Source organism: Micromonospora sp. NBC_00362, assembly GCF_026342155.1.
GTDB classification, from domain to species: Bacteria; Actinomycetota; Actinomycetes; order Mycobacteriales; family Micromonosporaceae; genus Micromonospora; species Micromonospora hortensis.
The window spans coordinates 3,378,782-4,287,088 of sequence record NZ_JAPENH010000001.1 but is presented as its reverse complement, the minus strand read 5'-3'; the positions used below and the strand labels follow the sequence as shown (position 1 = coordinate 4,287,088).

The 908,307-nt window shown below is 71.1% G+C and carries 855 protein-coding genes, 6 tRNA genes, 1 other RNA gene, 6 pseudogenes and 1 riboswitch (2 of these 869 only partly in view); of the genes and pseudogenes, 558 read left to right on the top strand and 310 right to left on the bottom strand.

Annotation, left to right across the window (positions count from 1 at the left end; translation table 11 throughout):
* Both OG992_RS19685 and OG992_RS19680 read right to left on the bottom strand, forming a co-directional pair.
* Window positions 1-395 carry the 5' portion of a PP2C family serine/threonine-protein phosphatase gene (locus OG992_RS19685; protein ID WP_112586332.1) on the bottom strand. Its footprint begins 325 nt before the window's first position, so the window shows 395 of its 720 coding nt (coding positions 1-395); it begins with the start codon at window positions 393-395; the stop codon falls past the left edge of the window.
* Between the two features lie 49 nt (window positions 396-444).
* On the bottom strand, window positions 445-1,071 hold the full coding sequence (locus tag OG992_RS19680) for an XRE family transcriptional regulator (protein ID WP_266303987.1): 627 nt from the start codon (window positions 1,069-1,071) through the stop codon (window positions 445-447).
* 55 nt (window positions 1,072-1,126) lie between these two features.
* Between OG992_RS19680 and OG992_RS19675 the strand changes: the two genes are divergently transcribed.
* Window positions 1,127-2,422: a benzoate/H(+) symporter BenE family transporter gene (locus OG992_RS19675; protein WP_266303986.1), complete on the top strand. Its 1,296-nt coding sequence runs from the start codon at window positions 1,127-1,129 to the stop codon at window positions 2,420-2,422.
* On the opposite strand, the gene OG992_RS19670 is transcribed toward OG992_RS19675, so the two are convergent.
* From OG992_RS19670 to OG992_RS19655, 4 genes are all read right to left on the bottom strand, one after another.
* Window positions 2,335-2,706, bottom strand: a complete 372-nt coding sequence (locus tag OG992_RS19670) for a hypothetical protein (RefSeq protein ID WP_091395802.1) — start codon at window positions 2,704-2,706, stop codon at window positions 2,335-2,337. The two genes, OG992_RS19675 and OG992_RS19670, sit on opposite strands and share 88 nt — an antisense overlap.
* A 255-nt stretch (window positions 2,707-2,961) precedes the next feature.
* Window positions 2,962-3,213: a hypothetical protein gene (locus OG992_RS19665; protein ID WP_030486188.1), complete on the bottom strand. Its 252-nt coding sequence runs from the start codon at window positions 3,211-3,213 to the stop codon at window positions 2,962-2,964.
* A gap of 81 nt (window positions 3,214-3,294) precedes the next feature.
* Window positions 3,295-3,768 carry a large conductance mechanosensitive channel protein MscL gene (gene mscL, locus OG992_RS19660; protein ID WP_210786874.1) on the bottom strand — a complete coding sequence of 158 codons (474 nt, stop codon included), beginning with the start codon at window positions 3,766-3,768 and terminating at the stop codon, window positions 3,295-3,297.
* A gap of 39 nt (window positions 3,769-3,807) precedes the next feature.
* A complete protein-coding gene (locus OG992_RS19655; protein ID WP_210786897.1) occupies window positions 3,808-4,488 on the bottom strand; it encodes a FadR/GntR family transcriptional regulator in 681 nt (226 codons plus the stop codon).
* A 110-nt stretch (window positions 4,489-4,598) separates the two neighbouring features.
* Between OG992_RS19655 and OG992_RS19650 the strand changes: the two genes are divergently transcribed.
* Window positions 4,599-5,879: an MFS transporter gene (locus OG992_RS19650; RefSeq protein ID WP_266303985.1), complete on the top strand. Its 1,281-nt coding sequence runs from the start codon at window positions 4,599-4,601 to the stop codon at window positions 5,877-5,879.
* A gap of 13 nt (window positions 5,880-5,892) precedes the next feature.
* Here the strand turns inward: OG992_RS19650 and OG992_RS19645 are convergent, their stop codons facing one another.
* Window positions 5,893-6,249, bottom strand: coding sequence for an STAS domain-containing protein (locus OG992_RS19645; RefSeq protein WP_030332365.1), 357 nt, complete (start codon window positions 6,247-6,249; stop codon window positions 5,893-5,895).
* A 163-nt stretch (window positions 6,250-6,412) separates the two neighbouring features.
* Here OG992_RS19645 and OG992_RS19640 point away from each other — a divergent pair, with 163 nt between their 5' ends.
* Genes OG992_RS19640 through OG992_RS19615 form a run of 6 tightly spaced genes read left to right on the top strand, consistent with a single transcriptional unit; the run spans window position 6,413 to window position 12,010 of the window.
* Window positions 6,413-7,273 carry an STAS domain-containing protein gene (locus OG992_RS19640; RefSeq protein ID WP_266303984.1) on the top strand — a complete coding sequence of 287 codons (861 nt, stop codon included), beginning with the start codon at window positions 6,413-6,415 and terminating at the stop codon, window positions 7,271-7,273.
* Window positions 7,273-7,683 carry an STAS domain-containing protein gene (locus OG992_RS19635; RefSeq protein WP_196920595.1) on the top strand — a complete coding sequence of 137 codons (411 nt, stop codon included), beginning with the start codon at window positions 7,273-7,275 and terminating at the stop codon, window positions 7,681-7,683. Before OG992_RS19640 ends, OG992_RS19635 begins: the two co-directional genes overlap by 1 nt.
* Complete coding sequence (locus OG992_RS19630) at window positions 7,680-8,099, top strand: anti-sigma regulatory factor (RefSeq protein ID WP_238683209.1); 420 nt, start codon at window positions 7,680-7,682, stop codon at window positions 8,097-8,099. The genes OG992_RS19635 and OG992_RS19630 overlap by 4 nt, the downstream gene beginning before the upstream one ends.
* Entirely contained in the window at window positions 8,096-9,109 is a 1,014-nt protein-coding gene (locus OG992_RS19625; protein ID WP_238683252.1) for a SpoIIE family protein phosphatase, read from the top strand. The genes OG992_RS19630 and OG992_RS19625 overlap by 4 nt, the downstream gene beginning before the upstream one ends.
* A gap of 32 nt (window positions 9,110-9,141) precedes the next feature.
* Window positions 9,142-10,467 (top strand): sensor histidine kinase, encoded by a 1,326-nt coding sequence (locus OG992_RS19620; RefSeq protein ID WP_266305234.1) that lies wholly within the window; start codon window positions 9,142-9,144, stop codon window positions 10,465-10,467.
* A gap of 13 nt (window positions 10,468-10,480) precedes the next feature.
* Entirely contained in the window at window positions 10,481-12,010 is a 1,530-nt protein-coding gene (locus tag OG992_RS19615; protein WP_266303983.1) for a SpoIIE family protein phosphatase, read from the top strand.
* 14 nt (window positions 12,011-12,024) lie between these two features.
* Here the strand turns inward: OG992_RS19615 and OG992_RS19610 are convergent, their stop codons facing one another.
* Entirely contained in the window at window positions 12,025-12,852 is an 828-nt protein-coding gene (locus OG992_RS19610) for an AraC family transcriptional regulator (protein ID WP_266303982.1), read from the bottom strand.
* Window positions 12,853-12,883: 31 nt separating this feature from the next.
* Here OG992_RS19610 and OG992_RS19605 point away from each other — a divergent pair, with 31 nt between their 5' ends.
* The 4 genes from OG992_RS19605 to OG992_RS19590 all read left to right on the top strand — a co-directional run bounded on the left by OG992_RS19605 (window position 12,884) and on the right by OG992_RS19590 (window position 16,493).
* Window positions 12,884-13,498, top strand: coding sequence for a TIGR03086 family metal-binding protein (locus tag OG992_RS19605; RefSeq protein ID WP_266303981.1), 615 nt, complete (start codon window positions 12,884-12,886; stop codon window positions 13,496-13,498).
* 234 nt (window positions 13,499-13,732) lie between these two features.
* Window positions 13,733-14,269, top strand: coding sequence for a PadR family transcriptional regulator (locus OG992_RS19600; RefSeq protein WP_238683212.1), 537 nt, complete (start codon window positions 13,733-13,735; stop codon window positions 14,267-14,269).
* Window positions 14,266-14,967 carry an ABC transporter ATP-binding protein gene (locus tag OG992_RS19595; protein WP_266303980.1) on the top strand — a complete coding sequence of 234 codons (702 nt, stop codon included), beginning with the start codon at window positions 14,266-14,268 and terminating at the stop codon, window positions 14,965-14,967. The genes OG992_RS19600 and OG992_RS19595 overlap by 4 nt, the downstream gene beginning before the upstream one ends.
* The gene (locus OG992_RS19590) at window positions 14,964-16,493 is read left to right on the top strand and encodes an FtsX-like permease family protein (RefSeq protein ID WP_266303979.1); all 1,530 of its coding nucleotides are present in this window, start codon (window positions 14,964-14,966) and stop codon (window positions 16,491-16,493) included. The genes OG992_RS19595 and OG992_RS19590 overlap by 4 nt, the downstream gene beginning before the upstream one ends.
* Window positions 16,494-16,517: 24 nt before the next feature.
* Here the strand turns inward: OG992_RS19590 and OG992_RS19585 are convergent, their stop codons facing one another.
* Window positions 16,518-16,703 (bottom strand): hypothetical protein, encoded by a 186-nt coding sequence (locus tag OG992_RS19585; RefSeq protein ID WP_266303978.1) that lies wholly within the window; start codon window positions 16,701-16,703, stop codon window positions 16,518-16,520.
* A gap of 157 nt (window positions 16,704-16,860) precedes the next feature.
* The gene (locus tag OG992_RS19580; protein WP_266303977.1) at window positions 16,861-18,957 is read right to left on the bottom strand and encodes a S9 family peptidase; all 2,097 of its coding nucleotides are present in this window, start codon (window positions 18,955-18,957) and stop codon (window positions 16,861-16,863) included.
* 96 nt (window positions 18,958-19,053) lie between these two features.
* Between OG992_RS19580 and OG992_RS19575 the strand changes: the two genes are divergently transcribed.
* Window positions 19,054-20,412: an FAD-binding oxidoreductase gene (locus OG992_RS19575; protein WP_266303976.1), complete on the top strand. Its 1,359-nt coding sequence runs from the start codon at window positions 19,054-19,056 to the stop codon at window positions 20,410-20,412.
* 69 nt (window positions 20,413-20,481) lie between these two features.
* On the opposite strand, the gene OG992_RS19570 is transcribed toward OG992_RS19575, so the two are convergent.
* A complete protein-coding gene (locus tag OG992_RS19570) occupies window positions 20,482-20,913 on the bottom strand; it encodes a hypothetical protein (protein ID WP_266303975.1) in 432 nt (143 codons plus the stop codon).
* 48 nt (window positions 20,914-20,961) lie between these two features.
* The gene (locus OG992_RS19565; RefSeq protein WP_238683219.1) at window positions 20,962-23,034 is read right to left on the bottom strand and encodes a SpoIIE family protein phosphatase; all 2,073 of its coding nucleotides are present in this window, start codon (window positions 23,032-23,034) and stop codon (window positions 20,962-20,964) included.
* Between the two features lie 294 nt (window positions 23,035-23,328).
* On the opposite strand from OG992_RS19565, the gene OG992_RS19560 reads away from it, so the two are divergent.
* Window positions 23,329-27,696 (top strand): HAMP domain-containing protein, encoded by a 4,368-nt coding sequence (locus tag OG992_RS19560; protein WP_238683220.1) that lies wholly within the window; start codon window positions 23,329-23,331, stop codon window positions 27,694-27,696.
* Complete coding sequence (locus OG992_RS19555; protein ID WP_091395745.1) at window positions 27,693-28,247, top strand: two-component system response regulator; 555 nt, start codon at window positions 27,693-27,695, stop codon at window positions 28,245-28,247. The genes OG992_RS19560 and OG992_RS19555 overlap by 4 nt, the downstream gene beginning before the upstream one ends.
* 15 nt (window positions 28,248-28,262) lie before the next feature.
* Here the strand turns inward: OG992_RS19555 and OG992_RS19550 are convergent, their stop codons facing one another.
* On the bottom strand, window positions 28,263-28,598 hold the full coding sequence (locus tag OG992_RS19550) for an STAS domain-containing protein (RefSeq protein ID WP_088951070.1): 336 nt from the start codon (window positions 28,596-28,598) through the stop codon (window positions 28,263-28,265).
* Between the two features lie 179 nt (window positions 28,599-28,777).
* Here OG992_RS19550 and hemL point away from each other — a divergent pair, with 179 nt between their 5' ends.
* The 7 genes from hemL (at window position 28,778) to OG992_RS19515 (ending at window position 36,379) form a co-directional block, all read left to right on the top strand.
* Window positions 28,778-30,115, top strand: coding sequence for a glutamate-1-semialdehyde 2,1-aminomutase (gene hemL, locus OG992_RS19545; RefSeq protein ID WP_266303974.1), 1,338 nt, complete (start codon window positions 28,778-28,780; stop codon window positions 30,113-30,115).
* A gap of 64 nt (window positions 30,116-30,179) precedes the next feature.
* Window positions 30,180-30,827: a histidine phosphatase family protein gene (locus tag OG992_RS19540; RefSeq protein ID WP_266303973.1), complete on the top strand. Its 648-nt coding sequence runs from the start codon at window positions 30,180-30,182 to the stop codon at window positions 30,825-30,827.
* A complete protein-coding gene (locus OG992_RS19535; RefSeq protein ID WP_238683223.1) occupies window positions 30,827-31,396 on the top strand; it encodes a TlpA disulfide reductase family protein in 570 nt (189 codons plus the stop codon). Before OG992_RS19540 ends, OG992_RS19535 begins: the two co-directional genes overlap by 1 nt.
* Entirely contained in the window at window positions 31,396-32,214 is an 819-nt protein-coding gene (locus OG992_RS19530) for a cytochrome c biogenesis CcdA family protein (protein ID WP_238683224.1), read from the top strand. The genes OG992_RS19535 and OG992_RS19530 overlap by 1 nt, the downstream gene beginning before the upstream one ends.
* Entirely contained in the window at window positions 32,214-33,857 is a 1,644-nt protein-coding gene (locus OG992_RS19525) for a cytochrome c biogenesis protein ResB (RefSeq protein ID WP_266303972.1), read from the top strand. Before OG992_RS19530 ends, OG992_RS19525 begins: the two co-directional genes overlap by 1 nt.
* Window positions 33,857-34,828, top strand: a complete 972-nt coding sequence (gene ccsB, locus OG992_RS19520) for a c-type cytochrome biogenesis protein CcsB (protein WP_266303971.1) — start codon at window positions 33,857-33,859, stop codon at window positions 34,826-34,828. The genes OG992_RS19525 and ccsB overlap by 1 nt, the downstream gene beginning before the upstream one ends.
* Before the next feature lie 69 nt (window positions 34,829-34,897).
* Complete coding sequence (locus OG992_RS19515; protein WP_238683227.1) at window positions 34,898-36,379, top strand: ATP-binding protein; 1,482 nt, start codon at window positions 34,898-34,900, stop codon at window positions 36,377-36,379.
* Between the two features lie 128 nt (window positions 36,380-36,507).
* Here OG992_RS19515 and OG992_RS19510 read toward each other — a convergent pair whose 3' ends face one another.
* On the bottom strand, window positions 36,508-37,869 hold the full coding sequence (locus OG992_RS19510) for a hypothetical protein (protein ID WP_266303970.1): 1,362 nt from the start codon (window positions 37,867-37,869) through the stop codon (window positions 36,508-36,510).
* Between the two features lie 282 nt (window positions 37,870-38,151).
* On the opposite strand from OG992_RS19510, the gene OG992_RS19505 reads away from it, so the two are divergent.
* Window positions 38,152-38,958: a helix-turn-helix transcriptional regulator gene (locus OG992_RS19505; RefSeq protein ID WP_151497321.1), complete on the top strand. Its 807-nt coding sequence runs from the start codon at window positions 38,152-38,154 to the stop codon at window positions 38,956-38,958.
* Window positions 38,949-39,137 (top strand): DUF397 domain-containing protein, encoded by a 189-nt coding sequence (locus OG992_RS19500; RefSeq protein WP_266303969.1) that lies wholly within the window; start codon window positions 38,949-38,951, stop codon window positions 39,135-39,137. Before OG992_RS19505 ends, OG992_RS19500 begins: the two co-directional genes overlap by 10 nt.
* 89 nt (window positions 39,138-39,226) lie before the next feature.
* On the opposite strand, the gene OG992_RS19495 is transcribed toward OG992_RS19500, so the two are convergent.
* Window positions 39,227-39,703, bottom strand: a complete 477-nt coding sequence (locus OG992_RS19495; RefSeq protein WP_238683231.1) for a MarR family winged helix-turn-helix transcriptional regulator — start codon at window positions 39,701-39,703, stop codon at window positions 39,227-39,229.
* 83 nt (window positions 39,704-39,786) lie between these two features.
* On the opposite strand from OG992_RS19495, the gene OG992_RS19490 reads away from it, so the two are divergent.
* Window positions 39,787-40,341 carry a carboxymuconolactone decarboxylase family protein gene (locus tag OG992_RS19490; protein WP_266303968.1) on the top strand — a complete coding sequence of 185 codons (555 nt, stop codon included), beginning with the start codon at window positions 39,787-39,789 and terminating at the stop codon, window positions 40,339-40,341.
* A gap of 218 nt (window positions 40,342-40,559) precedes the next feature.
* Here the strand turns inward: OG992_RS19490 and OG992_RS19485 are convergent, their stop codons facing one another.
* Window positions 40,560-40,730, bottom strand: a complete 171-nt coding sequence (locus OG992_RS19485; RefSeq protein WP_238683233.1) for an aureocin A53 family class IId bacteriocin — start codon at window positions 40,728-40,730, stop codon at window positions 40,560-40,562.
* A gap of 608 nt (window positions 40,731-41,338) precedes the next feature.
* On the opposite strand from OG992_RS19485, the gene OG992_RS19480 reads away from it, so the two are divergent.
* From OG992_RS19480 to OG992_RS19455, 6 genes are all read left to right on the top strand, one after another.
* The gene (locus tag OG992_RS19480) at window positions 41,339-41,665 is read left to right on the top strand and encodes a LysR family transcriptional regulator (protein ID WP_238683234.1); all 327 of its coding nucleotides are present in this window, start codon (window positions 41,339-41,341) and stop codon (window positions 41,663-41,665) included.
* An 89-nt stretch (window positions 41,666-41,754) separates the two neighbouring features.
* The gene (locus OG992_RS19475; RefSeq protein ID WP_238683235.1) at window positions 41,755-42,045 is read left to right on the top strand and encodes a hypothetical protein; all 291 of its coding nucleotides are present in this window, start codon (window positions 41,755-41,757) and stop codon (window positions 42,043-42,045) included.
* A 61-nt stretch (window positions 42,046-42,106) separates the two neighbouring features.
* Complete coding sequence (locus OG992_RS19470) at window positions 42,107-42,553, top strand: PH domain-containing protein (protein ID WP_266303967.1); 447 nt, start codon at window positions 42,107-42,109, stop codon at window positions 42,551-42,553.
* Between the two features lie 35 nt (window positions 42,554-42,588).
* A complete protein-coding gene (locus OG992_RS19465; protein WP_238683237.1) occupies window positions 42,589-44,070 on the top strand; it encodes a PH domain-containing protein in 1,482 nt (493 codons plus the stop codon).
* The gene (locus OG992_RS19460) at window positions 44,067-45,032 is read left to right on the top strand and encodes an ATP-binding cassette domain-containing protein (protein WP_266303966.1); all 966 of its coding nucleotides are present in this window, start codon (window positions 44,067-44,069) and stop codon (window positions 45,030-45,032) included. The genes OG992_RS19465 and OG992_RS19460 overlap by 4 nt, the downstream gene beginning before the upstream one ends.
* An 8-nt stretch (window positions 45,033-45,040) precedes the next feature.
* Window positions 45,041-45,865, top strand: a complete 825-nt coding sequence (locus OG992_RS19455) for an ABC transporter permease subunit (RefSeq protein ID WP_266303965.1) — start codon at window positions 45,041-45,043, stop codon at window positions 45,863-45,865.
* A 140-nt stretch (window positions 45,866-46,005) separates the two neighbouring features.
* Here the strand turns inward: OG992_RS19455 and OG992_RS19450 are convergent, their stop codons facing one another.
* Complete coding sequence (locus OG992_RS19450) at window positions 46,006-46,881, bottom strand: alpha/beta fold hydrolase (RefSeq protein ID WP_266303964.1); 876 nt, start codon at window positions 46,879-46,881, stop codon at window positions 46,006-46,008.
* Window positions 46,882-47,141: 260 nt separating this feature from the next.
* Here OG992_RS19450 and OG992_RS19445 point away from each other — a divergent pair, with 260 nt between their 5' ends.
* A complete protein-coding gene (locus tag OG992_RS19445) occupies window positions 47,142-48,602 on the top strand; it encodes a menaquinone biosynthesis decarboxylase (RefSeq protein ID WP_238683241.1) in 1,461 nt (486 codons plus the stop codon).
* Window positions 48,602-49,513, top strand: coding sequence for a menaquinone biosynthesis prenyltransferase MqnP (mqnP, locus tag OG992_RS19440; protein ID WP_238683242.1), 912 nt, complete (start codon window positions 48,602-48,604; stop codon window positions 49,511-49,513). Before OG992_RS19445 ends, mqnP begins: the two co-directional genes overlap by 1 nt.
* A 21-nt stretch (window positions 49,514-49,534) precedes the next feature.
* Here the strand turns inward: mqnP and OG992_RS19435 are convergent, their stop codons facing one another.
* Window positions 49,535-50,521, bottom strand: coding sequence for a terpene synthase family protein (locus OG992_RS19435; RefSeq protein WP_238683243.1), 987 nt, complete (start codon window positions 50,519-50,521; stop codon window positions 49,535-49,537).
* Window positions 50,522-50,673: 152 nt separating this feature from the next.
* Here OG992_RS19435 and OG992_RS19430 point away from each other — a divergent pair, with 152 nt between their 5' ends.
* Entirely contained in the window at window positions 50,674-51,303 is a 630-nt protein-coding gene (locus OG992_RS19430; protein ID WP_238683244.1) for a UbiX family flavin prenyltransferase, read from the top strand.
* A 166-nt stretch (window positions 51,304-51,469) separates the two neighbouring features.
* Here OG992_RS19430 and OG992_RS19425 read toward each other — a convergent pair whose 3' ends face one another.
* The gene (locus OG992_RS19425) at window positions 51,470-51,736 is read right to left on the bottom strand and encodes a BldC family transcriptional regulator (RefSeq protein ID WP_007454516.1); all 267 of its coding nucleotides are present in this window, start codon (window positions 51,734-51,736) and stop codon (window positions 51,470-51,472) included.
* Between the two features lie 270 nt (window positions 51,737-52,006).
* Between OG992_RS19425 and OG992_RS19420 the strand changes: the two genes are divergently transcribed.
* From OG992_RS19420 to OG992_RS19410, 3 genes are read left to right on the top strand one after another with little or no spacing between them, the layout of a single operon-like run.
* Complete coding sequence (locus tag OG992_RS19420) at window positions 52,007-52,465, top strand: Lrp/AsnC family transcriptional regulator (RefSeq protein ID WP_030486226.1); 459 nt, start codon at window positions 52,007-52,009, stop codon at window positions 52,463-52,465.
* Between the two features lie 50 nt (window positions 52,466-52,515).
* Window positions 52,516-53,346, top strand: a complete 831-nt coding sequence (locus tag OG992_RS19415; RefSeq protein ID WP_266303963.1) for an SDR family oxidoreductase — start codon at window positions 52,516-52,518, stop codon at window positions 53,344-53,346.
* Window positions 53,347-53,378: 32 nt separating this feature from the next.
* Window positions 53,379-54,470 carry a PLP-dependent cysteine synthase family protein gene (locus tag OG992_RS19410; RefSeq protein ID WP_266303962.1) on the top strand — a complete coding sequence of 364 codons (1,092 nt, stop codon included), beginning with the start codon at window positions 53,379-53,381 and terminating at the stop codon, window positions 54,468-54,470.
* A 34-nt stretch (window positions 54,471-54,504) separates the two neighbouring features.
* Here OG992_RS19410 and OG992_RS19405 read toward each other — a convergent pair whose 3' ends face one another.
* The 4 genes from OG992_RS19405 to OG992_RS19390 all read right to left on the bottom strand — a co-directional run bounded on the left by OG992_RS19405 (window position 54,505) and on the right by OG992_RS19390 (window position 60,602).
* Window positions 54,505-55,134 (bottom strand): putative glycolipid-binding domain-containing protein, encoded by a 630-nt coding sequence (locus OG992_RS19405; RefSeq protein WP_238683247.1) that lies wholly within the window; start codon window positions 55,132-55,134, stop codon window positions 54,505-54,507.
* Window positions 55,135-55,227: 93 nt separating this feature from the next.
* Window positions 55,228-57,105 carry a DEAD/DEAH box helicase gene (locus tag OG992_RS19400; RefSeq protein WP_266305233.1) on the bottom strand — a complete coding sequence of 626 codons (1,878 nt, stop codon included), beginning with the start codon at window positions 57,103-57,105 and terminating at the stop codon, window positions 55,228-55,230.
* Window positions 57,106-57,458: 353 nt separating this feature from the next.
* On the bottom strand, window positions 57,459-58,937 hold the full coding sequence (locus OG992_RS19395; protein ID WP_266303961.1) for a hypothetical protein: 1,479 nt from the start codon (window positions 58,935-58,937) through the stop codon (window positions 57,459-57,461).
* A gap of 114 nt (window positions 58,938-59,051) precedes the next feature.
* A complete protein-coding gene (locus OG992_RS19390) occupies window positions 59,052-60,602 on the bottom strand; it encodes a C40 family peptidase (RefSeq protein WP_238683248.1) in 1,551 nt (516 codons plus the stop codon).
* A gap of 239 nt (window positions 60,603-60,841) precedes the next feature.
* Between OG992_RS19390 and mqnE the strand changes: the two genes are divergently transcribed.
* The 3 genes from mqnE (at window position 60,842) to OG992_RS19375 (ending at window position 62,827) form a co-directional block, all read left to right on the top strand.
* On the top strand, window positions 60,842-62,011 hold the full coding sequence (gene mqnE / locus OG992_RS19385; RefSeq protein WP_238683249.1) for an aminofutalosine synthase MqnE: 1,170 nt from the start codon (window positions 60,842-60,844) through the stop codon (window positions 62,009-62,011).
* Window positions 62,012-62,034: 23 nt separating this feature from the next.
* Window positions 62,035-62,472, top strand: a complete 438-nt coding sequence (locus tag OG992_RS19380; RefSeq protein WP_238683250.1) for a hypothetical protein — start codon at window positions 62,035-62,037, stop codon at window positions 62,470-62,472.
* Window positions 62,473-62,545: 73 nt separating this feature from the next.
* Complete coding sequence (locus tag OG992_RS19375; RefSeq protein WP_238683255.1) at window positions 62,546-62,827, top strand: DUF4229 domain-containing protein; 282 nt, start codon at window positions 62,546-62,548, stop codon at window positions 62,825-62,827.
* A 72-nt stretch (window positions 62,828-62,899) separates the two neighbouring features.
* Here OG992_RS19375 and OG992_RS19370 read toward each other — a convergent pair whose 3' ends face one another.
* Window positions 62,900-64,237, bottom strand: a complete 1,338-nt coding sequence (locus OG992_RS19370) for a C39 family peptidase (RefSeq protein WP_238687153.1) — start codon at window positions 64,235-64,237, stop codon at window positions 62,900-62,902.
* Window positions 64,238-64,447: 210 nt separating this feature from the next.
* Between OG992_RS19370 and OG992_RS19365 the strand changes: the two genes are divergently transcribed.
* The 4 genes from OG992_RS19365 (at window position 64,448) to OG992_RS19350 (ending at window position 69,611) form a co-directional block, all read left to right on the top strand.
* Window positions 64,448-66,325, top strand: coding sequence for a M14 family metallopeptidase (locus OG992_RS19365; protein WP_238687152.1), 1,878 nt, complete (start codon window positions 64,448-64,450; stop codon window positions 66,323-66,325).
* A gap of 355 nt (window positions 66,326-66,680) precedes the next feature.
* Window positions 66,681-67,610: an ABC transporter substrate-binding protein gene (locus OG992_RS19360; protein ID WP_238687151.1), complete on the top strand. Its 930-nt coding sequence runs from the start codon at window positions 66,681-66,683 to the stop codon at window positions 67,608-67,610.
* A 157-nt stretch (window positions 67,611-67,767) separates the two neighbouring features.
* Window positions 67,768-68,796: an iron ABC transporter permease gene (locus OG992_RS19355; RefSeq protein WP_238687154.1), complete on the top strand. Its 1,029-nt coding sequence runs from the start codon at window positions 67,768-67,770 to the stop codon at window positions 68,794-68,796.
* Complete coding sequence (locus OG992_RS19350) at window positions 68,793-69,611, top strand: ABC transporter ATP-binding protein (protein ID WP_266303960.1); 819 nt, start codon at window positions 68,793-68,795, stop codon at window positions 69,609-69,611. The genes OG992_RS19355 and OG992_RS19350 overlap by 4 nt, the downstream gene beginning before the upstream one ends.
* 16 nt (window positions 69,612-69,627) lie before the next feature.
* Here the strand turns inward: OG992_RS19350 and OG992_RS19345 are convergent, their stop codons facing one another.
* The 5 genes from OG992_RS19345 to OG992_RS19325 all read right to left on the bottom strand — a co-directional run bounded on the left by OG992_RS19345 (window position 69,628) and on the right by OG992_RS19325 (window position 73,119).
* The gene (locus tag OG992_RS19345; protein WP_266303959.1) at window positions 69,628-70,392 is read right to left on the bottom strand and encodes a VOC family protein; all 765 of its coding nucleotides are present in this window, start codon (window positions 70,390-70,392) and stop codon (window positions 69,628-69,630) included.
* 94 nt (window positions 70,393-70,486) lie between these two features.
* The gene (locus OG992_RS19340; protein WP_238687149.1) at window positions 70,487-71,224 is read right to left on the bottom strand and encodes an ABC transporter permease; all 738 of its coding nucleotides are present in this window, start codon (window positions 71,222-71,224) and stop codon (window positions 70,487-70,489) included.
* Window positions 71,225-71,234: 10 nt separating this feature from the next.
* A complete protein-coding gene (locus tag OG992_RS19335; protein ID WP_266303958.1) occupies window positions 71,235-72,176 on the bottom strand; it encodes an ABC transporter ATP-binding protein in 942 nt (313 codons plus the stop codon).
* Window positions 72,173-72,484: a transcriptional regulator gene (locus OG992_RS19330; protein WP_238687147.1), complete on the bottom strand. Its 312-nt coding sequence runs from the start codon at window positions 72,482-72,484 to the stop codon at window positions 72,173-72,175. Before OG992_RS19330 ends, OG992_RS19335 begins: the two co-directional genes overlap by 4 nt.
* On the bottom strand, window positions 72,481-73,119 hold the full coding sequence (locus tag OG992_RS19325; protein WP_238687146.1) for a transporter: 639 nt from the start codon (window positions 73,117-73,119) through the stop codon (window positions 72,481-72,483). Before OG992_RS19325 ends, OG992_RS19330 begins: the two co-directional genes overlap by 4 nt.
* A gap of 134 nt (window positions 73,120-73,253) precedes the next feature.
* Here OG992_RS19325 and OG992_RS19320 point away from each other — a divergent pair, with 134 nt between their 5' ends.
* Genes OG992_RS19320 through OG992_RS19305 form a run of 4 tightly spaced genes read left to right on the top strand, consistent with a single transcriptional unit; the run spans window position 73,254 to window position 75,537 of the window.
* Window positions 73,254-73,649 (top strand): type VII secretion target, encoded by a 396-nt coding sequence (locus OG992_RS19320; RefSeq protein WP_266303957.1) that lies wholly within the window; start codon window positions 73,254-73,256, stop codon window positions 73,647-73,649.
* A complete protein-coding gene (locus OG992_RS19315; RefSeq protein ID WP_238687144.1) occupies window positions 73,646-74,572 on the top strand; it encodes a WXG100 family type VII secretion target in 927 nt (308 codons plus the stop codon). The genes OG992_RS19320 and OG992_RS19315 overlap by 4 nt, the downstream gene beginning before the upstream one ends.
* Before the next feature lie 9 nt (window positions 74,573-74,581).
* On the top strand, window positions 74,582-74,926 hold the full coding sequence (locus tag OG992_RS19310) for a YbaB/EbfC family nucleoid-associated protein (RefSeq protein WP_112638726.1): 345 nt from the start codon (window positions 74,582-74,584) through the stop codon (window positions 74,924-74,926).
* Window positions 74,926-75,537 carry a hypothetical protein gene (locus tag OG992_RS19305; protein ID WP_238687143.1) on the top strand — a complete coding sequence of 204 codons (612 nt, stop codon included), beginning with the start codon at window positions 74,926-74,928 and terminating at the stop codon, window positions 75,535-75,537. The genes OG992_RS19310 and OG992_RS19305 overlap by 1 nt, the downstream gene beginning before the upstream one ends.
* On the opposite strand, the gene OG992_RS19300 is transcribed toward OG992_RS19305, so the two are convergent.
* The 3 genes from OG992_RS19300 to OG992_RS19290 form a co-directional block, all read right to left on the bottom strand.
* Entirely contained in the window at window positions 75,526-77,829 is a 2,304-nt protein-coding gene (locus tag OG992_RS19300) for an AAA family ATPase (protein ID WP_266303956.1), read from the bottom strand. The two genes, OG992_RS19305 and OG992_RS19300, sit on opposite strands and share 12 nt — an antisense overlap.
* 238 nt (window positions 77,830-78,067) lie before the next feature.
* Window positions 78,068-78,502: a hypothetical protein gene (locus OG992_RS19295; RefSeq protein ID WP_266303955.1), complete on the bottom strand. Its 435-nt coding sequence runs from the start codon at window positions 78,500-78,502 to the stop codon at window positions 78,068-78,070.
* Window positions 78,503-78,685: 183 nt separating this feature from the next.
* A complete protein-coding gene (locus OG992_RS19290; protein WP_266303954.1) occupies window positions 78,686-79,936 on the bottom strand; it encodes an HNH endonuclease signature motif containing protein in 1,251 nt (416 codons plus the stop codon).
* 374 nt (window positions 79,937-80,310) lie between these two features.
* On the opposite strand from OG992_RS19290, the gene OG992_RS19285 reads away from it, so the two are divergent.
* The 3 genes from OG992_RS19285 to OG992_RS19275 all read left to right on the top strand — a co-directional run bounded on the left by OG992_RS19285 (window position 80,311) and on the right by OG992_RS19275 (window position 83,252).
* Window positions 80,311-80,895, top strand: a complete 585-nt coding sequence (locus tag OG992_RS19285; protein ID WP_238684817.1) for a winged helix-turn-helix domain-containing protein — start codon at window positions 80,311-80,313, stop codon at window positions 80,893-80,895.
* Between the two features lie 42 nt (window positions 80,896-80,937).
* Window positions 80,938-82,308: an MFS transporter gene (locus OG992_RS19280; protein ID WP_266303953.1), complete on the top strand. Its 1,371-nt coding sequence runs from the start codon at window positions 80,938-80,940 to the stop codon at window positions 82,306-82,308.
* Between the two features lie 92 nt (window positions 82,309-82,400).
* Window positions 82,401-83,252, top strand: a complete 852-nt coding sequence (locus OG992_RS19275; protein WP_238684815.1) for a menaquinone biosynthetic enzyme MqnA/MqnD family protein — start codon at window positions 82,401-82,403, stop codon at window positions 83,250-83,252.
* 67 nt (window positions 83,253-83,319) lie between these two features.
* On the opposite strand, the gene OG992_RS19270 is transcribed toward OG992_RS19275, so the two are convergent.
* Together OG992_RS19270 and OG992_RS19265 are read right to left on the bottom strand one after the other, a co-directional pair.
* The gene (locus OG992_RS19270) at window positions 83,320-84,282 is read right to left on the bottom strand and encodes a hypothetical protein (protein WP_266303952.1); all 963 of its coding nucleotides are present in this window, start codon (window positions 84,280-84,282) and stop codon (window positions 83,320-83,322) included.
* Window positions 84,282-85,268, bottom strand: a complete 987-nt coding sequence (locus OG992_RS19265; protein WP_238684813.1) for a hypothetical protein — start codon at window positions 85,266-85,268, stop codon at window positions 84,282-84,284. Before OG992_RS19265 ends, OG992_RS19270 begins: the two co-directional genes overlap by 1 nt.
* 371 nt (window positions 85,269-85,639) lie before the next feature.
* Between OG992_RS19265 and paaA the strand changes: the two genes are divergently transcribed.
* The 26 genes and pseudogenes from paaA to OG992_RS19135 all read left to right on the top strand — a co-directional run bounded on the left by paaA (window position 85,640) and on the right by OG992_RS19135 (window position 113,488).
* Window positions 85,640-86,716, top strand: a complete 1,077-nt coding sequence (gene paaA, locus OG992_RS19260) for a 1,2-phenylacetyl-CoA epoxidase subunit PaaA (RefSeq protein WP_238684812.1) — start codon at window positions 85,640-85,642, stop codon at window positions 86,714-86,716.
* Between the two features lie 32 nt (window positions 86,717-86,748).
* Entirely contained in the window at window positions 86,749-87,033 is a 285-nt protein-coding gene (gene paaB / locus OG992_RS19255; protein WP_238679931.1) for a 1,2-phenylacetyl-CoA epoxidase subunit PaaB, read from the top strand.
* Window positions 87,030-87,152: a hypothetical protein gene (locus tag OG992_RS19250; protein WP_266303951.1), complete on the top strand. Its 123-nt coding sequence runs from the start codon at window positions 87,030-87,032 to the stop codon at window positions 87,150-87,152. The genes paaB and OG992_RS19250 overlap by 4 nt, the downstream gene beginning before the upstream one ends.
* A complete protein-coding gene (gene paaC / locus OG992_RS19245; RefSeq protein WP_238684811.1) occupies window positions 87,149-87,874 on the top strand; it encodes a 1,2-phenylacetyl-CoA epoxidase subunit PaaC in 726 nt (241 codons plus the stop codon). The genes OG992_RS19250 and paaC overlap by 4 nt, the downstream gene beginning before the upstream one ends.
* Before the next feature lie 5 nt (window positions 87,875-87,879).
* Complete coding sequence (gene paaD / locus OG992_RS19240; protein WP_266303950.1) at window positions 87,880-88,392, top strand: 1,2-phenylacetyl-CoA epoxidase subunit PaaD; 513 nt, start codon at window positions 87,880-87,882, stop codon at window positions 88,390-88,392.
* Window positions 88,389-89,498, top strand: a complete 1,110-nt coding sequence (gene paaE / locus OG992_RS19235; protein WP_266303949.1) for a 1,2-phenylacetyl-CoA epoxidase subunit PaaE — start codon at window positions 88,389-88,391, stop codon at window positions 89,496-89,498. Before paaD ends, paaE begins: the two co-directional genes overlap by 4 nt.
* A 219-nt stretch (window positions 89,499-89,717) precedes the next feature.
* Window positions 89,718-90,908 carry a cyclic dehypoxanthinyl futalosine synthase gene (gene mqnC / locus OG992_RS19230; protein WP_238684808.1) on the top strand — a complete coding sequence of 397 codons (1,191 nt, stop codon included), beginning with the start codon at window positions 89,718-89,720 and terminating at the stop codon, window positions 90,906-90,908.
* 373 nt (window positions 90,909-91,281) lie between these two features.
* Window positions 91,282-92,337: pseudogene (locus tag OG992_RS33810) on the top strand (cell wall anchor protein); the annotation flags it as partial.
* A gap of 843 nt (window positions 92,338-93,180) precedes the next feature.
* Window positions 93,181-93,891 carry a demethylmenaquinone methyltransferase gene (locus OG992_RS19220; protein WP_196920656.1) on the top strand — a complete coding sequence of 237 codons (711 nt, stop codon included), beginning with the start codon at window positions 93,181-93,183 and terminating at the stop codon, window positions 93,889-93,891.
* Window positions 93,892-93,978: 87 nt separating this feature from the next.
* Window positions 93,979-94,203, top strand: a complete 225-nt coding sequence (locus OG992_RS19215; RefSeq protein WP_266303947.1) for a hypothetical protein — start codon at window positions 93,979-93,981, stop codon at window positions 94,201-94,203.
* Window positions 94,204-94,342: 139 nt separating this feature from the next.
* Window positions 94,343-95,620: a geranylgeranyl reductase family protein gene (locus tag OG992_RS19210; RefSeq protein ID WP_266303946.1), complete on the top strand. Its 1,278-nt coding sequence runs from the start codon at window positions 94,343-94,345 to the stop codon at window positions 95,618-95,620.
* A gap of 135 nt (window positions 95,621-95,755) precedes the next feature.
* Window positions 95,756-96,121: an NADH-quinone oxidoreductase subunit A gene (locus tag OG992_RS19205; protein ID WP_007454588.1), complete on the top strand. Its 366-nt coding sequence runs from the start codon at window positions 95,756-95,758 to the stop codon at window positions 96,119-96,121.
* Between the two features lie 14 nt (window positions 96,122-96,135).
* A complete protein-coding gene (locus OG992_RS19200) occupies window positions 96,136-96,813 on the top strand; it encodes an NADH-quinone oxidoreductase subunit B family protein (protein ID WP_124821345.1) in 678 nt (225 codons plus the stop codon).
* On the top strand, window positions 96,810-97,547 hold the full coding sequence (locus OG992_RS19195) for an NADH-quinone oxidoreductase subunit C (RefSeq protein WP_112620361.1): 738 nt from the start codon (window positions 96,810-96,812) through the stop codon (window positions 97,545-97,547). The genes OG992_RS19200 and OG992_RS19195 overlap by 4 nt, the downstream gene beginning before the upstream one ends.
* Window positions 97,544-98,869 (top strand): NADH-quinone oxidoreductase subunit D, encoded by a 1,326-nt coding sequence (locus OG992_RS19190; protein WP_210785487.1) that lies wholly within the window; start codon window positions 97,544-97,546, stop codon window positions 98,867-98,869. The genes OG992_RS19195 and OG992_RS19190 overlap by 4 nt, the downstream gene beginning before the upstream one ends.
* Before the next feature lie 52 nt (window positions 98,870-98,921).
* Window positions 98,922-100,148 carry an NADH-quinone oxidoreductase subunit NuoE gene (nuoE, locus tag OG992_RS19185; protein ID WP_266303945.1) on the top strand — a complete coding sequence of 409 codons (1,227 nt, stop codon included), beginning with the start codon at window positions 98,922-98,924 and terminating at the stop codon, window positions 100,146-100,148.
* Window positions 100,145-101,461 (top strand): NADH-quinone oxidoreductase subunit NuoF, encoded by a 1,317-nt coding sequence (gene nuoF / locus OG992_RS19180; RefSeq protein WP_112585688.1) that lies wholly within the window; start codon window positions 100,145-100,147, stop codon window positions 101,459-101,461. Before nuoE ends, nuoF begins: the two co-directional genes overlap by 4 nt.
* The gene (locus tag OG992_RS19175) at window positions 101,461-103,968 is read left to right on the top strand and encodes an NADH-quinone oxidoreductase subunit G (protein ID WP_238684804.1); all 2,508 of its coding nucleotides are present in this window, start codon (window positions 101,461-101,463) and stop codon (window positions 103,966-103,968) included. Before nuoF ends, OG992_RS19175 begins: the two co-directional genes overlap by 1 nt.
* Before the next feature lie 61 nt (window positions 103,969-104,029).
* Window positions 104,030-105,382 (top strand): NADH-quinone oxidoreductase subunit NuoH, encoded by a 1,353-nt coding sequence (gene nuoH, locus OG992_RS19170; protein ID WP_238684803.1) that lies wholly within the window; start codon window positions 104,030-104,032, stop codon window positions 105,380-105,382.
* Window position 105,383: 1 nt separating this feature from the next.
* Complete coding sequence (gene nuoI, locus OG992_RS19165) at window positions 105,384-106,025, top strand: NADH-quinone oxidoreductase subunit NuoI (protein ID WP_238684802.1); 642 nt, start codon at window positions 105,384-105,386, stop codon at window positions 106,023-106,025.
* Window positions 106,022-106,792, top strand: coding sequence for an NADH-quinone oxidoreductase subunit J (locus tag OG992_RS19160; RefSeq protein WP_238684801.1), 771 nt, complete (start codon window positions 106,022-106,024; stop codon window positions 106,790-106,792). Before nuoI ends, OG992_RS19160 begins: the two co-directional genes overlap by 4 nt.
* Window positions 106,793-106,850: 58 nt before the next feature.
* Entirely contained in the window at window positions 106,851-107,168 is a 318-nt protein-coding gene (nuoK, locus tag OG992_RS19155; RefSeq protein WP_238684800.1) for an NADH-quinone oxidoreductase subunit NuoK, read from the top strand.
* Between the two features lie 12 nt (window positions 107,169-107,180).
* The gene (gene nuoL / locus OG992_RS19150) at window positions 107,181-109,106 is read left to right on the top strand and encodes an NADH-quinone oxidoreductase subunit L (RefSeq protein ID WP_238684799.1); all 1,926 of its coding nucleotides are present in this window, start codon (window positions 107,181-107,183) and stop codon (window positions 109,104-109,106) included.
* A gap of 64 nt (window positions 109,107-109,170) precedes the next feature.
* Complete coding sequence (locus OG992_RS19145; RefSeq protein WP_145794932.1) at window positions 109,171-110,706, top strand: NADH-quinone oxidoreductase subunit M; 1,536 nt, start codon at window positions 109,171-109,173, stop codon at window positions 110,704-110,706.
* A gap of 52 nt (window positions 110,707-110,758) precedes the next feature.
* Window positions 110,759-112,312, top strand: a complete 1,554-nt coding sequence (nuoN, locus tag OG992_RS19140) for an NADH-quinone oxidoreductase subunit NuoN (RefSeq protein ID WP_238684798.1) — start codon at window positions 110,759-110,761, stop codon at window positions 112,310-112,312.
* A gap of 90 nt (window positions 112,313-112,402) precedes the next feature.
* Window positions 112,403-113,488 carry a polyprenyl synthetase family protein gene (locus tag OG992_RS19135; RefSeq protein ID WP_238684797.1) on the top strand — a complete coding sequence of 362 codons (1,086 nt, stop codon included), beginning with the start codon at window positions 112,403-112,405 and terminating at the stop codon, window positions 113,486-113,488.
* Here the strand turns inward: OG992_RS19135 and OG992_RS19130 are convergent.
* Window positions 113,464-114,693, bottom strand: a complete 1,230-nt coding sequence (locus tag OG992_RS19130; protein ID WP_266303944.1) for an MFS transporter — start codon at window positions 114,691-114,693, stop codon at window positions 113,464-113,466. The two genes, OG992_RS19135 and OG992_RS19130, sit on opposite strands and share 25 nt — an antisense overlap.
* A 154-nt stretch (window positions 114,694-114,847) precedes the next feature.
* Between OG992_RS19130 and OG992_RS19125 the strand changes: the two genes are divergently transcribed.
* On the top strand, window positions 114,848-115,630 hold the full coding sequence (locus OG992_RS19125; protein WP_091395539.1) for an IclR family transcriptional regulator: 783 nt from the start codon (window positions 114,848-114,850) through the stop codon (window positions 115,628-115,630).
* Window positions 115,631-115,732: 102 nt separating this feature from the next.
* Here OG992_RS19125 and OG992_RS19120 read toward each other — a convergent pair whose 3' ends face one another.
* A complete protein-coding gene (locus tag OG992_RS19120; protein ID WP_266303943.1) occupies window positions 115,733-117,859 on the bottom strand; it encodes a PhoX family phosphatase in 2,127 nt (708 codons plus the stop codon).
* A 226-nt stretch (window positions 117,860-118,085) separates the two neighbouring features.
* On the opposite strand from OG992_RS19120, the gene OG992_RS19115 reads away from it, so the two are divergent.
* Window positions 118,086-118,601, top strand: coding sequence for a sigma-70 family RNA polymerase sigma factor (locus OG992_RS19115; protein WP_051708644.1), 516 nt, complete (start codon window positions 118,086-118,088; stop codon window positions 118,599-118,601).
* Window positions 118,598-119,314: an anti-sigma factor gene (locus OG992_RS19110; protein WP_238684794.1), complete on the top strand. Its 717-nt coding sequence runs from the start codon at window positions 118,598-118,600 to the stop codon at window positions 119,312-119,314. The genes OG992_RS19115 and OG992_RS19110 overlap by 4 nt, the downstream gene beginning before the upstream one ends.
* A gap of 116 nt (window positions 119,315-119,430) precedes the next feature.
* On the opposite strand, the gene rarD is transcribed toward OG992_RS19110, so the two are convergent.
* The 4 genes from rarD to eccE form a co-directional block, all read right to left on the bottom strand.
* On the bottom strand, window positions 119,431-120,348 hold the full coding sequence (gene rarD, locus OG992_RS19105) for an EamA family transporter RarD (RefSeq protein WP_266303942.1): 918 nt from the start codon (window positions 120,346-120,348) through the stop codon (window positions 119,431-119,433).
* The gene (locus tag OG992_RS19100; protein ID WP_238684792.1) at window positions 120,345-120,842 is read right to left on the bottom strand and encodes a GNAT family N-acetyltransferase; all 498 of its coding nucleotides are present in this window, start codon (window positions 120,840-120,842) and stop codon (window positions 120,345-120,347) included. The genes rarD and OG992_RS19100 overlap by 4 nt, the downstream gene beginning before the upstream one ends.
* Before the next feature lie 128 nt (window positions 120,843-120,970).
* Window positions 120,971-121,357 carry a phage holin family protein gene (locus OG992_RS19095; protein WP_091395522.1) on the bottom strand — a complete coding sequence of 129 codons (387 nt, stop codon included), beginning with the start codon at window positions 121,355-121,357 and terminating at the stop codon, window positions 120,971-120,973.
* A 62-nt stretch (window positions 121,358-121,419) separates the two neighbouring features.
* Entirely contained in the window at window positions 121,420-123,381 is a 1,962-nt protein-coding gene (gene eccE / locus OG992_RS19090) for a type VII secretion protein EccE (RefSeq protein WP_266303941.1), read from the bottom strand.
* 290 nt (window positions 123,382-123,671) lie between these two features.
* On the opposite strand from eccE, the gene OG992_RS19085 reads away from it, so the two are divergent.
* Both OG992_RS19085 and OG992_RS19080 read left to right on the top strand, forming a co-directional pair.
* Window positions 123,672-123,992, top strand: a complete 321-nt coding sequence (locus OG992_RS19085; RefSeq protein ID WP_238684790.1) for a WXG100 family type VII secretion target — start codon at window positions 123,672-123,674, stop codon at window positions 123,990-123,992.
* Between the two features lie 21 nt (window positions 123,993-124,013).
* On the top strand, window positions 124,014-124,307 hold the full coding sequence (locus OG992_RS19080) for a WXG100 family type VII secretion target (protein WP_238684789.1): 294 nt from the start codon (window positions 124,014-124,016) through the stop codon (window positions 124,305-124,307).
* A 127-nt stretch (window positions 124,308-124,434) separates the two neighbouring features.
* On the opposite strand, the gene mycP (OG992_RS19075) is transcribed toward OG992_RS19080, so the two are convergent.
* Window positions 124,435-125,658, bottom strand: coding sequence for a type VII secretion-associated serine protease mycosin (gene mycP / locus OG992_RS19075; protein WP_266303940.1), 1,224 nt, complete (start codon window positions 125,656-125,658; stop codon window positions 124,435-124,437).
* A gap of 152 nt (window positions 125,659-125,810) precedes the next feature.
* Here mycP (OG992_RS19075) and OG992_RS19070 point away from each other — a divergent pair, with 152 nt between their 5' ends.
* Together OG992_RS19070 and OG992_RS19065 are read left to right on the top strand one after the other, a co-directional pair.
* The gene (locus tag OG992_RS19070; protein ID WP_266303939.1) at window positions 125,811-128,609 is read left to right on the top strand and encodes an SseB family protein; all 2,799 of its coding nucleotides are present in this window, start codon (window positions 125,811-125,813) and stop codon (window positions 128,607-128,609) included.
* Window positions 128,606-128,971, top strand: a complete 366-nt coding sequence (locus tag OG992_RS19065; RefSeq protein ID WP_266303938.1) for a hypothetical protein — start codon at window positions 128,606-128,608, stop codon at window positions 128,969-128,971. Before OG992_RS19070 ends, OG992_RS19065 begins: the two co-directional genes overlap by 4 nt.
* Before the next feature lie 4 nt (window positions 128,972-128,975).
* On the opposite strand, the gene OG992_RS19060 is transcribed toward OG992_RS19065, so the two are convergent.
* The 4 genes from OG992_RS19060 to acs all read right to left on the bottom strand — a co-directional run bounded on the left by OG992_RS19060 (window position 128,976) and on the right by acs (window position 137,898).
* Window positions 128,976-129,908, bottom strand: coding sequence for an alpha/beta fold hydrolase (locus OG992_RS19060; protein ID WP_112638703.1), 933 nt, complete (start codon window positions 129,906-129,908; stop codon window positions 128,976-128,978).
* 190 nt (window positions 129,909-130,098) lie between these two features.
* Entirely contained in the window at window positions 130,099-132,537 is a 2,439-nt protein-coding gene (locus OG992_RS19055; protein ID WP_238684822.1) for an immune inhibitor A domain-containing protein, read from the bottom strand.
* Between the two features lie 333 nt (window positions 132,538-132,870).
* Window positions 132,871-135,666, bottom strand: coding sequence for an immune inhibitor A domain-containing protein (locus OG992_RS19050; RefSeq protein WP_266303937.1), 2,796 nt, complete (start codon window positions 135,664-135,666; stop codon window positions 132,871-132,873).
* 267 nt (window positions 135,667-135,933) lie between these two features.
* On the bottom strand, window positions 135,934-137,898 hold the full coding sequence (gene acs / locus OG992_RS19045) for an acetate--CoA ligase (protein WP_266303936.1): 1,965 nt from the start codon (window positions 137,896-137,898) through the stop codon (window positions 135,934-135,936).
* Window positions 137,899-138,118: 220 nt separating this feature from the next.
* Here acs and OG992_RS19040 point away from each other — a divergent pair, with 220 nt between their 5' ends.
* Complete coding sequence (locus OG992_RS19040) at window positions 138,119-138,865, top strand: oxidoreductase (RefSeq protein ID WP_112585724.1); 747 nt, start codon at window positions 138,119-138,121, stop codon at window positions 138,863-138,865.
* Window positions 138,866-138,883: 18 nt separating this feature from the next.
* Here the strand turns inward: OG992_RS19040 and OG992_RS19035 are convergent, their stop codons facing one another.
* The gene (locus OG992_RS19035; protein WP_030486293.1) at window positions 138,884-139,687 is read right to left on the bottom strand and encodes an HAD family phosphatase; all 804 of its coding nucleotides are present in this window, start codon (window positions 139,685-139,687) and stop codon (window positions 138,884-138,886) included.
* A gap of 540 nt (window positions 139,688-140,227) precedes the next feature.
* Between OG992_RS19035 and OG992_RS19030 the strand changes: the two genes are divergently transcribed.
* The 10 genes and pseudogenes from OG992_RS19030 to OG992_RS18985 all read left to right on the top strand — a co-directional run bounded on the left by OG992_RS19030 (window position 140,228) and on the right by OG992_RS18985 (window position 148,748).
* The gene (locus OG992_RS19030) at window positions 140,228-141,418 is read left to right on the top strand and encodes a serine hydrolase (protein ID WP_266303935.1); all 1,191 of its coding nucleotides are present in this window, start codon (window positions 140,228-140,230) and stop codon (window positions 141,416-141,418) included.
* A 110-nt stretch (window positions 141,419-141,528) separates the two neighbouring features.
* A complete protein-coding gene (locus OG992_RS19025; protein WP_266303934.1) occupies window positions 141,529-142,083 on the top strand; it encodes an RNA polymerase sigma factor in 555 nt (184 codons plus the stop codon).
* On the top strand, window positions 142,083-143,093 hold the full coding sequence (locus OG992_RS19020; protein WP_266303933.1) for a CU044_5270 family protein: 1,011 nt from the start codon (window positions 142,083-142,085) through the stop codon (window positions 143,091-143,093). The genes OG992_RS19025 and OG992_RS19020 overlap by 1 nt, the downstream gene beginning before the upstream one ends.
* 220 nt (window positions 143,094-143,313) lie before the next feature.
* Window positions 143,314-144,417 carry a septum site-determining protein Ssd gene (gene ssd, locus OG992_RS19015; RefSeq protein ID WP_266303932.1) on the top strand — a complete coding sequence of 368 codons (1,104 nt, stop codon included), beginning with the start codon at window positions 143,314-143,316 and terminating at the stop codon, window positions 144,415-144,417.
* Window positions 144,414-145,625, top strand: coding sequence for a TadA family conjugal transfer-associated ATPase (locus OG992_RS19010; protein WP_266303931.1), 1,212 nt, complete (start codon window positions 144,414-144,416; stop codon window positions 145,623-145,625). Before ssd ends, OG992_RS19010 begins: the two co-directional genes overlap by 4 nt.
* 701 nt (window positions 145,626-146,326) lie before the next feature.
* Window positions 146,327-146,920 (top strand): annotated as a pseudogene (locus OG992_RS19005) (hypothetical protein); the annotation flags it as partial.
* Between the two features lie 197 nt (window positions 146,921-147,117).
* Entirely contained in the window at window positions 147,118-147,702 is a 585-nt protein-coding gene (locus OG992_RS19000; RefSeq protein WP_266303930.1) for a type II secretion system F family protein, read from the top strand.
* Window positions 147,703-147,724: 22 nt separating this feature from the next.
* Complete coding sequence (locus tag OG992_RS18995) at window positions 147,725-147,892, top strand: DUF4244 domain-containing protein (protein WP_081883916.1); 168 nt, start codon at window positions 147,725-147,727, stop codon at window positions 147,890-147,892.
* A gap of 47 nt (window positions 147,893-147,939) precedes the next feature.
* Window positions 147,940-148,335 carry a TadE family type IV pilus minor pilin gene (locus OG992_RS18990; protein WP_266305232.1) on the top strand — a complete coding sequence of 132 codons (396 nt, stop codon included), beginning with the start codon at window positions 147,940-147,942 and terminating at the stop codon, window positions 148,333-148,335.
* Between the two features lie 50 nt (window positions 148,336-148,385).
* Complete coding sequence (locus tag OG992_RS18985; RefSeq protein ID WP_266305231.1) at window positions 148,386-148,748, top strand: Rv3654c family TadE-like protein; 363 nt, start codon at window positions 148,386-148,388, stop codon at window positions 148,746-148,748.
* Window positions 148,749-149,341: 593 nt separating this feature from the next.
* Here the strand turns inward: OG992_RS18985 and OG992_RS18980 are convergent.
* From OG992_RS18980 to OG992_RS18970, 3 genes are all read right to left on the bottom strand, one after another.
* A complete protein-coding gene (locus tag OG992_RS18980) occupies window positions 149,342-149,920 on the bottom strand; it encodes a hypothetical protein (RefSeq protein WP_210783986.1) in 579 nt (192 codons plus the stop codon).
* A 164-nt stretch (window positions 149,921-150,084) separates the two neighbouring features.
* Entirely contained in the window at window positions 150,085-150,294 is a 210-nt protein-coding gene (locus OG992_RS18975) for a hypothetical protein (protein WP_030334221.1), read from the bottom strand.
* A gap of 99 nt (window positions 150,295-150,393) precedes the next feature.
* Window positions 150,394-152,814, bottom strand: coding sequence for a DEAD/DEAH box helicase (locus OG992_RS18970; protein ID WP_266303929.1), 2,421 nt, complete (start codon window positions 152,812-152,814; stop codon window positions 150,394-150,396).
* Window positions 152,815-152,954: 140 nt separating this feature from the next.
* On the opposite strand from OG992_RS18970, the gene OG992_RS18965 reads away from it, so the two are divergent.
* From OG992_RS18965 to OG992_RS18925, 9 genes are all read left to right on the top strand, one after another.
* Complete coding sequence (locus OG992_RS18965) at window positions 152,955-153,311, top strand: STAS domain-containing protein (protein WP_091395433.1); 357 nt, start codon at window positions 152,955-152,957, stop codon at window positions 153,309-153,311.
* Window positions 153,308-153,745: an ATP-binding protein gene (locus OG992_RS18960; protein ID WP_238684776.1), complete on the top strand. Its 438-nt coding sequence runs from the start codon at window positions 153,308-153,310 to the stop codon at window positions 153,743-153,745. The genes OG992_RS18965 and OG992_RS18960 overlap by 4 nt, the downstream gene beginning before the upstream one ends.
* A 315-nt stretch (window positions 153,746-154,060) precedes the next feature.
* Window positions 154,061-156,421, top strand: a complete 2,361-nt coding sequence (locus OG992_RS18955; RefSeq protein WP_238684775.1) for a sodium-translocating pyrophosphatase — start codon at window positions 154,061-154,063, stop codon at window positions 156,419-156,421.
* A gap of 103 nt (window positions 156,422-156,524) precedes the next feature.
* On the top strand, window positions 156,525-157,064 hold the full coding sequence (locus OG992_RS18950) for a hypothetical protein (RefSeq protein ID WP_238684774.1): 540 nt from the start codon (window positions 156,525-156,527) through the stop codon (window positions 157,062-157,064).
* Complete coding sequence (locus tag OG992_RS18945; RefSeq protein ID WP_266303928.1) at window positions 157,055-157,816, top strand: hypothetical protein; 762 nt, start codon at window positions 157,055-157,057, stop codon at window positions 157,814-157,816. The genes OG992_RS18950 and OG992_RS18945 overlap by 10 nt, the downstream gene beginning before the upstream one ends.
* A gap of 441 nt (window positions 157,817-158,257) precedes the next feature.
* Window positions 158,258-161,089 carry a type I DNA topoisomerase gene (gene topA / locus OG992_RS18940; protein ID WP_266303927.1) on the top strand — a complete coding sequence of 944 codons (2,832 nt, stop codon included), beginning with the start codon at window positions 158,258-158,260 and terminating at the stop codon, window positions 161,087-161,089.
* A gap of 142 nt (window positions 161,090-161,231) precedes the next feature.
* Window positions 161,232-161,858, top strand: a complete 627-nt coding sequence (locus OG992_RS18935; RefSeq protein ID WP_238684771.1) for a TetR/AcrR family transcriptional regulator — start codon at window positions 161,232-161,234, stop codon at window positions 161,856-161,858.
* Window positions 161,855-162,154: a hypothetical protein gene (locus OG992_RS18930; RefSeq protein WP_266303926.1), complete on the top strand. Its 300-nt coding sequence runs from the start codon at window positions 161,855-161,857 to the stop codon at window positions 162,152-162,154. The genes OG992_RS18935 and OG992_RS18930 overlap by 4 nt, the downstream gene beginning before the upstream one ends.
* A complete protein-coding gene (locus OG992_RS18925; protein WP_266303925.1) occupies window positions 162,151-163,251 on the top strand; it encodes a GDSL-type esterase/lipase family protein in 1,101 nt (366 codons plus the stop codon). Before OG992_RS18930 ends, OG992_RS18925 begins: the two co-directional genes overlap by 4 nt.
* A gap of 31 nt (window positions 163,252-163,282) precedes the next feature.
* Here the strand turns inward: OG992_RS18925 and OG992_RS18920 are convergent, their stop codons facing one another.
* Complete coding sequence (locus OG992_RS18920) at window positions 163,283-164,599, bottom strand: D-arabinono-1,4-lactone oxidase (protein WP_238684768.1); 1,317 nt, start codon at window positions 164,597-164,599, stop codon at window positions 163,283-163,285.
* Between the two features lie 226 nt (window positions 164,600-164,825).
* Between OG992_RS18920 and OG992_RS18915 the strand changes: the two genes are divergently transcribed.
* Window positions 164,826-165,431 (top strand): TetR family transcriptional regulator, encoded by a 606-nt coding sequence (locus tag OG992_RS18915; protein WP_266303924.1) that lies wholly within the window; start codon window positions 164,826-164,828, stop codon window positions 165,429-165,431.
* Window positions 165,432-165,481: 50 nt separating this feature from the next.
* Here the strand turns inward: OG992_RS18915 and OG992_RS18910 are convergent, their stop codons facing one another.
* A complete protein-coding gene (locus tag OG992_RS18910) occupies window positions 165,482-166,690 on the bottom strand; it encodes an amino acid deaminase/aldolase (protein ID WP_238684766.1) in 1,209 nt (402 codons plus the stop codon).
* Between the two features lie 307 nt (window positions 166,691-166,997).
* Here OG992_RS18910 and tmk point away from each other — a divergent pair, with 307 nt between their 5' ends.
* The 6 genes from tmk to OG992_RS18880 all read left to right on the top strand — a co-directional run bounded on the left by tmk (window position 166,998) and on the right by OG992_RS18880 (window position 172,945).
* Window positions 166,998-169,097: a dTMP kinase gene (gene tmk / locus OG992_RS18905; protein ID WP_266305230.1), complete on the top strand. Its 2,100-nt coding sequence runs from the start codon at window positions 166,998-167,000 to the stop codon at window positions 169,095-169,097.
* Window positions 169,097-170,359 carry a DNA polymerase III subunit delta' gene (locus OG992_RS18900; protein ID WP_266303923.1) on the top strand — a complete coding sequence of 421 codons (1,263 nt, stop codon included), beginning with the start codon at window positions 169,097-169,099 and terminating at the stop codon, window positions 170,357-170,359. Before tmk ends, OG992_RS18900 begins: the two co-directional genes overlap by 1 nt.
* Before the next feature lie 122 nt (window positions 170,360-170,481).
* Window positions 170,482-170,811, top strand: coding sequence for a YbaB/EbfC family nucleoid-associated protein (locus tag OG992_RS18895; RefSeq protein WP_007454690.1), 330 nt, complete (start codon window positions 170,482-170,484; stop codon window positions 170,809-170,811).
* 1 nt (window position 170,812) lies between these two features.
* Window positions 170,813-171,118: a type VII secretion target gene (locus OG992_RS18890; RefSeq protein ID WP_112725261.1), complete on the top strand. Its 306-nt coding sequence runs from the start codon at window positions 170,813-170,815 to the stop codon at window positions 171,116-171,118.
* Window positions 171,118-171,798 (top strand): hypothetical protein, encoded by a 681-nt coding sequence (locus OG992_RS18885; RefSeq protein WP_266303922.1) that lies wholly within the window; start codon window positions 171,118-171,120, stop codon window positions 171,796-171,798. The genes OG992_RS18890 and OG992_RS18885 overlap by 1 nt, the downstream gene beginning before the upstream one ends.
* A 307-nt stretch (window positions 171,799-172,105) precedes the next feature.
* Window positions 172,106-172,945, top strand: coding sequence for a regulatory iron-sulfur-containing complex subunit RicT (locus OG992_RS18880; RefSeq protein WP_238684762.1), 840 nt, complete (start codon window positions 172,106-172,108; stop codon window positions 172,943-172,945).
* A 140-nt stretch (window positions 172,946-173,085) separates the two neighbouring features.
* Here the strand turns inward: OG992_RS18880 and OG992_RS18875 are convergent, their stop codons facing one another.
* On the bottom strand, window positions 173,086-174,840 hold the full coding sequence (locus tag OG992_RS18875) for a metallophosphoesterase (RefSeq protein ID WP_238684761.1): 1,755 nt from the start codon (window positions 174,838-174,840) through the stop codon (window positions 173,086-173,088).
* Between the two features lie 144 nt (window positions 174,841-174,984).
* Between OG992_RS18875 and OG992_RS18870 the strand changes: the two genes are divergently transcribed.
* Window positions 174,985-175,058 (top strand) — tRNA-Thr (locus OG992_RS18870).
* A gap of 96 nt (window positions 175,059-175,154) precedes the next feature.
* On the opposite strand, the gene OG992_RS18865 is transcribed toward OG992_RS18870, so the two are convergent.
* Both OG992_RS18865 and OG992_RS18860 read right to left on the bottom strand, forming a co-directional pair.
* Window positions 175,155-176,354 (bottom strand): site-specific integrase, encoded by a 1,200-nt coding sequence (locus OG992_RS18865; protein WP_266303921.1) that lies wholly within the window; start codon window positions 176,352-176,354, stop codon window positions 175,155-175,157.
* Window positions 176,355-176,356: 2 nt separating this feature from the next.
* Window positions 176,357-176,776, bottom strand: a complete 420-nt coding sequence (locus OG992_RS18860) for an XRE family transcriptional regulator (protein WP_266303920.1) — start codon at window positions 176,774-176,776, stop codon at window positions 176,357-176,359.
* Window positions 176,777-177,005: 229 nt separating this feature from the next.
* Here OG992_RS18860 and OG992_RS18855 point away from each other — a divergent pair, with 229 nt between their 5' ends.
* The 41 genes and pseudogenes from OG992_RS18855 (at window position 177,006) to OG992_RS18660 (ending at window position 204,545) form a co-directional block, all read left to right on the top strand.
* Complete coding sequence (locus OG992_RS18855; protein ID WP_266303919.1) at window positions 177,006-177,239, top strand: helix-turn-helix domain-containing protein; 234 nt, start codon at window positions 177,006-177,008, stop codon at window positions 177,237-177,239.
* A gap of 91 nt (window positions 177,240-177,330) precedes the next feature.
* Complete coding sequence (locus OG992_RS18850; RefSeq protein ID WP_266303918.1) at window positions 177,331-177,801, top strand: hypothetical protein; 471 nt, start codon at window positions 177,331-177,333, stop codon at window positions 177,799-177,801.
* Window positions 177,798-178,043 carry a hypothetical protein gene (locus OG992_RS18845; protein ID WP_266303917.1) on the top strand — a complete coding sequence of 82 codons (246 nt, stop codon included), beginning with the start codon at window positions 177,798-177,800 and terminating at the stop codon, window positions 178,041-178,043. The genes OG992_RS18850 and OG992_RS18845 overlap by 4 nt, the downstream gene beginning before the upstream one ends.
* Complete coding sequence (locus tag OG992_RS18840; protein WP_266303916.1) at window positions 178,040-178,363, top strand: hypothetical protein; 324 nt, start codon at window positions 178,040-178,042, stop codon at window positions 178,361-178,363. Before OG992_RS18845 ends, OG992_RS18840 begins: the two co-directional genes overlap by 4 nt.
* Window positions 178,360-178,602 (top strand): hypothetical protein, encoded by a 243-nt coding sequence (locus OG992_RS18835; protein WP_266303915.1) that lies wholly within the window; start codon window positions 178,360-178,362, stop codon window positions 178,600-178,602. Before OG992_RS18840 ends, OG992_RS18835 begins: the two co-directional genes overlap by 4 nt.
* Complete coding sequence (locus OG992_RS18830) at window positions 178,602-179,273, top strand: DNA cytosine methyltransferase (protein WP_266303914.1); 672 nt, start codon at window positions 178,602-178,604, stop codon at window positions 179,271-179,273. The genes OG992_RS18835 and OG992_RS18830 overlap by 1 nt, the downstream gene beginning before the upstream one ends.
* Complete coding sequence (locus OG992_RS18825) at window positions 179,273-179,581, top strand: hypothetical protein (protein WP_266303913.1); 309 nt, start codon at window positions 179,273-179,275, stop codon at window positions 179,579-179,581. The genes OG992_RS18830 and OG992_RS18825 overlap by 1 nt, the downstream gene beginning before the upstream one ends.
* 94 nt (window positions 179,582-179,675) lie before the next feature.
* Entirely contained in the window at window positions 179,676-180,365 is a 690-nt protein-coding gene (locus tag OG992_RS18820) for a hypothetical protein (RefSeq protein WP_266303912.1), read from the top strand.
* On the top strand, window positions 180,362-180,853 hold the full coding sequence (locus tag OG992_RS18815) for a hypothetical protein (RefSeq protein WP_266303911.1): 492 nt from the start codon (window positions 180,362-180,364) through the stop codon (window positions 180,851-180,853). The genes OG992_RS18820 and OG992_RS18815 overlap by 4 nt, the downstream gene beginning before the upstream one ends.
* The gene (locus OG992_RS18810; RefSeq protein WP_266303910.1) at window positions 180,850-181,203 is read left to right on the top strand and encodes a hypothetical protein; all 354 of its coding nucleotides are present in this window, start codon (window positions 180,850-180,852) and stop codon (window positions 181,201-181,203) included. Before OG992_RS18815 ends, OG992_RS18810 begins: the two co-directional genes overlap by 4 nt.
* Window positions 181,200-181,454 carry a hypothetical protein gene (locus tag OG992_RS18805; RefSeq protein ID WP_266303909.1) on the top strand — a complete coding sequence of 85 codons (255 nt, stop codon included), beginning with the start codon at window positions 181,200-181,202 and terminating at the stop codon, window positions 181,452-181,454. Before OG992_RS18810 ends, OG992_RS18805 begins: the two co-directional genes overlap by 4 nt.
* Window positions 181,451-182,071: a WhiB family transcriptional regulator gene (locus OG992_RS18800; protein WP_266303908.1), complete on the top strand. Its 621-nt coding sequence runs from the start codon at window positions 181,451-181,453 to the stop codon at window positions 182,069-182,071. The genes OG992_RS18805 and OG992_RS18800 overlap by 4 nt, the downstream gene beginning before the upstream one ends.
* Window positions 182,068-183,027 (top strand): PD-(D/E)XK nuclease family protein, encoded by a 960-nt coding sequence (locus tag OG992_RS18795; protein ID WP_266303907.1) that lies wholly within the window; start codon window positions 182,068-182,070, stop codon window positions 183,025-183,027. Before OG992_RS18800 ends, OG992_RS18795 begins: the two co-directional genes overlap by 4 nt.
* A gap of 53 nt (window positions 183,028-183,080) precedes the next feature.
* Window positions 183,081-183,509, top strand: a complete 429-nt coding sequence (locus OG992_RS18790) for a hypothetical protein (protein WP_266303906.1) — start codon at window positions 183,081-183,083, stop codon at window positions 183,507-183,509.
* A 117-nt stretch (window positions 183,510-183,626) separates the two neighbouring features.
* The gene (locus OG992_RS18785) at window positions 183,627-185,441 is read left to right on the top strand and encodes a DNA polymerase (protein ID WP_266303905.1); all 1,815 of its coding nucleotides are present in this window, start codon (window positions 183,627-183,629) and stop codon (window positions 185,439-185,441) included.
* Entirely contained in the window at window positions 185,441-187,948 is a 2,508-nt protein-coding gene (locus tag OG992_RS18780) for an AAA family ATPase (protein ID WP_266303904.1), read from the top strand. The genes OG992_RS18785 and OG992_RS18780 overlap by 1 nt, the downstream gene beginning before the upstream one ends.
* Before the next feature lie 144 nt (window positions 187,949-188,092).
* On the top strand, window positions 188,093-188,380 hold the full coding sequence (locus OG992_RS18775; RefSeq protein ID WP_266303903.1) for a hypothetical protein: 288 nt from the start codon (window positions 188,093-188,095) through the stop codon (window positions 188,378-188,380).
* The gene (locus OG992_RS18770) at window positions 188,377-188,871 is read left to right on the top strand and encodes a RusA family crossover junction endodeoxyribonuclease (RefSeq protein WP_266303902.1); all 495 of its coding nucleotides are present in this window, start codon (window positions 188,377-188,379) and stop codon (window positions 188,869-188,871) included. Before OG992_RS18775 ends, OG992_RS18770 begins: the two co-directional genes overlap by 4 nt.
* Window positions 188,868-189,122: a hypothetical protein gene (locus OG992_RS18765; protein WP_266303901.1), complete on the top strand. Its 255-nt coding sequence runs from the start codon at window positions 188,868-188,870 to the stop codon at window positions 189,120-189,122. Before OG992_RS18770 ends, OG992_RS18765 begins: the two co-directional genes overlap by 4 nt.
* A gap of 34 nt (window positions 189,123-189,156) precedes the next feature.
* Complete coding sequence (locus tag OG992_RS18760) at window positions 189,157-189,636, top strand: endonuclease VII domain-containing protein (protein WP_266303900.1); 480 nt, start codon at window positions 189,157-189,159, stop codon at window positions 189,634-189,636.
* 37 nt (window positions 189,637-189,673) lie between these two features.
* Window positions 189,674-189,943, top strand: coding sequence for a hypothetical protein (locus tag OG992_RS18755; RefSeq protein ID WP_266303899.1), 270 nt, complete (start codon window positions 189,674-189,676; stop codon window positions 189,941-189,943).
* Entirely contained in the window at window positions 189,940-190,956 is a 1,017-nt protein-coding gene (locus OG992_RS18750) for a tyrosine-type recombinase/integrase (RefSeq protein ID WP_266303898.1), read from the top strand. The genes OG992_RS18755 and OG992_RS18750 overlap by 4 nt, the downstream gene beginning before the upstream one ends.
* A gap of 105 nt (window positions 190,957-191,061) precedes the next feature.
* Window positions 191,062-191,988 (top strand): hypothetical protein, encoded by a 927-nt coding sequence (locus OG992_RS18745; RefSeq protein WP_266303897.1) that lies wholly within the window; start codon window positions 191,062-191,064, stop codon window positions 191,986-191,988.
* Window positions 191,989-192,149: 161 nt separating this feature from the next.
* Window positions 192,150-192,359: pseudogene (locus OG992_RS33915) on the top strand (HNH endonuclease); the annotation flags it as partial.
* A gap of 148 nt (window positions 192,360-192,507) precedes the next feature.
* On the top strand, window positions 192,508-192,813 hold the full coding sequence (locus OG992_RS18740; protein ID WP_266303896.1) for a hypothetical protein: 306 nt from the start codon (window positions 192,508-192,510) through the stop codon (window positions 192,811-192,813).
* A 34-nt stretch (window positions 192,814-192,847) separates the two neighbouring features.
* Window positions 192,848-194,284, top strand: coding sequence for a hypothetical protein (locus OG992_RS18735; RefSeq protein WP_266303895.1), 1,437 nt, complete (start codon window positions 192,848-192,850; stop codon window positions 194,282-194,284).
* Window positions 194,284-195,714 carry a phage portal protein gene (locus OG992_RS18730; protein ID WP_266303894.1) on the top strand — a complete coding sequence of 477 codons (1,431 nt, stop codon included), beginning with the start codon at window positions 194,284-194,286 and terminating at the stop codon, window positions 195,712-195,714. Before OG992_RS18735 ends, OG992_RS18730 begins: the two co-directional genes overlap by 1 nt.
* On the top strand, window positions 195,698-196,411 hold the full coding sequence (locus OG992_RS18725; RefSeq protein ID WP_266303893.1) for a hypothetical protein: 714 nt from the start codon (window positions 195,698-195,700) through the stop codon (window positions 196,409-196,411). Before OG992_RS18730 ends, OG992_RS18725 begins: the two co-directional genes overlap by 17 nt.
* 43 nt (window positions 196,412-196,454) lie before the next feature.
* On the top strand, window positions 196,455-196,943 hold the full coding sequence (locus tag OG992_RS18720) for a hypothetical protein (RefSeq protein ID WP_266303892.1): 489 nt from the start codon (window positions 196,455-196,457) through the stop codon (window positions 196,941-196,943).
* An 18-nt stretch (window positions 196,944-196,961) separates the two neighbouring features.
* A complete protein-coding gene (locus OG992_RS18715; protein WP_266303891.1) occupies window positions 196,962-197,879 on the top strand; it encodes a hypothetical protein in 918 nt (305 codons plus the stop codon).
* The gene (locus tag OG992_RS18710; RefSeq protein WP_266303890.1) at window positions 197,879-198,169 is read left to right on the top strand and encodes an SAP domain-containing protein; all 291 of its coding nucleotides are present in this window, start codon (window positions 197,879-197,881) and stop codon (window positions 198,167-198,169) included. The genes OG992_RS18715 and OG992_RS18710 overlap by 1 nt, the downstream gene beginning before the upstream one ends.
* 64 nt (window positions 198,170-198,233) lie before the next feature.
* The gene (locus OG992_RS18705; RefSeq protein ID WP_266303889.1) at window positions 198,234-199,460 is read left to right on the top strand and encodes a hypothetical protein; all 1,227 of its coding nucleotides are present in this window, start codon (window positions 198,234-198,236) and stop codon (window positions 199,458-199,460) included.
* Window positions 199,461-199,470: 10 nt separating this feature from the next.
* The gene (locus OG992_RS18700) at window positions 199,471-199,701 is read left to right on the top strand and encodes a hypothetical protein (RefSeq protein WP_266303888.1); all 231 of its coding nucleotides are present in this window, start codon (window positions 199,471-199,473) and stop codon (window positions 199,699-199,701) included.
* Complete coding sequence (locus OG992_RS18695) at window positions 199,679-200,182, top strand: hypothetical protein (protein ID WP_266303887.1); 504 nt, start codon at window positions 199,679-199,681, stop codon at window positions 200,180-200,182. The genes OG992_RS18700 and OG992_RS18695 overlap by 23 nt, the downstream gene beginning before the upstream one ends.
* A complete protein-coding gene (locus OG992_RS18690) occupies window positions 200,179-200,526 on the top strand; it encodes a hypothetical protein (protein ID WP_266303886.1) in 348 nt (115 codons plus the stop codon). Before OG992_RS18695 ends, OG992_RS18690 begins: the two co-directional genes overlap by 4 nt.
* 2 nt (window positions 200,527-200,528) lie before the next feature.
* A complete protein-coding gene (locus tag OG992_RS18685; RefSeq protein WP_266303885.1) occupies window positions 200,529-200,819 on the top strand; it encodes a hypothetical protein in 291 nt (96 codons plus the stop codon).
* On the top strand, window positions 200,819-201,274 hold the full coding sequence (locus OG992_RS18680; protein ID WP_266303884.1) for a hypothetical protein: 456 nt from the start codon (window positions 200,819-200,821) through the stop codon (window positions 201,272-201,274). Before OG992_RS18685 ends, OG992_RS18680 begins: the two co-directional genes overlap by 1 nt.
* Window positions 201,275-201,340: 66 nt before the next feature.
* The gene (locus OG992_RS18675) at window positions 201,341-201,910 is read left to right on the top strand and encodes a hypothetical protein (protein WP_266303883.1); all 570 of its coding nucleotides are present in this window, start codon (window positions 201,341-201,343) and stop codon (window positions 201,908-201,910) included.
* 85 nt (window positions 201,911-201,995) lie between these two features.
* Window positions 201,996-202,391, top strand: coding sequence for a hypothetical protein (locus OG992_RS18670; RefSeq protein ID WP_266303882.1), 396 nt, complete (start codon window positions 201,996-201,998; stop codon window positions 202,389-202,391).
* Window positions 202,392-202,453: 62 nt separating this feature from the next.
* A complete protein-coding gene (locus OG992_RS18665; protein WP_266303881.1) occupies window positions 202,454-202,657 on the top strand; it encodes a hypothetical protein in 204 nt (67 codons plus the stop codon).
* A gap of 1 nt (window position 202,658) precedes the next feature.
* Window positions 202,659-204,545, top strand: coding sequence for a hypothetical protein (locus tag OG992_RS18660; RefSeq protein ID WP_266303880.1), 1,887 nt, complete (start codon window positions 202,659-202,661; stop codon window positions 204,543-204,545).
* Here the strand turns inward: OG992_RS18660 and OG992_RS18655 are convergent.
* Window positions 204,542-204,988 carry a hypothetical protein gene (locus tag OG992_RS18655; protein ID WP_266303879.1) on the bottom strand — a complete coding sequence of 149 codons (447 nt, stop codon included), beginning with the start codon at window positions 204,986-204,988 and terminating at the stop codon, window positions 204,542-204,544. The two genes, OG992_RS18660 and OG992_RS18655, sit on opposite strands and share 4 nt — an antisense overlap.
* Window positions 204,989-205,098: 110 nt before the next feature.
* Between OG992_RS18655 and OG992_RS18650 the strand changes: the two genes are divergently transcribed.
* The 4 genes from OG992_RS18650 to OG992_RS18635 all read left to right on the top strand — a co-directional run bounded on the left by OG992_RS18650 (window position 205,099) and on the right by OG992_RS18635 (window position 209,679).
* Window positions 205,099-207,672: a hypothetical protein gene (locus tag OG992_RS18650; RefSeq protein WP_266303878.1), complete on the top strand. Its 2,574-nt coding sequence runs from the start codon at window positions 205,099-205,101 to the stop codon at window positions 207,670-207,672.
* Between the two features lie 12 nt (window positions 207,673-207,684).
* Window positions 207,685-208,140, top strand: coding sequence for a hypothetical protein (locus OG992_RS18645; protein WP_266303877.1), 456 nt, complete (start codon window positions 207,685-207,687; stop codon window positions 208,138-208,140).
* Between the two features lie 16 nt (window positions 208,141-208,156).
* Complete coding sequence (locus tag OG992_RS18640; protein WP_266303876.1) at window positions 208,157-209,098, top strand: hypothetical protein; 942 nt, start codon at window positions 208,157-208,159, stop codon at window positions 209,096-209,098.
* 344 nt (window positions 209,099-209,442) lie between these two features.
* The gene (locus OG992_RS18635) at window positions 209,443-209,679 is read left to right on the top strand and encodes a hypothetical protein (protein WP_266303875.1); all 237 of its coding nucleotides are present in this window, start codon (window positions 209,443-209,445) and stop codon (window positions 209,677-209,679) included.
* On the opposite strand, the gene OG992_RS18630 is transcribed toward OG992_RS18635, so the two are convergent.
* The gene (locus OG992_RS18630) at window positions 209,680-209,946 is read right to left on the bottom strand and encodes a hypothetical protein (RefSeq protein ID WP_266303874.1); all 267 of its coding nucleotides are present in this window, start codon (window positions 209,944-209,946) and stop codon (window positions 209,680-209,682) included. It abuts the gene before it with no gap.
* Window positions 209,947-209,967: 21 nt separating this feature from the next.
* Here OG992_RS18630 and OG992_RS18625 point away from each other — a divergent pair, with 21 nt between their 5' ends.
* The gene (locus OG992_RS18625) at window positions 209,968-210,315 is read left to right on the top strand and encodes a hypothetical protein (protein WP_266303873.1); all 348 of its coding nucleotides are present in this window, start codon (window positions 209,968-209,970) and stop codon (window positions 210,313-210,315) included.
* 125 nt (window positions 210,316-210,440) lie between these two features.
* Here the strand turns inward: OG992_RS18625 and OG992_RS18620 are convergent, their stop codons facing one another.
* On the bottom strand, window positions 210,441-210,635 hold the full coding sequence (locus OG992_RS18620; protein ID WP_266303872.1) for a hypothetical protein: 195 nt from the start codon (window positions 210,633-210,635) through the stop codon (window positions 210,441-210,443).
* A 150-nt stretch (window positions 210,636-210,785) separates the two neighbouring features.
* On the opposite strand from OG992_RS18620, the gene OG992_RS18615 reads away from it, so the two are divergent.
* On the top strand, window positions 210,786-210,983 hold the full coding sequence (locus OG992_RS18615; RefSeq protein ID WP_266303871.1) for a helix-turn-helix domain-containing protein: 198 nt from the start codon (window positions 210,786-210,788) through the stop codon (window positions 210,981-210,983).
* A gap of 65 nt (window positions 210,984-211,048) precedes the next feature.
* Here OG992_RS18615 and OG992_RS18610 read toward each other — a convergent pair whose 3' ends face one another.
* The 9 genes from OG992_RS18610 to OG992_RS18570 form a co-directional block, all read right to left on the bottom strand.
* The gene (locus tag OG992_RS18610) at window positions 211,049-212,980 is read right to left on the bottom strand and encodes a hypothetical protein (protein ID WP_266303870.1); all 1,932 of its coding nucleotides are present in this window, start codon (window positions 212,978-212,980) and stop codon (window positions 211,049-211,051) included.
* A gap of 77 nt (window positions 212,981-213,057) precedes the next feature.
* Complete coding sequence (locus OG992_RS18605) at window positions 213,058-214,227, bottom strand: hypothetical protein (RefSeq protein ID WP_266303869.1); 1,170 nt, start codon at window positions 214,225-214,227, stop codon at window positions 213,058-213,060.
* A gap of 4 nt (window positions 214,228-214,231) precedes the next feature.
* The gene (locus OG992_RS18600; protein WP_266303868.1) at window positions 214,232-214,708 is read right to left on the bottom strand and encodes a hypothetical protein; all 477 of its coding nucleotides are present in this window, start codon (window positions 214,706-214,708) and stop codon (window positions 214,232-214,234) included.
* Between the two features lie 10 nt (window positions 214,709-214,718).
* Window positions 214,719-214,976 carry a hypothetical protein gene (locus OG992_RS18595; RefSeq protein ID WP_266303867.1) on the bottom strand — a complete coding sequence of 86 codons (258 nt, stop codon included), beginning with the start codon at window positions 214,974-214,976 and terminating at the stop codon, window positions 214,719-214,721.
* A 9-nt stretch (window positions 214,977-214,985) separates the two neighbouring features.
* Window positions 214,986-215,357, bottom strand: coding sequence for a hypothetical protein (locus OG992_RS18590; protein WP_266303866.1), 372 nt, complete (start codon window positions 215,355-215,357; stop codon window positions 214,986-214,988).
* Between the two features lie 107 nt (window positions 215,358-215,464).
* Complete coding sequence (locus tag OG992_RS18585; RefSeq protein ID WP_266303865.1) at window positions 215,465-215,761, bottom strand: hypothetical protein; 297 nt, start codon at window positions 215,759-215,761, stop codon at window positions 215,465-215,467.
* Between the two features lie 83 nt (window positions 215,762-215,844).
* Window positions 215,845-216,156 carry a hypothetical protein gene (locus OG992_RS18580; RefSeq protein ID WP_266303864.1) on the bottom strand — a complete coding sequence of 104 codons (312 nt, stop codon included), beginning with the start codon at window positions 216,154-216,156 and terminating at the stop codon, window positions 215,845-215,847.
* A 2-nt stretch (window positions 216,157-216,158) separates the two neighbouring features.
* The gene (locus OG992_RS18575) at window positions 216,159-217,310 is read right to left on the bottom strand and encodes a hypothetical protein (RefSeq protein ID WP_266303863.1); all 1,152 of its coding nucleotides are present in this window, start codon (window positions 217,308-217,310) and stop codon (window positions 216,159-216,161) included.
* Window positions 217,307-217,504, bottom strand: a complete 198-nt coding sequence (locus OG992_RS18570) for a hypothetical protein (protein ID WP_266303862.1) — start codon at window positions 217,502-217,504, stop codon at window positions 217,307-217,309. The genes OG992_RS18575 and OG992_RS18570 overlap by 4 nt, the downstream gene beginning before the upstream one ends.
* 108 nt (window positions 217,505-217,612) lie before the next feature.
* Between OG992_RS18570 and OG992_RS18565 the strand changes: the two genes are divergently transcribed.
* Window positions 217,613-218,392 carry a GntR family transcriptional regulator gene (locus OG992_RS18565; RefSeq protein ID WP_266303861.1) on the top strand — a complete coding sequence of 260 codons (780 nt, stop codon included), beginning with the start codon at window positions 217,613-217,615 and terminating at the stop codon, window positions 218,390-218,392.
* Window positions 218,393-218,395: 3 nt separating this feature from the next.
* On the opposite strand, the gene OG992_RS18560 is transcribed toward OG992_RS18565, so the two are convergent.
* Window positions 218,396-218,614, bottom strand: a complete 219-nt coding sequence (locus OG992_RS18560) for a winged helix-turn-helix domain-containing protein (protein WP_266303860.1) — start codon at window positions 218,612-218,614, stop codon at window positions 218,396-218,398.
* A 491-nt stretch (window positions 218,615-219,105) separates the two neighbouring features.
* Between OG992_RS18560 and OG992_RS18555 the strand changes: the two genes are divergently transcribed.
* The gene (locus tag OG992_RS18555; protein ID WP_266303859.1) at window positions 219,106-219,480 is read left to right on the top strand and encodes a hypothetical protein; all 375 of its coding nucleotides are present in this window, start codon (window positions 219,106-219,108) and stop codon (window positions 219,478-219,480) included.
* A gap of 346 nt (window positions 219,481-219,826) precedes the next feature.
* Window positions 219,827-220,261: a DUF6228 family protein gene (locus OG992_RS18550; protein ID WP_266303858.1), complete on the top strand. Its 435-nt coding sequence runs from the start codon at window positions 219,827-219,829 to the stop codon at window positions 220,259-220,261.
* Between the two features lie 22 nt (window positions 220,262-220,283).
* Here OG992_RS18550 and OG992_RS18545 read toward each other — a convergent pair whose 3' ends face one another.
* The 6 genes from OG992_RS18545 to OG992_RS18520 all read right to left on the bottom strand — a co-directional run bounded on the left by OG992_RS18545 (window position 220,284) and on the right by OG992_RS18520 (window position 226,437).
* Window positions 220,284-220,502, bottom strand: a complete 219-nt coding sequence (locus tag OG992_RS18545; RefSeq protein ID WP_238684759.1) for a hypothetical protein — start codon at window positions 220,500-220,502, stop codon at window positions 220,284-220,286.
* 128 nt (window positions 220,503-220,630) lie between these two features.
* Window positions 220,631-221,896, bottom strand: coding sequence for a glycosyltransferase (locus OG992_RS18540; protein WP_266303857.1), 1,266 nt, complete (start codon window positions 221,894-221,896; stop codon window positions 220,631-220,633).
* Between the two features lie 8 nt (window positions 221,897-221,904).
* Complete coding sequence (locus OG992_RS18535) at window positions 221,905-222,525, bottom strand: tetratricopeptide repeat protein (protein ID WP_238687485.1); 621 nt, start codon at window positions 222,523-222,525, stop codon at window positions 221,905-221,907.
* A complete protein-coding gene (locus OG992_RS18530) occupies window positions 222,522-222,872 on the bottom strand; it encodes a hypothetical protein (RefSeq protein ID WP_266303856.1) in 351 nt (116 codons plus the stop codon). Before OG992_RS18530 ends, OG992_RS18535 begins: the two co-directional genes overlap by 4 nt.
* Before the next feature lie 1,960 nt (window positions 222,873-224,832).
* On the bottom strand, window positions 224,833-225,708 hold the full coding sequence (locus OG992_RS18525; RefSeq protein ID WP_266303855.1) for a patatin-like phospholipase family protein: 876 nt from the start codon (window positions 225,706-225,708) through the stop codon (window positions 224,833-224,835).
* An 84-nt stretch (window positions 225,709-225,792) separates the two neighbouring features.
* The gene (locus OG992_RS18520; RefSeq protein ID WP_238683847.1) at window positions 225,793-226,437 is read right to left on the bottom strand and encodes a class I SAM-dependent methyltransferase; all 645 of its coding nucleotides are present in this window, start codon (window positions 226,435-226,437) and stop codon (window positions 225,793-225,795) included.
* A 71-nt stretch (window positions 226,438-226,508) separates the two neighbouring features.
* Here OG992_RS18520 and OG992_RS18515 point away from each other — a divergent pair, with 71 nt between their 5' ends.
* Complete coding sequence (locus OG992_RS18515) at window positions 226,509-226,916, top strand: VOC family protein (protein ID WP_266303854.1); 408 nt, start codon at window positions 226,509-226,511, stop codon at window positions 226,914-226,916.
* A gap of 31 nt (window positions 226,917-226,947) precedes the next feature.
* Window positions 226,948-227,496: a DUF4240 domain-containing protein gene (locus OG992_RS18510; RefSeq protein ID WP_266303853.1), complete on the top strand. Its 549-nt coding sequence runs from the start codon at window positions 226,948-226,950 to the stop codon at window positions 227,494-227,496.
* A 15-nt stretch (window positions 227,497-227,511) separates the two neighbouring features.
* On the opposite strand, the gene OG992_RS18505 is transcribed toward OG992_RS18510, so the two are convergent.
* Together OG992_RS18505 and OG992_RS18500 are read right to left on the bottom strand one after the other, a co-directional pair.
* The gene (locus OG992_RS18505) at window positions 227,512-228,960 is read right to left on the bottom strand and encodes a hypothetical protein (protein WP_266303852.1); all 1,449 of its coding nucleotides are present in this window, start codon (window positions 228,958-228,960) and stop codon (window positions 227,512-227,514) included.
* A 309-nt stretch (window positions 228,961-229,269) separates the two neighbouring features.
* Window positions 229,270-229,887, bottom strand: a complete 618-nt coding sequence (locus OG992_RS18500; protein WP_238683843.1) for a pyridoxamine 5'-phosphate oxidase family protein — start codon at window positions 229,885-229,887, stop codon at window positions 229,270-229,272.
* A 168-nt stretch (window positions 229,888-230,055) separates the two neighbouring features.
* On the opposite strand from OG992_RS18500, the gene OG992_RS18495 reads away from it, so the two are divergent.
* From OG992_RS18495 to OG992_RS18485, 3 genes are read left to right on the top strand one after another with little or no spacing between them, the layout of a single operon-like run.
* Complete coding sequence (locus OG992_RS18495) at window positions 230,056-230,559, top strand: DUF2231 domain-containing protein (protein ID WP_238683842.1); 504 nt, start codon at window positions 230,056-230,058, stop codon at window positions 230,557-230,559.
* Window positions 230,559-231,110 carry an Hsp20/alpha crystallin family protein gene (locus tag OG992_RS18490; RefSeq protein ID WP_238683841.1) on the top strand — a complete coding sequence of 184 codons (552 nt, stop codon included), beginning with the start codon at window positions 230,559-230,561 and terminating at the stop codon, window positions 231,108-231,110. The genes OG992_RS18495 and OG992_RS18490 overlap by 1 nt, the downstream gene beginning before the upstream one ends.
* An 8-nt stretch (window positions 231,111-231,118) precedes the next feature.
* Window positions 231,119-232,225, top strand: a complete 1,107-nt coding sequence (locus OG992_RS18485; protein WP_266303851.1) for a glycosyltransferase family 9 protein — start codon at window positions 231,119-231,121, stop codon at window positions 232,223-232,225.
* Between the two features lies 1 nt (window position 232,226).
* On the opposite strand, the gene OG992_RS18480 is transcribed toward OG992_RS18485, so the two are convergent.
* Window positions 232,227-233,105, bottom strand: a complete 879-nt coding sequence (locus OG992_RS18480; RefSeq protein ID WP_266303850.1) for a glycosyltransferase family 2 protein — start codon at window positions 233,103-233,105, stop codon at window positions 232,227-232,229.
* Entirely contained in the window at window positions 233,102-234,937 is a 1,836-nt protein-coding gene (rfaE2, locus tag OG992_RS18475) for a D-glycero-beta-D-manno-heptose 1-phosphate adenylyltransferase (RefSeq protein ID WP_238683838.1), read from the bottom strand. Before rfaE2 ends, OG992_RS18480 begins: the two co-directional genes overlap by 4 nt.
* A 182-nt stretch (window positions 234,938-235,119) precedes the next feature.
* On the opposite strand from rfaE2, the gene OG992_RS18470 reads away from it, so the two are divergent.
* A complete protein-coding gene (locus OG992_RS18470) occupies window positions 235,120-235,662 on the top strand; it encodes a type 1 glutamine amidotransferase domain-containing protein (RefSeq protein WP_266303849.1) in 543 nt (180 codons plus the stop codon).
* 157 nt (window positions 235,663-235,819) lie between these two features.
* On the top strand, window positions 235,820-237,496 hold the full coding sequence (locus tag OG992_RS18465) for an MDR family MFS transporter (protein WP_266303848.1): 1,677 nt from the start codon (window positions 235,820-235,822) through the stop codon (window positions 237,494-237,496).
* A 61-nt stretch (window positions 237,497-237,557) separates the two neighbouring features.
* Here OG992_RS18465 and OG992_RS18460 read toward each other — a convergent pair whose 3' ends face one another.
* Complete coding sequence (locus tag OG992_RS18460) at window positions 237,558-238,190, bottom strand: TetR/AcrR family transcriptional regulator (protein ID WP_266303847.1); 633 nt, start codon at window positions 238,188-238,190, stop codon at window positions 237,558-237,560.
* A 125-nt stretch (window positions 238,191-238,315) separates the two neighbouring features.
* On the opposite strand from OG992_RS18460, the gene OG992_RS18455 reads away from it, so the two are divergent.
* Complete coding sequence (locus OG992_RS18455) at window positions 238,316-239,350, top strand: aldo/keto reductase (RefSeq protein WP_112699930.1); 1,035 nt, start codon at window positions 238,316-238,318, stop codon at window positions 239,348-239,350.
* A 35-nt stretch (window positions 239,351-239,385) separates the two neighbouring features.
* On the opposite strand, the gene OG992_RS18450 is transcribed toward OG992_RS18455, so the two are convergent.
* On the bottom strand, window positions 239,386-239,877 hold the full coding sequence (locus OG992_RS18450; protein WP_030334282.1) for an NUDIX domain-containing protein: 492 nt from the start codon (window positions 239,875-239,877) through the stop codon (window positions 239,386-239,388).
* A 56-nt stretch (window positions 239,878-239,933) separates the two neighbouring features.
* On the opposite strand from OG992_RS18450, the gene OG992_RS18445 reads away from it, so the two are divergent.
* Complete coding sequence (locus tag OG992_RS18445; protein ID WP_266303846.1) at window positions 239,934-241,583, top strand: fatty acid--CoA ligase; 1,650 nt, start codon at window positions 239,934-239,936, stop codon at window positions 241,581-241,583.
* Between the two features lie 183 nt (window positions 241,584-241,766).
* Here OG992_RS18445 and OG992_RS18440 read toward each other — a convergent pair whose 3' ends face one another.
* The 6 genes from OG992_RS18440 to OG992_RS18415 form a co-directional block, all read right to left on the bottom strand.
* Entirely contained in the window at window positions 241,767-242,777 is a 1,011-nt protein-coding gene (locus tag OG992_RS18440; RefSeq protein ID WP_266303845.1) for an NADPH:quinone reductase, read from the bottom strand.
* 28 nt (window positions 242,778-242,805) lie between these two features.
* Window positions 242,806-243,468: an HAD family phosphatase gene (locus OG992_RS18435; protein WP_266303844.1), complete on the bottom strand. Its 663-nt coding sequence runs from the start codon at window positions 243,466-243,468 to the stop codon at window positions 242,806-242,808.
* A gap of 24 nt (window positions 243,469-243,492) precedes the next feature.
* On the bottom strand, window positions 243,493-244,320 hold the full coding sequence (locus OG992_RS18430; RefSeq protein WP_266305229.1) for a hypothetical protein: 828 nt from the start codon (window positions 244,318-244,320) through the stop codon (window positions 243,493-243,495).
* Window positions 244,321-244,512: 192 nt separating this feature from the next.
* Window positions 244,513-245,184, bottom strand: coding sequence for an FKBP-type peptidyl-prolyl cis-trans isomerase (locus OG992_RS18425; RefSeq protein WP_238683832.1), 672 nt, complete (start codon window positions 245,182-245,184; stop codon window positions 244,513-244,515).
* A 145-nt stretch (window positions 245,185-245,329) separates the two neighbouring features.
* On the bottom strand, window positions 245,330-245,968 hold the full coding sequence (locus OG992_RS18420; protein ID WP_266303843.1) for a DUF4241 domain-containing protein: 639 nt from the start codon (window positions 245,966-245,968) through the stop codon (window positions 245,330-245,332).
* Window positions 245,969-246,043: 75 nt separating this feature from the next.
* Window positions 246,044-247,069 carry a Ku protein gene (locus tag OG992_RS18415; RefSeq protein WP_266303842.1) on the bottom strand — a complete coding sequence of 342 codons (1,026 nt, stop codon included), beginning with the start codon at window positions 247,067-247,069 and terminating at the stop codon, window positions 246,044-246,046.
* 85 nt (window positions 247,070-247,154) lie between these two features.
* Here OG992_RS18415 and ligD (OG992_RS18410) point away from each other — a divergent pair, with 85 nt between their 5' ends.
* Both ligD (OG992_RS18410) and ligD (OG992_RS18405) read left to right on the top strand, forming a co-directional pair.
* Window positions 247,155-248,096: a non-homologous end-joining DNA ligase gene (gene ligD, locus OG992_RS18410; RefSeq protein ID WP_266303841.1), complete on the top strand. Its 942-nt coding sequence runs from the start codon at window positions 247,155-247,157 to the stop codon at window positions 248,094-248,096.
* Window positions 248,086-248,997 (top strand): non-homologous end-joining DNA ligase, encoded by a 912-nt coding sequence (gene ligD, locus OG992_RS18405; RefSeq protein WP_266303840.1) that lies wholly within the window; start codon window positions 248,086-248,088, stop codon window positions 248,995-248,997. Before ligD (OG992_RS18410) ends, ligD (OG992_RS18405) begins: the two co-directional genes overlap by 11 nt.
* Window positions 248,998-249,313: 316 nt before the next feature.
* Here the strand turns inward: ligD (OG992_RS18405) and OG992_RS18400 are convergent, their stop codons facing one another.
* Window positions 249,314-251,620, bottom strand: coding sequence for an esterase-like activity of phytase family protein (locus OG992_RS18400; RefSeq protein WP_266303839.1), 2,307 nt, complete (start codon window positions 251,618-251,620; stop codon window positions 249,314-249,316).
* Window positions 251,621-251,674: 54 nt separating this feature from the next.
* Window positions 251,675-252,745, bottom strand: a complete 1,071-nt coding sequence (locus OG992_RS18395; RefSeq protein WP_266303838.1) for a hypothetical protein — start codon at window positions 252,743-252,745, stop codon at window positions 251,675-251,677.
* A gap of 144 nt (window positions 252,746-252,889) precedes the next feature.
* Between OG992_RS18395 and OG992_RS18390 the strand changes: the two genes are divergently transcribed.
* The 4 genes from OG992_RS18390 (at window position 252,890) to OG992_RS18375 (ending at window position 255,228) form a co-directional block, all read left to right on the top strand.
* Window positions 252,890-253,642 carry a TIGR03089 family protein gene (locus tag OG992_RS18390; protein ID WP_266303837.1) on the top strand — a complete coding sequence of 251 codons (753 nt, stop codon included), beginning with the start codon at window positions 252,890-252,892 and terminating at the stop codon, window positions 253,640-253,642.
* A 39-nt stretch (window positions 253,643-253,681) separates the two neighbouring features.
* Window positions 253,682-253,927 carry a toxin HicA gene (locus OG992_RS18385; protein WP_238683824.1) on the top strand — a complete coding sequence of 82 codons (246 nt, stop codon included), beginning with the start codon at window positions 253,682-253,684 and terminating at the stop codon, window positions 253,925-253,927.
* Complete coding sequence (locus OG992_RS18380; protein WP_238683823.1) at window positions 253,927-254,271, top strand: type II toxin-antitoxin system HicB family antitoxin; 345 nt, start codon at window positions 253,927-253,929, stop codon at window positions 254,269-254,271. Before OG992_RS18385 ends, OG992_RS18380 begins: the two co-directional genes overlap by 1 nt.
* Window positions 254,272-254,544: 273 nt before the next feature.
* Complete coding sequence (locus tag OG992_RS18375; RefSeq protein ID WP_266303836.1) at window positions 254,545-255,228, top strand: hypothetical protein; 684 nt, start codon at window positions 254,545-254,547, stop codon at window positions 255,226-255,228.
* A gap of 104 nt (window positions 255,229-255,332) precedes the next feature.
* Here OG992_RS18375 and OG992_RS18370 read toward each other — a convergent pair whose 3' ends face one another.
* Window positions 255,333-255,704 (bottom strand): DUF4267 domain-containing protein, encoded by a 372-nt coding sequence (locus OG992_RS18370; RefSeq protein ID WP_266303835.1) that lies wholly within the window; start codon window positions 255,702-255,704, stop codon window positions 255,333-255,335.
* 88 nt (window positions 255,705-255,792) lie between these two features.
* Here OG992_RS18370 and OG992_RS18365 point away from each other — a divergent pair, with 88 nt between their 5' ends.
* The gene (locus OG992_RS18365; RefSeq protein ID WP_266303834.1) at window positions 255,793-256,365 is read left to right on the top strand and encodes a TetR/AcrR family transcriptional regulator; all 573 of its coding nucleotides are present in this window, start codon (window positions 255,793-255,795) and stop codon (window positions 256,363-256,365) included.
* 10 nt (window positions 256,366-256,375) lie between these two features.
* Here the strand turns inward: OG992_RS18365 and OG992_RS18360 are convergent, their stop codons facing one another.
* On the bottom strand, window positions 256,376-256,624 hold the full coding sequence (locus OG992_RS18360; protein WP_266303833.1) for a hypothetical protein: 249 nt from the start codon (window positions 256,622-256,624) through the stop codon (window positions 256,376-256,378).
* A 28-nt stretch (window positions 256,625-256,652) separates the two neighbouring features.
* Here OG992_RS18360 and OG992_RS18355 point away from each other — a divergent pair, with 28 nt between their 5' ends.
* Entirely contained in the window at window positions 256,653-256,862 is a 210-nt protein-coding gene (locus OG992_RS18355) for a winged helix-turn-helix domain-containing protein (RefSeq protein ID WP_238683818.1), read from the top strand.
* Between the two features lie 331 nt (window positions 256,863-257,193).
* Here OG992_RS18355 and OG992_RS18350 read toward each other — a convergent pair whose 3' ends face one another.
* A complete protein-coding gene (locus OG992_RS18350) occupies window positions 257,194-258,873 on the bottom strand; it encodes a DNA repair helicase XPB (protein ID WP_124854244.1) in 1,680 nt (559 codons plus the stop codon).
* 172 nt (window positions 258,874-259,045) lie between these two features.
* On the opposite strand from OG992_RS18350, the gene OG992_RS18345 reads away from it, so the two are divergent.
* Together OG992_RS18345 and OG992_RS18340 are read left to right on the top strand one after the other, a co-directional pair.
* Window positions 259,046-259,924, top strand: a complete 879-nt coding sequence (locus tag OG992_RS18345; protein WP_266303832.1) for a L,D-transpeptidase family protein — start codon at window positions 259,046-259,048, stop codon at window positions 259,922-259,924.
* Window positions 259,925-260,021: 97 nt separating this feature from the next.
* Window positions 260,022-260,270 carry a hypothetical protein gene (locus OG992_RS18340; RefSeq protein ID WP_266303831.1) on the top strand — a complete coding sequence of 83 codons (249 nt, stop codon included), beginning with the start codon at window positions 260,022-260,024 and terminating at the stop codon, window positions 260,268-260,270.
* A gap of 32 nt (window positions 260,271-260,302) precedes the next feature.
* On the opposite strand, the gene OG992_RS18335 is transcribed toward OG992_RS18340, so the two are convergent.
* Window positions 260,303-262,786, bottom strand: coding sequence for a helicase-associated domain-containing protein (locus OG992_RS18335; RefSeq protein WP_238683816.1), 2,484 nt, complete (start codon window positions 262,784-262,786; stop codon window positions 260,303-260,305).
* Between the two features lie 83 nt (window positions 262,787-262,869).
* On the opposite strand from OG992_RS18335, the gene OG992_RS18330 reads away from it, so the two are divergent.
* Window positions 262,870-263,493 (top strand): HAD family hydrolase, encoded by a 624-nt coding sequence (locus OG992_RS18330; protein ID WP_266303830.1) that lies wholly within the window; start codon window positions 262,870-262,872, stop codon window positions 263,491-263,493.
* Window positions 263,494-263,520: 27 nt separating this feature from the next.
* Entirely contained in the window at window positions 263,521-263,907 is a 387-nt protein-coding gene (locus OG992_RS18325) for a cold-shock protein (protein ID WP_124816498.1), read from the top strand.
* Here the strand turns inward: OG992_RS18325 and OG992_RS18320 are convergent.
* Complete coding sequence (locus OG992_RS18320) at window positions 263,868-264,716, bottom strand: 1,4-dihydroxy-6-naphthoate synthase (protein ID WP_112677681.1); 849 nt, start codon at window positions 264,714-264,716, stop codon at window positions 263,868-263,870. The genes OG992_RS18325 and OG992_RS18320 overlap by 40 nt on opposite strands.
* Window positions 264,717-265,270: 554 nt before the next feature.
* On the opposite strand from OG992_RS18320, the gene OG992_RS18315 reads away from it, so the two are divergent.
* Window positions 265,271-266,140, top strand: coding sequence for a GNAT family N-acetyltransferase (locus OG992_RS18315; RefSeq protein WP_238683814.1), 870 nt, complete (start codon window positions 265,271-265,273; stop codon window positions 266,138-266,140).
* A 27-nt stretch (window positions 266,141-266,167) separates the two neighbouring features.
* Here the strand turns inward: OG992_RS18315 and OG992_RS18310 are convergent, their stop codons facing one another.
* A complete protein-coding gene (locus tag OG992_RS18310) occupies window positions 266,168-266,818 on the bottom strand; it encodes a futalosine hydrolase (protein ID WP_266303829.1) in 651 nt (216 codons plus the stop codon).
* Entirely contained in the window at window positions 266,815-268,428 is a 1,614-nt protein-coding gene (locus OG992_RS18305; protein ID WP_266303828.1) for an MFS transporter, read from the bottom strand. Before OG992_RS18305 ends, OG992_RS18310 begins: the two co-directional genes overlap by 4 nt.
* An 88-nt stretch (window positions 268,429-268,516) precedes the next feature.
* On the opposite strand from OG992_RS18305, the gene OG992_RS18300 reads away from it, so the two are divergent.
* Complete coding sequence (locus OG992_RS18300; protein WP_238683811.1) at window positions 268,517-269,356, top strand: DUF3027 domain-containing protein; 840 nt, start codon at window positions 268,517-268,519, stop codon at window positions 269,354-269,356.
* A gap of 36 nt (window positions 269,357-269,392) precedes the next feature.
* Here OG992_RS18300 and OG992_RS18295 read toward each other — a convergent pair whose 3' ends face one another.
* Complete coding sequence (locus tag OG992_RS18295; protein WP_091395273.1) at window positions 269,393-269,638, bottom strand: DUF2530 domain-containing protein; 246 nt, start codon at window positions 269,636-269,638, stop codon at window positions 269,393-269,395.
* Window positions 269,639-269,726: 88 nt separating this feature from the next.
* On the opposite strand from OG992_RS18295, the gene OG992_RS18290 reads away from it, so the two are divergent.
* The 5 genes from OG992_RS18290 to thpR all read left to right on the top strand — a co-directional run bounded on the left by OG992_RS18290 (window position 269,727) and on the right by thpR (window position 274,323).
* Window positions 269,727-271,205, top strand: coding sequence for an NCS2 family permease (locus tag OG992_RS18290; RefSeq protein WP_266303827.1), 1,479 nt, complete (start codon window positions 269,727-269,729; stop codon window positions 271,203-271,205).
* Window positions 271,206-271,319: 114 nt separating this feature from the next.
* A complete protein-coding gene (locus OG992_RS18285; protein ID WP_030486369.1) occupies window positions 271,320-271,769 on the top strand; it encodes a MarR family winged helix-turn-helix transcriptional regulator in 450 nt (149 codons plus the stop codon).
* Window positions 271,770-271,841: 72 nt separating this feature from the next.
* Complete coding sequence (locus OG992_RS18280; protein ID WP_238683809.1) at window positions 271,842-273,125, top strand: MFS transporter; 1,284 nt, start codon at window positions 271,842-271,844, stop codon at window positions 273,123-273,125.
* 96 nt (window positions 273,126-273,221) lie between these two features.
* Window positions 273,222-273,731, top strand: coding sequence for a hypothetical protein (locus tag OG992_RS18275; RefSeq protein WP_266303826.1), 510 nt, complete (start codon window positions 273,222-273,224; stop codon window positions 273,729-273,731).
* Between the two features lie 13 nt (window positions 273,732-273,744).
* Window positions 273,745-274,323 carry an RNA 2',3'-cyclic phosphodiesterase gene (gene thpR, locus OG992_RS18270; protein ID WP_238683807.1) on the top strand — a complete coding sequence of 193 codons (579 nt, stop codon included), beginning with the start codon at window positions 273,745-273,747 and terminating at the stop codon, window positions 274,321-274,323.
* On the opposite strand, the gene OG992_RS18265 is transcribed toward thpR, so the two are convergent.
* Entirely contained in the window at window positions 274,293-275,060 is a 768-nt protein-coding gene (locus tag OG992_RS18265; RefSeq protein WP_238683806.1) for a helix-turn-helix domain-containing protein, read from the bottom strand. The two genes, thpR and OG992_RS18265, sit on opposite strands and share 31 nt — an antisense overlap.
* Before the next feature lie 239 nt (window positions 275,061-275,299).
* Between OG992_RS18265 and OG992_RS18260 the strand changes: the two genes are divergently transcribed.
* Both OG992_RS18260 and OG992_RS18255 read left to right on the top strand, forming a co-directional pair.
* On the top strand, window positions 275,300-275,965 hold the full coding sequence (locus tag OG992_RS18260; RefSeq protein ID WP_238683805.1) for a DUF4097 family beta strand repeat-containing protein: 666 nt from the start codon (window positions 275,300-275,302) through the stop codon (window positions 275,963-275,965).
* 15 nt (window positions 275,966-275,980) lie between these two features.
* Complete coding sequence (locus tag OG992_RS18255) at window positions 275,981-276,811, top strand: alpha/beta fold hydrolase (RefSeq protein ID WP_238683804.1); 831 nt, start codon at window positions 275,981-275,983, stop codon at window positions 276,809-276,811.
* A gap of 54 nt (window positions 276,812-276,865) precedes the next feature.
* Here OG992_RS18255 and sepH read toward each other — a convergent pair whose 3' ends face one another.
* From sepH to OG992_RS18240, 3 genes are all read right to left on the bottom strand, one after another.
* Window positions 276,866-277,942: a septation protein SepH gene (gene sepH / locus OG992_RS18250; protein ID WP_238683803.1), complete on the bottom strand. Its 1,077-nt coding sequence runs from the start codon at window positions 277,940-277,942 to the stop codon at window positions 276,866-276,868.
* Window positions 277,943-278,127: 185 nt separating this feature from the next.
* On the bottom strand, window positions 278,128-279,255 hold the full coding sequence (gene serC, locus OG992_RS18245) for a phosphoserine transaminase (protein ID WP_266303825.1): 1,128 nt from the start codon (window positions 279,253-279,255) through the stop codon (window positions 278,128-278,130).
* Between the two features lie 195 nt (window positions 279,256-279,450).
* Complete coding sequence (locus OG992_RS18240) at window positions 279,451-280,557, bottom strand: citrate synthase 2 (protein ID WP_210782815.1); 1,107 nt, start codon at window positions 280,555-280,557, stop codon at window positions 279,451-279,453.
* Window positions 280,558-280,834: 277 nt separating this feature from the next.
* On the opposite strand from OG992_RS18240, the gene pdxH reads away from it, so the two are divergent.
* The 7 genes from pdxH to OG992_RS18205 all read left to right on the top strand — a co-directional run bounded on the left by pdxH (window position 280,835) and on the right by OG992_RS18205 (window position 286,964).
* Window positions 280,835-281,464, top strand: coding sequence for a pyridoxamine 5'-phosphate oxidase (gene pdxH / locus OG992_RS18235; protein WP_238683863.1), 630 nt, complete (start codon window positions 280,835-280,837; stop codon window positions 281,462-281,464).
* Window positions 281,461-282,759: an MFS transporter gene (locus tag OG992_RS18230; RefSeq protein ID WP_210782817.1), complete on the top strand. Its 1,299-nt coding sequence runs from the start codon at window positions 281,461-281,463 to the stop codon at window positions 282,757-282,759. Before pdxH ends, OG992_RS18230 begins: the two co-directional genes overlap by 4 nt.
* A gap of 18 nt (window positions 282,760-282,777) precedes the next feature.
* Entirely contained in the window at window positions 282,778-283,707 is a 930-nt protein-coding gene (locus OG992_RS18225; RefSeq protein WP_266303824.1) for an aldose 1-epimerase family protein, read from the top strand.
* On the top strand, window positions 283,707-284,309 hold the full coding sequence (locus tag OG992_RS18220) for a nitroreductase family protein (RefSeq protein ID WP_091395235.1): 603 nt from the start codon (window positions 283,707-283,709) through the stop codon (window positions 284,307-284,309). The genes OG992_RS18225 and OG992_RS18220 overlap by 1 nt, the downstream gene beginning before the upstream one ends.
* Before the next feature lie 187 nt (window positions 284,310-284,496).
* Window positions 284,497-284,802, top strand: a complete 306-nt coding sequence (locus OG992_RS18215; protein WP_030329612.1) for a type II toxin-antitoxin system VapB family antitoxin — start codon at window positions 284,497-284,499, stop codon at window positions 284,800-284,802.
* A gap of 44 nt (window positions 284,803-284,846) precedes the next feature.
* Window positions 284,847-286,010, top strand: a complete 1,164-nt coding sequence (locus tag OG992_RS18210; protein WP_238683799.1) for an acyl-CoA dehydrogenase family protein — start codon at window positions 284,847-284,849, stop codon at window positions 286,008-286,010.
* Between the two features lie 99 nt (window positions 286,011-286,109).
* Window positions 286,110-286,964: a DUF4230 domain-containing protein gene (locus OG992_RS18205; protein ID WP_238683798.1), complete on the top strand. Its 855-nt coding sequence runs from the start codon at window positions 286,110-286,112 to the stop codon at window positions 286,962-286,964.
* Window positions 286,965-287,158: 194 nt separating this feature from the next.
* Here the strand turns inward: OG992_RS18205 and OG992_RS18200 are convergent, their stop codons facing one another.
* A complete protein-coding gene (locus tag OG992_RS18200; RefSeq protein ID WP_030486383.1) occupies window positions 287,159-287,368 on the bottom strand; it encodes a PspC domain-containing protein in 210 nt (69 codons plus the stop codon).
* A gap of 374 nt (window positions 287,369-287,742) precedes the next feature.
* Here OG992_RS18200 and OG992_RS18195 point away from each other — a divergent pair, with 374 nt between their 5' ends.
* The 10 genes from OG992_RS18195 to OG992_RS18150 all read left to right on the top strand — a co-directional run bounded on the left by OG992_RS18195 (window position 287,743) and on the right by OG992_RS18150 (window position 301,318).
* Window positions 287,743-289,113, top strand: coding sequence for an L-serine ammonia-lyase (locus OG992_RS18195; protein ID WP_238683797.1), 1,371 nt, complete (start codon window positions 287,743-287,745; stop codon window positions 289,111-289,113).
* Between the two features lie 72 nt (window positions 289,114-289,185).
* Window positions 289,186-290,013, top strand: a complete 828-nt coding sequence (locus OG992_RS18190) for an ABC transporter permease (RefSeq protein ID WP_238683796.1) — start codon at window positions 289,186-289,188, stop codon at window positions 290,011-290,013.
* 1 nt (window position 290,014) lies between these two features.
* On the top strand, window positions 290,015-290,761 hold the full coding sequence (locus tag OG992_RS18185; RefSeq protein ID WP_238683795.1) for an ABC transporter ATP-binding protein: 747 nt from the start codon (window positions 290,015-290,017) through the stop codon (window positions 290,759-290,761).
* A 41-nt stretch (window positions 290,762-290,802) separates the two neighbouring features.
* The gene (locus tag OG992_RS18180; protein ID WP_266305228.1) at window positions 290,803-292,818 is read left to right on the top strand and encodes a DUF5941 domain-containing protein; all 2,016 of its coding nucleotides are present in this window, start codon (window positions 290,803-290,805) and stop codon (window positions 292,816-292,818) included.
* Window positions 292,819-292,832: 14 nt separating this feature from the next.
* Entirely contained in the window at window positions 292,833-295,043 is a 2,211-nt protein-coding gene (locus OG992_RS18175) for a bifunctional glycosyltransferase family 2 protein/CDP-glycerol:glycerophosphate glycerophosphotransferase (RefSeq protein WP_266303823.1), read from the top strand.
* A gap of 126 nt (window positions 295,044-295,169) precedes the next feature.
* Window positions 295,170-296,468, top strand: a complete 1,299-nt coding sequence (locus OG992_RS18170; RefSeq protein ID WP_238683793.1) for an ABC transporter ATP-binding protein — start codon at window positions 295,170-295,172, stop codon at window positions 296,466-296,468.
* A 93-nt stretch (window positions 296,469-296,561) separates the two neighbouring features.
* Entirely contained in the window at window positions 296,562-297,560 is a 999-nt protein-coding gene (locus tag OG992_RS18165) for a hypothetical protein (RefSeq protein ID WP_238683792.1), read from the top strand.
* Between the two features lie 61 nt (window positions 297,561-297,621).
* Window positions 297,622-298,086: a DUF4442 domain-containing protein gene (locus OG992_RS18160; RefSeq protein ID WP_238683791.1), complete on the top strand. Its 465-nt coding sequence runs from the start codon at window positions 297,622-297,624 to the stop codon at window positions 298,084-298,086.
* A gap of 59 nt (window positions 298,087-298,145) precedes the next feature.
* A complete protein-coding gene (locus tag OG992_RS18155) occupies window positions 298,146-298,949 on the top strand; it encodes an HAD family phosphatase (protein WP_266303822.1) in 804 nt (267 codons plus the stop codon).
* Entirely contained in the window at window positions 298,946-301,318 is a 2,373-nt protein-coding gene (locus OG992_RS18150) for a glycoside hydrolase family 65 protein (RefSeq protein WP_238683789.1), read from the top strand. Before OG992_RS18155 ends, OG992_RS18150 begins: the two co-directional genes overlap by 4 nt.
* A gap of 132 nt (window positions 301,319-301,450) precedes the next feature.
* Here the strand turns inward: OG992_RS18150 and OG992_RS18145 are convergent, their stop codons facing one another.
* Entirely contained in the window at window positions 301,451-301,645 is a 195-nt protein-coding gene (locus OG992_RS18145) for a hypothetical protein (protein ID WP_091395197.1), read from the bottom strand.
* A gap of 190 nt (window positions 301,646-301,835) precedes the next feature.
* Here OG992_RS18145 and OG992_RS18140 point away from each other — a divergent pair, with 190 nt between their 5' ends.
* Window positions 301,836-302,486, top strand: coding sequence for a dienelactone hydrolase family protein (locus OG992_RS18140; RefSeq protein ID WP_266303821.1), 651 nt, complete (start codon window positions 301,836-301,838; stop codon window positions 302,484-302,486).
* Here the strand turns inward: OG992_RS18140 and OG992_RS18135 are convergent, their stop codons facing one another.
* Window positions 302,487-303,587 (bottom strand): AI-2E family transporter, encoded by a 1,101-nt coding sequence (locus OG992_RS18135; protein ID WP_266303820.1) that lies wholly within the window; start codon window positions 303,585-303,587, stop codon window positions 302,487-302,489.
* Between the two features lie 201 nt (window positions 303,588-303,788).
* Between OG992_RS18135 and OG992_RS18130 the strand changes: the two genes are divergently transcribed.
* On the top strand, window positions 303,789-303,971 hold the full coding sequence (locus tag OG992_RS18130; protein ID WP_091395189.1) for an antitoxin: 183 nt from the start codon (window positions 303,789-303,791) through the stop codon (window positions 303,969-303,971).
* Window positions 303,972-304,041: 70 nt separating this feature from the next.
* Here the strand turns inward: OG992_RS18130 and OG992_RS18125 are convergent, their stop codons facing one another.
* Window positions 304,042-304,641, bottom strand: coding sequence for a hemerythrin domain-containing protein (locus OG992_RS18125; protein WP_266303819.1), 600 nt, complete (start codon window positions 304,639-304,641; stop codon window positions 304,042-304,044).
* A gap of 172 nt (window positions 304,642-304,813) precedes the next feature.
* Between OG992_RS18125 and OG992_RS18120 the strand changes: the two genes are divergently transcribed.
* A complete protein-coding gene (locus tag OG992_RS18120) occupies window positions 304,814-306,130 on the top strand; it encodes an FUSC family protein (RefSeq protein ID WP_266303818.1) in 1,317 nt (438 codons plus the stop codon).
* Window positions 306,131-306,140: 10 nt separating this feature from the next.
* On the opposite strand, the gene OG992_RS18115 is transcribed toward OG992_RS18120, so the two are convergent.
* The 8 genes from OG992_RS18115 to eccB all read right to left on the bottom strand — a co-directional run bounded on the left by OG992_RS18115 (window position 306,141) and on the right by eccB (window position 312,709).
* Window positions 306,141-306,785 (bottom strand): C39 family peptidase, encoded by a 645-nt coding sequence (locus OG992_RS18115; RefSeq protein WP_091395184.1) that lies wholly within the window; start codon window positions 306,783-306,785, stop codon window positions 306,141-306,143.
* Between the two features lie 220 nt (window positions 306,786-307,005).
* Window positions 307,006-307,413 (bottom strand): pyridoxamine 5'-phosphate oxidase family protein, encoded by a 408-nt coding sequence (locus tag OG992_RS18110; protein WP_238683784.1) that lies wholly within the window; start codon window positions 307,411-307,413, stop codon window positions 307,006-307,008.
* A 32-nt stretch (window positions 307,414-307,445) separates the two neighbouring features.
* A complete protein-coding gene (locus OG992_RS18105; RefSeq protein WP_238683783.1) occupies window positions 307,446-307,787 on the bottom strand; it encodes a YkvA family protein in 342 nt (113 codons plus the stop codon).
* Window positions 307,788-307,820: 33 nt separating this feature from the next.
* Window positions 307,821-308,639, bottom strand: coding sequence for a hypothetical protein (locus OG992_RS18100; protein WP_266303817.1), 819 nt, complete (start codon window positions 308,637-308,639; stop codon window positions 307,821-307,823).
* Between the two features lie 157 nt (window positions 308,640-308,796).
* A complete protein-coding gene (locus tag OG992_RS18095; protein WP_238683781.1) occupies window positions 308,797-309,117 on the bottom strand; it encodes a hypothetical protein in 321 nt (106 codons plus the stop codon).
* Between the two features lie 242 nt (window positions 309,118-309,359).
* On the bottom strand, window positions 309,360-310,655 hold the full coding sequence (locus OG992_RS18090; protein ID WP_238683780.1) for a WXG100 family type VII secretion target: 1,296 nt from the start codon (window positions 310,653-310,655) through the stop codon (window positions 309,360-309,362).
* Window positions 310,648-311,058 carry a hypothetical protein gene (locus OG992_RS18085; RefSeq protein WP_238683779.1) on the bottom strand — a complete coding sequence of 137 codons (411 nt, stop codon included), beginning with the start codon at window positions 311,056-311,058 and terminating at the stop codon, window positions 310,648-310,650. The genes OG992_RS18090 and OG992_RS18085 overlap by 8 nt, the downstream gene beginning before the upstream one ends.
* A 46-nt stretch (window positions 311,059-311,104) precedes the next feature.
* Window positions 311,105-312,709: a type VII secretion protein EccB gene (gene eccB / locus OG992_RS18080; RefSeq protein ID WP_266303816.1), complete on the bottom strand. Its 1,605-nt coding sequence runs from the start codon at window positions 312,707-312,709 to the stop codon at window positions 311,105-311,107.
* Between the two features lie 164 nt (window positions 312,710-312,873).
* Here eccB and OG992_RS18075 point away from each other — a divergent pair, with 164 nt between their 5' ends.
* A complete protein-coding gene (locus tag OG992_RS18075) occupies window positions 312,874-314,061 on the top strand; it encodes a type VII secretion protein EccE (RefSeq protein WP_238683777.1) in 1,188 nt (395 codons plus the stop codon).
* Between the two features lie 22 nt (window positions 314,062-314,083).
* On the opposite strand, the gene eccD is transcribed toward OG992_RS18075, so the two are convergent.
* Window positions 314,084-315,481, bottom strand: a complete 1,398-nt coding sequence (gene eccD, locus OG992_RS18070) for a type VII secretion integral membrane protein EccD (protein WP_266303815.1) — start codon at window positions 315,479-315,481, stop codon at window positions 314,084-314,086.
* Window positions 315,482-315,647: 166 nt separating this feature from the next.
* On the opposite strand from eccD, the gene eccCa reads away from it, so the two are divergent.
* The 3 genes from eccCa to OG992_RS18055 all read left to right on the top strand — a co-directional run bounded on the left by eccCa (window position 315,648) and on the right by OG992_RS18055 (window position 320,430).
* Entirely contained in the window at window positions 315,648-319,613 is a 3,966-nt protein-coding gene (gene eccCa / locus OG992_RS18065; protein WP_266303814.1) for a type VII secretion protein EccCa, read from the top strand.
* A gap of 204 nt (window positions 319,614-319,817) precedes the next feature.
* Complete coding sequence (locus OG992_RS18060; RefSeq protein ID WP_030329557.1) at window positions 319,818-320,126, top strand: WXG100 family type VII secretion target; 309 nt, start codon at window positions 319,818-319,820, stop codon at window positions 320,124-320,126.
* A 25-nt stretch (window positions 320,127-320,151) separates the two neighbouring features.
* Window positions 320,152-320,430, top strand: coding sequence for a WXG100 family type VII secretion target (locus tag OG992_RS18055; RefSeq protein ID WP_030329555.1), 279 nt, complete (start codon window positions 320,152-320,154; stop codon window positions 320,428-320,430).
* Window positions 320,431-320,535: 105 nt separating this feature from the next.
* On the opposite strand, the gene mycP (OG992_RS18050) is transcribed toward OG992_RS18055, so the two are convergent.
* Together mycP (OG992_RS18050) and OG992_RS18045 are read right to left on the bottom strand one after the other, a co-directional pair.
* Complete coding sequence (gene mycP, locus OG992_RS18050; RefSeq protein ID WP_266303813.1) at window positions 320,536-321,765, bottom strand: type VII secretion-associated serine protease mycosin; 1,230 nt, start codon at window positions 321,763-321,765, stop codon at window positions 320,536-320,538.
* Between the two features lie 51 nt (window positions 321,766-321,816).
* Complete coding sequence (locus OG992_RS18045) at window positions 321,817-322,152, bottom strand: MarR family winged helix-turn-helix transcriptional regulator (protein ID WP_266303812.1); 336 nt, start codon at window positions 322,150-322,152, stop codon at window positions 321,817-321,819.
* Between the two features lie 227 nt (window positions 322,153-322,379).
* On the opposite strand from OG992_RS18045, the gene OG992_RS18040 reads away from it, so the two are divergent.
* On the top strand, window positions 322,380-323,114 hold the full coding sequence (locus OG992_RS18040) for a carbonic anhydrase (RefSeq protein ID WP_266303811.1): 735 nt from the start codon (window positions 322,380-322,382) through the stop codon (window positions 323,112-323,114).
* A 56-nt stretch (window positions 323,115-323,170) separates the two neighbouring features.
* On the opposite strand, the gene OG992_RS18035 is transcribed toward OG992_RS18040, so the two are convergent.
* Both OG992_RS18035 and OG992_RS18030 read right to left on the bottom strand, forming a co-directional pair.
* On the bottom strand, window positions 323,171-324,190 hold the full coding sequence (locus tag OG992_RS18035; RefSeq protein WP_238683771.1) for a hypothetical protein: 1,020 nt from the start codon (window positions 324,188-324,190) through the stop codon (window positions 323,171-323,173).
* Between the two features lie 4 nt (window positions 324,191-324,194).
* Window positions 324,195-324,325, bottom strand: a riboswitch (cyclic di-AMP (ydaO/yuaA leader).
* 166 nt (window positions 324,326-324,491) lie between these two features.
* Window positions 324,492-325,862, bottom strand: coding sequence for a YibE/F family protein (locus OG992_RS18030; protein ID WP_266303810.1), 1,371 nt, complete (start codon window positions 325,860-325,862; stop codon window positions 324,492-324,494).
* Between the two features lie 362 nt (window positions 325,863-326,224).
* Here OG992_RS18030 and OG992_RS18025 point away from each other — a divergent pair, with 362 nt between their 5' ends.
* Window positions 326,225-328,264 (top strand): heavy metal translocating P-type ATPase, encoded by a 2,040-nt coding sequence (locus OG992_RS18025; protein WP_266305227.1) that lies wholly within the window; start codon window positions 326,225-326,227, stop codon window positions 328,262-328,264.
* Between the two features lie 6 nt (window positions 328,265-328,270).
* Here OG992_RS18025 and OG992_RS18020 read toward each other — a convergent pair whose 3' ends face one another.
* The gene (locus OG992_RS18020) at window positions 328,271-328,567 is read right to left on the bottom strand and encodes a metal-sensitive transcriptional regulator (RefSeq protein ID WP_030329541.1); all 297 of its coding nucleotides are present in this window, start codon (window positions 328,565-328,567) and stop codon (window positions 328,271-328,273) included.
* A 94-nt stretch (window positions 328,568-328,661) separates the two neighbouring features.
* Here OG992_RS18020 and OG992_RS18015 point away from each other — a divergent pair, with 94 nt between their 5' ends.
* The 4 genes from OG992_RS18015 (at window position 328,662) to OG992_RS18000 (ending at window position 332,348) form a co-directional block, all read left to right on the top strand.
* Window positions 328,662-328,871, top strand: coding sequence for a heavy-metal-associated domain-containing protein (locus tag OG992_RS18015; protein ID WP_238681977.1), 210 nt, complete (start codon window positions 328,662-328,664; stop codon window positions 328,869-328,871).
* 13 nt (window positions 328,872-328,884) lie between these two features.
* Complete coding sequence (locus OG992_RS18010; RefSeq protein ID WP_266303809.1) at window positions 328,885-329,832, top strand: hypothetical protein; 948 nt, start codon at window positions 328,885-328,887, stop codon at window positions 329,830-329,832.
* A gap of 12 nt (window positions 329,833-329,844) precedes the next feature.
* On the top strand, window positions 329,845-332,091 hold the full coding sequence (locus OG992_RS18005) for a cation-translocating P-type ATPase (protein ID WP_266303808.1): 2,247 nt from the start codon (window positions 329,845-329,847) through the stop codon (window positions 332,089-332,091).
* Window positions 332,092-332,174: 83 nt separating this feature from the next.
* On the top strand, window positions 332,175-332,348 hold the full coding sequence (locus tag OG992_RS18000) for a CsbD family protein (protein WP_036410891.1): 174 nt from the start codon (window positions 332,175-332,177) through the stop codon (window positions 332,346-332,348).
* 91 nt (window positions 332,349-332,439) lie between these two features.
* Here OG992_RS18000 and OG992_RS17995 read toward each other — a convergent pair whose 3' ends face one another.
* The 4 genes from OG992_RS17995 to OG992_RS17980 form a co-directional block, all read right to left on the bottom strand.
* A complete protein-coding gene (locus OG992_RS17995) occupies window positions 332,440-333,123 on the bottom strand; it encodes a bifunctional 2-polyprenyl-6-hydroxyphenol methylase/3-demethylubiquinol 3-O-methyltransferase UbiG (protein WP_266303807.1) in 684 nt (227 codons plus the stop codon).
* A gap of 91 nt (window positions 333,124-333,214) precedes the next feature.
* Window positions 333,215-334,468, bottom strand: a complete 1,254-nt coding sequence (locus tag OG992_RS17990; protein ID WP_266303806.1) for an RNA polymerase sigma factor — start codon at window positions 334,466-334,468, stop codon at window positions 333,215-333,217.
* Window positions 334,465-334,821 (bottom strand): YciI family protein, encoded by a 357-nt coding sequence (locus OG992_RS17985; RefSeq protein ID WP_238683861.1) that lies wholly within the window; start codon window positions 334,819-334,821, stop codon window positions 334,465-334,467. The genes OG992_RS17990 and OG992_RS17985 overlap by 4 nt, the downstream gene beginning before the upstream one ends.
* Window positions 334,822-334,968: 147 nt before the next feature.
* Complete coding sequence (locus OG992_RS17980; RefSeq protein WP_238683764.1) at window positions 334,969-336,231, bottom strand: DUF2786 domain-containing protein; 1,263 nt, start codon at window positions 336,229-336,231, stop codon at window positions 334,969-334,971.
* 189 nt (window positions 336,232-336,420) lie between these two features.
* Between OG992_RS17980 and OG992_RS17975 the strand changes: the two genes are divergently transcribed.
* Both OG992_RS17975 and OG992_RS17970 read left to right on the top strand, forming a co-directional pair.
* Window positions 336,421-336,897 (top strand): DUF2243 domain-containing protein, encoded by a 477-nt coding sequence (locus OG992_RS17975; protein ID WP_238683763.1) that lies wholly within the window; start codon window positions 336,421-336,423, stop codon window positions 336,895-336,897.
* Window positions 336,894-337,751: a cytochrome c oxidase assembly protein gene (locus tag OG992_RS17970; RefSeq protein WP_266303805.1), complete on the top strand. Its 858-nt coding sequence runs from the start codon at window positions 336,894-336,896 to the stop codon at window positions 337,749-337,751. The genes OG992_RS17975 and OG992_RS17970 overlap by 4 nt, the downstream gene beginning before the upstream one ends.
* Here OG992_RS17970 and OG992_RS17965 read toward each other — a convergent pair whose 3' ends face one another.
* From OG992_RS17965 to OG992_RS17940, 6 genes are all read right to left on the bottom strand, one after another.
* A complete protein-coding gene (locus tag OG992_RS17965; protein ID WP_266303804.1) occupies window positions 337,752-338,030 on the bottom strand; it encodes a hypothetical protein in 279 nt (92 codons plus the stop codon). It lies immediately after the preceding gene.
* A gap of 85 nt (window positions 338,031-338,115) precedes the next feature.
* Window positions 338,116-339,072, bottom strand: a complete 957-nt coding sequence (locus OG992_RS17960) for an NAD(P)H-binding protein (protein WP_238683760.1) — start codon at window positions 339,070-339,072, stop codon at window positions 338,116-338,118.
* Between the two features lie 133 nt (window positions 339,073-339,205).
* On the bottom strand, window positions 339,206-340,333 hold the full coding sequence (locus OG992_RS17955) for a CaiB/BaiF CoA-transferase family protein (protein ID WP_266303803.1): 1,128 nt from the start codon (window positions 340,331-340,333) through the stop codon (window positions 339,206-339,208).
* Complete coding sequence (locus tag OG992_RS17950) at window positions 340,333-342,489, bottom strand: 3-hydroxyacyl-CoA dehydrogenase NAD-binding domain-containing protein (RefSeq protein WP_266303802.1); 2,157 nt, start codon at window positions 342,487-342,489, stop codon at window positions 340,333-340,335. The genes OG992_RS17955 and OG992_RS17950 overlap by 1 nt, the downstream gene beginning before the upstream one ends.
* A gap of 14 nt (window positions 342,490-342,503) precedes the next feature.
* Complete coding sequence (locus OG992_RS17945) at window positions 342,504-343,718, bottom strand: acetyl-CoA C-acetyltransferase (RefSeq protein WP_238683757.1); 1,215 nt, start codon at window positions 343,716-343,718, stop codon at window positions 342,504-342,506.
* On the bottom strand, window positions 343,708-344,874 hold the full coding sequence (locus OG992_RS17940; RefSeq protein ID WP_266303801.1) for an acyl-CoA dehydrogenase family protein: 1,167 nt from the start codon (window positions 344,872-344,874) through the stop codon (window positions 343,708-343,710). Before OG992_RS17940 ends, OG992_RS17945 begins: the two co-directional genes overlap by 11 nt.
* Window positions 344,875-345,496: 622 nt before the next feature.
* On the opposite strand from OG992_RS17940, the gene OG992_RS17935 reads away from it, so the two are divergent.
* The 3 genes from OG992_RS17935 to OG992_RS17925 all read left to right on the top strand — a co-directional run bounded on the left by OG992_RS17935 (window position 345,497) and on the right by OG992_RS17925 (window position 347,844).
* Window positions 345,497-346,150 (top strand): TetR/AcrR family transcriptional regulator, encoded by a 654-nt coding sequence (locus OG992_RS17935; RefSeq protein ID WP_238683755.1) that lies wholly within the window; start codon window positions 345,497-345,499, stop codon window positions 346,148-346,150.
* A 181-nt stretch (window positions 346,151-346,331) separates the two neighbouring features.
* A complete protein-coding gene (locus OG992_RS17930) occupies window positions 346,332-347,180 on the top strand; it encodes an MBL fold metallo-hydrolase (protein WP_238683754.1) in 849 nt (282 codons plus the stop codon).
* Window positions 347,181-347,184: 4 nt separating this feature from the next.
* Window positions 347,185-347,844: a CGNR zinc finger domain-containing protein gene (locus OG992_RS17925; protein WP_266303800.1), complete on the top strand. Its 660-nt coding sequence runs from the start codon at window positions 347,185-347,187 to the stop codon at window positions 347,842-347,844.
* 9 nt (window positions 347,845-347,853) lie between these two features.
* Here OG992_RS17925 and OG992_RS17920 read toward each other — a convergent pair whose 3' ends face one another.
* Window positions 347,854-348,732 carry a zf-HC2 domain-containing protein gene (locus tag OG992_RS17920; protein ID WP_266303799.1) on the bottom strand — a complete coding sequence of 293 codons (879 nt, stop codon included), beginning with the start codon at window positions 348,730-348,732 and terminating at the stop codon, window positions 347,854-347,856.
* 72 nt (window positions 348,733-348,804) lie between these two features.
* Between OG992_RS17920 and OG992_RS17915 the strand changes: the two genes are divergently transcribed.
* From OG992_RS17915 to OG992_RS17880, 8 genes are all read left to right on the top strand, one after another.
* Window positions 348,805-349,845: a TRM11 family methyltransferase gene (locus tag OG992_RS17915; RefSeq protein ID WP_112603623.1), complete on the top strand. Its 1,041-nt coding sequence runs from the start codon at window positions 348,805-348,807 to the stop codon at window positions 349,843-349,845.
* 462 nt (window positions 349,846-350,307) lie between these two features.
* Window positions 350,308-350,397 carry a K(+)-transporting ATPase subunit F gene (kdpF, locus tag OG992_RS17910; protein WP_036410889.1) on the top strand — a complete coding sequence of 30 codons (90 nt, stop codon included), beginning with the start codon at window positions 350,308-350,310 and terminating at the stop codon, window positions 350,395-350,397.
* Window positions 350,397-352,052, top strand: a complete 1,656-nt coding sequence (gene kdpA / locus OG992_RS17905; protein ID WP_238683751.1) for a potassium-transporting ATPase subunit KdpA — start codon at window positions 350,397-350,399, stop codon at window positions 352,050-352,052. The genes kdpF and kdpA overlap by 1 nt, the downstream gene beginning before the upstream one ends.
* A 20-nt stretch (window positions 352,053-352,072) precedes the next feature.
* A complete protein-coding gene (gene kdpB, locus OG992_RS17900; RefSeq protein ID WP_238683750.1) occupies window positions 352,073-354,268 on the top strand; it encodes a potassium-transporting ATPase subunit KdpB in 2,196 nt (731 codons plus the stop codon).
* Entirely contained in the window at window positions 354,268-355,149 is an 882-nt protein-coding gene (locus OG992_RS17895) for a potassium-transporting ATPase subunit C (RefSeq protein ID WP_238683749.1), read from the top strand. The genes kdpB and OG992_RS17895 overlap by 1 nt, the downstream gene beginning before the upstream one ends.
* 73 nt (window positions 355,150-355,222) lie before the next feature.
* Window positions 355,223-357,772, top strand: a complete 2,550-nt coding sequence (locus OG992_RS17890) for a DUF4118 domain-containing protein (RefSeq protein WP_266303798.1) — start codon at window positions 355,223-355,225, stop codon at window positions 357,770-357,772.
* Window positions 357,769-358,449, top strand: a complete 681-nt coding sequence (locus OG992_RS17885) for a response regulator (RefSeq protein ID WP_238683747.1) — start codon at window positions 357,769-357,771, stop codon at window positions 358,447-358,449. The genes OG992_RS17890 and OG992_RS17885 overlap by 4 nt, the downstream gene beginning before the upstream one ends.
* A gap of 103 nt (window positions 358,450-358,552) precedes the next feature.
* Window positions 358,553-360,574: an FAD-dependent oxidoreductase gene (locus OG992_RS17880; RefSeq protein WP_266303797.1), complete on the top strand. Its 2,022-nt coding sequence runs from the start codon at window positions 358,553-358,555 to the stop codon at window positions 360,572-360,574.
* On the opposite strand, the gene OG992_RS17875 is transcribed toward OG992_RS17880, so the two are convergent.
* The 4 genes from OG992_RS17875 to OG992_RS17860 all read right to left on the bottom strand — a co-directional run bounded on the left by OG992_RS17875 (window position 360,478) and on the right by OG992_RS17860 (window position 362,901).
* Window positions 360,478-360,930, bottom strand: a complete 453-nt coding sequence (locus tag OG992_RS17875) for an SAV_915 family protein (protein ID WP_266303796.1) — start codon at window positions 360,928-360,930, stop codon at window positions 360,478-360,480. The two genes, OG992_RS17880 and OG992_RS17875, sit on opposite strands and share 97 nt — an antisense overlap.
* Complete coding sequence (locus tag OG992_RS17870; RefSeq protein WP_238683744.1) at window positions 360,927-361,430, bottom strand: universal stress protein; 504 nt, start codon at window positions 361,428-361,430, stop codon at window positions 360,927-360,929. The genes OG992_RS17875 and OG992_RS17870 overlap by 4 nt, the downstream gene beginning before the upstream one ends.
* The gene (locus OG992_RS17865) at window positions 361,427-361,837 is read right to left on the bottom strand and encodes a hypothetical protein (protein WP_266303795.1); all 411 of its coding nucleotides are present in this window, start codon (window positions 361,835-361,837) and stop codon (window positions 361,427-361,429) included. Before OG992_RS17865 ends, OG992_RS17870 begins: the two co-directional genes overlap by 4 nt.
* 101 nt (window positions 361,838-361,938) lie before the next feature.
* Window positions 361,939-362,901 (bottom strand): SDR family oxidoreductase, encoded by a 963-nt coding sequence (locus tag OG992_RS17860; RefSeq protein WP_238683742.1) that lies wholly within the window; start codon window positions 362,899-362,901, stop codon window positions 361,939-361,941.
* Window positions 362,902-363,053: 152 nt separating this feature from the next.
* On the opposite strand from OG992_RS17860, the gene OG992_RS17855 reads away from it, so the two are divergent.
* Window positions 363,054-363,809, top strand: coding sequence for a dienelactone hydrolase family protein (locus OG992_RS17855; protein WP_266303794.1), 756 nt, complete (start codon window positions 363,054-363,056; stop codon window positions 363,807-363,809).
* A 123-nt stretch (window positions 363,810-363,932) separates the two neighbouring features.
* Here OG992_RS17855 and OG992_RS17850 read toward each other — a convergent pair whose 3' ends face one another.
* From OG992_RS17850 to OG992_RS17815, 8 genes are all read right to left on the bottom strand, one after another.
* Complete coding sequence (locus OG992_RS17850; protein ID WP_266303793.1) at window positions 363,933-365,036, bottom strand: L-dopachrome tautomerase-related protein; 1,104 nt, start codon at window positions 365,034-365,036, stop codon at window positions 363,933-363,935.
* Window positions 365,037-365,136: 100 nt separating this feature from the next.
* Window positions 365,137-366,018 (bottom strand): SMP-30/gluconolactonase/LRE family protein, encoded by an 882-nt coding sequence (locus tag OG992_RS17845; RefSeq protein WP_266303792.1) that lies wholly within the window; start codon window positions 366,016-366,018, stop codon window positions 365,137-365,139.
* Between the two features lie 20 nt (window positions 366,019-366,038).
* Entirely contained in the window at window positions 366,039-366,980 is a 942-nt protein-coding gene (locus tag OG992_RS17840) for a sugar kinase (RefSeq protein WP_266303791.1), read from the bottom strand.
* Window positions 366,977-367,597: a bifunctional 4-hydroxy-2-oxoglutarate aldolase/2-dehydro-3-deoxy-phosphogluconate aldolase gene (locus tag OG992_RS17835; RefSeq protein ID WP_266303790.1), complete on the bottom strand. Its 621-nt coding sequence runs from the start codon at window positions 367,595-367,597 to the stop codon at window positions 366,977-366,979. Before OG992_RS17835 ends, OG992_RS17840 begins: the two co-directional genes overlap by 4 nt.
* A gap of 10 nt (window positions 367,598-367,607) precedes the next feature.
* Complete coding sequence (locus OG992_RS17830) at window positions 367,608-368,426, bottom strand: hypothetical protein (protein ID WP_266303789.1); 819 nt, start codon at window positions 368,424-368,426, stop codon at window positions 367,608-367,610.
* Between the two features lie 14 nt (window positions 368,427-368,440).
* A complete protein-coding gene (gene dgoD / locus OG992_RS17825) occupies window positions 368,441-369,586 on the bottom strand; it encodes a galactonate dehydratase (protein ID WP_238683735.1) in 1,146 nt (381 codons plus the stop codon).
* On the bottom strand, window positions 369,583-370,293 hold the full coding sequence (locus tag OG992_RS17820) for a FadR/GntR family transcriptional regulator (protein ID WP_112620721.1): 711 nt from the start codon (window positions 370,291-370,293) through the stop codon (window positions 369,583-369,585). Before OG992_RS17820 ends, dgoD begins: the two co-directional genes overlap by 4 nt.
* A gap of 35 nt (window positions 370,294-370,328) precedes the next feature.
* Entirely contained in the window at window positions 370,329-371,075 is a 747-nt protein-coding gene (locus OG992_RS17815) for an SDR family NAD(P)-dependent oxidoreductase (protein ID WP_266303788.1), read from the bottom strand.
* A 159-nt stretch (window positions 371,076-371,234) separates the two neighbouring features.
* Between OG992_RS17815 and OG992_RS17810 the strand changes: the two genes are divergently transcribed.
* The 5 genes from OG992_RS17810 to OG992_RS17790 are packed head-to-tail and all read left to right on the top strand — an operon-like array spanning window position 371,235 to window position 378,611.
* Complete coding sequence (locus OG992_RS17810) at window positions 371,235-372,530, top strand: ABC transporter substrate-binding protein (protein ID WP_238671294.1); 1,296 nt, start codon at window positions 371,235-371,237, stop codon at window positions 372,528-372,530.
* 1 nt (window position 372,531) lies between these two features.
* Window positions 372,532-373,449 (top strand): carbohydrate ABC transporter permease, encoded by a 918-nt coding sequence (locus tag OG992_RS17805; protein ID WP_238683732.1) that lies wholly within the window; start codon window positions 372,532-372,534, stop codon window positions 373,447-373,449.
* Complete coding sequence (locus OG992_RS17800) at window positions 373,446-374,267, top strand: carbohydrate ABC transporter permease (RefSeq protein ID WP_196920834.1); 822 nt, start codon at window positions 373,446-373,448, stop codon at window positions 374,265-374,267. The genes OG992_RS17805 and OG992_RS17800 overlap by 4 nt, the downstream gene beginning before the upstream one ends.
* Window positions 374,264-376,351 (top strand): alpha-galactosidase, encoded by a 2,088-nt coding sequence (locus OG992_RS17795; RefSeq protein ID WP_266303787.1) that lies wholly within the window; start codon window positions 374,264-374,266, stop codon window positions 376,349-376,351. Before OG992_RS17800 ends, OG992_RS17795 begins: the two co-directional genes overlap by 4 nt.
* Window positions 376,352-376,397: 46 nt before the next feature.
* Entirely contained in the window at window positions 376,398-378,611 is a 2,214-nt protein-coding gene (locus tag OG992_RS17790; RefSeq protein WP_266303786.1) for a glycoside hydrolase family 27 protein, read from the top strand.
* Between the two features lie 126 nt (window positions 378,612-378,737).
* Here OG992_RS17790 and OG992_RS17785 read toward each other — a convergent pair whose 3' ends face one another.
* Window positions 378,738-379,217: a helix-turn-helix domain-containing protein gene (locus tag OG992_RS17785; RefSeq protein WP_210785683.1), complete on the bottom strand. Its 480-nt coding sequence runs from the start codon at window positions 379,215-379,217 to the stop codon at window positions 378,738-378,740.
* A gap of 211 nt (window positions 379,218-379,428) precedes the next feature.
* Between OG992_RS17785 and OG992_RS17780 the strand changes: the two genes are divergently transcribed.
* Window positions 379,429-380,898, top strand: coding sequence for an MFS transporter (locus OG992_RS17780; protein ID WP_238683726.1), 1,470 nt, complete (start codon window positions 379,429-379,431; stop codon window positions 380,896-380,898).
* Here OG992_RS17780 and OG992_RS17775 read toward each other — a convergent pair.
* Complete coding sequence (locus tag OG992_RS17775) at window positions 380,895-381,761, bottom strand: oxidoreductase (protein ID WP_238683725.1); 867 nt, start codon at window positions 381,759-381,761, stop codon at window positions 380,895-380,897. The genes OG992_RS17780 and OG992_RS17775 overlap by 4 nt on opposite strands.
* Window positions 381,762-381,916: 155 nt before the next feature.
* Here OG992_RS17775 and OG992_RS17770 point away from each other — a divergent pair, with 155 nt between their 5' ends.
* Window positions 381,917-382,798 carry a helix-turn-helix domain-containing protein gene (locus tag OG992_RS17770; protein ID WP_266303785.1) on the top strand — a complete coding sequence of 294 codons (882 nt, stop codon included), beginning with the start codon at window positions 381,917-381,919 and terminating at the stop codon, window positions 382,796-382,798.
* Between the two features lie 5 nt (window positions 382,799-382,803).
* Here the strand turns inward: OG992_RS17770 and OG992_RS17765 are convergent, their stop codons facing one another.
* Complete coding sequence (locus tag OG992_RS17765; protein WP_266303784.1) at window positions 382,804-383,253, bottom strand: helix-turn-helix domain-containing protein; 450 nt, start codon at window positions 383,251-383,253, stop codon at window positions 382,804-382,806.
* Here OG992_RS17765 and OG992_RS17760 point away from each other — a divergent pair, their 5' ends adjacent.
* The 10 genes from OG992_RS17760 (at window position 383,254) to OG992_RS17715 (ending at window position 392,877) form a co-directional block, all read left to right on the top strand.
* Window positions 383,254-383,433 carry a hypothetical protein gene (locus tag OG992_RS17760; RefSeq protein ID WP_266303783.1) on the top strand — a complete coding sequence of 60 codons (180 nt, stop codon included), beginning with the start codon at window positions 383,254-383,256 and terminating at the stop codon, window positions 383,431-383,433.
* 147 nt (window positions 383,434-383,580) lie between these two features.
* Entirely contained in the window at window positions 383,581-384,123 is a 543-nt protein-coding gene (locus tag OG992_RS17755) for a TetR/AcrR family transcriptional regulator (protein WP_266303782.1), read from the top strand.
* 88 nt (window positions 384,124-384,211) lie between these two features.
* Window positions 384,212-385,243 (top strand): medium chain dehydrogenase/reductase family protein, encoded by a 1,032-nt coding sequence (locus OG992_RS17750; RefSeq protein ID WP_266303781.1) that lies wholly within the window; start codon window positions 384,212-384,214, stop codon window positions 385,241-385,243.
* A gap of 289 nt (window positions 385,244-385,532) precedes the next feature.
* Window positions 385,533-385,706, top strand: a complete 174-nt coding sequence (locus OG992_RS17745; RefSeq protein WP_238683720.1) for a hypothetical protein — start codon at window positions 385,533-385,535, stop codon at window positions 385,704-385,706.
* Window positions 385,703-386,707: a glycosyltransferase family 4 protein gene (locus tag OG992_RS17740; RefSeq protein ID WP_238683719.1), complete on the top strand. Its 1,005-nt coding sequence runs from the start codon at window positions 385,703-385,705 to the stop codon at window positions 386,705-386,707. The genes OG992_RS17745 and OG992_RS17740 overlap by 4 nt, the downstream gene beginning before the upstream one ends.
* A 115-nt stretch (window positions 386,708-386,822) precedes the next feature.
* On the top strand, window positions 386,823-387,959 hold the full coding sequence (locus OG992_RS17735) for a glycosyltransferase (protein WP_266303780.1): 1,137 nt from the start codon (window positions 386,823-386,825) through the stop codon (window positions 387,957-387,959).
* Window positions 387,956-389,008 carry a glycosyltransferase gene (locus OG992_RS17730; RefSeq protein WP_238683717.1) on the top strand — a complete coding sequence of 351 codons (1,053 nt, stop codon included), beginning with the start codon at window positions 387,956-387,958 and terminating at the stop codon, window positions 389,006-389,008. Before OG992_RS17735 ends, OG992_RS17730 begins: the two co-directional genes overlap by 4 nt.
* Window positions 389,005-390,495, top strand: a complete 1,491-nt coding sequence (locus tag OG992_RS17725) for a glycoside hydrolase family 130 protein (protein WP_266303779.1) — start codon at window positions 389,005-389,007, stop codon at window positions 390,493-390,495. Before OG992_RS17730 ends, OG992_RS17725 begins: the two co-directional genes overlap by 4 nt.
* Window positions 390,496-390,525: 30 nt before the next feature.
* Window positions 390,526-391,740 carry a PP2C family protein-serine/threonine phosphatase gene (locus OG992_RS17720; protein WP_266303778.1) on the top strand — a complete coding sequence of 405 codons (1,215 nt, stop codon included), beginning with the start codon at window positions 390,526-390,528 and terminating at the stop codon, window positions 391,738-391,740.
* 69 nt (window positions 391,741-391,809) lie between these two features.
* A complete protein-coding gene (locus OG992_RS17715; RefSeq protein ID WP_266303777.1) occupies window positions 391,810-392,877 on the top strand; it encodes a DUF2855 family protein in 1,068 nt (355 codons plus the stop codon).
* A gap of 6 nt (window positions 392,878-392,883) precedes the next feature.
* Here the strand turns inward: OG992_RS17715 and OG992_RS17710 are convergent, their stop codons facing one another.
* Window positions 392,884-393,684 (bottom strand): RNA polymerase sigma factor SigF, encoded by an 801-nt coding sequence (locus OG992_RS17710; RefSeq protein WP_266303776.1) that lies wholly within the window; start codon window positions 393,682-393,684, stop codon window positions 392,884-392,886.
* A 229-nt stretch (window positions 393,685-393,913) separates the two neighbouring features.
* The gene (locus OG992_RS17705; protein ID WP_266303775.1) at window positions 393,914-394,099 is read right to left on the bottom strand and encodes a hypothetical protein; all 186 of its coding nucleotides are present in this window, start codon (window positions 394,097-394,099) and stop codon (window positions 393,914-393,916) included.
* A gap of 321 nt (window positions 394,100-394,420) precedes the next feature.
* Here OG992_RS17705 and OG992_RS17700 point away from each other — a divergent pair, with 321 nt between their 5' ends.
* From OG992_RS17700 to OG992_RS17690, 3 genes are read left to right on the top strand one after another with little or no spacing between them, the layout of a single operon-like run.
* Window positions 394,421-396,301: a sigma-70 family RNA polymerase sigma factor gene (locus tag OG992_RS17700; RefSeq protein ID WP_266303774.1), complete on the top strand. Its 1,881-nt coding sequence runs from the start codon at window positions 394,421-394,423 to the stop codon at window positions 396,299-396,301.
* A 14-nt stretch (window positions 396,302-396,315) separates the two neighbouring features.
* Window positions 396,316-396,978 carry a DUF305 domain-containing protein gene (locus OG992_RS17695; RefSeq protein WP_266303773.1) on the top strand — a complete coding sequence of 221 codons (663 nt, stop codon included), beginning with the start codon at window positions 396,316-396,318 and terminating at the stop codon, window positions 396,976-396,978.
* Window positions 396,979-397,002: 24 nt separating this feature from the next.
* Window positions 397,003-397,701, top strand: a complete 699-nt coding sequence (locus tag OG992_RS17690) for a hypothetical protein (protein ID WP_238683709.1) — start codon at window positions 397,003-397,005, stop codon at window positions 397,699-397,701.
* A gap of 33 nt (window positions 397,702-397,734) precedes the next feature.
* Here OG992_RS17690 and OG992_RS17685 read toward each other — a convergent pair whose 3' ends face one another.
* Window positions 397,735-398,295, bottom strand: a complete 561-nt coding sequence (locus OG992_RS17685; RefSeq protein ID WP_266303772.1) for a GNAT family N-acetyltransferase — start codon at window positions 398,293-398,295, stop codon at window positions 397,735-397,737.
* Window positions 398,296-398,376: 81 nt separating this feature from the next.
* Between OG992_RS17685 and OG992_RS17680 the strand changes: the two genes are divergently transcribed.
* The 8 genes from OG992_RS17680 (at window position 398,377) to OG992_RS17645 (ending at window position 408,925) form a co-directional block, all read left to right on the top strand.
* The gene (locus OG992_RS17680; protein WP_266303771.1) at window positions 398,377-399,087 is read left to right on the top strand and encodes a siderophore-interacting protein; all 711 of its coding nucleotides are present in this window, start codon (window positions 398,377-398,379) and stop codon (window positions 399,085-399,087) included.
* Window positions 399,084-400,355, top strand: coding sequence for an MFS transporter (locus OG992_RS17675; RefSeq protein WP_266303770.1), 1,272 nt, complete (start codon window positions 399,084-399,086; stop codon window positions 400,353-400,355). Before OG992_RS17680 ends, OG992_RS17675 begins: the two co-directional genes overlap by 4 nt.
* Window positions 400,352-401,851 carry an MFS transporter gene (locus OG992_RS17670; RefSeq protein WP_266303769.1) on the top strand — a complete coding sequence of 500 codons (1,500 nt, stop codon included), beginning with the start codon at window positions 400,352-400,354 and terminating at the stop codon, window positions 401,849-401,851. Before OG992_RS17675 ends, OG992_RS17670 begins: the two co-directional genes overlap by 4 nt.
* Window positions 401,852-401,901: 50 nt before the next feature.
* Complete coding sequence (locus OG992_RS17665) at window positions 401,902-403,071, top strand: siderophore biosynthesis protein (RefSeq protein ID WP_323181952.1); 1,170 nt, start codon at window positions 401,902-401,904, stop codon at window positions 403,069-403,071.
* Window positions 403,068-404,696, top strand: coding sequence for an IucA/IucC family protein (locus OG992_RS17660; protein ID WP_266303767.1), 1,629 nt, complete (start codon window positions 403,068-403,070; stop codon window positions 404,694-404,696). Before OG992_RS17665 ends, OG992_RS17660 begins: the two co-directional genes overlap by 4 nt.
* Complete coding sequence (locus OG992_RS17655) at window positions 404,693-406,291, top strand: IucA/IucC family siderophore biosynthesis protein (protein WP_266303766.1); 1,599 nt, start codon at window positions 404,693-404,695, stop codon at window positions 406,289-406,291. Before OG992_RS17660 ends, OG992_RS17655 begins: the two co-directional genes overlap by 4 nt.
* Window positions 406,288-407,433 (top strand): alanine racemase, encoded by a 1,146-nt coding sequence (locus tag OG992_RS17650; RefSeq protein WP_266303765.1) that lies wholly within the window; start codon window positions 406,288-406,290, stop codon window positions 407,431-407,433. Before OG992_RS17655 ends, OG992_RS17650 begins: the two co-directional genes overlap by 4 nt.
* A 208-nt stretch (window positions 407,434-407,641) precedes the next feature.
* A complete protein-coding gene (locus OG992_RS17645) occupies window positions 407,642-408,925 on the top strand; it encodes a cellulose binding domain-containing protein (protein ID WP_238683700.1) in 1,284 nt (427 codons plus the stop codon).
* A 97-nt stretch (window positions 408,926-409,022) separates the two neighbouring features.
* On the opposite strand, the gene OG992_RS17640 is transcribed toward OG992_RS17645, so the two are convergent.
* The gene (locus tag OG992_RS17640; protein ID WP_238683699.1) at window positions 409,023-409,457 is read right to left on the bottom strand and encodes an SRPBCC family protein; all 435 of its coding nucleotides are present in this window, start codon (window positions 409,455-409,457) and stop codon (window positions 409,023-409,025) included.
* A 19-nt stretch (window positions 409,458-409,476) separates the two neighbouring features.
* Window positions 409,477-410,940 carry a multicopper oxidase family protein gene (locus OG992_RS17635; RefSeq protein WP_266303764.1) on the bottom strand — a complete coding sequence of 488 codons (1,464 nt, stop codon included), beginning with the start codon at window positions 410,938-410,940 and terminating at the stop codon, window positions 409,477-409,479.
* Window positions 410,941-411,274: 334 nt separating this feature from the next.
* Between OG992_RS17635 and OG992_RS17630 the strand changes: the two genes are divergently transcribed.
* From OG992_RS17630 to OG992_RS17620, 3 genes are all read left to right on the top strand, one after another.
* Window positions 411,275-412,351, top strand: coding sequence for a sensor histidine kinase (locus OG992_RS17630; RefSeq protein ID WP_266303763.1), 1,077 nt, complete (start codon window positions 411,275-411,277; stop codon window positions 412,349-412,351).
* Complete coding sequence (locus OG992_RS17625) at window positions 412,348-413,022, top strand: response regulator transcription factor (RefSeq protein ID WP_238683696.1); 675 nt, start codon at window positions 412,348-412,350, stop codon at window positions 413,020-413,022. The genes OG992_RS17630 and OG992_RS17625 overlap by 4 nt, the downstream gene beginning before the upstream one ends.
* A gap of 65 nt (window positions 413,023-413,087) precedes the next feature.
* Window positions 413,088-413,654 (top strand): PadR family transcriptional regulator, encoded by a 567-nt coding sequence (locus tag OG992_RS17620; protein ID WP_266303762.1) that lies wholly within the window; start codon window positions 413,088-413,090, stop codon window positions 413,652-413,654.
* A gap of 52 nt (window positions 413,655-413,706) precedes the next feature.
* Here the strand turns inward: OG992_RS17620 and OG992_RS17615 are convergent, their stop codons facing one another.
* Complete coding sequence (locus OG992_RS17615; protein ID WP_238683694.1) at window positions 413,707-415,407, bottom strand: MFS transporter; 1,701 nt, start codon at window positions 415,405-415,407, stop codon at window positions 413,707-413,709.
* 161 nt (window positions 415,408-415,568) lie between these two features.
* Window positions 415,569-417,107, bottom strand: a complete 1,539-nt coding sequence (locus tag OG992_RS17610; protein WP_266303761.1) for an aminotransferase class III-fold pyridoxal phosphate-dependent enzyme — start codon at window positions 417,105-417,107, stop codon at window positions 415,569-415,571.
* Window positions 417,108-417,234: 127 nt separating this feature from the next.
* Here OG992_RS17610 and OG992_RS17605 point away from each other — a divergent pair, with 127 nt between their 5' ends.
* From OG992_RS17605 to OG992_RS17580, 6 genes are all read left to right on the top strand, one after another.
* Window positions 417,235-418,260 carry a methyltransferase gene (locus OG992_RS17605; protein ID WP_266303760.1) on the top strand — a complete coding sequence of 342 codons (1,026 nt, stop codon included), beginning with the start codon at window positions 417,235-417,237 and terminating at the stop codon, window positions 418,258-418,260.
* A gap of 82 nt (window positions 418,261-418,342) precedes the next feature.
* Window positions 418,343-419,461, top strand: a complete 1,119-nt coding sequence (locus OG992_RS17600) for a sensor histidine kinase (RefSeq protein ID WP_238683691.1) — start codon at window positions 418,343-418,345, stop codon at window positions 419,459-419,461.
* The gene (locus tag OG992_RS17595; protein WP_238683690.1) at window positions 419,458-420,117 is read left to right on the top strand and encodes a response regulator transcription factor; all 660 of its coding nucleotides are present in this window, start codon (window positions 419,458-419,460) and stop codon (window positions 420,115-420,117) included. The genes OG992_RS17600 and OG992_RS17595 overlap by 4 nt, the downstream gene beginning before the upstream one ends.
* Window positions 420,118-420,222: 105 nt before the next feature.
* Window positions 420,223-422,298, top strand: coding sequence for a multicopper oxidase family protein (locus OG992_RS17590; RefSeq protein WP_238683689.1), 2,076 nt, complete (start codon window positions 420,223-420,225; stop codon window positions 422,296-422,298).
* Between the two features lie 88 nt (window positions 422,299-422,386).
* Entirely contained in the window at window positions 422,387-423,508 is a 1,122-nt protein-coding gene (locus tag OG992_RS17585; RefSeq protein WP_238683688.1) for a ScyD/ScyE family protein, read from the top strand.
* A 129-nt stretch (window positions 423,509-423,637) separates the two neighbouring features.
* Window positions 423,638-424,339: a response regulator transcription factor gene (locus tag OG992_RS17580; protein WP_266303759.1), complete on the top strand. Its 702-nt coding sequence runs from the start codon at window positions 423,638-423,640 to the stop codon at window positions 424,337-424,339.
* A gap of 91 nt (window positions 424,340-424,430) precedes the next feature.
* On the opposite strand, the gene metK is transcribed toward OG992_RS17580, so the two are convergent.
* Window positions 424,431-425,618, bottom strand: a complete 1,188-nt coding sequence (metK, locus tag OG992_RS17575) for a methionine adenosyltransferase (protein ID WP_238683686.1) — start codon at window positions 425,616-425,618, stop codon at window positions 424,431-424,433.
* Between the two features lie 211 nt (window positions 425,619-425,829).
* On the opposite strand from metK, the gene OG992_RS17570 reads away from it, so the two are divergent.
* The 19 genes from OG992_RS17570 to OG992_RS17480 all read left to right on the top strand — a co-directional run bounded on the left by OG992_RS17570 (window position 425,830) and on the right by OG992_RS17480 (window position 446,902).
* Window positions 425,830-426,639 (top strand): AfsR/SARP family transcriptional regulator, encoded by an 810-nt coding sequence (locus tag OG992_RS17570; RefSeq protein WP_196920881.1) that lies wholly within the window; start codon window positions 425,830-425,832, stop codon window positions 426,637-426,639.
* An 81-nt stretch (window positions 426,640-426,720) separates the two neighbouring features.
* Window positions 426,721-427,983, top strand: coding sequence for a beta-ketoacyl synthase (locus tag OG992_RS17565; protein WP_091394937.1), 1,263 nt, complete (start codon window positions 426,721-426,723; stop codon window positions 427,981-427,983).
* Entirely contained in the window at window positions 427,980-429,200 is a 1,221-nt protein-coding gene (locus OG992_RS17560; RefSeq protein WP_238683684.1) for a ketosynthase chain-length factor, read from the top strand. Before OG992_RS17565 ends, OG992_RS17560 begins: the two co-directional genes overlap by 4 nt.
* Entirely contained in the window at window positions 429,197-430,255 is a 1,059-nt protein-coding gene (locus OG992_RS17555; RefSeq protein WP_266303758.1) for a methyltransferase, read from the top strand. Before OG992_RS17560 ends, OG992_RS17555 begins: the two co-directional genes overlap by 4 nt.
* A 15-nt stretch (window positions 430,256-430,270) precedes the next feature.
* Window positions 430,271-430,597: an antibiotic biosynthesis monooxygenase gene (locus OG992_RS17550; RefSeq protein ID WP_210781784.1), complete on the top strand. Its 327-nt coding sequence runs from the start codon at window positions 430,271-430,273 to the stop codon at window positions 430,595-430,597.
* The gene (locus OG992_RS17545) at window positions 430,590-432,212 is read left to right on the top strand and encodes an FAD-dependent oxidoreductase (protein WP_266303757.1); all 1,623 of its coding nucleotides are present in this window, start codon (window positions 430,590-430,592) and stop codon (window positions 432,210-432,212) included. Before OG992_RS17550 ends, OG992_RS17545 begins: the two co-directional genes overlap by 8 nt.
* A 4-nt stretch (window positions 432,213-432,216) precedes the next feature.
* Window positions 432,217-432,558 carry a TcmI family type II polyketide cyclase gene (locus OG992_RS17540; RefSeq protein ID WP_266303756.1) on the top strand — a complete coding sequence of 114 codons (342 nt, stop codon included), beginning with the start codon at window positions 432,217-432,219 and terminating at the stop codon, window positions 432,556-432,558.
* Entirely contained in the window at window positions 432,555-433,562 is a 1,008-nt protein-coding gene (locus OG992_RS17535) for a methyltransferase (RefSeq protein ID WP_266303755.1), read from the top strand. The genes OG992_RS17540 and OG992_RS17535 overlap by 4 nt, the downstream gene beginning before the upstream one ends.
* Window positions 433,562-434,026, top strand: a complete 465-nt coding sequence (locus OG992_RS17530) for a cupin domain-containing protein (protein ID WP_238683860.1) — start codon at window positions 433,562-433,564, stop codon at window positions 434,024-434,026. The genes OG992_RS17535 and OG992_RS17530 overlap by 1 nt, the downstream gene beginning before the upstream one ends.
* The gene (locus OG992_RS17525; RefSeq protein ID WP_091394916.1) at window positions 434,023-434,280 is read left to right on the top strand and encodes an acyl carrier protein; all 258 of its coding nucleotides are present in this window, start codon (window positions 434,023-434,025) and stop codon (window positions 434,278-434,280) included. The genes OG992_RS17530 and OG992_RS17525 overlap by 4 nt, the downstream gene beginning before the upstream one ends.
* A gap of 4 nt (window positions 434,281-434,284) precedes the next feature.
* Complete coding sequence (locus tag OG992_RS17520) at window positions 434,285-434,755, top strand: SRPBCC family protein (RefSeq protein WP_238683679.1); 471 nt, start codon at window positions 434,285-434,287, stop codon at window positions 434,753-434,755.
* A complete protein-coding gene (locus OG992_RS17515) occupies window positions 434,752-436,413 on the top strand; it encodes an acetyl-CoA carboxylase carboxyltransferase subunit alpha (protein WP_266303754.1) in 1,662 nt (553 codons plus the stop codon). The genes OG992_RS17520 and OG992_RS17515 overlap by 4 nt, the downstream gene beginning before the upstream one ends.
* The gene (locus tag OG992_RS17510; protein WP_266303753.1) at window positions 436,400-436,837 is read left to right on the top strand and encodes a biotin/lipoyl-containing protein; all 438 of its coding nucleotides are present in this window, start codon (window positions 436,400-436,402) and stop codon (window positions 436,835-436,837) included. Before OG992_RS17515 ends, OG992_RS17510 begins: the two co-directional genes overlap by 14 nt.
* Before the next feature lie 4 nt (window positions 436,838-436,841).
* Window positions 436,842-438,227, top strand: a complete 1,386-nt coding sequence (locus OG992_RS17505) for an acetyl/propionyl/methylcrotonyl-CoA carboxylase subunit alpha (RefSeq protein ID WP_238683677.1) — start codon at window positions 436,842-436,844, stop codon at window positions 438,225-438,227.
* 82 nt (window positions 438,228-438,309) lie between these two features.
* A complete protein-coding gene (locus OG992_RS17500; RefSeq protein ID WP_266303752.1) occupies window positions 438,310-439,845 on the top strand; it encodes a peroxidase family protein in 1,536 nt (511 codons plus the stop codon).
* A 106-nt stretch (window positions 439,846-439,951) separates the two neighbouring features.
* Entirely contained in the window at window positions 439,952-441,397 is a 1,446-nt protein-coding gene (gene ahcY / locus OG992_RS17495) for an adenosylhomocysteinase (protein ID WP_238683675.1), read from the top strand.
* A 15-nt stretch (window positions 441,398-441,412) separates the two neighbouring features.
* Window positions 441,413-442,390, top strand: a complete 978-nt coding sequence (locus OG992_RS17490; RefSeq protein ID WP_238683674.1) for a carbohydrate kinase family protein — start codon at window positions 441,413-441,415, stop codon at window positions 442,388-442,390.
* A gap of 100 nt (window positions 442,391-442,490) precedes the next feature.
* Window positions 442,491-445,370 carry a BTAD domain-containing putative transcriptional regulator gene (locus OG992_RS17485; RefSeq protein ID WP_266303751.1) on the top strand — a complete coding sequence of 960 codons (2,880 nt, stop codon included), beginning with the start codon at window positions 442,491-442,493 and terminating at the stop codon, window positions 445,368-445,370.
* Between the two features lie 158 nt (window positions 445,371-445,528).
* On the top strand, window positions 445,529-446,902 hold the full coding sequence (locus OG992_RS17480; RefSeq protein WP_266303750.1) for a glycoside hydrolase family 6 protein: 1,374 nt from the start codon (window positions 445,529-445,531) through the stop codon (window positions 446,900-446,902).
* Window positions 446,903-447,012: 110 nt separating this feature from the next.
* Here OG992_RS17480 and OG992_RS17475 read toward each other — a convergent pair whose 3' ends face one another.
* Entirely contained in the window at window positions 447,013-448,257 is a 1,245-nt protein-coding gene (locus tag OG992_RS17475; protein WP_266303749.1) for an MFS transporter, read from the bottom strand.
* A gap of 196 nt (window positions 448,258-448,453) precedes the next feature.
* Here OG992_RS17475 and OG992_RS17470 point away from each other — a divergent pair, with 196 nt between their 5' ends.
* On the top strand, window positions 448,454-449,164 hold the full coding sequence (locus OG992_RS17470; RefSeq protein WP_266303748.1) for a CGNR zinc finger domain-containing protein: 711 nt from the start codon (window positions 448,454-448,456) through the stop codon (window positions 449,162-449,164).
* Between the two features lie 333 nt (window positions 449,165-449,497).
* On the opposite strand, the gene OG992_RS17465 is transcribed toward OG992_RS17470, so the two are convergent.
* The 6 genes from OG992_RS17465 to OG992_RS17440 all read right to left on the bottom strand — a co-directional run bounded on the left by OG992_RS17465 (window position 449,498) and on the right by OG992_RS17440 (window position 454,337).
* Window positions 449,498-449,570, bottom strand: a tRNA-Arg gene (locus tag OG992_RS17465).
* A 379-nt stretch (window positions 449,571-449,949) separates the two neighbouring features.
* Window positions 449,950-451,266, bottom strand: coding sequence for a M23 family metallopeptidase (locus tag OG992_RS17460; protein WP_266303747.1), 1,317 nt, complete (start codon window positions 451,264-451,266; stop codon window positions 449,950-449,952).
* An 84-nt stretch (window positions 451,267-451,350) separates the two neighbouring features.
* On the bottom strand, window positions 451,351-451,950 hold the full coding sequence (locus OG992_RS17455) for a ClpP family protease (protein WP_266303746.1): 600 nt from the start codon (window positions 451,948-451,950) through the stop codon (window positions 451,351-451,353).
* A gap of 137 nt (window positions 451,951-452,087) precedes the next feature.
* Window positions 452,088-452,585, bottom strand: coding sequence for a helix-turn-helix domain-containing protein (locus OG992_RS17450; RefSeq protein ID WP_266303745.1), 498 nt, complete (start codon window positions 452,583-452,585; stop codon window positions 452,088-452,090).
* Between the two features lie 112 nt (window positions 452,586-452,697).
* A complete protein-coding gene (locus OG992_RS17445) occupies window positions 452,698-453,813 on the bottom strand; it encodes a hypothetical protein (protein ID WP_266303744.1) in 1,116 nt (371 codons plus the stop codon).
* 11 nt (window positions 453,814-453,824) lie between these two features.
* Window positions 453,825-454,337 (bottom strand): SigE family RNA polymerase sigma factor, encoded by a 513-nt coding sequence (locus OG992_RS17440; protein ID WP_266303743.1) that lies wholly within the window; start codon window positions 454,335-454,337, stop codon window positions 453,825-453,827.
* A 166-nt stretch (window positions 454,338-454,503) separates the two neighbouring features.
* Here OG992_RS17440 and OG992_RS17435 point away from each other — a divergent pair, with 166 nt between their 5' ends.
* Complete coding sequence (locus OG992_RS17435; protein WP_112603739.1) at window positions 454,504-455,517, top strand: TrkA family potassium uptake protein; 1,014 nt, start codon at window positions 454,504-454,506, stop codon at window positions 455,515-455,517.
* A gap of 68 nt (window positions 455,518-455,585) precedes the next feature.
* Here OG992_RS17435 and OG992_RS17430 read toward each other — a convergent pair whose 3' ends face one another.
* Window positions 455,586-456,065: a MarR family winged helix-turn-helix transcriptional regulator gene (locus OG992_RS17430; protein ID WP_238683662.1), complete on the bottom strand. Its 480-nt coding sequence runs from the start codon at window positions 456,063-456,065 to the stop codon at window positions 455,586-455,588.
* Between the two features lie 82 nt (window positions 456,066-456,147).
* Between OG992_RS17430 and OG992_RS17425 the strand changes: the two genes are divergently transcribed.
* Window positions 456,148-456,792, top strand: coding sequence for an FMN-dependent NADH-azoreductase (locus OG992_RS17425; protein WP_266303742.1), 645 nt, complete (start codon window positions 456,148-456,150; stop codon window positions 456,790-456,792).
* Between the two features lie 69 nt (window positions 456,793-456,861).
* Here the strand turns inward: OG992_RS17425 and OG992_RS17420 are convergent, their stop codons facing one another.
* The 3 genes from OG992_RS17420 to OG992_RS17410 form a co-directional block, all read right to left on the bottom strand.
* Window positions 456,862-457,896: a 2-oxoacid:ferredoxin oxidoreductase subunit beta gene (locus tag OG992_RS17420; protein WP_266303741.1), complete on the bottom strand. Its 1,035-nt coding sequence runs from the start codon at window positions 457,894-457,896 to the stop codon at window positions 456,862-456,864.
* Complete coding sequence (locus OG992_RS17415; RefSeq protein ID WP_238683659.1) at window positions 457,889-459,736, bottom strand: 2-oxoacid:acceptor oxidoreductase subunit alpha; 1,848 nt, start codon at window positions 459,734-459,736, stop codon at window positions 457,889-457,891. The genes OG992_RS17420 and OG992_RS17415 overlap by 8 nt, the downstream gene beginning before the upstream one ends.
* Before the next feature lie 279 nt (window positions 459,737-460,015).
* Entirely contained in the window at window positions 460,016-461,494 is a 1,479-nt protein-coding gene (locus OG992_RS17410; RefSeq protein ID WP_266303740.1) for a hypothetical protein, read from the bottom strand.
* A 129-nt stretch (window positions 461,495-461,623) separates the two neighbouring features.
* On the opposite strand from OG992_RS17410, the gene ndhC reads away from it, so the two are divergent.
* A complete protein-coding gene (ndhC, locus tag OG992_RS17405) occupies window positions 461,624-462,001 on the top strand; it encodes an NADH-quinone oxidoreductase subunit A (protein WP_266303739.1) in 378 nt (125 codons plus the stop codon).
* A 67-nt stretch (window positions 462,002-462,068) separates the two neighbouring features.
* Here the strand turns inward: ndhC and folP are convergent, their stop codons facing one another.
* On the bottom strand, window positions 462,069-462,938 hold the full coding sequence (gene folP / locus OG992_RS17400; protein ID WP_266305226.1) for a dihydropteroate synthase: 870 nt from the start codon (window positions 462,936-462,938) through the stop codon (window positions 462,069-462,071).
* Between the two features lie 156 nt (window positions 462,939-463,094).
* Between folP and OG992_RS17395 the strand changes: the two genes are divergently transcribed.
* Both OG992_RS17395 and OG992_RS17390 read left to right on the top strand, forming a co-directional pair.
* On the top strand, window positions 463,095-463,730 hold the full coding sequence (locus OG992_RS17395) for a DivIVA domain-containing protein (protein WP_266303738.1): 636 nt from the start codon (window positions 463,095-463,097) through the stop codon (window positions 463,728-463,730).
* Window positions 463,727-464,224 carry an SRPBCC family protein gene (locus tag OG992_RS17390; protein WP_238683655.1) on the top strand — a complete coding sequence of 166 codons (498 nt, stop codon included), beginning with the start codon at window positions 463,727-463,729 and terminating at the stop codon, window positions 464,222-464,224. The genes OG992_RS17395 and OG992_RS17390 overlap by 4 nt, the downstream gene beginning before the upstream one ends.
* On the opposite strand, the gene OG992_RS17385 is transcribed toward OG992_RS17390, so the two are convergent.
* Window positions 464,169-465,089 (bottom strand): sterol desaturase family protein, encoded by a 921-nt coding sequence (locus OG992_RS17385; RefSeq protein WP_266303737.1) that lies wholly within the window; start codon window positions 465,087-465,089, stop codon window positions 464,169-464,171. The two genes, OG992_RS17390 and OG992_RS17385, sit on opposite strands and share 56 nt — an antisense overlap.
* Window positions 465,090-465,202: 113 nt before the next feature.
* Here OG992_RS17385 and OG992_RS17380 point away from each other — a divergent pair, with 113 nt between their 5' ends.
* Both OG992_RS17380 and OG992_RS17375 read left to right on the top strand, forming a co-directional pair.
* The gene (locus OG992_RS17380; RefSeq protein WP_323181883.1) at window positions 465,203-465,784 is read left to right on the top strand and encodes a DNA-3-methyladenine glycosylase I; all 582 of its coding nucleotides are present in this window, start codon (window positions 465,203-465,205) and stop codon (window positions 465,782-465,784) included.
* A gap of 13 nt (window positions 465,785-465,797) precedes the next feature.
* Complete coding sequence (locus tag OG992_RS17375) at window positions 465,798-466,421, top strand: hypothetical protein (protein ID WP_238683653.1); 624 nt, start codon at window positions 465,798-465,800, stop codon at window positions 466,419-466,421.
* On the opposite strand, the gene OG992_RS17370 is transcribed toward OG992_RS17375, so the two are convergent.
* From OG992_RS17370 to OG992_RS17355, 4 genes are read right to left on the bottom strand one after another with little or no spacing between them, the layout of a single operon-like run.
* Entirely contained in the window at window positions 466,418-467,659 is a 1,242-nt protein-coding gene (locus OG992_RS17370) for a DUF1501 domain-containing protein (RefSeq protein WP_266303736.1), read from the bottom strand. The genes OG992_RS17375 and OG992_RS17370 overlap by 4 nt on opposite strands.
* Window positions 467,660-467,673: 14 nt before the next feature.
* The gene (locus OG992_RS17365; protein ID WP_266303735.1) at window positions 467,674-468,972 is read right to left on the bottom strand and encodes a DUF1800 family protein; all 1,299 of its coding nucleotides are present in this window, start codon (window positions 468,970-468,972) and stop codon (window positions 467,674-467,676) included.
* A 59-nt stretch (window positions 468,973-469,031) separates the two neighbouring features.
* Window positions 469,032-469,823, bottom strand: coding sequence for an enoyl-CoA hydratase-related protein (locus tag OG992_RS17360; RefSeq protein ID WP_266303734.1), 792 nt, complete (start codon window positions 469,821-469,823; stop codon window positions 469,032-469,034).
* A 4-nt stretch (window positions 469,824-469,827) separates the two neighbouring features.
* Window positions 469,828-470,646, bottom strand: a complete 819-nt coding sequence (locus tag OG992_RS17355) for a PaaX family transcriptional regulator C-terminal domain-containing protein (protein ID WP_091394799.1) — start codon at window positions 470,644-470,646, stop codon at window positions 469,828-469,830.
* 190 nt (window positions 470,647-470,836) lie between these two features.
* Here OG992_RS17355 and OG992_RS17350 point away from each other — a divergent pair, with 190 nt between their 5' ends.
* Both OG992_RS17350 and OG992_RS17345 read left to right on the top strand, forming a co-directional pair.
* A complete protein-coding gene (locus OG992_RS17350; protein WP_007455245.1) occupies window positions 470,837-471,004 on the top strand; it encodes a DUF3117 domain-containing protein in 168 nt (55 codons plus the stop codon).
* A 147-nt stretch (window positions 471,005-471,151) separates the two neighbouring features.
* Window positions 471,152-472,627, top strand: coding sequence for a M17 family metallopeptidase (locus OG992_RS17345; RefSeq protein ID WP_238683649.1), 1,476 nt, complete (start codon window positions 471,152-471,154; stop codon window positions 472,625-472,627).
* 54 nt (window positions 472,628-472,681) lie between these two features.
* Here the strand turns inward: OG992_RS17345 and OG992_RS17340 are convergent, their stop codons facing one another.
* Window positions 472,682-473,377 carry an O-methyltransferase gene (locus OG992_RS17340; RefSeq protein ID WP_308193641.1) on the bottom strand — a complete coding sequence of 232 codons (696 nt, stop codon included), beginning with the start codon at window positions 473,375-473,377 and terminating at the stop codon, window positions 472,682-472,684.
* A gap of 188 nt (window positions 473,378-473,565) precedes the next feature.
* Between OG992_RS17340 and OG992_RS17335 the strand changes: the two genes are divergently transcribed.
* Together OG992_RS17335 and OG992_RS17330 are read left to right on the top strand one after the other, a co-directional pair.
* A complete protein-coding gene (locus tag OG992_RS17335) occupies window positions 473,566-474,987 on the top strand; it encodes a S1C family serine protease (RefSeq protein ID WP_266303733.1) in 1,422 nt (473 codons plus the stop codon).
* A gap of 97 nt (window positions 474,988-475,084) precedes the next feature.
* Complete coding sequence (locus tag OG992_RS17330) at window positions 475,085-475,507, top strand: preprotein translocase subunit TatB (RefSeq protein ID WP_091394791.1); 423 nt, start codon at window positions 475,085-475,087, stop codon at window positions 475,505-475,507.
* 161 nt (window positions 475,508-475,668) lie between these two features.
* Here OG992_RS17330 and OG992_RS17325 read toward each other — a convergent pair whose 3' ends face one another.
* The 3 genes from OG992_RS17325 to OG992_RS17315 all read right to left on the bottom strand — a co-directional run bounded on the left by OG992_RS17325 (window position 475,669) and on the right by OG992_RS17315 (window position 478,823).
* Complete coding sequence (locus tag OG992_RS17325) at window positions 475,669-476,817, bottom strand: Mrp/NBP35 family ATP-binding protein (RefSeq protein ID WP_238683648.1); 1,149 nt, start codon at window positions 476,815-476,817, stop codon at window positions 475,669-475,671.
* 76 nt (window positions 476,818-476,893) lie between these two features.
* Window positions 476,894-477,544, bottom strand: coding sequence for a DUF1003 domain-containing protein (locus OG992_RS17320; RefSeq protein ID WP_238683647.1), 651 nt, complete (start codon window positions 477,542-477,544; stop codon window positions 476,894-476,896).
* Complete coding sequence (locus OG992_RS17315; RefSeq protein ID WP_238671210.1) at window positions 477,537-478,823, bottom strand: CBS domain-containing protein; 1,287 nt, start codon at window positions 478,821-478,823, stop codon at window positions 477,537-477,539. The genes OG992_RS17320 and OG992_RS17315 overlap by 8 nt, the downstream gene beginning before the upstream one ends.
* 33 nt (window positions 478,824-478,856) lie before the next feature.
* Between OG992_RS17315 and OG992_RS17310 the strand changes: the two genes are divergently transcribed.
* Both OG992_RS17310 and OG992_RS17305 read left to right on the top strand, forming a co-directional pair.
* Window positions 478,857-479,726: a PhzF family phenazine biosynthesis protein gene (locus OG992_RS17310; RefSeq protein ID WP_238683646.1), complete on the top strand. Its 870-nt coding sequence runs from the start codon at window positions 478,857-478,859 to the stop codon at window positions 479,724-479,726.
* Window positions 479,727-479,738: 12 nt separating this feature from the next.
* Complete coding sequence (locus OG992_RS17305) at window positions 479,739-480,269, top strand: hypothetical protein (RefSeq protein WP_238683645.1); 531 nt, start codon at window positions 479,739-479,741, stop codon at window positions 480,267-480,269.
* Window positions 480,270-480,277: 8 nt separating this feature from the next.
* Here OG992_RS17305 and OG992_RS17300 read toward each other — a convergent pair whose 3' ends face one another.
* A complete protein-coding gene (locus OG992_RS17300) occupies window positions 480,278-480,997 on the bottom strand; it encodes an HAD family hydrolase (protein ID WP_266303732.1) in 720 nt (239 codons plus the stop codon).
* Between the two features lie 106 nt (window positions 480,998-481,103).
* On the opposite strand from OG992_RS17300, the gene OG992_RS17295 reads away from it, so the two are divergent.
* The gene (locus OG992_RS17295) at window positions 481,104-482,048 is read left to right on the top strand and encodes a DMT family transporter (protein ID WP_266303731.1); all 945 of its coding nucleotides are present in this window, start codon (window positions 481,104-481,106) and stop codon (window positions 482,046-482,048) included.
* Between the two features lie 42 nt (window positions 482,049-482,090).
* Here the strand turns inward: OG992_RS17295 and OG992_RS17290 are convergent, their stop codons facing one another.
* Both OG992_RS17290 and OG992_RS17285 read right to left on the bottom strand, forming a co-directional pair.
* Window positions 482,091-482,384 (bottom strand): hypothetical protein, encoded by a 294-nt coding sequence (locus OG992_RS17290; RefSeq protein WP_112673907.1) that lies wholly within the window; start codon window positions 482,382-482,384, stop codon window positions 482,091-482,093.
* On the bottom strand, window positions 482,377-483,201 hold the full coding sequence (locus tag OG992_RS17285; RefSeq protein WP_266305223.1) for an SDR family NAD(P)-dependent oxidoreductase: 825 nt from the start codon (window positions 483,199-483,201) through the stop codon (window positions 482,377-482,379). The genes OG992_RS17290 and OG992_RS17285 overlap by 8 nt, the downstream gene beginning before the upstream one ends.
* A 128-nt stretch (window positions 483,202-483,329) precedes the next feature.
* On the opposite strand from OG992_RS17285, the gene OG992_RS17280 reads away from it, so the two are divergent.
* Window positions 483,330-484,286: a CoA ester lyase gene (locus OG992_RS17280; protein WP_266303730.1), complete on the top strand. Its 957-nt coding sequence runs from the start codon at window positions 483,330-483,332 to the stop codon at window positions 484,284-484,286.
* Window positions 484,287-484,361: 75 nt separating this feature from the next.
* Here the strand turns inward: OG992_RS17280 and OG992_RS17275 are convergent, their stop codons facing one another.
* The gene (locus OG992_RS17275) at window positions 484,362-484,931 is read right to left on the bottom strand and encodes a DUF4190 domain-containing protein (RefSeq protein ID WP_238683640.1); all 570 of its coding nucleotides are present in this window, start codon (window positions 484,929-484,931) and stop codon (window positions 484,362-484,364) included.
* A gap of 118 nt (window positions 484,932-485,049) precedes the next feature.
* On the opposite strand from OG992_RS17275, the gene OG992_RS17270 reads away from it, so the two are divergent.
* The gene (locus OG992_RS17270; RefSeq protein WP_266303729.1) at window positions 485,050-485,955 is read left to right on the top strand and encodes an SDR family NAD(P)-dependent oxidoreductase; all 906 of its coding nucleotides are present in this window, start codon (window positions 485,050-485,052) and stop codon (window positions 485,953-485,955) included.
* Between the two features lie 27 nt (window positions 485,956-485,982).
* On the opposite strand, the gene OG992_RS17265 is transcribed toward OG992_RS17270, so the two are convergent.
* Window positions 485,983-486,522, bottom strand: a complete 540-nt coding sequence (locus OG992_RS17265) for a DUF4190 domain-containing protein (protein WP_238683639.1) — start codon at window positions 486,520-486,522, stop codon at window positions 485,983-485,985.
* Window positions 486,523-486,699: 177 nt separating this feature from the next.
* Between OG992_RS17265 and OG992_RS17260 the strand changes: the two genes are divergently transcribed.
* Window positions 486,700-487,896, top strand: coding sequence for an acyl-CoA dehydrogenase family protein (locus OG992_RS17260; protein WP_238683855.1), 1,197 nt, complete (start codon window positions 486,700-486,702; stop codon window positions 487,894-487,896).
* Between the two features lie 108 nt (window positions 487,897-488,004).
* Here OG992_RS17260 and OG992_RS17255 read toward each other — a convergent pair whose 3' ends face one another.
* Together OG992_RS17255 and OG992_RS17250 are read right to left on the bottom strand one after the other, a co-directional pair.
* A complete protein-coding gene (locus OG992_RS17255) occupies window positions 488,005-488,412 on the bottom strand; it encodes a CoA-binding protein (RefSeq protein WP_238683638.1) in 408 nt (135 codons plus the stop codon).
* Between the two features lie 19 nt (window positions 488,413-488,431).
* Window positions 488,432-489,478: an Rv2578c family radical SAM protein gene (locus OG992_RS17250; protein WP_266303728.1), complete on the bottom strand. Its 1,047-nt coding sequence runs from the start codon at window positions 489,476-489,478 to the stop codon at window positions 488,432-488,434.
* Window positions 489,479-489,571: 93 nt separating this feature from the next.
* Here OG992_RS17250 and OG992_RS17245 point away from each other — a divergent pair, with 93 nt between their 5' ends.
* A complete protein-coding gene (locus OG992_RS17245) occupies window positions 489,572-489,991 on the top strand; it encodes a thiol-disulfide oxidoreductase DCC family protein (RefSeq protein WP_109819716.1) in 420 nt (139 codons plus the stop codon).
* On the opposite strand, the gene OG992_RS17240 is transcribed toward OG992_RS17245, so the two are convergent.
* From OG992_RS17240 to trxA, 3 genes are all read right to left on the bottom strand, one after another.
* The gene (locus tag OG992_RS17240) at window positions 489,955-490,926 is read right to left on the bottom strand and encodes an HTTM domain-containing protein (RefSeq protein WP_266303727.1); all 972 of its coding nucleotides are present in this window, start codon (window positions 490,924-490,926) and stop codon (window positions 489,955-489,957) included. The two genes, OG992_RS17245 and OG992_RS17240, sit on opposite strands and share 37 nt — an antisense overlap.
* A complete protein-coding gene (locus OG992_RS17235) occupies window positions 490,923-491,363 on the bottom strand; it encodes a hypothetical protein (RefSeq protein ID WP_238683634.1) in 441 nt (146 codons plus the stop codon). Before OG992_RS17235 ends, OG992_RS17240 begins: the two co-directional genes overlap by 4 nt.
* Before the next feature lie 153 nt (window positions 491,364-491,516).
* Complete coding sequence (trxA, locus tag OG992_RS17230; protein ID WP_007455291.1) at window positions 491,517-491,879, bottom strand: thioredoxin; 363 nt, start codon at window positions 491,877-491,879, stop codon at window positions 491,517-491,519.
* A gap of 548 nt (window positions 491,880-492,427) precedes the next feature.
* On the opposite strand from trxA, the gene OG992_RS17225 reads away from it, so the two are divergent.
* The 11 genes from OG992_RS17225 (at window position 492,428) to OG992_RS17175 (ending at window position 500,887) form a co-directional block, all read left to right on the top strand.
* Window positions 492,428-492,943, top strand: a complete 516-nt coding sequence (locus OG992_RS17225) for a MaoC family dehydratase (RefSeq protein ID WP_030486570.1) — start codon at window positions 492,428-492,430, stop codon at window positions 492,941-492,943.
* 94 nt (window positions 492,944-493,037) lie between these two features.
* Entirely contained in the window at window positions 493,038-493,574 is a 537-nt protein-coding gene (locus tag OG992_RS17220; RefSeq protein WP_266303726.1) for a hypothetical protein, read from the top strand.
* Between the two features lie 51 nt (window positions 493,575-493,625).
* Complete coding sequence (locus OG992_RS17215) at window positions 493,626-494,249, top strand: RNA methyltransferase (RefSeq protein WP_112732894.1); 624 nt, start codon at window positions 493,626-493,628, stop codon at window positions 494,247-494,249.
* A 10-nt stretch (window positions 494,250-494,259) separates the two neighbouring features.
* Complete coding sequence (locus tag OG992_RS17210; RefSeq protein ID WP_323181881.1) at window positions 494,260-495,006, top strand: DUF6758 family protein; 747 nt, start codon at window positions 494,260-494,262, stop codon at window positions 495,004-495,006.
* A gap of 116 nt (window positions 495,007-495,122) precedes the next feature.
* Complete coding sequence (locus tag OG992_RS17205) at window positions 495,123-495,281, top strand: hypothetical protein (RefSeq protein WP_007455302.1); 159 nt, start codon at window positions 495,123-495,125, stop codon at window positions 495,279-495,281.
* A gap of 6 nt (window positions 495,282-495,287) precedes the next feature.
* Window positions 495,288-496,163: a PH domain-containing protein gene (locus tag OG992_RS17200; protein WP_088951386.1), complete on the top strand. Its 876-nt coding sequence runs from the start codon at window positions 495,288-495,290 to the stop codon at window positions 496,161-496,163.
* A 103-nt stretch (window positions 496,164-496,266) separates the two neighbouring features.
* Complete coding sequence (locus OG992_RS17195) at window positions 496,267-497,082, top strand: SigE family RNA polymerase sigma factor (RefSeq protein ID WP_266303724.1); 816 nt, start codon at window positions 496,267-496,269, stop codon at window positions 497,080-497,082.
* Window positions 497,083-497,171: 89 nt separating this feature from the next.
* The gene (locus tag OG992_RS17190; RefSeq protein WP_266303723.1) at window positions 497,172-498,341 is read left to right on the top strand and encodes a hypothetical protein; all 1,170 of its coding nucleotides are present in this window, start codon (window positions 497,172-497,174) and stop codon (window positions 498,339-498,341) included.
* Window positions 498,342-498,394: 53 nt separating this feature from the next.
* Window positions 498,395-499,267: a PHP domain-containing protein gene (locus OG992_RS17185; protein ID WP_238683629.1), complete on the top strand. Its 873-nt coding sequence runs from the start codon at window positions 498,395-498,397 to the stop codon at window positions 499,265-499,267.
* Between the two features lie 41 nt (window positions 499,268-499,308).
* Complete coding sequence (locus OG992_RS17180) at window positions 499,309-499,923, top strand: MarC family protein (protein WP_091394729.1); 615 nt, start codon at window positions 499,309-499,311, stop codon at window positions 499,921-499,923.
* A gap of 43 nt (window positions 499,924-499,966) precedes the next feature.
* Window positions 499,967-500,887 carry a PD-(D/E)XK nuclease family protein gene (locus OG992_RS17175; RefSeq protein WP_238683628.1) on the top strand — a complete coding sequence of 307 codons (921 nt, stop codon included), beginning with the start codon at window positions 499,967-499,969 and terminating at the stop codon, window positions 500,885-500,887.
* A gap of 21 nt (window positions 500,888-500,908) precedes the next feature.
* Here the strand turns inward: OG992_RS17175 and OG992_RS17170 are convergent, their stop codons facing one another.
* Together OG992_RS17170 and OG992_RS17165 are read right to left on the bottom strand one after the other, a co-directional pair.
* Window positions 500,909-501,769: an oxygenase MpaB family protein gene (locus OG992_RS17170; RefSeq protein ID WP_266303722.1), complete on the bottom strand. Its 861-nt coding sequence runs from the start codon at window positions 501,767-501,769 to the stop codon at window positions 500,909-500,911.
* Window positions 501,770-501,829: 60 nt separating this feature from the next.
* Entirely contained in the window at window positions 501,830-502,258 is a 429-nt protein-coding gene (locus OG992_RS17165) for a Fur family transcriptional regulator (RefSeq protein ID WP_238671193.1), read from the bottom strand.
* A 201-nt stretch (window positions 502,259-502,459) separates the two neighbouring features.
* On the opposite strand from OG992_RS17165, the gene OG992_RS17160 reads away from it, so the two are divergent.
* A complete protein-coding gene (locus tag OG992_RS17160; RefSeq protein WP_238683853.1) occupies window positions 502,460-502,942 on the top strand; it encodes a DUF2231 domain-containing protein in 483 nt (160 codons plus the stop codon).
* Between the two features lie 241 nt (window positions 502,943-503,183).
* Here the strand turns inward: OG992_RS17160 and OG992_RS17155 are convergent, their stop codons facing one another.
* On the bottom strand, window positions 503,184-503,531 hold the full coding sequence (locus OG992_RS17155; protein ID WP_238683626.1) for a hypothetical protein: 348 nt from the start codon (window positions 503,529-503,531) through the stop codon (window positions 503,184-503,186).
* Window positions 503,532-503,636: 105 nt separating this feature from the next.
* Here OG992_RS17155 and OG992_RS17150 point away from each other — a divergent pair, with 105 nt between their 5' ends.
* Window positions 503,637-503,819, top strand: coding sequence for a hypothetical protein (locus OG992_RS17150; RefSeq protein WP_112581848.1), 183 nt, complete (start codon window positions 503,637-503,639; stop codon window positions 503,817-503,819).
* Between the two features lie 10 nt (window positions 503,820-503,829).
* Here the strand turns inward: OG992_RS17150 and OG992_RS17145 are convergent, their stop codons facing one another.
* Window positions 503,830-504,033 carry a hypothetical protein gene (locus tag OG992_RS17145; protein WP_238683625.1) on the bottom strand — a complete coding sequence of 68 codons (204 nt, stop codon included), beginning with the start codon at window positions 504,031-504,033 and terminating at the stop codon, window positions 503,830-503,832.
* A 314-nt stretch (window positions 504,034-504,347) separates the two neighbouring features.
* On the opposite strand from OG992_RS17145, the gene OG992_RS17140 reads away from it, so the two are divergent.
* Entirely contained in the window at window positions 504,348-504,566 is a 219-nt protein-coding gene (locus OG992_RS17140) for a hypothetical protein (protein ID WP_266305316.1), read from the top strand.
* 14 nt (window positions 504,567-504,580) lie between these two features.
* Here OG992_RS17140 and OG992_RS17135 read toward each other — a convergent pair.
* Together OG992_RS17135 and OG992_RS17130 are read right to left on the bottom strand one after the other, a co-directional pair.
* Window positions 504,581-504,787, bottom strand: a pseudogene (locus OG992_RS17135) (FmdB family zinc ribbon protein); the annotation flags it as partial.
* A complete protein-coding gene (locus OG992_RS17130; protein WP_238683624.1) occupies window positions 504,784-505,461 on the bottom strand; it encodes a 5-formyltetrahydrofolate cyclo-ligase in 678 nt (225 codons plus the stop codon). The gene OG992_RS17130 and the pseudogene OG992_RS17135, both read right to left, overlap by 4 nt.
* 84 nt (window positions 505,462-505,545) lie before the next feature.
* Between OG992_RS17130 and OG992_RS17125 the strand changes: the two genes are divergently transcribed.
* From OG992_RS17125 to OG992_RS17100, 6 genes are all read left to right on the top strand, one after another.
* A complete protein-coding gene (locus OG992_RS17125) occupies window positions 505,546-507,891 on the top strand; it encodes a diguanylate cyclase (protein ID WP_266303721.1) in 2,346 nt (781 codons plus the stop codon).
* A 9-nt stretch (window positions 507,892-507,900) separates the two neighbouring features.
* A complete protein-coding gene (locus tag OG992_RS17120; RefSeq protein WP_238683622.1) occupies window positions 507,901-508,863 on the top strand; it encodes a UTP--glucose-1-phosphate uridylyltransferase in 963 nt (320 codons plus the stop codon).
* Entirely contained in the window at window positions 508,860-510,173 is a 1,314-nt protein-coding gene (glp, locus tag OG992_RS17115) for a gephyrin-like molybdotransferase Glp (RefSeq protein WP_091394702.1), read from the top strand. Before OG992_RS17120 ends, glp begins: the two co-directional genes overlap by 4 nt.
* A gap of 112 nt (window positions 510,174-510,285) precedes the next feature.
* Window positions 510,286-510,936, top strand: a complete 651-nt coding sequence (locus OG992_RS17110; RefSeq protein WP_196920962.1) for a GNAT family N-acetyltransferase — start codon at window positions 510,286-510,288, stop codon at window positions 510,934-510,936.
* A gap of 200 nt (window positions 510,937-511,136) precedes the next feature.
* Window positions 511,137-511,919: a hypothetical protein gene (locus OG992_RS17105; RefSeq protein WP_266303720.1), complete on the top strand. Its 783-nt coding sequence runs from the start codon at window positions 511,137-511,139 to the stop codon at window positions 511,917-511,919.
* A 250-nt stretch (window positions 511,920-512,169) separates the two neighbouring features.
* Window positions 512,170-512,243, top strand: a tRNA-Ala gene (locus tag OG992_RS17100).
* Between the two features lie 72 nt (window positions 512,244-512,315).
* Here the strand turns inward: OG992_RS17100 and OG992_RS17095 are convergent.
* Both OG992_RS17095 and OG992_RS17090 read right to left on the bottom strand, forming a co-directional pair.
* Window positions 512,316-512,864: a hypothetical protein gene (locus OG992_RS17095; RefSeq protein ID WP_266303719.1), complete on the bottom strand. Its 549-nt coding sequence runs from the start codon at window positions 512,862-512,864 to the stop codon at window positions 512,316-512,318.
* 98 nt (window positions 512,865-512,962) lie between these two features.
* Window positions 512,963-513,697 carry a hypothetical protein gene (locus OG992_RS17090; protein WP_266303718.1) on the bottom strand — a complete coding sequence of 245 codons (735 nt, stop codon included), beginning with the start codon at window positions 513,695-513,697 and terminating at the stop codon, window positions 512,963-512,965.
* Window positions 513,698-513,756: 59 nt separating this feature from the next.
* Between OG992_RS17090 and OG992_RS17085 the strand changes: the two genes are divergently transcribed.
* Together OG992_RS17085 and OG992_RS17080 are read left to right on the top strand one after the other, a co-directional pair.
* Window positions 513,757-514,842 carry a Gfo/Idh/MocA family protein gene (locus OG992_RS17085; RefSeq protein ID WP_238683618.1) on the top strand — a complete coding sequence of 362 codons (1,086 nt, stop codon included), beginning with the start codon at window positions 513,757-513,759 and terminating at the stop codon, window positions 514,840-514,842.
* Between the two features lie 120 nt (window positions 514,843-514,962).
* Window positions 514,963-515,982, top strand: coding sequence for a hypothetical protein (locus tag OG992_RS17080; RefSeq protein ID WP_238683617.1), 1,020 nt, complete (start codon window positions 514,963-514,965; stop codon window positions 515,980-515,982).
* Between the two features lie 64 nt (window positions 515,983-516,046).
* Here OG992_RS17080 and OG992_RS17075 read toward each other — a convergent pair whose 3' ends face one another.
* Window positions 516,047-516,817 (bottom strand): DUF4352 domain-containing protein, encoded by a 771-nt coding sequence (locus OG992_RS17075; RefSeq protein WP_238683616.1) that lies wholly within the window; start codon window positions 516,815-516,817, stop codon window positions 516,047-516,049.
* Between the two features lie 203 nt (window positions 516,818-517,020).
* Window positions 517,021-517,677 (bottom strand): 4'-phosphopantetheinyl transferase, encoded by a 657-nt coding sequence (locus OG992_RS17070; RefSeq protein ID WP_266303717.1) that lies wholly within the window; start codon window positions 517,675-517,677, stop codon window positions 517,021-517,023.
* 198 nt (window positions 517,678-517,875) lie between these two features.
* On the opposite strand from OG992_RS17070, the gene OG992_RS17065 reads away from it, so the two are divergent.
* On the top strand, window positions 517,876-518,145 hold the full coding sequence (locus tag OG992_RS17065) for a hypothetical protein (RefSeq protein WP_203122828.1): 270 nt from the start codon (window positions 517,876-517,878) through the stop codon (window positions 518,143-518,145).
* Between the two features lie 46 nt (window positions 518,146-518,191).
* Here the strand turns inward: OG992_RS17065 and OG992_RS17060 are convergent, their stop codons facing one another.
* The 3 genes from OG992_RS17060 to OG992_RS17050 form a co-directional block, all read right to left on the bottom strand.
* The gene (locus OG992_RS17060; protein WP_238683614.1) at window positions 518,192-518,974 is read right to left on the bottom strand and encodes a peptidase; all 783 of its coding nucleotides are present in this window, start codon (window positions 518,972-518,974) and stop codon (window positions 518,192-518,194) included.
* Window positions 518,974-520,251 (bottom strand): VWA domain-containing protein, encoded by a 1,278-nt coding sequence (locus OG992_RS17055; protein WP_238683613.1) that lies wholly within the window; start codon window positions 520,249-520,251, stop codon window positions 518,974-518,976. The genes OG992_RS17060 and OG992_RS17055 overlap by 1 nt, the downstream gene beginning before the upstream one ends.
* Window positions 520,252-520,616: 365 nt before the next feature.
* Window positions 520,617-522,269, bottom strand: a complete 1,653-nt coding sequence (locus OG992_RS17050; protein WP_266305222.1) for a dolichyl-phosphate-mannose--protein mannosyltransferase — start codon at window positions 522,267-522,269, stop codon at window positions 520,617-520,619.
* A 140-nt stretch (window positions 522,270-522,409) separates the two neighbouring features.
* Between OG992_RS17050 and rsmI the strand changes: the two genes are divergently transcribed.
* On the top strand, window positions 522,410-523,258 hold the full coding sequence (rsmI, locus tag OG992_RS17045) for a 16S rRNA (cytidine(1402)-2'-O)-methyltransferase (protein ID WP_238683611.1): 849 nt from the start codon (window positions 522,410-522,412) through the stop codon (window positions 523,256-523,258).
* A 31-nt stretch (window positions 523,259-523,289) separates the two neighbouring features.
* Here the strand turns inward: rsmI and OG992_RS17040 are convergent, their stop codons facing one another.
* A complete protein-coding gene (locus tag OG992_RS17040; RefSeq protein ID WP_266303716.1) occupies window positions 523,290-524,024 on the bottom strand; it encodes a hypothetical protein in 735 nt (244 codons plus the stop codon).
* Window positions 524,025-524,500: 476 nt separating this feature from the next.
* Between OG992_RS17040 and metG the strand changes: the two genes are divergently transcribed.
* A complete protein-coding gene (gene metG / locus OG992_RS17035; RefSeq protein WP_266303715.1) occupies window positions 524,501-526,303 on the top strand; it encodes a methionine--tRNA ligase in 1,803 nt (600 codons plus the stop codon).
* Window positions 526,304-526,345: 42 nt separating this feature from the next.
* Here metG and OG992_RS17030 read toward each other — a convergent pair whose 3' ends face one another.
* Window positions 526,346-527,593: a hypothetical protein gene (locus OG992_RS17030; RefSeq protein WP_238683608.1), complete on the bottom strand. Its 1,248-nt coding sequence runs from the start codon at window positions 527,591-527,593 to the stop codon at window positions 526,346-526,348.
* Window positions 527,594-527,722: 129 nt separating this feature from the next.
* Between OG992_RS17030 and OG992_RS17025 the strand changes: the two genes are divergently transcribed.
* From OG992_RS17025 to OG992_RS17000, 6 genes are all read left to right on the top strand, one after another.
* Complete coding sequence (locus OG992_RS17025; RefSeq protein WP_238683607.1) at window positions 527,723-528,622, top strand: TatD family hydrolase; 900 nt, start codon at window positions 527,723-527,725, stop codon at window positions 528,620-528,622.
* Between the two features lie 46 nt (window positions 528,623-528,668).
* Window positions 528,669-529,538 (top strand): 16S rRNA (adenine(1518)-N(6)/adenine(1519)-N(6))-dimethyltransferase RsmA, encoded by an 870-nt coding sequence (gene rsmA, locus OG992_RS17020; RefSeq protein ID WP_238683606.1) that lies wholly within the window; start codon window positions 528,669-528,671, stop codon window positions 529,536-529,538.
* Window positions 529,539-529,624: 86 nt separating this feature from the next.
* Entirely contained in the window at window positions 529,625-530,572 is a 948-nt protein-coding gene (locus OG992_RS17015) for a 4-(cytidine 5'-diphospho)-2-C-methyl-D-erythritol kinase (RefSeq protein WP_238683605.1), read from the top strand.
* Window positions 530,573-530,692: 120 nt separating this feature from the next.
* A complete protein-coding gene (locus tag OG992_RS17010) occupies window positions 530,693-532,498 on the top strand; it encodes an ABC-F family ATP-binding cassette domain-containing protein (RefSeq protein ID WP_238683604.1) in 1,806 nt (601 codons plus the stop codon).
* Window positions 532,499-532,598: 100 nt separating this feature from the next.
* Window positions 532,599-533,054 carry a DUF4383 domain-containing protein gene (locus tag OG992_RS17005; protein WP_266303714.1) on the top strand — a complete coding sequence of 152 codons (456 nt, stop codon included), beginning with the start codon at window positions 532,599-532,601 and terminating at the stop codon, window positions 533,052-533,054.
* Window positions 533,055-533,257: 203 nt separating this feature from the next.
* The gene (locus OG992_RS17000; RefSeq protein ID WP_238683602.1) at window positions 533,258-533,734 is read left to right on the top strand and encodes a DUF4383 domain-containing protein; all 477 of its coding nucleotides are present in this window, start codon (window positions 533,258-533,260) and stop codon (window positions 533,732-533,734) included.
* Between the two features lie 6 nt (window positions 533,735-533,740).
* On the opposite strand, the gene OG992_RS16995 is transcribed toward OG992_RS17000, so the two are convergent.
* On the bottom strand, window positions 533,741-534,439 hold the full coding sequence (locus OG992_RS16995) for a TetR/AcrR family transcriptional regulator (RefSeq protein ID WP_196920982.1): 699 nt from the start codon (window positions 534,437-534,439) through the stop codon (window positions 533,741-533,743).
* Between the two features lie 224 nt (window positions 534,440-534,663).
* On the bottom strand, window positions 534,664-535,629 hold the full coding sequence (locus OG992_RS16990) for an acyl-CoA desaturase (RefSeq protein ID WP_266303713.1): 966 nt from the start codon (window positions 535,627-535,629) through the stop codon (window positions 534,664-534,666).
* Between the two features lie 313 nt (window positions 535,630-535,942).
* Between OG992_RS16990 and OG992_RS16985 the strand changes: the two genes are divergently transcribed.
* From OG992_RS16985 to OG992_RS16950, 8 genes are all read left to right on the top strand, one after another.
* A tRNA-Gln gene (locus tag OG992_RS16985) sits at window positions 535,943-536,014 on the top strand.
* A 110-nt stretch (window positions 536,015-536,124) separates the two neighbouring features.
* Window positions 536,125-537,684, top strand: a complete 1,560-nt coding sequence (gene glmU / locus OG992_RS16980; RefSeq protein WP_308193639.1) for a bifunctional UDP-N-acetylglucosamine diphosphorylase/glucosamine-1-phosphate N-acetyltransferase GlmU — start codon at window positions 536,125-536,127, stop codon at window positions 537,682-537,684.
* A 58-nt stretch (window positions 537,685-537,742) separates the two neighbouring features.
* Complete coding sequence (locus OG992_RS16975) at window positions 537,743-538,723, top strand: ribose-phosphate diphosphokinase (RefSeq protein WP_091394633.1); 981 nt, start codon at window positions 537,743-537,745, stop codon at window positions 538,721-538,723.
* 333 nt (window positions 538,724-539,056) lie between these two features.
* On the top strand, window positions 539,057-539,752 hold the full coding sequence (locus OG992_RS16970) for a 50S ribosomal protein L25/general stress protein Ctc (protein ID WP_266303712.1): 696 nt from the start codon (window positions 539,057-539,059) through the stop codon (window positions 539,750-539,752).
* Between the two features lie 94 nt (window positions 539,753-539,846).
* Window positions 539,847-540,437 (top strand): aminoacyl-tRNA hydrolase, encoded by a 591-nt coding sequence (pth, locus tag OG992_RS16965; RefSeq protein ID WP_266303711.1) that lies wholly within the window; start codon window positions 539,847-539,849, stop codon window positions 540,435-540,437.
* 132 nt (window positions 540,438-540,569) lie between these two features.
* Window positions 540,570-541,400: a 3'(2'),5'-bisphosphate nucleotidase CysQ gene (locus OG992_RS16960; RefSeq protein WP_266303710.1), complete on the top strand. Its 831-nt coding sequence runs from the start codon at window positions 540,570-540,572 to the stop codon at window positions 541,398-541,400.
* A gap of 75 nt (window positions 541,401-541,475) precedes the next feature.
* Window positions 541,476-542,387 (top strand): sulfate adenylyltransferase subunit CysD, encoded by a 912-nt coding sequence (gene cysD / locus OG992_RS16955; RefSeq protein ID WP_091394617.1) that lies wholly within the window; start codon window positions 541,476-541,478, stop codon window positions 542,385-542,387.
* 74 nt (window positions 542,388-542,461) lie between these two features.
* Window positions 542,462-543,715, top strand: coding sequence for a sulfate adenylyltransferase subunit 1 (locus OG992_RS16950; protein WP_266305221.1), 1,254 nt, complete (start codon window positions 542,462-542,464; stop codon window positions 543,713-543,715).
* Window positions 543,716-544,000: 285 nt separating this feature from the next.
* Here OG992_RS16950 and galK read toward each other — a convergent pair whose 3' ends face one another.
* Both galK and galE read right to left on the bottom strand, forming a co-directional pair.
* Window positions 544,001-545,170, bottom strand: coding sequence for a galactokinase (galK, locus tag OG992_RS16945; RefSeq protein ID WP_238683596.1), 1,170 nt, complete (start codon window positions 545,168-545,170; stop codon window positions 544,001-544,003).
* Window positions 545,167-546,150 (bottom strand): UDP-glucose 4-epimerase GalE, encoded by a 984-nt coding sequence (gene galE, locus OG992_RS16940; protein ID WP_238683595.1) that lies wholly within the window; start codon window positions 546,148-546,150, stop codon window positions 545,167-545,169. The genes galK and galE overlap by 4 nt, the downstream gene beginning before the upstream one ends.
* A 195-nt stretch (window positions 546,151-546,345) precedes the next feature.
* Between galE and OG992_RS16935 the strand changes: the two genes are divergently transcribed.
* The 6 genes from OG992_RS16935 to OG992_RS16910 all read left to right on the top strand — a co-directional run bounded on the left by OG992_RS16935 (window position 546,346) and on the right by OG992_RS16910 (window position 551,129).
* Window positions 546,346-547,533, top strand: a complete 1,188-nt coding sequence (locus tag OG992_RS16935; protein WP_266303709.1) for a hemolysin family protein — start codon at window positions 546,346-546,348, stop codon at window positions 547,531-547,533.
* Window positions 547,534-547,566: 33 nt separating this feature from the next.
* Window positions 547,567-548,592: a tryptophan--tRNA ligase gene (trpS, locus tag OG992_RS16930; RefSeq protein ID WP_266303708.1), complete on the top strand. Its 1,026-nt coding sequence runs from the start codon at window positions 547,567-547,569 to the stop codon at window positions 548,590-548,592.
* A gap of 26 nt (window positions 548,593-548,618) precedes the next feature.
* Window positions 548,619-549,188 carry a 2'-5' RNA ligase family protein gene (locus OG992_RS16925; protein ID WP_238683593.1) on the top strand — a complete coding sequence of 190 codons (570 nt, stop codon included), beginning with the start codon at window positions 548,619-548,621 and terminating at the stop codon, window positions 549,186-549,188.
* Between the two features lie 109 nt (window positions 549,189-549,297).
* Window positions 549,298-550,224: a YihY/virulence factor BrkB family protein gene (locus OG992_RS16920; protein ID WP_266303707.1), complete on the top strand. Its 927-nt coding sequence runs from the start codon at window positions 549,298-549,300 to the stop codon at window positions 550,222-550,224.
* A complete protein-coding gene (locus OG992_RS16915; RefSeq protein WP_238683591.1) occupies window positions 550,224-550,610 on the top strand; it encodes a GntR family transcriptional regulator in 387 nt (128 codons plus the stop codon). The genes OG992_RS16920 and OG992_RS16915 overlap by 1 nt, the downstream gene beginning before the upstream one ends.
* Before the next feature lie 81 nt (window positions 550,611-550,691).
* Entirely contained in the window at window positions 550,692-551,129 is a 438-nt protein-coding gene (locus tag OG992_RS16910; protein ID WP_091394593.1) for a hypothetical protein, read from the top strand.
* Window positions 551,130-551,133: 4 nt separating this feature from the next.
* Here the strand turns inward: OG992_RS16910 and OG992_RS16905 are convergent, their stop codons facing one another.
* The 3 genes from OG992_RS16905 to OG992_RS16895 form a co-directional block, all read right to left on the bottom strand.
* The gene (locus OG992_RS16905; protein WP_238683590.1) at window positions 551,134-551,505 is read right to left on the bottom strand and encodes a VOC family protein; all 372 of its coding nucleotides are present in this window, start codon (window positions 551,503-551,505) and stop codon (window positions 551,134-551,136) included.
* 208 nt (window positions 551,506-551,713) lie between these two features.
* Window positions 551,714-553,351 carry a glycoside hydrolase family 13 protein gene (locus tag OG992_RS16900; RefSeq protein ID WP_238683589.1) on the bottom strand — a complete coding sequence of 546 codons (1,638 nt, stop codon included), beginning with the start codon at window positions 553,349-553,351 and terminating at the stop codon, window positions 551,714-551,716.
* A gap of 32 nt (window positions 553,352-553,383) precedes the next feature.
* Window positions 553,384-554,430, bottom strand: a complete 1,047-nt coding sequence (locus OG992_RS16895) for a LacI family DNA-binding transcriptional regulator (protein WP_238683588.1) — start codon at window positions 554,428-554,430, stop codon at window positions 553,384-553,386.
* Between the two features lie 199 nt (window positions 554,431-554,629).
* Between OG992_RS16895 and OG992_RS16890 the strand changes: the two genes are divergently transcribed.
* From OG992_RS16890 to OG992_RS16840, 11 genes are all read left to right on the top strand, one after another.
* Window positions 554,630-555,880, top strand: coding sequence for a maltose ABC transporter substrate-binding protein (locus tag OG992_RS16890; RefSeq protein ID WP_266303706.1), 1,251 nt, complete (start codon window positions 554,630-554,632; stop codon window positions 555,878-555,880).
* Window positions 555,880-557,520 (top strand): ABC transporter permease subunit, encoded by a 1,641-nt coding sequence (locus OG992_RS16885; RefSeq protein WP_266303705.1) that lies wholly within the window; start codon window positions 555,880-555,882, stop codon window positions 557,518-557,520. Before OG992_RS16890 ends, OG992_RS16885 begins: the two co-directional genes overlap by 1 nt.
* Window positions 557,517-558,446 (top strand): sugar ABC transporter permease, encoded by a 930-nt coding sequence (locus OG992_RS16880; protein ID WP_266303704.1) that lies wholly within the window; start codon window positions 557,517-557,519, stop codon window positions 558,444-558,446. Before OG992_RS16885 ends, OG992_RS16880 begins: the two co-directional genes overlap by 4 nt.
* A gap of 86 nt (window positions 558,447-558,532) precedes the next feature.
* Window positions 558,533-558,874 (top strand): hypothetical protein, encoded by a 342-nt coding sequence (locus tag OG992_RS16875; RefSeq protein WP_091397247.1) that lies wholly within the window; start codon window positions 558,533-558,535, stop codon window positions 558,872-558,874.
* A gap of 277 nt (window positions 558,875-559,151) precedes the next feature.
* Window positions 559,152-560,219 carry a BMP family protein gene (locus OG992_RS16870; protein ID WP_238683850.1) on the top strand — a complete coding sequence of 356 codons (1,068 nt, stop codon included), beginning with the start codon at window positions 559,152-559,154 and terminating at the stop codon, window positions 560,217-560,219.
* Between the two features lie 191 nt (window positions 560,220-560,410).
* The gene (locus tag OG992_RS16865) at window positions 560,411-562,099 is read left to right on the top strand and encodes an ABC transporter ATP-binding protein (protein ID WP_266305220.1); all 1,689 of its coding nucleotides are present in this window, start codon (window positions 560,411-560,413) and stop codon (window positions 562,097-562,099) included.
* Window positions 562,096-563,469 (top strand): ABC transporter permease, encoded by a 1,374-nt coding sequence (locus OG992_RS16860; protein ID WP_266303703.1) that lies wholly within the window; start codon window positions 562,096-562,098, stop codon window positions 563,467-563,469. The genes OG992_RS16865 and OG992_RS16860 overlap by 4 nt, the downstream gene beginning before the upstream one ends.
* 3 nt (window positions 563,470-563,472) lie before the next feature.
* Window positions 563,473-564,753, top strand: a complete 1,281-nt coding sequence (locus tag OG992_RS16855; protein ID WP_238683583.1) for an ABC transporter permease — start codon at window positions 563,473-563,475, stop codon at window positions 564,751-564,753.
* A 190-nt stretch (window positions 564,754-564,943) separates the two neighbouring features.
* Complete coding sequence (locus tag OG992_RS16850; RefSeq protein ID WP_238683582.1) at window positions 564,944-565,654, top strand: cytidine deaminase; 711 nt, start codon at window positions 564,944-564,946, stop codon at window positions 565,652-565,654.
* 174 nt (window positions 565,655-565,828) lie between these two features.
* The gene (locus tag OG992_RS16845; RefSeq protein ID WP_266303702.1) at window positions 565,829-567,112 is read left to right on the top strand and encodes a thymidine phosphorylase; all 1,284 of its coding nucleotides are present in this window, start codon (window positions 565,829-565,831) and stop codon (window positions 567,110-567,112) included.
* 110 nt (window positions 567,113-567,222) lie between these two features.
* A complete protein-coding gene (locus OG992_RS16840; RefSeq protein WP_238683580.1) occupies window positions 567,223-567,903 on the top strand; it encodes a DUF4272 domain-containing protein in 681 nt (226 codons plus the stop codon).
* Between the two features lie 2 nt (window positions 567,904-567,905).
* On the opposite strand, the gene OG992_RS16835 is transcribed toward OG992_RS16840, so the two are convergent.
* Window positions 567,906-568,784 (bottom strand): putative RNA methyltransferase, encoded by an 879-nt coding sequence (locus OG992_RS16835; RefSeq protein WP_238683579.1) that lies wholly within the window; start codon window positions 568,782-568,784, stop codon window positions 567,906-567,908.
* A gap of 1 nt (window position 568,785) precedes the next feature.
* Window positions 568,786-569,274 (bottom strand): MarR family winged helix-turn-helix transcriptional regulator, encoded by a 489-nt coding sequence (locus OG992_RS16830; RefSeq protein WP_238683578.1) that lies wholly within the window; start codon window positions 569,272-569,274, stop codon window positions 568,786-568,788.
* Between the two features lie 57 nt (window positions 569,275-569,331).
* Between OG992_RS16830 and OG992_RS16825 the strand changes: the two genes are divergently transcribed.
* Both OG992_RS16825 and OG992_RS16820 read left to right on the top strand, forming a co-directional pair.
* Window positions 569,332-569,754 carry a PPOX class F420-dependent oxidoreductase gene (locus OG992_RS16825; protein ID WP_266303701.1) on the top strand — a complete coding sequence of 141 codons (423 nt, stop codon included), beginning with the start codon at window positions 569,332-569,334 and terminating at the stop codon, window positions 569,752-569,754.
* 53 nt (window positions 569,755-569,807) lie between these two features.
* Window positions 569,808-570,881, top strand: coding sequence for an adenosine deaminase (locus tag OG992_RS16820; RefSeq protein ID WP_238680481.1), 1,074 nt, complete (start codon window positions 569,808-569,810; stop codon window positions 570,879-570,881).
* Between the two features lie 2 nt (window positions 570,882-570,883).
* On the opposite strand, the gene OG992_RS16815 is transcribed toward OG992_RS16820, so the two are convergent.
* Window positions 570,884-571,177 carry a hypothetical protein gene (locus OG992_RS16815; RefSeq protein WP_238683575.1) on the bottom strand — a complete coding sequence of 98 codons (294 nt, stop codon included), beginning with the start codon at window positions 571,175-571,177 and terminating at the stop codon, window positions 570,884-570,886.
* Window positions 571,178-571,679: 502 nt separating this feature from the next.
* On the opposite strand from OG992_RS16815, the gene OG992_RS16810 reads away from it, so the two are divergent.
* From OG992_RS16810 to OG992_RS16795, 4 genes are all read left to right on the top strand, one after another.
* Window positions 571,680-575,333, top strand: a complete 3,654-nt coding sequence (locus OG992_RS16810) for a nitrate- and nitrite sensing domain-containing protein (protein WP_266303700.1) — start codon at window positions 571,680-571,682, stop codon at window positions 575,331-575,333.
* Complete coding sequence (locus OG992_RS16805; RefSeq protein ID WP_030329023.1) at window positions 575,330-575,734, top strand: roadblock/LC7 domain-containing protein; 405 nt, start codon at window positions 575,330-575,332, stop codon at window positions 575,732-575,734. The genes OG992_RS16810 and OG992_RS16805 overlap by 4 nt, the downstream gene beginning before the upstream one ends.
* A gap of 98 nt (window positions 575,735-575,832) precedes the next feature.
* Window positions 575,833-576,207, top strand: a complete 375-nt coding sequence (locus tag OG992_RS16800; protein ID WP_124820399.1) for a DUF742 domain-containing protein — start codon at window positions 575,833-575,835, stop codon at window positions 576,205-576,207.
* A gap of 1 nt (window position 576,208) precedes the next feature.
* Window positions 576,209-576,802, top strand: a complete 594-nt coding sequence (locus tag OG992_RS16795; protein ID WP_007455465.1) for an ATP/GTP-binding protein — start codon at window positions 576,209-576,211, stop codon at window positions 576,800-576,802.
* 273 nt (window positions 576,803-577,075) lie between these two features.
* On the opposite strand, the gene OG992_RS16790 is transcribed toward OG992_RS16795, so the two are convergent.
* Window positions 577,076-579,550 (bottom strand): transposase, encoded by a 2,475-nt coding sequence (locus OG992_RS16790; protein WP_266305219.1) that lies wholly within the window; start codon window positions 579,548-579,550, stop codon window positions 577,076-577,078.
* Between the two features lie 39 nt (window positions 579,551-579,589).
* The gene (locus OG992_RS16785; protein ID WP_266303699.1) at window positions 579,590-580,543 is read right to left on the bottom strand and encodes a DNA primase; all 954 of its coding nucleotides are present in this window, start codon (window positions 580,541-580,543) and stop codon (window positions 579,590-579,592) included.
* A gap of 160 nt (window positions 580,544-580,703) precedes the next feature.
* On the opposite strand from OG992_RS16785, the gene OG992_RS16780 reads away from it, so the two are divergent.
* Window positions 580,704-581,042 carry a PadR family transcriptional regulator gene (locus OG992_RS16780; protein ID WP_266303698.1) on the top strand — a complete coding sequence of 113 codons (339 nt, stop codon included), beginning with the start codon at window positions 580,704-580,706 and terminating at the stop codon, window positions 581,040-581,042.
* A 21-nt stretch (window positions 581,043-581,063) separates the two neighbouring features.
* On the opposite strand, the gene OG992_RS16775 is transcribed toward OG992_RS16780, so the two are convergent.
* The 10 genes from OG992_RS16775 to deoC form a co-directional block, all read right to left on the bottom strand.
* Window positions 581,064-581,738: a permease prefix domain 1-containing protein gene (locus OG992_RS16775; protein ID WP_266303697.1), complete on the bottom strand. Its 675-nt coding sequence runs from the start codon at window positions 581,736-581,738 to the stop codon at window positions 581,064-581,066.
* A 68-nt stretch (window positions 581,739-581,806) separates the two neighbouring features.
* Window positions 581,807-583,597 carry a thiol reductant ABC exporter subunit CydC gene (cydC, locus tag OG992_RS16770; RefSeq protein WP_323181878.1) on the bottom strand — a complete coding sequence of 597 codons (1,791 nt, stop codon included), beginning with the start codon at window positions 583,595-583,597 and terminating at the stop codon, window positions 581,807-581,809.
* Complete coding sequence (gene cydD, locus OG992_RS16765) at window positions 583,594-585,270, bottom strand: thiol reductant ABC exporter subunit CydD (protein WP_266303696.1); 1,677 nt, start codon at window positions 585,268-585,270, stop codon at window positions 583,594-583,596. The genes cydC and cydD overlap by 4 nt, the downstream gene beginning before the upstream one ends.
* Window positions 585,267-586,274, bottom strand: coding sequence for a cytochrome d ubiquinol oxidase subunit II (locus OG992_RS16760; RefSeq protein WP_238684469.1), 1,008 nt, complete (start codon window positions 586,272-586,274; stop codon window positions 585,267-585,269). Before OG992_RS16760 ends, cydD begins: the two co-directional genes overlap by 4 nt.
* Before the next feature lie 10 nt (window positions 586,275-586,284).
* Window positions 586,285-587,538, bottom strand: a complete 1,254-nt coding sequence (locus OG992_RS16755) for a cytochrome ubiquinol oxidase subunit I (protein ID WP_238684468.1) — start codon at window positions 587,536-587,538, stop codon at window positions 586,285-586,287.
* A gap of 353 nt (window positions 587,539-587,891) precedes the next feature.
* Window positions 587,892-588,797 carry a M56 family metallopeptidase gene (locus OG992_RS16750; protein WP_112624284.1) on the bottom strand — a complete coding sequence of 302 codons (906 nt, stop codon included), beginning with the start codon at window positions 588,795-588,797 and terminating at the stop codon, window positions 587,892-587,894.
* Between the two features lie 10 nt (window positions 588,798-588,807).
* The gene (locus tag OG992_RS16745; protein WP_238684467.1) at window positions 588,808-589,281 is read right to left on the bottom strand and encodes a BlaI/MecI/CopY family transcriptional regulator; all 474 of its coding nucleotides are present in this window, start codon (window positions 589,279-589,281) and stop codon (window positions 588,808-588,810) included.
* 307 nt (window positions 589,282-589,588) lie between these two features.
* Window positions 589,589-590,413 carry an aldehyde dehydrogenase family protein gene (locus tag OG992_RS16740; protein ID WP_210818811.1) on the bottom strand — a complete coding sequence of 275 codons (825 nt, stop codon included), beginning with the start codon at window positions 590,411-590,413 and terminating at the stop codon, window positions 589,589-589,591.
* Entirely contained in the window at window positions 590,406-591,836 is a 1,431-nt protein-coding gene (locus OG992_RS16735) for an aldehyde dehydrogenase family protein (RefSeq protein ID WP_266303695.1), read from the bottom strand. Before OG992_RS16735 ends, OG992_RS16740 begins: the two co-directional genes overlap by 8 nt.
* Before the next feature lie 6 nt (window positions 591,837-591,842).
* Window positions 591,843-592,802: a deoxyribose-phosphate aldolase gene (deoC, locus tag OG992_RS16730; RefSeq protein ID WP_238684465.1), complete on the bottom strand. Its 960-nt coding sequence runs from the start codon at window positions 592,800-592,802 to the stop codon at window positions 591,843-591,845.
* Window positions 592,803-592,935: 133 nt separating this feature from the next.
* On the opposite strand from deoC, the gene upp reads away from it, so the two are divergent.
* Both upp and OG992_RS16720 read left to right on the top strand, forming a co-directional pair.
* Complete coding sequence (upp, locus tag OG992_RS16725) at window positions 592,936-593,568, top strand: uracil phosphoribosyltransferase (RefSeq protein WP_210784459.1); 633 nt, start codon at window positions 592,936-592,938, stop codon at window positions 593,566-593,568.
* A gap of 72 nt (window positions 593,569-593,640) precedes the next feature.
* Complete coding sequence (locus tag OG992_RS16720) at window positions 593,641-594,318, top strand: GPP34 family phosphoprotein (protein WP_238684464.1); 678 nt, start codon at window positions 593,641-593,643, stop codon at window positions 594,316-594,318.
* Window positions 594,319-594,447: 129 nt separating this feature from the next.
* On the opposite strand, the gene OG992_RS16715 is transcribed toward OG992_RS16720, so the two are convergent.
* Together OG992_RS16715 and OG992_RS16710 are read right to left on the bottom strand one after the other, a co-directional pair.
* Window positions 594,448-596,115: a phospho-sugar mutase gene (locus OG992_RS16715; protein WP_266303694.1), complete on the bottom strand. Its 1,668-nt coding sequence runs from the start codon at window positions 596,113-596,115 to the stop codon at window positions 594,448-594,450.
* Between the two features lie 49 nt (window positions 596,116-596,164).
* Entirely contained in the window at window positions 596,165-598,264 is a 2,100-nt protein-coding gene (locus OG992_RS16710; protein ID WP_266303693.1) for a serine/threonine-protein kinase, read from the bottom strand.
* A gap of 206 nt (window positions 598,265-598,470) precedes the next feature.
* Between OG992_RS16710 and OG992_RS16705 the strand changes: the two genes are divergently transcribed.
* Together OG992_RS16705 and OG992_RS16700 are read left to right on the top strand one after the other, a co-directional pair.
* The gene (locus tag OG992_RS16705; protein WP_266303692.1) at window positions 598,471-600,054 is read left to right on the top strand and encodes a methylmalonyl-CoA mutase; all 1,584 of its coding nucleotides are present in this window, start codon (window positions 598,471-598,473) and stop codon (window positions 600,052-600,054) included.
* Between the two features lie 456 nt (window positions 600,055-600,510).
* On the top strand, window positions 600,511-601,770 hold the full coding sequence (locus OG992_RS16700) for an amidohydrolase (protein WP_238684460.1): 1,260 nt from the start codon (window positions 600,511-600,513) through the stop codon (window positions 601,768-601,770).
* Here the strand turns inward: OG992_RS16700 and OG992_RS16695 are convergent.
* Entirely contained in the window at window positions 601,727-602,689 is a 963-nt protein-coding gene (locus tag OG992_RS16695; protein WP_266303691.1) for a DUF4349 domain-containing protein, read from the bottom strand. The genes OG992_RS16700 and OG992_RS16695 overlap by 44 nt on opposite strands.
* Before the next feature lie 93 nt (window positions 602,690-602,782).
* On the opposite strand from OG992_RS16695, the gene OG992_RS16690 reads away from it, so the two are divergent.
* The 4 genes from OG992_RS16690 (at window position 602,783) to OG992_RS16675 (ending at window position 606,264) form a co-directional block, all read left to right on the top strand.
* Window positions 602,783-603,415 (top strand): MBL fold metallo-hydrolase, encoded by a 633-nt coding sequence (locus OG992_RS16690; protein ID WP_238684458.1) that lies wholly within the window; start codon window positions 602,783-602,785, stop codon window positions 603,413-603,415.
* 4 nt (window positions 603,416-603,419) lie between these two features.
* Window positions 603,420-604,403 (top strand): hypothetical protein, encoded by a 984-nt coding sequence (locus tag OG992_RS16685; protein WP_238684457.1) that lies wholly within the window; start codon window positions 603,420-603,422, stop codon window positions 604,401-604,403.
* 104 nt (window positions 604,404-604,507) lie between these two features.
* Window positions 604,508-605,242: a hypothetical protein gene (locus OG992_RS16680; RefSeq protein WP_266303690.1), complete on the top strand. Its 735-nt coding sequence runs from the start codon at window positions 604,508-604,510 to the stop codon at window positions 605,240-605,242.
* Window positions 605,243-605,304: 62 nt separating this feature from the next.
* On the top strand, window positions 605,305-606,264 hold the full coding sequence (locus tag OG992_RS16675; RefSeq protein ID WP_266303689.1) for a GNAT family N-acetyltransferase: 960 nt from the start codon (window positions 605,305-605,307) through the stop codon (window positions 606,262-606,264).
* Between the two features lie 75 nt (window positions 606,265-606,339).
* On the opposite strand, the gene OG992_RS16670 is transcribed toward OG992_RS16675, so the two are convergent.
* Window positions 606,340-606,795 carry a gamma-glutamylcyclotransferase gene (locus OG992_RS16670; protein WP_112588201.1) on the bottom strand — a complete coding sequence of 152 codons (456 nt, stop codon included), beginning with the start codon at window positions 606,793-606,795 and terminating at the stop codon, window positions 606,340-606,342.
* 106 nt (window positions 606,796-606,901) lie between these two features.
* Here OG992_RS16670 and OG992_RS16665 point away from each other — a divergent pair, with 106 nt between their 5' ends.
* Window positions 606,902-608,305, top strand: a complete 1,404-nt coding sequence (locus OG992_RS16665; protein WP_091394456.1) for an NAD(P)H-quinone dehydrogenase — start codon at window positions 606,902-606,904, stop codon at window positions 608,303-608,305.
* Here the strand turns inward: OG992_RS16665 and OG992_RS16660 are convergent.
* The 4 genes from OG992_RS16660 to OG992_RS16645 form a co-directional block, all read right to left on the bottom strand.
* On the bottom strand, window positions 608,283-608,903 hold the full coding sequence (locus tag OG992_RS16660) for a DUF998 domain-containing protein (RefSeq protein WP_238684454.1): 621 nt from the start codon (window positions 608,901-608,903) through the stop codon (window positions 608,283-608,285). The two genes, OG992_RS16665 and OG992_RS16660, sit on opposite strands and share 23 nt — an antisense overlap.
* A gap of 152 nt (window positions 608,904-609,055) precedes the next feature.
* The gene (locus OG992_RS16655; RefSeq protein WP_124823083.1) at window positions 609,056-609,388 is read right to left on the bottom strand and encodes a helix-turn-helix domain-containing protein; all 333 of its coding nucleotides are present in this window, start codon (window positions 609,386-609,388) and stop codon (window positions 609,056-609,058) included.
* Window positions 609,389-609,401: 13 nt separating this feature from the next.
* Window positions 609,402-609,752 (bottom strand): type II toxin-antitoxin system RelE/ParE family toxin, encoded by a 351-nt coding sequence (locus tag OG992_RS16650; RefSeq protein WP_266303688.1) that lies wholly within the window; start codon window positions 609,750-609,752, stop codon window positions 609,402-609,404.
* Window positions 609,753-609,796: 44 nt separating this feature from the next.
* The gene (locus OG992_RS16645; protein ID WP_238684451.1) at window positions 609,797-610,426 is read right to left on the bottom strand and encodes a DedA family protein; all 630 of its coding nucleotides are present in this window, start codon (window positions 610,424-610,426) and stop codon (window positions 609,797-609,799) included.
* Window positions 610,427-610,934: 508 nt separating this feature from the next.
* Between OG992_RS16645 and thrS the strand changes: the two genes are divergently transcribed.
* Window positions 610,935-612,152: a threonine--tRNA ligase gene (gene thrS, locus OG992_RS16640; RefSeq protein WP_266303687.1), complete on the top strand. Its 1,218-nt coding sequence runs from the start codon at window positions 610,935-610,937 to the stop codon at window positions 612,150-612,152.
* Between the two features lie 39 nt (window positions 612,153-612,191).
* On the opposite strand, the gene OG992_RS16635 is transcribed toward thrS, so the two are convergent.
* The 4 genes from OG992_RS16635 to OG992_RS16620 form a co-directional block, all read right to left on the bottom strand.
* Window positions 612,192-614,105: an ABC transporter ATP-binding protein gene (locus tag OG992_RS16635; RefSeq protein WP_266305218.1), complete on the bottom strand. Its 1,914-nt coding sequence runs from the start codon at window positions 614,103-614,105 to the stop codon at window positions 612,192-612,194.
* Window positions 614,106-614,293: 188 nt separating this feature from the next.
* Window positions 614,294-616,027, bottom strand: a complete 1,734-nt coding sequence (locus tag OG992_RS16630) for an ABC transporter ATP-binding protein (protein WP_210784443.1) — start codon at window positions 616,025-616,027, stop codon at window positions 614,294-614,296.
* Window positions 616,021-616,503: a MarR family winged helix-turn-helix transcriptional regulator gene (locus OG992_RS16625; protein ID WP_091394443.1), complete on the bottom strand. Its 483-nt coding sequence runs from the start codon at window positions 616,501-616,503 to the stop codon at window positions 616,021-616,023. Before OG992_RS16625 ends, OG992_RS16630 begins: the two co-directional genes overlap by 7 nt.
* Before the next feature lie 25 nt (window positions 616,504-616,528).
* The gene (locus OG992_RS16620; RefSeq protein WP_266303686.1) at window positions 616,529-616,975 is read right to left on the bottom strand and encodes a DoxX family protein; all 447 of its coding nucleotides are present in this window, start codon (window positions 616,973-616,975) and stop codon (window positions 616,529-616,531) included.
* Window positions 616,976-617,058: 83 nt separating this feature from the next.
* On the opposite strand from OG992_RS16620, the gene OG992_RS16615 reads away from it, so the two are divergent.
* Complete coding sequence (locus OG992_RS16615) at window positions 617,059-617,619, top strand: TetR/AcrR family transcriptional regulator (RefSeq protein ID WP_238684447.1); 561 nt, start codon at window positions 617,059-617,061, stop codon at window positions 617,617-617,619.
* A gap of 124 nt (window positions 617,620-617,743) precedes the next feature.
* On the opposite strand, the gene OG992_RS16610 is transcribed toward OG992_RS16615, so the two are convergent.
* Together OG992_RS16610 and OG992_RS16605 are read right to left on the bottom strand one after the other, a co-directional pair.
* Entirely contained in the window at window positions 617,744-619,183 is a 1,440-nt protein-coding gene (locus OG992_RS16610) for a GuaB1 family IMP dehydrogenase-related protein (protein WP_238684446.1), read from the bottom strand.
* 160 nt (window positions 619,184-619,343) lie between these two features.
* Window positions 619,344-619,940, bottom strand: a complete 597-nt coding sequence (locus OG992_RS16605; RefSeq protein WP_238684445.1) for a LysE/ArgO family amino acid transporter — start codon at window positions 619,938-619,940, stop codon at window positions 619,344-619,346.
* 70 nt (window positions 619,941-620,010) lie between these two features.
* Between OG992_RS16605 and OG992_RS16600 the strand changes: the two genes are divergently transcribed.
* Window positions 620,011-620,904, top strand: coding sequence for a LysR family transcriptional regulator ArgP (locus OG992_RS16600; protein ID WP_238684444.1), 894 nt, complete (start codon window positions 620,011-620,013; stop codon window positions 620,902-620,904).
* Window positions 620,905-620,947: 43 nt separating this feature from the next.
* On the opposite strand, the gene OG992_RS16595 is transcribed toward OG992_RS16600, so the two are convergent.
* The gene (locus OG992_RS16595) at window positions 620,948-622,699 is read right to left on the bottom strand and encodes a biotin carboxylase N-terminal domain-containing protein (RefSeq protein WP_238684443.1); all 1,752 of its coding nucleotides are present in this window, start codon (window positions 622,697-622,699) and stop codon (window positions 620,948-620,950) included.
* A 151-nt stretch (window positions 622,700-622,850) separates the two neighbouring features.
* Here OG992_RS16595 and OG992_RS16590 point away from each other — a divergent pair, with 151 nt between their 5' ends.
* The 3 genes from OG992_RS16590 (at window position 622,851) to OG992_RS16580 (ending at window position 625,317) form a co-directional block, all read left to right on the top strand.
* Window positions 622,851-623,462: a PadR family transcriptional regulator gene (locus tag OG992_RS16590; RefSeq protein WP_238684478.1), complete on the top strand. Its 612-nt coding sequence runs from the start codon at window positions 622,851-622,853 to the stop codon at window positions 623,460-623,462.
* A 121-nt stretch (window positions 623,463-623,583) separates the two neighbouring features.
* Entirely contained in the window at window positions 623,584-624,543 is a 960-nt protein-coding gene (locus OG992_RS16585) for an ATP-binding cassette domain-containing protein (RefSeq protein ID WP_112601935.1), read from the top strand.
* A gap of 18 nt (window positions 624,544-624,561) precedes the next feature.
* The gene (locus tag OG992_RS16580; RefSeq protein ID WP_266303685.1) at window positions 624,562-625,317 is read left to right on the top strand and encodes an ABC transporter permease; all 756 of its coding nucleotides are present in this window, start codon (window positions 624,562-624,564) and stop codon (window positions 625,315-625,317) included.
* 71 nt (window positions 625,318-625,388) lie between these two features.
* On the opposite strand, the gene OG992_RS16575 is transcribed toward OG992_RS16580, so the two are convergent.
* The 5 genes from OG992_RS16575 to OG992_RS16550 form a co-directional block, all read right to left on the bottom strand.
* On the bottom strand, window positions 625,389-626,042 hold the full coding sequence (locus OG992_RS16575) for an O-methyltransferase (protein WP_238684440.1): 654 nt from the start codon (window positions 626,040-626,042) through the stop codon (window positions 625,389-625,391).
* On the bottom strand, window positions 626,039-626,707 hold the full coding sequence (locus tag OG992_RS16570) for a nucleoside triphosphate pyrophosphatase (RefSeq protein WP_266303684.1): 669 nt from the start codon (window positions 626,705-626,707) through the stop codon (window positions 626,039-626,041). The genes OG992_RS16575 and OG992_RS16570 overlap by 4 nt, the downstream gene beginning before the upstream one ends.
* Before the next feature lie 208 nt (window positions 626,708-626,915).
* A complete protein-coding gene (gene mycP / locus OG992_RS16565; protein WP_266305217.1) occupies window positions 626,916-627,962 on the bottom strand; it encodes a type VII secretion-associated serine protease mycosin in 1,047 nt (348 codons plus the stop codon).
* A gap of 1,498 nt (window positions 627,963-629,460) precedes the next feature.
* Window positions 629,461-629,919 (bottom strand): hypothetical protein, encoded by a 459-nt coding sequence (locus OG992_RS16555; RefSeq protein ID WP_266303683.1) that lies wholly within the window; start codon window positions 629,917-629,919, stop codon window positions 629,461-629,463.
* A gap of 91 nt (window positions 629,920-630,010) precedes the next feature.
* Complete coding sequence (locus OG992_RS16550) at window positions 630,011-630,205, bottom strand: acyl-CoA carboxylase subunit epsilon (protein ID WP_266303682.1); 195 nt, start codon at window positions 630,203-630,205, stop codon at window positions 630,011-630,013.
* 90 nt (window positions 630,206-630,295) lie between these two features.
* Here OG992_RS16550 and OG992_RS16545 point away from each other — a divergent pair, with 90 nt between their 5' ends.
* Window positions 630,296-632,314, top strand: a complete 2,019-nt coding sequence (locus tag OG992_RS16545; RefSeq protein WP_266303681.1) for a serine/threonine-protein kinase — start codon at window positions 630,296-630,298, stop codon at window positions 632,312-632,314.
* Window positions 632,315-632,379: 65 nt separating this feature from the next.
* The gene (locus tag OG992_RS16540; protein ID WP_266303680.1) at window positions 632,380-632,607 is read left to right on the top strand and encodes a hypothetical protein; all 228 of its coding nucleotides are present in this window, start codon (window positions 632,380-632,382) and stop codon (window positions 632,605-632,607) included.
* 83 nt (window positions 632,608-632,690) lie between these two features.
* Here the strand turns inward: OG992_RS16540 and OG992_RS16535 are convergent, their stop codons facing one another.
* Window positions 632,691-633,443 (bottom strand): GH25 family lysozyme, encoded by a 753-nt coding sequence (locus OG992_RS16535; RefSeq protein ID WP_091394392.1) that lies wholly within the window; start codon window positions 633,441-633,443, stop codon window positions 632,691-632,693.
* 172 nt (window positions 633,444-633,615) lie between these two features.
* Here OG992_RS16535 and OG992_RS16530 point away from each other — a divergent pair, with 172 nt between their 5' ends.
* The 4 genes from OG992_RS16530 to OG992_RS16515 all read left to right on the top strand — a co-directional run bounded on the left by OG992_RS16530 (window position 633,616) and on the right by OG992_RS16515 (window position 636,809).
* A complete protein-coding gene (locus OG992_RS16530; protein ID WP_266303679.1) occupies window positions 633,616-634,362 on the top strand; it encodes a M50 family metallopeptidase in 747 nt (248 codons plus the stop codon).
* A 54-nt stretch (window positions 634,363-634,416) separates the two neighbouring features.
* Window positions 634,417-635,400 carry a ketopantoate reductase family protein gene (locus tag OG992_RS16525; protein WP_266303678.1) on the top strand — a complete coding sequence of 328 codons (984 nt, stop codon included), beginning with the start codon at window positions 634,417-634,419 and terminating at the stop codon, window positions 635,398-635,400.
* Window positions 635,401-635,461: 61 nt separating this feature from the next.
* Complete coding sequence (locus OG992_RS16520) at window positions 635,462-635,962, top strand: SigE family RNA polymerase sigma factor (protein ID WP_238666717.1); 501 nt, start codon at window positions 635,462-635,464, stop codon at window positions 635,960-635,962.
* Window positions 635,955-636,809, top strand: coding sequence for a hypothetical protein (locus OG992_RS16515; protein WP_266303677.1), 855 nt, complete (start codon window positions 635,955-635,957; stop codon window positions 636,807-636,809). Before OG992_RS16520 ends, OG992_RS16515 begins: the two co-directional genes overlap by 8 nt.
* A 28-nt stretch (window positions 636,810-636,837) precedes the next feature.
* On the opposite strand, the gene OG992_RS16510 is transcribed toward OG992_RS16515, so the two are convergent.
* Entirely contained in the window at window positions 636,838-638,421 is a 1,584-nt protein-coding gene (locus OG992_RS16510) for an acyl-CoA carboxylase subunit beta (RefSeq protein WP_266303676.1), read from the bottom strand.
* A gap of 84 nt (window positions 638,422-638,505) precedes the next feature.
* On the opposite strand from OG992_RS16510, the gene OG992_RS16505 reads away from it, so the two are divergent.
* Window positions 638,506-639,381, top strand: coding sequence for a biotin--[acetyl-CoA-carboxylase] ligase (locus OG992_RS16505; protein ID WP_266303675.1), 876 nt, complete (start codon window positions 638,506-638,508; stop codon window positions 639,379-639,381).
* A gap of 108 nt (window positions 639,382-639,489) precedes the next feature.
* On the top strand, window positions 639,490-640,062 hold the full coding sequence (locus OG992_RS16500) for a PH domain-containing protein (protein ID WP_238684429.1): 573 nt from the start codon (window positions 639,490-639,492) through the stop codon (window positions 640,060-640,062).
* 43 nt (window positions 640,063-640,105) lie between these two features.
* Here OG992_RS16500 and OG992_RS16495 read toward each other — a convergent pair whose 3' ends face one another.
* The 3 genes from OG992_RS16495 to OG992_RS16485 form a co-directional block, all read right to left on the bottom strand.
* Window positions 640,106-640,783 (bottom strand): MaoC/PaaZ C-terminal domain-containing protein, encoded by a 678-nt coding sequence (locus OG992_RS16495; RefSeq protein WP_266303674.1) that lies wholly within the window; start codon window positions 640,781-640,783, stop codon window positions 640,106-640,108.
* Window positions 640,780-641,487 carry a GtrA family protein gene (locus tag OG992_RS16490; RefSeq protein WP_238684427.1) on the bottom strand — a complete coding sequence of 236 codons (708 nt, stop codon included), beginning with the start codon at window positions 641,485-641,487 and terminating at the stop codon, window positions 640,780-640,782. The genes OG992_RS16495 and OG992_RS16490 overlap by 4 nt, the downstream gene beginning before the upstream one ends.
* Window positions 641,488-641,550: 63 nt before the next feature.
* Complete coding sequence (locus OG992_RS16485; RefSeq protein WP_238666713.1) at window positions 641,551-642,099, bottom strand: GtrA family protein; 549 nt, start codon at window positions 642,097-642,099, stop codon at window positions 641,551-641,553.
* A 428-nt stretch (window positions 642,100-642,527) separates the two neighbouring features.
* Between OG992_RS16485 and OG992_RS16480 the strand changes: the two genes are divergently transcribed.
* The 4 genes from OG992_RS16480 to OG992_RS16465 all read left to right on the top strand — a co-directional run bounded on the left by OG992_RS16480 (window position 642,528) and on the right by OG992_RS16465 (window position 647,561).
* Complete coding sequence (locus OG992_RS16480; RefSeq protein WP_238684425.1) at window positions 642,528-644,372, top strand: phosphoenolpyruvate carboxykinase (GTP); 1,845 nt, start codon at window positions 642,528-642,530, stop codon at window positions 644,370-644,372.
* Between the two features lie 37 nt (window positions 644,373-644,409).
* The gene (locus OG992_RS16475; RefSeq protein ID WP_238684424.1) at window positions 644,410-645,279 is read left to right on the top strand and encodes a hypothetical protein; all 870 of its coding nucleotides are present in this window, start codon (window positions 644,410-644,412) and stop codon (window positions 645,277-645,279) included.
* A 337-nt stretch (window positions 645,280-645,616) separates the two neighbouring features.
* Entirely contained in the window at window positions 645,617-646,768 is a 1,152-nt protein-coding gene (locus OG992_RS16470; RefSeq protein WP_238684423.1) for a geranylgeranyl reductase family protein, read from the top strand.
* 22 nt (window positions 646,769-646,790) lie between these two features.
* Window positions 646,791-647,561 (top strand): isoprenyl transferase, encoded by a 771-nt coding sequence (locus tag OG992_RS16465; RefSeq protein WP_091394347.1) that lies wholly within the window; start codon window positions 646,791-646,793, stop codon window positions 647,559-647,561.
* 44 nt (window positions 647,562-647,605) lie between these two features.
* Here the strand turns inward: OG992_RS16465 and otsB are convergent, their stop codons facing one another.
* The 3 genes from otsB to OG992_RS16450 form a co-directional block, all read right to left on the bottom strand.
* Complete coding sequence (otsB, locus tag OG992_RS16460; RefSeq protein ID WP_238684422.1) at window positions 647,606-648,430, bottom strand: trehalose-phosphatase; 825 nt, start codon at window positions 648,428-648,430, stop codon at window positions 647,606-647,608.
* 67 nt (window positions 648,431-648,497) lie between these two features.
* Window positions 648,498-648,851 carry a hypothetical protein gene (locus OG992_RS16455; RefSeq protein ID WP_210784414.1) on the bottom strand — a complete coding sequence of 118 codons (354 nt, stop codon included), beginning with the start codon at window positions 648,849-648,851 and terminating at the stop codon, window positions 648,498-648,500.
* Between the two features lie 162 nt (window positions 648,852-649,013).
* Window positions 649,014-649,457: an XRE family transcriptional regulator gene (locus OG992_RS16450; RefSeq protein WP_091394342.1), complete on the bottom strand. Its 444-nt coding sequence runs from the start codon at window positions 649,455-649,457 to the stop codon at window positions 649,014-649,016.
* 264 nt (window positions 649,458-649,721) lie between these two features.
* Between OG992_RS16450 and OG992_RS16445 the strand changes: the two genes are divergently transcribed.
* The 6 genes from OG992_RS16445 (at window position 649,722) to OG992_RS16420 (ending at window position 655,053) form a co-directional block, all read left to right on the top strand.
* Window positions 649,722-650,066 carry a hypothetical protein gene (locus OG992_RS16445; RefSeq protein WP_030328857.1) on the top strand — a complete coding sequence of 115 codons (345 nt, stop codon included), beginning with the start codon at window positions 649,722-649,724 and terminating at the stop codon, window positions 650,064-650,066.
* A gap of 31 nt (window positions 650,067-650,097) precedes the next feature.
* Window positions 650,098-650,433: a hypothetical protein gene (locus OG992_RS16440; RefSeq protein ID WP_124854368.1), complete on the top strand. Its 336-nt coding sequence runs from the start codon at window positions 650,098-650,100 to the stop codon at window positions 650,431-650,433.
* 414 nt (window positions 650,434-650,847) lie between these two features.
* On the top strand, window positions 650,848-652,263 hold the full coding sequence (locus OG992_RS16435) for a PhoH family protein (protein WP_266303673.1): 1,416 nt from the start codon (window positions 650,848-650,850) through the stop codon (window positions 652,261-652,263).
* A 277-nt stretch (window positions 652,264-652,540) separates the two neighbouring features.
* On the top strand, window positions 652,541-653,218 hold the full coding sequence (locus OG992_RS16430; RefSeq protein ID WP_238684420.1) for a lytic transglycosylase domain-containing protein: 678 nt from the start codon (window positions 652,541-652,543) through the stop codon (window positions 653,216-653,218).
* Window positions 653,219-653,324: 106 nt separating this feature from the next.
* Window positions 653,325-653,978, top strand: coding sequence for a rhomboid family intramembrane serine protease (locus OG992_RS16425; RefSeq protein ID WP_238684419.1), 654 nt, complete (start codon window positions 653,325-653,327; stop codon window positions 653,976-653,978).
* Between the two features lie 106 nt (window positions 653,979-654,084).
* Window positions 654,085-655,053, top strand: a complete 969-nt coding sequence (locus OG992_RS16420; RefSeq protein ID WP_238684475.1) for an NAD(P)/FAD-dependent oxidoreductase — start codon at window positions 654,085-654,087, stop codon at window positions 655,051-655,053.
* Window positions 655,054-655,106: 53 nt separating this feature from the next.
* Here OG992_RS16420 and OG992_RS16415 read toward each other — a convergent pair whose 3' ends face one another.
* Complete coding sequence (locus tag OG992_RS16415; RefSeq protein WP_238684418.1) at window positions 655,107-656,093, bottom strand: DMT family transporter; 987 nt, start codon at window positions 656,091-656,093, stop codon at window positions 655,107-655,109.
* Window positions 656,090-657,121: a class II fructose-bisphosphatase gene (gene glpX / locus OG992_RS16410; protein ID WP_091394313.1), complete on the bottom strand. Its 1,032-nt coding sequence runs from the start codon at window positions 657,119-657,121 to the stop codon at window positions 656,090-656,092. The genes OG992_RS16415 and glpX overlap by 4 nt, the downstream gene beginning before the upstream one ends.
* A gap of 159 nt (window positions 657,122-657,280) precedes the next feature.
* Here glpX and OG992_RS16405 point away from each other — a divergent pair, with 159 nt between their 5' ends.
* Window positions 657,281-657,928 carry a DUF4245 domain-containing protein gene (locus OG992_RS16405; protein WP_238684417.1) on the top strand — a complete coding sequence of 216 codons (648 nt, stop codon included), beginning with the start codon at window positions 657,281-657,283 and terminating at the stop codon, window positions 657,926-657,928.
* 205 nt (window positions 657,929-658,133) lie between these two features.
* On the top strand, window positions 658,134-658,979 hold the full coding sequence (locus tag OG992_RS16400) for a hypothetical protein (protein WP_266303672.1): 846 nt from the start codon (window positions 658,134-658,136) through the stop codon (window positions 658,977-658,979).
* A gap of 43 nt (window positions 658,980-659,022) precedes the next feature.
* Here OG992_RS16400 and OG992_RS16395 read toward each other — a convergent pair whose 3' ends face one another.
* On the bottom strand, window positions 659,023-659,244 hold the full coding sequence (locus tag OG992_RS16395; RefSeq protein ID WP_030328827.1) for an exodeoxyribonuclease VII small subunit: 222 nt from the start codon (window positions 659,242-659,244) through the stop codon (window positions 659,023-659,025).
* 45 nt (window positions 659,245-659,289) lie between these two features.
* Complete coding sequence (xseA, locus tag OG992_RS16390; RefSeq protein ID WP_266305215.1) at window positions 659,290-660,537, bottom strand: exodeoxyribonuclease VII large subunit; 1,248 nt, start codon at window positions 660,535-660,537, stop codon at window positions 659,290-659,292.
* A 162-nt stretch (window positions 660,538-660,699) separates the two neighbouring features.
* Here xseA and OG992_RS16385 point away from each other — a divergent pair, with 162 nt between their 5' ends.
* Entirely contained in the window at window positions 660,700-661,686 is a 987-nt protein-coding gene (locus tag OG992_RS16385; protein ID WP_091397205.1) for a 4-hydroxy-3-methylbut-2-enyl diphosphate reductase, read from the top strand.
* 41 nt (window positions 661,687-661,727) lie between these two features.
* On the top strand, window positions 661,728-662,162 hold the full coding sequence (locus OG992_RS16380; protein WP_238684414.1) for a hypothetical protein: 435 nt from the start codon (window positions 661,728-661,730) through the stop codon (window positions 662,160-662,162).
* 74 nt (window positions 662,163-662,236) lie between these two features.
* Here OG992_RS16380 and OG992_RS16375 read toward each other — a convergent pair whose 3' ends face one another.
* Window positions 662,237-665,533, bottom strand: coding sequence for a S8 family serine peptidase (locus OG992_RS16375; RefSeq protein WP_266303671.1), 3,297 nt, complete (start codon window positions 665,531-665,533; stop codon window positions 662,237-662,239).
* 149 nt (window positions 665,534-665,682) lie between these two features.
* Window positions 665,683-666,843, bottom strand: a complete 1,161-nt coding sequence (locus tag OG992_RS16370; protein WP_238684412.1) for a DNA recombination protein RmuC — start codon at window positions 666,841-666,843, stop codon at window positions 665,683-665,685.
* 54 nt (window positions 666,844-666,897) lie between these two features.
* Here OG992_RS16370 and OG992_RS16365 point away from each other — a divergent pair, with 54 nt between their 5' ends.
* Window positions 666,898-667,716, top strand: a complete 819-nt coding sequence (locus OG992_RS16365) for a hypothetical protein (protein ID WP_266303670.1) — start codon at window positions 666,898-666,900, stop codon at window positions 667,714-667,716.
* A gap of 67 nt (window positions 667,717-667,783) precedes the next feature.
* Here OG992_RS16365 and ppc read toward each other — a convergent pair whose 3' ends face one another.
* The 3 genes from ppc to OG992_RS16350 all read right to left on the bottom strand — a co-directional run bounded on the left by ppc (window position 667,784) and on the right by OG992_RS16350 (window position 672,776).
* On the bottom strand, window positions 667,784-670,570 hold the full coding sequence (ppc, locus tag OG992_RS16360) for a phosphoenolpyruvate carboxylase (RefSeq protein WP_266303669.1): 2,787 nt from the start codon (window positions 670,568-670,570) through the stop codon (window positions 667,784-667,786).
* A gap of 129 nt (window positions 670,571-670,699) precedes the next feature.
* A complete protein-coding gene (locus tag OG992_RS16355) occupies window positions 670,700-671,752 on the bottom strand; it encodes a hypothetical protein (RefSeq protein WP_266303668.1) in 1,053 nt (350 codons plus the stop codon).
* 109 nt (window positions 671,753-671,861) lie between these two features.
* On the bottom strand, window positions 671,862-672,776 hold the full coding sequence (locus OG992_RS16350) for a cyclase family protein (protein WP_266303667.1): 915 nt from the start codon (window positions 672,774-672,776) through the stop codon (window positions 671,862-671,864).
* A 329-nt stretch (window positions 672,777-673,105) separates the two neighbouring features.
* On the opposite strand from OG992_RS16350, the gene mfd reads away from it, so the two are divergent.
* The 4 genes from mfd (at window position 673,106) to OG992_RS16330 (ending at window position 680,327) form a co-directional block, all read left to right on the top strand.
* The gene (mfd, locus tag OG992_RS16345) at window positions 673,106-676,738 is read left to right on the top strand and encodes a transcription-repair coupling factor (RefSeq protein ID WP_266303666.1); all 3,633 of its coding nucleotides are present in this window, start codon (window positions 673,106-673,108) and stop codon (window positions 676,736-676,738) included.
* A gap of 114 nt (window positions 676,739-676,852) precedes the next feature.
* Window positions 676,853-677,605 carry a hypothetical protein gene (locus OG992_RS16340; protein ID WP_238683153.1) on the top strand — a complete coding sequence of 251 codons (753 nt, stop codon included), beginning with the start codon at window positions 676,853-676,855 and terminating at the stop codon, window positions 677,603-677,605.
* Window positions 677,606-677,607: 2 nt separating this feature from the next.
* The gene (locus OG992_RS16335) at window positions 677,608-678,600 is read left to right on the top strand and encodes a nucleoside triphosphate pyrophosphohydrolase (RefSeq protein WP_266303665.1); all 993 of its coding nucleotides are present in this window, start codon (window positions 677,608-677,610) and stop codon (window positions 678,598-678,600) included.
* A gap of 107 nt (window positions 678,601-678,707) precedes the next feature.
* The gene (locus tag OG992_RS16330) at window positions 678,708-680,327 is read left to right on the top strand and encodes a DUF885 domain-containing protein (RefSeq protein WP_266303664.1); all 1,620 of its coding nucleotides are present in this window, start codon (window positions 678,708-678,710) and stop codon (window positions 680,325-680,327) included.
* Between the two features lie 25 nt (window positions 680,328-680,352).
* Here the strand turns inward: OG992_RS16330 and nudC are convergent, their stop codons facing one another.
* Together nudC and OG992_RS16320 are read right to left on the bottom strand one after the other, a co-directional pair.
* Window positions 680,353-681,222 (bottom strand): NAD(+) diphosphatase, encoded by an 870-nt coding sequence (nudC, locus tag OG992_RS16325; protein WP_238683156.1) that lies wholly within the window; start codon window positions 681,220-681,222, stop codon window positions 680,353-680,355.
* Window positions 681,219-681,914 (bottom strand): hypothetical protein, encoded by a 696-nt coding sequence (locus OG992_RS16320; RefSeq protein ID WP_238683157.1) that lies wholly within the window; start codon window positions 681,912-681,914, stop codon window positions 681,219-681,221. The genes nudC and OG992_RS16320 overlap by 4 nt, the downstream gene beginning before the upstream one ends.
* Window positions 681,915-682,127: 213 nt before the next feature.
* Here OG992_RS16320 and eno point away from each other — a divergent pair, with 213 nt between their 5' ends.
* The 4 genes from eno to OG992_RS16300 are packed head-to-tail and all read left to right on the top strand — an operon-like array spanning window position 682,128 to window position 685,207.
* Window positions 682,128-683,411: a phosphopyruvate hydratase gene (gene eno, locus OG992_RS16315; protein ID WP_238683158.1), complete on the top strand. Its 1,284-nt coding sequence runs from the start codon at window positions 682,128-682,130 to the stop codon at window positions 683,409-683,411.
* Between the two features lie 32 nt (window positions 683,412-683,443).
* The gene (locus tag OG992_RS16310) at window positions 683,444-684,082 is read left to right on the top strand and encodes a septum formation initiator family protein (RefSeq protein WP_238683159.1); all 639 of its coding nucleotides are present in this window, start codon (window positions 683,444-683,446) and stop codon (window positions 684,080-684,082) included.
* Between the two features lie 34 nt (window positions 684,083-684,116).
* A complete protein-coding gene (locus OG992_RS16305) occupies window positions 684,117-684,674 on the top strand; it encodes a DUF501 domain-containing protein (RefSeq protein WP_238683197.1) in 558 nt (185 codons plus the stop codon).
* Window positions 684,671-685,207: an amino-acid N-acetyltransferase gene (locus OG992_RS16300; RefSeq protein ID WP_238683160.1), complete on the top strand. Its 537-nt coding sequence runs from the start codon at window positions 684,671-684,673 to the stop codon at window positions 685,205-685,207. The genes OG992_RS16305 and OG992_RS16300 overlap by 4 nt, the downstream gene beginning before the upstream one ends.
* A 1-nt stretch (window position 685,208) precedes the next feature.
* Here OG992_RS16300 and OG992_RS16295 read toward each other — a convergent pair whose 3' ends face one another.
* Window positions 685,209-686,099, bottom strand: a complete 891-nt coding sequence (locus OG992_RS16295; protein ID WP_266303663.1) for a PHB depolymerase family esterase — start codon at window positions 686,097-686,099, stop codon at window positions 685,209-685,211.
* Between the two features lie 98 nt (window positions 686,100-686,197).
* Between OG992_RS16295 and OG992_RS16290 the strand changes: the two genes are divergently transcribed.
* From OG992_RS16290 to OG992_RS16230, 13 genes are all read left to right on the top strand, one after another.
* A complete protein-coding gene (locus OG992_RS16290) occupies window positions 686,198-687,238 on the top strand; it encodes a helix-turn-helix transcriptional regulator (protein ID WP_266303662.1) in 1,041 nt (346 codons plus the stop codon).
* Window positions 687,239-687,260: 22 nt separating this feature from the next.
* Window positions 687,261-688,190 (top strand): Ppx/GppA phosphatase family protein, encoded by a 930-nt coding sequence (locus tag OG992_RS16285; RefSeq protein WP_238683198.1) that lies wholly within the window; start codon window positions 687,261-687,263, stop codon window positions 688,188-688,190.
* A gap of 177 nt (window positions 688,191-688,367) precedes the next feature.
* Complete coding sequence (locus tag OG992_RS16280) at window positions 688,368-688,700, top strand: PadR family transcriptional regulator (protein WP_238683163.1); 333 nt, start codon at window positions 688,368-688,370, stop codon at window positions 688,698-688,700.
* Window positions 688,697-689,710 (top strand): hypothetical protein, encoded by a 1,014-nt coding sequence (locus OG992_RS16275; protein WP_238683164.1) that lies wholly within the window; start codon window positions 688,697-688,699, stop codon window positions 689,708-689,710. Before OG992_RS16280 ends, OG992_RS16275 begins: the two co-directional genes overlap by 4 nt.
* Before the next feature lie 129 nt (window positions 689,711-689,839).
* On the top strand, window positions 689,840-690,394 hold the full coding sequence (locus tag OG992_RS16270) for a hypothetical protein (RefSeq protein ID WP_266303661.1): 555 nt from the start codon (window positions 689,840-689,842) through the stop codon (window positions 690,392-690,394).
* A gap of 200 nt (window positions 690,395-690,594) precedes the next feature.
* Entirely contained in the window at window positions 690,595-691,281 is a 687-nt protein-coding gene (locus tag OG992_RS16265) for a dienelactone hydrolase family protein (RefSeq protein ID WP_238683166.1), read from the top strand.
* 19 nt (window positions 691,282-691,300) lie between these two features.
* Window positions 691,301-692,014, top strand: coding sequence for a uracil-DNA glycosylase (locus OG992_RS16260; RefSeq protein ID WP_323181873.1), 714 nt, complete (start codon window positions 691,301-691,303; stop codon window positions 692,012-692,014).
* Between the two features lie 22 nt (window positions 692,015-692,036).
* Entirely contained in the window at window positions 692,037-692,822 is a 786-nt protein-coding gene (locus OG992_RS16255) for a DUF4129 domain-containing protein (protein ID WP_238683167.1), read from the top strand.
* Window positions 692,819-693,403, top strand: a complete 585-nt coding sequence (locus tag OG992_RS16250) for a hypothetical protein (RefSeq protein ID WP_238683168.1) — start codon at window positions 692,819-692,821, stop codon at window positions 693,401-693,403. Before OG992_RS16255 ends, OG992_RS16250 begins: the two co-directional genes overlap by 4 nt.
* Window positions 693,403-694,410 carry a MoxR family ATPase gene (locus tag OG992_RS16245; protein WP_091394243.1) on the top strand — a complete coding sequence of 336 codons (1,008 nt, stop codon included), beginning with the start codon at window positions 693,403-693,405 and terminating at the stop codon, window positions 694,408-694,410. The genes OG992_RS16250 and OG992_RS16245 overlap by 1 nt, the downstream gene beginning before the upstream one ends.
* Window positions 694,410-695,852: a DUF58 domain-containing protein gene (locus tag OG992_RS16240; protein ID WP_266303660.1), complete on the top strand. Its 1,443-nt coding sequence runs from the start codon at window positions 694,410-694,412 to the stop codon at window positions 695,850-695,852. Before OG992_RS16245 ends, OG992_RS16240 begins: the two co-directional genes overlap by 1 nt.
* Before the next feature lie 164 nt (window positions 695,853-696,016).
* Window positions 696,017-696,577 (top strand): hypothetical protein, encoded by a 561-nt coding sequence (locus tag OG992_RS16235; protein WP_266303659.1) that lies wholly within the window; start codon window positions 696,017-696,019, stop codon window positions 696,575-696,577.
* A 102-nt stretch (window positions 696,578-696,679) separates the two neighbouring features.
* Entirely contained in the window at window positions 696,680-698,011 is a 1,332-nt protein-coding gene (locus OG992_RS16230; RefSeq protein WP_238683171.1) for an NAD(P)/FAD-dependent oxidoreductase, read from the top strand.
* Between the two features lie 111 nt (window positions 698,012-698,122).
* On the opposite strand, the gene OG992_RS16225 is transcribed toward OG992_RS16230, so the two are convergent.
* Window positions 698,123-699,982, bottom strand: a complete 1,860-nt coding sequence (locus OG992_RS16225) for a hypothetical protein (protein ID WP_266303658.1) — start codon at window positions 699,980-699,982, stop codon at window positions 698,123-698,125.
* A 101-nt stretch (window positions 699,983-700,083) separates the two neighbouring features.
* Between OG992_RS16225 and OG992_RS16220 the strand changes: the two genes are divergently transcribed.
* The 4 genes from OG992_RS16220 to OG992_RS16205 all read left to right on the top strand — a co-directional run bounded on the left by OG992_RS16220 (window position 700,084) and on the right by OG992_RS16205 (window position 702,345).
* Window positions 700,084-700,164, top strand: a tRNA-Leu gene (locus OG992_RS16220).
* Between the two features lie 106 nt (window positions 700,165-700,270).
* Window positions 700,271-701,086: a Bax inhibitor-1/YccA family protein gene (locus OG992_RS16215; RefSeq protein WP_238683173.1), complete on the top strand. Its 816-nt coding sequence runs from the start codon at window positions 700,271-700,273 to the stop codon at window positions 701,084-701,086.
* Between the two features lie 133 nt (window positions 701,087-701,219).
* Window positions 701,220-701,978, top strand: a complete 759-nt coding sequence (locus OG992_RS16210; protein WP_238683174.1) for a Bax inhibitor-1/YccA family protein — start codon at window positions 701,220-701,222, stop codon at window positions 701,976-701,978.
* A gap of 46 nt (window positions 701,979-702,024) precedes the next feature.
* On the top strand, window positions 702,025-702,345 hold the full coding sequence (locus OG992_RS16205) for a hypothetical protein (protein ID WP_238683175.1): 321 nt from the start codon (window positions 702,025-702,027) through the stop codon (window positions 702,343-702,345).
* A 7-nt stretch (window positions 702,346-702,352) separates the two neighbouring features.
* Here OG992_RS16205 and OG992_RS16200 read toward each other — a convergent pair whose 3' ends face one another.
* The 3 genes from OG992_RS16200 to OG992_RS16190 form a co-directional block, all read right to left on the bottom strand.
* The gene (locus OG992_RS16200; protein ID WP_266303657.1) at window positions 702,353-703,615 is read right to left on the bottom strand and encodes an acetyl-CoA C-acetyltransferase; all 1,263 of its coding nucleotides are present in this window, start codon (window positions 703,613-703,615) and stop codon (window positions 702,353-702,355) included.
* Between the two features lie 78 nt (window positions 703,616-703,693).
* Window positions 703,694-704,506: an SGNH/GDSL hydrolase family protein gene (locus tag OG992_RS16195; protein ID WP_266303656.1), complete on the bottom strand. Its 813-nt coding sequence runs from the start codon at window positions 704,504-704,506 to the stop codon at window positions 703,694-703,696.
* The gene (locus OG992_RS16190) at window positions 704,503-705,555 is read right to left on the bottom strand and encodes an SGNH/GDSL hydrolase family protein (protein ID WP_238683178.1); all 1,053 of its coding nucleotides are present in this window, start codon (window positions 705,553-705,555) and stop codon (window positions 704,503-704,505) included. The genes OG992_RS16195 and OG992_RS16190 overlap by 4 nt, the downstream gene beginning before the upstream one ends.
* 150 nt (window positions 705,556-705,705) lie before the next feature.
* Here OG992_RS16190 and OG992_RS16185 point away from each other — a divergent pair, with 150 nt between their 5' ends.
* Both OG992_RS16185 and OG992_RS16180 read left to right on the top strand, forming a co-directional pair.
* A complete protein-coding gene (locus OG992_RS16185) occupies window positions 705,706-706,062 on the top strand; it encodes a YkvA family protein (protein ID WP_238683179.1) in 357 nt (118 codons plus the stop codon).
* Between the two features lie 72 nt (window positions 706,063-706,134).
* On the top strand, window positions 706,135-707,505 hold the full coding sequence (locus OG992_RS16180) for a cystathionine beta-synthase (protein WP_112582465.1): 1,371 nt from the start codon (window positions 706,135-706,137) through the stop codon (window positions 707,503-707,505).
* Window positions 707,506-707,664: 159 nt separating this feature from the next.
* Here OG992_RS16180 and OG992_RS16175 read toward each other — a convergent pair whose 3' ends face one another.
* From OG992_RS16175 to OG992_RS16160, 4 genes are all read right to left on the bottom strand, one after another.
* Entirely contained in the window at window positions 707,665-708,174 is a 510-nt protein-coding gene (locus tag OG992_RS16175; protein ID WP_238683180.1) for a GNAT family N-acetyltransferase, read from the bottom strand.
* Window positions 708,171-709,100 carry a ribonuclease Z gene (locus tag OG992_RS16170; protein ID WP_266303655.1) on the bottom strand — a complete coding sequence of 310 codons (930 nt, stop codon included), beginning with the start codon at window positions 709,098-709,100 and terminating at the stop codon, window positions 708,171-708,173. Before OG992_RS16170 ends, OG992_RS16175 begins: the two co-directional genes overlap by 4 nt.
* Window positions 709,101-709,467: 367 nt before the next feature.
* Window positions 709,468-710,130 (bottom strand): peptide-methionine (S)-S-oxide reductase MsrA, encoded by a 663-nt coding sequence (gene msrA, locus OG992_RS16165; RefSeq protein ID WP_266303654.1) that lies wholly within the window; start codon window positions 710,128-710,130, stop codon window positions 709,468-709,470.
* A 74-nt stretch (window positions 710,131-710,204) separates the two neighbouring features.
* Window positions 710,205-710,627: an HIT family protein gene (locus OG992_RS16160; protein ID WP_238683183.1), complete on the bottom strand. Its 423-nt coding sequence runs from the start codon at window positions 710,625-710,627 to the stop codon at window positions 710,205-710,207.
* A gap of 141 nt (window positions 710,628-710,768) precedes the next feature.
* On the opposite strand from OG992_RS16160, the gene OG992_RS16155 reads away from it, so the two are divergent.
* The 4 genes from OG992_RS16155 (at window position 710,769) to ilvA (ending at window position 715,787) form a co-directional block, all read left to right on the top strand.
* Complete coding sequence (locus OG992_RS16155) at window positions 710,769-711,812, top strand: YncE family protein (protein WP_266303653.1); 1,044 nt, start codon at window positions 710,769-710,771, stop codon at window positions 711,810-711,812.
* A 111-nt stretch (window positions 711,813-711,923) separates the two neighbouring features.
* Window positions 711,924-713,066: a cystathionine gamma-synthase gene (locus OG992_RS16150; RefSeq protein ID WP_266303652.1), complete on the top strand. Its 1,143-nt coding sequence runs from the start codon at window positions 711,924-711,926 to the stop codon at window positions 713,064-713,066.
* Between the two features lie 13 nt (window positions 713,067-713,079).
* Window positions 713,080-714,489: an amidase gene (locus tag OG992_RS16145; RefSeq protein ID WP_112733108.1), complete on the top strand. Its 1,410-nt coding sequence runs from the start codon at window positions 713,080-713,082 to the stop codon at window positions 714,487-714,489.
* 77 nt (window positions 714,490-714,566) lie between these two features.
* Entirely contained in the window at window positions 714,567-715,787 is a 1,221-nt protein-coding gene (gene ilvA, locus OG992_RS16140) for a threonine ammonia-lyase (protein WP_238683185.1), read from the top strand.
* A 131-nt stretch (window positions 715,788-715,918) separates the two neighbouring features.
* Here ilvA and greA read toward each other — a convergent pair whose 3' ends face one another.
* Window positions 715,919-716,416 carry a transcription elongation factor GreA gene (greA, locus tag OG992_RS16135; RefSeq protein ID WP_091394193.1) on the bottom strand — a complete coding sequence of 166 codons (498 nt, stop codon included), beginning with the start codon at window positions 716,414-716,416 and terminating at the stop codon, window positions 715,919-715,921.
* 156 nt (window positions 716,417-716,572) lie between these two features.
* Window positions 716,573-717,013, bottom strand: a complete 441-nt coding sequence (locus tag OG992_RS16130; protein WP_238683186.1) for a DUF4307 domain-containing protein — start codon at window positions 717,011-717,013, stop codon at window positions 716,573-716,575.
* Window positions 717,014-717,216: 203 nt separating this feature from the next.
* Between OG992_RS16130 and mca the strand changes: the two genes are divergently transcribed.
* The 6 genes from mca (at window position 717,217) to purE (ending at window position 725,060) form a co-directional block, all read left to right on the top strand.
* Complete coding sequence (mca, locus tag OG992_RS16125) at window positions 717,217-718,098, top strand: mycothiol conjugate amidase Mca (protein ID WP_238683187.1); 882 nt, start codon at window positions 717,217-717,219, stop codon at window positions 718,096-718,098.
* A 48-nt stretch (window positions 718,099-718,146) separates the two neighbouring features.
* Entirely contained in the window at window positions 718,147-718,440 is a 294-nt protein-coding gene (locus OG992_RS16120) for a hypothetical protein (protein WP_266303651.1), read from the top strand.
* 179 nt (window positions 718,441-718,619) lie between these two features.
* On the top strand, window positions 718,620-721,151 hold the full coding sequence (locus OG992_RS16115) for a bifunctional diguanylate cyclase/phosphodiesterase (protein WP_238683189.1): 2,532 nt from the start codon (window positions 718,620-718,622) through the stop codon (window positions 721,149-721,151).
* A 52-nt stretch (window positions 721,152-721,203) separates the two neighbouring features.
* Window positions 721,204-723,240 (top strand): thioredoxin domain-containing protein, encoded by a 2,037-nt coding sequence (locus OG992_RS16110; RefSeq protein WP_266303650.1) that lies wholly within the window; start codon window positions 721,204-721,206, stop codon window positions 723,238-723,240.
* Window positions 723,241-723,361: 121 nt separating this feature from the next.
* The gene (locus tag OG992_RS16105) at window positions 723,362-724,537 is read left to right on the top strand and encodes a 5-(carboxyamino)imidazole ribonucleotide synthase (RefSeq protein ID WP_238683191.1); all 1,176 of its coding nucleotides are present in this window, start codon (window positions 723,362-723,364) and stop codon (window positions 724,535-724,537) included.
* 31 nt (window positions 724,538-724,568) lie between these two features.
* Window positions 724,569-725,060 (top strand): 5-(carboxyamino)imidazole ribonucleotide mutase, encoded by a 492-nt coding sequence (gene purE, locus OG992_RS16100; protein ID WP_238666648.1) that lies wholly within the window; start codon window positions 724,569-724,571, stop codon window positions 725,058-725,060.
* A 152-nt stretch (window positions 725,061-725,212) separates the two neighbouring features.
* On the opposite strand, the gene OG992_RS16095 is transcribed toward purE, so the two are convergent.
* Together OG992_RS16095 and OG992_RS16090 are read right to left on the bottom strand one after the other, a co-directional pair.
* Window positions 725,213-730,108, bottom strand: a complete 4,896-nt coding sequence (locus OG992_RS16095) for an SCO7613 C-terminal domain-containing membrane protein (RefSeq protein WP_266303649.1) — start codon at window positions 730,106-730,108, stop codon at window positions 725,213-725,215.
* Window positions 730,109-730,259: 151 nt separating this feature from the next.
* Window positions 730,260-731,687, bottom strand: a complete 1,428-nt coding sequence (locus OG992_RS16090) for a UDP-glucose/GDP-mannose dehydrogenase family protein (RefSeq protein WP_238683194.1) — start codon at window positions 731,685-731,687, stop codon at window positions 730,260-730,262.
* A 250-nt stretch (window positions 731,688-731,937) separates the two neighbouring features.
* Here OG992_RS16090 and OG992_RS16085 point away from each other — a divergent pair, with 250 nt between their 5' ends.
* The 9 genes from OG992_RS16085 (at window position 731,938) to OG992_RS16045 (ending at window position 761,622) form a co-directional block, all read left to right on the top strand.
* Complete coding sequence (locus OG992_RS16085; RefSeq protein WP_238683195.1) at window positions 731,938-733,101, top strand: acyl-CoA dehydrogenase family protein; 1,164 nt, start codon at window positions 731,938-731,940, stop codon at window positions 733,099-733,101.
* 1,299 nt (window positions 733,102-734,400) lie between these two features.
* Window positions 734,401-734,625: an MbtH family NRPS accessory protein gene (locus tag OG992_RS16080; RefSeq protein ID WP_112582509.1), complete on the top strand. Its 225-nt coding sequence runs from the start codon at window positions 734,401-734,403 to the stop codon at window positions 734,623-734,625.
* Complete coding sequence (locus OG992_RS16075; RefSeq protein WP_266303648.1) at window positions 734,625-742,670, top strand: non-ribosomal peptide synthetase; 8,046 nt, start codon at window positions 734,625-734,627, stop codon at window positions 742,668-742,670. The genes OG992_RS16080 and OG992_RS16075 overlap by 1 nt, the downstream gene beginning before the upstream one ends.
* Before the next feature lie 39 nt (window positions 742,671-742,709).
* The gene (locus OG992_RS16070; protein ID WP_238686090.1) at window positions 742,710-743,681 is read left to right on the top strand and encodes a TauD/TfdA family dioxygenase; all 972 of its coding nucleotides are present in this window, start codon (window positions 742,710-742,712) and stop codon (window positions 743,679-743,681) included.
* Window positions 743,678-744,232 carry a DUF6817 domain-containing protein gene (locus OG992_RS16065; RefSeq protein WP_112582443.1) on the top strand — a complete coding sequence of 185 codons (555 nt, stop codon included), beginning with the start codon at window positions 743,678-743,680 and terminating at the stop codon, window positions 744,230-744,232. Before OG992_RS16070 ends, OG992_RS16065 begins: the two co-directional genes overlap by 4 nt.
* A 7-nt stretch (window positions 744,233-744,239) precedes the next feature.
* Window positions 744,240-747,932, top strand: coding sequence for an ATP-binding cassette domain-containing protein (locus OG992_RS16060; RefSeq protein WP_266303647.1), 3,693 nt, complete (start codon window positions 744,240-744,242; stop codon window positions 747,930-747,932).
* Window positions 747,929-753,667: a non-ribosomal peptide synthetase gene (locus OG992_RS16055; RefSeq protein ID WP_266303646.1), complete on the top strand. Its 5,739-nt coding sequence runs from the start codon at window positions 747,929-747,931 to the stop codon at window positions 753,665-753,667. Before OG992_RS16060 ends, OG992_RS16055 begins: the two co-directional genes overlap by 4 nt.
* Window positions 753,667-760,833 carry a non-ribosomal peptide synthetase/type I polyketide synthase gene (locus OG992_RS16050; protein WP_266303645.1) on the top strand — a complete coding sequence of 2,389 codons (7,167 nt, stop codon included), beginning with the start codon at window positions 753,667-753,669 and terminating at the stop codon, window positions 760,831-760,833. Before OG992_RS16055 ends, OG992_RS16050 begins: the two co-directional genes overlap by 1 nt.
* A gap of 12 nt (window positions 760,834-760,845) precedes the next feature.
* Window positions 760,846-761,622 (top strand): thioesterase II family protein, encoded by a 777-nt coding sequence (locus OG992_RS16045; RefSeq protein ID WP_238686086.1) that lies wholly within the window; start codon window positions 760,846-760,848, stop codon window positions 761,620-761,622.
* A 37-nt stretch (window positions 761,623-761,659) separates the two neighbouring features.
* Here OG992_RS16045 and OG992_RS16040 read toward each other — a convergent pair whose 3' ends face one another.
* Complete coding sequence (locus OG992_RS16040) at window positions 761,660-762,331, bottom strand: hypothetical protein (RefSeq protein WP_238686085.1); 672 nt, start codon at window positions 762,329-762,331, stop codon at window positions 761,660-761,662.
* Window positions 762,332-762,354: 23 nt separating this feature from the next.
* Here OG992_RS16040 and OG992_RS16035 point away from each other — a divergent pair, with 23 nt between their 5' ends.
* Window positions 762,355-762,873, top strand: coding sequence for an acyl-CoA thioesterase (locus OG992_RS16035; protein ID WP_196928284.1), 519 nt, complete (start codon window positions 762,355-762,357; stop codon window positions 762,871-762,873).
* Between the two features lie 143 nt (window positions 762,874-763,016).
* A complete protein-coding gene (locus OG992_RS16030) occupies window positions 763,017-765,014 on the top strand; it encodes an acetoacetate--CoA ligase (RefSeq protein WP_266303644.1) in 1,998 nt (665 codons plus the stop codon).
* 190 nt (window positions 765,015-765,204) lie between these two features.
* Here OG992_RS16030 and OG992_RS16025 read toward each other — a convergent pair whose 3' ends face one another.
* Window positions 765,205-765,894: a TIGR03089 family protein gene (locus OG992_RS16025; RefSeq protein WP_266303643.1), complete on the bottom strand. Its 690-nt coding sequence runs from the start codon at window positions 765,892-765,894 to the stop codon at window positions 765,205-765,207.
* Between the two features lie 154 nt (window positions 765,895-766,048).
* Here OG992_RS16025 and OG992_RS16020 point away from each other — a divergent pair, with 154 nt between their 5' ends.
* Together OG992_RS16020 and OG992_RS16015 are read left to right on the top strand one after the other, a co-directional pair.
* The gene (locus OG992_RS16020; RefSeq protein ID WP_238686082.1) at window positions 766,049-767,194 is read left to right on the top strand and encodes a glycosyltransferase family 1 protein; all 1,146 of its coding nucleotides are present in this window, start codon (window positions 766,049-766,051) and stop codon (window positions 767,192-767,194) included.
* 63 nt (window positions 767,195-767,257) lie between these two features.
* The gene (locus OG992_RS16015) at window positions 767,258-768,349 is read left to right on the top strand and encodes a mannose-1-phosphate guanylyltransferase (protein ID WP_238686081.1); all 1,092 of its coding nucleotides are present in this window, start codon (window positions 767,258-767,260) and stop codon (window positions 768,347-768,349) included.
* Here OG992_RS16015 and OG992_RS16010 read toward each other — a convergent pair.
* Entirely contained in the window at window positions 768,318-768,935 is a 618-nt protein-coding gene (locus OG992_RS16010) for an NUDIX hydrolase (RefSeq protein ID WP_266303642.1), read from the bottom strand. The genes OG992_RS16015 and OG992_RS16010 overlap by 32 nt on opposite strands.
* Before the next feature lie 39 nt (window positions 768,936-768,974).
* Between OG992_RS16010 and OG992_RS16005 the strand changes: the two genes are divergently transcribed.
* Both OG992_RS16005 and OG992_RS16000 read left to right on the top strand, forming a co-directional pair.
* The gene (locus tag OG992_RS16005; protein WP_266303641.1) at window positions 768,975-770,021 is read left to right on the top strand and encodes a hypothetical protein; all 1,047 of its coding nucleotides are present in this window, start codon (window positions 768,975-768,977) and stop codon (window positions 770,019-770,021) included.
* A 278-nt stretch (window positions 770,022-770,299) separates the two neighbouring features.
* Entirely contained in the window at window positions 770,300-771,292 is a 993-nt protein-coding gene (locus OG992_RS16000; RefSeq protein ID WP_266303640.1) for a helix-turn-helix transcriptional regulator, read from the top strand.
* A gap of 30 nt (window positions 771,293-771,322) precedes the next feature.
* On the opposite strand, the gene OG992_RS15995 is transcribed toward OG992_RS16000, so the two are convergent.
* Window positions 771,323-772,408 carry a coenzyme F420-0:L-glutamate ligase gene (locus tag OG992_RS15995; protein WP_266303639.1) on the bottom strand — a complete coding sequence of 362 codons (1,086 nt, stop codon included), beginning with the start codon at window positions 772,406-772,408 and terminating at the stop codon, window positions 771,323-771,325.
* Window positions 772,405-773,352 (bottom strand): 2-phospho-L-lactate transferase, encoded by a 948-nt coding sequence (cofD, locus tag OG992_RS15990; RefSeq protein WP_238686076.1) that lies wholly within the window; start codon window positions 773,350-773,352, stop codon window positions 772,405-772,407. Before cofD ends, OG992_RS15995 begins: the two co-directional genes overlap by 4 nt.
* Window positions 773,353-773,450: 98 nt before the next feature.
* Here cofD and OG992_RS15985 point away from each other — a divergent pair, with 98 nt between their 5' ends.
* The 6 genes from OG992_RS15985 (at window position 773,451) to OG992_RS15960 (ending at window position 780,185) form a co-directional block, all read left to right on the top strand.
* Entirely contained in the window at window positions 773,451-774,479 is a 1,029-nt protein-coding gene (locus OG992_RS15985; RefSeq protein WP_266303638.1) for a hypothetical protein, read from the top strand.
* Window positions 774,480-774,690: 211 nt separating this feature from the next.
* Window positions 774,691-777,234 carry a bifunctional FO biosynthesis protein CofGH gene (locus OG992_RS15980; protein WP_266303637.1) on the top strand — a complete coding sequence of 848 codons (2,544 nt, stop codon included), beginning with the start codon at window positions 774,691-774,693 and terminating at the stop codon, window positions 777,232-777,234.
* Window positions 777,235-777,396: 162 nt separating this feature from the next.
* Complete coding sequence (locus OG992_RS15975) at window positions 777,397-777,675, top strand: hypothetical protein (RefSeq protein WP_030486799.1); 279 nt, start codon at window positions 777,397-777,399, stop codon at window positions 777,673-777,675.
* A gap of 51 nt (window positions 777,676-777,726) precedes the next feature.
* The gene (locus tag OG992_RS15970; protein ID WP_238686073.1) at window positions 777,727-779,121 is read left to right on the top strand and encodes a DUF4331 domain-containing protein; all 1,395 of its coding nucleotides are present in this window, start codon (window positions 777,727-777,729) and stop codon (window positions 779,119-779,121) included.
* Between the two features lie 18 nt (window positions 779,122-779,139).
* Window positions 779,140-779,469, top strand: coding sequence for a phospholipase (locus tag OG992_RS15965; protein WP_266303636.1), 330 nt, complete (start codon window positions 779,140-779,142; stop codon window positions 779,467-779,469).
* Between the two features lie 458 nt (window positions 779,470-779,927).
* Window positions 779,928-780,185, top strand: coding sequence for a WhiB family transcriptional regulator (locus OG992_RS15960; RefSeq protein ID WP_007455784.1), 258 nt, complete (start codon window positions 779,928-779,930; stop codon window positions 780,183-780,185).
* Between the two features lie 118 nt (window positions 780,186-780,303).
* On the opposite strand, the gene OG992_RS15955 is transcribed toward OG992_RS15960, so the two are convergent.
* Entirely contained in the window at window positions 780,304-780,753 is a 450-nt protein-coding gene (locus OG992_RS15955) for a metallopeptidase family protein (protein ID WP_074316962.1), read from the bottom strand.
* A gap of 153 nt (window positions 780,754-780,906) precedes the next feature.
* Here OG992_RS15955 and OG992_RS15950 point away from each other — a divergent pair, with 153 nt between their 5' ends.
* Entirely contained in the window at window positions 780,907-781,275 is a 369-nt protein-coding gene (locus OG992_RS15950) for a DUF3499 domain-containing protein (RefSeq protein WP_091394110.1), read from the top strand.
* 149 nt (window positions 781,276-781,424) lie between these two features.
* Here OG992_RS15950 and OG992_RS15945 read toward each other — a convergent pair whose 3' ends face one another.
* Window positions 781,425-782,771 (bottom strand): aspartate aminotransferase family protein, encoded by a 1,347-nt coding sequence (locus tag OG992_RS15945; protein ID WP_238686071.1) that lies wholly within the window; start codon window positions 782,769-782,771, stop codon window positions 781,425-781,427.
* A 1,381-nt stretch (window positions 782,772-784,152) separates the two neighbouring features.
* On the opposite strand from OG992_RS15945, the gene OG992_RS15940 reads away from it, so the two are divergent.
* A complete protein-coding gene (locus tag OG992_RS15940; RefSeq protein WP_266305213.1) occupies window positions 784,153-784,896 on the top strand; it encodes a DUF5753 domain-containing protein in 744 nt (247 codons plus the stop codon).
* Entirely contained in the window at window positions 784,887-785,108 is a 222-nt protein-coding gene (locus OG992_RS15935; RefSeq protein ID WP_238683563.1) for a DUF397 domain-containing protein, read from the top strand. Before OG992_RS15940 ends, OG992_RS15935 begins: the two co-directional genes overlap by 10 nt.
* Here OG992_RS15935 and OG992_RS15930 read toward each other — a convergent pair.
* Window positions 785,087-785,599 carry an Lrp/AsnC family transcriptional regulator gene (locus OG992_RS15930; RefSeq protein WP_091394101.1) on the bottom strand — a complete coding sequence of 171 codons (513 nt, stop codon included), beginning with the start codon at window positions 785,597-785,599 and terminating at the stop codon, window positions 785,087-785,089. The two genes, OG992_RS15935 and OG992_RS15930, sit on opposite strands and share 22 nt — an antisense overlap.
* Before the next feature lie 213 nt (window positions 785,600-785,812).
* Here OG992_RS15930 and OG992_RS15925 point away from each other — a divergent pair, with 213 nt between their 5' ends.
* The 14 genes from OG992_RS15925 (at window position 785,813) to OG992_RS15860 (ending at window position 800,465) form a co-directional block, all read left to right on the top strand.
* Window positions 785,813-786,997: a spermidine/putrescine ABC transporter substrate-binding protein gene (locus tag OG992_RS15925; protein ID WP_238683562.1), complete on the top strand. Its 1,185-nt coding sequence runs from the start codon at window positions 785,813-785,815 to the stop codon at window positions 786,995-786,997.
* Window positions 786,998-787,002: 5 nt separating this feature from the next.
* Window positions 787,003-788,154, top strand: coding sequence for an ABC transporter ATP-binding protein (locus OG992_RS15920; protein ID WP_266303635.1), 1,152 nt, complete (start codon window positions 787,003-787,005; stop codon window positions 788,152-788,154).
* The gene (locus OG992_RS15915) at window positions 788,151-789,059 is read left to right on the top strand and encodes an ABC transporter permease (protein ID WP_238666623.1); all 909 of its coding nucleotides are present in this window, start codon (window positions 788,151-788,153) and stop codon (window positions 789,057-789,059) included. The genes OG992_RS15920 and OG992_RS15915 overlap by 4 nt, the downstream gene beginning before the upstream one ends.
* A 55-nt stretch (window positions 789,060-789,114) precedes the next feature.
* A complete protein-coding gene (locus OG992_RS15910; protein ID WP_266303634.1) occupies window positions 789,115-789,951 on the top strand; it encodes an ABC transporter permease in 837 nt (278 codons plus the stop codon).
* Between the two features lie 37 nt (window positions 789,952-789,988).
* Window positions 789,989-791,455, top strand: a complete 1,467-nt coding sequence (locus OG992_RS15905; protein WP_266303633.1) for an FAD-binding oxidoreductase — start codon at window positions 789,989-789,991, stop codon at window positions 791,453-791,455.
* On the top strand, window positions 791,455-792,636 hold the full coding sequence (locus OG992_RS15900) for a saccharopine dehydrogenase C-terminal domain-containing protein (RefSeq protein ID WP_266303632.1): 1,182 nt from the start codon (window positions 791,455-791,457) through the stop codon (window positions 792,634-792,636). The genes OG992_RS15905 and OG992_RS15900 overlap by 1 nt, the downstream gene beginning before the upstream one ends.
* A 271-nt stretch (window positions 792,637-792,907) precedes the next feature.
* Window positions 792,908-793,666, top strand: coding sequence for a G5 domain-containing protein (locus tag OG992_RS15895; protein WP_266305212.1), 759 nt, complete (start codon window positions 792,908-792,910; stop codon window positions 793,664-793,666).
* A 257-nt stretch (window positions 793,667-793,923) separates the two neighbouring features.
* Window positions 793,924-794,769, top strand: coding sequence for an endonuclease domain-containing protein (locus OG992_RS15890; RefSeq protein ID WP_266303631.1), 846 nt, complete (start codon window positions 793,924-793,926; stop codon window positions 794,767-794,769).
* A gap of 352 nt (window positions 794,770-795,121) precedes the next feature.
* Window positions 795,122-795,787 carry a response regulator transcription factor gene (locus tag OG992_RS15885; RefSeq protein ID WP_238683556.1) on the top strand — a complete coding sequence of 222 codons (666 nt, stop codon included), beginning with the start codon at window positions 795,122-795,124 and terminating at the stop codon, window positions 795,785-795,787.
* Window positions 795,784-796,848, top strand: coding sequence for a HAMP domain-containing sensor histidine kinase (locus OG992_RS15880; protein ID WP_266303630.1), 1,065 nt, complete (start codon window positions 795,784-795,786; stop codon window positions 796,846-796,848). Before OG992_RS15885 ends, OG992_RS15880 begins: the two co-directional genes overlap by 4 nt.
* Before the next feature lie 73 nt (window positions 796,849-796,921).
* The gene (locus tag OG992_RS15875; RefSeq protein ID WP_266303629.1) at window positions 796,922-797,932 is read left to right on the top strand and encodes a threonine/serine dehydratase; all 1,011 of its coding nucleotides are present in this window, start codon (window positions 796,922-796,924) and stop codon (window positions 797,930-797,932) included.
* On the top strand, window positions 797,929-799,059 hold the full coding sequence (locus tag OG992_RS15870) for a D-alanine--D-alanine ligase family protein (protein ID WP_238683553.1): 1,131 nt from the start codon (window positions 797,929-797,931) through the stop codon (window positions 799,057-799,059). Before OG992_RS15875 ends, OG992_RS15870 begins: the two co-directional genes overlap by 4 nt.
* Window positions 799,056-799,733, top strand: coding sequence for a M15 family metallopeptidase (locus tag OG992_RS15865; RefSeq protein ID WP_266303628.1), 678 nt, complete (start codon window positions 799,056-799,058; stop codon window positions 799,731-799,733). Before OG992_RS15870 ends, OG992_RS15865 begins: the two co-directional genes overlap by 4 nt.
* Window positions 799,734-799,790: 57 nt before the next feature.
* Window positions 799,791-800,465: a hypothetical protein gene (locus tag OG992_RS15860; protein WP_266303627.1), complete on the top strand. Its 675-nt coding sequence runs from the start codon at window positions 799,791-799,793 to the stop codon at window positions 800,463-800,465.
* A gap of 52 nt (window positions 800,466-800,517) precedes the next feature.
* Here the strand turns inward: OG992_RS15860 and gabT are convergent, their stop codons facing one another.
* Together gabT and OG992_RS15850 are read right to left on the bottom strand one after the other, a co-directional pair.
* Window positions 800,518-801,789 carry a 4-aminobutyrate--2-oxoglutarate transaminase gene (gabT, locus tag OG992_RS15855; RefSeq protein WP_266303626.1) on the bottom strand — a complete coding sequence of 424 codons (1,272 nt, stop codon included), beginning with the start codon at window positions 801,787-801,789 and terminating at the stop codon, window positions 800,518-800,520.
* A gap of 3 nt (window positions 801,790-801,792) precedes the next feature.
* Complete coding sequence (locus OG992_RS15850; RefSeq protein WP_238683549.1) at window positions 801,793-803,229, bottom strand: gamma-aminobutyraldehyde dehydrogenase; 1,437 nt, start codon at window positions 803,227-803,229, stop codon at window positions 801,793-801,795.
* Between the two features lie 142 nt (window positions 803,230-803,371).
* Between OG992_RS15850 and OG992_RS15845 the strand changes: the two genes are divergently transcribed.
* Complete coding sequence (locus OG992_RS15845) at window positions 803,372-804,811, top strand: aldehyde dehydrogenase family protein (RefSeq protein WP_266303625.1); 1,440 nt, start codon at window positions 803,372-803,374, stop codon at window positions 804,809-804,811.
* 18 nt (window positions 804,812-804,829) lie between these two features.
* Here OG992_RS15845 and OG992_RS15840 read toward each other — a convergent pair whose 3' ends face one another.
* The gene (locus tag OG992_RS15840; RefSeq protein WP_266303624.1) at window positions 804,830-806,071 is read right to left on the bottom strand and encodes an SUKH-3 domain-containing protein; all 1,242 of its coding nucleotides are present in this window, start codon (window positions 806,069-806,071) and stop codon (window positions 804,830-804,832) included.
* Window positions 806,072-806,149: 78 nt separating this feature from the next.
* On the opposite strand from OG992_RS15840, the gene OG992_RS15835 reads away from it, so the two are divergent.
* From OG992_RS15835 to ahcY (OG992_RS15775), 13 genes are all read left to right on the top strand, one after another.
* Complete coding sequence (locus OG992_RS15835; RefSeq protein ID WP_266303623.1) at window positions 806,150-806,572, top strand: YbaB/EbfC family nucleoid-associated protein; 423 nt, start codon at window positions 806,150-806,152, stop codon at window positions 806,570-806,572.
* Entirely contained in the window at window positions 806,569-806,901 is a 333-nt protein-coding gene (locus OG992_RS15830; RefSeq protein WP_238683545.1) for a hypothetical protein, read from the top strand. The genes OG992_RS15835 and OG992_RS15830 overlap by 4 nt, the downstream gene beginning before the upstream one ends.
* A gap of 8 nt (window positions 806,902-806,909) precedes the next feature.
* Entirely contained in the window at window positions 806,910-811,337 is a 4,428-nt protein-coding gene (locus OG992_RS15825) for a toxin glutamine deamidase domain-containing protein (protein ID WP_266303622.1), read from the top strand.
* Window positions 811,337-811,777, top strand: coding sequence for a hypothetical protein (locus OG992_RS15820; protein WP_266303621.1), 441 nt, complete (start codon window positions 811,337-811,339; stop codon window positions 811,775-811,777). Before OG992_RS15825 ends, OG992_RS15820 begins: the two co-directional genes overlap by 1 nt.
* A 62-nt stretch (window positions 811,778-811,839) precedes the next feature.
* Complete coding sequence (locus OG992_RS15815) at window positions 811,840-812,088, top strand: hypothetical protein (protein ID WP_266303620.1); 249 nt, start codon at window positions 811,840-811,842, stop codon at window positions 812,086-812,088.
* A gap of 98 nt (window positions 812,089-812,186) precedes the next feature.
* Window positions 812,187-812,891, top strand: a complete 705-nt coding sequence (nfi, locus tag OG992_RS15810; RefSeq protein WP_266305211.1) for a deoxyribonuclease V — start codon at window positions 812,187-812,189, stop codon at window positions 812,889-812,891.
* A gap of 151 nt (window positions 812,892-813,042) precedes the next feature.
* Entirely contained in the window at window positions 813,043-814,104 is a 1,062-nt protein-coding gene (locus OG992_RS15805; RefSeq protein WP_266303619.1) for a hypothetical protein, read from the top strand.
* 69 nt (window positions 814,105-814,173) lie between these two features.
* Entirely contained in the window at window positions 814,174-815,559 is a 1,386-nt protein-coding gene (locus tag OG992_RS15800) for a phosphomannomutase/phosphoglucomutase (protein ID WP_266303618.1), read from the top strand.
* A 61-nt stretch (window positions 815,560-815,620) separates the two neighbouring features.
* Window positions 815,621-815,806 carry a Trm112 family protein gene (locus OG992_RS15795; protein ID WP_091394023.1) on the top strand — a complete coding sequence of 62 codons (186 nt, stop codon included), beginning with the start codon at window positions 815,621-815,623 and terminating at the stop codon, window positions 815,804-815,806.
* Entirely contained in the window at window positions 815,803-817,002 is a 1,200-nt protein-coding gene (locus tag OG992_RS15790; protein WP_210784502.1) for an SIS domain-containing protein, read from the top strand. Before OG992_RS15795 ends, OG992_RS15790 begins: the two co-directional genes overlap by 4 nt.
* A gap of 67 nt (window positions 817,003-817,069) precedes the next feature.
* On the top strand, window positions 817,070-818,077 hold the full coding sequence (locus OG992_RS15785; RefSeq protein WP_266303617.1) for a cation diffusion facilitator family transporter: 1,008 nt from the start codon (window positions 817,070-817,072) through the stop codon (window positions 818,075-818,077).
* A gap of 3 nt (window positions 818,078-818,080) precedes the next feature.
* Complete coding sequence (manA, locus tag OG992_RS15780; RefSeq protein WP_266303616.1) at window positions 818,081-819,244, top strand: mannose-6-phosphate isomerase, class I; 1,164 nt, start codon at window positions 818,081-818,083, stop codon at window positions 819,242-819,244.
* Between the two features lie 279 nt (window positions 819,245-819,523).
* A complete protein-coding gene (ahcY, locus tag OG992_RS15775) occupies window positions 819,524-821,023 on the top strand; it encodes an adenosylhomocysteinase (RefSeq protein ID WP_238683534.1) in 1,500 nt (499 codons plus the stop codon).
* Window positions 821,024-821,208: 185 nt separating this feature from the next.
* On the opposite strand, the gene OG992_RS15770 is transcribed toward ahcY (OG992_RS15775), so the two are convergent.
* Window positions 821,209-821,355, bottom strand: coding sequence for a hypothetical protein (locus OG992_RS15770; RefSeq protein ID WP_238683533.1), 147 nt, complete (start codon window positions 821,353-821,355; stop codon window positions 821,209-821,211).
* 170 nt (window positions 821,356-821,525) lie between these two features.
* Between OG992_RS15770 and efeU the strand changes: the two genes are divergently transcribed.
* The 8 genes from efeU to raiA all read left to right on the top strand — a co-directional run bounded on the left by efeU (window position 821,526) and on the right by raiA (window position 830,969).
* Window positions 821,526-822,425, top strand: a complete 900-nt coding sequence (efeU, locus tag OG992_RS15765) for an iron uptake transporter permease EfeU (protein ID WP_238683532.1) — start codon at window positions 821,526-821,528, stop codon at window positions 822,423-822,425.
* 22 nt (window positions 822,426-822,447) lie between these two features.
* Entirely contained in the window at window positions 822,448-823,581 is a 1,134-nt protein-coding gene (gene efeO / locus OG992_RS15760; RefSeq protein WP_238683531.1) for an iron uptake system protein EfeO, read from the top strand.
* 25 nt (window positions 823,582-823,606) lie between these two features.
* On the top strand, window positions 823,607-824,884 hold the full coding sequence (gene efeB, locus OG992_RS15755) for an iron uptake transporter deferrochelatase/peroxidase subunit (protein WP_238683530.1): 1,278 nt from the start codon (window positions 823,607-823,609) through the stop codon (window positions 824,882-824,884).
* A 223-nt stretch (window positions 824,885-825,107) separates the two neighbouring features.
* Window positions 825,108-825,797, top strand: coding sequence for an MtrAB system response regulator MtrA (mtrA, locus tag OG992_RS15750; protein ID WP_030331519.1), 690 nt, complete (start codon window positions 825,108-825,110; stop codon window positions 825,795-825,797).
* 12 nt (window positions 825,798-825,809) lie between these two features.
* Complete coding sequence (mtrB, locus tag OG992_RS15745) at window positions 825,810-827,567, top strand: MtrAB system histidine kinase MtrB (RefSeq protein ID WP_238683529.1); 1,758 nt, start codon at window positions 825,810-825,812, stop codon at window positions 827,565-827,567.
* Window positions 827,564-829,375, top strand: coding sequence for an LpqB family beta-propeller domain-containing protein (locus tag OG992_RS15740; RefSeq protein WP_238683528.1), 1,812 nt, complete (start codon window positions 827,564-827,566; stop codon window positions 829,373-829,375). The genes mtrB and OG992_RS15740 overlap by 4 nt, the downstream gene beginning before the upstream one ends.
* A gap of 37 nt (window positions 829,376-829,412) precedes the next feature.
* The gene (locus OG992_RS15735; RefSeq protein ID WP_266305210.1) at window positions 829,413-830,087 is read left to right on the top strand and encodes a ComF family protein; all 675 of its coding nucleotides are present in this window, start codon (window positions 829,413-829,415) and stop codon (window positions 830,085-830,087) included.
* Between the two features lie 246 nt (window positions 830,088-830,333).
* Window positions 830,334-830,969 (top strand): ribosome-associated translation inhibitor RaiA, encoded by a 636-nt coding sequence (gene raiA / locus OG992_RS15730; RefSeq protein WP_210784508.1) that lies wholly within the window; start codon window positions 830,334-830,336, stop codon window positions 830,967-830,969.
* A gap of 67 nt (window positions 830,970-831,036) precedes the next feature.
* Here raiA and OG992_RS15725 read toward each other — a convergent pair whose 3' ends face one another.
* The gene (locus OG992_RS15725) at window positions 831,037-832,149 is read right to left on the bottom strand and encodes a GNAT family N-acetyltransferase (RefSeq protein WP_266303615.1); all 1,113 of its coding nucleotides are present in this window, start codon (window positions 832,147-832,149) and stop codon (window positions 831,037-831,039) included.
* A complete protein-coding gene (locus OG992_RS15720; protein ID WP_266303614.1) occupies window positions 832,146-833,297 on the bottom strand; it encodes a GNAT family N-acetyltransferase in 1,152 nt (383 codons plus the stop codon). Before OG992_RS15720 ends, OG992_RS15725 begins: the two co-directional genes overlap by 4 nt.
* 168 nt (window positions 833,298-833,465) lie before the next feature.
* Between OG992_RS15720 and secA the strand changes: the two genes are divergently transcribed.
* Window positions 833,466-836,393, top strand: coding sequence for a preprotein translocase subunit SecA (secA, locus tag OG992_RS15715; protein WP_266303613.1), 2,928 nt, complete (start codon window positions 833,466-833,468; stop codon window positions 836,391-836,393).
* Window positions 836,394-836,482: 89 nt separating this feature from the next.
* Here the strand turns inward: secA and OG992_RS15710 are convergent, their stop codons facing one another.
* Entirely contained in the window at window positions 836,483-837,079 is a 597-nt protein-coding gene (locus OG992_RS15710) for an Rv3235 family protein (RefSeq protein WP_266303612.1), read from the bottom strand.
* A gap of 431 nt (window positions 837,080-837,510) precedes the next feature.
* Window positions 837,511-837,738, bottom strand: a complete 228-nt coding sequence (locus OG992_RS15705) for a helix-turn-helix domain-containing protein (RefSeq protein ID WP_112582381.1) — start codon at window positions 837,736-837,738, stop codon at window positions 837,511-837,513.
* A gap of 215 nt (window positions 837,739-837,953) precedes the next feature.
* Here OG992_RS15705 and OG992_RS15700 point away from each other — a divergent pair, with 215 nt between their 5' ends.
* Complete coding sequence (locus OG992_RS15700) at window positions 837,954-838,463, top strand: hypothetical protein (RefSeq protein WP_238683522.1); 510 nt, start codon at window positions 837,954-837,956, stop codon at window positions 838,461-838,463.
* A gap of 250 nt (window positions 838,464-838,713) precedes the next feature.
* On the opposite strand, the pseudogene OG992_RS15695 reads toward OG992_RS15700, so the two are convergent.
* Window positions 838,714-839,697, bottom strand: a pseudogene (locus OG992_RS15695) (hypothetical protein); the annotation flags it as partial.
* A gap of 291 nt (window positions 839,698-839,988) precedes the next feature.
* Between OG992_RS15695 and pruA the strand changes: the two are divergent.
* The 10 genes from pruA to OG992_RS15645 all read left to right on the top strand — a co-directional run bounded on the left by pruA (window position 839,989) and on the right by OG992_RS15645 (window position 848,772).
* A complete protein-coding gene (pruA, locus tag OG992_RS15690) occupies window positions 839,989-841,617 on the top strand; it encodes an L-glutamate gamma-semialdehyde dehydrogenase (RefSeq protein ID WP_238683520.1) in 1,629 nt (542 codons plus the stop codon).
* A 175-nt stretch (window positions 841,618-841,792) separates the two neighbouring features.
* Window positions 841,793-842,308 carry a PadR family transcriptional regulator gene (locus OG992_RS15685; protein WP_238666587.1) on the top strand — a complete coding sequence of 172 codons (516 nt, stop codon included), beginning with the start codon at window positions 841,793-841,795 and terminating at the stop codon, window positions 842,306-842,308.
* Window positions 842,309-842,372: 64 nt separating this feature from the next.
* Window positions 842,373-843,494 carry a peptide chain release factor 2 gene (gene prfB / locus OG992_RS15680; RefSeq protein ID WP_238683519.1) on the top strand — a complete coding sequence of 374 codons (1,122 nt, stop codon included), beginning with the start codon at window positions 842,373-842,375 and terminating at the stop codon, window positions 843,492-843,494.
* Window positions 843,495-843,612: 118 nt separating this feature from the next.
* Window positions 843,613-844,293, top strand: a complete 681-nt coding sequence (gene ftsE / locus OG992_RS15675; RefSeq protein ID WP_030331491.1) for a cell division ATP-binding protein FtsE — start codon at window positions 843,613-843,615, stop codon at window positions 844,291-844,293.
* A 67-nt stretch (window positions 844,294-844,360) separates the two neighbouring features.
* A complete protein-coding gene (ftsX, locus tag OG992_RS15670) occupies window positions 844,361-845,236 on the top strand; it encodes a permease-like cell division protein FtsX (RefSeq protein ID WP_238683518.1) in 876 nt (291 codons plus the stop codon).
* Between the two features lie 149 nt (window positions 845,237-845,385).
* Window positions 845,386-845,865, top strand: a complete 480-nt coding sequence (gene smpB, locus OG992_RS15665; RefSeq protein ID WP_238683517.1) for an SsrA-binding protein SmpB — start codon at window positions 845,386-845,388, stop codon at window positions 845,863-845,865.
* Between the two features lie 104 nt (window positions 845,866-845,969).
* Window positions 845,970-846,345, top strand: a transfer-messenger RNA (tmRNA) gene (gene ssrA, locus OG992_RS15660).
* Between the two features lie 70 nt (window positions 846,346-846,415).
* Entirely contained in the window at window positions 846,416-847,090 is a 675-nt protein-coding gene (locus OG992_RS15655; RefSeq protein WP_266303611.1) for a hypothetical protein, read from the top strand.
* A 173-nt stretch (window positions 847,091-847,263) separates the two neighbouring features.
* Window positions 847,264-847,773: a hypothetical protein gene (locus OG992_RS15650; protein ID WP_266303610.1), complete on the top strand. Its 510-nt coding sequence runs from the start codon at window positions 847,264-847,266 to the stop codon at window positions 847,771-847,773.
* Between the two features lie 45 nt (window positions 847,774-847,818).
* On the top strand, window positions 847,819-848,772 hold the full coding sequence (locus tag OG992_RS15645; RefSeq protein ID WP_266303609.1) for a hypothetical protein: 954 nt from the start codon (window positions 847,819-847,821) through the stop codon (window positions 848,770-848,772).
* A gap of 6 nt (window positions 848,773-848,778) precedes the next feature.
* Here the strand turns inward: OG992_RS15645 and mdlC are convergent, their stop codons facing one another.
* The gene (gene mdlC / locus OG992_RS15640; protein WP_238683513.1) at window positions 848,779-850,374 is read right to left on the bottom strand and encodes a benzoylformate decarboxylase; all 1,596 of its coding nucleotides are present in this window, start codon (window positions 850,372-850,374) and stop codon (window positions 848,779-848,781) included.
* Window positions 850,375-850,696: 322 nt separating this feature from the next.
* Between mdlC and OG992_RS15635 the strand changes: the two genes are divergently transcribed.
* The 3 genes from OG992_RS15635 (at window position 850,697) to OG992_RS15625 (ending at window position 851,875) form a co-directional block, all read left to right on the top strand.
* A complete protein-coding gene (locus OG992_RS15635) occupies window positions 850,697-851,287 on the top strand; it encodes a YqgE/AlgH family protein (protein ID WP_112582369.1) in 591 nt (196 codons plus the stop codon).
* Between the two features lie 87 nt (window positions 851,288-851,374).
* Window positions 851,375-851,447: transfer RNA gene (locus OG992_RS15630), tRNA-Ala, on the top strand.
* Between the two features lie 65 nt (window positions 851,448-851,512).
* Window positions 851,513-851,875: an SdpI family protein gene (locus tag OG992_RS15625; RefSeq protein ID WP_266303608.1), complete on the top strand. Its 363-nt coding sequence runs from the start codon at window positions 851,513-851,515 to the stop codon at window positions 851,873-851,875.
* 50 nt (window positions 851,876-851,925) lie between these two features.
* Here OG992_RS15625 and OG992_RS15620 read toward each other — a convergent pair whose 3' ends face one another.
* Window positions 851,926-852,186 carry a YciI family protein gene (locus OG992_RS15620; protein WP_238683511.1) on the bottom strand — a complete coding sequence of 87 codons (261 nt, stop codon included), beginning with the start codon at window positions 852,184-852,186 and terminating at the stop codon, window positions 851,926-851,928.
* A 130-nt stretch (window positions 852,187-852,316) separates the two neighbouring features.
* Window positions 852,317-852,439 (bottom strand): 50S ribosomal protein L36, encoded by a 123-nt coding sequence (locus OG992_RS15615; protein WP_030490864.1) that lies wholly within the window; start codon window positions 852,437-852,439, stop codon window positions 852,317-852,319.
* 124 nt (window positions 852,440-852,563) lie between these two features.
* Between OG992_RS15615 and OG992_RS15610 the strand changes: the two genes are divergently transcribed.
* Window positions 852,564-853,502, top strand: a complete 939-nt coding sequence (locus OG992_RS15610; protein ID WP_266303607.1) for a lytic polysaccharide monooxygenase — start codon at window positions 852,564-852,566, stop codon at window positions 853,500-853,502.
* A 27-nt stretch (window positions 853,503-853,529) separates the two neighbouring features.
* Here OG992_RS15610 and mgrA read toward each other — a convergent pair whose 3' ends face one another.
* Window positions 853,530-854,525 carry an L-glyceraldehyde 3-phosphate reductase gene (gene mgrA / locus OG992_RS15605; protein ID WP_238683509.1) on the bottom strand — a complete coding sequence of 332 codons (996 nt, stop codon included), beginning with the start codon at window positions 854,523-854,525 and terminating at the stop codon, window positions 853,530-853,532.
* Between the two features lie 70 nt (window positions 854,526-854,595).
* Between mgrA and OG992_RS15600 the strand changes: the two genes are divergently transcribed.
* The 8 genes from OG992_RS15600 (at window position 854,596) to OG992_RS15565 (ending at window position 863,141) form a co-directional block, all read left to right on the top strand.
* Window positions 854,596-855,576, top strand: coding sequence for an aldo/keto reductase (locus tag OG992_RS15600; protein ID WP_266303606.1), 981 nt, complete (start codon window positions 854,596-854,598; stop codon window positions 855,574-855,576).
* Window positions 855,573-856,079 (top strand): hemerythrin domain-containing protein, encoded by a 507-nt coding sequence (locus tag OG992_RS15595; protein WP_238683507.1) that lies wholly within the window; start codon window positions 855,573-855,575, stop codon window positions 856,077-856,079. The genes OG992_RS15600 and OG992_RS15595 overlap by 4 nt, the downstream gene beginning before the upstream one ends.
* Window positions 856,080-856,133: 54 nt before the next feature.
* Window positions 856,134-857,378: a sensor histidine kinase gene (locus OG992_RS15590; protein ID WP_266303605.1), complete on the top strand. Its 1,245-nt coding sequence runs from the start codon at window positions 856,134-856,136 to the stop codon at window positions 857,376-857,378.
* Window positions 857,375-858,025 (top strand): response regulator transcription factor, encoded by a 651-nt coding sequence (locus OG992_RS15585; RefSeq protein WP_238683505.1) that lies wholly within the window; start codon window positions 857,375-857,377, stop codon window positions 858,023-858,025. The genes OG992_RS15590 and OG992_RS15585 overlap by 4 nt, the downstream gene beginning before the upstream one ends.
* Window positions 858,026-858,101: 76 nt before the next feature.
* Window positions 858,102-859,178, top strand: coding sequence for a hypothetical protein (locus OG992_RS15580; RefSeq protein ID WP_266303604.1), 1,077 nt, complete (start codon window positions 858,102-858,104; stop codon window positions 859,176-859,178).
* A 54-nt stretch (window positions 859,179-859,232) separates the two neighbouring features.
* Window positions 859,233-860,693 carry a sigma 54-interacting transcriptional regulator gene (locus OG992_RS15575; RefSeq protein ID WP_266303603.1) on the top strand — a complete coding sequence of 487 codons (1,461 nt, stop codon included), beginning with the start codon at window positions 859,233-859,235 and terminating at the stop codon, window positions 860,691-860,693.
* 2 nt (window positions 860,694-860,695) lie between these two features.
* Window positions 860,696-862,648 (top strand): VWA domain-containing protein, encoded by a 1,953-nt coding sequence (locus OG992_RS15570; protein WP_238683502.1) that lies wholly within the window; start codon window positions 860,696-860,698, stop codon window positions 862,646-862,648.
* Window positions 862,649-862,676: 28 nt separating this feature from the next.
* Complete coding sequence (locus tag OG992_RS15565) at window positions 862,677-863,141, top strand: hypothetical protein (protein WP_238683501.1); 465 nt, start codon at window positions 862,677-862,679, stop codon at window positions 863,139-863,141.
* Between the two features lie 187 nt (window positions 863,142-863,328).
* Here the strand turns inward: OG992_RS15565 and OG992_RS15560 are convergent, their stop codons facing one another.
* The gene (locus OG992_RS15560) at window positions 863,329-864,336 is read right to left on the bottom strand and encodes a GlxA family transcriptional regulator (protein ID WP_266303602.1); all 1,008 of its coding nucleotides are present in this window, start codon (window positions 864,334-864,336) and stop codon (window positions 863,329-863,331) included.
* A 1-nt stretch (window position 864,337) separates the two neighbouring features.
* On the opposite strand from OG992_RS15560, the gene OG992_RS15555 reads away from it, so the two are divergent.
* The gene (locus tag OG992_RS15555; RefSeq protein ID WP_266303601.1) at window positions 864,338-865,693 is read left to right on the top strand and encodes an MFS transporter; all 1,356 of its coding nucleotides are present in this window, start codon (window positions 864,338-864,340) and stop codon (window positions 865,691-865,693) included.
* 19 nt (window positions 865,694-865,712) lie between these two features.
* On the opposite strand, the gene OG992_RS15550 is transcribed toward OG992_RS15555, so the two are convergent.
* Both OG992_RS15550 and OG992_RS15545 read right to left on the bottom strand, forming a co-directional pair.
* The gene (locus OG992_RS15550) at window positions 865,713-866,426 is read right to left on the bottom strand and encodes an RICIN domain-containing protein (RefSeq protein WP_266303600.1); all 714 of its coding nucleotides are present in this window, start codon (window positions 866,424-866,426) and stop codon (window positions 865,713-865,715) included.
* 55 nt (window positions 866,427-866,481) lie between these two features.
* Window positions 866,482-866,952, bottom strand: coding sequence for an aminoacyl-tRNA deacylase (locus OG992_RS15545; RefSeq protein ID WP_266303599.1), 471 nt, complete (start codon window positions 866,950-866,952; stop codon window positions 866,482-866,484).
* Between the two features lie 93 nt (window positions 866,953-867,045).
* On the opposite strand from OG992_RS15545, the gene OG992_RS15540 reads away from it, so the two are divergent.
* The 12 genes from OG992_RS15540 (at window position 867,046) to OG992_RS15485 (ending at window position 878,143) form a co-directional block, all read left to right on the top strand.
* A complete protein-coding gene (locus tag OG992_RS15540; protein ID WP_266303598.1) occupies window positions 867,046-868,443 on the top strand; it encodes an FAD-binding oxidoreductase in 1,398 nt (465 codons plus the stop codon).
* A complete protein-coding gene (locus tag OG992_RS15535; RefSeq protein ID WP_238683495.1) occupies window positions 868,440-869,783 on the top strand; it encodes a class I SAM-dependent methyltransferase in 1,344 nt (447 codons plus the stop codon). The genes OG992_RS15540 and OG992_RS15535 overlap by 4 nt, the downstream gene beginning before the upstream one ends.
* Before the next feature lie 101 nt (window positions 869,784-869,884).
* Entirely contained in the window at window positions 869,885-870,442 is a 558-nt protein-coding gene (locus tag OG992_RS15530) for a helix-turn-helix domain-containing protein (protein ID WP_030490876.1), read from the top strand.
* The gene (locus OG992_RS15525) at window positions 870,435-871,304 is read left to right on the top strand and encodes an SRPBCC family protein (protein ID WP_238683494.1); all 870 of its coding nucleotides are present in this window, start codon (window positions 870,435-870,437) and stop codon (window positions 871,302-871,304) included. The genes OG992_RS15530 and OG992_RS15525 overlap by 8 nt, the downstream gene beginning before the upstream one ends.
* Before the next feature lie 265 nt (window positions 871,305-871,569).
* Window positions 871,570-871,902, top strand: coding sequence for a YbaB/EbfC family nucleoid-associated protein (locus tag OG992_RS15520; protein ID WP_266303597.1), 333 nt, complete (start codon window positions 871,570-871,572; stop codon window positions 871,900-871,902).
* A 4-nt stretch (window positions 871,903-871,906) separates the two neighbouring features.
* On the top strand, window positions 871,907-872,248 hold the full coding sequence (locus OG992_RS15515; RefSeq protein ID WP_266303596.1) for a WXG100 family type VII secretion target: 342 nt from the start codon (window positions 871,907-871,909) through the stop codon (window positions 872,246-872,248).
* Window positions 872,226-873,323 carry a hypothetical protein gene (locus tag OG992_RS15510; RefSeq protein ID WP_238683491.1) on the top strand — a complete coding sequence of 366 codons (1,098 nt, stop codon included), beginning with the start codon at window positions 872,226-872,228 and terminating at the stop codon, window positions 873,321-873,323. The genes OG992_RS15515 and OG992_RS15510 overlap by 23 nt, the downstream gene beginning before the upstream one ends.
* Window positions 873,324-873,344: 21 nt before the next feature.
* Complete coding sequence (locus tag OG992_RS15505) at window positions 873,345-873,626, top strand: hypothetical protein (RefSeq protein WP_266303595.1); 282 nt, start codon at window positions 873,345-873,347, stop codon at window positions 873,624-873,626.
* Between the two features lie 9 nt (window positions 873,627-873,635).
* Window positions 873,636-873,917 carry a zinc-ribbon domain-containing protein gene (locus tag OG992_RS15500; protein ID WP_266303594.1) on the top strand — a complete coding sequence of 94 codons (282 nt, stop codon included), beginning with the start codon at window positions 873,636-873,638 and terminating at the stop codon, window positions 873,915-873,917.
* Between the two features lie 331 nt (window positions 873,918-874,248).
* Window positions 874,249-876,504 carry a bifunctional diguanylate cyclase/phosphodiesterase gene (locus OG992_RS15495; protein WP_266303593.1) on the top strand — a complete coding sequence of 752 codons (2,256 nt, stop codon included), beginning with the start codon at window positions 874,249-874,251 and terminating at the stop codon, window positions 876,502-876,504.
* A 50-nt stretch (window positions 876,505-876,554) separates the two neighbouring features.
* Window positions 876,555-877,313 carry a MerR family transcriptional regulator gene (locus tag OG992_RS15490; protein ID WP_266303592.1) on the top strand — a complete coding sequence of 253 codons (759 nt, stop codon included), beginning with the start codon at window positions 876,555-876,557 and terminating at the stop codon, window positions 877,311-877,313.
* Between the two features lie 53 nt (window positions 877,314-877,366).
* Window positions 877,367-878,143 carry a hypothetical protein gene (locus OG992_RS15485; RefSeq protein ID WP_266303591.1) on the top strand — a complete coding sequence of 259 codons (777 nt, stop codon included), beginning with the start codon at window positions 877,367-877,369 and terminating at the stop codon, window positions 878,141-878,143.
* Window positions 878,144-878,150: 7 nt separating this feature from the next.
* Here OG992_RS15485 and OG992_RS15480 read toward each other — a convergent pair whose 3' ends face one another.
* The gene (locus tag OG992_RS15480) at window positions 878,151-879,518 is read right to left on the bottom strand and encodes a serine hydrolase (RefSeq protein ID WP_266303590.1); all 1,368 of its coding nucleotides are present in this window, start codon (window positions 879,516-879,518) and stop codon (window positions 878,151-878,153) included.
* Window positions 879,519-879,734: 216 nt separating this feature from the next.
* Here OG992_RS15480 and OG992_RS15475 point away from each other — a divergent pair, with 216 nt between their 5' ends.
* Window positions 879,735-880,019: a putative quinol monooxygenase gene (locus tag OG992_RS15475; protein ID WP_091393855.1), complete on the top strand. Its 285-nt coding sequence runs from the start codon at window positions 879,735-879,737 to the stop codon at window positions 880,017-880,019.
* A gap of 11 nt (window positions 880,020-880,030) precedes the next feature.
* Here the strand turns inward: OG992_RS15475 and OG992_RS15470 are convergent, their stop codons facing one another.
* A complete protein-coding gene (locus OG992_RS15470) occupies window positions 880,031-881,572 on the bottom strand; it encodes a gluconokinase (protein WP_266303589.1) in 1,542 nt (513 codons plus the stop codon).
* A gap of 171 nt (window positions 881,573-881,743) precedes the next feature.
* Between OG992_RS15470 and OG992_RS15465 the strand changes: the two genes are divergently transcribed.
* Window positions 881,744-882,895 (top strand): hypothetical protein, encoded by a 1,152-nt coding sequence (locus tag OG992_RS15465; protein WP_266303588.1) that lies wholly within the window; start codon window positions 881,744-881,746, stop codon window positions 882,893-882,895.
* A gap of 45 nt (window positions 882,896-882,940) precedes the next feature.
* Window positions 882,941-883,474, top strand: coding sequence for a hypothetical protein (locus OG992_RS15460; protein ID WP_238683480.1), 534 nt, complete (start codon window positions 882,941-882,943; stop codon window positions 883,472-883,474).
* A gap of 9 nt (window positions 883,475-883,483) precedes the next feature.
* Here OG992_RS15460 and OG992_RS15455 read toward each other — a convergent pair whose 3' ends face one another.
* Window positions 883,484-884,176, bottom strand: coding sequence for a hypothetical protein (locus OG992_RS15455; protein WP_266303587.1), 693 nt, complete (start codon window positions 884,174-884,176; stop codon window positions 883,484-883,486).
* A 153-nt stretch (window positions 884,177-884,329) separates the two neighbouring features.
* Between OG992_RS15455 and OG992_RS15450 the strand changes: the two genes are divergently transcribed.
* Entirely contained in the window at window positions 884,330-885,547 is a 1,218-nt protein-coding gene (locus OG992_RS15450; RefSeq protein WP_266303586.1) for a hypothetical protein, read from the top strand.
* Window positions 885,548-885,569: 22 nt separating this feature from the next.
* Here the strand turns inward: OG992_RS15450 and OG992_RS15445 are convergent, their stop codons facing one another.
* Window positions 885,570-886,007, bottom strand: a complete 438-nt coding sequence (locus OG992_RS15445) for a VOC family protein (RefSeq protein ID WP_266303585.1) — start codon at window positions 886,005-886,007, stop codon at window positions 885,570-885,572.
* Window positions 886,008-886,228: 221 nt separating this feature from the next.
* Here OG992_RS15445 and OG992_RS15440 point away from each other — a divergent pair, with 221 nt between their 5' ends.
* The gene (locus OG992_RS15440) at window positions 886,229-888,382 is read left to right on the top strand and encodes an MMPL family transporter (RefSeq protein WP_238683476.1); all 2,154 of its coding nucleotides are present in this window, start codon (window positions 886,229-886,231) and stop codon (window positions 888,380-888,382) included.
* 26 nt (window positions 888,383-888,408) lie between these two features.
* Here OG992_RS15440 and OG992_RS15435 read toward each other — a convergent pair.
* Both OG992_RS15435 and OG992_RS15430 read right to left on the bottom strand, forming a co-directional pair.
* Window positions 888,409-889,815: pseudogene (locus tag OG992_RS15435) on the bottom strand (DUF3427 domain-containing protein); the annotation flags it as partial.
* 143 nt (window positions 889,816-889,958) lie between these two features.
* Window positions 889,959-890,090 (bottom strand): hypothetical protein, encoded by a 132-nt coding sequence (locus OG992_RS15430; protein ID WP_266303583.1) that lies wholly within the window; start codon window positions 890,088-890,090, stop codon window positions 889,959-889,961.
* Window positions 890,091-890,704: 614 nt separating this feature from the next.
* On the opposite strand from OG992_RS15430, the gene OG992_RS15425 reads away from it, so the two are divergent.
* The 3 genes from OG992_RS15425 (at window position 890,705) to OG992_RS15415 (ending at window position 893,807) form a co-directional block, all read left to right on the top strand.
* Window positions 890,705-891,577 carry a restriction endonuclease gene (locus OG992_RS15425; protein WP_266303582.1) on the top strand — a complete coding sequence of 291 codons (873 nt, stop codon included), beginning with the start codon at window positions 890,705-890,707 and terminating at the stop codon, window positions 891,575-891,577.
* Window positions 891,578-891,585: 8 nt separating this feature from the next.
* A complete protein-coding gene (locus tag OG992_RS15420; RefSeq protein WP_266303581.1) occupies window positions 891,586-892,074 on the top strand; it encodes a very short patch repair endonuclease in 489 nt (162 codons plus the stop codon).
* Between the two features lie 416 nt (window positions 892,075-892,490).
* On the top strand, window positions 892,491-893,807 hold the full coding sequence (locus OG992_RS15415) for an ATP-binding protein (protein WP_266303580.1): 1,317 nt from the start codon (window positions 892,491-892,493) through the stop codon (window positions 893,805-893,807).
* Here OG992_RS15415 and dcm read toward each other — a convergent pair.
* From dcm to OG992_RS15380, 7 genes are all read right to left on the bottom strand, one after another.
* On the bottom strand, window positions 893,797-895,755 hold the full coding sequence (gene dcm / locus OG992_RS15410) for a DNA cytosine methyltransferase (protein ID WP_266303579.1): 1,959 nt from the start codon (window positions 895,753-895,755) through the stop codon (window positions 893,797-893,799). The genes OG992_RS15415 and dcm overlap by 11 nt on opposite strands.
* Before the next feature lie 385 nt (window positions 895,756-896,140).
* On the bottom strand, window positions 896,141-898,213 hold the full coding sequence (locus tag OG992_RS15405) for an AIPR family protein (protein ID WP_266303578.1): 2,073 nt from the start codon (window positions 898,211-898,213) through the stop codon (window positions 896,141-896,143).
* Between the two features lie 9 nt (window positions 898,214-898,222).
* Window positions 898,223-899,182 carry a PD-(D/E)XK motif protein gene (locus tag OG992_RS15400; RefSeq protein WP_266303577.1) on the bottom strand — a complete coding sequence of 320 codons (960 nt, stop codon included), beginning with the start codon at window positions 899,180-899,182 and terminating at the stop codon, window positions 898,223-898,225.
* Entirely contained in the window at window positions 899,175-901,883 is a 2,709-nt protein-coding gene (locus tag OG992_RS15395) for a Z1 domain-containing protein (protein ID WP_266303576.1), read from the bottom strand. The genes OG992_RS15400 and OG992_RS15395 overlap by 8 nt, the downstream gene beginning before the upstream one ends.
* Window positions 901,880-903,343 (bottom strand): ATP-binding protein, encoded by a 1,464-nt coding sequence (locus OG992_RS15390; protein ID WP_266303575.1) that lies wholly within the window; start codon window positions 903,341-903,343, stop codon window positions 901,880-901,882. The genes OG992_RS15395 and OG992_RS15390 overlap by 4 nt, the downstream gene beginning before the upstream one ends.
* Before the next feature lie 812 nt (window positions 903,344-904,155).
* Window positions 904,156-904,455: a hypothetical protein gene (locus OG992_RS15385; protein ID WP_266303574.1), complete on the bottom strand. Its 300-nt coding sequence runs from the start codon at window positions 904,453-904,455 to the stop codon at window positions 904,156-904,158.
* A 9-nt stretch (window positions 904,456-904,464) separates the two neighbouring features.
* Window positions 904,465-904,707: a winged helix-turn-helix domain-containing protein gene (locus tag OG992_RS15380; protein WP_266303573.1), complete on the bottom strand. Its 243-nt coding sequence runs from the start codon at window positions 904,705-904,707 to the stop codon at window positions 904,465-904,467.
* Window positions 904,708-905,308: 601 nt separating this feature from the next.
* Here OG992_RS15380 and OG992_RS33805 point away from each other — a divergent pair.
* From OG992_RS33805 to OG992_RS15365, 3 genes are read left to right on the top strand one after another with little or no spacing between them, the layout of a single operon-like run.
* Entirely contained in the window at window positions 905,309-905,572 is a 264-nt protein-coding gene (locus OG992_RS33805) for a DivIVA domain-containing protein (RefSeq protein ID WP_323181951.1), read from the top strand.
* On the top strand, window positions 905,560-905,832 hold the full coding sequence (locus tag OG992_RS15370; protein WP_323181867.1) for a hypothetical protein: 273 nt from the start codon (window positions 905,560-905,562) through the stop codon (window positions 905,830-905,832). The genes OG992_RS33805 and OG992_RS15370 overlap by 13 nt, the downstream gene beginning before the upstream one ends.
* Before the next feature lie 10 nt (window positions 905,833-905,842).
* Window positions 905,843-906,145 carry a hypothetical protein gene (locus tag OG992_RS15365; RefSeq protein WP_266303570.1) on the top strand — a complete coding sequence of 101 codons (303 nt, stop codon included), beginning with the start codon at window positions 905,843-905,845 and terminating at the stop codon, window positions 906,143-906,145.
* 244 nt (window positions 906,146-906,389) lie between these two features.
* Here the strand turns inward: OG992_RS15365 and OG992_RS15360 are convergent, their stop codons facing one another.
* Window positions 906,390-906,977, bottom strand: coding sequence for a flavoprotein (locus OG992_RS15360; protein WP_266303569.1), 588 nt, complete (start codon window positions 906,975-906,977; stop codon window positions 906,390-906,392).
* Window positions 906,978-907,197: 220 nt separating this feature from the next.
* On the opposite strand from OG992_RS15360, the gene OG992_RS15355 reads away from it, so the two are divergent.
* Complete coding sequence (locus OG992_RS15355) at window positions 907,198-908,298, top strand: FAD-binding oxidoreductase (RefSeq protein ID WP_266303568.1); 1,101 nt, start codon at window positions 907,198-907,200, stop codon at window positions 908,296-908,298.
* Here OG992_RS15355 and OG992_RS15350 read toward each other — a convergent pair.
* Window positions 908,291-908,307: the end of a hypothetical protein gene (locus OG992_RS15350; protein WP_266303567.1), read on the bottom strand. The gene runs 1,450 nt beyond the window's last position; 17 of the gene's 1,467 nt are visible here — the last part of the coding sequence; its start codon lies off the right edge, out of view; it ends in the stop codon at window positions 908,291-908,293. The genes OG992_RS15355 and OG992_RS15350 overlap by 8 nt on opposite strands.

Genomic DNA, 908,307 nt, shown 5'->3' with positions numbered 1-908,307 from the left:
TCCCGGGTGAGCTGGGTCAGCTCCCCCTCGCGCAGCAGGTAGCAGCGGGAGTCGCCCACCTGGGCCAGCACCAGCGTCTCCCCGGCCAGCAGCGCCGCCGTGAGCGTCGTACCCATGCCGTCCCGGCTCGGGTCGACGGTGATCGCGGCGTGGATGCGCTGGTTGGCGGTGCTGACCACGGCACGCAGCGCGTCGGCGGCGCCGTCGGGGTCGGTGGGCGGAGCCAGCTCGTCCAAAATCCGGATCACGATCTCGCTCGCCACCTCGCCCGCAGGCAGCCCGCCCATGCCGTCGGCGACGGCGATCAGGCGGTCACCGGCGAGGGCGGAGTCCTCGTTGTTGGTGCGCACCAAGCCGATGTCGTTGAGGATGACCGAGCGGAGGATCAGCGTCATGGGGACAAGCTTGCCAAGAACAACCCGCATTCGTCTCTACGCCTCCTACCTAGGTCGAGAAATGATTGCGATTTTCGTCGACGGGGTCGACGGTCCGTGACCGTTCGGCGGGGTTTCCGCGGCGCGGATAGCGCAGCAGCAGGCTCGCGGCGACCTCCTCGTCACCCACCGCCGCGTAGCTGTGTGGCACGTCCGACACCCAGCGGAGGTGACCGCCGGCCGGGGCGGTCAGCGGTGCGTCGGCCGGCCCGGCGCGCAGCACCCCGGCGAACACGGTGACGTGCTCGGTCACCCCCGCCGGGTGGGCGGGGGAGAGCTGCCCGGGGCCGGGCGCGACCCGCATCCGGTACAGCTCGTAGGTCGCGTCGGTGTCGGTGAAGACCTCCAGCAGGGTGGCGGTGACGGCGGTGCCGTGCACGGTGGGCCCGGCGGCCGGCTCCGCCAGTACGGCCGTCAGCGGTACGCCGAGCTGCGCGGTGACCGCCCAGAGCGTCTCCAGGGTCGGGTTGCGGGTGCCGTGCTCCAGGCCGGAGAGGGTGGCCTTTCCGACACCGGCGAGCCGGGCGAGTGTGGACAGCGAGATCCCCTGCTCCTCGCGCAGGGCACGGACCCGGCGCCCGACGACGGCGGGATCCACGTCGAGGCCCGGGCGCGGGGCTGGTGGTGGGTGCGGCACCCGGCTATCGTGCTACACGCTTCCGTTCCGTAAACGGAACAGTCGGGAGGGTGGGGTGTCCGGACGCGTGCAACCGGTGCTGGCGGGGGTGGTGACCGCGCTGGTCGGCTTCGCCAGCTCGTTCACAGTCGTGCTGGCCGGGCTCCGAGCGGCGGGCGCGTCGGACGCGCAGGCCGCCTCCGGTCTGCTCGCTCTCTGCGTGGCGAGTGGGCTCGCCGCCGCCTGGCTGGGCTTGCGGTACCGGATACCGATGAGCGTGGCCTGGTCCACTCCGGGCGCGGCGCTGCTGGTGGCGACCGGGCCGTCGCCGGGCGGATGGCCGGTGGCGGTGGGCGCCTTCCTCGTCTCCGGTGTGCTGATCGTCGCGGCCGGGTTGTTCCCACCGCTCGGCCGTGCGGTGGCCGCCATCCCCAAGCCGGTGGCCGGCGCGATGCTCGCCGGGGTGCTGTTGCCGCTGTGCACCGCCCCGGTCCGCGCGCTGGTCGAGCTGCCGGTGGTGGCCGGATCGGTGGTGGTCGGTTGGCTGCTGCTGCACCGGTTCGCCCGACGCTGGGCAGTGCCAGGTGCGCTGGTGGTGGCCGTGGCGGCGATCGCACTGACCGCACCGCCGACCGGCCTGACCGGTGCCGCGCTGATCCCGTCGGTCACGCTGACCGCGCCGGCCTGGAACGCGTCAGCACTGGTCGGTCTGGCCCTGCCGCTGTTCCTGGTCACCATGGCCGCGCAGAACGTACCCGGCATGGCCGTGCTGGTCGGCTACGGCTACCGGCCGCCGTTCGGCGCCGCGCTGCGGACCACCGGCCTGGCCAGTCTGCTCGCCGCCCCGGCCGGCGGGCACGCGGTGAACCTCGCGGCGATCACCGCCGCGCTGGCCGCCGGCCCCGACGCGCACCCCGACCCGGAGCGCCGATGGATCGCCTCGGTCACCGCAGGCGCTGGGCTGGCCGTGCTCGGCCTCGGCGCTGGCGTGGCCACCACGCTCGTGGCGGTCGCCCCACCGATCCTCATCGAGGCGGTCGCCGGGCTGGCGCTACTGGGAGCCCTCGCCACCGCGCTCGCTTCGGCGGTGACCGACCCGGCAACCCGGGAGGCAGCCGTGGTCACCTTCGTGGTGACCGCGTCCGGGGTGACGCTGATCGGCGTGGGCGGCGCGTTCTGGGGCCTGGTCGCGGGCTGCCTGATGCTGCTGCTCTTCCACCGCCGCCAACCCGCCCCTGCCGGGCCGGACCAGCCCATCCCCGCCGGGCGGGAAGGGCGGCTGGGTCACTCCTCGGGCGGCAGGTCGGCCACCCCGACGGCCAGCAAGACCCGGCCGTCGGCCACCGACCCGATCCGGTCGGCCGGTACGTAGACCGCGCCGGTGCGGGTCAGGTCGGTCGAGACCTTCAGATAGCCGCTGTGTAGCAGCCGCGCCGCCAGATCGGCCGGAACGTCCGGCTCCTCGACCGCGGTCGCCTCGATCAGCTCGTCCAAACTGCTGCCCGGGTCGGCGGTCGGTGTCTGGACTGTCACCGCGTTCGGGTCACCCCGCTGGACGAGGTCCACGGTGCCGACCTCCGTGCCAGCTGAGTCGATCACCGGCATCCCGGTGGTGATCCGCGAGATGGTCGCCTGCTGCTCGTCCTGCTGGTCCATCCCGCTGCGGTTCCCAGGGCGGCGCGCCGCTAAACGCCGTCGCTCGCAGGCGCCGCCGCTTCGCTGGCGCGCGTCGCTTGACCCGCTCGCCGATGGGGTAGTGGCAGTGGTTCGAGGCGATGGGCCGGAGAGCGTGATGACTGTGTGGCATCAATATGCCTCAGAGTCATCACCGTAAAGAGCAGTACCGCCACCGGGAGGCGGAGCCACGGTGGCGGACGAAGGGCCCCCGCACTGTCTGCTGCACCCGCCTACTCAGCTGTTCGGGAGGGTCCAGCCGCCGGGCGGGCGGGGGGACAGCTCCCGCCAGGTGTCCGGGCCGTCGAGCAGCGCCCGGACGGTGTCCTCGGCCTCGTCCGCACTGCCGTACTCGTAGAAACGGGAGATGCCCTCGGCGCCGCCGGCCCGCTGCTCGACGTGCCACCGGTCGGCGTCCACCCGCAGGAAGACGTCCCGCCGGGCCAGCCGCCCCCACTTCCCGTTCCACCAGTGCTTTCGCTGCTCCATGGCGGGACTCTATCGAACACACGTACGAGAAGGTGCGGCCCCTGCGGGAATCCCGCAGGGGCCGATGTGCATCCGTTCGGGTCAGCGCTGCGTCGGCGGCTCAGGGCGGCGGCCCAGCACGTCGTCCAGCGCCCCACGCTGCTGGCCGGGGGTGGTGTGGCCGGCGGAGACCAGGGCGTCCCGGATCTCGGTGAGCAGCTTGACCTCCTCGCTCGGCGCCGAGGGCGGCGGCTCCTCGCCCCGCTTGCGCCGCTCGGCCAGCCGGTTCATCGGGTAGACGACAAGGAAGTAGAGCGCCATCGCGGTCAGCAGGAAGGTGATTACCGCGTTGACGAAGGCGATCCAGTCGAACGAGATGCCGCGAAAGCTGGGTGCCGTGCCGGCCAGGCCCTTGTCGCTACCGGTGATGAGCAGCACGAAGACCCGGATCAGCGGGTCGAGGAACGACTTGGTGAGCTGGGTGACCACGCCGGTGAACGCGGCGCCGATCACGACACCGACCGCCAGGTCGACGACGTTGCCGCGCATGATGAAGTCTTTGAAGCCCTTGAGCATTCGTACTCCCGAGGTGTCCGCTTTTCTGTCGGGCACAACCTATGCCCGTTCGGCGGGTTCCAGAAAAGCGCCGGCTTCGAGCGCCGCCCGGCCGGGATCGCCGGCCCGGATGGCCTCGACCAGTCGGGTGTGATCGACGTAGCGCTCGGGGGTGAGCTCCCCGCCCATGGCCTGGGCGACAGTGCTGCGCAGGGCGGTGCCCACCGAGGCGTACAGCTCGGCGAGCATGGCGTTGTGCGCGGCGGCGACCACCGCCGTGTGCAGTGCCGCGTCGGCCTCGACGAACGCGTCGACCCGGCCGCCGTGCCAGGCGGCCTCGCGCTGGGCGAGCGCGCCGTCGAGCGCCGCCAGGTCCTCCGGGGTACGCCGCAACGCGGCGAGCCGGGCGGCCTCCACCTCGAAGGCGCGGCGTACCTCGATGACCTCGGTCATCCGGTCGTCGCCGAGTCGGCGGGCGACCACCGGTGCCAGTTCGTCGGTGGACACCACGTAGGTGCCGGAGCCCTGCCGGCACTCCAGCACCCCGGCGTGCACCAGGGCGCGGACCGCCTCGCGGACCGTGTTGCGCCCGACGCCCAGCGCGGCGACCAGTTGTGGCTCGGTGGGGATGCGCCCGCCGACGGGCCATTCGCCGCCCAGGATCCGGGCGCGGAGCTGCTCGGTGGTCTGCCGGACCCGGTGGCCGCGAGGCGGCACGGCTGGCTGGCTGTGGGGCGGCACGGCTGGCTGGCCGCTGGGGGGCGCCGGCGGCGCGGAGGGGAAATCAACAGACGGTGGCACTGGTTACATCACCGGTCCCAAATTCATCCCATGATTGTAGGTTAGAGGTCATGACCCCGCCACCAACCGCCGCTCCGCCGCTGCCCGCCCCCGTCGCCGTCGACCCTCGCCCGACGCGGGACCCCGGCACCGGCCGGCGGACGCACCCGGCGACCGGTGGCGCGCTGGTGCTGGTCGGGATGCTGCTGGTCGCGCTCAACCTGCGCGCAGTGGTGACGAGCCTCGGGGCGCTGCTCGACGAGGTCCGCGACGGGCTGGGCCTCTCCGGCGTCACCGCCGGCCTGGTCACCACCCTGCCGACCATCGCGTTCGCCGGCCTCGGCGCGCTCACCCCGTGGCTGGTCCGCCGGGTGGCACCGGCCCGGGTGCTGGTGGTCGCCATGTTCGCCCTCGCCGTGGGCCAGGTACTCCGGGTCGTCACCGACTCGGCCTTGATCTTCGTACTCACCAGCGCGCTGGCGCTGTCCGGCATCGCGGTCGCCAACATCCTGCTGCCGATGCTGGTCAAGCAGCACTTCCCGCACCGCACCGGCCTGGTCACCGGGGCGTACACGATGGCGTTGACAGTGGGCACGACTGTGGCCGCCGCCTCCGCGGTGCCGATCGCGCACGCCTTCGGGTCGTGGCGGGCCGGGCTCGGCGTCTGGGCCGCGATGGCAGCGGTGGCCGTACTCCCGTGGGTGCCGCTGGCACTGCGGACCCGCGCCGCGGCGCGGCGGGCGACCCCGACGGCGGTCGTCGCCACGCCGACGCGGGTCCGGCCGGCGCGGACCCGGCTCGGCTGGGCGATGGCCGTCTACTTCGGGGCGCAGTCGCTCAGTGGGTACGCGATCATGGGCTGGCTGGCCCAACTGTTCCGCGACGCCGGTTACCAGCCGGAGTCGGCTGGGCTACTGCTCGCCGGGGTGACCGCGCTCGGCGTGCCGATCGCGCTGCTGATGCCCACCCTGGCCGGTCGGCTCGGCAGCCTGCGGCCACTGGTGCTCGGGCTGACCACCGCGTCGGCGCTGGCCTACCTGGGGTTGGCGTTCGCACCGCACGGTGCCGCGCTGCTCTGGGTCGCCCTGCTGGCGATCGGTCAGGGCGCGTTCCCGATGATCCTGACCGCCATCGGCCTCCGCGCCCGAACCGCCGAGGGCACTGTCGCGCTCTCCGCGTTCGCGCAGAGCACCGGGTACGTGATCGCCGCCCTCGGCCCGCTGATGGTCGGCATCCTCTACGAGGCCACCGGCGGCTGGACCGCGCCGATCGGGTTCCTGTTGGGCGCCCTGGCCGTGCAGACGACGGCGGGCATGGCGATCGCTCGTCCTCGTTACGTCGAGGACGAGTGACGCACGCTGACGGTCAGGAGGAAGCTGGCGTCGGTTCGCCGGCGACTGCCTCATCCACCGTCGGGTAGGTGTGCAGCACCTCGACCAGCCCGCTCACCTCGAGGATGCGCAGCACGCCGCGCTGCGGGGCGGCCAGCCGGACCACGCCGCCAGCCTCGTCGCAGCTGTTCTTGGCGCGGACGAAGACCGACAGACCGGTCGAGTCGCAGAACGAGACGTCTGCCAGGTCGAACACCAGCCGGTTGCGGCCCTTGTCGAGCAGGTCGGTGATCTGGTCCTGAAGCTGCGGTGCGGTGGCCATGTCCAGCTCGCCCGCGACCGCCACGACGACCACGTCGCCGCGTTGTTCCGTGTGCACCGTCAACGACATTCGCCAGACCTCCTGTTATCGGGGGAACGGTATCCCACGACCATGGTCAGAGGTAGAACGGGAGCCGTGATCCGGTGGCCATCGTCATTCCGTTGCTACGGGGCAAGTAGTTGATCAGACCCCGGTGATAGAGTCCGCCCGGTCCAGGTCAAGGGGGTTCGAAATGGCGTTGAGCACCGAAGAAAGTGGTCGGCTCGCCGCGCTGCTGAGCGGGCAGGACGAACGGGTCACGACTCGGTGGACCGAGATCGTCACCAGTTCGTTGCGAGGCCGGCTGAGCCAGGCGGAGCTGCGCCGACAGGTCCAGGACCTGCACCGCGCCATCGTCGCCACCGGCCAGCAGGGCACCATCGACCTGGCCGCCGACGGCGCTGCCGAGCTGCGCGCCGCGCTCTCCGAGCTGTCCCGTGGCCGGGCCCGGCAGGGTTTCTCCGCCACCGAGACCACGATCAGCATCTTCGCGCTGAAGGACGTGCTGGCCGAGCTGGTGCAGGAGACCGGCGGCCCGAAAGCGCTCCAGGACTTCGTCGCCTTCTCGAAGCTGGTCGACGAGATGGGCCTGTTCACCTTCGAGAGCTTCGTTCGCACCCGGGAGAGCCTGATCGCCGATCAGGCCGAGCAGCTGCTCGAGCTCTCCACGCCGGTGGTCAAGCTCTGGGAGGGCGTCGTCGCCGTGCCGCTGGTCGGCACCCTGGACTCGGCCCGGGCCCAGGTCGTCATGGAGCGGCTGCTCCAGACCCTTGTCGACACCAGCTCGCCGTACGCGATCATCGACATCACCGGCGTGCCGGCGGTGGACACCCAGGTCGCCCAGCACATCCTGAAGACCGTTGTGGCTGCCCGGCTGATGGGCGCCGACTGCATCATCTCCGGCATCCGTCCGCAGATCGCGCAGACCATCGTGGCGCTCGGCATCGAGTTCGGCGACATCGCCACCAAGGCGAGCCTCGCCGACGCGCTGCGCCACGTGCTGCGGCTCACCGGGGTGGAGACCGCCCGCCGCCAGCCGCGCCGGGACGCCTGATGGAGAGGGTGCCGATCCTCAAGATCGGGGACATCCTGCTCGTCTCGATTCAGCTCGACATGTCCGACCAGACGGCGGTCGCGCTCCAGGAGGACCTGGCCGAGCGCATCGTCGCGACCGGCTGCCACGGCGTCATCATCGACATCACGGCACTGGACATCGTCGACTCCTTCGTCGGGCGAATGCTCTCCACCATCGCGTCGATCTCCAAGGTGCTGGACGCGGAGACGGTGGTGGTCGGGATGCGTCCGGCCGTCGCCATCACCCTTGTCGAACTCGGGCTGTCGCTGAACGGCATCCGTACCGCGCTGAACGTGGAGCGTGGCATGGAGCTGATCGCGGCGGCCCACGCCGACGAGCTCGACTACCAGCTCGACGACGATCCGGACGCCGAGACGGCCACGCCGTGACCGCGGGCATCGACCTGGGCCAGCCACAGGCGCAGTCGGTCCGCAGCGATGAGGACGTGGTGCGCGTCCGGCAGCTGGTCCGCGCCGTGGCGGTGGCCAGCAAGCTGTCCCTCGTCGACCAGACCAAGGTGGTCACCGCTGCGAGCGAGTTGGCCCGCAACACCCTGGTGTACGGCGGCGGCGGTTCGGTCGAGGTGACTGTCGTGGACAACGGCCGACGCAAGGGCGTGCAGATCGTGTTCGCCGACTCCGGGCCGGGCATCGCCGACCTGAACCTGGCGATGACCGACGGCTACACCAGCGGCGGTGGCCTCGGCCTCGGGCTCAGTGGATCACGACGCCTGGTCGACGAGTTCGAGATCGAGACGTCAGCGGAGACCGGTACGCGGATCACGGTCACCAAGTGGTCCAGGTGAACGCCGACGCGGTCACCGACAGTGGCATCTGGTTCCGGGTGGAGGCCAGCAGCGCGGCGAGTGCCGTCCGGCGTGCCGCCGAACGTCTCGGCGCGCAGGTGGAGATGGGCGAGGCGCGCATCGCCGACCTGGCCATCGTCGCCGCCGAGCTGACCAGCAACCTGGTCAAGCACGCCGACGACGGTGTCCTGCTGCTCCGGCCGGTACGCCGCGCCGGGCAGGCCGGGGTGGAGTTGGTGGCAATCGACTCCGGGCCCGGCATGGCCGACCTGACCGTCTCGTCCCAGGACGGGCACTCCACCACCGGCACACTCGGCATCGGTCTGGGCGCCATCGTCCGGCAGGCCAGCTGGTTCGACGGATACTCGCTGCCGGGCCGAGGCACCGTCCTCGCCGTGCAGGTCTGGCCGGCCGAGCCGGCTCGGCCGTCCTGGGCCGGCGCTCTCACCCGACCGCTGACCGGCGAGACGATCAGCGGCGACGGCTACGCCGTGCGGGTCGTCGACGGGCGGCACCAGGTGCTGGTGAGCGACGGGTTGGGGCACGGCCCGCTGGCCGGAGCCGCCACCGAGGCGGCGCTGGCCGCGTTCCGCGACGCCCCGGCCGGCCCACCGGCGATGGTGGTCGGTCACCTGCACCGGAGCATGTCGCACACCCGGGGCGCCGCGCTCGCCGTCGGCGAGCTGATGCCGGAGGCCGGCGTGCTGCACTACGCCGGCCTGGGCAACATCGCCGGCGTGGTCGTCGAGGGTGACGGCCGCCGTCGAGGGCTGGTGTCGCTGCCCGGCATCGCCGGCCACCAACGGCCGACGATCCGGGAGTACGACTACCCGTTCGGTCCCGGCGCCCGGCTGGTGATGCACAGCGACGGGGTGGTCGACCGGTGGCGGATGACCGACTACCCGGGCCTGGCGGAGCGATCCCCGCTGATCATGGCGGCGACCCTGCTCCGGGACGCCGGTGTACGACGTGACGACGCCTGCGTACTGGTCGCGAGGTCGTGGGCGTGAGCGGAGAGCCGGCAGCGCTGCCGCTGCTCCAGATGGCGCTGCGGGTCGAGCAGGACATCTTCGTGATCCGTCAGCGGGGGCGCGAGGTGGCCGCTGTGGTCGGCCTCGAACACCAGGACCAGGTGCGGATCGCCACCGCGCTCAGCGAGGTCGCCCGGGATCTGCTGCGGACAGTCGGCGGTGCCGATGTCTCCTTCCACGTCGACGCGGGTGCCGACGGCCGCTTCCACCTGCGCGCCGACCTGGCCCCGGTGTCCCCGCTGCCCGACGATCGCTACCAACCGCAGTCCGGCGCGGTGTCCCGACTGGTCGACACACTGAGCGTGTCGACCGTCGAGGGGGTTACGGTCGTACGGATGTCCCGACGAGTCCCGGCCAACGCGCCGACGCCGACCCCGGAGCGGCTGGCCGAGTTCCGTACCGAACTCGGCCGCACCGCGCCGGCCAGTGCGCTGGACGAGTTGACAGTGCAGAACGGGCAGCTCATCGCCGCACTAGACGAGGTGCGCAGTCAGCGCGACGAGCTGGCCGTGCTGAACGAGGAGCTGGCCGAGACCAACCGCGGCGTGCTGGCGCTCTACAACCAGCTCACCGAGGAGTTGGAGGAGACCAACCGTGGCGTCGTCGCCCTCTACGCCGAGCTGGACGAGAAGTCGGCCCAACTCCGTGCGGCCAGTGAGTCGAAGAGCCGGTTCCTGGCCAATGTGAGCCATGAGCTGCGCGCCCCGGTCACCGCGATCATCGGCCTGGGGCGGCTGCTCACCGACTCCGCCTCCGACCCGCTCACCGACGAGCAGGGCCGCCAGATCGATCTGATCCGCTCGTCGGCGGCGGACCTGCTCAACCTGGTAAACGAACTCCTCGACCTGGCCAAGGCGGAGTCCGGCCGGATCGAGCCGGAGCTGGCCGAGGTCGACCTGCGGCCGGTCTTCGGTCAACTGCGCGGCACGCTGCGCGCGCTGGCCACCCGCCCCGAGGTGGAGTTGGTAGTGGAGGAGCCGGCCGCGCCGGCCCTGCTGCGCACCGACGAGGTGCTGCTCGGCCAGGTGCTGCGCAACCTGCTGCACAACGGGTTGAAGTTCACCGAGCGCGGCGAGGTGCGACTGCGGGCCAGCCAACACGGCGACCGTTGGCAGTTCGAGGTCCGCGACACCGGGCCGGGCATCGCTCCCGAGCTGCACGACCGGATCTTCGAGGAGTTCTACCAGATCCCCGGTGCCACCCGGGTCGGCGGCACCGGCCTCGGTCTGCCGTACGCCCGGCGGTTGGTGACGCTGCTCGGCGGGTCACTGGAGCTGACCAGCGCGGCCGGCGAAGGCAGCACATTCACCGTCTCCCTACCCGTCGGCGGGGCGTGACGGCGTGGACGGCATGCCGACAACCATCCTGGTGGTCGATGACAGTCGTACCAAGCGTTACCTGCTGGTCAGCTGGTTGACCCGTTCCGGGTTCACGGTGCTGGAGGCCGAGAACGGCGCCGAGGCGTTGGCTCGGGTCGAGGTGGACCGGATCGACCTGGTGGTCCTCGACGTCCGGCTGCCCGACCTGAGCGGCTACGAGGTCTGCGAACAGATCAAGGCGCGGCACCCGGCGATGCCGGTGATCCACGTGTCGGCGCACGCAGTGGACGTGGCCGACCGCGCCCAGGGGCTGACCCGGGGTGCCGACGCGTACCTGACCGAGCCGATCGAGCCCGAGGAGCTGATCGCCACCACCCGGGCGGTGCTGCGCTACTACCAGGCCCGCCAGCGCGCCGAACTGCTCGCCGAGCGGCTGCTCGGGTTGGCCGACACGACAGTCGCTGTGCACGCGGCGCCGACCTTCGCGCGCCTGCTGGAGGCCGCAGCCGAGGGCGCCGCGCAGATCTTCAAGAGCCCGGCCGCGGTGATCGCCGAAACCTTCGACGGCGACTGCCTCGCGGGTGTCTGCGCCGGTCCCGGCGCGGTGGCCGCCGTGGTGCCCTGGGTCGTCGACGACACCGGTGTGCCCACCGGTGCCACGGTCCGGGTGGAGACCCCAGCGAACTGGGCGCTCGTCGACTGGCCGGCGGACGACACGGTGACAGTCGCCGCCGCCCGACTGCGCGAGGACCGGGCCCCGCTGTACGTGGTGGTCCCGACCGCCACCCAGACCGCACGGACCCCGGTGCTCAAGCAGTTGGCTCAGGCGGTGGCGGCGGCCGTGGAGGGGCAGCGCTCGTTCGACGAGGAGCACCGGATCGCTGTCACCCTCCAACGCAGCCTGCTCCCGCGTGGGCTGCCCACAGTGGCTGGCCTGGACCTCGCGGTGCGCTACGAGCCGGCCAGCGCGCAGACCGAGGTGGGCGGCGACTTCTACGAGCTGGTGATGCTCGACGGGCACCTGCTGCTCGCGATCGGGGACGTCGCCGGCCACTCACTGCACGCGGCGACAGTGATGGCCGAGCTGCGGCACGCGGTGCGGGCGTACGCGGTCGAGGGCCACCAGCCCGGCGAGATCCTGCACCGGGTCAACGAGCTGATGCGGACCCTGCTGCCGAACGAGTTGGCGACGCTCTGCGTACTGCTGATGCACCCGCCGACCGGACGGGTCCGGTTGGCCAGTGCCGGGCACCTTCCGCCGCTGATGATCATCGACGGCAAGGTCGAGTTCGTGCAGCACTCCGCGCCGCTGCTCGGCGTCCGCGCCCCGCGCCCGGACGACCTGGAGTTCGTGGTGCCGGCCGGCGCCACGCTGGTCTTCTACACCGACGGGCTGATCGAGCGGCGGGACGCCACCATCGACGAAGGGCTCGCCGCCCTGGCCAGCGTCGCCGCGACTGTCGACGGTGACCTGGACCGGTTCTGCGCCCGACTGCTCGTGGAACTGGCCCCACCGGAGATCCAGGACGACGTCGCCGTGGTCGTCCTGCGGCGTCGCTGATCTGTCAGCTCTCCTCAGCCAACTGAGCGGGCGTACGCGGCGGGGGACACCCCGGCCACGGCGGTGAAGTCACGGACCAGGTGGGCCTGGTCGCTGTAGCCGAGGTCGGCGGCGAGGTCAGCCCAGCTCAGCGGGCCACCGGCGGCCTGTTCGACCGCCTCCTGGAGTCGGTAGCGGCGGATCACCCACTTCGGCCCGACCCCCACGTACTCCATGAAGAGCCGCTGCAACCGGCGGACCGGAACGTCGTGGCGCGCGGCGAAGTCGTCGACGCGCAGCACCGTCCGGTCCTTGCGGATCGCCTCGGCCAGTCGGACGGCCTCCTCGGCCATCGGGTCCGGCTTCGGCTGCCAGGCGGTGAGGAGGGTGTCCAGCGCCCGGCAGCGCTCGTCGTCGCCGGCCGCCGAGGTGGGCGCTCCCGGAGACGTGCCGGCGCCCACCGGGACGTCCGGGAGGGTCAGCCGGCCGGTGGGCAGCGGCACCCTACGGCCGGTCAGCTCACTGACCGCGCGCCGCCAGAACGGGTGGAAGCCGCCGGGGCGGAACTGCACCCCGCACACCCGGCCGGTGCCGTTGAGCGTGATCCGGAACAGGTCGCGGCCCACCCCGGCCACCTCGCCGGACTCGGGCCCGTCGTCGTCCCGTCGGAACACCACGTTCACCGCCGGGTGCGGCACGACCCGCTGTTCGAACGGCGCGCTCAACGCCCAGTCGATCAACCAGTAGTGCTCGACCCACTGACGCAGCGACTCCGCCGGCAGGTGTCGGCGGAAGCGCATCTCGCGCAGCAGACGCCCGGGGTCGAGAATGCCTCGGCTGTCGCCACGCGGTCGCTGTCGCATTTGTTCAAGACCACCCTCATACGCTGGCCCTATGTCCACTCAGACTAGCGAGCTGCTGGCGGCCGCCGCGCCGCGAACCGTCGATGTCGTACGGGGTGTCTCCGACGACCAGCTGGACCTGCCCACCCCGTGCAGCGACTACCTGGTCCGTGATCTGCTCAACCACCTCTTCCAGGTGGTGGTCAACTTTCAGGACCTGGCCGAGAAGCGACAGGTGGAGTGGGCCGAGAAGCCCGACCACCTGGGCGACGGCTGGCGAGACCGCTTCGAGGTGGAGACCGGCCGGTTGGTAACCGCCTGGTCGGATCCGTCCACCTTGGAGGGCGTGTCGCCGGGCATGGGCATGCCGCAGCCCGTCATCGGCGGCATGGCCCTGCTGGACCTGACAGTGCACGGCTGGGATCTCGCGGTGGCCACCGGCCAGCCGTACCACCCAGCCCCGGAGGCGGTGGCCGAGTTGCATGCGCTGGTGGAGCAGTTGGGTCCCACCGCCCGCAAGATGGGCGTCTTCGCCGACCCCCTACCCACCCCAACCCCCAACCTGCCCCCCAACCCCACCCCCAACCTGCCCCCCAATCTGGCCCACGACCTGGCCCACCTCCTGACCCAAACCGGCCGCACCCCCACCTGGCCCCAAACCCCCTAACCCCCACCCCTCCGGCCCTCACCCCCACCCCCACCCCCACCCCCAAGGCCTTCCGCCCACCTGGTTGATCAAGAGGTTTGCGTCAGGTTCCGGCACGTTGGTGACGCAAACCTCTTGATCAACCAGGTGGGGGCGGGGTGGGGCAGGGGTGGAGGCAGGGGTGGGGGCGGGGTTGGGGCGGGGGCGGGGTTGGGGTTGTTGACTTGGGTATTCGCTGGGTGAATAGTTGGCTGGGTGTCTACGCCGCATGTCCTGCTCGGGTTGCTCGCAGGGGGCAGCCGGCACGGGTATGAGCTGAAGCGTGCGCACGACGAGCGGCTGCCGCGGGCTCGACCGCTGGCCTTCGGGCAGGTCTACGCCACTCTCGGTCGGCTCGAACGCGACGGGCTGGTGGCTGCCGCCGCCCAGGACCGGGTGGGCGGGCCGGATCGCACCGCGTACGCGCTGACCGACCAGGGGCGCGTCACGCTGGACCAGTGGTTGTCCACTGTGGAAGCACCCATGCCGTACGTGGCCAGCACACTCTTCGCCAAGGTCGTGGTGGCGCTCCTGGTCGCCGATGTCGACCGGGCCCGTTCGTACCTGATCGCCCAGCGGGCCGCGCACACCGCGCGGCTGCGGGAGTTGACAGCGGTCAAGGCCGATCAGGCCGCCACCCTCAGCGATGTGGTCGCTGCCGATTTCGCGATCGCCCACCTCGACGCGGATCTGCGGTGGCTGCACGCCACCCTGGGCCGGGTCGCCGACTGGCACCGGGAGGTGCATCCGTGACGCAACTCCAGGCTCGCGGGGTGGTTCGGGCGTACGGCCCGACGCCCGCACTGCGCGGCGTGACGCTCGACGTGGCCGAGGGCGAGATCGTCGCCGTGACCGGGCCGAGCGGCTGCGGCAAGTCGACGCTGCTGCACTGCCTGGCCGGGATTCTCCGGCCGGACGCCGGCGAGGTCACCTGGCGTGGGCACCGCATCGACACCTGGTCGGAGGCGGCCCGGTCCCGGCTGCGGCGCACCGAGTTCGGGGTGCTGTTCCAGTTCGGTCAGTTGGTGGCCGAGCTGACCGCCGCCGAGAACGTCGCCCTGCCCCTGCTCCTCGCCGGCACGGGGCGGCGAGAGGCACGGACGGCGGCGTTCACCTGGCTGGAACGGTTCGGGGTGGCCGAGCTGGCCGATGTTCGGCCAGGTGAGATGTCCGGGGGCCAGCAGCAGCGCTGCGCCACGGCGCGGGCGCTGGTGACCGAGCCTCGGGTGCTCTTCGCCGACGAGCCCACCGGCGCACTGGACACGCTCGCCGGCGAGCAGGTCCTCACCCAGTTGGTCCGGCTTGCCCGCGAGCAGCGCACCGCCGTCGTGCTGGTCACCCACGAGCCGCGGATCGCCGCGTACGCGGACAGGGAGATCGTGCTGCGGGACGGCCTGGTGGACCACACCGGCCTGGGGCTTGACGTGCCGCTGGCCGGCGGTGCCCGGTGAGACCGGCGACGCTGCTCCGACTCGCGCTCGCCGGCACCCGCACCGACATCGCCCGGGTGGTGCTCACCGCGCTCAGCGCCCTGCTGGCGACAGTGGCCGGGCTGACGGCGCTCACCGTGTTGGCCATCCCCACCCCGGCGGCGACGGACGAGAACCAGAACAGGTGGTCGGAGCAGTACCACAACGCTCTGCTGGCGCAGCCCGGGTTGCGCGGCGGCACGGCGATCGCGCTGCTGATGCTGATGATCCCGGTGCTGGCGCTGGCCGGCCAGTGCGCCCGGCTCGGCGCGCCGGCACGGGATCGCCGGTTGGCCGCGCTCCGGTTGGCCGGCGCCACTCCCGGGCAGGTCACCCGGTTGGTGGTTCTGGAGACCGGCGTGGCTGCTCTGCTCGGCACGCTCGTCGGGCTGGGTGTCTATCTGGTCGGCCGCGATCTGCTGCACCGCCCGGATGCGCAAGGTCAACTGGCCCTACCCACCGACGTGCTGCCGTCGACCGGCGCGCTGGCCGGCGTGGTGCTCGGTCTGCCGGTCGTGGCGGCGCTGGCCGCCGCCCTGATGCTGCGTACGGTCACCACCAGCCCGCTCGGGGTCAGCCGCAAGGCCGCCCGCGAGCGTGGTCCGGGTCCGTGGGCCGGACTCCTGATCGGCTTCGGCGTGGCCTCGTTCGCGCTGATCCGCCCCGCGGTGAACTCGGTGGACGACACCGGAGGGCTGGCCTGGTTGGTGCCGCTGCTGTTCGCGGCGGGTGCGTTCGCGGCGATGATCGGGGTGGTGATCGGCACCGGCTGGATCTCGTACCACTGCGGCCGGTTGTTGCGACGGCACGCCCGCCGTGCTCCGGCACTGCTCGCGGCGGGCCGGCTGATGGCCGACCCGTGGGCGGGCAGCCGCACGTTCGCGGCGTTGCTCGCCGCGCTGATCTTCGGTGCCGGTGCGGCCGCGTTGCGCGCCCAGTTCGCCGCCCAGGACCAGCTCGACCGTGAGCAGAACCTGCTCGCCGGCGTGGACGAGCGTCCCGATTCGTTCTACCTGGACACCATGGACCTGGTCGACGCCGCTGTCGCGGTGGCCATCCTGATCGCGGCGGGCGGGTTGATCGTCGCGCTGGTCGAGGGGATCGTCGCCCGTCGACGCGCGTACGCCGCGTTGGTCGCCACCGGGGTGCCGCGCGCCACGCTGAGCCGTTCGGTGGCCTGGCAGGCGTTGGCGCCGGCCGTGCCGGCGATCCTGCTCGCGCTCGCCGTGGGCACGCTGCTCGGTCGTGGGCTCTTTCCCGGAGCCGTGCGGGGTGAATCGTCGACGGAGATCTGCACCGGCACGGACGCGCTCTGTGCCGACCCGGCCACCCGTGGGCAGTACATCCAGTTCGTCCGACTACCCGAGGTCAGGCGGGTCCCCGCCGTACCCCTGGAACACCTGGCGTGGCTCGGTGCCGGCGCGTTGGCAGCGGTGCTGCTGACGATCGGTGTCGGCCTGCTCTTCCTGCGCGCCAGCACCGCCCTGGACGAGCTGCGCACGACCTGAACCACTGTGCCCCCACCGGCCGGGTCAGGCGGCGAGCAGGCCGGAGGAGAGCGCGATCAGGGTGCCGACCACTGCCGAACAACAGCAGACCACCAGGCCGGCGACCACCGCGAGGATCAGCCAGACCCGGCGGTCCCGTGCCACCGCCGCCACGCTCGGTCGGCGGACGTCCTCGGCGGCTCCACCGTCACTATCCGAGGCCGGGGTCACCCCGGAAGTCTAGGGCGCGACATCCGCCGCGACCCGGAAAGGCCAGGCCGCGCATGTGCGACCCGGCCATGATCGCGCCCGATCATGGAAGCAGTGGTCTCCCCGAGCCGCCGAGGGGACCACCCCACCACCGAGCGCGATCATGCCGTCCCACGGGTCAGGCGTGGCCGATGCGGTCCAGGATCCAGGCGTTGATGAACGCCTCCTCGCGCCACGAGTCGTAGCGACCGCTCGGGCCACCGTGCCCGGCACCCATCTCGGTCTTCAACAGGTAGTCGCCGCCCGGGGCGACAGCCCGCAGCCGGGCGATCCACTTCGCCGGCTCCGAGTAGAGCACCCGGGTGTCGTTGAGGCTGGTCACCGCGAGGATCGCGGGGTAGTCCACGGCGGCCACGTTCTCGTACGGCGTGTAGGACTTCATGTACGCGTACACCTCGGGGTCGTCGAGGGGGTTGCCCCACTCCTCCCACTCGGTGACCGTCAGCGGCAGCGACGGGTCGAGGATCGAGGTGAGCGCGTCCACGAACGGCACCTGCGCCACGATCCCGGTGAACGCGTCCGGCGCGAGGTTGGCCACCGCGCCCATCAGCAGGCCACCGGCCGAGGCGCCCCGGGCGACCAGCCGGTCGCTTGCCGTCCAGCCGGCCTTGACCAGGTGCTGGGCGCACGCCACGAAGTCGGTGAAGGTGTTCTTCTTGGCCAGCAGCTTGCCCTGGTCGTACCACCGTCGGCCCAGCTCACCGCCGCCCCGGGTGTGCGCCACAGCGAAGACCACGCCCCGGTCCAGCAGGGACAGTCGGGCCACCGAGAACCACGGGTCCATGCTGGCCTCGTACGAGCCGTAGCCGTACAGCTCGCAGGGTGCCGAGCCGTCCCGGGGGGTGCCCACGCGGCAGACCAGTGAGATCGGCACCCGGGTGCCGTCGTCGGCGAGCGCCCAGTCGCGGTGCTGCTCGTACTCGGCCGGGTCGTACGGTCGCCCGTCCGGCCCGGGCAGCACCGGCTTCTGCTTCAGCAGCACCATCTGCCGGGTGACCAGGTCGTAGTCGTACACCGAGTCGGGGGTGATCAGTGAGGAGTAGCGCAACCTGACCTGGCCGGTGCGGTACTCCGGGTTGGCGTCCAACCCGACGCTGTACAGCGGCTCGGGAAAGTCGATGTCGTACCCGTCGTCACTGCCCACCGGCAGCACCCGCAGCCCGGTGAGCCCGTCGGTGCGCAGCGACACCACCAGGTGGTTGGCGAAGGCGTCGACGGCCTCCAGCCGGGTGCCGGGGGTGTGCTCGATCAACGGCACCCAGTCGCCCGGTACGTCCGCCGAGGTGAACGCCAGCGCGAAGTCCTCGGCGCCGTCGTTGTGCAGGATCAGGAAGCGGTGGCCGTGGTGCTCCACGGTGTATTCGACGCCCTGTCGGCGGGGGGCGATCACGGCCGGCGCGCCGGTCGGGTTGCCGGCGGGGATCACCAGCACCTCGCTGGTCACCTTGCTGTGCACGTCGATGAGGATGAACTTCTCCGACCGGGTCAGCTCCACCCCCACCCAGAACCGCTCGTCGTCCTCCTGGTGGACCACCACGTCGTCGGCGGCGGCCGAGCCGATGGTGTGCCGCCAGACCCGGTTCGGCCGCCAGGCGTCGTCCACTGTCACGTAGAACAACACGGAGGCGTCCGACGACCAGGCGGTGCCGTAGAACGTGTCCGGCACCTCGTCCGGGAGCAACTCGCCGGTGGTCAGGTCCTTCACCCGCAGGGTGAATCGCTCGTCGCCGGAGAAGTCGGTGGAGTAGGCCAGCCAGCGACCGTCCGGGCTGACGTCGAACGCGCCGAGTGAGAAGAAGTCGTGCCCCTCGGCCAGCAGGTTGCCGTCGAGCAGCACCTCCTCGCCGTCGAGCGGGGCGCCGTCGGCGCTGACCGGCGGGTCGGTCTCACCGTCGCGGACCGCCCGGCGGCACTGCACTCCGTACTGCTGCCCCTCGACCGTCCGTGTGTAGTACCAGTGCCCGCCCTTGCGGGTCGGCACGGACAGGTCGGTTTCCTGGGTGCGTCGGCGAGTCTCCTCGAACAGGTCGGCGCGCAGGTCGGCCAGGTGTGCCGTACGCGCGTCGGTGTACTCGTTCTCGGCGGTCAGGTAGGCGATCGTCTCCGGGTCGTCCTTGGCGGCGAGCCAGGCGTACTCGTCGACGACTGTGTCGCCGTGGTGGGTGCGCTCGCTGGGCACCCGCTTCGCCGCGGGCGGGGCAGTCTCGGTGGTCACGGCGGCCACGTTACCGGCCGGCAGCCGCAGCGCGCCGGACCAGCGGCATCCCGATACTCGCCACCACGGCTTTCGAACACATGTACGATGGCCCGCATGGCGGCAGCAGCGAGTTCCCTCGGCCGGTCCGGAGCCCTCGAGATCACCCGGCGGCTGGCGGCGATCTGCGGTCCACCGTTCTCCCGGCTGGCCGGGCCGGCCGATGAGGTGGCCGGGCGACCGGCGCGCTGGGTGGCCGTCCCGGGCGGCCCGCACGCCGCCGCCGAGGTGCTGCGGCTGGCCGCCGTGCACGATCTGGCGGTGGTGCCCCGAGGTGCGGGCACGAAGATCGACTGGGGTGCGGCCCCCGTTCAGGTCGACATCCTGCTCGACACCGGCCGGCTCGCCGGCATCGGTCACGAACCGGTCGACTCGCTGGTGACCGACGTGGGTGCCGGCACTCCACTGCGGGCGGTGCAGGCCACCCTGGGGCGCACCGGGCAGCGGCTCGCGATGGACGCCCCCTCACCGGGCGCGACACTGGGCGGCGTGCTCGCCGCCGGCGAGTCCGGTCCGCTGCGCCACCGCCACGGCAGCCCCTGCGACCAACTGCTCGGTGTGCGTTACCTCGCCGCCGACGGCGAGCTGATCAGCGTCGGCGGTGGCGCGCCCGGCCTCGACCTGGCCCGCCTGCTCTGCGGCTCCCAGGGCGCGCTCGGCGTGCTGGTGTCGGCGAGCATGCGGGTGCAGCCGGTGCCGGCGAGCAGGCTCTGGGTGTCCCGCCCGGTGTGGACGCCGTTGGAGGTGCACGACCTGGTCCAGACGATCCTCGCCGCTCGGCTGGAGCCGTCGGCCATCGAGCTGGACCTGCCCGGAGGCACCCCCCGCCCACGTACGCCGTACCCGCCCGGTCACCCGGCGGCCACCGCCCGCGAGCGTCATCCGTCGATGTCCGGCCGGGCCGGCGCCCCGTCCCGGGCCGGCAGCCTGGTGGTGCTGCTGGAAGGCGGCCCGGCCGACGTCGGCGAGCGTGCCGAGCGGCTGGTCGGCCTGCTGCACGGGGAGGCGACGATCGCCCACTCCGCGCCGACGTGGTGGCGCCGCTACCCGTTCGCGCCCGGTGACACGGCGCTGCGCCTGGAAGTCCCGATCGGCGACCTGCACGCCGCCGTCTACGCGCTACGCGACGCTGCCGGAGCGCCGGTGCCGGTGCGCGGCTCCGCCGGGCTGGGCGTGGTGCATGCGGCACTGCCCGGGGCGTTGGCAGCCGACCGGGTGGCGTCCATCCTGGCCGCCGTCCGAGGGGTGCTGCTGGCCCGGCATGGCCGTTGCGTGGTGGTCTCCGCTCCGGCGGCGGTCCGCCAGGCGGTCGACCTCTGGGGCGAGCTGGCCGGCCTGGCCCAGTTGCGGGCCGCGAAGCAGCACCTGGATCCGGAGCACCGGCTCGCACCCGGGCGGCTCCCCGGCGGCCTGTGAGGCCGGGTTGGCCGTCTGCCGGTGCGGCCCGGCCGGGTCAGCTTGTCGGCCGGTGCGGCCCGGCCGAGGTCAGTCCAGCCACCACCGGTGCATGTCCAGCAGTGGCGGGGTGAAACGGGCCACCAGCACCAGCAGACCGCCTACCGCGCCGACCAGCAGCAGTGACCGGGTCGCCCGGGGCAGGGCCTCACGCGCTCGGGCGGCCAGCGCCACAGCGACGATCGCCAACGGCAGCGCGAGCACCGCACCCACCACGTAGAGCATCCCGACCACTGCGTAGAGCCAGAGGAACGGGTTCAGCCCAGCCATCCCGAACGGGATCATGTCCTTCGGGTCGTACGTGCCGGTCAGCATCTCGGCCGGGCCGACGCCGGCGGTCGTCATCCGACCGACGTAGAGCAGCAGCACGGCGACGAACGCGCCAAGGGTCGCGAGCTGCGCGACGATCAGGGCCCGGACTGCCGGCCGGGAGTACGACGTGACCTGCGCGACGCTCGTCATGACCGTCAATCTACCGAGCGGACCGAATATCCGAGGGCGGCGCGGCGGTCAGCTCGCGTCGTTGCGGAGCACCAGGACGGCGATGTCGTCCCGGGGCGGCTCGACCGAGAAGTTGATCGCCGCGGCGCGCAGCCGGGCGGCCACCACGTCGGCCGAATACCCGGCCAGGGGCGCTGCGGCGTCGCGCAGCCGATCGGTGCCGAACAGCTCCCGGCCGCGCCGCCGCTCGGTGACACCATCGGTGTAGAAGATCAGCGAATCGCCCGGCGCGAGCGTGATCTCCGCCGTCGGCGAGGTGATCGTGTCGAGCAGGCCGAGGGCGGTGCCGCCGGTGCCGACGAACCCGGCGCCGCCCGTTGCGGCCAGCAACACCGGCCGGTCGTGCCCGGCGAGGTGCAGCGAGACGTCCAACTGGCCACCCTCGCCCGGCCCGACCGCTGCCAGCGCGAGCGTGCAGTAGCGACCGCCACCGCGCTCGACAAGTGTCTCGTTGAGCCGTGCCAGCGCCTCCGGTAACGGTTTGCCGTCGCCGACCAGCACCCTGATCACGTCCCGGACCAGCCCGGTCACCGCGGCCGCCTGGACACCCTTGCCCGAGACGTCACCGATCACCACCAGCCACCGCCCGTCGGGCAGTGGCACCACATCGTAGAAGTCGCCGCCCACCTCGGCGTCGTCGCCGGTCGGGACGTACTCGGCGGCGAAACCGATTCCGTCCACCAGCGGCAGCACCGGCGGCAGCAGAGACTGCTGGAGCGTCTGCGCCACCCGACGGCGTTCGGCGTGGATCCGGGCGTTCTCGATGGCCAGCGCGGCCCGCCGGGCCACGTCCTCCAACACTGCCACCTCGTCCGGGTCGTGCCGGTGCCGCTGGTGCCGCCCCACCGCCAGGGTCCCGAGCCGCTGCCCGCGGGCGATCAGCGGGACGGCGAAACCCTCCATCGGGCCGCCCAGGGGGATCTGCGCCGCGCTGCGGGACGCCTCGCGCAGGCGGGCCTGGATCGAATCGGGCCCGGTCTCCGCCAGCACCTTGTGCAACTGCGGAAGCATCGACTCGTCGGCGTGGCTGGCCGCCGCCAGCCGGAGCCGACCCCACTCGTCGGTGGTGTGCACCGCGCACCACTGGCCGAGTCGCGGCACCACCAACTGCGGCACCAGCGCCATGGTCAGGTCGACGTCGAGCGACTGGGCCAGCAGTTCGCTCGCCTCGGCCAGGAACGTCAGCCACACCTGCCGGCGGACGTCGGCCCGGCGCAGCCGGTCGTTCTCCAGGTGCAGCGACAGCCGCTCGGCGGTGAGCACCGCCAACGGTTGGGCGTACGCCGACGGCGCGGCGTCCAACTCCAACTCCCCGGCGTAGGGGCGGTGCACGGTCAGTGGCACCCGGAGCAGGTCGCTGTCGGGGCGGGGCGGCCGACCGAAGCGGGCCAGCACCTGGCGACCCTGACCGTCGCCCCGGTCCAGGCGGATCGTGCCGCCGGCTGCGCCCACCATCTCGGCGACCCGGCTGAGCAGACTGGTGGCGAAGTCGGGCAGCGGGTCGTCCCCGTACAGGTCGGGGGCGGTCTGCATGAGTTCGCTCATCGCACTGGCGCTCGGCGCGGACCCGTCGGTGCTCGTCCGGGGGCCGGCGTTGGCCGGTGTCGATTCGCCGATGCTCCCGCCGGAGGGCGGGTCGACGCCGGGGCGGTCGAGCCGGAACCAGACGCCCTTGCCGGTGGGCAGGTACGTGGTGCCCCAGCGGCTGGCGAAGTGGTCGACCAGCAGCAGGCCCCGGCCCCGCACGGAGACCTCGTTGATCTCGGTGGAGTCGTTGCGGTCGCCGACGGTCAGCTCGTCGCCGGAACCGGGGGCGAAGTCGGAGACGGTGACGGTCAACCCGATCTCGTCCGCGACGACCTCGATGTCCAGTTCGGTGCGGGCGTGCTCGACGGCGTTCGTGGTCAGCTCGGTGGTGAGCAGCAGCGCCTCGTTGGCCAGCTCGTCCAGGTGTGACTCGGTCAACACCGAGCGGACCACGGCGCGGGCGGCGGCCGGCGTACGGCGGTCGGCGGGCAGCCGCACACGCCGGACGGCCCCGTCCCGGGCCCCGGCCGTCGCGGGCCCCGCCTCGTCTGGCACCCCCGTATCCTCCACCGTCCCCCTGCCGGGTGCCAAGCCGATCACCGATCGCGGGCTGTCGCGTCGGTCAGCGGCACCGGTGGCAGCGTGCTGGGTGACGCGTCGAAACGACCGGTGCGGGGGCTGGGCGAGGTTTGCGGCGCGCCGTGCCGGCTCGACGCCGATCGGGCGGGTTGACGCGCGATCGATGCCACCTGGCGGGTCGCGCACCCTGGCACCACGGCGCGCGCGGGCACAATATGGGGTGCCGGTGTGTCCGCACGGACCGGCGCCCCCCGAGTTGAGCGAGGAATGATGACCACGTCGAAGCAGTCGGTGGCGGATCCGTCCGCGTCCGACCACGAGGCGCTCCTCGGTGAGTTGGCCGAGGCACTGCGACGGATCGGGCGCGGCGACCTGAAGGTCCGGCTTCCCCGCCGGGCCGGCGCGGCCGGTGAGGTGGCGGACGCCTTCAACGAGGTGGTCTCGCTCCAGGAGCGGCAGTACCTTGACCTGCGGCGGATCAGCCGGATCGTCGGTCGTGACGGCCGGCTCACCGAGCGGCTCGACGACGAGGGGCTGGACGGCTCCTGGGCGGAGGGGCAGCGGGCGATCAACTCGCTGATCGACGACCTGGGTCGACCGACCACCGAGATCGCCCGGGTGATCGTGGCGGTCGCCGACGGTGACCTGTCCCAGCACATGGCGTTGGAGATCGACGGTCGGCCGCTGCGCGGTGAGTACCTGCGCATCGGGCGCACCGTGAACACGATGGTGGACCAACTGTCGTCGTTCTCCAACGAGGTGACCCGGGTGGCCCGTGAGGTGGGCACCGAGGGCAAGTTGGGTGGCCAGGCCGACGTGCGGGGCGTCGCCGGCACCTGGAAGGACCTCACCGACTCGGTGAACACCATGGCGTCGAACCTGACCGGCCAGGTGCGGTCGATCTCGCAGGTGGCGACGGCGGTGGCCAAGGGCGACCTGTCGCAGAAGATCACGGTCGGCGCGCGTGGTGAGGTGGCCGAGCTGGCCGCCACGATGAACTACCTCACCGACACGCTGCGGCTCTTCGCCGAGCAGGTGACCCGGGTGGCCCGTGAGGTGGGCACCGAGGGCAAGTTGGGCGGCCAGGCCGAGGTGCCGAACGTGGCCGGCACCTGGAAGGACCTGACCGACAGCGTCAACTCGATGGCGTCGAACCTGACCGCCCAGGTCCGTAACATCGCTCAGGTCTCGACGGCGGTGGCGCGCGGCGACCTGTCGCAGAAGATCACGGTGGCGGCGCAGGGCGAGATCCTGGAGCTGAAGGACACCGTCAACACGATGGTGGACCAGTTGTCGTCGTTCGCCGACGAGGTGACCCGGGTCGCGCGTGAGGTGGGCATCGAGGGCAAGTTGGGCGGTCAGGCGCAGGTGCGCGGCGTCTCCGGCACCTGGCGGGACCTCACCGAGAACGTCAACCAGTTGGCCGGCAACCTCACCAGCCAGGTCCGCAACATCTCGCAGGTCTCCACCGCCGTGGCGAAGGGCGACCTGTCGCAGAAGATCACGGTGGACGCCCAGGGCGAGATCCTGGAGCTGAAGAACACCGTCAACACCATGGTCGACCAGTTGTCGTCGTTCGCCGACGAGGTGACCCGGGTGGCCCGCGAGGTGGGTACCGAGGGCAACCTGGGCGGTCAGGCGCAGGTGAAGGGGGTTTCCGGCACCTGGCGGGACCTGACCGACAATGTGAACTCGATGGCGTCGAACCTGACCAGCCAGGTCCGCAACATCGCCTCGGTGACCACCGCTGTGGCGAAGGGTGACCTGTCGCAGAAGATCACCGTGGACGCGCGGGGCGAGATCCTGGAGCTGAAGTCGACTGTCAACACGATGGTGGATCAGCTCTCGTCGTTCGCCGACGAGGTGACCCGGGTGGCCCGCGAGGTGGGCACCGAGGGCAAGTTGGGTGGGCAGGCCCAGGTACGCGGGGTCGCTGGCACCTGGCGGGACCTGACCGACAACGTGAACTCGATGGCGTCCAACCTGACCGCCCAGGTCCGCAACATCGCCCAGGTCTCCACCGCTGTGGCGAAGGGTGACCTGTCGCAGAAGATCACCGTGGACGCGCGGGGCGAGATCCTGGAGCTGAAGTCGACTGTCAACACGATGGTGGATCAGCTCTCGTCGTTCGCCGACGAGGTGACCCGGGTGGCCCGCGAGGTGGGCACCGAGGGCAAGCTCGGCGGTCAGGCGCAGGTGAAGGGCGTTTCCGGCACCTGGCGCGACCTGACCGACAATGTGAACTCGATGGCGTCGAACCTGACCAGCCAGGTCCGCAACATCGCCTCGGTGACCACCGCCGTGGCGAAGGGTGACCTGTCGCAGAAGATCACCGTGGACGCCCAGGGCGAGATCCTGGAGCTGAAGTCGACTGTCAACACGATGGTCGACCAGTTGTCGTCGTTCGCCGACGAGGTGACCCGGGTCGCCCGCGAGGTAGGTATCGAGGGCAAGCTCGGCGGTCAGGCGCAGGTGAAGGGCGTCTCTGGCACCTGGCGCGACCTCACCGAGAACGTCAACCAGCTCGCCTCGACGCTGACCACGCAGTTGCGGGCCATCGCCCAGGTGTCCACCTCGGTGACCCGGGGCGACCTGACCCAGCGGATCGCGGTCAAGGCGCAGGGCGAGGTCGCCGAGCTGAAGGACAACATCAACCAGATGATCGTCACCCTCCGGGAGACGACGAAGAAGAACGCCGAGCAGGGCTGGCTGGACTCCAACCTCGCCCGGATCGGCGGCCTCCTGCAGGGCCAGCGCGACCTCGGCGAGGTCTGCCGCATGATCATGACGGAGGTGACTCCGCTGGTCGACGCCCAGCTCGGTGCCTTCTTCCTGGCCGACGACACCGACGGCAGCATGCGGCTGCGGCTGACCTCCTCGTACGGGTACGTGGCACGGGGGCACGACGTCACCTTCGGGCCGGGTGAGGGGCTGGTCGGGCAGACAGCGCTCTCCCGTCGCACAATCCGGGTCAGCGCCTCCCCGAACAGCCGTCTCACCCTGCGGTCCGGCCTGGCCGAGACACCCCCGTCCGACCTGGTGGTGCTCCCCGTGCTGTTCGAGGGCGAGCTGCTCGGGGTGATCGAGTTCGCCAGCGTGTCGGCCTTCTCCGAGCTGCACCTGTCGTTCCTGGAGCGGTTGGTGCTCACCATCGGCATCGCTGTCAACACCATCCAGGCCAACCGGCGTACGGAGGAGCTGCTGGCCCAGTCGCAGCGGCTGGCGCACGAGATGCAGGAGCAGTCGGCGGAGTTGCAGCGCACCAACGCCGAGCTGGAGGAGAAGGCCACTCTGCTGTCCGAGCAGAAGGGCAACATCGAGACCAAGAACCGGGAGATCGAGCTGGCGCGGCTGGGCCTGGAGGAGAAGGCGCAGCAGCTGACCCGGGCGTCGGCGTACAAGTCGGAGTTCCTGGCCAACATGAGCCACGAGCTGCGGACCCCGCTGAACTCGTTGCTGCTGCTGGCCCGTCTGCTGGCCGAGAACTCGGAGCAGAACCTCAGCCCGAAGCAGATCGAGTTCGCCCGGACCATTCACGGGTCGGGCTCGGACCTGCTGCGACTGATCGACGACATCCTCGACCTGTCCAAGATCGAGGCGGGCCGGATGGACGTCGAGCCGACCGAGATTCGCTTCACCGAGCTGCGCGGCTACGTCGAGCAGGCGTTCGCGCCGCAGGCCGAGGAGAAGAACCTGGACTTCCAGGTACGGGTGAGCAAGGATCTGCCGCCGGCGTTGGTGACCGACGCGCAGCGGTTGCAGCAGATCCTGCGCAACCTGCTCTCCAACGCTGTGAAGTTCACCGACAACGGCGCCGTGACGCTGCGGATCGCCCCGGCCGCGGAGAACGCGGTCTTCGACGTGCCGGCGCTGACGAACGCCCAGCAGGTGATCGCGTTCACCGTGATCGACACCGGGATCGGCATCTCCGACGACAAGCTGTCGATCATCTTCGAGGCGTTCCAGCAGGCCGACGGCACTACCAGTCGCCGGTACGGCGGCACCGGCCTCGGTCTGTCGATCAGCCGCGATCTGGCCCGACTGATCGGCGGCACCATCACCGTGTCGTCCGCGCCCGGTCAGGGCTCGACCTTCACCCTGTTCGTGCCGCAGGTGCTGGCCCCGGACGCGGTGGTCGCGCCGCAGGCTCCGTCGCCGCAGCGCGCCGGGCTGCCGTCGTCGCTGTTGATGCCGCCGCTGGATCTGTTGCCGGAACGGCCGGAGGCACCTGCCACCCGTCAACTGGACGGCGCCACGGTGCTGATCGTGGACGACGACGTCCGCAACGTCTTCGCCTTGACCAGCGCGTTGGAGCTGCACGGGATGACCGTGCTGTACTCGGACAACGGGGCGGACGGTGTCCGTCTGCTGGCCGAGCATCCGGAGGTGGACATCGTGCTGATGGACGCCATGATGCCCGACCAGGACGGTTACGAGACCACCCGCCAGATTCGCCGCAACCACCGGTTCGCCGACCTTCCGGTGGTCTTCCTGACCGCGAAGGCGATGCCGGGTGACCGTGAGTCGGCGCTCGCTGCCGGGGGCAGCGACTACATCACCAAGCCGGTCGACCTGGACGACCTGATCGAACTGATGTCGTCCTGGATCAACGGCAGCCGGACCGAGGAGACTTCGTGACCCAGATGGCCAAAGCGCTGCTCGTGGACGACCGGCGGCAGAACCTGACGGCCCTGGAGGCGATCCTTCAGGGCCTGCCGGTCCAGTCCGTGGCGGTGGAGAGCGGCGAGGCGGCGCTCAAGCAGTTGCTGGTGGACGACTTCGCGGTGATCCTGTTGGACGCGCAGATGCCGGACATGGACGGCTTCGAGACGGCGAGTCACATCAAGCGCCGCGAGCGGACCCGGCACGTGCCGATCATCTTCCTCACCGCCGCCGACCGGGACGCCCAGCTCGCCCTTCGGGGTTACCAGGTGGGGGCGGTGGACTACCTCACCAAGCCGTTCGACCCGTGGGTGCTGCGGGCCAAGGTGTCGGTCTTCGTGGAGCTGTGGGTGAAGACCCGGCAGCTCGCCACCCAGTCGGATCTGGTCCGGGAGCGCGACACGCAGTGGCGGCGGCTCACCGACGCTGTCGACGAGGCGACCGCGCAGCTCCGGTCGGACGACCCGGAGGTCCGCGACCGGGCGGTACGGCTGCTCGAACAGGCCCGTTGGGGCAACACCGCCTGACAGTGGCGGGGCGGCTCAGCCGGTGGGCTGGTCGTTGCGGATCATCAGGGCGCTGCGCAGGCCGGTGATGTCCAAGACGCGGATCAGGAAGTCGCCCACGTGCGTCAGCATCAGCAGGCTCTGCGCGTGACTGGCCTTGCGGCTGAGCACGACCAGGGTGCCCAGGCCCTGCGAGTCGCAGAAGGTGACGCCGCCGAGGTCGAGCACGATCTTCGGCGGGGGGTCGGCCAGCACCTCGTTGACGACGGTGGAGAGCTGGGCCGCCGTGAGCATGTCGATCTCACCGGCCAGGCGCAAGACTGCTTCGTCGCCCGTCCGGTGTAGCGTGATGGACAGTTCGGCACGATCCACCCGGTCAGCCTAGCGCGATCCGACCGACCTGGCCTGTCGAGGCCGCGAGCCGTTGCCGTCCAGGCCATGAAGCCCCCCGTGTCGGCGCTGCCGACCGGCGCGAGGCACAGGTGAGCCGGGTAACCCCACCACGGGGTGGCTGCTGGTTGACCGTCCGGCGCTGTCACAATGGCGGCATCGTGACCGACATCTTTCCCGCCGGATCCGGCCGCTACCCAGCCGACGCGCCGGCCTCCGAGGCCCTGTTCGACCGCGCCCGCGCCATCGTGCCGGGCGGGGTGAACTCCCCTGTGCGCGCCTTCCAGGCGGTCGGCGGCACCCCGCGTTTCATGGTCCGTGGTGAGGGCCCGTGGCTGTTCGACGCCGACGGTCGCCGCTACGTCGACCTGGTCTGCTCCTGGGGTCCGCTGATCCTCGGGCACGCCCACCCGGAGGTGGTGGAGGCCGTGCAGGCCGCCGCCGCCCGGGGCACCAGTTTCGGCACGCCCACACCGGGTGAGGTGGAGTTGGCCGCCGAACTCGTCGACCGGACCCCGATGGAGCAGGTCCGGCTGGTCAACTCCGGCACCGAGGCGACAATGTCGGCGATCCGGCTGGCCCGCGGCTTCACCGGCCGCTCGAAGATCGTCAAGTTCGCCGGCTGCTACCACGGCCACGTCGACGCGCTGCTCGCCGCCGCCGGCTCCGGCGTGGCCACCCTGGGCCTGCCGGACTCGCCCGGCGTGACCGGCGCGGCGGCCAGCGAGACGATAGTGCTCCCGTACAACGACATCCGGGCCGTCGAGGAGGCGTTCGCCGCCGAGGGCCAGCACATCGCCGCGGTGATCACCGAGGCCGCCGCCGGCAACATGGGCGTGGTGGCCCCCCGCGACGGCTTCAACCAGCAGCTCGCCCGGATCGCGCACGCACACGGCGCCCTGCTCGTGGTGGACGAGGTGATGACCGGGTTCCGGGTCTCCCGCGCCGGGTGGCACGGCCTCGACGCCTCCGACGCCGACCTGTGGACGTACGGCAAGGTCATGGGTGGTGGCCTGCCCGCCGCGGCGTTCGGCGGGCGCGCGGACATCATGGCGCGACTCGCGCCGGCCGGCCCGGTCTACCAGGCCGGCACCCTCTCCGGTAACCCGCTCGCCTGCGCCGCCGGCCTGGCGACCCTGCGGCTCGCCGACGACGCGCTGTACCAGCGCCTCGACGAGACGGCCGCCGTCGTGGGCAAGCTGGCGTCCGACGCGTTGGCCGCCGCCGGGGTCCCGCACCGACTGTCGTACGCGGGCAGCATGTTCTCGGTCTTCTTCACCGACGCCGACGTGGTCGACTACGACAGCGCGCGCACCCAGCAGGTGCCGGCGTTCAAGGCGTTCTTCCACGCGATGCTCGCCGCAGGCGTCTACCTGCCGCCGAGCGCTTTCGAGTCGTGGTTCGTGTCGGCGGCGATCGACGACGCCGCTCTGGAGCACATCGCCGACGCGCTGCCGACGGCGGCGAACGCGGCGGCAGCGGCTGGCCACGGGGGTTGAGCGTGAGCGCGAGGAGTGAGCCGGGTTTGCGAGCCCCGCAGTCGCGAACAGAGGGAGCGCAGCCTTGAGCAAGACGGTGGTCCACGTGCTTCGGCACGGCGAGGTGTACAACCCCGACCAGATCCTCTACGGCCGGCTGCCCGGTTTCCGCCTTTCCGAGCTGGGTGTGCAGATGGCCAAGGCCGCCGCGCAGGGCCTGGCCGAGCGGGAGATCGTGCACGTGGTGGCCAGCCCGCTGGAGCGCGCCCAGCAGACCGCCGAGCCGATCGCCGCCCAGTTCGGGCTGCCGGTCGGGGTGGACGAGCGGCTGATCGAGAGCGCCAACTGGTTCGAGGGCAAGAAGGTCTCCCCGGGTGACGGGTCGTTCCGTGACCCGCGCAACTGGTGGGTGCTGCGCGACCCGGTGACCCCGTCCTGGGGTGAGGCGTACCGGGTGATCGCCGAGCGGATGTTCGCCGCCGTGCAGGCCGCCCGGGTCGCCGCCGAGGGGCGCGAGGCGGTGCTGGTGTCGCACCAGCTCCCGATCTGGACGTTGCGGCGTTACGTCGAGCGCAAGCGGCTCTGGCACGACCCGCGCAAGCGGCAGTGCGGGCTGGCGAGCCTCACCTCGTTCCACTTCGACGACGCGAAGGTGGTGGGCATCGGCTACAGCGAGCCGGCCGCGCACCTGATCGCTCTCTCCGCGACCGCCCGGACGGCCAAGGGGGCCTGATGAACGCCCGGAGGTGGACCGCCGGTCTGCTCGCCACCGTCGCCGCCGTGGCGCTGGTCGGCTGCACGTCGTCGAAGGCGCAGGAGAAGACCTGCACGACCACCACCGACGGGATCTTCGAGTGCGCACCGGACCAGCGCTCCGCACCCCCGAAGCTCGCCGGTGAGCTGCTGCTCGGCGGCAGCTACGACGTCAGCGAGGCACGCGGTCAGGTAGTGGTGGTCAACTTCTGGGGTTCCTGGTGCGCGCCGTGCCGCGCCGAGGCGGACGACCTGGAAGCCGTCTATCAGGCCACAAAGGGTTCCGGGGTGAACTTCCTCGGCATCAACGTCCAGGATTCGCGGGACAAGGCCAAGGCGTTCGAGAAGGGCCGGGTCACCTACCCGAGCCTGTTCGACCCGTCCAGCAAGACGGCGCTCGCGCTGGACATCCCGCCGAACAGCGTGCCGGCGACTGTGGTGCTCGACCGTGACGGTCGGATCGCCGCGGTGATCCGGGCCGCCGTCAAGCAGGAGGGCCTGCAACCGATCGTCGAACGGGTCGCCGCCGAGAAGCCGGCGTCGAACTGATGGGTGAGACCTTCGAGCAACTGGCCCTCAGCGGGCCGCTGCTGCTCGCCATCGGCGCGGCGGCGCTCGCCGGCCTGGTCAGCTTCCTCTCCCCGTGCGTGCTTCCGCTTGTCCCGGGTTATCTGTCGTACGTGACCGGTCTGGCCGGCGCCGACCTGGAGGGCCGGCGGCCGGAGGCCGACCCCGCGCCGGCCAGCGGGGGTGTCGCCGTCAAGGAACGGGTCGCGCGGGCGGGCGCGGTCAAGGGTCGGGTGCTCGCCGGGACGCTGCTGTTCATCGGCGGCTTCACTGTCGTCTTCGTGGCCACCGCGATCCTCTTCGCCAGCATCGGCCGGGTGTTCTTCGACTACGAGCGCGAATTGCAGATCGGCGTCGGCGTGCTGATCATCGTGGCGGGGTTGAGCTACCTCGGGATGATCCCGGCCCTGCAACGGGAGTTCCGGATCTCCCGGTTGCCGTCGGCCGGGCTGCTCGGCGCACCGGTCTTCGGGGCGGTCTTCGCGCTCAGTTGGGTGCCCTGCACCGGCCCCACGCTCGGCGCGGTGATGGGCATGGCCACCGCCAGCGGCCAGAGCGACCGAGCCGTGGTGCTCGCCGTGGCGTACTGCCTCGGGTTGGGGATACCGTTCATCGTCTTCGGGCTGGGCTTCGAACGCCTGCTCGGGGTCTTCCGCGCCGTCCGGCGCAACAGCCGCTGGGTCACCCGGGTCGGCGGCGCCCTGCTCATCCTGATCGGTCTGGCCCTGGTCACCGGCGGATGGCAGAGCTTCGTGATCTGGCTGCAGACCACCGTCGGGGTGGGCGAGGTGAGCATCTGATGACGGTCGTCGACGACCGACCGGAGACCGCGGCGCCCGCGCCACGCCGCCGGCCGAACCGGCTGCTGGCCCTGCTGCGCAACTCGTGGCGGCAGCTCACCAGCATGCGTACGGCGTTGATCCTGCTCTTCCTGCTCGCGATCGCCGCCATTCCCGGCTCGGTGCTGCCGCAGCGCGGGATCAGCCCGGAGAAGGTCAACGAGTACTTCGTCGACCACCCGGACTGGGCTCCCCGACTGGACCGGATCGGCGCGTTCGAGGTCTTCGGGTCGGTCTGGTTCTCCGCGATCTACCTACTGCTGTTCACCTCCCTGATCGGCTGCATCACGCCCCGGCTGCGCGACCACGTCCGCACACTGCGGTCGCGTCCGCCGGCCGCGCCGAAGCGGATGGCCCGGCTGCCGCAGCACACTGTGCTGCCCGCCCCGCCCGGTGGGGCGGCGGCGATCGCCGAGGCGCTGCGGAAGCGCCGCTGGCGCGTCGAGGTGCGCGGCGACGAGGTCTCCGCCGAGAAGGGCTACCTCAAGGAGACCGGCAACCTGCTGTTCCACACCTCGCTGATCGCGGTGCTGATCGGGGTCGCGCTCGGCTCCTGGTACGGCTGGAGCGGCAACCGGCTGCTGGTGGCCGGCGCGGACAACGCGTTCTGCAACACCCGCCAGCAGTACGCCGAGGCGAAGCTCGGCCCCCAGGTGGACAGCGCCGACCTGCCCGGCTTCTGCCTGCGGCTGGACGACTTCGAGGCCCGGTTCCTGGCGTCCGGCCAGCCGGAGTTCTTCAACGCCACGGTCACCGTTGACGGCCCGGACGAGCCGACCCGCAGTGCCGACTTCTCGGTGAACTCGCCGCTGCGCCTGAACGACGCGAGCGTCTACCTGCTCGGCCACGGGTACGCGCCGGTGATCCGCTACACCGACCGGTTCGGCAACAGCCAGATCAGTGACGAGCCGTTCCTGACCACCGGCGACATGGGCCTCACCAGTGAGGGGCTGGCGGCCTTCCCGGACGCGAACGTCGACCCGGCGACCGGCCAGCGCGCACCGGATCAGCAGATGGCGTTCACCGGCATCTACCTGCCCACAGCGCCCGAGCAGGCGCCGTTCGTCCGCTCGCAGTACCCGACCGAGCGCAACCCGGCGCTGAACCTGGTCGCCTACCGGGGCAACCTCGGCCTGGACGCCGGCATCCCCGGCTCGGTCTACCAACTCGACCAGCGGCAGGTGCGGGCCGGCAAGGTCAAGGAGGTCGGCACCAAACTGCTCCGCAAGGGCGAGACCTGGAAGCTGGACGACGGCACGACAGTCGAGTTCCTGGGCACCGAGCGGTACGTCACCCTCTCCGTCCGGCACGATCCCGGCTCGACGATGCTGCTGGTCAGTTGCGGCGTCCTGCTGGTCGGTCTGATGGGTTCGCTGTTCGGGAAGCGCCGCCGGGTGTTCTTCCGGGTGGTGCCGGCCGACCCCGGGGAAGGATCTCCGACGAGCGGTAGTAGCTTGATGGAGGTCGGTGGGTTGCCGCGTACCGACTATCCAGGGTTCGCCGACGAGTTCACCCAGCTGGTCGCCGCCGTCAGCGGTGCCGAACGGGCTGGTGCTGGCGCTGACTCCGCTGACCGGGCCGGCGTGCGAGAAGGAGCCGAGTGATGTCCGCACTCTCCGACAATCTGGTGTCATTCGCGATCCTGGCGTACCTGATCGCGATGATCGGCCACGCCGTCGAGTACGCGCTGGGCAACGTGCGTACCCGGGTCGCCACGGCGGCTCCGGTGCGCGAGCTGGTCGGTGCCGGCGGCGGTGTCGTCCCGACGCCCCCCGCGCCGGTCCCTTCGTCACCCACTGTCGACCGCTCCGCCGGGCGGGCCCGGCTGGCGGGCCTGATCGGGGTGGGCGCCACTGCGGTCGCCGCCGCGCTGCACCTCGCGGCGCTGGTCACCCGTGGGCTCGCCGCGGACCGGATGCCCTGGGGCAACATGTACGAGTTCGTGCTCACCGTGACGTTCATCGGGGTGGCCGCCTGGTTGGTGGTGCTCTGGAAGCGACAGTCGCTGCGCAAGCTCGGGCTCTTCCTCACCCTGGTGATGGTGCTGCTGGTCGCCACCGCCGAGCTGGTGCTGTACGTGCCGATCGTGCCGCTGGTCCCGGCGCTGAACTCGTACTGGTTCGTCATCCACGTCTCGACGATCGTCTTCGCGTCCGGCATCTTCCTGCTCGGCGTGGTGCCGGCGGTCGGCTTCCTGATGCGCAACGGGTACGAGCAGGGCAAGCGGAGCTTCCCGTACACCCTGGCCAAGCGACTGCCCGGCGCTGCCGGCCTGGAGCGGCTGACCTTCGCGCTGCACGCCTTCGCGTTCCCGATCTTCACCTTCGCGGTGATCGCCGGTGCCATCTGGGCCGAGGCGGCCTGGGGCCGTCCGTGGGGCTGGGACCCGAAGGAGACCTGGGCGTTCATCTCCTGGGTGGTGTACGCCGGCTACCTGCACGCCCGCGCGACGCCCAGCGTGAAACGCAACGTGGCCACCTGGATCGCGGTGCTCGGCTTCCTCACCATGCTGATGAACCTGTTCGGCGTGAACATCTTCTTCACCGGCCTGCACTCGTACGGCGGGCTGGACTGAACCACGGCTGACAGAACGTAGAACTACACTTCTTAGAAGCGTAGTTCTACGTTCTGTGGGGATGTGGCAGTGAAGCTCTCCAAACCAGCGGAAATCTTCGACCGTGACGTCGAATGGGCGGAGCTGGTCCGGTTCGCCGCGGACGACCGGCCCGGCGCGACGCTTGGCGTGGTCAGCGGCCGTCGCCGGCAGGGCAAGACTCTGCTGTTGTACGAGTTGGCCCGCGCTACCGACGGTTTCTACTTCGGGGCGACCGAGGCGACCCCGGCAGAATCGCTGCGTCGACTCGGGGAGGCTCTCGGCCGGCACACCGACGCGCCTGGTCCGCTTCGCCTGGAAGACTGGTCGAGTGCGGTCGACGCGCTGCTCGCACTGGGCCAGCGCCGCCCGGTCACCGTGGTGATCGACGAGTTCCCCTACCTTGCCCGATCCAGTCGGGATCTCCCGTCGATCATTCAGCACGCCCTCACGCCGGGCCGGGTCGAGCGCACCGAATCTCGTACGCGCCTGCTGCTGTGCGGTTCGGCACTGTCGTTCATGGGTGGTCTGCTTGCCGGTTCGGCCCCGCTGCGCGGACGGGCGGGGCTGGAACTGCCCGTGCCACCGTTGGACTATCGGGCCGCCGCGACGTTCTGGGGGATCGTTGATCCTGCCCTCGCTGCCCGCGTGTTCGCCATCGTCGGGGGCACGCCGGCCTACCGACGGGAATACGTCCAGGACGATGTGCCCGACGGGCCGGACGATTTCGACGACTGGGTCGTGCGCGCCGTGCTGAATCCGGCCCGCCCGTTGTTCCGCGAGGCTCGCTATCTGCTCGCCGAGGATCCCGACCTGCGGGACACCGCGCTCTACCATTCCGTGCTGTCCGCGGTCGCCGAAGGCAACGGCACCCGAGGGGGGATCGCCGGGTACATCGGACGGAAGGCCACCGACCTCCAGCACCCGCTCACCGTCCTTGAGGACGCCGGTCTCCTCATTCGCGAGCCCGATCCGCTCCGTAGCGGGCGTAGCCGTTACCGCATCGCCGAACCCCTGATCACCTTCTATCAGGCGGTCATGCGGCCCTCCTGGACGGCCTTGGAGCAGCGGCGTGGCGCGGACGTCTGGAGGCGTTCCAATCGCAGGTACTCAAGCGGGGTGCTGGGGCCAGCGTTCGAGGAGATCGTCCGGCAGTGGGCCCTGCGCTTCGCCGCGCCGGAGACATTCGGCGGTGTCGTCGCGGAGGCCAGCGCGGCCGTCCTCACCGATCCCTCCACCCGCACCAGCCTGGAACTCGACCTGGTGGCGTTCGGTGAGCCGCCGTTCGGCGACGGCCCTCGGCCGCTGCTCGCCATCGGAGAGGTCAAGTGGGGTCGCACGCTGGGTCTGCCCGAGTTGGATCGGCTGAGCCGGGCACGTGACCTACTCGCCGCGCGGCCCGGCCTGGACGTGCGGGACGCCCGGTTGTTGCTCGCGAGCGCGGCGGGGTTCACCGACGAGCTTCGGCACGCGGCCGGTCAGCGTCCCGACGTCGTTCTCGTCGATCCGTCGCGGCTTTATTCGGGCGACTGAGGGGGTTACGGCGGCGCTGATCCGGGAGCAACTCGGGCGGTCGCGGCGCGCGGCCGGACTGACCCTGGCGACGCGGTGCGGGCCGGTCACTGAATCGTCAGTGACCGGCCCGCATTATTCAGCCTCGGTCAGCTCACGGTGACCGGGGCGATGTCGTTGCTCGGGTTGTCGTCCACCCGGGGGTAGCGCTGGGACGGCTGGACCTTGCCGGGGACCCCGGTGTGGCTGTCGATCCGCAGGTCGAACCCGACCGTGTGCGTCTTGCCGGCAGGGAAGACCGACCCCGACCCGTTGCAGTACCAGGTTGCCGGGACGGTCTCGGGCTCTTCCTCGTCACCGCTGAGCCAGCAACCCGACGGCGTGGCCAGCACGGTGACCCCGGTGGGTGGGGTGAACTGGAAAGCTCCGACACCATCGCCGGAGAGGGTGCCATCCGGCACGCCCGGACCCTTGTTGCGCAGACCCACTGTGACCCGCACGGTGTCCCCGACGGCTCCGGTGACGGCCGCGCCCCTGGCGACGATGTCGAAGGCGCCGTGCACGCCGCGCAGGTAGGTCTGGCCGTCGGCTCGGGTCGCCTCGACCGGGATCACGTCGAGCGCCGCGCCCACCGGCCGTAGCCGGAGTGCCTGGTCGGCGTCGCGGCGCTTGAGCTTCACGCCGGTCGGGAGCGGCCCGGCACTGGCCAGCGGCTGTACGGCCTGGGTGATCCGCTTGCTGCCGAGCGTCGCCGGGCCGACAGTGGTGTCGAGCCCACCCCGCAGTTCGTGGCGTTGGCCGGGCGTGAACGTGCCCCGCACGGTGCAGACCACCACTGTGGCGAGCGACTGGTTGGTGCCGTACCGGCAGTTACGGTAGCTGGGCGGAACCAGGCCCACCGGGAAGCCGAGCGTGAGTCGCAGGTCCACCGCCGGCTGGTCACCGGCGTTGACCACGGACACCGGTACGGCGAGGTTGTCGCCCACCTCGACGCCGGTCAGGTGCTCGTCGACGGTGTCGAGCAGGTCGGGCCCGGACCGCACCGTGACAGTCGCCTGCTGGGTGTACGCCTCGGTCTGCTCGCCGAGCGCCGTGTAGTCGAGGGTGCCGGTCGCGCCGTCGACAGCGCCGGGCGCGGGCCGGAACACCACCGGGACGGTGCCGGTGAGCGTGCCGAACTCGTCGGTGGCCGTCGGCGGCATCGGGCAGGTCACCGAGGTGCCCTGGGTGACGCAGTAGTCGGGGAAGCCGGCGGTGGCCACGCCGACCAGGCCGGTCAGGTCGATGGTCACCCGGGGCTGGCTGGCGCCGGTGCTGTTCAGGGTCAGTGGCACCGTCCGGCCGGGAGCGCCGGGGCCGCCGACAGTGACGTCACCCAGCCAGCCGTCGACCCAGCCGGGGTCGTCCTGGGCCGCGGCCGGGCCAGCCGCCACGGCGACCCCTGCGGTGCCCACGACCAGCGCGGTCAGGCCGCGCAAGAGCCTGCCACGCGCAACGTGCACAGATCTCATGGATCTCCTTGGTGAGGGATGAGCCGGTCGGAAGAAGCCAGGTTCGCAGCACCCCGACCCGATCGGCATCAATGATCTTAGAGATCACCTGTGACGGTTTTCGATCGACAGTGTCCGTCGTTGATCCACTCGGCCTCCAGGCGGCCGAGCCGGGCGGTCAGGCGGGGTCGCAGCTCGGGTTACCGCGATATGCGCGTCACGGCATGACACAGTGTCAGGCGCTCGCTACCGTGCGGCAGATGGGTCGTATGACCCGACAATCGCGGCGGAAGGTGGGGTGCGGTGACCACAGTGGTGTCCACGGCGGCGCTTATCCGGGAGCAGCTCCGGCGGTCCCGGCTCGCGGCCGGGCTGACCCAGGAGGAGTACGGCAAACGGGCGCACTACTCGCCGTCCATGGTGTCGGCCGTCGAGCTGGGCCAGACGGCACCCAACGAGGCGTACCTGATCCGGGCCGACGAGGTGCTCGACACCGGCGGCCTGCTGGTCTCGCTGCGTGAGCTGGGCCGGCGCGACGGCGAGCCGGTCTGGTTCCGCCCCTGGCTGGAGGTCGAACGGGTCGCCACCCAGCTGCGGTGCTTCGAGGCGACGATGATTCCCGGGCTGTTGCAGACCGCCGACTACGCCCGGGCGGTGTTCCGGCTCGACCTCGGGCTCACCGCCGACCGGGTGGAGGAGTTGGTGGCGGCCCGGCTGGAGCGGCAGACGATCCTCGACCGGGAGCACCCGCCGCAGCTCACCGCCGTGATCGACGAAGCCGCGTTGCAGCGCTTCGCGGAGGGCTGCGCCGGGGTGCTGGCCGAGCAGTTGCGGCACCTGGTGGCGTGCGCCCGCCGTCCGCACATCAGGGTGCACGTGCTGCCGCAGGGCGTGGGCCTGCACGCCGGCCTCTTCGGGCCGTTCATCCTGGGCCGCACCGCCGACGGCAGTTGGCTCGGCTTCCTCGACAACCAGACCGGTGGCACCGCCGTGGACGACATCTTCGAGGTGGCGACCCTGCTCGGAAGGTGGGAGAGTCTGCGCAGTGACGCGCTGCCCCGGCAGCAGTCGATCGACCTGCTCGAGGAGATCGTGAAGCCATGGATCTGACCGGAGCCCGCTGGCACAAGTCCACCCGCAGCGGCAACAATAGTGGCGCGTGCGTCGAGGTCGCCGACAACCTGCCGGGCCGGGTGCACGTCCGCGATTCCAAGGACCGCGACGGCGACCTGCTGACCTTCACCCCGGCCGCGTGGCGGGCCTTCGTCGAGCTGGCCCGCACCCGCTGACCGTCCACTCAGCCGGCTGGCCGCGGGCGCTCCCGCACCCGACCTGGGCACCCCGCACTGTGGCCCGGAGGTTTCGCCCGCGCCCACGATCAGCCGCCGAACCAGCCGGGCACGTCGAGTCGGAACCAGTTGGCCGAGGCCATCGTGCCGAGGTCGTCTTCCATCGCGGTGACCCGTTCCGGGCCGAGCGTCTCGGTCCACTGTGCCCGCAGCCGGTCGAAGATCTCGGCTGAGCGGCGCAGCCCGTCGGCGCCGCGCGGGGTCACCCGGACCAGCCGCCGTCGGGCGTCGGAGGGGTCGTCGACCCGCTCCAGGTAGCCGACGGCCACCAACCGGTCGACGGTCTTGCCGGCGGCCTGCTTGGAGATGCCCAGCCGCTGGCCCAGCTCGGTGGCTGTGGTGCCGTCCGCGCCGACGGCCTGGAGCACGAACCCGTGCAGCGGTCGCAGCTCCGGATGCCCCTCCCGGGCCAGCTCGGCGTGCAGGTCGTCGATCAGTGTCCGGAAGCCGGCCAGCAGCAGCAGCGGCAGCGCGAAGCCGGGACGCACGGGATCAGCGGTTGCCATGTTCGACAACCACGTTTACTATTTCGTCAACCATGTTGACTATCTTACCGTCCGACGAACCAGGCTCCGGAAAGCAGGTAACCGTGTCCGTCTTCACCGCCCACACCGCTGAGACCGCACCCGCCGCCGCCCGTCGGTCCATCGAGGGAGTACGCGGCCGGTTCGGCTGGCTGCCCACCCCGGTGGCCCTGATGGCCGACTCGCCTCAGTTGCTCAGCGGCTTCCTCACCGCCAGCGCAGGCTTCGAGCAGACCGACCTCGCCCCGCTGGACCGGGAGGTGGTCATCCTGACGGTCTCCACCAGTCACGAATGCCATTTCTGCGTCGCTCTGCACACCGGCAAGCTCACCGGGCTGGGCGCGACCCCCGAGCTGATCACCGCGCTGCGTGCCGGGTCGGTGCTGCCCGATCCGCGCCTGGAGGCGCTGCGCCGATTCACGCTGGCCGTGCTCGACCACCGGGGCGCGGTGCCCGACGACGAGATGGACGACTTCCTGGCCGCCGGCTACCAGCCCCGGCACGCGCTGGACGTGGTGCTCGGCGTCGGCGCGTACACCATGTCCACCTTCGCCAACCGGCTCACCCGGGCACCGCTCGACCCGCCACTGGCCGCCCACGCCTGGACGCCCGCAGCCTGACCGAGGACACCTGCGGCCCTGCTCGGGCCGCCCCGGGGGCGTGTCCATCCAGAGCGACTGCCGCCCCGGCGAACTCGGGCCGAACGCGACCAGGCACGCTGCTGATAGGCATCAGCGTTGCACCTTACAAACGCATACGAAAAGGGGAGGCGGCCGATGAATGGCCGACCTCCCCTTTTCGTCAACAGGCGCTCAGGATCTGGGGGATCCGAAAGGGCTTAGGCCAGCCCGAGAATGCGAGCGATCAGCTGGACGATCTCGTAGACGGTGTAGCCGGCGTTCGACCACTTGAGGATCTGGGTCTTGTTCGCCCACACCCACTTCGCGAACCGTGTGCCGTACTTCGCACCGGCCTTGATGATCTTCGCTGCCAGAGTCAACCAGCCCATCTGAACCCTCCAATAATCGTGGCGTTTCGAACAGGTGAAGCAGAGGAACACCCTGCAGAAACGACCCGCTGTAATTCCGCCCCGGTTGGGCGAGGAAAAACTAACACCCACATTCAGAGACAGCGACGAACGACGAAGTTTCCGTACGGCAGTTGCCTAGGTTATGGCCGCCGTGGTATTTAGGTCCGCTCATCGTCCCGGCAACGTGGCGGAAGTTAACCTAAGGCCCTTAACGGGCACTGCTTGGCATGGGCCGACGTCACTGAATGGCAACTTTCAGACATTGAGTCAGCAATCGGCGTGCCGATGGATCACCATGGGCTGCGGGGCAGCCGTAAGCGACAGTCGTCGGCCAATGGCAAGGGCCCTAGCGGGGTTCAACCTTTGATACCTTGTGCCTGGCCGGCCCCAAGCGCTGCACAAGCCATGGGGTCGGCTTGATCCAGAGTGGGGGATGAGGTGCTGGCTCAACTCCCAGCCGCAAGATCGCGCTCAGCGCAGCTTTGCTGATGATCAACCCAGCTGGACGCATCGACGCCGACTGGCAGTAGGCCGCACGTCATTGGGGGAAGCGCTGGCAGTGAACCGCACGTCACATGGGGGAGCACATGAATACCGAAATGCTGAGAACATTCGTTACCGCCGCCTCGTCTGGCAGCGTCTCGGAGGCCGCGAAGAAGCTCAGATATGGCAAATCGACTGTCCTCTATCACATTCGTGAGGTGGAGAAGGTCTGCCGAGTTGAGCTGTTCGAACGTGAGGTCCGGGGTCTCAACCTCACTCGTAACGGCCACGTGGCCCTGCGGATATCGCAGGAGCTGCTACGGATCGCCGCTGAGCTGAAGTCGCTACCACCGGCCAATGCTGAGACGCGGCAGAATAAGCGCTTCGACGACGGTGATGATAACGTTTTGAAGAAAAGAAATGCCTCGTGAGCCGAAGTCAACACATAACAACCGGCCGGGCGGCAGCGGATCCGCCGTCCCTTGTCCTGCCCGATTCGGGCCGAAAGAGGAGGTAGCGCGTGTCGCAGAATCTTGCGCTTATCGGCGTGACTGTGGCGGTGCTGGCGGTGTTGGGCCTTCACCTGCTCATGGCGCGCCGGGGGCCGGCCTGGATGGGTGCGGTGGTTCCATGTTTGTTCGTGATCGCAGCCGTGGTGCTCATCGTCCAAGGGCGAATTCCGGCAGGAAAGCCGTACGTGGTGGTGGTCGCTGGCCTGGTGACGCTGCTCTGGATATGGGCGGGGGCGCGGCAGGCGAGAAGCAAGGCCGCGGCGAGCGAGCCTTCGGGTTCAGTGCGACGTGAGTCGTGACGCCGCGGTGACCGATGCGGTTGACAGGGCGACGCCGGACGCCGACGGTCCGAACCCCCGCATGAGGCGACTGGACCGTCGGTCGGTCGTCTTCTGGCAGGTGGAGAATGCTGTCGGCGTCGTCGCGCTGCTCGTTGTTGCCTTCACCCTGTCCCGGGCGTCCTTCACCACGCCGCAGTGGGACGTGTGGATCCGTCTGCTCGCTCTCGCCGCGCTGGCCTTCGCCGTGCTCGACGCTCTGGTGCTGATCCCGCAGCGCTACCGGTACTACAGGTATGCCCTGACCGAGGAGTGCATCATCATCGAGCAGGGTCGCTTCTGGAGGCGGCGGCAGGTGTACCCGCTCTCCCGCATCCTGTACTGCGAGGTACGCCAGGGTCCGATCCTGAGCCTGTTCAACCTGTACACCGTCAGGGCGGCGACGATCGTCGAATCGCGGTCCCTCGGCCCGCTCGGGCGGGCCGAGGCCGACCGCTTCGAGCAGCTGATTCGTGAGCACCCGGAATGACGCAAGAAATCCGGAATCGTCGCAACAGCCCGGCCATGTTCGCCGTTCGTGCGGCCGAGCACGTGACCGGCATCGTCCCGGCGATCATCGTATGGCTCTCGATACGGGCCAAGTGGCCAACCGTGCTCGGCATCCCGGTAGACGCGATCTTCGGTCTGGTGGGTGGCGTCATCGTGCTCAGTCTGATCGTGGACTGGTGGATGACCCGATTCTCGGTGAGTCCCGACGGGGTCACCTTCGCCACGGGGCTGGTGTTCCGGCGCTCCACCTCGTTGGCCTGGTCGGAAGTCACCAGCGTCCAGACCTCCCGGTCGACGGTCGGTCGGGCCCTGGGCTGCTCGCGGGTCCTGATCGGCATCGGTGCGCAGTCGAAGGCCAACCTGGTCATCGAGGCGGTGCCGGAGGCGGTGGCCACCGAGATCGAGGACCTGTTCGAGGCCCACCGGGCTCGCCCGACCTCCCGTCCCCGGCATCCCGCTGTCGCTTCGGCAACCGAGTCTGCCGAGCACCGGCCGGACGCTGTGGATCGGGAAGAGGGTCACCCGTCGGGCGACAACGACCTGATCTATCGGATCCGCCCCCGGGACTACTTCATGCTCTCGGTCACCTACGGACAGTTCCTGTTGGTGGTCCCTTTCCTGTTCGGGCTCTACGACAACCTTGCGATCCTGTTGCCCTGGTCCGCTGCCACTCCCGACCTTCCAGACAGTGCGGCGACACTGTGGGTGCTGGCGGCCGCCGTCCTGGTGCTGGCAGTGCCGGTCGCGATCGGGTTCGGGACGACAGTCGCCTGGCTGCGGTACCGATCGTTCGAGGTTCGCCTCAGGGGATCGGTGCTCGCCATGTCGGGTGGGCTGGTGTCCGCGGAGTCCCGCCAGGTGTCCCGCTCCCAGGTGGCGGGGATCAAGATTCAACAAAATCCGCTCATGCGCGCCACGGGCCATGCCCGGCTGAATGTCGTGGCCCGACAGTCCGGGGAGCGGATCGGGGCCAACGTCGTCTTCCCCGCAGCCCGCCTGGCGTTCCTGCGCAACGAGATTCGGCGTCATTTCCCCGCGTACGCCGCTGCCGCCGACGAGTCGTACTCGGTTCGACGCTCCGTCGCCTGGTGGCTCCTCGCCGTCAACGCGGTGGTGTTGACGGTGGCCGGCGTGGCGGCAAGCAACCTGCGCCCGGTCACGGCGGGCGCCCTCATGGTCGTCTTGGCGCTCGTCCTGCTGATTGCCAGCAACTACTGCTGGGTGGCCGCGAGGCTCGATCCGGACGGTGCCGTGCTCACTTTCAGACGCGGTTTCCTGTGGGTCACCCGCTACGTGGTTCCCCTCGACTCCGTGTACTTCGTCCACTCACACCAGATCGCGGCCCACCGCGTGTCGATCGGCGCGGTGTGTCTCGGGATCTACGACTCACGAACCGTCCGGCTGTGGGTGCCGGTCGGCAGGCCAGCGTTGACCGACCAGTTCATCGAGGCCACGACCAGGGCGGCGACGCTTCGGGGGAAAGAGAAGATGGCATGATCGAAGTTAACGGGGTCACCAAGAAGTATGGCGGGACAGCGGTCGTCGACGACCTCTCCTTCGTGGTGCGGCCGGGCATCGTCACCGGGTTCCTGGGTCCCAACGGATCAGGGAAGTCCACGACGATGCGGATGATCCTGGGACTGACTCAACCCGACAGTGGGACGGTCCTCGTCGACGGGGCTCCCTTCAACCAGCACCGCAATCCGCTCGGCGCGCTGGGCGCGCTGATCGACCCAAAGTCGGGGCATCCCGGGCGTACCGCGTTTCGCCATCTCCAAGCTGTTGCGGCCACCGCGGGGATCGGCACCTCCCGGGTCCGCGAGGTGCTGGATCTGGTGGGTCTCGGTGAGGTGGCAAACCGCCGAATCGGCGGCTTTTCGATGGGCATGTACCAGCGGCTCGGCGTCGCCACTGCCCTGTTGGCGGACCCGTCGAGCCTCATGTTCGACGAACCCATCAACGGGCTGGACCCGGACGGCATCCTCTGGATGCGAACCCTGGTGAAGAAGCTGGCGGCCGAGGGCAGAGCGGTGCTCATCAGCTCACACCTGATGAGCGAGATGGCACTGACCGCGAACCATGTGGTGGTCATCGGTAAGGGACGGCTGATCGCCGACGACACCGTCAGCGCGCTGATCGGCCGCAGCAGGTCCCGGGGCGTACTCCTGCGCACCCCTCAGGGCGAGGAACTGGGTCGACTGGTGCGCTCCAGCGGCGGACACCTGTCGAATGGGCCGGAGGGAGCCTTCCGCGTGGACGGACTCACCGCGGTCGAGGTGGGTGACCTGGCCGCCGAGCATCGCATCAGACTGCACGAACTCGTCCCCCTGCGGGCCTCACTGGAGGAGGCATTCGTGGAGCTCACAGCGCAGTCGGTCACGTTCCGAGGGCGCGACATCGGCGAGCCCGAGCGGGCGGTGGCCGAGCCACTGGACGATGTCAAGATTGAGATGAGGTGAGCCGGGCGATGAGCACGGCAGCAGAGGTCGATGCCCCAATGCGCAGGCATGTTCCACCGACACATGAACTGACCTTCGGTGGCCTCGTGCGCAGCGAACTGATCAAGCTCGTCACGGCGCGCTCGCTCGTCGTTCTCCTGGTCCTGACCGCGCTCTGCACGGCTGGGCTCAGCATCCCGGTCGCGTTGTTCACCGAGCCGGATGCCCAACAATCCGCGGCGGACCTCCTGCCGACCTTCATCAACACGACCCTCATCGGCATGCAGCTCTCCATCTTCCTGATTGCCGCAATCGGTGCGATCGCGGGTGCCAGCGACTTCGGCAACGGCACCATCAGGCTCGCCTTCGGTGCGGCTCCCCGGCGTACACCTGTGCTGGCCGCCAAGCTGGCCGCAGTCGGCGGTGCCTCCAGCGCTCTGGTTGGCGTGACGATTCTCGTGACCGCGGTGGTTAACTGGCTCGCCCTCACGCCGGGTCCGCTGGGCACACCCCTCAACGACCGGGCCAGCGTCCTGAGTCTGGTCGGCACCGTGGTTGCCACAGCAGGTGTGAGTGTGTCGGCCATCAGCCTCGGGTGTCTGCTGCGCAGCTCAGCCGGTGCGATCTTCGCCATCCTCGGTCTGCTGATCGTGCTGACGATCGCCCTGATGACGGTCCCGGCGGAGGTGCTTCCGTCGGCGATCTCCAGCCACAGCTTCGGGGCGGCGGTGACGACCCTCCTGGAGTCGGCAAACAACACCGGTCGATGGCTGGGCGCGGTGGCGGCGCTCGTGGCATGGTCCGGCGCGCTCACGGGCTTCGCTGTGTTGTCCCTGCGTCGCCGGGACGTGTGAACAGTCGCCGGGACGTGTGAACAACAGCCACTCGATTCGCTCGGCCCGCGGGGAAACCGCTCGGTGGCCGCGCCACTGGCCATCCACGCCCGGCTCCCGCCGCCTGAACGCTGACGCGTCCCGGCGGCGGGAGCCGCTGCTCAATCCGTCTGAAGGAAGTCGCGCAGCAGGGCGAACATCTCGTCCGGGCGCTCCTCGTACAGCCAGTGCCCGCAGTCCTCGATCACCTCGCCGCGCACCGTGTCGGCGTACCGGCGGACCTGCTCGGCGACCTGCCCGCCGAGGCTGGCCGCCGAGCCGACGGCCAGCACCGGCATGGTCAGCTTCGTGCCCCGGTACGCCGCGTTGTCGGCGATGTCCTGCTCGAACGCCCGAAAGTAGGCGAAGCTGGCCCGCAGATGCGCCGGGTCGCGCAGATGGCTGGCGAACTCCTCGATGTCGGGCGCGGCGATGCTGCCCTTGCGCACCATCAGCGCATCGGTGAACTTGTCCACCCAGAGCGCCTCCCGCCCGTCGACCAGTGCCTCCGGAAGCCCGTTGCCGAGGGAGAAGTAGCCGAAGTTCCACACCCCCGGCCCGGCCGAGGTGAGCGCGGGAAACGTGTAGATGCTCTCGTCGGGGATCGGCGCCTCGGTGAGCGCCAGCCGACTCACCCGCTGCGGGTGGGCGGCGGCGTACGCGTACGCGACCATGGTCCCCAGGTCGTGCCCGACCAGCCGAAGGTCACCGACCAGGCCGAGCTGGTCGAGTAGTCCGTGCAGGTCGGCGGCGACAGTCTTCTTGTCGTACCCGCCGTCCGGGGCGTCGCTGCCCCCGAAGCCGCGCAGGTCGGGCGCTACCACGTCGAAGGAGCGCCCCAACTCGGGCAGCAGGTGCCGCCACATGTACCAGCACTGCGGGTACCCGTGGAGCAGCACCAGTGGCGGGCCGGCGCCGCCACGGACGTAGTTCATGGTGATCTGGCCGACCCGAGCCCGTTGCTCGGTGAATCCCGCCGGAACCCGCTCCCCGCCCATCGCCACCCCCCGTCCGCCGTCCCGCCCCTCCGCCGCCTGCCCGGCTACCCGCTCAACCGCCCGCCATGCCCCGAGGCGGCGGCGATCCGCTCGCCTTCCGTGGAGTCGCGGTATCCGGCGACCTGGGACACCGCGGTCTCCGGAAAGCCGAGTCGATCTGGACGCCGCCGCCCGCCGCCAGCCGCCGGCCGGCAGGCAATCGCGAGCGTCACAGCACCCGGCTTGGGCCGTGCGGGAGCCGGTGCGGGAGACTGGGCGACATGGCGGCTCGTGGCTTCCCGTATACCGATCTCAAGGACTTCATCGCGGCGCTGGAGCGCGCGGGGGAGTTGCGCCGGATCGACGTCCCGGTTGATCCGACGCTGGAGATCAGCGAGGTGGTCACCCGCACGGTGCGGGCCGGCGGCCCGGCGCTGCTCTTCGAGCGTCCGACCCGGGGCGAGATGCCGGTGGCGATCAACCTGTTCGGCACCGAGAAGCGGATGGCGATGGCCCTCGGCGTCGACTCGCTCGACGAGGTCGGCGCCCGGATCGGCGCGATGATCAAGCCGGAGTTGCCGGTCGGCTGGTCGGGCATCCGGGAGGGCCTCGGCAAGGTCATGCAGCTCAAGTCGGTGCCGCCGCGCAAGGTGAAGACCGCCCCCTGCCAGGAGGTCGTCTACCGGGGTGAGGACGTCGACCTGAACCGGCTGCCGGGATTGCAGGTCTGGCCCGACGACGGCGGGATCTTCCACAACTACGGGCTGACCCACACCAAGCACCCGGAGACCGGCAAGCGCAACCTCGGCCTGTACCGACTCCAGCAGCACGGCCGCAACACCCTGGGCATGCACTGGCAGATCCACAAGGACTCGACAGCGCACCACGCTGTCGCCGAGCGGCTCGGGCAGCGCCTGCCGGTCGCGGTCGCGATCGGCTGCGACCCGGTCGTCTCGTACGCGGCCAGCGCGCCGCTGCCCAGCGACATCGACGAGTACCTGTTCGCCGGGTTCCTGCGCGGTGAGCGGGTGGAGATGGTCGACTGCCTCACAGTGCCGTTGCAGGTGCCGGCGCACGCGCAGATCGTGCTGGAGGGCTACCTGGAGCCGGGTGAGCGGCTGCCCGAGGGGCCGTTCGGCGACCACACCGGCTTCTACACGCCGGTCGAGCCGTTCCCCGTGCTGCACATCGAGGCGATGACCATGCAGCGCAAGCCGGTCTACCACTCGATCGTCACCTCGAAGCCGCCGCAGGAGGACCACGGCCTCGGCAAGGCCACCGAGCGGATCTTCCAGCCGCTGCTCAAGCTGATGATCCCGGACATCGTCGACTACGACCTGCCGGCCGCCGGCGTCTTCCACAACTGCGCGATCGTCTCGATCCGCAAGCGCTACCCGAAGCACGCGCAGAAGGTGATGAACGCGATCTGGGGCGCACACCTGATGTCGCTGACCAAGCTGATCGTGATCGTCGACGAGGACTGCGACGTGCACGACTACAACGAGGTCGCCTTCCGGGCCTTCGGCAACGTCGACTACGCCCGCGACCTGCTGCTCACCGAGGGGCCGGTGGACCACCTCGACCACTCGTCGTACCAGCAGTTCTGGGGCGGTAAGGCCGGCGTCGATGCGACCCGCAAGCTGCCCACCGAGGGCTACACCCGCGGTTGGCCGGAGGAAATGAGCATGAGCCCGGAAGTCGCCGCCCTGGTCGACAAGCGCTGGAAGGAGTACGGAATCTGATGGCCGTCATCGACGCACCGACGGCGAAGCCGGGCCGGACCAAGTCCTTCCTGAAGCTCGTCGCCGTCGAGCACTCCGTCTTCGCGCTGCCCTTCGCGTTTCTCTCCGCGCTGGCCGCGATGCAGGGTGCCGGCGGGCGGGTGCGATGGCTCGACCTGCTGCTGATCACCGTGGCGATGGTCGGCGCGCGGACGTTCGCGATGGCTGCCAACCGGATCCTCGACCGCAAGATCGACGCGCGGAACCCACGTACCGCTGGTCGGGAACTGGTCACCGGAGCGGTGAGCGTGCGGACGGCCTGGACCGGTGCGGCCGTCGCACTCGTGGTCTTCCTCGTCGCCGCCGCCCTGCTCAACCCGCTCTGCCTGGTGCTCGCGCCGCTCGCCGTGGTGCCACTCGTCGTCTACCCCTACGCCAAGCGGTTCACCAACTGGCCGCACGCCATCCTCGGGATCGCCCAGGCGGTCGGCCCGGTCGGCGCCTGGCTGGCGGTCACCGGCACCCTGGACGGCTCCGGGCCGGCCTGGCTGCTCGGCGCGGCAGTGGGGCTGTGGATCGGCGGCTTCGACCTGATCTACGCCTGCCAGGACTCCGAGATCGACCGGGAGATCGGCGTGCACAGCGTTCCGGCCCGGTACGGTCGGCGCTTCGCGCTGCACGCCTCCACTGTCGCGCACGTGGTGACCTTCGCCCTGTTCATCTGGTTCGGTGCGCTGATCGGTCTCGGTTGGCTCTGGTGGATCGGGCTGGCACTGACAGCTGTGGCGTTCGCCTACCAGCACGTGGTGGTCACCCCGACCGACCTCAGCAAGGTCAACCGGGCGTTCTTCACCGCGAACGGGTTCGTCGGCATCGCGCTGTTCCTCTTCGCCCTGCTGGACCTGGTGATCCGGCTCGGTCTACGGCCCTGAGGCTGGGTGACCCGGCTCGGCCTACGGCCCCGGGGCTGGCGGGGTGGTGCTGACCGGGTAGCGGGCGCTCTCGAAGGTCCAGTCGATGGTCCCGCGCACGGCGTTCGCGATCCCGTCGAGATGGTCGGCGACCGTCTCGTCCAACGCCGGCCCGAACGACGGCACCGTGGCACGCAACGCGACGAAGCGCCGCATCGCCTCCCGCCAGCGCTCGGCCGCCCGCTCGGCCGCCTCCGCCTCCGGAACGCCCAGTTCGGTCTCGATGGCGAGGACCAGGTTGTGCCCGCCGGCGGTCACCCGGTCCCGTTCCAACGAGGCCAGGTCGTTGTACCAGGAGAGCAGGTCGTTGCCGGTGCGGGCGATCTGACGCAGCAGCGGGTGGTGGTAGACCGGGTCGGGCAGTGGCCGGCCGCTGACGAACTCCACGAGCGGATACGACACCTCCGCTGCCGACGTCGACCGACGTAGCTCGACGTATTCGTCCACGCCGGGACGGCGGCCGGCCTCCTTGGTGACGGCCTCCTGCCAGGTGCCGTCGAGGTGTCGGGCCACCGCGTCGGCGAAACGCTGCCGCCACCGTGCCGGCATCCGGCGGCGCGGCTCCCGCCAGGCCAGCACCAGCAGTCGCCGCAGCGGGCCGGTCAGCCCTGCCTGCCGCAGCCGGGTGCCGCCGTGCAGCAGCGCCAGGGTGCCGTTGCGCAGCGCCCGGATCTGCTCCGGCGTCAACCGATTCGGCCCGTCGCAGGCGTCGTCGACAAGGAAGAACCAGGTGAACAGCGCGGCCAACATCCGCAGGTCGGCTTCGGTCGCCGCCGGGTAGAGCCGCGCGGCGTACCGGGCGAAGGCGCCCCGGGACAGCCGGCGCAGCGCGACGTCGTCCAGTGGAAGGCCAAGCTCGGGCAGCAGACCGAGCAGCCAGTCCTGCACACGATCGGTGTGTGGTGGTGGAAGTCGGGGCGGGATCGGACATTCGGCACGCAGCGTCCGGAGGATCTCGCCGGTCGTCACCGATGCCTCCTCTTCGAGATGGTTCCGGTGCGAATCGCCAGCGGCAGCATGCCAGGTCGGTGGGGTGGACAGGTACCCCGTCCGACATGTCGGACCGGACCAACCCCGGGGGTGCCCACCAGCGGGTCAGCCGGACCAGGCAGGCTGGGGGCATGCGGGAACCATGGGTGGTCGGGGTCTCCGGTGCCTCCGGGACGCCGTACGCGGCGGCCGTCATCGGCGGGCTGCTCGACGCGGGCGAGCCGGTGGACCTGATCGTGTCCCGGGCGGCACGACTCACTGTGCTCGACGAGACCGGCCGATCCTTCCGTGACGGGCACTGGGCCGAGGACCTCGCCGCCTGGCTGGATCGGGACCTGACCACTGCGGATGTGCGGCACTGGCCGGCCGGCGACCTGGCCGCAGGGCCGAGCAGCGGCTCCTACCGGGTACGCGGAATGGCGGTGGTCCCGGCCAGCACGGCCGCCTGCGCGGGCATCGCGATCGGGCTCTCCAAGGACCTGTTGCAGCGCGCCGCAGAGGTCAACCTCAAGGAACGCCGTCCCGTGGTGCTGGTCCCCCGGGAGACACCGGTGACCCGCAGCCACCTGGAGCACCTCATCGCCCTGCACGACGCGGGCGCTGTGGTGCTGCCGGCCAGCCCCGGCTTCTACGGCGCCGGGGCGGCGGCCAGCGCGCAGCAGTTGGTCGACTTCGTGGCCGGCAAGGTGCTGGACGCGCTCGGCGTCAAGCACACCCTGTTCCGGCGGTGGTCCGGCCAGCTCGGCGCAGCCCGCAACTGAGCCGGCGCGGCCCGAAGCGACGCCGTCCCGCTCGCGCTGGGCCGTCCGCTCGCGCGCTGGCATCGTTGCCGCTGCTCAGCACGAGCGGTGCTGCCGCCCGGCGGTTGGCCGAAGCGGGACGCGGACCGGACTGGTGTCCGGTCCGCGTGGCGTTGTCCGCACCAGTTCAGTACATGCCGGCGTTGGCCGGACCCGGCCCCGTGGATGCCGCCGGCCCCACATTGCGTGGCTTACCGACCTCATCCACCTCGTCCAGCATGCCCTCCCCCTCAAGCAGGGCTCGCACCTCGGATTCCCGAAACCGGCGATGCCCGCCTGGAGTCCGGATGCTTCCTATCCGGCCGGCCGCCGCCCATCTCGTCACAGTTTTCGGGTCTACCCGAAACAGCGCGGCGACCTCACCCGGTGTCAGCAGGCGATCTCCAGTGTCCACAGCCCCCTCCTCGCGTCGACGAAGCCCCCGGCTGAACACACTGCCCCCGGCTGGTGCGTAGCCCAGAGCCGTCATGAGGGACGTATGGCAATTACAGCACCAGGGACATGGCCTGTCCGCCCAAACGCGAAAAATGCACTGAGTGGGGAGTTAGTAATGTTACTGGTGCTACCTCTGCCCTGACCGGCGGTTTATGAACAGTGACTCACCGCTCAGTCCAACGGGTGCCGAAGGCCGCACGTTACGCGTCAGCGGTTAAGGTCACTCTCTGTGGATGCCATCGACCTGAGCCTCGTCGACCTGCTGCGCGGCAACGCCCGCCTCTCGTACGCCGAGTTGGCCCGACAGGTGGGCCTCTCGGCCCCGGCCGTGCACGAGCGGGTCGGCAAGCTGGAGAGCAGCGGCGTGGTGCGGGGCTACCGCGCGGACGTGGCCCCGGAGTCGATCGGGCTGGGTGTCACCGCGCTGATCGGCATCGTCGAGGACTCCGGTGCCGACACCGACGACATGCTCGAGTCACTGCGGGTGCTGCCCGAGATCGAGTCCTGCTACTTCATGGCCGGCGTGGAGTCGTTCCTGCTCAAGGCGCGGGTCGGCACGATCGCCGAGCTGGAGCAGTTGATCGTGCGGTTGAACCGGACGCCGGGGGTGGCCTCCACCCGTACCGCCATCGCGCTCTCCACCAAGTGGGAGAACCGCCCCCAGCCGGTCGGCCCACCCGCGGCCTGACCGCCGCGTACCCCTGGTGTCGCCGGGGCGGCCGGCGGTAGCGTGCGCCGATGACCCCGCCGGCGCGTCCCGTGGCCGTGGTGACCGGCGCTGCCGGCGGCCTGGGCCGCGCCATCGCCGCCGCGCTGCACACCGACGGTTGGTCGGTGCTGCTCACCGACCTCGACCCGGTGGCGGTGCAGACTGCCGCGGCGCCGCTCGGCGGCTGGTCGGCCGCCCTGGACGTCCGGGACGAGGCCGCCTGCGCCGCCATCGCCGCGAACGCGGCGGACCGGGGTGACCTCGCCCTCTGGGTCAACAACGCCGGCATCCTGGTCACCGGGGCGTCGTGGGATCACGACGCCGCGACCCGCCGTCGGGTGCTCGACGTGAACACCCACGGCGCCATGAACGGCACCCTCGCCGCGCTGAGCGTGATGCGGGGGCAGGGCCACGGCCACGTGCTCAACGTCGTCTCGTTGGCCGGGCTCGTCGCCGCGCCCGGCGAGACGGTGTACGCGGCCAGCAAGCACGCCCTGCTGGCGTTCAGCCTCGGCACCCTGTCCGACCTGCGGATGGCCGGGTACCGGGGGGTGCATGTCTCCTGCCTCTGCCCGGACGGCATCTGGACCCCGATGCTGCATGACCGGCTGGACGACCCGGGTGCGGTGGCCTCGTTCACCGGATCGATGCTGACCGCGCAGCAGGTGGCGGCGCGGGCGGTCCGGCTGGCCCGCCGGCCACGTCCGGTGGTCAGCCTGCCTCGCTGGCGGGGAGCCCAGGTGCGCCTGTTGGACGCACTGCCCAGGTTGGCCGTCGCGCTCACCCCGCTGGTCCGGGCCACCGGCCGCGCCGGTCAGCGCCGCCAACGCCGCAGGTCAAAGCCGCCGGACCCGCGCTGACCACCGCTGGCCCGCTTGCTAGGTTTCCGAGCGTGACTCATCTCGACCGGTGCGACGAATCCAGCCGAACCTGGGTGACCGAGGCGATCGCCGCCGTCGAGGCAGACGCGAACCGGTCCGCCGACACCCACCTGCTGCCGTTCCCGCTGCCTCGGGAATGGGGGATCGACCTCTACCTCAAGGACGAGTCGTCACACCCCACCGGTTCGCTGAAGCACCGGCTGGCCCGCTCACTGTTCCTCTACGGGCTCTGCAACGGCTGGATCGGGCCGTGCACCACGATCGTCGAGGCGTCGTCGGGTTCCACGGCGGTCTCCGAGGCGTACTTCGCCCGGATGCTGGGCCTGCCGTTCATCGCGGTGATGCCCGCCTCCACCTCGCCCGAGAAGATCTCGCAGATCGAGTTCCAGGGCGGCCGGTGCCATCTGGTGGACGACCCGGCGAGCGTGGTGGTCGAGGCCCGGTGGCTCGCCGAGGACTCCGGCGGGCACTTCATGGACCAGTTCACCTACGCCGAGCGGGCGACCGACTGGCGGGGCAACAACAACATCGCCGAGTCGATCTACGCGCAGTTGGAGTTGGAGCGGCACCCGATCCCCGCCTGGGTCGTGGTGGGCGCCGGCACCGGGGGCACCAGCGCGACCATCGGCCGCTACGCCCGGTATCGCAGGCTTGCCACCAAGCTCTGCGTGGTCGACCCGGAGAACTCGGCGTTCTATCCGGCCTGGCTGGCCGCCGACTGGTCGGTACGCACCGGCAAGGGCTCCCGCATCGAGGGGATCGGCCGGCCCACAGTCGAGGCGTCGTTCCTGCCCTCGGTGGTGGACCGGATGGTCCAGGTGCCGGACGCGGCGTCGCTGGCCGCCATGCGCGCTGGATCGGCGCTGCTCGGCCGCCGGGTGGGCGGGTCCACCGGCACCAACCTGTGGGGCGCGTTCGGCCTGATCGCCGCGATGCTCGCCGAGCGTCGGACCGGCTCGGTGGTGACGTTGATCTGCGACCCGGGCGACCGGTACGCCGACACGTACTACGCCGACGACTGGGTGGCCGCCCAGGGCCTCGACCTGACCCCGCACCTGGCCACCATCGACCGCTTCCTGGCCAGCGGGGCCTGGCCCGCCTGAGGCCGATCGGCGGGGCCTGCCGCCGGTCCGGTGATCAGCGCGGGTCGATCCGTTCGGCCAGCCCGGGGTAGCGCACCACGTAGCCGCTGTCGTCCAGATCGATGTCGGCAGTGAAGGTGCCGCTGGCGAAGCGCACCCGACCCGGCCCGAGCCCGGTGTAGATCTGTTCCGCCGGCACCACCTCCAAGCCGGGCAGCAGCACCCAGGCAACGGTGATCCGGTGCGCCACGTCGGCCGGCTCGGCCGCCATCCGAAGCCGGTGGACCGGCAGGGTGTTGAACAGCGGCGAACCGCTCAGGTCGACGTCGAGCGCGTCGGCCAGCCGGTCCGGGTCGTCCGTACCCGGCAGACCGGCCCGGCGATGACCGGCCGCGACCAGGGCCGCGTCCAGGTCGCCCTGCTCGGCGGTGGTCACCCTCCAGCGGCCCGCGGCCCGCTCCAGGGTCACCCGGCGCAGCCAGCCGAGACCCTCTGCCTCGACCTCGACGCGGGTGGTGGCCCAGTCCGGCGTGGTGGTCAGCTGGTAGCGGGCGGTCCACGGGATCGGGTCCACGGCGAGCAGAGTGCCCCGGGCCGCCAACCCGTGGCCGTCGTCGAGCAGAACCTGCTCGCTGCCGGCGGTGTCCGTCCGGGACCAGAAGATTGACTTCGGCATGGTCGGCATGAGCCGGACGTTACGCGACCTGCTCGGTATCGGCAGGGCATGCGCGAACGCCGCCGTGAAGCCTGGGCTTCACGACGGCGTTCGGTGGATCAATCAGTGGGTACGCGCTGCCGGTCGCCCGCCGAACCCGCGCCGATCGTCACGCGGGCGGTCCTCGCGGGGCCGGTCGTCGCGGGGCCGGTCATCCCGGACCCGGCTCTCCGGGCGGAACCCACCCCGAGCGTCCCGGTCGCCGAAGCGCCGCTCACCCTGCGGCCGGTCGCCGAAGCGCCGCTCGCCGGTCGGTCGGTCGCCCCGACCGTCGCGGTCACCGAACTGCGGACGGTCGCCGAACCGACGCTCGCCCTGCGGACGGTCGCCGTGCCCCCGGGTGTCCCGATCGGCGTAACGCCGCTCGCCCTGCGGCCGGTCACCGTAGCTGCGGTCGCCCTGCGGGCGGTCGCTGTGTTGCCGCTCGCCCTGCGGCCGGTCGCCGAAGCGCCGCTCACCCTGCGGGCGGTCGCTGTAGCTCCGGTCGCCCTGCGGGCGGTCGCCGAAGCGGCGCTCGCCGGTGGGCCGGTCGCCGTAGCGGCGCTCGCCGGTGGGCCGGTCGCCGAAGCGCCGGTCACCCTGCGGGCGGTCGCCGAAGCGGCGCTCGCCGGTGGGCCGGTCGCCGAAGCGCCGGTCGCCCTGCGGACGGTCGCCGTAGCGGCGCTCGCCTCCCGTGCGGTCACCGAACCGACGCGGGCCGCCGGAGCGGTCGTCGTATCGGCGCGGCCCGCCGGAGCGGTCGCCGTAGCCCCGGGGCTCCGCCTCGACGCGAACCGGGACGCCGCTGGGCTCGCGGGCGCCGACCAGTTCGGCCAACGCCGCGTCCCCGACCCGGACCCGGGTCTCGGCCGGCGCGACGCCGGCCTTCTCCATCATCGCCAGGGTGGTGCGACGCTGCTTGGGCAGCACCAGCGTGGCGACAGCGCCCGACTCGCCGGCCCGGGCGGTACGCCCCGCGCGGTGCAGGTAGTCCTTGGGGTCCTTCGGCGGGTCGACGTGCAGCACCAGGGTGACTCCGTCGACGTGGATGCCTCGCGCCGCCACGTCCGTGGCGACCAGCACGTTCATCCGGCCCTCACGGAACTCGGCGAGCGTCTTGGTGCGCATCCGCTGGGTCTTGCCGCCGTGCAGCCCACCGGCGCGTACGCCGACGGCCGCGAGCTGCTCGACCAGCCGGTCCACCCCGAGCTGGGTACGGGCGAAGACCATGGTCCGGCCGTCCCGGGCGGCGATCGAGGCCGCCACCGGGAACTTCTCGTGCGGCGGGATCAACAGCATGTGGTGGTCCATGGTGGACACCGAAGCGGTGGACGGCGCCGTGGAGTGGGTGACCGGGTCGGTCATGAACCGCCTGACCAACGCGTCGACGTCACCGTCCAGGGTGGCCGAGAAGAGCAGCCGCTGACCGTTCGCGGGCGTCTTCGCCAGCAGATCGGTCACCTCGGGGAGGAATCCCATGTCGGCCATCTGGTCGGCCTCGTCGAGCACCGTGACCTCGACGTCGTCGAGCTGGCAGATGCCCCGCTCGATGAGGTCGCCGAGCCGGCCCGGGGTGGCCACGATGATCTCCACGCCGCGGCGCAGCGCGTCGATCTGACGGTCGTACGGAACGCCGCCGACGGCGGTCTTGAGGAAGATGCCGACGGACTTGCCCAGCGGCACCAGAGCGTCGTTGACCTGCATGGCCAGCTCGCGGGTAGGCACCAGGACCAGGGCGCGCGGACGCATCGGCCGGGCCCGGTTGCGGGTGGCCAGCCGGGCGATCATCGGCAGCCCGAACGCGAGCGTCTTGCCCGAGCCGGTCTGCCCGCGGCCCAGCACGTCGCGGCCGGCGAGCGCGTCCGGAACGGTGGCCCGCTGGATCTCGAACGGGCTGGTGATGCCCTGCTGCGCCAGCGCGCGGACCAGCGGCTCGGGCAGGCCGAGAGCGGCGAAGCTCATCGGCTCGGCGGTCTCGGTCGGCTCGGCCTGCGCGGTCGCTACCGGCGGGGTGCCGGCTTCGCTCGGGGCGACGTCGAGCTGCTCCCGGGCGGCGTCGGCCGCCGGGACTGAGTTGAAAACGGACGTAACGGTGCTGGGGTCAGCAGAGGTGGTCAACAAAAACCTTTCGAGCGGGGCGCATCTTCGCGATGGCCTGCCGCGGCTGTACCGCCGGATCGCCCGCAAGATCGCCCAGGGGCGCACACCACGCGCGCCGGGTCAGTGATCTCAGCCAGTGTACGGCGGTCTGGCGAAGCCGCCAGCCGGTTGACCGACCGTAGTGGGCGGACTCACCATCGCTGGCCCTCGCTGGCTCACCCCTTGAGCACGCTGCCCACCAGACCGTCCAGGGCGTCGCCGGCCAGCAGGACGACCATGACACTGATCGCGACCAGCAGCCCCAGAGCGGCGGCCAGGACGATCATCACCCGGGCGTTGCTGGACCGCTCAGCCGGCGTGTCGGACCAGCCCTGGGCCAGGATGTGCCCGGTCAGCGAGCCGGAGGTCTCCACCGCGTTGGCGGGTATCGCGACAGTGGTGAAGCCGGCCCCCTCGCCGTTGCCGTAGACGGTGCCGGCCAGATCGGTGCGGCTGTCGTGCCGCTCACCACGGGTGCCGGCAGCGTCCCGTCCGGCGGAACCAGCCGGTGGGCCACTCGGCGGCGCGGTCACGCGGGAGTTCCCGGGGTTCCCGGTCGACGCTGGGGCACCGGCGGTGGACGGTGGCCAGCTCGGCAGCGCTGGTGCGGGCACCACCGGCGGCGCGGAGGCAGGCGCACCGGCCCATCCGGCACCGGACGTCGGCCGGGTCGCCCCACCGGGGGACGGCCACCCGGCCGGCGGTGCGGAGACCGAAGCGCTGGCTCGTACGCCGGGCGTGTCGATCATCGCGGGCGGCGGCGGGAACGGCGGTGCCGGCATCGGGCCGGGCGGGGCCGGTGGTGCCGGCACCGGCGGACCGGGTGGCGGCAGCGGCGGGCTCGGGACGGGCGGCGTCGGCGGGCCGGGGATGGGCGGCACCGGCGAGGGCGGCGGGGTGGGCGGGCCCGGAACGGGCGGAACCGGACCGGGTGGCGGCGTGGGTCGAGGACCCGGCGTCGGCACCGGACTGGGCGGGTACGGGCCAGGGGCCGGCGCGGGCTCCGGTTCCGGTGGCGACGGCTGGGTCGGCCCGGGGCCGGGTGGCGTGGGGTCCGGCTCCGGCTCCGGAGTCGACGGCGTCGGAGGCTGGGCCGGCTCGGCACCCACCGGCGCGGCTCGATAGACGCCGGGCGCGCTCTCGCGGCGGTCCGGGGTGCCCAGGGCGCTGGCAGTGCCCCGGCTGCTGCTCGGAACCGTGGCGCTGGCCCGGGCCGGCGCGGAGGAGTCGCTTCGCTGCCCCGGCAACGACACGTCGGCCGGGCTGGCCGAGCCGGTCGCACGGTAGGTGGTCGCGGTGACCGGAGCGCTGGCCGGCAGATCACTGCGGAGAGCACCGGCGGTCACGACGCTGGCACGTGCGCGGACCGGTGCCGCGGCCGGGCTCTGCCGCTCGTCGCCGCCGGCGGATGCGTCGTCGTCGGCCTCGGTCGAGGCGTCCGCTGCCGTGTCGCTGCCGACCCGGCCGCTGACAGCAGGTGCGGCGTCGCTGTCAGCGGAGCCGGCGTTCGCCGAGATGGTGTCGCTGCCTGTCGAGCTGCTGGTAGCCGGGCTGGCGTCGCTGGCGGCCACCGGGTCGGCGGTGTCCGGCCCTGGTGGGCCGGCCTGGTCGACCACGGGGTCGACAGTCTCCGCCGGATCTCTCTGCTCGGCCATTTCCGCCCTCCGCGCCATGCTCGCACCCGGACCCGTGACGTCGAGTCGGATGTGCCTGGTTGTCACGGTGCCACAGATCTTCCCGAGCGGACAGCCGGAGCCGGTCGTGGCGGATCAGCCAGTGGCGCTGGGGCTGCCCGCGGCGCTGGGGCTGCCCGTCGCGCTCGTGCTGGCCTTCGGCGTGGTCGTCGGAGAGGTGCTGCCCGTCGCGCTCGTGCTGGCCTTCGGCGTGGTCGTCGGAGTGTTGCTCGGGGTGTTCGACGGCTTCGGCGTGGTGCTGCCGGTGGGGGTGGGCGTCGGGGTGGTCGTCAGCGTCGGCGTCGGAGTGGGCGTCGGCTTGGTGGTCTTCGTGGGCGACGGTGTCGGCGTCGGCTTGGTGGTCTTCGTGGGCGACGGTGTCGGCCTCGGCTTCGGGGTCGAGACCGGCGGGGTCGGATTGGTCACGACCGGGGGTGCCGGCACCGCGCCGATCACCCGGGTGGCGGCGTAGAGCCGGGACCAGCGGACGACCGAGATCTTGACGACGTCGCCAGTGGTGGGCGCCTGCACCATCTTGCCGTTGCCGATGTACATGCCGACGTGGTGGATCGTCGTCCAGCTGCTGCCCGAGGCGAAGAAGAGCAGGTCGCCGGGGAGCAGCGCGCTCTGCGGGACGGTGCGGCCCCGGGTGGCGGCGTACTGGTCGCGGGAGACCCGGGGCAGGTCGAAGTAGTCGGCGCCGGGGGACCGGTACGCCGCCCACATCAGGCCGGAGCAGTCGAACTGGTTCGGCCCCTCCTCGGACCACTTGTACGGATCGCCGAGTTGGGCGAGCGCGTACCGGACCGCGGCCAGCGCCCGGGGGTGCGCGGCCATGCCGCTGATGCTCTGGTTGGAGACGTAGCCAGCGCCGATCTGCTGCTCGGAGGCTTCCTGCTGACGTTCGATCTCGATCAGCGCGGCGGCGTTGTCCCGGCGCAGCTTGAGCAGGCTCGCCTCGGCGGTGCGGAGCGCCGTCTCACCGGCGGTGAACTCCGCCTCGGCGGCGACGAGCAGATCCTTGGCCTGGCTGTGCTTCTGGTACGCGGTCTGCTCGCCGGCGCGGGCCCGGGACAGCTCCCCGGCCACGCCGGTGGTGCCGCCGTCGACCTTCTCGCCACGGGTGATCGCCTGGAGGCGGCTGAGCCCACGGATGTCCTGGGCGAAGTCGCCCGGCGGCAGCGCGGCGGCGGCCTTGACTGCCTCGGCGGCGGCGGTGTCGGCCGTCTGCTGGGCCCGGAGCAGGGCGTCCTGTGCGGTCGCCAGCGCCTTGCCGGCGGCGTCGAGCTGCGCCTGCGCATCGACGCGTTTCTGCCGCTTCACGAGCAAATCCTCGCCGAGCGCGCCGACCTGAACCTCACCGGCGGAGATCGCGGTGGCCAGCGGACCGTTGCCGATGTTGACCACCGGAGGGGCGGGTACGCCAGCGACCGGCGCGCCGCCGGGCAGCTGGAGCGAGCCGGTGACCGCCGGGCGCGAACCGGTGTCCGGCACTGTGGTCGGCACGCCGGGCTCCGCGTACGCCGGGGTGGCCAGCACGGCCGCGGCGATCGCGCCGAGCAGGGCGGCCCAGAGCTTCGGACGCAGGACCGGCGAGATCACCGGGCTCCGTCGTCGCTGCCGTCGCCCGCGCCCGCTGTAGACCATGCCGCTCCCCGTCCAACCGCTCGTCGCCGCGCTCGGTGGGCGCGACCGCCGGGACGGTACCAGTGTGTGTGTTCCGCCCCACCTTGTTACTACCGCACCGCGCCACTCATGTCGATGCGTTGTCGGGTTACGGGAGGCTGAGAGTCTGGTGAAGTGGGTCGCTGCCGGCGACCGTGCCGCCGGGTCCGTCGGCACCGCGACGTACGCTCGATCCGGACCGCAGGTGGAAGGGACGTGCCATGGACGCCGGACTCAAGCGTGAGCTCGAAGCGAAGGTGTACGCCGGTGAGCGGCTGACCCGGGAGGACGGGGTCGCCCTCTACGAGAGCGACGACCTGACCTGGCTGGGGCGGCTGGCGCACCACAAGCGCACCGAGCTGAACGGCGAGCGGGTGATGTTCAACGTCAACCGGCACCTCAACCTGACGAACGTCTGTTCGGCGTCCTGTGCGTACTGCTCGTTCCAGCGCAAGCCGGGCGAGAAGGACGCGTACACGATGCGTATCGACGAGGCGGTCCGCAAGGCCAAGGAGATGGAGGACGAGCAGCTCACCGAGTTGCACATCGTCAACGGCCTGCACCCCACGCTGCCCTGGCGTTACTACCCGAAGGTGCTGCGCGAGCTGAAGGCGGCGCTGCCGAACGTCAAGCTCAAGTGCTTCACGGCGACCGAGGTGCAGTGGTTCGAGAAGATCAGCGGTCTGAGCGCCGACGAGATCCTCGACGAGCTGATGGACGCCGGTCTGGAGTCGCTGACCGGTGGCGGCGCGGAGATCTTCGACTGGGAGGTCCGGCAGCACATCGTCGACCACGCCTGCCACTGGGAAGACTGGTCGCGCATCCACGCCCTGGCGCACAGCAAGGGCATGAAGACCCCGGCGACGATGCTGTACGGCCACATCGAGGAGCCCCGGCACCGCGTCGACCACGTGCTGCGGCTGCGCGAGTTGCAGGACGAGACCGGCGGCTTCGCGGTCTTCATCCCGCTGCGCTACCAGCACGACTTCGTCGACTCGGCGGACGGCAAGATCCGTAACCGGATCCAGGCGCGCACGACGATGGCCTCGCCGGCCGAGTCGCTGAAGACGTTCGCCGTCTCCCGGCTGCTCTTCGACAACGTGCCGCACCTGAAGAACTTCTGGGTGATGCACGGGCTGTCGGTGGCTCAGCTCTCGCTGAACTTCGGCGTGGACGACCTGGACGGCTCCGTCGTCGAATACAAGATCACCCACGACGCCGACTCGTACGGCACCCCGAACACCATGCACCGGGACGACCTGCTGCACCTGATCTGGGACGCCGGCTTCCAGCCCGTCGAGCGGGACACCCGCTACAACGTGGTCCGGGAGTACGACAAGGCCCCGTCGCTGGCGCAGCGGCGCGCCGAGCCGCAGCAGGTCTGGGCCTGAGCCACCACGTACCCTCGCAGTCGATGACCGAGCAACGAGGACCTGAGCAGCAGGGCGGCTTTCCCCGCCGGGACGCCGAGGGCCGCATCCGTACCCTGGGCGATCTGCTCGGGGTGTGCCTGGCTGGCCTGGTCATCGGCGCGCTCGCGTTGGTGCTGTTCGACTGGGCGTTCGCCTCGATCGGCGCCGGCGACTTCGGGCACACGAACGGTTGGCTGGCGGTGATCCTGCCGGCCTGGCTGTTCTGGGACGACTTCCGGGCCTGGGAGTTCGGCGCGGCCCGGGTGGTGGCGGCGGTGGTCGCCGCTGCCGTCGGGGTGTTCGCCGGGCTGCTGATCGCCGGTCTGGGCGCGGGGTTGCCGCCGCTGCTCTCCGGCGCGTTGGCGGCGGGGGCGTTCACTGTGGCGTACGCGGCCCTCTGGTTCCCGGGTGTCCGCTGGCTGGCCCGCCGGACCGGCTGACCACGACCGCCCGTCGGGCGGCTCGACCCTTCCGCCGTCAGTGGCGGGCGACGGAGAGAACGGAGTGGTGCGGGTGAGCGCCGCGCTCAAGTACACGCTGGGCCGGATCGGGCTGTTCGTCGCCGTGCTGGCGGGCCTCTGGCTGGTCGACATGAACGTGTTCCTGAAGCTGATGCTGGCGCTGGTGTTCTCCGCCGCGCTCTCCTTCTTCCTGCTGCGCGGTTGGCGGGACGAGATGGCCGGGGAGATTGCCGAAGCGGCCGAGCGCCGCCGCACCGAGAAGGAACGCCTCCGTTCCGCCCTGGCCGGCGAAGACCAAACCCCCGCCCCCGACCCCACCGACCCCCCACGTTGATCAAGAGGTTTGCGTCACCGGAAGCCGTTCTGGTGACGCAAACCTCTTGATCAACACGTGCGGGGGTTGGGTCTACCAGTTGGTGGAGCCGGGGACCTTGGGCCAGGGCTTTGACGTCGGCTTGATCAGGTACGCGATGCCGCCGGAGCCACCGGAGACGCCACCGCTGGCGTTGGTGCGCTTGGTACGCAGCCAGATCTGCTCGAACTGCGCACGCTTGTAGACGTTGCGCACCACGTCGTTGCTGGACGAGGCCGGGTCGTTGACGATCACGTCGCCGTCGGCGGTGAAGCCGACCACCACGAAGAGGTGCCCGGAAGTGCCGTAGTTCGCCCCGTCCAGCTCACTGGCGAGGAAGGACTGGCTGGTCACGACGGGGATGCCGGCGGCGATGAAACGCTCCAGCTCGTCCAGTGAGTGCAGCCGGGTCACCCGGCCCTCCAGCCCGGGGAAGCTTGCCGCGTACGCGGTGTTGAACGGCCAGTTGCCCGCCCCGTCGTACGCGTAGTCGTAGGTCATCCGCGCGGCGTGGTTGACAGTCGGGTCGGGGTAGGTCGGGTCCACCCAGGAGGTGTCGGCCGCCGACGGTTGGCGTCCCCAGTACTCGACCACCATCTCCGTCGAGGTGGGTGAGCACCACGCCTCGCCGCCGCCGTCGTACTCGGGGTAGTGCCCGGAGTGCACGTTCTGCGAGTAGCGCGGCACCGGCAGCTCCCGGCCCCAGGCGATGTGCCCTGCGCTCGGCGGCACTGTGAACCGGTCCGGCACCGTGGAACTCATCGCGCCCAACATCCGGACCACCGGGGCGGCGCTCTGCCCGGGTGTGCGGTAGAGGGTCAGTTTGAGCTGGTAGGACCGCAGCAGCACGCCGGCGGTGGCGTCGTCGATGCTGAAGGTGTCGGTCCAGATCGTCGACCAGGGGTCGCCCTGCCGGTTGACGCTGGTCCGCAAGATGTCGGTGTCGCCGGACGCCCAGCGACCCAGGACGTACCACGGGGTCTGGTCGCCGCTGGTGTAGCTGCCCTGCATCTCCACCTGGATCCAGGTGCCGGCGGGGGTCTCCGCGTTCCAGGAGGCGATCAGCTCGGTGGCGTCGAACCCGACAGGGGTCACCGGCGAGGTCCAGGTGCCGTACTCCCAGGTTTGGGTGGCACCGGTGTGCGGGTCCGCGTACTCGATGGTGCCGGCCGGGCGGGCCAGTGTGACGCCCGCTCGGGCGCCGGGCACGACGCGGGTGCCGGCCCGGCTGCCCCGGTGCCAGTCGGCAGGCCCGGACCAGTCCTGGTAGGTGATCTGCTCGTCGTGGGCGGGGGCGGGCGGGTGGGCCGCCAGCGCGGGCGCGGCGCTGGTGAGCAGGGTGAGCGTGGTGACGCCGGCGAGGGCGGCCGCGCGCAGGCGGGATCTGGCCATTGGTGCTCCGCGGTGTCGTGGGGGCATCGTCGCTGGTCAGTTTTCCGCTTGGAGGGAAGTTTCGCCAGATGTTGATAGGTGGAAAATCATTGCCGCCATGATGATCCGCTTGGGATGGTCAACGCAGCGATCAATGTTGATATGACCATGTGACAGGTGGTGAAGTGTCCTTCACCGAGCGGGATCTCCCGCCCATCGAGGAGGTAGTCCATGGCCCTCCGCACGCCCATCCCCCTCCGCCGTGTCCTGGTGCTCGCTGTCGTCACCGGGCTGGGCATCGTCACAGTCGCCGCCGGCCCGGTCGGCGCCCGACCGGCACCGGACCGCACCGCTGAGCAGGCCGCCGCCGGCTACCGGGTGCTCGGGCCCCGGACCCTCGACGACCGCAACGCGGTGGCCCGCACCGGAGCCGCCATCGACTACTCCGAACACGGCGTGCTGCACATCTCGGCCACCGCGAGCGAGGCCGCCGCGATCGGCAAGCTCGGCTTCCGGCTGGAACCGCTCGCCCCGCCACCCAACGCCGAGCGCGGCGCCGGCGAGTTCGGCGCGCTTGCCTTCCCGCCGGCCGACTCGAACTACCACGACTACGCGGAACTGACCGCCGTCGTGAACCAGGTAGTCGCCGACCACCCGGCGATCGCCCGCAAGATCAGCATCGGTTCGTCGTACGAGGGCCGCGACCTGATGGCGGTGAAGATCTCCGACAACGTCGGCACCGACGAGAACGAGCCGGAGATCCTGTTCAACTCCCAGCAGCACGCCCGTGAGCACCTGACCGTCGAGATGGCGATCTACCTGCTCAACCTCTTCACCGACAACTACGGCAGCGACTCCCGGATCACCAACATCGTCAACGGCCGGGAACTCTGGATCGTGCCGACTGTCAACCCCGACGGCAGCGAGTACGACATCGCCACCGGGTCGTACCGGTCCTGGCGCAAGAACCGGCAGCCCAACAGCGGCTCGTCCAACGTCGGCACCGACCTCAACCGCAACTGGTCCTACAACTGGGGATGCTGCGGCGGCTCGTCCGGCACCACCTCGTCGGAGACCTACCGGGGGCCGTCGGCGTTCTCCGCGCCGGAGACGCAGGCGCTGCGCACCTTCGTCAACGGCCGGGTCGTCGGCGGGGTGCAGCAGATCAAGGCCAACATCGACTTCCACACGTACTCGCAGTTGGTGCTCTGGCCGTACGGCTACACCACAGCGAACACCGCGACCGGGATGAACGCCGACCAGTACAGCACCTTCGCCACCATCGGTCAGCAGATGGCGGCCACCAACGGCTACACCCCGGAACAGTCCAGCGACCTCTACATCACCGACGGCGACAGCATCGACTGGATGTGGGCCACCCACAACATCTGGGCGTACACGTTCGAGATGTACCCGGGCTCGTCCGGTGGCGGCGGCTTCTACCCGCCCGACGAGGTGATCCCGGCGCAGACCTCGCGCAACCGGGAGGCGGTGCTGATCCTCAGCGAGTACGCCGACTGCCCGTACCGGGCCATCGGCAAGCAGGCGCAGTACTGCGGCGGGGGCGGCGGCACCACTGTCTGGTCGGACACCTTCGAGACCGCCACCGGCTGGACCATCAACCCGGGCGGCACCGACACCGCCACCGTCGGCGCGTTCGAGCGGGGCGCCGCCCAGGCGACCACGTCCTCCGGGGCCAAGCAGCTCACCCCGTACGCCGGGTCCAACGACCTGGTCACCGGCCGGCTCGCCGGCTCGGCGGCCGGTGACTACGACCTCGACGGCGGCGTGACCAGCGCCCGGTCACCGGCGGTGACCCTGCCGTCGTCCGGCACCCTGACCCTCTCGCTCGCCTGGTACCTGGCGCACGGCTCGAACGCCTCGTCGGCGGACTACCTGCGGGTGAGCGTGGTACACAACGGCGGCACCACAGCGCTGCTCACCCAGGCCGGCGCGGCCAGCAACCGTAACGGGAGCTGGGCGGTCGCCAACCTCAACCTCACCCCGTACGCCGGCCAGTCGGTCCGCGTGCTCGTCGAGGCGGCGGACGCTTCCGGAGCCAGCCTGGTGGAGGCGGCTGTGGACAACGTCACCATCACGTCCTCCTGATCGGGTGGGGCCCCGTCCCGCCCCGGCGGGGCCCCACCACCCGTTCCCGAGCCTCTGAATCCGGGACGAATCCCTCGGTGCGTGACGGGTCACCGATCGTGCCGGATCGATCAATCCTTGATCGATCCGGCACGTCCTGGCGGTGCGCTACCGTCTTAGCGACCAGTCCGCAGCGAAGCCGGTGCTCATCCCGGCGCTGTCCCGCAACTGTGATGCCCCACCGGTCGGTGGGGACGAGCCAGGTCGCCTGCGGACCGGTCGCGAAACGCGCTCTCGAGGAAGGGCGCCTCGTGGGCGGGCGTACGAAAGTCCCTGTCGGCGAAGCACCACACTCCTCGACCGACAGGAGGCCCCCATGTTCAGACGTACCCCTCGGCTCTTCGCGGCGACCCTCGCGGTCACCGCGCTCGCCCTCGGCGCCTGCGCCGAGAAGGCCGACGACCAGCCGAGCGCCGGCACAGCGGCCGCCGCCTACCCGGTCACCGTGGGCGCGCTCACCCTCGACAAGCGCCCCGAGAAGATCGTCGTGCTGTCGCCCACCGCCACCGAGATGCTCTTCGCGATCGGCGCCGGCCCGCAGGTGACCGCCGTCGACGACCAGTCGAACTACCCGGCCGACGTGCCGAAGACCGACCTCTCCGCCTTCCAGCCGAACGCCGAGGCGATCGCCGGTAAGAACCCTGACCTGGTGGTGCTCTCCGACGACCGCAACAAGATCGTCGAACAGCTCGGCAAGCTGAAGATTCCGGTGTACCAGACCCCGGCGGCGGTCACGCTCGACGACTCGTACCGGCAGATCACCGAGCTGGGCACGCTGACCGGGCACGCCGACCAGGCCACCGACGTCGCCACCCGGATGAAGGACGACATCGCCAAGCTGGTCAAGGACCTGCCTCAGCGCGCCGAGAAGCTCACCTACTTCCACGAGCTGGGCCCGGAGCTGTACAGCGCCACCAGCAAGACCTTCATCGGCTCGCTCTACAGCCAGGCCGGCCTGACCAACATCGCCGACCCGGCCGACGCGGACGGTAAGAACTTCGGCTACCCGCAGCTGTCCCAGGAGTTCATCGTCAAGGCCGACCCGGACTTCGTCTTCTTGGCCGACGCCAAGTGCTGCCAGCAGAGCGCCGACACGGTCAAGGCGCGCAGTGGCTGGGCGGGCCTCACCGCTGTGAAGAACAACCAGGTGGTCGCCCTCGACGATGACGTCGCCTCCCGCTGGGGCCCACGGGTCGTGGACCTGCTCCGGGTCATCATCGACGCGGTCGCCAAGGTGCCCGCGTGACCGTCGTCCGTCGGTGACCGGGCCGCGACAGGTGTCCGATCCGGCACCAACCGGTCGGCCAGCCGAGCCGCCGCCGCCGTCGTTCTCGCCGGCCGAGCCACGTTCCGTGGCCCGGCCGGCCGGGTTGCCGTCCGGAGCCCGGCCGGCCGGGTTGCGCATGCGGTGGCTGGTCGCGGGGTTGGTCGCGGTGCTCGTCGCGCTCGTCGTCGGGGTGTCGCTCGGCCCGGTGAGCCTGCCCCCGGGCAGCGTCGCCGCCGAGCTGCTCAACCTGTTTCCCGGGGTGCACCTCGACAGCGGGCTGACCGAGCGTGAGATCGCGATCGTCACCGAGCTGCGCCTGCCCCGGGTGGTGCTGGGCCTGCTCGTCGGCGGTCTGCTCGCCCTCGCCGGTGGTTGCTACCAGGGCGTGTTCCGCAACCCGCTGGCCGACCCGTACCTGCTCGGTGTGGCCGCCGGCGCCGGCCTCGCGGTCACCGCGGCGATCGCCCTCGGCGGCGCCGGCCGGCAGGGCACGCTCTCCGGTCTGCCGATGACCATTCCGCTGGCCGCCTTCGCCGGTTCGCTGCTCGCCGTCACGATGACCTACGTGCTCGGCGCGGCCGGTGGGCGACGCGGGTCACCGGCCATGCTGATCCTGGCCGGGGTGGCGGTCTCCGCGTTCCTCTCCGCCGGGCAGACGTACCTCCTGCAACGACACGCCGACAGCATCCAGCCGGTCTACTCCTGGTTGCTCGGCCGGCTGGCCACCGCCGGATGGCACGACGTGCTGCTGGTGCTGCCGTACGCCGCGCTGACCACTGTGGTGGTGCTGCTGCACCGCCGTGAGCTGGACGTCCTCGCGGTCGGCGACGACGAGGCGAGGAGTCTGGGCCTGCACCCGCAGCGCACCCGATACCTGTTGATCGCCGCCGCCTCGCTGGGCACCGCGGCGGCGGTCTCCGCGACCGGCCTGATCGGCTTCGTCGGCATCATCGTGCCGCACACCGTCCGGCTGCTCGCCGGGTCCAGCTACCGGGTGATCCTGCCGATGTCACTGCTGTTCGGCGGCGCGTTCCTGGCGCTGACCGACGTGGTGGCCCGCACCGTCGCCGCTCCGTCCGAGCTGCCGATCGGAGTGGTGACGGCCCTGCTGGGCGGCCCGTTCTTCGTCCTCGTGCTGCGGACCGCCCGGCGAGTGCTCACGTGAGCCGCGAACCCGCCAGCCGCGAGCCCGCCGCCGGTGCGCCTGCCGTCGAGGTGCGCGGGCTGCACGTCGCCCTCGGTGGCACGCCGATCCTGACCGGCGTCGACCTCACCGTCGCCGTCGGCGAGTGGGTCACGGTGATCGGCCCGAACGGCGCCGGCAAATCCACACTGTTGCGCGCCGTCGGCGGCCTGCTGCCCGCGCCGAAGGCGATCACTCTCTTCGGTACGCCGAGTGCCGCGCTGCGCCGTCGGGACCGCGCCCGGATAGTGGCCACTGTGGCGCAGTCCCCGGTGGTGCCGCCCGGCATGTCGGTGCTGGACTACGTGCTGCTCGGCCGCACCCCGTACATCCCGACCCTGGGCCGGGAGTCGACAGCCGACGTCGACGCCGTGCACGAGGTGCTGGGGCGGTTGGACCTCGCCGGCTTCCACCGTCGCGAACTGGCCACCCTCTCCGGCGGCGAACGGCAGCGGGTGTTCCTCGCCCGCGCGCTCGCCCAGGGCGCGACGCTGCTACTGCTCGACGAGCCGACCAGCGCGCTCGACATCGGCCACCAGCAGGACGTGCTCGAAGTCGTCGACCAGCTACGCCGCGAGCACGGCCTGACCGTCCTGGCCACGATGCACGACCTCTCCCTGGCCGGTGAGTACGCCGACCGGATGGTGATGCTCGCCGCCGGTCAGGTGGTGGCCGCCGGGACTCCGTCCGAGGTGCTGACCGAGGAGCTGCTCGCCACCCACTACCGGGCCAGCGTCCGGGTGGTCCCCGGCGCCCACGGCCCGCTGGTGGTCCCCGTCCGCCCCACCCGCCCCTGAGCACGCAGGCGCTGGGTCAGGGGCCCAGGTCGATGACGGAGAAGAGGGCGCCCTGGGGGTCGCGCAGGGCGGCGAAGCGGCCCGCCGGGATGTCGCGGGGCGGGACCAGGATCGTTCCGCCCAGCTCGGCGGCGCGGGCCGCGGCGGCGTCCGCGTCGGCCACCGCGAAGTACACAGTCCAGTACGCGGGCAGGTCGGCCGGGAAGTCGTCGGCCAGCGGCGGCATCATCCCGGCGACGATCTGCGTCCCGAGCCGCCACCCGGTGTACGTCATCGCGCCCACCGCCTGGTCGTCGGGCTGCCAGCCGAACACCAGCTCGTAGAAGACCTTCGCGCCTTCGGGATCGGGGGTGACCAGCTCGTTCCAGCTCATCGCGCCCGGCACGTTGAACAGCTCGGCACCGGCCATGGCCAGCGGCTGCCAGACGCTGAACGTGGCGCCGGCCGGGTCGGCGAAGACCGCCATCCAGCCCCTGTCGAAGACCTCGAACGGGGGGACGACGACCTGTCCGCCGGCCCGTTCGACCCGGCCGGCGACCAGTTCGGCGTCGTCGGTGGCGAGGTACGTCGACCAGATCGGAATCTGGTCCGGGATCGCGGGCGGGCCGGCGCCGGCCACCGGCTTACCGTCGAGCAGGAAGACCGTGTAGCCGCCCGCCTCGGGCTCCGGGGTGACCTGGCCGGTCCACCCGAACAGCTCCGGGTAGAAACGCCGCGCGTCGGTCAGGTCCGGGGTGGCCAGGTCGGCCCAGCAGGGCGTACCCGGCGGGACGGTGCTCACGTCAAGACCCCTCTCGGCCCGGGCGGCCACGGCGGCCCCCTGCCGGAATCCTGGCACCGTCCCGCCGCGGCCCGGGGCGGAAACGGACGAATCGTCAGCTGAACCGGCGACCCTCGTCCCGCCGGTACGCCCAGCCGGCGAGCGCGGCGAGCAGCACCACCCAGACACCGAGCATGATCACTGCCAGCGGCTCCACGTCGTAGTCGGTCGCCGCCGCCCACATCAGTTCGGCAGCGCCCCGGGTGGGCAGGTACGGCGCGATCGTCTCGATGAACCCGGGCGCGTCGCCCGGCGCGGAGAGCAGGCCGCCGCCGAAGGCCAGCGGCAGGAAGAGCACCTGTGCCACCACGATCGCCGCCTTGCTCGGCAGCGAGTAGCCGATGGCGAGCCCCATCAGCGTGAACGGCACCGAGATGACGGCCACGGTGCCGAGGGCCAGCAGGAACGCCGCCGGGGTGACCTGGGCCGCGGTCAGCGTCGCGCCGATCACCACGACCGGGATCAGCGAGAGGTAGGTCAGCGCCAGGCCGGCCAGCACCCGGCCGGCGAACCGCGGGGCCGGCCCCGCCGGCAGGGTCCGGGTGTACGGGTTCCAGGGCTGGTCGCGGTCCTCGGCGACACCGACGCCGTACTGGAAGATGTTGGCGCTCATCACCGAGAAGGTGACCATCGACGCGGTGGCGTAGGTGGCGCCGACCGGATCGTCACCGGCGAACGGCACCACGAAGAAGATCATGGCGGCGGCCGGAAAGAAGGCGCTGCCGAAGACGGCCACCGGGATCCGGATGATCTCCAGGAGTTGGTAGCGGGCGTGGACCAGGGCGAGCTGCACTGTCGCCTCCTCAGACTGTGGTGGGTCGGCCGCCGGCACCGGCGGTGGTGGGTCGGCCGGTGCCGGCGGGCACGTCGCCGCTGGTCGCCTCTCCGCTGGTGATGGCGAGGAACGCCTCCTCCAGCGAGGTCGGCCGTACCTCCAGGTCGGTGAACGGGGTCTGGGTCGTGACCAGCGCTCGGACCAGCTCGTCGGCGTCGGTGGTGAGCAGGTGCAGCCGACCGTCGACCCGTTCGGTGCGAACCACCCCGGGCAGGTCGGGCAGGTTGTCGGCGACCAGGCTGACCCGGCGTACGCCCACGATGCCGCGCACCGCGTCCACTGTGTCGTCGGCGAGCACCCGGCCCTGCCCGATGACCACCACCCGGTGGGCGAGCGCCTCCACTTCCTCCAGGTAGTGGCTGCTCAACAGCACTGTGCCGCCGTCGTCGTGGAATGCCCGAACCGCCTCCCACAGGGTGTGCCGGGCGGCCACGTCCAGGCCCGTGGTCGGCTCGTCGAGCAGCACCAGCCGGGGCCGGCCGACGAACGCCAATGCCACCGCCAACCGGCGCCGTTGCCCGCCGGAGAGCCCACCGGTCTGCCGCCGGGCCAGGTCGGCGAGACCGAAGCGGTCGAGCAGTTCGGCCCGGGGCACCGGGTCGGGGTAGTGCGCGGAGACGAAGTCGACGACCTCGCCGACGCGCAGCGTGCCGGGCAGGCCGGTCTCCTGCGGGGTGACCCCGATCTGCCGCCGGCTCGCCGGGTCGCGGGGATCACCACCGAACAGTTCGACCCGCCCGGAGCTGGGGCGGCGCAGACCCACCAGCAGGTTCATCAGGGTGCTCTTGCCGGCGCCGTTCGGCCCGAGCAGGCCGACCAGCTCACCGGCCCGGACTTCCAGGTCGACACGGTCGAGGGCGAGAACGTCGCCGTACCGGCGGCTGGCCTGGTCGGCGCGGGCGAGGGTCATGGCTGCTCCTTCGACGGGGCGGGGTCGAGCAGGGCGCGTATCGCTTCGGTGTACTCCTCGAACGCCAGCCGGCCTCGCCGGCTGAGCCGGACCAGGGTCGCCGGGGTGCGTCCACGATGGGTCTTGTTGATCTCCACGTAGCCGGCGTCCTCGAGTTTGCGCAGGTGCACAGAGAGGTTGCCGGCGGTCATCGCGAGCAGCTCCTGTAGCCGGGGGAACGCGATCCTGTCGCCCTCGCCGAGGGCGGAGAGGCTGGCGACCACCCGCAGCCGGGCCTGCGCGTGGATGACCGGATCCAGCTCGGTCACGGCAGCTGTCGCTGTCGCCGCCGGGCGAGCGCGCCGGCCACCAGGATCCCGCCACTGCCCGCCACCGCCATGACCAGCGCGTGCCAGCCCGGTCCGGCGAACGCGCCGAGCAGATTGATCACGCTGATCCAGACGCCGAGGCGGAACAGATCCCGGTCCAGCCAGATCGCCCCGCCCGCCATCTGCAGCGCGCCGATCAGCCCGACCGAGGTGGTCGACCAGAGCAGCGCCGCCAGATCGTGCGGCAGGTGCCCGCTGATCCGGCCGAGCCCGGCGTAGACGCCCAGCGATCCCAGGCCCCAGGCGTACCCGTACCAGCGGCCACGCTGGGCGGAGTCGCCGCTCACCTGGTCGTAGGCGCGCTCCCTGGCCGTCGCCTGCACTGCGGCAGCGGCCAGCAGCAGTACGAAGAGGACGGTCAGCGGCAGCCAGCTCGGCAGTGGAACCAGAGCCCGGTCACCAGGGGTGAACCGGAGGAAGAACAGCCCGAAGCCGATCAGCCAGGCGACACCCCACGGCCAGTAGAGCAGGCGGGCGTCGGGATCGAGCCGGCGTGCCGTCGCCGACCGTTGGTCCTGGATCAGCCGGAGCGCCGCCGCCGCGTCAGTGGGTGGTGAATCGTCGTCGGGGTTCACGCAAACTACTTTATGACACAAAGTCGAGACGGGTGACCCCGTCATCACCGATGGGACCCCCGATTACGGCGAGCAATGCCTATGGTGGTCAGTCGTGGCGACTGATCCGCCGCACAGGCCATAGGGGAGGGTTCGTGTCAAGCCCGAGCAATGAGCTGGAGGTCCAGCCGGAGGCTCTGACGGCGTTCGCCGCCGGGTCCAAGGATCGGGCGGCCCGTTTCCGCGAGCTGCACCGCGCCTTCGGCGACGGGCACGTGCCCCGGCACGCCTTCGGGGTGATGCCGGCGTCGTTCAACCTCGCGGCGACGTACGCCGAGCAGTTCGAGGCGTGCCTGCAAGGGCTTGCCGACGGCGCCGAGATGATGGCGGACATCGCCGAGGGGCTCACCGACACCGCCGCCGCCTACACCGGCACCGACGCGGCCAACACCGACCTGTTCGTGCCCGGCCGCCCACCCGCTCCCGACGTCATCGCGCCCGGCCCCTGGTCGGGTGGCGCCAGCGCTCCGAACGGTTCGGTGCCGGCGTGAGCACCGAGGCGTTGCAGCGCAACAAGACCTACTTCGAGCAGATCGTCTCGGGCACTCCCGAACCCTTCAAGCCGCTCTCCAACGCGGTGCTCTGGCCGTTCGAGCAGCTCCTGGAGCTGGTCGCTGGCGAACCGGACGACCTGATGCGGGCCGCACAGCTCTGCCTGGACACCGGCGCGGCGGTACGGGAGATCGCCGGTGACCAGATCGCCGACCGGGCCCGGTTGCGCGGTGCCTGGACGGGCGACGCCGCCGAGGGCTTCCATGCCTCGATGGAGTCGGTGGAGGCGGCGATCGAGGAGCTGGCCCAGGGGCTCGACGGCACCAAGGACGTGCTGGTCGAGGCGGCGAACGCGGCGGTGGACGCGTTCAACCTGCTGGTCGAGCTGATCCTCGAGTTCCTGCTCTGGTTCCTCACCGAGGTGATCATCGCGGCGGTGGCCGCGGCGCTGAGCGCCGGCGTCTCGTTGGCCGCCACAGTGGTCCGGGTGCTGGCCCGGCTGGCCACCACAGTGGGTCGGATGGTCAAGATCGTCGCCCGGTTCGCCGAGGTGCTCACCCGCCTCGCCGCCCGGCTGGGCAAGGTCGCCGGGCAGCTCCGCAAGTACGCCGACACCGTCATGGAGCTCAAGCAGCGGAAGAAGCAGTACAAGCTGCTCAGCAAGGGCGGCTGGACGCCCGAGGGGCGTGCCTTCCAGGTCGAGAAGTTCAAGACCCTCTTTCCGGGCAAGTTCGTCATCAACCAGGTCTCGCCGGTCAACATCCCCGGTTTCGGCGGCGCTCTGCTGGACACCGGCGTGGGCCTGCACGACATCTCCGACGGGCAGAAGGACCGCAACTACCTGGTGGACGGCACGTACAGCGAGGACCTGGGCCCGTACACAGTGGGTGTGCAGAATGTCTTCGACTCCATCGTGAACTGAGAGGCAGCCATGACCTTCCCCGCCCTGGACCGCATCGAGGCGCTGGCTCGCAACCTGGACGGATGGCAGCGGCAACTCGCCGACCGGATGGCGGAGCTGGAGCAGACCAGCGCCGAGGGCGTCAGCGACTCCGGCCTGGTGCGAGTCACCGCCGCGGCCGACGGCAAGATCGTTTCTACGGAGTTGAACGCGCGGGCGATGCGTCTGGACTCCTACAGCCTGGCCGAGGAGTTCACCGCAGCCGCGAACCGGGCGCAGGAGGCCGCAGCGGCCCTGGTCCGGGAGTTGGTCGGCGAGGTCATCGGCGACCCAGGCGCCGGTCCGCGCCGATCCGCCGACCACGAGGGGCGCTGATGACGGTCGACGAGAGTCAGGCACGGTACGTCGAGGGGATCACCCGACTGCTGGCGGCCGGGGAGCAGGTGCGCGCGGTGGCCCAGGTGCGAGAGGGCAGCGGGCTGACCCCGGCGCCGCCCCCGCAGCCGTCGACGCCACCCGCCACGGGTGGGCCGGGCTTCCTGGGTGTCCTGCTCAACGTGCTGTCACCGAACATCACCTTCGGTCGGGCGGACAACGCCGTCGACTGGCTCTTCTTCGGTGTCGGAGGTCGAGGCGAGCCAGATTCCCAGGCGTCCGTGCTGCACCATGCGGTGAACGTGGCGACGAAGGGCTCCGGCCTGCGAACCCTCGTGCTGGGGGCCACCGACCAGCGGCTGCTGCTCGGCGCGACAGCACCCGTCGGGCTGCTCTCCAACTCGGCGGCGGACGAACGGGCCCAAGCCGACATCGAACTGCTCGGGTCCGTTCCGCGCACGGCTGTCACCGCCCGGTTCGGCAGGTACCGGCTGAACTGGAAGCGACTGCGGATCGACTTCGCCGATGGGTCGTGGCTGTCGTTCCACGTGCCGCTGGCCGACTCCGGCCGCCCGCTGCGGGAGGTCGCGGCCGCCCTGTCAGCCGGCTGACCCGCCGACGAGCGGTGCGGGCAGCGGCGCAACGTGCAGCACCGCCAGCCGGGACACCGCCCGGGTGAGCACCACGTACAACCGGTGCAGCCCGCGCGGCTCGGCCGCGACGATCGCGGCCGGCTCGACCACCACCACATGGTCGTACTCCAGGCCCTTCACCAACGTCGCCGGCACCACCGTGACCCGCTCGGCGGCCGCCACGTCGTCGGCGGTCGCGGTCTCGACACCGGCCTCGGCCAGCGCCGCGCGCAGGCCGTCGACCGCGTCGTCGGCGGCGATCACACCGACCGAGCCGTCGTGTGCGAGCGCCGCGCGCACCTCGGCCACCGTTGCCGACGTCAGGTCGGTCACCGTACGCACGTCCAGGCCGCCGTCGTGGCGCAGCGACTCGGCCGGCGGTACGTCAACCGCGAGCGCCGGGAGCAGCAGGTTCGCGAATGCGACGACCGCGGCGGGCACCCGGAAACCGACTGTCAACGGGACCACCACCGCGTCCGGCTTGCCCAGATGGGCGAGGGATTCCCTCCAGTCCGTCGCCGCCCACGGCGCGGTGCCCTGGGCGAGGTCACCGAGGAGCGTGACCGAGCCGTGCTCGCTGCGCCGAGCGATGGCCCGACACTGCATCGGGGAGAGGTCCTGCGCTTCGTCCACCACCACGTGCCCGAACCCGGAGAGCCGTTCCAGCAGCCCGGTCGCCTCGTCGATAAGCACCGCGTCGGCAGCGGTCCACCGGGTCGCCTTCGGCGTGCGGGCCGGCTTCGTCCAGCGGAGTTGGGTCTGCTCGGCGTCGCTGAGCAGGCCGTCCGCCGCGGCGGCGAGCCGGTCCGGGTCGGAGAACAGGCCGTGCACCAGCCCTTCCGGGGTGAGCGCCGGCCAGACCGCATCCAGGAAATCGAGTACCGGCCGGCAGCGGCTCATCCGGCGCAGCCAGGCATCGCTTGGCGACTCCGCACGCCGCGCCTCGGCCTGCCGTTGCAGCAGGCTCACCACCCGCGCCTGGACACGTTCCCGACCCGTCCCGTACGGCAGCCCCTCCCGGCGGGTCTCCTCGACGATCCGGTGCAACGGCTCCACCCCGATGCGCCAGCGGAACGAGCCGTCCGACACGGTGATCGACTCGGTCGGGCTGCCGATCTGCCCCTGCACCGCGCGCCGTAGCACGCTCGCCATCCGTACGTCGTGTTTGAGCGCGGCCACCGCCGGCGCCTCGACCGCCCGAACCGCCACCCGGGAGATCAACTCCTCCACCGTGGCCTGCTCGACCTCGACCTCACCGAGCGCCGGCAGCACCGCCGCGATGTACGACAGGAACGCCCGGTTCGGCCCGACGATCAGCACGCCCGCCCGCCGCAACCGCTCCCGGTGCAGGTAGAGCAGGTACGCGGCCCGGTGCAGACCCACAGCCGTCTTCCCCGTACCCGGCGCGCCCTGCACACAGATCGAGTCGGCGAGGTCAGCCCGAACCAGTTCGTCCTGCTCCGGCTGGATCGTGGCGACGATGTCCCGCATCGGCCCGACGCGTGGCCGCTCGATCTCGGCGGTGAGGATCCGACTGGTCGTACCGAGTTCTTCGCCTCGATCCAGCCGCTCATCCTCGAAGCTGGTCAGAACGCCGTTGCTGAACCCGAACCGCCGCCGAACCGCGACCCCCTGCGGATCCCGCACACTGGCCCGGTAGAACGAACGGGAGACAGGGGCCCGCCAGTCCAGCACCAACGGCTCACCACGCTCATCGGTGACATGCCGCCGCCCCACGTGATACCGCCGACCGTGATGATCACCGCTGGTGTCGGGGTCGGTCGGGTCGTTGGCGGGCCTGCCGGTGCCGCTGTTGGTGGGCCTGCGGTTGGTGCTCCCGCTGTTGGTGGTGCTGTTGTCCGTGGTGGTGCTGTTGGTGGTGCTGTTGTCCGTGGCGCTGCCGTTGTCCGTGGTGGTGCTGTTGTCGGTGGCGCTGCCGTTGTCCGTGGCGCTGCCGTTGGTGGTGCCGTTGTCCGTGATGGTGCTGTTGTTTGTGGCGCCAGCGAAGTCGAGGCGGCCGAAGAAGAGCGGAGTGGTCGGGTCGTCAGCCAGCTCGGCGACCCGGCGGGCCAGGGTGCGGCCGAGCGTCTCGGCCGCGTACGCATCGCCGGCCACCTGATCACCGGTGGCGAAGAGAGACTCGGCCCGCTCCCGCATCCGACCCAGCGCGGCCCGCGAGGTGGTGAGGTGTTCGCGTTCGGCGGCCAGGTCCGCGTCGAGCTGGGTGTCGGTGTCGGTCTCGAGCTGGGTGTCGAGGTCCAGTGCGGGCATGCTGACGTCCCATCGTTCACATCTGCTGCGCGCTCGCGTATCCGGGGGCGGATGGCCGCCCGCCCGGCGCGAAGACGTCCGTTCCGGTGCAGCTCACCTCGGCCGTCAAGCGGGCTGCAACCCTACGCTCCCCAACCCGACGTATCCAGCGAATTACCGACGTGACCACCCGTCCGAGACGGCGTGTTGCCGGTCGAGTGTCGCTGGGCGATCGCGCACCCTGCCGTGCCGTGCTGTCTCACGCCGCGACCGTCGCGACGCCGGTGATCCACTCGACTTTCAGGAAGTCGCGGTGTCTGGGCCGGTGCGACAACCCGGTTTTCAGGGAGCCGAGTCGATCACCGGAAGACACGGCTGAGGCGGCAGGGACAGCAGGCTTGTCGAGGTCGAGGTCGAGGTCGAGGTCGAGGTCGAGGTCGAGGTCGAGGTCGAGGTCGAGGTCGAGGTCGGTGGCGACCGCGGTGTCGACCGCAGTGGCGGTGGCAAGGCGCGGTGGTGAGGCGGCGGTGGTGAGGCCGTGGCGGTGGCGACCGCGGTGGCGGTGGCAAGGCGCGGTGCTGAGGTGGCGGTGGTGAGGCCCTGGCGGTGGCAAGGCGGTGGCGGTGGCGGTGGCAAGGCGCGGTGCCGAGGTGGCGGTGGTGAGGCCGTGACGGTGGCAAGGCGGCGGTGGCAAGGCGCGGTGCTGAGGCGGCGGTGGCAAGGCGCGGTGCTGGGGCGGCGGTGGTGCGGCCGTGGCGGTGGCGACCGCGGTGGCGGTGGCAAGGCGGTCGCGGCGGCAAGGCGCGGTGACGGTGGCGATTGCGGTAACGGCCGTCGCAAGATGTGGGCGCGGGCGGCGCCGGCGTGGTTGCCGGAATCAGCAGCGCAGGTGGTAGAGGTTGCGACGCGGGGTGCGCTGTGGGTCCAGCCAGCTGGGCGGGAGGAATTCAGGTCGACCGTCCGCCGCGAGACGGACCGTCCAGTCGCCGCGGTGGATGAACCGGTGATGGTAGCCACAGAGCAGCACCGCATTGCCCAGCGCCGTCACCCCGCCGTCGGCCCAATGTCGGATGTGGTGACCGTCGCACCATCTCGGCGGCCGATCACAACCAGGAAAGGCACAACCGCCGTCCCGCAGGACCAGCGCGCGCCGCAACGGGCCGGTGAATAGCCGGCGCTGCCGGCCGACGTCCAGGACCTGACTGTTGCCGCCCAGCACGACCGGCAGCACGCCCGCATCACAGGCCAGGCGGCGGACCGCACCGGGGGTGAGGCGCGTGCCGGTCTCCAGTGTTCCGGCGCGTACGCCGTTGACTAGTTCCTCCAGCGAAACGCTCACCACCAGATGAGGACGGTCACCGCCGTTGTCGGGCAGCTGACCGGTACGTAACGCCAGTCGGCAGATCTCGCCCAACGCGTCGGCGCGGCGCTGACCAGGACTGCGGTCATCCTGCTCACCGGCTGGGGCGCAGAGCGGGTCGATCGCCTCGCGTAGCAGGCTCGCGGTTTCGGTGTCGAGGTTGCCGCTGAGGCGTACCTGGCCGTTCCGTTGCTCGGAGAGCGTGACGTGCCGGCGGGCCTCGGCTCGCTCGGTGGCCCGCTCCAGTGCCTTCAACTCAGCCTGGTCGGCCAATTCCGGGGCGACGTGCGCGAGGACGCGCTCGCCGAGCCGGCTCAGGCTTGTCGGATCGAAACGGTCGGCCCAGGTGACCAGTAGTTGGGTGGCCTTGTCCGCCACCTCGGGACCGGCCTCGACCGGGAGGGCGGCGATCGTCTCGGCCACCACCCGACCCTGCTCGACGGTGATGGCACCGCCGAGCAGCGCGTCGCGCACCGCTGGCGGGGCGGCGTCGACGACGGCGGCGAGCTGGACCAGTTGGCGCGCGCTGCGACCGGAGAGCCGGAGCCGTTCCCGAAGCCAGACAGCGGTGGACGAGGCGCCCTGGGTGACCGCCAGCCCACGACCGTCCAACTCGCGGACCAGACCGAGCTGAACGGCGGCCAACCGCTGCGCCAACACGTGAGTCGCGTCGAGAGAAGCAAGCAAATCGTCATCGGAGAGCGCCCAGAGCGCGGTCTCGGCGCAGTCGTCAACTGCCCCATCCACCTGCGCCAACGCCTCCACCATAAAAGCAGAATAGAACTGGTGTACGACAACTTGGAGTCGCCCTGATCGATGAGCCAACTAAATTTCGTCGATCATCGTGATGTGCCCGCTTGTCCCGCCGCCAAGCCGCGCCGCGAAGCCGCGCCGCCGAACCGCCGTGCCGCGAAGCCGCCCCGCCCCCGCGCTCACGCCACGCCACGCCACGCCAGGCCACGCCACGCCACGCCACGGCGACGCCAGGCCACGCTCGCCTATTCAGGCCACCCCCGCCAAGCCGTGCCCGCCGTCAAATCCGCCTGCTCGCGGCCGAAGGCAAAGGCGTGGCCGACGCGCGGTGGTCCGAGCGGGGCGCGGGGGTGATGGCAGGTTGGCGGGGCTGCCGGGATCATGGGTGTATGACCGAGGCCCGCTCCGATTCGCGCCGGATGACGATCAGCGACCCCCAGGTGATGCGGGCGATGGCCCATCCGGCCCGGATCGCGATCATGGAGTACCTGAACAGTCGCAAGAGTGGTGGGACCGCCACCGAGTGTGCCGAGATCGTCGGGTTGTCGCCGAGCGCAACCAGTTACCACCTTCGGGCGCTGGCGAAGTTCGGCCTGGTCGAGCAGGCGCCGAGCCGGGGGGACGCGCGCGAGCGGCTGTGGCGCGTGCCGAGTGTGAGTGTGCTGGTCGAGGCGGGTCGGGATGCCGGGCCTGAGGCGCGCGCGGCCGAGCAGGCGCTGGTGGAGGCGCATGCGGTCCGGGCCATGGAGCGGACCCGGGACTGGTTGCGGCGCGCCGGGGACGAGCCCGCCGAGTGGTACGAGACGGCCCTGTTCACCGACACGCTGTTGCTGCTCACCGCCGAGGAGTTGGCCGAGTTGAACGAGGCGGTGCTGGCGCTGCTCAGGCCGTATCACCCGCGGCGGAGGCAGGGGGACCCGCCGCCGGGGGCGCGCACTGTCGCTGTGCAGTACCGGACGGTGCCGCTGGCATAGCCAGGCTTGCATGAATCAGTTGTGAAGCATTATTTTCGAAGTATGTCCTTCACACCTGACGAATCGCGCTGGTCGGATGTCTGGCTCGCCGCTGCCGCCCGGGGCACCACCATCTGCGGTGACTTCCTCGCCGCGACCGCGCTGGCGCTGGCCCTACAGGGCGCTGGCGCAGGTGGGCTGGCCGTATCGGGGCTGCTGCTGGCCGCCACGCTGCCTCTGGTGGTGTTCGCCCCCCTCGCGGGCCGACTCGCCGACCGGATAGACAGCCGTACCTTGCTGGTGACAATCGGGTTCGGGCAGGCCACGATCTGCGCGCTCCTCGCCGTCGTCGAACAGCCGGTCCTGGTGGTCGGGCTCGTCGCCCTGTTGGCCTGCGGGCTCGCGGTGACGCAACCCTGCCTGGCGGCGCTGCTGCCGGCGATGGTCCGCCCGGCTGACCTGCCCCGAGCCAGCGCGATCAGTCAGAACGCCGTCTCGCTCGGTGCGCTCGGCGGCCCGGTACTGGCCGGCCTGCTGGTGGGGCAGTTCGGCACCCGCGTACCGCTGCTTCTCGATGCCGCTACCTACCTGGCGCTCGTGGTCGCGGGCCTGCTGCTGCGGACCCGCCGCGGCGGCCGCCGGCCCGCCGTGAGCAGCGAGGCAGCCGTTGCCAGCCCGGCAGCCGTGGGCAGCGAGGCCGCCGTTGCCGGCCCGGCAGCCGTGGGCAGCGAGGCCGTCTCGGGCAGCCAGGCCGTCTCGGGCGGCGTGGCACCCCCCGGGGTTACGGAGATCGGCTGGCGGCTGCGTCGTGACCCGCTGATGCTCGTCATGGTGGTGACCACCGCCGTCGTGATCGCGGCGATCGGCGGTATCAACGTGATCGAGGTCTTCTTCATCCGGGAGACGCTGGGGGATTCGGCGACCACATACGGCCTGGTCAGTGCCGCATGGATGGCCGGCATGCTGCCGGGGAGCTGGCTTGCCGTACGACTCGCCAGGCGGCTCGACGACGACGGTGCGTTGGTACGGGGGGTGCTGGCGACTCTGGCCGTGTGCAGCCTGATGGTGTTGCTCGCGGCGACGGTGCCGGCGGCGGCTGTGCTGGTGCCGCTCTGGCTGGTGGGGGGCGCGGCCAACGGCGGCGAAAACGTCTTCGCCAACCTGCTCACCGCTCGGCGGGTGCCGGAGGCGATGCGCGCTCGGGCGTACGCCAGCTACGGCGCGGCGGTGCAGGGTGGTTCGATGGTGGGCTTCCTGATCGGCGGGGCGTTGCTCGCGGTCGTTCCGCCTCGGCCGCTGATCGCCGGCGCCGGTGTGGTGGGGCTGCTGGTGGTGCTGGCCTTCGTGCCGGTCGTGACCCGGGCGGTACGACGGTCGTCGCTGACCGACCTACCGGTAGCCGACCGGCAGGCAGCCGCGCACGCAGGCAGTTAGGCCAGCCGGCGAGCAGCCCGGTCAAGTGCGGGGTTGGCCACTCCGGGCCGGCCCGCCGAGCCGGAGCCAGCGGCCGGGGATACGGTCGGGCCATGGCTGAGCGCATCGCACGCCCGCGGGTCGGGCACATCCAGTTCCTGAACTGCCTGCCGATCTACTGGGGTCTGATGCGCTCCGGTGCCCTGCTCGACGTGGACCTGCACAAGGACTCGCCGGACCGGTTGAGCGCGGCGCTGGTCGCCGGCGACCTCGACATCGGCCCGATCACCCTGTTGGAGTATCTGAAGCACGCCGACGAGCTGCTGCTCCTGCCGGACCTGGCGGTGGGCAGCGACGGGCCGGTGCTCTCGGTCAACATGGTCTCCACCCGGCCGCTCGCCGAGCTGGACGGCGCCCGGGTGGCGCTCGGCTCGACCTCGCGGACCGGGGTCATGCTGGCTCAGCTGCTGCTCGCCGAGCAGTACAACGTGCGGCCCGAGTACTTCCGCTGCCCGCCGGACCTGACCCAGATGCTGCTGGAGGCCGACGCCGCCGTGCTGATCGGGGACGTGGCGCTGCGGGCGTACTACGAGGCGCCGCGGAAGGGCCTCACCGTCACCGACCTCGGGCAGGCGTGGCGGGAGTGGACCGGTCTGCCGATGGTCTTCGCCGTCTGGGCGGTCCGCCGCGACTTCGCCGCCGCCCACCCGGGCCTGGTGAAGGAGGTGCACGAGGCCTTCCTGCGCTCGCGCGATCTCTGCCTGGCGGAGTTGGACCAGGTCGCCGAGGCGGCTGCCCGCTGGGAGACCTTCGACGCGGAGACGCTTGCCACGTACTTCCGGACCCTCGACTTCTCCCTCGGCGAGCGGCAGGTCGCCGGGCTGCGCGAGTGGGCCCGACGGGCCGCCGCCATCGGCGAGGCCCCGGCGCTGCCGGACGGCGGCCCGGAGTTCTTCGCCGGCTGACCGCTGCCGGCCGGGCCGGCAAAGCGCCGGCCGGGCCGGCGCATGCCTAGGCGTCAGCCCGAGGGGCTCAGGCGCCGGGGCGGAGCAGTGCCTCGGTGATCTTCTCGCAGTTCTTCATGCCGTAGTCGTAGCCCATGTTGATCGGGTACTTGACCATCACGCCCATCGTCCAGGTGTCACCGATGGCCAGGCAGTTGATGTGCATCTCCTGCTCCCTGGTCCGATCGATCCACCCGTTCTTGATGGCGATCTTCTTCTGCTCGGACGCCGGGAAGGCCTTGCGGATACCGAAGTCGCCGGCACCGCGAACCAGTTTCATCTCGTTGAGCAGCCACTTGGTCCACTTCGGCCCGGCGGCGGTGCCGGTGGCGATGCAGTTGCCCATCCGGGCGGTGTCCCGGGGGGAGAGCGCCGTCCGGCTCCAACCCTTGTCGGGGGCGACGCTGCTGTCGGTCAGTTTGCACATGGAGATGAGCCGCTTGATCGAGGCGTCCCGGTCGACCTGGTTGTAGAACTGTTCGGCACGGGTGTTGTCGCTGTCCCGGATGATCCGTGTCGCGTCGGCGAGCTTGGCGTCGCTCGGGGTCTGGCCGGCGTCGGCCGCGCGCCGCAGGTAGTCGGCGACGATCCAGGCCTTGATCAGCGAGGCGGTCGTGCTGGTCTCGCCCATGTTCTTCGAACCGATGATCTTTCCGGTCCGGCGGTCGAGGACGCTCCAGGAGTACCAGCCCTCGATGTTCAGATTGAGGTCCTTGGCCACGAAGGGCAGCGGCTCCAGCGACGGACTGGGGCTCGGCGTCGGCGAGGACGGCTTGCGGGCGCTGCGATCGGTGCCGGCGCCGGTGGGTCGGTCGCTCGTGCCGGAACCGGAATCGCCCCACTTGGCCGCGGCGGACGACTCGAACGGCGACCCGGGCAGCAGCCGCAGCGACACCAGCACCAGCCCGATCAGGATGACCGCGATGGCGATCAGCCGGATCGGGGAGGCCTCGCCGCCGTTGCGCCGGTCGACCCGACGGTTGCCTGCCATCAGAGCTTTCCGACCGGCTGCTGCGGCACCTTGAGCGCGGCGCCGGGCTGCGGGGTGACCAGTTGGGTGGCCACGCTGGCGCAGACCTTCGCGCCGTAGTCCAGACCGGTCCTGATCGGGTAGCGCAGCATCACCGCGAGACTCCACTTGCTGGTGACGGCGAGGCAGTTGACGTGCCAGTTGCCGTCGCCGTAGATGGGGGTCCAGCCGTTCTTGATGCTGACCGGCCCCTGAGCGGTGATCGACTTGGGTAGACCGTCGATGATCCCCCAGCGGCCACCACCGGACGAGGCCCGCTGGTCCTTGGCCGCCGTGGTGCCCTTGACCTTGCTCATCTGGTCCAACACCCACTTGGTCCATTTCTGGCCGGCGGCCTTACCGTCGGCGATGCAGTCGCCGACCCGGGCCGCGTCACGGGGGGACATCCGCGTGAAGCTCCAGTAGCCGGTGTACGGCTTGACGTTGCCACGCTTGGTGTCGGTCAGCCCGCAGATCTTGATCGCTCGTTGGATCACCGCGTCGGGGACGCTGCTCGACGAGGGCTTGTAGGAGCCGCCCGCGGCGGCGTGGACCTTGTTGGCCGCTCCGTCGTTGCTGTCGACGATGGCGAGTCGAGCCAGCTCCTTCATCGCTGCGGGCGGCTCCTTGTCGCCGAGCTGCCGCAGGTAGTCGGAGACGATCCACGCCTTGATCATCGACTCGGTGGAGCTGGTCGCCGTCATGTTCGGCGACCCGGAGATCTTGCCCGTCTTCCGGTCCAGCAGAGCCCACGAGAAGAACTGACCCTTGAAGCTCACCGACACCGGGCCGGCGGCCAGGGTGGGCGGCGGTGGTGGGGTGGGCGCGGGCGCGGCGACGCTCGACGTACCTCCGCCACCTCCGCCGCTGTCGTCGCTGGCGAGCCGGGCGTACGCGGTGGGGACCAGTAGGACGCCGCCGAGCACGACCGCCGTGATGGCGAGCACCAGGGTCACGCGAGATCGCATGAGTGGGTGAACTCCAGGTGTCAGGGCCGGGGGGACCGGCTTGTCGTCGGGACGAATCGGGTGCGATCGCCGAGGCCGGGGGAGGTGGCCTCTGTGGAGATGTCGATGTCGGCAGCCGATCGGTTGTCCGGCAGAAGTCTACGGCCGGACCGGCAGACCGCCAGGGTTCGACACTAGGCAACCTGCGATAAAGGCGGGATCTGGGGCCGGTATGAGGTTTTTGCAGGGATTCACCTTTGTTTCGTGGCCTAGGTCACGGCGAGACGGCGGTGTCCAAGTAGCGCAAAGCGCTCATCCGCTCACAGATGGGATGCGCGGATTCCTGTTACACCCCCTGGTGCAACGTGGCGCAAGCTGTAACACTTAGCCTCATGTATGGCAACGACTTCTCCGCTCCTGACGGCGCCACCGACGAGGCGCCCGGCGGCCTGCTGGGCGAGGTCGAGGCCGCCGAGGCCGAACTGCGGGCAGCGGCGGCGCGCGGACGGCGCGGCGGGCCCGCGCCGGACGAGGACCTGGCGGCGTACTTCGCCGAGGTCGTCGACGCCGAACAGAAGATCGAGCCCCGCGACTGGATGCCCGACGCGTACCGGCGGACGCTGATCCGGCAGATCGCCCAGCACGCCCACTCCGAGATCATCGGCATGCAGCCGGAGGGCAACTGGATCAGTCGGGCGCCGTCGCTCAAGCGCAAGGCGATCCTGCTGGCCAAGGTGCAGGACGAGGCGGGTCACGGCCTCTACCTCTACGCCGCCGCCGAAACCCTCGGCATCAGCCGCGACGAACTGGTCCAACTGCTGCTCGACGGCCGCCAGAAGTACAGCTCGATCTTCAACTACCCGACTCTGAGCTGGGCCGACGTGGGTGCCGTCGGGTGGTTGGTGGACGGCGCGGCGATCGTCAACCAGGTCCCGCTCTGCCGCTGCTCGTACGGCCCGTACGCCCGCGCGATGATCCGGGTCTGCAAGGAGGAGTCGTTCCACCAGCGGCAGGGCTACGAGATCCTGCACACCCTGGCGCACGGCACCCCCGGGCAGCAGGCGATGGCCCAGGACGCGGTGGACCGTTGGTGGTACCCGTCGCTGGCCATGTTCGGCCCGCCGGACGGCGACTCCACGCACTCCGCCCAGTCGATGGCCTGGAAGATCAAGCGCTTCTCGAACGACGATCTGCGCCAACGCTTCGTCGACATGTGCGTCCAGCAGGCCGAGATCCTCGGGCTGCGCATCCCCGACGCGGGCCTGCGCTGGAACGACGAGCGGCAGGCGTACGACTACACCCAGCCGGACTACGACGAGCTGATGCGGGTGATCTCGGGCGACGGGCCGTGCAACCGGGAGCGGATGGCCCACCGCCGGGCCGCGCACGCCGACGGCACCTGGGTACGCGAGGCCGCCGCGGCATACGCCGCGAAGCGGGCGGGACAGAAGGAGACGGTGGCCGCGTGAGCGAGCGTCGCGAGCAAGCCGAACAACCTGGCATGACGAGTCATTCGCCTTTGTGGGAGGTCTTCGTGCGGGCCCGGCGCGGGCTGTCGCACACGCACGTCGGCAGCCTGCACGCCCCCGACGCCGAGCTTGCCCTGCGCAACGCCCGCGACCTCTACACCCGCCGCCAGGAGGGCGTGTCGATCTGGGTGGTGCCGGCCGGCGCGATCACCGCGTCCAGCCCGGACGAGAAGGACTCCTTCTTCGACCCGGCCGCCGACAAGGTCTACCGCCATCCCACCTTCTACGAGGTGCCGGACGGGGTGGCCCACCTGTGAGCGAGCGGAGCGAGCGAACCAGGCAGCTCAGCAGCGGGGCGCTTCGCGCCGCCGCCGAGCGGAGCGAGGTGGTCGCGGGGAGCGAGCGAACCAGCCAGCGCAGCGAGGTGACGGCGTGAACGGGCCCTTCGACTTCACCCTCGCGCTCGCTGACGACGCGCTGATCGCGGCCCAGCGGCTGGCCGAGTGGACCACCCGCGCGCCGGAGATGGAAGAGGACATCGCGCTGGCCAACATCGCCCTCGACCAGCTCGGCGCGGCGCGGCTGCTGCTGTCGTACGCCGGCGAGCTGGAGGGCGCCGGCCGCGACGAGGACGCGCTGGCGTACCTGCGCGACGACCGCGAGTTCCGCAACGCGCTACTGGTCGAGCTGCCCAACGACGACTTCGCGGTGACGATGGCGAAGCTGTTCTTCCTGGCGGCGTACCAACTGCCGCTGTACACGGCGCTGGCCGGCTGCGCGGACGAGCGGTTGGCCGCGATCGGCGCGAAGGCGCGCAAGGAGTCGGCGTACCACCTGGACCACGGCGCGCTGTGGGTGAAGCGGCTCGGTGACGGCACCGAGGAGTCGCATCGTCGGATGCAGGCGGCCGTCGACCAGGTGTGGCCGTACACCCACGAGTTGTTCGCCGCGGACCCGGCGGCGCCGGTCGACCCGGCCACAGTGCGGCCGGCGTTCGACGAGGTCGTCGGCCCGGTGCTGGCCGAGGCGACGCTCACCCAGCCGGACAGCGCCTGGGCCCCCGCCGGTGGGCGGGCCGGTGTGCACACCGAGCACCTGGCCTACCTGCTCGCCGAGATGCAGGTGCTGCACCGCGCCCACCCAGGAGCGACGTGGTGAGCGCGATGAGCGCGAGCCCCGCAATCGCGAACCGCGCCGGCAGGGCGAGCGCACGGGAGGCCGCCGCGAGCGTCGTGGACCCGGAGATCCGGGTCATCACCATCGACGAGCTGGGCATCCTGCGGGCGGTCGAGGAGGACCCGGCCAGTGGTCGGGTCACCGTCACCATCACCCCGACCTACACCGGCTGCCCGGCGATGGACGTGATCCGGGCCGACATCCGCCGCGCGCTGGCCGCCGCCGGCCACCCGGACGCGCAGGTCCAGACGGTCTACAGCCCACCGTGGAGCACCGACTGGATCTCCGAGCGTGGGCGGGCCAAGCTCGCCGCCGCCGGGATCGCCCCGCCGGCCCCGGTACGCACCGCCGGCGTCGTCTCGCTGACGCTCGCGGTCCGCTGCCCGCAGTGCGGTTCACCGGAGACCGAGCAGGTCAGCCGGTTCGGTTCCACAGCGTGCAAGGCGTTGTGGCGGTGCCGTTCCTGTTCCGAACCCTTCGACCACCTGAAGGCGCTGTGACTGTCACCATCACCCGCCCGGTTCGCCGCCGGCCGGTCTTCCACCCGTTGTCCGTCGCCGCCGTCGACCGGCTCACCGAGGACTCCGTGGCGGTGACCTTCGCCGTACCCGAGGAACTGCGGGAAACCTTCGCGTTCCGCGCCGGCCAGCACCTCACAGTGCGGCGAGCCGCGGAGGACGGCACTGACGTGCGCCGGTCGTACTCGATCTGCTCCACCCCCGACGACCTGGCCCGGCACGGCCGGTTGCGGATCGGGGTACGGGAGATCCCCGGCGGCGCCTTCTCGGCGTTCGCCTGCGGGGCGCTGCGCGGTGGCGACACCGTCGAGGTGCTGCCGCCGCTGGGCACCTTCACCACGGCGTTCGCGCCGGACCGCGCGCGGCACTACGGCGCGGTCGTCGCCGGCTCCGGCATCACCCCGGTGCTCGGGCTGGTCGCGACCGCCCTGGCCGTCGAGCCGGCCAGCACCTTCACAGTGGTGTACGGCAACCGCACGGCGAACACCGTGATGTTCGCCGAGGAGTTGGCCGACCTGAAGGACCGTTACCCCACCCGGCTGCACCTGGTGCACGTCCTCTCCCGGGAACAGGGCGAGTCGCCGCTGCTCTCCGGTCGGATCGACGCCGAGCGGCTGGGCCGGTTGCTGGGCACCATCGTGCCGGGCGACCTGATCGAGGAGTGGTTCCTGTGCGGCCCGTACGGCATGGTGGTCGACGTCCGGGATGTGCTGACCGCACGCGGGCTGCCCGAGTCGGCGGTGCGTACCGAGCTGTTCCACGTCGACACGCCACCGGAGCCGGTGCGCCGACCCGTCGATCAGGTGGGCGCCGGGGCCGAGGTGACCATCGTGCTGGACGGCCGGTCGTCGAGCTTCACCATGGGTCGCGAGGAACGGGTGTTGGACGCCGCGCTGAAGGTGCGGGGTGAGCTGCCGTACGCCTGCAAGGGTGGCGTCTGCTCGACCTGCAAGGCGAAGGTCGTCGACGGCGCGGTCACGATGGCCCGCAACTACGCGCTGGAGCCCGACGAACTGGCCGCTGGCTACGTGCTGACCTGCCAGTCCAGCCCGACCACCGACAAGCTCACCGTCGACTACGACGCATGACGACGCCGAACGCCAATGCCTTTCCGCGATCTTGCAGTTTCGGTCGCCGATACGCACGGAATGCCCCGTGTGTCGCGACAGTAAATGCAAGATCGCGGAGTGGTGTGGGGGTGGCCCCGTTTCGGTGCTGCCTCCAGCGCGATCCAGCCCTGTGCGGAGCGAGTCACAGCCTTAAGCACCCCTCAGGGCCAAGGCGGGTGACCGGCGTAGGCTCGGGGTGTGACGGTGAGCCGGGAGATCGACGACATCCTGCAGCGCGGCGCGGACGGCGGGCGGATCACGCCCGAGGAGGCGCTGCTGCTCTACACCGAGGCGCCCTTCCACGCGTTGGGCGAGGCGGCGGACGCGGTGCGTCGGCGACGCTACCCGGACAACGTCGTCACGTACCTGATCGACCGCAACATCAACTACACGAACGTCTGCGTGACGGCGTGCAAGTTCTGCGCGTTCTACCGGGCGCCCAAGCACAAGGAAGGGTGGACCCACCCGACCGAGGAGATCCTTCGCCGCTGCGGCGAGGCGGTCGAACTGGGCGCCACCCAGGTGATGCTCCAGGGCGGGCACCACCCGGACTACGGCGTGGAGTACTACGAGGAGCTGTTCTCCTCGGTCAAGCAGGCGTACCCGCAGCTGGTCATCCACTCGATCGGCCCCAGCGAGATCCTGCACATGGCCAAGGTCTCCGGGGTGAGCCTGGACGAGGCCATCGCCCGGATCAAGACCGCCGGCCTGGACTCGATCGCCGGTGCCGGCGCGGAGATGCTGCCCGAGCGGCCCCGCAAGGCCATCGCCCCCCTCAAGGAGTCGGGCGAGCGCTGGCTGGAGGTCATGGAGCTGGCCCACCGGCAGGGCATCGAGTCGACCGCCACCATGATGATGGGCACCGGCGAGACGCACGCCGAGCGGATCGAGCACCTGCGCATGATCCGCGACGTGCAGGACCGCACCCGCGGCTTCCGGTCGTTCATTCCGTGGACGTACCAGCCGGAGAACAACCACCTCAAGGGCCGCACCCAGGCGACCACGCTGGAATACCTGCGCCTGGTCGCGGTGGCCCGGCTCTTCTTCGAGACCGTGCCACACCTGCAGGCGTCCTGGTTGACCACCGGCAAGGACGTCGGGCAGCTCTCGCTGCACATGGGCGTGGACGACCTCGGCTCGATCATGCTGGAGGAGAACGTCATCTCCTCCGCCGGTGCCCGGCACCGCTCCAACCTGCACGAGCTGATCGGCATGATCCGCTCCGCGGACCGGATCCCGGCGCAGCGCGACACCCTCTACCACCGGCTCGCCGTGCACCACACGCCGGCCGACGACCCGACCGACGAGCGGGTGGTCTCGCACTTCTCCTCGATCGCGCTGCCCGGCGGCGGGGCGGGGAAGTCCCTGCCCCTGGTGGACGTCAGCTGACTGTCGGCACCCGGCCGTTCGGCTGATCGACGCTCATGCTCCCGCCGGATCACCCCGGCGGTACGGGTGGTCCCCGCCGCCGCAGCGTCAGCCTCTCCGGTGCGGGGCTGGTGGAGATGATCGTCGGCGGCTAGCGTCCCGGCTCATATCCGTCACCACGTCGACGGACGAGGCTGTCCTCCATCGGCCCGCTGCGGGTCGTTCATATAACGCACGGCAGTACGGGCGGGATGGGTGACCATCCCGCCCGTACTGTCTGCGCAGCTCGGACCGGACGGTTGAAAACGGCTCCGCCTGCTGGCGTGGAAGATCGGCCTCCGATAACGTCCGCTCGTTCCGCAACCATTCTTTCTTCCCTACCCCCGGGGGACTGATGACAGCGTTCCACCGCTCGACGCTGGTGCGCGCCAGTGTCGTGGCGCTGCTCGCGGCCGGCGGCATCGCCGCAGTGGCCGCTCCGGTGCTGGCGGCCGAGGAGGCCGATCTGGCCCTGGTGCCGCTCAGCTACAACCTGGCCAAGGGTGTGACGGAAGCCAAGAGCAAGCCGTTCAAGTTCTCCGTCGACAACACCCGGAGCAAGGAAGACGCCAAGGGCGTCAGTTACACGGTGGACACCAGCAAGCTGAAGACGAACAAGGTCCGGGTCGTGGTGCCCGACGGCTGCCGGGTGAACGGCAAGAAGTTCACCTGCCGCCTCGGCGACCTGGCCGCCGGCACCAGCGAGGACTTCGGTATCCCGATCTTCTCCACCGGTGGTAGGGGCGCCGCCGGCACTCTGGTGGTCACCATCCGCTCGGCCACCGAGGACCCCAACGAGGACGACAACAAGGTCCAGCACGACATCACCGTCACCGAGCCCGGGTACGACCTGACCAGTTGGGTGCAGGACGTCAACGCGAACGTCGTGGTGAACGGCGTCAACGGCGACGACCCCGACCTTCGGCCGGTGCGGCCGGGCGAGACGGTGCCGGTCGACTGGGCGGTCTACAACGACGGCAGCCGCAAGGCCACCGGCCTCGCCTACGTGCTGACCCTCCCGGCGGGCGTCACCTTCGACACCCTGCCGGACACGTGCACCACGCAGACCTTCGGCGTCGTTCAGGCGCTCTGCCAGGACGACGGCGCGGTGATCCGGCCCGGTGACTACTACTCCGCGGACATCAGGGTGACCGTCGGCAAGAACGTCACCGAGCCGGTGCTGCGGGTCGGTGAGCTGGTGGCGCACGGCCTGGACGCGGCAGCCGGCAAGCCCGAGGAGCAACCGCGGCGGGCCAACACCGCCCAGCGGAAGGCCTTCACCGAGATCGACGAGGGCGACAACCAGGCGATCTTCGACGTCTTCGTCGACCAGGCCGTCGACCCGACGCCCACACCCACCCCGACTGTCACTCCGACGGAGACGCCGACCCCGACGCCGACGGTGACCCCGACGGAGACGCCGACGGTCACCCCGACCCCGACCCCGACCCCGACGGTCACTCCGACGGAGACGCCGACGCCGACTGTCACTCCGACGGAGACGCCGACGCCGACTGTCACTCCGACGGAGACGCCGACGCCGACGGTCACTCCGACGGAGACGCCGACGCCGACGCCGACGGTGACCCCGACGGAGACGCCGACGCCGACGCCGACGGTCACTCCCACGGAGACGCCGACCCCGACGCCGACGGTCACTCCGACGGTCACCCCGACCCCGACGGAGACGCCGACGCCGACTGTCACTCCGACGAAGACGCCCACGGTCACGCCGACCCCGACTCCGACGGAGACGCCGACGGTCACGCCGACCGCGACGGTGAACCCGACCGCGACGGCCACGCCGACGCCGATCCCCAGCGGTACGACGACGCCGGGCACTACCGTCTCGCCGGGTGCCGGTGGTGGCTCCGCCGGTGGTGGCTCGGGCGGCGGCGGCCTGCCGGTGACCGGTGTGCAGGTCGGCCTGATCGGTGGCATCGGCGTGATCATCCTGCTGGTGGGTGGGGCGCTGCTGGTGCTCACCCGTCGCCGCAAGGTGGTCCTGGTCTCGCCGACCGACGAGAAGTCGACCGACTGACACCGGTGCCCTGACCGGCGGCGCTCAGGCGAGGCGCGGCCGCGACGGATGCGACCGCGACGGATGCGACCGCGACAGGCGTTCTGACCGAGGTGTCACGGACGCGGGCAGGACGCGAGGGCGGGGTGGGCGACCACCCCGCCCTTTCGCGTACGGGATGCGTGCCGCCCACCCAGCGAACGTCGGTTGGTGGGCGGCTGGCAGAGTGAGGGGGTGAGCCGTACCCCGCAGGGCCAGCGCGCCAGTCTGGACAAGCAGCCGCACGAGGTCGCCGCGATGTTCGACGGCGTGGCAGAGCGTTACGACCTGACCAACACGGTGATCTCGCTGGGTCAGGATCGCTCCTGGCGTCGGGCCACCAGGGCCGCGCTCGGGCTGCGGCCGGGCGAGCGGGTGCTGGACGTGGGGGCGGGCACCGGCGTCTCGACGCGCGAGCTGGCCCAGTCCGGGGCGTACGCGGTCGGGGTCGACCTGTCACTCGGCATGCTGCACACCGGCAAGCGGGCCCGGCCCGAGGTGCCGCTGCTGGCCGGAGACGCGCTGCGGCTGCCGTTCGCCGACGCCAGCTTCGACGCGGTGACCATCTCCTTCGCGCTGCGCAACGTCAACGACACCGACGCGGCGCTGCGTGAGCTGGCCCGGGTGACCCGGCCGGGCGGCCGGCTGGTGGTCTGCGAGTTCAGCACCCCGGTCAACCCGGTCTTCCGGACGGTGTACCTGTCGTACCTGATGCGGTCGCTGCCGGCGGTGGCCCGCACGGTGTCGAGCAACCCTGAGGCGTACGTCTATCTCGCCGAGTCGGTCCGGGCCTGGCCGGCGCAGTCCGCGCTGGCTGGCCGAGTGGCCGCTGCCGGGTGGGGGCGCGTGGCGTGGCGCAACCTGACCGGTGGCGTGGTGGCCCTGCACCGGGGGATCCGCGAGTAGCGGACGGACCGCACCGACCGGTATGGACATTATTCAGGTTCCGTAAATATCGGTCTTTAGTCCACTTTGCCCGGTACGCTCGATCGCATGACCGGAGCAGACCCGGCGGACCCGGTGGCCGCCACCGACGACGACGCGGCCGAACTCATCTCCCAGTTGCGCGAGTTGGCCGGGGCCGATCCGGCGGAGGTCCGGCAGGTGGTCGCCGAGGTGTTGGCGGCACTGGACCGGGCGGCGGGTGGGGCGCTCCGCGAGCATCTGCCGGAGACAATTCGGGTCGATGCGGGCCTGGACGCCTCCAGTCCGGCCTGACACCTGACCGCTGTGGACGGTCATGAGCTGTCACATCGGCGAGTTAGGTACCCCTGATCCTGCGCTGGTATGACGCCGGTCATACACTCGTCCCGTCTGGCTTGTGAAGCATTTCACGAGCGTGCGGGAGGAGGCGCGAATGACCGCGGTGGAACACGACGCCGACGTCATTGTCGTGGGCGCCGGTCCCGGTGGATCAGCTACTGCGTACCACCTGGCCCGGCACGGCGTACGGGTGCTGTTGTTGGAGAAGACCGAGTTCCCCCGGGAGAAGGTCTGCGGCGACGGGTTGACCCCGCGCGCCGTCCGTCAGCTCATCCGGATGGGTGTGGACACCTCGCCCGAGGCGGGCTGGCTGCACAACCGCGGCCTGCGGGTCATCGGTGGCGGGGTGCGTCTCGAACTGGACTGGCCGGAGCTGGCCAGCTTCCCCAACTACGGTCTGGTGCGCACGCGCCTGGACTTCGACGACCTGCTCGCCCAGCGGGCGGTGGCCGCCGGCGCGAAACTCCGGACCAGCGTCAACGTGCTGGGCCCGGTGCTCGACGGCGATGGCCGCGTCACCGGCGTCGAGGCGGAGGTCGGGCCGGGCAAGGAGCCCACCACCTTCCGCGCCCCGCTGGTCGTCGCGGCGGACGGCGTCTCCGGCCGGTTCCCGCTCGCGCTCGGGCTGGCCAAGCGGGAGGACCGGCCGATCGGCGTCGCTGTGCGCCGCTACTACCGCTCGCCGGCCAAGCACGAGGACAACTACCTGGAGTCCTGGCTGGAGCTGCGCAGCAAGGACAGCGGCGACAATTTGCTACCCGGGTACGGCTGGATCTTCGGCCTCGGTGACGGGCGGGTCAACGTCGGGCTCGGCGTGCTCAACTCGTCCTCGGCGTTCGGCAAGACCAACTACCGCCGGCTGCTCACCGACTGGCTCGCCAACACCCCGGAAGACTGGGGGATGACCGACGAGACCAACGCCGACGGCCCGATCCTCGGTGCCGCGCTGCCGATGGGCTTCAACCGGGTGCCCCACTACACCCGGGGCGTGCTGCTTGTCGGCGACTCGGGCGGCATGGTCAACCCGTTCAACGGTGAGGGCATCGCGTACGCGATGGAGTCCGGCGAACTGGCCGCCGAGGCCATGGTCCAGGCCCTCGCCCGTCCTGCCGGCCCGGAACGCGAGCGTGCACTGCTGGCGTACCCGAACGAGCTGAAGGCCCGGCTCGGCGGCTACTACCGGCTGGGCGGGATCTTCGTGAAACTGATCGGCCGCCCCGAGATCATGCGGATCGCCACCAAACACGGCATGCCGCACCCGACGCTGATGCGTTTCGTGCTCAAGCTGTTGGCCAACCTGACCGACCCGCGCGGCGGGGACGCGATGGATCGGGTCATCAACGCGATGACGAAGGCCGCCCCAGCCGTATAAGTAGGACGGCATCGGCGCTGGTCACGGCGCCGATGCCGACAAAGATCGACCCCCGCCGACTGCCACTGCGAGGGACGTGAATAGTGTGATTTTCGTCAAGCACCGAGGGCAGGGAAGGACGAGCAGGAGAAAACGATGTCGCTCTCGCCTTACGCACCGATCATCGGGCTGTTCGCCCTCGCCGCGGCGTTCTCGCTGTTTTCCGTTGGCGCCGCCCGCTTCGCCGGTCCCCGTCGCTACAACAAGGCCAAACTCGAGGCTTACGAGTGCGGCATCGAGCCCAGCCCGCAGCCGGTCGGCGGCGGGCGGTTCCCGATCAAGTTCTACCTGACGGCGATGCTCTTCATCGTCTTCGACATCGAGATCATCTTCCTCTACCCCTGGGCGGTCTCGTTCGACGCTCTGCCGATCTTCGGCTTCGTGGAGATGGTCCTGTTCATCGTCGCGGTCTTCGTTGCGTACGCCTACGTGTGGCGGCGCGGCGGCCTGGACTGGGACTGAGGAAGGAACGTCAGATGGGCATCGAGGAGAAGCTTCCCGCCGGCGTCCTGCTCACCTCGGTGGAGAAGCTGGTCAACTGGTCTCGGAAGTCGTCCGTGTGGGGCGCCACCTTCGGCCTGGCCTGCTGCGCCATCGAGATGATGGCCGCCGGTGGTCCGCACTACGACATGGGCCGCTGGGGCATGGAGGTCTTCCGGGCGTCGCCCCGGCAGGCCGACCTGATGATCGTGGCCGGCCGGGTGAGTCAGAAGATGGCCCCGGTGCTGCGCCAGATCTACGACCAGATGGCCGAGCCGCGCTGGGTGCTCTCCATGGGCGTCTGCGCCAGCAGCGGCGGCATGTTCAACAACTACGCCATCGTGCAGGGCGTCGACCACGTGGTGCCTGTCGACATGTACCTGCCCGGCTGCCCGCCCCGGCCGGAGATGCTCATCGACGCGATCCTCAAGCTCCGCGAGAAGATCATGTATGAGCCGCTGGGCCCGAACGGCCGCAAGATGCTGGCGGCCCGCCAGGAGCGCGGTGACGTTCCGATCGTGCCCTACGGCTCGATGCCCTCCTCGTACCGCAGCGACAAGGCCCGGCGCGCCGAGTGGACCCGGGCGGTCCGCGAGGGCCGCGAGGAGCAACTGCGCATCGAGAACTGGATGAACGCTCAGAACCACCTCCACCCGCAGGCAGGCCCGAAATGACGTCACCCACGGACAAGCCAAACGACGGCGGCGTACCGCTGCCTGTGGTGCCGGCCGGCGCCACCAGTGGCGCCCCCGCCGAGTTCCCGCCGGCCAGTCCGGCCGGTCGCGGGATGTTCGGCAACCAGGGCACCGGCGACGTGTCCGGCTACGGCGGCCTGGTCCGCCAGCGCCAGCCCATCGAGGAGGCGTCCCGGCCGTACGGGGGCTACTTCGACGAGGTCCGCGACGCGCTGGAGGAGGCGTACCCGGCCTTCAACGACGCGATCGAGAAGGTAGTGGTCGACAGGGGTGAGCTGACCCTGCACGTACGCCCGGAGCGGATCGCCGAGGTGTGCCAGGTGATGCGGGACGACCTGGCGCTCCGGTTCGAGCTGTGCTCCTCGGTGTCCGGTGCGGACTACCTGGGCGCCGACGAACGCCGGCTGCACGTGGTCTACCTGCTCACCTCGATGACGTACCGGCGGCGGGTCCGGCTGGAAGCCGCGGTCTCCGTCGAGGCCCCGCACCTGCCCAGCGTCACCGCCATCTACCCGACGGCGGACTGGCAGGAGCGTGAGGCGTACGACATGTTCGGCATCGTCTTCGACGGCCACCCCAACCTGACCCGGATCCTCATGCCGGACGACTGGGAGGGCCACCCGCAGCGCAAGGACTACCCGCTCGGCGGTGTGCCCGTCGAGTACAAGGGCGCGGAGATCCAGCCGCCGAACGAGCGGAGGTCGTACCAGTGACGACGTCGAACTACGCGAGCGAGCGCGAGACCGACGAGGGTCGGGTCTTCACCGTCACCGGTGGGGACTGGGACACGATCGTCTCGGGCACCGACCCGATCAACGACGAGCGGATCGTTGTCAACATGGGTCCGCAGCACCCGTCCACGCACGGGGTGCTGCGGCTGATCCTGGAGCTGGAGGGCGAGACGGTCCGCGAGGCCCGCTCGGTCATCGGCTACCTGCACACCGGCATCGAGAAGAACCTCGAATACCGCAACTGGGTCCAGGGTTCGACGTTCGTGACCCGGATGGACTACCTCGCCCCGATCTTCAACGAGACGGCGTACGCCCTCGCGGTCGAGAAGCTGCTCGGCATCACCGACGACATCACCGAGCGGGCCACCACCATCCGCGTGCTGATGATGGAGCTCAACCGGATCTCGTCGCACCTGGTCTGGCTGGCCACCACCGGCATGGAGCTGGGCGCGATCTCGATCATGCTGTACGGCTTCCGTGAGCGGGAGTACATCCTCGACATCTTCGAGACCATCACCGGCCTGCGGATGAACCACGCGTACGTGCGGCCGGGCGGTGTGGCTCAGGACGTGCCGGACGACGCGATCGTCAAGATCCGCGAGTTCCTCAAGATGATGCCGAAGAAGCTCAAGGAGTACGAGGACCTTCTCTCCGGCCAGCCGATCTGGACCGAGCGGACGAAGAACGTCGCGGTGCTGGACGTCACCGGCTGCGTGGCGCTCGGCATCACCGGCCCGGTGCTGCGCTCCGCCGGCCTCGCCTGGGACCTGCGCAAGACCATGCCGTACTGCGGCTACGAGACGTACGAGTTCGACGTGCCGACCCACCCCGACGGTGACGTGTGGGGTCGCTACCAGGTCCGGCTCGCCGAGATCCGGGAGTCGATGAAGTTGGTCGAGCAGGCGCTGGACCGGCTCCGTCCGGGCCCGGTGATGGTCGCCGACCGCAAGATCGCCTGGCCGGCGCAGCTCGCCATCGGCGTGGACGGCATGGGCAACTCGCTGGAGCACGTCGCGAAGATCATGGGTCAGTCGATGGAGTCGCTGATCCACCACTTCAAGCTGGTGACCGAGGGCTTCCGGGTCCCGCCCGGCCAGGTGTACGTCGCCATCGAGGCGCCCCGCGGCGAGCTGGGCGTCCACGCGGTCTCCGACGGTGGCACCCGGCCCTACCGGGTGCACTACCGGGAGCCGAGCTTCGTCAACCTGCAGGCCCTCCCGGCGATGGCCGAGGGCGGTCTGATCGCCGACGTGATCGCCGGCGGCGCCTCGTTGGACCCGGTGATGGGTGGGTGTGACAGGTGAGTGCGAGGAGTGAGCTTGCGAGCCCCGCAGTCGCGAACGGAAGGCGGCTCTGATGACGACGACTTTCACTGACGAGACCCGGGAGCGGGCGCGCGACATCATCGCCCGTTACCCGGCGGACCGGTCCCGCTCGGCGTTGCTGCCGCTGCTGCACCTGGTGCAGGCCGAAGAGGGGTACGTCTCCCCGGCCGGGGTCGCGTTCTGCGCCGAGGTGCTGGGCCTGAACAAGGCCCAGGTCGGCGCGGTGGCCACCTTCTACACGATGTACAAGCGCAAGCCGACCGGTGACTTCCTGGTCAGCGTCTGCACCAACACGATGTGCAACGTGCTCGGTGGCCAGGAGGTCTACGACACCCTCGCCGAGCACCTCGGCGTCGGGCACGACGAAACCACAGCGGACGGCACGATCACGCTGGAGCACGCCGAGTGCCTGGCGGCGTGCGACTACGGCCCGGTGATGACCGTCAACTACGACTTCTTCGACGGTGTGGACGCCTCCACCGCTGTCGGTGTGGTGGACGAGCTGCGGGCCGGCGGCCGGCCGATGCCGACCCGGGGTGCCCGGCTCTGCACGCTCAAGGAGATGGCGGTGCAGCTCGCCGGTTTCGCCGACGAGCGTGACGGTGCGGTCGCCGACGGCGGACCGGGCGAGCCCACCCTGCGCGGGCTGCGGCTGGCCCAGCAGCACGGCGTCTCGGTGCCGGGCTTCGACCCGAACACCCCGATCCGCAGCAAGGCCGAGGCCGACAAGGCTGCCGCCGAGGCGAAGGCGAAGGCGGAGGCCGCCAAGCCGGCGCCCGTCGAGGCCAGCGCGGCGCCGGTCAAGGGTGGCGACGGGGCGTCCGCCCCGACGGGGGCAGCCGGGGTCGCCGAGCCGGCGAAGCCGGCAGAGGCCACCGGGCCGGCGAAGCCGGCAGAGGCCACCGGGCCGGCGAAGCCGGCAGACGCCAGTGGCAGCACCACGCGGGACGTCAAGGCACCGGACGACAAGTCGCCGCAGGTGCGTACCGCCGAGACCCGGCAGCCGGACGCGGGCACCGCGGTGCCGGACGCCCCCGGCACCAAGGTCCCGACGGACGGCACCGGCACCGCGCCCGAGGCTGGCGACGCACGGGCGGCCGAGGCCGCCGGTGTGGCGGCCAACGCGCCGGCCGGCGACGGCAAGCCCGCCGGCGACGAGGCCGGGGCGCAGGAGCGCAACCTCACCGAAGCGAAGGCTGGCACGGACGCCGATGGCACCGGACCGGCGGACGCGAACGAAACGGGGGCCCAGAAGTGACCACTCCCCGCCCGGAGACGCTGGCCAAGCTGACGCCGGTGCTGACCAAGCGCTGGCTGTCGCCGGACGCCTGGCGCATCGGCACGTACGAGCAGTTGGACGGCTACGCCGCGCTGCGCAAGGCGCTCAAGGCGCACCCGGACGACCTGATCCAGCTGATCAAGGATTCCGGGCTGCGGGGCCGAGGCGGCGCCGGCTTCCCCACCGGCCTCAAGTGGGGCTTCATCCCACAGGGCGACGGTAAGCCGCACTACCTCGTGGTCAACGCCGACGAGGGCGAGCCGGGCACCTGCAAGGACCTGCCGCTGATGACCCACGACCCGCACGCGCTGGTCGAGGGCGTCATCATCGCGTCGTACGCGATCCGGGCCGCCCGCGCCTACATCTACATCCGGGGCGAGGCGGTGCACGCCGCGCGCCGGCTGCGCAACGCGGTCCAGGAGGCGTACGACAAGGGCTACCTGGGCCGGAACATCCTGCGCAGCGGCTACGACCTGGAGCTGGTGGTGCACTCCGGCGCCGGGGCGTACATCTGCGGCGAGGAGACGGCGCTGCTGGACTCGCTGGAGGGGTTCCGGGGTCAGCCCCGGCTGCGCCCGCCGTTCCCGGCCACCCACGGCCTGTACGCGAGCCCGACTGTGGTGAACAACGTCGGCACCATCGCCAGCGTGCCGCCGATCGTGCTCGGTGGGGCCGACTGGTGGAAGAGCATGGGCACCGAGAAGTCCTCCGGGCCGATGATCTACTCGCTCTCCGGCCGGGTCGCCAACCCGGGCCAGTACGAGTGCTCGATGGGTGTCACGCTGCGCGAGCTGCTGGAGTTGGCCGGTGGCATGCAGCCCGGTCACAACCTGCGGTTCTGGACCCCGGGCGGCTCGTCCACCCCGCTGCTCGCCGCCGAGCACCTGGACGTGCCACTGGACTTCGAGGGGGTGGCGGCGGCCGGCTCGATCCTCGGCACCACTGCCACCCAGATCTTCTCCGACCAGGACTGCCCGGTCTACGCGACGTACCGGTGGCTGGAGTTCTACCACCACGAGTCGTGCGGCAAGTGCACCCCGTGCCGTGAGGGCAACTACTGGATGGTCCGGGTCTACCGGCGGATCCTCGCCGGTCAGGGCACCCACGAAGACCTGGACACCCTGCTGGACACCTGCGACAACATCCTCGGCCGGTCGTTCTGCGGTCTGGGTGACGGCGCGACCAGCTCGGTGACCTCCTCGCTGCAGTACTTCAAGCAGGACTACCTCGACTACATCGAGGGTCGGACCGCACCCAAGCTGTCGGAGAAGACCCTGGTAGGGGCGCACTGATGACCGACGTAGCCAAGCAGACCGAGACCGTCACCCTCACCATCGACGGCGTCGAGGTCACCGCCCCCAAGGGGACGCTGCTGATCCGGGTCGCCGAGCAGATGGGCACCGAGATCCCCCGGTTCTGCGACCACCCGCTGCTGGCCCCGGCCGGCGCGTGCCGGCAGTGCCTGGTCGAGGTGGAGGGGCAGCGCAAGCCGGTCGCCTCCTGCACCCAGACCGTCGCCGACGGCATGGTCGTGCGTACCCAGATCACCTCCCCGGTCGCCAAGAAGGCGCAGGAGGGGGTGATGGAGCTGCTGCTGCTCAACCACCCGCTGGACTGCCCGATGTGTGACAAGGGCGGCGAATGCCCGCTCCAGAACCAGGCGATGTCCACCGGCCGCACCGACTCGCGCTTCCACGAGCACAAGCGGGAGTACGAGAAGCCGATGGCGATCAGCAGCCAGGTGCTGCTGGACCGCGAGCGGTGCGTGCTCTGCCAGCGGTGCACCCGGTTCTCCGAGGAGATCGCCGGCGACAAGTTCATCGACCTGATGGGCCGGTCGTCCGCCGAGGAGATCAACATCTACCGGGACGACGCGTACGGCGAAGAGGGCGACGCCGGCGACGTTCCGTTCAACTCCTACTTCTCCGGCAACACCGTGCAGATCTGCCCGGTGGGTGCGCTGACCGGTGCCCAGTACCGCTTCCGCGCCCGCCCGTTCGACCTGGTCTCCAGCCCGAGCGTCTGCGAGCACTGCTCGGCCGGCTGCGGGCAGCGCACGGACTGGCGGCGTGGCAAGGTGCTGCGACGGCTGGCCGGCGACGAGCCCGCGGTGAACGAGGAGTGGAACTGCGACAAGGGCCGCTGGGGCTTCCAGTACACCCGGGCCGCCGACCGGCTGACCACTCCGCTGGTCCGCGACGAGCACACCGGTGAACTGCGCGAGGCGTCCTGGAGTGAGGCGCTCACCGTCGCCGCCGAGGGGCTGCACATCGCCCGGGAGAGCGGGCAGGGCAGCGCGGTGCTCACCGGTGGTCGGCTGACCGTCGAGGACGCGTACGCCTACGCCAAGTTCGCCCGGGTCGCGTTGAACACCAACGACATCGACTTCCGGGCCCGCCCGGTCTCCCGCGAGGAGGCCGACTTCCTGGCCAGCTCGGTCGCCGGGGTCACCGACGTCACCTACACCGACGTGGAGAACGCGCCGGCGGTGGTACTGGTGGGCCTGGAGCCCGAGGAGGAGTGCCCGATCCTCTTCCTGCGGCTGCGCAAGGCGTACCTGAAGAAGACCCTGACGGTGTACGCGCTGGCACCCTTCGCCACTCGCGGCCTGGAGAAGCTCGGTGCCAAGCTGGCCCGGGTGGTGCCGGGCGAGGAGGCCAGCGTGCTCGCCGAGCACGCCACCGTCAGCGAGGCGCTGAGCGCACCGGGCGCGATCCTGATCGTCGGCGAGCGGCTGGCCACCGTGCCGGGTGGGCTCTCCGCCGCGGCCGACGTGGCCCGGCGTACCGGCGCGAAGCTGGCCTGGGTGCCGCGGCGCGCTGGTGACCGCGGCGCTGTCGACGCAGGCTGCCTGCCCAACCTGCTCCCCGGTGGACGCCTGGTGACCGAGCCGGCCGCCCGGGCCGAGCTGGGTGAGGCGTGGGACATCCCGGCCGGGGTGATCCCGAGCCAGGCCGGGCGGGACACCGACGGCATCCTGACCGCGGCCGCCAACGGGCAGCTCGGCGCGCTTGTCGTCGGCGGTGTCGACCCGGCCGACCTGGCCGACCCGCGACTGGCCGAGTCCGCCCTGGACGCGGTGCCGTTCCTTGTCAGCCTCGAGCTGCGCGCCAGCGCGGTGACCCGGCGGGCGAACGTGGTGCTGCCGATCGCGCCGGTGGCCGAGAAGGCCGGAAGCTTCCTGGACTGGGAAGGCCGGCTGCGCCCGTTCGAGGCGGTGCTGACCACCGCCGCGATGACCGACGGCCGGGTGCTCGACGCGCTGGCCGCGTTGCTCGACGTACGCCTCGGCACTGCCGACGTGCTGAGCGTGCGTCGTGAGCTGGCCACGCTGCCGGCGACGCGGATGTCCCGCCCGGCCGCGCCGTCGGTCGCGCCGGGGCGGGTCCCGCAGCCGAACGCCGGGGAGGCCGTGCTGGCCACCTGGCACCAGCTGGTGGACCTCGGCACCCTGACCGAGGGCGACGAGAACCTCGCCGGGACCGCCCGTCCGCCGGTGGTCCGGTTGGGTAAGGGCACCGCCGAGGCGCTCGGTGTGGTCGACGGTGACGCGGTCACCGTCGGCACCGACCGTGGGGCACTGACCCTGCCGGCGGAACTCACCGAGATGCCGGACGGCGTGGTCTGGCTGCCGACCAACTCACCCGGCTCGACAGTGCGGCGCAGCCTCGGGGCGACGTCCGGCGCGGTCGTCCGGATCTCCGTCCCCGCACCGAGTACGGCCATCCCGGCCGGACGCGTGGCGGCCGACGAGACCGGTCTCCCGGGTCCGCTCCTCAACTCCGGGGGTAACCAGTGAGCGCGAGGAGTGAACGAGCGCAGCGAGTGAGCCCCGCAGTCGCGAACGAAAGGTGGGCACAGTGAGTCCGTCCTTCCTCGCCCAGGATCCGACGCTGGCCGACTTCGGCCGGGATCCGTGGTGGCTGGTTCTCGGCAAGATTGTCTTCGCGTTCGCCTTCGGTCTGCTGGCCACCCTGCTCGGTGTCTGGTTCGAACGGCGCGTGGTCGGTTACATGCAGGTGCGGCCCGGCCCCAACCAGGTCGGCCCGTTCGGCCTGCTGCAGACCCTCGCCGACGGCCTGAAGATGGCCTTCAAGGAGGACATCCTCCCGAAGGCGGCCGACAAGGTCGTCTACTTCTTCGCCCCGACCATCTCGGTGATCTGCGCGGTCACCGCCCTGTCGGTGGTGCCGTTCGGCCCGATGGTGAGCATCTTCGGTCACCACACGCCGCTGCAGGTCACCGATGTGCCGGTGGCGGTGCTGCTGCTGCTCGCCTGCTCCTCGATGGGCGTCTACGGCATCGTGCTGGGTGGCTGGGCCTCCGGCTCGACGTACCCGCTGCTGGGTGGTCTCCGGTCGAGCGCCCAGATGATCTCCTACGAGGTCGCCATGGGGCTCAGCATCGTGGCGGTCTTCATGACCGCCGGCACGATGAGCACCAGCGGCATCGTCGCCGCTCAGGGCGACGGCACCCAGCTGACCGTCTTCGGCCAGACCATCCCGGCGCCGGGCTGGTACGCGATCCTGCTGCTGCCGAGCTTCATCATCTTCTTCATCGCCACAGTGGGTGAGACCAACCGGGCGCCGTTCGACCTGCCCGAGGCCGAGTCCGAGCTGGTCGCCGGCTTCATGACGGAATACAGCTCGCTGAAGTTCGCGCTCTTCATGCTCAGCGAGTACGTCGCGATGGTGACCATGTCGGCCGTCACCACCACCCTGTTCCTGGGTGGTTGGCGGGCACCCTGGCCGATCACCATCTGGGAGGGCGCCAACTCCGGTTGGTGGCCGATGCTCTGGTTCTTCGGCAAGGTGATCGCCCTGGTCTTCGTCTTCGTGTGGTTGCGTGGCACGCTGCCCCGGCTGCGGTACGACCAGTTCATGCGGCTCGGCTGGAAGGTGCTGCTGCCGATCAACCTGGCCTGGATCCTGGTCCTGTCGGGCCTGCGCTCCATCGAGGACTGGGACACCCGCGGCAAGGTGATCGCCGTCGGCATCCCGGCCGGCATCCTGCTGCTGGTCACGATCTTCTGGCCCAGCCGGCGCCCGAAGCCGACGCCGACGACGCAGGAACAGGTCGACAACCGGCCGCACGGGAGTTTCCCGCTGCCACCGATGGATCTTCAGGTACCACCGAGCCCGCGCATCACGCGCGTGGTCGCCGAGCGGGAGCCGGCCAACATCGTTGCCGGCTCGGACTCCAGGGAGGTGTGACGTGGGCGCGATCACCGGAACGTTCAAGGGATTCGGTGTCACCTTCTCGCACATGTTCAGGAAGGTCGTCACTACCGACTACCCGTTCAAGCCGCCGGTGTCGGCGCCGCGCTACCACGGGCGGCACATCCTCAACCGGCACCCGGACGGCCTGGAGAAGTGCATCGGCTGCGAGCTGTGCGCCTGGGCCTGCCCGGCGGACGCGATCTACGTCGAGGGCGGCGACAACACCGACGAGGAGCGCTTCTCGCCGGGTGAGCGGTACGCCAGCATCTACCAGATCAACTACGCCCGCTGCATCTTCTGCGGGCTGTGCATCGAGGCCTGCCCGACCCGGTCGCTCACCATGAGCAACGAGTACGAGTTGGCCCGGGACAACCGGCAGGACCTGATCTTCACCAAGGAGCAGTTGCTCGCGCCGTTGCTGGAGGGCATGGAGCAGCCTCCGCACCCGATGCGGCTGGGTGACAGCGAGAAGGACTACTACGTCGGCGCGCTGGACAACCCGGGCACCTCCGCCGGTGCGGAGACGTCCCCGATGGGCCCCGGCCGCTACAAGGTCGAGGAGCACCCCGGCGTGACGTTCCCGGGCGCCGAGCAGGCCGCCCAGCGCGTGGCGGCCGGCAAGGGAGAGGAAGCATGACCACGTCTACGGTGCTCGCCGCGGCGGGTTCTGTCCCCACCGGCGAGGCGGTCACCTTCTGGATCCTCGCCCCGCTCGCGCTGATCGGCGGGATCGGGATGGTGGCCGCGCGCAACGCCGTGCACTCGGCGCTGTGGCTGGTGCTGACAATGCTCTGCCTGGGCGTGTTCTACGTGCTCCAGGCCGGTCCGTTCATCGGCATGGTGCAGATCATCGTCTACACCGGCGCCATCATGATGCTGTTCCTCTTCGTGCTGATGCTTGTCGGTCGGGACTCCACCGACTCGCTGATCGAGACGCTGCGCGGCCAGCGCGTCGCGGCGATCGTGCTCGGCCTGGGCTTCGCCGGCCTGGTCGGCACCGGCCTCTACCAGGCGCTGGACCGGACCAACACGGTCGGTCTGGACCAGGTCAACGCCGAGGGGAACGTGCAAGGCATCGCCCGGCTGCTGTTCACCAAGTACGTCTTCGCGTTCGAGCTGACCTCGGCGCTGCTGATCACCGCGGCGGTCGGTGCCATGGTGCTGGCCCACGTCGAGCGGCGTAAGCAGGACAAGGTCGACCAGGTGTCGACAATGAAGGCACGCTTCGCCCCGGGCAACTACCCCGGCCCGAAGCCGGGCCCCGGCGTCTTCGCGACCTCCTCCTCGGTGGCCACCCCGGCCCGGCTGCCCGACGGCCGCCTGACCGACCGCAGCACCCCGGCGATCCTTCCGCAGCGCGAGCTGACCGCCGAGGAGACGGCCCTGAAGGGTACGGACCGGTGAGCGCGAGGAGTGCAGCGAAGCGGAGCCTCGCAGTCGCGAACGGAAGGCAAACCAAGTAATGGGATCGTTCTTCTCGGTCGAGCCGACCTACTACCTCGTGCTCGCCGCGGTGCTGTTCACCATCGGCGCCGCCGGGGTGCTGATCCGGCGCAACGCGATCGTGCTGTTCATGTGCGTGGAGCTGATGCTCAACGCGGCCAACCTGACGCTGGTCACCTTCAGCCGGATCAACGGTGACCTCAACGGCCAGATCATGGCGTTCTTCGTGATGGTGGTGGCGGCGGCCGAGGTCGTGGTCGGGCTCGCGATCATCATGTCCATCTTCCGGACGCGACGCTCGGCGAGCGTCGACGACGCCAACCTGCTCAAGTACTAGAGGGGTCCACCGGTGGAAGAGACTGTGGAATACGCCCAGGCCACGGGGCTGCTTGGGGGCGTCTGGCTGCTGGTGGCGATCCCGCTGCTCAGCGCGGCCATCCTGCTGCTGCTCGGCCGCCGGGCCGACCGCTGGGGGCACTGGTTGGGCGTGGCCGCCATCGGCGCCGCGTTCGTGCTCGGCCTGAGCTTCTTCTTCCAGCTGCGTGGCCTGGAGAACAAGTCGGTCGAGCTGAGCCTCTGGGACTTCATCGCTGTCGGTGACCTGCGTGTCGACTTCGGCCTGCTCTTCGACCCGCTGGCCGCGGTCTTCGTGCTGCTGATCACCGGGGTGGGTTTCCTGATCCACCTGTACGCGGTGGAGTACATGTCCCACGACGCGGGCCGTCGTCGGTTCTTCGCGTACTTCAACCTGTTCGTCGCGGCGATGCTCCTGCTGGTGCTCGGCAACAACTACGTGATGCTGTATTTCGGCTGGGAGGGCGTCGGTCTGGCGTCGTACCTGCTGATCTCCTTCTGGACCGAGCGGCCGAGCGCGGCCACCGCCGGCAAGAAGGCGTTCCTGATGAACCGGGTCGGCGACGCCGGCCTGGCCATCGGCATCTTCATCATGTTCGCCACCCTGGGCACCACCCAGTACGACGAGGTGTTCAACGGTGTCGGCGCGCTGACCGGCACCACGGTGCTGGTCCTCGGCCTGTTGCTGCTGCTCGGGGCGGCCGGCAAGTCCGGTCAGTTCCCGCTCCAGGCGTGGTTGCCGGACGCGATGGAGGGCCCGACCCCGGTGTCGGCGCTCATCCACGCCGCCACCATGGTCACCGCGGGCGTCTACCTGATCGCCCGGTCCAACCCGATCTTCTCGGCCAACTCGACGCTGCAACTCGTGGTGGTCAGCGTCGGCGCGCTCACCCTGCTGATCGGCTGCATCATCGGTGCGGCGAAGGACGACATCAAGCGGGTGCTGGCCTGGTCGACGGTGAGCCAGATCGGCTACATGTTCCTCGGTGTCGGCCTTGGCGGCGCGGCGTACGCGCTGGCCATCGTGCACCTGCTGGCGCACGGCTTCTTCAAGGCCAACATGTTCCTGGGCGCCGGCTCGGTCATGCACGGAATGAAGGACCAGGTCGACATCCGCCGCTTCGGTGGGCTGTCCAAGTACATGAAGATCACCTGGTTGACCTTCATGATGGGCTGGCTGGCCATCATCGGCATGTTCCCCTTCTCCGGCTTCTTCTCCAAGGAGCCGATCATCGTGGCCGCCTTCGAGCGGGAGGACTGGACCGCCTGGCTGTTCGGCGGTGCGGCACTGCTCGGCGCCGGGCTCACCGCGTTCTACATGACGCGGCTGTTCGTGCTCACGTTCCACGGGCCGCAGCGGTGGACCGAGGACATCGAGCACCCGCACGAGTCGCCGAAGCTGATGACCATCCCGCTGATCCTGCTGGCGGTCGGGTCGGTCGGCGCCGGGTTCCTGCTCGCCACGTCCGTTCCGGACTGGCTGACGGAGACCGCCGGGCTGGGCGGCGAGCACGCGGAGCACGCGGCGGTCCTCTCGCACACCGTGATCACCATCCTGTCGCTGCTGGTCACCGTGCTCGGTGCCGGGCTCGCCTGGTTCCTGTTCCGGGCCGGCACTGCCACCGTGCCGCAGCCGGCCGGGGTGCTGGTCACCGCCGCCCGGCGCAACCTCTACACCGACACGGTCAACGAGGCGGTCTTCGAGAAGCCGGGCATCTTCCTCACCCGGGCGCTGGTGTACCTCGACAACCGGGGCATCGACGGGCTCGTCAACGGGCTCGCCGCAGCGGTCGGCGGGGGCTCGGGTCGACTCCGTCGGATGCAGACCGGCTTTGTCCGCTCGTACGCCACCTCGATCCTGGCCGGTGCGCTGCTGGTGATGGCGGCGTTCCTGGCGGTGCAGGCGGGGTGGTTCGCGTGATCGACCTCAATACGCCCGCCCCCGCCGGCGGACCACGCATCCACGACGGAGGTAAGGCCGCATAATGTCCAACTTCCCGTTCCTCTCGGTGCTCACCGTGGCGCCGCTGGTGGGCGCCCTGGTGGTGGCCTTCCTGCCGCGCCACCGCCCGGAGCTGGCGAAGCAGGTGGCGTTCGCCTGGTCGCTGCTCGTGCTGGTGCTCTCGGTGGTGATGTGGGTCAGCTTCAACGCCGGCGGTGACCGGTTCCAGTTCCGCGAGTCGTACTCCTGGATTCCGAACTGGGGGGTCAGCTTCACCTTCGCCGCCGACGGCATCGCGCTGGTGATGCTGATGCTGATCGCGGTTCTGGTGCCGCTGGTGATCCTGGCGTCCTGGCACGACGCCGAGTCGTCGAAGCGGTCGGTGCCCGTCTACTTCGCGCTGCTGCTGGTCCTCGAGTGCACGATGATCGGTGTCTTCGCGGCCGCCGACGTCTTCCTGTTCTACGTGTTCTTCGAGGTCATGCTGGTGCCGATGTACTTCCTCATCGGCAGCTACGGCGGCCACCAGCGGCAGTACGCGGCGGTGAAGTTCTTCCTCTACTCGCTCGTCGGCGGTCTGTTCATGCTGGCCGCGGTGATCGGCCTGTGGGTGGTCGGCGGAAAGACCTTCGACTGGCAGGCGCTCTCGCAGGTCGACATCAGCACCGGCACCGAGCGGTGGCTGTTCCTCGGCTTCTTCCTCGCGTTCGCCATCAAGGCGCCGTTCTTCCCGTTCCACACCTGGTTGCCCGACGCCGGTGGCGCCGCCCCGGCGGGCGCGGCGGCGCTGCTCGTCGGCGTGCTGGACAAGGTCGGCACCTTCGGCATCCTGCGCTACTGCCTGCCGCTGTTCCCCGAGGCGTCGAAGTGGTTCGCGCCGTGGGCGCTGGCCCTGGGCGTGATCGGCATCGTCTACGCCGCGCTGCTGGCGGTCGGCCAGAACGACCTCAAGCGGCTGGTGTCGTACACCTCGATCGCGCACTTCGGCTTCATCGGGGTGGGCATCTTCGCCTTCACCACCCAGGCCGGCACCGGCGCGGTGCTCTACATGCTCAACCACGGGCTGGCCACCGGCCTGCTCTTCCTGGTGGTGGGCATGCTGATCTCCCGCCGTGGTTCGGCGCTGATCAGTGACTTCGGTGGCGCTGGCAAGCTCGTCCCGGTGCTCGCCGGGGTGCTCTTCTTCGCCGGTCTCGCCTCGCTCGCGCTGCCCGGCACGGCGCCGTTCATCTCCGAGTTCCTGGTGCTGATCGGCACCTTCACAGTGAACAAGCCGGTAGCTGTCATCGCCACGCTCGGCATCATCCTGGCCGCCGCGTACGTGCTGTGGATGGTGCAGCGCACCACCCAGGGCACCCTCAACCCGGCGCTGACCGAGGTCGACGGGATGCGCCGGGACCTCAACCTGCGCGAGAAGGTGGTGGTCGCCCCGCTGATCGCGCTGATCGTGCTGCTCGGCTTCTTCCCCAAGCCGGTCACTGACGTGATCAACCCCGCCGTCCAGGCGACAATGGACGACATCGGCAGAACCGACCCGGCGCCGTCCGTGGGCGGCACCGTCCAGGAGGCAGGCCGGTGAGCGCGAGGAGTGAGCTTGCGAGCCCCGCAGTCGTGAACGAAAGGTCGGCCCAGTGACCGAGTTGAAGCTGCCGTCGATCGACTACGCGGCGATCTCTCCGATCCTGATCATGCTGGGCACGGCGTTGCTCGGCGTGCTGGTCGAGGCCCTGGTGCCTCGTCGCTGGCGGCACGTGGTGCAGTTGACGCTGGCGCTGCTCGCCGTGCTCGCGGCACTGACCATGGTGGTCCTCAGCGCCGATGAGCGGATCATCACCGCGGGCCAGGCGCTCGCGATCGACGGGCCGACGCTCTTCCTCCAGGGCGCGATCCTGGTGCTGGCAGCGATGGCGCTGCTGCTGATCGGTGACCGCTCGGTCGAGCGGGGCGGGGCGTTCGTCGCCCAGGCCGCGGTGACCGCGGAGTCGGCCGACGACCGGCGGCAGGCCGAGGGGCGCAACGGTCTCACCGAGGTCTACCCGCTGACCACGTTCGCGATCGGCGGCATGCTGATCTTCGTGGCGGCGAACGACCTGCTGACCATGTTCATCGCACTCGAGGTCTTCTCCCTGCCGCTCTACCTGCTCTGCGCGCTGGCCCGTCGCCGGCGTCTGCTGAGCCAGGAGGCGGCGATGAAGTACTTCCTGCTCGGCGCGTACGCCTCGGCGTTCTTCCTGTTCGGCGTGGCCCTGATCTACGGCTTCACCTCCGGCGTCCCGGGGCGGACGGCCGGCGTCGACTTCGCCACCATCCACGCGGCGGTGGGCGAGTCGCCGGCCAGCCCGGTGCTGCTCTTCGCCGGCATGGCGCTGCTCGCCATCGGTCTGCTCTTCAAGGCCGCGGCGGCCCCGTTCCACGTCTGGACCCCGGACGTCTACCAGGGCGCTCCGACCCCGGTCACCGGGTTCATGGCGGCCTGCACCAAGGTCGCCGCGTTCGGGGCCCTGCTGCGCGTCTTCCAGGTCGCGTTCGCCGACGCCAACTGGGACTTCACGCCGGTCCTCGGGGCGGTGGCGGTGCTGACCATGCTGGTGGGTGCGGTGCTCGCTGTCACCCAGACCGACATCAAGCGGCTGCTCGCGTACTCCTCGATCGCCAACGCCGGCTACCTGCTGGTCGGTGTGTTGGCGCCGAGCCGCGACGGGCTGGCCGGCACGATGTTCTACCTCGTCGCGTACGGCTTCTCGGTGCTCGCCGCGTTCGCCGTGGTGACGTTGGTACGGGACGACGACGGCGAGGCCACCCACCTGTCCCGCTGGGCCGGGCTGGGCCGTCGGTCGCCGTTCTTCGCCGCGCTGTTCACGTTCATCCTGCTGGCCTTCGCCGGCATTCCGCTGACCAGCGGCTTCACCAGCAAGTTCGCCATCTTCGGGCCGGCGTTGGAGGGTGGCCAGGCCTGGCTGGTGATCGCCGGTGTGCTGACCAGCATGATTCTCGCGTTCCCGTACCTGCGGGTCGTGGTGATGATGTGGCTCTCCGAGCCGGGCGAGTCCACCCCGACCGTCATGGTGCCTGGTGGGCTCACCTCCGCCGCGCTGATGATCGGTGTGCTGGCGACCCTGGTGTTGGGTGTCGCCCCGGCGCCGCTGCTCGATCTGGCTGCCGGAGCCGCCGAATTCGTTCGATGACCGAGGGATCGATCACCGGGGGTCGGCGCGTGTTCACGTGCCGGCCCCCGGTGCGTATCCCCGGGCCGGAGCAGGTCGAACGGGTGTGGCATGGTTGTTAGCGTGGTGAAACCGGCGGGCGAGCGTTCAGGTGCCTCCGGCTCCGGCGGTCGACGGGGTCGGGCGAGCACGAGTCAGTTCGGCGCGCTTGGCCTCAACCTCGCCGATCCTCGTGTCGAGGCGTCCGTGCTGGGTCTTCTGGACACGGTCGAGGTCGAGTTGCGGGCCAGCGTGGCCAGTGCCGACCCGTTCGTCACCGAGGCCGCCCGGCACCTCGTCGAGGCTGGCGGGAAGCGGTTCCGGCCGTTGCTGGTGGCGCTCGGCGCCCAGTTCGGTGACCCGACCGGTGCGCAGGTGGTCCCGGCCGCCGTGGTGATGGAGCTCACTCACCTCGCCACCCTCTACCACGACGACGTGATGGACGAGGCCGCCGTCCGTCGGGGTGCGCCGAGCGCGAACTCCCGGTGGACCAACTCGGTCGCCATCCTGGTCGGCGACTACCTCTTCGCCCGCGCGGCCGACATCGCCGCCGACCTGGGCCCCGAGGCGGTCCGGTTGCAGGCGCGCACCTTCGCCCGGCTGGTGCACGGCCAGATCGCGGAGACGGTCGGGCCGCGCGCCGACGACGACCCGGTGGCCCACTACCTGCACGTGATCGCCGAGAAGACCGGCTCGCTGATCGCCACGTCGGCCCGGTTCGGCGGCATGTTCGGTGGCGCCGCCCCGGAGCACGTGGAGGCCCTCGCCGGGTACGGCGAGACGATCGGCGTCGCCTTCCAGCTCTCCGACGACCTGCTGGACATCGCCTCCGAGTCGGTGCAGTCGGGCAAGACCCCCGGCACGGACCTTCGCGAGGGTGTCCCGACGCTGCCGGTGCTCTACGCCCGCGAGGCGGACGACTCCGACGCGTCGTCGGTGCGGCTGCGGGAGATCCTGGCGACCGGCCCGTTGACCGACGACGCGCTGCACGCCGAGGCGTTGGGGTTGCTCCGGGAGAGCCCGGCGCTCAAGCGGGCCCGGGAGACCGTGCGCAGCTACGCCGAGGAGGCCCGCGCGCAGCTCGCCCCGCTGCCGCCCGGCCCGTCCCGCAGCGCGCTCGAGTCGCTCTGCGACTACATCGCCGACCGCACCAGCTGATCCACGCCGCGGCCCGCTCCGGTGGCGGCGCGGGTCAACAGTCGGCTGCCGACGAGCATGAGGGCGGCGGCGAGCAGCATCGCCACGGCAGCGATTGTCCACATCGCCGGGTAACCGAGGTGGGCGGCGAGGGGGCCCAGGCTCAGCGGGCCGAGGCAGCCGCCCGCGTACACCCCGGTCTGCGTGATCGAGGTGGCGGCGGCCGGTGACTGCGGGTGCAGCCGGACCACGGCGAAGTTCATCAGGCCGGGCCAGGCCCAGCCCAGGCCGAAGCCGAGCACCACGCCGACCACCAACGGCACCGAGCCGGTCAACGCCAGCAGGCCCAGCCCGACCGCGCCGACGAGCAGCATCGCGGCGATGAGGGCGACGTGGCCGGTCTCGCGGCGGTCGGCCAACCAGCCGGCGCCCACCCGAGCCGCCACGCAGACCGCACTACCCAGGGTCAGGGTGAGGCCGGCGAGGCCCGGCGACAGACCCCTTGCCGCGGCGGAGTCCACCAGGAAGGTGCCCAACGAGTTGGCCGCGCCCGAGGCCAACGTCGCCGCCGCGCCGATGACCACCAGCGCCGCCGTCGCCCGCCCGGCGCGGGCGGCGCCGGCCCGCCGGGCCAGGCCGGGCAACTGCCGGGGTACGGCGGCCAGCGTCGTCAGCGCTGCCACGGCGGCGGCCACGAACGCCCAGCGCCAGCCGGCGGTGAGCGCGATGGTGGGCACCGCCACCCCGGCCAGCAGGGTGGAGACCGGGATGGCGGCCTGCTTGACACCGAACGACAACCCCTGCCGCCGGGCCGGCACGTGCTGGGCCAGCGCGGCGTTGCTGGCCAACTGGCCGAGCGCGTTCGCGGCGGCGCTGAGCGCCAGTAGGCCGACCAGCACCGGGTACGACCGGGCGAAGGCGGCCACGGCCAGCATCGACCCGGCGGCCAGCAGAATGCCGCAGCGAGCGACCAGTGCCGGCCCGTACCGCTCGACCAACCGCCCGGAGGGCACCGACGCCAGCGCGCTGACCCCGAAGTAGACGGAGACAGCCAGGCCCAGGCCGGCCGGCGAGAAGCCGAGGTCCGTGCCCATCTGCACGGCGAGACCGCCGAGCAGGAACACGGGGAGTACGCAGGCCACAGTGGTGACGACCGCGCCCGCGCTGGCCCGGACCGGACGGCGTCGGGCAACGGTCGGATCGGGGGTGTTGGAGGTGTCGGTCATCGTCCGGCAAACCTACGCGAACCCCGCTCACAGCACTCCTGGTGACCGGCGGGCCACAAGCTGTGGATGGTGATCTGGCATCCTCGACCCGAACAGGCATTTCGCACCGGGCCTGTTTTTCATATGGTGTAAGTCCCCGGCGGCGGAGGTGGTTGTGCGCGACCCCTTGGCAGAACCTTCGGACCTGATTCGCAGCGTGTCCCGAGCGCTACGGGTGCTGGAGTCGGTCGGTCGCGCCCCGAAGGGCCTGACCGTCAAGCAGATCGCCCGGCGCTGCGAGCTGACAGTGGCCACCACCTACCACCTGGTGCGCACCCTCGCCTACGAGGGCTACGTGATCCGTCGAGAGGACGGCACGTACATCGTGGGGTTGGAGGTGGCCGACCGGTACCGGGAGTTGGTGACGGCGTTCCGGGGCCCGCCAGCGGTCGGTGAGACGCTGCGGCGGGCCGCCCTGGACACCGGCTACAGCCACTACCTCGGTCGGTTCGTCGGCGGTCAGGTGGCCCTCACCGCTGTCGCCGAGGGGCACCGCTCGCCCTACCTGGAGGATCTCGTCCCCGGCTTCGACGAGGGGGCGCACGCGACAGCGCTCGGCAAGTCGTTGCTCGCCACCCTCACCACCGACCAGCGCTACCGCTACCTGCGCGAGTACGGCATGCGCCCCTTCACCACCGCCACGCTGACCACCACCGAGAGTTTCGAGGCCGACCTGGCGGCCGGCGACCGGCGCGGCATGCAACTGGAGATGGGGCAGTTCCGCCAGGGGGTGGCCTGCGCCGCGGTGCTCGTCGCACCGGACAAGGACATGGAACGCCGCGTCGTGCTGGCCTGCGCGTTGCCGGCCAGCGAGATGATGACCTCCGCCCGGGTCGTACGGGCCAAGCTGCTCACAGTGGCCCGTGGCGTGGCCGACGGCATCGCCACCGACAACTGACCGCCGAGAGGCCCTCTCCCGGGCTGGGAGAGGGCCTCTCGGTGCGGTCCAGCGCCGGACCGCCGGAGCAACGTCAGCGGCCGATCAGCCCCGAGTACGACGTCAGCTGCCCACCGGGCCGCCGTCGAGGCGCCAGGTGACCACCACGCCCGGCTTGGCGTAGTCACCGTCCGGCCAGTTCGAGGCCGGGTTCTCCACCGAGGCCCCGGTGATCTCGCCCGGGTGCTGTACGGCGACGAAGACCGAGCGGTTGTCGCCGGTGATGAACGGGCCGCAGGTCTCCGCGCCGAGCGGCACCGTCAGGAACTGCTTGAGGTGACCCCGCTCCGGACCCTCCACGGCGGTGGCGAACAGGCCGTCGTTGCTGCCCAGCGCATTGCCGTCGGTGGAGATCCAGAGGTTGCCGGTGGCGTCGAAGGCGACGTTGTCCGGGCAGGAGATCGGGGAGACCTTGGTCTTGTCGTACCCGGCGAAGAAGGTCGACGGGTCGGTCGGGTCGCCGCAGACGATCGGCAGCGACCAGGCGAAGGTCTCCGAGGTGTTGTCGTTGCGGTCCTCGACCAGCTCCAGGATCTGCCCGTGCTTGTTGGCGGTGCGCGGGTTGGCCTCGTCCGCCTTCGGGTTGCTGCCGACGCCCCGGTTGGTGTTGTTCGTCAGCGCCACGTACACCTTGCCGGTGAGCAGGCTCGGCTCGACGTCCTCGGGGCGGTCCATCTTGGTCGCGCCGACCTTGTCGCCGGCGAGCCGGGTGAAGGTGAGCACGTCCGCGGCGGTCATCCCGTCGACGAACGAGCGGTTGCCGCTGACCAGCCTGATCCAGCGACCCCGGCCGTTGAACGCGCCGTCGGTGGGGAGCTTGCCCGAGCCGTCGATCTCGGCGGCGCTGGTCTGGTCGAGCTTCGCCACGTACAGCGTGCCGGACTCCAGCAGGGTCAGGTTGTGCTTGCGGGCAGCCCAGGAGTTGCCCTTCATGAACTTCTTGTCCGAGACGAACTTGTAGAGATAGTCGAACCGCTCGTCGTCGCCCATGTACGCGACCACGTGACCGTCCTTCGCCACGATCACGTTGGCGCCCTCGTGCTTGAACCGGCCCATCGCTGTGTGCTTGCGCGGGCGGCTCTCCGGGTCGAACGGGTCGATCTCGACGACCCAGCCGAACCGGTGTGCCTCGTTGGGGTGCTTCGCCAGGTCGAAGCGCTCGTCCGCGCGCTCCCACTTGCGGCTGCCGCTGGGGTAGCGGCTGGCGGTGCCGATGCCGTACCGGTCCAGCTTCGGCTTCAGCTCGGCCGGGACGGCGTCGGCGCCCACGAAGTACTGGTTGAAGTTCTCCTCGCCGGAGAGGACCGTGCCCCACGGGGTCACGCCACCGGCGCAGTTGTTCAGCGTGCCGACGACAGTGCGGCCCCTGGGGTCGGCGGCGGTCTTCAGCCAGGCCGAGCCGGCGGCCGGGCCGGTCAGGTCGAACTTGGTGCTCAGGGCGGTGACCCGCCGGTTGTACGGCCGGGGGCCCTTCCCGACCGGCTTCCACTGCCCGGTGCCCGCGACCCGCTCAAGCTCCACCACCGACATGCCGTGCGCGGCCATCGCGGTGCGCAACTGCTCCACGGAGAGCCCGTCCAGGCCGGGGAAGCCTGGGAACATCAGGTCCTCGTTCGTGTACTCGTGGTTGACCACGAGCAGCGCCCGCTTGCCTTGCTTGTCCAGCGGCAGCACGCCCACGAAGTCGTTGTTGTACCCGAACTGCCTGGACTGCGCGGCGGCGGTCTGGTGGTGCAGGTCGAACTCCGGCGCGCCCGGCAGCACCGGGTCACCCCACTTGATCACCACGGCGTGGTCGTAGCCGTTCGGTACGACAAGGGTGTCCAGCTTGTTCGGTGGGATCGGCTTGAAGGTCAGCGCGCCGCTGCCGACCCCGGTGCTGGGACGACCGAACCCGACGTTCTCCGGAACGTCCGGGGCGGTCGGGGCCGCCATGGCCGGGGCCGCCCCGGCGAGCGCGCCGGCTGCCGCGCCGCCGAAACCGAGCACCAACGCGCCGACAGCGCCGGCCCGGACCACGCCACGCCGCGACACCTCGGCGTTCACCACGTCACCGAAGTACGCGTTGTCGGAGGTGTTCGGGACCGGGTGGTCACACGCGTTTCCGCACCGGTACAGGCAGGTCATGGCATCACGGGTGCCATGGCGGGTGCCGTTCAACAGGGGGAGCAGCCGGGGACGGTCGCTCATGGGGGAGGCCTCCAGAGAAGTCGGTGGCACGACAGGCGGCGTACCAGCCGGACGCTAAGAGGACGCGGTGAGCGCTCGTCAGCCGCGATGTGAACCAGGCATGAACACCTTCGTCGGCGGCGTCACCACGCCACCGGTCTGACCTCGGGCTGAACCGATCGGCGTGACAGCACGTATTCCCGAGCGAACGCACCGCCGGACGCGCGCCGGAAGCGAGGAGACCGCCATCAGCGACCACGACGCCCAACTGCTCCGCGCGCTGCACGACGAGCACGCGGAGGCGCTGTACGCCCATGCCCTGCGGCTGGTCAACGGGGACCGGCAGCGGGCCGAGGACCTGGTACAGGAGACGCTGCTGCGGGCCTGGCGACATCCGGAGTCTCTCGACCCGAGACGCGGATCGGTGCGGTCCTGGCTGTTCACCACCGCGCGCAACCTGGCCATCGACGCCTGGCGGCGCCGATCCACCCGCGTCGGTGAGGTGTTCACCGACGATCTGCCCGAACCGCCCGAGGTGATCGACGAGGCCGAACGGGCGGTGGAGGCGTGGACCGTCGCCGAGGCGCTGAACCGGCTCAGCCCGACCCACCGGGAAGTGCTTGTCGAGTGCTTCTACCAGGGGCGGTCGGTGGCCGAGGCGGCGTCCCGCCTGGGCGTGCCGCCAGGGACCGTGAAATCCCGCACCCACTACGCGCTGCGGTCTCTACGGTTGGTCCTGGCCGAGATGGGGGTGACGGGATGACCCGGTGCGAGTTCGCGTATGACGACGGCGCGTACGTGCTGGGCGCCCTGGCCCCCGCCGAACGGGCGGCCTACGAGCGGCACCTCGGCGGGTGCGCCTCGTGTCGGGAGGCGGTCGCGGAGATCGCCGTCCTGCCCGGGTTGCTCGGACGCCTCGACCCGGCGGGGTTGGAGCAGATCCTGCCGCCGCCGGCCCCGCCCCGGGTACCCGCGCTGCTCGACGAGGCCCGCCAGCGCCGCCGTCGGGAACGCGCCGCGGACCGGCGACGATACGCACTGACCACACTGGCCGCCGCCGGGCTGGCGCTGCTGGTCGGTGTGGGCACCGCAGTGGCGCTGCCTCGAACGGTCGACCCGTCCGGGCCGCCCGGCGCGCAGGGCAACCCGACCCCGCAGGTGTCGATGGTGGCCATGCGACCGGTGGCCGCCGCCGGGCCGGTGCACGCCGACCTCGGGCTCACCGGCACCAAGTGGGGCACCGAGGTGAGAATGCGTTGCGGGTACGACGCGCGGACGAGCTACGGCAAGGCGTACCCGTTCCGGCTGGTGGCGCGTGGTCCGAACGGCGCCACCGAGCAGATCGGCTCCTGGTTGGCGGCGCCCGGCGACGACCTCAGCTTCACCGGCGCGACGAGGTTCACCGACGCCGAGCTGGTCAGCGTGGAGCTGCAGAAAGCCGACGGCACGCCCCTCCTGACCTACGCCGTCCCCTAACCCACCCCACCCCACCCCGCCCCGCCCAACCCCGGTCCTCCGCGATCTTGCACTTTCTGCTGTTCCATAAGGGGCAGATCAGGCATATCGACGACCGAAACTGCAAGATCGCGGGGTCAGGGGGTGGGGAGGGGGGTGGGGACAGGGGTCTGGTGGCGGGTGCGGCGGGAGGCTCGGACGGCGTCGGCGGTGAAGACGATCAGAGCCAGCCAGACCAGCGCGAAGCCGGCCAGGCGGGCCGGCGGCATCGGCTCGTGGAAGATCAGCACCCCGCAGCCGAGCTGGAGGATGGGCGCCAGATACTGGATCATGCCTAGGCTGCTCAGGGGCAGTCGGTTGGCCGCCCCGGCGAACAGCAACAGCGGGATCGCCGTGGCCGCGCCGGCCAGCACCAGCAGCGCTGTGTGCCCGGCCGAGACGTGCCCGAAGGTCAGCTCGGCCTTCGCGGTCAGCCAACCCAGGTAGCCCAACGCCGGCAACGCCAGCACCGCCGACTCGACGAAGAGCCCCTCCGCCGCCGGCAGCCCGAGCCGCTTCTTCACCAGGCCGTAGCCGGCGAAGCTGAACGCCAGGGTCAACGCCAGCCAGGGCAGCCGGCCGTAGTCCACTGTGAGCACCGCGACCGCCGACGCGCCGATCCCCAGCGCCACCCACTGCGCCGGGCGTAGCCGCTCCCGCAGCACAGTCACCCCGAGCAGCACCACTACCAGCGGGTTGATGAAGTAGCCGAGCGCCGTCTCCACCACCCGGTCGGAGTTGACCCCGTAGATGTAGGTGCCCCAGTTGACAGCGATCAGCGCGGCGGCGGCGGCGATCCCCGCCATCGCCCAGGGGCGGCGCAGCAGCGCCCGCAGGAAGCCGACGTTGCGCAGCGCCGCCAGCAGCAGGGCCACGAAGAGCACCGACCAGACGATCCGGTGGGCCAGGATCTCCAGCGGGCCGGCGGGTCGCAGCAGCTTCAGGTAGAGCGGAAAGAAACCCCAGAGCAGGTACGCGCCGAGGCCGTAGAGATATCCCAGGCGGAGTGGCGTCACGCCTCCACCGTAAGGGGCGTAGTGCTGCTTTGTTCCTTTCCGGTGATCGGGGTCACCGGGGGTCGCCGGTCCAGCTGCATCCAGCGTTGCGGCGCGTCCAGCGGGGTGAAGCCCACCCCCGCGTACACCTGGTGGGCGTCGTTGGTGCAGAGCAGGATCCGGCGTACGCCCAGCTCGTCCAGGTGGTCGCGGACCGCGCCGGCCAGCCACCCGCCCAGCCCGCGACCTCGGGCGGCACGGTCGACGTACACGTCGCAGAGCCAGGCGAAGGTGGCGCCGTCAGTCACGACCCGGGCCACAGCGACCTGCCGGCCGTCCTCCGGCCGGTAGATGCCGAACGGCAGCGAGCCGGCGAACGACCGCTCCGTGGTCTCCCGGTCCCGTCCGAGCGCCCAGTACGCGTCGGTGGACAACCAGTGGTGCACCAGGTCCAGGTCGATCCGCGCCGGATCGGTGCTGAGCAGGTGGCCGTCGGGAGAGGTCAGCGAGAACATGCTGCGACGCTAACCGCCGAGGTGGGCGGTCCGGCCGCCACATTCCCGAACTCTGGTCATCGGCCCGCCGGGGCCCCGACCGAGGTCGGAGCCCCGGACGGACCGGGTCGGTGCTGGTTGGTCGGCGATCAGTCGCGGTCGAGGACGGCGCCGAGGATCCAGGTCACGATGCTCACGAAGAGGGCGCCGAGCACTGCCGCCGGCCAGAAACCGTCCACCGAGAACGGCAGCCCGGCCTGGTCGGCGATCCAGCTGGTGAGCAGGAAGAGCAGCCCGTTCACCACCAGGGCGATGAGACCCAGGGTCAGCAGGTAGAAGCCACAACCGACGGTCTTGATGATCGGCTGGAGAACCGCGTTGACCACGCCGAAGATCACCGCCACCAGGAGCAGCGTGGTCACCGTCTCGGTGGCCGAGTTCGAATCCAGGGAGATGCCCGGGATGAGGAGCGTGGCCAGCCAGAAAGCCAGAGCTGTGCTGGCCAGCCGGATCAGCAGACCTTTCAGAAAACCCATGGCGGGGATCGTGCCACGGACACCGCACCGACGTAACCCGCCAGCTGGCCGTCCCGGTGGAATCAGCCCCGCGTCGGCGGGCCGATCAGTTGCGCCTCGATCGGAGTGGGGGAGAGCAGTGCCCAGCGCAGCGCCCGACGGTTGACCACGGCCACCATGTCCTCCCGGATCCGGGTCAGCCACTCGGCCGAGCCGCCCAGCCCCAGCGCCGCTCCGGCCAGGGTGGCCTCGGCGGAGGTCAGTGGCTGGAGCAATGCCAGGTCGGCGCGGCTCAACGCGTCCACATCGGCCGGGGTCAGCTCGTCGCGTACCACAAGGGTGGCCCGCCACGGTGGGCCCGGCGCTGCCTCGCCCGCCACCGGCCCGGCGTCGACGATGAGCAGCAACGGACGCAGCGCGGTGCCCACCCCGTCGGCGACCGCCCGACCGGGAGGGAGCAACGGGATCGTGCCACCCGGCGCGCCAACCCCTCGGATGAACGGCTCCCAGGCGCGTGGCCGGGCGGTCTGCACCACCACCAGGGCGCCGAGGGCCAGGGCGCGCAGGGCCACCAGCTGGGCTGCCCGCACCCCGCCGACCAGCAGCACGCGGGTGCTCTCCGGCCGGAACAGTCGCACGGTGACGGCTCGGCCGTGTCGATTGGTGCCGACCATCATTCCCGCGTCGCCCAGGGACAGCTCCCAGGCGTTCACCGCCGGGCCGGGTCGCGCTCCGGGCGCCGGTGAGCGGGGCTGCGCCCCGGGTGCCGACAGCGCCAACGGCAGCGTGGCGGCCAGCCCGCTCAGGTGGGCACCGTCGAGTCGGCGTAGCTTTCCGCCCAGGTCGGTCACCAGGCGGGTCAGCGCCTCGGTGGCCGCCACCAACTCAGCCGCCGTCCCGGCGGCCAGGCGTACGGTCAGCTCGGTCGGCACTCCGCTGGCCGTCGGCGGACCCGACGACGCCGACATCGTCGGCGACGGGCCTGAGCAGATCGACACCGTCGTGGCCGTCGCCGGCAGCGCGAGCAGGCGGGGCACCAACCGCCGGGTAGCCGCAGCGCCCGCATCGGGCCAGTGGAGCAGTCGGAAGGTGGCCTGGACGAGAGTGCCGGACCGGATCGCCGGCCAGGACTCCCGAACCGGTTCGCCATCGTGGTGGGCCAGCTCGCCCAGGACGCGCAGTACCGCCGGCACCCCGAGCGGCCGCGCGGCCAACGGCCCGAGCCGGCGGACGATCCGGCGAACCGTGCCGGCGAGTACCCGCCGCAGGTCCTCCTCGGACCAACCGTTCACCCGCAGCACCCGGACCGCCACCACCGCACGCTCGCGCCCGGCGAGCCGCCCGTCGGTGAGCTGCCGGTACGACGTGCCGACAGTGCCACCCGCGCTCGGCACCGGCGCCGGCGCACCGGCGAGCAGCAGTTGGATCAGCAGCGGGGGCTGGTCCGGCCCGGTCGCCGGGAGCAACGCGGCCGGGGCGGGGATCGCCTGGGACACGTCGCCCAGCAGGTCGCCGGGGTCGCCGAGCTCCAGGAGCGCGACCATGCCGGTGGTGTCCTCCAGGACGGCGGCCGGCCCGCCGGTCAACTCGGTCGAGCGGACCACTGTGCCCGGGGCGACCAGGTCGAGCAGTTCGGCCGCGTCGGCCGGCCCGGCCAACACCCGTCGACGGGTGAGGTGCCCGATGGCGGTGCCCAGCCACTCGAACAGCCACCGCCCTCGCACCGGTACCCAGGCGCCGACCACCAGCAGCACGGCCACCAGGACGGCCGCCGCGACGACCGGCGCGGGTCGGCCGAGGGTGACGAGCACGAGCGCCACCGCGACCTGTGCGGCGACCAGTTGGCCGGCTCGCGCTCCGGCAGCCGCACGACGGCCGAGTGCGACCCAGTGGGCCACCGGCGACCGGCGACCGGGGGTGCGCTGATCGACCGACAGCGGGCCGCTGTCGGTGGATCGGCCCGGCCCGCCCACCAGTGGGGAGGCACCTGTCTCGGATCCGGTCGGGGTCGGCGGGTGCGGCCCTCCGGTGGTGATCGCCGGCACCGTGCCTCCTCGACCAGTGGGGACCGGGTCGGGCGGCCGGCCGCCCTCCGGCGGCCCGTCACGCGCCGCGACGTGGCTGCGGCACATCGTAAGCGACCGATGGCCGCCTCGGTTGTCCACAGGGGAGGCCGGCGGGGTAGCAGAACTGCTACGAGGTCGCTACCGTCAGCCACGAAGTCCTTCGCTGACCCGTGTCTCAGTGCTCGACGACCGGGCCAAGCGACGACGCGTCGCCACGGGGTGGGCGCGTCGACGGCCAGGTGCGATCCGAGAGACGAGGTGACGTCCGGATGTCCCAAACCAAGGCAGAAGCAGCGGTGATGCAGCAGACTGCCGCGAAGTTCGAGCAGGTGGACCAGTCGTTGCAATCCATGCTGACCGGCCTGCTGGCCGAGCTGGAGGTGTTGCAGCAGGCGTGGCGTGGCGCTGGTGGCCGGTCGTTCGAGCAGGTCAAGCAGCAGTGGTCACAGGACCAGACGGCGCTGCACCGCGCGTTGCGCGAGACCGCCGGTGCGATCCGCACCGCCGGTCGGCAATACCACGCGTCCGACGACGAGGTGGCCAGCCGGGTGGCCGGCACCAACCGCGGCGGCATCCAACTGCCGCTCTGATCCCGCTGGGGAGGGAATCCAATGGACAATGGTGTGCTGGTCGTCAACTTCGCCGCGCTGCAGCAGGCCGGCGCTGACATTCAGAAGGCGTTGAACACCCTCGACGCGCAACTCGGCCAACTCGAACGCGACGCCGCCCCGCTGGTGGCGAGCTGGACGGGCGACGCGCGGCAGGCCTACGAGCAGCGGCAGGCGCGGTGGCGTTCGGCCTCGCAGGACCTGCAGGGGATGCTGCGTGACATCAGGTTGGCGGTGAACGACTCCGCCACCGACTACCTGGACACCGAAAAGAAGAACACCGGGCTGTTCCAGTGAGCGATGTGGGTCGGGAGCGCTGACCGTGTCCGGGTCGGCGCCCCGCCCGCCGCCGGTCGGCGGTCAGGGCCGCGCGCGGGCGGGCTCAGGTCGCGCGCCGACGGGCTCAGGTCGTGTGCGGGCGGGCTCAGGTCGGGTCGGCCGGGCGCCAACGTCGACGGACGCCCCGAGGCACCACCAGGGCGAGCAGCGCCACTGTGACCGCCGTGATGCCGGCCACCGCGCCGACCAGCAGGGCTCGGTCCCGTGCGGCAGCCCGGCGGGCCTGGTAGGCGAGCTGCGCCGGGTCGGCCCGGTCGTCGGCGAGGGCGGCGACCGGCCGCGCGCCGGCCGCACGGCCGCCGCTGGTCTCGGTGACCGCCCGGTAGGGGTTCAACACGCCGGCGCCGTACCCGCCGCCCCGGCCCGAGCCCGGAGCTGGATCGGCGGTAGCGATGATCCGCTCCGCCACCTGGGCTGCGGTCAGCTCCGGCCGGTACTGCCGCAGCAACGCGGCGGTGGCGGCCACGAAGGGCGCCGCGTAACTGGTGCCCTCGACCCGATGGTGGCCGGCGCCGGGTGCGGCGGTCAGCACCTCGCTGCCCGGGGCCACGAGGTCGACGTACGGGCCGGTCTGCGAGAACGTCGCCCGCGCGCCGTCCGCCCCGATCGCGCCCACACCGAGCACCCCGTCGTAGCCGGCGGGGAAGGGTCGGGGATCCCCGCTGTCGTGCAGATTGCCGGCGGCGGCCACCAGCACCACGTCCCGGTCGACCGCGTACCGCACGGCCGAACGGACCTCCGGGTCGTCCGCGTACAGGACCACGGACAGGTTCACCACGTCGGCGTCATGGTCGACGGCCCACCGGATGGCCCGGGCGAACTCGTCGGCGCTGACCGTACGCCCCGACTCCCGCCCCTGCACCACCTGCTGCTCACTCACCCGCACCGGCAGGATTCGGGCACCCGGCGCCAGACCGCGGAAGGCGACGTCGGAGCGGGGCGCCGCGGCGATGATGCTCGCCACACCGGTGCCGTGCCCGGCGCAGTCCCGACCGCCGTCCCCGCCGGGGTCGAGCAGGTCCGTGCCGGCCAGCACCCGCCCAACCAGCTGCGGGTGCACGCGGTCAACCCCGGAGTCGACCACCGCGACGGTCACCCCGGCGCCGGTGGCCAGCAACGCGAGCCGCGCCGGGTCGTACCGTTGCTGTGGCCAGGGCCTGGCCGCGACCGGCCGGACGGGGGCGAGTGGTGTCGCGCAGGCCGGTGCCGCCCGCAGCCCGGCGGTGGCGGCGACTGTCGGAAGGGCCGGTACGGTCAACAGGCTGGCGGCCAGACCTGCGAGGACCGGGCGCGTTATCGATCCGGACATCGACACCCTCCGTATCGTATCGGCTCCGGAACGGGATGTTATCGCCTCCTCCTGGCCCTGGCAGGCCGCCGCCGGCCAGCCATTGTGATCTTGGTACCACCTTGTAGGTTGTACGCGATACCTGTGGCCTGTTCTCGGAAGGGGAGGTGGCCGTGACCGCATGGGAGCCGGCCACGGAGGCCGAGGTGGCGATGCGCGACGCGCTGCGCGCCAACGACCAGGAGCTGTACTTCAGGGTCCTGTCCCGCACCGATGTGCTGCTGCCGGTCTCCGCGCCGACGCAGCCCGGCCAGCCACCCGCCGGATGGGGCACCTGGACCACCGGCGGCCGGACCCACGTCCTGGCCTTCACCTCCGCCGCCGCCCTGCGAGCCTGCCTCGGCGATCACGCCGGCAGCAACCGACGCATCCCCTTCGCGGACCTCGCGGCCAGTTGGCCCAACCACGAGTGGTGGCTCGCCGTCAATCCGGGTCTACCGGTCGAGGGTTACCTGCCGGCCTGGTTCGTGTCGCAGCTGTCCCGAGGTGACGTGCGACTGCCCGGCCGCGCCATGGGTGCCCGCGCCCGCCTGGAACGCGCCGAGACGTTGGCCCGCACCCGGCCCGGCATGCCAGCTCGGGACTCCGCGCCAGCCGCCGGATCGCGCCCGGCGACGGGGGCGGCCTCGTCCGGCCCCGATGGTGCTCCGCTCACACCCCACAGGCCCAGCCGGAGCGGTGCCCCCCGAGTGGGTGCCCCGCCGGCACCGGGCCCGGCGCCCCGGCCGCCCGTTCCCGCTGAGCCACCGCGCCGGTCCGGCGACGAGGGCCTGCCCGCCGCCGGTCAGCGGCACCCCACCGAGCCGCCCCGGCCCACACCGGGCGCCGAAGCCCTGCCCCGCACCGGCCGGCAGTCCCGTTTCACCCCGTTGGCGACCGCCGGCCCCACCACCGACCAGGCCGGGCCCGGCGCTGGTTGGCCGGCAGCGACCCGGCCGGGCGACGTCGACGGCCCCGCTCCGGCCAACGGCAACGCCGGCCCCCAGGCCGCGCCTCGGCGCTCCTTCTTCGACCCCAGCCCGACCCGCGACCCGGCCGCGAGTGGGGGACGCCCCGGTGACCGGGCGGCCCCGCCGACCCGGTTCGGGCGAGGCAGCCAGCCCTTTCCTCGCCGCCGTCCGGCCGACGCGCCGGCCGACGAGCCCGCGACGCGAGCCTTTCCGATGGCGGCGGACCCGGCAGCCACCCAGCCGATACGACGGCCAGGAGGTGGCCTCGGCGCGTCCCGCGGGACGGACGCGCCGCCATCCGGCGAGGAGATCACCCAGCCGCTGCCGCCGCGCCGGCACAACCCACTCGCTGAGGAGCCCACCCGCGCGTTCCGGGTGACCGGTGAGCCACCCCTGATCGGTGCGCCCGGGCGGCCATCGGCGGAGGAGACGCAGGCGATTCCCCAGGACCGGCCGGGCCGGTTCGAGCCGACGGAGGATCTGCCGGTGTCAGTCGCGGAACCGGTCTCCGGGCCGCCCGCGCCGCGCCGCGGCTTCACGCCCATCGTCATCGAGGGCACGATCATCGAGTCCCGCGACCTCGCCGACCCGGTCGAGAGCAGCGCGCCGGTCGACGCGCCCCGGCGGCCCAGCCCCGCCGAGGCCGCCCCGCCGCCGTTCGGCTCGACGTCCTCCGACCCGGGCCTGTTCGGCCCGTCGTCCTTCGGTTCCAGCCCGTCCGGGCCCCCGTCGTTCAGCCCCGCTCAGCCGGCCCCGAGCCCATCCGCCCCGCACCCCGTGGTTCCGACAGAGGTCGGCGCAGCCGGCGGTGGCCTGGGCGACCCGCGGATCGACGACCGCGTCGACGCCCCGCTCCAGGACGACCGCGCCGACAGTGCTGTCTCGTCGGCGGGCCCGGCCGGTACGGACCAGGCCGACGGCGAGGGCAGCGGCGCGAGCGTGAGCCCGAGCGACGTTCCGCGCTCGCCGGCCGACGAGCCGGCGCCGGTCGAGTTCGAGCCCGCCAACACGGTCGAGGAGGACCTGCTCAGCGCCGCAGGCTCGGGCAGCACCGACACGTTCCTGTCCACCCTCCTGCTGGCCCGGGTGCTACTGCCGGCGGCACCGGAATCGGTGCGGGGAAGCCGCCCCGGGGATCCCGGCTTCGTCTGGCGTACCGGACAGCTCGACGGCGAGACGTACGTGGTGGTCTACACGTCGTCGGAGCGCCTCGCCGACCATGTCGAGGGGGACGTCGACACGGTCCGGGTGAAGTTCGCCCAGCTGATCCGGCGCTGGCCCGACGAGGACTGGTCGTTCGCCGTCAACCCGGGCACGCCGGTGGGCGCCAAGTTGCCCGGCGAGCAGATCGTCGCGTTGGCCAACTGGGCCGCCGAGGTCGGGCTCGGGGACGACCTGGAAGTGGACCAGGTGGAAGCGCCGGCCGTGGCCGAACCCGCCGCCCGTCCCCGGTACGCCCCAGCGGCGGTCGACCCGACCCGCCCGACGGTCATGCAGAAGGCGATCGCCCCCAGCCAGCTCGCGTACTACCTGGATCGTGGGTACGACAGGGTGTCCGGGTTCGTGCACCGGGCCGGTGAGCTGTCCCACCTGACCACACCGGCTCAGCTGCACGAGGCGCTGGGCCTCAGCTACCCCGGCTCGCCGTTCGCCCCGGACGCCGAGGAGATCTACGTGCTGCGCTGGCCGGCGCACCGGCCGAGTCTCTACCGCATCCCGTACGGCGGTCAGAACGAGCCGGCGATGCGGGCCATGGAGGGCTGGGTCATCGAACGTCCGCCGTTCCGGGGCAACGGCTTCGCCCCGGGTGAGAGCAGCGACGTGGTGGCGGAGTTCAAGGTGGACAGCGCACGGCTGCCGCACGGCGCCCAGCTCTGGCGCATCGGCGCGGACGGCGGCGAGCGGGTGGTCGCGGAGCTGGACACCGACTCGGTCACCTGGCGACGGGTCGGGGAGGCGTGATGCGCGACGGTTACGTGGCTCGTTGGCAGGGCCGGGAATACCAGGCCAGCCCGGACGGCGACGACATCCGCCTCTACCAGCCCGAGCCGGGCGAGGGCTTCGAGGAGGTCCGCGCGGGCCGCTACGTCCGCGTGCTGCCGGCGAGCGAGATCGAGGATCTGGCGTACGTGCGGACCACCTGCACCTGGCAGGGGCAGCCGTTCATCGTGCTCGGCAAGCACGACGCCTGGTTGCGGGTGGAATACACCGGTGGTCGCTGGCCGGTGGCCGAGGCGATGCGACTGGAGGTCTTCGACTTCGGCGTCTACCAGGGTTGGGCGCCGGCCGCCGAGGTCACCGACCTGCGGGAGCAGCGGGTCTGACCGGTCAGGTCTTCGCCCACCGCAGGATCTCGCCGAGCACCAGCTCCGGTGCCTCCAGGTGCGGGAAGTGCCCCACCCCGTCGAGCAGCCGCCACTCGTACGGGGCGACGACGTACCGGCCGGAACCCAGCGCGGTGCGCGGCAGGGAGGCGGTATCCAGGGCACCGTGCAGTTGCAGGGTCGGGGTGGACAGTGGCTTCTGCATCAGGCGGACGAACCGGTAGCCGTGCAGTCGCAGCAGCGAACGGAACGCCCAGCGGTAACCCTCCAGCGCGCAGAACGCGGCCTGCGGTATGCACATCGCCTCCCGGCACCGCTCGGCGTACGCCTCGAAGTCCGGCCCGGCCACCCACTGTGGGCCGCCCCAGCGGCGCATGATCTCGCCGACTGCCGCAGCGCCGTCGCGGGTCAGGACGTGCTCGTAGCGGGGTAGCTGGAACTTCAACGCCGGTGTGGAGGCGGTGAACTGCCCGCGTGGGTCGGCGAAGATGGCGGCGCGCAGTCGCAGTGGGTGCGGCGCCCCCAGCACCACGAGCCGGCGGACCAGGGACGGGTGGAACGACGCCACCGTCCAGGCCACCATGCCGCCGAGGCCGCTGCCGACGATCGTCGCGGATCGTTCACCGAGCGCGCGGATCAGCCCGGCGATGTCGGCGGCGAGGGTGTAGCCGTCGTACCCCCGGGGTGGTTTGTCGCTGGCCCCGTAGCCGCGTAGGTCGACGGCGACCGCCCGGAAGCCGGCGTCGGCGATCGCCGGCAACATCTGGTGCCAGGCCCACCAGTGCTCCGGGAAGCCGTGCAGGAAGAGCACCATCGGCCCGGTGCCGCCCTCGACCACGTGGAACCGGCTGCCGTTGGCGCCGACGAAACGGTGCGTCCACGGCCCCTCGGTGAGGACACAGGACTCGTCGACGGCCCCGCCGCGCTGGTCGGTCATGGCAGACAGCCTAGGACCCGGTTGCCGCGGGCGACCCTGGTGGTCGCGTTGAACAGGGGAAAGCCCCGGGTAGTCCCGGAGCGGGACCGGGGTCCGGCGGGCGGAACCAGCGGCACAAGGGCCGGACAAAGGGCGACGCCCCGGGCAGATGACCTGCCCGGGGCGTCGCTGGTTGGTGCGGGATCAGTGGTCAGCTGACCCGGATCTTCATCGAGGTGCCGTCCTGCTCCAGAACCTTGATCTTGACACCGGCCGCGGGGAGCTTGACGCCGTGGTTCGGCAGCTCCTCGTAGAAGTACTTCTTGGTGTCGTCGAACAGCGGCTCGGCAGCCTGGCCACGGATGTACTGCGGCTGGCTGTTGAGGTGCAGGGTGAACGAGTCGGCCTTGTTCAGGCTGAACGGTGCGTCGTACATCTGGACGCGGGCCCGCCACGGAGCGCCGGTCAGGTTGTAGATCGGGCGCGGGTGCGCGTCGATGTACAGGTTGCGACCCTCACCGGGGTGACCACCCGGGTTGGTCGGGGATGCCGGGGCGGTGTTGTTGTCGTCCCAGCGGGTGTTCCAGTACGAGATGAGCAGGCCCTCCTGGTACGCGTAGTGGTCCACCCAGTCCGGGCGGGTGTTCGCGTAGCCGAAGAAGTACGGGCCGGTCTTCAGGTACTTGTCGTACGAGACGTACGAGCGGTTGCCGGCGATGTAGAAGTTGTCGAACTCGTCGGTGTACGTGGCACCGACGACCTCCCAATCCTCGAGCGCCCAACCCGCGTCGGTCTCGGCACCGTCGCTGAGCACGGTCTGGCCGTCGGCGGTCACGGTGATCGCGTCGCCGAAGAAACCGCCCTCGGACACGCCACCGTCGGTGACGTAGTGCAGGCGGACCTGCGCCACCTTGCCGGCCAGCGTGTTCAGCGGAATGTTGATGTCCGCCCAGGCGCCGTTGCTGCTGCCATCGAGGGCGGGGCGGCCGGCGCCGTCGACGCCGATCGGCTGGCCGTTGACGGTGCCGTCCAGGTCGGTCCAGGTCTGACCACCGTCGGTCGACGCCTCGAAGTAGAGGTAGTCGTAGGTCTCCTCGATGCTGTACTTGCCCTTGAGCGACAGCGCCGCCGCGGACTTACCGGTGAGGTCGAACGTCCTCGTCATGGTGCCGTCGAGGTTGTCCTTGTTGCCGGAGAAGTACTGCTTCGAGCCCTCGAACGGCGCGCCGTAGTTGAAGGTGTACTCCCGCTTCGGCAGCACGACCACGACGGCCTGTGCCTTCTTCGAGTTGTACTCCTGCGGGCCGAGCTCCATCGTGCGCTTCTGCCCCGCCACGACAACCTCGTAGTCGAGCCAGCCGAGCTGGAACTTGTTCCATGCCCCGAGGTCGCCGCCACGGTCGCCGATGCCGGCGTCGTTCTTGGCGCCGAGCCGGCTCTGGGCCATCAGGGTCCAGTGCTCGTTGCTGTTGTCCGCCGGGCCGTAGTCGTCCGGCAGGCCCAGGTCGTGGCCGTACTCGTGGTAGAAGACGCTGCGGCCGCCGTTTTCCGGCTGGATCGTGTAGTCGCGGATCCAGACGCCGGTGTTGCCGATCTGGGTGCCGCCGATCGGGAAGTTCGGCGGGCCGACGGGCGAGCTGTTGAACGCCGACCAACGGTGGCTCCAGATCGCGTCCTCACCCTGCTGCGGGTCACCGTCGGCCTGGTCGCCGCCGGAGTGGACGATCTGGAAGTGGTCGATGTAGCCGTCCGACTCGTTGAAGTCGCCGTCACCGTCGTAGTCGAAGCGGTCCCACTGGTCGAAGGACTTCATCTCGGCGGTGATCTGCGCGTCCGTCCGGCCCTTGGCCTTCTGGTCGGCGACCCACTGGGTGGCGGCGTCGGCGATCAGGTTCCAGGTGTTCGGGCAGACGTTGTCGGCGCAGACGGCGGGGTCGCCGGTCGGGTCGTCGTCGGCCTTCGGGTCGTCGGAGCGACCGTAGCGGGCCTCGTTGTACTTGACCTTGACCCAGTCGGTCACCTCACCCTCGACGGTGTAGCGACCCGAGGACTGGGCCTCGTAGTACTGCTTGAGCGACTCGTCGCCCGGGTTGGTGCCGAAGTAGAGCTGGCGGAAGTGCTCCGGGCTGAAGTCCGGTTGCCAGATGGTGGAGTTGTCCACGGCCCGGTTGGGCTCGGGGATCTTGTTGTGCAGCGGTCCCTCGAACGTCGCCGGTCCGGCGACGTCCGGGTTCATGTCCTTGTCCGGGTAGGACGGGTGCCGCTCGTCACCGAACTCGGCCAGGATCACGAAGATCTTGTCGGTCCGCTCACGCTTGAGCTCGACGTACTGATCCCTGGTCTGCGCGGCGGCGCCGGCGCGCGCGCGGGCGTTGGCGCCCGTTCCGCCCGCCTTGCCGACCTCGCCGACCTTGACAACAGTGCTTCCGTTGCGCTCGATCGGCTTGCTGCGACCGGTCAGCACGTCGCTGAGACCCTGCTGACGCAGCGCGCGGCGCTTCTCCTCGAGCTTGTCGGGGAGCTCATCCTGCAGTGACTGCGGTTCGGCAGCGGCCGGTGCTGCTGCCGGCAGTTTGGGCTGAGGCGCCGCCGAGGCGGACGGGCCGAAAGCCAGGCCTGTCGCCGTCAGTGAGAGCCCGAGCAGACCCACTGCGACTTTGCGCACGTGGTACCTCCGGTGTGAGGGAACCGGCCCAACGGGGGTACAGGCCGGTGGGAGATCGATCCCACTAGTGGGACCATTGGTGAACATAGTTACTGGCGGGACGGGTGGGAAGACGAACGCGTCGATTTGTTGCAAGATTTTGTTGGGAATGCTTTTCACCGTCACACCCCGCCGGTTCATCAGCCCCGCTGACCAGCGCGGCCCCGGACGCGAACGTATACAACGACATTTTTCGATCAAGCTTTGCGCACATACGACAGTGGGGCCGGCAGCGTCTCCGCCACCGGCCCCACCGTCAGTTCGCGATCCGTGAAACCGTTACTTCTTGGCCGGGGTCACGTAGATCATGGCCGACGAGTTGTCCCCGGCAGCCTTCTTGATCGTCAGCGAGACGCCGTAGTTCACGCCCTGGTCGCCGGGGTTTCCGGTGCCCAGCACGATCGCGCCACCGCCCAGGGTCACGCCGTAGAAATCCGGCGCCGGGCTACCGTCCGGGTTGGTGACCCGGGTGGTGTACGGCGCGTTGTCACGCGACGGCAGGACCACCGACGCGTCGTTGTCCCGGGCGTAGGCAGCACCATCGCGCATCTCGATGCCCGGGTACCAGCCCTTGGCGTCGGTGAACGACTTCACCGGCGGCAGTCCCTTGAACTTCGTGCAGTACGCGCTGTACGGCTCGTCCGCCGCCTCCAGGCACTCCGTGAACGGGTACGTCCGGTTCAACGTGAAGGCCGCGTTCGAGGACTGCGGGCGGCTCGGCAGGTTGTCCGTCACCGACGGGTCCTTCACGGCCGCCTCACCGGTGCGCCGCAACGGGTCGAAGTGCGAGTCGACGATGAGCAACCCGCCCTTCGCGCCGTAGCTGGGCAGCGAGGTCATCTGCCCGGTGACGTGGTTGACGTCGCCGAGCGCGGTGTCCCGGTACCAGACCAGCATGCCCGGGGCGTTGTAGGAGATCCGGTCGACTTTCCACGCCTCGTGCGAGTAGATGGTGTCGTAGGCGTACTTCAGGCCCTTGTCGAAGCCGTCGAAGTTGCGCCACTCCGCCAGGTAGTACTGGGCGTGCACCTCGGTGCCGCTGGAGACCTTCCAGCCGCCACCGGTGGTGTCGACGAAGGTGCCGCCGGTGGCCGTCCAGCCGTTGTCGCCGCCCTCGACGTCGTCACTCCAGGTGGTGGCGCCGCCGCCGGTGACCGAGAAGTCGTCGACGAACCAGTTGCGCTCCTCGAACGCCTCGTCGGTGGCCAGGCGCAGCCGCACCTGGACCGTCGTGCCGGCGTACGCCGACAGGTCGACGTAGTCGTGCCGCCAGCCGTCGGTGCTGCCGGTCAGGCCGTACTTCTTGCCGCCGAAGTCGTTCATGCGGCCGTTCGGGTCCGGGTAGCCGTCCGGCGTGGTGACCACCGTGCCGCCCTCGTCGTACACCTTCTGCTCGGTCCAGGTCGTACCGCCGTCGGTGGAAAGCTCCACGAAGCCGTAGTCCCAGTCCTCCTCGATGATGTAGTTGTTCCACATCCAGAACTTCGAGTCGGCAGCCGCCGGCACGTCGACCGAGCGGCTCAGCTTGACGTCGGCCCACTCCTGGTCGTTGTTGCTGTGCCACATCTTCGTGCCGCTGTGCGGGGTCGCCAGCGTCGTCACCTTGTCCGGCAGGTCGACCTTGATGCCGTCCTCGGAGTCGATCGGGGTGCGCGACGTCTGGCCGAGCTTCACCTCGCGCGGGTTCGACCCGGGGCGGATGGTCAGCGGGTCGGCCCAACCGAGCACCCACTTGTCCCAGATGCCCATGTGCGTCGGCAACGCCTGGAAGATCTCACCTGAGTGCGAGCCCGAGGCCATCAGGTCCCAGAAGTCCACGTCGGAGTCGGCGTTGCCGGACGTGTCGTAGAGGTCCGGCAGACCCAGGTCGTGGCCGAACTCGTGGGCGAAGACGCCGACGCCGGCGTCCTCCGGCTGCACGATGTAGTTCGACGCCTTCAGGTTGGTGCCCGGGATGGTGTAACCACCGGCAACCGTGGAGGAGTGCGCCCACACGGCGTACACGCCCTCGGCGCCGCCACCGCGGGACTTGCCCTGACCGGCGTGCACCAGCACGAGGTGGTCGATCACGCCGTCCGGCTCGAAGACGTTGCCGTCACCGTCGCGGTCGGCCTGGTCCTCGATGTCGTAGTCGGCCCACGGGAAGGTCGGGTCCTTCGCGACGAGCGCGTCGATCGCGTCGGTCGCCAGGCGGCCCGCGCCGGCCGGGTTGTCCGGGTGGCCGTTCATCGACTGCTCACGGCCGGGAACCCACGCGCCGGTCTCGTCCTGGAAGCAGCGGTTGGCCGCGTACCAGCCCTCCGAGTGCGGCACGGTGATCCACGGGCTGGCCTGCCCGTCCACCGTGTACGCGTTCTTGGACATCTCCAGGTACATGTTGTGCATGGTGCGACCGGACAGGTCGATGCCCTTCTTGCCGTCCGGGCCCTTCAGGTCCGTACGGACCCGCTCGGTGATGCCCTTCTTGCTGTAGAGCATCTTGTTGTAGTGCTGCGGCGAGAAGTCCGGCACCCACATCGAGTTGTTGTCCTCGTGGGGCAGGCGCGCCGGGTCCGGGATCTTGTTGTGCTTCGGGCCGTTCTGGACCGTGCCGGGGACGCAGGTGCGGTCCTCGAACACCGTCTTGGGGACCATCACGCCGGTGAAGTCGTCGTTGGCCTTGTCGTTGAACTCCACCAGCAGCGTCAGCAGCTTCGCCGTCTGGGTGGTCGGGGCCTTCTTGAACTTGCGGGGGTTCTGGCCCGTCTTCAGCGACTTGGCCTCGTCCTTGGCCAACTGCCGTGCGGTCACCGGGTTGCCCCGGGCGTGCTTCTGGTCGAACGCGCGGGCGGACTCCGCGGCAGGGGTGTAGATGCCACCCTTGCCCTTCACCTCACGGCCGGTGGTGTCCGGCTGCACCTCGGGCTCGGCGTAGTTGATGTAGTGCTCGTCGGCCCCGATCACCGCCAGAGGGGTGCCGGACGGCGACTGGGCCGCCGCGCTACCGCTCACGGTCAGTGACGTGGCCGCGAGGGCGATGGCGGGCAGCGCGACGAGTAGTCGTCGGCGCGCCCTGGACTGCGGTTTGTGGTTCATGCCGCTCCGTTTCTCGGGCATGGGGAGGAGGACGTTGGCGTGGCCGACCATCGAAGCGATGTGTGTCGAACTCTTCCAACCTGCGTGAACCTAAAGCACAACCGGCCGAAAGGACAGAGGTGATCTATGCCTGTGCCCGTTCAGCTTCTCCCGACTCCCCCGACCGACCGATGTGACAGTGGCGAGGCGGCACGAACCGTACCCGTAAGACATGACGGAGGGTGGCGGTCCGCACGGACCACCACCCTCCGATGAGTACGCCTACCGTCAGTCCTCGTCGGACTTCGTACCGCTCATCCCCGAGGAGATCAGGTCCATCACCGAGGAGTCCTGCAACGTGGTCACGTCGCCCAGCGACCGGTTCTCCGCCACGTCCCGCAGCAACCGGCGCATGATCTTTCCGGAGCGGGTCTTCGGCAGCTCCGGCACCAGCATGATCTGCCGCGGCTTGGCGATCGGGCCGAGCGTCTTCGACACGTGGTTGCGCAGGTCGGCGATGAGCTGCTCGCCCGCCGCACCGGCGATGTCAGTGCTGCCCCGTGGAATGGCGAACGCGACGATCGCCTGACCGGTGGTCGGGTCGGTCGCGCCGACGACAGCCGCCTCGGCCACCGACGGGTGCGACACCAACGCCGACTCCACCTCGGTCGTCGAGATGTTGTGCCCGGACACCAGCATCACGTCGTCCACCCGGCCGAGCAGCCAGATGTGCCCGTCGTCGTCCTTCTTCGCACCGTCGCCGGCGAAGTACATGCCCGGGAAACGCGACCAGTACGTGTCGATGAACCGGTCGTCGTCACCCCAGATGGTGCGCAGCATCGACGGCCACGGCTCGCGCAGCACCAGGTAGCCGCCACCACCGTTCGGCACCGACTGGCCCTGGTCGTCCACCACGTCGGCCACGATGCCCGGCAGCGGCGCCATCGCCGAACCCGGCTTGGCCGCCGTCACCCCCGGCAACGGCGAGATCATGATCGCGCCCGTCTCGGTCTGCCACCAGGTGTCCACCACCGGCAGCTCGCCCCGGCCGATGTGCTGCCGGTACCACATCCAGGCCTCCGGGTTGATCGGCTCGCCGACGCTGCCCAGCAGGCGCAGCGACGACAGGTCGAAGTCCGCCGGGATGTCGTCGCCCCACTTCATCATCGTCCGGATCAGGGTGGGAGCGGTGTAGAGGATGCTCACCCGGTACTTGTCGATGATCTCCCAGAACCGGCCCTTGTGCGGCGTGTCCGGGGTGCCCTCGTACATCACCTGGGTGGCGCCGTTGGAGAGCGGGCCGTACACGATGTAGGAGTGCCCGGTGACCCAGCCGATGTCGGCCGTGCACCAGTAGACGTCAGTCTCCGGCTTCAGGTCGAACACCGCGTGCGTCGTGTACGACGCCTGGGTGAGGTAGCCGCCGGTGGTGTGCAGGATGCCCTTCGGGCGGGCCGTGGTGCCACTGGTGTAGAGGATGAACAGCGGGTGCTCGGCGTCGAACGGCTGCGCGGTGTGCTCGGCCGACGCGGTCTCCACCGTCTCGTGCCACCAGTGGTCCTTGTCGGACCACGCCACGTCCTCGCCGGTACGGCGAACCACGAGCACGTGCTCCACCGACGGGGAGTTCGCCACCGCCTCGTCCACAGTGGGCTTCAACGCCGACGGCTTGCCCCGCCGGTAACCGCCATCCGCGGTGATCACCACCTTGGCGCTGGCGTCCTGGATCCGGTTGCTCAACGAGTCGGCCGAGAAGCCACCGAAGACCACACTGTGCGCGGCGCCGATCCGGGCGCAGGCCAGCATGGCCACCGCAGCCTCCGGGATCATCGGCAGGTAGATCGCCACCCGGTCGCCGGCGGTCACCCCCAGGTCGGTGAGCGCGTTCGCCGCCCGGCAGGTCAGCTCGTGCAGGTCCGCGTACGTGATGGTGCGGGTGTCGCCCGGCTCGCCCTCCCAGTGGATCGCCACCTTGTCGCCCCGGCCCGCCTCGACGTGGCGGTCCAGGCAGTTGTACGCGACGTTGAGCTGCCCACCCACGAACCACTTCGCGAACGGCGGGTTCGACCAGTCGAGCACCTCATCCCACTTCTTCGACCAGGCCAGCCGATCGGCCTGCTTCGCCCAGAAGGCCAGCCGGTCGGCCTCCGCCTCGGCGTACGCGTCGATGGTGACGTTGGCGTGCGCGGCGAGTTCGGCCGGCGGGGGGAACTGGCGCGTCTCGTTCAGCAGATTGGCCAATGCCTCGCTCATGCCGTGACTCCTCATCCTCGGGGTGACCTGGGTCTCGATGGCACGAGGGTAGTCGCGGGGCCCGCGACCGGCCACGGCTGCCCACCGCCTCGCGCCGAGTGGCCCCCGCCGCGCGCCCGACGGCCCGTCCCCGCCGGTTCGCCCCCCGGGTCGGGTGGTCCGGGTCGCGTTGCCGGCGGGTGCGGCCCGCCACGCCAGGCCGGGTCGTTAGCGTGGCGGGGTGACCACCGACCCGCTCGCCCCGCTGCTCGCGCTCGCCGACATCACCGCCGCCGTCGAGCAGGCCCGCGCGCGGTTCGACCAGGCGCTCGGGCACCGGGCGCTGCGCCGGCACGGTGGACAGGTAGCCGCCGAGGTCAGCCTCCGCTCCGCGGTGGCCAGCGCGGCCCTCGAGGGAGCCGGGCACGAGCGTGAGGCGGTCCGGGCCGGCACCGTCACCGACCCGGTGCTCCAGGGGGCGCTGCGGGTCGCCGGAGCGCTGCCGGGCCTGAGTGAGCTGTGGCCGAAGGCGCCCCGCCAGGCCCTCGCGAAACTGCACGTGCTCGCCGCCCGGGACCTGGTGTCGGAGGCCGAGCTGGGCCGCCCGGTCGCCGACCCGGTGGTCGCCACCCGGCTGGACGGGCTGGCCGGCCTCGTCGCCGGCGGCACGAAGGTCTCCCCGCTGGTGCTCGCCGCTGTCGTACACGGGGAGTTGCTGAACCTGCGCCCGTTCGCCGGGCCGTCCGGCGTGGTCGCCCGTGGGGCCGCCCGGCTGGTGCTGCTCGCCAGTGGCCTCGACCCGCGTGGCCTGCTCCCCGTCGACGTGGGGCACCGCGAGCGGGAACCCGAGTACGTCGGCGCGGCCGGCGCCTTCGCCACCGGTACCCCGGACGGGCTGCGCTCCTGGCTACGCCACTACATGGCCGCCGTCGAGGTCGGCACCGACCAGCTCACCGCCATCGGAGACGAGATCCTCGCCGCCGCCTGAGCGGTCGGTTGGGTGGGATCAGGCAGTGGTGGCGGCTCGGGTACGACGGTGCCGGCCGTACCAGGCGATGCCGATCGCCACGCCCACCCCGACCCCCAGGGCCGCCGCGGCCACCGGGACCGCAGGACGTTCCCGCAGCCGCCGGCCCAGCGGAATCGGGTGCCGGAACTCCAGCACCGGCCACGCGTTCTCCGAGGCCAGCTTGCGTAGCTGCCGGTCCGGGTTGACCACACTCGGGTGGCCCACGCACTCCAGCAACGGACGATCGCTGTACGAGTCGGAGTAGGCGTACGAATCAGCCAGGTCGTAGTCCCGGGCGGCGGCCAACTCGCTGACGGCCTCGACCTTGCTCGGACCGGCCGCGTAGAACTCGACCTCGCCGCTGTACCGGCCGTCCCGCACCGTCATCCGAGTGGCGATCACGTCGGTCACCCCGAGCAGCTCGCCGATCGGCCGGACCATCTCCTCGCCGGACGCCGACACCAGCACCACGTCCCGCCCAGCCGCCTGGTGCTCCTCGATCAGGGCGGCGGCTTCGGCGTACACGTAGGGGTTGATCAGCTCGTGCAGCGTCTCCGCGACGATCTGGCGGACCTGCTCCACCTGCCAGCCCTTGCAGAGCGCAGCCAGGTAGTCCCGTGTTCGGGCCATGGTCTGCTCGTCGGTGCCGCCCAGCCGGAACATCAGCTGCGCGTACGCCGACTTGACCACGTCACGCCGGGTGATCAGCCCATCCCGGTAGAACGGACGACCGAACGCCAGGGCGCTCGACTTGGCGATGACGGTCTTGTCCAGATCGAAGAAAGCGGCACTTCGGCCCACGGCGCGAAAGTCTAGCCGGATGGTCTATCGTCGGCGGGTGCCCGGGGTCATGCCACCCCTCAGACCTGCGGGCTCTCCGCTCCGCGTGATCACGCTCACACTCTGCGAGGAGATTTTCGCAGTGAGTGGAGGCAGCGCCACTCGACGTGACGGGCGCGCTCAGGCAGACTTGTCCGTACGACGAGCTTTCACATCCTCGAAACAGGCAGACCCTCAGCGGTTGCACCCCCCGTGACCGCTGAGTGGTTCGGCTCGACCCCCCCGGAGCCGAACCTCCGACGACCCCCGTCTCCCCCCGACGGGGGTCGTCCCTTTCTGCTGGAAACGCTCCACCGCAGAAGCGCGAGCCGCCCGGCAGTCGGTGTGGCCCCACGGCTCGGTGCGCGACACACCTCCGCAACGTGCGGCACCCTCGGTTGTTGAAGCGGTCTGGCGATGTGCGGGACCGCTCGGGTGGGTCCCCTCCCCAGCTCGTCGCGGACGGTGCGACCGCCGCCTGCCGTGTAATTTGCCAATCGGGACGAGCTGAGGAGGTAACTCGTGGCTGCTGGCGGCTTCTCGTCGAAACGGCTGGCTCGGCTGCAAGGGTTGCTTGAGCACCACGTCGAGTCCGGCTTCGTCCCGGGCATGGTGGTCGTCCTCGCCCGCCACGGCGAGGTGCACATCGAGGCGACGGGTCATCTCGCGTTCGAGGGCCGCGGGTCGCAGACCCCGATGGCGATCGACACGATCTGTCGCCTGGGCTCGATGTCGAAGCCGATCGTCGCCGCGTGTGCGATGACCCTCGTCGAGGACTGCACCCTCCGCCTCGACGACCCGGTCGACGATCTCCTCCCGGAGTTGGCCAACATGACAGTGCTCGCCGATCCCCAGAGCCCACTGGACGACACCGTCCCGGCGGAACGCCCGATAACGCTGCGGGACGTCCTGGACGGCACCCTTGGTACCGGCATGGTCCCCGCCGAGCCGGGAACGGTCCCGATCGCCGACGCGCTGAACGCACTCGAATATCCGTCGCCGGACGAGTGGATCCGCCAGCTCGGTGACCTCCCGCTCGTGCACCAGCCAGGTGAGCGCTGGATGTACGACACCGCCGCCAACGTGACAGGTGTTCTCATCTCCCGAGCGACCGGCATGTCCTTCGGCGATGCCGTGCGTGAGCGGGTGTGCAAGCCGCTGGGAATGGCCGACACCGCCTTCAGCGTGGGTAGCGAGAGCATCGGCCGGTTCGCGACGGCGTACGAGCAGGACAACGCCGCGACCGGCGAGCCGGTTGTCGAGGACGCCCCCGACGGGCGGTTCAGTCGACCGCGGCTGTTCGAGTCCGGTGGCGGTGGGCTCGTGTCGACCGCCCAGGACTACCTCGCCTTCGCGTCGGCTCTGCTCGCCGGCGGCGCCCACCGCGGCGAGCGGGTGCTGTCGCGGCCTGCGGTGACGCTGATGACGAGCGACCACCTGACTCCGACCCAGAAGGCCATCTCCGGGTTCTGGCCCGGGTACTTCGACGCCATCGGTTGGGGTTTTGGAATGTCGGTCCGGACCCGGCGTACACACCTCGGGCCCTCCGTCCGCAGCTACGGATGGCCCGGCTTCTACGGCACCGCCTGGTACAACGATCCCGCCGAGGACCTCACCACGATCGTCTTCATGCAGCGGGCGCACGCGGGCGACCAGCGGCTGCCGTTGTGGCACGACTTCTGGACCACCGTGTACCAGGCAATCGACGACTGACCGCAGCGTTCGTTTCCCGGTGGGCAGCACCCGCCCTCGGCCGCGCGGTAATCCCGGGTCCCTCAGCGACACAAGCCACTGTGAGAGTCGCCGAGGCAATGGGGGTTCGGGTGGGTCCACCGAAGAAGCGGGACGAGGGCTGGTTCACCAGCCTCTACGCCGCCGAGTACGAGCACATAGTCCGGTACGGCCTGCGCCGGCTTGCTGACCGGGATGCCTCGGCGGAGCTTGCCCAGGAGGTCTTCGTCGTCGCCTGGCGTCGCCGCGCCGAGGTGCCGGACCGCAGCCTGCCCTGGCTGTACGGGGTGGCCCGGCGCCTGCTGGCGAACCAGTGGCGGTCGCGGCGTGCCGCCCCGGACCTCCTCTCGATCACCGATGTCGGCCTCGAGCGACTGGCCGGATCGTCGGGTGCCGACACGACAGTCGGGGTCGCCGACGTCCGGGCCGCTCTGGCCACCCTCAACGACCTCGACCAGGAAATCCTCCGGTTGGTCGGCTGGGAGGAGCTGACGGTCTCCGAGGCGGCAAAGGTTCTCGGCTGCGCCGGGGCGACCGCCGCAGTGCGCCTGCATCGCGCTCGCCGTCGTCTTGCCGAAGCAATGTCGGACCGGCCCGCGCCGACCCGGCGTCGACCGGTGTTGGTGACAATTCGAGAGGATCTGTGATGTTCGGAGCAGAGCGCACCCGTACTCTTCTAGGCCCGGCCGACCCGGCCCGGAACGCCGCCGTCGGGTCACCGCTGGTCTCGGCGCGCGAGCTGATCGAACGCGCCAGCGCTACCGAAACGGTCGGCGAGCGTCGTCGCGTACGCCCGACCCGGCGGTTGGTCCTGGCGGCCGGGACGTTGGCGGTCGCGGTCGGTGCCGTGGCGGTGCTCGAGCCGTTCGGCGAGGGGGCACCGGACACTCCGGCCGAGCCGCCGGCGGCAGCGGGGTTGGTGCTGGTGCCGGTCGCGTACCAGTTCGACGCGGATCCGCCGGCCGCCGGCCCGCAGCTACGCATGCTGGCCAACAAGATCAAAGACGCGGCGTACGACAGCCAGAGCGGGCGCTACATGTATCACCACACCAAGGTGTGGGGCGAACCAGTGGAGACGTCTGCCGACGGTCGCCACCACGTGGCCTTTGCCAGCGAGACGAAGATCTGGCAGGCCCTCGACGGGACCGGTAACCAGATCAGGACCCAACTGGAGCCGCAGTACCCCGACCAGGAGTCTCGGGACTACTGGCAGCGCGAGAGCATCGGGCGACCAGCAGCCACCGGCACCCCCGCGCCGGACGTCATTCCGCTGCCGCCCGAGGAGCTCAAGCCGCCGTCGGCCGACCCGTCCGAGCTGCGGGAGCGGCTGAAGGTCGAGTACGGCGCGGGGGCGGCGAGCAAGTGGGTCGGCACGCTCTACGCGCGGTACGTCGTGCCGCGTGCGACCCGAGCTGCGGTCCTGCGGGTTCTCGCCGACGTGCCCGGCTTCCGCTGGCGGGGGCAGGTCACGGACCGTGCCGGCCGCAAAGGCGTCGCCGTCACCTTCGATGACCGCGAACACGACCAGCAATCTCTTCTGGTCTTCGATCCGAGGACGGGTGAATTGCTCGCCGCTGAGCTGTTGACGCTGTCGCCAGTGCGGATCAGCTCGTACAAGGTGATCCTCGATGCGACCTGGACAAATCAGCCCGGCTGACCACCGACTCGCGGGGCCGCTCCTTTCGGGAGCGGCCCCGCTGTTTTTGGCTCCGCGGCGCCAGCTGCGGATTTGCCCGTGCCCGTAGCAGATCAGCTGTCTCGGCGGGCGTTTTCCACAGCCCACCAGGTTGTCCACAGGCGACGACATCCGGGCGGCCTGCGGGGCGGATTCCGAGCACTGTCGGCGGCATACCCGAGCCCGACCGCTGGAGGCCGCGATGCCACCCCGTACCACGGTTCCGCCGATCCGCCGGCTTCCGCTGGTCGTCACCGGCGACGACGATCTGCTCGATGACGTGCTCCGGCTCGCCGCCGTCGGCGGCACCGAGGTGGAGTTGGCCCGCGACCCAGCGGCTGCCCGTACCCGGTGGCTTCCCGCGCCCCTGGTGTTGCTCGGCGCCGACCAGGCGCAGGCGTGCCTGCGCGCCCGGTTGCCGCAGCGGCCCCGGCTGGTGCTGCTCGGTCGGGCCGGTCAGCTCGACCCCGGCTGGCAGATCGCCGAGCTGATCGGGGCCGAGCACGTCGCCACGCTGCCCGCCGCGGAGCCATGGCTGGTGGATCGGTTCGCCGAGCATGATCCGGATCGTCCGGCCGGCGTCGGCGCCCGGGTCGTCGCGGTCCTCGGGGGTCGGGGCGGTGCGGGCGCGAGTGTGCTCGCCGGTGGTCTTGCGGTGACCGCCGCGCGGGCCCGGCTGCGCACCCTCCTGGTCGACGCCGACCCGCTCGGTGGTGGCCTCGACCTCGTGCTGGGCTGGGAGCAGTTGGAAGGCCTGCGCTGGCCGTCGCTCACCAGCGCCGACGGGCGGGTGGACGCCCCGGCGCTGGTGCAGGCCCTGCCCAGCCGGGGTGACCTCGTGGTGCTCTCCTGGGACCGCGGCGAAATGCTGACGTTGCCGGCGACGGCGATGGCAGCGACTGTCGACGCGGCCCGGCGTGGGCGGGACTTCGTGGTGATCGACCTGCCCCGGCAGTTGGACGATGCGGCAGTGGTGGCGCTGCAAGCCGCCGACCAGGCGTTCGTCGTCGTGCCGGCCGAGTTGCGCGCCACCGCTGCGGCCACTCGGGTGGTGGCCGCGGCCGCCCCGCACTGCGCTGCGCTCTCGGTGGTGGTGCGCGGGCCTGCGCCCGGGCGGTTGCGGGCGTCCGAGGTGGCACGCGCGCTGGGCCTCCCGTTGGCCGGCACGCTGCGCCCCGAGCCGGGGCTCTGCCGTGGGCTGGAACGCGGCGAGGCGCCGGCCGCCGGGGGCAAGGGCCCACTGGCCGCGCTCTGCCAACGGATCGTCACCGACCTCACCGGCGTGCCGGCTGCGGGTGCGGCATGACCGCCGGGCCGGAGGACGGCACCCTCGCCGCCCGGGTACGGCAGCGGATCGCCGCCGCCACCACCCCGGTCACCGCGGCGGCCATCGTTTCTGCGGTACGGGCCGAGCCCGCCGCCGCAGTGCTCGGTGACACCGCCATGCTGCGGATCGCTGACCGGGTGCGCGACGACCTCGTCGGCGCCGGGCCGTTGGCGCCGCTGCTCGCTGACCCGGAGGTCACCGACGTCCTCGTCAACGGTGCCCGGGTCTGGGTCGACCGCGGGTCGGGGCTGCACCAGGTCGCTGTCCCGGTGGGCTCGGTGGAGGACGTCCGCCGGTTGGCGCAGCGGCTGATCGCCAGCGCGGGGCGGCGGCTCGACGACGGCTCCCCGTACGCGGACGCGCGGCTTCCCGACGGCACCCGGCTGCACGCCGTGCTGCCGCCGGTGGCGACCGAAGGTCCCTACCTGTCGCTGCGGACCTTCCGGCACCGGCCGTTCACCCTCGACGAGTTGGTGCGCCAGGGGACCGTGCCGCGACCGCTGGCGCCACTGCTCGCCGCAGTCGTGGCGGCCCGGCTGGCGTACCTGGTCACCGGGGGCACCGGGTCGGGCAAGACGACACTGCTCAACACCCTGCTGGGGATGGTGCCGGCGACCGAACGGATCGTGCTGGTGGAGGACGCCGCCGAGCTGCGTCCGGGGCATCCGCACGTGGTGGGGCTCCAGGCGCGTACCGCCAATGTGGAGGGAACGGGCGTCGTCAGCCTGGCGGACCTGGTCCGGCAGGCGTTGCGGATGCGCCCGGACCGGCTGGTGGTCGGGGAGTGCCGGGGCGGTGAGGTGGTCGACCTGCTGGCCGCGCTCAACACCGGCCACGACGGGGGTGCCGGCACCCTGCACGCCAACACACCGTCGGACGTGCCGGCCCGGTTGGAGGCCCTGGGCATGTTGGGTGGGCTGCCGCGCGCCGCGCTGCACGCCCAGGTGGCCGCCGCGTTGCAGGTGCTGTTCCAGGTGCGACGCAGCGACCGGGGTCGCGTCCTGGAGTCGGTCTGCCTGCTGCTGCCCGAGGGGCCCGAACGGCTGGTGACAGTGGTGCCCGCCTGGGTACGCGGCAGTGGGCTCGGGCTCGCCGCCCGTGCCCTCGGGGCGCTGCTGCGGGAGCGTGGGGTGGCGGTGCCGCCCATCCTCAGCGAGCCGTGGCCCGGATCGGCGGGTCCGGCATGACCGGCGAGACGATGCTGGCGGCGGCGCTGCTCCTGGTCGCCGCTGCCCTGGTGGCGTGGCCCGTGCGGAGCATCCGGGCCCGTCGACGTCGCGTGCTGGCACCGGGACGGAGGGCCGGCGGTGCCGATCCGGATGAGGCCCTGGTCCAGTGGATCAGGGAACTCGGTCGCACGCCGGACGGGCCGGTCGACGGCACTGGCGTCGCCCCGACCAAGGGTCATCAGGTCGGCATCGCGTTCGAGTCGGCGACTACTGCGGGCGCCGACGGAAGACGGACGGCACTCGGCTGGCCCGACCGGGACGTCAGTCGCAGCCCGAGGTGGCCGGGAGCGGCAGACGGGTTCACTCGTCCGGAGGGCCCCACGCGCCCGCCGGCCCGTCGGGATCCCCGACGCCCGACCGGCACCGCCCGCCCGGAAGCGGCCCCCACCATGCTCGACGCCGAACAGCGGCCGGGGGCATCGGCGGCCACGACCACGATCGGTGTCAGTGGCGTGGACACTTCCGGCCGGAACGTCGTCTCCGGCCCGGCAACCGCAGGTGGGCGCGGCGACTTGGACGCCGGCTGTCGGGGCGACACGTCTGCCGGGGCAACGGCCGACGGGTGCGCGATCGTCGATTGTCGCGCCCACGGGCGCGTCGGCCCGATTGACAGAAAACCGGGTACGCCTCCGTCGGTGCGCATCTCGCGATCGGCGACCCGCGTGCTGCCTGTGGTCGGCCTGCTCGGTGGCGGTGTGGGCGCCGTGGTCGGCGGTCCGGTGGCCGCGGTCGCGATGGCCGGCTACGGCACGTTGGCCGTGCGCGCCGCCTTGCGTTGGCGAGTGAACCGGAGCACCGAGCGGGACCGTCGACGTGGCCTGGACCAGCTCTGTGGCCTCGCGGCGGACCTGCGGGCCGGCCTGCCCGTCCCACACGCGCTCGACGTCACGGCCGTCGAGAGTGACGGGGCGAGCCGCCTACGTCAGCTGACCTCGGCGGCGGTGCGCTTGGCCGACCGGACCGGTGCGCCGCTGGCGGAGCTCCTGGAACGGATCGAGGCGGACGCTCGGGCAACCGACCGTGGTCTGGCCGCTGCGGCGGCTCAGGCGGCCGGTGCGCGGGCCACGGCCTGGCTACTGGCGGCCCTGCCGATTGGCGGGATCGGATTGGGGTACGGCATCGGCGTCGACCCCATGGCGGTGCTCCTGCACAGCCCTATCGGCGGTGCTAGCGCAGTTGTCGCGGTTGCACTTCAGGTCGTGGGCCTCCTCTGGGCGGAACGGCTGGGCGCGACACCGGGACGAGCCGGATGACGCCCCGCGGCCCAGCCGGCCAGCCCGACTCAGCCGGCCGACGCAGCGCCGCCGGCCAACGCAGCTCGGGGAGCCAACGCAGCTCGGGGAGCCAACGCAGCTGGGCCGGCCAGCGCAGCCCAGCCGGCCGGCCCAGCTCAACGAGCCAAACCAGCGCGGCGAGCCAGCCCAGCTCGACCAGGCGGCGGCGACCGGACGTGATCCGGCTCGTGGCGGTGTTGGCTGGGCTCGCGGTAGCCATCGTCGTCGAGGGTTGGCTCGGGCTGCTCGGCGCTCTTCCGGCCGCGTTCCTGCTCGATGTTCTGTTGCGGCGGATCGAGTCGCCCGCTGTACGTAGGCGGCGGCAACAGGAGGCCGCCGACCTACCGCTCGCCGCCGACCTGCTGGCCGCGGCGATGCGGGCGGGCGCGCCGGTGGATCGCTCGGTGCTGGCCGTCGCCGAGGCACTGGACGGGCCGCTCGCCGACCGGCTGGCCCGTGTTGGCCGCACGCTGCTGCTTGGTGGTGGCCCAGCGGAGGCATGGTCCGCGCTGGACGGCGTGCCAGGCGCGGAGCGCCTGACCGCGGCGGCGCTGCGTTCGGCCAACAGTGGTGCCGCCCTGGCCGGTGCGCTGACCCGGCTCGCCGACGACCTGCGCGCCGACCGGGCCACCGCTGCTGAGGCATCGGCCCGCCGGGCGGGTGTCCTCATCGTTCTGCCGCTGGGGCTGTGCTTCCTGCCGGCGTTCATTCTCGCCGGACTCGTGCCGGTGATCGTCGCCGTCCTCGGCGATGTGCTCTGACCCATCGAGAAGGGAAACAGTCATGCGCAAACTCATCGCTCGCCTGCGCGGCGATGCCGGAATGAACACGGCCGAGTACGCCGTGGGCACTCTCGCCGCCGTCGCCTTCGCCGGGATCCTGTTGAAGGTGCTGACCTCCGGCAACGTCCAGTCGGCGCTGACCGCCGTCATCGACCGGGCACTGAAGTGATCGAGCGCCGGCGGGTCGGCCGCGATTCAGGGTCGAGCGTCCCCGGGCTGGCGGCACGCGGCGGGCGGGGACCTCGCGTCCTCGCGCGGACCGTTGGCGGGGACCGGGGGTCCTTCACCGCCGAACTGGCGGCCGGCCTGCCGGCGCTGCTTCTGCTCCTGCTGGCCGGCCTGACCGCTGTCAACGCCGTCAGCGTGCAGGCGGGTTGCCTGCACGCGGCCCGGGAGGCGGCGCTCGCCGCAGCCCGGGGCGCGGACGGCAGCGCGGAGGGTGGCCGGGCGGCGCCGCCGGGGGCGGCGGTGTCGGTGTCCGTCGACGGCGACCGGGTGCAGGCGACGGTACGGGCACCCGTCCGGACACTGGGCGCCCGGCTACCACGAATCACAGTGGTCGCCACCGCCGTCGCCGCCGTCGAACCGGGCGCACACGAGGGGAGTTGGTAGTGCGAAGAGATCCGTCACCCCGCTCCGGCCGACAACCGGCTGCCGGAGGGATCGTCGCTGGCCGGTCGGACCGGCAGCGAGGTGGCGCGACGGTCCTGCTGCTGGCGATGGGGCTCGTCTTCGTGGTGTTCGGGACGTTCGGCGCCGCCATCGTCGCCGCCGGAATGGCGAGTCAGCGGGCGGCGGTAGCAGCCGACCTAGGCGCGCTGGCCGGGGCAGCCCGAGCGCTCGACGGCGACGCGGTGGCCTGCGCGTCCGCCGCCGACCTCGCCGGTCGCAACGATGGCCGGCTGGTCGGCTGCCACCTCGACGGGTTGGACGTGCAGGTGACGGTCGAGGTGGCGTTCACGCCACTACCCGGCCTGACCCGGGTAGCCGCGGCGAGCGCCCGCGCCGGCCCGGTGCGGGGCTGACCCCTGCGGCGGCGTCACTGCTCAGCGCCGCCTCCGGCGGGGTGCGGGCAGCCCAGGCGTGCCCTGTGGTCGGGCGCGGCGTGCGCAGGGCGCGGCGTGCGCAGGGCGCGGCCTGTGGCGTTCCGGAATTGACTCGCGTTGCGGCACTAGGCGCAGGTACGGGCCAGCGCCTGGTCGAAGGTGCCAGGGGCCCTGGTGGGATTGGTTGGGTGCTCTGGAGCTGAATCGGTTACGACATCAAGGGTGATGCGTTTACGACATCAGCTCCAAAGGGGGACCGGACCCGTCAGGGCTCCGAGTCACCAACGGAGCGCCGCCCGAGAGCGCCGCCCGACGGCCTACCGGCCCGACGGCCTGCCGGCCCGACGACCTACCGGCCCGACGGCCTACCGGCGCGACGGCCTGCCGGCCCGACGGCCCGACGGCCTGCCGGCCGGGGATCGCGGCCGACTGCCGGCCTGCCGGGGATCACGGCCGACGGCTTGCCGGCCGGGACTGTTCGAGGTCCAGGTCCCGGCCGGCAGCCGAGGATTGGGTGGCCGCGACGGCGACCGTGGTGGGTCGCCGCGGCGCTTTGGTCCGGGCCGGGTGTGTCAGCGGGCCTGGAGCGCGTCGAGGGCGACGGCCATCGCGATGACCAGGCGGCGGTCGATCTGCGGGTTCTGCACCTCGACGACGTACTTGTCGCGCAGGCCCCACTTCTTGACCACCGTGAAGACCGGCTGGCCGTTTGCGGTGAAGTCGAAGTGGTACGGCAGCCAGGACAGCGAGTCGACGAATCGACGCAGCAGTGCCACCGGCATGCTTCGCTCCTGGCCCGTCACCTGCGGCAGGCCGCCCTGCTCGACGTGCCAGGTGGACCGCAGCAGCGACTGGGCGAAGTCCTTGCGGAACAGGCCGATCGGGTTGCCGGCCGCGTCGGTGACGTCGTAGGTGGCGCCGAGGTCGATGCGCTGGCGGGCCTTGAAGCCGAGCAGGGGCTGCTGCTTGGAGTCATCCGTGTAGATGGTCACCTGCTCCTTGAAGGCGAGCCGCTTCTGCTGCGCGAACGCCAACAGCTCACCCTCGGTGCCGTCGGGGGAGACCGCCCGGACCTCGTACTGGTTGACCATCATGCGCAGCCGCTGGCGGATGTGGAACTGGTGCTGGCCCTGCAAGTTGTCGAGCTGCATGAGTACTCCTCTGGGGGTTGGTGCGCCGGAGTCTCGCACAGCCCGACAAGCACCGCCCTCCCCGCTGCCCAAGATCAGTTGCTGCTGGGTAGCCGTCGAGGTCGCCGGACGACTACCCAGCGCGGAGTGATCACTGGTGCCCTAGCAGGATCACTCCGGAAGCCTCAGCGACTGTCGACGGAGGTCGCGGCTCGCAGCGCCCAGGTGTTCAGCACCTGGTGGATGCCGCGCAGCCGCTCGTTGATCTGTTCCAGCCGTTCCGCCTGGGCCAGGGCGGCCAGTGCCGACCCCAGCGCGATCTGCTGGTCGAGGGTGAGATTGTCCTGGTCGATGGTGTAGAGCAGGTCGACGGTCTCGGCGATGGTGTCGGCCACAGCTTCTCCTCGGGCACGGGGGGCGATCAGCAACATTGGCATCGATGGAAGCGCTCCCACATCATTGTGCCCCGTGCCATGCCGATTCATGCAAGCCGGTCAGTCGGGCAGGTTCGTCAACACCACGTCGAGCACCCGGATCGCGTCCGGTTTGGAGAGGGGATTGTTGCCGTTGCCGCATTTCGGTGACTGCACGCAGGACGGGCAGCCGGCCTCGCAGCCGCACTCCGCGATCGCGTCCCGGGTGGCCCGCAGCCACGCCGCCGCCGTTCCGTACGCCCGCTCGGCGAAGCCGGCGCCACCCGGATGCCCGTCGTAGACGAAGACGGTCGGCGCCTCGGTGTCCGGGTGCATGGCGGTGGAGAGCCCACCGATGTCCCACCGGTCGCAGGTGGCCATCAGCGGCAGCAGGCCGATCGCTGCGTGTTCGGCGGCGTGCAGCGCGCCCGGCACGTCGGCCGGCTGGACCCCCGCGAGGGCCAACGACTGCGGCGACAGGGTGAACCAGACCGCCACAGTGCGCAGCTCCCGGGCGGGCAGGTCGAGCGGCCGGGTGTCGATCACCTCGCCGGTGGCGATCCGCCGCCGCTGGTACGACACCACCTGGCTGGTCACGTCCACCTCGCCGAGGAACATGCCGACCGGGCCGGCGTCCACGTAGGAGCGCACCGACACCACTGACAGGTCGGTGACGTCGCGGGCGTGGGTGGACCAGTCCGGCTCCTCGGCGCGCACCAGCGCGCAGCCGTCGGCCAGGTCGAGTTGGCCGACCACGTACGAGACGCCCTGGTGCAGATAGACCGCGCCGGAGTGCAGCAGGAAGTGCGACGAGCCGCCGTCGACGGTGCCGAGCAGCCGGCCGGTCGACGACTCCACCACGGCGACCGGGGCGCCGCCCTCGCCGCGCAGGTCCACCTCGGGTCGCTCCCGGTGCCGCCAGTACCAACCGGTGGGCCGCTGTCGCAGCGCCCCCGCCGCGACCAGCTGATCGACCGCCTCCTTCGCCCCCTCGCCGAAGAGCACCAGGTCGGCCGGGGTGAGCGGCGCCTCCACCGCGGCGCAGGCCAGCTGCGGTGCCAGCACGTACGGGTTGGCCGGGTCGAGCACCGTCGCCTCCACCGGCGCGCCGAAGATCGCCTCCGGGTGGTGCACCAGGTAGGTGTCCAGGGGGTCGTCCCGTGCCACCAGCACCGCGAGGGCCTCCTGCCCGGAACGTCCGGCGCGGCCCGCCTGCTGCCACAGCGACGCCCGGGTGCCCGGGTAGCCGCAGATCAGCACCGCGTCGAGCCCGACCAGGTCCACGCCCAGCTCCAGCGCGTTGGTGGAGGCCAGGCCGAGTAGATCGCCGTGCAGCAGGGCCCGTTCCAACTCGCGTCGCTCCTCCCGCAGGTAACCGCCCCGGTAGGCGGCCACCCGGTCGCCGAGGCCGGGCACGGCGTCGTCCAGCGCTCGACGCGCGTTGGCGGCCACCACCTCGGCGCCCTTGCGGGAGCGGACGAACGCGAGGGTGCGTACCCCCTCGGCGACCGTGTCGGCGAGCAGGTCGGCGGTCTCGCGCAGCGCCGACCGACGGACCTGGTGAAGCTCGTCGTGCTCGCCGGTCGCCTGCGGCGGCACCGGGGAGGTGGCCGACGAGTCGGGTGGCAGCAGCGGCGGTTCCCAGAGTGCGAAGGTCACCCCGCCGCGGGGGGAGGCGTCCTCGGTGACCGCTGTCACCGGCAGGCCGGTCAGCCGTCCGGCCGCGGTGGCCGGGTCGCCGGAGGTGGCCGAGGCGAGCACGAACACCGGGGTGGCCCCGAACCGGGCGCACTGCCGACGCAGCCGACGCAGCACGTGCGCGACGTGCGAGCCGAAGACGCCCCGGTAGGTGTGGCACTCGTCGATCACCACGTACGCGAGTCGGCGCAGGAAACCGGACCACTGGGCATGCCCGGGCAGGATGCCGTGGTGCAGCATGTCCGGGTTGGTCAGCACGAACCGGGAGTGCCGGCGGATCCACTCCCGCTCGGTGCGCGGAGTGTCCCCGTCGTAGCAGGCGGGGCGTACCCCCTCCAGCTCCAGCGAGGCGACGGCGCGCAACTGGTCCGCGGCGAGCGCCTTGGTCGGCGCCAGGTAGAGCACTGTGGCCCGGGGGTCGGCCAGCAGTGTGGCGAGGGCGGGCAACTGGTACGCCAGTGACTTGCCGGACGCGGTGCCGGTGGCGACGACCACGTGCTGGCCCTCGTACGCCAGGTTGGCCGCCTCGGCCTGGTGCTGCCAGGGCGCGACCACGCCGCGCCCGGTGAACGCCGTGCGCAACTCCGCCGGTGCCCACGACGGCCACGGCGCGGGCACACCGGCGCGGGCCGGCACCCGCTCGACGTGGGTGACCGGGTCGGCGGCGCCCCGGGCGCGTAGCCGGCGCAGCAGGTCGGCCGGCGCTGGCCCGGGGCCGGGACCAGCGGATACGGTGGCCGCGGACGACGACTCCAGGTCGTGGCGCGGGGTGCCGCGCGCGGAGCTGAAGTCGTTGGAGGTCACGCCCTGCACTCTCGCACTGGTGTTCGGAGATGAAAAGTCGGACACCGGGGTAAGGGGAAGCCTCCGCTGGCGTCCGCAGGCCGCCCCGGCGGTAGTGGTTAGATGCCCACGAGAGTTTACGGCTCTGGCGAGGAGGACCGATGGAGCTGTCACTGGCGACCCGCACCGTGGGCGAGCACACGGTGCTCGAGGTCGGTGGTGAGGTGGACGTCTACACCGCGCCCCGACTCCGTGAACGACTCCTCGAACTGATCGATGGTGGCGCCCGTCACGTGGTGGTCGACCTCGGTCGGGTGGACTTCCTCGACTCCACCGGGCTGGGCGTGCTGGTCGGCGCGCTCAAGCGGCTCCGCTCGGCGAGCGGTTCGTTCGCGCTGGTCTGCGACAAGGAACCGCTGCTCAAGATCTTCCGGATCACCGCGCTGGACCAGGTGTTTCCGCTGCACCCGACGGTCGACGCGGCGATCAGCGCCGACTCGGCGGGCGCCGGCGCGTGATGGCGACAGTCAAGCTCTCCTTCTCGCCCGCTCCGGTGCACGTGCGTACCGCCCGCCTGGTCGGCGTCGCCGTCGCCCGGCGCGCCGGGGTGCGTGAGGACCTGCTGGACGAGGTGCGCCTGGCCATCGGTGAGGCGTGCACGCGGGCGGTGGCCCTGCACCGGCAGTACGGCCTGGCCGACCCGGTGCTGGTGGAGATGTCCGACGGTGGCTCGTACGCCGTGCGGGTGGTGGACCGGGCGCCGATCGAGGCGGGTATCGGTCTGACCGCGCTGCCGCCGGACGAACTGGCCAACGAGGCGCTGACCGATGAGGCGCTGACCACCGGCGTCGGCTTCGCGCTGCTCGCCGGTTTCGTCGAGGACCTCCAGGTGCGCCCTGTCGACGAGGGCATCGGCACCGAGGTACGGATGGTGTGGCCGGTCGGCCGCTGATTGGTTCCGCTGCGTAGGCCGCGTCCCCTGCTGGGGATGCGGCCTTCTTCGCATGGATGGGGCCCTATATCAGATTTCGTTTCATAACACAGCGACGAAGATCATCGCGACACGGTGCCACCTGGGTGTGACCTCCAACACTGCGGAGGGCTACAGTACCCGGGTTGTCAGCAAGTGACCTATCCCGCAGCCAGCGGGTATGGGTGTTCATCGCTGGTCCGCTGGTGGGTTGGCGCGCGCTTGCGAGTCCGCATCCAGGCGTCGGTCAGTGCGTCTCCACTCACCGGCGCGATGTTCGGTAACAGGAGGACACAGATGTCCGAGACCTTGGCCGCCGACGGCGGCGGGCTTTCCCTTACCGGAAGCAATGTCACCTACGTCGTCATCGCCGCGGTTGTCGCTCTGGTGGCACTCGGTTTCGCTGCCGCCCTGACAAAAACGGTGCTGGCCGCTGGTAAGGGCACCGAGAAAATGCAGGAGATATCGGGGGCGGTCCAGGAGGGCGCCTCGGCCTACCTGCTCCGGCAATTCCGCACCCTTGCGATCTTCGTCGTCGTCGCCGTCGTGCTGCTCTTCCTGCTTCCGGTGCACGACACCGATGGCAGTGAGCTGGCTGTGAAGATCGGCCGCTCGCTCTTCTTCGTGGTGGGCGCCCTGTTCAGCGCGTTCATCGGCGGCGCCGGCATGTGGCTGGCCACCCGCGCCAACCTGCGCGTGGCCGCCGCCGCACGGGAGCGAGTAGGTGGCCGCGAGGCGGCCATGAAGATCGCCTTCCAGACCGGCGGCGTCGTCGGCTTCTTCACCGTCGGCCTCGGCCTCTTCGGTGCGGCGATGGTCGTCCTCGTCTACCGGGGTGACGCGCCCACGGTGCTGGAGGGCTTCGGCTTCGGCGCCGCGCTGCTCGCGATGTTCATGCGCGTCGGCGGCGGCATCTTCACCAAGGCCGCCGACGTCGGCGCCGACCTGGTCGGCAAGGTCGAGCAGGGCATCCCCGAGGATGACCCGCGCAACGCCGCCACCATCGCCGACAACGTGGGCGACAACGTCGGTGACTGCGCCGGCATGGCCGCCGACCTGTTCGAGTCGTACGCGGTGACGCTTGTCGCCGCGCTGATCCTCGGCCGCGCCGCGTTCGGCGAGGAGGGCCTGGTCTTCCCGCTGATCATCTCCACCATCGGCGTGCTGATCGCGATCGTCGGCGTCTTCATCACCCGGCTGCGCGCGTCCGACCGTAACGCCCTGACCGCTATCAACAGGGCCTTCTACCTGTCGGCGGTGCTCTCCGCGGTGCTGGTGGCGATCGCCGCCTACGCGTACCTGCCGGCGACCTTCGGCGAGTTCGACAGTGGCCTCACCGACGCCACCGGCAACCCGCGGCTGGTGGCCATCGGCGCGGTAGTGATCGGCATCGTGCTGGCCGCCGCGATCCAGGCGCTGACCGGCTACTTCACCGAGACCAAACGGCGACCGGTGCAGGACATCGGCAAGAGCTCGCAGACCGGTGCGGCGACAGTGATCCTGGCCGGCATCAGCATCGGCCTGGAGTCGGCTGTCTACTCGGCGCTGCTGATCGGCGCCGGCGTCTTCGGCGCCTTCCTCCTCGGCGGCAGCTCCATCACGCTGTCGCTGTTCGCTGTGGCGCTGGCCGGCACCGGCCTGCTCACCACCGTCGGCGTGATCGTCGCGATGGACACCTTCGGGCCGATCTCCGACAACGCCCAGGGCATCGCCGAGATGTCCGGCGACATCGACGAGCACGGCGCTCGCACGCTGACCGAGCTGGACGCGGTCGGCAACACCACCAAGGCGATCACCAAGGGCATCGCGATCGCCACTGCGGTCCTCGCCGCGACCGCGCTGTTCGGCTCGTACACCGACACGCTCAGCAGCGCGTACGCGACGGCTGGCGTGGGCGACGTCGGCAACGAGATCCTCAACGCGCTGAACGTGGCGAACCCGCGCAACCTGGTCGGCCTGATCATCGGCGCGGCTGTGGTCTTCCTCTTCTCCGGGCTGGCCATCAACGCGGTGTCCCGCTCGGCCGGTGCCGTGGTGATGGAGGTCCGCCGGCAGTTCCGTGAGCTGCCCGGCATCATGGACGGCACCCAGCGCCCGGAGTACGGCAAGGTCGTCGACATCTGCACCCGGGACGCGCAGCGCGAGCTGATGACCCCCGGCCTGCTCGCCATCCTGGCGCCGATCGCTGTCGGCTTCGGCCTCGGGCCCGGCGCGCTCGCGGCGTACCTGGCCGGTGCGATCGGTGCCGGCACCCTGATGGCGGTGTTCCTGTCCAACTCCGGTGGGGCCTGGGACAACGCCAAGAAGCTGGTCGAGGACGGCGCGTACGGGGGCAAGGGCTCCGAGGCGCACGCCGCCACTGTCATCGGCGACACCGTCGGTGACCCGTTCAAGGACACCGCCGGCCCGGCGATCAACCCGCTGATCAAGGTGATGAACCTGGTCTCGCTGCTGATCGCGCCCGCCGTGGTGGCCTGGAGCGTCGGCGACGAACGCAACGTCGGCCTGCGGGTCGGCATCGCGCTGGTCGCGACGCTGATCATCGTGGCGTCGGTGGTGTTCAGCAAGCGCAAGGGCATCGCGATGTCCGACTCGGACGCCGATGGCAACACCGGCGCGGGCAGCACCGATCACCGCCCGGAGACGGTGAACGCCTGATCCACCAACGGCCCGGGGTCCCCGGTCGACGTAGCCCGTCGACCGGGGACCCCGGCCGTCCGGCCCGATGCCACACCTGGCCAAAGGCCGTACGCTGCAACGCATGCGTACGTGCCGGGCGTCTGCCGCCGGAAAGCTCACGGTGGTCCTGGCCACGATCGTCGTCCTGGCCGGCTGCGGCGGGGGTCCCAGCCCACGGGCCTGGGCGGCCTCGGTCTGCGGTGCCCTCACCCCGTGGCGTTCCGAGATCAACAAGCTGACCAGCAGCACTGACGAGCAGATGACAGCGCAGACCACGCCGGCGCAGGCCAAGGAGAACCTGGTGCGGCTCTTCGATGGGGCGGAGCAGGCCAGCGAGGCCGCGCGCCGCAAGGTGGAGAAGGCGGGTATCCCGGAGGCGGAGAACGGCGAGGCCATCTCCGCCGGTTTCCGCAGCTCCCTGGGGAAGATGCGGGACGCGTACGGCCGTGCCCGGGACACCATCGACGGCTTGGGCACCGGCGAGCCGACGGCCTTCTACGACGGCGTGCGGGCCGCCGTGGAGACCCTCAACACGGAGTACGACGCCAGCGCGTTGGACACCAGCAAGCTCAACTCCGAGGAGTTGAAACAGGCATTCGACGAGGTGCCGGAGTGTCGCTGAGCGGGCTCGGTGACACCGGGAAGGCACAGCCGCCCCCGGCGCTGTTCCCCGCGCCCGAGTCCGACACGCCCACTCCCGGGCGACGGCGCGGCGGCGCGCCGCAGAACCGCCCGTCGCAGAACCGCCCGCAGCAGGACGGCTCAGTCCAGAACGGCCCACCCCAGACTGACGACGCTGGCAGACAACTTGTCTTCTTCGGCGCGGACGCGGCCGAACCGACAGTCGCCGACCTGGCCGGCCTGCTCGCCGGGCCCGGTGAGGTGGTCCGGATGGGCGGCACGGCCCGGCTCTCGGTGCAGGTGGACGCCGCCTGGCGGGTGCACGTGCTGGTCGCCGAGTTGGCGTCGCGTGGGCTGGCGGCGAGCTGGGAGCCGATTGAGGGCGCGCGACACGCCGTTCGTACGTCGTACACCCGGGTCTTGAAGCCGCTCGCGGCCGCCTGGCTGCACGGTACGACGAAACGCCCGCCGGCCGCCTTCCACCTGACCGGTCGGCGGTTGCGGCTGTGGCTCGCCGCCGCCGGGACGCCGGAGCCTCCGGACTGCTTCCTGTTGCGGCTGGGCGCCGACGACCACGAGTGTTGGGAGCCGATCGGCGTGGCGCTCGCCTCGGCGGGGATGGCGGGGACGCTGCTCGGCCCGGCTGAGGGCGGCCCGGCGTACCGAATAATCGGCCGCCGCCGGTTGGCCCGCCTCGCCGAGCTGGTCGGCGGGCCGCCGAACGCGGCGCCGGTCGACGCCTGGCCAACCTGATCCACCCCACCTTCACCGGGTCGATCACGGAGCTGTGGTGGGGACGTACTGCTTGTTCTGGCTTAAAACGCCCACCACAAGTCCGTGATCGACGGGGTTGGGCGGCGGCCCGGGGGTGGGCCGGCCGGGTGTCCGGTGCCGGACAGCGGGCGGGTCGATCCAGGCGGAAAACGGGCGGCTCGGGCCTCGGTCGTGGGTCCGCCATCGTCACAGTGACCCGCTTCGAGCCCTACCCACGGTGTACGGTGGCGCCGTCCGGCAGTGCCGAGCGCGGCAGGGTGGCGTCGACAGCCGCCTTGAAGCGGTTTGCGGCCCGCGAAACCCGAAACGCGGGCGGCGCGTTACGTTGGACATCCGGACCGCCGGTGCGACGGCGGGGTCGAAAGCGGTCGCTGTCCGGGCGCCGGCAGACCACGAGCAGGAGTGAGGTCGGGGAGAGACGTGCCGAGCAACGCTGGAACCACCCGTCTGGTCATCGTCGAGTCACCGGCGAAGGCCAAGACGATCTCGGGCTACCTCGGCCCGGGGTACGTCGTGGAGGCCAGCTTCGGTCACGTCCGCGACCTGCCGCGCAACGCCGCCGACGTGCCGGCCAAGTACAAGAAGGAACCCTGGGCCCGGCTCGGGGTGGACGTCGACAACGGCTTCCAGGCGCTCTACGTCGTCTCCGCCGACCGCAGGCAGCAGATCAGCAAGCTGGTGAAGCTGGCCAAGGAAGTCGACGAGATCTTCCTGGCGACGGATGAGGACCGCGAGGGCGAGGCGATCGCCTGGCACCTGGTCGAGACGCTCAAGCCCAAGGTCCCGGTCAAGCGGATGGTCTTCCACGAGATCACCAAGCCGGCGATCCAGGCGGCGGTGGCCAACCCCCGGGAGATCGACCGCGATCTGGTCGACGCCCAGGAGGCGCGCCGGATCCTCGACCGCCTGTACGGCTACGAGGTCTCCCCGGTGCTGTGGAAGAAGGTCATGCCGCGGCTCTCGGCAGGCCGGGTGCAGTCCGTGGCGACCCGCATCGTGGTCGAGCGGGAGCGGCAGCGGATGGCCTTCCGCACCGCCGAATACTGGGACATCCTGGCCACCCTCGCGGTGGCCAACGTCGGCGAGGGCCCGCGTGCGTTCAACGCGACCCTCATCGCGCTCAACGGTGACCGGATCGCCACCGGTAAGGACTTCGAGCCGACCACCGGCCGGGTGAAGCCTGGCGCCGGTGTCGTCCACCTCGACGAGAGCGGGGCCCGTGGTCTCGCGGCTCGCTTGGAGGGGCGGCCGTTCACCGTCACCCGGGTCGAGGAGAAGCCCTACCGCCGTCGCCCGTACGCGCCGTTCATCACCTCGACCCTCCAGCAGGAGGCGGCCCGCAAGCTGCGCCTGTCCTCGCAGCAGACGATGCGCACCGCGCAGCGCCTGTACGAGAACGGCTACATCACCTATATGCGTACCGACTCGGTCAACCTGTCGGAGACCGCCATCTCGGCGGCGCGTCGACAGATCGTCGAGCTGTACGGCGAGCGCAGCGTTCCGCCGGAGCCGCGCCGCTACACCGGCAAGGTGAAGAACGCGCAGGAGGCGCACGAGGCGATCCGCCCGGCGGGGGACAACTTCCGTACCCCGGGCGAGGTGGCCAAGGAGCTGTCCGCCGAGGAGTTCAAGCTCTACGAGCTGATCTGGCGGCGCACCATCGCCTCGCAGATGACCGACGCGGTCGGCTCCAGCGTGTCGGTGCGCATCCGGGCGGTCTCCACCTCCCAGGAGGAAGCCGACTTCGGCGCGACCGGCAAGACCATCACCGACCCGGGCTTCCTGCGCGCCTACGTCGAGTCCAGCGACGACGAGAACGCCGAGGCCGAGGACGCCGAGCGCCGGCTGCCCACCCTGGTCAAGGACCAGCCGCTGACCGCCGACGAACTGGCCGCGCAGGGCCACCACACCCAGCCGCCGTCGCGCTACACCGAAGCGTCGCTGGTCAAGGCCCTGGAAGAGCTGGGCATCGGCCGCCCGTCCACCTACGCGTCGATCATGCAGACGATCCAGGACCGGGGGTACGTCACCAAGCGCGGCCAGGCGATGATCCCGACCTTCCTGGCCTTCGCGGTGATCGGGCTGATGGAGCGGCACTACCCCCGCCTCATCGACTACGACTTCACGGCCACCATGGAGAACGAGCTGGACGAGATCGCCGGCGGTGACCACGCGGCGGTCGACTTCCTCACGGCGTTCTACTTCGGCAGCTCCAACGGTGCCGGCGACCAGGACATCGCCCGTTCTGGTGGGCTCAAGAAGCTGGTCACCGAGAACCTCAGCGACATCGACGCCCGCAGCGTCAACTCCATCCCGCTCTTCACCGACGACGACGGCCGCGAGGTCGTGGTGCGGGTCGGCCGCTACGGGCCGTACCTGCAACGTGAACTGCCCGGCGGTGAGCAGCCGGCACCGGCTGCCGAGGGCGAGGAGGGCGGCTCCCAGGGTGACCGGGCGCCGATCCCCGAGGGCCTGGCCCCGGACGAGCTGACCCCGGAGAAGGTGCACGAGCTGTTCCTGGGCGGCAGCGGCGAGCGCAAGCTCGGCGACGACCCCGGCACCGGCGAGCCGATCGTGCTCAAGTCCGGCCGGTTCGGCCCGTACGTGTCCAGCGGCGAGCGGAAGTCGTCGCTGCTGCGTACGCAGACCCCGGACTCGCTGACGCTGGAGGAGGCGCTCAAGCTGCTCAGCCTTCCCCGGCTGATCGGTGTCGCGCCGGACGGCGTCGAGGTCTTCGCGAACAACGGTCGCTACGGCCCGTACGTCAAGCGGGGCGAGGAGTTCCGGTCGCTGGAGTCCGAGGACCAGATGTTCACTGTCGGTCTGGACGAGGCGCTGGCTCTGCTGGCCGCGCCGAAGGCGCGTGGACGGCGAGCTGCGGCCCCGCCGTTGCGCGAGATGGGCGTGGACCCGGCCACCGAGAAGCCGATGGTGATCAAGGACGGCCGGTTCGGCCCGTATGTCACCGACGGTGAGTTCAACGCGTCGCTGCGGCGCGGGCAGACTCCCGAGGCGCTGACCATCGAGGAAGCGTCCGAGATGCTGGCCGAGAAGCGGGCGAAGGGCCCGGCGCCGAAGAAGAAGGCGGCGGCGAAGAAGGCGCCCGCGAAGAAGGCCACGGCCACCAAGAAGACGGCCGCCGCCAGCAAGTCCACTGCCGCGAAGAAGACCACGACGGCCAAGGCGACGGCGGCGAAGAAGGCTCCGGCGAAGAAGGCCGCCCCACGCAAGGCAGCGACCAGCACGGAGTAGCCCTCCGCGCCGTCTGAACCGGGCTTCAGAATCTTGGACAGTTTCCGTTCGGAAACTGTCCAAGATCTATTTTGCGGTGTTTCGGGTCACGCGAGTGGCTCAGTCCTTCACTGTTTCGCCGGTACGGTCGTACCGTATGGTCATGCCGATCAGGAAGAGGCGTGCTGGCGGAGACAGGCGGGACGCCGTTCTCGACGCCGTGGCCGGCGTGCTGGCCGCCCGCGGATACGAGAACACCCGCTTCACCGACGTGTCCGCTGCCGGCGGGGTCGCGATCAGCACCCTCCAGACCTACTTCGGCTCCCGCGAAGACATGATCATCGAGGCCATGCAGGTGTTCACCGACCGGGAGGTCGAGGCCCTGAGGGCCGTCTCCGCCGCCGAGGATGATCCGTGGCGACGACTCGTCGCGCTTGTCGACCGGAGTCTGCACAATTCGGAGCAGACCCGGCAGGTGCTTGTGGAGTTCTGGCGCTCCGCGATGCGTGACGACGAGCTGCGTGACTACAGCGCCACAGTGCAGGAGCGGTACCGGGCGCCCTTCCTGGCCGCCGTCCGGGAGGGCGCTGCCCGGGGTGCGTTCACGCTGGCCCAGGACGCCGAGGCCGTGACGGACCTCCTGCTCGCGGCGCTGGCCGGTCTGATCATCTCCCGGGTCCAGAGCCACCCCACGCCGGCACCCGCTGACTTCCGCGATGTCCTCCTGGGCCAGCTCCGACTGATGCTGGGCGTCAACGGCTCCCCACCCGAACGGATCGAGGCACGATGACCACGGTCGAAATCACCCGCTTTCGCGTCCCCGCCGAGCGCGCTGACGCCCTGCTGGCCGCGCGGCCGGCGATGCTGCGCGACTTCCAGGCCGATCGTGGCGGCTTCCTCGACGCGCGACTGATCCGGCTGACGGCCGACGAGTGGCTGGACATCGTCTTCTGGAGTTCGTCAGAGGACTACGCCGAATCCCGCCGTCGAGGCGCCAACCTGCCCGGCATCCAGACGTTCTTCTCCCTGATCGATTCGGTGATCAGCATGGAGGAGGGCACCACTACCGACCTGGACCGGCCATGATCTGGACCGCCGGTTTCCGTACCGGAGTGCTCAGTCCGTACGAGCGGCTCCAGTTCAGCGAACCCCGTGGCTTCACCGACCAGACCGTTCGTCAGGTGCTGCACCTGGCCGGCGGCGGGGAGGCCTTCCGGGTACGGCTGACGAACCGCTACGGCCGCACTCCGTTGACCATCGGGGCTGCCACTGTCGCCGTCGGCGGTCAGTGGGTCGCCCTCACCGTCGACGGCGCGGAGCGCCACGTCATCCCGGCGGGCGAGGAGGCGGTCACCGACCCGGTGGACATCCCCGTCGCGGCCGGCACGGATCTGGTGCTGAGCCTCTACCTTCCGGAGCGGACCGGTCTGGCCACCCACTCGCACAAGCCGGCCGAAGTCGCCCGGATAGCCGACGGCAATCACGTCACCTCTCCCGCACTGGTGGGGGCCGAGCAGGTCGAGGCGAGGTTCTACCTGGCGGGCGTCGACGTGCTCGCCCCCCGGGACACCGTCGTAGCCGTGGCCTTCGGCGACTCCTGGTTCGAAGGGGTCGGCACCACGACGAGCGCGAATCGTCGCTCGGTCGACGTCCTCAACCGGCGTCTGAAGCGCGGGTGGGTGGTCAACCAGGGCATCGCCGGGAACCGTCTCCTGCGCGACGGCGTCGGCGAACACGGTCTGGCGCGCTTCGACAGTGACGTTCTCTCCATCCCCGCCCTGACCCACGTCCTGGTCCACTTCGGTATCAACGACCTTGGCCTTCCGGTCATGTTGGGCGAGCCGCCTGTCACCGCCGACGCCCTCGTCGAGGGCTTCCGAGCGCTGGCCGACCGCGCTCACGGCGCCGGTCTGCGGATCGTCGTCGCCACCATCGGCCCGTTCGCGGGCGCCGGCCCGGAGATCAGCACGCCGGCGGGCCTCGCCACCCGACGCGAGGTGAACGACTGGATCCGTACGACTGACGCCTTCGACGCCGTCGTCGATGTGGCGAGCGCTGTCGCGGACCCGCACGCCCCCGACCACATCCACCCGGCGCTGGACAGCGGCGACGGCATGCACCTGAACGACAGGGGCGCGGAGGCGATGGCCGACGCGGTGAACCTGGACGACCTGGCGCGCTAGCGCTGATCACCGCGCGTACCGATGGAAGTCGTCAGACCCCGAGGACGTGGTTCAGGTGGGCGTTGGTGAAGACGCGATCAGGGTCGAGCCGGTCTCGGACCGCCTGGAAGTCCGCGAAGCGGGGGTACGCAGTGGCCAGCGAGGCGGCGTCGCGGTAGTGCAGCTTGCCCCAGTGCGGGCGACCGCCCAGCCCGGCGGCCACCTGCTCGAAGGCCCGGAAGTACGGCTCGTACGGCATGCCGACGTACTGGTGCACGGCGATGTAGGCGTTGTCCCGGCCGTAGCCGTGCGACAGCCAGATGTCGTCGCCGGCGGTGAATCGCACCTCCACCGGGAAGAGCACCTTGAACGGCAGGCCGTCCACGATCCGCTGGAGCGCGGCGAGCGCCTCGGGCAACGCCTCGCGGGGCAGGCCGTACTCCATCTCGACGAAGCGGACCCGGCGCGGCGTGCAGAAGACCCGGTCGGAGCGGCCGGTGTACTGACGTTCGGTGAGGGCGCGGGCGGAGACCGCGCTGATCCCCGGGGCCAGCGCGGGCACGGCCCGGCCGAGTCGGCAGGCGCCGGCGAAGACCCGATTGGACAGGAAGTCGTCGTCCACCCAGCCGCGCCAGCGCGACAGCGGCCGGTCGTTGGCGGGTACCCGGTCGTTGGCCTTGACCTGGACCCGGGAGGTGTACGGGAACCAGTAGAACTCGACGTGGTCGTGCCGGCCGATCAGGTCGGGCAGTTCGCCGAGCACGTTGGCCAGCTCGGCCGGTCGTTCGTGGGCACGCAGGACGAAGGCGTCCACGCAGCGCAGGGTCACCTCGACCAGGACGCCGAGCGCGCCGAGTGACACCCGGGCTGCGGCGAGGACGTCGGGATGCTCGTCGGCGGAGCAGCGCAGCACCTCGCCGGTGCCGGTGACCAGCGTGATCGCCTCGACGAAGGTGGAGAGGCACCCGTAACCGGCTCCGGTGCCGTGGGTGCCGGTGGAGATCGCCCCGGCGACGGTCTGCGCGTCGATGTCGCCGAGGTTGGGCAGCGCGAGGCCGTGCCGGGCGAGCAGGCCGTTGAGCGCGTGCAGGGTCATGCCCGCCGGCACCGTGACAAGTCGGTGTGCGACGTCCACGCTGACCATGGTGTCCAGGTCGGACAGATCCATCCGGCGGTCGTCGGCGAGCGCGACGGCGGTGAATGAGTGGCCGCTGCCCGTCACCCGGATCCGACCGCCGTCGGCGGCGGCAGATCTGACGGCTTCTGCGACGTCTTCCGGCGAGCCGGGGCGCAGGATCGCGCTGGCGCTGCCACGCTGGTTCCCGGCCCAGTTGGACCATCCAGCCCCGAGCGGTGCGGTGCGGACCATGCGCGCTCCTCATTCATGAATATGAACTGACTTCATATCAGGAACGTTCTAGCTGGTAAATACCGCAATTGCGATCCGCTCGTTGTACCGGTAGTCACGGACTCGTGACGTGGAGATATGTTCATCCGTCGAAGGGGGGTGGCGCAGAGTGTCCACACCAGCCGCCACGACCGGGCCGCTGCGCCGCGTACCGGTGCAAGGTCGAAGTGTCGCGCGGGTACAGCGCATGTTGGATGCCTGCGCCGAACTCGTCGACGAGGTGGGGTACGAGGGGCTGACCACCACCCTGCTCGCCGAGCGGGCCGAGGTGGCGATCGGGTCGGTCTACCAGTTCTTCCCGGACAAGCGAGCGATCGTGCAGGCGTTGACCTTGCGGACCATGGAGTCCTATCTCCAGCGCCTCGACGAGCGGTTCGCCTCCGACGAGATGACCCACTGGTGGGACGGCGTCGACGCGGGCATCGACGAGTACATCACGATGCACCGCACCGTCCCGGGCTTCCGTACCCTGCACTTCGGCGACGTGGTCGACCTGCACCTGCTCGACGAGCAGCGGGACAACAACGGCGTGATCGCCGACCAGTTGGCCCGGGTGCTCACCGAACGTTTCGGGCTCACCGACGTGCCCAAGCTGCGCTTCGTGCTGGAGATCGCTGTCGAGGCGGCGGACGCGCTGATCAAGCTCGCGTTCCGCCGGAAGTCCGAAGGCGACGAGCGGGTGCTGCTGGAGGCGAAGGCGTTGATCCGGGAGTACCTGCACCGCCAGGTGGACGGCCCGGACAATGGCCGACCCGCCGTCGGCAAGCAGGCTGAGGCGCCCCAACCCGCCTGAGTCGGTGTGGCGCGCGGTCCTCGGCCGGCGGTGAGGGCGGCTGTCCGGTCTCAGAGGAAGGCCTGCCCCTCACCCCGGTAGGTGGGGACTCTCGCCACCACCGCGTCGCCCTCGATCAGGTGCAGCTCGTTGACCCGTTCACACAGCTCACCTGCCTTGGCGTGCCGGAACCACACCCGGTCGCCGACGTTCAGCCCGGCCGCCGCCGCTCCGGACAGTGGAGTCTGCACCTCGCCGGCGCCCTCGGTGCCGACCAGCTTCAGCCCCGCCGGTAGCCACGGCCGGGGCAGTCGACTGTCGGCGGCCGGGCCGGAGGCGATCCAGCCACCGCCGAGCACCGTCGCCAGTTCCGGCGTCGGTCGGCGGACCACCGCGCAGGCGAAGAACGCCGCTGGGGTGGGCCGCCAGGCGCGGTACGCGTCGAACAGCGTCGGCCCGTACAGGCCCGATCCCGCGGTGATCTCGGTTACCGCGGGATCGGCGCTGGTCGCGGCCACGCTGCCGGTGCCGCCGCCGTTGACGAACTCCAGGTCGGCGTGCTCGCGTACCGCGGCGACCGCCGCGCCGCGGCGGGCCAGCAACTCGCGGTACGACCCACGCTGGGCCAGCCTGATCGCGCCGGCCAGCAGCGTCTTGCCCGGCGGCGCGTCACCCAGGCCGGCGATCTGCGCCTCGTACGACATCAGCCCGACCAGCCGGAAGCCGGGTCGACCGGCGACGGCTGCGGCGAGCGCGCCGGCCGCCCGCGCGCTGTGCACCGGTGAGCGGCGGACGCCGACGTGCACCCGACCGCGTAGCGGTCGCCAGGAAGCGTCCAGATCCAGGCAGAGCCGCAGCTCGGCGCGCTGCCCCGGCGCCGTGATGGCGTCGATGAGGTCGAGTTGGCCGGTGCTGTCGATCATCAGGGTGATCGCGGCGGCGAGCGTCGGGTCGGCGCCCAGTTCGGCGAGGGCGGCCCGGTCCGCGCTCGGGTACGCGACCAGCACGTCGTCGCTGACGCCGGCGCGGACCAGCCAGATCGCCTCGGGCACTGTGAACGCCATCACGCCCTGCCAGCCGGGCCGAGCGAGGGCTCGACTGATCAACTCCCGGCTGCGGACCGACTTGCTGGCCAGGCGGACCGGTTTTCCCGCGGCGCGATCGGCCAAGGCGACCGTATTGGCGTCGAAGGCGGTGAGGTCGACCACCGCGTACGGGGGGTCGAGGTGGGCAGTCGCCCGATCCAGGCGCTCGCGAAGTTTGTCGCTTTCGATGGCCACGTGTGCACGCTAACTGTCCGACGGAGAATGCGAAATACCCTCGCGTACGTCCGGGCTGCGGTCGGTACCTCCGGCGGCCTAGGCTCAGCGAGCAGGAGAATGTCGCCCGGGGGGTGGCCCCCACCGGGTCTAGAGTGTTGCACCGGAGGTGCCCAGCGATGGGCCGGCACGTGGAGGTACGGCCATCGAAAGCCAGAACAGCGGCGAGTCGCCCGGCGTGTCGCGCTCGGGTGCCCAGTCGGACAACGCCGCCCAGCAGCCCAACGGCGGTCAGGTTGATCCGTCCGGTTATGCCGCAATCCGGTCCGTGCTGCGCATCCGGCCGTTCCGCCGGCTGTGGATCGTGCTCGGCGCGGCCTCCTTCGGTGACTGGCTCGGCCTGCTGGCCACCGCCCTCTTCGCCGCCTCGCAGGTGCAGGGCAGCACCGCACAGGGCGCGGCGTTCGGCGGGGTCACCGCGATCCGGCTGCTGCCCGCGCTGGTGCTCGGCCCGGTGGCCGGCGTCTTCGCCGACCGGTTCGACCGGCGCTGGACGATGGTCATCTGCGACCTGCTGCGCTTCGTGCTCTTCGCCTCCATTCCGCTCTACGCCCTCAGTGGCGCCGCAGGCGGCCTGGTGGTCGGCTGGGCGCTGATCGCCACCTTCCTGATCGAGTCGCTCACCCTGCTCTGGATCCCGGCCAAGGAGGCCGCGGTCCCGAACCTGATCCCGCGGGCCCGGCTGGAAGCGGCCAACCAGCTCACCCTGATCACCACCTACGGCCTCACCCCGGTCGCCGCCGCCATCAGCCTTGCCGTGCTCGACCGTGGCGTCCGTGGTGCCGTCGGCGGCGACCTGCCCTCCTGGGCCGAGCCGGCCCAACTCGCGCTCTGGATCAACTCCTTCTCCCGGCTCGCCACCGCACTGGTGGTGGCATTCGGGATCAAGGAGATCAGCGAGGCGCAACGCGGTGAGGCCGAGCGTGCCGAGCAGAGCATGTTCCGGCAGTTCTCCGAGGGTTGGAAGTACATCGGCCAGACCCCGCTCGTCCGCGGCCTGGTGCTGGGCATCTTCGGCGCGTTCGCCGGCGGCGGCATCGTGGTCGGCACCGCCAAGTTCTTCGCCAACTCGCTGGGCGCCGGCGACGCGGCGTTCTCGCTGCTCTTCGGTGCCATCTTCGTCGGCCTGGCGCTCGGCATCGGGCTCGGCCCGATGGTCGTCAAGGAGATGTCCCGGCGTCGCTGGTTCGGCATGAGCATCGTGCTGGCCAGCGCCGCGGTGATGACCCTCGCCTTCGCCATCCACCTGTCCATGGCTATCGTCGGCGCGGTGCTGGTCGGCGCCGGTGCCGGAATGGCCTTCCTGGCCGGCACCACACTGCTGGGCGGCGAGGTGGCCGACGAGGTGCGCGGCCGGGTCTTCGCTGTCGTGCAGATCGGCACCCGGCTGGTGCTGATCCTGGCCATCGGGCTGAGCAGCGTGTTGGTCGGCGTCGGCGGCTCCCGCAAACTGACAATCGCCGACCTCGGCATCTCCGTCTCCTCCACCCGACTGCTGCTGCTCGCCGCCGGTGCCGCCGGCATCTTCGCCGGCATCAGCGCGTTCGGCCAGATGGACGACAAGAAGGGTGTCCCGGTCCTCGCCGACCTGTGGGGCTCCATCCGGGGCCGTCCGCTGATGCCCGCCGAGCCGTTCGTCTCCGCCGGGCTCTTCGTGGTCTTCGAGGGCGGCGAGGGCGCGGGGAAGTCCACCCAGCTCAGCGCGCTCTCCGAGCGGCTGCGCGGTCACGGCCGGGAGGTGGTGGTCACCCGCGAGCCGGGGGCCACCGGCGTCGGCCGGCGAATCCGGTCGCTGGTGCTGGACACCTCCGGCGACGACGCGCCCTCCCCCCGGGCCGAGGCGCTGCTCTACGCCGCCGACCGGGCGCACCACGTGGCCACGGTCGTCCGGCCCGCGCTGGTTCGGGGCGGCGTGGTGATCAGTGACCGGTACGTCGACTCGTCCCTGGCGTACCAGGGCGCCGGCCGGACTCTGCCTGTCGACGAGGTTTCCTGGCTTTCCTCCTGGGCCACCGGTGGGCTCAAGCCCGACCTGGTGGTGCTGCTGGACGTCGAACCGCGTACCGGCCTGTCCCGGGTGGCCTCGCGCAACACCGGCACCGACCGGCTGGAGGCCGAGTCGATCGCCTTCCACGAACGCGTCCGGTACGCGTTCCTCGACCTCGCTGCCGCCGACCCGAAGCGCTACCTGGTGCTCGACGCGTCCCGGCCGACCGACGAGATCACCAGGAAGGTGGTCCGGCGGGTCGAGGAGATGCTCGGCAAGCCGGGCGGCATCGTGCACCCGCGGCCGGCGCAGGGCCCGGACACGTCGGTGCAGCCTGAGTTATCCGACGCGGAGCTGGTGACGATGGAGCACAAGACCTGATGCCGGACGTCTTCGCCGACCTGGTCGGTCAGGACGAGGCGGTGGTCGAGCTACGGCGCGCCGCCGCCGCGGCAGCCGCCGTGCTGCGTGCTGGCGCGGCCGCGTTGGTCACCGCCGGCCCGGCCAGCGGTGACGAGTCAGCCGCCGACGACGCCGTGACCGGCGGGGTGGACCCGTCCACCGGGATGACGCACGCCTGGATCTTCACCGGGCCACCCGGCTCCGGCCGCTCGGTCGCCGCACGGGCGTTCGCCGCCGCACTTCAGTGCGTGCACGGCACCGGCTGCGGTGAGTGCCCCGGCTGCCGCACCACAATGGGCGGCACCCACGCCGACGTGCGGATGGTGGTGCCGGAAGGGCTCTCCATCGGCGTCGGCGAGATGCGCGCGCTGGTGCTCCGCGCGGCCAGCACCCCGTCCGGCGGGCGCTGGCAGGTGGTCGTCATCGAGGACGCCGACCGGCTCACCGAGGCCGCCGGCAACGCGCTGCTCAAGGCGATCGAGGAACCTCCGCCGCGCACGGTCTTCCTGCTCTGCGCCCCGTCCACCCACCCGGACGACATCTCGGTGACCATCCGGTCGCGCTGTCGTGTCGTACCCCTGCGGCAGCCGCCGGCCGCCGATGTGGCCGCGGTGCTGGTTCGTCGGGACGGCATCGCGCCCGACGTGGCGCAGTGGGCGGCGGCGGCCGCGCAGGGTCACGTGGGTCGGGCCCGCCGGCTGGCCCGCGACCCGGAGGCCCGCAAACGACGCGAGGCGGTGCTCGCTGTGCCCCGCCGGCTGACCGGTGTCGGCGCGGCGTTCGACGCGGCGTCGGCGCTGATCGAGGCGGCCGAGGCGGAGGCCGAGGCGTCGGTCACCGAGGCCGACACGACCGAGCGGGCGGCACTGGAGACCGCGCTCGGCGCGGGCGGCACCGGCCGGGGCGCGGCCGGCGCCATGCGAGGCGCTGCCGGGCAGCTCAAGGAGCTGGAGAAGCGGCAGAAGTCCCGGGCCACCCGGGCCCAGCGGGACGCACTGGACCGGGCGCTGGTCGACCTCGCGGGCTTCTACCGCGACGCGCTCACCATGGCGCTGCGCGCACCCGTCGCCCCGGTGCACACCGACACGGCCGCGTTGGCCGGCGCCGGCGCGCAGAAGTGGGACGCCGATGGGTCGCTGCGCCGGTTGGAGGCCGTGCTCGCCTGCCGTGCGGCGATCGAGGCGAACGTCAAGCCGCGGATCGCGGTCGAGGCGATGATGCTCGCCCTCTGGAAGGGCTGACCCGCACTTCCGGGCGGTTGTCCACAGGCATCGACAGGCCCGATTGCGGTGCGGTACGGTCCCTGTGCCGTGGTGACGGTGGCACCACACTGAGTGATGGATCACCCGGGAGGAGTCGGCCGATGCCGCGGGGGGAGATCGACGAAGCCTGGATCGAGGAGGCGGTGCGACGCTACCGCCGGATCGAGTCCCTCCAGGCCGAGTTCGACCAGGCGGTGTCGACCGTCGAAGTGACCGTCCGCTCGCCGGACGGCCTGGTCGAGGTGGTGGTCACCGCCGGTGGACGGATCACCGACGTCCGGTTCCTCGGGCCGCTGCACACCCGCAGCCCGCGCGACGTGGCCGGTTCCGTGCAGGCGGCGGTCACCGCGGCGGCCGACGCCGCCGAGTGGGCGCGGGAAAAGCTGCACAACGAGACGTTCGCCGCCTACCGACCGCTCGCGGGGGCCTGAGATGGACACACTGCGCGCGCTCTCCGCCCGACTGGACGAGGCGAGCGCCACGCTCACAGTCGTTTCGCACACCGTCACCGCCAGCGATCCGGCCCAGGCCGCGTTCGGTGCCGACGCACCGGGCCGCCCGGGCGAGATCGGTCGGGCGCTGCACCGGCAGTGGACCACCGCCACCGATGACCGGGCCCGGGAGGCCCGTGCCGCGGCCGGTCGACTGGCCGCCGCCGCAGCGGCCGTGCGGGAGGCTGCCGACCGCTACGCCGAGGTCGACCGGGCGGCCCGCCGCCGGCTCACCGGGGAACCGTGATGGACGCGCTGGACCGGCTCGCCGAGCCCGGCCTCGACCTGCTTCGCCGGGTGGACAGACTGATCGCGGCCGGCGTCCCCGAGGGGCACCGGGTCTGGCCGCTGCTGCGCCGCATGCAGGTGCTGCCGGGCGACGCGGTTCGCGGCTTCCTCGACCTGCACCCGGTGCCGCTCGCCAGCGCCGGCCACGCGGTGCGCCGGCTCGTCCGGGGGTACGACGACGTCTCCGCCGCGCTCAGCGACTCGGTGCTCTGGTCCGGCCCGGCCGCCACGGCGTACGGGCAACAGCGGGCGGCGCTGCTACGCCACCTCGACGAGGGGCCGGACAGCCTGGTCGGGCGACTCGAATCCACAGCCGGTTACGCCGACGCCCTCGCCGACTGGGTGGAGGGCAGCCGTCTCGCGCTGGCCCGCACGCTGGCCGACGTGCTCCGCTCGGCCGAAGCGGTAGCCGTGGTCGCCGCCACCGCCACCGGTGCGTCGACGCGCCCCGGGCCGGTCGGGCCCGGTGTGGCCGACGCCGCCGAGATCGCCGCACGGGTGCTTGCGGTGCTCTGCGTCGCGTACGACGGTGCGGAGACGCTGCTGCGTCAGTGGGCACCGAGCCTGGCCGAGACCGCGTGGCGTCCGCCAACGGACGGACGCCCCCGCTACGACCAGCCCACCCGGGTCGGCTGGTAACCGAGCCCGACCCCCGGCCGTTGCCGCGTTGCCGCGGACAGGCCACGGCGTCGCTCACGGGCGCCTGGCCTGAAGCCGGCGCCCACGGCGACGCCGTGGTCTTCCCCCTGCACCCCCCGCAGGTCTGCCTCCACTCAACGCCGCCGAGGCACGTCTTGTCTCCTGCCCGGCCCCGGATTCAACCGTCCGGGCGAGCAGCAACGGCACGACGGGACGTTCGGCAATAGGTCGAGTCGACGGTCATGAATGGCGGCGGGGCGTAGCCAGCCGCTGCGCTTCACGGCGTGACCCGTCGTAGGGTGGGGGGATGGGCATGCTCTGCGCGGTCAGCTTCAACCGGTACGGGCGGCTCTACTACCTCGACCCGGGCGAGTTGCGTCCGCAGGTGGGCGACCGGGTGCTGGTTCCCACGGATGACGGGCCCGAGGTGGCGGAGTGCGTATGGGCCGCGCAGTGGGTGACCGAGGAGACCGACGGCTTCCCCCGCCTGGTCGGGCTGGCCGGCGACGACGACCTCCGCCGGGACGAGGCGTTGCGTCGGCGCAAGGCCGAGGCCAAGGTCGCCGCGAAACGGCTGATCCGCTCGCACGGCCTTCCGATGAAGGTGGTGGCGGTCGACCATGTGCTCGGCTCCGCCGAGAGCGGCGGTGAGCGCAGCACCGTCTACTTCACCGCCCCGCACCGGGTGGATTTCCGTTCCCTGGTCCGCGACCTGGGCGCGACCCTGCACTGTCGGGTAGAACTGCGCCAGCTCTCCGCACGGGACTCCGCGCGGGTGCAGGGCGGCATCGGCTCCTGCGGTCGGGACCTGTGCTGCGCCACGTTCCTCACCGACTTCGAGCCGGTGACCATCCGGATGGCGAAGGACCAGGACCTTCCGCTCAACCCGCTGCGCATCTCCGGCGCGTGCGGTCGACTGATGTGCTGCCTCAAGTACGAGCACCCGCTGTACCAGCGCTTTCAGGAAACCGCCCCAGCGGTCGGCAGTCGGGTCTCCACCCCCGAGGGCGACGGCCGGGTCGTCGGCCACAGCGTCCCGAGAGACGCGGTGACGGTACGCCTGGACGCCGACGGCTCGCGCTCAATGTGCTCCCGCGCCGACGTCTGCGGTTCCCGCCAAGCCCACGACCAGCAATACACCCCCTAACCCCGCGCCCCTCCCGCCCGCCCCGGCCCCCGCCGCTTAGCCCAGTTGATCAAGAAGTTTGCGTCAGGAATCGGGTCCGTCATGACGCAAACCTCTTGATCAACTCGGGTGGGGTGGGTGGGGTGGGTGGGTGGGGTGGGTTAGTGCAGGACTGTGGGAGGTTCGGTTAGGTGGGGGGTTAGAGGGGACTTGGGAATCAGCCAACTGTGGGTGGGGGACTGGTCGGGGTTCACCCGCCAGTCGCGGGAGACCCGGTCCACCCCGAGCGGGTAGATGGTCAACGTGCCGTCCGGGTCGATGCGCAGTCGCAGGAACGACTTCGAATCCTCGATGCCCTGGCCGGCGAAGAGTTCATTGACGTTCACTCCGAAAGAGCCCGCCACCAGCAGGTACGCCGCGACCAGTTGACTGGCGACCAGACCGATCACCGGGCCGTAGAGCACCGCCGCGGCGACCGCCGGCAGCGGCCACGGCCAGTCGTAGAACGGCAGCGCCAACCAGACCCAGGTGCCGGCCGCCGCCAGCGCCACCTGCGCCACGCCGTGGCCCACTCCGAGGATCCAGTGCCGGGCGTGACGTTTGCCGCTCGCGCTCGGCGGCTTGGCGAACAGGGCCGCCGCGATCACCGTCACGAGCACCATCACCACCAGCGGGACACTGAACAACCGCTGGTTGGTGCTGTCAGCCCAGTTCGCCGTCGCACCGGCCATGGCCAGCATCAGCAGGGTGTGCAGGGTGCCGAGAAGCGTGGTGAAGCCGGGATTGCGGAACGGCAACCGGGGGAAGATGCCCCAGCCGTAGCGGCGCGACCGCGCGGCGTCCGGGTAGCGGGCCACCAGGTCGTACGGCTGGGCGGAGCTGGCCTTGCGGGCGAGCGTGTCCCGCGGTGGCACCTCGATGCGCTCCGGCAGCTTGTGCGTGGGGTAGAGGTACGCGCCGCCGCCACCGCAGGTGATCAGCTCCCGGTCCGGCCCGGAGTAGCGGGCGTAGTGGTGCAGGTCGCCGGAGAGCAACAGTCGCACCCGCGCCCCGGTCGGGTCGATGATCGTGCGGATGAAGTAGTCGATCGAGTCGTACGCCGTGGGGTTGTCGGCAGCCTTGACCCAGGTCGGCGCCGGCGCGGCGATGATCACCTTGGACTCCGGCCCGAGCCGCCGGGCCACCTCGTCGAAGTAGGCCAGCTGCGGGTCGTCCAGGTACGAGCCGGACTGGTCGTCCACGCCGAGCAACCACCAGCCGGCCGGCAACTCCACAGCGAAGTAGGACCGGGACTGCCCGGTGCCCCAGCCCGCGAAGTTGCGGTCCCGGGAGCGGACGAACAACCGCAGGAACGCGGTGAGGCCGTCGTACCAGTCGTGGTTTCCCGGCACCGCGAAGAGCGTCGGCTTCTCGGCCGGCGCCACCGGCAGGGCGGCCTGGTAGGGGCCCTTGCACCGGTCCTCGTACGCGGCGTAGGCCGCCGACGGGTACACCTGGTCCCCGCCCATCACCAGTGTCTGCGCCCGGGGCAGGCGGTGCCCGTCGACGGTCAGCTCGGGCTGCGCCAGCAGGTACGCCACCGAGTAGGTGGCGTTGAAGCCGTCACCGAGGTCGGCCACGTAGTCGAGCCACAGCCCGCCGTCCGGCCCAACCTGGCGGAAGACGCCGTCGCCGAACGCGTTCTGCAACTCGCGCTTGTCGAGGTACGCCCCGAAGAGCACCGCCAGCAGCGTCCGGATGCCGGTGCTGATCAACAGAAACGGCGCCAGCCATGGCACCGGCTTGCGCGGCGTGAAGCCCAACTCCAACGGGTCGGTGCTGCGCGGCCGATGGGCGGCGCGTTCACCGGCCGGCGCGCGGTCAGGGCGTTCGGTCGTCTCGTCCTGACGTTCGGGGTGGTCGCGTTCGTCGCTCACCCGCCGCAGCGTAGTCCCGGCTCCGATCGTCCGCTGTCCGGTAAGCGTCCAGATGGCGGCCGATGTCCGGTTGGTGCTGGCGGGCGCGACGGGGGTATCCCGTTCGGTCGGTGCCGCCGGGGTGCCGTACACTTGCTGATCGTTGCCGCCTTAGCTCAGTCGGCTAGAGCGACGCACTCGTAATGCGTAGGTCGACGGTTCGATTCCGTCAGGCGGCTCGGTAAGAAAAAAGGGCCCCTGGCCTCGGGAAACATCCCGGGAGCCAGGGGCCCTTTCGCATGCGCTTGAAGGTCAACAGTGTAGATCGAGGTGTACTAGCTCCCGCCGAGCAGCAGCCGGCCCATACGGTCCGTAGCCTCCCGGGTCAGCTCCGACACCACCTTCGCGTACCCCTGCGTCGTCCGGATGTCCGTGTGCCCCAGCACGTCCTTCACGACGTGCAGGTCAACGCCCTGCGCCACCATCAACGTCGCCGCAGTGTGCCGTGCGTCGTGCAACCGCACCCGCTTCACGCCCGCCGTGTCCAGCAGGTCGCGCCACACCTGATAGTCCTGCCTCGGATCCAGCGGCCGACCGTCGTTCTGGGCGAACACGAAGTCACCCTCCACCCACCACTCACCGGCTGCCGCGCGTTCGGCGTCCTGCGCGGCCCGGTGGGCGCGGAGCTTCTCCACCAGCGGTGCCGGGATCGGCAGCGTCCGCTCGCTCTTACCCTTCGGGTCGACGAGCTGGAGACCACCCTCCGACCGCTGAGGACAGTCGGCTCCCCGCTTCCGATCGCACGTGCCGCCGCAGCCGTGCTCGTAGATCCGACGGCGCAGCTGCTTGGGGATCTCCATGTGCCCGATGCCCAGGTCGACGTGCGCCCACCGCAATCCGAGCGCCTCACCCTGCCGCAGCCCCAGCGCCAGCGCCACCGACCAGCGGGCCGAGTTCCGCAGCTCGGCCGCAGCGACCAGTACCTTCGCCGCCTCGGGCTCCGTCAGGAACGCCATCTTCGGCGACCGCCCGGACGGGGCGTCGATCAGCTTCGCCACGTTCCGCGCGACCATGCCGCGCCGCAGCGCCACCTCAAGGGCCCGGGTCATGATCCGGTGGACCTTCAGCGCATGGCTCGACGCCTTGCCCTGCCGCTCCATCGCCAGATACATGGCGTCGAGCTGGTCGGGCTTCAGCTTGTCCAGCCGCGTCTTCCCCAGGTGGGGGTAGATCCAGTTGCGGCACTTTGACCGGTAGTCGTACAGGGTGGCCGGGTTGCAGCGGCGCGGTGCGACGTCGGTCAGATAGGTCTCCATCCACGACTGCACCGTCGGCGCCCGACCGGCCTTCGTCACCGCCCCGGAGCGCCGCTGCGCCAACAGCTCGTCGACGCGGGCGACCGTCGCGTCCTTCGTCTTGCGGCGGACGTGTCGCTGGTCAGCCCGGCCGTTCGGTTTCGAGCCGACGGTGACGTAGGCGTGCCACCACCCGTCGTCGCCCTGCTTGATCGTGGGGTAGGGGAGACGCGGCGACACGGTCAGTCCTCGCCGACGGCCTTCCGGCCGTTTCCGTTCGACCCGATGATGAGCCGCAGCATCCCCCGGATGGACTCTTTGGCCGCGTCGGAGACTTTGGGATCCATGAGCTTGCGTTGGATGGCCCGCAGCTCCGGGTCGAACGTCTCCGCCGGCTGCGCACTGGGCTTTCCGTCGGTGCCCCAGCCAAGCGCCCGGTAGGCCGCTGACGTCGGGATATCCAGCCCTTCGCAGAACGCGTCGACCTTCGTGGCCCGAGGGTCCTGCGTCCAGTCGCCGTCCTTCCATCGGTAGAAGGTGGTGGAGCCGACGCCGGTGCGGCGCTCGATCTGCTTAACGCTGATGCCGCGATCCTCGGCGTCCTGGAGTGCCTTGGCTACGAACCGGCCGAAGGCAGCACGACGCGCGTCGAGAGACACCATGGGAAGAAGATAGGTCCCGAGATCGGGAGTGGCCGCCCGAGATCGGGCAGATCCCCGAGTTCGGCGACGGGCAGCGTCGCGTGCTACAGGGCGCGTTGGGGCATCGACAGCGCTGGTTGCGGTGGCGGACATGGCTGCCACCTTACGTTACGAACGGCTAGTGGAAGCCTGACCGAAAAGCTGACTCATCCCCTTGTTCGGGGACTCCAGTCCGTCGTAGTCTATCCCCATGTTCGGGAACGAAACCCCTGAGATCCCCGAGAGCGGGGACGTGACTCCGCCGTCCCGCCTGCTCTACCCCGTGTCTGAGGTGGCCGTTCTTCTCGGGATCTCCGAGAAGCAGGTCGGCCGCTACATCGAGCGCAAGGAACTGCGCAGCCGCAAGCTCGGCCGCCGTCGCCTGGTCCACCGCGACGACATCGACGCGTTCATCCGCGACCACGCGGCGGTCGACGCCGCCTGATCCACCCGGTGCCCACCCGGGCCCGGAAAAGAACCAGCGCCCCGCATCCCGGCAAGGACATCGCGGAGCGCCAGACCCCAGGGAGTATCGCATGACCCCCACGATCACCACCTCCACCGAGGACCGCCGGCTGCTCGCCGAGGTTTCCCGCTGGGCCCACCGCAACGACTGGCGCGTCGGCGGATGGCGCGGCTACCAGAACGCCGCGTTCGAGGACGGCGCGACCGTCGCCGTCCGGGTGAACGAGGCCGGGCTTCAGGTGTGGCGCAAGCCGGCGGACGCCCCGCACTTCACCGGCCAGCCCACCGACTACCCGGCGACCAACGTCCGGGAGGCGGTCGACATCCTCGCCGCCGTCGGGGTCCTGCCGCCGGTGTTCTCGTCGGCGTACCGGCAGGGTCGCAGCGACGGCGCGTTCATCGCGAACGTCGAGACGAACCCGGACCGCAAGTGCGGGATCTGCGGTGCGACGTCCGGCTTGAAGCTGCTGCCTGGCAACCCGCTGACCGGCACCAAGAACCAGTGGCTGTGCTGGGACACCTGTAAGGCGGCCACCCGATGAGCGCCGTGATCCGCGCCAACGGGTTCGACCGTTTCCGCCTCGCCCTGGCCGACGCCGCCGACGAGCAGGTCGCCGCCACCCAGGCGTACTGGGAGGGCCTGACCGGGTTCATCGCCGCCACCCACCGGGACCTGGTCGACCACGAGATCGAGTACCGGCAGGCCGTGACCCGGCTCAACGCGGCCGGCCCGGATCTGGTCGCCGCGATCTCCCTGCCCACCCGATGGGAGGCGAAGCGATGAGCACCACCCGCGAAGAACTGATCGCCGGCCTGCGCGCCGTGGCCGACTTCTACGAGGCCAACCCGACCATGCCCGTTCCGGCCTACCCGGACCTCTGCGTGCACACCCGGGGCGACAACGACGAAGCCGAGGTCGAGCAGGTTCGGGCTGCGGCTGAAGTGCTCGGCGTCGAGATGAAGGTAGGCGCGCACGTCACCGCCGACCGGGCCTTCGGGAAGGTCGGCGTTCGGGTCGTCCACGTCCCGAGCCCCGTCATGGCGAACCACGTCGCGCACATGTCGTACGCCGACAACATCAAGGTCGAGGACGGCACCCGATGAGCCCCCGGATCCTCGACCTCGGCGGCGTCATCGCCCACTTCCAGCCCGGCCCGACCAGCCCACCGCCCACCGGCCCCGGCACGGGAGACGGCGGACGCCCCGCACCCCAAGTCACCGACGCCGCCGGCTACACGGCGTGGCTGAACACGCTGGACACCGACGCGTTCATCGCCGAGTGCCGGCGCGGTAAGGCCGAGTTCGAGTGGACCACCGGCAAGAGCATCTGGCAGGTGTCGTGATGCGCGCCCTAGACCTCTTCTGCTGCGCAGGCGGAGCCACCCGTGGATATCAACAGGCCGGCTTCCATGTCGTCGGCGTGGACAAACTCGACCGCCCCCGGTACTGCGGCGACGAGTTCATCAAGGGTGACGCTCTCGACGTCCTGCGCGACGTCGCATTCCTGCGCACCTTCGACCTGATCGCCGCATCGCCGCCCTGCCAGTTCGGCTCGACGGGATCGGGTCAGTGGGGCACCCGGGACCGGCACGAGAACCTGATCCCGCAGACCCGGGAACTGCTCCAAGTCGCCGACGTGCCCTACGTCATCGAGAACATCGAGCCGAACCTCCCGCACCTCATCGACCCGACCGTGCTCTGCGGGGAGATGTTCGACCTGGGCGTGTTCCGTCACCGGGGATTCGAGGTCGGCGGTGGGATCACCCTCGCCCAGCCGCACCACCCGCAGCACCGGGGGCGGGTCGGGGACGGGAAGTACGTCACCGTCACCGGCAAGAGCGGTGGCCGGTCTGTCCGGGACGGCATCCAGCACGGCGCAAAGGCCGACTGGGAGCGGGCCATGGGCATCGACTGGATGAGCACCCGGGAGATGGCCCAGGCGATCCCGCCGGCGTACACCCGGTGGATCGGGCAGCAGATCATGCCCGCCCTGGTCGGCCAGGCGGTGTCGTGATGGGCCGCCTCATCCTCGCCGTCGCCGTCGTCGCCCTGCTCCTGGCCTTCGCCGTCTACCTCGGCGAAGTCATCGGCGAACGCCGCGTCGAGCAACGCGTCGCCGCCGAATACGCCGCCAAGTACGGGGCCGACTTCGCGGTCATGCGCCACGAGCTGCACACCACGCACGCCGCGCTCATGGCCATGCCGCTGCCCCTGCCCGAGTCCATCGCGCACCGGGAGGCGGTGGCCGCGCAGCACCGCGCCGTGTGGCAGCCCGTCGTCGACCGGCTGGCCGCCCGCTTCACCGCCCGGAGAGCCGCATGACCCCCGACCCCGCCGTGAAGCGCACCTTCCGAGGCTTCCTCGTCGGCCTCGCCCTCGTCGCCCCGATCTGGGCCCTCATCGTCTGGAGCTTCCTGTGACCACCAACGACCACCAGCGCGAGCTGGCCGAGCGCTTCAAGCGCGACACCGCCAACCACACCATGACCGTGCTGCACGACGACGGCCTGTACCGGCACCTGCGGTTCACCAAGCCGGACAGCTCCATGTACTGGTTCGAGATCGTCACCTGGCCGGGCTCGCTGGCCATCCGGGGCGACGTTGACGGCAACCTCGTCTTCTCCCGCCTCCCCGACATGTTCCAGTTCTTCCGCAGCGACCACGGCATCAACCCCGGCTACTGGGCCGAGAAGACCGCCGACCACGGCAAGTCGCTCAAGGAGTACAGCGAGGCCGTCTTCCTCCAGCACGTCACTGACCTGCTCGCGGAGTTCGCCGAAGAGGACCCGGCGCTCGCGCAGACCGTCAAGGCCGAGATCACCGATGCGGTCGCACGCGGGGAAGCCGGCTTCGAGGAAGAGGCCCGCGAGCTGGCCCGCTTCTGGGAGGACAAGGGCGTCTTCTCCGACACCTGGGAGTGGGACCTCACCGACTGGAAGTGGTCGTACCTCTGGTGCTGCCACGCGATCGTCGCGGGCATCGCCCAGTACGACACGGCCCGTAACCGGCCCAGCTGGATCCGCCGGGTTCTCAACCGGCTCACCCAGGTCAGGGTCAGTCGGCCGGCGAAGGTCGTCACCGTCGAGCTGGACGGGGTGTCGGCATGACCAACGACGACACCACCGTCACCCGCACCGACTGGGTGCCCGCCGCCGACCTGGCCGCCGCTCGCGACGAGGTCGAGCAGCTGCGTACCCGGGTGGCCGACCGCAACGCCTCCCTCGACCGGGTCACCGCCGAACGGGACGAGGCCCGCGAGCAACGCGACCTCAACAGCGACCTACTCGACGGTGCCGCCAAGGCGCTGGGGATCGACCTCACCGACCCGGACGTCCACTACATCTACGAGATCCCGACGAAGGTCGCCGAGTTGGTCGCCGCCCTCACCAAGTCCCGCGAGTACGCCGCCGGCCGCGACAACGAGATCGGCCGGCTCGTCGCCGAGAACGCCCGGGTGCGGCAGCAGCGCGACGAGGCCCTGGCTGGCGGGCTCATCTGCGGCTGCGGCATCGCGCCCGACGGAGCGCCCGGATCCATCGAGGGGTGCAGCCCGCAGTGCATGCAGCCTGTGCCCGCCGAGGCGGTGGCGTCGTGAGCTACGACCTCCACGACGGCACCGTCCACGCCTGGGCCACCAACCCCACCCCACCAGCCACCTGGCGGCAACGCCTCACCCAATGGCGCGACCGCACCTTCGGACCCGACCCCGCCGGAGCCGACGACGCCTGGCTCAACCAGATGCGCGCCGCCACCAGCCAGCTCGACGACGACACCCGCGCCGGCCGGCACTACGCCGACAACATCGCCACCACCCTGCTGGCCCGGCCCATCGCGATCGCCGCCGTCCCGTACCGGCTCGTCGACGTGCCGCACCTCGGGGAGCTGCCCATCGGGCCGCTGGAGCCCGCCCACATCCACAACCAGCTGATCGGAGCAGAGCAGTGACCGCGCCAACGCAAACATGGAGCGCCGAGGCTCGGCAGTTCCTCACCGAGACCCTGCCCAAAGGCGCGCACAAGCACATCGACGAGATCGTGAGCTGGTTCGGCTACGCCGACAACCCCTCGGAGCTCACGATCCCCGGCGCCCGGGTGCCGGTCGAGATCGTCGAGGCGTACGGACTCTCGATCGAGGTGGACGCGAACGGCAACGCCGCGACCGTGACGTTCCCGCACGGGGCCGAGGTGACGGCATGAGCGCCACAACCCTGACCCGATTGGCCACCCCGCTCGACGCCAACTGGCGGCTACGCGGACTGTGCCTCGCTCTCGACCCCGACTTCATGTACCCGGACGACCGCGACCACAGCGGACAGGCCGCCGCCAAGAACGTCTGCGGGGGGTGCGACGTCGTCAAGCAGTGCCTCAAGAACGCGATCGACACCGACGACTGGCACGGCATCCGGGGCGGAATGACCCCGAAGGAGCGCCGGGCACACGCCGCCGGTGACCAGGGCAAGCCCTGCGACCGCTGCAAGACCAAGTTCACCCCCCGGATCGCACGGCAGCGGTTCTGCCCTGACTGCGCCCGGGCCAACGACGGGCAGCACTACAGCGCGGAGCGCCGGGAGTGCCGCGCCTGCGGGTCCACGGCGTACGTCAAGGACGACGGCCAACTCGGCAAGCACCGGCTGCCCGGGAAGGGCTGCGCCCGCCCGTTCTGCCGGGGCGAGGTCACCGAGACCGAGCAGCGCGCCGACTACCTGCACCAGATCAGCCAGTGCGTGCACAACCCCGAGTGGCGTCAGCCGGGCGGGCTGTGCGGCGGGTGCGGCAAGGACGACTTCTTCGCGGAGATGGGGGAGGCGGCGTGACACACCGGCTGGTCTACAACGACTCGACCCACAGCTACACGCTGAACGGGAAGCGCTGCAAGAGCGTCACCGCGGTGGCGAAGATCGTGCCGGACTCCTACGCCCTGGAGCAGTGGCGCAAGCGTCAGGTCGCCATCGGCATGACGCTGGAGCCGCGGCTGGCCGAGCGGGTCGCCGTCGACCTGGACAACCGGGAGACGGTCGACCGGGTGTGCGAGGACGCCATGCAGGTGGCCGGCGCCCACCACGCGGCGAACCGGGGGACGCAGCGCCACCGCGCCTCGGAACTGGCCGACCTCGGCGGGAAGCTGCTGACCGAGCAGCAGCGGGCTGACGCCGCGGCGTGGCAGCGGACGCTCGACGCCTACGGGATCGAGATCCTGCCGGAGTTCGTCGAGGGCTTCGCGATCTGGCCGGAGTACGGGGTCGTCGGTCGCTTCGACCGGATCGCCCGGTACCGCGGTCGGCACGTGATCGTCGACCTCAAGAGCGGCGAGAACGCGGTCAAGTACCCACAGGGGACCGCCGTGCAGCTCGCCCTCTACGCCAACGCGCCGCTGATCTCGGCCGGCATCGACGTGGCCGGCGATCGGTCCACGGTGACCGACTGGACCACGCCGCCGGCAGACCTCGATCTGGAGCACGGGTACGTCGTCCTGCTCGGTGACGGCATGGACGTCGGCCAACTCTGGCGCATCAAGATCGGCCACGGCTGGAGGGGCGCGCAGCTCGGGCTCGGCGTCGTGCAGTGGCGCAAGGAGTACCGCTACGGCGCCGAGCTGTCGTCGCAGGAGACCAGCACCACGCCCACCCCCGACCTGATCGACCTCATCAACCGGGCCGGCGACGAGCCGGAGCTGGACGGGATCTGGCGGACCTACGCCAGTGCCTGGACCCCGGAGCACAGCACCGCCGCGCAGCAGCGACTGGCCGCCATCGCGGCCGGCGCGCTGTGACCGGCGAGCACCACCTCAACCAGTCCGTCCACACCACACATAAGGAGAACGCCGTGGACCTGCTCGAGAGCATGACCGACGACAAGACCAACACCGCCACCGTCGACCTGCTGGACTCCCTCGACGAGGGCGGCGCCCCCGCCTGGGTTGCCAAGGAGGCCGGGGACGGGGTGCAGGGCACCGTCGTCTCGATCGGCTCGGTCAAGTCGAACTACAAGGACGGCGAGACCGGCATCTTCCCGGACTGCCCGGTGATCACCCTGCGCAAGGCCGACAACACCGAGGTCCGAGTGACCGCCTACCAGTCGATCCTGCGCAAGGAGATCAACGAGGCCGGCGTGCAGGTCGGCGACCTCTTCGCCGCGAAGTACTTCGGCAAGAAGGCCAACAAGTCCGGCACCGGTGAGTACCACCACTACAAGGTCGCCGTCCGCCCCGGCCCGCGCACCGCTCCCGTCCCGGCCCAGGGTCGCCCCTTCTGATCCGGTCCGCCTGACTGGTGCGCCAGCTCTCCTTCCCCGGTGCTGGCGCACCTCCCAGGCAGACCGGCTCCACCTGCCCGCGCAACCCCCGCACCACGACATAGCAGGAGGGATCTCATGGACCTCGGGCCCGCAGTTCACCCCGGTCAGGTCGGCACCTTCTCGTTCGCCAGCTCCCTCGACGCCCAGTACACCGTCGGCCGTGAGCCGGCGATCCGCGAGGCCCTGCGCCTGGCCGAGCGTGAGCCGTATCTCGCGCTTGACATCGAGACCGAGGGTGTGGACGCCCTCGCCATGCGGTTGAAGGTTGTCACCGTCGGATCGGCCCGCCACGCGGTGGTGCTCGACCCGCGCGACCCGGCCCAGGCCGAGGCGATCCGGACCGTGCTGACCACCGCCCGGATCCTCGTCGTGCACAACAGCCCTTTCGACGTACCGGTGCTGGTCCGCCATGGACTGATGCGCCTCGACGACGTGAGCAAGGTGCGCGACACGTTGCTCTACTGCCGTCTGGCCGAGCCCGACGAGCGCACCAGCAAGTCACTGATCGCCGCCGGCAACCGCTACCTCGAGACCGGCACCGAGGACGTGCTCGTCAGCGCGTTCAAGGCACTGGGCATGACGAAGTCGGCCGGGTACAAGGAGTTCGACATCGACCGCCCGATCTACGTACAGGGCGCCGCGTTCGACGTCATCCTCACCGCCCGGATCTACCCGCTGGCGCGCCAGGCCGCTCTGAGCCGGCTGACCAGCGGACACCCGTTCCAGTCCTGGGGCGTGTCGGGCACCGACGCAGAGGAGCTGCTCGAGCGTGAGCAGCGGATCAACCACATCTTCGTGCGCCGCTCGGCGAAGGGCCTGCGGGTCGACCTCGAGCGCCTCGACGCGTACCGGGCCACGGTCCGGGCCCAGCAGGACACCGATCGCGCGGTGCTCGAGGCCGCCGGTGTGAAGCCGGGCCACGGGGGATCGCTCACCGGTTGGCTCGACGAGCGCGGACTGCTCCCGGACAACCACCCGCGCACCGAGAAGACCGGCGCCCCCGCCGCGACCAAGGACGCACTGGCCCGCCTCGACCACCCGGTGGCCGTCGCCTTCTCTCGGCTCAAGGAGACCGAGAAGGTGGAGCGCGACTACCTGGCCAAGGTGGTCGACCTCGCCGACGACCACGACCGGATCCACCCGACCACGACCATCCTCGGCGCCGCGACCGGGCGCATGTCGATGTCTGGTCCGCCGCTCCAGCAGTTCCCGGCCGAGGGCCGCGGGATCGTGGTCGCCGACGAGGGCGACGCGCTGACCTCCATCGACTGGTCGCAGATCGAGCCGGTGGTGGCCGCGAACATGGCCAAGGACACGCAGGTACTCGCTGGCTACGAGGACGGCTCGTCGGATCTCTACACGACCATCGCCAACGTCGCCAACATCAGCCGCAAGCAGGCCAAGGTCGTGGTGCTCGCCCAGATGTACGGCGAGGGCATGACCAAGCTGTCGGTCGACCTGGGCATCAACATCCAGGACGCCTGGGCGCTGCGCGACGCGGTATTCCGGGCGATGCCGCGGGTGGGCCGGCTCATCAAGAAGCTGCGTGAGGTCGGCGAGCAGCACCAGTTGGTGTTCACCCTCTCCGGCCGGATCGTGCCAATCCCGTCCGGGCAGTTCGGGGTGGCCGTGCACAAGGCCGTCAACTACTTCGTCCAGGGCTCGGCGTACGACGTGCTGGCCGAGTCGCTGATCCGCATCGACGAGGCCGGACTGTCGGACGCGGTCTACCTGGCGATGCACGACGAGTTGGTGGTGAGCACCTCCGCGGCGGTCGACGTCGAGAAGATCATGCAGGAGCCGCCGGAACGGCTGTGCCGCATGGCCGGGCGAACGCCCGTGCTGCGCACTGACCGGGCGGACATGGGCGAACGGTGGGCCAAGGTCTGATGATCGCCAACGACCTGTTCACCGCCTGCTTCGGCATCGTCCCGGCCGGCGACGAGGACGCACTGACCAACATCGTGCGCAACGCGGTCCGCCAGGGCTTCGCCATCGTGCCGATCGCCCCGGGCCAGAAGGTCCCGATCTGCACGCTGACCGCTCGCCAGGCCAAGGCCGCCGACCGGGAGGCCAAGGACGCCGCCCGGGAGGCCGGCGAGCGCGGCTGGGAGCGCAAGCAGCACGAGTGCGGCATCGCGCACGCCCTAACCGACCCGGCGATCGCCACCCGCGTGATCAGTCGCATGGTCAAGGAGCGCGGCCCGATCAACATCGGCGTCGAGGTCGGCCGGTCCCGCATGGTCATGGTCGACGCGGACACCGCCGAGCAGGTCGCCGGGTTCCTGGCTGACTGGTCCGAGCAGTCCGGCCACGACCTGACCGGGCGCCGGCCGACGGTGACCACGCCGGGCAAGGTGATGGTCGCCGCCGACGGTGAGCAGCGGTGGGTGCACAAGGACGGTGGCCACTTCTGGTTCACCATCCCCGAGGGCATCGACCTGGCCGCTCTGCCAGGCCAGGGGACACTGCGCGCTGACTCCGGCTGGGTCGCCGTGTGGCGCGACCATCAGGCACTGGTGCCGCCGTCGGTCCGGGCCGAGGGCGCGTACGCGATCACCGGCCAGGTCGAGCCGGCGCCAGAGTGGCTGCTCGACCGGATCCAACTGCACGCGCACTCCTACGCCGAGCGCAAGGCGCGTCAGGCCGAGCGGATCCGGCACGAGGGCGACCCGATCGACCTGTGGTCGGCCACCACCCCGTGGTCGGACCTGCTCGACCCGGACGGATGGACGGATACCGGGCTGCCGGACCGTTGCGGTTGCCCGATCTGGACGCGGCCGGGCGACTCGTCGCACTACAAGAGCGCCACAGCGCACGAACTGGGCTGCACCCACTTCGACACCGACTCCGGCCATGGCCCGCTGCACCTGTGGACCGACAACCCGCCGGAGTTCCTCGCCGACGCGGTGGCCACCTACGGCCGGCGGACCATCACCAAGCTCCAGTACATCGCCTGGCGCGACCACGAGGGCCACCAGGGCGCGGCGATGAGCGCGCTCGACCTCGGCGCGATCGGTGGCGACAGCGTGTCCGGCGCCGAGCTGGAGGCGATGCTCGACGACCTCGAGCGCACCACGTCGTCTCCGGAGCCCAGCGCGCCAGTCGACGTGGACCCGTTGGGTGAGACCGCCGGTGAGACCGGTGAGACCAGCGCGCCGGAACCACCCACCGACGACGAGGCCGCGGCGATCCGGTCCCAGCTCGCGGCCGACCCGCGGCTGCGCAGCGCGGTCGAGGAGCTGCACCGCCGGGACAAGGCCCGCCAGGTCTACGACAAGATCCTCAACCTCAGTGAGGCCAAGAGCCTGCGGGAGCGGATCGACGGTGCCATCGACCGGCTCAGCGAACTGACCGATGACGAAGAGGAAGACCTCTGGCGCGTCCAGGATCTGTGGATGCAGGGCCAGACGGTCCTGCTCACGGCCAAGTACAAGGCCGGCAAGACCACCATGATGCTCAACGTCATCCGGTCGCTGGTCGACGGCAAGCCGTTCCTCGGTCAGTTCGAGGTCACGCCGATCGAGGGCAACCTGCTCATCGTCAACGCGGAGATGACCCGCAAGCAGTTCCGCCGGTGGCTGCGCGAGTCGGACATCGTCCACCAGGAGAAGGTCTACGCGCTGCACGTGCGTGACGCTGGCCCGTCGTCGTTCAACCTGCTCGACGCCGGGGCTCGGGCACTGCTGGTCTCGAAGCTGATCGAGGTCGACGCCCGGGCGCTGATCCTCGACCCGCTCAACCCGCTGCTGGCCAGTGCCGGGGTCGACGAGAACGCCTCGGCGGACGTGGCCCGCTGGTTCAACGCGCTCAAGGAGGTTGAGCAGGCCAGCCCGGTCGAGGACACCATGCTGGTCCACCACTTCGGCCACAACGGCGAGCGGGGCCGCGGCTCCAGCAAGTTCATGGACCACCCGGACGCGCTGTGGACGTACACCGTCGAGGACCAGCCGGAGCCCAGCGACGACGATGACGACCTGCTCGGCCAGATCGACCAGGCCCCGGCTCCGCGGTTCCTCAAGGCGATCGGCCGCGACGTGGACCTGGCCAAGAGCCGCGTTGAGTTCGACGTCGCGACCCGGGCCCTCACCATGCCGGTCATCGGGGGAGGCGCGAGCCGGGCCGCCGGCAAGCGGGCTCTGGCGGACGCGAAGCGCAAGAAGCTGCGCGAGCTGATCCTGGCGGCCGTCGAAGAGCTGCCGGGCATCACGTTCAACGCTCTCTTCGGCCGGATCAAGGGCAACAAGAACGACTTCCGCGCTGCTCTCGACGAACTGATCGTCTCCACCGACGTCATCGAGACGCCCGGCACTAACCGGTCCCTTCGTTACTCACCGTCACCAAAGACCGAAGACAAGTCGACGGAGAGCGCAGGTGAGACCAGTGAGACCAAGTGAGACCAGGTATCACCAGGTCCCACAGGGACAGGTGGGTGAGACCAAACCCCCTTTAGGGGGGTGGTCTCAGTCCCACCCGATTGGTCTCACCGGAATCTTCAAGATCGTGGTCTCACCACTGGCACGGGCCGGGGGTGAACCGAGGTGATGTACAGAGAGTTCACCGTCACGGAGTGCGTCCGGTGCCCGGATCTCGTCCTGACCGGAGTGGTTGCCGGACTCACCTTCCGACTCGACCGCCGAACCATCCCGCCGGCCCACGCCGCGGTGGTGAAGCACTACGGCTTCCCGGTCCTTGTGATCGACCGTCGGCTCAGCGGACTGCACGCCGACTTCTGGGAGCCCGAGCACGACCTGACCAAGCCAGGCCGCCATCTCGCCATTCCCCACCACTGCGGCTCAGACCACTCGACCCCGAGGGAGCAGTCATGACCCATCCGCTACCCGCCACCGCGGACCTGACCATCACCGTCCACGGCGACCCCGCCACCCAAGGCAGCAAGCAAGCCCGCCCCATCTACCGCGGACGCGGCGACGCCAAGGTATTCACCGGCAAGGTCGCCCAGGTCGAGTCGAACAAGGAGAAGCACAAGAGCTGGCGGGAAGCGGTCAAGACCGCAGCGCTCGACGCCGGCACCGGCACACCGATCGACGGGCCGATCCGCGCGGTCGTGGTCTTCACCCTCCGCAAGCCCGACAGCGCGCCCAAGCGGCGCCGCACCTGGCCGCACCGCAAGCCCGACATCGACAAGCTGCTCCGCTCCACCTTCGACGCCCTCACAGACGCAGGCGTGTGGCGCGACGACTCCCGCGTAGTTGACCTGCGCACCCGGAAGGTGTTCCCCGGCGAGGACGAGCTGGCTCTGCACACCCCTGGCGTCGTCATCCGCCTCTGGCACCTCGACGAGCCCGCCGCCGCATGACCACCGATACCCGCAGAAGCACCGGTCTGTTGGCACAGAACGATCAAGGAGGGACCGAGATGACCAAGGTGACCATCACCGTCGACACCGACGACCGGCACTCGCGCACGACCTGCGAGCACGACGACGAGGCGCAGGCCCTCGCGAGCTGCATCTACAAGATCGCTGAGATGTCTTCGTCGGATCGAGTCGCCTGGATTGCGGACGCGGCCTACCGGCTGATGCGGGGCGAGCCCGGAGGCACCGGATAACTCCCACAAAGCAGGTTGATCGACAAGGAGAGCCGTGACCACCACCGAAGCCACCCGGAAGTGCGGGAACTGCACGAAGGTCCGCGAGGCTGCCTCGTTCGTGAACGCGGGCCCCCGCGCCCGGTGCGCACCGTGCCGGACCCGGGAGCGGGAGTTGACCTACCGCGTCGAGGCGGGAGTCACCAAGTCGCGGGAGAAGCACCTCTGGGCGAAGTACCGGATCACGCCGGAGGAGTACGACGCGATGCGCGCCGCCCAGGACTATTCCTGCGCGATCTGCCGCCGGCACGAGTGCGAGCTTCCGAACCTGCGCGCCGGTCGTCCCCGGCTGGACGGTTCGCCGGCAGCCGAGGGCTTCCGGCTGGTGGTCGATCACTGCCACAACTCGGCGAAGGTGCGCGGCCTGCTCTGCGTGGCGTGCAACTCGGCGATCGGCCAGATGGACGACTCTCCCGATCGGCTGGCCGCCGCGATCCGCTACCTGACCCGACAGGACGCCACCCCTGCTCCGTGATAACTCCCCTTCTCACGAACCAGAAAGAGAGATCGACATGATGACCGGAGCCCAGTACGAACTCCTCAACGCCGCTCTCGCTTCGCCGGGCACCGTCGTGGTCGACCGGCGCGGTGTGGCGTGGAACCTCGGCGCGAAGTGCACCCGGACCTTCGATGCCGCCCAGCGACGGGGGTACGCCCGCCTCGCCGACGAGCCCGACGCCGCCGGACAGCGCGCCGTCGAGGTGACCGAGGAGGGTTGGGCCGCCATGCGTGACTGGGCGACCAAGCACCTCCGCACCGTGCCCGTCGCGGCCCAGCGATGACCGACCTGACCCCGGTCGACCGGGCACCCGCCACCCGCGACACCTACCTGTCCGACGCCGCGTGGCAGCTCATCGCCGAAGCCACCCCCGCCAGCACCCGCCGCGCCTACCGCGAAGAGTGGGCCCGCTTCACCGACTGGTGCACCACCGAGCAACGCACACCGCTCCCCGCCACCGGGCAAACCCTCGCCGAATACACCGCGCACCTCGCCGGCCGGGACCTCGCCCCGTCCAGCATCGGCAAAGCCCTCGCCGCGATCACCAAAGCCCACGAAGCCGCCGACCACCCCGTCGACCGGCGCGGCGCGAAGGAGGTCCTACGCGGCTACCGCAAGCGCTACGCCAGCACCGGCGGCACCGCCAAGCGGGCCCCCGCGCTCACCCTCAACGCGCTACGGGCCATGGTCGCCACCCTCGACCCCGACACCCTCGTCGGAGTCCGAGACCGCGCCGTCATCGTCCTCGGCTTCGCCATGGCCGCCCGCCGCTCCGAGATCGCCGCCCTCAACCTCGCCGACCTCGAACCCCACCCCGAAGGCATCCAGGTCACCGTCCGCCTGTCCAAGACCGACAAGGACGGCCACGGGCGGATCGTCGCCGTCCCCTACGGCTCCAACCTCGCCACCTGCCCCGTGAGGTCCGTCGCCCAGTGGCGCGAAGCCCTCGCCCACCACGGCCGCGACACCGGCCCGCTGTTCCTGCGCATCGACCGCCACGGCCGGCTCGGGCACGTCGCCACCGGCAAAGGCGACGCCGACGGGCGGATCACCGGGGAGACGGTCGCCGCGATCGTCCGCAAGGCCGCCGAAGCCGCCGGCCTGGACGCCGCGCAGGCGTACTCAGGGCACTCCCTGCGGCGTGGGTTCGCCACCGCCGCGTACGCCGCCCCCGGCGCCGATCTGGTGCGCATCGCCCGCCACGGCGGATGGAAGGAGGGCAGCGCAGCCCTCTACGGCTACCTGGAGGAGGTAGACCGCTGGCGGCAGAACCCCGCCGCCGGCATCGGCCTGTAAACGACGGTGGGCCAGGAAGCCCGCGAAAGCTCCTGGCCCACCCCGGACACCCCGTAGGACGCCCGCGCTGATCACCGGCCAGCCTACAAGGGGGGACCCAGCGCCATGACGATCCTCTGCGTCGCCGCGCACTGCGGCATACCGCACCACCACACCGACGACTGCCCGGACCCCGAGACGTGCCACGGCTGCCTGCCCCGCCTGGCCGCCGACGGGCTGCGCCTGTGCGAGGTGGACACCCGCCGCATCGCCGAGGACGCCCACACCGCCGCCCGGCTCCACGACGACCTGGCGCTGACCCTGATCCGGCGTGGGCGTGGTGGTGAGCGGGTCGCCTCGTCCTCGTCGGGCGCTCCGGTGCCGGACGACGACGGGATGGAGGCCCGGCAGGCGATCCGAGCAACCCTCGTAGCCCTGGTGCGGATCATCGCCGATGAAAGGGGCTCTCATTTGCCCGCTGACGCGATAACAGCGCTCGGTGCATACGTGGCCCACCACTCGGTATGGCTGGCCGCTCACAGGGCCGCTGACGAGCACGCCCGGGATCTGCGCGACATCGCCGGAGATCCGCGCACCCGACGCCTCGCCTACCCGGCCGGCTCGGACCGGCTGTACATCGGCGACTGCCCGCTCACCGTCCGCGACCTCGACGGCGTGGAGTCCGTGTGCGGCACCCGCGTGTATCAGTACGGGGAGCGGCAACTCATCGGCTGCGACGGGTGCGGAACCGACGAGACCGTGGAGTGGTGGCAGCGGGAGATCGTGGGCGAGGTGACCGCCACCGTCGACGCGTACGCGGCGGCGGCCGACCTGGCACTGCGGTTCCACCGGCCGGTCGACCCGGGGCTGATCCGCAAGTGGGCGTCGCTGGAGGCGCGCAAGGCGGAGCGCAACGAGACGTACGTGCCGCGCGTCCACCGCTGCGGCAAGGACGGCAAGCAACGGACGTTGTACGACCTGAAGGAGCTGCGCGACTACGCGGAGCGGATGTGGGCCAGCCGAGGGAACGCCTTGACCAGCGCGTCAGCTTGACGATGCACCTGCATTGATTCACACTCGGGTCACTGAGAACGAGTGTCTTCGGAGCCCCGCCAGTGCCCCCGTGCCGGCGGGGCTTCGTCACGTCCCGGGGGCGGGATAGCGGGCAGGCTGGCTATGGCGGACAGCCTGCCCGCACCACCCGGAGGTGGGCCATGGGGCGCAGCACCACCATCCGCGACAGGCACCGCACCACCATCGCCAAGGGCAAACCGCCATGCGGCATCTGCGGTGATGAGATCGACTACACGTTGCCCTACCTCGACCCAGGTGAGTATGTGGTCGACCACATCGTGCCTCGCAACAAGGGTGGAGCCGACACGCTCGCCAACAAACAAGCAGCTCATCGACTATGCAACAGGCTCAAGAGCGACAAGGTCGACGGTGGCCCGATCATGCGACGGTCAGGCAGTCTGACCCGCACCCAGGGGGAGGTCCCCCCACCCCCGCCGCCGTCCGCACTTCCCGGCTTAGGCGGGATCTCTCTCCGGCGTTTTTCCACAGGAGGTGACCATGGCTGGTCCTCGCAAGGCTCTGCGCGTGGTCGCCCCAGGGGAGGCCGCGCCGGCACCGGCGAAGCCAAAGACGGTGACGGAGGCTGCCGACAAGGGCACCACCCGGGAGCTGCTCGTCGCGATGCGGTCCCGTATCGCGAAGGCGGTCGAGGATCCGAACACGCCGGCTCGGGATCTAGCCGCGCTGACGAAGCGGCTGACTGAGGTGGTGCGGGACATCGAGGCGATCGACGCCCGCGAGGGGCAGGAGGCGGAGCGTGGCGGTCCGGTCTCCGACGAAGCGTTCGACGCGGCGGCTATCTGAGGTAACCCGCCACCTGGTGCTGCCCTCCGGCGTGGTGTCAACCGGGTGGCCGGCGGTGCGGGAGAAGTGCCGCGAGTTCGGGGATGTGTTCGACGAGTGGCAGGAGGGCGCCGGTCGGGCGATCCTCGGCAAGCGCGCTGATGGGATCTACGCGGCCACGATCGGCGGGGTTGTGCTCAGCATTCCCCGGCAGGTGGCGAAGACGTTCCTCGTCGGCCGGATCATCTTCGCGCTGTGCGTGCTGTTCCCGGGCTTCAAGGTGATCTGGACGGCGCACCGGACGCGGACGGCGACGAACACGTTCAAGGCGTTGCAGGGGTTTGCCCGTCGCAAGAAGGTCGCCCCGTACATCGACTACATCCGGACGGCGAACGGTGAGCAGGAGATCGGGTTCCGCAACGGCTCCGTGATCATGTTCGGTGCCCGCGAGCAGGGGTTCGGCCGCGGGTTCGATGAGGTCGACGTCGAGGTGTTCGACGAGGCGCAGATTCTGACGGAGAAGGCCCTCGAAGACATGGTCGCCGCGACGAACCAGTCCCGTCACCCGCACGGCGCGCTGTTGTTCTACATGGGTACCCCGCCGCGGCCGATCGACCCTGGTGAAGCGTTCTCGCTGAAGCGGGCGAAGGCGTTGTCGGGTGAGTCCGACGACATGGTGTACATCGAGTGTTCCGCTGATGAGGACGCGGACCCGGATGACCGGGAGCAGTGGGAGAGGGCGAACCCGTCGTTCCCGCTGCGGACGCCGCTGGTGTCGATGCTGCGGCTGCGGGAGAACCTGTCGTCGGACGAGGCGTGGCTGCGCGAGGCACTGGGAATCTGGGACGCGGCGAAGGGCTCCGGGGTGATTCCGGCACCGGCGTGGCGGGATCAGGCCGACGAGCGGTCAATTGCCGTCGACCGGTTCGCGCTAGGCGTGGAGTGCGGCCCGGATCTGGGTTGGGCGTCGGTGGCCTTGGCTGGTCAGCGGGCGGACGGCCTGTGGCACTTCGAGTTGGACGACGACCAGCACACCCGGGGCCGTGGGGTGGCGTGGTTGGTGCCGCACCTCGTGGCGACGGTGGCCGCGAACCCGCAGATCCGTGCGGTGGTGGTCGACGTGGCCGGGCCGATCGCAGCCCTGTTGGAGCAGCGCGCCGGCCGGTGGTTTTTCAAGGGCACGAAGCTTGAGGCGACGCCGGTGAAGGTGGCCGAGTTGGGCGCCGGTTGCTCTCGGGTCCTCGACGGGATCGTGACGGGCTGGCTCTGGCACATCGGCCAGCCGCAGTTCACCTCAGCGGCTCTGCCAGCCGGCAAGAGACCGCTCGGTGACACGGGCATGTGGGTGTGGTCGCGGAAGACAGCCGAGTCGGACATCACGCCGATCCAGGCGGGCACGTTGGCGCTGATCGGCGCCCAGCAGACGAGAGTTCGCCGGCCCGGTCGGGTCGGTGCGGAGCGCGGCGGTAGGCGGAGGGCGGTGGTGCTGTGATGGACCGTGTCACCCTGCCGGGCATCTCCGACGACGACAGCCGCACCTTGAACCTGCTGCTGGACCAGTTGAACCAGAAGAACGAGCGCAACAAGCTGCGCCAGGCGTACTACGACATGAAGCGTCTGACCCGGCTGATCGGCTCGGTGATCCCGCCGCAGTATTGGGGCCTGGGCATCGTGTTGGGCTGGTCGGGCAAGGCCGTTGATGTGCTGGCCCGCCGCACCAACCTCGACGGGTTCGTGTGGCCTGGCGGCCGGCTCGACGACCTCGGGTTCCGTGAGGTGTGGGAGGACAACAACCTGGGCTCTGAGGTGTCACAGGCGGCGATCTCGTCGCTGATCCACTCGACGGCGTTCGTGGTGAACACCCGCGGCGGTGAGGGTGAGCCGGACGCGCTGATTCACTTCCGGGACGCGTTGAACGCGACCGGGGAGTGGAACGCTCGCACCCGCCGCCTGGACAACCTGCTGTCGGTCAACGCTCGCGGCGATGACGACCAGGTGACCGCGTTGGCGCTGTACCTCGACGGGCGCACCATCGTCGCGGACAAGGACGCATCGGGCTGGTCGGTGGACGTGCAGGAACACCCGTGGGGCGTGCCGGCGGAGCCGCTGCCGTACAAGCCGCGCCTGGGTCGCCCGTTCGGGTCGTCGCGGATCTCCCGTGAGGTGATGAACCTTCAGGACCAGGCCACCCGGGCGTTGATCCGGTTGGAGGCGCACAGCGACATCTACGCCATCCCTGACCTGTGGCTGCTTGGTGCCGATGAGTCCATCTTCAAGAACGCCGATGGGTCGACGAAGGCCGCCTGGCAGGTGGTGATGGGCCGGATCAAGGGTGTTCCGGACGACGATGACGCTCAGCAGCCGAGAGCGGACGTGAAGCAGTTCCCGGCGTCGTCGCCGGAGCCTCACCTGGCGGCACTGAACGCTTACGCGAAGATGTTCGCCCGGTCGACGAGCCTGCCCGATACGGCGGTGGCGATCACCGACATGGCGAACCCAACGTCGGCGGAGGCGTACGACGCGTCCCAGCATGAGCTGATCGCCGAGGCTGAGGGCGCGACGGACGACTGGGCGCCATACCTGCGTCGGGCCACGATCCGGGCGCTGGCCATGCAGAACGGCATCGCCGCGGACGGCATCCCGCCGGAGTGGAAGACGATCGACACGAAGTGGCGCGACCCGCGGTATCTGTCGCGGGCTGCGCAGGCCGACGCTGGGGCGAAACAGCTTGCGACGGTGCCGTGGCTGGCCGAGACCGAGGTCGGGTTGGAGCTGCTCGGGTTGGATGAGCAGCAGATCACCCGGGCGTGGGCGGACCGGCGGCGGGCGCAGGCGCAGCAAAGGACGACGATGCTCGCTGCGGCGGCTCAGGCTGCCCGTCAGGCACCAGCAGCGGACGGCAGCGGTGGCGACGCCGGCTGACGTGGCGGCGTTCCGGACCACTCAGACCGACCTCGTGACGCTGGCGCTCGCCGAGCTGGCCGACTGGTGGGAGCAGTTGCTCGCGCTGCTGACGGGCGACGTCCCGGTGGCCCAGATCGAGACGTTCACCGCCGACCTGGTTGCCGTGTACGGCGACTCCGCGGCGTTGGCCGCCGTGGACTGGTACGACGAGCTGCGCGAGCAGGCCGACGTGCCGGGCCGGTTCCGGGCGTCGATGGCCGACCCGGCTCCGCCGGAGCAGGCGGCGGCGGTGGCCCGGTGGGCGGTCGGTCCGCTGTTCGGCGCCCAACCGGATCCAGCGAAGTCGCTGGAGCACCTGTCCGGCGGTGTGCAGCGGTTGGTGTTGCAGCCGGCGCGGCAGACCATCGCGGACAGCGTCGACCAGGACCCGGCGGACGCCCGGTGGGCGAGGGTCCCGACAGGGCCCACCACGTGCGCGTTCTGCCGCTTATTGGCGTCGCGCGGTGCCGTCTACCACTCCCAGGACACAGCTGGCGGCCTGGCGACCAGCTACCACGGGACGTGCGACTGCGTCGCCTGCCCCGTGTGGCCGGGTGAGCAGGAACCGTACGACGTTGATCGCTACTTCGAGGAGTACAGCGCCGCCCGCGCCAAGGCCGGCGGTGACACGAACGCGATCCTCGCCCAGATGCGCCAAGACCTGGGCATCAACTGACGTTCCCGCCGTGAGGGCGGGCGAGTAAGGGAGTGCTGCCGAGATGGCGGACACCAGCACCACTGAGGCGACCGAGACGGCTGCCGACGACACCACCACCACGGCCAAGGCGGAGACCGGCGGAGAGAAGCCGCAGGACGTACCGCCGGAGGTCAAGCAGGCGCTACGGAAGGCCAACAAGGAGGCCGAGTCGCTGCGCCTGAAGTTGAAGGAGTACGAGGACCGCGACAAGACCGAGGCGGAGAAGCTCGCCGAGAGGGCAGCTACCGCCGAGCGGGAGCGCGACGCGGCCAAGGCTGCCGAGCTCCGGCTGCGCATCGCAGCCAAGCACGGCATCTCTGACGAGCACGCCGACCTGTTCCTCAACGGCACCGACGAGGCGACGCTGACGAAACAAGCTGAGCAGCTCGTGCAGCTCGCCGAGTCTTCCAAGAAGCGAAGCAACCACGTGCCCCGCGAGGGCACGTCACCCACCTCTGGCAGCAGCTCCGAGCGGGAGTTCACCCGTTCGTTGTTCGGCACCGGAGACTGACCCGGAAGGAGCGCGGCTGTGGCCGTTCTCGCCACCAGCAACATCACCCTGCCGAAGAACATCGCAGACGGGCTCTTCAGCAAGGCCATGACGGGATCCGCCGTGGCCCAACTGGCCGGGGCCGAGCCGCAGAAGTTCGGCGAGGTCACCCACATGACCCTGACCGGTCGTCCTCGCGCTGAGTACGTCGGTGAGGGCGCGGACAAGAGCCACACCACCGCAACGTTCGGCACCAAGGTCGTGACGCCGCACAAGGTGCAGGTGACCATGCGGTTCAACGAGGAAGTCCAGTGGGCCGACGAGGACTACCAGCTCGGCGTCCTGTCCACCCTCGGCGACGAGGGCGGCCTGGCGCTGGCGCGGGCCCTCGACCTCGGCGTCATGCACGGCATCAACCCGCTCACCGGCGCCGTCATCGCTGGCATCGTCGCGGGTGACCGGATCGCGTCGACCACGAACGCCGTGGAGATCGTGACCGCAACGCTGACCACCCCGGACATCGTCCTGGAGCAGGCCGCCGGCCTGGTCATCGCTGACGGGTACGTGCCGAACGGCATCGCGTTCGATCCCACGTACGCGTGGACGATCGCGACCGCCCGGTACTCCGACGGCCGCAAGAAGTACCCGGAGTTCGGATTCGGCGCCAACATCAGCGCCTTCGAGGGGCTGACCGCTGCGTCGTCCTCGACGGTGGGTGGCAGCCCGGAGGCCGCGTCGCCCACCAACATCAAGGCGATCGTCGGCCAGTGGGACCTGCTCCGATGGGGTGTGCAGAAGCGCGTACCGGTCGAGCTGATCAAGTACGGCGACCCGGACGGCCAGGGCGACCTGAAGCGCAAGAACCAGATCGCTCTGCGCCTGGAGGTCGTGTACGGCTGGGGGATCATGGACCTGGACGGCTTCGCCAAGGTCACTGACGCGGTGGCGAACGTCTGATGGGCCGCTTCGTCAACACCGAGAACAAGGTCGTCGTGAGCGTCGCCGACCACAAGGACAAGCGTTTCGCGTCTCCCCTATGGGAGGCATACACCGGGTCGGATTCCGCTCCGGCGGCCGAGGGTTACGAGGCCCTGACGGTGCCGAAGCTGAAGGCGGAGATCGAGCGGCGCAACGCCGATCGCGACGAGGCGGACCGGGTGTCCAGCGAGGGTCGGAAGCCGGATCTCGTGGCGGCCCTGGAGGCCGACGACAAGGCCGGCGGCGGAATCGTCCCGACCGGGCACTGAGAGACCGGGGCCCAGCCGAACCCCACACCGGCTGGGCCCCGCCACAACCTGCAAGGAGAGCCCCGTGGCGTCCAGACGCTTCCCCGACTCCGGCACTCGATTCGTGCAGCGCCCGAACGGCGATCAGGCGACCAACGGGGTCATCACCTACTACCTTGATCCGGCCTGCCAGAACCGGGCCCCGGTCTACGTCGAGCGGGGCACCGACACCCCTGACCCGGACGACGCACTGCTGAACTCGTCCACTCACCTCGACGGGTACGGCGGGCAGGTCGACTTCCGGGGCCCCACCGACGGCACCGATGTGCTGTACGCGATCGTCGACAGCGGCCCGGTCATCCGGGTGATGGCGGCCCCGGAGCCGCGGTTGCGGGCCCTGGAGCAGGTCGTCGGCACGGGCGCGGTGGGGTCGGTGTCGATCCCGTCGTCGTTCGCTGGTGGTGAGGACGACGGCGAGGATGGCCAGTACGACTCCACCGGCCGGCTGAACCTGTACTCGTACCAGCGTGCCGACTACTACTCGTATGGCGAGACGATCCGTCACTACCTGATGCGCAAGGACGCCAAGGCCATGGAGGCTTGGTACTTCCCTGCGGGCGGGTATGACGTGAACCGTCTGCCGGTGGGTGCGATGAAGCCGGTGGTGTGGGCGGGCGCGCACTGGGAGGCGAACAACCACGCGTCGAACCACAAGCACTGGAGCGTGGAGACCCCCGACTCGACGGGGGCGATCCAGACCCGGTTTGAGGTCCGGTTCGGCAACCCGTCGGTGGACAACGCCATCGCCGGCCTCGACAAGACGCTGATCATGACGAACCTGGCGGACTTCGTCGTCAGGTGCTCTAACGGTCAGGAGCTGCGCCTGTCCGCCCCGGCGGGCACGGAGAAGGGGCTGATGTTCAGCCTCGACTCGGAGGGCGCGGACCAGTACCGGCGGTGGAAGATCCGCAGCACGAACGAAGCGGAGGCGGGCGCCAACGCCGGATCGAACTGGCAGCTCGTCCGCTACGACGACGCCGGGGTCCTGATGGACACTCCGATCGTGGTGTCCCGGTCGACGGGCAATATCACGCTCGGCCCGGGGTTCGTAGCCCGCCGATCGTCCTCGTCGGTGTCGTCCCTCTCGCTGAACACGTCGTCGCTGGGCGGCGGCGTGGGTGTCGTCGGGGTCGGTAACGCGACCACCCCACCAGCGTCGAACCCGACCGGCGGCGGGGTGCTGTACGCCGAGGGCGGCGCGCTGAAGTGGCGCGGCAGCAGCGGCACCGTCACCACGATCGCCGCAGCGTGAGGGGGCGGCGGTGGACCTGACGTTGGATGACGTGCGGCAACTCGCGCTGGAGCTGTGGCTGGCGCAGCGGGAGGCGGCCATGTTGCGCGCCGAGAACGCGCAGTTGCGGGCGCAGGCCTCCAGCCTCGATCAGCCCGAACCTCGCAATCGCGCCTGTGGCGAGGTCCACCCTGGGGAAGACGTCCACCACCCTGATGGCCACCCTGCGGAGGTGACTGATGCCGATCCCCGCAGGGCCTGACCCGACGACCCCCGGCCAGATCATCCGCCCGACCGACTTGCCCGCGAGCTTGCAGGGCGTAGAGCTGATCGACGCGATGGTGGCCGGCGCGAACGCCAAGGCTAGTCGCGTCGCCCCCTGCTTGGCGTCCACGGATCCGTTGCCGACCGCCGACCAGGTGGCCGAGGCGAAGCTGATCCTCCTGGGGGCGGTGAAGCGGTGGGCTGAGGCCGGATCCGGTGCGTGGCAGCAGCAGACGGCCGGTCCGTACTCGGTTACCAGCGACACCCGGCAGCGGTCGGGCTTCAACCTGTGGCCCTCGGAGATCGAAGCCCTGCAGGCGCTGTGCCGCACCTCCGGGCCGTCGGCGTTTACCGTCGACACCGCCCCGGGCTGCGGCAGCATCCACTCGCCGATCTGCTCGCTGAACTTCGGTGCCCTGTACTGCTCGTGCGGCGCCGACATCGCGGGGTTCCCGCTGTACGAGCTGGTGGACCCGTGACGATCGCGTTCCCGTACGGGGAGACGGTGACGGTGCTGCGCGCCGGCCTGGTCCCCGACGGGTACGGCAATCAGGTCCGCGACTGGTCGTCGGCCACGTCAACGCCGTACGCGGGGTGCGCGGTGGCGCAGAACGGCCGCGACGAGAGCCTCACCGGGGACCGAAACGTGGTCGCCTCTGACCTGATCGTGTTCATGCCGTCCGGAGCCGACGTGACGGCCACCGACCGGCTAGAGATCCGCAGCCGGGCGTACGAGGTGGTCGGGGAGCCGTTCGGCTGGACGAGCCCGTTCTCCGGGACGGCGTTCGGGACGGTCGCCTACTGCAACCGGGTGGAGGGGTAGCCGTGAGCATCAAGGTGAAGCTGAACAGGCGTGGGATGCGCGAGTTGCTGCGGTCCGAGGGTGTGCAGGCGGTGCTCGGCCGGAAGGCTGAGGCGGTCGCAGTGGAGGTCGAGGCCGCCGGTATCCGGGTGGACGGTGCCCCTGGTCGGGTCGCGCTGCCGGTGACGGTGGACGTCACAGCGGGCACGGAGCGGGCGCGGGCCACCGTGACCCTCGACCACCCGTCCGGCCTGGCCGTCGAGGCGAAGCACGGCATCCTGACCAGCTCGATCGACGCCGCCCGGAACGCCTGATGGACGCCGTTGCGCTCTACCCGGACGCGGAACTGGTCGCGGTGACCTGGCTGCAGGCCCGCCTCGCCGAGCGGTCCGAGCCCTACGCCGCCGGCGTGACCGTCGCCACGAAGGTGGCCCCGAAGGAGTCCCCGGGAAAGTACGTCCGGATTCGCCGCCTCGGCGGTGTCGAGCTGCACATGGTGGCCGACTCCCCGCGGTTGCAGGCGCAGGTCTGGTACTCCACCGGTGCGACCACGGACGAGATGAACCGGCAGGCCCTCGCCCAGTTGGTGTGGGCTTTGCTGCGCGGCATCCGCAGCCAGGACGTGACCGTGCCTGGTTGGCCTCGACCGGTGACCTGCTATCGGGTGGCCACGTTCGCCGGGCCGACACCGGTTCCGGATCCGGCGGATGCCGCCCGGACGATCACTCAGCTCACTGTCGAGATCGGCATGCGCGGCCGGCCCGCGTAGTTCCGTCGCGCCCGCGACCAGTACCCGGCGACCGTCGGGCCTTCACCATGCTCAGGAGGATGACCGATGGCGGTCGACACCGATCTGATGCGCGCCTACACCGACGGCGCGGTCTACACCCACGACCGGACTACCCCGGGCACGATCACGCCCCCCACGAACGCGTCCACGGCGCTCGCGGCGGGGTTCCTCGCGATCGGCGCGGTGTCGTCCGACGGCATCACCGAGGCGACCAGCCAGGACCGAACTGACGTGTTCATCTGGCAGGGCAACGCCTTGGCCAAGCGCATTCCCGGCCAGTTCACGAAGACGTGGACGTTCGCGGCGGCGGAGACGAACCTGACCACCCTCGGGGTGCAGTTCCCCGGGTCGACCATCACCCGCACCGCCGAGGGTCTGACCATCGCGGAGAAGCCGCCGGTGACGGATGTCCGGTCGTGGGTGCTGCACGGCATGGAGGGCGAGGACCGGGCGCTGCGGATCTACCTGCCGAAGGCCGAGGTGACCGAGCGCGGCGACGTCGTTTGGTCGTCGGAGAACGTGACGGTCTACGAGTGGACGCTTTCCGCGTACGTGGACGGGTCGGGGAACGTCGCCTACCGGCACTACCTCGACGAGGACCTCGCCACCCCGTAGCCCCTGATCGCACCGGCGGGTCCGTCAGCGGGCGCGGGGCCCGCCGGTGCTCAAGCCCGCACGCCCGCTCTGCAAGGAGATCCGCATGTCCGATGACGTCTTTGACCTCGACGCATACGTGGCCGAGCATCGCAAGGTCCCGTACCGGTTCCGCTACGGCGGCCAGGACTTCGAGCTGCCCCACGCTCAGGACACCGACTGGCGGGTGTCAGAAGCCGCCGACCAGGGCGACGTGGAGGCCATCCAGACGCTGTTCCGGCGTGGCTTTGGCCCCGAGCAGTGGAAGCGGTTCGAGGAGCTGCCGCAGCCGTCCGGCGCGATGGGTGAGCTGTTCCGCCGCTGGCAGGCGCACTCCGGGACGAAGCCGGGGGAATCGCCGGCCTCGCCCAGCTCATCCGGGAGCACGGCGAGGCCGTCGAAGCGTCGCTCCGCCGGTACTACCCCGGCACGTCGCTCCGCCAGCTCGTCACCGGCGAGCTAACCCGCCGGGAACTGCTGGCCCTGATTCGGCATCTCCCGCCCGACTCACCGCTCGGTGTCGCCTTGCACGGTGACGCCGGGCGGTGGTCGACGGCCGATCACCTGCTGGCCAGCGCCGTGGAGTTGCTCGCCGGGGCGAACTGGCAGAGGGGCGGCGGCAAGGGGAGCAAGCCGAAGCCACTGAAGCGCCCCGATCCTCGCAGCGAGAAGCGGCGCCGCGAGTACGTGGGCCGCCTGCAACGACTCGGTCTGATCAAGGAGGGATGACGTGGCTACGGAAGCCGGCACCGCGTTCGTCGCGCTCATCCCCAGTGCGAGGGGCTTCGCGCGTGCCCTGAAGAAGGACATCGCGAAGGAGTTCGCCGGTTCGAAGCTGGACACGCTGATCGCGGATGCCTTCGCGGGTACCTCGGTCAGCGTGCCCGTGAAGCCGACGATCCGCCCGGGCGATGTGCCTGATGAGTTGCCGGTCCGGCCCGGGCAGGAGCCGACGCTGCCGGTGCGCCTGGACCCGCTGACGAAGCAACTGCAAGACGACGTCCGGCGTGAACTCGGGGTGCTCACGCGGGACGTGTCGGCGCGAATCGACGTCGACGCGGACACAGCCGACCTGCGCACTGACATCGCCACCGCGATCAGCCAGGTGGAGGCCAGCCTCCGCGCGCAGGTACCCACCGAGCCCGCCGGTCGGCGCGAGTACGAGCGGCAGTTGCGCGCCCAGGTCGCCGAGGTGTCGCGGACCGTCCGCGCCCGCATCGAAGCGGACGTGGACGTCGACAAGTCGCTGCGTGACGGCCGGATCAACGCCGCTGGTGAGACCATCGGCCGGTCCTTGGCGAGCAGCATCGTGAGCAGCCTGGGCAGCGGCCTGTCCACCCTCGCTGGCCCAGCCACGTTCATTGGCGTGATCGCGGCGGCGGCGCTCGCCGGGCCGCTGGTCGGTGCCGCGCTGGCCGGTGGCATCCTCGCCGCGATCGGCGGCGGTGTCATCGGCCTGGGAATCGTCGCTCTGGCCGGCGATCCGAGGTTGAAGTCGGCGGCGACCAAGCTGTCGACCACCATCAAGGACACCTTGGCGAAGGCCGCCGGTCCGCTGTTGGGCACGGAGCAGGCTCCGGGTCCGCTGCTGCGGGCCATGGAGACCCTGCAGAAGCTGGTGGTGGAGATCGGTCCCAGCTTGGAGAAGATGTTCGCGGCGATCGGCCCGTACATCCCCGGGCTGGCGGAGGGCATCGCCGACTTCGTGCGCGCCGTCATGCCTGGCCTGCTCGCGGCTGTGCAGGCTGCTGGGCCGATCTTGGAGGTCATCGCCCTTAACCTGGGTCCGCTCGGGCAGGCGGTCGGCAACTTCCTGGCGCTGATGGCGGCGCTCGGCCCGGCCGCCGCCGACGCCCTGAACGTGATCTTCTACTTGATCAACCACGTGATCGGGGTCGCCGGCAACCTGATCTACGCCCTCGGTGCCGCGTTCGGTGGGCTGTTCCAGTGGGTCAAAGAACTGCGCGCGTCGATAGCTGCCGGGTGGGCGCATATCGTGCAGATCTTCACCGGCGGGAACGCCACCGTGAAACAGCGGATCGAGGCTCTGATTGGGTCGGCGATCCGCTTGTTCACCGGCCTGTGGGACAAGCTGACCGGCGGGGCGCGTAAGGCCCTTTCGTCCGTGGCCAGCACGTTCGGCGGCCTGCGCGGGCGGATCACGTCCGCAGTCGGCAACCTCGGCGGCCTGCTCTACGGCGCCGGCCGCAGCATCATCCAGGGCCTGATAAACGGCATCCGCTCGATGTTCGCCTACCTGCAATCCACGCTGAACTGGGTGACGAGCGTGATCCCGTCCTGGAAGGGGCCGCCCTCACGGGACCGGAAGCTCCTGGAGCCGGCCGGCTCGTCGATCATGGGTGGCCTGATCCGGGGCATCCGGGGTGAGCTGCCGGCGCTGCGGTCGGAGCTTGGCGGGGTGACCGCCCTGGTGGCCGGCACTCCACTGGCCGCCGCAGCGGCAGGCGGGTACGGCCTGTCAACGCCGGCGCCGGCGCCGGCACCGTTGGTCGCCCAGTGGGTTGGCGGGGACGGCGATCCGATCATCCGGGCGATCCGGGAGCACACCCGCATCTACTACGGCGGCAGCCCGAACATGGCGTTCGGCTCCGGCTAGCCGATGGTCAGGGTGAGGAGGTCGGCGACTTCCTGCTCGGTGTAGGGCATCAGCCCGTACACGGGGAAGTCGAGGCCGTACTCACCCTTGCCCGTCGGCATGGTCAGGCTGAACGGCAGCTCACAGGCCCCGCCGGTGAGCACCCCGGCGCCGAGCGGCGCGTAGGCGACGGTGGCGCCGCTGCGGTCGGTGACGACGACCTGCGCGTCCGGCGTGATGGCGGTGCCCTGGCAGCTCTGCCCTTGGTCGACGTACTGCCCGGCGGGCAGACGGATGGCCCCGGGAACGGTGTACATCGCCTGCGGGCTGGCAGCCGGCGTCGGCTCGGCGAACCACCCTCGGATGGTGTTGACGCCTCGCAGTGATAGCCCGGCGGTGACGGCGACCAGGGCGAGTGCGACGACGACGGTCGCTGGGGTCAACCACAAACGGAGACGGGTCACCGTGACAGTGTCCTCACCCGCTGCAACCAGGCGCGTCCCCCGATCGAACGGCGTCGACTCCCCGGGAGGTGTGCACGGTGTGGCCTGACGACCAGGACTTGCCTCTAGAAGTGCACGCCGCGTTCGGCGCCAACCCGGCCGGCAGCCCTGGCTCGTGGACGTGGACGGACTTGTCGTCGCGCCTGCAACCGGAGCCGGTCCGGCTTCGTGCTGGAAGATCCGCTGGGGCGAGCAACTCGTCGCCGGGAACGTGCACGGTCACCCTCGACAACGACGACGGCGCGTTGACCCCGTTGCATCCGCTGTCGACGTTCTGGCCGAATGTCCGCCGGGGCACCCCGCTCAGGGTGCGCGTGTTCTGGGGCGGGGTGTGGGTCGTCCGGTTCGCGGGGTTCGCTGATCAGTGGGAGCCGGAGTTCCTCCCCACGACCACCCCAGGTCAGGCGTCGTCGCGGGTGCGGGTCACCGCCTCCGGGCTGCTGCGCCGCCTGGAGCAGGGCAACCGAACCCTGTTTTCCGCACCACGGCGCTACATTCCGCGCACCAACCCGGTGGCGTACTGGCCGTTGGAGGACGGCCAATTGGCGTCGGAAGGTGCCGCCCTGGCAGGTGCGCAGTCGATGCGCCCGTTCGTCGGCACCCACCCGTCCGGGGCGGTGATCAGCTACCCACGGTGGGGGCAGGGTGACCTGGCTCCGTGGCTTCCGTCGACGGTCAGCCGCAGCGGCAACGCCGGACTGACCGTGATCTGGGCTCCGGTGACCATGGCGTCCTCGCCCACCCGGTGGACGGTCGACACGATGTACCGCTCCGGCACGGACGCCGGGGACGGCACCATCGACGTCAACCCGTCGTACCTGCCGGGCGGTGCGCTCGCCTGGCCTCAGCTGCTGTTGCTGCCCAGCGTGCGCGGCCTCGACGTGGCGATGAACGGCGAACCTGAGGTGTCGGCCACCGCCGCCACCCTGTTCGATGGGCTGCCGCATCACGTCCGCTGGGATGTGACGCAGAGCGGCGCGAAAGTCGCCTGGGTTGTGTACGTCGATGGTGTGTCGGTCAATTCCGGCACCACCTCGGGGAACATGGCCCTGCCGTCGATGTCGTCGCTGGCGTTGACGGCGTCGGCGCAGGACGGGGCGGATCTCGCCCAGGGGCACGTCGCGGTGTGGACATCCCCGCCGACGCTGTCGACGGCGGTCGCCGCGGCGTTCGGCTACCGGGGGGAAACGGCGGCCGTGCGCGTCACCCGGCTGTGCGCGGAGGAAAGCATCACCGTCACGGTCGGGTCCGGTGGGAGCGAACCGATGGGCCCGCAGGCCCCGGCCACCCTCGTCGAGCTGTTGCGTGAGGCTGAAGACGCCGACATGGGCGTGCTGTACGAGTCCGGGTTCGGCCTGGCCTACCGGCCGCGTGGTGCCCGGTACAACGCGCCCGTTGGGATGACTGTCGACCTGGCGCAGTACCTCGTTGCCCGGAACGGGTCCCGGGACGTTTTGTCACCTGCGTACGACGATCAGGGGCTGCGCAACGAGTGGACGGTCACCCGCCCTGACGGGGGTGAGGCCACGGTGTCTGACCTGGGGCATCAGGCGCGGGTGGGGATCTACGCCGACAGCGCGGACCTGAACGTCGCGTCGGATGGCCGGTTGGTGGACCACGCCGCGTGGAGGGTGTGGCTGGGCACGGTGGACGAGCTGCGGGAGCGGGCGTTCCCGTTGGACTTGGCCGCGAACCCCGGGTTGCTCACCGCGTGGTTGGCATGCCAGGTGGGGACGAGGGTGGTGCGGACCAATCCGCCCGCCCAGTATCAGCCGGGTGACTTGGATCGCCTGGTGGACGGCTGGTCGGAGACGATCGGGCCGCGGTCGTGGATGGTGCAGGTGACTCCGTCGCCGGCCGCCGTGTGGGATGTGGCCACCGCCGACGGTGAGCAGCGGGTCGCCGCTGACGGGTCGACCCTGGCTATGGACCTGACGAGTTCGGCCACGTTGTTCGCGCTGTCGCACACCGCCGCGAACGGGCCGTGGACGTGGTATCCCGTCGACTACCCGCTCGACGTGCGGATCGGCGGTGAGAAGGTCCGGGCGGACGCCGCAGGCTGGGTGATCAATGGCAACCCATGGTTCGTGACGGACGTGTCCGGTTGGGTGGGGGCATCCAGCGGCGTCACCTGGCTGGCGTCGGGCCGCCCTGGCACCCCGTACGGGGTCGCGCGTATCACCCCCGATGGGGTGGCGGCGGTTGGTGGTCTGCACTCCGCCCAGGTGGCGGTGACCGCGTCGACCACCTACCGGCTGACGATGTGGGCGTACGCCGAGGTGGCACCGGTCGACGTCAACATCGCGGTCGACTGGCTGACCGGTGCCGGGGTGCCGATCTCGTCGTCGTTCGGTCCGACAGTGTCGCTGACACCCGGGGTGTGGACCCCGTTCACGGTGGCGTTCTCGTCGCCGGCCACGACCGGCCTGGCGGTGCTGCGCGCCCGGCACGGCGGCACACCTGCGGCGTCGTCCCTGTGGCGGGTCAGCGGGTACACGATCGCGACCGAGGCGACGACGACCGGCTCGGGCGCGTTCCAGCGGCTGTCCTGCGCCCCCGGCGGGCGGGGCATCAACGGCATCAACCGGGCCTGGCCGTCCGGCACCGAAGTCGACGTGTGGCAGCCCGCCATCTCGGCACTGTAGGAGGGAACCCTCATGGCCACCATGTCCGGCAACCGGCTGCCGCCCGCGCGGCTCAACCCGGTCGCGTTTCAGCTGCAACTGGCGTCGGACTACACGCTGACCAGCACGTCCACGGCGTTGACGCTGAGCAACGTCACAGCCGGGTACTCCGGCACCAGCATCACCGTGCCGGATGGCGGCATGACCGGATTGGCGGTATACACCGGCTACTTCCACCTGTCGACGGCCGGCACGGTCACCTTCGCCACCATGGACCTCCTCATCGACGGCACGTGGGTGGGGCCGCAGGCGGTGTGGAATCCCTCGAACGTGACCGCGGGTGCCCGAGTCACGGCGTCGCAGTCGTGGCCGTTCGCGCTTGCCGCTGGCACCCGCACGTTCGGGCTGCGCGCTTCGGTGACGTTGTCCAGCGGGCAGGTGCGGCTGCTGGCCACCCACACCAACGTGTCCCTCCTGCTGCACCCGTGACCGTGAGGAGATGCCGATGACCCGCGCGCCCGCCAACCTCCTGGCCGTCCGCAGCCTGCTGCTGACGCACCTCGACAACGCTCCCGGGCCGGACGAACTGGACCCGGGCGAGGTCGGCATCGTCGGCGACTCGGCCCACCGTGGGGGTTACCACTGCGGCTCGGACCGCACCGTCGCCAACGATTACTCGGTGGTCGAGTCCCCGCGCGACCGGGCCGGGTTGACCCTCGACGCGGCTGGCCTGGACGTCGGCCAGTTCAACGTCCGCTCCGCTGGCCGCACACACACGCTGCCCAGCTTCAGCGTGTGGTGCGTCGGGCAGTGCGAGGCCGACGCGGCGGATACCCGGGATATCCGGGAGATCATCTACAGCCCCGACGGCACCACCGTGCGGCGGTGGGATCGCCTTGGCAAGCGGAAGTCGGGCGACAGCTCCCACCGCTGGCACACGCACTTCAGCTTCTTCCGCGACGCCATCAAGGCGGGCCGCGACCAGCGGCCCCTGTTCCGCCGCTACCTGCAGCACATCGGCCTGCTCCAGGCCCCGACCGTGGAGGACGACATGACCCCGGAAGAGCACAACTGGCTGGCCACCGTCCACAAGAACCTCACCGTGCTGGATGGCCGAAACCCGATCGGGCAGATCTACACCCGGATGGCCATGGGCGAAGACGCCACCGCGGCGAAGTACACGGCAGCGCACCCGACGCTGCGTGGCCTCGGTGCGCAGATGGCCGCCATGCAGACGGCCCTGCTCGGCGCGGTCAAGGGCCTCGACACCTCGTCGATCCTGGCCCGCATCGACGAGGTGGCGGCGGCCGAGACGGCGCGGGACCAGGCCGCGGTGCAGCGCGACGCCGAACTGACCGAGCTGGTCGCGAAGGCCCAGTCGGGGGAGCTGGCCGCCGACCGGTTCGTCGACGAGGTAGCGCGCCGGCTCAACGAGCAGCAAGGGTGATCCGCTCCGGTTGGGCCATGACGGCGCCGGGAAGGTTAGGGACTGTGCGTGGTGACGAAGACCGAACGGGGAATCCGGGTAGCGCTGGACATCGGCTGCATTCTCGTGGGCCTGGGCGGGATCGTGCACCAGACAGTCCTCGTCCCACCCGGGCAGGCGTCAGCGGCGCTGCTGGGCACGTTCGTGGCGGTGCTGGGGATCCCAGCCGGCGTGGGGCTGCTCTCGCTGCGCAGCAATGGCGCTACCGGTACAACGTCGGGTCCATCGCCCTCTCCGGCGCCGGACTTACCGCAGCCACCATCATCATCGCCGTCGCCCGCGCAGTCCGGGGCGGGTGATTCGGGATGACGTTCCGAGCGTGGCAGACCCTGATGGTGGCGTTGGTGTTCGCGATCCTCGCGGCCGGGTCGGCGATGGTGTACGCCAACGCGGTGGCCCGGGAGTCGGAGCGGCAGTGGTGCGGCATCGTCACGACGATGGACGACGCGTACGCGCAGACCCCGCCGCAGACGCCGGCTGGCCGGCAGATCGCCGGTGACATCGCCCGGTTGCGCGGCGAGTTCGGCTGCCCCCGGCGGTAACTACTGCTCCCCGTACTGGGTGACCTTCCACCGGCCGCCCTTGTCCCGGCCCTCGGCGTACAGGTCGTCCAGCACGGCCCGCGCCGCCCGCTTGTCTGGGCGTTCCCACACCTTCGGTTCCTGATGCTCGGCGGGGCTGTTCATCAGCACCTGCCACACGCCTGTGCCGTCCATGCGTTCCACCAGCCGCACCACGGCGACGGGCACGAACGCGTCGCCTGGCGCGTACAGCCAGGCGGCTTCGCGCAGCTGCGGCTGACCTGCCATCCACCAACCCTAGGAGATCCCGTGAAGCTGTTCGGACGTGAGCCCACCCTCGTCATCCAGGCCATCTCGGCGCTGCTCGGCGTGATCGTGACGTTCGGCATCGACGGACTGTCCGCGATCCAGGCCGCCGCGATCGTCGCCGTCCTGACCGCCGTCACCACCGCCATCAACGCCGCCGCGGTGCGCCCGGTCGCGCCGGCCGCGTTCACCGGCCTCGTCACCGCCGTGGCGGTGCTGGTCGCCGCGTACGGGCTGAACGTGTCGCAGGAGACCGTCGGTGCGGTGCAGGTGGCCGTGGTGGGCGTCCTGGCGTTGCTGACCCGCAACCAGGTCACGCCGGCGGCAGACCCGCGCCAGTCCATCCGGTAACACCCTTCCCGCAACGCACTGCGCCCCACCTGGCCTTTCGGCTGGGTGGGGCGCTTCTGTGTGTCCAGGGCGGGAGAGGAAAGCGCGTTCCTGCGGGTGGGCCGGTTGCCCGGCCCCGGCGGGGCTCAGCCCGCCAGCCCCCACTCGGCGTCGGCGGCTGCCCGGTACGCCTCGTCGTCGCGGAGGGCCTGGGCGTCGATCGCGGCCTGGGTGTTCTCGTCGGCCTCGCAGTCCTCGCAGGCGTCCATCCAGCCGCCGCTGGGGGCGGGGACGGTGCGGGCGTTGTCGGCTCCGCAAATCTCGCATCCGATGTTCGCCATGTCCGTCTCCCCTTTCGGTTTTCCGTTTCCCTATACCCATAGTCTAACCTACAGAGTTTACGTACGTCAACTCTAGATGGTGAATGACTTGCGTTAGATAATGCGCGTCGTGTGTTGACGTACGTAAACAGGATCGGCTAATGTTTAAGCATGGGAGAACCGACCCGCGACCCGTACATCCCCGACCTGCTCTCCGCAGCCGAGGCCGCCGACATCCTCAAGCTCACCCGCCAAGGCGTCCACAAACGATGGGCCACCGGCCAACTCCCCGGGACCACCGCCGGCCAGGCCGTCGTCTTCCGCCGTGAGCTGATCGAAGCCATCGCCAAAGCCGAACTCGGCGACTGACCCCGAACGCACCGCGGCCCCGCACTCCAGCAGATGGAGGCGGGGCCGCATCGTCGTACCCGGAGTCAGGCGGCCACCTCGTACTGCCGGCCACCACCGCGCACCCGACCAGCCTCAGCCAGATCCCCGAGCAACTGGTGAACCCGGCGCACCGACAGGTCGATGGCGTCCGCGATCCGCTGCGGGCTGGTGTGGCCGTCACGGATCGCGGCTACCACCTTGTCGTGGCTGGGTCCGAGCGCCTTCAGCGCCTCCTGCTGCGCCTGGGCGACGAACTCTGTCCACGTCGGGAAAGCGGCCAGGCCGAATGACTCCAGCGCGGCGCCGTCCCCGCCTGTGGTCGGCTGGGCGGGGGCAGGCTCGTCGAGCACGATCCCAGCCCGCCGGGCGGCGATCCGCTGGCGTGCCGCCTCCAGCGCCTCCTCAGCCAGCTCATCCCGGCGCAGGTACGACGTACCCCACGCCGCCGCCGACCCGGCGTCCAGCGACCGCCACACGATCCGCTTCGGCCACTCCTCAGCCATCTCGTCGGTCAGGTAGTACGAACGGAACGGCGCCGACCGTGCACCCGGGCGCGGGTTGACCAGGTACGCGTAGCCCGGCATGTCGGGGAACGAGCGGGGGTCAACGCTGATCTGGAACACCGTCTTGGCGTTGGCGTCCTTGCCCTTGAACATCGCCCCGTTGCCGGTCAGCAGGTTGCCCCGGATCTTCTCCGCGACGTTGGTGCCGGCACCGCCGAACGCGTCGAGGGTCGACTGCTGCGACGCCAGGATGAGCGCGACGCCGACCTTGCCCCCCTCGCTGGCGATGGCCGACACGAGCCACTGGGTGCGCTCGCCGTAGAGCGGGTTGTCGACCTTGCTCAACAGCTTGTGGCACTCGTCGATGAAGCCGAGCACACCCGGCCGACCCTCGGTTGGCGTGAAGCCCCGCAGGCCCATCACGGCGTTCTCGTCCTGCCGCAGCTGCATCAGCAGGTACATGCCTTCGAGCATCGCCAGCGCCCGCTGAGGCGTACGCGCCCTGAAGTCGGCGTGCTCCATCAGCAGCGGCGAGGAAGCGCCGCCCTGCCCGTCGGCGTAGCAGATGACCGTGGGGTGCGACGTGGACGCCGCGATCGTGATCGCCAGCATCTCCATCGTGCGGGACTTCCCGCCCTCCGTGCCGCCCTGGAGGTAGCCACCCTTCAGCCGGGTCTCGGTGTACACCCGCCACGCGGCCACGCCCTCGCCGTCGGTGAACGGGCCGAGCCGGACGTCACCGGTCTGCGGGTCGAACGCCTGCGGGCCGGGCCAGAACACCGTGTCCTTCACCGGCGACTTCGTCACGATGGTGAGCAGCGCGGTCGGCTCCGGCTCGGTGGGGTGCCGTTCGATGATGAGTTCCTGGTCGGTCTGCAAGAACAAGCCACCGCGTAGCTTCTCCATCGCGCCTTGCGCCATCCCAAGGGTCTGCTTCCCAGCCCGCAGCTTCAGCGCGAAACGAACGCCAGCGGCGATCTGCTCGGGGCTGGTCAACCGGGAGCCAGGCAGGGCCCCGTCGCTGGCCCCGTTGTTCTCCGCCCACAGTCGCTGGTGGCCCGACCGGGTCGCCTTCGGCTGGATCAACCCGACCGGGTGTTGCCGCCACCAGTGCATCGACAGCGCGTACGCCACAGCCATGAGCAGCCCCACCGCGCCCAGCGACAGGCCGGTGAGGGTCACCCCGGTCAGCCAGCCGACAGCCACGCCCAGGAACGCCAGCGCACGCCGGCGGGCCCGCTTGTCGAACACCCGTCGCCGCACCTGCATGGCCGCGACCACGGCGATGGCGAACGCGGCACCGGCCACCCACACCGCGACGGTCTGCTCGTCGCCGACCGCGTGCACCGCCACCCGGCAAGCGACCGCCGCGACGACGAGGGTGCCGACAGCGGCGTGCGGGGCGAGCTGCGGACGCAACCCACCCTCCACGATCGGCGCCACCCGCTCCGGCACCTCGGTTGTCGTGCTCATCTGGTTCTCCTCAGGTGTCCCGGCTTCCACCGCAGGGCGCGGACCGTGCTAGCCCGCGCCCCACGGCGGTAGCCGGGTCAGCCGTTGAGCAGGTACTCCTTGTTGGCTGCGCCGGGCTGCGCCTGGTACGCCTCCTTGACGGTCTGCTGCGCCTCCAGCGTCGCCTTGTGCGCGTTCCACTTGTCGGCGGCGATCCCAGACGCCTCCATCGCCTCCCGGGCGGTGTCGATGGGCTCACCGTCCATGTCACCGCGCTGCAACGCGCCGATGTACCCCTCGGCTCCGGCGGTGGCGAACGAGTGGTGGGCGGACGCGGCGGCTTCGGCGAACGCGATGGCGGTGGACAGGCCGGCGGCCTCGGGGTTCGACATGTCGATCTCCTTAACGGTGTTCGGGTTGGGGAACTGGATGATCTGGGCGGTGTGCCCGGACGCAGCCGGGCAGCCGCAGCCGGCAGGCGGGTTCAGCCGGCGGTATGCCTTCTGGCACCCCTGACACATGGGCTCGCCCTGGTTAGTGCGCATCCCAGTCCAGCCATCGGCGAAAGACTTCGGTGCCTCCCCCTGCGGCACCAGCGTCTCCTCTCGCGGGGCGGCGGGGTTGTGCGAGCTGCACGGGGTGTCGAACGGATTGGGCTCCCCGCAGTCGGGGCAGCGGCCCCGCGAGTCCCGGTGAGTTCGGGTGCCCGACTCGGCCAACTTCGCCAGGGCCACGTCCTGGAGCGTGCTGACCTTCTCCTCCCGCTCCTCCGGGGAACCGAACGTCCTAGCCGGGGCCGAGTCCTCCGAGCGACTCGCCCTCCGCGCTGCGAGTTCCTGCTCGTCCCAGAGCGCGTTGCGGCGTTGCTGCTCGGACACGCAACGCGGGCACGGACGCCCGTCGAGCGTCACCTCGTCCTTGCAGTCCGGGCAGGTGCGGGAGTAGTTCGGGTCGAACACCCGCTCCGACTTCGGCTGCGCCTTGGGCTCCCGCAGGATGCCGATCATGTCGTCGACCGGCTGAGCCTTCGCCTTCGCCCGGGAGCGCCGCCACTTCGTGTTGGCGGCCATGGCGTCGGAAAGCAGGTCGCCCGCCCAATCCCGGCCGCCGTAGCGGTGCTGCTCCGGCGCGGCCTGACCAGCGGCCAGGGCCTTCGCCTTCTTCAGCTCATAGCGCGGGTTCGGCTTCCCCCGGAACGCGTACATGCCGTCGGTGACGCCACGCTGCACCATCCACGTGATGACCAGGATCCAGAAAAGCGGGTCCATGCCGTCACGCCCCAGCCAGCGAATTGCCGCCGCCGATGGACCGGCGGGCCATCAGCACCGCCGCGATCGACACGAACAACGCCAGCGCGATCGGCGACCCGGTGCCCAACCACTCACGCAGCGGCTGCGCCACCGCATCCAGGACCGCCCCCGACCACCCAGTGACGTTCTCGCCGAGATCACCCGGGACGGCGCGGGCCACCGACGGGCTGAGGAGCAGCATCCAGATCGCCTTGCGGTTCGGCTCCCAGTCGACCAGCAGGTCCACCCAGAAGACGACGAACATGATCCCGAGCAGCACCGGCGGGATCCAGTTCCACGGGATCGCGGTGAGCACCTTGTCGATGCCGTCGCCGAGGAACATCCCGGCGATCAGCGGGCCGCCGACCAGCGCGGCACCCATCGACGCCCAGGCCAATCCCCGGACGCCCTTCGAGCGGAAGGCCTTGAACCGGCCGCCGCCCCCTCCCATTGCACGCATCAGTGCCTCCTCACTCACTCAGGCCGGACACGACGTAGTGCATCGGCGTGTTCGGGTGGAACGGCCACAGGACGTTCGGGTCCTCGCCCGGGCCGGCGGTCAGGTCCACGGTCTCGACGTGACCGTGCGGGTGCGTCTGGCAGTCCACCGTCACGCGGTAGACGCTCCGCAGGTCCGACCCGACGAAGCAGTCGCCGACCTCGAACGCGCCCAGCGGTTCCAGGCGCGACTCCAGCGGACCGAGCGCGGTGTTCCAGATTCGGGACATCAGTGCCTCCTACAGGAAGATCCGCAGCGCCATGTCGACGCCGGGGTGGATGAGGTGGTCGACCGTCCAGGCGACCGGGGGCAGGAACGACAGGAGCTTCACGGTGACCGCGACGGTGATGAACCGGGCCGGGCGCTCCGTCAACCACTCCCACAGGCGAGCACCGACCAGACCGGCTACGGCAACACCCCGGAACCAGGCGATGCCGAGGGCGCGGACCGCACCGTGCACGTCGGCCGTGTACCGGCCCCGCTGCGCGTACAGGCGCATCGTGTCGACCGCCGGGCGGCGCTCGGTCAGCAGCGGCGGAGGGGTGAAGTTGTCCTTGAACTTGGCCAACCACGCCGCCGTGTCGAACGGGCGACGGTCACTGTCCGTCATTGCAGAGTGCAGAGTTTCCGGCGACTCCGAGCCGAACTCACGCTCAGCGGGGGTGGGGGCGAAGTCTGCAGTGCAGACTTCAGAGTTACGGTGCGTCACGGTCTGAGTCACGACGACTCCCCGGCGGGCGCGGGCGGGTGGTTGGCGTTCCAGCGGGCCCGGACAGCCACCCACGCGAGCAGGTACAGCAGCACGATCAGGGCCGCCGTCACCGGCGACTCGACCTCCAGGCGGCCGGTGAACCCAGCGGCCAGCGTGCCGACACCCAGCAACGCCATCGACACGACGGCACCGGTCGCGACCAGCGACGCGTCACTCGGCATGCGGGTGTGGATGTGGTCGCCGGGCTGGTGACCTGCGCGGATCGGGTCCCGGGTGACCAGGACGATGTCGGTCTGGGACATTGGACGTTCCTTCCTCTTGGGGTTGGAGGCGGCGCCCGGTCCGGCTTGGAGGTTTGGCCGGGCGCCGCGCATGTTTGGGCAGTTCAAGCGGCTTCGCTGTAGTGCTCGGCCAGGTGGTTGGCGAGCAGCGCGACGATCCAGGTCGGCAGGAACAGGAGCATCCCCAGCGGCCCGAGGATCAGCGGGATGCCCAGGTCAGTGACCGCGCCGAGCAGGCGAAGCGAAAGCATCACGGCGCCGACAAACGCGAAGCCGCCGCTGACACCCGCGAGGCGCCGGAAGCGCGTGACGCGCTCGGCGTTGGTGCGGTACGGCCGGAAGACGCAGCACGGCGCGCAGTGGGTGCCGCCCTGGTGCTTGTGACGCCAACGCCAGATGTGCCAGCAGGTACGCATGGTCAGCTCTCCTTGGTGGCTGCGGCGGACTCGATGGCGAGCGCCGGGTGGTCGGCGGGGATGTTGTTCAGGACCGTCCGGACCGTCCGGTCGGTCGTGCCGGCGGCGGCGGCGATCTGCTTCTGCGTCCCGTTCGGGTTGGCGCGGAAGGCGGAAATCACGCGGGCCACCGTGGCGGAAGAGACGCCCTCGACGGGCGGAACGTCAACCGGAAGAGCAGGCGGAAGAGCAGGCGGCGTCTTCCGCTTCGGCGGGGCGGAAATTTCCGCCTGCCGCCGACCCGGGTTTTCCGTCCGCGACTGGAGCCGCGCGTACGACTGGCGCACCCGCTCCAACTCCTGCGAGAGGGCGGTGTGCGCGTCGGTCAGCGCGGAGATGTGCTGCTCAGCATTCAGCTTCTCCGCGATGGCCCGCTCCGCCAGCAACCGCGCCTCGTCGAGCTGACCCGAGATCCGGGCCGCCAACTCCGACTGCTCAGCGGCCTGCGCGCGGGCGTCGCGGGCGGACGCCTGAACGTCCTCGGCGTGCCCAATCAGGCGGGCGATTTCCGCCTCCGACTCGCGGCTCTCTTCCGCCCGCGCTTCCGCCTCGGCGGCGGCACGCTCTTCCGCCCTCTTCCGCCCGGCGGCTTCCGCCTCGGCGAGCTTGACGGCGTCGGCGCTCTTCCGCTCTTCCGCCCTCAACGCGACCTCAGCAGCGGCCCGCTTCCGGTCGGCGTCGGCGGCTTCCGCCCGCGCCTTCCGGGCGTCCTCGGCGAGGCTGTTGTCGCGCTCTTCCGCCTCACGCTCGGCCCGGGTCTTCCCGGTCAGCGCCTTCACCCGGACCACGACGATCGGCGCGATACACGCGACGGCCATCACCAGACCCCACGGCGTCTCTTCGCCTTCGGTGATGAAGACGGGGACGAGGTGCACGGCGATCTGGGAGAAGAGCATCAGGGCGAGGCTGATCGCGACGTCGAGCCAGCGGCGCTTGTGGAACGCGGTGATCACGTAAACGTCGAGCATCAGCGGGTACAGCCACGCGATCCACACCGCGAAGTGCGCCAGCACCGCCAGGTCGAACTCGCCCTTGGCGGTGAGCAGCACGGCGGTGGCGAGGGCGATGCGCTCACCCCGGACCGCGAAGGTGTCCTGCTCCTTGGGGGTGCTCATCGCTCCGCTCCCACCCACTCGATGTGCTGGAGCTGGCCGGCGCCGTGCCTCTGCCACACGCGGGCCCGGGCCAAGCCCTGTTCGACGACCAGGCCGCGTGCGGTGACCACGGCCTCGACTTCGTTGCGGGCGACGAACCCGACGGTGTCGCGGTACACGCCGCCGGCGGCGTAGAGGTCCACTCGGTACTCCATGGCGAGACCGTACCCTTTGTTCTGTCTATTCGTCTAGACGAAACTCTGATACGTTCGGCCCAGACCTGAAGCACAGACGAATCAAGATCGGGCGGTACCGTGATCGCCATGGCCCCACCCCGCGACGACACCCCGCGCTACCGACAGATCGCCGACGAACTGCGCGCCCGCATCACCTCAGGCGCACTCCCGGCGGGCGCACCGCTGCCCACCGAGGTGGAACTGACGCAGCAGTGGAACGTCGCCCGCGGCACCGTCCGGGAAGCCATCGCGCTCCTACGTGCGGAGGGTCTGATCACCACCGCCCGCCACCGCGGCTCCCACGTCCGCCCACGCTGGCCTATCCGCCGGCTCGGCATGGACCGCTACAAGGTCGACGCCGGCCAGCGCGATCAGCCCGGGGTCAAGGCCACCAGCTTCACCGCAGACCAGGGCATCGACTGGTCCGCGTACACGTTGGACAAGGACTTCACCGAGGTCCCCGCCGACCCGACACTCGCCGGGCTGCTTGAGGTCGCCGCCGGCACGCCGCTGCTCCGCCGCCACTTCGTGTTCCGCTCCCACGGCGTACCCCAGCAGATCTCCATCTCCTACCTGCTGCTCAACATGGTCGGCGGGACACCCGTCGCCGACCCGGCCAACGAGCCGTGGCCTGGTGGGAACATCGCGCAGCTGGCAACCCTCGGCGTGAACGTCGACCAGGTCCGCGAGCAGGTGCGTACCCGGATGCCCACACCCGACGAGGCGAAGACCCTCGGCATCGGCGACTCGGTGCCCGTCCTCACGATCACCCGGACGATGCTGGCCGGCGGCCGACCTGTCGAGGCGGCGGTGGACATCGTGCTGCCGGGGGACCGGGTCGAGCTGGACTACGTCATCGACCTCTGAGCGTCAGCGATCGACGACGTACACCCCGCGCCCGGCGGCCCCGACGACTAGGCCGCGGTCCTTCACCAACTCCTGCGCCCGCTGGATCGTCGACACGCTCACCGAGTACAGGTCGGCCAACTCCCGCAGCGTGGGCAGCCTCGTGCCCGCCGGGTACTCCCCGGCGCGGATGCGGTCGGACAGGTCGTCGGCGATCTGCCGCGACGACATGGGTATGGGCATGCTGATGTGGTCTCCCTGGCTGGCACGGGGAGTCGATCACACGGCCGCCGTCAGGCTCAAGCACTGGTTGACCACTGCGCACACTGTGACCTAGGTTCTGAGTGCGCGGACCCCTCCCTGGCTGGCAAAACTAGGGTGTGGGTCCGCGCCCCCACCCCTCGCGAGGGCGGCGCTCCGAGAGACGACTCCGGGGCGTCGTTCTGCGTTTACGAGCGAGTGACCCCTGATCGGGGGTCAGCCGAACGGGGGTGGTGGGAGTCCGATCGGCGGGACTAAGGACGACCTGGGTCAACCAGGTGTGCAACTTCCATGACCGTGAGACATGATGACGATCCGCAACCTCGTCGTAACATAGTGATCTAGCTCCAAACGTGGCATTGACCAGCACGAATACGCCCCGGGCCCCGGCCCGAGCCGGCCGGGGTCGGAGGTGTCGCCAGCCCACCTCCGCAGCACGACGACCGGATCGACTCGGACCGGAGGACCCCCTCTTGCACACCGACGCACCACCGCCGCCGACCAAGAAGCTGCTGCTGTGGACCGGGATCGCTGGCGGATTGACCTCGGGGATGCTCGTCATCACCCTGATCGGTCTGTCCTTCAACGGCATCCCCACGGTCCGGCTGACCGCTTACTTCACCCTGATCATCCTGGGGATCATGGTTACCGGTTGGCTGGGCAGCCGGTACCACTCGCAGCGCAACCGGCGCAACTCCTGGTGGGAGGGCTTCGCTGCCGGTGACGAGCCGTTGGCCGAGGTGATCCCACTGCGCGACCTCAAGGGCGGCAAGGATGCGATCCAGCTCGGCAAGCTCAAGGGCTACGAGGGCAACGGCAACAAGTTTGTGATCAGCTCACCGAGCTAGGTCACGCAGCGTTAGGCGAAAATGTGTACTGGACGGTGTACGGACCTTCTCGGACTGGCGCTGACTGGATCTCACATCAGGCCCCTGAGCTGGCGTAGTCCAAGAAGGTCCATCTAGACCAACACGCTCGTAATGCGTAGGTCGACGGTTCGATTCCGTCAGGCGGCTCCACTGAAAGGCCCAGGTCACCGGCTTGATCGCCGATCATGACCTGGGCCTTTTCTATTCCGAGAGCGCAGCCGTTGCTGGACGGGTGCGGACGCGACGCACAGGGCTTGCAGACAAGATGTCCCTGGCTCAGCCGGGAGACCGGGCCACCGCCGACATGGGCATACTGCGAGTCACTATGAGCGAACCGTTCGTCCTTCAGAGGTCTGACGACCAGCGCTGGCTTGTTCATCCTCCGCAAGATCCGTACGGCGGCGGCTACGTCTACACGATCGCGACGGAGTTGCACGAGCTGGGCATGACAGCATCGACGATTGCCAAGATCGATGGGCTGTACGAGCCTGCGGACTCGACGCTGCCCGGGTTCGTGGAGAGGCTCGCGGCCGACTGGGAGGGTTGGAGGGGCACCCGTACCTGGACATCGATGGAACGCCAGCTCGTGATCGACGCTCGGCATGACGGTCGAGGCCACGTGTCACTGGGGGTGACTCTTCGAGCTGCCGGCCCCGACTGGGACGACACGGCCTGGTCCGCCAGAGCGGTCTTCGTCCTCGAAGCAGGGGAGGAACTGACCCACTTTGCCGGCGACCTCACACACTTCCTCCGCACATAGCAGCGGTCGCACCAGATCGGTCCTACCGCAGCATGTCGGCGTCGCCCGTTTCCTGATCGACAGCCACCCGCAGCGGCCACCCAAAACTCACGACGTGGCAAAGCCGCACACCGGTCGCTGTCGTCACCTGCTCGATGGTCGCATCCTGCACGCTCGGCGGTTCGCGCAGATCTTGACGCTCGGCGAGGCGGCCGGCCAGGAATCGCATCGCGATCTGGACCGCCTCATCAGTGTCGACCACAAGAAGACAGTACGTAGTGGAAGACCGCGTCGGTGCCCGACCCTGTCGCTCGGGGGCAACGGCGGTACCCGAGGAGCCGACCGGGATCGCCTGGGCGGCGGACGCCGTCCGTCATTGTCCGCCCGATGTCAGATGTTCAACAGGCCGCCGTTGCGCTGGGCGTCATCCTTGATCGCTATGAGATTCGCGGAGACGTACGGGATGTTGTGGGCCTTGTGCCATTCACTCGGGAAGTACGTGACCAGCCGCGACGCTTGGAATCGGCATTCGATTTCAGGTACGAACCGAGAATATTTGGCGTCCGTGAAGTACCAGAAGGAGTTCTCGTTGTAGAACGCCACGTGTGTTGGGTCCTGGTAGGCGCCTCGACCGTCGGTGCTGGGGGTCAGCGACAACAGCATCCCGTTCGGTGCGAGCAGTCGGTACAGCTCGTTGAACAGCGCGATCTTGTCCGGGATGTGTTCCAGGAAGTCCACCGCCCGAATGACTCCGACGCTGTTGTCCGGCAGGTCGACACCTTTTCTGATGTCGCAGACAATGTCCACACCCGACCCGTCGTGGTAATCCAGCCCGAGATACCCTTCCGGCTTGTTGTGCGCGGAGCCCAGGTCGAGGGCCAGAAGTCCCTGCCGACGTGACCAGGCCAGCACGTTGTGTTGAATGTTCCGGTCGTAGATCTCCACCGTGCGCTGCTGGATGCGAGCGTTGACATCTGGGATGCGCTGCGTGTTCTTGGCATGCATGCGTTGGAGGTACAGGCACTTCTGAATGTGATGGAACTCGCTCACCTGGTACATCCGAGCCATGAGGTCGGCATCGTCCGCAACGTCGAGCGACTCGTCGTACCCGCCGACCTTCTCGTAGATGTCCCGACGGAATGCCCGTACGTGGTTCGGTGCGTACCAGATGTAGCTCACGTTGTGTGGCGTCGGCGGCAACGCCCGGCAGACCAGCACCTCGCGGCCGTCCACCTTGTCGTCGTAGTGCCGCCAGCCGAACGAACTCGCGAAACGGTCCTCAGAGCGGCCGCCATCCTCCTGGATCTGCGCGGTGTCGCTGTAGACGAACCCCACCTCCGGGTTGGCGTCGAAGGCGTCGACGATCTCTTGCAGGCAGTCGCTGCTGAGCAGGTCGTCGTCGTCAAGCTCGACCAGGATGTCACCGGCAGCCTCGGCGCAGGCGTACCCCTTCACGGCACCGACGCCGTTCAGGTTGTCCTGGACAATGAGCCGAATACGGTCGTCATGCCTCTCGGGCCGCCAACGCGACCCCTGATTCAGGACGACCACCCATTCCCAGTCGACGAAGGTCTGCGCAACGAGCGATTCGAAGCACTCGTCGATGAAGCGGGTGCGGTTGCTTCCAGTGAAGACCGTTACGCGAGGTGTGCGCATGGAGCCATTCACCTACCCGCTGGAGTCGAGGACTTAGAGGTAGGGGTCGGGCGGTACTTCGCTGGAACCGCTGAGGTGAGCCCCTTGTCCAGACGGATCGCCGTCTTGAACGCGTCCCGCGCTGTCGCGTCCTCACCGGACTGGGACAGCATCATGCCCAGTCGCAGGTAGGCGGTCGACGCCTTGTTGTCGATCGACACGATCTTGCGATAGATGTCTATCGCCGTGGTCGGTGCCTTACCTTCCAGGACGATGGCCTTGTTGTAGAGGGCCGGCTTGTAGTTGGCGTCGGCCTCCAGCGCCTTGTCGTAGTTGCTGATCGCCTCGTCGGCCTGGTTGCGGGACTGGGCGATGTAGCCCAGGTTGAACCAGGCGAACTTGTTGTCGGCCTCGGCGTCCAGCAGTTTCTCGAAGGTGGCCTTCGCCGCGTCGAAGTTACCGGCCTGGCCCTGCTCAAGACCGAGCTTAAGCAGATCAGCCGGCGTTTCGGTGCCGCCGTTCGTCTTGTCGGTGCTGCCGGCGTTGTTCGTCTGCGGCTTCTCGGCAGGCTTGTCGCTGCTGCATGCCGTGACTCCGGTCAGCAGGACCGCGCCGCAGGCGAGCGACCCGAATATCTGACGCATGTTCATTTCTCCTCCTCGACCGTAACGGGGCTGTTCGACCTGCTGTTCGGCCGGTTGGCCTCGCTACTGTTGGACGTCGCCCGGCCCGACGTGTTGGACGGAGCCCCCAACATCAGCGGTGTGGCGAGTGAAATGCAGGAGACCCAGATATCGGCGCCCCCGCCGGTGAAGGTGAACTGGTAGCCGCTGGTTGAGAGCGGCTGGATGAGCACCGGGTTGACGCCTGCACCCGAGAGTTGATAGCCGGTTCCGACAGCAATGTCTCCAGGCTCGCAGCCGAAATCGACAGGGGTGTCTGCGATCACGGTCAGCGGGCCCTGAATGTAAGCGGCCTGGATTCCGTTGCCAGCCACGCCCTGCGTGCCTTGGGCGCCCGTGGCGCCCTGCGGTCCTGGCACCCCCTGAAGTCCCTGCGCCCCCGTGTCTCCCTGGGCCCCCTGTGCACCTTGGGCGCCCTGGAAACCCTGGGCACCGGTCGCGCCCTGGGCGCCTGCGTCCCCCTGCGCACCTTGGACGCCTTGGAAGCCTTGCGCTCCTGCGTCGCCTTGCGCGCCCTGGGCGCCGGTGGCGCCTTGGAAGCCTTGGACGCCTTGTGCGCCTGTGTCGCCTTGCGGGCCTTGGGCGCCGGTGGCGCCTTGTGCGCCTGCGTCGCCTTGTGGGCCTTGGGCGCCGGTGGCGCCTTGTGCGCCTGCGTCGCCTTGCGGGCCTTGGGCGCCGGTGGCGCCTTGTGCGCCTGCGTCGCCTTGCGGGCCTTGGGCGCCGGTGGCGCCTTGTGCGCCTGCGTCGCCTTGCGGGCCTTGGGCGCCGGTGGCGCCTTGTGCGCCTGCGTCGCCCTGCGGTCCCTGAGCGCCGGTGGCGCCTTGTGCGCCTGCGTCGCCTTGCGGGCCTTGGGCGCCGGTGGCGCCTTGGGCTCCTGCGTCGCCCTGCGCACCTTGAGCGCCTGCGTCGCCCTGAGCGCCGGTGGCGCCTTGGAAGCCTTGGAAGCCTTGTGCGCCCGCGTCGCCTTGCGGGCCTTGAGCGCCGGTGGCACCTTGTGCGCCTGAGTCGCCCTGAGCGCCGGTGGCGCCTTGGAAGCCTTGAGCACCTTGTGCGCCCGCGTCGCCTTGCGGGCCTTGGGCTCCGGTCGCGCCTTGGGCGCCTGCGTCGCCTTGCGGGCCCTGAGCGCCGGTGGCACCTTGGGCGCCTGAGTCGCCCTGCGCGCCCTGAGCGCCGGTAGCACCTTGGGCGCCTGAGTCGCCCTGCGCGCCCTGAGCGCCGGTAGCGCCTTGAGCGCCTGAGTCGCCCTGCGCGCCGGTGGCGCCTTGGAAGCCTTGAGCACCTTGTGCGCCCGCGTCGCCTTGCGGGCCTTGGGCTCCGGTCGCCCCTTGGGCTCCGGTCGCCCCTTGGGCTCCGGTCGCCCCTTGGGCTCCGGTCGCCCCTTGGGCTCCTGCATCGCCCTGAGCACCGGTGGCACCTTGAGCGCCCGCGTCGCCCTGAGCGCCGGTAGCGCCTTGAGCGCCTGCGTCGCCCTGAGCGCCGGTAGTGCCTTGGAAGCCCTGCGCGCCCGCGTCGCCCTGTGCACCTTGGGCTCCGGTAGCACCTTGAGCTCCTGCGTCGCCCTGGGCACCCTGGGGGCCTTGAGCGCCATGCTTGTCGTGCGGGTAGTCGACCTTGTCCTTGTCGTGGCCACCCCAGGGGCTCTGCCAGCCCTGCGGACCGTAGTCCTTCTGCCCATCGGGGTACTGGTCCCACGAATCGCCGGGTCCGTCGCCGTCTTGGCTGACAGCTGACCAGAACCCGCCGTGCTGGCCCAGTGGACCGGGCGTACCGATGTGTGCGTCCTGTGCGGACGGCTTCGTTTCCACCGGCTGCGCTGCGGCTACGGGCCCACCGGTCATCCCGACCACCAGTAGGGCGGAGCTGAGCCCTGAAGCGGCCCGGCCATGGTTCCGGCTGCGTCGCAGCCGTCGGTTGTTACTCATGACCCCTCCAGAGCCACCCGATGCATCCAGGGCTACCTACTAGTCACCTGGCGTCGTTCAATGGGCGAGTCGTAGCGTATTCGACTGATTGATCGGTCGAGAGGGGTTTTGATGGGATCTGGGTACATTTAGGAGAAGGCGGAACTTACTTGCGATAGAGGGCATAAGGCCTGGCCATCGCGTTGTGGACCGCTGATCCCAAGGACTTGTCACGTTCGACGGTGAATGACCGCCACGACCCGAAGGTTTGTCGGGGGTCTTGGTTGGCCCGCGGTAGGCGGCGGCGTCCGTGCGGAAAACCGCCACCGCGCCGGTCCTGTACGGAGGGCGGCACGCGGAGGCGTTGGGGGTGTCAGCCTCGTGCTTCTCGCCCCGGCATTGTCGCCGCGAGTGCGGCGGCCACCCGGGACGCCTCGCGTCGACCCTGATCGCGGGCTGCGGCCACGAGCGCGGGCACGACGGATCGGTCCATCACGCTGGTCCCCTGCGCTCGTTTGGAGGCCGGGTCCCGGAGCAGCAACTCCACCCGGCGACCCGTTCCCAGCGCGGCTCGCTGCTTGTCGATGCGTGCCCAGGGTCCGATGGCGGCGGTGCTCGGCGCGAGGGCGATGACGGGGCCGCCTCCGGGGGCGAGGTCGAGGTTGACTGTCGACCGCATGCCGCCGTCCATGTAGCGGCGGTCGGCGATGCTGACCGGGGCCGTGGAGATCGGCATGGCGCAGCTCGCGGCGACGGCGTCCACCAGGGGGACGCTGTCGTGCCGGGTGATGGTGCGGCTGGCGCCGGTCTCGGTGTCGACGACCACGATGCGAAGGTCCACCTCGTACGGCCAGGCATGGTTGGGCAGGCGGGCCTCGGCTATCCGGCGCTGCCGGGACGGGTCGTCGATGCGTGCGCCGAGGGCGAGTCGGCCGAGGCGGCGAGCGGCCTGCTCGGGGCTGCGCGCGAACAGTTGTGCCCGCGCGAGCCGAAGCAGGTGGAGAAGGCCCGGTGCGGGTGAGGTTTCGTGGGCGACGCCGCCGCGCTGGCGCTCGAAGAGTTCCGCGAGGGGGGTGCCGCTGCCGAATTGGGCGCCGACAACGGCACCGGAGCTGGTGCCAATGACGACAGCCGAGGGAGCCACCGTCACTCCCTCGTCCGCGAGCCCGGTGAGGATGCCGACCTCCCAGGCGATGCCAGCCACTCCACCACCACCGAGCACCCAGACGGGCCGCACGTCGTCCGTCATCAGTCGCCTCATTCGACGTCGAATACTGCTAACACTGTACGCAGTTTAGGCTGACAATGACGAGGAAGAATTGACAACGGGCGATCAGGGCTCCCGTCGTCCGACGAGGATGCCGCCGAGCCGGCTCTCCGCCGAGGTGACTGTCGTCTGCGAGTCGACAGTGAAGCCGCTCTGGCGCAGCCAAGCCGCCACCTGGGCTGGTTGCCGACGATGGACGCGCACGTTCATCGGGTGCCCGCCGTAGCCCTCGGTCTTGACTGTCGTCTCGTCGCCCACGTGGAAGCCGAGCAGCAGCGGGCCACCGGGGCGCACCACCCGCCGGAAGTGGGCCAACACGACGCCGACCTCGTCGTCGGGGATGTGGATGAGGGAGTACCAGGCGACCAGTCCGGCGACCGAGCCGTCGGCCAGATCGAGGTCGGTCATCGAGCCGATCTCGAACCTCAACTCCGGGTGGTCACGGCGGGCCACGTCGATCATTCCGGGCGAGAGATCGATCCCGAAGGCGTCGACGCCGAGCGTGTGCAGGTAGGCGGTGATTCGACCCGTGCCGCAGCCCACGTCCGCTACCGGCCCGCCGCCGGCACCCTGTACGAGTTCGGCGAACGAGGCCAGGGCGGCTCGTTCGTACGGTGCCTCCGCCAGGAGGTCACGTACCAGGTGCGCGTAGCTGACCGCGACCGTGTCGTAGGAGGTGCGGGTCGCTGTCAACCAATCGTCTACGGTCACGAGTCCAACGCTAATTCAGCGACACACCGATGCCTGACCGTGCCGGACCGACAGTTTGGAGGCGTCCACCCATGACTTTTGCGCCGGTGATCGTGAGTTTGCCCATCGCCGACCGGGCCACCTCCTACCGCTTCTATCGCGACGGAGTCGGCCTCGACGCCGTGGGCGAGTTGGCCGACGACGGCCTCCCGGAGCCGCTGCAGTTCGTGGTCAACGACGGGCTGCGGCTGATGCTCATCCCGACCGGTGGCTTCGGTTGGGTGATCGGCCGGCACGAGGTCGCCCCGAGGGGCCAGAGCGAATGCCTGTTCAATCTTGGTGTCGCTTCGCCGACCGAAGTGGATGCTCTCGTCGAGCGGGCGCGCGCTGCCGGCGCCGAGATCATCACCGAGGCGGCAGACCAACCCTGGGCGTACGCGGGTGTCTTCGCGGACCCGGACGGCCACCTGTGGATGGTGTCCGCCGATTCGAAGTCCTGAAACTGTCGGCGGTGGTCGATATGTTCCGAGGGTGACCGTGACCACCGATGCCCCTGGAACGCTACCCACCCCCGCTGACGAGGCCCGGCTGTGGGCGCTCATCGAGGCGGCCTGGGCCGAGTTGGGCGCCGAGCCCTTGGCGCTGCGGCAGGCCCTCGTCGAGCGCGACCCCGCCGACGACGGCGACGATGACGGCTCGTCCTCCGCGATCGACGCCTGGCTTGATGCCTTCCTGGACAGCCTCGGGCAGCTGACGGTCGAGCTGACCGGGCAGGAGTTGACGGATCTCGACCGGGTGGTGGAGCGCAAGCTGTACGACATCGATCGGGAGGACATCCACGAGGTGACCGACGGGTCGGACGACGGCTTCCTCTACGCCCGAGGTTTTATCGTGGCCCTGGGGCGGTCGTACTACGAGGCGGTCCTCGCCGACCCCGCGATGGCGCTGCTGGACGCCGACTGCGAAGGCATGTGCTACTTCTTCGCGCACCTGCACAACGACCGGTTCGGTTCCTGGCCGGAGACCGGCTCCGGGATCTCCCGGGAGTCGTTCGGCAATCGGGTCGGCTGGTCCGCCTGAACGTTGCCATCCGCCTCAGCCCGGTTTGCGCTGCTGGGGTGGGGCTGCTTCCGTCGCCGGCAATTCGATCCGGCGGAGGCTGACCACCGAGACACCCGGCGGAGCGCTGGTATACCGCTCCAGGTTCTCCAGCAGGCCCTGGTGCCGCGCGTGTGCTTTGCAGACGCTGTCCAGATACTCCTGCCGGATCCGCGCGGTGCCCATCACGATGCCCTGGCGTGCCCGGTCCACCTGTTCCTGCCGCCCGGTGTAGATCCACACGACGTCGGGCACCACGGTGTCGGCCGGCACCGAAAGCCCGGTGGTGAGCACCGTGCGGTGGTAGTTGCCCTCACGTTTGTCCAGTTCGATGAGTTGCTCTCCCCGTACCAGGATCAGGATTCCGTCGAGGGCTGCCGGCGCAGCCGCGTCCGGCTCGGCATTGAGGAACAGCACCTGGATTTCGGGTTCGTCGCCGCTCGCCAGGTCCTGGTAGCGGATACGGCCCGGTCCGGTGTTGTCGGTGCAGACACTCCACGTCCGGCGCCAGCCGTTCAGGGTGGCCCGGCAGTAGTCGACGCCCTCCCGAGCGGGCCGACCGAGCAGGTCGCTGACCGTTTCGGGCGCGACCAGTGAGCCGTACGCGAAGATCCCGTACGTCGCCGGCTCGTCGAAGCGATCCCAGCCGCGCCACTCGCGAGGCCGTCGGGTCAGGTCCGGTTCGATCGGCACCGCCCTACCCTCGTGGAAATCCTTGCCCAGCGCATAGCTGTGCTGGTCGTGGACGCTGATGTTCAACCCGGCGACCCTGGCTTCCACCACCACGAAGATGTGGTAGGTGCGGCTGTCGAGCTGCCGGCCCTGCACACTCGTCGCCCGCCCGTCGCGCAGAGGCGCCTTGAGTGGGATCCAGAGGGTCAGCGGCATGCACGAGTCGACCCGAGGCCACACCCGTTCCTCCACCTCAGTGGCCTCCGGGCTGAGCACCTGGAGCTGCTCGCGTTTGAAGAAGGTGCTGCCGTCGATGAGCGACGTGGAACGGAAGGCCAGGTAGGCCCGTGCCCGGATGTCGCTCAGCGCGACGCCGTGGATCTTCTTGTAGAAACGGATCGCGATGATCCCGTCCGTGCTGACCTGCACCGGCCCGGCGGTGTCCGAGCGCAGCTCGGCGAGGCTGGACAGACTTCCCTTGGACCGCCAGGTGAAGAATTCGGTGGCGAAGATCCGGATCATGACGATGCCGATGATCGCGGCCGGGGTGACCGCACCGAGAAGGCTCGCCAGTGTGGCGAGGAATTCGTGCCAAGTGTTTCCATTCTGCCGGGGAAAGTCCTCCGCACCGAGGAGCGACCGAGCGGTCGCCAGCCAGGTCTGCGGGAAGCCCTTCGGTCCGCCACGGTCGGTCGGCTCGGGGCCGGCGGTGAGCATCGCGGCCCCGGTGAAGGCCGCCGAGACGGCCGCGACGAAGAGGACCAGCGCCGTCACCAGCTGCCAGGCTGAGGCGCGAGCGACCCAGAAGCGGCCGGCCCTGCGGATGACGGGGTGCGACCCAGGCCAGTTAGTCCTCATTGGACCCCCTCCCGTGGGGATCCAGCGTAGGCGTGCGAGCGTCATCGGTGAGTGTCGTTCAACAGACATGCCGGTCCGCGACGACAAGCTGCGGACCGCGGCGCTGCGTGCTCGGCACCCCACAAGTGATCAGGTGGAGCCTTACGCCTTCTCAAGCACGATCAAGTGGTACTCCAGCCAACACCGTAGGTCGACGCCCATGATTTTCTCCGTCGTGCGGCGGGATCAGACGTAGATCTTCGTGGCGTACGCCGGGCCGTAGTGCCGTTCCAGGTCTTCGAGGCTCTCCGTCGGTGCCTCGACCTCCTTGATCAGGCGCGCCCGGGACGGCAGTGCCTCGGGCTGCCAGGTCTCCGGCCGCCACAGCGCGGACCGCAGGAACGCCTTGGCGCAGTGGTAGAAGATCTGCTCGATCTCCACCACCACGGCGAGCACCGGCCGGTGCCCCTTGACCACCATGTCGTCGAACCAGGGCGCGTCGCTGACCAGGCGGGCCCGCCCGTTGATCCGCAGCGTGTCGGTCCGCCCGGGGATCAGGAAGAGCAACCCGACGTGCGGGTTGTCGAGGATGTTGCGGTAGCCGTCGGCCCGCTTGTTGCCGGGCCGCTCGGGCAGCGCGATCGTCGTGTCGTCCAGCACCAGGGCGAACCCCGCCGGGTCGCCCTTGGGTGAGACGTCGCAGCTGCCGTCCGCGCCGGCCGTGGCCATCAGGCAGAACGGCGAGGCGCCGAGCCACTCGCGGTCCCGTTCGTGCAGCCGGGTGCGTTCCTTGGTGGCGGCCCGCGCGTTCGGCACGCCGAGAAGCTCGCGCAACTCCTCGTGCGAGGTGATCTCCACCGTCACGTTGATCCTCCCTCAGCCGTTGACCCGGTGGCGGGGCACCACCGTCGTCAGCCTAGGCCGCCGTGACCAGCGCGAGGTTTGTGCCTGGTTGCCGGGGGTACGGCCTCACCCGACGCGCTCGCCCGCACGAGACCGTTCCGCAGGACGCCGACCAGTGGAGGCCGGGAGATGGAGAGCCGACTCAAGGTGCTGGGTCACCCAGTCCACCCGATGCTGGTGATGTTCCCGGTCGCGCTGCTGGCCACGGCGGTGCTGTTCGACGTGGTGGACACCGTCGGCGGTCCCGACTTCCTCGGCGAGGTCGCGTACTGGAACATCACCGTCGGCCTGATCGGCGGCCTGCTCGCCGCGGCGGCCGGCACGTTCGACCTGCTGGCGATCCCGACCGGCACCCGCGCCAAGCGGGTGGGTCTGCTGCACGCGGGCGCCAACGTCGCGGTGATCCTGCTCTTCGCCGCCGTGTGGGCGGTGCGGCTGAACGCTGATTCCCGGGCCGCCGGCGGGGCACTGGTCGCCATCGAGGTGGTCGCGCTGGCGATTCTCGGCATCAGCGCCTGGCTCGGTGGTGAGCTGGTCGACCGGCTCGGTGTGGGCGTCGACCCTGATGCGGGCCTGGATGCGCCCAGCTCACTACGGCCACCGACGGCCACCCAGCGGATCGGAGAGGTGTGATGAGCGAGCAGCAGTTCGGCGGCTTCGGCCGGGGGTGGCGCGGCAACCGGCAGCAGGGCTGGGACCCGATGGGGGAGTTGCAGTCGCTGCGCTCCGAGTTGAGTCGCCTGGTCGGTGGTCGCGGCGGGGCGTCCGACGTCGAGTTGACCGAGACCTCGGACGGCTGGGAGGTCGTCGTCCGGCTGCCCGGGGTGGCGCCGGAGGAGGTGGCCGTCGAGTTGGACGACCGCGAGTTGTGCGTGCGGGCCCGTTCGGAGGCGGAGGTCAACGCCGACCAGGGCATCCCCGGCGGCTTCGAGACGCGCGGCTTCGAGTACCGGGTCAACCTGCCGGCGCGGGTCGACCCGGACACCATCGACGCGGTGATGGACCATGGCCTGCTCCGGGTCCGGCTGCCACGGGCGACCCGGCCCGCGCCGCGCACCATCACCGTCGGCCGCACCGGGCCGCGCTCCGGCGACTTCGGGACGGGTACGTCGATGCCAGCCGATCCCGCAGCGGACCGGGAGTTGCACCGCCCGGACACCGCCGGCGAGATCGACCGGCCGTAGCGGGCCGGGTGGTCACCCCGTCAGTGCTCGGCCCGACGGCCGAGCGCCTTCCCGACGTGCGGCGGATCGCCGTGCTGCGCGCCAACGCGCTCGGTGACTTCATCTTCGCCCTGCCGGCGCTGGACGCGTTGCGCAGCGCGTACCCCTCGGCGGAGATCGTGCTGCTCGGGGCGCCGTGGCACGCGAAGCTCTGGCGCGACCGGCCCGGCCCGGTGGACCGGGTGCTGGTGGTGCCGCCGGCAGCCGGCATCCGCACGCCGGAGCCGGGCGAGCCGGAGTCGTCGATCGACGATTTCGTGGCCGCTGCCGCTGGTGCGGAATTCGACCTGGCGGTGCAGATCCACGGCGGGGGTGCCAACTCCAACCCGCTGATCAGTCGGCTTGGTGCCCGGTTGACTGTGGGCCTGCGCGCCGACGCCGCGCCGCCGCTGGACCGGTGGCTGCGCTACGTCTACTACCAGCACGAGGTGATCCGCTACCTGGAGGTGGTGGCGCTGGCGGGAGCGCCGGCCACCACCATCACGCCGACGCTGGCGGTGACCGACGCCGACCGGGCCGAGGCCGCCGGGGTGCTTGGCCCGGCACGCCGTCCCCGGGTGGCGTTGCATCCGGGCGCCACCGACACCCGCCGCCGCTGGCCCGCCGAGCGCTTCGCCGAGGTGGCCCGGGCGCTGCACGAGGACGGCTACGAGGTGCTGGTCACCGGCACGCCCTCCGAGCAGGAGGTGGTGGATCGGGTCGTCGCCGCGGCGCAGGCGCCGGTGCGTCCACAGGTGGGCACGCTCAGCCTGGGCGGGTTGGTCGGCTGCTATGCCGACTGCGCGTTGGTCGTTTCGAACGACACCGGCCCGCTGCACCTGGCCGCAGCGGTGGGCGCGCCCACTGTGGGCATCTTCTGGGTCGGCAACCTGATCAACGGGGCCAGCCCGCTGCGGGGTCGGCACCGGCCGATCAGCTCGTGGACTGTGCATTGCCCAGTCTGCGGTGTCGACTGCACACCGGGCATCTATCCGCACCGGCCCGGCGACGGTGACTGCCCGCACCGGGACTCGTTCGTGACCGACGTACCGGTGATCGAGGTGCTGGAAGCCGCCCGGGAGTTGCTCACCCGGTAGTTCAGGCCGGCTGCGGGGTGTCCTCCTCGGCGAGGACTACCTCCCACGCCTCCACGTCCCGGTCGGTGACGGTGGTGGGGGACTCCAGGTGGTACGCGCCGCTGGGCAGGATGCCCGCACCGCCGTGGCGGGACAACACGGCGAGTTGCGCGGCCACGTCCTCGCCCTGGTGCTTCTCCTGCACCCGACGCCAGAAGTCGAAGCCGCCGGCGTCGACGAGCTTGGCCCGGTCGTAGAGCACGCACCCGCCGATCCAGGAGACCTTGTACGCCCGCCACGCGCCCGGAGGCAGCGCCAACTGCTCGGTGATGTGCAGCAGGTTCGCGGCCGAATGGATTCGGGCCCGGTTCCACTCCGGGGTGTCGGGTCGGATCCGCTCCGGTGTGGGCGGCCCGGCCCACTCCTCGTAGTGGCGGTGCGATTCCGGCCGCACGTCATCGGTGTACGAGAGCCCGTGCACGCCGTTGCCGACGAACCCGCAGCCCAGCTCACCGATCGCGGTGACCAGTCGGTGCAGCGCATCCGGTTCCAGCCAGATGTCGTCGTCGAGGCTGAGGACGTACCGGGCGGCCGAGGCGGCGAGCAGGTACGCCCGGTGTTCGGCCAACCCCCGTCGCGGCAGTCGGCGGGTCAGCAGCACCGGGTGACCCCGGTGGCGAAGCGCCCGGACCATTGTGGCCGCGGCGGGGTGCGTGTACGCCGGATCCCCGTCGGACTGGTCGCTGACGACCACGCCGAAGCCGGGTACCCCGTCCTGGGCGGCGAGCCCGCCCAGGGTGACGGCCAGCTCGGCGGGCCGGTTCCGGGTCGGAATCAGCACGTCCACCAGCCGGTCGGCGCGGAACTCGTCCGGGGTGCCGAGGTCGAGGGGGCGGTTCACGACGCCTGGGTGCGGGTGCGCAGCGACGGGTCCGGCTCCCGGTCGTCGATGTGGGGCGACGGGTCCTGGCTGTGCGACCGGATCCGCTCGATGATCGCCGAGGTGGAGCGGTCCGGCACGTACCCCAGGGTGCGCACCTGGCCGCCCAGCCGGCGTACCAGCGGCGCCTCCGGCACCAGCTCCGGCGGATAGTCACCGCCCTTGACGTACACGTCCGGTCGGACCGCCTCGATCAGCGCGGCCGGTGAGTCCTCCTCGAAGACCACCACGTGATCCACGCAGGCGAGCGCGGCGAGCAGGGCACCCCGGTCCTCGACCGGGTTGACCGGCCGGTCCGGGCCCTTCAGCCGTCGTACGCTGCCGTCCGAGTTGACCGCCACGATGAGCAGGTCGCCCAACGCGCGTGCCTGCTCCAGGTAGCGCACATGCCCGCGATGCAGCACGTCGAAGCAGCCGTTGGTGAAGACCACCGACCGTCCCGCCTCGCGGTACTCGGCGACGATCGCGTCCAACTCGTCGCCGCCGACCAGCGCGGGGTGGCTGGTGGTGTCGGTCGGCTGGTCCAACGCGGCGAGCAGGTCGTCCCGTCGGCACACGCAGGTGCCGGTGTCCGAGACGGTGATGGTGGCCGCGAGCTGGGCGAGTTGGGCGGCGGTGGGCAGGGGCGCGTCGGCGGCCAGGGCCAACGTCATCGCCGCCAGGTACGCGTCGCCGGCACCCACGGCGTGGCTCGCCGGCACCGGAGTGCTGTGGCTGCGTCGTGGCTCCCCGTCGGCGCCGCCGACCACGGCGCCCTCGGTGTCCAGGGTCACCGCGACCACATCGGCACCGGTGTGCGCACGCAGTTCGGCCAGCCGCGACTTGGCCAGCACGGCCCGGTCGACGCCCTCTCCGGCCCGGGTGTTCACTGTGACGCCGGTGCCGGTGACGCTGAGCCCGTCACCGGTGAGGGCGACCCGTCCCTCGCCCGGGGTGGGCTCGCCGACCGGCCCGGGGCGGTCGGCACGGGTCGGTTCGGCGGCGGTGTCGTCGGCGCGTACCGCCCCCGGGGCCGCGCCGACGGTCATCTCGGACGGTCCGTCGACGGGGTCGCCGTCCGGGTGTTCCAGGTGCAGTTCGGTCCCGCCGGTCGGTCGGGTCGTACCGCCCGCGCGGGCCAACAACCGGGTCGCCTCGGCGAAGCTGGGGGTGACAACTGTCGGCGCGAGGCCCCGCCAGTCGGCCAGGTCGTGGGCGTCGAGCGCGACGGTGGCGTACCGCTGGCGGTTCTCGACCAGCCACGCGCGGACCGGCGCGGGCAGCGCGCCCAGGCCGTAGTCGCAGACCACCAGGGTCGGGGCCTCCCCACCGGCGGCGGCGCGCAACTCCTCGGTGGCGCAGCTCAGGGCGGTGAGCAGCCGGCTCACCCCGTCGTGGTCCAGCGCGTCCTCCGGGTCACCGGAGTCCTCACGCAGCAGGATCTGGTTGCCGGCCAACATCCGCCGCTTGACCGGTGTGGGCCGCCCGGGTTGGTTGACGGTGCGGTCCCAGACGCTCGCGCGGTCCAGGCAGTCGTGCAGTTCGTCCCCGGCGACGTCCGCGCCGACCGGTGCCACCAGCACCGCCCGGCCGCCGAGGGCGGCGACGTTGACGGCGGTGTTCGCGGCCCCGCCGGCGGCGGAGATCCGCCGTCGCAGGGTGAGGACCGGGGCGGGCGCCTCCCGGCAGAGCCGGTCGGAGTCGGCGAACCGCCATTCGTCCAACATGGCGTCACCGACGATCAGGACTGGGCGTCCGAGCCAGCTCTCCACGACGGTGGCGAACCGGCGCTGCTCCGCTGCTGCTCCTGCCATGCCTCCCCGGGTCCCCAGCGGCCTGCCGGACAAACCTGCGCGCCAACCGGTCCCGCCGCTGGTCAAGCGGTCCTCGGTGGCTCCGTGACCGGTCCGAGCCGGTCCCACACCTGACCGACCTGTTTCGGGCGTTCGAGCGCGGGAAGGGGATTGAGGTACCCCCGGAAAGGAGATGTACCGAGATGGCAGCGACATTGCAGGGCAAGCGGATCGCCTTCCTGGCCGCCGACGGCGTCGAGGAGGTCGAGTACGTCCAGCCACGCGAGGCGGTCGAGACCGCCGGCGCGACGGCCGAGCTGGTCTCGCTGAAGCCCGGCTCCATCCAGTCCTTCAACCACCTGGACCACTCCAAGACGTACGACGTGGACGTGACTGTCGACAAGGCCGACGCCGCCGGCTACGACGCGCTGGTGCTGCCCGGAGGGGTGGCGAACCCGGACTTCCTGCGGGGCGACCCGGACGCGGTGCGGTTCGTGAAGGCGTTCTTCGACGCGGGCAAGCCCGTCGGGGTGATCTGTCACGGCCCGTGGACGCTGATCGAGGCGGACGTGGTGCGCGGCCGGCGGATCACCTCCTGGCCGACCCTGCGTACCGACCTGACCAACGCCGGGGCCACCTGGGTGGACGAGGAGTGCGTCACCGACGGCAACCTGACCAGCAGCCGCAAACCCGACGACCTCCCCGCTTTCTGCGCGGCGATCACCAAAACCTTCACCACCTCCTGACCCCACCCACCCCTCCGTTGATCATGAAGTTATTGCCCTTCGGCGCGGCGTGTCGTGGCAATAACTTCATGATCAACGCTGGCGGAGCGGGTGCGGCACGGGGTTGGTTTTTTGGTGGTTCGGCGCATGTTCTGCGGCTCGCGGGATAGAAGGCCACATGACCACCGAAGCCTCGGATGCGCCGGTGCTGAACCGTCAGCAGATCCGGCTGCTCATGTTGGGCCTGATGACCGGCATGCTGCTGGCCGCACTCGACCAGACCATCGTCGGTACGGCGCTGCCGACCATCGTGGGCGAGTTGGGCGGGATCAACCACTACTCGTGGGTGGTCACCGCGTACCTGCTCGCCTCGACCGCGTCGACGCCGCTGTACGGCAAGATGGCCGACCTGTACGGGCGTCGGCCGGTCTTCCTCTTCTCGATCGGCACGTTCCTGCTGGGGTCGTTGCTGGCCGGGCTGTCGCAGAACATGACCCAGCTGATCGTCACGCGGGGTATCCAGGGTCTCGGCGCCGGTGGTCTGCTCACGCTCGCGTTCACCATCATCTCGGACGTGGTGTCACCCCGGGAGCGTGGTCGGTACCAGGGCCTGTTCGGCGCGGTCTTCGGCATCTCGTCGGTCGCCGGGCCGCTGGTGGGTGGTTACTTCGCGGAGACCGACTGGCGGTGGATCTTCTACATCAACGTGCCGCTGGCGATCCTGGCCATCGTCGTCTGTTACCACGTGATGCGGTTGATCCCGTTCGAACGTCGGGACCACTCGATCGACTGGCTCGGTGCCGGCCTGCTGGTGGCCGGGGTGAGTTCGCTGCTGCTGGCGCTGAGCTGGGGCGGCAACGAGTACGCCTGGGGCTCTGGCGTGATCATCACGCTCTTCGTCGTCGGTGCGGTGCTGGGAGTGCTCTTCGTCCTCCAGGAGGCCCGGGTGGCCGAGCCGATCCTGCCGTTGCGGCTGTTCCGGAACGCCACCTTCGCGTTGGCCAACTCGGCCCTGCTCATCATCGGTCTGGTGATGTTCGGTTCGATCATCTTCATCCCGCTGTACCTGCAGATCGTGAAGGGCGCCTCGCCGACCCGCAGCGGTCTGCTGATGCTGCCGATGATGGCCGGCATCATCGTCACCTCGATCCTGACCGGCCGCGCGATGACCCGGATCGGCCGGTACAAGTGGTTCCCGGTGGCCGGTTCGGTGACCCTCCTGGTCGGCATGTTCCTCTTCACCCAGTTGGAAGTGGCCACCTCGCTCTGGGTGGCGTTCGGGTACATGGTGGTGATCGGCGTCGGGCTGGGCCTGTGCATGCAGTCGCTGATCCTGGCGGTGCAGAACGCGGTCTCGGTACGCGACCTGGGCGCCGGCACCTCGTCGGCGACCTTCTTCCGGTCGCTGGGCGGTTCGTTCGGTGTGGCGATCCTCGGCACTGTGCTCTCGTCCCGGCTGACCGGCGGACTCGCCGACCGGTTGCCCGGCGCGATCGCGCAGCTCCCGCCGCAGGAGCAGGCCGCGGTGGCGGCGAGTGGTGGCGCCAACATCTCGATCAACGATCCGGCCACCATCCTGGCCCTGCCGGGCCCGGTGCGCGCGGCCATCCAGGGCGCCTTCGTCGACGCGCTGGACATGGTCTTCCTGACCGCCGGCCTGATCGCGATCGTGGCGGTGGTGGTCACACTGACGCTGCCCAACACGCAGCTGCGGGGTGCCGGCCCGAAGGGTGCCACCGGTGGCGCCGACCCGCTCGGCGGGGAGGCCCCGGCTCCGGGCGGCAAGCCGTTGACCCGCGAGTCGAAGGAGGAGGCCGCCGCCGACATGGAGGCCAAGTCCCAGACGATGATCTGACCGTCTCGACACCGACCGCCCCGGACCGCTCCGGGGCGGTCGGCGTCAGCGGGGCCCTAGGTCAGGCGGGGCGGCGGTAGGCGCCGTACCACCAGGTCGCGGCCAACTCCCGGGCCCCTGCCGCGTCGGTCTCGGGGTCGGCCGAGGTGGTGCTGACGTGGTCGGCGAGGAAGCGGTCGCCGCCGACCACTATCAGCCGGCTGGCCGTCGTCACGTCCAGGTCGGCGGGGGTACGCCCGGCCTGCTGCTCGATCCGGAGCGCGTCCACGGTGCGGGCGACGAACCGCTCCAGCCCGGCCGCCCAGTACTCCCGGACCACCTCGTCGTACGCGGCGACCTCGCTGACCGCGGCCAGCACCGGGGCGTACGTCCGGTATATCCGGATCACGTCGGCGAACACGTCGGTGAGCCGAGCGAGCGGGTCGCCGGGGCCGCCCGGGTCCCATTCGCCGGTGCGGTCGAACGCACTCTCCCGCATGGTGCCGGCGAGGCGCATGAGCAGTTCGCTCTTGTCCCGGAAGTGGGTGTAGAAGGTCGACCGCGCCACGCCGGCCTCGGCGGCGATCCGCTGCACGCCGAGGTCGGTGAAGCGGATCCCCTCCTTCAGGAGCCGTTCGGTGGCCGCCAGCACCCGCGCTTCGACGGCCGCGCGTCCGTCGGGATTGCGCGGGCGGCGGCGGGTGATCGAGGGCATAGCCGGAATCCTAGGTGGCCGGGGGTTGGGTAGGCGACGTACGCTCGTTGCCGGACACAGTGTCCGACATAGTGACCACGGAGTGCCTGACCTCGGCCTCCGACCCACCATGAGGAGCAACACACGTGAAGTACCGACTGCTGGGCACCACCGGGGTGTACGTCTCGGAGATCTCGCTCGGCGCGATGACCTTCGGCGGCAGCGGGCACCCGCTCTGGGGCACCCTGGGTGGGCTGGCGCTGCCGGAGGTGCAGCGACTGGTGGACACCGCGCTGGACGCGGGCGTCAACTTCGTCGACACCGCCGACGGCTACAGCGACGGCGAGAGCGAGGAACTGCTCGGCAAGGCGCTCGGCAAGCGGCGTCGCGACGTCGTACTGGCGACGAAGGTGCACTCACGGACGGGCCCCGGCCCGAACGACGTCGGCACCTCCCGGCTGCACATCATGCAGAACCTGGAGGACAGCCTGCGCCGACTGGGCACCGATCACATCGACCTGTACCAGATCCACAACTTCGACCAGATCACTCCCATGGAGGAGATGCTGCGCGCGCTCGACGACGCGGTCCGGCAGGGCAAGGTCCGCTACATCGGCGCTGCGAACTTCGCCGCCTGGCAGATCTCCAAGGCGCTGGGTATCTCCGCTCGGGAGAAGTTGGCCGGGTTCGTCTCGGTGCAGGAGTACTACTCGCTGCTGGGCCGGGACGTGGAGCGCGACGTGGTGCCGATGGCACTCAACGAGGGTGTCGGGCTGACCGTCTGGAGCCCGCTCGCCGGTGGTTTCCTCTCCGGCAAGGTCAGCCGGGACGGTGCCGTCGCCGACAGTGGCGCGCGGAGCGCCCAGCCCGGTTACGCCAGCTTCACCCCGTTCGACCCCGAGCACGCCTTCGGAGTGGTCGACGTGCTCAAGGGCGTCGCCGAGCGGCACGAGGTGAGCCCGGCCCGGGTGGCGGTCGCCTGGCTGCTGTCCCGACCGGCAGTGACCAGCGTGATCGTCGGTGCCCGCAAGCACGAGCAGTTGGTCGACAACATCGCCGCCTCGGATCTCACACTGACCGAGCAGGACCTCACCGAGCTGGACGAGGCCACGAAGCTGCCCGTCGCGTACCCGAACTGGATCCAGGAAGGGTTCTTCGCCGGGCTCCGGCTGCCGCAGTGAGGCACGGCCCCGGGGTCGGTGGCTCCGGGGCCGCCCTACTTGAGGATGAGCCGGTTCGTCTGCTCGAAGACGTCCAGGTCGGCCAGGGTTTCGATGACCGACGTGGAGAGTGGGGCGGGAAACCGGTCGCGGGCGAAGAAGCCGGCGTCGGTGGTCTCGTCGGTGACCCGGGCCAACTGCCCGTCCCACTCCTCCACCTTGAACGCGGTAGTGAACACCTGGTAGGTGTGGCCGTACATGTTGGTGCTCGTCCGGTCCGGGCCGGTGTAGAGGGCGAACGCGCAGACCCGCAGCGCGCGCAGCCCGGTCTCCTCGCGGACCTCGCGTACCGCGCAGTCGGCGATCGACTCGCCCAGCTCCATCGCGCCGGCCGGCATGGCCCACTGGCCGTTGTCCGAGCGTTTGATCAGCAGAATGCGCCCGGCATCGTCGTTGACCACGGCACGGGCGCCGACGAACATCAGCGTCCGGTCCCCGGCGAGCGCGCGCAACTGCCCCACGTACGAGTCGGCCCAGGAGATGCTCACCTGCGACAACTTACGGGGGTTCCCAACGTGTGACCGCCGACACTAGCTTGTTACCCATGCGTAGCACGATGATGGACGCCCCTCTGCAGATCTCCCGGATCCTCGACCACGGTGCACTGGTGCACGGCACGGCCGAGGTGGTCACCTGGACGGGCGCCGAAGCCCGCCGGATGACGTACGCCGAGGTGGGCCGGGCCGCCGCCCGGCTGGCGCACGGGCTGCGCGACGAGTGCGGGGTGACCGGCGACGAGCGGGTCGCCACCTTCATGTGGAACAACAACGAGCACCTGATCGCCTACTTCGCGGTGCCGAGCATGGGCGCGGTGCTGCACACGCTCAACATCCGGCTCTTCCCCGACCAGGTCGTCTACATCGCCAACCACGCCGAGGACCGGGTGGTCCTCGTCGACAGCACGCTCATCCCGCTGTTGGGCCGGGTGATCGGTGAGCTGATCACTGTGCGGCACGTCGTGGTGGTCGGCGGTGGTGACCCGGCGCCGCTGGTGGCGGCGGCCGGCGACCGGATCACCGTGCACCACTGGGACGCGTTGCTCGCCGACCGGCCCGACACGTACGACTGGCCCGAGGTGGACGAGCGCGACGCCGCAGCGCTCTGCTACACCTCGGGCACCACAGGCAACCCGAAGGGCGTGGCCTACTCGCACCGGTCGATCTATCTGCACTCGTTGCAGGTCTGCATGCCGGAGGGTTTCGGCCTCGGGCCGACCGACCGCGAGTTGGCCATCGTGCCGATGTTCCACGCCATGTCGTGGGGTCTGCCCTATGCGGCCTTCCTGTCTGGCGCGTCGCTGATCATGCCGGACCGGTTCCTCCAGGCCGCGCCGATCGCCGAGATGATCGCCGCCGAGCGGCCCACACTGGCCGGCGCGGTGCCGACCATCTGGACCGACCTGCTGGCCTACCTGGACACCCACGACGTGGACACCTCGTCGCTCGGTGAGGTGATCGTCGGCGGCTCGGCGTGCCCGCCGGCGCTGATGCACGCGTTCGACGAGCGGCACGGAATCGACGTCATCCACGCCTGGGGGATGACCGAGATGTCCCCACTGGGGTCGGTCTCGCGTCCGCCTGCCGGTGCGACAGGTGAGCAGGCCTGGCGCTACCGCTACACCCAGGGGCGGGTGCCCGCGGGCGTGCAGGCGCGGATCGTCGGCCCGTCTGGCGACCCGATGCCCGCCGACGGCACGGCCGTGGGGGAGCTGGAGGTCCGAGGGCCGTGGGTGACCGCCCGGTACGTCGGAGACGACGCCCCGGACGAGGAGAAGTTCCGTGACGGCTGGCTGCGCACCGGCGACGTCGGCACCCTCTCGCCGGACGGGTACATCAACCTGACCGACCGCGCCAAGGACGTGATCAAGTCCGGTGGCGAGTGGATCTCGTCGGTGGAGTTGGAGAACGCGCTGATGGCCCACCCGGCGGTGCTGGAGGCGTGCGTGGTGGGGGTCCCGGACGAGCGATGGGACGAACGCCCGCTGGCCACGGTTGTGGTCCGGGAGGGCGCTTCGGTGACCGCCGAGGAGTTGCGGGACTTCCTGGCCGGGTCGGTGGCGCGCTGGCAGTTGCCCGAGCGCTGGGCGTTCATCGACACGGTGCCGAAGACCAGCGTCGGCAAGTTCGACAAGAAGGTCGTCCGTTCGCGGTACGCCGAGGGCGAGCTGACTGTCCGGGAGCTGACAGCCCCGTAACGTTTTCCCCGGCACTGTCGCCTGTTGGGGCGGGAGTACTCCTGAACCCTCCCCAGGGGCGGCCCCGGCGTTCGCACCGCGCCGGGGCCGCCCGCTCCACGCGGGGTGACCCGCACCGTCATTGTTGCGAAAGTTGTTCGCTTCTGTCCTGCTGACGGAGAAATCGGGTGGTCAGCGACCCGATCAGGCATCGCTGGTCGTGATGAGCACCTTGCCCACCGTCGAGTCCTCCACCGCCTGGTGCGCAGCGGCCGCCTCCGCCAGCGGGTAGTAGTGCAGCGGCAGACCGGCGTCCGCGCCGACCCGGATGCCACCCTGGCTGGCCGCCGCCGCCACGTCCTTCACGCCCTGCGCCTTGGCCGCCTTCGGCTCCGTGTAGACCAGGACGAACTGCCAGCGGGCGTTCGGCGCCATCATCGCCCGGATCGGGATGCTCACCTCGTCCCCGCCGTTGTCGGCGTACATGCAGACCGCGCCACCGTGCCGCAGCACCCGTACGTCGACCGAGGCGTTGCGCGCGGGGGACACCTCCACGATCGTGTGGACCCCGTCGGGGGCGATCTTGTGGACCTCCTCGACCACGTCTTGCTCCCGATAGTTGATCACGAAGGAGGCGCCGGCCGAGGCCGCGAGCTGTGCCTTCTCCGCGCTGCTCACAGTGGCGATCACCGTGGCGTCGGCCCACCGGGCGAGCTGGATCGCGGCGTTGCCGACCGCGCCCGCGCCGCCCTGCACCAACACCGTGTGATCCGCGAGCGCACCGGCCCGCAGCGTGTCCGGCATGAACTCACCAGCGGTCAGACAGCGGTGCGCGGTGAGGAACGGGATGCCCAGGGCCGCGCCCAGCTCGAACGGGGCGGCGCCGAGGCGCACCGCCTGCCGGACCGGCACCAGCGTGTACTCCGCCGTCGTGCCCCACTGTCGCTGCCAGGCGGCCTCCCAGACCCACACCCGCTCACCGATCAGGTCGGGGTCGACCCCCTCGCCAACCGCCTCGACCACCCCCGCGCCGTCCTGCCCGGGAATCTGCCACCCGTTCGGCGGGGCGTTGCGGCGGGACTTCCAGTCGGTCGGGTTCACCCCGGAGACCGCCATCCGCACCAGGACCTCGCCCGCACCCGGCTCCGGCACCGGCCGGTCGACCAGATCGAGCACCGAAGGGTCGCCGTTGCGCTCGTACACGATGGCCTTCATCCGTGGTCTCTACCCGGCTCGACCCCTGTCAACCCAGCTCGTCCACCAGCTCCGGGGTCAGCTCACCGATCGCGTTCAGCGTCACCACCGCCAACCCGGCCGCGTCCGGGTCGAGCGGGTACGAGCCGTGCGGCACCGCCACCACCCGCATCCCCGCCGCCGCTGCGGAACGCACCCCGTTTGACGAATCCTCCACGGCCACACAGCGGGTCGGGTCGACGCCGAGGCGCTGCGCCACGCTCAGGTACACGTCCGGTGCGGGCTTGCCCCGCTCGGTCTGCTCGGTGGAGAGGGTCGCGCCGAACGCGTCGGTCAGGCCGGTCGCCGCCAGCGCCGCCTCGATCAGCCGGGTCGGCGACGAACTGGCCAACCCGAGCGGCCACCGCGCGGCCAGCCGGCGAACGACCTGGTCGGCGCCGTCGATGAGGGGTACGTGGTCCCGGTAGCGTCGGGTCATCTCCTCGACCACCTCGACGGCTACCTGCTCGGCGGTGCGGTCGACGCCCAGTTCTCCGCTCAGGTAGTGGGCCCACTCCCCGGTGCTCATCCCCATGAGTCGGCGTTGCGTGTCCGGTTGCCACGTCCCGCCGTGCGCCGCCACGTACGCCCGGCGGACCTCCTCCCACACCGGCTCGGAATCCACGATCACGCCGTCCAGGTCGAAGACCACCGCATCAGTCACGGGGCCCATCCTGCCCGACCGGTGGGTGCCCGGTCAGCCGGGCAACGCGGGCAGACCGAGCGGGCTGCCCTCGGGAAGCAGAGTGTGACCGGAACGGGCGATCGGCTCCAGCAGCTCCCGGAGCCGGTCCGTGTCGTGGGCGCCGAGCGCCTGCCACGGGTGCGCGGCGGCCCGGTCGGTGGCGTCCTCGATGGCCTGGAACCCGGCCCGGGCGTGGTCGGTGGCCGCGCCGTCCCCGGTCAGCCAGCCCCGCTCGGTGAGCCGCACGCGGGCGGCCTGCCACTGCTCCTCGGACCAGCCCCGGCCCAGCAGGTACTGCGGCGACGAACCGTCCAGCGCGACCCGCCCGGCCAGCGTCTCCACCGGGTCCAGGCCGGCGGCCACCAGCGCCGCCACGTGCCCGTCCCCCCGGTGCTCGCGCAGCGTGGTGGCGGCCTGCCAGAGCCGCGCCAGCGGGTACTCCCCGGCCGGGAGGGCCGCGTTGGCCGCGCCGAGCACCCGGCCGGCGGTCTGCGCCGCCGCGGCGGCCCGATCCAGCAGGTCGGCGGCCTCCACCAGGTGCGACTCGGGTAGCTCGTAGGTCAGCTCGGCGAGCGCCTGCACGGCACCGGTCAGTCGGGCGCGCAGCGCCTCCTGCGGGGTGGCCAACCGCCACACCGCAGGCAGCGCGCGGGCCACCATCTGCGGCGCGAAGTTGAAGAAGGCGGCGATCACCGGGGCCGCCTCGGCGGCTCCCAGCGGCGCGGCCCGGCCGGCGAAGTAACCACGCCAGTAGCCGCGCAGCCCGACCGCCTCGTACGCGGCCCGGGCCCGGGGGTGCAGGTAGGTGACAGTGTGCACCGGCTCGAAGAACGCCCACATCGACCGGGCGGTCCGCCCAGGCTCGTCCAGCGCCGTCACATGCACCTCCGCGTCCCGGTTCCGGATGCTGCTCACCCCGGGCGGCGAACCGCCCGGGGTGACGCCGAACCTACTGCCGCTGGGTGACGGGCCGGAAGCCCCATGTGAACAACTCCATCGCGTCCCGGCGACAACCGGGACGACTTGGACAGGTCACTGGGCGGCGAGCACGTCCACCACGAAGCGCAGCGGACCGGTGGGACGTCCACCTGCGGCGGCCTCGTCGTTGCCGTACGCCAGCTCGCCCGGGATGTCGAGCTGCACCCGGCTGCCCACCGTCACCCCGACCAGGCCCTGGTCCCAGCCGGGGATGACCTGGCCGACGCCGATCGGGAAGGTGGCCGGCTGCCCGGCCTTCCACGAGGAGTCGAACTCCTTGCCGTCCTTGAAGAACACCCCCACGTAGTTGGTGGTGATGTTCTGGCCCTTCTGCACGGCCGGGCCCTTGCCCTTGATCAGCGGGGTGACGGTGAGCTTCTTGAGCTCACCGGTGCCCGGCGTCACCGTCGGCTTGGTGCCCAGCGCCGGGTCGGAGCCCTCGGGCAGCTGCGGAGCGGGGGGCGCGCCAGCCTCGTCGGGGGCCGGGGCGGAGGCGGACGGGGTCGCGTCGGCCTGGGTCTTGGGCTTGTCGTCGCCCCCACCGATCGCCACGAAGACGCCGATCAGCGTCGCGGCCACGGCGAGGGCGGCGAGGCTGCTGAGCCCGGCGTTGATCTTCCGCCTCCGGTCGGCGGCCTTCTTCTCCGCCAACTGGGCGGCCAGGCGGCGCCCCGACTTGGTTGCCGGGCTCTGGTCCGGGCCCGTCTGCTGCGTCCGCTCGCTCACGTCGTCGACTCCCTGCTGCGAAGTGTGGCCGGCACCCGGTGCCGGGGGGAAAGCCGACGCACACGGTACCCGCACCGCGGCCTACCGTGCCCGCCGCCGACGCCTCGGATCGCCCAGTGCGACATTCCGAGGCTTTCCCGGGCGGTTATTCCGGGACGACCATGAAGTCGGTCACGAACGACGTGATCCGTCCGTCGGCGGTACGGCCGATCCAGGTGCCGTAGCAGCCGTCGCCCCAACCAGTGGCCACCGTGACGACGTTGGCGCCGCTGGCCTCGTCCAACACTGCGGTGATCAGCCCCGGGACCGGGGACGACGGCAGCTCGGTCGGGATGAAGACCTCCTCGACCCGGTCGGAGTCCCAGCTCTCCAGGACGGCGAGCGCGGTCGGGTCGGCGAGGGTGCCGACACCGGCGTCCACCCCGTATCCGAAGTAGTCGTCCGCGCCGAGCGTGGCGACGTCCTGGTCGCCCGCGACGGCCGGCTCCCAGCGGATCGTCGGTTCCGCCGAGACGACCAGCTCCAGCGCGGCGACCCGGCGGTCCACCTCGGCGTCCTCCCGGAGCACCACCGCCACCCAGGCGCGGGCGGGATGCCGCCCCGGCGGCACTGTCACAGTGAACGGCTCCGCCTCCGGGCAGACCAGCGGGTCACACCCGACCACACGGCCGGTCGGCAACACGATGTCGCCCACCGGGTGAACCTCGATCAGGTACCCGCCGTGCTGGTCGGTGAAGCGGGCGCCGGGCGTCAGTAACCGGTCCAGATCAGGGGTGTACGGCATGGGGGCTCCTCCGGTCGCCAGCGGCCGGCGGAGCGTACCCGGCGAGGCGGACACCGCCGCCGCTGCCGTACCCGGTCAGGCGCTCTTGCGGGGTGCGGTCTTGCGTGCGGCGGTCTTCTTCGCCGGCTCCGCCTTCTTCGCGGCGGTCTTGCGTGCGGCGGTCTTCTTCGCCGGCTCCGCCGCCTTCTTCTCGGCCGTCTTCTTGGCCGCGGCCTTCTTCGCGGGTGCCTTGGCCGCCTTCTTCTCGGCTGCCTTCTGCGCCGACCGGGCCGACGAGATGGGCGTCGGCTCGCCGCCGCCACCACCGCGGGCGGGCTGCTCGCCACGAGCCGCCTTGGCACGCTCCACCGAGGCCTTCAACGCTGCCATCAGGTCCACCGCCGCAGCCGGGGCCTCCTCGACCTCCTCCGGCTGGACGACCTCCCGACCCTCCACCTTGGCGTCGATGACCTCCTGCAACGCGGCCCGGTAGTCGTCGGTGAAGACGTCCGGCTCGAACTCGCCGGTCATCGAGTCGATCAGAGAGCTGGCCATGGCCAGCTCCGGTGGGCGCACCTTGAGGTCCTCGTCGAGGAAACCGAAGTCCGGTGTGCGGATCTCGTCCGGCCAGAGCATGGTGTTGAGCAGCAGCACACCTTCGCGGACCCGCAGCGTGGCCAGCTGCTCCCGCTGGCGCAGCGCCACCTTGACGATGGCCACCCGCTCCGAGTCGATGAGCGCGTCGCGCAGCAACACGTACGGCTTGGTCGCCGCGCCCTCCGGCTCGAGGAAGTACGCCTTGTTGTAGAGGATCGGGTCGACCTGCTCGGCCGGCACGAACTCCAGCACGTCGATGGCACGGGAGCTGGTCAGCGGCAGGTCGGCGAAGTCCTCGTCGGTGAGGATCACCATTTCGCCGCCGCCGATGTCGTAGCCCTTGGCGATGTCGTCGTAGGTGACCTCTTCGCCGCAGACCGAGCAGGTGCGCTTGTAGCGGATCCGACCGCCGTCCTCGCGGTGCACCTGGTGAAACCGAATGTCCTTCTCCTCGGTCGCGGAGTAGAGCTTCACCCCGATCGAGACGAGCCCGAACGACACGGCTCCCTTCCAGATGGCACGCATCCTGCGCTCCCTTCCCCGGTATCGACCATGCTCGCATCCGAAAGAACCGGACGCGAGGTGTTCGGGCTGCTACTACAGTCGGGTCGTGCCCGGCGCGCCGCTCAAGCCGATGCTCGCGATGACCGGGCCGCTCCCGGCGGGTGACGGCTGGGCCTACGAGTTCAAGTGGGACGGCGTCCGCGCCCTGGCCGACATCTCAGGTGGCGGTCAGCACCTGTATGCCCGTTCCGGCGTGGAGATCACCGCCGCGTACCCGGAGTTGGCCACCCTGCCCGAGCAGGTCGACGACGCGCTGCTCGACGGCGAGGTGGTGCTGCTCGGCCAGGGCGGGCAGCCGTCGTTCACCGCGCTGGCCGAGCGGATGCACGTCCGGGATCGGGCCAAGGCGGCCCGGTTGGCAGCGGTCATGCCGGTGACGTACATGATCTTCGACCTGCTCCGGCTGAACGGCGACGACCTGACCGGCTGGCCGTACGAGCGCCGCCGGGAGGCCCTCGAGGCGCTCGCGCTCGGTGGCCTCCGCTGGGCGGTGCCGCCGATGTTCGCCGACGGGCCGGCCACCTACGAGGCGGCCGGGGAGCACGGCCTGGAGGGGGTGATGGCCAAGCGGGTCGGGGCCGTCTACCGCCCGGGGGTGCGCTCGCCGGACTGGGTGAAGGTCAAGCTGGAGGTGACCGGCGACTTCGTCATCGGCGGTTGGCGACCGGGCGCGCGCCGGATCGGCGGGCTGCTGGTCGGGGTGCCCGGCCCGGACGGCCGACTGATCTACCGGGGTCGGGTCGGCGGCGGGATCGGCGCGGCCATCGAGCGGCAGCTCCTCGCCGAGCTGGAGCCGCTGCGCTCCGGCGTGTCACCGTTCGCGCCGGGTGTGCCGCGCGAGGATGCGCGGGGCGCCATCTGGGTAACACCCCAGGTGGTGGTGGAGGTGAAGTACGGCCAGCGCACCCCCGACGGCCGGCTGCGCTTCCCCCGGGTGCTGCGGTTGCGCCCGGACAAGCCGCCGGAGGATGTCGACGATGCCGGCTGAACGGCTACGGGTGAACGTCGAGGGTCGCGCGCTGGAGGTGTCCAACCTGGACAAGGTGCTCTACCCGGCGGCCGGGTTCACCAAGGGTGAGGTGATCGACTACTACACCCGGATCTCCCCGGTGCTGCTGCCGCACCTGCGGGACCGGCCGCTCACCCGGATCCGCTTCCCCAACGGGGTGGACGACAAGTCGTTCTTCGAGAAGAACACGCCGGCCGCCACCCCGGACTGGGTGCGGGTGGAGAACCTGCCCGCGCCCGGGTCGACGAAAGGCCGGGAAACCATCGACTACGTGGTCGCCGACGACCTGCCCACCCTGGTCTGGCTGGCCAACCTTGCCGCGTTGGAGCTGCACACACCGCAGTGGAAGGTGGGCGAACACCCGGACATGATGGTCGTCGACCTGGACCCGGGCCCGCCGGCCGGGCTCGCCGAGTGTTGCCCGGTGGCGGTCCTGATGCGCGACCGCCTCGCCGACGACGGCATCGAGTCGTACCCGAAGACGTCCGGCAAGAAGGGCATGCAGCTCTGCTGCCCGATCGCCGGCACCCAGTCGTCCGACCTCGTCTCCGACTACGCCCGGCGGATCGCTCAGGAACTGGAGAAGGCCCACCCGAGGCTGATCGTGTCGAAGATGGCGAAGAACCTCCGACCGGGAAAGGTCTTCATCGACTGGAGCCAGAACAACGCGGCGAAGACCACTGTGGCGCCGTACTCGCTGCGGGCCCAGTCGGTGCCGTCGGTGTCGACGCCGCTGACCTGGGACGAGGTCGAGGCCGGCGCGCGCGGCCGGAAACCGGCCGTCCGCCAGTTCACCGCCGCCGAGGTCCTGGCCCGGGTCGACGAGTACGACGACCTGCTCGCCCCCCTGCTGGACGGCGGCCCGGAGTTGCCCGGCTGACACTGGGTGACGATCGATGCCCGGATGCTCGCGGGCGGTACCAGCAGCAGAGTGTCACGGGCCGCAGTGTCCCGGCCGGGCCACCCACCGCCTTTGCTCTGCATACCTATATGCACCACCGCGCTGAACTGGGACTTCATCACGGCCGCGCGGTCGAGGGGTGGGAACGCTCATCACGGAGCGTGCGTGTCGCATATAGGTATCAGAGCAAAGGCTCCTCGGTGGGTGCGGTGGGCCTGTAGCCGGGGTCACCTGACGTGATCGGCCGGCGCCCACCGCGAGGGTGGACGCCGGCCGAAGGGGAACTGGCGGTGGGTCAGCGGCGGCCGAAGACCGTGCGGCTGGAGCCGAGGCGTAGGAGCACCGTCTCGCCGGTGGCGTCCTTGACCCCGTCGTTGTCGGTGATCGCGTACACCTCGCCGTCGCCGGCCACTGTCAGACCTTCCAGCTTCTCCTGCGTCCACCCGTTGCTGGCGCGAAGCGCGGGCAGCACGTCGACGGCGAGCGTCTTCGGCAGCACTGTCAGCGGACCGGTCGCCGCCGCACGGGGCAACGGCACCGTGTAGATCCGCTTGACGGTGGCGGCCGGGCCGTTCAGCTTGTCCCGTTCGATGACCGCGAGCCGGTCACCGACCACTGTGATCTCGGAGAGGCCCATCCAGTCGCCGGGCACTGTGGTGGCCCCCAACTGGTAGCCGAACCAACTCCAGGTGCCCGCCGCGACGTCGTACCGGCCGAGCCGGACGACGCCGGCCGGGTCGGTGCTCAACTCCCGCTGTACGGCCACCCAGACGATCTCCCGGCCCTGCCGGTCGGTGGCCGCGGTGACCCCCTCCAGGCCCTGCTTGCCGAGGCCGGCGGCGACCTCGGCGGGCAGCGCGACGGTCTGCCGGGTCACCCCGGCGGCGTCGAGCCGGACCAGCTTGTTCTCCGCGCCCCTGGCGCCCTCCACGGCGAGCCAGAAGCCGCCCTGGGGGCGGGCGAAGATGCCCTCCGCGTCGTATCCGACCGGAGCGCCGACCGCATCCCGCACCGGCAGCGCGGCGGTGATCACGGCCGGCGTCCGTTTCGCGTCGACGGTGAGGATGCGGGTTTGGCCGTACGCCGCGTCGGTGACGCTGTAGAGCTGGTCCCGCTTGCCCGGGACCGCGCTCAGCGCGCCGAGCGCTCCCCAACCGGTCGGGGTGCCGGCCCGGTCGGTGCCGGAGACGATGCTCGGGAACGCCGGGGTGGCAGTGCCGAGCTGGAAGAGCGACACCGAGGCCCGGACGTTGACCGCGGCGTCGTCCTCCTCGCTGGAGACCGCGAGCAGCCCGCGCGACGGAATGGGCAGCAGCCCTTCCGGCCCGTTGGTGGTCGGCAGCACCTGCTTGAAGACCGGCCGGGTGGGGTCGTCCAGGTCGTAGACGGCGACGAAGTTGCTCCGCTCCGAGCCGACGAAGGCGTACCGGACACCGTCGTACTCGGCGACGGCCACGCCCTCCGGCTCGGTGCCCTTCTTGCCGGCCCGGTCCTCGTTGTGCAGCCCGTACGAGACGGCGAGCCGCTCGAAGGTGTTGCCGGCGTCCCAGGCGACGCGTCCGCTGCGGCTGTCGAAGACCGACCAGCCACGGGTGCCGCCGTGCCAGTCGCCCTCGTTGGCAGTGGCGAGATAGCGGTCGTCCACCCAGGCCACCGCGTCCGGCTCGCGCGGCACGTCGGTGATGCCGCCGGTCAGGTCGATGACACCGTCCTTCTTGGTGTCGATGCCGCTGATCGTGGCGGTGCCGGCGCTGAACACAGTGGTGATCCGGCCGGTGGGCAGGTCGATCAGGGCGACGCCGTTGTTCTCCTGAAGCGTCACGGCCAACTGGTTGCGGCCGTTGATCGAGACGTACTCCGGCTCGGGGTCGGTCGGCGCGGCGAGGCCGGCCTGCGCCAGCGCGGGCAGCGCCGTGCCGTCGGCAGCGGTCAGCGCGACAGGCCGCAGCCGCCAACCGGCCGGAGACGTGCCGGCCAGGTCGACGATCTGCACGAAACCGGCGGGCGCCTGGGGCAGGTCGCCCTCCTCGCCGCCGGACGGGGTGGCCTCCTCGTCGCGCTCGTTCTCGATGGCGATCGCGGCGTACCGCTTGTCAGTGCTGATCGCTATCGAGTCGGGCTGACCGCCGAGATCGAAGCTGGCCACCCGCTCGCGACTGGCCAGTTCGATCACGTCGAGGCGGCCGGACGGCGCTGTGTAACTGGCGCTGGTGTTCACCACCACCAGCACGTACCTGCCGACCACGGCGACCGAGGTCGGCTCGTCCTCGGCGTCGCCGAGCTGGGACAGGGAGAGCGTGCCGAGGCCGCGTGGCCGGTCGACACGGGAGATGTCCAGGAAGCCGATGCGCCGGGCCAGCGCGTCGGTGTGGATCAGGGTGCGACCGTCCTCGCTGACCGCCGAGATCTCGGCGACCGTCGCTGTCGTCGGATCCTCGCCGGCCGGACGGTTCTGGAACACCGGGTACGTGGCGACCCGGTCGAAGGCGAGCGACAGGCCTGGATGGTGGTGCCCGCCGCCCGACGCGGGGGTGGCCCCGGTCAGGCTGGCGGCGGCGACACCGGCTGCGGTGAGCGCGGTGAATGCTCTTCTGAGTGTCAAGGACTTCCTCCGTTAGGTCGTACCCGCACGGAGGCTGACAGTTGTCGGGGAGCATCAGCTTGCGCCGACATGAACAGTCGGCGAAGCACGGCGCAGCTGCCACCAGGCACCGCCGACCAGGGCGACAGTGATGACGGTGACCGCGACGTCGCCGGCCAGGGCAGCCGCCGGGGAGGCAGGGGAGTACGGCGGCACCAGGTACGCGAACGCGGCGGCGGTGACCAGGCCCGCGGTGCCGGCAACGAGCACGTGCCGCTGCCCCCAGCCGTTGCCCGACGACCAGTACGCCACAAGCCCTCCGGCGACGGCGGACAGCGAAAGCGCGATGATCATCCCCGTCCAGCCGGGCGTCAGGTCGGAGCCGAGGCGGACGACGACGACCAGCAGACCGACCCAGAGCGGATGCGGCACCCGGCGGACCCGGCGCGGGTGGGCGCGACGCCAGCGAGGGAGCAGGGCCGTCGCGACGAGGGCGAGGACCAGCAGCGCCGCGAACGCCAGCTGGAGCGGGCTGGCCAGGAAGCCCTTCCGGCCGCTGCTGTCGGAGAAGATCAACAGACTGCCGAGCAGGTAGAGCACGCCCACCACGGCGAGACCGGGTCGGCCCAGCCACGGCCGCAGCCGCCGTTGCGGCCCGAGGAACGACTCGATGAGCACGATCGGCGCGCAGATCGTCAGCATGATGTGGTTGCCGACGTAGTCGAACGCCTGCCGGAGGCTGAATTCGAGCCCCGGCACCAGCGTCGCCTCGGCGGCGGCCCGGGTGTCGGCGTACTGGGTGTCGTCGAGGTAGTCGGGGTTGAACAGTGACTGGTCGACCAGCCCGGCCTGGAGTACGCCGAACGCGGCGGCGAGCAGGACGATGGTCGGCCAGCCCGCGCCGAGGTGCCGAGCGGTCTCCCGGATGAGGATCGCCGCGCCGCCGTACATCGGGCCCAGGAAGATCAGCACCGGCAGGAAGTCGTCGATGGCGAAGCCGCCCCACGAGCACTCGGCCGCCCACGGCGCGAGCAGCAGCAACGCGATCACCGGCAGGAGCCGCCGACGCAGCGGCAGACGGCCAGCGGCGGCCGGGTGGTCGGTGGCGGGATGGTCGGCGGTGACGGGGTCGGGTCCGGTCGGCATGGGCGCTCCTCGGCGGCGTTTTGGGGATCGTTCTCTGCACCGTGCGCGGGCCACCCGGTCACCCGATACGGCCATCGGCCGACGACCGCTGCGACGAAAGTCGTTGAGTACTGTGGTGCCGACGTCGACCCGGGGAGCGTGGAGATGCAGCCAACCGTCACGGCCGACCAGGCGGCCCGGCCCGTCGAGGCCGAACGTCCGCTGCTCAGCTACCGCGACGAGGCGACCGGCGAGCGCGTCGACCTCACCGCACAGCAGGTCGGTCAGTGGGCGGCACGCAGCGCGAGCCTGCTGCGGGACGGCTGCCGACTGGGCCCCGGCAGCCGCGTAGCGGTCCTGCTGCCGCCGCACTGGCGTACCGCCGCGGTGTTGTTGGGCGCCTGGGCCTCAGGCCTGGCGGTGTCGTTCCGACCGCGCGCCACAGCGGGCCTGGCGGTGCTCGAACCGGGCGGCGATCGGCCGTTCGACGCGGTCTTCGTGACGCCGGAGCGGCAGGACGACTGGCTGGAGGACGTGCCGGACGCGCCGCACCGCTATCTCGTCGGCACCGGGCCGGGGCGGCTGGACGACGTGCCGTTGGGCTGGTTGGACTGGTCCGCCGAGGTGCTGCGACACGGCGACGGCGCGCCCGACCACACCGCCATCCACCCGTCTGATCCGGCCACCGCGGACGGCACCACCTACGGTCAGTGGGGTGCGCTCGCCCAGGAGTTCGCCACGATGCTGGACCTGCGCGCCGGCGACCGCCTCCTGGTCGACGCCGCCGAGACCGAGCAGCCACTGAAGTGGTTGCTCGCGCCGCTCTCGGCCGGCGCGTCAGTGGTGATCAGCGCCAACCTCGACCCGGCGCGGCGGGACGCGGTCGTCGCTGCCGAACAGGTGACCCGGGTCCTCTAAAGAGTGGAGTACTGGTACTGCGGGTAGTACCATTGCTGGGTGCCCTCGATAGCCAGGCTTGTCGAAGCGATGCGGCAGCGTCAGCAGAACATCGCCTACAACGATCTTTATCGGGTGTGCGAGCACTACTTCGGGAAGCCGCGGCAGACGGGCACCTCGCATGCCGTGTTCCGGATGCCGTGGGCCGGTGACCCACGCGTCAACATCCAGGACGACAAGGGCAAGGCCAAGGCGTACCAGGTCCGGCAGGTTCTCAAGGCGATCGACAAGAAGGAGGCCATGTGATGCAACCCGACGCCCGTCCCGAGATCACGCACTACACCTACCGTGTCACCTGGTCGATCGATGACCAGGAGTTCGTCGCCACCTGCGCCGAATTCGCGTCGCTCTCCTGGCTGGCCCCCACGCAGGTGGAGGCGCTGCAGGGCCTTCAAGATCTGTTGCAGGAGGTGATCGTCGACATGCAGGAGCAGGGCGAGGCGGTGCCGCAGCCGTTCGCGGAGCGAAGCTACTCGGGCAAGTTCAACCTCCGTGTCGGAGAGAGCCTGCATCGCGAGCTCGCCATCGAGGCCGCCGAGGACGGGATGAGTCTCAACCAGTACGTCCTTCGTAAGCTCCGCGCCGCCTGAGCGGTCGGACAGCTCATGTCCTGCCCGCGCCTCGAAGGGCGCTGTTGATCAAGCGGCCAGGTGCGCTTTACGCCGGCTCGGGCCCGCGTTCGGTTCCAGGCGGTGCGCGTCCCGTCACTCGTCAGGTGGAGCCGCAGCCTTCCGCCCGTTCTCACATTTTTCCTGCTCCTACGCTTCGCCGAAGGCACGCGCGCGGTCAGTGCGCCGGCCACTGTGCACGTCGGTGGAGGAGGCATGGTGTCGAGGCGTACCCGTCGGACTCTGGTTTCGGCGGTGGCCGGCGCTCTGTTCGCCCTCGGGGTGGTCGCGCCCGGTCCGGCGGCGGCGCCGCTGCCCCGCGCGGCGCAGGCCGACGGCCCCACGGTCCCCGATTCGCGGGAGCCGCGCCCACCGCTGCTCCCCGCCGACTTCCAGGGCACCGGCCGGTACGTCGTGCGGGACCTCGGCATCGACGTGCCGTTCTCCTGGCAGGGCCGCGACGGCAACAGTCAGATGACCGCCGGTGGCCCGGACCATCCGATCTGGTTCACGAACCTGATCTACGAGAACACGCTCTACACGCTCACCTACAGGTGGCCGAACATCCCGCTGTTTCCGCCCCGCGCGTGCAGCAAAGTCCCGGGGTTCTTCAACCGCCAGATCTTCAACGACAAGTTGAAGACCGCCCGCTATGTGGGGCCCGAGATCCTGCAGGGTGAGAAGGACCGGCACGTGGACCACTGGCGGGTCGGGGTGGTCGGCGGTTCCACGGTGCCGGGGGAGTTCTTCCGGTTCCCGATCGCGCTCGGCGACATCTACGTCGACCAGCACGACCCGAGCCGGTGGTGGCAGGTGTTGCAGTTCGGCCTGCAGAACCTCTTCGACCCGGAGCTGGACGAATGGTTCACCATGGACACCTTCGACCACCGCCCCGGCGAGGTAACCCTCCCCGACCGCTGCCCACCCCCCACGTCGTGACCCATCGACTCCGTTGATCAAGAAGTTTGCGTCGTCATCAGGCCGATCGATGACGCAAACCTCTTGATCAACACGGGCGAGGGCGCGGCCGGCGATCTTGGCAGCTACAGGGCGAACAGCAGGGCGGCGTTCAGGAGGACGACGAGGGCGGTGGCGAAGTGGATGCCGAAGGCGACAGCCTTCGTTCCGCCGTTCCGTAGCACGATGACGGTGTCGCCCAGCGGTACGAGCGCGACGATCAGCATGAACCACGCGACAGCGTCGGCGGTCGTGAAGGCGATCAGGGCGAGGCCGAGCAGCCCGAACGTGAGGTCCTTCAGCCCTTTGACGGTCAGGTAGGCGGAGCCGCCGTCCGCGCGGGCCGGCACGCCGTACCCGGCGGCAGCGGCCTGCGGTACCAGCAGGAACCGCGCACCGATGAAGACGACGAAGAGGCTGAGTACGACGGCGAGCCCGTAGGCGATGAAGGACAGCATGAACCGCTCCAATTGCTAGCGCCGCTAGATACGCGAGCGACGCTAGCAGAGCGCCGACAGGAACGCTAGCGGTGCTAGAATTGCTGTCATGTCGACACAGGGGCGCCGGGAGCGCGAGCGGGCGGAACGGGAGCAGGCGATCATCACCGCGGCACGCGACCTGGCGTTGACGGAAGGCTGGGACGCCGTGACCACCCGCCGGCTCGCCGCCGAGATCGAATACAGCCAGCCCGTCCTCTACAGCCACTTCAAGGGCAAGGACGCCATCATGGCGGCGGTAGCCGTCGAGGGCTTCGCCGAGCTGGCAACCGCACTGGTCTCGGCCCGAGCCTCCGCCGCCGATCCCCGGCAGGCGGTCGCCGACGTGGCAGCCGCGTACGTCGCGTTCGCCCAGCAGCGGCCCGCGATCTACGACGCGATGTTCACACTCGCCGTGGACCTGCCGTTCGCCAGCCAGGACGTGCCAACCGACCTGGCCCGGGGCTTCGCCGAACTGGCCGAGACGGTGCGCCCGGTCGCGGCGGACGACGACCTGGAGACGGTCACCGAGACGTTCTGGAGCGGCCTGCACGGGCTGGTCACGCTGATGCGCAGCGGCCGGCTCCGCCGCGCCGACCACGACCGCCGGCTCGCGGTCCTGGTGGACCGCTTCTCCCGGTGAGCGTCGCCGGTCAGCGCTGACGCGGTCGTCGCGCGCACGGCGCGAGGTGGTCGACCGGCAGGGCGCACCGCGCGCCGCCGGGCAGTGGTCGGTCACAGAAGACCCAATGTCGTACGCCCTGCTGGTCCTCCGCCGAGACGGTCACCCCGCCCGGCTCGACCCGCGCGCTGAGCCGGACCAACACCCGAGCTGCGGTACGCGCGAAGATCCGGGCGCGCAGCAGCGGCTGATCAAAACTGGGCGAGCCAACCGACTGCAAGGGGCTCCACGTGCCGATCCCGCCCACAATGGACGAGCTGCTCGACGATCTTCTGAAGAAGATCAAGGACGGGACCTATCCGCCAGGGTCACAGCTTCCGTCCGGGCGCGTGCTGGCAGACGAATACGACGTCTCGCAGTCCACGATCAGCCGTGCGGTGGCGAAGCTGCGGAAAGAGGGCGTGTTGGTCGGTCGTCCGGGGCGCGGGGTCTTCGTCGCGGAGTCCCGCAAGCGCTGAGTTCCGCTGATTGCCCGGAGCGCGGTGCGCGGGCGCGTGGAGCGCCGTGCGCGGGCGTGTGGAGCGCGGGCGCGTGGAGCGCGGGGCGCACGAGGCGTGGCTGCCCGGCGTTGCCAGTGGCCGCCGTCCACCCCGGACGGCTGATTCGTCTACGACATCAGCTCCATAGCGAGCGCGCGAGACCCCCGTCCCCCCGCCCCGCGCCCGCACCCACCGCGCTGATCGACTCGGGTTCCAGGAAGCCGGGGCATCACAGCGCCCCGGACACCGCGACGTCCTGAAAACCGAGTCGATCAAGGCCGGAAGACCGAGTCGATCAAGGCCGCACGGGTCAGTCGACGGTCGGTAGCTTCGGGCCGAGCACGTCGTCGGCGTCGACGATCGTGTACGCGTACCCCTGCTCGGCGAGGAAGCGCTGCCGGTGCGCCGCGTACTCGGTGTCGATCGTGTCCCGGGACACCACGGTGTAGAAGTGCGCCTGTCGACCGTCGGCCTTCGGTCGCAGCACTCGACCCAGCCGCTGGGCTTCCTCCTGGCGTGAGCCGAACGTGCCGGACACCTGGATCGCCACCGCAGCCTCCGGCAGGTCGATCGAGAAGTTGCCGACCTTCGAGATCACCAGGGTCCGCAGTGAGCCGGACCGGAACGCGTCGAACAGCCGCTCCCGCTCCTTGTTCGTGGTCGAGCCCTGGATGATCGGCGCGTCGAGGTACTCGCCGAGCTGGTGCAGCTGGTCGATGTACGCGCCGATCACCAGTACCTGGTCGTCCGGGTGCCTGTCGACCAGCGCCTTGACCACTGGCAGCTTGGTGCGGGCGGTCGCCGCCATCCGGTAGCGCTCCTCCGCCTCCGCCGTCGCGTACGACATCCGCTCCGCGTCGGTCAGTGTCACCCGGACCTCGGTGCACTCAGCCGGGGCGATCCAACCCTGCGACTCGATGTCCTTCCACGGCGCGTCGTACCGCTTGGGCCCGATCAGGCTGAACACGTCACCCTCGCGGCCGTCCTCGCGTACCAGAGTCGCGGTGAGGCCCAGCCGGCGGCGGGCCTGGAGGTCCGCTGTGAACCGGAAGATCGGCGCGGGCAGCAGGTGCACCTCGTCGTAGACGACCAGGCCCCAGTCGCGGGCCCCGAAGAGGTCAAGGTGGGTGAACGCGCCGCCGCGCCGCGAGGTGAGCACCTGGTACGTGGCGATGGTGACCGGGCGGATCTCCTTGCGCTCGCCGGAGTACTCGCCGATCTCCTCCTCGGTCAGCGAGGTGCGGGCGATCAGCTCCCGCTTCCACTGCCGGCCGGCGACCGTGTTGGTCACCAGGATCAGCGTGGTCGCCTTCGCCTCGGCCATCGCCGCCGCGCCGACCAGGGTCTTGCCGGCGCCGCACGGCAGCACCACCACCCCCGACCCGCCGGCCCAGAACGCCTCCACGGCCTCCCGCTGGTACGAGCGCAGCGTCCACGGCTTGCGCCCGTCCTTGCCGGCCTCGGCCAACTCGATCGGGTGCGCCTCACCGTCGACGTAACCGGCCAGGTCCTCCGCCGGCCAGCCCAGCTTGAGCAGCGCCTGCTTGAGCCGGCCACGCTCGGACGGGTGCACCCGGATGGTGTCGTCGTCGATCTTGTCGCCGAGCATCCCGGCGAGCTTCTTGCTCTTGGCCACCTCGATCAGCACCAGCCGGTCCAGTGCGCGCAGCACCAGCCCGTACGCAGGGTCGTTGGCGAGCTGAAGCCGGCCGTACCGGTCCATCGTCTCGGCCACGTCCACCAGCAGCGCGTGCGGCACCGGGTAACGGGAGTATTTGAGCAGCGAATCCACGACACCCTCGGCGTCGTGCCCCGCCGCGCGGGCGTTCCACAGACCCAGCGGCGTCAGCCGGTAGGTGTGCACGTGCTCCGGCGAGCGTTCCAGCTCCGCGAACGGCGCGATCGCCATCCGGCAGGCCTGCGCGTCGGGGTGGTCGATCTCCAGCAGCAGGGTCTTGTCCGACTGCACGATCAGTGGTCCACCGCTCACGCCAGCGTCCTCTCCTCGGTTGGCCGACCGGCCGAAACGGGTCGCATACCCGCTGCTGGCCGACCATCCAGTGTTGCACGACGCGGGACCGCGGAAGAAAGATGCTCACCGGGCGCAACCGTGATGGCACTCACGAACGTCTAGTAGAGGGACGACTGTCTGGGGAGGGCCCATGAAGCACGTTCGGACCACTTCCCGGCTGGTTGCCCTCGTGGTGGTCGTGCTGGTCGGCGCGGGAGCGTGCGCGTTCGATCCGCAGTCCGGCGGGAGTGGTGGCGGGGGAGCCGCCCCAGCCGGTGCGGCGGAACAGGCAACGGGGGCGGGCGACACGTCCGGGCCCGACCAGCACGGCCGGCCCACCCCGGTCTCGCCCACCCCGAAACCCTCCCGGAAACCCACGCCGAAGCCGACCCGCCCGACACCCACGAAAACCCCCGGCACCGGTACGCCGACCGTCGCCGGTTGCCCCCAGGGGCAGCACCAGCGGGCGGTGGAGACCCACCTGGCCCGGTTGGGCGGGTTCGGGGCCGTGACGGTTGACGGTCGGCAGTCCGCCGCCGACTGCGCGGCGATCAAGAAGTTCCAGAAGAGGTACGGCATTCGCCCCGTCGAGGGTCGCGCCGGACCCACCACCCTCGACGTGGCCCAGCGCCTCGCCACCACCGACACGACCCGCTGCAAGACTGGCACCGGCACCACGTTCTGCGTGGATCTGACCCGGCAGACCGTCTGGGCGCTGCGCGGCGGCAAGGTGATCATGGCACCGACGGTGACCCGCACCGGCATGTCCGGCTACCGCACCCCGGCCGGCACGTACGCCGTCAACTACCGCAACCCCAAGGAATGGTCGAACCCGTACGAGGTGTGGCTGCCGTACTGGCAGCACTTCACCCAGGGGATGGGCTTCCACGAGACCACCACCTACCTGCACGAGAAGTCGATCGGCTCGCACGGGTGCGTCAACCTGCTGCACGCCGACGCCGTCCGGATGTGGGAGCTCGGCAAGGTCGGCACCCGGGTGGTGCTGATCGGCCGCCGCCCCGGCACCTGAGTGACACTGAGCGAATCGCGGCGGTAACCCCCTGTCCGACCGGACTCTTGAGTGTCACCCTTGGAGTCCAGGGCCGGACCGGGCGGGGAGGCTGGGTATGACGGTCGACCGTGACGTGATCGCGGAGCACGAGCACGCACCACCCGACGAGGTGTCCCGAGCGACGGTGATCGCGTACGCCGTCGCGGCGACGCTCCTGCTCGGATGGTTCCTCTTCGGCTGGCTGGTGCTCCAGCAGGGCTTCGTCGACTCGGTCGGGGAATCCGCCGGCGCCGGCTTCGCGCTGCTGCTGATCATCTCGGTGGTCGGCACCGTACGCCGCAGCCGCAGCCGCAGCCGCCGCTGACCGACGGCGCTCCCGCGCGGTTACGCCGCCGGTCAGTCCGCCACCACCGCCGCGGTGATCCGGTGCAGCGCGAACGTGTGCAGCATCTCGGTCCGTTCGTCCTCGGCCCGCAGGTAGCCGGCACCGATCGAGACCGGCTTGAGCAGACGTGACGCCGTCGCCCCGTGCGCGTCGACATAACCCACCCAGACCAGCGCCTTGTCCCGGACCGCCTGCTGGAGCACCGCCAGCGCCTCGCTGTGGGTGTGGGCCGGCACCGGGCCGCCACCCAGCCCAGGCGCCCCGCCGCGCACCACCGCCGGCGCCCGTCGGGCGGCCCGCGCCGCCGCGTCGCCTCGCCGGATGTGTTCCACCACGCCCAGCAGCCGGGGCATGGGTAGCTTCGGGGCGGCCAGCGGATCGATCGTCCGGGTGGTCACCGACACTCTGGGCGGGGCCCGCCGGATTCGCGGCCGGGCCAGCACCGTGCTGCCGGTGCCGTCCTCCTGCACCGGGGCGTACCCCGCGTCGCGCAGCGCGCCCAGCAGCCGACCAACCTGGTACTGCGTACACAGCACCGTCGGCGCGAGCCGGCGCAGCGCCAACGACTCCAGCCGCCGGTCGGCCAACACCTCGCTGATCAGCGTCTCGTCGTCGCTGCGCAGGTACGCCCCGGCCAGGCCGACCCGCAGCCCGCCGTGCTTACGGGCCACGTCGTCGATCAGGTAGGTGAGCCCCTGCGGCACCGGGGTACGTGACCGACGCCGGAACACGTCGTGCAGGTCGTCGGCCGTGTAGCCGGAATCCAGGGCCCGCCGCACACTCGCCGTGGTGACACGGTGCACGCTGGCCCCGCCGGCCGACTCCAACTCCGTCATCGCCTCCAACTCGACGGCGAGCGCCGGCTCGGGTGGGCCGGGCACCACCACTGTCAGGTCGGCCTGCACCAGGAAGTGGTCGACCGGTGCGGGCAGCAGGGCGTCCAGCGCCCGCGCGGCACTGGACGGGTCGCCGCTCTCGACGTCGGCGTGCACGCCCAGCGGGTCGTCACCCCGCCCGTCGGTCGACGTCAGGTCCCCCAGCAGCAGCCGACCGTACGAGGTGAGCGCCCCCAGCCCCGTCACGCCCAGCTGTGCGGCCTCGGCCAGCACCTCCCGGTGGGCGGCGTCCCGGCCCCGGCTGCGACGCGGAGCCCGCCAGTCCAGCAGCTCCTGCACCTCCTCCGGGGTGGGCGCCGTCGCCGGCTCCAGATCGGCGAGTACGCCGAGCACCGCCCGTCGGGTGGCCGGCACGCTGGCCCGCTCGGCCTCGGCGGAGAGCGCGGTGATCGGCCGGTCCCGGTCGTCACGGCGGCCCACCAGCCCCACCTGCCGGGTCATGGTCAGCCACGCCCGGGCGAGTTGCTCCCACCGTTGGGCCAGCGAGGCGGCCCGCCACACCTCGTACCCGCCGGTCGGCAGCACCTGCTGATCCGCCCCGTACCGGCTGGTGGTCGCACCGGGCATCTCCAGCTCACCGAGGAGCCCCGCCGCGTACGCCACCTCCAGCAGCAGCGCGGTGGTCGGTTCGTCCAACCCGGCGGTACGCGCCAACCGGCGCAGGTCCCGTACACCGATGCCACCCGAACGCAGCACCGGCGCGGGCTCGTCGCCCAGCTGCTCCAGCAGCCCTTCGGTGTGCCGGACCACCTCCATGCTCTGCCCGGCTCCGGCCGAGTCGACCGCTTTCGGCTCGCGCGGCGCGGCGGCCACCGGCGGTGGGCTGGTACGCAGCGGCCCGAGGGGGCCGCTGTCGCGGCGCAGCAGCAGGCCGACCTCGCGGGGCAGCTCCACAGTTCCGCTGGCCGTGGACGAACCGGTCGTCGCCGGGACCAGCAGTCGGTTGTCGACGAGCCACCGCACCGGGGAGCCGGTCGGCGCGCCACCATTTGTCGGGTCGGACAGGACCGGGTCCGCCGCGCCGAGCGGCGGCGCCTGCAACGCCCCGGGCGGCACGCTGCCCACCGGCGGGCCGGCCGCCAACCGGTCCAGGATCGCCCGGGCCGAGGGCGGGGCGGCGAGCACCGTCCGTCGGAGCTTCGCCGGGTCCGCGCAGAGCGCGGCAGTGCGCGGGTCCAGCTCCGCGGCCGGTCGGCCGAGCCCAGCGGGGTACGGGGAGACTTCGTCCACGGCGGGCAGCACCTGGAGCGCGTGCTCCGGGCCGTACAGCAGGAAGAGCGCACGCAGTCGGCCCACGGCGGCCCGGACGGCCGTCGGAGCCGGCGGTTGCGGCCCCGAGGTCGCCATCGCGAGCACGGTGTCGGTGGCCGTGGTGGCGTCGTCCGGGCTCCGGGTGAGGCGGGCGGCGTCGAGGATCTGGAGGGTGAACTGGTCCAGACCGTCCAGCGCGCGGGCCACGGAGACCCGGGACTGGGCTCGGATGGCCAGGGCGGAGACGTCGGCCGGCACGGGCACGACGAGGTCGGGCCGCAGCTGGAGGAGCGCGGCCAGTGACTCGTCGGGCAGCGACCGCAGGTGGTCGGCGAGTGAGGTGGTCATCGTCTTTCCACGCTAGCCCGGCACCGGGCCTCCGCGCCCCTCGGACGTCCGGTCGGCTGGGAGTAGCCGGTACGTTTCTCGACATGCCCGCACTGACCGTCGGATTCGACCTCGACATGACCCTGGTGGACTCCCGCCCCGGCATCGCCGCGGCGTACCGGGCGCTGACCGCCAGGACCGGTGTGCCGGTCGACGCCGAGGTGGCGGTGTCCCGGCTCGGGCCGCCGCTGCGCACCGAGATCGCGCACTGGTTCCCTCCGGAGCAGGTCGAGTCGGCCGTGCGGGTGTATCGCGAGCTGTACCCGGCGTACGCGATCACCCCGACGCTCCTGCTGCCCGGTGCCCGGGAGGCCATCGAGGCGATCCGTGCGCGGGGTGGCCGGGTGCTGGTCGTCACGTCCAAGATCGGCCGGCTGGCCCGGTTGCACCTCGATCACCTCGGTCTTGCTGTCGACGAGTTGGCCGGCGACCTGTTCGCCGAGCAGAAGGCGACCGCTCTGCGGGAGCACGGCGCGACCCACTACGTCGGTGATCATGTCGCGGACATGGTGGCGGCCGCAGCGGCCGGGGTGCCCGGCATCGGTGTGGCAACCGGCCCTTGCTCCTCGGATGAGCTGCGCGCGGCCGGGGCGGAAGTGGTGCTGAACGAGCTCACCGAATTCCCAGCGGCGCTCGACCGGATGATCCAGCTAGCCTTGGAGCAGTAGCGGCTCAAGTGAAGCAGGGGTTTTCAGGTGCCTACGGGTCGAGTGAAGTGGTACGACACGGCCAAGGGATACGGCTTCGTCACGAGTGACGAGGGCGGCGACGTGTTCCTGCCCAAGGGGGCGCTGCCGGCGGGTGTCACCGACCTCAAGGGTGGCCAGCGGGTCGACTTCAGCGTGGTGGACAGCCGCCGGGGCGCGCAGGCCATGGGGGTCAAGCTGCTGGACGCGCCGCCGTCGATGTCGGAGCTGCGCCGCAGGCCGGCCGAGGAGCTGCACGGCCTGGTCGAAGACATGATCAAGGTGCTGGAGGCGAAGGTCCAGCCGGACCTGCGCCGGGGTCGGTACCCGGACAAGAAGTCCGCGCAGAAGATCGCTCAGCTGGTCCACGCGGTGGCCCGCGAGCTGGAGGTCTGAGGCACCAGGCCGGCGGTGGCGGCCCGGTCGAGCAGTGCCGCCACCGCGGCGAAACCGGCCTCGCCCAGGTCAGCGGTGAACTCGTTGACGTAGAGGCCGATGTGCCGGTCGACCACGTCGAGCTCCATCTCCTGGGCGTGCGCCAGCACGTACTCTCGGCTGGCCGCCGGGTCCGCCCAGGCCTGCCGGACCGACTCTCGGACCCAGCCGGCCGCGGCCTCCGGGTCGACCGCCCCGCGTCGGGCCAGGATCGCGCCGAGGGGGATGGGCAGGCCGGTGTCTGCCTCCCACCATTCGCCGAGGTCGACGAGGGCGCTCAGGCCGTGCCGGTGGTAGGTGAACCGGGCCTCGTGGATGACCAGCCCAGCGTCGTAGCGCCCAGCCGCCACGCCCGGCATGATCTCGTGGAACGGAACCACCTCGATCCGGGCCGGCGGTCGCCCGGCCGACCAGAGCCGGAACAGCAGGTACGCGGTGGTGCGGTCGCCCGGCACCGCCACCGTGGCACCGGTCAGGTCGGTGCGGTCCGGCCCGCCGTCCCGGTCGCCCCGGGTGAGCACCAGCGGACCGCAACCACGACCGAGGGCGCCGCCGCAGGGCAGCAGGTGGTAGTCGTCGAGCAGCCAGGGCAGCGCCGCGAAGCTCACCTTCACCAGGTCGAACGCACCCCGCTCGGCCGCCGTGTTGGTGACGTCCACGTCGGCGTACGTCACCTCGACCGGCGGCGCGCCGGGCACCCGCCCGTGCACCAGCGCGTGGAAGACGAATGTGTCGTTGGGGCAGGGCGAGATCGCCAGGGAGAGCGCCACACCCTCACGGTAGCCCCGCCCTCCGCCCAGGTTCCGCGCCCACCCCACGACTGTGATCCGCGACCGTGACGCCGGGTGCAACAACGCGGGGAAACGACTGGCCCAGCAGGGGCGAGCACCTATCCCGGTCTCCCTTTGGAGCTGATGTCGTAAACGAATCGCCCGGAGTCGGTGACCGTGGTCTGGAGCTGGGGCCAAGGGTGCTCGCAGACCAGGACCCGGCCCCAGCCCCGGCCCCAGCCCCGGCCTCAGCCTCAGCCCCAGCCCCAGCCCCAGACCCGGCCTCAGCCCCAGCCCCAGACCCGGCCCCAGCCCCAGCCCCAGACCCGGCCCGGCCCGGCCCCGGCCCCGGCCCCGGCCCCGGCCCCCAGACCCAGCCCCAGAAGCGGGGCCGGTTGACCGGGGCCCCGAGAGGGTGGTGATGCCGCAAACGATTCAGCTCCAAAGGGGTCGAGGGAGTAGGTCATCCACCGGTGGTCGAGGTTGTCCACAGCGTTATCCACAGCTCCGCGCATGGTGTTGATAACTCGCTGACCAGCCGGGAACATCGGCCTGTGACCGAGGTGAGTGACCACACCGACGAGGCCGGCGGCGCCGACCTCGGGCGGGCGCTCCGCGCGCTGCGTCGGCGGGCCGATCTGAGTCAGCGGCAGTTGGCCGAGAAATCCGGCGTGCCCCAGCCGACGCTTGCCCGCATCGAGTCGGGGCGGGCGCTCGATCCCCGATTCCGGACAGTGGAACGCCTCGTCCAGGCCGCGGGTGGGACGTTGGCCGTTGGCGTCCCACCATCCGCGTCCGGCGTCACCGAACCCGCGCCGGTTCCGCACGACGACATGCGTGACGAGGCGGGCCGCCGATACCCGGCTCACCTCGACGTCTGGCCGGTGCACGAGCCGCGGGACTGGCCCGGTGCCTGGTGGGCGGAGTGGTACCGGTTGCCGCCCGAGCGGTATCCGCTCCCGCTGCCGCCGGCCGCGTACGAGCTGAACCGGCGCTATCGCGACAATCGGCGGTGGGCTGCCGAGGTCCGGCGGACTGCGCGGGTGCGTCGGGTGATCAGTGACGACCTGCCGGCCACCTGCTGGCGGTACGTCGCCGAGCTTCCCGACGGCAAGCTGGTTGGTGAGCTGCGGGCCCATGAGCGGAGCCCGTTCCTGGAGTACGGGGAGTGGCATCCGCACCTGCCGGAGCGCGAGATGGTGCTCGACGGCGTGCTTGTCGACGCCCGGTACCGGCGGTTGGGGCTCGGGCGTCGGCTGGTCACCGCGCTGGTGACCGGGATGCGCGAGGCGGGCATCGACGACGCGGCGGCTATCGCCGAGGGATCCGGCACCGACCTGCTGCGGGCGTGCGGCTTCGAGATCGAGGGACGCCGCCCGGCCGCACTGCGCCTGGGCCACCCGGGCAAACGCTGCTTCCCCTGACCGTCTCCGGCTCAGCGCAGTGCCGGCTCAGCGCAGCGCTGGGGCTGCTGCGGTCAGGGCGGTCAGGGCTTCGCGCAGCCGCCAGGCGTCCCGGTCGCGGGGGCCGATCGGATTGGAGATGGTGCGCAGTTCGGCGAACGGCACCCCGGCCTGCGCCGCGGCGACCGCCACGCCGTACCCCTCCATGGCCTCGGCGACCGCTTCCGGATGCCTCCGACGCAACTCGTCGGTGCTGGCCGTGGTGCCGGTGACGGTGCTGACAGTGAGCACCGGACCGGCCGTGGCCCTCGGGAGGGCGGCTCGCAGTGCCGCCAGCAGACCCGGGTCCGCGGGCACCCTGCTGCCCGCACCGAGCAGCGCCGGCGGCATGCCCAACTCGTCGACCGGGATGAAACCCACGGGCGACTCGGCTCCCAGGTCGGCAGCGATGCTGGCCGTGCCGAGCACGGTGTCGCCGACCTCGGCCCGGCCGCTGAAGCCGCCGGCCACGCCGGCGCTGACGACGGCACGGTACGGGCGGCCGGCGGCCTCGGCCAGCGCCAGCAGCCGGGCGGTGGCGGCACCGGCGACGGCCGGACCCACACCGATCGGGGTGACTGTGACGCTGCGGTCGGTCAGCCCGGCGCGGACCGCGTCCGCCTCGGCGGGAACCGCAGTCACCACCAGCAGACCGGTCACGAGAGTGAGCCGGGGGACTCGCGCCGGGTTTCGTCGTCGGCCCCGCCACCCGGGCCGCCAACTGCCGACGACGGGCGGTAGATGTGGTAGCCCGGCGGGGCGAGGCTCGGGTCGTCGTACTGCGGTGAGCTGGTCTGGGCCGGCGCCGGTGAGGTCGGTGTGGGGTCGCCGGGCTCGTCCGCCGGTTCGTCTGCCGGTTCCTCCTCGGTCAGCTCGTCGTCACCGAGCGGTCGGCCGGCCAGCTTCTCGCCGCGCAGCCGGGCGGCGGCCAGCACACCCCGGATCGCGGCCAGTACGCCGACCCCGGCGGCCACGGCGATGCCCATCCGGCCATCGAACGGCACCAGCCCGAGCCCGCCGCCGGCGACGAAGGCGAGCATCAGCACCGTCTCGGAGTGGGCGAAGGAACTGGCCCGCAACCGTTCCGGGATGCGCTCCTGGATCGAGGCGTCCACGGCCAGCTTCGCTACCCCGCTGGCCAGCGCGGCGACCAGGCAGAGCAGGGCGACCATCAGCAGCGAGAACTGGATGACGGCGAGCACCGCCACCCCGGCCACGATGATCATGCTGCTGGACTGGATGGCGGTCGGCCGGTGGATGCGCAGTCGGGTGCCGATGGCGGTGGCCAGGAAGGTGCCGACAGCGAGCGCGCCGCCGACCACGCCCAACGCCCACTCGGCGCCCAGATCCCGGCCGAACACGACTGTGGTCAGGTCGCCCTTCTTGATCGCGAAGGCGAGGAAGAGCAGCAGGAAGCCGTAGAGCGCGCGTAGCGTCGCCGCACCGATCAGGGTGGCGATCACCAGCCGGCCGGACGGTCGGCCCCGGCCCAGCGGCCGGTCGCCACGGCGGCGGCCCAGCGCGCGTAGGGGCCGGGGGACCCGCTCCGGTGGCTCCGAGTCGGCCTTCGGTGGCAGCCGCAGCGAGATCACCATGCCGACCAGGAAGATCAGCGATGCGACCCGTAGCGGCCACTGCGGCCCGAACCAGAACGCGGCCAACCCGATCGGTGCCACCAGCGCACCCGCGACAGTGCCGTAGACGCTGGCCCGGGCACCCACCTGGGACAGGCCGAGCCCTTCCGGCAGCAACCGGGGCACCGCCGCGGAGCGGGCCACGCCGTACGCCCGGGAGAGCGCGAGCACCCCGAACGCGGCCGGGTAGAGCCCGAATCCGTGGATGTAGTCGGAGATCAACCAGGCCAGGAAGGCGCGGCCGAGCATCGTCGCGGCCAGGGCGTAACGCCTGCCGTGCCGGAAGTGGTCCAGCAGCGGACCCACCACCGGGGCGAGCATCGCGAACGGCACCATGGTCACCAGCAGGTAGAGCGCGACCTTGCTGCGGGCCTCGCCGAGCGGCACGTTGAAGAAGATCGTGCCGGCCAGACCGATGGCGATCAGGGTGTCGCCGGCGCAGGAGAGCGCGTGCAGGTCGAACAGGCGAACCATGCCGACCTCGCCGCCGGCACCCCGGGCGCGGGCCCGGCCGGCCCGGCGGGTCACCCAGCGGCCGCTGCCCACCGAACCACGCAACAGCAGACGGATGGCGCGAATGCCGGTGCCGACGGTCCGCCCGAGGACGGAACGCCCGGAGCGGGAGTACGACGGCATGTGCACCATCCTCGCCCATCTGATCCGGGTACGCCGCACCACCGCTGGGAAAGGTTCCCCGGGAGTCCCTGTCACCCCTGCGGGGCGCATGGGGAACAATGGTCTGGTGACCAGGCCCGTCTCCACCCGTGCCGCCCGTCTCGACCAGGTCTGCGCCGCCGCCGTCGAGGTGGCCCGCGCCGGCATCACCGAGGTGGACGCCGACGATGTCGGCGACCACCTGCAGGTCGTTGCCGAGGGTGATCGGCTGGTCACCCACTACTTCGAATGTCGCCTCGCCGGCTACAACGGCTGGCGCTGGGCGGTCACCGTCACCCGGGTTCCGCGCAGCAAGACGGTGACCATCTGCGAGACGGTGCTGCTGCCCGGCCCGGACGCGCTGCTCGCACCCGGCTGGCTGCCCTGGCAGGAGCGGCTCAAGCCGGGCGACCTGGGGCCGGGTGACCTGCTCCCGACCTCGCCCGACGACGATCGACTGGTCCCCGGTTACCTGCTCTCCGACGACCCGGCGGTCGAGGAGACGGCCTGGGAGTTGGGCCTCGGGCGCGCCCGCGTGCTCTCCCGGGAGGGTCGCATCGACACGGCGCAGCGCTGGTACGAAGGTGACCACGGCCCCGCCGCGGCCATCTCGTCCGCCGCTCCGTCCGCCGCCCGCTGCGGCACCTGCGGCTTCTACCTGCCGCTGGCCGGTGCGATGCGGCAGGCCTTCGGGGCGTGCGGCAACTTCTACGCCCCCGACGACGGCCGGGTGGTGAGTGCCGACCACGGGTGCGGCGCCCACTCCGAGACGTTGATCGAGGCGGCCGAGACCGCTGTCGACGAGCTGCCCACTGTGTACGACGACAGCGCGGTGGAGGCCATGTCGGTCAGCCGGGCTCCGGGCTCGGTGGAGGCCGCTGAGCCGGCGGAGCCGTACGGACACTCCTGATCGTCCGCGCCGGAGTGCTCCGGCGCGGCGGCCAGCTCACCTCGCGCGGCGGCGGCGTCGGTTGGCGTCGTGCCGCATCATCACGGCGAGGCCCGGGAAGCCCCACAGGAAACCGGCGAGGCAGGTCCAGAGCCAGTTCTGGTGACCGTGGTCGGTCAGCCAGCCCCGGAAGAAGATCAGCAGGACCAGCCCGGCCACCGCCCACGCGATCAACCCGGCGAGGGCGAACGGCACCATCGGCGGATCCAGTGGTGCGGGCCGCGGTGGCTGCTCGTTCGGCATTCGGCAAGCGTACGGGATCTACTTCCCCTGCCCACCGACGATCTGGGACGATGCGCGCGACAACTGGAAGATCACCTGCGAGGACCTGATGGCCGTAGCGCCGCCCGAGAACGGCACACCTTCCAACCCCGCTCATCCGCGTAACGGTTTCGACCGGTTTTTCGAGATCTCCGCCCGTGGCTCGACGGTGAGCCGTGAGGTACGCGGTGGCCTGGCGACCTTCTTCACGATGGCGTACATCGTGGTGCTCAACCCGCTGATCCTGGGCGGCGCCGTCGACGGTGACGGCAAGAGCCTTCCGATTCCGGCGCTGGCTGCCGCGACCGCGCTGGTCGCCGGCCTGATGACCATCCTGATGGGTGTGGTCGGCCGGTTCCCGCTGGCGCTCGCCGCCGGTCTGGGTGTCAACGCCCTGGTGGCGTACGAGATCGCCCCCGAGATGACCTGGGCAGACGCGATGGGTCTGGTGGTGATCGAGGGTCTGATCATCGCGGTGCTGGTGCTGACCGGTCTGCGAACCGCTGTGTTCCGCTCGGTGCCGACCCAGATGAAGAGCGCGATCGGGGTCGGCATCGGTCTGTTCCTGACCATCATCGGCCTGGTGGACGCCGGCTTCGTCCGGCGCATCCCGGATGATGCCAACACCACGGTTCCGGTCGGCCTGGGCATCGGCGGCAAGCTGGTGAGCTGGCCGATGCTGGTCTTCGTGGTGGGCCTGCTGATCACGCTGGTGCTGGTGGTCCGTCGGGTGAAGGGCGCGATCCTGATCGGCATCCTCGCCTCGACGGTGCTGGCGGTGATCGTGGAGGCGATCGGCAACATCGGCCCGTCGTTCGTCAACGGTCAGCCCAACCCGAAGGGTTGGTCGCTGAACGTGCCGGAGCTGCCGACGTCGGTGGTCGACCTGCCGGACCTGTCGCTGCTCGGCAAGTTCAACGTGCTGGACTCGTGGGGTAGGGCCGGTTGGCTGGTCGTGCTGATGTTCATCTTCACGCTGTTGATCACGGACTTCTTCGACACCATGGGCACGATGGTCGCTGTCGGCCAGGAAGGCGGCCTGCTCGACGAGTCGGGCACCCCGCCGAAGGCCAAGGAGATCCTGCTTGTCGACTCGATCGCGGCGGCGGCCGGCGGTGCGGCCAGCACCTCCAGCAACACGTCGTACATCGAGAGCGCGGCCGGTGTCGCTGAGGGTGCGCGGACCGGCGTGGCCAACCTGGTCACCGGCGCGCTCTTCCTGCTCGCGATGTTCCTGGCGCCGCTGGTCGTGATCGTGCCGTTCGAGGCGGCGTCGACGGCCCTGGTGGTGGTCGGGTTCCTGATGATGACAGCGGTGCGGACGATCGACTGGTCCGACTACGAGATCGCCATTCCGGCGTTCCTCACCATCGTGCTGATGCCGTTCACCTACTCGATCTCCAACGGGATCGGCGCTGGTCTGATCACCTTCGTGGTGGTCAAGCTGGCGCGGGGCAAGGCCCGGGAGGTCCACCCGTTGCTGTACGGGGTGGCCGCGCTGTTCGTGCTGTACTTCCTGCGTGGGCCGATCGAGTCCCTGGTGCTCTGAGACACGTCCGGGCGGGGAGTCGATCAGGATTCCCCGCCCGTACCATCTGAATCCCCTCGTGAGCCTGGTCATAACGGATGTCGTTAGCCATGCTCATTAGTTAAGCTAACTACTGTGACGGAGCGGACGGTGACGGCGGAACGCGTGCCACCGGCGCAGCTGGCTCCCCAGCTGCGTGATGCGATCACCCGACTCAACCGGCGGGTCCGACAGGCCCGACCGGTCGGCGACCTCACGGTCACCCAGGTCTCCGCGCTCACCAGCCTGCGGCTGGCGGGCGCGATGACACCCCGTGAGCTGGCCGATGTGGAGCGGGTGCAGCCGCCGACGATGACCAAGATCGTCGGAAAGTTGGAGGACCGCGGCCTCGTGCGGCGGACACCCCATCCGACCGACGGGCGGCAGGTCATCCTCGCGGCGACCGAAGGAGGGCAGGCCGTGCTCGACCAGTTCGAGCGGGCCCGCGACGAGTGGCTGGCCCACCGGCTGGCCGCACTCGACGAGGACGAACGGGAGACCCTGCAGAGGGCCGCCGAGATTCTTCAGCAGCTCGCTCGCGCCTGAGCCGCACCCGCGCCACCGGGTCCGTGCCGTCACGTGTCGATGACGCGTACGTCCGGAGGAGGCGCACCAAGAGTGCAGGCGAAGCTGAGCACGATGTTCCAGTCCCTACAGGTCCGCAACTACCGCCTCTTCGCATCCGGGCAGCTGATCAAGTTGATCGGCGTCTGGATGATGTTCATCGCCCAGGACTGGCTCGTCCTCGAGCTCTCCAACAACTCGGCGACAGCGCTCGGCGTGGTCACCGCCTGCCAGTTCACCCCGGTGCTCCTGCTCACCCTGCTCTCCGGCCGGCTCGCCGACCGGTACGACAAGCGGGTGCTGCTCTTCGCCGCCAACGCCTTCTGGAGCCTGCTGGCACTCGGCATGGCGGTGCTGGTCCTCACCGACCTGGTGCAGCTCTGGCACGTCTTCGCCTTCGCCGCGCTGCTCGGCACTGCCAACGCGGTGGAGACACCGGTCCGGCAGGCGTTCGTCTCCGAACTGGTCGGCACGCCGCTGCTGCCCAACGCGCTGTCGCTGAACGCCGCCGTGTTCAACTCCGCCCGGATCGTCGGCCCGGCCGTGGCCGGCCTGGCCATCGCCGCGTTCGACGTCGGCCCGGTCTTCCTCTTCACCGCCCTCAGCTCGGTCGCGCCCCTGGTCAATGTCGTCCGGATGCGGACGACCGAGCTGCACCGCGACGCCCTGCTGCCTCGCGACGAGCGGGCGTCCGCCCGGGTCGTCGACGGACTGCGGTACGTGTGGCGCCGCCCCGACCTGCTGCTGCCAATGGCGATCATGTCGGTGATCGGCATGTCGCTGTTCAACTTCCAGCTCACCCTGGCCGCGTTGGCGAAGACCGTCTTCCACACCGGTGCCGCCTCCTTCGGCCTGTTCAGCACGGCGCTGGCCGTCGGCGCGCTCGGCGGTGCGCTCAGCGGCACCGGTCGCCGTAGCCGCCCGTCGGTGTGGCTGGTGCTCGGCGCGGCGATCGCCTGCGCCAGCTTCGGCACCCTGGTCGGCCTCTCCACTGCGTACTGGCTGGTCGTGGCCCTTCTGGTGCCCACCGGCTTCTGCATGGTCTTCTTCGCCCAGGCCGCCAACCAGCGGATCCAGATGGGCGTCGACGCGGCGTTCCGGGGACGGGTGATGGCCCTGTGGGTGCTGGTGTTCCTGGGCACCAACCCGGTCGGCGCGCCGCTGATCGGCTGGGTCGCGGAGCACTACGGTGCCGGTGCCAGCATCTGGATGGGTGGGCTCATCTCGCTGGCCGCCGCGGTGATCGCCCTCACCTGGCAGCTGCGCCACTCCGGTGCCCGGCTGCGGTTCCGGGTGCTGCCGATGCCCCGCTTCTACGTCACCTCCGCCGACTGCTGAGGTTTACCACCGGCGCCGGCCGCGTCCGGTTGCGCGGATCGCGCGGATGCGGCGAAACCGGTGGCGGGGTGGCATGGTGGGGCTTAGCGTCGATACGTGGGAGTCGGACGCGCGCTGATGCTGGCCCTGGCGTTCCTCGCCGTGGCCACGCTGCCGGTGGCATTCGCCCTGATCTTCTGCTACGACGAGATCGTCGACCGGGTGGTCTGTGGCTGGTCCGAGTGGCGTGACCGCCGCCGGGAGCAGCGCACGATCGCCCGTCTCGACCGGGCCATCGAGGCCGACGCGCTGACCCGGGACATCGACCTCAGCGAGTTCGACAGCGTTGACCGCCGGCCGCTGGAGCAGCTCGCCGCCGACCTGCGCCGTCTCGGCGGTCAGCGGGTCGGCGGCAGCGGTCGCTCGATGGTCTGGCACAGCGCGTTGCTTCAGGCGTACGACGACAGGCTCCGCCTCGCCTGCCGCGCCCTCGGCATCGCCGAACACCTCGCCGAGCTGGAGGGCGTCGATCAGGAGATCGAGCGGGTCCGGGTGGAGGGCGTGCTGCACGCCGCCGGGCTGGCCCTCCCCGCGGCCCGGGCTGGGCTTCGGCAGCGGCACCGCTGATCGGCCGTACGCTGTGCGACTCTTCGTCGCGGTCCGTCCGTCCGTCGAGGCCGTCAATCATCTCGTCGCACAGGTCGCGCGTCTGCGCGTCGCCGCGGCGACCGCGGCTGGCATCAATGTCCGCCTCGCCGACCCGGCCGACCTGCACCTCACTCTGGCGTTCCTCGGTGCCGTCGAGTCTGCCCGGCTGGTCGAGGTGGACAGTGCGCTCGGTTTGGCCGCCGAGCGGTTCCGGGACGGCCGGGATGCCGTACCCCGGTTGAGCCTCGGTGGCGGTGGGCGGTTCGGCCGGGTCCGATCCACAGTGCTCTGGGTGGACCTGCGCGGGGAGGTCGAGGCGTTGCACGTGCTCGCCGGGCTGATCCGGTCCCGGCTGAGCCAGGGCCGGCTGCCGTACGACGAGAAGCCGTTTCGGCCCCACCTGACCGTCGCCCGGCCCGGCGACCGGATGGACCCGGCCGACGTCGAGGCCGACCGGGCCAGCCTGGACGGGTACGAAGGACCATCGTGGCCGGCATCGGAGCTGCTGCTGGTGCGCAGCCACCTCGGCGGCCGACCGCGCTACGAACGGATCGCCGCCTGGTCGCTGTGAGTCGGCGGCACGTCGCTGGTCGCGCTGGATGGCCTGCTGCGGAGAACCTCGCGGGCCTGTTCGGCCGCGCGGGTGATGCTCTCGCTGATGAAGTCGAGGAAGCGGGCGATGTTCTCCAGTCGGGCGGCGGCGGGGGTGTGCGCGCCGAGGAGGGCGACACCCTGGCGTGCGATCGCGACGAGATGGTCGTTGGCCCGAGCGCTGGCGATCGTCGCCTGGTAGAAGAGCTCGTCGTCGACCAGGTAGCGGTCGCGGCGGCGTTCGTCGCGTTCGCGGCGGACGAGGCTCTGGCCCTCCAGGAAGGTGATCGCCTTGGAGATCGACGCCGGGCTGACCTGGAGGCGCTGGGCGAGCTCGGACGCGGTGAGACTGCCGGAGTCGGTGAGGAACAGACTGGTCAACACCCGGGCCCCCATCTTGTTCAGGCCGGAGGCCATGAGGACCGTGGTGAACGACTCCTCGTAGTCGGCTGCCGCCTGGGCGTCGCGTCCGTCCTGTCGGGGGGCTGCCTCGGTGCCTCGGGAGGGGGCAGGCCTGCGCCGGTGGGCGCGGCGCTCGGTCGCGTGATGGGCCAGGTCGGCGCGGTAGCCGGTGGGACCGCCGTTGCGCATCACCTCCCGCGTGACAGTCGAGGTGGGACGGTCGAGGCGTCGGGCGATCTCGGCGTAGGGGAGGCTGTCGGCCAGCCCCAGCGCGATCTGCTGACGTTCCTGTCGGGTGAGCCTGCCTCCCGGCATCGCGATCTCCCTCGTGGTCCCCGTAGGGCGGTGGCCCCAGCCTCCACCACCATAGCGTTAACTCACACGCCAATGCAACGCAGCAATCCGCGATGTTGCATTAAACTCTGGGTCGTTGCAACAAAACCACGGCTTTGAGCGGCGTAAACACAGTCTCACTGCAACATGGTTGTTGCAGAATCTGGAAAGCAACGTAGCGTTTCCCACATAAGAAACAAGCGCCGACCTGGGAGAGCACGATGCAGACGTTCGCCACACCCGCCCCCATCTCCGCCGTCCTGGACATCCCCGCCGGACGCATCCAGCTCATCGCCGCAGACCGCGCCGACGCCACCGTCGAGGTCCTCCCGGCCGACCCCGCCAAGAGCAGCGACACGAGGGCCGCCGAGCAGACCACCGTCTCCTACGCCGACGGCGTCCTGCGCATCACGACCGCACCTCCCGTCAACAAGCTCTTCGGCCCCTCCGGCGCCCTGGAGGTCACCGTCCGGGTGCCTGCCGGCTCCCACGTCGAGGCCAGGGCCGCCAGCGCCGAGCTTCGGGGCGTCGGCCGCCTCGGCGACGTCGCCGTCGACGGGGCGTACCGGAGAATCAAGATTGACGAGGCAGCGAGTGTTCGCCTCACCGCGATCGACGGCGACGTCGAGGTCGGCCGGCTCAACGGCCCCGCCGAGATCAGCACCACCCGGGGTGACATCACTGTCGCCGAGGCCATGCGCGGCACTGTCGTCCTCCGCACCCAGTCCGGCGACATCTCGATCGCGGCGGCGGCCGGCGTCTCGGCCGCCCTTGACGCCGGCACCGGCCACGGCCGCGTCAGCAACGCCCTCAAGAACGACGGCACCGTCGAGCTCGACATCCACGCCAGCACCATGCAGGGCGACATCAACGCCCGCAGCCTCTGAAAAGGACGAATCGAGATGACTAACAACAGCGTGTCCTCGACCAGTTCGGCGTGGACCGGCATGGTGCCGGTCGACGACACGGCCCTGGCCGTCACCGACACCGGCGGCCCCGGCATCCCGGTGGTCTACCTCAACGGCCAGTTCGCCACCCAGGGCTACTGGCGGCGGGTCATCGCCGAGCTGGGCACCGAATTCCGGCACATCACCTACGACGAGCGGGCTCGCGGCAGGAAGTCGAAGCGCTCAGCCGACTACTCGTTCGAAGCGGCCGTCCGGGACGTCGACGCCGTTCTCGCCGCCCGGGGGGTGGCCCGGGCGGTGCTGGTGGGCTGGTCCTACGGAGCGGTGGTCGGAGCCCACTGGGCCAACCGGAACCCGGAGCGGGCCCTGGGCGCGGTCCTGGTCGACGGCGCGTTCCCGCATGACTGGCTCGACGAGGCCATGGCGCGGCGGATCCGCACGATGTTCCGACGGATGAACCTGTTCATGCCGCTGCTCCGCCCGACCGGCCTCACCCCACGGATGAACGCCGACCAGATGGCGGACAGCAACATCGAACTCGGCGAACTCTCCCGCGAGCGCGAACTGGGCCCGGTGCTGGACGCCATCAGTGTCCCGGTGCGGTACGTGGTCGCCTCGGGAACGTCCCTCGGTAGTCGCGGGGACGAACAGGAGCAGATCCGTGCCAGCCTCGACGCCGTGACCGCCCGCAACCCGCACATCACCATCGGGGCGAAGGTCGCCAGCAACCACGGTGCGATCCTCAAGAAGGACTTCCGCGCCGTCGCCGAGGCCGTACGCGGGGTCGCCGCCCCTCATCGCGAAGACGCCGGAGACAGCCGGTGAGATCCGAACGCACGCGTTGACGGGTGACGCACCGTCACCCGTCAACGCGAGGCGTCAGGAGGATTCGCGGGCGGCCGGGCCGCTGCCGAAGAGCACGTCGTCCCAGCTCGGCAGCCGCTTGCGTGGCTTGCCGTTGGCGTCGGTGGACTCCCCGGAGGCCGCCGCGGCGGCCGTCCGTCGGGGTCGCAGCACCGCCAGCGACGGCACGGCCGGCACCTCCTTGGGCGCGTCCGAATCGTCGTCGAAGGCCGACCCCTGGCCGCCGCCGAGCATCGCGGCGGCACCCCCAGCGACGGGCCGCTGCCGAGGTGCGTCCGATCCGGCAAGAGCAGCCGGGGTACGCGGCTCAAGGCCACGACCCGACGAGCCGCCGAGCGGGCGGTCCAGGGAGGCGAGCAGAGCGTCCCGGCCAGCCCGGATCGGATCGCGGCCGGGGCGCGGGTGCTCGGACGCGGCAGGCAACCCGTGCCCACCACGGCTCGGCTCGCCACGCGACGGACCGGGCAGGGCGTGCCCCGTCCGCTCCGGTGCCGGCTCCTGACCGAGGATCGGCGTGGGCCGCTCGGCGCACAGGTACTGCGCCATGTCGTCGTGCGGCGTGACCACCTGCCGGGCCTTGTCCATGTCCCAGATGGCCTGCGCGGTGGCCTTGCCGGACGGCCAGGTGGCGATGATCCGCCAGGTGCCGTCGTCGCGCCGGTAGGCGTCCCAGGAAATCTTCTCGGTGTCGATGCCGTGCTGGCTCAGCCGACCGTTTACCACCTCGGCGAGCGGGGTGGGCTTCTCCGCGCCCTTGAGGCGGGTGCGACGGGCGTGCTGGGCGAGCATCGCCCGCTCCTGGAGCACCGGGCCGGCGTAGCGCAGCACCCGGTCGACAGGCACCCCGGCGATCCGGGCGACATCCTCGGCGGACTCACCGGAACGGATGCGGGCCTGGATGTCCCGAGGAGACAGTGAGGGAATCGGATCGGCGGTGCTCGGTGCCACAGCGAGCGGCGGGGCACCCGGCTCGGGGTGCATCACGCCGGCGATGCGTTCGTCGATCGGCAGGGCGAGGAGTCGCCCCACCTCGTCGGCGAGCACCAGGGCCTGGCCGTCCTCGGAGAGGGCGACGAAGCGTACTGGGCGCATAGCGTTGCCTCCGTCCCGCTTCGCTGGCCGCACGCCACGAGTCGGCCACCCAGGCGTCTCGGACCACCGTACGCGCATCTGCCTCGGGGTGGGGGAAGCGACACCCCGCATGTCGTGACTGAGCTGCGGCGATGATCACGGTCGGTGTCCGTGGAGGCCCCAACGGACACCGACCGTGACGAACGTCAGAGTCGCTCGACCACGTAGTCGATGGACGCGGTGAGCGCCTCGACATCGGCGGGCTCGACGGCCGGGAACAGCGCCACCCGCAGCTGGTTGCGACCAAGCTTGCGGTAGGGCTCAGTGTCCACGATGCCGTTGGCGCGCAGCGCCTTGGCGATCGCCGTGGCGTCCACCGAGTCGGCGAAGTCGATGGTGGCGACCACGTTGGAGCGCAGCGTCGGGTCGGTGACGAACGGGGTGGCAACGCTGGACCGCTCGGCCCAGCCGTAGACCGCGGCGGCGCTCTCGGCGGTGCGCTTCGCCGCCCAGGACAGGCCGCCCTGCGCGTTCATCCAGTCGGTCTGCTCGGCGGCCAGGAAGATGGTGGCCAACGCCGGGGTGTTGTAGGTCTGCTCCAGCCGCGAGTTGTCGATAGCGGTGACCAGGTCGAGGAAGGCGGGGATGTAGCGCCCGGACGCCTTGATCTCGGCGGCCCGGTCCAGTGCGGCCGGGGACATCAGAGCAAGCCAGAGACCGCCGTCGGAGCCGAAGCACTTCTGCGGAGCGAAGTAGTAGACGTCGGTCTCGCCGACGTTGACCTCCAGGCCACCCGCGCCGGAGGTCGCGTCGACAAGCAGCAGCGCGCCCTCGTCGGCCCCGGCCACCCGGCTGATCGGGACGGCCACACCTGTCGAGGTCTCGTTCTGCGGCGTCGCGTACGCGTCGACGCCGGACTCGGCGACCAGGGTCGGCGCGCTGCCCGCGTCGGACTTGCGCACTGTCGGCTCACCCAGGAACGGGGCGTCCTTGACCGACTTGGCGAACTTGGCGCCGAACTCGCCGAAGCTGGCGAACTGGGCCCGGTCGCGAATGAGGCCGAAGGTGGCGACCTCCCAGAACGCTGTGGTGCCGCCGTTGCCGATGATCACCTCGTAGCCCTCGGGCAGGGAGAAGAACTCGGCGATGCCGGAGCGCAGCCGGGCCACCTGGTCACGGACCGTCTTCTGCCGGTGCGAGGTGCCGAGGTAGGTGGTCGCTACCTCGGCGAGAGCGGAAACCGCCGCCGGGCGGACCTTGGACGGGCCGCAGCCGAAGCGTCCATCGGCGGGCTTGATCTCATCGGGAATCCGGATGATCGGTGCGTCAGCCACGGTCTTGAAGATCCTTCCGCAAGGGCGAGGGCGGGCCCGGCGACACTGCCGGCCCTCATCCTCGCACCCGCACCGGACGGCGATGGGCGGGGTCCCGGCGGTCGGTCTGAGTCCTTCGCCACAGTCGGCTCCGGTCGCCGACGAGAAGGGCCCCTCCTCGACGCCCGGCGTCGGGGAGGGGCCCTTCCTACCAGCTCAGACGCCGTGCGGGATGGCCGCCCAGCCCTCGACGTCGGACGGCTTGCGGGTCTCCGGGCCCATGTAGAGGGCGGACGGGCGGACCAGCCGCTGCAGGCGCTTCTGCTCCAGGATGTGCGCGCTCCAGCCGCCCATCCGCGCGCAGGTGAACATCGAGGTGAACATGTGCGCCGGCACCTCGGCGAAGTCCAGCACCACCGCCGACCAGAACTCGACGTTGGTGGCCAGCACCCGGTCCGGGCGGCGGGCCTGAAGCTCGGCGAGGGCGGCCTTCTCCAGCGCCTCGGCGATCTCGAAGCGTGGCGCGCCCAGCTCCTTGGCCGTACGCCGGAGCACTCGGGCGCGCGGGTCCTCGGCACGGTAGACGCGGTGGCCGAAGCCCATCAACCGCTCGCCCCGGTCGAGGACACCCTTGACGTAGCCCTCCGCGTCGCCGCTGCGCTCCACCGCCTCCAGCATGCTGAGCACCCGGGACGGGGCGCCGCCGTGCAGCGGGCCGGAGAGGGCGCCGATGCCCGACGAGATGCAGGCAGCCGCGTCCGCCCCGGTGGAGGCGACGATGCGAGCGGTGAAGGTGGAGGCGTTCAGACCGTGCTCGGCGGCCGAGATGAAGTACGCGTCGACGGCCTTGACGTGCCGCGGGTCAGGCTCGCCGCGCCAGCGCTTCATGAACCGCTCGACGATGGTCTGCGCCTTGTCGATCTCCTTCTGCGGCACCGCCGGCAGGCCGAGGCCGCGGGCGGACTGGGCGACGAAGGAGAGCGCGGTCACCGAGACCCGGGCGAGATCCTCACGGGCCTGCTCGTCGGAGATGTCCAGCAGTTGGTTGAGACCCCAGTACGGGGCCAGCATGGCGACAGCGGACTGCACGTCGACGCGGATGTCACCGGAGTGCACCGGCACCGGGAACGGCTCCGCCGGCGGCAGGCCCGGCCCGAACCGGCCGTCGACCAGCAGTGCCCACACGTTGCCGAACGACACCTGGCCGATCAGATCCTCGATGTCGACTCCGCGATAGCGCAGCGCACCGCCCTCACGGTCAGGTTCGGCGATCTCGGTCTCGAAGGCGACGACGCCCTCCAGCCCGGGTTTGAAATCGGCCATGTCGCTCTCCTGGATCTGGTCGGTGCGCCCGATCGCTCATCCGGCCCGATCGGCCGAGCGCCTTAGGCGACCCTCAGGGATGTGTTCGGAACATACTGCCTGCTGAGTAAGGGATACGCGACCCGCTGCGACTGTGCCGCACGCGACATCCCCGGACGCGCATTCTCCGCGCGGCTCAGTGAGACTGGGCAGGGCGGGCTGGTCAGCGCGGGAGGGTGCTGGCGGGGCCCGCGAAAGGAGTGGGGACGTGACGGGTGACACACCCGCCCCGGCCGCGATGCGTAACGAGTACGCCGCGGACCTGGGCCTGACCGAGGCTGACCTGGCCGTCGACTGGCACACCCAGTTCGACGGCTGGTTCGCCGACGCGGTGGCCTTCGGGCTGCCCGAACCGAACGCCATGGTGGTGGGCACTGCCGACTCTGCCGGCCGGCCGAGCGGGCGGACGGTGCTGCTGAAGGGGTACGACCCGGAGGGCTTCGTCTTTTTCACCAACCACCTGTCGCGCAAGGGCGTCGAGACGACCGCCAACCCGTACGCCAGCCTGGTCTTTCCGTGGTTTCCCATGCAGCGTCAGGTGGTGGTCGCCGGACGGGTCGCGCCCGTCGACCGCGCCACGAGCGAGGCGTACTTCGCCAGCCGGCCGCGTGGCTCCCAACTGGGTGCCTGGGCCAGCCCGCAGTCGCAGGTGGTGTCGGGTCGGGCGGCGTTGGAGCAGCGGTACCAGGAGGTGGCCGAGCGCTTCGCCGACCAGGCGGAGATCCCGACCCCGTCGCACTGGGGCGGGCTGCGGGTCCAACCCGAGTCGGTGGAGTTCTGGCAGGGGCGGGCCGGCCGGTTGCACGACCGGCTCCGCTTCCGCCGCCTCGACCAGGGTGACTGGGTCGTCGAGCGGTTGGCGCCGTGACGGGTGTGCGGGAGACCCGGCCGCGCGCAGCGCGCCGCTGGGCGATCGACGTGCGTCCGCTGCGGGTTCCGGCGTACCGCCGGCTCTGGCTCGGCAACACGGTGGCGATGTTCGGCTTCCAGTTCACCGCCGTCGCGGTGCCGGTGGAGATGTACGCCCTGACCCGGGACTCGTTCTGGGTGGGCCTGCTGGGTGTGGCTGCCTTCGTGCCGTTGCTGGTCTTCGGGCTCTGGGGCGGCGCGGTCGCCGACGCCCGTGACCGGCGTGCGGTGCTGCTCGGCGGCTCATTGTTGCTCTGGGCATCCACTCTCGGGCTGCTGCTCCAGGCGGTGCTGGACGTGGGCAGCCCGGTGCTGCTGCTGGCGTTGATGGCGTTGCAGTCGGTGGCGTTCGCGATCAGCTCGCCGGCCCGCAGCGCCATGCTGCCCCGGCTGGTGCCGGACGACCTGGTGGCGTCCGCCACCACCCTGAACTACACGACCTTCACCGCCGCCTCGGTCGCCGGCCCGCTCGCCGCCGGCCTGATCCTCTCCGCCTCGCCGGACACCACTGTGGTCCTACCGATCGCCTACGGGCTGGACGCGGTGCTGTTCACCGCGATGCTCTGGGCCGCGCTGCGGTTGCCCTCGCTCCCGCCCGAGCCCACCGCCGACGGTCAGGCCCGGCGTGCCGGTCTGGCCAGCGTCGTCGACGGGTTCCGCTACCTGGCCACCACCCCGGTCCTGCTGCTGTCCTTCGGGGTGGACCTGATCGCGATGATCCTCGCCATGCCACGGGCCCTCTTTCCGGAGATCGCGCACGAGCGGTTCGGCGGCGGTGGCTCGGTCGGTCTGCTCTACAGCGCCATCGCGATCGGCTCGATGATCGGTGGGCTGACGTCCGGCTGGATCGGCCGGCTCCGCCGCCAAGGGCTCGGCCTGGTGCTCGCGGTGGTCGGCTGGGGCCTGGCGATCGCCGCGGCCGGGTTGGCCCACCAGCTCTGGTTGATGGTCGTGCTGCTCGCCGTGGCCGGCGCCGCCGACCTGATCAGCGCGGTGCTGCGTCAGTCGATGCTGCTGGTCTACGCACCGGACCGGATGCGCGGCCGACTCCAGGGCGTGAACACGGTAGTGGTGGCGGGTGGCCCACGCCTGGGTGACCTGCGCGCCGGCACCATGGCCGCCGGGTTCGGTGGCGGGGTGGCCTGGGTGGCCGGCGGGCTCGCCTCCGCGGTGCTCGTGGTGGTGCTCGCTGTCGCGTTCCCGGCGCTGCTGCGCTACCGGGCGGCGACGGCGTCGAGCGACAACCGGACCTGACCGGTTAGTGTCGCCGGCATGGAAAGCCCCGATCCGCGCCCGTTCTCCGGCGCCCAGTGGACCATCTCCGCCGCCGGCCACGAGGCCGTCATCGTGGAGGTCGGCGGTGGGCTCCGGACGTACCGGCACGACGGTGTCGACCTGCTCGACGGGTACCAGACCGACGAGGTCTGCCCCGGTTGCACAGGGCAGGTGCTGGCGCCCTGGCCGAACCGGATCCGCGATGGCCGCTACTCGTTCGACGGGCGGACGCACCAGCTTTCGCTGACCGAGCCGGAGCGGCACGTTGCCATCCACGGGCTGGTCAACTGGGTGCCGTGGCAGTTGCTGGAGCAGTCGGCGGACGCCGTGACGGTCGGCTACGACCTGCCGCCGCAGCCCGGCTACCCGTGGCCGCTGCGGCTGCGCAGCCGGTGGAGCGTCGACGCGGACGGGCTGCGCGCCGAGCACGAGGTGACGAACATCGGCGGGGAGTTGGCCCCGTTCGGCTTCTCCGTGCACCCGTACCTGCAACTGCCGGGCGTCGCTGTGGACGACCTGGTGCTGCGGCTGCCCACCCGGAGCCGGGTGCTGGTGGACGGTCGGCTGCTGCCGGTGGGGGTGACCCCGGTGGCCGGCACCGAGTACGACTGGACCAGCCCTCGCCGCATTGGTGCGGCCGTGCTGGACTCCTGTTTCGGCGACGTGATCTCCGACGCCGACGGCGGTTCGTCGGTGAGCCTCGCCGCGCCGGACGGTTCGGCCGCTGTGAGCATCTGGGCGGACGCCGAGTTCGGCTGGTGGCAGGTGTTCACCGGGGACGCCCTCACCGGCGAGCGGCACCGCCGCTCGGTGGCGGTCGAGCCGATGACCTGCCCGCCGGACGCGTTCCGGTCGGGCAAGGACCTGCTCACCCTCAAGCCCGGCACCACCTGGCGAGGTGCCTGGGGCATCCGCCCCGGCGCCTGATGGAGTTCGCCGAGGTCGTCCGCCGACGGCGGATGGTGCGTAACTACGACCCGGACCGCCCGGTCCCGCCCGACGTGGTGGACCGGTTGCTCGACCACGCGGTCCGCGCGCCGTCGGCCGGCTTCGCCCAGGGCTGGGGTTTCCTGGTGTTGGAGGAGCTGGCCGACCGGGATCGGTTCTGGGCCGCCACCACCCCCGATGGCGGTGGGCGGGAGCGCTGGCTCGCGGGCATGCGCCGGGCACCCCTGATCGTGGTGCCGCACGCCAACGAGTCGGCCTACCTGCGGCGGTACGCGGAGCCGGACAAGGGCTGGACGGATCAGTCAACGGACCGCTGGCCGGTGCCGTACTGGCACGTGGACGCCGGATTCGCGGCGTTGCTGATGCTACTCACCGCTGTGGACGAGGGGCTCGGGGCGTGCTTCTTCGGGATTCCGCCGCAGCGGCTCGCCGCCTACCGGGACGCGTTCGGCGTGCCGGCGGAGTACCAACCCATCGGAGCCGTCACAATCGGTTACCGCGCGGCTGACCATCGGTCACCATCGTTGCGCCGTGGACGCCGTCCGATGGACGAGGTCGTGCGACGAGGCCGGTGGAACTGACGCGGACGTCCCGTTCGTCCGGTTGAGGATCGGACGAGCGATAGCGAAACTGACATCAGGGAGCAGAACGTAGCGTGCGCTGGGCCGCTAGGCTGGCACGGTCATCGGTGCCGCGCCGCGCGGTGCCCGCCGCGGCCCGGCTCGGCGCCGTCGGTCGGCCCGGCCACGGGGAGGGGAGCGTGCCGTCGTGATCTTCAGAGCGGTCCGGGACGGGCGTCCCTATCCGGAGCACAATCTGACGCTCAAGCAGTGGGCGGAGATCCCGCCGAGGCCACTGCGCCTGGATCAGATGATCACCACCAAGCGCGAGTTGGCGCTGGACAAGCTCCTCGCCGAGGATTCCACCTTCTACGGTGACCTCTTTCCGCACGTCGTGCAGTGGAACGGCGGGCTCTACCTGGAGGACGGGCTGCACCGGGCGCTGCGCGCAGCCCTCCAGCAGCGCAACCAGATCCACGCGCGGGTGCTGGTGCTCTCCGAGCCGATCGAGTGACGAGCCCTTCTTTCCCGAGCTGAACCTTCGTTAGGGTGGCGTCCATGACCGCTGCGCTGGACCTGCTCGACCTGGACCCGTCGCTCAGCGAGGAGGAGCGGCAGATCCGCGACGTCGTCCGCCAACTCGTCGACGACCGGGTGCGACCCCACGTCGCCGACTGGTACGAGGACGGCACGGTGCCCGCCCGGGAGTTGGCCCGCGAGTTCGGCAAGCTCGGCCTGCTCGGCATGCACCTGACCGGCTACGGCTGCGCCGGCGCCTCCGCTGTCGCCTACGGGCTGGCCTGCCAGGAGTTGGAAGCCGGCGACTCCGGCCTCCGCTCCCTGGTCTCGGTGCAGGGATCGCTCGCCATGTACGCCATCTGGCGCTACGGCAGCGAGGAGCAGAAGCAACGGTGGCTGCCGTCGATGGCCACCGGTGAGGCGATCGGCTGCTTCGGTCTGACCGAGCCGGATCACGGCTCCGACCCCGCCTCGATGGCCACCCGGGCCCGCCGCGACGGCGACGACTGGGTGCTCACCGGCGGGAAGATGTGGATCACCAACGCCCCGATCGCGGACGTCGCGGTGATCTGGGCGCGCACCGACGAGGGCGTACGGGGTTTCGCCGTACCCATGGACACCCCCGGCGTCACGGCCCGGGAGATCCGCCGCAAGATGTCGCTGCGCGCGTCGGTGACCGGCGAGATCGTGCTCGACGACGTCCGGCTCCCGGCCGACGCCCAACTGCCCGAGGCGGTCGGGCTGAAGGCGCCGCTGAGCTGCCTCACCGAGGCCCGCTACGGCATCGTCTGGGGCGCGGTCGGCGCGGCCCGCGACTGCCTGGAAACCACACTGGCGTACGCGGGCACCCGCACCCAGTTCGGTCGCCCCCTGGCCGGCTTTCAGCTCACCCAGGCCAAGCTCGCCGACATGGCCGTCGAGTTGGTGAAGGGGCAACTGCTCGCGCTGCACCTGGGCCGGCTCGCCGACGCCCGGCGGCTGCGGCCCGAGCAGGTCAGCGTGGGCAAGCTGAACAACGTGCGGGAGGCGCTGGCCATCGCCCGGCAGTGCCGCACCATCCTCGGTGCCAACGGCGTCTCCGGTGAGTACCCGGTGATGCGGCACGCCAACAACCTGGAGAGCGTGCTGACCTACGAGGGCACCTCCGAGATCCACCAACTGGTCATCGGGCAGCGGCTCACTGGGCTCTCCGCGTTCGCCTGACCTGCCCTTTTGTCGCTTCCTGGCGCTCGCCGCGCGACTGTCGTATCGGGGCCGTACCGTCATTGACAGACGACTTGTCTGACGAGGACGGTGAGCGTGATGGCCCGCGACGCTGGCAGCAACGAGCCCACGAGAGAGTTCCCCGGTTACCCGACCGGTGACGATCTCAAGGCGCGGTCGACCGCGACACCCGAGTGGACCGCTGATGCGCCGGGTGGTCCCGGCGAGCCGGCCGGTCCCGCTGGCCCCGGTGGGCCTGGAGGTCCCGGTGGTCCGACGAGCGGTGGCGATGGCCCCGTCGGTGGCGGTGGCGGTGGGGCGGCCCGAGGCCTGCTCCTGCTGCTCGGCGCCGCCGCGCTGGCCGTTGTCGCGCTGCTCGGCATTCAGGCGACCGGGATCCTGCCGGAGTTCCGCAACCCGTTCGCCAAGGAGCAGACCGACCGCAGTCAGCCACCGCTGCTGAAGTCGATCCAGGACCTCAGCCGCTACGTGGCAGCGGAAGGCAACTTCCAGGTAGTGGTCGACACGCAGAACGACCGGCGCAACGTTCCGGACTTCCTGCTCAACGAGCGCACCCTGTTCGTCGGGGCCGGCAGCATCGAGGCGTACGTCGACTTCACCAAGATCGGTGAGGGTGCCGTCGTCCAGTCCGCCGACGGCAAGTCCGTCGAGATCAAGCTGCCCGCGCCGCAGCTCGGTGAGACAAACCTCGACATGGAGAAGAGCTACGTCTTCGCCGAGCAGCGCGGTCTGCTCAACCGACTCGGTGACCTGGTCGGCAACGACCCCAACCGGCAGCAGCAGGTCTACCAGCTCGCCGAGGAGCGGATCACCGCCGCCGCCCGGGACAGCGGGCTCTCGGCCCGAGCCGAGGAGAACACCCGCAAGATGCTGGAGGGGCTGCTCCGCTCCCTCGGCTACCAGCAGATCACTGTCACCTACATAGCCCCCTGACCTGCGTCCCGTACGCCGAAGCGCCCGCACCGACTTCCGTCGGAGCGGGCGCTTCCGTGTGGGGGCCTGCGGCCCCGATCCGCTGCCGGGCCTGAGATGCCAGGACCGCCGCGACACGAGCAATCTTGGACAGTTCCCGCCCTGCTGACGGAAACCGTCCAAGTTCTGCGCTTACGTCAGGTGCGGCGGGCGGGTCAGTGGCCGGTGGAGGCGAGGTAGCGGTCCTCGTTCGGCATCAGCACCCACAGGATCAGGTAGACGATCACCTGCGTGCCGGGCAGCAGCAGCGACAGCAGGAACAGCAGCCGGACCATTCCGGCCGACATGCCGAACCTCCGTCCGAGGCCGGCGCAGACACCGGCGATCATGCGCCCCTCGCGGGGCCGGACCAGTTTGCGACTCATCGTCGTACTCCCACTCTGCGGCGGTGCGCCGCGTCTGCAATCCACGGTAGAAAGGGATGGCCACCTCGCCCTCAGTCCCGAGGAGGAGCGGCAACCAGTGGACCCGTAGGTGCTTTACCCGGGCAGCCCCCCGCTGACGCCTCCCCGCAGCGCCCCGCCCACCGCGGGGCGGCGCCGGGCGGGAGACGGTGATCGGGTGTTCACGTCCCGGACCGGGTGGGCGGTGAGCTGGGCGGGTAGGCTGGCTGATCGGCCTTCCACACCCCGGAGGGCCGGCACCCCATACCCCGGACGGTCACGAGCGGGGCCGCCAGATCGGCGGTCACGACCCGGCCGGGTCCCGTACGCCGGGACGACGGCGAGGAAGCGCAGCCATGATCAGTGTTTTCGACCTCTTCAGCGTCGGTATCGGGCCGTCCAGCTCACACACTGTGGGGCCGATGCGGGCCGCGCGGACGTTCGTCGGCGGGCTGAAGGCCGACGGGCTGCTCAGCGACACGGCGCGGGTGCAGGCCGAGCTGTTCGGCTCACTGGGTGCCACCGGGCACGGCCACGGCAGCGGTCCGGCGGTGCTGCTCGGGCTGGCCGGCGAGTCGCCGGAGACTGTCGACACGGACACCGTCGGGCCTCGGGTCGAGCGGATCCGGGCCGAGCGGCGGATCAACATCCTCGACGCGCACGAGATCGACTTTGACCCGGATCGGGACCTGACGCTGCACCGCCGCCGGTCGTTGCCGTACCACCCGAACGGGATGACCTTCGTGGCGTACGACCGGTCCGGCGCCGTGCTGCGCAGCCGCACCTACTACTCCGTCGGTGGCGGGTTCGTGGTGGACGAGGCGGCGGCCGGGGCGGACCGGATCAAGCCGGACAGCACAGCGGTGCGGTACCCCTTCCTGACCGGGGCGCAACTCCTCGACGTCACCACCCGCACCGGGCTGTCGATCAGCGAGGTGATGCTGGCCAACGAGCGCTCCTGGCGCAGCGAGGCGGACATCCGGGCCGGTCTGCTGGAGATCTGGCGGGTGATGCAGGAGTGCGTGCAGCGCGGCTGCGAGCGGGACGGCGTACTCCCTGGGGGGTTGAAGGTTCGGCGGCGCGCGGCGGAGCTGCGGCGCGGCCTGGAGGCGGAGGCCGGTTCGGCCGACCCGCTGCACGTGATGGACTGGGTGACCCTGTTCGCGCTCGCTGTCAACGAGGAGAACGCCGCGGGCGGCCGGGTGGTCACCGCGCCGACCAACGGCGCGGCCGGGATCATTCCGGCGGTGCTGCACTACTACACCCGGTTCGTGCCGGACGCCGATGACGAGGGTGTGGTGCGGTTCCTGCTGACGGCGGGGGCGATCGGTGTGTTGTTCAAGGAGAACGCGTCGATCTCGGGCGCCGAGGTGGGCTGCCAGGGTGAGGTCGGTTCGGCGTGCTCGATGGCGGCGGCGGGGCTGGCCGAGGCGCTCGGTGGCACCCCTGAGCAGGTGGAGAACGCGGCCGAGATCGGGATGGAGCACAACCTCGGGTTGACCTGTGACCCGGTGGGTGGCCTGGTGCAGATCCCCTGCATCGAGCGGAACGCGGTGGCTAGCATCAAGGCGATCACGGCCGCCCGGCTGGCGCTGCGCGGCGACGGGGTGCACAAGGTGTCGCTGGACAAGGTCATCAAGACCATGCGGGAGACGGGCGCCGACATGAAGGTCAAGTACAAGGAGACGGCGCGTGGCGGTTTGGCCGTCAACGTGATCGAGTGCTGAGTCCGGTCGATTCGGGGCAATCGTTCACCGACTGCTAACCTGTCGTCCGTTTCAGGAGGCGGGAGGCTCGCGGTGACCTCTGGCGTCGCGGCGTTGTGGTCGCACCGCAACTCGCTGCGCATCCTGGTCAGGCGGGATCTCGCGGTCAAGTACCAGCAGTCGGTGCTGGGTTACTTCTGGTCGTTGATCGAGCCGCTCGGCATGGGCGCCATCTACTGGTTCGTCTTCGGGGTGCTCTACTCCTCCGACACCGGTCGGCACCTCGGTGAGGCGGCCGCGTCGTACCCGTTGTTCCTGATCACCGGCATCTTCGCCTGGATGTGGACCAGCTCGGCGCTGAGCGAGGCGACGAACGCGCTGACCGGCCAGTCGCGGCTGATCACCACGATGAACGTGCCGCGCCAGGTCTTTCCGATCGGCCGGGTCACCGGCCGGTTCGCCGAGTACGCGGCCGGTCTGCCGATCCTGATCGCCATCGCGGTGATCTACGCGGTGCACGGTCGGATCCACACCGGTTGGTCGCTGCTCTCCCTGCCGCTGGCGGTGGCCGTCCAGGCCGTCCTGTTGACCGGGCTCGCCCTGCTGCTGTCCGCGTGGAACGTGCTGATGCGCGACGTGGAACGGCTGATGCGGCTGATCATCCGGGTGCTGTTCTACGCCACGCCGATCATCTATCCGCTCAGCCTGGTTCGGGAGTCGGGGCTGCCCGGCTGGTTGAAGGTGGTGTACGAGCTGAACCCGCTGGTCGGGATCTTCCAGCTGCACCACGCGATCTGGTATCCGGACGAGTTTCCGGACGCTCGGCTGCTCACCACCACGATCGTCGGCAGCGTGCTGGTGCTGGCCGCCGGTTGGTGGTCGTTCCGCCGGTTGGAGCCCGCCGTGCTCAAGGAGCTCTGAGGTGGCCGCGCCGATCATCGAGGCCGACGGCCTGGGCATTCGGTTCGTCCGCAACCGTCGCCGCCAGCTACGGCTACGGGAGTTGTTCATCCACCGGGGCGCCCGTGGCGCGTTGCCCGGCCAGTTCTGGCCGTTGCGGGACGTGTCGTTCACCATCGAGCCCGGCGAGACGGTCGGCGTGATCGGGCGCAACGGCACGGGCAAGAGCACACTGCTGCGGCTGATCGCCGGGGTGCTCATCCCCGATGAGGGCGGCATCCGGGTGCACGGCGCGGTGGCGCCGTTGCTGGAGTTGTCCGCCGGTTTCTCCAACGACCTGACCGGGCGGGAGAACCTGCACCTGGTCGGTGGGCTGCACGGACTGTCGACGAGCTACCTGAAGCGGCACTTCGACGAGATCGTCGAGTTCGCCGGTGAGCAGGTGGAACGGGCCATCGACACGTCGGTGCGGCACTACTCGTCGGGGATGAAGGTGCGGCTGGGCTTCGCGATCATCTCGCACCTGCCGCACCCGATCCTGCTGATGGACGAGGTGACCGCGGTCGGGGACGCGGAGTTCCGCAAGAAGTGTTACGCGACTATTGATCGTCTGCTCGGGGAGGGGCGCACGCTGGTGCTGGTGTCACACAACGAAAAGGACCTGACCCGGTTCTGCCGTCGGGGGTTGTACCTCGACGCGGGCCGGTTGACGCTCGACGGCACCATCGCCGAGGCGCTCGACGCGTACCACGCCGCGGTTCCGCGGTGACGCTCGCGATCGTGCTCGCCGCCGGGGCACCCGCGGCGGGCCTGACCACGGCGACCGGTGAGCCGCTGGCCGACCGGCTGGCCGCCCAGTTGCGCCTGGCCGGGGCGGACGAGGTGCGCTTCGCCGCCAACCTCGACGAGCTGTCCGACCTGGTCACCAGGGCGACCGGCCCGGTGCTGATCACCGGCACGGACCTGGTCGCGCACACCGCCGTACTGCGGCACCTGGCCACCAGCCCGGTGGGCCCCACTGTGGCGCTGGTCCTCGGCGACCCGCCGGTGCCCGGTCGGACCGCAGTGCGCGAGGAGCGCGGCCAGGTGGTCGACGCCGGCGCGTTGGACGCCCTCGACGGGGCCGCCACCGGCGTGTTCGGCGGCGCGCTGCGGGTCGGCGTGGACGACCTGCCGAACCTCGCGGCCGCCGCCCGTGCCGCCGCGTCCGGGATGCTTCCCGTCGCCGCCCCGATCGGCCCGGCCGGCGACGTGGCGCCGCTGCCGGCGACCGGCGGAACCGGCTCCGGAGGGTCGGTAGCGGCCGGTGGCCCCGGGTCCGCCGTGGACCGGATCTTCGCGGGTCTCGCGGCGCTCGGCACCCTGATCTTCGCCCAGCGGGTACGCCTGCTCGTCGCCCACCGGGTCGAGGACCAGGCCGGGCTGACCGCTGCCGAGGCGGCGGTGACCGCTGTCGACGAGGACCGGGCCGAGCTGCGGCTGTCGGTGAAGGAGAAGGACGACTTCTTCTCCACCTACTTCGTCAGCACCTGGTCGCCGTACGTGGTCCGGCTCTCGGCCCGGCTCCGGCTCACCCCGACCGGGGTGACGGTGATCTCGGTGCTGTTCGCGTTGGGCGCGGCGGTGCTGTTCGGGGTCGGTGGGCGGCCCGCGCTGGTCGGTGGCGCGGTGCTGCTCTACCTGGGCTTCGTGCTGGACTGCGTCGACGGCCAGCTGGCCCGCTACACCCGGCACTTCAGCGCCTGGGGTGGTTGGCTGGACACGATGGCGGACCGGGCCAAGGAGTACCTGGTCTACGCCGGGCTGGGCTTCGGGGTGAGCCACGCCGGGCTGGGCAACGGGTGGGCGCTCGCGATCGCCGCGATGACGTTGCAGACCGTCCGGCACATGACCGACACCTGGTACGGGGTGCTGCACGACGAGGCGGCGCGTCGGCCGCGTACGGCGACGAACGCCGGCGGCGGGATCGGTGACCGGCTCAACGCGGCGTCGACCCGGGTGCAGGCGGACACCGGCTCGCTGTCGTACTGGCTGAAGCGGACAGTGGTCTTCCCGATCGGTGAGCGGTGGGCGTTGATCGCGCTGACAGTGGCGCTGTTCAACCCGCTGGTCAGCCTGATCGCCGTGCTGGTCTGGGGGGTGCTGGCGTTCGCGTACACCGGGGCGCTGCGGACGCTGCGGGCCCGCTGGATGTGGGTGCCCGTGCTGGACACTGTCGACGCCACCCTGCACCGCGACGACGGGCCGCTGGCCCGCTGGTTGCCTGTGGTCCGCCCGATGGGGCCGCTGACCCTGGCGGTGATCGCCGCGCTCGGCCCGGCGGTGCTGCTGGTCGGGGCGCTGCTCAGCGACGCGCCCGAGGGGCTGCGTTGGGCGGTGCCGGTGGCGCTGCTGGTGTTGCTGGTCGGGGGGCTGGGCGCCGGGGCGGCGCACAACGGTCCGCTGGACTGGCTGGTGCCCGCCGCGTTGCGGGCCGCCGAGTACCTGTTCGCCATCGCGGTCGGGGTGGTCGGCGAGGCGCCCGGCTGGCTGATCTTCGGGTACGTCTTCGTGCTCACCGTGCACCACTACGACCTGACCGCCCGGCTGGAGAAGCGACAGGTGGCACCGCCCCTGCACGCGGCGACGCTGGGCTGGGAGGGGCGCTCGGTGCTGCTGGCCCTCGCGGCGATCGCCGGTATTGCGGGTATCGGACTGGCTACACTCGGTGCGTACCTTCTCGTGGTTTTCGTGGTGAGCGTCGTCCTGGCCTGGTTCGTGCGACCGGCCCGTAGCGCGCGGGCGTCGGTGGCGCCGGCGGGCGCTGGAGGTGCCGCGCCGCGCTGACGGAGGGCGGCCGGATGACTCTGATCAGCTTCGTGGTGCCGGCCTTCCGGGTGCAGGGATACCTGCGGGAATGCCTGGACTCCATCCTCGGTCAGCCGGAGACCGACATCGAGGTGATCGCCGTCGACGACTGCTCGCCGGACGCCAGCGGCGACATCATCGACGAGTACGCGGCCCGCGACCAGCGGGTGCACTCGGTCCGGCTGTCGGAGAACGTCGGCCTCGGTCCGGCCCGGAACATCGGGCTGGACCGGGCCGTCGGCGAGTACGTGTGGTTCCTCGACGGCGACGACTGGCTGGCTCCGGAGTGCCTGACCGAGGTCGCCGAACGGTTGCGGGTCACTCGCCCGGACGTCCTGCTGGTCGACCACGTGCGCACCCACTGGAACGACACCGCCACCCGCAGCGCGATGGCCGAGGTGTTTCCGGAGTCGCCGGGCCCGGGCACCTTCCGCCTGCGGGACCGGCCGCAGGCGATGCACCTGCTGCACACCGCGTGGAACCGGCTGGTCCGTCGGGAGTTCCTCGCCGACCTGGGGCTTCGCTTCGCGCCCGGCTGGTACGAGGACGTCTCGTTCAGTTACCCGGTGCTGATGGCAGCGCACCGGATCGGCGTACTGGACCTGGTCTGCGTCAACTACCGCCAACGCCGCGCCGGCGCGATCACCCGGACCCGGGGTGACCGGCACTTCGAGGTCTTCCCGCAGTGGCACCGCGTCTTCCACCTGATGGATTCGTGGGGGTCGGCGACGGAGGCCCTGCGGCCGGCGGTCTTCGAACGGATGATCTGGCACTACCTGACAGTGCTCGGCAACGGTCAGCGGATCGCGCCGGAGCTGCGGGAGGCGTTCTTCGCGCAGATCACCGCCGACTACGAGCGTTGGCTGCCGGCCGGCGGCTACCCGGTACCGGACGGGGTCGAGGGGATCAAGCACAAGCTGGTCGCCACCGGCCGGTGGCGCACCTTCAGCGCGTTGCGGGCCGCCAGCCGGGCCCGCGACGCCGCCCGTCGGCGGGCCCGCACCGCGCGCCGCACTGTCGGCCCGGTCGCCCGGCGCGGTGCCCGGCTGACCCGGGACGGGCTGCTGCGCGAGTACTACCGGGCTGAGTTGCGGCGGCCGGTCGACCCGACGCTCGCGGTGTACGCGGCGTACTGGTACCGGGGTTACTCCTGCAACCCGGCGGCCATCTACGAGGTCGCCCGCCGGTTGGCGCCGGGGGTGCGCGGGGTGTGGGTGGTCCGCCGGGACCGGGTGGACACCGTGCCGGCCGGAGTGGAGTACGTGGTGGCCGGCACGCCGGCGTACTACCGGGTGCTCGCCCGCGCCCGGTGGCTGGTCAACAACGTCAACTTTCCGGACTTCGTCCGTAAGCGGCCGGGACAGGTGCACGTGCAGACCCACCACGGCACGCCGGTCAAGGTGATGGGGTTGGATCAGCAGCGCTACCCGATCGGCGCGGGCCGGATGGACTTCGCCGGGCTGCTGCGCCGGGTGGACCGCTGGGACTACAGCGTCAGCGCCAACAGCTTCTCCACCCAGATGTGGGACCGGGCGTACCCGGCCACGTACACCACGCTGGAGGTGGGGTACCCGCGCAACGACCGCCTGGTCACGGCCAGCCTGGACGAGGTGCGCCGACTCCGTGCGACGTTCGGCCTCGACCCCGACGAGCAGGTCGTCCTGTACGCCCCGACGCACCGTGAGCACCTGCCCGGCTACCGGCCGCCGTTCGACCCGGACCGGTTCGTCCAGGCGCTGGGTGACTCCGGCCGGTTGCTGATGCGCAGCCACTACTTCCACGACCGTGATCGACGTCCCGGCCAGCCGAGGGACTGGGAGAGGGTTCGTGACGTCAGCGGCCATCAACGGGTGGAGGATCTCTACCTGGTGGCGGATGTGCTGGTCACCGACTACTCGTCGGCCATGTTCGACTATGCGGTGTTGGACCGGCCGATAGTGCTCTACACCCCGGACTGGGAGGCGTACCGGCTGGCCCGGGGTGTCTACTTCGACGTCACCGCCGAACCGCCGGGCGCGGTGGCCTCCACTTTCGCCGATCTGCTCGACCTGTTCCGTACCGACGGTGTGCGCTCGGACGCGGCGACCAAGGCCCGCGAGCATTTCCGGGCCCGGTTCTGCACGTTGGACGACGGCCGGGCGGCGGAGCGGGTGGTGCGGCAGGTGTTCCTCGGGGAGCCGGGCGAGCGGTCCACGCGCTGCTGATCGCGGCTTCTGTCGTGTAATAGCAGTGTCATCGATCGAACATGAGACGTTTACCCGATGTCACAAACCCATGATCCTGGTCACAGTCTTGTGGGGTTCGGTCGACGCGCGCTGGGGGGGAAGACGGTGAGCACCGTCACGCTCAAGGATGTGACCAAGGTTTTCCGAGATGGCACGCTGGCCGTCGACAGCATCAACCTGGATGTGAACGACGGCGAGTTCATGGTGCTGCTTGGGCCGTCCGGGTGCGGCAAGTCGACAGTGCTACGAATGATCGCCGGGTTGGAGGAGCCGACCACCGGCGCGGTCATGCTCGACGGGGAGGTGGCGAACGACCTGCCCCCACGGGACCGCAGGATCGCCATGGTCTTCCAGGACTTCGCCCTCTACCCGCACATGAGCGTTGGCGACAACATCGCGTTTCCGCTGCGGCTGGCCGGGGTCGAGCCCGAGCCGCGGGGCGAACGGGTCAGCGACGTGGCGAGCGCGCTGGGCATCGGTGACGTGCTGGCCCGCAAGCCAGGTCAGCTCTCCGGCGGGCAGCGGCAGCGGGTGGCGATGGGGCGCGCGATCGTCCGCCGGCCCGGCCTGTTCCTGATGGACGAGCCGTTGTCCAACCTGGACAGCGGCCTGCGGGCCGAGTTGCGTGCGGAGATCTCCGGCCTGACCCGCGAGCTGGGCGTCACCACTGTCTACGTCACGCACGACCAGGCCGAGGCGCTCACCATGGCCGACCGGGTGGCCATCATGCGCCGTGGCGTGCTCCAGGACGTGGGCACACCGACCCAGGTGTACGGCCGGCCGGCGACTCTCTACGTGGCGGCGTTCCTGGGTAGCCCACGGATGAACCTGCTGGAGGCGTCGGTCTACGTCCATCTCGACCGGTACGTCACGCTCAACCTCGGTGACCAGTCGCTCTACCTGCCCTGGAACGACATCCGCAGTCGGGCGGTGGCGCACTACCACGGTGAGCGGATCGTGGTCGGCATGCGGGCCGAGGCGCTCACTCCGGTCGCACCGGACAGCCCCGGCGACGTGCTGCGTGGGCGGATCCGCTACCTGGAGCACCACGGGCACGAGTCGTTGGCGTTCCTCGACATCGGCGCGACAGCGATCGTTGTCGACGAGATGGGTGCCCCCCTCGAACCGCCGCCGGTCGGCCAGCGCGGCCTGCGCCGCTTCGGCTCGGTGATGCAGCGACTCACCGGCAAGCCGGTGGACGCGCAGGAGGCCCCGCCCAGTGGCGTCCAGACCAGCGTGCTCCCCGATCCGGGCCGGCACCACCGCCGCCCGGCGGAGTTGGCGGTGCGGCTGGCGCCGTACCCGGCGGTCAGCGCCGGTCACCCGCTCGCCGTCTCGGTACGGATGGACGCGCTGCACTTCTTCGACGAGCGCGGTGACCGGATCGACGTGGGTTGGCGCTGACGACGTACCCGGACGGGGTGGCGGGCCCGCCACCCCGTGCCCTACCGTCTGCCCACCAGTCCACTGTGAAAGACCACCGAGAGGGGTGCACCCGTGTCGGGTGACCGTCCCAGCCCGCTCGTCATCGAGCGCATCCTGCGGGATCGCGAGAGCATCTGGCAGCAGATCGTGGCCGAGCGTGACCTCAACGCCCTCACCGGGCGGATGCTGACCAGCTCCGCCATCGCGTTGGCCTGCTACGGGGCGGTGCTGGGCTTCTTCCACAGCCCGCTGATGGCGCTGACCTCGGCGCTGAAGCTGCCGTTGCTGTTCCTGGTCACCCTGGTCATCTGCCTGCCCACGCTCTACCTCTTCAACCTGGTCTTCGGCGCCCGGCTCTCGGTGCGGCAGTCGTTGGCGCTGGTGATGGTGGCGATCACTGTCACCTCGATGCTCGCTGTGGCGTTCGCGCCGATCAGCCTCTTCTTCCTGATCACGGCCAACGACTACGGTTTCTTCAAGCTGCTCAACGTGTCGATCCTGACCCTGTCGGCGCTGGTCGGGTTGCGCTTCCTGACCAGCGGGATGCAGGTGCTCAACGACAACGGGCTGCTCGCGCCCGAGGCCGCCAAGGTCACTGTCGACGAGCGGGCCAGCGCCCCGGCGCCGGTCCAGGCCGTGCCCGCCGCGGTGCCCGCCGGGCCGTCTCCGGCCGCCGGTCAGAGCGCCGAGCCGGTCGCCGTGCCGGCCGGGGCCGCAGTGGCCGAGTCGACAGCGAACGGTGCCGTGACCACCGCGACGGCTCCGGCCCAGGTTCCGACGCAGTGGGCCGGTCAGCCGGCGGGTGCCTCGTTCCCGCCCGGCATGCTGCCGCCCGGCTACGTGGCGCAACGCCCGTGGGACGGCCGTACGGCCCGACGCGGTGAGCCGACGCAGCGGCCGGCCAGCATGACCCTGCTCTACATCTGGATCCTGCTCTTCGGTTTTGTCGGCACCCAACTGGCGTGGACGTTGCGGCCGTTCTTTGGCGACCCGGGGCAGGATTTCTCCTTCTTCCGCAGCATCGACGGCAACTTCTATGCGGAGATCCTGCGCATCATCGGCAACCTCTGACCGCGCCCTGACGGCGAAGTCGCTGGTTGCCGGCCTGGTTACCGGTTAGTAACGTCAGGCCATGACTATCGACTCCCGCCAGGTGGCGGCCGGCATGCTGGAAGCGGTGCCGTTCGCTCGTACGCTCGGTATCGAGTTCGTCGAGGTGGCACCCGAGGCGGAGGGCGGCGTGCGGGCAGTCGTCCGGCTGCCCGACTCGCCGGCCACCCACAACCACATCGGGGGCCCGCACGCCGGCGCCATGTTCACCCTCGGCGAGACGGCCTCCGGCGCGGTGGTGCTGGCCGCCTTCGGGCAGCTGCTCGACCGGGCCGTGCCGTTGGCCGTCCGGGCCGAGATCGCCTACCGGAAGCTCGCCATGGGCCCGGTGCTGGCCACCGCGCGCCTCGGCCGGCCGGTGGCCGAGGTTGCCGAGGAGCTGGCCGCCGGTCAGCGCCCGGAATTCCCCGTCGCGGTCCAGATCGCCACCGAGGACGGCAAGCCGACCTCGGAGATGACGGTGATCTGGACGCTGCGACCGAACTGAAACGCCTCAGGGAGGCCGAAACGGGTTTGCGGGCCCAGCGGGGTGGATAGATTCGAACCGTGCTGGGCCTACCTGCTCACGTGACCGCCTGTCTCTTCGATCTGGACGGTGTGCTGACGCAGACCGCCCGCGTACACAACGCCGCCTGGACGCAGACGTTCGACGAGTTTCTCCGCCAGCGCTCCACCGTCTCCGGCGAACCGTTCCAACCGTTCGATCCGGGACCGGACTACAACCGCTATGTCGACGGCCGCCCCCGGGCCGACGGCGTCCGGTCGTTCCTCGCCTCCCGCGGCATCGTGCTGCCCGAGGGTGGCCCGGACGACCCGCCGGAGGCGGAGACCGTCAACGGCCTGGGCAACCGCAAGAACGTCCTGCTGCTGCACCGTCTGCGTACCGACGGCGTCGAGGTCTACCCGGGATCGGTGCGGTATCTGAAGGCGGCCACCGCCGCGGGCCTCCGCCGAGCCGTGGTCACCGCCAGCGCGAACGGGGGTGAGGTGGTGGCCGTCGCCGGGTTCGAGCCGTTGCTGGAGGCTCGGGTGGACGGGCTGGTCGCCCGTGCGCAGGGGCAGCGCGGCAAACCACACCCCGACACGTTCCTCGCCGGGGCCAGGCTGCTCGGCGTCGACCCGACGCGGGCCGCCGTCTTCGAGGACGCGCTCTCCGGGGTGGCCGCCGGCCGCGCCGGTGGCTTCGGCTACGTGGTCGGCGTCGACCGGGTCGGGCAGGCCGACGAGTTGCTCGCCCACGGCGCCGACATCGTGGTGACGGACCTCGCCGACCTCCTCGACCGCGAGGACCCACCGGCGCCGCATCGCGCCGCGACCGACCCGATCGCCACCGAACGAGGCTCCGGATGATTCGGGAGCGCGCCTATCCGGTAGAGCCGTGGCACGTCCGGGAGACCCGACTGGACATGGACGTGCTGGCCCAGTCGGAGTCGGTCTTCGCGCTCTCCAACGGGCACGTCGGCCTGCGGGGCAACCTCGACGAGGGCGAACCGCACGGCCTGCCCGGCACCTACCTCAACTCGTTCTACGAACTGCGTCCGTTGCCGTACGCGGAGGCGGGCTACGGCTTCCCCGAGTCCGGGCAGACCATCGTCAACGTCACGAACGGCAAACTGATCCGGCTGCTGGTAGACGACGAACCACTCGACGTGCGGTACGGCGAGCTGATCGCCCATGAGCGGATACTCGACCTGCGGGCCGGCACGCTGCACCGGGAGCTGCACTGGCGCTCGCCCGCCGGCCGGGAGGTAAAGGTCCGCAGCACCCGTCTCGTCTCGTTCACCCAGCGGTCCGTGGCCGCCATCAGCTACGAGGTGGAGGCCGTCGACGGCCCGTTGCGGCTGATCGTGCAGTCCGAGTTGGTGGCGAACGAGTCGCTGCCCGCGCAGAGCAAGGACCCGCGGGTCGCGGCGGTGCTGGAGTCGCCGCTGCAGGCCGAGGAGGAGCTGACCACCCCCGACGGCGGCCAGCTGATCCACCGCACGAAGGTCTCCGGTCTGCGGGTCGCCTCGGCCATGGAGCACGAGGTGCACGGCCCGGACCACACCACCATCGAGTCCGAGGGCTACCAGGACTGGGTGCGTACCACCATCGCCTGCGTGCTCCAGCCCGGCGAGAAGCTGCGGGTGATCAAGTATCTGACGTACAGCTGGTCGAGTCGCCGGTCCCTGCCGGCGCTGCGCGACCAGGTCGGCGCGGCACTGGCCGGTGCCCGGCTCGACGGATGGGACGGGCTGCACCGGGAGCAGCGCAACTACCTCGACGCGTTCTGGGATGCCTCCGACGTGCTGGTCGAGGGCGACCCGGAGGTGCAGCAGGCGGTCCGGTTCGGGCTCTTCCACGTGTTGCAGGCCGGCGCGCGAGCCGAGCAGCGGCCGATCTCGGCAAAGGGACTGACCGGCCCCGGTTACGACGGTCACGCCTTCTGGGACACCGAGATGTTCGTCCTGCCGGTGCTCACGTACACCCAGCCGAGCGCGGTGCGCAGCGCGTTGCAGTGGCGACACAGCACGCTGGATTCGGCGCGGGAACGCGCCGAGACGCTCAACCTCCGAGGCGCGGCCTTCCCCTGGCGCACCATCGGCGGCCCGGAGTCATCCGGGTACTGGCCGGCCGGAACGGCAGCCTTCCACATCGCCGCCGACATCGCCGACGCCGTGCGCCGCTACGTGATGGTCACCGGGGACACCCAGTTGGAGCGGGAGATCGGGCTGGAGCTGCTGGTGGAGACCGCCCGGCTGTGGCGCTCGATCGGCCACCACGACCGGCACGGGCAGTTCCACATCGATGGAGTCACCGGCCCGGACGAGTACACCGCCGTGAAGAACGACAACGTCTACACCAACCTGATGGCACAGCGGAACCTGCTCGCCGCCGCCGACGTGGTCATGCGCTACCGGGACGAGGCGTTCCACCTCGGCGTCACCGACGAGGAGGCCGCGAGCTGGCGGGACGCCGCCACCTCCATGCACATCCCGTACGACGAGGAGCTCGAGGTCCACCAGCAGGTGGAGGGCTTCACCCGGCTCCAGGAATGGGACTTCACGCACACACCGGCGGAAAAGTACCCGTTGCTGCTGCACTACCCGTACTTCGAGCTGTACCGCAAGCAGGTGGTGAAGCAGGCCGACCTGGTCCTCGCCATGCACTGGCGGGGGGACGCCTTCACCCCTGAGGAGAAGGTGCGCAACTTCCTCTACTACGAGCGCCGCACCGTACGAGACTCGTCGTTGTCGGCGTGCACCCAGTCCGTGCTCGCCGCCGAGGTGGGCCACCCCGAACTCGCGCACACCTACCTGCGTGAGGCCGCGCTGATGGACCTGCACGACCTCAACGAGAACACCCGCGACGGCGTACACATGGCGTCGTTGGCCGGCGCGTGGCTCGCCCTGGTCAGCGGGTTCGGCGGTCTACGGGACCACGACGGCGAGCTGTCCTTCGCCCCCCGGCTCTCCAGCCGACTCAGCCGGTTGGAGTTCTCACTCCAGTGGCGGGGGTTGGCGCTGCGGGTGGACGTTCGGCCCCACCAGACGACGTACTCGCTGCGCCACGGCGGCCCGGACGACGTGGTGGAGTTGCGCCACCACGACCAGTTGCTGCGGGTGACCTGCGACGAGCCGGTGACCGTGCCGGTGCCACCGGCCGAACCGTCCGGCCCGCCGCCCGAGCAGCCACCGGGCCGGTCTCCGTTGCTGCGGCTGCCCGAACGCGAACAGTGACGGGCGGGACGGGAGTCTTCCCGCCCCGCCCGCCCGCGCTGTGAGTCAGACCGGCGCTCGCCGGTCCAGGTCGCTCAGACCGGCGCTCGCCGGCCCAGGTCGCTCAGACCGGCGCTCGCCGGCCCAGGTCGCTCAGACCGGCTCGCCGGTCGACGGACGCCCGATCGCGTCCCGGGGCGCCGCCGCCTTCGGGTCGTCGGGCAGCCGGGCCGAAGCGGCCTGGTCTCCGAAATCCTGGTCCCCGACGTCCTGGTTGCGCTCGGCGTCCTGTTCACGCTGGGTTCGCTCGGTCAGCTGCTGCTGCCGGGAAATCTGCTGCTTGGCCATGGCGATCCTCGCGATCCGTCGGGGCGCGGCTGCGCCGACACGGTCTGCGGTCGCTCGTCGCGTACCCGACGCCCCAGCGGGCAAACGCGGCACGGCTGCGGGCCCACGGCCCGGGGTGACGCCGTCGCGGCGTGCGTGCCCGGCGGCGGGCGGGGTACCCGGACAACCGGCGAGTACGCGGAGGTGAGGCATGGACGAACAGCGCAGCGTGACAATTCCGATCGGGGACGCTCAACTCCCCGCCGACCTGACGCTGCCCGCACAGCCGGTCGGCGTGGTGCTGTTCGCGCACGGCAGCGGCAGTTCCCGGCACAGCCCGCGCAACGTGGCGGTGGCCCGGACGTTGAACGGCCGCGGACTCGGCACGGTGCTGGCGGACCTGCTCACCCCTGCCGAGGACGAGGTGGACGCGCGAACAGCCGAACTGCGCTTCGACATCGGGCTGCTGGCCAGTCGGCTGGCCGGGATCGTCGACTGGCTGGCCGTCGAGCGTCCCGCCGGCGATGTGCCGATCGGTCTGTTCGGGGCCAGCACAGGTGCTGCCGCTGCCCTGGTCGCGGCGTCGTCCCGCGCCGATCGGGTGGCCGCGGTGGTCAGCCGGGGTGGTCGGCCGGACCTGGCCGGCAACGCGCTGGCCCAGGTGCGTACCCCCATGTTGCTCCTGGTCGGCGGGCTGGACGAAGAGGTGATCACGCTCAACGAGCGGGCGCTGGCCGAGTTGGGGCAGGTCGGCGAGCTACGGGTGATCCCCGGCGCCACCCATCTCTTCGAGGAGCCCGGCACCCTTGAGCAGGTCGCCGATCAGGCCGGCACCTGGTTCACCACGCACCTCGCTCGGTGATCATTGTGAGGGTAGGAGAGCCGAGGTCGAGCGGCGCTGCTGGACGGTGTCGATGACGCGCCAGAGGACAGCGGTGATCGGAACGCTGACAAAGGCGCCGGCGATGCCCGCGATCAGCGTGCCAGCGGTGACTGCCACCAGGATCACCGCCGGATGCAGTCGGACCTGCCGCTTCATCACCAGCGGCTCCAGCAGGTTGCCCTCGATCTGCTGCACGGCGATCACCGCCGCGAGGGTGAGTAGCGCTGTGGTGGGACCGTTCGCGGCCAGCGCCACCAGCACCGCCACCGCACCGGCCACCGTCGCCCCGATGATCGGCACGAACCCACCGAGAAACGTGATCAACGCAAGCGGCAGGGCGAGTGGCACCCGCAGCACCACGAGGGCCAGCCCGATGCCCAGCGCGTCGATCGCGGCGATGAACATGGTGCCCCGGCTGTACGCGCCCAACGTCCGCCAACCGGCCCGGCCGGCCTCGGCCAGCACGGGTTGGTTCGGGCCGGAGACCCGGGACAGCACCCAGTGCCACATCGACCGGCCGTCCTTGAGCAGGAAGAAGAGCAGCACCAGAGCCAGCAGCGCGGAGCCGAACACCTCGGTGGCGGTCCGGGCGCCGGCCACCGGGTCCGGAGAGCTGCCGCTGAGCCCTTCCCGGGCCTGGTCGACCAGCCGGTCCAGCTGTGCCTCGCTGACCGGCAGGGTGGACGTCACGAAGTCGCGGCTGCGTTCGACCCCCTGCGTCAACTCCTGGCTGAGCTGATCGAACTGGCTGGCGGTCAGGTTCCACACCAGGGCGCCGACGCCGACCAGGATGCCGAGCAGCAGCAGTACGGTGCAGAGCGCGGCCAGCGCCGCCGGCAGGCGCAACCGGCGCAGCAGCAGCAGGACCGGGTCGAGCAGCGCGGTGAGGAAGATGGTGGCGGCCAGCGCGATGGCCAGCGGCGCCAACAGGACGGCGATCCGGCCGAGCAGGTAGAGCCCCGCGGCGATCACCACCAGGCAGGCGCTCCACAACACAGCGGTCCGGACCAGCCACGGCAGCGCCGCCCAGGTCTGGCGCGGCCCGGGGCCGCCTGTCGGTCCGGGTTCCTCTGCGGCCATGTCGGTCCTCCTCGATGTCGACGAGGTCGGTACCCGGTCGGTAGTGCCCCGACACCCGAATCGCTGGCCGTCGCTCGCGCGGATCGTACGTCGGCCGGAATGACGTGGGTGGGTGTTCGCGAATCACGTCCGGAGCGGCGGCGTTTGCGTGGTCCGGCCGAGGGAACGCGAAGGGGACGGACCGGACTGAGGAGGAACACCGTGGGTGACTTCATGGACAAGGCCAAGGACTTCGCGGACAAGCATGACAAGCAGGTCGACCAGGGCGCGGAGAAGGCCGGCGACATGGCCGACAAGCGCACCGGCGGCAAGTACGGCGATCAGATCGACAAGGGCGTGGACCAGGCCCAGGCGCGCACCGGTGAGGGCGACCAGGTCCGCTGACCCTGCGCGCTCCTCCCGGGCCGCCGAGCCGTCGGCGACCCGGGAGTGCCGGGTTCGGATGATGGCCGGGTCAGCGCTTGTCGCGTAGCTCGTCCATCGAGGTGGGCCGGCCGCTCAACGCGTCGCGCAACCGGTCGACGAGACCGAGGCCGGGTGCGAGCAGTTTGTTCGCCGGTGGGTGCTCCGGGCTCCCCGGATGTGGCCGGGTCGGCCCGATCTCCTTGATCGCCGTCACCTGGGCGGCGATCTCGACGAGTTCCTCCCGGGCCGTCGCCGCGCGCAGCCGGGGAAAGAGTTCCTTCTCCTCTTCCGTCACATGGTGTCGGACGGTGCTGGTCAGGTGGGCGAGCAGCTGGTCGAAGCGGGCGTCGGACGCGTCGACGGACTCCAACTCCTTCATGGTCCGCTCGGCGTCGGCGTGCTCCGCGATCTCCCGGTCGGCGATCTCGTTGCCGTCGGGCAGCACCTTTCGGGCGACCGGATACACGTACGCCTCCTCGGCCACCGAGTGGCGGACGAGTTCGGCGATCACCACGTCGGCGAGGCGTCGGCGGTGCTCGGGGGTGCCCTGCCGGGTCGCCAACTCGACGAGGACTGCCTCGATCTCACGATGATCGGAGACCAGGATGTCGACGACATCGTGGTCGTCGGTGGTCGGTGGATTGGTCATGTCACGGCCCCTTACCGGTTGCGGATCGGTGGGAGGTGTGTGGCTCTGGTACCCCCACGGGGCTGCGCGAACCCATGGTTGACGATGCGTCCGACGGTGTCCGTGGTGCTGGCGGTGGCGGTGGTGACCCGGCCGCCACGATTGCCCTGCCGCCGCCGGGGTAACCGCCGCCATGGCCGCCGACCGCCCACCCGCCGACCGCGATCAGTCGCGGTTCGATGAGACCGCCGAGCGGACGGTCCGGCGGGTGCGGCACCGTGGCGGGCAGGCCGGCCGGATCCGGGCCCGGCAGTGGGAGGTCACCCTGGTGATCTCCATCCAGGCGGGGCTGGCCGCGGCCATCGCCGCCCTGCTCGCCAAGAATCTGCTCGGCCCCGGATCGCACGTCTTCGCTCCCGCCGCCGCCGTCGGCACGATCGCCACCGCCATCGGGCAGCGGGCCCGCCGGACCTTCGAACTGTTGGGCGGCGTGGCCCTGGGCATCGTCATCGGTGACACGCTGCGATTCCTGCTCGGCTCGGGCCCGTGGCAGACCGGCGTGGTGGTCGCGCTGGCCATCGCCGCCGCGTTGCTGGTGGCGGGAAAGGGTGGTCCGCTTGTCGGTCAGGCCGGCGGTACCGCCGTGCTGATCGCCACGCTGGCCCCGATGGAGCGTGGCCTGGAGGTGCCCCGGATCTTCGACGCGCTGGTCGGTGGGGCCGTCGGCCTGGTGGTTGTCGCGCTCCTGTTGCCGATCAACCCGATGCGGGTGCTGGACCGCGCCGCGGCACCGATCTTCACGATCCTCTGCGAGCAACTCGCCGAGCTGGCGCGTGCGCTGCGCGAGCGCGACGGCGCCGGGACCATGGGTGTCCTGGAGCGGCTCCGCGGCACCGACGACGACCTGGGCCGGTTGCACGATGCGCTCAGCGGCGCCGAGGAGGTGGTGACGATCGCCCCCGTGCGCTGGCACCGTCGACAGCAGTACCACCGCTACGCCCGCAGCGCGGGTCACCTGGAACGGCTGCTGCTGGACACCCGCGCCATGGCCCGTTGGTCGACCACCGCGTTGCAGTACGACGAACCGATTCCGCCGGAGCTGCCGGATGCGATGGCCCGGTTGGGTCAGGCGGTGGCGGAGATGCGGGTGGAGTGCAGGGTCGGTGACGACCCTCGACGGACCCGCCGGTTGATCGAGGAGTGTGCAGAATTGGCCGGGCGGGCATCCGCGACCGGCGTCAAGTCGTTCGGCGAATCCCTCGTCACCGGACTGCGTACCGCAGCCAGCGACCTGCTCCGGGCCGCCGGTTCCGAACCCGAGGACGCCAATCGGATCGTGCGCCGGGCGGCCGGAGCCGGCGAGGCGGAGATCCACCCGCCGGTCCGCCGACAACTGCACCGGGCCCGACCGACGCGAGCCGCCCGAGCCCGTCGACGCGCGCACCTCGCCGCCCGGGCCCGTAACGACGGTCGGGCCGGCCTCCCCGCACGGGAGAGGCCGGCCCGGTGAACCGTGGTGATCAGGAGGAGTAGCCGCGCTCGGCGATCCAGTTGGCGACCTTCGGCAGGCTCATCCAGTACTCGCCCAACGCCGGGTCGGCCGGGTCGGCGACCCGGATCGTGTCACCACCGTCGCGGTAGCCGACGAGGGTCAGGTAGTGGCCACCCTCGTACGAGTGCGGGTTGCCGTCGGTGTCCACCGTCGTGCCCTTGATGTTGGCCACCACCGGGCGACCGGCGTCCACCGCCGCCAGCACGTCACGGCGCAGCTGCTCGACCTGGTCGGGGCGGGCCACCGAATCACGGATCTCGGTGGTCCGGTACTTGCCACCGGTCAGCTCGTTCAGCACCCGGGTGGTGTCCAGGGCCGAGGGGGTACCCGCCTCGGTGGTACCGAGCAGCCGAGCCACCTCGTCCTGGGACAGCGCCTTGCCCTGGGCGGACAACGCGATCCGGGTCGCGGCCGGGCCGCAGTAGTAGAAGTTCGGCTGGGCCTGGTAGTCGACGCCGAGGATCCGCTCGGCGTGCCGGTCGTTCTGGCTCGACGAGGCCGGGGCCGCCTGAGCCGGGGCGGCCTGCGCGGCCACCGCAGGGCCGAGGGCGCAGCCGCCAGCGACGAGCAGGCCGACGACGGACAGGCCGCTCTTCTGGACGATCGGGTTCATGGTCGAGTCTCCGTTCGGGGGTTGGCGCCTCCGGCCAGCGGAGGGCGGCAGCACCGGGAATGGCGCTCGGCGCAACACGGCCGACCATTGGTGGTCTCGGCCCTGGGCGTACCGAGGGCGTAACCGCTCTGCTCCACGGAGAATTCCGCCGACTGCGGGCACCGGTGTCGCGCGGCGTCCCTGCCCGACCCGAACCGGTCGTCGGGGACAAACTGTCAGCTCAGAGACTGCCCAATAGCCTGGTCACGGTGATCTCGATGACCACCCGCTCCGGATTCGGCCGTGGTGTCCGATATCGCTCGGCGTACCGCCGCTCCGCCTCGGCCACGGCGGCCGGATCCGACCGCAGCACCGCGCGGCCCTCGATCGTCAACCAGCGGCGGCCATCCACGTGGCACACGGCCACCGCAGCGCCCGCCGTGCCGGCAGCCGCCACCTGGCGGGCCTTCCGGGAGACGCCGGAGGTGATGACCCGGGCCAGGCCGGCCGCCGGGTCGAGAGTCACCCCGACCGGTACGACGTGTGGGGTGCCGTCCGCCCGCAGTGTGGTCAGCGTCGCCAGGTGTCGTTCGGCGCAGAAGGCGACAACCCGCTCATCGTGCACGTCCAACCGATGATCGCCCGTCATGCCTCGTCCCCTGTCCGCCGAACCGACCCCGATCATGGCACGCGGCGGCGCACCTGACCCCGATCCGTCGGCGCGTCCGGCTGACCGGGCAGCTGCCGACCCGCCGCCCGACGTTGGTGCACCAGCCGGGTCAGGTAGATCAGCGCGGCGGCCAGGACCCCCATGTCGTCCAGGTAGATCGGGTCCGGCAGCACGTCGACCGGGAAGATCGTGTAGATCAACGCCCCGTAGAAGGCGACCTTGCCGCCCGCGCCGAGCCCGGTCAGCATCCGCCGGGTACGCACCACCCGCACCGCCAGCACCACGGCACCGACCAGTGTGGCGAGCGCCAGGATGCTGGCGATCACCACGAGGACCCACGCCTGTCGGGACATGCCGTCACGCTAACCCACCCGGGCCCGCGCGGCTCAGAACGCGGGCACCGTCGCACGGCCGCGTGCGGTCACCTTGTTCTCCCGGGTCTGCTCGACGTTCTCCCGAGGCTGCGCGCCCACCGGTCGGGCAACCTCGCTCAGCGGCAGCACCGACGCCGACTCGGCGACCCGTCGACCGGTCGCGGCGTGCGCCTCCTCGCGCAGACTGCGAGCCGCGGCCACCGCCAACTCCGCCGCCCGCCACGCGGTCTGCTCCCGCTCGCGGGCTGCGGCGTGCCGGGCCGCCAGGTTGTCTCGGATCGCCCGCTGGAGCACCAGCTCCTGCTCGACCGGGTGCAGTCGCGGGTCCCAGCCGTGGCGGTGCGCGAAGACGTCGCTGAGCTGCTCCACCGACAGCTCCCGCCGCCAGTACGCATCCAGTGCCGCCCGGTGCAGGTAGCGCTCGCGGTCCGCGTACTCCGCGGGGGTCCGGGCGGTGTGCGGCAGCGGCATCGCGGCCGCCGCGTCGAGCCGCCGTACGCCGGCCTCGGCCGCCTCGTACGCCAGCCAGGCCGCCTCGACCGCCTCCTGCGCGGCCACCCACTCCTCCCGGCGGCGCCGCACTGTGGTGGTCGCCCGCTCCGCCGCCACCGCGACCTCCTGCGCGTAGCGGCTCTGCTCCCGCTCCTCCTGCGCCTGCTCAAGGTGGCTCGGCATGGCGGCGCGGCGGATCCGGGAGCCCGGGTCGAAGCGGAATCGGCCGGGCCGCAGCAGGAGAGCGGAGACAGCGACGGCTACCACCCCGAGCAGGCTCAGCCAGATGACGGCGGCCCGGGAGAGGTCTGGCAGGACGGCGGAGAGGATGGTTTGCATGATCAGCACCTCGCGGTCGAAGGCGGGTATCGACGGGCGGCAGAGGGCCCGGTATCGCCGGTCGGCCCGGTGGCGGGATGGTCCCGTCGACGGCGACCTCAGGGTGCCGTGCGGGATGATCAGCCGGGATCGGGCCCCGGGGGTCGCCGGGCCTGGCTCAGCGGGCGGGCGGGCCGCGTCGTGCAGGAGAGCCACGGCCGGGATCGATGGCCGGGACGTGCACCGGGCCCGCCGCGACCGGACCGGTCGCCGTGGCGGTATCGAACGTGCCAGCCGGCGGGGCTTCAGCGGGCTGGGCGGCCCGCTGGTTGGCCGGAACGGCATCGGGGCGGACACTCGGCACCCGGCTGCTCACGGCACTGGGCCGCAGCTGCGTGGGGGCGGGCGGTGGGGTCGCGGCGAGAGCGGCACCGAGGCCGACCGCGAGCACCAGCGCGGTGACCGCCAGGCGGGTCAGTTCCCGCAGTGACCGCAGCACAGCCCACCTGGCTGGGCGGACAGACGCTGCGGACGACACCAGACCAACCTATCGTCCGTCCTGGCCTACCGCAGCACGGCGATGGACGGCGCGGGCGTGACCGCCACCACCATGCGCACTGTGGACGCCGACGGTAGGGGCCCAGGAATGGCAGCGCCCCCGACCGGATCGGGTCCGATCGGGGGCACCGTGCGTCGCCGGGGGCGGCACCGCTGGTGGTGTGTGCCGGCGTCAGGCCGTCATCAGTCGCTGGTGCCGAGCACCGGAGGCGCGGCCTTGTCGTCGCCCTGCCACACCATCTCGTCCTCGGTCAACCAGGTCAGCCGCTCGTCGGAGTCGTCGTCCTGCGCTCGACCCTGCCCGCCGAGCACACCGGGCCGGCCGCCGCCGGACCCCGGCCGGGCGTTGCCGCCGGTCATGGCCGGGCGCCCGCCGCTCCCACCGCGTTGGCCGTCGATGCTGCGCCCGACCCCGTTGGCGGCGCGGGTCTCCGCCGGGGGAGCACCACCGCCGGTCGGTCGAGCCGAGGCGGGGGGTGCGTTGCCCGAGCCCGCGAGCGCGCCGCTGCGCAACACCCCGCCGGCCGGTGACCCGCCCTGTGCTCCGTAGAGCAGGCCGGGACCGGTGCTCGCCGCAGTGGGCGCGCCGGCCGGCCCGGACAGCCCGACCAGCCCGGCAGCACCACCGCCGAGCAGCGCGCCACCGACGAGGGGGTCGGCTCCGGCGAGGGAGGTGCCGCGGTCAGCGAGGTCGCTGCCAACGCCGATCGGCGCGGCGCCGACAGCCGGGCTGCCACCGGTGCCCGAGCCGACCTCACCCGGAGTCGAACCGTCGCCCGGCAGTTGGGCAACGCGGTCGGGCGACGAGATGGTCGCGTCACCGGTGCGCGCGGTGTCAGCGCCGGTGGTGGGACCGCCGGACACCCTGGCGATGGCCGAGACACTCTGTGGCGTCGTCGGATCCTTGCGGGCGGTGGTCGGAGTGTCCGGGTCGGGCGGGGGTGGTTCGACAACCCGGTCGTAGGCGGAGATCTCGTAACTGTTGGCCAGGCCGGCCACCAGGTTCACCATCCGCTGGTGGGCCTTCTCCTGCTCTGCCTTGTCCTGCTGGTGACCCGCGATGCCCCCGATGATCAGACCGGTCAGCCCGAAGGTGGCACCACCCTTGATCGCACCGCCGATCGCCTTGTCGTTGTCGTCGGTCTCCTCAGGGCTCTCGGCCTCCTTGTGGGCGGCGCGCAGATGGTCGGCCATCATGGTCAACCCCTGCTTGATGCCGGCCATCCCTTCGCCCAACGCGTCGCTGTGGGCGACGATGAAGCTGAGTCGCCGGTGGAACTCCCGACCCGCCGAACCCGTCCACGTGTTGCTCAGCTTGTCGAGGTCGCCGCTCAACTCCCGGCCGAGGCCGTCGAGGATGCCCTTGAGCTCGGCCCACTGGGTGGCCACGCCCTCGATCTGCTCCGGCTTGCCCGCCATCAGGCCGTCGTACAGCTGCTGGTGGCTGTTGCCCTGGTAGCGCTGGGTGTATTCAGACACGCCCGTCCTCCTTCGGCTGCAACGCCCGGTCGACAGGGGTCAGCGCGGCGGTGACGTCGTCGGCGTTGGCGGCGTTACGCGCCTCGGCGGTGCGGTAGTTGCTCAGGATCGTGCTGGTCGCCTGCTGTGCCGCCAGCACCGCCTGCCGGATTCGTTCGGCCTGCTCGACATAGGACTGGTGGACCTCGCTGTAGCGACGCGCCTTGTCGGTGGCGTCGAAGAACGAGCCCAGCGCCGGAGGACGGCACTGCATCTCGGTGTTGAGCTTGCGCAGCACCGACTCGGCCTGACTCAACCGCGACGCCAGGTGCTCGTGGAAGTCCTCAAGGGACAACAGGTCGACTTCCGTACGCCCGGCCATGGCAACATCCCCGTCGTTCTGGTTGACAACCGTCAGCGACATTCAGGTTAGTCCACCAGTGCGACTCCGGGCGACCCGTCGAAGCTGCTCAGCCGTCGGCGTCGGTCGATTCCGTGGACCCCCCGCCGGTCCCACCGCTCGACGGGCTGCCACTGGCCGACCCCGACGGTGGCGCCGCGGACGACGACCCCGACGGTGGCGCCGCGGACGGCGTGCCCGAGGGCGGCGCAGCGGATGGTGAGCCGGGCTCCGACGCGGCCGACGGTGGTGCGGACGGTGCCGGACCGTCGGCAGTGAAGACGGCGAATGCGTCCTCGCGATCCAGAGTCGGCCCGGTCGGGATCAGGGCGAGCAGGGAGCCGGGCACCGCCAGCGGGGTGATCCCGCCGTAGCCGAGCACGTCCAGTGTCGCCGCCGAGCCGAGCGGATACCGGATGCCCTGCGGGCTGATCAGGTAGATCGTCGACCCGGCGGCGCCGGAACCGCTGGTCCCGGCGCCGGGTGAGGCCTGTGCGATGACACCCTTGCCGCCGGGCAGCAGCACCGCCTCGGCGGTGCGTACGGCGTCGCGCCTGGTCTGGCGCACCGGCACCAGGCCCGGATCGCTGTCGGTCAACTCGGTTGGCACCCGGTCGAAGACCTCCAGTGTGGTGGTCGGCGGGCCGCCCGCGGTGCCCTTGCGGTACGTCGCGCACAGCGTGGTCTGACCGGGCTGGGCCGGGTAGAGGGCGGGCATCGTCGAGGGCACCCCCTCCTCCTCGATCCGCCGCTCCTCGAACGCCTCGCTCGCCTGGTTCGGGGTGATGTCGGTGATCCGACCGCCGTTGCTGACGAGCAGCAGAGCGGTGATCTCACTGATCGAGACGAGAGCGTCCCGGGTCAGCACGTAGTGCCGCCCGGCGGCCTTGAACACCGAACCGACGTCGTGCGTCTGCCCGGCCACCGTGCGACTGCTGGGCTCGCCCTCACCCGGCAGCGACGGCCGGCGCAGCGGTGGCCCGGCCGGCACGGCGTTGAGCAACTGCTGCCCGACCTGGAGTCGCTCGGTGCCGGCCATCCGTAGTGCCGTGATCGTGCGGGACGGATCGAGCAGTTGGAGCCGGGTGTTGTTGGTGACCAGGTATCGCTGGTCGTTCACCGAGACCAGCACCGCCCGGTCACCCAGCGGCGTGCCGCCGGGCAGGGCCCGGTCGATCACCAGCCGGGTGCTGGACCGCTGCCTGTCGACCGGGTCGGGCACGTCGCAGACCGACCAGGGCAGCCCGGTCAGCGACTTGCGGTCCGGCAGGGCGTCCGGTGCCCCGACGATGCCGACGGTGACGCCGCGGGGCCGGTCCCGCAGCGACGCCTGGGACATCGTCCGCACCTGGGCACTCGCGTCGTTCACGATGAGGCGCGCCGACGTGTAGTTCAGCGTCGGGTGCAGCTTGCCCTCGATGAAGACGTACGTCGCGCCGGTTTCCCGTTCGATGACGAGGGTCTGGTCGTCCAGCGGCGCCGCGCCACCGGTCAACTGCCCGTAGGCACCCACCCCGCCGAGCACGATGGCCGCGGTGAGGACACTGCCGAAGACGGCCATGCCGAGCCGTCGCATCGGCAGGTTGGTGGTCTCCGGATCGCCCGACAGCAACGCGGAGACGATGCGGCGGGTGACGAAGCGGTACGCCTGCACCTGATCGCGGCGGGTCCGCATGACTTACCTCCGGCGGGGTGGATCCGCGACGATCAGGGTCGGGGTGCCGTCGCGGGCTTCCCTACGATAAGGGGCCGACGGTGGTTCCTTGGGACCACCGCTCGTGGCCGGCACCGGAGGAGACCCCGGCGCAGAGTCGTACCGTGCAGGAGGGACAGTCAGCGATGACGCAGGTTCAGGCGGCACCCGTCCGAGCGGTCACGGACCCTGTCGACGTTCCGACCCGGCCGGCGCCCCCGGCCGAGCGGCCCGGCCGTGGGCGGGTCGGCCCCGTGCTGGTCGGGCAGCTCGTCGTACTGGAGTTGTGCCTGGTCGGCGTCTGGGCCGCCACCGCCGGACCCAGCTGGGTGCTCGCCGCGGCCGGCGCCACGGCGCTGCTGGTGGTCCTGGCCGCCTTCGCCCGTCGGGGTGGCCGCTGGTGGTTCGAGGACCTGTTGCTGCGCCAGCGGTTGCGGCGACGCGGCGAACGGGCGTCGGCAGCGCTGGCCAGCGGTACGGCGACCGACCCGAGGTTGGCTGCGCTCGCTCCCGAGCTGAGCGTCATCGAGCTGACCGACCGGGGCACCCGGCTCGGCATCGGGCGTGACGACCAGGGCTGGTTCGCCGCCGTCGCCCTGCAGTCCGCGACCGGTGCGGCGGTCGGCTCCGTCGACGCCGCCGCGGTGGACCACGCGCTGCGGGTGCTCGCGGACTTCAGCGCCCCGGTCTCCCGGGCCCAGGTCGTCGCGCACACGTTGGTCTGGTACCCGGCACCCGGTGCGCCGCCGGCTGCCCACCGGACCGTGTGGGTCGCGGTGCGGCTCACCGTCCGGGACGCGCGGGTCGAGGCCGTGAGCCGGGGCGGCGGGCTGACCGGCGTACACCGGACGGTGGCGGCCGGGATCGGCCGGCTCGGCAAGGCGCTGACCTCGGCGGGGCTGGCCCATCGCCCGCTGGGCCGGGAGGAGCTACGCGCGGCCATCGTCTCGGCCGCCGGTCTGGACCTGGTGCCCGAGGCGCCGGCGGAGAGTTGGCGTGGGTTGCGGGGCGGCGGCTGGACGCACCGCTGCATGGCGCTGCGGGGCCGCTTCGACGCGCAGCTCGGTCCGCTGGTCGACGCGATCACCGCGACCTCGGCGCCGTCGCACACGGTGGCCGTGACCGTCTCGTCGGACGGTCGGGTGGCGGCACCGCTGCTGCGGGTTGCCGCGATGGACAACCACGTCGAGGCCCTGGTCAAGGTGGTTCGTGAGGTCGCCGGCCGGGTCGGCGCGTCCACCCGGCCGATGGACGGCCAGCATGCTCCGGGCGTCTACGCGACCGCTCCGGTCGCGTCGGCGCTGGGCGTCTCCGCCGGTCCGCGGTCGCGCTGACCGGTGCGGCGGCGGCGCGCGGTCAGGGTCGGAGGTTGACGATCCAGCCGTAGAGGCCGCAGACCCAGAAGGCGAGCGGCACCAGCGAGATGATGAGCAGGATCTCGGCGATGTCGAGCAGGCGACCCCAGACCGGCGAGATGCGCTTGCCGGCGACGGTCAGACCGTAGATCAGGCTGATCACCGCGGCGAGCACCAGACCGCCCAGGATCAGGCCGAGCCGGACCGGCAGCGACCCACCGGCGAACGTGGTCGCGGCGGCCAGGCCCAGACCCACGGTGCCTGCCAGCAGCACCGGGGTGCGCTGGGCCCGGCCCAGGAGGGGGCGGGCCCGCAGCAGCGCCAGCAGGGCCAGCACCAGGCACAGCAGCACCGCGGGCAGGCGCCCGTCCAGGGCCAGCACGAGTTGCGCGCCCAGCACCAGCAGCGACACCGTCCACAGCAGACCGGTGAGGAACTGGTCGGCGCGCTCACTCTGCTGGAGCACCTGCCTGCCGTCCACCGACTCGCTGTCGGTCTTCAGGTCCTCCGGGCCGGTCGGAATCGACGGCACCGGCAGCCGGGCCAGCCGGTAGGCCATCATCGGCAGCGCCGGCACCACGCCGAACGCGACAGCCGCCACCACCGCGGCGGAGGCCGCCGCGTCGAGGCCGAGGGCCAGGCAGAGCACCGCGCCCAGGCCGGTCGCGGCCGCGACACCGATCGCCGCGAAGAAGAGGGGGTACCGGTCGCCGACCGCCAGCACGGCCACCGCGCCGGCCACCACCGCAGCGGTCGCCGCGACAAGGACATGCGGACTGGCCAGGTCGGTCAGCGCTCGATCACCGGCGAGCAGCAGCAGGCCACCGGTGGCCGCGTGCACCAGGGCGACCAGGGCCAGCACCGAGCCGATGCCGCTGTCACCGGCGGCCCTGGACAGCACCGCCGAGCCCACCAGCAGCGCCACCGCTACCAGCAGCGCGGCCAACGCGCCGGGCAGGTGGGGCGGACCAGCGAAGAGGGCAGCCAGCGCGCCGGCGCCGAACGCCGCCGCCGCGAAGACCACAGCGAAGGAGCGGGTCGCGCCGACCTGCCAGGCGCCGGGGCGCTGGTTGGTAGCGGTGGCGACCGCGTCCACCACGTCGTCGAAGACGATCTCCGGTGCGGCGTCGGAGCGGGGGTTGAAGTAGAGCACCTCACCGTCGCGGACACTGAGCTGCGCAGCGGTACGACCACCGTCGAGGGGCGCACCGCCCAATCGGGACAGTGCCCATCCGCCGTGCCGCGCGCCCTCGTCGGCCATGTCCTCACCGGCGTAGCGCAGCAGGGTGGGGAGCAGGTCGGCCAACGGCACGTCCGACGGCAGCGCCAGATCCATCCGGGTACGCGGAGCCACGATGGTGATTCGGCTGAGACCACCGGTCGCCGTCTTCGTCGCCACAGTGGCCTCCAGGTGTGCGTCTGTGATCGGCTGGCTGGAATGCCGCGGTCCGGGTCCACCGCGCACACGGCAGATTACCTACGATGACGGCACGTACGATGCCCACCCGCGGGCGGTGTTCCGCGGGCCGCACGTCATCAGGGCCGCTTCTGGGGAGGAGACAGCCGTGAGCACTGTGGTGTTCCGCCGGCTCCCGCGTCAGCCGGGGCCGGCCCTACCGCGCGGCGAGGTGCTGCTGGAGTCGCCTCCCGAGCTGCCCGAGCCGACGCCCCGCGGGATGGGGCAGCTACTCATGATCCTGCCGATGTTCTGCGGGGTCGGCGCCATGGCGTTCCTCTACGCCGGCAAGGGCGGCGGCATGATGACCTACGTCGCCGGTGGTCTGTTCGGTGTCTCGATGCTCGGCATGGCGATCGGCTCGCTGGCCAACAGCGGTGGCAAGGACAAGGCGGAGCTGAACGCTGATCGCCGCGACTACATGCGCTACCTGGCGCAGATGCGCAAGCGCACCCGCCGTGCCGCCGAGCAGCAGCGGGCCGCGATGGCCTGGCGGCACCCGGAGCCCGACGCGCTCTGGTCGATCGCCGCGTCCCGGCGACTCTGGGAGCGGCGGATCACCGAGGACGATTTCGGCGAGACCCGGATCGCCCTCGGCCCGCAGCGGCTCGCCGTGGAGATCGTTCCACCGGAGACGAAGCCGGTGGAGGACCTGGAGCCGATGAGCGCCATCGCGCTTCGCCGGTTCGTCCGCGCACACTCCACTGTGCCCGAGCTGCCGACGGCGCTGTCGGTTCGCGCGTTCAGTCGGGTGGTGCTGCGCGGCGACCGCGAGCCGGTGCTCGACCTGACCCGGGCGGCGCTGGGGCAGCTGGCCACCTTCCACGCACCGGACGACCTGGTGATCGCGGTGGTCGCCGCACCCGACCGGCAGTCCTCCTGGGGCTGGGTGAAGTGGCTGCCACACGCCCACCACAGCGGTCGTACGGACGCGGCCGGCGCGCGCCGGCTGGTCTTCGCCAGCCTGGCCGAGGCCGAGGCCTCGCTCGCCGCCGAGCTGGCCGGGCGGCCCCGGTTCGCGCCGGAGGCCAAGCCGCTCACCACCGCCCCGCACCTGGTCGTGGTGATCGACGGCGGGGAGATCTCGCCGACCTGCCAGCTGGTTGGTCCAGGGCTGCTCGGCGCCACAGTGATCGACCTCTCCGGGACGGTGCCACGCGACGCCGGCCGCTGGTTGCTCTGCCTCGACGTCAATGACGGAGGTTCACTCGACCTGGTCCGGGGCAGCTCGTCGTCGACGCTGGGTCGGCCCGACCGGCTCAGCGCCGAGGCCGCGGAGGGGCTGGCCCGACAGATCGCCCCCTTCCGGCTCTCCCAGCAGCAGACCGGCGGCGACGAGCCGCTGGCCCGCAGCACGGAGTTGCCGGATCTGCTCGGCGTCGGTGACGCCGCGGCGGTGGACGTGCAGAACACCTGGCGCCCGCGTGGGCACCGCGACCGGCTGCGCATCCCGCTCGGCGTCGGCCCGGACGGCAACGTGGTCGAGCTCGACTTCAAGGAGTCGGCGCACGAGGGCATGGGCCCGCACGGTCTGGTGATCGGTGCGACCGGCTCCGGCAAGAGCGAGTTGCTGCGTACGGTGGTGGCCGCGTTGGCGGTGACCCACTCGTCGGAGGAACTGAACTTCGTCCTGGTCGACTTCAAGGGCGGCGCGACCTTCGCCTCGCTGGAGGCCCTGCCGCACACCAGCGCGGTGATCACCAACCTGGCCGACGAGTTGCCGCTCGTCGACCGGATGCGCGACGCGCTCGCCGGCGAGATGGTGCGCCGGCAGGAACTGCTGCGGGCGGCCGGCAACTACGTCTCCCGCTTCGAGTACGAGAAGGCGCGCTCGGCCGGTGAGCCGCTGGCGCCGATGCCCAGCCTGCTGATCATCTGTGACGAGTTCAGCGAGTTGCTCGCCGCCAAACCGGACTTCATCGACCTGTTCGTGATGATCGGCCGGTTGGGTCGGTCCCTCGGCGTGCACCTGCTGCTGGCAAGCCAGCGCCTCGAAGAGGGCAAGCTGCGGGGCCTCGACACGCACCTGTCGTACCGGATCGGTCTGCGGACGTTCTCCGCAGTGGAGAGCCGGATCGTGCTCGGCGTACCGGACGCGTACGAGCTGCCGAACGCGCCGGGCCACGGCTACCTGAAGACGGACACCAGCACCATGCTGCGGTTCCGGGCCGCGTACGTGTCGGGGGCGTACCGGGCGCCGGGGCAGCAGGCGTCCGCCTCGCAGGCGCTGGTGCAGCGCCGGATCGTGCCGTACGGTCTCGACTTCGTTCCGGTGCAGGTCCCGCAGGTGCCGGTGGCCACCGCTCCGGAGCCGGAGCAGCCGGCCGACGGCAAGGCCGTCGCGATGCTCGACGTGCTGATCGACCAGCTCAAGGGCCGGGGCCGCCCGGCGCACCAGGTGTGGTTGCCGCCGCTTGCCGACCCGCCGGGCCTGGGTGAGCTGCTCGGTCCGCTGGCGGTGGACCCGACCTATGGGTTGTGCACCGCCTCCTGGCCCGGGCGCGGGCGACTGACGGTGCCGGTCGGCGTGGTGGACCGTCCCTACGAGCAGCGCCGCGACCCGATGATGGTCGAGCTGGCCGGGGCTGGCGGCAACGTGGTCATCGTCGGTCGGTCGATGAGTGGCAAGAGCACGATGCTGCGTACGCTGCTGGCCTCGCTGGCGCTCACGCACACGCCGCGGGAGGTGCAGTTCTTCTGTCTGGACTTCGGCGGGGGCGCGCTGCGCAGCATGGAGCGGTTGCCGCACCTGGCCGGGGTGGCGGGCCGGCGCGACGTCGAGGCGGTCCGCCGGACGGTGGCCGAGGTGGTCGCCGTCCTGGACGAGCGGGAGGCGCGTTTCGCCCAGCACGGCATCGACTCGGTGGCGAGTTACCGCCGTCGTCGGGCCGCCGGCGAGTTCGCCGACGACCCGTTCGGCGACGTGTTCCTGGTGGTGGACGGGTGGAACACCCTGCGCCAGGAGTACGAGGAGCTGGAGCAGACCATCACCACGTTGGCCAACCGGGGCCTCGGCTTCGGTGTGCACGTGGTCCTCACCGCCGTGCGGTGGGCGGAGATCCGGATCAACATGCGGGATCTGCTCGGCACCAAGTTGGAGCTGCGCCTCGGCGACGCGTCGGAGTCCGAGATCGATCGTCGGGCGGCGAACAACGTGCCGGAGAAGTCGCCCGGTCGCGGCCTGACCCGGGACAAGCTGCACTTCCTCACCGCCATCTCGCGGATCGACGGCCGCCGCGACATCGACGACCTGAGCGAGGCCTCGCTGTCCCTGGCCGGGCACGTGGCGGCGAACTGGCCGGGTCGTCCGGCGCCGAAGGTGCGGTTGCTGCCGCGCCGGCTGCCGGTGGCGGAGCTGGCCCGGATCATCGACCGGTCGGCACCGGGTCTCCCGATCGGTGTCAACGAGTCGGCACTCGCGCCGGTCTACCTGGACCTGGCCAACGAGCCGCACCTGACGGTCTTCGGCGACGCGGAGTGCGGCAAGACCAACCTGCTGCGCCTGATCGCCCGGGGGATCACCGAGCGGTACACGCCGGCGCAGGCCCGGTTGGTGATCGCCGACTACCGGCGTGGCCTGCTGGGGGCGGTGGAGGGTGACCACCTGCTCGACTACGCCCCGTCGAACCAGGCGTTCGCCCAGGGGCTCGGGTCGATCCGCAGTGCGCTGTCCAACCGACTGCCCGGCCCGGACGTGACGACCGCCCAGCTACGTGATCGGAGCTGGTGGAAGGGTCCGGACCTGTACATCCTGGTGGACGACTACGACCTGGTGGCCTCTGGCGGCAGCAACCCACTGAGCGCCCTGCACGAGTTGTTGCCGCAGGCCCGCGACATCGGTCTGCACCTGATCGTCACGCGCCGGGTCGGTGGTGTGTCCAGGGCGCTGTACGAGCCGGTGCTGCAACGACTGCGCGAGTTGGACTCGCCGGGCCTGCTGATGTCCGGCAACCGGGAGGAGGGCGCGGTCTTCGGCACGTTGCGGCCGAGCCCACAACCGCCCGGTCGGGGCACCCTGGTTCGCCGTCGTGATGGCCAGCAGCTGATTCAGACCGCGTGGTCTGAGCCGACCTGAGCGCTGTCGGTCGTTCGGTAGGGGGTGGTGGGCCGTCCGGCCCGATTCACCACCATCCATCGAACGTCACCGGTCAGGGCTGCGAGGGCTGGACGCGTTCCGCTACGGTCTTCACAGGAGTGTCCGTCGGTGGGGTGTTGCTGCCTTGCCGCGGGGGAGGGGTGCGGCGAAGCCGCCACCACAACAGACGGAAGGGTGTGAAGCATGGCGTTCGAGGTCGAAGCTGCGACTCTGCATACCGCCGCGAGTGACGTGCGGTCCACGCGCAGCGAGGTCGACGGCGAGCTGAAGAAGCTGTGGAACGTCGTCGATGACCTGGCCATCGCGTGGAAGGGTCAGGCGTCCACTGGCTTCCAGTCGCTGATGACGCGCTGGAACGAGGACACCGTCAAGCTGCTGACGGCGATGGACAGCATCGCTGACCTGCTCGACAAGTCGGGTACGACGCACCAGGTCAACGACGAAGAGCAGCAGCAGATGCTGGACAAGTTCCACTCTGCTCTCAACCCGTGATCCGTAGCCGGCAGAGGAGGAAATCGTGACGATCAAAGTTGACTATGCGGTCCTCGAGAGCAGCAACCAGCAGATGCAGGCCATCTCGAAGACCCTTGAGGAGAAGCTCGACACGTTGCGGTCGATGCTGACCAAGCTGCACTGGGACGGCGAGGACCGGGTTGCCTACGAGCAGCACCAGGCGAAGTGGGACGCGGCGGTCCGGGACATCAACCGGATCCTGAACGAGATCGGCGGTGCCGTGGGCATCGCCCGCGAAAACTACCTCACCACGGAGATGAGCAACTCCAAGGTGTGGAGCTGAGGCATCCGCACGAGCGGCTCCGGTCCGGTTCGCCCGGCCCGGAGCCGCTCTGTGTGTGACGTTGGCGGCGGGCGTAGGCGTTGGCGGCGGGCTGCGGTGCGCCGCTCAGCCGGCGGTCGGGGCGTCGGGGCGTCGGCCGGGGCGCCAGTCGCGTCGACGGCCAAGGGCGGTGATCGGTCGCGCGACCAGCAGCAGCACGGCGACTAGCCCGCCGATGACCGCCGCCCAGATCGCGGTGGGGCGCTGCCAGCTCAGCGGGTCGTCCCGTACGGCGGGTGCCGGAAGCGCGCCGGCCGGCGGGTTCGCCCTGGTGCCGAGCAGGCTCGACACCGCCCGGTACGGGTTGACCATCCCGTGCCCGATGTCGGCGTTCTGACCCTCGGGTGGGTTGTCCGCTGTGCGTTTCAGCCGATCCGCGACCTGCTGCGGGTCGAGACTCGGGTAGGCGGCCCGGACCAGCGCGGCCACTCCTGAGACGTACGCGGCGGCGTAGCTGGTGCCGCCCTCCGGCACGGTGCGGTAGCCGCTGTTCCCGGGCGCCGGCCCGACGATGTTCATCCCGGGTGCGGCGATGTCGACGTAGTCGCCGCTGATCGAGGTGCCGACGTGGCCGCCCTGCTCGTCCACACCGCCCACCGCGATCACCCCGGGGTACGCGGCCGGGTAGCCCGGCAGGTTCTGCGAGTCTTCCGACCGGTTGCCCGCGGCGGCGACCAACACCACCCCCTTGTCCAGCGCGCGCTCGACGGCCTCCGTCAGTTCGGGGCGGGGAATTGTGGTCAGGGACAGGTTGATCACGTCGGCGCCCTGCGCGACCGCCCAGTCGATGGCCGCGGCGATCTGTGCGGGGAGTTGCGGGTTGTTGACCGCGCCGAGCTGTGGCAGAACCCGGATCGGCAGGATGCGGGCGGCCGGGGCGATGCCGCTGAAGGGGACGACAGTGCCCTCCCGGCCCGCGATGATGCCGGCGATCAGCGTGCCGTGCCCGGCCTCGTCGCACTGGCCCTGCCGGGCCGGCAGGCCGTTGAAGTCGCGACCCTCGAGCACCTGCCCCTTGAGGAGCGGGTGGGCGGCGGAGACTCCGGAGTCGATCACGGCGACCGTGATCCCGGCACCCCGGGACAGCGGCCACGCCGACGACGGCTCCAGCCGGCGGAGCGCCCACGGCATCTGGGCCAGGCTGTCGGTGCCGGTGGGCCCGCAGAGGGGCGGTGCGGCGGTCGCGGGGGAGGGTGCCACCAGGCCGGCGCCGAGCAGGACCGCCAGCGTTCCACTGAGGACGCCGCGAAGGGCACGGCGGGACGGGGTCGCGCTCAACGGCGGGCATTCGCGCACCCGCAAAGGTTACCGCCGTGACCGTCGGTCAGCGGCCCCCGGTGACCGGGGTCAGGCCCGGGGCTCTGCCTTCGCTGTGGGAACGTCGGCGAACAGCGCGAGCAGGTCGCCGACCTGCCGGTCGGCCTCGGCGGGGTGCCGGAACCGGCCGGCCGGGTTGAGGGTGTATTCGTTGCGTCGCCCGACCCGGGTGCGGTGCAGGTAGCCGCCCGCCTCCAGGTCGGCGACGATCGCCTGCGCGGCCCGTTCGGTCACCCCGACCTCGGCCGCGACGTCGCGTAGCCGGGCGGTCGGATCGCGGGCAATGGCCAGCAGCACGTGCCCGTGATTGGTGAGGAACGTCCAGTTCCGCCCGCCGCCGGTGTCGTCCGTCACCGTGCTCGCCATCGTGTGACCGCCTTTCCGGATGTCCGCCTGCCCTCGCGAGAGTCTGGTCCGCCCTGCCTCGGGAAGGTTGCCCAGGGTGTGGCCGGAGTCAACGTATGAAATCTAAATCACGCATACCTTGACGCATCTTACGGTGCGTGTGACGGTGGAGCACGAGCCAGCGCCCGCCCGCCCGGCCGGCGGAAAGCCGGCTTGACCAGGGCAGACGCGTCGAGACGAGGTGCGGGATGAGTCATACCGGAAGCTCCGGCGGTCAGCCGGGTCCGCAGCGGACCACCGACCGGGCCACCGCGCTCAGCGAGCCGACCCGGGCCTACGCCGAACTGGTCGCCGGCAACCGGCGCTTCGTCGATGGCGCCCCACGCCACCCCAACCAGGATGCCGGGCACCGGGCCGCCGTGGCCGACGGGCAACACCCGTTCGCGGTGATCGTCGGCTGCTCCGACTCGCGGCTGGCTGCCGAGATCATCTTCGACCGGGGTCTGGGCGACCTGTTCGTGGTTCGCACCGCCGGGCACACCGCCGGCCCCGAGGTGCTCGGCAGCGTCGAGTACGCGGTGACAGTGCTCGGCACCCCGCTGGTGGTGGTGCTCGGCCACGACTCGTGTGGTGCGGTGCAGGCCGCCCGGGAGTCCGCCGCGACCGGTACCGCACCGAGTGGGCATCTGCGCGCGGTGGTCGACGCCGTGCTGCCCAGCCTGCGCCGCGCCGCGTCCGAGGGCGTTGACGACATCGACGGCATCGTGGACATCCACATCGCCCAGACCGTCGAGACGTTGCTCGGGCAGTCGCCCGTGCTGGCCGACGAGGTGGCGCTGGGACGCTGTGCGGTGGTGGGGGTGTCCTACCGGCTCGCCGCCGGAGCCGTGCGCCCGGTGGCCGCGGTGCCGGCCGGCTTCGCGACGGTGGAGACCCCGGCCTCGGCCGAGTCGACCGACCCGGCCGCGCCTGCCACCGTTTGACGCGTCGAGGGCCGCTCCGCGTGACGCGGAACGGCCCTCGACGGGGATCGTGCGGGTCAGAGCAGCGACATGTGGACGTGGTCGGTGTGGTTCGACGGCCCGCTGTACGAACTCCAGCCGGTGGCCGGGAACCAGATCTGCCGGTTCCAGATCACGTAGTAGATGCCGAGCCGGTCGGCGTTACGGATGAGGAACGCGGCGACGTTGTTGCCGTACGTCCGGGTGTCGTTGTTGTGCCATGGGGAGAACCCGCTCTTCTGCAGCGACCAGTCGCAGGCGCGGCCCTTCGGGTGCTCCCACGGCCCGCCGGGGCGGTAGCAGCCGACGAACCGGTTGAAGCCGGCCGCCTTGACCTCCTTGTACGCGTGCAGCGTGCGCGGCGTGACGCAGCCGGACGTGGTGGGGTCGTTCTCGCTGCACGACTGGGGCTTCCAGTCACCGTCGGCCGTGCGACCCGGGCCGATCTTCGCGACCTTGGAGGTGGCATCCACCAGGCCGCCGGTGAAACCCTTGCCGCCGACGAGGGAGAGCGCCTTGTCGGCCTCGCTCTTGCGCTTCGCCATCAGGGCGGTTTGCTTCTGCTGCTCGCGGACCTCCGTGTCGAGGGCCAGCTTGGCCTGCTCGGCGCGGGCCTTCACCTCGTTGACCTCGGAGAGCTTTTTCTCGTTGACCATGTTCATCTCGTCGAGCAGCCCGGCGCGCTGGACGAACGAGTCGGGAGCGTCGCTCTCCAGCAGCATCGCGACCGCGCCGATCCGGCCGGTCCGGTACGCCTGGGCGGCGATCTGCCCGACCTGCGGCGCCAGCGCGTCCAGGTCGGCCTTGGCGCGGTTGACCTCCGCCGCCAACTCGCCCTGCCGCTTCTTGGATTTGTCCAGCTTGGACTTCGCGGCGGAGTAGTCGCGGTTGGCCTGCTCGATGACGTCGTTGAGCAGCTTGGGCTCGCCGTCCTCCTCGTGCCCGGACGGTGTGGGGTTCGTCGGGGCGGCGTGCGCCGGGAGCGGCCCGGCGAGCACGGTCAGTGCGGCGATCACGGCCACCACGGGTGTCAACCAGCGGCGTAGGGGTGCCGTCACAATGTTCCCTTCCGTCGACCGCCGACCGGGTTAGCTGACGGGTTCGGGGCGGAAGTGGCCCCTACCGCTGACGCGGATTCACCCCAGGCACCTGGGTCCCCGGCTCGCCGGTTGGCGATTGGGCGGTGGCACCGCAGGCGCCGCTTCGCGCCTTCATCGGTAACCGGCAGCGAGGTTACCCGAGAGTCGACCGGCTGAGCTATGCCTGGATGCCGACCAAAAGCGTCATTTCGCCATAGCGTTGAGTGACCAGTGACGCGGTTCTCAGGGTGGATGCCCGATCTGGTCACGCTGAGGAGTGTCACCATGCCGTATCCGTGCTCCTGTTCGACTCCGGCCACCGGTCGGTGGCCTCGGATGGGGGTGCGGTCCGCGTCCGGTCCGGCTCGTCGGAGCCGGCCGTACGCGGTGAGCTGAGTGCGGCCAGTGCCTCGCTGCGGTCCGGCTGGGGCCGGGGCGCGGGAGCGCCGGTGGACGGCGTGGCATCGCCGCGCCCGGCGGCGGTCACCACCGCTGCCAGGCCGGTGGTCAGCGGCACGGCGGCGATCAGGCCGAGGGTGGCGACCGCGCTGCGGACGATCTCCTGCGCGAGGAACTCGCTGGTGAGGATCTGCCCGATCGGCCGCGAGTCGGCGGTGAGCAGGAGCAGCAGGGGCAGTGACGCGCCCGCGTACGCCAGCACGATGGTGTTGACGGTGGAGGCGATGTGCGCGCGGCCGACCCGGGTGGCCGCACGGTACAGCTGCAACCGGGTCAGCCCGGGGTTCGCGTTCGCCAGTTCGGTGACGGTGGCCGCCTGGGTGACCGTCACGTCGTCGAGCACCCCGAGCGATCCGATGATGATGCCGGCGAGTAGCAGACCGTGCAGGTCCACGTCGCCCTGGAACATCGACAGGGTGGTGGCGTCTTCGCTGCCGAAGCCGGTGAGGTGGGTCGCGGCCGTGGCGATGGTGGCGAGCACGCCGGTCAGCACCAGGCTGCCCAGGGTGCCGAGTACCGCGACCGAGGTCTGTGCGGTGACCCCGTGGGTCAGATAGAGCACCACGAACATGATCAGGGCCGCACCGACCACCGCCACCAGCAGCGGTGACCTGCCGGCGCTGATGCCCGGCAGCACGAAGGTGAGCAGGATGGCGAAGCTGGCGGCCAGCCCGGCGAGCGCTGCCAGACCTCGCCACCGCCCGAACGCGACGATCGCGGCCGCGAAGACCACCGCCAGCCACACCATCGGGGTGCCGCGTTGGTGCTCGGCGATGTTCCAGTTGCTGACCGTGGGATCGATCGGATCGGCCAGTTCGACCAGGACGACCTCGTCGCCGACCTCGACCCGGGGTGCGCCGGGCCCGTCGGGCACCGGTGTCCGTACCTGCTGGCCGGCGGTCGGCCCGTCGTCCACCCGGACGTCGACAGTGCCGCACCGCCCGTCGCCGACCCTCGGTGTGCCCTCCGGAACCGACGGCGCCGGCGGGCACGGCTCGCTCACCACCCGGGTGACGGTGCCGGGGTGGCGAGGCACGTCCGCGCCACCATCGGTCTGCGGTGACCCGCCGCGGGGCCAGAGCAGTAACGCGGCCAGCACGGTGGCGACGAAGAGGGGTACCACAGTCACGATGAGGATCCGTCGCACCCGTGGCGGGGCGGACGGAGCGGGGTGAGTGTGGTCGGCGGCCAAGGTGAGACTCCCAACGATCCGGTGCGGGATACGGGTCAGCGGGCCGGGCGGTTCACCGTTGCGGTGGAAACGCGGCGGACGGCGGGGCGGATCGCTGCCTGACGACCGCTTGATCACGGACGGTCAGTGCTCGGCCCGGTCGGCCGGGGACGACGCCACGACGGGGCGGCGCCGGTGCCCGACTGTGCAGCGGCATTCGGAGGGCCATCGTGGGAGATGCTAGCCAGCCCTCCCGGGGGTTGCAGGTCGTGGCGGAGTGTCGGGCGGCCGAACCGCTCGCGCGGCGGCCTCCGGGGCGGCATGTTGGAGCCATGCCCGCTCCGTCACCGCCCGACCCGGATCGCCAGCGACACGCCGAGCCCATGCCGCACGACAAACACGCCGGGCGCGACAAGCCCGCCGGGCACGACAAACACGCCGGGCACGATCCGGCGTTGTTCCGCCGCCGGTTCTGGGTCTGCCTGGTGTTGACCGTCCCGGTGGTGTTGACGAGTCGTCTCGTGTCGGATCGGCTGGGCCTGACCGGGGACGACGGCCTCCCCGGCCGGGCCTGGGTGGGGCCGGTGCTCGGCTCGGTGGTGTTCTGGTGGGGCGGTTGGCCGTTCCTGGTCGGTGCGGTCAGGGAGGTGCGGGACCGGGCGCCCGGGATGATGCTGCTGGTCGCGATGGCGATCACCGTCGCGTACGCCGCGTCCCTGGCGACCAGCGTCGGCGCCTTCGACCTGGACTTCTGGTGGGAGTTGGCCGCGCTCGTCACCATCATGCTGCTCGGGCACTGGCAGGAGATGAAGGCCATCGGGCAGGCCCGGGGAGCGCTCGCGGCGCTCGCCGCGCTGTTGCCGGACGAGGCCGAACGGGTGGCGGCGGACGGGCGGGTCGAGGCGGTGCCGGTGACCGGTCTGCGGATCGGCGACGTGGTGCTGGTCCGGCCGGGGGGTCGGGTGCCGGCGGACGGCCGGGTCGTCGAGGGCGGCGCCGAGCTGGACGAGTCGATGATCACCGGGGAGTCGCGGCCGGTCGCCCGGTCGACGGGCGACCGGGTGGTGGCCGGCACCGTCGCCACCGACTCGGCGATCCGGGTGCGCGTCGAGGCGTTGGGTGAGCAGACCGCCCTCGCTGGCATCCAGCGGATGGTCGCGCAGGCCCAGGCTTCCGGTGGACGGGCCCAACTGTTGGCCGACCGGTTCGCCGCCGCGCTGTTCTACCTGGCCACCGGCACCGCCGTGCTGACCGTACTGGTCTGGACCGCGCTCGGTCAGCCGGACGAGGCGGTGGTCCGTGCGGTCACCGTCCTGGTGATCGCCTGCCCGCACGCGCTGGGTCTCGCCATCCCGCTGGTCGTCGCGCTCTCCACAGCGCTCGCCGCGCGGTCCGGGATCCTGGTCAAGGACCGGTTGGCCCTGGAACGGATGCGGACCGTCGGCGCGGTGCTCTTCGACAAGACCGGCACGCTGACCCGGGGCGAGCACGGGGTGACCGACCTGGTGACGGCGTCCGGCGTCGAGCGGGACGAGGTGCTGCGGATCGCGGCCGGTGTCGAGTCGGAGAGCGAACACCCGTTGGCCAGGGCGATAGTGGCGGCCGCCGGGAGCGCCGGGCCGGCCCGGGCGGCCGGGTTCCGGTCGCTGCCGGGCCGCGGCGTGCAGGCGACAATCGACGGTACGGAGTACGCGGTGGGCGGGCCGGCGCTGCTGCGTGAGCTGGGCCTTCGGCTCCCGGCGGAGCTGGAGGCCGCGACCGGGCGGTGGTCGGCGCGGGGTGCCGCGGTGTTGCACCTGGTGCGGCTGCCGGACGCCGTGCTCGGTGCGTTCGCGTTGACCGACGAGGTGCGTCCGGAGGCCCGGCGCGCCGTCGACGAGCTGCGTGCCGAGGGTGTCCGCACCATCGCCATGATCACTGGTGACGCCCGGCCGGTGGCCGAGGCGGTCGCCGCCGACCTGGGCTTCCGACCTGGCGTCGACGAGGTCTTCGCCGAGGTGCTGCCGGCGGAGAAGGACGATCGGGTGGCCGAGCTCCAGCGGCGGGGGTTGGTAGTGGCGATGGTCGGTGACGGGGTGAACGACGCACCGGCGCTGGCCCGGGCGGACGTGGGGATCGCGATCGGCGCGGGCACCGATGTGGCCATCGAGTCCGCCGGGGTGGTGTTGGCATCCTCGGACCCGCGCGGGGTGGGGGCCGTGGTCCGGCTGTCCCGGGCGTCGTACCGAAAGATGCGACAGAACCTGGCCTGGGCGGCCGGCTACAACGTGGTGGCGCTGCCGCTGGCCGCCGGGGTGTTGGCCTGGGCCGGCGTGGCGTTGAGCCCGGCGCTGGCGGCGGTGCTGATGTCGGCGTCCACCATCGTGGTGGCGCTCAACGCGCAGTTGCTGCGCAGGGTCCGTCTCGACCCCGCGCCGGACTGAGCCCGCTCAGCCGCGCTTCATGAGCCGGCCGACCGCCGCCATCATCTCGGTGGCCATCTCGTCGGCCCGACCCTCGGCGGCGCCCTCGTGCATGCAGTGCCGGGCGTGCCCGTCGAGCAGCCCGAGGGCCACCTTGTCGAGGGCGGCCTGGATGGCCGAGATCTGGGTGAGCACGTCGATGCAGTAGCGGTCGTCGTCGACCATCTTCTCGATGCCCCGGACCTGCCCCTCGACGCGGCGGAGCCGTGCGAGCAGCTGGTCCTTGCTGGCGGTGTATCCGCGGATCGGGGTGGGTGCGGTCATGTCGACAAGGATAGCGTACCCCCAGGGGGTATGGTACGGTCGGCTCTGTTGAGATACCCCCACCGGGTACCGGTACCGCGAAGGAGACGATCCGATGGTCGACACGACGTACCAGGTTCAGGGCATGACCTGCGGGCACTGCGTCAGCGCGGTGAGCGCCGAGGTCGGTGCCATCGCGGGGGTGCGCGACGTCCAGGTCGACCTCGCGGCCGGCCGGGTCACCGTCAGCAGTGATCAGCCGCTGGACACCGCTGTTGTCCGAGCCGCAGTCGACGAGGCCGGCTACGACCTCGTCGACGCGTGATCGGCGGGCCGGCGTGCGCACCGTGACGAGACTGGCCGGGTTCGCCGTCGGCCTGGCGGCGATCTTCGGCGCCACCTACGGGATCGGCCGGGTGGTCGACCGCGCCCCGGTGGTCGAGGGCCGGCACGACGGCGATGCCGCCCCTGCGACGGGCGAGCACGACGAGACGGCCGACCGGCTCCCCGGCGGGCTGCTCGTCTCCGACCGGGGCTACACCCTCGAACCGGTCGACGCCCCGGCCGGCGAGTTCGCCTTCCGGATCGCCGGCCCGGACGGCCGCCCGGTGACCCGGTACGACGTGGCGCACGACAAGCAGATGCACCTGATCGTCGCCCGTCGGGACCTCTCCGGCTTCCGCCACGTCCACCCCGAGCTGGCCCCGGACGGCACCTGGCGGGTCGACACCCCGCTGGCCGGCCCCGGGCAGTGGCGGGCGTTCGCCGACTTCGCCCCGACCGGGGGTGAGCCGCTGACCCTCGGCGTGGACGTGACAGTCCCCGGCGAGTTGACCGAACGGCCGTTGCCCGCCCCGGCGACCAGCACCACGGTCGACGGCTACACGGTCACCCTGACCGGCACGCCGCAGCCCGGCCGCACGTCGCCGCTGACACTGACCGTCAGCCGGGACGGGCAGCCGGTCACCGACCTGGAGCCCTACCTGGGCGCGTACGGGCACCTCGTGGCACTACGTCGGGGTGATCTGGCGTACCTGCACGTGCACCCGGACGGGACGCCCGGCGATGGGCGCACCCGGCCCGGTCCGGCCGTCACCTTCCTCGCCGAGGTGCCCTCGGCCGGCAGCTACCGGCTCTACCTCGACTTCCAACACGGCGGGCGGGTGCGCACCGCGGAGTTCACTGTGGTCGCCGGCACTGCCCCGACCGGAGAGGCCCCCAGCCCGAGCGGGCCCGCACCGACCGGCGGGGCCGACCACGGCACCCCCGGGCACGGACACAACTGACGGGACCAGACGATGACCACCACCAGCAGACCGCTGCCCGAGGCGCCGAACCGGATCGAACTGGCGATCGGCGGAATGACCTGTGCCGCGTGCGCCGCCCGGATCGAGAAGAAGCTCAACCGGATGGACGGGGTGAGCGCCACCGTCAACTACGCCACCGAGAAGGCGACCGTCCGCTACGCCGACGGCGTCACGCCGGACGACCTGATCGGGACCGTGCAGAAGACCGGTTACACGGCGGCGTTGCCGGCTCCGCCCAGCGCCGAACCCCCGGTGGACCCGTTGCGGGGGCCTCGTACCCGGCTCTGGGTGTCGGTGGCCCTGAGCGTGCCGGTGGTCCTGCTGGCGATGGTCCCGGCCTGGCAGTTCGACTACTGGCAATGGTTGTCGCTGACCCTGGCCGCTCCGGTGGTGGTCTGGGGTGGGCTGCCGTTCCACCGGGCCGCCTGGACCAACCTGCGGCACGGCGCGGCCACCATGGACACCCTGGTGTCGCTCGGCACCCTGGCCGCCTTCGGCTGGTCGCTCTGGGCGCTCTTTCTCGGTGACGCGGGGATGCCCGGCATGACGCACCCGTTCCGCTTCGACATCACCCGGAGCGACGGTGCCGGCAACATCTACCTGGAAGCGGCCGCCGGGGTCACCGTGTTCATCCTGGCCGGTCGCTACTTCGAGGCCCGGTCCAAGCGGACTGCCGGTGCCGCCCTACGCGCCCTGCTCGACCTCGGCGCCAAGGACGTGACGGTGCTGCGTGACGGCGTGGAGACCCTGATCCCCGTGGACCGGCTCGCCGTCGGTGACCGGTTCGTGGTCCGCCCCGGGGAGAAGATCGCCACCGACGGGGTGGTCGACGAGGGCACCTCCGCTGTCGACGCCAGCATGCTCACCGGTGAGTCGGTGCCGGTCGAGGTCGCCCCGGGTGACGGCGTGGTCGGCGCCACGATCAACGCGGGTGGGCGGCTGATCGTCACCGCCACCCGGGTTGGCGCGGACACCCAGCTCGCCCGAATGGCCGACCTGGTGGAGCAGGCGCAGAGCGGCAAGGCAGCCGTGCAGCGGTTGGCGGATCGGATCTCCGGGGTCTTCGTGCCGATCGTCATCACCCTCGCCGTCGGCACGCTCGGTTGGTGGCTCGGCACCGGGGCCGGCCCGACCGCCGCGTTCACCGCCGCCGTGGCCGTGCTGATCATCGCCTGTCCGTGTGCGCTCGGCCTGGCCACCCCGACCGCGCTGTTGGTCGGCACCGGTCGGGGCGCCCAGCTCGGCGTGCTGATCAAGGGCCCGGAGGTGCTGGAGTCGACCCGCCGGGTGGACACCGTGGTGCTCGACAAGACCGGCACCGTGACGACCGGCCGGATGACAGTGGTGGACGTGGTGCCGGCGAGCGGTGTGGACCGGGCCGAGCTGCTCCGGCTCGCCGGGGCGGTGGAGGCCGCCTCCGAGCACCCGATCGCCAGTGCGATCGCCGCCGCTGCCGCCGCCGAGGGCGCGCTGCCCCCGGTGACCGCCTTCGGCAACCTCGAAGGGCTGGGGGTGGCCGGCACCGTCGACGGGCGGGCCGTGCTGGTCGGCCGGGTCCGGCTGCTGCGCGAGCGTGAGATCGACGTACCGCCGGAGGTCGAGTGGGCCGTCCGCGACGCGGAGGCCGCCGGCCGTACGGCGATCGTCGCCGGCTGGGACGGACAGGCTCGAGGCGTGCTCACTGTCGCCGACGTGGTCCGGCCGACCAGCCGGGCGGCGGTGGCCCGGCTGCGCGGGCTGGGGCTGACTCCGGTCCTGCTGACCGGGGACAACACCACTGTGGCTCGCGCGGTCGCCGCCGAGGTGGGCGTCGACGAGGTGATCGCCGAGGTGCTGCCGGCCGGGAAGGTCGACGTGATCAAGCGGCTTCAGGCCGAGGGGCGGTCGGTGGCGATGGTCGGTGACGGGGTCAACGACGCCCCGGCGCTGGCCCAGGCCGACCTGGGGCTGGCCATGGGCACCGGCGCCGACGTGGCGATCGAGGCGGCCGATCTCACCCTCGTCCGGGGCGACCTGGACGCCGCGGTGGACGCCATCCGCTTGTCTCGGCGCACGCTCGGCATCATCCGGGGCAACCTGTTCTGGGCGTTCGGCTACAACGTGGCGGCCCTGCCGTTGGCCGCCGCCGGGCTGCTCAACCCGATGATCGCCGGCGCGACGATGGCGCTGTCCTCGGTCTTCGTGGTGGCCAACAGCCTGCGGCTGCGTCGCTTTCGTCCGGCCGCTGCCGATCTGTGACGACGGTAATGGTTGGGCCGGTGACGACGGGGGTACATCTGTGGTCGTAGCGAAGCTTGCGATGCTTGCAATGGAGGTTGGCAATGGGATTCGACGACAAGATCAACAACGCCACCGAGGACGCGACCGGCAAGCTGAAGGAAGGCGCCGGTCGGGCCACCGACAACGAGCAGCTGGAGGCGGAGGGTCGCGCTGACCAGTCCACCGCCAAGCTCAAGCAGGCGGGCGAGAAGATCAAGGACGCCTTCAAGAGCTGACGTACGACGTACCTCGCACGCCGGGCCGGTGATCATCACCGGCCCGGCGTGCTGTGTGTCCGGCCTCTCGGCCGTCGAACCCTTGGTGTGCTCAGGGGCGTCGGGTGGCGCGTACGACCACGTCGTACAGCGGGACCTCCCGGCCCGGCACGGTGCGGCGGTGCTCCTCGGCGGTGACGATCTCCCAGGTGTTGCCGTCCAGGCCGGCGGTGATGTCCGCCAGGGTGACCGACGCCTCGTCCGGCGGGTGCCCGTGCCCAGACCCAGACCCGTGCCCATGTCCGTGCCCGTGTCCGTGCCCGTGGCCTGGCGCGGTGGCTTCCGAGGTGTGCAGATGCCCGACGATCAGGAGGGTGCCGCCGGGGGCCACCCACCCGGCGACGCGGTCGTAGAAGGCCAACTGCGGCATCGCGGGGTGCGCGTAGTGCGTCGTGACCAGGTCGAACCGCGTCTCCGGGGCCCAGGTCGTCAGGTCCGCCTCCACCCACCGCACGCGCTCGGAGACCCCGCTCTCCGTCGCGCGTTCGGCGGCTCGGGCGAGCGCGACGGATGAGATGTCGACGGCGGTGACCTGCCAGCCGTGGGCGGCGAGCGAGATCGCCTCGGCGCCCGCGCCGCACCCGGCGTCCAGCGCCGAGCCCGGCGTCAGAGCGCCGATCTCCCGAGCCAGGTACGGGTGCGCGGGACTCGTGCTCATCGCGCCGGGACGGTCGTGGTGCGCCTGGTGCCAGTGCCGCTCCCAGTAGTCCTTGTCGAACTCGTGCTGCTCGGTCATCTGTGTCTGCTCCTTCGCGCGTCGCCCCCGACTGTGACCGGCGACCGGGCGATGCGCAAAGATTGTTGCCAAATTGGCAATTCGGCGTGGCTCACCCCTGCCCGGTCAGCCGGGCCGCCCGTACCTCCAAATAGCGCTGCTCGGGCCGGCTCGTGGTGCCCCGCGCCGCCACCAGGTACGCCTCCCGCGCCGCGCCGACGTCCCCGGCCAGCTCCAACAGGTGGGCCCGGACGGCGGCCAGCCGGTGGTGCCCGGCCGTGCGGTCGTCGGCGTCCAACGACGTGAGCAGGGCGAGCCCGGCCCGGGGCCCGTCGACCATGGCCACCGCCACCGCCTGGTTGAGGGTGACCATCGGGTTCGGCGCGATCCGGGCCAGCAGTCGGTAGAGCGCGACGATCTGCCGCCAGTCCGTCTCCGCCGCCGTCGACGCCTCGGCGTGCACAGCGGCGATCGCCGCCTGGAGCTGGTACGGGCCGGGCGGCGACCAGGTCAGCGCCTCGGTGATCAGCGCGACCCCCTCCGCGACGGCGGCGGCGTCCCACAGTGAACGGTCCTGCTCGGCGAGGGGCACCAATTCCCCGTCGGACCCCACCCGGGCTGCCCGATGCGCGTCGGTCAGCAGCATCAGCGCCAGCAGCCCGGTCACCTCGCCGTCGTCGGGCAGTAGGCCGCGCAGGATGCGAGCCAGCCGGATCGCCTCGCCGGTCAGCTCGGCCCGGCGCAGCTCCGGGCCACTGGACGCGGTGTAGCCCTCGTTGAAGATCAGGTAGAGCACCCGCAGCACCGTTCCCAGCCGCTCGCCCCGCTCGGCCGGCCCGGGCATGGTGAACCGTGCCCCGGCGGCCTCGATCCGCTGCTTGGCCCGCCGGATCCTCTGACTCATCGTCGCCTCCGGCACCAGGTGCGCCCTGGCGATCTGGGCGGTGCTGAGACCGCCGACCGCGCGCAGCGTGAGCGCCACCTGCGCCGATCCGGGCAGCGCCGGGTGGCAGCAGAGGAACAGCAGCGTGAGGGTGTCGTCGTCGGCCGCGACGGCGGGCTCCGCGTCCACAGCGGGCACCACCCCGGCGTACGCCGGTTCGCGCCGCGCCACCGCCACCTCGCGGTCCCGGCGCGCGCTCTCGCTGCGCCACTCGTCGGTGAGCCGGCGGGTGGCCACTGTGAGCAACCAGGCGCGCGGCTTGTCCGGTACGCCCTGCCCGGGCCATTGGGTCGCGGCGGCGAGCAGGGCTTCCTGGACCGCGTCCTCGCACCTGTCGAACTGTCCGTGCCGACGGACCAGCAGACCGAGGACCTGCGGCGCGAGCGTGCGCAGCAGATCCTCGACCGTCCGGTCCTCGGTCACATCTCCGTCCCGGCCTCGTCCATGATCGGGCGGACCTCCATCGCGCCGCCGTACCGGACGTCCGGCCAGCGGGCGGCGATCTCGGCAGCTCGCTGCGGGCTGTCGCAGTCGACGGCCAGGTAACCGGCGAACTGCTCCTTGCTCTCCATGAACGGGCCGTCGAGGACCTCTGGGGTGCCGTCCACGAGTCGGGCCGTCACCGTCTGCGACGGATTGGCCAACGCCTGGCCGCCGATCAGCTCGCCGGTCTCGGTCAGCTCCTTCATGATCTCGTCGACCTCACCGAACAGGGCGGTGCGCTCCTGCTCGCTCAGCTCCTCGGTGAAGCCGGGCCGGTTCCAGATCAGCAGCATGTACTTCACGGCGATGCTCCTCAGGCTCTGGTCGCACCCCGATCGGGGCGCGACTCAGCGGAGGGTCGGAGTCGATTCCCCGATCCCTACCGCGTACCGAAGAAAATCGCAGAAACATCCGCCTGGGGCGCTCCCACGCCGGATGGTTCAGCGCGGATCGGGTCGGCCGGGCACCTGTCGGGGCTTCCGGGCGCTGCCGACGTCGAGCGAAGCCCGGTCGGCGGCAGAGGTGCCGGACGACCAGCCCTCGGCGTCGCGCACGCTGAGCCGGTGCCGGGTGACGCCGGGGAAGAGGGTGTCCAACCGCTCCCGGACCGCCTCGCCCCGGGCCGCGAGCACCGGCAACAGCCGTTCCGCCCCGGTGGTCTCGGCCGCCGCCTGGTCCGCCGCGTTGGTCGCCGCCTCGGTGGCCGTGCGCAGCCGCTCGCCGATCCGCAGCGCGAACGCGTTGAGGAAGGACTCGTCCCAGACCTTCGTCCGTCGCCCCGACCCCTGCCGTCGCTCGGCACGCCCCCGCAGCATCGCCGCCGTGGCCTGGACCAGCAGCGACGTGTAGAGCAACTCCACAGCCACCAGGTCCGCCGGCCAGCCCAGCACTGTGGCGAAGCCGAGATCGTCGGACCAGACCGCCTCGCACCGGTTCGCCGCCGCGACCTCCTGCACCAGCAGCGCCTTCGCGCCCGCGTACGGGGTGTCGGTGCTCAGGCGTACGCCGCCGGGCAGATCCCCGCGCTCCGACCCGGCCGCCAGCAGCGCCTCGTCGATGCTGTGCCTGGCGATCAGCTCCTGGGCCTTCCCGGTCAGCGCCTCCGCCTCCGCCGGGAAGGTGGTCGACTCGGCCTTCGCCAGCAGCGCCCGCACCCGATCCAGCATCGGCGACCCGCTGCGAGCCGTGCCCGCCGTGCGGGGCAGTGCCGCGCCGCTCGTGCCCGGCGGTGGGCGCAGCACCGCGATCGGCGGCAGGCTCTCCACCAGCGCGAGAGTGTCCACGGCCGCGCGGAGCGCGTCGGCCCGGTCCAGACCCTCCCGGCTGGCCCAACCGGCCAGCACGCTGCCGTCGGCACCGCCGTCGGCGGGCACCAGCTCGCGTAGCTGGTCGTCCCACCAGGCCGGGACCGGCTCGGCCTGGTCGCGCCGCTGGGCGGCCATCGCGGCGCGGACCAGCCGCGCGGCGCGGGCGTCGAGCCGTCGACTGGTGATCCGGTCCACGTCGACCGGCTGCCAACCGCGCGGCCAGAGCCGGCCCAGGCCGCGGACCAGGCGACGCAGCAGAGCGGCGTCCACCGCCGTGGTGCCGTCCGCGGCGCCGGTGCCGACCATCAGGTGGTCCAACTGCCGTTCGGCCTGCCGTACGTCAGTGCCGCGCACCGCCGCGAGCGCGTTGGCGACGAGTTCGTCCGCGTCCGGCACGGGCACCTCCTTCTCGGTATCTGGCTGTCGCTGCCCCTCCAGGCTCCATGATCATGCCGTCAGTGGCCCGGGAGTCACGAAACGGGGATGTGCCACCGGCCCGCTGGGCCTTTCCGCTGCTCCGGTCCGGCATGTTTGGTGCGGTTCGGGGTATTTACGACCCGATCCGACCTGACTGCGAGGTGTGTGGTGGTCGATTCGAGCCTGCCAAGGCCCCGTTCCGTCGACGTTCGTTCCTCCACCCTCGTCGGCGTCCTGATCGGCATCGCGATCATGGCCGCGATCGACGAGATCGTCTTTCACCAACTCCTCGCCTGGCACCACTTCTACGACCGCTCCACCCCCTCGGTGGCGTTGCTCTCCGACGGGCTGCTGCACGCCGCCGAGGTGATCGCCCTGGTCGGTGGGTTCTTCTGGTTCGCCGACCTGCGTCGACGGCATGCCCTGGCGAGCCGGCTGGCCTGGGGTGGCCTCCTGCTCGGCGCCGGAGGATTCCAGCTTTTCGACGGTCTCGTCGACCACAAGGTGCTCCGGCTGCACCAGATCCGCTACGGCGTACACCTGGTGCCGTACGACGTGGTCTGGAACGTGGCCGGCGCGGTGCTGCTGCTGGCCGGCGTCGCCGTCCTCTGGCGGGCCCGCTCCCGCCAGCCCGGCGCCCGATGACGGTGGCCGGGCCGCTGGCGCACGCCGGGCACGGCGCGGCCGGGCCGAGCTGGTTCCCACTGTTCCCGGTCGCGTTGTTGGCGGTCGGCTACGTGCTGGCCGCCGTCCGGGACCCGCGGGGTTGGGACCACCGTCGCACCGCCTCCTGGCTGGTCGGCTGCGCCCTGCTGGCGGTCGCCGTCGGGCCGCTGGCTCCGCTCCCGGACAACCCGAGCGGGCACATGGCGCAGCACCTGCTGCTCGGCATGCTGGCCCCGCTGGGGCTGGTGCTCGCCGCCCCGGTGACGCTGCTGCTGCGGGTCGTGCCGCCGCCGGTACGCCGAGCTGTCGGTCGGCTGCTGCGCGCCCGCCCGCTGCACCTGCTCGCCCACCCGGTCACCGCCGCGCTGCTGACCACCGGAGGGTTGGCGTTGGTGCTGCTCACCCCGCTGTACGCGGCGGCCGAACGGCAGCCCATCCTGCACCACGCCGTGCACCTGCACTATCTGGCAGCCGGGTACCTCTTCGCCTGGTCGTTGGCCGGGCCGGACCCGGCGCCGCGTCGTCCCGGACTGGCGGTACGGGTCGGCGCGTTACTGGCCGCGTCGGCTGGCCACGCCGTGCTGGCCAAGTACCTGTACGCCCGGGCCGAAACCCTCCCGCCCGGCCTCACCGACCGGGACCCGGAAGTGTTCCGCTCGGCCGCCCAACTCATGTACTACGGCGGCGACCTGGCCGAGCTGCTCCTGGCGGCAGCCCTCTTCGCCACCTGGTACCACTCCCGCCGCCCTGGTCGGCGGCGGCCACCCCGTCCAACCAGGTTGATCAAGAAGTTTGCGTCACCGGAGGACGAATCCCTGACGCGAACTTCTTGATCAACCTGACGGAGCGGGCGCTGCCAGCGCGGTGGACAGCCGGCGGAGGAACTCGATGAGGTCGTCCTCGCTATGGTGCGTTCCGGCCTGCTCATTCAGGGGACCCGAGTAGCGCAGCGCGTGGACCAGCGCGTCCCGCGTCTCGGCCCGGTCACCCGGGTAGAGCCCAGCGGCCACCCCGTCGTCTACCCGCGTGACCACCGAATCGTCGAGCGTTCTGTCGAACTGAACCCCGTAGAGGATTCCGTTGACGTGGCCCCTCCAGCTGTCCGTACCCATGCTCGTTGACTCCCTGTGAAGCTCTGGCTGCCGTCCCGGCCAGGAATTGCCGTGGCTGAAATGGCAGCGCTCGGTTGCGGCACGTTCAGCGGAACAGTCGGGCATTTTCAACCGCCCAGCCGTCGAAGTCGCGTAGCGGGCGGCCGATGATCTCGCGCACGGTCGGCCGCTGGTCGAGCGTCCACTGGGTGAGGTCAGCGAGTCGCGTGCCGTACTCCTCAAGGGCGTACAGGGTCACGTCGATACCGCTGTCGGGCCAGCCGCGACGCCGCCAACTCGCACGGCTGTGGTCGGGCGTCACCTCAATGGCGACGATGTCGCGGCCGACCGCTCTGGCGATGCTCGCCACCCGCGAACGGCTGCTGATCGGCAGCCCTACCGCTTCGAGGACAGCGCCGACATGGTCGTCGGTACGCAGCGCCGCCAACGCGACAGCGGCGAGGTCGTCCTCGTGGATGAAGGGGTAGTGCCCGCCGTCCAGGTGTGCCTCCCGTACGGTGCCCTCGCCCCTGATCGTCTCTGGCCAGTCCGATCCGGTGGCCGGATAGGTGCCCTCGATCACCGCGCCCATCACCGCCGACGGCCGGATGTGTACCCACTCCATCCCGGAGCCTTCGACAGCCCGCTCGATCGACAGCCAGAACCAGGTCTCGGGCGGGTACCTCTCCTCGTACTCCGGCCCGTGCGAGGACAGCACGACGATTCGCCGCACACCGGCACCACCGGCGAGGTCCAGGGCATTCCGCACCGTCGTCGGCGAGGCTCCGGCGAGGAAGACGCCGTCGACGTCGTCGTAGACCTGGACGTGCTCGAGCGGCCGGGTGATGGATCCCTCGACGACCTCGACCCCGTCGGGCCAGCCATCCACCTGGTCGGATTCGGCGAGAACACGCACCCGGTCACCAGCGTCCAGCAGTTGCCGCGCGAGGCTCCGCCCGACAATCCCCGTGGGGCTGCTGCCCGCGTCCATCCGGGCGTTGACCGCGGTCAGCAGGAGCAGGCGAGTGCGTGAGGCAGCCGCCCCCCGATTGTTCTCAGCCATGGCAAGACCCTCCAGCAGGAAAGCGGAGATCTTGCGCCTCCCGCTCGATGGGAGGTTGCGGATCGTGAGGTCGTCAACGCTACCAGCCACCGCAACGGCGGGCCGGGCCGTCGGCGCGCCTGCACGCGCCAGGTCACGGGTGTTCCGGCCAGTTGGTAAGGATGTCCTCGACCGGTAGGGCGTCCTGCTCCGGATCTGGTGCCGGGGTTGGGCGGTCGGTCGGGGTGCGGTCGAAGCGGGGTGCGGGGGCCGGCTGGATCTCGCCGCCCACCTCGACGAACGTGCCCCGGGCCGCGTTGTGCGGGTGCGCGTGCGCCTCGCCGGGCGCGAGCACCGGCGCGACGCAGGCGTCCAGGTCGGCGAAGACCGCCGTCCACTCGTCCCGGGTGCGCTCGGCGAACCGCTCGGTGAACCGGCGGCGCAGCTCATCCCAGCCACTCGGGTCGTACTGGGCGGGTAGGTCCGGATCGTCGGCGAGGCCGAGGCCGCTGAGCAGTACGGCGTAGAAAGCCGGTTCCATCGCGCCGACCGCCATGAATCCACCGTCGGCGGTGGCGTACGTGTCGTAGAACGGCGCCCCACCGTCGAACATGTTGCGCCCGCGCGGGGCGGCCCACAGGCCGGTGCCGAGCAGCCCGTGCAGGAACGAGGTGAGCAGCGCCGAGCCGTCCACCATCGCCGCGTCGACCACCTGGCCGAAGCCGGAGCGCTCCCGCTCCAGCAGCGCGGCCAGCACCCCGACGGCGAGCAGCATCCCGCCGCCGCCGAAGTCGCCAACGAGGTTCATCGGCGCGTACGGGCGTTCGCCGGCCCGTCCCAGCGGCTCCAACGCCCCGGCCACAGCGATGTAGTCGATGTCGTGCCCGGCTCGGGCCGCCAGCGGGCCATCCTGACCCCAGCCGGTCATCCGCGCGTACACCAGTCGGGGGTTGCGGGCCTGGCACACCTCCGGCCCGATGCCGAGCCGCTCGGCCACCCCCGGCCGGTACGCCTCGACCAGCACGTCCGCGCGCTCGGCGAGGCGCAGCAGGTCCGCCACCCCGGCCGGGGACTTCAGGTCCAGCGCGGTGACCCGCCGGCCGCGTTGCAACGGCCCGCTGGTCGGGGCGGCCAGCCGGCCCGTTCCCGGTGCGCCCGGCCGGTCCACCCGCACCACGTCCGCGCCGAGGTCGGCGAGCACCATGCAGCCGAACGGCGCCGGGGCGAGGCTGGCCAGCTCGATCACGCGCACCCCGGCCAGCGGCCCGCCGCGTGCCGCCATCACGCGACGTCAGCCGGTTCGGATCGAGGGGTGGCGAGCCGGTCGGCCAGGTCGGCGGGGGGCGTGAACCGGTCGCCGTAGTTGCCGGCCAACTCGGTGGCACGGGCCGCGAAGCCGGCCGGGCCGCCCGCGTACTGCCGGACGTAGCGGATCACCCCGCCCGTCCACGCAGGGAAGCCGATGCCGAAGATCGAGCCGATGTTGGCGTCGGTCTCGGTGCGCAGCACGCCCTCGTCGAGGCAGCGCAACGCGTCCAGCGCCTCGGCGAAGAGCATCCGCTCCTGGAGGTCGGTGAACGGCACCGCCCGGCCCGCGTCGGTGGTCAGGTCGGCGAGACCGGGCCACAGCCGGCCGCGGGCGCCGTCGTCGTAGGAGTAGAAGCCGCGTCCGGCGGTGCGCCCCGGCCGGTCGTACGCGTCGACCAGCTCGTCCACCAGGCGGTGCGCCGGCAGTGGGCGGAACTCCTCGCTGGCCGCCTCGAACTGGCGGCGGATCCGCTGGATCAGCGTGAGACTGACCTCGTCGGCCAGCGCCAGCGGCCCGGTCGGGTAGCCGGCCTGAAGGGCGGCCTGCTCCACCGATGCGGCGGGAACACCCTCGGCGACCATGCCGACAGCCTCGTCGATGAACTTGCCGATCACCCGGCTGGTGAAGAAACCCCGGCCGTCGTTGACCACGATCGGGGTCTTGCCGATCCGCCGACCCAGGTCGAACGCCCGGGCCAGCGCCACGTCCCCGGTCCGCTCGCCCACCACGATCTCCAGCAGCGGCATCCGGTCCACAGGGGAGAAGAAGTGCATGCCGACGAAGTCCGCCGGCCGGTCCACGCCGGCGGCCAGCCCGGTGATCGGCAGGGTGGAGGTGTTGGAGGCGAGCAACGCGCCGGGCGCCAGTACGGGCAGCACCTCGGCGAAGACCTGCTGTTTCAGCGCCGGGTCCTCGAAGACCGCCTCGATGACAGCGTCGCAGCCGGCCAGCGCGTCCACCTGGTCGGTGGTGGTGATCCGGTCCAGTACGGCGCGGGCGTCCGCCTCGGTGGTGCGACCCTTGCGTACCGCGCGGGCCAGCAACCGCTCGGCGTGCTCCCGGGCCCGGCCGGCGGCCTCCGGCGTGACGTCCCTGACCACCACGTCCAGTCCGGCGCTGGCGCAGGCGTACGCGATGCCCGCGCCCATCATGCCGGCCCCGAGCACCGCCACCCGGCGCACCGGTGTGGCGTCCACATTGGTTGGTCGGGCCGCGCCACCGTTGACGGCCTTCAGGTCGAAGAAGAACGCACCGATCATGTTCTTCGCGACCTGGCCGGTGAGCAGGCCGATCAGGTGCCGGGTCTCCACGGTCAGGGCGGTCTCCAGGTCGACCTGTGCGCCCTCGACGGCGGCGGCGAGGATCGCCTCGGGCGCGGGCAGCCGGGCACCCTTGAGTTGCTTGCGCAGCGTCGCCGGGAAGGCGGGCAGTTGTGCGGCCAGCGAGCGGCTGGCCGGGGTGCCACCGGGCATCCGGTAGTCCGGCCGGTCCCACGGCTGCCTGGGGTGCGGGTTCGCCGCGACCCAGGCCCGCGCCCGCTCCAGCATCTCGGCGGGCGTGGCGACAACCTCGTCGACCAGCCCTGCCGACAGGGCGTCGGCCGGGCGCATCCGTCGGCCGGTGAGCAGCACAGTGGTCAGCGCGCCGGCCAGGCCGAGCATCCGCACGGTCCGGGTGACGCCACCCGCCCCCGGCAGCAGGCCCAGCGTCACCTCGGGCAGCCCGAGCCGGCTGCCGGGCGCGTCCAGTGCGATCCGGTGGTGGCAGGCGAGCGCGATCTCCAGGCCACCACCGAGCGCGGAGCCGTTGACAGCGGCGACCACCGGTCGGCCCAGTGTCTCCAGCCGGCGAAGGTCCCGTTTGATGGCACCGAGCAGGGCTGCCAGGTCGGGCGCGTCGGCGCGGGTGGCCCGGATCATCTCGGGCAGGTCGCCGCCGGCGAAGAACGTCGACTTCGCGCTGGTCACGATGACGCCGACGAGATCGGGCTCGGCCTCCAGCCGATCCAGCGCGGCACTCATCGAGGCGGCGTACGCCCGGTTCATGGTGTTGGCGGACTGGGTGGGGTCGTCCAGTGTGAGCGTGACGATGCCGTCGGCGCCGCGGTCGTACCGGATGGTGTTTGTCATTGTCGTCCTCCGGGTCAGCAGCGCTCGAGAACTGTGGCGACGCCCATGCCGCCGCCGATGCAGAGGGTCACCACGGCACGGCGCAGGTCGCGGCGCTCCAACTCGTCCAACGCCGTACCGAGCAGCATCGCTCCGGTCGCGCCGAGCGGATGGCCGAGCGCGATCGCGCCGCCGTTGACGTTCACCCGGTCCGGGTCGAGGCCCAGGTCGCGGACGTACTTGAGCACCACGGCGGCGAACGCCTCGTTGATCTCGAACAGGTCGATGTCGTCGACTGTCAGCCCGGCGACGGCGAGTGCCTTGTGGGTGGCCGGGATCGGACCGGTCAACATCAACGTCGGGTCCGCGCCGGTGACCGCCGCGCCGACGATCCGGGCGCGCGGAGTGAGGCCGAGATCCCGACCAACCTGCTCCGAACCGATCAGCGCCAGCGCCGCCCCGTCCACGATGCCTGACGAGTTGCCCGCGTGGTGGACGTGCTCGATGGCCTCCAGCCAGTGGAACTTCTGCAACGCGACAGCGTCGAAGCCGGCCGCCTCACCCATCGTGGCGAAGGACGGGGTGAGCTTGGCCAGCGCCTCCCGGGTCGTCTCCGGGCGCGGGTGCTCGTCGACGGTGAGGATGTCCAGCCCGTTGCCGTCGCGGACCGGCACCACCGAGCGGGCGAAGTACCCGCCGGCCCATGCCTTGGCGGCCCGCTCCTGCGACCGCAGCGCGTAGCCGTCCACGTCGTCGCGGGTGAAGCCCTCCAGGGTGGCGATCAAATCCGCGCTGACGCCCTGCGGCACGAACGACGTGGCCAACGCGGTCTGCGGATCGGTGGCCCAGGCCGCGCCGTCGGAGCCCATCGGCACCCGGGACATCGACTCCACCCCACCGGCGAGCAGCAGATGCTCCCAGCCCGAGCGGATCCGCGCGGCGGCGGAGTTGACCGCCTCCAACCCGGAGGCGCAGAACCTGTTGAGCTGCACCCCGCCCACCTGGTCGGGCAGCCCGGCCAGCAGCGCGGCCGCCCGAGCCAGGTCGCCGCCCTGCTCGCCGACCGGAGTCACGATGCCGAGCAGCAGATCCTCCAGCCGGCCGACGTCCAGGCCGGGGTTGCGCTCCCGCAACGCGTCGATCAGGCCGACCACCAGGGAGATGGGCTTGACCCCGTGCAGCGCGCCGGTGTCCCGGCCGCGTCCGCGCGGGGTGCGGACCGCGTCATAGACGTACGCCTCAGAGAGCACGGGCGATCAGCTCCTTCATGATCTCGTTGGTGCCGCCGTAGATCTTCTGGACGCGGGCGTCGGCGTACATCCGGGCGATCGGGTACTCCGTCGTGTAGCCGTAGCCGCCGAAGAGCTGAAGGCACCTGTCGACGACCTCACACTGCCCGTCGGTGAGCCATGACTTCGCCATCGCCGCCGTGGAGACGTCCAGGTCGCCACGCGTGTGTCGGACGATGCAGTCGTCCAGGAAGACGCGGCTGACCCGGGTGCGGGTGGCGCACTCGGCGAGCACCATCCGGGTGTTCTGGTGACCCATCAGGGTCTTGCCGAAGGCGGTGCGCTCCTTGGCGTACGCGACTGTCAGCGCGACCGCCCGTTCCATGACCGCTACCGCGCCGACGCCGATGACCAGCCGTTCCTGCGGAAGCTGCTGCATGAGCTGGATGAAGCCCAGCCCCTCGGCGCCGCCCAGCAGGTTGGCCGCCGGCACCCGGAACTCGTCGAAGAACAACTCCGCCGTGTCGTTGGCGTGCAGGCCGATCTTGGACAGCAGCCGGCCCCGGCGGAAGCCCTCCGGGTCGCCGCCCACCTCGCAGACCAGCAGCGAGACGCCGGACGCCCGCTGCTCCGGGTCGGTCTTCACGGCCACGATGACCAGATCGGCCAGACCACCGTTGGTGATGAACGTCTTCGCGCCGGTCACCAGATAGTCGTCGCCGTCGCGGACCGCCCGGGTACGCATCGCCTGAAGATCGGAACCACCGTCCGGCTCGGTCATCGCGATCGCGCCGACCAGCTCACCGCTGCACAGGCCGGGCAGCCAGCGTCGCTTCTGCTCCTCGCTGCCGTACGCCACCAGGTAACCGGTGACGATGCCACTGTGGACGGCCAGGCCGAGGCTGCTCTCCCCGGCGTACGCCTGCTCGTGCAGCAGCACCGCCTCGTGGGTGAACCCGCCGCCCCCACCGCCGTACTCCTCCGGGACCGACAGGCCGAGCAGCCCCAGCTCACCGGCGCGCCGGTAGTGCTCGCGGTCCGGGTGGCCCTGCTCCTGAAGGCGGTCGGCGTGCGGCAACACCTCCTTGGTGAAGAAGGTGCGGGCCAGCTCGGCCAGGTCGTCATGCTCCGGCTCGCGCCACTGTGAGGGGGAGCCGTCGGGCGGGGGGGTCGGCATGTGCACCACCCTCGCGCGCTGTTGGCGGCATGTCAATAAGTCGAGATGGACGTCCGGCCACGGGCCGTCGGGACGTCCGGTCCGCAGCCCAGCACCGCTGACCCTGGCCTAGACGTGGCCGATCATGGAGTTGTGGTGCCTCGCAAAGAGGGAACGGGCGGCCATATCGCCCACCACACCTCCAAGATCGACGGTGGTCCGGGCGGCGCGCGGGCCGTGTGCGCGGAGATCTTGGACAGTTTCCGTTACGAGCTAACGGAAACTGTCCAAGATTGCGGCAAACTTGCCCCGCCGCGAGGCGTGCGCCGTGCGGCCTGCGGGGTTGTGTGGGTGCATCGATCGTGCGAATCCGCTGTTGTCAGACACCACGGGCGGACGGCGAGTGGGCGGGCGCGAGGCGGGACGGGCGAACTACTCGGCGCCGATCCCCGATCAGGGGTCCCCGAAAGGTTGGCTCTCAACCGAAAGTGGTCGTTGCGCTGTCGGTTGAACGGCGTCGCCGGGGCCCGTGGCGATCACTTGATGCTGAGAAGCTCAGAGACAGCGCTGACGACTACTGAGCATCAAGTGATCATGGTGAGGAAAGGCGGCCGGCCGGTGGGCTGTCGATAGGGTCGGGCAGATGAGTGTCGAGACGGCTCCGCGCCGCCGCCGTTTGGAGCCGGACGCCCGGCGTGGGCAGATCCTGGCCTGCGCGGTCCGGCTGTTCGGTGAGCGCCCGTACGCGGACGTGTCGACCACCGACGTCGCCCGCGAGGCAGGTGTCGCTCGCGGCCTGGTCAACCACTACTTCGGTGCGAAGAAGGACCTCTACCTGGAGGTCGTCCGGGTCATGGTGACCATCCCCGAGGTTGCCCTGGAGCGGCTACCCAAGGGTGATCTGCGGACCCGGGTCGACGCCAGCGTCACCTGGTTCCTCGACGTGGTGTCCCGGCACAGCACCTCGTGGCTGGCGGCGGTCACCGCGCGGGGAATGGGCGGCGACGCCGACGTGGAGCGGGTGCTCGCCGAGGCCGAGGAGGTCGCCGCGGACCGCATGCTGGTCGCCGTCGGGCTGGCCGGCGAGGCGGAGCACCGCGAGGAGTTGCGCGGGATGGTCCGGGCGTACGGGGGTCTGGCCACCTCGACGGCCCGCGAATGGCTTCAGCGTGGCGCGCTGACCCGCGCCCAGGTGCACCTGCTGCTCACCACGACCCTGCTGACCATCGTCGAACAGGTCATCCCGCAGGTCCTCGGCGTGGACGGTTCGAACCGGCCGGCTGAGCCTCCGGCGTAGGGAGTGGAAGGCAGGCCGGCTCACCTTCAGCCGGCGGTCCTCGGCGTGCCCGACCTGTGGTGTGCCGCGGGCCACGGGCGCGATGATCGCGATGAAATAGGCATAGAGGTTATGGTTATTTCACGGTCGGCGGGTAACCACACTCGGGACCTGCGGGCGATCGAGTCACCGAGGAGGAGACATGACCACAGATGCCCTGTCCTACGAGGTCTTCGTCTCGGACGGTCCGGTGCGAGCGGGTGACCAACGCATGCCGGACGGGTCACGGATCCACTGGAATCCGGTCTCTTCAACGTTGATCTTCGGAGCCGAGGAGGCGCTCCTCGTGGATCCACCGTTCACCCACGAGCAGATCTCGAAGGTGGGCGACTGGATCGCACAGTCGGGTAAGCGGCTGACGTACATCTACGCCACCCACGGGCATGGCGACCACTGGTTCGGCGCGGGTGAGCTGGTCAAGCGCTTCCCCGGCGCGGTCACCTACGCGACGCCCGGCACCATCGAGGTCATGCACCAGCAGGCCACCGTCGGACGAAGTGAGTTGTTCGACCGGGTCTTCCCCGGCCTCATCCCGGAGTCGCCGGTCGACGCGGTGCCCGTGCCGGCCGAAGGGTTCCTGCTCGAGGGCAATCTCATCCAGCCCGTCGAGACCGGACACACCGACACCGATCAGACCACCGTCCTGCACGTTCCGTCGATCGGCCTGGTGGTCGCCGGTGACGTGGTCTACAACGGGGTTCACCAGTACATCGTGGAGACGGTCGACGGCGGCCTACGGCATTGGCTCGACGCCCTCGACCGCGTCGAAGCGCTCGCACCGCGCGCAGTCGTCGCCGGCCACAAGAATCGGAACCGCCCCGACGACCCGGCAAGCATCGACCTGACCCGGAAGTACCTGCTGAACGTGGAGCGACTGCTGGCCGAAAAGTCGACCGCCCGCGAGTTCTTCGACGAGATGGTGCGGCTCTACCCAGACTGGGTGAATCCGGGACCGGCGTGGTACGGGGCACTTGCCCTGCTCGGGAAGTGAGCTGATGACGCCTTCCATGCCCGAACGCACGGCAGATGCGGTGGCCGGGCCGTGGATCGCCACCGCGAGGTACGGCATCGACCACGCCCCGGGCGGCCTCGGTCTCGTCCAGGATCTACTCAACACGATCTCGGCCGGCGCGCCACGGCATCCGGACCTCCTGGACGATCTGGGCAGCGCTACCGAGTGGGCACGGGTGGCCGTCGGGCAGTGGTCGACGGCCACCGGGCGCCCGGCGCCCGACGTCACGCTCGACGCCGAGGGGCTCCGGGCACTACGGATCTTTCGCGAGGAGTTGCTGGACGAGATCGATGCCAGGCTCCACGTCACGCCCGACCCCGGGCAACCCGTCACGGCGTCGGACCGGGTTTCGACCGGATCTCGTACCAGCGGTGCCACGCTCCGGCTCGCTCGAGGCGGATCCGTCCACCTCGACCCGGCCGGGGTCGGTGCCGATCTGCTGGTCTCGCTCGTCCTCGCCACGCTGTTCGAGGCGCAGCTCGCCGACGTCGGACGGCGGATCAAGACCTGCCGCAACCCCCGCTGCCGAGTGGCGTTCTACGACCGTTCACGCAACAACAGCGGAGTCTGGCACTCCGTACGGGCCTGTGGGCACCCCACCAACCTGCGCGCCCACCGGGCGCGGCAGCGGCAGGTGGACTGACTCGGCCGATCAGGCGGCCCGGCGTTCCTCGGCCTCGCCGGTGCGGGTGGATCGACCGGCATGCGCCGCCGGGGCGGCGAAGCGATCGGCGGCCTGCACTGGATAGGACTCGGGGCCTACCACCCGCAGCGGCCGGTCCACCTCGTCGGCCCCGAATCGCCAGCGCGACGGTGTCGGCTGCCGTTGTGGTGCCGGGCCTCCGGGGCGCAGGCCGGGGCGGGACAGCAGCACGGTGATCAGGTAGCCGACCACCAGGAAGCCGTGGCTGATCAGCCGTTCCCCGCCCACCGAACCGGTGGCCAGGTCGTTTACCGACAGCAGCAGCAACGTGCCGACGAACGCGCTGAGCATCGGCAGCAGCCCGGCGGGTGGGCTGCGGCGCAGCGCCACGAAGAGGAAGCCCGCGCCCACTGCCACGTTCCACGCCGCCGACTCGTGCCACAGGTGTTGGCCGGTGGGGTGCAGGTGGTCGGCGGTCGCGCCCCGGCCCACCTGGGCCAGGCCGAGCACCAGTTGCACCGCGCCGAGCAGCCCGAGTGCCGACCGCAGGCCGGCGACGAGCGGGCCACGTCCGAACGCCGCGCGCAATCCGGCGGCGAGCTGGCCCCGCCCGGGCACCTTTGGTAGGCCGGCGACCAGCGGGCCACGCCGCCACAGTGACCGGCGGGCCGGAGCCGCGCTGGCCGCGGCAAGGATCGCCGCCGTCCGGTCGGGCACCTCAACCACCAATCGGGTACGAACCCGACGCGTCACCGCGGCCGCCGCCGTGAACCAGGCCCGGCATTCGGCACACCCGTCGAGGTGCCCCTGCACCGCCGTCAGTTCGGCGGCGGTCTCCTCCCCGTCCAACTGCGCGGACAGGACCTCCCGCCACTGCTCACACCCCATGTACCGGTAGTCGCTCCGGCAGCCGCTCCGGTTCCCGGCGACAGTGACTGGTTGTGGAATACTCGCCGGATCATGACGCGTTACGGCCTGCTGATCCTGCCCGCCACCAACCGGGTGTACGCCCGCGCCGCCGTCGACCTCACCCGAGCCGAGCTGGAGATCTTCGGCCGCTCGGCGCTGGACGGCCGGATCGGCGAGTTGGACACCGAGGTCGTCGGAGGGGCGTCGTACATCACGTTCACCGGCGACGGGCTGACCGAGCGTGATCTGGCCGTCCTGGGCAACCTCTCTGCCGGGTACGCGTTGTTCGAGATCGTCGGTGAGCTGTTGCGGCCGATCGAGTGGAGCCGTCTGGACCGCTACGACGACGATCTGCTCACCATCCAGAAGTACCCGGGCAAGACCAATGAGCAGTTCACCAAGCTGCTGCTCAACGTGACACTGCTCGCCTCGGACTGGGCCGCCGAGATGACCAGCCGCCGGTTTCGGGTGCTCGATCCGCTCTGTGGTCGGGGCACCACCCTCAACCAGGCGCTCATGTACGGCTTCGACGCCGCCGGGATCGAGCGCGATCAGAAGGACGTCGAGGCGTACCGGGCGTTCATCACGACCTGGCTGAAGCAGAAGCGGGTCAAGCACCGGGTGCTGGAGTCGGGACCGGTGCGGCGGGAGCGCAAGGTGGTCGGCCGGCGGGTGCGGATCGAGTTGGCGCCGACCCGCGAGGAGCACAAGGCCGGCCAGACGCAGTTGCTGGACGTGGTCAACGCCGACACCGCCCGCTCGGCGGAGTTCTTCCGCCCGGAGACGGTGGACCTGGTCGTCGCCGACGCGCCGTACGGCGTGCAGCACGGCAGTCGTACCGCTGGGCAGGGGTTGACCCGAGACCCGCTGGCGTTGCTCGCGGACGCCGCGCCCGTCTGGGCCCGGTTGTTGCGTCCCGGTGGTGCGCTCGGGATCTCCTGGAACACCCATGTCGCCAGCCGGGACGACGCGGCGGCGGCGTTGGCCGACGCCGGTCTGACAGTTGTCGACGCCGAGCCCTACCGCGCGCTGCGGCACCGGGTGGACCAGTCGATCATGCGCGACGTGCTGGTGGCCCGCCGCCCGGCCTGACGGGCCTCGCACCTCCGCCCCGCCGTGCCTTGACGCACCCCCTTCCGGGTCGCGCCTGGTCTCTGTCGTGCTTTCCCCTTTGCTCTGCACCCGCCGAGGCACCAGCTACAGAGCGTGAGTGTCGCCTCCCCGGGTGCAGAGCAAGTGTCGCCTCCGCGGGTGCAGAGCAAAGGGCGGACAACCGGTCCTGACCTCGCGGGCCACCGAGGGTCTGTGCCGCATTTCACCTGTTCAGTGCGCAGGTGTGAAAACCACGTCAAGAAAGGGTCCGCCGCCGTCATGGTCGCGTTATGACCCCTGCCGTCCGGCGGGTGGTGGGGCTTTGATTGCCCGGCGCGACCGGAAGGCGGTCGCGACGAACCTTTCCGGCTGAGGAGTCAGCGTGTCTGACGTGGTGTTCGTGGTCCTGACGGTGGTGCTGTTCGCAGTGCTCGCCCTGGTGGTCCGGGCGGTGGAGAAGCTGTGAACGCTGTCAACGCCGTCGGTCTGGTGCTCGCGGTCGTCCTGGGCGCGTTCCTGGTGTTCGCCCTGCTGTTTCCGGAGCGCTTCTGATGACCATGACAACAGCGGGCGTCATCTTCGTGTTGACGCTGGTGGCGGCCCTGGTCGCCGTCTACAAGCCGTTCGGCGACTACATGTTCCGGGCGGTCTCCGGCACGAAGCAGTCGCGGGTCGAGCGGGGCGTCTTCCGTCTGGTCGGGGTCAACCCGGCCGCCGAGCAGACCTGGGGCGTGTACGCCCGCAGCGTGCTGGCGTTCTCCGCGGTCTCGATCCTGTTCCTGTACCTGTTCCAACGGGTGCAGAACCACCTGTGGCTGTCGCTGGGATTCGACCCGGTGGTGCCGCACGGCGCGTGGAACACGGCCGTGTCGTTCGTGACCAACACGAACTGGCAGTCGTACTCGGGTGAGTCGACGATGGGCCACCTGGTGCAGATGGCCGGCCTGGCCGTGCAGAACTTCGTCTCGGCGGCGGTCGGCATCGCGGTGGCTGTCGCGTTGGTACGCGGCTTCGCCCGCAGTCGTACCGGGCAGCTCGGCAACTTCTGGGTCGACCTGACCCGGATCACGCTGCGGATCCTGCTGCCGATCGCGGTGCTCGGCGCCATCGCGCTGATGATCGGCGGGGCGGTGCAGAACCTGTCCGCCGGCACCGACGTGAGCACACTGACCGGCGGCACGCAGACCATCACCGGTGGTCCGGTCGCCAGCCAGGAAGTGATCAAGGAGCTGGGCACCAACGGTGGCGGCTTCTACAACGTCAACAGCGCGCACCCGTTCGAGAACCCCACCACCTGGACGAACTGGCTGGAGATCTTCCTGATCCTCCTGATCCCGTTCAGTCTGCCCCGGGTCTTCGGCCGGATGGTCGGGCAGAACCGGCAGGGCTACGCCATCGCCGCGGTGATGGGCATCCTCGCGTTCCTCAGCGTCGCCATCACCAACATCTTCGAGCTGGCCGGCCACGGCACGGTGCCGCAGGCGGTCGGCGCGGCGATGGAGGGCAAGGAGGTGCGGTTCGACGTGTCGAACTCGGCCACCTTCGCCGCCGCCACCACGCTCACCTCGACCGGTGCGGTGAACTCGTTCCACGATTCGTTCACCTCGCTCGGCGGCATGATGACGATGGTCAACATGATGCTCGGCGAGGTCGCGCCGGGCGGCACCGGTTCGGGGCTGTACGGCCTGCTCATCCTCGCGGTGATCACGGTCTTCGTGGCCGGGCTGATGGTGGGCCGCACTCCCGAGTACCTGGGCAAGAAGATCGGGTCGCGCGAGATCAAGTTCGCCTCGCTCTACTTCCTGATCACGCCGATCCTGGTGCTCGTCGGCACGGCTGCGGCGTTCGGCACCGGCAACAACTCCACGGCGCTCAACGTCGGCCCGCACGGCCTCTCCGAGGTGCTGTACGCGTTCACCTCGGCCAGCAACAACAACGGCTCGGCGTTCGGCGGCATCACCGTCAACACGACCTGGTGGGACACCGCGCTCGGGTTGTGCATGCTGCTGGGCCGGTTCCTGCCGCTCATCTTCGTGCTCGCGTTGGCCGGCTCGCTGGCCCGCCAGGCACCCACCCCCGCGTCCGAGGGCACCCTGCCGACCCACCGACCGCTGTTCATCGGCATGGTCGTCGGCGTCACAGTGGTCCTCGTCGCGCTGACCTTCCTGCCCGCGCTCGCGCTCGGTCCGCTGGCAGAGGGGCTCTGATCATCATGAGGAACGAGGACATGTCCGTCACGTCCGCCCCGACAGAGCAACTTCCCGGCACGCCCGCCACCCAGGGCAACCGGATCGGCGGGGGCCTGCTCGACCCCAAGCAGTTGATCCGGTCCCTGCCGGACGCGGTACGCAAGCTCAACCCCAGCACGCTGTGGCGCAACCCGGTGATGCTGATCGTGGAGGTCGGCGCGGCCTTCACCACGGTCCTGGCGGTGATCGACCCGTCGGTGTTCGCCTGGGCGATCACCATCTGGCTGTGGCTGACAGTGGTCTTCGCCAACCTGGCCGAGGCGGTCGCCGAGGGCCGGGGCAAGGCCCAGGCCGCGACCCTGCGGCAGGCGAAGAAGGACACCATCGCCACCCGGCTGATCGACTGGAAGCCGGGCGCGCGGGCCAACACCTACCGCGATGAGGCGGTGCCGGCGCCGGACCTGCGTCAGGGTGACGTCGTGCTCGTCGAGGCGGGCGGCATCATCCCCGGCGACGGCGACATCGTCGAGGGCATCGCCAGCGTCGACGAGTCGGCCATCACCGGCGAGTCGGCCCCGGTCATCCGGGAGTCCGGCGGCGACCGCAGCGCGGTCACCGGCGGCACCAAGGTGCTCTCCGACCAGATCATCGTGAAGATCACCCAGAAGCCGGGGGAGAGCTTCATCGACCGGATGATCGCCCTGGTCGAGGGGGCCAACCGGCAGAAGACGCCGAACGAGATCGCGCTGAACATTCTGCTCGCCGCGCTCACTGTCATTTTCCTGCTGGCGGTGGTCACCCTCCAGCCGCTGGCCATCTTCTCCAAGGCGTACCAGGCGGCGGCGCCGGACAGCGGGGCGATCACCGACTCCGGTGTGACCGGCGTGGTGCTGATCTCGCTGCTGGTCTGCCTGATCCCCACCACCATCGGCGCGCTGCTCTCCGCCATCGGCATCGCCGGCATGGACCGGCTGGTGCAGCGCAACGTCCTGGCCATGAGCGGCCGGGCCGTCGAGGCGGCCGGCGACGTCAACACCCTGCTGCTGGACAAGACCGGCACCATCACGCTGGGCAACCGGCAGGCCGCCGAGTTCGTACCCGTCGAGGGGGTCGACCCTGCGGCGCTGGCCGACGCCGCGCAGCTGTCCAGCCTGGCCGACGAGACCCCGGAGGGGCGCTCGGTGGTCGTCCTGGCGAAGAACGAGTTCGGGCTGCGCGAGCGTGAGCCGGGCGTGATGCCGCACGCCACCTTCGTACCGTTCACCGCGCAGACCCGGATGAGCGGCGTCGACCTCACACCGGACGCCAGCGTGGACGCCGGCGCGGTGGGCACCGCCCGCCGGGTCCGCAAGGGCGCCGCCGCCGCGGTGATGAAGTGGGTACGGGAGAACGGGGGCCACCCGACCGAGCAGGTCGGCGAGATCGTGGACGCGATCAGCGGCACCGGCGGCACCCCGCTGGTCGTCGCCGAGCACGTCGACGGTGCGCCAGCCCGCGCGTTGGGCGTCATCCACCTCAAGGACGTGGTCAAGTCCGGCATGCGGGAGCGGTTCGACGAGATGCGCCGGATGGGCATCCGAACCGTGATGATCACCGGCGACAACCCGCGGACCGCGAAGGCGATCGCCGACGAGGCCGGGGTGGACGACTTCCTGGCCGAGGCGACACCGGAGGACAAACTCGCGCTGATCAAGCGGGAGCAGGAGGGTGGCCGCCTGGTCGCGATGACCGGTGACGGCACCAACGACGCGCCGGCGCTCGCGCAGGCCGACGTCGGGGTGGCCATGAACACCGGCACGTCGGCCGCCAAGGAGGCCGGCAACATGGTCGACCTCGACTCCGACCCGACCAAGCTGATCGAGATCGTGGAGATCGGCAAGCAGTTACTGATCACGCGCGGCGCGCTGACCACCTTCAGCATCGCCAACGACATCGCGAAGTACTTCGCGATCATCCCGGCCATGTTCGCCGGCCTCTACCCGAGCCTGGACGCGCTGAACATCATGCGGTTGTCCAGCCCGGAGTCGGCGATCCTGTCCGCTGTCATCTTCAACGCCCTGGTGATCATCGCGCTGATCCCGCTCGCCCTGCGTGGCGTGCGGTACCGGCCGGCCGCCGCGTCGAAGCTGCTCAGCCGCAACCTGCTGGTCTACGGGCTGGGCGGCATCATCGTGCCGTTCATCGGGATCAAACTCATCGACCTGCTCATCCAGTTCATCCCGGGGATTTCGTGATGCGCCTACCTACCTGGATCGCCCAACACCTCGCCGCGCTGCGCGCCGTACTCGTCTTCACCGTGCTGCTCGGCCTGGTCTACCCGCTGGCCCTGGTAGCGCTCGGTCAGCTACCCGGCCTCAACCACAAGGCCGACGGCTCGCTGATCTCCTCGGGAGGGACGACTGTCGGCAGCGCGCTGATCGGTCAGTCCTTCACCGACGCCGACGGCAACCCCGTCGCCCGGTACTTCCAGTCCCGCCCCTCCGCCGCCGGCGACGGCTACGACCCGACCTCCACGTCCGCCAGCAACCTGGGCCCGGAGAGCGTTGTCGACACCATCGCCACCGACCCCGAGGAATCCAGCGAGAGCCTGCTCACCCAGGTGTGTGGGCGCAGCAAGTCGGTCGGCGAGCTCAACGGCGTCGACGGCCGGCGCCCGTACTGCACCGACGACGGGGTGGGCGCCGTCCTGGCGGTCTTCCGCGCCGACGGCCTGACCGGCACTGTCACTCGGGTGGTCAGCGTCAACCAGGCCGCCCCGTCGACGCCGTTCGTCTCCTCTTATGAGGGGGTGTCGGTGGAGGTGGCCCAGCCCGGCGAGGACTACGTGGCCGCCGGTGGCGTGGTCACCCCGATCCGGGGCGACGCGTCCGCCGACCCGGCGGTGCCCGCCGACGCGGTCACCGCCAGCGCCAGCGGTCTGGACCCGCAGATCAGCCCGGCGTACGCCGAACTGCAGGTGAACCGGGTCGCGCGGGAGCGCGGCGCGGACCCGGCGGCGGTCCGCAAGCTGGTCGAGGAGCACACCGACGGGCGCGGGCTCGGCTTCATGGGCGCGCCCGGCGTCAACGTGTTGGAGCTCAACCTCGCCCTCGACAAGCAGTTCGCCGCACGCTGAGCACCTTCGCGGGCGGGGCCGTGCCAACCGGGCGCGGCCCCGCCCGCCGATCTGACCAGGGAGGATGGTCCCCGTGCCACGCGGAGAACTGCGCATCTATCTCGGTGCCGCCCCCGGCGTCGGGAAGACGTACGCCATGTTGGAGGAGGCCCAGCGGCGGGCCGCGCGCGGCACCGACGTGGTGATCGGTTTCGTGGAGACCCACGGCCGTCACCACACCGCCGCGATGCTCGGCGACCTGGAGCAGGTGCCCCGCCGGACCATTGACTACCGCGGCGCGGCGTTCACCGAGATGGACCTGGACGCGGTGCTGGCCCGCCGGCCACAGATCGCTGTTATCGACGAGCTGGCACACAGCAACGTGCCCGGTTCCCGGCACGGCAAGCGCTGGCAGGACATCCAGGAGCTGCTCGACGCGGGGATCGACGTGCTGTCCACTGTCAACGTGCAGCACCTGGAGTCGGTGAACGACGTCGTCGCGCAGATCACCGGCACCGCCCAGCGGGAGACAGTGCCGGACGAGATCGTCCGCGCCGCCGAGCAGGTCGAGCTTGTCGACATGACCCCGGAAGCGCTGCGGCGGCGGATGGCGCACGGCAACATCTACCGACCCGACAAGATCGACGCCGCGTTGGGCAACTACTTCCGGGTCGGCAACCTCACCGCGCTGCGCGAGCTGGCGCTGCTCTGGCTGGCCGACAAGGTCGACGAGCAGCTCGACCGCTACCGCAGCCAGCAGGGGATCGCTGCCACCTGGGAGGCCCGGGAACGGGTGGTGGTCGCGCTGACCGGTGGCCCGGAGGGTGAGACGCTGGTCCGTCGGGCGGCCCGGGTCGCGGCCCGCAGCAAGGGCGCCGACCTGCTCGCCGTGCACGTGGCCCGCAGCGACGGCCTGGCCGGTGCCGACCCGGCCCAGTTGGCCCGGCAACGAGTGCTGGTGGAGAGCCTCGGCGGCACGTACCACCAGGTGCTCGGCACCGACGTGCCGGCCGCGCTGCTGGACTTCGCTCAGGGCGTGAACGCCACCCAGTTGGTGCTCGGAGCCAGCCGGCGGGGTCGCCTCGCGCAGATCTTCGCCAGAGGCGTCGGGGTGACCACCACAGCGCTGTCCGGCTCGATCGACGTGCACCTGGTCACCCACAAGCAGGCCGGCAAGGGCCGCCGGGCGGCGGCCGTACCGGCGGCGCTGTCCCGACGCCGCCGGCTGCTCGGCTTCGGCCTGGCGGTGCTGGGCATGCCGCTGCTCACAGTGCTGCTGAAGACCCTGCCGGACCTGACGCTGACGAACGACATCCTGCTGTTCCTCGCCGGGGTCGTCGGGGTCGCGCTGGTCGGTGGGGTGTGGCCGGCCCTGGTCGCCGCGCTCGGCGGCTCCCTGCTGCTCAACTGGTTCTTCACCCCGCCCTTCCGCACGCTGACCATCGCCGAGGCGGACAATCTGCTCGCCCTGGCCGTCTTCGTCGGGGTGGCCCTCGCGGTGAGCTGGATCGTCGACGTGGCCGCCCGTCGTACCCGGGAAGCCGCGCGGGCCGCCGCCGACGCGCAGACCCTCGCCGCCGTCGCCGGTGGCGTGCTGCGCGGCGAACGTCCGCTGCCCGCCCTGCTGGATCAGCTCCGGGAAACGTTCGGGCTCCGCGCGGTGAGCGTGCTGGAGTTGGCCGAGGAGGCCAGCGGGCGACCGGAGCGGGCCCGCGAGGAGCACGCCTGGTGTGTGGTGGCCAGCGTCGGCGAGCAGCCGGCCTGCACGCCCGACGCTGGCGAGACGGCGGTACCGGTCGACGACCGGATCACCGTCGTGCTCAGCGGCCGGCGGTTGGAGGCCGCCGACCGGCGGATCGTCGAGGCGTTCGCCGCCCAGGCCGCCGTCGCGCTGCGACAGGAACGGCTCGCCCAGGAGGCCGCCACCGCCCGGCCCCTCGCCGCCGCCGACCGGATGCGCACCGCGCTGCTCGCGGCGGTCAGCCACGACCTGCGTACGCCACTGGCGTCCGCGAAGGCGGCAGTGACCAGCCTGCGCAGCCACGACATCGAGTTCGACGAGTCCGACCGCGAGGAGTTGCTGGAGACCGCCGAGGAGTCACTGGACCGTCTCGCCCGGCTGGTCGGCAACCTCCTGGACATGAGCCGGCTCCAGGCGGGCGTGCTGGGCATCTCGGCGACAGCGATCGGCCTGGAGGACGCCGTACCCCTGGCGTTGGACGAACTTGGCCCGGTGGCCGCGACGGTCGGCACGGACATCCCGGCCGACCTGCCGGCCGCCACCGCCGACCCGGGCCTGCTGGAACGGGTGCTTGTCAACATCGTCGCCAACGCGCTGCGCTACAGCCCGCCGGACCAACCGCCCACGATCACCGCCAGCGCGCACGCCGGTCAGGTGGAGCTGCGGGTGATCGACCGGGGGCCGGGCATCCCGGAAGATCAGTGGGAGCACGTCTTCCTGCCGTTCCAACGCCTCGGCGACCGGGACAACCAGACGGGTGTCGGTCTCGGTCTTGCCCTGTCCCGGGGGTTGGCCGAGGCGATGGGTGGCAGCATCACCCCGGAGACCACCCCCGGCGGTGGGCTCACCATGGTGCTGCGGCTGCCCGCCGCGCCGACCAGCTCGGAGGGGCCGCAGGAATGACGCGCATCCTGGTCGTCGACGACGAACCGCAGATCCTGCGCGCCCTGCGGATCAACCTGCGCGCCCGCCGGTACGACGTGGACGTCGCCGGCACCGGGGCCGCCGCGTTGAAGGCCGCCGCCAGCCACCCGCCCGACCTGGTGGTGCTGGACCTCGGCCTGCCCGACATCGACGGCGTGGAGGTGATCCGGGGCCTGCGCGGGTGGACCACAGTGCCGATCATCGTGCTCTCCGGCCGGGCCGGCAGCGAGGACAAGGTCGCGGCGCTGGACGCGGGCGCCGACGACTACGTCACCAAGCCGTTCGGGGTGGAGGAACTGCTGGCCCGCATCCGCGCGGTGACCCGCCGCCTGGGCGCGCCCAGCGAAGCGGTGCCGGCTCTGCGGATCGGCCAGCACACAGTCGACCTGGCCGACCACAGCGTGCTGCGTGACGACGGCACCGAGGTCAAGCTGACCCCCATCCAGTGGAGCGTGCTGGAAAAGCTGCTGCGCCACCCCGGCAAGCTGGTCAGCCAACGTCAGCTCCTCCAGGACGTGTGGGGGCCGGAGTACCAGAACGAGACCAACTACCTGCGGCAGTACCTGGCCCAGCTGCGACGCAAGCTGGAGGACGACCCGGCCCGCCCCCGCCACCTCATCACCGAGCCGGGAATGGGTTACCGCTACCGGCCGTGAACCGTTGACACCCGCCGGCAGAGATTGAAGAATTTCTTTCGCAGCGGCAGCGGCGTGCTTCTGTAACCGTCCCCGTTACCGGTTACCCCTCGGGAGCCCCGCCGTGTCCCTGCCCCTTCCCCTGCCCCTGTCCCGTCGTCGGCTGCTCGTCGCCGGCGGCGCCGGCCTCGTCCTGGCCGGTCTCACCGACCCGTTCCGGGCCGGCCCCGCCCGGGCCGCCGTCACCACCGCCGACCTTGTCGTCTACGGCGCCACCTCCGGCGGGCTGGCCGCGGCGATCACCATGCGCCGGCTCGGCCACACCGCAGTGGTGGTGGAGCCCACCGGCCACGTCGGCGGGCTGAGCACGGCAGGGCTGGGCGCCACCGACACCGGCGTCCAGGCGTCCATCGGCGGGCTGGCCGCCGAGTTCTACCGCCGGGTGTACGTGAAGTACCACGGCGGAACCCTCACGCCGACGTCGCCGCTGCGGATGACCTTCGAACCGCGCGTCGCCACCGCCGTCTTCGCCGAGATGCTGGCCGAGGCGGGCGTCCCGGTGGTCGTCGACGCCCGGCTGGCCGGCCTGGGCCGAACCGGGAAGCGCATCACCGAGCTGCGCACCGAGGACGGGTCGATCTACCGGGGCGGGGTGTTCGTCGACGCCACCTACGAGGGCGATCTGCTGGCCATGGCCGGGGTGGGGTTCACCGTCGGGCGGGAGTCCAACGACACCTACGGCGAGACGATCAACGGGGTGCAGTCGCGCAACACCCACCAGTTCGCCTACCCCGTCGACCCGTACGTGACGGCCGGCTCGCCCGCCAGTGGGTTGCTGCCGGGCATCTCCGCCACCCCGCTCGCCCCGCAGGGCAGCGGCGACGACAAGATCCAGGCGTACTGCTTCCGGATGTGCCTGACCCAGGCGGCCAACCGGATCCCGTTCGGCAAGCCGTCCGGTTACGACCCGATCCGGTACGAGCTGCTGCTGCGGCACATCCAGGCCGGTTACACCGGGCCGTACTTCACCACCCACTCGGTCGGCGGCGGGAAGACCGACTCGAACAACAACGGCGCCGTGTCGACCGACAACATCGGCTTCAACTACGCGTACCCGACGGCGAGCTGGGCCACGCGCGAGAGCATCATCGCCGAGCACCGCACCTACCAGCAGGGGCTGATGTGGTTCCTGGCCAACGACCCCCGACTGCCGGCGTCGGTCCGCGACTCGACGGCCCGGTGGGGGCTGCCGGTGGACGAGTTCACCGGCACCGGCGGCTGGCCACCGATGCTCTACATCCGCGAGGCACGCCGGATGATCTCCGCGTACGTGATGACCGAGGCCGACTGTCGGGGCCGGGTACGCGCCACCGACTCCGTGGGCCTGGCCAGCTACACGATGGACTCGCACAACTGTCAGCGGGTGGTCGTCGACGGCAGGGTGCGCAACGAGGGAGACGTGCAGATCGGCGTGCCGGCACCGTACCCGGTGAGCTACCGCGCGATAGTGCCGCACCAGGCGCAGTGCGCCAACCTGCTGGTGCCGGTCTGTCTCTCGGCGAGTCACATCGCGTACGGCTCGATCCGGATGGAACCCGTGTTCATGATCCTCGGGCAGGCCGCTGCCACAGCGGCGTCCCTGGCGCTCGCCGGGAACCTCGCCGTGCAGGCCGTCTCCGTGCCCACCCTGCAGACCCGGCTGCGCCAGGACGGCGCGGTGCTGGAGTGGGGCTCCACCAGCGAGGTGATCCTGGACAACGCCGCGTCCAGCGGCATCACCAGGGCCGGGACGTGGCTGCGCAGCACCAGCATCGGCGGCTACTACGGCCCGGACTACGAGCACGACGGCAACACCGCCAAGGGCGTCAACCGGCTGCGGTTCCGCCCTTCACTGCCCGCCTCCGGGTCGTGGACAGTGCAGTTGCGCTGGACCGCGGACCCGAACCGCGCGACGAACGTGCCGGTGGACATCGCGTACTCCGGGGGGTTGGTCACCCGGACGGTCAACCAGCGACAGTCGGGCGGTCAGTGGGTGCCGTTGGGCACCTATCAGTTCACTGCGGGCAGCGACGGAAGCGTGCTGATCCGCACCGAGGACACCGACGGCCACGTGGTCGCGGACGCGGTGCGTTTCGTACGCGCCTGACCGGAGGCGGGTGCCGGGTCGACCCGGTCAAGTGGCGGGGCCACCAGCAGCGGGTCGACCTGGATCACCGAGATGCCGAGCGGGCGCAGCATCCCCCGCAGTGCGGGTTCGCACAGCTCCTCCCACTGCTGCTCCGCGCCCATCGCGGCGACCAGCAGCTCCGGTCGGGTGAAGGCGATGCCCACCCGTTGCCCCTGCGGCGAACGGCCGGTCCGCACCGTCCGTACCAGCCGTCCCGGCAGGTCGCGCACCGGAACGGCGAAGATCATCGGGGCCTCGTCCATTGTCGGGTTGGTCCTTTCCATACGTGTCGCGAGAGCGGCAGTCACCGGCGGCGGCGCCAGGGCACTGGTCATCGGCTGAATCGTTCGAGGTCGCGGGCGAAGCGGCGGATCGTCGCGGCCCGTGCCCAGGTCGGCGCGGGCACCGCGACGACCGGCACGGCCGCACGGGTCACGCAGTACCGGGTGACGTGGCCACGGGACCGGCCGAACCGGCCGCGATCCGGGCTGCCGACGACCAGCAGATCGGAATCGCGGTGCGCGTGGTCGACAAGCACCTGCCCGGCGTACCCCTGAGTGGCCACCAGCCGCACTGTCACGTCCCGGGGCAGGCCACCGAGCGCCGCGTCGAAGACGCCACGCAGGTAGACCAGGGCCGCCCGGTCGCACTCGTCCTGCCACCGCCAGGTCAGGGTGCCAGGCCGCCACGTCGGCGCGAAGACCCAGGCGCGGACGGCGTCCACCTGCGCGCCGTCGCGGCGGGCCAGTCCCATCGCCCGGCGCAGCGCCTGCATCCCGGCGAACGAGCGGTCGACTCCCACCACGATCCGGTGAACACCAGTGCGGCGGTTCATGCGGCGGACCCCACCCAGGCCGGACTTTCCTTTGCGGTACGCGGGTCGGTCGGCCTGGTCAGGTCGAGCGCGCGCAGGATGTAGTTGGCCTCCGCCACCTCCACCCCGGCGCGCAGGCGCAGGTCGGCCACGGCGCGGTGCAGCACGGTGATGCTGTCGGCGGAGAGGCGGACCACCGCGTCGACGTCGGCGGCGATCCACCACGCCGCGACCGCGCACGGCTCGCGCCGCAGGTACTCCACCAGGTGACTACCGGGCGCGGACGGACCGAGCCGGACGCTGACCAGCGCCTCGTGCCGCCGCTCCGGCTCGTCCGCTCCTGTCACGGGCTCGCCGGGATCGCTGGCCGTGTCGGTACCGGGTGGCGGCTCGCCGCGTTCCCAGCGTGTCATCCGCCAAGGACTCATGGACCCATCGTCACCACCGCGCGACTGTGGAGCACCGGTCGATACGCGGTTTCGACGGGCCACCGCCATTTCTTGACGCCGCGTTCACGGCGGACGCCCAGTCAGTTGCCGGGGTACTCGACGCCCACCAGCCGCTCCGAGGCGGCCCAGAGCCGGGCGGCGTCGTCGGTATTGCGCGCCGAGCGGTAGACGGTCAACTCGGTTGGTGCGCCGGTGAACTGGCCCAGACCGTCCGGGCCGTAGAACCGGCCGCCCTGCGCCTGCGGGCTGGTGGCCGCGTACAGGGCAGGAAGCAGCCCAGCATCCACCGAATGCACCAGGATCCCCCAGTGGGCCAGTCGACCCATGATCGAGTGGTGCAGCGAGGGGCGGCTGCGGCCCAGATTGGGGCCGGACGCGTACAGGTTGGTCATGGTGGTGCCCGGGTGGGCGACATTGCTCACGATGCCCCAGTCACCGGCCTGACTGCGCCGGTCGAGTTCCAGCCCGAAGTGCAGGGTGGCCAGCTTCGAGGCGTTGTAGGCGCGGATCGGCGCGTACCTGCGGTTGCTCTGGAGGTCGCCCCAGTCCAGCCGGCCGGAGCGGGCGGCGCTGCTCGACATCGTGGTGACGCGGGCCTGCCCCGCCCGGAGCAGCGGCAGCAGCCGTCCGGTCAACGCGAAGTGGCCGAGGTGGTTGGTGCCGAACTGGAGCTCGAAGCCCTCTGCGGTGGCATGTCGGGTGGGAGGGGTCATCACGCCCGCGTTGTTGATGAGAAGGTGGATCGGTCGGCCCTCGCCGAGCAGCGTGTCGGCCAGCGCGGCCACCGACCCCAGCGAGGCGAGGTCCAGCGGCCGGGTCGACACGACGGCACCCGGCGCGGCGGCCCGGACGGCCTCCAGCGCGGTGGCGCCCTTGGCCGGGTTGCGGACTGGCAGCACCACCTCGGCACCGGCGCGCGCCAGCCGGGTGGCCAGGCCGAGACCCAGCCCGTCGCTGCCGCCGGTCACCACGGCGAGCTTTCCGGTCAGTTCCGGAACGGTCAGGTCGAGCACGACAACCCCCAGGTCAACGGTGTCCTTCATTGGTCGCCACCAACACTGGGTCAGACTTCGGCCACCGCCCAGGGTGGTCTTGTCCAGGGATCGGTAGTCCCTGCCTGACGGACCGGTGCCGGACTCGCCGGCCCGGCGAGTAACGTTCCGAACGGACCAAGATCGGCGTACGAGGAGGCACGGTGCTGACGACGACGGTGGACATCCCGACCGGTGACGGAGTGGCGGACGCGAGTCTGACCCGACCGGACGGCGACGGCCCGTTCCCGGCGGTGCTGCTCTTCATGGACGCCTTCGGGCCGCGCCCGCGCCTGGTCGAGATGGCCGAGCGAATCGCCGCCCAGGGCTACCTGGTGTTGACGCCTCACCTGTTCTACCGGGCCGGTCGGGCACCCCTGTTCGACCTGTCCCGGCTCGGCGAGGCCGACCAGCGCGGCGCGCTCTTCGAGAAGATCATGCCGTTGGTCGGCGCGTTGACCCCCGAGGTGATCAGCCGGGACACCGCCGCGTTCCTCGACTTCCTGGCCGCCCGCGACGACGTCCGACCGGGTCCGGTCGCCATCACCGGTTACTGCATGGGCGGCACGAACGCGCTGCGGGCCATCGAGGCGCACCCGGACCGCATCGCCGCGGTGGCGAGCTTCCACGGCGGGCGGATCGTCACCGAGGCGCCGGACAGCCCACACCGGGGCGTCGCCTCGATCACCGGCGAGGTGTACTTCGGGCACGCCGACGCCGACCAGTCGATGACGCCGGAGCAGATCGCCGCGCTGGAGGAGGCGCTCGACGCCGCCGGAGTGCGCTACCGCTCCGAGGTGTACACCGGGGCGCACCACGGCTACACCATGGCCGACACCCCGGCGTACGACGAGCAGGCCACCGAACGTCACTGGGCCGCCCTGTTCGACCTCCTGAACCGCACCCTGCCCGTCAGCTGACCCGCTGTGCCCCCGCTCCGCGATCTTGCACTTTGTGTCGTCGAATTGCCGGCTTAGACCTGCTTTGTCGCGACAGAATCTGCAAGATCGGCGCGAAACTGCGCTGACGGGCGCGCTGCCCGCTCAGCGGCGCAGCAGCACCGGGCCGGCGTCGATGCGGGTGCGGAACAGCGCGTACGGCTTGCGCCGAAGATCCTTGCCCCGCTGGTACTGCGGCTGCCGGTGCAGTTGGTTGGCGGTCACGTAGAGGTACCCGTCGGTGGCCACCGACATCGTGTCCGGCCAGAGCAGTCGCGGGTCGTGCACCAGCGTCTCGTACTCGCCGTCGGGCAGTCGACGCAGCACCGCGTTGTGCTCGTACGCGGTGAGGTAGAGCCGCCCCGCATTGTCGCTCTCCAACCCGTCCGAGGCGGTGCCCCGGTCGCCCTCGTCGACGACTGTCGCGGCGACCGCCTCCTGGGTGACGCCCGGGTCGGCCAGCGCCTCGGTGGACACGCTGTGCAGTCGTCGGGACGCCAGCGGGCAGTAGTAGAGCCGATCGCCGTCGGCGGAGATGGCGATGCCGTCGGAGCCCATGCTCACCGGCTTCGGCGGGCCGTCGGCCGGCCGTTCGAGGAACGGTCGGCCCTCCACCACCGGCCGGAACGACGTCAGCGGCTCCGCCTTGGTGGACGGGTGGTCGTGCAGCCGCCGCCAGGAGGCCCCGCTGGCCAGGTCCACCACGATGATCCCGTTGGGCCCGGAGTCGGCGGAGTCGGTGATGTACGCGACCCCCGCCTCGCCCCGCCGCAGGTCGAAGCGGACGTCATTGAGGTACGTCGTCGGCAGCGCCACGTCCGTCGGGAAGGTGATCACCTGGGCGACCGTGTCGGTGTCCAGGTCGATCCGGACCAGTTTGGGGCCGCCCGGCTTGGTGGGCTGGAACATCGGGCTGCCGGTGTCGAGCACCCAGAGCCGGTCGGCCGGGTCCACCACGATGCTCTGCACCGAGACGAACGCGCCCGCGTCGTCGTCGCCGGACGGGTCGTTCCAGGCCTGGTCGGGGTAGGGCATCTCCTGACCGTCGCGCAGCTCGACGACTGTGGCCGGCACCTCGTCGCCCCACTTGGGGAAGTTGACGAAGATCCGGCCCCGGTGCGAGACGCTCACACCGGTCGGCATCGGGCCGGTGAAGGTGTGCACCAGCTCCAGTTCGCCCATCGGCTCGTCGCCGACCGGCCCGTTCATGACGTCCGCCCCACGGTGCTCATCGGCTCGCTCCCTACCGGTCGGCTGTTACGGCGCTTCGGTGCGGTTGTTCCCGCCCTGGCGTCCGATATGCCTCCGATCAGCTCGCTGGCGCGCCGGCCCGCGCTGCGGGCAGGCCGGGCACCGGGACGTCCACAGCGAGTAGCGCGCCGTCCTGCGGACCCGCCGAGTCCAGCCCCACCCGGGCCGTGCCGATGAAGAGTCGCCGCAGGTCGGGGCCGCCCAGGCAGATGCCGGCCGGCTGCCTGGCCGGCAGTCGGATCTCCCGGTCGAGGGTGCCGTCGGGCCGGTAACGGCGTACTGCGGAGCCGCCCCACAACGCGATCCAGAGGTGGTCGGCCGCGTCGAGCGTCATGCCGTCCGGCCCGCCGTCGGCGGGGGACAACCGCAGGAACGGCTCCCGCCCGCTCAGGTCACCGGTGGCGGGGTCGACGGTGAACCGGTCGATCTCGCCGCGCGGGGTGTCGGCCAGGTACATCGTGGTGCCGGTCGCGTCGAACGCCGGCCCGTTGGGGATGGTCAGCCCGGTCACCGCGGGGACCGGCTCGGCGCCGGGGGTGAGGCGGAACAGGGTGCCCCCGCCGGGCACCATCGCGTACGTCATGCTGCCGGCCCAGAAGCGGCCGTGCGGGTCGGCGACCGCGTCGTTCATCCGGGTCGGCTCGGGCGCGTCGGCGACCAGTTCGGCGACCGGTCGGGGGTCGCCGGTGGCGGGCAGCACCGCGACGCCGGTCCCGGCGGCGGCCAGCCATTCACCGGGTCGGTCGGTCACCGGGGCGACAGCGCCGAGCGGCACGTCGAGGTGGCGTAGCTCCCGCAGCGGGTTCGGGGCGTCGCCGTCGGTCTCCAACAGTCGCCCGGCCAGCAGGTCGACGAGGACCAGTCGGTCGTCGACCCAGCGCAGGCCCTCACCCAACTCCAGCCGGTCGGTGCTCCAGACGGTCGGCTCGGTCAGCTTCATGGTGCTCCTCCAAAGGGTCGTCAGCGGACCGTACCGCCGGGGCCGTGGTCGAGCAGCGCCAGCTCGGCCCGGTCGGGCAGGCCCTCCCAGTCGCCCCGGGTGGCGACAGCGAACGCGCCGGTGGTGACGGCCCGGTCCAGTCGGGCCGACGCGTCGACGCCGTCGAGCCAGCCGGAGAGCAGCCCGGCGACGAAGGCGTCGCCCGCGCCGACGGTGTCCACCACCGACACCGTCCGGGCTGGACGGTGAATGGCGCCGGTCGCGCTGTGGCTGGTCGCTCCATCGGCACCGTGCTTGACCACGACCTCGGTGACGCCGGCCGAGAGTAGCGCCGGGGCCGGATCGTTCGCATCGGTCAGCACCGCCAACTCGTCGTCGGAGGCGACCACCAGGTCGATCGAGGGCAGCAGCGGGCGCAGCGCGGCGGCGGCCTCGGCGACCGACCACAGCCGGTTGCGGTGGTTGACGTCCAGGCAGATCGTGCTGCCGGCGACGCGGGCGCGGCGCACGGCCTCCACCACCGCCTGGTACGGCTCGGCGCCGAGCGCGCAGGTGATGCCGGTGACGTGCAGCAGCCGGGGTGGTGACCCGGGCGCGTCGAAGGCCCGGGTCACGTCGGCCGGGCCCAGCCGGGAGCCGGCCGACCCGGCGCGGTGGTAGGTGACCCGGTTGATGTCGGCGACCCGATTCTCGAAGAGGATCAGGCCGGTGGGGGCGGTCGCGTCGACCCGGGACCAGGTCAGGTCGACACCCTCGGCGCGCAGCGTACGGCGGACCAGCTCACCGGGCTCGTCGGCGCCGGTGACACCGACCCAGGCGGCCCGGTGGCCGAGCCGGGCCACGCCGATCGCCACGTTCGACTCGGATCCGGCGACGGAGATTGCGGCGGTGCCGCCCAGTCGCAGTGGGCCGGTGGTGCGGAACGCCGCCATCGTCTCGCCGAGGGTGAGCAGGTCGGTCATGGCCGGACCGCCGCGAGGAAGGCTGCGGCGCGCTCGCGCAGCGCCGTCGTGTCGCCGCCTCGGACGGCGTCACCAAGCAGCGGCGAACCGACGCCGACGGCTGTCGCGCCCCGGTCGAGGTAGCGCCGAGCACCGTCGGCGTCGACACCACCGACCGGCACGAACGCGGTACCGGGGAACGGGTCGCGCAGGGCGCCGAGGTAGTCGGGCCCGCCAAGTGAGGCAGGGAAGAGCTTGATCGCGGTGGCCCCGCCGTCGTTGGCCCGCACCACCTCGGCGGGGGTGAGGGCGCCGGCGAGCACCGGCAGCCCGAGCCGGCCGCCCTCGGCGAGACTCGCCGAGATGGCCGGGGTGACCAGGAAACCGGCGCCAGCGTCGGCCGCCGCGCGGGCGTCCTCGACGCTGAGCACGGTGCCGGCGCCCAGGGCGAAGTCGGGCCCGAGGGCGGCCCGGGAGCGGCGGATGACACCGAGCGCGTCGGCGCTGGTCATCGAGACCTCGACCAGTGCGACGCCGCTCTCGGCCACTGTGAGTACGGCGGTCAGCGCGGCGTCCGGGTCCGGGCCGCGCACGATGGCCAACAGTCGATGGGTACGCAGCTCGTCGAGCAGGTTCATTCCGGTGTCCTCAGTGGTCGCGGTGGGCGGAGATGGTGAGTCGCCAGGTGACCTCGCCGGTGGGCGGGACGACCGCCGCGTCGGAGGGGCCGGCGTCGGCCAGGTCGAAGGCCGCGCCGAGCATCGGTTCGATGCCGACGCTGCGGTAGGGGCCGTTCGCCGGCCAGCCGCCCAGGTTGCGCCAGAGGGCGGTGCCGCGGGGCTGGTCGGCGCACTCCAGCTCCAGAGTCAGCCGGTCGGCTCCGTCGATGACCTGGACCCGGGCGCAGTCGAGCAGCACCGCGCCGAGCGCCGTCCCGTCGTCCCTGCCGAACGTGTCCAGCGTCAGCCCGGCCGGGGCCGGCCACGGGCCGGTCAACCATGGCTCGCCGGCGGGCCAGCCGTCCGGTGGCAGGAGCGCGGCGGCCTCCGGGTGCAGCCGGGTCGGGGTGCCGGCGGGCGCGTCGAGGCGGGCGGCGGGGGAGAGGTCGAGCAGGGCGTGCGCGGCCCAGACGAACCGGTACCCGGGGTCGGCGGCCAACAGGTAGTCGGCCGCCACCACGCCGGCGAAGTCGGTGATCCGGCGGGTGAGGGTGAACGTCGGCCGCTCGATGAGCGCGGTGCCGGGGCCGCCGTCGCGCCACGGCCGCGACCACACCTCGCCGTGGTCGGGCTCGCCGCGCACTGTGGGCAGGCACTCCTCCAGACCGCCGGCATCGACGAACGCGCCGTCGGGGCGTACCTCGTGCCGGCCTGGTTCCGGGCCACGCCACAGCCACTCCCGGCCGCCGCCGCGCAGACTCGTCCACCGACCGCCGTGCGCCGCGTCGTAGGCCACTCGCAGGGCCACCGGTCGCGTGCCGGTCACCACTCGGCGAAGGACCCGTCGGCGTGCTGCCAGACCGGGTTGCGCCAGGCGTGTGGGGTCTGGGCGGCCTTGCGGACCGCCGTCTCGTCGACAGTGATGCCCAGACCGGGCCGGTCGAGGCGGGCGATGTGCCCGTCCACGAACCGGAACGGCTCCGGGTCGATCAGGTAGTCCAGCAACTCCGAGCCGGCGTTGTAGTGGATGCCGATGCTCTGCTCCTGGATCAGGAAGTTCGGCGTCGCGAAGGCCACCTGGAGGCTGGCCGCCAGGGAGATCGGGCCGAGCGGGCAGTGCGGGGCGAGCAGCGCGCCGTACGTCTCGGCCAGCGCGGCGATCCGGCGGACCTCGGAGATCCCACCGGCGTGCGACAGGTCCGGTTGGACCACTGCGACCCCGGCCTGCAACGGGCCGAGGAACTCGGACCGACCGTAGAGCCGCTCGCCGGTGGCCACCGGAATGGGCGTGCTGGCGACGATGTCGCGCAGGTGGTGAGCCTGGTCCGGCAGGACCGGCTCCTCCACGAAGAACGGGCGCAGGGCGGCCAGCTCGGGCAGGATCCGGCGGACGGCGGCCATTCCGGCGCGACCGTGGAAGTCCACGGCGATGTCCCGGTCGGGGCCGAGCACCTCACGGGCGGCGGCCACCCGGCCGATGACCGCGTCCACCTCGGCCGAGGTGGGGATCGGCGAGAGTCGGCCGCAGGCGTTCATCTTGACCCCGGTGAGGCCGGCGGCGACCTGCGCGGCGGCGGCGTCGGCCACCTCGCCGGGTTCGTCCCCGCCGATCCACGAGTAGATCCGTACCCGGTCGCGTACGTGCCCGCCGAGCAGCGCGTGCACCGGCGCGCCGTACGCCTGCCCGGCGATGTCCCAGAGCGCCTGGTCGAGGCCGGCGACCGCGCTGGAGAGGATCGGGCCGCCCCGGTAGAAGCCGCCCTTGGTGAGCACCTGCCAGTGCTGTTCGATGCGCAGGGGGTCCGCACCGATCAGATACTCGGAGAGCACCTCGACGGCGCCGCGCACCACCTCGGCGCGGCCCTCGACCACCGGCTCACCCCACCCGACCAGCCCGTCGTCGGTCTCCACCCGGCAGAACAACCACCGTGGCGCGACCAGGAAGGTCTCGATCCGCTCGATCTTCACTGACTGCCCCTTCGTCCCCGTGCCTTCTCGACGTCGCGGACGGCCTTGTCCAGCAACTGACGCATAGCGGTCTCGGCCGCCGTCTCGTCCCGGTCGCGCAGCGCGTCGACCACCGCGCGGTGGCTGGGTACCGGGTCGTCGTGAGGGCTGCCACCGTGCACCAGCCGGTCCCGTTCGGCGAGCCCGGTCTCCATCACCACCTCCATCCGCTCCAGCAGCTCGTTGTGGGTGGCGGTGAGCAGCGCGCGGTGGAAGGCGAGGTCGGCGGCGATGGCGGCGGCGGGATCACCGTTGGCCTGGGCCATCTCGGCCAGCGCCCGGTCGAGGGCGGTCAGGTCGTCCTCGGTGGCGCGGGTGGCGGCCAGCCGTGCGGCGGCCGGCTCGATGATGGCGCGCACCTCGTGCAGTTGGTCGAGCAACCGCTGGTCGGTGCCCTCGGCGAACTGCCAGCGGATCACGTCACCGTCGAGCAGGTTCCAGTCCGCACGGGGTCGGACGAAGGTGCCGCGCTTCTGTCGGGCGTCGACGATGCCCTTGGCCGAGAGGACCTTCAGCGCTTCGCGGAGCGCGGTGAGGCTGACGTCGAACTCCTCCTGCAACGCGACGATGTTCAGCGTCGCGCCGGCGGCGATCTCGCCGGTGAGGATGCGACGGGCGATCGCTTCGACGGTCTGCCCGTGGACGCCGCGGCGTGCGTACTGTGCCAATGCTCCTGGCCTTTTCGCTGGTCGGTATCGATCTCTCAGGCCGAGGCTTTCACCGCTGTCCAGCCACCGTCCACCACGAGGCTCGCGCCGGTGACGTACGCGGCGTCCGGCGAGGCGAGGAAGGCGACGGTGGCGGCCACCTCGTCCGGTGTGCCGAAGCGCTTCGCTACGGTCTCCGCGATGCTGCGCTGGCGGTCCTCTTCGGACACGTCGGCCCAGGCGGCGGTGAGGATCGGCCCGGGCAGCACCGTGTTGACCCGGACCTGTGGGCCGTACTCGACGGCGAGTTGGCGGCCGAGCGCGACCAGGCCACCCTTGGCCGCGGCGTACGCGGGCCGGCCGGGCAACCCGACCAGCGCGTGCACCGAGGAGATCAGCACCACCGCGCCCGAGCGTGCCCGCAGGTCGTCAAGGCAGGCGCGGACGCCGAGGAACGAGCCGGTGAGGCTGACGCCGAGCTGGTGGTCCCAGGACTGCCGGCTGGTCTCGTGCGCCGGGGCGACCCGCACGGCGTACGCGGTGCTGACCAGGATGTCGACCGGGCCGAGGCGGTCCCGTACGGCGCTCACGGCGGCCGTCCAGTCGGCCTCGTCGCTGACATCGCCCACTACGGACAGTGCGCGGTCGCCTCGCCTGGTCAGCTCCTCGGCCAATGGCGCCGGGTCGGCCACGTCGAGCAGCGCGACCGCTGCCCCCTCGGCGGCGAGTCGCCGGGCGATGGCCGCACCGATCCCGCCCATCGCACCGGTGACCAGCGCGTTCTTGCCCTCAAGCCGGCGCATAAGCTGATCCACCTGGCCCTCGCCTTGGTCTCGTCTAATCATTAATTACGAAGATATCTTGACAGTCGGCGACGGCCGATGCAACCTTCTCGTCACAGCATTCACATGGTCGACACATCGCGCGGTGACGCTGAGTGTCGTAAAGGAAGGGATACCTCCGTGAGCGACTTCGACCCCGGTCGCCGGCGATTCCTTGGCCACCTTGGGCTCGCCGGCCTGGGCGCGCTCGGCGCCAGCTCGTTCCTCAGCGCGTGCGCCAGCTCCGCCAGCGGGCCGACCACGAGCAACGGCTCGGGCGCGGTCACCATCCAGTCCAACCTCTCCTCGCCGCAGGCCAAGGCGGCGATGGAGAAGCTGATCGAGACGTTCAACGCGCAGGGCAAGGGCACGGCCAGTCTCAACACGATCGCCTCGGAGACCTTCCGGACCCAGCTGCCGACCTACCTGACCTCGGCCAACCCGCCGGACCTCTACACCTGGTACGCGGGCTCGGTCGCCAACGACTACGCCAGCAAGAACCTGCTGCTGGACGTCTCCGAGGTGTGGAAGTCACTGGACGACTACCCCCAGTCGTTGCGCACGCTCTCCACCGACGCCAGCGGCAAGCAGATCTTCGTGCCGATGAACAACTACTGGTGGGGCTTCTTCTACCGCAAGTCCAACTTCGCCAAGTGGGGTGTGCAGGAGCCGAAGACCTGGACCGAGTTCCTGGCGCTGTGCGAGACGCTGAAGAGCAAGGGCGTCCCGCCGATCGGCATCGGCCTCGGCGACACCCCGTGGGTGGCCTCGGCCTGGTTCGACTACCTGAACATCCGGATCAACGGCGCGCCGTTCCACCGCGAGCTGCTCGCCGGCAAGCAGCGCTTCGACGACCCGAAGGTCAAGGCGGTCTTCACCCGCTGGCGCGAGGCCCTGCCCTACTTCGACCCCAAGGGCAAGGCGTACCCGTTCCAGGAGGCGACCACCGCGCTGCTGGCCGGCAAGACCGGCATGTTCCTGATCGGCACGTTCTTCGCCGACGCCGCACCCAAGGACGCGCTCGGCGACCTGGACTTCTTCCGGTTCCCGATCATCGACCCGGCGGTGCCGCTGGCCGAGGAGGCGCCGACCGACGGCTTCTTCGCCAGCGCGAAGACCGCCAACCCGACCGGCACCAAGGCCCTGCTCAGCTACCTCTCCGGGGTCGAGGCCCAGGAGGCGTACGTCAAGGCCAGCTCCGGCATCGTGCTGCCAGCCAACCCCAAGGCCAAGGCGTCGGACTCGCCGCTGGTGGTCAAGGGCAAGGCGATGCTGGACGAGGCCAAGGAGCTGACCCAGTTCTTCAACCGCGACTCCAGCGACGCGCTCCAGCCGACAGCGGACACCGCGCTGACCAAGTTCATCGACAAGCCGGACCAGATCGACGCGATCCTGCGGGAGTGGCAGGCCGGCGCCGAGAAGGTCTTCAAGGGCTGACGTGACAGCAACGATCTCCACGACCTCGGTCACCCCCACCCGGCGGCGACGGTCGGCTCGACTGTCGCCGCTGCTGGTGGCGTTCGTCCTCGTGCCGTTCGCTGTCGAGAGCGTCTGGGTCTTCTGGCCGGCGATCCAGGGCTTCTGGTTCTCCCTCACCCGGTGGGACGGGATGACACCGCCGACCTTCGTCGGCACCGACAACTACGTCGAGCTGGCCGGCGACGCCACCTTCCGGGGCGCGCTGGTCAACACGGTGATCTGGCTGGTGCTCTTCGGCGGCCTCTCCGTGCTGGGTGGCTTCGGCATGGCGCTCGTCCTGCAGAAGGAGCGGCGCTTTGTCGGCTTCTATCGGGCCGCGCTGTTCACCCCTGTGGTGTTCTCGCTGGTCGTGACCGCGTTGGTCTGGCGGGTCTTCTACCAGCCCGACGGCGTCGCCGACACGCTGCTGCGGGCCGTCGGCCTGGAACAGCTGATCCGGCCGTGGCTCGCCGACCCGCAGACCGCCCTGTACGCGGTGATCCTGCCCGCGCTGTGGCGGCAGATCGGGTACGTGATGGTGCTGTTCCTGGCCGGGTTGAAGGCGATCGACCCGGCCCTGCACGAGGCGGCCCGGATGGATGGCGCAAGCGCCTGGCAGCGGCTACGGCACGTCACGATTCCCCAGCTCAAGGGGGTCAACGCAGTGGTGCTGTCGGTCATCGTGATCGACTCGCTGCGCTCGTTCGACATCGTCTGGTCGCTGACCAAGGGCGGGCCGTACCACTCGTCGGAGCTGCTCAGCACCTACATGTACTCGACCGCGTTCCAGAGCCTGCGGCTGGGCTACGCCTCGGCGATCGCTGTCGTGATCTTCGTGCTCGCGCTGGCCGTCATCCTCGGCTACCTGGTCCGCGCGTTCCGGGAGGAAGCGTCATGAACAAGCTCCGTACCGGGGCCTTCCACACCGGCATGATCCTGCTCTCGCTGCTCTGGCTGGGCCCGGTGCTCTGGGTGGTGGTGATGTCCACCCGGTCGTTCGACGACATCGCCGCGCACGGCGTGGGCAGCCTGCCCCGGTCGTTCACACTGGACACCTACCGGCAGGCGTGGACCGACGGCGGCGAGCTGCGCGCGCTGATCAACAGCATGCTGGTCACCGTCCCGTCGGTGGCGCTGAGCCTGGGGCTGGCAGCGATGGCCGCGTTCGCGCTGAGCCGCTTCCGGATCCCCGGGCGGCGCACGATCCTGCTGCTGATGCTCGCCGGCAACCTGCTCCCACCGCAGATCCTGCTCATCCCGGTGGCCAAGTTCAGCGAGCTGACCGGCCTGTACGACACGCTCTGGGCGTTGATCGCGGTGCAGGTCGGCTTCGGGCTCGGCTTCTACACGTTCGTCCTGCACGGCTTCATGCGGGACCTGCCGGGCGAGATCCAGGAGGCGGCCACCATCGACGGCGCCGGCACGGCGCAGATCTTCACCAAGGTGATGCTGCCGTTGACCCGACCCGCGCTGGCCGCCCTCGGGGCGCTGTCGTTCACCTGGATCTTCAACGACCTGCTCTGGGCGATCACCGTGCTGCGTACCGATGACAACATGCCGGTCACCCCGGCGCTGCTCGCCCTCCAGGGCCAGTTCGTCTCGTCCTGGAACGTCATCGCCGCCGGCACCGTCATCGCGGCCGTGCCCACCGTCGCGGTGTTCCTCCGCTTCCAGCGGCACTTCGTCTCTGGCCTGGCGCTCGGAGCGGTAAAGTGACCGCCGAGGCCGGGCAGCGCTGGACGCTGCGCGGCACGCACACCGAGTACACGGTGACGGTGCCGGCGCACGGCCGCTGGCTGGAACTTGTCGCGTGGGGGCCGCATGGCGTCTCCGACGGGCCCTCGCCGGTCGCCTACGACGGCCCGGTCCCGTTCCTCACCGCCGGGGACGCGGCCCCCATCGAGTACTCCACCGATGCCGACCGCCCGTTCACCGGCGCCGACCTGGTGATCGAGACCTCGAACGGGCAGCGCCGGGTGGGCTTCGTGCACACCGACGCGCGGGTCAACGCCGACCAGCGGGAGCTGGCCGTCGAGTTCGCCGACCCGGTCACCGGGCTGCGCGCCACAGTGCACTACCGGGTGCCGGCCGGCACCGACGTGGTGCAGCGGTGGGTCGAACTGGCCAACGACGGCAGCGACGCGCTGCGGGTCGTCCGGGCCGGATCGGGCGGGTTCTGCGTACCGACGCCGCACGGCGCGCTGCTCAGCCACCAGTGGGGCCAGTGGGAGCAGGAGTTCCAGCTCTCCCACGTCGAGCTGGGCCACGGCACGTTCAGAATCGGCAGCTCGCAGGGCGTACCCGGGCATCTGCACGTGCCCTGGCTGGCCGTGCGTGACACGGCGGAGCCGGCCGGTCCGGCGTGGGGGATGGCGCTGGCCTGGACCGGCTCGTGGGAGATCAGCGCCGAGCGGGACACCGGCGGCCTGACCCGCGTCCGGGTCGGCCGCCAGCTGGTCGACGGCCCGCTGGAGTTGGCCGCCGGCGAGCGGTTGGCACTGCCGGTGACCACCGGGGCGTACAGCCCGGACGGCCTGGACGGGCTGGCCCGGGTCTGGCACGCCCACCAGCGGTCGCTGGCCGGCGACCGGCTCAGCCCCCGCCCGGTGCTCTACAACTCCTGGGAGGCGACCTACTTCGCGGTCGAGGCGCAGAGTCAGCTCGCGCTCGCCCGGATCGCCGCCGAGTTGGGCGTGGAGACGTTCGTCGTGGACGACGGCTGGTTCGTGGGCCGCGACGACGACACCGCCGGGCTGGGCGACTGGACGCCCGACCCGGCGAAGTTCCCGGCCGGGTTCGACACCTTCATCGCCGACGTCCGCGCCCTCGGGTTGAACTTCGGGCTCTGGGTCGAACCGGAGTGCGTCAACCCGAAGTCGTCCCTGTACGCCGAGCACCCAGACTGGGTCTACTCCGTCGACGGCCGACCGCTCACCCCGGTCCGCAACCAGTACCTGCTCGACCTGGGCCGGCCGGAGGTCGCCGAGTTCGTCCACTCCACGGTCGACGGCCTACTGCGCCGGTACGACATCGACTACCTGAAGTGGGACTTCAACAGGCCGCGTACCGAGCCGGGTCGGTCCGGCGGGTTGGGCCCCCTCGACCTGGACGGCGCGCACGTCGCCAACCTGCATCGGATCTACGAGCGGTTGCGCCGGGACCATCCCGGTGTGCTGATCGAGGCGTGTGCCGGGGGAGGTGCGCGGACCGACCTGGCGATGGCCGCCCGGGCCGACGTCTTCTGGCCCAGCGACAACACCGGCCCACTGGACCGGCTGGCCATCCAGTACGGCTTCCTGCACGCCAACGCCCCACACCTGCTCAGCTCCTGGGTCACCGACGCGCCCGGCCTGTTCGACACCCGCCCCCGGTCGCTGGCGTTCCGATTCGTCCTGGCGATGGCCGGTGTGCTCGGCATCGGCGCGGACATCCGGTCGTGGACCCCCGCCGAGCGGGCCGAGGCGGCCGGCTGGATCGCCCGCTACAAGGAGATCCGGGACGTCGTCACGCACGGCGAGGTGCACCTGATCGGTGGCCCCGACCAGGCCCGCTGCGCGGTGCAGTACTCCGCGCCGGACGAGAACCAGATCGTGGTGCTCGCCTGGCACACCGGTCGGCTCGACGGCGCGGGGCTGCTTCCGTCCCGCCCGGTCCGGTTGCCCCTTCGTGGCCTCGACCCGGCGGCCCGTTACTCGCACGGCGATCGGCACTACTCCGGCAGCCACCTCGCCACCGTCGGCCTGCCCGTGCGGTGGAGCGCGACCCACGACGCCGACCTCATCGTGCTGACCCGCGACTGAGTTCGGAGCACCACCACCCCCACCCCCGAGGGACAGGAGTACCTCCATGCGCCTGAACCGACAGCTGACCGCAGCCCTGGCCGTGCTCGGCCTGGGCCTGGCCAGCCCGATGCCGGCGATGGCCGGCCCACCCCACGCCGACCCGCCACCGGCCGGCCACGGACCCGGCCGCCCCGGTCACGCCCCGGCGGCCACCGGCGCCGAGGACCAGGGCGCGCCGACCTTCTTCAACAGCGGCCTCGCCCCGACGCCCTACCAGGGCTGGAACACCTACTTTGGTCTCGGTGGCGACCCCACCGAGGCCGAAGTACGGTCGGTCACCGACCACATGGTCAGCAGTGGCCTGCGGGACGCCGGCTACACCTACGTGTGGATCGACGGCAACTGGGCCGCGCCCACCCCGCGCAACGAGGCCGGTCAGCTCGTCGCCGACCCGGCCCGCTTCCCCGGCGGGATGGCGGCGCTGGCCGCGTACATCCACAACAGGGGGATGAAGGCCGGCATCTACACCGACGCGGGCCCGTACCTGCCGGGACAGTGTGGGCTCGGCAGCAACGGCCACTACCGGGCGGACATCGCCCAGTTCGCCGGCTGGGGCTTCGACGCGCTGAAGGCCGACTGGCTGTGCGGCCGGGCCGCCGGCCTCGACCCGGAGACCACCTTCCGGGAACTGGCCGAGGCGGTACGCCAGTCGCCCCGACCGATGCTGCTCAACATCTGCAACCCGGTCAGCTCGGACTGGGGCGGCGGCCCATACACCCCGGAGCAGCTCTCCACCTGGAGCTACACGTACGCGCCCACCATCGCCGACTCCTGGCGGACGTACACGGACGTGGGGCTCACCGACCCGTCCCCGCAGTGGGCGTACCCGTGGGTGCTGCGCAACATGGACGTCAACGCGTACCACCCGGCGGCCACCGGGCCGGGGCACTACAACGACCCGGACTACCTGCTGCCGATGCGCCCGCTGCCCGACGGCGGGTACGAGCTGAGCCTTGACGAGTCCAAGACGCAGCTCGGCATGTGGGCCATCATGGCCGCGCCGCTGGTGATCGGCTCCGACCCGCGTGGCCTGCCGAAGGAGATGATCTCGGCGCTGACCAACCCGGAGATCATCGCGGTGGACCAGGACCCGCTGGTCCGGCAGGGCGTCAAGGTCGCCGACACCGGCACCGACGCGCAGGTGTGGAGCAAGGTGCTCGCCGGCTCCGGCAAGCGGGCGGTCGCGCTGCTCAACCGGCACGACAGCGCCCAGGAGATCACTGTGAACTTCGCCGACGTCGCCCTCGGTGGGTCGGTCAGGGTCCGTGACCTGTGGTCCCGCTCCAACGTGGACGCCCAGCCGGGCACCCCCGGCGTACAGCCGTTCACCGGCTCGTACACAGTCGAGGTGCCGGCGCACGGGGTGGCCATGCTCGGCCTGACCGGCGCCGACCAGGTCGCCGGCGCCGACCTCGGTGGCACCGCCAGCGCCAGCCCGGCGCTGGTCCGGGTGGACGACACCCACGCCACCGCCTTCGTTCGCGACGCTTCCGGTGCGCTGGCCGTCAACACCCGCACCGGTACGACGTGGGGCACGCGCTGGACCTCGCTCGGCGGCCCGGTCGGCGGCCGGATCCTCGGTCAGCCGGCGGCGTACGGCTCCGCCGACGGGCGGCTCGACGTCTTCGTCCGTGGCACCGACAACGCCGCCTGGCAGCGCAGTTACGTGGCCGGCAGGTGGGGACCGTGGCGCAGCCTCGGCGGCACGCTGACCGACGCGCCGACGGTTGCCTGGACCAGCCCGACGCAGTGGACGCTCGTCGCCCGCGGTGCCGACGGCAAGCTCTGGTCGCGTACGCCGAACGCCGGCTGGACCGGCGTCGGGGCTCCGGAGAACCGGCCGTTCTACGGTCGGCCGAGCGCTGTCGTCGACGAGGCCGGTGTGCTGCACGTGGCGGTCCGCAGCCGCACCGACGAGGTGTGGTGGAGCAGCCGGACCGGCACCACCTGGTCGGCCTGGACCAACCTGGGCGGTACCACCAGCGGCAGCCCGACACTGCTCGCCACCTCCGGCCGGGTCTACCTGTTCGCGCTCGCCGCCGACAACCGGCTCTGGCAGCGCAACCTGGCCGACGGGGCCTGGGGCGGCTGGTTCCGACGCGGTGAGTTCGCCACCGACGCGTTCCGGGGTGCGCCCGGGGCCGCCGCCGGTGGCAACGGCAGCGCCTGGCTGGCGGTGCGTGGCGTCGACGACCGGGTGCACCAGGTCACCCTCTGATTCACGGTGGCGGGCCGTCGACCTGACGGCCCGCCACCCCGCCAGCGTGATTCGGCTGCCGCCTCGGCCAGCACCAACACGGCCTCCAGTGGTGGCAGTGCGGTGGTCCGGTCGTGGTCAGGGGTTTCAGTCGCGCCGGACGAGGCCCGGGCCGGCGATGATGTCGATGTCGCCGTCGGCGATCTCGTGGCCGGCGGCGCAGCGGAGCACGGCGCGGATCGGCTCGCCGCAGTCGTGGTGGGTGGCGACGACGGACGGGCCGGTGTCGGTGGCGGCCCAGGTGTCGCCCCAGTTGCGTAGTGCGGTGATGACGGGCAGGAGTTCGCGGCCCTTGCGGGTGAGTTGGTACTCGTGGCGGGTGCGCTGCCCGGGCTCCCGGTAGGGGATTCGTTCGAGCAGTTCGGCGGCGACCATCTCCTTGAGGCGGGCGGCCATGGCGGGCTCGCCGACGCCCACCCGGCGGACGAAGTCGTCGAAGCGGCGCGTGCCGAGCAGGGCCTCGCGCATGATCAGGACCGTCGACCTGCTGCCCACGATGTCCATCGCCCGGGCCACCGAGCAGTTTTCGCTCGTCCAGGAATCGCGATCGTCTCGGAGGTCCTCCATGCCCTCCAGCCTACCTGACTTGCGTAGATGCTAGCCAGGCGCTTCACTGGGTTGCGCTGACTTCAGCATACGCAAGTCAGATCACCAGCCTGAAGGATCTTCAGTGACGACCAGCGCCACGGCCCCAACCCCACCCGGAGCGACCCCAACCGGGAAGAACCCACCAGGACCGGCCGCGACCGCTCGTTCGTCGGTGCGTGGGTCCCGCCCGGTGACCCTGATCGCCATGTGCCTGGGCGCGATGATCACGTTCCTTCAGATCACCGCGACGGTCTCCGCGTTGACCACGATCCAGCGGGACCTGCGGGTCGACCCCACCACTCTGGTCTGGATCCCCAGCGCCTACACCCTGATGGTGGCGAGCGTCGTGCTGTCCGCGGCCACCCTGGGCAGCCGCTACGGGCGAAGGCGCATGTTCGGCGCGGGGGTCGTCGCGATGATCGCCGGCGCGGCCGTCGTGGCTGGCGCTCCGACCGTCGCGTGGGTGATCGTCGGGCAGTTGGTCGCCGGCCTCGGCGGGGCCCTGATCCTGCCGAACAGTCTGGCGATCCTCGGCGCGACCTTCACCGACCCGCACCGACGGACCGAGGTCATCACCGCGTGGTCGGCGGCGTCCGGCATCGGCCTCGCGATCGGCCCGCTCATCGCAGGCTTCCTGCTGCGGCACTACCAGTGGCACAGCGTCTACCTGTCGACGATCGCGCTGGGTCTGGTCACCCTCGTCGTCGCCATCGTCGGGGTGGCCGAGTCCCGGCCGAGCGCCGCCCGACTCGACGTGCCCGGCCTGCTGCTGGGCACCGTCGCCATCGCGGCAGCCGTCTACGCGCTGATCCAGGGCGGCAAGGTCGGCTACACCAGCCCGGTGGTGTCGACGGGCTGGGTCGTCGCAGTCGTCGCACTTGTCGCGTTCGTGCTGGTCGAGCTGCGGGCCAGCGCGCCAATGCTCGACGTGCGGCTGTTTCGGTCCGCGTCGTTCAGCGCCGTCATGGTCGTCGCCGCGGTGTCGCTGTTCGGTTTCACCGGTGTGGCGATCCTGCTGGTCCTCTTCCACGAACGTGCCCAGGCGCTCAGCCCGCTGGACACCGGCTGGCGGATGCTGGTGCTCTTCGGGGCGTACGTGCTGGTCGCCTTCGGTGCCGGGCGCGCGATTCGTCGTACCGGATTCAAGGCGCCGTTGACCCTCGGCCTGGTCCTCGGTGCGGTGGCCAGCTTCGCGCTGGCGAACCAGGGGCCGACCACGTCGTTCGGTGACCGCTGGGCGCTGTTCGCGTTGTTCGGGGCGGCCGGCGGTCTGGTGGTGGCCCCGGCGACGGCGGCGGCGTTGGCCAGCGTCTCGCCCGCCCAGGCCGGCATGGCCTCCGGCGCTGTCAACGCCGCCCGCCAGGTCGGCTCGGTGCTCGGCTCGTCAGTGCTCGGCACGCTCCTCACCACCACGATGGTGGCCGACCTGCCGGACCGGCTCGCCGCGCACCAGATCGGCGAACCCACCCGCACCGCCGTGCAGGCTGCGGTGGCCTCCGGTGCCAACGGCGGCCGACCACTGTCCGACCCGGTCCGGGCGGCGATCGCCGAGGCACTGACCTCCGGTGTCCAGGCCGGGTTGCGGGTCAACGGCGTCGTCTTCCTCGTCACCGCGGTGCTGGCGGTCACCCTGATCCGCAACCGGCCGCACCAGCACTAGGAAGCCAACGCGTCCAACTCCTCGACGGCGTCGGTCGGCAGTTTCAGGTCGGCCGCCGCCATGTTCTCCCGCAGGTGCGCCAGGCTGGAGGTGCCGGGGATCAGCACCGTGGTGGGGGAGCGCTGGAGCAGCCAGGCGAGGGCGACCTGCTGCGGTGAGGCGCCCAGTCGGGCGGCCACGTCGTCGAGCGTGTCGGACTGCAACGGCGTGAACCCGCCGAGCGGGAAGAACGACGCGAACGCGATGTTCTCCTCCGCGCACCTGTCGACCAGGGCGTCGTCCCGCCGGTTGGCGAGGTTGTAGAGGTTCTGCACGGTGACCACCGGCGCGATGGCCTGCGCCTCGTCGAGCTGGTCGAGCGTCACGTTGCTGAGCCCCAGGTGCCGGATCAGCCCTTCCTGCCGCAGCTCTGCCAGGGCGGCGAACTGCGCACCGAGCGGCGCGTCGCCGGTGCCCTCGGCCATGCCTACCCGCAGGTTGACCACGTCGAGCACGTCCAGGCCGAGGTGTTCCAGGTTCTCCCGTACCTGGGCCTTGAGGTCGTCCGGCTCCAGAGCCGGGATCCAGGAGCGGTCGGCGCCGCGGCGCGCGCCGACCTTGGTGACGAGGTGCAAACCCTGGGGGTACGGGTGGAGCGCCTCGCGGATCAGCTCGTTGACGACGACGGGCCCGTAGAAGTCGCTGGTGTCGATGTGCCGGACGCCCAGGTCGACGGCCTCGCGGAGCACGGCGAGCGCCTGTTCGCGGTCGCGGGGCGGGCCGAAGACACCCGGGCCGGCCAACTGCATCGCCCCGTAGCCCATCCGGCTCAGGGTGAGGCCGTCAGCGGGGGTGAGGGCACCGCCGGGAAGGTTCTCGCTCATCTCATCCTCTGTCCGTTGTCGGTGTGACATCTGCGGCCGTTCGGAACCGGCCCTTCGACGACTGTCCGCCGGGAGCGGCCCGGGCGGCAGGGCGAGCTGTTCCTGGTAGTGACACAGCCAGTCACCGGGCCGCCCGGCGATCTACCGTCGGTGGCATGGACGCAACGAACCCGCTCGGCGACTTCCTGCGCGCCCGCCGGGAGCAGACCCGGCCCGAGGACGTCGGGCTCGGCCCCGGCGTGGGCCTACGACGGGTGCCGGGACTGCGGCGTGAGGAGGTGGCGATGCTGGCCGGCATCAGCGCCGACTACTACCTCCGATTGGAGCAGGGTCGCGAGCGGCACCCTTCGGTGCAGGTCCTCGACGCCCTCGCCGGAGTGCTGCGGCTGGATCCGGAGGCGACCGCGTACATGATCGGGTTGAGCCGTGCGCGGTCGCGCCGTGCGTCCCGACCGGCCGCCGAGCGGGTCCCGGCCAGCATCCTGCACCTGCTGCGGCAGCTCTCCATGCCGGCCTTCGTGCAGAATCGCTACCTCGACATCCTGGCGTCGAACCCGATGGCGAGGGCGCTGTCGCCGAATCTCGCCCCGGGTGCCAACCGACTCCTGGCGGTGTTCCTGGACGAGGCCGAGCGAGAGCTGTTCCGCGACTGGCGGCAGGCGATGCAGGGCGTCGTGGGGCAGATGCGTGCCGACTCGGGCGGGGCAACCGACGACCCACGGTTGACGGCTCTGGTGGGCGAGTTGTCACTCAAGAGCGATTGCTTTCGGCAACTGTGGGCGCGCCACGAGGTGCGTCGGCGGGAGGGCATCGTCAGCCGGCTGCACCATCCTGAGGTGGGCGACCTCGACCTGTACTGCGACAAGCTCGCGGTGGCGGGCGCCGACGGGCAGCTACTGGTGATCTACCACGCCGAGCCCGGTACGGAGTCCGCCCGCTCGTTGGCGCTGCTCGGCTCGATCGCCGCCAGTAGCGCCGACGACACGCCGGACAGCCTCCGGCCCGGCGACCCGGCGCGCCTCTATCCGCTGGAGTGAGCCGGTCAGGGCCGCCGCGGGGCTACCTGGGTGGGGAGGTGGTCGTAGCGTTTGCGCATGGCCTCGCTGGCGGCCGGGCCGGCGGCGAACACGAAGTCGACGTCGTCGAGCGGGCGACCGGTGCGGCGGTCCACGATCACCGGGTCGGCCTCCACCCCGGTTGTCCGGTCAACGAGGATCATGCTGCGCTCGCTCGGATCGAGGCGTGAGTTACCCCAGGCGGCGAGGGCGACGACGACGGGCCGCAGGCTGCGGCCGAGGTCGGTGAGGACGTACTCGTAGCGGTCGGGCCTGGTCTGGTAACGGCGACGTTCGAGCAACCCCTGCCCGGTGAGGGTCTTCAGCCGGCTGGTCAGGATGCTGGACGACACGCCCAGGTTGGCCTGGAACTGGTCGAACCGGGTGTAGCCGTCGAAGGCGTCGTGCAGGATCAGCAGCGTCCACCACTCGCCCACGTGGCCAAGCGCACTGGACAGCGGGCATTCGCGGTCCTCCAAGCGGAGGACACTCCGGCCGGCACCGTGGTGACCGCGACGATCACCGGCGACTTCCCCGGCAGCCCGTTCGCCGGCCTCCGGTACCGCTTCAGCGACTACGACGACACCGCGATCCGGCAACTGCGCATCGCACCCTGACGACACGCCGCGCCCCCGGACGACCGCATCGCGCCCCTGACGAGCATCGCGCCCTCGCGACCGCATGGGCGCTGGTGGCCGAGCGGCGGACGGGATGGCAGGGCGGCGGACTTGACGACGCTTGTTTGTGAGTGCACACTTACAAACATGCGATCCACCGCCGAGGCCCGCCGGGTCACCGTCCTGAACACCGCAGTGTCGGTGTTCGCGCGCGCCGGCTTCCACGCCACCCCGGTCACCGCCGTGGCCGCCGCCGCCGGCATCTCCGAGGCGTACGTCTTCCGGCTCTTCTCCGGAAAGCTCGGCTTGTTCGTGGCGGCAGCGGGGGCGTGTTTCGACCGGATCGCCGACGCGATCGAGGCGGGTGCGGAGCGCGCCGGGGGTGACAGCCCGGAGGAGATCCTCGACGCCATGGGCGGTGCCTACGCGGAGCTGATCGCCGATCGCGACCTGCTGCTCTTCCAGGTGCAGGCGCAGGCCGTCACTGACATCCCGGAGGTCGCCGAGGCGGTGCGGGCCGGCTACCGGCGGGTCGCGACCTTCGTGCAGAGTCGGGCCCGGGCCAGCGACGCGCAGGTGCAGCAGTTCTTCGCGTACGGCCAGTTGTGTCACCTGATCGTGACCGCCGGCCTGGAGCAGGTCGCGGAGCCGTGGGCTCGCGCCCTGACCGCCGGCATTCGCCACCCCTGACCGACCCCGATGCTGGGCCGCCTCGGCGGCCCACTCTTTTAAACCAACAAGTGTGTGAGTGCACACTTACAAACAAGGGAGAACCCCGATGACCACCGAGACGACGATCACCGAAGTGGTACTGCCCGGCGTGGTGGAGCCCGACGGCCTCCTGCTGCACCGGCGCGCCATGCCCGTCCCCGCCCCGGGGCAGGCACTCGTCCAGGTCGAGGCCACCGGCATCTCGTTCGCCGAGCAGCAGATGCGCCACGCGCTCTACCCCGGCCAGCCGAAGTTCCCGTTCGTGCCCGGCTACGACCTCGTCGGCACCGTCCGGGCGGTCGGTCCCGGCGGCGACGACGCACTGGTCGGCACCCGGGTGGCGGCGGTCACCAAGACCGGCGCCTGGGCCACGCACGCGATTGTCGACATCGACGCCCTGGCCCCGGTGCCCGTCGGCCTGGACCCCGCCGCGGCCGAGACCGTCGTCGTCAACGGGGTGACCGCCTGGCAGATGCTGCGGGACGCCGACCTGACGGCCGGGCAGACGATCCTCGTGCACGGCGCGAACGGCGGCGTCGGGAGCGTGCTCGTCCAACTCGGCCGACACCTCGGCCTGCGGGTCATCGGCACCGCCGCCGAACGACACCACGCCGGGCTGCGCGCGCTCGGCGTCGAACCGCTCGACTACCGCGACCCGGACATGGCCGCGCGGGTCCGCGCTCTGTCGCCCGGTGGCGTCGACGCCGTCTTCGACCCGGTCGCCGGCCCGGGCGTACGCACCTCGTACGCCCTGCTCGCCCCCGGCGGCAAGCTGGTCGTCTACGGCAACGCCGCCGCCGTGGGCACCGGGCAGTCGGTCGCGTGGGTCTTCGTGAAGCTGCTGACCCGCCTCTACACCTGGAACGCGCTGCCCAACGGCCACCGGGCCGGCTTCTACAACTTCTGGGCCGGTCAGCTCACCCGCCGCGCCGCGTTCCGCCGTCGCCTGCGCACCGACCTCGGCATCGTGCTCGACCTGCTACGGCAGGGAGTGATCGTGCCGCAGATCGCCGCTCGCTACCCCCTCAGCGAGGTCTCCGCGGCACTGGTGTTCGCCGAGAACCGCAGCCGGGCCGGCAAGGTGGTGCTGGAGCCCTGACCTCCGGCCCGTCCAGGGCGCTGGTGCGGCGGGACGCCGCGAGGGCGTACGGTGAACATGTCGCCCGGGACCCCGGTGGCCGCCAGACGCCGTCGCCACCAGCCCGCCAGGGGCGTTACCGCTCATCTTCTCCATCGCCGCGACGTAACGGTCGTGTCGGCTGATCGCAGACCGCGTCCCGACCGACCGGCGCCGCGTCGCCGGTGTCCGGCGGTCGGTTGCCCGACGCGCGCACTTGGGTACACCCTCCGTGCGAATTGTTCCGAACGCCTTAACTAGGGAGTACCAGATGAGGATCGCCAGGGATCGGATCGTCGCCGCACTTCGCGACCGGGGCCAGCAGGCGCGGGCCGACTGGGTCGAGCGCGAGCTGCCGGAGCGCGTGGACCCGGCCAAGCACTCGGGGCTGCTCGCCACCCTGAACCTCAACCCAGCTGATCTCGTCGACGCGTCCTCCCCTTGAGGGTTGCGCTGCTCGGACCGGTCGCCTGGCGTACGCCCCCGCACCACTACGGCCCGTGGGAGCAGGTGACCGGCTTGCTCGCCGAGGGGCTGGTCAGCCGCGGGGTCGACGTGACGCTCTTCGCGACACTGGACTCCGTCACGTCCGCCCAGCTCGACGGAGTCTGCCCACGGGGGTACGCGGACGACCCTGATCTGGACGGTCGGGTGTGGGAGGCGATGCACGTCTCCCACGCGATGGCCCGCTCGGCGCAGTTCGACCTGGTGCACAGTCACCTGGACTGGCTGCCGCTGGCGTTCGCGGAGCACTGCCGCGCGCCACTGCTGACCACAGTGCACGGTTTCTCCGGCGCGGGGATCCTGCCCGCCTATGGCCGAGCCCGCTCGTCGTACGTGTCGATCTCCGACGCCGACCGGGCGCCGGAGCTGGACTACGTGGCCACGGTCTACCACGGCGTCGATGTCGCCGGACTGCCGTTCACCAATGAGGCCGGTCCTGGGCTGGCCGCCTTCGGCCGGATCCACCCGGACAAGGGCACCCACACCGCGATCGAGATCGCCCGCCGCGCCGGCCGGCCCCTCACCATCTGCGGGATCGTGCAGGACGAGCGGTACTTCGCTGAGCAGGTCGCCCCACACATCGACGGCGACCAGGTCATCTTCCTCGGGTCGGTGGGTCCGCGACGGCGTGCCGAGGTGCTGGGTGACAGCACCGCACTGCTGCACCCGATCGCCTTCGACGAGCCGTTCGGGCTGTCGGTGGTGGAATCGATGGTCTGTGGCACACCGGTCGTCGCCTACAAGCGAGGGTCCATGCCCGAGGTCGTCGACGAAGGGGTGACGGGTCTCCTCGTCTCCACCGTCGACCAGGCCGTCGAAGCGATCACCCAGGTCGCCGGCCTCGATCGGGTGCAGTGTCGGGCGCTGGCGTTGAAGCGCTTCAGCGCGGACCGGATGGTCACCGACTATCTCGCCGTCTACGACAAGCTCGTCGGCAACTGACTGAACTGCACCGCTCTCCGTTCCGCCGGTCACACACGCTGACCGGCGTGCGCCGTCCCCGCGTGAGGCTCACCCGTACTCCTGCGGTGGCCGACAACCGGAAGGCCCGACGTTCATGCTCAGCTACGGATTCCTCAGCACCCACCCACCGACCCGGTGCGGACTGGCCACCTTCAACGCGGCCCTCGCCGCCCAGTTGACCGCCGACGGCACCCGCGGCGGCATCGTCCGGGTCACCGATCACGGCGACGACCAGCGGCCCGTACCCGGGGTGGTGCACACCTGGTCGGCGCGTAACCCGGCCGGCTGGCGGGAGGCTGCGGCCGCTCTGAACGCGTACGACGTGGCGATCGTCCAGCACGAGTACGGCATCTACCCCGGCACCGACGGCGAGGAGGTCCTGCCGTTGCTGCGGCGGCTCAGCGTGCCGAGCATCGTGGTGCTGCACACAGTGCTCAGCCAGCCCTCGGCCCGGCAGAAATCCCTGTTGGAGCAGATCGTGGCGACCGCCGGGGCGGTCGTCACGATGACCGACACGGCCCGCGACCGGCTGCTCGTCGGGTACGCCGTGCCACCGGGCAAGGTGACCGTGATCCCGCACGGCGCGGCCGAACTCGCCGGTGTGCCCGTCGACCGACGTACCCGCCCGCACTTGTTGACCTGGGGGCTGCTCGGGCCGGGCAAGGGCATCGAGTGGTCGTTGCGGGCCCTCGCGCGCTTGCAGGATCTGGAACCGACTCCGACCTACACGGTGGCGGGGCGGACCCACCCGAAGGTGATCGAGCACCACGGTGAGGCGTACCGGGCGGGGCTGCACCAGCTCGGTGCCCAGTTGGGCGTCGCGCACGCCGTCGACTACCAGGACGTCTACCACGACCAGGAGGCGCTGGGCCGGTTGATCCGCTCCGCCGACGTGGTCGTGCTGCCCTACGACTCCCGCGAACAGGTCACCTCCGGAGTACTCATCGAAGCGGTGGCCGCCGGAGTGCCCGTCGTGGCGACGGCGTTCCCGCACGCCGTCGAGCTGCTGACCGGTGGGCCCGGCCTGGTCGTACCCCACCAGAACCCGGCGGCACTGGCCAAGGCGATCCGGCGGGTCCTGATCGAACCGGGCCTGGCCGCCCGGCTGGCCGGACGGGTTCGTCCGCTGGCCGCGCACCTGCGTTGGCCTGCGGTGGCGGCCCGCTACGGCGCTCTCGCCGAAGAGCTCGTCGACGCCCGCAAACCCGCCATCAGCGCCGTGCCGGCGTGACGGCGACCACCGGACGCTCCCGGACGTCGACGGGTGGGCGCTGGGTGACGGCACCCGCGCCCAGCTTCGCGCACCTGGCTCGGCTCAGCGATGACACCGGCCTGTTCGAGCACGCACGGCACGCCATCGTCCGGCGTGAGCATGGTTACTGCACCGACGACGTGGCCCGTGGCCTGCTGGTCGTGAGCCGCGAGCCGGAGCCGAGCGAGGAACTGCTCCGGCTGGCGGAGGGTTACCTGGCGTTCCTGACCCACGCGCAGGACGCTGGCGGAGCGTTCCGCAACCGGCTCGGGCACGACCGGCGCTGGGTCGACGAGGCAGGGCTCGGCGACTGGTGGGGTCGAGCTCTGTGGGGCCTGGGCACTGCCGTCGCCCGCAGCCCCGCCCCATGGGTACGCGAGGAGGCGCTGGTCGCCTTCAGTCGGGGTGCCGCCCGCCGGGCCAAGGCCCCGCACACGATGGCCTTCGCCGGTCTGGGCGCGGCCGAGGTGCTTCGCCGTCACCCGGGTCACGTCGCCGCCGCGTCCCTGCTGGCGGACGCGGCCAGCACGATCGGCCCGCCGGCCTCCGACGCGGGGTGGCCGTGGCCACGGCAGGAGCTGACGTACGCCAGTGCCGCCCTCGCCGAGGTGGTCATCGCCGCGAGTCAGCTTCGCGAGGGTGGCCCACCTCTCGACGATGGCCTACGCATGTTGACCTGGCTGCGCGATGTCCAGCTCCGCGACGGGCGGCTGTCGGTCGTACCGGCCGGGGGTTGGCGGCGCGGCGCCGTACGGCTGCACCACGACCAGCAGCCGATCGAGGTCGCCGCCTTCGCCGATGCCTGCGCCACGGCGGCCACCGTCACCGGTGACCCGGCGTGGGACGACGGGGTGCGGCAGGCGGTCGGGTGGTTCCTCGGCGACAACGACCTCGGCACGCCGATGTGGGATCCGGCGACCGGCGGTGGCTACGACGGGCTGACCGCGCACGGGCCCAACCTCAACCAGGGCGCCGAGTCCACCCTCGCGCTCATCTCCACGCTGCAGCACGCCCGGCGGTGGTCGTGACAGGGAGTCTGGCCGTCCGACAGGACGTCACTCTCACCCCGGATCCGCGCCGCGTCATCGTCAAGCTCTTCGTGCCGGGTGAGGACGCCGCCGTGGTACGGACCCGCGCGCAGGCGCTGATCGACCGGGTCGGGCAGCTCGACGACGAGGAGACCGCACGGCTGCTGCGGGAAACCCTCGACCGGTTCGGCGCCCGGCACCGCGACCTGGCTGGCACCTTCCACCACCACTACGAGCTGGTCCGGCACCGCGCCGCACGGGCCCGGGACCTCTCACCGAGCAGCCGGCTGCTGGTCGGCGCCTACTTCAGCCACGAGTACGCCGTCGAGGCCGCCGCCCTGTGCAACCCGTCGATGGTGGTCCACCCGGACCAGGGCGGTCTCGGCCCGGGGCAACTGCGCGTCGCCATCAGCCTGCGCCAGGTCGGGGAGGGTCACGTGTCCTCTATCGGCTTCGCCACCGCGATCGTCGGACCAGGTGAACAGCTCAGGATCGCCGACCGGGCCGGGCCGTTGGCCGTCGGGCAGCGGACTGGCGTACGGCACCGTCGGGACCTGCTCGTTGCCGGCTTGGCCGAGGAGGGCTGCGACAACGAGGTCGCTGCCACCGTGCTGGACGCGTTGCCCGAGTGGTACGACGGGGCCGCCTTCGAGCGGGTGCTCGGCAACCTGCCACCCGATCTGCTCTCCCGCAGCACCGGGTTGGCGACCGTCGAACAACTGCGTCGTACCAACGCCGGTAGCTACGCCACTGCCTTCCCCGCGGACACGGCCCTGCACCAACGGGTGCTGTGGCCGGCGACCCCGGCGGAGAGCAACGGCATGGAGGACGCCCGGTTCGTCCGCTTCGTCGATGAATCCGGGCCGGTGTACCGGGCCACCTACACCGCCTACGACGGCCGGAACATCGCCACCCGCGCGCTGGCCAGCGACGACCTGCGCCGTTTCGAGATGACCCCGATGCGCGGACCGGGTGCCCGCAACAAGGGGCTCGCGCTGTTCCCGCGTACCGTCGGCGGCCGGCACCTTGCACTGTGCCGTGCCGACGGCGAGACCATCGGCCTGACCGCCCTGGACGGCGAGAGCCGCTGGCAGGCCCCGACCCCGTTGCACGCACCGGGCGAGAGCTGGGAACTGATCCAGGTCGGCAACTGCGGATCACCGATCGAGACCGACGTCGGCTGGCTCGTGCTCACCCACGGCGTCGGGCCGATGCGTCGGTACGCGATCGGTGCGCTCCTGCTCGACCTGCACACACCGGAGCGGGTCATCGCCCACCTGCCTGGTGCGCTTCTCGCACCCGACGACAACGACCGGGACGGGTACGTGCCGAACGTCGTCTATTCCTGCGGTGCGCTCGTGCACGACGGTGAGCTGTGGGTGCCGTACGGGGCGAGTGACGCGCGAGTGGGATTCGCCACCGTGCCGTTGTCCGCGCTCCTCGGCGCGATGGTCGGGGCGGGCGGAGAATGCGCTGGGGCGAGGTAGCCTCACCGCTGGACAGGGGGGAGGTGGAGCATGGCTGACGTCGGCGAGGTGGTGCGTTGGTTGCAGCTCAACGCGCCCCGGGGTGGCCCGGACGAGGTGTCGCAACTGGTCGCCCGCGCGGCGCCCGCTCTCGATGCCAGCGAGATCGTGATCTATCTGGCCGACTACACGCAGACCCTGCTCGTGCCGCTGCTCGGCGCGGGGCTCGACCGGGACCAGCTGCCGATCGAGACGACGCTCGCCGGCCGGGCCTTCACCACCCTCGACATCCAGCGTGCGCCCGACAATCCGGACCGGGTGTGGGTGCCGCTGCTGCTCGGGTGTGAGCGGATGGGCGTACTGGAGATCGTCTCCCCGGCCGCCGCCGACGAGACGATGGACGCCCCGGCCTGGGAGGTGGCGGTCAACGTCGCCCAGATCCTGGTCAACCGCCGGCTCTACGGTGACGTGGTCGAGCGGATGCGGCGGCGGATGCCGATGCAGGTCGCGGCCGAGATCGTGTGGGGCCTGCTCCCGCCGCTGACCTTCGCCACCGACGACCTGGTGGTCACCGCCATCCTCGAACCGTGTTACGACGTCGGCGGCGACATCTTCGACTACGCGTTGAACGACGACGTGCTCAGCGTCGGGCTCTTCGACACCTGCGGGCACGGCATCAAGGCGAGCACCCTGGCCTCGCTGGTGGTCAGCGCGTACCGCAATGCCCGTCGGTGTGGCCTCGACCTGGTCGACACGGCGATCAGCATCGACCGGTGGGTGCGCTCCGAGCACCCGAACTTCTTCGCGACCGGGTTGCTCATCGAGTTGGACCGCCAGACCGGTCAGCTCAGCATGATCAACGCCGGGCATCCCGGTGCGATGTTGCTCCGTGACGGCAAGGCCGTCCGGGAGCTACCCGGGCCGACCGTGTTGCCGCTCGGCCTGGGCCACCTGTCACCTCGCCGACCGCGGGTGCACGTGGAGAATCTGCACCCGGGCGACCGCATACTCGCCTACACCGACGGCATCACCGACGCCCGCAGCGCGGAGGGTGAGCAGTTCGGTCTGGACCGGCTCGTCGACTTCGTCAACCGTGCCCTGAACGACGGGTTGCCCAGCCCAGAGACGATGCGTCGCCTGGTCCGCGCGGTCGTCGGCTATCAGGACGACCAACTCGAGGACGACGCGACGGCCCTCTTCGTGGAGTGGCGGCCACCGCACCTGCCGCTCGCGCACCTCCGCGACCTCGCCGCGCTCCGACACTGACCGCGCGCAGTGGGATTTTGCACTCCCAGTGCACTTGTCTCCGGTTGTGAGGCTGTCTAGCGTCACCTCATGGCTGACTCATGGACCTTCGCCGTGGCGCGTGACGACCTCGGGCGGACCACGCTCGTCGATGGCTCCACCCCCGCCCTGGCCGACGGCGAGGCGCTGCTGCGCGTGGACCGCGTCGGCCTCACCGCCAACAACGTGACCTACGCGGTGCTCGGCGACTCGATGCGGTACTGGCAGTTCTTTCCGCCGGCGGCCCAGGGCCTCGGGCCGCAGTGGGGCCTGCCGCCGCTCTGGGGCTTCGCCGACGTGGTCGCCTCGGCGGTGGCCGGCGTCGAGGTGGGGCAACGGATCTACGGCTACCTCCCGCCCGCCGGTCACCTCGTGGTGCGGCCGGACCGGGTGGACGTGTCCGGGTTCCGCGAGGCGAGCCCGCACCGGGCCGAGCTGCCGTCGCCGTACAACGCGTACCGGTCGACCACCGGCGACCCGGCGTACCAGCGCGACCAGGAGGATCTGCTGATCCTGTTCCGGCCGCTGTTCTTCACCTCGTTCATGCTGGCCGATCAGGTCGTCGACAACGACTTCTACGGTGCCGAGGCGCTGCTGGTGTCGTCGGCGTCGAGCAAGACCGCGTACGCCGCCGCGTTCGAGCTGCACCGGCGCGGGCCGCGCCTGGTCGGTCTCACCTCACCGGGCAACCTGGAGTTCACCCGGTCGCTCGGCTGCTACGACGAGGTCGTGTCGTACGACGACATCGACGCCCTCGACGTGGTCCCGACCCTCTACCTCGACCTGTCCGGGGCACCCTCGAGCCGTGCCGCCCTGCGTCGACGCCTCGGCGATCGGCTCGTCCGGGACATCGCGGTCGGGCTCACCAACCAGACGCCGAACGCCGACGCCGCCGAGGAGGTGTTCTTCGCGCCGGTGCAGATGCGCAAGCGCAGCCACGACTGGGGCCGCGACGGCCTCGACCAGCGGTTCACCGAGGCCTGGCAACGCTTCGCCGCAGTGGTGAGCGGATGGTTGGACGTTCGGGTGGGTGCCGGGCCGGAGGCGCTGCGACACGCCTGGCTCGACGTTCTCGCCGGTCGTACGCCGCCACGGGTGGGCCACGTCATCCAACTCTGATCGGGCTCAGGCGGCGATGTCCGGGCTGAGCTGGTGACGCAGTGCGGCCAGCGAGCGGGTGATCAGCCGGGACACGTGCATCTGTGAGACGCCGATCCGGTCGGCGATCTGAGCCTGGGTCAGGTTGCCGTGGAAGCGCAGGCTCAGGATCTGGCGCTCGCGTTCCGGCAGCGTGGCGAGGGCCGGGCCGAGGGCGACGCGGATCTCGACGAGGTCGAACGCGCTGTCGTCGTCGCCGAGGGTGTCCCCGAGTTCCCGGCTGCCGTCAGCCCCGGTCGGGGTGGACAGCGAGGTGGCCCGGTAGGCGCGCGCGCCCTCCAGCCCTTCCAGGACGGTCTCCTCGGTCACGTCGAGGTAGGAGGCGATGTCGGCGACGGTCGGCGAGCGGCCGAGGGTCTGGGTCAGGGCGCTGTTCGCCGCGCTGATCGACAGGCGCAGCTCCTGGAGGCGGCGGGGCACGCGCACCGCCCAGGTGCGGTCCCGAAAGTATCGCTTGATCTCGCCGATGATGGTGGGAATGGCGTACCCGCTGAAGTCGACACCCCGGTCGGGGTCGAAGTTGTCAACGGCCTTGATGAGCCCGACGCAGGCGGTCTGGACCAGGTCGTCGTCGGGTGCGCCGCGCCCGCCGTAGCGGCGCGCCAGGTGCCGGGCGAGCGGCAGCCACGCCTCGATGGCGCGGTCCCGCACTGCCGGGCGGCGGGGATCGTCCGCCGGGGTCGCCGCCAGGACGGCGAGGAGGTCGTCCGGGTCCTGCTCGCTGCTCCGCTGATCGGCGGTGGTGGCGTTGGCGACAATGGTGGCCATGTGGGTGGTCCTTCCCGCAGGCCCGTCGATCGAGTCGACCGGAAGAGTCTCCGAACCGGCTGCCGCCGGGGCGCACGTACGGGCGAAGGTGCGCTGTCGCAAGGCCACGAGCACGGGCCTCGCCACCGCGTCATGTCGTTCACTTGATGACCCGGACACTACCCGAAAGACCGACTATTTTCTAGCCGAAAGTATGAGGCTAGGCGTTTGAGGAGCGAGTGGGCGGGGATCAGCCGCGCTGGTCCGAGACGTCGGCGGCGGTCGCGGCCGGTTGGGCCGGCTTCACGGCGAACGGGTGGCGCAGTTGCCGCATGGCCTCCTCGCTGCTGTCGAAGGTCACCGCCGGTCCGTCCAGCACGTCACCGTGCGACGTGGCGAGGAACAGGGCGGGTCGACCGTTGTCGTTCGATGTCATGCAGGGATCCTGTCTCTACGAGAGGGGTGCGTCTGGGGCCTCGGCAACGTCGGCCGTGCGACCTGGTGACGCTTCGGCGCACACGCTGGCGCCCGAATGCTGGTGTCCTGTGCACGGGCGAACGCCCGGCGACACCGACACCCCGCACCATACCCGGCGCCGGCACCACATATGCGCCGCCGACGGACCCGTCTCGCTTGTGGCGAACCGGGCGCCCGGGAATTCTGTAATCCCACCCGCTGCCGCGAGTCTCCGATCTTGAGGGCGGTCAGCACACCCAGCGTGGGCGCCGCGCGGATGAGCACCCAAGGAGTGAGACCCATGTCGTCAGCCGGTCGAGCACTGCCCGATGTCGGGTTGGTCGTCGCGGCCCGGCAGGGCGACCAGCGCGCTCTCGACGACGTCGTGGCGGCCTCGCTCCCGCTGGTCTACAACATCGTCGGGCGTGCGCTGCGCGGGCACGCCGACGTCGACGACGTGGTCCAGGAGACGTTGGTACGGGTGATCCGGTACCTGCCCGCGCTCAACGACCCGGCGGCATACCGGTCCTGGCTGGTGGCGATCACCATCCGTCAGGTGCGTGACTGGGAGACGCGCCGACGTGTCGCGCTCAACCGCGACGCCGGGCTGGACGCGATCCACAACGTGCCCGACCCCGCCTCCGACTTCGCGGGGATGACAATCCTCCGGCTCGGCCTCACCGACCAACGACGTGAGGTCGCCGAGGCGACCCGCTGGCTCGACCCGGACGATCAGGAACTGCTCTCGCTGTGGTGGCTGGAGGAGACCGGCGAGATCACCCGCAACGAGGTCGCCGACGCGCTCGGGTTGTCACCCGGGCACGTCGCGGTGCGGATCCACCGGATGAAGGAGCAGATCCAGAGCGCCCGTGGCGTCGTACGCGCGCTCCGCGCCCGCCCCGGCTGCCCGGACCTGGGCGCCGTGACCGCCGAGTGGGACGGCACGCCCAGCTCGCTGTGGCGCAAACGACTGGCTCGACACGTCCGCGACTGCGCGTTCTGTGGACGGTTGGGCACCACCCTCCTGCCGATCGACCGGCTGCTCGCCGGTATGCCGTTGCTGCCGCTGCCGGCGGGTCTCGGCGCCCACCTGCCGAGCGCTGCCGCCCCGGCAGCCGCCGCGCAGGCCGTCGCGCCGTCCGGCCCGACGGCCGGATCCGCCGGCGGGCCGACCCCACAGAGCGCGGTGCCCACCGATGCCAGCGGCGGCCCGAGTGTCGTCGACCTCGCGGTGAGCCGGCCCCGTGGCCTCGTGCCGTCCCTCGCCGCCGGTGTGGCCGCCGCCGTCCTGGCCATCACCATGGCGGTGGTGATCCAGCCGGACGATCCGTCCGCGCCCTCGTGGGCGGCGCCGCCGTCTGCCGCGCCCACCGTCGCCGCCCCGAGCGTCGCGCCCTCGCCGAGCGCACGCCCCTCGTCGAAGGCGCCGGTCGCGCCGGCGGTCAGCTCCGCCCGCAAGGGCGTCGGGGTGTGGAACTTCGCCGGGGCGACTCAGGCGTTGGCGAACTCCAAGGCCAGCTGGTACTACACCTGGGGCACCCAGCACCCGGGGATCAGCACGCCGCGCGGTGCGACGTTCGTGCCGATGATCCGCAGCGCGGAGAACGTCACCGCTGCGGAGCTGGCTCGGGCCAAGGCCGCCGGGCCGTACCTGCTCACCTTCAACGAGCCGGACATGCCTGAGCAGGCGAACATGACAGTCGAGCAGGCGTTGGACCTGTGGCCGCAGCTGATGGCGACGGGCAGCAAGCTGGGCAGCCCGGCGGTCGCCTGGGGTGGGCCGGACCCGCAGGGTTGGCTGGACAGGTTCATGACCGGGGCCCAGGCCCGCGGCCACCGGGTGGACTTCATCACGCTGCACTGGTTCGGTGCCGACTTCACGACCGCCGCCGCGGTGGCCCAACTCCGGCAGTACCTCCAGGCCGTCTACCAGCGGTACCGGAAGCCGATCTGGCTGACCGAGTTCGCGCTGATCCGCTTCGCCGGTGGCGGTTCGCAGTTCCCCAGTCAGCAGCAGCAGGCGGCCTTCCTCACGGCGGCCACCGCCATGCTCGGCCAACTCCCCTACCTGCAGCGCTACGCCTGGTTCGGGCTACCCGCCACGGACAAGGATCGGTCCGGGTTGTTCAGCGACGGGACCGAGGCGACAGTGGTCGGCCGCGCGTTCCAAGCGGCCCGTTGAGCACCGGCGAACGGATGGACGAGCAGATCACGGTGCAGCGCCGAGGGCTTCGCGTGCGGGCCGGGCGGCTGGTCGGCGTCGTCGCGACACTGGCCGCCACGGCGGTGGCCGTCGGGCTCACCCAGGGCTGGGGCCGCACCGACCAGGCACCAGCAGCGTCGTCGGTGGCAGCGTCGACGGCCGCTGCGGCGCCGACCGCCCCGGTGGTGCTCAACGGCACCGATGATGCCTTCATTCAACTGCTGATCCCGATGAACGAGGGAGCGCTCGCGCTGATCGATCAGCTCGACACCCGCCCGGCGGATCCGTCGCTACGGGCTCTCCTCGGCGAGGTCCGAAAGGCCCATCAGGCGGAGTTGCGGGACCTGCGTGGGCTGTTGGCCGCGGGAAACGTGCCGGAGCTGAACATCCACGAGGGCCATCAGATGCCAGGGATGGTCACCCAGGCCAGCCTCGCCGAGCTACGTGCCGCGTCCGACGCGGAGGTGTCGTCCCGGGCGGCTGGCCTGATCCGGGCGCACCTCGCGCAGACTGTGGTGCTGTGCCGGGGCGAGCAGACCGCCGGGGGAAGCCCGGAGCTGAGGGCGCTCGCAGGCCGGATCCAGCAGGCGCGGGCCGCCGAGCTGAACACGCTGGACAACCGGCCCGGCGCGCCTCCCGCCGCGCCGGGCGGCTGAACATGCGGCCCAGAGGACCGGTCGATGCGGACGTCTGACCTGCGCGCCGACGTCAAACCCCCGACCCGGGCGTCCCGTCCCGCCCACCGTGCCGTCACGTCGGACACCGTCCGCCCGGTGCGCCGCGCGACGCACCGGACCCACAACGCGTCACCGCCCGACACGGTCGCCCCGGTGCCGGCGGCCGGCTGGCGCGGCGGCCACCGTCGCGCCGCCGGCCGGGCCACCATCGTCGCCTCGGTGCTGACGGTCAGTCTCGGCTGGCTGATCGCGATCCTGGTCGCGCCGCACGTCACCCTCTCTCCGGGTGCGCGGATGGTCGCCCTCTTCTGCCACCTGACCTGCCTCGTGGTGGGCTTCGGCGCGGTGCTGACTGTGGACTGGTTCAGCCTGCGTTGGCTGCTGCGCCAGGAACCGCTCGGCACCGTGCTGACCGCCGCCCGCGGCGCGCACCTGCTCATCTGGCTGGGTCTGGTGGGTCTGCTCGCCAGTGGGACCGCCCTCGGACCGGACACGTCGTCCGCGTTGGTCTGGGTCAAGTTGCTCGCGGTGTTGGTGGTCGGCATCAACGGGCTGTTCCTCGGCCGGGTCCGGGATCGACTCGTGGCCGTGCGGGGCCGCCCACCCTGGTCCGCCCTGCTGCCGGGTGTCGCCGCTGCCACGATCTCGCAGCTCGCCTGGTGGACAGCGACCCTCGTCGGGTTCTGGAACGCCAACGGCTGACGGTCGCCAGGGGCCGTCGGCTGACGGCGCTGGTCAGGCCGGCGTCGGGTGCCTCTCGGCGAACCGGGCGCGGGTCAGGAACGCCAGTTGGGCCCGCTTGTCCGGCATGTCGATCTCGGCGTCGAAGGTGAAGCCCTCGATCTCCAGCCGGCGCAGGGCGAGGTGGTTGCGGACGTCCGGCTCCACAACGATCCGCTGCGCGGCCGGGTCGCGGAACAGGAAGCGGGCGACGGCCGGGCCGGCCGCGTTGGTGAGGCTGCGGGCGAGGCGTCGGTCGGGGCTGAGCAGCAGGTGCATCCCCACGTCACCGGGCTGGACGGGGTAGCGCTCGCCGACCGGGTCCGCCTCGGGCTGATAGCTCTGGAAGAGGCCGACCGGCTCCCCGTCGACACTGATCAGGTACGCGTGGTGCGTGGGCAGACTGTCCACAAAGGCATAGATCTCGCGGACCTCTTCGAGGCTGTGCGAACCCATGCCCCAGAAGGAGTTGCGGGGCAGGGTCACCCAACCGTGCAGGAGTGCGGCGTCCCGGTCCGGGTCCACGGTCACCAACGACAGCTCGCCGAGACCGGCGATCTTCTCCTGGTACGTCATCGGGCGCTGTCCTCTGTTCCATCCGGGGCGCAACTTAGGTTAACCTCCCCTAACCAAGGATGACCTTACCTGGAGGGGTGCGTGAAACGGAACTGGGAGGCCCTGGTCCTCAAGGCCATGGGAGGGCGGGACTTTCAGTTGACCGTCCTGAGCACCGAGTCGATCGACGGGCACTACCAGCGGCTCCTCATGGACGGGGGCGGCCTGCTGGAGACGTGCGGGGTGCACCCCACGATGTGGATCCGGCTGTGGTTCGACAACGACGGCCGGGTCCACCAGCGCGCGTACACGCTGGTGGACCCCGATCCGGCCACCGGCCGATTCACACTCGAGTTCGCCATCCACGACGGTTGTGCGGCCCGCTGGGCCACCACGGCCACGGTTGGCGACACCATCAGCGCGACGATGCAGGGCAGCGCCTTCGAGCTGCCCGACCCGGCGCCCGAGCACCTCTACCTGATCGGCGACGCGGCCTCGCTGCCCGCGGTGAACAGCCTGCTCGACGCCGGCGCCAACATTCCGGCGACGGTGTGGCTGGAGTACGCCCACGAGGGCGAGAAGGCACTCGCGCTGCGGGCCCGGGCGCACCACGACGTCACCTGGGTGCCGCGGCGCGAAGCGGGTCAGCATCTCGTCGACACGGTCTGCTCGGCAGTGCCGACCAGCGGCGCTGGCCACTACTGGGTGGCCTGCGAGGCGGCCACCACCCGGGGCATCACCCGACACCTGCGCAAGACGCTGGGCGTCGACAAGGACCGGTTGACCTCCCTCGGCTACTGGAAAGCGGCATGAAGGGCCGCCTCGGCACCCTGACCGCGCTGTACGTCACCCAGTACCTCGGCGTCGGCTTCATCACCGTTGGGCTCACCGCCATCCTGCGCGACGGCGGCACCTCGCTGGACACGCTGGCGCTGTTGCAGATCGTCGGCCTGATCTGGCCCATCAAGTTCCTCTGGGCGCCGATCCTCGACCGGTACGGCTCACGGCACCGCGGCCACTACCGCTCCTGGCTGCTCGTGCTCCAGACCGCCCTGGTGCTCGCCCTGCTGGCGCTGCTGCCGTTCGCCAGCCCGGCCGACGCGCTCGGCCCGATCATCGCGATCTGCGCCGCGTACGTGTTCTTCTCGGCCACCCAGGACATCGCGGTGGACGCCGTCGCGGTCCGGATGTTGGCCGACTCGGCCCGGGGCACCGGCAACGGCATCCAGGTCGCCGCTAGCTACCTCGGCAACCTGCTCGGCGGTGGCGCCTGCGTCCTGGTCTACGACCAGTTCGGCTGGGTGCCGGCGATCGGCCTGCTGGCCGCGATGACGGCGGTCGGCCTGGTGGTGGTGTGGCGGTTCCGGGAGCCTCCCCGCACCGATCGGGTGGAACGGGTCGGCGCTGCCTACCGGGCGTTGCTGTCGGTGTTCGGCCAGCCGGGCTGCCGGTGGTGGACCTTCGGCGTGGTGCCGCTGGTCTACGTCGGTGCGGGCATGGCGTACGCCCTGGTCACCCCGGCCCTGGTCGACGCCGGGTGGTCGTTGGGTCGGATCGGCGTCGTCACCGGCGTGGTGATCAGCGCCCCGGCCATCGTGGCGGGCCTTGTCGCGGGGCTCGGGATCGGGCGGTTCGGGCGCAGTGGAGTGCTGGTGGTCGGCGGCGTGGCGCTCACCGTGTCGACGTTGCTGCTGCTGCCGCTGATGAACGGCAACGCTCCGCTGGGCGGGACGGTCGCCGCGCTCTGCTGCTTCATGGTGGCCTACACCATCGCCAACGTCGTGCTCTACACGGTCAACATGGACTACTCCCGGCCCGAAACCGGCGGCACCGACTTCACTGTGCTGTCGTCGTTCGGCCTGGTCTGCTCGTTCGTGGCCGCGTCCATCGGTCTCGCGGCGGCCGACCGGGTCGGCTATCCGGCGGTAGCTGTCGCGGCCATCGTGCTGGTGGCCGCCGGGGTCGCCCTCGGCCTCTCTCACCAGCGGCGATTCCCGCACCGGCCCGGCCCCGCCGTCGGCCCGACGGCCGAGCAGTCCACCGAGCAGCCCGCAGTGGACGGCGTCAAGGCGGTGGCGTGACCACCGTTCAGCCGACCACCGACACCACGACATCGGCACGACTGCCACAGCGATGGCTCATCCTGGCCGTGCTGTGCGTCGCGCAACTGGTAGTGGTGTTGGACAACACGGTGCTGACCGTGGCGGTGCCGGTGCTCACCACCGAGTTGGGTGCCAGCACCGCCGAGGTGCAATGGATGATCAACGCGTACGCGTTGGTGTTGTCCGGGTTGTTGCTCACCGCGGGTAGCGCCGCCGACCGGTACGGCCGTCGTCGGACGCTGCTCGCCGGCCTGGTCCTCTTCGGGGTCGGCTCGCTGGCCGCCGGTCTGGCCAGCACCAGTGGGCAGTTGATCGCCGCGCGGGCCGGGATGGGAGTCGGTGGCGCGTTGCTGGTCACCGCGACGCTCGCGGTGGCGATGCAGGTCTTCGACGCGGCCGAGCGCTCCCGGGCGATCGGCATCTGGGCCGCCACCAGCGCGTTGGGCTTCGCCATCGGGCCGCCGATCGGCGGCACGATCCTCGCGCATCTGCCGTGGGGCGCGATCTTCCTGATGAACGTGCCGGTCGTGCTGGTCTGCCTGCTCGTCGGCCGCGCGCTGGTCCCCGAGTCCCGCGGGCCGGCCGGCGGCCGACTCGACGTGCTCGGCGCGGTGCTCTCCACCGCCGGCCTGACCGCTGTCGTCTGGGCGATCATCTCCGGGCCGGAGCGCGGGTGGGCGTCGACCGCTGTGATCGGCGCGGGGGTCGTCGGCGTACTCCTGCTCGGTGTCTTCGTGCGGTGGGAGCGACGGATCGCGCACCCGATGCTGGACATGCGCTTCTTCCGGGACCGGCGCTTCGTCGGTGCGATCTCCGGCGTCGTGCTGATCACGTTCGGCGCCACCGGCGCGCTGTTCCTGCTCACCCAGCACCTCCAGTTCGTCAGGGGTTATCCCGCCTGGGAGGCCGGTCTGCGGATGGCGCCCTTCGCGCTGTCCATCGTGCTGCTCAACGTCAGCGGCGTCGTCGCGAGTGTGATCCGCCGGCTCGGCCTGGCGGTCGCCATCGCCGTTGGCATGACGCTGCTCGCGGCCGGTCTCGCGCTGGTCACCCTCTTCCCGTCCGACGGGTACGCGGTGCTGCTGGTCGGGCTGCTCGTCATGGGTGTTGGGTGCGCGCTCGCCAATCCGGCCATCGTCGAGGCGGTGATGAGCGCGATCCCGGCGGCGAAGGCCGGCGCGGGCGCGGGTGTCGACGGCACCATGACCGAGGTCGGCAGCAGCCTCGGCATCGCGGTGCTGGGTGCCGTGCTGAACGCCCGGTTCGCGGCGCTGCTGCCGGCGGCTCTGGCCGGTGCCGGGTCGTTCCCGGCGGCCCTCGCCGCCGCAGGTGACGGGGCCGAACGGGAGGCCGTGACTGTCGCCTTCGCCTCGGCGCTGGAGACGGGGCAGTTGGTGGGCGCGGCTGCGGTGTTGATCGGTGGCCTGGTCGCCGCGGGGTTGCTGCACCGGGCAGATCGCACCAAAACCGTCTAATAAGGGTAGGCTACCCTAATAGTCACATCGTGGTAGTCGACGGAGGCGGTATGCGGCTCTACCTGACCGCGCTCAACCCCACCGACGCCGTCCTGGACGGGTTTCTCCCGGCGGCGGCGTCGCTCGGGCTGTCGGCCACCGTGTTGACCGACCGGCCGGCCGAATGGCCTGCCGACGTGCCTGTGGCGCGCTGCGCGGTCCGCGACCCGGCCGCCGTGGTCGCGGCGACGGCAGCCACCCGAGCGGTGGCGCTACTGTCCAACAGCGACCATCTCCAGGAGGCCACCGCGATCGCCGCTCGAAAGCTCGGCCTGCCCGGCAAGGACCCGGACGCCGCCCGTCTCTGCAAGGACAAGGCCGCGGCCCGCCGGGCGATCGCCGCTGCCGGCCTCGATCTGGTCCGCACCGTCACCATCGACCCCGACACCACGCCGGACGTGCCGACCGGGATGTTCCCGGCGGTGGTCAAACCCCGCGAGGGAGTGGCCAGTGAGGACGCGTACCTGGTGGCCGACCGCGCCGAGCTGGTCGCCCGGGTCGCCGAGATCCGTGGCCGGCGGCCGGACGTGGCACTGGTGGTCGAGGAGTACCTCGCCGGCGAGCTGCGGACCTTCGAGACCCTCGGCGACGGCACCGAGCTGGCCTCCCTCGGCGGGTGGCGCACCGGTCTCGGTCCGCCGCCGACCTTCACCGAGGAGAGCCTCGCCTGGTCGCCCCCGGCGGAGCAGGCGCGCACCCAGCTGCGGGCGCGGCTCGACGCGCTCGGGGTCGGCTTTGGCGCCTGCCACACCGAGTACGTCGTCTCCGACGGCCGGGTCCGGCTGATCGAGGTGAACTACCGCCTCATCGGCGACCGGATGGACCTGATCCTCGCCGACCTGCTCGGTGTGCCGTTGTTCGAGTACGTCATCCGGCTGCACCTCGGCGAGCCGCTGGCCGCCCTCGGCCTACCCGACACCGTCGACCGCTACGCCCACGTCGAGTACGTCTGCGCGGACCGGTCCGGCCGACTCGTCGCCGCACCGGGCCCACTCGACACCGTCCACGGCGACGTCCGACTGGGCTGCCGTCCGCTGCGCGAGGTGGGCCGCACCGCCGAGCACACCGGCACGAACCGCGACTACCTGGCCGTGCTGCACGGAATCGGCCCCGACGAGGGCACCGTCCGGCAGTCGCTGACCGCCCTCCGCAACGGCCTCCAGTGGACCATCGTCGAGTGAGCGACGACTGCGAGCGGGAGGTCTTCACCCGGGTGCTCGACGCCCTGCTGCGCGAGGACCACCTCGGGCTGCGCAGCGCCGGTCGACCGGACGGGCCGGACTGGTGGCAGGTGCCACACCCCGCTGGCCTGCTGCGCATACCGGTCCGGGCGGACGGGTTCCAGCAGGCTCTGCGCAGCGCCGCGCCGATGGTGCTGCTGGTGACCCGCGCCGGCGAAACGCAGCGTACGGAGACGTTGGACGGGCTGGTGACCCTGCTCGCCCCACGCGACAACGCCGAGGCCGAGGCCGGCTGGCGGGACTTCGGCGTCGAGTGCCGCGCCGACCTGCGGGCCCGACGGCTTGCCGCCCGCAGCCGGGCGCGGGTGTTCACCGAGGTGGCCGCCGAACGCGCGCTCACCCCGACCGGTCTGCCGGCGGCGCTCCTGGACGACGTGATCGCCGCCCACCACGGCCACCCCGTCTACCCCACCGACCGGTGTCGGCACGGTCTGCGCGACGACGAACTGCTCCGGTACGCCCCGGAGCACGCCCCACGGTTCGCGCTGCGCTGGTACGCCGCCCCGGCCGAGGGCGTTCAGCTCGCGGGCGAGCTTCCATCGTGGTGGCCGCGCGCGCCGCGACCGGATCAGCTGCTGCTGCCGGCACATCCGATCACAGTGGCCCGCGACGCGCTCCCGGTGGTCGACCTGCCGGTGACCCCGGTGCGACCCACCCTCTCCATGCGGACGGTGGCGCTCGACCACGACCCGTACCTGCATCTCAAGCTGCCGCTGCCGACCGCGAGTCTCGGCGCGCGTAACCGACGCACACTGCAACCGGGCTCGCTTGCCGACGGCGCGGCCGTCGCCGGACTGCTCGACCGGATCGCCACCGCCGAACCCAGCTTCGCCGGTCGGATCCGGCACGTCGACGAGAGCACCTGGGCGCACGTCGACGGCGACGAGCGCCGCGGTTTCCTGCTGCGCCGATTTCCGCGCGACCTGGCCGGCGTCCAGGTGGTGCCGGTAGCGGCCCTCGCCGCCGCCGATCCGGTGGCGGGCACGGTCCTGGAACGGATCAGCCCGCAGCGGCCCGTCGCGCTGCTGGAGTCCTACCTGGAGTTGCTGCTCGACTGGCACGTCTTCCTCTTGCTACGCCACGGGATCGCACTGGAGGCGCACCCGCAGAACATCCACCTGCTGGTGCACCCGGACGGCACTGTCGGCCTGCTCTACAAGGACAACGACGGCGCCCGGCTCGACAGGCGGCACGACGGCACGAACGGGCTCGCCCTGCACGACGACCGGATGTGGGCGCGCGACCCGCACGAGTTGGCCGACGTGTTCATCACCATCACCCTGCACCTGGCCGCCGCCGCGCCACTGGTCGCCCTGGCCGCCCGGGGGCTGCCCGTGCCGACACCCGCCGAGGCGCTGGTGCCCCGGCTCGCCGCCGCCCGCGACCGGTGGGGCGACGGACCGGCGGCGCGGACCTTCACCGAGCGGGTCCTGCACGCCACCCAGCTGCCCATCAAAGCGATGATCACCGCCGGCACCCTGTTGCCCAAACAGCGGTTGGGCTGCGCCGACATCAACAAGTACTACCTGCGTACCGGCCCGAACTACCTCCGGGAGACACGATGACGAGCGCCCAGTTGCGCTCCCGGCCGGCCAGCGACACCGCTCAGCGCGCCGACCTGGCCGCCGCCCACGCCGTCTTCGGCTGCCTGCTGCGCGAGCTGGCCCCGCCGGACGGCACCCCGACAGTTGTCGACGGCGCCGTCCGGCTGCCACTGCGGCACCTCGATGTCACGGTGCGCTGCGAGGTCGCGCGAACCTCGCCGATCGGCGCGCACCGCTACACCGGCCCGGTCCAACGCACCACCGGCGGCGGGCGGTGGGAAGACCTGGACGCGGACGGGTTGGCCGCCCTGGTAGCGGCGGAACTCACCACACGTACCGGCCTGGTCAACGACGAGTTCGCCGAGCAGGTCCGGGCCAGCCGGGACACAGTGGCCCGACTGCTGGCCGACCGACCGGCTGAGGATCCGACCCCCACCGGTGAGCCCGCCATCGACGCGTACGTCGACTCCGAGCAGTCGCTGGTCTTCGGCCACCCGCACCACCCCACCCCGAAGTGGCGCAGCGGCGACCCGGACAGGTGGCGGGCGTACGCACCGGAGCTGCGCACGGCGTTCCGGCTGCACTGGCTTGCCGTACCGGACGACCTGATCGCCGACGCCGGGCCGTTCGATCCGCTGGTGGCCGCGCTCGACCCGCCACGGCCCCCACGCGGGCACCGCGTCCTGCCGGTGCACCCCTGGCAGCTGTCGCTGATGCCGCCCACCCACCCACGGCTGCGCGACCTGGGGGCGGCCGGTGTGCCGGTACGACCCACGGCGAGCGTCCGCACCCTCTACGCCCCCGAGGCCGACCTGTTCGTGAAGACCAGCCTGCACGTGCGGATCACCAACTGCCTGCGCAAGAACGCGCGTTACGAACTCACCGGCGCGGTGGCGCTGACCGACCTGCTGGCCCGGGTGCCGCTGCCGGACGGGGTGGGGCTGCTCGCCGAGCCCGCCTACCGCACCGTCGACGTACCCGGCCCGGACGAGGCGTACGGAACGATCCTGCGCGACGGCCTGCGTCCGCACCTGCGTCCGGGCGACACCCCGGTGCTCGCGGCGGCGCTGGCCGCGACGCCGCTGGTGACACCGGACCCGGTGGCCTGGTGGCGCGCGTACGTCGGCCTGCTGGTGCCGGCGGTGCTGCGCAGCTGGCTCAGCCACGGCGTCGTGCACGAGGCGCACCTGCAGAACGTGGTCGTCGTGCTCGACCGGGACCGCCGTCCGGTACGGATGCTGTTGCGCGACCTGGAGGGGGTGAAGCTGGACGCCGATCGGTGGGACACCTGGCCGGACGGCGTCCCGGCGCAGGTCCGCTACGGTCCCCGGGCCGCCCATCGCCGGATCGTCTACTGCCTGTTCGTCAACCACCTCGGTGGGATCAGTGGGGCCCTCGCCGACGCGCGACCGGGAATCGAACGGCGGCTGTGGCAGGAGCTGCGCGCCGTCGTCGCGGCGGTGGCCGCCGACCTCGGTGAGCCGGCGGAACTGCGCCCGCTGCTGACCGGGGAGCCGCTGCTGGCCAAGGCGAACCTGCTGGTCCGGTGGCGGCGTGACGCCGACCGGGCCGCACCGTTCGTGCCGGTGCCGAACCCGATGGGTGGGCCACGATGACCCGCCCGGTCTACGTCCACGACCTCGACGCGCTCGCCGGGCAGGCCCGAGCCATCCGGGCGGCGCTGCCCCAGCCGGTCGAGCTGCTCTACGCGGTCAAGGCCAACCCGGATCCGGGTGTGCTGCGAACCCTCGCCCCGATCGTCGACGGGTTCGAGGCCGCCAGCCGGGGCGAGCTGCGCAGGCTGGCCGAGGTGCTGCCGGGACGGGCGCCGGCCGCCTACGCCGGGCCGGGCAAGACCGACGCGGACCTCGCCGCCGCTCTCTCCGCCGGGGTGCACCGCATCCACGTCGAGTCACCCACCGAGCTGGCGCGACTCGGCGCGCTGGCCACCGCGGCTGGCCGGTCGGCCCAGGTGCTGCTGCGGGTGAACCTGCCGGTCGACGCGCCGGGCGCGAGCCTGGTCATGGGCGGTGGACCGAGCCCGTTCGGGATGGACCCGGCCGATGCGATCGCGTGCGCCCGCCGCCCGCCCGCCGGCATCGACGTACGGGGGATCCACGCCCACCTGGCCAGTGGACTGGACGCGCCGCTCGCCGCGACTGTCGCCGCCGCCGTGGTCGGTTGGGCTGCGGCCGAGGTCGACGCGGCCGAGGTGGACGTCGGCGGCGGCATGACAGTCGACTACACCGACCCGGACGCGCGATTCGACTGGGACGGCTACGGCCGGGCCCTGACGGACGTCCTCGACAGGCATCCGGGCGTGCGGCTGCGCATCGAGCCGGGCCGGTCGGTCACCGCCTACTGCGGGGCGTACCTCACCGAGGTCGTCGACGTGAAGCGCTCCTACGGCGAGTGGTTCGTGGTGGTGGCCGGCGGGACGCACCACCTGCGGACTCCGGCGGCGAAGGGACACGCGCAGCCGTTCACTGTGCACCCGCGACCGGGTGCCGGCGGCCCCCGCACCGACGGCGGGCCGGTCACAGTGGTCGGGCAGCTCTGCACCCCGAAGGACGTGCTGTCCCGGTCGGCCACCGCGGGGCCGATCGGCGTGGGCGACGTGCTGGCCTTCGCCATGGCCGGGGCGTACGCCTGGAACATCAGCCACCGTGACTTCCTGCTGCACGAGCCCCCGCGTTTCCGCACCGGTGACCTGCACGAAGTGGCGGCCGAGTGGGCGGCCCGGCCGCTCGGGACGTGAGCCCGCGAGGCGCGATCAGCTCGGCGTGTTATCGATAACATGCTATCTTTCACCCGGGAGTGAAGGGCACGCTCCCGGTCACCCGAGCCAGCCGGCGAAGACGCGCCGAGGGGTCCGCCCCTCCCGCCTTTCCGGTCGGTGACCAGTCCGGGCCCCCGTTGATGCCTGGCGACCACTGTTTGTCGTCGAACGGCAAGGAGCCCAAGCAATGCTCAGACGTAGGTTCTTCCTCCCATCCATCGCGGCCGCGGCGCTTCTCCTCGCGGCCACCACCGGCGCCGCGTTGAGCGGCGGTTTCGGTGCGACGGCGGTGGCCGCCACCAACGGCACCCTCGCGGCGACCGCCGGCTGCGGCAAGGCCCCCACACTCGCCACCGGGACGCGGACGATTCAGAGCAGCGGCCAGAGCCGTACGTACAACCTGCGGATCCCGGACGGGTACGACCGTAACCGCCAGTACCGGCTGATTTTCGGCTTCCACTGGTTGAACGGATCGGCCAACAACGTCACCTCGGCCGGTTACTACGGGCTCCAGCCGCTGTCGAACAACAGCACGATCTTCGTTGCTCCGCAGGGTCTCAACGCCGGCTGGGCCAATACCAACGGTCGGGACCTGACCCTCTTCGACGACATCTCCCGGCAGATCGAGAACGATCTGTGCGTGGACACCACCCAGCGCTTCGCCCTGGGCTGGAGCTACGGCGGGGCGATGAGTTACGCGGTGGCCTGTGCCCGGCCCACGATCATTCGCGCGGTCACCGTCATATCCGGCGCGAACCTCAGCGGATGCAACGGGGGTACGCAGCCGGTCGCCTACTTCGGCATCCACGGCATCTACGACAGCGTGCTGAACATCTCCCAGGGTCGGCAGCTGCGCGACACGTTCGTGCGCAACAACGGCTGCACCGCGCAGAGCCCCCGCGAGCCGAGCCGGGGCAGCCTCACCCACATCACCACCGCGTACGCGGGTTGCCGGGCCGGCTACCCCGTGCAGTGGGCGGCGTTCGACGGGGACCACACCCCAAGCCCGGTGGACGGGTCGGGCAGTCCCAACGACTCGCGGACCTGGACGTCGGGTGAGATCTGGAGGTTCTTCAGCCAGTTCGAGTCGACCACGCCTCCGACGACCCCGCCGCCGACCGACCCGCCCACCGATCCGCCGACCACCCCGCCGCCGACCGGTGAGCCCGGCACCTGCGCTGCCACCTACCGGACGCTCAACACCTGGCCCGGCGGCTTCCAGGCTGAGGTGACAGTGGCCAACAACTCCACAGCGCCCCTGAACGGCTGGACGGTGGGCCTGACCCTGGCCAGTGGTCAGGCCATCAGCAGTCTCTGGAGCGGCACCAACACGGGCACCACCGGCAGTGTCACCGTCAAGAACGCCGCCTACAACGGCACGGTCGGCCCGAGCGCCTCCACCACCTTCGGGTTCACCGCCACCGGCAACGGTGCCACCGCACCCAGCAACGTCACCTGCGCCAGTCCTTGAGTTCGACAGGATGAGGGCCCGGAGTCAGTTGGCTCCGGGCCCTCGGGCGACATCCACTGGCGGCGGTTGCCGCCGGCGCCACCGGCTCACGCCGCGCTCAGGCTTCGCTCTCCAGCAGGTCGCGAAGGGCGTCGAGGGCGGCGATCTCCTCCTCGAACGTCTTGCCGACGACCGGGCCGAGGAAGCGCGACAGCCCGCTCGGCTGCCACGCCAGCTTCAGCGTGAGCCGCGTCCCGCCGCCGTCGGCCGGGGTGAGCGTGTATTCGCCCTGGGTGCGTACCACGCTGCCGGTCGCCTGGAACGCCAGACGTCGACCCGGCTCGAACCCGGTCACCTCGTAGTCGGCAGGGATGCGGCTCCCACCGGGGCCCTTGAGCCCCTGTTTGTAGCGAGCGCCGACCCCCTCGCCGGAGACGCGCGCGACGTCGAGCACGTTGGGACGCCAGCGCGCGTCGTTCTCGCCGCGGGCGAGAAAGGCGAAGACGGCCTCGGGGGTCCGTCCAATCTGCACAGTCTTCTCTGCCGAGGGCACAAGAAACCTTTCTCAGGGGTCAGGGAACGATCTTCATCTGTGCCATCATCCCACTCGCCGAATGGTCGATCATGTGGCAATGGTAGACATATCGGCCAAGGTATGGCCCGAATGTCGCCTGGAGTCGGACCGTCTCGCCCGGCCCCACCGAGATGGTGTCCTTCACCCCGGCCTCGCCCGGCGCTGGCGGCTGACCGTTGCGATCCAGCACCCGGAACTGGACCAGGTGGGGGTGGAAGTTGTGCGGGATGCCGAAGAGCGTGTCGCCGTTCGTCACCGTCCACACCTCGGTCGTGTTGCGTTTGATCTCGGTATCAACCCGTTCGGCGTCGAACTGCTGCCCGTTGATGAGGAACTGGCCGGTCGACGGGTTGAAGTTGAGCGTGAACGCCCGCTCCTTCGTGGCCGCCGGCAGCGCGGGGATGGTGCTCAGCCGGTCGGGCACCCGGCTGGTGTCGGCGGCAGCCCGGTTGACGTCGAAGCGCAGCACCGGCCCGGCCACCGCGTCGTCGAGGAAGACCTGGCTGCCGACCGGGAACGCGCCGAAGTCGACGACGATCTCGATCCGCTCGCCGGGCGTCAGGCTCCACGAGCGGATCGGCGTCGGCCCGGCGAGCAGCCCGCCGTCACTCGCGATCTGGGCGACCTCGGCGTCGTTGCCGAGCCGCAGGGTGAACGTGCGGAGGTTGGACGCGTTGACGAAGCGCAGCCGGTACTTGCGGGCGGCCACCGGGAAGTAGGGCTGCGGCTTGCCGTTGACGAGGATCGTGTTGCGGAACTGGAAGTCGTCGTGTTCGAAGACCAGGCTCGCGTCGTCGGCGAACCGCGCGTCGCGCAACATGATCGGGATGTCGTGGTTGCCGGAGGGCAACCGCAGTTCGGCCTGGGCTGGGTCGTCGATCAGGAAGAAGCCGGCGAGCCCGCGGAACACGTGCTCGGCCTCCATGTGGTGGGCGTGGTCGTGATACCAGAGCGTGGCCGCCCGCTGCTTGTTGGGATAGCTGTAGATCCGGCTCTTCCCCGGGTCCAGCACGTCGGTCGGGAACCCGTCGCTGCTCGACGGTGTGTGGCCTCCGTGCACGTGCACCGCGGTCGGCATGTCGAGGTGGTTGCTGTGGGCGATGACCGCGAGCCGGCCCGTCTTGACCCGGAACGTCGGGCCGGGAAAGAGCCCGTCATAGGTCAACACTTCGGTACGCGTCCCGGGCAGGATCTCCGCTTGAGCCTTACGGGTGGAAACGACGTAGAAGTCGGTGTTGGCTACCGAGGCGATCGGCTGCTGCACGGGCGGTATCGGCATCCGGACAGCGAACGGGGCGGTGACGGCCGCGACGTGTGCCGTCTTCCCATGGCCGGTGTGGGGGCCGTGGGCCGGTGTCGCGGACGGGGTGGAACCGCGGGCCGCCGCCGCCGCGGTGGCCGTGACCAGCGCGGCTGCTCCCGCGGTGGCACCGGCCTTCATGACGTTGCGTCTGCTCACCATTGGTCGCTCCACTCCTGGTGGTCGAGGTCTCGGGTGAACTGTCGGGCAGGCCCCTCGACGCGCCGTCGAAAACTGGTCGCGGCCAAATATGGATTTCACCTTAAGTTTTGGTGTGACTACCAAAAGCTAAGCTTCGATGCTTCCAACGATGCGCGATGAGACCGTAGACTCGTGCGAGTAGTCGGCCGTGACAACTCGTAGAAGGCCGATCCGATCTGAGTGCTTTTGTCGCCCACGACGGGGGGAGTCGGCGACACGGCGGGCAGCCGGCGCTGGGGAGAGCCGTCCGTGCCCGCACCTGGGGAGCAATAGGGCACACACCGGGGGATCCGCAATGGTTGTTGGAAACGATGCGCTGCGGAGGACCGCTGCCAAGGTTCTCGAACGCAGGCATCAACCGATTCTTGCCGCCTACCGTCAGCGTCTTGCCGCTGCGAGTGACGACTTCGAAGGAGCCGCTGGCCTGATCGACAGCTACACGGCGCAGGCCGACGTCCTGCTGCACGAGACGATGGCCGAGATTCGTCGTGAGACGACCGACCCGCTGTCGACACCGCCGCCGGCAGTGTCCACGGAGGACGTCGAGCTTCACCCACGCGAGTGCTTTCGCGCGGTCGTCGCGCTGGCCGACATCGTGTTGGCAGACGCGCTGGAGCAGTTGGCCGGCCAGCCCGATCAAGGCGCGATCCTGGCGCTGGTCGCCGACGCGCTCACCCGTACGACACTGACCCGGCTGGCCGACGCGAGTTCGCGCTATGCCGCCGGCCTGATGAACGAGGTCCATCAGGCGCAGATCGCCGAGCGTTCGTTGATCGCGCGCGAGCTGCACGACCGGCTGGGCCACAGCCTCAGTGCGGCGTACCGCAACCTGGAGGCCCACGAGCTTGCCCAGGAACGACGCCACGACGACGTGGACCGCCGGGTGGTCATCGCCCGGGAGTCGCTTCACGACGCGGTCGGCTATCTGCGTGTGCTCATCGCCGACCTTCGGCTCTCTCAGCCGCTCGGATCACTCGACGAGGCGCTGGCCAATTTCCTGTCGACTGTCGAGACGGGCGACACACGCCTGCACACCGAGATCAACGGCGACGAGTCGTGGGTGCCGCCCGAGGTGCTCGACGAGGTGTTTCTGGTCGTCCGCGAAGCGCTGCGCAACGCGGTGGCCCACTCCGGCGCTCGGGTGATCCACGCGGTCATCGACATCACCCCGCACGAGCTGCGGGCGACAGTCGCCGACGACGGGGTGGGCTTCGACCTCGCGACGGTGCGCGACGGCTCCGGCCTGCGCGCGATGGCTGAGCGCGCGGCGGTCGTCGGCGGTCGCCTCGCGCTGCGCGCGGCGGGCCACCAGGGCGCTTCGGTCGAGCTTGTCGTGCCGCTGCTCGCCGTCGGGGCGGGGGCCGGCCGGTGACCGTCACGATGATCGAGCCGACCCGCATCGTGCTGGTCGACGACCACGTCGTGGTGCGCGACGGCCTCCGGGAGATCCTCGACGCCCAGCGCGACCTGGTGGTCGTCGGCGAGGCCGGCGACAGCGGCGCCGCGATCAACGAGATCCGAATCCGCCAGCCCGACATCGTGCTGCTCGACGTGCAGATCCCCGGCGACGGGGTGACCACCACGGTCCGCCGGATCCGCGACGTCGCGCCGGCGAGCCGGGTCATCATCCTCAGCATGTTCGACGGCCCGACGCTGTTGCGTGAGTTGTTGACCCTCGGCATCTGCGGCTACCTGCTGAAGAACTCGACGCGCCAGGAGTTGGTGGCGGCGATCCGCGGCGCCCGCGCCGATGACGCGCCGGTGATGCTGGCGGTGTCGCGGGAGAGCCTGACCCAGGTGCAAGGGCCGGTGCACAGCACGCTGTCGGACCGTGAGCGCGAGGTCCTGCAGTTGGTCGGTCAGGCGATGAGCAACGCCCAGATCGCCGGCCGGCTCTGCCTGTCGGAGGCGACGGTCAAGCGCCACCTGCGCAACATCTTCGCCAAACTCGGCGCGGTGTCCCGGATCGACGCGGTCAACAGGGCCATCGCGGCTTCGCTGATCGTCCTGCCGAGGCTTTGCGACCCGACGTTTCATGGATAGCGGGCCGCTCAAGGATTGCTCTGGGTAACTTGCCCGCAAACGGGCACTCGTGTTGGACTAATGCCGTGAATAGCACTCGCCTGTTCGTACTCGGTGCGCTCGCGCGCGGGGGCCCCATGCATGGGCACCAGATCCGCCGGGCGGCCCAGGTCGACCGTACCGAGCTGTGGAGCGACGTCAAGCCGGGGTCGCTCTACGGCGCGCTGCACCGAATGCAGGTCGAGGGCGTCATCGAGGCGGTCCGGACCGAGCAGGAGGGCAACCGACCCGCCCGCACGATCTACGCGCTCACCTCGGCTGGCGCGGCGGAGCTGATCGACCACCGCGACGAGGCGCTGCGCGACACCAAGCTCCGTCACGACCCGGTCGACCTGGCCCTGCAGAACGTGATCGACATCGGAGAGGCCGCGCTGCGCACGATCATCGTGGCGCGCCGGAAGGCCCTCGCCGAGCAGCTCGACTCGTGGCTCGCGCTCCGGGAGCTGGCGGCGCCGCACATCCGCGGCCTGGAGTGGACGACCTTCCGTCATACCGAACTCCGACTTCGTACCGAGCTCGCCTGGCACGACGAGCTGCTCGACCAGTTGCCCAAGCTGATGGCCAACCAACCGACCTCGATGACCACCTCGTGACGACGCCAGCCCCGACCCCTGTGGCATCTCCGGGGCCGGGGCTGGCGGCCTGTCACTGAGCGGGCTCGGGCTGGGTCGTCGTCACGTTCCAATCGGGCTTGCTCGCCTCGGCCCAGGGCTCTTCGGGTCGGCGGGGCAGCAGGTAGACGAGAAGGAACGTGAGGATCACGCCGACCAGGACGGTGCCGACGGTCCACTGGACCGCGCGGTTGAAGTTGGTCTCCAGTGCCGACGTGGCAGCGCTGTCGAAGGCCTCGCCGACCGGACCCGGCGCCGAGTCCGCACAGCCGGGCGGCGTGGCCGTCGGATCCGACGCACGCGACTGGCGGATGAAACAGTCGGCGAAGGTGGTCGTCGCGGCGCTCGCCTCGGCCGGCGGCAGGCCCGCCGCCACGAGCGATGCCTGCAGCTCCGGGCTCGCCTTCTCGGCGGCCGTCCCCGAGTAGGAGCCGAGCGTTCCGAAGAGGACCACGCCGGCCACCGCGACGCCGATCGCCTGGCCGAGACGCTGGGCGGTGCCGAGCACACCGCTGGCCGCGCCCGCGTCCTGCCAGGGCACACCGGCCAGCACGATCTCGACGCTCGGCGCGATCACCAGGCCCGAGCCGAAGCCGGCGAAGAGCAGGGCCGGCAGTAGCTCCAGGCCGGAGCCCCACCAGTGGATCGTGGCGATGATGCCCACCATGCCGACGATCACGATGCCCGCGCCGAGCATCAGGACGCCACGACCGAGCGCCCGGGCGACGTTGTCGGAGATGGCCGCGCCGACCAGTGTGCCGAACGAGAACGGCAGCAGGATCAGGCCGGTCGTCAGGGCGGACTTCTCCAGGCCGATCTGCAGGTGCAGCGAGAGCGCGAAGAGCAGGCCGATGAAGCCCGCGAAGTAGCAGAGGCTGATGCCGACGCCGGCGGAGAACGAGCGGTGCGAGAACAGGCGCATGCTCACGAGCGGGACCTGGGCGCGTCGGGCCCGGCGCAACTCCCACACCGCGAAGACGGCCAGCGCGGGCAGCGCCGCTGCCATCGACACGAACGTCCATGCCGGCCAACCCAGGCGCTGGCCCTCGACCAGGGGGACGGCCAGCAGCAGGACGGCGGCCGAGACGAGCAGCATGCCGATCACGTCGAGACCACCGCGGCGGCCTCGCGACTCGGGCACCAGGATCAGCGCGGCGATGAACGTGGCCAGGCCGATCGGCACGTTGAGCAGGAACACCGGTCGCCAGTCCCAGCCGTTGAGGTCCCACGCGATCAGCAGGCCGCCGAGGAGCGGGCCGCTGGCCGTCGCGATGCCGCCGATCGCGCCGTAGATCCCGTACGCCTTTCCGGTCTCCTTCGCCGGGAACGTGGTCTGGATCAGCGCCAGCACTGGCGGGTTGAGAATGCCGGCCATCATGCCCTGCACCACCTGGAACGCGATCAGCTGGCCGGGTGTGGCAGCGAGCGCCGACGCCGCGGACGCGATAGTGAACCCCGCGACGCCGATGAGGAACAGCTTGCGGTGGCCGAAGCGGTCGCCGATCCGCCCGGCGGGGATGAGCAACAGGCCGTAGCCGAGCGCGTAGCCGGCGATGACCCACTCCATCGCCGTGTAGGTCGACTGGAGGTCGCGCTGGATCGGCGCGACAGCGACATTGACGATCGTCGTTGCCAACAGAATCATGAATGCCCCGGCCAGAATGACGGCCAGGATCAGCCATCGGCGCGGATTGGGTGGGGCGGCGCTGCGTTCGTCGGTCCAGCTCTCCGTCATCGCGTTCCTCCTGAAGTCGGACGGGGTCGACAGCGGACCCACCCTTCGACTACACGCTTTCGCGTACGATTAGTCAAGTACGGCTATTTGCGTATGACCTGTACGGCACATGAGGAGGGCCCGGGTCAGGAGCTGACCCGGGCCCGATGACGCGGAGGTGGCTACGACCAGTCGGAGGAGCCCGAACCCCACTCGGAGGAGCCGGAGCCCCACGCGGACGTCGCCGGCCACGCCAGGTCGAAGGGGAAGTCGTTGGCGCGAAGCTCCAGCGTGCTCTCCAGCACGGCGTCGGTCAGCCGGTCCACGTCGGCGTCGCTGTGAGCGCCGCCGGCGAATAACATCGGCATGCCGAGCGTGTAGATGCCGCGCTTGCGCAGCAGCAGCGTGAGGATGAACGTCGCGGGGTTGAGTGCCCGCGAGTAGTCCCGGTAGTCGGTGTAGGAGTCTTCCGGAAGGAACTGGAAGCACCCGATGTAGTCGCCGAACCCCACCATGCGCAGCGGGATCCCCTCGGCCGCCCGGAACGCGGCCAGCCGCGCCTGGACCCGGTCGACCTTGGCCCGCAGGTCCGTGTAGTAGGCGGGCCCCTTGTCGCGGAGCAGTTGGAGCGTGGCCAGCGACGCCGCCACCGACAGGTGGTTGCCGGTGTGGCTGCCCTGCAGGCCGGTCTTCTGGCCGAAGTCGGTCCAGGACTGCCCACTGGTCTGCGAGATGTCCAGGATGTCGGCCCGACCGCCGATCGCCGACAGCGGCAGCCCGAGCCCGCTGATCACCTTGCCGTAGGTGACGAGGTCGGTCGGAATGTCGAACTTCTGCGCGGCGCCGCCGAGCCCCGAACGGAAGCCCGTCAGTACCTCGTCGAGGATGAACGGCACCCCGAGCCGCTGGGCGGCCACCGCCACCTCGCGGATCATCGGGATCGTCGTCTCCTCGAACGGGAACGACGAGGCGGCCGGCTCGGCCAGGATGCACGCCAACTCGCCCGCGTGGCGCTCGATCAACTCGACAGCGAGAGCTGTGTCGTTGGGAAGGATGAGCAGGTCGCGCGGCTCGGCCGGGGTGACGCCAGCGAATGCCGAGACCAGCGGAATGCCGTCCTTGCCGATCTCTGGGAACGGCACCGCGGGGTGCCCGTGATACCAGGGCGCGGTGTTGTGGACAGCCAGGTCGTGGGACCCGTGCAGGGTGCCCTCGAACTTGGCGACCATTCGCCGCCCGGTGTGCGCACGGCAGAGCCGGATCGCCGACTGGGTGGCACCCGTCCCCGAGTGTTGGAAGGCGAACTTCTCGTTGTGCGGGAGCAGTTCCCGCAGCAGCGTCGCCAGTTCCAGCTCCAACGCGTTGGTGTAGCCGTTGCCGGTGCCCTTGCCGAGGTGCTCGCGCACGAAGTCGACGACCGGCGCCGGGTTGTGCCCGTGCAGCGCCTGAGCGCCGTATCCCATGTGGCAGTCGAGGTAGTCGTTGCCGTCGACGTCGGTCAACGTCGATCCGCTGGCGGTGGCCGCGATCACCGGAAATGGCGGTGCCTGGAACGGCCAGAACACGTGCGCGGCGGCGTCGACCGCCCTCAGCCGCTCGACGTGCGCGGCCGAGGCACCCTGGCGCGCGCCGATCTCGCCGAACAGCTCGTAGACCCACTTCTGCTGCATGAGGTCCTGAATGACCTCGATCGCTCCGCGCTCCTGGTGGCTGGCGCCCATCGTGTCCCCTTCGCATGGCGGCCGTGACAGGCGCAGCCTGCGCCCGCCCACTCGAACCCGGCTGGAGAACCGGTCGATCGACGCGGCTTCGAGCAGGTCTTGAGCGCCGTCGTCGAAGCTCGCCGCCATGACGGAAAATCGGGTCAATCTCTACTCGCTGACCGACACGATCACGCCGTGGGCAGTGCGGGCCGCGGCGACGCTCGGCCTCGCCGACCTGATCGCCGCGGGCACCACCACGCTCGACGAGCTCGCTGCGGCGACGAAGGCCAATCCCGACGCGCTGCACCGGCTGCTGCGCTACCTCGCGGTCCGCGGCGTCTTCAAGGAGACCGAGCCACGGGTGTACGCCCTGACGGAAGCCGCCGAGTTCCTCAAGACCGACCATCCCGCCGCCCAACGTCCCTGGCTCGACGTCGACTCGATGGCCGGCCGGATCGAGGGCACGTTCAGCTCGCTGACCCACTCGATCCGCACCGGCGACGCGGCGTACCCCGTGCGTTACGGCATCGAGTTCTGGGACGACCTGGCCACCAACCCCGACCGGGCCACGTCGTTCGGCGCGCTGATGGCCACCCACGCGAGCTACTTCGACCAGGTCGTCCAGGGCTACGACTGGAGCACCGTCAACCACGTCATCGACGTCGGCGGCGGCACCGGCGCCCTGCTCACCGAGATCCTCAAGGCCCAGCCGCACCTGCGCGGCACAGTGGTCGACCTGCCGGGCGTCGTCGAGCAGGGCCGGGCCCGATTCGAGGCGGCGGGCATCGCCGACCGCGCCGAGGTGGTCAGCGGGAGCATCTTCGACCCGCTTCCGACCGGCGCCGACGTCTACATCCTGTCGAACGTCCTGCACGACTGGAACGACAGCGCCGCCGAGAAGATCCTCCAGCGGGCGGCGGACGCGATCGGCACTACCGGAAAGGTGCTGATCGTGCAGATCCTGGTGAAGGACGAGAACGACAACTTCCCCGATGACCCGGCCCGACTGATGTTCATCACCCAGATGGACCTGCGCCTCCTCTCGCTCATGGCGGGCAAGGCGAGGACCTGGCGCGAGTACGCCGAACTTGGCGAGAAGGCCGGGCTCCAGGTGGACGGCAGCACCGTGATCCCCACCGGGCAGACCCTGCTCTCGCTCCGCCGCGGCTGAGCCGACGGGCCCCTTGCCGACGGTTTCCGGTTGGGAAGGGGCCCTCGCTAACGGACCGTGCGCGCGTCGTACCGTTGCGGACATGAACCCGGCGGTCAGACGAATCGCGATCGATGCGCTCATCGCGGTCGTCGTCGCGGCCGTCGTGGCAGTGGCGATCCGGGTCGCCGACGAGCCCGGCGCCCGGCCGCCGGACGCGCGCGCCTACGCGATCGGCGCGGTGATCGGGCTGCTGCTGGTCTTCCGGCGCCGGTGGCCGCTGCTGGTGCTGGTCGGCTCGGTCACCGCGCTGATGATCTACTACGCGCTCGAGTACCCGGGCATCCCGCCCGCCCTCCCGCTGGCCGCCGCCCTCTTCTCCGTGGCGGCCGCCGGCCGGTTCACCTGGGCGCTCGTCGTCGCCGGGTTCTTCGTCGTCCTTGAGCTGATCATGCGGTACACGCTGTTCGGCGAGGGTTTCTTTCCCGCCCTCTCGGCCACCCTCGAAGAGGGTTCGTTGCTCGCGGCAGTGGTGCTGCTCGCCGAGACGATCCGCACCCGCCGGGACCGGCTGGCCGAGGCACAGCAGCGTCTCGCGGTGATGCGCCAGGAGCGTCAACACGAGGTCGCCCAGGAGCGGCTCCGCATCGCTCGCGAGGTCCACGACGTACTCGGTCACACGATCGCCGCGATCAGTGTGCAGGCGAGCCTCGCCGACGACATCTTCGACAGCAAACCGGCCGAGGCGCGGGCCGCGCTGCGGAGCATCCGGGGCGCGGCCCGAGACGCCATGCACGAGGTCCGCTCGGCGATCGGCATGCTCCGCGACGCCGGAGAGGTGCCCGATCTGGCCCGCGTCTTCGCGGTCGCCGAGCAGGCCGGCGTGAAGGTGCGGTCGGGGATCGCCGGCACCCCGCGCCCGATCCCGCCGGAGGTGGCGCTCTCGGTCTACCGGATCGTGCAGGAGTCGATCACCAACACCGTCAAACACGCCGCGGCGACGACCGTCGACGTCACCATCGCCTACGCGGGTGACGCCGTCACAGTGGAGATCGTCGACGACGGAGTCGGGGCCGGGGCGGGCCGGCGGGGGCACGGGGTGGCCGGCATGCGGGAACGGGCCACGGCGGCCGGTGGTTCGCTCGAGGCCGGGCCCCGGTCGCAGGGCGGGGGGTTCCGAGTGGCCGCGCGGCTGCCGGTCGAGGTGGAGGAGACAGCGTGACGATCCGGATGGTGCTGGCGGACGACCAGACACTCGTGCGGGCCGGCTTCCGGGGCCTGCTCGACCACAGCGACGACCTGGAGGTGGTCGGTGAGGCATCCAACGGCGCCCAGGCTGTCGAGATGGTCGCCGCGACCCGGCCGGACATCGTGCTGATGGACGTGCGAATGCCGGTGCTCGACGGCGTGCGGGCGACCGCCGCTATCGTCGAGCGGTTCCCGGCCGTGCGGGTCATCGTCCTGACCACCTTCGAGCTCGACGAGTACGTCTTCGACGCGCTGCGCGCCGGCGCGAGCGGGTTCCTGCTCAAGGACATCGAGCCCGACGAGCTGCGCCAGGCGGTGCGGGTGGTGGCCGGCGGCGACATGTTGATCTCGCCGCGGGTGACGGCCCGGCTGGTCAGCGCGTTCGTCAGCAAGGTCGCGCCCATGCCGGTCGACGGCGGCCGGCTGGCGGTGTTGACCGACCGCGAGCGCGAGGTGATGAGCCTGGTGGCCAGCGGGCTGACGAACGAGGAGATCGGGCGCCGGCTGTCGATGAGCCCGGCCACGGCCCGTACCCACGTCCACCGAGCCATGGTCAAGCTCCGCGTCCGCGACCGCGCGCAACTCGTCGTCCTCGCCTACCAGACGGGGCTCGTCGCTCCCGGCAGCTGACTACGGCCCGTGTTTCGCGGGCGGTGCCCGCTACGGCGATCGCCGTACGCACCGACCGTTCCTCAACGGATGCCGTGCGGTGCGCATCCTTCGTATGTTGGCGTCATGTTTGAGGTCGGAGAGAACGCCGATGGGATCCTGGCCGGGGTCCTGTTCCTGATCTGGCTGTCCGCGGCGATCCTCGCCACGCGGCTGGCCTGGCGGCCAACGCCCGAGGCGCTGCGCAAGAGCGCCCGTCGACTGCTGCGTCTGCTCGTCGCCGCGCTGGTGGTGCTGGTCCTCAAGTGCGTCGCGATCGGGCTGATGCTCGCCGTCGACTGGATCTTTGCCGACAACCGCGTGATCGTGCAGATGCCGCTCCTGCTGGTGCCGATGTTGGCCGTCGTCATCTGGACCGTGCCCGGCCTGCGCACCCTGGCCAACCGCGACGACGCACCGGTCGACGTCGAGACGCGCTCCGCCGCCGCCGATCCCCGATTCGTCGTGCCGGTCCAGGTGACGGCGGTGGCGACGGTCATTGGCGTCTACTTCGCGTACGTGTCCCGCCCGGTCCCGTCCTACCTCGACGACATCGCGACCCACGCTGCGCCGATCCTGCTGTCGGTGTTGGTGCTGTGGCTCTGGCAGGTGCATCGTCTGCGGGTCGTGACCGCTACCGACTTCGCACGCCGTGGCCGGCGTGCCAGCGCCCTGCGCGCCACCGCGCAGGCCGCCGTCGTGGTGCTGGTCGTCGTCGCCGGTATCACCTACGTGGCGCAGAGCAGCAGGCTGCCCGACCGGATGAGCATGACGTCCCACGACAACGTCGACTACGGCGGCGGCCCGTCGATCGGTCACGGTGGTCACGGCGGGACCTCCGTCGACGACCTGCGAGGGCCGCGGACCGGCAAGCCCAACAAGGCCTTCACCCTGACCGCGAAGAACGCCACGGTACGGCTCTCGTCAGGCACCGAGATCGAGGCGCTGACGTACAACGGACAGTCGCCGGGGCCGGAGCTGCGGGTCCGCGAGGGAGACCTCGTCGAGGTGACGCTGCACAACGAGATTCCCGACGAGAACGTGACCATCCACTGGCACGGCCTCGACGTCCCCAACGGTGAGGACGGCGTTGCCGGCGCGACGCAGAACGCTGTGGAGCCGGGCGGCAGCTTCACCTACCGGTTCATCGCCGAGCAGGTCGGCACCTTCTGGTACCACACCCACCAGAACCCGCTCGAGGCGATCAGGCGGGGTCTGTTCGGCGCGTTGATCGTGGAGCCGCGCGACGGCCCACCAGCCGGCGAGCGGGACTTCGTCGTGCAGGCCCACGAGTGGCGTACGCCCGACGACAACATCGTCTCGTTCGGCACGAGTGACACGCTGCAACGCCAGGAGGTGGCCCCGGGCACGCCGGTGCGGCTGCGCCTGATCAACACCGACAACAATCCGTCCACCGACAGCCGCCCTCGGGCCCTGACGGTCAACGGCACGCCGGTGCGGGTGGCGGCTATCGACGGGGTCGACGTCATCGGTCCGACCCCGCTGACCGACCCGCGGTTCGGTCTGGCGACCGGTGGACGCTACGACGTGACGTTCACGATGCCGGCGGGCCCGGTGCGTCTGACCGACCTCGCCAACCGTGACGCCGGGTTGGTCCTGGCACCACCGGGTGACACCTCGACGCCGAAGATCGTTGACGACGGGGACCACTTCGACCCGCTCTCGTACGGGTCTGGCGGCACCCGGCCCTTCGACGCGGGCTCGTCGTACGACCGTTCGTTCACCCAACTCCTCGACGACCGGCTGTCCTTCTACAACGGGGGCCTCCACCTGGTGCCGATCATCAACGGGCACAGCTTCCCCAACACGCCGACGCTCATGGTCCGGATGGACGACGTGGTCAAGGTACGGATCGTCAACCGCAGCCACCAGAACCACCCGATGCATCTGCACGGCCACCACGCGTTGGTGCTGTCCCGCAACGGGGTCCGCGCGACCGGGTCACCGTGGTGGATCGACAGCCTCGACGTGATTCCCGGTGAGATCTACGAGATCGGCTTCAAGGCGGACAATCCGGGGCTCTGGATGGACCACTGCCACAACCTCGACCACGCGGCCAACGGCATGGTGATGCACCTCGCCTACGAGGGCGTGACATCCCCCTATGAGCTGGGGCGGGGCACTCCCAATCAGCCGGAGTAGGCGGACCTGTCGAGCCTTCCTCCACCGGGCCTCGAGGCCACGGCGGCAGCGTCGTTCGCATCCGAACCCCGCTTGCTGAGGAGAACCCATGCTCGACGCGATGCGACGAACGTTGTCGCTGGCTGTGCCGCTGGTACTGGTGGCCGGCATTGCCGCGCCCGCCACGGCGGCCACCTCGACCACTGGGCGACTGACCGTCGTCGCCCGCAACCTCGACAACCCTCGCGGTGTCGCCATCGACCGGGCCGGCATCGTCTACGTCGCCGAGGCCGGGCTCGGCGGCGAAGACGTGTGCATCCCCGGCACGTTCGGCACCAACCTCTGCTACGGCTCGACCGGTGCGATCACTGCGGTCCGTCACGGCTGGCAGAAGCGAGTCGTGACGGGCCTGCCGTCGCTGCGGAGCACCGGCGGCGGTTTCTCCGTCTACGGTGCCCACGACCTGGCCTTCGATCGGCAGGGCAAGCTCCTGGTGGCGATGGGCTACAGCACCGACCCGGTCTCGCGCGACCTGCTCGGTGCGGCCGGGGCCACGATGGGAACCATCCTCCGGGTCGAAGGGAAGCGCCGCTGGTCTGTCGTCGGCGACCTCTCCGCCTACGAGGGTCAGAACAACCCCGACGGGGTCATTCCGGAGAGCCAGCCGTACGCGGTCGTCGCCGACGGGCGTGACGTCTACGCGCTCGACGCGGCCGCAAACGACGTGCTCAAGATCGACCGCCGCGGTGTGGTCACTGCCGAACACGTGTGGCCGCAGGAGCAGGTTCCTGCGCCGCCGGAGTGGGGTCTGCCGCCCGGTTCGACGACGCCGATCCAGTTCGTGCCGGTCACCATCACCCGTGGGCCGGACGGCGCCTTCTACATCGGGCAGCTGACGGGCCACCCCTTCCCGAACGGCGGCGCCCGGGTGTGGCGGCTGGTGCCCGGGCAGGAACCGACGATCTTCGCGACCGGCTTCACCAACATCATCGACATCGCGTTCGACAAGCGGGGTCGACTGGTCGTGCTGGAGATCGCGAAGAACGGGCTCAGCTCCGGGGATTCCACCGGCGCGTTGATCCGGGTGGAGCGCGACGGTAGCCACCGGGAGCTGGCGAGCACCGGCCTGGACTCTCCGATGTCGTTCGCCATCGCCAAGGACGGCAGCTTCTACATCGCCAACAAGGGCCTCGGCATCGGCGAGTTGGTCCGTCTGTCCACACAAGACTGACAGAGTCGCGCGGCGATCGTGGCGTTCTTCGTGTCGGGAGGACGCCACGATAGCTGTGGTGTCACACGTCCGCGATACGGTGCCAATCGTGTGCACGCTGGCGTCGGGGGATGGGGTCTGGGGGTTAGGTTGACGCGGTCCGACGGCGGGTTTCCCGCCGGCGCCACCACCACCATCCTCATAGTCGACGACCACGCTCTCGTCCGCGAGGGGCTGCGCTGGGTGCTCGAGGTGCACGCCGACCTCGACGTGGTCGACGAGGCGGGCGACTCGTCCACCGCGGTCGCCAAAGCGGCGTCGGAGCGGCCCGACGTGGTGCTGCTCGACGTCGAGATTCCCGGCGACGACCCGGTGGTAACGGTGCGCCGCATCCGTGAGGTGTCGCCGGACAGCGCTGTCGTCATCCTCAGCATGTATGACAGCCCCGACCTGCTGCGCCGGCTGATCGCCGCCGGGGTTCGCGCCTACCTGCTCAAGAGCGTGGGTCGTGAGGAGTTGGTCGCCGCGATCCGCAAGGCACGGGACGGCAGCGGCTCGGTGCTGCTCTCTGTCTCCGGTCAGAGCCTCGTGCAGGTGCAGAACGCGGAGTCCACCATTCTGTCTCCCGTCGAGCTGGAGATCCTGCAACTCGCGGCCGAGGCGATGACCAACGCCCAGATCGCACGGCGACTCGACCTGACCGAGGCCACTGTGAAGAGCCACCTGCGTCGCATCTTCGCGAAGCTCGGCGCGGTCTCCCGCATCGACGCGGTCAACAAGGCGGTGGCAGCGTCACTGGTGACGCTGCCACACGACCGGTTGGTGCCACGCCCGCGCCGCCCGCCGTTCTAGGGCCTGTTCCATAGGAACTGGCCGGCCTGCGGCGGGCCCGCCTCGGCTCGACCGCCCTCATGAAACAGGCCCTGGCGACCGGCGACGTTCCTCAACAAGCGGCCTTGAGGTCTGCGGCGCGGTCCGTGCGCTCCCAGGTCAGGTCCGGGAGTTCACGGCCGAAGTGGCCGTAGGCTGCCGTCTGCTGGTAGATCGGACGCAGGAGGTCCAGGTCGCGGATGATCGCCGCCGGGCGCAGGTCGAAGACCTCACCGATCGCCTTCTCGATCCGGTCGAGCGGCACCGTCTCCGTCCCGAACGTCTCCACGAACAGGCTCACCGGGTGGGCCTTGCCGATCGCGTAGGCCACCTGCGCCTCACACCGTTCGGCCAGGCCCGCGGCGACGACGTTCTTCGCCACCCACCGCATCGCGTACGCCGCCGAGCGGTCGACCTTCGACGGGTCCTTGCCCGAGAAGGCGCCACCACCGTGCCGGGCGTACCCGCCGTAGGTGTCGACGATGATCTTCCGGCCGGTCAGGCCGGCGTCGCCCATCGGGCCACCGATCTCGAACCGGCCCGTCGGGTTGACCAACAGCCGGTAACCCTCGGTGTCGAGGTCGAGCGCCTCCAGCTCCGGCGTGATCACGTGGTTCCGGATGTCGGGGGCGAGCAGTTCGTCGAGGGAGATGTGGGCGGCGTGCTGCGTGGAGACCACGACGGTGTCGAGCCGGACCGGGCGTAGGCCGTCGTACTCGACGGTGACCTGGGTCTTGCCGTCCGGCCGCAGGTACGGCACTGTGCCGTCCTTGCGGACGGCGGCCAGACGACGGGCCAGCCGGTGGGCCAGAGCGATCGGCAGCGGCATCAGCTCCGGCGTCTCCGAGCAGGCGAAGCCGAACATCATGCCCTGGTCGCCCGCGCCCTGGGCGTCGAGCCCACCGCCGGACGAACCGTCGCGCAGCTCGATAGCCGTGTCGACGCCCTGCGCGATGTCGGGCGACTGGGCGCCGATCGAGATGCTGACGCCGCAGGAGGCGCCGTCGAAGCCCTTCTTCGACGAGTCGTACCCGATGCCCAGGACCGTTTCCCGCACGATGCGCGGGATGTCGGCGTAGGCCTGCGTGGTGACCTCGCCCGCGACGTGGACCTGGCCGGTGGTGATCAGGCTTTCGACGGCGACCCGGCTGTGCGGGTCCTGTGCCAGTAGCGCGTCGAGGATCCCGTCGCTGATCTGATCGGCGATCTTGTCGGGATGACCTTCGGTGACCGACTCGGAGGTGAAGAGGCGGCGCGACATGTGTGACTCCTAACCCGAGGGGCGTGGGGGCCCGGCGAGTCTTCCCGCCCCTGGTGGAGGTTGCCTGGAGGAAACATCGAGCGATCGAAGGGGTACGCGCCGTACAACTTTCGACACGCATCGATCCTCGGAAGAACCCGCGATGTCGCTACCTGCGGTCGTTCCGACACGTCCTGCTCATCCATAGCTTGAGAGCGTCTCGACGAGTGCTATGGGGAATGGGGGGACCACTGTGGTCAGGTACGAGATTCTCGGGTCGCTTGAAGTGATCCACGAGGGCCGGATCTGCACGCCGACGCCGCCGAAGGTGCGGACCGTGTTGGCGCTGCTGGTGATGCGGGCCAATCGGGTCGTTCTGGTCGACTCGATAATCCGGGAGCTGTGGGGTGACGATCCGGCGCGCAGCGCCGTCACCACTGTGCAGACCTACATCTACCACCTGCGCAAGCTCTTCGCGAAGGAGGGCATAGAGACCCCGGACCGGACCGTGTTGGAGAGCCGTGCCCGCGGCTACCTGCTCAGGGTGGAGCCGGGCCAGCTCGACGCCGAGGTGTTCGAGACGATGCTCGACCAGGGTCGCTCGCACATCGAGTCGGACCGGCCCGAGGAGGGCGCCGAGGTGCTGCGGCGGGCGCTGGCCATGTGGACGGGGCCGGTGGGCGCCAACGTGACGTTCGGGCCGGCGCTGGAGGCGCACGCGATCCACCTCCAGGAGCAGTGGATCCGCGCGTTGGAGCTGCGCATCCAGGCCGACATCACGCTCGGCCGCCACCGCGAGCTGATCGGCGAGCTGCGCTATCTCGTGGGCACGTACCCGCTCAACGAGTGGTTCCACCGCCAGCTCATCGTGGCGCTCAGCCGCTCCGGGCGCCGTGGCGAGGCGTTGCAGGCGTACCACCACCTGCGCCGGGTGCTCAGTGAGGAGTTGGGCCTGGACCCTTCGCCTGACCTCCAGCGGCTCCAGCGGGAGGTGTTGGCCGCCGGCGGGCCACTGCGCCCGGGGCTCGCCAGGGCCTCGTGACAGGCCCTCGACCGACGCTCCAGCGCCGTTCGACCGGCCGTCCCTAGCTTTCACACGGACATCGCGGCCAGGAGGTCTTCCATGACGAGCACATCCGACCGTCGGGTGGTCATCACCGGGATTGGCGTCATCGCCCCCGGTGGACTGGGCACCAAGGCGTTCTGGGAACTGTTGACCGCTGGCCGCACGGCCACCCGTACCCTGTCGTTCTTCGACGCCACCCCCTTCCGGTCGCGGGTGGCCGCGGAGGCCGACTTCGACCCGGTTGCCGAGGGCCTGTCGCCGCAGGAGGTCCGCCGGATGGACCGGGCGGCCCAGATGGCAGTGGTCTGCACCCGGGAGGCGCTGGCCGACAGCGGCTTCGAGGTCGCCGACCCGACAAGGGTCGGCGTGAGTGTCGGCACGGCGGTCGGGGCCACGATGAGCCTCGAAGAGGAGTACGTCGTGGTCAGCGACGGCGGCCGGAAATGGCTGACCGACCACCGGTACGCCACCCCGCACCTCTACGACTATCTGGTACCGAGCTCGTTCGCCCGCGAGGTGGCGTGGTCGGTCGGGGCGGAAGGTCCGGCGACGGTGGTCTCCACCGGCTGCACGTCGGGCCTCGACTCGGTCGGCCACGCCCGGGAGCTGATCCGGGAGGGCTCGGCCGACGTGATGATCGCCGGCGCGACCGACGCCCCGATCTCGCCGATCACCGTGGCCTGCTTCGACGCGATCAAGGCGACCACGGCCCGCAACGACGACCCGACGCACGCCTCCCGGCCGTTCGACAACAGTCGCGACGGGTTCGTTCTCGGTGAGGGTTCGGCGATGTTCGTCCTCGAAGAGCTCGAGCACGCCCGCCGGCGAGGCGCGCAGATCTACGCCGAACTGGTCGGGTTCGCCTCGCGCTCCAACGCGTTCCACATGACCGGCCTGCGGCCCGACGGGCGGGAGATGGCCGAGGCGATCCGGGTCGCGCTCGCCGACGCCCGGCTGCCCGGCGACGCCGTCGACTACATCAACGCGCACGGCTCGGGTACGAAGCAGAACGACAGGCACGAGACTGCGGCGTTCAAGCGGAGCCTCGGCGACCACGCGTACCGCACCCCGGTCAGCTCGATCAAGTCGATGATCGGCCACTCGCTCGGCGCCATCGGCTCGATCGAGATCGCGGCGTCGGCCCTGGCGATCAAGCACGGGGCGGTGCCGCCGACGGCCAACCTGCACGAACGCGACCCGGAGTGCGACCTCGACTACGTGCCGCTCACCGCCCGTGAGCAGCAGACCGACGTGGTGTTGAGCGTGGGCAGCGGGTTCGGCGGCTTCCAGAGCGCGATGCTCCTGGCGCGTGTGGCATGACCACTGTCGTCACCGGGGTCGGGGTGGCCGCGCCCAACGGGTTGGGCCGCGACGCCTTCTGGGCGGCCACCGTCGCCGGGGTCGGTGGCATCGGGCCGATCAGCCGTTTCGACCCCTCGGGTTATCCCGCCCAGTTGGCCGGTGAGGTGCCCGGGTACGAGGCAGCCGAGCACATCCCGAGCCGGCTGATGGCGCAGACGGACCACATGACCCGGCTGTCGTTGACGGCGGCGCAGTGGGCGCTGGCCGACGCGTCGGTCGACCCGTCGGCGCTGCCCGAGTTCGGCATGGGTGTCGTCACGGCCAGCGCGTCGGGCGGCTTCGAGTTCGGCCATCGTGAGCTGGAGAAGCTCTGGAGCAAGGGCTCCGAGCACGTCAGCGCCTACCAGTCGTTCGCCTGGTTCTACGCTGTCAACACCGGCCAGATCTCCATCCGCCACGGGATGCGTGGGCCGACCGGCGTGCTCGTCACCGAGCAGGCGGGCGGGCTCGACGCGGTGGCGCAGGCCCGACGCCAGGTGCGCAAAGGCGTGCAGCTCGTGATGACCGGCGGCGTCGACGCGTCGCTCTGCCCGTGGGGCTGGACGGCCCAGCTCGCCAACGGCCTCCTCAGTACGGGGCGTGATCCGGCCACGGCTTACCTGCCGTTCGACGCCAACGCGTCGGGTTACGTGCCAGGCGAGGGCGGGGCGATCCTCGTGTTGGAGGACGAACACGCCGCCGCCCGGCGCGGGGCCGCCGTCTACGGGGTGATCGCCGGTTACGGCGCGACGTTCGACCCCCGGCCCGGCTCCGGCCGTCCGCCGGGTCTGCGTCGGGCGGCCGAGATGGCAGTGTCCGACGCCGGTCTCACACCGGCCGACATCGACGTCGTCTTCGCCGACGGCGCCGGTGTCGCGGCGCTCGACCGCGCCGAGGCCGAGGCGATCACCGCGGTCTTCGGCCCACGTGGGGTGCCGGTGACGGCGCCCAAGACGATGACCGGCCGGCTCTACTCGGGCGGGGCGGCGCTCGACCTCGTCTCCGCGCTGCTGTCGATCCGGCACGGAGTCATCCCGCCCACCACAAACATCCGCCAGCCGGCCGAGGGCCTGCACCTCGACCTGGTGCGCGACGTCGCGCGGGAGACACCCGTACGCGCGGCGCTCGTCCTCGCCAGGGGCTACGGCGGGTTCAACGCGGCCATGGTCGTGACCGACGAAAGGAATGGACGATGACCGACGCCAGCCTCGCCGCCGTCGCGAACTTCGACGAGCAGCAGGCACTTGACCTGCGTGAACGGCAGATCGCGGTGCTGGGAAGCGCCAAACAGATCGCCAACGTGATCTACGTGGTCACCGAGCTCGGCGTTGCCGACCTGCTCGTCGACGGACCGGTGCCGGTAGCCCAACTGGCGGCGGCGACCGAGTCGCACGAGGACGCGCTGCGGCGGATCCTGCGCGCGGCCTGCGCGGTCGGCATCTTCGACGAGCAGGAGGACTGGTCGTTCGCGCTGACCCCGCTCGGCGAGGGGCTGACGTCGGCCCGAATCGGCGGGCTGCGGCCGATGGTGCAGTTCAGCGGCGCCGACTTCAACCGCCTCCCGTACGCGGAGATCCTGCACAGCGTCCGCACCGGCGAGCCGGCCTTCAACAAGGTCTTCGGCATGGGCTTCTACGACTACCTCCAGGCCCACCCGGAGGCCAACCGGTTCTTCGAGGGCTTCATGGCCCACTGGAGCCGGCGGCTCGCCGACCGGTTCGCGGCGGAGCTGGCGCCCGAGCGGTTCGGCCGGATCGCCGACATCGGCGGCAGCAACGGCTACTTCCTGGCCAAGATGCTCCAGCGTCACCCCGAGGGCACCGGTGTCCTCTTCGACCTGCCCGAGGTGGTGGCCGATGCCGAACCGCTGCTCAAGGAGCACGGTGTCACCGAGCGGGTCGAGGTGCGGGGCGGCGACTTCTTCACCGACGAGCTGCCGGCCGGCGCCGACGCGTACATCCTGAAGTCGATCGTCCACAACTGGCCGGACGACACCTGCGTCACGCTGCTGCGTCGGATCCGCGCGGCGATCGGCGACGCCGACTCCCGCCTCATCGCGATCGACCAGATCGTGCCGCCGCGCAACCAGTGGGACCACGCCAAGATCATCGACATCGACATGCTGGTGCTCTTCGGCGGCAAGGAGCGCGACCTCCGCGAATGGCAGGCGCTGTTCACCGCGTCCGGTTTCGAGCTGGTCAACACCCCGGCGTCCCGCGGCTGGGCCCTGCTCGAAGCGCGTCCGATCTAGGAAAGGAAGCCCGCAATGGCACACATCGGCATCGACCAGCCGGTCGTGACGATGGTCAACGTCTTCACCGTCGAGCCGGCCAACCAGCAGAAGCTCGTCGACATCCTGATCGAGGCCACCGACGCGGTGATGTCCAAGGTCGACGGTTTCGTGTCGGCGAACATCCACGCCAGCCTCGACGGAACCCGGGTCGTCAACTACGCGCAGTGGAAGAGCGAAGAGCACTTCACGGCGATGCTCCAGAACCCCGAGGTCCACCCTCACTTCGGCGAGGTACGCGCGATCGCCACGCCGGAACGCCACCTCTACAAAGTCGTCTACACGGAGGACGCTCATGTCTGACGGAAGCACCGACGTCCTGATCGTCGGCGGCGGCCCGGTCGGTTTGTCGACCGCGCTCTTCCTGGCCCGCAAGGGGATCCGGCCGATCCTTGTCGAACGTCGGCCCCGGCTGTCGACGATCCCCCGCGCGACCGGTCTGCACGCCCGCACTGTGGAGATCTTCCGCACCGTCGGCCTGGAACCGGCCGTGCAGCAGGCCGGCATGAAGATCGTCGGGCCGGGCGCCGAACTGGACCTCGTCCGCGCCGGCCGCGCCACGCCACTGGTCATGCTCGGCGCCCAGTCCCTGGCCGATCTCCACAAGTCGTTCGTCATGGAGGCGCACGACGTCGACTACGACCCGTTCACGCCGAGCTGGCCGATCTGGTGCGGCCAGGACCACTACGAGCCCCTGCTCCACGACGCAGCCGTCGAGGCGGGCGCGGACATCCGCTTCCAGAACGAGCTGATCGGGCTGACCCAGGACCAGGACGGGGTGACCGCGACAGTCAACGACAACGGCACCACACGCACCATCCGGGCGCGTTACGTCGTCGCGGCCGACGGCGTGAAGAGCCCGGTCCGGAACATGCTTGAGATCGGAGACCGCAGCAACGGTGTCGCCGGGAACTTCGTCAGCATCATCTTCCGCGCCAAGGTCGACCTGCCCGAGTCGGCACCCCGGTTCACGCTGATCTACCTGATGAACCAGCTCGCCCAGGGTCTGCTGCTCTTCATCGAGCCGGGGCGGTGGATGTTCGGCGTCAACTACTACCCCGAGCGGGGGCAGTCGCCGGCCGACTTCACACCGGAACGCTGCGTCGAACTGGCCCGGATCGCGGCCGGTGACCCCGAGCTGGAGGTCGAGGTCGAGTCGGCCCAGCCCTGGGACGCGCGGCACATGGTCGCCGACGCGTACCAGTCAGGGCGGGTCTTCCTCGCCGGCGACGCGTGTCACGCCCACCCGCCGGCCGGCGGCTTCGGCGTCAACGCCGGCATCCAGGACGCGCACAACCTGGCGTGGAAGCTCGCCGACGTCCTTGCGGGGCGGGCCGACGAGAGCCTGCTCGACTCCTACGAAGCCGAGCGTCGTCCGGTCGGCGCCGCTACCGCCGACCAGGCGTGGATGCTCTTCCGCACCCGGGGCCAGCTCGCCGACGAGGACAAGGCCGCCTACCGGGACTTCGTCATCGTGACGATGGGCTACCGCTACACCTCCAACGCGATCGTCGGCGCGCCCGCCGACACCGAGCTGCTGCCCCGCGAGCTGACCTTCACCGGCCAACCCGGATCGCGTGCCCCGCACGGCTGGGTGGACCACGACGGCGCTCGGGTCTCCACTATCGACGTGCTGACCGAGGGCTGGACGTTGGCCACGGCTCCGGGCGACGACGCCTGGCTGGCGGCGGCCGAGGCGGTCTCGGCGGAGACCGGGCTTCCGATCAAGGCGCTGACCGCCGGCCCCGACGGTGACCTCGCCGACGACGGTTCGTGGCTCGCGAGCTGCGGAGTCGGCCACGGCGGGGCGCTGCTGGTACGCCCCGACGGGATCGTCGCCTTCCGCAGCGCCGGCCCGGTCGACGACCAGGCGCAGACCCTTGCCGCCGCCCTGGCCACGATCCTGCGGGGAGCGTGAGCACATGTCCTACCGCGCCCTCATGGTCATGCGGATGGCCCCCGGTCACGCCGACGCGGTCGCCGAGCTCTTCGCCGAGCACGACAAGGGCGACATGCCCCACGTCGTCGGCATCTCGCGGCGCACGCTCTTCCAGTACCAGGACCTCTACATGCACCTGCTCGAGGCCGACACCGACGTCTTCGACAAGCTCCTCGCGGCCCGAGCCCGCGCGGACTTCCAGGACGTCAACCGGCGGCTCTCGGCCTACCTGCAGCGCTACGCCCCGGACAGCATGACCGAGTTGCAGGACTCGAAGGCCACGCCCTTCTACACCTGGAGCCCCGAGACAGGGAGCATCACGTGACGCTGACCCGCCGCGACATCAACGACATGATGCAGGCATACAAGAAGACGAGCCTGCTGCGTACCGGTGTCGAGCTGGGTGTGTTCGACGCGCTCGCCGCAGGCCCGGCCACGGCCAGCGGGCTCGCCCCGCAGCTCGGCATCCACCCACGGGGGGCGCGCATCCTGCTCGACGCGCTCACCGCGATCCGCCTCACCGACCGGACCGGCGAGCACTTCTCGCTCACCCCGGCGGCCGCCGACCACCTGGTCAGCACCCGTCCGGACTACCTGGGCGGCATGGTCAAGGTGATGTCGAGCGACTGGGAGTGGGACGCGTTGCGCGACCTCAGCGCCGCCGTGCGGGCCGGCGGCACAGTGCTCGACGTGCACGCCGAGACCCCGGAGTACACCTACTGGGAGGACTTCGCCGCCTACGCGACGAAGGTCGCGCAGCCGACCGCCGAGGTGATGGCCGAGGCGCTCGCGCCGTGGACGAAGGAGCGCGCCGAACTCGACATCCTCGACGTCGCCTGTGGCCACGGCGTCTACGGCTACACCCTCGCGCAGCACAACCCCCAGGCGGCGGTGACCTCGCTGGACTGGCCCAACGTGCTCGCCGTGACGGAGAAGCACGCCGAGCGGCTCGGCGTGCGCGACCGGGCGTCGTTCCTGCCGGGTGACATGTTCACCACCGATCTCGGCGGCCCCTACGACGTCGCGCTGCTCACCAACGTCACCCACCACTTCTCCGAGGAGCGGGTGCACGAGTTGGTGGCCCGGCTCGGTTCCGTGGTCAAGCCGGGTGGGCGGCTGGTCATCGTCGGTTTCACCACTGGCGACGAGTCGCCGGCACTGGACCCGGCGCCGTACCTCTTCTCGGTGTTGATGTTGGTCTGGACCTTCGAGGGGGAGTCGCACTCCGTCGCCGCCTACAACCGGGCCCTCGCAGCGGCGGGCTTCGGCCCGGCCGCCGTCCACCCGACGGACCTGCCGTTCCGAGTGCTCGTCGCAGAGAAGGGATGATCATGCATCGGCAACCGATCGTGAAGGTCGCCGCCACCGACGTGCCCGGCATCAACCGGATCGGCGGCGAGGTGCGGATCCTGCTCAGCCCGAAGACCGTCGACGCGACGGAGGGCTTCATGGGCACGGTCCGGCTGGAGCCGGGCGAGTTCCTGGCGGAGCAGTACAACCCGTACTCGGACAAGTTCTGTTATCTGGTGCGCGGCGAGGTGGTGATCCGCGTCGACGGCGCGGAGGTCAAGCTCGCGCCCGACGAGGCTCTCATGGTCCGTCGCGGCCAGCGGCACCGCATCGTCAACGCCGGTGGCGAGACCGCGCTGATCGTGTTCCAGATCAGCCCGCTGGCCCCGCGCCCCGAGCTGGGCCACGTCGACACCGAGGAGGTCCCGCACCCCGAGTCGCCGGTGCCGCAGGTCGGCGGCGTGCGCGACGGGTGGCAGCGACCGACGGGAGGAACCTCATGAGCCAACTGACCCTCGACGACCTGCGTCGGATCCTGGAGACCAGTTCCGGCGTGGTCGAGCAGACCGACTGGGCCGATCCGGCGACGCTCGACGCGCCGTTCGACGACCTCGGCTACGACTCGCTCGCGCTGTTGGAGCTGGCGGCGCGGGTGCAGCAGGAGTACGAGGTGCGCATCCCCGACGACGCTGTGTCGATCATGAAGACGCCGCGGCTCGCCGTCGACTACGTCAACCAACGACTCGCGGATCGGTGACCCCATGGCCGGACACACTGACAACGCGGTCGTCATCAACGCACCGTTCGACCTCGTCTGGGATCTGACCAACGACATCCCCAACTGGCCCTCCCTGTTCAGCGAGTACGCCAGCACCGAAGTGCTCTCGACGTCCGCCGACGGGGCCGTCGTCTTCCGCCTGACCATGCACCCCGACCCGGCCGGCCGGGTCTGGAGCTGGGTCTCCGAGCGGGTGCCCGACCGCAGCGACCGGGTGGTGCGGGCACGGCGGCTGGAGACCGGCGCCTTCAAGTACATGAACCTGTTCTGGGAGTACACCGAGATCCCGGACGGCGGCGTGCGGATGCGGTGGGTACAGGACTTCGAGATGCGGGCGGGCGGGCACGCCGACGACGAGGGCATGACCGCCCACCTCAACCGGACCACACGTGAGCAGCAGGCACGCATCCGGGAGATCGTGGAGAAGGCCGCGGCCGAACGCGGACAGTCATGACCGCCACCGTCAACACGCCCGTCGGCAAGAGCTGGTTGATCTGCCCGGGCTGTCGGGCGCTGCTCTACCAGCGCCGGGTCGAGCGCAACCTGGGCGTCTGCCCGGAGTGCGACCACCACGACCAGGTCACCGCACACCAGCGGATCGAGCAACTCTTCGATCTCGACTCGGTCGAGGAGCTGCCACCGGTCGGCGCCTTGGGCGATCCGCTGGGGTTCGTCGACACCAGGCCCTACCCGCAGCGGATCGAGGCCGCCCGCCGACGTACCGGGCTCGACGAGGCGGTCGTCTGCGTCCGGGGCACTGTCGAGGGGCAACCGTTGATAGCTGCGGTCATGGACTTCCGGTTCCTCGGCGGCAGCCTCGGCACGGGCGTCGGCGAGCGGATCACCCGGGCCGCCGAGTTGGCGCTCGAAACCCGTACGCCGCTGCTGATCGTCAGCGCCTCCGGCGGCGCCCGGATGCAGGAGGGCGTGTTGTCGCTCATGCAGATGGCCAAGACGAGCGCGGCGCTCGGGGCCCTCGACGAGGCCGGGGTGTTGACGATCTCGCTGGTCAGCGACCCGACCTACGGTGGTGTCGCGGCATCGTTCGCGACGCTCTGCGACGTCATCCTCGCCGAGCCGGGTGCGCGCCTCGGCTTCGCCGGGCCGAGGGTCATCCAGCAGACGCTGCGTCAGCCGCTGCCGGCCGGCTTCCAGACCGCCGAGTACCTCTTCGCCCGCGGCATGCTCGACGACCTGGTGCCCCGGTCGAACCTGCGGCCGACCATCGGCCGGTTGCTGGCCTTCGCGGGGGCCGACCGGTCCGCGCCGGATCCTTACCCGGTACGGGCCACCACGCCCCCCGAGTCGGCGGACCCGTGGGCGGTCGTGGCGCTGTCCCGCGACCTCGGCCGACCATCCACACTCGACTACATCGGCCACTTCGTGGACGGTTTCGTGGAGCTGCACGGCGACCGGCTGGCGAGTGACTGCCCGGCGATCGTCGGCGGCCTCGGTCTGATCGACGGCCGGCCCACAGTGGTGATCGGCCATCAGAAGGGCCACACGGTCGCCGAGGTGGCCAGCCGCAACTTCGGCATGGCGACACCGGCCGGCTATCGCAAGGCGGCCCGGCTGATGCGCCTGGCCGAGAAGCTCGGCACGCCGATCGTGACGCTGATCGACACGCCCGGCGCCTACCACGGCATCTCCGCGGAGGAGAACGGGCAGGCCCTCGCCATCGCCGACAGCATCCGGCTGATGGCCGGGCTGACGGTTCCGGTCGTCGCGATAGTGACCGGCGAGGGTGGCAGCGGAGGTGCGCTCGCCCTCGGCGTCGGCAACCGGGTGCTGATGCTCGCCAACGCGACGTACTCGGTGATCAGCCCGGAAGGCTGCGCCGCGATCCTCTGGAACGACTCGGGTCGGGCCGACGAGGCCGCCGAGCAGCTCAAGCTCCAGGCCGGCGACCTGCTGGCGCTCGGCGTCGTCGACGGGGTGGTCCCCGAACCACCCGGCGGGGCACCGGCCGATCCCGGGGCGACGGCGTCGGCCGTACACCGGGCGGTCGTCGACGCGTTCGCGGAGTTGGCTGGTCTCAACCGCGAGGAGGTGCGGGCCCAGCGCCGGGCCCGCTTCCGACAGATCGGAGGTTTGACGAATGCCGGAGGGTAACGGCGACCCGCTGGATGCCGCGGTCCGCAGTCTCGCGCGGCTGATCGGGTCGACGCCTGGTCCGGTCCGCCGCGCCCGGCTCCAGCACGGTGACCTGGTGGTCGAGGTGGAGTGGCCGGACGGCGCACCCGGGGTGGCGGCCGCCCCGGCGGCCCCGCCGGTGGAGGCCGACGCCGGCCTGCACTACGTGTGCGCGCCGATGGTCGCGACGCTCTACCTCGCCCCGTCGCCCGGCGCCGACCCGTTCGTCAGTGAGGGCGACCAGGTCGTGCCCGGCCAGCAGGTCGCGATTCTCGAAGCGATGAAGATGATGATTCCGGTGGAAGCCGACCGCGCGGGCGAGGTGGTGAAGGTGCTGGTGCCCAACTCGACCCCGGTCGAGTACGGCGAACGGTTGATCGCCTTAGCTGTGTCGGAGGGCTGACCCAGTGTTCGAGTCGGTGCTGATCGCCAACCGGGGCGAGATCGCGGTCCGGATCGCCCGGACCTGCCGGGAGATGGGGTTGCGTACCGTTGCGGTCTACTCGACGGTCGACCGGGACTCGGCGGTGGTGCGGCTGGCCGACGAAGCCGTCCAGATCGGGCCGGGTCCGAGCCGGCGCAGCTACCTGAGCGCCCCGGCCATCATCGAGGCGGCCCGCCGCACCGGGGCCGACGCCATCCACCCGGGCTACGGCTTCCTCTCCGAGGACCCGGACTTCGCCGAGATCTGCGAGGCCGACGGGATCACGTTCATCGGGCCGCCGCCCGCCGTGATGGCCGCGCTGGGGGACAAGGCTCGGACGCGGGGCATCATGGCGGGCCTCGGCCTGCCCGTACTCCCCGGTACGACCGACGCCGTCGAGTCGGCGGCCCACGCCCGCGGGGTCGCCGAGGAGATCGGTTTCCCGCTGATCATCAAGGCGGTCGCCGGTGGCGGCGGCCGGGGCGTACGGGTGGTCCGCGACCCGGCCTCGTTCCTGGGTGAGTTCGCCTCCGCGCGGGCCGAGGCGCAGCTGCTCTTCGGCGACAACCGGGTCTACATCGAGCGCTACCTCGAGTCGGCCCGCCACGTCGAGGTGCAGGTGCTGACCGACCGCTACGGCAACGGCATCCACCTGGGCGAGCGCGACTGCTCGGTGCAGCGGCGTCACCAGAAGCTGATCGAGGAGTCACCCGCGCCCGGGTTGCCGCAACACATGGTCGACCGGATGACCGCCGCCGCGGTCACCGGCGCGCTCGGTGTCGGCTACGTCGGCGCGGGCACCTTCGAGTTCCTGGTCGGCGGTGGGGACGACTTCCACCTCATGGAGGTCAACTGCCGGCTCCAGGTCGAGCACCCGGTCTCCGAGTTGGTGACCGGCGTCGACCTGGTGCGGCAACAGATCCTCGTCGCGGCCGGCGAGCGGCTGGCGCTGACCCAGGCCGACGTGACGCCGCGCGGCACGGCGATCGAGTGTCGCGTCAACGTCGAGGACCCGGCGCGCGGCTTCGTACCGACGCCGGGTGAGCTGACCCGCTTCGACCTGCCCGCCGGCCCGTTCGTCCGGGTCGACACACACGGGTACGCCGGCTACCGGGTCCCGGCCGACTACGACTCCCTCCTCGCGAAGGTGGTCGTCTGGGCGCCCGACCGCACCCAGGCCCTGGCCCGGATGGCCCGGGCGCTCGACGAGTGCGCCATCGAAGGGCCCGGTGTGGCCACCACCCGGGACTTCCTCCGATCGACGCTCGACCACCCGCTGTTCCGCGCCGCGAAACACGACACCTCGCTTGTCGACACCATGCTCACCGGCCTCCAGCCGGACACCACCGAAGCTCCAGGGCGCCACTAACCGAAGGGTTCACACTGCTGCCGGTTCGCGGGTTTGCGGCCCGTGCGTCCACGCGGGCGCCCGCGGACGGAAGGTGGCCGACATGGCAATTGACAACGCTTCTCGAGGTGTCAGCCGACGGCGATTATTGGCCGGAGTCGGCGCGGGGGCGCTCGTGGCCGGCACCGGGGGAGTCCTGCTCGACGCGACGCCGGCGGCGGCCGCGTTCTCCAACCGGTTCGGTCGGATGTTCCCGTCGCTGCCGGCGTTCGGGTCCGCGACGAACCAGATGCGGAACGCGCTGATCGACCTGTCGCGCGTCGGCGGCCCGATGGACGCCCGCGACCCGCTCACCGTCGGCGCGGAGGCGCTCGCCGACCAGCAGCAGCACAGCATCAACAACCCCGACAACTTCTCGATCCCGCAGGGCATGACGTACTTCGGGCAGTTCATCGACCACGACCTGGCCTTCGAGACGACGGCGCCACTGGGCACGCCGGTCGACCCGACCACCGTGCCCAACCCGCGGACGCCGGCCCTCGACCTCGACTCGCTCTACGGTGGCGGGCCGACCGGGAACCCGGAGCTGTACAACTCGGCCGATCCCGCCAAACTCAAGATCGAGTCCGGTGGACGCTTCGAGGACCTGCCCCGCAACTCCAGTGGCAGGGCGATCGTGTTCGACGTCCGCAACGACGAGAATCTGCCGATCGCGCAGATCACGGCGGCGTTCATCCTCTTCCACAACCGGGTGGTCGACCTGGTGCGCGCACAGGGCACACCGGCGGCACAGGTCTTCGGCGCCGCCCGGCAACTCGTCACCTGGCACTACCAGTGGATCGTGCTCAACGAGTTCCTTCCGCTGATCGCCGGCCCGGGCACTGTCTTCACAGTGCTCAACGGCGGCCGTCGCTTCTACAAGCCGGAGCCGAACGCGACGTTCATCCCGGTCGAGTTCACCGCGGCGGCGTTCCGCTTCGGCCACAGCCAGCCACGACCGGCCTACCTGGTCAACCGGACCGGCAACGGCGGCGACGAGTTCTACGCCATGCTCTTCGACCCGGCGCTGAGCGGCGCCGACCCGGCCGACCTGCGCGGCGGGAAGCGGGCCGCCCGTCGCTACCTCGACCACCAGTTCTGGTTCCAGTTCTTCGACGGCCAGGTGCGGTGGAGCAAGTGGATCGACGTCCGCAACTCGACGCCGCTGTTCGGCTTTCCGTTGCCCCCACCGCCGGCCGGCTCGCCGTCGGCCAACCTGCTCGGACGTGACCTGCTCCGTCAGCTCACCTTCGGCATCCCATCGGGCCAGCGGGTCGCCGCACACATCGGGGCGCCCGCCCTCGGCAGCTTCAACTTTCCGGAGCTCAGTGGGTACGGCCTCGGCCTGGACTCCAACACCCCGCTCTTCTACTACATCCTCAAGGAGGCACAACTCCAGGCCGGCGGCGGTTCGCTGGGCGCGGTAGGGGGGCGAATCGTGGCGGAGGTGCTCATCGGCGTCGCCCAGCTGGACCCGGCGAGCTACCTGAAGGTGCAGCCCAACTGGCGCCCGACCCTGCCCGCCCGCTTCTCGGGCCAGTTCACGATGGCCGACCTGCTCACGTACGCCAGGGTCGACCCGGCCAGTCGCAACTCCTGACGGCGCCTGCTCCGCACCCGGGCCCGCAGTGGCTCGGTGTGTGGAGCACGGGCGCGGTTGAACGGGACTCCAACGGTCCTCGACACTGGTGCGGGAGGGTGCGGACATGACTGGCAACTTCAGCGATTTCAAGGTGGCGGATCTGTCGTTGGCGGCCTTCGGGCGTAAGGAGATCGAACTGGCCGAGCATGAGATGCCGGGTCTGATGTCGATCCGGAGGGAGAACGCCTCGCGGCAGCCGTTGAAGGGTGCGCGGATCACCGGCTCGCTGCACATGACCATCCAGACGGCGGTGTTGATCGAGACGTTGGTGGCCCTCGGCGCGCAGGTCCGGTGGGCGTCCTGCAACATCTTCTCGACCCAGGACCACGCGGCGGCAGCGATCGTTGTCGGCCCGACCGGCACCCCGGAAGCCCCGGCGGGTGTCCCGGTCTACGCCTGGAAGGGCGAGTCCCTCGACGAGTACTGGTGGTGCACCCAGCAGGTGCTGCTCTGGCCGGACGGGCAGGGCCCGAACATGATTCTCGACGACGGCGGTGACGCCACGCTGCTGGTGCACAAGGGCGCCGAGTTCGAGGCCATCGGGGCGGTTCCGTCGCCGGAGAGCGCCGACTCCGAGGAGTACGAGGTCATCCTCGGTGTGCTGACGCAGTCGCTGCGGGAGGACAACGGTCGCTGGACGCGGGTCGCCGCCGGGATCAAGGGGGTGACCGAGGAGACCACTACCGGTGTGCACCGGCTGTACGAGATGCAGCAGGCAGGAAGCCTGCTGTTCCCGGCGATCAACGTGAACGACTCGGTGACCAAGAGCAAGTTCGACAACAAGTACGGCTGCCGGCACTCGTTGATCGACGGGATCAACCGGGCCACCGATGTGCTGATCGGTGGGAAGGTCGCGGTGGTGTTCGGGTACGGCGACGTCGGTAAGGGCTGCGCCGAGAGTCTGCGTGGTCAGGGAGCGCGGGTCATCGTGACCGAGGTGGACCCGATCTGTGCCCTGCAGGCAGCGATGGACGGCTACCAGGTCGCGACCATCGACGACGTTGTCGAGACCGCCGACATCTTCGTGACGGCGACGGGCTGCTTCAGCGTCATCACCAACGAGCACATGGCGCGGATGAAGCACCAGGCGATCGTGGGAAACATCGGCCACTTCGACAACGAGATCGACATGGCTGGTCTCGCGAAGCGCGGGGACGTCGAGCGGATCACTGTGAAGCCGCAGGTGGACGAGTGGCGGTTCGCGGACGGTCACTCGATCATCGTCTTGTCGGAGGGTCGGCTGTTGAACCTGGGCAACGCCACCGGGCATCCGAGTTTCGTGATGTCGAACAGCTTCGCCAACCAGACCATCGCGCAGATCGAGCTGTTCACCACCACCGACCAGTACCCGATCGGTGTCCACACCCTTCCGAAGCACCTGGACGAGAAGGTGGCCCGACTCCACCTCTCCGCGCTGGGTGTCCGCCTCACCGAACTGACGAAGGAACAAGCCAACTACCTCGGTGTCCCGGTCGAGGGGCCGTACAAGCCCGACCACTACCGCTACTGAGAGGGCGCGCCTCGCATGATCGCCGTATCTGGCTCGATCGCGACCGACCATCTGATGCGCTTCCCGGGGCGGTTTGCCGAGCAACTCATCGCCGGCAGCCTCGACACCGTCTCGCTCTCGTTCCTCGTCGACGACCTGGTCGTCCGGCGCGGCGGGGTCGCTGCCAACATCGCCTTCGGGCTCGCTCAACTCGGGCACCGGCCGGTGCTGCTCGGCGCGGTCGGCGGCGATTTCGGGGACTACCGCAGTTGGCTGGAGCGGCACGGGGTCGACTGCTCGGAGGTGCAGGTCAGCTCCGTCGCACACACAGCCCGGTTCATCTGCACCACCGACACCGACCTCTGCCAGATCGCGTCCTTCTACCCCGGCGCGATGGGCGAGCCCGACCGGATCAGCCTCGACGGTGTCGCCGCGCGGGCTGGCGGGCTCGGGCTCGTCATCGTCGCCGCGGAGAACCCGGACACGATGCTCGCCCGCGCCGCCGCCTGCCGCCGGCTGGGCCTGCCCTTCGCCGCGGACCCGTCACAGCAGCTGGCCCGGATGCCGTCGGCCGACATCGAGGCCATGATCAACGGTGCTGGTTACCTGTTGACGAACGAGTACGAGGCGGCGCTGCTGGAGTCGAAGACCGGGCTGAGTGAGGACGACATCCTGCGCCGCGTGGGCGTGCGGGTCGTGACCCTGGGCGCCAACGGGGTACGCGTCACCGGTCAGGACTGTGACTTCCTGGTGCCGGCGGCGCGGGTGGGCCGCATCGTCGACCCGACCGGTGTCGGCGACGGCTTCCGGGCCGGCTTCTTCGCCGCGCTCGCCGCCGACCTGCCCATCGAGCGCGCGGCACAGGTGGGCTGCGTACTGGCGGCGCACGTGCTGGAGGTCGAGGGCCCGCAGGAATACACGGTCGACGCCGCTGCTTTCGAGCGCCGCATCGCCGACTCCTACGGCCCGGACGTCGCCGTCGACGTGCGGGCGCTGGGGCTGGCTCGGGTCTGATCGGACCGCCGCCCCGGGGACGAGCCGGGCCCGTCCCGGGGGCGGTCTTCAGACGATTTACGACGACTAGCGAAGCTCGATCTTGACACTGTGATACCGGATGACTACCCTACGGGCCGATCCGCACATCGGGGGTGTCATCGTGGCGGTGCCGATCGACTTCATGGTGCTCGGGCCCCTGGAGGTTCGCGTTGGTGACCAACGCGTAGAGATGGGCGGCGAGCGGCAGAGAAGGCTGCTGGCCGGTCTGCTCCTCCGCCATGGTCAGCTGGTGTCCGCCGCGGACCTGATCGCCGTCGCCTGGAGCGGGGACCCGCCCGCGACAGCTCGCAACCAGATCCACAGCGGAATCTGGCAGCTACGTCGCACACTTGATCGCTACGGTGCGGCGCATCTGCTGGTTGGTGAGCGCGCCAACTACCGGCTTCGGGTCGACGCGAGTCAGCTGGACCTTGCCCGATTCAAGGACGCCGTGTCCGAGGGGCGGCGCCTCATGGCGCTCGATGACAAGCGCAAGGCTGCTGTCGTGCTGCGTCAGGCGGTGTCGATGTGGCGGGGTCCCGCGCTCGCGGATCTGAACGGCATCGTCCTGGAGCGCGAGGCAGCCGTGTTGGAGGAGATGCGCATCGCGGTTCTCGAAGAGTGTCTGGAGTGCGAGCTGACCTTCGGCGCCGGGGCTGCCGTGGTCGCCGAACTGACTGATCTGGTGGCGAGACATCCGCTGCGCGAGCGGCTCGCGGCAATGCTGATGACAGGCCTCTACCAGTCCGGACGGCAGGCCGAGGCGATCGAGGCGTACCAGCGCGTGGCTTCCACGCTCGCCGACGAACTGGGCGTCGACCCGGGCGACGAACTGCGGAAGACCTACGAGGCGATTCTTCGGCAAGACCGAGCCCTCGACCCGTCGGCGCGTCCCGGTGGCGTCGCCGTTGCGTCCGGCGCCGGTGCGACACCTGTTCGCCCGGCTCAACTTCCCATGCAAGGGGCCCTGTTCGTCGGCCGTTCCGCCAGTCTGGCCGAGTTGGATGGGGCTCTGGCGACCGATCCCACCGACCAGCCGCGCCCGACGGTCCTGTCCATCGTGGGCCACGCCGGTGTCGGCAAGACCACGCTGGCCGTCCGTTGGGCACATCGGGTCCGTGACCGTTTCCCGGACGGGCAGCTCTTTGTGAACCTGGACGGGTTCGGCCCGGACGGAACGGCGGCCCTCAAGTCGACCGACGTCCTCCGAGACTTCCTGGAAGCGTTGAACGTTCCGCCGGACCGGATACCTCCCGGGCTCAACGGCCAGGCGAGTCTCTACCGCAGTGTCCTGGCCGACCGGCGGGTGCTGGTAGTGCTGGACAACGCCCGCGACGCGGCACAGGTACGCCCACTGCTTCCGGGCAGCCCGTCCTGCCTGGTCGTGGTCACCAGCCGAAACCGGCTCACCGGACTCGTCGTGAACGAAGGGGCTCAACCCGTCGCACTCGACATGCTCACCGAGGTGGAAGCGCACGAGTTGCTCACCCGCCGCCTCGGCGTCGCCCGGGTCGTGCGGGACGCGGAAGCCGTCGACCAGATCATCCGCCGGTGTGCGGGACTACCCCTGGCGCTGGCCATCGTCGCGGCGCGTGCGGCCACCGACGCCCAGCTCTCGATCGAGGTCCTCGCCAGTCGCCTCGGGAGCGGCAAGGACCTGGACGTCCTTGCCGGAGACGATCCGGGCTCCGACCTCCGCACAGTTCTCTCCGGTTCCTACCGCGCTCTCAGCCCCGAACACGCCCGACTGTTTCGCCTGCTCGGCCTGCACCACGGCCTGGAGATGGCCGTCTCGACCTGCGCCAGCCTGGCCGGACTGCCGCTGGACCAGACCAGTCGACTGCTGGCCGACCTGGTAGCCGTCCACATGGTCGAGCGGCGTTCGACCGACCGGTACGCGCTCCACGATCTCCTGCGCGCGTACGCGCGCGAACTCGTCGATGTCCACGAGACCGAGCGCGATCGACGCGCCGCGCGGCATCGGATGCTCGACCACTACCTGCACACCGCCCATGTCGCCGATCGGCTGATCTATCCGCACCGGCGTGACTCGATCGACCTCGCGGCGCCGCAGCCCGGCGTGACCACGGAGATCCTCGCTGACAGCGACGCGGCGTTCGCCTGGTATACGCACGAACGGCGGGCACTCGTCATGGCGGTCGACATGGCAGCGTCGAACGGGTTCGACTCGCACGCATGGCAACTTGGCTGGACACTGACCACCTTCCTCAACCGGCTCGGGTGGTGGCACGAGTGGGCCGCGGTCGAGGCCACGGGTCTCGTCGCCGCGCAGCGGCTGAAGGACCGCAGGGCCGAGGCGCGCTGTCATCGCGGCCTCGCCAACGCCCACACCCGCCTGGGGCACTACGACCGTGCCCGCCAGCACCACGGCTCTGCCCTGAATCTGTACGTCGAGATCGGGGATCGGACGGGACAGGCGCAGGTCCACAGCAATCTGTCCTGGTTGGCCGAGCGCCAGGGAAGCTACGGTGACGCGCTGGCGCACGCCGAACAAATGTTGCACCTCTACCGGCGTGTGGGCCCCGAAGCCGGCGTAGCCAGCGCGCTCAATGCGGTCGGGTGGTATCACAGCCTGCTGGGGGACCACACCCGCGCTCTTGACTACTGCGGACGCGCCGTCACTCTCACGCAACGCCTGGGCGACCTCCACGGTGAGGCGTACGTGTGGGACAGCCTGGCGCATGTTCACCACCAACGAGGTGACCACGCCCAGGCGCTCTCCTGTGGGCGGCGCGCGGTCGACCTGTCTACGGAGGTTGGTGAGACCACCCTCCAAGCCAGCGCGTTGGCCCGCCTCGGCGACACCTACGAGGCGGCGGGTGACCTCGCCTCCGCGTGGAAGGTGTGGCATCAGGCCTTGGATGTCTACAACGGACGCGACGAGGTGCAGGCGGCGGCCATTCGAGAAAAGCTGAAGGTCAGCATCTACGGCTCCTGACCTCCTGCCGGTCGTGACAATCAGACATGGGCCCGAACGCGGATCTCCAACCCATCGACGGGTGTTCACACCTTGGCAGCGGTGCGCGCCTCCGCTAACGTCCATGGGAACGCTCCCATGAACTTAGATACATCTATGTGATCTGGAGGCAACACGTCGTGGCTATCCTCTCCTCGCTCCGCCGCAGATCGGCCGCCATCAGCGTGGCGGCCGTCGCGGGCGCCACCGCCGTCGGCGTCTGCCTCGCCGTCAGCAGCGCCTCCGCCGGCACGCTGTCCGGGTCGCTCTACCGCGACCCGAGTTCGGCAGTCGTCCGCTGGGTCGCCGCCAACCCCGGCGACTCGCGCACGGCCGTCATCCGCGACAAGATCGCGAGTCAGCCGCAGGCACGCTGGTTCGCCAACTTCAACCCCTCGACAGTGCAGTCCGAGGTCTCCGGGTTCATCGGTGCCGCCAACGCAGCGCAGCAGATCCCGGTCCTGGCCGTCTACGAGATCACCAACCGGGACTGCGGCGGGGCCAGCGCCGGTGGGGCGCCCGACCTCAACCAGTACCAGACGTGGGTGTCCAACTTCGCCAGGGGACTGGGCAACCAGACCGTCATCATCATCCTGGAAACCGACTCGCTCGCTCTGCTGACGTGCCTGAGCAGCGCCGAGATCAACGCGCGCAACGAGGCGATCTCGACGGCCACCCGGACCATCAAGTCAGGTAACCCCAACGCCAAGGTCTACCTCGACGGCGGCCACTCCACCTGGAACAGCGCCGGTGAGACGGCCAACCGCCTCCGGGCGGCCGGCGTGCAGTACGCCGACGGCTTCTTCACCAACGTGTCGAACTACAACTCCACCTCCAGCGAGGCGAACTTCGGTCGGGCGGTCATCTCCGCGCTCAACGGCATGGGGGTCTCGGGCAAGCGCCAGGTCATCGACACCAGCCGTAACGGGGGTGCCAGCGGGGACTGGTGCGGCGACGACAACACCGACCGACGCATCGGGCAGTACCCGACGACCAACACGGGTGACAGCAACATCGACGCGTACCTGTGGGTGAAGCCGCCGGGGGAGGCGGACGGCTGCCGCTTCACTGCCGGTTCGTTCCAGCCCGACCTGGCCTTCAGCCTGGCCAACGGCGCGCCCAACCCGCCCACCACCACCCCGCCGACTACCACTCCCCCGACCACGACCCCGCCGACGACCACGCCGCCGACCACCCCTCCGCCGACCACCACTCCGCCGGCCGGTGACGGCTGCTACGCGTCGATCGCGGTCAACCAGTGGGCTGGCGGTTTCACAGCGAGCGTGACGGTCACCGCCGGCAAGTCGGACATCAACGGCTGGACCGTGTCCGTCGCGCTGCCCGGCGGCGCGGTCACCAGCGCCTGGAACGCGCAGGTCAGCGGCACCAGCGGAACCGTCGGGTTCACCAACGTGAGCTACAACGGACGGGTCCTCGGCCGGCAGTCGACCAACTTCGGCTTCCAGGGCACCGGCACCGGCCCCGGCGTGTTGGCCGACTGCGTGACCAGCTGATTCCACCCGATGCGGCGGCCCGGCACGGAGGACACTCTCCGCGCCGGGCCGCTCTGTGCCACCCAGGTAGCGCTCGCACCCCCCCGTCAGCTCAGGGGACGCCCCGCGATCTATGTCCGCACGGTGGTGGCCTGCGGCTTCTCGGCACCGCGGCTGTGGTTCGGTCGTACCGACCAACCGCTGTGGTCAGGCTCGTGGTTCCTCCCTCTCCTGCGGGACATTTCGTGGCCGGCGAGCAAGGCGATCGCCACGGCTGTCAGCAGGCCACCGAACAACGGGATGACGCGCACACCGGCCGTCGCCAGCAGACCCGCGCCTATCAACGAGCCGGCCGCGAGGCCGAAGTTGAACGCGACGCTGAGGCTGGCCGACGCCATGTCGGTGGTCGACGGGGCCACCTGCATGACGCGGTGCTGGACTCCCGCGATCAGCGAACTGAACGACATCCCCGCCACGGCGAGCAACGGGATCGTCAATACCTTGCTCGAGCCAACTCCAGAGAGGCCGAGCATCGCGGCGGTGAGGAGCCCGAGTAGGACCAGCACGACACCGAGCGGAAAGCGGTCCAGGACCCGGCCGACCGCCCAGGTGCCGGCGACGCCGAACGAGCCTTGAACGAAGAGCAGCAGGCCGAGAGACGCCGCGGCGAACCCGCTGACGTCGAGGAGGAAGACGGTCATGTAGGTGAACGCGCCCATGGCGCCGGTGACCGCGAGGACGGTGGCGAGGAGGAGCACGACGAAGCGTGGCCGGTCCGGCATCGGCCCGATGTCGCCCGCACTCTCTTGCGGTGTGACGCTCGGTAGGAGCAGGGCGACCGCGACGCAGGTGACGAAGCCGAAGACGGCCATCGCGACGAAGGCCGCCCGCCACCCGGCCTGCCCTCCCAACCAGGTGCTCAGCGGTACGCCGAGGACCGGGCCGAGCGCGTTGCCGATCGACAGCCGAGCCACGATGCGGCCCCGGATGTTCGCGGGGAACATCGAGATCGCCACCGGGAACACCACAGCCCAGAAGACACCGTTTGTGGTGGCGGACACCAGCCGCGCGGCGAGCAACACCTCGTAGGAGGTTGCGAAGGCCGACACCGTCGTCGCCGCGGCGAACACGCCGAGGGCGCCGGCGAGCAGCGGACGCCGGGGCACACGCCGAGTGACCCGGGTCAGCGGGAGCGCCACAATCATGACCACCACCGCGTACCCGGTCACCAGCAGACCGGCCTCAGACCTGGAGCGTCCCAGGTCTGGGGCGATCAGCGTGAGCAACCCGATCGGAAGCACTTCGGTGGTGACGTAACAGAAAGTGGCTGCGGACAACGCGGCGAGGGCATAGACCGCGCGTCGTTGGTGCACCATTGGCGACCTCCCAGATCCTGGACGAGGTGTAGCGATCAGCCAGGGCGATGGGCCGTCGTGATCCCGGCTAAATGGGTTTTGACGGTAGCATAGCTAGTTGTGGATTCCTTGCTGGTCTCGATGTGTCGAGAGCAGATGCGAAGAGCCAGCGAAGAATGTAACCGCCTTAAAGGGTCTAGGTGGTAGCATCGCCGGTATGCCACTCGACGTGTGCCAACTACCGTTGGTCGGCGGTCACCCGGCACTCGATCTGGCCAACACGCTGGAGCGAGGGGGCGAGTCGCCGCACGACTTCCTGTCCGACAGTTCCGCTCTGCTGCGCTGGTCGGTCCGGGTGGGCGTGATCAGCGACGCGGAGGCCGACCAGGTGGGCCGGGCGTGGCACGACGAGCCAGCCGCCGCGCACGCGGGACTGGCCGCCGTGCGGGACATCCGTGAGGGGCTGTACCTCGTGATGCTCGCGGCGATCACCGACGCGAACGGTGACACGGCGGGTGACCCCATCGTGGCCGGTGCCGCCCTTGTCGCACTACATCAGCGCTGGTCCGGCGCGGCCGCCCGAGCGAGATTCGTGCTCGACTCGTCGCAGGTGCGACTGGTCTACGGCACGGCGCCGGCCATGCTGGTGCCCGACCGGATCGCCGAGGCCGCCCTCGACGTCATGCTGACAGCCGACCTGACCCGGGTGCGCCGCTGCCCGGTGCTCGAAGGTGGTTGTGACTGGCTGTTCCTCGATCAGAGCCGCAACGGTTCCCGCCGCTGGTGCCGCATGGCCGACTGCGGCAACGCGGTGAAGGCGCGACGGCTCACCGAGCGCCGCCGTGCCGCCCGGCCCTCCGGCGCCCAAAGGTGCGCCGAAATCGATGACGGGCCGGATCGACCAGCGCCAGGCACGGCGGCGGGCTGATTGGACCGACCACCGGCTATGGCAGCGCAAAGATGGCGTGCAGGCCGGTCATCAGGGGCTTGAGCAGCGAAGATCCGAGGTTGCGCTGGCGAAGCGTGCCCGCCGGCAAGCCCCAACTGAACGTTGACGAGTTGCTTGATTGTCTCAGCAGGGGCGGTACGCCTAGGTTTGTCGAACACATCCGAGGTCACCTGGCAGCAGCGCGGCACCGACCGCGCGCCCCGAAAGCGCCCACGCCTCGCCTCGTCGAGTCGACGCACACCCTGGACAGGTCGCCCGCTAACGATCGGGACGGCCAGTAGTCGCAGAGCCAGTTCTGGCCGATCTTCACGGTGCCCCCGGCAGGATTCGAACCTGCGACACACGGTTTAGGAAACCGATGCTCTATCCCCTGAGCTACGGGGGCGCGAGGGCCCAGTCTAGCGACCCGGGCACTCAACTGGGGTGGCAGGGAGTGGTCCCGGTTCACCCTGCCACCCGGACCCCTGTCTTCCCAGCCCAGGACCACAGTCGGGCAAACGAACCTCGCTCTCGACTGGCGGTCTCATTGGCGCCCTGCGCTGGCGCGGGACTCCACAAAGCTTCATCACCTGCGGACACGTTCCCGCGTTCATCGGTTGGCATTCGCACTCGATGCCACCCGCCCGATTCCCCCAGGGACCACGCGCCGGGCTCCGCGCCCGAGCGAGCATCAACGGCCGCCCCTGACCGGCGCGCTGCCTGGGATCCGCTGAGAGAAGTGGTGCTCCGCGCCGCGAAGGGGGGTTCGCGGCGCGGAGGGCGACTCAGGCTGCGTAGATCAGCTTGACGCCATTCAGACCGAGTGCCGCCGCCCGTGTGCCGCGGACTCCGCTGTTGAGGTTGCGCCAACTGTTGTTGCTGACGGCCTCGTGCACCCACCCGTCGACGACGTTGTAGATGTGCTTCACCCCGTTGACGTTGAGCGCGGCCAGCGAGGTGCCCTGTGCGCCGTGGATGCCGGTCCACAGGTTGGCCCAGCCGGCGTTGCTGGCGGCCTCGTGGACCCGGCCGCCGTTCAGTGTGTAGAGGATCTTCGTGTTGCCCAGTGTGATCGCCGCTACCGCCGAGGCCGGGATGCCCGTGTTCAGGTTCCGCCAGGCGTTGGCGCTGTGCGCCTCGTGGACGTACCCGCCGACGATGCTGTAGACGTACTTGACGCCGTTCAGCGTGATCACCGAGATCGACGACGAGCTTGCCCCGCCGATGCCGGTGTTGAGGTTGCGCCAGCCGTTGTTGCTGGCGGCCTCGTGCACGTAGCCGTCGACGACGTTGTAGACCAGCTTCACCCCGTCGAGGTTGATCGCGGCCAGTGCGGTGCCCTGTGCGCCGTGGATGCCGGTCCACAGGTTGGTCCAGCCGGCGTTGCTGGCGGCCTCGTGGACCCGGCCGCCGTTGAGGGTGTAGAGGATCTTCGTGGATCCGAGGGTGATCGCGGTCGTCGCCGTTCCGGTGACCGCGCCCGCGCTGCCGGAGACCGGCAGGGCGCGCCAGCCGGTGTTGCTGGCCGCCTCGAACACCTGACGGGGCTGGTCGGCCGGGTTCTGCTGGATGAAGACCAGCGGGTTGATCCGGGTGCCGGACGGGTCGATCATGTGCCAGTGCAGGTGTGGGCCTGTCGAGCTGCCCGAGCCGGGTGCGCCGGCCGCGCCGCCGGAGCGGCCCACGATCGTGCCCGCGCCCACGCTGGCACCGTTGCCGAGCAGGAACTGCGACAGGTGCAGGTACTGGCTGCGGTACCCGTCCGCGTGTTGGATCGTGACGGTGTGCCCGCCCGTGCCGTTGTTGGGGATGTTCTGGATGGTGCCGGCGCCGCAGGCCGGCAACGCCGTGCCCACCCCCATCCCGAAGTCGATGCCGCCCAGTGACCCGCGGCGGAGGTGGCCCTCCCAGGTGTCGGTGATCGGGTAGGCGCCGAACGGGTTGTAGATCGACGGCGCGGCCTGCGCGGCCTCGGGAACCAGCAGGCCACCGGCGCTGATGGCGCCCGCACCCAGCACCGCCGCGCGTAACATCGTGCGGCGACTCACGGCGGAGGTGGCCGTGTCGTCGCCGCAGCAGCGGCCTTCGTAACCGTCAGTCATTCCCACTCCTTCTGCACCCGCCGAGATATCTACGGAGGCTAATGGGTGGGATGGTCTTGCGGTACCGCGGCCACCAGGCGTTGATCAGAGCGACGGGAGCTGTTCGGCTCGGGTGACCACCTGGTCGATGAGGCCGTACTCCCGGGCCTGCTCGGCGGTGAACCACCGGTCCCGGTCCCAGTCCCGCTGGATCTCGTCGAGTGAGCGTCCACTGTGCTGGGCGATCAGCTCCTGCATCGTCCGCTTCACGTGCAGCATGTTCTCCGCCTGGATGGTGATGTCGGCTGCGGTTCCGCCCATCCCCCCGGACGGCTGGTGCATCATGATCCGCGAGTGCGGCAGCGCGTACCGCTTGCCGGCCGTACCCGCGCAGAGCAGGAACTGCCCCATCGAGCCGGCGAACCCGAGCGCCAGCGTCGCCACGTCGTTGCGGACGTAGCGCATCGTGTCGTAGACAGCCATTCCCGCGCTCACCGAACCGCCCGGCGAGTTGATGTAGAGGTAGATGTCCCGGTCGTCGTCCTCGGCGGCGAGCAGCAGGATCTGCGCGCAGATCTGGTTGGCCGACTCCTCCGTCACCTCGCTGCCGAGGAAGACGATCCGCTCGCGCAGCAGCCGCTCGAACACATGGTCACCGAAGGACGGCTGCCCACCCTCCAACATCCGCACGTCGTACCCGATCATGTGCCGCCGCCTTCCACCGCGCCGGCGGGCGGTGGGGACCACCCGGTGGACCGGCCCCTTCAGCGTGCGGGCGACGACGGTGGCTGGCCCAGTGATTCTGCCGCCGGCAGATCCGCCGACGGCAGAACCCACGCGGCCTACGCGACGGTCACCCGCCGCGCACCCGCCCGGGCCCGCGCGCAGCCCACCAGAGCGGGGGTACGCGGACCGGGGCGCGAGCCACCAGCGGAGGCCATCGCGCCGACGCTGAGGGTCGGCTCGCTCGCCACCGGCCCGCGGTGCAGGACGAACCCATCGACACGTGGACCCACCAGCAGGGTGGCGTTGCCGATCTCCCGGCGAGTCGCATCGACCCGCTCCAGGTCGGTAAGCGCGGCGCGCGGCGCGGCCGGGAGGCGGGGCTCGACCCTGCGCATGTCGTCGCGGGCCTCGCCGAGCAGGTCGGCGAGGCTGATGCCGAGCGCCCGGCAGATCGCCGCCAGCACCTCCGACGAGGCCTCCTTTCGACCCCGCTCGACCTCCGAGAGGTAGGGCACGGAGACGTCCGCCGACGCGGCCACCTCGCGCAGCGTGCGGCCCTGACGCTGGCGGTGGCGGCGCAGCACCCCGCCGATCACTCGTCGCAGCAACGACATGCCGGCCTCACTTTCGCGGTCGTCGTCGGGGGAACATCCCCATCATGCCCGCTGCCGGACCTGCCGGCTGCCCGTGCGGGCCCGCGCCGCGCCAGGCGCGGGCCCGACCCCGTCACCGAGCCAGGTGGGTGTGCCAGTTGGCCGGATCGGCCACCAGCGTGACCGCCGGGAACAGCGCCCGGGTGCCGCCGGTGGGAAGCAGAGCGCTGTCGTCGATCGACACATTCACTCCGTGGACGTCGTAGACGGTCAACGACTCGTTGCCGTTCTCGCCGGTGAACCGCGCCGGGTGTCCGTCAAGTGTGGTGTTCGGGTCGACGTACCCCCTGGCCGTGGGATCGGTGATGTTGCGGTAGCGGGAGACGCCGAGGGACAGCGTCCGGGCCCGTTGCCGACCGGGCTCGGTACCCGGCTCCGCTGTCCAGGTCATCCCGACGTACCAGGTCAGGGGCTCATCCAGGGACTCGGACACGTCGACCGTGATCAGCCCCAGGTTGGCCGGTAAACCTGTCACCGTCGCTGGCATCGGGACGAGGCTCGTGTCGAACCGTAGCGAACGGGCCACCTGCACCGCGGCGTCCCGCGTATCCGGTTCCACCCCTAACACCCGGACCTGCGCCCAGCCCTTCGGGGCGTACTCCCAGCGCAGGATCGCCTCCGGCTTCTCGGCACCGGAATAGCTGGTGAAGACGCTGGGCCCGCCGTTCAGCTCGGGACCGGCCTCGGTGGCACGGGCCAGGGCCAACTCCCCGCTGTCACGCTGCGGTGCCGACGGTTGCACGTCCTTCGGAAGAAGCGAGACGGCCACGAACTGTCGCTGGTCGTCGGTGCGGCCGTTCGACGCGCTGAGGTGCACACCCGGGCCGGAGAGGAGCAGTCCGGCCTGGTACTGGAGATCCCGCAGCCCGTCCGGCAGCCAGCCGAACCGGACGTAAACCCGCTGTGGGTCGACAGTGGTGAGCGCGACCGGCAGACCGGTCTCGCCATCGGCGGGCGCCGTGCCGAACGGGGCGGGGGCCGGCGGTCGGTCCGGGGTGAGCAGGTCGGGGACGGTGAGCCCGCCGACGGTCAGTGCCACCGCCAGCAGCGCGGCGCCGGCACCCTGGGCGAGGCGGCGTTGCCGCCGTGCCGTGCTCATCGCCCGTTCCACGTCCAGCACGACGGAGGGCCGCTCGGCCGACTCGATCTCGGTCAGCATCAGGTCGCCGATGTGGCGTTCGTCAAGCATCGTCGCTCCTCTCAGTTCGCGGTCAGGGTGGGGGTGAGCAGGGTGCGCAGGCTGGCAAGGCCCTTGGCGGTCTGGCTCTTCACCGTCCCCGTCGAGCAGCCCATGGCCCGGGCGGTCTCCTCGACGCTGAGGTCCTGGAAGTACCGCAGCACCAGCACCGCCCGTTGGCGTGGCGGCACCTGCCGCAGCGCGCCCACCACCGTGATCCGGTCGGTCGGGTCGGCAAAGGACCTGGACACGTCGGGCAGCGCGGCGCCGAGGCGGACCCGCGCCCACCGCAACCGCCGCTCGTCGATCAGTCGCCGCACCAACATGGTCCGGACCAGCGCGTCCAGGTGATCGGCCTGCCGGGCCCGCGCCCACGAGCGGTACAGCTCGGTGAGCACCCGTTGCAGGATGTCGTCGCCCCGGTCCCAGTCCCCGCACATCAGGTAGGCGGTGCGCCGCCACTGCACCATCCGGGATCTGACGTACTCGGTGTATTCGTCGTCGGCCTCGGCTCGCCGTCTGCCGCTCGTCGTCACGAGGGTCGCGCCCCCTCCGTCTGCCGGCCTGCACCGGTTCGTCGTTGTCGTCCGGTAGTCGGGTGCGGGCACGCCGCCGGTTGTCCGCCGCAACCCGGGCGTGCGGTCGACGGTGTACCCGCTATGTTGTGGGCGTGCAGGCGACGGCGGGGGAGCAGGTTCGACGGTGATCCATTTTCCCGCGCAGCGCCGGGGCCCACTGAGCGCGCTGAGCCTTCGGCTCGCCGCCGCGCTGGGCCTGGTCTTCGCCGTGGTCGCCGCGGTCTACCTCGGCCGGGACGGCTACCGCGATGTCAACGAGGACGGCCTCACCCTCCTCGACTGCTTCTACTACGCGGTCGTGTCGCTCTCGACCACCGGCTACGGGGACATCACCCCGGCCGCGCCGTCGGCTCGGCTGGTCAACGTCCTCTTCATCACCCCGGCCCGAGTGATCTTCCTTATCATCCTGGTCGGCACCACCCTGGAAGTTCTGACCGAGCAGTACCGGACCGGCCGTCGCCTGTCGCGGTGGAGGAGAGCCGTGAAGGACCACGTCATCATCTGCGGCTACGGCACCAAGGGGCGCAGCGCGGTGTCCGCCCTGATGGAGAACGGTCTGGACCGCTCGCGGATCGTGGTGGTGGAGCGCAGCGCCGCCGCTCTGCGGCAGGCCACCTCCGCCGGGCTGGTGGCGATCGAGGGTTCGGCGACCCGTTCGTCGGTGCTGAACGAGGCGCACGTCAAGAACGCGAAGGCCGTGATCATCGCGACCGACAGTGACGACGCGTCGGTGCTGGTCGCGCTGACGGTACGGCAGCTCACCGCCGGGCAGGTCCGCATCATCGCGGCGGCGCGGGAGGCGGAGAACGCCCCGCTGCTCAAGCAGAGCGGCGCGCACCACGTGATCGTCTCCTCGGCCACGGCGGGCCGGCTGCTCGGCCTGTCCACCTCGGCGCCGCCGCTGATCGACGTGGTGGAGGACCTGCTCACCCCCGGCCAGGGCATGGCGCTGGCGATGCGTTCCGCCGAGCGGGACGAGGTGGGTCGCTCGCCGCGCGAGCTGGAGTCGTTGGTGATCGCCCTGGTGCGGCGGGGCAAGGTGGTCACCCTGGCGGACCGGGCCGGCGCGGTGATCGAGACCGGCGACATGCTGGTGCACGTACGCGACGACCGCCCCCAGTCGGCCACCACCGCCTGATCGTCCCACCGCTGCCGCGGTGGTGACCGCTGGGATGACGCTGCCGCTCTCGCCGCTGCGAGGCGGCGTCAGCAGGTGTCGTCGGCGACGCAGATCGCCTCGGTGCAGCTGACGGCGGTGCCGGTGGAGGCCCGGCTGAGTAGTTCGTAGAGCGTCTCCCGCTCGGCGCGATCCAACGCGCCCAGCACCTCGTCTTCGGCGCCGGCCAGGGCGCATTCGGCCTCGCTGAGGCGTTTTGCCCCATCTTCGGTGAGTTCGACGACGTGTCGGCGGCGATCCTCGGGTGAGCGCCGACGTTCGATCAGCTGCTTCGCCTCCAGGTCGTTGAGCAGCCCGACGATGTTGGTGCTGTCCATTTCCAGGATGGTGGCCAGCGCCTGTTGCCCGGTGCCGCCGCCGGCGCGCAGCACTGTGAGTGCGACCAGATGCCGGGGGCGTAGCCCCAGCGGCGCCAGCACCGACTCCGACCGCAGTCGCATCCGCCGGGCCAGATGGTCCAGGAGTGCGCCCGAGCGGTGCTCGGAGGAGTCGAGCGGCTGCGCGGACATGTGACCCACTCTACCGACTCAGCGGAACATCGGCCTGCTATAAATAGTTGGTGCCTCACGAACGATCTCTGAAGGAGGAATGATGCATCTGCTGCATATTGATTCGAGCATCCGCGGTGACTGGTCGGTCAGCCGGCGGCTCACCGCCCGTGCGGTCGACGCATGGCGTGCGGCCCACCCGGACGGCACCGTGGCCTACCGGGACCTGGGCGCCGAGCCGCTGCCGCACCTGGACGCGGACGGCGGGCTGGCGCGAATGACCCCTCCGGACCAGCACACGCCGGCCCAGAGCGAGTCCTGGCAGCTCAGCGAGCGGCTCGTCGACGAGGTGAAGCAGGCCGACGTGGTGCTGCTCGGCCTGCCGCTCTACAACTTCGGCGCGCCGAGCAGCGTCAAGTCCTGGGTCGACCACCTGATCGTTCCCGGGCTGGCGTACGACCCGACGACGCAGGAGGGCCTGCTCGGCGGACGCGAGTTCGTGGTGCTGGCCACCCGCGGCGGCGGCTACGGCGAGGGCACCCCTCGTTTCGGCTGGGACCACGCCGAGCCGTGGCTCCCGCACGGCCTGTCGATGACCGGCCTGCAGCCGCGCTTCATCAGCGCCGAGCTGACCCTGGCGCCGTCGGTGCCGGCGATGGCCGAGTTGATCCCGCTGCACGAGGCGAGCCTCGCGACGGCCGAGAAGGAGATCGACAACCTCTGGATGCCGGCCACCGCCCAGCGCTGATAAAGCGCCGGTACGACGAGAGCGGCCGCCCCCGGATCGGGGACGGCCGCTCTCGTCGGTGCGGACGGGTTACATGATCGTCCAGGTGTCGCCGCTGCCCAGCAGGCCGGCGAGCTGCTGCTCGGGGGTCTCGGTGACCTTCGCCTTCGCGGCCGCGAGCTGAGCCTGCACCACGCTGTCGTAGGACGGCCGGTCCACCGAGCGGAACACCCCGATCGGAGTGTTGCGCAGGTCCAGGCCGGGCAGCCGGGACAGCGCGAAGGCGTAAGCAGGGTCGGTCACCGTCGCGTCGTGCACGACGATCTCCTCCGGGCGGACCGAGCTGGTGTCCCGGACCTCCAGGCCGAAGCCACCCGGTGGGTGCACCACGCAGAACTGCCCGTCGGCCCCGAAGGTGATCGGCTGGCCGTGCTCCAGGCGGATCAGGTAGTCGTCCCGCGTGGACGGGTCCTTGAGCTGCTCGAACGCCCCATCGTTGAAGATGTTGCAGTTCTGGTAGATCTCCACGAACGCCGAACCCTCGTGCTCGGCGGCGGCCCGTAGCACCGACTGGAGGTGCTTGCGGTCGGAGTCGATGGTGCGGCCGACGAAGCTGGCCTCTGCGCCGAGGGCGAGCGAGAGCGGGTTGAACGGGGCGTCCGCAGAGCCGGTCGGTGTCGACTTGGTGACCTTGCCGACCTCGGATGTCGGAGAATACTGGCCCTTGGTCAGACCGTAGATCCGGTTGTTGAACAGCAGGATCTTGAGGTTGACGTTGCGCCGCAGCGCGTGGATCAGGTGATTGCCGCCGATGGAGAGCGCGTCGCCGTCGCCAGTGACCACCCAGACCGACAGGTCCGGCCGGGACACCGACAGGCCGGTCGCGATCGCCGGGGCCCGACCGTGGATCGAGTGCATCCCGTACGTGTTCATGTAGTACGGGAAGCGGGACGAGCAGCCGATCCCGGAGACGAAGACGGTGCGCTCCCGGGGGATGTTCAGCTCCGGCATGAACTGCTGGATGGCCGCCAGGATCGCGTAGTCACCGCAGCCGGGGCACCAGCGCACCTCCTGGTCGGACTTGAAGTCCTTCGCGGTGAGCTTGACGGCGACGGGCTCAGACATTCTTCAGCACCTCTTCCAGCGTCGTCTCCAGCTCGGCGGCCGTGAACGGAAGGCCGCGGACCTGGTTGTAGCTGATCGCGTCGACCAAGTAGCGGGCCCGGATGACGTGGGCCAGTTGGCCCAGGTTCATCTCCGGGATGACCACCTTGTCGTACGAGCGGAGCACCTCACCGAGGTTGGCCGGCATCGGTGCCAGGTGCCGCAGGTGCGCCTGGGCGATGGAGAGGCCACGCTGACGGACCCCGCGGCACGCCGCGCCGATCGGCCCGTACGTCGAGCCCCAGCCGAGGACCAGCACCCGGGCGTCGCCGTCCGGGTCCTCCACCTCGATGTCCGGCACCGGGATGGTCTCGATCCGAGCGGCCCGGGTACGCACCATGAAGTCGTGGTTGGCCGGGTCGTAGGAGATGTCCCCGGTCTTGTCGGCCTTCTCCAGACCGCCGATCCGGTGCTCCAGGCCCGCAGTGCCGGGGATCGCCCACGGTCGGGCCAGGGTCTCCGGGTCACGCAGGTAGGGCAGGAAGGTGGTGCCGTCGTCGCCGTTGGGCTTGGTGGCGAACTCGACCCGCAGGTCGGGCAGCGACTCCACGTCCGGTAGCAGCCACGGCTCGGAGCCGTTGGCGACGTAGTTGTCGGACAGCAGGATCACCGGGGTGCGGTAGGTGAGCGCGATCCGGGCCGCCTCCAGTGCCGCGAAGAAGCAGTCCGACGGTGACCGGGGCGCGATCACCGCGACCGGTGCCTCGCCGTGCCGACCGTAGAGCGCCATGTTGAGGTCGGCCTGCTCGGTCTTGGTCGGCATGCCTGTCGACGGGCCGGCGCGCTGCACGTCCACGATCACCAGCGGCAACTCCAGCGCCACCGCGAGCGAGATCGTCTCGCTCTTGAGCGCCACGCCGGGGCCGCTGGTGGTGGTCACGCCGAGCGACCCGCCGTAGGAGGCGCCCAGTGCCGCGCCGACGGCGGCGATCTCGTCTTCGGCCTGCATCGTGAGAACACCGAAGCGCTTGTGCTTGCTCAGCTCGTGCAGGATGTCCGACGCGGGCGTGATCGGGTACGCGCCGAGGAAGACCGGCAGCCCGGAGCGGACCCCGGCGGCGACCAACCCGAGCGAGAGCGCCGCGTTGCCGGTGATGTTGCGGTACGTGCCCGGCTTCATCTTGGCCGGTTTGACCTCGTAGCGGACCGCGAAGTCCTCGGTGGTCTCGCCGAAGTTCCAGCCGGCCTTGAAGGCGGCGACGTTCGCGGCGACCAGCTCCGGCCGGGACGCGAACTTGCGTTCCAGGAAGCGCAGCGTCGACTCGTAGGGCCGGGAGTACATCCAGGAGAGCAGGCCGAGCGCGAACATGTTCTTCGACCGCTCGGCGTCCTTCTTGGACACCTGGTGGGCGGCGAGCGCGCCGACCGTCATCGAGGTCAGCGCCACCGGGTGCACGACGTAACCTGCCAGCGAGTCGTCGTCCAGTGGGCTGGCCTGGTAACCGACCTTGGCGAGGTTGCGCTTGGTGAACTCGTCGGTGTTGACGATGATGTCCGCGCCGCGCGGCAGATCGGCCAGGTTGGCCTTGAGTGCCGCCGGGTTCATCGCCACCAGCACGTTGGGCGCGTCGCCCGGCGTGAGGATGTCGTAGTCGGCGAAGTGCACCTGGAAGCTCGACACGCCGGGCAGGGTGCCGGCGGGAGCCCGGATCTCGGCGGGGAAGTTTGGCAGCGTGGAGATGTCGTTGCCGAGCTGCGCCGTCTCCGAGGTGAACCGGTCGCCGGTCAGCTGCATGCCGTCGCCCGAGTCACCGGCGAACCGGATGACCACGCGGTCGAGTTGACGGATCTGCTTGGTCACTGTGCCACCTTCGTTCGCGACTGCGGGGCTTGCCCGGCCACGGAACCTCCTTGACGCAACGCTTCACCGCACCGCCCCAGGCTGGCCCGGCCGCTGTCGTTCCTCACCTGAGAGCCTACGTCTAAGGGAGCCCTAACCATCCCCGGAGGTCCGCCGACTGGGACCGGATCGAGTTGCAGAATGCCCGCTTTTGCGGGGTTATGCACCGCCCGCCGTAATTCAGATCACCACCGGCTTCCGCCGACGACCCGGCCGCGCGCTGCGGGGGTCGTCAGTCGATCAGTCGGCGGGGCTGGGCGCGGGCTCCGGCGACGGGCCGCCGAGCCGGCGGCGTAGCGAGATCGTGGCCAGCGTGAGGGCCAGCACCACCAGCAGCGTGGAGACCGCGATCAGGATCACGGCGGTGCGCTGCACCGAGGTCACCCCGCCGTCTCCGGTCGCGGCACCGGCGGGCAGTACGCCCTGCGAGCCGGTTGGCGCGGGCGGGGAGACCACTGGCGTGGCCAGCGCGGCCGCCGCGGTGATCCGGAAGCTCATCTGCACCCGACGGGTCGGGCCGCTGCGCGGATCGAGCTGACCGACCACGGCCCCGGACAGCGGCGCTTCCCGCTGCGCCTGTGGCGTCGCCTCCACCGGCAACTGCACCTCCGCGGTCGTGCCCGCCAGCACCAGGCCGGCGTCGCAGCGGGTACGCGTCGGGTCGACCGCCACGCAGCCGAGCGGCGGGGTCGGCACGGTGACCCCGGCCGGCAGGACGACCTCGACCCGGCCGGCGGCGTCCACAGCGCCGGTGTTACCCAGCCGGAGCGTGAGGGTGCTGGGGCCGCCGCTGATGTCGAAGGCCACCTCGTCGGCGGCGAGGTCGATCCCGGGTACCGGCGGGCCCGCCGGGAAGAGCACCGCGAAGCCCTGGTCGTCGGTCACCTCTCCGGCGGCTCCCGGCGCGTCCGCGACGACCTGGACGGAGCCGCTGAGCGGCATCTGCTTCCACGCCGTGCCGGCGACCCGCAGCCGCAGCACAGTGCTGAACCGAACGCCCGCCCCGGCGGTCCAGGCGCCGCAGCGGTACGTCCCACCACCGGCGGCGGCGCAGCCCTTCGTTCCGGCGTCGGTCAGCCCGGCGGGCAGCGTGTACGAGAGCCGGATCTGTTCCGTTGTGGTACCGGTGTTGTGCACCGTGACCTGGAGGGTGGCGGCCGTACTCGGTGTGTTCCAGTACGTCTCGCCGAGGGTGACGTCGCCGGTGGTGACCTGCACGCCCAGCGGGCTCTGCGGCGGCGGCGCCGAACCCGGCGCGGGCGGGCGGACCGTCGGGGCCGGCGGTGTCGGCGGGGCGGGGGGCGCCGTCGGTGGCACCGGGGGAGCCGGGCTGGGCGGCCGGGTGGTGCTGCCCGGCGCGGGCGCGCTGGTGGTCGGCGGTGGCGGGACCTCCGGGGCGGTGGTCACCGGCGCCGGTGGCGTCGTCTCCGGTGGTGGCGCGGCGGTCTCCGGTGCCGGGTCGGTCGGCTCCGGGTCACCGCCCGGGTCTTCGGTCGGGGTGGGTTCCTCCGCCGGTGTGGTCGGGGGTTCCTCGCCTCCCGGCTCGTTGACCGGCTCGGCCGAGGTGGCGACCGGGTCCGCGTCCGGTGCGGCCGCGCTTGCCCAGGCTGGCCCCACGGCGAGTGCCGTGAGGAGGCCGAGCGCGAGCGCGGTCGCCAGCAGGGGCGTGGAACGCCGCCCCTCCGCCCGGTTACCGGGCGATGCCTTCACGCGGGCCATCTGTCCTCCGGTGACATGGGTGGGTGTCCAATATTCGGTAACAGTTGCCCCGGTGCACTAGTCCCATCTGGAAACAAATCCGTAACGTGTTTGGGACGGCCCGTCCGGGCGGGCGGTAGGCTGCCGACTGTGAACGGATACCTGGGCTCGTACGCGACGCTCGGTCTCCTGCTGCTCGCCAGCGTTATCTTCTTCGTTACGGCGTTCTCGGCCAACCGGGTGTTACGCCCGGCGCGTCCGGCCGACCCGCCGGGCAAGCGGGCCAGCTACGAGTGCGGGCTCGACCCGGTCGGCGCCGACTGGGCGCAGATGCAGATCCGCTACTACGTGTACGCCTACCTCTACGTGCTGTTCGCGGTCGAGGCGGTGTTCCTCTTTCCGTGGGCGGTGGTCTTCGACCGGCCGGGCTTCGGTCTGGTGACGGTGGTGGAGATGGCGGTGTTCGTGGCCGTGCTCGCGCTCGGCATCCTCTACGCCTGGCGTAGGAACATCCTTCGCTGGACCTGAGCGCCACTGCCTCCGGCGATCGTGTCGGTCCGTCCGACCGTTCGCTGTCGGTTACGGCGACGACCGGTCAGGCGAGCCCTCGGCGGGTGACAGTGGGCGGGCGGTCGCCTCGGATCGAGGCCACCATGTCCAGCACCCGGCGGGTCGGGCCGACCTGATGAGCCCGGAAGACCCGGGCGCCCGACCAGGCCGAGACGGCCGTCGCGGCGAGCGTCCCCTCCAGCCGTTCCGCCACCGGCAGGTCCAACGTCTCACCGATGAAGTCCTTGTTGGAGAGGGCCACCAGCACCGGCCAGCCGGTCGCGGTCAACTCGTCCAGTCGGCGGGTGATCTCCAGCGAGTGCCGGGTGTTCTTGCCGAAGTCGTGCGCCGGGTCGATGAGGATGCCGTCGGGGCGTACCCCTGCCGCCACCGCGCGCTCGGCGAGCCCGGTCACCGTCGCGACCACGTCGGCGACCACGTCGGTGAAGGCGGCCCGGTGCGGCCTGGTCCGCGGCGTCAGCCCGCCGGCGTGCGAACAGACCAGGCCGGCGCCGGTCCGCGCGGCCACCCGGACCAACGCCGGGTCGACGCCCGACCAGGTGTCGTTGAGGAGATCGGCCCCGGCCGCCACGGCCTCCGTCGCCACCTCGGCCCGCCAGGTGTCGATGGAGATCACCACCTCCGGAAACGCGGCTCGGACGGCAGCGATGGTGTCCACCGTTCGCCGGATCTCCTCGGCGACGTCCACGTCCGCGCCGGGGCCGGCCTTGACGCCGCCGATGTCGATGATGGCCGCGCCCTCGTCCACCGCCCGCTCCACAGCGCGCAGAGCGCTGTCGGCGGCGTAGGTGGCCCCGCGGTCGAAGAACGAGTCCGGCGTGCGGTTGATGATCGCCATCACCACCAACTCGCCGGGGGCGAACGTGTGCCCACCCAGCCGAAGCGCCCCGACCATGCCCGCCTCCTGGAAGTTCACGCCGTCGCCGCCGCGTCGGCCGGTCCCGACGCTAGTCGGTCGCCCGTCCACGATTCCGGGCGGGCGTCGGCACCGATCATGATCGAGGCGGGTGGCGGGGTCGCTCCCGGCCGGCTGCCATGCCACGATCAGTGCATGGGTCAGCTTCTGCTCCTCCTGGTCGTGGCGTTGACCGTCGCGGCGGTGATATTCGGCGTGACGGTGCTGGTCAGCGGGCGCGATCCCGGTCTGGTGCCGGCCGAGCCGGATTCGCAGGCCGTGGCGTTGCCGGGCACCCGCCCGTTGCGCGAATCCGACGTGGGGGCGGTCCGTTTCGACACCGGGTTGCGCGGGTACCGGATGGACCAGGTCGATAAGGCGCTGCGCCGTGCCGCCTACGACATCGGTTACAAGTCCGAGCTGATCGGCGTACTGGAGTCGGAGGTCATCGCCTTGCGTGAGGGGCGCACCGACGACGCGGACGTGCTGCGGCAGGCCCGCGAGCAGTCCGCCAGCAGGGTGACTCCCGTGGACGCGGCCGAGGCCGGCGAGGCGACCGAGCCGGGCGAGACGGCGGAGCCGGGCAAGGACGCGCCGCTGAACGGCGAGGCGGGCTCGGCCCCGGTCGGCTCGACGACTCCCGGTCCGTTGCCCGCCGCCAGCTCGTCCCCGGCGGATTCCGACGGGGTGGCACCTGCCGCCGCGCCCGCCGACGACGACGAATCGGCCGATCGTGAGCAGACCGCCGACACCGAGCAGCGCGACGCGGTGGTTCGGTCGGAGTCGGCATGACCGAGCCGGGGGGTGCCGACGATCTTCGCGAGGCGGCCCGACCCGGCGCCGGTGAGGTGACCGCCACGGTGATCGTCGAGGCCCCGGCGGAGCGGGTGTTCGCCGCGCTGCTCGCGTGGGAACGTCAGTCCGACTGGATCCCGTTCACCCGCGTCCGGGTGGTCGAGGGCGACGGGCGCGAGGGCAGCCGGATCGAGGCGGTGACCGCGCTCGGCCGGGCGACGCTGCGCGACGAGATGCTGGTGGTCCGGGTCGACGAGCCGTACGAGATCGGTGTCGTGCACCACGGCCAACTGCTGCGCGGCCCGGGGGTGCTGCGCTGCACCCAACTGGACCGGGACCGCACCCAGGTCGTCTGGCACGAGTGGTTCCACCTGCCGGGCGGTCGGGCCGGTCGGCTGGCGTGGCCGGTGCTCTGGCCCGGCTCCAAGCTCGGCCTCACCCAGGCGCTGAAGAGGTTTGCCCGTCTGGTCGAGCAGGGCCGACTGCCCTGACCGGGGAGCCCGGCGCTGGCTGCCAGCCCGGTGCGCGGAAGAGATGCCCGACCCGGTGCCGCCAGGTCACCGCGGCGCGCAGGTCCCGGGCGATCGAGGCGTACTCGTGGAAGGCCACCCGGACCGGGTTGTAGCTGCCGACGTTAGTGGTCAGGCCGTACACGCAACGCTCCCGTTCCGGCGCGAACGACGCGAAGAGCCGGTCCCAGACGATCAGGATGCCCCCGAAGTTGCGGTCCAGGTAACTGCCCTGCGACGCGTGGTGCACCCGGTGGTGCGACGGGGTGTTGAACACCGCCTCGTACCAGCGCGGCATCTTGTCGATCCGCTCGGTGTGGATCCAGAACTGGTAGAGCAGGTTGACCGAGCCGCAGAACGCGACCACGGCCGGGTGGACGCCGGCCACGATCAGCGGGATGTAGAACACCCAACTAGTCAGGCCGGTCCACGGCTGGCGCAGCGCGGTGGAGAGGTTGAACCGCTGCGACGAGTGGTGCACCACGTGCGAGGCCCAGAGGATGCGGATCACGTGGTGGCCGCGGTGCGACCAGTAGTAGCAGAAGTCCTGCGCGAGCAGGATCAGCGGCCAGGTCCACCAGAGCTCGGCGACCCGCAGCGGGGTGAGCGCGTAGAGCAGCGCGTACGCGGCGGCGATCGGCACCTTCCAGAGCAGGTCGGCGAAGATGCTGCCCAGGCCCATCGTCAGGCTGGTCGCGGTGTCGGCGCCGCCGTAGCCGACCTCGTCGTCGTCGCCGTGCAGCAGGTAGGAGACCCGCTCCAGCACGATGAGCAGCACGAAGGCCGGGATCGACCAGGCGATGACGTCCGGGAACTCCTTCACCGCGCGGCCTCCGCTCGCCGTCACCGGTCGGGGCGCACCGTCGGGTGACCTCGACCTACCGGTCGGTAACAAGCACCATAGGCAGCCGGACGGCCGGTGGCAATGGGGTGTCGGACGGATGCCCTAGCGTGTACGAGGTGACTGACCTGGTGATCGGCGCCGATGGGCTGCCTCGCTGCGCCTGGGGGTCGAGCACCCCCGACTACGCCATCTACCACGACACCGAGTGGGGGCGGCCGCTGCGCGGCGACGACGCGCTCTACGAGCGGATGACGCTGGAGGCGTTCCAGTCCGGGTTGTCCTGGCTGACCATCCTGCGCAAGCGTCCGGCGTTCCGACTGGCCTTCGACGAGTTCCACATCCCGACCGTCGCCCGCTACGACGACGCCGACGTGACCCGGCTGCTCGCCGACGCCGGCATCGTCCGCAACCGGGCCAAGATCGAGGCGGCGATCGCCAACGCCCGCGCCGCACTGGAGCTGCCGGAGGGCCTGTCCGCGCTGCTCTGGTCCTTCGCGCCGGAGCCCCGACCAACTCGCCCCGCCTCGTTCGCCGAGCTGGCGCCGATCACGCCGGAGTCGACGGCGATGGCCAAGGCACTCAAGAAGCGCGGTTTCCGGTTCGTCGGCCCGACCACCGCGTACGCGCTGATGCAGGCCACCGGGATGGTCGACGATCACATCGTCGGCTGTCACGTCACCCTTGCATCGGCGGCGTGATGAGATTGCAGGCATGACGACCGAGACCGCGCACCGGGCCGGTGCGGCCGGCAACGCCGACGGGGTGGGCACCTGGGCGGTGCTGCTGCCCGCCGAACGGTACGAGGCCGAGCGGCTCGTGCACCACGACACGCTGGAGCTGACCGGGCTTACCGATGTCGCCCGGCCAGGGCTGGGCGACCAGGTGGCCGTGCTTGTCGACGCGCCGCCACGGCTGGTGGCCCTCGGCCGGGTCACCGCGCCGGGTCGACGCCATCGCGAAGACCCGGACGACCCGCAGTCCCCGGTCGAGCCGGGCACGCTCGTTGTCGCGTACACCCGGCGGGCCTTCGACGAGCCGGTGCCGGCCGACCTGCTGACGTTCGACGGGCCGGTCACCGCCGTGGAGCCGGCGGCCTTCCGGGCGCTGGCCGACCAGCTCGGCCCGCCCCCGGCGCGGCGCACCTGGCTGGTCAGCCTCGACCTGCCGATCGAGGCCGGCACGCCGGCCGAGGCGGTTCGGCTGTTCTGGTCCTACGTGCAGGAGTTGGGCCCGCGTGAGCTGCCCGCCTTCGTCTCGCCGGCCGGCGACGAGCTGGCCATGCAGGCGTTCGTGCTGGGCGAGCAGGCCAACCAGGACCCGGAAGAGGACGACTAGAAAAGCTTGTCCACTCGTCCCCGCCAGTCGGCGAGGACCGGGCCCGGGTCGGTGTCCAGCACCCGCTCCAGCAGCGTGGCGTAGACGTCCCGGAAGTCGGTGGTGTATTTCAGGTCGCCGTCGTCGAGGTCGGTGAGGCTCGGTGGTGAGCCGTGCCAGCCACCCCGGACGCCCGCGCCGAGAAGCAGCACGTCCGAGGCGGTGCCGTGGTCGGTGCCGTCCGAGGCGTTGGCCCGTACCCGACGGCCGAACTCGGAGTAGACCGCCACCACCACCTTCCGGCCCGCCTCGGTGCGACTCATCCGGTCGGCGAACCCGGTCAACGCCCGGTCCAGCTGACCCAGGAGCACGGCCTGCAACTGCTTCTCGTCGGCGTGCGTGTCGAAGCCGCCCAGCGACACCGAGAAGACCCGGGTGGACACTCCCGCCTCGACGCACTGCGCGACCAGGTCGAGCTGTGCGTCCAGTGGGGTGCGGGCCCCGCCGGTGGCCGTCGCGGGGGCCTGCTCGCCGTCCGGGTCCGCCGTGTCCGGGTCGGCGGAGTCGCGTACCTGGCGGATCATCTCGTCCACCGACCGCAGGTCGGCGAAACAGGCGGCGGCCCGGCCCCGGGCCGCCGACTCGCCCGCCTCGGCGGCGGCGAACGCGGTCAGTGTCGCCGCGGGCAGCCCCTTCGCGGCCTTCCGGTCGGTCACCGGCACTGCCGCACCGGCGCTCTCGGCCCCGGCCAGCAGCGGCGGCAGCGCCGGTTCGAAGGAGACCGCCAGCCGGGGGTCGCCGCCGGCGCGGTCCAGCCACCGCCCGAGCCAGCCGGTGTTGCCGGGCCGGTCCGGTTGCGCGGTGTGCCAGATGTCCATCGAACGGAAGTGGCTGCGGTCCGGCTTCGGGTAGCCGACTCCGCGCACGATCGCCAACCCACCGCCGGACCAGCGCTGGTGCAGGCCGGCCAGCGCCGGGTTGAGGCCGAAGTCGTCGTCCAACCGCCGCACCTCCCCGTCCGGGTACGCCAGCTCCGGGCGAGCCGCCCGGTAGGCCGGGTCGCCGTACGGGATGACAGTGTTGAGGCCGTCATTGCCGCCGTAGAGGGTCACCAGCACCAGCGTGCGGGACTGCGGGTCCCGGTCCCCGCTGGTGTCCAGCAGGTCCCGCAGGCTGTACGCGCCGGCCCCGGCGGCCAACGCGCCCGCGCCGACCACCCCGCTGGTCAGCAGGAACCTGCGTCGGGTCACTGTGTCCATGTCGACTCCTCCGCTCAGCTGACTGTGTATTCGGGGCTGACCAGGCCGGCGGCCAGCAGTTTGCGGGGCTCACCGGCCAGCGGGGTGAGAGCCGCCCGGGTGCGTGCGCCCCAGCCGTCGACCACCAGCAGTCGGGCCAGCGCGTCCGGTCGGCCGGCGGTGGGCGCGGCGGTCAGGCGGGCCAGCACCGCTGGTGCCGTGGCGGCGGCGAGCACCCCGGCCGTCCGCAGCCGGGCCTGCAACGACGAGGTGGTCAGCCAGGCGGACCCGGCCGGCCAACCACCGACGCTCGGTGGGCGCAACGGCACCTGGTCGAGCGCGTTCAGACCGGCCAGCAGTTGTCTACGTTGCTGCTCGGGCAGCGCGGACGGTCGGATACCGAGCTGCCGCAGCGCACCGACCAACCACTCCACCGGTTGCTTCACCAGCGTGCCCCGGGTCTGCGCGAAGGCCGGCGCGGAGAAGAGCGCGCGCACTGTCGCGATGGTGTCCGCGCCGGCGAGGCCATCCGGTGCCGGGGTCTCGGTGCCGGCGTAGCGGAACCAGAGCCGACCGGCGACGAAGGTCGCCGCTGCCGGTTGGGCCGCCAGCAGGCCGGCGTACGCCTCGGCGTCGAACCGGCTGCTCCGTCCGAGGATGCTCTTCTCGCCGGGGTCGTGCCGGCGGGTCTCGAAGCGGGCCGCACCGGTACGCCGGTCGACCACCCAGCCGGTCAGGGCCCGCGCGCCGGCCTTCACGTCGGCCTCGCTGTAGGCGCCGATGCCGAGGGTGAACAGCTCCATCAGCTCGCGGGCCAGGTTCTCGTTCGGTGCCTTGCGGGTGTTCTTCTGCCCGTCCAGCCAGACGATCAGGGCGGGGTCGCGCACCATCGCGGCGAACAGTGGGCCCAGCGGCCCACGACCGTGCCGGCGCAGCGTCTCCAACTGGCCCACCATCAGCCGCGCCGACTTGACCTTCTGCGCGCTGGTGGCCCAGTGCCCGTGCCAGAAGAAGAGCAACTTCTCGGTCAGCCCGTCCTCGGCGGCCACCATCCGGTCCAGCCACCACTCGGTGACCTGCTGGAGTTGCTTGCGGCGCTCCGCGTTGGCCTGTTGCCGTTGCTCACGGGTGGAGTCCTTGGTCAGCCCGGCGTACGGGTCCGGGGGCAGCGTCGGAACCGGTGTGGCCGCCGCACCCCGGTCCGTCGCGGGCGGGGTGAGCAGCCGGTCCAGTGTCGCCGCCGGCCCGGCCCGCTCGGCCGCGTCCACCTCGTCGGCGGTCGGCCCGAAGGTGGCCCGGCGCAGCAGGTGCGCCACCGATTCACGATCGCTCATACCGGCCGACGCTAGGCGTTCCGTGTTCGAGGACGGTAAGGGCGGCGTCCGGATCGCGTTCAGCGTCCCTCGAAGACCGGTTTCTGCTTGCCGACGAAGGCGAGGGTGGCCGCCCGGTGGTCGGCGGTGGCGCCGCAGATCGACTGGGCCTGCGCCTCGGCGGCGAGCGCGTCGGCGAGGGTGCCGGCGTCGGCGATGGAGAGCTGTCGCTTGATCGCCCCGTACGCGATGGTCGGGCCGGCGGCGAGGCGGGCGGCCAACTCCTGGGCGACGGGCAACACCTGCTCGTCGTCGTCCGTCAGCCGGTTGAGCAGGCCCAACCGGCAGGCCTCCTCGGCGCGGACCGGCTCGGCCAGCAGCAGCAGCTCCACCGCCTTGGCGTGGCCGACCAGCCGGGGCAACGTCCAGGAAGCGCCGGTGTCGGCGGCGAGACCGATCTTGGCGAAGGCCATCAGGAAACTGGTGGTCGGACCGCCGATGCGGATGTCGGCCAGGAACGCCAGCGACGCGCCCGCCCCGGCGGCCATCCCGCGGACCGCGGCGATCACCGGCTTGGGCAGGTTGGCGAGCCGGGCGGCGATCGGGTTGTAGTGCGCCCGCACGGTGCCCAGCGGGTCATTGGCGGAGTTTTCCAGGGTGGCCACGTGTTCGCGTAGGTCCTGACCGGCGCTGAACGCTCCGCCGGCCCCGGCCAGGACGACAGCACGGCAGGACCGGTCGGTCTCCAGCTCCGCGAGGGCGTCCCGCAGCGCCTCCTTGAGCGCCACGTCGAGCGCGTTCATCGCGTTCGGCCGGTTCAGCGTGAGGGTGACGACGGCGTCGGTCCGGTCGACCAGCAGCGGCTCGGTCACGTGTCTAACGACCCTTCTGTCGGACGATGCGGTTGCCGGCGTCGAGGCACTGTTCGACGTACCGGTCGGCGGCCGGACGCAGGCGGGCTGCGTGCCGGTCGAAGAAACTGGCCGCGGCGGTGCCGGGCCACCGCTCGGGCAGCAGCGCCGGGGGCAGCTGCGGATCCTGGAAGAGGAACGTACGCCACGCGTGCACGAGGCGGAACCGCGTCGCGTACGCCTCCTCGTCGCTGCTGCGCACGGTGACCGCAGCGAGCAGCGGGCGCTGGTCCGCGACGAACCGCTCGTAGGCGCGGCCGATCTCGGCCAGGTTCCAGGCGCGTCGGACCACGCCCATCGCGCCGGGGGTGCCGGAGAAGTGCGAGGCGGTGAACCGCTCGAACCGGATGCCGGTCTCGGCGAGGAGGAGGTCGACGTCCTCGGCGGGGCGGGTGGCGACCCAGGTCTGCTCGTCGAGCGTTCCGTAGCCGAGGAAGCTCAGATTCGCGGCGAGCCGTTGGCGGTCCCGCCGGGAGCCCGGGGCCTCCAACACCAGGAGGTCGAACCGGCCGTCCCAGGTGACCCGGCCGGTCCGGTAGATCCGGGCGGCTGCCTCGTCGAGTCGGCGGGCAGCTTTCGGTGTGATCGAATATCCCGGTCCGGAGACCAACCGGAGGGGCTCGAGCCAGCCTTGGCGCACCATCCGGGAGACGGCGGTGCGAACTGCTGGCGGTGCGATTCCCAGCGGCGCCAGTAGCTTGACCAGGGCAGCAACCGGTGCCCGGCCACCCCTCGGACGGAGGTGGTCGCCGTACAGGTCGAAGAGTGCCGACCGTGCCTGCATGACCGCACATTGTGACAGGCCTTCTCAAGATAAGCTAGATGCTGTTACATCAATGCTGCTCCGGTTTGGGTCCGGCGGTGTTCATCAGGGAAAATCGTTTGTCGACACCCCCGTGACCGTTGCGGGTGGTCGTGACGAAGTGGCTGTGGGGCAACCCACCGACCCTGGTGTAGGTCTGAGGGGAGACAACATGGCGGCGATGAAGCCGCGGACGGGCGACGGTCCGCTGGAAGTCACCAAGGAGGGGCGGGGCATCGTGATGCGGGTCCCGCTGGAGGGCGGTGGCCGGCTCGTCGTCGAGATGACTCCCGACGAGGCCAACGCGCTCGGTGACGCACTGAAGGCAGCGGCCGGCTGAGTAAGGAGTGCTCCGGGCGGCTCACGCCGCCCGGAACGTTCTTTGGACCCTGAGCCACCGGAATCGCCGGTGGCTCAGGGTCTTCAACGCTGCGGTCAGGTGGGTTCGCCACCGGTCCGCGACACTTTCCTGGAGGTACGGTTCCGCGTGCTCGCAATCCGTCTGATCGCCGAGCCGGACCGGCTCGACGTCCTCGTCCTGCCCGTCCGCTCCGCCGATTCGACGGCGGAAGGTGACACCTCGGCCGAGCCAGTATCGACAGCCGTGGCGGGCCCGGACGGCACGGCCGACGAGGCGGCCGCGCTGGCGTCAGCGGCCCGGCTGACGGGCCGGGCCGGCGAGATCCACACTCAGCTGCGCCCCGGGCGTACCCCCGGCCGGCTGCTGCTGCTCGGCATCGGTGACGGCGGCGAGGCGGCTTGGCGGACAGCCGGCGCGGCCCTGGCCCGCTCAGCTTCAGCTGAGACGCATATCACCATCGCGCTGCCCGCCGAGGTGACCCCGGCCGCAGTTCGCGGGTTGACCGAGGGGCTGCTGCTCGCCCCGTACCGGTTCCGACTCACCGAGGCCGGCGACCGACCGGCGCTCACCGGCGTCGACCTGCTGCTCGACGACCCCGCCGGGTACGAGGACACCGTCGCCACGGCTCGGACCACGGCCGCGATGACCCATCTCGCGCGGGACCTGACCAACACTCCCTCGTCGGTGAAGACCCCGCAGTGGTTCGCCGACCAGGTGGCCTCCGCCGCGGCCGACCTTCCGGACCTGCGGCTGCGGGTCCGTGGCCCGGCAGAGCTGACCACCGAGGGCTTCGGCGGGATCCTCGCCGTGGGCGGTGGATCCGCCAGCGGACCCCGGCTGGTCGAACTGGACTGGCACCCCGCCAACGCGCGCACCCATGTGGTGCTGATCGGCAAGGGCATCACCTTCGACACCGGTGGCATCTCGATCAAGCCGGTGGCGTCGATGAAGCTCATGCGCAAGGACATGGCCGGCGCGGCCGCTGTCGTCGCCGCCACCCTTGGTGCCGCCGCGCTGCGGTTGCCGGTCCGGATCACCACGTTGACCCCGCTGGCCGAGAACATGGTCAGCGGCTCGGCGTTCCGCCCCGGCGACGTCATCCGGCACTACGGCGGTACGACCAGCGAGACGACCAACTCCGACGCCGAGGGTCGGCTGGTCCTCGCCGACGCGCTGGCGTACGCGGTGCAGCAGCTCAAACCGGACCTGCTGCTCGACCTGGCGACGCTCACCGGCGCGAACTCGGTGGCGCTGGGCAAGCGCACCGCCGCCCTCTACAGCGAGAACGACGAGTTGGCCGCCAGCGTGCTGGCGGCGGCCGAGGCGGCCGGCGAGTCGGCGTGGCGGATGCCGCTGCACACCGACTACGTCGAGTACCTCGGCAGCGAGATCGCCGATCTCTACAGCGCACCCGCGCAGGGTGCCGGGTCGGTGCTGGCCGCGCTCTACCTGCGCGAGTTCACCGGCGAGCTACGAGACCGCTGGCTGCACCTGGACATGTCCGCCCCGTCCTGGGCCGACAGCGACCAGGCCGAGGTCAGCCGAGGCGCCACCGGTTGGGGCGTCCGCTCGTTGCTGCGCTGGCTCGCCGACGTCAACTAGCGCGTGGGTCAGAGCCCCGGCCCGACCGAGGCTCTGACCCGTCCTGGGCTCGGATCAGCACTTCACCGCGGCGAGCAGCCCGTGCCCGACCGGAAGCAGCGCGGGAATCCAGTGCTCCGACTCCCGGACCGCCTTGATCGTTTCGCGAACCGTCACCGTCTCCGCGTCCCGGGCGGACGGGTCGCCGATCCGGCCGCTGGCCAGCACACCGTTGAGCGCCAGCACGCCCCCTGGGCGCAACAGCCGCAGCGCCGCCTCCACACAGGCGTGGAAGCCAGTCGCCTCCGCGTCCACGAAGACCAGGTCGTACGCACCGTCGGCGAGCCGGGGCAGCACGTCGAGCGCCCGACCGGTGATGATCCGGGTACGCCCGGCCGCGAAACCCGCCTCGGCGAAGATCCGCCGGGCGATCCGCTGGTGCTCCACCTCCACGTCGATGGTGGTGAGCACGCCGTCGACGCGCATGCCGCGCAGCAACCAGACGCCGCTGACTCCGGTGCCGGTGCCGATCTCCACCACCGCACGGGCGTTGCCGGCGGCGGCCAGCAGCCGCAGCGCCGCCCCCGCGCCGGGGGTGACCGCGTCGAGGCCCACCTCCCGGGCCAGGCTGCGGGCGGTACGCAGAACGAGATCCTCGGTGACGTACGACTCGGCGAAATGCTGGGCCTGTGTCGTCGAACTGCCGGAACCGGCGACCGTGGCGATGGGGCACCTCCGGGGGCGGTGCGTGGTGCGGGGGCGGGTTGGCACTGTGAGCGTAGAGGCGACCGTCGTGGGGCGCAGCCGCGCCTCCGCCGGAAGCGATCACCGGGGCAACCGCTGACTGCACCGCGTCCATCCGTGCAATCCTGGAGGCGGTATCCCGTCAGCCGCGACCAGACCGGCCCGTGGCCGGGCGACGCGGCGCGGGATCCGGGGACGGACTGGGAGGCACCGACGTGACCGACGGCTGGGACTGGCGCCGGGGCGGTGAGACTCCGGCTCCGGCGCGACCGCCCGGGGCAGGAGCCCCGTCGGTGGGGCCGCCGACCATGCCGGGGGCCGACCGTGCGCCCCTCGCCCCGCCAGGCAGCGGACCGGCACCGGGCTGGCCGGCGTCTGCCGGCGGGCCGACACCGGGCTGGCCGGGGCCGGCTGTGGGCGCCCCCAACTCGGCCCACGCGTCGGCCTGGTGGTCGGACGCGCTCGCCGACCCCTGGCGCGACCCGGCGGCCCCTACCGCAGTGGTGGTGCCCGGGGTGGTGGCCCCCGGCACCGAGCCCGAGCCGGTCAGCGACCCCGACGCGCCGGGCCGGCCGACTCTGCGCCACCTGTTGCTCATTCCCGTGATCACCGCGCTGCTGGCCGGCACCCTCGGCGGTGCGTTGGGCTACGCGTTCGCGGTGCGCGGCGGCGCTGGTGCGGCGGTCCTCGGCGGTGCGCCCGCGGAGGTGCCGGCGCTGGCGCAGCGCAAACCGGAGTCGCTGGCCGGGGTCGCCGAACGAGTCCTGCCCAGCGTGGTCACCGTACGGATGAGCAGCCTCGGCGGGACCAGTGAGGGCTCCGGGTTCATCGCCACCGCCGACGGCCATGTGATCACCAATGACCATGTGGTGGCCGGCGGCACCGGCAAGGCCTCGGTGGTCTTCAACGACGGCAGCACCGCGCCGGCGACCATCGTCGGCCAGGACGCGGAGTCGGACATCGCGGTGATCAAGGTGAGTCGTCCCGGGTTGCGACCCGTGGAGTTCGGCGACTCCGACGCGCTGGCGGTCGGCGACCCCGTGCTCGCCATCGGCTCGCCGTTGTCGCTTGCCAACACGGTCACCGCCGGCATCGTGAGTGCGCTGGACCGGACGATGCAGGCCGGTGAGCCGGGCGGCCCGGTGCGGTACTACGCGGCCATCCAGACCGACGCCGCGGTCAACCACGGCAACTCGGGCGGCCCACTTGTCGACGGTGCCGGCCGGGTGGTCGGAGTGAACTCCACCATCAAGTCACTCGTGGCCGAGGGACACGAGGCGGGCAACATCGGGCTCGCCTTCGCCATCCCGATCAACCAGGCCAAGCGGGTGACCCAGGACATCATCGGCACCGGTAAGGCCCGGCGTACGGTGATCGGCGCCCGGGCGGACGGCCCCACCGGGGTTGTCGGGGGTGGCCTGCGGCTGGCCGAGGTGGAGCCGTCCGGCCCCGCGGACGGCGCCGGACTGAAGGTCGGCGACGTGATTCTCAAGATCAACGGGCGGCCGATGACCGAGCCGACGGATCTGACGGCGTTGGTCCGCAAGTACGCGCCGGGCTCGGTCGTGACCGTCGAGTATCGGCGGGGCTCCGCTCGGCAGAACACCTCGGTAACTCTCGCCGCGGACGCGAAGTGACTCACCACGGAAGCGAAGTGAACAGCGGCGCACCCCTTGCCCGAAAGCCGTCCGCCGTGCGTAGTCTTGCTGCTGACGCCGAGAGGAGGCCCGCGGGATGCTCGACAACCTGAACTGGTGGGAGATCGGTGCGCTGCTGCTCCTGGCGCTGCTGATCTTCGGCGACCGGCTCCCCGCCGTGATCACCGACGGCCTGCGGTTGGTGCGCAACCTGCGCAACATGGCCCGCAACGCCACCGGCGACCTGAGCCGTGAGCTGGGCACCGACATCCAGCTGGAAGACCTGCATCCGAAGGCATTCATCCGCAAGCACCTCCTCAGCGAGGAGGACGAGGCGGCGATCCGCAAGCCGTTGCAGGGCGTCTACGACAACCTGCGCGCGGACGTCAGCGGCGTGCACAACGACCTGAAGGACGTGGCCAACGCCGCCGACCTCCGGTCGAACGAGGCCCGCTCCGGCACTGCCACCAGCAGCCCCTCGGCTCCGGCCCCCCGCGCCAGCTACGACGACGCCACCTGACCGACCCGTACCTCGACCGGCTGGTGCCCGCGACAGGCTGGTCTAGCCCTACCCGGACTCGGTCGGATCGCGCCCGTCGCGGCGGCCTGGCTGGACCACCCACCGGCACGACTCAGCCCGCCGGCCAACAGTGGCCGACGGGCTGATGGTGTTCCGGGTGGTCAGCGCCCAGCGGGCTTGAGACCGAGTGGCTTGCCGAGCAGTGACTCGCGGCGCAGGGCGAGCCGGTCGGCGATCGTGCCGAGCGCCTGAGCGGCCGGGGAGCCCGGCTCGGCCAGCACGATCGGGTTGCCGGCGTCGCCGGCCTCGCGGACCCGGGTGTCCAGGGGGATCTGACCGAGCAGCGGCACCTGCGCGCCGATGGTCCGGCTCAGCGACGCGGCCACCGCCTCACCGCCGCCGGCGCCGAAGATCTCCATCCGGGAGCCGTCCGGAAGCTCCAGCCAGGACATGTTCTCGATGACGCCTACCACCCGCTGGTGGGTCTGCAGGGCGATCGCCCCGGCCCGCTCGGCGACCTCGGCGGCGGCGGTCTGCGGGGTGGTGACGATCAGGATCTCCGAGTTGGGCAGCAACTGGGCCAGCGAGATGGCCACGTCACCAGTGCCCGGCGGCAGGTCGAGCAGGAGCACGTCCAGGTCGCCCCAGTAGACGTCGGCCAGGAACTGCTGCAGTGCCCGGTGCAGCATCGGACCGCGCCACACGACTGCGGCGTTGCCGGAGGTGAACATGCCGATGGAGATCACCTTCACGCCGTGCGACTGCGGCGGCATGATCATGTCCTCGACGCGGGTGGGCCGGGCCTCCGTGCCGAGCATTCGCGGCACCGAGTGGCCGTAGATGTCGGCGTCGACCACGCCGACGGAGAGCCCACGGGCGGCGAGCGCCGCCGCCAGGTTGACAGTGACGCTGGACTTGCCGACGCCACCCTTGCCGCTGGCCACCGCGTACACGCGGGTGCGCGAGCCGGGCTGGGCGAACGGGATGACGGGCTCCTCGGTCGCGCCGCCGCCGCGCAGCTGCGACTGCAACCCCTGCCGCTGCTCGGGGGTCATCACACCGAAGTCGATCTCCACGCCGGTGACGCCGGGCACCGCGGCGACGGCGGCCGTGATGTCGTTACGCAGCTTGTCCTTCAGTGGGCAGCCGGCGACGGTGAGCAGCAGCTCGACGCGGACGACACCGCTGGCACCGATCGTGGCGGAGCGGACCATGCCCAGCTCGGTGATGGGCCGGCGGATCTCCGGGTCGTTGACGGTGGCCAGGGCGGCCTGGATCGCGTCCTCGACGGTGCTCACGGGTGCTGACATGCCCGCAATGCTACGTCGCGGGGCATCCGTTGCCGCCGCTGCCCGGGGCGGTGTGAGCCAATCGATGACCCGTCGGTCAGCTCTCCGACCGGCGCGGGCCGGTGCCGTCCGGCCGGGCGTCCCGGGTGAAGTCGCCGTCCAGGTCGTCGCGGGGTTCTTCCAGGCCGACGCCGTCGGTCGGCCGCTGGCCACGTCGCTCCTGCCGGCTGTCCTTCTCCTGCTGGCGGCGCTCCAGTCGCTGCCGGCGTTGCCCCACCTCGTCCAGTTCCTCGGCCAGCCGGGCCAGCTCGGAGCGGAGGAAGTCGCGGGTGGCGACCTCACCCAGCGCGATCCGCAGGGCCGCGATCTCCCGGGCCAGATACTCGGTGTCCGCCTTCTGCGCGGTGGCTCGTCGCCGGTCCTCCTCCAGGGCCACCCGGTCCCGGTCGGCCTGCCGGTTCTGGGCCAGCAGGATCAGCGGGGCCGCGTAGCTGGCCTGCAACGACAGCACCAGGGTCAGGAACGTGAAGGTGTACGGGTCGAAGCGCAGGTCCGCCGGGGCCAGGGTGTTCCAGACGAACCAGATCGCGATCACCACAGTCATGACGACGATGAAGTTCGCGGTGCCCATGCCCCGGGCGATGCCCTCAGACCACCTCCCGAACGCCTCCGCGTCGAACCGGGGCAGCTTCACGCCCCGGGGCTCACGTGGCTGGTCGAGACGCTCCGTCCGACGCTGGTCAGCCATCTGCGCCGTCCAGCGCAGGGTCGGTGGTGCCCGGGGCGGCGAGGGCGTCGCGGTCCCGCCAGTCCCGGGGCAGCGAGTGATCCAGCACGTCGTCGACGGTGACGGCGCCGACCAGCCGGTTGTTGCGATCGATCACCGGCATGGCGACCAGGTCGTAGGTGGCCATCCGGCGGGTGATCTCCGGCAGCGGCGTGGTGGGGCGCAGCGGGTCGATGTCGTTGACCACCACCTTGCCGAGCAGGTCGGCCGGGGGCTCGCGCAGCAGCGCCTGGAAGTGCACCATGCCCAGGTAACGGCCGGTCGGCGTGTTCTGCGGTGCTCGGGTCACGAAGACCTGCGCGGCGACGGCGGGGGAGAGCTGTGGCTCCCGGATCCGGGCCAGCGCCTCGGCGACTGTGGCGTCCGGCGGCAGGATGACCGGCTCCGAGGTCATCACACTGCCCGCCGTGCCGGGGGTGTACTTCAGCAGTTGGCGTACCGGATCGGCCTCGTCCGGCTCCATCAGGTCCAGCAGCACGTCCTGCTCGGGTGGGGGCAGCTCGTTGAGCAGGTCCGCGGCGTCGTCCGGGTCCATCTCCTCCAGGACGTCGGCGGCCCGCTCCCGGTCGAGGGCGGCGAGGATCTCCACCTGGTCGTGCTCCGGCAGCTCGCTGAGCACGTCGGCCAGTCGCTCGTCGTCCAGCGCGGCCGCCACCTCGTTGCGTCGCGCGTCGGGCAGATCCTGCAACGCGTTGGCCAGGTCGGCGGGGCGCATGTCCTCCAGTACGGCGAGCAGGTTCGCCGTACCCCGGTTGTCGGCGATGCCGCTGAGCCCGCGCACCCGGTCCCACTCGACCTGGTGCAGGTGGCCGCGGCGGCTGAGCCGACCGGTCTGCTCGCGTACGGCGACACGGGTCAGCGACCACTCGCCACCCCGGGTGCACTCCATCGCGACGTCCACGACCGCGCCGGGCTGGCCGCCCGGGTCGAGTTGCACCCGCCGGTCGAGCAGTTCCTGGAGCACCAGCAGCTCGTTCGGGCGCTTCTCGAACCGGCGCAGGTTGAGGGTGCCGGAGCCGAGCACCACGGCGTCCGCGTCGATGGAGGTGATCCGGTTGATGGACAGGAAGATCCGGCGACGCATCGGCATCTCGGCGACGAGACCCACCACCTCCGGCGGACGCTTCGTCGCCCGCAGCCGTGCCACGGCGTCACGAACCCGCCCCACCTGGTCACCGTTCGGGTCGAAGACGGCGACTCCGGCGAGACGGGCGATGTAGACCCGGGTCGGCGTACTCACGGGCACCAGCCTAAGCGCCTAGTGTTTATCAACATGTCGACCTTGGCCTACGAGATCGTGGACGTCTTCACCGATCGCCCCTTCGCCGGCAACCCGCTGGCGGTGGTGTTCGGCGCGGAGGCGCTGGCCACCGAGCAGATGCAGGCGCTCGCGTTGGAGTTCAACCTGTCCGAGACGGTGTTCGTGCTGCCTCCGACCCAGGTCGGCGTCACCTACCGGGCCAGGATCTTCACCCCGGTGGAGGAGTTGCCGTTCGCCGGGCACCCCAGCGTGGGCGCGGCGGTCACCGCCTGCAGACGGGGCATGTTCGGTGTGGGGCAGGTCACTCAGGAGTGCCGGGCCGGTGTGCTGCCGATCGAGGTGACCGCGTCCGGGGCGACGCTGACCGGTGGCGCTCCGACGCTCGGGCCGGAGCTGGACCCGGAGCCGTTGCTGGAGATCGCCGGGCTGGTCGCCGACGACCACCTCGGGCCGCCCCCACGGGTCGCCGGCTGCGGGCTGGAGTTCCCGTACCTGCCGGTGCGTCCGGAGTCGGTGGCCCGCGCCCGGGTGGACCCGGCGGCGGCGCAGCGGTACGGGGTGTCGCACGTCAGCGTCTTCTCCTGGGACGCGGCCGCGCAAACCGCGCACGCCCGGGTCTTCGTGCCGGGGATCGGCGTTCCGGAGGACCCGGCGACCGGTTCGGCGGCGCTCGGCCTCGGTGTCTGGCTGGTGGCGAGTGGTCTGCTGCCCGGCGAGGGGCGCTCGGAGTACGCGGTCCGTCAGGGCGTGGAGATGAACCGTCCGTCCGCGTTGGCCTGCACTGTCACAGCGGCGAACGGGGTGGCGGTCGGCGCGACGGTCGCCGGCCAGGTGGTGCCGGTGGCCCGCGGTGAGATCGCCGTGCCGCCGTTCGTGGGCTGAGCGGAGGCGCCGATGCGGGAGGATGCTGGTGTGACGGACGAGGACGCCCCCGGGGGCACCCCACTGGTCGACGAGGCGATGAAGAAGGCCGCCGTGGCCTGGGTCAGCGTTGCGGACGGGCCGGCGCTCGCGCTTTGGTGCGCACCGCTGGAGGGCGCGCTGCTGGTGGTCAGCGGGCCGGGCGAGCAGGCCGCACCGGGTCTGGCCGACGCGACCGAGGCCCAGGTCACCCTGCGCGGCGACCACGGCGGTCGGATCGTCACCTGGCCGGCCCGGGTGAGCCGGTTGCAGCCAGGCACCGAGGCGTGGGAGGTGACCGCGCCGCTGGTGGCGGCGAAGCGCCTCAACGCGCCAGGTCCGACAGCCGACCTGGTGGCCCGCTGGGCGGCCGACGGATGCGCGGTGAACCGGCTCGCCCCGGCCGGTACGCCGCTGGCCGGATCGGAGTTGCCGGCCGACGCGCAGGCCGAGCCACCTCGGCCGACTCCGGCGGTCCGGGCCACCCGTAAGCCGTTCCGACTGCACCGGGTCCGCCGCCGCTGATCGGTCGATCAGCCCGTCCGACCGCCGACGCCCGCCACCGCGGCGTCGGCGTCGACGAGGGCGAGCACGTCGCCCAAGGCGCCGAGCGTCGGGCCGCACCAGTCCCGGTCGGCGTTGAAGACCATGTGCGTGGCCAGATCCGGTGCGGCGAGCCGGACGGCGGTCATCCCGGCCCGCTCGGCGCCGGTCAACTCCTGGCTGCCGCCGTCACCGACGTAGAGGCAGTCGCCCGGAGCGAGCCCGAGCCGCTGGCAGGCCGTCAGGTAGAGCGTCGGATCCGGCTTGCACCGCCCGACCTGCACCGAGAAGACCCGAACGTCGAGCAGGGGGGCGACAGCGAGCTGCGGCAGGAAGGCCGGCAGTTCGTGCGTACAGTCGCTGATCACGCCGGTGCGCAGGCCGCGCTGGCGCAGAGCCGCCAGCACCGGCACCGCGTCGGCCCGCAGCCAGGTGTCGGCGCGGACCGCCCGGTGCCGGGACGCCACAGCTGCCCGCACCGCATGGTCGCTGGGGTGTACGCCGGCCTGGGCGCACACCCAGCGCAGCGTCGCCTCCGCGTCGCCGAGCCGGCCGCTGGCCCGCTCGTAGTAGGTGCGGTTCAGCACCTCGGTCAAGATCTCAGTGGGACAGCCGAGCAGTTCGGCGGTGCCGACGTGCGCGACACCGCGTTGTACCGAACGGGTCAGGGTGCCGAAGAAGTCGAACAGCACCGCCTGGTAGCTGGGCATGGGGGAGCGCCTCCGGGCGGTCGAGGGTCGCCGGCGCGAACCCGCGTGATCGTAACGGAGTGATGACCCTCCGTGCTGACCGTCATACGTGTGAGGATTACGTCCCGTGCCCCCACCTCCACCCCGGCCGTCCCTGGACCCGCTGACCACCGGCGCGGTCGGGCTGGCAGTGGTCGCCGTGTCGTCGTCCGCGCCGCTGATCGCGTACGCCGCAGCCCCCGCGCTGGCCATCGCGTTCTGGCGCAACCTGCTCGCGGTGGCCGTGCTGAGTCCCTTCGCGCTGGCCCGACGCCGCGCCGAGTTCCGCAGACTGACAGTGAGTGCGGGTCGGCGGGAGGGTCTGTTCTGCGTGCTGTCCGGGGTCGCCCTGGCCGGGCATTTCGCGACCTGGGTGCCGAGCGCCCAGCTCACCTCGGTCGCCACGTCCACAGCCCTGGTCGCCACCCAGCCGGTCTGGCAGGGGCTGATCGCCCGCGCCCAGGGGCGTCCGCTGCCCCGGGTGGTGTGGATCGGCATCGCGGTGGCGGTCGGCGGCGCGGCGGTCGCCACCGGGGTGGACGTGGGGGTCTCCGGCCGGGCCGTCCTCGGTGACGTGTTGGCGCTGATCGGTGCCATGTTCGCCGCCGTCTACACCGCTTTCGGGGAACGGGCCCGGGTCAGCATCAGCACCACCACCTACACCACCATCTGCTACGGGATCTGCGCGCTGATCCTGCTGACCCTGTGCGTGGTCGGCGGCGTACGGCTGACCGGCTTCGACGGGCGTACCTGGCTGGCCATCCTGGCCCTGGTGGCGGGCGCCCAACTGCTCGGGCACTCGATGTTCAACTACGCCCTTCGGAGAATCCCGGCTACCACTGTCAGCGTGCTGATCCTGCTGGAGGCGCCCGGCGCGGCAGTGCTCGGCTGGGCCTGGCTGGGTCAGCTGCCCCGCCCGTACGCGTTGCTCGGGATGGCGTTGCTGCTGGCCGGCGTGGCGGTGGTGGTGCTCGGCGGCCGGCGGAGCGAACCCACAGCCCTCCCGGCCGACCCGACCCCGCTGGCCGACTGATCAACCCAAGCGGGCGGACCGAGGCCCCACCCACCTACCGGGCTAGCCCTCGTGCACCTCGATCACCCGGGTCGTCGGCGCGGCTTCGCCGAGGGCGGTACGCAGGGCAGCCCGGTCCGGGTCGGCGAGGAACGACTCGTAGCCGGCCCGCCCGTCGAACCGGATCACGTGCACCTCGGCCTGCCCGTCGGTGCCGCGCAGACGCCGCTCCAACCGGCCGCCGTGCCGTTCGAGCAGGGCCAGCACGGCGTCCTCGTAGCGCTGCCCGGCGGCCTCGGCCCCGACCGCGAACTCGACGATCGCGACGAGTGTCAGCACACCGGCCCGGTCAGTCATCGAGACCGACGGCCTTGGCGCTCGCCGTCCATAGCCGGGCGGCGAGCTGCGGATCGGCAGCCTTCCGGAGCGGTCGACGCGGTCGGCGGTCGACGTAGTAACCCCCGTTGATCAGCCGAGAGCGCTCCTGTTTGGCCAACCACACAAGGGTCTCCGCACCCTTCTCCGGGCTGCGGAACGGCATGAACCGCATGCCGAACGCGACAAGCCTGCTGTCGTTGGCGAACCGGGTACGGACCACGCCGGGGTGGAAGCTGTAGGCGGCAACGTCCGGCCAGCGCCGGGCGGCCTCGGCGGTGAACAGGACGTTCGCCTGCTTGCTGGTGCCGTACGCGCCCATCGGCCGGTAGTCACGCAGTGGCTTGTTCAGGTCGTCCGGGTCCAGTGCGCCGAAACGGTGCGCGCCGGAGGCGGTCACCACGACCCGGCCCACCCGGTCGGCGAGCAGGTTGGTCAGCAGGAACGGGGCCAGGTGGTTGGCCTGGATCGACATCTCGAAGCCGTCGACAGTGCTCAGTGGTTGCAGCGCGATCGCGCCGGCGTTGTTGGCGAGCACGTCGATCCGGTCGTAGGCGGACCGGAGCTGCTCGGCCAGTCGACGTACGTCGTCGAGGATCGCGAAGTCGGCCCGGAACAGCTCCGGACGTTCACCGGAGTTCTCCCGTACCCGAACGGCAGCGGCCTGTAGACGGGCCGGGTCCCGCCCGACCAGCACCACCTGGTCGCCCCGACAGGCCAGGTGCACGGCGGCGGCCAGCCCGATGCCGGAGCTGGCCCCGGTCACCACCACCAGTCGGCGCCCAGTGAGATCTTCCACAGGTCCATTCACCCCGGTCATGGCGCGAGGTTACCGTGGCGTCACAACGCCCTTTGGGATCGTTAAGGTCCCGGATCTGTCGTCAGGTGGCGTCGGCATGCCCGCCGGACGCTGGAAGGAGCGCATCCATGGCCGCAGTCGGTCGCCCCCGCAGGTCCTGCCTCGCCGTGCCGGGTTCCAGCGTGAAGATGCTCGGCAAGGCTCAGGGCCTCGCGGCCGACCAGGTCTTCCTCGACCTGGAGGACGCCGTCGCCCCACTGGCCAAGCCGGACGCGCGCAAGAACATCGTGGCCGTCCTCAACGAGGGCGACTGGGCCGGCAAGACCCGGGTGGTCCGGGTCAACGACCTGACCACCCCGTGGACCTACCGGGATGTCATCGAGGTCGTCGAGGGCGCCGGCGCCAACCTGGACTGCATCATGCTGCCGAAGGTGCAGACCGCGGCCCAGGTGCAGTGGCTGGACCTGACGCTCACCCAGATCGAGAAGACGATCGGCCTGGAGGTCGGTCGGATCGGCATCGAGGCGCAGATCGAGAACGCCGCCGGTCTGGTCAACGTGGACGCGATCGCCGCCGCCTCGCCGCGCGTGGAGACCATCATCTTCGGCCCGGCCGACTTCATGGCGTCGATCAACATGAAGTCGATGGTGGTCGGCGGCCTGATCCCGGACTACCCGGGCGACCCGTACCACTACATCCTGATGCGGATCCTGATGGCCGCGCGGATGCACGACAAGCAAGCCATCGACGGCCCGTTCCTGCAGATCCGCGACGTCGACGCGTTCCGCGAGGTGGCCAAGCGCTCGGCCGCGCTGGGCTTCGACGGCAAGTGGGTGCTGCACCCGGGCCAGATCGACGCCGCCAACGAGGTCTACCAGCCGGCCCAGGCCGACTACGACCACGCCGAGCTGATCCTCGACGCGTACGAGCACTACACCTCGGAGGCCGGCGGCCGGCTCGGCGCCGTGATGCTCGGCGACGAGATGATCGACGAAGCGTCCCGCAAGATGGCGCTGGTGGTCGCGGCCAAGGGCCGGGCCGCCGGGATGAGCCGCACCTCGTCGTTCACCCCACCGGAGCAGTGACCGGCCGGGCCGGGACGACCGCCGCCGGCTGTCGGTCCGGCCCGACAATCGGCGGTACGCCGGCCCGCCCGCCGGTCAGTAGCTACTGCTGCTGTTGTCGCTGGTCGCGATCGCGTAGACGATCGCGGCGACGTAGATGAGGATCACCAGCACCAGGAACCCGGTGAGAATCCAGCCGACGATGATGGCAGCCTTCGCCATCCCCGCCCCGCCCTCGCCGCTGAGCCGGATCTGCTTCTGCGCCACGTGGCCGAGGATCGCGCCGATCGGCGCGGTGATGCAGGACGTGAAACCGATCAGGGCCAGCACGAACGCCGCGATGGCCAGCCCGTTGGTCTTCGGCGGCTGGGGGTAGCCGTAGCCGGGGTACTGCGGCGGATAACCGGGCGGGGCGTAACCGGGCATCGGCTGGGCCGCTGGCTGCTTCGCACCGGCGTACGGGTCGACCGGGGCGTACGGGTCCGGGGCGTACGCGGTCGGGGCGTACGGGGCCGGGGCGTACGGGTCCGGGGCGTACGGGTCGACCGGGCCAGCTTGGGCGGGCACCGGCTGACCGGCCACCAGTGTCGGATCCGGTGCGGGGCTCGACGGTTGGGCCGACCACGTGGGATCGCTCCAGTTGCCGGGCGGCGGGGGATTGGTCATACGAACTCTCCGTCAGGTTGGGGTGCGGAGACAGGGTAGCCAGCGCCGCCCAAACCCGACGCCCCTGCTTCCGGGTGCCGCGTTGCTCGGGCCGGTCGTAACGGGCAGGATCCCTGTCATGGCATACGACGCGCGCGCCGCGGACCGCTCCGGCAGTCGACCCCGACGGGACGTCAGCCGCCCGGGTGCGGCCCGGCGCGCCCGGACGGCCACCCCGGCGGGCAGCCCCGGCCCCGACGAGCCGGTCGCGCTCACCGACCCGGTCACCATGCGCCTCGACGGGCGGGTCGCCCTGGTCACCGGGGCGGGCAGCCCGGACGGCATCGGGTACGCCACCGCCCGGCGACTCGCCGACCTGGGCGCGCGGGTGGCCATCGTCTCCACCACCCGCCGCATCCACGAGCGGGCGACCGAGCTGGGGGTGACCGGCTTCGTCGCGGACCTGACCGACGAGTCCGAGGTCGGCGCGCTGGCCGATGCGGTCGCCGAGCAGTTGGGCGACGTCGAGGTGCTGGTAAACAACGCTGGCCTGGCCAGTCGCGCCAGCCAGGGGGTGCTGCGGCCGGTAGCGCAGTTGACCTACGACGAGTGGCGCGGTGAGATCGACCGCAACCTCTCCACAGCGTTCCTGTGCAGCCGGGCGTTCATCGGGGGGATGGCCGAGCGGGGTTGGGGTCGGATCGTCAACCTGTCGGCCACGGCCGGCCCGGTCAACGCCCTGCCCACCGAGGCCGCGTACGCCGCGGCGAAGGCCGGGGTCGTCGGGCTGACCCGGGCCCTGGCCATGGAGATGATCGCCGACGGGGTGACAGTCAACGCGGTGGCGCCGGGCACCATCTACACCGCGGCGTCCACCATGGCCGAGATCAAGCAGGGGTTGGGCACCCCGGTGGGGCGGCCGGGCACGCCGGACGAGGTCGCCGCGGCGATCAGCTTCCTCTGCTCGCCGGCCGCTTCGTACATCACCGGCCAGATGCTGGTGGTGGACGGCGGCAACAGCGTCCGGGAGGCCCGCTTCCGCTGACGACGACGGTCCGCGGCGGCCCGGTCGTCAGTAGCTGCCACTGTCGCCGGTGTTGCCGAAGGCCACCAGCGCCAGCCAGCCGCAGCAGGCCAGCACGGTGAGGCCGGTGAAGACGTAGCCAAGGATCAGCCCCCAGGTGGCGAGCTGGTCGCCCTCCTCGCCGCTGGTGCGGATCTGCCGCTTGGCCACGTGGCCGAGGACGGCGCCGGCCGGCGGGAAGACGAAGGCGAACACCAGCGACAGGATCGCCAGCACGTTGGTGCCCCGACCCGGCCCGGAAGGCGGTGGGCCGTACTGCCCGTAGGGGCCCTGCGGGGGGTACGGCGGTTGCTGGCTCCAGTGCGCCGACTGCTGCGGCCCCTGGTGGCCGTACGGGGACGGTTCGCCAGCCGGTGGCCCGTACGGTGAGCGTTCCGTTGGCAGCTCGTACGCCGGCTGGTCCGGCTGCGGCGCGTACGGCGACTGGCCGGCCGGCGGTGGCGCGTACGGCGACTGGTCCTTCGGTGGCTCGTAGGGTGACGGCGGCGGCTCGTCCTCGGGCGGTCCCGACGGCGGCGGGTAGCTCACAGCTGTCCTCCTCCTGCCGGTGCCGGAAAAGTCCCTCTTGCCGGACGCTACCCGCAGCGGTGAACCTTTTCACAGCGGTTGTGTGGACTGGTCACCTTGGCCTCGTCGACCCGAGGGGCCGATACTGACCCAGCGTTCAGTTACCCATGAGTAGTGCGCGGATCCCCGGAGGCTGAGATGGCCCGACTCGCCCAGACGCCCGGCCTGACCGATGTGCAACAGTCGATCCTGGAGACCGTTCGGGACTTCGCCGACAAGGAGATCATCCCGCACGCGCAGCGGCTGGAGCACGCCGACGAGTACCCCACCGACATCCTCGACGGCATGCGCGAGATGGGGCTGTTCGGTCTCACCATCGACGAGGAGTACGGCGGCCTCGGCGAATCGCTGCTCACCTACGCGCTGGTGGTGGAGCAGTTGTCCCGAGGCTGGATGTCGATCTCCGGCATCGTCAACACCCACTTCATCGTGGCGTACCTGATCTCCCAGCACGGCTCCGCCGAGCAGAAGGCCCGCCTACTGCCGAGGATGGCCACCGGCGAGGTGCGCGGCGCGTTCTCCATGTCCGAGCCCGAGACCGGCTCCGACGTGTCGGCGATCAAGTCCCGGGCCGTCCGCGACGGCGACAACTACGTGCTCAACGGACAGAAGATGTGGCTGACAAACGGGGCGTACTCCTCGGTGGTGGCCACCCTGGTCAAGACCGACACCGGCGCGGAGTCCGTCTACGGCAACATGAGCACCTTCCTGCTGGAGAAGGAGCCGGGCTTCGGCGAGACCGCCCCCGGCCTCACCATCCCCGGCAAGATCGAGAAGATGGGCTACAAGGGCGTCGAGACCACCGAGATGGTGCTCGACGGGGTGACCGTCCCCGACTCCGCGATCCTCGGTGGCGCCAACCAGGTGGGCCGCGGCTTCTACCAGATGATGGACGGCATCGAGGTGGGACGGGTCAACGTCGCCGCCCGCGCCTGCGGCATCTCCATCCGGGCCTTCGAGTTGGCGGTCAGCTACGCCCAGCAGCGCAAGACCTTCGGCCAGCCCCTCGCCAAGCACCAGGCGATCGCCTTCAAGCTCGCCGAGATGGGCACGAAGATCGAGGCCGCACACGCCCTCATGGTCAACGCCGCCCGGCTCAAGGACGCCGGCCAGCGCAACGACGTGGAGGCCGGGATGGCCAAGCTGCTCGCCTCCGAATACTGCGCCGAGGTCGTCCAGGAGGCGTTCCGCATCCACGGCGGCTACGGCTACTCCAAGGAGTACGAGATCGAGCGGCTGATGCGTGAGGCCCCGTTCCTGCTCATCGGCGAGGGCACCTCGGAGATCCAGAAGACCATCATCTCCCGAGGCCTCCTCAAGGAGTACAAGCTCTGATCCGCGCCCAACCTCCGCGATCTTGCACTTCGGTTGCCCGGTTGCCGCTTATGTCGATTATGCCGGGACAGTAAGTGCAAGATCGCGGGAGCGAGGGTGAGGGCTGGGTCAGGTTAGGCGGGTCAGGTTGGCGGCGGCGCGTTCGACGATGAGGCAGCGGTCTTCGACGTAGTCCATGCCGGCCTCCTCGGCGATCCGCCGCGCCTCGGCCGAGACGATGCCCAGTTGGAGCCAGACCGCCGGGGCGCCGATCGCCGCCGCGTCCCGGACCACCTGCACGGCGTCGGCCGCCGGCCGGAACACGTCCACCAGGTCGACCGGGTGCGGGATGTCGGCCAGCGACTTGTAGGCCCGTTCCCCGAACAGTTCGTCGACGGTCGGGTTGACCGGGATGATTCGCCAGCCGTACCGCTGCATCTGCAACGGCACGCCGTGCGCGGCCTTCAACGGGTCGCGGGACGCGCCCACGACGGCGATCACGGCGGAGTCGGCGAGGATCTGCTGAGCGGTACGCACCCGCCGACTGTAGCTCCGACTACAACAGCGTCAGCTGCTCGGCCGCCGACGGTGGCGGTGGCTCGGGCAGGCTGCGGTTGTCGCCCCGCTCCCCGCGGTGCAGCCCGTGCCGGCGTGCCGCGATCCGCACCCGGGCGGTCAGCTCCCGCTGGTACGCCTGCGGGGCGTACGCGCCGGCCCGGTAGAGCTCGCGGTAGCGGGGCACGAGGTGCGGGTGCTCGCGGGCGAGCCAGTGCGCGTACCACTCCCGGGCGCCGGGACGCAGATGCAGGGGCAGGGCGGTCACGCTCGTCGCGCCGGCGGCGGCGATCGCCGAGACGGTGGTGTCGATCGACTCGTCGCTGTCGCTGAGGCCGGGCAGGATCGGTGCCATCAGCACGCCGACGGAGAAACCGGCGTCGGCGAGTGCCCGGACGGCGTCCAGCCGGCGGCGTGGGTGCGGTGTGCCGGGCTCGACGGTGCGCCAGAGGTGCTCGTCGACAAACCCCACCGAGAAGGAGATGCCCACCGTGGTCACCTCGGCAGCCTCGCGCAACAGCGGCAGGTCGCGCAGGATCAACGTGCCCTTGGTGAGGATCGAGAACGGGTTGGCGAAGTCGCGCAGGGCTCCGATGATCTGCGGCATCAGCCGGTAACGACCCTCGGCGCGCTGGTAGCAGTCCACGTTGGTGCCCATCGCCACGTGCGCGCCCCGCCAGCGTGGCGCGGCCAGCTCCCGCCGGACCAGCTCACCGGCGTTGACCTTGACGATCACCTTCCGGTCGAAGTCCGCACCGGCATCGAGATCGAGATAAGTGTGTGTATTCCTCGCGAAACAGTAAACGCAGGCATGAGAGCAGCCTCGGTATGGGTTGATCGTCCACTCGAACGGGACGCGGGACTGCCCGGCCACCCGGTTGAGGATGGACTTGGCCTGCACCTCGTAGAACGTCATCCCGGCGAACTCGGGGGTGTCGAAGGTGCGGGCGACGGCGCCGGGCAGCGCCAGCGGCAGGGGTGGCGTCGCTGGCGCTGCCCGCTCGGGGTCTCCCTCGACCGGGGGAGCGGTGAGGTTGTCCCAGCGCATGGCCATTATTCGAACACGTGTACGAGGCAAGCGCAAGTGACCCGCCGTACACCGGTGGGCGTCCGCGTGGTCGGAGAGGGGAGGATGGACGCCATGGAGACGTCGACCTTCGTCTACGACGGGGACTGCGCGTTCTGCACGAGCTGTGCGGAGTTCATCGAACGTCGCATCCCCACCGCCGCACGTGTCGTGCCCTGGCAGTTCGCCGACCTGGACGCGCTCGGCCTCACAGTGGCCGAGTGCGAGGAGGCCGTGCAGTGGGTGGGCGCGGACGGCTCGCGGGCGGCCGGCCCGGACGCCATCGCGAAGCTGCTCGCCGCGAGTGGTCCGCTCTGGCGGGTCGCCGGCGCCGGTCTGCGGATTCCTCCGGTACGCGTCGCCGCCTGGCCGTTGTACCGCTGGGTGGCACGTAACCGGCACCGACTTCCCGGTGGCACTGCTGCCTGTTCCCTGCCGCAGGAGGCCCGGGAGCGGCTCTACGGGCCGGCCGGTCGCCCGACCACCGGCGCCTGATCGTCCAGCGCCGGCCCCGCGCCGGCTGTCACCGGGCCCGGGTCAGGCGGCACCCTGTCGACGTCGGCCGGGCGCGGCTCCGGGGCATCCGTCGTCGCCGCCTCGGGAGAGCCGCGGCCGACGAGCCGGCGTGCCCAGACCAGCGGGCGCACCCGCTCCAGCGGTAGGAAGCTGGTCATCGCGGCCAGGTGCGGCGCGAACGAGATCGTGATGGTCGCGATGGTGACCGCGTGGAACGAGTAGAAGAAGCCGACCATGGCGAGTCGCCAGCGGGGTGGCAGGAAGAAGACCAGCGGGCTCAGCAGCTCGAACGCGACGATGCCGAACTGGGCGACGATCAGCAGGTACGGCACCTGGGCGATGAGGTCCGCCAGGTCGGTGCCGCGCCGGATGATCGCGCGGGCCAGGACCGAGCCGGTCAGCCAGTCCAGACCGCCGAAGCGCAGCTTGGCGAAGGCTGCCAGGAAGTACGTGCAGATCACCGCGATCTGGGTGACGCGTAGGGCCCAGCCGCCGGCCTCGGTGCGGGTGGTGTCGCCGTGTCGGGCGCGACCGGCGGTGGGCAGCACGGCCAGGGCGACGAGCAGCCCGAACCGGTCGTGGTCGACCTTCCCGTAGCTCATCGCGATGATCATCCACTCCAGGTACAGCGCGCACACCGCCCAGCCGAGCAGCCGGGGCGCTCGTCCGGTGGCGGCGAGGAGTGCGAGCAGCAGCAACGCCCAGAAGATCACCGTCACCAGCGTCTCGGTTGGCGTCGGCATTGGGAGCAGGCGGCCGATCAGGAGTGGCTGGTACAGGTCGCCGGGCACGCTCACCCGGGTGCGTACCCAGGGCGTGAAGATCACCAGATCGGCGGCGACGAAAAGGTAGATCAGGGTGCGGAAGGCGGCCACCCGGCCCCGGGGTACGGCGTCGGTCAGCCAGCGGTTCATCGGGTGGCCTGCCAGCGGACGACGGTCTGGTCGGTGTGTTGGCCGGTCGGTCGGCCGGCGCGGATGCCGTGCCAGCGGATGACGATGCGGACCTCGACCAGCGCGGGAGCGTCCGGGTGGCGTTCGGCGTACGCGTCGGCGACCTCGGTGAGCAGCGTCGGGTCGGCGGCGTATCGGGCCTGCTGACCCTCGATCTCGGCGCGGCGGATGCCTGTCGCGTTCTGGTCCAGGTCGATCACCGCCCCGGAGCTGTTCACCCCCTCGACGCGGGTGTCGGGTGCGGGCGCGTTCGGCGGGTTGGAGGTGGAGTACATCCGGAACGGGCCGAACGGGAAGTCGTCGTCGCTGCCCCAGAAGGTGCCGACGACGAGCAGGACGAGGCCCAGTGCGGTCACGCCCAGCCGGGTCACGCGCCCGCGGGTGGTCAGGTTCTCCATCGGGTCGTGACGATACGGGATGTACCGACGGCCTCGGGTCCCTCCGACGGCCAGTTCGGCCTGACCAGGCAGGTGATCATGCGGGGTTGCTGGGGGTACGGCGAAGGCCGGGCCCGCATCGGGCCCGGCCTTCGGTGTCGTCGTGGGGACGACTCAGTGGTTGTGCTCGGCCAGCTGCTTGCGGACGTCGTCCATGTCCAGCGCCTCGACCTGCTCGATCAGGTTCTCCAGCGCGGACTCGGGAAGGGCGCCCGGCTGGGCGAAGACGATGACGCCGTCTCGGATCGCCATGATCGTCGGGATCGAGCGAATGTCGAACTTGGCGCCCAGCTCCTGCTGAGCCTCCGTGTCGACCTTGCCGAAGACGATGTTCTGGTGCTTCTCCGAGGAGCGCTCGTAGACCGGGGCGAACCGCTTGCACGGACCACACCAGTCGGCCCAGAAGTCGACCAGGACGATGCCGTCGTTGCCGGTCACCTCGTCGAAGTTCGTCGAGGTCAGCTCAACGGTTGCCATTGCACTCTCCGATCACCGCGGTTTATCTACGTCCCGTAGAACCAGGGCTGACCGTATCGAATTCCCGTGCGGTGGGGCACGAAACGTGCCCGGGGCTGCCGGGGGGTGCCGCAGGTCATCGACGTGCATCTGTTCACACCCGACCTGCGGAACGCAAGTGCATGACGCACTTGCGTGACCTGCGGTAATGGGAGCGTTTCCAGGGAGATCCACGCGATTGAGCACTACGAATCGGTAACTTGGGCCTTGACAAGGAGGTATCCGGCCTGCGGAGATCGCTGATCAACCTCCCCGTCGTCACACACAGTAGTGTTACAAAAAGATAAATGTGACCGCGATCTCTGTTGAACCTACGCAGGCGTAGGGCAGAATTCCTCACATCAGAGCGTGGGCGGCGGGTGCCGGGGAGGGCCCCGCCGCTCATTGCGTCTCCCCCCAGGCGAGTGACCGGTGTGACATTTCCGCCGCCGTCGCGCCCCGCCGGTCGCCTTAACCATCGATAAGGCATGCTGTGCCGAACTCCATCGCCGCCCGTCGAAGGGACCAGCATGCAGTTCGGTCGCTACTACGAGGAGTTCGAGGTCGGCGCGGTCTACCGGCACTGGCCGGGCAAGACCGTCACCGAGTACGACGACCACCTCTTCTGCCTGCTCACCATGAACCACCACCCGCTGCACATGGACGCGCACTACGCCGCGACGGCGAGCCAGTTCAAGCGCAACGTCGTGGTCGGCAACTACATCTACTCGTTGCTGCTCGGCATGTCGGTGCCCGACGTGAGTGGCAAGGCGATCGCCAACCTGGAGGTCGAGTCGCTGCGGCACGTCGCGCCGACCTTCCACGGCGACACCATCTACGGCGAGACCACGGTGCTGGACAAGCGTGAGTCCGGCTCGAAACCCGACCGGGGCGTGGTGTCGGTGGAGACCCGTGGTTACAACCAGGACGGCACGATGGTCTGCGTCTTCCGGCGCAAGGTGATGGTCCCCAAGCGGGAGTACGCGGCCGCTGCGGTGCCCGACGGAGTGGATCCGGAGCGGCCCAGCTTCCCCGAGCCGCGCTGACAGCCGCGCGGCAGGCTCGACCGTCGACGAACACCGGGCTCCTTCCCCTGCGCGGGTCTGCTGGGGAAGGGGCCCTGTTCCCGTCGCGGGGCATATGCTGACGCCGGAGGTTCCGATGAGCCACTCCGTAGCGGGAGAGCCGTCCTCTGCCGGCCGCCGAGCCGCACCCTTGACCACCGCTGTCTACTCCGCCGCCGAGTGGGATCTGCTCACCAGCCTGCCCGGACGGGTTCTCGTGGCCGCCGCGGCACCCGCTCCCGGCCGGACGGAGCGTGGAGTCCTGGCCGGCCTGGCCGGTCTGGATGCCGTGGCCGCGGGCCGAGCCTCCGACAGCGACCTGGTCCGCGCGGTGGTCGCCACGATCTACGCCCGCCACGACGGCGCCCCGCAACCCGCCGAGCGGCTCACCGACCTGGTGGACCTGCTGGCCGCCTGTCGTGCGGCGAGCCGGGTCCTCCGGCGGCGGGCCGACCCTGCCGACTCGGCCGCGTACCGCCAGTGGGTGCAGTCGGTAGCGGCCCGGGTGTGTCGCGCGGTGCCCGGCACCGGCGCGCGCCGGGTGGACCCACCGGCCAGCGCGGCGGACCGGCGCTTCCTGGACCGGCTCGGTGCCGCCCTCGACCTGGGCTGACCGGCAGGTCGTCGCGGCCGGCGCCGGCGGGGTCCGTACCCTCTGATGACCGTGACCGACGACCAACTCGAGGTGGGCGTGGGCCCCTGGCCGGGGGACCCACCGGACGACCCCCGTTACGACAGGCAACTGCTCGCTGAGGGGGACCGGCGCAACGTCGTCGACCGCTACCGCTACTGGCGGCACGAGGCGATCGTCGCCGACCTGGACCGGCACCGGCACGGCTTCCACGTCGCTATCGAGAACTGGCAGCACGACTTCAACATCGGCACCGTGGTGCGCAACGCCAACGCGTTCAACGCCGCCGAGGTGCACATCGTCGGACGGCGACGGTGGAACCGGCGCGGCGCGATGGTGACCGACCGGTACCAGCACGTACGGCACCACGAGACGATCGAGGAGTTCGTCGCCTGGGCGGCCGAGCGGCAGTTGCCGGTGTTCGGCATCGACAACCTGCCGGGGTCGCGTCCGCTGGAGACCGGCACCCTGCCGCGGGACTGCGTGCTGCTGTTCGGCCAGGAAGGGCCCGGCCTCTCCGCGCCGGCCCGTGCGGCCTGCGACCAGCTCTACTCCATCGCCCAGTACGGCTCGACGAGGTCGATCAACGCGGGCGTGGCCAGCGGAATCGCCATGCACGCCTGGATCCGCGCGCACGCCGGTACGCCGCCGGACTGACCCACGTACGGTGCCGAATCGGACGTTCCGGCTTGACGTGCCGGCGGTCCGGGGCGACGGTGGGGATGTGAGTGTCGCGGTGAGTTGTCCGAGATGCGGGGGCCCGGTACGGGCGCCGGATCTGATGAACGCCGACTCGAGGTGTGTGCGCTGCGGCCCGGTGCCGCCGTTGCACGTGCCCGAGCACATCGGAGCGGACATCGTGGCGAGCGTGGTGGAACGGATCACCGCGACCGGCGATCCGCCGGTGACGCCGTTGTGGTGCCCGTGGCCGCTGCCGCCCGGTTGGACACTCACCGGCGTCGCGTACGCCGGGGACGACCGGACGGGCGTGCGGGCGACGGTGGTGGCCTGCGCGGGCCCGGCGCCGCTCGGTGGTGGTCCGGCCGATCTGGTCTTCGTGGCCGAGGAACCCGGTGTCGGCCTGGGCACCCGGCTCGCCGGTCTGACCGGCCCGGACCCGGGGCCGGAGTTGGTGGACGCGTTGACCGACCCGGGGTCGGGTCACCCCGACCACGTCGGACAGGCGAAGATCAAGGTCGGCGGGCACCCGACTCCACTGTGGGTGGTGAATTCATCAACGGATCGAAGCGCGTACGCCGGCGAAGCTCGGGGAATGTGGCTCCATGCGATAGCCTGGCCGGCGAGTGCGGGTCACCTGCTCGCGGAAGACGTCGTGCTACACGACCTGACCGAGTGGACTCCGCCCGAGCTCGTGTACGGCGCACCGTCCCCGTATCTACCCGGTAGAGCTTGACAACTCTTCCGGATTGACGGAGAACGGACGCAGATATTCACTGTACGACACCACACTGATACTCTGGGTGCCGCTGCGGTAATGGGACCCGGCGCCGCGCGAGAGGATGGCCCGCCATGGTCAAGAAGGTCCTCACCTGGGCCGGAATCGCATTCTTGATCTTCTTCGTCGCCTACCGGCCAAACTCTGCGGCGGACGTGTTCAAGTCGCTCGGCGGCGGGATCATGGATATCGCCCAGGGGTTTGGCGACTTCTTCACCAGCCTCGTCGCCTAGCAGCCGATGGGCAGCCCCTCCGGTCCACCCTTCGACCCGGACGACCCCGACCGGGAACGCCGCGAGCGCGACACCGAGCCGATCCCGCGGATCGGGCCTGATGACGGCCCGGGCTACGGGGCCGGTCCCGGCCTGTCCGACGGTCCGTCCCTTTCGGACGACGTCGGCTATGGCGACGGGCCCGGCTATGCCGGTCAGGGTCGTTCCGGTCGGGGGTGGATCCGTGATCCGGAGGCCAGCTACCAGCCGCCGCAGATCTCCGAGGACGAGCTGGCCGGGTTGCGCGCCGACGCGACCGGCTCGACCCCTCGGCGGGTGCTGCCACTGGAAGACGAGCCCAGTTCTCTGGTGGCTCGCTACCTCTTCCCCACCGAGCGCTACCGGGGCGAGTGGAAGCGACACTGGATCCACCTCACCAACCCGCTGTTGATCGGCGTCGCGGCGACCTTCGTGCTCGGCTACCTCTCCGGCTTCCTCGCCGGCCAGGACGTCGGCGCGTTGACCACCATCGCCGTGTTGCTGTGGTTCGCGGTGATGGGCTGGGTGGCGTGGAAGGTCGCCGACTGGTGGTATGACCGGTTCATCCTGACCAACAAGCGGGTCATGGTGGTCAACGGCATCGTCACCCGCAAGGTGGCGATGATGCCGCTGGTCCGGGTCACCGACATGAAGTACGAGCAGACCCCGACTGGTCGAGCGCTCAACTACGGCACCTTCGTGCTGGAGTCCGCCGGCCAGGAGCAGGCGCTCCGCGAGATCAAGAACCTGCCCAACCCGAACGAGCTCTACCTGCGCGTCGTCGAGGAGATGTACGAGCCGCAGGCGGTCGAGGCGCGGCTCGGCAAGGAGGCCGACGAGGCCAAGGCCGACGACGGGGCGTGAAGGTTTTCGACCGAACATCGGAGCAAGTGCGCACCTTTCGTCATGGACCAGAGCGCCCCTGACGTGGCACTCTGCCAGGACGGCAGGGGTGTGGAGGTGGGCGGTGGCGAGCAAGGACTCGTTGGAGGAGCAGTTCCGCGAGTTCGTCGCGGCCCGCTCCGCCGCGCTCCTACGCACCGCTTATCTGCTCACCGGCGACTGGGCCACGGCCGAGGATCTGCTCCAGACGGCGCTGACGAAGACCTACCTCGCGTGGAAACGTCTCGGCGGAATCGAGGCGGTCGAGCCGTACGCCCGGCGTGTGATGGTCAACACGTCGACCAGTTGGTGGCGGCGACGCTGGCACGGTGAACGCCCGACCGAGGTGCTGCCCGAGCGGGCCGGCGTCGACGAGATCGAGCAGCAACTTGACCGCGACCTGCTCTGGCGGCATCTCCGGGAGTTGCCCAACCGGCAGCGGGCAGTGTTGGTGCTGCGCTACTACGAGGACATGTCGGAGGCGCAGACCGCCGCGATGCTGGACATTTCGCCGGGCACTGTGAAGAGCCAGGCGTCCCGGGCGCTCGCCACGCTGCGTCGGCGACTGGGCGCGGACGCACCAGAGCTGGCAGCCGCCGCCGGCATCGCCGGCAGATCGGCCGCCGCCGGCATCGCCGGCAGGTCTGCCGCTGCCAGCGGTGCGGGAGCGGTGGCCGCGACCGGTGCCCCCGGCCGGACGACGGGCTCGGGCTCCCGGACCGGGCGAGTCCCGGCCACCGGTGCCGCTGCCACACCCCGTCCCGGACGGGCGGCTGGCCGACCCGTGCCCCGCCCGACCGCGCCGCGCCCCGCCGTGCCGCGTGCGATCACCCCGCAGGTCGTCCTGCCCACCGCCCCGGCGGCCGTGCCCGTCGGCACGGGCTCCGGGGAACAGCAGTGACTCATCTCCCGGGCCGGCGCGACAACCTGCGGGACGGCCCGCAGCGTTCATACCAGGTGCGGCCTGACGAGATGGAAGGTGCGGTGCGGGTGTCACTCTCGCACCAGGTCGCCCTTGCCCGCCCGCTGAGCGTCGATCCGGCCGGCCAGGCCATCCGTCGCGCGAACCGGATCCGGCGTCGACGCACCGCCGCCGGCCTCGCCCTCGCGGCGGTCACCACAGTGCTGCTCAGCGCCGGCATGGCCCAGCTCGGTGCCGAGACCAGGCGGGACGGCTCACCCATCGTCGTGATCGGCGACCCGGACCCGACCAACCGAACGCTTCCGACGGCCAGCATTCCCGGTCCCGCACCCTCGCCCACGACGTCGACCTCTCTTCTCATCAGCGAGACGCTGGTCAGCGCCGACGGGCGGCGGCTGGTGCTGCCCGACGTCGGGCCGGCCGAACGCGTCCAGCCGCTGCCCAGCGGCGGCGGTTGGCTGGTGGTCGGCGCGCCGAGCACCGCGGGACGCTCCCTGTGGGTGGTGCAGGACGACGGCCTGGTGCAGGTGCTGCTGGCCGGTGCCGGCGCGATCGTCCTGGCGCCGGACAGCCACCAGGTCGCCTGGCGCGACGGAGACGATCTCCTGATGGCGGGCGTGGTCGGCACCCAACTCATCGGGTCAGTGCGCACCCCGGTGCCGGCGGCGGCGGAGCCCGTCCGGTTCGTCGGTGACAGCGTGCTGGTCCGACTCGACAGGGCCGACGCCGGTCACACGCTCTGGCGGCCCGGTGCGGGGCCGTTGCCCGAGGCCCTCGACCGGGAGAGCCTCAACGTCTACGGGCGGCTGCCCGACGGGCGGCTCGTCGGCCAGGTCACCACCACCGATCCGGACCGGACGTGCCTCGCCATCCTCACCCCGACACGTCGCCTGGACCCGGTACGCACCGGCTGCGGTCCAGACCTGAGCCGGGACGGCGTCGGCGGGGTTTCGCCGGACGGGCGGTGGCTGCTGGTCAACGAGGGGAGCGGCACTGGCGGTCGGTCCCTGCTCGTCGACCTTCAGCGGCTCGGGCCGGGAGCGACAGCCGTTGCGGCCGGGCCGCCGATGACCGGGGCGATCGTGTGGAGCGACGAGGCCCAGGCCTCCTACCTCGACGGCACCGGCGAGCTGGTCCGGGTCGACGTCGGCCAGGTGCGGGCGGGAAAGCCAGCCAGCCCCGCTGCGGTGCCCGGCATGCCGGCCGGAGAGCGGCCGATCCTGGTGAAGGGCTTCTGACCCCGGGTGACCCATGTGAGCCGGGCTCACCGTTTCCTCGGTAACGTCGGGCGGTGACCTCGCGTACCGGCCCCGCCCCCCGGATCGACCTGCACGCCCACTCGACGGCCAGCGACGGCACGCTGACCCCGGCCGAGCTGGTCGGCGCGGCCTTCGACGCCGGGCTGGACGTGCTGGCGATCACCGACCACGACACCACGGCCGGCTGGGCGCCGGCAGTCGGCGCGCTGCCGCCAGGTCTGCGCCTGATCCGGGGCGCGGAGTTGTCGTGTCGCTGGTCCGGTGCGCAGCCGGCGGTGTCGTTGCACCTGCTCGCGTACCTGTTCGATCCGGACCACCCGGAGCTGGTGGCCGAGCTGGCGCGGGTCCGAGCCGCCCGGGAAGAGCGTGGCGAACGGATGGTCGGTCTCCTGCGGGCCGACGGCATCGACGTGAACTGGCCGGACATCCTGGCCGGCGCGGGTGGCGGCACAGTGGGACGCCCGCACATCGCGCAGGCACTCATCCGCGTCGGCCTGGTCGGCAGCGTCCGGGAGGCGTTCGGCCCGGACTGGCTGGGCGAGCGGTACCGGCTGCCCAAGGAGGACATCGACGTGTTCCGGGCCGTCCGGCTGGTCCGGGCGGCCGGAGGCGTGCCGGTCTTCGCCCACCCCCGAGCCACCCGACGCGGCCGGGTGGTGCCCGACGAGCTGATCGCCGAGCTGGCCGCCGCCGGGCTCGCCGGGCTCGAAGCCGACCACGAGGACCACAGCCCGGCCGAGCGGGAACACGTGCGGGCGCTCGCCGCCGAGCTGGGTCTGCTCGTCACCGGCTCCTCGGATTTTCACGGCACCCACAAGACCGTCCAACTCGGCGCGTTCAGCACCAGCGTCGAGGCGTACGAGCGGATCGTCGCCGAGGGGGTGACCGAGGTCGCTTCGGGCTGATCCGGGTATTTCGCCCATCGCTGCGCGGCTAGGTTGATCACGTGGATCTGAAGCTGTTCGGCGAGGTTTTCGTGACCCTGCTGGTGATCACCGACCCGCCGGGCATGATGCCGATCTTCCTGGCGCTGACCGGCCCGCTGCCCGCCCGCGACCGCAACCGGGCAGCCTGGCAGGCCGTCGCGCTGGCGCTCGGCGTCATCGTGATCTTCGCGGTGGCCGGGCAGACCCTGCTCGACTACCTGCACGTGGACCTGCCGGCGTTGCAGGCCGCCGGTGGCCTGCTGCTCGTACTCGTCGCCTTGGAGCTGCTGACCGGCAAGGCCGACGACCCGAGCCAGCAGGTCACCTCCAACATCGCGCTGGTGCCGCTGGGCACGCCGTTGCTGGCCGGACCGGGCGCCATCGTGGCCACCATGCTCTTCGTCCAGCAGGCCGACGGGCTGGGAGAGTTCAGCGCCATCGCCGTGGCGATCCTCGCCGTGATGGTCGCCGTCTGGATCGTCCTGCGCTTCTCCGGCGGCATCGTGAAGATCCTCCGGCCGGGCGGGATCGAGGTGCTGACCCGGATCGCCGGCCTGCTGCTGGCCGCGATCGCCGTGCAGCTCATCGCCGACGCGGTGGCCGCCTTCGTCACGCAGTACGTGAACATGGCCTGACGGCACGCGCGCGATGTCGGAGGCGGATGGCAGGATCGCAGGCGTGCGACGATCCTCATCAGCGGGGCGGCCGGCCGCCGGCGGCCGGGCCCCGCGGCAACGCGCCGGCGACGCCGAGCAGCTCGGCTTCGAGGGCATGCCGGAGCGGCTGTTCGTCTGCACCCCGAGCAAGCTCGGCGCGTACGCGGACTGCCCGCGTCGCTACCGCTACTCCTACGTCGACCGCCCCGCCCCGCCCAAGGGCCCGCCGTGGGCGCACAACTCGCTCGGCGCCAGCGTGCACACCGCCCTGAAGAACTGGTATGCGCTGCCCGCCGACCGGCGGCGTCCCGAGGCGCTGGCCACGCTGCTCAAGGGCACCTGGGTCCGCGAGGGCTACCGCGACGACGAGCAGGAGCGGGCCGCCTACCGGCGGGCGTTGGGATGGCTCGAGGCGTACGTCGAGACGCTGGAGCCGGATTCCGACCCGCTCGGCGTGGAGCGGGTGGTGGCGGTCAAGACAGCAGTGCTGGCGTTCAACGGTCGTACCGACCGGATCGACTCGCGGCCCGGCCCGGAGGGGCCGGAGCTGGTCATCGTCGACTACAAGACCGGCCGCACCGGGCTGGACACTGACGACGCCCGGGGCTCGCAGGCGCTGGCGCTCTACGCGTACGCCGCCGAGCGGGTGTTCCGTCGGCCGTGCCGCCGGGTGGAGTTGCACCACCTGCCGACCGGCACGGTCGCCGGCCACGACCACACAGTCGAGTCGCTGGCCCGACAACTGACCCGCGCGGAAGAGACAGCCCGCGACATCATGGCCGCCGAGCGCGCGGTCTCCGACGGCGCCGACGCGGACGAGGCTTTCCCGGTGGCGCCCGGCCCGCGCTGTGGCTGGTGCGACTTTCGGCGGCACTGCCCGACGGGCGCGCAGGTCCCGGGCAAGGAGCCGTGGGCGGCCATGGACCGGCCCGCCGACGGCTGATCGCCCGTGCAGAGGGTCGGGTCAGCCGGCCAGCGAGGCGGCGTGCCGCGCGGCCCGCTCCTTCGCTGCCTGAATCAACGGTCCCTCCAGGTAGCGGCGGGGGACGGCGGCGAACGCGAGCCGCAGCGCGCGCAGGCTCAGGTCCGCCGACAGCTCGGTGGTCGGTAGACCGAGACCTCCGTACATTCGGCGTGCCCACGTCGGCAGCAGCGCGAACGCGGTGCCGGCGATCCCCAGGTACGCCCAGCGTGGCGGGCCCAGGGTGAGACCCAACCGGACCGGCAGGCTGAGCTTCCACGGCAGCGGCGGGGCGGTGAGGAACACCGCCGTCTCGGCGGCCTCCCGGGTCATCCGCAACTGTGGCCGTACGGTCTCGTAGTAGTCCGCGACCTCGGCGGCGGTCCCTGGAACGGTGGCCGGGTCCAGGCCGACAAGGGCGGCGGCGCGGCGCTGTTCGGTGTAGTAGGCGTCCACCTCGTCGTCGCTCAGCGGCAGCCCGGCGCGTCGGGCCGTGCTCAGGAACGACTCGACTTCGGTCACGTGCACCCAGCGCAGCAGGTCCGGTTCGTCGATCCGGAACTGCTCACCGGTGAGCGTGTCGGTGGCCCGCAGCCGGTCGTGCAGGCGGCGCAGCCGGGCCCCGGCGGCCTCCGCCTCGGCGGTGGTCCCGTAGACGGTGGTCGCCACATAGGTAGCGGTGCGGACCAGTCGGCCCCAGGCGTCGGTGCGGTAGTTGCTGTTCTGCGCGACCCCGGCCATGGCCCGGGGGTGCAACGCCTGGAGGTAGAGCGAGCGCAGGCCGGCGACGATCAGGATCGGCTCCTCGTGCACCTTCCACGTGACCGAACCCGGACCGAAAAGGCCGAGGTCATCGGAGTCCACCGCCCAAGAGTGCCACGGTCGGGCCGACCTCGCCGGTCACGTGCTGCCGGTGCCGGCTGATCAGACGTCGGCGGAGCGGCGGGCCCGGCAGCCCGGGCAGAGGCCCCAGAACGTCACTTCGGCCTCGTCCACCTCGAACCCGTGCGCGCTGTTCGGCTCCAGGCATGGCGCGCTGCCCACCGCGCAGTCGATGTCGGCGATCTCGCCGCAGCCCCGGCAGACCACGTGGTGATGGTTGTCGCCCACCCGCGCCTCATAGCGGGCGGGACTGCCCGCCGGCTCGATCCGGCGTGACAGCCCGGCCCGGGACAGCGCGCCCAGCACGTCGTAGACGGCCTGGGTGGAGACCGAGTCGAGGCGTTCGCGCACCCGCCGGGTGATCTCGTCGACCTCCAGGTGGCCGCCGTCGGCGAGCACGTCCAGCACCGCGAGGCGGGGGCGCGTGACGCGCAGGCCCCTCGACCGCAGCAGCTCCTCGGCACCGGACATTGGCCAATGACAACACGCCCGACCCGCATCGACAACCGTCGCCCGCTCCGGGTGGCCACCGACACAGCCAGGCAAGATCGGGAGTACGGCCCAGAGGATGAACCCGATCGACGCGCCGCGCGTGTCACCGGTCGAGAGCCTGCGGACGATCGGCGGACCATAGGCTGACCACCCCTGACCATGATCCACCTGGAGGGTTCGATGTTCGAGGAGATCCTGGGTCTACCGGTGCACGTCCTGGTAATCCACGCTGTCGTCGTGTTCGTGCCGCTGCTGGCGGTGCTGGCCATCGCGTACGTGGGGCTACCGCGGTGGAGGCACCGGCTGGACTGGGCCCTGGGCCTCCTCGCCGTGGCCGCGCCGGTGACTGCCTACGTCGCGGTCAAGTCGGGTGAAGCACTGACCGACGCGCTGGTGGCCCGGGGCTTCCAGGGGCCGATCCTCGATCAGATCTTCGAGCACTCCCGCTACGGTGACATCCTGTTGCGCGTCGTGGTGCCGCTCGGGATCGTGGCCATCCTGCTGCTGGTGGCGACAAGTGGGCACCCTCGGGTGCCGCAGCTGCCCGCGCTGGTCACCCCGGTGCTGGCGGTAGCGGCCGTGGGGCTCTCCATCGCCGCACTGGTCTACGTCTACCTGACCGGCCACTCCGGTGCCGAGACGGTTTGGGGCACCACCCTCTGAGCTGCTGCCCCTTCTGATCGACTGCACTGGACCTGGCTGGGGCTGTGGTCGCAGCCGGCGGTCGCCACCGTCGGGGCGGACACGGCATTGAGCGGCATACCTCAGAGGTATGAACATGACTCCGAGGTATGCCGCTCAACAGCACATCGACGTGCCAGGCCAGCCAACACGCATGCTGGGGGTTGCGCTCCCGGACCTGTTCCTCCACGCCAGTGCCACTGCTGCTGCCCAGGGGTGAGGATCAGAAGATCACTCGCGAGCAGAGCAGGCAGAGTAGAACCAGCAGCACCACGCCGGCCGCCGCGCCGAAGCCGTAGGTGACCCTCTGCGAGCGCTGCTCGGCCGCGTCCAGGCCGGCCATGTCCTGCGGCGGCAACTGTCGTGGCGGCACCGGCTGCAGATGTACGGGTGGACGCCAACCCGCCGGCGGCGCCACGCTCGGCGGCGGGCCGGAGTATCCGGTGGCAGGACCCCCGGCCGGTGGTGTGGCCGCGGGCGCGGTGGGAGGTTGGTCCGCCACGGCGTCGTCGCCGGTGTCGGGCCGTCGCCAGTAGTCGTCCGAGGTGCTGCCACCGCTGGGGGTCGTCACGCCGTCCGACGCTACCAACGCCACCGGCGGCCCGGTCGTTTCTGGCCGGCGTGCCACGGTCGACCGTCAGGTCTACCGTCGTCGGCTGCGCTAGTCTTGCCGCTCGTGAGCACCGAAGACCCCGGCACGCACGGCGTACGTGGAGACGACGACCGCGCCGTCGACCTGAGCGAAGACTTCGTGGTGCTGCCCGAGCAGACCTCTGACGACACCGACCGTGGTTGGGGCGAGCGGTCCGGCGGCAACGACGACTGGTTGCTCGCCGAACGCCCCCCGCACTGGGACTGACCCCGGCGGCTCAACCAGCTCCCCGCCTGTCGCCGGCCACCGATGGTGCGTCGGAGGGCACAGCGGTCGGCGGGCATCCGGTCGGGGTGTGCAGGACTGCGGCGGCCAGGCCGAGCAGCGCGGCGACCAGGCCGGCCCGAAGCAGGGTGCGCCCGCCGGGCAGAGTGAGCTGGCGCAGCGGGCGCAACGCCCGCGCGGAATCCGGATCGACCATCGCCTCTGCCGCCTCCCGTCCCCGAGCGCCGCAGTGGCACCCATGGACGGCAGGCTAGGCAGCTTTCGCCGCCTCGACCGACCCTCTGGCCGACGCCTGTGGACAACCGCGCGGCCTGTGGATAACGCCCATCCGCCGCCTCGACCTGCTAAGGCACCTGACTTGATCAACTCGGATCACGGAAGCCGGGTGGTCAGAGCGACGGGGACAGGCCGACTTCCTGGAACCCGAGTGGATCAACCCGCCTGCTGAGGGGGCGACCGAGTTGATCGAGGCCCGACCCGTGGTGGGGTCGGGCCTTCGGCGATCAGGACGTGGAGCTGGCCGCCGCCTTGCCGCCGCCCGATCCACCCGAGGACGACCCGGAAGACGACCCGGAAGAGGACGACGAGCCCGAAGACGACCCGGACGAGGACGAGGACCCCGACGAGGACGACGAGCTGTCACCGGAGGACGACTCGGACTTCGCCGGCTTGGTCGCCGTGCCGCCGGCGGTCGTCTCGGAACCGGACGCCCGGGAGTCGGTGCGGTAGAAGCCCGAACCCTTGAAGACGATGCCGACCGAGTTGAAGACCTTGCGCAGCCGCCCCTGACACGCCGGGCACTCGGTCAGCGGCTCGTCAGAGAAGGACTGCACCGCCTCGAGCTGCTGACCGCACGTGGTGCAGGCGTACTGGTACGTGGGCACGTTCTCCTCCGGATCTGGGCTCAGCCAGTTGGCACTCGACGTATTCGAGTGCCAATGGTGCGTCATTCGGCCCGGGTTCGTCCAGCAGACGTGTGGGGCGCGACACCGTGCGCCGCACCTGGGCCGCCGTCAAGCGTACGCACCCCGTCGGCGGGAGTGACGACCGCGCGCACCTGACGGTCGTGGGGCTCCGCCGGCAGCGCCTCGACCAGCTCACCGTCGTGCAGCGGCACCACCGTCAGGGCTGCCTGGGGCACCCGGGCGAGTGCGCGGTCGTACGAGCCGCCGCCGCGCCCGAGCCGTCGACCGTGGCGGTCGACAGCGAGAGCCGGTACGACCACGAGTTCCGCGTGCGCCACGGCGGCCACCCCGAGACGAGCACCGACTGGTTCACGGATACCCCGTCCCGCCGCGATCAGGGCAGCGGGCCCGGCATATGCCGCCCAGTCCAGATCCAGGTCGGTCAGGAGCACCGGCAGCAGCAACTCGGCGTCCGCCGGCAGCGCCGCCCGCAGCACCTCGGGCAGGTCCGCGCCGCCCGGTTCGGAGCCGACCGGCACGTACGCCGTCATCCGGTGTGGGCGCAGCCGGCGTACCAGGGAGACCAGCTCGGCCTGCACGCGCCCGGCGGCGGCTGCCCGGGTCTCGGCGGGCAGGGACCGGCGGCGAGCGAGCAGCTCGACGCGGGTGTCCCGCTTCGCCATCCGGGTCACTTCCGCTTCATCAGAAAATTCCGGCACGCAACACTCCTGACGCAACGCCTCTCCCACGGTTGCACTGTGTCAGCATCGCAAGCAACGGAGGCGGAACTTCCGGGGGGACGAGTGACGCTACGCGGGCGGTTGACGGCAGCCTTCCTCGTGGTGGTGCTCGGGCCCGTCCTGCTCGGCGCGCTCTTCGTCGCCTCCACAGTCGCTGCGGTCGACCGCAGCCGCTCCACCGAGCGCCTGGCGGTGGCGGCGTCCACTGTTCGTACCTCGGTCGACGCGCTCTGCCAGCAGCTACGCGCCACGGCCGACGCGGTGGCGCTCACCGCCGATCCGGCGGTCGCCGCCGCGCAACTGGTCGGCCGGGGTCTGGCCGCAGCGGTGCTGGTCACCGACGTGGCCGGCCAGGTCACCTACATCTCGCCCGGTGCTCCGTCGACCCCGTGGAAGGACTGCGCCGGCTCGACCGAGGGCACGAACGGGGGCTCGAACCCCGGCCCGGTCCGTGCGTTGGCCGCCCAGGTCGACCTGCACGACCGCGCCGGCACCCGGCTGGGCACTGTGACCGCCGCGCAACTGGTCGACCCGGCCTTCGTGGCCCGACTGGCGGCGGTGACCGGGGTGGCGGTCACCCTGCTCGACAGTGGGGCGAGCGCCGCGCGGGTCACCCACACGACCGAGTCCGGTGACGTCCGCGACGCGGTGCTGGCCGCCGCCGTCGGCGTACGGGGAGAGCAGGTCACCGAGACCAACGAGGGCCGGTACGTGCGCAGGCTCGGGCCCTCCGACGCGCAGCCGCTGCCACTGGTGCTCTCCGTTCCCAGTGAACGGCCACCTGGGCTGCACGCGACGCTGGTCGGGGTGGTCGTGCTGGCCGGGCTGCTCGCGGTGCTGACCGCCTGGCGGCTGGCCCGGGTGACCACCCGGCCGCTGGCGGAGCTGGCCGGTGCTGTCGACCGGGTGGCCCAGGGCGACCTGACCGCCCGGGTGCCGGTACGCAGCCGCGACGAGGTGGGACGGTTGGCCGCCGCGTTCAACCGGATGACGAGGGAGACCGGCTCCTACGTCGCGGCGTTGACCAGCAACCGGGATCAGCTGCGCGGGCACCTCGCGGTGCTCGGCGACACCCTGGCCAGCACGCACGACCTGCAACGGATCCTGCGGGTGATCCTGCGCAGTGCCATCGGGGCCACCGGCGCGCGTGCGGGTGCCGTGCTGCTGGTGGAGACCGGCGGGGTGCTCGTCGCGCAGTGCACCGAGGGGTTGGACGGGCGCTGGTCGGCCGAGGAGGCGGACGGGTCGCAGACGCTGCGGGTGCCGGTCGGCGTCGGTGTGGTCGGCGAGGTCGCCGCCACCGGGGAACCGCAGCGGGGCAGGGCGGAGCCGACCGGGGCACCAACGGGTGAGCCACGCTGTCGCACCTACGTCGCCGTTCCGTTCGCCGCCCCGGCCGGCGGTGCCACGGCCACCCTCGGCGGGCCCTCGGGGCCGGTCGACGAGGCGGGCGCGGCGGCCGCGCTCGGCGTGCTGGCCCTCTACGACCGGTTGGGCGCCGACGAGTTCGACGATGACGACCTGGCCACCCTGCGCACCTTCGCCGGGCACGCGGCAGTGGCGGTGGACAACGTCCGGGTGCACGAGGAGGCGCAGCGGCTCTCCCTCACCGACCCGCTCACCGGGCTGTGGAACTACCGCTACCTGCGCGAGTCGATCCGGCGGGAGGTCGAACGGGCCAGCCGATTCGGGCGGATGCTCAGCGTCCTCGCGTTGGACCTGGACCGGTTCAAGGACGTCAACGACACCTACGGGCACGCCGCGGGGGACACCGTCCTGGCCGAGTTCGCCCGCCGGGTGCGCGGGGAGATCCGTGAGGTCGACCTGGCCTTCCGTCAGGGTGGTGAGGAGTTCGTGCTGCTGCTGCCGGAAACCGACGCGCGGGGCGCGGCGATCGTGGCAGAGCGGCTCGGCGCGGCGGTGCGCGAGACGCCCATCGCCGTCGAGGCGTACGCCGGACCGGTCCTGGTGACAGTGTCGGTGGGCATCGCCGTCTTCCCGGACCACGGCAGCACCGGACGGGAGGTGCTGGAGGCCGCCGACGACGCGCTCTACGCGGCCAAGGCGGCGGGCCGCGACACGTACCGGGTCGCCGAGGCGCGCTCGGATCTGCCGACCCGGGAAATTCCGGTGCTCGCGTGTGCGGTGAGCCCGACCGACGGGCTGCCGCGCGCCGGCCAGCCGGTGCAGGCCAGCCGGGAGCCGGGCGGGCCCGCCCGGTCCGACCCGGCGGTGGGCGTACCGGAATCATCGCTGGCGGGCCCGGCGCACGCCCGGCCGGATTCGGCCGACGACACGCCGGACAGCGCGTCGGGCGCGGCGCGGGCCGGCCCGGACGCGGCCCGGCCGGGGCCGGGTGGCGGCGCGTCTTCTGGGCCACACCCGCCGCGGCAGAGCCGTGGCCGATAGTCTCGCGGCATGTCGGAGCACTCAGCGAACCCCTCATCGACGGTCGCCGCAAACGGCCGTCCCCTGGCGGTCAAGGCCGTCATCCCGGCGGCCGGACTGGCCACCCGGTTCCTGCCGGCCACCAAGGCGGTGCCCAAGGAGCTGCTGCCGGTGGTGGATCGGCCGGTGTTGCAGTACATCGTCGAGGAGGCCACGCAGGCTGGCATCGGTGACGTGTTGCTGATCACCGGTCGGGGTAAGACGTCGATGGTGGACCACTTCGACCGACGCCCGGACCTGGAGACCAGGTTGGAGGAGAAGGGCGACTCCGAGCGGTTGGCCGCCGTACGTCGGCCCAGCGAGCTGGCCGAGATCTACACAGTGCGGCAGCCCGAGCAGCTCGGGCTCGGCCACGCCATCGGGTACGCCGAGTCGCACGTCGGCGACCAGCCCTTCGCGGTGCTGCTCGGCGACGAGTTCGTCAAGCCGTCGGAGCCGCTGCTGCCGGCGATGATCGAGTTGCAGGCCCGCACCGGCGGTGTGGTGCTCGCCTTCTTCGAGGTCGACCCGTCCGAGACCAAGCGGTACGGGATCGCCTCCGTCGAGCCGGCCGAGTCGGAGCTGACCGACATCGGCGAGGTCGTCAAGGTGACCGGGATGGTGGAGAAGCCGCAGCCCGAGGACGCCCCGAGCAACCTCGCGGTGCTCGGCCGCTACGTGTTGCCGGGCAAGATCTTCGACGCGATCCGGCGGACCAAGCCGGGCAGCGGCGGCGAGATCCAGCTGACCGACGCGATGGAGCTGCTGCGCACCGAGGGCATCCCGGTGCACGCGATCGTCTACCGCGGCACCCGCTACGACACCGGCATGCCGCTGGGATACCTCCAGACGGTGGTGCAGATCGCCGCCGAGCGCGAGGACCTGGGCGCCGAGTTCAGGTCCTGGCTGGCCGACTTCGTCAAGGCCGACGCGGCAGGCGGATCTGGTACATGACCGCGACGGCCGACGCCGAGGCGGCCGCGAACGAGTTGACGCCGCTCGCCGACTACCTGGGCAGCGTGCTGCGCAGGTTGCGCGCGCTGCCGCCACTCGACCTCGACCTCACCCAGGCGCACGGCAACGTCCTCGCCGAGGACGTCGTCGCGCCGCACGCCTTCCCGGCCTTCGACCAGGCTGCCGTGGACGGCTACGCCGCGCGCTGGGAGGACATTTCCGGAGGGGGCCGGGGGCCGAGTTACGTCCCGGCCCCCTCCGGCACGCCCGGAGGCCGCACCATTCGGCTCAACGTGGTCGGCGATCTCGGCGCCGCGAGCTGGCGGCCGGTCCGGCTCACCCCCGGCTCGTGCTTCTCGGTGGCCGCCGGGGCTCCGCTGCCGGTCGCCGCCGACGTCGTGGTCCCGGTGGAGTGGACCGACCAGGGCATGGCCGCGGTGGAGATCTTTCGTACCCCCAAACGGGGGTACGGGGTACGCCGAGCGGGTGAGGAGCTGCCCGCCGGCACCCTGCTGGCCCGGGCCGGCACCTACGTGTCCCCGGCCCTGGTCGCCGTCTTCGCGGCGACCGGCATCGGGCACGTGGTGGTCCGGCCCAGTCCACGGGTGGTCATCGTGGCCACCGGTGACGAACTCGTCGACGTGGGCCGGGGCAGTCAGCCCGGTCAGGTGGTGGACGCGAACTCGCACGCGCTGACCGCCGCGGCGGCCGAGGTGGGCGCACTGGCGTACCGGGTGGGCATCTGCGACGACGACCCGGAGGGGCTGCGCGGGTTGCTGGAGGACCAGACGCTGCGCGCCGACCTGATCATCACCACCGGTGGCACCGGCACCGGCCCCGGAGACATGGTGCGTCGGATCCTCTCCCGCCGTGAGGGCGGTCGCGCCGGGCCGGTCACCTTCACCGACGTGGCGCTCTACCCCGGCACCGCGCTCGGGTTCGGCACTGTCGGCGCCGAGGAGGTGCCGGTGGTCTGCCTGCCCGGCGACCCGGGTGCCGCGCTGATCGGCTTCGAGGTGCTGGCCCGCCCCGCCATCCAACTGCTCGCCGGCGCCGAGCCGGTGTTCCGACCCAGTGTGCGGGCACACCTGCTGGAGACCGTGTCGTCGCCGACGGGGCTGCGCGAGTTCCGGCCTGCGCACGTCGCCGAGCGACGCGGCGGCGGGTATACGGTCCAACCGCTCAGCGGCGGGCCGTTCACCCTCTCCGGGTTGGCCGAGGCCAACGGGCTGCTGGTGCTCGGCGAGCGGGTCACCACGGCCGCAGCCGGTTCCACTGTGGACGTCCTGCTGCTGGACCGCCGCCGGTGACGCGTCCCGGCCGGTCCGCTCGCGGCCCGCGTCGGGTGATCGTCGGGGTCTGTGCGGTGAACGCGGTGGGACCACTTGCGCGCGACTCGGTCCCGCGCGGGAGACTGTGCGGGTGAGTCTCTTCGGACCCGCGCGGGCACCGGGCTGGCCGGTGGAGTTGGCCGACGGCCCAGTGCTGCTGCGGCCCTACCGGCGCTCCGACGCGGCGGCGTGGTCGGAGGTGCGGCGGGCCAACCGGGCCTGGCTGGCACCCTGGGAGTCGTCACTGCCCGGCGGTTGGGACGAGATGAACTCGCCGGCCGCGTTCCGCTGGGTGCACCGTGACCAGCGGCGTTCCGCCCGTGAGGGTGAGGGCATGCCGTTCGCGGTCTGTCTGCGTGAGGCCGACCGGGACCGGCTGGTCGGGCACATCAACGTGGGCAGCATCGTGCGGCGGGCGCTCTGCTCCGGCTACGTCGGCTACTGGGTCGACGCGCGGGTCGCCGGCCAGGGTGTGATCCCGACGGCGCTGGCGCTCGCCGTGGACCACGCGTTCGGCCCGGGCGGGCTGCACCGGGTGGAGGTGAACATCCGTCCGGAGAACCGGCCGTCCCGGCGGGTGGTGGAGAAGCTGGGCTTCCGCGAGGAGTCGTACCACGTGCGCTACATGCACATCGACGGCGCCTGGCGGGACCACATCGGGTACGCGATGACGAGTGAGGAGATCGCCGCCGAGGGTGGCCTGCTGGCCCGCTGGCACCGGGTTCGCGCCACCGCTCGGTAGGAGGATTTCCCGACATCCGCCCACTCGTCCCACGGACGGGATCGGCGCGGCGCGGTGGCATCCCGGTCGGTGCGCCGTAACCTCAAGTAACTGCAAGCTGCGGCAAGCGCTCCCCGGCCGGACGATCCACGCGCCCAGGCGTGATCGATGGAAGATCCTGCGGTCGGATGGCGGTTGCTTCGAATTCGGTGACGGGAGGGGTGAGGGTGCCGACCTCGGTGCTCCTCGCCGTCCTCGCCGCCGCCGGCCTGCTCGCCCTGGCCCCGGCGTTGGTTCGTCGGTACGACGCCACCGAGCGGCTGGTGGCGGAGCGGGCGCAGTCGACGGCGCGGGTGCTCCAGCGCCGCCGACGGCGCCGCACTGTGCCGGGACGGCGACCCGTCCATCCTCCGCGCTCACTGGTCGTCACCCTCAGTGAAGACGTGACTACCGGTGCGTTGAGCGCCCCGGTCTCCGCGCCACCAGCCGTCCGCCGCTCCGGTCGACTGCGCGCCGTGCCCGCCGCGCCGAAGCGGTCCCGTCGCCGCCCACCGCCGCGCCGACAGCACACCCCCGCCGTGTACCGGCGTCGCCGGGTGCTCGCCGCCCTGCTGCTCCTCAACGTCGTCGAGCTGATCGGCGTGCTGTTCGTCAGCCCCGGCTTCTGGGTCGGCTTCGGGGTCACCTTCCTGCTCCTGGCCTTGTACGTCGTGCACCTGCGGGGTCAGGCCCTGGCCGGGCGTCGCCGCCGCCGCGTCCGGGCCCGGGAGGCCGCCTGGTTGGCCGCCCGGCAGGCCGAGGTGCGCCGGGAGCAGGCCCGCCGGGCCGCAGCCCGGCGGGAGGCGCAGCGCCGCCTCGCCGCCCAGCGGGAAGGGGTACGCCGAGCCGCCATGGGCCTGGACCGGCCGGGAGACCTCCCGGCGGCGGTCAACGGTGGATCGGTCTCGTACCGGCGGTCGGGCGGACTGCGCGGCCGTCCCTACGAGGCCGGCCGAGGCGCCTGACGCCGTCCCGGCCGGTCTCGGCGGTGCCTCGGTCTCGGCCGTGCCCGGCCGGCTTGATCCACTCGGGTTCCTGAAAGTCGGGTGGTTGTGGCGTCCGGGATGCTCCGATTTCCAGGAGCCCGAGTCGATCTTCGGGCGGGTCGAAGCGCCGGGCCGGGGGCGGATTCGCGGTGAAGGCCGACGACCTGTTAGCCTTGCTGCCGGCCCGCCCGGTGTAAGCCGGGTGGGACCGAAGCCGGTTCGCCGGCGGGGGGCTGTGGCGCAGACTGGTAGCGCACCTCGTTCGCATCGAGGGGGTCAGGGGTTCAAATCCCCTCAGCTCCACCCCAGGCCAAAGGCCGTTTCCGCGAGTCGGAGGCGGCCTTTTGCGATCTTCCGGGTGGCGGACCGAACCCATCACGTGCGCTCCATCGACACCTGGCGCGGCCACCCGCCGAGATGCGCGAACTGGCGAAGGTAGCGCTCGCATCTCTGGGTGAACTCGCCCGGCTCACGTGGCAGTCGAGTCGCCGTGACCAGATGGCGCGGGTGGGTGTGGCCTGGCCGCAGCAGCCGGATCTGGTCGTCAGTGAACTGGCCGCCGGTGAGGTCGGCGACGGCAAGCGCCATGGCCAGCGTTACGACGACACTCACACACGTGCGGTAGGGGCTGAAGACTGCCTCCGGGACACCGCCGGTCTCCGGCTCGTGGTCGATGACCAGGAGCCACGCACCGTCCGCGAAGCCCGAGACGTCGATCTCAAGGTGGATCGAGCCCGGCATTCCGTTGGGCTTGGGGTCAATGCGGTGGCCGATGGTGGTGGACCGCAGTTCCGCCGCGTCGAGGCGGCGGCCGGAAGCGACGCGGCGTCCCTGCTCGTAACGTCGGTCGGTGAACACGCTCAGCTCGGGCGTCGTGTCCACGCCGAGCAGCTCGGACAGGGTGGCGCGCGCGGCGGTCACCATCTCAGCGAGCGAGATGGGCCGGGCCAGTGTTGCCTCAAGGTCGACTGACATCCAAGCCTCCAGTCTTGTCGGGCGGTCAGGTGGTCAGGTGCCACGCGCTAGGCGAAGCGTTCGGTCGTCACCGGTATCAGGCCGTGTTCGCGCAGGACGTTGGTCAGGCCGGTCAGGGTCGAGCCCACCGCCTCGGACGCGTCGGTGCTCAGCAGAACCGTCACGTCGAGACACCAGGCCAGGGTGTGGCCGACCCGTCGCAGATCCCAGGCGAACTGGTCGCCGTGCTCGTCGAGACGACCGCTCGCGACTGACGCGACAGTGCCGCCCGTCGGTGTCCGCCAGGCCGTCCGGAGGCTCGCCACCTGCTCGGCGCGGAGGTCCTTGGCGAAGAGGACGCGGTACACCCGCCGCTCGTGAAAGCCGGCCGGTGGCCGCGCCGGGCCGAGCCGCAACGGCGGGGCGGTGGCGATCGGTTGGTGGTCGAGGAAGTGCGTACGAAGCACCGACTCGTCCGGCAGTTGCCCGCCACCGAGCGCGCGGTAGACGTCCTCGGCCTTCCGGCGGGAGGTGGGGAACACCCGCTCCAGCACCTCGGGGTCGGTGCGCATGCCGCGGCTCAGCGTGGCGGAACTCCACCAGCCGGTCTTCGACGTCCAGCCGGCGCTGTCCAACCCCGTCGTGGTGAAGTCGTGGTGGCGGGCGAACTCCTCGACGACGATCCCTTCCACAGTGGTGGCTGGGTCGCGCTCGTCGCGTCGAGGGAGGACCAGGTAGTAGTCCAGGGGCGGTCCCGCGTCGGGCACCAGCACGGGTACGGCCCGCGTCGGCTCGGTGGTCATCGGCACAACCGTAGCGAAGGACAACGGTTAGCATCCGGACCTCTACGTGAGGAGCCAAGATGACTTCGGTGGCCCAGACCCGGTTCGGCATCATCGGCAGTGGCTGGCGAGGTGAGTTCTTCCTTCGCCTGGCCCGGCTGCTCCCCGAGCGGTTCCGGGTGACCGGGGTGGTGACGCGTACCGAATCACGGGGAGCCGCCGTGACTGCCGACTGGGGTGTGTCGACCTTCCGCACGACGGCGGAGATGCTCGCCCACGAGCGGCCGGACTTCGTCATCGTGTCGGTGCCGTGGCCGGTGACGCCAGAGGCGACCCGGGAGTTGGTGGCGGCCGGCGTACCGGTGCTCGCCGAGACACCGCCCGCCCCCGACCTGGCGGGTCTGCGCTCGCTCTGGGCGGACGTCGGAGGCAGCGGCCTGGTGCAGGTCGCCGAGCAGTACCTGCTGATGCCCGGGCACGCGGCGCGGCTGGCGCTGGTCCGCGCCGGGGTGCTCGGTGAGCCGACCTCGGTCCAGATCTCCTCGACCCACCTGTACCACGCGGTCTCACTGATCCGGGGTCTTCTCGGCGTCGGTCACGAGAGCGCCGAGGTGAGCGCGCGCGCCTTCGTCGCGCCGCTGGCCGACCCGCTCTCGCCGGCTGGCTGGAGCGGCGACGACACCCCGCAGCAGCTCTCCACCACCCTCGCGACCATCGACTTCGGCGGGCGGATGGGGTTGTACGACTTCACCGACAACCAGTGGTGGAACCCGCTGCGTACCCGCCGGTTGGTGGTCCGGGGCTCGCGCGGTGAGCTGGTGGACGACCGGGTGGTCCGCCTGGTCGACCCGAGCACGCCGGTGGAGTCGTTCCTGACCCGGCGGCAGACCGGTCTCGACCTCAACCTGGAAGGGCTCGACCTCAAGCACATCAGCTTCGACGGCGACGTGGTCTACCGCAATCCGTTCGTCGGCAGCGGGATGTCCGACGACGACATCGCGGTCGCCGACATCGTCGCCCGCGCCGGGGCGTGGGCGCGGGAGGAGGGCCCGGCTCCGTATCCGCTTGCCGAAGCCTGCCAGGACCACCTGATCAGCCTCGCCGTCGACGAATCGGTACGCACCGGCCGGCCGGTCGTCACCGCCACCGAGGCATGGGGACGGTAGGTCCGCCGGATCCGTTTCTGTCTCTTGGCTGACAGTGCGCAACCGTGAAGCCAGCTCACCTGTGAAGCCGGGTATCAACCGAATGCCCGGGAGCACCCGGGCCGCACACGGGGAGCAAGCATGAATCGAAGCACTCGACGCCGGATGCTCGCAGCCACAGCGACCGGTCTGCTGGCTACCTCTCTCGGCGTCGCTGTCTCCGCGACGGCGACCGCCGCGCCCGGCGGGGCGACCCCCCGCACCTGCAAGATCAGTACGCTGCCGTACCCGACCGACACCTATCGCGCCGACGCGAACGCGGTCGACCCGACGGGTCGCTACGTCGCGGGGACCGCGCTGCGGGTCGGTGGGACCGACAACCAGTACCTGCTGCTGTTCTGGGACGGGCAGCGGGTCACCGAGCTGGAATCGGAGGCCTCGGCCACCCCCGTCGACATCAACGCCGACGGCGTCGTGATCGGCAACGGATCGGCGGAGACCGGCTACGGGCAGCCGTGGAGGTACCGCGACGGCAAGCTCGAGCAGTTGCCGGTGCTGCCGTCCACCGCCACGTATGTCAGCGCCATCAACGATGCCGGCGACATCGTCGGCCACGGCTCCGACATCGTCTCCGGGGAAATTGTCGCGCTGCGCTGGCCGGCTGCCCGTCCGGGCACTGTGGAGGTGCTCGACGCCCCGGTCGACGCCCAGGCGGGTGGGATCACTGACAACGGGACCATCGTCGGCAGCGCCGGGCCCTTCGGAGACTGGAACAGCTGGGTCCGCCGGCCGAACGGCCGGATCGACGCGCTCACGTTCCCGGGCGCCGAGTGGAGCACTGCCGGCGAGGCGGCGGGCCGCTGGGCGATCGGCCAGGTATGGCTGGGCGGCGCCACCTCGTCGAGCAGGGTGCGGTGGGACCTTCGGAACGGCTCGCACACGCTGCTCGACCAGGAAATGCCGGCACTGACCGGTGTCAACGCCAAGGGCGCCGTGGTGGGTGGTGACCGCGTTGCCAGGGGCGCCACCTCCCGGGTTCTGCCGGGCGGCGGCGAAGGGGTGGTCGTCGGTGCGCGCTCCATCTCCAACTCGGGCACCATCGTCGGGTTCCGCAACGTCCTCGCCGACCGGTTGACTCCGGTGCGTTGGACGGGCTGCTGACCCACCGACTCGCCCACCGCGTGGGGCCGGCCCGGACGGGTCGGCCCCACGTCGCGTCAGCGCGTCACGGCTTCCAGGAACCGGCGGTCTGGAACTGGTCCTGGTACTCCAACGCGCCCGAGGTGTCGTGCACGTCGAACACCACGCTGCCGGTGCGTCTGGTGCCGGCGGTCAGGTCGTCGACGGCCGGCATCGGCTTGCCGCAGCCGGAGAAGGCTCCACCGATCGCAGTGGTCTTGGTGCCGTCGGCGGCCACCCACTGGAAGTAGAGCGGGTTCGTCGACACGGTGCCCTTGGTGACAGCCACAGTCACGTCGGCGATCACGTACATGCCCTCGCCGGGCTTCAGTCCGTGGGACCTGCAGGGTTTGGTGGCGCTGCTGAACTTCGTCACGGTGATCTCGACGGTGCCGGCCTCGCTGTTGACGACCAGGGTGTCGCCCGGCGACAGGTCGCGGGTGTCGCCGTTCGCCGGCGGCGGGGTCGGCGGGGTGGCCTGTGCCTCGCTCACAGTGGTCGAGGTGCCTTTGGTGCCGATGACGACCGCCACGATGCCGCCGGCGCAGGTGAGCAGGGTGAGTACGGCCGCGGAGACCGCGACGGCAACGACGGACTTCTTGGCGCGGTCCGTCTGCGCCGGTGGTGGTGCGATGATCGGGTAGCCGGACCCACCGGGTGCCCGATATCCGCCGCCATGGTCCGTGTGCCCGCCGGCCGCCGGGTACGCAGGCCCCGAGAACGGCGGCTGCGGTGTCGCCGCGAAGGAGCGGGCCGGCGGCTGCGGGTTCGGCTGTTGGGGATTGTGCGGCCTGACGCGTGGCTGGGGGTGGGTCACCGTACTCCTTGACGCTTCGGTACGTGCGGTGCGGGGAACTCTTCGACGTTACCGTGGGTGGCGGAACGTCCAGTGGTCACGCCGGAGGGCATCCCATCGCGAGGATGCGAAGCCAGTCTGGCCAGCGTGGACGGTGTTTGGTCGGTCGCCGAACGCCACTGTGGATCGGTATTCCATTCATCGCTATGAGTAACCAGGCGAGGTCAACGCGCCGGAAGCACAGCGGCGGTGCGGACCAACCCGTCGGCGATCACGAAGTGGCCGCTGATCGATGTCGGGGGGTTGTCGACCCCGGCCGCGTCCACGCGGGCCGGTGCGATCCGGGCAGTGAACGTGCCCGCATCCGGATCGATGTCGAGGAGAGCGTCGTGGAAGTCCAACCAGCCGCGGACGATCGGATGCCACACCTTGTAGACGGTCTCCTTCGCACTGAACAGCACGACCGGCCAGTGGGTGCCGCCGGGTAGCCGTGCGCAGGTGGCCTCCTCCTCCGGCAGCAGCACGAGTCGGCGTACTCCCGGATTGACCTCGCGGTGCTGCTCGGCATCCATCCCGACGGACCGGATGTCGGTGGTGTGCGCCGCCGCTGCGGCGCAGTAGCCGGCGGTGTGGGTGATGCTGCCGACCACCCCGGCCGGCCAGACCGGCGCGCGGTCGCTGGCGGCCGGCACCGCGGTCGTCGGCAGGCCGAGGTCGCGCAACGCCCTGCGGGCGCAAGTCCTTCCCGCGACAAAGTCCCGCCGACGGGTCTGCACCGCCCGCTCGCCGAGACACGCCTGCTCAGCGGGGAGCAATTCGCCTGTCCAGTCCTCCGGCCCGGCGACGGCGACCGCGACCGTCGATGGAAGCAGGTCACGCATTTCGGTGGCCTACTGGTCGGTAGGAATGACGCACAGAGTTAACCGTCAAATTTCCGACTCCCACGACCGTCGAAGGTACCGCAAAGATGTAACACCGGAGGGACGCGCAGCGCTCTCCCTGATGGCTCCGGGGGGACCACCATCAATGCTGGCCGGCACGGCAGCCGCCAGTCCCGTGGACATCTGGAAGGACGTGCGATGACCGATGGCCTGGAACGGCCGGGGGTGCGGGCTGACGAACACGCCCCGAAGACCCCCTGCTGGAGCTGCGGCTCCTGCGGCGACGAGTGGCCGTGCGCGACGAAGCGCACCCGGCTGCTGGCGGAGTACGGGGGTGATCGCGCAATGCTCAGCGTCTATCTGGGCTCCTGCCTCGCCGCCGCCACCGAGGATCTGCGCGCGGCCCCGGTGATGTCGCTCCAGGATAGGTTCATCGGCTGGTTGCCGCGCGGCTCCCGACGTAGCTGAGTCTCTGGTGGCCCCGCCGCTGAGCGGGGCCACCAGAGGTGGCGTTTCAGCGACGTCGAGGGCGTCGGGTCACCGCGAAGCCGCACACGCCGGCCACCGCGGCGAGCGCGCCGCCGATGCCGGTCCAGACCCAGCGCGAGCCGAGATCCGGCAACCAGTCCGCCAGCGAGCCGCTCTCGTCGTCGGCCTCCGCGTCCACCGGGGGTACGGCGTTGAGCACCGTGCCGGCCTTGGTGTTCGGCACCAGCGGGGCGGCCAACTCGCCGTCGTCAGCCGAGGCGCCCCGGTCGGCGATGGTGCCGACCAGCAGGTCGACGTCGATCGGCGCACCCAGATCCGCCTCCGGCAGCTCGATCACGGACAGCCGGACGACGTACGTGCCGGGCAGCGGATCGGCCGACCAGGGCTCCGCCCACGGCCGCACCTCGCGCAGCGTGCAGCCCAGCACCACGTTCGACGCCTTCGCGTCCACGGTCGGGGTCTGAGCCCCCGCCGTGCACGCCTGGCGTCGGCGCAGCCCGTCGAAGACGTCCACCGTCCAGGTGGAGGCGCCGCCGCGTCCCTTCGGGAAGGTGACGGTGGCGTTGATCTCGTGCACCTGGCCGGCCGTCGCGGGGAACGACCAGTAGAGGTGGTCACCGATCGAGGCGTCCACCCGTACCGGTTGTCCGGCGGTGATCGGGGTGGCGGTGAGGAACGACGTGCCGGCACGGTTCACCGGCGTGGCACCCGGGGAGGGGGTCGGTGCGGCTACGGCCGCAGCGGGAAGCAGAGCGGCGACGCCGGCGGCGAGCAGCGCCGCCATCGACCGGAACAGTGCGGTAGGCATCAGTTCTCCCTCCAGGTGGCGACCCACCAGCGGGTGAGCAGGCCGGCGAGCAGACCGGTGATCAGCCCGGCGATGGTGAGCAGGGCGAGCAGCGCCCAGCCGCGGCCGAGGTCCGGTCCGTCCGGTGCGGGTGCGGCGGCGACCACGTCGATGGTCAACTCCACGGGCATGCCCGGGGTCGCCGCGGTGCCGGGACGCGGGGCGAACGAGTTGCTGACCACCAGGCAGACGGTGGTGGGTTCGACGACCGGCGCGGAGCTCTGCTCGGTCTCGGTGGCATCCTCGTCGTCGGCGGTGGCCGACCAGCGCAGCCCGGCGGAGAGCACGTCGGCCCGCCCGCTGCCGGCGTCCGCGCCGCGAACGAGTTCCCGGCCGTCGGCCGCGGTGGCCCGCAACAGCACCCCGTAGTCCCGGTTGACGGCCCGGTCCAACGCCATGCTCACCGACGCCCGCAGTTCCTGCCCGGGACGGATCGGCACCCGGTAGTAGCGATGCTCGGAGAACGCCTCCCGGTCGGCGTAGACGCCGGGGGCGAGCAGGGGCGCCGAGTCGCACGCGCTCGTGCCGCCGACCACGGTCGGGGCCCGGGTGTACGTGTCCCCGGCCCGCTCGACGAGCTGTTTGATCCGGTCGGTCAGCTCCTCGGCGCTCTGCGCGGCGGTGTAGGTCCCGCCGGTCGCGCTGGCGATGCAGAGCAGTTGTCGGCGAACCTTCTCGTCGGGGGCCAGGCCGAGGGTGTCGACGACCAGCCTGGTGCCCTGGGCGGCCAGTTCCCGGGCCACCTCGCACGGGTCCGGCGGAGCACACGTGTCCTCGCCGTCGGTGATCAGCACGATCCGTCTCGTGGTTGCCCCGGTGCCCAGGTCCTGCGCGGCGGAGCGCAGCGCCAGCCCGACCGGAGTGAACCCGGTCGGCCGAAGTGTCGCCACCGCGGCCTTGGCGGCGGACCGGTCCACCGGCCCGACCGGCACGATCTGCTGGGTGTCCTGGCAACCGACCTTCTTGTCCTTGCCGCGGTAGGTCGCGCCGAGCACCCGGATGCCGAGTTGTGTCTCCTCGGGCAGCGCGTCGACCACCTCGTTGAAGGCCTGCTGGGCGACCGAGATCCGGGAGCGTCCGTCGATGTCGGCGGCGCGCATCGACCCGCTGACGTCGAGCACCAACTCGACCCGGGGCGGCTCGGGCGCCGGCTCCTCGTCGGCCTGCGCCGGCCCGGTCAGCGCGGTGGTCGCCAACAGTCCGAGAAGGACCGCCGTCGATCGTCTGAAGTTGATCACGACCCGCAGTGTAGTGAGATCCACTTTGGATGATCATTTGGGTGGAGGCGTGCGGAACCGGCGACTCCGGCCACGCCGGGGATCGCCTCTGACCGGCCGCGCCCGCGCTCAGGGTCCACGCCGGGTCACCCTCGGTCAACTGTGCGAGGGAAGGTGTCGGTTCGGCCAGCATCCGTCGGAAATCTGACCCAAGTCGACCCGTTGTGCCGGTGGTGCGGGGTGGTTAAGCTCTTCATGCGCGCCCCAATCGCCCGCTTCCCCCGTGGCAGGCGATCGGGGCGCGCGTCTTTGTCAAGAAGGGCCCGCACGCTTCGGCGTGCGGGCCCTTCTTCCGTCGCGCTGTGCGGCGCGTCGCCTGTCGATGCTTATATCCACCGACCGTCGAGCCACATCCGGGACAACCAGTCCGAGTAGGGAATCACCCGACCCACGAAGATCGGATAGAAGTACGCGAAGCAGAGCGCCACCAGCAGCACGTACGCCCCCGCCGCGATGCTGCCCACCAGTCGGCGCTCATAACTCGGGTCGCCGGGCACCAGCGGCGCCACCGTACCCACGTCACCCCCGGCGGGCGCGATCAGCGCGCCCAGCACGTACACCACGGCCAGCACCAGGAACGGCACCGCCGGCGCGGCGTAGAACGAGAACATCGTCCGGCCGTCGAGGGCGAACCAGAACCACGGCAGCAGCCCGGCGGCCACGGTCAGCAGGATCGCGCCGGCCCGCCAGTCCCGACGGGCCACACCCAGCCAGACCAGCGCCACCAGAGCGGGCAGGAACGACCACCAGAGCAGCGGGGTGCCGAGCAGCAGAATCTCCGAGGCGCAGCTCGCCGCGCCGCAGACGCCGTCGCCCGCGTAGTGGAACGCCACCGGCCGACCCAACAGCAGCCACTGCCACGGCCACGACTGGTACTTGTGCGCGTCATCGAGCTGGGCGTGGAAGCCGTACGCCGCGCGGTGGTACTCGAAGAGGTTGATCAGCGGACCGATCACCGGCCGGTCGCTGAGCCGGGAGCCCGGGTAGGACGACGCCAGCCGGTAGTAACCGTCGTCGGTGAGCAGCCAGCCCGACCAGGTGGCGAGGTAGGTGCCCACCATGAGCACGCCGGCGAGCACCAGCCAGGGCAGCTCGTCGACGAGCGTGTCCCGCCAGGGCCGGCGGACGCCCGCCGAGCGGCGGACGCCGACCTCCCAGAAGAGCACCAGCAGCGCGAAGGCCGGCACGAAGTACAGAGCGCTCCACTTCACCGCACAGGCGCAGCCGATCAGCACCCCGGCGGCCAGCCGCCACCACGGCCAGGTGCGCCAACCGGTCGGCGGGCGGCCGGCCCGGCCCGGCTGGCTCGGATCGAGCCCGTCGTCCAGGGCCCGAGCCCAGCGCCGACGGCGGGCGTCCCGATCGAGCACCAGCGCGCCGAACGCCGCCAGCACGAAGAAGAGCAGGAAGATGTCGAGCAGGGCCGCCCGGGACAGCACCAGGTGGAAGCCGTCCAGGGCGAGCAGCAGGCCGGCCGCGCAGCCGAGCACCGTCGAGCGGAACATCCGCCGACCGATGCGGACCAGCAGCAGCACCGACAGCGTGCCGATGACCGCCGCCGAGAAACGCCAGCCGAACTCCGGTGCGGTGGTCATCAGGTGCCCGGGGACGGAGACCTTGGAATCGGCGTCCTGATAGCCGAACGCCCACTCGCCGACGCCGATCAACCACTTGCCCAGCGGCGGGTGCACCACGTATGACGGAGCGTTGTCCTTGTAGTTCCACTCCACGCCACGCGAGATCAGCCCGTAGGCGTCCTTGGCGTAGTACGTCTCGTCGAAGATCTTGCCCTTCGGGCTGGACAGCCCCACGAAGCGCACGATCGCCGCGATGGCCACCACCACTGCCGTGGCCAGCCAGGAGAAGCGGTCCACCTGGGTGTCGACGGTGGCGAACCGTCGCCGGACCACAGCGGCCACCCCGCCGCCCTCGGCACTCGGCGCCGTCGGCTCCTGGGTGGCACTGGGCTCGCCCGTCATCTGGATCATCTTGTCCGGATCGGCGCTCGGGCTCTGCGCTGTCGACGCACTCGTCACCCGGCGATCGTAGGCTGCCAGGGTGCCCGGTGGCGTCCGTCGTCCCTGATACCGGTATTCCCTGCAATGAAGGAGACGAATCCGTGGGTGAAATGTCCGAAGTTGGGCGCCTGATCCTGCTCGGTGCTCCGCTCGGCAACCCCGCCGACGCCTCGGCCCGACTCCGGGAGGTGCTGATCAGCGCCGACGTGGTCGCCGCCGAGGACACCCGCCGACTCACCCGGCTGGCCCGCGATCTCGACCTCACCGTCGGTGGTCGAATCGTCTCCTACTTCGAGGGCAACGAGGAGCGGCGCACCCCCGAGCTGGTCGAGGCCATCCTCGGCGGATACGTGGTGGCGCTGGTGACCGACGGCGGAATGCCCAGCGTCTCCGACCCCGGCTACCGGCTGGTCCGTGCCACGTTGGACGTCGGGGCGCCGGTCACCGTCGCCCCCGGGCCCAGCGCGGTCACCACCGCGCTGGCCGTCTCCGGGCTGCCCTGCGACAGGTTCTGCTTCGAGGGCTTCCTGCCCCGTACCCCCAGCGGCCGCCGATCCCGGCTGCGCGCCCTCGCCGCCGAGGAGCGCACCCTTGTCTTCTTCGAGGCCCCCCACCGGATCGGGGCGACGCTCACCGACCTGGCGGACACGTTCGGGGCGGACCGGCCGGCCGCAGTCTGCCGCGAACTCACGAAGACCTACGAGGAGGTGCTCCGCCGCCCCCTCGGCGAGCTGGCCCGGTGGGCCACCGAGGGGGACCCGCGCGGCGAGATCACCCTGGTGGTGGCCGGAGCTCCGGTGACCGCTGCCGAACGCCCCGACGACGACACCCTGCGCGCCGCCGTCGCCGAGCGGGAGGCCGCCGGCCGGTCCCGCCGGGACGCCATCACCGACGTCGCCACCGAGTACGCGCTGCGCCGCCGGGACGTCTACACGATCGTGCACAGCTGACCGATGTGGTGCGCTCCGCCGGGCGGAGGGTTCACCACGCGGCGGCCAGGAAGCCGACGGTGATCAGCGTCGGGCCGGCGATGGCGGCGGCCACTGCCCACCGGCGGTGCCGGCGACCGGGCAGCCGTGCCGACCCGGTCCACCGGACGATGCCGGCGGCGCAGGCCAGCACCACCAGCAGACCGGGCAGCCACCGCAGGTGCCGGCCCACGCCGACGTCCGCGTACGCGGTGCCGCTGTCCGGGCCGGTCATCCGCGCCGGCAGCGCGGTGCCGGCCGTGCGCTGATCGACGGGCACGCCGCTGACCCGGACACCATGGGCGATGAACAGCCCGTCCTCGGCAGTGAAGATCCCCCGGCACCGCAGGGTGAGCCCGCCGCCGGAACAGTCGTCGATCACCACGGTGCCCGTCCGGGCGTGCCCGACCGCGAGCCAGAACGGGCCGGCGCTGACCCAGGCGAAGAAGGCCGCGACCAGGCTCAGCACCACCAGCGCGGCGAGCCCGGGCAACGGATCCGGCGGTGGGGGTGTGCGGCTGGGTGCCCGGCGCCGCGCCAGCCGGAAGCCGCGGAGCCGTGCCGGTGCCGCGTCCTTGCGGACCGGGGTGCCGTCCCAGTGCACCTGCTCGATCGGCGCCCAGAAAGCGCCGCCGTCGTCGTCCGGCGGGTCGCCGTCGGGCCCGTGGTCGCGCTGCCGGCGGCCCTGCTCTCGGACCGGCACCCGACGCGGCACCGCGTCCACCGGCGCGCCGGTGGTCGGCTCCACCTCCACAGGCTCCGCGCCGGTCGGTGCCGCGCCGGTCGGCGAGCCTGACGAGCCGGGACGGACCGGGCTGGGTACGGGTGCCCCCGGGGTCGGACGAGTCGGTGTGGGTGACGGTGCCGCCGGCGCGGGGCGGGCCGGGGCGGCGGACCTCCCTGCCGGCGTGGGCCGCTGTGTCCCCGGGTCGGCGCTGCGCACGAACCGAGGTTGCGGTGCGACCCCGGCGACCCGGGACACGGCGGGCTCGGGCCCCGGGTCGTCGCCGACCGCCGACCCGGTGGGACGGTCCTCGTGGTCCCGCGCCGCTCCTCTGCCCGTCACGACGTTCATTGCACACCGCGCCAGGAGATGAAACGGGCAGGTGAGCCGCGTGTCGACGACAAATCGGACCAACGGGCGAGGTGGTCGGCCCGGTCCGACGGTCGGGCACCCCCCATTGGTTCGCGAACGCCCCGGACGGGTCACTAGGCTCACTGCTCATGAGTCACGTTCTCGCGGCAGTGGCCTGGCCGTACGCCAACGGCCCCCGCCACATCGGCCACGTCTCCGGTTTCGGCGTTCCCTCCGACGTCTTCGCCCGGTACATGCGCATGGCCGGCCACGACGTGCTCATGGTCTCCGGCACCGACGAGCACGGCACCCCGATCCAGGTGCAGGCCGACGCCGACGGGGTGACCCCGCGCGAGCTGGCCGACCGGTACAACAGGGTGATCGTCGAGGACCTGCACGGCCTCGGCCTCTCGTACGACCTGTTCACCCGCACCATCACCCGCAACCACTACGCGGTGGTGCAGGAGCTGTTCGAGGGGATGTACCGCAACGGCTACATCGTGCCGAAGACCACCATGGGCGCGATCTCCCCGTCCACCGGGCGCACCCTGCCCGACCGCTACATCGAGGGCACCTGCCCGATCTGCGGGTACGACAGCGCCCGCGGTGACCAGTGCGACAACTGCGGCAACCAGCTCGACCCGATCGACCTGATCAACCCGAAGTCGCGGATCAACGGGGAAACTCCGAAGTTCGTCGAGACCGAGCACTTCTTCCTGGACCTGCCGGCCCTGGCCGAGGTGCTGCGGCAGTGGCTGGACACCCGCGAGGGGTGGCGGCCCAACGTGCTGCGGTTCTCCCGCAACCTGCTCGACGACCTCCAGCCCCGGGCGATCACCCGTGACCTGGAGTGGGGCGTGCCGATCCCGCTCGACGGCTGGCGCGACCGGTCGGACAAGCGGATCTACGTGTGGTTCGACGCCGTGATCGGCTACCTGTCCGCCTCGATCGAGTGGGCCCGTCGCTCCGGCGACCCGGACGCGTGGCGGAAGTACTGGTCCGCCGACGGCGCGGGGAAGGACGCCCAGTCGTACTACTTCATGGGCAAGGACAACATCGTCTTCCACTCGGTGATCTGGCCGGCGCTGCTCTCCGGCTACTCCGGCGAGGGCTCCCGCGACGGTGAGCCGGGCGAGCTGGGTCGGCTCAACCTGCCCACCGAGGTGGTCTCGAGCGAGTACCTGACCATGGAGGGGCGCAAGTTCTCCTCGTCCCGCAAGGTGGTCATCTACGTTCGCGACTTCCTGGAGCGCTACGACGCCGACGCGCTGCGCTACTTCATCGCCGCCGCCGGCCCGGAGAGCAACGACACCGACTTCACCTGGGCCGAGTTCCTGCGCCGCAACAACGACGAGTTGGTCGCCGGTTGGGGCAACCTGGTCAACCGGTGCGTCTCGATGGCCGCGAAGAACTTCGGGGCGATCCCGCCGGTCGACCCGGCCGGGCTCACCGAGGCCGACGAGGCGCTGCTCGCCGTCGCTCGGACCGGGTTCACCACTGTCGGCGACCTGATCGGCCGGCACCGCCAGAAGCAGGCGATCGGCGAGGCCATGAAGGTGGTCGCCGAGGCCAACAGGTACCTCTCCGAGCAGGCGCCATGGAAGCTCAAGGACGAGGCGGACAAGCCCCGGATGGGCACCATCCTGCACGTCGCCCTTCAGGTGATCAGCGACGCCAACACGCTGCTCACCCCGTTCCTGCCGCACTCCGCGCAACAGGTGCACGAGCTGCTCGGGGGCACCGGCGTGCACGCGCCGATGCCGGTGATCGAGCAGGTCGACGACCTGGACGGCGGCCCGGCGTACCCGGTGCTCACCGGGGACTACACAGTCGGCGCGCGCTGGGAGTCGGTGTCGATCGAGGCGGGTCGCCCGCTGGCCGCGCCGAAGCCGGTGTTCCGCAAGCTCGACCCGTCGATCGTCGACGAGGAACTGGCCCGGCTCGCCGACTGAGCGTGCGACGCGCGGCGGCGGGTGCCCCGCCGCCGCGCGCTGTCACATCGCGTACCGGGTGTCCATCACCTGGTCGTCGGTCACCTCGGCGCCCGGCGCCCAGGCCTCGTAGACGCCGCGTTCCTGACACTGCGCGCCGGTCGTGACCACCGTGTCCGGGTTCGGGTAGCGCAGGCGCACCCGCAGCCAGCCGGCCTCCTCCCGCAGCACCAGGCACGGCACCCCCCGCCACTGGGCGAACCGGAGCCGGCGAGCCACCGCGTCCACCGGGTAACGGGCCGCCCGGGTCATCGCCAGCACCCGGAACCCACCGGGTAGGTCGGCGACCGCCTCGTACTCGCTGTCGCCGTACATGCCGACCAGCTGGGTGGAGCGGGGAGCGTCTGCGTTCGGCACGTACTCCTGGTCCGGGGAGAGGCCCGGCACCGAGGCCAGCAGGTGCCGCCACTGCGGACCCACCATCCGCAGCCACCCGCGCTGTTCGGCCTGGTAGGTGTAGAGCACCACCTCCACCCCCTCCGCCGGGTACGCGATGAGGGCGGCGTTCGCCGGCATCGGCAGGTCGGCGAAGTCCCTGGTGATGAACTCCGGGATGAGCTGACCGTTGCTGGGCACGAAGCCGGTGCCGAGCACCGGGGCGCCGAGCCGGTCCCGGGCGGCCAGCGCGGTCAGGCCGCGGTGTGCCGGGCCCACCGGCACGTCGTAGTCACCCGGGTCGGACGCGCGCCAGCGCAGCGCGTACGCCACGTCCGGGCCGTCCCGGCCAGCGTCGCCATCGGTACGCAGCACCGTCGTCGTCGCCGGCGTACGCAGGTGCGCCACATCGTGCTCGCGGTAGCAGAAGCCGTGCGGCAGCCAACCCCGTACGTAGCCGGCGAGCTGCTGGGCCGAGAGCACCTTCATCATCCGGGTGCCCCGCCGGACCACCGCCGACGCGCGCGCCTCAACCAGCATCGGGTCGCCCGCCGTCGCCGGCTGCTGGCTGAGCTGGTGCAGGTACGCCCAACCCCGCTCGCGGTGAGCGGGGATCAGTAGCGGCGTCTCCGGCTCGTCGGCCGGCTCGGTGGCACCGTGCACAGCTGTCACCTCGGTGACGTGCACGAACCGGTGCCACGGCAGGGCGCTGCCCGGGCGGGGCGCCCACTCGAAGCCGGCCACCTCGTCGGCGCTGAACAACTCGTACGCGGCGCCTCGGGCGATCTCCTCGGCCGGGTAGAGACCGCCGCCGAACGCCACGTGCAGTCCGGTCCGTTCGCCGGCGCTGCCACCGGCCTGGGGGGTGACGCTCATGCCGTCGCCTCGCTGCTCGGTGGGATGAGGTCCGCACGCTGTCGCGTCCGCTCGTGAGCGACCGTAGAGTCGCACGGCGTAGCCCGGGTGAACGTCGGGTGGCGGGCAGATGGACAGGCCCGGTGTGTGATGCTGTCGCTGATGAGCGAGCCCACTGAATCCCGTCGCGAGCGTGCCGCCCGGCGGGCCGGAGAGTTTCCGCCCGCCCCCGAGGCGTTGCCCCGGGCGGTGCTGGACAGCCACACCCACCTGGACATCACTGTCAGCGAGGCCGGCGTGCCCGGCGGCGGGCCGGCCGACGACCCAGTTGCCGTGGCCATCGCGTTGGCAACGAAGGTCGGCGTGGACCGGCTGGTCCAGGTGGGTGTCGACGTCGCCTCCTCGCGGTGGGGCGCGGACACCGCCGACCGGTACCCGGCCGTGCTGGCCACCGTGGCGCTGCACCCCAACGAGGCACCCCGGCTCAGCGACCTCGACGAGGCGTTGCGGGAGATCGAGTCACTCGCCGCCCGCGATCGGGTCCGGGGGATCGGCGAGACCGGAATGGACTTCTTCCGGACCGGGGACGAGGGGCGTGCCGCGCAGGAGCAGAGTTTCCGGGCGCACATCGCCATCGCCAAGCGGTACGGCAAGACGCTGGTCATCCACGATCGCGACGCGCACGCCGACGTGCTGCGGATCCTCGACGACGAGGGTGCTCCCGACCGGGTGGTGCTGCACTGCTTCTCCGGCGACGCCGACTTCGCCCGCGAGTGCGTCCGCCGCGGCTACCTGTTGAGCTTCGCCGGCACCGTCACCTTCGGCAGCGCGACGGCGCTGCGCGAGGCCGCCGCGCTCACCCCGGCGGATCAGATGCTGGTGGAGACCGACGCCCCGTACCTCACCCCGATGCCGTACCGCGGCCGGCCGAACGCGTCGTACCTGATTCCGCTCACCGTCCGCGCGCTCGCCGCGACCACCGGCAGTGACCTGGACGAGCTGTGCGCGGCCATCTCCGCCACCGGCGACCGGGCCTTCGGCCCGTGGTGAGCCCGGCTCGACGGTCGGCACCGACCCCGTCGCTACGCTGCCAGCCATGACCGGTCTCCTCGGCCCGGCGGAGATCCGGGAACTCGCCGCCCGGCTGGGCGTCGCGCCCACCAAGAAGCTGGGCCAGAACTTCGTGCACGACCCGAACACGGTGCGCCGGATCGTGACCGCCGCCGGCCTGACCCCCGACGACGTCGCCCTGGAGGTGGGGCCCGGGCTCGGCTCGCTGACCCTGGGGTTGCTGCCGGTCGCCGGGCACGTGCACGCCGTGGAGATCGACCCGGTGCTCGCCGGGGCGCTACCGGAGACCGTCGCGCGGCACGCCGGGGCTGACGCCGCCCGGCTCACAGTGCACCGCGCGGACGCGCTGCGTATCGCCGCCGCCGAGCTGGCCGACCCGGCGCCGACAGCGCTGGTGGCGAACCTGCCCTACAACGTGGCCGTGCCAGTGGTGCTGCACCTGCTCGCCGTGCTGCCCAGCCTGCGACGCGGCCTGGTGATGGTGCAGAAGGAGGTCGCCGACCGGCTCGTCGCCGGTCCCGGCTCCAAGGTGTACGGCATTCCGTCGGTGAAGCTCGCCTGGTACGCCCAGGCCCGGGGCGCCGGCAAGGTGCCGCCGAACGTGTTCTGGCCGGTGCCCAACGTCGACTCCGGTCTGGTCTCCTTCACCTGCCACGAGCCGCCCCGCACCGACGTACCGCGGGAGCGGGTCTTCGCCGTGGTGGACGCGGCGTTCGCGCAGCGGCGCAAGACGCTGCGCGCCGCGTTGGCCGGCTGGGCCGGTGGCGCGGACCGGGCCGCCGCGGCGCTCACCGCCGCCGGCGTCGACCCCGGCGCCCGTGGGGAGTCACTGACCGTCGAGCAGTTCGCTGCCATCGCCGCGTCGGCTCCGGTCGGTACGCCGGCCGGGAAGTAGGCTGACGCGGTGCCCGCCCAGGACGCTGAGGAGCTGATCGTGGCCAAGCCGTTCGACATCCGCCTGCGCGTGCGGGACATCACCCCGTGACCGAGGCCTGGCGACCGGACGACGACGAGCGACGGGGGGCCATCGGCCCGGTGCGGGTGCGGGTGCCCGCGAAGGTCAACCTGCACCTCGGGGTGGGCCCGCTGCGCCGGGACGGCTACCACGAGCTGAACACGATCTACCACGCCATCTCGATCTACGACGAGCTGACGGCCCGCCGGGGCGACACCCTCGCCCTGACCATGGAGGGTGAGGGCACCGGCGAGCTGGCCCTGGACGACACCAACCTGGTGATCCGCGCCGCGCACGCCCTCGCCGGGTACGCGGGGGTGCTGCCGCACGCCCGACTGCACCTGCGCAAGCAGATCCCGCTCGCCGGTGGGTTGGCCGGCGGTAGCGCCGACGCGGCCGCCGCGCTGGTGGCCTGCGACGCGCTCTGGGGCACCGGGCTGTCCCGCGACGAGCTGGCCGGCATCGCCGCCGACCTCGGCTCCGACGTGCCGTTCCTGATCTACGGTGGCACCGCGCTGGGCACCGGCCGGGGTGAGGCGATCAGCCCCGTGCTGGCCCGCCCCACCTCCTGGCACTGGGTGGTGGCGATCGCCGACGGCGGCCTGTCCACCCCGACCGCGTACCGGGAGCTGGATCGGCTCCGCGACTCCGGCGCCGCCGGCGCCCCGCTGGGCAGCACCGACGCGCTGCTGGGCGCGCTGCGCCAGCGTGACCCCCGGGTGCTCGCCCGTACGCTCGGCAACGACCTCCAGGACGCCGCGCTGGCCATGCGCCCGGCGCTGGCCGACACGCTGAAGGCCGGCGAGGCGGCCGGTGCGCTCACCGGCATCGTCTCCGGCTCCGGCCCGACCTGCGTGTTTCTCGCCGCCAACGCGGCCGACGCGGAGCGGATCGCCGCCGAGCTGACCGCCGCGGGCGTCTGCCGGGAGGCGCGGGTCGCGCACGGTCCGGTAGCCGGCGCCCGCGTCGGCTGACGACGCGTTCCACCGGAGCTGCTGGCGCGCGGCGCGGGCGTCCGGGGCTTCCGCGTACCCTTGGGAAAGGCGTCCAGGTGCCCGCCGGCACCGGGACGCCTTGATCATGAAGGGTGGAACGTGGCGAACATCGTCAATCTGGACCGGGTGTCCAAGGGGTACGGCGCCGCCGGGCGGCTGCTCACGGACGTCTCGCTCGGCCTGGACGACGCCGACCGGATCGGCGTGGTCGGCCTCAACGGCGCCGGCAAGTCCACCCTGTTGCGACTGCTCACCAAGCAGGAGGACCCCGACGACGGTCGGGTGACCCACCGCCGTGACCTGCGTGTGCTCTGGCTGCCGCAGCAGCTCGCCCTCGCCCCCGAGGCCACCGTCCGGGACGTGGTGCTCGGCACCGCCTGGCTCGCCGAGGGCATGGGCGCCGAGCACGAGTGGGCCGGCGACTCCGGGGTGCGGGCCATCCTCGACGGCCTCGGCATGCCGCACCTCGGCCTCGACCAGCCGGTCGGCCCGATGTCCGGTGGCGAACGCCGCCGGGTGGCGCTCGCCGCGCTGCTCGTGCGCGACTCCGACCTGCTCATCCTCGACGAGCCCACCAACCACCTGGACGTCGGCGGGGTCGACTGGCTGGCCCGGCACCTGGTCGGCCGCAAGGGCGCCCTGGTCGTGGTCACCCACGACCGGTGGTTCCTGGACGCGGTCTGCACCAACACCTGGGAGGTCGCCGACCAGACCGTCCGCGCCTACGAGGGTGGCTTCGCCGCCTGGACCCTCGCCCGTGCCGAGCGTGAGCGGGTCGCCGCCGCCACCGAGGCCCGCCGGCAGAACCTGCTCCGCAAGGAGATCGCCTGGCTGCGTCGTGGCCCACCCGCCCGGACCTCCAAGCCGCAGTTCCGCATCGACGCCGCGAACGCGTTGATCGCCGACGTGCCGCCGGCGCGCGACACCATGTCGTTGCAGCGGATGGCCACCTCGCGGTTGGGCAAGCAGGTGTACGACCTGGAGAACGTCGAGCTGCACGCCGGCCCGAAGGAGATCCTTCGCGACGTCACCTGGCTGGTCGGCCCCGGCGACCGGATCGCGATCCTCGGCGCCAACGGCGCCGGCAAGACCACGCTGCTGCGGATGCTCGCCGGCATCACCCGCCCCGACGGCGGTCGCCTCGGCACCGGCTCCACAGTGCGGCCCGCGTTCCTCTCCCAGGAGCTCACCGAGCTGCCCGGGCACCTACGGGTGCTGGAGGCGGTAGAGGAGGTCGCCCGCCGGGTTCAGCTCGGCGACCGGGAGGTCTCCGCCTCTCAGCTCGCCGAGGTGTTCGGCTTCGACGACCGCCGCCTCTGGACCCCGGTCAGTGACCTCTCCGGTGGGGAACGCCGCCGGTTGCAGATGCTGCGGCTGCTGGCCGGCGAGCCCAACGTGCTGCTCTTCGACGAGCCCACCAACGACCTGGACACGGACACCCTCGCCTCGCTGGAGGACCTGCTCGACTCGTGGCCCGGCACGATCATCGTGGCCAGCCACGACCGGTACCTGATCGAGCGGGTCACCGACACGGCGTACGGGATGTTCGGCGACGGTCGGCTGGTGCACCTGCCGGGTGGCGTGGACGAATACCTCGCGCGGACCGCCGAGCGGGCCGGCTCTCCTCGGGCGGGCGCCACCTCGACCTCCGCGTCCGCTGCCCCCTCGGGGGGTGGCATGTCCGCCGCCGAGGTCCGTCAGGCCCGCAAGGAGCTGACCCGGCTGGAGCGGCAGCTCAGCAAGCTCGACCAGCGCGAGACCACGCTGCTCGATCAGCTCGCGGCGGACGCCACGGACTACGCCCGGGTCGCCGAGTTGGACACCCAGCTCAAGGATCTGCGCGCCGAGCGGGAGCGGATCGAGGAGAGCTGGATGACCCTCGCCGAGGACCTGCCCGAGAGCTGACCGGCCGGGCGCGCCGGCCCGGGCCCCGTGTGCGGCGTCACACCACCACATGCGAGACAATCGTCGGCGACACCTACCCCACGGCGTTGGAGACACAGACATGGCACACACCCCCGTCAACCACCCCGCGCGGCCGATCTACCGGGCGATCGGCGGGCTGACCGGTCTGTACCTGGTCGTCTTCGGTGTGCTCGGCATCGTCGCGAGCACCGGCAACGAGATCCTCGCCCAGGACGACACCCGCGTCCTCGGTCAGGGCACCAACCTCGGCTTCTCGCTGCTCAGCGTGCTGCTCGGGATCATCGTGCTGGTCGGCACCGCGCTCGGCCGCAACATCGACGTGGCGATCAACCAGTGGCTGGCGTACAGCCTCATGGTGGTCAGCCTGGCCGGTCTCGCGTTCATCCGGACCGACGCCAACATCTTCAACTTCAGCATCACCACGGTGGTCGTGGTGATGACTGCCGCCCTGGTGCTGCTCATGGTCGGCATGTACGGCAAGGTCGGCACCGAGGACGAGGCGGAGGCGTTCCAGAAGGCTCGTCTGGTTCTCTGAGCCCTTTTGGTTGCGGCCGTGGGTTTTCGCCGGAGCCCGAGCTGCTCCGGGCGGTCAGGCTTGATCCCTGCGCAGCTCGGGCTCCGGCGAAACCCTGACCCGGTCCAGCCTTCGGCGGACCTTCCGGCTTTGTGGTTCTTCGGACAGTCGGTCCTGCCTTGGGCGACAATTCCCCTGAAACGGTCATATCAGGGGGTCTGGGCATGCCGCATTTTCCGGTCAACCATCCGGCACGGCCGCTCTACCGGGTCCTCTCCGGGCTGATCGGCGTCTACATCCTGGTCTTCGGCGTGTGGGGCGTCGCCGAGACGATCGGGGATCCGCTCTTTGCCCGCACCAGCACCTGGGCCCTCGGCCTCCGGACCAACCTGGCCTTCTCGCTCGCCTCGGTGATCTTCGGGATCGTCCTGATCATCGGGGCCTCGCGGCGTACCAACCTCGGCCACTACATGAACCTCACAGCGGGCGTGGTGTTCCTGGTGACCAGCATCCTGATGATGTCGGTGCTGCAGACCGAAGCGAACTTTCTCAACTTCTCGATGTCGACAGTGGTCGTGTCGATGCTGTTCGGCCTGATCCTGCTCGGCACCGGCCTCTACGACAAGGTCGGCCCACCGGAATCCGCCGAGGCGGAGTTGGAGCACCGCAAGCACCCGGTGGCCGACGTGCACCGCCGCTGATCGAGGTCAGCTGCGCCGCGCGGTGATCAGCGTCGGCTTGGCCTCCAGGTGCGACAACCCGTTCCAGGCCAGGTTGACGAGGTGCGCCGCCACCGTCTCCTTGCGCGGCTTACGCACCTCCAACCACCAGCGACCGGTCAACGCCACCATGCCGACCAGCGCCTGCGAGTACAGCTCGGCGAGCTTCGGGTCGTACCCGCGGCTCTTGTACTCCGCGCCGAGGATGTGCTCGACCTGGTGCGCCACGTCGTTCATGACGCTGCTGAAGGTGGCAGTGCCGGACATCAGCGGCGACTCGCGGACCAGCACCCGGAAACCGCTGGTCTCCTCCTCGATGTAGGTCAGCAGGGCGAGCGCCGCTTGTTCCAGCAGCTCCCGCGGATGCCCTGCGGTCAACGCCGTGGTGATCCGGTCCAACAGGGCCCGGACCTCCCGGTCCACCACCACCGCGTAGAGCCCTTCCTTGCCACCGAAGTGCTCGTAGACCACCGGCTTGGAGACCTTGGCGCGGGCCGCCACCTCCTCGATGGAGGTGGCGTCGAAGCCGCGTTCGGCGAAGAGCTGCCGGCCGGTCGCGATCAACTGCTCCCGGCGTTGGGCCGCCGACATGCGGACCCGGGAGGGAGCTTTGGCCTTCGGCGCCGCCGTCGGCGTCGCCCGTCGGCCGCCGACAGCTGCCGCCGCGTCGTCGCTGACCTCGGGCATGTCGCCGCCTCGCTGGCGCTCGGTGACGCCCTGCCGTGGAATGGTTCCTCCGCTGTGCCCGTTCACGTCGTCGCCTCACTGTCGGGCGGTTCGACCGCCCTGACGCGCCGTTCGACCGTACCCGGATCGGGCTCGGCTCCCCGTCCGCCGAGCCGCCCGGTCCCCCCGCATGGCTCGGTCACCCGGCCATCCTGCCAGGCGGCATCCCCGTGCACCGCCCGGTTTCAGTGGGGTGCGACAGGCTTCACCAGCTTGGCGGCGAGTCGCTCGGGCTTCGGCCAGCGCACCTGCGTCGCCGCGCCGGTCTTCTCGAACAACCAGATCACCCGGGCGGAGATGTCCACCTGACCGCGCAACACGCCGTGCCGGGCGCTGGTCGGGTCGGCGTGGTGCAGGTTGTGCCAGCTCTCGCCGAACGACAGGATCGCCAGCGGCCAGAAGTTCGACGCGCGGTCGCCCTGGCGCATCGCGAACGGACGTTCACCGTAGACGTGGCACACCGAGTTGATCGCCCAGGTGACGTGGTGCAGCAGGCCGATCCGGACCAGTCCGGCCCAGAAGAACGCGGTCAGCGCGCCCTGCCAGGACCAGGTCACCAGGCCGCCGATCAGCGCCGGGCCGAGCAGTGAGATGGCCACCAGCGCGGGAAAGAGTCGGTCGACGCGGCTGATGTCCCGGTCGGCGATGAGGTCCGGTGCGAAACGCCCGCGATTGGACAGCTCCCGGCGGAACAGCCAGCCCACGTGCGCATGGAACAGGCCCCGGGTCAACGCCCAGAAGCTGGTGCCGAAGCGCCACGGCGAGTGCGGGTCGCCCTCCAGGTCGGAGAACGCGTGGTGACGCCTGTGGTCGGCGACCCACTGAATGATCTCGCCCTGCACCGCAAGCGATCCCGCGACCGCCAGAGTCACCCGAAGCCACCGCTTGGCCTTGAACGAGCCGTGCGTGAAGTAGCGGTGGAAACCGACGGTGATGCCGAGCCCGGAGACGACGTACCAGACCAGGCCGATGACGACGTCGGTCCAGCCCAGCCAGCCGCCCCACGCCACCGGCACGGCGATCAGCAGGGCGACGAAGGGGATCACCACGAAGGCCCAGAGGGCCGCCAGGATGCCGGGGGACTGGCTGCCGTCGGTGAGTGGTTTGGGGCCGGGGCCGGCGGTGTTGGAATCGAGCAGAGCAGTGGACATGGGACCTCGCAGGGGGATGGTAACGATCACAAAGCTACGCCTACGTCACCGTAACTTACGGCACCGTAGATCGCACGAGGAACTTTCGAATCGTCTTCGCGTAACTGCTCGAAGTCGCAGGTCAGCCGGCTCCGTGGCGGGTGCCTGGCCGGTCCGGGAAGAGGGCGGCTGAGGCGCGGGCCGACGACTCCCGGAAGACCCACGGCATCGACCACTCGCCCTGCGGCGGGATGAGCGCTGGCATCCGACGGCGGGGGCGCTAAGGTGTAGCGGCGGGATGTCCATCCCTCGTGCGACGTGCTCGCGTCGCTGATCGGCCGTGGTGTAATTGGCAACACCCGGGTCTTTGGTACCCGTATTTCAGGTTCGAACCCTGGCGGCCGAGCTGCCCACCTACGTCCGCTTTAGGGTCCGGTGGGGGTAAGAGAGGAACGTGCCGGGCCTCGCGGCTAGCATGGCCGCGAGAGTGTCCGCCGTCCCGACGGGAGCCACGTCGTGCCCCAGCCCCACCTCCGTACCGTCGTCGTACTTGCCGCCGGTGAGGGTAAGCGGATGAAGTCGGCACTGCCCAAGGTGCTGCACCCCCTGCTCGGTCGGACGCTCCTCGGTCACGTGCTGAGCGCCGCCGCACCGTTGGGCGCGGACCGCACAGTCGTCGTGGTGGGCCACGGCGCCGACCAGGTGCGGGCGCACCTGTCCGAGGTCGCCCCGGACGCCACTCCGGTGCTCCAGGCCGAGCAGCTCGGCACCGGGCATGCCGTACGAATCGCTCTGGAGGCCGTACCGGACGGTGCCGGCACCGTCGTGGTGATCAACGGTGACGTGCCCCTGCTGCGACCCGAGACGGTGGGCGCGCTGGTGACCGCGCACGAGGAGGCCTCCGCGGCGGCCACCGTGCTGGCCGCCGAGGTGCCCGACCCGACCGGCCTGGGACGGATCGTGCGGGACGCCGACGGTCGCTTGGAGCAGATCGTCGAGGAGCGTGACGCCGACACGACGCAGCGCGCCATCCGGGAGATCAACGCCGGCATCTACGCGTTCGACGCCGTGCGGCTGCGCGAGGCGCTGGGCAAGCTCTCCACCGACAACGACCAGGGCGAGGAGTACCTGACCGACGTCTTCGGTCTGCTCCGTTCCGCCGGTGAGCCGGTCGCGGTGCACGTTGCCGTGGACCACGTCGAGACGTTGGGCTGCAACGACCGGGTGGAGCTGTCCACGCTGCGTCGGCTACTGCGCGACCGGATCAACGAGGCGTGGATGCGCACCGGGGTGAGCCTGCTCGACCCCGCCACCACCTGGATCGACGTGACTGTCGCGCTGGACCGGGACGCGGTGGTCGACCAGAACACCCAGTTGCGCGGCGGCACTGTGGTCGGCGCGGGCGCGCTGATCGGGCCGGACGTCACCCTGATCGACACGATCGTCGGCCCCGCCGCGTCGGTGATCCGCAGTCACGCCGTCGGCGCCGAGGTGGGTGCGGGCGCAACCGTCGGGCCGTACGCGTACCTGCGGCCGGCCGCCCAGTTGGCCGAGAAGGCGAAGGTCGGCACGTTCGTCGAGGTGAAGAACTCGCAGATCGGCGCCGGCGCGAAGGTGCCGCACCTGACGTACGTCGGCGACGCGACGATCGGCGAGCAGACCAACATCGGCGCCGCGTCGGTCTTCGTGAACTACGACGGGGTCAACAAGCACCGCACCGTGATCGGCAGCCACGCGCGGACCGGTGCGGACAACATGTTCGTGGCGCCGGTCGAGGTCGGCGATGGGGCGTACACGGCGGCTGGTTCGGTGATCGTCGACGACGTGCCGGCCGGAGCGATGGGCGTCGCCCGAGCGCGCCAGCGCAACATCGAGGGCTGGGTGGTCAAGCGGCGCGCCGGCACTGCCGCGGCGGAGGCGGCGCAGCGGGCCCGCGACGCGAAGGATGAGCAGCCGACCGGCGACGCGAAGGGTGCGTCCGGTACGACTGGTGCCGCAAGCCACAGTGAGGCAATCCACGGTGCGACCGAGACGGTGGGCGGCGCATCCGGCGCGGGAGATACTGCAACCGAATAGTCCCCGACCCACCACCACCGGGTCGGGTACCGCCGACATAACGGGAGCAGACGGGCCCATGGGCAGCATCGTCGCCGAAAACCGCAAAAGCCTGATGCTCTTTTCCGGACGTGGCTTTCCGGAGTTGGCCAAGGAGATCGGCGAGGTGCTCGGCGTCGCGCCGACGCCGGCCGACGCGTACGAGTTCGCCAACGGCGAGCTCTTCGTACGGTTCAAGGACTCGGTACGTGGTTCGGACGCCTTCGTGGTGCAGTCCGTCACGCACGGGGTGAACACCTGGGTCATGGAGACCCTGATCATGGTGGACGCGCTGAAGCGGGGGTCCGCCAAGCGGATCACAGTGGTGCTGCCGTTCTACCCGTACGCCCGTCAGGACAAGAAGCACCGTGGTCGGGAGCCGATCTCGGCCCGACTGGTGGCGGACCTGCTGAAGACCGCCGGCGCGAACCGCATCCTCACCGTCGACCTGCACACCGCGCAGATCCAGGGCTTCTTCGACGGCCCGGTGGACCACCTCTTCGCCATGGACATCCTGGCCGAGTACGTGGAACACAAGTACGCCGGCCGGCCGATGACAGTGGTGGCACCGGACTCGGGTCGGGTGCGGGTGGCAGAGCGGTGGACCGACCGGCTGGGCGGCTGCCCGCTGGCGTTCATCCACAAGACCCGTGACCCGATGAAGCCGAACCAGGTCGTGGCGAACCGGGTCGTCGGCGAGGTGGAGGGCCGGGTCTGCCTGATCGTCGACGACATGATCGACACCGGGGGCACCATCGCCAAGGCCGCCGACATCCTCAAGGAGTCGGGCGCTGCGGAGATCGTGGTCGCGTCCACCCACGCGCTGCTGTCCGACCCGGCCACCGAGCGGTTGAAGAACAGCTCGATCAGCGAGATCGTGGTGACGAACACCCTGCCGCTCCCGCCGGAGAAGCAGCTGGACAAGCTCACGGTGCTGTCGATCGCGCCGCTGCTGGCGCGTGCGATCCGCGAGGTCTTCGACGACGGCTCGGTGACCACCCTCTTCGGTGGCCTGAGCTGAGCCTGAGCCCCGTTTCCGTCACTCGACACGCTGGCGGGGGCGGGGCTGGCAAACTGGTCGAAACGGGGCCGGCACGCTGGTGGGAGCACCACCGACGCGCCGGTCCTGAGCCGTGATCGGGGACTGCCGGAAACCCTGGAAACAGCTCGGGTAGACTGGTGCGGTTGCCACGGCGAGGGTGCCCGGCGGGCCGCTGAAAAGCGCCGCACGGAGGCACCGTCATCGACGCGGTGCTCCGGGCAGTCGTTCATGACGCATGAGCCCCAGCGAGCCCCTCGCCCCAGCACCGTTAGACGACAAGCCGCCGCAGCGAAAAGCATCAGGAGTTTCCCCGTGTCCGAGGTAAAGATCAGCGCCGAGCCCCGTACCGAGTTCGGCAAGGGTGGTGCCCGCCGTACCCGCCGGGCCGGCAAGGTGCCTGCCGTGCTGTACGGCCACGGCGAGAAGCCCAAGCACATCGCGCTGCCGTCGCGGGAGTTCGCCGCCGCGATCCGCAAGGGTGGTGCCAACCAGCTCTTCGCGATCGACATCGCCGACGGCACCCAGGTGCTGGCGCTGCCGAAGGCGATCCAGCGTGACCCGATCCGCGACACCTTCGAGCACGTCGACCTGATCCTGGTCCGCCGGGGCGAGAAGGTCACCGTCGAGGTCCCGGTCCAGCTGACCGGCGAGGCCGCCCGGGACACCCTGATCGTGCACGACCACGACACCCTCTCGGTGACCGCGGACGCCACCAAGGTTCCGGACCACCTCGAGGCGTCGATCGAGGGCCTGGAGGCGGGCACCCTGGTGACTGCCGGCGATGTCAAGCTGCCGACCGGCGTCGAGCTGGCCGTCGACTCGGAGCTGACCGTCGCGTCGATCACCGCCGCCCCGACCGCCGAGCAGCTCGAGGCGACGCTGCCCGAGGTCGAGGCCGCCACCGACGAGGCCGAGGCCGAGGTCGGCGAGACCACCGAGGGCTCCGAGGGCGCGGACGGCGCCCCGGCCGAGGGCGCCGAGACGACCGAGGCGCGTACCGAGGCCTGATCGGCTCGTACTGTGCGACAGGCGTCCCCGGATGTTCGGGGGCGCCTGTCGGCATATCGGGAGTCGATGGGATGGGCGTCGGAAGGGACGGGTAGTGACGGACGAGGCGGGGCCGTGGCTGGTGGTCGGCCTGGGCAACCCGGGTCGGGAGTACGCCGGCAACCGGCACAACGTCGGGTTCATGGTGGCCGAGCTGCTGGCCGGGCGGGTGAGTGCGCGTTTCGGCAGGCACAAGCGGGCGGTGGCCGAGGTGGCCGAGGCGCGGCTCGGGTTCGGTGGGCCGAAGCTGGTGCTGGTGAAGCCACTGACGTACATGAACCTGTCCGGCGGGCCGGTAGCGGCGTTGGCACAGTTCTACAAGGTGCCGACGACGCAGGTGATCGCGGTGCATGACGAGCTGGACATCGACTTCGGTCAGGTGCGGATCAAGTTCGGCGGCGGCGAGGGCGGGCACAACGGCCTGCGTTCGATGTCGAAGTCGTTGGGGACGAAGGACTACGCCCGGGTGCGGTTCGGCGTTGGCCGCCCGCCGGGGCGGCAGGATCCGGCGGATTACGTGCTGTCGGATTTTGGCGCGGCCGAGCGCAAGGAGCTCGATTTCCTGGTGGACCGGGCCGCCGACGTGGTGGAGTCGGTGATCACCAAGGGCGTGGAGCCGACCCAGAACCTCTACCACGGCGGCTGAGCCGGGCGGGGCGTACCCGAATCGGAAACGGCGGGCCGGTAGTCTGCGCCTTTCAGCGTGCCGCGACCGGCGACGCGAGTCGCGGCGGATCGGCCCGTGCGGGCAGCGCGGCGAGGCGACGGGAGCGGACAGATGAGCAGTCCTCCGATGATCGATGGCGCGTTCGCCCGATGGTTGGCGTCCCGGGCCGGGCAGGCGCTGCTCGACCTGCGCACGGAGATGGGTTTCGCCGACGCCGGTGCGCTGAAGTCGGCCGGGGACAAGGTGTCGCACGACCTGATCCGCACGGAGTTGGCGAAGTGGCGTCCGGAGGACGCGGTGCTCTCCGAGGAGGACGAGGGTTCCCGGTTGGCCTGGGCCGCGGAGGTGAACACCGGAGCGGTGTCCCGGTTGAACGCGGACCGGGTGTGGATCGTCGACCCGTTGGACGGCACCCGGGAGTTCTCCGAGGAGGGCCGCTCGGACTGGGCGGTGCACGTGGCGCTCTGGGCGCGCAACGCGCCGAGCCCGCACGGGCTCATCGCCGGGGCGGTGGGGCTGCCGGCGCAGCACCGGGTGCTGGGCACTGACTACCCGCCGGCGTACCCGCCGATGACAGTGGAGGCGGCGACGGCCGGCGAGCGGAAGATCCGCCTGGCCGCGAGCCGGAGCCGGCCGCCGGTCTTCCTGACCGATCTGGCCGAGGACGTTGGGGCGCACCTGGTGCCGATGGGCTCGGCCGGAGCGAAAATCGCCGCAGTGGTCACCGGCGAGGTGGACGCGTACATCCACGCAGGTGGGCAGTACGAGTGGGACTCGGCAGCCCCGATCGCTGTGGCGACGGCCACCGGACTGCACGCTTCCCGGATCGACGGTTCTGCGCTGAAATACAACGAGGCGGATCCGCGGCTGCCTGACCTCCTGGTCTGCCGCGAGGATCTCGCCACCCGGTTGCTTGCAGCGCTGCAGAAGCATTCCGGGTAGCCTGAGCGAACTTTCTTGACATGCCCGACCGGAAAGGTCTGGAAATCGGATGAGCGAGCGAATCGAGCCGGTGTCATGACCACCCCCGCGGCGTACCAGGTCTCCCACCTGGACGCCTTGGAAGCGGAGAGCATCTTCGTGATGCGCGAGGTGGTCGCCGAGATGGAACGCCCGGTGATGCTCTTCTCCGGTGGCAAGGATTCGATCGTCATGCTGCGGCTCGCGCAGAAGGCGTTCGCCCCGGCCAACGTCCCCTTCCCGGTCATGCACGTCGACACCGGGCACAACTTCCCCGAGGTCCTCGAATACCGCGACCAACGGGTCGCGGAGCTGGGGTTGCAACTGGTGGTGGCGAGCGTGCCGGAGGCCCTGGCCAGCGGCATGGTCCGGGAGTCCGGTGACGGCATGCGCAACCGGATCCAGACACCGGTCCTGCTGGACGCGGTGGAGAAGCACCGCTTCGACGCGCTGTTCGGTGGCGCCCGCCGGGACGAGGAGAAGGCCCGGGCGAAGGAGCGGGTGTTCAGCTTCCGGGACGAGTTCGGTCAGTGGGACCCGAAGAACCAGCGACCGGAGTTGTGGTCGCTCTACAACGGCCGGCACCACCCGGGCGAGTCGATCCGCGTCTTCCCGCTGTCCAACTGGACCGAGCTGGACGTCTGGCACTACATCGCCCGGGAGCGCATCCCGCTGCCGTCGATCTACTACGCCCACGAGCGTGAGGTGATCGAGCGGGACGGCATGTTCTACGCCGTCAACGAGTTCTTCCGTCCGCGCGCGGGTGAGGAGCGGTTCAAAGCGCAGGTGCGCTACCGCACCGTCGGCGACGCCTCCTGCACCGCCGCGGTCCGTTCCGACGCGGACACCGTGGAGAAGGTCATCGAGGAGGTGGCGGCCACCCGGATCACCGAGCGCGGCGCCACCCGTGGTGACGACCGGGTCAGTGAGGCCGCCATGGAAGACCGCAAGCGGGAGGGCTACTTCTGATGAGCACCGAGATCGTGGCGTCCGCGAATGCGGAGGCCCAGGCTGCCACCGGGGCCGGGCCGGAGGCCCGGGCTATGGACCTGCTGAGGTTCGCCACCGCCGGCAGCGTGGACGACGGGAAGTCGACCCTGATCGGGCGGCTGCTCTACGACACCAAGTCGCTCTTCACCGACCAGTTGGCCGCCGTGGAGGCGGTCAGCGCGGCCCGTGGTGACGAATACACCAACCTGGCGTTGCTCACCGACGGTCTGCGGGCCGAGCGGGAGCAGGGCATCACCATCGACGTGGCGTACCGGTACTTCGCCACCCCCCGGCGCAAGTTCATCATCGCCGACACTCCGGGCCACATCCAGTACACCCGCAACATGGTCACCGGCGCGTCGACGGCGGACCTGGCGTTGATCCTGGTGGACGCGCGCAAGGGCCTCGTCGAGCAGTCCCGCCGGCACGCGTTCCTCTGCTCCCTGCTGCGGGTGCCGCACCTGGTCCTCTGTGTCAACAAGATGGACCTGGTCGACTGGTCGCAGGAGGTCTACGAGCGGATCGCCGACGAGTTCACAGCGTTCGCGGCGAAGCTCGACGCACCGGACCTGACAGTGGTGCCGGTCTCCGCGTTGCGCGGCGACAACATCGTCACCCGGTCGGACAACATGCCCTGGTACGAGGGCCCGTCGCTGCTGCACCACCTGGAGCGGGTGCACATCGCCAGCGACCGCAACCTGGTCGACGTCCGGTTCCCGGTGCAGTACGTGATCCGTCCGCAGTCCACCACTGTCACCGACTACCGCGGCTACGCCGGCCAGGTCGCCTCCGGCGTGCTGAAGCCGGGTGACGAGGTGATGGTGCTGCCCTCCGGCTTCACCAGCCGGATCGCCGCCGTGGAGACCGCCGACGGGCCGGTGCCGGAAGCGTTCCCGCCGATGTCGGTGACGGTACGACTGGCCGACGAGATCGACATCTCGCGGGGTGACCTGATCTGCCGGCCGAACAACGCACCGGCGGTGGCGCAGGACATCGAGGCGATGGTCTGCTGGATGGACGAGACGGCCCCGTTGCGGGTCGGCGCCCGGTACACGATCAAGCACACCACCCGGTCGGCACGGGCGATCGTGCGCGGGCTGCACTACCGGCTGGACATCAACTCCCTGCACCGCGACGAGTCCGCCGACGAACTGCGGCTCAACGAGATCGGCCGCGTGCGACTGCGCACGACGGTGCCGCTGCTGGCCGACGAGTACCGCCGTAACCGCACCACCGGCGGTTTCGTCATCATCGACGAGGCGACCAACCGCACGGTGGGCGCCGCCATGATCGTCGAAGCCAGCTAACCCCGCCCCGCCGGCAAGCCCGAGCCCGCCCGCCCGCAAGATCGCGCTCGATCCATGAAGTAGTGGCCTCACCCATCGGGTGAGGCCACTACTTCCATGAACAAGCACGATCCCCATCCCCACCCCCACCCCCACCCCACCCCCTCCCACCCCTCCGCCTGCGGCGGGTGATCAAGAGGTTTGCGTCAATTCGGGCCCGAATCCTGACGCAAACCTCTTGATCACCGGCTGGGGTGGGGGGTGGGTGGGGGGTGAGTGGGAGGGGGTGGGTGGGGGCGGTTCGGGTTAGGGCAGGCGGGTGGCGCCGGGGGAGGGGAGAACCGTCACGGTGCCGGGGGCGGTGAAATCTCTTTGCGCGTACGCGTCGGTCACGGCGGCGGCTACCGCGTCGGCACTGTCGGCCTCGATCAGCGCGAGCACGCAGCCGCCGAAGCCGCCCCCGGTCATCCGGGCACCCAGCGCGCCGGCCGCCAATGCCGCCTCGACCGCGGTGTCGATCTCCGGCACGGTGATCTCGAAGTCGTCACGCATCGAGACGTGGGAGGCGGTCAGCAGCGGACCGATGTCGCGGACCCGGGCGGCGCGGAGCAGCGCCACAGTGTCCAGTACGCGCTGGTCCTCGGTCACCACGTGCCGGACTCGTCGCCGGGTCTCCTCGTCGTCGAGCTGCGCCAACGCGGCGTCGAGCTGGTCGACGCCCACGTCGCGCAGGGCGGCAACGCCGAGCGCGTTGGCCCCGGCCTCACAGGAGCGACGGCGGGCCGCGTACTCCCCGTCGGCGTGGCGGTGCGGCGCCCGGCTGTCGATGACCAGCACAGCCAGCCCGTCGGCGTCCAGGTCGAACGGGATGTGCTCGACCGACTCGTCGCGACAGTCCAGGAAGAGGGCGTGCCCGGCGCGACAACGGATGGCCGCGGACTGGTCCATGATCCCGGTCGGCGCGCCCACGTAGACGTTCTCCGCCCGTTGCGCCAGCCGGGGTTGCAGTTCGGGGGCGAGCTCCAGCTCGCCGAGGTCGAGCAGGGCGGCCAGCACTGCCGACTCCAGCGCGGCTGAGGAGGAGAGCCCGGCGCCCAGTGGCACGTCGGAGGCGATCGCCAGCCGGGCGCCCGGCACCGGGTGACCGGCCTCGCGCAGCGCCCAGACCACGCCCGCGACGTACGCGCCCCAGCCGGTGACCCGACCCGGCTCGGCGACGTCGTCCGCGCCGAAGGTGATCGCTTCGCCGGAGAGCTCGGACCAGACCGTCCAGTGCTCCCCGTCCTGTCGGTCGGCAGCGACGACGGTACGCATCGGCAGCGCGAACGGCAGCACGAAACCTTCGTTGTAGTCGGTGTGCTCACCGATCAGGTTGACCCGGCCCGGGGCCGCCCAGCGGCCGGCAGCCTCGGCACCGAACTGCGCGGAGAAGCCGGCCGTAGCCCGCTCGGCGACATCATTGCTCGGGTGATTCATGACTGGCCCAGGATGTGCGTGCGGTAGAACGCCCAGGCATCCCCGACCATGTCGTGCAGGGTCGGCTTCTGCGGCACCCAGCCCAGCTCCTCGCGGGCCAGCGCGGACGACGCCACCAGCTCGGCCGGGTCGCCCTCGCGGCGCGGGGCGACCTCGACGGGCAGTTGGTGCCCGGTGACCTCGCGGACCACGTCGACGACCTGCCGGTTGGTGAAGCCGTTGCCGTTGCCCAGGTTGTAGATCCGGTGCTGGCCGCCGGTGGCCGCGTCCAGCGCCAGCAGATGCGCGCGGGCCAGGTCGGCGACGTGGATGTAGTCGCGGACGCAGGTGCCGTCGACTGTGGGGTAGTCGTCCCCGAAGAGCTGGAGCTTCTCCCGCCGGCCGGCGGCGACGTCCAGCGCGATCGGGATCAGGTGCGTCTCCGGGTCGTGCCGCTCGCCGAGTGTGATCTCGCCGTCGAGGTGGGCGCCGGCCACGTTGAAGTAGCGCAGCGACACGGCGGCCAGCCCGTGCGCGATCGCCTCGGAGGTGAGTGCCATGTCGGCGGCGAGTTTGGTGGCGCCGTACGTGTTGGTGGGCGCCTTTACCGCGTTCTCGGTGATGGGCAGCTCGGTGGGGTTGCCGTAGACGGCGGCGGTGGAGGAGAAGACCATTCGGGGCACCCCGGCGGCCCGTACCGCGTCGATCAGGGCGAGCGTGCCGATGGTGTTGTTGTGCCAGTACAGCTCCGGCTTGACCATCGACTCGCCGGCGGCGATCAGGGCGGCGAAGTGCAGAACCCCGTCGAACCCGGCGCTCGCGGTGATGACCCGGGCGGCGTCGTGGATGGACGCCTCCACGTGGGTGGCGTCCGGGGCGAGGGCCTCGCGGTGGCCGGTGCGCAGGTCGTCCAGGATGACCACCTGGTGACCCGCGTCGAGCAGCATCCGGGTCACCACGCTCCCGATGAAGCCGGCGCCCCCGGTGACGAGCAGTTTCACGTCGTTGCCTCCTGCCTGGCCCGCCCGGGACGTGGCCCTTCGGTGATCACACTAGGGCGGTGGTCGGCGCTCTCGCCGTTGCCACCGTCAACCCCATTCCATCATAATCTCTCATGATTAAACAGAGCCGAACATCTCTCCGCCGCTCCGCGTGATCCCCGGCGTGGTGGGCCCACGGTGTCTACCATCTCTGTCATGCGGGAAGCGGCCCGTACCGGGCTCCGGCGACACGTGCGGGCACACCCCCGCCGCGACCCTGGCCCGCTCGCCCGGGCCGTCGCCCGGGTGCTGGTGCGCGCCGCGGATGGCGCCACCCGACTCGTCACCGATCTGCTCGGGACCGGTCCGACGGCCGGCCGGGAGCACATCTCCGAGGCTGATCTGCGGGACCTGGTGGCGGCGAACACGGTGCTCGACCCGGACGAGCGGCGGATCATCGACGAGGTCCTGGTGGCCGGTGCCAGTCTGATCCGCGAGGTGATGATGCCGCGCACCGAGGTGGTCTTCCTCCCGGCGCGGCTGACCATCGTCGAAGCCGCCCGACTGGTCCGCGCCGAAACGCACACCCGTTACCCGGTCACCGACGGCACGCACGACGACGTGGTCGGCTTCGTGCACCTCCGTGACGTACTGCTGCGCCCGGACGCCGACCCGTGCGTCACCGTCGGCGAGTTGGCCCGCGAGGTGAAGCGGCTTCCGGGCAGTAAACGGGTGCTCGCCGCGCTGACCGAGATGCGCCGGGAGGGCCAGCACCTCGCGGTGGTGGTCGACGAGTACGGCGGCACGGCCGGGATCGTCACCCTGGAGGACCTCATCGAGGAGTTGGTCGGCGAGATCCACGACGAGTACGACGCCACCCCGGACCCGGTGCACGCCGGCCTGCCCGCCGTTGTGGACGGCCGCCTCAACCTCGCTGACTTCGCCGAGCGGACCGGGGTGGCGCTACCCGCCGGACCGTACGAGACGGTGGGCGGGTTCGTCATGGCCGCGCTGGGCCGGCTCCCGGTGACCGGCGACGAGGTGCCGGTGCCGGGCGCGCCCACCGCCGAGGTCGGCGCGTCCGATCCGGCCGAGATGCCGGCTGGCTGGCTGCTGCGGGTCCTCGCGTTGGACGGCCGCCGGGTGGCCCAACTCGCCGTCTCCGCCGCCCGCACCGAGCAGCGCCACGAGCAGAGCACCGAGCAGAGCACCGAGCAGAGCACCGGGCGGCGCCGCGAGTCCGCGTCGGCCTCGGCAGGTGGCCCCGAGCCGGCCCGGGAGGCGATGGCGGGGCAGCACCGCCGGGTCGCGGTCGGGCCGACGCGCCGGGTCGGCGCGGGCGAACCACGCGAGGTCAGCACCCCGGCACCGGCGGGCCGGAGCCGACCCGCCGGCCCGTCATGACGGACCGGGGTGCTTGCTGACAGAATTATCGCCATGTCCGACGTTCCCGCCCGGCCCCGCGTCTTCTCCGGCATCCAGCCGACAGCCGACTCGTTCCATCTCGGCAACTATCTCGGCGCGGTGCGGCACTGGGTGGCGCTGCAGGACACCCACGACGCGTTCTACTGCGTGGTGGACCTGCACGCCATCACCGCGGGGCACGACCCGGCGCTGCTGCGTCAGCGGACCCGGGTGGCCGCGGCCCAGCTCTTCGCGGTCGGGCTCGACCCGGAGCGCAGCACCCTGTTCGTCCAGTCGCAGGTGCCCGAGCACCCGCAGCTGGCCTGGGTGCTCGGCTGCATCACGGGCTTCGGCGAGGCCAGCCGGATGACCCAGTTCAAGGACAAGTCGCAGAAGCAGGGTAACGAGCGGGCCAGCGTCGGGCTGTTCACCTATCCGGTCCTCCAGGCCGCCGACATCCTGCTGTACCAGGCCAACGCGGTCCCGGTCGGCGAGGACCAGCGCCAGCACCTGGAGCTCTCCCGGGATCTGGCCCAGCGCTTCAACTCGCTGTTCGGCGCGACGTTCACGGTGCCCGCGCCGCACATCGTCAAGGACACTGCCAAGATCACTGACCTGCAGGACCCGACCGCGAAGATGTCGAAGTCGTCGTCCTCGCCGGCCGGCATCATCGACCTGCTCGACGATCCGGCCCGATCCGCGAAGAAGATCCGTTCGGCGGTGACCGACACCGGCCGGGAGATCGTCTTCGACGCCGAGACCAAGCCGGGTGTGTCCAACCTGTTGACCATCTACTCGTCGCTCAGCGGCCGCGGCATCGACGAGTTGGTGGCCGCGTTCGCGGGCCGCGGCTACGGCGATCTGAAGAAGGAGCTGGCCGAGGTGGTGACGGACTTCGTCCGGCCGATCCAGGAGCGCACCCGCGCCTACCTCGACGATCCGGCGCAGTTGGACAAGCTGCTCGCGGCCGGCGCGGAGAAGGCCCGTGCGGTGGCCGCGACGACCCTGCGGTCCGCGTACGAGCGGGTTGGGTTCTTCCCGCCCGTACGCGGCGAGTAGCTCCCGCGGTACAGGTGGACGGCTCGGTGGTCGGAGGGGCGGCGCGAAGCGTGGATCGCAGTGGCGGGGTGCCGCCGGCCGGCGACACCATCCAGATCGGCATCGCGGTGGACATCCCCGAGCCGTGGGGTGCCCTGCTCACCCGGCGGCGGGTCGAGGCCGGTGATCCGCTGGCGGTGCCCGCGCACGTGACGTTGCTCGGGCCCACCGAGATCCGGACGGCGAACCTGCCGGCGGTCGAGCGGCACCTGGCCGCCGTCGCCGCCGGGCACCTGCCGTTCACGCTGCACCTGCGGGGCACCGGCACGTTCCGTCCGGTCACCCAGGTGGTCTTCGTCGCGGTGGCCGCCGGGATCAGCGAGTGCGAGCTGCTGGCCGCGGCAATCGCCGCGGCGCCGGGCCTGCACCGCGAGCTCCGCTTCCCGTACCATCCGCACGTCACAGTGGCTCAGGACGTCGCACCGGAGGCTCTGGACAAGGTGTACGAGGATCTGGCCGACTTCTCCGCGATGTTCGAGGTCGACGGGTTCACCCTCTTCTCGCACAGCGGGCAGGCCAGGTGGCAGCCGCGTCGGGACTTCTGCCTCGGCAACTGAGACGCCGGCAACCGAGCCGTCAGCACCTGAAGCATCTGCGACGCGCCGGCCGGCGAGCATCGGAAGCCGGTTGCCACTACAGCGGTGGGAGATCGGCGAGGATGACCGCGTGAACGTGATCGGCCGGATCGAGACGGGCATCGACCGCTGGGTGAGCGCCGCGCGCCACCGGTCGGGGCTCTTCGATCATGTCTGGCGGGCCGGGGTGCTGTACGGCGAGGTGCTGGCCGGCCGGTTGGCCGCCGCGATCGCCTACTACGGCTTCTTCGCCGTGTTCGCCCTCGCCCTGGTCGCGTTCTCCATCTTCGGGGCGATCCTGGAGGACAACGACGAGGTCAGCGCGGCGGCGGCCGACTTCCTCAAGGAGAACCTGCCGTTCCTGGACGCCGAGCAGATCGCCAACTCCAGCGGCACCGTCGGTGTGGTGGGCCTGGTCATCCTGGTCTTCACCGGGATCGGTTGGGTCGAGGCCATCCGGTCCTCGCAGCGGTTGATGTACCAGCTCAACCAGCAGCCGGGCAATCTGGTGGTGCGGCGACTCGTCGACCTGGGCGTGATGATCGGCGTCTTCGTGCTGCTCGGCGTCTCGGTCGCGGCTGTGGACGCGTTGGAGTCGCTGCTGCGTTTCCTGCTGCGCAGCACCGGGTCGGTGGGTCTGACCACCATCAGCGCGGTGCTCAGCGTGCTGGTCAACACCGTGCTCGCCACCGCGTTGCTGCTGGCCGTGCCCCGGCTGCGGATGAGCCGGTCCCGGTTGCGTCCGGTGGTGGTGCTGGTGGCTGTCGGCATCACGCTGCTCAACACCGTCGGGCGATACTACGTGGTGCGGACCGAGCGGAACCCGGCGTACACGGTGGTGGCCGGCGCCGTCGGTCTGCTGCTGTACCTCTACCTGCTCAACCAGTTGGTGCTGTTCGGCGCGGCGCTCCTGGCGACCAGCACCAACGGCCGAGTGGTGGACCTGGCGGAAACCCCCGCCCCACCGAGGGATGTCGATGAGGGCATCGACCCCGGTACGCCGGGCGGTGCGGGCTGATGACGGAAGGCGCGCAGGTGCTGATCTCGGTCGACCCGGACTCGTCGGTGCCCCCGTACGAGCAGGTGCGCGTGCAGCTCGCCGAGCTGATCGGCGACGGCCGGTTGCCGGTGGGCAGCCGTCTGCCCACCGTCCGGCAGCTCGCCGCCGACCTGCGGTTGGCCGCGAACACTGTGGCCCGCGCCTATCGGGAGCTGGAGGCGGCCGGGCTGCTGAAGACCCGGGGGCGCAACGGCACCTTCGTCGCCCCCGGGCGGAACGACGCCGTCGACAGGTTGCAGCAGGCGGCGGCCGGCTACGCGGCGGAGGCCGCCCGGCTCGGCGTGCCGCCGGCCACCGCGCTCGCCCTGGTCCGCGCGGCCCTGGATGCGGTCCGTCCCGGCTGACCGGCCGCCGATCGACCGCCGGACGGGCGATAACTGAGCGGAACGGCGTCGTCGCTCGCGTTCGCGGACCATGATGAGCCGGTGGGCGCACTCATGACACTGGACCTGCCGGCGGACTCACCGCTCCTCGGCCTGCCATGGATCATCACTTTCGGTCCGCTCGGTGACCTCGACGAGTGGGAGCCGGTGGTCTGCGGGCCGTACGAGCGACCGCACGCGTTGGCCCTGGCCGAGGCGGTGGTGGCCGAGGAGCAGTTGATGGCAGTGGTGGAGCCGTTGCTGCCGGCGCTGTCCGCCGACGAGATCCGCAGCGAGATCGCCGCCGCGCAGGTCGCCGCCGAGGACGAGGCCCGTCAGGTGGAGGGGGCCGACCTGTACGGGGACTTCGAGGACGTGATCGACGAGGAGTTGGACGCGGCAGCCGACGAGGCCGGCCACGGTGAGCCCGCCGAACCGCCGGACGAGGCAGAGGTACGCGCCGGCTTCACCCGGATCGCGGCGCTGCTCACCGCGAAGTGAGACCTCAGCGGGTCGGCGCGCGGTCCAGCACGCAGAACTCGTTGCCCTCGGGATCGGCGAGCACCGTGAACTGTTCGGTCCCGGTCTGCCCGACGTCGACCTGCCGCGCGCCGAGGCTCAGCAGCCGCCGTACCTCGGACTGGGGGTCCGTGTCCGCGACCAGGTCGAGGTGCAGCCGGTTCTTGCCCCGCTTGGCGGTGCCCGAGCCCTGCAACCACACTGTGGGCGCGGCGGCGGACGGCTGCCCCGGCGGCCAGAGCTTGGCGCTGCCGTCGTCGCCCTTCTCGACCTCGTAGCCGAGCGCCGCGGACCAGAACGAGACCATCAGGTCCAGGTCCTCGACGTCGAGCGTGCACTGGGCGATCCGTACCACCATGGGGTCACCTCCGTAGTGATGGTGCCCGATTCGGTACCCGCGCCATCCGCGGATCTAACCTGCGGGTGGCACACGGACACCGGCGCCACGCGGAGCGGACTCCGCGCGGCGCCGGTGGCACCTCACCCCCCACCACAAGGGGCCGGTAGCCCAGTCGCCCGTCGGCGCGGGGCACGACGAACGACCAGGTCGAGAACGAGTTACCCGTTCAGCGCCGTTCCAACCAGACTGCCGCGTCAATTGGCAGCAGCTGGCCGGAGCCCTGTTCGGTGAGCTCGTCGCTGGCGACGAGCGGCTGACCGTACCCGTCGATCAGGACCGGCGCGCCGCTGAAGTTGACCACGCAGGTCAGCACTGTCGCGTCGGCGGAGCGGCGGGAGAAGGCCAGCACGCCCGGCTCGCTCTCCCGCCAGGTGACCCCGTCGGCGTCGAGGGCGAGCGCGGGATGCTCGTGGCGGATCCGGAGCGCGGTCCGGTACAGCTCCAGGGTCGAGCCGGGCACGTCGGTCTGCGCCGTGACGGACAGCTCCTGCCAGAGCGCCGGGGCGGGTAGCCAGCTCAGCTCACTGCCGGCCGGCCCGAAGCCGTACGGGGCCAGCTCGCCGCTCCACGGGATGGGCACCCGGCAGCCGTCGCGGCTCTCGCCGGTGCGCAGGAACGCCGGGTCCTGGCGCAGCTCGTCGGGGAGGTCGAGGACCTCTGGAAGGCCCAGTTCCTCGCCCTGGTAGAGGTAGGCGCAGCCGGGCAGGGCGAGCATCAGCAGGCTGGCGGACCGGGCTCGGCGCAGCCCTTCGACGCCGTCGCCGTACCGGGTGACGTGCCGCTGCTTGTCGTGGTTGGACAGCACCCAGGTGGTCGGCGCTCCGACGACTGTCGCCTCGGCCAACGCGGTGTCGATCACCTTGCGGAACGAGTCGGCCGACCAGGTGGCGTCCAGGAAGTCGAAGCTGAACGCCTGGTGCAACTCGTCCGGACCGATGTAGCGGGCCAGGCGCTGTGGCGTCTCGGCCCACGCCTCGGCGACCGCCATCCGACCGCCCGGGTAGCTGTCCAGGATGGGCCGCCAGGCCCGGTAGATCTCGTGCACCTCGTCCTGGTCGAAGTACGGCAGCCGGCCCTTGCCGAGCAGTTCGACCTGGCGCTGGCCGGTGGTCGCCGAGCTGAAGCCGACGTCCGGCAGCCCTTCCGCCTTGATCATGCCGTGCGCCACGTCGACGCGGAATCCGTCGACGCCCCGGTCCAGCCAGAACCGCAGCACGTCCTCGAACTCGGCGCGGACCTCCGGGTGACGCCAGTTCAGGTCCGGCTGCGAAGGGTCGAACAGGTGCAGATACCACTGACCGTCAGCGATCCGGGTCCAGGCGGGGCCGCCGAAGATGCTCTCCCAGTCGTTCGGGGGCAACTCGCCGTGCGTGCCCTGACCGTCGGCGAAGAGGTAGCGGGCCCGTTCCGGTGAGCCGGGGCCGGCGGCGAGCGCCGCGGTGAACCAGTGGTGCGCGCTGGAGGTGTGGTTGGGCACCAGGTCGACGATGATCCGCAGGCCGTGGGCGTGCGCGTCGGTGATCATCGCGTCGAAGTCGGCGAGGGTGCCGAACATCGGGTCGACGTCCCGGTAGTCGGCCACGTCGTACCCGCCGTCGATCATTGGCGAGGTGTAGAAGGGGGTCAGCCAGAGCGCGTCCACCCCGAGGTCGCGCAGGTACGGCAGGCGCTGCCGGATGCCCTGGAGGTCGCCGGTGCCGTCGCCGTCGCTGTCGGCGAAGCTGCGGACGTACACCTGATAGACGACGGCGGAGCGCCACCAGTCGTCGTCGGTGGCGTGCGGCGGGATGGTGGTGCTGATCATTCGAGCAATATGCCGGCCCGCCGCTGCAAGAGTCAAGCAGATCTTGCGTAAGACAAGCGGGCGGAGCTCGGCGCGACGGCTGTGGAGCCGCGCACCACCAGCTCCGGGCGGAACAGGTACTCCGAGTGCGGGGCGCCGTGCCCGTTGATCTCGTCCACCAGGGCGCGGACGGCGGCCACCGCCATCGCGATGACCGGCTGCCGCATGGTGGTCAGCGGCGGATCGGTGAAAGCCATCAGTGGGGAGTCGTCATAGCCGACCACGGAGAGGCCATTGGGGACGTCGAGGCCGCGTTGGCGGGCGGCTCGGATCGCGCCGAGCGCCATCAGGTCGGAGCCGCAGACCACGCCGGTGACGCCGCGGTCCAACAGGCGGCCGGCCGCCGCCTCGCCACCCTCCACTCCGAACAGTGACAGCTCGGCCAGCGGACCCAGGTCGGCTTCGGCGACCCCGGCCAGCCGGGTCATCGCGGAGCGCCAGCCAGCCACCTTGCGCTGCACCGGGACGAACCGGTCCGGGCCGGTGATCAGGCCGATCCGTCGGTGCCCGAGCGCGACCAGGTGGGCGACGGCCAGTTCGGCCGCTTCCCGATCGTCGCAGGAGACGAAGGGCGCGCCGATGCCGGGCACGTAGCCGTTGATCATCACGACCGGCAACGGTCGGGCGAGCAGCGCCCGGTAGCGGTCGTGGTTGGCGGCCGTGTCGGCGTGCAGACCGGAGACGAAGACGATCCCGGAGACCTGTCGGTCCAGCAGCATCTCCACGTACTCGTCCTCGGTCACGCCGCCGGCGCTCTGGGTGCAGAGCACCGGGGTGAAACCGCTCTGCGCCAGTGTGGACTCGATGACCTGGGCGAAGGCGGGGAAGATCGGGTTGTCCAGCTCCGGCACCACCAGGCCGACCAGGCCGGCGCTGCGCTTACGCAGCCGGGCCGGGCGCTCGTACCCGAGCACGTCGAGGGCGGTGAGGACGGCCTGCCGAGTCTCGGGGGCCACGCCGGGGCGGTCGTTGAGCACCCGCGACACCGTGGCCTCGCTGACTTCGGCCTGCTGGGCGATGTCGGACAGTCGAGCGCGCATGGCGGCACTTTAGCCCACCGGCAAGTTCTTGCGGGGTGCTCTGCAAGCCCTTCCATAACTTGCAACGCCTTGCTAACGTCCCCGCAACATGCGATAGCAGCGGCGCAGCATCCACGCGCCGGTTGGCAAGAACTTCCAGAGCTTTCCACTGGCGGGCCCGCCCTTCCCCCGGCGGCCCGCCATGACGACAGGAGCACCGATGCGCATCCGTACCGCGGGTGTGGTCGCCCTCTTCGCCCTGGCGCTCGCCGCCTCGGGCTGCGGTGGCGACAGCGACGAGCCGGCCGCGAAGGACACCCCCAAGGCCGCCGGTGGCAAACTGGTGATCTGGGCGGACGACAAGCGGACCGCCGCCCTCAAGCCGTTCGCCGAGAAGTTCGGCCAGGAGAACGGTGTCACCGTCGAGGTCCAGGCCGTCCCGAACGAGGACCTCCAGAACAACTTCGTGACCGTGTCGAGCCAGGGCGGCGGCCCGGACGTGGTGATCGGCGCGCACGACTGGATCGGCAACCTGGTCCAGAACGGTGCCATCGACCCGGTGCAGCTGTCCGACGAGCAGAAGGCCGCCTTCAACGAGACCGCCGTCAAGGCCGTCACGTTCAACGGCCAGCTCTACGGCGTGCCCTACGCCCAGGAGAACCTGGCGCTGATCCGCAACACCGAACTGGCCCCCGAGGCACCGAAGACAATCGAGGACCTGGTCGCCACCGGCAAGCAACTCAAGGCGCAGAAGAAGGTCACCGAGACGCTCTGCCTCCAGGTCGGCCAGAAGGGCGACGCGTACCACATCTACCCGCTGTACACCTCGGCCGGCGGTTACCTCTTCGGCACCACGGCGAACGGCGACTACGACCCGAAGGACCTGGGCGTGGGCAAGCCCGAGTCGATCGCCGCGTTCAAGAAGATCGCCGCGCTCGGTGAGAAGGGCGAGGGCGTGCTGAAGCGCTCCATCGCCGACACCAACGCGACAGCCACCTTCACCGGCAAGAAGTGCGCCTTCCTGGTCTCCGGGCCGTGGGCCACCGCCGACGTGAAGAAGGCCGGCATCACGTACGACGTCTCCGCCGTTCCCGGCTTCGCCGGCGGCAAGCCGGCCGCGCCGTTCGTGGGCGTCCAGTCCTTCTACGTGGCGGCAAAGGGCAAGAACAAGGCTCTCGCCCAGGAGTTCGTGGCCAACCACGTCACCACGCCGGACCTGGCCGTGGCGCTCTACCAGGCCGACCCGCGTCCCCCGGCGCTGACCGCCGCGCTGGACCAGGTCAAGAGCAGTGACCCGGACCTGGCCAAGTTCATCGAGGCCGGCAAGAACGGCCAGGTGCTCCCGGCCATCCCGGCCATGGCCGCGATCTGGGACCCGTTCGGCAAGGCCGAGGCCGCCGTCATCGGCGGCGCCGACCCGACCAGCACGGTCACCGCGGCCGGCAAGACGATCGCCGGTTCGATCAAGTAATGAGCGCACCGCTGTCCGGCCCGGGGTCTGCCCAGCAGGCCCCGGGCCGGGGGCCCGTCCGCACCGGGTCCCCGCGCACCTCCCGTACCGCGCGGAACCACGCGCCGATCACCGTGGCCGGCCTCGCCGCGAAGGTGATCCTGCTCGGCCTGGTGGCCGGGATCGCGATCTGGGCGGCCTTCCCGCTCGTGGCGGCCGAGAAGTGGATCGGGCTGGCGGTGCTCGTGCTGACCACCGCCGCACTGTTCTATCTGTACCTGGGCCGCCGGCACGTCCCGGCGAAGTACCTCATCCCCGGAACGCTCTTCCTGATCGCCTTCCAGGTCGTACCGGTGCTCTACACCGCGAGCACTGCCTTCACCAACTTCGGCGACGGCCACCGCGGCAGCAAGGACGACGCGATCGTCGCGATCCAGAGCTCCTCGGTCAAGCAGGTCCCGGGGTCCACCCAGTACCCGTTGTCGGTCGCCACCAAGGGTGACCCAGCCACCGGCGCCCTGGTCTTCCTGATCACCAAGCCAGGAAGCGACACGGTCTCCGTCGGCGACGCCGGGGGCCTGCGTCCGCTCGATCCCGGCGCGGCCACCGTCGGCCCCGGCGGAAAGGTCACCGCGGCCGACGGCTACACAGTGCTGAACGTCGGCCAGGCCAGCGCCCGCAGCAAGGACATCACGGACCTGGTGGTGCCGACCGCCGGAGGCGCGCTGCGCTCGTCCGGCCTGTCCCGGGCGTACGAGGGCAAGGCCGTCCGGGCGTACGACGCCGACTGCGACTGCGTCACTGACAGCGACAGTGGTAAGACCTGGACCGCGGACGGCGAGGTCGGCGCGTTCGTCGCCGCCGACGGCGAGCGGCTCGCCCAGGGGTGGAAGGTGAACGTCGGGCTGTCCAACTTCACCCGGGTGCTCACCGACGAGCGGATCTCCGGGCCGTTCCTCGGCACGCTGATCTGGAACTTCGCCTTCGCCATCGGCTCCACCGGCGGCACGTTCATCCTCGGCATGGTGATCGCCCTGGCGCTGCACTCGCCCCGAATGCGGGGCACCAACCTCTACCGGATGTTGCTGATCCTGCCGTACGCCATGCCGTCCTTCGCGATGCTGTTGGTCTGGCGGGACATGTTCAACACCGACTTCGGGCTGATCAACAATCTGTTCGGGCTCGGCGTCGACTGGTTCGGGCAGGACTGGTCGGCCCGCGCCGCGGTGATCCTGGTGCAGCTCTGGCTCGGCTACCCGTACATGTTCCTGGTGGCCACCGGCGCGCTACAGGCCATCCCACGGGAGTTGACAGAGGCCACCTCGGTCGACGGGGCGTCGCGCTGGCAGTCGTTCCGGGCGGTCACCCTGCCGCTGCTGCTGGTCGCGCTCTCGCCGCTACTGATCTCGTCGTTCGCGTTCAACTTCAACAACTTCAACGCGATCTACCTGACCACCGAGGGCGCGCCGTTCCCGGCGGACAACCCCAGCAACGGCGCCACCGACCTGCTGATCACCTACACCTACCGGCTGGCGTTCGGTGGTCAGGCCGCACAGTTCGGCTTCGCCGCTGCCATCTCGTTGTTCATCTTCGCCATCGTCGCTGTGGTGTCGGCGGTCAGCTTCCGGCGGACCCGCCAACAGGAGGAGGTGTACGCATGACCATGCTCACCGGCGCCGCCGTCCCGGGTGGCGCGAACGGCCCGGCAGTGGTCAACCGCAACGCGGGCAAGCGGAAGAAGCGATGGTTCGCCGAGGTCGGCTGGCGGCACCTGGTCGGCCTGCTCGGCGTGCTGTTCAGTCTCTGTCCGCTCGTGTTCGTCGTCTCGGCGGCGCTCAATCCGCTCGGCACCCTGTCGTCCACCGAGTTGGTGCCGACCGGCGGGGTGTCGTTGGAGAACTTCGGGAATCTGTTCGCGCGCACCGAGTTCGCTGACTGGTTCCTGAACTCGCTGCTCATCGCCGGCGGGGCCGCGTTCGCCTCGGTCTTCCTCTCCGCGCTCGCGGCGTACGCCTTCTCCCGGATGCGGTTTCAGGGGCGACGGGTGGGGTTGCTGTCACTGCTGTTGATCCAGATGTTCCCGCAGTTCCTGGCGATCGTCGCGATCTTCCTGATCTTCGGCACGATCACCGACCTGTGGCCGGCCATCGGCTTCAACACCCCGTGGGGTCTGTTGCTGCTCTACCTGGGTGGCGCGCTGGGCGTGAACACCTGGCTGATGAAGGGCTTCTTCGACACCCTGCCCCGGGAGCTGGACGAGTCGGCCACAGTGGACGGCGCCTCACACGCCCAGGTCTTCTTCCGGATCTTGCTGCCGTTGGTGGCGCCGATCCTCGCGGTGACCGGGCTGCTCGCCTTCATCAACACCATCAACGAGTTCCTGATGGCGAGCGTCTTCCTCACCGATGCGGACGCCAAGACCCTCGCGGTCGGCATGCGGGGCATGTTGCAGGGCGGCGAGCGGAACACCAACTTCGGCATCTTCGCGGCCGGCACCCTGCTGACCGCGATCCCGACGGTGCTGGTCTTCCAGTTCCTCCAGCGCTACATCGTCTCCGGCCTCACCTCCGGCGCCGTTAAGGGATAGGTAGTCGACAGTGGCCGGGCGGCCGGGACGCGCCGACCGGCCCACCCACTACTACAAACTGTCGTTGATGGGGGAGGATGGGCGGCGTGGAAGCACTCCGACTCATCCTTCTCTACGTCCATCTGATCGGGTTCGCCCTGCTGCTCGGTGGCTCGATCGCCCAGTACGCCAGCGGTCGGCTGCGGATCAACCCGGCCATGCTGTGGGGGGCGGTGATCCAGTTGCTGACCGGGCTGGGTCTCTCCGCGCCGCTGCGCGACGGCGACGAACCGGCGCCGGCCAAACTTGTGACGAAGTTGGTGATCGCGCTGCTGATCTTCGTCATGGTCTTCTTCTCCCGGAAGCGGGACGTGGTCAACCGCGGTCATTTCCTCGCGATCGTCGGTCTGACCCTGGTCAACGCGGCGGTCGCGGTCTTTTGGCGGTAACGTCCGAGGAGGAAAACGCCTCCAGAAAACGGACGTTGCGGACGCCGTGGCGCTTGCTTACCAGCACGAAGAGTGACTTGCCCCACGCAAGGGTTACACCCGGGTAACAGGCGCTCAACAGTCGTGCACGATTGTCGGCCGGTGGGTGGACGCGGGCGTACGCTCCCGTCCGTAACGTGGGACAGCCGGCGGCACACCCGCAGGTCGGCTGATGGGCTGCCACCGCACAAGGCGCGGTGTGCAATGGGAAGGAGACGTCTTGCGCTCGGTGCGTGGGATGCGGATCGCCTCGATCTTCGCGGTGGGTGGGCTCGCGCTCACCGCCGCCGCTTGTGGCGAGGCGCCCAAGGATGACAACAACGCCGGCAGTGGCGCCAAGAAGTTCAGCGCCTGCATGGTGACCGACGTTGGCGGCATCGACGACAAGTCGTTCAACGCCTCGGCCTGGAAGGGCCTCGAGGAGGCCAAGGCCGCCAACGACAACATCGACATCAAGTACGTCGCGTCGAAGGCCGAGGCCGACTACGAGCCGAACCTGACGCAGTTCGTCAACCAGAAGTGCGACTTCATCCTGGCGGTTGGTGGCCTGATGGGCGACGCCACCAAGAAGATCGCGACGGCGAACCCGAACCAGGAGTTCGGCATCGTCGACGCGAACCCGGGCGTGGACAACATCTACCCGATGCAGTTCGACACCGCCCAGGCCGCGTTCCAGGCCGGCTACCTGGCAGCCGGGATGAGCAAGAGCGGCAAGGTCGGCACCTACGGCGCCGTGCCGATCCCGCCGGTGACCATCTTCATGGACGGTTTCGTCGACGGTGTGAAGTACTTCAACACCACCAAGGGCAAGAACGTCCAGGCGCTGGGCTGGAACAAGGAGACCCAGAAGGGCTCCTTCTCCAACGCCTTCGACAAGCAGGACGAGGGCAAGAAGGTCTCCGACGCGCTGGTCGCCCAGGGCGCGGACATCATCATGCCGGTCGCCGGCGGCTCCGGCCTCGGCACCACCGCCGCGGCCAAGGCCTCGGGTGGCAAGTACAGCACCATCTGGGTGGACGTGGACGGCTGCGAGAGCACCCCGGACTGCTCCGCGATCGTGACCACCGTGGTCAAGAACATCCCGGAGGCCGTCAAGGAGGCCGTGATCAAGGCCGCCGCCGGCGACAAGCTGCCGGCCAAGCCGGGCTTCGTCGGCACCCTGGCCAACAACGGTGTCTCGATCGCCCCGTACCACGACTTCGACAGCAAGGTTCCGGCCGAGCTGAAGGCCGAGGTCGACAAGATCAAGGCGGACATCGCCGCCGGCACCATCACCGTCACCTCGAAGGCCCAGCCGACCAAGTGACAACCGGCCGGCCGCTCCGGTGAGATCATCGGGGGGGTCGGCGGGGGACAGGTACGACCCGATCGGCCGCTCCGGCTCTGCGGATACCCCGCGGGGTCGGAGCGGCCGATCGCGCACCACGGCGGCCGGTCCGGTCCGGCCGGTACGACGGCAGCTACGCTGCACCATCGCTCGCACTCCAGGAGGTTGCGCTGAGACTCGAACTGCGCGGCATCACCAAGCGGTTCGGTGATCTGGTCGCCAACGATCACATCGACCTGACGGTGGAGCCTGGAGAGATTCACGCCCTCCTCGGCGAGAACGGCGCGGGCAAGTCGACCCTGATGAACGTGCTCTACGGGCTGTACCAGCCCGACGAGGGCGAGATCCTGGTCGACGGCAAGCCGCTGAAGCTGAAGGGCCCGTCCGACGCGATCGGAGCCGGGATCGGCATGGTGCACCAGCACTTCATGCTGGTGCCGGTCTTCACCGTCACCGAAAACATCATGCTCGGCGCCGAGCAGATCAGGGGCGGCGTCGCCGGCTTCCTGGACCGGCGGCGGGCCCGGCGCGAGGTCGCCGAGGTGTCCGAGCGCTACAACCTGCGGGTCGACCCGGACGCGGTGATCGAGGACCTGCCGGTCGGCATCCAGCAACGAGTCGAGATCGTCAAGGCGCTCACCCGCGACGTCGACCTGCTCATCCTGGACGAGCCGACCGCGGTGCTCACCCCCCAGGAGACCGAGGAGTTGCTGACGGTCATGCGGTCGCTCAAGGCGGCTGGCAAGTCGATCGTCTTCATCACCCACAAACTCGGCGAGGTCAAGGCCATCGCCGACCGGATCACAGTGATCCGACGTGGAAAGACCGTCGGCACCGCCTCGCCGGAGGCCAGCCGGGACGAGCTGGCCGCGTTGATGGTCGGGCGCAACGTCCGGCTCACAGTGGACAAGACCCCGGCCACGCCGGGCGAGCCGGTGCTGGAGGTGGCTGGGCTGGTCGTCGACGACGACCGGCAGATCCGCGCTGTCGACGGCGTCGACCTGACAGTGCGCGCGGGCGAGGTGCTCGGCGTGGCGGGCGTACAGGGCAACGGTCAGACCGAGCTGATCGAGGCGATCATGGGCCTGCGCCCGGCGCTCGCCGGCACGATCAGCCTGGCTGGCGACCGGATCAACGGCTGGAAGCCCAAGAAGGTGCTCCGGGCGGGTGTCGGTTACGTGCCCGAGGACCGCAGCGTGGACGGCCTGATCAAGGAGTTCAGCGTCGCGGAGAACCTGGTGCTGGACATCTACGACCGGCCGCCGTTCGGTGCCGGGCTCGCGCTGAAGCCGGACGCGATCGCCGCCTCGGCGAAGGAGCGGATCGAGCAGTTCGACGTCCGCACCTCATCGGCCGACGCGGCGGTGGGCACCCTCTCCGGTGGCAACCAGCAGAAGGTGATCGTGGCCCGGGAGCTGTCCCGGCCGCTGAAGCTCCTCATCGCCGCCCAACCGACCCGTGGCGTCGACGTCGGGTCGATCGAGTTCATCCACAGCCAGGTCATCCGCGAACGGGACATCGGCACCGCCGTTCTGGTGGTCTCCAGCGAGCTCGACGAGGTGATCGGGCTGGCCGACCGGATCGCTGTGATGTACCGCGGCCGGATCATCGGCATCGTCGGCCCGGACACCCCGCGTGAGGAGATCGGTCTGCTGATGGCCGGCATCAGCCCGGACGCGGCCCACGACGCCATCGCCGCACCCGCCGCCGACAAGCCCGGTGCGGCATCCGCCGCCGACAAGCCCGGTGCGGCATCCGCCGCCGACAAGCCCGGTGCGGCACCCGCCGCCGACAAGCCGGGTGCGGCCGACGGGGGCCCGGCGAGCGACGCAGGCTCCGCGAGCGAGGACGAGTCATGACCAACCCCAACCCGCAGTCCGGCTCCCCGGACAAGGAGCCGGCGAGCGAGGCGCAGGCCGCGCAGAACGCGCTCGGCAACACCGAACGCGCCGAGGTGGCAACCGAGCCGGACCGCTCGGTGGCGAAGCCGGGCCCGGAGCCCGAGCCGAAGCCCAGCCTGGGCCGGTTGTTCCTGGACAACCTCTGGGCGGCGAACACCTTCACTGTGACGCTGCTGTCGCTGGTGCTGGCGATCGTGGTCGGCGCGGTGCTGATGATCATCTCTGATCCCGACGTGCTCTCCACCTACTCGTACATCACCTCCCGGCCGTCCGACGCGATCAACTCCAGTTGGACGCTGGTCAGCGAGGCGTACGCGAACCTGTTCAAGGGCTCGATCTTCGACCCGGAGGCGTTCTCCGGCTGGCTGGACGGCGCCAACGGCTGGCAGGCAGTGCTCGCGCCGATCTCGGAGACGCTGACCTACGCGGCGCCACTGGTCTTCACCGGTCTGTCCGTGGCGCTGGCCTTCCGGGGCGGCCTGTTCAACATCGGCGCCCAGGGCCAGGCCACCATCGGCGTGATCATGGCGGCGCTGGCCGGCTTCCTGCTGCCGCTGCCGCCCGGCCTGCACCTGCTGGTGGCGGTGCTGGCCGGCGCGCTGGGCGGAGCGATCTGGGGTTTCATCCCCGGCATCCTCAAGGCCCGTGCCGGCGCGCACGAGGTGATCAACACGATCATGCTCAACTACGTCGCCACGTACTTCCTGACCTGGTTGATCGTGCAGAACGGCGTGCAGGACCCGAACCGCACCGACGCGATCAGCAAGGCGGTGGACACCTCCGCCCAACTGCCCCGGCTGCTCGGTGACAACCTGCGGGTGCACGCCGGCATCCTGCTCGCCGTGCTGGCCACCTGGGCGGTCGCCTGGCTGCTCAACCGCTCGACGCTCGGCTTCGAGCTGCGCGCGGTCGGCGCCAACCCGGACGCCGCCCGGACCGCCGGCATCAGCGTCACCCGGACGTACATCCTGATCATGGTCTTCGCCGGAATCCTGGCGGGCCTCGGCGGCTCGAACATGGTGCTCGGCTCCACCGCCAGCGCGTTGACCCCGCTGGTGGTCGCGCAGATCGGCTTCGACGGCATCCTGGTGGCGCTGCTCGGGCGGGTGAAGCCCTGGGGAGTGTTGCTCGCCGCGCTGCTGTTCGGGGCGCTGCAGGCCGGTGGTAACCGGATGCAGTCGTACTCCGGGATCTCGCTGGAGCTGGTGACAGTGCTCCAGGCGTTGATCGTCATCTTCATCGCCGCACCGGCCCTGGTGAAGGCGATCTTCCAGCTCCGGGCCGCGCGCGCCGCCCGGTTGCAGACGAGCCTGGCGAAGGGCTGGTAACTCATGTCCACCATGGCTGTCCCCGACATCGCGGTCGCCCCGGTCGACGAGGGCTTCTGGACCCGCAGCCGGAAGGTCGGTCTCACGCTGCTGGCGCTCGGCCTGCTGTCGGCGGTGCTCTTCGGCGCGCTCGCCACCGACCAGCAGGCCCGGTTCACCCTCAGCGACGACGCGGCCGGCGCCGCACTGGAGATCAACGGCACCATCGGGGCGATCCTGTTCGGGATCATCACGATCGCCGCCGGCGCGGCGCTGCTCGCCGGGGTGCCGAAGCGCTGGTTCCTACCCGTGCTCGGCGTCGGGCTCGTCGGCTTCGTGCTGTCGTTCCTCTGCTGGCAGGTCTCCGCCGCGCCGGCCGGGCAGAACTTCATGCCGCTGGTCAACATCATCCGGGGCACGTTCATCCTGGCCCTGCCGCTGATCTTCGGTGCGCTCGCCGGGGTGCTCTGCGAACGCTCCGGTGTGGTCAACGTGGCCATCGAGGGCCAACTGCTGATGGGCGCGTTCAGCGGGGCCCTGTTCGGCAGCATCTCCGGAAGCGTGTGGGTGGGCCTGGTCGCCGCCGCCATCGGCGGCGCGTTCATCTCGCTGCTGCTCGCCGTCTTCGCCATCCGCTACCTGGTCGACCAGGTCGTCATGGGCATCGTGCTGAACCTGCTGGCGGTCGGCGTCACCGGCTTCCTCTACGAGCGGCTGATGCAGACCGACGCCGAGAAGTACAACAGCGCGCCCCGGTTCAGCAACTGGGAGATTCCGCTGCTGAAGGACATCCCGGTGCTCGGGCCGGCGCTGTTCCGCGGCAACATCTTCCTCTACCTCGGGCTGTTCCTGGTGCTGGTGATCCACATCGGGTTGTTCCGTACCCGGTGGGGGCTGCGGACCCGCTCGGTCGGTGAGCACCCGATCGCCGCCGACACGCTCGGCGTCAAGGTGCTGCGGGTCCGCTACCGCAACGTGCTGCTGGCCGGTGTGGTCGCCGGCATCGGCGGCGCGTCCTACACGCTGGCGCTCTACTCGTTCACCAAGAACATGATCGGCGGTAAGGGCTTCATCGCCCTGGCCGCGCTGATCTTCGGCCGGTGGAACCCGACCGGCGCGCTGCTCGCCGCGCTCTTCTTCGGATTCGCCGACCAGCTCGCTACCTACCTGGGCGCGATCAGCAGCTCGATCCCCAGCCAGTTCCTCGCCATGCTGCCCTACCTGGCGACCATCCTGGCCGTCGCCGGGCTGGTCGGCCGGGTCCGGGCACCGGCCGCCGACGGCAAGCCGTACATCAAGGGCTGACCCGCGCTGGTCCGTCGATCATGGAGTTGTGGTGCCACACAGAAGTCGCGACGTTGCATCTGTCGGCCACCACAACCGCATGATCGACCGGCCGGCGGGCCGGCGCGGCAGCGCGGCTCACTGCGGGCCGACGTGCCGATCGCAGTACCCTGACGGCTTCTGACCTGGGCTACTTCGGCAGGATGGTGGAATGACCGACATTGACTGGGCGCGGTTGCGCGCCGCCGCCATCGAAGCGATGAGGCACGCGTACGCGCCGTACTCGACGTTCCCGGTCGGCGCCGCCGCGCTGGTCGACGACGGCCGTGTCGTGGTCGGCTGCAACGTGGAGAACGCCGCGTACGGGGTGACGCTCTGCGCCGAGTGCGGGGTCGTGTCCAGCCTGCACGCCACCGGTGGCGGCCGGCTCGTCGCGCTCTCCTGTGTCGACGCGACCGGTGAGCCGTTGATGCCGTGCGGCCGCTGCCGGCAGCTGCTCTGGGAGCACGGCGGGCCGGAGTGCCTGATCGAGAGCAAGACCCGGCCACTGCGGATGGCCGAGCTGCTGCCGCACGCCTTCGGCGTGGAGGACCTGGAAGCTGTCACCGGGGAGACGCCGGTGCCGGTGGTCCCGGAGCGGCTCGCCGCCTGGCGCGGACGCGGCACCGTCTTCGTGCATCCCGACATGTCCGCTGGTCAGCAGGTCTGGACGGCGTACTGGGAGCGGTCGGCGGGAGACGACGCCGGCGCCGAGACCGGGGTGCTGGAGGAGGCGCCGAGCTGGGCAGACCCGGCCGAGGTGATCACCTGGGGTCTGGCCCGCACGCCCCGGGTGGTAGTGGTGGACGCCACCGGCACGATCTTCTGGGCTGGCGAGGGTGAGCCGCCGGTGGAGATTCCGGTGCGCTGGGCTGCTGGTTGAGCTTGAGTTTGGGTTTGGTTGCGGTTGGGGGCCGGGGCCGACCGTGCCCGGCTCCCGGCGGTCAGGCTTGATCCCTCCGCCGGGCACGGTCGGCCCCGGCCCCGTCGTGGGCACCCGCCGTTCCAGGGCACGGTTGCGGGGCGGCATCTCCATCCGACTAGGGAAGATCTTCTGATGAGTAGTGGTTTTGCTGCTGTTGACGTTATTCGGGTCAAGCGGGATGGCGGTGTGCTGTCGGACGCGCAGATCGACTGGGTGGTCGACGCGTACACCCGGGGGGTTGTCGCCGACGAGCAGATGTCAGCGCTGGCCATGGCGATCCTGCTCAACGGCATGACCGGCCCGGAGATCGCTCGGTGGACCGCCGCGATGATCGCCAGCGGTGAGCGGTTGGACCTGTCGGGGGTACGCCGCCCGACTGTCGACAAGCACTCCACCGGCGGCGTCGGCGACAAGATCACTCTGCCGCTCACCCCGCTGGTGGCGGCGTGTGGCGCGGCAGTGCCGCAGCTGAGCGGCCGGGGTCTCGGGCACACCGGCGGCACGCTGGACAAGTTGGAGTCCATCCCGGGCTGGCGGGCCACGGTGAGCAACGACGAGTTCATCGCCCAGCTGGACGAGGTCGGTGCGGTGATCTGTGCGGCCGGTTCCGGGCTCGCCCCCGCCGACCGCAAGCTGTACGCGTTGCGCGACGTGACCGGCACCGTGGAGGCGATCCCGCTGATCGCCAGCTCGATCATGAGCAAGAAGATCGCCGAGGGCACCGGGGCGCTGGTCCTCGACGTCAAGGTCGGCTCGGGCGCCTTCATGAAGTCCGTCGACCAGGCCCGCGAGTTGGCCCGCACCATGGTCGAGCTGGGCGGCGCGCACGGTGTGCGGACTGTCGCCCTGCTCACCGACATGTCCACCCCGCTCGGCCTGGCGATCGGCAACGCGGTCGAGGTGACCGAGTCGGTCGAGGTGCTGGCCGGTGGCGGACCGGCCGACGTGGTGGAGCTGACCCTCGCACTGGCCCGGGAGATGCTCGACGCCGCGGGACTGCCGGACGCCGATCCGGCTGCGGCGCTGCGCGACGGCCGGGCCATGGACTCGTGGCGGGCGATGATCCGGGCGCAGGGCGGCGACCCGGACGCGCCGATGCCGACGGCCGCCGAGGTGGAGGTGGTCCGCGCCGAGCGGGACGGGTACGTCGCGGCCGTCGACGCGTACGCCATGGGGGTTGCGGCGTGGCGGCTCGGCGCGGGTCGGGCGCGCAAGGAGGACCCGGTCAGCGTGCCGGCCGGTGTGGTGTTGCACAAGCGGCCGGGTGACGAGGTGCGGGCCGGTGACGCGCTCTACGAGCTGCGTGCCGACGACGCGACGCGGATTCCGGCCGCGCTGACCGAGGCCGCCAACGCGGTGCGGATCGCGCCGACGGCTCCGGCGGCGACGTCGTTGGTCATCGAGCGCATCGGCTGATCGATCCGGCGTCGCCCTGGCGTGGTGCCGGTCACCTGGGAGCGCTATTGTCGCAGGCCAAGGGGGGACAACCGGCCTTGCGCCGGCGCGAGCAGACAGGAAGATCCGCCGTGACCGTTGCTGCCCCCGACCCACGTGAGGTGCGCGAGGCGAGCCTGGACGAGTTGTCCCGGCTCGGCCTGCCGTTGCCGCCGGCCCAGTTTCCCCTCGTGTGGGAGCCGGGTGACCAGATCGACCTGCGCCCGACAGTGGAGATCGAGGCGCGGATCGCTGTGTTGCACCTGATCCTGGCCCGCTGTTTCGGGATGCCCCCGCAGGCGGCGATGAGCTGGCTGCTCGGCTCGCACCTGGTCGACATGGTCACCCCGCCGGAGTGGCAGTTCGTGATGGGCGGCAAGGGTGACCACCGGTCGTTCGTGCTGCACCACGACGCGCTCTTCGCGCTGGCCTGGGTGCTCGGGCTGAGCAAACAGCTCGATCCGACGCTGGCCGTCGACGAGCGGCTGGTCGAGCGGCTGCCGCACATCGCCCAGGGGGAGACCTTCCCGCACTGGCGCTCCCGGATCCTCACCGCGCCGCAGCACCCGGCCGACGCGGCCGCCCTGCTCGACCTGCACTACTGCCTGGACTGGGCGTACCTGGAGACCGAGCGCGGCGGCCGGCGGGCGCCGGGCCTGGTCGACGCGAACGCGATCGGGCAGCGGCGTTGGGCGCTGGAGTGGGCGGTCATCCTGCGTGGGCCGTACCACGACGAGCCGCCCGGCTGGGAAGAGGTCGACCTCTCCACCTGAGGTCAGCGAGGTCGCAGGACGTCGAGCCGGACCGCCACCGTGACCCGGATCGGGTCGGGCAGCGCGGCCAGCCGGGTGGCGAGCGCGGCTGGGTCGGTGTGCCAGGCGCTGGGGCCCATCCCGACCAGTGTGGCGACCTCCGGCCGGGTCAGCGCCAGTTCCGCCCGGTGCACGGTCGAGCTGACCGGCGTGAAGTGCTCACCCAGGCTGCCGGCTACCCGGTCGGCCTTGTCCGGGTCCACCCGCAGCAGGTCGAGGGCGTCCACCAGCTCGGCGAGGTGGTCGGTGTCGGGCGTGACCACCAGCAACGTGCCGGCCGGGTCGAGCACCCGGTGGAACTCCGGGCCGTTGCGCGGGGCGAAGACGTTCAGCAGCACGGCGGTCGAGGCGTCCGCGAGCGGCAGTCGCTGCCAGGTGTCGGCGAGCGCGGCGGCGGCCCGGGGATGCGCGCGGGCGGCGCGGCGCAGCGCCGGCTTGGACACGTCGAGGGCCAGACCCACGGCGTCCGGCAGTGCCGCCAGCACCGCGCCGAGGTACCGGCCGGTGCCGGCGCCGGCATCCACCACCAAGGGGTACGCCCCGAAGTCGGGTGTCGGCGACGCGTGGCGCCGACCGGCGGCTTCCGTCGCGGCGGTGGAGAGGGCGGCCGAGATGTGGTCGTAGTGCCCGGCGGCGAGGAAGTCCGCCCGGGCGGCCACCATCTCGGCGCTGTCGCCGACGTGCGGGGCGCGCCCGGCGAGGAGGTTGACGTATCCCTGCCGGGCGATGTCGAAGCTGTGCCGGCGCGGGCAGCGCAGCGCACTGGTGGTGCCGGCGGTCGCCTCGGCCAGCGGCTCGCCACAAATCGGGCAGCGCAGCCGGTCGAGGATGCGGGGGTCCACGTCAGACCTCCGCATCGTGCCGTGGCTGGGGCGCCCGCCCACCGAGGTGGTCGACCACCCGGTGGGTGAGCGCGCCGAGGGCGTCGATCTCCGCCGGGGTGAGCAGGTCGATCAGGTGTCGGCGGACGGCGGCCACGTGGCCGGGGGCGGCGGACTCGATGGCCTGCCGCCCGGCGGGGGTGAGGACGACGACCGAGCCCCGGGCGTCATCGGCGCACTCCTCGCGGGTCACCAGGCCGCGCTGCTGCATCCGGGTCAGGTGGTGGGAGAGCCGGCTGCGCGACCACAGCATGCGGTCTGCCAGCTCCCGCAGGCGTAGCTGCCCATGCGGGGTCTCGGAGAGGTCGGACAGCACGTCGTAGTCCGGCTCGGAGAGGCCGGCGTCCTGGGCCAGCTCCCGGGCCAGCTCCAGGTCGAGCAGTCGACGCATCCTGCGGTAGCCGCGCCAGGCGCGGTCCTCGCGTTCGTCCAGCCACCGGGGTGCGTCCATCCGTCGAGTCTAACGCTTTCGTTGACATGTCATCGATCTGGCTCTAGATTCGATGACATGTCAACCAATTCCGACCGACTGTGGGAGCTGTTCGGTCAGCGAGGGCGCGGAGTGCTGGTCACAGTGCGTCGGGACGGGCGGCCCCAGCTCTCCAACCTCGACTACCTGGCCGAGCCGGGGTTGATCCGCTGCTCCACCACCGGGGACCGGGCGAAGGTGCGCAACCTGCGCCGCGATCCCCGGGCCAGCTTCCACGTGACCACTCCGGACGGCGACGCGTACGCGGTCGCGGAGGGGACCGTGACGCTCAGCGAGCCGGCAGGGGCCACCACCGACGAGACGGTCGACGAACTGGTCGAGGTCTACCGCCGGATTCGCGGCGACCACCCGGACTGGGCGGACTACCGGGCAGCCATGGTTGCCGACGGGCGGCTCGTGATCCGGCTCGACGTGCACGGGGTGTACGGCTGGCGGCCGTGACGCCCCGGCCGGTCCCGTACCGGTCCGTCCAGGCCGCTGACTAGGGTCTGAGCATGGTCGCAACTATCCGGTACGAGGACATCGTCAAGGTCCCGAAGGCGCTGCTGCACGATCACCTCGACGGCGGGCTGAGGCCGGCGACGATCGTCGACCTGGCCGCCGAGGTGGGCCACGAACTGCCCACCACCGACCCGGAGGCGCTCGGACGCTGGTTCGCGGACGCGGCGGACTCCGGCTCCCTGGAGCGCTACCTCGAGACGTTCGCGCACACGGTGGCGGTCATGCAGACCGCGCCCGCGCTGCGTCGGGTCGCCCGCGAGTGCGCCCTCGACCTGGCCGCCGACGGTGTGGTCTACGCCGAGGTGCGGTTCGCCCCGGAGCAGCACCTGGAACGGGACCTCAGCCTGGACGAGGTGGTCGAGGCGGTGCTGGCCGGGTTCGCCGAGGGCACCGCACAGGCGGTCGAGGCGGGCCTGACCATCCGGGTGGGCACCCTGCTCACCGCGATGCGGCACGCCGCCCGTTCCCAGGAGATCGCCGAACTGGCCGTGCGGCACCGGGACGCCGGGGTGGTCGGCTTCGACATCGCCGGCGCCGAGGCGGGCTTCCCGCCCACCCGGCACCTGGACGCCTTCGAGTACCTGCAGCGGGAGAACTTCCACTTCACCATCCACGCCGGCGAGGCGTTCGGTCTGCCCTCCATCTGGCAGGCGATCCAGTGGTGCGGGGCGGACCGGCTCGGCCACGGGGTGCGGATCGTCGACGACATCGCACCCGACGGATCACTCGGCCGGCTGGCCGCGTACGTCCGGGACAAGCGGATCCCCCTGGAGCTGTGCCCCTCGTCGAACGTGCAGACCGGCGCGGTGGCCTCGATCGCGGACCACCCGATCGGCCTGCTGCGGGACCTGCGTTTCCGGGCCACAGTCAACACCGACAACCGGTTGATGAGCGGCACCTCGATGTCGCGGGAGATGTCGCTGCTGGTGGAGACGTTCGGCTATGGCTGGAAAGAGTTGCAGTGGTTCACCATCAACGCGATGAAGAGCGCCTTCATCCCGTTCGACGAGCGGCTGCGGATCATCGATGACGTGATCAAGCCGGCGTACGCGAAGCTGTTGGCCTGAGCTCAGCCATGTGGGTGGCCGGCGAGCAGCCCGGCCACCCGGCGCAGCACCTCCCGGGCGCGGGCCGCCTCCGCGCCGAGGCCCATCTGCCGACGCAGCACCGCGGGCTCGGCCCGTAGCAGCGACACCCCGCGTCGAATCAGCACCCGAGGCGCCTTGCGCTGCTCGGACAGGTCGCGGGCGAGTCGGCGCAGGAAGGTGGCCCCGCGCGGGCGGCGCAGCGCGTACGCCCCGGCGAGCAGGCCGCGGCTGCGGCACTCCTCGACGATCTCGGCGGCGAAGATCCCTTCGGCCACGAAAAGTGGCGATCCGGCGACATCAAATGGCCGGGTGGCCACCCGTCGATCGGCACCGATCGCATAAACCGGCACATCGGCTCGGCCCTCGCGGGCTAGTTGGGCAATGATTTCCACCGCACTGGGGGCGTCCCAAGAGTGCGGCGATTCCCAATCCACCTGCCCGTTTCGTCTCGGCAACGTAGGGTCATCGCCGTCTTTGTAGAAGTCGTCCAAGCACAGCACCGGCAAACCGGTTTGCTGCGCTATGTACGACTTTCCGGACCCCGATGGGCCGGCCAGTAGGACAACACGGTGCGGATGTTCCATTACCTTCAGTTACTCCGGCCAGACAGACTGCTATCAAATCGCATCAACATCTCATCACACCTTCGGTCCGGGACAACCTGGGCTTTCTTCTTGTCGACCGGCGTGATGGAATCTCGGGGGTCCGACCCGCCGGGTCGGTCGCTGGGCGTTGCCCGGGGCAACGCGTTCAAGCTGTAATCGCGAGGGCGGTGACGTGAGCAAACGGCCAAAGACGGCGGGCTCCTTCCTGTCGCGGCTGCGCCGGCCGGCCAGCCGGCTCCGGGACATGCCGATCTGGTCCAAGCTCGGTCTCATCATGATCGTGCCGACCATCGCCACGGTCGTGGTGGGCACCAGTGGTCTTATCGACCACGTGGAGACGCTCAACAATGCCAACCGAGCTGGCGACCTGGCGAATCTGTCGAGCTATTCAGGTGATCTGGTCGACAGCCTGCAGGACGAGCGGACCGCCGCCGTGCTGCTGCTGGGCGCGAACGGGACGCAGCCGACGGCCCAGTACCAGGAGGCCTACAACCGGGTGAACTCCCGGGTGGATCAGGATGCGGCCCCGTACCGGCAGCAGCGGGCCGAGGTCGAGGACCTGCCGAGCAGCCTCGAGGGTCTCCTCGACAGCATCGACCAGAACCTCCAGGACCTGGCGGGCGTCCGCAGCCAGGTGTTCAACGGAAAGCTCGCGCTCACCGAGACCGTGCAGGCGTACGAGGGTCTGATCAGTGACCTGCTCGCCATCCGCGACTCGTCCACGCAGCTCGCCGGTGACAACCAACTGAGCGACCGGATGCGCGCCGCCGCGGCGGTCGCCCGGGAGAAGGAGTTCCTGGCCGTACGCCGGGTCGTCGTGCACCGCGCGCTGGGCGTTCAGGGCCGACAGCGCCTGACCCCGGCACTGCGCAGGGACTACGTCGCCAGTGACACCGGTCAGCAGCAGGCTCTGCAGAGCTTCAAGGCCGTCGCCACCCCGGACGACGCGAAGTTCCACGACCAGACGGTCGCGGGCGGCGACCGCCGGCAGGCACAGAACTACACCGGTTGGATCGACGGCAACACCACCGGCGACATGCGCGGTGCGCCGTTCGGCCCGGACCAGTGGGAAGCCGCCATGACGGCCAACGCCAAGCTGATCCGCACCGTCGAGCGGAAGCTCGACAGTGAAGTGGTCAACCAGGCCGACACCCTCCGCTCGGACGTCCAGCGCCAGGTCTTCCTGGAGACCGGCCTGCTGCTCAGCATGCTGCTGCTGGCCATCCTCTTCGCCTACCTGGTGGCCCGCTCGATGGCCCGCTCACTCCGTGAGCTGCGGCAGGGCGCGCTCTCCGTCGCCCAGTACGGCCTGCCACAGGCGGTGGCCCGTCTGCGCGACCCGCAGGTCGTCGGGCAGCTCTCCCCGGTGCAGCTGGCCAACCAGATCGCCGAACCGCTGCCGGTGCGCAGCAAGGACGAGTTCGGCCAGGTGACCGAGGCGTTCAACGCCGTCCACCTGGAAGCCGTCCGCACGGCCGCCGAGCAGGCGGCACTGCGTGCCTCCGTCGCGACCATGTTCGTCAACCTGGCCCGCCGTTCCCAGATCCTGGTCGACCGCCTCATCGGGCACCTCGACCGGCTGGAGCGCGGCGAGGAGGACCCGGACCGGCTGGCCGAGCTGTTCCAGCTCGACCACCTGGCCACCCGGATGCGCCGTAACGACGAGAACCTGCTGGTGCTCGCCGGTGCCGACTCCACCCGTGTGCAGCGTGAGCCGGCCGCCCTCATCGACGTGCTGCGCGCCGCGCAGTCCGAGGTCGAGCACTACACCCGGATCGATTTCGGTGTCATCGACCGCGACATCGAGGTCGCCGCGCACGCGGTCAACGACCTGGTGCACCTCGTCGCGGAGCTGTTCGACAACGCCACAGCGTTCTCCCCGCCCGACTCGCAGGTCATGGTCGAGGCTCGCCGAGTCGGCGACCGCTCCTCGCTGTACGTCGAGGACCGCGGCATCGGCATCAGCGCCGACCAGCTGCACGACCTCAACGAGCGGCTCGCGACGCCGCCCCAGGTGGACGTGGCCGTTTCCCGGATGATGGGCCTGGTCGTGGTCGCCCGGCTGGCGTCGCGGCACGGTGTCCGGGTCGAGCTGCGCCCCGGCAACGATCGCGGCACGGTCGCCGAAGTGAGCCTGCCGACCTCGGTGCTGGTGCCCCGGGCGCTGTCCGGTCGGGTGCAGCAGCCTCCGGCGCTGCCGGCGGCCGGTACTCACCAGTTCGGTGGCCCGCAGTCCGGTGCTCCCCAGTTCGGTGGTCCGCAGTCCGGTGGGCCCGCGCCGGTCTTCGGCGCGCTGCCCGCGCTGGGCAACGGCCCCCGCCCGAGCGAGTCCGGCAACCAGGTCACCCTGGGCGGTCGCCCGTTCGACCCCGCGACGCGCAACGGTGCCGGCACTCCCGCCAACGGCGGCGCGTACCGCTCGATGCCGGCCTGGTCCGATCTGACCGGCGCGGCCGGGACGAACGGCGTCAACGGCGGCGACGGGTTCACCCCCCGCTCGGCGAACGGCCCGGGGGCCGACCCGCTGCCGCAGCGCCGGGCCGGGGACGAGACCCCGACCACCGGCCAGCAGCCTTCCATTCCGCGTCAGCTGCCGAGCAGCCCCGAGACGCACCCGTACTCGGCACCACCGGTTTCCGCGCAGCCCTACTCCGGTGCGCCGGTCTCCGCCTCGCCGGCCTCCGGCCAGCCGTACTCCGGACAGCCCTACTCGGGCGCGCCGTACGGCGGCGCGCCGGTGTCCGCCGCTCCGGCCTCCGGGCAGCCGTACGCCGGTCCGCCGGTGTCCGCGTCGCCGGTCTCGGCCTCGCCGTCGTCCGGTCTGCCGTACTCGAACCAGCCCTACTCGGCGCCGCCGGCGTCCAGCCAGTCGTTCAGCGGCTTCGCGCCCCGATCCGCCCCGCCCGCGCAGGCACCCAACGCTCCGGCGCCGCCGGCTTGGCCGCCGGTGCCGGGTAGCGACCGGGACACGGCCACCCCGCCGGTGCCCGAGCGGCTCGCCGCCGCGCTGGACATGACGACGGAACTGCCGCGGGTGCCGCGACCCGGCGAGCAGCCGGCCGCAGCCCAGCCTCCGGCTCCAGCGCCGACTCCGGCAGCAGCGCCGGCTCCGGCTCCGGCTCCGCAGACTCGGCCGGCACCGCAGCAGCCGCAGGCGCAGAACCGTCAGCGGTACGCGGATGAGACGATGGAGCTGCCGATCTTCCGGGAGCTCGAGTCGGCCTGGTTCCGTACCCGTCGCCCGGGCTCCGAGGAGACCGCGGCCGGCGCTCAGCCAACGACGAACGGCGACTCCGCGACCCAGCAGTTCGCCACAGTCGAGGCCAGCGGTCGGGCAGTCCACAAGACACCACCCGGGACGACAGGTAACACACCGATGGCAGACACTCCGACGGTCGGAGGAGCGCCGCGGGACAACGGCTCCACAGCGAACGAGGGCACCCGCCCCAGCCTCGCCGAGAGCCTGCCGAACCGCCGGCCCCAACCGCAGAGCAACGGCTGGCAGACCGCCGCCGACGACGGCTGGCGTGCTGCCTCCGCAGCGGCCGGCGCGGCGCCGGTGAGCGAGACCACCACTACCGGTCTGCCGAAGCGCAAGCCGATGGCGCAGCTGGTACCCGGTGCGGTAGAGAAGCCCACCACCTCGGTCCAGCGGCGCTCCCCGGAGGCGGTTCGTGGCCTGCTCTCCGCCTACCACCGGGGCGTGCAGCGAGGGCGTAGCACCTCGGACAACCCGACCAGCCCGGAGGCGACTCCGGGAGGGCAATCCTCGCAGTCTGGCTCAGGCCCGGTGGCCGGGAGCGGGCAGAAGGAGCAAGAAGGATGACAACTACGCAGGATCTTGGTTGGCTGCTGGCCAACTTCGCCGACCGGGTGCCCGGCGTCGCGCATGCGGTCGCCGTATCGGCGGACGGCCTACTCCTCGCGTCGTCACGGGATCTGCCGCGCGACCGGGCAGACCAGCTCGCCGCGATCTCGTCGGGTCTGGTCAGCCTGACCCAGGGGGCGGCACGCTGCTTCGAGGGAGGCGCGGTGTTGCAGACCGTCGTGGAGATGGACAATGGCTTCCTGTTCCTGATGTCCATCTCGGACGGCTCGTCCTTCGCCGTGCTGGCAGCCCGCAGCTCCGACGTGGGCCAGGTTGGCTACGAGATGGCGCTGCTGGTCGACCGGGTGGGCGACGCACTGACCCCGCAGCCGCGTGCGGCCGCGGGCATGCTGGGCTGACGTCTCGCCGATCGTGAGGTCGGCACGACTGCAACAACGACAACGACGGGTTTCACCGGTGGGAGCCGGTAACGGGTGCGAAGGAGGTGAGCGGCGAGATGGCCGATCGTGACGAACCGACCGGAGCGTTGGTCCGTCCATACGCCGTGACCCGTGGTCGCACCCGTCCCCGGCTCGACATCGCGCTGGAGGCGCTCGTCGAGACGACGGTGCGCGGCCGTACCGCTGCCAATGGCAACGGTGGTGGCCGCGAACACCAGTACATCGCCGCGCTGTGTGACGGTCGCGTGCAATCGCTCGCGGAGATCGCGGCGCGGATGCAGCTCCCGCTCGGTGTGGCCCGGGTGCTCATCGCCGACATGGCGACGGACGGCCTGGTCGCGGTCCACGAGCCGACCATTTTGGACGACTCCGACGACGCGGTGGGCACTGAACTGCTGGAGAGGGTGCTGAGTGGACTTCGCAGGCTCTGACATGTCGCACCGCCCGCCGAACCCGAGCGGCCGCGTGACGTCGGCGAAGATCGTTATTGCCGGTGGATTCGGCGTCGGTAAGACGACGCTGGTCGGCTCGGTCTCGGAGATCACGCCGCTGACCACCGAGGCCATCATGACCTCCGCTGGCGTGGGCGTCGACGACACCCGGCAGGTGCCGGGCAAGACGACGACCACGGTGGCCATGGACTTCGGCCGGATCTCGATCGACCGTGACCTGATCCTGTACCTGTTCGGTACGCCGGGTCAGACCCGTTTCTGGTTCATGTGGGACGAACTGGTGCGGGGTGCGATCGGTGCGGTCGTGCTGGTGGACACTCGCCGGCTGGCCGACTGCTTCGCGGCGATCGACTTCTTCGAGCACCGACGCCTGCCGTACCTGGTGGCGATCAACTGCTTCGACGGGATGCAGTACCACGACCCGCAGGACGTCCGGGACGCCTTGGCGATCTCGAGCGACGTGCCGGTGGTGGCCTGCGACGCCCGTAACCGGGAGTCGACGAAGCACGTGCTGATCTCGCTGGTCGAGTACGTGCTGACCATGCGCCGTACGCGCGCCGTCGCCCCGGCCTGATCCGGGACGCTGCACGCCCCGGTGGTGGCTCCGGCCGCCACCGGGCGCTGCCAGCCGCCCCGGTGGGTGCCTCCGCGCCGACTCGTCGCTCAGACGAGCCTGCGCGCCGCCAAGCCGCCTCCTGACGACCTGGAAGCTGTCAGCCCCTTCCCGGGGGCCAGGCCCAGCCACGGTCCTCGCGAGGCGGCTTCTGCGTGCCCGGGGATCGCCCTGCTGACGTAGAAGCGCCCCCAGCCAGCTGGCTGGGGGCGCTTCTACGTGTGAGAAGGGGGTTCAGGACTGGTAGCCCGCCGAGCGGTACTCGTACTCCCGGTCGTCGTCGCGGTCCCCGTGGTCGCGGCTGAAGTCCCAGCCGCCGGCCGCCTCGCGACCGGGCCGACCACCCACAGCGAAACCGCCGATCTCCTGGCCGCGACGCCAGCCACGGAAGTAGCCGGTCGTGTTCTCCGCGAGGCTTGCCGCATCACGCACTATCCGCAACGGGCGCTCCTCGCGAAGCGGCGAACCCGGCACCAGGTTGGCCTGCGGCACGCGCTTCGGCAGCCCGGCGTTGGTCTCGGCGCCCACCGCCGGGCGGGCGGCCTGCTCCGCGGCCTGCCAGCCGGTGTCGGCGGTGGTCGACCAGTCCAGGTCGGACTCCTCGGCCTGCCCGACGAACCAGGCCGACTTGGCCTGCGCGAAGATCAGCAGATCGCCGTCGCCCTCATCGGCGACCGGCGGCGGTCGGTGCTCCATCGGCGGCGGCCGGTGCTCGACCGGGGGCGGCGGCCGGTGCTCGGCGGCGCGCTCGGTGCGGGCAGCCGCCCGACCGTTGCGAGCGGCCTGCTCCCGGTCGACCAGGCGCAGCGGCGGCGTCTCCAGGTGCTGGTCCGCGGGAGGGTTGAGCCCCTCGCGCAGCGCCCGGTCGGCCAGCGGCGGCGGCTCCACCAGCCGCAGCATCGGCGGCTCCGGAGGCAGGTCGTCCGCCAACCACGGCGGGGTGACCCGACCGTCGGCCCGACCCGGGTCGGTCGGGGCGTCGACACCGCGGCTGCCGCCGTACGAGTAGGCCACCGGGTTGTTCGGTGAGCTGTCGGACGGGTCCTCCGGCTTGTTGACCAGCGGCCAGTTGGCTCGGGAGCCGGGCGGCGCCACCTCCTGCCCCGGTCGGGGGGTCGGCACCGGAATGCTGAGATCGGTGGCGCTGAACCCGCCGGTGGGCGGCTCGTCGACAGGGCGTTGCTGGTGGCTCGGCCGGGGCTCGCCGTTGGTCTTGGGGCGGGGCGGAATGACCGTCCGCTGGCGTTCGGCCCGCGCGTTGTTGATCGCGGCGGTGGTCAGCGTCGGCCGGAACGGCTCACCGGCCTCGGCTGGCGGCACCATGCCGCGCTGCGTCGGCGCGATCGGGGTGATCCCGGGCGGCGGAGGCGGCGGAGAGGAGACGGGCCGGTTGGTCGGGCCGTCGATCCGGCTCGGAAGCGGCTCGCTGCGACTGGGCAGCGTGGACGCCGGCGGACCAGCCATCGCCGCCGGGGTCATCGGCGCGGGTGCGACCGGCGGCGGCGTGACCGGCGCGGGGGCGACCGGCGGCGGCCCGAGCGGGCGGGGCGACGCCAACGGCGCGTTACCGGGGACCGGCTCGGGACGGCTGCGCCGCCCGACGGCGGGCGCCGGGTCGGCGGCTGCCGGGGTGGGTCGGACCGACCGCAACCCGGCGTTGGTGCCGGCGAGGCCGGTCATCCCGGCGTTGGTGCCGGCCAGGCCGGTCATCCCGGCGTTGGTGCCGGCCAGGCCGGTCAACTCGCCGACGGACTCGCCGCGGCGGGCCGCGGCCCGCCGCCCGGGTGCCTGGACAGGCGTGCTGACCCGTGAGCTGAGCGCGCTGACCAGCGCCTCACAGCCGGCGTCGCAGGCCCGTACGGAGGCGACGGCCTGGCGGACCGTCTCTGCCACCGCGGACGTGAGCGCCCGGTTGACCGCGGCACGTCGGGGTGTCTCGGAGATGGCGACCCGCAGGGCGGTGACCGCCTCGTTGATCTCCTCGGCATCGGCGACCCCGTCCGCGGCCAGGTGCGCGGCGATGGCATCAGCCGCGACCGACACCTCACGGCCCCGGGCCACGGTGCCGCCGAGCATGCCCGGCTCGGGCAGCGCGTCCAGCACGGCCAGGGAGACCGGCTCGGCCGGGTCCGGGTATGCGCGCAGGGCCGCCGGGTAGAGCTCACGCAGAACCTCGCGCAGCGCCACGGCGGCGGAGTGTCGGCCACTGGCCAGCGCGGCGTGCGCGGCGAGGACCTGCTTGTAACCGGCGAGGTCCCGGGGTGCCGGCAGGGTGACGGCGGAGAGCGCCCCCGCCTGCAACGCGCGGGCGAGGCCGACCGCCCGTCGTTCGACCGGAGGCGACTGCATCTCCTCAAGGGAGTCGTCATCGGCGAACCGCTCGGCGAAGTCGTCCACCGAGTCGTCGTCAGCGATCGCCAGGGGTCGCCCCGCCGCGCTCAGCAGCGAGGTGACCGTGTGGTCGTCGCTGTCGGCGGCGATGGCCGCACCGCTCGGCCCGCCCGACCGCTCCACGAGCAGCGCGACGAGCTGGGCGTAGCCAGCGGCGTCATCGCTGATCTCGCAGACATGCAGCAGACGGCCTGCGTCGTCGACCACAGCGGACGTCAGCATCGAACCGGCCGAGGCCGGTCGGTCAGCCGAATCCGCCGAGGCCAGACCGCAGTAAACGCGCACGAGCGCCACGGCGTCGTCCTCCTCCCGGGACAGGTCTTTCCTCTGCCAGCAACTGATGCTCCCCGGTACGGGTCAGTCGCGCCAGTCCACCACCGCAGAGATCTTGCCGACAATGGTGCGCCAACCCAAACTTGCGGTCTGCGCCCCGATCTTCTTCAGCCGTCGCCGAGCCATGAACGCGCCGATCCCACCGTTGGCGGTGCCACGCAGCGCCTCGTCCAGGTCGTCGAGGCTGGAGCCGGCGGAGAGCATGTCGAGTACCGCAGGCAGCCGCAATGCGTACGAGAGGTCCCGCGCGGCCTCACCCGCCTCGATCAGCAGGGTCGAATCCCACGTGTCGTGCCCGCCGCGCAGGTTCTCCACGACCAGGTCGAGCTCGTAGGTGTCCTCGTCCAGCGGAGCGATATCTGCCGGCTCCACCCGTTCGGACAATTCATTCCAGCTGTCCAGTTGGGACAGATCGTTTGGCGCACCGGATCGGATGAAACTGACGAGCGACTCGGGGGTCTTGAACAGCAGCAGCTTGCCTCGGTTGCTGAGGAAGACCGGCACCTCCTCGTCGTCCGCCTCGTCCGTGACGGCCTCGTCCGACTCGTCGTCGGTCTCGGTGTCGGCGGCGGCGCCGTCACGGCGGCGCTTCGACTCGTCGTCCTCGTCGGCGAACTCCTGGGCCAGCTCCTCGTCGAGGATGACGACGGTCTCGTCGTCCTCTTCCTCCTCGATCGCCTGGCGGCGGGCGAGGAAGGGGTCGTCCTGGTCGCGCTCGGTCACGTCGGTCGGGGTCAGCGAGCTGGCCGGTCGGTACGCCCGGAGCGTGAAGCCGGTGCCGGCGGGCAGGGCGATCTCCACTGGGTCGATGCGCAGCTCGTCCCAGAGTGAGCGGTCGATCGACGCCGACGGGCGGTCGGTCTCGGTCTCGTCTGGCTCGACCGCGCCGGTGGTGTCGTCGAGCTCGGGCTCGTCGGCGTCGGGCCGTTGGGGCGACTGGCGGGCCACGCTGACCTCCGTGTGCTTCGGGTTGCCCACCCACCGGGGTCTCTGACCGGCGAGTGACTCTGGGCACATACCCTAGTCGGCAGCCCTGGGTGACCGATGCCCGCACCCCGGTGGCCGGTTGGCGCACGGGTCCGACCTGCTGGTCGTCACCGCTGGCGAAGCGGCGGTTCGACAAGTAGCGTAGCTACGCATGAAGGCCCAGGAACTGCACGGCCATCTCGACGCTCTGCTGCTCGCCGTGCTCGAACAGGGCGCGCTGCACGGCTACGCGATCATCGAGGCGCTGCGCGCCCGCAGTGACGGCAGTCTGGATCTGCCCACCGGCACCATCTATCCGGCGCTTCGTCGCCTGGAACGCGCCGGTCACGTGGCGAGCGCCTGGAGCACCGTCAGCGGCCGGGAACGGCGGACGTACCAGCTCACCGACTCCGGCCGGCGGGCGCTGGCCGGTGAGCGGGCCGGCTGGCGCGAGTTCCAACTGACCGTCGGCCGGTTCCTCGACCCCGGCAGCCCGCCCACCCCGGCCTGACCCGCTCGAATCCGAAGCCGATCAGCGCGTGGCGGCCAGCAGCCAGCCGCGGGCCGCGCGGGTCAGCGAGAAGTAGGCGCCACCCACCAACACCGCACCGATGATCATCGGTGGCCAGTGCGCCGCCGCGTCCCAGAGGTTGAGCGACCAGGTGAAGAGGGCGCTGCCGGCCACTATGCCGAGGATCAGGACGCCGGTCAGGCCGGCGCCCACCGCGCGTTGGGCCAGGGCCAGGCCGGGCCGTGGCGCTCGCGCGGTCGCCCAGACCACCAGCAGACCGGCCACCGAGAGCACCAGCGCGCTCATCCAGATCCAGTCGACCGAGTTGGAGAGCAGCAGGTAGCCGGCCGGAGGGCGTGGGCCACCACTCCAGCTCGACCCCCGCCAGGTCAGATCACCGGCGAACACCCCCACCCCAGCGATCGCCAGCATCCGCAGGGAGAGCCCACGCAGGGCGCCCACCGCCAGCTCGGCCTGCCAGGACGGGAGCACCTGCGCCGGTGAGCCGAACTCCACCACCGCCCGGCGCTGCGCCTCGGTGGGTGGCACCCCGCTCTCGCGGTACGCCTCGACGGCGTCCAGCAACCCGTGTCGGGCCTCGGTCAGTAGGTCGGACTTGAGTCGCGCCGGCCCCTGCAGTCGAGCGGCCAGCTCCCGCAGGTGCTCGTCGACCATCACGTCCTCACCGCGCCCCATGGCACCACACTGCCACGGACTCCCGCCGGTCGACGTCCGGGAGAACCCTGGTCCGTCCCCGAGTCGGGTCAGGGGGCGAGCGCCAGGTAACCCCGTTCGGCCGCGGCCTGGAGCAGCCACTGGTCCCGGTACCAGCCCGGGGCCGCTACCAACTCGGCGTGCCGACCACGCTGGATCACCCGACCGCCGTCCAGGACCACTATCTCGTCCAGCTCGGCCAGCCCGCTGAGCCGGTGGCTGATCAGCAGCACCGAGTGCCCGGCGGGGGTGGCGGCGAGGGCGGACGCGAGCACCGCGTCCGCGGCGGTCGGGTCCAGACCTTCGGTGGGCTCGTCGAGCACCAGCACCGGCGGCGCGGCGAGTAGTGCCCGGGCCAGCGCCAGCCGCTGCCGCTGCCCGCCGGAGAGCTGCCCGCCCTCCTCGCCGACCAGCGTGTCCCAGCCCGCCGGCTGAGCGCGGACCCAGTCCAGCAGTCCGGCGGCGGCGGTGGCCGCGGTCAGCTCCTCCTCGCCCGCTCCGGCCCGCCCGAGCAGCAGGTTCTCCCGCACCGTGGCATGGAAGACGTACGCCTCGGCCAGCAGCCCGCCGACGGCGCGCGGCAGGGCCTCCTCGGCGTACGCCGAGAGGTCTTGACCGTCCAGGGTGACCCGGCCGGACACGGGCCGGACGGTGCCGGTCAGCACCGCGGCCAGCGTGCTCTTGCCGGCGCCGCTCGGGCCGACGACAGCGATCCGGCGTCCCGCCGGCAGGTCCAGGCTGACCCCGTCCAGGGCGGGCGCCGCACCGGCCCGGTACCGCACTGTCACGTCGTCGAAACGCAGCTCGTGCGGGCCGGTCAGGTCCGTTGGACCGGCCGCCGGCGGCGCGGTCGGCGGGTCGGCGTCGAGCAGGTCGGCCACCCGGCTCAGGCCGGGCCGTAGCTGCGTCCACTGCCGGGCCGCCGCGACCAACGCCAGCGTCACCTCGACGGCGGCCAGTGTGCCGACGGCCAGGACGCCCACCAGCACGCCCGACACGTCGGCGGCGAGCGCGACAAGCACCACCGCTGCCGCGGTCACGCCGGCGGCCAGCACGCCGGCCGCGTCCACAGCGAAGCCGGTGGCGGCCAGCCGACGTTCCAGCCGGGCCAGCCGGTGGGCGCGCTGCTCGGCGGCGCGCAACGTGACGTCGGTCGCCCCGAACGCGGCCAGGTCGGCCGCGCCGTGGGTGAGGTCGATCGCGTCGGTGGCCAGCGCGCCCCGCAGGGGGGCCACCTCGGCCGCGCTGCGGCGGGTGACAGCGGTGGCCAACGCGGGCAGCGCCACCCCGGCGACCAGCAGCCCGACGGCGAGCGCGCCAGCGGCCGGTGGTGAGATCAGCGCCGCCACGGCGACCGCCAGGACACCGACCACTGCCGCCGCCGAGGCGGGCACCAGCACCCGCAACAACAGGTCCTGCACGGCCTCCACGTCGGAGACCAGTCGACTCAGCACGTCCCCGGAGCGGTGCGCAGTGCCACGGCGGGCCGCCAGGGTGGCGAAGACCCGGGCCCGGACATCGGTGATCATGCGGAGCACCGCGTCGTGCCCGGCGAGCCGTTCGGTGTAGCGGAACACGCCCCGGCTGATCGCCAGCGCCCGGACCGCGACGATCGCCACAGTGAGGCGGTCCAGCGGAGGCTGACCGGCGGCGCTCATCAGCAGCCAGGTGGCGGTGGCCATCAGGGCCAGGCCGGCGAACTCGGTGGCGGCCGCCAGCAGCCCGGCTCCGATCAGGCGGCCCAGGTACGGCCGGGCCAGTCGCAGCACTGCCCGCTCGGCGGCGGCCCGCCCGGCCGGTGCCGCGTCGGCCACCACCGCCCGCCCGTGTTCCCCGGTCATCGGGCGGCCTTCCCGGTCGGCTCGGGTGTCAACTCGGTGACCAGACCGTCCTCGATGCGCAGGATCCGGTCGGCGTCGGCCAGCAACGCCGGTCGGTGCGCTACCAGCAGCGCCGTCCGCCCGGCGACCAGGCGACGGGTGGCGTCGAGCACCACCGCCTCGGCCGCCGTGTCGAGGCGGGCGGTGGGTTCGTCGAGCAGCACCACCGGGGCGGCGCGCAGGAACGCCCGGGCCAGCGCCACCCGCTGCCGCTGCCCACTGGACAGCCCGTGACCGCGCTCACCGAGCAGGGTGTCCAGGCCGTCGGGCAGGCCGGCCACCACGTCGTCCAGGGCGGCGTCGCGCACCGCGGTGGCGAGGACGTCGGCCGGGGTGTCCGGCGCGCCGAGACGGATGTTGTCGGCCAGCGAGGCGGCGAAGAGGTGGGCCCGCTGCGGCACCCAGGCGAGCTGCCGGCGCCAGGCGTCCGGGTCGGCGGTGGCGAGGTCGACCCCGTCCACCGTGATCCGGCCGCTGGTCGGCACCACGAAGCCCAGCAGCAGACCGAGCAGAGTGCTCTTGCCGGCGCCACTGGGACCGATGATGGCGATCCGCTCGCCGGGCCGGATGGTCAGCGTGACGTCGCGCAGCGCGGTGGTCCGCTCGTACGCCACTGTCACCCCCTCGAACCGGATCTCGGCCCGAGCGTCGGGGACGGAGGCGCCCTCGGCGGCCCGGGGCGCGGGGGGCGCGGCGGAGACGGTCAACGCCTCGTCCAGCGCGGCCAGCCCCTCCATGCTGGCGTGGAAGCGGCTACCGGCGGCCCGCAACGGCAGGTACGCCTCCGGCGTCAGCAGCAGCACCAGCAGCGCGGTCTGCAGGGCCAACCCGCCGCCGAGCAGGCGGATGCCGACCGGCACCGCTACCAGCGCCACCGAGAGGGTGGCGACCAGTTCGAGGACCAGCGCGGAGAGGAACGCGATCCGCAACGTCTTCATGGTGGCGACGCGGTGACCGTCGGCCATCCGGCGTACCACGTCGGTCTGCGCCCGGGCCCGCCCGAACGCGCGCAGGGTGGGCAGCCCGGCGACCATGTCCAGGAAGTGCCCGCCGAGCAGCGCGAGCCGCCGCCACTGCCGCTCGGTGGCGGCCTGCGCCTGCCAGCCGAGCAGCGCACCGAAGACCGGGATCAGCGGCAAGGTCAGCGCGATGATCACCGCCGAACTCCAGTCGGCGAAGACGACCCGCGCCAGCACCGCCAGGGGTACCGTCACGCTGAGCACCAGTTGCGGCAGGTACCCGGTGAAGTACGCGTCCAGCGCGTCCAACCCACGCCCGGCCAGTGTGGCGATCTCACCGGCCCGCTGCCCGGCCACCCACCCGGGCCCGTGCCGGCCCACAGCGCCGAGCAGGTCGGCCCGCAGCGTTGCCTTGACGGTGGCGGCGACCCGCGCCGAGACCGTGCCCTGCGCCCAGACGAGTGCCGAGCGGGCGGCGACAGCGACCACGAAGCCGGCAAGCGCCGGTCGATCCAGCCGACCGTCGATCGCGGTGGCCAGCAGCGACGCGAGCGCGGTGGCCTGCGCCACGATCAACCCGGCGGCCAGCACCCCCAGGAGCCCGAGCACGGCAAGATCGCCCCGGGCCGCAGGGACCCGGCGCAGCAGACGCGGGTCGAACGGACGGCGGCTCACCAGTACACCGGTGCCCTACCGTCGGTCCGTCCTCGGAAAACCCACCAGCACATCGCCTGGAAGCCTAGTAGGGCCGGAAGTAGCGGTAGCGCCACCCAGCCCAGCAGCCGCAGTGTCGGTGCGCTGGCGGCGGCGTCGGCCACCCGCAGCGAGGCGTCCGGGTCGGTCGTGGACACCAGCACGTAGGGCCAGAGAGCGGCTCCGACCAGCAGCACCGGCAGCGCCAGGGCCGCGCCGGTGGCGACCAGAGCCCACCCTGGCCGCCGCCGGGCCAGCGCCGCGCGGGCCGCCAGCAGCGCCGCCACGAGCAGCACCGGCAGGAGTACGGCCACCGCCGGCCGCTGCACGGCGTCGCGTACCCGGGCGGAGAGCAGGCCCACGACGGTGGCCACTGCGACAGCGGTGAGCGCCACCGGCACCAGCCGGCGGGCCGTACGACCGACCACGACGGCGGCCTCGGCCGACAGTCGCAGGGTGAGGAAGGTCGCCCCGTGCACCGCGACCACTGTGACCATGGCCAACCCGGCGGCGGCCGCGAACGGGGTCGCCAGGTGTGCCACGCCGGCGACGTGCCCGTCGGCCTGGAGGGGGACGCCCTGCAACAGCGCGGCGAGCAGCACGCCCCAGCCCAGCGCGGCGAGGACGCTGCCGATCATCACGACGCGGTCCCAGCGGGCCCGGATCCGCTCGTCGTCGGGTCGGCTGCGCAGTTGCACCCCGACGGTGACCAGGATGACGCCGACCAGCGCGCCGGCTACCGCCGGATAGCAGCCGGCGAGCAACTCGCCCTCCAGCAGGGGGAACGCGCCGAAGAGGATGCCCACGGCGGCCACCAGCCACACCTCGTTGCCGAGGAAGAACGGGCCGAGCGCGGTGAGCGCCTCCCGCCGCCCGGCCGGCCCGACGCCGCGGGCGAGCAGCAGCCCGACGCCGTAGTCGTAGCCGGCGAGCACCAGGTAGCTGGCGAAGAAGAGGCCGAGCAGGGCGTACCAGGCGAGGTCCACTGTCTACTCCTCAGAGGAGGGCGGGTTCGGGGTGGGCCGGTTCGCTGGGCGGTGCCGGTGGGCGGCCGAGGGCCGGGTCGGCCGCGCCGCGCCTGGCGTGCCGGGCGAGCAGCACCCAGTTGGTGACGGCGAGGGTGCCCAGCAGCAGGCTGAACCCGATCAGCGAGGTGAGCATCAGCGGTGCGCTGACCGGGGAGACGGCCTGCTCGGTGGGGAGCAGCCCGTACGCCACCCAGGGTTGACGGCCGACCTCCCGGGAGATCCAGCCGAGGATCACAGCGATGAACGGCAGCGGCAGTCCGAGCACGATCAGCCAGAGCGGGAAGCGCAGTCGGATGACCCAGTCCCGGAAGAGCAGGGGCAGCAGGAGCCAGACGCAGCCGAGGGTGAAACCGATCAGGATCATGAAGCCCAACCCGACGCTGGCCAGCGCCGGCGGGGTGTAGTCGCCGGGGCCGAACCGCGTGGTCCACTCGGCTATCAGTGCCTGGCTCTCCGGGCCGTCGCCGCCGAACTTTGTCGGCTGTACCGAGCCCACCGGACCGAACTGGGCGAAACCGAACCCCTGCACCATGGTGATGGCCAGTGCCGCGGTGACCAGGCCGATCCGCAGCGAGGTGCGAAAGAGCGCGAAGTCCGGGGTACGCCGGATCAGGTGCCCGGCGCTGACCGCCGCCATCAGCATCCCGCCGACCAGCAGCGCTGCCGAGACCACGTGCCCGAAGGCCATGCCGAGGCTGGGGTTGGTGAGAAGCGCGCCGAAGTCGGTGAGGTGGGCGATCCCGTCGCGGACCTCGTAGCCGACCGGATTCTGGAGCCAGGAGTTGGCCACCATGATCCAGAACGCCGAGGCGTACGCGGTGATCGCCACACCCCAGAGCAACGCGAGGTGGACGCCCTTGCCGAGCCGGTGCCAGCCGAAGATCCACATCCCGAGGAACGTGGACTCCAGGAAGAACGCCACAAGCGTCTCGATGGCCAGAGGCGCGCCGAAGACGTTGCCGACGTAGCGCGACAGGCCACTCCAGTTCAGCCCGAACTGGAACTCCATCACGATCCCGGTGGCGATGCCGAGCACGTAGTTGATCACGTAGAGCTGGCCCCAGTAGCGGGTCAGCCGCTCCCACTTCGGGTTGCCGGTGAGCACCCAGGCGGTCTGCATGCCGACCAGCAGGGTGACCAGCCCGAGCGTGACCACCACGAACAAGAAGTGGATCGAGGTGGTGGTGGCGAACTGCAGGCGGGCGAGGAGCAGGGTGTCCATGACCAGCCCTCCATAGCGTTGGCTCCCTTGTCGTAGCCACCCTACACGTAGTTTGCCTACTGGTAAGACCTACTACGCCCTGTCGTAGGAAACTTTACTACGCCACGTAGTAATTGAGGAGATCGCGCTCGATCCTGGATGTAGTGGTCTCGCGACCCCGAGATGCCCCTCGATCCTGGATCGAGTGCGATCTTGCGAGGGTGCCGGGCGCGCGGTGCGGGGGCGCGCGCGGTGCGGGGCGCGCGCGGTGCGGGGCGCGTCGGGGAGGGAAGCGGGGTGCGAGGGCGCGCCCGGGGCGCGGGGCAGCGCCCTCCGCGCGGCTCCCGCGGGGGCTCAGCGGTGCCCGGTGGGCGTCAGCTCAGGAAGAGGGTGACCGGGAGGGCGACCAGGGTGGTGGCGACCGCGAGGGCGGTGGCGCCGAGCACCCGGGGCGGCCGGTCGCTGACCAGTAGGCGCTGCACCCGTACGTCGAGATCCCGGTCGCCCATGCCGAGCGCGCCGGCCGGGGTGATCCGGTGCCCGGCGGCGGCGAACCGGCGCAGCGCACCCGCCAGCGGGGCCTCGGCGTGCAGCTCGCGGGCCTTGTCGTCGGCGCGCATCTCGACCAGCAGGGCGACCCGCTCGTGCGCGTCGCGCACCCAGCCGAACCACGGCAGTGCCCGGCACAGCGCGGTGAAAGGCAGCAGCACCAGGTCGTGCCGCTCGTGGGCGTGCGCACGCTCGTGGCTGAGCACCGCGGCCAGCTCGGCCCGGTCCAACAGGCTCAGGGTGCCGGCGCTGACCACCACCTGCGGCTTCACGCCCGGCAGGCAGTACGCGGCGGCGCTCGGATGATCCAACACCAGCGCGCCCGGCGCGGCCGGGTCGTTCCGGGCGACAAGGGAGAGCAGGTCCCGGTGGCGACGCTGGGCGCGTACGGTGCCGTGGATGCTGCGCACTGTCGTCGTGACCAGCACCGCCCCGATGCCGAAGCCCACGCCGACGCCGGCCAGGTGGAACGTGCCCACCCCGATCGGCAGGGCGCCGTGGGCGAGGTCGTTGGCCAGGGCGAGCAGTGCGCTGCCGGTCGGCCTGTCGTACGCGCTCAACCCGAGCGCCATCGGCAGGCCCATCGCCGAGAGGCCCAACGCCAACCCGACGGCCTGCCAGCAGACGATCGCCACCCGGGGGCTGCGCCACGTCCAGGTGGAGCGGGCCAACACCTGGGCAGTCAGATAGCAGGCCAGCATCGTGGCGGCGAAGTGCACGGCGTAGGCCATGGCGCGCGCCCTACCGCTCCGCTGCCTCGCCGGCGGGTCGTCGGCCCGCCGGCCCGTCCACCCGGTCGGTCAGTGCGTCGGCCCCGCCCGCGTCGCCGCCGGTGGAGCCCGGCCCGGCCAGGCCGGCCTCGCTGCCCAGGGCCGCTCGCAGCACCTCGGCCTCGGTGCCGGTCACCGAGCGGGCGAAGCGCACCAGTGCGGCGTCCCGGCTGCCACCCAGGTCGAGGGCGTCGAGCATGAGTTGAGCGATGTGCGCCTCGCGGCTGGCCGCCGGGCGGTACCGCCAGGCCCGGCCCTCCCGCTCCCGTTGCACCATGCCCTTGCCGGCGAGGCGGTCCAGCACCGTCATCACAGTGGTGTACGCCAGCTCACGGCCATCGAGCGCGTCGGCCACCTCGCGCACGGTCACCCCGTCCGACGTGCCGGGAACCACGTCCCACAGCACGTCCATCACCGCACGTTCAAGATCGCCCAACCGAGTCACGAATCAATCCTACCCCCGGTAGTAGACCCCCCACCCACTGAGCCGTCCCAACCCGGGCCCACCCCCGATTGGCGCAAGATCCGGACAACAACAGGGTTGTTGCTGCCGCACGGACGCGTGAGGCAGCAACAACCCTGACGTTGCGCAGATCTTGGTGACCCACCCCGAGGCAGTACCAGTGAGCTGACCCGACCGACGGACCCGGCCCACGTCAGGTTTTCCGGGGGAGCCCCGCCCGCGCAGGGATCAAGCCTGACCGCCCGGAGCGGGCGGGGCTCCCCCGGAAAACCCCAAAGGCAGGAAGCGATCACACCCCCTTGGGGTGCCACACCGTCTTCGTCTCCAACAGCGCGGTCATCGGCGCCACCCCTGGGTCAGCGGTCCAGTCGTGGTCGGCCGGAGCCGGTCGGAGCACCCGCTTGAGGTTCTCCGCGGCCTTGACCTCCAGGTCGGTGGCGAGCGCGGCGTCGGTGACCCCGGTCAGGTCGATCGCGTTGACGTCCATGTGCGCGGCCAGCGTCGGCGCGGTCTCGGTGATCGCGCCGGTGAGGATGTTGACGACACCGCCGGGCAGGTCGGAGGTGGCCAGCACCTCGGCCAGCGTCACCGCCGCCAGCGGCTCGCTCGGGGACGCCGCCACCACCACCGTGTTGCCGGTGACGATCGCCGGGGCGATCACGCTGACCAGGCCGAGCAGCGCCGGGCGCTCCGGGGCGACCACAGCGACGACGCCGGTCGGCTCGGGCGCGGAGATGTTGAAGTACGGGCCGGCGACGGGGTTGGCGCCGCCGTACACCTGGGCCAGCTTGTCGGCCCAGCCGGCGTACCAGACCCAGCGGTCGACAGCGGCGTCCACCTCGTCGCCGGGGATGCCCAGGGCGACGAACTGTTCGCGGCGGCCCTCCAGCATCTCGGCGGCCCGGTAGAGGATCTGACCCCTGTTGTACGCGGTCGCGCCGGCCCAGCCCTTGACGGCGGCGCGGGCGGCGACCACCGCGTCCCGGGCGTCCTTGCGGGAGGCCAGTGACACATTCGAGGACTGCACGAGATACGACCGTCCCGACTCGCTGCGCGGAAACTTCCCGCCGATGAAGAGCTTGTACGTCTTGCGTACCGCGACCCGCTCAGACATTGAGGTAGCCCTCCAGCCCGTGCCGGCCGCCCTCGCGACCGTAGCCCGACTCCTTGTACCCACCGAACGGCGAGGTGGGGTCGAACTTGTTGAAGGTGTTGGCCCAGACCACGCCGGCGCGCAGCCGGTCGGCCATCCACAGGATCCGGGAGCCCTTGTCGGTCCAGATCCCGGCCGACAGCCCGTACGGCGTGTTGTTGGCCTTCTCCACGGCCTCGGCCGGGGTGCGGAAGGTGAGCACCGACAGCACCGGGCCGAAGATCTCCTCGCGGGCGATCCGGTGTGCCTGGGTGACGCCGGTGAAGATGGTCGGCGCGAACCAGAAGCCCCGGTCGGGCAGGTCGCACGGCGGTGACCAGCGCTCGGCGCCCTCGGCGGAACCGGCGTCGGACAGTTCGCGGATCCGCTCCAGTTGGGCGGCCGAGTTGATCGCGCCGACGTCGGTGTTCTTGTCCAACGGGTCGCCGACCCGCAGCTGAGCCATCCGTCGCTTCAGCGACTCCAGCACCCGGTCGGCCACGTTCTCCTGAACCAGGAGTCGGGAGCCGGCGCAGCAGACGTGCCCCTGGTTGAAGAAGATGCCGTTCACGATGCCTTCGACGGCCTGGTCGATCGGTGCGTCGTCGAAGACGATGTTGGCGGCCTTGCCGCCCAGTTCCAAGGTGAGTTTCTTGCTGGTGCCGGCGACCGACCGGGCGATGGCCCGGCCCACGTCGGTGGAGCCGGTGAAGGCGACCTTGTCCACGCCGGGGTGCTCGACCAGCGCGCGGCCGGTGTCGCCGGCGCCGGTGAGGATGTTGACCACACCGGCCGGCAGTTCGGCCTGCTGGCAGATCTCGGCGAAGAGCAGCGCGGTCAGCGGGGTGGTCTCGGCCGGCTTCAGCACGACGGTGTTGCCCGCGGCGAGCGCCGGGGCGATCTTCCAGGCCAGCATGAGCAGCGGGAAGTTCCACGGGATGACCTGCGCGGCCACGCCGATGGGCCGCGGGTTCGCGCCGAACCCGGCGTGCTCCAGCTTGTCGGCCCAGCCCGCGTAGTAGAAGAAGTGCGCGGCGACCAGCGGCAGGTCGACGTCGCGGGACTCGCGGATCGGCTTGCCGTTGTCCAGCGACTCCAGGACGGCCAGCTCGCGGGAGCGCTCCTGGATGAGCCGGGCGATCCGGTACAGGTACTTCGCCCGGTCCCGGCCCGACATCGGGCCCCAGACCTTGTCGTACGCCTTGCGGGCGGCCCGCACCGCGCGTTCCACGTCCTGGGCGCCGGCCTCGGCGACCTCGGCCAGCACCTCCTCGGAGGCGGGGTTGATCGACTTGAAGCTGCCACCGTCGGTCGGGTCGACGAACGTGCCGTCGATGAACAGCCCGTACGAGGGCTTGAGGTCCACCACCGAGCGGGACTCGGGGGCGGGGGCGTATTCGAACATCGGCTATCAGTCCAGGGTGAAGTAGTCGGGACCGGAGTAGGTGCCGGTCGTCAGCTTGGTGCGCTGCATCAGCAGGTCGTTGAGCAGGCTGGACGCGCCGAAGCGGAACCAGTCCGGGTCGAGCCAGTCCGGGCCGACGGTCTCGTTGACCATCACCAGGTACTTGATCGCGTCCTTGGTGGTCTTGATGCCACCGGCGGGCTTCACGCCCACCTGCCGTCCGGTCGCTTCGCGGAAGTCACGGACCGCTTCCAGCATCACCAGGCTCACCGGCATCGTCGCCGCGATCGGGACCTTGCCGGTGGAGGTCTTGATGAAGTCGCCGCCAGCCAGCATGGCCAGCCAGGAGGCCCGCCGGACGTTGTCGTAGGTGGCCAGCTCGCCGGTCTCCAGAATCACCTTGAGGTGGGCGTCCCCGGAGGCTTCCTTGGTGGCCACGATCTCGTCGTAGACCTCCTTGTACCGCCCGGCCAGGAACGCACCCCGGTTGATCACCATGTCGATCTCGTCGGCGCCGGCGGCGACGGCGGCCCGGGTGTCGGCCAGCTTGATCTCCAGCGGCGCCTGACCCGACGGGAACGCGGTGGCCACGCTGGCCAGGTGCACACCCGAGCCGCGCAGTACCTCCGCCACGTAGGGGACCATCGCCGGGTAGACGCAGACCGCGCCGACGTGCGGGCAGGACGGGTCGGCCGGGTCCGGACGCAGGGCCTTCGCGGCGAGCGCGCGCACCTTGCCTGGGGTGTCCGCCCCTTCCAGGGTGGTCAGGTCGACCATCCGGATCGCCAGGTCGATCGCCTGGGCCTTGGCGGTGGTCTTGATGGAGCGGGTGCCGAGCTGTGCCGCCCGCTGCTCCGCGCCGACCTGGTCCACGCCGGGCAGGCCGTGCAGGAAGGTCCGCAGAGCGGTCTCGGATCGTCCCAGCTCGGAGAGCTCCGACCGGGCCGACGTCGTTGTCGCCGTCATGGCGAGAAGTCTACGCACCAGACCGCCGAGTGATCTTGCTCACGACCGCTCGATGACGCGCTGACGTGAGCGGCGTCCCTGGTCCGACCGCACCCGCACCGCCGCGCGGTACGGACCGGTAGGTTGAGCGATCGTGGACGTACACGTCATTGACCACCCGCTGGCCCAGTCTCGACTGACCGCCATGCGGGACGCGCGCACCGATTCCTCGACGTTCCGGGCGGCGCTGCACGAACTGACCACCATGCTGGTGTACGAGGCGGCGCGCACCTTCCCCGTCGAGCGGTATCCGGTGCAGACGCCGGTCACCGGCACCGAGGGCACCCGGCTGGCCAACCCGCCGCTGCTGGTCCCGGTGCTGCGCGCCGGCCTGGGCATGGCGGACGCCGCGCTCGGCCTGCTGCCGGAGTCGTCGATGGGCTTCGTGGGCCTGGCCCGCGACGAGGAGACCTACGAGCCCCGCGCGTACATGGAGTCGTTGCCCCGCGATCTGGCCGGTCTGCCGGTGCTGGTGCTCGACCCGATGCTGGCCACCGGTGGTTCGCTGGAGCACTCCTGTCGGCTGCTGGCCGACCGGGGCTGCACCGACATCACAGTGCTCTGTGTGCTCGCCGCCCCGGTCGGCATCGAGCGGCTGGAACGCTCCGGTCTGCCGCTGCGCCTGGTCACGGCCTCGATCGACGAGGGGCTCAACGACAGCATGTTCATCGTCCCCGGCCTCGGCGACGCCGGCGACCGCCAGTTCGGTGGCATGCCCCGCTTCTGAGGGGATACCCGGTCGGTGCCGGGTCCGGCGGGTCCGTGCGCGCGGTGCGCGGACCCGCTACCGTCTCCGGCCATGACTGGTGTTGCGCTCGCCGAGGAGTTGCTGCTCCTCGCCTACGACGACACGACCGGCAAGGCGACAATGCCACGGATCAGCCTGGACCTGGGCATGGCCGCCGCGGTGCTGGTCGAGCTGGCTCTGGCCGGCCGGATCGCGTACGCCGACGGGTCCCTGACGGTGATCGACCCGACGCCGACCGGCGAGCCGTTCAGCGACGATGTCCTCAGCCGGATCGCCGCCGACACCCCGCACACCCCGGCGTCCTGGGTGCAGCGTCTGCGGCACGGCCTGCGCGACCGGATCCTCGCCGACCTGTGCCGGCAGGGCGTCGTCCGGGACGTCGACGAGACGGAGCTGGGCTTCATCCACGTGCACCGTTACCCGGTCGTGGACACCTCCGTCGAGGCGGAGACCCGGCAGCGGCTGGCCGAGGCGCTGACCGGCGCGGCAGCCCCGGACGAGCGGACCGCCGCGCTGGCCACCCTGGTGGTGGTGCTCCGGATGGAGTCCGCGCTCGGGGTGAGCGGCGAGGCCGCCGCCGACGCCCGCCGCCGGCTGACGGAGATCGCCACCGGCGCCGGGTTCTCCGGCGAGGTGAGCACCGACGACTCGGTGGTCCGTCCGTCGGTCGGCCTGGTCGTCGCCGCCCTGGCCAGGGCCGTCGACCAGGCCCTCGGCCCGCGCCGCTGACGTCGGATCGACCCCGCTCGGCGCGCCCTTTGCTCTGCACCCGCCCAGGCGCCACCGGCTGACAGTGGAATGGCGCTTCCGCGGGTGCAGAGCAAAGGGCGGACCTGTTGTGGCTGGGTGCCGCGGGGTTCAGATGCCAAGGGCGGCGCTGACCTCAGCGCGGAGCGCGACCACTGCCGACGCCGCCCTGCTGCGGGCCGTCTGGACGTCACCGTCGACTACCGGTTCCACCACCTCGAGGTACGCCTTGAGCTTCGGCTCGGTCCCGGACGGGCGGATCACCACCCGGGCCACAGCGGTCCGGAGGATCACCACGTCCGACTGGGGCAGCAGGTCCCGGACGCTGTCCACCGGCTGCCCGAGCAGTGTGGCCGGGGTGGCCGCCCGGATCCGGGCCATCGCGTCGGCGATGACCCGCAGGTCGTCCACCCGGGCGGAGAGCTGGTCGGTGTGGTGTACGCCGAACTCGGCGGCCAGCTCGTCCAGCCGGTCGGTCAACGTACGACCCTGCGTCTTCAGGCCGGCGGCCAACTCCGCCACCGTCAGTGCGGCGGTGATGCCGTCCTTGTCCCGGACGTGTTCCGGGGCGACGCAGTAGCCGAGCGCCTCCTCGTAGCCGAAGACCAGCGGCGCGCTCCCGCCGCCGGCCCGCACGATCCACTTGAACCCGGTCAACGTCTCGTCGTAGGGCAGGCCCCGGGCCGCGCACATCGCCCGCAGCAGTGACGACGACACGATCGTGGTGGCGTAGAGCCCGGTCACCCCCCGGCGCATCAGGTGATCGGCGAGCAGGACGCCCACCTCGTCGCCCCGCAGCATCCGCCAGCCGTCGCGGTCGTCCCGGACGACCACCGCGCAACGGTCGGCGTCCGGGTCGTTGGCGATGGCGAGGTCCGCGCCGGTGGAGTCGGCCAGGGCGATGAGTCGATCCACAGCACCCGGTTCCTCCGGGTTGGGGAATGACACGGTGGGGAACGCCGGGTCCGGTTCGGCCTGGTCGGGCACCACCCCGGGGGTCGGAAAGCCCGCGCGGGCGAAGGCGGCGGTGAGCACCGCCGCGCCCACCCCGTGTAGCGGGGTGTACGCCACAGTCAGGTCCCGCGGCCCGTCCGGGTCGATCACCGCGGTGGCCCGTTCGACGTACGAGGCGACCAGGTCGTCGCCGAGCACCAGACCGGGCTCGCCCAACGGCACCTGGGCCAGCGGCCCGACCGATCGGATGGCGGCCTCGATACCGGCGTCGGCGGGTGGCACGATCTGCGCGCCGGCGCCCAACTCGCCGCCCAACTCCGCGCCGAGGTAGACCTTGTAGCCGTTGTCCTGCGGCGGGTTGTGGCTGGCCGTGACCATCACTCCGGCGACACCGCCGAGGTGCCGCACGGCGTACGCCAGCACCGGGGTGGGCAGCGGGCTGGGCAGCAGCAGCGCCGGGCGGCCAGCGCCGGTGGCCACCTGGGCGGTGCGCTCGGCGAACTGCCGGGAGCCGTGGCGGGCGTCGTACCCGATCACCAGCGGGCCGGTGCCACCCTGGGCCGCGAGCCAGGTGACCAGGCCGGCAGCGGCCCGGGTGACCACGGCGAGGTTCATGCCGTTCGGGCCGGCGCGCAGCGGGCCGCGTAGGCCCGCCGTGCCGAAGGTCAGCGGGCCGGCGAACCGGTCGGCCAGCTCCGGGGCGCTCGCCGGGAGGCCATCGAGCACCGCCGTCAGCTCGTCCCGGCTGGCCGGGTCGGGGTCGTCGGCCAGCCAGCGCCGGGCTTGCTCGCGAATGTCGTCGATGTCAGTGGTGTCCGCCGCCATGCCCCTTTGATAGCACGGCGGCGGATCGCCCCTGTGGGTTCCCTCCGGCTCAGCCGTTCCCGGTGAGCTGGAACGTCCGTGCCATCTCGTCGAAGATCGGCTTGCTCTCCGCGAACTTGGCGTCCGTGGCGGTGAGGTAGAACGAGTACGCCTTGCCGTCCTGCGCGACGCCCCGCCAGACGCCGTGCCGCATCGCGTCACCAGCGCCGCACGTGTACTCGAATTCGGCTGCCGGCTTGCTGGCCAGTTCGGTCTCGGTGGAGGAGACCTGGTTGTACGGCTTGACGCAGGAGGTGCTCCGGGTCTTGAGCCCGTTCTCGGCCGTCTCGGCCCACCGGACGGAGCTGCTGCTCCACTTCTCGGTGATGATGCGGACCTTGCGGCCGCTGTCAGCCGGGTCGATGTAGTCGGTGTACGAGCCGCCGGTGGCCTTCTTCCAGCCCTTCGGCACCATGACCTGGATCCCGCGGGCCGTGTGCTCCTGCATCTCGACGGTGGGGGCCGCCGGGGCGGACGTGGTGGGCTGCGCGGCAGGGGTGCTCGGCGGGGCGTCGTCGCCGCCGGAGAGCGCCACAGCGGTGATCAGCAGCACGACGACCAACCCGCCGGCCGCGGCGAGCTGCACCTTGCGCGGCCAGCCCTTGACAGTGGTGACGAGCTGACCACCGGTGGCCCGGACCTTGTCCAGCGCGCTGCCGCCCGAGGCGGCGGGCGCGGTGGCCCAGGGCTGGCCGGTGCCCGGCACCGACCACTGGTTGCCGCCGCCGTAGGTGCCGCCGACGCGCTGGGTGGCCTCCGGTGCGCCGCCGTACCCGACCTGCTGGGTGGCATCGGCCGGGCTGCCGTAGCTGACCCGCTGGGTGGCGTCGGGGTGCCCGCCGGCGTCCACCCGCTGGGTGGCGTCGGGGTGCCCGCCGGCATCCACCCGCTGGGTGGCGTCCGCGTTGCCGCCGTAGGTGCGCCCGGCCGCGGGTCGCCCGGGACTCGGCATCGCGCCGGTCGGCGTGTGCAGCGGACCGGCCAACGCGTCGGCGCTGGTCTCGTCGAGCCCACCGGTGGTGCCGGCCGGGCGAGCTGCCTGCGGGCGCTCGCCCCGGCGCAGCGAGGCCAGCCGGTCGGTCAGCGACTCACCCGGGGCCAGCATCGCCGGGCCACCGATCTGGCTGTCCGGCTTCGGCTCCGGCGGGGGCGGCGGGAGGACGGGGATGGGGCGCTGCTGCACCGGCACCACTGCGTACGGGTCGGTGACCGAGTGCACAGCCGTCGCCGTGCTGCCCAGCGGGCCGGCGAGCAGCTCGCGCAGCATGGCCCGGGAGGTGTGCACGTCGAGTCGGCGCGCCGGGTCCTTCTCGAGCAGACCCATCAGCACCCGGGTCAGCGGGCCGCTGCGCTGCGGTGGGGCGGGCGGGTCCTCCACAACGGCGTGCATGGTCTCGATCGGGTCGCCCTTGTCGAACGGGGGCCGCCCCTCGACGGCGGTGTAGAGCGTCACACCCAGCGAGAAGAGGTCACTGGGCGGGCCGAACTCCTGGCCCATGGCCCGCTCGGGCGAGATGAAGTGCGGCGAGCCGAGCACCATGCCGGGGGTGGTGAGCTGCACGTCGGTGGGCATCCGGGCGACCCCGAAGTCGGTCAGCACGCAGCGCCCGTCGGTGCAGATCAGCACGTTTGCGGGTTTGACGTCGCGGTGCAGCACGCCGATCGCGTGCGCGACCTCCAACGCGCCGAGCAGCGCGATGCCGATCTTGGCGACGGCGCGGGGCGCGACCGGCCCGTCCTCGATCACCATGTCGGCGAGGCTGCGGGCGTCCAGCAGCTCCATCACGATCCACGGCCTGCCGGCCTCGGTGACCACGTCGTACACCTGCACCACAGCGGGGTGCTGGATGGCGGCGGCGGCGCGGGCCTCGCGCAGGGTGCGTTCGTACATCGCGTCGCGGTCGCTGGGGGCCAGCCCCGGGGGCAGGACGACCTCCTTCACCGCCACGTCGCGGCGCAGCAGGGTGTCTGTGGCGCGCCACACCGTGCCCATGCCGCCGTTGCCCACCGAGGACCGCAGCGAGTACCGGCCACCAATGGTGGTGCCGGGCGCCGCTCGTCCGTTGGCGGGACTAACTGGTCCGCCGCTCCACGTCGGGATCTGAGTCACAGAAAAGCCACCGGGGGAAATCGAGGGGGGCTGGGACACAACCCCCCTATCTTGCTGGTTCCGACGCCCGATGCGAAAGCCGACGCGGCGGACGTTTATCGAAGTCGACAGAACGTGCGCTGTCGTTCACCTGGTGTCGACGGGTCGGGACGCACTGTGCGGTATCCCTCACCCGACCACGTGGCCAGGCGTCCTACCATCCGGGGATGAACCAACGGCGGTCAAGTGAGTCCGGTTTCCCGATCAACGGCGTCTACACGGAGGCCGACCTTCCGGAGGACCTGGACTCCCGGCTCGGCAGCCCGGGCGAGTTCCCGTACACCCGGGGTGTCTACCCCACCATGTACACCTCCCGCCCGTGGACCATGCGCCAGTACGCCGGCTTCGGCACCGCCACCGAGTCCAACGCGCGGTACCACCAGTTGTTGCGGGCCGGCACGATGGGCCTCTCGGTCGCGTTCGACCTGCCGACGCAGATGGGCTACGACTCGGACGAGCCGATCGCGCATGGCGAGGTCGGCAAGGTGGGTGTCGCGATCGACTCCATCGAGGACATGCGGCTGCTGTTCGCCGACATCCCACTGGACAAGGTGTCCACCTCGATGACCATCAACGCGCCCGGCTCGGTGCTGCTGCTGCTCTACCAACTCGTCGCCGAGGAGAACGGGGTGCCGGGCACGGCGCTCAACGGCACCATCCAGAACGACATCCTCAAGGAGTACATCGCCCGGGGGACGTACATCTTCCCGCCGAAGCCGTCGCTGCGCCTGGTGGCCGACACGTTCGCGTACTGCCGCAGCGAGGTGCCGAAGTGGAACACCATCTCGATTTCCGGCTACCACATGGCGGAGGCCGGCGCGACGCCCGCGCAGGAGATCGCGTTCACGCTGGCCAACGGGGTGGAGTACGTACGGGCGGCGCTGGCCGCCGGGCTCGCCGTCGACGACTTCGCGCCCCGGCTGTCGTTCTTCTTCGTGGCCCGCACCACGCTGCTGGAGGAGGTGGCGAAGTTCCGCGCCGCCCGGCGGATCTGGGCCCGGCTGATGCGGGACGACTTCGGCGCCAAGGATCCGAAGTCGATGATGCTGCGGTTCCACGCCCAGACCGCTGGCGTGCAGCTCACCGCCCAGCAGCCGGAGGTGAACCTGGTTCGGGTGGCGGTGCAGGGTCTGGCTGCGGTGCTCGGTGGCACCCAGTCGCTGCACACCAACAGCTTCGACGAGGCGATCGCGCTGCCCACCGAGAAGGCGGCCCGGCTCGCGCTGCGTACCCAGCAGGTGCTGGCCTACGAGACGGACCTGACCGCCACCGTCGACCCGTTCGCCGGGTCGTACGTGGTGGAGGCGATGACCGCCGAGATCGAGGCCGCCGCCGTCGAGTTGATGGAGCGGGTGGCCGACCACGGCTCGGCGGTGGACGCGATCGAGGCCGGGTTCCAGAAGCGGGAGATCGAGCAGTCCGCGTACCGGATCGCCCAGGAGATCGACTCGGGGGAACGGGTGGTGGTCGGGCTCAACAGGTTCACCGTGGACGAGGAGGAGCCGTACGAGCCGCTGCGGGTCGACCCGACGATCGAGGCGGCCCAGGCCGACCGGCTGGCCCGGCTGCGCGCCGAGCGGGACGCCGACGCGGTGGCACGGGCGCTCGCCGATCTTCGGGCTGCCGCCGAGGGTACGGAGAACGTGTTGTACCCGATGAAGGAGGCGCTGCGGGCCCGGGCGACGGTGGGTGAGGTCTGTGGGACGTTGCGTGAGGTGTGGGGGTTGTACCGACCCACCGACCGATTCTGAGCGCCCGGCCGCCGCTGCGGCCTCGGGACGCGGTGTGTCCGGCACTCTCAGCGGGTATCCGGTCGGTTGAGCCGGGACGCACACCGTGTGCGCCCACGGTGGGTGGGTGCATGTGAGCGTCCTTATCCGGCTCGTTGCCGTGTGTGGTCGGCTAATTGTCGGAGTGTCAGTTCATCACCCCGACTAATGCGACAATTTGGCAACGGGTCTCCGACTGGCGCGGGGATTCGTGACCGCCGCGATCGGTTACGCGTTGTAGGAGGTGAGGGGCTGATGACGGCGTTTGACCGTGATCTACCTGCTGTCCCCCGCCTTGACGAGCGCCCCCAGCAGGGCATACGTGACTCTGTGCGGTCCGATCATTACCGTAACGAGGTTGCGCAGCGTCACCGTCGGAGGTCTAGGCTGTCTGCTGTCCCCGATGATCCATCCATTCCTAGTGATCGAGAATTCGACGTGACGAGTGCGTTGACGCTGCCCACAAATGGCCAGCTGGCGTCGTCCTGGCCGGAGACGCCACCGGGATCCCAGCCCCTGCCCCGCGAGCTGGACCACCTTCTCGCGCTCCGGGTACCGGGGCTGATCGCTACGCGCCGTCACCTCCACTCGCACCCGGAGCTGTCCGGCAACGAGTTCGAGACGGCCGCGCTGATCGCCCGGGAGCTGTCGCTGGCCGGGCTGAATCCGCGCCTGCTGCCCAAGGGCAACGGCGTGATCTGCGACGTCAACGGCAGGCCGGACGGGCCGGTCGTGGCACTGCGCGCCGACATCGACGCCCTGCCGCTGGACGACCCGAAGGACGTCCCGTACCGGTCGACGGTCGAGGGCGTCTGCCACGCCTGCGGGCACGACGTGCACACCTCGGTCCTGCTCGGCGTCGGCATGCTGCTGGCCCAACTCGCCGACCTCGGCGAGCTGGACGGTCGGGTCCGGCTCATCTTCCAGCCGGCCGAGGAGATCCTGCCCTGCGGTTCGCTGGAGGTCATCGAGGCCGGCGGCCTGGACGACGTGGTGCAGATCTTCGCGCTGCACTGCGACCCGAACCTGCAGGTGGGCCAGGTCGGCCTGCGGGTCGGCCCGATCACCGCGGCCGCCGACAACGTGACGGTCCGACTCTCCGGCCCGGGCGGGCACACCGCCCGCCCGCACCTGACCGTCGACATGGTCGACGCGCTCGGTCGGCTGATCACCGAGGTGCCGGCCCTGGTCAGTCGCCGGGTGCCGGCCAACAGCGGCCTGCTGCTGGTCTTCGGCCACGCCTCGGCCGGCACCCGCTACAACGTCATCCCGTCCGAGGCGAGCGCGTCCGGCACCCTCCGGGTGATGGACCGCGACACCTGGGAGCAAGCTCCCAAGATCGTCGCTCAGGTGGTGCGGGACGTGATCGCGCCGACCGGTGCCACTGTCGACCTGGAATACCTGCGCGGCCGGCCGCCGGTGTGCAACGACTCCCACGCCATCCAGGTGCTGACCGCAGCCACCGCCGCCGCCCTCGGCCCGGACGGGATCGCCGAGACACCGCAGAGCATGGGCGGCGAGGACTTCTCCTGGTACCTGGAGTACGTCCCCGGCGCCCTCGCCCGGCTCGGCGTGGGTCGCTCCGGCCCCAACGTCGACCTGCACCGGGCGAGCTTCGACGTGGACGAGCGGTCCATCGCGGTCGGTGTCCGCGTCATGGTGCAGACCGCGTTGCGGGCACTGGCGGCGGCGCGCTGACCGGCGCGACCAGAGCCGGGGACCTACGCCGTCGGCGCAGCACCACCAGCAGCGCCACCAGCGGTACGCCCAGCGCCACCAGCCAGGGCAACAACGCACCCAGCACCGTGAGCAGGACGGTCATCGAGACGAGGAACGCCTTCCAGCCGCCCCTGAGCCCGACCAGGAAGCCGGTCTCGGCCTCGTCCTCGGTGTCCTTCGCCGCCGGCCCGGCCAGCGACACGGTGATCGTGGAGAGGGCGGTCAGGTCGGCCAGGCGCCGCTTCTTGGCCTCCAGCGAGGCCAGATCGGCCTCCCGGCGACCCAACTCGTTCTCCAGCGACACCAGATCGGTGATCGAGGTGGCTCGGGACAGCAACCGGCGGGCGCTCTCCACCCGAGCCCGCTGACTGGTGATCCGGGCCTCCAGGTCGACGGTCTCCTCGGTGACGTCCTGGGTGTCGATCTGCCGGCTCTGCTGCCGACCGAGCTTCGCGATCTCCTCCACCACGCCGGTGAACTTCGCCGCCGGCACCCGCAGCTCCAACTCCGCCACCGCGTCGGCGTCGGCACTGCGCCGCTGGTCACCGCCGACGAAGCCGCCGGCCTGGGTGGCCACGGCGGTGGCCTCGCGGGCAGCGGAGTCCACATCGTCCACCTGCACCCGCATCCTTCCGGTGTAGATGATCGCCCGCTGGTCGACCCGCAGGTCCGGTGCACCCGCGCCGGCCCCCTGCGGCGCACCAGCGGCGGCGTCCCGGCCCGCCTCGCCGCCGTTGGCCGCTGGCGCCTCGGCCGCCGTGCCCGCGCTGTCCCGCGCCCCGCTGTCGCCAGCGCCGCACCCCGTCAGCGCCAGAGCCGCCGCCAGTGTCGTGGCCGCCAGCAGCGCACCGCGGCGTCGTCCCACCTGTCCGTCCATCCCCGCTCCCATCGTCGTCAACCGGTGTGGCGATAGCTCGGACGCGACGCACACACCGGCTGGTTCCGGCAGACTGCGCTGAGGACGTCACGATTCGATAATCGAGGAGTCACGATGCGGCTCACCAAGTACGCCCACTCCTGCCTTCGGGTGGAACACGACGGGGGAGTGCTCGTCGTCGACCCCGGGGTGTTCGGCGACGCCGCGGCGGCGCTGGACGGTGCGGACGCGGTGCTGATCACCCACGAACACCCCGACCACCTGGATCTGGCCGCGGTGCGCCTGCAACTCGACCGACAGCCGTTCCCGATCCATGGGCCCGCCTCGCTCGGCGAGTCCCTGGGCGACGCTGCCGACGTGCTGCGCCCGGTCAGCGTCGGTGAGTCGTTCACCGCCGCCGGGGTCGCGGTGCGCGCGTACGGGGGGCGGCACGCCGTGATCCACCCCGACATCCCGGTGATCGACAACCTCGGTTACCTGATCAACGACGTTGTCTACCACCCGGGCGACTCCCTGGTGGTGCCCGACGAGACACCCGTCGACACGCTCTTCGCGCCGATCCACGCGCCATGGTCGAAGTTCTCCGAGGTGGTCGACTTCATCCGCGCTGTCGCACCGCGGCGCGCGTACGCCCTGCACGACGCGTTGCTCAACGACAACGGGCTGGGCGTGCTCGACCGGCAGTACACAGCGCTGTCCGGCACCGAATACCAGCGACTGGAGCCCGGTAGCCGGGTGGACGTCTGACCCGATGCCCGGCCTCTCCGCGGAGCTGGTGCAGCAGCTCTACCGCACCCCACCGGACCGGTTCGTGGCCGCCCGGGACGCCGCCGTGGCCGAGGCCCGCCGGGCCGGCGACCCGACCACCGCCCGGCAACTGGCCCGGCTGCGTCGTCCGACGGTGGCCGCCTGGTTGGTGAACCTGCTCTCCATCCGACGCCCGGAGCTGGTCGCCGATCTGGTGCAGCTCGCCGACGCCCTGCGAGTCGCCCAGCGGGAGTTGCGCGGGCCCCGACTGCGGGAGCTGTCCGCACAGCGCCGGGCGGTGGTCGGCGCCCTGGTCGCCGAGGTTCGCAAGCTCGCCGCGGCCGAGCCGGACGCGCCACCGGCGAGCCGGCTGCCCCTGGCCGAGGTGGAGGCGACGCTGAACGCGGCGTTCTCCGACGCCGAGGTCGCCGAGCAGGTGCGGGCGGGCCGCCTCCTGCGGGCGGCCAGCTACGCCGGCTTCGGTGAGGTGCCCCGGCCGCAACTGCGGCTGGTCACCGACGATGACGAGGAGCGCGAGGAGGAGCGCCCGGCCCGCCGACCCGGCCCTCAACGGGGCCGTCCCGAGGCGGCACCCCGTCCGGACCGGGCGGCCGAGCGTGCCGAGCAGGCCGAGCGGGCCGCACAGCGGGCGGCCCGAGCCGAGCGGGCCCGCCAGCGCCGCGCCCTGGACCGGGAGTTGGCGAAGGCCCAGGCCGACCAGGAGCGGGCCGAGACCGAGCTGACCGAGGCGACCGGGCAGGAGCGCGACGGTGCGGCAGTACTCGATCGCCTCGAGGCCGAGTTGGCCGAGCTGGAGCGGCGGCGCGCGGTCGCCGAGCAGGACCTCAGCCGGGCCAAGCTCGCCCGGCGTGCCGCCGAGCGTGCGGTCACAGTGGCCCGGCGGCGCGCCGGCGAGGTCGAGGCGGCGGTCGAGGCACTGGCGGCCGAAGAGGGGAATGCGGACGCGGGCGGTGGCGCGGCAGACTGACCATCGATGGACGACGACGAGTGTGCGGACCGTACACGGCGAGTGGCCCCGGGTCGGGGCGTGGTCGTGGTCGCCCGGTCGGGTTGCCCGAGCGAGGCGGCGCGGTGACTCCGGAGCAGGTCGCGGCCGCCAGTAAGCCCGTCGTGCTCGACCTGGGCGACGCCTTCAGCCGGGACCCGACCACGTTGCGCCGGGCCCGACTGCTCGGCATCTCCGGCTGGGCCTTCTACATCAGCGGCCGGGCCGGCGCGCTCGGCGGTGTGCGGGCCGAGACGGCATCGGCCGCCCTCGGATTCATCGCCCCGGACGCGGTCGCCGACGGCTGGGACGCCGCCGCCCGGGTCGTTCCGCCGTTCGAGGTGGCCGCCGCGAGTCTCGCCGAATGCTGCCGGTGGGGGGCGGAGCAGCTCGGCCCTCTGCCCGGCACCGAACGCCTGTCGGCGCTCGTCGAGCGGGCCGTGGTGGCGGCGGAGGCCAGTGGGATGCCGCTCTTCGCCGCGTGGCGGGCCATGCCGCTTCCGGATCTCTCGCCCGGGGCGCGCAGCGCGGCCGGGCTGCGGCTGCTCCGGGAACACTTCACCGGCGCCTACCTGCTGGCGGTACGCGCCGCGGGGATGACCCCGTTGGAGGCCGTGCTGGCCGGGCCGGAGGGCGAGGCCGGCGCGGTGGCCTGTGGCTGGCCGCCGCCGTACCCGCCGATCGGGCCGCTGGTACGCCGCCGACTCTGGGCGGAGGCGGTGACCAACCGGCTGACCGCGCCGGCGTTCACCGCCCTCGGGCCCGCCGACGGCGCGGAGCTGGTGGAGTTGCTGCACCGCACCCGGGTCGACCTCGGCTGAGCTTCCCGTCGGCCGGAAAAATGGGCGGCGCCGGAGCGGATCGGCTGCCAGGATGTCCTGCCGTGACCCTTCCCGCTGGTTGGACGACGCGCCGACCCACCCTCGACGACGTGCCGGCGATCCTCGCGGTGGTGCACGCCGCCGACACCTTCGCCATCGGCCATCCCGATTTCGACGCCGAGGACGTCGCGGCGTCGCTGACCGCCCCCCACTTCGACCCGAGCCGGGATTCTTGGCTGGCCATCGACCCGGACGACACTGTGGTCGGCTGGGCGACGGTGGACAACCCGACAGGTGTGGGCCGGGAGTTCGTGGAGGTCTACGTCGATCCGGTACGGGCCGCCGCCGTCCGCGCGCCGTTGCTACTCCGCCAACTGGACCGGGTCGCCGAGCGCGCCGCCGAGCGGGGGCTGCCGTCGCTCACCGTCCGTTGCGCGGTCTTCGCGCCGGAACGCGACTGGGAACGAACCCTGCGCGAGGTCGGGTTCACCCTCGTCAAGAGATACGTCCGGATGAGCGGGCCGCTGGACGACCTGCCCGACGAGCCGGCCGGTCCATCGGCAGTGACGGTGCGGCCGGTCCGCCCGGACGACGAGGCCGACCTGCGGGAGTTCCACCGGATCACCGATACCGCCTTCGCCGACACCGCCGATCACGAGCCGCTGTCGTACGAGCGGTGGCGGGCCCGGATCGGTGACCTGACCGCCTGGGACGAGTGGTTCGTCGCCGAGGTGGACGGGGTGCCGGTCGGCGCGTTGCGGTCCTCGGACCAGGCGGTCGACCAGCAGCAGGGCTGGGTGAAGAGTTTGTCGGTGCTGCCCGCGTACCGGCGCAGGGGTGTGGGTGCGGCGCTGCTGCGCAGCGCCTTCGCCCGCTACGCCGAGAAGGGGCGGCGGTCCGCCGGCCTTGGCGTGGACCTCACCAACCCGACCGCCCCGCTGTCGCTGTACGAGTCGGTGGGCCTGCGGGAGACCGTGTGGGCCGACATGTACGAACTTTCCGTCCCGGCGGCCGGTGTGTGATTGACGACCCCGGTCCGGCCCGCCCGGCGCTCCGCTCGACTGCGGTAGCACACTGGAGGGGTGCGATACGCGCTGCTACGCCGAGGCGGTGCCGGTGGGGCGGGCCCGCAGCTCGGTGACGTAGTCGTCCGGGGCGCCCGCCTTCTCGGCGGCGTTCGCGATCTCCGACAGATACCACGAGGTCGGCAGGCCACCCTCGTACCCGTTGAAGACGTAGATCCAGGCGGTCACGTCGCCGTCGAGGGTGGAGACCCGGACGTGCAGCTTGCGGTACGTGCCGGCGGTCACCCCCTCGATTTCGTCGAGCTGGCCGGCGTCGTACGGGTGGATGTCGTAGAGCGCCACGAAGACCCGGTCACCGGGGGACTCGACAAGGGTGCTCACCGCACCCTCCCAGCCGATCACGTCCGCCCCGGCGAAGGTCAGCCGCCAGCCCTCCAGCCAGCCGGTGCCCACCATCGGCGAATGCGGACAGTAGGCGCGCATCCGGGCAGGGTCGAGATTTGAGCCGTAGGCGGCGTGATGACGCACGGCGATGACGATAGCCCGGCCGACGGGTGGGGGAGAATACGACAGTGCGTGTCGAATGCGCTCGGGAGAAGAAAGTCACTGTGAGCATCAACGAAGGGCGAACGCTGTGAGCCGGATCGTGATCATCGGCGGGGGGCCGGCCGGGTACGAGGCGGCACTGGTCGCCGCCCAGCTGGACGCCGATGTCACAGTGGTGGAGGCCGACGGCGCGGGCGGTGCCTGCGTGCTTTCCGACTGCGTACCATCGAAGACCTTCATCGCCAGCTCGCAGGTGGTCACCGGTTACCGGGACACCGAGGAGTTCGGGGTGCACTCGGACGGCCTGGAGGCGGTCACCGTCGACGCGAGGGCGGTGCACGGGCGGGTCAAGCGGCTGGCCCTGGCGCAGTCCGCTGACATCCACGCCAAACTGCTGAAGGCGGGAGTCACCTTCGTGGCCGGCACCGCCCGGCTCGGCGAGGACTCCCTCGGGCACACCCACCGGGTCGTCGTCACCCCCGCCGACGGCGGCGAGGAGTACTCGATCGACGCGTCCACCGTGCTGGTGGCCACCGGCTCGACGCCCCGCCAACTGCCCACCGCCGTACCGGACGGTGAGCGCATCCTGACCTGGCGACAGGTGTACGACCTGCCGGAGCTGCCCGAGCACCTGATCGTGGTCGGGTCCGGCGTGACCGGCGCGGAGTTCGCCAGCGCGTACCTGGCGATGGGGGTCGAGGTGACACTGGTCTCCAGCCGGGACCGGGTGATGCCGCACGAGGACGCCGACGCCGCCTCCGCCATCGAGCGGGTGTTCCGCAACCGGGGCATGGAGATCCTCAACAACTCCCGGGCCGACGCGGTCCGGCGTACCGCCGACGGCGTCGAGGTGGAGCTCTCCGACGGCCGCAAGGTGACCGGCTCGCACGCGCTGATCACCGTCGGCTCGATCCCGAACACCGCCAACCTGGGTCTGACCGAGTACGGGGTGGAGCTGGGCCGGGGCGGCTACCTGACTGTCGACCGGGCCTCCCGGACCAACGTGCCCGGCATCTACGCCGCCGGCGACTGCACGGGTGTGCTGCTGCTGGCCAGCGTCGCCGCCATGCAGGGCCGGATCGCCATGTGGCACGCGCTCGGCGAGGCGGTCCGACCGCTGCGGCTGCGTACGGTCGCGGCGAACGTCTTCACCGACCCGGAGCTGGCCACCGTTGGTGTCTCGCAGGACGAGGTCGACGCGGGCAAGGTGCCGGCCCGGCAGGTGATGCTGCCGCTGTCCGGCAACGCGCGGGCCAAGATGGACGATCTCTCCGACGGTTTCGTGAAGTTGTTCTGCCGTCCCGCCAGCGGTCAGGTGATCGGCGGTGTGGTGGTCGCTCCGAAGGCCAGCGAGCTGATCCTGCCCATCACCATGGCGGTGGAGAACAACCTCACTGTCAACGAGCTGGCCCAGACCATCACCATCTACCCCTCGCTGTCCGGCTCGATCACCGAGGCGGCCCGCCAGCTCATGCTGCACGAGCTGGAGTGACCTGCCGGGCCTGGAGCAGCGCCACGGTGGCCAGGACGGCCACCTCGGTGAGGATCAGGAGGCGTTCGGCCAGTCCGATGAGCATCCGGTCGCCGGGGTAGGCGGACCAGATCATCGCCGCAGCCAGGGCCAGGCTCAGCAGGACCAGGGCGCGTAGGGTCCGGGCGGCTGGCGTCAGGTCAGGTCGGCGGGCGAGCAGCCAACCGGCCGCCGGCAACGCCAGGAAGGCGATCACCGACGCGTACCGGTGCAGGTACGCGGCGGTGGTCATGGCGGTGCCCGGCTCGTTCGTCGGCACCACGGCGGCCAGCAGCAGCCCACCCACCCATGCGCCGAGCAGCAGCTCGGCCGTACGACCGGCGCGCGGTTGGCGTGGGCTGGCGCGGCGCAGTCCGTACAGCAGCGCCACTGTGGCGAGCGCGAGCACCACCATGGCGATGTCGATGACGCCGCCGCGGTCGGAGACCGCGAAGTCGCTGATGGTCAACGCCCACGGGTTGAGGTCGTCGTTGACTTCGAGGTGGCCGATCACGGTGAGCAGCGCAGCCAGGGCGATCCCGCCCAGGGCCAGCAGGCCGGTACTCCGGGTAACAGGCATGCCTCAGCCTGTCGCCGCGGATACCCCAGCCGAATCCGGGACAGCCACCGAAATCGTTCCCCGGGACCACCCCTAGAGGCCTTTCGGGATGCGGCCGTCACGTGCTTCCGCGCATCCGTGAACGTCCGATGGTCGCGAAGACCTTCGCCAGGTCAGGCGACGTTCAGCTGGATGTTCCCAATGCGGGCGACGACGTCGAGATGACCACCCAGGCCGGTGACGTAGGCGCGGAGTGATTCCAGGCTGGTGTGCTCGCCGTTCTCGATCTGGCTGATCCTCGCCTGCGTCAGCCCCGCCGCCTCGGCCAGTTGTACCTGAGTCATACCCAGGTGCTTGCGGATCTCTGCCAGCTGCGCCCCACTGACCGCTGCCAGCATCTGCTCACGGTGCTGAGCGCGTCGGGAGACCCGGTCCGGATCTGCCCAGGAAGGGTCGAGCGCGCGGGCCTTCGCCTTGACGTCCTGCCAGTCAGCTCCATCGGTCATCTCTGTGCTTCCCTCAGCCTGGAGAGGTGCTCCTGAAACCGGTCGTCCGCCAACGGGACCGCCGTCTTGTACCAAGTCTGCCACTGGCCCGACTTGTCGCCAGCAACCAGAAAAACAGCTTCTCGAACTGATCAAAAGCGAAGATCATCCGGACCTCGGTGGAGCCGGTCGACCCAGGCCGCAACTCCTTCATGTGGTGGAAGATGCTGCCCTTGAGACGGTCAACCAGGGGACGCCCGAGCGCCGGCCCGTGTTCGGCGAGGAGATCGATGGCCTCGCTCATGAGGTCGGCGCTGGCGGGATCCGTCTTGCAGAGGTTGAGGAACCACTCCTCGACCTCAGGATGAAGTTTGACGTCCCACATGCTGCCAATATAAGTAAAGCTTATACTCGCAGATGTAACGACACTCAGTCGACGGGGACCTCGACCGCGGCGACCGCGGCGGCGGCGCGGGCGTGGCGGGCGCTGACCACTGTCATCGCCCATCCGGCCGCGGCGAAGCCGGCTGCCGCGGCGGTGGCGATGATGGCCAGCCGCCAGGCCGACTCGGTCAGTGCGGTGCCGCCCAGGTGCCCGACCAGCGCGCCGTAGGTGGCCCAGCCCAGCGCGGCGACCGCCTCGTAGAGCACGAACAGGCGGTACGGGTAGCGGCTGCGCCCGGCCGAGAAGCAGGCCGCCATCCGACCGCCGGGCACGAACCGGCAGAGCAGGATGACCAGCGGCCCAGGCTGTCGCAGCCCCTGGGTGACGCGGCTGGCCACCCGGCGGGCACGGCTCAACTCGGCGTGCCGGGGTGGCCGCCGGTCCGGCGCGCTACGCCCAAGCAGGTAGCAGGCCAGGTCGCCGGCGAATACGCCGAGCGCGCCGACGGCGATGGTGACCGGCAGGCTGAGCCCGCCGTAGACGGTGAGCGCACCACTGGTGATCATGACGATCTGGGTGGGGATCACCGGCACGAAGGCGTCCGCGATCAGCAGCGCGAGCAGCACCAGGTACGCCCACGTCGGCGATGCGACGTCAGTCAGAAGTTCGGGCACGCCTGCCACCTCGCCGAATGCGGCCAATTGGGTGTCTTGAGCCTGACGTCGTGTCCGGCGTCACGGTGGACGGCCCCGGCCCGTCGTGACCGTCGACACGACTGGGCCACCCAGCTACAACGAGGCCGGTCGCTGCCGGGTGACGGGTCCGGAGGCCGTTGCACCCGTTCGAGGCGGGCGGCAGAACGGCGTTCGTCGGCGTACCGTTGTCGGCGCGGCCATGCCCGTCGGGTCCCCCGTTCCTGACGATTCGGCCGCCAGGGCCGCCGGCGGGTCCCGCGCCGGCGGCCCACCCCTCCGCCGTAAATCCGGGTGCATCCTTGATGGTCGCGCGAGTACGGTCGCCGTATGCGCAGCGCGGTAGTGATGACCACGACGCCGGGTGTCCCCGGCGCGCCGCTCTGACGTAACAACAGTCGACCAGGCCCCGGGGCGATCCGCCCCCGTGGGCAGTGCGCCGAACGGAGCTCAGGTCGCCTCCGGGTCGTACCCGATCCAGGAGCCCGACATGATCGACCACCGTAGGCTCGGCCGCGAGCTGGACCTCTTCGTCTCCGACCCGCTGGCCGGCGCCGGCCTGCCGATCTGGCTGCCGGCCGGCGCCGCCGCCCGGCACGCCGTCGAGGAGTACGTCCGGGAGTTGGAGCGCCGCTCCGGCCACCAGCACGTCTACTCGCCGCCGCTGGGCAAGCGGGAACTCTTCGAACTCTCCGGCCATCTCGGCTACTTCGCCGACGACATGTTCCCGCCGATGCGGCTGAGCGCCGACGACGAGTTCGTGCTCCGGCCGGCCCTCTGCCCGCACCACGCGTTGGTCTTCCGGGCGCGGGGCCGCTCCTATCGGGAGTTGCCGTTGCGGATCGCGGAGCTGGGCGGGATGTACCGCTCGGAGCGCTCCGGTGTGCTCGGCGGGCTGTCCCGGGTACGCGCCATCTCGCTCAACGACGCGCACACCTTCTGCGCGCCCGAGCAGGTCGGCGCGGAGGTCGTCGAGATCCTCCGACTGATCCGCGAAGCGCACGCCGCGCTCGGTGTCCGGCCGGCCGGGTTCCGGCTGTCGCTGCGCGGGCCGGGCGAGAAGTACGTCGGCGACGACGCCCAGTGGGCCCGCGCCGAGGCGTTGCTCCGGGAGGCGCTGGCCGGGGTGGAGTACGTCGAGGCACCGGGGGAGGCCGCCTTCTACGGTCCGAAGATCGACATTCAGATCGTCGACGCCGCCGGCCGGGAGTCGACCATCTCCACCATCCAACTGGACTTCGACAAGCCGGAACGGTTCGACCTGTCGTACACCGACTCGGACGGCAGCCGGCGTCGGCCGATCATGGTGCACCGCAGCCTGGTCGGCAGCATGGAGCGGCTGTTCGCGTACCTCATCGAGGTGCACGAGGGGGCGTTCCCGGCCTGGTACGCGCCCGTCCAGTTGGTGCTGCTGCCGGTCGACGACGGTCAGGCCGACGCGGCGGCCGACCTGGCCCGACGGGCGGGCGACGCCGGCCTGCGGGTGGAGGTCGACGCCGCCGGCTCGCTGGGCGCCCGGGTCCGGGACGCGGCCCGCCGCCGCGTCCCGTACCTCGGGGTGGTGGGTGCCCGGGAGGTGGCCGACGGGCACCTCGCGCTGCGCCTGCGCGGCGGCCGTGCCCTGGCGCCGATGCCCGCCGACGCGGCTCTCGCCCTGATCGGCGGGCAGGTCGCCGCCCGCGCGGCAGACCTGCTGCCGTCGGACTGACCCGCCCACCGATCGTCTCGCGCGCACGGCCGCCCGACCTCAGACCGACGCCGGTTGGGCGGCCGGTTCCTCGTCGACCACCGCGCCGGTGAACTGTGAGCGGTAGAGCCGGTGGTACGCGCCCTGGGCGGCGAGCAACTGCTCGTGGGTGCCCTGCTCGACGATCCGGCCGTCCTCCATCATCAGGATCAGGTCGGCGTCGCGGATGGTGGAGAGCCGGTGCGCGATCACGAAGCTGGTCCGGTCCGAGCGCAGCGCGGCCATCGCTCGTTGCAGCAGCACCTCGGTGCGGGTGTCCACCGAGCTGGTGGCCTCGTCGAGGATCAGCAGTGACGGCTCGGCGAGGAACGCCCGCGCGATGGTGATGAGCTGCTTCTCGCCGGCGCTGACGTTGCTGCCCTCCTCGTCGATGACAGTGTCGTAACCGTCGGGCAGGCTGCGCACGAACCGGTCCACGAAGGTGGCCCGGGCGGCGGCGAGGATCTCCTCCTCGGTGGCGTCCGGCCGCCCGTAGGCGATGTTGTCCCGGATGGTGCCGCCGAACAGCCAGGTGTCCTGGAGCACCATGCCGATCCGGCCGCGCAGGTCGTCGCGGCGCATCGTCGTGATGTCCACCCCGTCGAGGGTGATCCGGCCGGCGTCCAGTTCGTAGAACCGCATCACCAGGTTGACCAGGGTGGTCTTGCCGGCGCCGGTCGGGCCGACGATGGCCACCGTGTGTCCGGGCTCGGCGACCAGCGACAGGTCGTCGATCAGCGGCTTGTCCGGCTCGTAGCGGAACGAGACGTGCTCGAACTCGACCCGACCGTGCGGGTCCGTGACCCGGGCCGGCGCGACCGGGTCGGGGGTCTGCTCGTCGGCGTCGAGCACCGCGAAGACCCGCTCGGCCGAGGCCACCCCGGACTGCAGCAGGTTGGCCATCGAGGCGAGTTGGGTGAGCGGCTGGGTGAACTGGCGGGAGTACTGGATGAACGCCTGCACGTCGCCGAGGCTCATCGTGCCGGAGGCGACCCGCAGCCCGCCGACCACGGCGATCGCCACGTAGCTCAGGTTCCCGATGAACATCATCGACGGCATGATGATCCCGGAGATGAACTGCGCCCCGAAGCTGGCCCGGAACAACTCCTCGTTCTTCGCGTGGAACGCGGCCTCGACCTCACGCTGCCGGCCAAAGACCTTCACCAGCTCATGACCGGTGTACGCCTCCTCGATCTGGCCGTTCAACTCGCCGGTGTGCGTCCACTGGGCGATGAACTGCTTCTGCGAGCGCTTGGCGATCCGCTGGGTGACCAGCACCGACAACGGCACCGCGACCAGGGCCACCAGGGCCAGCACCGGCGAGATCCAGAACATCACGGCCAGCACGCCGACGACGGTCAGCAGTGAGGTGAGCAGCTGGCTGAGGGTCTGCTGGAGGCTGGTGGAGATGTTGTCGATGTCGTTGGTGACCCGGCTGAGCAGCTCACCGCGCGGCTGCCTGTCGAAGTAGGGCAGCGGCAGCCGGTTGAGCTTCTCCTCCACCTCGGCGCGCAGCCGCAGCACGGTGCGCTGGACCACCCCGTTGAGCAGCCAACCCTGCCACCAGGACAGCAGGCTCGCCGCCAGGTAGAGCCCGAGCGCCAGCAGCAGCACCCGCTTCAGGGCGCTGAAGTCGATGCCCACCCCGGGCACCACGTCCATCCGGGCCAGCATGTCGGCGAAGCTGTCGTTGCCGCTGGCCCGGGCCGCCGCGACGGCCTGTTCGGCTGTGGTGCCGGCCGGCAGTTGCCGGCCGATCACCCCGGTGAAGATCAGGTCGGTGGCGTGGCCGAGGATCTTCGGCCCGGCCACGCTGAACCCGACGCTCACCACTGCCAACGTGATGATCGCGGCCAGGTGCAGTCGGTGCGCGCGCAGCCGGCCGAGCAGCCGTCGGGCCGACGGCCCGAAGTTCATCGACTTCTCGGCGGGCATTCCGGCGCTCATCCATCCCGGGCCGCCGCCCTGACGGCCGGGCGGCAGCCGCTTCGGCGTCGCCGCGCCACCGCGGGTCTCCGCCGCGGGTCCCCCGCCGGGTCGCCGCGCGGTCTCATCGGGCGTCCGTCCGTCGCCGGCCGGCTTCTGACTGGGTACGGCCGCGGCGCGCGACTCGTCACGCTCGCTCATGCCGCCACCTCCGAGGTCTGCTGCGAGGCCACGATCTCGGCGTACGTCGGGCAGGTGTCCAACAACTCCGCATGTCGTCCCACTCCGACGACCCCTCCGTTTTCCAGGACGATGATCTGATCGGCGTCGATGATCGTGGAGACCCGCTGGGCCACGATCACCACCGCCGCCTGCGCGGTGACCGGCCGCAGGGCCGCTCGCAGCCGCGCGTCGGTGCCCAGGTCGAGCGCGGAGAACGAGTCGTCGAAGAGGTAGATCTCCGGTTGCCGGACCAGGGCCCGGGCGATGGCCAGGCGCTGCCGCTGCCCACCGGAGACGGTGGTGCCGCCCTGCGCGATCGGGGCGTCCAGCCCACCAGGCATCTGGGCCACGAAGTCGCGGGCCTGGGCGATCTCCAGCGCCGTCCACAGCTCCTCGTCGGTGGCGTCCGGGTTGCCGTAGCGCAGGTTGCTGGCGACCGTCCCGGTGAACAGGTACGGCCGTTGCGGCACCAGGCCGATGCGTCGCCACAGCTCGTCCGGCGCCAGCTCCCGCACGTCCACCCCGTCGACCAGCACCGCGCCGTCGGTGACGTCGACCAGGCGGGGGATCAGCGACAGCAGCGTCGTCTTGCCCGCGCCGGTGCTGCCGATGATCGCCGTGGTGGTGCCCGGGGTCGCCCGGAAGGAGATGTCGCGCAGCACCGGCTCCACAGCGCCCGGGTACTGGAAGCGCACCCCGCGCAGCTCCAGCTCTGCTCGGGTGGGCAGTTCGGTGACCGGCGCGGCGGCCGGGACCACCGAGGAGTCGGTGTCCAGCACCTCGACGATCCGCTCGGCGCAGACCGCCGCCCTCGGCACCATCATCAGCATGAAGGTGGCCATCATGACCGCCATCAGAATCTGCATCAGGTACTGAAGGAACGCGGTGAGCGCGCCGACCTGGATCGCGCCGGCGTCCACCCGCTGCGCGCCGAACCAGAGCACCGCCACGCTGGAGACGTTCAGCACCAGCATGACCACCGGGAAGATCAACGCCAGCAACCGGCCGGTACGCAGAGCGGTGGCGGTCAGGTCGGCGTTGGCGACGCCGAAGCGGTCCGTCTCGTACGGCTCGCGGACGAACGCACGGACCACCCGGATGCCGGTGATCTGCTCCCGCAGCACCCGGTTCACGGTGTCGATGCGGGTCTGCATCAGCCGGAAGCCCGGCACCATCCGACGGATGATCGCGCCAAGGGCGATGGCCAGCACCGGCACGCTGACCAGCATCAGCCAGGAGAGCCCGACGTCCTCGCGCAACGCCATGAACACGCCGCCGACGCTCATGATCGGTGCGGCGACGAGCATCGTGCAGCTCATCAGCACCAGCATCTGCACCTGCTGCACGTCGTTGGTGTTGCGGGTGATCAGCGACGGCGCCCCGAACCGGGCCACCTCGCGGGCGGAGAAGCGGTTGACGTGCCCGAACAGTTCGGCGCGTACGTCGCGGCCGAAGCCCATCGCGACCCGGGCCCCCAGGTAGACGGCGGCGATCGAGCAGACGATCTGGATCAGGCTGACCAGCAGCATCCAGCCGCCGGTGCGCACGATGTAGTCGGTGTCGCCCCGGGCCACACCCTGGTCGATGATGTCCGCGTTGAGGCTGGGCAGGTAGAGCGAGGCCATGGTGCCCACGAACTGGAGCAGCACGACCGCCAGCAACGGTCTCTGATAGGTGCGCAGTTGGCCGCGCAGGAGTCTGATCAGCACGCCGGGTCCTTCGTTTCGGTAGGGCGTCCGGTCATCCGCGGGTCGTCTCCGCTGCCGATGACCTCAAGCAGGAACTCCCGGATCACCTGGGCCTTCGCCGGGTCGGCATCGACCGAGGTGAGGGGCCGTCCGGAGTGCATGAGCGCGCCGAGCGCGGCCACCCGTTCCCGCCCGGCCGGGGTGATGGCGAGCCGGATGCTGCGTCGGTCGTTGTCGTCGCGCTGCCGCTCGACCAGGCCGTCGCGCTCGAGCGTGTCGACGATGCCGGTCAGGGTTGCCGGGCGGACGAACCCCTTCTCGGCGACCGCCCGGTGCGGCAACTCGCCGTGTCGGGCGAGCGTCATCAGGGTGATCATGCCGGCCTGGGTGAGACCGTGCTCCTCGGCGAGGTAGCGGTTCCACCGCTGCCCGACCAGGTGCCCGGCCACCACCAGCAGCCGGCCGAGCGGCACGTCCTGGAGGGTCACGAGTTCCACGACAGGCAGGTTAGCTCCCTGATAGTCAGGGGCCAAACGAAATAACCGCAGCGGTGGCCACGAACACGATCTGCAGAACCGTTCGCTGTGCGAGCGGGGTGACCGGGCGGCCGGCGAGGGTCAGTTCGCGGCGGGCGGCCGAGACGTTGGCCGGGAACATGGCGAGCATGAGCAGGCCGAGCCCGGCCGCCGCGGCACGGGCGGTCGCTGGCACCAGGAGGCCGACCGCGCCGATCAGCTCCAGCACGCCGGTCACGGTGACCAGCAGGTCCGGCCGGGGCAGCCGAGGCGGGACCATCGCGATCAGGTCGGCGCGGCGCTGGCCGACGAAGTGCGCGACGGCGGTGAGCGTGAACATCACGGCCAGCCCGACGCGCAGCGCGGGATGCCAGCCGTCCAGTGCGGAGATGCCGGCCAGGCCGGCGGTCCGGGCCAGTGCGGTGCCGACGATCAAGGCGATCAGGGGTGCCATCGGAATCCTCCTCTGTGAAACTTGCCAGTGACAAGATTGCGCGTCAGGCAGTCATCTTGTCAATGGCAAGATAGGATTCGCGCATGACTGGCACCCGCGCCTACCACCACGGCGATCTGCGCCGGGCCCTGCTCGCCGCGGCGCTGGAGGCCGTAGGGGAGGTCGGACCCGCCGCGCTGAGCCTGCGCGACCTGGCCCGCCGGGCCGGTGTCTCGCACGCCGCGCCCGCCCATCACTTCGGCGACAAGGCGGGCCTGCTCACCGCGATCGCCGCGCAGGGCTTCGACCTACTGGCCCAGACGTTGACCGAGGCGGACGACGACCTGTTGGAGGCCGGCGTCGCGTACGTCGACTTCGCCGTCACGCACCGGGCGTACTTCGAGGTGATGTTCCGCCCGGAGCTCTACCGGGCCGACGACGCCGAGCTGAACGCGGCGCGGGGACGGGCCGGCGCCGCGCTCCGCTCCGGGGTGGCGGCGCTGTCCAGCGGCGGCGCGCCCGCCGACACCGACCGGGACTCGCTCGCGGCCTGGTCGATCGCGCACGGCTTCGCCACCCTCTGGCTGGCCGGCGCACTGCCCGACCGGGTGGGCGACGACCCCCGCGAGGCAGCCCGCGCAGTCCTCCGCCGACTCTCGACCTAACCCGCCCGCCCCGGCCTTCCCCGGCCCCCCACCCTTCCCCGGTTGATCATGAAGTTATTGCCAGGACACGCCGATGCGGGAGGCAATAACTTCATGATCAACGAGGGTGGGCGGTGCGGTGGGGTTACCAGCTGGTGGGGAGAGGCATTCCCTCAGTGAAGCCGGCGGCGCTCTGCACGCCGACGATGGCCCGCTCGTGGAACTGGGTCAGGTCCCGTGCGCCGGCGTAGGTGAAGGCGCTGCGTACGCCCGCGATGATCTCGTCGATCAGGTCCTCGACACCGGGGCGGGCCGGGTCCAGGTGCATCCGGGCCGAGGAGATGCCCTCCTCGAACACCGCCTTGCGGGCCCGGTCGTACGGGCTGTCGTCGGCGGTTCGGGCGCTGACCGCCCGAGCCGAGGCCATTCCGAAGCTCTCCTTGTACCGCCGGCCGTCCGCGTCGGTGTAGAGGTCACCGGGGGACTCGTAGGTGCCGGCGAACCAGGAGCCGATCATCACGTTCGACGCGCCAGCGGCGAGCGCGAGCGCCACGTCCCGGGGGTGCCGCACCCCGCCGTCGGCCCACACGTGCCGGCCCAGTTGGCGGGCGGCGGCCGCGCAGTCGAGCACTGCGGAGAACTGCGGTCGACCCACGCCGGTCATCATCCGGGTGGTGCACATCGCCCCCGGGCCGACGCCGACCTTGATGATGTCCGCCCCCGCCTCCACCAGGTCGCGTACGCCCTCGGCGGTGACCACGTTGCCGGCCGCCACCGGCACCCCCGGGTCCAGTTTCCGGACCGCCTGAAGTGCGGAGAGCATCCGTGCCTGGTGGCCGTGCGCGGTGTCCACTACCAACGTGTCCACCCCCGCCTCCAGCAGCGCCGCGGCCTTGCCGGTCACGTCCCCGTTGATCCCGACGGCCGCCGCGATCCGCAGCCGACCCCTGTCGTCCACTGCCGGCGTGTAGAGGGTGGCGCGCAGCGCGCCCTGCCGGGTCAGCACCCCGACCAGCCGACCCTCGGCGTCCACCACCGGGGCGAGTCGGCGACGGCCCGCCGAGAGCAGATCGAAGCCGGTACGAGGATCCGCGTCCGCCGGGACGGTGTGCAGCTCGGTGGACATCACGTGACGCAGTTGCGCGAAGCGGTCCACGCCCGTGGTGTCCGCCTCGGTGACCACACCCATCGGCCGGCCGGCGTCGTCGACCACTATCACCGCACCGTGCGAGCGCTTGGGCAGCAGGTGGATGGCATCGCCAACGGTCTCGGTCGGGCCGAGCGTGATGGGCGTGTCGTAGACCAGGTGGCGCTGCTTGACCCAGGCGACGACGTTCGCCACCACCTCGATCGGAATGTCCTGCGGGATCACCGTGATGGCACCCCGGCGGGCGACCGTCTCCGCCATCCGCCGGCCGGCGACAGCGGTCATGTTCGACACCACCAACGGAATGGTGGTGCCGGTGCCGTCGCCGGTGGAGAGGTCGACGTCGAGCCGGGAGCCCAGATCGGAGCGGGCCGGCGCCATGAAGACGTCGGTATAGGTCAGGTCGTGCGCGGGAGCCGCGCCGTGAAGGAACCGCACCCGGCAATCATTCCCGCTCGCGGTCCGTTCCACCGCCGGTGGTCGCGGAAAACACTCGCATCGTCGTTGGTAGTGGTGCCGGCGGCCTCGTCGGTGCTCGCCGGATGAGCCGGGCAGCCCGGCGGAAGTGCCACGCCGAGCCCGGCCGGGTACGAATCGGTCAGCCCAGCAGGAGTGCCACGGCGAGCCCGGCCATCACGACGGCGATGACCGCGTCCAGCACCCGCCAGGCGACGGCGCGGGCGAGCAGCGGCGCGAGGCGCTGCGCCCCGACGCCGAGCGCGGTGAACCAGACCACGCTGGCCAGTGCGGCGCCGGCACCGAAGACCCACCGGTGCGGGTGTTGTTGGGCCACGCTGCCCAGGAGCAGCACGGTGTCCAGGTAGACGTGCGGGTTCAGGTAGGTGAAGGCGACGCAGGCGAGCAGGGTCGCCCCCAACGTGGCCGGCGGCCGATCGGTGGGCAGTAGGGCGCCGGGACGCAGAGCGCGGCGGGCGGCGAGCACCGCGTAGCAGAGCAGGAAGGCCGCACCGCCCCAGCGGATCGCCATCAGCAGGCCAGGTCGGCCGGTCACCAGCGAACCGACCCCGGCCACTCCCGCCATGATCAGCAACGCGTCCGACGCGGCGCAAGTCAGCACCACGGGCACGACGTGCTCGCGTCGCAGGCCCTGGCGCAGGACGAAGGCGTTCTGGGCGCCGATGGCGACGATGAGCGCGATGGAGACCGAGAAGCCGGCGACGGCGGAGGTGAGCACGATGTCGACGCTAGGACCGTCGGCAGCCACCAGTCCAACTAAAGATTCTGAAGCAACTTAAGCTCAGCTAATGGAAGGTCTCGACTCGGCGCAGCTACGGACACTCGCGGCGGTGGTGGCGGAGGGCAGCTTCGACGCGGCGGCCCGGCTGCTGCACGTCACGCCGTCGGCGGTGAGCCAACGGATCAAGGCGCTGGAGGAGACCGTCGGTCAGGTGCTGGTCCGCCGCGCCCGTCCGTGCGTGGCAACCGACGCCGGCCGCCCGCTGCTGCGCCTGGCCGGTCAGCTCGCGCTGCTCGAACGGGAGGCGCTGACCGATGCCCGCGGCCCGCTGGCCGGCGGCGGCCGGATCCGGGTCGCCGTGGTGGTCAACGCGGACTCGCTGGCCACCTGGTTTCCCGCCGCGCTGGCCCGGTTGCCGCAGCGGGCCGGGCTCTCGTTCGACCTGCGGCAGGACGATCAGGACCACACCACCGAGTTGCTCCGCGACGGTTCGATGACGGCGGCGGTCACCGCTCAGCGGGAGGCCGTGCAGGGCTGCCGGGTGCTGCGGCTCGGGGCCATGCGCTACCGCGCGTTGGCCGCCCCGGAATTCGCGGCGTCCCACTTCGCCGAAGGATTCACCGCGTCCGCGCTGGCGAGCACCCCGCTGGCGGTCTTCGACCGGAAGGACCGGGTGCAACACCGGTTCATCCGGGCGGTGGTCGGTCGGCCGCTCGACCCGCCCGTGCACTACGTACCGTCGGTGCCGGCGTTCAGTGCGGCGATCCGGCTCGGGTTGGGCTGGGGCCTGGTGCCGGAACAGATCGCCGAGGCCGACCTGGCCGCCGGTCACTGTGTCGACCTCGCACCGGGTCGACACCTGGACGTCCCGCTGTACTGGCAGCACTGGCGGCTGGAGTCGGACGTGCTGAACGCCCTGACCGTGGCCGTGCGCGCGGTCGCCGCCGAAACCCTGCGCTGACCGCCCGCCGGGCGGCTCAGGCGATGGTGCGGGGTCGGGCCGCTCAGGCGATGGTGCAGATGGGGGCACCGGCGGTGATCACGGCGCCGACCTCGGCGCTGAGACCGCTGACCGTACCCGCCTTGTGGGCGTGCAGCGGCTGCTCCATCTTCATCGCCTCCAGCACCACGACCAGGTCACCCTCGGCCACTGTGTCGCCGTCCGCCACCGCGATCTTGACGATGGTGCCCTGCATCGGCGAGGTGAGCGCGTCGCCGCCGACCGGGGCGCCGGCCTTGGTGCCGCCGCCGCGCCGGGTCGGCTTGCGGGCGGCGGGTGGCGCGGTGGTCGTACTCCCGCCGAAGCCGGCGGGGAGGCTGACCTCGAGGCGCTTGCCACCCACCTCGACCACGACGGTGTCGCGTTCGGCCGGCGCCTCGGCGGTGCCGGCGGCGGCGGTGAACGGCGGCACGGTGTTGTGGAACTCGGTCTCGATCCACCGGGTGTGCACTGTGAACGGCTCGGCGGTGAACGCCTCGTCCCGCACGACGAGCCGGTGGAACGGCAGCGCGGTGGCCATGCCGTCCAGGACCATCTCGTCCAGCGCGCGGCGGGCGCGCTCCAGCGCCTCGGTCCGCGTCTCACCCGTGATGATCACCTTGGCGAGCAGTGAGTCGAAGTTGCCGCCGATCACGTCGCCGGCCGAGATGCCGGTGTCGACCCGCACGCCCGGCCCGCTGGGCAGGCGAAGCGCTGTGACAGTGCCGGGGGCGGGCAGGAAGTTGCGGCCCGGGTCCTCGCCGTTGATCCGGAACTCGATCGCGTGCCCCCGCGGCGTCGGGTCCTCGGTGATCCGCAGCTTCTCGCCGTCGGCGATCCGGAACTGCTCGCGGACCAGGTCGATGCCGGCGGTCTCCTCGGTGACCGGGTGCTCGACCTGGAGTCGGGTGTTGACCTCCAGGAAGGAGATGGTGCCGTCGACGCCCACCAGGTATTCCACGGTGCCGGCGCCGTGGTAGCCGGCTTCGCGGCAGATCGCCTTGGCGCTCTCGTGGATCTGCGCGCGCTGGGCGTCGGTGAGGAACGGCGCGGGCGCCTCCTCGACGAGCTTCTGGTGACGTCGCTGCAACGAGCAGTCCCGGGTGCCCACCACGATCACGTTGCCGTGCTGGTCGGCGAGGACCTGCGCCTCGACGTGCCGGGGCTGGTCGAGGTACCGCTCGACGAAGCACTCGCCCCGACCGAACGCCGCGACCGCCTCCCGGGTGGCCGACTCGAACAGCTGGGGGATCTCCTCCATCGTGCGGGCGACCTTGAGGCCGCGCCCCCCGCCACCGAAGGCGGCCTTGATGGCGACCGGCAGGCCGTGGTCGACGGCGAAGGCCATCACCTCGTCCGGGCTGGCCACCGGGTCCGGGGTGCCGGGGACCAGCGGTGCGCCGGCCCGCTGGGCGATGTGCCGGGCGGTGACCTTGTCGCCCAGGTCGCGGATCGCCTGCGGGGTGGGGCCGATCCAGGTCAGCCCGGCGTCGATGACGGCCTGGGCGAAGTCGGCGTTCTCACTGAGGAAGCCGTAACCCGGGTGTACGGCGTCGGCGCCGGCCCGAGCGGCGACGTCGAGCAACTTGTCGATGCGCAGATAGGTCTCGGTCGCGCTGTCCCCGCCGAGCGCGTACGCCTCGTCCGCGAGGGTGGCGTGCAGGGCGTCGCGGTCGGAGTCCGCGTACACGGCGACGCTGCCCAGGCCGGCGTCGCGGCACGCGCGGATCACCCGGACGGCGATCTCGCCGCGGTTGGCGATGAGTACCTTGCGCACCTTCGTGGCTCCTCCCGGGCAGGTTACTGACGGGGAGTGTATCGGCCGCCCACCGGCGGCCCTAACGATCGCTCAGTGTGGGATGCCGCACTGCACCCGCCACGGTTTAGTCAAACTTGGCTATTACGCTTATCGGGTGTCTTCGACTCGGATGATGATTCTCGGTCTGGTGCGGTGGATGCAGCCAGTGCACGGCTACGACGTGCGCCGTGAGCTGCTGAGCTGGAGCGCCGACAAGTGGGCGAACGTACAGCCCGGATCGATCTATCACGCCCTGCGCAAGCTCACCGAGGAAGGGCTGCTCCGCGCCGTCGCGACCGAGCAGGTGGGGGCCCGTCCGGCGCGGACCACGTACGAGGTGACTGTCAAGGGGGAGGACGAGTTCGAGACGCTGCTGCGCAACTCCTGGTGGACCATCAGCGAGCCCGCCGACCCGTTCGTGGCGGCCTTCTCCTTCCTGCCGGCGATGCCGCGCGCCGAGGCGGCCGCCGCCCTGCGTAACCGGGCCAACCTGCTGCGCGCCGGCGTCGAGTCCATGCGCGCCTCGCTGGAGTCGGACTGGGTGCGCAATCGCAAGCCGGCGCACGTGGGCTGGATGTTCGAGCTGTGGTCGGCGCGAGCGGAGGCGGAGATGACCTGGTGCGAGCGGATTGCCGAGCGGATCGATTCCGGTGTGTCGTACCTGCCTGCTGAGCTGGATGAAGCGCAGGGTTGGTCGGGGTGGAGGGACGGTGTGGAGCCGTCCGACACCGACGCGGAATAATCAACGTTGACTAAAAAAGCTATATCGCGTTAGCCTGCTGGCGGCACAGCGGGGGAGTGCGCCGTCCGGCGTCCGCCCACTCGACGGCCGGCCCGACCGGCCCGAACGACCAGGAGCAGAAATGATCGAGACCAGGGGGCTGCGGAAGTCGTTCCGCTCCCGCGCGGGTCGAGAGACGAAGACGGTGGACGCCGTGCGGGGCGTCGACCTTGACGTTGCCAAGGGCGAGATCTTCGGCTTCCTTGGCCCGAACGGCGCCGGCAAGACCACCACGCTGCGGATGCTCGCCACGCTGATCGAGCCGGACGGCGGCGAGGCCACCATCGCGGGCGCCGACCTGCGCAAGGACCCGGCCGAGGTGCGCCGCCGCATCGGATACGTCCCGCAGGGCGGCAGCACCTGGGACGAGTCCACCGCCCGCGAGGAGCTGGTGCTGCACGCCCGGATGTACGGCATCAGCAAGGCCGACGCGCAACGGCGCGCCGCCCGCGCCCTGGACGCCTTCCAGCTCACCGAGTACGCCGACCGCAAGTGCAAGACCTACTCCGGCGGCCAGCGTCGCCGGGTGGAGATCGCCCTCGGCATCATCCACGAGCCGAAGATCGTCTTCCTGGACGAGCCGACCACCGGCCTCGACCCGCAGAGCCGCGCCCACATGTGGGACGAGATCCGGCGGCTGCGCGCCGACGGGATGACCGTCTTCATCACCACGCACTACCTGGACGAGGCCGACGCGCTCTGCGACCGGATCGCGATCATGGACAACGGCGAGGTCGTTGCCGAGGGCACGCCAACCGAGCTCAAGCGGGAGATCTCCGGCGACGTGGTGCTGGTCGGTCTCGACCTGGCCGCCACCCCACAGGCCGCCCAGACGCTCGACGGCGAGCCGTACGTCAACAAGCTGGAGACGGTCGACGAGGGTGGTCTGCGCCTCTACGTCGACGAGGGCGCCACCGCCATCCCGCAGGTGCTGCGCCGACTCGACCACGCCGGGCTGGAGCTGCGCTCGATCGAGCTGCACCGACCCAGCCTGGACGACGTCTTCCTCACCAAGACCGGCCGCTCGCTGCGCGAGTCCTGACCACCGGAGACGACTCTCATGAAATTCGCCCGTGACACGTGGCTGATCTTCCAACGCCAGATTCAACTCCTGCTACGCAACCCGGTCTGGGTCTTCGTCGGCGTGTTCCAGCCGGTCATGTACCTGCTGCTCTTCGCCCCGCTGCTCAAGCCCGCACTGAACGCGCCCACCCAGGCCGCCGCCTACAAGATCTTCGTACCGGGTCTGCTGGTGCTGCTGGCCATCTTCGGTGGCCTGTTCCAGGGCTTCGGCCTGATCGCCGAGCTGCGAGCCGGTGTCATCGAACGCTCCCGGGTCACCCCGATCAGTCGGCTCGCCCTGCTGCTCGGCCGATCGCTGCGCGACGTGGTCTCGCTCCTGGTGCAGGCCGTCATCATCACGCTCTTGGCGCTCATCTTCGACCTGCGGGTGTTCATCGGGGACCTGCTGCTGGCGTACCTGATGCTCGCCCTGATCGCCCTCATGACCTCGGCCGTCTCCTACGGCGTCGCCCTCAAGGTCAAGAGCGAGGACGCGCTGGCCCCGCTGATGAACACCGTGGCGCAGCCGGTGCTGCTGCTCTCCGGCATCCTGCTGCCGCTGACCTTCGCACCCGGCTGGTTGCAGGGCGTCGCCAACTGGAACCCGTTCTCCTGGGCGGTCGACGGCACCCGGGCACTGTTCGCCGGTGACCTGGGCAGCGACAAGGTCTGGCAGGGCCTCAGCATCACAGCGGTCCTCGCCGCGCTGGGCGTCTACTGGGCCGCCCGCCAGTTCGCCCGCAGCGTTCGCTGACGCTGCCTTTGAGATTTGGGGTGTCCCCTGGTGGGGACACCCCAACATCAGTGTCAGGCGGTTGCTGACGGTCAGTGGACCCGGGCGAGGGTGAGGCCGTCCGCGATCGGCAGCATCACCGGGTCCACCCGTACGTCCGCGAGAACCTCGTCGTTGAACGCGGCGATGGCCCGGTCATTGGCGTCCTGCGGGGCGATGACCCGCCCGCCCCGCAACACGTTGTCGACGGCGATCACCCCACCCGGACGCATCCGGGGCACCAGCTCCGCCCAGTAGATCGGGTAGCCGGTCTTGTCCGCGTCGATGAACGCGAAGTCCAGGTGCCGCTCGTGCGGCAACTCCCGCAGTCCGTCCGCGGCCGGGCCGATGCGCAGGTCGATCGAATCCTGCACGCCGGCCCGTGCCCAGTAGCGCCGGGCGATGCCGGTGAACTCCTCGGAGATGTCGAAGCACGTCAGTCGCCCACCCTCGGGCAACCCGCGGGCGATCGCCAGCGACGAGAGCCCGGTGAACGTGCCGACCTCGACGGCCTGCCGCACGCCGAGCAGCCGGGTGAGGAACGTCAGGAACGCGGCCTGCTCCGGAGCCACCTGCATGGTGGCGTGCTCCGGCAGCACCGACCGGGTCTCCTCGGCCAGGTCCTGGATGATCTCGTCCGGCGGGGAGCCGTGTGCGACCAGATAGGCGTGCAGCTCGTTGGTGAGCGGGATCGACTTGGTGGTCATGACCGGACGTTACCGAGCGGCTCGACCGTTTGGCCGCCCGGCGCGACAGTCGTCCACAGGTCGGTGATCCGCAGATCCAGCTCGGCGAGGAGCCGGCGCAGCAGCGGCATCGACAATCCGACCACCGTCCCCGGGTCACCCTCGATCCGCTCCACGAACGGCCCACCCAGCCCGTCGATCGTGAACGCACCGGCCACCGCCAGCGGCTCACCAGTGGCCACGTACGCGGCGATCTCGTCATCGCTGATGTCAGCGAAGTGGACAGTGGTCGATGCGACCGCCTCCGCGCGCCGGCCCGCAGTAACGTCGACCAGGCAGTGCCCGCTGTGGAGAACGCCGCTGAGCCCCCGCATCCGCAGCCACCGCCGGGTCGCGTCAGCCGCATCCGCCGGCTTGCCGAGGATCTCCCCGTCGAAGGCGAGCACCGAGTCGCAGCCGATCACCAACGTGCGCTGACCGGCGGTCGCGTTCAGCCGGGTCAACACCGCCTGCGCCTTCAGGCGAGCCAACTCCAGGCACAACTCCTCGGCCCGCTCGGTCACCACCAGGGACTCGTCCACCCCACTGACCAGCACCTCGGGCTCGACGCCGGCAGCCTGGAGCAACTTACGACGGGCAGGGCTCGCCGATGCGAGCACGAGGCGGAGCGGCAAAGTCTCAGACACCACCCCGACGTTACCGCCCAACTCCCCACCAAGACCGACACCCCGCCCAGCACGGCCCAGCGGTCGGCGGTCGGGGTGGTCGGGCGGCCGGGTGGTCGGGCGGCCCGTGCGCCCTTGATCCACTCGACTTTCAGGAAAACGCGCTATCCGGTCGCCCCGGACACCGCGATTTCCTGAAAGTCGAGTGGATCAGCGCTTCGTTGATCGATCAGCGACTGATTCTGGGCGGCGGATCATCACCATGCCGACGTCGCCGCGCTATCACGGCCCACCCGACCCCGGCGGCCACGAGCACCCCGAGAGTGGCTAGGCCGCGCGCGGTCGCGCTATCGCTCTCGTCACCCGGCTGAGCACCAGCCGTCGTGGTCGGGCCAGCACCGGCCGGAGCGCTCACCGATTCAAACCCCAGCGGCGGTACGTCTGCCGTCAGCGCCGCCACAAGATCGATCACCCCGTAGCCGTACTCGTCGTCACGCCCCGGAGGGCCCTTGTCGACGGCGGTAGCCGTGAGCCGGTGCGCGACCTCCCGGGCCGGCAGGTACGGGTACTTGGACCTGATCAACGCAGCCGCGCCCGCAACAATCGCCGTCGCGTCCGAGGTGCCGGTGCCTTTGCGGTACTTGCCGTCGATGCTCGTGCTGTAGATGTCGACGGCGGGGGCAACCACGTCAATCTCCGGCCCAGTGACGGAGACGGCGGCACGCTTCCCGTCTCGGTCAATTCCACCGACAGCGATGACCCCATCCTCGGACGCTGGATAACCAACTGCAGAATCCTGCGGGCGGTTGCCACTGGATGCCACCACGATCACACCGGCCGCGAGTGCTGCTCTTATTGATCGCCTCAATGGAATGCCGGCGCCGCCCACCGAGGAGATACTTATAACGTCAGCTCCGTTCAGGACCGCAAAATCGATTCCGGCAGCCAGGTCTTCGGCCTTGCCCTCGCCATCGACAGGCGTATCTCGAATTGGAAGTATTTGCGCATCTGGGGCTATTCCCAAAGCGCCTGAGTTTGTCCCTTGTCCATGCGCAGCGATTAAGCCAGCCATCCCAGTGCCATGGCTGTTCTGATCGTACTGCCCGCTGCCATCTCCGCCGGCGATGATGTCAGTACCTCTTAGAAGGTTTCTTCGCAGGTCGGGGTGCGGTTGCACTCCTGTGTCTGGGACTGCGACAGTTACCCCTGCTCCTCGGGTAATGCGTTGCGCGTTGGAAGTATTGAGGTAGCTAAGGTGCCACTGGTCCGATCTGATTCTGTTAATCTCGCCAGGCTCGCCACTCGGGAACTGAGAGCCTGTTCCCGCCGAAGCTTGACCTGCGGACAGTGTTGCCGAAAAAATAGCTGACAATATCTGCAGGGCTCGACGATTGCGATTCATTAGCGGTTGAAGCCGATTGCGGGGCCAGGATCAGGTGGGCTCTGCTCCTCTGGCGGGCGGACGACGGGGTCTACCCCTTGGTCGATCTCCCACGGATGATCGGGATCCCAGGCTCGCCGATCTGTGGTCTGTCCCCTTTGTGCGGGATGATTAGGCGGGTAGATAGCGCCCAGACCCGAAGCGTTAGCGCCGCCGCCCAGCCCGGGGGCGCCACCGATGGGCGGAAGTTGATGCCGTCCAGGTAAACCCCGGCTTCCGGCTGGCCGGGAACCGGCTCCACCGGTAGGTGCGGTACCAGCGCCACCGCCACCAATCACGCCGCCAATGGGATTAACTTTTCGTGTCGGACTGGACGGGGGTACGGGCTGACCTAGTCCAAGGCCTGGTGCTCCACCGATAACTCCGCTCGGCGGCATCGACCGCGTCGGCGGCTGCGGGGATGGGACCCCATTGCTATTTCCGCGAACCTGCCGATTTTCGACTCCCGACTTGCCCTCAGGGGGCAAGACTGGGACCCGAGGTATCGGGCCAGGTGGGAGCGGTGTCGGCGTTCCTATCCCCGGGGATGGGGTGCCAAATCCAGGACTTCCAGGAATCTGAGGAGGTGGCACAGTTGCGGGGCTGGTGCCGCCAAGTATCGGACCTATCACGGTGGCGATCGAGGCGGGTTGCGAGCCACCCGTCGGAATAGGTGAAGGCAAAGACGGAGCTGCGCCGACAGTTAAGGGCAAAGGTAGGATTGGCGGAATTGTGGGCGCGGAGTCATAAGCGTCTGAGTCGGACGGGTCTCGCCTCGGGCGCGGAGGCGCCACGGGTGGTTTTTGGAGGGTTGCTTGGGCTTGTTGGAGTTCGCCGCTTAGGTTGAACATCATGGATCGCGCCTGCACGTTCAGTCGTTCCAAGTCCCCATCAGCAACAGGCGGCGTGGCAGCTCGGTTGCCCATCACCGCTTTCGGGTCGGCGACCATCGACTCGTACGCCTGCTTCTGCTGGAACTTGGTCGCGTACTCCTCGTAGATCTTGCGGAGTGCGGCGCGGGTGGTGCCGATGGCCTGGGTTGCGGCGGAGAGCGCGGTGTAGTTCGCGGCGGCGGCGTCGTGGGTGCGCTGCACCTTGTCGACGAGTTCGTCGAGTTCGGCGAGGTAGGTGCGGGAGGCGGCGCTGGTTTCGGGGGGCCACGCCTCGGCGAGTCCGCGTCGGTACTGCTGGAGGCGGCCGAGGTGGATTTGCGCCAGGTCGCAGACCTTGCGCCAACCGGCGACCTGTTTCCAGTGGTTGGCGGTGTCGTGGTCCTGGAGGCAGGCCCACATGCTGTTGACGTCCATGAGGTGCCAGTCGGTGAGGCCGGAGGTGCGGCCGGTGCCCCGTTCGATCACGGCAGCACCACCGGCCCTACGGCGTCGGGGCTGGTCGGGTCGGTCAGGGTTGGCGTCGGGCCGCCGGGGAGGACGCTGGCCGGGTTGGCGAGGGCTCGTTGCACGTCGACCACTCGGGCAGCGGTGAAGGCGTCGCTGTCGGCGTAGTGGGTGGCGACCTGATCGGCGGCGGCGGCCAGGTGGCCGGTGGCGCCTCGGACGGCGTACACCATGTCGGCGGTGGCCTGCTGTGTCTCGTGGTGTGCGTGCAGGAACGTGACCAGCTCGATGAAGGCGTCGCACGGGTTGGGCAGCTTCGCGGACATGTCTTCGGCGATGTACGACAGGTGCGGCGCGTAGTTGCTCTCGACCTCGGCGGCGAGCCGTTCGGCGAACTCTCTGAGCTGGCTGATGTCGGCTTCGATGCCGCCGTAACCGCGTAGCCAGGGTGCTGGCCGGTCCTCTTCGGGGATCATGGATCCTCCCTACCCGTAACGGCACCGTTTCCCTGAGTGAGGTTAACGGCTCAACGCCACCCTGACAGCCCCCGTACCGGTAGGTCTCGGGTTAGCGGGGCAGGCCGGCGGCGCGCCACCCGCTGGAGCCGCCGGGTCGACCGCTGCGCGCCCAGGCGGATTCCGTCGCCGGCGTGGGAGCGGCGGCTGGACGGGTTCGGACGATGATCGCCCCCACCAGAGCGGCCAACTCCTCGGCGGTGGGCACGCCGCGGACGACCCGGAACAGCGGCTCTTCGGCAGACATGCCGCCAGGGTACGCGGCGCGAAGTTACCCGAAGCGCACAGTGGCGTGCCGGCGGTGTGAGCGTCGGCGGGTCCGGGTACCGTCTCACCGATGTCGAACGCGCTTCCCCAACTCGTCGCTGACCGATACCGGCTCCTGTCGCCGCTCGGCCAGGGCGGCATGGGCCGGGTGTGGAAGGCGCGCGACGAGGTGCTGCACCGGGACGTCGCCATCAAGGAGTTGGTGCCGCCGCCCGGCCTCACCGATGAGGAGCGCCGCGAGATGCGCGAGCGCTCGTTGCGGGAGGCGCGGGCCATCGCCCGGCTCAACCACGCCAACGTCGTCCGCATCTTCGACGTGCTGCGCACCGATGGCGATCCGTGGATCGTCATGGAGTACGTGGCGTCGAAGTCGTTGCAGGACACTCTCGCCGAGGACGGCCCGGTGTCGGTGGCCCGCACTGTGGAGATCGGCCTGGGCGTGCTGGGTGCGCTCAGCGCCGCGCACAAGGCGGGTGTCATGCACCGCGACGTGAAGCCCGGCAATGTGTTGCTCGGCGACGACGGTCGGGTGGTGCTGACCGATTTCGGTCTCGCCACGATCCCCGGCGACCCCAACGTGACTCGCACCGGCATGGTGCTCGGCTCGCCCGCGTACATCTCGCCGGAGCGGGCTCGGGACGGCACTGCCGGGCCGGAGGCCGACCTGTGGTCGCTGGGCGCGACGCTCTACGCGGCGGTCGAGGGCAAGTCGCCGTACGCCCGGCCGTCGGCGATCGGCACCCTGGCCGCGTTGGCCACCGAGCCGATTCCGCCGCCGAAGAACGCTGGTCCGCTCAAGGCCGTCCTCAACGGGCTGCTGCGCAAGGACCCGAACGAGCGCATCACGGCCGAGGTGGCGGAGCGGTTGCTGCGCCGCGCCGGGGGCAAGCGGTCGCGCGGCATCTCACTGCTTGATGGCGTACGCCGGCCTGGGCCGAACGGTCCGCGCGAGCCGCGCCCGCCGCACGTGCCGGCGCCGCGACCGGCCGAGAGTGTCGACCGGCCGGTGTCGCCGCCGGCCGCCGCCGCGAGCACCTCGGCCGCCACCTCCGCTGCCGCCGCGACCCCCACCGCCGATGCCACGCCGACGGCCGTCGTCTCCTCCGACGCGGCCGCCGACCCGACCGCGCTGGTGCCCACCGAGCCGGCCGCAGCCGCACCGGCGGAGCCGACCGCCACGATCGACCGCCCGTCCGAGGTCGAGCCGGTAGATGCCGAGCCGACCGCGAAGGTCACGGCCGCGCCCGACACGAGCGGCGACGGTACGACGAACGTCGACGACGAGCCGACTGTCGTCGACGGTCCGCCGGTGGCTCCGGAGCAGCGCAAGCCGACCACCCCGACGTCGCTCATGCCGCCGGTGAGTCCGGCCGGGCGCGCGGCGGTGCCGCTGTCGGATGGCACGAAGCCGAACAACACCCGACGCAACCTGCTGATCGGTGCAGTGGTGGCGCTGCTGCTGATCGGTCTCGTGGTGGTCGTGCCGTTGCTGACGAAGGACGACGACAAGACCCCGCAGGCCAATCCGACCAGCGCTGCCGCGACCTCCGCGCCCGCGCCGACCTCCGCTGCGGCGCCTCCGCCGCCCACCAGCGGTGCCCCGAGCCCGTCCGCCTCGGCCACCCCCTCGGTCGACCCGAACGCGTTGCCGGCGGGTTGGAAGCTGCACCGGGACCCGTTCGGCTTCGCCCTGCCGATCCCCGATGGTTGGGTGCGTAGCACGCCCCCCGACAAAACTGTCGTCTTCGAGGATCCCAACGGACCGGGCGAGCTGCTGGTGCAGTGGACTGACAGGCCGGCGAAAGACGCGGTGAAGGACTGGCAGGAGCAGGAGCCGCGGCGCGCTAGCCGCGTCAACAACTACCAAAAACTCAGCATCGTGGGCTGCGACTTCTGGAAGACCTGCGGCGACTGGGAGTGGCTGGAAACGCGGGACGGGCAGCGGATCCACGTCCGCAACCGGGGGTTCGTGACGGCCAAGAACCGCGGTTACGCCCTGCGGTGGGAGATCGCGGAGAAGGACTGGCAGGCCAACCTGCCGAACTTCGACCGGATCGCCAAGGGTTTCGTGCCCGACCGTCAGGACTGAAACTCATTCGCATGACCTTGCGTCGTCGTGGGTACTTGACCTTCGACGACGGAAGGAGGCACGACATGGGTTACCGACGGAGGGACACTCGGCCCCGGCTGGCACTGTGGATGCTCGTGGCGCTCGGCGACGCGATCCTGCTGCTGGTCAGCGCGGGGGTTTCGGTGCTCATCGCACTGCTCGGCGTCGCGATCGTTGCTGGCTTTGGCGTGGCTGCCTGGCGGTTGACCCGCAGGGGCGCGCTGGCTCGTGAGGATGCTGTGGTGCCGGCCCTGAGCCGGCGGCGGGCTTGACCCGTACCCGGTGGTGTGGCGGCAGCCGGACCGATTGTCGACCGTGCTGGTGACCGTCGATCCCGCTGCCGCCAACGGCCCGGTCAGGTGTTGTTGGCCAACGCGATCAGGCGGCTCCGGTCACCGTTCCAGTAGTTGCGGTCCACATTGCCGCTGATTCCGGAGACCGCGCCGGTGCTGGTGTACTGCCAGAAGCTCCACACCGACGCGCCGGCCGGCAGGGCGCCGGGGGTGCTCGACCAGCGGGCCAGCCAGAGCGGGTGGTTCGCCCACGGGCCGGTCCAACTGCCGGTGCACTGGTTCCACCAGCTCGTGGTGGTGTAGATGACCGCGTACCGGCCGGTGCGGGAGCGGTAGGTGTTCAGGAAGTCCTGCACCCAGTTGCGCATTCCGGTCGTGCTGAGCCCGTAGCAGTAGCCACCGGCGTACGGGTTGCCCTCGATGTCCAGCGCGGCCGGCAGGGTGCGGCTGTCCGCGGACCAGGCGCCGCCGTTGGAGGCCAGGTAGTTGGCCTGGGTCGAGCCGGCGGAGATGTTCGGGCGGGCGAAGTGGTACGCCCCGCGGATCACCCCGGCGTTGTACGAGTTGACGTAGTTGGCGTTGAAGTTCGGGTCCTTGTAGCTGGTGCCCTCGGTCGCCTTGATGAACGCGAACTGGATGCCCGCGTTGCGGACGCTGGTCCAGTTGATGGTGCCCTGGTAGCGGGAGACGTCGACACCGGGTGTGGTGGCGGCGGCCGCCGGTCCGGCGGTCGCGACCAGGGCCGCCGCCGCGGTGGCGAGGACGGTGAGGCCGGCCGCGAGCGCGCGGCGCAGCGATGATCGGGTACGGGCCATGAATGCCTCCAAGGACGTCGCTCTATCGACATTCATCTTTGGAGGTAAGTGCCCTAGATCACAAGTGCAGCCGGAAAAAAGCTTCATCGGCGGGCGTCAGTAGCCCCAGTGACCGATGTATGAACCGGTGCCTCGGGAGCGACACGGAACGCCGCCGGTAGGCTCGCGCCCCATGATGTCGATCGACGGGCTGAGCGACCTGTGGGACACGCTGTTCGGCGCGCAGCCGGACCCGCCCGCACTGCTGGTGTTGATCACCGGGGCCGTGGCGCTGGTGGTGGTCTCCACCCGGCTGCCGTGGCGGATCGCCCGTAACGCCGTCACCATCGCGCACGAGGGCGGGCACGCCCTGGTCGCCCTGCTCACCGGCCGCAAGCTGCACGGCATCCGGCTGCACTCGGACACGTCCGGTCTGACGCTCTCCGCCGGCCGCCCCACCGGGCCGGGCATGATCCTCACTCTGCTCGCCGGATACGTCGCGCCGCCGCTGGTGGGGCTGGCCGGCGCCTGGCTCCTCGGCGGTAACCGGATCACCCTGCTGCTCTGGGTCGCAGTGGCGCTGCTGCTGGCCATGCTCGTCATGATCCGCAACGTCTTCGGCATGGTGTCGTTGCTGATCACCGGCGCGCTGGTGTTCGCCGTCTCGTGGTACGCGACGCCGCAGGTCCAGGCCGCGTTCGCGTACACCGGGGTGTGGTTTCTGCTGCTCGGTGGGGTGCGTCCGGTGGTCGAGCTGCAGCGCCTGCGCTCGCGGGGCCGGATGCCCGCCTCCGACGCCGACCAACTCGCCGGCCTCACTCCGTTCCCGCCGCTCTTCTGGGTTGGCGTCTTCGCCCTCGTCAACCTGGCGGCGCTGATCGCCGGTGCGCTCCTGCTCGCCGGCCCGATCCTCACCGACGCCGGCCTGACCACCGGCTGACCGGCGGGCTGAAGGCGCACGGGCGGAAGGCGCACGGGCGGGCAGAATGAGGCCATGCGATACGTGATCATCGGGGCGGGTGCGGTCGGCGGGACCATCGGCGTACGGCTGGCCCAGGCCGACCGGGACGTGACACTGGTGGCCCGCGGCGCCCACCTGGACGCGATCCGGGCGCGGGGTCTGACAGTTCGGCAGCCCGACGGTGAGGTCACCGCCCGGCTCGCGGCGGTGGACCGGCCCACCGACCAGCCGCTGCCGGCGGACACCGTGCTGATCCTCACCGTGAAGTCGCAGGATAGCGCCGACGCGTTGGCGGCCTGGGTGGACGCGCCGGTGGTCGGCGGCGGCACGGCGGGCGAACGTCTGCCGCTGGTGACAGCGCAGAACGGGGTGGCCAACGAGCGGGCCGCGCTGCGCCTCTTCGCCGACGTGCACCCGGTCTGCGTCTGGCTGCCGGCCACCCACCTGGACCCGGGTGTGGTGGTCGCCAACGGGTACCCGCATCCCGGGATGCTCCACATCGGGCGATACCCCGGGGGCGCCGACGACACCGACCGGGCGATCGCCGCCGACCTGACCGCCGCCGGCTTCGTCGCTCCGGTCCGCGCCGACGTGCTGCGCTGGAAGTACGGCAAGCTGCTCAGCAACCTCGGTAACGGCCTACAGGCGTTGCTCGGCGGGGACATCCCGGACGCGCTGGTCGAGCGGGTACGCGCCGAGGGCGTCGCCGCGCTCGCCGCCGCCGGCATCGCACACACCTCGCCCGAGGAGGAGAAAGCCGAACGCGGCGACCTGGTCGGGCAACGCCCGGTCGACGGTGAGGCTCGCTCCGGCGGTTCCACCTGGCAGAGCCTGGCCCGGGGCACCGGCTCGACCGAGGTCGACCACCTCAACGGTGAGATCGCGCTGCTCGGCCGGTTGCACGGCGTACCGACGCCGGTCAACGTCGCCGTGCAGCGGGCCGTACGCCGGGCGGTCCGGGAGCGGATCGGGGCCGGCGCGTTCCCGCTCAGCGAGTTGGAAAAGTCGATCGCCTGACCGGGCAACCAACGGCCCTTGCCGGTGCGTGTTCCCAGCGACCGACACGGGGAGGTAGCGGGTGCCGGACGTCGACGGGTTCGACGAGTTCTACCGGGGGAGTCGGCAACGACTCCTCGGGTTCGTCTACGCCCTCACCGGCGATCGGGGCGAGGCGCAGGACGCCGTGCAGGAGGCGTACGTCCGGGCGTGGCAGCGTTGGTCGACAATCAGCGCGTACGACGACCCGGAGGCGTGGGTGCGGGTGGTGGCCAGCCGGATCGCGGTCAGCCGGTGGCGCAGCCTGCGGAGCCGCGCCCGCGCCTACCTGCGACACGGGGCCACCGAGACCGTTCCCGGGCCGGGCACCGACACCGTCGCTGTGGTCGCCGCACTGCGTCGACTGCCCGAGGAGCAACGCGTCGCCATCGCCCTGTACTACCTGGTGGGCATGCCGGTCGCCGAGGTCGCGCGGGAGACCGCGGCCCCGGTGGGCACCGTCAAGGCCCGTCTCTCCCGGGGGCGTACCGCGCTCGCCGGCCTGCTCGCCGTCTCTGATCTGGAGGAGGCCACCGATGCGTGACGACCCGACGTTCGTCGAACAGATCCAGCGGGACCTGCAGGACGTGCGGTGGCTCGGCCCGGAGGAGATCCGCTCCCGGGGCCGCCGCCGCAGCCAGCGCAAGATCGTGGTGGCCACCGTCGTGCTGGCCCTCGCCGGGGTCTCCGCCGTGGCGGTCGCCGCCCCGAGGAAGTCCCCACCACCGGCCCAGCCAGCCGCCTCGGCCTCGCCGACCCGACACGAGATCGCCACCGACGCCCTGTTGCAGCCAGCCGACCTGTCGCAACAGGTCGATGTGCAGCTCAGCCAATCGGGGCTGGGCGAGCCGGTCCTGCTGGACCACCTGCTCGGCTACTGCCGGACGAGCCAGGGACGGTCGAACGGTTGGCAGATGTCGATCCTGTCCCGTTCACAGACGTTTGTGCCGAAAGACGCTGCGCCGATCCGCACCCGGTCGGCTGGTCTGGTGACGCAGGAGCTCTTCCGGTTGGTACCCGAGGCGGCCCGACAGCTCTTCACCGATTTGGACGACCTGGTCGCCCCGTGTGCCGCGTGGCTGAGCGTGGGGCCGGTCATGACGGCGGGAGGGACCCGCACGGGGGAAGCACTGCACCGGTGGTCGGTGGTGCGGCGGGGCTTCGCCGGGGACGACGCCGCCATCCTGCGGGACTCGCTCACCGTCACCCGGGACCTGGAGACCGGCCAGCCGCTCGGCGACGCGCCGTCGCCGATCCTGCTGGCGGTCGTCCGGGTCGGCGACACCGTCTCGGTGCTCCGCCTCGGTGACGACGGCACCGAGGCCGAACTCGTGCAGCTCGCAGTGGCGGCGGCAGCGCGGATGTGTGCTGCCGCCAACCCGCCCTGCTAACGCGGCCGGGGCGATCAGGGCGGCGAGATCAGAGCGGGATGTTGCCGTGCTTCTTCGGCGGCAGGGTTTCCCGCTTGGTCCGCAGGACGCGCAGCGCCCGGACGATCTGGGTGCGCGTCTCGTGCGGCGCGATCACCGAATCGATGTACCCACGCTCGGCGGCCACGTACGGGTTGGCCAGGGTGTCCTCGTACTCGGCGATCTTCTCGGCCCGGACCGCCGCCGGGTCCTCGGCGCCGGCCAGCTCGGAGCGGTACAGGATGTTCACAGCGCCCTGCGCGCCCATCACCGCGATCTGCGCTGTCGGCCAGGCGAAGTTCAGGTCCGCGCCGAGGTGCTTTGAGCCCATCACGTCGTACGCCCCGCCGTACGCCTTGCGGGTGATCACGGTGACCTTCGGGACGGTCGCCTCGGCGTACGCGTAGATGAGCTTCGCGCCCCGGCGGATGATGCCGTCCCACTCCTGACCGGTGCCGGGCAGGAAGCCGGGCACGTCCACGAAGGTCAGTACCGGGATGTTGAACGCGTCGCAGGTGCGAACGAAGCGGGCGGCCTTCTCCGAGGCGGCGATGTCCAGGGTGCCGGCGAAGTGCATCGGCTGGTTGGCCACCACACCGACCGGTCGCCCCTCGACCCGGCCGTAGCCGACCACGATGTTCTGCGCGTAGAGCGGCTGGACCTCCAGGAACTCCCCGTCGTCGAGGACGTGCTCGATCACCGTGTGGATGTCGTACGGCTGGTTGGCCGAGTCCGGGATCAGGGTGTCCAACTCCCGGTCCTCGTCCGTGACCTCAAGCGAAGCGGGGGCGTCGACGACGACCGGCTCGTCGAGGTTGTTCGACGGCAGGTACGACAGCAGCGCCTTGACGTAGTCGACAGCGTCGTCCTCGTCGCTGGCGAGGTAGTGCGCGTTGCCGCTGCGGGTGTTGTGCGTACGCGCGCCGCCCAACTCCTCCATGCCGACGTCCTCGCCTGTCACCGTCTTGATCACGTCGGGACCGGTGATGAACATGTGCGAGGTCTGGTCGACCATCACAGTGAAGTCGGTGACCGCCGGGGAGTAGACCGCGCCGCCGGCACAGGGGCCCATCACCAGTGAGATCTGCGGGATGACGCCGGAGGCCCGCACGTTGCGGAAGAAGATCTCGCCGTAGAGGCCGAGCGAGACGACGCCCTCCTGGATGCGCGCGCCGCCGGAGTCGTTGATGCCGACCACCGGGCAGCCGATCTTCATGGCCAGGTCCATCACCTTGACGATCTTCTCGCCGAAGACCTCGCCGAGCGAGCCGCCGAAGACAGTGAAGTCCTGAGCGAAGACGCACACCTGCCGGCCGTCCACCGTGCCGTAGCCGGTGACCACACCGTCGCCGTACGGGCGGTTCCGCTCCAGCCCGAAGGCCGTGGACCGGTGCCGGGCCAACTCGTCGAGTTCGACGAAGGAGCCCTCGTCGAGCAGCATCTCGATCCGCTCGCGGGCGGTCTTCTTGCCGCGCGCGTGCTGCTTCTCCACGGCGCGGGCCGACCCGGCGTGCACCGCCTCGTCGACCCGGCGCTCCAGGTCCGCCAGCTTGCCCGCGGTGCTGTGCATGTTGGTCCCGGTCTCGGTAGTCACCCAGGGAATATAACGATGGTTCAGGTGGGTGCCGCTGTGCAGTACGCCTCAGTGTCGACCGGAGCACCGCCGTAGGCTGGCGGAATGTCGGGCTCCCCGTACACCGATCTGGACCGGCCGCCGCTGTCGGCGGCCCGGCTGCGCCGCGCGTTGACAGCGCCGAACGGGCCGTGGGCCCGGCTGGAGCTGCGTGCCGAGACCGGCTCCACGAACGCCGACGTGGCCGAGGCCGCCCGGGCCGGCGAGCCCGAGGGCCTGGTAGTGGTCGCCGAGCGGCAGACCGAAGGGCGCGGCCGACGCGGTCGGGTCTGGCAGTCGCCGGCGCGGGCCGGCATTGCGACGAGCGTCCTGCTGCGGCCCGGCGAGGCTGTGCCGGACCGCGGCTGGCTGCCGGCGACACCCACTGGGTACGGGTGGCTGCCGTTGCTGGCCGGCGTGGCGCTGGTCGAGGCGGTGGCCCGGCTGGCCGAGCTGGAAGCCAGCCTCAAGTGGCCGAACGACCTGCTGATCGACGACGCGAAGTGCGCGGGCGTGCTGGCCGAGGCGGTGCCCGGAGGGGCGCCGGACCAACCGCCGGCCATCGTGCTGGGCATCGGGCTCAACGTGACGTTGCGCGCCGACGAGCTGCCGGTGAATCCGACCGGGCTGCCGGCCACCTCGCTCCAGTTGGCCGGCGCTGTGGCCACCGATCGGGATCCGCTGCTGCGGGCGCTGCTGCGCGCGGTCGCCGACTGGTACGACCGTTGGCGTTCGGCGGGCGGCGACGCGGTGGCCAGCGGCCTGCGCGACGCCTACCTGGCGGCCTGCGCGACGATCGGACGCGAGGTACGCGTCCTGCTCCCCAACGGCGAGTCCCTGACCGGCACCGCCACCGGAGTGGACCCGGACGGCCAACTGATGGTCACCACGTCGGCCGGCGCCCGGACCCTGGCCGCCGGCGACGTCCTGCACCTCCGCTGAGGACGGGCAAGATCACGAAGAGCCCGAGTGGGCCCGCGCGGCGGATGTCGTGGCGGGGCTTGGGGGGTTTACCGTCTGCGCGTCTAGAAAATCGCGTTGGAGGTTCCCGTGGCGTTTCCTGAAGACGTGCTCACCGAGGACGAGCACGTCGTGCTGCACCTGCATCCGCACTGGAAGGCGTTGATCCGGCCGATCGCGGTGCTGGTGCTGGCCATCGCCGCGGTGGTGGTCGGCGTGCTCCTGTTGCCCGAGAGTGGCGGCGGTTCGATCGCGCTGGCCGTGATCGGGGCGATCGCCCTGGTCGCGGTGCTCTGGCTCGGCCTGTGGCCGTTCCTGGTCTGGCGCACCACCCACTACCTGTTCACGAACGAGCGAGTCCTGCTTCAGCAGGGTGTGTTCTCCCGGGACCGGCGGGACCTCCCGCTCGCCCGGGTCAACGACCACTCGATGAACCAGCGTTTCGTCGAGCGTCTGCTCGGCTGCGGGACGCTCACCATCGAGTCGGCAGGTGAGCGCGGCCAGTCGGTGCTCGCCGACGTGCCGGACGTCGGGAGGGTGCAGACCACCCTGTACGAGCTGGTCGAGGCACAGCACGACAAGCACTCGCTGGGCGATGGCGAGATGCGCGACATGCTCGCCGACATGCAGGACGGCAAGCCGCTGCGCGACACCACTACCTGAACCGGACGGTGGAGACCCGCCCCTGCCGCGCGGTGGGGGCGGGTCAGTCGGGTTGTTGGGCCTCGGGTGAGCCGCTGCTGGCCGTCGAGCCGCTGTCGGACGACCCGACGGTGGGCGGGTCCCCTGCGGTCGGGCCGGGGTCGGGCTGGTCCACCTCGGGCTGGTCAGCGTCGGTGGCTTCGGCCTCGGCTTCGGCTTCGGCTTCGGCTTCGGGGTCGGCCTCGACCGGTCGCACGGCGAACCAGCCACGGAAGCGGGTCCGCAGCACCTCCTGCTCGGGCCGGTCGTCCGGGCCGAGGCGCAGCATGGTGCCGGTGAGGCTGACGGTGCCGAGCCCGGGGCGGGCAGTCGACGGTCGGGCGCCCATCACGTCGACCCGGACCGCGAGCCGGTCGCCGGCCCGCACCGGGGCGAGCCAACGCAGCTCCTCCAGGCCGGGGGATGCGTCAGCGGCGGCCCGGGACAGCAGGTGGTCGACGTACGCGCGCATGAACAGGCTGACCGTGTAGAAGCCGCTGGCGATCAGACCGCCGTGCCGGCTCGCGGCGGCCAGGTCGCTGTCGACGTGGTACCACTGCGGGTCGAAGCGGCGGGCGAAGGCGACCATCTCGTCGGCGTCCACGGTGACCACGCCGAGGTCGACGGTGAGCCCCGGGACGAGATCCTCGAAGAACAGCTCGGCCGGTCGCCCCGTGCCGGAGCGGGCGTCGGGTGTCGTCACCGTCGGGGCGCGCGACGGGTGCTGACGTGCAGCTCCGCGGCGAGTTCCGCGTCCAGGTCGACGGCGGGGCTGACGCTCAGCCGCGGGAGCCGGCTCTGAGCCGGTGCGCCGGCTGGGGAGTCGAGGCGTTGCGCGGATTCCGCCTCCTCCAGCTCGGACACCGATTCCGCCAACTCGGCGACCGGGTCCATCTCCGCCATGGTGTCCCACTCGTCGCGCGGAATGTCGTGCCAGGTGGAGTCGGGTTTCGCGGCCTCGTCCTCGGCCGGTGCGACGGGTTGGAAGACGAAGGTGCGGTACGACCAGAACCGGAACAGCGTGGCCAGCATGACACCGACGGTCTTGGCCAGATTCAGCGCCAGAAGGCCGTGTACGCCGAGACCGTACTTGGCTGCCGCCACGGCCCCCAGCTCAATGAGCAGACCAGCACCGTTGAATAGGAAGAAAAGCAGATATTCTCGGCGAAGCGCCGATTTCGGGCGATCGCGGTACGTCCAGTGCCGATTCATGAGGTACGACGTGATGGTGGCGACGATCGTCGCGATCACTGTCGCCTTCAACTGACCGTTGACGAAAACGGTCAGTGCAAGGGCATTGAACACCGCGTAATTGATGACGGTGTTGATGCCGCCGACGATGCCGAACTTGAGCGCCTCGTGGATGAACTTCTGCCAGCGCTCAGGCAGCAGGCGGACAAGACGCATGCGAAACACCTTAGGGCAGTCGGTGCGGCCGGCGATCACCGGCCGAACGAGGTGGGCGGCAGGTCACGCCCCGTGGTCTCGATCGGGATTCACCTGCGGAAGGGTCGGGGTTCCCGCTTCGACGAAGACGAACCGCCGGTACGACCAGAATCGAAACAGCGTGGCGAACCCGGTGCCGACGATGTAGCTGGCGAGATTGTCCGCCAGGCGCGTCTGGAACACGGCCGGCCAGATGGCTCCAAGCCCGTAGCGGCTGAGCGCGAGGCAGGCCACGGTGATGCCGAGACCGACAGCGTTGAAGAAGAAGAAGAGCGCGTACTCGCGGGCCGCGTTGTTGCGCTGGCGGTGCCGCCACGTCCAGAACCGGTTGCCCACGAAGGCGACGGACGCCGCGATCACCGTGGAGATCGTCTTCGCCGTCAGCTCTTCGACGCCGTGCTTGCTCGTCAGGTAGTTGAAGAGCGCGAAGTCGACGAGGAAGGCGAAGCCGCCCACCGTGGCGAACTTGCCCATCTCGCGGATGAGGTGACCGAAGCGGTCGAGGAGTAAGCCGACGAGACCCCGTCGGGTCTGCCGGGGACCCGGTTGTTCCCCGGTCATCGTGGCGGCCACGGAGGGAGCCTACCGGCTGCCGCCCAGTCAGAGGGGTAGCAACGGCAAGCGGGCGTGGTCTCCCGAAGGGGCCCCAGCGCCGCGTACGTGACCACTGCACAGAGCGTAGCCAATTGGGAGGACTGAGCCGCCGCGGAACGGGAATCACCGCACCGGTCGGCGGGGCAGGTCCACGGCCCGACCGCAACAAGCGTCCGCCGGGGTGCACAACAAGATTTGCGTGAAACTGCGCGGGAAAGCGGGTATCAGCTCGTGATGCCGCAGCGAGGCCGTAGCTTGTGCAGTTCTTCACAACCTGTCCCACTGACTCGGAAGGCTGCCCGGTTTACGCTGAGGCCAATCCCAGGTTTCCACGAAGGCGACGCATCGCGCCGCTGAGTCTCGTGCATCCCATAGATCGGTCAGCGTCGACCACAAGGAGATGTGTCATGGTTGCTCCGGCTGTTGTGCGGGGTATTGATCAGGCCCCGACGTCCCATCCGAAACTGCTCGCCTGGGTCCGTGAGGTCGCGGAACTGACCACCCCCGACCGTGTCGTCTGGGTGGACGGGTCCGACGAGGAGTGGCGCCGCCTCACCGATGAGCTGGTCGAGGCCGGCACCCTGATCCGGCTCAACCCGGAGAAGAAGCCCAACTCGTTCTACGCGCGCACCGACCCGACGGACGTCGCCCGGGTCGAGGAGCGCACCTACATCTGTTCCGTCGACGAGGCGGACGCCGGCCCCACCAACAACTGGATGGCGCCGGCCGAGATGAAGCGGACGATGACGGAGCTGTACCGGGGCTCCATGCGCGGTCGCACCATGTACGTCATCCCGTTCGTCATGGGGCCGGTCGAGGCCGAGTCCCCGATGTTCGGTGTCGAGATCACCGACAGCCCCTACGTGGTCGCCTCGATGCGCATCATGACGCGGATGGGCACCCGGGTCCTCGAGGCCATGGGCGACGACGCCGACTTCGTGCACGCGCTGCACTCGATCGGCGCCCCGCTCGCCCCCGGCCAGCAGGATGTCGCGTGGCCGTGCAACGACACCAAGTACATCTCGCACTTCCCGGAGAGCCGGGAGATCTGGTCGTACGGCTCGGGTTACGGCGGCAACTCGCTGCTGGGCAAGAAGTGCTACTCGCTGCGGATCGCCAGTGTGATGGGCCGGGACGAGGGCTGGCTCGCCGAGCACATGCTGATCCTCAAGATCACCTCGCCCGAGGGCAAGACCTACCACATCGCCGGCGCGTTCCCGTCTGCCTGCGGCAAGACCAACCTCGCCATGGTGGAGCCGACGATTCCCGGCTGGAAGGTCGAGACCATCGGCGACGACATCGCCTGGATGCGATTCGGCCCGGACGGCCGCCTCTACGCCGTCAACCCCGAGTACGGCCTGTTCGGCGTCGCGCCCGGCACCGACTGGAAGACCAACGCCAACGCCATGCGCACGCTGGACCGGGGCAACTCCGTCTTCACCAACGTCGGCCTCACCGATGACGGCGACGTCTGGTGGGAAGGCATGGGCGAGCCGCCGGCGCACCTGATCGACTGGAAGGGCAACGACTGGACGCCGGAGAGCGACAGCCTGTCCTCCCACGCGAACAGCCGGTTCTGCACCCCGATCACCCAGTGCCCGATCCTCGCCGACGAGTACTTCGACCCCAACGGGGTGCCGATCGACGCGATCCTCTTCGGCGGACGCCGCAAGGACACCATCCCGCTGGTGACCGAGGCCCGCGACTGGGTGCACGGCGTCTACATGGGCGCCACGCTCTCCTCGGAGACCACCGCCGCCGCGTCCGGCGCCGTCGGCGTGGTCCGGCGGGATCCGATGGCGATGCTGCCGTTCATCGGCTACCACGCCGGCGACTACTTCCGGCACTGGATCGAGATGGGCAAGGGCGCCGACGGCGACGAGGCGAAGCTGCCCAAGATCTACTACGTCAACTGGTTCCGCAAGGACCCGGACGGCTCGTTCCTCTGGCCGGGCTTCGGGGAAAACTCCCGGGTGCTCAAGTGGGTCGTCGAGCGGATCGAGGGCACTGCCGGCGCGGTCGAGACGCCGGTCGGCATGGTCCCCGCTCCGGACGCCCTCGACGTCGAGGGCCTGGACATGACCCCGGAGGATGTTCGGATCGCGCTGAAGGTCGACCCGGACGAGTGGCGCAACGAGCTGCCGATGATCACCGAGTGGTTCGAGAAGTTCGGTGACAAGCTGCCCGGCGTGCTCTGGGCCGAGTTGGACGCGCTGCGCGCCCGCCTGGACGCCGCGCAGCCGCAGCGATAGGTGTGAACGAGACCCTTCGCGGGCAACATCGGATTTCATGAGGACGGCCGCCGAGACCCAGGTCCGGCGGCCGTCCGCCGTCCGGGTGCTGACCACCCTGCTGGCGACGACGGCGGCGGCCACCGTCGTGGTCGAGCTGCTCAACTGGTGGTACGCCCCGGAGCAGGGATTCGGGCTGGCCGTACGGACCGGCTGGGCCATGCTGCGCTCGTTCGGCTTCCTGCTGCTGATCGGGCACGTGCGGCGGGGTCGTACGGTGGCCCGCCCGTTCGGCCTGATCCTCGCGGTCACCACGATCTTCGCGGTCGGCCGGCTCGTCGTGCCCCGGCAGGGAGTGCCGCCGCTGCCCGGCCTGCTCGGCTTCGCCATTCTCACGGCGCTCTGTGTCGCGGTGGTCTGGCTGCTCTACCGCTCGTCGGCGTTGGCCGGGCATCTGGTCCGGCACCGTCCACGCCTCGTCATCGACCGGGACGGCATCTCCTGGCGGGAAACCCCTCCACGCCGGCCACAGGCCAGTGCCTGGTTGTTGACCAGCCGGGTGGCGGCCTTCACCTACAGCCCGCTGATGCTGGTGCCGGCGCTGGTGGCCGGAGGTTCCATCCTGGATGGTCGACTGACAGCGGTGCCGGCCGTGCTGTTCTGGTTCGGTGCTGGCATCACGGCCAGCTACGCGGTGCTGTTCTGCACGGCGTTCCTGATGCGGGGCAAGGACTGGGCGCGTGGCCTGCTGGTCGTCGTCACGGTGGCCGTACTCGCCGTGGATCTGCCGCTGTGCTGGTGGCTGCTGGGCGTGGACGGCCTGGTCCGCGACGGCGCACCCCTGCTCGCCGCCGCCGGGCTGGCCCTCTACGGCCTGCGCCGCGCCGCCCGCACCACCGACGCGGCCCAACCTGAACCCCAACCCTGACCGCTGATGGGCCGCACCGACGCCGCTGGGGCCGACCCGGCAGGCCGACCGCGACCCAGTCCATCCATCCCCTCCTTTGCTCTGCACCCCGATAGGCGACAGTCGCGGACGGTAACCGTCGCGTCCGCGGGTGCAGAGCAAAGGAGGGGGGTGAGACCGGTCGGCCCAGTGCGGGAGCGGTCTTCGAGGGCGGGCAGGGGGCAGGATGGCGGGTGGCGTCGGTCACAGCGGTCGGCGTCGGGGTGGTTGCGGAGATCGTCGGGGCGGCCGGCCGCAAGGCCGACCGGGTCGCCCGGCGGGAACGGCCGCGCCGCGTCGGACTGGAGGGAGGCGCGCGGTGGGTGACGAGTTCGACGTGGTGGTGGTGGGGGCGGGGCCGGCCGGGTCGGCAGCCGCGCTGACGGCGCGCCGGGCCGGTGCCAGCGTGCTGCTGCTGGACCGGGCCGATTTTCCCCGGGACAAGGCGTGTGGTGACGGGATCGCCGCGCATTCGGTGGATGTGCTCGCCGAGCTGGGGGTGACCGAGGCGGTGGCGGGCTACGCGCCGCTGCCGGCGTTACGCATGATCTCGCCGGGTGGCGGTGCGGTGGCTCGGGCTCTGCCCCGACCCGCGTACACGGTGCCCCGGGAGGTTTTCGACGCGCGGCTGGTGGCGGCCGCTGTGGCCGCCGGCGCGCAGTTGCGACGGCACACGGTGCGCCAGGTCGAGCCGCGCGCGGACCGGGTGGTGCTCGACGGGCAGGTGTCCGGCCGGGTGGTGATCGGCGCGGACGGCGCTGGCTCGGTGGTACGTCGGGCGCTCGGCCATCCGCAGAACCCCGACCGGCACCTCGCGCTGGCCATCCGGGGGTACGCCCCGGCTCTGCCCGGCCCGTCCGAGCAGCTCATCGTCACCTCGAAGGCGCGTTGGCCGGCGTACGCCTGGTCGTTTCCGATCGGTGACGGGCGGGCGAACGTCGGGTACGGGGAGGTCCTGCGTGGCGAGCCGCTGAGCCGCGCGTACCTGCTGGACCGGCTGGCCGCGCTGCTGCCCGGCACCGATCTGGCGACAGTCACCGCGTTGCGCGCGCATCACCTGCCGCTCTCCACCCACCGGCCGGCGCCGGGGCGTGGGCGCACGCTGCTGGCCGGGGACGCGCTGTCACTGATCAATCCGTTCACCGGGGAGGGCATCTTCTACGCGTTGCTCTCCGGCGCGCTCGCCGGGTCGGCGGCGGCCCGGTCGCCCGAGGGCGCGGCTGGCCGCTACGCCGACGGGTTGCGTCGGCGCCTCGGCACCCACCTGCGGCACAGTTCGGTAGCGGCCTGGTTGGCCCGGCGACGCCGGGTGGTGGACGCGGCGGTCCGAGCCGCCCGTCGGGACGACCGGGTGTTCTACGACGTGGTCGAGTTGGGACTGGGTGACGGACGCCTCACCGCTCGTACGCTCGCACTGATCGGCGCCGGTCTGGGTGGCGGGGATGGGGCTCCGAGGCAGTGGACCGGCTGAAGGGTCGCTACGCTGCTAGGTGATGACGCTGCGGAACCTTATCTACTCCGTGTACGAGCGCCGGCTCACGGCGAAGCTCGCCGGTAAGCCGGTGCCCCGGCACGTCGGGGTGATGTGCGACGGCAACCGCCGATGGGCGAGGGAGATGGGCTTCGTCGACCCGAACGACGGGCACCGGGTCGGCGCGGCGAAGATCAAGCATGTCCTCGGCTGGTGTGACCAGGCCGGGGTCGGGCACGTGACCCTCTACCTGCTGGCCACCGACAACCTGCGCCGTCCGGCCGCCGAGCTGGACCCGCTCCTCAAGATCATTGAGGACCTGGTGGTGGAGCTCTCCGAGGAGGGCAACCCCTGGCGACTGCGCATCGTCGGGGCGCTCGACCTGCTGCCGGCGCAGACCGCGGCGGCGCTCAAGGGCGCCGAGGAGCGCACCCGCGAGCGCACCGGCGGCGCGGAGGTCAACATCGCGGTGGGCTACGGCGGCCGCCGGGAGATCACCGACGCGGTCCGTTCGCTGCTGCTGGAGCACGCCGCCACCGGGGGCACGATCGAGGAGTTGGCTGAGGTGCTGGACGTCGAGCACATCGCCGAGCACCTCTACACCCGGGGCCAGCCCGACCCGGACCTGGTCATCCGCACCAGCGGCGAGCAGCGGCTGTCCGGTTTCATGCTCTGGCAGTCCGCGCACTCGGAGTTCTACTTCTGCGAACTCAACTGGCCGGACTTCCGGCACATCGACTTCCTGCGTGCCCTGCGCTCGTACGCCACCAGACAACGCCGTTACGGCGCCTGACCCCCGGCGGCGACACCGTCGGTCGCCGTCGGAGTCAGGTCGGTTCAGGGCAGGTGGGTCAGCGCCCGGGTGAGGAAGTCGCCCAGGGCGGCCGGCGACTCGATGGTCAGGTCGGCGGCGTTGGCCACCTCGTGGCCGGTCTCCGGGTTGGCCACCGCCACACAGACACCGAGGAAGTCCGGGTCGGCGGCGGCGCGAGCGCGCAGCGCGGCGAAGGCCTTGATGTCGGAGACATCGTCGCCGAAGTACCAGGCGCCGGTGGCACCCTTGATCGCCTCGCCGATCACCATGCCCTTGTCCCGGTCGACAGGTGGCTTGAGCTCCAGCACCATCCGCCCGGCCTGCGAGCGCAACCCCAGACGGTCGGCCTGCGCCTGCCCCCACTGCTGCACTGTCGCGCCGAGCTGCGGGGCGGTACGCCAGTGCAGCGCGACCGAGAGCCGCTTGTACTCCACGAGCGTGCCGGGCGGCAGTTCCGCCCGGGCCAGATCGGCCAGTTCCTCCATGGTCGGCACCCAGGGCAGCGCGGCCGGTTCGGTGACCGTCTCGCCGCCGGAGTGGCTGTGCTCCAGCCCGTAGAGGCCGTAGAGGTCCACGCCAGCGAGCCCGCCGAGCTGATCCCGAAGGAACTCGACGGGTCGGGCGGAAACGATCGCGACCCGCTGCACGACCGGGGCGAGCGCCTCGATCGCGGCTAACGCCTTGGGTGCCGGGCGTACCGCTGTCGGATCGTCGTCGACGGGCGCGAGCGTGCCGTCGAAGTCGAAGAAGAGCACGGTCCCGGCCGCCCGGCTGGCGGTTATCCGCCAGGCCTGGTCGGCGTTCAACGGGGTTCTCGGCTGCTGATTGCCCAGATTCAACGGCGGCACGCGCGTCAGCGTACCCCGGCGATCCAGGCTCATTCCTGGCCGAGCGGACCCATTGAGCGGTACGGGATCAGCGTTCGGCGGCTCCTCGTCCGCGCCGGCCGAACGGCACCACTGCCGCCTCCTGGCCATGGCTCAACAGATAGCCCTCCACGAACCCGGTGTTGCGATCGCCGGTGTGGTTGTCGATCTCGTTGAGCCGTGCCACCAGGAACTCGGTGAGCGCGCTGATTCGGTTGTTCAGACGCTCGTGCAGCTCGGCGACGACGGCCAGGACGACCGCGGTGCCGGCGGTGATGAGCGCAAAGAGGTTGACGAGCAGCGGCAGCTGCCCGCCGTCGACCGCGAGGGTCACCGTGTTGCCGGTCGCCCACAGTGTCACCGACACCGTTGCGACCACGACTGCCAACCACTTCAGGGTCATGGACAGACCCCTCCTTCTGTCCCGCAGGGCTAGGTTCGGCCTTGTCCCGTCCCCCCGCCGATGACGAGCCCAAGCAGTACGAATAGGGACGCTAGCGTGCCCGTTCCAGCCCCGGAGGCAAACGAATGAACCTGACCAGGCGTTCTTTCGCTATCTGAGGAACTAGCCTGCCTGATTGCCCCTTTTTCGGACATCGACCGGCAACGTTGGGCGGTATGCGAGGTATCTGATGGTTTCCCGGATGTGGAACTTCTCCGCGTCCGACACCTGCGGATCGACCAGACGGCGCAGCAGCGCCTCCACGTCGGGGTCCATCGGAGGGGCGGCCTGGCCGGTGCGGGGGCCGGCCGCGGCGCGGTCCCAGCCGAGTGCGGCGAAGGCCGCGGCCGGGTTCAACCCCAGGCCCTCGCAGAAGGCGACCACCCGCTCGGCCTCCGGGTCGCTGGCCCAGTCGCCTCGGACCCAGCGGTTGATGGTCTGCCGGGAGACGCCGGTGCGCCGGGACACCTCGGTGCCGCTCCAGGCTCGGGTCGCCCGTGCCTCGTCCAGAGCCCGCCGGACGAAGGTGGCGAAGGCGATCTTCCGCGCATTGGCCGTCTCGGTCACTCCGTGACGGTACGGCCAGCCGGCAGCGGGCGCGCGCCCCGGCTCGCCACTGTCACGCAGACGTGACGAGAGGTTCGGGTTTCCGGTAAACGAGTCAGTGCCACTGTTGAGGGGTGTCACGCGGGCAGAATAGATGAACGTAGTGGCAAACGTAAGCGGACGAAAAGCTGATACTGTCACGCCCATGGGACATTCTACGGTGTGTCACGTGCATGAGACGATTGGTGCTCACATGCGTCACGCCCCCGGTGCCAGGGGGTCGTGGTGACCGAGCTCGCCACCCGCGCCCAGGCCTTCGGGCTGATCGCCGAGGGGGTCGCCGCGGGGCTGACCGCCCCCTGGCGCCTCTACCTGGCCCGAGGCTGCCGCTACCTGTCGCTGAGCGTCGGCGATCGTGCCGAGTGGAACGCCTGGCGTACCCATCTCGGCTGCCCGGAGCTGAGCGTCCGGGTCTACGACGCCGGCGGCGAGATCCGCCGGTCCTCGGTGGCCGAAGTCGTGCTGGACGGCTGCCGGATCAGCGTCGAGCTGGTCGAGGAGGTCAGCACCGACGACCTGGACCGGCTGCTCGTCGCCGACCCCACCACCATCGAGCCGGAGGAGCGATGACCTGGCGTCCCGGCTGGGCCGGAGCTGCCCGATGAGCCCGTTCCTCGCGGTGTTCCTCGTTCTGGTGCTCGGTGCCACCAGTTACGCGGCCGGTCGGCTGCACGGGCAGCTCAGCTACCGCATCGGCTACCGCTTCGGTTACCGGCAGGGCTACTTCGACGGTGACCGGGGCGCCTGGAACCGGCGTCGTCGGGACGCCCAGGCGGCGATCGCCTCGGCCCTGTCGGTCTCACCAGCGGGCGTGGTCCGCTCCGCCGGCGCTGTCGAGCGCCCCGGCACCACGTACACCGGCTCGTCGTTCAGCGCGCCGGCCGCCCCGATCACCGGGCGGCACCCGACCGGCACGCTCGTCCGACGTAGCGGTTGAGGTCGGTCGGCGGGACTGCCCCGCCGACCGGCGCCACAAGCGCGGTGCGTCGTCCGCGGCGGACACGCACCGTCGGGGTCACGTCAGACCGGTGACGGTGGCCCCACCCGGCCGGGATGCGCGCAGGGGGCATGCATCCCGGCCGGTTCCGCCGCGTCCGCGACAATGCCTTTCGGCTGGTGCGGACGTCGACGGAGCCCTGTTCACGAGCGCGTCTTGGGAGATCCACGTTCGGCCCCTAGCCGGGAAGGTCCGGCGGGGCTAGCGTCTAGGCATGGCGCGGGGTTCTCCCGAGCCAGCCGGTCCGCCCGGATCTGCGACCTCGCGCATGGGGTTCCGCATCCGACCCCGTGTCCCCGGGCACCGGAGGAGGCGGAACACGGGTGGCGGGTGCCCATCCGTCGGAGCAGGCCTGTGACGACTCGCCGTACCATCGCCGGTGCCGACCAGACCCCGGCCGCGACTGCCACGCCCCGCCGAGCCACCAGGAGCCGCCGTTCGGCGGCCGCCGCGCCGGCCGACCCCAAGGAGCCACGACCAGCCGGCCAGGCCTTTGTCCTGGACACGTCGGTGCTGCTCTCCGATCCGGCGGCTTTCCACCGGTTCGCGGAGCACGAAGTGGTGCTACCTCTGGTGGTCATCACCGAGTTGGAAGGCAAGCGGCACCATCCGGAGCTGGGCTGGTTCGCCCGGCAGTCGCTGCGGATGCTCGACGACCTGCGGGTTCGGCACGGCCGACTCGACCGTCCGGTGCCCGCCAACGACGTCGGCGGCACCCTGCGGGTGGAGCTCAACCACACCGACGACGGCGTCCTGCCGCCCGGTTTCCGCACCGAGAGCAATGACGCCCGGATCCTCTCCGTCGCGCTCAACCTCGCCGCCGAGGGGCGGGAGGTGACCCTGGTCAGCAAGGACATGCCGTTGCGGGTCAAGGCCGCCTCGGTGGGTCTGCGTGCCGACGAGTACCGCCACGGCCAGGCCAGCGACCCGACCTGGACCGGCATGTCGGAGATGGAGCTGAGCGAGAAGCAGATCGGCCAGCTGTACGGCGGCGAGACGCTCGACCTCGACGAGGCGGCCGGACTGCCCTGCCACACCGGTCTGGTGCTGCACTCCGGGCGCGGCTCCGCGCTCGGTCGCGTGCTGCCGGACAAGTCGGTGCGTCTGGTCCGGGGCGACCGGGAGGCGTTCGGCCTGCACGGCCGCTCGGCCGAGCAGCGGATCGCTCTCGACCTGCTGTTGGACGAGTCGATCGGGATCGTCTCGCTGGGTGGCCGGGCCGGCACCGGAAAGTCGGCACTGGCGCTCTGCGCCGGGCTGGAGGCGGTGATGGAGCGCCGCCGGCACAAGAAGGTGATCGTGTTCCGCCCGCTGTACGCCGTCGGTGGCCAGGAGCTGGGCTACCTGCCGGGCTCGGAGTCGGAGAAGATGTCGCCGTGGGCCCAGGCGGTCTTCGACACGCTCGGCGCGGTGGTGCACGAGAACGTGCTGGAGGAGGTCACCTCGCGGGGGATCCTGGAGGTGCTGCCGTTGACCCACATCAGAGGACGCAGCCTGCACGACGCCTACGTGATCGTGGACGAGGCCCAGTCGCTGGAGCGCGGGGTGCTGCTGACCGTGCTGTCCCGGATCGGGCAGGGTTCCCGGGTGGTGCTCACCCACGACGTGGCCCAGCGGGACAATCTGCGGGTCGGCCGGCACGACGGGGTGACGGCTGTCATCGAAGCGCTCAAGGGTCATCCACTCTTCGCGCACGTCACCCTCAGCCGTTCGGAGCGGTCGCCGATCGCCGCGATGGTCACGGACCTCCTGGAGGACATCCCAATCTAACGGGTATTTTGTGGGCTTTTGTCCGCATTTTTTGTGTGGCGCAGATCACAAACGGCCTGGTTGGTTTCCCATCAGCCTCACTGTGCGCAATCGTGTCCCACGAGCGTCCACGCACCACCGGAATCGTCGGCGATCGTTCGTCGCGAGACGGACGACATCGGCGAAGGTCGGTGCGTCGGCGCGACCGGCAACCGGTCGGGGCGCTCGTGGCACGGCTGACGGCCCACCTGTGGTCTGCGCCGCGCCACGTCCTTGCTCCCGACGAAGGGACCACTTCGTGAGTCGGCTGTGGAGCCGGTTGGGCGCCCGTACGGCTGCTGTAGCGCTGCTCTCCGTGGGCGTTGCCGGTGGCTTCTACCTGGGCGAAGACCGGGAAACCCAGCAACAGGGTCTGACCGAGCAGGTCAGTCTCGAGGTCGACCGGGCCGACCTCGCGTACCAGCGCGAGCGGCAGGCCGCCCACCAGGTGCAGTTCTCCAAGCAGCGGGCCGCCGAGTACCAGGCCAAACTGCGGGCGAAGCAGGCCGCCAAGGAGGCCGCCGAGCGGGCCCGCCGGGCCGAGGCCGCCGCCGCGTCCCGCAAGCGCGAGCGCGCCGCCGCGAACGCGCCCGCCAAGCCGTACGACGGGCCGATCCCGGCGTCCTGCGCCGAGTACAGCGGCAACCGCAAGACTGGCTGCGCCCTGATGATCAGCGCGGGTTTCGGCATCGCCGAGTTCCCCTGCCTGGAGAAGCTCTGGACCAAGGAGAGCGGCTGGAACCACAAGGCCAACAACTCCTCGTCCGGTGCGTACGGCATCCCGCAGTCTCTGCCGGGCAGCAAGATGGGCTCCGTCGCGTCCGACTGGCGGACCAACCCGGCCACGCAGATCAAGTGGGGGTTGGGCTACATCAAGGGCAGGTACAAGACGCCCTGCGGCGCCTGGACCTACTTCCAGAACAACAACCACTACTGACGGCTCTCGAAGGCGGGGCAGGTGGCTCTCCACTCGCCCCGCCTTCGCGCGTACCCGGACGGGACATGAGTGGCGGTCGGCCGCTTTTGCTGATAGCAGTTGTGGAGTGACCCTGCACCCGTCAAGCGGCGACCCCTACCGGTTCGGCACCGAGGCGTTCTACGCCGCGCTCGGCCGGGCGTTCGTCGCCATGTGCGCGGTGGTCCCGTTCCTCTTTCTCATCGAGGCCGTCGACCAGGGGCTCGCGTTCGGCCTGGACGCCACCGCCGGCATCATCCCGCAGCGCATCGACGGGCTGGACGGGGTCTTCTTCTCCCCGTTCCTGCACCACGGCTTCGACCACCTCTACAGCAACAGCATCCCGCTGATCCTGCTGGGCACCTTCGTCCTCGCCGCCGGCGCCCGCCGGTTCCTCTGGTCGACCCTGGTCATCATCGTGGTCAGCGGGCTCGGCGTGTGGTTCACCGGCTCACCCAACTCGGTGGTGGTCGGCGCCAGCGGTGTCATCTTCGGCTACCTGGGCATCCTGCTCACCCGGGGCATCGTCGAGCGCAGCTGGTGGAACTTCGCAGTCTTCCTGCTTGTCGGTCTGCTCTACGGCTGGCAACTGGTCGGCATCCTCCCCACCGACGAGCGGATCTCCTGGCAGGGGCACCTGTTCGGCCTGCTCGGCGGGGTGGTGGCGGCGATCCTGTTCCGTCGGCGGCGACCCGCCGTGGGCGGCCCGGACTACTCAGGCTCCACGCTCAGCCTGCCCTGAGCCGATTCTCCGGCGCGCCTCTGGGACGTGCTTGCCGGACCGTCGCCGCCCGCTTACGGTCGAGATCAGCACGCGTTGATCCGTGAGCGGAAAGCGACGGTACGCCATGCGCGAGGTCGATGTCGCCGTGATCGGGGCCGGTCCGGCCGGTCTCTTCGCCGCGTACTACGCCGGGTTCCGGGGGCTGTCGGTGGCGGTGATCGACGCGTTGCCCGAGCCAGGCGGTCAGGTCACCGCCATGTACCCGGAGAAGCTGATCCTCGACGTCGCCGGTTTCCCCGCGGTCAAGGGCCGCGACCTGGTGGCCAACCTGGTGGCCCAGGCGGCACCGTTCGGCCCGCAGTACCTGCTCGGCACCCGGGCGGAGAAGCTCGCGTACGCCGACGGTCGCCCGGTGCTCGGCCTGGCCGGTGGCGAGCAGCTCGCCTGCGGCGCGGTAGTGGTCACCGGCGGGCTCGGCAGCTTCAGCCCTCGGCCGTTGCCGTGCGCCGACGGCGCCCCCGGCTCGGGGATCGTCTACTTCGTGACCGAGCCGACCGAGCTGACCGACCGGGACGTGCTGATCGTCGGTGGCGGCGACTCCGCGTTCGACTGGGCGCTGGCGCTGCAACCACTGGCCCGGTCGGTGACCCTGGTGCACCGCCGGGAGAAGTTCCGGGCCCACGCCTCGACTGTCGCCCGGGTGCTCTCCCTGCCGGTGCGGGTGGTGGTCAACGCCGAGGTCACCAGGCTGCTCGGGGACGGCGCGGTGACCGGTGCCGAGGTGACAGTGCGCGGCGGTGCTACCGAGACGCTGCCGGTGGACACCGTGGTGGCCGCCCTCGGCTTCACCGCCGACCTGGGCCCGCTCGCCGAGTGGGGGCTACGACTGGACCGCCGGCACATCCTGGTCGACAGCGCGATGGCCACCAACCTGCCCCGAGTCTTCGCTGCGGGCGACATCACCGAGTACCCGGGCAAGGTCCGGCTGATCGCCACCGGCTTCGGTGAGGCGGCGACAGCGGTCAACAACGCGGCAGTGGCCATCGACCCGAGCGCCCACCTCTTCCCCGGGCACTCCTCCGACGCCGGCTGACATTCGTCGTCGAGGGCGGAGCTGCGGTCACTGACAGGGTCGGCTCTCTGCCGTCACACGCGGGCATCACGTCGGCCAGCGGGTGGCGCCAGCGCGGCGACCAGCACCGCCACCATTGTCAGCGCCGCCCCGAGCAGGGTGTTCACACCCGGGTGCGAGGCCGCCGTGGGGAGGACCAGGTCCAGCAGGACGGCGCCCACGATCTGCCCGGCGATGGTGGCCAGGCCGAGCAGCAGCACACCGGTGAAGCGGACGATCGCGGCGGCGATCGCGATGAACACGATGCCGATCGGGCCGCCCAGGTAGAGCCACGGCTCGGTCGGCAGGTGGCCGCCGGGCCAGCCGCGTACGGCGATGTCGATCGCGAACGCGACGAGCAGGGTGACGGTGCCGACGGCGAAGTTGACGAGCGTGGCGGTCAACGCGCTGTCGGCCGCCGCGCGGACCCGGCCGTTGACGGCCTGCTGCCAGGCGATACCCACCCCGGCGAGCAGCGGTAGCAGGGCCAGCGCCAGCGCGCCCGGGTCGCCGAGACGGTCGCCGACCGCCAGGCCGACCGCCAGCACTGTGAGCACCGCGCCGGCCAGCCGCTGCCGGGTGATCGGCTGCCGGCCGGTCGGCCCGATCCCGGCCCGGTCCACGGCGAGGCTGCTGCCGGTCTGGCCGGCGACAACGGCCACTGTGAAGACCGCCACGCCCAACGTGCCGATGGTGAGACCCTGGGTGGCCACCAGGAAGGCTCCGCACATTCCGCCGAGGCACTGCCAAGGCCGCAGCGTGCCGGTCCGCAGGGCCCGTCGCGTCGCGACCAGCCCTCGCCGACCACCGGGGGTCGCGGGCACCAGGACCAGCAGCACCAGCAGGCCGATGCCGAACGAGACGACAGCGGCGGCGAAACCGTCGTCGAGGCGTACCCCGAGTTCGCCGTTGATGCGCGACTGCACCGCCACAGCGACCCCGGAGGCCGACGCCAGCGCGACGCCGGTGATCCGGCGGGCGGCCGACAGGGTCTGCGGGGTCGCCGTGTCGGCGGCTGTCACTCCTGCTCGGCCAGCGGACGACCGTCGAAGTCGACAGCGGAGTAGAGCGCCAACTTCTCCAACCGGTGGTACGAGTCGATCACCCGGATGGTGCCGCTCTTCGAGCGCATCACGATCGACTGGGTGTACGCGCCGCCCGCCCGGTACCGCACCCCGCGCAGCAGGTCGCCCGAGGTGACCCCGGTCGCCACGAAGAAGCAGTTGTCGCCGGTGACCAGATCGTCGGTGCCCAGCACCCGGTCCAGGTCGTGACCAGCGGCGATCGCCTTCTCCCGTTCCTGCTCGTCGCGCGGCCACAGCTTGGCCTGCATGGCGCCGCCCATGCACTTCAGCGCGCACGCGGAGATGATGCCCTCCGGGGTGCCGCCGATGCCCATCAGGACGTCGACGTCCGACTCGCCCCGGGCGGCCGCGATGGAGCCCGCGATGTCGCCGTCGGAGATGAACCGGATCCCCGCCCCGGTCCGGCGGATCTGCGCGACCAGGTCGTCGTGACGGCTCCGGTCCAGCACGCAGACTGTCACCTCGGAAACGTCGGTGCCCTTGACCTTGGCGATCCGGCGCAGGTTCTCCGCCACACCGGCGTTGATGTCGATCACGTCGGCGTACGCCGGCCCGACGGCGAGCTTCTCCATGTAGAACACGGCGCTCGGGTCGAACATCGCACCCCGCTCGGAAACGGCGAGCACCGCCACCGCGTTCGGCATTCCCTTGCTCATCAGTGTGGTGCCATCCACCGGGTCGACGGCGACATCCACCTCCGGGCCCGTGCCGTCACCGACGTGTTCGCCGTTGAAGAGCATCGGGGCGTTGTCCTTCTCGCCCTCGCCGATCACCACCACACCGCGCATCTGAATCGAGTTGATCAGCTTGCGCATCGCGTCGACAGCGGCCCCGTCGCCGCCCTCCTTGTCGCCCCGACCGACCCACCGGCCGGCGGCCATCGCCGCGGCCTCGGTGACCCGGACCAGGTCGAGGGCAAGGTTTCGGTCGAGATCCTGTGGGATCCGCGTCCTGGTGTTCGTCATGACGGCTACTCCTCCTCGCGACGGTGCGGGGACGACCGGCGGCGGGGAGGCCCCCACTGCCGGCTTTGTCGCTGATCCTCACACGATGGCCGACCGGGCGTCGGCGCGGGGCGGTGATGGCCCGGATACCGCCGGTCGGGCGGCTGCGAAGATAGCGGGGTGGAACCCGCACAGCCAGCCGACCGCGTACCCGCCGACCGCACGCCGCCCGACGGTCAGCCGCCGGCCGACGTCCCCGCCGGCCGCGGTGGTGAGCCCGCCGCGACCGACCCGACCCCACCGCCGCCGGCGGTGTCCGGCAAGTCCGAGCGGTCGCCGAAGGACATGGCGATCTCGCTGCTGGTGCTGCTCGTCCCGATCGCGCTGCTGCTGGCGTTCTACCGGGGCTTCCTCGGCGGCGACCAGGCCACCACAGTCGATCCGGCGCCCGCCTTCGAGCAGGCACGTGCGGCGAACGTCTTTCCGGTGAGCCAGCCGCAGGGGCTCGACGCCGACTGGAAGACGGTCAGCGCCCGCTACCAGACCGTCGAGGGCGGTGCGAACCTGCGAATCGGCTACCTGACACCGGAGGGGCGGGGCGTCCAACTGCTGCAGAGCAGCGTCCCGGCGGACCGTTTGCTCCCCGCCGAGCTGACCAGTCAGGGCCAGCCGCAGGGCCCCACCGAGCTGGCCGGGCGCACCTGGCAGCTCTACACGGCCCGGGGAAACCAGCAGGCGCTGGTCCTGCTGGAGCCGACCCGCACGGTGATCGTCGTTGGCGACGCCCGGGACAACGAACTCCGCGAACTGGCCGGCTCGCTGCGCTGACCGGACCCGGTGGGGTGGCCCCGCAGGCGCCGAATCTGGGCAACAGGCCCGAAGGGTGATTGTCCGACGCGTCGACAGGGAACAAGGAGGGGGTGACCCTGGCGCGTTGCTCGGCCCGGGTCGCGCGACGCAGCCGACGGTGCTGCTGCGTCGCCCGGTTTCCGGCGCCGTCCAGGTCGTCGGGTGACCCCCTTGGGAGACACGTATGACTGTTCGACGACTCGGCGCCGGCCTGGTAGCCGCCGCTCTGATCACGCCCGCACTGGCCGCCTGCGCCAGCGGAACCGGCACCACCGGATCGACGCCCTCCCCGACGGTGAGCGCCTCCGGCACGGCGAGCCCGTCCGGTGCCCCGGTGGCGGGTGACGCCAAGCAGGCCCTGCTCGACTCCACCAAGGAGATCAGCAACGGGAACTTCCGGTTCACCCTGGCCGGCGCCGGCTCGACGGCGGAGGGGCTGGTGCACCAGCCGAGCCAGAGCGCGGCGATGAAGATCGCGATCGGTGGCCCCTCGGCCGACCTGGCGATGAAGCTCGACGTGATCCACTTCAAGCCGGACAGCTGGGTCAAGCTGGAGCTGAGCGGCCCCACCGCCGACAGCCTGCCCGCCATCAAGCAGCTCAACCTCGGCAAGTACCAGCACCTGGACCAGAACCGGATCAAGGGCAACCGCAACCTCGGCTTCGACTTCGAGAAGGTCGACCCGGCTGGCAGCGCGGTGCTCACCCAGGGCATCACCGAGGTCCGCAGCACCGGCACCGGCACGTACGCCGGCACCCTCGACGTCACCAAGGCCGCCGAGGCGGGCTCGTTGAACGCGGCCACGATCGCCGCGCTGGGCACCCAGGCGAAGACCGTCCCGTTCACCGCGAAGGTGGATCCGCAGGGCCGGCTCAGCGAGCTGGTGCTGCAGTTGCCGGCCGCCGGGCAGACCGCCGCCCAGGAGGTCAAGATGACCTACTCGGACTACGGTGCCGCCACCGCCGCGCAGAAGCCGCCGGCGGACCAGGTCGTCGAGGCGCCGGCCGAGCTGTACAGCCTGTTCAACTGACGTACCGAGGTGGGGCGGCTCCGGCCGCCCCACCGGCGGTCGGTCAGGAAGCGGGCTCCTGCCGGGCGGCGTCGATCCGCGCCCGCGCACCGTCCAGCCAGCGTTGACAGATCACCGCCAGCGCCTCGCCGCGCTCCCAGAGCGCCAGCGACTCCTCCAGGGACGTGCCGCCGGCTTCCAGCCGCTCCACCACCGAGGCCAGCTCGGCGCGGGCCTGCTCGTAACTGAGCCGCTCGTCCGGCCCGGCCTTCGTGTCATCAGTCATCGCGTTCATCTCAGCACACCACTCCCCACCGCGCCGCGTCGCCACTCAGCCATCGACGGTGGCGGCCAGTTCGCCGTCTGCCAGTCGTACCCGCAGCGGGTCGCCCTTGCCGACCTCCGCCGCCGCGCGGACCACGTGGCCGTCCGCGCGCTGCACTATCGCGTACCCCCGGTCGAGGGTGGCGGCGGGGGAGAGGGCGCGCAGCCGCGCGAGGGTGTGCCGCAGGTCATCCTCGGCGGCCCCGAGCCGGTGCTCCAGACAGCGGCCGGCCCGCTGACGCAACGCGGCCAGCTCGGTGGCCCGATGCTCCACCATCACCTGGGGGCGGGCCAGCACCGGCCGGGAACGCAGCCCGTCGAGCCGGTGCGTCTCCCGGTCGACCAGGTTGCGTACCGCCCGTTCGAGGCGGTGCCGGGCCTGACCGATGAGGCGTACCTCCTCGGTGAGGTCGGGGACGACCCGCTTCGCCGCGTCGGTCGGGGTGGAGGCGCGGACGTCGGCGACGTAGTCGATCAGGGGGGCGTCCGTCTCGTGGCCGATCGCGCTGACCACCGGCGTACGACAGCCGAACACCGCGCGGCAGAGCGCCTCGTCGGAGAAGGGCAGCAGGTCCTCGATGCCGCCGCCACCCCGGGCGATGATGATCACGTCGATGCTCGGGTCGGCGTCCAGCACCTTGAGCGCGTCGACGATCTGTGGCACCGCGGAGGGGCCCTGCACTGCCACGTTGACAGTCCGGAACTCCACCGCCGGCCAGCGCCGCCGGGCATTTGTCAGCACGTCCCGCTCCGCCGCCGACGCGCGGCCGGTGATGAGGCCGATCCGGCCGGGCAGGAACGGCAGTCGACGCTTGCGGGCGCGGTCGAAGAGCCCTTCGGCGGCGAGCAGCTTCTTGAGCTTCTCCAGTCGGGCCAGCAGCTCCCCGAGCCCCACCTGACGAATCTCGTCGGCCCGCAGGCTCAGCGTGCCCCGGGCGGCGTAGAACTCGGGCTTGGCGTGCAGCACCACACGTGCGCCCTCGCGTAGCTCCGGCGCGCCGGAGTCCAGGACGTCCCGGTTGGTGGTGACGGTCAGGCTCAGGTCGGCCGATGGGTCACGCAGGGTGAGGAAGACAGTGCTGGCTCCCGGGCGGCGGCTGATCTGCGCGACCTGCCCGTCCACCCACACCCAGCCCAGCTTGGCGATCCAGGCGCCCACCTTCTGGCTGACCACCCGTACCGGCCAAGGCTCCTCAGCGCTGCTGGCCCCGCCGCCGCCGCCCCCGCCCCCGCCGCCGCTTCCGCCGCTTCCCACCCGCCCACCCTCGCTCACCCGCCCACCCTACGGACCTCCCCGGTGATCAAGAGGTTTGCGTCGGCGCTGGGCGCGTTTCTGACGTAAACCTCTTGATCACCGAGGGCTGGGGGTGGGTTGCGGGCCGCTGCCGCGCTGCGGGGTGGCACGTACGATGGGGTGGTGACTGAGGCTCAGGCGACTCACCGGACCGGCAAGCGCGTGCTCCTGGCCAAGCCCCGCGGCTACTGCGCGGGTGTCGACCGCGCGGTGCAGACAGTGGAGGAGGCGCTGAAGCTCTACGGCGCCCCGATCTACGTGCGCAAGCAGATCGTGCACAACAAGCACGTGGTGCAGACCCTGGAAGCCCAGGGCGCGATCTTCGTGGAGGAGAACGAGGAGGTGCCGGAGGGCGCCACAGTCGTCTTCTCCGCGCACGGTGTGGCGCCGGAGGTCCACGAGCAGGCCAAGGCGCGGTCGCTCAAGGCGATCGACGCGACCTGTCCGCTGGTCACCAAGGTGCACCACGAGGCGCGGCGCTTCGCGGCCGAGGACTACGACATCCTGCTCATCGGCCACGAGGGGCACGAGGAGGTCATCGGCACCGCCGGTGAGGCTCCGGCGCACATCCAGCTGGTGGACGGCCCGGACGGCGCCGACAAGATCACCGTACGTGATCCGGAGAAGGTGGTCTGGCTCTCCCAGACCACGCTCTCGGTCGACGAGACGCTGGAGACGGTGGCCCGCCTCAAGCAGCGGCTGCCGCTGTTGCAGTCCCCGCCCAGCGACGACATCTGCTACGCCACCTCGAACCGGCAGCACGTGGTCAAGGAGATCGCCGCCGACTGTGACGTGGTGATCGTGGTCGGCTCGACGAACTCCTCCAACTCGGTCCGCCTGGTCGAGGTCGCCCTGGACGCCGGCGCCCGCGCCGGTCACCTGGTCGACTTCGCGCACGAGATCGACGACGCCTGGCTGGAGGGGGCCACCACGGTCGGCCTGACCTCGGGAGCGAGCGTCCCGGACGACCTGGTCCAGGAGGTGCTGGTCCACCTCGCCGCCCGCGGCTTCGCCGACGTCGAGGAGATCACCACCGCCAACGAGCGGCTCACGTTCTCGCTTCCGCAGGAGCTGAGGCGGGACATGAAGGCCGCAGCGGCGCGCGGCTGAAGCGCGGGAACGAACTCGGGTCGGCGTACGTCAGATTCGGCATGAGGACTCTTCGGCTCGCCGTCCCCGCGCTGGCCGTCTGCGTGGCGCTGAGCGCCTGCGGCGGCCAGGGTGTCGGGGGCGGCACACCCACCCCGACACCGACGGGAGCGCAGCCGGTGACCAGCCAGCCCACGCCCGACCCGACGCCCTCGCCAGAGACCGTCACCCGGTCCGTGCCGCCCGGCCTGAAGACTCCGAAACCGGGCGGCCCGAGCACGCCGCCGGGCGTCGGGGCCACCACACTGAGCGGCACCGTGCAGGGCGGTGTGGAGCCCGGCTGCGTACTGCTCGACGGTTACCTGCTGCTCGGCGGCCCGCGTGAGGTGCTGACGCCGGGCGCCCGGGTCGAGGTCACCGGTCGGGTGGAGCCCGGCATGATGACCACCTGCCAGCAGGGCACCCCGTTCGTCGTGACGGCCGCCCACCGGTCCTGACCCTTCGGCCCCCCTCACGCGCGGAAGCCCGCCCCCGGACCTGGGGACGGGCTTCCGCTGGCGTTACGGACGGATCAGTTCACGGCACCGATGGACACGTTGCCGCGACCCACGATCGCACCCTCGCTGGTGACGATCGCCAGTTCACCGGAGAGCTGACGCCCGTCGGCCGGAACGGCCACCGCGGTCACAGTGCCGGTGATGGTGGCCGACTCGCCGTGCATCAGCGGCACCGCGACGGCCGGAGCGGTGATCGTGCCCAGCGACGCGGACGCGAACGCGTCGTAGTAGTCGTAGGCGGTGCTGGTGCCCGGCCCGTCAACCCCGTACGGCTCCACCACGACGCGGTAGGTGCCGGCGGCCGGGTTGGTCAGCGTGACCGCCTCCTCCGAGTCGCCGTCCGCGGCCCGACCGACCTCGGTGGTACCCCGGTAGACGAACAGGTCCAGGTCGGCGCCCGCGTTTGCGGGGTTGCCGATCCGGGCGGTGAACGTCGACGTACCGGCCGGGATCTCGACTGTCCACTCCTGGTTGGGACCGCCCTCGGTGATGGTCGGACGCTCGGTCCGCACACCGGTCAGCGCGCCACTGCGGCCGCTGACCGAGACCGGACCGAAGGCGTTGGTGACCTTCCAGGTCACCGGGGTCGGCTCGCCGGCCTCGACACTGGGCAGCTCGACCAGCGCCGGCTCGACAGTCAGGCCCTGCACCCGCGCCTGGAGCTTGAACGGGTTGTTCAGCGCCGGGGACGTCCGCCGCGACTCCACCTCGATCTCCCAGACCCCGGGCAGCGGGTTCTGGTAGTCACGCTCCTGCGGCTTGCAGACGTTGACGTCGGAGAAGTTGGTGTAGCAGACGGTGCTGGTGGTGGCCTCTACCGGCACACCCAACGGGTTGATGGCGATGAACCGGGTCTGCGAACCGGTGGCGATCCCGGAGAGGTTCACCTGGAGGGCCTTGGCGCCCTCCGGCACCGTGACGAAGTACGACGTGAAGCCGTTGCGGTCGACCGAGCCCTCGTTGGCGTACGAGAAGGTGGGCTTCTTCACGTCGTTCGAGGCGACCACCACCGTGGACACCTCGAAGTCGACAACGTTGGTGGCCGGGTCGTCGATCCGCGCGATCGCGCCGTGCGCGCCCTCGGTGGCCGGCTTGGCGGTGACGCTGATGGTGACGGCCTTGTTGAGCGGCAACGCGACGGTCTTCGGTGCCTTGAAGGTGCCGTCGTTGCCCTGGAGCGTGATGTTGTGCTTGATGGTGCCGGCCGGGCCGCTGGTGCGGGTGAGCTTGACCGGGTACGTCTTGCTCTGGCCGACCTTGTGGCCGCCCTCGGACGAGGTGCAGCGGTTGTAGACGCCGGTGCCCCGACCCGGGTTCGGCACGAACTTCACGCCGTTCCAGATGGTCAGTTGCTCCGCCAGGGGGCTGCAGACCGGCGCGTCGGAGACGTACGACCGGGTTTCGACGCCCTGGCGCAGCAGCTGCCAGGCGCCCGGAACGTTGACCATGCCGTAGCCCTGCGCGTACGTCGGCACGTCAGCGATTGGCTTGGCGGAGCTGAACAGCGCCCGCCGCAACGCCGCCGGGCTGACGCCCCGGTCGGTGGCCTTGGCGGCCGACAGCAGCACAGCGCCGGCGCCGGCGGTCTGCGGAGACGCCATCGAGGTGCCGTTCAGCATCGCGTAGCCCGGGGGCAGCGCGTATCCGGCCTCGGCGACCGGGGCGCCGAGCTGCCAGGTCGGCGCGGTGGAGATGGCCGAGCCGGGGGCGGCGATGTTCGGCTTGAAGCCGCCGTCCTCGCGCGGGCCACGGGAGGAGAAGTTGAACAGGGCGTTCTTCTTCTTGACGACCGAGCCGTAGTTGGCCAGCCAGGTGTCCTTGCTGATGTTGGCGGCAACGCTGATCACGTTGCTGGCCACCGACGGGTCGCCGATGGTGTTGAGACCCGGGCCGGAGTTGCCGGCCGAGATGACCAACTGCACGCCGTACGTCTCGATCAGTTCGTTGTAGAGGTTCGTCCGCGCGTTGTTGCCGTCGTTCAGGCCCGGAAGGCCACCGATCGACATGTTGACGATGTCGACGCCACGGTTGGCCACCAGATCGATCATGCCGGTGGTGAGGGCCGCAGCGGTGCAGCCGCCACCCCAGGAGCAGGCGCGGGCGGAGACCAGCTTGGCGCCGGGCGCGGCGCCGTCGAAGGCCCCGTTGCCGAGCATGTCGTTGGCGGCGGTGATGCCGGCGACGTGGGTGCCGTGGGTGCTCTCGACGATGCCGATGCTGACGTAGTCGTAGGTGCCCGGCAGCCCGATCGGCGTGGTGTTGACGTTCTTGCGGAACTCGACGACGAACGGCTGCCGTTCGGCGACCGGGGTCGCCGGGTTGTCGGTACCGAAGTAACCGATGTCGTACTTCTCCTTGTACGGCCGCATGACCGGGTCGTCGGTGAAGTTGAGGTTCTGGTTGGCGTCCACCCGGATGTTGTTGGTGGCCGGGTCGAAGAGCACACCCCAGGTGTCGGTCGTGTCGCCGTCGCGGTTGACGTCACCCCGGGCGTCGCTCGCGGCGGTGACCGACTCGCTGAACAGGTTGAACCGGTACGTGCCGGCCGGTGCCGTCCAGGTGCCGCCGGCGATGGTGAACGACGGGCCGGCGACCTCGGCCTGCATCCGCCGCCACGAGCCGTCCTCCAGCGGATCGGTAGCCGTGACCCAGTCGACGATCTTGCGCTCGCCGGTGGTGGTCTGCTGCAACGCCGGGTGGGCAAGGTCCACACCGGAGTCCATGATGCCGATCGTGACGCCCCGGCCGTCCCACTCGGGGTGGGCCGCGGTGAACGCCACAGCGCCGGTCTCGTTCGTCGGCATGTAGGGGTTGTTGGCCGGGGTGCTCTCTCCCGGCGCCTCGACGGCGGCCTGCCGCGCGCCGGCGGTGCCGGTGGCGGTGCGCTCCGGGGCCGGGTCCGGCAGTTGGATGACCTCGTCCAGGTCGACGGCCGAGACTCCGGGCAGTCGCGCCGCCTTGAGGACCCGGTCGGTCGGGACCTTGGCCAGCACGAAGCCGACCCGGTCCTGCCGTTGGCTGACAGTGCCGCCGAGCTTGGTGAGGCTGTCGGCGACGTCCCCCGCCTCACCCTTCTCGGTGGCGACGATCAACGTGACGGTCGGGGCCTTCTTGGCGCGGGCCTCACTGAGCAGTTTGGCGTCGTGGGCGCCCAGCGTCTCGGCGGCGGTGGCCGGGGAAGCGTCCGGTGTGGTGGCGGGAGCGGCGGCCGCGGTGGCGGCACCAGCCATGGTCGTCATGGCGCTCGCCGCCAGGACCGACGCGAAGAGCGCGGCTGAGGTGCGCCGGCTCATATTTCGGAGTCTGCTCACGTTCTCTTTACCTCCAGAGAACAGGGCCCTTCAGAGAAGGGCGCTCGGGTGAGCAGAATCTTTCGCGGTATCGACAAGCACTGTCACTACTGGTCAGTCCCTTGTGACCAGTTCGTGATGCGCGGGCATACGCACTGTCACATGAATGGCTATCGGGTCGAGACCTCGTCGGCCGGATCGGCCAGCTCGGGGGCCTGCGGCTGCCGGGGCGTCAACTCGACCTGGGCCGGGGTCGCCAACTCGTCGTCCGAGACACCCAACTCGGCGAGCTTGCGGGCGCTGACCAGCACCCGGGCCTCCAGTGAGCCGACCGCCCTGTTGTACGCGGTCACCGCACCGGCCAGTGAGGACCCGAGCTTGCCCACGTGGTCGCCCAGGGTGGAGAGCCGGCCGTACAGCTCCCGGGCGAGGGTGTGCACGGCGAGCGCGTTGCGGGCCAGTGCCTCCTGCCGCCAGGAGTAGGCGACAGTGCGGAGCAGGGCGACAAGCGTGGCCGGCGTGGCGAGCACCACGTTGCGGGTGAAGGCGTGCTCCAGCAGCGTCGGGTCCCGCTGGAGGGCGACGTCGAGGAACGGGTCGGCGGGGACGAACAGCACCACGAACTCGGGGGAGTTGTCGAACGCCGACCAGTACGACTTGGCGGCCAGGGCGTCGACGTGCCCGCGCAGGTGCCGCGCGTGCGCGTCGAGGTGGGTGTCCCGGCCGCGCTCGTCGCGGGCCTCCATGGCTGTCAGGTACGCGTCGAACGGGGCCTTGGCGTCCACCACCACGGAGCGACCACCGTGCAGGCGGACCACCAGATCCGGTCGGACGACCTGCTGGTCGGTGGCGGCGGTGACCTGCTCGGAGAAGTCGCAGTGCTCCAGCATGCCGGCAGCCTCGACGATCCGGCGCAACTGGTGCTCGCCCCAGCGGCCCCGCACCTGCGGTGCGCGCAGCGCCGCCACCAACTGCTTGGTCTCGGTGCGCAGCTCACCGGAGACCGCGTTCATCGAGCGGACCTGCTCGCGCAGCTCGGCGTACGCGTCGACGCGGTCGTGCTCCAGCTCGGCCACCCGCTGCTCGTAGCGGCGCAGGGTGTCGTGCAGCGGCGCGACCGCGCGGGCCACCGCCTCCTGGGACTGGGCGGTGGCCTCGTAGCTCAACGCCCGCATGGACTGCTCCAGCCGACCCTCGCCCTCCCGGGTGGCGGCCAGGGTGGCATCCAGGCGGGCGATGTCGGCGGCCGACCGGGACCGGGCCGCGAGCCAGCCCACCGCCCCGCCGGCGCCGAGGCACACGATCACCAGGAGCAGCGTCGAGACGTCCATCACCGGAGCTTGCCAGACGGATACGACGTGCGACCCGGGGGTACGTTCGATGACATGGAACTTGTGCTCTGCCTCGTCGTTGTGCTGGTCGGCGCGCTGGGCGCCGCCGCGCTGGTCCGCGCTCAGGCCGGTGCCCGTCGGCGCACCGAGCTCGGCGACGCCCGCGCGGAGGCGCAGCGGTGGTACGAGCGCCTCGGCGGCCAGTTGATGAACCTGCAGGGCGACGACCCAGCGGTACGACAGGCGCTGGCCGACGCCGGTGAGCGGTACAACGCGGCGGGCTCCCAGCTGGAGCAGGCGTCCACGCCGCACCAGTTCGGGCTGGCCCGGGAGACCGCGCTGGAGGGTTTGGCGTACATCCGGGCGGCGCGTACGGCGCTGGGCATCGATCCGGGCCCCGAGGTGCCGACACTGGCCGCCGCCCGCGGCGTGGGGCAGCTCACCAAGGAGCGCGAGGTCGATGTGCAGGGGCAGACCTTCCGGGCCGGGCCACAACCCGGCCGGGAAACGCCCTACTACTACCCCGGTGGGCGTTATCAGGGTCGCCCGGTGCCCGCCGGTTGGTATTCGACGCCCTGGTGGAAGACGGCGCTGGGTGCCGGCGCTGGTGTGCTCGGCGGCATCCTGATCGCCGACGCGCTGTTCTCGCCAGCCTTCGCCGACCCGGGGTACGGCTACGACGCCGGCTACCAGGAGGGCTTCGGTGACGGTGTCGACCAGGGCGGCGACGGCGGCGACCAGGGCGGCGACTTCGGCGGCGGCGACCAGGGTGGGGACTTCGGCGGCGGCGACTACGCCGGTGGGGACTTCGGCGGCGGCGGCTTCGGGGGCGGAGATTTCGGGGGCGGAGATTTCGGCGGCGGCGACTTCTGACAGTCGTCCAGACCTACGGCAACGGGCCCCGGTCACTGTGACCGGGGCCCGTTTTCGTACCTGCCGATCAGCCGGTGTTGCGCATCCCGGCGGCGATGCCGTTCACGGTGGTGAGCAGCGCGCGTTCCAGGGCGGTGCCGTCGCTCGGTGCGCGTCGGCCGCCCGGCGCGGTGGCGATCGCCCGCCCGGCCGCGCCCGACTCCCGGTACTGCCGCAGCAGCGCCACCTGGAGATGGTGCAGCGGCTCCAGGTAGGTGTCGCGGACGGCCAGGGTGCGCTGGAGCACCGGCGAGTTCTCCAGCAGGGCCGGTGAGGCGGTCACCGCCAGCACCTCCCGCTTGGTCAGCTCGTACTCCTGCTCGATCTGCTCGAAGATCGGGTGCAGCTTCTTCGGCACCAGCGTCTCGACGTACCGGCGGGCGATGCTCAGGTCGGTCTTGGTCAACATCATCTCGACGTTCGACAGGAACGTGCGGAAGAAGTGCCAATTGCGGTGCATCTCGGCCAGCACGTCCGCCAGACCGGCCTCGCGGGCGGCGGCGAGCCCGGAGCCGACGCCGAACCAGCCCGGCACGATCTGCCGGGTCTGTGTCCAGCCGAACACCCACGGGATGGCCCGCAGCCCGGACAGCCCCGCGCCGGTGTTCGGGCGCTTCGCCGGCCGGGAGCCGATGTTCAGCGCGCCGAGCAACTCGGTGGGGGTGGACGCCCAGAAGTACGCGGGCAGGTCCGGGTCCTCGACGAGCGACCGGTAGGACCGGAACGCCGACTCGGAGACCACGTCCATCGTCGCGTCCCAGCGCTCCAACATCTCGGCCGGCTGCCGGGGCGCGGTGTGCAGCAGGGTCGCCTGGAGCACCGCGGCGAGGGTGAGCTCCAGGTTCTCCCGGGCCAGCGAGGGCAGGGTGTACTTGTCGGAGATCACCTCGCCCTGCTCGGTCACCTTGATCGCGCCGTCCATGGTGCCGTACGGCTGCGCCAGGATCGCCTCGTGCGTCGGCCCGCCGCCGCGCCCGACGGTGCCGCCCCGGCCATGGAAGAGCCGCAGGTGCACACCGTGCCGGGCGGCCACGTCGCGCAGCGCGCGCTGCGCCCGGTGGATCGACCACTGGCTGGTGGTGATCCCGGCTTCCTTGTTCGAGTCGGAGTAGCCGAGCATGACCTCCTGCACGTCACCGCGGGCCGTCACCAGCGCCCGGTAGGCGGGCAGCGACAGCAGCTCGTCGAGGAGTTCACCCCCCGAGTTCAGCTCGGCCGGGGTCTCCAGGAGCGGCACGAACCCGACCCGGGCCCGCCCGCTGTGCACGTCCACCAGGCCGGCCTCGCGGGCCAGCACCACGGCGGCCAGCACGTCGTCGACACCCAGGGTCATCGAGATGATGTACGACTCGATCACCTCGGCGCCGAACCGGTCCTGTGCCTCCCGGATGGTGCTGAACACGTCGAACGTCTTGCGGGCCGGCTCGGACAGCGACGTGTCCAGCGTCGACAGCGGACGTCGACCGGTCAGCTCGTCGGCGAGCAGCTTGGTGCGTTCCAGCCGGGTCAACGCCGGGTAGTCGGAGACCTCGCCGACCGCCTCGTAGAGCTGCGCGAGCACCGCGTGGTGCGCCTCGGCGTGCTCCCGGACGTCCATCGTGGCGAGGTGCAGGCCGAACGCGGAAACCGTACGGATGGTGGAGGCCAGCCGGCCGACCGCTGTGAGCTGCCCGGAGTTGCGGGCCAGCGAGGCGCGCAGCAGGTCCAGGTCGGCGATCAGCTCGGCGGAGCCGCGGTAGTCCCGGCCCGGCACGTGTGCGGTGCCCTGGCGCAACCTCAGCCGGGTGTTGGCGAGCTTCGCCTTCACACAGCGTGCCTTCAGCCGGTACGGCTCCTCCGCGTTGACCCGGCGGAAGCGTTGCGCCACCTCGGGCAGCGCGTCCAGGTCGGCGGCGAGGCTGGCGGAGAGGTCCAGGGACACCCCGCGCAGTCGGCGGGACACCGAGACCTCGTTGATCAGGTGGTCCATCGCCTTCTCGGTGGCCGCGATGCCGTGCTCGTGCTGAATGGTCAGCACCTCGCGGGTGACCGCCGGGGTGACGAACGGGTTGCCGTCGCGGTCGCCGCCGATCCAGGTGCCGAAGCTCAGCGGCCGGGCCGTCGGTGAGGTCTCCACACCGAGCGTGCGCAACGTGTCGGCCAGGTCGTCGAGCACCTGCGGGGCGGCCTCGGCGTACAGGTCGCGCAGGTAGTAGATGGCGTTGCGGGCCTCGTCGGTCGGGTCCGGCCGGTCGAGCCGCAGCTCGTCGGTCTGCCACATCAGGTCCAACAACTCGGCCAGCCGGCGGTTGGCCGGGCCCTCGTCGCTGGCGCCGTAGAGGATCGCGTTGGCGGTCTCGTTGTCCAACTCGTCGGCGATCGCCCGCAGCTTGGACAGGATCGAGCGCCGGGCCGCCTCGGTCGGGTGCGCGGTGAAGACCGGTCGCACCGCCAGCCGGCGAGCCGCGTTGGCGATCTCCTCGGCCGGCACCCCGCGCTCGGCGATCATCTTGGCGGCCTGGTCCAGCCAGCCGCCCTGCACCGCGCGGCGGCGGCGCAGGTCCCGCGCACGGTGCACCTGCTCGGTGATGTTGGCCAGGTGGAAGTAGGTGGAGAAGGCGCGGGCCAGCTTGGTGCCGGTGGTCACGTCGAGCCCGCCGAGGCGCTGGGCGGCAGCGGGGGCGTCGGAGCGAACCTGGGCGCGGATCTCCTCGACGAGGTCGAGCAGTGGGCGACCCTCCTGGCGGGCCAGGGTCTGGCCGAGCAGGGTGCCGAGTCGGCGAATGTCGGCGCGCAGTGCGGCGTCCGGGCCGTCGTGGTCGTGCTGGTCGGTCACGATGCGCTCCCTTACGTGGATACGAAGGACAGCGCTGTCCGACTTACTGGATGGTATCCGCGCGCAGGGGATGTCTGGAGGGCCCCCTGGTGATCCACTGCCCCGAGGAGGGGTGTTTCCGGGGTGATCTCAACCACCGTCGCGGTCCGGCGAGGGGTCGGAGCGGGTTGTTCCGGGGCCGGAGGGGGCGGTCCGGCGACCCCGGACCAGGCTCGCGCTGACCAGTCCGAGCCCTCCGAGCACCGTCCAGATCCCGAGGGCGGATGCCGGCCAGCCGGCCGACCGCCAGTCGAAGTACACGGCGGCCTTGGTCAGGTCGTTGGCGAGCCCGGGGATGTTCCAGCGGTGCATGCCGCGCAGCACCCCGGGCAGGAACTCGGGCGCGTAGATGCCGCCGGAGCCCGGGTTGCCGAGCACCACCAACAGCAGGATGACCAGCGCGGTGCCCGCGACGCCGAGCCAGCCCTGGATGGCGCTGGCGAACATGGCGGCGGCGAAGACGGCCAGCGCGCCGATGGCGGCGATCGTCGGTACGTCGTGGTGCCAGATGTCCAGGACGGGTCCGACGACTACCGCGCCGGCGATGCCGAGCAGCACGCTGTAGACCGCCAGCGCGGCGATACGCAGTCCGGCGCGTCGCGCCGTACGGGGGGTGGTGCCGGCGGATATGCCGAGCACTGTCGAGGCGAGGTAGCCGCCGAGCACGTACCCGACGTTCAGGTAGAAGGGCACCACCCCGCGCGGGTCGGCCGGGGTGACCGGCACCTCGTCGACGATCTGGAGCGGAGTACCGGCGCGGGTGGTGGCGGTGCCGAGGACCTCCTTGATCGCGCTGGTGGCCGAGGGGCCGGAGGCGCTCGCCACGGTCAGGAGCAGGCCGTCGTCGGGCCCGGTGCTGAGTACGGCGTACACCGCGCGGCTGAGCAGTCCGTGCTCGGCGGCGGCCGGGTCGTCGTACCCGATGGGTTTGAGGATGGTGGTCTGGCCGCGCACGGCGTCGAGCGTCGCCTGGGCGCGTTGGTCGCCGGAGACGACGCCGATCGGCAGGTCGCGCGGTGTGGGTTGGTGTAACGCGCCGACGTAGGCCGCGATGAACGCCGTGGCCAGCACGAGGGTGCCGAGGAGCAGTCCGATGCTGCGCGGCGCCCAGTCGCGAGCTGTGCCGTGCGATTCTTTGTCCACGTTGCTAGCCTATGGTCCGTTTTGCGGACCACAGTGTGGAACCAGCTCGCCGCCCCTGCGGTCCGGCAGTGACCAGCCGCAGGCCGTGCGGCAGGCGTCGCCGGGGGCGTCAGGAGTTGACGACGGCGAAGGCGCGGACCGGGAAGGTGCCCATGCCGGCCACCATCGGCGGGGCCGCGGTGAACCGGAAACCGCTCGGCGGCAACGCGTCCAGGCCGGTCAGGTGCTCGACGATCGGGATGCCGGCGGCGAGCAGCGCGCTGTGCGCGGGGCGTACGCCGGCGGCCGCCGGGCTCATGTCGTCGATGTTGATCGAGTCGATGCCGACCAGGGCAGCCCCCGCGTCGACCAGCGCGTGGGCGGCGTCCCCGGTCAGGTGCGGCGCTTGCGGCGCGCCGTACCGCTCGGTGCCGAAGTGCGCGTCCCACCCAGTGTGCAGCAACACCGCCCGGCCGGTCACCTCGTACGGGGCCAGCATCAGCCGGTCCACCGCGCGGATGCCGGCCGGCACCCGGACCACCACCCCCGGTAGGTCGGCGAGACGGTCCAGCGACACCTCGGTCAGGTCGTCGCGCCCGGCCCAGCGGTGGGCGGGCGTGTCCAGGTACGTGCCGGTGTTGGCGATCATGTCGATTCGGGCCACGTGGAACTCGGTGCCCGGGGCGTACCGCTCACGGGATGCCGCGAAGGTCAGCCAGTCGGTGATCCGGGGGCCCGGCCAACCCGGCAGGGTGGTCATCCCGTCGCTGATCACGTGGCTCAGCTCGACCAGCCGACGATCCGCGTCGGAGCCGTCGACCGCGACACCCCGGCCGCCCTTGTGCGGCTCCTCGATGACCGTCTTGGCGCTGATCCGTACGTCGGCGACCATCAGCAGCCCGAGGTGCCTGACGAACAACGCCGCCAGGTCGCCGTCGGTGATCTCCCGACCGGGAATGTCCAGCCGGAACCCCTCGGTACGCAGCCCGCCGCCGTTGGCGAAGCTCACCTCCGCGTCGAACTGTGCCCGCCACTGCTCACCCATCCCGAAACCCGACCACGCCCGCCAGCGACGGTCAAGATTCCTGGCGGCGACCGGGGCTCGACCCGGCAAGATCGCGCAATATCCAGGATGTAGGGGCATCGGTGCGCCGCTGAGGCCACTACATCCTGGTTCGAGCACGATCTTGGCGCGGGGCGCGGGGCGCGGGGCGCGGGGCGCGGGGCGCGGGGCGCGGGCGTGACGCGCGCGGCGCGGACCTGGGCGGAAGGGGGTGGCTGTCGGTCGACGGGGCTAGGCTTGTCGTCGTGCCCCCCCGTCCGGCTGGACGAGGGGCCGCCGTCGTGTGCGTCGACTCCCCGGGAAGGATTCCCTTGCTCACCGGTCTGTTCACCGCCGCCCTGTCCGACCCCGGGCTGACCCGGGCGCGTGACCTGGCGCGCTCCGGTGCCGCCCAGGTCGACGGGCTCGACATCACCGCCCCGGCGGCGCTGCGCCCGTTCGCCGTCGCGGCGGTCGCCGCGGACAACGACGGCGCCGGGCGACCGGTGCTGGCGGTGACCGCCACCACCCGGGAGGCCGACGACCTGGCCGCCGCGCTGGGCGGGCTGCTGCCGGCCGAGCAGGTAGTGGTCTTCCCCTCCTGGGAGACGCTGCCGCACGAGCGGCTGTCCCCGCGCTCCGACACTGTCGGAAGGCGGCTGGCCGTGCTGCGCCGGCTGGCGCACCCGGAGGCGACCGACGCGCACGGCGGCACCGGGCCACTGCGAGTGGTAGTCGCGCCGGTCCGTTCGCTGCTCCAGCCGCAGCTGAAAGGGCTCGGTGATCTGGAGCCGGTGCAGCTTGCCGCCGGCGAGGAGGCCGACCTGGAAGAGGTCGCCCGCCGGTTGACCGACATGGCGTACGCACGGGTCGACCTGGTCACCAAGCGCGGCGAGTTCGCGGTGCGCGGCGGCATCCTGGACGTCTTCCCGCCCACCGACGAGCACCCGTCCCGGGTCGAGTTCTGGGGCGACGAGGTGGAGGAGATCCGCACCTTCGCCGTCGCCGACCAGCGGACCATCGAGCAGGTTCCGCTGCTCTGGGCGCCGCCCTGCCGCGAGCTGCTGCTCACCCCGGCGGTTCGCGACCGGGCCGCCGCGCTCGCCGAGCAGCACCCCGAGCTGGCCGAGATCCTCGACAAGCTGGCCGAGGGCATCCCGGTGGAGGGGATGGAGTCCCTCGCCCCGGTGCTGGTCGGCCCCGACTCACTGGAGCTGCTGCTGGACGCCATGCCGGCCGGCACCCACGTCCTGCTCTGCGACCCCGAGCGGATCCGTACGCGGGCGCACGACCTGGTGCGTACGTCGGAGGAGTTCTTGCAGGCCAGCTGGGCCGCCGCCGCGGTCGGCGGCCAGGCCCCGGTGGACGTCGGCGCCGCCGCCTTCCGCACCCTCGGCGAGGTACGCGCCGCCGCGGGCAGGCTCGGCCAGCCGTGGTGGACGCTGTCCCCGTTCGGGTTGGTTGAGGGGGAGACCGCCGAGACTCGGCAGCCCTGGGAGGACGCGCCCGAGCAGGCCGCCGTCACTCCGGACGACGCCATCGCGGTGACCCTGGCCGCCCAACCGGCGCCGCTCTATCACGGCGAGACCTCGCGGGTCGTCGAGGACCTCAAGCGCTGGGCCGGCGAGGGTTGGTCGATCGCGTTGGTCTTCGAGGGGCACGGCCCCGCCCAGCGGGCGGTGGAGGTGCTGCGCGACGCCGGCCTGGGTGCCCGGTTGGCCGAGGAGGTGCCGACCGCGCCCGTCCCCGGCGAACTGGTGGTCACCTGCGGTGCGCTGAGCAGCGGGTTCGTCGACGAGGCGTCCCGCTTCGTGCTGCTCACCGGCAATGACGTGACAGGTGGTCGGGGCACCTCGACGCGGGACATGCGCAAGATGCCGAGCCGTCGGCGCAACACCATCGACCCGCTGGAGTTGAAGACCGGCGACCACGTGGTGCACGAGCAGCACGGCATCGGCCGCTACGTCGAGCTGGTGCAGCGCACCGTCAACGGCGCCAGCCGGGAATACCTGGTCATCGAGTACGCGGCCAGCAAGCGGGGCCAACCCGGCGACCGGTTGTTCGTCCCGACCGACCAGCTCGACCAGCTCTCCCGCTACGTGGGCGGCGAGCAGCCGACCCTGCACAAGATGGGCGGCTCGGACTGGCAGAAGTCAAAGGCCCGGGCCCGCAAGGCGGTCCGGGAGATCGCCGCGCAGCTCATCCAGCTCTACGCCGCCCGCAAGGCGTCCAAGGGGCACTCGTTCGGCCCGGACACGCCGTGGCAGCGCGAGCTGGAGGACGCCTTCCCCTGGCAGGAGACGCCGGACCAGCTCGCCGCGATCGACGAGGTCAAGCGGGACATGGAGCAGACCGTCCCGATGGACCGGCTGATCTGCGGTGATGTCGGCTACGGCAAGACCGAGATCGCGGTCCGGGCGGCGTTCAAGGCGGTGCAGGACGGTAAGCAGGTGGCGGTGCTGGTGCCGACCACCCTGCTGGTTCAGCAGCACTACAACACGTTCGCCGAGCGGATGAGCCAGTTCCCGGTCCAGATCCGGCAGCTGTCCCGGTTCCAGACGCCGAAGGAGACCGAGCGGACGCTGGAGATGGTCGCCGACGGCACCGTCGACATCGTCATCGGTACGCACCGGCTGTTGCAGACGGCGACCCGCTTCAAGCAGCTCGGTCTGGTGATCGTCGACGAGGAGCAGCGCTTCGGTGTCGAGCACAAGGAGCACCTGAAGACGCTGCGCGCGTCGGTCGACGTGCTCAGCATGTCGGCCACTCCGATCCCGCGCACCCTGGAGATGGCGATCACCGGCATCCGGGAGATGTCCACCATCGCCACCCCGCCGGAGGAGCGGCACCCGGTGCTCACCTTCGTCGGCGCGCAGGACGACCGGCAGGTGGCCGCTTCCATCCACCGTGAGCTGCTCCGCGACGGGCAGGTCTTCTACCTGCACAACCGGGTCGAGTCGATCGACCGGGCGGCACGGCGACTGCGGGAGCTGGTGCCCGAGGCGCGGGTCGCGGTGGCGCACGGCCAGATGGGCGAGGACGCCCTGGAGAAGGTCATGGTCGGCTTCTGGGAGAAGGAGTTCGACGTCCTGGTCTGCACCACGATCGTCGAGTCGGGCATCGACATCCCGAACGCCAACACGCTGATCGTGGAGCGGGCCGACCTGCTGGGCCTGGCCCAGCTGCACCAGATCCGGGGCCGGGTCGGCCGGGGCCGGGAGCGGGCGTACGCCTATTTCCTCTACCCGCCGGAGAAGCCGCTCACCGAGCACGCCCACGAGCGGTTGGCGACCATCGCCCAGCACACCGAGTTGGGCGCGGGCATGTACGTGGCGATGAAGGACCTGGAGATCCGGGGCGCCGGCAACCTGCTCGGTGGCGAGCAGTCCGGGCACATCGAGGGCGTCGGCTTCGACCTGTACGTGCGGATGGTCGGCGAGGCGGTCTCCGCGTTCAAGGGTGAGCGGCCGGAGGAGGAGACCGATGTCAAGATCGATCTGCCGGTCGACGCGCACCTGCCACACGACTACGTGAGCGTGGAGCGGCTGCGACTGGAGATGTACCGCAAGCTCGCCGAGGCGCGCGACGAGGAGCGGCTGGGCGAGGTGATCGCCGAGATGACCGACCGGTACGGCGAGCCGCCGGCCCCGGTGCAGAACCTGGTGGAGGTGGCCAGGTTCCGTCTGCTGGCCCGCCGTTACGGCCTGTCCGACGTGTCCATGCAGGGCAAGCACGTACGGTTCGGCCCGCTGCCGTTGCCGGACTCGAAGCAGATGCGGCTCAAGCGCTACCACCCGGATGCCGTCTACAAGCAGGCCACCGACCAGGTCAGCGTGCCCCGACCGACCACCCGTCGGATCGGTGGCGAGCCGCTGCGTGACCAGGCGCTGCTCCAGTGGTGCGCGCAACTGCTCTCCGATGTGCTCGGTGCCCCCGCCCCGCTCGCCGTCGCCGCGAACGCCTGAGCCGGCTGTGTGCTCTGGACCAGGGACGGTCGCGTCGACGCCGTCCCTGGTCGTGGGATGAGCGAAGGTGGGGGGTGTCACAACCCCGGGTGACGGCGTGAGAGAGTGGCGGCTATGCGTGCTCGCCGTCTTGCCGCCGTCGCCACTGTGGCGCTCGGCCTCGTCGCCCTCTCCGGTTGCCGTGCTGAGCCTGGTATCGCCGCTTACATCGGTGACCAGCGCATCACCGACGTTCAGGTCACCGCCGCGATGAAGGACCTGCGGACGAAGAACCCGGCGCCGGAATCCTCCGCCAGTGGGCAGCCCGGGGCGCCGCAACCGACCCTGCCCAAGGTGGCCGACGTGGTTCGGGCCATGGTGCTGACCAAGGTGTGCGAGAAGCTCTCCGCCGAGAAGAACTACCAGCCGCGCGGCCAGGTGACTGTCGACCAGGCCGCCCAGCAGCTCAGCCTCGACCCGGAGACCGGGCACGTGCGGGAGGTGGCGAAGTTCTTCACCTGCCTGTCCGGGTTGCCGGCCGAGCCGATCGAGCCGACCAAGGAGGAGCTCGCCGACGTGATCGCCGCCGGGCGTGCGGCCGGCAAGATCCCCGCCGACGTGACCGACGAGGCCGCCGCCCAGCAGCTCGACGGCGAGCAGCTACGCGGCGCGCTGGCGACCAAGCGGATCCTGGCCGAGGCGGTCGGTCGTTACGACGTCACCGTCAGCCCTCGGTACCGTCCGCTCGATTTCCCGCTGCTCAGCTTCAGCGATGACGCACCCGCGGTGAGCGTGCCGTTGGGTGAGCCGGGCTCCGACGCGGTCACCGACATCTCCACCCCGGAGGGGCCGACCGGGACGCCGGAGGCCGAGGGCACGGCCAGCTGAGCATGACGGCACGGATCGTCCTCCTGGTCACCTCACCTCGGTTGCCCGCCGGCCTGTTGACGGCCGCGGCCTGGGACGTCGTACGCCAGCACCCGGTGTTGACCGGCGCGGACAGCGAGTTGACCACTGCCGTGCGCCAGGCGGGCGCCGAGGTCACTGTGGTGGACGGCCCGGCGACGCAGCCGTTGCTGGACGCGGTGGCGACGCACGGCACAGTGGTGTGGCTGGCCGGCCCGGCGGGTGACGAGGCGCTGGCCCGGGAGTTGGGTCTGCGGCTGGCCCGGCAGCCGGGGTTGGCCGAGATGGAGCTGATGTACGGCTCGTGGGATCCGCCGGGTGCCCGACTGCTCGACGCGGTGGCCGTGCTGGATCGGCTGGCCTCTCCGGGTGGCGACCCGTGGAAGCGGGCGCAGACGCACCGCAGCCTCGCCGGTTACCTGCTGGAGGAGAGCTACGAGGCGTACGACGCCATCAGCGCCGACGACACCGACGCGCTGCGCGAGGAGTTGGGCGACGTGTTGTTGCAGGTGGTGCTGCACGCGCGGCTCGCCGAGGAGTTGCCCGAGGATGAGCGGTGGACCATCGACGACGTGGCCGGTGGTCTGGTCGACAAGATGATCCGGCGTAATCCGCACGTCTTCGCCGGTGCCGAGGCGGGCACCCTGGAGGAGATCACCGAGAACTGGGAGCGGATCAAGCGCGCGGAGAAGGCACGGCACTCGGCGTTGGACGGTGTGGCAATGAGTCAGCCCGCGCTGGCCCTGGCAACGCAGATCCTGGACCGCGCCGCCCGCAGAGGCATCGACGTTCCGCTCCCACCGACCGACACCCACGCGGATGCCGAGGCAAGACTGGGCGCCGACCTGCTGGCCAGGGTCGCTACGGCCCGCGAGGCGGGCATAGACCCTGAAGCAGCCCTCCGCCGCACCACCCTCGCCCACGCCGAAGCCATCCGCAAGGCCGAACCCGAACCCCCACCCACCAGCCCGCGGTGATCATGAAGTTATTGCTCCGACACGCCGAGGTGGATGGCAATAACTTCATGATCGACGGGGTGGGTGAAACCGGGGGCGGAGCGCACAGCGGTCGGTAGGGTGGTGCGGTGGAAGCGTTTGGGGTGCTGGCTGAGCGGGTTGTCGAGGCTTTACTGGAGTCGCGGCCGGGGGTTGCCACCGCCGCCGGTGACCACCGCTTCGACGACAGGCTGCCGGACCTGTCCGCCGACGGGTTGACCGCCGATCGGGCGATGCTCTCCGACGCTGCCAACGCACTGTCCGAACTGGACCCGGACTCGCTCGACGTCGACGAGCAGGTGGACCACGCGCTGCTCAGCGCATTCGTGGACCGGGAGCTGTTCGAGCTGACCGAGATCCGCTCGCACGAGTGGGATCCGCTGCGGCACAACCCAGGCCCGCTTCTGCACCCGCTGCTGGCCCGCCCGTACGCCCCCGTGGACGTGCGGCTGACCCAACTCGCCGGCCGGCTCGCCGCCGTACCGGACGCCCTCGCCACCGCCCGCGCGACGCTGCGGGACATGCCGCGCGTCCACGCGGAGACGGCGGTCGGGCAGTTCACCGGCACGGCCGCGCTGATCCGCGACGAGCTTCCGGCGTTGCTCGCCCAGGCCCCGAGCCACCTCGACCGGGTCGAGCCGGCGGCTACCGCCGCGATCGCCGCGCTGGACGAGTTCGTGGCCTGGCTGCGCGCCGGCCTGGCCGCCGACGCCGGCCCCGGCCGTGACCCGCGACTGGGCCGGCGCCGCTGGGAGGCCCGGCTCTGGCACACCCTCGACACCGAGTTGGGCGCCGCCGAAATCCAGCGTCGCGCCTGGGCCAACCTGGACCGGGTCACCGCGGAGATCCGCGAGGCCGCCGTCGAGCTGGTCGGTGGTCCGGCCGACGACGCGACGGTACGTCGGGCGTTGGACCTGCTCGCCGCCGAGCACCCGAACGACGCGACGATCGTCGAGCTGGCCGGGGTGACACTGGACGAGGCGACCGACTTCGTCCGCGCACACGACCTGGTCACACTGGTGGACGACCGGTGCGTGATCCAGGAGATGCCGGAGTTCGCCAGGGGGGTCGCTGTGGCGTACTGCGACGCCCCCGGCCCGCTGGAGACCGCCGCCCTGCCGACCTTCTACTGCATCGCGCCCACCCCGTCGGACTGGCCGACGCAGCGGGTTGACTCCTTCTACCGCGAATACAACGCTCATATGATCCGCAACCTGACGGTGCACGAGGCGATGCCGGGGCACTTCCTCCAGCTCGCCCACGCCCGCCGCTACGTCGGTGGGACGCGGGTCCGCGCGTTGGCCGAGTCCGGCCCGTTCATCGAGGGCTGGGCGGTCTACGCGGAGGAGGTGATGACGGGGCTCGGCTTCGGCGGCCTGCCGGTGCGGTTGCAGCAGCTCAAGATGCAACTGCGCATGACCATCAACGCGTTGCTCGACCAGTTGGTGCACGCCGAGGACCTGCCCGAGGCCGAGGCGATGGCGTTGATGACCGGGCGCGGCTTCCAGGAGGAGGGCGAGGCGGCCGGCAAGTGGCGGCGCGCGCAACTGACCTCCACCCAGCTCTCCACCTACTTCGTCGGGTACAGCGAGGTGGCCGAGATCGCCGCCGCCCGTCCGGCCGGGGTGTCGGTCCGCGACTGGCACGACGCGATGCTCGCCCACGACTGCCCGCCTCCGCGCCACCTCCGCACCCTGCTCGGTCTCTGAGGAGAAACGCCGGGCCGCGCGGGTCTCAGCGCCGCGCGGCGGTCACCGTCGCGTCGATGAGCCAGCGCGAGATGGAGTACGCGGGCGGCAGTTGCGCCGGCAGCTCATCCAGGCCGAACCACTGAGCCCTGGTCAGCTCCCGCCCGTCGACCACCGGTTCGGTCCCGGAGTCGGCGGCACGGGCGGTGAAGCCGGCGAGCAGCACGCCCGGGCCGGAGATCGCCCAGGGTTGGCTGCCGAAGTAGGCCAGCCGGTCGACGGGCAGCCCGACCTCCTCACCGACCTCCCGGTGTACCGCCGCCTCAAGCGTCTCGCCGGCCTCGACGAAGCCGGCCACCAGCGCCCACAGCCCGGTCGGACCGGTGGCGTGCTGCACCAGCAGCAGCTCGTCGACGTGCCCGGGCGGACCGGGCCGGGTGATCGCCACCAGTACGGCGGCGGAGAGCTGCATCGGCACGTACAGCGCGCAGTCGGGGCACTGTCGGGCGGTCTCGCCGGGTCGGTCGGTCAGCTCCGCTCGGCAGGCGCCGCACCACCGGTGGGTACGCCGCCAGGTCAGCACCGCCAGCGCCCGGCTGGCGAGCGTGGCGTGCGGCTCCGGCACCTCGGCGGCGAGGGACGCCCAGCCGCGCGCCCGGCCGGGAAGGTCGTTGGCGGTGGTGGTCAGGTCGGCGCCCCAGGCGGGCACTCCGTCGAGCGTGCCCAGCGGCACCCAGTCGGTGTCGACGGGCAGATCGGCGACGCGGAGGGGATGGCCGTCGACGCCGGTCAGCAGCTTCGCGCCGGTCACCGGCAGGGCCAGGTCGCTGGGGCCGGGAGGCCGGCTCCGGTCGGCTCCCGGCAGGAACCCGCCGGGCGGCGCGACGGTTGGGGGCTCGACCGGTGGGTCGGTCACGAGCCGCCGGGGCGGCGGTCGACGACGGCGGCGCCGGCGGGCGGTTCGAACGCGCCCTCGTCGACGGTCGCGGAGTAGTTGCTCAGCGCCAACTCCATCGGCTTGCCGTCGACCGGCCCGGTGAAGCTGCCGAGCACGCCCTCGGTGGTCACGCAGGCGGTGAAGTCGCCGGACGACGAGCTCTCCACCACGACGCAGGCGGCGTGGCGCCCGGCGACTGTGGTGTCACTCTGCTTGATCACCGCCTGTGGGTCGAGCGCTGCGGCGGTGAGCAGCCCGACCACCACTGGCGGCGTGACGAGGCCCTGCTGGTTGGCCTCGCCGAACAGCGTCACCGTGGGCTTGCTGCCCGGGGTGGGCGGGGTGATCAGCGTGCACTGCGGGCGCGCGGCGGTCGTCGTGCACCGGGTGATGGCCTCCGGGGTGACGGTGAGTTGCCCGCCCGGGTAGGTGTACGTGGATCGCGCCGGGTCCTGTGCCTGCACGATCGCGGCGCGTTGGCCGCCGGGCAACTGGTAGTCGGCCGAGTAGGTCAACTCCAGTGCCCGATCGAGCCGGGCGGCGAGGTCGTTGACGAGTTCCGAGCGGCCCATGGCGACTCCGGCGTCCTCGAATGTCTGACAGCCGGTGACCGTGAGCGACGCGATGACCGACACGGCGAGCATGCGGAGGGTGGTCGAGGCGGCGGGCATGGCGACCAGCCTGGTGGATCTGGTCCGCGCAGCGCAAACCCGTTGCCGGTTGACGCCCGGAAATCCGGGAATGTCCGTCAACGCGGGGTGACCCGGGTGCGCGGGCGACGCCGTGCCCGTTCGCGTCGCCCGATACGCTGCGTTCAACACCTGCCTCAGCCGCACCGTCGCGGCCCACCCACGGACCGGATCACAACAACGAGGAGCGACTTAGTGGCAACCATCGAGGGAATCGTCGCCCGGGAGATTCTCGACTCGCGGGGCAACCCGACGGTCGAGGTCGAGGTCGGTCTGGACGACGGCACGGTAGCCCGCGCCGCCGTGCCCTCCGGCGCCTCCACCGGCGCCTTCGAGGCGATCGAGCTGCGCGACGGTGACGCCGACCGCTACCAGGGCAAGGGCGTGGAGAAGGCGGTCTCCAACGTCGAAGACAAGATCGTCGACCAGATCATCGGGTACGAGGCCAGCGAGCAGCGGCTGATCGACCAGAAGATGCTCGACATCGACGGCACGGAGAGCAAGTCGGAGCTGGGCGCGAACGCCATCCTCGGGGTCTCCCTGGCGGTGGCGAAGGCCGCTGCCGGCAGCGCCGAGCTGAGCCTCTTCCGCTACCTGGGCGGCCCGAACGCGCACCTCCTGCCCGTGCCGATGATGAACATCCTCAACGGTGGCGCGCACGCCGACTCGAACGTCGACATCCAGGAGTTCATGATCGCGCCGATCGGCGCGCCCACCTTCCGTGAGGCGCTGCGCTCGGGCGCGGAGGTCTACCACGCGCTGAAGTCGGTGCTGAAGAAGAAGGGCCTCTCCACCGGGCTCGGCGACGAGGGTGGCTTCGCGCCGAACCTGCCGACGAACGCGGCGGCTCTGGACCTGATCGCCGAGGCTGTCGAGAAGGCCGGTTACCGGCTCGGCACCGACATCGTGTTCGCGCTCGACGTGGCGGCCACCGAGTTCTTCGACAACGGCACCTACACGTTCGAGGGTGCCGCGAAGTCCGCCGAGGACATGAGCACCTACTACACGAAGCTGGCCGACGAGTACCCGATCGTGTCGATCGAGGACCCGCTGGCCGAGGACGACTGGAGCGGCTGGCAGACGCTGACCGCCTCGATCGGCGACCGGGTGCAGATCGTCGGTGACGACCTGTTCGTGACCAACCCGCAGCGCATCGCCCGCGGCATCGCGGAGAAGTCGGCGAACGCGGTTCTCGTCAAGGTCAACCAGATCGGCTCGCTGACCGAGACCCTGGACGCGGTGGACCTGGCCCACCGGGCCGGCTTCAAGTGCATGATGAGCCACCGCTCCGGCGAGACCGAGGACACCACCATCGCCGACCTGGCGGTGGCCACCGGCTGCGGCCAGATCAAGACCGGTGCCCCGGCCCGCTCGGACCGTGTCGCCAAGTACAACCAGCTGCTCCGGATCGAGGAGGAGCTGGCCGACGCGGCGCGCTACGCCGGCGCTGGCGCGTTCCCGCGCTACCGTTCGGCCTGAGACGCACGAAGCCTCGGGGGAGGGGTGTGACGATGCAGCAGCGCCGCACACCGGGTGGTCAGCGTCCCGCCCGCCGGCCGGGTCAGTCCGGTCGGCCGGGCGGTGGGCGCGCCACGCGGGGATCGGTCCGCGAGGCGGGCGTACGCGCCGAGCCGCGCGCCGCCGGTCGCGCACCGGGTGCTGCCCGGGGCGCGGAAGGCGTGCGCTCGGCGAATCGTCCCGCCGCAGCTCGGCGTACCGCTGCCGCTGGTGTCGTGAAGCGGCTCGCCGCACCCCACCCCCGTCGTTTCACCGGCCGGGCCACAGTGCTGTTCGCGGTGCTGATCGCGCTCGCTCTGGCCTACACCTATCCAGTCCGGGTCTACCTGGATCAGCAGGCCGACATCGAGCGGATGGAGGCGGCCCAGGCGGTGCAGGAGCGGGAGATCGCCAAGCTCGCCGCCAAGGCCGCGAACTGGAAAGACGACGAGTACATCAAGACGCAGGCTCGGGAGCGGTTCTTCATGGGCGAGCCGGGCGAGAAGATGATGGTGGTGCTGCACGACCCGGAGGGCGCCGCCCGGGACGCCGGGAAGTCGGCCGCTTCGGCCCCGCCAGCCGGGCCGTCGACCTGGTACGACACGCTCTGGTCGAGCGTGCGGGCTGCGGACAGCCAGCAGCCGGGCCAGTGATCCACCGACCAGCACACCAGGAGAGATGGGCACCGTGACTGTCGTACCACCGTCGGAGCCGGCGGCGGATTCCGTTCCCCTGCCGCAGCGCGAGCCGGCCACCGAGGCCGACCTGGCCGCGGTGGCCGCGCAGCTCGGCCGGACGCCTCGGGGCACCCGGGCGGTGGCCCACCGGTGCCCGTGTGGCCTTCCCGACGTGGTGGAGACGACTCCCCGCCTCGCCGACGGCACCCCGTTCCCGACGCTCTACTACCTGACCTGCCCCCGGGCCACGGCGGCGTGCAGCCGGCTGGAGTCGGCGGGGCTGATGAAGGAGATGGCGGACCGGCTGACGACGGATCCGGAGTTGGCCGCCCATTACCGTGCCGCGCACGAGGACTACCTCACCCGCCGGGGTGCGATCGGTGAGGTGCCGGAGATCGCCGGCATCTCGGCCGGCGGGATGCCGGGTCGGGTGAAGTGCCTGCACGTGCACCTGGGTCACGCGCTGGGCGCCGGCCCCGGGGTGAACCCGTTCGGCGACGAGACGTTGGGCCTGGTCGAGCCCTGGTGGTCGGCGGGGCCGTGCGTGGACGTGCCGGCGGCCGAATGAGCAGGCAGGCCGGGTCCGAGGCACCCGAGAGTCAGATCCTCGTGCGGCGGGCCCGCACCGGGGACGTGCGGGGCATCCGACGACTCGTCGACACCTACACCAACGACCGGCGGCTGTTGAGCAAGGCGACAGTCACCCTCTTCGAGCAGGTGCAGGAGTTCCGGGTCGCGGTCCGGGCCGAGGACGACGTCGTGGTGGGCTGCGGCGCGCTGCACGTCATGTGGGAGGACCTGGCCGAGATCCGTACGGTGGCGGTGGACCCGTCGTGCCGGGGTCGGCGCATCGGTCACCGGCTGGTCGGTGAGCTGATCGACGCGGCCCGGGAGTTGGGGGTGGCACGGATCTTCGTGCTCACCTTCGAGACGCGGTTCTTCGACGCGTTCGGTTTCCGCGAGATCGACGGCGCTCCGGTGCCGCAGCCGGTCTACGAGCAACTGCTGCGCTCGTACGACGAGGGTGTCGCGGAGTTCCTGGACCTGGAGCGGGTCAAGCCGAACACGCTGGGCAACACCCGGATGCTGCTGCGCCTGTAGGTCAGGCCTTGCGGGGGTGGGCGGCGAAGAACTCCCACATCAGGTCGGTGGCGGACAGCCCCGCGGAGGATGCGGCGAGTTGGCCCGTTGTCGCTCCCGGCCAACTGTGGCCCATGTCGGCGATCGTGTAGACGCTGACCTCGCTGCCGTCCGCGCAGCCCGCCACCGTGTGCGTCACCCCCGGCACCCCGGACGCCTTCGGGCTCGGCCGGCAGCTGAGCCGCTGCTGCCAGGTCCGCATGCCGGCCTGGAAGGTCGAGGCGTAGCGGTCCTGGCCGCCGATGAAGGTGATCACGGAGACCGGGCTCTTCGGCACGTAACTGTCGGCGGTGGTCAAGTTCCCGCTGTAACCACCGCTGACCACTCCGATAGCGGCGTACTTGCCGGTGCTCTCCACCGCGGCCCGGAAGCTCATGTCGCCGCCGTTCGAGATGCCGGTGAGGAACACCTGGTTCGGGTCGGCGTGCCAGGTCTGCACCAGATGGTCGGTGAGGGCGGTGAGGAAGCCGACGTCGTCCTCGCTGCCGCAACAGATCAGCGCGTTGAAGCCGCCGCCCTGCCCGTTGGGGTAGGCGACCAGCACGTTGTCCTTGTCGGCCTTGGCGTCGAGGCCCGCCAACTCCCGCATCGAGGATCCGAGGCCGGGATAGAAGTGCAGCGCGATGACCAGCGCGGAGGGCCTGCCCGGGTCGTACCCCGGTGGCGCGTGCAGCAGGTAGGTGCGGTCGAGTCCGTTGTGGTGCAGGGTGAGCTGGTGGTCGCCGGCCGCCGGTCGTTCGCTCGACGCGGACGGTGAGGCTGGTGGGGCCGACGAGGGTTGCCCCCGCTCATCACAAGCTGCCGCGACGACCATGAGGCAGAGCCCCGTTAACACCGCCACCGTTCGCCGCACGCCGGCCACCCCCCCGTCGACCCCGAGGTCCACACTGGAGATCATTCGGCCGCGGAGCAACCCTTTCGGTCCTGGGCGAAGGCAGGCAGGCTGGTGCCATGCTTCGCCTCCAGCTCGGGTCGGCCGACCTGTGCCGGGTGCGGTTCGCCGATCGGCTGCATCCGGTCGGGATCGCGCTGCTGGCTGGTCAGTGGCTGCGCGATCCCACTGTCGCGGCGATGGCGCCGACCCTGGCCGAGCGGGTGGCGGCGGCCGAGGGCACGGCTGCCGCCCAGGCCGCCACCGCGGTCCTGCGGCATCTGCTGCCCGACCGGGGACGTCTGCCGGATTTCGTCACTCCCTTCGACGGCCTGGAGTCGGTGGAGGCCGGGCTTGAGGCGATCCGGGCCACCCCGGTACGGCGGGTCCGCGCCGAGGTCACCCTGGCGTACTCGGACACGTCGGTCAGCCCGCTGCGGCGGCGGTTCGCGGCGGCCGATCCGGAGGTGCTCGACCTGTTCGGCGGGGCCGTGCGGACCTGGTTCGACGCGGTGCTCGAACCGCACTGGGCCGAGCTGGTGTCCGCGTACCGTCAGCAGGTGGCGTCTGCCAGCCAGCGGCTGGCGCAGCATGGCCTGGCCAGCCTCTTCGCCGGTCTGCACCCGAGCATCCGGTGGCGGGAGCCGGTGCTGGAGGTACGGACGTGGTGGGACGGCGACCTTCCCGGCACCGGCCACGGGATCATCCTGCTGCCCTCCCCGTTGGCCGGGCCGCGGCCCCGGGTGCTCGTCGAGCAGGGTTACCCGATCCTGCTCGTCTACCCGGTGGTCATGCCGGTGCGCGAGGCTCCCGCCGACGACGGTGCCCTCGGTCGGCTGCTCGGCGTCACCCGGGCGCTGGTGCTGCGCCGACTGGCGACCGACGGGGGGTTGACCACCACAGTGTTGTCCCGGGCGGTCGGGATCAGTCTCTCCTCGGCCTCGGAACATGCCCGCGCGCTGCGGACCGCCGGTCTGGTGACCAGTGAGCGGGAGGGCGGGGCCGTACGACATCACCTGACCTCGCTCGGTGTGGCGTTGTTGCGAGGCCCGTCGGGCGACCTGGGCGAGTCGTGGCCCACTGCCAACCAAGCCGCCGGGTGGCCGCCCGTCCTGCCGTAAGGTTGCTGCCGTGACGACGCGTGTGGCGGCCATCGACTGCGGGACCAACTCGATCCGACTGCTGGTCGCCGACCTGCCCGACGCCTCGGCCGGGCCGCAGGCGCCGCTGGTCGACCTGACCCGGCGGATGGAGATCGTCCGGTTGGGGCAGGGCGTGGATCGCACCGGCCGACTGGCGCCGGAGGCGATCGAGCGGACCAGGGTGGCGTTGGCGTCGTACGCCGCCGACATCGAGAAGCTGGGCGCGCGGCGGGTGCGGATGTGTGCCACCTCGGCCTCCCGCGATGCGGCGAACGCCGCCGACTTCACCGAGATGGTGCGGGCCACCCTCGGTGTCGCGCCCGAGGTGGTCAGCGGCGACGAGGAGGCCCGGCTGTCGTTCACCGGCGCGGTGCGCGGGCTGCCCGCCGACGCGAAGGAGCCGTTCCTGGTCGTCGACATCGGTGGTGGCTCCACCGAGTTCGTGGTCGGTGACCGGGCCGCCGGGGTGCGGTCGGCGATCTCGGTGGACATCGGCTGCGTCCGGATGACCGAGCGGCACCTGCCCGGTGACCCGCCGACGCCCGAGCAGGTCGCGGCGGCGCAGGCCGACATCGCCGCTGTGGTGGACCGGGCGCTCGCCGTGGTTCCCGGTCGCGAGGCGGCCACCCTGGTCGGCCTCGCCGGGTCGGTCACCACAGTGGTCGCGCTCGCCCAGGGCCTGCGGGAGTACGACCCGGAGCGCATCCACCACGCCCGGGTGTCGTACGAGGAGGTCGCCCGGGTGACAGCGGAGCTGCTGGGTCAGACCCGTGCGCAGCGGTTGGCGAACCCGGTGATGCACCCGGGCCGCGCCGACGTGATCGGCGCGGGCGCCCTGGTGCTTCGCGTGATCATGGAGCGGGCCGGGATGCCGTCGGTGGTCGCCTCGGAGCACGACATCCTCGACGGCATCGCCTGGAGCGTCCAGTAAGCCACCGCGCACCAGCGATCTTGATCAACGCGCCTTCATTGGCGTCGCGGTGTGCGGGCAGCGTGGATGCCCCGACTTCCTGAAAGCCGAGTCGATCACCACCACGCGCGCCGCGCGCCGGGCGTGTCGCGGCCGATTCGTTGACGCTACTTCGCATTACACACTAGTGTGCAATGCGTGGACACCACACAGTTGTTGAAGGGCGTGCTCGATCTGGCCGTCCTGGCCGTGCTCCGAGAGGAGGACGGTTACGGTTACGACATTCTGCGCCGGCTGCGCGAGGCCGGCCTGGAGGAGGTCGGTGACGCCTCTGTCTACGGGACGCTGCGCCGCCTCTTCGCCGCCGGCCTGCTCACCACCTACGTCGTGCCGAGCGAATCCGGGCCGCACCGCAAGTACTACTCACTCAACGTCGCGGGGCGCGACCAGCTGACCCGCTCCGGCAAGCTCTGGCGCTCGTTCGCCACCACAATGGACAGTCTGCTCGACGATCGGGGGATGGCGGCATGACCGTCGCGGAGCAGGAGATCACCGACTATGTGGCGCGGGTCCGGGCCGCTCTGGCCGACCTGCCCCCCGGGCAACGCGACGAGTTGACCGAGGATCTCGCCGACCACCTCACCGAGGTAGCCGCCGAGGCCGAGGGCACCCTGGTCGAGCGGTTGGGCGAGCCCGAGACGTACGCCGCCGAGCTGCGCGCCGCAGCCGGCGCCGCGCCGGGCAGCGGGCGCAACCTCGACCAGCGGGTGGCGAGCGCGATGGCCCGGGTCCGCGGCCGGCTGCGCACCATGGACACCCGTCTCGGCCCACCCCTGGGGTACGAGACGGCCAGCGACTTCCTCCGGCTGCTGCGCCCGGCCTGGTGGGTGCTGCGCGGCTATCTGGCGGCGATGCTGGTCACGGTGATCAGCACCGGTGGCGACTTCGGGCTGCTGCCCCGGTTCGGCGGCGAGCTACTCGCCGGCCTGATCATGCTGATCGGCTTCGTGCTCGCCTCCATCTGGATCGGTCGCCGTTCGGCCCAGCTGACCCGTTGGCCGCGCTCGGCCGTTCAGGTCGCCAGCGCGGTGCTGGTGGTCTTCGCGCTCGCCGGGCTGGTCGACGCGGAGAACGCGCGCGACAACGACTACTACTACGACCAGACTTCGGTTGACAGCCAGTACGGCCACATCCGGGACGTCTTCGTCTACGACGGGGAGGGCCGGCTGGTGGAGAACGCCCGACTCTTCGATCAGAACGGCAATCCGATCCGGCTCGGCTACCACCCGGACTGCCCGAGCCCGCTCGACGTTTATGGCCAGCCGTTGCTGCGGCCGTACCCGTACTGCCCCGAGCAGGCTCCCTTCGGGCCTCGCGGTCCGGGTGCGCCTCTCCTTCCGGCGTCGTCGCCCACAGCCACGCCGGACCCGAGCAGCACACTCGACCCGACCGCAACGCCGACCCCGACGGCCACCGGCCAGCCCACGGCAAGCCCGACCGCGACGCCGAGCGGCACACCAACCCCCACCCCGACGAGCTGACCGAGGTGTGAACTGGATCATGCGGGTGAAACTGGGAATTAGCTGAACGGACGAGGCGAGCGGGACGACACCGGAAATCAATGATCGTTACGGTGTCGTCTGCTCATCAACCCCTCGGAAGGAACCCCCGTGCCAGAGCAGGTCGCACCGCCCCCCGCGCCCGACGCCGCAACCCCTGAGCCGGCCGTCGAGACGCCGCAAGCGGCCGAGCCGCAGCCTGCCACGCAGCCGCAGCCGGCCACCGAGCCGTCGCCGGCGGCCGAGCCGCAGCCGGCGGCCGAGCCGAAGGCGGAGAAGTCCGGTGCGAAGAAGGCCATCGGCATCGTCGGTGCGATCCTCGTCGTCGTCGTCATCGCCGGCCTGAAGTTCGGCGTCGCCTCGGCGATCGGCAACTACTTCAACAAGGACGAAACCGCAGCCGCCAAGACCGGCGACTGCATCGCCGAACTGCCCGAGGTCACCGGCACCGAGCAGGAGGAGGTCGACGGCGCCAAGGTCGTCGAGTGCACCTCCACCGACGCGGCGTACAGCGTGGTCGGTCGAGTGGACGGCCAGAGCGAGGCGCAGGCCAAGGCCGACACCACCTGCACCCAGTTCTTCAAGGAAGGCCAGGAGGGGTACATCTACTCCAGCATCAAGCCAGGCAAGACCGGCTACGTGCTCTGCCTGACCAAGAAGGTCTGACCACAGCGGTTAGCTCGACAAAGACGGCGGCGGGAGCAGACCCCGCCGCCGTCGGCGTACCCGGAGTCACCGGGGGGCGAACAGGAGGTGAATGCCACTGTTCCGGCGTCTTCCCGACGGCCGCGTGGCGTGGCAGGCTACCGGCACGTAGGACCACTGGGCGACCAGCCAACGATGACTGACCGCTAGGAGGACGGCCCATGGGCGAAATGGTGAGCTACCGCAGCAACGGGGGCACGAGCGAGGGGTATCTCGCGATACCCGCCAGCGGCACGGCCAGCCCCGCCGTCATCGTCATCCAGGAATGGTGGGGCCTGGTCCCGCACATCCGGTCGGTGGCGGACCGGTTCGCCGAGGCCGGTTTCGTCGCCCTCGCCCCGGATTTCTACCACGGTGAGACGACCAGCGAGCCGGACGAGGCGCAGCGGCTCCTGCTGGCGATGCGGATGGACGAGGCGGCGAAGGACATCGCCGGCGCCGCCGACTATCTCGCCGGGCGGCCCGAGGTCACCGGTAAGGTCGGTGCCGTGGGCTTCTGCGCCGGTGGCAGCCTGGCCCTCTGGTCGGCCACCATCTCCGAGCGGATCGTCGCGACCGCTGGCTTCTATCCCGTGCTGCCCTGGGAGTCGATGCGCCCCGACTGGGCCGACTACGCCGGCAAGGCAGCGGTCATCCACTGCTCCGAAGAGGACGGCACCTCGGCCACCGACGGCGTACAGACCGCCCGGCGGGGCATCGAGGAGGCCGGCGGCGACTGCCACCTCTACGACTACCCGGGCACCTCGCACGCCTTCTTCAACGACGACCGGCCGGAGGCGTTCGACCAGCGCGCCGCCTCCAGCGCCTGGGCCCGCACCCTGGAACTCTTCCGGGCCAAGCTTGGCTGAGACGCGTACCCCCGCACAGGTGGTCGCCCGCGCAGCGCGGGCGACCGACCTGGCCGACCTCGACGCTGCGGTGAGCGACTGTTTCGCCTGCCCGCGGCTGGTCCAATGGCGGGAGGAGGTCGCCCGCACCCGTCGGGCGGCCTTCCGCGACCAGGACTACTGGGGTCGACCGGTGCCGGGCCTCGGCACCGGTGACGCCCGCATCGCCATCCTCGGGCTGGCGCCCGCCGCGCACGGTGGCAACCGCACCGGCCGGATCTTCACCGGTGACCGGTCGGGTGACGTGCTGTTCGCGGCGCTGCACCGGGCCGGGCTTGCCAACCAGCCGACCAGCGTCGCCGCCGACGACGGGCTCACGGTGCGCGACCTGCGAATCTTCTCGGCCGTCCGGTGTGCGCCTCCGGACAACAAGCCGACCCCGGTGGAACGGGACACCTGCGCACCCTGGCTGCACCGCGAGGTCACGTTGATCCGGCCCACGCTGCGGGTCGTGGTCGCGCTGGGCGCGTTCGCCTGGGCCGCGTGGTGGCCGGTGCTCCAGGCGGTGTACGGGCAGCGCCCGCCCAGCCCGCGACCGGCGTTCGGTCATGGGGCACACTGGTCCGGCACGAACGCCCCGGACTTGCTCGGCTGCTACCACGTCAGTCAGCAGAACACCTTCACCGGGCGGTTGACACCAGGGATGTTGGACGACGTCTTCGGCCAGGCTAAGCAGCTGGCCGGAGTGGACTGAGACGACGCGTGGGGTGGTGGCGATGACAGACGGAACACGCCCGCCCACACCGGTACCGTCCGCCGAGCCGGGTGCGCTGCGGCCGGCGCTCGGCCTGCTCCACCGGTGGTGGCCGGTCGGCGCGGTCGCCGCCCTGCTCGCCGGCGCCGCGCTGGCGTCCGCTCACTCGTCGATCGGGGCCAGTCGCATCCCGCCGGCCGCGGACAACGTTCCCTGGGTTCCCGAGTACCCGACGGTTGAGCCATCGCCGTCCATCCCGATCGAGCCCCGCGACGCCGGCGAGGCCACCCAGGCGCACATCCCGCAGTGGGTCGGCACTGTGGCGGTGGTCCTGCTCGGGCTGGCCATCCTCGCCGCGCTCGGCTACCTCAGCTGGGTCCTGATCCGGGGCGCGCTGCGTCGTACCACCCGGGCACTACCCGCGCAGCGGGCCCGCCGTACCGCCGAGGGCACCGCCCGCGAGGTGGTAGCCGCCCTCGACGCCGGCCTGGAGGAACTCGACGACCAGGACACCGACCCCCGGGTGGCGGTGATCGCCTGCTGGGTGCGCCTGGAGGAGACCGCCGCCGCGGCCGGTGTGCCGAGGCTCGCCGGAGACACCCCCACCGACCTGGTCAGCCGACTGTTGCAGGGTGACCCGGCCGCGGGCGTGCCGGCCATCGCCAGCACCGACGTGCTCGCCGAGTTCGCGCACGTCTACCGGGAGGCCCGGTACGCCACCCACCCGGTCGGCGAACGCACCCGGGACCAGGCCCGCGCCGCGCTCGGCCGACTGCGCGGAGAGCTCACCGCGGCGGTGACCTCATGAGCAGCACCAGCATCGACGATCTGCTCGCATTCGAGGAGGAGGCCGCACCGGCCGGTCCGCAGGCTCGCCCATCCCGATGGCGTCCGGTGCTGCGCTCACTCGCGTGGGCCGCCGCGGTGGTAGCGGTCCTGCTGGTCGGCCTCCGCGCGGTGGGCCTCCAGGTCTCGCTGCCCGTACTGATCGCCGGGGTGCTCGCCGTGCTGGCGGTCCGCCGGGTCACCGCCCTGCTGGCGCCGCCACCCCCGCAGCCGCCGGCTCGCCAGGCCGGCGCGGGCGAAGAGGACGGCAGCTACAACTGGGACGCCAGGGACGCGCTGCGTGGCGCGATCAATCAGTGGGAACGGCCCCTGGACTGGTCCTCGAACAGACCCGAACGTTTCACCGAGGTGGTTCTGCCCCGGATCGGTGAACTGGCCGACGAGCGGATGCGGCTGAAACACGGCGTCACCCGTGAGTCGGATCCCGCCCGCGCTCGCGTCCTGCTGGGTGACCGCCTGTGGACGTTCCTGGAGACCCCGCCTCGCCGCACCCCGTCGCCGCGCGACCTCGCGGTGATCGTCGCCGAACTGGAGAGTATTTGATGAACGACGTGGACCGGAGCATTGCCCCCGCCGAGGTCGGGCACCTGGCTCGGGCGGTCCTGGACGCGGTCGGCACCGTCGTGGTCGGCAAACGGGACGCGTTGGAGCTGGTCCTCGCCGGCATCCTCGCGGGCGGGCACGTGCTCCTGGAGGACCTGCCAGGGCTCGGTAAGACACTCACCGCCCGCTCGTTCGCCCAGGCCCTCGGGTTGGACTTCCGTCGGTTGCAGTTCACCCCCGACCTGCTCCCCGCCGACGTCACCGGCTCCTTCCTCTACGACCAGCGCAACGGCGACTTCACCTTCCGGGCCGGCCCGGTCTTCACCAACCTGCTCCTCGCCGACGAGATCAACCGCACGCCGCCGAAGACCCAGTCCGCGCTGCTGGAGGCGATGCAGGAGAAGCAGGTCTCGGTCGAGGGTGTGACCTACAAGCTCGACGAGCCGTTCCACGTGCTGGCCACCGCCAACCCCATCGAGTACGAGGGCACCTACCCGCTGCCGGAGGCACAGCTGGACCGGTTCCTGCTGCGGGTCTCGTTCGGTTACCCGCAGCACGAAGAGGAGTGGGAGGTGCTGCGCCGTCGGATGAGCCGTCGCCGGGAGGAGGCGGACATCAAGGCGGTGGTCGACGCGGCGACGCTGCGGGCCATGCAGGCCGCCCTGGAGGACGTGGTGGTGGAGGACTCCATCGGCCGCTACATCGTGTCGCTCACCGCGGCCACCCGGGAGCACCCGTCGGTGCTGGTCGGCGCCTCACCTCGTGGTTCGCTGGCGCTGCTGCTGCTGGCCCGGGTCCGCGCGGTGTTCGGCGGCCGTGACTACGTGGTGCCGGAGGACGTCAAGTCGGTGGCGGCGCCCGCCCTGGCCCACCGGATCACCCTGCGCCCGGAGATGTGGTTGCGCCGGGTCGACCCGGCGTTCGTGGTGGGCGAGGTGCTGGAGGCGACTCCCGCCCCGGCCAGTGGCGCGCTGCCCAGCTACGCCGCCGGCGGGCCCCGGCACTGATGACCGGACCGACAGTGCCGACGGCCACCGAAGCGGAACCGGCCGCCGGCTGGGCGCCCACCCCGGCGCTCGGCCGTGCGGTGCTGCTCGCCGGCCTGCTGCTGGTGGCCGGGGTGCTGCTCGGCCGGGTGGACCTCATCGTGCTCGCCGCCCCGTTCGCCCTGGGCACCGCGTACGCGCTGCGTCGACGGCCCACGGCGCTGCCCCAGGTGTGGATCACCCAGGGCGACGGTGGGCCGCTGGTCGAGGGCGGCGACGTGGCGGCGGCGGTGAGCGTCGGCAACCCGGACACTGTCGACTACGACCTGGTGGTGATGCGTACCCGCGTGTCGCCGTGGCTGCGGATCGTTCGGGCCGGCTTCGCCAGTGACGGGGCCGTCGACGCCGGGGAGCCGAGCGCCACACCGGAAACCGGTGCGACGGCGCAGGGCAACGGTCGGCGTCGATCCGTCGCGGACCGGCCGTTCGTGACCTCGGTGCCGATCGGCGCCGCGGTCGACCTGGAGCTGGCCGGCAAGGCAGTGCGCTGGGGCCGGCACCCGGTCGGCCCCGCCGGTGCCCGAGTCGCCACTGCCGGTGGTCTGCTGGTCTCCCGGGCGGTGATCACCGAGCCGGTACGGGTACGGGTGTACCCCCGTACCGAGCCGTTCGAGGCGGTCGAGGCGATGCCCCGCGCCGCCGGCCTGGTCGGGGCGCACCACTCCCGTCGACCCGGAGAGGGCGGCGAGCTTGCCGGCGTACGCGTCTTCGCCCCCGGGGACCGGCTGCGCCGGATCGACTGGCGGGTCTCGTTGCGGGCCCGGCAGCTGCATGTGGCCGCCACCCTTTCCGACCGGGACGCGGAGGTGGTGGTGCTGCTCGACGTGCTCGCCGAGGCGGGCCGCTCCGGTGGGGTGGGCGGCGCCGCCTCGGTGCTGGACACCACCGTCCGGGCCACCGCCGCGATCGCCGAGCACTACCTGCACCGTGGTGATCGGGTCTCGCTGCTGGAGTACGGGCCGGCTGCCCGCCGGCTCCGGCCGGCCGCCGGACGGCGGCAGTACCTGACCGTCCTGGAGTGGTTGCTCGACGTCCGGGTCCACGCGTCCGCGCACGAGCCGTACGACCAGGTCTTCGGCCCGCAGTTGCTCTCCTCGGACGCGTTGGTGGTGGTGCTCACCCCGCTGCTGGACGAACGGTCGGCGCAGATGCTCGCCCGGTTGGCCCGCGGTGGGCGGTTCGTGGTGGCTGTCGACACGCTGCCGACCGACCTGGCGTCGCCGAAGGACCGGGGTTGGGCCGAGGTGGCGTACCGGCTGTGGCGCCTGGATCGGGAGATCATGATCGGGCAGCTCCGGGAGCACGGCGTGCCGGTGGTGCGCTGGGCGGGTGCCGGCAGCCTGGACCAGGTGTTGCGGGACGTGGCCCGGTTGGCGACGGCCCCAAGGGTGGGTGGCCGGTGAGCGCGAGGAGTGAGCTTGCGAGCCCCGCAGTCGCGAACGGAGGGCGGGCCCGGTGAGCGCGAGGAGTGAGCTTGCGAGCCCCGCAGTCGCGAACGGAAGGCGGGCCCGGTGAGCGCGAGGAGTGAGCTTGCGAGCCCCGCGGTCGCGAACGGAGGGCGGGCCCGGTGAGCGCTCTGGTGGAGCGGGTTCGGGCGGCGCAGTACGCCGTCGCTCGCGTCAGCGTGGCCCCGCTGCTGGTCCGGGCCGGGATCTTCGTCATCGTGTTTGCCGGGTTCGTCCTGGCGTTCCCCGCGGAGGTGCTGTCCGGCCGGCCGATCTTCTTCCTGGCGGTGGCCGCCCTGTTGCCCGCGATCGGGCCGCGCAAGGTCTGGACGACCTTCACCGCGTTGGTCACTGTCGGCGGCTGGCTGCTCGCCACCGACGGGTACGGCCGTCCGGTCGCTCTCTGGCGGCTGCTCGCCGTCGCGGCCCTGCTCTACCTGGGTCACACCCTCTGCGCGCTGGCCGCGCTGTTGCCCTATGACGCGATGGTGGACCCCGAGTTGATCACCCGGTGGTTGGTGCGGTCGGCCGCCGTGCTGTTGGGTTCCGCAGTGCTCGGCGTGCTGTTGTTGCAGGCGACGGGGACGGGTGGGGGTGCCGGATACCAGTGGGTGACAGTGCTGGGGCTGCTGGTGGCGGTGGGGATGGCAGTGTTGCTGGGCTGGCTGCTGCGGCGTCGGTGACCCCTGCGACCTGAGGGTTACGCAGGTCACATGGGTTGTGCTCCGTCACAGATGGGGGCCGCGAGCGGGATTACCTGAGCCGGCCGGGGAAAGATAGACAACGTGAATCCGAAGCGGATCCTTGTGGTTGGTGCCGGGCACGTCGGTCTGTACGCGGCCCTGCGCCTGTCGAAGAAGCTCAGCTCCCGTGAGGCTGAGGTCATGGTGGTTGACCCCCAACCCCACATGACCTATCAGCCGTTCCTGCCGGAGGCGGCGGCGGGCAACATCTCCCCGCGGCACTCCGTGGTGCCGCTGCGGCGGGAGTTGCGCCGGTGCAAGATGGTGGCCGGCACGGTCACGCGGATCGAGCACGAGCGCAAGGTGGCCACCGTGCAGCCGATCAGCGGCCCGGCCCGGGAGATCACCTACGACCACGTGATCGTGGCCCCGGGTTCGGTCTCCCGCACCCTGCCGATCCCCGGTCTGCACGAGCAGGGCATCGGGTTCAAGACCATCGGCGAGGCGATCTACCTGCGCAACCACGTGCTGGATCGGCTCGACGTGGCGGCCGCAACGCCAGATCCGGACGTCCGCCGTTCGGCGCTGACCTTCACCTTCGTCGGCGGTGGGTACGCCGGCATCGAGGCGCTCGCCGAGATGGAGGACATGGCTCGCGACGCCCTGCGTTACTACCCGGAGCTCAAGCAGGACGAGGTCCGTTGGGTGCTGGTCGAGGCCACCCAGCGGGTGCTGCCCGAGGTCGACCGGGACATGGGCGCCTACACCGTGCAGCAGCTGATGAAGCGCAACATGGACATCCGGCTGGACACCCGGCTCGAGTCCTGCGTCGACGGGGTGGTCAAGCTCTCCGACGGTGACAGCTTCCGCTCGGACACGATCGTCTGGACGGCTGGCGTGAAGCCGTCGCCGATGCTGGACTCGACCGACTTCCCGCGTGACGACCGTCGTCGGATCACCTGCCTGCCCACGCTCCAGGTGGTCGACGGTGACCAGGTGCTCGAGGGCGCCTGGAGCGCGGGCGACTGCGCCGCCGTGCCGGACCTGACCAAGGAGCCGGGCAACTTCTGCTCGCCGAGCGCTCAGCACGCCGTGCGCCAGGCCGCCCGGATGGCCGACAACATCACGGCCGTGATCCGGGGCCGCGAGCCGGTGAACTACAAGCACAAGCACGTCGGCAGCGTGGCGAGCCTCGGCCTGCACAAGGGCGTGGCCCAGGTGTACGGGATCAAGATGACCGGTTGGCCGGCGTGGGTGATGCACCGGACGTACCACATGAGCCGGATCCCGTCGTTCAACCGCAAGGTCCGCGTGGTGGTGGACTGGTCGTTGGCGTTCTTCCTCAAGCGCGAGGTGGTCGCCCTGGGTCAGCTGCACGATCCGCGCGAGGAGTTCGTCGAGGCCTCCCAGCCGGTCGGCGCGCCCCGCGTCTGACCAGAAAGCGACGCCAGACCCCGTCGATCTTGCACTTCCGGATGCCGTAATGCGCCTTCTGGCGCGTCTTGTCCGGACAGGAAGTGCAAGATCGGCGGGGTTTTTGGTGGTCTAGACCCGCCACGTCCAGGCGTCGGCGATGCGGGTGGGTGGGCCGTAGAGCTGCTCCAGGGTGGCGCGCAGGCTTTCCGCGTGGGGGGCGTCGTCGGTGAGCGCCACGCAGGAGGCGCCCCAGAAGTCGGCGTCGCGGACGGCCTGTCGGCGCTGCTCGTCGCCGATGGCCGGTTGGTCGCCGCGCCGGGCGACATCCGCCAGTAGCGCGGAGGTGGGCTGCTTGAACGTGCCCATCGCCGCGGTGCCGCCCCTCCCGTACGGACCGATGAAGAAGCCTTCCGGCAGCCCGAAACCGGCGTCCGCTGCGGTCGCCCAGCGCATCGGCCAGGGCTCCTTCGGGGTGGGCAGTGGCACCGGGACCAGCACCCCGCCCGGCGGTACGCACTGCCGCCAGTGGCCGCCGGTGATGAATTCCGGCACGGGGGGTCGTCCGGCGGTCGGCAGTGGGGTCGGAAAGATCGGCAGCAGCGCCACGCCGACGGCCAGGGGCACCAGCCGCCGCGCCCGACCGGAGCTGCGCACTGCCCTGTCGACAGCGAGCACCAGCAGCGTCGCGACGATCGGCAGCAACGCCAGCGCGAACCGCATCGGCAACGCCCCGTCCACCACCGGGAGCCCTCCGATCAGGGCGTACGGGCCGGGGATCGCCGTCCTGGTGCCGCCGAGCACCACCTCTGGGCCGAGGGAGAGCGCCCCCATCACCAGGCCCGCCACGACGCAGGCGAAGACCAGCCGGCGTCGCCCGGCCCAGATCGCGCAGACCGCGGTGACCAGCAGCAGTGGCCAGCCGAGGAACGTGTTGTACTCGGCGGGGCCGGTGGTCAGCCGGGCGGATTCGTCGCTGCCGGCCACCGACAGTGGTGAGAGCCTCCACCAACTGCTCAGGTCGGCGGAGAAGTAGGCCGGGGTGAACATCCCGTCGGCGACTCCCTGCGGCCCGGCGAACTGGAACCACAGCGGATAGCCGAGCACCAGCAGGGCGAGCCCGGCGGCGATCGCCAACCCGCCGGCGAACCCGGGGAGTGCCCGGCGGGCCAGGTCCCGGTCCGCCACGGCGTAGCTGATCGCCATCACCAGCAGCGCGATCGCGGTGAGGAAGAGCACCTCCTCGCCGATGAAGACCTGCGCGCTGACCGCGCCGGCCAGCCCCGCCGCGGAGGTGAACAGTCGACGACGGTTCGGCCCGGTGGCTCGGCTACGGCCGGCCTCGTCGGGGGTGGCGGGCCCCGGGTCGGCCGCCCGGAGCAGCCGGACCACCAGCCAGATGATCACCGGCACGAGCCACTGGGCGGTCATGTGCAGGTGGCTGTTTGTCTGCGACACCATCCCGGGTCCGAATCCGCACAGCCCTCCGCCGAGTGCGGCGGCTACCCGGCGGACGCGCAGCGTCCGGTGGAACAGCAGGTACCAGGCGAGTGCGGTGCCGGCGAGGTTGCCGGCGGCGAGCAGCGCGAAGGTGACCGGTGCTCCCAGCAGCAGGGTGACCGGCGCGAAGAGGACGCCGAGGGCGATCACGGTGGTGTTGGCCATCAGGTTCACACCGTCGGGCGCGTTGAGCCGGTCGGTGAGCAGGTCGAAGTCGCCGAGCAGCGCGCGGGCGTCCACCGCCAGGAACCACTCGTAGAGGGCCTGGTCCTCCGGGTTGAGCGCCAGGATCCGGCCGCCCGGGTCGGGCCACAGCCCGTGGGCGAGCCAGCCGGCCAGCACCGCGAAGACCAGAGCGGCCACCAGGTCCGCCCGGTGGCGGCGGGCGGCGGCCAGCAGCCGGGTGGCCCGGGGTCGGCGGTTGACCTGATCGGCGAGGCGGAATGCCTGCTCAGGTGCGGCGTCGGGGGCCGTGGGGGCTGCGCTGCTCACGGCATCGACCCTAATGTGGCCGGGCCGGCGGGGTACGCCGGGTCGCCGCAGACCGGCTACGGTGACATTGCACCAGGCGTGTCGGCGCGCCGGTGCCACTCGCCCGGGTGGTGGAAAGGCAGACACGGCCGCCTTAAAAGCGGCTGCCGCAAGGCGTGCGGGTTCGACCCCCGCCCCGGGCACCGGTCGACTCGCGCATTCTCATTCGTGATCTCCAGGACTTGGCTCTGCCGTTTACTCTTGGAGGGCACGTTCACGTGCAAACGACCCCCTGAGGGAGGCCAGACAGTGAAGACCTCGAACCCGGTGCTCGCCCGGCTCGGCCAAGCGGCCGAGCGGGAGCGCTCCGCCGGGTACGCCCCGGCCGGGCCGTACGGACAGCCCGGCATTCCCCAGCAGTACCCGTCCCAGGCCGATTACCCGGCCGCGCCGCCGACCGTGGCGCCGATGACCGTCGACGACGTGGTCGTCAAGACGGTCGCTCTGCTCGGCATTCTCGGCATCACCGCCGCGGCCGCTTGGGTGCTCGTGCCCGACGCGCTGGTCGGTACCGCCTGGATCGGCGCGGCGGTGGTCGGCCTGGTCCTCGGCTTGATCATCTCGTTCTCCCGGATGGCCAACCCGGCGCTCGTGATCGCGTACGCGGTCGTCGAGGGTGTCTTCGTCGGCATGGTCAGCAAGGCGTTCGAGACACGCTTCGACGGCATCGTGCTCCAGGCCGCCGCAGCCAGCTTCGGCATCTTCTTCCTGATGGCGATGCTCTACCGGGCGAAGGTCATCCGGGCCACCCCGGCCTTCGTCAAGGGCATGATCGCGGTGATGGTCGGCCTGTTCGCGGTCATGATGATCAACCTGGTGCTGGCGCTGTTCGGCGTCAACACCGGCCTGCGCGACGGCAGCCCGCTCGCCATCGGCTTCAGCCTGGTCTGCATCGTGGTCGCCTCGCTGAGCTTCGTGCTCAGCTTCAAGGAGATCGAGGACGGCGTCCGGATGGGCCTGCCGCAGCGCTACTCCTGGGTGGCCGCCTTCGGCATCCTGGTCAGCCTGGTCTGGCTCTACATCGAGATCCTGCGCCTGCTGAGCTACTTCCAGGGCGACGACTGACCTCGTCCGCACTGCCGACCGGCGCCCGTCCCCACTCCGGTGGGGGCGGGCGCCGTCGTCCGCGCCGTTTGCCCGCCGCCGCCGGTCCGCCCGGGGCAGAGTGACTTCGGGGGGTAGGGCGAAGGAGGCGGCGGTGCGCAGCAACAACCCGGTGCTCAACCGGCTGGACGAGACCGGCCGGGTGGAGGCCCGGGTGCTCGGCGCCCGTGACGTCGAGCCGATGACAGTCGACGACGTGGTCGTCCGTACCGTCGGGTTGCTGCTGGTGACCGGCGCGACCGCGGCGGTGTCCTGGGCGGTGATCCCCGACGCGGTGTGGCTGGGCGCCGCGTTGGCCGGCAGCGCCCTCGCCTCGATCGCGCTGGTCCTGGTCATCTCGTTGCGAGCGATCACCAACCCGGTGCCGATCGTCGGGTACGCCATTCTCCAGGGGCTGCTGCTGGGGGTGGCGAGCCGCACCTTCGAGCAGGTCTATCCGGGCATCGTGGTGCAGGCGGTGGCCGGCACCTTCGGCGTCTTCCTCGGCATGGCGGCGCTCTACCGGGCCCGGGTGATCCGGGCGACGCCTCGACTGGCCCGCCTGGTGATCGGCACCCTGCTCGGCATCGCCGTGCTCAGCGTGGTCAACCTGGTGTCGTACCTGATCACCGGGCGACCGGGCCTGGCGGTCTACAGCGTCAGTGGGGAGGTCGGCTGGCTGCCGTACGCCTTCTCGGTGGTGGCCATCATCGCGGGGGCGTTCAGCTTCATCCTCGACTTCGATCTCGTCGAGCGCTCGGTCCGCGACGGCCGAGCCCGTCGGTACGCGTGGCTGAGCGCGTTCGGCCTGCTCACCGGGTTGGTCTTTCTCTACTGGCAGTTGCTGCGGCTGCTCAGTTACCTGCGCCGCTGACCGGCCCGACCCGGCGCGGTCGGTGCCGGCCGTAGACTCGGCGGCGATGAGCGCAGCGGAGTTGGACAAGGCCGTGCAGTTGCTGGTCCGTCAGATCGCGCACTGGCAGCAGCCCCGGTGGGCGGCGGTCGCGACCACCGGCAACGTGTCCCGCGCCGACCTGGTGCACCGCCTGGTGCAGGAGGTCGCCAACCTGGCCGCCGACGCCGAGGGGGAGCCCCGTCGGGTGGTGCCCCGGCTCGACAACGACCTGGCCCTACCCGATCAGTTGCGGGTGGTCGCGGCGGACCTGCTGGCCGCCGACCCGGGGGCCGAGGCGCTGGCTCGGGCCGCCGCCGAGGTGACGGCGACCCGCAGCGCGCTCTGAGGGCAGCTCAGCTGAGCCGTTCCAGCACCATGGCCATGCCCTGGCCACCGCCCACGCACATGGTCTCCAGACCGATGGTCTTGTCGTGCCACTCCAGCGCGTTGAGCAGGGTGCCGGTGATCCGGGCGCCGGTCATGCCGAACGGGTGGCCGACCGCGATGGCCCCGCCCATCACGTTCAGCTTCTCCTCCGGGATGCCCAGCTCGCGGTAGGAGGGGATGACCTGCGCGGCGAACGCCTCGTTGATCTCGACGAGGTCGACGTCGTCGATGGTCATGCCGGCTCGGCGCAGCGCCTGCCGGGACGCCTCGACCGGCCCGAGACCCATGATCTCCGGTGACAGGGCTGTCACACCGGTCGAGACGATCCGGGCCAGCGGGGTGAGCCCAAGCTCCTCCGCTCGCTGGGCGCTCATCACCACAACGGCGGCGGCGCCGTCGTTGAGTGGGCAGCAGTTGCCGGCGGTGATGCGACCGTCCGGGCGGAACACCGGCTTCAGGCCGGAGACCGCGTCGAGGGTGACGCCGGCCCGGGGCCCGTCGTCGGTACTCACCACGGTGCCGTCCGGCGTGGTGACCGGGGTGATCTCCCGGGCCCAGAAACCGTCGGCGATGGCCTTCTCGGCGAGGTTCTGGCTGCGTACGCCGAACTCGTCCATGTCGGCGCGGGTGACGTCGTACACCTGGGCCAGGTTCTCGGCGGTCTGCCCCATGGTCAGGTAGATGTCGGGCAGCTCGCCGGCCTCACGCGGGTCGGTCCACACCTCGGCGCCGCCCTGCGCGCGGCGCTTCGAGCGCTCACCGGCCGTCCCGAAGCGGGGGTTCTCCCAGCCGCCGCCGACCAGGGCCTGCGCCTCGGGCGGCAGCCCGTCGGAGCTGCCCCGGGCGTAGCGGGAGACCATCTCCACGCCGGCGGAGACGAACACGTCGCCCTCGCCGGCCCGGATCGCGTGCATCGCCATCCGGGTGGTCTGCAACGAGGAGGCGCAGTAGCGGGTCAGCGTGGCGCCGGGGACAGTGTCCAGACCGAGGAGGGTGGACACCACCCGTGCCATGTTGAAGCCCTGCTCGCCACCGGGCAGGCCGCACCCGAGGTAGAGGTCGTCGATCGTGGTCGGATCCAGCGCGGGGATCTTGTCCAGCGCGGTCTGGACGATGGTCGCGGCGAGGTCGTCGGAGCGGACGTCGCGCAGGGACCCCTTGTGCGCCCGGCCGATGGGGGAGCGGGCGGTGGCGACGATGACGGCGTCGCGGGACGACTCAATCGGCATGGACCAACGTTAACCCGCCGGTAACATGGCGCGGAAGAAGCCGGCGCGGCGGGAAATGTCACCCTGGCCGGGGACGATCTAGCGCCGGGTCGTGGCAGCCGCCGCGGCGACGATGGCGGGGAGCAGCGCGTGCGCCCACACCCGGTAGCCGTCGGCGGAGGGGTGGAAACCGTCCTGGCAGAGGGTGCCGGCGTCGGCCCGGAACACCGGCCCGGTCTCGGTGGCCAGGTCGACCACCGAGCCGCCCGCCTCCAGCACGGCAGTGGTCTGCGCGCGAGCCACCCGACGCCCGGACCAGCCGACCACCTGGCGCAGCGGAGGCGCTATGGCACGCACCGCCCCGAGGTCGGGGCAGGTGCCCACCACCACCTCGACGCGCGCCTCGCGCAGGCGGTGCACCGCCGCGCCGAGATAGGCCGCCGCGTCGGAGGGTCGGCGCAGCCCGGTGGCGTCGTTCGCGCCGATCAGGATCAACGCCACGTCGGGCCGCTCACCGAGCAGGGCTCGGGCCACCTGGGTGGCGAGGTCAGTCGAGCGGGAGCCGGAGACGCCGACGCTGGACAGGTGCACCCGGCGGCCGGTCGGGCCCTCGGCGAGCAGGTTGGCCAACTGCCCGCCGATGGTGTCCTCCAGACGGTCCACACCGACGCCCAGCGCCGACGAGTCGCCCAGCAACACCAGTCGCAGCGGGGAAGCGCCCGCCCGGCCGATCGTGGCGCGCAGGGCAAGGCCGAGCTCCGGTTCGGCGTAGCGTCGGTGCCGGGCGATGAAGGCCTCACCTGCGAGGACGGCGGCGCCCCCGACGGTGCCGGCGAACAGCGAGATCGCCGCCGCCCGACCCAGTCGGCCGGCGAGGCCGGGGGTCACGCTCCGCGCGCTGCGCTCGTTCATGCCAGTCCCTCCACTGTCGAGGTGTCCGAGGCGGACCCGTGCTGCGGCACCGCGCCGACACCGAAGAACGCCCGTCGGCGCAACTGCGCCCACCGGCCGGCCGGCCCTCGGTCGCGGCCCCGAACCTGGACGCCGCTGACCTCCGTGCCGGCGTGTCGAGCCGCCTCCTGCGCGGCCTTCGGCAGCGACCGTACGCCGTCGCCGCGCGTCGGTGTGGCCCGTCGTTCCGGGGTCGCGCCGAGGGCGGAGAGCATCGTCGGTAGGAGCGCGGCGGCGGCCATCGCGTACCCCTCGGCGGAGGGATGGAACCGGTCCCAGGCGAACATCCGGGTGGGCTCGGCCGCGAACCGGGGGCCGAGCAGGTCACCGAGGGAAACCGTCCACCCGCCCGCCTCCACCACTGCCACCGTCTGGGCGGCGGCGAGCTGGCGGCTCCACCGGTGCGCCAGCCAGCGCAGCGGCGGCTGGATCGGGCGGATCGCGCCCAGGTCGGGGCAGGTGCCGACGACCACCTCACACCCCGCGTCGCGCAGGGCGTGCACCGCCTCGACCAGGTAGCGCACCGCCAAGCCGCGTGGGGTGCGGTTGGTGATGTCGTTGCCGCCGATGAGGATCACCGCGATGTCGGGTCGGCACTCCAGCGCCGCCTCCACCTGGTGGCGCAGCGCCGCCGAGATCGCGCCGACCACCGCGAAGCGGTGCAACTGCACCGGCCGGTGCAGTCGACGGGACAGGCCGGTGGCGAGCAGCGCCCCGGGCGTCTCCCGACGGCGGTGCACCCCGTAGCCGGCCGCCGACGAGTCGCCGAGCACGACCATGGTGAGCGCGGGACCGGGGAACTTCGCGCCGTACATCCCGTCGCAGCGGGGCGGCGGCGCCTCGGCCATCGGGATGGTCCGTCGAGCCTGGCGGGCCTGGCCGACCAGCACCCCGCCGGTCGCCACCGCGGCCGCCGCGGTGGCGCCCGTCCCGATGGCGGCCAGCCGGACGAGCCGCCGGGCCTGCCGCCAGCGCTCACCACCGGGTACGACGGAATGTGCCACCCCCATACCGCGACATTATCGCGCTGGCCCGACACACCGCTGTCGTCGTGACGGCACCCGGGTGCCTGGAAACCGACGCGGCGGGGTACTTGGGTTCCAGAGGCCGGCCGACTTGCGCCGACCCGCCACGCTGATCCGGCGGAGAGGAGCGCGACGATGGGTAAGACACTGAAGCGCAGCGCGGCGTTCACGGCCCTGGCGCGGGCCCTGGCGACCGGGGCGCGCAACGGGCCGTCGATCGGCACGCGGTTGGCCGCGCTGCCCCGGATGATCAGAGCCACCACGAAGGGGGAGTACGACGGCGGTCTTCGGCTGGCCCTGATGACCGCGGCGACGGCGTACATCGTCTCGCCGATCGACCTGCTTCCGGAGATCCCGCTGGCGATCTTCGGGCTGGCCGACGACGCGGTCATGGTCACCTGGTTGGCGGGCAGCGTGCTTGCCGAGACCGACCGGTTCCTGGAGTGGGAGGCCCGCCGCAGCTCGGTCATCCCCGGGGGGTTGGTGCCCTGACGACACGTACGCTGGCGGTGAGCAAACGTCTTCCCGGCCGCCCACCGCCGGCGCCGCAACGAAGGGCACACCGTGCAGTACTACGACAACGTCGTCGACATGATCGGAAACACCCCGCTGGTGCGTCTGCGTAACGTCACCGAGGGCATCCAGGCCACAGTGCTGGCCAAGGTGGAGTACGTCAACCCGGGCGGCTCGGTGAAGGACCGGATCGCGCTGCGGATGGTGGAGGACGCCGAGGCCGCCGGTCTGCTCAAGCCCGGCGGCACCATCGTCGAGCCGACCAGCGGCAACACCGGCGTCGGGTTGGCCCTGGTGGCCCAGCTCAAGGGCTACAAGTGCGTCTTCGTCTGCCCCGACAAGGTCAGCCAGGACAAGCAGGACGTGCTCCGGGCGTACGGCGCCGAGGTGGTGGTCTGCCCGACCGCCGTCGCGCCGGAGGACCCGCGCTCGTACTACAACGTCTCCGACCGGCTGACCCGGGAGATCCCCGGCGCCTGGAAGCCCAACCAGTACAGCAACCCGGCCAACCCGCGTTCGCACTACGAGACGACCGGTCCGGAGCTGTGGAAGCAGACCGACGGCGAGCTCACCCACTTCGTGACCGGCGTCGGCACCGGCGGCACCATCTCCGGCATCGGCCGGTACCTCAAGGAGGCGTCCGAGGGCCGGGTGCGCGTCGTGGGGGCCGACCCGGAGGGCTCGGTCTACTCCGGTGGCACCGGCCGGCCGTACCTGGTGGAGGGCGTCGGCGAGGACTTCTGGCCGGAGACGTACGACAGGGGTGTCGCCGACGAGATCGTGGAGGTCTCCGACAAGGCGTCCTTCGAGATGACCCGGCGGCTGGCCCGCGAGGAAGGGCTGCTGGTCGGCGGTTCCTGCGGAATGGCGGTGGTCGCCGCCCTGGAGGTCGCCCGCCGGGCCGGCCCGGACGACGTGGTGGTGGTGCTGCTGCCCGACGGTGGTCGTGGTTACCTCTCCAAGATCTTCAACGACTCGTGGATGGCCCGGTACGGCTTCCTCGACAACTCCGGCGCGGAGCCGACGGTGGCCGACGCGCTGGCTAGCAAGCCGGGCGGGCTGCCCGAGCTGGTGCACGTGCACCCGACCGAGACCGTCCGCGACGCGATCGACTACATGCGCGAGTACGGCGTCTCGCAGCTTCCGGTGCTCAAGGCCGAGCCGCCAGTGGTGACCGGTGAAGTCGCCGGCTCGATCGCCGAGCGGGACCTGCTCGACGCGCTGTTCACCGGCCAGGCCCACCTGCACGACACGATCGAGCGGCACATGGGCGACCCGCTGCCGATGATCGGTGGTGGTCAGCCGGTGAGCGAGGCGGTGGGCATGCTGGAGAAGTCCGACGCCGCCCTCGTCCTGGTCGACGGCAAGCCCAAGGGCGTCCTGACCCGCCAGGACCTCCTGTCCCACCTAGGCGCCCACTAAGCCCACCCCGCCCCGCCCCGTCCCCGCCCCAGCCCTCGTCGATCTTGCACTTCCTGTCGCCTGAATGTCGCTATCGCGGCGTTTTGTCATGACAGAAAGTGCAAGATCGGCGAGGTGGGAAGGGCGGGGTTTGGGGTGTGGGGGGTGGGTGGGGTGGGGTTAGAGGGGGCGGGTGTAGCGGAGTTGTGGGGTTGGGGCCGATCCGATTGCCTCGTCTCGTTCGTCGCCGGTGGGGGTCCAGCCGCCGCGTTCGTAGAACGAGCGGGCGTGGGCGTTGTCCCTCAGCACCCAGAGCGCGGCGCGTCGCCAGCCCTGCGCGCGCATGGCGTCCAGGGCGTCCACCATGAGGGTGCGGCCGACGCCGCGGCCCTGCTCGGCAGGGTCGAGGTGGATCGCGTTGAGCAGCCCGGTGGCGGGGTCGTCCTCGTCGTCCGGGCCCAGGTGGGTGAACCCGACCAGAGCCCCGGCCCGCTCAGCCACTGTCATCCGGTGGGTGTCCCGCTCCCAGATCCACCGCTCGACCCAGTACCGCCCCATCGCCTCCGGTGTCGGGTCGGCCAGCGCCTCGGCCGGCACGAAGGCGGAGTACGCGGCGACCCGGGAGCGCTGGTGCAGGGCACCCACCGCCATCAGGTCGCCTTCGGTTGCGGGGCGGAGCGTGACGGTCACCCGGCCGAGGCTACCCGGCGCGGCGGAACCTGCACCGTGGTCAGATCCTCGGCGACGATCAGTTCGCCGTCGAAGTGCGCGCGCGCCTCGTCGTGGAACCGGCGCGGGTCGGGATAGCGCTGGGAGAAGTGGGTGAGCACGAGTCGTCGTACCCCGGACTCGGTCGCCACCCGGGCGGCCTGCGCCGCGGTCAGGTGGCCGACCTCGGCGGCGAGCGCGGCCTCCGACTCCAGGAACGTCGACTCGATGACCAGCAGGTCGGCGTGCTCGGCGAGGGCGTACACCCCGTCGCAGAGGCCGGTGTCCATCACGAACGCGAACCGCTGCCCCGGCCGGGGCACGCTCACCTCGGCCCGGGTGACGCGGCGTCCGTCGAGGTCCAGGTGCCCGACGCGGATCAGCTCGCCGACAGCCGGCCCCGCTATGCCGTACGCGGCCAGCTTCTCCGGCAGCATCCGGTGCCCGTCCGGCTCGACCAACCGGTAGCCGTACGTCTCGATGGGGTGCCGGAGCCGGCGTGCCTCCAACGTGCCGCAGCGCAGGGCGATCCGCTGCCCGTCGGCCTCGATGGGCTCGACCCGCAGCTCGGCGGTCTCGTAGAACGAGGTGGCGTGCCGCAGCCGGGCGAAGTATTCGGCGCCGCCGGCGGGAAAGTGCACGGCGACCGGGTGCGCCACCCGGTCCAGGGAGAGTCGCTGGATGGTGCCGGGAAGGCCCAGGCAGTGGTCGCCGTGGAAGTGGGTGACGCAGATCCGGGTCAGGTCGGTGGCGGTGACAGTGGTGTGCAGGAGCTGACGCTGGCTGCCCTCGCCCGGGTCGAAGAGGATCATTTCGTCGTCCCACCGCAACACGTACCCGTTGTGGTTGCGCTGACGGGTCGGCGCCTGGCTGGCCGTCCCCAGCACCACCATCTCGCGCATGGACATCGCCACTCCCGCGGATATGGAGCGACCCCCGGGGCGCTCCGCGCATGTGCGCGGGCCGGCTGGACTTGGCCGGCACCCCGGGGGTCGGGTGGCTGTCGTGGATTCGCCGCACCGCTGCCACACGGTCTCGACGATGGTGCTTTTTGCCCGCCTCGCGGCAGGCCGATCACTGTCGAGGACAGCGGCTAGCTGACGGCCACCTCACGAGTCCGATTGCTATACAAGTCTGGACCACCTCCTTTCACGTGTACGGCCACGTTATCGAGTTCTCGTCGGGCTCGGCAACGGATTTCGATCACAGGCCCGAACGGGAATGCCCGGCCACCTCCTGGGCGGCCGGGCATCACACGTGTGCGGGAAGCGGTGGTCAGCCGGCGACACGGGCCACGCCGACCGGGCAGCTCAGCCCGTTCGGGCCGTGGTTGCAGTACCCGTTCGGGTTCTTGGTCGGCGCCAGGTACTGCTGGTGGTAGTCCTCGGCGAAGTAGTAGCTGCCGAGCGGGGCGATCTCAGTGGTGATCTCGCCCTTGCCGGCCCGCGCCACGATCGGCTGGAACGCGTCCCGCGAAGACTCCGCGATGGTCCGCTGCTCGTCGGTGGTCGTGTAGATCGCCGAGCGGTACTGGGTGCCGACGTCGTTGCCCTGGCGCATGCCCTGGGTCGGGTCGTGGTTCTCCCAGAAGACCTTCAGTAGATCCTCGTAGTTGATTTTGCTGGGGTCGTACACCACCTGGACGACCTCGGCGTGCCCGGTCCGCCCGGAACACGTCTCCTCGTACGTCGGGTTCTTCGTGATGCCACCCGCGTAGCCGGCGGAGGTGGTGTAGACGCCGGGCAGCGTCCAGAACAGCCGCTCGGCGCCCCAGAAACAGCCCATGCCGAAGACCGCTACCTGGAGGCCCTCAGGAAACGGGCCCTTCAGCGGGGTGCCCAGCACCTCGTGGCGGTCGGCCACCGGCATGGCGATCGGACGGCCCGGCAGGGCCTGGTCGGGCGAGACCATATCGGCCTTCATACGGCGCAAGAACACGTGGGATCTCCTCTCGTACCACTCCCAGCGTGCAACACCGGAGGGTCCACCTTCCTTACCCGCGTGCGGATCAGTCAGGCCCCACCGGGGAGCGCCGCAGCGATGCGATCCGCGTACGTCTGGGCCTCGGTGTCGTCGTCGTACCGGGTGCGCGGCCAGAAGAAGCCCCGCAGCCCGTCGCCCTTGGTCCGCGGGACCACGTGTGTGTGCAGGTGAGGCACCGATTGGGACACCTTGTTGTTCATCGCCACGAACGTCCCACCGGCACCGAGAGCGGTCTCCACCGCCACCGCCATCCGCTGGACCATGGCGAAGTAGTCGGGCAGCAGGTCGGCCGGCAACTCCGCCAGGGTCACCAGGTGCACCCGGGGCACCACCAGGACATGCCCCTTGAACACCGGCCGGGTGTCCAGGAACGCCACCCCGTCCGGGGTGTCGGCCACCCGGAACGCCGGCACCTCGCCCGCCACGATCCCGCAGAACACGCAACCGCTCATCGCGCCAGGCTATGTCGGCGACCTCGCGGGCGACGGCGCCCCCCACGCGTGAACCGACTGTGGTAATCATCTACGTGAATGGATGAACACGGGGTGATCCCGGCCATCGGCGTGCGCGTCGATGCTCCGAAAGGACCAAGCTTGCAGACCAGAAGAGGCCTGACCCTGGCGCTGGCGGCGCTGACCGCCGGGCTGCTCACCGGCGCGGCCCCGGGCCATGCCCAGGCGGCCGCCGCGCAGACCGCCACCGCACTGCCGCTGAACACTGTGGCCGACGTGGTGTCGGCCGGTGACCGGGTCTTCGTCAGCGGTGGCAGCTCCGCAACCGATGTCGTGGTGACCGGCGCGACAGGCACTGTGGTCGGCACGCTGTCGGGCCTGCCCGGCCCCACCGACCTGCTGCTCAGCGCCGACCGGCGGACCCTCTACGTGGCGCTGCCCACCGCCAACGCCATCGCCGCCTTCGACACCGGCTCGCTGATCGAGTCCGCCCGGTACGACACCGGCGCGGGCGAGTGCCCGTCGTCGCTGGCGCTGACCGGCCGGTACCTGTGGTTCGGCTACGGCTGTGACCAGTGGGGCGGCAACATCGGCCAGATCGACCTGGGCCGCCAGCCGGCCCAGGTGCGCACGGGGATGGCCACCACTCAGGACTTCTACGGCGCTCCGCTGCTGGCCGCCGCCAGCCAGAACCGTTCGGTGCTGCTGGCCGGGCAGATGTCGTTGAGCCCGGCGTCGGTCTACGCGTACGCGATCGGAGCCGGGGGAACGCTGAACCTGCTGCGGGCCAACGATTGGACTGTCATCGGCAGCAACCTGCAGGACATCGCCCTCGACCCGACCGGCACCACCCTCTACACCGCGGCCGGTGCCCCGTACGAGGTGCAGGCTTTCCCGTTCGCCGACATCACCACCCCCTCCGCGACCTTCCCCACCGGTGCCTACCCGGCCGCCGTCGAGCCGTCCCGCGACGGCACCAGGATCGCCGCCGCGGCGGACACGTCGTACCTGTTCGTCCATCGGCCGGACGGAACCGAACTGACCCGCTTCGTGCTGGGCGGCGGTGAGCTGAGCCGGGGTGGGTTGGCCTGGTCGCCGAACGGCGCACGGCTCTATGCGCTCTCCTACGACTGGACCGGGAGAAACCAGGCCACCCTGCACGTCCTGCCCGTACCGGCCGGCTGACCGGCCGCCGGCCCCTGGCTGGCACGCGGGGGCCGGGCCGGACGGTCCGGCCCCCACCGGGAGCGCGGGTTCCGTTCCAGCCTGCGGGACGGGGGCACTAGCCTCACCAGAATGAGTCACGGCTTCGAGACGCTCGCCATCCACGCCGGTCAGGACCCCGAGGCCCGCACCGGCGCGGTGATCCCACCGATCTACCAGACCAGCACGTACGCCCAGGACGCCGTCGGCGCACCCCGTCTCGGCTACGAGTACAGCCGCTCCGGCAACCCGACCCGTGACGCGCTCCAGGAGTGCCTGGCGGCGCTGGAGGGCGGGCCGGTGGGGCTCGCCTTCGCGAGCGGCCTGGCGGCGGAGGACACCCTGTTGCGGGCCGTGTGCCAGCCCGGCGACCACGTGGTGATCCCGGACGACGCGTACGGCGGCACGTACCGGCTCTTCGCCCGGGTCGCGCAGCGCTGGGGCCTGGAGTTCAGCCCGGCCAAGGTCTCCGACCCGGACGCGGTCCGGGCGGCCGTGCGTCCCGGCCGCACGAAGATCGTCTGGGTGGAGACGCCGACCAACCCGTTGCTCGGCATCGCCGACATCGCCGCCCTGGCCGCCGTGGCACACGACGCGGGCGCCCTGCTGGTGGTGGACAACACCTTCGCCTCGCCGTACCTCCAGCAGCCGATCGCCTTCGGCGCGGACGTGGTGGTGCACTCCACCACCAAGTACGTCGGCGGGCACTCCGACGTGGTCGGTGGCGCTCTCGTCGTCGCCGACGCCGGGCTCGGCGAGGAGTTGCGCTACCACCAGAACGCGATGGGCGCGATCAACGGCCCGTTCGACGCCTGGCTCACCCTGCGGGGCATCAAGACCCTCGGGGTACGCATGGACCGGCACTGCGACAACGCCGAGCGGCTCGCCGCGTACCTCGACGGCCACGCAAAGGTCGCCCAGGTGCTCTATCCGGGGCTGCCCTCGCACCCCGGTCACGAGGTGGCAGCCAAGCAGATGCGCCGGTTCGGCGGCATGATCTCGTTCCGCGCCGTGGGTGGTGAGGACCACGCGGTGGACATCTGCAACCGGGCCAAGCTCTTCGTGCTCGCCGAGTCGCTGGGTGGTGTGGAATCCCTGATCGAGCACCCGGGTCGGATGACACACGCAAGTGCTGCCGGCTCGCCGCTTGAAGTTCCCGGCGATCTCGTGCGACTGTCTGTCGGCATCGAGACGGTCGACGACCTACTCGCCGATCTGGAGCAGGCGCTGGGCTGACCGCTGGGGGAGGATGGCCGTGCAGGACATCATGGCGACCTGGGTCGGAGCGACCGCCAAGCAGATCGCCCGGGGCGTACGCCGAGGTGACGTCTCGGCGACCCAGGTCGTCGCCGACCACCTCGAGTACATCTCCCGAGCCGACCGTGAGCTGGCCGCGTTCCGCGCCGTTCGCGGCGGTGAGGCGATCACCGAGGCGGAGAAGGTCGACGAGCAGGAGGACCTGGCCAACCTGCCGCTGGCCGGTGTTCCGGTGGCGGTCAAGGAGAACACTCCGGTCGCCGGCCTGCCCACCTGGAACGGGTCGGCCGCCGCCCGCACCGACGTGGCGGAGGCCGACCACGAGGTGGTGCGTCGGCTGCGCGGCGCCGGCGCGGTGATCCTCGGCGTGACCCGGATGCCGGAGCTGGGGCTGTGGGCACTGACCGACGACGACAGCGCGGTGACCCGTAACCCGTGGGACAGCACGCGTACCCCCGGTGGGTCCTCCGGTGGTGCCGCCGCCGCGGTCGCCGCCGGGCTGGTGCCGATCGCGCACGCCAACGACGGTCTCGGCTCGATCCGGATTCCCGCGGCCTGCTGCGGACTCGTCGGGCTCAAGCCCGGTCGGGGCGTGGTCCCCTGCCAGCTCGGGGCGGACGACTGGTTCGGCCTCACCGAGCACGGCATGTTGACCAGCACGGTCGCCGACGCGGCGGTCGGCTTCTCGGTGCTCGCCGGCCGGCGTCCCGAGAAGCTGGTCCCCCCGCAGCGGCTGCGGGTGGGTGTCTCGCTGCGCTCCCCGGTGCGCGGTGTCGCCCCGGACGCGCCCAACCGGGACGCGGTCGCCGCCGCCGGTCGGCTCCTCGCCGCCGCCGGGCACGACACCGTGCCGGCCGATCCGGTCTACCCGACCGCCCTCGGTCTGCAGGGCATCGCCACCTGGTTCGCCGCAGCCGCCACCGACGTCCGGGCCTCCGGTCTGGACCGGCGTGGGCTGCAACGGCGTACCCGGCGGCACGTCGCGCTGGGCGAGTGGGCGCAGCGTCGCGGCTACGTGCGGGAGGCGGACCGGGCCGCCTGGCGGCAACGGTCTGTCGACTTCTTCACCGACCACTCGGTCGACCTGCTGCTCACCCCGGCGCTGGCCAGCGCGCCACCGGAGGCGGCCCGCTGGTCGGAGCGGTCCTGGCGGGCGAACATGACAGCCAACATCCGGTACGCCCCGTACGCCGCACCCTGGAACATCGCCGGCCTGCCGGCGGTCGTCGTGCCGGTCGGTCGCCGCCCGGACGGCCTGCCGGTCGCCGTGCAGCTGGTCGGTCCGCCCGGCTCGGAGCTGCTGCTGCTCGGTGTGGCCGGTCAGTTCGAGATGGCCGCCCCGTGGACGCGCCACGCCCCCGGCTACCCGCGGGTCGGCACGGAGTCGCCGGCCACCGCCTGAGGTTCGACGGTGTGCGCGCTGTCGGGCACTCCGGTGTCGCCGCCGAGGGCTCCGCAGGCGGGTGGCACGATCGGGGCATGACGGAACTGGTCGGTCTCGACGATGTGCGGGCCGCACGGGAGTTGCTCGCTGGCGTCACCCGCACCACCCCACTGGAGCCCTCCCGGCCGCTCAGCGCGGCGCTGGGCGGGCCGACGTGGCTCAAGTGCGAGAACGTGCAGCGCGCCGGCTCGTACAAGGTGCGGGGCGCGTACGTGCGGATCTCCCGGTTGTCGGCGGCGGAGCGGGAGCGCGGCGTGGTCGCGGCGAGCGCGGGCAACCACGCGCAGGGCGTGGCTCTCGCCGCCGGCCTGGTCGGCACGCACGCCACGGTCTTCATGCCGGTCAACGCGCCGCTGCCGAAGGTGGCCGCCACCAAGGGGTACGGCGCGCAGGTCGAGTTGGCCGGGAACACCGTCGACGAGTCGCTGGTCGCGGCGCACACGTACGCCGAGCGCACCGGCGCGGTGCTGATCCACCCGTTCGACCATCCCGACGTGATCGCCGGGCAGGGCACTGTGGCGCTGGAGATCCTCGAACAGTGCCCGGACGTGAAGACGATCATCACCGGGGTGGGTGGCGGCGGTCTGATCTCGGGCATGGCGGTGGCCGCGAAGGCGTTGCGCCCCGACGTCCGGATCATCGGCGTGCAGGCGGCGGGGGCGGCGGCGTTCCCGCCCTCACTGGTGGCCGGGGAACCGGTCCGGCTGCCCATCTTCTCCACCATCGCCGACGGCATCGCGGTCGGCCGTCCGGGCGAGATCACCTTCAACCACGTGCGCAAGCTGGTCGACGAGATCGTCACGGTCTCCGAGGAGGACATCTCCCGGGCCCTGCTGATGCTGCTGGAGCGGGGCAAGCAGGTGGTCGAGCCGGCCGGGGCGGTCGGCGTGGCCGCGCTGCTGGCCGGCGTGGTCGAGGTGGAGACCCCGGTGGTCGCGGTGCTCTCCGGTGGCAACATCGACCCGCTGCTGATGCTGCGGGTGATCGAGCACGGGTTGGCCGCGGCGGGTCGCTACCTGCGGGTGACCGTCCGCTGTTCGGACCGGCCGGGGCAGCTCGCGTCGCTGCTCACTCAGATCGCCGAGCACCGGGCCAACGTGGTGGACGTGGAGCACCAGCGGGCCAACCCGCACCTCAGCCTCGGCGAGGTGGAGGTGGCGTTGTCGGTGGAAACCCGGGGCGTCGAGCACTCGGACACCCTGATCAGCGCCCTACGGGCCAGCGGCTACCAGGTGGTCTTCGCGGCCGAGGCGTGACACCGGTGGGTGCCACGCCTCGGATGCGCTGCGTTTCGACAGTGGGTGCCGGCGTCGGGCGACCTGCGTTCCGACAGTGGGTGCCGGCGTCGGTCGAGCCGGCCGGCGGCGGGTAGCGCGACCGGCGACGGTCAGCCGGAGAACGGCTCGAAGCTGACCACTGTCACCTTGATGTCGGCGCCGCTGGGCGCCGTGTAGGTGCAGGTCTGCCCGGCTCGACCGCCCAGGATCGCCTTGCCCAGCGCGGACTCGGGGCTGTAGACGGTCAGGTCGGTGGTGGCCGCGATCTCCCGGGAACCGAGCAGGAAGGTCTCGGTGTCGTTGGTGTCGTCGTCGAAGTAGATCGTCACCACCATGCCCGGCGACACCGCGTCGGCGGTGGGGGCCTCGCCGACCTTCGCGGTGCGCAGCAGCTCCTGCAGGTAGCGGATGCGACCCTCGGCCTTGCCCTGCTCCTCGCGGGCGGCGTGGTAGCCGCCGTTCTCCCGCAGGTCGCCCTCCTCGCGCCGAGCGTTGATCTCGGCTGCGATGGCCGGACGGTTGGCGATGTGCTCGTCGAGCTCGGCCTGGAGGCGGTCGTACGCGTCCTGCGACAGCCAGGTGGCGGGCGCCTCGTTGCCAGTGGACACAGGCGTTCTCCTCAGTTGTGCGTGGCTGGCTGACAGGTGAACCACCAAGTTACCAGTGCGGTACGACACAGCGTGTCGGCCATCACCGCCGGTGTCCGGATCCGACACCGGGGGTAGGCGCCCCGTCAGCCCCGCTTCTGGTGCTGTTCGAGCAGCTCAGGACGGTGCTCGGCAGCGCAGGACCTCACCGATGAAGGGCCGTGCGGTGGTCGCCAGGCGGTGCTGGGTCGTCACGTGCCGATCCCCGGGGTCGGCGGTCACGGTGACCTGTTCGCGGCCGACCTCGGCGCCGGCACGGTCCCGGGCGCGCAGCACGCAGACAGCTGATCCACCCGGCGGGACGGTCACCCGAAAGTCGACAAGCACCTGCTTGTCCGTGATGTCGGTGTACGTGATCACCTGGGCGTCGTAGACGGGATCGCCGTACTGGCGGTAGAGCCGTACCGAGATCACGGTCAGCGTCGCGACGAGGGCCAACAGTGCCAGCGCGGCCAGCAGCGTACGGCGGCGCTTTCCGCCCGGTGCCCGGCGGCGGCCGTAGCGCCCGGCCGGGAATACCGGCGCACCTGGTGAAATTGTGGCGTGCGTCTCGGTCACCGGCGGGTATCTCCTGGCGTTGTTGTCGGCGGCATCGGCAAGAATGACAGAGCCCCATCCTCCCACCCGGTCCAGCGGCAGGAATGGCAGGTCATGCCCGGCGCTGGTGGCCGGTGACAGGGTGCGGTGAGGAAAGATCCCGGCAGGTCAGCCGGTCGAGCCCGGTCGGGTCCCCCGTCCGGCACAGACGAGGAGCGCCGAAGTTGGCAGAGCAACTGCGTCTCATGGCCGTGCACGCGCACCCGGACGACGAGTCGAGCAAGGGCGCGGCGACGACGGCGAAATATGTCGCTCAGGGGGTGGACGTCCTGGTCGTGACGTGCACCGGTGGCGAGCGCGGGAGCGTGCTCAACCCCAAGCTCGACCGACCCGACGTGTGGGCCAACATCGGCGAGATCCGGCGTGCCGAGATGGACGCCGCGCGGGCGATCCTCGGTGTCGACCAGGCCTGGCTGGGCTTCGTCGACTCGGGTCTGCCCGAGGGTGATCCGCTGCCGCCGCTGCCCGAGGGCTGTTTCGCCCTCCAGGACGTCGAAGTCGCCGCAGGCCCGCTGGTGCGGCTGATGCGCGAGTTCCGCCCGCACGTGGTGACCACGTACGACGAGGAGGGTGGCTACCCGCACCCGGACCACATCATGTGTCACAAGGTGAGCGTGGCCGCGTTCGAGGCCGCCGGTGATCCGGAGCGCTACCCGGAGCTGGGCGCGCCCTGGCAGCCGCTGAAGCTCTACTACGACATCGGTTTCTCCAAGGGCAAGATCATGGCCTTGCACGAGGGCATGCTGGCCGCCGGTCTGGAGTCGCCCTACGAGGAGTGGCTCAAGCGGTGGGAGGACCGCCCCGACAAGGGCCCGCGGATCACCACCCGGGTGGAGTGCGCCGATTACTTCCCGGTTCGTGATGACGCGCTGCGCGCCCACGCCACCCAGGTCGACCCGGACGGCTTCTGGTTCCATGTGCCGATGGAGCTCCAGAAGCGCGCCTGGCCGACCGAGGATTACGAGCTGGCCCGCTCGATGGTCGACAGCCCGCTGCCCGAGTCCGATCTCTTCGCCGGAGTGCGGGAGACGGCGCACGCGCGCTGATTCCCGGCGGGGCTACCCTGGTTACCAACCGCACATCGGAGGAACGCCATGCTGACCGCTGCCCAGGTGCTCGCGGAGAACAACTTCGGGGACACCCGCACGGGTGGTCTGGCCGGGCCGATGGGCCTCTTCCTCATCCTGCTGCTGGCCACCGCGACCATCCTGCTGATCCGCAACATGAACGCTCGGCTGCGCCGCCTGCCGGACCGTTTCCCCCAGCAGTCCGGGGCGACCGACCCGACCAGGGCCGATGCGGCAGTCGTCGATCCGACAGACGGGACCGGGGGGCGTGATTCATCCGCGCCCGCTCCCAACGGGCACCAGCAGCACCTGAACGGGTAGTCCGCGCGTGAATCACGCCGAACCGGGTGGTCGCCCCCTGTTGCGGCCACCCGGTTTGGCTTAGCCTTCCGCCGGGGGGACCAAAAGTCTCCGAGCCGTGTGCGGGAGGGGGCGCCGATGACCAGCACAGCAGCGGCCGCCCACCGCGACGTCGGTCGGTCGGCTGACGGGGGAGGTCGATGACCTCCGATCCGGCCGACGGCCCGTTCGATCGGCTCGGGGTGCGCGGCACACCGGGCCGGCTGCTCGTGCTCACCGCAGCCGTCACGCTGACCGCCCTGGCCGCCGCCGCTGTCGGGTTGACCCTCCCGGTCCGGTTGCCGGCCGACGACCCCCTCGGCGGTCCGGCTCGCTTCGGCATCGCCGTCGCCGTCCTGGCGCTCGCCCAGCTCGCCCGGCTGCGGTTCCGCTCGGCCGCGGGCATGGTCAGCATCACCTGGGGCGAGGCGGCCCTGATCGTCTGCCTCTACCTGACCCCAGCCGGCTGGCTCCCGTCCGCCACGCTGCTCGGCACCGGGCTGGCCTGGACGTTGCTGTCACTGCACAACGACCGCCGTCCGGCCCTGGAGATCGTCCGGATCGCCGCGTCGCTGGCCGCCGCGTCGGCACTGGCCGTCTCCGTGACCACCGCGCTCGGGCGGCCCCTGCTCTCGCCGCCAACTCCGATCCTGGCGCTGGCCGTGATCGCCGGTTCGGTGACGTACCTCCTGGTGACCGCCTGGCTGGGCGGCGTGACGCTGGGCCTGCGGCACGGGCTGCCGATCGGGCCGCCACTGCTCGCCGCGCTGCGCGGCAAGCTGCTGATGTTCGTCGGCAACGTGGCGGTCGGCCTCGTGGTGGTCGCACTGCTGGAACTCGACCCCCGCTGGTTGCTGCTGCTGCCGCCGCTGCTGTGGCTGTTGCAGCAGACCTACCGTTACCGGCTGCGCTCCGATCAGGAGCGCCGCACCTGGCGTGCCTTCGCCGAGGCCACCGCGGCCCTCAACCAGCTCGACGAGCGGGGTGTGGCCAGCGCGGCGGTCACCGGGGCGCTGACGCTGTTCAATGCCGAGCTGGTGGACGTCGACGTGGCCCGGGCCGACGGCCGGTGGCACCTCTACCGAGGCGACGCCAGCGGTCAGCTGATCGACCGGGAGACCGGGCCGCCGGACCAGTCGGAGCCGGACGAGCACGAGCTGAGCCGGGCGCTGTCGGTCGGTGCCACGCCGGTCGGTCGGCTGCGGGTGCGGTTCCCCCGCTCGGCCCCGCCCACGGCCCGGGAACGTGACGCGGTGGCCGCGTTCGGCGACGCCCTCGCCGCCGCGCTGCACGACGCCGCGACCCACCACGAGCTGAGGTTGGTGACCGCCCGCTCGTCGTACGAGGCGGTGCACGACCCGCTCACAGGGCTCGCCAACCGGGCGGCGATGTTGAGCAAGGGCGACCAGTCGCTGCGACAGCTCAGCCACGACCACCCGGTGGCGCTGCTGCTGCTGGACATCAACCAGTTCAAGGAAGTCAACGACACCCTCGGCCACGCGGCGGGTGACCAACTGCTGCGACTGACCGCGAACCGACTCAACTCGCTGGTCCGCGCCGGTGACCTGCTCGGTCGACTCGGTGGCGACGAGTTCGCCCTCCTGCTCACGGCGGTGCCGGTGCTCGGCGACCGGGCCGCCCCGATGGCCCACGCGTTGCGTCAGGCCCGTGAGATCGCCGAACGGCTGGCCGCACCGACCGAGGTGGCCGGCGTACGGATGTCCATCGAGGTCTCGGTCGGGGTGGTGGTGGCCGCCGCGGGCACCGCGGACCTGACCGAGCTGCTGCGTCGGGCCGACATCGCGATGTACCAGGCCAAGGAGGGCGGCGGCAACGTCGCCGCGTACGACGGCTCACGCGACGCGGCCAGCACCGACCAGCTCGCCCTGCTGGCCGAGCTGCGGGAGGCGTTGAAGGTCGACGACCAACTGGTGCTGGCGTTGCAGCCGGCGGTCGACCTGGCCACGGGTGCGCCCACCGGCGTGGAGGCGCTGATCCGGTGGCAGCACCCCCGGCGTGGGTGGTTGAACCCGGCCGACTTCATCCGACCGGTGGAGAACAGCGAGCAGCTCGGCACCTTCACCCGCTACGTGCTGAACAAGGCGCTCAGCGTGGCCGCCAGTTGGGCCCGGGAGGGGTTGGACGTCCCGATCTCGGTCAACCTCTCGGCGCGCAGCCTGCTCGACCCCCGGTTGCCGGCGGAGATCGCCGAGGCGTTGCGCCGCCACCAGGTGCCGCCGCGCCGGCTCGTTCTGGAGATCACCGAGACGGTGGTGATGAGCGAGCTGGAGGTCATCGACGAGGTGCTGGCGACGCTCCGGTCGATGGGCGTGCAACTCGCTGTCGACGACTTCGGCACCGGCTTCTCGTCGCTGACCTTCCTCACCCGGATCGCTGTGGACGAGTTGAAGGTGGACCGTTCCTTCGTCATCCGGATGGCCGACTCGCCGGAGGCTGCCGCGATCGTCCGGACGACGGTCGGCCTCGCTCACGAGCTGGGGCTGCGGGTGGTCGCCGAAGGGGTGGAGACCGCCGAGCAGCGGATGGCCCTGGCCGAGTTGGGCTGCACCTCCGCGCAGGGCTACCACTTCTTCAAGCCCATGCCGGCGGACAAGATCGGCGCGGTGCTGGGGTCGCTGCGCGACTCGGCGGAGTCGAACGTGTTCCGGCTCCGCGCCGACGGCGCGTCCTGACCGTCCGGGTGGAGCCCGCGCGGTCCGCGCCGGGGCTGGCTATGGTCGTCAGGTGAACCGACTCGCCGACGCCACCAGTCCGTACCTCCTTCAGCACGCCGACAACCCGGTCGACTGGTGGCCGTGGTCGGACGAGGCGTTCGCCGAGGCGAAGCGGCGGGACGTTCCGGTGCTCATCTCGGTGGGCTACGCCGCCTGCCACTGGTGCCACGTCATGGCGCACGAGTCGTTCGAGAACGAGCAGGTCGGCACCCTGATGAACGACAACTTCGTGTCGATCAAGGTGGATCGTGAGGAACGTCCGGACGTGGACGCGATCTACATGACCGCCACCCAGGCGATGACCGGCCAGGGCGGTTGGCCGATGACCGTCTTCGCCACCCCGGACGGCACCCCGTTCTTCTGCGGCACCTACTTCCCGCGACCCAACTTCGTCCAGTTGCTCCAGTCGGTCTCCACCGCCTGGCGTGAGCAGCGCGAGGCGGTGCTGGGCCAGGGCGCCGCGGTGGTCGAGGCGATCGGCGGCGCGCAGGCCGTTGGCGGCCCCACAGCGCCGCTGGACGCCCCGCTGCTCGACGCGGCGGCCGCGAAGCTGGCCAGCGAGTACGACGCCACGAACGGCGGGTTCGGTGGCGCCCCGAAGTTTCCGCCGCACATGAACCTGCTCTTCCTGCTGCGCCACCACCAGCGCACCGGCGACCCGCGCAGCCTGGAGATCACCCGGCACACGGCCGAGGCGATGGCCCGGGGCGGCATCTACGACCAGCTCGCGGGCGGCTTCGCCCGGTATTCCGTGGACGTGCACTGGACGGTGCCGCACTTCGAGAAGATGCTCTACGACAACGCGCTGCTGCTGCGGGTCTACACCCAGTTGTGGCGACTCACCGGTGACCCGCTGGCCCGTCGGGTGGCCCGGGACACCGCCCGGTTCCTCGCCGACGAGCTGCACCGGCCGGGGCAGGGGTTCGCGTCCGCACTGGACGCCGACACCGAGGGCGTCGAGGGGCTCACGTACGCCTGGACGCCCGCCCAACTCGTGGAGGCGTTGGGCGAGGAGGACGGCCGGTTCGCCGCCGACCTGTTCACCGTCACGGAAGAAGGCACCTTTGAGCACGGTATGAGCGTGCTCAAGCTCGCCCGGGACGTGGACGATGCCGCGCCCGAGGTGCGCGCCCGTTGGCAGCAGGTGGTCGGGCGGCTGCTCGCCGCCCGGGACACCCGCCCCCAGCCGGCCCTCGACGACAAGGTGGTGGCCGCCTGGAACGGTTTGGCGATCACCGCCATTGCCGAGTTCCAGCAGGTCGCCGCCGTGTACGCGTCACCGAAGGACGAGGACGCCAACCTGATGGACGGCGTCACCATCGTGGCCGACGGGGCGATGCGCCAGGCCGCCGAACACCTGGCCACTGTGCACCTGGTGGACGGCCGGCTGCGCCGGGTCTCCCGGGACGGCAAGGTCGGCGAGCCGGCCGGTGTCCTGGAGGACTACGGCTGCGTGGCCGAGGCCTTCTGCGCGCTGCACCAGCTCACCGGGGAGGGCCGCTGGCTCACACTGGCCGGCGAGCTGCTGGACACCGCCCTGGCGCACTTCGCCGCGCCCGGCGGCGCCTTCTACGACACCGCCGACGACGCGGAGCGGCTCGTCGCCCGGCCGGCCGACCCGACCGACAACGCCACCCCGTCCGGCCGGTCGGCGTTGATCGCCGGACTGGTGGCGTACTCGGCGCTGACCGGGGAGACGCGCTACCGGGACGCCGCCGAGGCGGCCCTCGGCACTGTCGCGCCGATCGTCGGTAGGCACCCCCGGTTCGCCGGATACGCGGCAACGGTCGGGGAGGCGTTGCTCTCCGGGCCGTACGAGATCGCCGTCGTCACCGACGACCCGGACGGCGACCCACTGGTGGCCGCCGCCCGCCGGCACGCGCCGCCCGGAGCGGTGGTCGTCGCCGGGCGTCCGGACCAGCCGGGTGTGCCGCTGCTCGCCGACCGTCCGCTGGTGGAGGGGCGCTCCGCCGCGTACGTCTGCCGGGGTTTCGTCTGCCAGCGGCCGGTCACCTCCGTCGAGGAGCTGGTAGCCGAGCTGGGCTGAGCGCACGGCCACGCCCGGTAGTCGCCCGCGCCGCCCGCCGGGCGGTCCCGCCAGCGCTTCGGAGGCGGGTCGCCAGCCCTCCCGGTGGGCCCGTCGGCGGCCCGGATAGGCTGGCCGCGCTATGGATTCCCGTACCGGTCTGCCAGTTGTCGGCATGGTGGGTGGCGGCCAGTTGGCCCGGATGACCCACCAGGCCGCGATCGCCCTCGGCCAGTCACTGCGTGTGCTCGCGACCACTCCCGACGACGGCGCGGCGCTGGTCGCCGCCGACGTCCAGTACGGCGACCACACCGACCTGGCCGCGCTGCGCACCTTCGCCAAGGGCTGTGACGTCGTCACCTTCGACCACGAGCACGTACCCTCCGAGCACATTCGCACGCTGGCGGCGGAAGGGGTGTCCCTCTACCCGCCGGCGGACGCGCTGCTGCACGCCCAGGACAAGCAGGTCATGCGGGAACGCCTGACCGAGCTGGGTGCGCCCAACCCGGCTTGGCGGCCGGTCGGGGAGCCCGCCGACCTCGTCGGTTTCGGCGAGCAGGTCGGCTGGCCGGTGGTGCTGAAGGCGGCCAGGGGTGGGTACGACGGCCGGGGCGTCTGGATGGTCGACGACGCCGCCCAGGCCACGGAGTTGGCGACCACTCTGCTCGCTGGCGGCACCCGGCTGATCGTCGAGGAGCGGGTGCCGCTGCGGCGGGAGTTGGCAGTGCAGGTGGCCCGTTCGCCGTTCGGTCAGGTGGCCGCGTACCCGGTGGTCGAGACCGTGCAACGCGACGGCATCAACGTGGAGGTGCTGGCCCCGGCGCCCGGCTTGGACGAGGAGTTGGCGGTCTCCGCTCAGCAGCTCGCCATCGACCTGGCCACCGCGCTCGGTGTGATCGGCCTGCTGGCGGTGGAGTTGTTCGAGGTGCGCGACGACGCCGGCCGGCCCGCGATCGTGGTCAACGAGCTGGCGATGCGTCCGCACAACTCCGGGCACTGGACCATTGAGGGTGCCCGGACCTCCCAGTTCGAGCAGCACCTGCGGGCCGTGCTGGACTACCCGATGGGTGACACGGCGCTGACCGCCCCGGTGGTGGTGTCGGCGAACGTGCTCGGTGGTGAGCCGGGCGGGATGTCGATCGACGAGCGGTTGCATCACCTCTTCGCCGCCGAGCCGGGCGCCAAGGTGCACCTGTACGGCAAGCAGGTACGACCTGGCCGCAAGATCGGGCACGTCACGGTGCTCGGTGACGACCTGGACGACCTGCGGGAGCGGGCCGCGCGGGCCGTGCGCTGGCTGCGCGAGGGCCACGAGTGAGTAACGGTTTCGGGAACGAGAGAGGGCAGCAGTGAGCACGGTTGGCTTGATCATGGGCAGCGACTCGGACTGGCCGACCATGCGGGCCGCGGCCGAGGTGTTGGACGACTTCGGCGTGGCGTACGAGGTCCGGGTGATCTCGGCGCACCGGACTCCGGTCGCGATGATCGAGTACGGGCGCGACGCCGCCGACCGGGGCCTCAAGGTGATCATCGCGGGGGCTGGGGGCGCCGCCGCGCTGCCCGGCATGGTGGCCTCGGTGACACCGCTGCCGGTGATCGGTGTGCCGGTGCCGCTGAAGCACCTCGACGGCATGGACTCGCTGTTGTCCATCGTGCAGATGCCGGCCGGGATCCCGGTCGCCACCGTGTCGATCGGCAACGCCCGCAACGCCGGCCTGCTCGCCGTACGGATCCTCGGTGCCGCCGACGAGGGCCTGCGCGCCAAGATGGCGACCTACCAGCAGGACCTGGAGAAGCTGGTAGCAACGAAGGAAGCCGCCCTCCAAGCCACCCTGCACTAACCCCCCGCCCCCCACCCCGCGATCTTGCACTTTCGGTCGTCGCTTTGCGGCTTTTACCCCTTATGCCGCGACAGAAAGTGCAAGATCGCGCGAGACGGACGCGGGTGACGCGAACTCCTCCCCACTCGTCCTCGCCGCCGGGACCCTGCGTCTTATCTCATGCCGCGCAGGGCGGTCTGTAGGCGTTCCTGGGCGCGGCGGCGGCGCTCGTTGCTCGCACCGAGCACCAGCAGCAGGATGCCCACCGGGATCAGCGCCAGCCACGGGCCCAGGCTGAACAGGGCGTGGATCGCCGTGATCGCGGTGACCGACGCGCCGACGATCACCGGGGCCTGCTGCCGACTGGACGAGCCGAAGATCAGCACCGCGACCGCGCCGAGCAGCAGGAGCATCTGCCGCACAGTGCTGGACTCGGTGGCCAGCACGATCGCCAGCGTCGGCACGAAGGCCGCGACCAGCGCCGGACCGTACGCCACCCAACTGCTCATGTCGGGCCGGTGGCGCAGCTCCAGGACTCCGACGAGGAGGGCCAGCACGGCGAACGGCAGCGTGTACGCCTCGGGCAACGCCACGTCGGCGACTCGCATCAGGATCCACCACGCGGTGATCTCACACACCACCACCGCCCAGAACAGGATCCGGCGTTCCACCGGCCGGCGACCGGGTCGGGTCGCCGCCACCCCGAGGACAGCGCCCCAGGCGGCCAGCAGTGCGGCGATGTGACGGGGCGAGTCGAAGGCGAGGGCCAACGCGATCAGCGCGGCAGCATGCCCGGTCCACTCCACTGTGGAGGCCTCACGCTGCGCCTCCGGGCGGCGCAGCCGGGGCAGGGTAGCGGCGAGCACCTGGAGGACCGCGCCGACGGCGAGCACCCCGAACGCGGACCAGACCGCCGCCAGTCCGGCGACCAGGCCGGCGGTGAGCACGAAGAGCTGCGCCATGAGTGAGGCGAAGAGCCAGCCGAGGATGCGCGCCCGCTGGGTGGTGCCGAACAGCGCCGCCACCGCGCCCACCCCGACCGCGCTGCCGAGGGTGAACAGGGTCATCTGCCGGTCGGCCAGGCTGCCGGCGAGCCCGGCGCTGCCACCGGCCAGACCAATGGCGAACACCAGCACCCGGGCCAGCCGCAGTGAGCGGGCCCGCTCGACCAGCGCCGGCGGCGGGGTCAGTGCGAGACCGAGCATCGCGATGGTGAAGACGGAGAGCGCGGCGACGGTGCTGGCGGGCCAGCCCTGGCCCAGCGCGATGGGCGCGATCAGCAGCGTGACGGCCGCCCCTGGCAGCACCACCGGCACGGCGCGGGACCGTCGCCCACCGCTGAACCCGGTGGCGGCCAGCGCGGCGGTCGCGGTGAGCAGCAACGCCGTCAGTACGTGCGTCGGGTTGACCACGTCCGACGGTGGAGTGAGCAACTCCGGGAGCGGACCATGCCAGATCCGGGTCAATGTGCGGTGTGGCTCGACCAGGGCGGTGACCAGCGCGGGTGCGATCGAGGCGAGCGCCAGGGCGGTCGGCAGCGCCGCCGCGGCCAACGCGCCCGCTGCCGGGTTGACCCGCCACCGCCGTCGCTCCGGGTCGTCGGGCAGCCGCCAGAGGGCGCCGTCGAGTCGCACCGACCAGCGCCGGACCGGCTGGGCCGCGCCGGTGGGCGGCACTGTGGCAGCGCGGATCAGCTCGGCCAGCACGCCGAGCAGGGCGGCGGCGGCCGCGTAGACCCCGGCGGCGAGCCCGGTGGGGATGGCGGCGAGGGCGCTGATGGTGGCCCCGCCGACCACCGCCACGCTGACCCAGGGCAGATATTGCGGCACCAACCGGCGGACGGCGGCCACAGCGGCCAGGCCGAGGCTCGTCGCGGCCAGCGCGGCGGTCAGCACCACCTGCGCCGAATGATCGAACTCGGCGGACAGTGCCGCCACCGCACCGGGAAGGGCCAGCAGGGCGGCACCGATCGCCGCGCCGCCGATCTGCGCCAGGTGCGGCGGCATACCCTCGGTTTCGATGTCGGCGACCTGTGGACCGGCGAGAACGCGGGCCAGCGAGGCCACCACCACGCCGATCAGCGCGATGCTGCCCAGCGCCAGGGCCGTGGTCCACGGGCGGACCAGTCCAGCTCCGGCGGCGTGCAGCGCGACGACCCCGGCCACCGTGGCCCGGGACAGCCCGGCGCGGGCCTCCTCGGTGGCCACCGCGGCCATGCCGAACACGGTGGCGACCATTCCGCCGACCAGGACCGGTGACCACCAGGCCAGATCGAATGCGGCCGGCGCGCCGATCGTGGCGAGCACCACCGCCACGCCGGAAACGTCCCAGCGCCACGGCGGCGGGAGCAGAATGCCGGCGGCGAGGGCCAGGAGCGCCAGCGCCACAGGCGCCTGCCAGGTGGCACCGCCCACGGGGGCGGCCGGCCAGTCGCTCAGGTCGCCCCTCCAGATCGGCCCGGGGGTGGCCAGCACGCCAACGCCACCGCGTACCGCCGACCATCCGGCGAGGACGCCGATCAGGACACCGCCGACGGTGAGGCCGAGGATCGGGCCGCGTCGCCACTCCTCCGGCATGCTGCGGGCGCCCACGGCGACCACCAGGAGCAGGGCGGCGGCGACCGCCAACTGACCCCCCGGGGCGAGCACCGCCCCGATCCGTACCAGTGTGGCGATCAGGGCGGTGGTGACCGCCGCGGCGGCCAGGTCCGAGCCGTCGAGGGTGAGGTCGGCTCGACGGCCGGCGTCGATGGAGGGGGCCAGGAAGAGCAGCACCGCCGCGACCAGCAGGAGCGCGCCCACCCAGGCGTCGGCGACTGTCGCGCCGGGCGCCCCGAACGCGGCGGCGGTGACCATCAGCGCGCCCAGCCCGGTGCCGACCGACAGTGGGGCGGGGATGTGGCGCTGGGAGACCTGCACGACGGCTGCGTAGCCCAGGGTCACGCAGACCGCCAGGAAGCTGGCCGCCAGGATCGGGACGGTCACCTCGCGCAGGCTCGCCGGGGTGGGGGTCGGGTCGCTCGGCATGGTCGCGGCCACGAACGCCGCCACCGCCCCGGGCAGCGCGAACGCGGCGCCACCGGCCGCCCAGGCGGTGACCGTGTCGGAGGCGGCCGAGGCGATCCGGATCCGGGGCGCCAGCGTGACCAGCGTGCCGGCCACGAACAGGGTGATCAGGACCGCGGCGGTGAGGGTGGGGCTGGTCAGGCTGGCACCCGCGCCGAACAGGCCCACCACGGCCGCCCCGATGGCGTGCGCGACAGCGGCCCGGTCGGTGCGGGCGGACAGCCCGATGACCCCGATGCCGATCGCGGTGATGACCATGGGCCAGGGTGCCGTCGCCCAGCCGAGATCGAACGAGGCCGGGACGGCGAGCGCTGTCAGCGCCGCGCCGGCGACCGCGAACTCCCGGCGGATCTCGATGGGCAGGGCCAGCACCGCCGCGATGGTGAGCAGGAACGCGGCACCCGCGAGCTGCCAGGTGGTCGGCCCGACGGCGGCGGCCAACTCCTCCGGGTACCGGCTGAGGTCGGGGTTCCAGGCGGGCAGTGCCGCCCGGACCGGCGCCACCCCGGCGCGTAACGCGCCGCCGGCGACCACCAGACCACTGACGGTCAACGCCACCGCGGAGGCGAGCTGTGGGCCACGCCGGGCCGCTTCCGGGACCGCGCGCACCGCCAGCCCGGTCACCGTGATGACCGCCGCGATCAGCAGCAGCGCCCGGCCGGGGAGTGCCACCGAGGCGATTCGGCTGAGCGAGCCGATCACCGCCAGGGTGACGATGCCGGCCGCGACGTCCGGCAGCGGCGGACGACGCAGCACCAACGCGCCGGCCAGCCCGATCACGGCGGCCAACAGCAGCACCACCCCGGCGCCGGTAGCGGTCGGCACGGTCTGTGCCCGGAGCAGGGCGGTGACCGCGTACGCCAGCGAGACGGCGACCGCCAGCGCGTGCAGCAACCAGGTCAGCTGACGCAGGCCGGGCACCGGTCGGGTCGGCTGGGGGTCGGTGGCACCGCCGCTGGCGTCGATCAGCTCGGCAGCCTCCTCCGGGTCGCCCTCCGGCCGGCTCTCGGCGTCGCGTTGGCGGGGCGCGGACGGCGTGCCCGGCGATGGCAGGTCCTGTCGGACGGGGCGTTCGACGGTCACGCCGGAGCGGGCCAGGCCGAGGTTGACGAGAGCGACCAGGGCCAGCACCAGGGCCCAGCCGCCCGGCCCGGTGATCTGGTCGTACGCCAGCAGGGGCAGCACCGGCTGGGCGGCGAGCACTGTGGCGAAGCGGGGCGCGCGCAGACCGGTCCAACCGGCGTACCCGAACGCGACGGCGGCGGTGACCGCGAAGATCACCCCGGCGAAGACAGTGCCGGAGCCGCCGCCGGTGCCGATTCGGTCCACCGCCCAGAGGGCATTGCCGGCGAGCGGCACCAGCAGCAGGCCGACCGCGGCGATGGTCTCGGCGGTCGAGGTGAGCCCGCGCCGGGCCAGTGCCGGTGGGGCGAGCAGCATCAGCACGGTGGCCAGGAGCAGGATGCCGAGCCGGGCCAGCGCGTCCATCGAGCTGGTGGCCACGGCGGCGAAGACCACAGCGGCCACGCCGAGCAGCAGCGCGCCCAGCCCGAGCGGGATGTTCTGCACCTCGCGCGAGGACGCCTCCGGCGGGTGCTCCGGGTCGTCCGCGTCCAGCCAGGCGGCCCGGGGCGGGGGTGGCGGCGGATCCTCCGGGGCGGGCGGTGTGCCCTGGCGAGGCACCCGGGGCGGCGTTCCCATGGTGGCCGTCGGTGGTCGCCGAGCGGGGCGGCGTCGCAGCACCCGGCGCGGCCGGGTGGCCTGCTTGATCCGTTCCTCGCCGGCGTGGGCGAGGATGTCCCGCTGGAAGAGCGCGGCCTGCATCTTGGCGGCGATCTGCCGCTGCTCGCGGGCGATGGCGGCGTCGCGCGCCTTCATCTCCGCTATCGAACGCTCAATGTCGGCCAGGTGCTCGACCCACTGTGGTTGATCTGCCCCACAGTGCGGGCATCGGACGGCCGGCTTGATCTCCCGGCCGCACGAGGAGCATTGAAAGGTCGCCACGACACCCCTCCACCCGCACTGTGGACTCCCACTGTCGCAGCATGCCCAATGCTGGCGCGGATTTCGACTCTTGTCGGCGGGTCCGGGGCAAACAACGACACCGGCCGGTCACCGAGATGTTCGATGGCCGGCCGGTGGAGCGTCGGTCGGGTCAGGGGCGACCCATGCCCCGGTACTCCCAGCCCGCCTGGGCCCACAGTGCCGGGTCGAGGCAGTTGCGGCCGTCGACGACCTTGCGGCCCTTGACCAACTCGCCGAGGGCGACCGGATCCGCGTTGCGGAAGTCGGCCCACTCGGTGAGGACGCAGACCAGGTCGGCCCCGTCGACCGCCTCGTTGATGCTGCTCTCGTAGGTCAACTCGGGAACCGCGCGGCGGGCGTTCTCGGTGCCCTGCGGGTCGTACACGTGCACGTCGGCGCCGGCCTTGTGCAGCAGCGCGGCGACGGCGAGCGCCGGGGCGTCGCGGACGTCGTCGGTGTTGGGCTTGAAGGTGGCACCGAGCACCGCGATCCGGGTGCCGGAGAAGTCCGGGCCGGCCGGGCCGGAGCGGCGGCCGAGGAGGTCCGCGGCGAGCTGGAGCACCCGGGTACGCCGACGCAGGTTGATCAGGTCGACCTCGTGCAGGAAGCGCAGCGCCTCGCCGGCGCCCAACTCCTGGGCGCGGGCCTGGAAGGCCCGGATGTCCTTGGGCAGGCAGGCGCCTCCGAAGCCGAGGCCGGCCTGGAGGAACCTGTTGCCGATTCGCGGGTCGTAGCCGATCGCGCGGGCCAGCTGGGTGACGTCGCCACCGGAGGCCTCGCAGACCTCGGCCATCGCGTTGATGAAGGAGATCTTGGTGGCCAGGAAGGCGTTCGCGGCGACCTTGACCAGCTCGGCGGTGGAGAAGTCGGTGACCACCAGGGGCACCTCGCGGTCCTCCGTGGCCGCCAGGTCGAACACGCCCTTGTGCGCGGCGTAGAGCATGCCGTTGGCCCACTCGCTCTTGACGCCGACCACGATCCGGTTGGGCCGCAGTACGTCGTCGACGGCGAAGCCCTCCTGGAGGAACTCGGGGCTCCACGCCACCTCGACGTCCAGGTCGTTCGGGGTGTGCTTGCCGACGAGCTGCTCGACCCACTCGGCGGTGCCGACCGGCACGGTGGACTTGCCGACGATCAAGGCCTTGCGGGTCAGGTGCTGCGCGAGGCTGGTGACCGACGCCTCGACGTACGACAGGTCGGCGCCCATGCCGTCGGCCCGCTGCGGGGTGCCGACGCAGATGAAGTGCACGTCACCGAACTCGGCGGTCTCGGCGATGTCGGTGCTGAACCGGAGGCGGCCGGCGGCGAGGTTGCGCCGGAGCAGCTCGTCCAGGCCGGGCTCGTGGATCGGCACCTGACCGGCGTTCAGCATCGCGATCTTGTCGGCGTCGACGTCGAACCCGAGAACCTCGTAGCCCAGTTCGGCGTAGCAGATGGCGTACGTCGCACCGAGGTAACCAGTCCCAAGGAACGTCACCCGCGGCCGGGGTGCGCCCGAGGGCGGGGTCACCGCGGCGATGGCGGGGGTCGGCTGGATGGTGGGGTAGGGGATCGTCACGCCTGTCTTCTCCGCTCGCGCTGGCGTCGCGTCGTCGCGTCGCATTTTGCTGCGGCGCCTGGGCGGGGCACCGGAGGGTGGCTCACTGTCTCAATCTCCATCATCGCTGAGCGCGTCAGGTCCACCGTCCTGCCCATACCTACGCGCCGGTAACATCACCTGAACTGCAGTCGCTAGTCTTCAGTCTGCGCGGTCGGCGGTCAGGAGTCGTCACAGACTGCGCATGATAGTGGTGAAGGGGAGGGCCGAGATGGCCGCAGGGGAGTCGTTCGACGTCTACCGGTTGCCCGAGGAGCACCAGGCGATCCGGGAAGCCGTGCGAGAGGTCTGCGCCGCGAAGGTGGCTCCGCACGCCGCGGAGGCCGACGAGGCAGGGGAGTTCCCCAAGGCATCCTACGACGCGCTGCGAGCGGCCGACTTCCACGCACCGCACATCCCCGAGGAGTACGGCGGCGCGGGCGCGGACGCGCTGGCCACCGCCATCGTGATCGAGGAGGTGGCACGCGCCTGCGCGTCCTCCTCGCTGATCCCGGCGGTGAACAAACTCGGCACCATGCCGCTGCTGTTGTCCGGTTCCGCCGACCTCAAGAGTCGCTACCTGACGCCGGTCGCGGCCGGTGACGCGATGTTCTCGTACTGCCTCTCCGAGCCGGAGGCGGGCAGCGACGCGGCGTCCATGACCACCAGGGCGGTACGTGACGGGGATCACTGGGTGCTCAACGGTGTGAAGCGCTGGATCACCAACGCCGGGGTGTCCGAGTTCTACACCGTCTTCGCCGTCACCGACCCTTCCGCCCGCTCCCGGGGCATCTCGGCCTTCGTGGTCGAGAAGTCCGATGCCGGGGTGAGCTTCGGCGCGCCGGAGAAGAAGCTCGGCATCAAGGGCTCGCCCACCCGCGAGGTCTACCTCGACAACGTGCGGATCCCGGCCGACCGGATGATCGGCGCGGAGGGCACCGGCTTCGCGACCGCGATGAAGACCCTGGACCACACCCGGGTCACCATCGCCGCGCAGGCCGTCGGCATCGCGCAGGGCGCGCTCGACTACGCGAAGGGGTACGTGGCCGAGCGTCGCCAGTTCGGCAAGGCTGTCGCCGAGTTCCAGGGGATCCAGTTCATGCTTGCCGACATGGGCATGAAGCTCGAGGCGGCCCGGCAGCTCACGTACGCGGCCGCCGGCAAGTCGGAGCGTGGCGACGCGGATCTCACCTACTTCGGCGCGGCGGCGAAGTGCTTCGCCTCCGACGCCGCCATGGAGATCACCACCGACGCGGTGCAGTTGCTCGGTGGTTACGGCTACACGCGGGACTACCCGGTCGAGCGGATGATGCGGGACGCCAAGATCACTCAGATCTACGAGGGCACCAACCAGGTCCAGCGGATCGTGATGGCTCGGCAGCTTTTGCAGGGCTGACCGAGGTGTTTCCGAACGCCGTGGCACAAGCGTCCGGTGCCGGCAATCGCCGGCGCCGACGCACGGCATCCCGGCGCTCGGGTAAAGGCGGGGCCGCGACGGACGGGGCCTGATTCGGCGCGTACGCACACTGGCCTTCGTCGATGGCCCCGGCGCACGCGTCCGCCCGAATTCGGGTGTCGATGCCTGCTGCTTGCCCGGCGTGCGGGTGCCTTCGGGTACGCCGGGCGCCTTCCCCCCGCCACGCACGCGTGGTGCGGGTCCGTGCGGCGAAGGGGTCCCGTGCTCGACCCGACGTCTCGGCCTGATCGGATCCGGCAATCGGACGCAATCGTCGGGCGGCCCACGCGTCGGCTTGTCGGCCCGGATGGTCGACGGCTTCGCGGGAGCTGCGATTCGGCGACGCCAACGCTCTCTGTCGTGCCTCGCCTTGGGTACGTTAATAACCATTACATTGACTGTTGTCCAGCCATTCGGATGCTCGGCCAATGGATGATCGGTCGTTCTTTCCGCCTGTCGAGTGAAACTCGTCTCCGTGTCGGACTCTGGTCACGAGTTCCGCGATGAATGATCCTGCCCGTCCGGGCAAGTGATTTTTCCGACGCGCCGCGTCCAGCCTGGACGGTGGCGTCGTCGTTGATCGGTCCGCATGCCGCACGGAGTAGGCGGCAATGCTCCTGTTCTGCGCAGATGCGTTGGCGGCACCGCATTTCTGGCCGATTTCGGCCGTCTCGCCCGACCGCCAGCAGCCCCGCCCGACGGTACGCCGGCGGGCCTGGCGGCGTACCCGGTCGACCAACCACCTGCGGAGTATTTGTCATAAATACGTCCCGGTTGGCATGCTGAACTTCAGCGGCAGGCAAGGGTCTTGACACGCTCCGTGTCTGATGGTTTTCTGTGCCTCGCTTGCGTTTACATTCATGAACGCTGTTGGGTCGCAAACTTCGGGGGGGAGCGCGACGTGGGTTCAGCGTGGCTTGCCAGAATCTGCTTGACATCGACCGGGTTGCGTCCGCAAAGGGCCCTCGGCTTCGGGTCGGATAGCCGATTAACGTGCAGGTGGCCGGCCGTGGCCGTGGTGGAATCCGATAGCGAGACACGCGGCGGCGAAACCCCGCACGTCCTCTGAGCGACGCATAGCAAAAGTCTCCGCAAACGACAGTTGACGACGCCCGATCTGGGGACGCGCGTCCCGACTTCGACGCTGGCAGGTCTGACCGCCGTGGTCCCTGCCTGGCCGCCGTGCCGGTTCAGCGCTTCCCCGTCGGGTCCTGGGACCAGGCGCAGAGTGAGGAAGACGTGAACATTCTCGACAACCCCGACGGATGCTTCTTCGTAGTGGTGAACGACGAGGGGCAGCACTCGCTGTGGCCCGAGTCGCTCAGCCTGCCGGCCGGGTGGACGGTGACCCACGGGCCCGCCGACCGCGCGTCCTGCCTGGACCACGTCACCACCGAGTGGACGGACATGCGGCCGCGCAGTCTCGTGACGCACCTGGAGAGCGCCGCTCGGGAGGTGGCCTGATGACCACCGACGCGAGTGCCAGCCGCCCCGCGCCGCACGGCGCGGGGCTCTCGCCCGGCCGGTCACGCCTCGACTCGATGTCGCCCTCGAAGCGGGCCCTGTTCGAGAAGCGTCTCGCCGGCCGGCGCCCCCGGCCGGCCGAGGCGCTCGCCCGGGTGCCGCGCGGGGGCGACCTGCCCGTCTCCCCGGCACAGCGCCGGCTGTGGTTCATGGACCAGCTCGTCCCCGGCTCGGCGATGTTCAACGTGCCGACCGCCCTACGCCTGACCGGCGCACTCCGGCTCGACGTGCTCACCGACGCGGTGCGCGCCCTCGTCGACAGGCACGAGGCGCTGCGGACCGTGTTCGCGGCGAACGAGGGCGACCCGGTGCAGCGCATCCTGCGAGACATCGAGGTGGATCTCACCCCGCGCCCACTGCCCGTCGACGACGCGGCGGTGCTGGCCGCCGTACGCGACGAGGCGAGTCGTCCGTTTTCCCTCTCCGTCGGGCCACTGGCTCGCGCCGCGTTGTTCCGGCAGACCCCCACCGCGCACGTGCTGGTGCTGACCCTGCACCACAGCATCTGCGACGGTTGGTCGGTCAGCCTGCTCATCGATGAGCTGCTGGAGCTGTACCGCGCCGGGGCAGAGGACCGGGCTCCCCGGCTCGCGCCCCTCACCGTGCAGTACGCGGACTACGCCGCCTGGGAGAGCCATCCCGACCGGGCCGCCGAGCTGGCCGAGGGCCTCGACTACTGGAAGCGGGCACTGGCGGGCGCGGTGCCCGTCATCGACCTGCCGTTGGACCGTCCCCGCCCGCCCGTGCAGTCCTTCCGGGGCGAGCGGCACCGCTTCGCCCTGCCCGACGGCCTGTGGCAGGCGGTGACTCGCCTGGCCCAGGATGAGCGGGCCACCCCGTTCATGGTGCTGCTCGCCGGGTTCGCCGCGCTGATGTCGCGGTACGCGGCCCAGGACGAGGTCTCGGTGGTGACCCCGGTGGCGAACCGCCCCCGGGTCGAGCTGGAGACGATGGTCGGCTCCTTCGTCAACTCGATCGTCGTCAGGGTCGACACCTCCGGCGCGCCCACCTTCCGGGCCCTGGTGGGACGGGTCCGCGATCTCGTGCAGCAGGGCATGGCGCACGGCGAGGTGCCCTTCGACACGGTGGTGGAGGCGGTCGACCCGGAGCGCGACCTCAGCCACACGCCCCTCGCGCAGGTGATGTTCGCCCTCGTCGAGGACCAGGCGTTGGAGGCCGAGGCGGCGGGGTTGCGGGTCACGGCCGTCGAACACCACCTGCCGATCAGCAAGCACGACCTGACGGTCGAGGTGTGGCCGGACGCCGACGGCCGGCTGCGGGGGGTGGCCGAGTACGCGACCGACATCCTCGACGAGCGAACTGTGGCGCGGATGGCCGCTCACCTCGGCGTTCTACTGGTCGGTCTGACCGCCGCGCCGGACGCCCCGGTCGGGTTGGCCCGCCTTCTGTCCGATGAGGAGACCCGGGCGGCGGTCGTGGACGGCAACCGCACCGAGGACCCTCTCCTCGGTGACGTGCGCGCGCACGAGCTGTTCGCTCGGCAGGCCGCCCGTACCCCTGACGCGCCCGCGCTCCTGGTCGGCGACCTGACTGTCACATTCGGAGAGCTGGACCGCCGGGCCGACGCCCTCGCCGCGCGGCTGCGCCGGCACGGTGTGGGACCGGAGACCCGCGTCGGCCTCTTCCTGGACCGTGGTGTCGACCTCGTCACGGCCGTGCTGGCCACCCTCCGGGCCGGCGGCGTGTACGTGCCGCTGGACGTGGGCGAGCCCGCCGAGCGGGTGCGGTTCATGCTCACCGACGCAGAGGTGCGGGTGGTCGTCACCAGCGCGGGCCGGGTCGCGGACCTACCGGACACCGACGTGTCGGTGCTGCTGCCCGACGGCGACGAGGACGCCACCACCGACCTGCCGCCGCTGCCGCGTCCGCACCCGGACAGCGCCTGCTACGTCATCTACACCTCGGGCTCGACCGGGCGACCGAAGGGTGTGGTGGTCACCCACCGCGGCCTGACCAACTACCTGGCGTGGAGCATGCGGGCGTACCGGGTGGCCGAGGGCGGGGGCGCGCCACTGGTCTCGCCGTTGCGGTTCGACCTGTCGGTGACGACGCTGTTCTGTCCGCTGCTGGCCGGGCGTCCGGTGGTGCTCGTCGCCGACGGCACCGAGCTGGAGACCCTCACCGAGTTGCTCGGCAGCGACCTGGACCTCGGGCTGGTCAAGCTCACCCCGGCCCACCTGGAGGCGCTGGACCGGGCCGTTCCGAGCCGGACCATCGCTGCGGACGGCTACCTGATCGTCGGTGGCGAGTCGCTGCACGGCGCCACCGCCGCCGCCTGGCGACGCCGGGCTCCGGGCCTGCGCATCGTCAACGAGTACGGGCCCACCGAGACCGTCGTCGGCTGCTGCGTGCACGAGGTGCACGACGGCACCGACCTGTCCGGTGTGGTGCCGATCGGTCGTCCGATCGCCAACACGCGGCTCTACGTGCTGGACGGCAACCTGCTGCCGGTGCCGCCCGGCACGGTCGGTGAGCTGTATGTGGCGGGTGCCGGTGTGGCCCGTGGCTACCACGGTCGGCCGGACCTGACCGCCGGGCGGTTCCTGCCCGACCCGTTCGCCCCGACGCCGGGGGAGCGCATGTACCGCACCGGCGACCTCGTCCGGGTGCGACCCGACGGCGAGCTCGACTGCCTGGGCCGGATCGACACCCAGGTGAAGATCCGGGGGTACCGGGTCGAGTTGGCGGAGATCGAGGCCACCCTGACGCGGCTGCCGCAGGTCCGCGAGGCGGTGGTCCTGCTGCGAACCGACCGGCCTGGTGAGGAGCGGTTGGTCGCGTACGTCACAGCGGCCGGGGACTCCATGGCCGACGACCCGCGTGACGCGCTGCGCGCGGAACTGCCGGACTACATGGTGCCGGAGGTCGTCGTTCCGCTCGACGCGCTGCCGTTGGCCGCCAACGGCAAGGTGGACCGGGCGGCCCTGCCCGCGCCCACGGCGGCCGAGCCGGCGCCCACCCTGGCCGCTCCGGAGAGCCGGCTGGAGGAGGCCATCGCCGAGGTGTGGGCCGACGTGCTGGGGCGGCCGGTCGAGTCGATCGGGCGGGACGCGAACTTCCTCGACCTGGGTGGGCACTCCCTGCTCGCGGTCCGGGCCATGGCCCGGCTGCGCAAGAAGCTCGAAATCGAGCTGCCGCTGGCGGTGTTCCTGGAGTCCACCTCGCTGGCCGACCTGGGGACCCGGATCGAGGCGCTCGGCGGGCGGGCCCCCCGGCCCGGTCTCGTCGCCGTCCCGAGGACCGGTCCGGTGCCGTTGTCGCACGCGCAAGGACGCCTGTACTTCCTCAACCGGCTCGCCGAGGACAGCGCGTTCTACAACGTGCCCCTCGCGCTGCGCTTCGACGGTGACCTGCGCGCGGACGCGCTGCGGGTGGCCTTCGGCGCGCTGTGGGCCCGGCACGAGGGGCTGCGCACCCGGTTCCCGTCCGTGGACGGCGAACCGGTGCAGGAGTTCCTGCCCGTCGACGCCGTGGCGTACGCCGAGGTGGACGTGCAGGGCGACGCCGACCCGGAGGGTCGGCTGGCCGCCCTCTTCGACGCCGAGGGGCGCACTCCGTTCGACCTGGCCGCCGGGCCGCTGCTGCGCGGCACCCTGGTGCGGGTACGCCCCGACTCGCACGTGCTGCTGCTGACGCTGCACCACACCGTCTCCGACGGCTGGTCCCTGAACATCGTGTTGAACGACCTGGTGACGCTCTACCGGGAGATCGCCCAGGGGCAGCCGTCGTCGTTGCCCGAGCTGACACACACCTATGTGGACTACACGTTCTGGCAGCGGTCCTGGCTGATCGGCGCCGAGCTGGACGACCAGCTCGACTGGTGGAAGCGGCAGCTCGACGGCGTACCCACGCTGGACCTGCCGACCGATCGGCCGCGACCGGCGGTGCAGACCTTCCGCGGAGCGCGCCACGACATCAGCTGGTCGGCCGAGCGATCCCGGGCGGTGGCCGACCTGGCCCGGCGGGAGAAGGTCTCCCTGTTCATGGCGTTGCTGGCCGGCTTCGACGTGCTCATGGCCCAGCTCAGTGGCCAACGGGACATCACCGTCGGTACGCCCGTCGCCAACCGCACCAGCACCGAGTTGGAGAAGCTCGTCGGGTTCTTCGCCAACACCCTGGCGCTGCGGGTCGACCTCTCCGGCGACCCCACCTTCCGCGAGGTGCTCCGGCGGGTCCGCAGCACGGCGCACGGCGCGTACGCCCACCAGGACGTCCCCTTCGAGATGGTCGTCGACGCGGTGGCGCCCACCCGCAGCCTCAGCCACTCACCGCTGTTCCAGGTGCGCTTCGCGTTGCAGAACGCCCCGGGCGGCCTACCCGACCCGGGCCCCGGCCTCACCCTCACGTCGATCGACAACGAGCAGTGCACCGCCCGCTTCGACCTGCTGATCGACCTGTGGGAGAACGGGGACGGCATCGAGGGGCACGCCGAGTACAGCACCGACCTGTTCGACGCGGGCACCGTCGAGGCGATGATGAGCCGCCTCGGGGTGCTGATGGACCGGTTGGTCGGTGACCCCGACCAGCGCGTCTTCGACGTGGATCCCCTCCTGCCGGGCGAGCGGGAGCGTCTCGACGCGCTCGCGCACGGTCCGGCGCTGCCGGTTGGCGCCGCGCACCGCACGCTCACCGCCCGGGTGGGCGAGCAGGCGCGACGCCGACCCGACGCTCCGGCGGTCACCAGCGGCGAGACGACCCTCTCCTACGGCGACCTGCACCGCCGCAGCGGTGACCTGGCCCGGGTGCTCGCCGAACGCGGCGCGGGCCCGGGAACGACGATCGCCCTGCACCTCGACCGGGGCGTCGACGTCGTCGTGGCGGCGTTGGCGGTCCTGGAGACAGGTGCCGCGTACGTGCCGCTGGACCCCGCGTACCCCGCGCAGCGGTTGGCGGCGATCGTGGCGGACGCCCGGCCGACGATGACGCTCACCACGCGCGACCTGGCGGGTCGTACGCCCCAGGGCGCGGGCGAGGTGGTGACGATCGAGGACCTGCCGGCCCCGGTGGGCCCCCGGCCGACACCGGCGCTGCGACCGGAGCACCCGGCCTACGTGGTCTACACCTCCGGCACCAAGGGGCTCCCCAAGGGTGTGGTGGTGACCCACGGCGGGCTGTCCGCGTACCTGGAGGGGCTGCCGGCCGCGCTGGCCCTGCCCGACGAGCCGGTGTTCCTGCACACCGCGTCGTTCGCGTTCTCGTCGTCTGTGCGGCAGTTCGCCGTTCCGCTGGCGCTGGGCGGCCACGTGGTCGTCGCCGGGCGCGCGCACCTGGCCGACCCGTTGGCACTGCTCACCTTCGTCACCGCGCACGGCGTGCAGGTGCTGGACCTGGTGCCGTCGTACCTGCGGGTCCTGCTGCCGGCGCTCACCTCGCCCGGCGGGTGGCGGCCACAGGTGGTGCTCACCGCCAGCGAGCCGCTGCGCTACGAACTTCCCGAGGCCATCCGCAACGCGCCGGGGACCGCGCCCCGGCTGGTCAACATGTACGGCCAGACCGAGACGACGGGCATCGTCGCCGTGGCGGAGGTCCGCATCGACCGGGCGGGCCGCGAGGCGGTGGTGCCGCTCGGTCGGCCGATCCCGGGCGCACGGCTGTACGTACTCGACGAGAGGCTGCGGCCGGTGCCGACCGGCCTGCCCGGCGAGATCGTCGTCGGTGGTGCGGGCCTGGCCCGCGGCTACCTGGGGGACGCCGCGTTGACCGCCGAGCGGTTCGTGCCCGATCCGCTGGGCGCGCCGGGCGACCGGCTCTACCGCACCGGTGACCGGGGGCGGCTGCTGCCGGACGGCACCGTGGAGTTCCTGGGCCGGATCGGCGACCAGGTCAAGATCCGGGGTCACCGGGTCGAGCCGGACGAGGTCGCCTCGGCGCTGTCCGCCCTGGACGGTGTGGGCGAGTGCGTGGTGCTCTGCGACGACGACGGGGCGGACGACCGGCGGCTGATGGCCCACGTGGCGCTGCGGCCGGGTACCGCGCTCTCCACCGACGACCTACGCGCGGCGCTGCGGGAGCGGCTGCCGGATTACATGGTGCCGACGGTGGCGCTCGTCGACCGCCTGCCCCGGCTGCCCAACGGGAAGGTCGACCGGGCCACGTTGTCGGCACCGACCCCCACCGTGGCTCCGGCCACCGCCGCTGCCACCGCCACCGCGGAGACCCGGCGTGGACCGGTGGAGGGGATCCTGACCGGGATCTGGCGGGACGTGCTGCGGGTGCCGTCGGTGGGTCCGGAGGACAACTTCTTCGCCCTGGGTGGGGACTCGCTGCACGTGATCCGGGTGGTGGATCGTGCCCGTAAGGCGGGTGTGGTGATCACGCCCGCGCAGTTCATCGCGCACCCCACCATCGCCGCGCTCGCCTCGGTCGCTACCGACGCGCAGACGCCGGCCGACAAGGCGCGGGAGGTCCTGGCCGGGATCTGGCGGGAGGTGCTGCGGGTGCCGTCGGTGGGTCCGGAGGACAACTTCTTCGCCCTGGGTGGGGACTCGCTGCACGTGATCCGGGTGGTGGATCGTGCCCGTAAGGCGGGTGTGGTGATCACGCCCGCGCAGTTCATCGCGCACCCCACCATCGCCGGCCTCGCGTCCGTTGCCGGTGGGTCGACGACCGCCGGTGCGGGTGGTGACGAAAGCCGCCGTACGCACCCCGGTGGGGTGCCGCTCGTCGCGTCGCACGTGGCCTTCGCCGAGCGGAACTTCGCCGACCCGCACAAGTACACGCACATCTTCATGTTCGAGGCGATGCGGTCACTCGACCCGGCGCTGCTGGAGCGGGCCGTGGCGGCGGTGATCACCCATCACGACTCGCTGCGGATCAGCTTCCCCCGGGCCGGTGGCCGGTTGTCGGTCCGGGTCAACGAGGCGTACCAGCCCACGCCGTTCACCAGCGTGGACCTGTCCGCCCTCGACCCGGCGGACCAGGAGGTCGCCTTCCGGCGCCTCGATCGCACCCTGCACCGCAAGCTCGACATCGAGAACGGGCCGCTGCTCCAGGTCGCCCTGGTCCGCTTCGGGGCCGACCGTCCCGAGCTGCTCGTGGTGATCGTCCACCACCAGTTGATGGACAACAGCTCCTGGGACGTCCTGATGGCGGATCTCCAGACCGCGTACCAGGCGGTGGAGGCCGGCGAGGAGCCGCGCCTGCCGCTGTCGACGGCGTCGTTCGCCGAATGGTCCCGCAACCTGGACGCGCTCGCCCGTGGCACGGAGTTGACCGAGGACATCGCGTACTGGACGGCGCTTGCCAAGGAACCTGTCCCGACCTGGCCGCTGGACCACCCCGACGGAGACGACTGCATGTCGTCGGAGGAGACGGTGGTGGTCGGGCTCGACGCGGAGGAGACCGCCGCGCTGCGCCGGCTGGTGCCGCAGGAGTACGGCCTGAGCGTCAACGACGCGCTGCTGGCCGCCACCCTCCAGGGCTTCACCGACTGGTCCGGTCAGTCGTCGATCCTGGTCGACCTCGTCGCCCGGGGTCGGGAGATGGGCGGTCAGGACCTCGACCTGTCCCGTGCCATCGGCCGGTTCTCGATGACCTCACCCCGGCTCGTCCGCCGACCCGAGAAGCCCGGCCCGAGGGCGCTGCTGGAGTCGGTCCGCGAGCAGATCGAGGCGGTGCCCCGGCGCGGCCTCGCCTTCGGCCTGCTGCGCTACCTCGGCGGGCATCCGGACGTGGCGGACGCGCTCGCCCCGCTCGGCAAGCCGGACATCCTGCTCAACAACTGGGGCGAGTTCGCCCACGAGCCCGAGGAGTCGCCGCTGCTCGGGCCGGCCATGGACGACTTCTGGCCGATGCCGAAGCTGCAACGCATGCACCGGCTCCAGGTGTTCGCGCGGTTCGCCGACGGTGAGCTCAGCCTGCACCTGAAGTACAGCAGCAACCTCAACGAGCGGAAGAGCATCGAGCGGCTCGCCGCCCTGACCCTGGCCGCCCTCCGGTCGTTCGTCCGGCCGGACGCCGACTGACCCGGACCAAGACCCGACGTACGCGGAAGGACCTCCGACATGGACCACGTGAAAGAGAGCTGCCTGTTCCCGGAGCGCAACCGGGTGGCCTGCATCGAGGCCACCTCGCCCGGCATCTCGCCGGCGGGATGGGCCACCGAGCACCTCGACCTGATCAACGACCGACTGGACAGCCACGGCGCTGTCCTGCTGCGCGGGTTCGACGCCCCGGACGCGCCGGCCTTCTCCGCCTTCGTCAAGGTCTTCGGCGAGGAGATGGCCGAGTACACCTACCGGTCCACGCCGCGCAGCAAGGTCGGCGACGTGTACACCTCGACCGAGTACCCGGCCAGCGAGGTCATCCCGCTGCACAACGAGATGGCGTACACCAGCGTGTGGCCCCGGCGGTTGTTCTTCTACTCGAACATCCCGGCCCAGACCGGTGGGGAGACCCCGCTCGCCGACAGCCACGCCGTCTGGCAGCGCATCCCCGCCGAGGTGCGCGAGCGCTTCGAGCGGCACGGTGTGCGGTACGTGCGCAACTACCGGGTCGGTCTCGGGGTGTCCTGGCAGGAGACGTTCCCCGGGATGGACCGGGAGGCCGTGCAGGAGTTCTGCCGCGAGCGGGGCATCACCTACGAGTGGTTCGACGACGGCGCGCTGCGGACCACCGAGACCTGCCAGGCCGTCACCGTGCACCCGGTGTCCGGGCGGACGGTCTGGATGAACCAGGCCCACCTGTTCCACGTCTCCAACCTGCCCGAGGCCACCCGGGAGGCGCTGCTGGAACTGCTGGCCGAGGAGGACCTGCCGCGTAACGCGTACCTCGGCGACGGCAGCCCGATCACCGACGCCGACCTCGCGGCCATCCGCGCCGCGTTCGACGCGGAGTCCCTGGCCTTCCCCTGGCAGCAGGGTGACCTGCTGGTCGTCGACAACATGGCGATGGCGCACGGCCGGTCCAGCTTCACCGGGTCGCGCAAGACGTTGGTGGCGATGACCGGGTCGTACGGCAGTCGGGAGGGGGCGTGAGCGGGCTCGCCGAGAAGATCGCCTTCCTGGAGTCGCACGGGGTGGCCGAGTTGGCGCACTCGGAGGCCAACCTGCTGGCGCACCTGCGCGGCGTGCACGACCTGCTGGCCCAGTGGGGGTCGCGGCAGGAGCTGTGCGACGCGGGGTTGTTCCACTCGGTGTACGGCACGGAGATCTTCCCGACCGGCGCGATCCCGCACGAGCTGCGGCCCGCCGTGCGGGAGCTGATCGGTGCGGAGGCGGAGACGCTGGCGTACCTGTTCGGCACCGTCACCCGCAGCGCCCTCTTCGACGCCGCCTTCGACGGCCCGCCGTTCCTGCTCGAGGACCGCTCAGGCGGTTGCGTCGGTGTCAGCGCCGGCCAGTACGCCGACCTCGCCGCCCTGACGGTGGCGAACTGGCTGGAGCAACGTCCCCGGTTCGCCGAGTCCAGCAAGTTCAGCCGCGCCCGCGAGTTCGACGCCATGCGCCGCTATCTGCCGGACAGTGTCCGTACCGCCCTGGAGCGCGCCTACGGGTTCGCTCCGCTCGCCCTCGCTGGAAACGAGTAGACGCACCGTGTCGACAACCACCACACCGGTCCGCCCGAGTGCCGAACAGGACGCGGGAGTGCTGTCCCGACTCTTCGTCCAATGGCCCTCGATCCTGGTGAAGGCGTCCCTGCGCCGACCACTGAAGCTGTCGGACAGCCTGACGCCGCCCCGGTACGACCACCTGGAGCGGGTGACCCCGGTCTTCGAGCGTGCCTGGGCCGCCCGGCGGGACCGTCCGGACGGGCTGCGGGGGGCCCTCTACCAGACCTACCGTCGGCGGTTCTGGTGGGCGGGCCTGATCTTCCTGGCCTACCAGACCTGCGCGACCGTCGGGCCGCTGCTGGTGCGGGAGCTGATCGCCTGGTTCGAGGGCGACGGCCGGGGCCCGGTGGTGGAGGGTCTGCTGATCGCCGCCGGCCTGGCCGGCTTCTACGTGTTGGACGCGTTGAGCCACAAGCACCAGTGGTCCGAGGTGTGGAAGACCGCGCACTCGATCACCGCGCTGCTGCGGACCGAGATGCTGCGCAAGTACCTGCGGATGGATCGCGGTGCCCGACTGGCCCACCCCTCCGGGGAGGTCATCACCCTCGCGTCGTCCGACGCCCGGAGGGTCGGGCGGGTCGCTTTCACGCACATGGCGTGGGCGGTGCCGCTGGGCATCGCCGGCTCCTGCGTGGTCCTCTGGGTGCTGCTGGGCTGGGCGGCGCTGGTGGGCATCGTCATCCTCATCGCCGGTCTGTGGCTGTCGCACGTGGCCAACGAGAGGGTCTTCGCGCTGGTGCCGGCGATCCGGGACGCGAACGGCGTCCGGATCGGGCTGGTCGGCGAGTACCTGGGGGCCATGCGGACGCTGCGCACCCACGGCTGGGAGGACGTCGCCGAGCGGGCTGTCGGCCGGGAACGCGCGACGCTCAACGCGTTGCTGGTCCGCCGGCAGAAGCGGCTCGCCACGCTCTACCTGGTGAACGCCGCCGCGCCGGTGCTGATGGTGATGGCCACCCTGGTCACGTACGCGGCGATGGGCAACGAACTGAAGGCGGCGGACGTGTTCGCGGCGATCGCCGTGCTGACCGTCCTCCGGTCCCAACTGCCCGAGCTGGTGCGCTACCTGGACATGCGCAACGAGTGGCGGGTGGCGTTCGGGAAGGTGACGACCTTCCTGCGGGCCCCGGACACCGCCGAGGCGTCGACCGACGGCGACGCGCCGGCCGGGGCGGTCGACCTCGACGGCGCGTCGTTCACCTGGCCGGGGGCCGACGCGGACGCCCGGCCGGTCCTGACCGGCGTCGACCTGCGGGTCGCGCCCGGTGAGTTGATCTGCGTGCTGGGTCGGGTCGGCAGCGGCAAGTCCGCGCTGCTCGCGGCGCTGGCCGGGGCGCTGCCGACGGTCGCGGGTACCGCACGGGTCGGCGGCAGCGCCGTCTACCTGCCGCAGCGCCCCTGGATCATGCAGGGCAGCGTCGTCGACAACATCCGCTGCTTCTCGCCCGACGATCCGGACCGGTACGCGGCGGTCGTCCGCGCCACCGCCCTGGAGGCGGACCTGGCGGCGATGCCGGCCCGCGACGGCACGGCCATCGGCGAGCGGGGCGTCAACCTCTCCGGCGGGCAACGGCAGCGCATCGCGTTGGCCCGCGCCGCCTACGAGGACGCCGACGTCTACCTCTTCGACGACCCGACCAGCGCCGTCGACGACGCGGTCGCCGGCACCATCCTGGAAGCGCTGTTCGACGGGGTGCTCGCCGGGCGGACCCGGATCGTTGCCACCCACCGCCTCGACGTGGCCCGGCGGGCCGACCGGGTGCTGGTCCTCGACGGCGGCCGGGTGGTCGCGGCGGGCCGGTTCGCCGACGTCGCCGCGCAGATGCCCGACCTGCTGCCGGCCGTGGCCGCCGAGGCCGCGACGCCGTCCGACCCGGACGGCGCCGGGCTGGACGAGGTGGCCGAGGAGGTGACCGCCGAGGAGGAGGAGACGGTCCGCGCCGGTCGAGTCGGTTCCGCCACCTACCGCCGTTACCTGCAGGTGCTGACCCCGGGCCTCCTCGCTGTCGTTCTGCTCGGCCTGGCCGTCGGCGGGCAGGCCGTCCTGGGCGGCTCGTCGTTCTGGCTCGGCCACTGGACCGAGCACGCCGGGCAGGACACGCTGTACTACGCGGGGGTGTTCGCCGCCATCGGTCTGATGGCGCTCGTGCTGGATCGCGGGCTGTTCAGCTTCGCCTTCGCCCGAGGTGTGTCCGCCGGCCAGAACCTGCACGGGTCGATGTTGCACCGGGTCTTCCGGGCCCCGCTGTCGTTCTTCGACCGCAACTCCTCCGGACGCGTCCTGGCGCGGTTCTCCGGTGACATGGAGACCATCGACCTGGAGTTGCCGGAGACCACAATGGACACCCTCCGGGTCGCTGTCGGCCTGGTCGTGCCGTTGGCGGCGCTGGCCTTCACCAGTCCACTGATGCTGGTGGCGGCCCCGCTGCTGCTGGTGGTCTACCTCCGCTGGCAGCGGCTCACCAGGGCCAGCACTGTCGAGGCGTCCCGGCTGTCGAAGCAGGCGAACGAGCCGATGCTCGCGCTGCTCAACGAGGCGGTCGACGGGGTGACCTCGATCGAGGGCCGGAACAGCCGGGTGCGCGGCTACCAGGCCGCGTTCGGTGACCGGGTCCGCGTCGCGCACCACGCCGACTACACGGTCAACGCGCTGTCGCGGCACTTCAACCTGAAGCTCGACATGCTCGGCGCGGTCGTCCTGTTGACGTACGGGGTGCTGATCGTCGCCGTGGGCGGGATCGGCGCCGGGCTGGCCGGCGTCGGGATCAGTTTCGTGTACGCGCTGATGGAGGCGCTGGCCATGAGCCTGATGACGGTGCAGATGATGGACCTGTCGCTGGCGAGCTTCGAACGTGTCGACGACTACACCCGGCTGCCGGTCGAGCCGACCGACGGGCGACCGGCCCCGGCCGGCTGGCCCACCGCCGGCGAGGTCCACTTCGAGAACGTCACCCTGCGCTACGCCGAGGGCGGCCCGGCCGCGCTGAACGGCGTGTCGTTCGACGCCCCGGCGGGCAGCAAGATCGGCATCGTCGGCCGGACCGGCAGCGGTAAGTCCAGCCTGTTCACCGCGCTGCTGCGGTTCGTGCCGGCCGAGCAGGGGCGCATCCTCGTCGACGGGGTGGACACCGCCACGCTGCGGCTGGCCGACCTGCGGGCCGCCGTCGAGGTGGTACCGCAGGATCCGGTGCTGCTGCCCGGCACCCTGCGGGACAACATCGACCCGACCGGTGCGTACCCCGACGCGGCGGTCACCGCCGTCCTCACCAAGGTGGGCCTCGCCGACCGGCTGCTCGGCGTGGGCGGTGGCGGTCTCGACGCGGCCCTGTCCGCCGACGGCGGGCAGCTCAGCGCCGGTGAACGGCAGCTGCTCTGCCTGGCCCGGGCGTTGCTACGGGACGCGAAACTGGTCCTCATCGACGAGGCCACGTCGAGCCTCGACGCCGAGACCGACGCCCGCATCCAGCGGCTGCTGGCGGTGGACCTCGCCGACGCGACGGTGCTCACCATCGCCCACCGCAGGGAGACCCTGGCCGGCGCCGACCGGGTGGTGACGCTCGACGGTGGGCTGGTGGCCCGGGTGACCGACCGCGATCCGGCCGGGGTGCTGGCCGGGGCGACGAGCCCGGTCGGGCAGCGAGCCGGCCAGCCGAGTCTCGGGGAGCCGGTCCAGTGACCGGATCGCGTGCGGTGGCCCCGGAGACGGACGCGTTCGTCCACTGGCGGGCCGCGCTGGCCGGCATACCCACCCTGGACCTGGTCACCGACCGGGTCCGCCCGGCCCGTCGACGCCAGCACACCGATCGGGTGACGCTCACCGTCGGCCCGGACACCACCCGACGGCTGCACGCGGTGAGCGCGGCGGTGGGCGTCGCACCCTCCGTGCCGTTGCTCGCCGCGGGGCAGGTGGTGCTGGGCCGGCACGCCGGCACCCGGGACCTGGCCACCGCGACGCCGCTGGACGGCGCCCTGGTGCCGTTGCGCGGCAGGTGGGACGACGACCCGTCGGCCGCCGACCTGTTCGCGCGGGTCGCCGCCGGGTTGCGGGCGGCCTCGCCGTACACCGGCGTCCCGCTGCACCGGGTGGCCGAGGCGCTCGGCCTACCCCACGACCCGAGTCGTGCCGCGCTCTGCCCGGTCGTGCTGGGGGTGGGAGCGGCCCCCGCCACCACCGGGGCGGTGCCGCCCGACCTGAGCGTGATCTGGGACGAGCCGCGGCCCGACGGGGCGTTCGGCGTCCTCGCCTACGACCCGGACCTGTTCGACAGCGCGACGGTGCGCCGGTTCGCCGACCACTACCTGACGTTGCTCGACAACGCCCTGACCGACCCCGAGGCGCCGATCTCCACCCTCGCGCACACGTCGGCGCAGGAGCGCGCGCTGATCGTCCGGTGGGGCACCGGCGGCGGTACGGCAGGTCCGCCGAGTGTGCCGGCGGCGTTTCTCACCCAGGCCGAGGCGACACCGGACGCCGTCGCTCTGGAGTACGACGGCACCATCCTCACGTACGCCGAGGTGCGCGCCCGGGCCGACGCCCTGGCGACCGTCCTGACCGGACACGGGGTCACCCCGGGCAGTGTCGTCGGCCTGGCGATGGGCTCGTCCGCCCAGTTCGTCGTGGCGATGCTCGCGGTGCTCGCCACCGGGGCGGCGTACCTGCCCCTGGACCCGTCCTACCCCGAGGCACGGCGGGAGTTCATGCTGCGCGACAGCGGGGCGCGACTGCTGCTCGCCGACGGTCCGGTGGCCGTTGTCGACGACCTGCCGGTGCTGCGGCTCGACCGGCTGGTGCTGCCCTCGGGACGGCCCGCGCCGACGTGGCCGCTGACGTACCCGACCCAGCGGGCCTGCGTCCTGTACACCTCCGGGTCGACAGGGCGGCCGAAGGGGGTCGAGACCACCCACGGCGGGATCGTCCGGCTGGTTCACCGTGCCGACTACTTCCCCGTCGGGCCCGCCGACGCGGTCGCACAGGCGGCCAACGTGTCGTTCGACGCGGCGAGCTTCGAGGTGTGGGGTGCGCTGCTCAACGGTGCGCGCCTGGTGGGCATCCCCAAGGACGACGTGCTCACGCCGTCCCGGCTGGGTCACCGACTCGCCGAGCACGGCGTCACGGTGCTGATGCTCACCACCGCCCTGTTCCACAGGTGCGTGGACGCCGACCCGGCGATGTTCGCCCCGCTGCGCGCCCTCTACTTCGGCGGCGAGCCGGCCGACGCCCGCCGGGTCGCCACGCTGGCCGCCGCGCTGCCGGGGTTGCGCCTCGTCAACGGGTACGGCCCGACCGAGTGCACCACGTTCTCCAGCACCTGGGACGTGACCGACCTGCCCGGCGACGCGGCGCGGACCCCGATCGGTCGACCGATCGGTGGGGAGCTGCTCTACGTCCTCGACGACCACGGCCGGCTGACCGGCATCGGCGCTCCGGGGGAGCTGTTCATCGGCGGCGCCGGTCTCGCGCACGGGTACGTCGGCAGGCCCGACCTGACCGCCGAGCGGTTCGTGCCGAGCCCCTTCGAGCCCGGCGCCCGCGTCTACCGCACGGGTGACGTGGTGCGGTGGCGCGAGGACGGTCAACTGGAGTGCCTGGGCCGGGCCGACCAGCAGGTCAAGATCCGTGGTGTCCGGATCGAGCCGGACGAGATCGCCAGCACCCTCACCACCTGCCCGGGCGTCCGGGCCGCCGCCGTCACGGTGCACGGGGACGGCGACGAACGTCGGCTCGTCGCCTACGTCGTCCCGGACGACGCCGCGGTCCCGGCGGGTGAGCTGCGCGCCCACCTCGCGGCCCGGCTGCCCGAGGCGATGGTGCCGACCTGGTACGTGCCGCTGGCGGCGTTGCCGGTCACCCCCAACGGCAAGGTGGACCGCCGGGCGCTGCCCGCGCCCGACGCGGACCACGGCGTCCGGGCCGCCGACGGCGTGCCGCCCAGCGGCCCGATCGAGGAACTTGTCGCACGGACCTGGCAGGACCTGCTCGGCGTGCCGGTGGTGTCCGCCGCCGACGACTTCTTCGCCCTCGGCGGCCACTCGTTGCTCGCGGCGCAGATGGTGGCGCGGATCGCCGCCGCCGCCAGCGTGCGGCTGGGTGTCCGCGCCGCCTTCGAGGCGCCCACCGTCGCCGCGCTCGCGGCACGCGTCGCCGACGCCGGCCCGGACGACGCCCGCCCGCCGGTGCCGGCCGCCGGCCCCGGGCCGCACCCCCTGTCGTACGCCCAGCAGCGGCTGTGGTTCCTCGACCAGCTCGACCCTGGTCAGGCGGTCTACTCGGTGCCGCTGGTGCTCACCGTGGACGGCCCGCTCGACGTCGACGCCCTCGATGCCGGCCTGCGGGGGCTGGTGACGCGGCACGCGGCGCTGCGGACCCGGCTGGTGACGATCGACGGCGAGCCCCGGCAGGTAGTGGACGACGAGCCACCGGTCGCCCTCACCGTGGACGACCTGCGCGACCGGGCCGACCGTGACGAGCAGGCCGACGCCCTGCTGCGCCACGCCGCCGCCCGACCCTTCGACCTCGCCACCGGGCCGCTGGCTCGCTGGCATCTGATCCGGCTGACCGACGAGCACGCGATGCTCCTGATGACGTTGCACCACGCGGTCTGTGACGGCTGGTCGATCGGTGTGCTGATCCGTGACCTCGGCGCGTTCTACGCCGCCCGGACCATCGGCACGCCCGCACCGGTCCCGCTCACCGTCGAGTACGTCGACTACACCCTGTGGCAGCGCGCGCTGCTGGCCGGCGCCGCGCGGACGACCCAGCTCGCGTACTGGGTGGACCGGCTCGCGGGTGCGCCCGTGGCACTGGACCTCCCGACCGACCGTCCCCGCCCGGCCACCGTCCGGCACCGGGGGGAGACGTTCGACGTACGGCTGCCCGCCGCCCTGGTCGAACGCCTCGACGCGGTGGGACGGCGGCACGGCGTCACCCGGTTCATGGTGCTGCTCGCCGTGTTCCAGCTGGTGCTGGGCCGGTACGCGGACGTTCGCGACGTCAGTGTCGGCAGCCCGGTGTCCGGGCGCACCCGCTCCGAGTTCGACGACCTGGTGGGTTTCTTCGTCAACACGGTCGTGCTGCGGACCCGTTGGCAGGACACCGAGTCGTTCGTCGACGTGCTGGCCCGGGTGCGGGACGCGGTGCTCGGCGCGTACGAGCACCAGGACGTTCCGTTCGAGCAGGTCGTCGAGGCGGTCCGGCCACCACGCGACCCCAGCCGTACCCCGCTGTTCCAGGTCATGCTGTCGGCACAGAACCTGCCCGAGCGGACCGACGCGGTGCCCGGCCTGTCGGTCGGGGTGACCGAGTCACCCGGCCGGGTGGCGAAGTTCGACCTCACGGTGGCCTGGGACGAGGTGCCCAGTGCCACTGGCGAGCTGCGCGGCACCGTGGAGTACGACGTCGACCTGTTCGACAGGGACACCGCCGAGCGGCTGGCGCACAGTTACCGCACCCTGCTGGAGTCGGCGCTGAGCACCCCGGACGCCCCGGTGTCCACACTGGACCTGGTGCCCGGCCCCGAGCCGATCCCGCCGGTCGGCGGGGCGACCGACGCGCCGACCGCGTCGACTCTGCACGGCCTGGTCGCCGTCGCCGCGGCGCGCTGGCAGCAGCGCCCGGCGCTGGTGCAGGGCGACCGGCAGGTCAGCCACGCCGAGCTGGACAGCCGTGCCGCCGCAGTGCAGGCCCACCTGACCGCCCGGGGTGTACGCCCCGGTGACACCGTCGCCGTCCTGCTGGAGCGCAGCCCTGACTGGCCGGCGGCGCTGCTCGGCGTCCTGCGCGCCGGGGCCGCGTACGTGCCACTGGACCCGGCGATCCCGCCGAAGCGGTTGGCGCACATCCTCGCCGACTCGTCGGCGGTGTTACTGCTCGGCTCCCGCGAGAACCACCCGCCCGCCGCCGACCTGCCGTTCGTCGCGATCGAGGACGCGTTGCTCGCCGCCCCGGCAGCCGCCGGCACGCCGGTGCCCCCGTCGGCGCCGGCGTACGTGCTCTACACCTCGGGCACCACCGGGCAACCCAAGGGCGTCCGCGTCAGCCACGGCAACCTGGTGCACACCCTGGAGGCGGTCGCCGGGCACTACGCGCTCACCCCCGCCGACCGGGTGCTCCAGTTCGCCGCGCTCGGCTTCGACGTGGCCGCCGAGGAGCTGTTCGGGACGCTGATCCGGGGCGGGGCCGTGGTGTTGCCGCCGGCCGGGCCGGTGCCCGGTCTCGACGAGTTCACCGCGATGGTCCGCCGGGAGCGACTCACAGTGCTCAACCTGCCGGCGTCGTACTGGCACGAGTGGGTGGCGGTGCTGGACCGTCACCCGCCCGCCTCCTGTCCGGACCTGCGGCTCGTCGTGGTCGGCAGCGAGCGGGTCGACGCGGGGCGGCTCGCCCAGTGGCGCGCCGCCGCGCCGGAGGTGCGCTGGCTCAACGCGTACGGCCCGACCGAGGCCACCATCACGGCCACCGTGCACGAGCCGGGCGGCGACCGGGAGCCGGTCACCGGCAGCGTCCCGGTGGGGCTGCCGCTGCCGGGCGTGCGGGCGTACGTCCTCGATCGTGGACTGCGGCCGGTGCCGCGCGGGGTCCCGGGAGACCTGTGGCTCGGCGGACCGGGGGTGACGCAGGGCTACGTCGGGGACCCGGCCCGCACCGCCGTCAGCTTCCTGCCCGACCCGTGGGGCCCGCCCGGCGGCCGCATGTACGGCACCCGGGACCGGGTCCGCCTCGGTGTCGGTGGGGTGCTCGAGTTCCTCGGCCGGGAGGACGGCCAGGTCAAGGTACGCGGATTCCGAATCGAGTTGGGCGAGATCGAGGCGGCGCTCGGTGCCCACCCAATGGTAGGAGAGGCGGCTGCGGTGCTGCGCGAGGACGTGCCGGGCCGACCCACGCTGGTCGGCTACGTGACGCCCAGCGACGTGGACGTGGCGCTGCTGCGCGCGCACCTGGCCGACCGGCTGCCCGGGTACATGGTGCCGGCCACGATCGTCACGCTGGACCGGCTGCCACGCAGCGACCGCGGCAAGGTCGACCGGAACGCCCTCGCGCCGCCCGCCGCCCCGACCCCTGCCGGGGTGGGTGTGCCCGGCAGCGAGTTGGAGCGCGCGGTGGCGGCGATCTGGCGCGACGTGCTGGTGGTCGACGAGGTGGGCGTCGATGACAACTTCTTCGATATCGGTGGGCACTCGCTGCTCGTGATGCGGGTGCAGACGCGCCTGTCCGAGCGGCTGGGTCGCACGGTGCCGGTGGTGGAGCTGTTCCGCCACCCCACCGTGCGGGCACTCGCCCGGCACCTGGCGTCCGGGGACCGGACGCCGGCGATGTCCGCGGGGCACCACCGCGCCGAGACACGCGCCGCCATCCAACGGGCGCGCACACCGCGACGTCGGCCGGGCCGGCATCACGACAGGGGGGACGCATGATGACCGAGGAACGTACGCTGCCGAACACCGCCATCGCCGTCGTCGGAATGGCGCTCCGGGTTCCCGGGGCCGCCACCCTCGACGCCTTCTGGAGCAACTTGCGCGACGGGGTCGAATCGCTCACCACCCTCGACGACGCCGACCTGATCGCCGACGGTGTCGCACCCGAGGAGTTCAACCACCCCGACTACGTCCGTGCCCTCGGCGTCCTCGACGACCCGGCCGGCTTCGACGCCCGCTTCTTCGGGTTCTCGGCCCGTGAGGCGCAGCTGCTCGACCCGCAGCACCGGATCTTCCTGGAGTGCGCCTGGGAGGCGTTGGAGCACGCCGGTCACCCGTTCGACTCCACGACACCCGTGACAGGTGTCTACGCCGGGGTGGGGGAGAGCTCCTACCTGCTGCACAATCTGCTGCCCAACGCGGACCTGGTGGCCCGGGTCGGGGCCTTCCAGACCTCCATCGGCAACGACAAGGACTTCCTGCCGACCCGGGTGTCGTACAAGGTCAACCTGCGGGGCCCGAGCATCAGCGTGCAGACCGGCTGCTCCAGCTCCCTGGTCGCCGTGCACATGGCCGCGCAGGCGCTGCTGGCCGGCGAGTGCGACGTCGCGCTGGCCGGCGGCGCGACGGTCATCGCCCGCCGCCGTGGCTACCGGCACACCCAGGGCGGCATCCTCTCCGCCGACGGCCACTGCCGGGCGTTCGACGCCGAGGCGACCGGCGCGGTGGCCGGCAGCGGCGCCGGCGTCGTCGTGCTCAAGCGGCTCGCCGACGCGATGACGGACGGCGACCTGGTGCACGCCGTGATCCGGGGCTCGGCCGTGAACAACGACGGCGACCGTAAGGTCGGCTTCACCGCCCCGAGCGTGGACGGGCAGGCCGACGTCATCGCCGAGGCGCTCGCCGTCGCCGGGGTCGACCCCGGCACGATCGGTTACGTCGAGGCGCACGGCACCGGCACCCCGCTCGGTGACCCGATCGAGGTCGCCGCGTTGACGAGTGCCTTCGGAGACCTGCCGCCGGGCCGCATCGGGCTCGGCTCGGTCAAGACGAACGTCGGGCACCTCGACACCGCCGCCGGGGTCGTCGGTCTGATCAAGACGGTGCTGGCACTGCGGGCCGGCGAGATTCCACCGTCGCTGCACTTCCGCACCGCCAACCCCGAGCTGGCTCTGGACGCGAGTCCCTTCCACGTCGTCGCGGCCCGCACCCCATGGCCCGGCGGGGTGCGCCGTGCCGGGGTCAGCTCGTTCGGCATCGGCGGCACCAACGCGCACGTCGTCGTGGAGGAGGCCCCGACCCGCGCGGCGGGCCAGGAGAGCCGCCGGCGGCACGTGCTGCCCCTGTCCGCCGCCACACCCACCGCCCTCGACACGGCTGCCGACCGACTCGCCGCGCACCTGAGCGCCCACCCGGACACGCCGCTGGCCGAGGTGGCGTACACCCTGCAACGCGGCCGGCGGACCCTGCCGTACCGCCGGACGGTCGTCGGCGGCAGCCCCGCCGAGGTGGTCGAGGCGTTGCGGCGACCGGCGGCCCGGCCGGCCGAGACCGCCACCGACCGCGCGGTGCTGTTCACCTTCCCCGGTCAGGGCGCGCAGCGCACCGGCATGGCCCACGCCCTCTACGTCGCTGAGCCGGTGTTCCGCTCCGAGGTGGACCGGGTCGCGGACCTCCTGACGCCGTTGCTCGACATGGACATCCGGGACCTGCTGTTCCCCGCCGACCAGCGGGAGACCGCTGCGGAACAGCTCCAGCAGACCCGGTACGCCCAGCCGGCGCTGTTCGTCGTCGAGTACGCGCTGGCGAAGCTCTGGGCGCAGTGGGGCGTACGACCGGCGGGGCTGCTCGGGCACAGTGTGGGTGAGCTGGTGGCCGCCTGCCTGGCCGGGGTGTTCGCGCTGCCCGACGCGGTGCGCCTGGTCGCGGCACGCGGTCGGCTCATGCAGGCGGCCGAGCCAGGCGTGATGCTCGCGGTGCCGCTGGCCGAGGCCGAGCTGCTGCCGCTGCTCGACGATGTGCTGGACCTCGCCGCCGTCAACGGCCCCCGGCAGTGCACCGTTGCCGGGCCGCCCGAGGCCGTGGCGGCTCTCGAGGCCCGGCTGCGCGAGCGGGGGGTGGCCTCGACCCGGCTGGCCACCTCGCACGCGTTCCACTCCCGGGCCATGGCCGCCGCCGGGTCGGCGTTCGAGGCGGAGGTGGCCCAGGTGCCGCGCTCGGCGCCGGAGATCCCCTTCGTGTCGAACGTGACAGGTGCCTGGATCACCGCCGAGTCGGCCACCAGCCCCGCGTACTGGTCCCGGCAACTGCGGTCGACCGTCCGCTTCGGCGACGGCCTGGCGGCGCTGCGCGACGCTGACGCCGACGCCGTGGTGCTGGAGATCGGCCCCGGGCGGGTGTTGACCCGCCTCGCCGGTGGGTCGGCCGCCCGCGCGGTGGCGTCGCTGCCGTCGGCCGGTCGGGACGCCGACGCCGAGACGGAGCTTCTCGCCGCCGCCGGTGCGCTGTGGCGGATGGGCGTCGCGATCGGGTGGGAGGCGCTGCACGGTGACGTGCCGCCCCGGCGGACCGTCCTGCCGGCCTACCCGTTCGAGCGGGAACGCTGCTGGGTCGATCCTCCCCAGGACGCGGTGACGAGCCGGGCGGGTGCCGACGGGCTCGTCGTGCGCGGCTACCGCCGGGCCGGCGGTGCCGGGCCGGCGACCACCGGGACCGGTGCCTGGCTGGCCGTTGACGCTGGTCTGCCGGACGGCGTCGTCGACGAGCTACGCGCGGCGGGGGGCCGGGTGGTCGCCGCCGACCTCGATCCGGCGACCGGCGCGCTCCGCACGTCGCTGTCGCCGCAGGAGCGGATCAGCGGGGTGCTGCTGGCGGTTCCACAGAGCGACCCGGCACCCACGCTCGCGGCCCTGGGTGACGCGCTCACCAGTCGCGGCGACGCGTACGCCCGGGTGGTCGTCGTCACCGACGGCGCGCTCGACGTGACCGGCGCCGAGACGCTGGTGCCGCCGCGCGGCGTGCTCGCCGGTTGGGCGACCGGCGGCGTGCCCGGCACCCGGACGCTGCTCGACGTGCTTCCGGCCACGACGCCGGTGGCCGCCCGCCGCCTCGCCGCCTCGGTGGTGCGGGAGGTCAGGTGCGCGCACCCCGAGCCGGTGGTGGCCCTGCGTGGCGGGCACCGCTTCCTGCCGCACGTCACCGCAGCTCCGGCTGCCGCCCCCGAGCGGCACACCGGCGCCCGATACCAGCTCGCCGGCGACACGGTGGTCGGTGCCGCGTTCCGGCGGGCCCTCACCACCGCTGGTGCGAGCGTCGACGACCCGGGGGGTGCCGGTCAGCCCGGTCCGGTGACCGTGCTGGTGCCGGTGGACGCCCGCACGTCCGCCGACGAGGCCCTGGCCACGCTGGCCGCCGTGGGCGTCAGCGCGCGGGAGCCGGTCACCGCCGTCGAGGTGCACCTCCTCGGCGGTACGCCGGACAACCCGCTCGCCGGCCACCTCGTCGCGCAGGCGGCGGCACTGGGCCGGGAGTCCGACGCGGAGTGGGTGACCTACGGGTGGCCGGTGGCGGACCTGTCGGCCGTCGAACGGACAGCCGCCCGGGTGGTGGGCGGGGCGGCCTCCACCGGCCACGTGGTGGTCACAGTGCTCGACGAGACCGAGGACGGCGCGGCGGAGGACCCCGCCGAGGTCCACGCGGTCGAGGACCCCACCGAGCGCGAGGTGGCGGCGATCTTCGCCGACCTGCTCGGCGAACCGGACGTCGCGCCCACCGTCGGCTTCTTCGAGCTGGGTGGGCACTCCCTGCTCGCCGCTCAGCTCGTCGCCCAGGTCCGCCAGGTGTGCGAGGCGGACATCCCGCTGCGCGCCTTCGTCGCCGACCCGACGGTTCGTGGTCTCGCCGCCGCGGTACGCGCGGCCCGCGCCGAGGCCGGTGTCAGCGGCCCCGAGTCGTTGCCGGCTGTCGTGCCGGACCCGGCGTCGGCGCACCTGCCGTTCCCGCTGACCGATGTGCAGCAGGCGTACTGGATCGGCCGCACCGGCGTGTTCGAGCTGGGCAACGTCGGCATGCACGGCTACGAGGAGTTCGACGTCCCCGAGCTGGACGTGTCGCGGTTGCAGCGGGCGCTGCGCCGGCTGATCCGGCGGCACGGGTCGCTGCGTACCGTCGTGCTGCCGCACGGCGAGCAGCAGGTCCTCGACGAGGTACCGGACTACGTCGTCGTCACCGAGGACGTGCGGGGTCGCCCGGCCGCCGAGGTGCACGCGAGCTTCGAGCGGACCCGCGCCGCCATGTCGCACCAGGTGTTCGTGCCGGACCGGTGGCCGCTGTTCGAACTGCGCGCCACACTGCTCGACGAGGGTCGTGGGCGGGTGCACTACAGCATCGACGGCCTGATCACCGACGCCTGGGCGTCGAGCATCGTGATGCGTGAGTTGACCCTGCTCTACCACGAGCCGGACGCGACCCTGCCCGAGCTGGAGTTGAGCTTCCGCGACTACGTGCTCGCCGCGCGGGCCGCGGAGTCCACCGAGCGGTACCAGCGCGCCGCCGCGTACTGGCAGGAGCGGGTGCCGACACTGGCCCTCGCCCCGGAGTTGCCGCTGGCGGCCGACCCGCACACCATCGCCGCGCCCCGCTTCGCCCGGCTCACCGGGCAGGTGCCGGCGGACGAGTGGGACACCGTCAAGGCCGCCGCGTCCCGGCGCGGCCTCACTCCGACCGCGCTGCTGCTGGCCGCGTACGGCGAGGTGGTCGCCACCTGGTCGAAGAACCAGCGGTTCAGCCTCAACCTGCCGATGGCGCACCGGTTGCCGCTGCACCCGCAGGTCGACGCGATCCTGGGTGACTTCACCTCGGTGACGCTGTTGGAGATCGACGCGGGCGGTGCGGCGTCGTTCGAGAACCGCGCCCGGACGATCCGGGACCAACTCCTCGCCGACCTCGACCACGGACTGTTCAGCGGCGTGCGGGTCGCGCGGGAGCTGAAGCGGGTACGCGGTGACGCCGCCGCCGTCATGCCCGTCGTGTTCACCAGTCTGTTCGAGGGCATCGGCGGGCACCCGCAGATCGGCGAGGTGGTCTACTCCATCTCCCAGACACCGCAGATCTGGATCGACACCCAGGTGTACGAGATGAACGGCGCCCTGGTGCTGGACATCGACGCCGTCGAGGGTCTCTTCCCCGAGGGCATGGTCGCCGCCATGCACGCGGCGACGCTGTCGGTGCTGCACTGGCTCGCCGCCGACGAGGCGCACTGGGCCGACCCGGTGCCGTCGCTGGTGCCCCGCGCGGAGCTGGCCGCCCAGGCGGCGTACAACCGCACGGAGGCGCCGTTGCCGGTGGGCATGCTGCACGAGCCGTTCTTCGCCACCGCCGCCCGGGTGCCCGAGCGCCCGGCCGTGATCACGCCGACCCGGACGCTCACCTACGGCGAGCTGGCGGACCGCGCCCGCACGATCGCCGCCCACCTCGTCGGTTTGCGGGTACGCCCCGACGAGCTCGTCGCGGTGGTGATGGACAAGGGCTGGGAGCAGTGCGCCGCCGTCCTCGGTGTGCTCGCCGCCGGGGCCGCGTACCTGCCGATCGACCCGGACCTGCCGGACGAGCGGGTGCGTTTCCTGCTGACGCACGGCCGGGTGCGTGTGGTGCTGACCCAGGGGCGTCTGGCCGGCCCCGGGGCGCACCGGTTCGGCGACGTCGAGGTGTTGCGGGTGGACGAGCTGCGGGTCCTCCCGGCGGGCGCGCTGCCGGCGATCGACACCACGCCCCACAACCTCGCGTACGTCATCTTCACCTCCGGGTCCACCGGCCTGCCCAAGGGCGTGATGATCGAACACGAGGGCGCGTTGAACACCGTCGTCGACATCAACGAGCGCTTCCGGGTGGGCGAGGACGACCGGGTCCTGGCGCTGTCGTCGCTGAGCTTCGACCTGTCCGTGTACGACGTCTTCGGTCCGCTCGCCGTCGGCGGCGCGGTGGTGCTCCCGGAGGCGGCGGCACACCGCGATCCGGCCGCCTGGCTCGACCTCCTCACCAAGGCCAACGTGACGATCTGGAACTCGGTGCCGGCCCTCATGGAGCTGTTCGTCGAGCACCTCACCGTCCGGGAGGCCACCGGCGGCCTGCGACTGGTCATGCTCAGCGGTGACTGGATCCCGGTCGCCCTGCCGGACCGGATCCGGCAGACGCTCGGCGGGCCCGAGGTGGTCAGCCTCGGTGGCGCGACGGAGGCGTCGATCTGGTCCATCCTCTACCCGATCGGCGCGGTCCCGGCGGAGTGGACGAGCATCCCGTACGGGCGGCCCATGGTGAACCAGACCTTCCACGTCCTCGACGACGCGTTGCGACCCCGACCCACCGGGGTTCCCGGGCACCTGCACATCGGTGGTGTCGGCCTGGCCCGCGGCTACCTGCACGATGAGGCGCGGACGGCGGCGAGCTTCGTTGCGGACCCGGCCACCGGAACCCGTCTGTACCGCACCGGTGACCTCGGCCGGTTCCTGCCGAGCGGAGAGATCGAGTTCCTGGGCCGGGAGGACTTCCAGGTCAAGGTGCAGGGTTACCGCATCGAGCTGGGCGAGATCGAGACCGCCCTCGCCCAGCACCCCGAGGTGCGCGGCGCGGTGGTGGTGGCGCAGGGCGATCCGCGTGGCGCGAAGCGTCTCGTCGCCTTCGTCGTCCCCCGGGTCGCCGGTGCCGCGCCGACGGACGTGCGCGAGTTCCTCACGGGCAAGCTGCCGGGGTACATGGTGCCGGCGGCGTTCCACGAGATCGACGATCTGCCGCTGACCGCCAACGGGAAGGTCGACCGGCGACCACTGGTGGAGTTGGCCGACGCGGTCGAGGCGGACGACGTGCCGTACGTGGCACCCCGCTCCACCCTGGAGGAGACCATCGCCGAGGTCTGGGCCGGCATCCTGCGGGTCGACCGGATCGGCGTGCACGACAACTTCTTCGCCCTCGGCGGAGACTCGTTGCTGGCGATGCGGGCGGTGGTGCACCTGCGCAAGGCGTTCGACGTGCAGGTGCCGATCCGGGTGCTGTTCGACAGCCCCACCCTGGAGGCCGCCGCGTTCGCCATCGAGGACCACCTGCTCAGTGAGCTGGAGGAGATGTCCGACGAGGAGGCCAGCGCCCTGCTGGCCGACGAGCCGACGTACTAGGAGAGCCGTTCCGTGAACCGCCTCACCACCCACCCGCCCGGCCGCGCCCAGGGCTGGCTGGCCGCCGGGCCGCGCCGCCGCGTCACCCCCGCCGTCCGACTGATCTGCCTGCCGTACGCCGGTGGTGGGTCCTCGGCGTACCACGGGTGGCAGGAGCTGCTCGGCGACGACGTCGAGGTCTGCCCCGTCGAGCTGCCCGGGCGGCAGTCCCGCTGGCGTGAGCCGGCGTACACCGGGGTGCGGCAGCTGGTGGAGGCCCTCGCCCCGGCGCTGGCACCCGAGCTGGGGGTGCCCTACGCCCTGTTCGGGCACAGTATGGGGGCGCTGGTCTCCTTCGAGCTGGCCCGCGAACTGCGCCGCCGCGCGGTGCCGCCGCCCCGGGTTCTCTTCGCCGCCGGTGGCCTCGCGCCGACGCTGCGGCGTACCTTGCCGAACATTCACGACCAACCGGACGCGGTGGTCGTCGAACGGCTGCGTGAGCTGGGCGGTCTGGACGAGGAGATCCTGGCCGAACGCGAACTGCTCGACCTGCTCCTGCCCGCCATCCGCGCCGACTTCGCGCTCTGCGAGACCTACGAGTACCGGCCGGAGCCGCCGCTGAGCTGCCCGATCGTCGCCTTCGCGGGGGACCGGGACCGGGAGGTGCCGCCGGATCGGGTCGCGCCGTGGCGGGAGCAGACGTCTGCCGGGTCCACCCTGCACGTGCTGCCGGGCGGGCACTTCTTCCCGATGACGGCCCGGGACGCCCTGCTGGGCACCGTCCGGGCCACCCTGGCGGCGGGGAGTTAGACGGAGGGCGGGCCGGTCACCCGGCCCGCCCCGGCGATCAGCGGATCTCGGTGGTGTCCTCGGGGCGCGGTTGGCCGCGCGGTGGGGCGGACCAGGGTGATTCGCCACCCACCCGGCGGGGCAGCGGCTCGGTCGGTGTCGAGTCGGCCGGGTAACCGAGAGTGAGGGGCGCTGTGTCGCGCTCCGCGGGGGTGGGGGCCGGCCAGTCGGTCAACGTGAAGTCGTCGTTGCGGGGGCCTCCGTCCGACGCGGGGGTGGGTGCCGCGGCCGGTTCGGTCGCCGGGCTCGGCCACTGCCGCCAACGCTGTTGGCTGAAGGTCGCCATCAGCAGTAGCAGGCCGAGCAGGAAGAGCGTGCCGTTCTCGACCGGCAGTCGCAGCGGCAGAGGATCGCCGAACACCTTCCACTCGTGCGGGATCGCGTCCCGCACCGAGAAGGGCGCCACGAACATCCCGACGTACGGGGTGACCAGCAGCGCACCGGCCACCAACGGGCCCAGCGGCGAGAAGCGCAGCGTGCCGAGCAGGCCCAGCAGGACACCGCCGACACCGAGGTACACGGCCGGCTCGATCAGGTTGGCGGTGTTGAACGTGCCGATCTCCACCCAGCGGTCGACCGTCCGGCTCGACCCGTCCTGCCCCAGTGTGACCAGCACCCAGGTGATGGGCGCCACCACCAGCCCGGCGAGGAAGCTCCAGAGATGTCGCATCCGCGCACCGTACCGTTTTCGACATGACTGAGCACCTCTCCGCCGCTCCAACCGGCAAGCCGACGTCGTACTCGCGCGTCACTCTCAGCAAGATCATGACCGCGGTGGACGTCAACCTCTACGGCACCGTGCACGGCGGAGTTCTGATGAAGTTCGTCGACGATGTGGCCGGTGCCGCTGCCGCCCGACACAGCGGCGGGACCGCGGTGACCGCGGCGATCGACGAGATCGTCTTCTCCGAGGCGGTCCGGGTCGGTGACCTGGTGCACGCGCACGCCCAGGTGAACTGGACCGGCCAGACCTCCATGGAGGTGGGCGTGCGGGTGGTCGCCGAACGGTGGGACTCGGCCGAGGACGCGCCGGTCCGGGTCGCCACCGCGTACCTGGTGTTCGTCGGCGTGGACGTGGGTGGGGCGCCTCGCACGGTCCGCCCGGTGCTGCCGGAGACCGCTGAGGACGAGCGCCGGTACAAGGAGGCGGAGATCCGCCGCGCGCACCGGCTGGCCCGCCGCCGCGCCATCCAGGCCCACCGCGCCGGCTGACCCACATGAGGTGGCGGGTTGGAGTGTGGGACGGGCACGCGTCGGTTGGCCTACCCGGTGCGCAGAATGGCGCTTCGAGGTAGGGCAAGATGGCGCCACGGCCCAGTCACAGTGTCGTGTCGGGCCAGGGGGAGGGTGGAGCAGTGGGTGACATGCTGTGGACGCCGCCGGCGGACGTACGCGAGCGGTCCCGGATCGGTGCCTACCTGCGCTGGCTGCGGGAGCACCGCGGGTTGGACTTCGCCGACTACGACGCGCTGTGGCGCTGGTCCACCACCGACCTGGACGGGTTCTGGCGTTCGATCTGGGACCACTTCAAGGTGATCGCGCACACTCCGCCGTCCGCCACCCTGGCCGAGCGGGGGATGCCCGGCGCCCGTTGGTTCCCCGACGCCACCCTCAACTACGCGGAGAACGTGCTGCGGATGCCGGGGCGGGCCGACGACGACCCGGTGGTGATCTCCCACGGGCAGACCCGCCCGCCGGACACGTTGAGCGCCGGTGAGCTGCGCGAGCAGGTCCGCCGGGTGTCGGCCGGGCTGCGCCGGCTCGGCGTCACCGCCGGTGACCGGGTGGCGGCGTACGCCCCGAACATCGCCGAGACGTACGTCCTGCTGCTGGCCACCGCCAGCCTGGGAGCGATCTTCTCGTCCTGCGCGCCCGAGTTCGGCACCCGCAGCGTCACCGACCGTTGGCAGCAGATCGAGCCGACGGTGCTGGTCGCGGTGGACGGCTACCGGTACGGCGACAAGCCGGTGGACCGGCGCGCCGAGGTCGCCGCGATCCGGGCCGCCCTGCCGTCGCTGCGCCACACAGTCAGCATCGGCTACCTCGACCCGACGGGTCCCGCGCCCGAGGGCGCGCTGGGCTGGGCCGAGCTGGCCGCACCCACCGACGAGCCCTTGACGTTCACGCCGGTGCCGTTCGACCACCCGCTCTACGTGCTGTACTCCTCGGGCACCACTGGTCTGCCGAAGCCGATCGTGCACGGCCACGGCGGCATCCTGCTGGAGCACCTGAAGATGCTCGCCCTGCACCACGATCTGGGCCCGGCCGACCGGTTCTTCTGGTTCACCACCACCGGCTGGATGATGTGGAACTTCCTGGTCTCCGGCCCGGCGGTGGGGGCGGCCATCGTGCTCTTCGACGGCAACCCGGGGGTCCGTGCTGAGCCGGGCCGGCCGGCCGAGCCTGACCTCGGCGGGCTGTGGCGGCTGGCGGCGGAGACCGGGACGACGTACTTCGGCACCTCCGCGCCGTACCTGTTGGCCTGCCGTAAGGCCGGGTTGGTCCCCCGGGAGGTCGCCGACCTGTCGACGCTGCGCGGCGTGGGTTCCACAGGTGCGCCGCTGCCCGCCGAGGGCTTCCGCTGGGTGTACGAGACAGTCGGCGACCACGTCCAGCTCCAGTCGCTCTCCGGTGGCACCGACGTGTGCACCGGTTTCGTCGGCGGGGTGCCGCTGCTGCCGGTGTACGCCGGTGAGATCGCCTGCCGGGCGTTGGGCGCCAAGGTGGAGGCTCGTTCCGCCGACGGCACGCCGGTCATCGGTGAGCTGGGCGAGCTGGTGATCACCGAACCGATGCCGAGCATGCCGGTGGGCTTCTGGAACGACACGGACGGCACCCGCTACGCGGAGGCGTACTTCGGCGTCTACCCGGGCGTCTGGCGCCACGGTGACTGGATCACCATCAACGAGCGGGGTGGCTGCGTGATCACCGGCCGCTCCGACGCCACCCTCAACCGCGGTGGGGTGCGGCTCGGCACCGCCGAGTTCTACTCGGTGGTGGAAGGGCTCGACGAGGTGGTCGACTCGGTCGTCGTGCACCTGGAGGACGACGAGGGCGGCGCCGGTGAGCTGCTGCTCTTCGTGGTGCTGGCGGAGGGTCTGGAGTTGGACGACCCGATGCGCGCGAAGATCTGCCGTGAACTGCGCACGGCGCTCTCACCCCGGCACGTGCCCGACGAGATCCACCAGGTGCGTTCGGTGCCCCGCACCCTCTCGGCGAAGAAGCTGGAGGTGCCGGTCAAGAAGATCCTCACCGGCACCCCGGTAGACCAGGCGGCGGCCAAGGGTGCCCTGGTCAACCCCGAGTCCCTCACCGCCTTCGCCGCCCTGGCCCAGTCCCGCGCGACGTCCTGACCCCCTTCCCCCCGCGATCTTGCACTTTCTGTCCCGACCTAAGGGGCATTCCGCCCATCTCGACAACCGAAACTGCAAGATCGCCGGGGCGGGGCGGGGCGGGGCGGGGCGGGGCGGGGCGGGGCGGGCCGAGCCGGGCCGAGCCGGGCCGGGCCTCGCCGGGCCGGGGCCGACGGCGGGGCGGGGGCGGTTACGGGAGGGTTTGGGTGACCTTTTCGGTGGCTTGGCGGCTGGTCAGGCGGGCCGGGTCCTGGTTGGCGCAGAGGACGACTGTGGCGGCCCGGGTCAGCGGGGCCAGCAGCCAGTCGACCGGGTCGGGATAGCGGGTGGCGTCAACCAGGACCCGCGCGCCGGGCTCGATGCCCAACTCGGTGGCGCGGGCCTCGGCGCGACTCAGCAGGTGCGCGTCGGTGGGGCCACTGCCGGATTGCGGCGTGAAGTGGTCGCCGTGGGCGCGTACCTCGACGACGTAGTCGGCGAAGCCGGGCGGCACCTGTTGAAGCGGGGCGGCGAGCGGGGCCAACCCGAGGGCGTACCGCTCGTCGGCGGACCAGGACTGCGCCTCGTCGAACTGGTCGGCGGCGGCGAAGAGCACCCCCACCTCGCCCGGCGTGTCGACGACGCTCAGCTTGGCCGACCAGCAGGCCAGCAGCACCGCCGCGGTCTGCCAGTGTGGCGGCAGCAGCACCCCGGCCGGAGTGCCCGGCGCGAGGCCGACCTCGTCGACGAGGAGATTCGCGGTCTTCGCCACCCAGTTCGCCACTGTGACGCCGGAGAGTTCGGTGCGGTCGCCGGTGGCGTCGTCGTACCAGGTGAGCAGCGGTCGGGTCGGGTCGGTCGCGATCGCGTCGGCGAACACCCGGGCAATGTTGTCGGCCATCGGCGCGAACGATACGCCAGTGCGGGCCGTACTCGATGACGATGACAAGTCGGCGTACCGTCGGGTCGCAGTCAGCGTCGGCCCCGCGCCCCGGCGTAGGCTTTACCCCCGGAGTGTTGTTCCCCACAGGCCCGCCAGTTCAAGGAGTCGCCCCGTGACCGCCGGTCGCCCGCCCCGCGTGCTCATCGACGCCACGAGTGTCCCCACCGACCGTGGTGGTGTCGGTCGATACGTCGACGGTCTGCTCGGTGCCCTCGGCAAGGTGTGCGGGTCGGGGGTGGAGCTGGCGGTGGTCAGTCTCCGCACCGATCTGGAGAGGTACACCCGCATGCTGCCGGGCGCGGAGATCATCCCGGCCCCGGCCGCCGTGGCGCACCGCCCGGCCCGGCTCGCCTGGGAGCAGACCGGCCTGCCGCTGCTCGCCCAACAGGTGGGCGCAGAGGTGCTGCACTCGCCCTTCTACACCTGCCCGCTGCGGGCCGGGTGTCCGGTCACGGTCACCGTGCACGATGCGACGTTCTTCACCGAGCCGGAGCATTACGACAAGTCGCGCCGCACGTTCTTCCGCAGCGCCATCAAGACCTCGTTGCGCCGCGCCGACCGGGTGATCGTGCCCAGCAAGGCCACCCGGGACGAGCTGATCCGGCTGCTCGACGCCGACCCGACGCGGATCGACGTGGCCTACCACGGCGTCGACCAGGCTGCCTTCCACGCTCCCACCGAGGAGGAGAAGGCCCGGGTACGCGCGCGTCTGGGGCTGGGCAACAGCAGCTACGTCGCCTTCCTCGGTGCCAAGGAGCCTCGAAAGAACGTGCCCAACCTGATCCGTGGGTGGGCGCGGGCCGTGGCTGACCGGGTCGACCCGCCGGCCCTGGTGATCGCCGGTGGGCAGGGGCACGACGAGGACATCGACCGGGCGGTGGCCGAGGTGCCGTCGCACCTGCGTCTGCTGCGCCCCGGCTACCTGCGCTACGCCGACCTGCCGGGTTTCCTCGGCGGAGCCCTGGTCGCCGCGTACCCGTCCTACGGCGAGGGGTTCGGGCTGCCGATCCTGGAGGCGATGGCGTGTGCCGCCCCGGTGCTGACCACGCCCCGGCTCTCGCTGCCCGAGGTGGGCGGCGACGCGGTCGCGTACACCTCGGAGGACCCGGAGCAGATCGGCATCGACCTGGCCGCCCTGCTCGACGACGAGCAGCGGCGGTTGTCGCTGGCGAAGGCGGGGTTCGACCGGGCCAAGGAGTTCACCTGGGAGTCCAGCGCCGAGGTGCACATCGCGGCGTGGAGTCGCGCCCGTTCCTGACCCTCCGCGCCGTCGCGGGTGACCCGTGCCACTTTGGGCAGGTACGTCGGGCATGATGTGCGGATGCTCTATGCGGTCATTCCGGCAGGTGGCAGTGGCACGAGGTTGTGGCCGTTGTCCCGCGCTGGCCATCCCAAGTTCCTCCACCCGCTGACCGGCACCAGCGCCTCGCTGCTCCAGGCGACAGTCGAACGGCTCGCGCCGCTGACCACACCGGATCGGACCCTTGTGGTCACCGGTGCCGCGCACGTCGCGGCGGTGGCGCGGCAGCTGACGGTGCTGCCGGAGGAGAACATCCTGGTCGAGCCCTCCCCCCGGGATTCCTGCGCGGCGATCGCGTTGGCCGCCGCGGTGATCGCGGCGCGTGACCCGAACGCGGTGATGGGCAGCTTCGCTGCCGACCACCTGATCCGCGACCCGGACAGCTGGGTCCGCACTGTCCAGGAGGCGGTCCGCGGGGCAGAGCAGGGCATGCTGATGACCGTCGGGATCACTCCGACCCGTGCGGAGACCGGTTACGGCTACCTCGAGACCGGCGATCCGACCGAGGGTGTGCCGTGGCGACAGGTGGCCGAGTTCAAGGAGAAGCCGGCCGCCGAGGTCGCCGAGGCGTACGTCCGTTCGGGCCGGCACCTGTGGAACGCGAGCATGTTCGTGTGGCGGGTGGACGTCTTCCTCGCCGAGCTGGCCCGCCAACAGCCGGCGCTGCACGCCGGCGTCGCCGCCATCGCCGCTGCCTGGGGCACCCCGGAACAGGACGACGTCCTCGGCGCGATCTGGCCGACCCTGCCGAAGATCTCCGTCGACTACGCGGTGATGGAGGGCGCGGCCACGGCGGGTCGAGTCGCGACGGTGCCGGGCGATTTCGGCTGGAACGACGTCGGTGACTTCCACACCCTGGGCGACGTGCTGCCGGCCGACGACGCGGGCAACGTGGTGCTCGGCACGGAGGCCAAGCCGGGCGTGCTGCTACGGGACAGCAGCAACCTCGTTGTCGTTCCGCAGTCGGGTCGGTTGGTGGCAGTGCTCGGTCTGCGCGACCTGATCGTGGTGGACACCCCGGACGCGGTGCTGGTCTGCCCGCGCGACCGGGCGCAGGACGTCAAGGCCCTGGTCGACGAGCTCAAGGAGCGAGGCGAAGAGGGCTACGTCTGAGCGCGGCAAGTGCCGGCGCGACCTGTTGCGCGGTCCCGCCGGCCAGTGGTTCGGGGAGCTGGTCCGGTGGGAACCAGCCCAGCGCCTCGGCCTCGTCGCTGACCTGCTCCACCGCCGAGGGCGGAGCGATCACCGCGAACCGTACGTCGTGGTGCGCCGAGCCGCCCTGGCACTGAACCGGGTGCACGTCCACGTCGATCGGCACCGGGTCGATGCGCAGGCCGGCGATTCCGGACTCCTCGGTGGCCTCGCGGAGGGCGGCGGCGACAAGGGTCTGGTCGACCGGCTCACAGTGCCCGCCGAGCTGCACCCACCACCCGAACTTGACGTGCAGGCAGAGCAGCACCCGCGAGCCGGTGGAGTCCAGCACCAACGCGCTGGCGGTGACGTGCCCGGGCCGGTGCTGCCGACTCATCGCGATCGGACCGGCGGCGAGCAGCGCGAGGGTTCGGTCCCGCGCGTCGGCAGCACCCGGGCTGGTGGGCTGCCAGCCCTCCAGCAAGGCGACGGCGTCGGTGTGCAGCGCCCGGTACGTCTCGGGGTCGCTCGTCTGGGCGGTCGGGCCGGTGATCACGGTGTCGGGCACCCCGCCACTGTACGAGCGTGTGCTCCGTACGCTGGCTCGGTGACAGTGCGACTCGTCGAATTCGTGGTGGCCGGTAACGAGGCCAGCGATCTGCTGCCGGTGCGGTCGGCGGCGCTGCTGCGCGCGTACGGTGCCCAGCGGGGCTTCTGGACGGTGCTGGACGAGGGGCCGGTGGAGCACTGCCTCGCGCTGCTGCTGGAGCGTGACGCCGGGGAGTGGACGGCAGTGCACGTGCGGGCGGATGCCGGCGTGGAGAACGGGCGAACCGAGGACGGTGAGGCGCTCGCCCATCACGACGGCTGGGTGTACGTCTTCGGTTCCCACTTCGGCTCGAAGGCTGGCCCGCTGCGACCTCGGCGCGCCTTCGTGGCCCGGTTCCGCGAGGACGACGCGGCGGTCGGGCCGGTGCCGGTGCACGTGGTACGCAACTCGTTTCGACTGCACCGGGTGGTGAACGACGCCCTCGCCGCGGCGCCGCTGACCCTCCTGCCGGCGGGGGAGCGGGTGCGGGAACGGTTCATCGTGGAGACGCTGGCCCGGGGAACCGTCCGGGAGAAGAGCTGGGTGAGCCGGTTGGCCCCGGACGACCTGCCGTTGAACGTGGAGGCGGCGGCGTTCACCCCGGCCGGGACGGTGCTGCTCGGGCTGCGTTTTCCGGTCACCGACGCCGGTGAGCCGATCCTGGTCGAGGTGGCCGGTGTGCCGGGCATGTTCACCGCCGAGCGGGCGTGGCCGCGGGCGTTGGGCGCGTACGTGTTGACAGGTGTCACCCCGCCAGGGCAACTGACCGGCTTCCGCGCGATCACCCCGACGGCGGACGGCGGGTACGCGGCCGTGATCGGCTCGATCGACGCGCTGGGCAAGGGGTCGGTCCTGCTCGACGACCATCCGGGCGGGGGCGAGGTCACCTCGCGGCACGTCCGCTTCCGGCTCACCGGTGGCGAGGCGGACGCCGGGCGGCGGCTCGTCGGGGAGCAGGTGGCGGACCTGGCCCCGTTTCACCACGTCGAGGGGGTGGCGGAGCTGGACGGACTGTCGTTCTACGTCACGGACGAGGACCATCGGGTCGCGCTCTGGGTCGGCTGAGCCGGCACCGGGGGCGGGATGACCGGACGGCACCTCTGCGGAACAAGGGCCGCAGACCCTCGTGGTGCCGTCCGATCACCGGGGCCTCCCCGGTCCCGGTGCCCGGCAGCACGGGCGTCAAGGACGCACGGCGCCGTGTTCGGGCATGGGAAGCATGCCGAACCGGCCCCGGAGGCGTCGAGGTTTTTCAGTCCAGGCTTAAAGATGGAGGTTACTGCCAGCCAGGTAGAGTCGAACGGTCATCCGGCATCCCCCTGTCGGCGACACAGGAGCGCTCCATGCTGAAGATCCACTTTTCTGGGGAGGACATCCTCCGGACCCGGGTGGCGCCGGCGGCGGACCCGGTCTGGGAGCTGGTCCTCAGCCTGCACGTGCTTCGCGGCCGCACCCGCGACCCGCTGACGGCCAACTGGCGGCGCAGCGTGGCCCGGGACCTGCGCCAGGACTCCGCCTCCGAGCAGCTCCGCCTGCTCTTCGCGCTGAACCCGCCGCGTGGCTACTTCCCGGACTTCCTCACCCCGTACGCCAGCGTCGAGGGCTTCGAGGCCGGGCTGGACGCGCTCCGCCGTACCCCCACCGAATTGCTGCACCGGGACCTGAGCGTGCTGGCCGCCGAGAACCAGCTGCCTTCCTCGGCGGCCGCGCTCGCTCGCGGTGAGGTGTCGGCGTTGCACCACCTGGCCGAGTCGATGGAGCAGTACCGATCGCTGGCGATCAGCCCGTACTGGGGCCGGATCCAGGCCGCGGTTGCGGCGGACCGCACGCGGCGGGCGCGGGCGCTGCTCGACGGCGGCGTCGAGGGCCTGCTCAGCAGCCTCCGGCCGACGATGCGCTGGGAGAGCGGGGTGCTGGAGGTCCACAGCTACCCGCACAGCCGGGAGCTGCACCTGGACGGCCGTGGGCTGCTGCTGGTGCCGTCGTTCTTCTGCGCGGCCACCCCTGTCGCACTGCTCGACCCGGCGCTGCCACCGGTGTTGGTCTACCCGGTGGACCGGCTGGGTGCCCTGGTCTCCGCCGACGCCAGCGCCGCGTCCGGTGCTGCCCGCGAATCACTCGCCGCGCTGCTGGGCCGCACCAGGGCCGCGGTCTTGCAGGCCAGCGACGAGGGCTGCACCACCGGCGAGGTCGCCCGCCAGCTCAACATCTCACCGGCGGCGGCGAGCCAACACGCCACGGTGCTGCGCAACGCTGGTCTGCTGGTCAGCCACCGCGAACGCAACAGCGTGCTGCACACGTTGACCCCGCTCGGCCGGGCCATGCTGGACGCGTGACCCGGCCGTTCGTACCGGCCGAGGGCGGTTCTACAGGGCGAGCGCGGCGCTCGCCGGGCTGCCGGGCGGTGGCGGCAACAGAGTCGACCCGACGCCCTGGGCGGCCAATGCGACGCGCAGTCGGTGCAGGTCGGCGCCGAAGCGGACCAGACCGAACGGCTCGACGGGCGTCGGGGCCGAGCCGAGCAGCAGGTCGGCGCCATCCGGCCACCCGGGCATCTCAGCGACCAGGCCGGCGCGTACCTCGGCCTCGTCGACCAGTGTGAAGACCGTGCCGGGGGCGACCAGCCCGGCGACCTCGTCGATCGCCCATCGCACCGCGGTCAGGTCGGCCGGTGTCGGGCCGGGGCCGTCGGTCAGGGTCGCGGCGTCGGAGAGCCCGGCGGCGTGGGCCTCGGCGGTACCGAGCGAGAACAGGTCCTGTGCCGCGTCGCGGATCAGCGCCCGCGCGCCACCGGCGTCGTCCGAGACGGTGGCCGGCAGGTAACCCCGCACCACCGCGACGGGGACCTGATCGCACTTGCCCTTGATCAGTTCGCCGGCACCCGCCAGCTCGTCCACCACTGCCATCTGGGTCAACTGCAACTCGTTGCCGTACGGGTCGACCTCGCCCCGGTGGTCGCGGATGGCCGGCATCCCGGCCACCCCGAGCGCCACGTCGGTGAGCCCGTTGCGCCAGGGCCGGCCCATCGTGTCGCTGATGATCACGGCCAGGTCCAGGTCGTATCGCTCCCGCAACGCGTCCCGCAGAGCCCGTGCCGAGGCGTCCGGGTCGACCGGCAGCAGCACCAGTTGGGTCTTGTCCACGTTCGACGCGTCGATCCCGGCCGAGGCCATGACGAAGCCGTGGTGGGTCTGCACGATCCGGGTAGCCCCCCGGCTGGCGACCACCCGGGCGGTCTCACCGGCCAGAACCTCGTCCCGGGCTGCCAGCCGTTCCGGCCCGTCCGCCGGCACGTCGACCAACCGCCCCTCGGCCTTGGAGACGATCTTGCTGGTCACCACCAGCACGTCGCCGTTGCGCAGCCACGGCGCGGCGGTAGCGATCACCGCGGCCAGGTCGTCACCCTCGGTCACGTGACCGATGCCGAGCACCGGCAGAATCTCCAGCCTCACGTCAACTCCACCGCGGCGCGGACCATGGCCGCCGTCGCCGCCTCGTCGGTCATCCGCAGCGGCACCGCGCGGACCGTCACCTCGGGCACCACAGTGCCCGCGTCCTCCTCGGCCACCAGCCAACCGTCGAGCAGGCCGCCGCTCGCCCGACCGCCGTAGAGCCGGCCAACCCCGGCCGCGCTGCACTCCGTACCGAGCACGGCCAGGCAACGGTCGGCCATCCCCCGCACCGGCGCGCCGCCGATGATCGGCGAGACACCCACCACCGGCGCCGGGCCGTCCGCCACCGCCGCACGCAGCCCCGGTACGGCCAGCACCGGCGCGACGCTCACCACCGGGTTGCTCGGCGCGATCAGCACCAGGTCGGCCGAGGCGATCGCGTCCAGCACCCCGGGGGCCGGCTTCGCCGTCTCCGCGCCGACGAACACGAAACGGTGGGTGGTGATGTCGGCCCGGTACCGCACCCACCACTCCTGGAAGTGGATCGCCCGCTGGCCCTGGTCGTCCTCCACCACGGCATGGGTCTCCAGGCGGTCGTCAGTCGCCGGCAACAGGCGTACGCCCGGCTCCCAGCGGCTGGCCAGCGCCTCGGTCACCGCGCTCAACGGGTAACCGCCGTTGAGCATGGTGCTGCGGACCAGGTGGGTGGCGATGTCCTTGTCGCCGAGGCCGAACCAGGTCGGCTCCGCCCCGTACGCGGCCAACTCCTGTTTGACAGTCCAGCTCTCGCCGACCCGACCCCAGCCCCGTTCCGGGTCGGCGCCCCCGCCGAGGGTGTACATGACGCTGTCCAGGTCGGGGCAGATCTTCAACCCGTGTAACCACAGGTCGTCGCCGACGTTGACAACGGCGGTCACCTCCGCGCCGACGTCACGGGCGTACGCCCGGACCCCGAGCAGGAACCGGGCGCCGCCGATGCCGCCGGCCAGAACCACGATGCGCATGTCGACCATCCTCGCGCACGTGACGCCTCCGATCCGTCGGTGGCCCCAGAGACTAGGCTCACGTGCGCCCTGTCCGTTGATGCCCCGAGGGGGAGCTCGTGACCAGCCCCGCCGAGCCCGCGTCCGCCGACGCGACGCAGGCCCGCCAGCTGACCAAGCCGCTACGGGAGCTCGCCGCGCTCGCGCTGCTTGGCGCCAACGCCGTGTTCCTCTTCGTGGGCCTGCTCCGGCTCATCGCCCCGAACGACTACGGCTCCTTCACCGACCGCGCGGGCGGCGCCTTCTCCGCGTTCGTCGGGGTGGAGGCGGTGGGCCTCCCACTGCTGGCGGTGCTGCTGGCCACGCACATCTCGCCGGTGCTGGCGAAGGCGAAGCTGATCACGCAGACAGCCGTCGTCGAGTACGCGGTCAGCGCACTGTTCGGCACGCTGACCATGCTGATCTGGACGGTGGGCCGGCTGGCCGAGGCCGAGGTGCTCGATGCGCTGCTCGGCGTGCTCACCCGGTTCGCCTGGATGGTGATCTTCGCGATCGCCGCCTGGGTGGTCTACACCATCTGGCGCGCCCACTACTACGTGCCGCGGCCCAAGCCGCAGCCTGGCGTCTACGGCCAGCCCCAGCCGGGCTGGCCGCAGCAGCAGGGCGGTTGGCCTGCCCCGGGTCAGCCCGGCGGCCAGCCGCAGGGCGGATGGCCCGCTCCCGGCCAGCCTGGCGGACACCCGCAGGCTGGTCAGCCTGGTGGCTACCCGCAGGCTGGTGGTTACCCGCAGGCCGGTGGCTACCCGCAGGCCGGCCAGTACGGCCAGCAGTCGCCGCCGTTCCAGGCCCCGCAGTCCGCGCCGCCGCACCCGCAGTCCGCGCCGCCGCACCCGCAGTCGGCTCCACCGCACCCGCAGTCCGCGCCGCCGTTCCCGCAGTCCGCGCCGCCGACGAACCCCGCCCCCCAGTCGGTGCCGCCGTCCCCGGCCGCGCCGCCGCCGTTCGGGCAGCCTCCGTCGGCCGACCCGACTCAGGCGATCCCGCGCCAGTCCGCAGACCCGACCGAGGTCATTTCCCACCCGGCCGACCCGGACACCGACCGTACCCAGCACATCAAGCCCAACGACCACCCCGACCAGCCCCGCTGACTCCGCCAACCCCGTCGGCCCCCACCAACCCCCGTCGATCATGAAGTTATTGCCCGATCACGCGGCGTGTCGTGGCAATAACTTCATGATCAGCCGGGAGGGGGCCGGGAGGTCGGCCGGGAGGGGGCCGGGAGGGCGGCGGGGGGTGCCGTTTCCCACGGTGCGGGCTGGGACTGGTTGGGTCGCGTCGGGCTGCGCATAGGGTGAGTGGATGGTTGATCGCACCCACTCCGGCCCGAGCGATGCGAGCGTGCGGCGGGCCCTGGGCCGGGCCGCGAACGGGCGGGCGCTCGATGTCGACGAGGCGACCGCGCTGCTGTCCGCTCGTGGCGACGCGCTCGACGAACTGCTCCGGCTCGCCGGGGGAATCCGCGACGCCGGGCTGCGCGAGGCCGGGCGGCCGGGTGTGGTCACGTACTCCAAGAAGGTCTTCATTCCGCTGACCCGGCTCTGCCGGGACCGCTGCCACTACTGCACCTTCGCGACAGTGCCGCACCGGCTGCCGGCGCCGTTCCTGGACCGCGACGAGGTCCTCGCGATCGCCCGGGCCGGTGCCGCGCAGGGCTGCAAGGAGGCGCTGTTCACACTGGGTGACCGGCCGGAGGAACGCTGGCCGGCGGCCCGGACCTGGTTGGACGAACGCGGTTACGACTCCACCCTGGACTACCTGCGCGCCTGTGCGGTGGCGGTGCTGGAGGAGACAGGTCTGCTGCCGCACCTCAACCCCGGGGTGCTGTCCTGGTCGGAGCTGCAACGGCTCAAGCCGGTCGCGCCGAGCATGGGCATGATGTTGGAGACGACAGCGACCCGGCTCTGGTCCGAGCCGGGTGGCCCGCACTTCGGCTCGCCGGACAAGGAGCCGGCGGTCCGTTTGCGGGTGCTCGAGGACGCGGGGCGGGTGGGGGTGCCGTTCACCACCGGCATCCTGATCGGCATCGGGGAAACCTCGGCGGAGCGGGTGGACGCGCTCTTCGCGATCCGCCGCGCCCACCGGGAGTACGGGCACCTCCAGGAGGTGATCGTGCAGAACTTCCGCGCCAAGCCGGACACGGCGATGCGCGGCATGCCGGACGCGGAGCTTCACGATCTGGCCGCCACTGTGGCGGTGGCCCGGCTGCTGCTCGGCCCGAAGGCCCGGATCCAGGCCCCGCCGAACCTCATCGCCGGCGAGTACGACCTGCTGCTGCGCGCCGGCATCGACGACTGGGGTGGCGTCTCCCCGCTCACCCCCGACCACGTCAATCCGGAGCGCCCCTGGCCGCAGATCGACGAGCTGGCCCGGCACACCGAGCTGGCCGGGTTCACGCTGCGGGAGCGGTTGACGATCTACCCCGAGTACGTGCGCGCGGGTGACCCGTGGCTCGACCCACGGTTGCTGCCGCACGTCGGCGCCCTGGCTGATCCGTCGACGGGCATGGCTGTCGAGTCGGCGATACCGCAGGGACGACCGTGGCAGGAGCCGGAGGAGGTGTTCGGCGGGCGGGTCGACCTGCACGCCACCATCGACACCACCGGCCGCACCGACGACCGGCGCGGCGACTTCGACAGCGTCTACGGCGACTGGGCCGAGGTCGCTGGCAAGGTCACCCCGGAGGCGACCGCCCGCCGGGCTGGCGTACCCGTGGCACCGGCCGGGAGTGGTGCGGACCGTGACCTGGCGGCCGGTCTGCGGCTCGCCGCGGACGACCCGGCGGCCCTGCTCGACCCCGCGCACACCGATGCCGCGCTGGCGTTGTTCGGCGCGGACGGGCCGGCGCTCGACGAGGTGTGCCGCCTCGCCGACGACGTGCGCCGCGCGGTGGTCGGCGACGACGTCACCTACGTGGTCAACCGCAACATCAACTTCAGCAATGTCTGCTACGTGGGCTGCCGGTTCTGTGCGTTCGCGCAGCGTGAGCGGGACGCCGACGCGTACCGGCTCTCCGTCGAGCAGGTCGCGGACCGGGCCGAGCAGGCGTGGGCCGCCGGCGCCAGCGAGGTGTGCCTCCAGGGCGGCATCGACCCGAAGATGCCGGTCACCGGGTACGCCGACATCGTGCGCGCGATCAAGGCCCGGGTGCCCGAGATGCACGTGCACGCGTTCTCGCCCATGGAGATCGTCACCGCCGCCGCGAAGGCCGGGGTGCCGATCCGTGAGTGGCTGCTCCAGTTGCGTGAGGCCGGGCTGGACACCATTCCGGGCACCGCCGCCGAGATCCTCGACGACGACGTGCGCTGGGTGCTGACCAAGGGCAAACTCCCGGCCGCCGCCTGGGTCGAGGTGGTCAGCACCGCGCACGAGCTGGGCATCCGGTCCAGCTCCACGATGATGTACGGCCACGTCGACCACCCCGGGCAGTGGCTGGCGCACTTCCGGGTGCTGGCCGGGGTGCAGGACCGCACGGGCGGGTTCACCGAGTTCGTGGCGCTGCCGTTCGTGCACACGAATGCTCCGATCTATCTGGCGGGTATCGCCCGACCCGGGCCGACCTGGCGGGAGAACCGGGTGGTGCACGCCATGTCCCGGCTGCTGCTGCACGGCCGGATCGACAACATCCAGTGCTCCTGGGTGAAGCTCGGCGACGAGGGCACTGTCGCGATGCTCCAGGGCGGCTGCAACGACCTCGGCGGCACGCTGATGGAGGAGACCATCTCCCGGATGGCCGGTTCCGACAACGGTTCGGCGCGTACCGAGGAGCAGTTGCGGGCCATCGCGAAGGCCGCCGGTCGTCCGGCGCGCAAGCGGTCGACTGCGTACGGTCACGCCCGCCCCTGACGTCGAACCTTTCCCCGCCCCCGGCCGTACCACGCGATGCCGGTGGCGGTCGCGGCGAGGACCGCCGCCGGTGTCCCCTCAGGGGCCCGGCGGCGTCGCGAGACGGCACCGGACCCGTCCGTCTCCGCGGGCGCGCTCGCGCCACCGCCGGAAAGGTTGCCCATGACCAGTGATCAGCGGAAGCGGCAGTGGCCGCGACTGACCCGCCGGCAGACGTTGACCGCCGCGGCCAGCGCCACCCTCGGCGCCGCCGCGCTCACAGTGCCGGGCCTGTCGGCCGCGCAGAACGCCCCCGGCGCGGCCGGACGAGCCGACGAACCGATCGTCGTGCACCTGCGTGACGCCGCCTCGGGAACGATGGACGTCTTCGTCGGTGAGACGCGCATCGAGGTACGCGACCGCGGCCTGGCGGACCGGCTGCGGCGCGCCGCCCGGCGCTGACCCGACCCTTCGCCCCGCCACCCTGTCCCCGCCCAGTGAGGTTGGTCCGTCATGTCTTCCCACCGCGAGGCCCCGGAGATAGCCAAGGATCCGGTCGCCGACAGCTCCGACCTGTACGCGTTCGTCAGCCCCGACAAACGCGACACGGTCACGTTGATCGCCAACTACGTGCCGCTGCAGCTCCCCTCCGGGGGCCCGAACTTCTTCGAGTTCGGCGACGACGTGCGGTACGAGATCCATATCGACAACGACGGTGACGGTCGTCCGGATGTCACCTACCGGTTCGAATTCACCACCGAGATCACCAACCCGAACAGTTTTCTCTACAACACCGGTCCGATCGATTCGCTGGACAGCAAGAACTGGAACCGGCGGCAGTTCTACAGCCTGACCAGGGTGGCTGACGGCCGCGAGCACCGGTTGGCGCACAAGCTGCAGTGCCCGCCGTGCAACGTCGGCCCGCTGTCCACCCCGAAGTACGCCGACCTGGTGCGGCAGGCCACCTACTCGCTGTCCACGGGGGAGCGGGTCTTCGCCGGGCAGCGCGCCGACGGGTTCTTCGTGGACCTCGGGGCGATCTTCGACCTCGGCACGCTGCGGCCGTTCCAGCAGCTGCACGTCGCCGGGAAGAAGATCTTCAAGGCCGAGGGGGAGCCGGTAAACGCCACCGACCGGATGAACGTGCACAGCATCGCGGTGCAGGTGCCGCTGGAGCGGGTACGTCGGCGCGCCAACCGCTACGGTGCCGCCGATCGGGCGTCGGTGATCGGGGTGTGGACGTCGGCGTCGCGTCGGCAGGTGCGGGTGCTCGGCGACCGGGGCGGGGCGGACACCAGCACCGGCCCGTTCACCCAGGTCTCGCGGTTGGGAAATCCGCTGTTCAACGAGGTCATCGTGCCGATGTCCAAGAAGGACCTGTGGAATTCGCTGCCACCGTCGGAGGACAAGCGGTTCGCCCAGTTCGTCGAGCAACCGGAGCTGGCCGCGTTGCTGCCGGCGCTCTACCCGGACGTCTTTCCCAACCTGGACAAGCTCACCAAGGCGAAGAAGGCCCGAGCCGACCTGGTGGCGATCCTGCTCACCGGCGTGCCCGCCGGGCTGATCGACGGCTTCACCAACGCCACCGGCGACGTGCAGGCCGACATGCTGCGACTGAACACGGCGATCCCACCGACCAGGCGGCCGGACCGGTTCGGGGTGCTCGGTGGCGACCTGGCCGGGTTCCCGAACGGGCGGCGGGTCGGCGACGACGTGGTCAGCATCGCGTTGCGGGCCATCGCCGGGGTCACCGTCCCGCTGGTGGACAAGACGTTCAAGCCGGATGCGGCGGCCGCCGCTGTCACCCCTGGGCTGAGCGCCGCCGACGTGACAGCGCCGTTCCTCGGAAACTTCCCCTACCTGGGTACGCCGTACGACGGGTTCAACAACCCGCCGGCGGCGTCCTGATCGGGCCGGGGCGAGCGGATGCACGAGCACGCGTACGGGCCGTCGGAGACCGGGACCGTCGTCCTCGATCTGGGCGGTGACACCGGTGCCCTGATCGTCTACACGGGCCCGGATCTGCACGGCCGGGAGATCGAGATCAGTCGCGACGACGACCGGCGGGTCCACTCGGCGGTGCGTGAGCGTCGGGTGCGGGACGGCTCGTTCCACAGTGCGGTCTATCCCGATCTGCCGAGCGGAATGTATACCGTCTGGTGGGACGATCGTACGCCCGCCGGCACGATTTCTGTCCATGGTGGAGAGATAGCCGAGTTTGCCTGGCCCAGCAGTAGTTTTGGGGCCGCCGGCTGACCCCGGAACCTCGTTTTCACCACCGCGCCCTGTCCACATTGTGGACGGGGCGCGAGTGCTGTCCGCAGCTTGACGGGCAGTCTGCGCCGCGCCGCGTTAACCTGTCCCCCACCAAGATCAGCTTAGGGGTGGAGGTCTCTGGTGCCGTCCGGTCGGCGACTCGTCGGAGAAGCGCCACGGCAGAAAAGTCGGGCAACTCGCCGGAGAGGGCGTTACTCGGCCGGGGTCTGAATCGATAGGGCAGGTTGCGAGGCTGGACGGCCCGAGTGGCCGGCCGGGGGTGTCGGGAGGGCGACTCCATTATCAAGTTTGGCTTGACGGCGCACGCATTACACGCGTGTAATTTGAATGGGGTTGTTCGCACGGAACGCAACAAAACGGGACCGGACGGACAAGCACGCCTTTCGCGTGGGGGGTTGCAGCGGCGATGACGCCGGTGCGCGACAAGGAGGCATTTGATGGACGGCCAGCTTGAGGTGGCCGACCTGCTCGGAAACGCGCCGGAGTGGCAGGAGCGGGCGTTGTGCTCGCAGACCGACCCCGAGGCGTTCTTTCCCGAGAAGGGCGGCTCGACCCGCGAGGCGAAGCGGATCTGCTCGCGTTGCGAGGTCAAGACCGAGTGCCTCGAATACGCACTGGGTCACGACGAGCGGTTCGGCATCTGGGGTGGGCTCTCCGAGCGGGAGCGGCGCAAGTTGAAGCGGCGGGCCGCCTGAGCGGTGCAGGTCCGGGCGGTGTGGGTCTGCGCGGGGGTCGCCTGAGCGGTGTGAGGTCGAGGCGGTGGGGGCCGCCCGACTCTCCGCTCGGGGGTTGGCTCAGGCTCGGGCGGTTGGCTCAGGCGAGTTCGTCCGGGTCTACCCCGAGAAGGTTCGCCACCTGTTCGATGATCACGTCATGGACGAGATCGGCGAGGTCCTCACGGTCCATCGCCCGGAACTCCAGGGGCCGCCGGTACAGCACGATCCGCGGCGGCACCTCCTGCCGGCCCGGGCGGCCGGGCAGCAGCCGGGCCAACGGGACCTCGCCGTCCTCCAGCACGTCCGAGTCGTAGACGTTCAGGTCCGGCGGGACGTCCTCGACCGCGAACTCGACCCCGGCCAACTCCTTGGCGAACCGACGCTCCAGCGTCTCGACGGTGTCCAGGACCAGGTCGTCGAAGACCTCGGCCTTGGTTCGCGCCAACGGTACGGTGGCCGGAACCAGCCGCCCGCGCAGGCCGCGCCCGTGCCGGTCACGATGCGCACGCCGGCCGGAGCCGGGGCGGCGGTGTTCCGGGCTCGTCATGAGGCAAAGGGTAGCGCCCGCGTCGGGCTGGTCAGCGGCAGCGCCGCTCTCGTGGCGCGGCGCGCCCAGGACGGTCGACTGTGATCACCATGACGGGCGTGTCGCAACGCGAAGCGATGCGCCGGACCCGGTAATGGAGATACCCTGCCGCACGTGAGGTCACCACGGCGCTGCTCCCGTAACGGCTGCCCCCGGCAAGCGGTCGCCACATTGACCTATGTCTACAACGAGTCGACAGCGGTGGTGGGGCCGCTGGCGGCGTTCGCCGAGCCGCACACGTACGACCTGTGCGAGCCGCACGCCCGCAGCCTGACCGCGCCGCGGGGCTGGGACGTCGTCCGACACGAGGGCGAGTTCGAGCCACCGCCGCCCACCACTGACGACCTGGTCGCGCTCGCCGAAGCGGTCCGCGAAGCCGCCCGCCCGGCCCCCCGCCCCCCGGAGCCGGACCAAAACCGTCCCGAGAACCCCCACCAGACCGGCCGCCGAGGCCACCTCCGAGTAATCCCCCCCAACCACTAACCCCGCACCCCCCAGCCCCCGGCCCCCGCCCCCCTCGCGCCCCCGCCCCGCCCCCTTCCCGGGGTTGATCAAGAGGTTTCGGTCATTAGCCGGCGCGTTTTTGACGCAAACCTCTTGATCAACAGCGGTGGGTGGGTGGGTGGGTGGGGTTAGAGCTTGGTCCAGGCCTCGGTTAGGACCGTGCGGAGGATCTGCTCGATCTCGTCGAAGTGCTGCTGCTCGGCGATCAGGGGTGGGGCCAGCTGGATGACCGGGTCGCCCCGGTCGTCGGCCCGGCAGTAGAGACCCGCCTGGAACAGGGCGGTCGAGAGGAAGCCGCGTAACAGGCGCTCCGACTCGGCCTCGGTGAAGGTCTCCCGGGTGGTCTTGTCCTTGACCAGCTCGATGCCGTAGAAGTAGCCGTCGCCGCGGACGTCGCCGACGATCGGCAGGTCGTACAGCTTCTCCAGGGTGGCCCGGAAGGCGTCCTCGTTGGCGCGTACGTGCCCGACCAGGTCCTCGCGGGCGAACACCTCCAGGTTGGCCAGGGCCACCGCGCAGGAGACCGGGTGCCCGCCGAAGGTCACCCCGTGGGCGAACATGCCGGTCTCGGTGAGGAACGGTTCCATCAACCGGTCGCTGGCGATCATCGCGCCGAGCGGGGCGTAGCCGGAGGTGATGCCCTTGGCAGTGGTGATGATGTCCGGCTGGTAGCCGTAGCGCACCGCGCCGAAGTACTCGCCCAACCGCCCCCAGGAGCAGATCACCTCGTCCGAGACGAGCAGCACGTCGTACGCGTCGCAGATCTCCCGTACCCGCTCGAAGTAGCCGGGTGGTGGTGGGAAGCACCCGCCGGAGTTCTGCACAGGCTCAAGGAAGACTGCGGCGACAGTGTCCGGCCCTTCCCGTTCGATGGCCCTACCGATCTCGTCGGCGGCCCAGCGGCCGAACGCCTCGGCGTCGTCGCCATGCTCGGGCGCCCGGTAGAAGTTCGTGTTCGGCACCTTGATCGCGCCCGGCACCAGTGGCTCGAAGTCGCTCTTGATGCCGGGCAGGCCGGTGATCGACAGGGCGCCCATGGAGGTGCCGTGGTAGGCGATGTACCGGCTGATCACCTTGTACTTGTTGGGCTTCCCGGTGCGCTTGAAGTAGGCGCGGGCCAGCTTCCACGCCGCCTCGACGGCCTCGGAGCCGCCGGTGGTGAAGAAGATCCGGTTGAGGTCGCCGGGGGTGAGCGCCGCGATCCTCTCGGCAAGCTCGATGGCCTTCGGGTGCGCGTACGACCAGAGCGGGAAGTAGGCCAGCTCGCCGGCCTGCTTGGCGGCGGCCTCGGCCAGTTCGGTACGGCCGTGGCCGGCGTTGACAACGAAAAGCCCGGCGAGCCCGTCCAGGTAGCGGCGACCCTGCGCGTCCCACACGTACGCTCCCTCGCCGCGCACGATGGTCGGCACCTCACCGGCGGAGTAGCTCGCCATCCGGGTGAAGTGCATCCAGAGGTGGTCGGTGGCGTTGGCCATGTCAGCCCCATCGGTCGTCGGGCCGGTCAAAGGGGTGAGGCCGGCCGCTCTGCCAACGGTTATCGCACAGTCTCAACCTCGGAAGCAAGTGTTATCGGCGGTATCACGGTCGGTTGGCGACGGATTTAGCGCACAGGCGTCATGGATGCAACGGAATCCGTACTGCCGCGGACTGGTTGATCGACGGCCGGCTGGAGGCGGAGGTGTGCTGGTGGCTGCCTTTGGAGCTGAATCGTTTGCGACATCGCGGCCGTCCTGTCGAGGCCGCGCCATGTGCCCTCCCGGATTCGCGCCTCCCGGTTCGCGCCTCCCGGTTCGCGCCTCCCGGTTCGCGCCTCCCGGTTCGCGCCTCCCGGTTCGCGCCTCCCGGCTCGCGTCATGCCTGTCGGTTCGCGCCTCCCGGCTCGCGCCTCCCGGCTCGCGCCTCCCGGCTCGCGCCTCCCGGCTCGCGCCTCCCGGTTCGCGTCATGCCTGTCGGTTCGCGCCTCCCGGCTCGCGTCATGCCTGTCGGTTCGCGCCTCCCGGCTCGCGCCTATCGGTCAGGCAGGCCGGCTCGTCGCCGAGTTCTCCCGTCCGCGACTCGTTCGCGACATCAGCTCCAAAGGGCCCGGCGGGTGACAGCGCCTTCCTCGGCCGCTGCCTCGATCCACTCGGGATCGCCGAAATCGCGGTGTCCCGGGCGTGGTTGATACCGCGATATTCGTGAAGTCGAGTGGATCAAGTGAAAGTGCAAGGGCAGGGCACGCGGGGCCGGGGATGCCGCAGGGCGGCGGTCGCGGATTGCGGTGAGCAGGCCGGGTTGGGTGCGCGGCTGGGGTTGGGTGCGCGGCTGGGGTCGGGGGCGCGGCTGAAGGTCGGGGCGACGCGTGACGGGGGCGACGCGTGACGGGGGCGACGCGTGACGGGGGAGGCGCGGGCCGCGGGGGGCCGGGGAGGGCGCGCCGGGGTCGGGAGGCGCGGGCCGCGGGGGGCCGGGGAGGGCGCGCCGGGGTCGGGAGGCGCGGGCCGCGGGGGGCCGGGGAGGGCGCGCCGGGGTCGGGAGGCGCGGGCCGCGGGGGGCCGGGGAGGGCGCGCCGGGGTCGGGAGGCACGGGCCGCGGGGGGCCGGGGAGGGCGCGCCGGGGGCCGAGAGGCGCGGGTCTTGGGACGCTGGTGGGGCACTTCGGGGACGGTCGGGGGGCGTCCTGGTTGCGCGCCCAACACGTCCCACCGCAACACGCCGGTAGAGCGCAGACACGGACACGCAGCGTGGCTATCGTCCGCCGCAACGTGCATCGAGCGGCGTCGCAGCGCGCCTGCTGGGCGAACGACCCGGGGTCGTCCGCCACGGCACGGAGGAGCGGCGGGAGGGCCTGGTGGCGAACGAGGCGTTGCGGGTGGCGATGGCCGAGGCGGGGGAGACTGTCGAGTCGTTGGCCGAGAAGGTCTGCGTCGACCCGAAGACGGCGGCGCGGTGGCTCGCTCCGGGGCGCATCCCGCATCCGCGTACCCGGGTGGCGGTGGCCGAGGTCCTGCGCCGGGACGCGGCCGACCTTTGGCCGGAGCCGTTCCGCCGCCGTGACCTGCCGTGGTTCCGGCCGTGGGCCGAGCTGGAACAGGACGCCACCTCGCTCCGGTGGTACGAGCCGCTGCTCGTGCCGGGTCTGCTGCAGACCGAGGGGTACGCCCGCGCGATCCTGGGCACCGGCGGGCTGGTCGCACCGTCCGAGGTGGACCAGATCGTGGCGGGCCGCCTCGAACGGCAGGCGGTCCTGTGCAGCGATGCTCCACCGCAGCTCGTGGCGGTGATCGACGAGGTGGTGCTGCGCCGGCCGGTCGGTGACCGCGCCGTGATGGCCGCCCAGTTGGCCCACCTCGCGAGAGTGGCCGAGTGGGAGCACGTGCAGGTCCGGATCATCCCGGCCGAGAGCCCGTGGCACACCGGGCTGGCCGGCCCGTTCATTCTGGGGCGGCTGCCCGACGGGGCGGAATTGGCGTATCTCGACAATCAGCTCCGCGGTCAGGTCGTGACCGATCCCCTCGACGTCGCTAGCCTGGGACGCAGGTGGGAGAGCGTCACCGGTGAGGCGTTCCCCCAACGACGGTCGATCGAGCTGATCGGGGAAGTGGCCACGACATGGACATGACCGACGCCCGCTGGCGCACCGCGACCCGCAGCAGCAACAACGGTGGTGCCTGCGTCGAGGTGGCCGACAACCTGCCCGGCCGGGTGCTGGTGCGTGACAGCAAGGATCGCGACGGCGCCGCCCTGACCTTCGCGCCGACCGCCTGGGCGTCGTTCATCGGCGCTGTCAGCGCGGCGAGCGGCGGGCAGCGTCAGGCCGTACCCCAGGTGTAGGTCTGCTTGCGCAGCTTGAGATAGACGAACGCCTCGGTGGAGAGCACCCCGGGCACCGCGCGCAGTCGTTGCAGGATCTCCAGCAGGTGGTCGTCGTTGCGGCAGACCACCTCGGTGAGCAGGTCGAACGACCCAGCGGTGATCACCACGTAGTCGACCTCGTCCAACTCGGCCAGCCGGTCGGCGACCGCTTCCAGGTCGCCGTCGGTACGGAGGCCGATCATCGCCTGCCGGTTGAAGCCAAGCTGGAGCGGATCGGTCACCGCCACGATCTGCATCACGCCGGAGTCGAGCAGCCGCTGCACCCGTTGCCGGACCGCCGCCTCGGACAGCCCCACCGCCTTGCCGATCGTCGCGTACGGGCGGCGGCCGTCCTCCTGGAGCTGCTCGATGATCTGCTTGGCCACGTCATCCAGCAGAGCGTGATTGGCGCCGTCACGGACAGCGACGCGTCGACCGCCATTGCTGTTCTCGTGCTGCCGGTTTGTCATTGCCCGCTCCCCATGTCCCGAATCGTGATGTCGCGCGTGTATCCCCGCGTAGTCTGGCGTATTTCGTCGTGCATCGCTATTCCCGCAACGGAATCCCTTGTAAGGGAGGTCACCTCATGTCAGGATCAGTCGTCCATGGCACTTGACCCTCCCGACATTCCCGCCGGCGCGCCTCCCCGTCCCGCCCGCCGACGATGACCCCTAGGAGTCGTCATGCGTACTCCCCTCCGGCCCCTCTCCCGGCGTGGACTGCTCACCGGCACTCTCGGTTCGGCCGCCCTGCTCACCATGGGTGGCAGCCTCGCGGGCTGCGGCACCAAGGGCGCGCAACAGACCGAAGCTGGCTGCGTCAGCGAGGACCTCTCCGGCACCGAGAAGAAACTCGCCTTCGCCAACTGGCCGCAGTACATGGACGTGGACGACGCTGACGAGTCCAAGCGGCCGAGCCTCGACGAGTTCATCACGAAGACCGGCATTCAGGTGACCTACACCGAGGACATCAACGACAACAACGAATTCTTCGGCAAGGTGCAGAACCAGCTCGCCGCCTGCCAGAGCACCGACCGGGACATCATCGTGCTGACCGACTGGATGGCGGCCCGGATGATCCGGCTCGGCTGGATCCAGAAGCTGGACCCGGCGAAGATCCCGAACGTGCAGGCCAACCTGCTTCCGTCGCTGCTCAACCGCCCCTTCGACGCCGAGAACCGGATCTCCATCCCGTGGCAGTCCGGCCTCGCCGGCCTCGCTTACAACGGCAACGTCACGAAGGAACTGCGGACTGTCGACGAACTGCTCACCCGCCCCGATCTCAAGGGCAAGGTGACAGCGCTCAGCGAGATGCGCGACACCATGGGTCTGCTGCTCGGGTCCAACGGGCATGACCCGGCGAACTTTACCGCCGCCCAGTTCGACGACGCCCTCAACAAGCTCAAGAAGGCAGTCGACTCCGGGCAGATCCGCAAGTTCACCGGTAACGACTACGCGCCCGACCTGGCGAAGGGCGACATCGCCGCGTGCATCGGCTGGTCCGGCGACGTCATCCAACTGTCCGGTGAGGACGAGAAAGTTCGGTTCGTCGCGCCGGACTCCGGCGTGATGCTCTACAGCGACAACATGATGGTCCCCAACAAGGCCACCCACAAAGGCAACGCCGAAGCGCTGATCAACTACTACTACGAGCCGGCTGTCGCGGCGAAGCTGGCCGCGTACGTCAACTACATCTGCCCGGTCAAGGGCGCTCAGGCCGAGATGGAGAAGATCGACCCCGAGTTGGCAGCCAACCCGCTGATCTTCCCGGACGAGGCGCTGCTGTCGAAGTCCAAGGTGTTCATGGCCCTGGACGAGAAGCAGGAGAAGGAGTACGAGGGCAAGTTCCAACAGGTCATCGGGGCGTGACGAGGATGGCGCGCGAGACACCCGCCGGCGACCTGCGCCTGGCCAACCTCACCAAACGGTTCGGCGTCTTCACCGCTGTCGACGACCTGAGCCTGACCATCGAGCAGGGCTCGTTCTTCGCGCTGCTCGGCGCGTCCGGCTGCGGCAAGACCACCACGTTGCGGATGATCGCCGGCCTCGAGGAGCCGACCAGCGGCCAGGTGCTGCTCGGTGACCGGGACATCGCCCGGCTGCGGCCGTACAAGCGGCCGGTCAACACCGTCTTCCAGAGCTACGCCCTCTTTCCGCACCTCGACATCTTCGAGAACGTGGCCTTCGGGCTGCGTCGACGCGGCATCCGCTCGGTCGACGACGAGGTCACCCGGATGCTGTCGCTGGTGCAACTCGACGGGTACGGCAACCGCCGCCCCGCCCAGCTCTCCGGCGGCCAGCAGCAGCGGGTCGCGTTGGCCCGCGCCCTGATCAACCGGCCGCAGGTGCTGTTGCTCGACGAGCCGCTGGGCGCACTCGACCTCAAGCTGCGCCGACAGATGCAAATCGAGCTGAAGCGCATCCAGACCGAGGTCGGCATCACCTTCGTGCACGTCACCCACGACCAGGAGGAGGCCATGACAATGGCCGACACCGTCGCGGTGATGAACGCCGGCCGGATCGAGCAACTCGGTCCTCCCGCCGACCTCTACGAGTTTCCCGCCACCGCGTTCGTGGCGAACTTCCTCGGCCAGTCGAACCTGCTCGCCGGCGAGGCCACCGGCGCCGGTGGCGGCGAGGTCGCGGTGACGGCGCACGGCACGCGCTTCTCGGTGCCCGCCGGCCGCTCACGGGCCGACCACGGTCCCGTCCACCTGGGGGTACGCCCCGAGAAGCTGATTCTGGTCGGCTCCGCCGACCAGGTGCCCGCTGGGCATCAGCACGTCACCGGAGTGGTCACCGACGCCTCCTACGTGGGAGTCAGCACGCAGTACCTGCTGCGCACCGGCTGGGGCACCGAGTTGTCGGTCTTCGCCGCCAACAGCGGGACGTCGACGCCGGTGGCGGTCGGCAGCGAGGCCGTGGCGTACTGGGATCCGCAGCACGCGTTCCTGCTGCCCCGCGACGCCGCCGACACCGACCGGACATCGCCGGTGCTCGACGAGCCGGTGGGTGCGTCGTCGTGACCCTGCTGGCCCCCACCAGGGCGGGGCACCCGCCGCCCGCGCCACCGGCAGCCCGGTCCGGGCGGCGCCGGCTCCTGCCGTACCTGCTGTTGTTGCCCGGTGCGGCCTGGCTGCTCATCTTCTTCGGTGTGCCGTTGGTGCAGTTGGCGGCGGCCAGCCTGTACGACCCCAGCGGCTCGCTCTCCACCGGGTACGCGATGACCTGGGCGGTCGGCAACTACCCGGACGTGCTGCAGGCGTACTGGCCGCAGTTCCTGCGCTCGTTCGGCTACGCCGGGCTGGCGCTGGTGCTGGCGTTGCTGCTGGGCTACCCGTTGGCATACGCCATCGCGCAGAAGGCCGGCCGTTGGAAGAACCTGCTGCTGGTGTGCGTCGTCGCACCGATGTTCACCAGCTTCCTGGTCCGCACGCTGGCCTGGAAGACGATCCTGTCGGACAACGGCGCGCTCGTCGGTCTGCTGCGCGACGTGCACCTGCTCGCCCCGGACGGTCGGCTGCTGGCCACCCCATTCGCTGTGGTGCTCGGCCTGACGTACAACTTCCTGCCGTTCCTGGTGCTGCCGCTGTACGCCAGCCTGGAGCGGCTGGACCCCCGGTTGCTGGAGGCGGCCACCGACCTGTACGCGAGCCCGGTGCAGGCGTTCCGTCGGGTGACGCTGCCGCTGTCCATGCCCGGCCTTGTCGCCGGCACGCTGCTGTTCTTCATCCCGGCCAGCGGCGACTACATCAACGCCGAACTGCTCGGCACCCCAAACGAATACATGATCGGCAACGTCATCGACTCGGCGTTCCTGGTCCGCCTGGACTACCCGCAGGGCGCCGCGTTGTCGTTCCTGCTGATGGCGGCGATCCTCGCGGTGGTCTTCGGCTACCTCCGTCGAGCCGGCACGGAGGAGGTCCTGTGAGCGCGAGGAGCGCAGCGCAGCGGAGCCCCGCAGTCGCGAACGAAAGGCGGCTCTGATGAGGGTTTCCCGTTGGCTCGCGGACCGCTGGGTGATGATCGTGGCGTTGCTGGTGCTCGGCTACCTGGCGCTGCCGATCCTGGTGGTGGCCGCGCTGTCGTTCAACAGGCCGTCGAGCCGGCTGTCGTACGACTTCAACGAGTTCACACTGGACAACTGGCGGCAGCCGTGCGCCACCTCGGACATGTGCGACGCGGTGGTCCGCAGCGTGCAGATCGGCTTTATCGCCACTGTGGTCGCCACGGTGCTCGGCACCCTGATGGCGTTCTCGCTGGTCCGGCACCGTTTCCGGGGCCGATCCGGGATCAACGTGCTGATCTTCCTGCCGATGGCCACCCCGGAGCTGGTGATGGGCACGTCGTTGCTGGCCCTGTTCGTGTCGGCGGGAGTGCCGCAGGGGTTCTGGACCATCGTGATCGCGCACGTGATGTTCTGCGTGTCGTTCGTGGTGGTGACAGTGAAGGCGCGGCTCGCCGGGATGGACCGGCGGCTGGAGGAGGCCGCCATGGACCTCTACGCCAACGAGTGGCAGACCTTCCGGCGGATCACCCTGCCGCTGGTGCTGCCCGGGATCGTGGCCGCCGCGTTGCTGGCCTTCTCGCTGAGCTTCGACGACTTCATCATCACGAACTTCAACGCCGGCACCACAGTCACGTTCCCGATGTACGTCTGGGGCGCTGCCCAGCGTGGCATCCCACCGCAGGTCAACGTGATCGGCACCGCGATGTTCGCTGTCGCGCTGCTACTCGTGGGGCTGAGCTCGCTGCGCGGTCGACGGGCCCGCCGCGCCACCCTGCTGGCCGGGCCGTCAGGTCACCCGCGTCGGTCGTCATGACGCCCCCGGATGCGGGTCATCCGACCGGTGGGCCGTCATGACGCTCCCGCATACCGGCCGGGCGTTGGCCGACGCGGCACCCGTGCCGTACTGGCTCGATCGCCCGGACCGACCCGACCCGCTACCGCCACTGAGCGGTCGGCACTCCGCCGACCTGCTGGTGATCGGCGGCGGTTACAGCGGACTGTGGGCAGCGCTGTTGGCGAAGCAGGCGGACCCGGACCGGGACGTGCTTCTCGTCGACGCCGGGACCTGCGGTTGGGCCGCATCCGGGCGCAACGGCGGGTTCTGCGCCGCCTCGCTGACCCACGGCCTCGCCAACGGCGTCGAACGGTTCCCCGACGAGGTCGGCGAGTTGGAACGCCTCGGCCGGGACAACCTGGACGCCATCGCCGCCACCGTCGCGACGTTCGACATCGACTGCGACTTCGAGCGCACCGGTGAGCTGGCCGTCGCCGTCGAGCCGTACCAACTCGACGGGCTGGCCGCCGACGCGGACCTGGCCCGCCGGTACGGCCACCGGGTGCGGTTGCTCGACCGGGACGAGGTACGCGCCGAGGTGCACTCACCGACGTACCTGGGTGGAATGTTCGACGCCGACCGGGTGGCGATGGTGGACCCGGCGAAGCTGGCCTGGGGGCTGCGCCGCGCCTGCCTCGACCTCGGCGTACGCGTGCACGAGCACACCCGGGTCACCGGCCTGCGCGCCGACATCGCCGCGGTGCACGCCAGCACCCTGGGCACCGATCCCGCAGCCCTGTCGGCCGACCCCGGCCCGGCCGACACCCGCGCCGCAGGTCTTCCCGGCTCGATACGCGCGCGCCGGGTCGTGCTGGCCACCAACGCGTTCCCGCCGCTGCTGCGCCGGCTGCGGGCGTACCTGGTGCCGGTGTACGACCACGTGCTGATGACCGAACCGCTCACCCCGGCCCAGCGCGACGCCATCGGTTGGCGCAACCGGCAGGGGCTCGCCGACACCGCCAACCAGTTCCACTACTACCGGATCACCACCGACGGGCGGATCCTCTTCGGCGGCTACGACGCCGTCTACCACTACGGCAACCGGGTCGCGCCCGAGTTGGAGCAACGCCCAGCCACCTTCACCACCCTCGCCCGCCACTTCTTCACCACGTTCCCGCAGCTCGCCGACGTGCGGTTCAGCCACCGCTGGGGCGGGGTCATCGACACCTGCACCCGGTTCTGCCCGTTCTTCGGCACCGCCTACGGCGGTCGGCTGGCGTACGCGGCCGGCTACACCGGCCTCGGCGTCGGGGCCACCCGCTTCGGGGCCCGGGTGCTGCTCGACCTGCTCGACGGCGGGAACACCCCGCTGACCCGGCTCGACCTGGTTCGCCGCAAGCCACTGCCGTTCCCGCCGGAACCCGCCCGCGCGGTCGGCATCAATCTCACCCGCTGGTCACTGGCCCGCGCCGACGCGCGTGAGGGCCGGCGCGACCTCTGGCTCCGTACTCTCGATCGTTTCGGTTTGGGGTTTGATTCCTGATGCGTGTCCTCCTCGTCGGCGCCGGTGGCGTCGGCTCCGCCGCCGTAGCCATCGCCGCCCGACGGACCTTCTTCGAGACCATCGTGGTCGCCGACCACGACCCCGTTCGCGCCCAGCGGGCGGTCGCGGGGCATGGTGACCGTTTCGTCGCCGCCCAGGTGGACGCCTCCTCGGCCGACGCGGTCACCGCACTGTGCCGGGAGCACCGGATCACGCACGTGCTGAACGCCGTCGACCCGCGGTTCGTCATGCCGATCTTCGATGGCGCGTTCGCTGCCGGCGCGGACTACCTGGACATGGCGATGTCGCTGTCGCACGTCGAGACCGGCGTGAAGCTCGGCGACGAACAGTTCGCGCTCGCCGACACCTGGTCGACGGCCGGTCGGCTGGCGCTGTGCGGCATCGGGGTCGAGCCCGGCCTGTCCGACGTGTTCGCCCGTTACGCCGCCGACGAGCTGTTCAGTGAGATCGACGAGATCGGTGTCCGGGACGGGGCGAACCTCACCGTCGACGGATACGACTTCGCGCCCTCGTTCTCCATCTGGACCACCATCGAGGAGTGCCTCAACCCTCCGGTCATCTGGGAGAGGGACCGGGGCTGGTTCACCACGGAACCGTTCTCCGAGCCCGAGGTCTTCCACTTTCCTGAGGGGATCGGGCCGGTCGAGTGCGTCAACGTCGAGCACGAGGAGGTGCTGCTCATCCCGCGCTGGGTCAAGGCCCGGCGGGTCACCTTCAAGTACGGCCTCGGCGACGAGTTCATCGAGGTGCTCAAGACGCTGCACAAGCTCGGCCTGGACGCGGTCTCCCCGGTGCGGGTACGCGGCGTCGAGGTCTCGCCGCGTGACGTGGTGGCCGCGAGCCTGCCCGACCCGGCCACGCTCGGTGCCCGAATGCGCGGCAAGACCTGCGCCGGCACCTGGGTACGCGGGCTCGGCCCGGACGGGCATCCCCGCGAGGTCTACCTGTACCACGTGGTCGACAACGAGTGGTCGATGCGGGAGTACGGGCACCAGGCGGTGGTCTGGCAGACCGCCGTCAACCCGGTCGTCGCGTTGGAGTTGCTCGCCAGCGGCGCGTGGGCAGGTGTCGGGGTGCTCGGGCCGGAAGCGCTGCCCCCGAAGCCCTTCCTCGACCTGCTGAACGGTTACGGGTCACCATGGGCGATGGAAGAGCGCTGAGCCCGCCCCGTTGACGGCATCGCGACAGTTCCGTCGTCGCCGTTCGGCCTCCGACCCCCTGTCGATTCAGTGCGTGGTGATCTGCGGCTTTTGTTGGTGCTGACACCCGCACGATCGGCCCTGCCCTGCCGACCTGGAGGGTTGCCGCACCTGCCGACTCGTCGCCCGCGAGCGCGCCCACCGATCTTCCCGGCGAAGCGAAAGGCGCAGGTGACGAACGCGACGGGGGATATTGCAGGCTGTGTTTGCGACGACACTCATCGCCGTGACGATGCAACCACCACAGAACCCGGGGCCGCCGTACCCGCCGTCGTTTGGCCAGACGCCCCGACCGAACTGGTTCCGCCGGGCCACTCCCGCCAGCCGGGTCGCCGTGATCCTCGGCTCGGTGACGCTGTCGCTCCTGCTGCTCTGCTGCGCCGGCACCGCCATCGTCGGCGCGTTGACCGGCGAGCCGGAACCGACAAAGACCGGCACCGCCGCCGAGCAGCCGCAGCAGCCGATCCTGGTCGCTTCCGGCGAGCCGGCCCAGGAGGAGTCGCCGATCGCCGTGCCCTCCACACCCTCGTCGGCGCCTTCGTCGGTCGCACCCAGCCCGTCCAGCGCGGCAGCCGTGCCGGTGGTGCAGGTGACGACCGTGACGGAGAAGGCCACCATCAGGTACGGCGAGCGGACCGTCAAGGACTCGTCACTGGCCGAGGGTAAGCGGGTCGTCCGCACCAAGGGCGTGAACGGCGTCCGGACCCTGACCTACGAGGTGACCACCACCGACGGCGTGCGGACGGCCAAGAAACTGGTCAAGTCCGCAGTGACCAAGCAGCCGGTGACCCAGGTCGTCGCCATTGGCACGAAGAAGCCGCAGTCGTCGAAGTGCGACCCGAACTACAGCGGCTGCGTCCCGATCGCCAGCGACGTCGACTGCGCGGGTGGCAGTGGCAACGGCCCCGCCTACGTCAGCGGGCCGATCAGGGTGATCGGCAACGACATCTACGACCTGGACCGAGACGGCGACGGCATAGCCTGCGACTAACCCCGCCCCGCGCCCCCGCCCCCCGCCCCCGCCCCCGCGATCTTGCACTTTCTGCGCCGACCTTTCGCTGCATATAGGGCGTATCGACGACAGGAAGTGCAAGATCGCGGGGGCGGGGGGTGCGGGGCCGGGGAGTCCGGGGGTGGGGCGCTAGCACGGCAGGGGGTGGGGTTGGGGGTTGTCCACAGGGGGGATGGTTTTCCACAGGTGGTCGTCGCGGGTCCTCTCTGGGCTCCCGGGTTGGTCAGCCTGCTTCCATGGCTACTCAGTTGTGGCGTACCGACGCACTCATGCGGCAACTCACCGTTGGGCGAATCCGTAGTCGGCTCGACCGCGAGGAATTGCACCGCGTACGCAGAGGGGTCTACGCCGACCAGCCCTGCGGCGACGATGACGCACTGCGCGCACTGCTGCTCCGGCTGCCCGACGGGGCGATGTTGGCGAGGCAGAGTGCCGCCCGCCGACACGGCTTCGGGGTGCTGCGTGATGATCTGATCCACGTTCATCTGCCCGCCGAGGTGCCAAAGCCCCGTCTACCCGGGGTGGTCGTTCACCGGACGGTGCTACCCGTTCGGCCGGTCTTCGTCGACGGTCTGCCCTGTGTGCCGGCGGCTCGCTGTGCGGTCGACCTGGCTCGCGCCGTCCGACGACTCGACGCACTCCCGGTACTCGATGCCGCGCTGCGGTCGGGCTTGGTCACCCAGGATGACCTGCTTGCCGAGGTCGCAGCCCACAACGCGTTGCGTGGTGTCCGCCAAGCCCGGCAACTCGTACCGCTGGCCGACGGCAGGGCGGAGTGCCGACAGGAGAGCCAGTTGCGACTGATTCTGATCGATGGGGGGCTGCCTCCACCCGAGCCGCAACTATGGGTGGCCGACCGTCATGGCATAGCTCTCTACCGGCTGGATCTGGGTTACCGCGAACGCCGGATCGGCATCGAGTACGACGGACTGTCGCACCTGGACCGTGAACGGCTCAGACACGACCGGGAGCGGGTCAACTGGCTGGACGCTGCGGGCTGGCGGATGCGCTATTTCACCGACCGTGACCTCTACCGCCGCCCCCAGCACATCAAGGCCACCATCCGCGCCGCCCTCTCCTAACCACACCAGCACCCCCGTCACCCCCGCCCCGCCCGGCCCCGCCCCGTCGATCTTGCACTTTCTGTCCCGACAGATAACGCCTTAGGGACATTCGGGCAACACAAAGTGCAAGATCGACGGGGTGGGCCGGGGCCAGGGTGACGCAGCTCACCCGCGCTCGCCACCCGCCTCGGCTTTCGGGGACGGACGACCCAGATGACGTGACACGGGCACGAAGTCGACCGGGACTGGCTTGCGGTGGTTTGCCCGCTGGACACCCGCGTGGAGGATGGCTGCGACGGGTGCTTACAGAACCCTTAACCCGGGCCTGCGACGGTATGCCGGGCAAGCCGAACTGGGGGAGCGGACAAACGTGCGGGTGCTGGTGGCAGACGACGAGCGGTTGTTGGCGGACACGGTGGCCGAAGGGCTGCGCCGCCTCTCGATGGCCGTCGACGTCTGCTACGACGGTGACGGTGCGCTGGAGCGGGTCGGGGTGAACCGGTACGACGTCGCGGTGCTGGACCGGGACATGCCTGGGCACACCGGCGACGAGGTGTGTCGCAGCATCACCGACTCACAGGTCGGCACCCGGGTGCTGCTACTCACCGCGGCGGCCGGCATTCGGGACCGGGTCGAGGGCCTCGGGCTCGGCGCGGACGACTACCTGACGAAGCCGTTCGCCTTCGCCGAGTTGGTGGCCCGGGTGCAGGCCCTCGGGCGACGGTCCACGCCGGCGCTGCCACCGGTGCTCGCCCAGGACGGCCTGGCCTTGGACGTGGGCCGACACCTGGCCACCCGGGACGGCCGCCCCCTCGCGTTGAGCCCGAAGGAGTTCGCTGTGCTGCATGTGCTGCTGCGCGCGGACGGCCAGGTGGTCAGCGCCGAGGAGCTGTTGGAGCAGGCCTGGGACGAGTTCGCCGACCCGTTCACCAACGCCGTACGGGTCACGGTGATGACACTGCGCAAGAAGCTCGGCGATCCGGCGATCATCCACACCGTGCCGAAGGCCGGCTACCGCATCGGCGGCACGGCGTGAGCTGGACGCCCCGACGTCGGGTGCTGCTGGTGGGGCTGCTGGCGCTGCTGGCCGGCCCGATACTGCCGGCGATGGGCAAGTGGCTGTCGGAGATGACCTGGGCCTGGGGGCAGCAGTTCTGTGACGTGCCCGTGCCCGGGTTGTCGACTGTGTGCGGCAACGTACGGCCGGGGGCGTTCATGCTGCCCCTGGTGGCCGTCCTGTTCGTGACAGTGGCAGTCCTGGTGGGGCTCTGGTTCGCCGCGGTGTGGTGCCTGCGCCCGGTCGCTGACCTGGCCGGGCCGATCGGGCACCTGGGCCCGCAGAACCTCGGTCACCGGATCCGGCCGCGGGGCCGCGACGAATTGGCCCGGCTGTCCCGGGCGATCGACGAGATGATGGAACGCGTCTCCGCCGGGTACGAGGGGCAGCGACGGTTCGCCGCGAACGCCTCGCACGAGCTGCGGACGCCCCTCGCCGTGCAGCGGACGCTCATCGAGGTCGGCATGGCCAGGGCGCTCACCGGTGAGCAGTTGGAGTTGCTGACCAGTCAGCTGCTGGAGACCAACGAGCGCAACGAACGACTGATCGAGGGCCTGCTCGCGCTCAGCGAGAGTGACCAGGGCCTCCGATCGCGGATACCGCAGCGGTTGGACACGATCGTCGAGGCGGTGCTGGCCGGTTACCTGGACCGGGCCCGGGAGGCCGGGGTCACGGTGGAGACCCATCTCGAACCCCGCATCGTCGTCGGCGAGCGGGTGCTGCTGGAACGCCTGGTCACCAACCTGGTGGAGAACGGGATCAAGTACAACCGGCCGGGCGGCTCACTGACCGTCCTGGTGAGTGGTGTGCCCGCGCTGTCCGTGGTGAACACCGGCCAGCCCGTGCCGGCCGAGGCGGTGGCCGGCCTGTTCGAGCCGTTCCGCCGACTCGCCAGGGACCGGACCTCGCAGGGCGGTGGGGCCGGCCTGGGCCTGGCCATCGCCCGCTCGATCACCCAGGCCCACGACGGCATCATCGCGGCCCGGCCCGCCGAGTACGGCGGCCTGCGGGTCGACGTCCAGCTACCCACAGTGACCTGACACTTCCACCCACCTTCCCCGGGGTCCACGTACCGCTGGACCCCGCCTGTGGTGTGCCCGAAAAGGAGAACCGATGACACGCACCGTTGGCCAGGTCCGGCCCGATGTCGAGGAGGCCAGCCACTGGCTTGCCGGCCGAGTCGTCCGTACCCCGGTGCTGCGCTCCCCGGTGATCGACGAGCTTGCCGGGGCACGGGTCCTGCTCAAGGCGGAGAACCTCCAGAACGGCGGCTCGTACAAGATGCGCGGCGCGCTGCGCGCGGTCGGCCGCCTCGCGATGGCCGGGCACACCGGGGTGATCGCGCAGAGCACCGGCAACCACGCGGTGGCCGTGGCGTTGGCGGCCCGGCAGCACGGGCTCGCGGCGACAGTGGTGCTGCCTGTCGACGCGGCCTCGACGAAGGTCGACCGGGCGCGCGCGGCGGGAGCCCGGGTGGTGTTCGCCGGCACCAGCGTCGAGGAGCGGGTGGCGGTGGCCGACGGGCTCAGCGACGAGAGCGGTCATCCCGTCGTCGACGCGTACGACCACCCGGATGTCATCGCCGGGCAGGGCACCGCGAGCCTGGAGCTGATCGAGGACGCCGAGCGCGCGGGGACGCCGTTGGACGCGCTTGTCGTACCGGTGGGGGGTGGTGGCGGGGTGGCCGGTGCGTGCCTGGCCGCCGCCGGTTCCGGCATCGAGGTGTACGGCGTGGAGCCGGTGGGCTGCGACTCGCTCGCCCGCAGCCTGGCGGCAGGTGTACGCGTGCCGGTCGCGCCGGCGCCCACCATCGCGGACGGGCTGCGGCCGTCCTGCGTGGGGGAGCTGCCGTTCGCCATCGTGCGGGACACGCTGCGCGGCGTCGTCCGGGTCGACGACGACGAGATCGCCGCCGCGTTCCGGCTGATCCTGACGGAGCTGAAGGTGCTCGCCGAGCCGTCCGGGTCGGCGGGCCTGGCCGGTGCTTTGCGGCTCGCGCCGGACCGGGACCGGCAGCGGACGGTCGGCGTGGTGCTGACCGGCGGAAACGTGGAGGCGGCGTTGGTGGCCCGGTTGATGGCCCCGCGATCCGCCGACCTGGCTGAGGAAGGGGCGGCGGCGTGAGCGCGCCAGTTCGGATCGGAATCCTGTTCGGTGGACCGTCGGCGGAGCACGAGGTCTCCTGTGCCTCGGCGCTCGGGGTGGCCCGGGCGCTCGCCGGTGGCGGCTACCGCACTGTCGCCATCGGCGTCACCCGCAGCGGCGGCTTCCGCCTGATGCCCGACGCGCTGCTGGCCGAGTTGCGCGACCGGCCGGCCGGCGAGCGGGCCATCGACGACCAGTTGGTGGTGACCGGGCCGGCCGTCGAGTTGCGGGCCGGTCCGCGCCCGGGTGTCGTGCAGGTGTCCGCCGGTAACGCCCCCGGCGCGGTGCACGCCGAGCTGGACGTGGTCTTCCCGGTGCTGCACGGCCCGTACGGCGAGGACGGTGTGGTGCAGGGGCTGCTGGAGTCACTGAACGTGCCGTACGTCGGGTGCGGCATCCTCGCCTCGGCCGTCGGCATGAACAAGGTGGCGATGAAGCGGGCGCTGCGCGCCGAGGGCATCCCCGTCACCCCGTACGTGTCGTTCGACGCGCACGCCTACCGGGCGGTCGACGACCCGGAGAAGTTGGTGACCGGGCTGAGCCGGCCACTGTTCGTCAAGCCGGCCAGCATGGGTTCGTCGATCGGCATCTCCCGCGTCGGCGAGGGTGACGACCTCGCCGCCGCCGTGGAGGAGGCGCTTCGTCACGACCAACTCGTCATGGTGGAGCAGGGGGTCGCCGGCCGGGAGTTGGAGTGCGCGGTGCTCGGTGGCTGGCGTCCCGAGGCGTCGGCGGTGGGCGAGGTGCAGGTCAGCGGCGGCTGGTTCGACTACCAGCAGAAGTACTTCGGCGACGCCGACCCGATGATCGTCCCCGCCGTGCTGCCGGACGAGGTGACCGCGCGGGTCCGCGAGCTGTCGCTGCGGGCGTTCGCCGCGATCGGGGGTTGGGGTCTGGCCCGGGTCGACTTCTTCTACGACGAGACGGCCGGTGAGCTGTACGTCAACGAGCTGAACACGATGCCCGGCTTCACCGCGCACTCGATGTACCCGAAGGTGTGGGCCGCCGTCGGGGTCGGCTACCGGGAGGTGGTGGACCGACTCGTCGAGTTGGCCCGGCTCCGGCACGCGGAGCGGTCCGCGAGCACGGCGGGGAGCATCCGATGATCCTGCTCTCCGACCCCCGGGTGGCGGCGGTGCCCAGCGCCGACGACGGCGAGGAGTTCGTGGACCTGCGTGAGCTGCCGGAGTTGCGGCTCGACGGCCGGGCGGCCGACCCGGCCGGGGCGTACGCCCGCCTGCGCGCCGGTGTCGTGGACCGCCTGCTGGCCGCGCAGCGTGCCCTGCCCGGTGGGCTGCGGTTGCTGGTGGTCGAGGGCTACCGGCCGTACCAGGCGCAACTGGCCATCTTCACCGGCTACCGCGACGAACTGCGCCGACGGCACCCGGACTGGTCACCGCAGCGGCTGCACCGGGAGACCACGAAGTTCGTCTCACCGGTCGAGGTGGCCCCGCACAGCACCGGCGGCGCTGTGGACCTGACGCTCTGCACAGACGACGGTGTGGAGCTTGATCTCGGCACGGCCATCGACGCCACCCCGGAGGACAGCGCCGACGCCTGCTTCACCGACGCGCCGGCGATCGGCGGCACCGCTCGCCGGGACCGGCAGATCCTGGTGGACGCCCTCGGCGGCGCGGGGATGGTCAACTACCCGACCGAGTGGTGGCACTGGTCGTACGGCGACCGTTACTGGGCGCTGATCACCGGGGCCCCACGCACCCGGTACGGGCCGGTGGACCTGGCCGCCGCACGATCGATACCCGTGCCGGCTGAACGGTAGGACGCTCCGATCCGTACCGGTGGGTGAAGGACACCACCGAGGACGGGAGTGACGGCGATGAGGGTGCAGCGCAGGCACGTGCTGGCAGCGAGCGTGGCGGTGCTCGCCGCGGTGGGCGTGTCGGTGGGGACCAGCTTCGGGTTCGCCGACACGGCCCCGGCACGGTCGTCGGTCTGCTCCGGCTCGGTCACCTTCTCGGCGGAGGGCGGGGCGCCGGCGGCGACCAGCGACCGGTTCCCGGTGGGTACCCGGCTGCGGGTGACCAACCTGGACAACAACCGGGCGGCCACCGTGACGGTGACCGGACCGTCGGGCAGTTGCGTGCTGCTCAACGCCGCCGCCATGGAGCTGGTCCGCGAGCCGGGAAAGAACGTGATCCGCCGCAACGTGGTGGAACGTGTCGACGGCGCGGCCCCGCCCGCCGGCGCTCCGGCCCCCGGCACCGTCCGCCCCGGCGCCGCGTCTCCCGGCGCACCCGGCCCGGCACCCCAGTCGGCGTGCTCCGGGGCGATCACCTTCTTCGAGGAGGCGGCCGGACCGGCGGCGACCAGCGGGCAGTTCCCGGTGGGCACCCGGCTGCGGGTGACCAACCTGGACAACAACCGGGCGACCACTGTGACGGTGACCGGCCCGTCGGGCAGTTGCGTGCTGCTGAACTCCGCAGCCATGGAGCAGATCCGCGAGCCGGGCAAGAACCTGGTGCGCCGCAACACTGTCGAGGTGCTCCGCTGACCCTCGGCGGAGGGGGGCCCGTGCACCGGGCCCCCCTCAGCCGCTCAGCCGCTCAGCCGAAGGCGGCGTCGAGGAGGTCGGCACCGCGACCGAGGTGCCCGTCGGAGATCACCAGCGGTGGCAGCAAGCGCAGCACGTTGCCGTACGTGCCGCAGGTCAGGGTGAGCAGGCCGGCGGCGTGACAGGCCGCCGAGATCGCGGCCGTGACGACCGGGTCGGGGGTGAGCGTGCCCGGCAGTACCAGCTCCACGGCGAGCATCGCGCCCCGGCCGCGTACCTCGGCGACCCGGGGATCCCGCTCGGCGATGGCCCGTAGCCGGGGGACCAGCACCGACTCGATCCGTCGGGCCGCGCCGGCCAGGTCCAGCTCGTGCATGGTCTCGATGGTGGCGAGCGCGGCGGCGCAGGCGATCGGGTTGCCGCCGTACGTGCCGCCGAGCCCACCCACGTGCACCGCGTCCATCAGCTCGGCCCGACCGGTCACCGCTGCCAGCGGCAGGCCACCGGCGATGCCCTTGGCGAGGGTCACCAGGTCGGGTTCGACGCCCTCGTGCTGGCAGGCGAACCAGTCGCCGGTGCGGCAGAAACCGGTCTGGATCTCGTCGGCGACGAAGACCACCCCGGCCGCCGTCGCCCAGGCCCGCAGCGCGGGCAGGAAACCCGGCGCGGGTACGACGAAGCCGCCCTCGCCCTGGATCGGCTCGATGAGCAGTGCGGCGACGTTCTCCGCGCCGACCTGCTTCTCGATCATCTCGATCGCTCGGGTCGCCGCCTCCGCGCCGGAGAGCCCGCCGTCGCGCAGCGGGTACGACATCGGCACCCGGTAGATCTCCCCGGCGAACGGCCCGAACCGGTGCTTGTACGGCATGTTCTTCGCTGTCAACGCCATGGTCAGGTTGGTCCGGCCGTGGTACGCGTGGTCGAACACCACTACCGCCGGCCGCCCGGTGGCGTGTCGGGCGACCTTGACGGCGTTCTCCACCGCCTCGGCGCCCGAGTTGAACAACGCCGAGCGCTTGGCGAACCCGCCGGGCGTCAACGCGTTGAGCTGCTCGCACACCGCCACGTACGACTCGTACGGCGCGACCATGAAGCAGGTGTGGGTGAACCGCTCCACCTGCGCCCGGACTGCCTCGACCACCTTCGGTGCCGAGTTGCCCACGCTGGTCACGGCGATGCCGGCGGCGAAGTCGATCCACTCCCGGCCGTCCACGTCGGTGATCGTCGCGTCGGACGCGCGGTCCACGTAGGACGGAATCACACTGCCGACACCCCGGGCCACGGCATCGCCGCGCCGCTTGTGCAGCTCCTCGGACGTCGGCATGGCTCAGCCCTCGATGTTGTGCATGACGTGCTTGATCCGGGTGTAGTCCTCCAGGCTGTAGACCGAGAGGTCCTTGCCGTGCCCGGAGTGCTTGAAGCCACCGTGCGGCATCTCCGAGACGAACGGGATGTGCGTGTTGACCCAGACGCAGCCGAAGTCCAGACGACGGGTCATCCGCATGGCTCGGCCGTGGTCCCGCGTCCAGACCGACGCGGACAGGCCGTAGTCGACGCCGTTGGCCCAGCGCACCGCCTCGTCCTCGTCGGAGAAGCGTTGCACCGTGATGACCGGCCCGAACACCTCGTCCTGGATGATCTCGTCGGCCTGACGCAGCCCGGAGACCACCGTCGGCGCGTAGAAGTAGCCGCGTTCGCCCTGCCGGGACCCGCCGGTCTGAATCGCCGCGTGGTCCGGCAGGCGGTCCACGAAACCGCTGACCCGGGTGAGCTGGTTGGCGTTGTTCAGCGGACCGTAGAGCACGTCGGCGTCGTCCGGGGCGCCGGTCTTCGTGTTGCGGGCCTGCTCGGCGAGCGCCGCCACGAAGTCGTCGTGGACGCCGGGGCCGGCCAACACCCGGGTGGCCGCCGTGCAGTCCTGCCCGGCGTTGAAGTAGCCGCCCAGCGCGATGGCCTCGGCGGCCGCCGCCACGTCCGCGTCGTCGAAGATCACCACCGGGGCCTTGCCGCCCAACTCCAGGTGGGTGCGCTTCAGGTCGGGGGCCGCCGCGGCGGCGACCTCCATGCCCGCGCGGGTCGAGCCGGTGATCGACACCAGCTGCGGGGTCGGGTGCGACACGAGGGTACGACCGGTGTCCCGGTCGCCGCAGACCACGTTGAACACCCCTGGTGGGAAGAACTCGGCGGCGATCTCGGCGAGCAGCAGCGTCGACACCGGTGTGGTGTCCGACGGCTTGAGCACCACTGTGTTGCCGGCGGCGAGTGCGGGCGCGATCTTCCAGACCGCCATCATCAGCGGATAGTTCCAGGGGGTCACCTGCGCGCAGACGCCGATCGGCTCACGCCGCACGTACGAGGTGTGCCCGGCCAGGTACTCCCCGGCGGACCGCCCCTCCAACATCCGCGCGGCGCCGGCGAAGAACCGGAACTGGTCCACCGCCGGGGGAAGCTCCTCCTCGGCGGTGAGCTGGCGGGGCTTACCGGTGTTGCGCACCTCGGCGTCGACCAACTCGGCGGCGCGCGCCTCCACGGCGTCGGCGAGCTTGAGCAGCGCCCGCTGCCGCTCGGCAGGGGTGACCTCCCGCCAGCTTTCGAACGCGGTGGCGGCGGCGCTCATCGCCGCGTCCACGTCGGCGGCGCCGGAGACCGGGGCCTGGGCGAACACCTCACCCGTGCAGGGGTCGACCAGGTCGGCGTAACCGCCGTCGGACGGGTCGACGTAGGAGCCGTTGACGAAGTTGCGCAGCTGCTGCTGGTCACTCATGAGGGATCACTCCGAGGGGGCCGGGGGCGCGGTTCTGCGGCGGTTATCGCAATCTCTCTGCCATCTTCGCTACTGAATTCGCGGCAGACAAGGGTTATCGCGACTGTTTCCGTCGACTGGTCGCTCGGTTACTCTGCTCGGCGTGGAGCCCACAGCCTTCTTCGTCGCCTCCCGCCCCGCCACCGGCGAGGGTGAGTTGACAGTCCACCACCCGTACGACGGCCGCCCGGTGGGGCGTACCACATTCGCCACGCCGGACCAGGTCGACGCCGCCGTCGCCGCGGCGGCCGGGGTGGCCGCGCAGGCCGCGGCCCTGCCGGCGCACGCCCGCGCGGCGGCCCTCGACCACGTGTCACGGCGGATCGCCGAGCGCGCGGGCGAGATCGCCGCCCTGATCACCGCGGAGAACGGCAAGCCGCTCAAGTGGGCCCGCGCCGAGGTCGGGCGTGCCGTGTCGACCTTCCGCTGGGCCGCCGAGGAGGCCCGCCGATTCTCCGGCGAGTTGCAACGACTCGACACCGACCCGGCCGCCGACGGGCGGATCGCCCTGGTCCGCAGGGTGCCGCGCGGGCCGGTCCTGGGCATCACGCCGTTCAACTTCCCGCTCAACCTCGTCGCCCACAAGGTGGCGCCGGCCATCGCCGTCGGCGCGCCGATCATCGTCAAGCCCGCGCCCGCGACGCCCCTGACCGCGCTGCTGCTCGGCGAGTTGCTGGCCGAGACCGACCTCCCGGCCGGGATGTTCTCGGTGCTGCCGCTGCCCAACGACCGCGCCGCCGAGCTGGTCACCGAACCCCGGCTACCTCTGGTGTCGTTCACCGGCTCCGGGCCGGTCGGCGCCGCCATCCGACGCGCCGCGCCGGAGAAGCACGTGACGCTGGAGTTGGGCGGCAACGCCGCCGCGGTGCTCTGTGCGGACTGGACCGCCGACGAGGACCTGGACTTCGCCGCGCAGCGCATCGCGACGTTCGCCAACTACCAGGCCGGCCAGTCGTGCATCGCCGTCCAGCGGGTGTACGTGCACCATGCCCTGCACGCCGACTTCCTGCCCCGGCTGGTGGCGGCCGTGCGGGGGCTGCGGAGCGGAGACCCCACGTCCGAACTGACCGACGTCGGGCCGATGGTGTCCGAGGACGCCGCCCGTCGGGTCGAGACGTGGGTGGCCGACGCCGTCGCCGCCGGCGGCACCGTCGAGGTGGGCGGCCTCCGCGACGGCGCGACCTACCCCCCGACAGTGCTCACCGGCGTGCCGGCGAACGCCAAGGTCGTGGCCGAGGAGGTGTTCGGGCCGGTGCTGGTGGTCACCCCGGTCGCCGACGACCAGGCCGCGTTCACAGCGGTCAACGACTCGGCGTACGGCTTGCAGGCCGGCGTCTTCACGCGACGCCTGGACGTGGCCTTCGCCGCCGCCCGCGCGCTGGAGGTGGGCGGGGTGATCATCGGTGACGTGCCGTCGTACCGCGCCGACCAGATGCCCTACGGCGGGGTGAAGGGCAGCGGCGTCGGCCGGGAGGGGCTGCGCAGCGCGATGGACGACTACACCGAGCCCAGGGTCATGGTGCTGACCGGCCTCGCGCTCTAGCCCGGCGACACCGCCGGGCTAGTCGGCCTGCCAGGTGCCGTCGTCGCGGACCCGGGCGGGGGCCCGGCCGAGCAGCAGAGTGGTCAGCGCGGCGTCGATGGTGTCGCCGAGGAACCACTCGCCGGCCTGGTCGAGCGCGAAGACCCGGCCGCGCTCGTCCACCGCCAGGATGCTGTCCTGCTGCTCGGTGCCGATCGGAAAGAGGCGTACGCCGAGCACCGCGCCGAAGTCCGCGAGGGTGTCGGCGGTGTGCGCGATGGTGTGCGGGCGGATGTCGAAACGGGAGATCCACACCTGCTCGCCCCTGCCGCGCCGCGCACCGACCAGGCTGGGGAACGCGGTGAGCGCCTCCACGGCGGCGGGAAAGACCTCGTGCCGGTGGTTGCGCCCCGGCACCGACGTGACGTCCCGTACGGCGGCGGCGGCCATGATCTGATCGCCGATGTGTGGCCGCCAACCGGCCGCGACCAGGGCGTTCGCGACCTCCGCCGGGAATCGCCCAGGATCGGGGTCGGATGCCTTCGGCGCGGTCCACGTCTCGGTGTAGGCGCGAGCCGACTCCGGCAGGACGTTCGCCCGCACCAGGAAGGCGATGCACGAGTCGCAGGGCCGCTCGGCGGGCCCTCCAGCGGGATCGCCCGGCTCACGGATCCGGAAGATCTCGAAGCGGGCGCCCTCCAGCAGCGCCGCTGCCTCGGCCCGTCCCATCGGGGCGATGCCCTCGGCGACGCGGCGGTGGTCGTACTCGTGCAGGACGTCGGAGACCACGATCAGCTCGGCGTGCGCCGCCCCGCCGCGAACCAACTCGCCGGGGGGTAGCTGGTCGAGATAGTCGCGGACCAGCGGGTGATGGTTGATTGGCACGTCGGCCTTCGTGCCCTGGGCCGTCCAGATCCGTCCGTCGATGGTCAGGTGCGCGGCGGTGTTCGGGGTGGCGCCCCGATGGATTTCCCGGACCAGCAGGCTCGACGGGTCGAGAGTGCGGGGAGCCGTCGGCCCGACGGGCTGGCTACGCCGGTACAGCTCCGCCACCACAGTGCTCGGCACCCGGGGCCACGTGGTGACAGTGCCGGTCTGCTTGTCGATGACTGTCGTCGGCAGGTCACCCGGCACCGTGCGCACCTCGGTGGGCACGACGGACGTGATGACCCACCCCAGGTCGAACTCGTCGACCATCGCGGTGCACTCGTGGCCGAGACGCTGCGAGTCACGGCGGGCCCAGGTGGCGGCGAGCTGCTCGGCCTGTTGACGGTCGATCACGCATTGAAACTACCGGACTACACGGATCGATGGCGGCCGGTATTGTCTTGCTCTACCGACGGTGACGGGAGGGCGGCGGTGGACGAACAGGCGGACCGGGGCGTCAATCGCGAGCTACGTGCCCGATTCGACGACGTTTATGGGCAATACCAGCAGCTCAGGTCCGGTTTGGACACGCTCCAGAAGCGACTCGCCGCGCTGCGGGTGACCCGCCGGTCGGCTGACGGCCAGGTGACGGCGACAGTGGGCGCGCAGGGCCAGTTGATCGAGGTCGAGCTGACGCCGGCCATCTACCGGGACCGCGACGCCGACGCGCTCGGCCGAAAGGTCACCGAAACGATCCGGGCCGCCGCGACAGCCGCCGCCGACGCCACCCGCGACCTCGTCGCCGAGAGCATGCCGGCCGGCTCCGGCGCGACGGACTTCCTCAAGACCGGCGATTACGCCACGCTGCTCGGTCGGGCCGACGCCGTACTCGGCAAAGGTGAGGCGAAGCCATGACCGACGGGCAGCTCTGGCTTGATCCGTCCCGGGCCCTCCGGGGTGGTGCCGACCTGGCGCTCGCCGGCGAGGCGGTGACGGCCCGTCGTGCGGCGGAGGGTGGCGCGATCGAGGCCGCCAGCGGTGCCAGGCCCTGGGGTCGCGACGACATCGGCGCTGCCTTCGAGCGCAACTACCGTGGGTTCGAGCAGACAGTGCTGCGGGCCTGGGCCGGCGTCGGGCACCGGCTCACCGAGCTGGGCGGCGACGTGGTCGAGGCGGTCGACGCGAGCGTGCAGACCGACGGGGCCAATGCCGCCCGGGTCGGTCGGGCCGCCGACCGGCGCTGACGATCCCGATGAGCGTGCTGCCGAGCCCCATCCCGCACCCCCTGGACTACGCGCCGTGGGACGTGCCCGGCTGGATCTACGAGGCCCTCGACTGGGTGGTCGGCGTGCAGTGGCCGGAGGGCAACGAGCGGGCCGTCTGGGACGTCGCCGACCAGTGGTACGCGGTCGCCTCCGTGCTCGCCGGGCCGCACGCCGACGCCGCCGCGGCCGCCGTCGAGGTGCGCAACGGGTACGGCGGTGTCGGGGCTGTCGACGCGGCGTTCGAGGCGGCCTGGCGGGGGATCGCCGAGGGCGCCGACGCCCCGCTGCCCGTGCTGCTCGCGGTCACCGCCGACCTGGGCCGACTGGTCGAGGAGTGCGGTTGCGACATCGAGGGCGCCAAGCTGGAAGTCTGGATCGAGCTGGGCATCCTGGTCATCGAGCTTCTCACAGTGGCGGTGGCGGCGGTGTTGACCGCCGGTGCGGCAACCCCGGCCGCCGGCGCGGCGATCACCGCGACGCGACTGCTGGTCCAACAGATCTTCAAGCGGCTGATGGGCCAACTGGCCAGCAAGTCCCTCAAGCATGGGCTCAAGGAGGCCGGCGAGCGGGCCGCCAAGGACGTCGCCCGAGGTGGCGCACGCGGGCTCGCCAAGCGAGCCGCCCGTGGCGGGCTGGAGGAGGCCGCCGAGGAGGCCGGGGTCACCCTGGCCACCCAGGCGTACCAGAACTCCACCGGGCGGGCACACGGCCTGGACCTGACCGATCTCGGCGCCTCGGCGGTCGGTGGCCTGGCCGGCGGGGCGGTGGCGCCGCTGGCCGGCCTGGGTCGGCACGCGACCGGGCGAGCGGCGAAAGTCGGGGAGCACCTGGGGCGGGAGATGACCGGCGAGGTGCTCGCCGACAGCGCGGCGAGCCTGGCCACCGGTCAGGGCCTGACCTCGATGGAGGACGTGGCGCGCGCCGCCGCGTCCGGGGCCACCGGTTCGGCGACCGGGCAGACCGACCACGCGCTACGCGCCCGGCTCGACGCACAGGCCAACGCCCTCGCCGGAGCATCGTTCACGGGCCCCTCCCTCCCGGCCGTGCTGCCCGTCGCGGCTGACGCGGTCTCTGCGGGAGCGTCTCCCTCCGTCGGGGTCTCGTCTGCTGCGGCCTCGGCTGCGGCGGGGGCTGCTTCTGCGGGGGCTGCCGGTGGTGTGGCCTCGGGTGGTCTGGTGACGGCTGCGAGCATTCCGATGCAGGCGACGGAGAGCGTTGCCACCACGCCGCCGAACCAGTCGGCTGCGCCGACGACACCGGCTGTCGAGCAGTCACGGGGAGCCGGGCTGGCGTCTCCGATCGCGCCCGACGTGCAGACGTCGTCACCGATGCCGGTTGGCGGGGTGTCCGACGTGGACGCGGCGGATCGTTCGGTACGCGCGTCCGAGGTGACTCCGTCGACGGGTGGGTCGTTCGGCGACAGAGCGGGCGTCCCACACCCGGCCGACCCCGTGCCCTCGGCGACGACCACCACCCCGGCCACGTCGGCGGTGGATGTCGGTCCCGTCGCGTCGGCTTCGGCTGCCGATCCGGCCACCTCGGCGGTGGCTGACCCGAGTCGGCCTGTGGTGGGTGCCGATCCGAGGCTTTCGTCGGCGTCCGCGCCCGTGGTCGGTCCCCTCGAATCGGGCGGGCCGGCTGCCACCGGTGCGCCGCCGGCCCACCCCGGCAGCTCACCGCACCCCACCACCTCCGGACCGACCGCCTGGTCTCCGACGACTGGACCCTCCGCGCCGACGATCAACCCCGGGCTGGCGGCGCCGGTCACCTTCGGCGTCCCGAGCACCACCAACGGGCCGCTACCGGTCGCCTCCACCCCACCGGCGGTGGGTCGGTTCGCCGTGCCCTCGCGTGTCCCCACCCGGGCGACGCCCGCACCGGTGCGAGCGCCCGACCATCCCGCCCGGGGAAGGGCGTCGATCCCCGTCGACGTGGCAGCGTTCGGCGCCCCGACGGTGCGCGAGCCGGAGACCAACGACTCGTACGCGGCGCAGTGGGCCGCTGCGGCGGAAGCCGCCGAGCGGCAGCGCTACCAGGACCACTACGAATCGGTGCGGATCGGGTTCGAGAACAACCGCCGGCAGGCCGAAGCCGCCCGACTGCGCACCCGCGCCGTGGAGCACGATCGGCGAGCCGTCGAGTACGCCACCTACGCCCGGCAACTGCACCAGGCCGGCAACCGGCAGTGGGCCGACGGCTGGCAGCGCGCCGCGAACGAGGAAACTCGCGCGTACGCCGAATGGCGTGACCTGGCAGACGCGGTGCTGGCCGGCACCACGGCCCCGCCGGTAGTGGACATCAGCGCCACCTTCGAGCACGCCAACCGTGACGTGGGCGCGCTTGCGCTCGGCGCTGTGGAAACTACCGGTCCGTCCATGCTCACCGGCGACGACGATCCGCCGCCGATCGACGACTCCCGGCCGTACGGGCAGCCCGGAGGACTTCGGCCACCGCTCGCCCTGCACCAGGTCGACGTCGAACGACAGATGCCCCGCGGACCGGACGGCACCGTCACCCGCACCGCCGACCCTCGACACGGCGGCTGGTTCGGGCTGCTCAACGACGGCGGTCCCGCGGCCGACGCCACCCGGGGCATCAACTGCCTGGACTGCACACTGTCGCTGTTCGAGACGTGGGTGCACGGGCGACCCCGCGTGTCGGCGCCCCGAACGTTCGACGGCTACCTCGACGGCGACATCCGGCGCCCCATCCGTGGCGAGGCGGGCGGCCCCGGTCGGGTGGAGGACGTGACCGGCGGGCGCTTCCAGCAACTCCTCGCCCCGGCGTCCGGTCAACGTACGGACACAGCGCAGGCGCGGCAGGCCGCCGACCGGGGCTACCGCAACCTGCACGACCAACTGCTGCTGGGCGGCCATGGCAGTTACTCGTTCCTGGTCACCGAGTGGGCGCACGGCGGTTCGCACGCCTGGGTGGCGCTCAACCAGAACGGCACTGTGCTCTACGTGGACCCGCAGAACGGCGTGGTCCGGGACCGGCCGCTCTACCCTGACGTGGTCGGCATCGACGCGCTGGTGCTGAGCGGAGACGGCAGACCGATGCCGCTTGGCGGACTACCCCGGGGCCGGTTCAGCGAACGGCCCGACCTGCCGGATCACCCGCCGACGCACGACGACGGCGGCCACGGCGACCCGTATATCAACCGGATGTACCTGCTCCTCGACGGCCCCGGCTCGGCCCCTGATGCCGACGCCAACGTTCCAGCGAGCGCCGATCTCGACCAGCCAACACCGGGTGGCGGCCCTGCCCGCGCCGTTCTGTCGGCCAATAGCTTGGACGACGTCTTCGCGGCGGGGGTGACTCCCGTTGAGTTCGCGACCGCCGTCGACCCGCCCACCCTTCGTCGGCTGGTGCCGGACCTGGACGACGCGTCGGCACGGGATCTCGTGCGACTGTTCGCCGACGACCGGGTCCGGGACATGCTCGATAGCGCCAGGCGAGAGCCGCCGCCGAACGAGCCGAACCTGGCCGAGCGGCTGGCGCGGCAGTTGGTGCGACACCCGGACCTGGCGCGCATGATCCAGTCCACGCCTGAACTCGCGAAGTCGCTGACGGCCCGTCCGCTGACCCTGTATCACCTGGCCAGCCACCAGCAGGCCATTGACGTCCTCGCCGAGGTGCTGGACGACGTCGCCCAACAGGAGGCAGCGGAGCCCGGGGTGTTGGGACAGACGATCGGGACCGGTAACGATGTGGATCAACCACAGCCAACGCCACTCACGGACGAGCAGCGGCGGATCAGCGCGAGTATTCGGATTCCGGATGATCCACCGACCCAACCGGGATTCGAGAAGCGTCGCCAGTCTGACCCTTCCTATCGGCAGCAGTACCTCGACGAGCTCTATGCAGCAGCTACCGTTGCTCAGGCGGAGCTGAATCAGTTGGCGACGTCCCTAGCCCTTGTCGGTGATCGTCGGGTCGGTGAGCCCGGGTGGCGTGCCCAGCCCAAGGATCGCCGTCGAGCCGAGGACAAGGTGGCCAAACACCAGGGCGATGCGTCCAAGCTGCTCGACCTGGCCGCCGCGAAGGTCGAGTTCCGCAATCTCGACGACCTCTACGCGGCACTCGAGCGGATACGCGACCACCCTGAGGTCGTGATCGTGAGTTGCCAGGACCGGTTCGTGTCTCCCGAGGACAGTGGTTACCGCGACGTGCAACTTGTCCTGCGGACCCGGAACGGTCACCTTGCGGAGTTTCGCCTGCACCTGACCGCGCTCGACGAGATCGCGGTCTGGGAACATGCGCTGTATGAGGTGCGCCGCGATGTGGATGCGTTGGCCCGGATCGAGGGTCGAGCGTTGACGAGACGCGAGGGAGCGATCGCAGACGGAATCCTTCGTCGCGAGCAACAGGTGTTCTGGCAGGCGCTGCAGTCAACTTACGAGGGGAACGCTTGATGGCCCGAATGCCAGGTCTGGTGCTTCCTTCCTATTACCTGTACTACCAGTCGCCGGTCAAAATCGTGGAAACGCCCGACGGTGGCGCCAGGGTTTGGCGTGTTGCGATCGACACTGGCGCTTGGCAGGAGAAGAACGACCTGTTCAGCGAGATCGTTTTCGACGTCGGAGGTGACGTATTCCGGCGCACTCCTGATGACTTCGTGCAGGAGGTCGAGCGCTTCCGGGCTCATTATCTCGAGGGGGAAGGTCCGATCTTCGCTCTCTACGAGACGGTGCAGGCGGTCAGGGACGTGGCGAAGGCCGAAGATCGTCACCTGACGCCGAAGGAGCAGGCGCTCATTCGTGGAATTCGGCAGCGGACGTTCGTCATGTTCGAGGAGCAGCTTCGCGCGGCCGGTGATCCTGGCGCGGACCCCGACATAGCGAGAGCGAAGTAGGCATGCGTCGCGGATGGACAGACGGAGGGCGGGTCGGTGGCGGGGCCGAATAAGATCGACGCATGGCGAAATCCGGTACGCAGGGCGTCAGGTCCACCGTCTGGGCCTGGCCGGTCGGCATCCTGATCGGTCTGGCGATCGGCATTCCCGTGTTCGGTGCGAAGGGTGGCGTCGCCTTCGGTGTCGCCCTCGGCATTGCCTTCGCGCTCGGCCTGGGTGCGATCAGGGGCCGGGCCGACGGTGACCCCGCTCAAGGTGGCTCGGACGGTAGGGCCGCCGGGGATGGCGCCGACGCCTCGGGCCGAGGGTGATCGACTCCGGTTCCTTGAAGTCGGGGCATCCAAGGCCGTGGGATAGCCCGACTTCCGTGAAGCCGAGTGGATCATGGCGCACGCCGGGCACGCCGGGCATGAACGCCGCGCCGGACGCGGTGGGAGCGGGGACGACAGGGCCGGGCAGTGTTGCCGAGGCGGTGGCCGTACAGGAGGAATTGCGGCCGCTGGTGGACCTGGTCGGGCCGGGGCCGAGCGCGCCCGCGACGGTGGCCGGCCTGGACGTCGCGTACGCCGAGGGTGGTGACCTGCTGGCGGCGGCCGTGACGGTCCTGGACGCCCGGACCCTCGCGGTGGTGGAATCCGCTGTCGGTGTGGGGCGACCCGCGTTCGGATATGTGCCGGGGTTGTTCGCCTTTCGTGAGTTGCCGGCGTTGCTCGCTGCGCTCGACCGGCTGACCGCCGTCCCGGACCTGCTGGTCTGCGACGGGCACGGGTTGGCCCATCCGCGTCGGTTCGGGCTCGCGTGCCACCTGGGGGTGGTCACCGGGTTGCCCGCGATCGGGGTGGCGAAGACGCCACTGGTCGGGGTGTGGGATCCGCCGGCCGCCGAGCGGGGTTCCTGGTCGTCGTTGCGCGACGGTGGTGAGGTCGTCGGTCGGGTGCTGCGGACCCGCGACGGGGTGAAGCCGGTCTTCGTCAGTGTCGGCCATCGGATGAGCCTGGAGAACGCGACAGCGCAGGTGCTCGCGTTGACTCCGCGCTACCGGCTGCCGGAGACCACCCGCACCGCCGACCGGCTGTGCCGCGACGCCCTCGCCGAGGCGCAGCAGGCCCGCTGACTGGCTGGTCAGCCCGGTCATCAGTTGGTCGGCGGGAGGCGCCGTAAACCGTAACGCCGCCCACATGCGGGGCGCTCTATGACCGGTGGGACAGGTGGGCCGGTAGTAGCCTGACCCGCGGACCCCACCCGGGGAGAACGGCGAGGTAATCATGACAGTGCGTCGACGCGTGGCACGGCTCGCGGCGGTCTGCGGTCTTGCGGGCGGCCTGGTGATGCTCGGTGCGTCACCGGCGCTGGCCGATCAGGACTCGGTCCGGGTGGGCGCGGCCAGTAGCTTCGCCGCCGGTGGTTCCGCGCAGGGGGTGAACGTCGCGGTGCGCAAGCGCACCGACGGGTGCGTCCTGTTGCGTACCGCGCTGGGCTTCAGCCTGGAGGGTCTCCAGCCGAACCAGGTGGCGGTCGAGGTCAACGCGGGCGGGCGCTGGTTCCCGGTGGCCGTGACCGGCGGCGCCGGCACCGTGTCGACCGCGCAGACGTCACCCTTGAAGCCGACGCTGTGCAAGGGCAAGGGCATCACGGTGCGGTACCGGGTGGCGTTCGCGGCGGGTTCGCCGGGCGGCCGTCTCGTGGTCAGGGGCGCGGGCATCAGCGCCGCCGGCCAGACGCTGGGTCACGCCACGGACGCGGCGCGGCTGACTGGAGGGCGGGTCACTCCGTCGCCGACTCCGTCGCGGTCGACGAAGCCGACGCCGACTCCGACCCCAACCGAGGTCGCTACCGTCGACGAGGCGGTGAACCCGGCGGCGCAGGGGGGCGTCTCCGCGGCGCCGAACACCACGGCGACGGCCGCCGAATCGTCCGGAGGAGGTTCACCGGTGATGTACTTCGGCATTGTGCTGGTGGCGGTCGGACTGCTGCTCATCGTGCTGCTGTTCCGTCGGTCCCGGCAGGACCGCAAGCCGTCCGACGACGCGCCGGGCACCCTCCCGGGCAACCCCGGTGGCACCACCTACCGCGCCGGGGGTGGGTTGCCGGCCGCGCCCGGTCGCCCCGGTCAGGTGTACGGCCAGCAGCCGCCGGCCGCCGCCTGGGGTGGTGCGGTGCCGTCACCGCGTCCCGCCACCGGCGGGGTTTACGGTGCCCGGCCGGACACCTCCGCCCCGGAGGCCACCCAGCCGATGCCGGGTCGGCCCGACGGTCGCCCGAAGCCCGGTGACCCGCCCACCGACGGTGACGGCCACACCGTGTTCATTCCCCGCCTCCCCGGCTGAGCGGAGGACGGCCCGGCCCTCCGTTAGGCTCAGGATCGGTGTCTAACCTGCGGCCAAGGAGTGGAACACGTGTCTGATCTGTCCCAGATTGTGAAGGCGTACGACGTCCGCGGGACGGTGCCGGACCAGTGGGACGAACGGGCCGCCGAGGCACTGGGCGCCGCCTTCACCCAACTGCTCAACTCCACCGACGAGCCGGGCGACGCCGTCGTCGTCGGGTACGACATGCGGGCCACCTCGCCCGGCCTGGCCGCCGCGTTCGCCGCCGGCGTACGCGCCGAGGGCCGCTCGGTGATCGAGATCGGCCTCGCCTCCACCGACCTGCTCTACTACGCGTCCGGTTCGCTCGACCTGCCCGGCGCGATGTTCACCGCCAGTCACAACCCCGCGCAGTACAACGGCATCAAGATGTGCCGTTCCGGCGCGCGCCCAATCGGCCAGGAGAGCGGCCTGGCCGAGATCCGGGAGCGGGCCCAGGCCCTCCTGGACTCGGGCGACGCTCGTCCCGCCGGTGCGCCGACCCGGCCCGCCGAGCGACGCGACCTGCTCCCCGACTACGCCGGCTACCTGCGCAAGCTGGTCGACCTCTCGGGCATCCGGCCGTTGAAGGTGGTCGTCGACGCCGGCAACGGCATGGGTGGCTTCACCGTTCCGACAGTGCTCGGCGACGCGGCCCTGTCGCCGTTGCCGCTGGAGATCGTGCCGCTCTACTTCGAGTTGGACGGCAGCTTCCCCAACCACGAGGCCAACCCACTCGACCCGGCGAACCTTGTCGACCTCCAGCGCGCGGTGGTCGAGCACGGGGCCGACATCGGGTTGGCCTTCGACGGTGACGCCGACCGGTGCTTCGTGGTGGACGAGCGCGGCGAGCCGGTCTCACCGTCGGCGATCACCGCGCTCGTCGCCGCCCGTGAGTTGGCCAAGCACCCGGGTTCCACGGTGATCCACGGCCTGATCACCTCCAGTGCCGTCGCGGAGATCATCCGGGAGCACGGTGGGCAGCCGGTCGTCGCCCGGGTCGGGCACTCCTTCATCAAGGCGGAGATGGCTCGCACCAACGCCGTCTTCGGCGGCGAGCACTCCGCGCACTACTACTTCCGGGACTTCTGGTTCGCCGACACCGGGATGCTCGCGGCGATGCACACGCTGGCCGCGCTGGGCGAGCAGTCGCTGCCGCTGTCCGTGTTGGCCGGTGAGTACGAGCGCTACATCGCCTCCGGTGAGATCAACTCGACGGTGGTCGACCAGGCGGCGGCGGTGGCCGAGGTGCGCGCCGCGTACCCCGACGCGGTGGCCGACGAGATGGACGGGCTCACCCTGCGTTTCCCCGACGGCGCCTGGTTCAACCTGCGCGCCTCCAACACCGAGCCGCTGCTGCGACTCAACGTCGAGGCGCCCACCCGGGATCGGATGGTCTCGCTCCGGGACGACGTGCTCGACCGCGTTCGCCGATAAGATCGCCTGCGCCGGTCGGCACCGCCGTCGGTCAAGCCGTACACGTGGAAGGAGCCGCGCCATGGCCCTGGATCCGCAGTTGCTCGAGATCCTTGCCTGTCCGGACACGCACCACGCCCCGCTCACCTATGACGCCGAGGCGCAGACGTTGACCTGTACGGAGTGCGGCCGGATCTTCGAGGTCCGCGACGACGTGCCGGTGCTGCTGCTCGACGAGGCGCGCGGCGGCCCCGGGCAGTCCTCATGATCGACGGTACGGCCGGGGTCAGCGGACGCCGGGACGCCGACGAGGCCCTGCTCGACAACCCGCAGGCGTTGGCCGAGGCCGACCCGGGTGGCATGCTCCGGCACACGGCGTCGGCCGGTGCGCAGGTCCGCGAGAGCGCCGCGCTGGCAGCCGAGGCGAACCTCGCGGTGCTCGCCGACGACGGGCGGCCCCGAGCCGTCGTGATCGCCGGCATCGGCACCGCCGGGCGTACCGGGGACGTGCTGGCCACTGTCGCCGGGCCACGCTGCCCGGTCCCGATCATCGGGCACCGCTCCGCTGGCGTACCCGGTTGGGTGGGCGCGGCCGACGTGGTGATCGCGGTGAGCGCGTCCGGACGTAGCCCGGAGGCGCTCGGCGCCGCCGAGGCGGCCCACCGCCGTGGTGCCCGACTCGTCGCCGTGGGTGCCCCGGACTCGCAGTTGCAGTCGATCGCCGAGCAGGCCAGGGCGCCGTTCATCCCGGTGCCCCGGCGTGCTCCGGCCCGGGCCAGCCTCTGGGCGCTCACAGTGCCGGTGCTGCTCGCGGCCCGTTCCCTCGGGCTCGTGAAGGTCAACGAGGCGGACCTGGCCGAGACCGCGGCCCGGCTCGACGCGGACGCCGACCGCTGCCGGTCGGCCGCCGAGTCCTTCGTCAACCCGGCGAAGTCGCTGGCCCTGGGCCTGGCCGGCTCGATCCCGATCGTCTGGGGTTCGTCCCCGCTGGCCACCGTGGCCGCCCGCCGGTTCGGCGACACCCTGTCGGCAAACGCCCGCTACCCGGTGGTCACCGGGGCGCTCGGTGAGGCCGGGCGGGGTCGGGTCGGTCTGCTCGACGGTGTCTTCGGCGGCCTGGCCGAGGGGGAGCGGGACATCTTCGCCGACCCGGCCGACGACGACGACGGTGAGGGCACCCGGCTGCGGTTGGTGCTGCTGCGCGACGGCGGGCTCAACGCCGAGGACGACACCGATGAGCCCCTCGCCGTCGAGGAGCGCCGCGCGGACGCGGTGCAGACCCTCGCCGAGCGCCGTGGCGTGCGGTGCGACGTGGTGACCGCCGAGGGTGGCTCCGCCCTGGAGCGGCTGGCCTCGCTGATCGCGGTACCGGATTTCGCCTCGATCTACCTTGCCCTGGCCCACGGGCTGGACCCGATGGCCGTGCCGGCCATCACCGAGATGAAGGAGCTGTCGAACCAGTGAACGAACGCAATGGGCGGCGCGTCATGCGCGGACCGGGCGGCTTCGTGCGGCGAAGCGGAGCGGTGGCATGAGCGCCAATGGTGGGACGAAGGCGATCGTCGCCGCTTTGCTGGCCAACATCGGCATCGCCGTCACCAAGTTCATCGCGTTCCTGCTCTCCGGCTCGTCGTCGATGCTGGCCGAGGCGGTCCACTCGGTCGCCGACTCCGGTAACCAGGGCCTCCTGCTGCTCGGTGGCAAGCGTGCGAAGCGCGCGGCCACCCCGGAACACCCGTTCGGGTACGGCCGGGAGCGCTACATCTACGCGTTCATCGTGTCCATCGTGCTGTTCAGCATCGGTGGCCTGTTCGCGCTCTACGAGGCGTACCACAAGTGGCATCACAAGGGCGGCATCGAGTCCTGGCACTGGCTGCCGGTGGTGGTGCTGGTGTCGGCGATCATCATGGAGTCGTTCTCCTTCCGGACCGCCATCAAGGAGTCCAACCACGTCCGGGGCAACCAGTCCTGGGTGCGTTTCATCCGTCGCGCCAAGGCGCCGGAGCTGCCGGTGGTGCTCCTGGAGGACTTCGGCGCGCTTGTCGGTCTGGTGTTCGCCCTGTTCGGCGTCACCATGACGTTGATCACCGGCAACGGCGAGTGGGACGCCGCCGGCACCGCGATGATCGGCGTCCTGCTGGTCGTCATCGCCGTCGTGCTGGCCATCGAGACGAAGAGCCTGCTGCTCGGTGAGGGCGCCGAGGCGTCCGAGCTGGCAGCCATCGAACGGGCCGTCACCGACGGCCCCGAGGTGGAGCGGATCATCCACATGAAGACGCTCTACCTGGGCCCGGAAGAGCTGATGGTGGCCGCCAAGATCGCCGTTCCGGAGTGGGAGAGCGCCCACGACCTGGCCCGTGGCATCAACGCCGTCGAGGCGCGGATCCGTGCCGCGGTGCCGATCGCCCGGGTGATCTACCTGGAGCCGGACGTCTACAGCGCCGCTGCCGCCGAGGCCGGCACCGGTGCCGCGGCCGACACCGCGGTACCGCAGCCGCAGGACACGTCGGGCGAGGCGGCCGGGCGGCCCGGGGGCTGACAGGTGGAGCCACTGTACGGGCCGATCCGGGACTACGCCTGGGGCTCGCGCTCGGCCATCGCCCTCCTTCAGGGGCGATCGGTGCCGAGCGCCGGCCCGGAGGCGGAGCTGTGGTTGGGGGCCCACCCGGGCGCTCCGGCCCACGTGGATCGCGCCGGTCTGCGGGTGAGCCTCTGTGACCTGGTGCGGGACGAGCCAGGGCAGTGGCTCGGCCAGCGGGTGTCCGAGCGGTTCGGCAGCCGGCTGCCGTTCCTGCTCAAGGTGCTCGCGGCCGACGCTCCGCTGAGCCTGCAGGCCCACCCGGACGCCGAGCAGGCGCAGGCCGGCTACGCGGCGGAGGTGGGGCGCGCCGAGGGGCAGCGTAACTACTCCGACCCGCACCACAAGCCGGAGTTGCTGGTCGCGCTCACTCCGTTCGAGGCGCTGTGCGGTTTCCGGGATCCGGCGGAGTCGGCCGAGGCGCTCGCCGCGTTCGGCGTACCGGCGTTGGCGCCTGTTGTCGCCGCGTTGCGGGCCGGGCCGGCGGGGTTGCGCACGGCGGTGCGGACGTTGCTCGCCTGGCCGGTGGCCAGGCGTCACGACCTGCTGGCCGCGGTGGCGGCAGCGCCGGCCGACGGCCCGGACGCGGAGCTGACCCGCCGGTTGGCCAAGGCGTACCCGGGGGATCCGGGTGCGCTGGTCGCGCTGCTGTTGCACCACCTGCGGCTGGAGGCGGGGGAGGCGATCTGGATGCCCGCCGGCAACCTGCACGCCTACCTGAGCGGCTGCGGCGTGGAGATCATGGCGGCCAGCGACAACGTGCTGCGCGGCGGCCTGACCCCGAAGCGGGTGGACGTCGACGAGTTGTTGCGGGTGCTGCGCTTCGAGGTGCTCGACGATCCGGTGCGGGCCGCGCAGCCGGTCGGCCCGGGCGTGGACTGGTGGCCCGTGCCGGTGGACGATTTCGCGCTGCACCGGGTCCGGGTCGACGCGGCGGTGCCCTCGGTGACGCTGCCGTTGCCCGGCCCCCGGGTGGTGCTCTGCGCTGGTGGTTCGGTCACCGTGGACGACGGCGCTGGCGCGTTGACGCTGGTCTCGGGGGAGGCGGCGATCGGTACGGCGTTGGGAGCGCCGCTGCGGATCGACGGCGCCGGTGTGGCGTTCGTGGCGACGTCCGGGCTGCGCTGACCTCGCCTCGGGCGAAAGACACAAGTCCGACTTTCCCGGAATAGCTTGACGTCACCCTGGCTGAGTGTGACTCTATGAGTACGCAGCGTTATCGCGACGACGGTCCGAGAACGTGCGGGGGAACCAAACCGGGGGGATGCACGGGGCGGGCGGGACGTGGGCGGGAAAGTCCGTCCATCACCGACCGCCCCGTGCGCTGTCCGCGGACCGTGCCTGATGCCCGTCGCCGACGCGCGTAAGGTGGAGGGTCGGCGCAGACATCGTTCGACAGGAGCTTTCATGACCAGCACCCTCCCGGCGTCCGCCAGCGGCACGCCGTCCGAGGCCCGGCCGAGCACGCTCGCCGACGGCGACTTCAAGGTGGCGGATCTGTCGCTCGCCGAGTTCGGGCGTAAGGAGATCCAGCTCGCCGAGCACGAGATGCCCGGCCTGATGGCGATTCGTCGCGAGTTCGCCGAGGCGCAGCCGCTCGCCGGCGCGCGGATCACCGGCTCCCTGCACATGACCATCCAGACCGCCGTCCTGATCGAGACGTTGGTCGCGCTCGGCGCGCAGGTGCGCTGGGCGTCCTGCAACATCTTCTCCACCCAGGACCACGCCGCCGCGGCGATCGTCGTCGGCCCGGACGGCACCCCCGAGGCTCCGGCCGGGGTTCCGGTGTACGCCTGGAAGGGCGAGACCCTGCCGGAGTACTGGTGGTGCACCGAGCAGGTGCTCGCCTGGCCGGACGGGCAGGGCCCCAACATGATCCTTGACGACGGCGGCGACGCCACCCTGCTCGTACACAAGGGCGCCGAGTTCGAGCGGGCCGGGGCGGTCCCGCCGGTCGAGTCCGCCGACTCCGAGGAGTACGCGGTCATCCTCGAGCTGCTGCACCGCTCGCTCGGCGAGGACGGCCAGCGCTGGACCCGGATCTCCGCCGGCATCAAGGGCGTGACCGAGGAGACCACCACCGGTGTGCACCGGCTTTACGAGATGCACCGGGCTGGCACCCTGCTCTTCCCGGCCATCAACGTCAACGACTCGGTGACCAAGAGCAAGTTCGACAACAAGTACGGCTGCCGGCACTCGCTCATCGACGGCATCAACCGCGCCACCGACGTGCTGATCGGCGGCAAGATGGCGGTCGTCATGGGCTACGGCGACGTGGGCAAGGGCTGCGCCGAGTCGCTGCGCGGCCAGGGCGCCCGGGTCGTGGTGACCGAGGTCGACCCGATCTGCGCGTTGCAGGCCGCGATGGACGGCTACCAGGTCGCCACCCTGGACGACATTGTCGAGCAGGCCGACATCTTCATCACCGCCACCGGCTGCTTCGACGTCATCACCAACGAGCACATGGCGCGGATGAAGCACCAGGCCATCGTCGGCAACATCGGCCACTTCGACAACGAGATCGACATGGCCGGGCTGGCCAAGCGGTCCGACGTCGAGCGGATCAACATCAAGCCGCAGGTCGACCTGTGGCGCTTCGCCGACGGGCACGCCATCATCGTGCTCTCCGAGGGTCGTCTGCTGAACCTGGGCAACGCGACCGGGCACCCGAGCTTCGTCATGTCGAACTCGTTCGCCAACCAGACGATCGCCCAGATCGAGCTCTTCACCAAGACCGAGGAGTACCCGATCGGCGTCTACGTGCTGCCCAAGCACCTGGACGAGAAGGTGGCCCGGCTGCACCTCGGCGCGCTCGGCGCCAAGCTGAGCACGCTGACCAAGGAGCAGGCCGCCTACCTCGGCGTCTCCACGGAGGGTCCGTTCAAGCCGGATCACTACCGCTACTGATCGACGTTTCCGGACCGGGTCGGCTGTTCGCAGCCGGCCCGGTTCGTCGTCTCCGCCCGCCGGCTAGGCCCCATAGCTTTCGCGATCTTGCAGTTTCGGTTGGGGTTTTGCGGCTTTTGGCGCGATATGCCGCAGCAGGAAATGCAAGATCGCGGGTGGGGTGAGGTGGGGTGGGGTGGGGGCGGTTATCTGCGGCGGGTGGGGCGGAACCAGGTCCAGACGCACCAGATCAGCCAGCCGACCGACACGACGGTGGCCAGCGCCCGCAGACGTAGCGCGCTGAGCAGCAGCACCACGGCCAGCACCGCCAACCACGGCAGGAATCCCCTCACGGCGGGGATCCTCCCACAGCCGACCGGCGGCAGACCGGCTGCCGGGCGGTCGTCGGTCCTCGTCATGGGCCCAGTGAGCTTGTCGTGAACGACTTGACGAGGGTCCTGAGCAGGGAGGAAGGTATGCCTGCCCTAAGTCAGCCAAGGCGCCTAACCTACTCGGAGCCCGGATGTTCGCCACGTACCTGATCGGTCTGCGGGAAGGGCTGGAAGCCACCCTGGTGGTCAGCATCCTGGTCGCCTTCCTGGTGAAGTCGCAGCGCCGGGACCGGCTGCCGCAGGTCTGGGCGGGCGTCGGCCTGGCCGTGGCGCTATCGGTGCTCTTCGGCTGGCTGATCGAGTACACGTCGACCTCGCTGCTGTCCCGATCCGAGGACCGTGAGTTGTTCGAGGCGATCACCTCGGTCGCCGCCGTGGTCTTCGTGACCTGGATGATCTTCTGGATGCGTCGGGCCGCCCGGACCATCGCCGGCGAACTGCGGGGCAAGCTCACCGAGGCGCTGGCCGTCGGGTCCCTCGCCGTCGCCGGCATGGCCTTCCTCGCGGTGATCCGCGAGGGCCTGGAAACCGCGCTGATCTTCTACTCGGCCGCACAGGGCGCGGCCGGCGACAGCGGCCCGCTGCTCGCGTTGATCGGTGGAATCGTCACCGCCGTGGTCCTCGGTGTGCTGCTCTACGCCAGCGCCCTGCGGATCAACCTCAGCAAGTTCTTCACCTGGACCGGCGCGCTGCTGATCCTGGTCGCCGCCGGCATCCTCAAGTACGGCGTGCACGACTTCCAGGAGGCCGGCGTCCTGCCCGGCCTGAACGACCTGGCCTTCGACATCACCGGCGCGCTCGACCCGAGCACCTGGTACGCGGCCCTGCTCGCCGGCATGTTCAACGTGACTCCCGCGCCCACCGTGCTGGAGACGATCGCCTGGGTCGCGTACGCCGTGCCGGTGCTCCTGCTCTTCCTGCGACCGGCCCGGCGCAAGCCGGCACCCACCGCGACCACCACCACCGTCACCGAGCGCGGGGCCGACACCGGCGCCGAGGCCGAGGCGGCGTCCACGCCGCAGCGTGCCTGACCCACGAGGAGAGACAGCCCAGATGCGTACTACCCAGTTCTTCGCGCTGGCCGCCGCCGGCGTGCTGGCGACGGCCGGTCTGGCCGCCTGCTCCGACTCCGACAAGGGTGACTCGGCCGCGTCCGGCGGACCGATCGTGGTCAAGGCCAGCGACACCGCCTGTGAGGTCGGCTCGACCGACCTGGGCGCCGGCACCGCCACCTTCAAGATCACCAACTCGGGCGCGAAGGTGACCGAGTTCTACGTGTACGCCGACGGCGACCGGGTGATGGGCGAGGTGGAGAACATCGCCCCCGGCCTGAGCCGCGAGCTGCACGTGGAGTTGCCGGCCGGCACGTACCAGACTGCCTGCAAGCCAGGGATGAGTGGCAAGGGCATCCGGGGCGCGCTCAAGGTGAGCGGGTCGGCGCAGCCGCTCACCGCCGACGCCGCGCTGGGTGACGCCACCGACAACTACCAGCGCTACGTCAAGAGCCAGACCACCGCTCTGTTGGACAAGACCGAGGAGTTCGTCGGGGCGGTCAAGGCCGGCGATGTGGCGAAGTCCAAGGCGCTCTACCCGGTCGCCCGCACCTACTGGGAGCGGATCGAGCCGGTTGCCGAGATCTTCGGCGACCTCGACCCCAAGATCGACGGTCGCGAGGAGGTCATCGAGGAGGGGATGGAGTTCACCGGCTTCCACCGGATCGAGAAGGACCTCTGGCAGTCCGGCGACATCAGCAAGGACGGCCCGATCGCCGACCGCCTGCTGGTCGACGTCAAGGAGATCGTGGCCAAGGCGAACGCCGAGAAGCTCTCCCCGCTCCAGCTCGCCAACGGTGCCAAAGAACTGCTCGACGAGGTGGCCAGCGGCAAGATCACCGGCGAGGAGGACCGCTACTCGCACACCGACCTGTGGGACTTCGCCGCCAACCTCGAAGGTTCCAAAGCCGCCGTGTCCGCCCTGCGGCCCGCGTTGCAGCAGCGCTCGCCGGAGCTGGTCACCCAGCTGGACACCGAGTTCACGAACGTCGAGGGGCTGCTCGGCAAACACCGCGACGGCGACGGGTGGAAGCTGCACACCGCGCTGAGCAAGGCCGAGCTCAAGGAGCTCTCCGACGGGATCAACGCGCTCGCCGAGCCGATCAGCAAGGTCGCCGCGGCCGTCGCGAAGTGACCACCTGGCAGAAAGAGTCGAGTCGATGAGCGGGAGCAGGTTCACCCGGCGCCGGGCGATCACCCTGGCCGGCGCCGGGGTGGCGGGGGTCGCCGGAGTGGCGGCCGGCGCGGGGGCGCTGCTGAACGGCTCCCACGGCCCGGCCGCGGCGAACGACCACCCGGCCGGTGCTGTGCCGTTCCACGGTGAGCACCAGGCCGGCATCGTCACCCCGGCGCAGGACCGGCTGCACTTCGTGGCCTTCGACGTGATCACCAAGGACCGGGCCCGACTCGTCGAACTGCTGGAGGAGTGGTCGGCCGCCGCCGCCCGGATGACCGCGGGGCGCGATGCCGGGGTGCTCGGTGCGGTCGGCGGAATGCCGGAGGCCCCACCGGACGACACCGGCGAGGCACTCGGCCTGCCTCCCTCGCAGCTCACCCTCACCATCGGCTTCGGGCCGACGCTGTTCCGCGACGCCGACGGGCGGGACCGGTTCGGCATCGCCGACCGTCGGCCCGCCGCCCTCGCCGAGCTGCCCAGGTTTCCCGGCGACGCGTTGCAGCCGCAGCTCTCCGGCGGCGATCTGTGCGTCCAGGCCTGCGCCAACGACCCGCAGGTAGCGGTGCACGCGATCCGCAACCTGGCCCGGCTCGGTATGGGCGTGGTGAGCGTCCGCTGGTCGCAGTTGGGCTTCGGCCGCACCTCGTCGACCTCGCGGGAGCAGGCCACCGCGCGCAACCTCTTCGGGTTCAAGGACGGCACTGCCAACCTCAAGGCCGAGGACACCGAGCTGCTACGCGACCAGTTGTGGGTGCAGCCGGGCGACGGGCCGGACTGGATGGCCGGAGGCTCGTACCTGGTGACCCGCAAGATCCGGATGCTCGTGGAGACCTGGGACCGGACCTCCCTCGCCGAGCAGGAGGAGATCGTCGGCCGGACGAAGGGCAGCGGCGCGCCGCTGGGTCGCGGCGACGAGTTCGACGAGCCCGACTTCGCCGCTCGTGGCGCGGACGGCAAGCCGGTGATCGCTGAGCACGCCCATGTCACGCTGGCCCATCCGAGTCGGAACGGCGGCGCCCAGTTGCTGCGCCGGGGTTACAACTTCGTCGACGGCTCGGACGGCCTCGGCCGGCTCGACGCGGGCCTCTTCTTCATCGCCTACCAGCGCGACCCACGCCGCCAGTTCGTACCGATCCAGACCCAGTTGGCGCGGCACGACGTGATGAACGAGTACCTGCGGCACGTCTCCAGCGGGGTGTTCGCCTGTCCTCCCGGGGTACGCGACGGCGGGGATCACTGGGGGCGTGGGCTGTTCGGCTGATTGTCGTCCGGATGGCGACAACCGGATCGGCCCGGCCTGCGGTGGCGCCAGGCGGCGCCGAAGGGGGATCATGGTGGCAGCCTGGCGACGGCCTGTTCGTGCGCCAGGCACCGCAGCCGTGGCGCCGCCGCCGCGGACCGCGATCACCGTGGTGACGGCGGCGCGAAGCGTTACCGGCGGACGCCGGTCCCACCGAACTGAATGAGGATGCAATATTAATCCCATGAGAGCCCGCGTACTGGTGGTCGACGATGACCCCGCGCTCGCCGAGATGCTCGGCATCGTGCTGCGCAGTGAGGGTTTCCTGCCCTCTTTCGTGGCGGACGGCGAGCGGGCGTTGGCCGCCTTTCGCGACAGTCGTCCCGATATCGTGCTGCTTGACCTGATGCTTCCCGGTATGAGTGGTATCGACGTGGCCCGGTCGATCCGGGCGGAGTCCGGCGTGCCCATCGTCATGCTGACCGCCAAGAGCGACACCGTGGACGTCGTGCTCGGCCTGGAGTCCGGCGCCGACGACTACGTGGTCAAGCCGTTCAAGCCCAAGGAACTGGTGGCCCGGATGCGGGCCCGACTGCGCCGAGGCGAGGACGTGGCCCCGGAGATGCTCACCATCGGGCCACCGGACAACCAGATCACCATCGACGTGCCCGCGCACACGGTGAGCCGCAACGACGAGGAGGTGAAGCTGACGCCGCTGGAGTTCGACCTGCTGGTCGCGCTCGCCCGCAAGCCACGTCAGGTCTTCACCCGCGAGGTGCTGCTCGAACAGGTCTGGGGCTACCGGCACGCGGCCGACACCCGTCTGGTCAACGTGCACGTCCAGCGGTTGCGGGCCAAGATCGAGCCGGACCCGGAGCGACCGGAAATCATCCTCACCGTGCGGGGCGTGGGCTACAAGGCAGGGACCGGATAGCCTGGTCGCACTGTGTCGACCTCGCCGCCCCCACCCTCCCCGAATACGGCTGCCCGCCGGCCCAGCGCCGGCGGGGAGCTCTGGCGTGCGGTGAGCGGTCGGGTCGCTCGTGCTGTGGGTCGGGCACACCAGACCTGGCGCCGCTCGCTCCAGGTCCGGGTCGTGACCATCACGCTGGTCGCGTCCAGCCTGCTGGTCGGCGGGTTCGCGTTCCTGATCGCTGACAAGATCACCACCATCCTGCTCGACAGCGCTCGCAGCGACGTCCGGCAGCGGGTGACCAGCGGTGCCAGCTACGCGGCCAAGCAGGTCTCCTTCTACGGGCAGCCGCAGGAGGCCCAGCTCCAGGAGACCATCGACGGCACTGTCAACTACCTGGCCGGCGGCGACCCCCAGCAGACCAGCGGGGTGGTCGTGGCGATCACCGCCGACGACTACCCCAACGACATCCAGACGCGCACCTCCCCCTCGGCGAACGTGCAGTCGCTGATCAGCCCCGAGCTGCGGGCCGCGATAGCCGACGGCAAGGTGGCCAGTCAGATCCGCACCGGGCGACTCACCGGAGAGACCACCAAATACCTGGTCTACGGCTCGCCGGTGCCCACCCGCTTCGGCCAGATCGAGCTCTACTATCTGGTCCCGCTGGGCCGGCAGGACGTCACCGCCGCCGACGCCCGCGCGACTGTGGTGGCCACCGGTGTCGCGCTGGTGATCCTGCTCGGGTTGCTCGCGGCGCTGGTCACCCGGCTGGTGGTCAACCCGGTCCGGGTCGCGGCACGAACCGCCCAGCGGCTCTCCGCGGGCCTGCTCGACCAGCGGATGGTGGTCAACGGCGAGGACGACCTGGCCCTGCTCGCCGCGTCGTTCAACCAGATGGCCACCAACCTGCAACGGCAGATTCTGCGCCTGGAAGAGATGTCCCGGTTGCAGCGCCGCTTCACCTCGGACGTCTCCCACGAGCTGCGTACCCCGCTGACCACGGTCCGGATGGCCGCCGACCTGATCTTCGCCGAGCGTGACGAGTTCGACCCGGCGGTCGCCCGTAGCGCCGAGCTTCTCCAGGCCGAGTTGGACCGATTCGAGGAGCTGCTCACCGACCTGCTGGAGATCAGCCGGTTCGACGCGGGCTTCGCCATGCTGGATTCCGAGCCGACCGACCTGGTGCCGGTGGTGCACCGGGTGGTCGACCGGCTGGCCGGCCTGGCCGAACGGGTGGGCGTACCGATCGAACTCGACCTGCCGGGCACGCCGGTCATCGCCGAGGTCGACCCGCGCCGGGTCGAGCGGGTGTTGCGCAACCTGGTCGGCAACGCCGTCGAGCACGGTGAGGCCCGCCCGGTGCTGATCACTCTCGGCATCGACGAGACGGCCGTGGCGATCACCGTCCGCGACCACGGTGTGGGGCTGAAGGTGGGCGAGGAGAAGCTGGTGTTCAACCGGTTCTGGCGGGCGGACCCGTCCCGGGCCCGGCAGACCGGGGGCACCGGGCTGGGCCTGTCGATCAGCCTGGAGGACGCACGGCTGCACGGCGGCTGGCTGGAGGCGTGGGGTGCTCCGGGGCAGGGCGCGCAGTTCCGGCTCACCCTGCCGGCCCGTGCGGGCGATCGGCTGACCACCTCACCGCTGCGGCTGGTGCCGGCCGACGCCGCCCTGCCGTTCGGCGGCCCCCGCGACGGTGGACCACTGGCCATCGGTCCCGGCACCGGCGGGGCCCTGGCGATCGGCCCGGCTCCGGCCGGAGACGGACAGCGGACGGAGGTGCGCTCGTGAGACGGCCGACTCTGCTCGGGACCCTCGGCGTGATGGTGCTGCTGGGCGCCGGCTGTGGCATTCCGGCGGCATCCGACGTGCGGGTGGACGGCAAGGGCGGTGCCGCGACCGAGGCCGGTGTGATCAGTCGGGGCAGTGAGCCACCGACGCGGACGGCCAGCGGCAGCGTCAACGAGACGTTCGTCCGCAACTTCCTGTCCGCCGCCGCCGGCGAGCCGGATCGGGCGTACGAGCGGGTCAAGGCGTTCATCGCACCGGAGGACAAGACCCGTCTACAGGACAAGAAGGGCAGCGAGGTCGCGCTGAACGTGGTCCGGCTGCGCGAGGCGGTCTACACCCTCAACAGCGACTCGACCACGACCGTGAAGATCACCGTGCAGCAGATCGGGGTGCTGCGGACCAACGGCACCCTGGCCCCACCGGTGGCGACCGAGACGGAGTACGAGTTCGGCCTGCGTAGCGCGTCCTTCAACGGTGGCGTCAACGATGACCGGGCCGGCCTCTACATCATCAACCCGCCCAACGTGCTGCTGCTCAGCGACACCGCCCTTCGGGAGTATTACCAGGACGAGACGATCTACTTCTGGAGTTCGGACCGCAGCCGCCTGGTGCCCGACCAGCGCTACCGGCCGCAGGCGGTGCCGGTCGAGCGGCAGGTCAACGAGGTGGTGAAGTGGCTGGTCGGTGGCCCCTCCGACTGGTTGCGCCCGGGAGTCGTCGGGCTGCCGGACCGCACCGAGCTGATCAACAACGCCACCGGCGGCAACGGCCGGTGGGAGGTCAACCTGGACATGTCCGGTGACGACCAGAGCGGGATCGACCAGCTGATCACGCAGATCGCCTGGTCGTTGGGCGACCTCCCCGGTCAGCTGGAGTTGAAGATCCGCAACAACGCGCAGCCCGTGGTGGACCTGGGCGAGCGACGAGACTCCCGGGAGCTCTACCCGTATGCCGCCAGCCCGCAGCGGTTCGGCGTGTACGACGGCGCGATCCACCCACTCGACTTCGAAGGCGAGCCCAGCGGCACTGTGCCGTTGACACCCGAGGCCAACCGCAACGTCGTCTCCGCCAGCCTCGGGCTGGCCAAGGACCGCCGGATCCTCGCCGCGATGGTGGTCGCCGACGGCAAGAACCGGTACCGACTCGCCGTGGGCACGGGCGCCGACCCGGTCTCCGTGATCAGCCGCAGCGCCGCCGAATACTCCTCGATCGGCCGACCGGTCTGGCTGCGTACTGTCGACAACCGCCCCAGCCGCGGCCTGGTGGTGGCCGACGGTCAGCTCTACCGGTTCGACGAGGCGGCCCGGATGTATCCGGTACCGCTCAACCTGCCCTCCGCCGCGGTCACCGCTGTGGCCGCCGCGTTGGACGGCCAGCGGGTGGCGCTGATCGCCGGCGGCCGTCTCTACGTCGCCGCTGTCAACCTCGACGGCGGCGGGGCCTCGATCGGCCCGCCCCGAGAGTTGGTCACCTCGCTGACCAACCCGACGGCTGTCGACTGGGGCAGGGAGGACCAGCTGGTGGTGGCGGGGTCGGTCGGCCAGCCGGCGATCTACGAGATCAGTGTCGACGGCGCCCTGGAGACGCCGCTGCGGACCGACCTCGGCGCCAAGGTCAACCACCTGACCGCGTACCCGACCAACCGCGGTGTGCGAGCGCCCAGCGGGGCGTACATGTACGAGGCGAACGGGGTGGCCTACCGCAGCAGCCCGTTCGAACGGATCGAGCCCGGCCGGGTACGCGACATCGCCCCGGTGCCGACCGGTGTCCGGCCGAGCAACCCGTCGGCCCCGTTCTTCCTCTACTGACACGGTGAGCGGGCTCTGGGCGGACCTCGCCGACCTGGTGCTGCCCGCCGACTGCGCCGGTTGCCGGGAGCGCCGACCCGGCCTGCGGCGGGGGGTCTGCCCAGCCTGTGTCGTGGCGCTGGGCGCACTGCGGCCACTGGCTGTCCGCCCCACCCCCGCCCCGCCGGGCCTGCCGCCCTGCGTCGCCCTCGGCCCGTACGCGGGTCCGCTGCGCGAGGCCCTGCTGGCGTACAAGGAACACGGCCGACACGGGCTTGCTCGCCCGCTCGGCGCGCTGCTCGCCGAGGTCGTCGCGGCGGCCGTCGGTGAGGCCCGTCCGCTGGCGTTGGTTCCGGTCCCGGACACCGCGGCGGCAGCGCGTTCCCGCTACGGGGACCATCTCGACCGGCTGGCCCGGCACTGTGCGGCCCGGCTCAACCGCAGCGGTTGGGTGGTGCGGGTGCACCGTCCGCTGCGAGCCTCGCCCCGGCCCGACTCGGTGACCCTGGACAGCGCCGGGCGCGCGGCGGCGGCGGAGGCGGCCTTCCAGCCCCGCTCGACGGGGCCGGTCCGGGGTGGTGCCGGGGGCGTGGCGCCGGTCGTGGTGCTGCTCGACGACATCGTCACCACCGGCGTGACCCTCGCCGCCGCGAGCCGGGTGCTGACCGCGACGGGATGGGCACCCAGTGTCGCGGCGGTGCTCGCGGCGACCGAGAAAAGACACCAGTCGTAACCGATAGTGTTTCCGTTTCACCCGTTGGTGTATGAGCTGCGAAAAATCCTGGGCCGTCTCGGCAACATGGGGTGACTGCCGGGCAAACAGGAGTTAGCGTTTCGCTGTCGGGGGTAGGAGGTCGTTCCCACCACCCTCGGCGGTGAGAGGAGGCGTAGCCGTACCAACCGGTCGACGCCAGCGGGTCTCCCCACGGCGCGCGGCCGGGTAACCGGATCGAAGACCGTCCGAAACAAGGGAGGTCACGTGGACATCGTGGTCAAGGGCCGAAACGTCGAAGTGCCGGACCATTACCGGGTACACGTAGCCGAGAAACTCGCGAAGATCGAACGCTACGACCACAAACTTATTCGCGTTGATGTCGAGCTGTTTCACGAGCGCAATCCGCGCCAAGCCGACCACTGCCAGCGGGTGGAGATCACCTGCGTTTCCCGGGGCCCGGTGATACGGGCCGAAGCCTGCACTAACGACTTCTACAGCGCGCTCGACGCGGCCATCGCGAAGCTCGACACCCGGCTGCGCCGCGCTGCCGACCGCCGCCGCGTACACCGGGGCCGGCACGCGCCGATCTCCGTCGCCGAGGCCACAGCGGGCCTGCCGGTCGCGGACCTGGTGCCCAGCGCGCTGAGCGCGCCGAGCGATGGCGCCCGCGCCGGCACCGCGGTCGCGGAGCGGGTCGAAGAGGAGCAGGACGACCAGCCGTGGCACATCGCCCGGGAGAAGGTGCACCCGGCCGAGCCGATGACCATCGACGACGCGTTGTTCGAGATGGAGCTGGTAGGCCACGACTTCTACCTGTTCCAGGACAAGGAGTCCGGCCGCCCCAGCGTCGTCTACCGGCGCCACGCGTACGACTACGGCATCATCTCCCTCGCCACCTGACGGGTAGCCGTTCCGCGTCGATCATGGAGTTGTGGTGGGGAAACGCCCACCACAACTCCATGATCCGTCAGCGGAGGTCGGCGGGTAGCAGCGCGAAGGTCAGGTCGTCCAGGCGGGCGCCGGCCAGCCCGGGCAGCCGGCCGCGCTGAAGGGCCTCGCGCCGAAAACCCACCCGCTCCAGCACCCGGTGCGACGCGGTGTTGTCCGGCACCGTGCCGGCCGACAGCCGGGCGACACCGGCCGAGCCGAACGCCCACTCCGCGAGCAACCGGACCGCCCGCGTCGCGTACCCCCGGCCGCGCCAGTCCGGCAGCAACGCGTAGCCGACCGACGCCTCGCCGGCGCCCGCGTCGGTGTACGACACGCCGCAACTGCCCACGGGCTCGCCGCTGGCCACGTCCGTGATCAGCAGTCGGGCGATCTCGCCGGTCAGCCAGCCGCTCTGCGCGAGACGACAACGCCGCTCGATCGCCTCGCGGGTCGGCGGCACCGGCGGCGCCTGGTTCGCCACCACCTCGGGTCGGCTGTGCAGCCGGTACATCAGCGCCGCGTCGTCCGGCCCGAGTGGGCGCAGCGCCACCACCTCGTCGGTGAGCACCCCGCCGGGCAGGTCGGGCAACAGCCGGGCGGCCGGGCCGGGCGGATCACCGGCGACACGTACCCAGGCCAGCAGGTCGTGCCGACCCGCGTCGCGGGACGCGCCGGCCGACCGGCGCAGACCCTCGTAGCGGAAGCCGGCGGCCAACGCGACCCGCTGGCTCGACCCGTTCTCCGGTTCGGTGAGCAGCTCCAGTCGGGCCGCGCCGACGGCGAACGCGTGCTCGCTCAGCGCGCGCGTCGCCGCGGTGGCCAGCCCGCGACCGCGCGCCGCCGGTCGCATCCAGTAGCCGATCTCCACCTGACCCCGGGCGGGCACCGGGTTGTTCAACCCCACCGCGCCGAGCAGCCGGTCGGTGGCGGGGTCCGCGACGGCGTACGCCGTGCCGCCGCCGGCCCAGGCCGCCGGGGCGCCGACGTCGATCCACCAACGGGCGTCGGCATCGGTGTACGGCGTCGGCAGGTTCGACACGAACCGTTGAGTCAGCGCGTCCGCGCAGCCGTCGACCACGTCGGGACTGTCCTCCGCGCGAAACGGGCGCAGCCGCACCCCGTGCGCCTCGACGACCGCCCGCAGACTCATCTCAGATCCTTCGCGAGAAGCGCCCCGACCCACACGTCCACCCGCTCGCCCCGGTGCGGCACGCCGCCCCGGGCGATCCCCTCGATCAGGAAGCCCGCCTTCTCCGCCGCCCGACGGGAGGCGGTGTTGCCCACATTCGCCTTCCACTCGATCCGCGCCAGGCCCAACGTGCTGAAGCCCCAGGCGCTGACCGCGACCAGCGCGGCGGACAGGTAGCCCCGGCCCCGGGCCGCCGGCGCGGTCATGAAGCCGACGTCGGCCACCAGCGGGTCGGCGGGGGAGAGCCGCAGGTCGAGCGTGCCCGCGTACCGGTCGTCGGAGTCGGCGATCACGAAGCAGGCGGCGTCCCCCCGAGCCCAGGCGTCCCGGCCGTAGGTCTGATAGCCCTGCGCGTCGGCGCGCTCGTACGGGTCCGGCACTGTCGTCCAGCGGATGCTCTCCGGGTCCCGGCAGGTCTGCACCACGGCGTCCAGGTCCTTCTCCTCCATGGGCCGCAGCCGCAGCTCGCCGGTCCCGGTCTCGGCGAACAGAACGGGCTGCGGGCGGCCGAAGACGGCGGCGCGCCGGGCGGCGAGGGTGCCCGGTCCGGCCGGACCGGTCGACCCGGCGGCCGGTACCTCGCCCGGCAGCAGTGAGCCGATCCAGCCGTCCGCGCTGCCGGGCAGCGCCGGGTTGGCCAGCCGCAACCTGCCGTCGATCCGGAAACCGGCCCGGAGGGCCACCAGCCGGGAGGCGTGGTTGCCCACCTCGGCCTGCCAGAGGAGCCGGCGAAGCCCGAGGGCGTCGAAGGACCAGCGGGCCACCGCCCGGGTGGCCCGGACCATCACGCCCCGACCACGAGCCCAGGGTGCCGTCCAGTAGCCGATCTCACCGGTGCCGTCCTTGTCGATCGAGTTGAGCCCGTTGGAACCCAGCAGCTCCCCGGTGCTCGGGTCGCAGACCGCGAACGGCGCTCCGGTGCCCTCGGCCCAGGCCTTCGGGCTCATCTCGGTGACAAATCCGTGGGCGTGTTCCGGCCGGTACGGGCGCGGTACGTTGGTCCAACGCTGAATGTCCGGGTCCTGGCAGGCTCGGTGCACTGTCTCGGCGTCGGTCTCCCGCCAGGGCCGCAGCAGCACGCCGTCCTCGATGATCTCCACGGGCTCCACTCGTGCATCCTGCCGTAGCGTTCGCCGACGGCGTAACCGGATAACGTTTGGAGCGTGCGCAGGACGCGAGTTTTGTCGGGTTCGGCGGGGTCGAGCACCGCCACCAGTGACCATCGGGCCGATGGAGCGCCTACGATGGTTCGAGACTGTCTAGGGGAGCGTTGATCCGTGTCGATTCTGGAAAAGGTCCTTAACGCGGGCGAGGGCCGCATGGTGCGACGGCTCAAGGCCATCGCCGCCGCCGTCAGCTCGATCGAGGACGACTACGTCAACCTCACCGACGAGGAACTGGCCGGCATGACCGAACAGTTCCGGGAGCGGCTCGACGAGGGTGAAACCCTCGACGACCTGCTGCCGGAGGCGTTCGCGGTGGCCCGCGAGGCGGCCGCCAGGGTGCTCGGCCAGCGCCCGTACGACGTCCAGGTGATGGGCGGCGCGGCGCTGCACTTCGGCAACATCGCCGAGATGAAGACCGGTGAGGGTAAGACGCTGACCTCGGTCATGGCCGTCTACCTCAACGCGCTCTCCGGCAAGGGCGTCCACGTGATCACGGTCAACGACTACCTCGCCCAGCGTGACGCGGCGTGGATGGGCCGGGTGCACGAGTTCCTCGGGCTGACCGTCGGCGTGGTGCTGCCCAACCGGCCGGCCAGTGAGCACAAGGCCGCCTACGAGTGCGACATCACCTACGGCACCAACAACGAGTTCGGCTTCGACTACCTGCGCGACAACATGGCGTGGTCGAAGGAAGAGCTGGTGCAGCGCGGGCACAACTTCGCGGTGGTCGACGAGGTCGACTCCATCCTGATCGACGAGGCCCGCACCCCGCTGATCATCTCCGGCCCGGCCGAGCACTCCGCCCGCTGGTACGGCGAGTTCGCCGGTGTGGTGGCCCGGCTCCAGGCCGGCACCGACGGCGAGGGCGACTACGAGGTCGACCACTCCAAGCGCACCATCGCGGTGACCGAGCGGGGTGTCGCCAAGGTCGAGGACCGGCTCGGCATCGACAACCTGTACGAGTCGGTGAACACCCCCCTGGTCGGCTACCTCAACAACGCCATCAAGGCCAAGGAGCTCTACAAGCGCGACAAGGACTACATCGTCAGCGACGGTGAGGTCCTGATCGTCGACGAGTTCACCGGTCGCATCCTGCACGGCCGTCGCTACAACGAGGGCATGCACCAGGCGATCGAGGCCAAGGAGGGGGTGGAGATCAAGCAGGAGAACCAGACCCTGGCCACCATCACCCTCCAGAACTACTTCCGCCTCTACGAGAAGCTGTCCGGGATGACCGGTACGGCGCAGACCGAGGCGAGCGAGTTCAACAAGGTCTACAAGGTCGGCGTCGTGACCATCCCGACCCACCGCCCGATGGTTCGCGAGGACCGGCCCGACGTCATCTACAAGACGGAGAAGGCCAAGTTCAACGCCGTCATCGAGGACATCGCCGAGCGGCACCAGATGGGTCAGCCGGTGCTGGTAGGCACCGTCTCGGTGGAAAACTCCGAGATCCTCTCCCAGTTGCTGCGCCGCCGTGGCATCCCGCACAACGTGCTGAACGCCAAGTTCCACGCGCGGGAGGCCGAGATCGTCGCCCAGGCCGGGCGTAAGGGCGCGGTCACCGTGGCGACCAACATGGCCGGCCGCGGCACCGACATCCTGCTCGGTGGCAACGCCGAGTTCCTCGCCGCGAACGAGCTGCGCCAGCGCGGCCTCGACCCGCTGGAGAACGAGGAAGAGTACGCCAAGGCGATGGAGGAGGTCCTTCCCACCTGGAAGCAGGCCTGCGACGCCGAGGCGGAAGAGGTCTCGGCCGCTGGCGGCCTCTACGTGCTGGGCACCGAGCGGCACGAGTCCCGGCGGATCGACAACCAGTTGCGTGGTCGCGCCGGCCGGCAGGGCGACCCGGGCGAGTCCCGCTTCTACCTGTCCCTTCAGGACGAGCTGATGCGGCGCTTCCGGGCCGGAGCGGTCGAGGCGGTGATGGAGCGCTTCAACATCCCGGAGGACGTGCCCATCGAGTCGAAGATGGTCACCCGGCAGATCAAGAGCGCCCAGGCCCAGATCGAGGGCCAGAACGCCGAGATCCGCAAGAACGTGCTCAAGTACGACGAGGTGCTCAACAAGCAGCGCCAGGTCGTCTACGCCGAGCGGCTCCGGGTGCTCAACGGTGAAGACCTCTCCGACCAGGTCCGCAACATGATCGACGACACCGTCGAGGCGTACGTGCGGGGCGCCACCTCCGACGGCTACGGCGAAGACTGGGACCTCGAGCAGCTCTGGTCCAGCCTCAAGCAGCTCTACCCGGTCGGCGTGACGATCGAGGAGTTGGAAGAGGAAGCCGGTGGCTCCCGGGCCGGCATGGACGCCGACTTCCTGGTCGCCCGCCTCAAGGACGACGCCAACGCCGCGTACGACAGGCGTGAGGAGCAGCTCGGCACCGAGGGGGTGCGCCAGCTCGAGCGGATGGTGCTGCTCCAGGTCATCGACCGCAAGTGGCGCGAGCACCTCTACGAGATGGACTACCTCCAGGAGGGCATCAACCTCCGGGCGTACGCCCAGCGCGACCCGGTGGTGGAATACCAGCGCGAGGGCTTCGACATGTTCGCCACCATGATGGACGGCATCAAGGAGGAGACCGTCGGTTTCCTCTACAACGTCGACGTCCAGGTGACCGAACCGGAGCCGGAGGAGGGGGCCGACGAGGTCACCCTGCTCGACAAGCCGGTGGAGATCCGGGCCAAGGGCCTCAACCAGGCCCCGCGGCGGCAGGGTCTGCAATACTCCGCCCCCACCATCGACGGTGAGGCCAGCCCGGGTGCGGTCGCCGTGGAGCAGGCCGAGCAGCAGGCTCCGGCGCTGGGTGTGGGCCGACCGTCTCCGGGTGCTCCTGCGGCACCGGGGCAGAGTGCGCCGTCCGCTCCGCAGCGGCCGGCATCCGGGCTGCGTGGCCCGGCAGTTCCGTCGGCCGCCGCCCGTCGGCCGGCACCGAACCAGGCGGAGGCGAGCAACGGCCCGTCCCGCAACGCGCCGTGCCCGTGTGGCTCGGGCCGCAAGTACAAGCGCTGCCACGGCGCTCCCAACGGCGGCAACTGAACCGACAGCGTCTGACCGACGGGTCCCGGCCGACCAGGCCGGGGCCCGTCGGTGTCTTCTCAGCCTCGCCGGCGACCGGGCAGGTGGGGTCAGAGCACGTGCAGGGCAACGCAGAGCCAGCGGCCCCGGCGATGTTCGAGGCGCAGGGCCATCGCCCAACTTCGGCCGCCCGCGCCGGTGAGGACGGCTGCCGCCTCCACCGTGGCCTCCCGGGGTTCACAGACGCGTAGGCGTTGCAGCCGGACCAGTGGTCGGCCGCTACGGCGGCGGGATGCCCCGGCCCGGCCGGATGCGCGGGCGAGTTCGGTCAGGAGGTCGCCCGCCCGGGCCGGGTCGAGCAGCGCTCGCACCTGGGCCGGCGAGCGGTAGCCGTTGACCACCTCCAGGCAGGTGCCGACGAAGCGGTGCGCGGCCCGGGTGGTTTCCGGAGCGGTCGACGGCGGCAACGACGCGACCGGATGGGTGGTGGTGGACCGGCTGGGCACCGGGCGCAGTGCTGCTCGCCGCTCCGGCGGCCGGACCGGGCTGGGCCGGGTGGAGGCGAACAGGTCGAGGGCGAGTTGACCGTCGGTCGGCGCCGGCCAGTACGACCCGTCGATCTCGTCGACGTACGGCGGGTCGAAGGGCGGGACGGGGCGCAGCCGAACGGGTGGTCGGGAGGGACCGGGTCGCGCTCCGCTCATCATGGCCCCCTCGATCTTGCGTTTACCTTCGTTTGCCTCCGACAAGCTCGATTCTGAGCGACGGAACGGCCTCGGTCAATGGCCTTGTGGTGGCCTCCGCCCGACAAGGCGCTTGATCCACTCGGGTTCCTTGATGTCGCGCGGTCCCAGCGACCCCAACACCCCGACTTCCGTAAAGCCGAGTGGATCATGCTCTGGGACGGGCGGACACGCGGACGGGCGAGGTCAGACGGCCAGGCAGGTCAGGTCGGGCGGGCCGGGGCGCGCTGGGCGGGCCGGGGCGCGCTGGGCGGGCAGGTCAGGTGGGGCGGGCCGGGGCGCGGCGGGCGGGGCAGGCCAGGCGGAGCGTGCCAGGCCAGGCGGGTGCGGGCTGAGGCTGAGCGGGGTGGGGTGGGCTGGGCGGCGCACGAAGGCCCAGGCCGGGCCAGGCTTTGCTACTCGGGGTCGCGGTCGATGAGCGGGTTGCTCTGCACCCAGTCTGCCGTCTCGTCGTATTTGCGCGCTATGTACTCCTCCAGCCGGGCGCGCTCGACGCGCCACTGGCCGCGCCCGCCGATCTTGATCGCCGGCAGTTCGCCGCTGCGCACCATGTGGTAGACCTGCGAGTCCGACACGTTGAGCTCGGCCGCCACGTCGGAGAGCAGCAGGAACCTCGGCTCCACAGAAACTCCCGGGGTTGATGTCGTTTGGCTCAGTTTGCCACCGACAGCCCTCGCCGCCCAGCACCGGACCGGGTCGGTGGCGGACCAACCGCGCGGGACACACCGGCTGGGAACTTCCTCCGGCCGGAGGCGGGGTGTATGACGGTCACGGCGTGCGGCATGATCTGCGCCCGTGCCGGCGGCCGCCGGTGGAGGACGACGCGGGGAGACGACCGGTGACCGACGAGCTTGTCCGGGTGTACGTGCCGGCGACCGTACCGATGCTGGCCCGGCTGCGTGCGGAGGGGCTGTCCGCCGACCAGGCGCACGCAGTGACCCCGGCGCTGCGCGAGTGGTACGCCGAGGGTGACGAGGAGGAGTTGGAGTACGTCGCCTTCACCCGGGCTGCCCAGGACGCCCTGCACCTGCTCCGGGCCGATCCGACAGCTCCCCGCCGTCGCGTCGTCATCTCGGTCGACCTGCCGTCGGCGGCGATCGGGCGCGGCGACGGTGAGCTGGGCTCCAGCGCTGTGACGTTGACCGACTCCGTGCCGGTGGGCGCCGTCGCGGCCATTCATGTGGACGGCACGGACGCGGCCGAGGAAGTCGGCGCGGCGGCCGACGTGGTGGCCGAGGCGGCGGCTGGTGACCCGGACGCCCAGTTCACAGTCGACGGCGCCGAGGACCACGAGCTGGAGTGGTACGACGTGACGGAGCTGGACCAGGTGCTGAGCGCGACCGACTGAGCCGGGCGCCCCCAGGCGGCAGCCGGAGGCGAGCACCGGCCCCGGTGAGGCGTCAGCGTGCCGGGTCCGCCTTTGCCGGGTCCGCGTCGGGCGTCTTGGCCGCGTCGCCGTCGAACGTCTCGGCCGGGTCGGCGTCGAACGCCTTGGCCGGGTCGGCGTCGAACTTCTCGGCCGGGTCGGCGTCGAACGCCTTGGCGTAGCCCGGCTTGTCGTCCGCCGGGTCTGCCTGGTCCGCGACCGGGTTCGGCACCTGCGCCGGTTCGTCGTCGTCACCGTGGGTCGGGCTGAGTGTGCGGCCGAACGCGATGAGCGCGGTCAGCGCCCCCACGAACAGCACCCAGATGCCGTTGTCCACCCGCGAGGTGCCCAGCGAGGTCTGCGCCACCGCGTCCGCCTCACTGAGCGCGCTGGCGAGGTCGAGCAGCGACCGGCCGCCGACTCTGATGATCACTTCGGCGAGCAGCAGGAGGAGCCCCGGCCCGGCGCCGGCGAGCAGGTACGCCGGCCAGCGCAGCGCCGGTGCCTCGGGATCGCGGCGAACGGCTCGACGCCGTGCCCAGGTCAGGTAGCCGAAGGCCAATAGCCCGGCGAGCAGCCCGGCGACGAGCGATTCGGTACGGGACACCCACTTGGCCGCGTTGATCAACGATTCCTGGCTGTCGCCGGAGCCGAAGAGGTCGAACAGCGGATCCCGGGCGCGGCTGAACGCGACAACGAAGATCAGCGTGCCCAGCGCGGCGGTGACCACAGCACCGACCGCCGGTGCGGTCCGCGCGCCGGCCAGCGCGCCCCCGATGATCGCCGCGGCTGCCGTGGTGCCGGCGATCACGTTGGTGGTGGACGTGTCGAAGTAGGTGAGGTTGATGGCCACCGCGGCAGCGAGCCCGACCAGCATTCCGCCGCCGATCGCCCCGGCGAAGCGCAGAGTGGCCCAGTCGCCGTACCGGCGGGCCAGCAGGTTGCCAGCGGCCAGCGCGACGGCCGCCCCGGCCACCAGCGCGGCCGAGATCACGCCGGGCAGGGCGAACGCGGAGAGGCTGATCGCGGTGACCCCGGCCGCCGCCGAGGTGATTGCCTCCCGGGTGGACCAGAGCATGGCGGCAAGCCAACCGAGCGCCAGCAGCGCGAGCACTGCGGCGCCGGGGGCGGGCAGCGGCCGACTGCCGGCGATGGCCGGGTCGACAGCCGGCTCGTCCGACTCAGCGGCCGGGACGCGGCCGGGCTGCTTGGTCATCGTCTCCCCTTCGAGGCGGCAGGTCACCGACCATTCAGGGTACGCGGGCCCGCTGGGCTGCCTGTCGCCCCGGGACAGCGGGACGGATCGAGACCGGTCGGTAAGGAGAGGAGGGGTGGGGCGGTCCTTGGCGCAGGGCGGTGGCGGAAGTGGGTCGCGTGGCCCGTCGTGGGAGAATCAGGGGAGGTCCCGCCGCTGCTCGGCCTCCCGTGCGGCGTCCGGTGTCCGGCCATCCGGTCGGTGCCCGCGGGTCCGGTTTCGCCACTGCTGTCGAGATCGCCAGGAGCCTTGATGGATGCCGTGTTCTCCGTTCCCGAGCCGCGCAACGAGCCGGTTCGCAACTACGAGCCGGGCAGCCCCGACCGGGACCGGCTCCAGCGGCGGCTGACCGAGCTCGCCGCCGAGCGCATCGACCTGCCGATGACCATCGGCGGTGAGCAGCGGATGGCCGGCGGTGACCCGATCAACGTGGTGCAGCCGCACAAGCACGCCCACGTGCTGGGGGTGACCGCGCACGCCACCCACGACGACGCGCGTGCCGCGACCAAGGCGGCCAAGGACGCCGCGCCGATGTGGCGGGCGCTGCCCTTCGAGGAGCGCGCCGCGATCTTCCTGCGCGCCGCCGAGTTGCTCGCAGGTCCCTGGCGGGACACGCTCAACGCCGCCACCATGCTCGGTCAGTCGAAGACCGCGATCCAGGCGGAGATCGACGCGGCGTGCGAGTTCATCGACTTCCTGCGGTTCAACGTGCACTTCGCGCGTCGCCTGCTCGAGGAGCAGCCGGCGTCCTCGCCCGGCGTCTGGAACCGCTTCGACCACCGCCCGCTGGAGGGCTTCGTCTACGCGGTCACCCCGTTCAACTTCACCGCCATCGCCGGCAACCTGCCGTCGGCGCCGGCCCTGCTGGGCAACACGGTGGTCTGGAAGCCGGGCCCGACCCAGCAGTTCGCCGCGCACTTCACCATGCGGCTGTTCGAGGCCGCCGGCCTGCCGCCCGGCGTGATCAACATGGTCACCGGCCGGGGCGAGGAGGTCTCGGACGTCGTGCTCGCCGACCCGGATCTGGCCGGCATCCACTTCACCGGTTCGACGAAGGTCTTCCAGCAGTTGTGGCGGACCGTGGGCGACAACATCTCGCGTTACCGGGGCTACCCGCGCCTGGTCGGCGAGACCGGCGGCAAGGACTTCGTCGTCGCGCACACCAGCGCCGACGTGGACGCGCTGCACACCGCGCTGATCCGTGGCGCGTACGAGTACCAGGGCCAGAAGTGCTCGGCGGCCTCGCGGGCGTACGTGCCGCGCTCGATCTGGGAGGGTGGGCTTCGGGACCGGCTGGCCGCCACCGCCGACTCGCTGACCTACGGTGACGTGGCCGACTTCGGCAACTTCGGCGGCGCCGTGATCGACGACAAGGCGTTCGCCCGGCACACCGCCGCGCTGGAGCTGATCGCCGGCGACGACAGCTGCCGGGTGCTGGCCGGTGGCACCGCCGACGACTCGGTCGGCTACTTCGTGCGACCGACGCTCTTCGAGTGCGGCGACGCCGCCCACGAGACCTTCACCACCGAGTACTTCGGGCCGATCCTGGGCGTGCACGTGTTCGACGACGCCCGGTTCGACGAGGTCGTCGCGCAGGCGGAGTCGATCGCCCCGTACGCGCTGACCGGTTCGGTGTTCGCCACCGACCGCCGGGTCGTCGAGTCGGTCGGCGAGCGCATGCGGTACGCGGCCGGCAACTTCTACATCAACGACAAGCCGACCGGCGCTGTGGTCGGGCAGCAGCCCTTCGGTGGCGCCCGCGCCAGCGGCACCAACGACAAGGCCGGCTCCTGGCTGAACCTCGTCCGCTGGATCTCCCCGCGGACGATCAAGGAGACCTTCGTGCCGCCGACCGACCACACGTACCCTCACATGGGCTGACCGGCGACGACCCGCCGGCGGCGCGTGGGCGCCGCCGGCGGACGCCCGGAATGTGGCAATCCATCGATAGTCCTCAACGGACAGTCTGCCGCCGACAGTGCACTTAGGAAGTCCTGTCGGGTGGCAAACCGGCAAATCCTGGACGCCGGGTGCGCAAAGTGGCAGCGTAGTGGCCATGGCGGATTCCGGAGTCAACCCTACGGCGGCGGCCCTGCTCGGCCTCCTCCACGAGGGCCCGATGACAGGCGGTCAGTTGATGGCCGCCGCTGAGCGCCGTCTGGCGCCGTACTGGTCGATGACCCGCAGTCAGGTGTACCGCGAGTTGCCGGTGCTGGCTGAGCGGGGTTACGTGCGGCTCGGTAAGCCGGGCCCGCGGATGAGCCAGCCCTACGCACTCACCGCCAGCGGAAAACGAACGTTTTCCCGCTGGCTCGCGGAGAACCCGGGGCGGGACACCATCCGCAACCCGATAGCGCTCCGGATGGCTTTCGGCAACCTGCACTCCGCCAGCCAGCTGAAGGGCCTGTACGCCTCGGCCAACGAATACCACACCGAGGCCCTCGCCCAGGTCCGGGAGCAGGTGAAGAACGCCAAACGGGACGGCGAGACGTACGACGCCAGCGCGCTGGAGTTCGCCGTCGCCTACCACCGGGCGGCCCTGTCGTGGTTGAAGTCCGCCCCCGTCGGGTGACGGTCAGCGGGTTCGCGCATAGGGAACGAGCTGCTCCGCTCCCGGCACAGTACGCTTGCTTGTCGTGACCGCTGCCGATTACGCCGAACAGCTCAAGGAACTCGACGCGACCCTGCGAAACATCGAGGCCGTCCTCAACCTCGACCGGCTCCACGAGGACAAGGCCCGCCTGGAGCAGGAGGCCTCCGCCCCCGACCTGTGGGACGACCAGGCCAAGGCCCAGCAGGTGACCTCGCAGCTGTCGTACGTCAACGGCGAGATCAGCAAGCTGGGCAGCCTGCGTTCCGGCCTCGACGACGCCCAGGTCCTGTTGGAGCTGGCCGAGGCCGAGGCCGACCCGGGCGTGTTGACCGAGGTCGAGTCGGAGATCACCGGGCTGACCAAGGCCATCCAGGAGATGGAGGTCCGCACCCTGCTCTCCGGCGAGTACGACTCCCGGGAGGCGCTGGTCGCCATCCGGGCCGGCGCGGGTGGCGTGGACGCCGCGGACTTCGCCGAGATGCTGCTGCGGATGTACCTGCGCTGGGCGGAGCGGCACGGCTACCCGACCGAGGTCTACGAGACCTCGTACGCCGAGGAGGCGGGCCTGAAGTCGGCCACCTTCGCGGTCAAGGTGCCGTACGCGTACGGCACGCTCAGCGTCGAGTCGGGCACGCACCGGCTGGTCCGGATCAGCCCGTTCGACAACCAGGGTCGTCGGCAGACCAGCTTCGCGGGCGTCGAGGTTCTGCCGGTCACCGAGCAGACCGACCACATCGACATCCCCGAGAACGAGGTCCGGGTCGATGTCTACCGCTCCTCCGGGCCGGGTGGGCAGAGCGTCAACACCACCGACTCGGCCGTGCGCCTGACGCACGTCCCGACCGGCATCGTGGTGACCTGCCAGAACGAGAAGTCCCAGTTGCAGAACAAGGCCTCCGCGCTGCGGGTGCTCCAGGCCCGACTGCTGGAGCGCAAGCGCCAGGAGGAGCAGGCCAAGCTCGAGGGTCTCAAGGAGAATGCGGCCGGCTCGTGGGGCGACCAGATGCGCTCCTACGTCCTGCACCCGTATCAGATGGTGAAGGATCTCCGAACCGAGCAGGAGACCGGCAATCCGAGCGCGGTCTTCGACGGCGAGTTGGACAGCTTCATCGAGGCGGGTATCCGTTGGCGCAAGCGGCGGCAGCTCGCCGGCGACGGTGCGTGACGGCGCGCGGGCGGAGCGCGTCATCGATCTCCAGGTAGAGGCCTGATTCGACGACTCGTGCCGGATCGGCGGGGCGTGGGGCTTGGCTCAGTTGTTACACCGCGTAGACTCACCACCCGTGATTCAGCTTGAGCAAGTGACGAAGACGTACCCGAAGGCGTCCCGGCCTTCGCTCGACAACGTGTCCGTCTCGATCGAGAAGGGCGAGTTCGTCTTCTTCATCGGTCCATCCGGCTCCGGCAAGTCCACGATCATCAAAATGCTGCTGCACGAGGTGGCCCCCAACAAGGGGCGCGTCGTCGTCAACGGCAAGGACGTCACGTCGATGCGCTCCTGGAAGCGACCCCACTTCCGGCGCTCGATCGGCTGCGTCTTCCAGGACTTCCGGCTGCTGCCCAACCGCACCGCCTACGAGAACGTGGCGTTCGCCCTCGAGGTGATCGGCAAGACGAAGGCGGTTGCCCGCCGGGTCGTGCCGGAGGTGCTGGAGCTGGTCGGGCTCGGTGGCAAGGAGCACCGCTACCCGCACGAGCTCTCCGGTGGTGAGCAGCAGCGGGTCGCCGTCGCCCGGGCGTTCGTGAACCGTCCGCTGATCCTGCTGGCGGACGAGCCCACCGGAAACCTGGACCCGGACACCTCGATCGAGATCATGCGCCTGCTGGACCGGATCAACCGCACCGGCACGACCGTCGTGATGGTCACCCACGACTCCAACATCGTGAACCAGATGCGCCGCCGCGTCGTTGAGATTGAGAGCGGTCGCATCGTGCGTGACCAGGCCCGCGGCGTCTACGGGTGAGCCGGCGCTCCACCCCTGCGCAGCCTGACGACGAACACCTCATGCCGGAGACCCGGAGGAAATCCCGATGCGCGTGAAATACGTCCTGTCCGAGGTACTGGTCGGACTGTGGCGCAACGTGACCATGTCCATCGCGATGATCATCACGATGGCGGTCTCGCTGACCATGCTCGGCGCCAGCGGTCTCATGTACCGCCAGGTCGACGACATGAAGGACCTCTACTACAAGAACATCGAAGTCTCGATCTTCTTGACCCAGGAGGTGACCGAGCAGGAGCGCACCGAACTCCAGACCAAGCTCGACAGCGACCCCCTGGTCAAGGACGTCCTCTACGTCAACAAGGACGAGGCGTACAAGCGCTTCAAGGAGATGTACCAGGACGCGCCGGACCTGGTGAACGCGGTCAAGCCGGACCAACTGCCCGAGGCGTTTCGGCTCAAGCTGAACAACCCGGAGCAGTACAAGAACGTCTACGACCAGTACAAGGACACCGCTGGCGTCGAGGAGATCATCGACCAGAGTCGACTGCTCGACAAGATCTTCAACATCCTCACCTCGATCCAGAACATCGCCCTGGCTGCCGCCATCGTGATGGCGGTCGCCGCCCTGCTGCTGGTCGCGAACACCATTCAGGTGGCCGCGTACAGCAAGCGGCGTGAGGTGGCGGTCATGAAGCTGGTCGGCGCGTCCAACTGGTTCATCCAGGCGCCGTTCGTGCTGGAGGCCGTGGTGGCCGGCCTGATCGGTTCACTGCTCGGTCTGGTGGCCCTGGTCGCGGCGAAGTATCTGCTCTTCGACGGGTCGTTGAGCGCGTTGCAGGGTCTGCTCTCGCCGATCACCTGGGGCGACATCCTGTTCATCTTCCCGTTGATGGCTGGCGTCGGTGGTCTGGTCAGCGCGGGTACCGCCTGGATCACCCTGCGCTTCTACCTGCGGGTCTAGGCACCGTACGGGTCGTCCCGTGGTCTCCCGAGGACCCTCCCGCAGCCGGAAATAAACGGCGCGGGAGGGTCCTTGTCATTCGGGTAGCATGATCGGTTGTCCGGCCGGGGTGAGCCCGGCCACGGACGCCTGGAGAGGGGGTGGCACCGATGCCACGGGAAAAGGGGCGCAAGGTGGTCGCCTCCAACAAGAAGGCGCGTCACGACTACGCCATCTTCGACACGTACGAGGCGGGCATGGCGCTGACCGGCACCGAGGTCAAGTCGCTGCGGGCCGGGCGGGCGTCACTTGTCGACGCGTTCGGGCAGGAACGTGACGGCGAGTTGTTCCTGCACGCGATGCACATCCCGGAGTACACCCAGGGCACCTGGACCAACCATGAGCCCCGGCGTACCCGCAAGCTGCTGCTCAACCGGGGCGAGATCGACAAGCTCCTCGGCAAGACCCGTGAGGGCGGTTTCACCATCGTCCCGTTGCAGGTCTACTTCTCGGACGGCTGGGCCAAGGTCGAGATCGCCCTGGCCAAGGGCAAGAAGTCGTACGACAAGCGTCAGGACCTCGCCAAGCGGGACGCGGACCGGGAGATCGCCCGGGTGTCCGGTCGACGCGGCAAGGGCATGGACGATTAGTTCATCCTGTTTGTCCGGGTCGGCGTGCCGGCCCGGGGCTCGGGATGAAAGCTGTTGCGGCAGGCGTTAGTCTTGTCAGTGCCGCCACATCGGCGGCCTGTCGAGGGGGTGACTGGTTTCGACTTCGTACGCAGCGACAGGGGAAGCGAGCCGAGGAAGCCGACGTCGTCTCGAGAATCGGTCGTCGGAAACTTATAAGCGCCAAGCAAAATCGCGCTGACTTCGCTCTCGCCGCCTGAGGCGAGTAGCTAAGTCTGTCGGCCTGGGAACGCCTTCGTCCCAGTAGCCGGCATCAGCTAGGAGGCTGGCCAATCGGACCCGGTCGCGGGGTCCGTGCGGCGAGATTAATCAGCGACTGGGCCCGTCACACCAACTTGCTCGCGTGAGCGGTGGGGCCGAGTAGAGGCACAGCGAGCTGCGCTCGGAGAAGCCCTGACAAACCGGCGAAGGACCCGGGTTCGATTCCCGGCACCTCCACCACCTCGAAGCGAAGCGCCCCGGCCCACCAGCCGGGGCGCTTCGTTGTTCGCGGGGTCTTACGCTGCCCCCTGTGAACAACCAGGAGCTGCGTCTGTCGGTCGGTGCGTCGCCCGGCCAGCGCGTCGTGGCGGTGGTGTTCGGCGTCCTGCTCACGGCGGTCGGCGCGGCGTTCGTGGCACTGCCCCTCGTCGCCGACGGGCTGTTGCGCCGGCTGACCGGCCCGGGTGACGCGTTCGCCTCCTATGAGGAGGCTCGCGACCTGCCACCGGGGCTGCTGCCGCCCGGTCTACGCGACTCCGCCGACCCGAACCAGTCCGGTCCCAGCCTGTTCATCGGCCTGTGTGGCCTGCCCTTCGTCCTGCTCGGCCTCTACCTGGTGCTGCGGGTGCTCCGCACGGCCGCCTGGCTGGACGGCAGCCGGGCGCGGGTACGCGGTGCGCTGCGCACCCGCACCGTCGACCTCGCCACCGCCCGGATCGAGTCCGGCGCGGTGTCGTACCGCGAGGCGGACGACGGTCCAGCCGGCGAACCGCAGGTGCGGGCCGTCCGTGCGACCGACCCGGGGAGTGCCCGGGGGGTGACGATCCCGCTGCGCGGCATGGGGCTGCCCGTCCTGCCGCCGTCCGAGCTGCGGGCGCTGGCCGAGGCGATCACGACGGGTCGACCGGGCGTCGAGCGGGCCGGCGACGCGCGTGCCGTGGCCGAGCACCTGCGCCGGCTGGCAGAGCGCCCGTCGACCGACTGAGGCGGTCGTCGGTCCGAGGAGGCCCGTGCGGCGCTGGGGGCCGCACCTGCGTGGCTGGTGGGGTCATTGGGTTCAACGGGGCAGATGAGACCGCTCAGGGCCCTGGACAGGGCGGGCCGGGCAGCCTCACCATCGCGGTATGGGATAGCAGCGCCGCCGCGCGGGAGGTGCCAATGGTCACCGGTCCGGTCCAGCAGCCGTCAGTCGTCGCCCGACCGCGCGTCGCGCATCCGGCGGGGCTCCCCGCCGATCCACATTCCATCGGTCTACCCGGCGCGCCGCGTCCGGCCGGCCTCGCCGGTGACGTGCACGCCCTCGGCCGGGCCGTCGCCGTCGCCAGCACCGAGCCGCGCTGGCGCGAAGAGGTTCTCCTTCGGCTGCGGCCGGTGCGCCAGGGCTTCGCCGAGCACGTCCGGGACACCGAAGGCCCCACCGGCCTCTACCGGGAGTTGCTCACCCAGTCGCCCCGACTGGACCACGGGGTGCGGCTGCTGACCCGGGAGCACGTGGCGATCGTCGCCGCGATCCTGGCGGTTCAGCAGATCGCCGAGCGGCCCGAGACGCGCCCCGATGAGTTGCGACACCGGGCCGGACACCTGCTGCGGCGGTTGGCCCGGCACCGGCGGCGCGGCGCGGACCTGCTCTGGGAGGCGTACCAGACGGATCTGGGGGGCGAGACCTGACCTCAGGTCGGGAACCGGTAGGTCGGCGGAGGCGTCGAACCGTACATGAAACGGCCTGCCCTGCTGCTCGTACTCCCGGTGCTGCTGATGGCGGGCTGCGCCGCGACCGACGCCGGTCCGGCCGGCGGCCCGCCGAGCCCGACGCACGGGGCGAAGGCGTTCGACCAGCGGGCCGCCCAGGTCGCCGAGGCGTGGCGGCCCGGCCCCGACTGGCGCACGGGCTACGTGCCGTTGGAGGGACCGACGGTGCTCACCGGTGACCCGGGCTTCACCCCCGAGACCGAGGCGGCCTTCCGGGCCGGGTGGTACCGCGCGCAGGTCGGAATTCCGCCCACCCGGGTCGGCGCCGAGATCCAGTTCCCGGACGGGCGGTTGACGCTGCCGTTGGTCAGTGCCGCCGAGGCGTACCGGCAGCTCGACCAGGGTGACCCGCTGCCCTGCCCGGGGCGGCCGAAGCGGCCCGGTCTGCCCACCCCCGGCGGCCCCACTGTCGAGCCGGGGCCCGACGGGTGGACCACGAGCAGCACGCAGACCGCCTGTCTCCCGCTCACCGTCACCGCTGTCACGTTCGGCGCCGTGCCGGTGCGCACGAGCCGGGGCGTGGCGCAGGTCCCGGCCTGGCTGTTCACCATCAAGGAGCTGGCCACCCCGGTGGTCCGGCTCGCCGTCGCGCCGACGGCGGTCACCGCCGTCCCCGAGCCGACCACGCCGGCCCGGCCGCTGCCGGACGGGTTGGTGGCGGCCCAGGACCTGGCCGCCGTCGACGACGCCCGGCTGACAGTGCGCCTCGGCGTCGGCGCGTGCGACACCGGGATCACGCCGTTGGTGTGGGAACGGCCGGACGTCGTGGTGGTCGGTGGCGGCGTCACCCGGGCCACCGGCGAATGTATCGCCCTGCTGAAACTGGAGCCGGTCACCGTGACCCTCGCGGCGCCGCTGGGCAGCCGGCCGGTGCTGGACGTCGTCACCGGTGCCCCGCTGTCGATCGGACCGCGCTGACTCGGCTCAGAGGATGCTGGGCACGTCGGTGCTGATCGGCACCGGCAACACGGTGGGCCGGTCGGCGCGTAGCCCGGCGGAGAGCGCCGCGCCGAGCTGATCGGGGGTCTCCACCACCTGCGTGGCACAGCCGTAGCCGGCCGCGATCGCGATGACGTCCAACCCCGGCAGGTCCAGGCCGGGCACCCCGGGAGTGTGCTTCAGCTCGGCGAACGCCTTGAGGATCGCGTACTGCTGGTTGACCGGGACGACGACCACCACCGGCAGTGCCAGGCGCGCGGCCGTCCAGAGCGCCTGCACCGAGTAGTGGAAGGAACCGTCGCCGATCACCGCCACCACCGGGCGACCGCGCCCGGTGTCCCGCTCGGCCAGTGCGATGCCGATCGCCGCCGGCAGGCCGTAGCCGAGGCCGCCGCTGGCCATCGTGAAGTACGACGCCGGGCGGGTGATCCGTAGCTGACGACGCAGCGCGGACAGATTGGATGGTGACTCCTGGATCAGCACGCCGTCGGTCGGCCAGTGCGCGGCCAGCGCGGCGAACAGGGCGTCGGCGCTCAGCGGGGTGCCGACCTCCGGCGGTGGCAGTGCGTCCCGTCGGGTGGGTGCCGGCCTGTCACTCGGCGGCACCCCTTCGACCAGCGCGGCCAGGGCCAGCCCCGGGTCGCTGAGCAGGCTGTCGCCGACCGGGGCTCGCGCGGCCTCGTCAGGGTCGTCAGTGATGTGCAGCAGCCGGGCGCCGTCGGGCAGGTGCCCGCCCGGCACGTACGGGTAGTAGCGGAACACCGGAGCGCCGACGACCAGCACCGTGTCGTGCCCGCGCAGCGCCTCGGCGAGCGGACCGATCGCGTACGGCAGCACGCCGCGGAAGTGCGGGTGGTCCTCGGGGAACACCGCCCGCTCGGTGGCGGGAGCCGACCAGACCGGCGCGGCGAGCCGCTCCGCCAGCGCGATCGCGGTCGCCCAGCTCGCTGAGCGGTCCACCCCCGGCCCGTACACGAGCACCGGGTTGCGGCTGCCGGCCAGCACCCGGACGAACTCCTCCAACCGCTGGGGGTCGGGCGCGAACCGGGTGGCCACCGTTCGCGGCGCGGGGGGCGGGTCGGCTGGCTGGGCCCAGTCGTCCATCGGCAGGGAGAGGAAGACCGGCCCGGCCGGTGGCTGCACCGCCGTCGCGTACGCCCGCAGCATCGCCGCGGGGATGTCCTGCGCCCGGGCCGGCTCGTAGGCCCACTTCACGTAGGGCTGCGGAAGCTCGGTGGGTCGGCGGCTGGCCAGCCGGGGTTCCAGGAGCAGCATCTCCCGGGTCTGCTGGCCGGCGGTGACGATCAGCGGGGTCTTGTTGTGCCAGGCGGTGACCAGGTTGCCCATGCCGTTGCCGGTGCCCGGTGCGGTGTGCAGGTTGACGTGGGCGGGCACTCCGCTGGCCTGGGCGTAGCCGTCGGCCATCGCGACGGCCGTCGCCTCGTGCAGCGCGTGGACGTAGTGGAAGTCGGCGGGGAAGTCCTGGAGGAACGGTTCCTCGGTGGAGCCGGGGTTGCCGAAGACAGTGGTCATACCGAGGGTGCGGAGCACGTCGTACGTCGCGTCCCGGACAGTTGCCATCGCCACCCGCCTCCGTGTCGCGGGCAGGGGCGTCCGCGGTCGCCCTCCCGATCAGCCGAATCTATCGGGATGTGACGGACCTTTCGGGCGTTTCTCGGCCGTCGGTGGCCCCGATCGGTCGATCACCGGGAGCTCCGCCGTCGGGTGCGTCGGCCCTTCGTCTTAACTGTCCGATCACCCGCCGGTCAGACCTTAGCCAGCACCCAGCACGCAGGCTATGGTGCCAGGCATGGCGTTGACAGGGCGGCTGAACCCGATGCGGCGGGCGGATCCGGTCGATGACCGGCCCCCGGCGCGGGCTCACGGTTGACGGGTGTGTGGCATGCAGGGAGAGGGCCAGGCGATCGGCGGACGAGCGATGGAGTCGATGACCGGGCGGCTGCTGGTCGCGACTCCGGCGCTCAAGGACCCGAACTTCGACCGTACGGTCGTGCTGCTGGTCGCCCACGAGCCGGGCGGCGCGCTCGGCGTGGTGCTGAACCGGGCCACCGAGGTGCCGGTGGCCGAGGTGCTCGGTGACTGGAGCGACCTGGCCCGCCACCCGGCGGTGCTCTTCGAGGGTGGCCCGGTGCAGCCCGACTCGGCCATCTGCCTCGCCCGGATGCGGCACCCGATGCGCCGGGTGAAGGGCTTCCACCAGGTTTCCGGGGCGGTCGGGACCATCGACCTCTCGGTCGACCCGGAGCGCCTGCGGGAGAGCATCGGCGGCATCCGGGTCTTCGCCGGCTACTCCGGCTGGGGCAGCGGCCAGTTGGAGCAGGAGATCGCCGACGGGTCCTGGTTCGTGCTGGACGGGCTCCCCGGGGACGCCTTCGTCGACAGGCCCGACGACCTGTGGCCGATGGTGCTGCGCCGGCAGGGCGGCATGATGGCCGCCGTCGCGCACTTCCCGCCGGACGTGGCGCTCAACTGACCCGCTCGGCGGGGGACCCCGCGAGATGACCATGCGGGCCCGTCTGTGTATAGTTTCCCAGTGCCCGGGCGACCGGGATGACAGCAAGGGGCCGTGGCGCAGCTGGTAGCGCACCACACTGGCAGTGTGGGGGTCAGGGGTTCGAGTCCCCTCGGCTCCACCCTTGAGAAACGCCCTGGTCGGGATAATCCGACCAGGGCGTTTTGCTGCGTCAGGAGGTGACCTTTGCTGGCTGGAGCGTTCATCTCGGTGGTCTACGCATTCCTCGGATGGCTCGTCGCGTTCACCGCCAGGGCGTCGGTGCGGCCGTCGGTCGACATGTACCGCAGCCCTGGGGTGCGGACCACCGTGACGATGAAATCGATCGAGCACTGGTACGCGGCACACCGCCGGGTCGAGCGCCCCTTCTATCGGACCGGGATGCTGTTGGCCGTCGTGTCTCCGCTGCCGGTCATCCTCGGCGCCGCATTCGGGGACCCGCCGGTGATCGCGGCGGTCCTGGTGCTCGCCGTGCTGGTAGTGCCCTACCTGCTCTACCTGGGCCATGTCGGCAACCGTGCCGCGCACGCTGTGGACGACGAGTCGTGAGTCGGCCGGCCACCCGGACAGTGGCGGCCAGGGCGTCGTCGAAGCCGCGGCTACCGAACGATCGGTGACCACTCCCGCTGGCTGGCGATCGTCACCCCGGGGGTCCGGTAGTAGGGGTCCTCGGCGACCACTGCGGCGAACGCTTCGGCGTCCGGGACGTCGAAGATCAGCAGTGCTCCGGAGTCGTCGGCGAACGGCCCGGCCATGACCAGCCGGCCCTCCTGGTGCAGGGCCTGGAGACGCTCCCGGTGCGCCGGCCGGGCCGCGAGCCGGTCGGGTTCGTCGCCGAAGGACAGCTCCAAGATGAACACCGGTTCCTCCTCATCGGGGCGATCTTCCGAATCACCCTAGTCGATCCGTCGAACGGCCTCGGCACGCAGAACGCCCCGACCGGATGACCCGGTCGGGGCGTTGGCGACTAGATGTTCGGTATGGGCTGAATCAGCCCTGGCGGCTCTTCCACTGCGGGTTGGCGCGGTTCACCACGACCACCCGGCCGCGACGGCGGACCACCACCGAACCCGGCTTCTGCTTCAGCGCACGCAATGAGCTACGTACCTTCATGTCTGCCTCCTCGGTGCTAGCGGTTCCGAGTATCGAAACGCCGCACCCACCCGCGGGATTCCCGGCCGGTCAGCGTCGAACCTTTGCCGTCTCCGGGCCGTACCAGTGGGCGGAGGTCATCCTCATGCCCGTACGCCGGCTCCTCGCCACGGTGCTGGTCGCTGCCGCGACAGTGCCCCTGGCCGCCACACCCGCCGCAGCCCACGGCGCCCCGACCGACCCGATCAGTCGCGCGGCGGCCTGTGGCCCCGAGGGTCGGTACGCGGCCACCAGCGCCTGCCGGGCGGCGGTCAAGGACGGCGCGGCGGTCCGCGAATGGGACAACGTGCGTGTTTCCACTGTAAACGGGCGAGATCGGGAACGGATTCCGAACGGTGAGCTGTGCAGCGGCGGACTGTCCGCGTACCGGGGACTGGACCTGCCCCGCACCGACTGGCCCAGCACCACGCTGACCACCGGCGCGACGTTCACCTTCCGGTACCGGACCACCATCGAACACCGGGGCACCTTCCGGCTCTACGTCACCACGCCCGACTACGACCCCCGCAAGAAGCTGACCTGGTCGGATCTGGAGTCGCGCCCGTTTCTGACGCTGACCGACCCGCCGGTGCGGGCCGGGGCGTACCAGTTGGCCGGCCGGTTGCCGGCGGGCCGCAGCGGCCGACACCTGATCTACACGATCTGGCAGAACTCCAACACGCCGGACACCTACTACTCCTGCTCGGACGTGGTGTTCCGTGGTGCCAAGGCCACCGGTGCCACGGCCACCGCCACCCCGGCGAAGGCCGGCGCGACGAAGAGCGCGGCGGCTGCTCCGCGTACCGCGGCGAGTGGGCCGGCCGCCACCGAGACGGCGGTGGCGGCGGCGGCCGACCCGGGCGTGCCGGTGGCGTCGGTGACCAACCTCGGCGGCCGGTGGCCGGTGCTGGCCGGCGCCGCCGCCGTGCTGCTCCTGGCGCTGCTGCTGATCGGTGCCGGACGGCGACGTCGCAGCGCCGCCGCACCGGTGGGCCGGCAGTGCGAGGTGCGCAACCACCGGGCCGGGCGGCGCCGGATCTGGTGATCGGACCCGCCCGGGACCCGGCGGCGTTCAGCCCAGGTGGCGTTCGATCTCGGCCAACTCGTCGGCAGTGAAGTCGAGGTTGTCCAGCGCGGCGATGTTCGTCTCCAACTGCTCGACGCTGCTCGCCCCGATGATCAGGCTGGTCATCCGCGGGTCGCGCAGCGCCCAGGCCAACGCGAGTTGGGCGAGGGACTGGCCGCGCCGCTCGGCGACCGCGCCGAGCCCACGGATGGTCGCCATCTTCTCCTCGCTGAGGTCGCTCTCGTTGAGGAAGACGCTGGTGCGGACCCGCGAGTCGGCCGGGATGCCGCCCAGGTAGCGGTCGGTCAGCAGGCCCTGGGCCAGCGGGCTGTACGCGATGCAGCCCGCACCCACCTGCTCCAGCGTGTCGAGCAGGCCGTCGGACTCGGTCCAGCGGTTGAGCATCGAGTACGACGGCTGGTTGATCAGCAGCGGCGTGCCCAGCTCGCGCAGGATCGCGGCGGCCCGCGCGGTCTGCTCCGAGTTGTAGTTCGAGATGCCGACGTAGAGCGCCTTGCCGGAGCGGACGATGGCGTCGAGCGCCCCCATCGTCTCCTCCAGTGGAGTGTCCGGGTCGAACCGGTGCGAGTAGAAGATGTCGACGTAGTCCAGCCCCATCCGGCCCAGCGACTGGTCCAGCGACGAGATCAGGTTCTTGCGCGAGCCCCATTCGCCGTACGGGCCGGGCCACATCAGGTACCCGGCCTTGCTGGAGATGACCAACTCGTCCCGGTACGGCTTCAGGTCGGTGGCGAGCATCCGGCCGAAGTTCTCCTCCGCCGAACCGGGCGGCGGGCCGTAGTTGTTGGCCAGGTCGAAGTGGGTGACACCCAGGTCGAAGGCGCGGCGCACGATGTCGCGCTGCCGTTCGAACGGGCGGTCCGGACCGAAGTTGTGCCACAGCCCGAGCGAGACGGCAGGCAGTCGCAGGCCACTGCGTCCGCTGCGCCGGTAGGTCATGGTGTCGTAGCGGTCATCCGCAGCGAGGTAAGTCACGATCATGAGCCTAGCTCCGGCCCAGCGTGGCGCGGATCGGGCGTGGAAACCGGGACATCGGGGTAGTTTCGACGCCATGCGTTTCATTGCGCTCGACACCCCCAAACCGCTGTCCAAGATCGGGTTGGGCACCTGGCAGTTCGGCTCCCGGGAATGGGGGTACGGCCCGGACTTCGAGCGGCAGGCGGCGCAGATCGTCCGGCGGGCCGTCGAGCTGGGCGTGACGGTCTTCGACAGCGCGGAGATCTACGGCTTCGGGCGCAGCGAACGCATCCTCGGCGCGGCCCTCGGCGACGACCGGCCGAAGGTGGTGGTCGCCAGCAAGATCCTGCCGGTGCTGCCGGTGGCCGCCGTGGTGCAGCAGCGCGCTGTCGCCTCGGCGGCCCGGCTCGGCGTCACCAGCATCGACCTCTACCAGGTGCACCAGCCCAACCCGCTTGTCGCCGACCACACCACGATGCGCGGCATGCGCACCCTCCAGGACGTCGGGCTGGTCGGCGAGGTCGGTGTGAGCAACTACGGGCTGCGCCGCTGGCAGGTCGCCGAAGCGGCGCTCGGCCGGCGGGTGCTCAGCAACCAGGTCCGCTACAGCATGCTGGACCGCGCACCCGAGCAGGACCTGCTGCCGTACGCGCGGCAGGCCGGTCGGGTGGTCATCGCGTACAGCCCGCTGGCGCAGGGCTTCCTCTCCGGCCGCTACGACGCCAAGAACCCGCCGACCGGCGCGGTCCGGCGCGCCAACCCGTACTTCCTTCCGGAGAACCTGGAGCGCGGCGCGGCCCTGATCGACACAGTGCGCCAGGTCGCCGACGCCCACGACTCCACCCCCAGTCAGATCGCGCTGGCCTACCTGCTGCGCCACCCGAACGTGCTCGCCATCCCCGGGGCGTCCGGGGTCGAGCAGATGGAACGCAACGCCGCCGCCGCCGACATCGACCTCGCCGACGACGAGTACACGGCGCTGGCCGAGGCCGCTAAACGCTTCCGCCCGATCACCGGACTCGCCGCGATGCCGGCGATGCTGCGTGCCCGGTTCGGCAAACCAACCGGAAAGTGAGCACAGTGGACGACATCACCGCGCTGATCCTGGACGACCACGCCGCCTTCCGGCGCGGCTTCGCCCGCCTCGACGACGCCCGCGACGAGCAGGAGATGCTCGCCATCTGGGACGCCCTCGCCCTGCACCTGGACATCCACGCCGAGGCGGAGGAGGCGATCCTCTACCCGCACCTGGTCAAGCACGGCGACGACGGCGAGGACGAGACCGCCGACGCGATCGGTGACCACAACAAGATCCGCGATGCCATCGCCGAGGCGAAACTGCACCCGGTCGGCTCGGACCAGTGGTGGGAGGCGGTCGGCAACGCCCGCCGGGAGAACAGCGAACACCTCGCCGAAGAGGAAGACGAGGCGCTGCCCGACTTCCGCCGGCACGCCAGCACCGAACTCCGCGCCGAACTGGGCCAACGGTGGCTCACCTTCTACGGCGAACACAAGAACGGCCGCAACCTCCCGTTCCGCGACAAGGACCCGCAGCAGTACGTCGCCGACCACCGCTGACATCTCCCCGGCGCGGGGGAGTCGCCGGGACCGTCCGGGCCGCAGAATGACGAGGTGACCCTCCGAGCGGCTCTGGCCCCGCTGGTCGCCGGCACCACCTGGCGACGCGGCGTGTTCCTGCTGCTCGGCGGCGTGCTGGCGCTGCCGTACGGGCTGCTCGCGGTGACCTTCGCCCAACTGCTCGCCGACTCGGAGATCCCCCGCTCACTGTCGTACGCGCTGCTGTTGATCGCGGCGCTGATCGCCGTGGTGCCGCTGCTCCTGGACGGGAGCCGGGCACTGGAGATCGCCGCCGTGCGGGCTCTGCTCGGCGTCGACCTGCCCGAGCCGGAGCTGGGGCACCACGGCGACCGGGAGACCCGGCTGCGCAGCGCGCTCTGGATCGCCACCCACCTCATCGTCGGCGCCGTGGTGATGATCACGCTGTTCAGCGCCCTGCCGATGGCGCTGGCGTTCATCGCCCAACAGTTCGGCATCGGCACCGAGCTGACCAGCAAGGAACAGTTCGGGCCACTGGACGGGCAGGACAGCGGCTGGCTGACAGTGGCCGGGGTGCTCCTGCTGGTCGGCCTCGGCTACGCCGTCGCCGGGCTCGGCGCGCTCGCCGGATCCATGGCCCCGGTGCTGCTCGGCCCGGCTCAGGCGGAGCGGATCGCCGCCCTCGAAGCACGGGCCGCCCGGCTCGCCGAACGCAACCGGCTGGCCCGGGAGCTGCACGACTCGGTCGGTCACGCGCTGACAGTCGCCACCCTCCAGGCCGGAGCCGCCCGCGAGGTCCTCGACACCGACCCCGAATTCGTCCGGCGGGCGCTCACCGCCATCGAGGACGTCGGACGGACCGCTATGGACGACCTCGACCACGTGCTCGGACTGCTCCGGGAGAACGGACGCGACAGGCCCGTTGTGGCGCCGCAGCGTACCCTCGCCGACCTGGACCGGTTGGTCACCGACGCCCGCGCGGCCGGCCTGACCGTGCACGCGCAACGCGCCGGCGACCCGACCCGGCTGCCCGCTGTGGTCTCCCGGGAGGGCTACCGGATCGTCCAGGAAGGACTGACCAACGCGGCCCGGCACGGCCACGGTCCGGTGACGGTACGCCTGGACCTGCACAGCGACGCGCTGGAGCTGGAACTGGCCAACGCGGTGCGCCGCCCCGACCGGGCCCAACGGGGGCGGGGCGGTCGAGGCCTGGACGGCATGCGGGAGCGGGTGCTGCTGCTCGGCGGCCGGCTCACAGTGGGCCCCGACGGCGACCGGTGGCTGATCCGGGCCCGCCTGCCGTACGAGGAGACGACATGACGACCGGAGTGCTGATCGTCGACGACGACGAGCTGATCCGGGTGGGGCTGCGAGCCATCATCGACGCCCAACCCGACCTGCACGTGCTCGCCGAGGCCGCCGACGGCGCCGAGGTGCCGCCGCTGGTCGCCCGGCACCGGCCCGACGTGGTGCTGATGGACGTGCGGATGCCCGGCATCGACGGTATCCAGGCCACCCGGCACCTGCTGGCCACCTCCGCCGACCCACCCCGGGTGCTGGTGGTCACCACCTTCGCCAACGACGAGTACGTCTACGAGGCGCTACGCGCCGGCGCCTCGGGGTTCCTGCTCAAACGAGCCCGGCCCGCCGAGGTGGTGGAGGCCGTCCGGGTGGTCGCTGCCGGCGAGTCACTGCTCTTCCCGGCCGCGATCCGCCAACTGGTCGGGGCGTACGGGCCGGCGGGCGGCGACCGGTTGACCGCCGCCCGGCTCACCGAACGGGAGGCCGAGGTGCTGCGGTTGATGACCACCGGCCGGTCCAACCCGGAGATCGCCGCGCACCTGGTGGTAGGGGTGGAGACGGTCAAGACGCACGTCGGCAACGTGCTGGCCAAGCTGGGCGTCCGCGACCGCACGCAGGCCGTCATCGCCGCGTACGAGTCCGGCTTCGTCACCCCGTCGGGCTGATCGGTCCCTCCACCGGGGGAGTGGGTTCACCGCCGGCCGGGAGGGAATCCGGTGGCTGTCCGTCGAGGCTGAGACCATGACAACGATCACTGCCTCCCCGTCCCGTACCGGCTCCCGCTGGCCGGACCGGCTCGCCCCACTGGCCGCCGGTTGGCTCGGCCTGTGGGGCGTCCTCGCCCTGATCGGCACGCTCACCGGCGCCGGCTACCCGTTCGGTCCGAACGACCCCCACGGCGGCGACGTCAGCCTGCTGCGCCTCGTGCCGGTCGAGGTGGCTACCCCGCTCTTCGCCGGCGTACTGCTCGCCGCCGCCGTGGCCGCCCTGGCCATGAGCCGTCCGGGGGCGCGCCCAACCGGCCCGCTGCGGGCGCTGCTCGCCGGCTACGGCTGGGCTGTCGCGTTCGTGCTCGTCCTGGTCGTGCCGGACGTCCGGGTGCTGGTCGTCCTCGGCTACCTGCCGATACTGATCGTCGGTGCGCCGTTCGGGTGGCCGCCGGTCGACTACGCCGACATCTTCAACTGGGCGCTGTTCGGCCGGTTCGCGGCGCTGGCCGGCGGGCTGCTGCTGGCCGGTGCGGTGCTCGCCTGGCAGCGCCGTACCGCCGCGGCTTGCGTGGGCTGCGGCCGCAACCACACCGACCGAGGGTGGACCACCCCGACCGCCGCCACCCGCTGGGGCCGGTGGGCCGCCGGCATCGCCGCCGTCATCCCGTTCACGTACGCGCTGACCCGGTTCGCCTGGGCGGCCGGCATCCCGCTCGGCATCTCCCGCGAGTTCCTGACCGAGATGCAGGACACCGGGCTGGTCTGGGCCGGGTTCGGGTTGGCCGCGTTCGCCACCGTCGGCGCGGTCCTCACCCTCGGCCTGGTCCAGGGCTGGGGCGAGCGGTTCCCGCGCTGGACGCTCGGGCTCGCCGGCCGGCGGGTGCCGGTGAAGCTGGCTGTGGTGCCCGCCACAGTGGTCGCTATCTCCGTTACCGCGGCCTCGCTGGGGCTGCTCAGCAACCCGAAGTTCTGGGAACTCACCGGCGGACTCAGCATTACCGGGGCGCCGATGCTGCTCTGGCCGGTCTGGGGCGTGGCGCTCGGCGCGGCCACCTACGCGTACCACCTGCGCCGCCGTGGAGCCTGCCGGCGCTGCGGTCGGGGTTGAGCGGGAGTGGGGGTGCTCCCTGATGCCGGGGCACCCCTGCGGATGTGAGCTAGCGTGGGTTGGGTGACTGCGCCTACCCCGGTAATCCCGGTTCCACCGGCCGACCTGCCCGGCACGCTCGGCGCGCTACGGGCGGCCGGTCACCAGTACCGCACCGTCAAGCAGGAACTCCGCGACAACCTCCTCGCCCGGATGCGCTCCGGCGAGACCCGTTTCCCCGGCATCGTCGGCTACGACGACAGCGTGCTGCCCGAGGTCGAGCGGGCACTGCTCGCCGGGCACGACATGGTGCTGCTCGGTGAGCGCGGCCAGGGCAAGACCCGGCTGATCCGCTCGCTGGGCGCGTTGCTCGACGAGTGGACCCCCGTTCTGCCCGGCTCGGTGCTCAACGAGCACCCGATGCACCCGCTCACCCCGGCGTCCCGCGCCCAGGTGGCCGAGGCCGGTGACGACCTGCCGATCGGTTGGCTGCACCGCTCGATGCGGTACGGCGAGAAGTTGGCCACCCCGGACACCAGCGTCGGCGACCTGATCGGTGACGTCGACCCGATCCGCATCGCCCAGGGCCGTACTCTCGGCGACCCGGAGACCATCCACTTCGGGTTGGTGCCGCGCACCAACCGAGGCATCTTCGCCGTCAACGAGCTACCCGACCTGGCCGAGCGCATCCAGGTGGCGCTGCTCAACGTGCTGGAGGAGCGGGACATCCAGGTTCGCGGCTACCAGCTGCGTCTGCCACTGGACCTGCTCCTGGTGGCCAGCGCCAACCCGGAGGACTACACCAACCGGGGCCGGATCATCACACCGCTCAAGGACCGGTTCGGCGCGGAGATCCGCACCCACTACCCGGTCGACCTGGAGTTGGAGCTGGCGCTGATCCGCCAGGAGGCCGACCTGGTCGCCGAGGTGCCGGAGCACGTGCTGGAGGTGCTGGCGCGTTTCGCCCGCGCCGTGCGGGAGTCGCCGTCGGTGGACCCGCGCTCCGGTGTCTCCGCCCGATTCGCCATCGCCGCCGCCGAGACGGTCGCCGGTGCCGCGCTGCGCCGTGCCGGTCTGCTCGCCGCCTCCGACACCCCGGACGGACGCCCCGAGGCCGCCGTCGCCCGCGTCGGTGACGCGGTGTCGGTGACCAGCACGTTGCGTGGCAAGGTCGAGTTCGAGAGCGGCGAGGAGGGCCGGGAGATCGAGATCCTCGCGCACCTGCTCCGTACCGCGACGGCCGAGACGTTCCGGGCCCACCTGGCCGGGCTGGACCTGTCCGGGTTCACCGCACTGGTCGAGGACGGCGCCGCGATCGAGACCGGCGAGTTGGTCAGCGCCGCCGAGCTGCTGCGCCAGGTCGGCACCGTACCCGGGTTGGCGAAGGTTCTGGACCGGCTCGACCTGGGCGACGCACCCACCTCCGAGGAGGCTGCTGCCGCCGTCGAGTTCGTGTTGGAGGGGCTGCACCTGACCCGCCGGCTCGGCAAGGACGTCACCGACTCGGGGCGCACCGTCTACGGCGGCCGGGGCTGACAGTGGCCGGCAACCGGTTCCGTTACGGGCAGTGGAACGGCGGGCCCGACCCGCTCGCACCCCCGTACGACGTGCGCGAGGCGGTGGACGCGGTCGGTGCCGAGGTGCTGGCCGGCGGCAGCCTGCGGGAGGCGCTGCGTGACCTGCTGCGCCGTGGCCCGCAGGGGCGGGGTGGCCTGGACGACCTGGCCGCCCGGGCTCGGCGGCTGCGCCGGGAGGCGCTGCGCAGGGGCGACCTGGACGGGGCGGTGACCCGGGCCCAGGCCCTGCTCGACCAGGCCCTCGCCGCCGAGCGGGACGAGCTGCGGGGTCGCGACGACGACGCCGCGCGGTTCGCCGAGGCGGTGCTGGACAATCTGCCGCGCTCGACGGCGCGGGCGGTGGAGGAGCTGTCCGGCTACCAGTGGGCCAGCGACGACGCGCGCCGCTCGTACCAGCAGATCCTCGACCAGCTCCGCGACGACGTGCTCGGCCAGCGCTTCGCCGGGCTGCGTGACGCGGTGCGCGCCTCCGCCGACCCGGCCGCCCAGCAGCGGCTCGCCGAGATGATGGGTGACCTGAACGACCTGCTCGCCCGGCATGGTCGCGCGGAGGACACCACCGACGCGTTCGCCGAGTTCATGCGCCGACATGGCGACTTCTTCCCGGAGAAGCCGGAGAACGTCGACGAGTTGATCGACGTGTTGGCCCGCCGGGCGGCGGCCGGTGAGCGGCTGATGAACTCGCTCTCCGAGCGGCAGCGCGCCGAGTTGGCCGGCCTCATGCAGCAGTCGCTCGGCGACCGCCTGGCGGGGGAGTTGTCAGCGCTCGACGCGAACCTGCGGGCACTGCGACCCGATCTGCGCTGGGGGCGGGGTGAGCGGGTCCGCGGCGACCAGCCGTTGGACTACGCCGACGCGGCCGGCGCGCTGGGTGAGATCGGCGACCTGGACGACCTGCTGGACCAACTCGACCAGGAACACCCGGGGGCGACCCTCGACGACGTGGACGTCGACGCGGTGGCGCGCACGCTGGGCCGGGACGCGGCCGACGACGTTCGCCGGCTGCGCGATCTGGAGCGGGAACTGCGCCGCCAGGGTTGGGTGAGCCGGGACGCCGAGGGGCTCACACTGAGCCCGAAGGCGCTGCGCCGGCTCGGCGGGACCGCGCTGCGGCAGGTCTTCGCGGAGCTGACCGCCGGGCCCCGCGGCCAGCACGACCTGCGCTCGGCCGGTGCGGCGGGCGAGGTCAGCGGCGCGTCCAGGCCCTGGCAGTACGGCGATGAGCAACCGTTGGACGTGGTCCGGACGTTGACTCGGGCGGTCAGTCGGGCCGGGCCGACGGTCCCGGTGCAGCTCTCGGTGGACGACTTCGAGGTGGTGGAGACCGAGAGGCGTGCCTCGGCCGCAGTGGTGCTCTGCGTCGACCTGTCGTACTCGATGATCTCTCAGGGTCGTTGGGGGCCGATGAAGCAGACGGCGTTGGCGCTGGCACACCTGATGGAGACGCGTTTCCCGCAGGACGCCCTGCAGATCGTGGGCTTCGGCCGGGAGGCGATGACGCTCACCCAGCAGGAGTTGGCGGCAGTGGAGCCGGACATGGAGCAGGGCACCAACCTCCAGCACGCGCTGCGGTTGGCGGGCCGGCACCTGCGCCGGCACCCGGACGCCGAGCCGATCGTGCTGGTGGTCACCGACGGCGAGCCGACCGCGCACCTGGACCCGGACGACGGGGAGGCGCTGTTCCACTGGCCGCCGCTGCCGGAGACGATCGAGGCGACGGTCCGCGAGGTGGACCGGTTGAGCCGCTACGGTGCCACGCTCAACCTGTTCATGCTCGGCGACGACCCGGGCCTGCGGCGCTTCGTCGACGCGGTGGCCCGCCGCAGCCGGGGCCGCATGTTCACCCCGGACACCGACGACCTGGGCGAGTACGTGGTCAGCGACTACCTCCGCTCCCGCCAATCCCGCCGCTAACTCCCGCCGCGGCGGGTTGACTGGGGGGATGGAGAGCGGGGGATTGCGGCGGGCTTACGGTGCCCTGTTCGCTGAGGTCGACGCGGGCGGGTTCGGTCCGGCTCCGGAGGGGCAGCTCAGTGCCGAGCAGATCGTCGCGCATCTGGTCGCCAACGACGAGCTGATGATCCAGGCCACCGAGGCGTTGCTGGCCGGGTCGCCGTTCGCGTACTACGAGCCGGCGGAGGACATGCACCGCCCGCAGCTCGACGCGCTCGCCGCCGAGCACTGTGGTCTGCGTGGCCTGACCGCGCTGCTGCACGGCACCAGCGACCGGCTGTGCGGGCTGGTCGACCAGCTCGGCCTGGCAGCGGAGACCCCTGTCGAGACGCACCTCCGCGAGGGCTTCGACCTCGTCGTCGACGAGCCACTGCCCTGGTCCCGCACCCTGGACCTGCACACCCGGGTGCACCTGCCGAAGCACCAGTCCCAGTTGCACCTGCTCCGCTCCTGAGCAACGCCGCTCGGAAGGTCGGTGTCGCCGGTCTTGTGCAAGTGAGCGTGATGTCCGTGAGTCCGCCCTCCGCCGATCTTGCACTTTCTGTCCCGACGAAAGCCGCATAAAAGGGCAATTCAACAACAGTAAGTGCAAGATCGCGGGGCGGGGCGGGGCGGGGCCGGGGCGCCGGGGCGGGGCGGGGTCAGGGTTTGGCTGGCTCGGGGCGGGGGTGGAAGGTGCGGCGGTAGGTGGACGGGGCCACGCCGATGCGGTGGTGGAGTTGTTGGCGCAGGGCGGCGGTGGTGCCGAACCCGCAGCGGTGGGCGATCTGGTCGACGGTGAGGTCGGTCGTCTCCAGCAGCAGTCTCGCGTGGTCGGTGCGCTGTTGCAGCAGCCACTGCGCCGGGCTCAGGCCGGTCTCCGACCGGAAGCGTCGGGTGAAGGTGCGCACGCTCATCCGCGCCTGCTCGGCCAGGTCGCGCAGCGCGATCGGCTCGTGCAGCCGCTGCCGCGCCCATTCCCGGGTGCCAGCCGTGCTGGTGTCGGTCGCCTTCGGCACCGGCTGCTCGATGTACTGCGCCTGACCGCCGTCGCGCCACGGTGGCATGACGCAGCGGCGGGCCGCCCGGTTGGCCACCTCGCTGCCGTGGTCGAGGCGGATGACGTGCAGGCAGAGGTCGATGCCGGCGGCGACTCCGGCCGAGGTGAGCACCCGGTCGTCGGCGATGAAGAGCACGCCCGGGTCGAGGTCCACCCGGTCGTGCAGGCGGCGGAACCGCTCGGCGTACGCCCAGTGGGTGGTCGCTCGCCGCCCGTCGAGGAGCCCGGTGGCGGCGAGCACGAACGCTCCGGTGCAGATCGACATGATCCGGGCGCCCCGCTCGTACGCCGCGCGCAGCGCCTCGATCACCTCCGGCTCGACGGTGCCCGAGGCCAACGTGGAGCTGTCGTGGATGCCCGGGACGATCACCGTGTCGGCGGTGTCGAGCAGGTCCAGACCATGGTCGGGGAGCACCTGGAAGCCGCCGGTGCTGCGCACCGGCTGCCCGCCCGGTGTGCACACCCGGACGTCGTAGAAGGGTGTCCCGTCGGCGGCCCTAGCGGTGCCGAAGACCTGCGACGGGGTGCCGAGGTCCAGGCCGACCACCTGGTGCAGAGCGAGTACGGCGATCCGGTGCGGGCCAGCGCTCATGGCCTGATTATTGCGCATGATGGCTTTCCGGCCACTCGTCGAGGTGCGTGGCCCGGCTCAGACTTGTCCCGTGACCACGAACCGCCGTCTGCATCCCGCCTGGCTGGTCGCCGCCGTCGCCTTCGTGGCGCTGGTCGGCGCGGCCGGCTTCCGCGCCACCCCGTCGGTGCTGCTGCACCCGCTGCACGAGGAGTTCGGCTGGCCCCTGGCCACGATCTCCGCGGCCGTCTCGGTCAACCTGCTGCTCTACGGGCTCACCGCGCCGTTCGCGGCCGCCCTGATGGACCGGTTCGGCATCCGCCGGGTGGTCTCGGTGGCCCTGCTGCTGGTCGCCGCGGGCAGCGGGTTGACGGTCTTCATGACCGCCAGCTGGCAGCTCCTGCTCTGCTGGGGTGTGCTGGTGGGGCTGGGCACCGGATCGATGGCGTTGGCGTTCGTGGCCACCGTCACCGGCCGTTGGTTCGTGCACCGCCGGGGCCTGGTCACCGGGGTGCTGACCGCCGGCGGGGCGGCCGGGCAACTGGTCTTCCTGCCACTGATCGCCATCCTGGTACGCGACCACGGCTGGCGTAGCGCCGCACTCGTGGTGGCCGTGGCGGCGCTGGCGGTCGTACCCCTGGTGGTGTGGCTGCTGCGCGAACACCCGGCGGATCTCGGCCTGCCCGCCTACGGGGCGACCGAGGTCGTCGCGGCGCCGCCGGCGACCGGCGGCGCGGCGACCCGGGCGCTCGGCGCGCTGGCCACCGCGGCCCGGACCCGACCGTTCTGGCTGCTGGCCGGAGGCTTCGCGATCTGCGGGGCGACCACGAACGGCCTGGTCGGTACGCACTTCGTGCCGGCCGCGCACGACCACGGAATGGCCCAGACCACAGCGGCCGGATTGCTCGCCCTGGTGGGGCTCTTCGACATCGTCGGCACTATCGCCTCCGGCTGGCTCACCGACCGGGTGGACAGCCGGCTGCTGCTCGGCATGTACTACGCGCTGCGCGGGCTGTCCCTGCTGGTGCTGCCGAGCCTCTTCTCCGGCACGGCCGAGCCGAGCATGCTGGTGTTCATCGTCTTCTACGGCCTGGACTGGGTGGCCACCGTGCCGCCGACGGTGGCGCTGTGCCGGGAGTACTTCGGTGGCGCGGGAGCTGTGGTGTTCGGCTGGGTGTTCGCCGCGCACCAGCTCGGCGCGGCGGTCGCCGCGACCGGCGCGGGGCTGGTCCGGGACCGGCTGGGCGACTACGCGATGGCCTGGTACGTGGCGGGCGCGCTGTCGATCGGCGCCGCCGGGCTGTCGCTGCTGCTGCGCCGCCGACCGGGCCGTCCGGTGCCGGAGGCCGTGCTGGTCGCCGCGACCGCGCCCAGGGCGTGGAGCTTCCGGGGCTGAACCGTGACGCGTCGGCCGGTCAGCTCACTGTCCACTGCTGGGCCGGCCGGCCGTCGCACTGTCGCTGCCGGATGTCGTCGCCGGCCTCGACGGCGTCGTCGTCGGCCTGGGCGCACTTGTTGCTGTGCGCGGCGATGAGCAGCACCGCGCTGGTTCCGGTGCCGCCGAACCGCCACTGCTGGTTGGCCCCACCGTGGCAGGGGAACTGGAGCAGCCGCGCGCCGTCGTCCCCACTGCCACCCTCGACGTCGAGGCACTGCCCGTACGCGGCGTTTGTCAACGACAGCACGCCCGTGCCGGCCGGGCTGATCACCCACTGCTGCTCGGGGGCGCCGGTGCACACTGCCAGCTCGGCCTCGGCCTCCTTGCCGTCACCGTTGAGCCCCAGGCAGAGGCCCGAGGCGGCGCGCAGCACCCGGGGCCCGGTGGGCGGGGCGGCCGGCGTGCTGGCCGACGGGGTCGGTGACGGCTCGGCCGGTGCGGTCGGGCTCGGCTCGCCGGCCGGCTCGGTGGGCCGCGCCGCGCCGGACGGTGTACCGACCGACGCCGGCACCGACGGTTCGTCGTCACCGTCGAGCAGCCCGGTGGCGAAGACGACCCCCAGGAGTACGCCGACGGTCCCGACCGCCACCGCGACCCGTAGCAGCGGATCGGCCAGCGGCCCGGAGCGCGGTGCCCGGTGACCGCCGTAGACGGTGCCGGCGGGGTCGGGGCGTTCCTCGGGCGCGGACATACGCGCCATCCTCACCCACGACGTCGCGCCGGAGCCAGCCCGGCGGTGGCGAGGCTCAGCGGGTGGGCTGCGGGTCGGTGACGTCGGCGACCGTGGCGTCGAGGGCGGCGATCGCGGTGTCGGCGTCGATCGCGATGGCGAGACCGCGCTCGCCGGCACCGAGGGTGATCTCCCGGCCGCGCAGTCGCTCGTCGGCGACCACCGGCCAGGCCGTGCTCGCGCCGAACGGGGTGATGGTGCCGCGTTCGTAGCCGGTGGCGGCCAGGGCGCCGGCCGCGTCCGGCATGGAGAGCCGGTGCACGCCGAGCAGGGCGCGCAGCTTGGGCCAGGAGATGACCCGGTCGCCGGGGGTGAGCACGAACAGGTGATCGTCTTCACCACGGCGAACCACTATCGTCTTGACCACGTCGGGAACGGCCACGCCCCGGGCGGCGGCGGCCTCCGCGAGACTGCCTACCGCACCGTGGCTGACCAGCCGATACGGCAGTTTGGCGTCGTCCAGGGCGGTGATCGCTGGCGATGGCATGCCCGCCACGGTAACCGTCGGGCCTGCCACCGGACGGGAAACTGCCACCGCCGACATCCCACGGTTTCCAAACGGCGAGCGTAAGGTGATCACATGCGCGCTGAGCGTGTGGATCAACCGATTGACCATGATCAAGCGGTGGACACGCTGCGGCGGTCGTACGCCGCGGTGCCCACTGGCGAGCCTGTCCGGCTGGCCAAACGCACCTCCAACCTGTTCCGTCCCCGGTCCGCTCCCCGGGCCCCGGGGCTCGACGTGAGTGGCCTGAACGGCGTGCTGTCGGTCGACCCGGCCGGCCGTACGGCCGACGTGCAGGGCATGTGCACCTACGAGGACCTGGTCGACGCGACGCTGCCGCACGGCCTGATGCCGCTGGTGGTGCCGCAGTTGCGCACCATCACGCTGGGCGGCGCGGTGACCGGCCTCGGGATCGAGTCGACCTCGTTCCGCAACGGCCTGCCGCACGAGTCCGTCCAGGAGTTGGACGTGCTCACCGGGTCCGGCGAGATCATCACCGCCCGACCCGACGGGGAGCACGCCGACCTGTTCACCGCGTTCCCCAACTCGTTGGGCAGCCTCGGGTACGCCACCCGGCTGCGCATCGAACTGCAACCGGTCGGCCGGTACGTGGCGTTGCGCAACGTCCGGTTCACCCAACTGGAGGCGCTGACCGACGCGATCGCTGAGGTGACCGCCACCCGGTCCTGGGCCGGCCAACCGGTGGACGCGATGGACGGGGTGATGTTCAGCCCCGGCGAGTCGTACCTGGTCTTCGCCACGTTCACCGACGGGGCCGACCCGCCCAGCGACTACACCGGTCAGGCCATCTACTACCGGTCGCTGCGCCAGCGCACCCGCGACGTGCTCACCGCGTACGACTATCTGTGGCGCTGGGACACCGACTGGTTCTGGTGCTCGTCGGCGTTCGGCGCGCAGCACCCGGTCGTGCGCAGGCTCTGGCCGGCGCGTTACCGGCGCAGCGACTTCTACCACCGACTGGTCCGGCTGGAGCACCGCCACCAGGTGGCGGCCCGGATCGACCGGCTGCGCGGGCAACCGGCCCGGGAGCGGGTAGTGCAGGACGTGGAGATCCCGCTGGACCGTACCGCCGACTTCCTGCGCTGGTTCGCCGGCGCTGTGGGGATGAACCCGGTGTGGCTGTGTCCGCTGCGACTGCGTGAGCCGGCGGGGCCCGGATCGGCGCGGTCCTGGCCGCTATATCCGCTGCGGCCCGGGCAGGACTACGTCAACATCGGGTTCTGGGGGAGCGTGCCGATCGCGCCGGGCGCCGCCGACGGCGACGTCAACCGCACGATCGAACGCAGGGTGTCGGAGTCGGGCGGGCACAAGTCGCTCTACTCCGACGCGTACTACGACCGGGACGCCTTCGATCGCCTCTATGGCGGCGACACGTGGCGCGCGGTGAAAGACCGCTACGACCCGGACCACCGGCTGACGGGACTGTACGAAAAGGCGGTAGCACGAGCATGAGCCTGACCGACAGAGATCAGGGGGCGGCGAGCGTCCCCGCCACCCCGCCGGCGGGGGGCCGGCACACGGGTCCGACCGTCGCGGATGTCATCCGCGCGGTCACCATGGGGCCGTTGCCGGTGCGGATCACCGGATACGACGGCAGCGCCGTCGGCCCGTCCGACGCCGGCATCACCCTGGCGATCCATTCCGAGCGTGGGCTGTCGTACCTGCTCACCGCACCCGGTGACCTGGGCATGGCCCGGGCCTACGTCAGTGGTGACCTGGCGTTGCAGGGCGTGCACCCGGGTGACCCGTACGAGGCGTTGCGGGTGCTCAAGGACGAGCTGCGGTTACGCCCACCGTCGCTGGCCGAAGGGCTGGCGCTGGTCCGTGGGCTGGGCTGGGAGCGGCTGATGCCGCCGCCGGCACCGCCGCAGGAGGCGCAGCCCCGGTGGAAGCGGGTGATGAACGGGCTGCGGCACTCGCGGGTGCGTGACAGCACTGCCATCTCGCACCACTACGACGTCTCCAATGCCTTCTACGAGAAGGTGCTCGGCCCGTCGATGACGTACACCTGCGCGGTTTTCCGGTCTCCGGACGACACGCTGGAGCAGGCTCAGGCGGCGAAGTACGACCTGGTCGCCGGCAAGCTGGCCCTGAAGAAGGGGATGCGGCTGCTGGATGTCGGGTGCGGCTGGGGTGGCATGGTGCGCCACGCCGCCCGCGAGTACGGCGTCAAGGCTCTCGGGGTGACCCTGTCGAAGGCGCAGGCGCAGTGGGCGCAGGCAGCTATCGAGCGGGAGGGGCTGACCGAGCTGGCGGAGGTGCGATACCTCGACTACCGGGACGCGCCGGCCGAGCAGTTCGACGCCATCTCCTCGATCGGGTTGACCGAGCACATCGGGGTGCGCAACTACCCGGCCTACTTCGGGTCGCTGCGCAGCCGGCTGCGGCAGGGTGGGCGACTGCTCAACCACTGCATCACCCGCGCCGACAACCGGGCGCCGCACCGCTCGGGCGCGTTCATCGACAGGTACGTCTTCCCGGACGGTGAGCTGGCCGGTCCGGGCCGGTTGATCAGCGAGGTGCACGACGCCGGGTTCGAGGTGCACCACGAGGAGAACCTGCGGCAGCACTACGCGCTGACGTTGGCCGCCTGGTGCCGCAACCTGGTCGAGAACTGGGACTTCTGCGTCTCGGAGGTGGGCGCGGGCACGGCCCGGGTGTGGGGGCTCTACATGGCCGGGTCGCGGATGGCGTTCGAACGCAACGGCATCCAGCTGCACCAGGTGTTGGCCACCCACAACGGCCCGAACGGCGTGAACGGCTACCCGCTGCGACCGGACTGGTTGCCCTGATCACCTGCTGACCGCCGCCTGAAGCCGCGTCGAAGAAAGTCGGCGCGGCTTCTCGCGAAGCGATTGACAAGGAAGTTTTGTACGTACAAACTGATTTTGCCATGAGAGATGTCCTGTACCTGGAGCAGATCGAGCAGGCCGAAGTCCTGCTCAAGCCGCAGCGCGTCGAGGTGCTGCGGCAACTGGCCGAGCCGCGCACCTGCACCGAGGTCGCGGCCCGACTCGACCAGACGCCACAGCGCGTCTACTACCACGTCAAGCAGCTCGTCGCGGCTGGCCTCGTCGAGCTGGTAAACGAACGCAAGGTCCGCGGCATCACCGAAGGCATCTACCAGGCCGCCGCCCGCTCCTACTGGCTCTCTCCGCGGCTCGTCGGCCGGATCGGCCTGCGCCGGGCCCGCGACGAACTGAGCCTGGGCTACCTGCTCGACCTGATGGAGGAGGTCCAGGCCGACATCGCCGGCCTGGACCGGGCGGCGCCCGAGCTGCCCTCGATCGGAGTCTCCGGCGAGATCCGGGTGCCGGCCGAGCAGCGCCAGCAGTTCCTGCACGACCTGCAAACCGCACTTCAGGACCTGTTCACCCGCTACGGCGGCAGCGAAGGAGATGCCTTCAAGCTGGCCGTCGCCTGCTATCCGAAAGGGAACGACAATGAGTGAGCCGATGAAGGTCCAGGCCCGTCTCTCCGCGCCCGTCGGGCGCGTCCGCCAGGCCCTGACCGACCCGGCCGAGCTGCGTGTCTGGCTGGCCGAGCACGCCGAGGTCGAGCTGCCCCAGCGGTACGAGTTCTGGGGTCGCTACACGCCCGAGGGTGACGCCCCGCACCAGCGGCTCCTGCACGCCGACGACGACACGCTGCGCTTCGGCTGGCTGCTCGACGGCGTGGAGACCACCACCGAGTTCCAGTTGACCGCCGAGGGCACCGACAGCACCGTGCTGACGCTGATCCAGAGCCACTTCGACTTCGCCGAGGCGATGAGCGGTTCCACCATCCGGGGCGTGCTCCAGACGTACTGGGCGCTGTCCATCGCCAACCTGGCCGCCCACGTGGAGGGCAAGCCACTGCTGCCCCGCACCGACTTCACCTCCGCCGACCTGCGCGGTGAGCTGGTCATCGCCGCTCCCGCCGACAAGGTGTGGGAGTCGCTGACCGACTCCGAGCAGGCCAGCGCCTGGTTCGGCTACCCGATCGGCATCGAGCCCTGGGTCGGCGGCCGGTACGCCATGGGCGGCTTCGAGACCGGTTACGCGGCCAAGGTCATCGACCTGGAGCCCGGCCGCCGGATGTCCGTCGACTGGGGGCCGACCGGCGTGACGAGCTGGGAGCTGGCCGAGTCCGGTGGCCGGACCACGCTGACCTTCGTGCAGAGCGGCTTCGACGAGGCCAACCCGCCGTACGGGGCCTGGAGCGGGTCGGTTGCCGGGCTGTTCGAGCTGCGCCGCTTCCACGAGGTGTCGAACTGGCAGCCGATCTGGATCTCCGAGGAGATCCCCGGCCTGGAGCCCGCCCCGGCCAACTGATCTCGACATCCCCGACCGGCCTCCACCTTGGACACCACGCCATCGGTGACCAAGGTGGAGGGACCGGGAAACGGGTCCGTCAAACGGCCGGCTGATCGGTAAGGTCGGCCGAGTCAGTGTCGAGTCGGCGGCCGGGGCGGTGCGGGTGGCAGGTCCAGAGAATGCAGATCACACAGCCGTCGGGCGTTCGCTGGAAGCGGCAATGCGTCTGTTGGGCCAGGCCGCCGGTCCGTCAACACTGACGGAGTCGACGTCATCACCCGCTGTGCCAACCGGCGAGGGCGAGCTGCGCGGGTGCGGCACCGCCGCCGACGGGCTGGTCGAGGCCGTGGTGACTGGCTATGGCCGGCTGGAGTCCCTGGAGATCGACCCCCGCCTGCTGCGGCGCGGCACCGGTGCCATCGCCGCCCACGTGATCGAGGCAGTGCGCGCCGCCCAGGATGACGAGCTGCGACAGCGCCAGGAGCTGCTCGGCGGCGACGTCGACCAGGCGGCGACGCGTCGGCAGTTGGAGGCGGTCGCGGCAGAGGCTTGGCGTGGGCTGGACGGGATGATCGGCGACCTGGACGCGTTGACCCGCCGATTCGACAAGCGGTGACCGGATGACCGACGCGATAGAGGTCGACGTCACCGCGCTGCACTCGGCGGCGCGGACCATCGAGGCCAGCGGTGAGCGGCTCGGTGCGGAGGTGCAACGGTTGCAGGGCACCGTCACCGGTTCGGCCAGTCCCTGGGGTGGCGACGAGGCCGGGACGGTCTTCGGAGCGGCCTACACCGAGGTGCTGCAACACGCTCTCGACGTCTACGCCTCGATGGCCGACCAACTCCTGAGCGTGGCCGACAGGCTTGACGCCGCCGCCGACGCCCACGAGCGCAGCGACCTCGACAGCGCGGCCCTCTTCACGAGACTGGGACTGCCCGGTGGGCCTACAACTGCCAGCTGAGCTCGCCGAGGCCCTCAACTGGGTGGGCTTCACCTGGCCAGAGGCCGACGAGGAGCTGCTGTACGAGGCCGCCCAGGCGTGGATGTCCTTCGCCGGCACGCTGCGCACGGCGGCCAACGAGGCGAACGCCGGCGCGAGTGTCGTGAGCGCTACCAACCGGGGGCGGGACGTCACCGCCTTCGAGGCGATGTGGCGCGGCGAGGAGGGCCCGACCAGCCGTATCGAGGACGGCGCCGAGGCCGCAGAACTCATCGCCGCCGCGCTGCTCGTGATGGCCGTGATCACGTTGACCCAGAAGGTCCTCACGATCGTCCAGCTCACGATTCTGGTGATCCAGGTTGCCATGGCGCTGGCGGCAGCGGCCCCCACCCTCGGTGGCTCGCTGGCACAGATCCCGATCGCGATCGGCGTGGCCCGGGTCGCGATCCGCCGGATCATCAAGGAAATCGTGCAACGGGTCGTCAACGACATCATTCCGCGACTGCTTCGCCGCGCCAAGACGTTGCTGCGCAGGTTCAACCGCAAGGGCCCGGATCGGCCCCCGGGGCGGCCCGGCGTGCCCGGACCGCTGCGGGAGGTCCGCTACCAGGGCCGGCCGATGCTGGACAAGTACCGGTACGAGACCGCCGGTGACCATCCGGGAAACCCCTTTCGGCCCAGTTCGGTGCGTCGGCTCAGCGAGGCGGAACGGGAGGCGCACCGCGTGTACGTCGACTCGGACGGCATCCTGCGCCAGGCAAAGGACGGCCAGCCCTTCGACACCCGCGCCGCGTCCACCCACTGGACGAGGGACGGCGGCCGGGCCATCTTCGTGATGGATGAGCGAGGCAACATGTACGCCTCGAACTACCAACAGGTTGGCGACTTCCACCACTCCACACTGGGCAACGGTCAGCCGGTCGCGGCGGCCGGTGAGATCGCGGTCGTCGACGGTAGGGTCCAGTACGTGACTTCCGCCAGCGGGCACTACCAACCCGGCCCCGAGCACATGCGGCAGGTCACCGACGAGCTGAGCCGCAACGGCGTCAAGGACATCCCGCTCTTCGGCTTCGACGGCCGTACCCGGTTGAACTGACCCGTCGGAAAGGTGCATGGAATGGACAGCCGCAACTGGAAGGGCGTCATCAACCAGATCCTGTACGGGTTGATGTTCACCCCTCAGCTCGACGACGATTCCGCCAGCCAGATGGCTGAGGCGATGGTCGAGCGACGCTACTTCGGGGACGGCCCGGCTGTTTATGCGGACGCGATCGTCCAGGCGCAGCAGTACGACGGCCCGCTCATCGACGAGATCGAGACGTCGCACAGCGAGCAGGGGTTCCGCGATTTCCTCCGCCGGCTCGCGGGCGAACTGGACCAGCGCCGGCCCTGGCACTGATCTGATCCGATGGCGGGATCTGGTGACTTCTCGCTGTCGAGTGGGTACTGGCTGGCGATGTTCTTCATCTTTGGTCTGCGTACCAAGGTCGACCGGTCCGGTGTCGTGCAGCAGGTCTGCCGCCACTGCGGCAACCAGGCCGCGCAGGTGATCACCCGCCGCTCGACCAAATTCACACTCTTCTTCATCCCCCTCATTCCGATCCGCACCCGGTACGCGCAGCAGTGCACGTTCTGCGGGGCGGAGTACGAGATCGCCAAGTCCGACGTCGAGCGCCTCCCGGTCGGCTGATCCGACGATGGAACGCTTCCTCTGCTGGCTGATCGGCCGACCGACGCCCTCGGCCGACGTGGCCGTGCACACCGTTGCCCGCCCGCCCTGCACCCCTGGCCGGCGCAGACGCCGCCGCGCACGCCGTCCGTTGGCCGGCACCGCACTGCCCCGTTCACCGTGGAACCGATCTGCGGGCCGTTGACCAGAGGCGTGAGGATGCTCAGCGCGACAGAGGCCCGGGGTGCACGTTCGGCTCTGGCGGCGTTTCTGGGCGCTGGTTAGGCTTTCGGGGTTTGCCGTGGACCGGCGCCGCCGAGGGTGCACGCACGACGAAAGAGCCGGAGCGACCGTGTCCCGACAGGACGGAAAGCAGGCTGCGGGGACGCTGAATCCCGCCGGCGCGTTCGTCGCGGCTGCGGTCATCCTGCTGGAGGCGGGCTGGCTGTTCGCCGCGTTGCCCGGCGCCGCGCTGGTCAGCGACATCGGCGCGATGCTGGTCGCCGGTTGGGCGACGCTCGCGTGCGTCGGGGTGGCCCGTCGGCATCCGGCGCCGCTGCGCCGGTTCTGGACGATGCTCGCTCTCACCATGGCCCTGGCCGCGATCGGTCGGGCGATCTGGACGGTGCAGCGGCTCGTCGGCGGCGACCTGCCGCACACGCCGGTGGTCGGGGTGGTCTTCACCGCCGGCATCCTCACCGGCACGGCCGCGCTGCTCAGCTCGCCGTCCGCACCGAGGACGGCGGTCGGGCGGGCCCGTACGTTGCTGGACGGGGTGATCGTCGCCCTGGCGCTGGTGCCGATCGGTTGGGTGCTGGTCTTCCGGGGGGTCGCCGCGGCCGAGCTGGCCGACCCGGCGCGGACGCTGGGGCTGCTCTTCCCCATGTTCGACCTGATGCAGCTCACCATCCTGGTCGCGGTCTCCGGGCCGGCCCGGCCGATGTGGCGGCCGATGACAGTCCTCGCGGCGAGCCTCACCCTGCGGGTCGTCGCCGACGTCGTCTACGTGTCGCTGGTCGCCCGCGCCGACTACACCGCCGGTCACCCGATCGACCTGTGTTGGCCGTTGAGCTACCTGCTGATCGGCCTCGCCACCCGCAACCCGCCGCCACCGGACTGCGACGGCACCGACGACACCGCCGAGTCGCCGCTGCCGCCCTGGTGGCGGGTGGCGCTGCCGTACCTGCCGGTGGGCGGGGCGATCATCGCTGTGGTGCTGGCCCGCCGGCCCACCGGGCAGACCCCGCAGCTCGTGTTCGTGACCATGATGGTGTTGCTGGCCGCCCTCGCCGTCCGGCAGGGGCTGGCGGCCAACGAGAACCTCCGCTTGGTGGCCCGGCTGCGCCGGCTCGCGTACGGCGACCAGCTCACCGGGCTGCCCAACCGGCTGTTGTTCAACAGGCGGCTGCGCCTGGCCCTGCGCGACGGGCGGCCGGTGGCGGTGCTGCTGCTCGACCTGGATGGGTTCAAGCAGGTTAACGACCGATTCGGGCACGCCACCGGCGACACCCTGCTGACCGGGCTCGCGGCCCGGATGCACACTGCCGTAGACGGCGACGGCACCATCGCCCGGCTCGGCGGTGACGAGTTCGCCGTGCTGGTCGACGGCGACCGGCCGGTGTCACCCGAACGGCTCGCCGAGCGGCTGCTGGACGCGCTGCGGCCCTCCGACGACGAGGAGGACGTCGGGGTGCACCCGTCGGCGAGCATCGGTATCGCCGAGTACGGCCCGCAGCACGCCTCCCACACCGACCTGCTGCGCGACGCCGACATCGCCATGTACGCGGCCAAGGCGGCCGGGAAGTCCGCGTACCGCACGTGCACTGCGGCGTTGCGTGAGTCGGCCGTCTCCCGCGCCGAATTGATCGCCGACCTGCGCCGCGCTGTCGACGAGGATCAGCTACACCTGGAGTTCCAACCGATCGTCGACCTGACCACCGGCGCGGTGCGCAGCGCCGAGGCGTTGGTGCGCTGGCGGCACCCCCGGCTGGGGATGTTGCCGCCGGCGAAGTTCCTGCCGTTGGCCGAGGAGACCGGGCTGATCTTGCCGATCGACCGCTGGGTGATCCACCAAGCGTGCCGGGCCGCGGCGACCTGGCGGGGCCGGGCGCCGGAGGCCACGGTCGCTGTGAACATCGCCGCCGCGCACCTGCGTCGGCCGGACCTGATCGCCACTGTCACCGCGGCGACCAGCGCCGCCGGGTTGGCACCACGGGCGTTGACACTGGAGTTGACCGAGTCGGCGTTGATCGAGGGCACCGAGGCGGTGCTCGAGCGGCTGCACCAGCTCCGGGAGCTTGGCATCCGGATCGCCATCGACGACTTCGGCACCGGCTACTCGTCGCTGAGCTACCTGCACCGCATCCCGGCCACCGAGCTGAAGATCGACAGGTCGTTCGTGGCCCGGCTGGGCACTGACGACCGGGCGTACGCCACGGTGGAGATGGTCACCCGCCTGGCCGGCGCGTTCGACCTGGCTGTGGTCGCCGAGGGGGTGGAGACCGAGCGTCAGCACGAGGCGGTCACCGCGATCGGCTGCCCACGGGGTCAGGGCTATCTGTACGGGCGGCCGGACGCCCCCGCCATGGTGGGCCAGAATCGGAGTTGACTCTCACGTAACGGCAGGCAGGAGCCTGGTTCCCGGAAGGGAGGGGGACCATGGCGTACACGGTGGGTCAGGTCGCGAAGGTGGCCGGCGTGACGGTGCGGACGCTGCACCACTACGACGAGATCGGGTTGCTCTCGCCCAGCGGGCGCACCTCGGCCGGTTACCGCCGCTACGACGACGCGGACCTGCAACGGCTGCAACTCGTCCTGTACTACCGGGAGCTTGGTTTCCCGCTTGAGGAGATCACCGCGATCATCGACGACCCGGCGGCCGATCCGGCCGCGCACCTGCGCCGGCAGCACGAACTGCTGACGGTACGGCTCAAGCGGTTGCAGGAGATGGTCACGGCGATCGAGTTCGCGATGGAGGCGAGCAAGATGAACATCCAACTCACGCCGGAGGAGCGGTTCGAGGTCTTCGGTGACGTCGATCCGGAGGAGCACCAGGCCGAGGCGGAGCGGCGGTGGGGTGACACCGACGCGTACCGGGAGTCGAACCGGCGGGTCTCCCGTTACACCAAGGAAGACTGGCTGCGGCACAAGGCGGAGAACGAGGACTGGGGTCGGCGGATCGTCGCGCTGATGGCCTCGGGCGCGCCGGCGGACAGCCCGGAGGTGATGGAGCTGGCGGAGGAGCACCGGCAGCTCATCAGCCGCTGGTTCTACGAGTGTTCGTACGAGATGCAGACCGGGTTGGCCGACATGTACCTGGCCGACGAGCGGTTCACCGCGTACTACGAGAAGATCGCCGCCGGGCTGGCCACGTATCTGCACGAGGCGATCCACGCCAACGCGATCAGCCGGGCGTGACGGGGTGCGGTCCGGCTAGTCTGGCCGGACCGCACCGCCCGGGGGAGATGACAGTGCAGAAACCGAAGCTGATCGCCGCTGTCGCCGTGCTCGTGGTGGCGGTCGGCGCCGGGGCGTGGGCGCTGGTCGCCACCAGCGACGACGAGGAACCGGACGCTGGTCGCCCGGCGGCGTCGGCGGGCCCGGCCGACCCGGTCGGTGTGCTGAAGGCCGCTGCGGCGAAGGCCGACGAGCAGCCGTACAAGCTGACAGTTGGCACCGGCGGCGCGGACGGCGACGCCACTGTGCTGCTCTGGGACCCGAAGGCGAAGCGTGGTCTGGAGACCACCTCACTGAAGGTGCCTTCCGGTGTGGTGAAGATCGAACGGTTGACCACCGGGCCGGACGTGTACGTGCGGGTCACCGCCCCGGACCGCCGCGTCCCGGTCTGGGACGGCAAGACCTGGTGGCACGTCGGCGCCCCGGGTGACCCGGCGGCCAAGCAGGGCCTGGACAACACCCGGCTGGCCAGCACGCTGGGCGCGCCGGCGGGGGTCCGGCTGACCGCCGAGCGGGAGTACGCGGGCACGCTGGACCTGCGCCAGAGCGGCGCGGTGCTGGGCAGCGGCGTCGGCAACGTGCTCGGCGACCGGGCGGCGGCGGTGCCGTTCACCGCTGCCGTGGACGAGCAGGGCCGGCTGGTCCGCTACCGCATCGAGTTGGCCAGCGAGCAGTCGCAGACCGCCCAGCTCGACCTGACGTACTCGGATTTCGGGCTGCCGGTTTCGGCGGACCCGCCGGCGGCCGACCTGGTGGGCGAGGACCCGCCGGCGAACATTCCCGGCGCCTGAGGTCGGGTCACTCCTCGACCGCCCCGTCGACCGGGGTGACCAGGAAGTCGTAGACGGTGCGGGCCATCCGCCGGACCGTCTCGTCGCCGGTGGCCATGGGGCCGGCGGTGAGGAACGCGACGGCGGTCTCGGTGCCGGGGATCAGGTAGTAGCCGACGTCGTGTGAGGCGTCCGGCAGGTCACCGGTCTTGTGGGCCACCGGCACGCCCTGTGGCAACGCCGCGGGGATCTTCGTGTTCAGGGTCTGCTCCCGCATGAACCCGATCATCAGGTCCCGGGAGGCGGGGGTGAGGATCTCGCCGTCCCAGACCGCGCCGAGCAGCGACACCACGTCGTCCGGGCTGGTGTAGTTCTCCTCGCCGCGTTGCGCTGCCGCGCTGTCGAGCATCCGGCGGGCCAGGATGGTGGAGCGTTGGTTCATCGAGTCGATCAGCGCGTTGACCGGAGCGAACCCACCCAGGTAGGTGATCAGCACGTTCGCTGCCACGTTGTCGCTGTACTTGATCAGGTACTGGGCGAGCCGGTGCACCGTGACCACCTGCGGGAACGTCTCGAACTGTAGTTGACCGGTGCCGCCGACCACGTCCTCCGGCGTGACCAGCACCCCGTCGTCGAGAAAGACCTGTCCACAGTCGACCCGGCGCAGCAGCTCGACGAGGATCCACAGCTTGATGACGCTGGCCGCCTTGGGCCGCAGCGATCCGTTGACGGCGATCTGCTGGTCGCCGTAGCGGCCGGACAGGTCGCGGACGGTGACCCCGGCCGGGTTGAGGCTCGCGTCGGCGACCACCCGGGCGAGCTGCCCGCTGAGCGGGAACAGCCGGGCCCCGGCGACCGGGTCGGTGGGCGGCTGCGGGCTGGTGACCACCACACCGGTCAGCGTCGTCGGCGGGCGGTGCCGCTGGATCAGCTCCAGCGTCCCCTCGCTGCGCCCGACCAGCGGCACCCGGTAGCGGTAGGCCGTCCCACCGACCACTACCGCGCCGCTGGCCACCCCGGAGGCGACCCGCATGGTCGGGTCGGCGACCCGGCCGGTGTCGCCGTCGCAGGCGCGGTAGCGCACCGTGCGCCCGAGCGAGTCCACAGCGAACACCCCGCCGGGAAACGACAGCCAGGACACCTCGCTGGTCGGCGGGCGCTCCGGCGTCGGGTCCACACCGGGCTCGTGGCTCTGACCGTCGCCGGGCTCAACCCCGTACCCCGGATCGGTCGTCTGCGCCGGGTCCGCGACGGGCGCGCGGCCCGCGCCGTCCGCGGTGGCCGGGCCGGTCGCCGCGAGCACCGCGAGCGCGACCGCCGCCGTCAGCACCTTCAGGGGTACGCGGGCAGAGTTCCCCAGCAGGGAAGATGAGCGCCTCTTGTCGCTTTTTCTCACTTTTGCACGATATGAAGCGTTGGAGGCTGGTGAGACCGACGGGACCGGCGTCACCCGTCCGGGCGGCGATGTCCCCCCGAGCGCGACGACCCACAGGTATAACTGTGACGCACAGGTATCACGCTTTGCTCTGCACCCGCCGATGCGCCAGCTACGGACCGTGCGTGGCGCGCGGGCGGGTGCAGAGCAAAGGTCAGCCACGAGCCCGGAGGACCCATGCTGATCATCGCCGGCAGTCTGCAGGTCGAACCGGCCACCCGCGAGGCGTACCTGTCCGACTGCGAACAGGTCATCGCGCGGGCGCGCGCCACCGCCGGCTGCCTCGACTTCCTGCTGGCGGCCGACCCGTTGGAGCCCGGCAGGATCCACGTCTACGAACGCTGGGAGTCACCAGAGCAGTTGGCCGCGTTCCGTGGCTCCGGCCCGGACGACGCGCAGGAAGTCGCAATCCTCGACGCCGACGTGCAGCGCTACCTGATCGCCGGCGTCGAAGCGCCCTGACCCGGCACCGCTCACGCCTGTGGTTCTGGGCCGGTGGGCAGGCCCGGTGCCATCCGGCGGATCGAGGCGAAGGTGGGCGTGAGGGCCTCGTACAACTCGGCGAAGAGCGGCAGCAGCGCCGCGTAGGTGGCAGCGGCGGCCGGGTCGGGGCGGATCGTCTCCTCGATCCGCACCAGGTCGGCGGCGACGTCGATGCTGGGGATCAGCCCGAGCGCCTCCATGCCGAGCAACGCCGCCCCGAAGCTCGACCCCTCGTGCGCGGACGGGAAGCTCACCGGCAGGCCGAGGGCATCGGCAAGCATCTGCCGCCACAGGCCGCTGCGGGCGAAGCCGCCTCCGGCCCGGACCTCCCGCACCTCGTTGCCGGCCGCGCGCACCGAGCTGAGCACCAGCGCGAGCTGCTGACAGACGCCCTCCAACGCGGCCCGCACCAGATGCTCGCGGCGGTGTGCGTGGGTCAACCCCACGTACGCGCCGCGCGGCAGGGCGCTCCAGTGTGGTGCCCGTTCACTGTGCAGGTACGGCAGCATGATGAGCCCGCCCGAACCGACAGGCGCGCGGGCCGCCAGGGCGACAAGGTCCTCCTCGGAGTGCTCGCCCAGGTCCGGGGCGAGCGCCGCGCCGGCCCACTTGAGCACGATGCCGCCGTTGTTGATCGCGCCACCGACCGCCCAGCGATGCTCGGTCAGCGCGTAGCAGAACACCCCGCCGAGCGGGTCCACGCCAGGCCGCTCGACCATCACCCGCATCGCGCCGCTGGTGCCGATCGAGCAGGCCACCATGCCGGGGTGCACAGCGCCCAGGCCCAGGTTCGCCAGCGGTCCGTCGCCAGCGCCGACCACCACCGGGGTGCGCTCCGGCAGGCCGGTCTCGGCAGCGGCCTGCGGGGTCAGGTTGGGCAGCACGGCGGTGGTGGCGACGAGCTGCGGGAGCTGTTCCTCACTGATACCGGCGATGGTCAGCGCCTCGCGGTCCCACTTCAGCTCGTGAATGTCGAGCAGGCCGGTGGCCGAGGCGATCGAGTGGTCGGTGACCAGCGCGCCGCAGAGCCGCAGCAGCACCCAGTCCTTGATGCCCACCCAGTGCGCCACCCGCTCGAAGAGCTTCGGCTCCTGCTCGGCGAACCACAGCAGCTTGGGCAGCGGCGACATCGGATGCATCGGCGTGCCGGTGCGCCGGTGCAGGGCCAACCCCGACGGCACCGCCCGCAACCGCTCGGCCTGCCGGGTGGACCGCGAGTCGGCCCAGGTCACCGACGGGGTGAGCGGATTACCGTCCCGGTCCAACCCGATCAGGCTGTGCATGGCGGAGCCGAACGACAGCCCGGACACCGGCTGGACCAGCTCGGCCACGACCATGCCTATCGACTTCAGCACCGCTTCGAGGATGAGCTGTGGATCCTGCTCGGCGTAGCCGGGTTGCGGGTTGTTCAGCGGATAGCCGACCAGGTGACTGCCGAGCTGCCGCCCGTCGGTGTCGTACGCGACGGCCTTCGTGCTGGTGGTGCCGATGTCGACACCGATCACGACCCCGGGCAGCGTGACTGCCGGCACGACCGCCACCCCCCTCGGAGAACATGAATCGACGCAAGAGTATCGCCCTATCGTGTGGGTTGCTCCGCCGATCGGCTAGTTCGCCCGTTTCGGCGTGTCCGGGCGCCGCGCCGCGCCTGTTAAACCTCGTGACACCCCCAGATTGGTGGCCAGCGCGGCGAAGGAGTCGGCGTGGCGAGGACTGATTCGACGGGTTCCACATGGCGGTACCGGTGGGCGCACCGGCAGAACGTGCGGCGGGTCAGCACGTACCGCGGCGCTGAGGCGGCGTGGCAGCGACGCGACGACGAGTTGCGGCGGCTGCGCGCCCTGGCCGCCGACTTCCAGGGCTCGGCGGCCGCCGGCGCCGGGCTGGCGTTGGAGTTGGCCGCCGACGAGGTGGTGCTCTGGGCGCTACCCGCCGCGCAACTGGTCGAGGTACGGCACACGACCGTGCTGCCCGCGCCGGACCTCACCGTCGCCCCGCGAACCGGGTCGCTGCGCCCGCGCCGCCCGGACGGCGTACGCGTCACCGACGCCGGCATGGCCGTGATCACCAGCCGCCGGCTCGTGCTGCTCGGCGGGCGGGGCCGGCGCGACTGGGCGTACGGCCGGATCACCGGCCTGGCCCACGACCCGGCGGCGCCGGTCACCCTGCTCCAGGTGCTGGACCGGCGGCGTACCTCCGGGTTGCTGCTGCCCACCGACGCCGCGCCCGACTTCCGGTTCAAGCTCACGCTGGCCTTCGCCGACGCGATCGAACAGCGCGCCGCGGTGATCGCCCAAATCGACGAGCTGATCGCCGAACACGCCCAGCTCAAGCCGTTCCGGCCGGCCGTGAACACCCCGGCGCAGGCCCGGTTCTCCGCGCGGGTACCGGGTGGCCGCAGAACCATCGCGGTGGCGGCGGCCATCGCGCTGCTGGTGCCGGCGGCACTGATCGAGTCGGACCCGTCCGACCCGACCGGTGGCGCGGAGGTCGCCGCAGCCGCCACCCCGGCGCCCACCAGCAGCGTGGCACCCGCGCTGATCCGCCCCGCCGGCCCGGCGCTCGCCCTGAAGACCCCACCGCCAAAGCGGACGACGTCACCACGCCCGTCGCCCAGCGCGACCCAGGGCCCGCTCTGCGGGGCACCGGAGAACCCGCTGGGGTACGGCTTCTGTGGCGGTACGCGGATCCGCAAGCCGGCCGCCGAGGTGTGCGACTGGTTCGACTGCGTACCGCAGTTCTGGGCCGGACGCGGCTACCTCGTGCAGTGCCGCGACGCTTCGGTCAGCCTGGCCGGCGGCCGGTCCAACGCCTGCGCCGAGCACCAGGGCGTACGGCGAACCATGACGAAGTGACCTATTCCGGGCCTGAAGTCCGCTTCGCTCGGCCAGAATGATCGAGTGGAGATCCGGTCTGACGATGGCGCTCGGGTGCGGGTACGCCCCGTCGGCTACCAGCCCGGCATCGACCCGCCCGACGACCCCGACGGGGCCACACCCGGCTGGCACGACTGGCTGCTCATCGAGGTGGACGCCCGCACCGCCGACGGTCAGACCTGGTCGCACCACTACCCGAGCCTCATGGTCGAGGAGGCCCGCGCGCTCGGCGGCTGGCTGCACGGGCAGGCCACCGCCGCCCTCGGGCTGAGCGCGCCACCGGCGATGGTCAGCTTCACCGAACCCAACCTGGCCCTGCGCAGCCGGGTGCTGCGCCGCCGCCGGCTGGAGCTGATCGTGGAGTTCTCCGCCGAGTCACTGCCACCGTGGATGCGCCGCCCGTCCACGGCGATCTACCCGCTGATCCTCACCGTCTCCGCGGATGCCCTGGCCACCGCTGCCGAGCACTGGTCCGAGCACTGCGAGGCGTACCCGCCGCGTACCCAGTCGCGGTTTCCGACCCACGGCCCGCAGCCGTACCGGCGACGAGCCGGCTGATCACCTGCGTCACCGACTGAGCGATGCCTTGACGGCGTCGATGGCGTCGGACAGTTCCTCGGTGTACGGGAAGCCGTCTTCGACGATGGCCATGTCGACCCCGCATTCACGCTGCCGTGCCCGCAGCAGTGTCTCCTCCACCGGGGCTACCGGGAAGGCCAGCGGGTCGAGACCTTGCGCGGAGCCCAAGTCTTCGACCAGGAGCCACTTGCTCTGCTCGTCGTAGACGACCACCCCGGCGGCGATTCCCCTGGTCCACTGATCGAAAAGCGTGGCCAGGCTGGTGGCGGCACGGACCGAGTCCCACGCGTCGGGTGAGATCTCGTAGCGCCAGATCTCACCCTCGTGCTCGCCGGCCAGCACGAACGTGTAGAGGGTGACATCGAAGAAGAACAGGGGCAGTTGGTGCCGCCAGGGAAACGGCGTGCCGATCGCCAACCCCAGATAGTCCAGCGCGTCCCCGCCCTCCGGCCATGGCATCCGCCATCCGACATTGGGCAACACCTGCCGGTCGGGCCAGCGCTGCGACTGCAACCAGGTCAACTGCTCGGCGACACGCTCCACGCCGAAGATCCGGTAGACCACCTCCGGCGGCTGCCCGGCCGGCGACTCGCCGTAGTCCGGCCAGTCGAGGCCGGCGGACGTCGCCGCCAGGCGATAGTCGCGTACCGCGTCACGCAGCACACCCATGTCGTCAAGCATCAGGAAGCTCCTCGGCCGCCGGGGTCCTGGGCAGGCTAGCGTCGCCGCACCGACTCTGGTGTCCGTCAATACTCTCCTTTCGGGCGCAACGGGATGCATCGATCCTGGTCGCGTTGCCTGTCACGTACGTGAGCGGTTGTACCGCGTGTGACAGTGACCTCTGTGTCCTGCGCCCCCTGGCGGATCGCCTGGGCCGAGCGCGAGAACGAGCGCCGGCAGCGCGCGTACCGCGACGCCACCGACGCGTGGCGGCGCCGCGACGACCACCTGGCCCGGCTCCGCATCGAAGCCGCCAGCTTCCTCGGGTGTACGCAGCCCCGCACCGGCCTGCCGGTGGACCTCGACGACGACGAACTCGTCTTCCGCGTCCTGCCCGTCGCCCAGCTCGTCGAGGCCGAGGCGCGGCACATTCCCGGCCTGCCAAAGCCGGGCGGCTCCTGTTCCTTCGCTGAGACTTCTTCGGAGGCGCTGCCGGCGGGCCTGCGTGTCGTCGACACCGGCATGGCCGTCGTGACCAGCCACCGGGTGGCCTTTGGCGGCCGTGAGCACCGGCGCGAGTGGCGGTACAAGGACCTGGTCGAGCCCGCCCACCACCCCGACACCCCGTTCACCCTGCTGCCCGACCACAGTCGACTCTCCGGGCTGCTCGTCCCCGTCAATGCCGTGGTGAACTTCCGCTTCTACCTCACCCTCGCTGTCGCTACGGATCGCGCTGCCGTCCTGGCGCAGGTCGACGCGCTGCTGGCCGCACACCGGGGCGCCCGACCCGCGCCTATCGTGCTGGCGGAACCCGACGACGCGCCCCTGACCGCGGTACGCCCCGACCGGCGGGCGCTCGGTGCTGCCGCCATCGCAGCTGTGGTGTTCGCGACGGTCGGCCCCGGCGCTCTCGGCCCGAACCCGCACCTCTTGGCATCCGAGCCCGTGCCGCTGGCGGAGACCATCGCCCTGGACGTGCCGAGGGCTGGGGCGACCCTCGTGCCGATCGGTGCCGTCGGGCCGGTGGCACCCCGGTCGAGGGTCGGTTCGGCCGACAGTGCCGTCTGGAGCCCGCCGCACGCCCCGGCTGTCCGGCCGTCGACTGCGGCAGCCGTCTCCAGAGTGGTGTCACCGGCCGTGGCGGTGGCTGTAGCGCCGGCCGTCACCCCGTCGGCCCTTCCTGCGCCGTCGCCCACCTCGGTGCCGACCCCTGAGCCGGTCCCCACCACGGAACCGTCCACCTCAGCCGTCCCGACGCCGCCCGTCGCGTCGGCCTCCCCGACTCCGACGCCCACTGCGACGCCTTCGCCGAATTCGCTGCTGGCGGTCTGTCTGGATCCTCTGCAACTGCCGTTGCTGGACCCGCTGCTCTGCCCGCCTCCGACGCCCTGATCCGTGTTCGTGGGTGCGCGGCTCAGCCCATGGCGCTGAAGTCAGGGACAGTGAGGGTGCCGTCGTCCGCAAGGGCGAAGCCGGGATTCCACGCGATCTCCCAGACGTGGCCGTCCAGGTCGGTGAAGTAGCCCGCGTAGCCGCCGTAGAAGGTCTCCCGGGCCGGCTTGGTCACCGTGGCACCCGCCTCGGTGGCCGTGGTGATCACCTCGTCCACCTCCTCGCGGGATCGGACGTTCTGGGCGAGGGTCACCCCGCCGAAGCCGTCGGTGCCCGGGTCGGCGATGCCGGCGTCGTCGGCGAGCTTGTCGCGGCCCCAAAGAACGACCGCCAGGCCACCGGCCTGGATGAAGACCGTCTCCTCAACCTCCTGGCCACGCCAGCCAAGGTGCTCGTAGAACGCCTTGGCGCGCGCCAGGTCGCTGACGCCGAGGGTGATCAGGCTGATCCGCTGCTCCATGCCCCCAACCTAGTGCGTGATTAGTCGACGGCTGTGGTACCCGGACGGCTGCCTGGTCATCGGCGGCGAGGCTGAAAAGCACGCGCCTGACACTCCCGTGCGTCCGAAAAGGATTAGGGCGTGACGGTACGCTGCATATCGGTAGCGCAGGGTGGTGATCGGGGCGTCTGTGGGCGCCTCGGCCACCAGACGTCGGTTGTGCCGGAAACACGGGGGGAACCATGTTCGAGCGGCTGGGCAGATTCGTCGTGGGCAGAGCGTGGTGGGTGATCGCCGGGTGGGTGGTCGCGGCAGCCGCCATCATCCTCACCACACCGTCCCTGAGCGACATCACCTCCGCCGACCAGGAAAGCTTCCTGCCTCGCTCGTACGAGTCGGTGCAGGCCACCGAGCTGGGGCAGAAGGCGTTCCCGCAGCAGGCCACCGCGACGGCGACCATCGTGGTCAAGCGCGCCGACGGGCAGAAACTCACGTCGGCGGACGAGGCGAAGGTGGGCCAGCTCGCCCAGTCGCTCAAGGCCAAGAACATCCCGCGCACGTCCGGCTACCTGACCGGCCCGCCTGCTGTCGCACCGGACAAGTCGGTGCAGATCATCAACGTCGGGCTCGACGCCCCCACCCCCGACGACCCGGCACTGCTCGACGCCGTGCGCGACCTGCGCGCGGACATCGGCCCGGAGCTGGCGAACAGTGGGCTGACCGCAGGCGTGGCCGGTGACGTGGCGAGCTTCGTCGACAACGAGGACACCTTCAACAACGCCTTCGCCGTGGTCGGCGTCGCGACGATCATCCTGATCATCGGACTGATCCTCGTCATCTTCCGCAGCCCCATCGCGGCGCTGCTGCCCGTGGTGGTCGTCGGCGTCGTCCTGAGCATCACGACGGGTCTCGTCGCCGCCGCAGGCAAGGCATTCGACCTCAGTGTCAGCCAGGATCTGCAGACGATCCTGCTGATCGTGCTGTTCGGCATCGGCACCGACTACATCCTGTTCCTGCTCTTCCGCTACCGGGAGCGGCTGCGCGCCGGCGACGACAAGCGCACCGCGATGATCGTCACCGTCCAGCGGGTCGGCGAGGTCATCACCTCGGCCGCCGGAGCGGTCATTGTCGCGTTCCTCGTGCTGCTCCTCGCCTCGCTGGGCTTCTTCGGCTCCCTCGGTCCGGCGCTCGCGATCGCGGTCGGCGTCATGCTGGTCACCTCGCTCACCCTCATCCCGGCGGTCGTCTCCCTGCTCGGTCGGTACGTCTTCTGGCCCTCGAAGGCGTGGCAGCGTGCGCCCAAGGCCACCATCTGGCACCGGCTCGGCAACACCGTCGGGCGCCGGCCGGCGCTTGTCGCGGCGGCCTCCGGCGTTCTCCTGGTCGCGCTCGCTGCAGGCGTGCTTGGCTACAAGGCTGACTACGACTTCAGCGCCGGCTTCCCGCAGGACACCGAGTCGGCGAAGGCCGCACAGGACCTACAGCGCGGGTTCGCCGCCGGTGCGCTCGCCCCTACCGAGGTCTACCTGACCACCAGCAACGGGTCGCCGCTGAACGAGCAGCAGGTCAACGACTTCGCGGTGGCCGTGGCGAAAGCCCCGGGTGTGGGCCAGGCGCAGCCCCCGGAGCGCAGCACCGACCCGAGTGTGGCCCGGGTCAACCTGCTGCTCAACGAGAACCCGGTCTCCAACGAGGCGATCACCCTCGTCCGCGACGACTTGCGCGGTGCCGTGCACGCGGCGGCCCCGCCGGGCACCCGGGCGCTGGTCGGCGGGACCACCGCGATCTTCGCGGACATCAACTCGGCCAACAACCGCGACCTGTCGGTGATCCTGCCGGTCGCGGCCGGCCTGATCGCGCTTATCCTCGGGCTGCTGCTGCGCAGTCTGGTCGCGCCGATCTACCTCGTGATAGCGGTGCTGCTCAACTTCGCCGCCACGCTGGGCGCCACTGTCTACCTCTTCCAAGGGCTGCAGGGCGAGCCCGGTGTCACCTTCCAGCTGCCGATCATCCTCTACCTTTTCGTGGTGGCGATCGGGACTGACTACAACATCCTGATGATCGCCCGACTACGCGAGGAGGCGCGGGAGGGCAACGAGCCGCACCAGGCCGCCGCCATCGGGGTCGAACACGCCGGTCCGACGGTCGCGGCAGCAGGCTTGATCCTTGCCGGGACGTTCGCGGTGCTGCTGCTTGCTCCGATCTCGTTCCTGCAGCAGATGGGCTTCGCGGTGGCGATCGGCATCGTGCTGTCGGCGTTCGTCATGTCGATGTTCTTCGTGCCAGCGCTGACCGCGCTGATCGGGCACAAGGCGTGGTGGCCGGGCCACGGCGACGAGCGACCGGCCGGCGGGCCGCACGTCCCGCCGGAGCCGGAGGCCGTGGCGAAGGGGTAGCCGGGCGAGCGGACGGACGGCCGATATCAGGCGGCGATGGCACGAGCTGCGGCGTACGTGTCGGCGGGCAGCGCGTGGTGCAGCTTCCAGAGGATGCGCATGGGTCGGTCGCCGGTGTGCTCCTGGTACGTCATCGGCCCGGCGTAGAGGTACGGCGGCGCGCCCAGGTCACGGTCGGCGATGCGGGTTTCCCGTACGAAGAGGTGCACGGTCGAGCCGCCCGACCTGTAGCGGTGCCCGGTCGCCGACGCCGCCGAAGTCGTGCTCTGCGACTCCCACTGGAACAGGGTGTCGGTGATGGCGCGGTCGGCGTACATGGTGGTGGGGGAGTAGTGGGCCTCCGACTTGACCAGGGTGACGAAGAACAGGTCGGCCTGGGCGTCGGGCAGCCACTTCACCCCCTCGCGCAGCGATCCCGGGTTGGTCATCCCAAAGGCGGCGCATGCCTCGTTGCGGCTGTACCGGGCGTGCACCCGCAGCGGCACCACTCCCGGAGCGGCGGTCGGCGTGACCCGGTGGATGCGGTCCCGCAGCACCTCGGCGACCTGCCGCAGCTCGGCGCAGCGGGCCGGTTCCTTCCACAGCCGCGCCAGCCGTTCGTCGCGCGTCGCGAGGGGTGCGCTCGGCCCCCAGAGGCTGAAGTGCAGCATGTCCAGCAGTCGGCTGTTGCCCGCGTACACCTGCTGACCTGGTGCGGGCGGTCCGGCCGCGACCCTCGTCAGCAGCTCTAGCCGGTCGATGTCGTCGGTGTGCAGCATGCGACCGATGGCCCTGCCTAACTCGCGGTCATCGGGACCGGGTGTGGACGTGTCGATGCCGGCGAGCCGCCGCAGTCCGGTCCAGCCGCCGATGCTGGCCGATCGGTACACGTCCTCGATCTCCAGGCCGGTCTCGCGGAGGAACGTGGCCAGGCTGACGTCGCCGAGTTGCCGCAGCTCGGAGACGATACCGGCCTTCGAGGTGGGCAGCGCCGATCGCAGGTTGGCGAGCACTACCTCCTTCGCCACCCGGTCCAGCTCGACGTGGCAGCCGCTGGGCAGGCTCGGGAAGTCGTCGCGTACCGCTTCGGTGATTGCCCGCCGGCTGACCCCGGTCAGGGCACGCCAGCGCAGGTCGAAGCGGAAGTTGGCGTGCTGCCCACCGATGAAGTCGAGCACCGTGAGGCAGGGTTTGTCGTCGTCGAGGCGCAGGCCACGGCCGAGCTGTTGCAGGAAGATCGTGGCGCTCTCGGTGGGCCGCAGCATCAGGATCGTGTCGACCATCGGCAGGTCGACGCCCTCGTTGAACAGGTCCACTGTGAAGAGCACCCGCAGCTTGCCGGCCTTGAAGTCCCGCAGCAGCCCCGCCCGATCGGTGCCGGCCTTCGAGGTCACCGCCGCCGCCTCGACACCGTGCTTCCTGAACCAGGCGGCCATTCGGCGGCTCGGCCCCACCCGCCAACCGGCACGGGTACTCGACGCTGACGTCGGTATCCGCGTCGAGCCGGCGGACGCCGATCAGGGCGGCGGCTGTCGGAGCGGAGCCCGGTCCGGTCGGGTACCCGACCGCGCCTGCGCCGGCGGCGACGCTCGGCTCGTCAGTCGGGCAGACCGGTCCCGTCGGGCAGGAGGCCGACGATCTCCTCGCCGCTCACACCGCCCGGCACCTGCACGAAGTAGCCGATGACGCAGACGTCATCCAGGCGAGCCGCGTAGAGCAGCGCGCCCACCTGACCTGGGTCGCTCGGACGAGCCAGCCGTGCCGTGCTCGCTGAGGCCTCCGTGCGGCTCAGCCACAGCCGGGCCGCGTCGACATCGTGCTGCGTCGGTTCGTGTGACGCCGGCTGACGGGGCACATCCCGGCTGGGTGCCGGTCATGCACCAGCCACAGTGGGACGCGGCGAGGCGAACGGCCCTGGCCCCGTCCCTGACCGCCGTCCGCTGCCCCTCGGTCACCGGTGCGCGACACGGGTCCAGGGCCGCAGGCGGACCGCGGCGCGGATTCATACCGACGTCATGCGCGTACTCCTCGCGCACGACACGGCCCCGAACCTCCGCGAAGACCACGAGAGGCGGCCTGTCGCCGATCGAGTGGGCACCTGGGGCAGCATACCGAGACGGCAGCTCTGCTCGTGGCTAGGCACGACATGCCATCGGGACGGGCACCAGGCCGTCGGATTTCCAAGCTTCGGAGGGTGGTGACCTCGGACTTCTGGGCGACGGAGGCGCGCATGCCGGGCGGGCACAGAGTGTCAATTATTGATACACCGACTGCTGCGCACACACGCGGTGAGAGGAGCAGGCCAGCGAGAAGGTGCCGACTTGCTTGAGGCAGACTACGTCCATGTCACGAGCATCGGTACCGGACCAAGCGCAGCTGCTCTGGCCGACTGTCCAGGCGGTCCGCACGCTAGGCGGATCCGGATCTATCGATGAGATCGTGGCAACCGTGCTCGAGCAGCAGGACTTCACCGAGGAACAGCAGCAGGTTTTGCATGGGGACGGGCCAAGGACGGAAATCGAGTACCGCCTTGCCTGGGCACGTACCTATCTCAAATACATGAACCTTCTGGTCAACAGTCGCCGCGGCGTGTGGGCCCTGACCGAGCGTGGTCGATCAGTTCACCGGGAAGAGGTACCGGGCCTGCACGCAGAGGTTGTGGCACGGCAGCGCGAGGAGTTGCGCGCCAAGCGCCGAGCGCAGCAGTCCAAGGGGATGCCAGCCGAAGCGGAGCAGCAGATCGACGATGAGCAGGACTGGCGAGAGCAGCTGTTGGACGTCCTGATGTCGGTTTCGCCAGCTGCCTTTGAACGGCTCGCGCAGCGCCTACTCCGCGAAGCCGGATTCATCAGCACGACCGTGACGGGACGAACGGGTGATGGCGGCATCGATGGACTAGGAATATACCGGATGTCCTTGGTCTCATTTCCCGTCTTCTTCCAGTCGAAGCGGTATCGAGGCAGTGTCGGATCAAGTGCCGTCCGTGACTTTCGAGGCGCGATGGCGGGCCGGGGAGACAAGGGCCTACTGATTACCACCGGCACGTTCACAGTGGAGGCCAAGGCGGAGGCGACGCGGGACGGCGCCCCGCCCGTAGACCTGATTGACGGACGGCGGCTGTGCGACCTTCTGAAGGAGTATGAGCTCGGCGTACTGACAGAAACGCGGATAGTTGAGGACGTGCGTGTCGAAAAGGGCTTTTTTGCAGACCTGTGAGCTGGGTGATGGCGAACTTTGACGGCCCTGGCTCCCCGCCGTCGCCGGACGGCCAAGGTGGCTGGGTGGCCACGGCCGAGGGGGCGCACCTGAGGGGGCGGCGCACTCGGGACACTGAGCCCGAGATTGCCCTACGCCGTGCGGTGCACGCTCTCGGCCTTCGTTTCCGGCTGGGGCGAACGCTGGTGAATCGGTACCGGCCGGACATGACATTTCCTGGTCCACGTGTCGCCGCGTTCGTCGATGGATGTTTCTGGCACGGGTGTCCGCAGCACGGGCCCTCCCGGTTTAAAGGTCCCAACGCGGAGAGGTGGGCAATGAAGATCGCCACGAACAGGGCTCGTGATCAGCGAGTTGACGCCGAGTTGAACGAGGCCGGTTGGCGGGTGGTCAGGGTGTGGGAGTGCGAGGTGCGTCGGGGGGTAGGGGAAGCGGCTCGTCGGGTTGCCGCGGAGGTGCGTGGACCATCGTGGCGAGGTTCGGCCCTGGCGGGTTGAGCGGTGAGACAGTGCCCGGGGAGCCTGGGCTGGGTGACTGCCGCCGCCAAGCCCAGTAGCGGAAACTGGCGGCTAGTTGCAGCGGGGACCACGGTGATCACACCCAGCTGTTTTCGTTGCACGCTAGGTTTTTGTTGCCGAGGTCTCAATAGAGACGTAGCCCACCGGAACCGTCGCACCCTTGTTCTAATTTTCCTGCGTGCCGCGCTGCCGACTTGGAGGCGATCGAGGAGGCCAACTGTGCGGCCGAGGTGGGCACGATCTTCGGGAGGGGTGTGGCATGGCGTACCGACGCTGGCAGGAGCGAATTCCGTGCCACAGGCCACCAGCGGGGAAAGTTCGGGGTGGGTCCCGCGGGGCGGCAGGGGAGTGTGACATCCTGGTCCCCGTCGTCGTTGTCGAACGGAGGAAGCGTCGTGAGCGTGCGGAACCTGTACAGCGTGGCGCCGTCTGCTGCGCGGTTGACCGACTCGCTGCGTGACATCGGCTACGACTTTCCGACTGCTGTGGCTGATGTAGTGGACAACAGCGTTGCTGCGGGCGCGAGTCGGATCGAGATCGACGTCGTGTTCGATGGTTCCGACTCGTGGGTGATGATCGCCGACGACGGCGAGGGTATGAGTGCCAACGGTCTGTTGGAAGCGATGCGTTACGGCAGCCGACGCGACTACGGTCGCGGTGATCTCGGTCGGTACGGGCTGGGGTTGAAGACTGCCTCTCTGTCGCAGTGCCGGTCTCTGACGGTGGTCAGCCGCAGGAGGGCGGCCACGGCCCGCACCGTCTCGCGAATGATCGATCTTGACCTGATCGCCGAGGTGGACGACTGGGTCATCGCCGAACCGGCAGACGACGATCAGGTCGCCCGAGCCCGCGAGGTGGTGGCGGACACGGGGGGGACCGCTGTGCTCTGGCGCGGTCTCGACCGCGTTCTGCCGGAACGTAAGCCTGAGGGCGGCTGGGCACGTCGTCGACTGGAGGCGCTGGCAGGCAGGACGGCAGACCACCTGGGTACGGTTTTCCACCGTTTCCTCGAGGGTGAGGTTGGCGGTGGTCTCGTAATCACGATCAACGGCGAGAAGGTCCGGCCGTGGAACCCATTCGCTCCAGATGAGCCCGCCCGTGAGGTGCTTCCTCCGCTGCGCTTCGAGGTTACAGTCGGTGAAGCCACCGGCACGGTGGCACTACAGCGGTATGTCCTGCCGTCTCGCGATCAGTTCACGTCCCAGGCGGAGTTCGAGCGGCTGTCGGGCCCGCTGAACTGGAACCGTCAGCAGGGTCTCTACATCTACCGCGCCCAGCGGTTGGTCCAGTGGGGCGGCTGGAACGGGATGCGGGGCATCGACGAGCACACGAAGCTTGCGCGGGTAGCACTGGACTTCGACACGGACCTTGACGTGGTGTTCAACATCAACGTGGCGAAGATCAGGGTGGCGATGCCGCCGCAGCTGCGTCAGCTGATTGAACGTCCCGTTCACGAGCTGTGTATGCGTGCGGACGACGCCTACCGCAAGAACTCGCGCAGTGCCGCCGAGGGCTCGAAGGCAGGCCCCGAGCAATTGGCCGCCTTGTCTCGCGGCGAGGCGTCTGGGGCGGCGCCGCCCATGCCAGTTGTCGGTTTGGCGCTGCGCGCCGCAGCAATGCGTGCCGGCGAATATGCGGCCCTGCAGCGCATCGGGGAGATGTTGCGGGCTGAGGCACCTGACGTCGCCGCCGCGCTCGGCTTCAGGGACTGATCACCGGTTGCCGTGCGGTCCGACTGCCCCGTTTGGCAGCTTCGCTGCATGTCTTGTTCAACGGGCAGCGGGGACAGGCGGGGTCGGTGGGGCGGCATACGGAGGTTGCCAGCTCGATGACTCCCAGGTGCGCTCGCCGTGCATTGGTGTCATCGCCGATCATCCGGGCGACGGCCAGACGCCCAGCGGTCATCCTGTGGCTTCGTTCGACGTGCTCGCCGGTGAAGCGGGCGGCGACGCGGTGGGTGCCCTTGGTGATCAGCACAGGCTCCTCCGCGTCATCCTCGCCGCGGGTCGGGATCGCGAGGACGGCGAGGTCGATTACCGAAGCGTCGACCCCGCGGAGACTCTGGATCTTGTCGTCGTCGAGCGGATCGGGTAGCGACGTGAGCGTACGCGCCAGTTCGAGCAGCCGCTCGGCTCGGTGCTCGCGGTTGACCCACCGCCCGATCTCGAGAAGTTCCTCGCCGGCGTCAACGGTGTCCTGCGGCTGCTCCCATCGTTCGAGCAGTGACCAGAGGATTCGGATCTGCTCGGGTGCGGCTCGGTCAAGGAGCATCTCGGCGGAGATGACCTGCCACCGCGTCCGGGCGCGCAGCCACGGAAGGGTCGGCTCGCCTAGGCCGTCGAACCAGGCGGCGAGGGCTTGGGCGATGTCGCGGCTGCGGTAGGGGGCCGGCCTTAGGGCGTCCAGCGCCGTCATGACGGCGCGTCCGAGCTGGGTGCCGAGCGCCGGGGGTACGGCGTTGCCGATCTGGCGGAACGCTGCCGATGGTGGCCCGGCGAAGCGGAACCAGTCGGGGAAGGTCTGCAGCCGCGCGGCCTCGCGCACGGTCAACGTCCGGTCCTGTCGGGGATGGATGTACCAGTAGCCGTCCTTGGCTATGTGCGCGGTGATGGTGCGAGAGTAGGTGTCCTCGCTCAGGCGCTTGTACTTGTCGTCGAAGATGTCGTCGCGGTAACGCTTGACGTCCTCCGGCAGGTCCGAGTACCGGGTGCCGGCGTCCATCATGTCGAAGGCGCGCTGGTCGTCCTCGCGTACGGGTCGGGTGATGTGGTCGAAGACCTTGCCCGTATCCGACGGTGCGACATCCCTGCGCATTTGCTTCTGAAACGCAAACATCGGTCCGGCGTAGTCCGACCAGCCGTCCGCCCCGCCCTCGGGCCTCCAGCCGCCCTCGACCTCGGGTAGGTCGCTGATCGCGTTCCACACCGACACCCGGTCCGGTACCTCCTCCGGCCAGTCGAAGGCGATCCCGTCTCGCAGCGCGACCAAGATCAGCCGCTGGCGGAACTGCGGCACGCCGTAGCGCAGAGTGTCGACAACTCGTTCCTCGACCGCGTAACCGATGGACTCCAACTCGTGGACCATGGTGCGGAGGATGAACATCTCCCGGTCGAGTGCCATGTCGGGGACGTTTTCCATGATCACGGCAGCGGGTCTTGCCAGCTGGATCACTTCCAGGAACGAACGCCAGAGGTCCCGGCGTTCGTCGTGAGCCGGGCGAAGGCCGTGGCGGACTTGGTGACGGATCAGTGAGCGGCCCGCCCGGGAAAAGGGCTGACACGGCGGACCACCGGCGAGCAGCTCGATCCCCGCCTCCTTGACCAAGGCTGCGATCCGCCTGACATTGGCGGATTCGCCGAGGTCGCAGTCGAGGGTGAGGCCGGGGTTGTGATGACGGTGCGTCTCGACGGACTCAGGGTCGCGGTCGGCTGACAGGACCACGCGGAACCCAGCCTCGGAAAGACCCAGACTCAGACCACCGGCACCGCTGAACAGGTCCGCCGCCAGCCGGTCGCCTCGATCACGGCACGCCGCCGCGAAGCGGAGGAACTCGTCGTCGTCCTCGCACGCCTCGGGGTGTGGCGCAAGACGGACGAACGGGCCGCGCACGAGCTTGACGCCGTAGCCTGCCCGACGTCGGTCGACGGTGTCGTCCGTCACTTCTGTTACCTCCCCGATCGATCAAAACGCCCTGCGCAGGTTACCTCTGTGGCCCGACGCCGTACGTCGGCTGCCCCGGCGTTGCCACGACGGCTTGGCCGACGGGTTCGATGAGATTCGTTGGGCTAGACGGTATGAGTGGCCCGCTTGACCGGGCCGGGGCCCCGCTAGCAAGTTGGCGTGGATTGCCGGCGAGGGAAGGCCTCGCTGGTAGTGCCGACATTTGCGGGAGGCCCCGGTGTCGGGCGTACGAAGATGCTCAAAAATGAGCTCAGATCCCTGAAGCAGTTGTGGCCTGCTCGTCATGAATCATCGCACCCGACGTTGAACATATCCGTGCGAGCATGGCCGGTCGGGCCCCGAAATAAGAGTCATGCCGTGACGATCAGTGATCGAGCTCGAAGCCGTTCTCCTCTGCGGTCCTGAGTAAGCCGAGCAACACGGCGCTCTGCTTCTCGGATGGGATCCCTCTTTTTCGCCCGGTCGCGATGTCCAGGATGCCGAGGTGGGTGGGTGTCGCAAGACGCCGCGCCACGACGAACCGCCGCACCGACTCCCAAGCGGGCGCACCCATCTGGAGAACCGCGGTCTGAGCCATGATCCCGGAATCGATCTTCTGAACCGCGACCGCGTCGGCTCGGCGTTGGGCCACCCGCTCGCGGGATACCAACGTTGCCAGGAAAGCTTCTGGTACGTCCACGGACGCCTTCCGGATCGACTCCCAGCACGCTTCCCGCTTGGCCCATTCCGTCACGTTCGCGATGGGACGGCGCTCATCGGTAAGTAGGTCGAAGACCTTCTTCGCCACAACGAGACTGGTTTCCTCAACCGCAGGTGACACTGCCTGCCGCGCCCAGATGAGGTCGAAGTCGAACGACTTGCCCGGCGCGTGGGTCTCGACGATCACCGCCAACTTGGACATCGTGTATGTGACGATGTTCGCGAGGTAGCCGCTCTGGTACCAGCTCGCCTTCGCGGCCAGTGCGCGGATGCGGTGGTAGAGAAGCGCTTTCGCCACGAGGTGCTTGAAGTAGACCTCGTTGAAGCTCGCCTCCGAGGTCTCCCACTGGGCGGCCACCTGATCGGCGAAGGCTAGGAAGTTGCGTTGGGCGCCGGCGCTCACCAAATGGGGCTTCTTCGCCCAAGACACCTCGTATTTCGCCGCGTCGGTCTTGGTGATGACCTGCCCCCGAGGGAACAGGGCAGCGAACTTCTTGGCGTCAGCGACGCTCAGCTTGCGTTGCTCGTTGGCGTACTGGCCCCGGGTGCGCTCGTAGAACCACTTGGTCTGGAAGTTCACACCGGGCTGGGCCGGCGCTAGAATCCGGCGCGACAGGTCCTCCAGCCTCACATGGAAGGGGCTGTTGGAGAAGAAGTCCGCCTCACTGACCTTGTTCTGGCTATTCGCGTAACGGGAGATGCGCGGGACCATCTCGACCGCTTGTTCGGGCTGCACCACCACAAGCTTCGTCTGTACGAAGACATCCTCGAAGTGTGGGATGTCCTTGTTGTCGCGGCGGACGTAGAACAGCGTAGCGGTGGTCTGGCCGCCGTTGACGATCTGGAGGTCGCGGATAGTCTTGATCGCTCGTCCGTCGGCCGTCCACTCCAGGTCGGTAGCCGTCGCTGTGATGCCGTTGTTGTAGGCGAGGAACCGTGCCGGCTCCGACAGCAATGTCGAGCGTATTCCCTTGTTCACCTTGCCGGCCGTGCTCAGGTAGGAACGAACGTTGCCCTCCAAGAGCCGGCTTCCGTACCGCCCGTAGAGGTCCGCCAGCACGCGGGCAGGGATGGCGGTGAGGTAGGTCTTGACGTCGGAGGCCGTCTCGGAGGTCCGCAGAGCCTCGAGCCCGCTCGGGAGCCACTCTGAGAGGTCGATCTCCAGCTCCTCGCGGCCCTGACTGGACTCATGTACCTGGAGCAGCCGGCGGAGGTCCCAGATGTGGTAGTCGATCCTGATTCCGTCACGTTCTGAGCTGTTGAACGCCTTCGCGCGTCCGCTCATCTCCATGTTGGTGATGAGGTACATCCGGTATCGGGTTACATTGCGGCCACGCATGCGGAGGTCCTCGGCGAGTTGGTACTCGGGCCCGCTCTCCTCTCGTCCCTCCTGGAAGACGCCGCGGACGGCCTCGTCGAGATAGTTGGCGAGCGACTGAAACGCCCTGCGGGCGTCGGCAGTGGACAGGGTCAGCGGCTCGTCGGAGTCCGCGAAGACTGACACCGCGAGCGCGACCGACCCGTCCTGGTCAGTCAGGTCGAAACCGTTCACCGCGACCGCTCGTTTACGCTCGCCGGTGCCGACGAAGTGCAGAACGGTGAGCTGCTCGACGTCCTCGGCTTCCGCCAAGCGGTCGGACACCTCGGCCAGGAACGCCGTCGATCGATAGTCGTTCTCAACCTCAGCCCGCGTATCCACGGTGTTCATGAGGTCCTTGTAAAAGTCCGCGAGGTCCATCAATGCCCCCTACTCCGCGGTTCTGCGCCAGCGGTCGGTGATGAAGTCCTTGATCGCGCTGATCCGGATGTCGTAGGTGGCGCCCACGACTGCCTCCGGGATGCCGGAGCGCCGTATGGCCGGGAAGTCAGGCGCCACGTTGTACTCGGTGTATTCCGTGGCGACGAACCAGTGGTCGGCGTAGCGGTGGTCGGCAGAGTCGACCTGGAGCGCGTCGAGGGCCTTGTCGAAGGCGAGCGCGGCGTCCCGGGTCGCAACCAGGTCCGCGCGGGTTCCATCGACCAGCATCGGGAGGTTGACGGCGTCAGCGGTTCCTGCATCGACCTCGACCAGCGTCACCGTCACCAGGATGATCCCGTCCGCGTCGAGTTGCTCGGGTGAGGAGATCCGGATGCTCTTCCCGTCAGTCCGCCGGGACTTGACCTCGTACCTCGGGCCCAACGGGAAGACATAGTCCTGATGACTGCCGTGCGGACCCCGCCAAGCCAGCGCGACCTTGGCTACATCCGCCCGCCGCCCTAGAACGTGGACGCCGAACCACAGCTCGGCGATGAGGCCTCGCAGGGCATCTTCGCTGAGCGGGGGTCGGGGCCCACGAGCGAACATCCGCTTCCATTCGGCGACGACCTTGAGCAGCGTCGCCACGCCCTGCGCCTCGGTGGCCGCATCGGCGGTGCGGGACACCAGGTCGGTAGAGAACTGGAGGTAGGGCTCGAGGAAACGGCGATCGGTCAGTGACAGCGCCAGCGTCCACTTGCGGTCGCCAGTCCGCTGCCGCCGCTCCACCTCGATGATCCCGGACAGATCCGGGAGCGGCGGTTTGTCCTTGACGATGACGAAGATCATCGGTTCACCGCCGTCGTTGACGCCGACGATGAACCGGAGGCAGTGGGAGGAATCGACCTCGAATTTCCCGGGACCCGGCGACGCTATGATCTCCCGCCAGCGCAGGACGAAGTTGTCAGTCATCGACCTCCTCCGCGGTCTCGGACTCGTCGATCTCAATGAACCACTTCCGCTGCGCGACCGTGTTGATGACGTACTCGACGTCGCCCCGTGAGTCCTTGGGATCGCCGGCCCTACCGGGTATGGCCAGCTTCACGGCAACGATGATCTTGTCGATATCGACTCCCTGCGGAAGCTTTCCGTCGTCGTCCTGCGGCAGCAGCGGGTACAGCAGCATGGCTGGCCGGCGAAGGCGGCTGTAGAAGACTGTTTCCGGAGGATTCTTGCCTTTGCCATCGGTACCTGCGTCGGCGACGGCGGCCTTGATGTCATCGTTAGACAGGAGCACGCGGACGTCGGTTGGGCCTGCTAGTCGGCTACTCGTGCCGCTTACGCGCAGCTCCTTGTCCGCCCCTCTGTCCATCGTTCGCCGCGGAGGGTAGAACTTCGCACCGGCGAACTCCTCCGGGGCCTGCTCCCTGCCGTTGACCACTACGACGTCCCAGGTCTGGAACTCAGGTGCAGTCGCGTGCCTGGCGAATGCACTGAGCGCCGACGCGGAGAAGATGGCGTCCGACGGGTGTGCCTGGTATTGGCTGAGGAAGTCGGCGATGACGCGTTTCGGCACGCCGGTCCATCGCGGCCAGCGACCCGTCCCGTTCCGGGTGGCGGTGCTCGTGGCGATCGCGTCGCCGAGCCGCTGGAACGCCGACCAGTTATCGGAGATCACCTTCTTGTCAGGGGACAGCTTGGTGGTCTCGATGCGTTTACCGGCGAGAGAGATGGTCTTGCTTCGGGTCTCGGCGGCCTTCATCTTGTTCTTGGCGGTGATCAGCAGCGCGCCAGGGTGCTTCTTGACCGCAATACCAAAATCCTCCGGAGTGAGCTTCTGGCGAAGCATCAGCCGAAGATCGCGGCGGAGTTCCTCCACCGACTCCGCGACGTGCCGGTAGTCGGAGGCGGATGCCTTATCGATCCAAACCCGGCAGATGTCCTTGTAGCCATCGCGGTAGCCGAACCAGCGCGCCATCTGCATCAAAGTGTCGGAGGCGACGACCCGGCGGTAGAAGTAGCTCACTGTCAGGCCCTGGAGTGTCAGCCCTCGGCTGAGCACGTCACCGCCGACGGCAATCATTCGCTGCGGCCGGTCCCAGTGCTCGTCCTCCTCGCCTAGGGCGCGGTCCTTGTCCGAATTAAACAGCTGAACGCGGATGTCCGCCGCCGCGGCCGCGAGTACGTCCAGGACCTCCTCCCACGTCTCTGTAATGTCCGGGTACCGCCGATCGAAGGTTTCCTTGACGATGTCGAGGGTCCTGTTCGGGTGGCCCCTGCGGTACTGGGCTGCGTGGGCCTCGATCTCGTTACGCAGCGTGGAGACCTCGTCCTGCACCGCGTCGAATACCTGGCTCTGCACGCGCTTGAAACGGGAGACGTTCACGAGCATCGAGCGTGGCGCGCGTTGGCCTCGCAGGTCGCGGACCGCGTTGGCGACGAAGAAGGTGCGGATCGCCTCGCGGAGGGACTCGGGTACCTCCCCGATGTTCCAGTGCACCCTGTGCCCGAGGGGGGTGAACTCCTCGGCGTCGTCCAGCTCCACGAGTATCGCGTCGGAGGGCTCCTCAAGGGATCCGAAGGTGGCCTGCGAGCCCACGTAGTTGGACGGTGACTCGAGGCCGTAGATGTAGTGGCGTGGGAATAAATCGTTCTCGACCTCGTGGTCGATGAAGATGTTCGCGAACGGGGTCGCGGTAAACGCGACGTAGGAGCTTCGCGAGAACAGGTCGAGGATGCCACGAATGCCGCTGTTGATGGTCGTCGGGTTGTGGTCCTCCCGTGTGTTGACCGAGGCGTAGTCGGACTCGTCGTCGAGGAGCAGCAGGGGAAGGGGCAGCTTGCCGCCGACCTTGCGCTGCCGGCCCAGCCATTCGGTGAGCGCTTCCAGCACCGCCTTGTTCTTCTTGACCACGAAGACGTAGGGCTCGACTGAGTCGGTGCCGACCGTGATGTTGGATGCGGCGAGGCTGCTGGTCCGGAAGTCCTGGATTACCGTCGTCATGCCTTGGGCGTTCGCGAGCCGCGAGTCCAGTGCCCCGACGCCGATGTAACGGGTCTGGGCGGGGATGCCGGGCCGGGCGACACTGAGGCTGGTGTCGCGACCGATGAGGCCCTCGTCGACGCGCTCCTGGGTCTGCTGGCGCAGCGATTCCGTGTTCCCCGCCAAGACGATGATCAGTCGGTAGCCGGCATCGACCGCCTTGTTGAAGAGCGCGAGGTACGTAGAGGTCTTACCGGACTGAACCTCACCGATGACGAGGCCCCGACGGGCCCACGGGCCTGCGGCAGTGGGGTCGCCGGCGAAGTCAAGGATCTCGTCGGTGAGGTCGTCCATCTTGTCGATAACTCGGGGCGGCCGTCCGTCGTTCAACATCCACTGCTTGAAGTTGAGCCATCGCGACCAGTCCATCTGCCGCTTTTTGTCGTGGAGCCATGGTTTGAAGTCCTCGCCGACGATGGCGACGCCCTGCTCGACGTCGATGCTGAGCCGCTCCGTCAGGCGTCGGACCAGTGCGGCGACATCCTCGTCGGTGGCGTCGGGCGCGGCCGCTCGGCGGTACCGCTCCACCATCTCGGTGAGGTGTGCCTCCGAGTGGGTTTTGCCAGCGAGTAATGCGCCGACGACCTTCTCCAAGGCCGCAATCTGCTCCTGCCGGTTTCCGTTGATCAAGATGCGGCCCTTCTCAACAGTGCTTCGGGGTTCTTCGAGAGTGTGAACGGTTCGACATACCGCAATCGGGCGACGAAGTCGTCCGCAGACTCACCGGTTTGGCTGAACACGGACCACAGGGTGGCCGCGTAGTCGAGGAGCTCCCCCTCGTCCGAATGCTGGGGCGCGTGGACGTTGTCACCTCCCAGGCGGTTGTAGGCGTCCTCGACGGGAAAGGACGACTCGATGTTCCTCAACAGCTCACTCAGCAGCCGACGTGCGCCGTTGTCCAGTTGCTCGTCGAGAGCGGCGAGCAGCGGGTGCTCGCGGTTGAGCTCATATCGGAACGAGCCGCGTTCGTCGATGAGGTTCCACGTCCTGACGACCTTGTCCGAAGCCGCCGCGGGCCGGCCCCGGTACAGCTGAGCGCGCTGGCTCGGGTGGACGATTCGGTCCACCAGGCGCTTGAGCTGGTCTCTGATCTCCGTCGGCGGGACGGCCGCGGACTTCTTGATGTCAAGAGACCACAGGTGGTCGAGGGTGTTCGGGATGTCGACGCGGACGCGCGCCAGCTTGCCGAGGTCGTCCTTCGGCACTAGGCGGAACCACGTTCCCCAGATGACTAGGCGCCTGGCCCGGTAGATGTAAAAGCCCTGGCTGTCGCGCAGCCGGCCGGCGATCTGCGCGGTCTCCTTCTCGGCCTGCGTAAGCTTCGAGATGTGGGGCAGGGTGAACGGCTGCACGTCGATCCGCGCGCCGGCGACGGCAAAGTACTCGGCCGGCCCCCTCTGGGTGGCCCGGTGGGCCGTGAGGAAAGGGTCGACCACCCTCAGCCGGACGCCGTTCAGCTCCATCGTGACCTTGGGCTTGCCGTCCTCACCCGAGAGGAAGCGATGGAAGACGAGTGAGAGGTGCGCCCGGGCGGAAAGCATCTGCTCGTTGAATGCCTTGGCGAAGATTGTCTGGCTGGCTGAGGGGAGACGGTCGAGGTGCCGCCAAACGACCAAGGTCCCGCTCGGGTTCGCTTTGATCTCGCCGTAGCGGGGGAGGTTCGAGGCCTCCGCCTCAGAGAGGGTGAGCAGTGCCCAGCGCCTCGAGCGGCTGAGGTAGTCGAGGTCCCAGCGCAGTGCCGTCACCACACCTTCCCGTTTGGTGACCACCGTGAGCTCGCGGCATTGAGAGAGTGACGCGGTCTTAAGTCCCAAACCGAAGCGACCAAGGTCGTCGGGTCGCCTGCTCCTAGCGGCGCTCGTGCCCGCCAGACACATCGCGGCGCGAGCCTCGTCGGCGTTCATGCCGGTTCCGTCGTCGACGATGGCGAGGTAGGGCTCGGCCTCCGCGCTGAAGAAAATCTCGACACGGTTCGCCTGCGCGGTGATCGAGTTGTCGATCAGGTCGGCGACTGCCGCCTCAAGGGAGTAGCCGACGGCTCTAAGCGACTCCATCAGCTGAGGCTCCGGAGGGAGTTCCTCCTCGTTCACACTTCCTCCCCCGGTGGTGCACTGATACCCAGCCGCCGAGCGATGGTCGTCGACGACAGCGGAATAGCTGGGCCAACCGTGACGGCGGATGGAATTTCCAGCCCAGCAAGCATCGACCTCACCTCCCCACAAGGCGTCCTCGGACAGTACAGGCAGGAGTCCTGCCAACGGGACCCCCGCATTTCATCCGATTGGCCGTCGCAGGATGACCTGTCTTCGCTGTCAATAGTCCCAGGCGGTGATATTGCCCCGAAGCATTTACTGCCCAGCTAGAGACACGATCGCGCGGGTGAGGGCCCCCGCATGGCGTCTGCCAAGAGCGCCCCGACCGTCGGCGCACCATGGCGGGAGCTGGACGACGTCTGCGTGCTCGGCTGCCAGGGGTACGCCAGCCTCCGCGAGCTGCAATGAGGCTGCGAGTCGATGAGGGCTTGCAATTCCCTCGTAGCGTGGAGGCCAGAGCTTGAGGGATAGAGGTTCTCGGCTGAGACGAGACGCTGTCGGCAACCTCGCAATGGTGCCGGCATGCATAGCGAAGGTTGAGAGGCACGTCGGCTGAGTTTTCTCGGCGTACTTGACCCCGCTGGCTTGTCCTGGGATCTAACCCTCACAGTCGACACAGTTGTTCTGCCGAATGGAGGCGCCGTTCAATCCCTGGCTACCACCGATGCGGCACCCGCCCGCTTGACCGCCGAGCGGGATGGCTCGTTGCTCCTCGACTTTTAGCATGCACGCGGATGCCGGCGGGAACTGGCGCCGGGATCGCCCGATCTGGGTTTCGTCGCGGACCTGCTAGCGGCTTGACCCGCGGCTCATTCGAGCCGCCACGACCCTTGGCGGTGTCGATCACCGACCTGTCCGGCAGCAACATCGCCTTCCAACGCACGCGTCGGGCCATATGCACGTTGCGTCAACTGCTTGTAGTCGGCAAGTTGGTTGCGGGCGAGAATCTCCACTGCCATGGCGGCCGTCTCCTGCTCGACGCCCGGTCGGGCGGCGGTGGCCCGGCCGGGATCCCTAACTGGGTCGCCGGGGTGCTTCACGAGGTGCTCCCGCGCCTTCGATCGGGCAGCGGCCGTTCGAGGCGGATGATCGGCCACGGTCTCGAACACGCCTCTCGCTCAGTCTCCTGACTGTCTGCCGGCGCGGTCGGCGACGAAGACGCCACGGCCAGGGGCGCCGATGACGGTCCCGCGGTCTCGTAGCAGCGCGACCGCCCGCGCCGCCGTAGAGAACGAGACGGAGTAGAGGTCGGCGAGCTGCGAGTACGAGGGCAGCTTCGCCCCTGGCTCGTACTCGCCGGCCTTGATCCTGGAGGCGATGTCGGCGGCGATGTCGGTATAGCTGAGCGGGATCGGGGACACGTAGATCCTTTCGGGCTGGCACCTGACTCCGATCCTCTCACCTCGTCCTCATAGTTGACCTATAGCGCCTAGTGACATAGGTTGCCTTTGAGTCGATCGGGTTGGCACCAGAACGGCTCGTCCGGGCACCGATGCCCGATCAGTGCCGGGGTGGCGCGGCGTCGCCGCCCCGGCACGCGAAGCAAGCACGCCGTGTCCATCGGCGCGCTTGCAGGAGTAAGAACGGTTGCGGCGCCGATCGCAGCGCATCAGCAGGCCCGGGGTGGGTGCTGGGCTCCGATCGGTACGGACGCGCGGTCGTACCGTCCGACCCCGCCCGCCTCGGTGCCGCAACCACCGATCGAGGAGGGCCATGGACTCGATCGACGAGATCCTCGGCGAACTGCCCCTACCGCTGTACGTCACCGCCGAAGACATCACCTTCGCCGTTAAGGCGATCACCGTGCACGCCGCCGAGCAATGGTCCGACGGTCAGCGGTGTCGCAACGACCGCGCACCCCACCCCTGCCGGCTGCACCGTTGGGGCCGCCGAATCCTCAACCCACGCGGCCTCACCGGACCGCAGATCCGCGCTGATCGCCGAGCAGGAGGCGCCGCAGCGATGATCTACGTGACCGGGGGGCGTCTGCACCCGCACCACGCCCGCATCGCCTCCTTCGACACGCGCTGGCGCGGCCTCGACCCCGCCCAGGTGCACGACTACCTCAACCGGGTGGCCGACGAACTCGAACGTCTCCACCGCGAGCTGACCACGGCAAACACCGAGGCCGAACGCATCCGCCAGGCGCTGCGGCACTGGCAGTCCAGGCACACCGGCTGCCGCCACACAGATCCAGGTCCACCGAACAGCCGGTGGCAGCGATGACCGCACCCCGCTGGATCATCCACCTTCCCACCACCCTGACCAGCCTCGACGAGGCCACCACCCTCGCCGTGGCCCTACGCGACTCGCTCGGTCACGTCACAGCCATCGACTTCGGCGAGACCACCCTGAGCGAGGAGGATCAGCAGTTCCTGCGTACCCGAATCTGGTGCGACGCCAAGCTCGATGGAGCCGACCGCTGCCGGCGCCGCGACGACCACGACGGCCCGTGCGGGGCCATGGATGAGGGCCCACACCGGTAGCGTCCGGGGGATGCCCGACACCGCGCACGACGACCTGTTAGCAGGCTTCACGGTTCCCCAGCCGTACACCATGGAGGCCGTCGCCGGCGCTCCCCGCGCCCCCGGCGTGCACGTGGTCCTCGACGGCGGCGTGGTCATCTACGTCGGCCGGACCAGGCGGGGTCTGCGGGATCGCCTCCGGCAGCACCTGACCGGCAACCGCGACTCGTCGGTGCTGCACGACCAGGTCGGACTGCTCCTCGACACCCCGGACAACGCGGCGTCGGCCGCCGACATCGCCGACTGGCTGGGTCGGCGCAAGATCCGCTGGTAGGAGACCGATAGCCCGGAGGGTACGAAGGATGCCCTGGTCGTCGCCCTCAAGCCGCGCTTCAATCGGCAGCTGCCAAAGCCACGCGACGCGAACGGCGGCGAGTAACCGCGGCGAGTGGGTGACTGCCCCAAACCGGAACAGCTCTTGCCTCCGACCTTCAGCGCAGATCGATCTCCATAGGGCTGAACCGCCCGTCGAGAATGTCGAGGCGTGCCTATGTTCTCGGCGTCGGGCGAGGCTGCGGTTAGGGGCCAGTCGCGTGGGGCGAGTTCGAGAGGCGCGCGTGGGATTCATCGTTGGTGACATCGTTGCCGTTCAAGCCGACCGCCGCCCGGAGCGCCTCGACAACGACGCTCCAACGCCCCGGCCCGTTCACCGACTCCAGCGGCTTACCGTCCGCCACGACCACGCCGGCAGCGCGCAGCACCGCCAGGTGACCCGCGTACGCCGGATGAGCGGCCAACTCAGCCTTGGTGTGCGGAAACGCGATGATCGGCAGCCCCGCGCCCAGCGACTCGTTGAGGACGCCGAGCGCCAGGGTGTCGTTGATGCCCAGCGCCCACTTCGTCACCGTGTTGAACGTGACCGGGGCGGCCACCACCACATCAGCTGGCGGGTGCGGCTCCGGGTCGCCGGGCATCCGCCACTCGACGCGTACGAGATAGCCGGTCTTGTCTTGCAACGCCGCCCGGTCGAGCCACGGCGCGGCGGTCGGGCTGACGATCATGCACACCTGCCACCCGTCGGCGATCAGGAGGTCGACCAGCTCGTCGATGTGTTCCGCCGGACCCGCGGCGCAGACGACCAGATGCAGCACCGGACGTTCCGTCATGCCCGCAGTCTGCCCGATTCGACTGTCGCGACGTCGGCCGCATACCGATCACGTATGCCGTCAACGATCACCGTGACATGCCGTTGTGCCTGGTCAGACGCGACAGTCGACGCATGGCCCGGGGCGGGTGCCTTGTCCCGGAGTTGCGCCGGCCCTCAACGGCGCAGTTCCTCCCCGCCCGCCCCGGTGCCAGCCCATGAATCAACGACTTGGAGCCCGCATGCCCGAGGTGAAAGACGACCACCCGGCCAGCGGGAGCCTGGCCGCCGCCTGGGAGTCGGTCGACGCGCGGGCCGCCGGCGACTTCTGGTGCACCCTCGAAGACCGCCGATCCGGGCTGCTCCCACAGCGTGACGCGCCGCTGTTCTTCACCGCGTTGGGCCGCCTCCTGGTCGGCGGCGACGACCCGGCGAACCGGGCGGCGCTGCTCCGGGTGCTCGGCCACGCGTACCGTCACTTCGACCTGCTCCCGCACGCCACCACCATCGGCGACGCGCTGGTCGCGACCGTTGCCCGCCACGCGCGCGCCCTGTGGACGCCGCAGCTCACCATCGCCGCCGAGCGCGCCCTGTGCCCCGCCACGCGCGCCATCCGCCGCGCCGCCGCGCAGGCCGGGGACGGCCGGGCCTGGTGGCACGTCGAGGTGATCGGCCATGACCGGCCGTCGCCCGACATCACCATCCTGACGGTACGTCCATGGCGGCGCCTGCCCTTCCAACCAGGTCAGGCCGTGCCGGTCTGCACGCCGCGCCTGCCCGGGCACTGGCGCTGGCTCTCACCGGCCAACGCCCCACGCGCGGACGGCACCGTCGAGCTGCACGTCCGCGCCGTACCCGCCGGCACCGTCTCCCACCATCTGGTCCATGAGGTACGCCCCGGCGGGCTGCTCTGGCTCGGCCCACCCGTCGACACCGGGCTGAGCCTCGACCCGGCGAGCACAAACGATCTGCTGCTCGTCGCCGGTGGTACCGGCCTGGCGCCGCTGCGCGCACTGGTCGAGCAGGTCGCCGCCGCATCGGACGGTCGGCGGGTGACGCTGATCGTCGGCGCACGCACCTTCACCGACCTGTACGACGCGATCGCCCTCGACAAGCTGCAATGCGCCCACGACTGGCTGACCATCGTGCCGGCGCTCTCCGACGACCCCTGCGCGGAGCCGGCCGAGCAGGGCGACGCCCTGACCATCGCCCTCGGACACCACCGGCCCGGTCAGGACATCTACCTCTGCGGCCCATCCGCGATGCTGGCCGACGCGCGGCCACGGCTGTGCGCACTCGGCATCCCCGCCGCACGCATCCACCTGCCCAAAGGCCTCAACTGAGCTGCTTGA

What these genes read in the sequence shown, in the direction of transcription:
- OG992_RS15440 (WP_238683476.1), top strand. Translation starts at nt 886,229, where the DNA reads ATGTTCGAGCGGCTGGGCAGATTCGTCGTGGGCAGAGCGTGGTGGGTG.
- OG992_RS18610 (WP_266303870.1), bottom strand. Translation starts at nt 212,980, where the DNA reads ATGAGCACGACAACCGAGGTGCCGGAGCGGGTGGCGCCGATCGTGGAG.
- OG992_RS17885 (WP_238683747.1), top strand. Translation starts at nt 357,769, where the DNA reads ATGACGCGCATCCTGGTCGTCGACGACGAACCGCAGATCCTGCGCGCC.
- OG992_RS16370 (WP_238684412.1), bottom strand. Translation starts at nt 666,843, where the DNA reads ATGGACGTCTCGACGCTGCTCCTGGTGATCGTGTGCCTCGGCGCCGGC.
- OG992_RS15975 (WP_030486799.1), top strand. Translation starts at nt 777,397, where the DNA reads ATGACCAGTGATCAGCGGAAGCGGCAGTGGCCGCGACTGACCCGCCGG.
- OG992_RS18550 (WP_266303858.1), top strand. Translation starts at nt 219,827, where the DNA reads ATGAGCGAACCGTTCGTCCTTCAGAGGTCTGACGACCAGCGCTGGCTT.
- OG992_RS18595 (WP_266303867.1), bottom strand. Translation starts at nt 214,976, where the DNA reads ATGTCCCGAATCTGGAACACCGCGCTCGGTCCGCTGGAGTCGCGCCTG.
- OG992_RS18020 (WP_030329541.1), bottom strand. Translation starts at nt 328,567, where the DNA reads ATGACCGCACCCACCCCGATCCGCGGATACACCGCCAGCAAGGACCAG.
- OG992_RS18110 (WP_238683784.1), bottom strand. Translation starts at nt 307,413, where the DNA reads ATGACGGGCGATCATCGGTTGGACGTGCACGATGAGCGGGTTGTCGCC.
- OG992_RS17840 (WP_266303791.1), bottom strand. Translation starts at nt 366,980, where the DNA reads ATGACCGACCTGCTCACCCTCGGCGAGACGATGGCGGCGTTCCGCACC.
- OG992_RS17395 (WP_266303738.1), top strand. Translation starts at nt 463,095, where the DNA reads ATGGGTCAGCTTCTGCTCCTCCTGGTCGTGGCGTTGACCGTCGCGGCG.
- OG992_RS19335 (WP_266303958.1), bottom strand. Translation starts at nt 72,176, where the DNA reads ATGACCCTCGCCCGCGCCGACCAGGCCAGCCGCCGGTACGGCGACGTT.
- OG992_RS19060 (WP_112638703.1), bottom strand. Translation starts at nt 129,908, where the DNA reads ATGACCGACCAGCGCGGCGGGGCCGTCGACGAGTCCTGTGTCCTCACC.
- OG992_RS16250 (WP_238683168.1), top strand. Translation starts at nt 692,819, where the DNA reads ATGAGCAGCACCAGCATCGACGATCTGCTCGCATTCGAGGAGGAGGCC.
- ccsB (WP_266303971.1), top strand. Translation starts at nt 33,857, where the DNA reads ATGTCCGCACTCTCCGACAATCTGGTGTCATTCGCGATCCTGGCGTAC.
- nuoE (WP_266303945.1), top strand. Translation starts at nt 98,922, where the DNA reads ATGACGACGACTTTCACTGACGAGACCCGGGAGCGGGCGCGCGACATC.
- OG992_RS18380 (WP_238683823.1), top strand. Translation starts at nt 253,927, where the DNA reads ATGCAACCCGACGCCCGTCCCGAGATCACGCACTACACCTACCGTGTC.
- OG992_RS17755 (WP_266303782.1), top strand. Translation starts at nt 383,581, where the DNA reads ATGCGATCCACCGCCGAGGCCCGCCGGGTCACCGTCCTGAACACCGCA.
- OG992_RS16995 (WP_196920982.1), bottom strand. Translation starts at nt 534,439, where the DNA reads ATGCCCGAGGTCAGCGACGACGCGGCGGCAGCTGTCGGCGGCCGACGG.
- OG992_RS18470 (WP_266303849.1), top strand. Translation starts at nt 235,120, where the DNA reads ATGGCAGCGACATTGCAGGGCAAGCGGATCGCCTTCCTGGCCGCCGAC.
- OG992_RS18855 (WP_266303919.1), top strand. Translation starts at nt 177,006, where the DNA reads ATGTTCGGGAACGAAACCCCTGAGATCCCCGAGAGCGGGGACGTGACT.
- OG992_RS17235 (WP_238683634.1), bottom strand. Translation starts at nt 491,363, where the DNA reads ATGGAGAACCTGACCACCCGCGGGCGCGTGACCCGGCTGGGCGTGACC.
- OG992_RS16490 (WP_238684427.1), bottom strand. Translation starts at nt 641,487, where the DNA reads ATGCGTCTTGTCCGCCTGCTGCCTGAGCGCTGGCAGAAGTTCATCCAC.
- OG992_RS17225 (WP_030486570.1), top strand. Translation starts at nt 492,428, where the DNA reads ATGCAGTTCGGTCGCTACTACGAGGAGTTCGAGGTCGGCGCGGTCTAC.
- OG992_RS17845 (WP_266303792.1), bottom strand. Translation starts at nt 366,018, where the DNA reads ATGAAGCTGACCGAGCCGACCGTCTGGAGCACCGACCGGCTGGAGTTG.
- OG992_RS17995 (WP_266303807.1), bottom strand. Translation starts at nt 333,123, where the DNA reads ATGACCGAGCAGCACGAGTTCGACAAGGACTACTGGGAGCGGCACTGG.
- OG992_RS16960 (WP_266303710.1), top strand. Translation starts at nt 540,570, where the DNA reads ATGAGCAGTCCTCCGATGATCGATGGCGCGTTCGCCCGATGGTTGGCG.
- OG992_RS15490 (WP_266303592.1), top strand. Translation starts at nt 876,555, where the DNA reads ATGGCGTACACGGTGGGTCAGGTCGCGAAGGTGGCCGGCGTGACGGTG.
- OG992_RS18890 (WP_112725261.1), top strand. Translation starts at nt 170,813, where the DNA reads ATGGACACACTGCGCGCGCTCTCCGCCCGACTGGACGAGGCGAGCGCC.
- OG992_RS18300 (WP_238683811.1), top strand. Translation starts at nt 268,517, where the DNA reads ATGGGGAACAATGGTCTGGTGACCAGGCCCGTCTCCACCCGTGCCGCC.
- OG992_RS16650 (WP_266303688.1), bottom strand. Translation starts at nt 609,752, where the DNA reads ATGTGGGACGTCAAACTTCATCCTGAGGTCGAGGAGTGGTTCCTCAAC.
- OG992_RS18525 (WP_266303855.1), bottom strand. Translation starts at nt 225,708, where the DNA reads ATGACGGACGACGTGCGGCCCGTCTGGGTGCTCGGTGGTGGTGGAGTG.
- OG992_RS16935 (WP_266303709.1), top strand. Translation starts at nt 546,346, where the DNA reads ATGCGGGAAGCGGCCCGTACCGGGCTCCGGCGACACGTGCGGGCACAC.
- OG992_RS16825 (WP_266303701.1), top strand. Translation starts at nt 569,332, where the DNA reads ATGTCAACCAATTCCGACCGACTGTGGGAGCTGTTCGGTCAGCGAGGG.
- OG992_RS18045 (WP_266303812.1), bottom strand. Translation starts at nt 322,152, where the DNA reads ATGGCGAGCACGGTGACGGACGACACCGGCGGCGGGCGGAACTGGACG.
- OG992_RS18765 (WP_266303901.1), top strand. Translation starts at nt 188,868, where the DNA reads ATGACCACCGATACCCGCAGAAGCACCGGTCTGTTGGCACAGAACGAT.
- OG992_RS18465 (WP_266303848.1), top strand. Translation starts at nt 235,820, where the DNA reads ATGACCACCGAAGCCTCGGATGCGCCGGTGCTGAACCGTCAGCAGATC.
- OG992_RS19605 (WP_266303981.1), top strand. Translation starts at nt 12,884, where the DNA reads ATGTCCACTCAGACTAGCGAGCTGCTGGCGGCCGCCGCGCCGCGAACC.
- efeO (WP_238683531.1), top strand. Translation starts at nt 822,448, where the DNA reads ATGCGTACTACCCAGTTCTTCGCGCTGGCCGCCGCCGGCGTGCTGGCG.
- OG992_RS18160 (WP_238683791.1), top strand. Translation starts at nt 297,622, where the DNA reads ATGACTATCGACTCCCGCCAGGTGGCGGCCGGCATGCTGGAAGCGGTG.
- OG992_RS16975 (WP_091394633.1), top strand. Translation starts at nt 537,743, where the DNA reads ATGGGCAGCATCGTCGCCGAAAACCGCAAAAGCCTGATGCTCTTTTCC.
- OG992_RS18955 (WP_238684775.1), top strand. Translation starts at nt 154,061, where the DNA reads ATGTCCGAGACCTTGGCCGCCGACGGCGGCGGGCTTTCCCTTACCGGA.
- OG992_RS18060 (WP_030329557.1), top strand. Translation starts at nt 319,818, where the DNA reads ATGGCGTTCGAGGTCGAAGCTGCGACTCTGCATACCGCCGCGAGTGAC.
- OG992_RS15580 (WP_266303604.1), top strand. Translation starts at nt 858,102, where the DNA reads ATGACAACGATCACTGCCTCCCCGTCCCGTACCGGCTCCCGCTGGCCG.
- OG992_RS18880 (WP_238684762.1), top strand. Translation starts at nt 172,106, where the DNA reads ATGGGCATGCTCTGCGCGGTCAGCTTCAACCGGTACGGGCGGCTCTAC.
- rsmA (WP_238683606.1), top strand. Translation starts at nt 528,669, where the DNA reads ATGACCGGTCTCCTCGGCCCGGCGGAGATCCGGGAACTCGCCGCCCGG.
- OG992_RS15930 (WP_091394101.1), bottom strand. Translation starts at nt 785,599, where the DNA reads ATGACAAACCGGCAGCACGAGAACAGCAATGGCGGTCGACGCGTCGCT.
- OG992_RS18730 (WP_266303894.1), top strand. Translation starts at nt 194,284, where the DNA reads ATGGACCGTGTCACCCTGCCGGGCATCTCCGACGACGACAGCCGCACC.
- OG992_RS16555 (WP_266303683.1), bottom strand. Translation starts at nt 629,919, where the DNA reads ATGATCCCCGAAGAGGACCGGCCAGCACCCTGGCTACGCGGTTACGGC.
- OG992_RS18015 (WP_238681977.1), top strand. Translation starts at nt 328,662, where the DNA reads ATGGTCGACACGACGTACCAGGTTCAGGGCATGACCTGCGGGCACTGC.
- OG992_RS17705 (WP_266303775.1), bottom strand. Translation starts at nt 394,099, where the DNA reads ATGACATCGAACGACAACGGTCGACCCGCCCTGTTCCTCGCCACGTCG.
- OG992_RS15445 (WP_266303585.1), bottom strand. Translation starts at nt 886,007, where the DNA reads ATGGAGCAGCGGATCAGCCTGATCACCCTCGGCGTCAGCGACCTGGCG.
- OG992_RS19310 (WP_112638726.1), top strand. Translation starts at nt 74,582, where the DNA reads ATGACCTTCCCCGCCCTGGACCGCATCGAGGCGCTGGCTCGCAACCTG.
- OG992_RS16085 (WP_238683195.1), top strand. Translation starts at nt 731,938, where the DNA reads ATGGCCGCAGGGGAGTCGTTCGACGTCTACCGGTTGCCCGAGGAGCAC.
- OG992_RS18900 (WP_266303923.1), top strand. Translation starts at nt 169,097, where the DNA reads ATGCCGGACGTCTTCGCCGACCTGGTCGGTCAGGACGAGGCGGTGGTC.
- OG992_RS18575 (WP_266303863.1), bottom strand. Translation starts at nt 217,310, where the DNA reads ATGAGCACCCCCAAGGAGCAGGACACCTTCGCGGTCCGGGGTGAGCGC.
- OG992_RS18580 (WP_266303864.1), bottom strand. Translation starts at nt 216,156, where the DNA reads ATGCGTACCTGCTGGCACATCTGGCGTTGGCGTCACAAGCACCAGGGC.
- OG992_RS18135 (WP_266303820.1), bottom strand. Translation starts at nt 303,587, where the DNA reads ATGGCCGCAGAGGAACCCGGACCGACAGGCGGCCCCGGGCCGCGCCAG.
- paaA (WP_238684812.1), top strand. Translation starts at nt 85,640, where the DNA reads ATGTATGGCAACGACTTCTCCGCTCCTGACGGCGCCACCGACGAGGCG.
- OG992_RS18420 (WP_266303843.1), bottom strand. Translation starts at nt 245,968, where the DNA reads ATGCCGTACACCCCTGATCTGGACCGGTTACTGACGCCCGGCGCCCGC.
- OG992_RS17550 (WP_210781784.1), top strand. Translation starts at nt 430,271, where the DNA reads ATGGCACACATCGGCATCGACCAGCCGGTCGTGACGATGGTCAACGTC.
- OG992_RS17510 (WP_266303753.1), top strand. Translation starts at nt 436,400, where the DNA reads ATGCCGGAGGGTAACGGCGACCCGCTGGATGCCGCGGTCCGCAGTCTC.
- OG992_RS17915 (WP_112603623.1), top strand. Translation starts at nt 348,805, where the DNA reads ATGACGCGTTACGGCCTGCTGATCCTGCCCGCCACCAACCGGGTGTAC.
- OG992_RS17860 (WP_238683742.1), bottom strand. Translation starts at nt 362,901, where the DNA reads ATGAAGGACACCGTTGACCTGGGGGTTGTCGTGCTCGACCTGACCGTT.
- pruA (WP_238683520.1), top strand. Translation starts at nt 839,989, where the DNA reads ATGGATGCCGTGTTCTCCGTTCCCGAGCCGCGCAACGAGCCGGTTCGC.
- OG992_RS18835 (WP_266303915.1), top strand. Translation starts at nt 178,360, where the DNA reads ATGAGCCCCCGGATCCTCGACCTCGGCGGCGTCATCGCCCACTTCCAG.
- OG992_RS17665 (WP_323181952.1), top strand. Translation starts at nt 401,902, where the DNA reads ATGCGGCTCTACCTGACCGCGCTCAACCCCACCGACGCCGTCCTGGAC.
- OG992_RS16880 (WP_266303704.1), top strand. Translation starts at nt 557,517, where the DNA reads ATGACCATGCTCACCGGCGCCGCCGTCCCGGGTGGCGCGAACGGCCCG.
- OG992_RS18150 (WP_238683789.1), top strand. Translation starts at nt 298,946, where the DNA reads ATGATTCGGGAGCGCGCCTATCCGGTAGAGCCGTGGCACGTCCGGGAG.
- OG992_RS15790 (WP_210784502.1), top strand. Translation starts at nt 815,803, where the DNA reads ATGATCGACGGTACGGCCGGGGTCAGCGGACGCCGGGACGCCGACGAG.
- OG992_RS17610 (WP_266303761.1), bottom strand. Translation starts at nt 417,107, where the DNA reads ATGGGCGCCAGCCACCAGGAGCGCGGAGCGATCGAGGTCATTCAGGAC.
- OG992_RS15920 (WP_266303635.1), top strand. Translation starts at nt 787,003, where the DNA reads ATGGCGCGCGAGACACCCGCCGGCGACCTGCGCCTGGCCAACCTCACC.
- OG992_RS19570 (WP_266303975.1), bottom strand. Translation starts at nt 20,913, where the DNA reads ATGACGAGCGTCGCGCAGGTCACGTCGTACTCCCGGCCGGCAGTCCGG.
- OG992_RS17950 (WP_266303802.1), bottom strand. Translation starts at nt 342,489, where the DNA reads ATGACAAACACCATCCGGTACGACCGCGGCGCCGACGGCATCGTCACG.
- OG992_RS15405 (WP_266303578.1), bottom strand. Translation starts at nt 898,213, where the DNA reads ATGGACCTCGCGGACTTTTACAAGGACCTCATGAACACCGTGGATACG.
- OG992_RS18560 (WP_266303860.1), bottom strand. Translation starts at nt 218,614, where the DNA reads ATGCCCATACCCATGTCGTCGCGGCAGATCGCCGACGACCTGTCCGAC.
- glpX (WP_091394313.1), bottom strand. Translation starts at nt 657,121, where the DNA reads ATGACGAACACCAGGACGCGGATCCCACAGGATCTCGACCGAAACCTT.
- OG992_RS16515 (WP_266303677.1), top strand. Translation starts at nt 635,955, where the DNA reads ATGCGTGACGACCCGACGTTCGTCGAACAGATCCAGCGGGACCTGCAG.
- OG992_RS19275 (WP_238684815.1), top strand. Translation starts at nt 82,401, where the DNA reads ATGGCTGAGCGCATCGCACGCCCGCGGGTCGGGCACATCCAGTTCCTG.
- OG992_RS18640 (WP_266303876.1), top strand. Translation starts at nt 208,157, where the DNA reads ATGACCCGCGCGCCCGCCAACCTCCTGGCCGTCCGCAGCCTGCTGCTG.
- OG992_RS16860 (WP_266303703.1), top strand. Translation starts at nt 562,096, where the DNA reads ATGACCAACCCCAACCCGCAGTCCGGCTCCCCGGACAAGGAGCCGGCG.
- OG992_RS19650 (WP_266303985.1), top strand. Translation starts at nt 4,599, where the DNA reads ATGACCCCGCCACCAACCGCCGCTCCGCCGCTGCCCGCCCCCGTCGCC.
- OG992_RS18535 (WP_238687485.1), bottom strand. Translation starts at nt 222,525, where the DNA reads ATGAACATGCGTCAGATATTCGGGTCGCTCGCCTGCGGCGCGGTCCTG.
- OG992_RS16475 (WP_238684424.1), top strand. Translation starts at nt 644,410, where the DNA reads ATGAGGACGGCCGCCGAGACCCAGGTCCGGCGGCCGTCCGCCGTCCGG.
- OG992_RS16365 (WP_266303670.1), top strand. Translation starts at nt 666,898, where the DNA reads ATGGAACTTGTGCTCTGCCTCGTCGTTGTGCTGGTCGGCGCGCTGGGC.
- OG992_RS18395 (WP_266303838.1), bottom strand. Translation starts at nt 252,745, where the DNA reads ATGCCGACCGGACCCGACCCCGTCACCGCCGACCATCCCGCCACCGAC.
- folP (WP_266305226.1), bottom strand. Translation starts at nt 462,938, where the DNA reads ATGGTCGGGGCGCTTCGGCTGGGTGGGCACACGTTCGCCCCCGGCGAG.
- OG992_RS16265 (WP_238683166.1), top strand. Translation starts at nt 690,595, where the DNA reads ATGGGCGAAATGGTGAGCTACCGCAGCAACGGGGGCACGAGCGAGGGG.
- OG992_RS18495 (WP_238683842.1), top strand. Translation starts at nt 230,056, where the DNA reads ATGGAGAGCCGACTCAAGGTGCTGGGTCACCCAGTCCACCCGATGCTG.
- OG992_RS19430 (WP_238683244.1), top strand. Translation starts at nt 50,674, where the DNA reads ATGCGGGAACCATGGGTGGTCGGGGTCTCCGGTGCCTCCGGGACGCCG.
- OG992_RS18745 (WP_266303897.1), top strand. Translation starts at nt 191,062, where the DNA reads ATGACGATCCTCTGCGTCGCCGCGCACTGCGGCATACCGCACCACCAC.
- OG992_RS16585 (WP_112601935.1), top strand. Translation starts at nt 623,584, where the DNA reads ATGATCGAGACCAGGGGGCTGCGGAAGTCGTTCCGCTCCCGCGCGGGT.
- OG992_RS18175 (WP_266303823.1), top strand. Translation starts at nt 292,833, where the DNA reads ATGACTCTGATCAGCTTCGTGGTGCCGGCCTTCCGGGTGCAGGGATAC.
- OG992_RS16455 (WP_210784414.1), bottom strand. Translation starts at nt 648,851, where the DNA reads ATGACCCTGAAGTGGTTGGCAGTCGTGGTCGCAACGGTGTCGGTGACA.
- OG992_RS16255 (WP_238683167.1), top strand. Translation starts at nt 692,037, where the DNA reads ATGACAGACGGAACACGCCCGCCCACACCGGTACCGTCCGCCGAGCCG.
- OG992_RS17245 (WP_109819716.1), top strand. Translation starts at nt 489,572, where the DNA reads ATGGAGACGTCGACCTTCGTCTACGACGGGGACTGCGCGTTCTGCACG.
- kdpB (WP_238683750.1), top strand. Translation starts at nt 352,073, where the DNA reads ATGTCCGTCACGTCCGCCCCGACAGAGCAACTTCCCGGCACGCCCGCC.
- OG992_RS18255 (WP_238683804.1), top strand. Translation starts at nt 275,981, where the DNA reads ATGACTAACAACAGCGTGTCCTCGACCAGTTCGGCGTGGACCGGCATG.
- OG992_RS18370 (WP_266303835.1), bottom strand. Translation starts at nt 255,704, where the DNA reads ATGCTGTCCTTCATCGCCTACGGGCTCGCCGTCGTACTCAGCCTCTTC.
- OG992_RS15425 (WP_266303582.1), top strand. Translation starts at nt 890,705, where the DNA reads ATGTCACGAGCATCGGTACCGGACCAAGCGCAGCTGCTCTGGCCGACT.
- OG992_RS16350 (WP_266303667.1), bottom strand. Translation starts at nt 672,776, where the DNA reads ATGGGTGAGCAGTGGCGGGCACAGTTCGACGCGGAGGTGAGCTTCGCC.
- OG992_RS18885 (WP_266303922.1), top strand. Translation starts at nt 171,118, where the DNA reads ATGGACGCGCTGGACCGGCTCGCCGAGCCCGGCCTCGACCTGCTTCGC.
- OG992_RS17355 (WP_091394799.1), bottom strand. Translation starts at nt 470,646, where the DNA reads ATGCAGGCACGGTCGGCACTCTTCGACCTGTACGGCGACCACCTCCGT.
- OG992_RS18565 (WP_266303861.1), top strand. Translation starts at nt 217,613, where the DNA reads ATGGCCCCACCCCGCGACGACACCCCGCGCTACCGACAGATCGCCGAC.
- OG992_RS15650 (WP_266303610.1), top strand. Translation starts at nt 847,264, where the DNA reads ATGGTCACCGGTCCGGTCCAGCAGCCGTCAGTCGTCGCCCGACCGCGC.
- gabT (WP_266303626.1), bottom strand. Translation starts at nt 801,789, where the DNA reads ATGCCGACGTCCGAGGAGCTGCACAAGCGGCGCGGCGATGCCGTGGCC.
- OG992_RS15815 (WP_266303620.1), top strand. Translation starts at nt 811,840, where the DNA reads ATGGCGAAATCCGGTACGCAGGGCGTCAGGTCCACCGTCTGGGCCTGG.
- OG992_RS18145 (WP_091395197.1), bottom strand. Translation starts at nt 301,645, where the DNA reads ATGGCCAAGCAGCAGATTTCCCGGCAGCAGCAGCTGACCGAGCGAACC.
- OG992_RS15540 (WP_266303598.1), top strand. Translation starts at nt 867,046, where the DNA reads ATGCGCGCTGAGCGTGTGGATCAACCGATTGACCATGATCAAGCGGTG.
- OG992_RS17715 (WP_266303777.1), top strand. Translation starts at nt 391,810, where the DNA reads ATGGCTGACTCATGGACCTTCGCCGTGGCGCGTGACGACCTCGGGCGG.
- OG992_RS16990 (WP_266303713.1), bottom strand. Translation starts at nt 535,629, where the DNA reads ATGTCCACTGCTCTGCTCGATTCCAACACCGCCGGCCCCGGCCCCAAA.
- OG992_RS19205 (WP_007454588.1), top strand. Translation starts at nt 95,756, where the DNA reads ATGTCGCTCTCGCCTTACGCACCGATCATCGGGCTGTTCGCCCTCGCC.
- OG992_RS17430 (WP_238683662.1), bottom strand. Translation starts at nt 456,065, where the DNA reads ATGTCCGCGCAGCCGCTCGACTCCTCCGAGCACCGCTCGGGCGCACTC.
- sepH (WP_238683803.1), bottom strand. Translation starts at nt 277,942, where the DNA reads ATGCGCCCAGTACGCTTCGTCGCCCTCTCCGAGGACGGCCAGGCCCTG.
- OG992_RS16190 (WP_238683178.1), bottom strand. Translation starts at nt 705,555, where the DNA reads ATGGGGGTGGCACATTCCGTCGTACCCGGTGGTGAGCGCTGGCGGCAG.
- mqnP (WP_238683242.1), top strand. Translation starts at nt 48,602, where the DNA reads ATGGCCGTCATCGACGCACCGACGGCGAAGCCGGGCCGGACCAAGTCC.
- OG992_RS18750 (WP_266303898.1), top strand. Translation starts at nt 189,940, where the DNA reads ATGACCGACCTGACCCCGGTCGACCGGGCACCCGCCACCCGCGACACC.
- OG992_RS17390 (WP_238683655.1), top strand. Translation starts at nt 463,727, where the DNA reads ATGACCGAGCCGGGGGGTGCCGACGATCTTCGCGAGGCGGCCCGACCC.
- ssd (WP_266303932.1), top strand. Translation starts at nt 143,314, where the DNA reads ATGCCACCCCGTACCACGGTTCCGCCGATCCGCCGGCTTCCGCTGGTC.
- OG992_RS16050 (WP_266303645.1), top strand. Translation starts at nt 753,667, where the DNA reads ATGACCGAGGAACGTACGCTGCCGAACACCGCCATCGCCGTCGTCGGA.
- OG992_RS17050 (WP_266305222.1), bottom strand. Translation starts at nt 522,269, where the DNA reads ATGACGGGCGAGCCCAGTGCCACCCAGGAGCCGACGGCGCCGAGTGCC.
- OG992_RS16465 (WP_091394347.1), top strand. Translation starts at nt 646,791, where the DNA reads ATGACGCTGCGGAACCTTATCTACTCCGTGTACGAGCGCCGGCTCACG.
- OG992_RS17920 (WP_266303799.1), bottom strand. Translation starts at nt 348,732, where the DNA reads ATGGGGTGTGAGCAGTGGCGGGAGGTCCTGTCCGCGCAGTTGGACGGG.
- OG992_RS17475 (WP_266303749.1), bottom strand. Translation starts at nt 448,257, where the DNA reads ATGGTGCACCAACGACGCGCGGTCTATGCCCTCGCCGCGTTGTCCGCA.
- OG992_RS15895 (WP_266305212.1), top strand. Translation starts at nt 792,908, where the DNA reads ATGCAACCACCACAGAACCCGGGGCCGCCGTACCCGCCGTCGTTTGGC.
- OG992_RS18600 (WP_266303868.1), bottom strand. Translation starts at nt 214,708, where the DNA reads ATGCGTGCAATGGGAGGGGGCGGCGGCCGGTTCAAGGCCTTCCGCTCG.
- OG992_RS16740 (WP_210818811.1), bottom strand. Translation starts at nt 590,413, where the DNA reads ATGTCTGAGCGGGTCGCGGTACGCAAGACGTACAAGCTCTTCATCGGC.
- OG992_RS16120 (WP_266303651.1), top strand. Translation starts at nt 718,147, where the DNA reads ATGCTGACCGCTGCCCAGGTGCTCGCGGAGAACAACTTCGGGGACACC.
- OG992_RS16335 (WP_266303665.1), top strand. Translation starts at nt 677,608, where the DNA reads ATGACGGCACGGATCGTCCTCCTGGTCACCTCACCTCGGTTGCCCGCC.
- OG992_RS19635 (WP_196920595.1), top strand. Translation starts at nt 7,273, where the DNA reads ATGGAGAGGGTGCCGATCCTCAAGATCGGGGACATCCTGCTCGTCTCG.
- OG992_RS17630 (WP_266303763.1), top strand. Translation starts at nt 411,275, where the DNA reads ATGGTTGTTGGAAACGATGCGCTGCGGAGGACCGCTGCCAAGGTTCTC.
- OG992_RS18440 (WP_266303845.1), bottom strand. Translation starts at nt 242,777, where the DNA reads ATGAAGGCCATCGTGTACGAGCGCAACGGCGACCCTTCGGTGCTCGAT.
- OG992_RS15600 (WP_266303606.1), top strand. Translation starts at nt 854,596, where the DNA reads ATGCGTTTCATTGCGCTCGACACCCCCAAACCGCTGTCCAAGATCGGG.
- OG992_RS18335 (WP_238683816.1), bottom strand. Translation starts at nt 262,786, where the DNA reads ATGACCACCTCACTCGCCGACCACCTGCGGTCGCTGCCCGACGAGTCA.
- OG992_RS18780 (WP_266303904.1), top strand. Translation starts at nt 185,441, where the DNA reads ATGATCGCCAACGACCTGTTCACCGCCTGCTTCGGCATCGTCCCGGCC.
- ahcY (WP_238683534.1), top strand. Translation starts at nt 819,524, where the DNA reads ATGACCAGCACCCTCCCGGCGTCCGCCAGCGGCACGCCGTCCGAGGCC.
- OG992_RS17965 (WP_266303804.1), bottom strand. Translation starts at nt 338,030, where the DNA reads ATGGGTACGGACAGCTGGAGGGGCCACGTCAACGGAATCCTCTACGGG.
- OG992_RS17940 (WP_266303801.1), bottom strand. Translation starts at nt 344,874, where the DNA reads ATGCCGACCCCCCCGCCCGACGGCTCCCCCTCACAGTGGCGCGAGCCG.
- OG992_RS17545 (WP_266303757.1), top strand. Translation starts at nt 430,590, where the DNA reads ATGTCTGACGGAAGCACCGACGTCCTGATCGTCGGCGGCGGCCCGGTC.
- OG992_RS16540 (WP_266303680.1), top strand. Translation starts at nt 632,380, where the DNA reads ATGGGTTACCGACGGAGGGACACTCGGCCCCGGCTGGCACTGTGGATG.
- OG992_RS17745 (WP_238683720.1), top strand. Translation starts at nt 385,533, where the DNA reads ATGAGGATCGCCAGGGATCGGATCGTCGCCGCACTTCGCGACCGGGGC.
- OG992_RS17585 (WP_238683688.1), top strand. Translation starts at nt 422,387, where the DNA reads ATGCTCGACGCGATGCGACGAACGTTGTCGCTGGCTGTGCCGCTGGTA.
- OG992_RS17655 (WP_266303766.1), top strand. Translation starts at nt 404,693, where the DNA reads ATGACGAGCGCCCAGTTGCGCTCCCGGCCGGCCAGCGACACCGCTCAG.
- OG992_RS17200 (WP_088951386.1), top strand. Translation starts at nt 495,288, where the DNA reads ATGGGCAGCCCCTCCGGTCCACCCTTCGACCCGGACGACCCCGACCGG.
- OG992_RS16310 (WP_238683159.1), top strand. Translation starts at nt 683,444, where the DNA reads ATGCAGCAGCGCCGCACACCGGGTGGTCAGCGTCCCGCCCGCCGGCCG.
- OG992_RS19085 (WP_238684790.1), top strand. Translation starts at nt 123,672, where the DNA reads ATGTCCCAAACCAAGGCAGAAGCAGCGGTGATGCAGCAGACTGCCGCG.
- OG992_RS19530 (WP_238683224.1), top strand. Translation starts at nt 31,396, where the DNA reads ATGGGTGAGACCTTCGAGCAACTGGCCCTCAGCGGGCCGCTGCTGCTC.
- OG992_RS15560 (WP_266303602.1), bottom strand. Translation starts at nt 864,336, where the DNA reads ATGCGCAATAATCAGGCCATGAGCGCTGGCCCGCACCGGATCGCCGTA.
- OG992_RS17275 (WP_238683640.1), bottom strand. Translation starts at nt 484,931, where the DNA reads ATGACCAATCCCCCGCCGCCCGGCAACTGGAGCGATCCCACGTGGTCG.
- OG992_RS16580 (WP_266303685.1), top strand. Translation starts at nt 624,562, where the DNA reads ATGAAATTCGCCCGTGACACGTGGCTGATCTTCCAACGCCAGATTCAA.
- OG992_RS18200 (WP_030486383.1), bottom strand. Translation starts at nt 287,368, where the DNA reads ATGAGTCGCAAACTGGTCCGGCCCCGCGAGGGGCGCATGATCGCCGGT.
- OG992_RS16340 (WP_238683153.1), top strand. Translation starts at nt 676,853, where the DNA reads ATGCGTGCTCGCCGTCTTGCCGCCGTCGCCACTGTGGCGCTCGGCCTC.
- OG992_RS16685 (WP_238684457.1), top strand. Translation starts at nt 603,420, where the DNA reads ATGCCCGGCCTCTCCGCGGAGCTGGTGCAGCAGCTCTACCGCACCCCA.
- OG992_RS19495 (WP_238683231.1), bottom strand. Translation starts at nt 39,703, where the DNA reads ATGGCAACCGCTGATCCCGTGCGTCCCGGCTTCGCGCTGCCGCTGCTG.
- OG992_RS19670 (WP_091395802.1), bottom strand. Translation starts at nt 2,706, where the DNA reads ATGGACCAGCAGGACGAGCAGCAGGCGACCATCTCGCGGATCACCACC.
- OG992_RS18590 (WP_266303866.1), bottom strand. Translation starts at nt 215,357, where the DNA reads ATGACGGACAGTGACCGTCGCCCGTTCGACACGGCGGCGTGGTTGGCC.
- OG992_RS15565 (WP_238683501.1), top strand. Translation starts at nt 862,677, where the DNA reads ATGGAGAGCGGGGGATTGCGGCGGGCTTACGGTGCCCTGTTCGCTGAG.
- OG992_RS16200 (WP_266303657.1), bottom strand. Translation starts at nt 703,615, where the DNA reads ATGCCGATTGAGTCGTCCCGCGACGCCGTCATCGTCGCCACCGCCCGC.
- OG992_RS17060 (WP_238683614.1), bottom strand. Translation starts at nt 518,974, where the DNA reads ATGCCTACCGCACTGTTCCGGTCGATGGCGGCGCTGCTCGCCGCCGGC.
- OG992_RS16480 (WP_238684425.1), top strand. Translation starts at nt 642,528, where the DNA reads ATGGTTGCTCCGGCTGTTGTGCGGGGTATTGATCAGGCCCCGACGTCC.
- kdpA (WP_238683751.1), top strand. Translation starts at nt 350,397, where the DNA reads ATGACCATGACAACAGCGGGCGTCATCTTCGTGTTGACGCTGGTGGCG.
- OG992_RS17145 (WP_238683625.1), bottom strand. Translation starts at nt 504,033, where the DNA reads ATGGTCGATCCGGATTCCGCGCGGGCGTTGCGCCCGCTGCGCCAGCTC.
- cysD (WP_091394617.1), top strand. Translation starts at nt 541,476, where the DNA reads ATGACCACCCCCGCGGCGTACCAGGTCTCCCACCTGGACGCCTTGGAA.
- OG992_RS18680 (WP_266303884.1), top strand. Translation starts at nt 200,819, where the DNA reads ATGGACGCCGTTGCGCTCTACCCGGACGCGGAACTGGTCGCGGTGACC.
- OG992_RS19380 (WP_238683250.1), top strand. Translation starts at nt 62,035, where the DNA reads ATGACCGAGCAACGAGGACCTGAGCAGCAGGGCGGCTTTCCCCGCCGG.
- OG992_RS16195 (WP_266303656.1), bottom strand. Translation starts at nt 704,506, where the DNA reads ATGAACGAGCGCAGCGCGCGGAGCGTGACCCCCGGCCTCGCCGGCCGA.
- OG992_RS16025 (WP_266303643.1), bottom strand. Translation starts at nt 765,894, where the DNA reads ATGGCCGACAACATTGCCCGGGTGTTCGCCGACGCGATCGCGACCGAC.
- OG992_RS16105 (WP_238683191.1), top strand. Translation starts at nt 723,362, where the DNA reads ATGGATTCCCGTACCGGTCTGCCAGTTGTCGGCATGGTGGGTGGCGGC.
- OG992_RS18040 (WP_266303811.1), top strand. Translation starts at nt 322,380, where the DNA reads ATGAGTCATACCGGAAGCTCCGGCGGTCAGCCGGGTCCGCAGCGGACC.
- OG992_RS17080 (WP_238683617.1), top strand. Translation starts at nt 514,963, where the DNA reads ATGAATCGAAGCACTCGACGCCGGATGCTCGCAGCCACAGCGACCGGT.
- OG992_RS17835 (WP_266303790.1), bottom strand. Translation starts at nt 367,597, where the DNA reads ATGAACCTGCTCGACGAGCTGCGTACCCATCGACTGTTGGCCATCGTG.
- OG992_RS15360 (WP_266303569.1), bottom strand. Translation starts at nt 906,977, where the DNA reads ATGACGGAACGTCCGGTGCTGCATCTGGTCGTCTGCGCCGCGGGTCCG.
- OG992_RS17240 (WP_266303727.1), bottom strand. Translation starts at nt 490,926, where the DNA reads ATGAACCGCTGGCTGACCGACGCCGTACCCCGGGGCCGGGTGGCCGCC.
- OG992_RS17260 (WP_238683855.1), top strand. Translation starts at nt 486,700, where the DNA reads ATGGCCCGACTCGCCCAGACGCCCGGCCTGACCGATGTGCAACAGTCG.
- OG992_RS17005 (WP_266303714.1), top strand. Translation starts at nt 532,599, where the DNA reads ATGGCACACACCCCCGTCAACCACCCCGCGCGGCCGATCTACCGGGCG.
- OG992_RS18825 (WP_266303913.1), top strand. Translation starts at nt 179,273, where the DNA reads ATGGGCCGCCTCATCCTCGCCGTCGCCGTCGTCGCCCTGCTCCTGGCC.
- mycP (WP_266303940.1), bottom strand. Translation starts at nt 125,658, where the DNA reads ATGTCCGGATCGATAACGCGCCCGGTCCTCGCAGGTCTGGCCGCCAGC.
- OG992_RS15555 (WP_266303601.1), top strand. Translation starts at nt 864,338, where the DNA reads ATGGCTTTCCGGCCACTCGTCGAGGTGCGTGGCCCGGCTCAGACTTGT.
- OG992_RS17895 (WP_238683749.1), top strand. Translation starts at nt 354,268, where the DNA reads ATGCGCCTACCTACCTGGATCGCCCAACACCTCGCCGCGCTGCGCGCC.
- OG992_RS16275 (WP_238683164.1), top strand. Translation starts at nt 688,697, where the DNA reads ATGACCGTCGCGGAGCAGGAGATCACCGACTATGTGGCGCGGGTCCGG.
- ftsX (WP_238683518.1), top strand. Translation starts at nt 844,361, where the DNA reads ATGCGCGTGAAATACGTCCTGTCCGAGGTACTGGTCGGACTGTGGCGC.
- OG992_RS18720 (WP_266303892.1), top strand. Translation starts at nt 196,455, where the DNA reads ATGGCGGACACCAGCACCACTGAGGCGACCGAGACGGCTGCCGACGAC.
- OG992_RS18305 (WP_266303828.1), bottom strand. Translation starts at nt 268,428, where the DNA reads ATGCCGTCGTACTCCCGCTCCGGGCGTTCCGTCCTCGGGCGGACCGTC.
- OG992_RS17030 (WP_238683608.1), bottom strand. Translation starts at nt 527,593, where the DNA reads ATGAGCGTCACCCCCCAGGCCGGTGGCAGCGCCGGCGAACGGACCGGA.
- OG992_RS19365 (WP_238687152.1), top strand. Translation starts at nt 64,448, where the DNA reads ATGGCCCTCCGCACGCCCATCCCCCTCCGCCGTGTCCTGGTGCTCGCT.
- OG992_RS18695 (WP_266303887.1), top strand. Translation starts at nt 199,679, where the DNA reads ATGCCGATCCCCGCAGGGCCTGACCCGACGACCCCCGGCCAGATCATC.
- OG992_RS19480 (WP_238683234.1), top strand. Translation starts at nt 41,339, where the DNA reads ATGAATACCGAAATGCTGAGAACATTCGTTACCGCCGCCTCGTCTGGC.
- mtrA (WP_030331519.1), top strand. Translation starts at nt 825,108, where the DNA reads ATGAGAGCCCGCGTACTGGTGGTCGACGATGACCCCGCGCTCGCCGAG.
- OG992_RS19395 (WP_266303961.1), bottom strand. Translation starts at nt 58,937, where the DNA reads ATGGCCGAGCAGAGAGATCCGGCGGAGACTGTCGACCCCGTGGTCGAC.
- OG992_RS16525 (WP_266303678.1), top strand. Translation starts at nt 634,417, where the DNA reads ATGCGATACGTGATCATCGGGGCGGGTGCGGTCGGCGGGACCATCGGC.
- OG992_RS17160 (WP_238683853.1), top strand. Translation starts at nt 502,460, where the DNA reads ATGTTCGAGGAGATCCTGGGTCTACCGGTGCACGTCCTGGTAATCCAC.
- OG992_RS17865 (WP_266303795.1), bottom strand. Translation starts at nt 361,837, where the DNA reads ATGAGTCCTTGGCGGATGACACGCTGGGAACGCGGCGAGCCGCCACCC.
- OG992_RS17565 (WP_091394937.1), top strand. Translation starts at nt 426,721, where the DNA reads ATGACGAGCACATCCGACCGTCGGGTGGTCATCACCGGGATTGGCGTC.
- OG992_RS16775 (WP_266303697.1), bottom strand. Translation starts at nt 581,738, where the DNA reads ATGGGGCGCGGTGAGGACGTGATGGTCGACGAGCACCTGCGGGAGCTG.
- OG992_RS17785 (WP_210785683.1), bottom strand. Translation starts at nt 379,217, where the DNA reads ATGGAGGACCTCCGAGACGATCGCGATTCCTGGACGAGCGAAAACTGC.
- OG992_RS19665 (WP_030486188.1), bottom strand. Translation starts at nt 3,213, where the DNA reads ATGGAGCAGCGAAAGCACTGGTGGAACGGGAAGTGGGGGCGGCTGGCC.
- OG992_RS18340 (WP_266303831.1), top strand. Translation starts at nt 260,022, where the DNA reads ATGACGGTCGACCGTGACGTGATCGCGGAGCACGAGCACGCACCACCC.
- OG992_RS19360 (WP_238687151.1), top strand. Translation starts at nt 66,681, where the DNA reads ATGTTCAGACGTACCCCTCGGCTCTTCGCGGCGACCCTCGCGGTCACC.
- OG992_RS18540 (WP_266303857.1), bottom strand. Translation starts at nt 221,896, where the DNA reads ATGCGCACACCTCGCGTAACGGTCTTCACTGGAAGCAACCGCACCCGC.
- OG992_RS15645 (WP_266303609.1), top strand. Translation starts at nt 847,819, where the DNA reads ATGAAACGGCCTGCCCTGCTGCTCGTACTCCCGGTGCTGCTGATGGCG.
- OG992_RS16885 (WP_266303705.1), top strand. Translation starts at nt 555,880, where the DNA reads ATGAGCGCACCGCTGTCCGGCCCGGGGTCTGCCCAGCAGGCCCCGGGC.
- OG992_RS16290 (WP_266303662.1), top strand. Translation starts at nt 686,198, where the DNA reads ATGCTTCGCCTCCAGCTCGGGTCGGCCGACCTGTGCCGGGTGCGGTTC.
- OG992_RS16795 (WP_007455465.1), top strand. Translation starts at nt 576,209, where the DNA reads ATGTCGCACCGCCCGCCGAACCCGAGCGGCCGCGTGACGTCGGCGAAG.
- OG992_RS18115 (WP_091395184.1), bottom strand. Translation starts at nt 306,785, where the DNA reads ATGAACCCGATCGTCCAGAAGAGCGGCCTGTCCGTCGTCGGCCTGCTC.
- OG992_RS16440 (WP_124854368.1), top strand. Translation starts at nt 650,098, where the DNA reads ATGAGCCCGTTCCTCGCGGTGTTCCTCGTTCTGGTGCTCGGTGCCACC.
- OG992_RS15865 (WP_266303628.1), top strand. Translation starts at nt 799,056, where the DNA reads ATGATCCTGCTCTCCGACCCCCGGGTGGCGGCGGTGCCCAGCGCCGAC.
- OG992_RS18845 (WP_266303917.1), top strand. Translation starts at nt 177,798, where the DNA reads ATGAGCGCCGTGATCCGCGCCAACGGGTTCGACCGTTTCCGCCTCGCC.
- OG992_RS18205 (WP_238683798.1), top strand. Translation starts at nt 286,110, where the DNA reads ATGGCCCGCGACGCTGGCAGCAACGAGCCCACGAGAGAGTTCCCCGGT.
- OG992_RS18965 (WP_091395433.1), top strand. Translation starts at nt 152,955, where the DNA reads ATGGAGCTGTCACTGGCGACCCGCACCGTGGGCGAGCACACGGTGCTC.
- OG992_RS18675 (WP_266303883.1), top strand. Translation starts at nt 201,341, where the DNA reads ATGGCGGTCGACACCGATCTGATGCGCGCCTACACCGACGGCGCGGTC.
- OG992_RS15935 (WP_238683563.1), top strand. Translation starts at nt 784,887, where the DNA reads ATGGACATGACCGACGCCCGCTGGCGCACCGCGACCCGCAGCAGCAAC.
- OG992_RS17325 (WP_238683648.1), bottom strand. Translation starts at nt 476,817, where the DNA reads ATGTCAGCACCCGTGAGCACCGTCGAGGACGCGATCCAGGCCGCCCTG.
- OG992_RS19535 (WP_238683223.1), top strand. Translation starts at nt 30,827, where the DNA reads ATGAACGCCCGGAGGTGGACCGCCGGTCTGCTCGCCACCGTCGCCGCC.
- OG992_RS16380 (WP_238684414.1), top strand. Translation starts at nt 661,728, where the DNA reads ATGAGGACTCTTCGGCTCGCCGTCCCCGCGCTGGCCGTCTGCGTGGCG.
- OG992_RS18220 (WP_091395235.1), top strand. Translation starts at nt 283,707, where the DNA reads ATGGAGTTCGCCGAGGTCGTCCGCCGACGGCGGATGGTGCGTAACTAC.
- OG992_RS16245 (WP_091394243.1), top strand. Translation starts at nt 693,403, where the DNA reads ATGAACGACGTGGACCGGAGCATTGCCCCCGCCGAGGTCGGGCACCTG.
- OG992_RS18120 (WP_266303818.1), top strand. Translation starts at nt 304,814, where the DNA reads ATGGCCGCCGACCGCCCACCCGCCGACCGCGATCAGTCGCGGTTCGAT.
- OG992_RS18460 (WP_266303847.1), bottom strand. Translation starts at nt 238,190, where the DNA reads ATGCCCTCGATCACCCGCCGCCGCCCGCGCAATCCCGACGGACGCGCG.
- OG992_RS17720 (WP_266303778.1), top strand. Translation starts at nt 390,526, where the DNA reads ATGGCTGACGTCGGCGAGGTGGTGCGTTGGTTGCAGCTCAACGCGCCC.
- OG992_RS17330 (WP_091394791.1), top strand. Translation starts at nt 475,085, where the DNA reads ATGCTCGACAACCTGAACTGGTGGGAGATCGGTGCGCTGCTGCTCCTG.
- OG992_RS17460 (WP_266303747.1), bottom strand. Translation starts at nt 451,266, where the DNA reads ATGACTGACGGTTACGAAGGCCGCTGCTGCGGCGACGACACGGCCACC.
- OG992_RS17120 (WP_238683622.1), top strand. Translation starts at nt 507,901, where the DNA reads ATGTCGGAGCACTCAGCGAACCCCTCATCGACGGTCGCCGCAAACGGC.
- OG992_RS19130 (WP_266303944.1), bottom strand. Translation starts at nt 114,693, where the DNA reads ATGACCGACACCTCCAACACCCCCGATCCGACCGTTGCCCGACGCCGT.
- OG992_RS17590 (WP_238683689.1), top strand. Translation starts at nt 420,223, where the DNA reads ATGTTTGAGGTCGGAGAGAACGCCGATGGGATCCTGGCCGGGGTCCTG.
- OG992_RS17600 (WP_238683691.1), top strand. Translation starts at nt 418,343, where the DNA reads ATGAACCCGGCGGTCAGACGAATCGCGATCGATGCGCTCATCGCGGTC.
- OG992_RS15830 (WP_238683545.1), top strand. Translation starts at nt 806,569, where the DNA reads ATGACCGACGGGCAGCTCTGGCTTGATCCGTCCCGGGCCCTCCGGGGT.
- OG992_RS19200 (WP_124821345.1), top strand. Translation starts at nt 96,136, where the DNA reads ATGGGCATCGAGGAGAAGCTTCCCGCCGGCGTCCTGCTCACCTCGGTG.
- OG992_RS15805 (WP_266303619.1), top strand. Translation starts at nt 813,043, where the DNA reads ATGACAGTGCGTCGACGCGTGGCACGGCTCGCGGCGGTCTGCGGTCTT.
- OG992_RS18895 (WP_007454690.1), top strand. Translation starts at nt 170,482, where the DNA reads ATGCCGCGGGGGGAGATCGACGAAGCCTGGATCGAGGAGGCGGTGCGA.
- OG992_RS19195 (WP_112620361.1), top strand. Translation starts at nt 96,810, where the DNA reads ATGACGTCACCCACGGACAAGCCAAACGACGGCGGCGTACCGCTGCCT.
- OG992_RS18365 (WP_266303834.1), top strand. Translation starts at nt 255,793, where the DNA reads ATGTCGACACAGGGGCGCCGGGAGCGCGAGCGGGCGGAACGGGAGCAG.
- OG992_RS17025 (WP_238683607.1), top strand. Translation starts at nt 527,723, where the DNA reads ATGCTGTCGCTGATGAGCGAGCCCACTGAATCCCGTCGCGAGCGTGCC.
- OG992_RS15530 (WP_030490876.1), top strand. Translation starts at nt 869,885, where the DNA reads ATGAGAGATGTCCTGTACCTGGAGCAGATCGAGCAGGCCGAAGTCCTG.
- OG992_RS19460 (WP_266303966.1), top strand. Translation starts at nt 44,067, where the DNA reads ATGATCGAAGTTAACGGGGTCACCAAGAAGTATGGCGGGACAGCGGTC.
- OG992_RS18935 (WP_238684771.1), top strand. Translation starts at nt 161,232, where the DNA reads ATGCCGATCAGGAAGAGGCGTGCTGGCGGAGACAGGCGGGACGCCGTT.
- OG992_RS17280 (WP_266303730.1), top strand. Translation starts at nt 483,330, where the DNA reads ATGGCCGCAGTCGGTCGCCCCCGCAGGTCCTGCCTCGCCGTGCCGGGT.
- OG992_RS18950 (WP_238684774.1), top strand. Translation starts at nt 156,525, where the DNA reads ATGCGTACGTGCCGGGCGTCTGCCGCCGGAAAGCTCACGGTGGTCCTG.
- acs (WP_266303936.1), bottom strand. Translation starts at nt 137,898, where the DNA reads ATGAGCGAGGCATTGGCCAATCTGCTGAACGAGACGCGCCAGTTCCCC.
- OG992_RS17450 (WP_266303745.1), bottom strand. Translation starts at nt 452,585, where the DNA reads ATGTCGTTGCTGCGACGAGTGATCGGCGGGGTGCTGCGCCGCCACCGC.
- paaD (WP_266303950.1), top strand. Translation starts at nt 87,880, where the DNA reads ATGAGCGCGAGCCCCGCAATCGCGAACCGCGCCGGCAGGGCGAGCGCA.
- OG992_RS17635 (WP_266303764.1), bottom strand. Translation starts at nt 410,940, where the DNA reads ATGGTGAGCAGACGCAACGTCATGAAGGCCGGTGCCACCGCGGGAGCA.
- OG992_RS19445 (WP_238683241.1), top strand. Translation starts at nt 47,142, where the DNA reads ATGGCGGCTCGTGGCTTCCCGTATACCGATCTCAAGGACTTCATCGCG.
- OG992_RS16660 (WP_238684454.1), bottom strand. Translation starts at nt 608,903, where the DNA reads ATGCCTGTTACCCGGAGTACCGGCCTGCTGGCCCTGGGCGGGATCGCC.
- OG992_RS15910 (WP_266303634.1), top strand. Translation starts at nt 789,115, where the DNA reads ATGAGGGTTTCCCGTTGGCTCGCGGACCGCTGGGTGATGATCGTGGCG.
- OG992_RS15875 (WP_266303629.1), top strand. Translation starts at nt 796,922, where the DNA reads ATGACACGCACCGTTGGCCAGGTCCGGCCCGATGTCGAGGAGGCCAGC.
- metG (WP_266303715.1), top strand. Translation starts at nt 524,501, where the DNA reads ATGAGTCACGTTCTCGCGGCAGTGGCCTGGCCGTACGCCAACGGCCCC.
- OG992_RS18435 (WP_266303844.1), bottom strand. Translation starts at nt 243,468, where the DNA reads ATGGGCCCCGTGACTGATGCGGTGGTCTTCGACCTGGACGGCGTGATC.
- OG992_RS19645 (WP_030332365.1), bottom strand. Translation starts at nt 6,249, where the DNA reads ATGTCGTTGACGGTGCACACGGAACAACGCGGCGACGTGGTCGTCGTG.
- OG992_RS18570 (WP_266303862.1), bottom strand. Translation starts at nt 217,504, where the DNA reads ATGGAGTACCGAGTGGACCTCTACGCCGCCGGCGGCGTGTACCGCGAC.
- metK (WP_238683686.1), bottom strand. Translation starts at nt 425,618, where the DNA reads ATGTCGCGCCGCCTCTTCACCTCCGAGTCGGTCACCGAAGGTCATCCC.
- OG992_RS17300 (WP_266303732.1), bottom strand. Translation starts at nt 480,997, where the DNA reads ATGCCCAGCTACCAGGCGGTGCTGTTCGACTTCTTCGGCACCCTGACC.
- OG992_RS17000 (WP_238683602.1), top strand. Translation starts at nt 533,258, where the DNA reads ATGCCGCATTTTCCGGTCAACCATCCGGCACGGCCGCTCTACCGGGTC.
- OG992_RS17525 (WP_091394916.1), top strand. Translation starts at nt 434,023, where the DNA reads ATGAGCCAACTGACCCTCGACGACCTGCGTCGGATCCTGGAGACCAGT.
- OG992_RS17420 (WP_266303741.1), bottom strand. Translation starts at nt 457,896, where the DNA reads ATGTCTGAGCCCGTCGCCGTCAAGCTCACCGCGAAGGACTTCAAGTCC.
- OG992_RS15420 (WP_266303581.1), top strand. Translation starts at nt 891,586, where the DNA reads ATGGCGAACTTTGACGGCCCTGGCTCCCCGCCGTCGCCGGACGGCCAA.
- OG992_RS19400 (WP_266305233.1), bottom strand. Translation starts at nt 57,105, where the DNA reads ATGAGCTTCGCCGCTCTCGGCCTGCCCGAGCCGCTGGTCCGCGCGCTG.
- OG992_RS18085 (WP_238683779.1), bottom strand. Translation starts at nt 311,058, where the DNA reads ATGTCGCTGACGGTTGTCAACCAGAACGACGGGGATGTTGCCATGGCC.
- OG992_RS18925 (WP_266303925.1), top strand. Translation starts at nt 162,151, where the DNA reads ATGATCTGGACCGCCGGTTTCCGTACCGGAGTGCTCAGTCCGTACGAG.
- OG992_RS16530 (WP_266303679.1), top strand. Translation starts at nt 633,616, where the DNA reads ATGATGTCGATCGACGGGCTGAGCGACCTGTGGGACACGCTGTTCGGC.
- OG992_RS19615 (WP_266303983.1), top strand. Translation starts at nt 10,481, where the DNA reads ATGCCGACAACCATCCTGGTGGTCGATGACAGTCGTACCAAGCGTTAC.
- OG992_RS16735 (WP_266303695.1), bottom strand. Translation starts at nt 591,836, where the DNA reads ATGTTCGAATACGCCCCCGCCCCCGAGTCCCGCTCGGTGGTGGACCTC.
- OG992_RS17645 (WP_238683700.1), top strand. Translation starts at nt 407,642, where the DNA reads ATGCTCAGACGTAGGTTCTTCCTCCCATCCATCGCGGCCGCGGCGCTT.
- OG992_RS18295 (WP_091395273.1), bottom strand. Translation starts at nt 269,638, where the DNA reads ATGCCGAACGAGCAGCCACCGCGGCCCGCACCACTGGATCCGCCGATG.
- OG992_RS18415 (WP_266303842.1), bottom strand. Translation starts at nt 247,069, where the DNA reads ATGCGTGCCATCTGGAAGGGAGCCGTGTCGTTCGGGCTCGTCTCGATC.
- OG992_RS17560 (WP_238683684.1), top strand. Translation starts at nt 427,980, where the DNA reads ATGACCACTGTCGTCACCGGGGTCGGGGTGGCCGCGCCCAACGGGTTG.
- OG992_RS18240 (WP_210782815.1), bottom strand. Translation starts at nt 280,557, where the DNA reads ATGGCCGATTTCAAACCCGGGCTGGAGGGCGTCGTCGCCTTCGAGACC.
- OG992_RS17320 (WP_238683647.1), bottom strand. Translation starts at nt 477,544, where the DNA reads ATGGCTGACCAGCGTCGGACGGAGCGTCTCGACCAGCCACGTGAGCCC.
- OG992_RS19270 (WP_266303952.1), bottom strand. Translation starts at nt 84,282, where the DNA reads ATGGCAGGCAACCGTCGGGTCGACCGGCGCAACGGCGGCGAGGCCTCC.
- OG992_RS17070 (WP_266303717.1), bottom strand. Translation starts at nt 517,677, where the DNA reads ATGCGTGACCTGCTTCCATCGACGGTCGCGGTCGCCGTCGCCGGGCCG.
- galK (WP_238683596.1), bottom strand. Translation starts at nt 545,170, where the DNA reads ATGAATCACCCGAGCAATGATGTCGCCGAGCGGGCTACGGCCGGCTTC.
- cydC (WP_323181878.1), bottom strand. Translation starts at nt 583,597, where the DNA reads ATGACCGGGGAACACGGGCGGGCGGTGGTGGCCGACGCGGCACCGGCC.
- OG992_RS17095 (WP_266303719.1), bottom strand. Translation starts at nt 512,864, where the DNA reads ATGGTGACCGCCGCGCGCGCCACCCTGTCCGAGCTGCTCGGCGTGGAC.
- OG992_RS18920 (WP_238684768.1), bottom strand. Translation starts at nt 164,599, where the DNA reads ATGGTCCGCACCGCACCGCTCGGGGCTGGATGGTCCAACTGGGCCGGG.
- OG992_RS33805 (WP_323181951.1), top strand. Translation starts at nt 905,309, where the DNA reads ATGATCTACGTGACCGGGGGGCGTCTGCACCCGCACCACGCCCGCATC.
- glp (WP_091394702.1), top strand. Translation starts at nt 508,860, where the DNA reads ATGACCGCGACGGCCGACGCCGAGGCGGCCGCGAACGAGTTGACGCCG.
- OG992_RS16550 (WP_266303682.1), bottom strand. Translation starts at nt 630,205, where the DNA reads ATGTCTGCCGAAGAGCCGCTGTTCCGGGTCGTCCGCGGCGTGCCCACC.
- OG992_RS18330 (WP_266303830.1), top strand. Translation starts at nt 262,870, where the DNA reads ATGCCCGCACTGACCGTCGGATTCGACCTCGACATGACCCTGGTGGAC.
- OG992_RS16545 (WP_266303681.1), top strand. Translation starts at nt 630,296, where the DNA reads ATGTCGAACGCGCTTCCCCAACTCGTCGCTGACCGATACCGGCTCCTG.
- OG992_RS17065 (WP_203122828.1), top strand. Translation starts at nt 517,876, where the DNA reads ATGACCGATGGCCTGGAACGGCCGGGGGTGCGGGCTGACGAACACGCC.
- OG992_RS16300 (WP_238683160.1), top strand. Translation starts at nt 684,671, where the DNA reads ATGAGCAGGCAGGCCGGGTCCGAGGCACCCGAGAGTCAGATCCTCGTG.
- OG992_RS18645 (WP_266303877.1), top strand. Translation starts at nt 207,685, where the DNA reads ATGGCCACCATGTCCGGCAACCGGCTGCCGCCCGCGCGGCTCAACCCG.
- efeB (WP_238683530.1), top strand. Translation starts at nt 823,607, where the DNA reads ATGAGCGGGAGCAGGTTCACCCGGCGCCGGGCGATCACCCTGGCCGGC.
- OG992_RS17085 (WP_238683618.1), top strand. Translation starts at nt 513,757, where the DNA reads ATGACTTCGGTGGCCCAGACCCGGTTCGGCATCATCGGCAGTGGCTGG.
- OG992_RS17815 (WP_266303788.1), bottom strand. Translation starts at nt 371,075, where the DNA reads ATGCGCCGGCTTGAGGGCAAGAACGCGCTGGTCACCGGTGCGATGGGC.
- OG992_RS18815 (WP_266303911.1), top strand. Translation starts at nt 180,362, where the DNA reads ATGACCAACGACGACACCACCGTCACCCGCACCGACTGGGTGCCCGCC.
- eccB (WP_266303816.1), bottom strand. Translation starts at nt 312,709, where the DNA reads ATGCGGACCCGCCGCGATCAGGTGCAGGCGTACCGCTTCGTCACCCGC.
- OG992_RS18770 (WP_266303902.1), top strand. Translation starts at nt 188,377, where the DNA reads ATGACCCATCCGCTACCCGCCACCGCGGACCTGACCATCACCGTCCAC.
- OG992_RS17875 (WP_266303796.1), bottom strand. Translation starts at nt 360,930, where the DNA reads ATGACCAGTGCCCTGGCGCCGCCGCCGGTGACTGCCGCTCTCGCGACA.
- efeU (WP_238683532.1), top strand. Translation starts at nt 821,526, where the DNA reads ATGTTCGCCACGTACCTGATCGGTCTGCGGGAAGGGCTGGAAGCCACC.
- OG992_RS19405 (WP_238683247.1), bottom strand. Translation starts at nt 55,134, where the DNA reads ATGCCGACCATGCCGAAGTCAATCTTCTGGTCCCGGACGGACACCGCC.
- OG992_RS18785 (WP_266303905.1), top strand. Translation starts at nt 183,627, where the DNA reads ATGGACCTCGGGCCCGCAGTTCACCCCGGTCAGGTCGGCACCTTCTCG.
- mdlC (WP_238683513.1), bottom strand. Translation starts at nt 850,374, where the DNA reads ATGGCAACTGTCCGGGACGCGACGTACGACGTGCTCCGCACCCTCGGT.
- OG992_RS15900 (WP_266303632.1), top strand. Translation starts at nt 791,455, where the DNA reads ATGCGTGTCCTCCTCGTCGGCGCCGGTGGCGTCGGCTCCGCCGCCGTA.
- ilvA (WP_238683185.1), top strand. Translation starts at nt 714,567, where the DNA reads ATGACGGAACTGGTCGGTCTCGACGATGTGCGGGCCGCACGGGAGTTG.
- OG992_RS16600 (WP_238684444.1), top strand. Translation starts at nt 620,011, where the DNA reads ATGGAAGGTCTCGACTCGGCGCAGCTACGGACACTCGCGGCGGTGGTG.
- OG992_RS18515 (WP_266303854.1), top strand. Translation starts at nt 226,509, where the DNA reads ATGACTTTTGCGCCGGTGATCGTGAGTTTGCCCATCGCCGACCGGGCC.
- OG992_RS19470 (WP_266303967.1), top strand. Translation starts at nt 42,107, where the DNA reads ATGAGGCGACTGGACCGTCGGTCGGTCGTCTTCTGGCAGGTGGAGAAT.
- OG992_RS19640 (WP_266303984.1), top strand. Translation starts at nt 6,413, where the DNA reads ATGGCGTTGAGCACCGAAGAAAGTGGTCGGCTCGCCGCGCTGCTGAGC.
- OG992_RS18630 (WP_266303874.1), bottom strand. Translation starts at nt 209,946, where the DNA reads ATGGCAGGTCAGCCGCAGCTGCGCGAAGCCGCCTGGCTGTACGCGCCA.
- OG992_RS16070 (WP_238686090.1), top strand. Translation starts at nt 742,710, where the DNA reads ATGGACCACGTGAAAGAGAGCTGCCTGTTCCCGGAGCGCAACCGGGTG.
- OG992_RS18930 (WP_266303926.1), top strand. Translation starts at nt 161,855, where the DNA reads ATGACCACGGTCGAAATCACCCGCTTTCGCGTCCCCGCCGAGCGCGCT.
- OG992_RS19285 (WP_238684817.1), top strand. Translation starts at nt 80,311, where the DNA reads ATGACCGAGGCCCGCTCCGATTCGCGCCGGATGACGATCAGCGACCCC.
- OG992_RS16720 (WP_238684464.1), top strand. Translation starts at nt 593,641, where the DNA reads ATGACTGGTGTTGCGCTCGCCGAGGAGTTGCTGCTCCTCGCCTACGAC.
- pdxH (WP_238683863.1), top strand. Translation starts at nt 280,835, where the DNA reads ATGCGTAACGAGTACGCCGCGGACCTGGGCCTGACCGAGGCTGACCTG.
- OG992_RS19390 (WP_238683248.1), bottom strand. Translation starts at nt 60,602, where the DNA reads ATGGTCTACAGCGGGCGCGGGCGACGGCAGCGACGACGGAGCCCGGTG.
- OG992_RS15615 (WP_030490864.1), bottom strand. Translation starts at nt 852,439, where the DNA reads ATGAAGGTACGTAGCTCATTGCGTGCGCTGAAGCAGAAGCCGGGTTCG.
- OG992_RS15980 (WP_266303637.1), top strand. Translation starts at nt 774,691, where the DNA reads ATGGTTGATCGCACCCACTCCGGCCCGAGCGATGCGAGCGTGCGGCGG.
- OG992_RS17250 (WP_266303728.1), bottom strand. Translation starts at nt 489,478, where the DNA reads ATGCGCTGGGACAACCTCACCGCTCCCCCGGTCGAGGGAGACCCCGAG.
- OG992_RS18005 (WP_266303808.1), top strand. Translation starts at nt 329,845, where the DNA reads ATGACCACCACCAGCAGACCGCTGCCCGAGGCGCCGAACCGGATCGAA.
- OG992_RS16040 (WP_238686085.1), bottom strand. Translation starts at nt 762,331, where the DNA reads ATGCGACATCTCTGGAGCTTCCTCGCCGGGCTGGTGGTGGCGCCCATC.
- OG992_RS17710 (WP_266303776.1), bottom strand. Translation starts at nt 393,684, where the DNA reads ATGGCCACCATTGTCGCCAACGCCACCACCGCCGATCAGCGGAGCAGC.
- OG992_RS16115 (WP_238683189.1), top strand. Translation starts at nt 718,620, where the DNA reads ATGACCTCCGATCCGGCCGACGGCCCGTTCGATCGGCTCGGGGTGCGC.
- OG992_RS16620 (WP_266303686.1), bottom strand. Translation starts at nt 616,975, where the DNA reads ATGGCACCCCTGATCGCCTTGATCGTCGGCACCGCACTGGCCCGGACC.
- OG992_RS15635 (WP_112582369.1), top strand. Translation starts at nt 850,697, where the DNA reads ATGCAGGGAGAGGGCCAGGCGATCGGCGGACGAGCGATGGAGTCGATG.
- OG992_RS16615 (WP_238684447.1), top strand. Translation starts at nt 617,059, where the DNA reads ATGACTGGCACCCGCGCCTACCACCACGGCGATCTGCGCCGGGCCCTG.
- OG992_RS19210 (WP_266303946.1), top strand. Translation starts at nt 94,343, where the DNA reads ATGACCGCGGTGGAACACGACGCCGACGTCATTGTCGTGGGCGCCGGT.
- OG992_RS16755 (WP_238684468.1), bottom strand. Translation starts at nt 587,538, where the DNA reads ATGGACACCCTGCTCCTCGCCCGCCTGCAGTTCGCCACCACCACCTCG.
- OG992_RS17935 (WP_238683755.1), top strand. Translation starts at nt 345,497, where the DNA reads ATGAGTGTCGAGACGGCTCCGCGCCGCCGCCGTTTGGAGCCGGACGCC.
- OG992_RS17270 (WP_266303729.1), top strand. Translation starts at nt 485,050, where the DNA reads ATGGCATACGACGCGCGCGCCGCGGACCGCTCCGGCAGTCGACCCCGA.
- OG992_RS16400 (WP_266303672.1), top strand. Translation starts at nt 658,134, where the DNA reads ATGACTGTTCGACGACTCGGCGCCGGCCTGGTAGCCGCCGCTCTGATC.
- OG992_RS19160 (WP_238684801.1), top strand. Translation starts at nt 106,022, where the DNA reads ATGACCACGTCTACGGTGCTCGCCGCGGCGGGTTCTGTCCCCACCGGC.
- OG992_RS17220 (WP_266303726.1), top strand. Translation starts at nt 493,038, where the DNA reads ATGCTGACGCCGGAGGTTCCGATGAGCCACTCCGTAGCGGGAGAGCCG.
- OG992_RS17410 (WP_266303740.1), bottom strand. Translation starts at nt 461,494, where the DNA reads ATGGCCCGCGTGAAGGCATCGCCCGGTAACCGGGCGGAGGGGCGGCGT.
- OG992_RS16780 (WP_266303698.1), top strand. Translation starts at nt 580,704, where the DNA reads ATGAAGGCCCAGGAACTGCACGGCCATCTCGACGCTCTGCTGCTCGCC.
- OG992_RS18140 (WP_266303821.1), top strand. Translation starts at nt 301,836, where the DNA reads ATGGACGAACAGCGCAGCGTGACAATTCCGATCGGGGACGCTCAACTC.
- OG992_RS15905 (WP_266303633.1), top strand. Translation starts at nt 789,989, where the DNA reads ATGACGCTCCCGCATACCGGCCGGGCGTTGGCCGACGCGGCACCCGTG.
- OG992_RS17775 (WP_238683725.1), bottom strand. Translation starts at nt 381,761, where the DNA reads ATGAGCGAGAACCTTCCCGGCGGTGCCCTCACCCCCGCTGACGGCCTC.
- OG992_RS17750 (WP_266303781.1), top strand. Translation starts at nt 384,212, where the DNA reads ATGACCACCGAGACGACGATCACCGAAGTGGTACTGCCCGGCGTGGTG.
- OG992_RS15505 (WP_266303595.1), top strand. Translation starts at nt 873,345, where the DNA reads ATGGACAGCCGCAACTGGAAGGGCGTCATCAACCAGATCCTGTACGGG.
- OG992_RS17515 (WP_266303754.1), top strand. Translation starts at nt 434,752, where the DNA reads ATGACCGCCACCGTCAACACGCCCGTCGGCAAGAGCTGGTTGATCTGC.
- OG992_RS17305 (WP_238683645.1), top strand. Translation starts at nt 479,739, where the DNA reads ATGCGGGAGGATGCTGGTGTGACGGACGAGGACGCCCCCGGGGGCACC.
- OG992_RS16900 (WP_238683589.1), bottom strand. Translation starts at nt 553,351, where the DNA reads ATGATCAGCACCACCATCCCGCCGCACGCCACCGACGACGACTGGTGG.
- OG992_RS17985 (WP_238683861.1), bottom strand. Translation starts at nt 334,821, where the DNA reads ATGCTGCTGATCTGGAACCGGCCCGGCTTCACCGAGGAGCTGAGCGAG.
- OG992_RS17770 (WP_266303785.1), top strand. Translation starts at nt 381,917, where the DNA reads ATGGACGCAACGAACCCGCTCGGCGACTTCCTGCGCGCCCGCCGGGAG.
- OG992_RS19265 (WP_238684813.1), bottom strand. Translation starts at nt 85,268, where the DNA reads ATGCGATCTCGCGTGACCCTGGTGCTCGCCATCACGGCGGTCGTGCTC.
- OG992_RS15795 (WP_091394023.1), top strand. Translation starts at nt 815,621, where the DNA reads ATGGCCCTGGATCCGCAGTTGCTCGAGATCCTTGCCTGTCCGGACACG.
- OG992_RS19450 (WP_266303964.1), bottom strand. Translation starts at nt 46,881, where the DNA reads ATGGGCGGGGAGCGGGTTCCGGCGGGATTCACCGAGCAACGGGCTCGG.
- OG992_RS16855 (WP_238683583.1), top strand. Translation starts at nt 563,473, where the DNA reads ATGTCCACCATGGCTGTCCCCGACATCGCGGTCGCCCCGGTCGACGAG.
- OG992_RS15825 (WP_266303622.1), top strand. Translation starts at nt 806,910, where the DNA reads ATGAGCGTGCTGCCGAGCCCCATCCCGCACCCCCTGGACTACGCGCCG.
- OG992_RS17425 (WP_266303742.1), top strand. Translation starts at nt 456,148, where the DNA reads ATGCATCTGCTGCATATTGATTCGAGCATCCGCGGTGACTGGTCGGTC.
- OG992_RS18710 (WP_266303890.1), top strand. Translation starts at nt 197,879, where the DNA reads ATGGGCCGCTTCGTCAACACCGAGAACAAGGTCGTCGTGAGCGTCGCC.
- OG992_RS17485 (WP_266303751.1), top strand. Translation starts at nt 442,491, where the DNA reads ATGACTACCCTACGGGCCGATCCGCACATCGGGGGTGTCATCGTGGCG.
- OG992_RS15820 (WP_266303621.1), top strand. Translation starts at nt 811,337, where the DNA reads ATGGCCCGAATGCCAGGTCTGGTGCTTCCTTCCTATTACCTGTACTAC.
- OG992_RS15955 (WP_074316962.1), bottom strand. Translation starts at nt 780,753, where the DNA reads ATGACGAGCCCGGAACACCGCCGCCCCGGCTCCGGCCGGCGTGCGCAT.
- OG992_RS18860 (WP_266303920.1), bottom strand. Translation starts at nt 176,776, where the DNA reads ATGGTGTCTCTCGACGCGCGTCGTGCTGCCTTCGGCCGGTTCGTAGCC.
- OG992_RS18125 (WP_266303819.1), bottom strand. Translation starts at nt 304,641, where the DNA reads ATGACCAATCCACCGACCACCGACGACCACGATGTCGTCGACATCCTG.
- OG992_RS18225 (WP_266303824.1), top strand. Translation starts at nt 282,778, where the DNA reads ATGGAAAGCCCCGATCCGCGCCCGTTCTCCGGCGCCCAGTGGACCATC.
- OG992_RS15890 (WP_266303631.1), top strand. Translation starts at nt 793,924, where the DNA reads ATGGCTACTCAGTTGTGGCGTACCGACGCACTCATGCGGCAACTCACC.
- OG992_RS16535 (WP_091394392.1), bottom strand. Translation starts at nt 633,443, where the DNA reads ATGGCCCGTACCCGATCATCGCTGCGCCGCGCGCTCGCGGCCGGCCTC.
- OG992_RS19620 (WP_266305234.1), top strand. Translation starts at nt 9,142, where the DNA reads ATGGCGCTGCGGGTCGAGCAGGACATCTTCGTGATCCGTCAGCGGGGG.
- mscL (WP_210786874.1), bottom strand. Translation starts at nt 3,768, where the DNA reads ATGCTCAAGGGCTTCAAAGACTTCATCATGCGCGGCAACGTCGTCGAC.
- OG992_RS16870 (WP_238683850.1), top strand. Translation starts at nt 559,152, where the DNA reads ATGCGGATCGCCTCGATCTTCGCGGTGGGTGGGCTCGCGCTCACCGCC.
- OG992_RS17470 (WP_266303748.1), top strand. Translation starts at nt 448,454, where the DNA reads ATGCCACTCGACGTGTGCCAACTACCGTTGGTCGGCGGTCACCCGGCA.
- OG992_RS17205 (WP_007455302.1), top strand. Translation starts at nt 495,123, where the DNA reads ATGGTCAAGAAGGTCCTCACCTGGGCCGGAATCGCATTCTTGATCTTC.
- OG992_RS16850 (WP_238683582.1), top strand. Translation starts at nt 564,944, where the DNA reads ATGACCGACATTGACTGGGCGCGGTTGCGCGCCGCCGCCATCGAAGCG.
- OG992_RS16905 (WP_238683590.1), bottom strand. Translation starts at nt 551,505, where the DNA reads ATGGTGGTACGGATCGCCCAGTGCACGCTCGACGTCGAGGACCTGGAC.
- OG992_RS17520 (WP_238683679.1), top strand. Translation starts at nt 434,285, where the DNA reads ATGGCCGGACACACTGACAACGCGGTCGTCATCAACGCACCGTTCGAC.
- OG992_RS19290 (WP_266303954.1), bottom strand. Translation starts at nt 79,936, where the DNA reads ATGGTGGAGGCGTTGGCGCAGGTGGATGGGGCAGTTGACGACTGCGCC.
- OG992_RS19370 (WP_238687153.1), bottom strand. Translation starts at nt 64,237, where the DNA reads ATGGCCAGATCCCGCCTGCGCGCGGCCGCCCTCGCCGGCGTCACCACG.
- OG992_RS17500 (WP_266303752.1), top strand. Translation starts at nt 438,310, where the DNA reads ATGGCAATTGACAACGCTTCTCGAGGTGTCAGCCGACGGCGATTATTG.
- OG992_RS18100 (WP_266303817.1), bottom strand. Translation starts at nt 308,639, where the DNA reads ATGCAAACCATCCTCTCCGCCGTCCTGCCAGACCTCTCCCGGGCCGCC.
- OG992_RS19300 (WP_266303956.1), bottom strand. Translation starts at nt 77,829, where the DNA reads ATGCCCGCACTGGACCTCGACACCCAGCTCGAGACCGACACCGACACC.
- OG992_RS18755 (WP_266303899.1), top strand. Translation starts at nt 189,674, where the DNA reads ATGATGACCGGAGCCCAGTACGAACTCCTCAACGCCGCTCTCGCTTCG.
- OG992_RS18490 (WP_238683841.1), top strand. Translation starts at nt 230,559, where the DNA reads ATGAGCGAGCAGCAGTTCGGCGGCTTCGGCCGGGGGTGGCGCGGCAAC.
- OG992_RS17370 (WP_266303736.1), bottom strand. Translation starts at nt 467,659, where the DNA reads ATGGACACAGTGACCCGACGCAGGTTCCTGCTGACCAGCGGGGTGGTC.
- paaB (WP_238679931.1), top strand. Translation starts at nt 86,749, where the DNA reads ATGACGAGTCATTCGCCTTTGTGGGAGGTCTTCGTGCGGGCCCGGCGC.
- OG992_RS17290 (WP_112673907.1), bottom strand. Translation starts at nt 482,384, where the DNA reads ATGACTGACCGGGCCGGTGTGCTGACACTCGTCGCGATCGTCGAGTTC.
- OG992_RS18025 (WP_266305227.1), top strand. Translation starts at nt 326,225, where the DNA reads ATGCCGCACGACAAACACGCCGGGCGCGACAAGCCCGCCGGGCACGAC.
- smpB (WP_238683517.1), top strand. Translation starts at nt 845,386, where the DNA reads ATGCCACGGGAAAAGGGGCGCAAGGTGGTCGCCTCCAACAAGAAGGCG.
- OG992_RS19610 (WP_266303982.1), bottom strand. Translation starts at nt 12,852, where the DNA reads ATGCGACAGCGACCGCGTGGCGACAGCCGAGGCATTCTCGACCCCGGG.
- OG992_RS17650 (WP_266303765.1), top strand. Translation starts at nt 406,288, where the DNA reads ATGACCCGCCCGGTCTACGTCCACGACCTCGACGCGCTCGCCGGGCAG.
- OG992_RS16830 (WP_238683578.1), bottom strand. Translation starts at nt 569,274, where the DNA reads ATGGACGCACCCCGGTGGCTGGACGAACGCGAGGACCGCGCCTGGCGC.
- OG992_RS19120 (WP_266303943.1), bottom strand. Translation starts at nt 117,859, where the DNA reads ATGAGCGACCGTCCCCGGCTGCTCCCCCTGTTGAACGGCACCCGCCAT.
- OG992_RS15455 (WP_266303587.1), bottom strand. Translation starts at nt 884,176, where the DNA reads ATGCTTGACGACATGGGTGTGCTGCGTGACGCGGTACGCGACTATCGC.
- OG992_RS18830 (WP_266303914.1), top strand. Translation starts at nt 178,602, where the DNA reads ATGCGCGCCCTAGACCTCTTCTGCTGCGCAGGCGGAGCCACCCGTGGA.
- OG992_RS17540 (WP_266303756.1), top strand. Translation starts at nt 432,217, where the DNA reads ATGTCCTACCGCGCCCTCATGGTCATGCGGATGGCCCCCGGTCACGCC.
- OG992_RS17455 (WP_266303746.1), bottom strand. Translation starts at nt 451,950, where the DNA reads ATGATCGGGTACGACGTGCGGATGTTGGAGGGTGGGCAGCCGTCCTTC.
- OG992_RS15685 (WP_238666587.1), top strand. Translation starts at nt 841,793, where the DNA reads ATGGCGGATTCCGGAGTCAACCCTACGGCGGCGGCCCTGCTCGGCCTC.
- OG992_RS19560 (WP_238683220.1), top strand. Translation starts at nt 23,329, where the DNA reads ATGACCACGTCGAAGCAGTCGGTGGCGGATCCGTCCGCGTCCGACCAC.
- OG992_RS18000 (WP_036410891.1), top strand. Translation starts at nt 332,175, where the DNA reads ATGGGATTCGACGACAAGATCAACAACGCCACCGAGGACGCGACCGGC.
- OG992_RS15970 (WP_238686073.1), top strand. Translation starts at nt 777,727, where the DNA reads ATGTCTTCCCACCGCGAGGCCCCGGAGATAGCCAAGGATCCGGTCGCC.
- OG992_RS17930 (WP_238683754.1), top strand. Translation starts at nt 346,332, where the DNA reads ATGACCACAGATGCCCTGTCCTACGAGGTCTTCGTCTCGGACGGTCCG.
- OG992_RS17350 (WP_007455245.1), top strand. Translation starts at nt 470,837, where the DNA reads ATGGCGGCGATGAAGCCGCGGACGGGCGACGGTCCGCTGGAAGTCACC.
- OG992_RS15710 (WP_266303612.1), bottom strand. Translation starts at nt 837,079, where the DNA reads ATGATGAGCGGAGCGCGACCCGGTCCCTCCCGACCACCCGTTCGGCTG.
- OG992_RS16890 (WP_266303706.1), top strand. Translation starts at nt 554,630, where the DNA reads ATGCGCATCCGTACCGCGGGTGTGGTCGCCCTCTTCGCCCTGGCGCTC.
- OG992_RS18635 (WP_266303875.1), top strand. Translation starts at nt 209,443, where the DNA reads ATGACGTTCCGAGCGTGGCAGACCCTGATGGTGGCGTTGGTGTTCGCG.
- OG992_RS15515 (WP_266303596.1), top strand. Translation starts at nt 871,907, where the DNA reads ATGACCGACGCGATAGAGGTCGACGTCACCGCGCTGCACTCGGCGGCG.
- OG992_RS19175 (WP_238684804.1), top strand. Translation starts at nt 101,461, where the DNA reads ATGACCGACGTAGCCAAGCAGACCGAGACCGTCACCCTCACCATCGAC.
- OG992_RS16395 (WP_030328827.1), bottom strand. Translation starts at nt 659,244, where the DNA reads ATGACTGATGACACGAAGGCCGGGCCGGACGAGCGGCTCAGTTACGAG.
- OG992_RS19095 (WP_091395522.1), bottom strand. Translation starts at nt 121,357, where the DNA reads ATGGGTTTTCTGAAAGGTCTGCTGATCCGGCTGGCCAGCACAGCTCTG.
- OG992_RS15860 (WP_266303627.1), top strand. Translation starts at nt 799,791, where the DNA reads ATGAGGGTGCAGCGCAGGCACGTGCTGGCAGCGAGCGTGGCGGTGCTC.
- OG992_RS19280 (WP_266303953.1), top strand. Translation starts at nt 80,938, where the DNA reads ATGTCCTTCACACCTGACGAATCGCGCTGGTCGGATGTCTGGCTCGCC.
- trpS (WP_266303708.1), top strand. Translation starts at nt 547,567, where the DNA reads ATGTCCGACGTTCCCGCCCGGCCCCGCGTCTTCTCCGGCATCCAGCCG.
- OG992_RS17790 (WP_266303786.1), top strand. Translation starts at nt 376,398, where the DNA reads ATGCGCCTGAACCGACAGCTGACCGCAGCCCTGGCCGTGCTCGGCCTG.
- OG992_RS18915 (WP_266303924.1), top strand. Translation starts at nt 164,826, where the DNA reads ATGTTGGATGCCTGCGCCGAACTCGTCGACGAGGTGGGGTACGAGGGG.
- OG992_RS17365 (WP_266303735.1), bottom strand. Translation starts at nt 468,972, where the DNA reads ATGAGCGATCGTGAATCGGTGGCGCACCTGCTGCGCCGGGCCACCTTC.
- ligD (WP_266303840.1), top strand. Translation starts at nt 248,086, where the DNA reads ATGCCGGCTGAACGGCTACGGGTGAACGTCGAGGGTCGCGCGCTGGAG.
- OG992_RS16505 (WP_266303675.1), top strand. Translation starts at nt 638,506, where the DNA reads ATGTCGGGCTCCCCGTACACCGATCTGGACCGGCCGCCGCTGTCGGCG.
- OG992_RS19465 (WP_238683237.1), top strand. Translation starts at nt 42,589, where the DNA reads ATGTTCGCCGTTCGTGCGGCCGAGCACGTGACCGGCATCGTCCCGGCG.
- OG992_RS16015 (WP_238686081.1), top strand. Translation starts at nt 767,258, where the DNA reads ATGCTCTATGCGGTCATTCCGGCAGGTGGCAGTGGCACGAGGTTGTGG.
- OG992_RS16635 (WP_266305218.1), bottom strand. Translation starts at nt 614,105, where the DNA reads ATGCCCGCCGAGAAGTCGATGAACTTCGGGCCGTCGGCCCGACGGCTG.
- OG992_RS16690 (WP_238684458.1), top strand. Translation starts at nt 602,783, where the DNA reads ATGCGGCTCACCAAGTACGCCCACTCCTGCCTTCGGGTGGAACACGAC.
- OG992_RS16420 (WP_238684475.1), top strand. Translation starts at nt 654,085, where the DNA reads ATGCGCGAGGTCGATGTCGCCGTGATCGGGGCCGGTCCGGCCGGTCTC.
- OG992_RS16185 (WP_238683179.1), top strand. Translation starts at nt 705,706, where the DNA reads ATGGGTAAGACACTGAAGCGCAGCGCGGCGTTCACGGCCCTGGCGCGG.
- OG992_RS18620 (WP_266303872.1), bottom strand. Translation starts at nt 210,635, where the DNA reads ATGGCGAACATCGGATGCGAGATTTGCGGAGCCGACAACGCCCGCACC.
- OG992_RS16590 (WP_238684478.1), top strand. Translation starts at nt 622,851, where the DNA reads ATGATGATTCTCGGTCTGGTGCGGTGGATGCAGCCAGTGCACGGCTAC.
- OG992_RS17375 (WP_238683653.1), top strand. Translation starts at nt 465,798, where the DNA reads ATGACGACCGAGACCGCGCACCGGGCCGGTGCGGCCGGCAACGCCGAC.
- OG992_RS17735 (WP_266303780.1), top strand. Translation starts at nt 386,823, where the DNA reads ATGCTCAGCTACGGATTCCTCAGCACCCACCCACCGACCCGGTGCGGA.
- OG992_RS15545 (WP_266303599.1), bottom strand. Translation starts at nt 866,952, where the DNA reads ATGCCATCGCCAGCGATCACCGCCCTGGACGACGCCAAACTGCCGTAT.
- OG992_RS18850 (WP_266303918.1), top strand. Translation starts at nt 177,331, where the DNA reads ATGACCCCCACGATCACCACCTCCACCGAGGACCGCCGGCTGCTCGCC.
- OG992_RS18430 (WP_266305229.1), bottom strand. Translation starts at nt 244,320, where the DNA reads ATGTGGGCGTTCTTCGAGCCGGTGCACACTGTCACCTACCTGCACCCC.
- OG992_RS16895 (WP_238683588.1), bottom strand. Translation starts at nt 554,430, where the DNA reads ATGCGCGCTCGACTGTCCGACATCGCCCAGCAGGCCGAAGTCAGCGAG.
- OG992_RS18260 (WP_238683805.1), top strand. Translation starts at nt 275,300, where the DNA reads ATGCAGACGTTCGCCACACCCGCCCCCATCTCCGCCGTCCTGGACATC.
- OG992_RS17925 (WP_266303800.1), top strand. Translation starts at nt 347,185, where the DNA reads ATGACGCCTTCCATGCCCGAACGCACGGCAGATGCGGTGGCCGGGCCG.
- OG992_RS18605 (WP_266303869.1), bottom strand. Translation starts at nt 214,227, where the DNA reads ATGGACCCGCTTTTCTGGATCCTGGTCATCACGTGGATGGTGCAGCGT.
- OG992_RS16240 (WP_266303660.1), top strand. Translation starts at nt 694,410, where the DNA reads ATGACCGGACCGACAGTGCCGACGGCCACCGAAGCGGAACCGGCCGCC.
- OG992_RS17690 (WP_238683709.1), top strand. Translation starts at nt 397,003, where the DNA reads ATGCGGACGTCTGACCTGCGCGCCGACGTCAAACCCCCGACCCGGGCG.
- nuoK (WP_238684800.1), top strand. Translation starts at nt 106,851, where the DNA reads ATGGGATCGTTCTTCTCGGTCGAGCCGACCTACTACCTCGTGCTCGCC.
- OG992_RS19100 (WP_238684792.1), bottom strand. Translation starts at nt 120,842, where the DNA reads ATGTTCTCGCTGACCTCTCCCGACGGCCACCTGCTCAGCACCGATCCG.
- OG992_RS19080 (WP_238684789.1), top strand. Translation starts at nt 124,014, where the DNA reads ATGGACAATGGTGTGCTGGTCGTCAACTTCGCCGCGCTGCAGCAGGCC.
- OG992_RS15725 (WP_266303615.1), bottom strand. Translation starts at nt 832,149, where the DNA reads ATGAGTCTGCGGGCGGTCGTCGAGGCGCACGGGGTGCGGCTGCGCCCG.
- OG992_RS16705 (WP_266303692.1), top strand. Translation starts at nt 598,471, where the DNA reads ATGAACCAACGGCGGTCAAGTGAGTCCGGTTTCCCGATCAACGGCGTC.
- OG992_RS15940 (WP_266305213.1), top strand. Translation starts at nt 784,153, where the DNA reads ATGGCCGAGGCGGGGGAGACTGTCGAGTCGTTGGCCGAGAAGGTCTGC.
- OG992_RS18615 (WP_266303871.1), top strand. Translation starts at nt 210,786, where the DNA reads ATGGGAGAACCGACCCGCGACCCGTACATCCCCGACCTGCTCTCCGCA.
- OG992_RS18210 (WP_238683799.1), top strand. Translation starts at nt 284,847, where the DNA reads ATGACCGCTGCGCTGGACCTGCTCGACCTGGACCCGTCGCTCAGCGAG.
- OG992_RS15585 (WP_238683505.1), top strand. Translation starts at nt 857,375, where the DNA reads ATGACGACCGGAGTGCTGATCGTCGACGACGACGAGCTGATCCGGGTG.
- OG992_RS19305 (WP_238687143.1), top strand. Translation starts at nt 74,926, where the DNA reads ATGACGGTCGACGAGAGTCAGGCACGGTACGTCGAGGGGATCACCCGA.
- OG992_RS15365 (WP_266303570.1), top strand. Translation starts at nt 905,843, where the DNA reads ATGCCCGACACCGCGCACGACGACCTGTTAGCAGGCTTCACGGTTCCC.
- mgrA (WP_238683509.1), bottom strand. Translation starts at nt 854,525, where the DNA reads ATGATCGTGACTTACCTCGCTGCGGATGACCGCTACGACACCATGACC.
- OG992_RS17310 (WP_238683646.1), top strand. Translation starts at nt 478,857, where the DNA reads ATGTCGACCTTGGCCTACGAGATCGTGGACGTCTTCACCGATCGCCCC.
- OG992_RS19510 (WP_266303970.1), bottom strand. Translation starts at nt 37,869, where the DNA reads ATGAGATCTGTGCACGTTGCGCGTGGCAGGCTCTTGCGCGGCCTGACC.
- OG992_RS17700 (WP_266303774.1), top strand. Translation starts at nt 394,421, where the DNA reads ATGTCGTCAGCCGGTCGAGCACTGCCCGATGTCGGGTTGGTCGTCGCG.
- OG992_RS17675 (WP_266303770.1), top strand. Translation starts at nt 399,084, where the DNA reads ATGAAGGGCCGCCTCGGCACCCTGACCGCGCTGTACGTCACCCAGTAC.
- OG992_RS19135 (WP_238684797.1), top strand. Translation starts at nt 112,403, where the DNA reads ATGGTTGTTAGCGTGGTGAAACCGGCGGGCGAGCGTTCAGGTGCCTCC.
- OG992_RS18265 (WP_238683806.1), bottom strand. Translation starts at nt 275,060, where the DNA reads ATGCCGGGAGGCAGGCTCACCCGACAGGAACGTCAGCAGATCGCGCTG.
- OG992_RS17970 (WP_266303805.1), top strand. Translation starts at nt 336,894, where the DNA reads ATGACGGTGGCCGGGCCGCTGGCGCACGCCGGGCACGGCGCGGCCGGG.
- OG992_RS16820 (WP_238680481.1), top strand. Translation starts at nt 569,808, where the DNA reads ATGGTCGCAACTATCCGGTACGAGGACATCGTCAAGGTCCCGAAGGCG.
- OG992_RS19215 (WP_266303947.1), top strand. Translation starts at nt 93,979, where the DNA reads ATGACCGGAGCAGACCCGGCGGACCCGGTGGCCGCCACCGACGACGAC.
- OG992_RS17570 (WP_196920881.1), top strand. Translation starts at nt 425,830, where the DNA reads ATGGGGAATGGGGGGACCACTGTGGTCAGGTACGAGATTCTCGGGTCG.
- OG992_RS15475 (WP_091393855.1), top strand. Translation starts at nt 879,735, where the DNA reads ATGCTGATCATCGCCGGCAGTCTGCAGGTCGAACCGGCCACCCGCGAG.
- OG992_RS17960 (WP_238683760.1), bottom strand. Translation starts at nt 339,072, where the DNA reads ATGGCTGAGAACAATCGGGGGGCGGCTGCCTCACGCACTCGCCTGCTC.
- OG992_RS18740 (WP_266303896.1), top strand. Translation starts at nt 192,508, where the DNA reads ATGGCTGGTCCTCGCAAGGCTCTGCGCGTGGTCGCCCCAGGGGAGGCC.
- OG992_RS16575 (WP_238684440.1), bottom strand. Translation starts at nt 626,042, where the DNA reads ATGACCACCAAGTCGATCCCGCTCACCAACGAGCTGCACGCCTATCTG.
- thrS (WP_266303687.1), top strand. Translation starts at nt 610,935, where the DNA reads ATGATCGACCACCGTAGGCTCGGCCGCGAGCTGGACCTCTTCGTCTCC.
- OG992_RS16800 (WP_124820399.1), top strand. Translation starts at nt 575,833, where the DNA reads ATGGCCGATCGTGACGAACCGACCGGAGCGTTGGTCCGTCCATACGCC.
- OG992_RS16950 (WP_266305221.1), top strand. Translation starts at nt 542,462, where the DNA reads ATGGACCTGCTGAGGTTCGCCACCGCCGGCAGCGTGGACGACGGGAAG.
- OG992_RS15785 (WP_266303617.1), top strand. Translation starts at nt 817,070, where the DNA reads ATGAGCGCCAATGGTGGGACGAAGGCGATCGTCGCCGCTTTGCTGGCC.
- OG992_RS19575 (WP_266303976.1), top strand. Translation starts at nt 19,054, where the DNA reads ATGGCGGCAGCAGCGAGTTCCCTCGGCCGGTCCGGAGCCCTCGAGATC.
- OG992_RS16035 (WP_196928284.1), top strand. Translation starts at nt 762,355, where the DNA reads ATGACTGAGCACCTCTCCGCCGCTCCAACCGGCAAGCCGACGTCGTAC.
- OG992_RS15965 (WP_266303636.1), top strand. Translation starts at nt 779,140, where the DNA reads ATGCACGAGCACGCGTACGGGCCGTCGGAGACCGGGACCGTCGTCCTC.
- OG992_RS15550 (WP_266303600.1), bottom strand. Translation starts at nt 866,426, where the DNA reads ATGTCCGCGCCCGAGGAACGCCCCGACCCCGCCGGCACCGTCTACGGC.
- OG992_RS15610 (WP_266303607.1), top strand. Translation starts at nt 852,564, where the DNA reads ATGCCCGTACGCCGGCTCCTCGCCACGGTGCTGGTCGCTGCCGCGACA.
- OG992_RS18075 (WP_238683777.1), top strand. Translation starts at nt 312,874, where the DNA reads ATGACGCAGGTTCAGGCGGCACCCGTCCGAGCGGTCACGGACCCTGTC.
- OG992_RS17445 (WP_266303744.1), bottom strand. Translation starts at nt 453,813, where the DNA reads ATGCTTGACGAACGCCACATCGGCGACCTGATGCTGACCGAGATCGAG.
- OG992_RS17490 (WP_238683674.1), top strand. Translation starts at nt 441,413, where the DNA reads ATGATCGCCGTATCTGGCTCGATCGCGACCGACCATCTGATGCGCTTC.
- mqnE (WP_238683249.1), top strand. Translation starts at nt 60,842, where the DNA reads ATGGACGCCGGACTCAAGCGTGAGCTCGAAGCGAAGGTGTACGCCGGT.
- OG992_RS16715 (WP_266303694.1), bottom strand. Translation starts at nt 596,115, where the DNA reads ATGGCGGCGGACACCACTGACATCGACGACATTCGCGAGCAAGCCCGG.
- OG992_RS18355 (WP_238683818.1), top strand. Translation starts at nt 256,653, where the DNA reads ATGGACGAGCTGCTCGACGATCTTCTGAAGAAGATCAAGGACGGGACC.
- OG992_RS19525 (WP_266303972.1), top strand. Translation starts at nt 32,214, where the DNA reads ATGACGGTCGTCGACGACCGACCGGAGACCGCGGCGCCCGCGCCACGC.
- OG992_RS17090 (WP_266303718.1), bottom strand. Translation starts at nt 513,697, where the DNA reads ATGACCACCGAGCCGACGCGGGCCGTACCCGTGCTGGTGCCCGACGCG.
- OG992_RS18445 (WP_266303846.1), top strand. Translation starts at nt 239,934, where the DNA reads ATGCGTAGCACGATGATGGACGCCCCTCTGCAGATCTCCCGGATCCTC.
- OG992_RS17615 (WP_238683694.1), bottom strand. Translation starts at nt 415,407, where the DNA reads ATGACGGAGAGCTGGACCGACGAACGCAGCGCCGCCCCACCCAATCCG.
- OG992_RS19485 (WP_238683233.1), bottom strand. Translation starts at nt 40,730, where the DNA reads ATGGGCTGGTTGACTCTGGCAGCGAAGATCATCAAGGCCGGTGCGAAG.
- OG992_RS15960 (WP_007455784.1), top strand. Translation starts at nt 779,928, where the DNA reads ATGGACGGCCAGCTTGAGGTGGCCGACCTGCTCGGAAACGCGCCGGAG.
- OG992_RS16160 (WP_238683183.1), bottom strand. Translation starts at nt 710,627, where the DNA reads ATGAGCGGTTGCGTGTTCTGCGGGATCGTGGCGGGCGAGGTGCCGGCG.
- OG992_RS15355 (WP_266303568.1), top strand. Translation starts at nt 907,198, where the DNA reads ATGCCCGAGGTGAAAGACGACCACCCGGCCAGCGGGAGCCTGGCCGCC.
- OG992_RS16075 (WP_266303648.1), top strand. Translation starts at nt 734,625, where the DNA reads ATGACCACCGACGCGAGTGCCAGCCGCCCCGCGCCGCACGGCGCGGGG.
- OG992_RS18195 (WP_238683797.1), top strand. Translation starts at nt 287,743, where the DNA reads ATGATCAGTGTTTTCGACCTCTTCAGCGTCGGTATCGGGCCGTCCAGC.
- cofD (WP_238686076.1), bottom strand. Translation starts at nt 773,352, where the DNA reads ATGCGCATCGTGGTTCTGGCCGGCGGCATCGGCGGCGCCCGGTTCCTG.
- OG992_RS18105 (WP_238683783.1), bottom strand. Translation starts at nt 307,787, where the DNA reads ATGTCCCGACAGGCGTGGGTCCTCGTGGTGATCGCCAGCATCCTGGCG.
- OG992_RS18585 (WP_266303865.1), bottom strand. Translation starts at nt 215,761, where the DNA reads ATGTCCCAGACCGACATCGTCCTGGTCACCCGGGACCCGATCCGCGCA.
- OG992_RS18670 (WP_266303882.1), top strand. Translation starts at nt 201,996, where the DNA reads ATGTCCGATGACGTCTTTGACCTCGACGCATACGTGGCCGAGCATCGC.
- OG992_RS16145 (WP_112733108.1), top strand. Translation starts at nt 713,080, where the DNA reads ATGGCCGTGCAGGACATCATGGCGACCTGGGTCGGAGCGACCGCCAAG.
- OG992_RS17605 (WP_266303760.1), top strand. Translation starts at nt 417,235, where the DNA reads ATGACGGAAAATCGGGTCAATCTCTACTCGCTGACCGACACGATCACG.
- OG992_RS16205 (WP_238683175.1), top strand. Translation starts at nt 702,025, where the DNA reads ATGAGCGCAGCGGAGTTGGACAAGGCCGTGCAGTTGCTGGTCCGTCAG.
- OG992_RS19010 (WP_266303931.1), top strand. Translation starts at nt 144,414, where the DNA reads ATGACCGCCGGGCCGGAGGACGGCACCCTCGCCGCCCGGGTACGGCAG.
- OG992_RS19145 (WP_145794932.1), top strand. Translation starts at nt 109,171, where the DNA reads ATGTCCAACTTCCCGTTCCTCTCGGTGCTCACCGTGGCGCCGCTGGTG.
- OG992_RS17870 (WP_238683744.1), bottom strand. Translation starts at nt 361,430, where the DNA reads ATGAACCGCCGCACTGGTGTTCACCGGATCGTGGTGGGAGTCGACCGC.
- OG992_RS16750 (WP_112624284.1), bottom strand. Translation starts at nt 588,797, where the DNA reads ATGGCCTACGCCGTGCACTTCGCCGCCACGATGCTGGCCTGCTATCTG.
- OG992_RS19455 (WP_266303965.1), top strand. Translation starts at nt 45,041, where the DNA reads ATGAGCACGGCAGCAGAGGTCGATGCCCCAATGCGCAGGCATGTTCCA.
- OG992_RS17555 (WP_266303758.1), top strand. Translation starts at nt 429,197, where the DNA reads ATGACCGACGCCAGCCTCGCCGCCGTCGCGAACTTCGACGAGCAGCAG.
- OG992_RS16655 (WP_124823083.1), bottom strand. Translation starts at nt 609,388, where the DNA reads ATGACCGATGGAGCTGACTGGCAGGACGTCAAGGCGAAGGCCCGCGCG.
- OG992_RS18800 (WP_266303908.1), top strand. Translation starts at nt 181,451, where the DNA reads ATGAGCGCCACAACCCTGACCCGATTGGCCACCCCGCTCGACGCCAAC.
- OG992_RS15500 (WP_266303594.1), top strand. Translation starts at nt 873,636, where the DNA reads ATGGCGGGATCTGGTGACTTCTCGCTGTCGAGTGGGTACTGGCTGGCG.
- OG992_RS19110 (WP_238684794.1), top strand. Translation starts at nt 118,598, where the DNA reads ATGACCCGGTGCGAGTTCGCGTATGACGACGGCGCGTACGTGCTGGGC.
- OG992_RS15535 (WP_238683495.1), top strand. Translation starts at nt 868,440, where the DNA reads ATGAGCCTGACCGACAGAGATCAGGGGGCGGCGAGCGTCCCCGCCACC.
- OG992_RS17695 (WP_266303773.1), top strand. Translation starts at nt 396,316, where the DNA reads ATGGACGAGCAGATCACGGTGCAGCGCCGAGGGCTTCGCGTGCGGGCC.
- OG992_RS15945 (WP_238686071.1), bottom strand. Translation starts at nt 782,771, where the DNA reads ATGGCCAACGCCACCGACCACCTCTGGATGCACTTCACCCGGATGGCG.
- OG992_RS15400 (WP_266303577.1), bottom strand. Translation starts at nt 899,182, where the DNA reads ATGACTGACAACTTCGTCCTGCGCTGGCGGGAGATCATAGCGTCGCCG.
- rfaE2 (WP_238683838.1), bottom strand. Translation starts at nt 234,937, where the DNA reads ATGGCAGGAGCAGCAGCGGAGCAGCGCCGGTTCGCCACCGTCGTGGAG.
- trxA (WP_007455291.1), bottom strand. Translation starts at nt 491,879, where the DNA reads ATGGCAACCGTTGAGCTGACCTCGACGAACTTCGACGAGGTGACCGGC.
- OG992_RS16845 (WP_266303702.1), top strand. Translation starts at nt 565,829, where the DNA reads ATGAGTAGTGGTTTTGCTGCTGTTGACGTTATTCGGGTCAAGCGGGAT.
- nfi (WP_266305211.1), top strand. Translation starts at nt 812,187, where the DNA reads ATGAACGCCGCGCCGGACGCGGTGGGAGCGGGGACGACAGGGCCGGGC.
- OG992_RS15925 (WP_238683562.1), top strand. Translation starts at nt 785,813, where the DNA reads ATGCGTACTCCCCTCCGGCCCCTCTCCCGGCGTGGACTGCTCACCGGC.
- OG992_RS16805 (WP_030329023.1), top strand. Translation starts at nt 575,330, where the DNA reads ATGACAACTACGCAGGATCTTGGTTGGCTGCTGGCCAACTTCGCCGAC.
- OG992_RS17800 (WP_196920834.1), top strand. Translation starts at nt 373,446, where the DNA reads ATGAACAAGCTCCGTACCGGGGCCTTCCACACCGGCATGATCCTGCTC.
- OG992_RS15525 (WP_238683494.1), top strand. Translation starts at nt 870,435, where the DNA reads ATGAGTGAGCCGATGAAGGTCCAGGCCCGTCTCTCCGCGCCCGTCGGG.
- OG992_RS15850 (WP_238683549.1), bottom strand. Translation starts at nt 803,229, where the DNA reads ATGAGTGACCAGCAGCAGCTGCGCAACTTCGTCAACGGCTCCTACGTC.
- OG992_RS19355 (WP_238687154.1), top strand. Translation starts at nt 67,768, where the DNA reads ATGCGGTGGCTGGTCGCGGGGTTGGTCGCGGTGCTCGTCGCGCTCGTC.
- OG992_RS16150 (WP_266303652.1), top strand. Translation starts at nt 711,924, where the DNA reads ATGAGTCACGGCTTCGAGACGCTCGCCATCCACGCCGGTCAGGACCCC.
- OG992_RS19415 (WP_266303963.1), top strand. Translation starts at nt 52,516, where the DNA reads ATGACCCCGCCGGCGCGTCCCGTGGCCGTGGTGACCGGCGCTGCCGGC.
- OG992_RS18840 (WP_266303916.1), top strand. Translation starts at nt 178,040, where the DNA reads ATGAGCACCACCCGCGAAGAACTGATCGCCGGCCTGCGCGCCGTGGCC.
- OG992_RS18390 (WP_266303837.1), top strand. Translation starts at nt 252,890, where the DNA reads ATGCAGCCAACCGTCACGGCCGACCAGGCGGCCCGGCCCGTCGAGGCC.
- OG992_RS16000 (WP_266303640.1), top strand. Translation starts at nt 770,300, where the DNA reads ATGCTGAAGATCCACTTTTCTGGGGAGGACATCCTCCGGACCCGGGTG.
- OG992_RS17685 (WP_266303772.1), bottom strand. Translation starts at nt 398,295, where the DNA reads ATGACGTACCAGGAGAAGATCGCCGGTCTCGGCGAGCTGTCGTTGGTG.
- OG992_RS19020 (WP_266303933.1), top strand. Translation starts at nt 142,083, where the DNA reads ATGTTCGGAGCAGAGCGCACCCGTACTCTTCTAGGCCCGGCCGACCCG.
- OG992_RS16170 (WP_266303655.1), bottom strand. Translation starts at nt 709,100, where the DNA reads ATGTCCATGCGCGAGATGGTGGTGCTGGGGACGGCCAGCCAGGCGCCG.
- ahcY (WP_238683675.1), top strand. Translation starts at nt 439,952, where the DNA reads ATGACTGGCAACTTCAGCGATTTCAAGGTGGCGGATCTGTCGTTGGCG.
- OG992_RS16915 (WP_238683591.1), top strand. Translation starts at nt 550,224, where the DNA reads ATGACGGAAGGCGCGCAGGTGCTGATCTCGGTCGACCCGGACTCGTCG.
- OG992_RS18980 (WP_210783986.1), bottom strand. Translation starts at nt 149,920, where the DNA reads ATGCAGCTCGACAACTTGCAGGGCCAGCACCAGTTCCACATCCGCCAG.
- OG992_RS18290 (WP_266303827.1), top strand. Translation starts at nt 269,727, where the DNA reads ATGGCCGTAGCGCCGCCCGAGAACGGCACACCTTCCAACCCCGCTCAT.
- deoC (WP_238684465.1), bottom strand. Translation starts at nt 592,802, where the DNA reads ATGACGGCGACAACGACGTCGGCCCGGTCGGAGCTCTCCGAGCTGGGA.
- OG992_RS17955 (WP_266303803.1), bottom strand. Translation starts at nt 340,333, where the DNA reads ATGGCGGCACGCGGCGGGCCGCTGGCCGGGGTGCGCGTGATCGAGCTG.
- OG992_RS19500 (WP_266303969.1), top strand. Translation starts at nt 38,949, where the DNA reads ATGGATCTGACCGGAGCCCGCTGGCACAAGTCCACCCGCAGCGGCAAC.
- OG992_RS18345 (WP_266303832.1), top strand. Translation starts at nt 259,046, where the DNA reads ATGAAGCACGTTCGGACCACTTCCCGGCTGGTTGCCCTCGTGGTGGTC.
- OG992_RS17850 (WP_266303793.1), bottom strand. Translation starts at nt 365,036, where the DNA reads ATGAACGGGCCGGTCGGCGACGAGCCGATGGGCGAACTGGAGCTGGTG.
- OG992_RS18995 (WP_081883916.1), top strand. Translation starts at nt 147,725, where the DNA reads ATGCGCAAACTCATCGCTCGCCTGCGCGGCGATGCCGGAATGAACACG.
- OG992_RS16320 (WP_238683157.1), bottom strand. Translation starts at nt 681,914, where the DNA reads ATGCCCGCCGCCTCGACCACCCTCCGCATGCTCGCCGTGTCGGTCATC.
- OG992_RS19050 (WP_266303937.1), bottom strand. Translation starts at nt 135,666, where the DNA reads ATGAACCACAAACCGCAGTCCAGGGCGCGCCGACGACTACTCGTCGCG.
- OG992_RS17165 (WP_238671193.1), bottom strand. Translation starts at nt 502,258, where the DNA reads ATGTCCGGTGCCGAGGAGCTGCTGCGGTCGAGGGGCCTGCGCGTCACG.